We start from the raw sequence: 727,006 nt of genomic DNA, 5'->3' as shown, positions 1-727,006 counted from the left end.
TCCGAAGATCAACGAGGAATAAATTGGCATTTGACAAGTGCACGCTGTTGAGTTCTCAAGGAACGGACGCACCCACAGAAACAGTCACCTAGACCTACCCGTGAGGCAGTTCACTACCTTCACACCATCCACACACAACAAGACCACCTCAAACGAAGCAGATCTCAGGAAATGTGCCGAACGACAGAACCCCAACTGTAAACCAGAGAACCGAAACTCTCAAGAACAGATGTTGGGGGTGGTTCGCTACTTGAGGGGCTGCGGGGCCTTCCGGCCGCTCCGCTCTCCCCTGTGGGGCGAACAAGTAATAAGTTACGCCCGAACGACCACCCCGTCGAATCGAGCACACACCCCGGGCGTGTCGCGACCGCATCCCGGCCTCGAGAGTCGCCGTGCGGCGGGCCTCACACGAACCGTCCGACGCTCCCCCATCCCCCGACCCACGCCTCCACGTGGGGCTGCGGACGGAGGACGTGCACCCCGTCCACCGTGACGGTCCGTCGGGCGAGCCCTTCGTCGTGGGCCCACCGCGCGACACGGCGACGAGCGCGTCTGCTGCGCGCACGGCCCACCGTCGCACCGTCCGTCGTCCTCAGGATGACGGTGCCGACGTCGCTTCCGCTGAGTGACGCCAAGGCGATGACGAGTTCGGCGTCGTCCACGATGACGAGGGGGACATCGAGCTCGAGGACGACGCGGGCGTCGAGCGGAGTACGGTCGGCCCGCACGCGCGGGTCGTTCGAGAGCGCGCTCCCCGGGGGGACGGCATCCATCGTCACCGTCGCCCGCGGGAAGGCGGACAGGATCGAGTCGGCGCAGACGAAAGCGGCCGCCGCGGTCAGGTCGCCGCGGACACGCACCTCGAGGTCGGGTGTGCGGGGAAGAAGACCACGGCCGGCGGATCCGTCGATCGGGATCAGCTGGGCGAGCCGAAGGCTCTGTCGGTTGCCCTCCTCCGCGCGGTCTCGGTCGTCGCGTCCGGCCCAGTCGGGTCCGTCGTGCCAGGCGACGGCGCTCGGGACATGGGCGAGTACCGCGCCGGCCTGCCAGGCGCGATGCGCCCACTCCCAGTCCTCTCCCCCGTAGGCGGAGAAGGCTTCGTCGAACCCTCCGACGTCGTCGAAGAGCGCACGGGAGCAGGCGAGCACCGCGCTGATCACGTATCGGTACGAACGGTCGTCGGCGCGGAGCAGATCACCGCTGTCCGCGTAGGCCTCGCGCAGCCAGGCGGGCTCGTCCAGTTCGACGGCGGGCGCGACCTCGGCGATCGGCGCATCGACCGCCACGCCGGAGAGATCGGCGTGACGGCGGCGTCCGACCGTCACCGCCTCGGGCAGCAGGGCCGGCAAGCGGGTGAGCGTGCGCACGTACGCGGGCTCGGGCGTCGTGTCGGCGTCGAGGAAGCAGAGCACGTCGCCGGTGGCGACCGAGGCCCCCAGATTCCGCGCCGCCGCCGCGCGGAAGCCGCGGTCGTCCTGACGGACGAGCCGGACGCCGTCGGGGACGACGGGCGGTTCAGGGGACCCGTCGTCGGCGACGACGATCTCGAGGCGATCGGCCGGATGGTCCTGACGGGCGAGCGCGGTGAGCGTGCGCGCGAGCTCCCGGGGCTGCGCGTAGTGGGTGACGACCACGGTGACCCGCGGGGGCTCCGGCTCGCGGTGGGACACCAGGTCCCACCGGTTGCCCGGGACCCATGGCATCCGGTCGTTCCATCCCTCGGGGATGTCGGCGGTCACGGCGCAAGCCCTCCCCACCACCGCAGGTAGGCGCGGGCGGCGTCGGCGCGACCGAAGGGCAACGGGGCGACGCCGTGCCAGGTCGACGAGGCGTCGGCGCGGGCCGCGGCGATGGCCCCGGCGAGCGCCTCGGACTCGACGACGGCGAGGGTGCCGGGGCGCAGCTGCGCCATCTCGTCGACGTAGCGGTTGCGCACGGCGAGGGGACGACGACCCCATCCGATCCACGAGGCCAGCGAGCCCGACGCCGACACGTGGCGGTGGGCGATCACCGGCACCGCGACGCGGGCCACGCGCGCGGCCATGTCGGCGTCGTCGAGCCATCCGGTCACCTCGACTGAGACGCCGACGGCATCCGCGCGGCGGACGAACGCGTCGAGGTCGGCCGCGTGCCCCTCCGAGGCGCGACCGAGCACAGTGAGCCGGGGGACGCCCGCCGCGACGGCGGCCGCGAGCGCTTCGTCGTGGCCCTTGCCGGGGTAGAAGTAGCCGAGCACGCCGACGCCGTCGTCGGAGGAGGCGACGGACGCGGGACGCTCGTCGACCGGGAGGGGAACGACGGCGATGTCGCCGTGCCACACGTCCTCTTCGCGGAGGAGCTCGCGTTCGTGTGCGCTGTTGACCGCGACGGCGCGTGCCGCCTCGGTGACCGCGCGGTAGAAAGCGCGGCGACGGGGACGATTGCGTTCGCCGTCGGACTCCTGCGGCACGTCGTGCAACGTGACGGTGAGCGGATGCCGAGCGGCCAGCGCCACGACGGTGCGCGTCGCCTCTTCGGGCGAGGCACCCCAGAGACGGTCGGTGACGTGGGCGTGCACGGGCGAACCCGGAGCGAGCGCGGCGAGCGCGTCGGGCGTGGCGATGCGGGCCCCGGGCGTCAGGCGGACCACCTCGGCGGCGATCTCCCGGGCGTACACCGCGACCCCGTGCGGCCCGGGGTGGACCAGGAGCACCGGGGGCGCGGCATTCGGGGTCTGCAGGCTCATGCGGCGGCCGCCCAGGTGGCGAGCAACGGTGCCATGCGGTCGACGACGGCGGCCAGCAGGGCGGGACGCTCGCGGTAGAAGGCGAGGTGGGCCTCGCGGACGACGTCGGCCGGAAGCGTCTCTCCGGCGACGATCCAGTCGGGCCGGGGCGCGGCATCCAGGTTCCAGGCGTCGACCACCCAGTCCTCGAGCGGCGCGCGCACGGAGGCGAGGATCGGGCGCCCGGGATCGACGGCCCCTCCAGGCGCGCCGAGGGCGGCGACGATCCGCTCGCCGAGCGGGAGGAACAGGGCGTTGCCGGGATGATTCACCGTGCGCGCCAGATCCTCGACGACGGGGGCGAACAGATCGGATGCCACGACGTCGAGCCCCCGCGCCTCGCGGCGACGCAGTTCGGCACGGGAGCCCTCGGCGATCTCGCGCACCGCGGGGGGTTCGAGGGCGGCGGGGATGTCGATGCGCGCCGCCTCGGCGACGGTTCGCACGTCGTGGTAGGCCACGAGCGGTGGATCTTCGGGGAAGTCGGGGAGCCGCAGCACCGCCTGGAACGGGTGGAGGCCCGCGAACCGGACGGCCGGGACGGTGACGACACGGGCTGACGGCGCGAGGGACGCCCGGAGCTGCGCCGTTCCCAGCGCGAGCCCCCGGTAGTCGTCGCGGATCGGCTGGGTGACGAGGAACGACGCGCCGCGGAGGAGGTCGTGCACCCTCGCGGTGTCGTCGGCCGACAGCTCGTGGACCGCGGGCATGCGTACCGTCGGGAGGGCGTCGGAGGAGATCACCAGGCGCAGGGACTCGGCCTGACAGTTGCCCACGACGAGGCCGTAGCCGGAGGGCAGCGGAGCGTCTCCGTAGAACCCGGCGTAGTGGGCCCGGCGCGCTATCACCGCTTCGCCGTGGTCCGCAAGGCTTCCCAGCCGCGCCATGTCGCCACCCATGATGTGAACGTATCCGTCGGTGTCATCGTCGTCCCAACCGCCCCGTTGCATTGCGATGTGCCTGGCGATGCGGTACACGCACCGTCACGCATGCCTGCACGAGGAGGAAGAGAAGATCGTCACCAGCACCGTCCCCCCGGTCCGGGTCGCCGCCGTCCCCTCGGCGCACCCCTACGTCACCGCCGTCGCGGATCCCGCGCATGTGCTCCTGCTCGCCGATCCGCCTCCCCCGGGCGCCCCGGCCGGACAGTGGTGGCCGCCGCAGATCCTCCTGCCGGAGTGGCTGCGGGCGAATGCGGCGGACTTCGACCTGGTGCACGTGCATTTCGGCATCGAGTCGTACACGCCCGAGGAACTCTCCGAGACCGTCGCCACGCTGCGGGCCCTGGGGCGGCCCCTGGTCTACACGGTGCACGACCTCGAGAACCCCCAACTGCTGTCGCAGGAGGCCCACCGCGCCTCGCTCGCCGTGCTGGCCGAGGCGGCCGACGAGCTCATCACCCTGACCGGGACGGCCGCCGACGAGGTCTTCGCGCTCACCCGTCGTCGCCCGACGGTGATCGCCCACCCGACCCTGCTCGCCGAGACGGACCGCCCCTCCGGCGCGGCGCACGCCGCGACGCGCGTCGGCGTGCACCTGCGCGATCTGCGCCCGAACATCGACGGGGTGGGCACCACCGCGACGCTGGTGCGCGCCGTGGCCGATCTGCGGGCCCAGGGCGCGCGGGTCGAGGCGGTCGTGCGGATGAACGAGAACGTCCGCGACGCCGAGGCGGCGGCATCCATCGACCTGCTCGCCCGCGATGCCGAGGGCGTCACCGTCGAGCGCGGTGCCCGCCTCGATGACCAGGCGCTCTCGCACTGGCTCGCGGACCTCGACGCGTGCCTGCTGCCCTACCGGCACGGCACCCAGTCGGGGTGGGCGGAGCTCTGCTACGACCTCGCCGTGCCCGTCATCGGCACGCGCGTCGGGCACATCGCGGCCCAGCACCCCGGCGACTTCCACAGCTTCGACGTCGGAGAGCCCGTGTCGCTCGCACGGGCGATCGTGGATGCCACCAACGCTGCGTGGTCGACACCCGGCTCGCCGAAACGGGCGGCGGAGATCGGACGTCGGCGCACCGAGCGCCTCGGCGAACGGGATGCCGTGCGCGCCGCGCATCTCGCGCTGTACCGACGCGCGATGGCGACGGAGGAGGCGGCGTGATGCGGATCGGGAAGGCCCTGCGGGTCCTGGTGGTGGCACCCTCGCGTTACGCCCTGCGCCAGCCGCACGCCGGCGGCCTCGAAGCGTGCGTGTGGGATCGCGTGCGATGGCTGCGCGAACGGGGCCACGAGGTGACGCTGTGCGCCGCGGACGGTTCGGACTTCCTCGGCGACGTGCCCGAGTTCCGGCTGCCGACCCCGGAGTGGAACCGCCCCGAGGAGTCGTCCGACACCGAGTACCCCGCGGGGTACGTCGACGCGGTCGAGGCCGCCTACGACGCGGCGCGGGAGCGCCTCATCGCGGATCGCCACCTCTACGACGTGGTCGACAATCACAGCCTGCACCCGGCACCCATCCGCTGGAGCCGGGAAGCCGGCATCCCGGTCGTGACCACGCTGCACACCCCGCCCTTGGAGCCCATGCTCGAGGCGGCCTCGGACGTGCGCGACAGCCCACACCGCTTCGTCGCGGTGAGCCAGGCGACGGCGCGCGCGTGGTCGGTCGAGGGCGTGGACGCGTTCGTCTTCCCGAACGGCGTCGACACCGACCAGTGGACCCGCGGAACCGGCGGCTCCTCGTGGGTCTGGTCGGGGCGCGTGGTACCGGAGAAGGCCCCGCATCTCGCGATCGAGGCGGCACGGGAGGCGGGAGCGCACATCGTGCTGGCCGGGCGCATCGGCGACGTCGATTACTTCGAACAGGAGATCGCCCCGCGCCTGGGCGCCCACGCCCGCTACGTCGGTCCCCTGCGTCAGCCCGACCTGTGCCGACTCGTGGGGTCGTCGGCCGTCGCCCTGGTGACACCCATGTGGGAGGAGCCCTTCGGCCTCGTCATCGCGGAGGCGCTGGCCACGGGCACGCCCGTCGCCGCGTTCGACATCGGCGGCGTGTCGGAGGTTCTCAGCGGGATGCCGGGGTCGGCGACGGTCATGCCGGGCGACGTCGTCGCCCTCGCGAAGGCCGCCTCCCGCCTGGCGGCGGAGGGAGCGCAGGAGCCGCTCACCCGCGTGTGGACCCGCCGCGCGGCGGTGCGGCAGCACTCGCTGGCACAGCGCTATCGCGAGGTGGAGCGCGTGCTCGCCCACACCGCGCAGCCGGTCCCGGTGCGGCGCGCGCCGGCGGTGGCGTGGTGATCGGCTGGTACGTCCACCATCACGGCTACGGCCACGTCGCGCGCTTCCTGGCGGTGCAGCCGCACCTGCGCTCGCCCGTCGTGGCGTTCTCGTCGATGCCGCGGCCCACGACGCTGCCCGCCGAGGTGGAATGGGTGGAGCTGCCCCCCGACGCCGATGAGTTCGAGGGCGCGGACGGGTCTTTCCACGACCCGCGCGACGCCGAGCCGACCGTCCGCGGACACCTGCACTGGGCCCCGCACGGCCACCCCGGTCACCGCGCCCGCCTCGCGACGATCGCCGCGGCATCCGTCACCCGGGATCTGCAGGCCTTCGTCGTCGACGTGAGCGCCGAAGTGGTCGCTTTCGCGCGCCTGCTGGGCCTGCGCACCGTCGCGGTGACCCAGCCGGGTGCCCGCACCGACGCCCCGCACGCGCTCGCGTACGCCCTGGCCGACCGCATCGTGGCCCCGTGGGCGCACGGCGCCGTGCCCACCGCGGGCCTGTCGGCGCACGGTGACCGAGTCGTGTGGACGGGCGGGATCTCGCGGTACGACGGGCGCTCCCCGGAGGGCGCCCGCGCCGAGCGCGCGGTTCTCGTGCTCGGTCGCGTGCTCGACGACGCCGTGCGGACGGAGGCCACCGCCCGCCTGCAGGAGCGCGGGTGGGACGTCTCGGCCGTCGGCCACGACGCGACCTCGCGCGTGGACGATCCGTGGCCGCTGCTCTCGCGCAGCACCGTGGTGATCAGCGCCGCCGGGCAGAACAGCGTCGCCGACCTCGCGACCGCGGGTGCGCGCGCCGTGGTCATCGCGCAGGAGCGCCCCTTCGACGAACAGGTCCACACCGCCGACGCCCTCGACCGCTGGGGACTGGCTCATCGGGCTGACGCCACCGTCACGGCGGCCGAACTCGTCGCCCTCGTCGAGGCCGCGGCCGACGGCGAACCGGACTGGTCGCGCTGGCAGGTCGCCGGGGGAGCCGAGCGCATGGCCGCCGCCGTCGAGGCGGTGCTGCCGTGAAGACCGCGGTGATCACGGTCGCATCGAGGTCGCGCGCCGAGCACCTCGAGCGACAGCGCCGCGTGCTGGCCGAGGTGGCGACCGACATCGTGCGCGTGGAGGCGTGGCTCGACGCGTCGCCGCCGGACGGCATTCCGGATGCCGACACCCTCACGCTGCACGTGCCCCCGGGGCCCTACGGCATGCGCGTGGGAGAGGGCCGTAATCGGGCCGCCGCCGCGGCCGTCTCGGCCGGCGCCGAGCTGCTCGTCTTCCTCGACGTCGACTGCCTCCCGGGCGCGGACCTGCTGCCCGCCTACCGCGACGCGGCCCGCGCGCACCCGGATGCGATCCTCGCCGGAGCGGTCACCTACCTCGCGAGCGTGCAGCGCCCCGGATCCGCCTCCGACCTGCCGTTCCTCGTGCGCCCGCACCGCGCGCGCCCCGCGCTCGAGCCGGGCGCGACGCGCACGGCATCCCGCGAGGAGTACGACCTGTTCTGGTCGCTGTCGTTCGCCGTCACCCCCGCGACGTGGGACAGGATCGGCGGTTTCCACCCCGGCTACGAGGGCTACGGCGCCGAGGACACCGATCTCGCGTGGACGGCGCGCGCCGCCGACGTCGAGATGCGCTGGGTGGGCGGGGCGGATGCCTTCCACCAGTGGCATCCGGTGTCGTCTCCCCCGTGGCAGCATCTCGACGACATCCTCCGCAACGGCGCGACCTTCCACGCGCGGTGGGGGTCATGGCCGATGGGCGGATGGCTCGAGGCTTTCGCCGCGGCCGGCGCGATCGAGCAGCGCGACGACGCCTGGGTCCGCTCCCGCGCGTGAGGTGCCGGGATTTGTCGCTCCGGGATGCCCGGAAGCGACGAATCTCGGCACCTCGCGCAGGGAGGGGTCAGACCAGCGCGCGGAGGGCGTCGACGATCCTCGTGGCGCGGGAGTCGTCGGCCTCCATCCAGTTCGTGACGAAGGCGAAGCCGACGCGGGCTGCGCGATCGGCGAACGCCACCTGACCGCCTGCCCCGTCGTGGCCGAAGCTCGTCGGGCCGAGGTAGCGGCGCGCGTCGGAGTCCAGCTGGAAGCCCGCCGCCCAGCGCGGCCACGGGGCGGGCGCGGCGAACACGGGTGCGCCTGCCGTGCGCTCTCGCGTGACCTCGTCGAGCGTGTCGTCACGGAGCAGACGGATGCCGTCGGTCTCGACGACCGTGGCCGACCACATCGCCGCGACCGCCCGGGCGGTGGCGACGGCGCCCGCCCCCGGGATCACGGCGGCCCGCACGTCGTCGGCGTTGAATCCGTCGTCGTCGGTCACGAGCGTGGCCGGCAGTGCGCCGCCGAGCGTCATCGCCCGGTCCAGCCAGTCGACGACGCCGGGGTCCCGCTCGGCCGCCTGCCGCGCGACGAGGGCGTCGAGCGTCGGCCCGACGCGCAGGTGAGCAGCGGATGCCGCGACCTCGGCCGGCATCCCGAGCCACGCTCCGCCGCCCACCGCCTCCGCCATCGCCGCGAACGCCTCGCCGGGGGCGACGCCGCCGGCCCGGCGCACGATCTCGCCCGACAGCCAGCCGTGGGTGAGAGCGTGATACGCCCAGCCGGCGCCGGGCTCCCACAGCGGTTCCTGCGCGGCGACGATCCGGGTCATCGCGTCGAAATCGAGCAGCTGCGCGCGCGTGACGTCGATCCGCGGGGCCGAGACGCCCGCCCGATGCGCGAGGGCGTCGCCCACGCTCACCCGGTCTTTGCCGTGCACCGCGAACTCGGGCCAGAGCTCGGCCAACGGACGGTCGAGGTCGAGCATCCCGTCTTCGACGAGCCGCGCGGCGAGGATCGACATCAGACCCTTCGTGCACGAGAACACCACGGAGGGCGTGTCGCTCTCCCATGGCCGACCGTCGCGGCTGTCGGCTGTGCCGCCCCAGACGTCGACGACCGTGCGTCCGTCGACGCGGATCGCGAGGGCCGCGCCCATCTCGGACAGCCCCGCGAATGCGGCGGCGAAGGCCTCCCCCACCGGCTCGAATCCCGGGGCCACGACGCCCTGCACCGCGGTCACCGGACGACCTCCGCGACGATGAGACGGTCGCCGTCCCAGCGCAGCGGGAGCGGGTCTGACAGGGTGCCGACGAACGCGCCGTCGGTCGTGACGTTCTCGAAGGCCAGCATCACGGCCTGGCCGTCGGCGTCGTCGGCGACGACGCGACCGCTGTAGAGCCGCTCGTCGGCGACCAGCGTCGCACGCTCGACGGGGTACGGACCCCGCGGGTCGTCGAGGGCCACGGCCCAGATACCTCCCGCCTGACCGACGCGGTCACCGGCCAGATGAGTCGCGTCGCAGGAGAAGACCAGAGCCCACCGCCCCGCGATCCGCACCACCTGCGGCACCTCGAGGTGAGCAAAACCGGCGCCCGGCGTGCTGCGCGGGGGGCGCACCTCCCACTGGTGCAGGTCGCGCGACCAGGCGTGCCCGATGACCCCGCGGTCGCGGCCGCGGCCGTCCCGGGCGCGGGCGGTGACGAGCATGTGCCATCCCTCGCCGTCGGGATCGGCGAACACCCACGGATCGCGCCAGGCCTCCTCGTGCCAGGTGCCCGCGTCGAGCGTCTCGTACCAGCGCGCGTCGGCGGCCACGACCACCTCGGGATCCTTCACCCACGTCGCCAGATCGGTCGAGGATGCCGCGAGCACCGTCTCGACGTTCGTGATCTCGCCCTCGCGCAGGAACCGCGAGCCGGTGTAGAACATGCGCCAGTCGGCATCCGCCCCGACGATGCTGCCGGTCCAGGTGGCCGTGGCATCCGGAGCATCTCCCCCGGAGGGCTCCAGCACCGTTCCGTGGACGGTCCACGAGCGCAGGTCGTCGCTCGTGGCGTAGCCGACGCTGGCGTTGCGGTGACGCAGGTCGGGGTCGCCCAGGCTCGTCGGCGCCTGGAGGAACATCATGTGGTGGGTGTCGCCGTCGCGGGCGAGCCAGAAATCCCAGACCCAGTGGTCGGGCGGCGTGAACGTCATGAGGTCCGTTTCGGGGAAGAAGGGGGTGATCAGCCCTTGACCGCGCCCTGCACGAGGGCGCGGATGAACTGGCGCTGGAACACGAGGAACAGCAGGACGGCGGGCGTGATGATGATCAGCGCTCCCGCGTTGAGCAGCGGGATGCTGAGCGAGTACTGGCCCTGGAAGAAGGTCAGGGCGCCCGCGACCGTGCGCTGCAGGGGGTCGGCGATGAGGACGACCGGGAGCAGGAACTGGTTCCACGTCCAGATGAACAGCAGGATCGCCAGGGCCGAGAGCGCGGGAGCGGCGAGCGGGAGCTGGATGCTGCGGAACTCCCGCCAGATCGAGGCACCGTCGACCCGGGCCGCCTCGGACAGCTCGCGGGGCACGTTGATGAAGTGCGCGCGCATCCAGAAGACGCCGAACGGCATGTAGAGCCCGATCAGCGGGAAGATCACCGCCCAGGGGGTGTTCACGGTGCCCATCGACTGCGCCTGGTAGTAGAGCGGGATGATGAGCGCCTCGAACGGGATGGTCAGGCCCAGGACGAAGAACACAAGGATGCCGCGGCCGAAGCGCACCTGGAGCGAGCCCAGCGCGAAGCCCGCCAGGGTGGCGGCGACGAGGCTCAGGGGGACGACTCCGAGGACGATCACCAGGCTCGACCCCATGAGCTGCCACACGTGGCCGGTCTCGAAGGCGGTGGCGAAGTTGCCCCACTGCGGATCGGTCGGCCAGGTGAGACCGGTCGGATTCTGGTCGGCGGGCTGGAGTGCCGCGGAGAACATGCTGATCAGCGGCAGGAGCGTCACGATCGCGGCGACGCTGAGCAGGAGGATGCCGAGCACGCGCTCGGTACGGCTGGCGATCACGAGTCGCTCGCTCTCGAGAGGCGTTGGATGGGGAGCACCACGATCAGCACCAGCACCATGAGCACGATGCCGAAGGCCGAGGCCAGGCCCACATCGCTCTGGGTGAAGCCGATGCGGAAGATCGACAGGCCGGGCACGAGGGTCGCGCGGCCGGGACCGCCCTGGGTCGAGGTGTAGATGATGTCGAAGCTCGACAGGGCGGCGATGACGGTGACGGTGACGAGCACCGCGATCTCCTGACGCAGGCCGGGGAGGGTGATGGTGAAGAACTCGCGCCACCACCCGGCACCGTCGAGGCGGATCGCCTCGTACAGCGAGACGTCGATCTTGCCGAGACCGGTGAGCAGCAGCACGGTGCACAGACCGGTGAGCACCCACGATCCGATCAGGCCCACGGCCGGCAGCGCCGTGCCGTAATCGGCGAGCCACGGGCGGGTGATCCAGCCGAGCCCGACCCAGCCGAGGATCTGGTTCACCGCACCGGTCTGGGCGTACATCCACGACCAGGCGATACCGGCGGCGGCGAGCGGGATGATCTGCGGCAGGAACAGCACCGTCTGCGCCGTAGCGGCGAAGGCCTTGTACCGGATGCCGCGGATGAGGGTCGCGAGGACGAGCCCGAGCCCCACCGGGATGAACGTGAAGAACGCGATCAGGATGAACGCGTTGCGGATCGCGCCGAGCAGGTCGGGGTCGGTGAACACCGTGAGGTAGTTCTCGAAGCCGACCCAGCGGGCGAGACCGATGCCGTTCCAGTCGTAGAACGAGTACTGCACCCCCTGGAGCAGGGGCCAGATGACGAATCCGACGTAGAACGCGAGGGCGGGCACGAGGAGCACCCAGCCGACGAGGGTCGCCCGCCGGGCCACTGCGCGTGCAGCGGCCCGGCGAACGGGTGCGGTCGCCGTCGCCGAGGAGGCGTCGCCGTGTCGAGGGGCCGCCGCGACGGCGACCGCACGGTCGGTCATTACTTCCCGACCTCGCTCTCGTAGAACTTCTGCACGCGGTCGACGAACTCCTGGCCGGTGATCTGGCTGGTCACCAGCAGCTGCGACTCGGGGATGATCGAGCCCGCGTAGATGCCCGCGGTGGTGTTGGCCATGAAGTCGACCTGGCCGTTCTCAGCGCCGATCTGCGCGGACATCTTCAGCGCGTTCTCGATCAGCGAGCCGGACTCGACGCTCGGCAGCTCCTGGGCGGGGTTGCCGCCGGGCGACGCACCGGTGACGTCGACGATGATCTGGCGCGCGGTCGGATCGGTGTGCACCCAGTTCAGGAAGTACGCGACTTCGTTGATGTGCGGCGACTTGGCTGCGACCGAGAACGAGTTCGCCGCTCCCATGGCCACGTGATCGGCTCCGGCCTCGGCCGGCGGCACGAGGAAGAACTCGACGTTGGAGCCGAGCGCCTTCTGGTAGTTCGCCGCCTCCCAGTTGCCGTTGAAGGTGAACAGACCCTCGCCCGCCGAGAAGCGGCTGGTGAAGGTGAAGTAGTCGATCGCGTTGATGTCGGACGGGAAGTACCCGGCATCCGCCCATTCACGCACGAGCTCGGCACCCTGGACGTTGCCGGACTCGTCGTAGCGCGCACCCGGCTCGTTGAACATCCACGACAGGAACTGGTCCTTGTCGACGTACTGGTTCACCGCGGCCTGGACCACGAAGTTGACGACGCCGTCCTTGTCGCCGGCCATGATCGGCAGGATGCCGGCGGCCTTCGCCTTCGCCATGTCGTCCTCGAGCTCGGACAGGGTCTGCGGCGGGGCGTCGATGCCGAGCTGGTCGGCGAGCGTGGTGTTCATGTAGATGCCGGTGATGCTGTAGCCCAGGCCCAGCTGGTAGAGCGACCCGGATCCGCGGACGCCCTCGTCGTTCATGCGCAGCGGCGCGAGCTGCGACGCCGGCCAGGCGTCCCACCCGTAGGCGTCGAAGTAGGGGTCGAGGTTGGCCACGAGCCCGTCGCGCACCGTGTCGCCGAGGGTGGGGAGGCGGATGAGGTCGGGCGGGGTGGAGCTGGCGAGAAGCTTGGGGGCGTTCGCGGTGAGGTTCTGGAACGTGTCGCGGTTGATCGTGAAGGTGACGTTCGGGTGCTGCTTGGTGAACTCCTCGGTCAGCTTGTCGGTGACCGGGAAGCCCGTCTCGTCGGCGATCGTGAGCTGGACGGGGTCGCTGGTGAGCTCGGTGCTCACCTCGACGTCGTTCTGCGCGGCCGGGGCCGCGCTTCCGGGCGCGCACCCGGTCAGGGCGGCGCCGGTGAGGCCGGCGATGGCGAGCAGGGCGAGGGATGCCCCTCGGCGCCGGCGCGGGATGCGGGTGTTCATGTCGACTCCTTCGTCTGTGCTGCGTGCCGGCGCTCGGGCTGTTCCGGCGGCGGACTGCTGGTGCGCTAACCTGTGCTGAAAGGATTTAGCAGCATCATTTATGCAGACGCACGGAGCGCTGTCAAGATCACTGCGAAGATCGTGACCGCGGCGCCGATGCCGCAGAACGGGAGCACCGATGGGCAAGAGGGTCACACTGGCCGACGTCGCCCGGCGAGCCGGCCTATCCCCCGCGGCGGCCTCCATGATCTTGAACGGTCGTCCCGACACCCGCCTCTCGAAGGACGCCCACGAGCGCGTGCACGCCGCTGCCGCGGAGCTCGGCTACCGCCCCAACATGTCGGCGCGGGCGCTGCGCACCGACACGTCGCACACCGTCGGTTTCGTCTCGGACCTCGTCGCGACCACCCGCTTCGCGAGCGGGCTCATCAAGGGCGCGCTCGGCGCGGCGGAGGCCGCCGGCCAGGTCGTGCTCGTCGCGGAGACCGGAGGTGAGCCCGAACGCGAGGCCGAGGCGGTCTCGGCCCTGCTCGACCGTCAGGTCGACGGCATCATCTTCGCGTCGATGCGCGCGCGGGAGACGTTCGTCCCCCGCCTGCCGACGGGACTGCGCACGGTCATGCTGAACGCCACCAACGAGCTGCACCGATGCAGCGTGCTGCCCGACGAGGAGACGGGAGGTCGACGGGCGGTCGAGCTCCTCCTCGATGCGGGGATCCGCGACGGCATCCTGCTCCTCGGATACGACGCGGAGGCGGAACGCGATCTGTTCCGCTCGGCCACGGTGGCGGCGCGCGTGCGCGGGATCTCCGCGGCCATGGCCGACGCGGGGGCGAGATTCCTGCACGAGGAGTCGATCTGGCTGTGGGAGCCCGCCCCCGGCTACGAGTTCACCGCGCGGCTGCTCGCCCAGGGGATGCGCCCGCGGGCCATCGTCTGCCTCAACGACCGGCTGGCCTTCGGCGCCCTCCAGGCCCTGGGGGATGCCGGGCTGCGGGTGCCCGACGACGTGTCGCTGGTGTCGTTCGACAACGACGAGCTCGCCGCCTACCTGCGTCCGGGGCTGACGACGATCGGTCTTCCGCACGAGGACATGGGCCGCCGCGCCGTCGAGCTCCTGCTCACGCCGGACGGCCCACCCGAGGGGCAGCACCTCGTCGAGATGCCGGTGGTGATCCGCGACTCGATCCGCCGCCCCTGAGCGCACGCGGGAAGGATTCCTCCCGTCGAGTGTCCAGGACATGCCGCGCGCGGCCGGCGAGCCCGGCGTGTTCTGGACGCTCGACGGGGTCGAGGCCTCCCCGCACGGAAGCCCCGGCGCACGAGGGCGCCGGGGCTTCCGTGCGGGGGTCAGGCGCGTCGCATCCAGACCGTCGCCTCACCCGGCAGGACGTCTCCCGCGAGCGGGCCGCTCGACAGCAGTACCTCACCCGCGGGGAGCGCGGCGGGCTCGGTGCCGAAGTTCGTCACGACGGTCCACCCGCCGGGGCGGGAGAACGAGACCACGTCGGCGCGGTCGGTGTCCATCCACTCCAGCCGCTCCTCGGTCTGCAATCCGTGCCGCAGGGCGAGGGCCCGGCGGTACAGCGACAGCGTCGATGCGGGATCGCCGTCCTGCACATCGGCGGCGTAGGTCTCGAACCACTCCGGCTGCGGCAGGTGCGCGCCGCCCCGGCCGAATCCGAACGCCGACCCCGACGAGGTCCAGGGCAGGGGCACGCGGCATCCGTCACGGCCCATGTCGACCCCGGGGCTGCGGAAGAACGTCGGGTCCTGGCGCTCGGCATCCGGGATGTCGGCCACCTCGTGCAGCCCGAGCTCCTCGCCTTGGTACAGGTACGCGGACCCCGGCAAGCCCAGCACGAACAGCGCCGCCGCTCGTGCGCGACGCTCGCCGCGCTCGGCGTGGAGGGTCGGCGACTGCCCGCCCGACAGCAGCCACTCGTTGCCGTGCTTGAGCGTCGGGCGTCCGTCGGTGCCGCGCTCGGCGTCGGGCAGGCCGTACCGCGTGGCGTGGCGCACGACGTCGTGGTTGGACAGCACCCACGTGGTCGAGGACCCCGATCGAGCGGCGAGGGCGAGGTTGTCGGCCACGATCCGACGGAACTGCCCGGCGTCGAAGTCGGCCTCCAGCAGGTCGAAGTTGAACGCCTGTCCAAGGCTCTCGGCGCTGGCGTAGAGCGGGACCCGCGAGGGGTGGACCCAGGCCTCGGCCACCGCGGTACGCGGCGGGTCGTACGAGTTGAACACGGCACGCCACTCGGCGTAGACCTCGTGCACGTCGTCGCGGTCGAGCAGCGGGTGCGTACCGTCGATCGGCATCGCCTCGAGTTCCGCCCGCGAGGGCAGCGGCTCCGTGAGGTCCTTCGTGAGCATGTGGGCCACGTCGATGCGGAAGCCGTCGACGCCGCGATCGCTCCAGAAGCGCAGGGTCTTCACGAAGTCGGCGCGCACCTCGGGGTTCGACCAGTTCAGATCGGGCTGCGAGACGTCGAAGTTGTGGAAGTACCACTGGCCGTCGGCGACGCGCTCCCACCCGAGGCCTCCGAACACCGAGACCCAGTCGGTCGGCGGCTCGGAGCCGTCGGGACCGGTGCCCTCGCGGAAGATGTAGCGCTCCCGCGCGGCCGAGCCGCGACCGGCGGCCACCGCCTCCTGGAACCAGACGTGCTTGTCGGAGGTGTGATTGGGGACGATGTCGACGACGACGCGGATGCCGTGGGCGTGCAGCTGCGCGATCAGCTCGTCCATGTCGGCCAGGGTTCCCAGCCGCGGGTCGACGTCACGGTAATCGGCGACGTCGTAACCGCCGTCGGCGAGGTCGGACGGGTAGAAGGGGCTGAGCCAGATGGCATCCACCCCCAGTTCGGCCAGGTACGCAACGCGAGAGGTGACGCCGGGGATGTCTCCCAGGCCGTCGCCGTTCGTGTCGGCGAAGCTGCGGGGATAGACCTGGTACACCACGGCCTGACGCCACCAGTCGGGGGTGTCGGAGAGCGCGCGGGCGTGCACGGAAGGTGCGGCGGTTGTCACGAAGGGTCCTTTCGGGGAGGGGAAGGTCTGCTCAGCCCTTGACGGCGCCCTGCGTGACGCCGGCCATCACCCATCGCTGGGTGAACAGGTAGGCGACGATCGCGGGGGCCATGGCCATGAGGTAGGAGGCGAAGGCGACGTTGTAGTTGTTGCTGAACTGCGTCTGGAACAGGTTCTGGCGCACGGGCAGCGTCTGAAGGGCCGGGTCGCTGATGATGAGCGACGGCATCATGAAGTCGTTCCACGCGTAGAGGAACGCGAAGATGCCGACCGTGGCGCTCATTGGTGCGAGCAGCGGGAAGATGAGACGCCAGAACGTCTGCCAGGTGGTGGCGCCGTCGATGCGCGCGCTCTCCTCGAGTTCGAGCGGGATGGAGCGCAGGAAGGCGGTGAACAACAGCACGCTGAAGCTCAGCTGGAACATCGTGGCGAGGATGATGACGCCGAGCGGGTTGTCGAGGCCGAGGCGCCCGGTCAGCTGGATCTGCGGGAGCGCGATGACCGGGAACGGGATGAACATCGCCGCGAGCAGGTAGAAGAACGAGTAGCGGAAGAGCTTCCGGTCCCAGTTGCGCGCGATGGCGTACGACGCGAACGCGGCGAGGATGATGGTCGCCACGACCGTGCCCGCGGTGACCAGCAGCGAGATCGCGAGGCCCACCGGGAACTTCGTGAGCGTCCACGCCTGGACGAAACCGTCGAAGCTGATCGGCGAGGGGATCGAGAACGCGTTGCCGTCGACCACCTGCGTGCCGTTCTTGAGCGCCATCGAGACGGTGACGTACAACGGCAGCAGCACCGTCAGCGAGCACAGCACGAGGATGGTCGTCGTCGACCAGCTGATGCGCTCGGCGCCGACGCGGCGGAAGCGGGAGCGCCGGGGGCCGGAGCCCGCGGGGCCCTGGCGCTCGGGGACGGCGAGCTCGGCCTGCTCGAAGGCGAGGGCGGGCTGGTTGAGAGCGGTCATGACAGGGTGTTCCTTCCCCGCGTCAGCGAGAGCTGCAGGAGCGAGATGACGACGGCGACGACGAAGAAGAGCGCGGCGTTGGCCATCTGATAGGCGTAGTCGCCGCCGTTGAAGCCCAGGATGATCGACATCGCGACGCTGCGCGTCGCCGTCCCCGGGCCGCCGCCGGTGAGACCGACGATGATGTCGTATGCGTTCAAGAACCCCTTGAAGCCGAGGATCACGTTGATGACGACGTAGCCGGCCACGAGCGGGAGCGTGATGCGCAGCAGCTGCTGCGTCTTGCTGGCCCCGTCGAGTCCGGCCGCCTCGTACACGTCGCCCGGGACCGAGAGCAGTCCCGCGATGTAGATGAGCAACGTCCCGGGGATCGCCTGCCACGCGGTGACGATGACGATCGCGACCCACGCCAGATCGGGGTTGGCGAGCAGGCTCGTCTGCAGCCACGGGATGCCGAGGGCTTCGCCCGCCGACGGCACGGAGTTGCTGAAGAGGAAGTTGAAGACGTAGGCGATGATGATGCCCGAGATCACCATCGGGATGACGAAGACCGTCCGCAACGCCTTCGTGAAGCGGATCCGCGCGGTCAGGCCCACCGCGAGCAGGAAGGCCGCGACGTTGACGACGATGACGGTGGCGATCGAGAACCCGAAGGTGAACAGGTAGGCCTGCAGGATCGCGGGGTCGCTGAAGATCGCGACGTAGTTCGTCAGCCCCGTGAAGTTCCACTCCCCGAGACCGATCGAGTCGGTGAAGCTGAAGAAGATGCCGATCAGACCCGGGATCGTGATCGCGAGCGTGAACAGCACGAGGGTCGGCAGCAGGAACAGGTAGTAGATGGGCTCGATACGGCGCGAGCTACGGCGAGCCGTCGCCTTCCCACCCGTGACGATCGTGGTGGTGGTGGTCATCGCGCGGCCTCCTCGCCAGCGGCATCCGTCGTCGAGGCGGGCGGCTGGCGGAATGCGAGCCGCGACCAGTCCTCGTCCATCGTGCGCAGGGTGGCCTCGGGCGAGGCGCCGAAGATCATCGCCTGCGCGTAGTTGAAGGTGGGGATCGTCTTGGGCACGAGCACCGAGGCGCCCTGGTAGATGCGACCCTGCTCGTAGTACGGGACCATGCCGGCGACCCGCGGGTCGCTGGGGGAGGGCGCGTCCGTGGTCGGCGCGAACCCGAGCTGCGACTCGTTGTAGGCCTCGATGATCTCGGGCTGGTAGAGGTACTCGAGGAAGTCGCGGGCGGCATCCTGGTGGCGGGAGGCCTCGGGGATGATCGCGGCCAGGTCCATGTTCACCCGCACCTTGAGGTCGGCGGGATCGTCGGTCATCGGCAGCGGGAAGGTGCCCACGGAGAGGTCCGGCGCGGTCTTCGCGATCTCGCCGAGCGCCCAGGGACCCTGCAGGTACATCGCCGCCTGGCCCTGCGCGAACGCGAGGTTGCCGTCACCGTAAGCGCGGCTCTCGGCATCCTCGTTCGTGTAGGCCTGCGCGAGCTGGAGCATGCGGTCCATCGGCTCGGTGAAGTCCTTCGCGAACGAGACCGTCGAATCGGCCCCGACCTGATCGCCCTCGGCGGCGAGGCCGTCGAAGAAGTCGATCACGTCGAGCGAGCCACCGACGGAGTAGTCGTACCAGCCCTGCGCCACGGTCCAGTCGTCTTTGAAGGTGCCGTAGAAGGGGGTCACGCCGTTCTGCTTCAGAGTGTCGGACACCTGGATGAGCTCGTCCCACGTGGTGGGAACCTCGAGGCCCAGCTGCTCGAAGATCTGCCTGTTGTAGATGACCGAGGCGGCCATGACCGAGTAGGGCAGCGCACTGGTGCGCCCCTCGCACGAGCCGTACTGGTCCATGAGCGGCTGCAGATCCTCGCGGACCGCGCCCGCGGCGGTCGTGCCGGAGAGGTCGCTGAGCGCGCAGCGCTGCACGAAGCGGGCGACCTCGTAGTTGTAGTTGGCGAGCATGATGTCGGGCGGGTTGCCGCGGACGAAGCTCGCCGAGACCACGTCGACGCCCGAGCTGTCCATCTCGACGCGGACCTCGTCTTGCGAGGCGTTGTATTGCGCGACGACGTCGTTCATGAACGACAGCGCCTCGCGCTTGCTGAAGGTGAAGCGGATGGTCTCGCGCCCGTCGGCCGTGCAGCCGGCGAGCAGACTCGCCCCGAGCACCCCCACCGCGGCCGCGGCGAGCCACCGCCGCCCCGCTCTCGTCTTCGTCGACACCTGCATCCTCCTCGCTGCACTGCGAATTTGTTGTGTCGCCGAGTAAATTTACTCGCCAAATTAACTTGATGAGGGCAGTATTGCATCGGACGCGAAAGGGGTCAAGATCTGATGTCGGATGCCACATCGGCGGCGGCCTCGTTGCGCAGACGCAGCCTCGACGCCGTGCTCGCCCACGCCTGGGACGCCGAGGCCTTCACCGCCAGCGACGTCATGGCGGCGGTCGGCCTGACGCGGTCGACGACCATCGACGTGCTCGACGAGCTCGTCGAGCGGGGCCTGCTCGCCGAAATGCCGAACGCCCGCACCGTCGGGGAGTACTCGAAGGGGCGCCCGGCGCGCCGCTTCGCGTTCCGTCCCGACTCGGCCGTGGTGGTCGGCGTCGACGCCGGCCGCGGGCACGTCACCGCCACCGTCGCCGATCTGCGCGGACGGGCGCTCGCGACCTCGCGCCTCGCGGTCGACCCCGAGCGGGATTCTCCGGAACGCCGTCGACGAGCCGCCGAGGCGACGGTGGACGCGACCCTCACCCGGGCGCACCGCGACCGGTCCGACATCGCCGCCCTCTGCGTCGGCGTCCCCGCGCCCGTCGATCGATCGGGTCGCTCCCCCGTTCATCACGACCGATTCTGGGAGCGCATGAACCCGGGCTTCGTCGACACGTTCGCCGAGTGGGCTCCGGTGGTGCGCGTCGAGAACGATGCCTCCCTCGCGGCCGTCGCCGAGCGTGCGCACGGCGCCGCGGTCGGCGTCGACGACTTCATCGCCCTCCTCGCCGGCGAACGTTTCGGTGCGGGGATCTGGGTCGACGGGCGTCTGCTGCGCGGTGCTCACGGCGGCGCCGGCGAGACCGTCGCGTTCGATCGGGTCACCGGCGTGGGCGGCGCCGAGGGCCTCGCGCCGCGGTGCGTCGACGCCGCCCGCGACGCCCGTGCCACCGGGCGCCTTCCCGCCGGATCGGCTCTGGCGACGATCGACCCCGCCGCGCTCGACGCCAAGACCGTCCTCGACCTTGCCGGCGCGGGCGATGCCGGGGCGCTCGCCGTCGCGCAGGAGGTCGGCGGTGCGCTCTCGATCGTCGCCGCGACCCTGGGCAGCCTCTTCGACGTACGAAGGGTCGTGGTCTCGGGCGCGATCGCCGCGGGCGCCGAGCCGATCATCGCCGCGGCACGAGCCGCTCTCCCCCGCGCTCTGGACCTTCCGGCGCCCGAGATCGTGGCATCCCCCCTCGGCGCGGACATCGTCTCGATCGGCGCGGTCGCCGCGGCCGTCGACGCCGCGCGGTCCCATGCGCTCGACCTCCTCGCCTTCGCCGCGCCCGACGCTCGCGCGCGCGCCTGAACGCGCCCCTCGGCGACCGCCGCAACCCCGCCTCGCGATCCGCGCGACCTCGGTAGCGTCGGTCGCATGCCCGAATGGCCCGAACACGTCCTCTGGTGGCACCTCTACCCGCTGGGGTTCGTCGGTGCGCCGATCCGCGACGGCGTGGACCCGGATGCCGAGCCCGTGCATCGCCTGGACCGTCTCGAACCGTGGCTCGACCATGTCATCGAGCTCGGGCTGAACGGTCTGCTGCTGGGGCCGGTCTTCGCGTCCGAGACCCACGGCTACGACACCGTCGATCACTTCCGCATCGACCCGCGGCTCGGAGACGACGACGATGTCGACCGTCTCGTGGGTGCGGCGCGGGAGCGGGGCATCCGGATCCTGCTCGACGGCGTCTTCAACCACGTGGGGCGCGGGCACCCTGCTTTCCGCGAGCAGACGGAGGACGCACCGCAGTTGTTCCGCGGGCGGTGGATCGACGGCCGGTTCGAGGCGGACGTCTTCGAGGGGCACGACGCGCTCGTCGCCCTCGATCATTCCTCCCCCGCCGTGGCCGACCTGGTGGTCGAGGTGATGTGCCACTGGCTCGAACGGGGCGTCGACGGATGGCGATTGGACGCGGCGTACGCGGTGCCCTCGCCCTTCTGGGCCGAGGTGCTGCCGCGCGTGCGGGAGCGCTTCCCCGACGCGTGGTTCCTCGGTGAGGTGATCCACGGCGACGCGGCGCGGATCGTGCAGGAATCGAGCATGGACTCCCTGACGCAGTACGAGCTGTGGCAGGGCATCTGGCACGGCATCGCCGACGGGAACCTCTTCGAGCTCGGTCACGCGATCGAACGGCACGACGAGCTGCTGCGCGTGTTCGTCCCTCAGACGTTCGTGGGAAACCACGACGTCACGCGCATCGCCTCGGCGGTGGGCGCCGACCTCGTGCCGCACGCCCTCGCGGTGCTGTTCACCGTCGCCGGGACCCCATCGGTCTACGCGGGCGACGAATTCGGCTGGACCGCGGTGAAGGAGGAGCGCCTCGGCGGCGACGACGCGGTGCGGCCGGAGTTCCCCGCCTCACCCGACGCGGTGGACGGCGACGCGCGGGTCCTCGAGGCGCACCGGGCGCTCATCGCCCTGCGTCGCCGCAAGCCGTGGCTCTGGCGTGCGCACACCGACGTGGTCGAGCTCGCCAACACCAGCATCGTGCTGCGGACGGCGACCGCCGACGACGCGGTCGTGGTGACGCTGAACATCGGCGACGAACCGGTGTCGCTTCCGTCCGCCGACGCCCGCACGGTCGTCACCGGCGACGGGACGCTCGTCGGCGACCGGGTCGAGCTGGGCCCGCGGGGCTGGGCGGTGCTGGAGGCCTGAGCGCCAGGCCACTCCCGCACCCAGGTCCCTGCGTCGCACCCAGGTCCCCGAGCCGCACCCAGGTCCCCGAGCCGCACCCAGGTCCCCGAGCCGCACCCAGGTCCCCGAACCGCACCCAGGTCCCTGAGCCTGTCGAAGGGACCGAGCCCACCGCAGACCGGGTGCCGCGCCTCACCCGCCCGCGCGGAACCGGTGCTCGGGGCGACCCGTCGACCCGTAGCGCAGGCTCACCTGCACGAGCCCCCGCTCCGCGAGCGCGGTGAGGTGTCGCTGCGCCGTGGCGCGCGAGACCCCGATGCGCTCGGCCACCTCCGACGCCGAGGCCTCGTCTCCGGCGAGCGCCCCCAGCACCGTCTGCTCGGTCGCCGACCGTGCGAGCGAGGCCCCCTCGCGCTCGCCGCGCATGAGGGATGCCGCGCGGTCGATGTCGTCCTGCGAGAGCGGTCGGACGCTCGTCAGCAGATTGCGATACCGGGCGTAGCGCTCGAGGCGCTCGGCCAGCACACGGGTGTCGAACGGCTTCACGAGGTACGCGAGGGCACCGGCCGAGAATGCGCGGCGCACCGTCGCGGCATCCGTCGCCGCCGACAGCACGAACGCATCGACGTCGAGGGTGCGCACCAGGTCGATCCCGTCGCCGTCGGGCAGGTAGACGTCGGCCAGCACGAGATCGGGGGCGTGCGCCGCGATCGCGATGCGCGCCTCGCCGATCGTGCGCGCTGGCTCCAGCGCGACGAAGCCCGGCCGCGCGGCGACCGCCTCGCGATGGAGCCCCGCCACGCGGAAGTCGTCGTCGACCACCAGAACCCGGATGCCGCTCACGCGTCGCCTCTCTCTCGTTCCACGTCGTCGCGGCTCCGGCGTACGCCGGGCAGGCGCGCCGCCACAATGGCGCCGTTCTCCTCGTCACCCGCGTCGACGACCCACACGTCCCCGCCCCGGCGCCGGGCGAACTCGCGCGACAGGGGCAGCCCGATCCCGAGACCGTGCACCCTGTCGGTGTCGACGTCGGTTCCCCGCTCGCGCTGCGCGAAGATCCCGTCGACGTCGGCGATCCCGCCCCCGCTGTCGGACACCGTCATCACCACTGCGTCGCGATCGTCGAGCACGCTGACCTCGACCTCGCGGGGTGCGGGAGCAGCCGCGGCGGCCGTCACGGCGTTGTCGATGAGGTTGCCGAGCACCGCCACCACGTCTTCGACGTCGTCGATCGTCTCCCTCGAGAAGGTGTCGTCGGCGACGCGCAACGCCACACCGCGTTCCCGGGCGGCGAGGGCCTTCGCGCCGAGGAAGGACTGCAGCATGGCGTCCCCCACGAGCTCGATCCCCGGCACGGCCCAATCGACCGAGCCCCGATCGACGAGGTCGGCGAGGAACCCCCGCGCCTCCTCGACCCGGCCTGCGTCGAGGAGCCCCACGGCGGCGTGCAGCCGGTTGGCATTCTCGTGCCGCTGCACGCGCAGAGCGTCGCCCATGGCGCGCACGCTGTCGAGGCGGCCCGAGAGGGCCATCACGTCGGTCCGGTCGCGCAGAACGGCCACCCGGCCGAGGGCGCGCGCCCCGCGTCGCACGGGCCGCACGTCGACGAAGACGACGCGGTCGCCCAGCGGCAGCCCGGTCGCGGCCCCGGCGCCCGACAGCGCGGCCGAGACGGCCGGCGCGAGACCGAGATCGGCGATCGGTCGCCCCACGGCGCCGGTCACACCCAGCAGGCGTTCGGCGGTGGCCGTGCACACCCGCACCACACCGGCTTCGTCGAGGGCGACGACGCCCTCATCGGCTCCCTCGAGCACGGCGGTCTGGGTCTGCACGAGCGCGACGAGCTCCTCCGGCTGCACGCCCAGGGTCAGCCGCTCGAGCCGGCGTCGCATCAGCAGGGCCACGAGCGCGCCGATGGCCACGGCGAGCGCGACGGCCACGGCGATACCGGCGATCAGCGCGGGGAGGTCGTCGAAGACGCTGGCCCGTTCGAAGCCCACGCTCACCTCGCCGACCGGCGCCCCTCCGCCGGGCGGATAGATCGGCACCTTCGCCCGCGCCGATTCGCCGAGCGTGCCGGTCTCCCAGGTCACCACCTCGCGACCGGCGAGTGCGTCGGCGAAGCTCGTGCTCACGACCTCCCCCAGCCGGTCGGGGTCGGGGTGCGCCAGACGGATGCCGTGATCGTCGGTGATGACGACGAACAGCCCCTGCGTGCGCCCGGTGACGTCGGCGGCGTAATGCTGCAGCGTCCCGTCGCGCAGCTGGGCGGCATCGGGGGTTCCGGGGTCGGCGGAGAACGCGGTCACGAGCGAGCGCACGTCGGGCGCCTCGGCGACCGAGCGGGCGATGTTGAGGGCCGACGAATCGGCCTCCGCCTTGAGCTGCTGCACCCCGAGCCACGCGAACACGGCCGTGCACACCGCCACGACGACGAGTTGGGTGGCGACCTGCACCACGAGCATCCGGGTGGCGAATCGCATGCGCACCTCCCGGTCGGCGACGTCGTCATGCGCGAAATGCGCAGAAGACACGGTACGCGCATAACGACGCTCAATGCGAGCAAACGCGCGCCCGAGGACCCGGTATCCGTACGGTCGGCAGATCGATGGCGCACCGGGCGCCCACATCCACGACGAAGGAGTCGCGATGACCCCCCTGATCCTTGCGGCCGAGGCCGAAGAGTACGCGGTGGCCTACACGCCCGCCGACGGCGTGCTCGTCGCCCTCGGTTTCCTCATGGTGCTGTCGTTCATGGCGTTGATCATGACGCGGCGCATGACCCCCATGGTCGCCCTCATCATCGTGCCGACCGTGTTCGGCCTCATCGCCGGCGCCGGTTTCGGCCTCGGCGACATGGTGATCGACGCGATCGGCAAGATGGCACCGACCGCCGCCCTGCTGCTGTTCGCCATCATGTACTTCGGCATCATGATCGACGTCGGCCTGTTCGATCCCCTGATCCGCGTGATCACCCGCTTCCTGGGCGACGACCCGGCCAAGATCGTGCTCGGCACGGCGATCCTCGCCGGCGCGGTGTCGCTCGACGGCGACGGCTCGACCACCTTCATCATCACCACCTCGGCGATGCTGCCGCTGTACCTGCGCCTGGGCATGAGCCCCGTGGTGCTGACCTGCGTCGCGGGTCTGATGAACGGCACCCTGAACATCGTGCCGTGGGGCGGCCCCACCGTGCGCGCCGCGACGGCGCTGGGCCTGCAGCCCACCGACGTCTTCGTACCGATGATCCCCTCGCTCCTCGCGGGCCTGGTCGTCGCCCTCGCCTTCGCCTGGTTCCTCGGCCTGTCCGAGCGCAAGCGCCTCGCGGGTTCGGTCGACACCTCGAAGATCGACGGCCCCGGCGGCTTCGGTCGTCTGGGCGCCCCGAAGATGTTCCGCGGCGCGGAGCACAAGCCCGGCGCGCTCGCCTCGCTGCGCACGGGCAACATCGTGACCGTCCGCGGGGGTCGCGACGCGATCGCCGCCCCGCAGCTGGTCGAGGCCGCCGACACCGCGATGGCCGACACCATGCTCGACCCGAACCGCGCGACGCTCCGGCCGAAGCTCATCTGGTTCAACCTCGTGCTCACCGTCGCCGTCATGGTGCTGTTGGTGATGGACATCTTCCCGCTCGCCTTCGTGTTCATGGTCGGTGCCGCGATCGCCCTCATCGTCAACTTCCCCAAGCTGCGCGGGCAGGCCGACGAGATCGTCGCCCACGCGCCCAGCATCGTCGGCGTCGTGTCGATGGTGCTGGCCGCGGGTGTCCTGGTCGGCGTGCTGAACGGCACCGGAATGGTCACCGCCATGGCCGACTGGATCACCCAGGTGATCCCCGCGTCGATGGGTCCGTTCCTCGCCGTCATCACGGGCGTGCTGTCGATCCCGTTCACGTTCTTCATGTCGAACGACGCGTTCTACTTCGGCATCCTCCCGGTGCTCGCCGAGAGCGCCGCGAACTACGGCATCGCGCCCGTCGAGATGGCCCGTGCCTCGATCACGGGTCAGCCCGTGCACCTGCAGAGCCCGCTCGTGCCGGCCATCCTGCTGCTCGTCTCGCTCGCCGGCGTCAACCTCGGCGACCACCACAAGAAGGTGCTGTGGCGCGCGACGATCGTCTCGTTGGTGATGCTCGCCGTCGGCGTTCTCGTCGGTGCGGTTCCGCTGCTCGGCTGATCCTCTCGCTCGATGAGGGCCCCGGATGCCACGGCATCCGGGGCCCTTCCTCTGTCCCGCGCGCCGCGCCGTGCGGGGCCGCGCCGTGCCGGGCCGCGCCGTTTTCCACCCCACGCATAAACGCGATCCGCGCGCAGAAACGCGTGCTCACCGCGTTTATGGTCGTGGATCGCGTTTATGCGTGAAGCAGGCCGCGCCGGCGGCCGTCTCGGCACCGCGCTCACGCATCCGTCCCGGCAGCGCGCCCTCCCCCGCGCGGACGGCCCGGGGCGGGCACGGCGGGCGGCCCGCGCACCGTGCACGAGGAAGACCCCGGATGCCAGGGCATCCGGAGTCTTCCTTCCGTTCAGCGGATCAGGCGTCGGTGCGGCGCGGGCGACGCATCGTCCACACCACGCCACCGGCGACCACCAGGAACGCGGCGAGCAGACCCGCGCCCAGGGGCGCCTGCGCGCCGGTCGCGGCGAGCTGCCCCGCGGCCACCACGATGATCGGAACGCTCCGGATCACCGAGCCGTCGGCCCCGTAGAAGACGATGGTGTGGCTGCCCGCGGCGAGGCCGCCGGGGATCTGCACATCGAATGCCACGCGGCCGCTCGCATCGGCGGCGGGGATGCCGGCGATGCGGATCGGGTCGCTGCGCAGCTCCGCGGTGACCTGCTCACCCGCGGCGAGACCCGTCACCGTCACGCGCACGATCCCTCCGCGCTCGACCGTGGTGGTCGAGACGGACACCGAGGGGGTGGCATCCGGGGTGCTCGTGGGCGACGCGGTCGGGGTGGCCGTGGGGTCGCTCGTCGGCTCCGGCGTGGCCGTCGGCTCCGGCGTCGCGGTCGGAGCCGGCGTCGCGGTCGGAGCCGGCGTCGAGGTCGGCTCCGGCGTCGAGGTCGGCTCCGGCGTCACCGCAGGTGTCGGCGTCGACGTGGGCGTCGGGGTCGGGGTCGGGGTCAGGGTCAGGGTCACCGTAGGTGTCGGCGTAGCGGTCGGCGTCGACGTGGGCGTCGGGGTCGGGGTCGGCGTCGGATTCAGCCCGGCGATCTCGGATGCCGACAGCGCGCGGTTGTACAGCGCGAACTCGCGCACCTGCCCCTTCAACAGGTTGTCATTCGTGTAGACCGACTTGCCGATGTAGTTGGCCAGCGTGCTGCCACCTCCGATGTCACCGGGGCGAACCGTGACGTTGGTGTTCACTGCGACCTGCTGCCCGTCGAGGTACAGCCGGGCCGTCGACCCGCTCAGCGTGTACGTCAGTGTGACCCAGCGGTCACGCGGCAGCGCCGCGGACGACTTGGCCTCCTGCTCGCCGCTCCAATTGCCGGTGGACACAGCGGCGCGGTAGACGCTGTTACCCGTGGCGAACAGGTAGCCGTTGCCGGCGCCGTCGCCACCGGTGTTGCCGAACCCGTACAGGAAGTAGGGGTTGCGCTGCGCCGAGTCCACCCGTGCCTGCATAGTGACGGAGAAGTCGCCGACACCCGCAAGCACGTTGTCGGGCAGGTCGACGTAGTCGTCCACGCCGTCGAGCGTCAGCGCGCCGTTGCTCCACGCGGCTCCGCCCGCGATCTGCGCGTCACGACCCGCACCCGAGCGATCGTGCAGGGTGCTGCCCGAACCGTCGGTGAAGTCGTAGCTGAGCAGCTGACCCTGGGCGTTGGCCTCGAGGGGCTGGGGCAGGTTCGCTCGGAGGGCGGCCAGTTCGCTGGCCGTCACGGGCATGACCGTGCCGTGGCGCGGGCTGGCAGGCAGGCGGTAGCTGGCCGGCACCTTCCAGTCGGGGTGGGCGATGTCGGCCGTAGCCAGCGGGATGTAGCCGCGCCCGCCGTACTCGTCGACGAAGAGGTAGTACGTGTCGCCGTTGACGTCGCCCGGGTTGGACCTGAAGATGCTCGGCCCCTCGACGGCACCCGTGCCGGCGTTCTTGCCGATGCAGGTGGTGACGGGCGACCACTGGTCCAGCGGAGCGGTCAGCACCGTCGAGCTCTCCTGGATGATGTCGGTGCAGCCCGTGGCGCCGCCCTCGTCCTTCGTGAAGCGCTGGTAGACGCCGTCGGCCTTGATCACGGTCGAGTCGATCCGCGACGTGCCGCCCTGCCAGACCTTCGTGTCGCTGAAGGTGACGAAGTCGCGCGTGGTGGCGTACATCATGCTGTTCGCGACGTTCGAGGTGTGGTTCGGGTCGTCGGCCGGGTAGATCTTCGACGCCCAGAAGACGACGTACTCACCTAGCGCGTCGTCCCAGTACGCCTCCGGTGCCCACGTGTTGCCCGCGGTGTCGGGAGAGACCTTCACGTGACGCTGCGCGCTCCAGGCGATCAGGTCGTGCGACTCCCACACCTCGATGTACTTCGAGCCCTGACGCTGCGAGCGATCCCAGTCGCCGTTCCGGCCGATCGAGAGGTCGGTGGCGATGAGGTAGAACGTGTCCCCCTCGGGCGAGCGGATGAGGAACGGGTCGCGCAGCCCCTTCTCCCCGAACGCGGAGGTCAGCGTGGCCCGACCGTTGTTCAGCTCGGTCCACGACAGGGCGTTGTTGCCGTTGCTGGCCGCGAAGAAGATGTTCTCGCCCGCGACGGAGTTGCCCGTGAAGTACGCGAACGTGTACCCCGCGAACGGTCCGATCTTCGCGGCCTTGCGGACGGCGGCCGAGAACGTGCGAGTGAGGGTGACGGCGCCCTTCGTGACGGATGCCGTGAGCGCGACAGTCGTGTCGGCATCCGGCCGCGTCACGACGCCTCCGTCGGTGATGACGTGGGCGTCGGCCGACGACCACGTGACGTCGAGCCCCCGCGAGGAGGAAGGCAGCGTCAGATTGCCGCGCACGTCGTCGATGTTGGTCACCATGAGCGCGTCGAGCGCCGCCTGCGCGGCCGCGGTGTCTTCCGGCGTCTTCACGAGTCCCTTGACCTCGTCGGCGGACAGCGCGCGGTCGTACATGCGGAAGTCGCGGAGGCTGCCGGCGCGGCGCTTGTCGGGGGTGTAATTCGAGCGCCCCAGGTAGTTGGCCGTCGTCGTGCCGCCGCCGATCGAGCCGGGGGTGGTGGTCGTGTTCGTGTTCTCGGCGATCTGGGCGCCGTCGAGGTACAGGCGGGAGGTTTTACTGCCGGCGTCGAGGGTGTAGGTCAGGGTCTTCCAGACGCCGCGCTCGAGGTTGCTCGACCAGCGGGTCTCCTGCTCGGTCGACCAGTTGCCGCTCGCGATACCGGTACGCGCGGGGTTGCCCGTGGCGAACAGGTAGCCGTTGCCGAACCAGGAGGTGGTGTTGCCGAGGCCCCAGATGAAGTAATTGCCCGACTGCTCCGGTCGCACGATCACGTCGGTGCTCATCGTGACGGAGGTGAGTCCCTTGAGAACATCGTTGGGAAGGCTCACGCAGTCGTCGTCGCCGTCGAGGCGGACGCCGTCGGCGCCGCCCAGCGTCGGCCCCCCGACGTATGCGGCGTCACGACCGTTGCCCGACGTATCGTGCGCGACCGTGCCCGACGTCTCGTCGAGGGGATAGGAGACGATCAGCCCCGCGGACGGAACCTCCGCGTGGGCGATCAGTGGTGCGGTGATCGGCGCCGCGACGAGGGCGGCGACGATCGGGACGGCCAGCGTCCAGGACGGGAGACGACGCGGGAGCGCCGTCCGAGGGAGAGTGGGCACGGGGGTGGGGGTCCTCTCGTGAATGCGACATTGCATGCACCGTCGTCGACGACGGATGCCAGAATGTTAGCGCTCACACCCCTGTTGACGTCAACATCCGGTGCCGGATTTCATCCGCCGGACGACGACTGCACCGGGCGTCAGGAACGCGTCGGGGCGGAGTCCCGCACGACGAGCCGCGTGGGCAGAGGCGTGGTCTCGCTGACGGTGTCGGGCTCCTCGACCATGAGCAGGACCTTCTGCATGAGGATCTCCCCGAGAGCGGCGAAGTCCTGTCGAACCGTCGTCAGCGAGGGGTAGACGAACGACGCTTCGGGGATGTCGTCGAACCCGACGACGCCGACGTCGTCGGGAACGCGCAGCCCCCTCTCGCGCAACGCCGACAGCACGCCGATCGACATCTGGTCGTTCGCGACGAAGATGCCCTCGCCGGGGGCGAGGTCGGTCTCGGAGGCGATGCGATAGCCGCTCGCAGCGGTCCAATCTCCGTGGAGGGGCGGCGTCGATTGCGCGCGCGCCGAGGCGATCTCCTCGCGCCAGCCCCGCAGCCGTTCGATCGCATCGGGGTTCCGCGCCGGCCCGGCGATGTGCCGCACCGTCGTGTAGCCCGACTCCAGGAGATGCCGGACGGCGGCTCGCGCACCGCGGTACTGATCGATGGCCACGAGCCGCGGGTGCGGTCGCGGGGTCGCGGCCGCCGCGACGACGGGCACGTCGAGCTCGAGCGCCTGGATCGCGGCGAGCACCTCGGCGTCGATGACGATGAGGACGATGGCATCCACCCGCTGCTTCAACAGGCCGTCGATGGCGACCCGCACTTCGGCGGCGTCGGTCTGGGCGGAGCTGATGGCATCCACGTTGTACCGGGCGGCACGGGCGGCGAAGTTGAAGTTCATCGCGATGGACGAGGGACCGTAGTCGACCGTGCCCGGGGTGACGAGACCGATCGTGCGCGTGCGGCGCGTCACGAGGGCGCGCGCGGCGGGCGAGGGGCTGTACCGCAACTGCGCGATGGCCTGCTCGACGCGCGCCCGGGTCGCGGGGCGCACGTTCGGCATGTCGTTGAGCACACGCGACACCGTCTGGTGCGAGACGCCGGCGAGTCGGGCGACGTCGAAGATGTTGGCGGTGCGCGAGGCCTTGTCGTCAGCCACCGGCGCCGCCTTCCGAGGTCGTGTGACCTGCGACGAGGGCGAGGAGCGCGTCGGAGGTCAGTCCCGTGGCGGGGACGATCTGCGCGAGCACGCCGTCGCGCATGACGGCGACGAGATGCGCCACGCGCAGCACCTCGTCGAGCTCGGCCGAGATGTACACGATCGACAGGCCGTTGTCGCTGAGCTCACCGACCAACCGCTGGATCTCGGCCTTCGCTCCGACGTCGATACCGCGGGTCGGTTCGTCAAGGACGATCAGCCGCGGGGACAGCGCGAGCAGCCGCGCCAGGAGGACCTTCTGCTGGTTGCCACCCGACAGCGTCGAGACGGGCCGGTCGATGTCGGCGGGTCGGATGTGCAACGCCTCGACCCAGCTCACCGCGAGCTCACGACGACGCGCCGTGCTCAGACGGTGGAAGATCCCCCGCTGCGCCTGCAGGGCGAGCGTGATGTTGTCGAGCACGCTGAGGTCGCCGATGATGCCCTCGGTGCGCCTGTTCTCCGACGAGTACGCCACCCGGCGGCGGATCGCCTCGCGAGGGGTGTCGAGGCGCGCGACCTCGCCGTCGATCGCGACCTCTCCGGTGTCGGGGCGATCGACGCCCGTGATCGACCGCGCCAGCTCGGTGCGCCCCGAACCGAGGAGCCCCGCGACGCCGATGACCTCCCCCTCGCCGATGTCGAGGTCGGCCTCGCGCAGGCGCGTTCCGGATGCCAGTCCCCGCGCGCTCAGCACGCTCGGCCCCTCCGCGGGCTCGACGGGCCGCTGCCCGAGCGGGGCGAGGGCGTCGGCGGCGGCGCCGAGCATCTTCTCGACGAGGTCGATGCGCAGCAGTTCTCGCGTCGCGTACTCGCCGACCAGGCGCCCCCCACGAAGGACGGTCACCCGGTCGCAGATCTCGTAGACCTGGTCGAGGAAGTGCGAGACGAAGACGATCGCGATCCCCTGCGTCTTGAGGTCGCGGATGACGCGGAACAACTCGGCGACCTCGTCGGCATCCAGGCTCGAGGTGGGCTCGTCGAGCACGAGCACCTTCACCTCGGTCGAGACGGCGCGGGCGATGGCGACGAGCTGCTGCACCGCCAGCGGGTGCGACGACAGCACCGATGCGGGATCGACATCGACGCCGAGGGCACGGAGCGCCCTCTCGGCGCGCGCGCGCATCTCGCGGTGGTCGATGACGCCGAAACGGCGCGGCTCCCGCCCGAGCGAGATGTTCTCGGCGACGGTGAGGTTGGGCAGCAGGTCGATCTCCTGGTAGACGGTCGAGATGCCCCGCGACTGCGCGTCGGCGGGCGAGGAGAATCGCATCCGCTGCCCCTCGAGCAGGATGTCGCCCTTGTCGAGTCGCAGGGCTCCGGTGATCGCCTTGATCAGCGTCGACTTGCCCGCGCCGTTCTCGCCCATGAGCGAGTGCACCTCGCCCGGCCGCAGCCGGAAGTCCACGTCGGCGAGGGCGCTCTCGACGCCGAAACGCACCGTCGCTCCGCGCACCTCGAGGAGGGGCGGAGCGACGGTGGACATGGGCTCCATCATGCCCGCGCCCGAGCGGGAGTGCGAACGCGTCGCGAGCGTGTCACCGCCGCAGTGCCGAGCGCGAGACGATCACGCGCTGGACGACCACGAACAGCAGCAGCAGCGCGCCCACGGTGATGCGCGTCCACGACTGCTCGGCGCCGGAGAACGAGATGATCGTGCGGATGAGACCGTAGACGAACACCCCGATCATGGAGCCGATCACGAACCCGCTGCCGCCCGTGAGCAGCGTGCCGCCGATGACGACCGCGGCTATCGTGTCGAGCTCGGTCCCCACGCCGTTGAGGGGGTAGCCCGCGCCGGAATAGGCCGTCAGCACGATGCCGGCGAGACCGGCGCACACCCCGCTGATGACGTAGACCGACAGCTTGGCGCGCACGACCGGGAGTCCCATCAGTCGCGCCGACTGCTCGTTGCCGCCGACGGCGTACACCGTCCGCCCGAAGCGGGCGTAGCGCAGCACGAAGGCGGCGAGCGCCACGGTGAGCAGCGCGATGACGCCCGTCGGCGTGATGTACCAGCCCGCGAACGAGAAGCGGGTGGACTGCAGCCACAGCAGTCCCTCGTTGTCGACTTTGATCGACTCCAGGCTCACCACGAATGCCAGACCGCGGGCGAGGAACATGCCGATCAACGAGGCGATGAACGGCTGGACGTCGAAGAACTGCACGAGGACGCCGATGAGCAGTCCGATCGCCGCGCCGATGAGGATCATCGCGGGCAGGGCCACCGCCACCGGGACGCCGTCGGACAGCATCTTCGCGCACAGGATGCCGGTGAACGCCATGACGGCGCCGACCGAGAGGTCGATTCCGCCGGTCAGGATGACGAAGGTCATCCCCACCGCGAGCACGAGCAGATAGGCGTTGTCGAGGAGGATCGACGACAGGATGCGCGGCAGCTGGAAGTTGGGGAACCACCACATCGCGCCGGCGATCATGACGACGAGGATGACGACGGCCGCGAACACCGGGACCCACGAGACGTGGCGGCTGAGGAAGCGGCGGTAGGGGCTCGCGGGCACGGTGGCCACGCGGCGCTCTTCGGTGAGAGTGGCCATCAGGACAGCACCTTCGCATCGGGACGACGGGACAGGGGGCGGACGGCACCGCGGCCGGCCGTGTGGAAGAACGCGCGGAAGCGCCGCGACTGCAGCAGGACGACGACCAGCACGGCCGCCGCCATGAACACCGGACTGACCGCGGGCGGGACGCCGAGGAAGGTGATGGTGCTCTTGAGCGTCTGGATGGTGAAGACGCCGACCACCGTGCCCGCGATGCTGAACGTGCCGCCCGCGAGCGAGGTACCGCCCAGGACGACGGCGAGGATGGCATCCAGTTCGATGTACAGCCCGGCCGCGTTCGCATCGGCCGCCATGATGTTGGAGCTGTACAGGATGCCGGCCATCCCGGCGAGCGCGCCGCTGGCGATGTAGGCGCCCCAGATGATGCCGCGCGAGCGCACACCCGCCAGGCGACTGGCCTCGGGGTTGATGCCCACCGCCTCGGTCAGCATGCCCAGCGCCGTGCGCCGCTCGAGGACGCCCACCACGACGACCGCGGCGAGTGCCACGAAGAACGCGAACGGGAGGCCGAGGACGTAGCCGCCCGCGATGAACTTGTAGGGGTCGCTGTTGATGGTGGTGATGAACCCGCCCGTGATGAGCAGGGCGACGCCACGACCCGCGAGCATGAGCACGAGGGTGGCGATGATCGGTTGGATGCCGAGCACCGACACGAGGAAGCCGTTCCAGACCCCGAGCAGCAGGGCGACGCCGACGGCGGCGGCGATCGCGGTGAAGACGACGCCGAGGTTGCCCGAGTCGGGGGCGGCCTCGATGATCGTCAGCGCCACCGCTCCGGACACGGCCATGATGGCGCCCACCGAGAGGTCGATGCCCCGGGTGGCGATGACGAGCGTCATGCCGAGGGCCACGAGCATCAGCGGTGCGCTGTTGCGCAGGATGTCGATGAGCGAGCCGTAGAACTGCCCGTTCTGCACGGTGACGCTGAGGAAGGACGGCCGCGAGATCGTGTTGATCGCGATGAGGGCGACCAACGCCGCGATCGGCCAGACGAGGCGGTGAGTGAGGAATCTCTTCATGCGATCTTCTCCCGATCGGACGACGGTGTCTCGGGGACGGTGACGGGAAGCCCCTCGGGCTGCCCGTCGGCGATGTAGGCCACCAGGCCGTCGAGGTCGACGTCGCGGGTGGTGAGCTCGCCGATTTTACGACGGTCGCGCAGCACGGCCACGCGCTGCGCGATGCGCAGCACCTCCTCGAGTTCCGAGGAGATGAAGACGACGGCGAGCCCCTTCTCGGCCAATTCGGCGACCTTGCGCTGGATGTCGGCCTTGGCGCCGACATCGATGCCACGGGTCGGCTCGTCGAGCACCAGCAGCTTGGGGGCCGTGGCCAGCCAGCGGGCGAGCAGCACCTTCTGCTGATTGCCGCCGGAGAGGTTGCGGATGAGGGCGTCGGGGTTCGCCGGGCGCACCCCGAGGGCGGTGATGTACTCGTCGACGATGGCCTGCTTCTCGGCCGCCCCCATCCGGCGCAGCGGCCCGCGCCGGGCTTGGACGCCGAGGATGATGTTCTCCGCCACGGTGAGATCGCCCACGATCCCCTCGGCGCGGCGGTCCTCCGACGAGAACGCGATGCCCCTGTCGAGGGCATGACGGGGCGAGCCGGTCCGCGCGGGCGTCCCGTCGACCTCGATCGTGCCCTCGTCGGCGCGGTCGGCGCCCGACAGGAGGCGCGCCAGCTCCGTCCGGCCGGAGCCCAGCAGTCCCGCGAGTCCGACGATCTCGCCCCCGAACACGTCGAGGTCGACGGGCTCGAGCGCATTCTTGCGTCCGAGTCCGCTCGCGCGGAGCACGGGGACGCCCGCTCGGTCGATCGGGCGTTCGGCGCTGGCCGAGATGGCGTCCAACTCACCGAGCTCGCGGCCGATCATCTTGGCCACCAGCTGCTCGCGCCCGAGCTCGCCCACGGGGTACTCCCCCACCAACGTGCCGTTGCGCAGCACCGTGAGCCGGTCGGAGATCTCGTAGATCTGGTCGAGGAAGTGGGACACGAACAGGATCGCGACCCCTCGGCCGCGCAGGTCTCGGATGACGCCGAACAGCTGCTCGACCTCACCCCTGTCGAGGCTGGAGGTGGGCTCGTCGAGCACGAGCACCTTGGTGTCGACCACCATGGCGCGACTGATCGCGACGAGCTGTTGGACGGCGATGGAGTGGCTGGCCAGGATCGAGCGGGTGTCGATGTGCACCCCGAGCTCGGCCAGGTGCGTCGCAGCGGCCGCGTGGGTGGCCCGCCAATCGACGACCCCGGCCCGACGCACCTCCTCGCCGAGCATCACGTTCTCGCCGACGGTGAGGTTCTGGCAGAGGTTGACCTCCTGGTAGACGGTCGCGATCCCCGCGGCCTGCGCGTCGGCGGTCGAACGGAACAGCCGCTCGTCGCCGTCGACGCGGATGGATCCCTCGTCGATGTTGTAGACCCCCGTCAGGGCCTTGATGAGGGTGGACTTCCCGGCACCGTTCTCTCCCATGAGGGAGTGCACCTCCCCCGGATAGAGGGTGAAGTCGACGCCGTCGAGCGCCTTCACCCCGGGGAATCGGATGCTGATGCCGCGCATGGCCACGACGGCGGCACGTTCGCTTGTCATGCTCGATCGCTTTCTGAAGAGCCGTGGGGCGTGCGAGGCCGGTTGCCGGCCCCGCACGCGGGGAGGGGACTGCGACGGAGGACCTGGGCCGCCGAGGGGAGTCGACGGCCCGGAGCCGCGATCAGTAGGGACGGCTGTCGAGCACCTTCTTGGCCTGCTCCTGGTCGAAGGCCTGGTCCTCGACGATGTAGCTCTTGTCGACGGACTCGCCCGCGACGACCTTCTTGACGACCTCGGCGGTCTTCTCGCCCAGGAGCGGGTTGCACTCGACGATGTAGTTGAACTCCCCGTTGGAGAGGGCAGTCATCCCGTCCTTCACCGCGTCGATCGTGACGATCTTGATGTCGGTGCCGGGGGTCATGCCCGCGGCCTTGATGGCCTCGAGCGCACCCAGACCCATGTCGTCGTTGTGCGCGAACAGCAGGTTGATCTGGGAGCCGTACTTCTGCAGGAAGCCCTCCATGACGGTCTTGCCGTCGGCGCGCGTGAAGTTGCCGGTCTGCGAGTCGAGGACCTTGATGTCGGTCCCCTCGATGGCCGCGTCGAACCCGGCGGCGCGGTCGGTGGCCGCCGACGAACCGGTCGTCCCCTCGAGCACGACCATGTTGGTGGGCGTCGAGCCGAAGTTGTCGGCGACCCACTTCCCGGCGGTCTCGCCCTCCTTCTTGAAGTCGAGGCCGATCCAGCTCGCGTAGAGATCTTCGGAGGCCGAGACCGTACGGTCTTCGAGGATGACGGGGATGTTGGCATCCTTCGCCTCCTTCAGCACGTCGTCCCAGCCGTCGGTGACGATGGGGGCGAGCACGATGGCGTCGACGCCCTGGTTGATGAAGCTGCGGACCGCGGCGATCTGCGCCTCGGGCTTGTTGTCGGCGGCGTTGAAGATGAGGTTGAAGCCGTTGGCCTCGCTGAACGCCTCCTTCATCGACTCGGTGTTGGCGCTGCGCCAGCCGCTCTCGGAGCCGGTCTGCGCGAAACCGACCGTGATGACGCCGTCCCCACCGCCGCCGCCCGCCCCGCCGCCGGCGCAACCGGTCGCCGTGAATGCGATCGCCCCGACCAGCGCGATACCCGTGATGATCTTCTTCGCCTTCATGATGAAACCTCCTCGTTTCGCCGGCTCCGATGCCGGTTCATGTGATGCAGCCCCTCAGGTGAGCCGTGAGGGAATGTTAGCGCTCACACAACGGCCCCTGTCAAGCGATGCGGAGCGTGGACAGGTCACGGATCGGTGAATGTGAAGCCTCACAAAGGCGGCATCGACCCGTTCGACGCCGCCGGACGCGTTTCCCCGTGTTGCGCGCGATGGCGCCGGTCCCCGCGCGAGCGCCTACCGTCGTAGGTATGACTTCGCTTCCGCACAGCACCCCGGAGAGCACGCCCGCCATCGGCACCTCGGTCTCGGCGGACGACTTCAAGCGCGCGTTCCGCGGCCACCCGGGCGGCATCGCGGTCATCACCGCCTACGGCGAGAACGGCCCGGTCGCCCTCACCGCTTCGAGCGTGTCGTCGGTCAGTGCCGACCCGCCGCTGCTCATCTTCTCGGTCTCGGCCCTGTCGTCGGCGACGCCGACCATCATCGCCGCCGACACGATCGTGGTGCACCTGCTCGACGCGGAGGACATCGGCCTCGCCCGCACCGCCGCCACCAGCGGGCTCGACCGTTTCGCCGACACGTCGACCTGGTCGCGCCTCGCGACGGGCGAGCCGGTGTACCACGGCGTGCGTGCGTGGCTGCGATGCAAGATCGTCAGCCGCATGGATGCCGGGGGCTCCACCGTCATCGCCGCCCAGGCCCTGCAGGTCGACGTGGAGCGCGACCTCGAGCCGGGCGAGCCGGGAGCCGCGCTGGTCTACCACAACCGCACGTGGCACCGCCTGGGCGAGCACTCGCGGTTGGACTGAGCGGTACGCCGTCGCGGTTCCGGCCTGCCGCAGCTCGGCCGCGGTATCCCGCCGAGATCGAGGTTGGGGCGACCGGGGCGCGACCGACGAGACTCCGGGCACTCGCGCGGATCAGCGGATCCGGCGGGCGCGGCCGCGACGGACGTCAGGCGAAGGTGATCTCGGCCGTCGCCAGGATGACGTCACTCTGCCCCACGGCCACGACGCGTGCGGCGTCGGCTGTGCCGCACAGGCGGATCGGCTGATCGACGAACGCCGGCGAGGTCACGCGCACCCGTAGGGCGGCGATACGCCGACCGGGGGCGTGCCGACGGGCGGCATCCACGAGCAAGATGCGCAGCAACGGCCCGTGCACCAGCAGGTCGGGCAGCCCCTCGATCTCGTGCGCCCACCGGCGGTCATAGTGCACGAGGTGCGTGTTGAAGGTCAGGGCCGAGAAGCGGAACAGGCGGCGCGCGTCGAGGGTCGCCGTCTCGATCCAGGCGGCCTCCGCGGCGGCGGCGGGGTCGGTGCGCGGAGCGCGAGCGGGGGTCGAGGGCGCGCCGAGGAACACGTCATGCCACGTGCTGCGCACCACGACCGCGCCGTCGACGGCGTAGGTGCGCTCGATGTCGGCGAAGACGAGGCGCCCGCTCGCGCCGGTCTTCTGAATGACGGACCCCGCGGCCGCCGTCTGCGTGACCTCGTCGCCGAGACGAAGCTCCCCCTCGAACACCGTGTCTTCGCCCGCGTACATCCGACGCGGCAGGTCGATCTCGGGCAGGATGCCGTCGCGAGCGGGCGTGCCGTCGGAGCGCAGGTCGTCGAACGACACCGCGAACGGGAAGTACACGCCCTCCCACCCCGGCGGGAGTTCGTCGCCGGGGGAACGCGCCGGATCGGCCGCGGCGAAGGTCCCGCGATAGGCCTCGGCGGGAGCGGCATCCAGGATCCCCGTGCGGACGACGCTCACGACAGAGCGCCCGATGCCCGCAGGGCGCCAAGGCGCTCGGCGTCATAACCGGCGAGCGCGGTGAGGACGACGTCGGAGTGCTCCGCGAAGCGGTTGGCGACCCGTCCCGGCGTCGCCGGCGTCGCGCTGAGCTTGATGGGCTGACCGAACATGCGCAGGGTTCCCAGCGAGCCGTAGTCGGCCTCGACGATCATGTCGCGCTCGGCGGTTCCAGCGTCATCGACCACCTCGCCGATCGTCTTGACGGCGGTGAGCGGGATGACGTCGCCCGCCATCTCCTCGAGCTCCGCCTTGGTATACGGGGCCAGCCACGCCGAGACGAGCGGTTTGACGCGCTGCGCGTAGACCTCGGGGTCGAACCTCTTGCGCATCGTGTCGATCTCGGGGTCGTCGGCGACCTCGGGCGAGCCAAACAGCACGCAGCTCGCGCGCCACAGCTTGTCGGTGTACGCGCCGAAGAACACCTGGCCGTCGGCGCAGTCGAACAACTCGTACGGGCGCACCCAGGCGTGCTCGTTGCCCGCGGGGGCAGCCTCGACGCCGCGCACCGTGTAGTCGACGACCGCGGTCTCGGTGAGCGCGAGAACGCTGTCGACCTGCGCGACATCGACGAGCTGCCCCTCCCCCGTTCGCTCCGCGTGCCGAAGGGCCGCGAGCGCCCCCACGACGGCGAACAGCGTCGCCGACAAGTCACCGATCGTGACTCCCACACGCACCGGCGGCTGGTCGGGGTACCCGTTCATCGACCACAGACCGCCCGCCGCCTGCGCGGTGTTGTCGAACGCAGGCCGACGGCTACGCGACCCCGTCTGCCCGTACCCCGACACCGCGACGTACACAAGCCGGGGGTTCGCCTCGCGCAGCACGTCGTAGCCGACGCCGAGCTTGTCCATCGTGCCGGGGCGGAAGTTCTCGACGAGGATGTCGGCCCGCCGGACGAGGTCGATGAGTGTCTCGACGCCGCCGGGGGCGGCGAGGTCGAGCCCCACGCCGAGCTTGCCGCGGTTGTACTGGGCGTAATATCCGCTGAACTCCTCGTCGCCGTCGGTGAGGTACGGGGGGAAGCCGCGCGAGACGTCGGGGTCACGCGGGTTCTCGATCTTGACGACCGTCGCGCCGAGGTCAGCGAGCATCTGCGCCGCATAGGGGCCTGCGAGCACGCGGGACAGATCGAGCACGACGACACCGCCGAGCGCGCCGGGGCCGGGGACGAGGGAGTCGATCATGCGGGGTCCTCCGGAAGAGTGGGCGTCGTCAGAGCAGCGGCGACGCGTGACGCGTGCGGTCGGCCGCGCACACCGGCCAGCCAGGCGCTGATCCGGGCAAGTGCGACGATGTCGAGACCGGTGCGGATGCCGAGGCCCTCCAGCATCCAGACGAGCTCCTCGGTCGCGAGGTTGCCCGTTGCTCCGGGGGCGTACGGGCATCGGCCCAGCCCGCCCACGGACGCGTCGAACTCGGTCACCCCGGCCCGGAGGCCCGCGAGCACATTAGGGAGCGCCTGACCGTATGTGTCGTGCAGGTGCAGGGCGAGGGCGGGGCGGGGGATCCTGGCATCCGCCACCGCTTCGACGACCCGCTCGATGTGCCCCGCCGTGGCCACGCCGATGGTGTCGCCGAGCGCGATCGTGCGGCATCCGGCGGAGTGCAGCGCCAGCGCGGCGTCGACGACGGCGGCCGTGTCGACGTCACCCTCCCATGGGTCGCCGAACGCCATCGAGACGTACCCTCGCACGGGAATACCCGCCGAGCGCGCGTCGTCGACGACGGCGACCGCCCGGGCGACAGTCCCCGCGCGGTCGGTGTTCAGGTTCGCGCGAGCGAAGGACTCGGTCGCGCTCACCACGACCGCCACCTCGCGCACCCCCGCGGCGCGAGCGTCGTCGAGACCCCGACGGTTGGGCACGAGGGCGACCGCGCGGGCACCTTCAGGCGGACGGACGGACGCCGCGACGTCGCGCGCGTCGGCGAGCTGGGGGATCCACGTCCGCGGCACGAAGCTGGTGACCTCGAGCGCGCGCGACCCTGCGGCGTACAGGCGCGAGCACAGCTCGGACTTCACCGCGGTGGGGATGACGTCGGTCTCGGCCTGGAGCCCGTCGCGGGGACCCACCTCATAGACGGTGACCTCGGCGGGCAGCCCTTCCGCCGCCTCCTGCCGCGGGCGCCGCCGCGGGGCGGGGGCGCTCACGAGGACCGCCCGCGCAGCTCGGCGAGCACCTCGGCGGCGTACTCGACCCGGATGCGGCCATCGGCGACGATCCGGGCGGCGACCTCGGCGATCTCGCCCACCTCCGCGCCCGCGCTCGCCGCGATCGTCCGAGCGTGCAGGGTCATGTGCCCGCGCTGGATCCCCTCCGCGGCCAGCGCCCGGCACGCCGCGAGGTTCTGCGCGAGGCCCACCGCGGCGATCGTCGCGGCGAGCTCGCGCGCCGTCGTGATCCCCAGCAGCTGCACCGCGGCACGTGCCGTGGGGTGGGCGCGGGTGGCCCCGCCGACCAGTCCCACCGCGAGCGGCACCTCGAGCGTGCCGACGAGATCGCCGTCGGCGTTGCGCTCGAATCGCGAGAGCGCGCGATAGGCCCCCTCCCGCGCGGCGTGCGAATGGCATCCGGCCTCCACGGCCCGGGTGTCGTTGCCGGTGGCCAGGACGACGGCGGTGATGCCGTTCATGATGCCCTTGTTGTGGGTGGCTGCGCGGTACGCGTCGGCCTCGGCGAACGCGCTCGCCGCCTCGATGTCGGCGACGACCTGCGCACCGCCGAGCAGGTCGGCGGGGAACACGGCGCGGGCGCGGGTGAGGCGCCGATCGGCTTTGTTCGTCAGGATACGCAGGAGGGTGCGGGCACCCGCGATCTCGGCGATGCGCGGTGCCAGCGCCTCGGCCATCGTGTTCACGGCGTTCGCGCCCATGGCATCCCGCACGTCGACATGCAGGTGCAGGATCACCTGCGTGCCCGTGCGCGTGGCGAGGGTGCGTACCGAGATGTCGATCGCGCCGCCGCCGAGGGACACCAGCATCGGGTCCTGCGCATCGGCGAGGGCGAGCAGCTCGTCGCGCGCCTCGAGGAGACGCAGGCGCGTGCCCTCGGGGTCGACCGCGTCGAGCAGCTGAACCTGGGCGATCATCACGTCGCCGGTCGACGAGGTGGAAAAACCCCCGGTCGCCCGGGCCATGCGCGCGGCGTTCGACGCCGCGGCCACGACCGAAGGCTCCTCGGTCGCCATCGGAACGAGTCGGTCGACCCCGTCGATGCGGAAGTTCGTGGCGATGCCGACGGGGATGCCGAGGAGACCGATGACGTTCTCCACCAGGTGATCCGCGTGCGAGAGCGACAGCCCCTCGGCGGGGTCGAGCGCGATGAGGTGCGCGGGGTCGAGGCCCGCGGCCTCTGCGACGAGGCGGCGTCGCTCGAGCGGGGTGTGGTCGCGCAGACCGGGAAGTCGGCTGGAGGGGGTCACGCGGGCTCCTTCGCGGGCGGGAGGGTGCCGCGTCGACGGCGGCGTCCCCTCGACGCTAGGTCGGCGTCGACCCGCGGGGTACGTGCCCCCGACACATCGGTCGACCGCGGGAGTGGGTGTCTCACCCATCGCCATCGCGCTCCAGACGCTCGCGCAGGTCGTCGAGGCGCACCGCGATCGACAGGCGGAAGAAGCGTTCGTCGTCGCGCCAGCCCTTACCGAGCAGAGCGTCGAGCTTCTCTAGTCGCTGCAGGATCGTGTTGGTGTGGAACGTCAAGGCCCGGGCCGTGCGGGTGGGGCTCGCGCCGTGATGGATGAACGCTCGCAGGGTCGCGAGGAGGTCGCTGCCCCGCGCGGCGTCGTGGCGCCGCACGGCCCCCAGGGCGGAGTCGAGGAACGCGTCGAGGGCGCGCCGGTCAGCGCCGATCGCAGCGGCATACGGCAGGAGCTCGTCGGCACCCACGAGCGCGTCGCCCAGTCCGAGGGCTCGCGCCAGGGCGACCGCCGAGCGCACGTCGCGGGCGGCGGCGGCGATGCCGTCGGGTGCGGCGACGGTCGTCACGGCGAGCACGTCGAGACCCATCGCGTCACGCAGCTGCCGGAACGACTTCGCGTCGAGGGGTGCGGCGTGCGCCGCGACCACGAGTCCGTCGAGCTCGCCGACCAGCGCCGTCTGTCCGAGGTGGTGCGCGAGGGCGCGAGCGGCCGCGCCGCGGCGCTCCCCGGTCACGGCCAGCGCCGTCACGGCGCCGAGCAGCTGTTCATCGATGCCCGAACGGCGCAGCGCGGTGACGACGTCGGCGCGGCGCTGTGCGGAAGCGGTGACGAGGTCGACCAGCAGGTCGGAACGCTGGCGGTGATCGGTCTCCGCGACCGCCTCCTCGGAGAGGGCGAGGAGGGCGGCGACCTGACCGGCCCGCTCGATGGTGCGTCGATCGACGTCGTCGAGCGCTCGCGCGGACGGACCCACGACGATCGCCCCGAGGCCGCGTCCGCCGGCGGCGATCGGGCTGATCACCGAGACACCGGCATCCGTGTCGTCACCGCTGCGGGCCGCGTCGATGAGCGCGTCGGAGGCGTCGCCATGCATCGCGCGCACCCTGCCGGGGGCGTCCACGATCGCCACCGGTGCCTGCAGCGCGACCGAGAGCGCGGTCGCCACCGGCGCGAGCCCACCCCCGGCCAGCACCGCATCCACGAGCTCGCGATGCACCCGGTTCGCGCGGTCGCGCGCGGCGACGTGCGCCGTGAGTTCGGCGGCCGCCGCGCGGGCACGCTCGGCCTGCCGGTGGGCGTCGGCGAGGGCGGCGGCGGTCTGCAGGACGACCGAGGCGTGGTCGGCCAAGGCGGCTAGCAGAGCAGTATCGTCGGGTCCGAATGCGCGCTCGCGGCGTTCGGCGACGAAGAGCACGCCGAGCACGCGATCCTCGGAGAGCAGCGGCACCCCGAGCATCGAGACGATCCCCTCCCCCGCGACCGCCGCGTCGATGCCCGCCGTGTGCCGGTCATGATCCACCGCGTCGTAGCGGCGCACCGCGTGCGGCATCCGTGACTCGGCGATGGCGCCGACGAGCCCGCGACCGGGCGGAACGACGAGGCCGCGCAACGCAGAGGTCACCGTTCCGCGCGTGGCACGGACCCGCAAGGTCGCGTCGGTCTCATCGAACTCCGAGAGATACGCGACGTCGGCTGCGAGCAGCTCGTGCGCCCGGTCGACGAGGCGTTCGAGCACCGCGTCCGCGTCACGCATCGCCGCGAGCTCCCGCGCACTGGCGTAGAGCGCCGCCAGCTCACCGGTGCGACGGCGCAGCGCCGCGACGTCGGCGGCGGTGGGCGGTGGCGGGTCCGATGCGGCGGCCGGGGCGGGCGCGGCAGGGTCCGGCAGCGGGGTCTCGAGGCCGGACTCTGCGGCGGAGTGGAGCATGTCGACCTCAGCGCCCGCGCCGGTGCACCCGGTCCCACGCCAGGCCGGCGAGCGTCGCCGCGTGCAGGCCGAGCTGCCCGTCGTCGAAAACCGCGCGATCGGAGTGCAGAGGCGCGCGCCCCTCGGCCGGCGCGACGCCGAGGAAGACGAGCACGCCCGGTACATGTTCGAGCACGTACGCGAAATCCTCGGATGCCGGCGACGGGGCCTCGAGCACCCGCACCCGCTCCGGACCGTGCGCGGAACGCAGCGCATCGAGCACGACGGCGGTCTCATCGGGGTCGTTCACCGTCACGGGGTACGAATCGACCCAATCGATCTCGAGGCTGCACCCGTACGCGTTCGCGATCCCCGTGAGGAGCGCCGGCAGGTCGTCGCGCACGCGGGCGCGGGTGCCGTCCGAAAACGTCCGCACGTTCAGCACCAGCGTCACCGTCTCACTGAGCACGTTCCCGGCCGCCGAGTCGCTGCGGATGCCGGTCACCGACAGCACCGCGGGGTCTGTCGCGGGGAGACGGCGGGCACCGAACGTCTGCACAGCGAGCACCAGTTCCGCGGCGACGGGCACCGGGTCGACTCCCTGGTGCGGCATCGCCGCATGCCCGCCCGTGCCGCGGAGGGTGAGGGTCGCCGCGCTCACGCTCGCCATCATCGGGCCGGGGCGGGTGACGAACGTCCCCGCGTCGGTCATCGTGTCGACGTGCAGCGCGTAGGCGGCTACGGGCGTGTCGCCCGCGGCATCCAGCACGCCCTCCTCGATCATCAGGCGCGCGCCGGCGTACCCCTCCTCGCCCGGCTGGAACATGAAGACCACCGCACCCGGGAGCTCCCTGCGGCGGGCGGCGAGAAGGCGGGCCGCACCGAGCAGCCCCGCCATGTGCAGGTCGTGGCCGCACGCGTGCATCGTCGCGTACGGTGACGCGAACGGCAGTCCCGTCGCCTCTGCCACGGGAAGGGCGTCCATGTCGGCTCGCAACAGCACCACGGGCCCGGGTCGCGCCCCGCGGAGCACCGCGGTGACCGACGACAGCCCCGCGCCGACGGAGACCTCGAGCCCGAGGCCGTCGAGCTCGCGGAGCAGCAACGCCTGCGTCTCGGGCAGGTGCAGGCCGATCTCGGCGACGGCGTGGAGCTCGCGCCGGACGGCGACCAGCTCGGGGACGAGCGCCGACGCCGAGTCGGCGAAGCCGTTCATCCGGCCGCCATCCGCACCCCGAGCACGGGCACGGCGTCGAGCAGATCGAGCGTGTACCGCTCGGTGGGCGCGGCCAGCAGCTGCTCGGTGGGTCCCGACTCGACGATACGGCCGTGACGCATGACGGCGATCTCGTCGCTGATGTAGCGGACGACGGCGAGGTTGTGGGAGATGAAGAGCATCGAGAGCCCGAGATTCTCCTGGAGTTCCCTCAGGAGGTTGAGTATCGCGCCCTGCACGGACACGTCGAGAGCGCTCGTGACCTCGTCCGCGATGAGCACGCGGGGCTCACCGGCGAGCGCCCGGGCGATCGTCACTCGCTGGCGCTGGCCGCCCGAGAACGCGGCCGGTGTGTCACCGGCGCGGTCGGGGTCGAGGTGCACGAGCGTCAGCAGCTCCCGCACGCGCTCCACGCGGGCGTCGCGCGAGAAGGTCCGACCGCTCGCCCGGAGGGCCTCGGCGATGGAGTCGCCGATGCTCATGCGGGGGTCGAGGGCGGAGAACGGGTCCTGGAAGACGAGTTGGAGACGCCGGCGCGCGGCGCGCGCCGCCGCTCCTCGACCGGATGCCACGACCCCGTCGGCGCGCACTTCGCCGGTCGCGGGCGGCACGAGGCCCACCGCGGCGGCCGCGATCGTGCTCTTGCCCGACCCGGATTCCCCGACAAGCCCGAGCGTCCGACCGGCGGGGACGACCAGGGATACGTCGTCGACGACGGTGACGCGGCCGTACCGCACGGACAGGTGATCGATCTCGAGGGCGTTCACACCCCCACCTCCTCGGCGAGGGCGGATGCCGCGACATCCGGCGGGATCACCGGAAGCGGGCGGGTGCGGTCGGACGTCATGTCGGGCAGGCACGCGATGAGCGCGCGGGAGTAGGGGTGGGTCGCGTCCTCGCGGATGCGTTGTGCGTCGAGCTCCTCCACGACGACACCGTCCTTCATGACGAGCACCCGGTCGCAGAAGGCCGAGACCAGCGCGATGTCGTGCGAGATGAACACGATCGCCGCTCCCGTGTCGGTCTGCGCGCGCCGGAGCACGCCCATCACCTGGCGCTGCACCGTGACGTCGAGCGCCGTCGTCGGCTCGTCGGCGATGATGAGCTTCGGTCGGCCGGTCAGGGCCTGCCCGATCATGGCGCGCTGGCGCATGCCGCCGCTGAACTGGTGCGGGTACTGCGACAGTCGCCGCGGGGCATCCGCGATGCCGACCGCCTCGAGGGCGGCGGCGGCATGCGCGCGCGCATCGGTTCGCGACATCTTCAGGTGCACCTCGGGGACCTCGGTGAGCTGCCGGCCGATGGTCAACGCCGGGTTGAGCGAGGTGAGCGGGTCTTGGAACACCATCCCCAGCTCCACGCCCAGCGTCGAACGATCGACCGGGCTCAGCGGCCGGGTCATGTCGATGCCGTCGAAGGTGTGCGCGGTCGTGGCGATACGTGCGTCCGGGCCGAGCAGCCCCGCAAGCGCCATCGCCGTGAGCGATTTGCCCGATCCCGACTCGCCGACGATGCCGACGACCTCGCCGGGGAGGATCCGCAGGCTCACGCCCTTCACGCGTTCCACCTCGCCCCCGTCGGCCGTGGCGAAGGCCACGCGGAGGTCGGCGATCTCGGCGACCGGTTCGCCGACCGCGAGAGGCTGACGCGGTGTCGCGGCCATTCCCGCGCGGCGGGTGGGAGCGACCGCTCCCAGCGCCCGCCGGGCCACGGCACCCCGGCCGCCTCCGCGGGTGTCCGACAGCGCCTCGCTCACGAAGGTGAAGACCAGGCCCGCGAGGACGACAGCGATGCCCGGGCCGATGGCGGCGAGCGGGTTGACGTAGATGCGCGTGATGCCGTCCTGCAGCAGACGCCCCCAGTCGTACTCGGGGGCCTGCACACCGAGTCCGAGGAACGACAGACCCGCGAACGACAGCAGGGTGACGCTCGCGGTGGCCGCTGCGTTCACGAAGAGCGGGTTGGCGATGTTGGGCAGGATGTGCCGGACCAGGATGCCGATCGGCCCGACGCCCACGACCCGCGCCGCGCGCACGTAGTCGCGGCCCGACACCGAGGAGGCGAGGTTGTAGACCAGACGGGCCATGAAGGGGATGCCGGAGATGCCGATCGCGAACATCGCGCTCATCGCGCTCGCGCCCCAGATCACGGTGAAGAAGAGCACCATGAGCAACCACGGGAACGCCAGCAGGATGTCGAGCAGTCCCGTCGCCAGGCGTCGCACGTGGCGGGGCAGGATGACGGCGATGAGCCCGTAGGCGATGCCGCCGATGGTCGACACCACGGTCGCCCCGAGGGTGAGCAGGATCGACACGCGGGCGGCGACGAGCACCCGCGAGAAGATGTCTCGGCCCAGGTCGTCGGTGCCGAACGGGCGCGCGAGGCTGGGCGCGAGCAGGCGATCGGGCACGTTCGAGGTCTCGGCCGCGGCGAGGAAGAGCACCGGCCCCGCGATCGTGAGGAAGAGGAAGAGCAGCACGCCGATGACGGCGGCGATGCCCGAGGGGGACAGCAGACGGGAGCGCCAGGTCACGGTTCAGCCCTCCGTGATCGAGGACCGCGGGTCGACGGTCACGAGGATGAGATCGACGAGAAGGTTCACGCCGAGGATGATGAGGGCGTACACGATGACGAGCCCCTGCACGATCGGGTAGTCCTTGGCCCCGACCGCGGGCACCATGACCCCGCCCATGCCGGGGATCGCGAAGACGGTCTCGATGAGGACCGTGCCGGCGATCATCCCGCTCAGCAGCAGACCGCTCACCGTGAGCGAGGCGGTGATGATGTTCGGCAGCGCGTGACGCAGATAAACGAGGTGGCCGGGCAGGCGCTTCGCACGGGCGGTGGTCATGTATGTGGCACCGAGCACGCCCGACATCTCCACCTGCACGATGCGGGCCAGGTACGCCATGGGGCCGAGAGCGAGCGCCAGCACGGGGAGAACGGCATCCTGGGGCGTACCCCACCCGGCCGCGGGCAGCCATCTCAGCTGCACCGCGAAGAGGGCGATCAGCCCGACGGCCAGCAGGAAGCCGGGGACCGCGATGAGCATGCCGAGGACTCCCGAGACCGCGGCGTCGGCCACCTTCCGGCCGGGACGCTGGAGGGCGACGGCCGCGCCGATGCCGAGCGGCACCGCGGCGAACAGGGCGACGAGGAAGCTCAGCACGCCGAGGGTGACGGTCGCCGGGAAACGCTGCCCGATCGTCTCGGCGACCGAGCGACCGGTGCGGATCGACTCGCCGAAGTCGCCGCGCAGGAGGTTCGCCACGTAGTCGAGGAACTGCACCGGGATCGGCTTGTCGAGACCGAGCTCGGCGCGGGTCGCGGCGACGAGCTCGGGCGAGGCCTGGATGCCGAGGGCCGCCCGCACGGGGTCGCCCGGCACGAGATGCACGAGGAAGAACGAGGCGACGACCACCACGACGAGCGAGACGAGGAGGCGGCCGAGACGGCGCAGGAGAAAGGTCACCCGGGGCGACAGCCGCGGGGCGGGCGCGCGCCCCTCCGCCCGCACCGCGAGGGCCGCGGTGGGGGCGCCGGCCAGGTCGGCGACGGCGGGCGGAGGGGTCGCGGTCATGTCAGCCCTGCATCCGGATCGAGGTCGGGTTGAGGAAGTTCGGCTGCTCGAAGGTCGCGCCGCTCATGTAGTTCGGCAGGATGTTGTCGATCACCGGGAAGGTGTCGAAGCGGTCGATCAGTTCCTTCTCGGCCTGCTGCCAGAGTCCGCACGCGGCATCCGGCGCCGCGGTCTTCGCCTGAGCGGCGAGGGCGTTGTACTCCGGGTTGTCGACGAACATGAAATTCAGACCGCCCTGATCGGGGGTCGCTCCCCCGAAGAACAGGTCGAGCACGACGGGGCTGCCCGGGGCGATCTGCACCCAGCCCGTGTCCCAATCGAAGCTCGTGTAGAGCTGGTCCGACCACGCTGCGGCGTCGTTGGCCGACAGTTCGGTGACGACGCCGAGCTTGTCCCAGGTCTCCTTGACGAGCTCCGCGGCGGGGGCGTGCGAAGCGGTCGGCGCGTCGTAGATGAACTTCACCGTCAACGGTTGGCCGTTCTTCTGGCGGATGCCGTCGGAACCGAGGGTCCAGCCGGCCTCGTCGAGCAGGTCCGCGGCGCGATCGAGGTCGGTCGCCGGCAGAGACCAGCCGGGCGGGTCCTGCACGCACAGCAGGGGCGTCTTCATGACGAGACCGCTGGAGGGCAGTCCCGTCGCCCCGGCGATGACCGGTCCGACCTCGTCGCGGTTGATCGCGGTCGACAGCGCCTCACGCACGAGCGGGTCGGAGAACGGTCGCCCCTCCCGCTCGTTGAAGAGGATCTGTCCGACGGGGTTGCGCACACCCGTGTACTCGATGCCCGCACCCTCGAGACGGTCCTGGTCGGGACCGGTGACCACACCGGTGTTCAGCTCGCCGGAGAGCAGGAGGTTGGTGACGGTGCTCTGGTCGGACACGATGCGGGCCTCGATCGTGTCCGGGAGGCCCTCGGTGTCGCCGGTGACCCCGTAGGGGCCCCAGGTGTACCCGTCGCGCTTGGTGAAGACGTAGGCGTCGCCCGGTCGGGCTTCGCTGAGCTGGAACAGACCGGTGCCGTCGGTGGTGTCGGACAGCGAGGCGATGTCGGCGAGGCCCGCATCGCAGACCATCATGATCGAGCCGAGGTTGACCGCCAGGAACGGGTCGTTGACGGTGCTGGTGACCGTGACGACGTTGCCCTCGGCGGTGACGGAGACGGCCTCGGTGATGACCGTGCCGTACGAGAAGGTCGCGTTCGCCGGGTCGGCGTTGTAGTTGAGGTTGTCGGCGACGGTCTGCCCGGTGAACGGCGAGCCGTCAGCGCAGGTGATGCCGTCTTTCAGGGTGAAGGTGGCGGAGGTGCCCTCGTCGGTCCAGCTCTCGGCCAGCCAGGGCTCGTACCCGCCGTCGGGAGTGACGTAGATGAGCGACTCGTAGGCGATCGTGACCACGTCGAACGTGTCGGGAGAGACCGTCTTCATGGGGTCGAGGTCGCCCGGGTCGTCGCTGATCGCTTTGACGAACGTGCCGCCCGAGACGACCGAGCCCCCACCTCCCCCGTTGTCGGACGGCGCGGCGCACGACGCCAGTGTCAGTGCGAGGAGGGCGGCCCCGGCGGCCGCCGGGACGAGGGTGCTGCGTTTCATGGCCTTGCTCCTTGATTCGGGTGAAGCGTCAGTGGTGCCAGACGTGGTGCTCGAGGGGTGGTGCGGGCGGGTGGTGCGGGCGTGTCAGCGCGCGGGGATGGGCGCGGCGAGGTGGCTCAGGGGGCCGGCGGCTTTCACCGACACCTTGAGAGTGGGACGGGCCGTGTACGACAGCGACGTCTCGAGGACGTCGACGATCTCGACCGCGAGGGGATCGGCCCCCGCCTGGATGGCCTTGGCGATCGCCGCTTCCGAGGCGGCCGCGATCGCGGCATCCCGGTCGTCGGCGTCGGAGATCTGCTCGGCACGGCCTCCCGCGAGGGAGATGGCCGCACCGACCGCGTTGGCGACGTCGGCCCGGTCGGGACGCAGGACGTCGCCGGCACCCGGCAGGTCGTCGGGGACGAGGAGGGCGCCACCGCCCACGACGACGAGGGGGAGGTCGACCCGGCCGAGCGACAGGCGCTCGACGGCCTCCTCGATGCGCTCGTGAGCGTGGGCGAGGGCGCGGCTCAGCAGGTCGCGCTGCCCCGACGACAGCGTCGGCAGCGAGCGGCCCGGGATGCCGTGGCCGGCCGCTGCGGCGGCATCGGTCAGTGTGGCGGTGGAGCCGCCGAAGAGCAGCCCCTCCTCGGCGATGCGGTAGCCGACCGAGCGGGGGCCGACGGCACCGGTGCGCGGGTCGATGACCGTGCCGCCGCCGATACCGAGGCTGAGGATGTCGGGCATGCGGAAGTTCGTGCGCACGCCGCCGATGTCGCGGGGCAGCGTGGACTCGCGGGGGAAGCCGTCGACGAGCACGCCGAGGTCGCTCGTGGTGCCGCCGACGTCGACCACGATGGCGTTCTGCGCGCCGGAGAGGAACGCCGCGCCTCGGATCGAGTTCGCCGGTCCGGAGCCGATGGTCAGCACGGGGTAGCGCACGGCGTAGTCGAGCGACATGAGTGTGCCGTCGTTCTGCGCGAAGAACGTCGCGACGTCGAGGCCCTCCTCCGCGACGACGTCGACGAGCGCGCGTGTGACGTCGCTCGCCACGCCGCGCAGGGCAGCGTTCAGCACGGTGGCGTTCTCTCGCTCGAGGAGTCCGTCGGGACCGATGTCCTGGCTGAGGAACACCGGGACCGCCTCGCCGAGGTGGTCGTGCACGAGCTGCTCGACCTCACGCTCCTGCTCGGGGGAGGACGGGCTGAAGATGCCGCAGACGGCGACACTGTCAAAACCGCCGCCCAGACCGTCGAGGAAGCGACGGATGCCGTCGCGATCGAGCGGGGAGATGGGCGTGCCGTCGACCATGTGCCCGCCGCCGAGCATGGCCGCACCGGCCAGGACCTGGTCGCTGAGGTCGTCGGGCCATCCCGTGAGCGGCGGCCACTCGGTCGCGGCCGGCGCGCCGAGGCGCACGAGCGCGACCCGGTCGAGTCCGCGTCGCGCGACGATCGCGTTGGTGGCGTGGGTCGTGCCGAGCATCACGCGCGACACGCGGTCGCGGTCGTCGCCGAGCTGCGAGAGCACCGCGGCGATCCCCGCCCGGATGCCGCCGATGACGTCGGCCGTCGTGGGCTGCTTGGTCCAGGCGATGACCGAGCCGGTGGCATCCACCACGACCGCGTCGGTGTTCGTGCCACCGACGTCCACGCCGATGGACAGGTCGCGAACGGCGCTCATCGCGCATCCTTCCGCTCGAAGGGGACGTAGGGCAGGTCGTAGCCGAAGGCGCGGGGGCCGGCGAGCTCGAGGCCCCGCTCGGTGCGCCACAGCGGGTCGCACGCCCACGCGAGCACCGACACGCGCTGGCCGTACCGGAGCATCTCGGTGGAGATCGCGTGGCCCGTCTCGAGGTCGACGACGGTGATGAGATCGGGCACCGTGGCCAGCACTTCGCCGTCTTCCAGGACGACGAGGTTTTCGTTGCGCAGCTCGACGCGCTGCAGACGCCCGCGGTCGTCGCCGATGCCGGCGATCGTGATGGAGCCGCGGACGAAGCCGCCCTCGGTGCGCCGGGAGACGTCGACGATCTTGCCGGTGATCAACACGTCGGCGTCGAGCTCCGCGGCGACCGCCGTCACCGGGTCGGTGGCCTCGAGGAGCGCGTGACCGACGCGGATCGCGGTGCTGATCGTGCCCGGGATGACGGCCCCCGGGGCCGTTTCGGCGGTGAGCAGGTAGTGCGCGCCGAGGCAGATGCCGCCGGCGGCGACGGTGACCGCGCGGGCGTGCCGCTCGAGCCAACCCAGGTCGACGGTGCGCAGCGTGACGACGTTTCCGACGACGTCGCTCAGCACGGCGAAGTCGCACGGCACTCCGGCGACATTCGTGGAGATCATGGTCGCCTCGGGAAACGCGCGGCCCATGCCATCGGCATCCAAAAGTGCAACGCCGAGGCGGGCGGCCCAGCCGGCCGGGGAGACGCCGTTGCTGCCGCCGATTTCAGCGGGCATGATCGCGGTGATCCTGCGCCCCGCGACGCGCTCGGCCTCGTGCAGGAGCGTCTCGATCTGCTGCACCGACGAGAGCATCTCGATTCCGACGGTGGGAGCGCCGATGCCGCTCATCATGATGACCGCGTCGTCCGGCCCGAGGTCGTCGACCGAGAGCAGCCGCACCGGGCCGTGCTCGCGGATCGCGCGTTCGGTGGTGAGCTGCGAGGTGTAGACCGCCCCTCCGCCGCCGGTGCCGAAGATCGCGGCCCCCGCGGCGAGGGCGGCGATGTCGTCGGCGGTGACGTGCTCGGGGGCGCGGACCGCGGTCGGCGGGACGAGGGACGGGGATGCCATGACACGACCCTAGGCAGCACTCGGGCGACCGACAATGTGGTGGGGCGACAGGGAATCGGCGTACATTGTGCTTGTGGCACAGCTCACCACCTCGGACCTCCTCTCCCAGGCTGAACGTCTCGGCGTCGCTCTCGCCGCGGGCCCCCGCGGCGGCGCCGTGATCGAGCGCGTCGACGTCGCCGCGCTGTCGGAGCTGCCCTCCCTCCCGGCGGGGACGCTCGCCGTCGTCGCGGGAGACGATCCGCCCGCCTCGTACCTCGTCGACGTGGCCCTCCGGCAGGCGAGCGCGCGGGGTCTCGCCGGCCTGGTGATGCCGGCCGGCTTCGCGCCCGCCGAGACCGCGAGCGTGCTCGCCGAACGCGGGGGCGTGCCCGTGCTCGTGTCGCTCGCGGCGCGAGCCCCCGACCTCGCGGTCACGATTGACCGCGTCATCAGCGGCGGCGCCGCGGAGTCGATGACGCGCGCGGCGTTCGCGGTCGAGAAGGCGACGGCCGCCGCGTCCGCCGGCGCATCCGACGCCGTGGCCGCGATCCTCGATGCCGCCGGCACCGCGCTCGGAGTGAGGGTCCGCGTGCAGGACGACCCCTCGACGTCGTGGACCGACGCCGACGCCGTCTTCGCCGGCGAGGTGCCCATCGGACGGCTCGTCGCGGAGACCTCGGACCCCGCGGCGACGGTGGCCCTCCCCGTCGTCGCCTCCCTCGTGTCGCGGGCCATGCAGCGGCACCTGCAGGATCGCTTCGCCCCCAACCAGTCCCGCGCCGACCTCATCGTCGAGCTGATCCTCGCCGAGGCCGGTCGTGTCGACGGCTTCGTCGCGCCCGCCGCGCGCCTCGGCCTGCCCCTGCAGTTGTCGCATGCGGTGGCCTGGATGCGGCCGCAGCACCGCGTCGACACGGGGCTGCGCGCGCCGCGCTTCGTGGAGGCGGCCCTGGAGCTGTTCACGCTGCAGCTCATCGAGGACCGCGACGAGCTCTGGCACATCGCGTTCCTCCAGGACGACGTCATCCTCGTCAGCAGCGAGGACCACGGCGCCGGCGATCATCAACGACGCCTCCGCGACGTCATCGTGCGCGTGCAGGAGCAGGCGCGCCGGCTGGCGGGCGACGACTGGACGTACACGGTGGGCCTCGGAACGCCTCAGACGGGTGCCGCAGGGCTCCGGCAGACGGCCGCCGAGGCGCGCGTCGCCGCCGACTCGGCGATCGCGGCCGGACGACTGGATGCCATCGAGCTCACCGACGTGACGGGGCTGCGGCGTCTGCTGCTCGACTTCTACGCCTCCCCGGTCAGCCGCAACCTGCTCGACGACCTGCTGCATCCGCTCGACGCGCTCGGCGCGGAGCGATCGGCCACCGCCGTGCGCACCCTGCTGTCGTACCTCGGCAACCGCAACTCGCTGGCCCAGGCCGGACGCGAGTTGAACCTCCATCCGAACGCCGTGGGCTACCGCATCCGCCGCGTGCGCGAACTACTCGACGTCGACCTCGACGACCCCGACACCCGCTTCGCCGTCGAACTGGCGTGCCGTGTGCGGCTCATCGGGTCAGGACGCTGAGGTCCTCGCACGCGAGGTGTGCCCGGGGCACAGATCGACCCCTCGATCCTGTGCCCTGGAGACGATGAGCCGGGATCGGGCTCCGGGTAGCGTCGGAGGCATGCTCTCCACCGATTTCCGCGCGCTCGGACTCGAGGAGATCCGCGGCACGCTGGGCGAACCCGAGGGGCCCTCGCTGCAGAAGATCACCGATCGCCTCGACGAGAACTGCCTGCGCTTCCTCGCCCACTCCCCCTTCGCCACGCTCGCCACGGCCGACCGCGACGGACGGTGCGACAACTCGCCGCGAGGCGACTACCCGGGCTTCGTGCGGGCGATCGACGACCGGACGGTCGCGATCCCCGATCGCCTCGGCAACAAGATCGCCGACTCGATGCGCAACATCGTCGACAACGGCCACGCCGCCCTGCTGTGCTTCGTGCCCGGCATGAGCGAGACGTTGCGCATCAACGGCGCCGCGATCGTCACCGACGACCCGACGCTGCTGCGCACGCTCGAGCAGGACCACACGGTGCCGGACCTCGCGATCGTGCTGCGCATCGAGCAGGTGTACCTGCACTGCGGTCGCGCGCTGCTGCGCGGCGGTCTATGGGACGCCGACATGCAGGACCTTGCGACCCAGGTACCGAGCTCGGGCCAGATCTGGGCGAGTACCTCGGGCTGGGATGCCGCGGTCGGCGACGTCATCGACGACGCCATGACCGGCGCCTACCAGGCGCTGTACTGACGTGCGCACCCGAGAGGGGCTGATGCCCCTGGTGGTCCGGGAGATCACCCGGGAGACGCCCGACATCGTCAGCATCCGGATGCAGAACGCCGACGGCTCCCCCCTGCCGGCGTGGCAGCCGGGAGCGCACGTCGACGTGCAGCTCATCACCCGGCACGAGCGCCAGTACTCGCTGTGCGGCGACCCGGCGGACACCGCGTCGTACCGCATCGCCGTGCGCCGCGAGGAGCTCTCCCGGGGCGGCTCGCACTACATCCACGCGTTCCTCCGCGACGGCAGCACGGTCTGGGTGCGGCCGCCGCGCAACCTCTTCGAGCTCGGCGAGGCCCCGGCGTACCTTCTGCTGGCCGCCGGGATCGGGGTGACGCCGATCCTCGCGATGGGGCGGCACCTGGCATCCACCGGTGCGGACTGGCGCATGGTCGTGGCCGTCCGCGAACGCGACGGGGTCGCGTTCGCCGACGAGATCGCCGCCCTGGGCGAACGCGCGCGCGTGCACGTCAGCGGCGAGCACGGCCGCCTCGACCTCGCCGCGGTCCTCGGCGCGATCGCCCCCGGCACCGACGTGTACGCCTGTGGTCCCGCGGGGTTCACCGACGCGTTGCTCGCCCTCGCCCCGACGCTGCCCGAGGGATCCGGCATCCACCTCGAACGGTTCGAGCCGCGGAAACGGGAGTTCGGCCCGAGCGAGCCCTTCACCGCGACCGCCGCCCGCTCGGGCGTCACCGTCGAGGTGCCCGCGACCCGGTCGCTGCGCGAGACGTTGCAGGGGGCGGGGGTCGCGGTGAGCGGGTCGTGCCTGCGCGGCGTGTGCGGGTCGTGCGCGATCCCGGTGCTCGACGGCGCGGTGGAGCACCGCGACTCGCTCACCGTCGACGACGACGCCCGCGTGATCTACACGTGCGTGTCGCGTGCGCGGGCGGGCTCGTCGCTGGTGCTCGACGTCTGAGGGCGACGCGTTCCGCCCCGCCCGGCCTCGCCCGCCGCGCTGTTCGCGCCACGCCGTCCGCGCCGCACCGTGAGCGCCTCGCCGAGCGCCGATAAACGCCGTTCCTGCCGAGACACGCCGCGACACCGCGTGTCTCCGCCCAGACGGCGTTTATCGCCCCCATCCCGTCGCACCCCCGCGCTACCGCCGCGCCGCCCCGCCGCGCCGCGCGCGACGCCCCGCTCAGCGCCGATAAACGCCGTTCCTGCCGAGACACGCCGCGACACCGCGTGTCTCGACAGCGGGAGCGTTTCTCGCCGCCGCCGCGCCGCGCACCTCTGCCCCGCCGCCGCGCCTTCCCCGCGCGGACGCCGCCTCACACCGCCCGGTGCGTGAACCGCCCGCCGAGCAGGGTCGCAGCGACCGGCATGCTGCGCAGAGCATCGCGATCGCAGGAAGAGGGGTCCGCGTCGACCACGACCAGGTCGGCCGGCTGCCCCACCGCCGTCTTCGTCCGACTGCTCGCGGCGAGCGCGACGTCGAGCGGCAGGCGTTGTTCGGGATGCCATGCGTCGCGGTCCCCGCGACTGCGCGCCGTCGCCGCGGCGATCGCGTGCCACGGGTCGAGAGGGGCGACGGGGGCGTCGGAGCCGAGGCGCAACTCGGCTCCCGAACGATGGAGCGATCCGAACGCGAAAGCCCGCCCCGTGCGACCGGCCCAGTGCAGGTCGGCGATATCGCGGTCGTCCATGGCGTGCTCCGGCTGCACGCTCGCGACCAGTCCCGCCCTACGGAACCGCGCGAAGTCCGCATCGCGCACGAGCTGGGCATGCTCGATGATGCCCGGCATCCCGAGTTCCTCGAACACCTCGATCACCTCGGTGTTCGCGCGGTCGCCGATCGCGTGGACGGCGGGCAGGATGCCACCCTCTCCCGCGCGCACGAGCAACCGGCGCAGTTCCTCGACGGGGACGCTCTGCACCCCGCACCCGTGCTCGGCGTGTGGGTCGGCTCCGGGGTAGGGGTCCCAGCACCAGGCGGTGCGGGTGTTCAGCGAGCCGTCGGAGACGATCTTGAGCCGGCCCATGGTCACGAGGCCGTCCGCGTCGAGGTCGTCGCCGGTGCGCAGCCCCGCGGCGAGGGCCTCCTCGAGCCGGTCGGGCCACACCGAGGCGTCGACGCGGAGGGAACGCACCCCGGCGGCGACCCGTTCGGGCCACTCGCGGACGTTCGGCACGTTCTCGTAGTCGACGATCCCGACGATCCCGCGACGCGCCGCCGCCTCCGCGACCTCGCCGTATGCCTCGACCGGAATGGATGCCGCTTGCTGGAAGCGCTGCAGCGCGGCGATCCACTCGAACTCGGCGACGACGCCGCTGTCGTCCGGCCTGAGGCCGAGCCGCTCGGCGCCGCGGGAGTTCATCCACCCGGCGTGGAGGTCGCCACTGACGAGTACCACGGGGTCGTCGGGGAACGCCTCGTCGAGGGCGCGCAGCGAGGTCGGCGTCGTCCACAGCCCGTCGCGGTAGCCGTAGCCGACGAGAACGCCGTCGGTGCGCGGCGCTCCCGCGTGCAGCGCCCGGCGTACGGCATTCACGACCTCGTCGGGACCGTTCGTGCCGCCGACGTCGACGCGGCGGCTGGAGATGACCCACTGCGTGAAGTGCACGTGGGCGTCCCACAGGCCGGGGCCGACGAAGCGGCCGTCGAGGTCGACGACCTCGCCCGCGGCCGGCACCGCGCCCGTCGGGGCGATCGTCTCGACGAGACCGTCGCGCACGACGACGTCGACGGGCTCGCCGCCCCCGTACGGCCGGACCGAGCGCAGAGTGAGCGTGCTCACAGTGCCGGCACCGGGGAGCCGACGAGCCCGAACAGATCCTTGGGATCGTCGGGGGCGGCCACGAGGTCGATCTCGAGCGCGAGCTCGGTGCCCGCGACGCTGTCGCGCAGGAACCGCAGCGCCGAGAAGTCCTCGATCGCGAAGCCGACCGAGTCGAAGATTGTCACCTGATCATCGGCGGTGCGACCGGGTCGCCGGCCGGAGAGCACCTCCCAGAACTCGGTCACGGGGAAGTCCGCGGCGACGCGCTGGATCTCGCCCTCGATTCGCGTCTGCGGCGTGTACTCGACGAACACGGGCCCGCGCGAGAGGATCGCCGGGTCGAGCTCGGTCTTGCCGGGGCAGTCGCCGCCGATCGCGTTGATGTGCATTCCGGATGCCACATCGGCGTCGCTCAGCACGGTCGCCGCCGCTTTGTCGGCGGTGCAGGTCGTCACGATGTCGGCGCCGCGGGCGGCATCCGACGCGGAGTCGCACACCACGATGTCGAAGCCGAGCGGGGCGAGGTTGCGCACGAGCTTGGCCGTGGCGGCGGGATCGACGTCGTAGACCCGCAAGCGGTCGACGCCGAGGATTCCGCGGAAGGCCAGGGCCTGGAACTCGGCCTGACTGCCCGCACCGATCATGGCCATCGTTGACGCGTCGGCGCGGGCGAGACGGCGCGCGACCATCGCCGAGGTCGCCGCGGTGCGTAGTGCCGTGAGAAGCGTCATCTCCGACAGGAACACCGGGTAGCCGTTGTGCACGTCGGCGAGCACGCCGAACGCGGTCACGGTCTGATACCCGCGGCCGGGATTGAACGGGTGCCCGTTCACGTACTTGAACGCGTACGTGTCGGGGTCGCTGATGGGCATGAGCTCGATCACGCCGAAGGGCGTGTGGCTGGCCATGCGTTCGACCTTGTCGAACGACGGCCACCGGCGGTAGTCCGCCTCCAGGTAGGCGACCATGTCGGTCATGAGTCGCTCAGCGCCGTGCGTGGCGACCCATCGCACCATGGCGTCCACGCCAACGAATCCGGTCATCGTCTGTTCTGTTCCTCTCGGGGGCGGATGGCATCCATGCGGTCAGCCAGGGCCGGGTTGGCGTAGGGGCCGGGGGCGCGCAGCGCCGCGATCACGCGGTCGACGACGGCATCCGGCTTGTCCTGACTGAGTTTCTGCTTCGCCTCGACGCGGGTCACGGGCAGGCGGAAGCCGACCGTTCCGTGCACGATGCGCTCGGCGTACGCCGTGTTCTCGAGGCTGTGGTGCATCAGGAAGGGGTTCGGCAGTGGCGCCTCGAACCGCGTCACGAGCCGATCGAGCACGGCGAGGTTCTCGTCGTCGCTCAGGATCTCGGGGATGCCGTACAGGTGCGCCACGACGAAGTTCCACGTGGGCACGGCGGGCGAGGAATCGTACCAGCTCGGCGAGACGTACCCGCTGGGTCCCGACACGATCACCAGGACCTCGTGGGCGCCGAGCTCGTGCAGCGCCTCGTCGGGGCGGCCGACGTGGCTCACGAGGGCGAGGCCGTCGGCGGTGGCGTCGACGAGCACCGGGTAGTGGGATGCCACGAGCCCGCGCCCCGGGATGTGGCTGACGAGCGTGGCCCAGGGGTTCTCGTCCACGAGCGCGCGGACCGCGTCGAGGTCGTCGAGGGCGTAGTCGGCGTTGTGCCTCATGCCGCCGCCTCCCCGCGCGGCGGGCCGAAGACGAGCACGAGCTCGGCCGGCTCGGCGGAGGCGTTGCGCACGCCGTGCCGCAGACCGGCCGGGGCGTACGCCGCGTCCCCCGCCGCGAGCACGCGCTCGTCGCCGTCCGTCGAGAACACGACCTCGCCGCGCGTCACGATGTACATCTCGTCGCTGCTCTCGGCCGAACAGCTGTCCGCCGCCCCGGTCAGATGCCGGTGCTCGCCCTCGGACGCACCGGGGGCCAGGTGGTAGAGCATCACGTGGGCGCCGAGGGCCGTGGTATCCGCGAAGTACCACTCGATGCCGACCCGACCCTCCCCCTCGTACAGGCTCCAGTCGTGGTGTCCGTCGCCGCGTCGTTGTATTTGCATGCCGGCCTCACATCGCGGGGACGGCGGTCGCGTCGACCGCGAACGCCGCCAGGTCGTCGGTGGTGTCGCCACCCGTCGCGAGCTCGGCCAGGGCCAGACCGATCGCGGGTGTGAACTTGAAGGCGTGCCCCGCCCCGAGCGCCACGATGATGTCCGGGTGCTCGATGAGCGGCCCGATGACGAAACGGCGGTCGGGCGTGAGCGCGTACTGGCACGTGACCGTGCGCAGCAGCTCACCGCTGGAGGGGATCGTCGCGGCGAGGAAGGCCGCCAGCTCCGCGGTGCGCTCGGGCGAGGGCACGAAGGTGCGCTCGGCGGGCGTCATGCAGTTCTCCGACACGTCGCGCGCGGCCTTGACGGTCGGCTCCCCGTACGTCGGGAACCCGTAGAAGCACTGCTCGTCCTCCCAGATCCACACCGGGAAGCGATCGGGGTCGAACGCCCCGGGGTCGGCGGGTGCGAAATAGCTGACCTGCTCCTGCATCACCTCGAGCGGGATCCGGATGCCGAGCGGCTCGAGCAGCTCGTTCGTCCACGCGTCCGCGGCGACGACGACCCGGCGCGCCCGCACATCGCCGCCGGATGTCGAGACGACGACGCCCTCGCCGTCGGGGCGGAGGCGATCGACGCGGGTGCGATCGCGCAGATCGGCGCCGAGGACGCGCGCGTGCATCTGCAGGGTCGCGACGGTGCGGGCGGCGTGGGCGATCCCCGAGTCGGGGGTGTACACGCACGTCACCCCCTCGGGGACCGCGAACTGCGGCCACCGCGCGCGCACCTCATCGGGGCCGAGCAGTTCGAACGGCACGCCGCTGTCGGAGAGGCTGCGCGCGAAGTCGGCCGCGTCGTACGGGCCGTCGTCGGGGATGAACACCACGCCGCCCGTGATGGTCAGCAGGCGTTCGCCGCTGGCCGCCTCCAGCGCCGCCCACTCGCGATAGGCCGCCTGCGCGAAGCGCACGTACGCGGCCGATCCGTACGAGGTGCGCACGATGCGCGAGGTGTCGTGCGAGGCGCCACGCACGTGCCCGAGCTCGAACTGCTCGAACGCGACGACGCGGACGCCCTGACGAGCCAGGTGGTACGCGGCCGCGCTGCCGAGCGCGCCGAGTCCCACGACGGCGACGTCGAATTCCTCCATGACGGATCCTCCCGAGAGCCGGACGGGCGCCCGGCGAATACCGGCAATTATTCGAATCGCTCGTCGCGGCCCTGTTACGGTCACCATCAGCAGCAATTCATCGCCGACCACTTTGCAGAAACGAGGGGATGCCGTGACCGCGCGCGTCGAGCAGGCCGTCGCGGTCCTGCGTGCGGTCGCCGGACGCGCCGACCCGACCGCCCCACTCTCCCTCGCCGCGATCGCCCGCCCGGCCGGCATCGGGCTCAGCACCGCCTCGCGCCTCTGCGCCGAGCTCGCCGACGCGGGACTCCTCCGGCGGGCCGACGGCTACGGCACGTACGGCGTGGGCGCCCGGGCGGTCGCGCTGTCGGGACGCGCCGCCGCGGCCCTCGGCCCGACCGTGCACTTCGAGCTGCACCGCCTCGCGCAAGACACCGCCGAGACGGTCGTGCTGGCCGCCCCCGAGAGCGGTGGGGCGCGGATCGTGGCGACCGTCGCGTCGGGGTGGACCCTGCACGTGCCCGCGGTGATCGGCGACCGCGTGGACGACCCGCGGCGCGCGCTCGTGCGGGCGGCGTCGCCCGACGGCGCCGGCGAGGTGGTCGTGGAGTCGCAGATCGGCCGTGCCGTCGAGATCGCCGTCGCCCTCACCGCCCCCGACGGTCGTCGTGTCGCCGTTCTCGCGGTGTCGCTCCCGGTGTACCGCGCCGCCCGTGCACGCCCGCGCATCCGCCGCCTGTTGACCGACGCCCGTCACGCGTTCGAGCGGGCGCTCGCGCGGACGCACCGTCCGGAGCCCGCCCGCGATACCCCGACCGCCCGCGGCGACGGGCCCACCGTCGCGCCGACCCGGGCGATCGAGGCAGCCGTGCGGATGGCGGAGGTCATCGCGGACTCCCCCCGTTCCGTCACGGCCGCCGCCTCCGCGATCGGGCTGCGCCTCGACCGCGCGCGTCGAGCGGCCGACGCTCTCGTGCGCACGGGCCTGCTCGCCCGCGACGCCGAGACCGACGCCCTCCACGTCGATCCCGCGATCCACGCGTGGCACCGTGCCGCCTTCGCCCCGACCCTCGCGCTCGACGGTCCCGCCCGCACGGCCGCGACCGCGGAGCGGGTCGGCGCGTGCGTCTTCGTCACGACGCTCACCGGCATGCGCAGCTTCACGATGGTCGAGCACATCGAGCCGCTCGGGGAGGGACTGCGCATGGCGCCCTGGCTCGGCCGCCCGCACCCCCTGGTCGGTTCCGACGGCGGCCCCACGCTCGCGATGGATTTCGATGCGGCCCAGCTCGCGCAGCTCTTCCCTCGGCGCCACGGCGCTGCGGAGTACGAGCAGTTCGTGCGCCGCGTCGAGCGGGTGCGCGCCGACGGGACGCTCACGATGCGCTCGATCGACGAGTTCGGCATCACGTCGGTCTCGGCCCCGGTCCGCGACGCCGCTGGTCTCGTCGCGGCCGCGGCGTGCATCGTCGGGGCGACGGAAGACGTCTCGGCGCGGCTGCCCGAGCTCCGCGAGGCCGCCCGCGCCCTCGCCGCGGACCTGTCCCGTGACCTCGGCGCGACGTGCGCGGCATCCATCCCCGTCCTCGCCGGGGTGGGGTCCGCGCCCATACCGTCGCCCCACTGACGCGGGCTATCGTCGCTCGCACACGACCCGAAGGACCCCGGATGCCGTTCACCCCCGACCCCGCGATCTTCTACGACACCGCGGGAGACCCCTCTGCGCCGACGGTCGTGCTGATCGCCGGCGGCGGCGCGCAGCTCATCGCCTGGCACGTCGACTTCGTGTCCGCGCTCGTGGGACGCGGCCTCCACGTCGTGCGCTTCGACAACCGCGACGTCGGCCTGTCGGCCCGCTTCGGCGGTCCCGACGACATCGACGGCGGCTACGGTCTCGAGGAGATGGGCGACGACGTCATCCGCGTGCTCGACGACCTCGGGATCGACGCGGCGCACCTCGTCGGGCACTCCATGGGCGGGATGATGGCGCAGATGGCCGCGATCCGGCATCCGCAGCGCGTGCACAGCCTCGGCCTGCTCTCCACGATCCCGGGCCGCGACCCGCGCTACATCCTGCACGACGAGCGTCCCGAGCTCATGCGGGAACCGGTCCGCTACAGCCGCGACGAGGTGCGCGCCGGAGCGAGGGCTTTCGCCGCCTCTACCGCCGGCGAGCGCTACCCGCTCGACGTCGAATGGAACACGTGGGCCGCCGTCGAGGCGTTCGACCGCGGCTACGCCCCGGAGGGCTTCTCCCGTCAGTGGTCCGCGCTGCTGCGCGCTCCCGAGCGACTCGAGGCGCTCCGCGCGCTCGACGTTCCCGCACTGGTGTTCCACGGCCGCGACGACGACGTGCTGCACTGGAGCGCCGCCGTCGACATGGCCGAGGCCCTGCGCTCCGCCGAGGTGCAGGTGCACCCCGGTATGGGGCACTTCATCGTGCCCGAGCTGTGGCCCGAGCTGATCGCCGGTATCGAGCGCGCCGTCGAAGCCGGCGAGGCCCGCCGCGCCTGACTCGCAAGCGTTCGAATCGTCGACGCCCGCGGCCACGGCCCTGGACCGGCACGCGCCGCATCAGCGACCGGCTGCAGCGGAGATCCCTGCGCCCGCGCGCAGCATCAGTGCCCGGCGTCGGCGGAGGCGTTGCGGCGCACGACCCGCTGCACCCCCGTCACCACCCCGACGATCATCAACCCGAGCGCCAGCCCGAATACCGCGGACATCGCCGTCTCCACGATCCACACGACGACCGGACCCGCCGCCTCGATCGCGTGCGTCACGAGGTGGACGAGCTCGTAGGGGCCCGCCCAGAACGTCTCCTCGAGGTTCTGCAGCACGAGGTGCCCGCCGACCCACAGCATCGCGACGGTGCCGATGACGCTGATGACGCGGAAGACGGCGGGCATGGATGCCACGACCCGCACCCCGAAGCGTCGGACCGCACGCGAGGGGCTCTTCATGAACCGCAGCCCGATGTCATCCACCTTCACGAGGAGCGCGACGGCGCCGTAGACGACGAGCGTCATGGCGAGGCCGATGACGAGGAGTGCAGCGAGCGTCATCCAGATACTGAGCCCGGGGTCGAGGCTGGACAACGCGATCAGCATGATCTCGGTGCTGAGGATCAGATCGGTGCGCACGGCGCCCAGCACGAGCTTCTTCTCGTCGCGGGGCTCGTCGGAGTCGTGCTCACCGTGGCTCACGCCGAACCACTCGAGCACCTTCTCCGCGCCCTCGAAGCACAGGAAGCAGCCTCCGATGATGAGCAGGTACGGCAGAACCCACGGTGCGAAGGCGGTCAGCAGCAGCGCGATCGGGATGATGATCACGTACTTGTTGATGATGCTGCCCAGCGCGATCTTCCACACCACGGGCAGTTCCCGCGCCGGGGACAATCCCTGCACGTACTGAGGGGTCACGGCCGCGTCGTCGATGACGACGCCCGCGGTCTTGGCGCTCGCGCGCATCGCGGCGCTGAGGATGTCATCGACGACGGCGAGCAGACCGACCGACATGTGCGTATCTCCCGGGGGGTGAGGATGCCGGCGTGTGCACGCCGCGGGACGACACTAGCGGGTGCGCGGTGGATGCCGCGGTGGCTGGCGTCGCCGCCCGTCCCCTGTCGAGAGCCCGTCGGCGTGGCTAGGGTGATCCTCACGGGATCGGCAGGGGGAGCACATGTCATTCATCACCCGCGGCTTCGGCGGTCGTCGTCGGGAACGCGATCCCCGCCTGCCCCCGGGCCAGACCCTCGTGTCGGACTGGCCGGTGCTGTCGGCGGGGCCGACCCCCGCGGTCGACGCCGCGGCGTGGGAGTTCGCGATCGGCACCGAGAAGGGCGTCCATCGCTGGAACCTGGAGGAGTTCCAGGCGCTCGGCATGGAGGACGTCACGGTCGACATCCACTGCGTCACGCACTGGACGAAGCTCGACATGCCCTGGCGCGGCGTCTCGCTCGACCGCGTCTTCGCCGAGGTCGACACGAGCCACCGCTACGTGATGGTGCACTCCTTCGGCGGCTACACGACCAACCTCGCCCTCGACGATCTGCTCGGGGGGAAGAGCTGGATCGCCTTCGAGGCCGACGGTGCGCCCCTCACCCCGGAGCACGGCGGCCCCGCCCGCCTGCTGGTGCCGCACCTGTACTTCTGGAAGAGCGCGAAGTGGGTGCAGGGACTCATCACCATGGCATCCGACAAGCCGGGATTCTGGGAGCAGAACGGGTACCACCTGCACGGCGACCCCTGGCGCGAGGAACGGTACGGGTGACGCGTCGACCGGCATCCTGGCACGCGGCCACCGTCGTCGCGACGCGCCCCGAGACGTCGACCGCGCGGCGCATCGAGCTCGACGTGCCCACCTGGCCGGGCAACGACGCCGGTTCGCACCTCGACGTCAGACTGACCGCCCCCGACGGCTATCAGGCGAGCCGCTCGTACTCGATCGCCTCCTCGGGCGAGGGGACGCGGATCACGCTCGCGGTCGACGAGGTGCCCGACGGAGAGGTATCTCCCTTCCTCGTGCACGAGCTGCGCGAGGGGGACCGCATCGAGGTGCACGGCCCGCTCGGCGCCTTCTTCGTGTGGACGCCGTCGGCCGACCCCGCACCGGTGCAGCTGATCGCGGGAGGGTCGGGGGTCGTCCCCCTGTTCGCGATAGCGTCTGCGCACGCCGAGAGCGCCGACGCCTCCCCCTTCCGCCTGCTGTATTCGGTGAGATCGAGTGACGACATGTTCTTCCGCGCCGAACTGACGGCGCTCACGGCGCGCGACGACCGCCTCGACCTCGAGGTCGTCTACACCCGCAGCGCCCCGGCGGCATCGGCGATCCCGCCCGGGCGGTTGACCGCCGATCGGGTGCACGCCGCGGTGATCCCCGCGGCGGAGGAGCCACGCGTGTTCGTCTGCGGTCCGACGCCGTTCGTCGAGGCTGTGGCGGGGTGGCTGATCGAGCAGGGACACGCGCCGTCGCGCGTGCGCACCGAGAGGTTCGGAGGTTCGTGATGACCGTGCTCGACGGCAACGCCCTGGCCGGGCGCCTCGACGATCTCCTGGGGTGGGATGCCAGCGGCTCCGAGGTGCGCTGCACGCACTGCGGCATCCGAGGCCTGCTCGCCACCGCCTGGGTCTACGCGTCCGCGATGGGCGCGGTCGTGCGATGCCGCTCCTGCGACGCGGTGCTGCTCACCGTCGTCGACGCCCCCGACGGTCGCTCTTGGCTCGGGATGCCGGGGCTCAGCGCCCTGGAGCTGCGGCGCGGGTGAGACCGGCGGTCGCCGACGACATCGGCACCCGGAACGAGAAAAGCCCCGGCGAACCGGGGCTTTTTCTGCGGAGACGGAGGGATTTGAACCCTCGGTCCCCTTACGGGGACTCCACCTTAGCAGGGTGGTGCACTAGGCCTGACTATGCGACGTCTCCAGGTGATCGAACCTTGCGGCGCGAGCACACCGGTCAATACTAACCGGATGCCGCCCGGCATCCGAAACCGAAGTCCGGATGCCGGGCAGCGGGGCCGGGCGTCACTGACGCACGTTGCCGTTCGAGCACGTCGCCTGGGCGGCGGTCTGACCCGCGATGCCCTCGGGGAGCACGACCGTGCCCGGGGTCGACCCCGGGGTCGGGGTCGCGTCGGCACCCGCCGACGGGGCGTCGTTCGCAGCGTCGGTCGGCGCGGGAGCCGCGGTGTCGGACGGGGCCGGCGTGGCGTTCGCGTCGGCGATCACGCCGTCGCCGTCGCTGAGGTTGCCCGACAACTGCAGGGGCTGGTTCGCGGCCAGCGCGGCCCACAAGGTGTCGGCATCCTCGCGGTCGGGGACGACGCGGTTCGGGTCGGACGGGTCGGTGTAGGTCGGGTACTGGATGAACACGATCTCGCTGAAGGGCACGTCCTTCACCGCCGAGGCGATCTGGACGAGGGTCAGCGGGTTGGTCAGCGACGTCGAGGGATCGACGTTGCGCAGCGCAGTGGAGGCCAGCTTGTACAGCGTGGCGGGGTTCGAGAGCACTTCCTGGCTCTTCAGCTTGTTCGCCAGTCGCGACATGTACTGCTGCTGGTTCGAGATGCGGCCGAGGTCGCCGCCGTCGCCGACGCCGTGACGGGTCCGCAGGAACTGCAGGGCGTCGAGACCGACCACGGTGCGCATACCGGCGGGCCAGTCGATTCCCGTGTACGGGTCTTTGATGCCGTTCGCGATGCACACGTCGACGCCGCCGATGGCATCCGTGATGTTGATGACGCCGCCGAAGCTGACCTTCGCGGCGAACGGGATCTCGAGACCGCTGAGGTCGGAGATCGTCTCCACGACGCATGACAGGCCGCCGTAGGAGAAGGCGCTGTTGATCTGCTGCTTGCTCATCGCGGAGTGCTCGACGCCGTCTTTGTCGGTGCACGAGGGGATCGGCACCATGAGGTCGCGCGGGAACGAGATGACGGTCACGCGGCGCGGCGCATCGGAGATGTGCACGAGCATGTTGACGTCGTTGAGGCTGCCCTCGGAGTCGGCGCCGGTGCACCGGTCGCCGAACAGCTCCGCGAACTCGGGCTCGCACTCGTCGGTGCCGATGAGCAGCATGTTGACGCCGCCCTTGAGCTCACCGAGATCCGGCGGTACCGCGGGCTGGTTCTTCAGTTCGACGGCGTCGGCGGTGAAGCTGCGAGTCAGGTCGACCGCGGCGTACGCCAGCACCGTTCCGCCCGAGACGAGCAGCACGGCGAGAACGATGGCGAGACCGCGGAACAGCTGGCCGAGCGGACCGGGCGAGGTGAGCCGCCCGTGGCGGGCGACGGTCCTCGGACCGCGCGGGGTGGTGGTCTTGCTCACTCGGGTCCTTTCACGACGGATGCCACCGGCCCGGCAGCACGTCGACCCCGGCGCGGCAGCCGAAGGTCGCAGCAATACTAGGGATCCACGGCTGTGAATGCCGTGAGGACCGGGCGTTTCACCCGCTCCGGCGGCGTGGGCCCACCCCCGTTCGACTCCCGCTCAGCCGGACATAACGCGAAACGCGGACCCCTGCGGGGCCCGCGTTTCGCGTTGCGGAGGGTGTGGGATTCGAACCCACGGGACATTGCTGCCCACTGGTTTTCAAGACCAGGTCCATCGGCCGCTCGGACAACCCTCCTGGACGAGCCGAGTCTACCGACCGCCCGCGATGACGGCGTCCAGCCCCCGTGGTGTGACGCCGGGGCTCGGTAGCGTCGGACGCATGGCGACGAGAACGCGCGGAGCGCTGGCATCCTTCTTCCTCCGGCTCGGAAGCCGAGTGTGGGTGCGCGCGGCCATCTTCACGGTCATCGCGATCGTCGTCGCCCTCGCCGCCCGTTTCATCGGCCCGCTCCTGCCGTTCTCGTTCAGCTTCTCGCTGGGCGACGGCGCCGTCGACTCCCTCCTGCAGATCATCGCGACGGCGATGCTGACCGTCAGCACCTTCTCGGTGACCGCCATGGTGACGGCCTTCTCGTCGGCGACCACGACCGCGACGCCACGGTCGACGCAGTTGCTCATCGCCGATCCGACCTCGCAGAACGCCGTCTCGACTTTCGTGGGGGCGTTCGCCTTCTCGCTCGTCGGCATCGTCGCGCTCTCCACCGGTTACTACGAGCAGCAGGGGCGGTCCATCCTCTTCGTCGCGACGCTCGTGATCATCGCCATCGTCGTCGTGACGCTGCTGCGGTGGATCTCGCACCTGTCGACATTCGGGCGGATGGCCGACGTCATCGACCGCGTCGAGAAGGCGGCGGCTCTGTCGCTCGAACTCCACGCCGAGTATCCGACCCTCGGGGCCCGCGCCGCCGTGCCGGTTCCCGTCGACGCCGTCGCCGTCCACGCCGACGAGGTCGGCTACGTCACCCACATCGACGTCGCGGGGCTCGAACGACTGGCACGGCAGGCGGACGTCGAGATCCACGTGCGCGCCACCCCCGGGCGGACCGCCGACTCGCGCGTGCCCCTCGCCTTCGTCACCGGCGACCCCGGGCACGACGTGATCGCCGGGGTCGTCCGCGCCTTCCGCGTGGAGCACCACCGGACGTATGAGCAGGATCCGCGGTTCGGCGTGATCGCGCTCGCGGAGATCGGAACGCGCGCCCTCTCCCCCGCGACGAACGATCCCGGGACGGCCATCGACGTGATCGCCGCGCTTCAGCGCGTGTTCTCGCGCGCCCTCACCACCGAGCGCGCCGAAGACATCGATCACGATCATGTGTTCGTCCCGGCCCCGCAGCTTCCCGACCTCGTCGCCGACGCTTTCCGTCCCCTGGCGCGCGACGGAGCGGGGCTCCTCGAGGTGCAGGTGCGCCTGCAGAAATGCCTCGCCTCGCTCGCGGCATCCTCTCCGCGCGACGCGGCGGTGTTCGCCGACGGTGCGCGCGCGGCGCTCGTGCGCGCGCACCGTGAGCTCGCCCGCGCCGACCGGGCCGTGCTGGATGCGGCGGTCGCCACGGCGTGGGCGGCCACGCCCCGACGCGGCGCCTTCCGCCGCTGAACGCCGTCTATGTCCGGGGTATCCATTCGCCTCGGGCGGACGCCTGTCACCTCGGGCAGGAGTAGACCGGACCTCATCAGCCCACCACGACCCGCCGGGCCGTCTGAGATGAGGAGGCATCCCATGATCGTCACCACCCTGTCTTCGCAGATCGTTCTGGCGGTGTTCGCGCTCGTGTACGCGGCATCCCTGCTCGCCGCCGTCGTCGCGGTGCGCGATCCGCACAACGGCGTCGGACTCAAAGCCACGTGGGCCGTCGCCCTGCTGCTCCTGCCGCCGGTGGGGCTGGTCGCGTGGGAGGCGTCGCGGATCGCGGATCACCGCGCGGTGCGCGCCGGACACGCGGCGCACGTCTGAGGAGTGGGCCGGTCCCTTCGACAGGGTCAGGGACCTCACCGTGCGGCTGGTGTCGGACGTGGCGCCGGCCTCTTCGACAGGCTCGGGGACCTCGCGTGGCGCGTCAGGGCGAACGCGTGGCGGGCGCGATCACAACGCGCGCAGGATCGCGGCGACGCCGCCCTCGGTGACCGAGAGGCCGACCTCACCCGCGGCGGCGTGCACCTCGGGCGGACCCTGGTGCATCGCGATCGCGCGACCGCCGTTGCGGACCGCCCACTGCATCATCTCGATGTCGTTACGGCCGTCGCCCATGACGAGCACGCGCTCCGGCGCGATGCCCAGCCACCCGCGAACCAGTTCGAGGGCCGTGGACTTGTCGACCCCCTTCGGGGCGATGTCGAGCCACGCGGTCCAGCCGATCGCGTACGAGACCTGCGTGAGGCCGATGCGCTCGACGAGCTCGAGGAAGTCCTGGTCGGTCTGCTCGGGGGCCACCACGACCACACGGCACACGGGCTGCGCCGACAACTCGGCGAACGCGACCCTGTCGGCCTTCTCGAGGTTCCAGTCGTCGAGGTAGTCGGTGAACAGGCGCTTGCCGTCGGGGAGCTCGACGAGGAAGTGCGCGCCCGCGAGGTGCTCGCCCAGCAGGGTCAGCACCTCGGAGGGATCGAAGGTCTCGACGTGGGCGCGGACGTAGTCGCCGTCATCGCCGTCGCGTCGCATGACGATCGCGCCGTTGGAGCACACGGCGTACTCGGGACGGATGCCGAGGCGATCCATGATCGTGTGGGTGCTGTCCCAGCTGCGACCGGTGGCGAGCATGACCTCGTGACCCGCCGCCTGCGCGTGGGCGACGGCCTCGACGACTCCGGGACTGAGCGTGTCGTCTTCGAGCAGCACGGTGCCGTCGATGTCGAGCGCGATGAGCATGCGTCCGGCGCGGGCGTCGTCGGCCAGGTCGGCGACGACGTCGGCCGCCTCCTGCTTCGGCGCGCTCTCGACGGCACCGGTGGCGGGCAGGGCGGCCTCGTCGGTCATGCGATCGGCTCCATGACCTCGAGGCCGCCGAGATAGGGGCGCAGCACCTCGGGTACGAGGACCGACCCGTCTTCACGCTGGTGGGTCTCGAGCAGGGCGACGATCCACCGCGTGGTGGCGAGCGTGCCGTTGAGGGTCGCGACCGGCTGCGTCTTCCCGCCGTCGGCGGGACGGAACCGGGTCTCGAGGCGCCGGGCCTGGTACGTCGTGCAGTTGGAGGTGCTCGTGAGCTCGCGGTAGGCGCCCTGCGTGGGGACCCAGGCCTCGATGTCGAACTTGCGCGCCGCGCTGGATCCGAGGTCGCCGGCGGCCACGTCGATCACGCGGTAGGCGAGCCCCAGGTCCTGCAGCATGCCCTCCTGCATGGCGACGAGACGGTCGTGCTCGGCCTCGGCATCCGCCGGGTCGGTGTAGACGAACATCTCGAGCTTGTTGAACTGGTGCACGCGGATGATGCCGCGGGTGTCCTTGCCGTAGGAGCCCGCCTCGCTGCGGTAGCAGGTGGACCACCCGGCGTAGCGCTTCGCGCCGCGCTCCAGGTCGAGGATCTCGTCCATGTGGTACCCGGCGAGGGGCACCTCGCTCGTACCGACGAGGTAGAGGTCTTCCTTGGGCAGGTGGTACACCTCGTCGGCGTGCTGGCCGAGGAAGCCGGTGCCGCGCATGACCTCGGGGCGCACGAGCGTCGGCGGGATCATGGGGGTGAAGCCCGCCTGCAGAGCCCGATCGAGTGCGAGGGTCATGAGCGCGAGCTCGAGCCGCGCACCGATGCCGGTGAGGAAGTAGAAGCGGCTGCCCGACACCTTCGTGCCGCGCTCCATGTCGATCGCGCCGAGCAGCTCGCCGATCTCGAGGTGGTCGCGCGGTTCGAAGTCGTAGGAGGGGACCTCGCCGTGCGTGCGCAGAGTGATGAAGTCGTCTTCTCCGCCGGCCGGGACGCCCTCGAGCACGATGTTCTCGATCTTCGACAGCGCTGCCTCGGCGGCCTCCTCGGCGGTGGTCACGGCGTGCTGTGCAGCCTTGACCTGCTCGCTGAGCTGCTTGGCCTCGGCGACGAGCGCGGCCTTCTCGTCCTTCGGCGCGTGGGCGACGCGCTTGCCATGGGCGTTCTGCGACGCGCGCAGCTCCTCGAAGGCGGTGATGGCGGCGCGGCGGTCGCGGTCGGCGGCGAGGGCCTCGTCCACCGAATCCGGCGACTCCCCGCGGGCGATCTGGGAGCGCTTCACGAGCTCGGGATCTTCACGCAGCAGAGTCAGGTCGATCACGCGTCCATCCTACGGTCGCGCTCGACCGCTCCTTCCGCGTCGAGCGGGGTGCATCGATCGACGACCGGCGGGTACGACTGAGCGTGCCGGCATCGCCTCACGCCGTTCGACGCTCCGCCGAACGAAGGGAGACATGCGCGTGCGGCATCCCGCCGTCAACCCCGTCTCTTCGGCGGGTTCCGCCCGCCCGCGCGGTCCTATGGTGGATGCCATGGCCGCCCCTGACGAGCCGCGTGACGACGCGGAGTCCCCCGAGAACGTCCCCGACGACGCCCCCGCCGACGTGCAGGCCGACGCGGCCGCGGCCGACGGCTCGCACGAGCACTTCGACTCCGCCCGCCTGGGCGACGACGTGGCCGATCATCCGCGCAAGGACGTCCCGCACCCCAAGGACGCCGCGGAGCCCGACGACACCATCCATCAGCCGGAGGACGTCGACCCCGACTCCTCGGCCGAGCTCCCCGGCAAGGCCCAGCGCGTGGACGCCGAGGGCGAGGACGCCCCGATGGACGCCGAGACCACGCAGAAGAAGCGTGCCGCCCTCGTCTACAACCCCACGAAGGTCGAGCCCGAGGTGCTGCGCGCCCGGGTGGCCGAGCTCGCCGGCGAAGCCGGGTGGGCTGAGCCGCTGTTCTACGAGACGACCGTCGACGACCTGGGCGACGATGCGACCCGCGCGGCGCTCGACGAGAAGGTGGATGCCGTGCTCGTGGCCGGCGGCGACGGCACCGTGCGCGCGGTCGCCGAGGCGCTCACCTCCACCGGCGTCCCCCTCACGATCGTCCCCAGCGGCACGGGCAATCTCCTCGCCCGCAACCTCAACCTCCCGCTGACCGACACCGACGCCATGATCCGAGCGACCTTCGAGGGCGACGTCCACTCGATCGACACGGGGCTCGCCCGCATCCGCCGCGCCGACGGCGAGATCGAGGAGCACGGGTTCTCGGTCATGGCCGGCATGGGCCTGGATGCCGCGATGATCCAGAACACGCGAGACGACCTGAAGAAGCAGGTCGGGTGGGTCGCCTACGTCGACGGAGCCGCCCGGTCCCTGGTCAACGCGAAGCCGTTCCGCGTGATGTACCAGCTGAACGGTCACCGTCTGCACTCGGCGAAGGTGCACAGCGTGCTCTTCGCGAACTGCGGCGCCCTGCAGGGCGGAGTGGCGCTGATCCCCGACGCCTCGATCGCCGACGGTCGCCTCGACGTCGCCGTGCTGCAGCCGACCGGAGTGCTGGGTTGGCTGGGCGTGTGGCGGAGCATCGTGTGGGACAACTCGGTGCTGCGCAGGTTCCGCGCCGGCCGGCGCGTGCTCGAACGCCGCAAGGACTCCTCGGTGCGGTACCTGCGGGGCACGGGCATCGAGCTCGCGACCGCGCCCGCGCAACCGATCGAGCTCGACGGCGACGAGTTCGGCGAAGCGACGCGAATCTACACGCGCATCGTGGCGGGCGGTCTCATCGTGGCGCTGCCGAAGGGGCACGACGTCTCCTCGATCTGACGCGTGACGTTCCGGTGCGCTGCGGCTCCTTCATCCGGCGAGAGCACACGGCCCGCGCGACATCACACGCTCCGGCGGTCCCGGCCCGAGTGATCTCGTCACGATCGCGTGGTTTCGGGAGCGTGGGCGGGTGTCAAGCCCGGAGGGGCGGATGCCGGGGTGGATAGCGTCGGGGAATGGCAACGCCTTCGATCGTGTGGTTCCGTGACGACCTCCGCCTGACCGACAATCCGGCTCTGCGTGCGGCACTCGACCGCGACGAGCCGATCGTGGCGCTGTACGTGCTCGACGAGGAATCGGACGGCGTGCGCGAGATCGGCGGGGCGGCGCGGTGGTGGCTGGACGGGTCGTTGGCATCCCTCGCCGAACGGCTCGAGGACCGCGGCGCGACGCTCGTGCTGCGCCGGGGGGCGGCGGCGACGGTGCTCCCGGCGGTGGTCGACGAGGTCGGCGCCGGCGCCGTCTTCTGGAACCGCCGTTACGGCGGGGTCGAGCGCGAGATCGACGCAGGTATCAAGGAGAAGCTGCGCGACGACGGCGTCACCGTGGCCTCGTTCGCGGCGAACCTCCTCTACGAACCGTGGACCGTTCGCACGCAGAGCGACAAGCCCTACGGCGTGTACAGCCCGTTCTCGCGCGCCGTTCAGAAGCTGCCCGCGCCGAGGCCGCCGATGCCGGAGGCGCGAAAGATACCCGGGGTGTCGGCATCCGTCGACTCCGACGACCTGTCCTCATGGGGCCTGCTGCCGACGAAGCCCGACTGGGCCCAGGGCCTGCGCGAGACATGGGAGCCGGGCGAACCGGCGGCCAAGGCGCGGCTGAGGGAGTTCCTCGACGACGACCTCGGCGACTACTCGAAGTACCGCGACGAATTCGCCGGCGGAGCCACCTCGAACCTGTCTCCGCGGCTCCGGTGGGGCGAGTTGAGCCCGTATCAGGTGTGGCACGACACCGTCGAGCACCGGGGTTCGGGCGAGTACGCGAAGAGCGCGAGCGGCTTCCTGTCCGAGCTCGTCTGGCGCGAGTTCGCGTGGCACGTCACGTACCACTCCCCCGACATCGCCACCGTGAACTGGCGCCGGAACTTCGACGACTTCCCGTGGCCGAAGCTGAACCGCTCGCACCTCGAGACGTGGCAGAAGGGACGCACCGGTGTGGCCGTCGTGGACGCCGGGATGCGTCAGCTGTGGAAGACCGGCGTCATGCACAACCGCGTGCGCATGGTCACGGCATCCTTCCTCATCAAGAATCTGCTGATCGACTGGCGTCACGGCGAGCAGTGGTTCTGGGACTGCCTGGTCGACGCGGATGCCGCGAGCAATCCCTTCAACTGGCAGTGGGTCGCGGGATCGGGCGCGGATGCCGCCCCCTACTTCCGCGTCTTCAACCCCGAGACGCAGCGCAAGAAGTTCGACCCGCACGACGCCTACGTGCGGGAGTGGGCGCCGGAGTACCTCGGTGAGGACCCGCCGGCGCCGATGGTCGACCTCGGCGAGACCCGCAAGCGCGCGCTCGACGCCTACGCGCACGTGCGGCACGGGGGCTGAGCCGGCGGGTCACGTCTGCGCGGGCGCCGTTCCGCGCGAGTCGCCACCGCCGGCCTCGTCCTGCTCATCGCCGGATCGCCCCGCCCGCGTAGCCCGGAGGCGATGGTGACGCCGAACACCGCGGTGAGGATGATCCACACCGACCGGGTTCGGCATCCTGGCACGCGAAAGGGGCGCCACCTCGCGGTGACGCCCCTTTCAAAGCCGATGTCAGTTGACGCGCTGCTCGTCGGCGTCGTCCTCGTCGTCGTCTCCCGGGATGAAGACGTCGACCACGGTCACGTTGATCTCGGCGACCTTCATGCCCACGAGCTCGGTGATGGCCTGGTGCACGGCCGAACGCACGTTCGCGGCCACGCGCTGCAGCTGCTCGGGGTAGTCGACCTGGATCGCGATGTCGGCGGCGACCTCGGTCTCGCCCACCTCGACGCTCACGCCCTGCGCGTGGTCCTTCGCGCCGACGGCCTGGCGGATGTTGCCGATCACGCGGGCGGCGCCGCCACCGAGGGCGTGGACGCCGGGGACCTCGGCCGCGGCGATACCGGCGACCTTGGCGACGACGGCGTCGACGATGACGGTCGAGCCGCCGTCCTTCGTGGCGGGGGTGGGGGTGGCGGTGGTGGTGCTCTCAGCCATGTTCGCTTCCTTCCGTCGTTCCGGGACCGTGTGTCCCGCGATGTCATAGGTGAGACGCGCGGCGGAGAGGATTCGTCACGGAATTCTTCCTGGGAGAAAGCTGGGGATGGATGCCGGCTCCTCAGCCCTCTTCCCATTCGACCGACACGGGCTCGATCGTCGCCGTCTCTCCCGGAGTCTCCTCACCCCAGAGCACGACGCGCGTGTGAGCGGTGAACAACACGTGGACGTCTCGGTCGCCCGCCACGGTGAAGCGCTCGAACCGCCCCCCGTCATGCACGGCGGATTCGATCCGTCGCTCGAGGTCGGCCACATCCTGTCCGGGCGCGAGCGAGAACGTCGCGTCGTCGACGGCCATCACCGTGCGCATCACTGGGACTTCATCGCTCATGCGCGGCACCCTAGGAACGCCCCGGCCCGTCGGTCACGGGGGTTGCGCGCTCGCGGAAGCGGAATACGCTCCACCCGATGCGCGTTGAGCTGAGGGTGAACGACGCGATCCCCTCCCTCTCCGTTCTCGACCTCGTGCCCGTGCGTCACGGGCAGACCAGCGCGCAGGCGGTGAGCGCGGCCCTCGATCTCGTCGAGCGCGCCGACCGCCTCGGCTACCGCCGCTACTGGTTCGCCGAGCACCACAACATGCCCTCCGTGGCATCCACCACTCCCCCGGTCCTCATCGCCGCTGCCGCCGCGCGCACGAGCCGCATCCGCGTGGGGTCGGGCGGCGTCATGCTGCCGAATCACTCGCCGCTCATCGTCGCCGAGCAGTTCGCGGCGCTCGAGGCGCTCGCCCCCGGCCGCATCGACCTCGGTATCGGCCGTGCGCCGGGCAGCGACCCGGTCATCACGCAGCTGCTGAACCGCTCGGGAACCACGAGCGACGTCTCGCGCTTCCCCGACCACGTCACCGACATCATGGCGCTCACGTCCCCCGACGGAGCGACCGTGCGCTTCACCTCCGGCAGCGAGTACCAGGTGAAGGCCACGCCCTCGGCATCCGGGGTGCCGCAGGTGTGGCTGCTGGGATCGAGCGACTACTCCGCTCAGCTCGCGGCGTCGTTCGGTCTGCCGTATGTGTTCGCGAACCACTTCGCCGGCGAGGGGCTGGACCGGGCGCTGCACCTGTACCGCGACCAGTTCGTGCCCAACGAGTCCGGAGAGGGTCCCCGCACGTTCGTCACCGCGAACGTCGTGGCGGCGCCCACGGCCGACGAGGCCGAAGAGCGGGCCGTGCCGCAGCTGCGCATGATGGCGCGCCTGCGCACGAACAAGCCGCTCGTGCCGCTCGAGACGGTCGAGCAGGCGAAAGCCGATCCGTTCGACGCGATGGCGGAGTCGATCATGGCCTCGACGCGGCAGAAGTGGTTCGTCGGAACCGGAGCCGAGGTGCAGGGTCAGCTCGCCGCGTTCGCCGCGCAGCACGGCGTCGACGAGATCATGGTCTCGCCGGTCGCGGGTGCGTACGACGGCGAGGGGTCGGAGGGCCGGGCGCAGACGCTCGAGCTGATCGCGGCGCCGGCGGCGATCGCAGCATGACGCTGAGGTGGCTGAGCCAGTCGAAGCCACCGGAGTAACCGCGGGTCCCGGGCCCTCCAACAGGCTCCGGGACCTTTGCTCCTGCGAGGAGGCTCGGGCTCAGCGAGACCGCGAGATGCGAGCGGGCTGAGCCCGCCTACGGCGCTCAGGTCTCGGGCTCGCCGCTCAGCAGGCCGCGCAGCCAATCGCGCGCCTCGACGAACACGTCGTCGCCGTAACGGGGCGGGTAGCGGACGATCGCGCGGTCGGCCCGCGCGTACGAGCCCAGGAAGATGACCTTCGGGCTGAAGCGCCGCAACCCCAGCAGCGCGTCGGCCATGCGCTCGTCGTGCACGTGGCCGTCCGCGTCGATGACGAAGCGGTAGCGGCCGAGGGCGTCGCCGATGGGCCGGGATGCCAGCAGGCTGAGGTTGATGCCCCGGGTGGCGAACTGCTCGAGCAGCTCGAGCAGGGCACCGGGGTGGTCTTCGGGGAGCTCGACGATGAGCGAGGTCTTGTCGGCGCCGGTCGGGGGCGCGGGAGCCACGGTGCGGCTGACGAGCACGAAGCGCGTGACGGCGTTGGGGTTGTCGCCGATGCCCTCGGCGAGGACCGTCAGGTCGTGGTGCGCGACGATGCCGGGTGCGGCGATCGCGGCGTCTGCGGCGCTCGTGCCGTCGAGCACACCGAGGGCGCTGGCGACGTTGCTCTCGGCGGGAAGGTGGGCGTGCGCGGGGACGTTCCGGCTCAGCCAGCCGAGGCACTGCCCGTAGGCGACGGGGTGCGCGGCGATGAGCGACACATCGGCGAGGGTCGCTCCGGGCCGTCCCACGAGCACGAAGTTCACGGGCACGAGGTACTCGCCCACGATGCGCAGACCCGGGACCGTCGCCAGGGCGTCCTGCGCGGTCGACACTCCGCCGTCGACGGAGTTCTCGATCGCGATCATCGCGGCATCCGAGCGCCCCTCGACGACGTCGGCCAGCGCCTCGCCGACGTTGCGCACGGGCCGCCAGACCTGGTCGCGGGCCTCGGGAACCTGCGCGAGCGCGGCTTCGGTGAACGTGCCGGCGGGTCCCAGGTAGCTGTAGGTACGGCGGGCGGGCACGGTCTCTGTGTCGGGCAGCACGGCGTACAGCCTAGACCGGCGACGCACGGCCTCTCTTCGTGGCCGGCGGGGGCGCCGCACGACGACGGATTCGCCGTGAATGCGCAACGGCGTGTGCGCATGTCGGAGGGAGCGGGCAGACTGGGCGCATGAGCAGTCGCGCAGGACAGCCCGCCGAGGCATCCGATCTCATCGACATCGACGAACTGATCGCCGCCTACTACGACCGCAAGCCGGATGCCGCGGTGCCCGAGCAGCGCGTCGCCTTCGGCACGAGCGGTCACCGGGGATCGTCGCTGAGCACCAGCTTCAACGAGGACCACATCCTCGCCACCACCCAGGCGATCGTCGACTACCGCGCGGCGCAAGGCATCACCGGCCCCCTGTTCCTCGGTCGCGACACGCACGGCCTGTCGCTGCCGGCGGAACGCAGCGCCATCGAGGTGCTGGTCGCAAACGGCGTCGACGTGCGCGTCGACTCCCGCGACGCGTGGGTGCCCACCCCGGCGCTCAGCCACGCGATCCTCACGTACAACCGCGACCGTGCGACCGACGATCCGGGCCGGGCGGACGGCATCGTCGTGACCCCCTCGCACAACCCGCCCCGCGACGGCGGCTTCAAGTACAACCCGCCGCACGGCGGCCCCGCCGACACCGACGCCACCGGCTGGATCGCCGACCGCGCGAACGAGCTCATCGCCGCGGGCCTCGACGGCGTGCAGCGCACCCGTCACGCCGACATCGACCTCGACGGCCTCGGTCAGTACGACTTCCGTGACGCGTACGTGCGGGATCTGGCATCCATCATCGACGTCGACGCCATCAAGAGCGCCGGCGTGCGCATCGGCGCCGACCCGCTGGGCGGGGCGTCGGTCGAGTACTGGGCGCTCATCGCCGAGGTCTACGGCCTCGACCTCACCGTCGTGAACCCCGAGGTCGACCCGACGTGGAAGTTCATGACGCTCGACTGGGACGAGAAGATCCGCATGGATCCCTCGTCGCCCTCGGCGATGGCCTCGCTCGTCGCCGCGCGCGACGAGTACGACATCCTCACGGGCAACGACGCCGACGCCGACCGGCACGGCATCGTCACCCCCGACGCGGGGCTGATGAACCCCAACCACTACCTCGCCGTCGCGATCGACTACCTCTTCTCGCACCGCGAGGGCTGGCCGACGGATGCCGCGGTGGGCAAGACCCTCGTGTCGTCGATGATCATCGACCGCGTCGCCGCCTCGCTCGGCAAGACGCTGCTCGAGGTGCCGGTGGGCTTCAAGTGGTTCGTCCCGGGTCTGCTCGACGGCTCCGTCGCCTTCGGCGGTGAGGAGTCGGCCGGTGCGTCGTTCCTGCGCAAAGACGGCACCGTGTGGACCACCGACAAAGACGGCATCCTGCTCTGCCTTCTCGCTGCCGAGATCCTCGCCGTCACCGGCAAGACGCCCTCGCAGCGCTACGCCGAGCTCGAGGCCGAGTTCGGCGCCTCGGCCTACCAGCGCGTCGACGCTCCGGCCTCACCCGCGCAGAAGTCGGCCCTGTCGAAGCTGTCTCCGGATGCCGTGACCGCCACCGAGCTCGCCGGTGAACCCATCACCGCGAAGCTCTCGCACGCGCCCGGCAACGGCGCCGCGATCGGCGGCCTGAAGGTGCAGACGGAGTCGGCGTGGTTCGCCGCGCGTCCCTCCGGCACCGAAGACGTCTACAAGCTGTACGCCGAGTCGCTGCGCGGCGAAGAGCACCTGCGCGAGGTGCAGGAAGAGGCCCGCGCGGTCGTGTCGGCCGCTCTCGGCCAGGCCTGATCCACACGGTCCGTCAGCGGCGTCGCCCCTCGGGGCGGCGCCGCTTTCGTGTGTCCGGGGGTCGCGCAGCGCACGGGCCCGGCAGAGCGGGGCGCCGCGGCAGAGCGGAGGCGGACGGCCACGGCCCCACCCACGCCGATAAACGCGGTTCCTCACGAGACACGGTGCGACACCGCGTTTACGCGAAGGAATGGCGTTTATCGGAGCGGGGGGGAAGGGGGACGGCGGAGGATGCCGCGGCCCCAAGCGCTCAGCAGAACGTCGGGGCAAGGGAAAGCCCGAGAACGCCGCGGCCCCGGCACTCCGAAGAGCGTCGGGGCCGTGGCATCCGGGGCCGGAGCCGGGATTCAGGACGCGAGGGTCACGCGGGGGCGAAGGTCTTCGCGTCGATGACGAAGCGGTAGCGCACGTCGCTCTTGAGCACGCGCTCGTAGGCCTCGTTGATCTGGTCGGCCGAGATGAGCTCGGTCTCGGGCGCGATGCCGTTCTCGGCGCAGAAGTCGAGCATCTCCTGGGTCTCGCGGATGCCGCCGATCGACGAACCGGCGAAGGAACGACGGTTCGTGAACAGCGTGAAGACCTGGATCGGCAGCGGCTCCGGCGGGGCACCGACGTTGACCATCGTGCCGTTCAGGGCGAGCAGGCCCAGGTACTGCTTGAGGTCGAGCGGGGCGCTGACGGTGTTGATGATGAGGTCGAAGTGCTTCTTGAGCGTCGAGAAGGTCTCTTCGTCCTTCGTCGCGTAGTAGTGGTCGGCGCCCATCTTCAGGCCGTCGTCCTTCTTGCTGAGCGTCTGCGAGAGAACGGTGACCTCGGCGCCCATGGCGTGGGCGATCTTGACGGCCATGTGGCCGAGACCGCCGAGGCCGACGACGGCGACCTTCTTGCCGGGGCCGGCGTTCCAGTGGTTCAGCGGCGAGTAGGTGGTGATGCCGGCGCACAGCAGCGGGGCGGCCTTCTCGTAGGGGATCGACTCGGGAACGCGCAGCACGAAGTGCTCGTCGACGACGATCTTCTCGCTGTAGCCGCCCTGGGTGATCGTGCCGTCGACGTCCTTCGCGCCGTACGTGCCGATGTTGCCCTTCTCGCAGTACTGCTCCTCACCGGCGAGGCAGTTCTCGCACTCGCGGCAGGAGTTGACCATGCAGCCGACGCCGACGCGGTCGCCGACCTTGTGGCTGGTCACCTCGGAGCCGACCTCGGCGACCGTGCCGACGATCTCGTGGCCGACGGTCAGGGGGTAGGGCACGTCGCCCCACTCGCCGCGGATGGTGTGGATGTCGGAGTGGCAGATGCCGGCGTAGGCGATGTCGATCAGGACGTCCTTCGGGCCGACGTCGCGGCGCTCGATGGTCGTGGGCTCAAGGGGCGAGGTCGCGGACGACGCCGCGTAGGCGTTGACGTGCATGGGTCTCCTCGGTGGGATCGTTGCGGACGGTCAATCTTCTCCCGCCGACGCCCTCGCGGGTCGGGCTTGCACGGATGTGCGCGAAGTGCCAGGAATCGTCGCTCGCCGGGCCCGGTGAGCGACGATTCCTGGCACCTCACGCGACGGGGAGGGTCAGGCGTGCGAGAGCAGAGCGGCCAGGCGCGGCAGCTGCGTGGGGTCCTCGAGAGCCGAGCCGACCGCGGCGACGCGCACCCCGGCATCCAGGAAGTCCGACACGTTGCCCGCGTCGAGGCCGCCGGTCGCGACGAACCGCACGTCGGGGAACGGGCCGCGGATCACGCGGAACCACGCCGGCCCGAGCCACGTCGCCGGGAACGCCTTGAGCCAGCGCAACCCGAGTGAGACGGCGAGCTGCACCTCGCTCGGCGTCGCCACGCCGGGGAGGATCGGGATGCCGTGCGAGCGGGCCGCGGCGACCACGGCGGGATCGAGTCCGGGCGAGACGAGATAGCGCGCACCGGCCGCCACGGCGATCGGCACCTGGGCGGGGTCGACGATCGTTCCGGCGCAGACGATCCGGTCGCGCTCGGCCCCCGCGGCGCACACCGCGCGGAGGGCTTCCTCGTCGGTCGGGGTCTGCAGGGGAACCTCGACGTTGTCGATGCCGAGGTCCCACGCCGTCGCGGCGAGCGCGAGCGAGCGCTCCCGCCCCATGCCGCGCAGGATCGCCATGAGCGGAGCGGAGGCGAGAGTGTCGTCGAACCACGCGGCGGTGGCATCGGGAGGCGTCATGCGGAGGTCCTGTCGAGGTGCGGGGTCGGGAGTGCGGCCGTGTCGTGGATCGAGTCGCCGTAGGTGCGGAGGGTGAGGGCGGCGCGTTCGTGTCCGGCCGCGAGTCGGGCGGAGGCGTCGAGTCCGCGGGCGCGCGCGGCGAGGTAGCCCCCGGCGAAGGCGTCACCGGCCCCGACCGCATCGAGCACCTCGACGCGCAGCGCGGGTACGAAGGTGCGCCGCTCCGACTCGAAGACAGTGGCCCCGACGTCACCGTCTTTGACGACAAGTTCGGCCACCGCGGGCAGGAGGGCGCGCACGTCGCCGTCGGTCGGGGTCGCCCACAGCGTCTCGGCCTCATCGCGACCGACGAAGACGACGTCGGCGCGGGCCGCGAGGGCGGCGAGCACGGCACCCGCCTCCGCCGCGGGCCACAGCGCCGCCCGGTGGTTCACGTCGAAGCTCACCGCGACGCCGACCGCGCGGGCGCGCGTGATGGCCGCGTCGAGGAAGGCGCGCGCCGAGGCGGAGAGGGCGGCGGTGATGCCCGAGACGTGCAGCACGTCGACGTCGTCGAGCGCGAGGGAATCGGCATCCGTCGGGGCGAGATGCGAGGCGGCGGACCCGGCCCGGTAGTACCGCACCCCCCGTCCGGGGTCCTTGATGTAGAGCCCGGTCGGATGCCGCGCATCGCGCACCACGCCCGTGGTGTCGACCCCGCGCGCCGAGACCTGCCGCAGTACACGGTCGCCGAGGGCGTCGCGTCCGAGGCGGCTCGCCCATCGCGCCGTCATCCCGAGCGCCGCCGCGTGGGCGGCGACGTTGGACTCCGCGCCTCCCGCGTCGACGAGGAAGGTCGCGGCATCCACGACCCCTCCCCCGTCGGAGGGCGCGAGCATCGCCATCGTCTCGCCGACGGCGAGGAGCACGGGCGAGGGGGCGACCATCAGCGCAGGTCGGTGATGGGGGCGGCATCCATGTCGTCGAAGGACTGGTTCTCACCCGCCATGGCCCACACGAAGGAGTAGGCGGCCGTACCGACGCCCGAGTGCAGCGACCAGCTCGGCGAGATCACGGCCTGCTCGTCGCCCACGATGAGGTGCCGCGTCTCGTCGCGCTCGCCCATCAGGTGCACGACGCGCGCGTCGGCGGGGAGGTCGAAGTACAGGTAGCACTCGGTGCGACGGTCGTGGGTGTGCGCGGGCATGGTGTTCCACATCGACCCGGGATGCAGCTGCGTCACGCCCATGACGATCTGGCAGCTCTTCACACCGTTCTCGTGGATGTACTGGTTGAGGGTGCGGCGGTTGCTGCTGACCTGGTCGCCGAGCTCGCGCACCGTGCCCTCGCCGGGGGAGACGAGCGCCGACGGGTACGCCGTGTGCGCGGGGGCCGAGAACAGGTAGAACCGCGCCCCCTCGCCCGTCGCGGAGTCGGCGAAGACCACGTCGCGAACGCCTCGGCCGAGATACAGGCACGCGCCCGTGACGAGCTCGTACGCCTCGCCGTCGGCTGTGACCGTGCCGGGCGCACCGACGTTGACGATGCCGATCTCGCGGTGCTCGAGGAAGTACTCGCTGCGGATCTCGGGGTAGCCGGTGAGCGCGAGCTCCGAGCCCGCGGGCACGGCGCCGCCGAGAACGATGCGGTCGTGGTGCGTGTAGGTCAGCCGCACCTCTCCGGCGACGAACACGTCGTCGATGAGGAAACGCTCGCGCAGCTGCGCGGTGGTCATGCTCGGGATCTGCTCGGGGTGGGTGGCGTAGCGCTGGGGGATGGAGGCGGTCATGCGGTTCTCCTGGGGTCGAGCCCGGCGAGCCGGGCGGGTCGGGGGCCGGCCGGGCGTTGCCGGATGCGGCGGGGCGGGGCGCTCGGGTCGAGCGCGGGGGGGTGTCGCGCGGGGGAACGGCTGCTCAGGTCACCGCACGAGCCACCCGCCGTCGACGGGGATCACGGCCCCGGTGACGTAGGCGGCCGCGTCGGAGGCCAGGAACACGAACGCCCCCTGCAGGTCGGCGGGCGTGCCCCAGCGGCCGGCCGGGATGCGGCCGAGGATCGAGGCCTCGCGATCCGCGTCGGCGCGGATGGGGGCGGTGTTGTCGGTGGCCATGTAGCCCGGCGCGATCGCGTTGACGGTGACGCCGGAGGCCGCCCACTCGTTCGCGAGCGCCTTCGTGAGTCCCGCCACGGCGTGCTTGCTGGCGGCATAACCCGGAACGAGGATGCCGCCCTGGAACGACAGCATCGACGCCACGTTGACGATGCGGCCCCACCCTTGCGCGATCATGCGTCGTCCGGCGGCCTGCGAGAGGTGGAAGACCGCGTCGAGGTTGACCGCGAGCACGTCGTCCCAGTCCTGCGCGCCGTGCTCGGCGGCGGGGGCGCGACGGATCGTCCCGGCGTTGTTCACGAGGATGTCGATGCGCCCGAGCACCTCGGCGGCCTCGTCGATCGCGGCCGCGAGTTCGTCGCGCGAGGCGGAGACGAAGTCGCGGTGGATCGTGTGCACACGACGCCCGAGCCCGCGGACCAGCTCGGCGGTGTGCGCGGCGTCGCCCCGGTCGATGAGCACGAGGTCGGCGCCGGCCTCGGCGAGCGCGAGGGCGGCGCCCTGCCCGAGCCCGCGGCTCGAGCCGGTGACGACGGCGACGCGGCCGTCGAGGCGGAAGGTGTCGAGGATCATGCGGGCTCTCCCGGGGGTGCGATGAAACGGGTGGTGAGGTCGCCGAGGCCGCCCACGCGCACGGTCACCGCGTCGCCGGGGGCGAGGGGGCGGTGCGCCGCCTGCGCGGCGGGGAGCTTCTGCGGCGTGCCGGTGGAGATGACGTCACCCGGCTCGAGGGTCAGCACCTGGCTGAGGTGATGGACGACGAAGGCGACCGAGAAGATCGTCGTCGCCGTGGACTGCGAGACGGTGACCTCGCCGTCGCGCACGACCTCGACGAGCAGGTTCTGCGGGTCGACCTCGTCGGCCGTGACGATCCACGGCCCCAGCGGGGCGAAGCCGTCGAAGCATTTGCCCAGCGCCCACTGGCTCTGCTTGCGCTGCCACGACCGGTCGGAGACGTCGTTGAGCAGCGTGTACCCGGCGACGTACGACAGGGCGTCGTCGACGCTCACCGCGTGCGCGCGCCGACCGATCACGACGGCGATCTCGCCCTCGTAGTCGACGTCGTCGGCGACGGCGGGGATCACCACGGGGTCGTTGGGACCGCCGAAGGTGTTCGCCGTCTTGACGAAGACGTCGGGACTGGCCGGGTCGTCGGCGGTGGGGTCGACGCCGTCGGGCACGTGCCCGCGGTAGTTGTAGCCGAGGCAGAGCATCGTCCGCGGCGCCACCGGCGCCTGCAGCGTCGAGGGATCCAGCCGCGGCAGGGTCGCGGCATCCGTCCGCTGCACGAGGGAACGGATGCCGTCGAGCTCGGCGAACAGCTCGGGGACGGGGCGCGGGCCGAGGTCGAGCACGTGGTCGCCCGAAGGGCCCGGCACGATGGCCGCCGAGCGATCGCCGACGCGCGCGAGCCTCACCACACGGGCCGCCACTCGGGTCGGGCCGCGCGGGCGAGCGCCTCGAGGTAGAAGTAGTCGCCCCACAGGGTGCCCTCGTCGACGCCGACGTTCTTCGGCAGGTCGTACACGCTGTGCAGCAGCACCGTGTCGGCGTCCTCGGCCCGCTCCGGGGTGTACCGCGCGATGAGGGAGGCCAGGATCCTCTCTGCTGCGGCGCGCCAGCGCTCGGCACCCTCGGGATCGACCGCGGCGAGCTCGAACAGCCCGCACACGGCGATCGCGCCCGAGGAGCTGTCGCGCGGCGCATCGGCGTCGTCGCCGTAGACGAGGTCCCAGTAGGGCACGTCGTCGGCGGGGAGGTGGGCGAGGAAGTACTCGGCGCAGGTGCGCGAGGCGTCGAGGAGCGCGGCGTCGCCGGTCGCCCGGTGGTTCATCGCGAACCCGTAGATGCCCCACGCCTGTCCGCGCGCCCAGCACGAGTCGTCGAAGGCGCCCTGCTCGGTGGCGCCGCGCAGGGGCTCGCCGGTCTCGGCATCCCAGTAGAAGGTGTGGAAGGTCGAGCCGTCGGGACGCAGGATGCGCTGCCGCAGCTCGGCCGTGTGGCGGGCGACGACGTCGCTGTAGCGCGCGTCGCCGGTCTGCTCGGCCGCCCACGTCAGCAGCGGCATGTTCATGAGGCTGTCGATGATCGTGCGCCCCCGCTGCGCGGGATCGGCGAGGTCGCCCCACGCCTGGATGATCCCCGCCGACGGCAGGTAGCGGGTCATGAGGTGGTCGGCCGCGGCGAGAGCGCTCGCGCGGGCCTCGTCGTCGCCGAGCAGGCGCCAGGGCGCGACGCACGACAGCGTGTAGAGGAAGCCCAGGTCGTGCGTGTCGAGGTCGCGTTCCCCGCGCACGCGGCGTCCGAAGTCGGCGGCGTGCGCCAGGGCGGCGTCGCGGAACGCCTCGTCGCCGGTCAGCTCCCACGCGATCCACTGCATGCCGGGCCAGAAACTGGTCGTCCAGCCGCGGTTCTCCCCCTCGGCGAAGCCGGGGACGGCCGGACGCAGCGGATAGCGGTTGGCGCGGGTGGTGTCGTCGGGGTAACGGATGCCGAACGCCTCGATGTTCGCACGGACGGTGTCGAACACCTGCGCGAGGGCGCGGTCGACGGCGGCTCGAGGGGTGTCGACGCGCGCGGCGGCCGCAGCGGTCGGAGGGGAAGTGGTCATGCGGGGGAAAGTCCTTCGGTTCAGACGGCGGCGACCGAGGAGTCGGCCGGAAGCACGGGGCGGAGGCTGAAGCGGGCGTTCGCCCACACGAGGTAGAGGGCGGGCGCGGCGGTCAGGCCCAGCGCCAACGCGGGCGAGGTGGTGAACAGCACGGCCTGACCCGCCAGCACCAGCACGCTGACCAGGCTCAGGTACCAGCGACGGACGGCCAGCACGGCAGCCGTGGACAGCAGGACTCGCAGCGGCGTCCCCGGAGCCTCGACCAGCGCGGTGAGCGCGACCGGCGCGGTGGCCACGACCAGCAGCGCGACCGTGCCGCACAGCGGCACAACGATGACGGCCCAGGATGCCGCCGACACGGCGCGCACGTCGACGAGCACGATCGCGAGGACGGCCGACGCCAGCGCACCGACGACGAGCGCCTTGCGCAGCGTCCGCCGCCAGCCGGCGAAGAAGGCGCGGACGACCCGCCCCTCGCCCATCCCGTGCGCGCGGAAGGCGGTGAGGGCGCCGGCGAGCGCGGGGGCGCACAGCGGCAGGGCGATGAGCAGGAGCGGCCACGTCTGCGCGGGATCGGTGGTGAGCAGCAGGAGCACCAGCGGCGCGCAGGTGACGAGCAGGAGGACGTTCACCATGAGCCCGAGGTAGACCGTCGAGAACACGCTCGCGTAGGTGTCGTGGGAGATGCGGCGCATGATCAGCCCTTCATCCCGCTCGTCGCGATGCCCTCGACGAAGTACTTCTGTCCGAAGAGGAACACGATCGCGATCGGCACGACCGACATCGTCAGACCCGCGAACAGCAGGGCGTAGTTGGCGTCGTACAGCGTGCTGACGAAGCTCTGCAGCCCCAGCTGGATGGTCCAGAGGTCGGGGTTGCGCAGATAGATGAGGGGTCCGAGGTAGTCGTTCCAGGTGTTCACGAACGTCAGCAGCGTGAGGCTCGCGATCGCGGGGACCGACAGCGGCAGCATGATCCGCGCCCAGATCCCGTACTCGCTGAGCCCGTCGAGGCGGGCGGCTTCGGAGAGGTCTTCGGGGATCGTGTCGTAGTACTGCTTCATCAGGAACACCCCGAACGCGCCGAAGGCCTGGATGAGGATGATCGCCCAGAGGGTGTTCGACACCTTCAGGTTCGACAGCAGGATGAACTGCGGGATCATGTACGACTGCCACGGGACGGCGATGGTCCCGATGTAGACGAGGAACAGCACATCGCGGCCCGGGAAGCGCATCCGCGAGAACCCGTACGCGGCGAAGGAGCCGGTGAGCACCTGGAGGAAAGTGACCACCACGGCCAGGAGCAGCGTGTTGCGGATCCACGTGAGCATGCCGGACTGCGTCCAGATGTCGATGTAGTTGCTCCACACCCACGTCTCGGGGAACCACTTCACGGGGGCGCTGAAGACGTCGTTCGGCGTCTTGAGCGAGCTCATGATCATCCAGAAGAACGGCAGCAGGAGGGCCGCGGCCGCGACGATCATCACGGCGTAGCCGACGATGCGTCCCACGCGGCGGGCGGGGTGGGCACCGGCGACGGGTCGACGGCGCGGCGGCGTGGCCCCCGCGGTGACGAGCGTGCGGGTGGCGTCGGGAACGAGGAGATCGGTCATCAGGCGTCCCGCTTCTTGTTGATGAAGAACTGCACGAGCGTCACGACGATGCACAGGAGGAACAGCACGATGGATGCCGCCGAGGCGTAGCCGAACTGGTTCTCCTGGAAGCCCTTCTGGTAGATGAACTGCGACAGCACGAGCGTCGACTGCCCGGGGCCGCCCTGCGTCATGACGAGGATGAGGTCGAAGATCTTGAACGAGTTGATCGTGAGCATCACGGTCACGAAGAACGTCGTCGGACGCAGGCACGGCAGGGTGACGTTCACGAAGCGCTGCCAGACGTTGGCGCCGTCGACGCGGGCCGCCTCATGCAGCTCGCGGGGCACGGTCTGGAGCCCGGCGAGGAACAGGATCATGTAGTAGCCCATGTCGCGCCACGTGCTGATGATGACGACGGCGGGCATCGCCCATTCCGAGGAGGTGAGCCATCCCGGCGGGTTCTGCAGGCCGAAGAAGCGAAGGATCTCGTTGATGGGCCCGTACTCGGGGCTGAAGAGCAGGTTCCACACCACCGCGATCGCCACGATCGAGGTGATGTAGGGGAAGAAGGCCGCGGTGCGGAAGAACGCCACCCCGCGCAGCTTGTTGTTCAGCAGCAGGGCGAGGCCCAACGCGACGATCATCGTCAGCGGGATGTGCAGCGCCGCGTAGTAGAGCGTGTTCAGCAGAGCGATGCGGAAGCTGCCGTCGCCGATGAGCCGTTGGAAGTTGGCGATGCCGACGAACGCCGACGAACCGAAGACGTTCCAGTTCGTCATCGACATGTAGAACAGCACGACGACGGGGACGAGCGTCAGGGCCGCGAAGCCCAGGAAGTTGGGGAGGATGAAGCTCCACCCGATGAGGGTGCTGCGCAGCGTCAGACGCGAGCGGCGGCGGGGCCGGCTCGGCTCGGTCTTCGACGCCCGGGGGCGCGTGTCGGCGATGGTCGCCATGGTGTCTCCAGATCGTGAGGGGTGACCGGCCCGGAGGGATCCGGGCCGGTCACCGACCTGCGGGGTCAGCCGACGCCGACCTCGCTCTTGACGCGGTTCTCGGCGGTGGTGATGGCGTCGTCGATCGAGGTCGATCCCGACATCACGGCGGTGTGCAGGTCGAGCAGGATGTTCTGCACAGCGGCGGTCTTCGCCGAGGTGGGGTTCTCCGGCTTGGTCTCGTGCGTCGACCAGGCGAACTTCGACAGCTCGTCGGTGGGCGCCCCGGCGACGGCGAAGTACGTGTCGGCGACGCTCGAGCTCGTCAGCGCCGGCGTGATGCCCAGGCCCGCGAGCACCTGCGCGCCTTCCTCGCCGGCAGCGAAGGCGAGGAACTTCTTCGCGGCGGCGAGCTTCGTGGCATCCGCCGCCTTGTTGATCGCGAAGCCGGTGGGGTCGCCGAACGTGACGGGGGTCTCCGACTCGCCCGTGGTGGAGGAGTCGTACTGCGGGATGGGGGCGAAGCCCCACGAGAACGGGTCCGCCTCGCCCTTGGCCTGCTGAGCGATGAGGGTCGCGACGTACCAGGTGCCCATGGGCATCATCGCGGCCTGCTGCTTGCCGAACTCGGCCTGGTAGGTGAGCTTGTTGGCGGTGACGGTGTTGTACTCCACCTGCGCGCCGGTCGACTGCAGGCCGAGCGAACGCTCGTAGTACGGCTTCAGGTAGCCGTAGTCGCCCGAGAGGATGTCGACATCGGGCGACTGCGCGTTCGCGAAGCCCTGGACGGTCGACTGCCAGCTGTGCTGGTAGGTGCCGAGGGCGGCGGAGCCGGCGGCGCCGAGCTTCGAGGTCAGCTGCTCGGCGGCCTTCTCGTAGTCGTCCCACGTCCACGAGCCGTCGGGCTCGGCGACGCCCGCCTGGGTGAAGAGGTCCTTGTTGTAGAACAGCACCCACGAGTCCTGGCGGTAGGGCACGGCCCAGGTCGCGCCGTCGACCTCGAACGCCTGCGCCCCGCCGATGTCACCGGGCAGCTCGACGTCGGAGACGTCGGCGAGCTGTCCACCGGCCTGGTAGGTGATGAAGGTCTTGAGGTTCTTCTGGGTGACGATGTCGGGACCCGAACCGGCGGCGAGGTCGGCCGTCATCAGCGTGTCGTAGTTGGCGGAGTCGTACTCCTTGACCTCGACGGTGATGTCGGGGTTCTCTTCGTGGAACTTGTCGGCGAGGGCCTGGAACTCGGGCGTCGTGCTGAGGCTCCACCCCGACATCGACAGCGTGACGGGGCCGCTCTGGGCGGGGGCCTCCGACGATCCGCCGCTGCAGGCGGTCAACGACAGAGCGGCGACGATGCCCACCCCGGTCGCGACGACGATCTTGCGCTTCATGCGTGCTGCTCCTTTGCGATTGCGTGCCGGGCACCGCTTCGGGCCCGAGAGTGCCGGTGCGCCCCGCGCGGGGCTCCGGAGTCTGTGAGAGGGGTGCGCGTGCGCCGGCCGTCGGGCCAGGTCACGTCGACGACGGTGTCCTCGCCCGCGCCTTCGATCGCGAGCCGCGGCTCGGCCGCCTCGGCGGTCGTGTCGCCCCTCAGGGTCACGAGCGCCGCGAACGGCACCCCGACCGCGGCGTCCCAGGTCAGGACGGGGATGGCGGCCGTCTCCCCGAGCGGGCTGGCCCCACGACGGACCGTCACGCGCGAGGTGGCCTCGGGGGTGAGGGCCCGGATGCCGGACACCCGGCCGTCCGCGCGCGCCTCGGCCGCGCCCGTCGAGGTCGCGTGCGCGGGCTCGACACCCGCGAGCGCCCACCCGCCCATCCGCACGCGCAGCGCGTCGAGGTCGACGCCCGGAGCGACGTGATCGAGTCGCGCGATGCGCACCTCCCACGCGCCCCGCGCGAGCGAGGTCACCGTCATCCGCCCGAGGGACTGCGCCGCGCCCGCGAGGCCGGCACCGTGGCGGTGCGTCGTGGGGGTGACGTCGATGAGGTGCACGTCGGATGCCGACGCGGCGACGCCGACGCCCTCGTGCACCGTCGCGCCGAGCGGCTCGAGGGCGGTGCGATGCGTGGCGCGTCCCGCGGCGTCGACGAGGACGACGGCCTGCTCGAGCGGGTCGCTCCACGCGAGGTCGTCGAGCAGCGGGGCCGTTGCCGTGGAGTAGCCGATGCGCGCATAGAGCGGGGAGTCCGCCGTGCGCGTTCCGGGGCGTGCCTTGTCGGTGCCGTGGTTGATGACGCGCACGATGCCGTCGGCGCGCGTGGCCGACACGATCCAGCCCGCGGCGACGACGGCGCGGAGGTCGTCGGCCTCAGAGATCGGCAGGGGCTCGTCGGGAGCCGCCCAGACGTCGTGATCGGCGGGGAGCATGATGCCCATCAGTCCCTTGACCGCCCAGTAGGGCGATCCGGGACCGGAGTACGACTGAGCGAGAACCGGCCACTCGTGGTGCCATCCGAGCGTCAGCAGGTGGTCGCCGTCGGGTGCGCCACGGGCGACGAAGTGGTCGACGATCGCACCGGCCGCGTGACGCAGACGCCCCGCGCCGAGCGACGGGACGCCCGCGACGGCCCCCGCCCAGAACGGCGCTGCGGCGGCGAAGCGGTAGATGAGGCTGCGGCCCTGCAGCAGGGGCGATCCGTCGCTTCCGACGAGGTGCACCGCATCGAGGAGGAACCGGTCCAGCCGTGCGACGTCGAGCGCCCGACGCTCGCCGGCCAGGTCGGCCGCCCCCGTCATGCGGGGCCAGAGCACGGGGTAGACGTGCAACGCCCAGCCGACATAGTGGTCGAAGGCGCGCTCGTCGCCGTCGGAGAGCCATCCGTCCTCGCGGACGAAGGAATCGTGGCGGGCGAGATCCGCGACGATGTCGGCGGCCGACCAGGGCCCGCCGACCGAGCGGAGGAACGTCTGCACGACGATGCGGAACCACACCCAGTTCGTCTGCGGGTAGGTCTCGTCGCCCACGACCGGGGCCAGGTAGGCGATGACTCGATCTCTCGTGCGTGCGTCGAGGGTGTCCCAGATCCACTCCCGCGTCAGATCGAGGGCGAGGGCGAGCGACGCGGCTTCCACCTTGGCCTGCGCGTGCTCGTCCATCCGCACCCACCGGTCGGCCGCGTCGGGGTCGACCCCTGTCCGCACGCCCTCGGCGAAGAAGGCGATCAGCTCGTCGACGTCCTGCCCGCGCGCCCCGGCGATGCGGAACCCGGCGAGGAGGAAGACGCGGGCGAAGCCCTCGAGGCCGTCGACAGCCGCACCGTAGCCCCCCTCGGCGCCCGGGAACACGATGCGCCCGCGCCCGGGGCTCGCGTGCCGCAACGCCGCGTCGAGCAGGGCGTCGGCGACGGCGAGCCAGTCGCTGCGCCGCCCACCGGCGAGGCGGGGAAGAGCGGAAGTCGCCACGGGTTCTCCTTCGAAGGCCGTCCGTCCACCCGATTCATGGGGTGAACGAGTGCGAGCGTATCAATCAGAAAACAACACAGCAACATCTTTTCTGAATCCTAATGATCGTTTATGATCGTTTAAGCGATGCACCCCGCTTGAAGGAGACCGATGCCGTTCCCCACCGCCGCGTTCCGCGGCCCGCTCGCCGCGGTCGTCGAGAGCGCCGAACTGGTCACCCCCGATGACGCCCTCCCCGTCCCGCCGGCATACGTCCGCGCCGTCTGGGACCGCGAGCGCGGCACGGTCGACGGGGCCGCCGCGGACCGGATCCTGACCCGCGCCCACGCCGAGCGCGCCACGCCCTGGCCGCAGCCCCGCGCGAGCGACGCGGCGCGCGTCCACCGCGACGGCGACCGCACCGCATGGGAGGACGCCGCCTTCGCGCGCCAACGGCGCCTCAGCCGCGCCGCGGTGGCCGCGGCGGTCACCCTCGACGACGACGCGATCGACGAGGTCGTGGACGGCGTGGTGCTGCTGTGCGAGCAGAGCTCGTGGTGCTGGCCCGCCCACGACGACACCCGACGGGTGCACGGGTCGGTACTCGCGACCGTGACGGACCCGTTCGTCGACCTCGGCGCGGGCGAGGCCGTGGCTCAACTCGCGTGGATCGACCACCTCCTCGGAGCCGCCCTCGACGACCGTGCCCCCGGCATCCGCGCCCGGATCCGCCACGAGGCGCGCGTGCGCGTCTTCGAGCCGTTCCAGCGACGACGCGACTGGCACTGGATCGGCCTCGACGGCGACGTCCACAACTGGAACCCCTGGATCCACGGCAACGTCGTCGTCGCCGCCCTGCGCCTGCTCGACGCCCCCGCCGAGACCGAGGAGCGCGACCGGGTCGTCGGCCTCGCCGTCGAGGGACTCGACCGGTACGTCGCCGCCCTGCCCGCCGACGGCGCGATCGACGAGGGGTACGCGTACTGGTGGAACGGAGCGTGCCGCGCTCTCGAGGCACTCGACGTGCTCGCCCACGCGACGGCCGGCGCCGTCGACGCGACGGGCATCGCCTCGCTGCGCGAGACCGTGGCCTTCCCCCACCGCTCGCACCTCGGCGGCGACTGGTTCGTCAACCACGCCGACGGCCAGGCCCGGCCGCCCGCCGATCAGCCCTGGCACGCCCTGCAGCGGGCCGCCCGACGCTACGGCGATGACGACGCCGCCGCCCTGGCCGAAAGCCACCGGCATCCGGGATCACCCGCCGCGACGGAGCGCGAGGGCCTCGGCCGGCTGCTGCGCGGTCTCACCGATGCCGCCTGGGTGACGGCCTCCGCCGGCGCCCCTCCCCTTCCGCGCGACGTGTGGCTGCCCTCGACCGAAGTGGTGCTCGCGCGCGAGGCGGAAGGCTCCTCCGCCGGCCTCGCGCTGGTCGCGAAGGGCGGTCACAACGCCGAGCACCACAACCACAACGACGTCGGCTCGTTCCTCGTCGCCGTCGACGGCGTGCCGGTGATCGTCGACGCCGGTCGACCCACCTACACCGCCGCCACCTTCGGCCCCGACCGCTACGACATCTGGACCATGCAGAGCGGATGGCACAACGTGCCCGTCGTGCGCGGGCGCACGCAACCGGCGGGGAGGGATGCCGCTGCGCGCGGTGCCGCGGCCGAGATCGGCGACGCGCGGACGACGTTCTCGCTCGAGCTCGCGGACGCCTACCCCGAAGCCGGCCTCGCGTCGTGGCGGCGGCGCGCGACGCTCGATCGCACGCAGCATCGCGTCGAGATCGCCGACGCATGGGTCTTCGCCGACGGCGCTCCCACCGGCACCGACACGGTGCTCCACGTGCTCGTCGCGGGCGCTGTCCGGCTCGAATCGGGCGGTGCGCGCGTCACTCCGATCGGGGGAGCACGCCCGGTCCGTCTGCGATGGCCGAGTGACGTCGAGGCGACCGAGGAGGTGCGGGACCTCGACGATCCGATGCTCACCGAGGTGTGGGGCGAGCGACTCACGCGCCTCGCCCTTCCCCTGGCATCCCGCACACAGCTCCGGCTCACGGTAGAACTGGACACACCGATCGAGGACCTCCCATGACCGACACCACCGGGCATCAGCCCCTGGCCGCGGAACGCCGCGCCCACATCCTGAGCACGCTGCACAGCGACGGCGCCGTGCGCATCTCACAGCTCACCGAAGACCTGGGGGTCGCCACGGTGACGTTGCGCCGCGACCTCGCCCAGCTCGAGAAGGAGGGGGTGCTGCGTCGGGTGCACGGCGGGGCCGTGGCCGGAGAGAGCACACCGGCGCGCCCCGAGCCCTCCGCCGACGAGACGCAGGCCGGATCGATCGCCGTCCTCGTCCCCTCTCTCGCCTACTACTGGCCGGGGGTCGTGCGGGGGATGGAGACGGCGGCGCAACGCCTCGGCTACACGACGCTGCTGCGCGGAGCCTCGTACGAGCTGCAGGACGAACGTCCCGTGCTCGACCGCCTCGTCGCGAGCGGCGACGTCCGCGGGCTGATCGTCGCGCCGAACACCGACACCGCCCACGCCGGCGACGTCATGCGCTGGCTGGCCGACTGCCCCGTGCCGAGCGTCCTCGTCGAACGCGACGCGGTGCCCGGGGCGGGCGGCATCCCGATGGAGTCGGTGACGACCGACCACGCGCTCGGGGCCCTGCTCGCGGCCCGGCACCTCGCGACCCTCGGCCACCGCAAGGTGGGGCTGATCCTCTCGCGCCATTCCCCCACCTCCCGCAAGATCGCGGCGGGCTGGCAGACCGCGTGCGAGGAGCTCGCCCTCACCCCCGCCGACCACTTCGAGCAGACACTGCCCGACCGCACGAGCCCCGACTTCTCCGATGTGGTCAACGCGACCCTCGACTCGGCGCTCGCCACCGGCGTCACGGCCCTGCTCGTGCACTCCGACCCCGAAGCGATGGCCTTCGTCGATCTCGCGTTGACACGGGGGATCTCGGTGCCCGACGACCTGTCGATCATCGCGTACGACGACGAGGTCGCCCAGCTGTTCACCCCCGCCCTCACCGCCGTCAGTCCACCGCGCGCGAGCGTCGGCGAAGCCGCAGTGGAACTGCTCGCCCGGCGCATCGCCCAGCCCGACCGGCCGGTGCATCGCGTGCAGCTCAGCCCGCGCCTGAATGTGCGCGCCTCGACGGCCGCCCCGCGATCGTGAGCACGCCCTCGGCGCGCGACTTCTCGCCGTGGACGTTCGCGACCGAGGCCCCTCCCGAGGAGCGGGAGCGCGCTCGGGCGCACCTCGCCGCGCTGACGTCGGCGCATCCCGACTGGCTCATCGGCGACGACGTCTTCCTCTCGGAGCACGCCGGCCTCGATCCCGAGGCCTTCGCGATCGGCGACCGCTCCTACGTCGCCACCGGCGCGTACCTCACCGGCACGATCGCCATCGGGGCGGACTGCTCGATCAACCCGTACGCCGTCGTGCGCGGTGACGTACGTCTCGGCGACGCGGTCCGGGTCGGCGCCCACACCTCGATCATCGGCTTCAACCACTCGTTCGAACCGGGCACCGAGGTGTTCCGCCAGCCCCTGACCTCTCGGGGCGTGCGCATCGGGTCCGACGTGTGGATCGGCTCGCACGTCGTCGTTCTCGACGGCGTCACGGTCGGCGATCACGCGGTGCTGGCGGCGGGAGCCGTGGTGACGAAGGACGTCGCCGCCGGAGCGATCGTGGGCGGCAACCCGGCCCGCCTCCTGCGCTGGCGCGTCGCGCCCGAGCGGGCCGGCGACTCGCGGCGCGACGACCTCACCGCCTTCGCCGATCGCGCGCGCGACGAACTTCCCGCGGTGCTGGGCCGCGTCGCGGTCGACGGGGGCTTCCGCGATCGCCCCGACGCCGCCCCGACCCTGCGCGCAGTGTGCGACGCCGTCGAGCTCTCCGCCCTGCTGCACGACGCGCCTCCCCCGGGCGACGACCGCGCCGGATGGATCGAGGTGATCGCCGCGCAGCAGCGCCCCGCGACCGGTCTCACGACCGACGCGGCCACGCTGTGGGATGACCCCGACGCGGCGTACGGCGTGCTCAGCGCCGGGTACGCCCTCGACCTCCTGGGCGGCCGGTTCGCCCACCCCCTCGCCGACGTCGTCGACGCGGACGCGGCGGGCCTGATCGCACGGCTCGACGCCCTGCCGTGGGACACCGACCCCTGGCGCGCGGGACACCACGTCGACGCGATCGGCACGGCCCTGCACTGGAGCGGCCGACGGCAGGATGCCATTCCCCCGGGGGTCGCCGAGGCGCTGTTCGGGTGGCTCGCCCTCCGCGCCGACCCGGGCACGGGCATGTGGGGCCGCCCCGGCGTCGACGGCGACCTCCGATTGCTCGTCAACGGCTTCTACCGTGCCGCCCGCGGCACGCTCGCCCAGGTCGGGCTCGACGTCCCGCACCCCGAGGCCGTGATCGACACGGTGCTGCGGCACGCGCGCGATGACAGGTGGATGCGCCGCGACCGTCGCGACGCCTGCACCGTGCTCGACATCGCGCACCCGCTGTGGCTCACCCGCTCGACCGGCTACCGCCGCGACGAAGTGCGCACCCTCGCCGACGATCTGCTGCGGCACGCCCTCACCGGATGGCACGCGGGTGCGGGCCTCTCCTTCCGGCTGGATGCCGGCGAACCCGGCCTGCAGGGCACCGAGATGTGGCTCGCAATCGTCTGGTACCTCGCCGATCTGCTCGAGTGCTCGGATGCGCTGCGCTATCGCCCGCGGGGCGTGCACCGCCCGGGGCCCGCTCCACGCTGACCGCGTCCCATCCCGAGGCCGGGTGACCAGCGTGGGAATGACGCGGCCGCGCCGCTCGCTCGAGGGCGAACGACGCGGCCGCGTGTTCTCGGGGTCAGCTCTCGGTGAAGCCGGCTCCGCGACGGCGGCGCCACAGCAGCACCCCGCCGAGCAGGAGCAGCAGCACCGCACCCGCACCCGTGACGGCGACGCCCTCGGCGTGCATGCCCGTGTTCGCGAGCCCGCTCGAGGAGCCACCCGCCGTCGAGCCGGAACCCGACGACGAGCCGGAGCCGGCGGGCGAACCGGAACCGCCACCGGCACCCGTTCCGGAACCGCCACCGGCACCCGTTCCGGGATCGGTACCGGCACCCGGGCCGGTCCCCGCGCCCGGGTCGGTACCCGTGCCCGGGTCGACCGGTGCCGCCTCCGGCACGATCGACGCCGAGCGCGCGGACGCGGCGGTGAAGCCCTGCGCGGAGGCCGTGACCTCCACGGAGATTTCGCGGCCCTCGTCGGCGGCGGTCAGTACGTACGCGTCGGCCGTGGCCCCGTCGATCACCGCACCGTCGCGCAGCCAGGCGAACGAGAACACTGCATCCGCCGGATCGGTCGCGGCCGTGGCCCGGACGGTCGAGCCGACGCGCGCCTCCCCGGTCACGACGGGGGTGCCGATGCCGACGGCGCGATTCACGGTCACCGTGTACGAGCGCGTGGTCCCGTCGGGTGCGGTCACCCGAACGGTGCCCACGCCATCGGCGTCACCGGGCGGGGTGATCTCGACCGATGCATCCTGGTCGACGGCCAGGGCGTGCAGGGTCGGCCACGCCGCTCCGGTGGACGAAACGGTGTAGGCGAGGGTGCCGGGCGCGAAGCCCTCCACCGGAGCGTCACCGACGGTGAGGCGTGCGAGATCGGCGACACCGGCGGGCGACGCCGAGACGGCGTTGATCTCGACCTCCGAGACGATCATGTGCGTCTGCGGGCGCGCGTTCAGGATGACGCGTACCTCGTCGGCCGCACCCGTGACGGGAACGTCGACCTTCGGGGCGCCAGTGGACGGGCTCGGAACGGCGACCTCGTCACCCTGCACCCACTCGCCTCCGCTCACGCGGTGGTCGACGCGCAGGGTCGTGGGCCAGCTGAGGGTCGTGCCGTCCTTGAAGAACTGCACCGACACCCGGCTGAGGGTCTCGCGCTGGGCGAGGACGTAGCTCAGGGTGTCCTGCGTGTTCTTCGAACCGCCGCGCCAGTTCGACCAGCCCTTGTCGGTCGTGATGCCGTTGATGGTGTTGGCGACGGGGTAGCCCGACTCGGTGTACGTCGCCGAGGGCGCGCTCTGCGGGGCGACGTTGCGCTCCGACGCGGCGGTGACGATCACCGTCAGCGTCGCCTCCAGACGCTCGCCCGCCGGGCCGGTCGCCACACCCGGCACCGTGACGGTGCCCGGCTGCGCGAGCGCGGAATCGGTCACGCCGTCCCAGTCCCACTCGACAGGGAGTGCGAAGCCGGAGCCCGAGGGATGCAGTTCCGCCTCGACCGTGGTGTCGGCCAGGCTCCGCACCGCCGAGACCGCGCTGCCCGCCGCCACGGTGACCGATGCCGGACGAGTGGCCGTGTAGGGACCGACCTCGACGGTGGCCGTCGCCTCGAACGCGCCGCCGAACAGGTCGATGCCGGTTCCCCGGACCGTCACGGTTCCGGGCTTCGACACGTCGACGTCGTCGAGCTGCCAGGTGACCGCGGCGGTGCGCTGGATGCCGCCGGCGTATCGGACCGTCACGGTCGCGGGAAGCGTCGGGGTCACGCCCACCGCCGTGGCCGCCGACACCGGGTCGGTGCCGACGACGGTGGTACCGGCGATCTTCCACTGCTGATTGCCGCCGCCGTTGCTCGTCCACAGACCCACGGTCGCCCCGGGGGTGGTGCTGGCCTGGTTGACGTCGAGCACGCGTTCGCTCGCGACGTTCAGCAGCGAGTAGTACTGGCCGTCGGTGGTCGAGGCCATCCACTGCGTCGAAGGATCGCCCGCGGCTGCGGCCGGGTCGGAGTCGACGAGGGCGGTGCCGCCGGTGCGGGAGGCGAGGAACTTCCCGGTTCCGTTCTGGAGGGTGAAGCGGTGGCGGTTCGCGCCCTCGCCGTCGATGGTGCGCACGGTCCAGGACTGCGCCCGCGCCGCTTCGGCCGTGGTCGCGGTGGCGCGGATCGCGAGACCCGAGGACGCGTCCAGGGCGAGGCCGCTCTGCAGGCCCGTGAGCTGCACCGTCTGGCCGTCGCGGAACGCCGCCGCATCGGCGGAGACGCCGGAGACGCCGTCGATGACGAAGGTCGTGACCGACTTCGCCGGCACCGTGACGGTCGCCGTGCGCGTGGTCGGGTCGACGGCCACCTTCGCGCCCTCCTTCAGCGCGTTGACGGTGGGCTGCGCCGCCGTCGACTGCGTCGTCACGACGGGGGTGACCGTGGCGCCGGGAGCGATCGTCGCGAAGTCGCTCAGGTCGATCTGCACGGTCTTCTCCGATGCGTCGGAGTTGACGTGCACGATCGTCGCCCCCTGCCCGTCGGCGTCGATCGCCGCGGTGGACTGCGCGTTGTCGGTCGACATCAGGCGATCGCCCGGGTGGATGTAGTGGGTGAAGTTGCGGACGGTGTTGTACTTCTCGTTGGTCAGGACCTTGCACGACGGGTCCGCCTCGCCGTCGGCGATGCGGCGGAGCGACTTGCCCTCGGCGTTGCAGTCGAAGTCGATGTAGACGCTCCCCCAGTTGAGGTTCTCGACCTTCTGCATGTTGTAGAGGTCTTCGACCGGCTGCCAGAACACCCACGCGCTCGGCTCGAGCTCGCGGAGGTCGCCGACGATGTGCTCGGCCATGCCGATGCCGTTGGTGATGTCGTTGGTCGTGAATCCCCCGGCGGTCCAGTTGCCCTCGACCTCGCTCATCCACAGGGGCTTGTCCGCGGCCTTGGCGATGTCACGCACCACCTGGCGCCCGCTCGTGCCGTAGGTGTGCACGTTGAGCTGGTCGACGAGGCTCTTCGACTGCGCCGACCAGGCGTTCCAGTTCGACGCGAAGATCCCGGGGTTGGTCTCGTCCATCGCCGAGATGACGGCATCCGTCGTCGTGCTCGGCTGAGCGAGCCGCGCGGAGAGCGCCTTCACCATGGCGTCCTGCGCCTGGGGGCCGATGTGCGCGCCCTCCTGGCGACCACCGGTGGGCCATTTCGCCCCGTTCGGGATCTGGGTCTGCCAGTAGTTCGTGTTGGGCTCGTTGAACGGGTCGATCGTGTCGAAGTGGATGCCGTGGGTCTTCTCGAGCTCGTCGACGACGTTGACGAGATAGCCGGCGAACTTGTCCATGTCGGCCGGAGCGAGCTGCTCGCTGGTGGCGTCGTTGATGCCGCCGGAGACGTAGCCGCTCTGCGTGAGGAAGTACGGCGGAGAGTTGCTGAAGGCCTCCCAGTGGGTGACCTTGTCCTTGAGCGCGTCGAGCCACCAGCGCTGCGCGGAGTCCGCGTCGAAGTCGTAGGCGTTCGGGTCGTCGGGGTTCCACGCGGCCTTGTACCGCGCGCGGTCGGCGTAGTCGGAGGTGATGGCCCCCTGGGCGTCGCTCGCCGTCAGGTCGGGGTTCCAGAACCCGGGCACGGCGCCTCCGGGGCGCAGGTACGCGGGCACGTCGGAGGCGTTGCCGCCCCCGATGTTGTACCGGGCGATGTTGAGGTTCAGGCCGTCCTCGCCGAACACCGCGTCGAAGAGCTTCTGGCGCACATCGGCCGGGTAGTTGCCGGTGGCGTTCGCGAACCACACCAGGCTCGTGCCCCAGCCCTCGAACGGCTCCGCCGCGGACGCGGGGTTGGGCGTGATCCGCACGGCGGAGGGGGGCGCGGCAGCGGCCGAGGCGGCGGGGGCCGCGGTGGTGGCCGCGATCCCGCCGGCAGCCAGGGCGACAGCGCAGGTCATCGACAACAGTCGAGCTGACTTCATCGTCATTTCCGATCCGGCCGCCACAGTGCGGCCTCGCAGGTGGTGATGTTGACGTCAACATGTTGACGTCAACATCTAACCTAGCCGACGACCCGGAGTGGCACAACGCCTCCGGCGTGCGCTCAGCGAGCGGGGCCGGACGAGGCGCGCCGCACCAACGACGTCGGCACGAGCGTGCGCGCGTGCTCGCCGCCGGTGCCCTCAATGTCGGCGATGAGCGCCGTCATCGCCTCCTCCCCCACGCGCTCGAAGCGCTGGCGGACGGTGGTGAGCGGAGGCCAGAAGTTCGCCGATTCGGGCATGTCGTCGAAGCCGACGACGCTGACGTCGCCGGGCACGGCGCGCCCGGTCTCGTGGAGAGCGCGGATGACGCCGAGCGCCATCTGGTCGTTCGCCGCGAACACGGCCGTCACCTCGGGCATCGTGGCCAGCGCGAGGCCGATGCGGTGCCCCGACTCGGCCGTCCAGTCGCCGATCTGCACGTCGGGCACGCGGCATCCGCGCTGCTCGAGGGCCTCGCGCCAGGCGTCGCGCCGGCGCTCGGCCGCGAAGGACTCCGGCGGCCCCGACACGTGCCACACCGTCTCGTGGCCGAGGTCGAGCAGGTGCTCGGTCGCGAGCTTCGCCCCCTGCGCCTGATCGTTGTCGACGACCGCGTACGGGTAGTCGGCGCTGGAGTCGACGACCACGACGGGCAGCCCCGACGGAATCGACAGCTCGTTCTCGCCCAGGCGGTGCGTCTCGATCAGGATGACGATGCCGTCGACGGCGTGCTCACGCAGACGGAGGAAGGCGCCCGACACGTCGGACTGCGACGCCGACTGCACGGTGATGAGGGTGATGGAGTACCCGGATGCCGCCGCCATCGAGGCGAGGGCGTCGAGGGTGCGGGTGTTGCCGTAGGAGCTCAGCGAGAACATGATCACGCCGATGCTGCGGAACCGCCCGGAGCGCAGGGCGCGCGCCGCGCTGTTGGGGCGGTACCCCAGGGCCGACATCGCGTCGAGCACGCGCTGACGCGTCTCGGGATCGACGTTCGCACGCTCGTTCGCCACGCGCGAGACCGTCTGGCCCGACACCCCCGCCGCCGCGGCAACGTCGGCCATCGACACCTCTCTCCGACGCTCGCGCGTCGGGATCGCGGTCGACGTCGTCGTCGTTTCGCTCATGCCTGCCCCCTCGGGATGTTGACGTTGACACCCTAGCGCGCGGGGGTTATGTTTACGTCAACATCTCGACGACCCGGCCGGGATGCGCACCAACGAAGAGGCACCGGACGATGACGACCACTGCGGCACCCCCGCCCGCCCTGCGTTCCCCGCGGCGCAAGCGACGCACCCGAATCGACGATCGAGGCTGGCTGTTCGTCGCCCCCTTCGCTCTCGTCTTCGCGCTCGTCTTCCTGGCGCCCCTGGCCTACAGCGTCTACCTCAGCCTGTTCCGCGACCAGCTGATCGGCGGCAACGCATTCGTCGGCTTCGAGAACTACATCACCGCCTTCGGCGACCCCAAATTCTGGGACGGCTTCGGGCGGGTGGCGGTGTTCCTCGTCGTGCAGGTGCCGGTCATGCTGCTGCTGGCTCTGGCCGCCGCGCTCGCGATCGACAGCGCCCGACTGCACGCGGCGGGCTTCTACCGCATCGTCATCTTCCTGCCCTACGCCGTGCCCGCGGTCGTCGCCGTGCTCATGTGGGGCTACATCTACGGCGACCAGTTCGGCCTGACCCGCAACCTCAACGACCTGTTGGGCGGACAGGTCGTCCAGCCCTTCCTCCCCGAGTGGATGCTGCTGTCGATCGGCAACATCGTCACCTGGCAGTTCGTGGGCTACAACATGCTCATCTTCTATTCCTCGCTGAAGACCATCCCCAGCGAGCTCTACGAAGCGGCGTCCATCGACGGCGCCGGCGCGTGGCGCACGATCTTCTCCATCAAGATCCCCGCGGTGCGCGGCGCCATCGTCATCGCCACGATCTTCTCGATCATCGGCAGCTTCCAGCTGTTCAACGAGCCCAACATCCTCAAGCCTCTGGCGCCGAACACGATCTCGACGTTCTTCACGCCGAACATGTACGCCTACAACCTCTCGTTCGCCGGCCAGCAGTACAACTACGCCGCCACGATCGCCATCATCATGGGCGTCATCACCGCGGTGATCGCCTACGTCGTGCAGCTGCGCGGCTCACGTCAGGAGACGCGATGACCACCGCGACCGCACCCCGCACCGACACCGTCGCCGTGACCACGCCCCGCAGCGGCCGGGCCGGCACGCGCTTCGCGCGCACCTCTCCCACGCACGGCAAGAAGTCGATCGTGCTGAGCATCGTCATGGGCCTGTACCTGCTGTACACGCTGGTCCCGCTGTTCTGGCTCGTCATCAACGCCACCAAGACGCAGCCCGACCTGTTCACGACCTTCGGACTCGGGCCCGGCAACACCTTCGCGCTGTTCGACAACATCGCGCAGACACTGACCTATCGCGACGGCATCTTCGTCCGCTGGCTCGGCAACACCCTGCTCTACGTCGTGGTCGGTGCGGGCGGCGCGACGCTGCTCGCCACTCTCGCCGGTTACGGTCTGGCGAAGTACAACTTCCGTGGCCGCAAGGCGGTCTTCGCCGTCGTCCTCGGCGCGATCGCGGTGCCGGGAACCGCCCTCGCCGTGCCGACGTTCCTGCTGTTCAGCCAGCTCGGGATCACCAACACCCCGTGGGCGATCATCATCCCCTCGCTCATCAGCCCCTTCGGTCTGTACCTCATCTGGGTGTACGCCACCGACGCCATCCCCACCGAGCTGCTCGAGGCCGCGCGCATGGACGGCGCGGGCGAGTTCCGCACGTTCTTCACCATCTCGATCCGCCTGCTCACACCGGGCATCGTGACCGTGCTGCTGTTCGCGGTCGTGGCGACCTGGAACAACTACTTCCTGCCGTTGATCATGCTCAGCGACCCCACCTGGTACCCGCTCACCGTCGGGCTCAACCAGTGGAATGCGCAGGCCATCGGCGTGGGCGCCCAGCCCATCTACAACCTCGTGATCACCGGGGCACTGCTGTCGATCCTCCCGATCGTCGCCGCGTTCCTCGTGCTGCAGCGTTTCTGGCAGTCGGGCCTGAGCGCGGGCAGCGTCAAGCAGTGATCCGCTGACCCCCCACCGCGCATCGCCCCTCCGCGGGACGTCGCACCTGCATCCGCAACACCATCCACAACAACGAAGTAGAGGAAACCGATGACATTCATGCGCAAGGGCTCCGCCATGCGGCGGACCGTCTTCGCCGTCGCCGCCACCGCCCTGTCGGTCGGCGCGCTCACCGCGTGCTCGGGCGGCAACGCCGGCGGCGCAGCCGCCGGTTCGGCCGACGACATCGAGAAGGCCCTCGAGGCCGGTGGCGAGCTCACGTACTGGTCGTGGACCCCGTCGGCCGAGGCGCAGGTCGCCGCCTTCGAGAAGAAGTACCCCAACGTCAAGGTGAACTACGTCAACGCGGGCACCAACACCGAGGAGTACACCAAGCTCCAGAATGCGATCAAGGCCGGCTCGGGCGCCCCCGACGTCGTGCAGATCGAGTACTACGCCTTCCCGCAGTTCGCGCTCTCGGACTCGCTGCTGGACCTGTCGTCGTACGGCTTCGCCGACCTCGAGGGCGACTACGCCACGGGCCCCTGGGGCTCGGTCGACTTCGACGGCAAGATCTACGGCCTCCCGCAGGACTCGGGCCCCATGGCCCTGTTCTACAACAAGAGCGTCTTCGACCAGTACGGCATCGCCGTGCCCACCACGTGGGACGAGTACTACGCCGCAGCCCAGAAGCTGCACGCGGCCGACCCCACCAAGTACATCACCGCCGACACCGGTGACTCCGGCTTCACCACCAGCATGATCTGGCAGGCCGGCGGCACCCCCTTCACGACCACCGGCGACGCGGGCACCGACGTCACCATCGACCTGCAGGACGCGGGCTCGAAGAAGTTCGCTCAGAACTGGAACCGCCTGATCGAGGGCGACCTGCTCTCGAGCACGCCCAGCTGGAGCGACGAGTGGTTCAAGGGCCTCGGAGACGGCTCGATCGCCTCGCTCGTCATCGGAGCCTGGATGCCCGGCGTCCTGGAGTCTTCGGTGAAGGACGGCGCCGGCAAGTGGGCCGTCGCCCCGATCCCGACTTACGACGGCAAGCCTGCGACGGCGGAGAACGGTGGCGGCGGCCAGGCCGTGACCAAGCAGAGCAAGAACCCCGCCCTGGCGGCCGGCTTCCTGAAGTGGCTGAACAACGACGAGGAGAGCCTGAAGATCTTCGCGGAGTCGGGCGGCTTCCCCTCCACCACCGCGCAGCTGAGCGACTCGTCGTTCGTCGACCAGAAGTCGGACTACTTCGGTGGCCAGCAGATCAACCAGGTGCTGACGCAGGCGTCGAGCGACGTGGTCAAGGGCTTCAGCTACCTGCCCTTCCAGGTCTACGCCAACAGCATCTACAGCGACACCGTCGGCCAGGCGTACGCCAACAAGAGCGATCTGAACGCCGGCCTCACGACGTGGCAGGACCAGCTCGTCCAGTACGGCAACGACCAGGGCTTCTCGGTCAACAAGTAAGAAGCAACTCCGGGGCGGGCCGCAGCGAAGGCATGCGGCCCGCCCCCTCCCTTTCCCTCCCGAGGAGAGCCATGAGCACCCCCACCCGCATCCGTGTCGACCGCGCCGCAGTCGGCTCCGAGGTCCCCCGCCGCCTGTTCGGCTCGTTCGTCGAGCACATGGGCCGCTGCGTGTACGACGGCATCCACTCCCCCGGCCACGACACCGCGGACGCCGCAGGCTTCCGTGCGGACGTGCTCGAGCTCGTCCGTGAGCTCGGTGCCACGGTCGTGCGCTACCCCGGCGGCAACTTCGTCTCGGGCTACCGCTGGGAAGACGGGGTGGGCCCGCGCGACGAGCGCCCCGTGCGCCTGGATGCCGCGTGGCACAGCACCGAGACCAATCAGGTGGGGCTCCACGAGTTCGCCGAGTGGGCGGGTGCCGCGGGCCTCGAGGTCATGGAGGCGGTCAACCTCGGCACGCGCGGTGTCGCCGAAGCCGCCGACCTGCTCGAATACACGAACCATCCCTCCGGCACGGCGCTCAGCGACAAGCGCCGCACGAACGGACGCGAGGAGCCGTTCGGCATCCGCCTGTGGTGCCTCGGCAACGAGATGGACGGGCCCTGGCAGATCGGTCACAAGACCGCCGACGAATACGGCCGCCTCGCCGCCGAGACCGCGCGCATGATGCGCTTCATCGATCCGACCGTCGAGCTCGTCGCCGCCGGCAGCTCGAACCACGAGATGCCCACGTTCGGGGAGTGGGAGCGCACGGTGCTCCGTCACACCGCCGGCCTCGTCGATCACATCTCGGTGCACGCGTACTACGAAGAAGACCCGGTCGACCCGGCGAGCTTCCTCGCGAGCGGCGCCGCCCTCGACCGCTACATCTCCGACGTCGTCGACATCATCGACGAGGTCGGCGCCACCACCCCCGACGGCGGGACGATCGGCATCAGCGTCGACGAGTGGAACGTGTGGAACCAGACCCGTTGGAACGAGGTCGACAAGCCCCGCGTCTTCACCGGTGACTGGCCCGTCGCCCCGCGCCTGATCGAAGACGACTACACCGTCACCGACGCCGTCGTCGTCGGCTCCCTGCTCATCACGCTCATCCGCCGCTCCGACCGGGTCTCGATGGCCAACCTCGCGCAGTTGGTGAACGTCATCGCCCCGATCCGCACCGAGCCCGGCGGGGGCGCGGCCTGGCGCCAGAGCACGTTCCACCCGTTCGCGCTGACCGCGCGGGCGGCCTCCGGTCGCGTCGTGCACCCCGTCGTCGAGGGCGCCACGATCGACACCGCGCGGCACGGGTCCGTCGACGCGGTCGATGCCGTCGCCACCGTCGACGGCGATGCCGTCTCGGTCTTCCTCGCCCACCGCGACCTCGACGCCCCCACCCCGGTCGAGCTCGACCTGGGGGCGGTGGCCGAGGTCGACGCGGTCGTGATCACGGTCCCCGAGGGCGGCGATCGCCACACCACCAACTCCGCCGCCGGCGAGCCCGTCGCCCCGCAGCCCCTGTCCGTCGACGTGGGGGCCGACGGCATCCTGCGCTTCACCCTCCCCGCCCTCGCCTGGGTGCGCCTGACGGCGCGCCTCACCGACTGACCCGAAAGACACCGTGACGACCTTCACCATCGGCGAGACCGACTTCCTGCTCGACGGGCGACCGCACCAGGTCATCTCGGGCACGCTGCACTACTTCCGCATCCACCCCGAGCACTGGGCCGACCGCATCCGCACAGCCAAGGCGATGGGGCTCAACACCATCGAGACATACGTCGCGTGGAACGCGCACGAGCCCGTGAAGGGCGAATGGGATGCCACCGGCTGGAACGACCTGGGCCGCTTCCTCGACCTCATCGCCGCCGAGGGGCTGCACGCGATCGTGCGTCCGGGACCGTACATCTGCGCCGAGTGGCACAACGGGGGGCTGCCGGTGTGGCTGACCTCGACGCCGGGGATCGGCATCCGGCGCTCCGAACCGCAGTTCGTGGAGGCCGTGACCGAGTACCTGCGTCGGGTGTACGAGATCCTCGCCCCGCGCCAGATCGATCGCGGCGGCAACGTCGTTCTCGTGCAGATCGAGAACGAGTACGGCGCGTACGGCTCCGACAAGGAGTACCTGCACGAGCTCGTGCGCGTGACGAAGGACGCCGGCATCACCGTGCCGCTGACCACCGTCGACCAGCCCATGCCGTGGATGCTCGAGGCGGGGAGCCTGCCCGAACTGCACCTCACGGGTTCGTTCGGTTCGCGCTCGGAGGAGCGCCTCGCGACCCTCCGCGAGCACCAGCCCACGGGACCGCTGATGTGCAGCGAGTTCTGGGACGGGTGGTTCGACTGGTGGGGCAGCATCCACCACACGACCGACCCCGCGGCATCCGCCCACGACCTCGACGTGCTGCTCGCGGCCGGGGCCTCGGTGAACATCTACATGGTGCACGGCGGCACCAACTTCGGCACCACGAACGGCGCCAACGACAAGGGCCGGTTCGACCCCATCGTGACCTCGTACGACTACGACGCACCCATCGACGAGTCGGGCCATCCGACGGCGAAGTTCCACGCGTTTCGCGAGGTCATCGCGAAGTACGCGCCCGTGTCGGCGGAGGTTCCCGCGCCGCGGCCCACGGCCCCGTCGTTCGAGGTGACGCTGTCGGGCGAAGGCGAGTGGATGCCGGCAGCCGCCGATACGGCCCCGATCGACTCCCCCGCCACCTTCGAGCAGCTCGGGCACCTCGGTCCTCTCGTGCGGTACGACGTCGAGCTGCCGTCGTTCACCGGTCGCGCGGCGCTCGTGTTGGACGAGGTGCGCGACCTCGCCTGGGTGCACGTGGACGGGATCGCGGTGGGACGGCTGTCGCGGTCGCTGCGCGAGCGCGCGCTGATGATCCCCGCGGGCGCGCGACTGACGGTGCTCGTCGAGGACCAGGGACGCGTGAACTACGCCGATCGTCTCGGCGAGCCGAAGGGGCTCCTCGGCGCGGTGACGCTGGACGGCGCCCCGCTCACCGGCTGGACCGCGACGCCGATCGACCTCGACACCGTCGAGGGCTCGGGCTCGGGCTCGGCGGGTCGGGCGTTCCTGCGCGGGACGTTCGAGCTCGACGCGCCCGTCGACCTGTTCCTCGACACCGGCTCGTGGGGCAAGGGCTTCGCCTTCGTCAACGGCTTCTTCCTCGGTCGGTACTGGAACAACGCGCCGCAGAACACGCTCTACGTGCCGGGACCGGCGACCCGCGCCGGCGCGAACGAGATCGTCGTGCTCGAGCTCGAGCACGCGGTGGATCCGGTCGCGCGCTTCGTCGCGGAGCCGTCGCTGGGGCAGCTCGAGGAGTAGGCCGGCCGTCCCTCCGGAACAGGCGATCCGTCGCGTGCCGGACCACCCGCGGGAGGGCGGTCCTGTTCGGCGGATCGCCTGTTTCCGCGTGTGCGCAGACGCGCGTCGCGCGCGGGAGGAGCAGGATGGGGTCATGACGATGGCCGCCTGGCTCCGCTCGCTCCCCTCGCTCACCGGGGTGGCCCCCGAGCCGGATGCCGCGCCCCTGCCCGATACGCCGGAGCCGCTGTTCGAGCGATGGATCCGCGGGGCGGTGGAGGCGGGTGTCGCCGAAGCGCACGGTGCCACCCTCTCGACGGTGGATGCCCGCGGCATCCCGGACGCCCGCGTGCTGATCCTCAAGGACCTCGGTCCGGGAGGCTGGGCCTTCGCGGGCCCACGCGACTCGGCGAAGGCGGAGCAGCTGGCCGCGCAGCCCGTCGCAGCCCTGACCTTCTGGTGGCCGTCCGTCGTGCGGTCCGTCCGCGCGCGCGGCCGGGTGGTCGAGGCATCGGCGGAGGAGTCCGCGGCCGATCTCGCTGCGCGATCCGCCGCCGCCCGCGACGGGATCGCGCCGGGTGGGTGGGTGCTGTGGCGGCTCGTTCCCGACCACGTCGAGTTCTGGCAGGGCTCCCCCGATCGCCGTCACCGGCGCACGATCTACCGTCGCGTCGGCGACGGCTGGCGGATATCCGCCCCCGAGGCGGAGAGCGAGCGACGGTGAGCGGCTACGAGATCACCGACATCGGCGCGATGGCCGCGTGGCGCGAGCACTTCGGCGGGTTCGTGCCGGAGCGCTCGCGCGACGGTCGACGCGTCGTCGACCACGAGCTGACCATGCAGTTCATCGGGATGACGGCGAACGCCCTCCTCCCCGGCGAGGACGCGGGGTACTGGCACACGCACAGCCGGGTCGAGGAGCTCTACGTCTTCCTCGAGGGGCGCGGACAGATGGGCTTGGGAGACGACGTCGTCGACGTCGGCGCGGGGAGCGTCGTCCGTGTCGGTCAGGGCGTGTGGCGCGTCTGGCGCGCTCTCCCCGACAGCCCGGGCGAGCTGCGCTGGCTGTGCATCCGCGCGGGCGGGGAGGCCCTGCCCCACATCCCGGACGACAGTTCGCGCGACGCCGATCGCCCGATGCCGTGGGCCGCCGCCGGCTGACCCCTCCGCGCTAGGCCGATCCGCGCCAGACGACCGGAGCGTCGAGCAGGATGCCGTCGGCATCCGCCACTCCGCCCGAGAGCTGCAGCAGCACCGCCTCGGCGGCCGCCGCCCCCAACCCTTCCGCGGGCTGATCGACCGTGCTGAGCGGGGGGTCGGTGCGCAGCGCCCAGGCGCTGTCGTCGAAGCCCACGACGCCCACGTCGTCGGGCACGCGTCGCCCCGCCGCGCGCAGAGCCTGCACGGCGCCGGCCGCCACGGCATCCGACGCTCCGAAGACGGCGTCGAGGTCGGGCGCGCGCTCGATCAGACGCCGCATGCCCGCCTCGCCGTCGGCGAAGGCGTACAGCGGGACGGGTTCGACGAGATCCTCGTCGAAGTCGGCGCCCAAGGCCTCGCGGAAGCCCGCCAGGCGGTCGCTGCCGGAGTCGCGGTCGAGAGCCGCGGCGATCATGCCGATGCGTCGACGACCGGTCGCGCGCAGCTTCTCGGTGATCGCGCGCGCCGCTCCGAGATTGTCGATGCCCACCCACGGGCGGGAGATGCCCGGGGGGTGGCCGACATAGGCGACGGGCAGCCCCAGGCGCTCCACGACGTCGGTGATGGGGTCGTGATGCCGGGCCGAGACGATCACCGCGCCGTCGACGAAGCCTCCGCTGAGGTAGCGCGCGACGCGGTCGGTGTCGCGCTCGGTGTCGACGACCACGCACACCATCTGGTAGTCGGCCTTCGACAGCGCCGTGTTGGCACCGAGCATGATGCCGCCGATGTTCGGGTCTTCCAGGAACAGCGAGTGCGGCTCGTGCACGATGAAGCCGACCGCCTGCGTGCGCTGGCGGACGAGGTTGCGGGCCGCTGTGTTGGGGACGTACCCGACCTCGCGGATCGCGGTCTGGATCGCCTCGCGCGCTTGATCGGAGACGTATCCGCCGTTGAGGACACGGCTCACCGTGCCCCGCGACACCCCCGCGGCCTTCGCCACGTCATGCACCGTGCTGCGCCGGCGCCCGGGCGGAGGAGGCGTCATGAGGGTCAGCCTATCGGGACGCGGGAGTTGACGACGGCGGTACGGCGTGCCAGTATGTGCACGTTCACACATCCTCGTTCGATGTTCTGCATCTCCGGTGTGTGCACGTTCACAGAACCCCGCAAAGGAGCGCCCACCGGATGCTTGCCGTCGATCATCTGGCCCCGCTCGATCGCGACAGCGACCGAGCGACCGACCCGACCCGCGCGGGCGCCGCGCTGGACGCCCTGACCCGCGAGGGCCTCGTGTTCGGATGCGACTACAACCCCGAGCAGTGGGACCGCGCGGTGTGGGACGACGACATGCGCCTCATGAGCGAAGCGGGCGTGGGGCTCGTGGCCGTGAACATCTTCGGCTGGTCCTGGATCAACCCCGACCACGGCATCTGGAACTTCGACGAGCTCGACGAGGTCATGGACCTCGCCCACGCGCACGGCATCCGGGTCAACCTCGGAACCGCGACCGCCTCGCCCGCCCCCTGGGTGACCACTCGGCATCCCAAGATCCTGCCCGTGGCCGAGGACGGGACACGGCGTTTCCCCGGCGGCCGCCAGGCGTACTGCCCGAGCTCCCCGGTCTTCCGCGGCTACGCGGCCGAGCTGAGCCGGCGCGTCGTGGAGCGCTACGCCGACCACCCCGCCCTGGCCATGTGGCACGTCTCGAATGAGCTCGGATGCCACAACGCCCTGTGCTACTGCGAGGCCAGCGCCGCGGCGTTCCGCGACTGGCTGCGCGCCCGGTACGGCACCGTCGCAGCCGTCAACACCGCCTGGGGCACCTCGTTCTGGAGCCAGCGCTACAGCGACTGGGGGCAGATCCTCCCGCCGATGGCCGCGCTGTCGCTGCGCAACCCCGGGCAGCTGCTCGACTTCCAGCGCTTCTCCTCCGACCAGCAGCTCGAGCTGTACCGCGCCGAAGCCGAGATCATCCGCGCGCGCAGCGCAGCCCCGGTCACCACCAACTTCATGGTCACCGCGCACATCCGGGCGCTCGACTACTTCTCCTGGGCCGGCGAGATGGACGTCATCGCCAACGACCACTACCTCGACCGGCGACTCGCCGACCCGATCGCGGAGCTCTCGTTCGCGGCCGATCTCACGCGCGGCATCGCCGCGGGCACCCCGTGGCTGCTGATGGAGACCTCGACCGGCGCGGTGAACTGGCAGCCGCACAACCTCGCCAAGGGCGAGGGCGAGCTGCTGCGCAACGTCGTCTCGCACGTTGCGCGCGGCGCCGACGGCATCTGCTTCTTCCAGTGGCGCGCGTCGGCCCAGGGCGCCGAGAAGTTCCACTCCGCCCTCCTCCCCCACGCCGGCACCGACACCGCGCAGTGGCGCAGCGTCCTCGAGGTCGGCCGTACCCTGCGTGCGCTGCAGCCCGTCGCCGGGACGCGCGTCGCGTCCGACGCGGCCGTGCTGTTCGACTGGGAGAGCTGGTGGGCGCTCGAGAACGAGGGCCGCCCGAGCGAAGACCTGCGCTACCTCGACCAGGTGCACGCCGCGCACGGGGCCCTCGCCGCCGCCGGGATCTCGACCGACGTCGTCTCGGCGGGCGCCGACCTCTCCGCCTACCGTCTCATCGTCGTCCCGGCCCTCCATCTCGTGCGGGATGCCGACGTCGATCGCCTGTCGCGATTCGTCGAGGCCGGCGGCACCGTCGTCATCACCTTCGCCAGCGGCATCGTCGACGAGCAGGACCGGGTGCGGCTCGGCGGGTACCCGGGCGCCTTCCGCGACCTGCTCGGGATCGTGTCGGAGGAGTTCGCCCCGCTGGGGCCCGCGCAGGTCGTCACGCTCGACGACGGCAGCACCGGCTCGGTGTGGTCGGAGCGTCTGCGCACGGTCGACGCCGAGATCGACGCGCGCTTCGTCGACGGTCCTGCGGCGGGGCTCCCCGCACGCACCCGCCGCGCGGTCGGCGACGGTTCGGCGTGGTACCTGGCGACGCTCCCGTCGGCCGACGCCTACCGCGACCTCCTCCTGCGCATCGCCGCGGCATCCGGCATCCGCACCCTCGACGCCGTCACCGGGGTCGAGGTCGTGCGCCGGGCGGGCGGGGACCGCGCCTTCACGTTCGTCATCAACCACACCACCGAGTCGGTCGAGATCGCGGCGCACGGACGCGACGCGCTCACCGGCGAGCGCGTCGACGGTCTCGTCACCGTCGCCGCCGGTGCCGTCCGCATCATCGAGGAGGCCTCGTGACCACCACCGCTCCCGCTCCCGCGCGGGCCGAACGCGCGAGCGCCCCGAGGCCGCGCCGACCGCGCGTGCCCTTCAAGAGCGCGATCGTCGTCCTGCTGGCGCCGTTCGCGGTGCTGTTCGTCCTCTTCTACGTCCTGCCGATCGTCTTCGCCATCGTGCAGTCCCTTCTGGTGGTGCGCCGCGAGGGCACGTTCGGCAAGGCCGAACTCGTCTTCGGCGGGCTCCAGCAGTACGCGCTCGTCTTCCAGAACGAAGCGTTCTGGGCGTCGATGCTGCGCATGCTCGCGTTCGGCGTCGTGCAGGTGCCCGTGATGCTCGGCCTCGCGCTGATCTTCGCGCTGCTGCTGGACTCGCCGCTGCTGAAGGGCAAGCGGTTCTTCCGTCTCGCCTTCTTCGTGCCGTACGCGGTCCCCGGTGTGATCGCGGCGATCATGTGGGGCTCGCTGTTCTCGCCCAACCTCTCGCCGTTCACCGCGTTGACCAGGAACGTCGACTTCCTCGGCGCCGACCTCGTGCTGTGGTCGATCGCGAACGTCGTCACGTGGGTCTACGTCGGCTACAACATGCTGATCATCTACTCGTCGCTGCTGTCGATCCCCAGTGAGATCTACGAGGCGGCCCGCCTCGACGGTGCGGGGCAGTTCCGCATCGCGTGGTCGATCAAGATCCCGCTCGTGCGGCCCGCGATCGTCATGACCGCGATCTTCTCGATCATCGGCACGCTGCAGCTGCTCGCCGAGCCGCAGGTCTTCCGCTCGTTCAGCTCCGCGGTCACCAGCACCTTCACTCCCAACATGACCGTCTACGCCACGGCATCCATCCCCAACGCCAATCTCGCGGCGGCGTTCTCGGTCGTGCTGGCCGTGACCACCTTCGTGCTGTCGTTCGGCTTCATGAAGTGGATGCAGAAGAAGGGCAACGCATGAGCGCCGTCACCACCTCCCGACGCCCCCTCGGCCCCCGCGCGGGCGGCCCCCGCTCCGGCGCGACCCGTTCGGGCGCGGTGCGCGAGCCCCTCGTCTCGCGCACCTCGGCGATGCTCGTCATGGCCGTCTTCACGGTCTACTTCCTGCTGCCGCTGTGGTGGCTGCTGGTGGCCTCGAGCAAGAGCACGGGCGACATCCTCACCACCAACCCCCTGTGGTTCGCCGACATGCGGCTGTTGTCGAACATCGGCGATCTGTTCGCCTACCGCGACGGCATCTTCCTGCGCTGGCTCGGCAACTCGCTGCTGTACGCCGGCCTCGGCGGAGCGGTCGCGACGCTCCTGGCCGCGATGGCCGGGTACGCGCTGGCGAAGTACCGCTTCCCGGGCCGCGAGCTCGTGTTCGACGTCGTGCTCGGCGGTGTCCTGGTGCCGGCCACCGCGCTCGCCCTGCCGCTGTTCCTCATCTTCAGCCAGGTGCAGCTCACGAACACCTTCTGGGCCGTGTTCCTGCCCTCGCTCGTCAGCCCGTTCGGGGTGTACCTCGCGCGCATCTTCGCGGCATCCTCTGTGCCCGACGAGCTGCTCGAGGCCAGCCGACTGGACGGCGCCGGAGAGATCCGCACGTTCTTCACCGTGAGCCTGCGGCTGATGAGTCCGGCACTGGTCACGATGTTCCTCTTCCAGTTCGTCGCGATCTGGAACAACTTCTTCCTGCCGCTGATCATGCTGCGCAGCGAGGAGCTGTTCCCCGTGGTGTTCGGGCTCTACGGCTGGAACAACCAGCTCAACCAGATCCCCGAACTGCGCGGGCTCGTCCTGATCGGCGCCCTGCTGTCGGTCATCCCCCTCATCGTCATCTTCCTGCTCCTCCAGCGCTTCTGGCGCAACGGTCTCGGGACCGGCGCGCTGAAGTGATCCGTTCGGCGGCTGCGGCCGCCCCCACCCCGGGCGCAAACGGCGCGTCCGGGCACCCAGAGAAAGAGGCATCCCCATGAAGCACAGAATCCTCGCGGCGACATCCGGCGTCGCCCTGTCGGCTCTGCTCCTCGCCGGTTGCGCCGGAAGCGGGAGCGGCGACGGCGCCGCGGCCGCCGACTGCGCCCCCGCCGACGGTCCCGTGACCCTCGAGTTCACCTCGTGGATCCCGGGCATCGAGAAGGCCGTCGACCTGTGGAACACCGAGAACCCCGATATCCAGGTCAAGGTGCAGACCGGCCCCAACGGCAACAACGGCACGTACCAGAACTTCTTCAACCAGATCGCCGCGGGCAACGCCCCCGACCTCGGCCAGATCGAGTACGACGCCCTCCCTAACTTCCTCGTGCAGGACGGCGTCGAGAACATCGCCGCCTGCTCCGACGTCGTCGCGGCGAAGGACCAGTTCGTGGGCTGGGCGTGGAACCAGGTCGCCCTCGGCGAGGACGGCGCCGTGTACGGCATCCCGCAGGACATCGGCCCGATGGCGCTGTTCTACCGCAAGGACCTCTTCGCGGCGAACGGCATCGCGATCCCCACCACGTGGGACGAGTACACCGAGGCCGCCAAGAAGATCCGCGCGCTCGGCGGGTACATCACCAACTTCTCGCAGTCCGACATCAACCAGTTCGCCGGCTTCGTCTGGCAGGCCGGTGGGCAGTGGTTCGGCAACGACGCGGACGGCTGGACCGTCTCGCTCACGGACCCGGCGTCGGAGAAGGTCGCCGATTACTGGCAGTCGCTCATCGACCAGGACCTCGTCTCGACCTACCCCGCGTGGACCGACGAGTGGAACAACGCCTACAACTCCAGCCAGGTCTGGACGTGGAACTCCGCCGTCTGGGGCGCGAACTCGATCTCGAGCGGCGCTCCCGACACCGCGGGTGGATGGGCCGTGGCCGACCTGCCGCAGTGGAACGCCGGTGACGCCGTGTCGGGCAACTGGGGCGGATCGTCGATCGCCGTCCTCAAGGGCAGCGAGCACCCCTACGAGGCGACGACGTTCGCTCTGTGGCTGAACACCTCCGAGGAGGCGCTGACGGTGCTCAACGAAGAGGCCAACATCTACCCCGCCACGACCGAGGGCCTGAAGCTCCCCTCGCTCACGCAGGGCGTCGAATTCTACGGCGGACAGAAGATCTACGACGTCTTCGCCAAGGCCGCGACCGAGGTGACGCCCGACTTCGTGTGGGGCCCGACCATGACGAAGACCTACGCCGACGTCTCCGACGGCTTCAAGGCCGCGGTCAGCGGCAGCGGCACGCTCGCCGACGCCCTCCAGAAGGGCCAGGATGCCACCATCGGCGCCCTGGAGTCGCAGTCCATCCCCGTGAAGAAGTAACGCTTCCTTCTTCCGGCGACGCCCGTGGATGCTCCGGCATCCGCGGGCGTCCTGCGTTTCCGGATCCCGCCGCGGTGGGGCGGGGTGAGGGGTGAGAGCGGAGCGGGGAGGAAAGCGGCGTGGGGGATCAGGACGCCGCCGCGGCCTCGGCTCGCCGCGCTGCCTCGACCAGGGCCGCGCGAAGGGCGTCCGGGCGGGCGTCGGCGATCGGCCGGTCGAACCGGAGGCATTCCGCGGCGAGGGCACCCCACGACCACGAGCCCAGCGACACGCGGGTGCGGCCGTCATCGGTGGCGAGGAGACTGCCGTCCCCCACGTAGGGCGCGAGATCGTCGCGTTCCGCGGCGACCACGATCTCGCCCCGGCAGGGCCAGCGTCCCGTCGCGTCGCCCCCGCGGAACCGCCCCTCGAGGTAGCGCACCGGATCTCCGCCGGGCAGCGCGCGTCGGGGGAACGGGCGGCCGCGATGGGTCTTCAGCGTCATCCGATCGACGCGGTAGATGCGCCAGTCGGCGCGCTCGGGGGTGAAGCCGATGAGGTACCACCGTCCCGAGGACCACACCAGGTGGTGCGGCTCGGTCACTCGCGCAGGCCCCTCCGAGCCGGAGTAGTCGAAGCGCACCTCCTCCGCTGCCTCGATGGCCGCCTCAATCGCGCCGAGCACGGAAGGGTCGACGCCGACCGCACCCGCCGGCGCGATCACCTCGACCGCGAAGCGCTGCGCACGACGCCCCAGCGGCGCCGGCAACAGGCGCGAGAGGACGCTCAGCGCCTCATCGGCGGCGTCGGCGAGGGGACCGCCCGCGGACGCCGCGACCCGCAGCGCGACCGCGACGGCGACGGCCTGATCCGCGTCGAAGGCCACGGGCGGCAGATGCGCCCCCGCGCGCAAGCGGTAGCCGCCCGCGGGCCCGCGCGTCGCATCGATGTCGTACCCGAGTTCGCGGAGGCGGTCGACGTCCCGGCGGATCGTGCGCTCGCTCACGTCGAGACGACCGGCGAGCGCGGCCGCCGACCAGTCGCGGCGGGACTGCAGAACGGTCAGCAGCGACAGCAGCCGCCGCGAGGTCGAGGGAGCGGAGGTCTCCGGCATGGCATCCATTCTGCGTCGCATTGCGGACCATCCCTGTCCGCAATGCGCGGGAGAGTCAGGGCATCCGGAACCTCCCGGCGTCAGACAGGAATCGACATGACCCTCACCACCACCCTCCACGTCAACTTCGACGGCCACGCGGCCGACGCCCTCGCCTTCTACGCGGAGGTGTTCGGCGGCACCGTCACGGCGGTCCCTTACGGCGACACGGCCGAAGTTCCCGAGCAGCGCAAGCAGATCGTGTGGGGCGAGATGGTCGCGCCCAGCGGCGTGCACGTGATGGCGTACGACATCCAGCGCTCGCTCGCCTACGACCGGGGCGCGAACCCCTTCTACCTCGCGCTGCGCGGGTACGACGCCGACGAGGTGCGCGCCGCATGGGAAGGACTGAGCCAGGATGCCGAGATCCTGGCCCCGTTCGGACCGTCGGCGTTCTCGCCGCTGTACGGCAAGCTCGTGGACCGCTTCGGCGTCGTGTGGATCATCGACGTGATCGCCCCCTGGAACGGCTGAGCCATCGCCGGCAGGGCTCGGCAGGACCAGCCCCGCGGCTCGGATGTCGCTGCGTCGGGCACTCTCCGACGCAGCGACACCTGAGCGGCGGCTCGACACCCCGAACGCGACGGATGACGGGTCGGCTCACTCCGCGATCGGCACCGGCACGACGGCATCCGCCGTCGCCCGCAGCGACGGACTCGCGAAGCGCGCCTTCGCGACCACCGCGGCGGCGGCGATCATGAGCGCCGCGCCCAGGACGTACGGTGCCGCGTGGGCGACGTGGGCGTAGAGCAGTCCCGCCATCAGCGGCGCGACCGTCCCGACCGCGGCATTGAGAGATTGCGCGGCACCCGCGATCCAGCCCTGCTCGTCGTCGCCGACGGCGTTGGAGAGCAATCCGTCCATGGTGGCCTGCGCCGCCCCCTGGCCCGCGGCGAGCGTCAGCGCGCCCACGACGAACAGCCACGGTTGCGCCAGGAGCGACGCGACCCCGGCGAGGGCGACGAGTCCGACCGCCTGCGCGACGATCCCGCTGACCACGACGCCGCGCTCGCCGATGCGCGGCAGCAGGAAGCCCAGCAGCACCCCTTGGATCGCGATGTCGATGATGCCGACGCACGCGGTGAGCAGACCGATCGCGGTGGGGCTCCAGGAGATCGCATCGAGGGCGAGCACGCTGAAGTTGTTGACGAAGAAGCCGAACGGAAGGCCCACGAGGATGAGGCCGACCATGAGCCCGCGGAGCTCGGGTCGACGGAAGACGCCGCGGAAGACCGCGAAGGGGTGCACCGCGCGCAGCTCGAGAGAGGCGATCCGCCGGTCGGGGGCGAGGCTCTCGGGCAGCAGGAAGATGCTCAGGATCGCCACCGTCAGCGCGAGACCCGCGGTGACGAACACCGGCAGGTCGACGTCGATCGCGGCGAGGGTGCCGCCGAGGGCGGGCCCGACCATCGTGCCGATGCCGGCCGTCGCCCCGAGGATGCCGAAGCGGCGAGCGCGCTTCTCGGGCGGGGTGATGTCGGCGAGGTAGGCGAAGAGAGCGGGGAGGTCGCCGGCGGTCACGCCCTGCACGATGCGTCCGAGCAGCAATACCCAGAGGGCGCCCCCGATACCGAAGAGCAGGAAGCCGAGGGCTGCTCCGAACCCGGCGACGATGATGACGGGGCGACGCCCGAAGCGGTCGGAGATGCGGCCGAGGAAAGGCGCGACGAGGAACGCGCAGAGCGCATTGACGGTCTCGAGGATGCCGACCCATACGGCGAGATCGGCGGGGTTCGACACGTACCGGAGGACGACGAAGGGCAGTACCGGCAGCACGACGGTCATGCCGGCGGTGGTGAGCGTCGTGATGACGACGAGCATCACCCAGGCGCGGCGGCCGGGGACGGGGGTGGAGGAAAGCGAAGTCACGCCGTAACTGTACTCGTACCAGTTTTATTGTCAATACAGTTATGGACCTATTCCGGTAGACTGCCCGCATGAGCACCGACGTCGGGCGCCGCGAGCGCAAGAAAGCCGCCACCCGCAAGGCCATCTCCGACGCCGCGACCGCGCTCTTCGTGGAGCGGGGGTTCGACGAGGTCAGCATCCGCGAGGTCGCCGACGCCGCAGACGTCTCCCCGACGACCGTGTTCGCGCACTTCCCGCAGAAGGAGGCGCTCGTCTTCGACGAGGACGACGCGCAGCGCGATCTACTCGTCGCCGCCGTGCGCGACCGCACCCCCGGCACCACCGTGTCCGAGGCGCTGCGCGACCTCTACCGCCGCGAGCTCATCGGCCTCGCCTTCGACCCGACCGGCGAGCACCGCCGCCAGTTCATGCAGCTCATCACCGGCACCCCCGCCCTGCGCGACTACGCCTCCCGCATGTGGCTGCGTCACGAGGACGCCCTCGCCGCGGCGATCGCCGCGACGACCGGGCAGAGCGAGCCGGATGCCGAGACCCGCGTCTACGCGAGGATGGTGCTGCAGCTGCAGATCCTCGCGTTCGAGCACGACGACGCCGCGGCGACGATCGAGGCGGGCTTCCACCTCCTGGAGCAGGGCTGGCGCGAGCCGCGCTGACGGTGCACACCCCGGGGAGCACACCCGGGGCCCCCGACCCCGGCGCGCGTCAGGCCTGGGCGGTGCTCCGGCGCACGACCACCGACGGGGGAACCGTCTCGGCGATCGGCTCCCCTCCCTCGATCGCACCGACGAGCGCTGTGACGGCGCGCCGACCGAGGGCGTCGAAGTCTTGGCGCACCGTGGTCAGGGGTGGACGGAACTCGGCGGCATCCGCGATGTCGTCGAAGCCGACGACGGAGACGTCTTCGGGAACGCGCCGCCCCGCATCGGCGAGGGCCCGCAGCGCGCCGAGCGCCATCTGATCGTTGGCGACGAAGATCGCCGTCGCCTCGAGCAGGTGCGACACCGCCCGATGACCGGATGCCGAGGTCCAATCGCCGCGGACCGGCTCGGGGGTGACGAGCCCGGCGTCGGCGAGCGCGAAGCGCCATCCTCGTTCGCGCTCGGCCGCGGCGAACGAACCGCGCGGCCCTCCGAGGTGGTGCACCGTGTCGTGGCCGAGCGCCAGCAGATGCGCGGTGGCGGCGCGGGCGCCGGCGGCGTGGTCGGTCTGCACGATCGAGAAACGCGCGTCGGGCGGCGAATCGACCACGACCACGTGGAGGTCGGCGGGCGGGTCGACGTCGCGGGCGAGCTCGGTCGCCTCGTTCAGTACCACCGCCCCGTCGACGCCCTGCGATCGCAGCCGCGCGAAGGCGTCGCGGATACCGCGCTCGCCCACCGTCACCACGGCCAGCGCATAGTCACGGGCGGCGGCGGCCTCGGAGATGGCCTGGAGCATGCGGGAGTTGCCGACGGATGCGAGGGTCGACACGACGAGACCGATAGTGGAGGTCTGACCCGTGCGCAACGCACGGGCGGCGCGGTGCATGCGGTACCCGAGGTCGGCCATCGCCTTCTCGACGCGGGCACGCGTGGCCGGGTCGACGCGGGGGCTGCCGTTGGCCACGCGCGACACGGTCTGCGCCGAGACTCCGGCCCTCTCGGCCACATCGGCCATGGATACGCGCATCACGCCCCCTCGATGTTGACGATATCACGGCCCGGATGTAGCGTGTTATCGTGAACACGGACAGCCTCACCGCGGAGCCCCTGGGCGCCGGCGTCGTCAAGCGGCCCACCCGCCTCGCCGACGGACGCGAGCTCATCTACTTCGACGACCCCGACACGACGCTCGGCGCCGAGCGCGCGGTCGACGCCCGCACCCTCGACCCGCGGCCGACGACGGCGACCATGCGGCAGGACGTGCTGACCGGTGACTGGATCACCGTGGCATCCAATCGGCAGAATCGGGCGTTCCTGCCCCCCGCCCACCTCGACCCGCTGTCTCCGCAGACGCCGACCAACCCGTCCGAGATCCCCTCGCTCTACGACGTCGCGGTCTTCGAGAACAAGTCGCCCTCGTTCGGCCCGGCGCTCGATGCCGCCATCGGAGACGCCCCCGCCGCCGTCGACCCGCCGCGCGGCGACGACGACCTCGAGCACCTCGGCCTCGGCCGCACGCGCACCTCGGTCGGCCGGTGCGAGGTCGTGTGCTTCAGCCCCGCGCACGAGGGGTCGTTCGGCTCGCTCTCGCGCACCCGCGCCCGCACCGTCATCGAGGCATGGGCGGACCGCACCGCGGCGCTGTCGTCTCTGCCCGGCATCCGTCAGGTGTTCCCGTTCGAGAACCGCGGAGAGCAGATCGGGGTCACGCTCCCCCACCCGCACGGGCAGATCTACGCCTACCCGTACGTGACCCCGCGCACGCACCGCCTGCTCGACACGATCTCGCGCACCTCGATCGACCTGTTCGCGCGCATCCTGGAGTTCGAGCAGGGCGGCGAGCGCGTCGTGCTGCGCGGAGAGCACTGGACCGCGTTCGTCCCCTTCGCCGCGCGCTGGCCCATCGAGGTGCACGTGCTCCCGCACCGCCACGTCGCCGACCTCGCCGAGACGACCGACGCCGAGCGCGACGAGCTCGCCCCGTTCTACCTGCGACTGCTGCGCGGCATCGACGCGCTCTACGACACCCCCACCCCCTACATCGCCGCCTGGCATCAGGCGCCGGTCGGACGGGGCCGGGATGCCGTGCGCCTCAACCTGCAGATCACCTCCCCCCGTCGCGCCGCCGACAAGCTGAAGTACCTCGCCGGATCCGAGGCCGCCATGGGCGCCTGGATCGGCGACGTGACCCCCGAATCGCAGGCCGAGCGCCTGCGCGCCGCCCTCGACACCGTTCCGGAGGTGACGGCATGACCGCCGTCGACGACGCCCGCACCCTTCTCACCACCCTCACCGACGCCCCGGAGGCCGGGGTGTGGTCGGCTCCCGGTCGCGCCAACCTCATCGGCGAGCACACCGACTACAACGAGGGCTTCGTCTTCCCCTTCGCGATCGCGCAGCGCACCGCCGCGGCCGTCGCGGTACGCTCCGACGACGTCATCCGCGTGACCTCGACCTTCGCCCCCGATCCGGTGGAGGTCTCGCTCGCCGACCTCGACGCCCGGATCGCCGCCGGCGGCCTCGACTGGGCAGGCTACCCGCTGGGCGTGGCGTGGGCGCTGCGTCGGGAGGCCCCGGATGCCGTGCCGCGCGGTGTCGACATCGCCCTCGCCTCCGACGTGCCCGTGGGTGCCGGCCTGTCGTCGTCGGCAGCGATCGAGGGGGCCGTGGCATCCGCCCTCAACGATGTGTGGAACGCGGGTCTCGACAAGGTCGCGCTCGCCCGGGTGGGACGCACCGCCGAGAACGACGCCGTCGGCGCCCCCACCGGGATCATGGACCAGATGGCCTCGATGCTCGGCGTCGCCGACGCGGCAACCTTCCTCGACTGCCGCACGCTCGAGACGCGTCCCGTCGCGCTCGGCTTCTCCGACGCGGGCCTGGCGATCCTCGTGGTCGACACGCTCGTCGAGCACGCGCACTCCACGGGGGGCTACCGCGAGCGTCGCGAGGCGTGCGAGCGCGGGGCGGCCGCGTTCGGAGTCGACTCCCTGCGCGATCTCACGGTCGACGACCTGCCCCGCGCGGCGGAGATCCTCGACGACGTCACCTTCCGCCGGGTCCGCCACGTCGTGACCGAGAACCAGCGCGTGCTCGACACCGTCGCCGCCCTCGACGCCGACGGTCCCGCCGCGATCGGCGACCTGCTCGTCGCCTCGCACGCCTCGATGCGGGACGACTTCGAGATCTCGGTGCCCGAGCTCGATCTCGCGGTCGAGACGACGCTCGCTTCGGGTGCGCTCGGCGCGCGGATGACCGGCGGCGGCTTCGGCGGCGCGGCGATCGCACTGATGCCCGTCGGCCTGATCCCGGTGGCGACGGATGCCGTGCGGGCCGCGTTCGCGGCATCCGGGTTCCGCGCCCCGAACGTGTTCACGGTGACCCCCTCGGAGGGTGCGCGCCGCGACGCGTGACGCGCGTCGCGCGGCGTGCTGTCTCGTGCGGTGCCTGGGCGCGGGGCTGCGTCGGCGTCGGTGGCCTCCGAAGTAGACGCTTCAGCGAGGGGGGAAACGCCGTGGCGCGGCGTTCCTCCCTCCGGCGCGCGTTTCCTCGGGGCGCCTGTGGCCGCGTGCCGCCGCCGGGCAGCCGGCCGCCCGGCGGCACCCCGCGCCGCACGGCACCCGTCGAGAAAGGGTCGTTTCCGGAGACCACGTGCCGACCGACGGCGTGCTCCGCGGGGAGGACACCGCGAGGCATCTCGTCGGCGAGCGGGCCGGGCGGCAGGATGGGGGGGGTGGATGCCGCTCCCCTCGTCGTGACGTCGAAAGGCCGTGTGCGCGGGTTCCGGCGAGGCGGCACCGCCGTGTTCCTCGGCATCCCGTTCGCGCAGGCTCCCGTGAAGGCGTTGCGCTTCGCCGCCCCCGTCGCCGTCGATCCCTGGGAGGGCGAACGCGACGCCACCGCCTACGGAGCGACCGCGCAGCGGGGCGACACGGGCATCACCCTCATCCCCGAGCCGAGCGTGCCGGGCGAGTCCACGCTGAACGTCAACGTCTTCGCCCCGTTCGAGGCGACCCCGGATACCGCCCTCCCGGTGCTCGTGTGGATCCACGGCGGCGGTTTCGTCTCGGGGTCGCCTGCGAGCCGGTGGTACGACGGCGACGCGTTCGCGCGCGACGGCGTCGTCACGGTGGTCGTGTCGTACCGGCTCGGTTTCGACGGATTCGGGCACATCGAGCGCGCGCCCGCGAATCGCGGGCTGCGCGATCAGATCGCCGCCCTCGAATGGGTGCGCGACGAGATCCGCGCGTTCGGCGGCGATCCCGCCCGCGTGACCGTCGCCGGGCAGTCGGCGGGCGGCGGTTCGGTGCTGGCCCTGCTCGCGAGCCCCGCGGCATCCGGTCTGTTCGCCGGAGCGATGGCCCTCTCCCCCGCCCTGGGCGCCGTGGCCGCGCCCGCTGCCCGCCGCTTCGCCGAGCGGCTCGCGACCCTCGCCGGGGTGCGGCCCGATCGGGAGGGCCTCGCCGCGCTGCCCGAGGAGCTGTTGCTCGACCTGCAGCGACAGGCGCAGAAGCCCGAACGGCGGTTCTCGCGGGCGGGGCTGACGGCGCTGCTCGACGACGGGCTGCCGCTCGGACCCGTCGTCGACGGCGACCTGCTGCCCCGTTCGCCGCTCGACGCCCTCGCGGGGGGAGCGTCGGCCGGGATCCCCCTCGTGGTCGGCGCCACCGACGACGAGTTCACCATGCTCACCGCCCGCGCCCGCGGCGTGCTCGCTCTCGCGCCGGTGCCGCTCGTCCTCGCCGCGGTCGGTCTCGGGCGCTCGCGTCGGCGCGCCTACCTCGCGCGCTCACGGCGGCGCGGGGGCGCCGCGCGCCTCGGCGGCTACCTCTCGGACCGCGTCATCCGTTCGGTGGTGCTGCGCGCCGCGCGCGCTCGCGCGGGTGGCCCGGATGGCGCGGCGACCTGGGTGTACCGCTTCGCGTGGCCCTCGCCCTCGATCGGCTTCTCCTGCCACTGCCTCGATGTGCCGTTCTGGTTCGACCACCTCGACGCCGAGGGCGTGTCCGCCATCGCGGGCGACGCCCCTCCTCGCGACCTGGCGGCGCAGCTGCACGGTGCGGCGGTCGCCTTCGTGCGGCACGGCGACCCCGGTTGGCCCGCCTGGGATGCCACCGCCCGTCGGGCACGGGTGTTCGGCGCCCCGGCATCCACCGCCACGGTCGACCCCGACGCCTACCTGGACGTGGCCCCGCTGGTCTGACCCGCCGTCCCCGCGTGAGTCGCCAGGATTCGTCGCCTCCCGGGCGGTCGAGGCGACGCATCTCGGCGACTCACGCCCTCTGCCGCCGGGTCAGAGGTGCGGGATCACCTCGCGCTCGAACAGCGAGATGCCGGAGGTGTCGTACGCGGCCTCGGGGAAGTAGTGGATCGCGTAGCCGAGGCCGTGGTCGGCGCGCTCGCGCAGGCGCTCAACGATCTGCTCCGGAGTGCCGAAACCGTCGGAGGAGCGGTAGTCGGCCTCGATGGCATCCGCCCGCTCGTCCCCCACGTGCGGGCGCAGACGCGCCACGACCGCGGCCAGGCGCTCGTCGGCCTCGGCCTCGGTCTCGGCGACGATCGTGTTGAAGTTCGTCGAGCGCGTGATCTCGCCCGCATCGCGACCGAGGGTCTCGCAGTGTCCGCTCAGCACCTCGGACTTGTGGTCGAACTCCTCGAGAGAGCCGCCGAAGTTCGTGTACGAGGCGTACTTCGCCGCGATCTTGAGGGTGACCTTCTCGCCGCCGCCGGCGATCCACAGCGGGATGCCGCCGGGCTGCAGCGGCTTCGGCTGCACGATCGCGCCGTCGACCTCGTAGTACTTCCCCGACAGGGTGGCTTCCCCGGTCGTCCACGCCTGATGCATGATCTCGACGCCCTCGCGGAGGCGCCCGAGACGCTCGGCGATCGGCGGGAAGCCGTAGCCGTACGCCTTCCACTCGTGCTCGTACCAGCCACCGCCGATACCCATCTCGGCGCGGCCTCCCGAGATCGCGTCGACGGTCGCCGCGACCTTCGCGAGGTAGGCCGGGTTGCGGTAGCCCATGCACGTGCACATCTGGCCGAGGCGCACGCGGTCGGTCGCCGCGGCGAAGGCGGCCATGAGCGTCCACGCCTCGTGCGTGGCCTCGGCGCTGGGGACGGGCGTGGTGTGGAAGTGGTCGTAGACCCACAGCGAGGCCCACGGGCCGTCGTCGGCGCTCTGGGCGAGGGCGTTCATGACGCGCCAGTGGTCGGAGGGATCGATGCCGACGAGGTCGAAACGCCAGCCCTGGGGGACGAAGATGCCGAATTCCATGCGCTCACCCTAGGCGCGGGCGGCGACGTCGGGGGCGGCCGAGCCGGAACCCGGCGTGGCGGGCCGCGATGCGCGGGACTGCCGGGGCGTGCGACGAGCGGAGGGCTTCGACGAGGCCGCGGCGCGTCAGCCCGAGGGTCCGGCGCGTCAGCCCGCGAACGGCTCCAGGCGCGTGTGCATGACGGACACGGCATCCGCGTTGTCGTCGATGAGCACGGCGTCACGACCGAGCGGAGCCGCGACCGCCCCGAGCGTGCCACTGCCGGCGAACATGTCGAGCACGCGGTCGCCGGGGCGGCTCGACGCCTGGACCATGCGCCGCAGCACGCCCTCGGGCTTCTGCGTGGGGTATCCCGTCTTCTCGCGGCCCGTGGTCGGCACAATCGTGTGCCACCAGACGTCGGTGGGCATCTTGCCGCGGGCGGCCTTCTCGGCGGTCACGAGGCCCGGGGCCATGTACGGCTCGCGGTCCACGGCATCCGAATCGAAGAAGTAGGTCGCGGGGTTCTTCACGTAGACGAGGATCGTCTCGTGCTTCGTGGGCCAGCGGCGCTTGGTCTTCGCGCCGTAGTCGTACGCCCAGATGAGCTCGTTGAGGAACTTGTCGCGCCCGAACAGCGCGTCGCACATCACCTTCGCGTAGTGCACCTCGCGGTAGTCGAGGTGCAGGTACAGCGTGCCGTCGTCGGCGAGCAGGCGCCACGCCTCGATGAGCCGCGGCTCGAGGAAGCCCCAGTAGTCGTCGAAGCGGTCGTCGTAGGTGCGCAGGTCACCGCGCAGGCGCGCGTACTCACGCCCGTGGAAGCCGCGCTGCACCACCGGCGGCGGGGGCGGTTCGTCTTCGGGGAACGTCAGCATGTTCGGATCGTCGACGGATGCCGCGGGCTCCGGCTCGGCGGCATCCTGAGGCTCTTCGACCGGCGCCGTCCAGGTCGCCGACTCGACCGCCTTCGAGCGGGTACGCCCCGTGTTGAAAGGAGGGTCGAGGTAGACGAGGGCGAACGAGCCGTCGGTGTAGGCCGGAGTGACGGTCAGGTTGTCGGCGTGGTGGATCTCGACGCGGCCGGGTTCGGGGGCGTCAGGCAGGGCGTCGATGCTCACGGGACGCGCTGCAGCCACGCGTCGGTGGCGAACTTCGTCTCGACCAGGGCCTCGGCCTCGGCGTACTCCTCGTCGGTGATGCGTCCCTCGGTCGCGCCGTAGAGCGTCGTGAAGGTCTGGATGAAGCGGTCGATGACCTGATCCCGCGGCAGGCCGGTCTGACTGCGCAGGGGGTCGACGCGCTTGGCCGCCGACACGGTGCCCTTGTCGCTGAGCTTCTCGCGGCCGATGCGCAGCACCTCGGTGAGCACCTGGCCGTCCATGTCGTAGCTGAGCGTCGCGTGGTGCAGCACGCCGCCGTTGGCGAGGCGCTTCTGCGCGGCGCCGCCGATCTTGCCGTGGGGACCGGCGATGTCGTTCAGCGGCTGGTACACCGCGTCGATGCCGAGCGAACGCAGCGCCTGCAGCACCCAGTCGTCGAGGAAGGCGTACGAGTCGGCGAAGGTCATGCCGGCCACGAGGGATGCCGGGACGTACAGCGAGTACGTCACGATCGAGTTCGCGGCCATGAGCATCGCTCCGCCGCCCGAGATGCGGCGCACGACGTCGAAGCCGTGCTTCTCGGCGCCCTCGGGGTCGACCTCGTTGCGCAGCGACTGGAACGAGCCGATCACGACGGCGTTCTCGTTCCACTCCCACAGGCGCAGCGTGGGCTTGCGGAGCCCCGCGCCCACGCGGGCGGTCAGCACCTCGTCGAGCGCGAGGTTCATGCGCGGCGACACCGGAGCGTCGTGCACGACCTCCCACTCGAAGTCGGCCCAGCCGGGAGCCGTCACGAGCGCGCGGCGGATGGCCGTGGCGACCGACTCGGGCGTGAAGCCGAGCAGCTGCGCACCCTCGGGCAGGGCGGCGCGGATGGCCGCCGCGATCGTGGGCACGTCGGACTCGACGGGCAGGCCGTTCACGGCCGCGTCGATGTCGTCCAGGGCGTCGTCGGGCTCGAGGAAGAAGTCGCCCGCAAGGTGGAAGCCGTGGATGCGGCCCTCGCGCTCCTCGAGGTCGACGACGACCAGCTTTCCCCCCGGGACCTTGTACTCGCCGTGCATGCGTCCAGCCTACGACCGCACCGGCTCACCCCGATCGTGCACGTGCTCGGCGCCGGGCCGGACGACGGGGACGGATGCCGTGTCGTCGGACGACGACCGCCGGGCCGACCGCCCGCCGGGCCACCAGTTCGCGCGACCGAGGAGGGTCATGAGAGCCGGAAGCAGCAGCCCGCGTACGAGTGTGACGTCGAGGATCGCGGCCACCACCATCCCGATGCCGATCTCCTTCATCGCCACGAGCCCGCCGAAGGCGAAGCCGAGGAACACGATGCAGATCGCCGCAGCAGCGAGGGTCACGACCGGCCCGGTGCGGCCGATGCCGTGGCGGACGGCCTCGGCGTTGGCGACGCGGGGGTCGGCGGCGCGATCCCGCGAGCGCCAGCGTTCGGTGATGCGCGCGAGCAGGAACACCTCGTAGTCCATGGTCAGACCGAACGCCAGCAGACCGATGAGCAGAGGGGTCGTGACATCGAGCGTGCCGGTGGGCGCGAAGCCGAGTACCGGTGCGCCCCAGCCCCAGCCGAAGACAGCGGTCAAGACCCCGAGGGTCGAGGCCACGGTGAGCGCGGCGAGCACGAGCGCCTTCACCGGGATCACCACCGACCGGGTGAGCGCGAACAGCAGCCCGAAGCTCGCCGCGGCGACGACGAGGGCGGCCCACGGCAGCCGATCGAGGAGGTGGTCGCGGGAGTCGATCAACGCCGCGGCGGGGCCGGTCACGGCGAGCGGCACCGCGGCATCGATCGCCCGCACGGCCTCGACGAGGCGCTGCGCGGCGGGTCCTGTCGCGGTGTCGCCGACGGGGGTGAATGCGACCGCCGTCACCTCCGCGGGCAGGCCCTGCACCAGGTCGGCGTCGGCGACCTCGGGCAAGGCGGCGATCTGGTCGAGGACACCCGTGACCTCGGCCTGCTGCACCGCCCCCTCGAGCACCACCGTGACGGGCTCGACGCCGATCCCGGTGAACCCGGTCGTGCTGGCCTCGTACGCGCGGCGCTCTTCGGCGGAGGCGGGGAGGGAGCGGATGTCGGAGTCGTCGAGGGAGAGGGATGCCACGGGCGCGGCGAGCGCGAGGAGGATCGCTGTCGCGGCCAGGGCGACGACCGTCGGGCGGCGTTGCGCCAGCGCGGTCGATCGTGCGAGCAGGCTCGCGCGCGGTGCGCGCGGTCGACGGGCCCACGGGCGTGCCCAGGTGCGCTGCCCCGCCGCGGGGAGCGCCCGGAGCGCGAGTGAAAGGCAGGCGGGGACGAGGGTGAGTCCCGCGAGGGTCGCGAACCCGACGACCACCGCGCCACCGAGGGCCATGCCGGAGAGCAGGGGGTCACCGAGCACGAGGATGCCGATGAGGGCGATGCCCACCGCGAGCCCCGAGACGAGCACGGCCCGTCCCGCGCCGGCGAGGGTGCGGCCGACGAGATCGTCGACCGCGGCATCCGGGTTTCCCGCGCGCTCATCGCGCAGACGGAGAACGATGAGGAGGCTGTAGTCCACCGCGAGCCCGAGCCCGAGGATCGTGACGACGTTGACCGCGAACTCGTTCACATCGGTGACGCGGGCGACACCGCCGAGGACCGCGAGGGTCGGCGCGATCGCGGCGAGAGCGGCGACCACGGGGACGAGGGCGATGCGGATCGAGCCGAGCGCGACCGTGAGCAGGACGATGAGGAGGATGACCGCGATGCCCTCGCCGAGGGCGGCGTCGGTGGTGGCGCGGTCGACGAACGCCTGCTCCGCCAGCAGCGGGCCTCCCACGAGCACCTCGGGTACGGCGATCGCATGCAGGAGAGCAGAGACCTCGGATGCCGTGGCGACCGCCGCCTCCCCGGTGAGAGCGCGATCGAGCTCGACCACGATCAGCGACGAGCGGCCGTCGTCGCCGATGGCGCCGCCCGCTGTGTAGGCGTCGGTCACGTCGACGACGCCGGGGACGGCGCGGATCGCTCCCACGACCGCGGTCGCGCTGTCGCGCACCGTCGGGGAGAAGAAGTCCTCTCCGCGCAGGACGGCGGTGACGAGTTCACCCTCGGGGTCGAGGGCGTCGAGACGCTCGCTCGCGCGGAGCGATTCGCTTCCCGCGGGGGCGTCGGCGACCGAGACGGTGCGGTCGAACACATCGCCGGCCAGCGTCGCGCCCATGACGACCAGAAGGGCCCACGCGGCGACGACGAGGAGGCGATGGCGGCTGACGCGGCGGCCGAGGCGGGAGAGCATCACTCTGCTTTCGGGAGAAGGGGGAGCGCCCTCGGTGGCGGACACGGAGTCCGCCACCGAGGGTGCCGGGGGGATCAGCCGCAGCTCTTGGCCGCGAAGGCGGCCGTCGCCGAGCCGATGCGACCGTCGCCGGTCGCGCTGACGGTCGTCTCTCCGGCGGGGACCGCGGCCAGACGCGTCGTGAAGGTGTGGAACACCGTCGCCCCGGGCTGCACGCCCGTCACGACCTTCTCGCCCCACGCCGTCTTCAGCGTCACGTCGACAGGCACCGTGTCGGTGTTCGTCGCGCGAGCGGTGACCGACGCCTTCTTGGCGACGCACTTGACCTCGGCCGACGCCGTCACCGCGAGGGGCGCCGGCTCGTCGATGTCCTTCACCCGGACGTTGCGGTAGGACACCGCTTCGCCCCCGCCGTGGTTCTGCAGGCCGACGAAGCCCTGCGACAGATCGCGAGCGGGATCCGTGCTGGTGAAGTCGTTCACGAGCGTGCCGTTGAGGAAGATCTGGATGTTCTTCCCCTTCACGACGATCTCGTACGCGTTCCACTGACCGACCGGCTTGAGCGAGGCCTCGACGGCCGCGGCATCCGCACCCTGGAAGGTGTAGATCGCGCCGGTGGTGCGGTCGGCGGCGTCGGTCGCGTCGATCTGGATCTCGTAGCCCTGGTTGACCGCGACCCACGGGTCGTTCTTCGGGTCGGGGAACCCGACGAAGACGCCGCCGTTGTGGTCGGCGATGAGCTTCCAGTCGAGCTTCAGGCTGTACTCCGTCAGCTTCTCGGCTGTGTACCAGAGCAGGCCCAGACCGCCCTGACCGCGGATGCTGCAGTCGTCCTGGCGCCCGAATCCGCCCGGGCCGGCCATGCGCCACCCGGCTTCGAGGCTGGCGAGGGTGCCGTCGAAGAGCGAGCGGTAGCCGTCCTCCACCTGTGCCGGAGCGCAGCGGTCGATGGTGCCGATCGAGAGCACGTCGACGTTGATGTTGCCCTTGTTGCCTGTGTCGAACCTCAGCGCGATGGTGTTCGCGCCGGCCACGAGGGGCATGTCGCGCGTGGCAGTCGCCCACGTCTTCCAGTCACCCGTCGAGGGGAAGTCCCATTTGCCGAGGTTCTGGCCGTTGACGTAGAGGTTCACGTCCTTCGTCCCCGGCGCCGGGTTCGGGCCGTTGGAGTAGCGGACGTTGACGGGAACGGTGCCCGCGGTCTCGGCGGAGACCGTGAACTCGAACGCGGAACCCGCCTGCCACATGCCGCCCGCGAAACCCGCCCCCGAGTAGCCGCTGTGCTCGTTGTCGAACTTGGCGCCGCCGATCAGACGCGCCTCCTCGGCTTCGTACCAGCCCTCATCGGCGGGAGAGACGTAGCCCGGCAGCGAGTTCACCGTGTACCAGGCCTCGGTGCTCCAGAGTTTCTGGCCGTCCTCGGCGGCGAAAGGCTGCGGCGAGCGCACGTGCACGACGCGTCCCTCCTTGAGCCCGTCGAACGAAAGCGTCACCGTCTTCCGGTCTTCGGATGCCCTGGCACCGGTGAGCGAGAGGATCTCCTCATCGATCTTGGGGCCGCCGTAGGTCGAAGTGGGCAGGTAGCGCCACTGCTCGGCCGTGTACGCGGAGGCGAGGTTCGCGACCGTCTCGTCGGAGAGGGGCTGGGTGTACTCGATCTCGAACCCGCCCTCGACGACCTTCATGGACGTCATGTCGAAGGTGCTGCGCTGTGCCTTCGGGACGAGCTTCTGCAGCCCGTAGGTGAGCTTGCCCGCCTCGCCCCAGTTGCCGCCCTCACCGGTTCCGCCGATGTACAGCGACTTGTCCGGGCCCTCGATGACGCGGTTGACGCCCACCTCGAAGCCCGCGGAGTGGCGGAACACCGCGCCTTGGAACTCTCCGTCGACCTTCTCGAGGAAGGCGCGCTGCAGACCACCGTAGGTCACATCGCCGAACATCATCTGACCCGCGAAGGGCCCGTCCTTCAGCATGATGGGCGTGCTGGGCGAGTTGCCGATCTCGTTCTGCGGGATCCACACCACGGGAGGGGTCACGGGGTTCTGATCGAAGGGGCCCGCGGGGTTCGTGTAGTGGTTGAAGAAGCGGTCCTGCTTGATGTTGACGAGCTTGTTCGCGGGGAGCCAGGCGCCCTGATTGTCCATTGCGAAGAGCTCACCCTCGGGACCGAAGGCCACGCCGTTCGGGGTGCGCAGACCGCCCGCGACATAGCTGATGGCGCCGGTGGCCCTATCGATCTTCACCGAGGTGCCGCGGTTCCTCGCCGGCTGCGGATCGGTCGTGGCGCCGCCGTTGTCGATCGCGACGGAGAGGTTGACGTAGAAGTTCTGCTCGTCGTGGATCAGGCCGAAGGCGAACTCGTGAAAGTTGTTGCCCGAGGGGTATTCGGCGACCTTCCGCTTCGTCTCGTAGGAGCCGTCGCCGTCGCCGTCGCTGAGTTCGGAGAGCTGGTAGCGCTCGGACACGTAGATCTTGTCGTCGATCACGTCGATGCCCATGGGGTTGAGCAGGCCGTCGGCCGCCTCGACGACCGTGACGTCCTCGGGACCGTCGGCTTGCTGCGCGCCCTTGAGCACGTAGACCTTGCCGGGGGTCGAGGTGTCCCAGCCCCCGGAGTTGACGGATCCGGTGGTCAGCACCGCGAGGTCGCCGTCACCGAGGAACGCCAGACCGGAGACCTTCGGGGTGAATCCCTCGGGCCGCAGGTCGACGAGCGTGTAATCGGGATTGACCGCGTCGAGGCGCAGGCCGTCGCCCGCGGAATCGCTGCTGCCTTCGCAATACTTGGTGCCGGGGGCCGTCACGCGCACGACGCCGGCTTCGGTGCTGAGCACGCTCTCGGGGACGACGGTGAAGGCCGTGTCTCCGGGCGTCTTCCACTCGAGCGTGAGCTGCTGACCGTTGGTCGCCTCGAACATCTCCACGAAGAGGTCGTGCACGCCCACGTCGAGTGTCGCGGTCGCCTCCACCGACTCGGCGCCGTGCAAGCCGTCGTTGTCGATGAGCAGGGTTCCGTCGAGCGTGAGGCGCGAGCCGTCGTCGCTCGTGAGGCGGAAGGTGTAGTCACCCGGCCGATCGACCGTGAGATTGGCCAACGCGTGGGTGATGAAGTTGTCCGCAGCGCCGAACTGCTCGTCGGTGAGCCAGTCGATCGACGACATCTTCTTGTCGACGTTGGGGGTCTGGCCCGACTTGAGCGTGCAGAGCTCGCCCAGCGGCGGGGTGATGTAGGTGCGCAGGGTGACACCCGGTTCTTGCAGAGGGAGGTCCGCCGGCGTGTTGACGGCGGGGGCGACGGCGGCACTGGCGGGCAGGATCGCTCCTGTTGCCACGAGTGCTCCGCCCAGGAGACCGGCCGCGAGGGTCCTCGCGACGCGGGTGCTGCGCCGGCGGGGGCCGGTCGATACAGCGGGTACGGGCATCATTGCTCCTTCGGATCGTCGTCGGAGGGCGACGACGACCGCTCAGATCGCACGGGTCATCCTCGACGGTGGTCATCGTAGGAGCCTTATGCCGGCACGTCTACAAAACTTGACAGATTGGTGTTCTGAAATGCTGACAGGTTTCCCGACAGCGCAACCCGGGGCGTATTGATCAGGACGCATCGGAGGATAATCTCGCGAGAATCCGCGCCTTCGCAGTCCTCCTGAGATTGTTCTCTCGCTCGGCACCTTTTGCTTGACGCTGACAGAAGAGCGCACTACTGTCGCATCGACCCCGCCGAACCGAGTCGTGACAGCGTCGCCACGAGACTCTCCTGGGCTTCCCGCGACGTGCTCGATCGCGCACCTCACCCGCCGGCGACCGCCGACGATCCACCGCTGCGCGGTGTCAGAACGGAGTACTCATGACCTCTCTCTCGCGTGGCGGGCTCTCGGCCCGCATCGGCGTCGCCGCGCTCGGCATCGGCATCCTCGCCGTCGCCGGGGGCGGCACCGCTTTCGCCGCCGGAGAAGACACCGTCGACGTCCAGGTCGACATCGCCCCCGACGCGGAGCCCGGGGTGCTCGCCCTCACCGTCGCGAACGGCAGCACCTCGCTCACGGAGGGCCCGTCGTCGGGAACGCACCGTACCTTCGCCGGCACCCTCCCCACCGTGACGGTCACCGACACCCGCGAGCCCGAAGACGTCGACCCCGACTCCTACTGGTACGTCATGGGAGCCATCACCGACTTCACCGGCGACGCGGACCAGCCCGACATCGTCGCGGCCGACGCGTTCGGGTGGTTCCCCAAGATCCTCTCCGGCAACCCCGACGGCGGCACGCAGCTCGTCGCCGAAGGCGACCCCGTCGCCCCCGGTACGGGCGGCTTCGTCGACGCCGAGCTGCTCTCGATCGCCGACCGCTCACAGGCCGCCGCAGGCGGCTCGTACTCCGCCAGTGCAGACCTGCTGTTGAAGACACCGTCGACCGTCGCCCCGGGCGCGTACGCGGCCACCATCACCCTGACGCTGCTCGAGGAGTGAGGCCATCCATGAGCGCCGCGGCCGTGCGAGGGGTGTCCACCTTGTTGGGGGGACTCCTCGTCGCTGCCGCGGCGGTCGTGTCGAGCAGCCCCGCGACCGCCGCCACGACCGATGCCGCCACGACCGCGCCCGATGCCCCCGTCACCTGGTCGGTGACGCCGTCGGCGGCCGACGGCCCCGACGGACGACGGGTGGTCGAGGTCGAACTCGATCCTGGGCAACGCGTCACCCAACACCTCGCGGTGAAGAATTTCAGCGAGCGCGAAGCCACCTTCGCCCTCGCCGCCGCCGACGGGTACTACACCGAGACCGGCCGTTTCACGATACTGCCCGCCGATCGCGCGTCCGCGGACGCGGGCACGTGGATCGCCGTCCAGCCCACCGTCACCCTCGCCCCGAACGAGACCCGCATCGTTACGTTCGACATCGTCGTGCCGGAGAACGCCACCCCCGGCGATCACGCGGCCGGGGTGGCGGCATCCGTCCGCTCCTCCTCGCCCGGCGCCGACGGAACCCGCGTGGGCGTCGACAGCCGGGTCGGCTTCCGGGTCTCCACCCGCGTCACGGGCGATCTCGCACCCGCGCTCACGGTCGACGGCCTGCGCGCGGACTACACCCCCTCGTGGAACCTCTTCGCTCCCGGGACGATGACCTACGACTACACGGTGCGCAACAGCGGGAACACCGCACTCGCCCTCACCGACACGGTCGACGCCATCGCCTCCGACCGCGGCACGCTGCTCCCCGGCGAATCCCGCGCGGTGCGCAGCGAAGCGCGACCGGCGTGGCCGCTCGGCCTGCTGTTCGTCGAGGTCGCGGTGAGCGCGGGCGTACCCGATTCGTCTCTCGTCGTCGCGCCCGCGACCCAGACTCTCGTGGTGTGGGCCGTGCCGTGGTTGCACCTGCTCGCGATCCTGGGTCTGGTCTTGATCGGGCTCGCCGCATCGACCGGCCGCCGGCGGTCGCGGCGCCGGGTCGACGACCTCATCGCCCGCGCCCGGGAAGAGGGCCGCCGCGAGACGGTCGAGGCGTCATGAGCGCGCTCGCGCCGCCGTCGACGTGGTCCGCGGAGCTCTCAGGCGGCGAGGGCGAGATGCTCCTCACCGTCGAGATCACGCACGCCCCCGACGCGGCGTGCGTCACGGGGTGCGCGATCCCGGCCGGCCCGGTCGACGATCTCGCCCTCACGGGCGGCGACGTCGCCTCGATCGGGCTGGCGATCGTTCTCGTGGTCGTGGGAGTCAGCGCGACCGCGAGGTCGTGGGTGCGCCCCTCGGCGGCACCGCGCTCCTGACCGGTCGCGGGGCCTCGGCGACCAGGGCGCGGCGGTGTCGGCGCTCGATCGCCTGCCCCGCGTACGAGGCTCCGATGATGAGCGCGGCCCCCACGCACCCGGGCAGGCCCACGGCCTCTCCGCCGAGGATGACGCCGACGGCCAGCGCCCACACGGGCTCGGTGCCCATGAGGATGCTGGCTCGCGTCGCCGACGTGCGCCGCACGGCCCACAACTGCACGACGAAAGCGAACACCGAGCACACGAGACCCAGGAACAGGACGTCGACCCATCCGGATGCCGAGAGCCCGCCGATCGCACGCGGGAGGTCGGCCCCGGCGATCGCCGACGACAGCGCGGCGCACACGGCGAGCTGCACGCAGACCACTGCCGTGGTGCTGTCGCCTCGACCGCGGGTGAGCCGGGCGCTGGCGGTGACGTGCACGGCCCGGACGACGGCGGCGCAGATGACGAGCAGGTCGCCCCAGGAGGGTGAGCGCAGCCCCCCACCCGAGACGAGAAGGGCGACCCCCGCCACGGCGGCGACCGCGGCGACGAAGTACGACCGGGGCAGCCACGAGCGCGCGGCGACACTTTCGAGCACGGGAGTGAAGACGAGGGCGAGACTGATCAGCAGTCCCGCGTTGGTGGCCGAGGTGAGGTGCACACCCCAGGTCTCGAGGCCGATCACCGCGGCCTGGGTGCAGCCGAGAAGAGAGGCGACCGCGAGGCCTCGGCCGCGCGGCATCCGCTCGCGCCGCACGAGGCAGACGACCGCCAACGCGAGTGCGGCGACCAGGAAGCGGAGGGCGACGGCGGAGGCGACCCCCGCCTGATCGGTCAGGTCCTTCGCCGCGAGGAAGCTCGCCCCCCATGCGGCCGCGACGGCGAGAAGGAGGAGATCGACGAGGAGTTCGGGAGCACGGCGGGCCACCCGCCCAGCTTCGTGAAAGCGAAGTTGAAGAACAACGGGATCTTTTTTCATCGTCGAATAAGTTGAGGCTTATGGATGTCGTCCACCTCCGTGTTCTCCGTGAACTGCGCGACCGCGGCAGCGTCGTCGCGGTCGCCGCCGCACTGCACGTGTCGGCGTCGGCGGTGTCGCAACAGCTCGCCACCCTTCAGTCGCACGTCCCGGTTCCCCTCACCGTGCGGCGCGGACGGGTGCTCGTACTGACGCCCGCGGGCGAGGCCCTGGCCGCGGCCGGCGCTCGGGTCGATGAGGCGCTCACCGATGCGCGCGAGGCCGTGGGGGCGTTCCTCGACAGCGAGCGGCGCCCCGTGCGCATCTCTGCGTTCCATAGCGCAGGTCTGGCGCTGTTCGGTCCGCTCCTGCGGGAGGTCGGCAGCACACCTCCCCTGCGGCTCGCCGACGCAGACGTCGCGCACCGCGACTTCCCGGGCCTCACCGCCGACCACGACATCGTGATCGCCCATCGCCTACCGCATGACGCGCCCTGGCCGACCGACCGGGTCGTGGCGACCCCGCTGCTCACGGAGCCACTCGACATCGCCCTCCCCGCGGGACACCCCCTGGCGAGCCGGGAGCAGCTGCGGGCGGCCGACGTGGCCGGTGAGACCTGGGTATCGGTGCAGGAGGGCTTCCCCCTCGCCGGCATCCTCGAGCACCTCGCGGCCCACGCGGGCCGCCCCGTGCAGGTCGCCCACCGCATCAACGAGTTCTCGGTCACAGCCGAGGTGGTCAGATCCGGCGCGGCCATCGCGATCCTGCCTCGCACGACGTCGGCCTCTCTCGCCGTCGACGGCCTCGCGCTGCGACCACTGTCCGACCTCGAGCTCGTGCGGCACATCGACGCCCTCGCCCGCCCCGATGCGCTGGCCTACGCCGCGGTGCGCACGGTCCTGGGTGCGCTTCGACGGGTGTCAGCCGGAGCGGGCACCGCTCGCACTCACTCCCCTGGCGAGGGAGGCGTCGCGGGAACGCGCTGACCCGTGGCGGCGGGGACCGGAGCCTCGGTCCCACCGGCGTGATCCGTAGCGGACGACGGCGGAGCCGAGCTCGCGGCGGGCACGTCGGGCTCTGCGAACAGGGCCTCTCGCACGATGCGACGAGGATCGTAACGACGCGGGTCGAGACGCTGCCAGTCGACGTCGCTCACCTCGGGCCCGAGCTCATCCCGCACGTGTTCCTGCGCGGAACGTGCGAGACGGCGCGCCTGCGTGAGGAAGGCGCGCAGAGACTCGGCCGCCGCGGGAAGCCGCTCGGGGCCGATGATCACCGCGGCTATCACGCCGATGAGCAGGAGCTTCTCGATCGTGAGACCGAAGGTCATGGGAAGTGGTCCCCTCGGCGGGCGCGCATGGATGCTCAGCTGCGAGCGGGCGGCTCGAGCAGCGTCTCCCGGGGGAGGCGCTCGTCGCGCACCGCGGCCGCCGGCGGCTCAGAAGGCGCGGCACCCTCGTCCTTCATCGCCTTGATCTCTCCGCGGAAGACGCGAGCGGACTGGCCCACACTCTTGGCGAGAGCGGGCAGTCTGGCCGCGCCGAACAGCAGAACCACCACCGCGAGCACGATCAGAAGATGCCATCCGGTCAGTCCGTGCAACATGGGGCCTCCTCGGCCGTGCCGGCGTCGTCGTCGGCGAGTGGGATCGTTCGGCGATGTTAGCCCTCATCGGCGGCACATCACAAGACCCAGGACCGTCGTCCTTTTGTTGGTCGTTACGTACGCAACTTTTGATTGACCTATGGACAAACATCGGTCAAGATGACGACCAGAGCAATCGCCCACCCCCTGGGGCGCTCATCCCCCCGAGGCTCGCCCAACCACCGCCGCACCGAGCGGTGCTCGGCGTCCCATCCGAACTCGACGAAGAGCGGAGGAGCAGATCGCGCGTGGCCGACCGCCACCGCTGAAGAGCCCGGGCCGCCACAGACGTCGTTGCAGCGACGCGTGGCGACCCGGTGAAAACAACTCGAACGCATTCACAGGAGCTGTTTCACGATGAACTCTACTTCTCGGCATCCGGCTGTCCGGTCCCGGTTGACGGCGGCCCTCGCGGCCACCGCACTGGGACTGGGCGTCTTCGCCGCTGTGCCCGCCCCCGCCTTCGCGCATGAGGGGGAAGACCACGGAACCACCGACCCGGGCGGCGATCACGGCGATCCCACCGATCCCGGAACGCCCGACCCCGGCGACACGGGCGAGGGCGAAGGCGCCCTCGACTGGAGCAATTACGAGCGCGTGCTGCTGACGAAGGACGTCGGCGAGCCGATCGACCTCGCCGTCCTCCCCGACAAGCGCGTGCTCCACACCGCGCGAAACGGCGACGTGCGCCTGACGGACCCCGCCACGGGCGTCACGCGGGTCACCAACACGCTCGACGTCTACGCGAACTCGGAAGACGGCCTGCAGACGGTGGCCCTCGACCCGGACTTCGCCGAGAACAACTGGGTCTACCTCGTGTACTCGCCCCGCGACGCGGACGGCGACGGCGTGGCCGACACCCCGGCGGGAAACTCCCCCAACACGCTGCCCGCGGGCGCCGACGAGTCGTACTGGGACCAGTGGGTCGGTGTGAACCGTCTCGCCCGCTTCCAGTGGGACGGCGACCAGCTCGATCTGTCCACCGAGCAGACCATCCTCGACATCGAAGTCCAGCGCGGACAGTGCTGCCACGTCGGCGCCGACATCGGCTTCGACGGCGAGGGCAACCTCTACCTGAGCACTGGCGACAACACCCCGGCATCCACCCCGGGAGCCAACGGTTTCGCGCCCAACAACGACGCCCCCGGCTACAACCCCGGCTTCGACTCGCGGCGCGGTGCCGGCAACACCAACGACCTTCGCGGCAAGATCCTGCGCATCCACGTCGAGGACGACGGCTCGTACACGATCCCCGAGGGCAACCTCTTCGCCCCCGGGACCGAGCTGACCCGCCCGGAGATCTTCGTCATGGGCGTGCGCAACCCGTTCCGCATCGAGGTCGACGTCGAGACCAACTCGCTGTCGTGGGGCGACTACGGCCCCGACGCGACGAAGGCCGTCGCCGAAACCGCGGGGCGCGGACCCATGGGTCTGGTGGAGTGGAACGCCATCAGCCTCGACGAGCCGCAGAACGCCGGCTGGCCCTACGTGCACGCCGACAACCAGGCGTACAACGACTGGGACTTCGCCACGGCGACGCCGGGTGCGTTCTTCGACCCGACCGACCTCAAGAACGAGTCGCGCTGGAACACCGGCCTCACCGACCTGCCCCCCGCGCAGCCCGCGACCCTCTGGTACGGCGACAACCCCGGTGACCAGCCGTGGGACGAACTGGTGGACTTCGGCGCCGGCAACGGCCAGGGCCCCATGGGCGGACCCGTCTACCACTACGACGAGAACAACCCCTCGCCCACGAAGCTCCCCCCGCACTGGGATCGCAAGGCGTTCATGGGTGAGTTCTCGCAGGACTACATCGCCGCGTTCACACTGGACTGGGACACCTTCGAGGTCAGCGGGATCGAGGACTTCCTGCCCAACGCCGCCCTGAGCACCCTCGGTCAGCCGCCGCACGACAACCCCATGGACATGGAGATCGGGCCCGACGGCTCGATGTACGTGCTCGACTACGGCGACGGCTTCTTCCGCGCCAACCCCGATGCCGGTCTGTACCGCATCGACTACGTCGCCGGGAACAAGTCGCCCCAGGCGCGTTTCACCGCGACGCCCACCTCGTCGTCGCAAGCCCCCCTGACCGTCGAGTTCGACGCGTCGCCCTCGACCGACCCCGACGGAGACACCCTCACCTACGAGTGGGACTTCGACGGTGACGGCACCTACGACGCGACCGGCGCGACCGCCTCGTACACGTACACCGAACTGGGCACGTACAGTGCCCGCCTGCGCGTGTCCGACCCGGGTGGACGCTTCGGCCTGACCTCGCGCACCATCTCGGTGGGCAACCAGGCGCCCGAGGTGACCGTGGCCTTCCCCGGCGACGGCGCGTTCTTCGACTGGGGTCAAGCGATCCCGTTCCAGGTCACGACGACGGATGCCGAAGACGGCGACGCCACGGAATGCTCGCGCGTGAGCTGGACCTATGGTCTCGGTCACGACGAGCACGCCCACCCTGAGGTCTCGGGCACGGGCTGCACGGGTGTCTTCCGCACCGACCCGAACTCGCCCGAGCACGGCCCCGGTGCCCTGCTCTACGGCGCGGTCGTGGTCACCTACACGGATGCGGGCGCCAACGGTCTGCCCGCGGCCACGGGCGAGGCGACCGTTCGCCTGAATCCGAAGCAGCAGCAGGCCGAGCACGCGATCCGTCGTGAGGGCGTCACCACGTACGCCGACGCCGACGCCTCGGGTGGCAACGCCGTGAGCGGACTCGGAGCAGGCGACTACCTCGCCTACGACCCGGTGAACTTCGCCGGAATCGACGGTGCCGTGGTCCGCGCCACCGGCGCGGGGGAGGTCCAGCTGCGCTGGGGCGCCGCCGACGCCGAGCCCTTCGCGACCGCCACCATCCCCGCGGGCGCCGGCTGGCAGGACGTCGAAATCGCCTTCGAGGCCCCCGAGGGCACCGGAGCGCTCTACGTCACCTCGGCCGACGAGTTGGCCGTCGATGCGCTGACGATGGTCGGCGACGGCGTCGGAGACGTCACACCGCCGACGGTCGCGCACACGCTGGACCCCGCCACCCCGACAGGTGCGGGCGGCGTGTTCAACGAGCCCGTGCGCTTCTCGGTGCAGGCCGCCGACAACGGCACGCTCGCGAGCGTCCAGTACTCGCGCGACAACGGCGCGACCTGGGAGAACCTGGCGGCGAACCAGCAGTACGGGGTGACGTTCGATCAGGACGGCGCCTACGACATCCGCTACCGGGCCACCGACACCGGCGGCAACGTGTCGGAGCTCGGTTCGGTGTCGTTCACGATCGACCTCGATGCTCCCGACGAGCCGACAGTCGACACCCGCACGCTCGTCTCGCTCGGCTCCCCGCGCGTCACCTATGGCGCCCCGGGCGACGTGACGGTGTCGGTGCGCGGAGAGGGCGGCGCCCCCACGGGCGAGGTCGCGCTCACGGTCGGCGACACCGAGCTCGGTCGCGCGACTCTGGACGCCGAGGGCAACGCCGTCGTCGCCCTCCCGGCGGACCTGCCGGTCGGCACGCACACCCTGCGGGCCACCTACGGGGCCGACGAGACCTTCAAGGGATCGGCCGGCATCGGTCGTCTCACGGTGTCGCAGGCGAAGTCGGCGACCTCGGTCGCCGTCTCGCCGACGCCGGTCAAGCCCGCCGTGGCGGCCACCGCCACGGTCCAGGTGGCCTCGTCGACGGGCATCGTCCCGACCGGCGACGCCACGGTGACCATCCGTCGCAACAACACGGTCGTCGCCACCCTCACCGGCACGCTCGGCGCCGATGGCACCGCCCAGGTGACCCTGCCCAAGCTCAGCGCGGAGGGCGCCTACCAGGTGCAGGCGTCGTACACCGGTTCGACCGGGATCGCGAAGAGCAGCGGCAGCGCGAACCTGACCGTCAAGAAGTAACACCCGGGTGGGGGTCGCGCACCGCGGCCCCCACCACCCTCACGGTCGTCCCCGGCCCGGGGCGGACCCACCTCGAAGGAGAGTCATGAGTCACCACCACGACCACGCGCACCCCACGGTGCCGGATCGGCCCATGAGCCGGCGCACCCTGCTCAAGGCCCTGGCGGCGTCGTCCGTCGCCGTCGGCATCGGCGCCGCCGCCATGCCCGCGGCAGCCTCGGCATCCACCGCCTTCGGCGCCCGCGCCGCGGCGGCCGCTCCCCCGGTCAGCGCCGGGAAGCGTCTCGTCCCCGTCAACCGCATCGGCATCCAGCTCTACACCGTCCGCGACAAGGTCAGCTCGCTGGGCTTCCGCGCGGTATTCGAGGAGCTCGCCCGCATCGGCTACTCGGAGATCGAGTTCGCGGGCTACACCCAGGGCAACCTCGGCGCCATCACGCCGCAGGAGATCCGACAGCTGCTCGACGACAACGGCCTGCGGGCGACCGGCGCGCACGTCAACCTCACCCCGGCCAACATCGACCAGCAGCTCGAGATCGCGCACGTGCTGGGCATGCCGCACCTCGGCCAGGGCGGACCGATCGCCGGCGGGTACGGCGGACCTCTCGCAAAAGATCCCTGGATGCAGGCCATCGGCACGTGGAACCAGATGGGCGAGAAGGGGCGGGCGGCCGGCATCAAGCTCTATCTGCACAACCACGCTCAGGAGTGGGGCTTCACCACCGACACGAACGAGCGCGTCTACGACCTCTACTGGGCGAATCTCGACCCCGAGACGGTGTTCTTCGAGATGGACGTCTACTGGGCGCACGTCGGAAAGCACCTGTACCCCGGGTTCGAGCCGATCGACTACATCAAACGTGATCCCCGGCGGTTCCCGATCCTCCATCTGAAGGACGGCAAGCTCAACCCGAACAGCGCCAACGGCTACGACATCGTCGAGTTCGGCGCCGGGAACATCGACTACACGGCGTTCCTGTCGCAGTTGCGCGACCGCGGCCAGCGCTTCGGCATGTTCGAGCAGGACAACGCCTCCACGGTGCCGGTCAATCCCGGCGACTCCCTGGCGAACGCCGACCGCAGCTACGACAACATCGCAGCCCTGCGCGGCTGAGCGACGAGGAAGAACAGATGAACAGAATCACGAAACTCACCACCGTCGGGCTCCTCGTCATCGGGGGCAGCGTCGTGGCCGTCCCCGCTTACGCCGCCGATCTGACGTGCGCGGAGGATCTCGGCAGCCAGACCATCTCGGGGAACCTCGTCGTTCCCGGGGGCGCTGACTGCGTGCTCGGCGGCGCGACCGTCGAGGGCGACGTCATCGTCGAAGCCGGCGGGTGGTTGGATGCGACCTCGGTCACCGTGACCGGCGACGTCGTCGCCACCGACGCGTACGGCGTCTCGCTCGACGGCACGACCGTCGCAGGAGACGTCAGCGCCTACTCCGTCGACACGACCGTGGGCTTCCTCTACGTCAACGACCTGCGGGTCGGCGGCTCGGTCGAAGCCGGCGGGATCGACGTCGAGGTCGTCGACAGCTCGATCACCGGTTCGCTGAGCACCCGGCAGGCGAATTACGTCGACATCGTGCGCACCTCCGTCGGCGCCGATGTGAGCGTCGACGGCTCGGCCTGGGGCGTCTCGGTCTCGGGCGCGATCGTGAAGGGCGACGTCACCGTTGCGGGCAGCGGCCGCGATGTGCTCATCGGCGCGACCGCCGACGGCGGCGTGGACGCGTTCGCCAACACCATCGGAGGCGGCCTGTCGCTCACCGGCAACAACGCGAACCTCCGTGTCGCCGCCACCACCGTGTACGGGGCACTCGCTCTCGACGGCAACAGCCCGGCTGCGGCGTTCGGCGAAGGCGTACGGGCGGGCACGACGTCCGGCGACTACACCGGGACCGCCCCGGCCGAGCCGCCGGCGGGCGACCAGTCGATCGCCGTCACCGTGCCGGAGCAGGGCTCGGGTGAGCTGACGTGGTCGATCGAGGGCACCTCCGCCCTCGTCGACCTGGGCGTGGCGAGCGAGGCGCTCGACCACTACGCCGCGAGCGGCGCCATCGTGCCGATCCGTATCCAGGACACCCGCGCCGGCAACCCGGGATGGTCGCTGACCGCACAGGTGTCGAACTTCACCGCCGGCGGCCAGGAGGTGTCGAGCAAGTACCTCGGCTGGACGCCCGAGATTGTGGAGACGCAGGGAGGTGCCGTCGCGGGCGCCCCCGTGGCATCCGGTTTCGACGAAGGTCGCGGCCTGTCCGTCGCGCGCACCCTCGCACAGGCGAACGACGGCCACGAGCGCGGTTCCTCGCTCGTGGGCGCCGACCTGGATCTCAAGCTCCCGCTCGAGACCCCCCGCGGCACCTATACCGCGACCGTGACGCTGACCGCCCTCAGCTGATCCCCACCCGTCGGGGTCGCGGCCGTCTGACCGCCGCGACCCCGACGGTCCCTCCCTTCTCACAGGAAGCCCCGCCCATGTCCCAGGCGATGTCCCCCCGTCCGTTCCGTCTCCTCCTGTCGCTCATCACGGGCCTCGCGCTCGCGCTGGGCACGCCCGTCGCCGCGTCGGCCGCGGCCGCGCCCGACACCACCGTGACGTGGAGCGTGAAACCCGCCGACACCGCGCAAGGGCGCGACCGGCCCAACTACGCCTACGACCTGGCCCCCGGGGGCACGGTCGGGGATGCGCTGTACGTCGCCAACCGCAGCGCGGAGCCGATCACGCTCCAGGTATACGCCGCCGACGGCTTCCTCACCGAGGACGGCGCGCTCGACATCCTCGCGGGAGGCTCCGCGTCGACCGACCTGGGCAGTTGGGTCTCGATCGAGACCACGGAGCTGACACTCGACAGCGGCGCGGACGCCGAGGTGCCGTTCACCGTCGCTGTGCCCTCGGACACCCCACCCGGCGACTACGCCGCGGGGATCGTGGCATCCATGTCGGTTACCTCCGACACCGGGACCGTCACCGAGCGCCGTCTCGGCTCGCGCATGCACCTGCGTGTGCTCGGCGATCTCGCCCCCGCGCTCACCGTCGACGGCGTCTCGGTCGACTATCACGGCACCGCCAACCCGCTCGAGGCGGGTTCCGCGACCGTTCGCTACACGTTGACCAACGCCGGAAACGCGCGCCTCGACCCCGACGTCGACGTCGCCCTGAGCGGCCCGCTCGGCTGGGCCCGCGTCACCGCCGCCGACGACGCACCCGAACTCCTTCCCGGCAGCTCGCTCGAACGCACGGTCGAGGTCGCGGGCGTCGCTCCTCTGGGTCTGCTGGCGGCCGAGGTGACCGCCACCTCGCAGGTCGTCACGCGGACGCTCGCCGGTACGGAGCCGTCGACCTTCGATCCCCTCGTGTCGCAGGCGACCGCCGCGACCGCCGCGATGCCGTGGACGGCGATGGCGATCCTCGCCGTCCTCGCCCTGATCGTGGTCTGGCGCATCGTCGCCGCCCGCCGCCGCAAGGCGGCCCACGCCCGAGAGATCGCATCCGCCGTGGCCGCGGCGACGGCCCAGGCGGGCGGGACCAGCGCGCTCGTCGCGGCCGGCGCAGTGGAGTCTCCCTCCGCGCCCGGGCTCGACGACCCGTCGACGCGGTCCGCGCGCCGCGCCCCGTGAGACCGCCCGCGGCGCGGGGAGGGACACCCTGCGCCGCGGGTGATGATCACGAACGCCCGCCATCGAGATGGCGGGCGTTCTGCGCGATGGCGTAGGGGTCTGCGCGAGTCGACGCTCGCACGCGCAGCCCACCGATCCGACGCGTGCTCCGGAGGGGAAAGGATGCGCTACGGATACGACCCCAAGAGAGCGGCAGGGGTGTTCGCCGGCCCGTCACCGAAGGCCGGGCCAGCCGCTCGGACGGACCCCGCGAGCCCTCTCAGCGCGACAGCGGGAGGATCTTCTCCCCGGTCCCCGAGCACTCGGGGCGGCGGAGCGCGTATGGCTTCAGACGCGCAGGAATGCCGCGTTGAGCGACTCGGGCGCGAGCGCGTGCTCGACGGCGAGCATGCTCGCGCCGAGCACGGCGGCCTTCTCCGCCGCCATGGACTGCACGATCGACAGATACTCGGTCGCCAGCGGCGTCGACCGCGTGTAGACGACCTCGCGTACTCCGGCGATGAGATGCTCGCCGACGCGCGCCATCGACCCGCCGATCGCGATGACCGAGGGGTTCATGAGGCTCACGCAGGTGGTGAGCACCTCGCCGATGTCGCGTCCGGCCTGACGCACGGCCTGGATCGCGTCGATGTTGCCGCGCTTGACGAGGTCGACGACGTCGGAACCGGTGTGGGCGTCGATGCCCTGCGCCCGGAGGGCGCGGGCGATTGCCGGACCGGATGCCAGAGCCTCGAGGCACCCGCGGTTGCCGCACTGGCAGGGGATGTCCGCGCCCCGGGCGACTTGGACGTGACCGATGTCGCCGGCGATGCCCTGAGCGCCCCGCTGGAGGCGACCGTCGGAGATGATGCCGGTGCCGATACCGGTGGCCACCTTGACGAACATGAAGTGGTCGACGCTGGGCCACGCGACGCTGCGCTCGCCCAGGGCCATGATGTTCACGTCGTTGTCGACGAGGACGGGCACGGGCATGTGCTCGTAGATCCAGCCGGGGATGTCGAAGCGGTCCCAGCCCGGCATGATCGGGGGGTTCACCGGTTGGCCGGTGGAGTGCTCGACGGGACCGGGGACGCCGATTCCCATCGCCGCCACGTCGGAGACCGAGCGGCCCGATTCCGTCAGCAGTGCGGAGGCGGTCTCGACCAGCCAGGTCAGCACGGGCTCGGGGCCCTGCGCGATGTCGATGTCGCCGGTCCGCTCGGAAAGGACCTTGCCGGTGAGGTCGGCGATGGCGACCGTTCCGTGCGAGGCGCCGAGGTCGACGGCCACGACGACCTTGGCCGCCGGATTGATCGCGAACTGCGAGGGCGGGCGACCGCCCGTCGACACGGCATCCGCCACGGGGGTGATGAGACCCATGCGCATCAGCTCGTCCACGCGCATCGCGACCGTGGATCGAGCCAGGCCGGTCGACTTCGCCAGCTCCGCGCGGGTGCGCGGAACGCCGTCTCGCAGCAGCTGGAACAACTGGCTCACGCCGTTGACCGACTGCATCGAATCTGTCGTCATCCTCTTCACGCCCTCAGTACACCACTAGTTGTCTTCTGTTCCATCCACGTGGCGACGGCGGCTACGCGGATCACGCAGCCGCCGTCGGCAGGGGAAGTCGTCAGCCCCGCCCGGGTGGGCGGGAGAAGCGCTGCTGGAGAAGCACCGCGACCACGATGATGACACCTTTCGCCACGGCTTGAACCGAAGACGACAGATTGTTCTGAATGAACACGTTCGTCAGCGTCGCAAAGATGAGCACTCCGAAGACGGTGCCGGCGATCGTGCCGCGGCCGCCGACGAGCAGGGTCCCCCCGACCACGACGGCCGCGATGACATCGAGTTCGAGGAGCTGGCCGTTCGTGGAGCTTCCAGCCGTGGTGCGACCCAGGAACATCACGCCGGCGATACCGGAGGCCAGACCGGCGAGAACGTAGAGCCACATGACATGGCGCTTGACGTTGATGCCCGCCAGCCGCGCCGCCTCGCGGTTGCCGCCGATCGCGACCGTGCGACGACCGAACGTGGTGCGGTTCAGCAGCACCCATCCGAGCACCGCGACGATCAGGAAGATCCAGATGAGCATGTTCACGCCCAGGATGTCGGCGTTCATGAAGGTGATGAAGCTGCGGTCCTCGACCACGAGCGTGCGACGCTCGGCCAGGATCTCCGCGAGACCGCGCGCACCCACGAGCATCGCGAGGGTCGCCATGAACGCCACGACGTTGCCGTACGCGATCACGATGCCGTTGACGAGGCCCGCGGCCGCACCGACGGCGAGGGCGAAGACGACGAACACGATCCAGTGCATGGAATCGGCGAGGTCCTGCACGACGGCGAGGGTGCCGACGACGGAGGCGAGGCCCACGACCGATCCGACCGAGAGGTCGATTCCACCGGCGATGATGACGAGCGTCATGGCGATGGCCACGACCCCCGTGATCGATGCCTGTCGGAGGATCACGAAGATGTTGTCGACCGTGAGGAATGTCCCCGGAGCGGTGATGGCGCCGACGATGAGCATCACCACGAGGGCGACGACGAGGCCGACGTTGCGCCCGGCGGAGCCGGAGAAGAAGGCCTTCACGGGCGACGCCGCGGTGGAGGTGACCGGGGCCGTGCCGGCCTCGGTCGGAACCGTGCGCGCACGGGTCGGGGTGGTCGGCTCGCTCACGCGGCGGATCCTTTCATGACGAGGTCGAGCACACCGTGCTCGTCGATCTGGTGGGAGGGGAGCGTACGGAGGATCTGGCCGTCGGACACGACGAGCACGACGTCCGCCAGGCCCAGCACTTCTTCGATCTCACTGGAGACCACGACGACCGCGTTCCCGGCGGCGGCCAGGTCGCGGATGAGGGTGTAGATCTCCGCGCGGGCGCCGACGTCGACGCCGCGGGTGGGTTCGTCGAGCAACAGCACCTCGGTGCCGTGGATGAGCCATCGGGCGAGGAGGATCTTCTGCTGATTGCCGCCGGAGAGCGTCCGGGCCGCACGGTCGGGGTCGGCGGGCCGCAGTTCGAGAGCCTCGATCTGCTCCTGCGCCACCCGGCGCGCAGAGCGATCGTCGAGGAAGCCGCCTCTGGCGAAGCGTGACATCGACGCCATCGTCGCGTTGACGAAGATCGGCTCGTCCAGCACGAGACCCTGGCTCTTGCGCTCCTCCGGCGAGAGTCCGACGCCGGCGCGGACGGCGGCGAACACCGACCCGCGGGGAAGCGCCACACCTCTGACGCTGACGCTGCCGCCCGACGAGCGACGAGCGCCGTAGACGGTCTCGAGGATCTCCGACCGGCCGGAGCCGACGAGCCCGGCGAGGCCGACCACCTCTCCTGCACGCACGGAGAACGACACATCCGAGAAGACACCGGTGAGGGAGAGGTCCGTCACCTCGAGGACGACCGGGGCGTCGGGCGCGACCGGGACGCGCTCGGGGAAGACGTTGGTGATCTCGCGTCCGGTCATGAGCCGGATCAGCTCCGGCGTGGGGGTCTCGGCGGCCGGCAGACCCACCGCGGTGGTACGACCGTCCTTGAGCACCGTGATGCGGTCGCCAATCTGCCGGATCTCCTCGAGGCGGTGCGTGATGTAGACGACCGCGATGCCTTCGGCGGTGAGTTCCCGGACGACGGCGAACAGGTTCTTGACCTCCTCGCTGTCGAGCACGGCGCTGGGCTCGTCCATGATGATGAGCTTGATGTCGTGCGAGAGCGCGCGCGCCATGCTGACGATCTGCTTGTTGGCGGCGCTGAGCGTGCCGACCTCGGCGTGCGGGGAGAGGCCCGCGTGACCGAGGCGGCGGAGCAGCTCCGTGGTCTGTCGCGCCGCCGCGGACCTCTTCGTGAAGCCGCCACGGGCGAGCTCGTGCCCGAGGAAGATGTTCTCCGCGATGGTCAGCCCGTCCACGACATCGAGCTCCTGGTACATCGTGGCGATGCCGAGGTCGATGGCGGCCTGGGGACCGGCGATCTCCACGGTCTCCCCCTGCCAGCTGATCTCACCCCCGTCGGGGCGGTGGACCCCGGCGAGCGTCTTGATCAGGGTGGATTTGCCCGCCCCGTTCTGGCCGAGCACGCAGTGGACCTCGCCGGCCCGCACCTCGAGGTCGACGCCGCGAAGGGCCTGCACGCCGGCGAAGGACTTGGTCACTCCGCGGACGTCGAGTAATGACGACGCATGGTCAACTTTGATCACGTGGCGAACATAACACGCCGCCCGCTTGGCGCGCGACACTCGATAATGCGGAGATCGCGCAAAACCCCCGCCCCGACACGTGCCCTGCTGGACCGGCTATCGGGCGCTTCGGAGAGGCGTCGCTCACTTTTATCGGTCTGTTATCAAAAGTTGACTACCGCACTGCCACTTCTGCTAGCGTGAGCGGCGTCAGAGCGGACCCTTCCTTCGGGATGACCCGGGGCTGCCATGACCCCAGCTGCATCACATTCAAGGAGGAAGTACATGCGCTCACAGATGAAGACGCGCTCCCGTTTGGTTCTCACGGGGGTCGCCGTCCTCGCGTCGGTCGGCCTGCTCGCCGGCTGCACCGGTTCGAACGACGACGCCCAGAATGTCGTCGATCAGGGCACCAGCGCCGAAGAGAACGCCGCCACCGGCGACACCGTCACCATCGGCTTCTCCGGTCCCGCCGCCGACCACGGGTGGCTCGGCGCCATCAACTCCGGCGCCCTGGCCGCGGCCGAGAGCTTCCCCGACGTCGATCTGCAGGTCGCCGAGGGAACCAACGACGTCAGCGCGCAGATCGCCGCCGTCGAGACCTTCATCAACAACAAGGTCGACGCCATCGTGCTGCTGCCCAGCGACGGCGCGGCCCTCACAGAGGTCGCGATCAAGGCGATGAACGCCGGCATCCCGGTCATCAACGTCGACCGCGAGTTCTCCAGCCCCTTCGCCGCACGCTCGACCGTTCTCGGCGACAACTACGGGATGGGCGTCAGCGCCGGAACCTACGTCTGCGACCAGCTCGAGGGCAACAGCAGCGCTGTCGTCGCCGAGATCGCCGGCATCGACTCCCTCCCGCTCACGCAGGATCGTTCGGCGGGCTTCGCCGACGCGCTGTCGGACTGCGGCCTCGAGGTCGGTCCCCGCGTGGCCGCGGACTTCACCGTCCAGGGCGGGGAGTCGGCGACATCGCAGCTGCTCTCGGCCAACCCGAAGATCGACGCCATCTGGAACCACGACGACGACCAGGGCATCGGCGTGCTCGCCGCCATCACGGCCTCGGGCCGTGACGAGTTCTTCATGGTCGGCGGCGCCGGGAGCCGCAACGCCATGGAGGCGATCGAGGCCGGCGACACTCCCCTGCAGGCGACCGTCATCTACCCGTCGACGCAGGCGGCCGACGGCATCGCGCTCGCGCGCCTGATCGCGCAGGGCAAGACCGCGGGTGACCTCATCACCCCCAGCGTGCCCAACCGCATCGTGCTCGACGCCCCGGTCGTGACGAAGGACAACGTGGCGTCCTTCATCGATCTGTCGTTCGAGTCCTGATCGGTTCGGGGCGTCCACGGTCGCCGTGGGCGCCCCGTCCTCCATCTCCCACAGAAAGACCCTCATCGTGACCCAGCACCTCCGCATCGCCATGATCGGCGCGGGATTCATGGGCGCCGCGCACTCCCAGGGATGGCGCGTCGCACCCCGCTTCTTCGATCTCCCCCTCGCCCCCGAGATGAGCGTCCTCGTCGGACGCGACGCCGCCCGCACCCGGGCCGCGGCCGACACCTGGGGGTGGGCCGAGAGCTCGACCGACTGGCGCGAGGTGCTCGAACGCGACGACATCGACGTCGTCGACATCGTCACCCCCGGCGACTCCCACGCCGAGATCGCCATCGCCGCGCTTGCGGCGGGAAAGCACGTCCTGTGCGAGAAGCCCCTCGCCAACACCGTCGACGAAGCCCGCCGCATGGCCGAGGCCGCGGCATCCGCTCAGCGATACGGCATCCGCTCGATGGTCGGCTTCACCTACCGACGCCTGCCTGCGACCACCTTCGCCCGCGATCTCATCGCCACCGGCCGCCTCGGCGACATCCGTCAGGTGCGCGCCGAGTACCTGCAAGACTGGCTCAGCGACGCCGACGCGCCGCTGACGTGGCGCCTGCAGAAGGATCGCGCCGGCTCCGGGTCGCTCGGCGACATCGGCGCCCATGCCGTCGACATCACCGAGTTCATGACCGGCTTGCGGGTGACGCGGGTGGCGGGTCTGCTCGAGACGATCGTGTCGGAGCGCCCCGTGCTGGGCTCCGCCTCCGGCCTCTCCGGCTCGGCCGGCGCCGGGCGCGGCGCCGTCACGGTCGACGACCTCGCCCTCTTCACGGGTCGGCTGGAGAACGGCGCCCTCGCCTCGTTCGAGGCCTCGCGATTCCGTCTCGGCCGCAAGAACGCCCTGCGCGTCGAGATCTCCGGCTCCCTCGGCTCGCTGTCGTTCGACCTCGAGAGTCCCAACGAGCTGCAGTTCTACGACGCCACGCTGCCCGCGACGGAGCAGGGGTTCCGCCGCATCCTCGTCACCGAACCCGAGCACCCCTACGTCGGCGCCTGGTGGCCCACCGGTCACATGCTCGGCTACGAGCACGGCTTCTCGCACCAGGCGAAGGACTTCGTCGAGGCGGTCGCCGCCGACGAGGATCCGCGCCCGTCCTTCGCGGACGGTCTCCACGTGCAGGAGGTCCTGGATGCCGTGGCCCGCAGCTCCGACGCGGACGGGGTCTGGACGGGCGTCGAACCCTCCCTCGCACCGTCGACCCTTTCCGACCGCGCGTACGCGGCATCCTGAAACATTCCCCGTTCCCTTCCGATGAGAGGTTCCCCGCGATGACGCGACCGATCACCCTGTTCACGGGCCAATGGGCCGACCTGCCGTTCGAGGAGGTGGCCCGACTCGCCGGCGAGTGGGGCTACGACGGCCTCGAGATCGCCTGCTGGGGCGATCACCTCGACCCCTGGCGCTGGGACGACGAGCAGTACGTCCAGGGCAAGCTCGACGTGCTTCAGCGCCACGGCCTGAAGGTGTGGACGATCTCCAACCACCTCAAGGGCCAGGTCGTCTGCGACGACCCCATCGACCAGCGCCATCGCGACATCGTGTCCGACCGGGTGTGGGGCGACGGCGACCCCGAGGGCGTCCGCCGGCGCGCCGCCGAGGAGCTGAAGAACACCGCCCGCCTGGCTTCCGCGCTGGGGGTGAAGACGGTCACCGGCTTCACCGGGTCGAGCATCTGGAAGTACGTCGCGATGTTCCCGCCCGCCACCGAGGAGATGGTGGATGCCGGGTACCAGGACTTCGCGGACCGGTGGAACCCGATCCTCGACGTCTTCGACGAGGTCGGCGTGCGCTTCGCCCACGAGGTGCATCCCTCGGAGATCGCCTACGACTACTGGACGACGAAGCGGGCGCTCGAGGCCATCGGGCACCGCGAGGCGTTCGGGCTGAACTGGGACCCCTCGCACATGGTGTGGCAGGACATTGATCCGGTCGCGTTCCTGTGGGACTTCCAGGACAAGATCTTCCACGTGCACTGCAAGGACACGAAGAAGCGTCTGTCGAACGGCCGCAACGGCCGCCTGTCGTCGCACCTGCCGTGGGCGGACCCCCGTCGCGGCTGGGACTTCATCTCCACCGGCCACGGCGACGTCCCGTGGGAGGACGCCTTCCGCATGCTGAACGCGATCGGCTACGACGGTCCACTGTCGGTCGAGTGGGAGGACGCCGGCATGGACCGCCTGGTCGGAGCGCCCGAGGCGCTCGGCTTCGTGCGGAAGCTGTCGTCGTACGAACCGTCGGGGGCGGCGTTCGACGCGGCGTTCAGCCGGCGCTGATCGGGGCGAGCAGCCGGAAGCGAAGAGGAGGGCCGGGCGCGTGAGGCGTCCGGCCCTCCGTGCGTCCGCGGCCGCCGCGGAGGAGGGATGCCATCGGGTGGGGTCGTCTCCGCTGCGAACAGCCCGCCCCGCGGCATGCCTGTTCTGGACGCGTGCCCCGCGTCAGACGCGCAGGCCGCGGAGCACCAGATCACGGACACCCGCGGCGGGCAGCGACTCGACATCGGGAAGCAGCGCGGGATCGCTGCTGATGATCATCGGGGCGTCCGCGCGCGAGGAGGGCAGGCGCCCGTGGGTCCCGCGCACGCACGTGGGATCGAGTGGTACGGTGCTCATCGCATAGCGCAAGCCGAGCTTCTTCTTCACGAGGTTCGCTCCCGCCTTGGCCTTCGCGAGGCGGTCGGCGGGGTCGAAGAACAGCTCGGCGGGGTCGTAGCCGGGCTTGCGATGGATATCGACGCCCCGGGCGTACTCGGGCGCGCGAGCGTCGTCGAGCCAGAAATAGTAGGTGAACCACGCCCCCGGCTCGGCCACCACGACGAGCTCGCCGGCGCGCTCGTGATCGAGGCCGTAGCGGGCCTGCGCCTCACGGTCCAGCACGTCGTCGACCCCGTCGAGCCCCTGTAGCAGTGAGCGGACGCACGGAAGGTCGCCGGCATCCGGAACGTAGACGTGCGCGACCTGGTGGTCGGCGACGGCGAACGCACGTGAGGTCCAGGGGTCCAGTTGCTCCCGCCCGTCCTGCACATACACCTCGAGCAAACCCTCACGGCGCAGCGCACGGTTGATGTCGACCGGTCGCGAGGCCTCCTCGATGCCGTACTCCGACACGGCCAGCACCGAGTAGCCGCGGTCGACGGCGTCGGTCAGCAGCGGCGCGATGGCGTCGTCCAGCTCCCGCGCGGCGCGGTCGGCCTCCGGCGCGTTCGGGCCGAAGCGTTGGAGGTCGTAGTCGAGGTGCGGGAGGTAGGCCATGGCGAGATCGGGGGACGGCCCCCAGCGCCCGGTGACGAGGCCGCGCGTCGCCTCGGCCAGCCACGCGCTGCTGCGGATCGTGGCGGTGGGCCCCCAGTACTGGAACAGCGGGAACTCCCCCAGCGCCCCCACGAGCTGGTCGTGCAGGACCGCGGGGCGGACGTACGCGTCGGGGCTCTTCCGCCCGTCGGCGTGGTAGATCGGCCGTGGGGTGACGGTGACGTCGGTCGTCGCCCCCATCGCGAACCACCAACCGAGGTTGGCGACGGTGAGCCCGGGTCGCGCGCGGCGCGCGGTGTCCCACACTTTCTCACCCGCGACCAGCTTGTTGTGCTGGCGCCAGAGCAGGGGGTCGCCGAGACCGCGGAAGTACCAGCCGTTGCCGACGATTCCGTGTTCGCGCGGCGCCAGCCCGGTGAGCATGGTCGACTGAACGCTGCATGTGACCGCCGGGAGGATGGTGTCGAGCCCCATCTGCCCGCCGACGCGTCCGATCGCGCTCAAGCGGGGCATCGAGGCGAGTGCGCGCGGAGTGAGGCCCACGATGTCGAGGAGGAGGACTTTGCTCATGCGCGGGTTCCATCCGCGGCTGTGGCGGCCGCGGCCCCGGCGAGTGCGCGCGGGAGGTTCTCGAGCGCCCAACGCAGTTCGGCGGCGATGCCCTCCACGAGGGTGCCGGGTCGCATCTGGTCGGGGAGCACCGACCACGTGTACGTCTCGACGTCGAGGTGCGCCCGGTCGCCGTCGGGGGTGGACAGCACCGCCTCGACGGCAGCTTCCAGGACCTCAGTGGTCGCGCGCAGGGGCGGCGCGGGACGGGCGTGCAGGGGGATGTGGACGTGCACCCGCCACGCGCGATCCCTCGGCCACGCCTCGGCGGCGTCGAGGACCTCGGGCAGGTCGTCGGCTGCGCGGGTGCCCCCGGCCTCGCGCACCTGATGCACGTAGCGTTCCTCGGCGAAGGGACGGAGAGCGGCTTCCGTGCGGGGATCCGAGGGGTCGGGCACCTCGAGGGCCACGGAGGCCTGCACCTTGACCACCCTGATGCCGGCCGCCACCGCGGCGGCGACGGCCTCGGCGGGAGGGGCGAACGAAACGGCCAGGTGGCACGTGTCGAGGCACAGGCCGATCCGGCCGTCGGCGATGAGGCGCGGACGCGCGCTCAGCCAGGCGACGATGTCGGCGACGTCGTCGAGGATGCAGCCGGGCTCGGGCTCGATGGCCACGCGCACCGTGCGCCCCGTCTCGCGCTCGAGCGCGGCGAGTCCGTCGACGAGTCGGACGAGCGAGGCCTCGGCGGCGTCGTCGTCGGCGGAGCCCCACCCATCCCGCCATCCCAGCGGGAGCGTGGAGATACTGCCGTCCGCGCCGTCGGGCAGGAGCGCGGCGAGCACGTGTGCGCAGTCGAGCGTGTAGTCCAGGCGTTCTCTCGTGGTCCAGTCGGGGCGGTAGACCGCGAGCTTGACGACGTCGTCGTGGAACCCGCGGTAGGGGAAGGCGTTGATCGTGCGCAGCTCGAGGCCGTTGCGCTCGAGTGCGGCGGCGAGCGTCGCCCGGGCCTCGCCGTCGCGCGCGAGGAGCGACGCCGTGCCGACGGGTAGCCACAATCCCACGCCGAGACGGTCGAGACCCGCCTCTCGCCGCACCGGGCCGGCATTCTCGTCGAGCTGGCGGACGATGCCGGGCAGGTCTTCCGCCGGGTGGACATTGGTGCAGTACGAGAGATGCATCACGCCCCCTGACGCGTGGCCGTGCCGCGCAGAACCGAGTTGCCCTCGAACACGTCGGGGCCCTGGTTCGCCGGGGCGAACCCCTCGATCGGGTCGGTGTTCACCCGACCGCTCTGCGCGTAGAAGTCGCGCGGGTTACGCCACAGGATGCGGTCGACGTCGTCGTCGCTGAAGCCGGCGTCGAGCATCGCGAGGCCCGTCTTGGCCGTCTTGAGCGGGTCGGATCGGCCCCAGTCGGCCGCGGAGTTGACGATCACGCGGTCGAGGCCGATGCGCTGCATGATCGCGACCACACGCCGCTCGTCCATCTTCGTGTCGGGGTAGATCGAGAAGCCCATCCACGCCCCGCTGTCGGCGACGGCATCGACGCAGGTCTCGTTGAGGTGATCGACGAGGACGCGCTCGATCGGGATGCCGGACTCGGCGACGACGTCGAGGGTACGCTGCGTGCCCACCGCCTTGTCACGGTGTGGGGTGTGCACGAGGACCGGCAGGTCGAACTCCATGCCGAGGGCGAGATGTCCGCGCAGGATCTCGTCCTCCTCGGGGGTCATCGAGTCGTATCCGGTCTCGCCGACGGCGACCACGCCGTCTTTGGCGAGGTAGGTCGGCAGCTCGGCCATGACCTCGCGGCACCGTGGATCGTTCGCTTCTTTGGGGTTCAGCGCGATCGTGCAGTGGTGGCGGATACCGAACTGCGCGGCGCGGAATCTCTCCCAGCCGATCAGGGCGTCGAAGTAGTCGAGGAAGGACCCCACGCTGGTTCGGGGCTGACCGAGCCAGAACGCCGGTTCGACGAGGGCGCGGACGCCCGCGTCGTACATCGCCTCGTAATCGTCGGTGGTGCGGGCGGACATGTGGATGTGGGGGTCGAAGATGCGCATGTCAGGCCCTTTCGGCGAGGAGGTGATCGGTGGAGCGTGAGAGGAGAGCGAGGTCGGCCGGCACGGAGCGGCCCGCCGCCCGGCGTTCCTCGGCGAAGCGCGCACCCATGGCGGCGAGCTCGTCGTCGGCGCGTTCGGCGAGGCCGGCGACGACGACGAGCGGGATGCCGAGGAACACGCACTTGAGCACGCCGTGGCGCCACGCGTGGTCGTCGAGGTGCGCGGCGGCGAACCGGCCCAGGGCGGCGGCGACGAGACGGGTGTCGTTGGCGCGGAGGGCGTCGACGACGAGTTCGAGGCCCGCTTCGCGCCAGCCCGGGGACGGCGCGGCGAGCGCGTCGAGACCGCGCAGCACTCCGCGGCGCTCCGCATCGTCACCCCGGCGGTACAGAGCGCGGACCACATCGGGGTCGGCTCCGGAGTCGGCGAGTGCCGCGACGATCGCGGCCCGCGACACGTCGTCGGCGGTGGGGGCGAACGGCTCCGGTGACAGCGGCTCTCGCCCCACCTCGCGTCCGGCCGAGGCGAACAGGCGTGCCGCGCGGGCGGCATCCGTCTGCACCGCCTCGACGGCGCGGGTGGTCCAGGGGTGGGGCACGGGCGTCGGAAGAGCGGAGGGTCGCCCCGGAGCGACGGCTCCTCCCGCGTTCGGACCTGCGGCGACCGTGGGACGCGGTGTCTCGGACGCCGCGAGCAGCGCCGCCATGCTCGCACGGGCGAGCTCGGGGGCCGCGTGGGCGTGACGAGGCAGTTCGACGGCCACCACACCGCGGTAACCGATCTCGCGGAGGACGGCGAGGGCCGCGGGCAGGTCGAGCTCGCCGTCGCCGAAAGGGAGGTGCTCGTGGGCACTGGGGAGCATGTCGTCGGCCTGGACGTTGCACAGCAGCGATCCTGCGGCGCGGAGGGCGCCGACGACGCCGTCGGGTTCGACGACGACGCAGTGACCGAGGTCGACGGTCACGCCGAGGGCCGCGGGATGACCGAGGCGAGCGCGCACGGCCAGGGCATCGGCGACGGTCTCGACGAGCATCCCGGGTTCGGGCTCCAGCGCGAGGGTCACCCCCGCTGCCGCGGCATCCGCGGTCAAAGCGAGGAGGCGCTCGTCGAGCAGGACGCGCGCCGCCTCGGTCGAGACGTCGCCGGGCACCACGCCGCTCCACAGCGACACGCAGTCGGCGTCGAGGATCGCCGCGATCTCGATCGCCCGACGGAGGAAGTCCATGCGCGGCCCCGCCTCGCGGTCGACGAGGGTCGGACGGTGCTTGCGGAACGCGTCGAGCAGATAGCGCGTCCCGGTCTCGACGACGACGCGCAGCCCCCGGCGGCGCAGATCGACCGCGAGGGCCTCGGTCTGCTCACGCCAGTCGGCGGCGAAGGGGTCGAGATGGGGATGCCCGAGCGTGAGGGCGACGGCACGATAGCCGTGGTGCTGGAGCACATCGAGCGCCGAGGGAAGCGGGTGGTCGGTGAAACCGTTCGTGCCGTAGCCCCAGGTCCAGTCCACGCTCATGTGATGTCTTCTCCGGATCGGCGGCGTCCGAGGAGGCGGCCCGCCCCCTCGACGCCGAGAAGCGCTGCCGTGGCGAGGGGCGCACTCGCGCGAGCCGCGAGGGCCGACTGCAGGGGCACGACGGAACGGATGCCGGCCCTGGTCGCATCACGGGCCTCGGCCGCGCCGGGTCGGCGGGCGACGGCGATCTGCCCGGGGAGCACCGCGGCGAGGTAGCGGGTCGCCCCCAGCAGCGCGGCGGGGCGATTCGAGCGACCGACGAGAGTGGACACCGCGACGGCGACGCTGGCCCCGACCGCGGCGACGCCGGTGCCACGCGTGGAACCCGAGACCTCGCCCCGCGAGACGGCGGTGACCGCCACCGTGTGCACGGCCACCGCTCCCGCGGGAAGCAGCGCCGCACGCCAGCCGGGCCCCGCGGCGCCCAGGACCACGTCGAGTCCGCGGCACACGGCCATGGCCACCGGCCCCGCGGCCGTGGGCTTGAGCACCACGTCGTAGGCCCAGAGCGTGGCCGCGAGGGCGAGCGACACCATGCCCGACGCGCGGCCCGCCGCGAACGCTGCCCCCACCCCGGTCACCGTCAGCCCCGCCCCGACGGCGAGCGCGCGCCGACGACTGAGACGCCCCGAGGGGATGGGGCGCTCCGGCCGCTCGAGCGCATCGAGGTCGGCATCCGCCCAGTCGTTCACGGCCATGCCCGCGCTGTACAGGCAGACCGACGAGGCCGCGAGCGCCGCCCCGCGCGCCGCTCCGCCGGCGCCCGGACCGCGCGCGGCGAGCGCCCCGATGAGCGCGTCGCCCAGCACGGTGAGCGACGCGGGGGCGCGGACCAGGTCGAGGTAGTCCGCGACGCGCGTCACGGCGCGGCGACCCGGGCCGCCGCGACGGCGGCGGCGGTCTCGTGCACCCAGGCGACGAACTGCGCGGTCTGGTCACCGAAACCATGCACGTCGCTGCCCCACGGGTCTTTGAAGAAGCAGCCCAGGGCGGGCACGACCCCCGCGTGGCCGGCGCGGGTGGCGAGCGAGAGCGAACGGACCAGGTCGATCACGAGCGGGGCGGCGAGGGCGGAGTCGTATGCGCTCCAGGTCGTCTGCAAGGTCACGCGACTGCCGAGGAAGCCGGTGGCGTTGACGTGGTCCCACGCGGTCTTGACGTCGCCGAGGTCGGGGACGTTGTCGATGTGCAGAGGGGCCACGACGTCGTCGCCGACGAGGGCGTGCAGTCCGCGGTTCTTCGACACGAGCTTGGAACGCACCGCCTCGGGGTCGGCCAGAGTGGCCCCGTCACCTCCGCCGAGGAGGTTGGTACCGGCCCAGGACTGCACACGGAACCCGCGCGCCGCGAACATCGGAGCGAGCACCGTGCGCAGCAGCGTCTCGCCGGTCTTCCCGTCCTGACCCGCGTAGGCGATGCCGGCGCGGTCGGCGCGCTCGCGCAGCACGGCGAGCGTGAGCGACGCGGAGGGGGTGAAGGCGGCATAGGCGGCGCCGGCCGCGATCGCGGCCAGGGCCGCGCGCGAGCTCGGCGGCAGAACCCGCACGCCGGGCGTGGTGAGGGCGGTCTGCAGCAGGTCGTCGTCGTCGAAGCAGGGGTGGTACGGCGGCAGCGGCTCGGTCGACGAGACGTCGATGACGACGACTTCGCGCAGGTCGTGCCGGTCGCGGAAGTCGATGATGTCGGCCGCGAGCAGATCGATCTCCTCCTGCTGCGTAGTGGTGAGGGTCGGCACGGGGCGCAGGTTCTCCTCCGTCTCGCGCAGGCGGCCACGCGTCGCTTCGACGAGGGCGGCGGGGAACATTCCGCCCGCGGCGAGTTGGGCCGCCCGCTCATCGAGCGGGGTCGTCGAGATGTCGTGGCCGCCGACGACGATCCCGCCGATCGCGGGGAACTCCTCGACCCGCACGGCGTCGGTCTCGGTGGTGAGCCCCACCGGCGCCGCCGCACCGAGGGCGAGAGCGTGGATGCCGAGGGTCGCGGTGGTGGCGAGGGAGCCGCGCGCGCCGATGAACCAGGCGCCGACCTCCGGGGCGTGGGGGGTATCCGAAGTGTTCACTCGTGTGGTCCGTTCTTCGTTGAGGGACGTGATGGCCGGGCGCGCACGACGGCACGGCCCCGGGGTGAGGGGCCGTTCGAGCGGGGCGCTCCGAGGGGGATGGAGGGCGACCCGGGGTGGTGAGGGGGTACTCGTCGTCGAGGTGTCCTGGCTCTTCCGACAGTATCCGGGCTTTTGCGGAATGGCAACCAAAAGATGCTTCGTGCGTATGCAGAAACCGCTCAGCGAACAGCAGGTGCGCCGCGTCGCCCGGAACGCCCGTCGTCCGAGCCGGTGAGCGCTCAGCCGCGGCGGGCGAGCTCCCTCAGCACCGCCGTGTCGACGGCACGCGACGACTCGACCCCCGCCGAACGGCCCTCGCCGTTCATCCGTCGTCCGTGAGGGGGCGCGGTTCAGCCCCGCGCCGGCAGCCGCCGGTCGAGCCACGCGAGGAGGTCGGCGCGGACGGCATCCTGCTCCCGCTCCGCGAAGATCTCGTGCCGCGCGCCCGGATAGACCAGCGTCGTGACGTCGGTGAGACCCGACCGGTCGCGGTAGGCGTCCGCCAGCCGGTGGACGCTGCGCGGACCGCCCACGGTGTCGTCGCGACCGACCATGAGCAGTATCGGCACGTCGTGGCCGAGATCGCGCCGCGGCCGACCGAAGAGCTTGGCCGCCTCGAGGGGTCCGAAGAGCTTCATCAGCGGCTCCGAGGTCGTCAGGGGGTCGGCGACGAAGTCGCGGCCCACCTGCTCGTCGCTCGAGAGCCACTCCATCCCCGACCCGCGCACGTGCTTCCACGGGGCGTTGAGGTCGCCGGCGTTCAGCGCCCCCGGCCAGCGGAGGGCGGACCCGCTCAGCACGACGGCGTCGTAGGCGTCCGGATGCCGGTCCAGCAGCATCTGCGCGAGGAACGACCCCCACGAGTGGCCGAGGAGGACCAGCGGCAGGTCGGGATGCGCCTCGCGGATGAGCTGCGTGAGGGTCCACACCGCGTCGCGCGCGGCACCGAGACCGCCGGGGCCGAGCCGTCCGAGCCGCCGGTGGTCGCCGCCCCACTGGCGGAGCCCGGTGCGCCCGTGTCCTCGATGGTCGTCGGCGTAGACCGTGTAGCCGTCGGCGACGAGGGCGTCGATGAGAGCGCCGTAGCGACCCGCGTGTTCACCGACGCCGTGCAGCAGCTGCACCACGGCCCGCGGCTCGGCGGCCTCGTGGACGTCATAGACGATCGGGATGCCGTAGGCGTCGACGAACTCGGGCATGCGCCGAGTTTAGGGGCGACGCGTGCCCGCTGTGCGGCCGGAACGCGCGGCCGCGCGGCCGCGAAGCGCGGCATCCATTCCGTTAGCAAGACTAATGAGCTACCCTCGAAGGCAGGAACATGAATGATCGCGTCGACGAATCCCCCCTTCCCGACCTGAGTCATGACTTCAGCGCCGCGGCCTCCGAGCTGCGCATGGCCACGTTCCGTCTGGCCCGCCGCCTCCGGGCGCAGCGGGCCGTCGACACCATGAGCGACGGGCAGTTCGCCGTCCTCGCCGCCCTCACGGTGCACGGTGCGCACACGCTCGGCCAGCTGGCCGATCGTGAGCGCGTCACCGCCCCGTCGATGAACCGGACGGTGTCGTTGCTCGAGGAGGCGGGCTACATCAGCCGCATCCCCGACGAGGTCGATCGTCGCCGCGTGACGATCGACCTCACCGACTTCGGGCGCACGATCGTCGACGAGACCGTCCGACGCCGTGACGCCTTCGTGGAGGAGGCCCTCGCCGAGCTCTCCCCCGAGGAACGCGACACGTTGGCCCGCGCCGCGGTGATCATGAGGAAGGTGGCCGACAGATGAGCTCGTCGATGTTCCGGTCGCTGTCGATCTTCAACTACCGCGTCTGGTTCATCGGCGCCCTCGTCTCCAACGTCGGGGCCTGGATGCAGGCGACGGCTCAGAACTGGGTCGTGCTCACCCAGCTGACCGACAACGACGCGGCCGCCATGGGCGTGACCATGGCGCTGCAGTTCGCGCCACCGCTCCTGCTCGTGAGCGTGACGGGGTGGGTGGCCGATCGCTTCGACCGCCGCAAGCTCATCATGTGCACGCAGTCGGCGCTGCTGCTGCTGGCCGTGACCCTCGGCATCCTGTTGCTGACCGGGGTGATGACCCTGCCCATGATGTTCGGCTTCGCCCTCGCGCTCGGCGTCGTGACCGCGTTCGACAACCCCGCCCGGCAGGCGTTCGTGTCCGACGTCGTCGCCCAGGAGAACGCCTCGAACGCCGTCGCCCTGAACGCGGCGTCGTTCAACACCGCACGCCTGATCGGTCCGGCGGTCGCGGGCGTCATGATCGTCGCGATCGGCACCGGGTGGGTGTTCCTCGTCAACGCGTTCACGTTCCTGGCCATGATCACCGCTCTGCTGATCATGCGACCCCACGAGCTCGTGGTGCACCACCGCCGGGGCGGGCCCGCGCGGCTCGCCGACGGCTTCCGCTACGTCGCCCACCGGGCCGACCTCGTCGTGATCTTCATCATGGTGTTCCTGCTCGGCGCGTTCGGCATGAACTTCCCGATCTTCGCCTCCACGATGGCCCTCGCCTTCGGGCGCGGCGCCGACGGCTTCGGCCTGCTGAGCTCGTTCGTCGCGATCGGCTCCCTGACCGGCGCCCTCCTGGCAGCGCGCCGTGAACGCGCCCGTATGCGCGTGGTGATCCTGGGCGCGGGCGGGTTCGCCGTGGCATCCGCCCTCTCGGTCTTCGCCCCCTCGTACGAGACGTACGCGGCGACCCTCGTGCTGACCGGCTTCTGCGTGGTGACCACCCTGACGACGGCCAACGGCTACGTGCAGACGACGACCGACCCCGCCCTGCGCGGGCGGGTGCTCGCGCTGTACATGGCGATCCTCCTCGGCGGCACCCCCGTCGGCGCCCCCATCGTCGGCGCCGTCGCCGCCGAGTTCGGCCCGCGTGCCGCCATCGCGCTCGCGGCCGGCGTCGCCCTCGTCGCGTGCGGCATCGGTGTCACGTGGACCCTCGCCTCGGGGCGCGTGCACCGGCACGACACGAAGCGCTTCCGCCTCACCGTCGACGAGACACGGCCCATCGCCGTCGTGAACCCCGAGCCCGAGGACTTCAGCGACGAGATCGCCGGGACCACGCCCATCCCGCTCCCGCCGGGCGAACGATCGGCCCTCCGCCCTCGCCACGGCGCCTGATCCGCCGAGCCGCGCGCTCCCCTGCCCCCGCTCGCCGAAGGGATCCTGTCCGCCCCGGTCGGCTGCACCCGACGGCGCGGACAGGGACAGGGGATCCACCGACCCGTGAGGGACACGCGCCGGCGAGGCTCGAACGGATCGACGCAAGCCCTTTCCCTCGATAATCTAGCTAGATAATCTAGCTACATGAACGGACACCCGGACGGGCGCCGCTGGGCGGGCCTCGTCTTCATCAGCATCGCCGTCTCGCTGATCATCGTCGACTCGACGATCGTCAACGTCGCCGTGCCCTCGATCGTGGAGGAACTGAAGATCTCCTCGACCGAGGTGCAGTGGGTCCAAGAGGCCTACACCCTCGTCTTCGCCTCGCTGCTGCTGGTCTTCGGCAGCCTCGCCGACCGGTTCGGTCGACGACGGCTCATGCTCCTGGGCGTCGTCGTCTTCGCCGTCGCGTCGATCGCCGCCGCCCTCGCGCCGACCGGCGGTCTGCTCATCCTCGCCCGCCTCATCCAGGGCGTGGGCGGGTCGATGATCCTCCCGACGACGCTGTCGATCATCAACGCCACCTTCCGCGGGCGCGAGCGCGGCATCGCCTTCGCCGTGTGGGGTTCCACGATCGGCGGCATGGCGGCCGTCGGCCCGCTGCTGGGCGGCTGGCTCACCACCGCGTTCTCGTGGCGGTGGGCGTTCGGCATCAACATCCCGCTCGGACTGCTCATCGTCATCGGCGTGCTGTTCACCGTCGCCGAGTCGCGCAGCGATCGCGTCGAGCGCATCGACGGTGTGGGTGCGCTGCTGTCTGTGCTGACGATGGCCCCGCTCGTCTTCGGGCTCATCGAGGGGCGCACCTACGGATGGTGGACGCTCGATTCCGCACCGACGATCGGCGACTGGACCTGGCCGCTCGCCCTGTCACCGGTTCCCCTGGCCTTCGGACTGGCCCTCGTCGCCCTCGCGGCGTTCATCGCGTGGGGCCTGCGGCGACAGCGCCGCGGAGAGCCGACCCTGCTGGCCTTCGGGCTGTTCCGCATCGCCTCGTTCCGCAACGGCAACATCGCCGCAGCCGTCGTGTCGCTCGGCGAGTTCGGCATCATCCTCGCCCTCCCGCTCTGGCTGCAGTTCGTCGTGGGCTTCGACGCGCTGCAGACGGGCCTGCTGCTGCTCTCCCTCGCGATCGGCTCGTTCGTCGCGAGCGGCATCGCCGGGGCGTTGAGCGGGCGCGTCGCCCCGGTCTGGATCGTGCGCGGGGGCCTGCTGGCGGAGATCATCAGCGTCGCCGGGGTGGCGTTCACGATCGGCCCGGATGCCACCTGGGGCCCGCTCATCCCCTTCCTCTTCGTGTACGGGGTCGGTGTCGGCCTCGCCACCGCGCAGTTGACCGGTGTCGTGCTCGCGGAGGTGCCCCCGTCGGCCAGCGGGCAGGCGTCGGGCACCCAATCGACCTCGAGGCAGCTCGGGGCGGCCCTCGGCGTCGCCGTGCTCGGGACCGTGCTCTTCTCGACCACGGCGGGGGTGCTGGCATCCACCCTCGACGATCGCGGCATCCCCGCCGCCCAACGCGACCAGGTCGTGTCGCAGGTGGTCGACAGCGCCGGCGCGGCAATCGCGGGCCTGGCCGCGTCGCCCGAGACGCAGGACCTCGCGATCAATGCCCGCGCCGCGTTCAGCGACGGCACCCGCGCGGCCGCCTTCACGGCGGCGGGCTTCCTCGTGCTCGGGCTCGCCTCGACGGCGACGCTCGGGGCGGGCGCGCGGCGTCGCGAGGGCGCGGAGGAGAGGATCGACGAGAGGGCGTGAGCGCGTGGCGAGCTCGCCCGGCGACCGCGGATCAGGCGTCGACGCCGGCGATCTCACGGAGGACGGCGAGGTGACTCCGCCACGCCGTGCGACCCTCCGCGGTCATGGTCAGGGAGGTGCGCGGCATCTTGCCCGCGAACGACTTCCCGACCGAGAGGTATCCCCCCGCCTCGAGCGCCGACACCTGCTTGCTCAGCGCGGAATCGGTGATCTCCACGGCATCGCGCACTTCCTTGAAGCTCAGGGTCGTCGCGCGGTCCAGGGCGGCCATGATCGAGAAGCGCACGGAGTTCTGGAGCAGGTCGTCGAGACGGTGCCGTGGATGCCGGGCAGCCGTGGTCATGAGCGAGCCTCGCGCGCCGCGCAGACGAGGGAGACGAGCAGGACGACTCCGGATGCCACGCCCGCGAGCAGCACGGACCCGTGCGCCCAGATGACGACGGCCAGGGCGATCGCGTAGGAGGCGAACCACGCGGCGATGTACGCGGTCCACCGACGACTGCGGGCGAACGCGGCACGCCCCTGGATGCTGATGACGAAGAAGAGCAGCAGTGCGAACGTCACGGCCAGGGTGCCGACGTAGGCGAGACCGAACGCATCGCCCGTCGCGAGGGCCATGGCGAAGGTCCCCATGGACGTCGCCACGCCCAGCGCCACGATGAAGGTGATGTAGGGCCAGCGAGTCGCGTCGTGAGCGGACCTGCTGAGGCGCTCCGCGCGGGCGAGGAGGGTTCGGGCTTCGGAAGCGGTGACCGCGGGGTGGGCGTCCATGAGAGTCCTTTCGACTCCTTCAGTCTTGCAAGTACTTTCCTTTAAGGCAAGTACTTTCTCCCGATTCGTCGGCGATGCGGGGGAGGAGGCGAATTCCGCCCCCGCATCGCTCTCGGCTCCGACGTCGCGCGGTCGGTCAGACGCGCGCGTCGACCGCCTGGTCGCCGACCGGGACCAGGCGCGTGAGCTGCGTCACGTGGCGCGGCTCGAGCTCCTCGAGCGACGAGACTCCGAGCAACGTCATGGTGCGCTCGATCTCGCTCCGCAGGATCGCGATGGTGCGGTCGACGCCCTGACGTCCACCGGCCATCAGTCCGTAGAGGTACGCGCGCCCGATGAGGGTGAACTTGGCCCCCAGGGCGATGGATGCCACGATGTCGGCGCCGTTCATGATGCCCGTGTCGACCATGACCGTGGCATCCTTCCCGACCTCGCGCACGACCTGCGGCAGCAGGTGGAACGGGATCGGCGCGCGGTCGAGCTGACGCCCGCCGTGGTTGGAGAGCACGATGCCGTCGACACCGAGGTCGACCAGGCGCGCGGCATCCTGAACGTTCTGCACGCCCTTGACGACGATCTTGCCCGGCCACATGCCACGGATGACGTCGAGGTCGTCGTAGCTGATCGTCGGGTCCATGGCGGCGTTCAGCAACTCGCCGACGGTGCCACCGGTGGTGCTGAGCGAGGCGAATTCGAGCTTGGGCGTCGTGAGGAAGTCGATCCACCACCACGGGCGCGGGATGGCGTTGACGATCGTGCCGACGGTGAGCTGCGGCGGGATCGAGAAGCCGTTGCGCTTGTCACGCAGGCGGGCGCCGGCGATGGGGGTGTCGACGGTGAACTGCAGGGTGTCGAAGCCGGCCTTGGCGGCGCGCTCGACGAGGCCGTACGAGATGTCGCGCTGCTTCATGACGTACAGCTGGAACCAGTTGCGCCCGACGGGGTTGGCCGCCTTGACGCCCTCGATCGAGGTGGTGCCGAGCGTCGACAGGGTGAACGGGATGCCGGCGGCCGCCGCAGCCGACGCCCCCGCCGTCTCACCCTCGGTCTGCATCAGGCGCGTGAAGCCGGTGGGCGCGATGCCGAAGGGCAGCGCCGAGGGGCCGCCGAGGATTTCGCACGAGGTGTCGACGTCCGCCGCGGGACGCAGGATGTCGGGGTGGAACTCGACGTCCTCGAACGCGCGGCGCGCCCGGTCGAGCGAGAGCTCGCCTTCGGCGGCGCCGTCGGTGTAATCGAAGGCCGCCTTCGGGGTGCGACGCTTCGCGATCGTGCGGAGGTCGGCGATCGTCAGCGCCGCGTCGAGGCGGCGCTTGCGCGCGTCGAGCTCGGGCTTCTTGAACTGCATGAGCTCGAGGAGCTCGCCGACTTTGGGGAGCTGTCGCTGCACCATGGAGATCTCTCTTTCGTGTGGTCTGACCACATAGTACGCCCCACCCTCGCGGGCGGGAAGGGGGCTCAGGGGCGGGGAGCGAACCGCCGCGGAGGGAAGGCGTCGGCGACGCGCTGACGCAGGTCGTCGAGCGAGGCGTCGCCGCCGAAGCAGCCCAGGGCGCGCGCCTGCACGAGCACGTTGCCCAGTGCGGTCGCCTCGACGGGACCGGCCAGAACCGGAAGGCCGCTGCGGTCGGCCGTCGCCTGGCAGAGAAGCGCGTTGAGCGCACCCCCGCCGACGAGGTGGATGACGTCGACCTCGCGTCCGGCCAGATCGCCCGCGGTGCGCACGGCGCGGGCGAAGGCGTCGGCGATGCTCTCGACGATGACCCGCGCGAACGCCGCGCGTGCCTCGGCGCGGGGCTCCGGCATCCCGAGCAGGGCCGCGATGCGCGCCGGCATGTCACCCGGGGCGGCGAGCGAGGGGTCGTCGGCGTCGAACAAGCGCGCGGGCGTCGAGACGGTCGCCGCCTCGGCGAGCAGGTCCGGCAGGTCGACCGGGACGCCGTCGTGCTCCGACCAGGCCCGCACCGTCTCGCTCAGGAGCCACAGCCCCGTGACGTTGTGGAGGAACCGCACGCGAGAGTCGACCCCGCCCTCGTTCGTGAAGTTCGCCGCGCGGGCGGCATCCGTCACGATCGGCGCGGAGAGCTCCAGACCGACGAGCCCCCAGGTGCCGCACGAGATGTAGGCGGCGTGCGGCGTCGACAGCGGCACGGCGACGATCGCCGAAGCCGTGTCGTGCGATCCGACGGCGACCACGGGCAGGCCCGGCGCTCCCGAGCCGGCGACCCCGATGGTCTCACCCGGGTCCACGAGCGGAGGTAGAACGGACGACGGGATGCCGAGCGCCTCGGCGAGCGCGAGATCCCACTCCCCCGTGCGCACGTCGAGCAGTCCGGTCGTCGAGGCGTTCGTGCGCTCCGCGACGCGTCGGCCGGTGAGCCGCGCGGCGAGGAGATCGGGGATGAGCAGGCTCGCCTCGGCGTCGACGACGCGGGGGTCGGCGGCGTACTGGTAGAGCGTGTTGAACGGCAGGAACTGCAGACCGTTGCGTCGATAGAGCTCCTCGAACGGAACGACCGCGTGCACGGCATCCACCCCGCGTGCGGTGCGCTCGTCGCGGTAGTGGAAGGGCTCCGCGAGCAATCCGTCCGGGCCGAGCAGGCCGTAGTCCACCGCCCAGGAGTCGATGCCGACGCTCTCGATCGACGGCTCTCGGCGCCGCGCTTCGGCGAGCCCCTCGCGCACGTGACCCCACAGGGCCTCGACGTCCCAGTGCCAGCCGTCGGCGCGCTGCACCGGACCGTTCGGGAAGCGCGCGACCTGCTCGAGCTCGAGCACGCCGTCGCCGACCCGGCCGATCATCACGCGACCGCTCGTCGCGCCGAGATCGACGGCCGCGACGGCGCAGATGCCGCCGCGCGCCGGGGAGCCCGCGGTCTCCCCGCTCATCGCAGGAAGGCCGCGGCGACGCCCGAGTCGACGGGCACGTGCAGGCCGGTCGTGCGCGAGAGCTCGGGTCCGGTGAGCACGAACACCGCGTCGGCGACGTTCTCGGGGACGACCTCGCGCTTGAGGATCGTGCGGTTGGCGTAGAACTGACCGAGGTCCTTCTCGTCGACGCCGTAGGTGGCGGCGCGGTTGGCGCCCCAGCCGGCGGCGAAGATGCCCGAGCCGCGCACGACGCCGTCGGGGTTGATGCCGTTCACGCGCACGCCGTGCTCGCCGAGTTCGACCGCGAGGAGTCGCACCTGGTGCGCCTGGTCGGCCTTCGTCGCGGAGTAGGCGATGTTATTCGGGCCGGCGAAGACGCTGTTCTTCGACGAGATGTAGATGACGTCTCCGCCCATCTTCTGCTCGATGAGGGCCTTGGCCGCCGCCTTCGACACGAGGAACGACCCCTTGGCCATGACGTCGTGCTGCAGGTCCCAGTCCTTCTCGGTGGTCTCCAGCAGCGGCTTCGACAGCGAGAGCCCCGCGTTGTTCACGACGAGGTCGATACCACCGAAGGCGAGGACCGTGGCGTCGATCGCGGCCTGCACGCCCTCGGCATCCGCCACGTTCGCGGCGACCCCGATGGCGACGTCGGTCGAGCCGAGCTCCGCGGCCACGGCCCGGGCCTTCTCGAGGTCGAGGTCGGCGACGACGACGCACGCGCCCTCGGCGGCGAGGCGGGTCGCGATGGCCTTGCCGATTCCGGATGCCGCTCCCGTGACGAAGGCGATGCGCCCCTGGTGCGTCTTCGGCTTCGGCATGCGCTGGAGCTTGGCCTCTTCCAGCGCCCAGTACTCGATGCGGAACTTCTCGGCATCCGAGATCGGAGCGTAGGTCGACAGCGCTTCCGCGCCGCGCATGACGTTGATCGCGTTGACGTAGAACTCGCCCGCCACGCGCGCGGTCTGCTTGTTCGCGCCGTACGAGAACATGCCCACGCCCGGCACGAGCACGATGAGCGGGTCCGCACCGCGGATCGCGGGGCTGTCGGCATCCGCGTGCGCGTCGTAGTACGCCTGGTAGTCCTCGCGGTACGCGACGTGCAGCTCCTCCAGGCGCGCGATCGAATCCTCGACCGAGGCGTCGGCCGGCAGATCGAGGATCAGCGGCTTGACCTTGGTGCGCAGGAAGTGATCCGGGCAGCTCGTGCCGAGCGCGGCGAGGGCGGGAGCCTTCTCGGATGCCAGGAAGTCGAGCACGACGTCGGAGTCGGTGACGTGACCGACCATCGGCTTGTCGGTCGAGGCGAGACCGCGGATGGTGGGGGCCAGGGCCGCGGCCTTCGCGCGGCGCTCGGCCTCGGGCAGGGCGGCGAAGCCCGCGCGCACCCCGCCGAACGGCTCGGCCGCACCGTGCTCGTCGATGTAGGCCTGCGCGGTGTCGATGATCCACAGGCTGTTGCGCTCGGCCTCCTCGGAGGTGTCGCCCCACGCCGTGATGCCGTGACCGCCCAGGACCGTGCCGATCGCCTGCGGGTTCTTCTCCTTGATCGCGGCGATGTCGAGACCCAGCTGGAAGCCCGGGCGACGCCACGGCACCCACACGACCTTGTCGCCGAAGATGGTCGTCGTCAGTCCTTCGCCGTCGGCCGCGGTCGCGATCGCGATGCCCGCGTCGGGGTGCAGGTGGTCGACGTGGGCGGCATCCACGAGTCCATGCATCGCGGTGTCGATCGAGGGGGCGGCGCCCCCCTTGCCGTGCAGGCAGTAGTCGAAGGCCGCGACCATCTCGTCTTCGCGCTCGATGCCGGGGTAGACGTCGACGAGCGCGCGCATGCGGTCGAGCCGCAGCACCGCGAGGCCCTTCTCGGTGAGCGTGCCGAGGTCTCCCCCGGAACCCTTGACCCACAGCAGCTCGACCGGCTCCCCGGTGACGGGGTCGATGTCGGTGCCCTTGGCGGAGGTGTTTCCGCCGGCGTAGTTGGTGACCTTCGGGTCGGAGCCGAGGCGGTTGCTGCGCGCGACGAGGTCGGCGGCGGTGGAGCTGGTCATGACGTTCCTCACGGGTGAGAGCGACGGGAAGGAGAACCGGGGCGGCGGTGATTCAGGGCCCACCGCCCCGGTGGTCGAAGGACCGTCGGCGGGCCGACGGTGGGAGGAGGGTCGAGACGGTGGTGAGGCCGCCTCGAGGCCCGGGGCAGCGGGTGACGCGCCGCCCCGGGAGTCGATCAGGCGCCCCAGCCGGCCTGGGTGCCGCCGACGCGCTCCTCGGCGATGCGGGGCAGGTAGCCGGATGCCGCGAACGCGGCCATCGGGTCGGCGGGAAGCCCGCGCGACTCACGCCACTCGGCGAGGGCCGGGCGCACGTCGGTGTAGAAGGCGTTCATGAGCACCGCGTTGGCGCCGAGCACGTCGTTCGCCTGCTGCGCGGCATCCAGAGCGGCACGGTCGATGAGGAGCGCGCGCGCCGTCATCTCCTGCACGTTCAGCACCGAGCGGATCTGCCCGGGGATCTTGTCCTCGATGTTGTGGCACTGGTCGAGCATGAAGGCCACGTCGGGGTTGTTCAGGCCCCCGCCGCGCACGACCTCGGTCAGGATGCGGAACAGCTGGAACGGGTCGGCCGCGCCCACGATGAGGTCGTCGTCGGCGTAGAAGCGCGAGTTGAAGTCGAACGAACCGAGCTTTCCGAGGCGCAGGAGCTGCATGACGATGAACTCGATGTTCGTGCCCGGCGCGTGGTGACCGGTGTCGAGGCACACCATCGCCTTGTCGCCGAGCGAGGCGACCTGGGCGTAGGAGGTCCCCCAGTCGGGAACATCGGTGTGGTAGAACGACGGCTCGAAGAACTTGTACTCCAGCACGAGACGCTGGTCGTCGCCGAGGCGCGCGTAGATCTGCTGCAGCGAGTCCTGCAGGCGGTCCTGGCGGCCGCGCATGTCGTTCTGGCCGGGGTAGTTCGAGCCCTCGGCGAGCCAGATCTTCAGGTCGCGCGAGCCCGTGGCATCCATCACGTCGATGCAGGCGAGGTGGTGGTCGATGGCTTTGCGGCGGATGCGCTCGTCGTGGTGGGTGAGGGCGCCGAACTTGTAGTCCTCGTCCTGGAAGGTGTTCGAGTTCACCGTGCCGAGCTTCACGCCGAGGTCCTCGGCGTGGCGGCGGAGGGCCGAGAAGTCGTCGACGAGATCCCACGGGATGTGCAGGGCCACCGAGGGGGCGAGCGCCGTCAGGCGGTTGACCTCTGCGGCATCCGCGATCTTCTCGAACGGATCGCGGGGCGTCCCGGCGGTGGGGAACACGCGGAAGCGCGTGCCGGAGTTGCCGAACGCCCACGAGGGCAGCTCGATGGCCTGGCCTTCGAGGGTGGAGAGGATCTCGGGAGACAGCGTCGTCATGGGCGGGTGCTTTCGGTCGGGGCGGATGCCGAGGACTCGGCGTTGACGGAGGGAACGGATGCCGCGGGCGCGGCCGCGGCAAGCTGGTCGGCGAGGTGGAACACCTCGGTGAGCGTGGTCGCCGCCTGGTCGGGGCGCCCGTCGAGGCCGAGGAAGAAGGGGGCCATCTCGGCCTCCCATGCGGCTGCGACCGGGGACGCGGCGAGATAGGCCTGCGCGGCCGCGTCGTCGTCGGTCTCGTAGTAGCCGATGAGGCGTCCGCCCGCACCGAGGAAGAGGGAGTAGTTGCGACGACCGGCTGCGGCGATCTCGGCGAGCATGTCGGCGCGGACCGGGGTGTGCCGGGCGACGTACTCGTCGACCCGCTCCGGGTGGACACGGAGTTCGAAGCAGACGCGCGTGGTCTGTGCGGACATGGGGTAGGTCTTCTCTCCCTCGAGAATGAATCGTTTCATCGCACGATACCACAGCGCGTCGGACGGTGCGATATCGTCAACGGATCATGGCGGTGAAGATCAAGGACGTCGCGGCGCACGCGGGTGTCTCGGTGGGGACCGTCTCGAACGTGCTGAACGGTCGCGCGACCGTCTCGCCCGCCGCCGTCGAGCGCGTCCGCGCCGCGATCGACGCCCTCGGCTACGTCCGCAACGACGCCGCCCGGCAGTTGCGGGCGGGACGCAGCCGATCGCTCGCGCTCATCGTGCTCGACGTCGGCAACCCCTTCTTCGCCGCGGTGGCGCGCGGGGCCGAGGCCCGCGCCGCGGCCGACGGGTACATCGTGCTGCTCGGCTCGAGCGGTGCGGACGGCGACCACGAGCGCCTCTACCTCGACCAGTTCCGCGAGCAGCGCGTCGCGGGCGTGCTGCTCACCCCGGCCGACGCCGACGGCGACGTCGTGGAGCACCTGGCGTCGGCCGGCGTCCCGGTCGTACTCGTCGACGAACAGGCCGCCGCGGGCGAGGTGTGCACCGTCTCGGTCGACGACGTCGAGGGCGGCCACCTCGCCGTCGCCCACCTGCTCGCGCAGGGGCGGCGACGCATCGCCTTCGTCGCCGGCCCCCTCGCCACCCGCCAGGTCGCCGACCGCCTCACCGGCGCGCGCCGCGCGGTCGCGGAGGTCGAGGGCGCCACGCTGGAGATCATCGAGACGGCCGCCATGACGGTCCTCGCCGGCCGCGCGGCCGGTGAGGGGCTGCGCGAGCGCTCCGACCGCCCCGACGCCGTCTTCGCCGCCAACGACCTGCTCGCCGTCGGGGTGCTACAGGCGCTCACGATGCTCGGCGACATCCGCGTGCCCGACGACATCGCCCTCGTCGGATACGACGACATCGACTTCGCCGCCGCCACCGTCGTGCCGCTCACCTCGGTGCGTCAGCCCGCCGAGGAGATCGGCTCGACCGCCGTCGATCTGCTGCTGCGCCAGCTCGACGGCGAGCTCGACCCCGCCGAGCGCCAGGTGCGCTTCCGACCCGAGCTCGTCGTGCGGGCATCGAGCCGCTAGCGCCGTCGCGCGGGCCGGGTGCGTTCCCACGAGCCGGTCCGTCCGTCCCGTCGCGCGGCCAGGTGCGCTCCCGCGAGCCGGTCGGCCCGCCCCGTCAGGCACCTCCGCTCCCACCGTTGAGTGTCCAGAACACGCCGTGCACCGCCCCGCGGACGCGGCGTGTTCTGGACGCTCAACGGGAAGCCCCCCCCCCCCGGTCGAGTGTCTGAGACACCCGGAGACCGCCTCCACGGCATCCGGGATTCGTGGACGCTCGCGGGGCCGGCCGCCGCGGGGCGGGGAAGCCGCGGAACCGCCGAGGCCCGGGGCCGACCGCGGACCCGGAACGCCGACGTCCCGGAACACCGACACCCCGGAACACCGACGCCCCCGGAACGCCGAAGCCCCCGGAACGCCGAAGCCCCCGGAACGCCGAAGCCCCGACCGCCACGAGGGCGGCCGGGGCCGATGCGGGGCGTCGACTCAGAAGTCGAAGTCCGCGATGTTCGAGGAGTCGAACACGTAGGGGTCACCGAGGAGGACCGTGGCGTCGGCGCCGACGGTGAACTCGCCGAGCTTGCCCGCCTCGAAGGAGTCGCCCTCCTTACCCGTGATGGTGCCGTCGATCAGCGCCTTGGTCGCGTACGCCGACAGGTAGCCGAGGTCGGCGGGGTTCCACAGGGCGAACGCGGTGATGGTGCCGTCCTGCACGTACTCGCGGAGCTGGTTGGGCGTGCCGAGACCGGTCAGCGCGACCTTGCCCTTGTACTCCGAGGTCGAGAGGTAGCGACCGGCGGCGGCGATGCCGACGGTGGTCGGCGAGACGATGCCCTTGAGGTTCGGGTACGTCTGCAGCAGGGCCGCGGTGCGGTCGAACGAGGTCTGGTCGTCATCGTCGCCGTAGACGACGTCGACGAGCTCGATGTTCGGGTGGTTGGCGGCGAAGTCCGCCTTCATGAGCTCGATCCAGGCGTTCTGGTTCGTCGCGTTGGCCGCGGCCGACAGGATCGCCACCTGACCGGCGTCGCCGATCTGCTTCGCGACGAGGTCGACCTGCACCTTGGCGATGCCCTCGGCGGTCGCCTGGTTGATGAAGAGGTCGCGGCACTTCGCGTCGGTGTCGGAGTCGAACGTGACGACCTTGACGCCGGCGCTGCGTGCCTCGTCGAGCGCGTCGCAGATGGCCGAGGGGTCGTTCGCCGAGATGACGAGGCCGCCCACGCCCTGCTGAGCCGCGGTCTGGATGTACTGCACCTGCGACGTGGGCGTCGCCTCGCTCGGACCGACCTGCTCGAAGGTGCCGCCGAACTCGCCGATGGCCTCCTCGCCGCCCTTGTTCGAGGTCTCGAAGTACGGGTTGCCGAGGTTCTTCGGCAGGAAGGTGATCGCGAGATTGCCCCCGTCGCCCCCAGAACCGGAGCCTCCGCCGGAGCCGCCGGAGCAGCCGGTGGCGACGAGGGTGACCGCCAGGGCGAGAGCGGCGGCAGCGGTGCCGACGCGGGTCTTGCGCGTGAATGCGAACATCGTTGTTTCCTTTCGTGATGCGGGTGTGGTGAGCAGGTCAGACGGTGGCGGCGGGGGCGGAGGCACGCGCGTTCCTGCGCTTGCCGAGGGCGGCCGCTCGGCGGGATTGCACCCAGGCGAGCAGGCTGGCCGACACGACGGAGAGCACGAGGAGCACGCCGGTGATGACGTTGATGATGTCGCTCGTCACCCCCGCGAGCCGCAGCGCGCTGCCGAGGGTGCCGATGAGCAGCACGCCGGCGATCACGCCGTGGAGGGCGCCGCGACCGCCGAAGATCGACACGCCGCCCAGCAGCACTGCGGCGATGATCTGCAGCTCCATGCCCATGGCGTTCTCGCCGCGGGCGTTGCTGTAGAGCAGGGTGAAGTAGACCCCCGCGAAGCCCGAGACCGTGCCGCTGAGCACGAACAGGACGAACTTCGTGCGGGCCACGTCGATGCCGGAGAACTGCGCGGCCTCCTTGTTGAGGCCGATCGCGTACAGCGACCGCCCGAACGGGGTGAGGTGCAGCAGCACGGCGAACACGATCGCGAGCACCGCGAACGGGATCATGATCAGCGGCAGGGGCGTTCCGGGGATGTTCGCCTTGGCGAGGTCGGTCCAGGTTTCGGGGAACTCCGTGACCGCCTCGGTGCCGAGGAGGCCCACGGCGATGCCGCGGAAGAGCGCGAGCGTCCCGATCGTGACGGCGAGCGAGGGCAGTCCCACGACCGTCACGAGGAAGCCGTTGATCGCCCCGGCCACCAGGCCCACGACGATCGCCGCGAGGGCGGCGACCTCGAACGGCCAGCCCGCCTGCGTGAGGACGCCGACGGTGACGCTGGAGAGACCGACGATGCTCGCGACCGAGAGGTCGATCTCCTCGGTGATGATGATGAGCGTCATCGGCAGCGCGATCAACAGGATCGGTGCGATGTCGCGCAGCAGGTACGTCACGGTGAGCGGGCTGTCGAAGTTGCGCACGGTCGCCAGCGAGACGACGATCACGAGCAGCAGGATGCCGATGATGGCGGCCTCGCGCGTGAGCAGGGCGCGACGCCAGAACGGGCGTCCGTGCGCGCGGTAGGTGCGGGCGCGTTCGTCGACGGTGGTGGAGGTCATCGACCCGTCTCCCTCTCTGCGGTGAGCTTGCGGGACTGCCGGACGGCCAGCACGCGGTCGAGCACGATGGCGCCGAGGATGAGCGCTCCGACCACGGCGCGCTGCCAGAAGTCGTCGATGCCGAGGATCGGCAGCGCGCGGTTGATCGTGAGGAGCAGGTAGGCGCCGATGGCCGCACCCCAGACGGTGCCGACGCCGCCCGAGATCGCGACGCCGCCGATGACGGCCGCCCCGATCGCCTGCAGCTCCCAGCCGAAACCGGCGTTGGAGGCGACGGTGCCGTACCGGGCGGCGTAGAGCACGCCCGCGAGACCGGCGAGGGCGCCGCTGGTGACGAACGCGCCGATGATGCGGCGGTTCACCTTGAGGCCGTACAGGTGGGCGGCGGCCGGGTCGGACCCGATCGCGTACAGCTCGCGCCCGCTGCGGAGGTTGCGCAGGTACCAGGCCGCGACGATCAGCACCACGACGGCGAGGATCGTCAGGATCGGGATGCCGAGGATCTGGCCCGTCCCGAGCCCGCGGAAGTCGGCGGGCAGGTCGGAGGCGTTGACGCGGTTGCTCCCCGCCCACGCGACGTTGATCCCGCGGTAGATGTACATCGTGCCGAGGGTGATGACCAGCGCGGGCACCTTCGCGTAGGCGACGAGCGCGCCGTTGACGAAGCCCAGGATGCCGCCGACCACGATGCCCGCGAGGAAGACGACCACCAGCGGCAGCCCGGGCACGTCGATGAAGAGGCGTCCGGTGAGATAGGCGGTCAGCCCCACGACCGAGCCGACCGACAGGTCGACGTTGCGCGTGATGATGACGATCGCCTGCCCGACGGCGACGAGCAGCAGCAGCGACGGCGTGAGCAGCAGGTCGCGGAAGCCGTCGGGCGAGAAGAGGAACGTCGGGTTGTTCAGCGTCGCCACGACGATGATCAGCACGAGCGCGAGGACGATGCCGCTCTCGCGCGCCGTGGCGACGTGCGAGACGAGCTTCGCCGCGGGGCTGGTGCCCGGACGGACGGGGGTGGCGGTGCTCATCGGAGGCTCTCCGCTTCAAGGGTGGTCGGGACGGGGAGGAAGGATGCCGCGCTCACAGCGATGCCCCCGCCTCGGCGGTCGCGGCGAACATGACGGCCTCGGGGGTGGCATCCGCTCGTGCGAACTCCCCCGTCAGTCGTCCTTCGCGCATGACGAGGACGCGGTCGGCCATGCCGAGGACCTCGGGCAGTTCGCTCGAGATCATGAGGATCGCGAGGCCCTGCTGCGCGAGCTCGGAGAGGAGGCGATGCACCTCGCTCTTGGTTCCGACGTCGATGCCGCGGGTGGGCTCGTCGACGATCAGCACCTTGGGCTGCGTCGCGAGCCACTTGCCGATGACGACCTTCTGCTGGTTGCCGCCGCTGAGCGTTCCCGTCGTGGCATCCAGGGCCGCCGTCTTGACCTCGAGGCGGCTCGCCCATTCGCGCGCCGCGCGGTTCTCATCGGAGCTGCGCAGGAGTCCCCAGCGCGAGAGCTTCTGTCGGATCGCGAGGGTGATGTTGCGCGAGACGCCCTCGTCGAGGACGAGCCCCTGCTTGCGGCGGTCTTCGGGCACGAGCGCGAGGCCGCGTGCCGTCGCCTGACGCACGGCGTTCTTCGGCAGCATGCTGCCCGCGAGGCGCACGGTGCCCGATTCGTAGGGGTCGACGCCGAAGATCGCGCGGGCGACCTCGCTGCGCCCGGCGCCGACGAGTCCGGCGAGACCGACGATCTCGCCGGCGCGCAGCGTGAACGAGATGTCGCGGAAGACGCCCTTGCGGGTGAGCCCCTCGACCTCGAGCACGACCTCGCCGGGGGTGGACGGCAGCTTCGGGAAGAGCTCGGTCACGTCGCGGCCGACCATCTGCCGCACGAGGTCGTCGACCGTCGTGTCGGCCAGGGGCGTCGTGTGGACGTATGCCCCGTCGCGCATGACGGTCACGGTGTCGCACAGGGCGAAGACCTCGTCGAAGCGGTGCGAGATGAACAGCAGGGCGCGGCCCTCGTCGCGCAGGCTCCGCGCCACCGCGAACAACCGCTCGACCTCGACGCCGCTGAGCGCCGCGGTGGGCTCGTCCATGATCAGCACCCGAGCGTCGAGCGAGATGGCCTTGGCGATCTCGATGATCTGCTGGTCGGCGATCGAGAGCCCCTCGGTCACCCGATCGGGATCGAGGGCGACGCCCAGGCGGGCGAAGATCTGCGTCGCCTCCTCGCGCATCGCGGCGCGGTCGATGCGTCCGAGACGGCCGGTGGGCTGGCGGCCCATGAAGATGTTCTCGGTGACCGACAGGTCGGGGAACAGCGTCGGCTCCTGGTAGATGACCGCGATCCCCGCGGCCTTCGACTGGGCGGTGCTGACGAAATCGACGCTCTCGCCGTCGAGCAGGAAGTCGCCGTCGTCGCGACGGTAGAGGCCCGCGATGATCTTCACGAGCGTCGACTTGCCCGCGCCGTTCTCGCCGATCAGCGCGTGGATCGAACCACGGTCGAGCACGAGGCTCCCCGACCGCAGGGCCACCACGGGGCCGAAGGACTTCATCACGCGGCGCAGCTCGAGGGCGTGGTCGGACGGGGCGTGGGTCGCGTCCATCGCGTCAGCCATGCGGCCTCCTCATTGAGGGTCGGTCCGGTTTCCCGGGTCGAATCTGAAACGTTTCAGATCGGATGCCAGTCACTGTAGGGTGAGCCCGACGACGTGGTCAAGTCGGGATCGCGTCGAGACCGGATCGTGACGTGAGGAGGCGCCGTGTCGGTGAGCATCCGCGATGTCGCGACCCTGGCGGGCGTGTCGGTCGGGACCGTCTCGAACGTGCTCAACCGCCCCGACGCCGTCTCCGCCTCGTCGGTCGAACGCGTCAACAGTGCGATCGAGCAGCTCGGCTACGTGCGCAACGACGCGGCGCGCCAACTGCGCGCGGGAGTGAGCACGACCGTCGGCTTCGTGGCACTCGACGGCCGCAACCCCTTCTTCGCCGACGTCGTGGGCGGCGCCGAACACGAGGCCACCGCGCGCGGTCTCGCCGTCCTGCACGGCAACAGCGACGAGGACGCCGCCCGGGAGACGCTGTACATCGACCTGTTCGAGCAGCAGATGGTGCGGGGCCTGCTCATCGCGCCGTTCGGCGACGTCACCGCGCGACTCACGCGGCTTCGCGCCCGCGGCATCCCGTCGGTGCTGATCGACCGCTTCTCCGGCGACGGACGCTTCTCGTCGGTCTCGGTCGACAGCGTGGCCGGTGGACGACTGGCGGCCGAGCACCTGCTCTCGCGCGGTCGTCGCCGGATCGCCTTCGTCGGCGGCTCCTTCGACATCCGTCAGGTCACGGACCGTCTCGCCGGAGCCCGCAGCGCGGTCGAGAACAGCGCCCACCCCGCCACGCTCGAGGTCGTCCCCACCCACGCGCTCACGGTCGACGAAGGAGTGGCCGCCGGGCGGCGGCTCCTGGCCCGCGACCGCGCCGATCGCCCCAACGCGGTCTTCGCCGCCAACGACCTCCTCGCCCTCGGACTCCTCCAGGGCCTGGTCGTCGACGGCCGCATGCTCGTGCCGGACGAGATCGCCGTCGTCGGCTTCGACGACATCCCCTTCGCCGCCGCGGCGGCCGTGCCGCTCACCTCCGTCCGCCAGCCGAGCGCGCTCATCGGGGGGACGGCGATGCGCATCCTGCTCGACGAGGCCGACGATCCCGGGCGCCCGACGCGGCAGACGGTGTTCGCGCCGGAGCTCGTCGCCCGAGCGTCCACGGGGGCGCCGTAGCCCGACGCCCCCGCGCCGGCGTCAGTGCGCCGGCATCCCCTCCACGGCCTCGGCCTGCTTCGGCGTCCGCACGAACGCCGCGAGCACGACCACCGCGATCGACAGGCACGCCGCGACGAAGAAGGCGGTGTGGATGCCGGAGGCCGTCGCATCCACGGCACCCGCTCCCCCGCCGGCCGCCGACGCGGCGCCGACGGTCATGAGGGTCACGAACACCGCGGTGCCCGCCGCTCCCGCGAGTTGCTGCACGGTGGACACGATCGCGGAGCCGTGCGGGTAGAGCGCACGCGGCAGCGAGCCGAGCGCCGAGGTCATGAGCGGGGTGAACATGAACGCCAGGCCCAGGCTGAGGACGCAGTGCACGGCGATGACGAAGCCGATCGGCGTCGTGGCCGAGAGCGTCGCGAAGCCCCACAGCGCGACGCTCGCGACGACCGCGCCCGGGAGCACCAGCGGGCGCGCGCCGAAGCGGTCGAAGAGGTTGCCGACGATCGGCGCCATGAGACCCATGAGCAGTCCGCCCGGCAGCAGCATGAGGCCGGTGAGGAGGGTTCCCAGGCCCAGGACGTTCTGCAGGTACAGCGGCAGCAGGATGAGCACGCCGAAGAGGGTGGTCATGGCGACGACGACCAGGATCACGGCCACGGTGAAGGTCGAGTGGCGGAAGACGGCGAGGTTCAGCAGGACGCGTTCGGTCGCGCCGAGCCGCACCTGCCGGACGACGAAGGCGGCGAGCGCGACCGCACCGACCACGAGCGGGATCCACACGGGCACGAGGGCGTGTCCGCCGGCGGCCTCGCCGATGCTGGAGAGTCCGAAGATGATGCCGCCGAAGGCGAGGGCCGACAGCACCACCGAGAGCACGTCGAGGGCGACGCGCCGGGTCTCGGTGAGGTTCTGCACCCAGCGGGCGCCGAGCGCGATCGCGACGAGGGCGATCGGCACCATGACGACGAACATCGCACGCCAGGGGAAGACCGACAGGATGAGTCCCGACACGGTCGGCCCCACGGCCGGGGCCACCGAGATGACGATCGAGATCAGGCCCATCATGCGCCCGCGCCGGTGGGCGGGGACGACGTTGAGCACCGTCGTGAACAGCAGCGGGATCATGATCGCCGTGCCCGACGCCTGGACGATGCGCCCGAGCAGCAGCACACCGAAGCCCGGCGCGACGGCGGCGACGACCGTGCCGAGGGTGAACAGCCCCATCGCGGTGAAGAAGAGCGTGCGGAGCGGGAAGCGTTGGATGAGGAAGCCGGTGGTGGGGATGACCACGGCCATCGTGAGCAGGAAGGCCGTGGTGAGCCACTGCGCGGTGGCGGCGGCGATGTCGAGCTCGCGCATCAGCTCGGGCAGGGCGACGCCCATGATCGTCTCGTTCAGGATGACGACGAAGGCGGCGACCACGAGGAGGGCGATGACCGCACCGGGGCGGACGCCGCTCCTGCCGGGCGGCGTGGCGGTGGTGGGGACGGTTCCGGTGGAGACCATGGGCGACCAATCTGAGCAGGTTCCGACAAGTTGGCAGTTACTGCCAATAAGACATGGACTACTGTATCGGACATGAGCACTCCCGCGGCCCCCGTCGAGGGCCTGCGCGACCGCCGCCGCCGCGAGACCGCCGTCGAGATCTGCGCCGCCGCTCTCGACCTCTTCGAGCAGAAGGGGGTGCAGGGCACGACGGTCGACGAGATCGCCGCGCGCGCGGGCGTGTCCGCACGCACGTTCTTCCGCCTCGCCGGCACGAAGGAAGACGCGGTCTTCATCGACGACGGCCGCTTCGCCGACGCCCTCGCGGGGGTCGGCGACGCCGGCGACGGCATCCGCGCCCTCCTCTCGGCTCTGCGCGACGTCTTCGCCCGTGAACTCCAGCTCCTGGATGCCGACGCCCAGGCGCGCGAACGGTACCTACGCGTGCGGCGACTCATCGCCCACGAGCCCGCCCTGCTCGGCGCCGCCGTGCGCCGGGAGGTCACCTCGGCCGACCGCTTCGTCCCCGAGATCGCCGAACGGGTCGGGCTCGCCGAGCTCGACGTGCGCACGGCCCTCGGAGTGGCCGGCCTCGAGATGCGGACGACCCTCGACGAGTGGGCGCGCCGCTACGACCGCGGCGAGGCGAGCACGCTCGAAGGTCTGCACCGCGAGGTGCGGGCCCGGCTGACGGACGCCGTCTGACTCGCCGACACGACCGCGGCGGTCACGTCTCGCGCGTGATCGTCACCTTCACCTTGAGGTTGCTTTTGCCGGGGCCGGCGTAGACGCCGCGCAGCGGAGGGACGTCGTTGTAGTCGCGGCCGCGACCGACGAGCACGTGACGGTCGCCGATCTCGATGTTGTTCGTGGGGTCGAAGCCCTGCCAGTCGCCCGCGAACCACTCGACCCACGCGTGCGACTCGCCCGTGACCGCCTCGCCGACCTCCGCGGACGGCTTCGGGTGCAGGTAGCCCGAGACGTACCGGGCCGGGATGCCGACCTCGCGCAGCGCTCCGATGGCGACGTGCGCGATGTCCTGGCACACGCCCTTACGGGCCTCCCACGCGTCGATCGCCGTGGAGGTCACGCCCGTGACGCCCTGCATGTACTCGATCGCGTTCCCGATCGCCTCGGCGATGGCGTGCGCGGCCGGGCCGGGACGGTCGTGTTGGGCGGCGATGGACCGCGCCAGTTCGGCCACCTCGGCGTGCGGGGTGGTGCGGCGGGTCTGCGACAACTGCTCCACCGTCGAGATCGATCGGTCCGCCTCGGCGGCGAGCTGCTCCCACGTGATGTCGGCGTGCTCGATCGGTCGAGGGCGCACCTCGACCAAGGAGCGCGCCGTGATCGTGAGCGCGGCATGCGGCGAGAGGACGTCGAACGCCGCGACCCGCGTGCCGAAGTAGTCGACGTACTGGTTGACCGAGGTGGAGGGCTCGATGTCGAGCGACGAGCTCAGCACGAACTGGCTGTCGGTGGAGTGCGGGAGCATGCGCGCCTCGTTGTACGAGGCGACGACGTCGCCCGGGTACACGAAGCCGGTCTGGTGCTCGATGCGCAGGCGCTTCATCGCAGACCCCCCGGGGTCGTCGCGATCGCCGCGGTCATGGCATCCATCATGAGATCTCCCCGATCCAGCTCGGCTCGGCCTGCGTCGGGAAGAACCGCGAGCGGATCGCCTCCGACGCCTCGCGCGTGACCGTCTGCACGCGCTGCATGTGCTCCGGCAGGTCGGTGAGCACGTCGCTGACCGGCCGGTACTCGAGGTCGTTGCGGATCTGACCGAGGGCCCGCAGCACGGTGTTGGAGTGCCCGACACGGTCGGCGCGCGGGTCGATCGCGCTCATGCAGTCCTCGGCCCGCTGGATCGAGTAGATGATCGAGCGCGGGAACAGGCGGTCGAGCAGCAGGAACTCCGCCGCGTTGCGGGCGCTCGGCATGCCTCGATAGGTGCGCAGGTAGGCCTCGTAGGCGCCGCACGACCGAAGGATCGTGGTCCACGACGGCCCCGACACCTCGGTGAGCGACCGGGTCGCGAGCAGGCGGGCCGTCATGTCGGTGCGCTCGATGCTGCGGCCGAGGGTGAAGAACTGCCACGCCTCGTCGCGGTTGGTGGACGAGTCGACGATGCCGATCGCCAGGGCGGCGCGTTCGCGCACCCACTGGAAGAACTCGTGCACCTTGTCGGTCTGCAGCCGCCGCGGCATCCGCGAATTCGTGGTGTTGAGGATCTCCCACAGCTCGGTCGAGACGATCTCGCGCGCGCGGCGGGCGTTCTCGCGGGCCGCGGTGAGCGAGTAGGCGATGCTCGACGGGTTCATGCGGTCGACCGCGAGGCGGGCCAGCACGTCGTCGCGGCGCACCGAGTCGACGTTCTCGGGCCAGGCCGAGCCCATCACGCTCAACAGCGACCGGCACGCGGTGTCCTCGTCGATCCAGGGATCCTCGAGCAGCAGCTGCAGGTGCACGTCGAGGATGCGCGCGGTGCCGTCGCTGCGCTCGATGTAGCGCCCGATCCAGAACAGGCTCTCCGCGATGCGGCTCAGCATGATCCCCGCTCCCCTCCGTCACCAGCGGGCGCGGCCGAGCGCACAGAGGACCCTGGGCGCACCGAGCACCCTGAGCTTGTCGAAGGGTCCGGTACCCCCTCGCGCGCCTGCTGCTGCTGCTCCGCCTGCGGGCCGTGCTGCACCCCGGCATCCTGCTGCTGCTGTTCCTGCTGCTCCTTGCCGGAGCCCGGGCGCGGGTCGCGCGGGGAGGTGGTGGGCGCGGGCTGACCGTCGTAGATGATCGGGATCGCCTCGGTCACCGCCGCCTGGTCGGCGACGAGACCCGAGACGCCGTTGCCCTGGCCGTACTCGACGTGAGACGGCGCGGATCCGCCGACCACCCATGTGTCCTTCGAGCCACCGCCCTGGCTCGAGTTGACCACGAGCTGACCCTCGGGGAGGGCCACGCGGGTCAGGCCGCCGGGCAGCACCCAGATGTCGTCGCCGTCGTTGACGGCGAAGGGACGCAGGTCGGCGTGCCGCGGTCGCATCCCGTCCTCCACCAGCGTCGGGATGGTCGAGAGCATGACGACCGGCTGCGCGATCCAGCCGCGGGGATCGGCGAGCAGGCGTTTGCGCAGCGCGTCGAGCTCGGCCGGCGAGGCGTCGGGGCCCACGACGAGTCCCTTGCCGCCGGAGCCGTCGACCGGCTTGACGACGAGCTCGGGCAGGCGATCGAGCACCTCTTCGAGCGCGCCCGGGTCTTCGAGCCGCCAGGTGTCGACGTTCTTGAGGATCGGCTCCTCCGCGAGGTAGTAGCGGATGAGATCCGGCACGTACGTGTAGAGCAGCTTGTCGTCGGCGACGCCGTTGCCCACGGCATTGGCGATGGTGACATTGCCCAGGCGCGCCGCGAGCATGAGGCCGGGGGCGCCGAGCATCGAGTCGGCGCGGAACTGCAGCGGGTCGAGGAAGTCGTCGTCGACGCGGCGGTAGATGACGTCGACGCGCTGCGGTCCGCGCGTGGTGCGCATGAAGACCTTGCCGCCGATGCACAGCAGGTCGCGTCCCTCGACGAGCTCGACGCCCATCAGACGCGCGAGCAGCGTGTGCTCGAAGTACGCCGAGTTGTAGACACCCGGGGTGAGCACGACGATGTTCGGGTCGTCGATCCCGGGCGGGGCCGACGCCTTGAGCGCGGCGAGGAGCTTGTTGGGGTAGTCGCCGACGGGGCGGACGCGCATCGACACGAACAGCTCGGGCAGCGTCTGCGCCATGACCCGGCGGTTCGAGATGACGTACGAGACACCCGAGGGCACGCGCACGTTGTCTTCGAGCACGCGCATCTCGCCGTGCTCGTCGCGGATGAGGTCGATGCCCGACACCTGGATGCGCACGCCGTTGGCACTGCGGATGCCGGCGGCCTGGCGGTAGAAGTACTGCGACGACGAGATGAGACCCGCGGGCAGGATGCCGTCGCGCACGCAGTGCTGGTTGCCGTAGGCGTCGTCGAGGAAGGCCTCGAGGGCGCGCACCCGCTGCTTCACGCCCGCCTCGATGCGCGACCACTCGTCGTAGGCGATGACCCGGGGCACGGCATCCAGGGGGAAGGGCCGCTCCTCGCCCGCGAAGTCGAACGTGACGCCCTGCGCCAGGTACGAGCTCGCCAGTGACTCGGTGCGGCCGCGCAGCTCCTCCTGCGTCATCTGCGCGAGCGTCTGGTACAGCTCCCGGTACGCCTCGCGAGAGGGGGCGGCGTCTCCGGGCGAGGCCGGGACGCCGAACATCTCGTCGTACGCCGGGATGCCGGATGCGGTCTTGCGCGGCGCCAGCGCGGAGCCGTAACCGTCGAACAGGTCACCCATGCTGAGACTCTACTCAGCACCGTGTTGCGGGAACGTTTCCCCCACACCTCTCCCACGTCCGCACAGCCGATGGATAGAGTGACGCCCACCGTCCGCCGCAACGACCAGGGGTGCCTCCATGCGCGTGCTCGTCACCAGTTCCCGTAACACCTTCGCCCTCGACCTGATCCGCAAGCTCGGCAGCGTCGGGCACACGGTGTTCGCGAGCGACACCTACGACGGCGCCGTGGGCAACCACTCGCGCTTCCTCTCCGGACACCTCGCCACCCCGTCGCCGCGGTTCGAGACCGACGCCTTCATCGCCGCGGTGAGCGACTACGTCGAGAAGCACGACATCGACGTGATCATCCCCACGTTCGAGGAGGTCTTCTACCTCGCCGCCCGCGTGGCCGACCTTCCCCCGCGCGTGCGCCTGTACGCCGGCAGTTTCGCCGATCTGGCGCGCCTGCACGACAAGGCGAGCTTCCAGCGCCTGGCTCAGGATGCCGGGGTGCCCATCCCCGAGACGGTGGTCGTCATCTCGCCCGAGGAGCTGCGCGAGGCGATCGCCTCGTTCCCGCGCTACTTCGCCCGCGCGGCGTTCTCGCGCGGCGGCGTCGGCCTGCTGACCAACACCGGTCCGCTCGCGGGCAAGATCCCGGTCGACGAGTGCGTCCCCACGCCCGAGCAGCCGTGGCTCGTGCAGCCCTTCGTCGATGGACCGATGGTGTGCACCTACAGCGTCGTCGTCGACGGCAAGGTCCAGGCGCACACCACGTACAAGGCCGCCGAGCAGTGGGCGCATTCCACCGCGATCGCGTTCATCGCCGTCGACAGCACCGACACGCTCCGCTACACGCAGCAGCTCGTCGACACCCTCGACCCGGGCTTCACCGGACAGATCTCGTTCGACTTCGTCGACCACGGCAGCGCCACGGCCCCCGACTACAAGATCATCGAGTGCAACCCGCGGCCGACGAACGGCGTCATCCTGCTCGAGGCCGACGACGTGTCGAAGGCCATCCAGGGCGAGCTCGCCGAGCCGGTCGTGGCCGTGCCCGGCACGGAGCGGCAGATCACCCTCGCCGTGCTCGCCGACGCATTCACGGAGCCGCTGAAGCACCTGCCGAAGACGCTGCACGACCTGCTGCACGTCCGTGACGTGGGCGCGGGGTGGTGGGACGACGCCGCGATGCTGTGGAGTCCCGCGACCATCGTGCACGGCGCCAAGATCTCGCACGGCGATCGCAAGGAGATCCTCGCGGCCCTCGGCGACGACATCGTGTGGAACGGCGAGCCGATCGAGGGGATGACCCCGGCGGACGCCGAGGCGCTCGAGGCGGTGCACGCCGGTCGGGTCTGACCCTCCGGCATCCGCGATACGTACACGCGAGTCGCCAGGAATCGTCGCTTCCGGTGCGTTCAGGGCGACAGATCCTGGCGACTCGCGCGCCCGGGATCAGGGGCGGAGCACCACCTTGATGCAGCCGTCCTCCTTCTTCTGGAACGTCTCGTAGAGACCGGGGGCGTCCTCCAGCGGGGCGTGGTGGGTGACCAGATCCATCACGCCGAGCGGGTCGGCGGAGTCCTCGACGAGCGGCAGCAGGTCATCGATCCAGCGCTTGACGTTGCACTGGCCCATGCGCAGGTTCAGCTGCTTGTCGAACATCGTCTTCATGGGCAGGATGTCGGCCTCGCCGGCGTACACCCCGCTCAGCGACACCGTGCCGCCGCGGCGCACCAGGTCGATCGAGGCGTAGACCGCGGCGAGGCGGTCGAGGCCGGCCTTGTCCATGAGCTTCTGCGCGAGGGCGTCGGGGAGCAGCCCGACGGCGTTCTGCGCGAGCTTGATCCCGCCGTTGCCGTGGGCCTCCATGCCGACGGCATCCACCACGCCGTCCGCCCCGCGTCCCTCGGTGAGGTCGATGAGCTCGTCGACGACGGTGTCGGTCAGGTCGTAGGTCAGGATGCCGTGGCGCTCGGCCATCGCGCGGCGCTCCGGCTCGGGCTCGATCGCGAGCACCCGGTAGCCCAGATGCACGCCGATGCGTGCGGCGAACTGCCCCACCGGGCCGAGACCCATCACCGCGAGCGTGCCGCCCTCGGGGACGTTCGCGTACTTCACGCCCTGCCAGGCGGTGGGCACGATGTCGCTGAGGAACAGGTAGCGGTCGTCGGGCAGGTCGTCGCCGACGCGGATGTGGTTGTAGTCGGCCAGCGGCACGCGCAGGTACTCGGCCTGACCGCCGGGGACCTGCCCGTAGAGCTTGGTGTAGCCGAAGAGCGCCGCGCCGCTGCCGTACTCGCGCACCTGCGTGGTCTCGCACTGCGACTGCAGACCGCGGCGGCACATGAAGCAGTGCCCGCACGAGATGTTGAAGGGGACGACGATGCGGTCGCCGACCGCGAGGTTCGTCACGGCCGAGCCGACCTCGACGACGACGCCCATGGGCTCGTGGCCGAGCACGTCACCCTTGTCGATGAAGGGGCCGAAGAGCTCGTAGAGGTGCAGGTCGGAGCCGCAGATCGCCGTGGAGGTGATCTTCACGATCGCGTCGGTCGGCTCGAGGATCTCGGGGTCGGGGACCTCCTCGACGCTCACGTTGCGGGTGCCCTGCCAGGTCAGTGCCTTCATGGTGATGCCTCTCGTTCCGGGGGACGGCTAGTCTGCAGCGAGACCGGAAGACCGCCGAGGTGGTTGACGAACCCCCGCCTCGTGGGTCAGGCGCCGGTCTCGGCCAGTGGTGGGGAGTCCACCCACGCGTGCACGCGGCGCAGGAACGCGGCGTATCCCGCCGGGGTGCGTCCCGTGAACCGCCCCGACGTCTCGACCTCGTGGGTGTCGCTCGCGCGCACCGTCGCCCCGATGGCCCGCACCGCGCGGACCAGGGCGACGTCCTCGTGCTCGGCCAGATCGGGGATCCCGCCGGCCCGCGCATAGACGCTCGCGCGCACGCCGAGGTTGGCGCCGTGCACGTTGCCGGCGGGTTCACCGCGCCGGTGCGTCGCACGCCAGTACGCCGCATGCCGCGCGCTGAGATCGGCGAAGTCGGGACGCACCGTGCCCAGGATGAGATCGACACCGGCATCCATCAGCTCGAGCTGGTGCGTGATCCAGTCGCGGGGCACCGTGGTGTCGGCATCCGTCATCGCGATCCAGGTGTGCGCCGGGTCGCTCCCGAGAAGGCTCAGGGCCCGCTCGACGCCGAGGCGGCGGGCGGTGCCCACGCGCCGCGCCGTGAGCTCGACCGCCTCGATCCCGCGGCGCCGCACCTGCGCCGCCGTGGTGTCGGTGCAGGCGTCCAGGGCGACCACGACCACCGCCGACAGCCCGGGGTCCCGCTCGCGCGCGTGCGCCACCGCCCGCTCGACCGAGGCCAGGCACCGACCGATCAGCGCCTCCTCGTCGTGGGCCGGGATGACCACCGCCAGCGCCGTCACGCGAGCAGGCCCGCCTCGGCCGCGACCGATCGGGCACCCGCTCGCCCGAACACCTCGAGCAGGAAGTCCTCTTCCTCGTGCCGCACGAGGCGCACGAGGTCGGGTCGGGCGCCGATCGCGGCGTGCACCTCGTCGCCGCTCCGCGGGTATTCGGCGACCGGATGCCGCCAGTGGCAGGCGACGAGGTGCCCGTCGGCGCTCAGCGTCGACACGGCCGCCGCGAGCCCCCGCTCGAGGTCGTCGCCCGCCCAGTAGTACGCCACCTCCGACAGCACGATGAGCTCGAACGCCCCCTCCGGCCAGTCGGCGGGCAGCGTCGCTCTCCGCAGCTCGACGTTCCGACGGTCGGCGAGCCGCGCGCGGGCGCGCTCGAGCGCGGCGGAGGCGAGGTCGACGGCGATGACGCGGTCCGCGCGATCGGCGAGCTCGGCGGTGAGCGCGCCCGTCGCGCAGCCGGCCTCGAACACCGCCCGGTAGCGCCGGCGCGGAAGCGCCGCGAGTAGCGCTGCGCGTTTGCGGTGCTCGTACCAGCGCGAATCGAACCCCCACGGATCGTCGTGGCGCGCGTACATGTCGTCGAAGTAGTCCTGCCCGACGGAGGGCGCGGCGGGCATCGCCATCGCGTCCCGCGCGGTCGGTTCTGCGACGGGCTCCGGGGCGAAGAACACCTCGCCGTCGCGCTCGAAGTGCGCGCGCATGCCCGCGTGCACCATCGGCTCGTCGCCGGGCGCGGGCGACAACGCCTGGAGCTGACTCGCGTGCGTGTCGAGGGCGCGGGTCTTGGCATCCCGAGCCGCCGCGTCGAGGGCGAGGCGCTCCGCGCGCTCCCACGGCACGTCGTCGACGCCGCCCCAGTGCCAGAGCCAGATCGGGAAGGAGCGCGAACGCACCCCGCGCGCCGCGCACACGTCCTCCACGATCTCGCCGACCACCCGGTGGTCGCGGTGTCCGTCCCCGCGCCACGGCGAGAGCACGAGCACCCGGTCGGAGGGCTCACGGTCGACCGCGCGCAGCACCGCCGCGGCGATCGCGTCGCGGTGGTCGTCGGTGCCGCCGTCGGGGAGTCCGAGGAACACCGGCTCGCTCTCGATCCCCACGATCGACGCGGCCTCCCGCAGTTCGCGGCGGCGGGCCAGGGCGAGGGTCGCGGGGCTGTGCGTGGGCGAGTCGGGGTGCGACCCCTCGCCGTCGGTCACGACGAGGATGTCGACCGGGATGCCGCGGGCGGCGGCCGTCGCGATCACGCCGGCGGCGCCGAGGGTCTCGTCGTCGGGATGCGCGGCCACGACGATGACCCGGTCCACGTCGAGGGCGAGCGCCGGGAGCTCGCGCCGCAGGGCGGGGCTCCACACGCTCTCGGCGGTCCCCGGATCGCGGTGGTCGAAGCTCACCACCCTCCGTCCCCCGCGGCGACGTCGGACCCGATGCGGGCGAGGTCCCGCTCGGCGTGATGCTGACGCACGTACACCTGGAGGTCGGCCACCCGCCGGGCGTGCGCCTCGTCGGCGACGAGCGGCGCCGGTCCGAGGGCGTGCGCGGCCGCGGCGATCGTCTGCTCGACGGCGTCGACGACGACCGTGCGCGCGCGGGTGGCGCGCAGACCCGGGGATGCCGACCCGCCGCCGTCGAACACCGTCGCCGTCTCCACCAGGACGGCGCGCGCCGCCCACAGGGCCGCATCGGCGCGTCCCAGGTGCACGCGCGAGAGCTGATCGGCCCGCTCCCCCGCGGCGGCCGCGGCGAGCGCGTCGCGCAGGGGCATCGCCCCGCCCCACCAGCACGCCGCGACACCGACCCCGCCGTGCGCGAATCCGGGTCGGCGCAGGTACCAGCCCGGATCGCCGACGGGGACGGCGATCGCGCCGTCGACGTCGATCGGGGCGCTCACGACCCGGTCGAGGCCCCGGGCGTGCCACGGTCCCGAGCGCGCCGACACGGCCGGGCCGCGCAGGTCGAGCGCGAAGAGCTGCCGGTGGTCGTCGTCGACCCAGGCCGTGACGAGCGCGTGGTCGAGGTCGGCGGCAAGGGAGCACCAGGGCTTCGTCCCGTGCAGGGTCCAGGTGCCGGCATCCCGTCGCGCCTCGAGGCGCGCGCCCGGCCCCTCGGCCGCGAAGACCCCCCACGAACCGTCCGTTTCGGTGTCGAGCACGATCCCGTCGGCGGCCGCCTCGTCGAGGATGGCGAGGGCATCGAGATGCGGCTCGAGCATGCGGGCCGCGGCGACGTCGCGGGCGGCGACCCCGGCGAGCAGCTCCCAGGTCGCCGCGAGCGACCGCGGCCGGGGGACCCCGGTCGCCCAGGCGAGCGTGGCGGCGAGATCGGTGCCGAGGGTCTGCACGGCATCCGCCCGCTCGAGAGCCTCACGGACGCCGTCGAGATCGACCGCGCCGGGCGCGAGGAGCAGGGGGAAGCGGGGATGGTCGCCGTCTGTCACTGACCCACCCTCGGCGCGGGGAACGTTTCACGACAGAGCCTTGACACCGACCCGCCGACGGACAGCGGATGCCGCTCGTCGGCGCCGCGGCTCAGCGGCGGCGGAGCACGCGGCGGCGGACCAGGGCGTCCAGCCGCGCGATCTGCACGAGAAGCGACGGGAACGACGCCGACACACCGGTGCGCGGCAGCCGGTCGAGCGCCGGCTCATCGCCGGGGAGAGCCGCCTGCTGCCCACGCACGAGCCGCCGGATGGCGTTCAGGAGTGCCATCGGATGGGTGTCGAGGGCGCTGTGACCGTTGTGGAGGCGCACGAGGGTGGCATCCGGAGCCGACGCGACCACCCGCTCGGCGATCGCGGCCGGTGTGCGCAGGTCGCGATCGCCTGAGAGCACCACGAGCGGCCAGTCGAACCCGCGCACGGCCTCGAGCAGGTCGTACGGCTCTCCCGCGAAGGCGGGGTAGCGCGAGGCGAGGGGCAGGTAGGTGCGCACCGGGTCCAGCGGATGCCCGTCGAGGGTGCCCCCGTAGCCCAACTCGCGGAAGGCGATCGTGCCCACGAGGTCGAACTCGTAGATGCGCGGGATGTCGGCGATCTCCGCGTCGCGCGTGGCGTAGGCGGTCAGCGCCCGCCACGCGAGACCGGGCTCGTGACGCACGAGCGGGTGGACGAGGTCGGTCCCGCCGAGCTCGTACGCGGCGCGGACGACGTCGAGCACGATGCGCTCCGAGACCCCCGCCGTCACGAGACGCCGCACCCCGCGGGCCATGTCGTCGTCGGCATCCCAGAACAATCCTCGAACGGCAGCGCGCTCGATGTCGATGTCGTGGGCCGACTGCAGAGCGGAGTCGAGCAGCATCGACGCGACCCGTTCCGGATGCCGCGCCCCGAACGCCATCGCGAGGTAGCTGCCGTAGGAGGAGCCGACGATCACCGCCCGATCGACGCCCTCCGCGTCGAGCACCGCCGCGACGTCGTCGAGCACGGCGGTGATGCGCATCGCCGCGGGAGGGAGCGGGCGGGCGTCGAGGTCGCGGCGGGAGCGCCCGATGCCGCGGTGCTCGATCATGATCACATCGAGCCCGCCGCCGGCCGCCCGTCGCCGCAGGCCGCGGTACGGCAGGACCGACGCCAGTCCCGGGCCCCCGGGGATGATCACGACAGGGGTCGCGCCGCGCGGTCCCGTCCGTACGTACGCCAGGTCGAAGGCGGGCGTGCCCTCGGCCGCCGGGCGCCGGACGTGCCGCAGGCTCTCACGCATGGGGGAACGCTACCGCTGCGGAGCGTGGGTGGGCCCGGATGCGCGCGGACGGTTCCGGTTGGCTGTGAGTTCCGCCCCCGGCGGCACCGGCGCGCTCGGCGCTCCCTAGGCTCCGAAGGTGACCCCCGCTCCCTCCCGCCTGCGCGATCTCCCGGCCGTCGTCGCGGGGATCGCCGCGACCGTGCTCGGGGCGGGTCTCGGCGAACTCGCCGCGGCGCTCGTCGCCCCTTCTGCGAGTCCCTTCGCGGTCATCGGGGGCGCGATGATCGATCTCGCCCCCGCGTGGGCGAAGGACCTGGCCATCGACCTGTTCGGCACGGGCGACAAGGCCGCGCTGCTGGTCGGCATCGCCGTCCTGCTGCTGGTGGTCGCCGGGGTGGCCGGCGCGCTCGAGAACCGTCGTCCGCCGTGGGGCCGGGTGGTGCTCGCGGGTCTCGGCGCGCTCGGCGCCGTCGTGTCGCTGACGCGCGCCGATGCGGGACTGCTGTCTCCGGTGCCGTCGCTCATCGCGGGAGCGGGGGCGGCGCTCGTGGGCGCCCTGCTGGTCGGCCGCCTCCGTCGTCCGCCCCGGCGGCCCGTCGCCGATCCGCGCGCGGACGAGGGGGTCACCCGTCGCGGCGTGCTCGCCCTCTCGGGCGTCGCCGTCATGGCCGGCGCCCTCGCCGCCTTCGGTTCGGTGGCGCTGAGCGGCGGCGCGCGGGCGATCAGCGCCGTGCGTTCCGCCCTGCGCCTGCCGCAGCCCGCGACCACGACCACGGTTCCGGATGCCGCCGACCTCGGCATCGACGGCCTCTCCCCCGTCATCACGCCGTCGGCGGACTTCTACCGCATCGACACCGCCCTCGTCGTGCCCCAGGTCGATCCCGCGACCTGGACGCTGCGCGTGCACGGCCTCGTCGAGCAGGAGGTGGTACTGCGCTGGGACGACCTCGTCGCCCTCCCCCAGAAGGAGACCGTGGCCACCCTGGTCTGCGTCTCCAACGAGGTCGGCGGCTCGCTCATCGGCACCGCGCGGTGGCTCGGCGTGCCGATCCGCGACATCCTCGCGCGGGCGAAGCCGACCGCCGAGGCCGACATGGTGCTCTCGCGTTCCGTCGACGGGTTCACGGCATCCAGTCCCCTGGAGGCGCTCACCGACGACCGCGACGCGCTGCTCGCGATCGGCATGAACGGCGAACCGCTGCCGATCGAGCACGGCTTCCCGGTGCGCATGGTCGTGCCAGGACTCTACGGCTACGTCTCCGCGACGAAATGGGTGAGCGAGCTCGAGGTCACGCGCTTCGACCGCGCCGAGGGGTACTGGACCCCGCGCGGATGGTCGGAGCGCGGACCGGTGAAGCTGCAGTCGCGCATCGACGTCCCCCGCGCGGGTGCACGCGTGGAGCCCGGCTCGACCGTCATCGCCGGGGTCGCCTGGCACAACCACGTCGGCGTCGCCGGTGTCGAGGTGCAGGTCGACGACGGCCCGTGGCAGCCGGCGACGCTGGCGACGGCCATCTCCGCCGACACGTGGGTGCAGTGGAGCCTGCCGTGGGAGGCGACGAGCGGCCTGCACACCGCGCGCTGCCGCGCGATCTCGGCCGACGGCAGCACGCAGACGTCCGACCAGGCCCCTCCCGCCCCCGACGGCGCGACCGGCTGGGACGAGGCGACGATCTCGGTCGCGTGACGCTCACGCGCGAGATGCCAGGATTCGTCGCCGGAGCGGACTCCGAAGAGACGAAATCCGGCACCTCACGCGAGAGCGAGTGCGGTCAGGCCGCCAGCACGTGCTTGAGCTGCTCGACGGCCCAGTCGAGCTCGGTCGCGCGGATCGTGAGCGGCGGCGCGATGCGGATCGTCTGGCCGTGCGTGTCCTTCACCAGGACGCCGCGGGCCAGCAGCTTCTCCGCGATCTCGCGACCGGTGCCCACGGCGGGGTCGATGTCGACACCGGCCCACAGCCCCGCGATGCGCACGGCCGTGACGCCCTGGCCCACGAGCGTCCGCAGGTTCTGCTCGAGGTGCGCGCCCAGCGCCTTCGCGCGGGTCTGGAACTCCCCGGATGCCAGCATCTCGACCACGCGCAAGCCGACGGCCGCGGCCAGCGGATTTCCGCCGAACGTTGAGCCGTGTTCGCCGGGACGGATGACGCCGAGGACGTCCTCGTTCGCGACGACCGCCGACACCGGCAGGATGCCGCCGCCCAGCGCCTTTCCGAGGAGGTACACGTCGGGCACGACGCCCTCTCGGTCGCACGCGAACGTCTCTCCGACGCGGCCGAGACCCGACTGGATCTCGTCGGCGATGAAGAGCACGTCGTTCTCCGTGCAGATCTCGCGCACGCGACGGAGGAAGCCTTCCGGCGGGACGACGACGCCGGCCTCGCCCTGGATGGGCTCGAGGAGCACCGCGGCGGTGTTCTCGTCGATCGCGGCGGCGATGGCATCCGCGTCTCCGTAGGGCACGTGCACGAAACCGGGCGCGTACGGGCCGAAGTCGTCGTGCGCGGTGGGGTCGTCGCTGAAACCGACGATCGTCGTGGTGCGACCGTGGAAGTTGCCGGTGGCGACGATGATGGTCGCGGCGTCCGCGGCGATGCCCTTCGTGCGGTAGCCCCAGGCGCGCGCGACCTTGATGCCGGTCTCGACGGCCTCGGCTCCGGTGTTCATCGGCAGGACCAGGTCTTTGCCGCACAACTGCGCGAGCGCCGTGGCGAAGGGGCCGAGCTTGTCGTTGTGGAACGCGCGGCTCGTGAGCGTCAGCCGGTCGAGCTGTTCGCGGGCGGCGGCGAGGATCGCCGGGTGCCCGTGGCCGAAGTTCAGCGCGGAGTACGCCGACAGCAGGTCGAGGTAGCGCTTGCCCTCGACGTCCGTGACCCAGACGCCCTCGGCGCGCGCGGCGACGACCGGCAGCGGGTGGTAGTTGTGCGCGAGGTGCGCCCCCTCGGCGGCGATGAGCTGCGCGCCGAGGTCGTCGACGGCGGTGCTCATCGGGTGCCCCCGCGCAGTTCGAGCGTGCAGCACTTGATCCCGCCGCCGCCGAGCAGCAGCTCGGACAGATCCACGAGCACGGGCGTGTACCCGCGCTCGCGCAGCTGCGCCTCGAAGCCCTTCGCGCGCGGCGAGATGATGACGTTCTTCCCGTCGCTGGCGGAGTTGAGACCGAACACCGAGCCGTCGGCATCCGAGACCCGGATGGCGTCGGGGAAGCGCTCGCGCAGGATCGCCTGGCTGTGCTCGTCGAAGGCGTTCGGAAGGTACGCGATGTTCGCCTTGTCGACGCCGCCGGGGCCCTCGACCGGGTCGAGCACGGCGAGCGCGGTGTCGAGGTGGTAGAACCGCGGGTCGGTGAGTGTCAGCGACACGACCTCGCGCGAGAACACCTCGCCGACCTCGCAGTGGCTGTCGCCCGTCGAACGGAAGCCGGTGCCCGCGAGGATCGTGTCGCCGACGAGCAGGAAGTCGCCCTCGCCCTCGTTGACCTCGACGGGCTCGGCGACCTCGAAGCCGTTGGCGGCGAACCAATCGATGAACGCGGGCGCCTCGGCGGCCCGCTCGCGGAAGCGGAACTTGGGACCGTACGCGACCCCGTCGATGACGAACCCGCCGTTGGCCGTGTAGACCATGTCGGGCAGCCCCTCGAGCGGGTCGATCAGGTCGATCTCGTGACCGAGCTCGATGTAGGTGTCGTAGAGCGCCTGCCACTGCTGCACGGCGAGATCCGTGTCGGTGGGACGCGAGGGCTCCATCCACGGGTTGATGCTGTAGCTCACCGTGAAGTGCGAGGGCTTGCACATAAGGTACCGGCGGTGCTGCTGGACGCGCTCGGTCGTCACCTCGGTGGCGGTGGCGGGGGTAGCGGACATCTCTGCTCCTCGGAGGAAAGGTGCGGCGGACGCTGTCCTGGGGCTCGGTGGCCCTTCGAACCCGTGCGGCGCTCATCAAGTTCATGGGACGCCGTGCGGGGAAAGGTCGGTCCGAGCACGCCGTGGTCATTGTCTCATGAGGCCGGCGCGCAGCCCCGGCGACTTCGCCGATGCGCGGCCGACACGCGGCATCCCTCCCCTCGGATCGAGGTTGCGCCCGGCTGACGCGCACTCGAGGGACGACACCGGATGCCGACTCACACGGCCCCGCGGACGCCCTCCGCCCGCAGCCGGGCGACGTCGGCCGCCGAGTGGATCCCCGCATCGGAGCCCAGGCCGGTGGCGACGAGGCTCCCGCAGGCGAGACCGCGCTGCGCGGCTTCCCCGACGCCCGCGCCGTCCAGGAGACCCCAGATGAATCCCGCGCTGAACGCGTCGCCGCACCCGGTCGTGTCGACGACGTCGACGGCATATGCCGGAAAGCGCATATCGCGTTCCTCACGCGTGCTGATGCTCACCCCCGCGGCGCCACGGGTGACGACGAGCGTCTGCACGCCCGCGTCCAGATAGAACGCGACGGCCTCGTCGAGCGCCTGCGTCCCGGCGAACGACAGGGCGTCCTCCTCGCTCGGGAACAGATAGTCGACGAACGGCAGGCACGGGAGTACCGCGTCGCGATCGCCCGCACCCCCGGTCGGGATGAAATCCATCGTCGTCACGATCCCGGCCTCGCGTGCACGGCGCAGCAGGTCGACGCTCGGCGGTCCGTCGATCCCCGGGAGCAGGCAGGAGCCGCCCAGGTGGAGGACGGCGACGCCGTCGAGAGCGAGGGAGGCGAGGTCCTCAGGTCGGATCGCGGCGTTCGAGCCGATGACGTGCAGCGCAGGGCGGCTTCCGTCGCGTCGGATCGGCAGCATCGTCGCCGAGGTGGGACGCTCGGGCCGGACGGCGAGCCCGGTGACGTCGACGCCCTCCGCGGCCATCGTCGACCGCAGGAACACGCCCAGCGCATCGTCGCCGACGGCGCCGACGGTCGCGACGGAGACACCCAGGCGCGCGAGATCGACGGCGGTGGCCGCCGCAGTCCCGGCGACGGTGAGGCGGATCTCGTCGAGCAGAGCGAGCCCCTGTCCGGGCGGGATGGCCTCGACGTAGCGGCCGAGGACGTCGGCGACGTGGAGTCCGACGGTGACGACGCGAGCGGCAGGCTGGGGCATGGGTCTCCTCGGGTGGGCGAACGGGCGAAGCCTACTGAGGGGCACATCGGTGACGGCTTCATTTCACCGTGTGACGCCCGAGTCGAACGCCGTGATGACCCCTCCCTACGATTCGAGAGACCGCTGCCCGGCGGTCCCCACACAGCATCCGCGGCGACGCGCGCACCGACGCGAGCGCCCACCGGCCCCACAGGAGCCCACCGTGAGAAAGTCCCTCTTCGCCCTCCCGGCGCTCGTCGTCGCGGCGGGCCTCGCCCTCGCCGGGTGCACCACCGTCTCCTCGGGAGGCGACGCCGCCCCGAACGGCGACGGCGTCGATCCGAACCAGCCGCTGGCGGGGAAGACGATCGGCATCGCCGTCGTCGGCACGCAGCACTTCTGGGACCGCGAGGCCTTCCAAGGCGCGGTGGACGAGGTCACCAAGCTCGGCGGCACGCCGCTGACCACCGACGGCAACCGCGACAACACCCTGCACGCGCAGAACCACGACATCTTCCTCGCGCAGAACGTCGACGCCGTCATCACGATCCTCGGCGACGCGTCGGTCGACCCCAAGCTCCAGCAGCTGCACGACGCCGGAATCCCGGTCTTCGGGGTGGACCACGCCTCGGAGTACGCGGTGAACAACGCCCAGTCCGACAACCAGGTCGGCGGCACGGCCCTGGGCAAGATCACCGGTGAGGCCCTCGGCGGAGAGGGCAACATCGCCGTCTTCAACGCCTTCGGCTCGAGCCTGTCGTTCTGCGGAGAGCGCTACGACGCGTGGAAGAACGAGCTGTCGACGAACTATCCGAACATCACGCTGATCGAGCCCGAGCTCGCGGAGCAGTTCGCCAACGCCCCGGACGACGCGCGTCAGCAGACGCTCGCGCTGCTGGAGAAGTACCCGGTCGGCACGATCCAGGACATCCACGTCGCGTGCTGGGACCAGCCCGCGATCGGTGTCGTGCAGGCGATCGAGGACTCGGGCCGCACCGACGTCAAGGTCACGGCCTTCGACGCCGGCCCCGACACCCTCGAGATCATGAGCGAGCCCAACAGCCCGTTCGTGGGCAACATCGCGCAGCTGCCGCGCAAGATCGCGACGATCTCGGCCGACAACGTCGGCAAGTACTTCCTCGGCGAGGAGGTCGAGAAGGTCAGCTACGTCGACACCATCCCGGTCGCCGGCCCCGACGAGGCGAAGAAGGTCTCGAAGGAGCTGGGCTACACCCAGTGACCATCAGCTCCTCCCCCCTCGTGACGCCGGTCCTGCAGATGACCGGCGTCACGAAGGCGTTCGCGGGCGTCCCGGCTCTCCGGGGCGCCTCGATCGACGTGCGTCCGGGCGAGGTGCACGGCCTGGTCGGCGAGAACGGCGCGGGCAAGTCCACACTCATCAAGATCCTCGCCGGGATCTACGAGCGCGACGGCGGCGCGGTGGCGATCGACGGTGCGGATGCCGGGCGTCTCACGTCCGCCGACGCGCACGCCGCCGGCATCCGCTTCGTGCATCAGGAGCTCCAGCTCGTCCCCGACATGACGGTGGCCGAGAACATCTGGCTCGGCAACGAGCAGAGCGCGCGCGGGCTGCTGCGGGCTCGAGCGATGAAGGCCCGCGTCGCCGAGGTGCTCCACGAGGTGCTGGGCATCCGCCTCTCGCCCGCTCGACTCGTGCGCGACCTCGGCCCCGCCGAGCGCAAACTGGTGCAGGTCGCTCGCGCGCTCGTGGACGACGACGCGCGCCTCATCGTCTTCGACGAGCCCACCGCCCCTCTCGCCAGCGCGGAGGCGGAGCAGCTGCTCGGGATCATCGGGCGCCTGCGCGACCGCGGCATCTCGAGCCTGTACATCTCGCACTACCTCGGCGAGGTCACCCGCATCTGCGACCGCGTGACGGTGCTCCGCGGCGGGCTCGACGTCGGACGCATCGACGCGATGGGCCCCGACAGCGGCCGCGAGATGATCCGCCTGATGATCGGGCGCGAGATCGACGACCTCTATCCCACCCGTCGCCCCGCCGTCACCGCCGAGCCGGTCCTTCGCGCCCGTGGCCTGCGCGTCGGGTCTGCCGTGCACGGCGTCGACCTCGATGTGCGCCCCGGAGAGATCCTCGGGGTCACGGGACTGCTCGGCTCGGGGGCGTCGGAACTGGCCGAGGCCCTGGTCGGCCTCCACCGTCACACCGGCGACCTCTCGCTCGACGCGCGCCGGTTCCGGCCGTCGAGCCCCGCCGCAGCTCTCGAGGCGGGCGTGGTGCTCGTTCCGCGCGATCGCCGCCACGACGGTGTCGTGCTCGACTTCTCGACGCAGCGCAACCTCACGCTCTCGACCCTCGCCGAGGCGACCCGGGCGGGGCTGCTCGATGACGCCGCGTCCCGGTCTCGCGCCGCCGAGCTGGCCGATCGTCTCGATATCCGGCCGCGTGACACCAGCGTGCAGACGCGCCTGCTGAGCGGGGGTAACCAGCAGAAGGTCGTGCTGGGCCGCAGCCTCGCCGCGGGTGCCCGCGTGATCGTGCTCGACGAGCCCACCGTGGGCGTCGACATCGGCGCGAAGCAGGAGATCTACCGCCTGCTGTCCGAGCTCACGGAATCCGGGACCGCGGTGGTGGTCGTCTCGACCGACCCGGCCGAGGTCCTCGGCCTGAGCGACCGCGTCGTCGTCCTCGAGCGCGGGCGCGTGGCCCACGAGGTGACGACGGAGAATCTCACCCTCGCGCATCTCAGTGCCCTCGTCACCGGAAGCACGAACGAGCGAGCGGAGGGGGATGCCGCGTGAACGCCCTCATCACCGGAAGCGGTGCCCGACCGAGCGAAGGACGTGCCGCGTGAGCGCAGCGATCATCGAGCGCCCCGCCCTCGTCCCGCGCGTGCGCAGCCTGCTGGCCCGCCGCGGCCCGCTGCTGGTCGTGCTCGCGATGACCGTGTACCTCGCCGTCACGGCGAAGGGCTTCCTCGGCGTCGCCAACGTAACGGCGAGCCTCACGCAGGCGGCCCCCGTGGCCCTCGTGGCGATGGGTCTCGCCATCGTCGTGATCGGGGGCGGCGACGACGTCGTGGTCGGCGGCATCGACCTGTCGATCCCCGCGACCGCGGCGCTCGCCACCGCGATCGTGAGCGATCAGCTGACCACCTTCGGCACCCCGTTCGCTGTCGCCTTCGCCCTCGGCATCCTGGTCACCACGGCGTTCGGCCTGCTCAACGCCGTGCTCGTCGGGTGGGTGGGGCTGTCGTCGATCCTCGCGACGCTCGCCGTCTACGTCGCCGTCGTCGGCATCACGCGCGTGGTCAGCGGCAATCGCCGCATCGATGTGGCCGATCCCCTCGTCGTGGCGGTGCGCGACACGCGCGTCGCGGGCATCCCCCTGGCCGCGGTGCTCATGCTCCTCGTCGCCGCCGTGCTCGTCTTCGTCATGGCGCGCACGCCGTACGGCCTCCGTCTGCAGGCCGTCGGCGGGAATCGGGATGCCGCGACCTTCGCCGGCATCCCGACCCAGCGTTACATCATGTCGACGTTCGTCATCGCGGGCGCGGTCGCCGGCCTCAGCTCCCTGCTGCTCATCGCGCGGGGCTCCGGCAGCAGCCCCGGGATCGACGAGCGGCTCATGGTCGACATGGTGCTGGCGACGTTCCTGGGCGCCGCCTTCACGCGGCGCGGCACGGTCACCGTCTTCGGCTCCGTGCTGGGCGCGCTGTTCGTCGCCCTTCTGTCGAACGGCCTGATCCTGTCGCGCGTCGCGAACGCGTGGGTCGACGGCTTCAAGGGCGTGCTGATCCTGCTCGTGGTGGCCGCCGCCGCCGCCCGGAAGAACGAGGAGGCCCGCGCGTGAGCATCCCCGCGCCCCGCCCGCGGTGGTCCGGCGTCGCCGGCTCCGCAGCGGCGACCGTCACCCGTTACGGCTTCGTCGCCGCCTTCGCGCTGCTGATCGTGTTCTTCTCGGTCGCGAGCGACGCGTTCCTTCGTCCCAGCAATCTGCTCAACGTGCTCGACGGCGTCGCCATCCTGGTGCTCGTGGCCCTCGCCCTCACCGTGGTGGTGTCCTCCGGCGGCATCGACCTGTCGGCCGCCGTGGCCGTCGACTTCGGCGCGTGGTTCGCGATCGTGTCGATGATGTCGTTCGGGATGCCGTGGCCGGTGGCCGTCCTGCTCGGTCTGCTCGGCGGGGCGCTCATCGGCGCGCTGAACGCGTTCCTCATCGTGGGACTCGGCGTCACGCCCTTCCTCGCGACCCTCGGCACGTTCTTCATCGGCCGCAGCGCCCAGCAGATCGGCACGAACGGCGGCGCCAGCGTCAGCTTCCGCGCCGCGCCCGAGGGTTTCACCTTCCTCGGCTCGGGGGATGTGCTGGGGATCGGCGTGCCGGTGATGATCGCCGCGATCGCCGCGGTGGGGATCGGCATCCTGCTCCACCGCACGCCGGCGGGCGTGCGCATCCAGGCGATGGGTCTGCAGGATCGCGCGGCCGTCGTCGCGGGGCTGCGCACCCGACGGATCCGCGTGCTGGTGTACGTCGGCGCCGGCGTGCTGTGCGCGGCGGGCGGCATCCTGCTCAGCGCGTCCTTGCGGCTGTACACCCCGCTCGCGGGGTTCAGCTACCTGCTCGACGCCATCGCCGCGGTGTTCATCGGCGCGTCGATGCACCCGCGCTCTCGCCCGAACGTGCCCGGCACGGTCGTGGGGGTGCTGTTCCTCGGCGTGCTGGCCAACGGGCTCGACCTGCTCGGTCTCGACTTCAACGTCAAGGCGGCGGTGCAGGGCGTGGTGCTGCTGGTCGCGCTCGTGCTGGCCTACACCGTCGCGCAGCGCGCGCGGGCGGCCGCCGAGCGCAGGCCCGCGGCGAAGCGCCCGCACGGCGCCCCCGCACAAGACGTCGCGCCGGCCGGAGCCGCGACGGCGACGCGTCCGAAGCTCGGCGACACCACTCCGGGAGGCGGGGCATGACCCCCGCCGTGCTCGGCATCGACGCCGGCACCACGGCGGTCAAGGCCGTGCTGTACTCGCTCGAGGGGGAGACCCTCGCCGCCGGGCACCGCTCGGTCGCCGTCGTGCGCACCGCCGACGGCGGGGCCGAGAGCGACATCGACCTGGTGTGGGAGGCCGTGGTCGGCGCCGTCCGGCAGGCTCTCTCACAGGCCCGCAGCGCGGGTCCCGATGTCGTCGCCGTCGGCGTGACCGGCCAGGGCGACGGCGCGTGGCTCGTCGATGCCGAGGGTCGTCCCGTGCGTCCGGCAGCGCTGTGGCTCGACGGTCGAGGTGCCGACCGGGTCACGGCGTGGCAGCACGACGGACGGGATGCCGCGGTCGTCTCCGCGACCGGATCGGCGAGCTTCCCCGGCACCCTTCCGGTGCTGCTCGACGTCTTCGCCGATACCGAGCCGGACGTGCTCGCCCGTGCCGCGCACCACCTCAACTGCAAAGACGCCGTGCGTCAGCGCCTCACCGGCGAGATCGCGACAGACCCCTCCGAGGCGTCGCGCACCTACCTCGACCCCGCCACCCTGGCCTACTCCGACGACATGATCGACGCGCTCGGCCACCGCCGCTTCGCGCATCTGCTCGCTCCCGTCCGCGCCCCGCACGAGCGCGGCGGCGCCCTCACCGCGTCCGCCGCCGACGAACTCGGGCTGCGCGCCGGCGTCCCCGTCGCGGTCGGGCTCGTCGACTCCGCCGCGTGCCCCGTGGGGCTCGGCGCCCTCTCCGATCAGGACGGCTGGGTCGTGCTCGGCACGACCGCCACGGTGGCCGTCAACCGCGTCGACCGGGCGGCTGCCGACAGCGGCATCGGCATCCTCATCCCCACCGGGCGCGGCACCCAGGTGCTCGAGGCCCTGTCGTCGATGGTCGGCACGCCCAATCTCGACTGGGCGCGCGACACGCTGGGCCTGTCCGACCGCGGGTGGAGTGAGCTCGAGCGTCTCGCGCGCACCGCGCCCGACGGCAGCGGCGGCGTCGTGTATCTCCCGTACGGCTCGCCGAGCGGCGAGCGCGCACCGTTCGTGGATGCCGCGGCTTCGGCATCCTGGGTCGGGACCACTGTCGCGACCACCCCCGCACAGCTGCTGCGGAGCGTCTTCGAGGGACTCGCCTTCTCGGTCGCCGAGTGCCTCGATCTCCTCGACGCGGGAGATCGCGTCCCGGTGTGCGGCGGCGGCGCGCGCAGCGACCTGATGTGCCAGCTGCTGGCCGACGTGTCGCAGCGGACGATCGTCCGCACCGCCGACCCCGAGGTCGGGGCGCGCGGAGCGGCGACGCTCGCGGTGGTCGCGGCGGGCCTGGCCCCCGACCTCGAGGCGGCGGTGCGGGTGTTCCCCGTCGGCAGCGTCGAATTCGCACCTCGCGCGTCGCCCGCCCTCTCGGCGGCGCGCGATGTGTTCGCACGGGTACGCGCGGCACTGCGCCCGGAGTGGCCGGCCCTGCGGGCGCTCGCGCGAACGGCCGCGAACGCCGACGGAGTCGGAGCGCCGACGCCCGATGAGTCCCTCATCGCCGCGGAGCGCGTCGACGCCGCAGCCCCCGCTGCCCACCTCGACGCCACCGTCGTCGACGTCCCCGCCCCCGAGAGGACCCCCGCGTGACCCGCATCGTCATCACCGCCCCCTTCGATCCGCGTATCGCCGCCGACCTGCCGGGCGACGTCGCCACGGCATCCGAGGCCGAGACGGGGCAGTCGCTCGGAGCGCGCGCGGCCGCCGACCCCGTCTTCGCCGAGATCCTCGCCGAGGCCGACGTCGTCATCGCCGAGCTCGACCGCATCGACGAGGCGGCGCTGGCTGCGGCCCCGCGTCTGTCGCTGGTCGTCGCCTGCCGCGCCAATCCCGCCAACGTCGACCTGGCCGCCTGCGCCGCCCGCGGGGTCGAGGTACGCACCACTCCGGGTCGCAACGCCGATGTCACCGCCGATTTCACCCTCGCCCTGCTGCTCGCGACCGTGCGTCACGTGCCCGCCGCCTCGGCGTGGCTGCGCGAAGGCGACTGGAGCGCGGACGACGTGTTCGAGCCCTACGCGCGGTTCCGCGGCATCGGCCTGTCGGGGCGGCAGCTGGGCGTCGTAGGCGGCGGTGCGGTCGGTCGACGCGTGGTGCGCCGCGCGCAGGGCTTCGGCATGCGCATCGCCGTCTACGACCCCTTCCTCGCCCCGGGCGCCCTCGGTGACGACGTGGCGCACCTCGACCTCGACGACCTGCTCTCCTCGAGCGACATCGTCACGCTGCATGTGCCGCTCACCCCGGAGACGACCGGGCTGATCGGCGCGCGCGAGCTCGCCGTCCTCCGCCCCGACGCGTACCTCGTCAACGCCGGGCGCGCGGCCCTCGTCGACCGCGACGCGCTGCTCGAGGTGCTTCGCGAGCGGCGCATCGCCGGTGCCGGCTTCGACGTGTTCCACGACGAGCCGCTGGCCGGCGACGACGAGCTGCTGCGCCTGCCGAACGTCACGCTGACGCCGCACATCGCCGGAGCCTCCGACGACGTGGTCGTCGAGCACTCCCGCCTCGCCGCGGCCGCCGTGGCATCCTTCCTCTCCCCCGCCCCCGAAAGAGAGAACTCCCAGTGACCATCTCCGCCACCGCCGACGTCGTCGTGCTCGACATCGAGGGCACCACCTCGGCCGCCGGCTTCATCCTCGGCGACCTCTACGACTACGCCCGCCCGCGCCTCGACGAGGTGCTCGGCCGCGATGACGACACCGTGCGCGACGCCCGCGCCGACGCGATCTCCGAGACGGGCCTGGATGCCGATGCCTCCGACGCCGAGATCGCGGAGGCGCTGCGCGGCCTCATGGCGCAGGACGTCAAGTCGACCCCGCTCAAGACCCTGCAGGGCATCATCTGGGCCGAGGGATTCGCCGCGGGCGAGATCCACTCCCAGTTCTTCGACGACGTGCCCCCGCGTCTTCACGCGTGGCACGAGGCCGGGATCCGCCTCGCCGTGTACTCCTCCGGCTCCGTCGCCTCGCAGGTGCCGTGGTTCCGCCACGCGCCGCAGGGAGATCTGACCCCGCTCGTCGAGGACTTCTTCGACACCGTCAAGGCCGGCCCGAAGAAGGAGAGCGCGTCGTTCGACATCATCGCCGCCGCCCTCGGCGTCGCCCCCGAACGCGCCCTCTTCCTCACCGACCACCCCGACGAGGTCTCGGCCGCCCTCGCGGCCGGCTGGCAGGTGATCGCCCTCGACCGCGCGGGCGAGCCGTGGGCGGGGGCCGACTTCGCCGCGCCCGCCGTGGCATCCTTCGACGAGATCGAGGTGACCCGATGACCGCGCTCCCCTCCCTCGACCGCGTCCGCGAGGCCGGTGCCGCCCTCGCCGCCGAAGCCTCCCGCTTCTCGGGATACGGCTGGATGCGCGGCACCTCGGGCAACCTCTCCGTGGTCGTCGAGCGCGAGCCGCTCGTGCTGGCCGTCACCGCCTCGGGCCTCGACAAGTCGCTGCTCACCGACGCCGACGTCGTGCTCATCGACGCCGACGGCCGGGCGATCGACCCCGACGACCATCGTCCCCCGTCGGCCGAATCCGGGCTGCACGCCCATATCGCCGCGCGCACCGGAGCGAACGCGGTGTTCCACGTGCACGCGTTCGACGCGGTCGTCGCCGGGCACCGCTGGCCGGGCGGCGTGGAGATCCGCGACATGGAGATGCTCAAGGGCATCGGCCACCTCGCCGACGACGAGACCGTGACGATCCCCGTCATCCGCAACCACCAGGACATGAGCGTCGAAGCCGGCTGGTTCGACGAGGTGTACCGCCCCGCCACCCCCGAGGTGCCCGAGGTGCCCGCGCTCATCGTGGCGAATCACGGCATGTACGCCTGGGGCAGCGATGTGGCCGCGGCGCGTCGCCACCTCGAGATCACCGAGTGGCTGCTGCGCTTCGCCGTCGCGACGCGCTGAGCCCGGCATCCACCCCACCGAGAACACCCCACGAAAGGAGCGGCCATGACCCTGCTGACCGTCTGGAAAGAGACCGACCCGAGCACACCCGTCCTCGAGACCACCGACGAGGCCGAGATCCGCGACGCCCTCGCCGGACTCGGCGCCCGCTTCTCGCGCTGGGAGGTCAAGGACGTCGGCCCCGGCGCCTCGCAGGACGAGGTGCTCGCCCTGTACGCCGACGAGATCGGAGAGGTCAAGGAGCGCGAGGGGTACACCCTCGTCGACGTCGTCGCCCTCGACCCCGCGCAGGCCGACTACGACGACCTCAAGACGCCGTTCCGTGAGAAGTTCCTTTCGGAGCACGCGCACGACGACGACGAGGACCGCTACTTCGCCAAGGGGGCGGGCGTGTTCTACCTGCACGCGAACGAGAAGGTGCACGCGGTGTACTGCGAGGCGGGCGACCTCATCTCGGTGCCGGCGAACACCACGCACTGGTTCGACATGGGCACCTCCCCCCACTACGTCAGCGTGCGCTTCTTCCACGACGACGACGGTTGGGTCGGCCACTTCACCGGCAGCCCGATCGCCGAGTCGTTCGCGACGTTCGATCAGCTCGCGGAGCGCCGCGCGCAGCTGGCCTGACGCCGCCGGAACGCCCGTCCTCGCCGGCATCCGGGATGCCGCGGGGCGGGCGTTCCGCGTGTCACCGCGGTGAGCGACGCGCCAGGCCCGTCCGCCGCGTGCACCGCGGTGATGCGCACACCCTCAGCCGCTTCCCTCTCGAGACGGCTGAGTTCGTGCGGATCGCTGAGATCGTGAGCGTGGGCCTGTGCCGGTCACCCCCGCCGCAGCGCCACCGCGGCCCACGCGATGGGCGGGAGCGTGACGTGCAGGATGCCGTCCGTCAGGCGCGTCTCGAGCGTCCGGGGCTGTACGCGCTCGGGGTCGTCGAGGGTGTTGCTCGCGTACGGGTCGTCGTCGTGCAGCACGTGCGCCTCGACGATCTCGACGTCTCCGAGACCTGCCACGTCGATCCGGAGCTCGACCGCGTCGCCGCGCCCGCGGTGGACGAGGAAGAGGGCGCTCTCCCCGGTCTCCGAGTCGTGGGTGGCCACGGCATCCACCGCGGGCACGGTGCCGTACCTCGCGGTGTCGATCGTCGACGCCTCGACCTGCGGGCGGAGCACCTCTCCCCGCGCGAGCCGCGACGTGATCGCGAAGGGGAAGAACGTCGTCTGCCGCCAGGACGCGCCGCCGGGCTCCGTCATGATCGGCGCGATGACGTTGACGAGCTGGGCCAGGGAGGCGGATGCCACGCGGTCGGCGTGCGCGAGCAACGAGATCATGAGACTGCCGAAGACCACCGCATCCAGGGCCGAGTAGACGTCCTCGAGCAGGCGCGGGGCGACGGGCCAGTCGTCGATCGCGGTCGGCTTCACGGACTCGACGCGGTCCATGTACCAGATGTTCCATTCGTCGAAGGAGATGTCGATCTTCTTCGCGCTGCCCCGCACGGCGCCGACGTGGTCGGCGGTGGCGACGACGGCGTCGATGAAGCGGTCCATGTCGACCGCCGAGGCGAGGAAGGAGTCGATGTCGCCGTCGTGCTCCTGGTAGTACGCGTGGCACGAGATCATGTCGACGTCGTCGTAGGTGTGGGTCAGCACCTCGCGTTCCCAGTCTCCGAACGTCGGCATCTGGGCGCCCGACGATCCGCACACGACGAGTTCGATCGACGGGTCGAGCTGTCGCATGCCCTTCGCGGTCCGGGCTGCGATCTTGCCGTAGTCGTCGGCGGAGCGGTGGCCGAGCTGCCACGGGCCGTCCATCTCGTTGCCCAGGCACCACACGCGCACGTCGAACGGGGACTCGCGGCCGTTGTCGATGCGCTGCTGCGACAGAGCCGTGCCGCCGGGGAGGTTGGCGTACTCGAGCAGGTCGATCGCCTCGAGCGTGCCCCGCGTGCCGAGGTTGACGGCGAGCATGAGCTCGCTGCCGGCCTTGTCGAGCCAGTCGGCGAACTCGTGCAAGCCGACCTCGTTCGTCTCGGTCGAATGCCACGCGAGGTCGAGGCGGCGTGGGCGCCGGTCTCGCGGTCCGACGCTGTCCTCCCAGCGGAAGCCCGAGACGAAGTTGCCGCCGGGGTAGCGGATCATCGTCACCCCGAGCTCGCGCACGAGCTCCAGGACGTCCCGACGGAAGCCCTGCTCGTCGGCCTCGGGGTGGCCGGGCTCGTGGATGCCGTCGTAGACGTGGCGGCCGAGGTGCTCGACGAACCCCCCGAACAGCCGGCGGCGCACGGGGCCGATTGGGAGACGGGGGTCGACGGTGAGTCGGGCAGCGGTCATCGGTGCTCCTCGCGTTCGGCCTCCGACGCTACCCGCCCGCGTCGCGGCCGCCCAGGGTTTTCGAAACCACCCCACGGCCGGCGACGCGGCGGGCGCACGCCCCGGTCGCGCCCTCGCGCCCCGCACCGGCGCGAGACCACGCGACCTGGGCGAACACGCGCGCCACGACCCGTGACCTCGGCGAGATCCCGTGACCTCGACCACCGGGCAGGGGCCGCCCAGGGCGCAGCGAGAGCGCGCCTCAGATCACCTCGGCGCTCCAGGGGTCGACGCGGCCGAAGCGGAACGCGCCGATCGACACGGCCTGCTCGCGCAGGAACGGCAGCAGTTCCAGGCGACCCGCCGTCGTCACCTCGTCGGCGTAGAGGGTGAGCGACACGTCGGCGCCGACCGTCTCGGCGACCGCCGCGCGCACCGCCTCGACCGTCGCCGCGGGACCCACCAGGCGCACACGCCCCGGCCGCGGAGCGACGATCGGCGTCTCGGCGCCGGTCTCGGCATCCGGGATGCCACCCGCCAGGCGCTGCAGCCACTCCTGGTCGCTCTCGACCGACACCGCGATCTCGCTCTCGCCGAGCAGGTGCCGCACGGCCGCGGGGAGCCCCACCGGCGTGCTGAGCGAGAACGTCGAGCCCGATCGCACCGCCGCCACGAGCACGCGCAGCACCGCCTGCCACGACGCGTCGGCCGTCGCCCGCACGGCCACGTCGGCCGGACGGTAGCGGCGGAGATTGCGTTCGACGCCGAGCCGCGAGACATCGCGCACGCGGCCGTACTCGCGATCCCACGCCACGGCGTCCGACAGCGCTCCGCGGCGGAGCCAGTCGAACGCCTCGTACGACAGGGTCGGCTGCGCGGCCTCGATGAGCGCGGTGATGCGACTGTCGAGTCCGCGCAGGTGCAGCGTCGACGACGACGCCCCGCCGGTCGAGGGCCGCCACGAGCCGAGCGTCACGAGCCGGTTCGGCCCGCCCGACATCGCACCGTCGCCGACCGCGGCCTCGCCCCACCCGCCGATCGGCTCGCGCTGCACCACCGCGCCCGTCGAGGCGCGGTTCACCCGCAGCACGGCGGCTTCCACGGTGTCGAGCCAGAGGTCGAGGTCGGCCGCGTCGCGCGTGTGCAGCCCCGCGACGAAACCCGAGCCGATCGCGTTCTGCAGCTCGATCGCCCGCGTCACGGTGGGGGCGTGCAGGATGCCGAGCACCGGAGCCGCCACCGCAGCCCGGGTCAGGTGCGACCCGGCGGTGACCCCCGTGCGCACGCCCGGCGACCAGAACCGCCCGGCCGTCTCGGGACCGAGGTCGAGTTCCCGCGGCTCGACGAGCCACCGTTCGCCGTCGCCGAGCACGGTCAGGGCACGCCGCACCTCGCCTGTCGGCTCCTCGACCAGGGGCCCGACATCGGACAGCGGGTCGTCGGCCGGTCCCACGCGCAGCGAGGACACGGCATCCTTCAGCTGGTCCGTGAACCGCGCGGAGCGCGCGGCCGCACCGACGAGGATGACGAGCGACACCGCGGTGGCCGCCTGCCCCGCCCGCGCGAAGGCGCCGGTCACGATGTCGGCCACGGCCTCGTCGAGGTCGGCGGAGGGCGCGACGATCACGGCGTTGCGACCGGCGGTGAGCGCCTGCATCGCCAGCGCGGGACGCCAGGCGGCGAAGCGCTCGGCCGTGGTCCGGGCACCGGAGAGCAGCACGCGGTCGACACCCGGGTGGGCGATCAGCGCCCGGCCCGAGGCGTCTTCGTTCAGGTCGACGTAGGCGAGCACGTCGCGCGGCACCCCCGCCGCCCACAGCGCGTCGGCGACGACCGCCCCCGCGCGGCGCGCCCGCGGCGAGGGCGTGAGCAGGACGCCCGACCCCGCGGCCAGGGCGGCGAGCGTCTCGCCCGCGCACAGTCCCACCGAGGCGTTCCACCGGGGCGCGACGACGGTGAGGCGATCGGGGACGAACACGGCCCCCGGCACCCGGTCGAGCTCCTTCGCCGTCGAGGCGTAGTACGCGGCGGCGTCGACCGCCTGACTCACCTCGGCGTCGGCTTCGGCGAGAAGCGCGCCACCCTCCGACGCGAGCACCTCGATCAGCTCGGCGCGGCGAGCGGCGAGCGTCCGCGACGCCGCCTGCAGGACGGCCGAGCGATCGGCGGCGGCCAACGCGCCCCACGCGTGGCCACCGGTGCGCACGCGCGTCACGGCCTCGTCGAGGCCGCTCTCGTCGTCGATGCGCCCCGCGGCGGCCGTCGCATCTCCCGCGGTCGAGCCGCCGACGCGGTCGAGCACGGCGAGGGCCCAGGAGCGGTCAGCGGCGACCGTCGGGTCGGTGTCGGCGCTGTTGCGGAAGCCTGCGGCTCCCCCGGCGAGCTCCGCGCTCTCTCGTGCCGAGAACACCGCGGTGTCGACGAACGCCTGCCCGCCGAACAGCATCTGCTGCACGTCGGGGCCCAGGGCGGAGGTGTCCTCGGATGCCGCGGCCTCGCGCGCGATGCCGAGCACGGCCTGCGTGAGACCCGGCTCGTCGGCGTCGGCATCGGCGGGGTCGCGCAGGATCGCCGGCTCCGGCGCGACGTCGCGCAGCGGCAGGCGGCCCGCGGGCGGCGGTGCGTCGGCTCCGGCGAGCGCGCGGCGCGCGCGGGCGGCGACCGCGGCGGTCTCCGGTGTCGCGGCGTCGGGCTCGTCCTCGTCGCCCGACGCCTCGCCGGAGGCGCTGGTCGGCCCAGCCGGCGGGAGCCCCGCAGTGGTCGCGACCATCGCGGCGGCGGCAGCGGCGAGCGGTGCGGCGACCGCGTCGAGGTCGTCGGGGTGCACGACCGCCACCGCCCGGACGCAGGCGGCGTCGGGGATCCACGGCGTGGCCCGCGGCAGCACGAGTGCGACCTCGGCACCGGCGTCATCGCCGAGCGCGAGGGCGATGGCGGCGCGCTCCGGGTCGGCCGTGGCGACCTCGACCCGCAGGCCGTCGCGGGCGCGCGTGCTCAGCGCTTCGCGGAGGACGCGCACCAGGGCGGCGTCGACGTCGTCGCGCGCGGTGACCGCGGGCGCCTGCCATCCGTGGCGGGCGGAGGTCGCGGCATCCGGGGTCTCGATCGGGGCGTCGTCGAGACGCACCGTGAGGCGCTCGCCGGCATCGTGCGTGCGCTGCCGTGCCCACGCCGCGAGCTCCCGCGCGGCCTCGACCGTCTCGGAGACGGCCACGGGGAGGGCGATGCCCGCGCGCATGCCGGTCAGACGCGGTTCCTCGAGCACGCGGGTGAGCACGGCGACGGTCACGTCGAGCTCGGCGCGGTCGCGGACGACGAGGGTGAGGTGCGTGCCGGCGGCGAGCGCGTCGAGGAACAGGGGCAGGACGCGCTCGGCCGCGTGCTCGACCTCGGCGTCGAAAGCCCATGCCGACCGGCCCGCCACCACGTCGGCGAGCGGGAGCGAGACGCGTTCGACGTCGTCGCGGGAGACGAGCGACCGGATGCCGTCGAGCCGACGTCGCGCGGCGGTGTCACCGAGGACGGCGGGTCCGACCAGGCGGAGATCGGGGGTCTCCCCCTCAGTGGCGAGCGCGGCGAGGTCGGCGGCGAGACGCTCGGGACGCGCGTCCACGACGAGGGAGCCGACGAGATCGCGCAGGGCGCGCTTGGCGAGGGGCACGGCGGGCGTGGGCATCACCGGGGCGACCGCGCCGCCGAGCTGGAGCGCCCCGCGCACGAACCACGGGAGCGAGGAGGGCACGACCTCGGCCAGGCGGTGCAGGGCCGCGGCCGACGCGGTGAGACTCTCGGGCCGGAGCACGCCGTCGACGGCTGCGGCGGTGAAGTCCGCGGCCTCCGCGTCGGTGGCGAGGTCGCCGCCACGGGCGGGGGCGACGGGCCGCGGCGAGAACGCGGCGATCCGCGCTGCGGCACGCTCGGCGACGTCGGAGGAGAGCGCAGGACCGGTGGCGCGAGGGTCGTTCGTGCTCATGAGCGCCAGCCTAGGCATCGCGCGCTTGGCATCCCGGCGGCCCGCCGCGCAAGCGGCGGATCCGACGCGCACCACTCGGATGACGACCCGCGCACGACCGGCCGCAATGCGATGACACCGTGACGGGCACCGGATCGTCTCCTTCGCTACTGTCGGTGCAGCCCCCACATCGACGGAGATCCGCATGGCCCAGACTTTCACCGACCTTCCCCTCGAGCTGCTCCGCGAGTACCGTCCCGCGCTCACCGCGCCCGACGACCTCGACGCGTTCTGGGACGAGACGCTCGCCGAGGCCCGGGCGGCCGCTCGCCCCCTCCGGCTGGCCGAGGTCGCGTCGCCCGTCCGGGCCCTCCGCGTGCAGGACCTCACCTTCACCGGCTTCGGCGGAGACGAGATCCGCGGCTGGGTCGTGCGCCCGCACGGCGACGAGGAGCTGCCCGCGGTCGTCGAGTTCATCGGCTACGGCGGCGGACGCGGCCTCCCCGGCGAGAAGACCGCCTGGGCGACGGCGGGTTACGTCCACGTCATCATGGACACCCGGGGCCAGGGGTCGACGTGGAGCGTCGGCGACACCCCCGACCCGCACGGATCGGCCGCCGCCTTCCCGGGCGTGATGACCCGCGGCATCCTCGACCCCCGCGATTACTACTACCGCCGGCTGTACACCGACGCCGTGCGGCTGGTCGACGAGGTCTCACGGATGGAGGGCGTCGACGCCTCGCGCATCGCCGTGACCGGCGGGAGCCAGGGCGGCGGACTCTCGATCGCCGCCGCGGCGCTGTCGGGAGGGGCGGTGGCCGCGCTCCTGCCCGACGTGCCGTTCCTCGCGGACTTCCCGTCGGCGATCGTGCGCACCCCCCTCGCGCCCTTCACCGAGATCACGCGGTTCCTGTCCGTCCACCGGGATGCCGAGGACGCGGTGCTGCGCACCCTCTCCTACGTCGACGGAGCGATCCTCGCCCGCCGCATCACCGCTCCCGCGCTGTTCTCGGTCGCGCTGATGGACGACGTCGTGCTGCCCTCGGGCGTTTTCGCGTCGTTCCACGCGCTGGCATCCACGGATACCGCGATCGAGGTCTACCGCTACAACGGGCACGAGGGCGGCGGCTATCGCCACTTCATGAAGCAGGTGGCCTGGCTCGACGCGCGCTTCGGCCGCTGAGCCGCTCGGCGGCGGCTGCGGGGTCGGCGCTCAGCTCCAGACGCTCGGCGCCGGGCGCTTCGTCGACGGCAGCGACGAACCCGCGGCCCAGTCGTGCACCCACGACTCGATGTCGGGCAGCCCCTCCGGCCGACCGACGGCGGCGAAGAGCTCGTCGTGCGGGACGGTCCCGCCGGTGCGGCGCAGGATGCGTGCCCGGATGACCGCGCGGGCGTAGATCTCGCCCTTCACCAGCGCGCGGTGCTCGAGGTACACGGCGCGGTCGTCGTGCCCGATCAGGCGCGTCTCGAGCTCAAAGCGCTGCCAGAGCTCCAGCGATCGGCGGAAGGTGATGGTCTCAGCCGCCACCACGGCGTACCAGCCCTGCGTCGTCATCGCCGACATCAGTCCGGCGCGGGTCAGCAGGTCCCAGCGCCCGAGGTCGAACAGCGACAGATACCGCCCGTTGTTCAGGTGGCGCAGCAGATCGATGTCGGTCGGCAGCACGCGGATGCGCAGGCGCGCCACCGTGTTCGGGTCGATAGGCCCCTCGCGGCGCAGAAGACGGCGGGCACGGACGAGCACGAGAAGCGTGCGCCAGAGGACGTTCACGAGGGGCGAGCGTAGCGAGTCGACGACGGATCGGCGATTGCGTTGTCACATATCCACAGGATGACCGGTCGATCCCTGCGGCGTCGGCTCCTCGGCATCCGGCCTGCGCGGCGGATAGACCCACGTGACGAGCACCACCGAGACGATCATGAGCAGGAACCACGACGACAGCTTCGACGCGTCGACCGGATGCCACCCGCCCACCTGCGAGGGGTAGAGCCAGGCTCCCGCGTAGGTGGCGATGTTCTCGGCGAGCCAGATGAACAGCGCCACGCCCGCGAACGCCAAGAGCAGCGGCATGCGGAACGTCCCCCGGAAGAAGCGGAAGTGCATGGTCGTGCGGCCCCACAGCACGACGACGGCCAGGACGAGCCCCCAGCGCAGGTCGACGATCCAGTGGTGCGAGAAGAAGTTGACGTAGACGAGCGCCGCGACCACGGCGGTGAGCCACCGTCGCGGGTACCGCGAGAAGCGCAGGTCGAACAGCCGGTACACGCGGACCATGTAGCTGCCCACCGCGGCGTACATGAACCCGCTGTACAGGGGCACCCCGCCGAGGCGCAGCACGCCATCGGCGGCGTACATCCACGAGCCGACGTCGGTCTTGAACAGCTCCATCACGGTACCGACGACGTGGAAGAGCACGACGACCCGCAGCTCGCGCAGGGTCTCGAGGCGACCGGCGACCATGGCGACCTGGATCAGCACCGCGGCGATCGTGAGGGCGTCGTTGCGGGCGAGCGCGGCGCCGTCGGGGTACCAGAGCTTCGCCGCGAGGACGACCACCAGGAAGGCCGCCCCGAACACGCAGGCCCACGCCTGCTTGAGCACGAAGACGGCGAACTCCACGGCCCGCGCCCGCGCCCCCGAGGTGGGCGCGCCGGCGAGCAGACGGTTCGCGACCGCGTCGATGCGGGCCTCGACGGGGGTGAACGAGCGACGATCCGGCACCCGCGCATCGTGGCACACCGCGCCGGACAGACGCCTCTCTTACCCCATCGCCTCGCGCGCCCACCCCGATTTCACCTCCGCCGTGCCCGCGCGTAGAGTCGCGCCATGACTGCGGAAACCCGAACCGACATCGTCGTCCGTCCGGTGCGCGATGTGGATGCCGAGGCCCTGGGCCGCGTGCACGCCACCTGCTGGCACGAGACCTACGACCACCTCATCAGCAAGGCGGCCCTCGAGGCCGTCTCCCCGCGTCGCATGGCCGAGCTCTGGACCCACTGGGCCGCCCAGGGCGACGGATACCGCATGCACGCCGCCCTCGTGAACGGCGAGATCGTCGGCTTCGTCGGCTCGGGTCCGGCGCGCGATGACGACGCCCCGCGCGAGCGCGAGCTGTACTTCATCTACCTGCTCGACGCCTACCACGGCACGGGCATCGGCCAGCAGCTCTTCGACGCCGCCGTCGAGGAGGGCGAGGGCCTGTACCTCTGGGTCGCCGAGGACAACCCCCGCGCGCACCGCTTCTACACGCGCAACGGCTTCGCTCTCGACGGCGCCTCGCACACCGAGCCCTTCCTCGGCGAGGAGCTCACCGAGGTGCGCTTCGTCCGCTGATCGTGCTGCAGATCTGGGCCCTCGACGGCATCCGTGAGATCACCCCCGGCGACGACCTCGTCGGGGTGATCCTGGATGCCGTCGACGGACCCTTGCGCGACGGCGACATCGTCGTCGTCACGAGCAAGATCGTGTCGAAGGCGGAGGGGCGCATCATCGAGGCCGCCGACCGCGAAGACGCGATCACGCGCGAGACCGTGCGCCTCGTGGCCTCCCGCACCTCCCCCACCGGACACGTGACGCGCATCGTCGAGAACCCCCTCGGCATCGTCTCGGCCGCCGCCGGCGTCGACGCGAGCAACACCCCCGAGGGCACCGTGCTGCTGCTGCCCGTCGACCCCGACGCCTCGGCGCGGGCCCTCGCCACCGGGCTGCGCACGGCGACGGGCGCGCACGTGGGCGTGATCATCACCGACACGCTCGGCCGCGCCTGGCGCGAGGGCCAGACCGATCACGCGATCGGGGCCGGTGGCATCCACGTCTTCGAAGACCTCCGCGGAACGGTGGATGCCGAAGGCCGCCCCCTCGTGGTGACCCTGCCGTGCGTGGCCGACGAGATCGCCGCCGCCACCGATCTGGTCAAGGGAAAGGCCGCGCGCCGGCCCGTCGCGATCGTGCGCGGGCGCGCCGACCTCGTCGGAGACCTCGACCTTCCCGGTGCGCGCTCGATCGTGCGCGACCCGGTGCGCGACATGTTCCGCCAGGGCGCCGACGAGGCCTACGCCGAGGGCTTCGCGGCGGGCCGCGCGGCGGGGGCGTAGCGGGGCGCCGAGTCGCTCGAACCACGCCGTCGGCGATGGTGAGGCGACGTCAGCGCACCCCGCGGGCGGCGAGCGCCTCGCCGAGCTGGTCGGCGTGCCGGAGCGACAGCACGACGAAGGGGAGGATGCCCGCGCGCAGCGACGGCCGGATGCCGCGGGCGCGCTGGGCCTCGCGCACCTCGGCGGCCAGCCGCGCGAGGACCGGGACCGTCGTGATCGTGACCGCGAGCAGGAGCGCCGCGCGGTCGGCATCCATCCCGATCCTGCGGAGCGGGCGGAGGCCGCGCTCGAGGGCGTCGAGCATGTCGTCCACGCGGGTGGTCAGCGGCAGCAGGGCCGCGATGAGCAGCGCCGCCGCGACGCGCGCCGTGTTCGCCAACGCGGGTTCGGGGCCGAGGAAGACGAGCTGGCCGGTCGCGGTGATCGCCAGGATCCAGCGCAGGCCTCGGAGCTGCCGCCCCAGCTCGAGCACTCCGAGGCCGGACACGGCATAGGCGAGGACCACGGCTCCGCCGCAGACGGCGGCGGTCCACGCCGCGCTCGGCAGCGACGCCAGCCCGAGCGCGACGATCGCGAGCAGGAGCATCGTGGGGCCCGCGGGCAACCGGTGCAGGATGCCGCCGCCGGGCCGGTAGAGGCTCAGCACCTCAGCGCCCGTTCGTAGGCGTCCACCACGTCGAATGCCGCGCCCGCGGCGCTCACGGACCCCTCCGCGAACAGCACGGCGGCATCGCACCGTCGCGCGAGGGCCAGGTCATGGGTCGCGAGGATCAGGGCGTGCCCGGTGTCGGCCAGGAGGTGGCCGGCGACGCGGCGCGCGTTGCGGGCGTCGAGGAACGCCGTGGGCTCGTCGGCGACGACGAGGTCGGGCTCGCGGATGAACGCGCCGCACAGCGCCAGCAGCTGCTTCTGCCCGCCGGACAGGTCGTGCGCGGGCCGATCGGCGACGTCGGCGAGCGCGAATCGCGCCAGGGCGCGGGCCACCCGCTCCGCGCGCTCCGCCTTCGACAGGCGTTCGGTGCGCAGCGAGAACCCGACGTCGTCCGCGACGACCGGCATCACGATCTGGGCGTCGGGGTTGCTGAGGACCAGGGCGACGCGGCGGCGCAACTCGGCGGCATCCCGATCGGGATCGAGGCCCCGCACGGTCAGCTCTCCCGCCGAGCGCGGGAGGAGGCCCGCCACGAGCCGCGCGAACGTGGACTTGCCCGAACCGTTGTCGCCGACGACGGCGATGGTGCGGGCGGTGAGGTCGAGCGTGACGTCGCGCAGCACCTCGCGACCGCCGAGGCGGGCCGACAGCCCGTCGCAGCGGATCGTGCTCACGCCGTGGTTCCGACCGCGACCGGCGCAGGGGCCGCCTCGCGCCAGTCCCGACGGAAGCCGCGGGGGTAGGCGCGTACGAGGGCGGTCACCACCACCGTCGCCAGCGCCGCCTTGAGCAGATCCCCGGGCACGAAGACGAGGCTGGAGAGGGCGGTCTCTCCGAGCGGAAGTCGGGTGACGAGGCTCTGGACGGGGATGCCGAGGGCGTAGATCGCTCCGACGCCGCCGGCGAGCATCGCCAGGGCGGTGCGCCAGACGACCGGGCGGCGACCTCCCGCGTGGACGAGGAGGCCGATGACGATCGCGCCGAGGATCCACCCGAGCGCGTATCCGGCGGTGGGGCCGAAGAAGACGCCGATCCCGCCTCGCCCCCCGGCGAGCAGCGGGAGACCGACCGCGACCAGGGCGAGCAGCACCGTCACCGACAGCGCGCCGAGCCAGGGGCCGAGCACGGCACCGGCGAGCATGACGCCGAGCGTCTGAGCGGTGATCGGCACGCCGCCGAAGACCGGAAAGCTCCCGGGGAGCCCGAGCGCGGCGATGAGGGCGGCGAAGACGGCGACGCGGGCGAGGTCGGTGGCGTCGAGGGTGCGAGTCATGGGGAGCCTTCCTGAACAGTGTTCACCTGAACGGCGTTCACTATACTCATCCCCATGGCACCTCGAGGACACTCCGCCGACGACGTCGCCCGCACAGCCCTGCGCATCCTCGACGACCACGGCCTTCCCGACCTGACGATGCGTCGCCTCGCGACGGCGCTCGAGGTGCAGCCGAGCGCCCTGTACTGGCACTTCCCCAACAAGCAGTCACTCCTCGCAGAGCTCTCGGATCGGATCGTCGGGCGGATGGCATCCGGCCCGGCCGTCGATCTCGTCCGCGAGGCGCACGCCCTTCGCGACGCCCTGCTCGCCTATCGCGACGGCGCCGAGGTGGTCTCGAGCACGCTCGCCATGGGCTTGGGGTCGTCCGTCGCGGTCGAGCGCCTGTCGTCGGCCGTCGTCGACGCCGGATTCGACGCCGGCACCGCTCGTCGGGTCGCGACGACCGTGCTGCACTACGTGCTCGGATTCGTCTGGCACGAACAGCAGCGCCTGCAGTACGACAGCGCGGGCGCGCGTCCCGATCTCGCCGCGGCATCCGGTCTCGCTGACGCGGGTCTCGATCGCACCGCCGCGCGTTCCGGCAGCGCCGCCGCGGATTCCGGCATCGCCGCTGCGGGCTCCGCCGGCGCACCGGCGGGCCTGGCCGGCGATGACTTCGCGTTCGGCCTGGAGCTCATCGTCGCCGGCCTCCGCGCGCGCGTCTGAGGGCACGCCGGGCCGGGGCCCGGGGCCTCCTCACGGGTCGCGGGCTGCCGCCGAGACCGCGTGGTCGCGCCAAGACCGCATGCGTTCGTTGCCGATCCCGTGCGGTCTCGGCGACCGGGTGCTGTCTCGGCGACCGGGTGCGGTCTCGGCGACAGGGGCGCGGGGGGCGCGGCGTCAGCGCTGCTTCACCTCGCCGAACAGGCGGGCGATCGGCACGAGCACCGCGGGGCGCGCGGCGATCCACGCCGCCGCCATCACGACGAGGGATGCCGCGAAGATCAGCAGTCCGGTCGGGTCGCCGGTGAACGCCTCGGGGTCCACCGACCCGCGGGCGGCGTACATGTGGTTCAGGTTGCGCAGGGCGCCGGTCGCGAGCACGAGGGCGACGTGCACCACGATGAAGGCCACGAAGAAGAGCATCGTCGGGAAGTGGACCTTCCGCGCCCACTCGGCCGGGTACAGCCGGTCGAGCTTGTCGGCATCCTTCGGCCAGACGCCCGACAGGCGCACGCCGCTGACGATCGCGAGGGGCGCGGCGACGAAGGTGACGGCGAAGTACGACAGCTGCTGGAGGCTGTTGTAGTTCACCCATCCGTTCTCGGTGGGCCAGTCGAGCGAGGCGTACTGGAGCGCGGCCGAGAGGGCGTTCGGGAACACCTCCCACGAGGTCGGCACGATCCGCATCCACTGCCCGGTGACGAACAGCAGCACGACGAACACCACGCCGTTCGCGATCCACAGGATGTCGAGCGCCTGATGGAACCAGAGGGCGAGGCTGATGCGCCGCTTCCGGTTGTTCCGCGGGGACCAGAAGGCGGAGGGTCTCTTCTCGCGACGCACCTGCCAGCCGGTGCGGATGATCAGCAGCAGGAAGAAGCTGTTGAGGAAATGCGACCAGTTGAGCCACGCGGGCAGACCGACGGGCGCGGATGCGGGGAGGGGGTACTCGCCGGGGAACGCCGCGAGGAACTCCCGCCCGGGCCCGAGCGCGAGCACGAAACGCGCGAGCAGCACCACGATGCCGACGAGGGCGAGGGCGAAGACGCCGAGCACGGCGGCCGAGCCGAGGAGCTGCACGGGCGAGTAGTCGCGGAGAGCGGCCGGGGACGACCACGCCGAGGCCGGCCGGGCCGCGCCACCGGCGGGGACGGATGCCGCGCGGACGGCCGTTCCGGGAACGGCGTCGCGTCCCGCGGCCGCTCGGCGCGCGGCGGCTCCGGGCCAGACGGTGCGGCGAACGGTGAGCGGAGGGCGCGGGGCCGCGGGCGCGGAGGGCGCGGAGGCCATGAGGGGTGCGGGAGTCGCGCGCGCCCCGGGCTCGGCCGTCTCCGCGGACACGACGCCGGGCTCGGACGACTGCCGCGACGTCGGCCCCGCGGACGCCCCCGATCCGATCCCGTCGCTCCGGCCCGATTCCGGCGTCGGCTGCGTGCCCACCGCGACGGATGCCGGCGGCCAGGGCTCGCCGCCCGGCGTGCGCGGGAGCCCACGGCGCACGCCTCCGGTCGCGGCATCCGTCACCGGAGGCGTGACGGCCGGGCCGGAGTCGCTGGTACCGCCCGAGGGCTCGACGGCATCGGAGGCGAGCACCGGATCCGCGGGGGAGGGCGTCTCCGCTGCGATCCCGCTGCGCCGAGCGGATCCCGTGGAGGGCGTTCCCGGCGAGGCGGATGCCGGCGGCCACGGCCCGCCGCGCGGCTCGCGGGGGAGACCGCGGCGCACCGTCGGCACCGCAGCGCCCCCCACCTCGAGCGAGCCGGGCTCGGGGCGCGCATCCTCCGTCCGCGCCTGTGACGTCGTTGCACCGCCCGCATCTCGCGGCCCGGGGTCTGCGAGCTCCGCACCGCTTCGCAGGGTCGCGGCAGAGCCCGCGTCTTGCTCCGCAGCCACCGCGGCATCCGCGCCGTCTCGCACGGACGCGCCGGAACCCGCGGGCGGCCAGGGCTCCCCACCGGGGACGCGCGGCAGCCCGCGTCGCGGAGTGCGGGGTGTGGACGCCATCTACTTCTTGTGGGCCTCTAGCGCGCTGATGAGTTGCGGGACGACGGTGAACAGGTCTCCGACGATACCGAAGTCGGCGATGTCGAAGATGGGAGCGTCGGGGTTCTTGTCGACCGCTACGATCACGCCGGCCGTCTGCATCCCCGCCCGGTGCTGGATCGCCCCCGAGATGCCCAGGGCCACGTACAGCCGCGGCGAGACCGACACCCCAGTCTGTCCCACTTGCGTGCTCGCGGGGGCGTACCCCGCGTCGACGGCCGCGCGCGAGGCACCGACGGCCGCGCCGAGCACGTCGGCGAGGTGCTCGACGAGCGCGAAGTCCTCCTTCGAGCCCAGCCCTCGGCCACCGGCGACGACCGCGCCCGCTCCGCGCAGCTCGGGCCGCGTCGAGGGGGCCACGGTCTCCGAGAAGTCCTCGACCCGGGCGGACGGAGCCCCGGATGCCGTCACCTGCAGGCCGCGCACGGCGAGCGGCTGCGCCTCGAGGCGCGCGTCCACCGCCCCGGGGCGCAGGGTCGCGACGAGGGGACCGAAGGTCGGCGCCCCGTCGACCGTGAACGCACCGCCGAAGGCCGCGTGGTGGGCGACGACGCCGAGGTCGTCGCCCCCGACCCCGACGACGTCGGTCGCGAGCGGCAGGCGCAATCGCACCGCGAGGCGGGCCGCGGCATCGCGCGACTCGATCGCGTTCGAGGCGAGCACGAGGTCGGGGCTCTCGGCGGCCACCGCCGCGGCGAGCGCATCGACGACGGGGCCGGTGAGCACCGCGGGATCGACCTCGGCGGTGAGGACGCGCACCGCGCCGAACCCCGCGGCCTGCTCCGCCGCGCGATCGAGCACGTCGGCGGGAGCCGCGAGGACGGCGACCGGCTCCCCCGCTTCCACGGCGGCGGCCAGCAGCCCGGCCGACGAGGCGGCGAGTGCGCCCGAGGGCAGCACCTCGAGCAGGACCAGCGCGACGCTCATCACGCCACCCCCTCGGCCACGAGGAAGGCGGCGAGCTTCTCGCCCGCATCGCCCTCGTCGACGATCTTCGTACCGGCGGCGCGCGGGGGCCTCTCGGTGACCGACAGCATGATGTAGCGCGCCTGTGCGGGGTCGTCGGCCTCGACGCCGAGCTCGGCGAGATCCCACGTCTCGAAGGGCTTCTTCTTGGCGGCCATGATGCCCTTGAAGGTCGTGAAGCGCCCCTCCGGAAGCGCCTCGGTGATCGACACCACGGCGGGGAGGGATGCCGACACCCGCATCGTCCCGGCATCGCTCACGCGGTCGCCCGACACGGAGTCGTCGGCGACCTCGAGGCTCGACAACGCCGTGAGCTGCGGCACGCCGAGCATCTCGGCGACCATGGCGGGGACGACTCCTCCCCCGCCGTCGGTGGAGAGATTGCCCGCGATCACGAGGTCGAAGCCCGTGCGGCGGGTCGCCGCGGCGAGCACGTCGGCGGTCAGCAGCAGATCGGCGCCGCGCAGAGCGTCGTCGACGACGTGAACGGCTGAGGTCGCCCCCATCGCCAGGGCCTTGCGCACGGTCGCCGTGGCCGAGGCGGGGGCCATCGTGACGACGATGACCTCGGTGCCGGGGTGCGCGTCGGCGTGCGCGAGCGCCGCCTCGACCGCGCGCTCGTCGATCTCGTCGAGCACCGGGGCCGACGAGGAACGGTCGGTCAGACCCGTCTCCAGGTCGAGACGACGGTCGCCCCACGTGTCGGGGACTTCTTTGATGAGCACCACGATCTTCATCGACGCGGCTCCTTCGTTCGGGGGACGGATGCCGCGACGTCGCGGCGACGGGATGACTGCTTCACGGACGGGCCCGGGAGTCGCCGACCCGCCGACCGGACCGAGCCCGCGGAGGGTTCGACGGGCTCAGCCACCGCCTTTCCGCGGCCGAGCAGCGAAGCGGCCCCTCCCCGGCGAGGCGGAGGTCCCTGAGCCCGCCGAAGGGACCGGGTCGCGCAGAGGCGTCGACCGGGCTCGGAAGGCTCAGCCACCGCCGTCCCCGCGGAGAGCGGGCCGCCGCGCCGCCCGAGCGGTACCGTGACAGGCGAGGAGGATCCATGACGCGACGACTGCCGGTCGACCCGATCGCCGAGGCCAAGCGCCAGTGGCTCGCGCACGGGTGGGACGACGCGGCCGACGGCATGACGGTCGTGACCTCGGTGATCCGGGCGCACCAGTTGCTCATGGCATCCATCGACCGGGCGTTGAAGCCCTTCGATCTGTCGTTCTCGCGCTTCGAGATGCTGCGGCTGCTCGCCTTCACCCGCGAGGGACGGATGCCGATGGCGAGCGCGATCGCCCGCCTGCAGGTGCATCCGACGAGCGTGACCAACACCGTCGAGCGCTTGGCCCGCGACGGGTACGTCACGCGTGAGCCGCACCCCACCGACGGGCGCGCCGCACTGCTCGCGCTGACCGACGCCGGGCGACGACGGGTCGATGAGGCGACGACCGCGCTCAACGACGTGTTCGCCGACCTCGGCCTCGACGACGACGATGCGACGGCTCTCGTGCGCATCATCGCGCGCTTCCGCAAGGGAGCCGGTGACTTCGCCGACCCCGCCCCGGTGCCCGACCCGCTCTGAGCACCGACGGGTGACGCGTCGCACGCCCCCGGCCGCCGGTCGCGCGCGGGCGCGCCGATACGCGAGGCGACGTAATCGCCTGCGTGGGCCGGGCTGACGGGGCTCATCTGTGCGTGAACGACGGCGACCGCTTCTCGCGGAACGCCGCCATCCCCTCCTTCTGGTCGGCGGTGTCGAAGAGCGCGGCGAACGCCTGCCGCTCGAAGCGCACGCCCTCGGCGAGCGTGGACTCCAGAGCGACATCGAGCGCCGCCTTGGCGGCGTAGAGCGCCGGCAGGGGCTTCTCGGCGATGGTGCGGGCGGTGCTCTCGGCGTCGTCGAGCAGCTCGGCGGCCGGCACCACACGGGACACGAGGCCCGCGCGCTCCGCCTCGGCGGCGTCGATCATGCGCCCCGTGAGCACCAGCTCGGCGGCCTTGTAGTACCCGAGCGCGCGGACCAGCCGCTGCGTCCCGCCCATTCCGGGGATGACACCCAACTGCACCTCGGGCTGGCCGAACTTCGCGCGATCGGATGCCAGGATCACGTCGCACATGAGGGCGAGCTCGCATCCGCCGCCCAGCGCGTAGCCCGACACCGCGGCGATGACCGGCGTGCGCACCGCGGCGAACCGCGTCCAGGCCCCGAAGTGGTCGGTGAGCATCATGTCGAGTCCCGACTTCTGCTCCATCTCCTTGATGTCGGCTCCGGCCGCGAACGCCTTCTCGCTGCCCGTGACGACGATCGCGCCCACGCCCTCGTCGGCGTCGAACGCCTCCGCCGCCGCGACGACGTCTCGCATGGTCTGCGTGTTCAAGGCGTTGAGAGCCTCGGGTCGGTCGAGGGTGATCCACCCGACGCGGCCCCGCTGCTCGACGCGGATCGTCTCGTACTCGGCATCCTGGTCCGTCATGTCACTCCCGTCGTGTCACCGCGGTCGGCCCCGCTCCTGGCATGCTCGCACGCGCCCCCGACATCCGCCGAGGGGGTTCCGCCGCCGGCCCGTCGACGTCGTGCCGGGGCCGCGAGGCTGTCGAGTCCGGCGCGCGTTTCGCGCTGCGGGGCGTGGCACGTACGCTCCGACGCGCGGATTCCGCCCCGAATCGGGCCGGCCCCGTCAGCGCCCGCGCCACGCCCACCGAATCGCCCCGCACGAGCCCCAGCCTCTCAGGCGGTGTCACGCCGCGAGGACGCTGCGACCGACGATGAGGCGCATGATCTCGTTCGTCCCCTCGAGGATCTGGTGCACGCGCAGGTCGCGCACCACCTTCTCGATGCCGTAGTCCTGCAGGTAGCCGTAGCCGCCGTGCAGCTGCAGGGCCTCGTTGGCGACACGGAAGCCCACATCGGTCGCGAAACGCTTGGCCATCGCGCAGCGGGTCGCGGCGTCGGGCGCCTTGGCATCCAGGGCCCGGGCGGCGTCGCGCACGAGCAGACGCGCGGCGTCGAGCTCGGTCGCCATGTCGGCCACGGCGAAGATCACGGACTGCTTCTCGCTGAGGGCCTCGCCGAAGGTGAACCGCTCGTGCACATAGGCGACCGCCCGGTCCAGCGCCCACCGCGCACCCCCGAGGGAGCACGTGGCGATGTTGAGCCGCCCGCCGTTGAGCGCGTTCATCGCGATCGAGAACCCGCGCCCCTCGCCGCCGAGCAGGTTCTCCGCCGGTACGCGCACCTCGTCGAGGATCACCGGGCGGGTGGGTTGGGCGTTCCAGCCCATCTTCTTCTCGTTCGGCCCGAACGACAGGCCCGCGGCGTCGGCGGGGACGAGGAACGCGCTGATGCCGCGGGCCCCCGGCTCGCCGGTGCGCGCCATGACGACGTAGACGGATGCCTCTCCGGCGCCCGAGATGAACTGCTTCACGCCCGTCAGCACGTACGTGTCACCGTGGCGGATCGCGGAGGTGGCGATCGCCGCGGCATCCGATCCCGCGCCCGGTTCGGTGAGGCAGTAGGCGCCGAGGTCGTCCATGGCCACGAGCGAGGGCAACCACCGCTCGCGCTGGGCCGCGGTGCCGTAGGTGTCGATCATCCACGCGACCATGTTGTGGATCGTGATGTACGCCGTCACCGTGGGGTCGCCGTAGGCGAGCTCCTCGAAGATCGCCACCGCATCCGCTCGTGACAGCCCGGCGCCGCCGACGTCGTCGTTGACGTAGACGCCGCCGAGACCCAGCTCCCCCGCGCGGCGGAGCACGTCGCGGGGGAAATGCTTCTCGGCATCCCACTCGAGGGTGTGGGGGGCGAACTCGGTCGCGGCGAAATCGCGCACGGCATCGAGGATCGCGGCGCGCTCATCCGCCGACAGGGTGCTGACCGGTGAGGCGTCGAGCACGGGAGCAGGGGTGGTGTCCATGCGGCTCTCCTTCGTGAGGCGACGGCGTCGTCGCCTGCTCACATTACCTGGACGTCCTAGTAAATGGTAGAGGGGTCGATTACCCTGTGGACACCCCGAACAGCGCGCCGACGGCGTACGTCGCCGCGAGCGCGAGCGCCCCGCCGATGACGGTGCGCAGCACCGCCCGCCCCCGCCGGGCCCCGCCGATGTACGCCGCGATGTAGCCGGTGATCGCGAGCGCGATGAGCACCGCGACGAAGGTCAGCGGCACCCGGATCTCGACGGGCGCGAACAGGATCGTCGCCAGCGGCAGCAGCGCGCCGATCGTGAACGCCACCGCCGAGGCGAGAGCCGCCGCCCACGGACTCACGACGTCGTCGGCGTCGATGTTGAGCTCGACCGCCAGATGCGCCTTGAGAGCATCGGATGCCGTGAGCTCGGTCGCCACGCGCGTCGCCGTGTCGCGCGAGAGGCCCTGCGCCTCGTACATGCCCACCAGTTCGGCGAGCTCGGCCTCGGGGTCGTCGGCCAGTTCGCGCTTCTCCTTCTGGATGAGCGCGTGCTCGCTGTCGCGCTGGCTCGACACCGAGACATACTCGCCCAGCGCCATGGAGATCGCGCCACCGACGAGGGCCGCGAGACCGGCGATCAGCACGGGACCGGTGTCGCTCGTCGCTCCCGCGACGCCGACGACGACCGCGGCGGTCGAGACGATGCCGTCGTTGGCGCCGAGGACTCCGGCCCTCAGCCAGTTGAGGCGCTGCGAGAGTCCCTGACGGTGCGGTTCATCGGCGTGCGCGCCGTTCGCGGTGGTCATGGGCGAGAGGATATCCCCGCCGTCGACACCCGGACGCCCTTGCGTCGACGTCGACGAGCCGTGCGGGTCCGCCGTTCTCCCGTCGTTCACTCGGGCGACACCGCCCGCGGGCAGACTCGCCGCCATCGCCGCCCCGCGGCGTCCTCGCGCCGTTCTCGACGCGCGAGCTCCCCCCTGCATCCGAGGACACAGCCATGCCTTCGCCCCTCCTCCGCCGCGCGGTCGCGTTCAGCGCGACCACCGCCGCGGTCTGCGCTCTCGCTCTGTCGAGCGCCACCGCGGCATCCGCCGCTCTCGTCTCCGATCCCGTGCGTGACGTCGCCGCCGACGGCGCGGTGTCGCTGCGTCCGCTCGGCACGTACGAGACCGGGGTGTTCGACCAGTCGGCCGCCGAGATCGTGCACGCGTACAAGAACCGCCTCTTCGTCGTGAACGCCCAGGCCGGGGCCGTCGATGTGCTCGACAACGGAAACCCCGCCGCACCGACGAAGCTGTACTCGATCGCCGGCACCGGGATCGCGAACTCCCTCGCCGTCCGCGCCGACGGCCTGGGCGTCATCGCCCTGGAAAGCACCGACAAGACCGCGCCCGGACGTCTGGTCTTCTTCGACGCGGATGCCGCCGCGCCCACGATCCTCGGAGAGGTGACGGTCGGCGCTCTGCCCGACATGGTCGCGATCAGCGACGACGGCTCCTTCGCGGTCGTCGCGAACGAGGGCGAGCCGGCCGATGACTTCACGACCGACCCCGAGGGTTCCGTCGGCGTCGTCGCGCTGCCGAGCACCAAGACCGCCCCGACCCAGGATGCCGTGCGCACGGCCGGGTTCGGAGCCTTCGAGCAGGGCGGCTCGAAGTCCCTCGACCCCGCCGTCCGGGTCTTCGGCCCCGATGTCGCCGCCCCCGACCAGGGCTCCACGCCGCTCGCCGCCAACCGCGTGAGCCGCAACCTCGAGCCCGAGTACGTCGCGATCGCCGGCTCCACGGCGTACGTCGCGCTGCAGGAGGCCAACGCCGTCGCGGTCGTCGACCTGGCGACGGCGGAGGTCACCGGCATCCGGTCCCTGGGCTTCAAGGACTACGGCGTCGAGACGCTCGACGCGAGCGACCGCGACCCGAAGGATGCCCCGACCTTCAACGAGAAGAGCTACCCCGGCCTGTTCGGCATGTACATGCCCGACGGCATCCAGGCCTACCAGTCCGGCGGCGAGACCTACCTCGTCACCGCCAACGAGGGTGACGGTCGCGAGTGGGGCGACTTCACCGACACCGCCCGCGTGAAGGATCTCGGCTCCGACGGTCTCGCGCCCGTGTGCGCCGACAGCCCGCTCGCGGGCTCGCTCGGCGACGCCGCCCTCGGTCGCCTCAACGTCGCGACCGACATGGGCCTGAACGCCGAGGGCACCTGCTACTCCGCGCTCTACACCTTCGGCGGGCGCGGGTTCTCGGTGTGGAACACCGCGGGCGAGCAGGTCTTCGACTCGGGCTCCGACTTCGAGCGCATCACGCACGATGCGAATCCCGATTTCTTCAACTCGAACCACTCGGAGTCGAACCTGGAGGGTCGCAGCGACGACAAGGGCCCCGAGCCCGAGAACCTCGCGATCGGCGAGGTCGACGGGCGCACCTACGCCTTCATCGGCCTCGAGCGTGTCGGTGGCGTGATGACCTACGACATCACCGACCCGAAGAACGCCACCTACGCCGGGTACGTCAACAACCGCGACTTCTCGGTCTCGGTCGAAGACCGGCTGACCGGCGATGAGACCGCCGACCGCGAGCTGCTGGCGAAGGCCGGCGACCTCGGTCCCGAGGGCGTGGAGTTCATCTCCGCCGCCGACTCTCCGACGGGCCGCCCGCTCGTGGCCGTGGGCAACGAGGTCTCGGGCACCACCACCGTGTTCGCGGTGGAGAACCCGAACGTGAAGGACATCGACATCCTCACGATCAACGACTTCCACGGCCGCCTCGAGGCAGGCTCGCAGGGCGAGGCCGGCGCCGCCGTCATCGCCGGCGCCGTGAAGGCGAAGGAGGCCGCCAACCCGAACACGCTGTTCGTCTCGGCGGGCGACAACATCGGCGCCTCCACCTTCACCTCGCTCATCCAGGACGACTCCCCCACGATCGACACGCTGAAGGCCTCGGGGCTGGACGTCTCGGCCGTGGGCAACCACGAGTTCGACCGCGGCTTCGCCGACCTGACCGACCGCGTGCTCCCCGAGTACGGCGGCGGGGAGTTCGGCCTGGGCGCGAACGTCTACAAGAAGGGCACGAAAGAGCCCGTACTCGACGAGTACGCCGTCAAGGACGTCGACGGCGTGCGCGTCGCCTTCATCGGCACCGTGACCCCCGACACCGCGACCATGGTCGACCCGGCCGGCATCGCCGACCTGGACTTCGGCGACCAGCTCGAGGCGGCGAACCGCGTGGCCGACGAGATCACGGCGGGCGACCTCGCTGACGTCATCGTGCTGCTGACGCACTCGGGGGCTGCGACGTCGAACGACTGCGCCGCCATCGCCGCCGACCAGGCCGGTTTCGGCGCCCTCGCGGTCAACGCCTCTCCGGAGATCGACGCCGTCGTCTCCGCGCACACGCACCAGACCTACGCGTGCGACCTGCCGGTGGCCGGCACCGACCGGACACGCCCCGTCATCCAGGCCTCGGAGTACGGCAAGGCCATGGGGCAGCTGTCGCTGAGCTGGGACACGCGCACCGACTCCCTGGCATCCATCTCGGGGACGATCTTCCCGCTCGCGGGCGCGGCGGCTCCGGATGCCGACATCGCGGCCAAGGTCGCCGCGTACGTTGCGCAGGCCGACGTCATCGGCGCGAAGCCGGTCGGCGAGATCAGCGGTGACATCCTGCGCGGCGGAACCCCCTCGGGAGCGGACCGCGGCGTCGAGTCGTCGATGGGCAACTGGGTGGCCGACGTGTACCTCTGGGCGACGTCGAAGAACCCCGCGTATGCCGGCGCGAAGGCCCAGATCGCGCTGATGAACCCGGGCGGCCTCCGCGCCGACCTGCTCAAGGGCGACGACGGGGTGGTGACCTACAAGGAGGCCGCCCTCGTGCAGCCCTTCGCCAACACGCTCGTGACGGTGACGCTGACGGGTGAGCAGCTCCGCGGCATCCTGAACGAGCAGTGGAAGGCCACGGGAGACCGGCCGAAACTGCACCTGGGCGTGTCCGACGGGTTCACGTACACATACACGCAGGACCCGTCGAACCCGCGGGTGGGCGCGGTCGTCTCGATGGCCTACCAGGGCCGCGCGATCGCCGACACCGACACCTTCACGGTCGTGACGAACTCGTTCCTCGCCAACGGTGGCGACGGCTTCCCGACCTTCGCCGCGGGCACCGACCGCACCGACACCGGGCAGATCGACCTCGACGCGACGCTGTCGTACTTCGAGGCGATCCCCGTGGTCGATCCGGCGCCGCTCGGGCGTGCGGTCCTCGCGACGGATGCCACTCCGCAGCCGGGTCAGCCCGGCACCGAGCCGACGCCGGTTCCCGCCCCGGACCAGCCCGGCCGGCCCGCGGGAGAGCGCCCCGGCAGCGGCCTCGCCAACACGGGTGTCGAGGCGCCGTGGGGCCTCGCCCTGGCGGGCGGGTTCCTCGTGGTCGCGGGCGGGCTCGCGTTCGCCCTGCGCAAGCGCCGCACGGTCTGACGCCGGACGCCGGAACGGCCCTCACCCTCGCGGGTGGGGGCCGTTCCCGTTCGCGTGGGGGGCCGGAAGCCGTCGCCGGGAAGCACGTCGGGCGATACTTCCTGCCCCCCCACGCGCGCGTGGCGCCTCAGGCGCGGAGCACCTGGACGTGCACCCCGGATGCCGTGGACTCGACGCGCCAGACCTGACCGCTGCCGCGCACGGCCGGGGCCGCCTGCGCCGAGATCACCAGGGCCGTGTTCTCGTCGATGGCCACACCGTCGGTGACGAGACCGGCGTCGACCGCGGCGACGAGACGCGAGAGGGTGCCCCACTGGGCGGCGTGGACGTCGACGGCGAAGTCGAGGAGCCCGAGGCCCGGGCGCACCTCGACGGCGCCCAGCTCTTCGCCCGCGTCCTCCGACACGACCTCGACCCCGCCGACCCGGTACCCGCCGACGAGCGCCGGACCCGCGGCGATGGACGCTCCCGCGGAGTACCCGGCGTACGGCATGCCGCTCGCGACCCGTTCGCGGATCGCCTCCCCTATGCCGCGGACCGCGTCGTGATACGCCGGAGTCAGACCCCCGCCGACGAAGACACCGTCGGCGTCCGTCATGGCATCCGCGAAGGTCTCTCCCTCGACGACCGCGTGCACCCGGATGTCGTCGGGTGCCGCTCCGGCGGCCTCGAGCACGCCGCGGAACCGGTCGACCGACGCGTCGTCGTGGGCTTCGAGCACGAGCAGGAGCGCGATCACGGGCGCGCGACCGGCGGCGTGCTCCCGCGCCTCGCTCACGAAGGCCTGCAGCAACGATGCGCAGACGGCGAGATCGCGGCCGCCGCCGAGAAGGAACACACTCATGGGCCCAGTATCCCGGGTGCCCACCTTCGCGAGAGTCGCCAGCTTTCGTCGCTCCGGGACGCCCCTGGGCGACGCATCCTGGCGACTCGCGCGGGCGGGGTCAGTACCGCCGCAGCAACGCCGCGAGGGCCTGGCCGCCGCCGATGCACATCGTCACGACGGCGTACTCGAGGTCGCGGCGCTGCAGATCGAGGGCCGCGCGCACGGTCAGGATCGCGCCGGTCGCGCCGACGGGGTGGCCGAGCGCGATCGCCCCGCCGTACGGATTGACCCTCTCGGGGTCGAGGCCCGCGTCGCGGATGACCGCGACCGCCTGAGCGGCGAAGGCCTCGTTCACCTCGATCACGTCGACGTCGGCGGGGGTGAGCCCGGTCCGCTCCCACAGCCTCTGCAGCGCGATGACCGGCGCGTAGCCCATGATCTCGGGGTCGACGCCGGCCGTGGTCACGGCCTCCAGCGTCGCGAGCCCGGTCAGCCCGCGCTCGCGCACGTCGTCCTCGCGCATCAGCACGGTGGCCGCCGCGCCGTCGTTGATGCCCGAGGAATTGCCGGCCGTGACCGACCCGTCCTTCTCAAAGGCGGGACGCAGCCCCGCCAGGGCCTGCATCGTGGTCCCGGGGCGGGGGTGCTCGTCGATCGACACCTCGACCGGCTTCCGCCCCCCGGTGGTCACGGGCACGATCTCCTCCGCGAAGGCCGCGCGAGCGGCATCCGTCGCCGCTCTCCGCTGACTCTCGACGGCGAAGGCGTCCTGCTGCTCGCGCGAGACGGAGTAGCGGGATGCCACGACCTCGGCCGTCGTGCCCATATGCCGACCGCTGAAGGGGTCGGTGAGGATCGCGAGGGTGCCGTCCAGGAGCGTCCGGTCGCCGAGACGGGCGTTGCCGCGGGCGCCGTACTCGAGGAACGGCGTGCGCGACATGCTCTCGTCACCGCCCGCGACGGCGACGTCGATGCCGCCCCAGCGCAGTTCCTGCGCGGCCGACCAGATCGCCTGCAGGCCCGAGCCGCACAGGCGGTTGACGGTGAAGGCGGGCACACGGGTGGGCAACCCCGCGGCGAGTGCGACGCGGCGGGCGTTGTAGGCGTCGGGGCCGTTCTGGGCGATGCAGCCCATGACGACCTCGTCGACGTCGGCCCCGTCGACCCCGGCGCGGCGCAACGCCTCGGTGACCGCGACGGCCCCGAGCTCGTGGGCATCGACGCCCGACAGCGCACCGCCGAACGAGCCGATGGGCGTGCGGGCGCCCGAGACGATGACGATCCGCGGCTCGGACATCAGCCCGCCGCCTCCTCGGGGCGCTCCTGGGCATCGACGTCGGCGGCATCCGGGACGTATCCCTCGACGTGGCGCTCGTCGGGGCCGACGTAGGCCGACAGGGGGCGGATGAGGGCGTTCGCCGCCTGCTGCTCGCGGATGTGCGCCGTCCAGCCGGTCACCCGCGCGGCGACGAACAGGGGCGTGAAGGTGAGCGCGTCGAAGCCCATGAGGTCGTAGGCCGGGCCGGAGGGGTAGTCGAGGTTGGGGTAGATGCCCTTACGCTCGACGAACTGCGACTCCAGGGCGTCGTACAGAGCGGCGACGTCGGGGCGGTCGTAGTGCGCGACGAGGGTGTCGAGGGCCGCCTTCATCGTGGGGACGCGCGAGTCGCCGCGCTTGTACACGCGGTGACCGAAGCCCATGATCTTGCGCTTCTCGGCGAGCGCGGCGTCGAGCCAGGGCCCGACGTTCTCGGCCGAACCGATCTCGGTGAACACGTGCAGCACGGCCTCGTTCGCCCCGCCGTGCAGGGGCCCCTTGAGCGCGCCGACGGCGCCGACGACCGCGGAGTAGAGGTCGCTGAGCGTCGAGGCGATGACCCGGGCGGTGAAGGTGGAGGCGTTGAAGGAGTGCTCGGCGTACAGGATCATCGAGCGGGTGAACGCGTCGACGACGACAGCGTGCGCTTCCTCGCCGAACGTCATCCACAGGAAGTTCGCCGCGTAGTCGAGGTCGTCGCGGGGCTCGATGAGCTCCTCGCCCCGTCGGCGGCGCTGGCCGTACGCGACCACGGCGGGAAGCTGCGCCCACAGGCGGATGCTGCGCTCGAGGTTCTCCTCGGGGGTGCCGACGGCATCCATCACGTTCGAGATGCCCGCGGTCTCGCGCGCGCCGATGACGCTCACGGCCGTGCGCACCTCGTCCATCGGGTGGGCGCTCGTGGGCAGCAGGTCGATCGCGGCCCGGACGTCGTCGGTCAGCGCCCGATGCGCGCGCTCCGTCTCGCGCAGGGCGGCGAGCTGCGCCGCATCCGGGAGCTCGCCGTTCCACAGCAGGTACGCCACCGCCTCGAAGGGCTGGGTCGCCGCGAGCTCCTGCACCGGATACCCGCGGTACAGCAGGCTGTTGGTGTCGGGGTTCACCTTGCTGATGGCGGTCTCGTCGACCGTGACGCCGGCGAGGCCCTTCTTGATGTCGGTCATCGTCTCTCCTTCGAGTCGTGCACGTGCGGGTGGGGCCTCAGCGTTCGACGGTGAAGTCGAACACGTCGGCGTCGAAGCGGGTGTAGCCCTCGTAGTCGATGAGGTCGTACAGGTCGGCGCGGTGCTGCATCTCGCCGAGCTGCTCGCGCAGGTGGCCCTCGGATGCCAGGGCGTCCAGGCCCCGGCCGGCCGCGCCCATCGCGAGCCGCAGCAGCGACACCGGCCAGATGACGAGGTTCACGCCGGCATCCTGCAGCTGCCTGGTCGAGAAGAGCTCGGATTTCCCGAACTCGGTCATGTTCGCGAGGATCGGCACATCCAGCGCCGTGCGCATCGCCTCGAACTCACCGAGGTCGCGCATGGCCTCGGGGAAGATCGCGTCGGCACCCGCGTCGACCAGCGCCTTCGCGCGGTCGATCGCGGCATCCAGGCCCTCCACCGCCCGCACGTCGGTGCGCGCCATGAGGAGGAAGTCGGGGTCGCGCCGGGCGTCGACGGCCGCGCGGATGCGCTTGATCGCGGTGTCGGCATCCACGACGCTCTTGCCGTCGAGGTGGCCGCAGCGCTTCGGGTTGACCTGGTCCTCGATGTGCGTGCCGGCGAGGCCTGCGTCCTCGAGCGTCTGGATCGTGCGGGCGACGTTCATCGGCTCACCGAATCCCGTGTCGGCGTCGATGATCGCCGGCAGCTCCGTCATCCGTGCGATCTGCTGCCCGCGGCCGGCGACCTCGGTGAGGGTCGTCAGGCCGATGTCGGGCAGGCCGAGGTCTGCCGAGATGACCGCGCCGGAGATGTAGACGCCGTCGAAGCCCTTGCGCTCGATCAGCCGGGCCGAGAGCGGGTTGAAGGCTCCCGGCATCCGCACGAGCTCTCCGGATGCCAGCTTCTCGCGCAGGGCGCGACGCTTCTGCTGGGGGGTGCTCTGGGCGTAGAGCATCAGAACAGCCCCTTCGGCGCGGGGGCCAGCGCCAGCACGCCGGGCTTCGCGACGATCGTGAGCTGCATGACCTCGGCCGGGCTCAGCTCGGGCAGCCGCTGCACGAGCTCGAGGAAGCGCTCGATCTCCTCGGGCAGCAGCACGGGCTCGGCCAGGATGCGGAACTTGCGGACGTAGTCCTCGCGCGCGAACGGCCGGGCGCCGAGCGGGTGGGCGTCGGCGACGGCGATCTCGTCCTCGACGACCGAACCGTCGGTGAGGGTGATGACCACGCGGCCGCCGAAGGCCTTCTCGTTCGGATCCTCGGAGTGGTAGCGGCGCGTCCACTCGGCATCCTCCGCCGTCGTCACCTTGTGCCAGAGGGCGACGGTGTCGGCGCGGCCGGCGCGCGCGGGGGCGTAGGAGTCGACGTGGTGCCACGCGCCGTCCTGCAGGGCGACGGCGAAGATGTACGGGATCGAATGGTCGAGCGTCTCGCGCGAGGCGGTCGGGTCGTACTTCTGCGGGTCGTTCGCTCCCGACCCGATCACGTAGTGCGTGTGGTGGCTGGTGTGCAGGACGATGGATGCCACGTTGGCGGGGTCGCGCAGATCGGGCCGGTGCGTGCCGAGGCGGCGGGCGAGGTCGATCCACGCCTGCGCCTGGTATTCGGCGGAGTGCTCCTTCGTGTACGAGTCGAGGATGCCGCGCTTGCTCTCGCCCTCGCCGGGCAGCGGGACGTCGTAGGAGGCGTCGGGGCCGTCGAGCATCCACGCGATGACGCCGTCTTCGCCTTCGTAGATCGGCGAGGGGCTGGTCTCCCCGCGCATCGCGCGGTCCACCGCCTCGATCGCCATCTTCCCGGCGAAGGCGGGGGCGTGCGCCTTCCACGTCGAGATCTCGCCCTTGCGCGACTGGCGCGTGGCGGTGGTGGTATGCAGCGCCTGGCCGATGGCCTGGTAGATCGTCTCCTGGTCGAGGTCGAGCAGGGTGCCGATGCCGGCGGCCGCCGCGGGTCCCAGGTGGGCGACGTGGTCGATCTTGTGCTTGTGCAGCGAGATCGCACGGACGAGGTCGATCTGGATCTCGTAGGCCGTGGCGAGGGCGCGCACGAGGGCGGCGCCGTCGCGGCCGGTGTGCTGGGCGACCGCGAGCACGGGCGGGATGTTGTCGCCGGGGTGCGAGTAGTCGGCGGCGAGGAAGGTGTCGTGATAGTCGAGCTCGCGCACGGCGACGCCGTTCGCCCACGCGGCCCACTCGGGGCTGGTGCGCCGCTCGAGCAGGCAGCCGAAGACGGTCGCGCCGGGTCCGCCGATCGACACCGCGTGATCGAGCGCCTGCTGGCGCGCGGCGCTGACCGGCTGACGGGTGAGGGATGCCGCGGCGACGGCGGCGTTGTCGATCAGGCGGTTGACGATCATGTCGACCACGTCGTCGTCGACCGCGACCGGGTCGACCGCGACGCGTGCGAGCGCCCAGGCGAGCTGGCCCTCGCGGGCGAGGTTCTCGTCGCTGCGGTGCACGCGCACGTGATGGGTGATCGTCATGAGGGGTCCTCCGTGAGGGCTTCGAGGATGGTCGTGAAGGCGTTGTGCAGGTGCACGTGGGTGGCGTGGGCGGCGAGTTCGGGGTCGCCGCCGCCGATCGCGCGGGCGATCAGTTCATGCTCTCGCGCCGAGGCGGAAAGCCGCAGGGGGTTGTCGCGGGCCATGCGTCGGACCCGCACGAGGTGCGTGCGGACGCTGCGCAGGGCCGCGGAGAGGTAGGGGTTGTCGACGGCGGCGTCGATCGCCGCGTCGAACCGAGCGATCAGCGCGTAGTAGTCGTCGGCGTCGGCGGTGTCGACGCGCTCGAACTCGGCGGCCAGCGCGTGGAAGACCCGTCGGTCGCCGCGCTGCGCGGCCAGCCGTGCGGCCTCCGTCTCGAGAGCGCGACGCAGGTCGAACAGGGCGCGGATGTCGTCGGCGTCGATGCCCGCGACCACGGTCACCCGCGGCGAGGCCTGGGCGACGAGCCCGTCGGATGCCAGGCGGCGCAGCGCCTCACGCAGCGGGGTGCGACTCACTCCGAGACGCGTGGACTGCTCCACCTCGCCGAGGACCGTGCCGGGAGAAAGGGCGCCGGTCTGGATCTCGTCGAGGAGGGTCGCGTACGCGCGTTCGCTCGCTCGCATGCCGCACCTCCTTCGCCGCCTTCCCAGTGTATGCACTGCGGCGCCCAAGGGATAGTTTTCACCCCCGAGAGCGCTACGAACGTATACAAAGAGATGCCGAGATCATCCCCGGACCGCACCCGAGGAGACGATTCTCGGCGACTCGCGCGATCAGGCGCGCCCCCACGACTCCAGGGTCGTCGGGATGGATGCGAGGGTGCCGAGCGCCGCGTCGCGGTCGGCGCGGGCGAGGGTGAGGCCGGCCACCACGAGCGAGGCGCAGACCGCGGCGAGGGCGCCAACGGCATCCGGGGTCAGGTCGGGGCGCCGGTCGGCGACCGCGGCGCGGATGGCCGCACGCATCTCGGCCGCGTAAGCCGACACGAGGGCGCGCACGTCCGCATCGTCGCTCGCGAGGGGCGACGACCCGGCGTTGAGCAGCAGGCAGCCCAGGCGGGCGCGCGGGGCGTCGGCGTCGATGGCGGCGCGCATGTCGTCGACGTACGCCTCGAGCGCGCCGGGATCTCCCCCGCCCAGCGGACGCAGGCGCGTGCGCACGACGTCGTCGAGGTAGGCGGAGAGCACGGCGTCGAACAACCCGCGCTTGCTGCCGAAGGCGTTGTAGATGCTGGAGCGCGTGAGCCCGGTGGCCTCCTCGAGCTCGGCGATGCCGGTCTCGGCGTAGCCGCGGCGCCAGAAGACGTCGCGCGCGGCGTCGACGACGGCGGAGCGCTCGAAGCTCGGCATCCTGCCCATGTTCCCTGTTCTCTCCCTGTGCCTCGCGATGGCGTCCGGCGGAGGTGGCCGAGCCCGTCGAAGCAACCGGACGCGGACGCCTTCCGGTTGCATTCGCAGCGTCGAGGTCTATATTAGACCGGTCGTTACAAAATAACCACCGGAGGCATTCCATGCGCGCAGTGATCCACCACGAGTTCGGCGAGCCCGCCGACGTCCTCGGCGTCGAAGAGGTCGAGACCCCGACCCCCGGCCCCGGCGAGGTGCGCCTGCGCGTACTGCTGTCGCCCATCCACAATCACGACCTCTGGACCATCCGCGGCACCTACGGCTTCAAGCCCGAGCTGCCCGCGCGCGCCGGTACCGAGGCCGTGGGCGTGGTGGAGGAGCTCGGCGAGGGCGTCGAGGGCCTCACCGTCGGCCAGCGCGTCGCCACGGGCGGCACCTTCGGCGTCTGGGCAGAGCAGGTCGTCGCGAAGGCCGCCGGCCTCATCCCGGTCGCCGACGGACTGAGCGACGAGGTCGCTTCCCAGCTGGTCTCGATGCCGTTCAGCGCCATCAGCCTGCTGCACTCGCTCGACCTGAAGGCGGGCGACTGGATCGTGCAGAACACCGCCAACGGCGCCGTCGGCCGCATGGTCGCGCAGATCGCGAAGGCCCGCGGCATCCACGTGATCGGCCTCGTGCGTCGCCGGAGCGCGGTCGCCGAGCTGGCGGAGCAGGGCATCGACAACGTCGTGTCGACCGACGCCGAGGGGTGGCGCGACGCGGCGCTCGCCCTCGCCGACGGCGCGCGCATCGTCGCCGGCGTCGACTCGGTCGGCGGCTCAGCCAGCAACGACGTGCTGTCGTTGCTCAGCGAGAACGGCACCCTGGTCATCTTCGGCTCGATGGGCGCCGGCAAACTCGAGCTCTCGGCCGGCGACATCATCTTCCGCCAGGCCACCGTGAAGGGCTTCTGGGGCAGCGTCGTCAGCAAGACGATGGATGCCGAGACCCGCGGCGCCCTGTTCGGCGAGCTGTCGCGCTACCTCGCCGACGGCACGCTGACCCTCCCGGTCGCGGCGACCTTCGCGCTCGAGGACGCCCGCGATGCCGCCCGCGCGAGCGACTCCCCCCGCGTCGGCAAGGTGCTGCTGCGCCCCTGAGCGCATCGCCCCGCGAGGCTCGACCCTCGTTGAGTGTCCAGGACACGCCGCGCCCCGCCAGGCGGAGCGGCGTGTTCTGGACACTCGACAGCGGGTGCAGCGGCGCCTCGACCAGCCGCGCGGGGGGCCGGGCCCGGGAGCGGGAGAGGCGCGTCACGCGCCGGCGAGCTCCTGCAGCGCCCTCTCGAGCGCGTCGATCGCGGGGCGCTGGCCCTTCACGAGCGCGTCGCGCGCGGCATCCAGGCCCATCCACTCGGCGCGGTCGACCTCGGGGAACGACGCCGTGCGACCGGAGCGCGGTGGCCACTCCATCTCGAACTCCCCGAAGACGAAGTCGTCTCCGCATGCCGTGAACCCGGCGCCGTCGCCGCAGAAGACGACGACCTTCTTACCGCTGCTGTAGGCGAAGGTGCCGAGCTCCGCCCACTCCGTCTCGGGCGGCTCGATGCCGAGCTCCTCGCGGAACTCCCGGTGGGCGGCATCCAACGCCCCCTCAGTGGCGGGGTCGAACTCGCCCTTCGGGAGCGACCACGCGCCCGCCTCCTTCTTCGCCCAGAACGGGCCGCCCATGTGGGCGATGAGCACCTGGGGCGCGGGGCTCAGGCGGTACAGCAGCAGCCCCGCGCTCCAGGCGACCATCAGGCCGTGACCGCCGGAACGCGGTGGGCCTCGTCGGCGATGATGTCGGCGCGCTTGCGGAAGGTGCGAGCCGACACCCGGTCGAGGGCGATCTGCCCGCGCATCTTCTCCGCCTTCTCGTACAGCGAGGGGCCGCCGAAACCGGTCAGCACCTTCACGAGTACGGGCAGCAGCTCGATCATGAAGAACAGCGCGGCGATGAGGTAGTGCGCCCAGCGCAGCACCGGCTCGCGGTCGGACAGGCGCTCGAGCGCCGTGATCTGACTCAGCAGGCCCACGGCGCCGGCGTTGCCGTCGGCGACGGACGACGCCCGGGCGTTGTACGCGGCGAGCGCCGACTCGTACTGCGCGCGAGCGGCGGGCAGCTGGTCTTCGGCCTGCTGCTTGTTCGCCTCGGCGGAGGATGCCGCAGCCGCAGCGCCCGCGGTGTTGGCGGCGGCCAGCGTCGACTGCGCCTGCTGCAGCTGGGTCGACAGCGCGTCGTACGCCGTCTGCGCCTGCTGCAGCTGCGCCTGGGCGGCGTCGGAGCTCGCCCCGTCGCCGGCGACACCGGTGCAGCCCGGGACCGTTCCGGCGCCCTGCCCGGTCAGCTCGCACTGGTACACCGCGCGCGCCTGGTCGATCACGCTCTGCTGCGCCGCGAGTTGCTGCGTGAGCTGGTCGACGGTCTGCTGGGCGGCGGACGACTCGGCCGAGGTCGACGAGGTGCCGGTGACGATGCCGGTCGCGGCCTGGTTCTCGAGCGCCGAGACCTGGGCCGTGGCCGCGTCGAGGGCCTGCTTCTCGGGGCCGTTGGTCACGGCATCCTGATCGCCCAGGGCCTGCGTGATGTTGGTCGCGTTGACCTCGCGGTTGATGTCGTTCTGGAAGATCTGCAGCACGAGCGGCTCGGCGACCACGACGCCGATGAGCGCAGCCATGATCACGCGGGGCATCGCGAGCCCGAGCAGGCGGAAGACGTTCTTCGTCGAGCGCATCGTCGAGGTCAGGAAGCGATCGAGGTTGAAGATGATCAGGCCCCACACGATCGCGAGGGGGATCGCGAGCAGGATGCTGACCCGCACGCCCGTGAGGAGCGCGAACATCATCGACAGCGCGGACACGAGCGCGGTGCCGGCGAGCACGAGGAACATCTGCACGAAGCGCGGCACCTCTTCGGGCACCTCGTCGAGCACGTCGTTGTCGGCACCGCCGAGCACGGCCATGCGCCGGATCAGCGACAGACGCGGTCGACGGGGGTCGTGGCGCCGCAAGCGCGGCTGGCGGGGCTCGGAGGTCACCGGGATGGATGCCACGGCGGGAGCCGCGAGGACCGCCTCGGGGGCGACCTCGGTCTCGGCGTCGGCGTCGGCGTCGGCGTCGGCGTGCGCACGGTCGATGACGAGGGTGTCGTGCGCCTCGGTCGGATCGTCGTCGTGCGGGTCACGGTGGGGGTCGGTGCCACGGACTCCGCCCTCAACGTCGTCGAGGAAGGGATCGCGCGGCTCGTCGTCGGCGGGCGGCGCGCCCCACGGCTCGGAGGCGTGCTCCTGCGCGTCGGCGGGGCGCGCGGCCGCGTTCTGTGCGGCGAGGATGTCGTCGAGGTACTGCACGCGTTCCTCGTCCGTCGTGAACTCGATGCGACCGTCAGAGCCGAAACGGCCGGGTCGGTGAGCGGAAAAGGACATTCGCAGAGGGTACGACGTCGACCCTGCCCTCTCCTGTGCGAGGGCTGAGGCACGGCCGCCGTCGCCAGCCGCGGTCGCATCGCGCGCCGCCCGGGGCGGGCTCCGGACGGCGAGACCGCATCCGCTTTTCGAGACCGCATCCGACGGTTCGCACGCGCATGTGGTCTGGACAACGGGATGCGGTTTCGTCTGCGACGCCGCGCGCCGGGGGGCGGCGGGGGCGGGGGCGTCGGGCGGGGGCCCGGGGCTCCGACGAGCTCATCGACCTCCGCCGCACGGGCGGGGACGCGAAAGCGGGCCGAGCGCGAACGCCCGACCCGCCTTTCGTCCAGGTCAGACCAGGCGCTGCTTCGGCGACACCTCGTAGGTGTTCTCGGGGTCGGCGAACACCGCGTCGCCCAGCGCCGCGTCGATGGCGGCGAGGGCATCGGCATCCAGGGTCACGCCCGACGCCTTGACGGTGTCCTGCAGCTGCTCCGGACGCGACGCGCCGACCAGGGCGGCGGCGATGTTGGGGTTCTGCAGCACCCACGCGATCGCGAGCTGGGGCATCGTGAGCCCGGCCTCGTCGGCGATGGGCTTCAGGCGCTGCACGGCCTCGAGGGTGTCGTCGTTCAAGAACCTCTTGATGAAGTTCGCGCCGCTCTTCTCGTCCGTCGCGCGCGAGCCCTCGGGCACGGGCTGACCGGGAAGGTACTTGCCGCTGAGCACGCCCTGCGCCATGGGCGACCAGACGATCTGCGAGATGCCGAGCTCCTCGCTCGTGGGCACCACCTTGCCCTCGATGACGCGCCACAGCATCGAGTACTGCGGCTGGTTGGAGATGAGCTGAATGCCGAGCTGCTTCGCGAGCGCATGACCCTCGCGCAGCTGCTCCGCGGTCCACTCCGAGACGCCGATGTACAGCGCCTTGCCCTGGCGGACGACGTCGGCGAAAGCCTGGAAGGTCTCTTCGAGCGGCGTCTCGTAGTCGAATCGGTGCGCCTGGTAGAGGTCGACGTAGTCGGTGCCGAGGCGCTTCAGCGACCCGTTGATGGAGTCCATGATGTGCTTGCGGCTCAGGCCGGTGTCGTTGGGGCCACCGGGACCGGTGGGGAAGTAGACCTTCGTGAAGATCTCGAGCGACTCGCGCCGCTGCCCCTCGAGCGCCTTCCCGAGCACGGATTCCGCCGCGGTGTTGGCGTACGTGTCAGCGGTGTCGAACGTCGTGATCCCCGCGTCGAGCGCGGCGTGCACGGTCTTGATGGCGGCGTCGTCTCCGACCTGCGAACCGTGGGTCACCCAGTTGCCGAGGGTGATCTCCGAGATCTTGAATCCACTGTTACCGAGATAGCGATAAGCGACCATCCCTCCACGCTAGCCCCGGCCACCGACACCGGGGCCGTGGCGTCCCCTCCCCGCGTGGGAAATCGAGACGTGTCGCCGCGCGGCGCGAATCCTCGACCCCTCCCGCGAAGAACTCGCGGCCCGACCGCCCGCCGCCTACGCGTCCTTGCGGATCCACCGGAAGGTCACCCGCACCACGGCGAGACCGACCACCAGCCACAGCGCCGTCACCAGCAGGATCAGCGGGTGGTCCCACGATCCCGACGGCTCGGCGGCGGCGAAGCCCTCGGGAAGGAACACCGACCGGAAACCCTGCGCGAGCCACTTCAGCGGGAACACGCTCGCGACGTTCTGCAGCCACTCCGGCAGGGCGGCGAAGTTGATGTACACACCCGAGATGAACTGCAGCAGCAGCACGATCGGGATGACGACGCCGGTCGCGCTGCGGCCGGTGCGCGGCAGCGCCGACAGGCCGATGCCGAGGATCGCGCAGGTCGTCACGCCCAGTAGGAACACCCACGCGAACGTCAGCCAGCGCTCGGGCTCGGTCGGCACGGGAACGCCGAAGAACACCGCCGCCACGACGATGAGCAGCACCGACTGCAGGAACCCCGTGACGAGCACCTGGCCGAGCTTGCCGATGAAGTACGACACCGGGCTCAGCGGCGTTCCGCCGAGGCGCTTGAGCGTGCCGTCGCTGCGCTCCATCGCGATGTCGATCGACATGTTCTGCAGACCCGACAGCAGCACGCCGGCGGCGAGCATCGCGGGGAGGTAGAACTGCGCGGCATCCACCTCATCGCCCGGAGGACCGAAGGTCTGCGCGTCGAACGCGACGGCGAAGATCAGCAGGATCATCACGGGGAACAGGAACGTGAAGAACACCGAGTCGCCCTGGCGGAAGTACGAGCGCACCTCGAACGCGATGCGGGAGGCGCCCAGACGCAGGATGCGGCTCATGCCGCGCCCCCGGCCGCGGTCGTGCGGCGCGCCTCGTCGCCGAGGAACGACAGGTAGACGTCTTCGAGGCTCGGGCGCACGATCTCGAGGCGTTCGGGCTCGCCTCCGCGCGCGACCAGCGCGGCGACCACCGCCCCGGGTTCATGGGTGCGCTCCTCGCGCACCTCGCCGCCCTCGCGCCACCGCACGATCGGCACGCGCGCCCCGGCACCGCCGAGGTCGTCGATCCGGCCGACGGATGCCACCTCACCGGCGACGATGATCGCCGCTCGTTCCGCGAGCTCGGCGGCCTCGTCGAGGTAGTGGGTGGTCAGCAGGATCGAAGTGCCCTCGCCCTGCAGACGGCGGATGAGGTCCCAGAACTGCCGCCGCACCTCGGGGTCGAAGCCCGTCGTCGGCTCGTCGAGGAACAGCAGCTCGGGGCGACCGATGATGCCGAGTGCCACGTCGACGCGACGACGCTGCCCGCCCGAGAGCTTCCGCACACTCACCGTGGTCTTCTCGGTCAGCCCCACCGACGCGATGACCTCGTCGACGTCGCGGGGCCGCGGGTAGAACGAGGCGAAGTGGGCGAGCATCTCCCGCACGGTGGCGGCGGGCGCCTCGCCGGTGTTCTGCAGCACGATGCCGAGCCGCGCCTTCCAATCGAGTCCGCCGCGGTGCGGATCGACGCCGAGCACGCGCACCTCGCCGCTCGTGCGGTCGCGGTAGCCCTCGAGGATCTCGATGACGGTGCTCTTCCCGGCGCCGTTCGGCCCGAGCACCGCGAACGTCTCGCCGCGGCGGATGTCGAAGGAGACCCCGCGCAGCGCCTCGACGCCGCCGCGGTAGGTCTTCCGCAGGTTCTCGACGCGCACGACGTGATCGCTCATGTGCCCAGTCTGGCGGTCGCGACGCCCCCGACGCCCCGTCGTCCCCCGTGGGCAGGGCAGGGAAACACCGCAGAGCAGGCTGGGAGAACCCTGACTCCTCCAAACCATCCCCCCTTCCCGCCTCGGATGACCACTCGTGCGGGGAGATTCGCCCCCGGTCGCCGCACGTCCCCTTACCGCCCTCGAACCGTCCACGTGGACGCTGGAGGTTGACTTTTGCCGTTCCCGCACGCATCCCTGATCGCCGCCGCACCCGATCCCACTCCCGAACCGCTCCTCACCCCCGTCGCGCCGGCCCCCGGCCAGGGATCCGCGGGAACCACGGATGTCCCCCTCCCCGCCCAGCCCGGGACCACCGTGTCGGGCGGATTCCTGCCCGACTGGTCAGTGGGCGAGTGGCTCGGCTACAGCGGGATCATCGTCCTGGCGCTCGCCCTGACGATCGTCGCCACGACGACGTTGTGGTGGATGCTGCACGCGTGGCGTTCCGCCGACGACCTGCGGGCCACGCAGTTCAGCTCCACACCCCGCCCCGCGCGGCACCGGTTCACCCTCCTGGTCCCGGGTCGCCACGAGGAGGAGGTGATGGGACAGACGCTCGACCGGCTCGCCCAGCAGGACCACCCCGACTTCGAGATCATCGCGATCGTCGGTCATGACGACCCCGGCACGGAACTGGTCGTGCGCCAGGCCGCCGCTCGGCATCCCGCGCTCATCAAGGTCGTCGTCGACGACAGCGTGCCCAAGAACAAACCGAAAGCGCTCAATCGTGCCCTGCAGATCGCCACGGGTGACGTCGTGGGCGTGTTCGACGCCGAGGACGAGGTGCACCCCGGGCTCCTGACTGTCGTCGACTCGAAGTTCCAGGAGACCGGCGCCGATGTCGTGCAGGGCGGCGTGCAGCTGATGAACTTCGAGACCAGCTGGTGGTCGCTGCGCAATGTCCTGGAGTACTACTTCTGGTTCCGCTCGCGCCTGCACTTCCATGCGCGCTCGAAATTCATCCCCCTCGGCGGGAACACCGTGTTCGTCACTCGCGACCGGCTCGAATGGTCGCACGGCTGGGACGACCAGTGCTTGGCCGAGGACTGCGAACTGGGCGTGCGCCTGTCGAGCGACGGCGCCAAGGTCGTCGTCGCCTACAACCCGGAGTACGTCACCCGCGAGGAGACCCCGCCGACGCTGAAGTCGCTGTACAAGCAGCGCACCCGGTGGAACCAGGGCTTCCTGCAGGTGCTCGGCAAGGGCGAGTGGAAGGCGCTGCCGACGCTCCGGCAGCGCCTGTACGCCCGGTATCTGCTCAACATGCCGTTCCTGCAGGCCGCGACGGGGCTTCTCATCCCCATCTCCCTCGCGTTCATCCTGTTGGTGAAGGTTCCCACCCCGGTGGCGCTCATCACCTTCCTTCCTCTGGTGCCCACCGTCATCACCCTCGTGGCGGAAGCGGCGGGACTCACCGAGTTCGGCCGCGTGTACGGCAAGAAGGTGCGCGTGCGCGATTACGTGCGCCTCGTCCTCGGGCTCGTGCCCTACCAGGTGTTCCTCGCCGCGGCCGCCGTGCGTTCCGTCGTGCGGCAGCTGCGCGGTGACGGCAGCTGGGAGAAGACCGAGCACACCGGCGCCCACCGCGAGGGCGCCCCCACCCCCGGATCCGGCGAGCGCGTGCTCGTCGCAGCCGCGACGGAGGCGACGCGATGACCTCGACACTCGACCGTTCTGCGCAGGCCCCCCTGCGCACCGACCGGGCCGTCCCGCATGCGCGTCGACGCGTTCCGGCCTGGCGATCGCGCCTCGGCGACGCCCTCTGGCTGTTGCCGCCCCTGCTCCTGGGACTCCTCGTCAACGGCGCGAACCTCGGCGGCTCGCCCCAGCGCATCGACGACGAGGGGACCTACGCCGCGCAGGCGTGGAGCATCGGCAATCTGGGCGAGCTCACGCACTACACCTACTGGTACGACCATCCCCCGCTCGGCTGGATCCAGATCGCCGCGTGGGCCGGTCTCACCGACGCATGGAACCGATACGACGTGGCCGTGATCGCCGCTCGCGAGGCGATGCTCGTCGCCAGCGCGATCGCGGCGGTGCTGCTGTGGTTCCTCGTGCGGCGCATCGGCTTCGCACGCCTCACGGCCTCGGTGGCGGTCGCCCTCTTCCTGCTGTCGCCGCTCGCTGTGCAGTTCCACCGCCAGGTGTACCTCGACAACATCGCGACGGCGTGGCTGCTCGCCGCCCTGCTGCTCGCCATGAGCCGACGCGCCCAGCTCGCCGGCTACATCGGCGCGGCCGCGGCCTTCGGCGTCGCCGTGCTGACCAAGGAGACCTACCTTCTTGCCCTGCCGCTCGTCGCGTGGTTCATGTGGCGTGGAGCGGACCGCACGACGCGGCGGTACACGCTGTCGGTCGCTGCCGCCGTCCTGGGGTTGATCGGACTGACCTACGTCGCCCTCGCCGCGGTCAAGGGCGAGGTCATGCCCGCAGCGGGTCGCGTGAGCCTGTGGGACGGCCTCGCCTTCCAGCTCGCGTCGCGCGAGGGGAGCGGCTCGCTGTTCGATCCCGAGAGCCTCATGGCACGCACCGTGGGGCTGTGGTGGCAGCTCGACGCCGTGCTCATCGTGACCGCCCTCGCCGCCGCGGTCGCCGCCCTGCTCGTCCGGCGCCTGCGCCCGTGGGCCGTCACCCTGCTCGCGCTGACGGCGTTCATGTTCCGCGGCGGGTACCTCCCCGTCCCCTACGTGATCATGCTGCTGCCGTTCGCCACGATCGTCGTGGCGGGAATGGGACAGCTCGCGGTGGAGGCGCTCCGCGCGCACGGCGTCCTCCGCCGCCTCGGGGGTGTCGCCGTGGCATCCGGGCTGGTCGTCGCCGTCATCGCCGCGGGTCCCCTATGGGCGGCGCAGTTGCGCGGGTTCCTGCTCGCCGACCTCGACCGGCCGCTCCGGGACGCGGAGTCCTGGATGACCCAGAACGCCCCCGCCGACTCGCGCATGCTCGTCGACGACGCGATGTGGGTCGACCTCGTGCGCGCCGGCTTCGAGCGCGAGAACGTCGTCTGGTACTACAAGGCCGACACCGACTCCGACGTGCAGGAGCTCGCCCCGGACGGGTGGCGCGACTACGACTACGTCATCACCACCGACTCGATGCGCACCTTCCCCACCGAATTCCCGACCGTGCGCCAGGCGATCGAGAACAGCGCGGTCGTCGCCTCGTTCGGCGAGGGTGCCCAGAAGGTCGAGGTGCGCCTGGTCGACTCCGACCAGGCCGCCCTGGCCCAGGCCGCCGACGACGGTCTGTACGCCGCACGGTCGGTCGCCGGCCAGCAGGTGCTGAGGAATCCCGACGTCGGCGTCCCCGCGGAGCAGCAGGACCTGCTCACCTCGGGTGTGGTCGACGGTCGCATCCTGCTCACCCTCGGCCAGCTCTCGGCCTCGGGGCGCGTCGATGTGGCCGACATCACGCAGCTCGAGGGCGACCCCTCCGGCGTGCATCGGCAACTCATCGTCAGTTCCTACGCCGGACAGGACGCTCGGGCGGATGCCGCCGGAGCCGACGCCCTGCTGCGCTTCTACGAATCTCTCACCGGCCCCCTCCGGCCGGTGTCGGTCGAACGCGGCGACGCGGGCGTCGTCATCACCTTCTCGCCCGACGAGCCCGTCGACCTCCTCCCCCGCCCCGCCGACTGATCCCCTTCTCCCCCCACGAAAGGACCATCATGTTCCGCTTCGCCTCACCGACCTCGCCCCGCCGCCGCGTCACGCGGATCGCCGCGGGAGCCACGGCCGCCCTCGTCGCCGCCGGTCTCGCCGCAGCCGTCGCCCCCGCAGCCCACGCGGCCGACTCCGCCCCGGGAGGATGGGCTCGCGTGGCCCACCTCTCGCCCGACACGAAGTCCGTCGACGTCCAGCTGACCGCGCTCGCCGGTGGCGCCGTCGTGTACGAACTCGACGACGTCGCCTACGGCGCGGTCAGTCCCTACATCCCCCTCGCCGACGGCACCTACGTCGTGTCGATGGTCCCCTCCGACGCGGCCGACGGCACCCAGCCCGTCGTGCAGCAGTCGATCGACATCGCCGAGGGCGAGCCCCTCACCGTAGCCGCCTACGGCCGCAACGCCGATCTGAAGACCACCGTCTTCGACGACGACCTCTCCGCGCCCGCGGAGGGCCAGGCACGCGTCCGCGTGGTGCAGGCCTCCACGGTCGAATCCAGCGTCGACGTCGACACCGCCGAAGGACGCGTCATCGCGCGCGACGTGCCGGCCGGCGCCGCGACCGATTACGCCGCCGTCCCCGCGGGTTCGTGGGACCTCGCCCTCACCGGTGCCGACGAGGCCGCCACCTCGGCCGTGGACCTGCCCGCGGGTTCCGTGTCGACGGTGTTCGTGCTCGACGACGCCACGGGGTCGCTGACGGCGCAGGCCATCACCGACTCGGCGACGCTCGCCGACATGCCCGTCGGTGGCATCCACACCGGCGGTGGCGGCACCGCGCCCTCCTCGGCCACGCCCCTCGGTGCGGTGGCGGGCGTCGCCGGCGTGCTCAGTCTGGTCGCCGTGGCCGGCCTCCTGGCCCGTCGCCGGGTGCGGGCGGGCGCGTGAGCATCGCGCGCCGCGCCCTGGCCGGGGCTGCCCTCGCGGCCGCCGTCGTCGTGACGGTGACCGCGTGCGGCGTTCCCGCCGAACCCGACACCTCCGCGGAGGATGCGACCGTCGCCTCGGCGACGGCGTTCCTCGACGCCTATGTCGAGGACGGGCGGGTCGTCCGCACCGACCAGGGCCGTGACACGGTGAGCGAGGGACAGGCCTACGGCATGCTCCTGGCGGTGGCCGCGGGTGATCCGGCGCGCTTCGACCGCATCTGGGACTGGACCACCGCGAACCTCCGACGCGACGACCTCCTCCTCTCGTGGCAATGGAAGGACGGCGGCGTCGTCGACGAGCAACCCGCCTCGGATGCCGATCTGGACGCCGCGCGGGCCCTCGTCCTCGCCGGCGACGCCTTCGGCCGCGACGACCTGCGCGAGCAGGGCGTGGCGCTGGGCGCGGCGGTGCTCGACGAGATGACGGCCGAGACCTCGCTCGGGCGCATCCTGCTCCCGGGTCCGTGGGCCACGGCCTCCCCGCACGCCTACAACCCGTCGTACGCGTCGCCGGCCGCATACGCGGTCCTCGAACAGGCGTCGGGCGATCCCCGGTGGGCGGAGCTGGCCGAGGGCAGTCGCGCCGCGACCGCCGCGCTACTGGACGCCAACGCCCTGCCCACCGACTGGGCCACCGTCGCCGCGGACGGATCCGTGGCGATCGCCGGCTCCGCCGGAGGCGGCGGCGAACCGGGGTACGGCTACGACGCGGCGCGCACGGCGATCCGTTTCGCCGAGTCCTGCGACCCTGCCGATCGCGCCCTGGCCGCACGCGTCTCCTCCGCCCTGCCGGAGGACGAGGCCCTCCCCGCCGAGCTCGACTCCGGCGCGGGGCCGCGCACCACCGATCAGCACCCCGTCGCCTACGCCGCCCGGGCCGCCGCGGCGGCGGCGGACGGACGGTCGGATGACGCTCGCGCCGACCTGGAGCGTATGACCGACACCGCGGCATCCACCCCCACCTACTACGGGTCCGCGTGGAACGCCCTGACCACGGCCATGCTCTCGGGTGACGTGCTGGGCGGCTGCCCGGCACTCACCGACGACGCCGGCGGTGCGGCCGCGCAGAGCACGACCGCGCCGGGAGTCGGTGCCGCGGCGGGGTTCCAGGACCCCGTCGCTCCCTCGTCGGCCAACACAGCGCCGCCGGTGCACATCTCCATCCCCTCCATCGGGGTCAGCAGCGACCTCGTCGGCCTCGACCGCGGCGAGGACGGGTGGATCCAAGCGCCCGCGGACTACGACGCGGTCGGCTGGTACGAGAAGGGCGTGCTGCCGGGCGAGGTGGGCCCGGCGGTGATCGCGGGCCACGTCGACTCCCCCACCGGGCCGGCAGTGTTCATCGACCTCCCCCGACTCGCCCCGGGGGACACCGTGGCGGTCGAGCGCGCGGACGGTTCGACGGCGAATTTCGTCGTCACCGGCCTGCAGACCGTGGAGAAGGACAGCTTCCCGACCGAGTCCATCTACGCCCCCACACCGACGCCGCAGTTGCGGCTCGTCACGTGCGCCGGGGCGTGGGATCCGGCCAGCGGGCACTATGTCGACAATCTCGTCGTGACGGCCGTCGCCGCCTGACGAGCGCTCCCCGCACCGCGGCTCAGCCGACCGGCATCGCCTCGGCGACGGCTTCGTCTTCTTCGGTCGCGACGAGCTGACCGCACGCCCCGTCGATCTCCTTGCCGCGGGTGTCGCGCAGGGTCGTCGGGATGCCGGCGTCGTTCAGACGACGCACGAACTCGTTCTGCACGGGCACCTCGGATGCCGTCCAGATCGACCCCGGAGTCGGGTTCAGCGGGATCGGGTTGACGTGCACCCATCCCCGACCGCGAGCGTTGAGCTTGTCGGCCAGAAGGTCGGCGCGCCAGGCGTGATCGTTCATGTCTTTGATCAGGGCGTACTCGATCGACACGCGGCGCCCGGTCTTGTCGAAGTAGGCGCGGGCGGCATCCAGGGCCTCGTCGACCTTCCAGCGCGAGTTCACCGGGATGAGCTCGTCGCGCAGGCCGTCGTCGGGCGCGTGCAGCGAGAGGGCGAAGGTGACCGGGATGTCCTCGTCGGCGAGCTTCTTGATCGCCGGGACCAGGCCCACGGTCGACACCGTGATGCCGCGCGCGCTCATGCCGAGCCCGTGCTCCTTGTCGACCATCACGCGCACGGCCTGCATGACCCGCGCGTAGTTCGCGAGCGGCTCACCCATGCCCATGAACACGATGTTCGAGACGCGGTCGAGCGAGTGGTCGGAGCTCTTCTTGCCGCCCAGGCCGCCGGCGGCGATGAGCGCGTTGGCGCGCACGATCTGCTCGATGATCTCGGCGGCCGACATGTTACGGGTCAGCCCCGCCTGACCGGTGGCGCAGAACGGGCAGTTCATGCCGCAGCCGGCCTGGCTCGACACGCACAGCGTGATGCGACCGGGGTAGCGCATGAGGACGGATTCCACGAGGGCGCCGTCGTGCAGCTTCCACAGGAACTTGATGGTGTCGCCGCGGTCCGTCTCGAGCCGGCGCACCTCGGTGAGCAGCGGAGGCAGCATGCCCGCCACGAGTTCCTCGCGACCGGATGCCGGCAGGTCGGTCATCGCGGCCGGGTCGGACGTGTAGTGCGTGAAGTAGTGCTTCTCGAGCTGCTTCGCCCGGAAGCCGGGCAGGCCGAGCTCTTTCACCTTGGCGACGCGCTCGTCGGCGGTCAGGTCGGCGAGGTGCACCGGCGGCTTGCCGCGCTTGGGGCTCGCGAATTGCAGGAGCGGCCGGCCGGTGTCGTCCTTCGCCTGCTGCCATCCTTCGGTCGCGGGGCGCACCTGGCGTCCGGTCTTCGGACGGGTCTCGCGGATGCCGGTGTCGGCCGGCGCCCCCGCGGGGCGCACCGGCGGCGTGGTCGTGCGCACGGGGGGCTGATCGGTCATGGTTTCCAGGGTACCGGGGCGCGGCTGCGACGCGGCTGGGCGCGGAGCCGGACACCGGCGCGAACACCGGTTCCCTGCCACGCGACGGATGCCGGGCGCCGACCCCGGTCAGCCCCGGGGGCGACCCCGGTGGACGTACGTCTGCGTCGCTCGAGCGGCGGACGGAAAAGAAGAGCGCGAGGGGCCGATCACCGGAGTCGGGGGGAGACTCCCGACCGACCCCTCGCGCCGTCAGGGTCAGGCGGCGTCGAGATCCCGCTCGAGCAGCGCCCGGAGTTCGTCGGCGACGCGATCGGCCTCGGGCCCGTCGACCTCGAGGGCGACCTCGTCGCCCGTCTTCACACCCAGCTGCAGCAGCGCGAGGATGCTGCGGGCGTCGACGGAGGTGTCGCCGGCGGCGAGGGTCACCGTGTGCTTCGATGCCGCGGCCGCACGGGCGAAGGTGGCGGCCGGGCGGGAATGCAGGCCGGACGGGGAGCCGAAGACGGCGGTGCGCTGTGCCATGGGGAGGGACCTTTCGGGTGTTCAGCTCGACTGTGCGCGAGCGATGTGGAGGGCGAGATAGCCGACCTCCTCGTCGGAGATCGCGACCTGATGCTCGCGGAGCACGAACGCGCGGACGCGCTCGGCCGTGGCGACCGCGCGCGGGTGCTTGGCCGTCATGGTCGCGAACAGCAGGTCGTCGTCCTGCGCCGCGAGCCGGTCGGAGAACAGGCGCTCGGCGAAGAACTGCAGGTGCGTGAGGAATCGGCGCGTGTGCAGGTCGTCGGCATCCAGGGCCACTCCCCCGGAGTGCGTGACGATCGTGGTGATGTCGGAGATGAGGCCGACCACCCGCATCGAATCGACGGCCGGACGACCCACCTCGGAGTTGACGAGGTGGAACGCGATGTTGGCCGCCTCCTCGTCGGGGAGGGCCGCCCCCGTGCGCTCGCGCAGCAGCGCGAGGGCACGCAGGCCGACCTCGTACTCCGCGGGATAGACCGTGCGCACCTCCCACGCGAGCCGGTTCGTGACACGCAGCCCCCGACGCAGCCGTTCCACCGCGAAGTGCAGGTGATCGGTGAGCGTCAGATAGATGTGCGGATCGAGCTGGATGCCACCGTCCTCGGCATCCATCACGATCGAACGGGTCAGTTCGACGAACTCCCCCGGGATCTGGGCCAGCAGCTCGACGAGGTTGCGCTGGTCGGTGTCGTCGAGCGCGACGAACACGCGGTCGGTGTCCTCGGGCGCGACCGTGGCGCCCGGCTTGGCACCGAAGCCGATGCCCTTGCCGAGCAGCACGCGCTCCACGCCGCGCTCGTCCTCGACGAGCACGACGCTGGAGTTCAGCACCTTCTTGATGATCTGCATGGGTGTCTCCGTCGACCCCGGCGGATGCGCCGCGGTGGCGATCACGCCAGGTCGGCCCCGTTCGAGGCGATGACCTTGCGGTACCAGAAGAACGAGTCCTTGCGACGTCGTTCGCCGGTGCCGTTTCCGAGGTCGTCCTGGTCGACGTGGATGAAACCGTACCTCTTGGATATCTGCGACGACGATGCGCTGATGATGTCGATCGGCGCCCAGCTCGCGTACCCCCGCAGGTCGACGCCCTCGTCCACGGCGCGGATCATCTCGGCGAAGTGGGAGCGGAAGTAGTCGATGCGGTACGGATCGTGGATCCGGCCGTCGTCGGTGAGCTCGTCGCGCATGCCCAGGCCGTTCTCGACGATGAACAGCGGCTTGCCGTAGCGGTCGTAGAGGTCGATGAGCGAGATGCGCAGCCCGACCGGGTCGATCTGCCAGCCCCACTCGCTGGACTCCAGGAACGGGTTCTTCACACCGAGCACGGTGTTGCCCGGGGTGCGCTCGGCATCCGGTCGCACCGACTCGGTGAGGGTCATGTAGTAGGAGAAGGAGATGTAGTCGACGGGGTGCGCGCGCAGCAGCTCGACATCGCCCTCTTCGAACGGGATGACGATGCCCTTCGCCTCCAGGGCCTTCAGCGCCAGGCGCGGGTAGGCGCCGCCGGCCTGCACGTCGGTGCACAGGTAGAGCAGGCGCTCCTTGGCCTGGGTGGCGGCGACATCGTCGGGGTGGCAGGTGTTCGGGTAGGTGGTGAGCATGGTGAGCATGCAGCCCATCTCCGACTCCGGCCACAGCTCGTGGAGGATCCTCGTCACCGATGCCGACGCCACGAACTGGTGGTGCAGCGCGGTGTAGCAGGCCTGCTCCAGCGAGCCCTCGACGGTCTCGTCGATGATGCCGCCCGAGGTGAAGGGGTGGCGGATGATCCCGTCGATCTCGTTGAACGACAGCCACAGGTCGACGAGGTGGCCGAACCGCTCGAAGCAGGTGCGCGAGAACCGCTCGAACAGCGCGATCGTGCCGCGGTCCACCCAGGCGTTGTTCTTCAGCGCGAGGGCGAGGGGCGGGTCGTAGTGCGACAGCGTCACCAGCGGTCGGATGCCGAGACGGCGCATCTCCGTGAAGAGATCGAGGTAGAAGGCGATGCCCTCCTCGTTCGGCTCCTGCTCCTCACCGGTGGGGTACAACCGCGACCACGCGATCGAGACGCGCAGCACCGAGAACCCCATCTCGGCGAACAACGCCAGATCCTCGCGGTAGCGGTGGTAGAAGTCGATACCGCGTCGCTTCGGATAGAGCGAGATGTCGTCGTCCGCCATGGCCGCGGCGATGCTGGCGAGGGTGTGCTGGTGGTGCACGGCGTACTCGCGCGGGTCGACGTTCGGGCGGTACTTCGCCACGTCCGACACGGCGGGGCCGCGGCCCCCTTCGTTCCAGCCCCCTTCGGCCTGGTTGGCGGCGAGGGCGCCGCCCCAGAGGAATCCGTCAGGCAATCCCATTCGCGGTCTCCTTCGCGTCGATGGCCAGCAGCGCGTCGCCCGCGGCGACCCGTCCGGTGGCGAGGGGGGCGACGTCGTACGCGTCGCCGTTGAGCACGACGACGGGCGTCGTGATGTCGAGTCCGGCCGCTTCGATCGCGGCGAGGTCGGCGGTGAGCACGCGCTGGCCCGCCTCGACCCGGTCGCCCTGCTCGACGTGGGCGATGAAGGGCGCACCCTCGAGTCGCACGGTGTCCAGGCCCACGTGCACGAGCACCTCGAGGCCGTCGTCGCCGAGGATGCCGAGGGCGTGGCGCGAGGGAAGGAGGCTCGACACGACGCCGCTGATGGGGGCGCGCACCTCGCCGTCCGCGGGACGGATGGCGATCCCGGGTCCGAGGATGCCGCCCGAGAACACCGGGTCGTCGACGGCACCGAGCGCGACGATCTCGCCGGTCATCGGTGCGACCACCCCGCCTGCGGCGTCGGGGGCGGGAACGGACGCGCCGGACTGCTGCTCGAGCAGGCGCACGGTGGCGGAATCGGAGTCCTTCCAGATCACCAGCGAGACGATGAAGGAGGTCACCATCGCGACGAGGGCGCCGATGACGGCGTGCAGCAGGTTCCACGGGTTGGCCATGTCGATGAACATCGAGATGGACGCGGCTCCCGGGCTGACCAGCGCGAAGGCCGAGATCGCGGCGATGCCGAGGTACGCGCCGCCGACGAACGCGCCGATGACGACCGAGACGATCGCGCGACGGTTCTGCAGGGTGACGCCGTACAGGGCAGGCTCCGTGATACCGAAGAAGGCCGAGATCCCCGAGGAGATCGCGGTTCCCCGCAGCGTCTTGTTCTTCGTGCGCACGGCGATCGCGAGGCTCGATCCGGCCTCGGCGAGGTTGTGCGCGAGGGAGGCGACGAGGTAGAAGCTCTCCCGACCCGCGGATGCCATGGTGGCCACCGTCGGCGGGATGAAGGCCTTGTGCATGCCCACCGAGACGATGAACGGCAGGGCTGCGGCCATCAGGGCCACGGCGATCCAGCCGAGCGTGCCGTAGAGCCAGAGCATCGCACCCGTCAGCAGCGTTCCGAGGAAGAAGCCGAGCGGGCCGAGCAGGAAGATCGTGGCGGGGGCGACGACGATGAAGCAGATCAGCGGGACGAGGAACGTGCTGATGACGCTCGGGCTGATGCGGCGCGCGAGACGCTCGACCACCGCCAGCAGCAGCACGGCGAGGATCGGCGGGAAGACCTGAGCGTTGTAGGCGATGGCGGGGACGGTCAGTCCGAAGAGGGCCACACCGCCCTCCTGCGTCAGCAGGCCGGCGAACGTCGGGAAGACGAGCAGACCCACGATGCCCAGGGCGAGCGGGATGTTCGTGTCGAGTTTCTTCGCCGCGGTATAGGTGACGAGCAGCGGCAGGAAGAAGAAGACCGCGTCGGGGATCGCGGTGAGCACCTGATAGGTCTGATCAGTCGTCTGCAGCCAGCCGAGGGCCACCGCGAGGATGAGGAACGACTTGAAGATGCCCGCACCCGCGACGGCGGGGATGATCGGGGTGAACACGCCGACGACGAAGTCCATCGTCACCGCCCCGGCGCGCTTGAGCGTCGGTTTCGGCTTCGCGGCCTCGACCCGCGCACCCGCCCGGGTGCCGGTGCCGCCGCTGCGGAGCTTCTCGATCTCGCGGAAGTAGTCCGCGACGCCCGAGCCCACGATGACCTGGGTCTGCGTGCCGGTGACGACGCCGATGACGCCGGGAGTGGCTTTGAGCGCGGCCTCGTCGGCGCGGCTCTCGTCGGCGAGGGTGAACCGCAGACGGGTCGAGCAGTGGTGGAGCGCCGCGACGTTGGCCGCTCCCCCGACGTGCTCGAGGATCGCGCGGGAGCTGTCCTGGGTGGTCATCGAAGTCCTTCCTTGGTTCGAAGGACACGCGTCGCGGCATCGACTCCGATGCCGCCCGGGCAACAAAAAAGGACCCGAAGGCGGTGCTCTCGCACTGCGTTCGGATCCTGCCTGCATGACCAGTCACATGTCCACCGGCGACTGTACACGATGAGCGATGGATGCCGGACCACCCGGCGCTCCCCCGGGACGGATCGCGATACGGTGACCACGGCAGCGCCCCGCGGTGGCGCACCCCCACGCACCCCTTCCCCCGACCGGATCGGCCCGAGCCGCACGGCCCGCAGTCGATCCTCCCTGGAGCGCACATGACCCGCATCGCCTTCCTCGACGTCGACGGCACGATCCTCGAGCACGGCTCCGTGATCGCCCCCTCGACCGCGACGGCGATCCGCCGCGCGCGCGAGAACGGCCACCTCGTGTGGCTCTCGACCGGGCGGTCGGCGGGCGACATCCATCCCGACGTGCTCGCGATCGGCTTCGACGGAGCCATCACGAACGGGGGCGCCTACGCGATGCGCGACGATGAGCTCATCGTGGAACGCCCGATGCCGCGGAACGACGTCGAGGCCCTCGAACGCTACTTCGAGGCCCACGGCATCCACTACTTCCTCCAGACCCACGGCGGCGTGTATGCCAGCGACGGCATGGGGCCGGTCATGACGGAATACCGACGCGAGCGTCACGCGCAGCGCGCCGCCGAGCTCGAGGCCCAGGGCCTGCCGGCCGAGCAGCCGCTGTGGCGCGAACCGCGCCCCGTGTCGGACGTCGACCGTGACGCGGTCGCGAAGGCCGTGTTCGTCAGCCCCTCGACCGACACCGTCGCCCACGCTGCTGCGGCGCTCGGCGACGGGTTCCACGTCATCCCGGGGTCGATTCCCCTGCCCGGCGGGTCGAACGGCGAGATCGGGCAGGCCGGGGTGACCAAGGGCTCCGCGATCACGTCCGTCCTCGCCCAGCTGGGCCTGTCGGCCGCGGATGCCATCGGAATCGGCGACAGCTGGAACGACGTCGAGATGTTCGAGGTCGTCGGCACGCCGGTCGCGATGGGCAACGCGGTGCCGGAGCTGCAGCGCCTCGCGGGTCGCATCACCACCGCCGTGCTCGACGACGGGGTCCATAACGCGTTCGCCGAGCTCGGCCTGATCTGAGGCCCGCGCGGGTCCCCGAGCCCGTCGAAGGGACCGGCTCCGCAGCCCCGGTCCCCGAGCCCGTCGGAGGGACCAGACTCCGCGTCAGTCCAAGAAGATGTCCGGGTACATCGCCTCATCCGGCGTCCCGGGCACCGCGGCGTAGCCGGAGAAGTCGGTGACCCCGGCGGCGAGAAGCACGTCCTCGACGATGAGCGTCTGCCCGCTCCGCTCGCGCGCCGGCGCGGTCAACACCTCGTACGCGGCATCCGCGTAGATCTCGGGTGTCCTCGACACGCGCATGAGACGGTCCCCGCCGATGACGTTCTGCACGGCGGCGGTCGCGATCGTCGTGCGCGGCCAGAGGGTGTTCGCGGCGATCCCGTCGCCGGCGAACTCGGAGGCGAGGCCCAGCGTCGCCATCGTCATGCCGAACTTCGCGAGGCTGTACCCCGTGTGCGCGCCCAGCCACTTCGCCGAGACGTTCAGGGGCGGCGACAGCGAGAGGATATGCGGGTTCTCGGCCTGCTTCAGCTGCGGGATCGCCGCGCGCGAAAGCAGGAAGGTGCCGCGCACGTTGACGTCCTGCATGAGGTCGTACTTCTTCGTCGCGAGCTCGAGCGAGCCCGAGAGGTCGATCACGCTGGCGTTGTTGACGACGATGTCGATGCCGCCGAACTCCCCCACCGTGCGTATCACGGCTTCGGTGATGGATGCCTCGTCCCGCACGTCGCCGACGATGGGCAGCGCGCGACCGCCCGCCGCGCGGATCGCCTCGGCGGCGGTGTGCACGGTCCCCTCGAGCTTCGGGTGCGGGGTGTCGGTCTTGGCGAGCATCGCGATGTTCGCTCCGTCGCGGGCCGCGCGCAGCGCGATCGCGAGGCCGATGCCGCGGCTGCCGCCCGACATGAGGATGGTCTTTCCGGAGAGCGTCACGAGCGTCCTTTCGCGGAGGCGGCGGCGAACGCGGCGACCCGCGCCCGCGCCTCGGGGGTGTCGAAGGCCGCGCCGATCGTGGCGGCTTCGTCGTCGAGGTTCTCGGCGAACGTCCGCGCCGCGCCCACTCGCACGAGACGCGTCGCCTGCCCGAAGGCGGCGGTCGCGCCGTCGAGCCAGGAGCGGGCGATCTGCTCGACCCGCGACGCGAGGTCGGCGGATGCCACGACCTCGGCGACGAGGCCCCAGTCCTGGGCCTCCGCGGCATCCAGCATCCGGTCCTGCAGCAGCAGCTGCAGCGCGCGGCGCTGCCCGATCGCCGCGGGCAGAAGCGTGGAGACGCCGAGGTCGGGGGTGAGGCCGATGTTGGCGTAGCGGCTGACGAAGCGCGCGTTCTCGCTCGCGACGACGTAATCGGCCGTGAGCATGAGGCCGAGGCCGCCGCCCGCGACGGCGCCCTGCACGGCCGCGACCATCGGCAGCGGCGCCTCGGCGAAGGTGCGGATGCCGTCGTGGATGGCCCGGGCGGTCTCGGTCACCTCGGCGCCGGAGGATCCGCTCGTCGACATCGCGACCACGTCGCCGCCGGCGCAGAACGCGGGGCCGCTGGCATCCAGGATCACCGCCCCGACCGACGCGTCGGAGGTGACCTCGTGCGCGACCTCGCGCCAGCGGCGGGCCATGGGGAAGTCCATCGCGTTCAGCGAGGCGGGGCGGTCGAAGGTGACCCGGGCGAGCCCGCCCTCGACGTGGAGCAGGATGCCGTCGGTCATTTCGGAGCCATCCGGATCGCGCCGTCGAGGCGGATCGTCTCGCCGTTGAGGTAGCCGTTGTCGACGATCGCGAGGACGAGTCGCGCGTACTCGTCGGGGGCGCCGAGGCGCGAGGGGTAGGGCACCTGCTGACCGAGCGAATCCTGCGCGGCCTGCGGCAGCCCCTTCAACATCGGGGTCTCCATGATGCCCGGCGCGATGGTGCACACCCGGATGCCGTGGCGCGCGAGCTCCCGGGCGATCGGCAACGTCATCGCGTGCACGCCGCCCTTGCTCGCCGAGTACGCCGGCTGGCCGATCTGGCCGTCGAACGCGGCGACGCTCGCGGTGCTGACGATGACGCCCCGGTCACCCCCCTCGGTCGGATCGGTCTTCGCCATGACGGCGGAGGCCTGCGCGATGACGTTGTAGGTGCCGAGGAGGTTGACGCGGATGACGCGCTCGAAGTCGGCGAGCGACGAGGGCGCTCCGTCGCGGTCGAGCACCTTCGCGGGAGGGGCGATCCCGGCGCAGTTCACGACCACGCGGAGCGGGCCGGCCTCGGCCGCCCGGGCTGCGGCCGCGGCGATCTGTTCCGGGTCGGTGACATCGGCCGCGGCGAAGGCGCCTTCCAGCTCGTCCGCGATCTCGGCGCCGGACGACGAGGGCAGGTCGACGATGGTGACGTGCGCGCCGGCACCTGCGAGGCGTCGCGCGGTGGCGAGACCCAAGCCCGAGGCACCGCCGGTGACGAGGGCGGAGGCTCCTGAGACATCCATGCGTTCTCCTTCGAAAGCTGAAACCGGGTCCCACCCTAGCCGAGACTCAGGATCGCCTGAGCCCCCACCACCGCCGGCGCTGGACGGTGCCGGTCTGCGTCCGGATCGCCGCGGTCGAGGTGCCGTCGACGAGCAGGATCACGTCTTCGGCCTTCCAGCCGTAGTCGCTCTTCAGGCAGGTGCTGACCGTCGACAGCGGGTCGGGGATCGTCAGCTCCACGCCGCGCGGAACCTCGAGCGCTCGAGGGTCGAGGCCGCGAGCCGCCTGTCGGAGTTGACCGACGAGTTCGTGCACGCGATCCGCGCCGTACGCCGCGACGGCCAGCTCCCAGTCTCCGACGACGACGAGCGAGCCGTTGGGGCACTCGACCTCCTTCTCGTGTGCGTGTGCACCGAAACGCAGGCGGATGACGGCCGCCCCGCACAGAACCACCGCCGCGGCGCCCAGCACCGTCGCCGGGGCGTAGGAGAAGCCCACGAGGTAGACGAGCGAGTCCCATCCCGCGACAGCTCCGACGACGACCCGGACGACGCAGTAGACGGCGAACACCGCCGTCGTCACGGCGATGAGTCGCACCGGCGCGAGCGGGTCGATGTCGGCACGGAACGCGGCGATGGCGCAGGCCCCGCACGCGAGTGCGAGCGCGAGGGCCTTGACGGCGAGCGATCCGGGCAGCGGCACGATCGCGGTGATGATCGCCACGAGCAGCGCCAGGGCGACGACGGCCGCCGAGGTGCGCCGGGCGCTGCGGCCGTCGAGGACGCTCACCGCGACGAGCAGGAGCGACGGCGCGAGCACCATCGCCACGTCCCCCAGGACGAGGCTCAGGATGCCACCGCCCGCCGTGTAGATGAAGTACATCGCGCTCGATCCGACGGCGCACACTCCGGCGACGGCGGCGAAGCGCAGGAAGAGCGTGGTGCGGCCCGGGGTTCCGATGCGCGGCATCGCGACGAAGAACACGACCGTCGCGACGGCCGCGCTCACCGCCACCAATCCCAGCGCGAGCTCCACGTTGCGCACCTCCCCCCTCCTCATTCTGCCTCGCCGCATCGACGGCGTCCGCGACGCGCCGTGCGGGTGCGGCGGCCCGCCATCGGGTCGCCTCGCGGCCACGGCGCGTCCATCCGCGACGAGCGCGAAGCTAGGCTCGACGAGTGAACGCCCCCGCCTTCCACCTCGAGTCCGTCGACGTCGACGACCCTCGTGCCGTGTACCTGCGTGGCATCCTCGACGACGATCTCGACGAGCGGTACCGCGAGGCCGACGCCGACGACACCCCCGAGTTCGCCGCGAAGCGGACCGCCGCGCTGGCCGTGCATCGCGAGCAGATCGTTGCGACACTGCTCGCGATCGACGCCGACGACAGCCCGATCGGCCACGTGATGCTGCGGCGCCTCGGCGACGAGTGGGAACTCAAGCGCCTGATCGTGCGCGACACCGCCCGTCGGCGCGGCGTCGGGAGAGCACTGACCGCCCAGGTCGTCGACCTCGCCCGCCGCGGCGGCGCGTCCCGCGTGATCCTGCAGAGCGGCAGGATGCAACCCGAGTCGCTGCGCATGTACGCCGCGTCGGGCTTCACCCCCATCCCGGTGTACGAGCCCTACGTCGAGACGATGCCGCGCTCGCTGTGCTTCGAGTACGTGTTCTGACCCGCAGACCGTCCGCCCCGCGCGCGTCGAGTGTCCACCACACGCCGCCTCGACTCCGCGGGGCACGGCGTTTCCTGGACACTCGACGGGGCAGGGTCGTTACGTCCCCACCACACGGAACGCCCCCGTCGCCACCGCCACCCCGAGCGCCGCAGCGACGAGCAGCGCCGCTGAACCGACGGCGACGGCATCCCGAGCCGAGAGGGCCGAGGGCCGCGCCCACGTGCGCTCGACGTCGGCGCCGAATCCCCGGGCCTCCATCGCCGTGGCGAGCTTCGTTCCGCGGCGCACCGCGAACACCAGCAGCACGAAGGCCATCGAGAAGAACCGCCGCAGCGCGCCGCGATCGCCCACGCCGCGCGCGCGACGGGCGAGGGCCATCGTTCGCCAGTCGTCGACGAACAGCCCCACCGTGCGCGCTCCCGCGAGCACGCCGAGCACGAAGCGACTCGGCAGTTTCGCCACCTGCGCGAGCGCATCGGCGAGTTCCGTGGGGTCGGTGCGGGCGAAGAGCAGGATCATCGGCAGCGCCAGCACGATCACGCGCAGCAGCACCGCGACGCTGAGGGCGATCGACCCGTCACTCACCGTGGCGAAGAGGAAGGTGGCGTAGACGGTCCCCTCGGGGCGGGCGTAGAGGAGCATGCTGATCGCCGCGACGGGGGCGAACACCAGCACGGGCACGAGCCGCCGGAGCACCAGCGCGTACGACAGTCCGGTCAGCGGTACGCACAGCAGTTCGAGCACGAGGGCGGTACTCGCGCTCACCGCGTCGAGGGTGACCAGCAACGGCACGGCCAGCACCAGCGCGACGAGCACCTTGGCGACCGGGTTCACCCCGTCGAGCCACGCGGACCGCTCCCGCACCGGCACCGTCTCCGCGGCGCGGCTCATGCGGCATCCCCCAGGACGATCCGATGCTGACCGAGGTGGCGCACCACGTCGGCGTCGTGGGTGACGGCGACGACCGTGCGTCCCCGCGAGATCTCCCGCTGCAGCAGCGCGACGAGCTCGGTCCACCCCCGGCGGTCCTGGCCGAACGTCGGCTCGTCGAGCACGATGACCTCGGGAGACGCCGCGAGCACGGTCGCCACCGACAGGCGCCGCTTCTGTCCGCCTGACAGCGTGAAGGGGTTCGCCAGGGCGAGGGATGCCAGATCCAACCGCTCGAGCAGTTCGTCGACGATCGCATCGACCTCGGCCGCCGACCGCTTGAGAGCCCGCGAGGCGACGGCGAGCTCGTCGCGCAGGGTCGAGGCGAGGAACTGGTGCTCCGGTTCCTGGAAGACCGTGCCGATGCGCGTCAGCAGCTCGGTGGACCGCCACCGGGACGGCCGGGAGATCCCGCGCACGGAGAGCGAGGGCGCCGCGATCACTTCCCCGGCGAGTTCCGGCAGCAGTCCCGCGAGGGTGAGGGCGAGCGTCGATTTCCCGACGCCGTTCGGTCCCGTGACCACGGTGCCCGCGCCGGCGGGGATCCCGACCTCGAGCCCGGATGCCACGACGGCGCGCCTCTCGCGCCCGATCGACAGTCCGCGGGCCGAGAGCACGGCATCCCTCCGATCGACCGGCGGCAGGACGGGGAGGTCGACCGGGCGCCCCGGTACCCACACCCCCGCGGCGGCGAGGGCATCGCCGTGCTCGGCGAAGACGCGGTCGGGCGGGCCGTCGGCCAGCACGCCGCCGCCCGGGGCGAGCACCACCACGCGCGTCATGAGGTCCGCCCACACGGCGGTGCGGTGCTCGATGAGCACGAGGGTCGTCCCCTCGCTCTCGACCACCCGCTCGACGGCGGTGCGCACCTCGGCGACGCCCACCGGATCGAGGTTGGCCGTGGGCTCGTCGAGCAGCAGCAGCCCCGGGCGCATCGCGAGCACGCCGGCCAGGGCGAGACGCTGCTTCTGCCCGCCCGAGAGCGCCTTGGTCGGGCGGTCGAGGGGAACGGCGAGCCCGACGGATGCCACGGCCTCGGCGACCCGCGCCCGGATCTCGGCCGCGGGCACACCCAGGTTCTCGCAGCCGAAGGCGACGTCGTCACCGACCTTCGACAGGACGATGCCCGACTCGGGGTCCTGCAGGACGAGGCCGATGCGGCCGCGCTGGGCCTCGGGCGCCTGTCCGTCGACGACGATGCGACCGGTCGCCTCACCCTCGTCGCTGCCGCCGAGGAGCCCCGCGAGGCCGGCGAGGAGAGTCGACTTGCCGGCGCCCGAGGCACCAAGCAGCAGCACCCGCTCCCCCGGTTCGATGCGCAGGTCGACCCCGCGCGTCGCGGGCAGCCGGCGACCGGCGTAGCGCCAGCCCCACCCCTCGACGTCGACGCGTGCGGGATGCGCCATCAGACGTCGCGGCGTGCTTCCCGCCCCGCGGCGAATCGGCTCAGGGCGCCCGTGGCGGCGAGCGCGCGCACGAGGAACCAGCCCACCACGCCCGCCAGCACGGCGCCCGAAACCACGAGCGTGCCGAGGTAGATGAGGTTGAACTCGAGCGACTTGACGATGTTCGGCGTCAGGAACAGCTCCAGCACCCACGCGCCGATCCCCGCGCCGGCGCCGGCGAGCATCGCGACCGGGAGCGTGAAGCGCAGGTAGAGGAAGGCGAGGAAGATCAGCTCCGCGCCGAGGCCCTGCGCGAGACCCGAGAAGATCGTGGTGATGCCCCAGACGTTGCCGATGAGGGCCGAGACGATCGCCGCGATCAGCTCGACGAGCAGCGCGGCACCGGGCTTGCGGATGATGAGGCCACCGACCACGCCGCCGAGGAGCCAGATGCCCACGGCGATCCCGCCGAGGCCGGGGGTCACGGCATCCATGGCTCCGAACCAGATCCCGCCGACGGTGTTCCACCCCCAGAAGACGAGGCCGATCGCGACGCCCAGGACGGCGGCGACGACGATGTCGACGACGCGCCAGCGGAAGCGGTTCCCGGCGAACGCGGCTGAAGCGGGGGCCGTGCGGGCAGACGTGGACGTGTGCATGTGATCTCCTCCCTGCGCCGGCATGATCCGGATCAGGTTCGACGGTCGAAGCGTGGATTCGCTTCCTCTCAGCCCGGCTCACCGGACTCCCGTGGTTGTGCTGAAGAGTATAGACAGGCGGCCGGGGTAGCGTGGGCGGGTGCACGAGCAGACCCCGGCCGCGAGGCGCGCGCAGCGCGACCCGGCCGAGTCGTCGCTCGAGAGCCCGACGGATGCCGAGAGCCCGGCGGGCGCCGACGTCACGGACGCTCCGGCGAGCGGTGACGCCGCGACCACCTCGGTACCCGCACCGGCGCCGTCCGTTCCGGGAGCCGACCCGGCGCCGTCAGTCCCGGGAGTCGCCCTGGCGCCGGACGCGCCGGCGACCATGCCCGCCCCTGCGCCGACGGCTGCTGCTCCGACGTCCGCTGACGCCCCCGTCCTGCTCGGAGCCCTGTCGTGGGTCGATCCGGGCGAGGCGTCGGCGCCGCGTCCGTCGCCGACCTTCATCGTGTCGGGCGCGACGAGTCGACAGGCCGACCTGCTCTCCGGCGCGCGTCGCCGACGACTCCGGCCCGCCACGGTCGTGCCCCCGGTGCTGCTCGTGCTCATGCTCGCCGCGTACGTCGCCACAACCCTGCTGTGGCCGCTGAACGCCGTGCAGCCCACGACCCGCGCGGTCGCGGTCGAGCCCGCGGCGGCGCCCGCGGCGCAGCCGGCGTGGCCCGCCGACGGAGAGGCGGCGATCGCGATCGACGGCGTGCCCGGCACCCTGTCATCGGCGGCGAGCGCGCCCGAGTCGATCGCGAGCATCACGAAGGTGGTCACCGCGCTCGTGGTGCTCGACCGCCTGCCCCTGGCACCCGGCGAGCAGGGCAAGACGTACGCCTTCACCCAGGCCGACAGCGCCGACTACTGGCAGTACCGCGCCCGCGGCGAATCCTCCCTCGACGTGCCCGTCGACGGAAGCCTCACGCAGCTGCAGATGCTGCAGGGCATGCTGATCGCCTCGGCGAACAACTACGCCCAGCGCCTGGCATCCGATCTCTTCGGTACGGATGCCGCGTTCTCGGCCGCCGCGAACACCTACCTCACCGAGCGGGGCATCGACGGCATCACGATCGTCAACCCCACGGGCATCGAAGCGGGGAACGCCGCGACGCCCGCGGCCCTCATCGCGCTCGCCGAACGGGCCCTGGCCAACCCCGTGATCGCGGAGATCGTGCGCACTCCGGAGTTGACCCTCCCGGGTGCGGGCACCTTCAAGAACGGCAATGCGCTCCTGGGCGATCCCGGCGTGGTGGGGGTCAAGACCGGCACCCTCGATGCGTGGAACCTCCTGACCGCGAAAGACATCACGGTCGCCGGGACGACGGTCCGGGCTTACGCGGCGGTGCTCGGCCAGCCCGGACCCGACACGCGCAACCAGGCCACTCGCGACCTCTTCACGCGCCTCGAGGAGGAGCTGCAGCCGAGCCCGTCCGTGACCGCGGGAACCGTCGTCGGCAAGGTCGAGACGCTCTGGAGCGACGACATCGATCTGGTCACCGCCGACGACGCGACCGTGGTGCTGTGGAACGGCGCCAGCGCGCAGACCTCCACGCGCTTCGATCTCGGCGAAGCACGCGACGAGGGCGAGACGGTCGGGGCCTTCACGGCGACCGGGCCGGTCGACGCGTCCACCGTCGACGTGCGACTCGCGGCGGAGATCGAGCCGCCGAGCCCGTGGTGGCGTCTGACCCACCCGCTCGACCTGTTCGGGGTGAACGACTGACCCATGCAGTTCTCCGTGGATGCCGAATCGCCCACCCCGCCGTACGAGCAGGTGCGGGCGCAGGTGATCGCCGCGATCGATGACGGTTCCCTCGTCGCGGGGACGCGCCTGCCGCCGGTCCGCACCCTCGCCGCCGAGCTGGGCCTCGCCGCCAACACCGTCGCCCGGGCGTACCGCGAGCTCGAGGAGGCCGGGTACGTCGAGACCCGCGGTCGCGCCGGCACGATCGTCCGCGGCGGCGACGCGGCGGCGACGCGCGCCGCTCAGGCGGCGAAGACGTACGCCGATACGGTCCGGAGTCTGGGCGTCTCGCCGACGGACGCGGTGGCTCTGGTGCGCGCGGCCCTCGGCGCGGGGTGAGGGAGCGGGGTTTCGGCGCGGCGATGGGGTGGTCGGCGGTTGCGCATCCGGGCGGCGCTCGGTGGGCGACGGAGCCGTCGCCGGTCGCGTGAGGAGCGGCGATGCCACGGTCGGGAGCCCGGTGGGCGGTCCGTCCGGGCTGCGATGCGGTAGACGGCCGAGGAAGCCGGGCAGCGAGCCCTCCTCCCCAACCCAGCGCTCGAGCGATCTATCCACAGAAGAGCCTCTTGACCTGGGGTAATGTCGGAGGTCCCCGGTAGCATGCACACATGCACGATGAGACCTCCCTCTCGACCTCGGACGGGCCGGCGCGGCCCCTGTCCGCGGTGCTCGACGAGGTCGTGCGAGCAGGAAAGAGCCTGGCGGCCGCCGAAGTCGCCCGCACCCGCGCCCTCGCCGAAGCCGGGCACCTCGCCCTCGACGTGATGGCCGGCCAGCGCGCCTCGTCGCGTGCGGCCGAGTTGGCGCTGCGCGAGATCGCGTCGGAACTCGCCGCGGCCGAGAGCCTCTCCGATCGGTCGCTCCAGCGTCAGATCATCCGCGCGATGACCCTGGTCGACGACTATCCCGCGACCCTCGCCGCATGGGAGGCGGGCCTTCTCCGTCGCACCCACGCGCACGTCATCGCCGACATCGGCGGCGAGATCCCGCCCGACACGCGCAACAAGCTCGACAGGCTCGCCGTCGCGCTTGCACCCGGGCTCAGCCCCGGCCGACTCCGCTCCCGCCTGGCCGTGCTGGCGGAGCAGCTTCACTCCACAACCCTCACCGAACGTCACGCGCGCGGGCGAGAGACCCGCGGCGTACGCGTCGTCACGGGGGCCGACGGCATGTCCGATCTCATCGCCACCCTTCCCACGGTCCTCGCCGTCGGCATCCACGACCGACTGACTCAGCAGGCCCGCACCGTCATCGATCATCGCGATGCGGGTACCGCCCCCGTGCCGACCGCTCTCGCCGACGAGCGCACCACCGCGCAGCTGCGCGCCGACATCCTCGCCGATCTCCTCCTCACGGCGGCCCCCGAGGCCGACCCCACCCGCGGGGATGACGGCCCGGGAACCCTCGGCGCCATTCGCGCGCGCGTGCAGGTGGTGGTGCCCGCACTCAGCATCCTCGACCCCGGCACCGAGAACGCCGATCCTGCTCACTTGGTCGGGCACGGACCCGTCGACGCGCACACCGCCCGCACGCTCGCGGAGTCCACAGCCACCCCGTGGGACCGCGTCCTCACCCACCCCGTCACCGGCGCCGTGCTCCACACGGACACATATCACCGCACGTCTGCGATCGACCGCAACCTCCGGGCGCGTGACCGGCACTGCCGGTGGCCCGGCTGCATCGTGCCCGCCGTCCGCTGCGAGGTCGACCACACCGTCGACCATGCTCTGGGCGGCCCCACCGCCGTCGCCAATCTCGCCCATCTGTGCCAGCGCCATCACACGCAGAAACAGTTCACGCGCTGGAAAGTTCGACAACTCCCCGGCGGAGTCCTCGAGTGGACCTCGCCGACCGGCCGTACGTACACCGACGAACCGTTGCCCTATTCCCCCGCGGTCCGTTTCCTTCCCGACGACCTCGCGCCACCCGATCCGGATGAGGCTCCCGCGCCGTTCTGATCTTTGCGAGACCGTCCACCAACCCCTCACGAACCCTCGGGGAAGTGAGCGCGCCCGGGACAGCCGGACTCGCGCTCGCCCTCGCACACGCATCACGCGTCCGCCTTGGCCCCCATGCGCACACGCGACGCCGCGCTCCCCGGGACTTCCGGCGACGGATGCCCGCGAGCATCCCCTCACCCTGCCGCTCGCCCCGGGGATCGGCACCCCCTGTGCTAGCGTCGCCCGCAGTGACACGGGGTGCCCGCCAGGGCTGAGAACACACCCGTCGAACCTGATCTAGTTCGTACTAGCGAAGGGATGTCGCGAATGGTCGTTCGCACGTCGTCGTCTCCGTCCACCCCCGCGGGGCCCGCCCCCGCCGAAAGCCTCGAGGCCCTCCGTCGGGCCGCTCCGCTGACGCAGTGCATCACGAACGCGGTGGTGACGAACTTCACCGCCAATGCACTGCTCGCCCTCGGCGCCGCCCCCGCCATGTGCGACATCCCCGGCGAGGCGGGTCTGTTCGCGGGCGTCGCGGGCGGAGTGCTGGTGAACCTCGGCACCCCGACCGCCGAGCAGCGGGATGCCGCCCGCGAGGCCGTGGGCGCCGGCACCCCGTGGGTGCTCGACCCCGTCGCCGTCGGCGCCCTGCCGGTCCGCACCGCCCTCGCCCGTGAGCTGCTCGCCGCACGGCCGGCGATCATCCGCGGCAACGCCTCCGAGATCCTCGCCCTCGCCGGATCGGGAGCGGGCGGCCGCGGCGTCGACGCGACCGACTCGCCCGACGACGCCCTCGAAGCCGCCCGAGCCCTGGCGCGGGAGACGGGAGCGACCGTCGCCGTGTCGGGAGAGGTCGACCTCATCGTGGATGCCGAGCGCACAGTGCGCGTGATCGGCGGCAGTGTCCTGCTCACCCGGGTCACCGGCGGCGGCTGCGCCCTCGGCGCGGCGATGGCGGCCCTCTCGGCGGTGACCGCACCGTTCGATGCGGCGATCGCCGCGAGCGCGGTCTGGGCGATCGCGTCGGAGCGGGCGGCATCCGTCTCCCGCGGTCCGGGGTCGTTCGCCGTCGCCTTCCTCGACGAGCTGGCCGCGCTCGAGCCGTCCGACCTGCGATCGGTCGGCATCGAGACGGAACGAGCCGACACCGTCGAGACAGGGGTCCGACGATGACCCGCGACCTCTCGCTGCACCTCGTCACCGATCATCGCGTGCCCTTCGCCCGACTGCGCGACATCGTCGATGCTGCGGTCACCGCGGGGGTGACCGTCGTGCAGCTGCGCGACAAGATCGCCACGGGCGGCGAGCTGTTCGCGCGCGCCCTCGACCTGGCCGATGTCGTCGCCGGGCGGTGCGCGTTCGTGGTCGACGACCGCCTCGACGTCGTGCTCGCCGCCCGCGACCGCGGGGCGCGGGTCGACGGCATCCATCTGGGGCAGAGCGACCTGCCGGTCGACGCCGCCCGCGCGCTGCTCGGCCCCGACGCCCTCATCGGGTGGACCGCGAACACGCCCGCCCATCTCGCGGCCGCCGCCGCGCTCCCCGCCGACACCGTGGACTACCTCGGCGTCGGGGTCATCCGCGCCACCGCCACCAAACCCGACCACCCGCGCCCGCTCGGCGTCGACGGGTTCGCCGCGCTCGCGGCATCCACTCCCCTGCCCTGCGTGGCGATCGGCGGGATCGGCGTCGACGACGTCGCCGCTCTGCGGGGCGCGGGGGCGGCCGGCGTGGCCGTCGTGTCGGCGGTAAGCGGCGCCGACGATCCCGGCGCGGTCGTCCGCGACCTCCGCGATGAGTGGGAGGCGGGAGCGTGAGCCCGCGCGTCCTGAGCATCGCCGGCACCGACCCGACGGGCGGCGCCGGCGTGCAGGCCGACCTCAAGTCGATCGCCGCCTTCGGCGGCTACGGCATGGCCGCGGTCACGGCGCTCGTGGCGCAGAACACCCGAGGCGTGCGCGAGGTGCACGTGCCGCCCACCGCGTTCCTCGACGCGCAGCTGCGCGCGGTCAGCGACGACGTCGAGATCGACGCGGTCAAGATCGGCATGCTCGGCTCCGTCGAGGTCGCGGCGACCGTCGAGGGCTGGCTCGCCGAGGTGCAGCCGCCGATCGTCGTGCTCGACCCGGTCATGGTCGCCACCAGCGGCGACCGCCTGCTCGACCCCGACGCCGAAGAAGCCGTGCGCGCCCTCTGCCACCGAGCGCACCTCGTCACCCCCAACCTCCCCGAGCTCGCCGTGCTCGTGGGGGAGCCGCGCGCCGCGTCCTGGGACGCCGCCGTCGCTCAGGCGCAGCTTCTCGCCGAGCGCTCCCGCACGACCGTCCTGCTCAAGGGCGGCCACCTCGACGGAGAGCAGAGCCCGGATGCCATCATCGACGGCTCGGGCGTGCATCCGGTCGCCGGACCCCGCGTCGACACCCGGCACACCCACGGCACCGGCTGCTCGCTGTCGTCGGCCATGGCCACCCTCGCCGCCCACGGCCTGTCGTGGCCGGACGCCCTGACCCGCGCGAAGCGCTGGCTGACCGGCGCGCTCGAGCACGCCGAGGCGCTGCACGTCGGCCACGGCAACGGCCCGATCGACCACCTGCACGAGCTGCGCCCGCACATCGACCTCGGCCGGTCGTGGAGCGCCGAGCGGTGGGATGCCACGGCCCGAATCCGCGCCGACGTCGACGCCTGCGCCTTCGTACGGGGCCTGGCATCCGGCACCCTCGATCGCGCGGCGTTCGCCTGATACCTCGGCCAGGATCTGCTCTACCTCCGCGAGTACGCGCGCGTCCTCGCCCGCGCCGCGGCCCTCGCGCCCACGGTCGACGAGCAGCGCTTCTGGGCCGCGGCGTCGGTGTCGTGCCTGGCCGAGGAGGCGGAGCTGCACCGCTCGCACGTCGACCCCGCGGGTCTCGAGCCCGCGGCATCCACCCTCGACTACACCGACCACCTGCACGCCGCGTCGAGCACGGGCTCGTACGCGGTGCTCGTGGCGGCGGTCCTCCCCTGCTTCGTGCTGTACACCGACATCGGTGCGCGCTGGCGCGGAACATTCGGCCCCGACCACGCCTACGCCGATTGGCTCACCGCCTACGGCGACGAGGTGTTCGCGGCGTCGTCGGCCGAGGCGGCGGGGATCGTGGATGCCGCCGCGCGAGCGGCATCCCCCGCCGTCCGTTCCGCGATGGCCGCGGCCTACGACCGCTCGATGGCCCTCGAGCGGGCGTTCTTCGAGGCGCCCCTGCGCTGACCCCGCTCGCGCGAGTCGCCACGTTCTGTCGCTTCGGACGGCCCGGTGGCGACGATTCCCGGCGACTCGCGCGGCGGCGGAGGGTCAGCCGCTCTTGCGACGGAACTCGCGCTTCGTGACGGCCGCGTGCGTGCCCTGGACGGCGGAATGACCGTCGAGGTGCGCCTGGCCCGACCGCTGCTGACCGTTCTTCTTCGCGAGCGCCTCTTGGAACTTGCGCTTCATCTCGGCGGATGCCGTGGCATCCGAGGTCTCATCGGTACTCATGCCCCCACCCTAGGCACGCTCCGCGACACGGACCACCGGTCAGACGTGGCGGACCCGCTGCTGCAGACGCGTGCGGATGTCGAACAGCTCGGTGCCGCCCACCTCGCGCGCGCCCGTGATGCCGCGACGCAGCAGCGTCGTCAGCGCGCTGCGCGTGACCAGCGCGACGGGGGTTCCCCGCACCTTGCCGAGCTCGGTGATCGCGTCGAACACGTCGTCGTCGGGCAGGACGACGATCGCCCCGCTGAAGCGCACCCCCGCGGAACGCGCGATGACGCGGGCGCGGGAGACGAGCTCCGTGACCGGCGCCCCGATGACGTTCGGACCGGTGATCTCGCCCCGGCGTACCCCGACCGGGCCGCCGAAGTCTTCGCTGAGCAGGGCGTACAGGCCGCTCGGGCCGAGCACGAGGTGGTCGATCTTCTGCTCCGGATCCACCCCGTCGCGGTCGGCGAAGACGTCGTGCCACACGGTGTACCCCATGCCGAGCTCCGACACCAGGCGCGCGGTCTCCTCTTCGGCGAGCGCATCCGCGAGGATGTGGCGGATCTCCGGCGGCGCCGAGCGCACGAGCGCCGGGTCGTAGGGGTCGGCGATGTCGACGCCGCGCCCGACCCACTCGCGGATCAGGTCGAGGTAGCGCTCACGCCGCCAGCCGCCCGGCTGGCCGTGCGACCGCGCGCGCGGGCGGGTGTCCGCGGGACGGGAGGGCGTGGATGCCGTCGGCGCGCCACCCCAGTCCCCGGTCGTCGCCGCTCCTTGGCCCCGGTCGTAGGCGCTGCGCGCCTCGGGCGTGCCGACGAGCTCCCATGCCCGCTGCACCTGCACGAACAGGGCGGCGTCGCCGCCGGTGTCGGGGTGCGTCTCGCGCAGGCGCACCCGGTAGGCGCGGCGCAGGCCCTCGTCGTCGACATCGGCCGCGACGCGGAGCACCTCGTATGCCGAGGACGACATAGGACTGTCGAACACGTGCGTCATCCGTTCCGCCGCGGGGCGCGGCGCTTCTCAGGCTAACGCGCCGCGCCTGTGCGGGATCCGTGCGCCCGGGGGCGGCTCCGGCGCGGGCGCCGCGCGTACGCCGCCGCGTCGCGACTCGACAGGGCCAGCAGCACGAGGATGTCGAGGCTCAGCGTCAGCAGCGTGGTGCGCACGGTGATCTCGAGCCCCAGCTCCCACCAGCCCACGAAACTCGCGCTGATCGAACCGACCGAGATGAGCATGACGAGCACGCGCGACAGGTTGCCCCCGAACAGGATCCGGATGCCGAGCACCACCTGCACCACGAAGAGGGCGCCCATGACGCTCAGGAAGACCGCGGTGCCGATACCGAGGTCGGCGAACGCGGCGAGCTCCGGGTCGGTCGACGCGCTCGCATCGCCGCTGGCGGCGCCGGCGATCTGCTGCAGCCACGGCGGGAGCGAGAACGCCACGCTCACCGCCCAGAGGGCCCCCGCGATGGCGCGGAGGAGGACGAGCACCGCTCCCGCGACGGTCGCGGTGGGGCGGTGCATCGCGGCATCCCCCGCCGTGGGATCCAGAGGCGGCTCGAAGGCCACGCGTTTGCGCGGATGCCGCTGCTCGTTCACGGTGTCCGCTCCCCACCGACCGCCGAGACGGCTCGCACGTCGATGATGGGCAGGTCGCCGTCGGTGGTGATGCTGTCTCCGCCGCCGTTTCGCGAGTGGTATCCGGTCGAGAAGTCCCGGATGACGTCGACCTCCACCCCGCGGACCCCGGCGACGCTGCCCACGATGTGGTCCCTCTCGATGTCGGTGTCGGCATCGATCCGGTGGGTCACCTGCAGCGTGAACAGCGAGAGGCCGACCGCGCGATCGAAGGTGCCGGCGGCCAGCCAGTCGACGCGGCGTCCACCCGGGAGGAGCCATCCGTCGGGGCATCGCCACAGGCGCACGTGGTGCCGCTGCGCGGGGGATCCGGCGACCTCCTGCTGATACGCGAGATCCTGCACGTGCCCGAAGAGGAACAGCGGGCTGACCGGCGCACGGGGATAACTGCGCCGTCGCAGGGTCGAGCTGATGATCTGCCACGAGGAGCGCAGGGTGACCGGATCGGCGGCGATCCAGCCGGCGTCCGCCAGCACGTCCTCGATCTGCTCCCGTTCGCCCAGGAAAGCCAGGTTGACGGGGTCGCCCAACAGCCCGTCGGACGTGCGCGTACGCCCCATGAAGTAGTCGGGGACGTAGATGGCGGTGAGGATGCGATGCAGCCGCGGCAGCACGAGATAGGCGAGCAGCACCCAGAAGGCGATCGCCATCGCGATGCCGGCCCATCCGAGCGAGAACGACTCGGTGAAGCTGAGATACGCGAGCCAGAACGCGGCGAGACCGGCGAAGACGAAGAAGAACCCGTCGAGGGCTCGACCGAACGACCAGCGGCGCCGCGGAGGGGTCATCGCCGGCGCGATCCCGGCCGCCGGCGCGTCACCACAGCGCCGGCTCCGGCTCATAGGCGAAGGCCTCCGCCACGCGACCACTCGGCAGCTCCTCGAGCCGCGCGGGCGTCCATCGCGGCGTGCGGTCCTTGTCGACGACCTGCGCGCGGATCCCTTCGACGAGGTCGGGTTGCGTGAACGCGAACCACAGCACGAGGCCGTACTCCTGCGCGAGGGCGGCGCGCAGGGACGGCAGCTCGCGCGCGCGACGCACGGCCTCGAGCGTCACCGCCACCGCCGTCGGGGCGGACGCGGCGAGGAGGTCGGCGGTCTCGCGCGCCTCGGGCTCGGGCCGTGCCCGCAGGCGGTAGATGATCGCCGGCACGTCGGCGGCGGCGAAGGCGTCGTCGATCCACTCCCGCGCCGCGATTAGGCGCGACGGCTCCGGACTCTCGTCGAACAGCAGCACGAGCTCCGTCGGACTCGAGGGGTCGGCCCGGTTCTCCAGCGCCTCGTAGAGCGCCTCGAGGTGGGCGGTGGGCACCATGTGTTCGGCGAATCCCGCGTACAGCGCGTCGGCGGCATCCATCGTTCCGCCGGTCAGGGCCAGGTACTCGCCGAGGCGGCCGGGGGCACGGGCGAGCAGCCACGAGCCGCCCACGTCGGGAGTGAAGCCGATGCGCGTCTCGGGCATGGCCAGGCGCGAGCGCTCGGTGACGATGCGGATGGCGGCGTGACCGGCCAGTCCGATGCCGCCGCCCATGCAGACGCCGTCGGCGATCGCGATCACGGGCTTGCGCGACGTGGCGATGCGGTGGTCGAGGGCGTACTCCTCGCGGAAGAAGGCGTGCACCTCGTCGACGCGTCCGGCGGTGACCATCTCGTGCAGCGCGCGCACGTCACCACCCGCGCAGAAGCCCCGGTCGCCGGCGCCGTCGAGCAGGATGACGTCGACGTCGGTGTCGCGCTCCCAGCGGTCGAGCGTGACGTTCAGCGCACGGATCATCTCCAGGTCGAGGGCGTTGATCGCGCGGGGCTTGTTGAGGGTGAGGTGGCCGAGGCCGCGACGACCCCCCACGAGGACGCTGTCGTCTGCGGATCGTTGTGCGTGCACGGTGCCACGTTACACACGCCGCCGGATGGGTTTTCGGCCCCGGATCGGGGAAGATGGACGGAACGCTCACCGAACGAGAGGTGCCGAATGCCCGACGGACAGGTGCTGGAGCTCACCGGCCTCACCAAACGCTTCGGAGCGGTCTCGGCGGTCGACGATCTCTCCGCCCGGATCGAGCCGGGTCAGGTCACCGGGTTCCTCGGGCCGAACGGCGCCGGCAAGACCACCTCGCTGCGCATGCTGCTCGGGCTCGTGCGCCCGACGTCGGGGACCGCGACGATCGGCGGCAAGGCGTTCGCCGACCTCGATTCCCCCCTGCAGACGGTGGGCGCGGCCCTCGAGGCGTCGAGCTTCCACCCCGGCCGATCGGCCGCGAACCACCTCAAGGTCTACGCCCGCGCCGCGAACCTGCCCACCACCCGCATCGACGACGTGCTGGGACTCGTCGGTCTCGCCGACGTGGCCGGGCGCCGCGTCGGCGGCTTCTCACTCGGGATGCGCCAGCGTCTGGGGCTGGCGACGGCACTGCTGGGCGACCCCGGCGTGCTGGTGCTCGACGAGCCGTCGAACGGTCTCGACCCCGAGGGCATCCGCTGGATGCGCTCCCTGCTGCGCCATCTCGCCGAAGAGGGACGCACGGTGCTCATCTCCTCGCACCTGCTCGCCGAGGTGCAGCAGACCGTCGACGCGCTGCTGATCATCTCGCGCGGCCGCCTCGTGTTCCAGGGCGGTATCGAAGACCTCGCCGACCCCGACGAGTACGCCACGGTGGTCGACTCGCCCGATCGCGCCGCGCTGTCGCGGCTGCTCGACGAGCGGGGAATCGACTATCAGCTGCTGCGCAACGGCTTCACGATCCGCCATCACGAACCGGTGGAGATCGGCGGCCTGGCCGCCGCTGCGGGCATCGCGCTGTCGAACCTGCAGAGCAAGGGCGCGAGCCTGGAGGACATCTTCCTCGAACTCGTGAGCGGCGCGCGCGTGCACGCGAGCGCCGGGGGAACGTCGATCCCGACGACGGATGCCACCTCCGCGACCGTCCCGACACCGGCGGGCGCCCCCACGACCGCGCCGGCGCCCGAGCACGCGGTGCCCGTGCACGCGGCGCCCTCCGCCGAGGACCGCGTCGCCGACGAGCCTCGCCCGTCGACGGCGCTTGTCGCGGTCATCGCCCCCGTCGCGGCCGCTCCCGCCCGCACCGAGGCTGACGACGTCCCCCGCCCCTCGTACGCCGTCGCCTCCACCGGGGTGATCGACATCGTCCCGGTGGGAGTCGCGCACGGCGGCGAGACGCCCGACGACGACCACCTCGTCCGTCACGAGCAGGAGGTGTCGCGATGACGCTCCTCGCCGCCACGCGCTCCGAGTACACCAAGCAGTTCACCACCGCCGGCTGGTGGGTGCTGGGCATCGTGCTCATGGTCTACGTCGCCTTCACCGCGGGCCTGCTCGCCTTCGTCTTCGGCGGCGTGGCCTCGGGGCGCCTCTCCGGCGGCACGGGTCCCGCGATGTCGGCCGACGGCGTCCCCGCGCTCGTCTACAGCACGGCCTCCGCGGTCGGATACGTCTTCCCCCTGCTCATCGGCACCCTCATGGTGACCACCGAGTTCCGCCACAAGACGCTGACCCCCACGTTCCTCTCGACGCCGCGCCGCGGCGTCGTGCTCGGCGGCAAGTTCGTCGTCGGCATCCTGGTCGGCCTGCTCTACGGCGTCCTGGGCTCCCTCGCCGCGATCGCGGCGGGCGCGGGCGTGCTGAGCATCTTCGGGATCGACGCGGAACTGGCCTCCTCCGACACGTGGGTGCTCGTCGGCCGCATGCTGCTGGCGTTCGCACTGTGGGCCGTGGTCGGCATCGGCGTCGGCACGGTCGTGCGCAACCAGGTCGCCGCGATCGTGATCGTGCTCGCGGTGACACTGTTCGTCGAACCGATCATCCGCACCCTGGGCGGAGTGGTCGACGGCTTCGGCGAGGTCGTGAAGTGGTTCCCCAGCGCCGCGAGCGACGCGCTCGTGGGGCAGACCATCTTCGGTGCGATGGGCACGGCGGGTGCAGACGCCCTCGAGTGGTGGATGGGCGGCCTCGTGCTGCTCGGCTACGCCGTGGTGCTGCTCGTGATCGGCCTGTTCACCACCTGGCGCCGCGACATCGACTGACCCGTTCCGAGCTGCGCTTTTTGTCGGTCCAGCCCGCAGCGGCGAGAATCAACCGTGCTCGATGGACCGGTGATCGCCGAGTGGCTCCCCGTCTCGGTGGCCGCTCTCGTCCTGCTGCTCGTGGCGGCGGGTGTCGCCGGGTGGGTCGACGCGGTGGTCGGCGGCGGCGGCCTCATCCAGCTTCCCGCTCTCGTCATCGGCGTGCCGAAGGACGTCGCGACACCCTTCATTTTGGGCACGAACAAGCTGTCGTCGTTCTTCGGGACGCTGTCGGCCAGCTGGGTGTACCTCCGCCGCATCCGGGTGCAGCTCGTGCTCCTCGCGCCGCTGGTGGCGGGGGCGTACGCCGGTTCGACGGTCGGTGCGGCGCTGTCGCGTTTCGTCCCGCGCGAGGTGCTCACACCGATCGTGCTCGTGGCCGTGGTGGCCGTCGCGCTGTACACGTTGTTCAAGCCGAAGATGGGTCTCGAGCACGCCCCGCGCCACGACTCCCGGGCGGCCGTCGCCTGGCGGGCGGGGGCGATCGGTCTGCTGGTCGGGTTCTACGACGGCATCCTGGGTCCGGGCACGGGCTCGTTCTTCGTCATCCTCATCGTGGGCGTGCTCGGCTACGGGTTCCTGCAGGCCAGCGTGAACGCCAAGATCGCGAACCTCACGACGAATCTCGCGGCCCTCGCGGTGTACGGCGTGCACGGCGAGATCATCCTCGCGCTGGGCCTCGCCATGGCCGTGATGAACATCACCGGGGGTTTCATCGGCGCGCACATGGCCACGCGTCGCGGCAGCGGCTTCGTGCGCATCGTGTTCCTGGTGACGTTGTCGATCCTGATCGTCAAGCTCGCGTGGGACACCGTGGCGCAGTTCGCCGGCTGATCCAGCGCTTCGCGCAGCACCGGTCGCACCGGCCGCACCGGCCGCACCGGCCGCACCGGCCGCACCGGCCGAGTGTCCAGGAAACCCGGACGGAACGAAATTTCGTCCGGGTGTTCTAGACACTCGGCGCGCATGTGCGCATGTGCGCGGGAGCGCGGCGAGAGCGGGGGATGCTCAGGCGACGATGTCGGCGACGTCCTCGGGCTCGGATGCCACGTCGAGGCGCAGCGCCTTCACCAGCGCCACCCCGTGCTTGGTGGTGAGCACCAGGCGCTCGAACTCGTCGTGACCGACGAGGTCGACGACCACACTGGGCTTGCGCCCCCGGATGATGACGAAGTCGTTGCCGCCGGCGGACTTCCACGTGCCGGCCCCGACGGCGACGGGGAGGTTGATCCCGGGGTTGGGCACCCCGCGGATCCAGGTCCATGCGTCGTCGGTCAGCTGCACCCGGTCGATGTGCTCCCGGGGGACGACGATGTTGGTCTTGCGGAACGACAGAGCCCGCTCGGTCGGCGAGAGCACGACCTCGAGCTGCGTCGAATCGAGCAGCAGGGTCACCATGCCATCCATCCTGCCAGCGTCGTGGTGCGTCGACCCGCCGGGCACCTCACAGGACGGCAACGATCGCCGGAACGGATGCCGGGACGCCACGCTCGCGACGGCCGCGGTCCCCCTCCCCCTCGGCCCCGATGTCGGAGCGGGGGGATAGCCTGGAGCGATGAGCACGGGCAGCGCTGCGCCGCGAGTCGCACCGGCCCGAGGCACCTCGATCGACGACCTGCTCGCGCGCGTGCGCACCGGTCACCGGCCCGACGTCGACGAGACGGAGACCCTCCTCGGGGCCGATCTGGACGTCCTTCTCCCGGTGGCCGCGGCCCTGCGCGACGAGGGTCTCGACCGGGCCGGCCGAGCGGGCGTCATCACGTATTCGCGCAAGGTGTTCGTGCCGCTCACGACGCTCTGTCGCGATCGGTGCCATTACTGCATCTTCGTCGACACCCCCGGCCAGCTCGCGCTGCTGCGCAAGCCCGCGTACATGACGCCCGAGCAGGTGCTCACGGTCGTGCGGCAAGGCCAGGCCCTCGGGTGCAAAGAGGCGCTGCTCACCCTGGGCGACCGCCCCGAGGAGCGCTGGCCCGAGGCCCGGGCGTGGCTCGACGAGCACGGCTTCGCCTCGACCATCGACTACGTCGTGCACATCGCCCGCCTCATCACCGCCGAGACCGGGATGCTCGTGCACGCCAACCCGGGAGTCATGCACCCCGACGAGCTTGCCGTGCTTCGACCGGTCTCCCCGTCGATGGGCATGATGCTCGAGACCACCTCCCGGCGCCTGTTCGAGGAGCCCGGGCAGGTGCACTTCGGCTCGCCCGACAAAGACCCGGACCTGCGCCTGAAGGTCATCGACGACGCCGGGGCCGCCGGCATCCCGTTCACCACCGGCATCCTCGTCGGCATCGGTGAGACCGTCCGCGATCGCGCGGAGTCGCTGGTCGCTCTCCGCGAGAGCGCCGACCGCCACGGCCACGTGCAGGAGGTGATCGTGCAGAACTTCCGCGCGAAGCCCCGCACCGCCATGCAGGGCGCCCCCGACGCCGACATGCGGGAGTACCTCGCGGCGGTCGCGGTCGCGCGGCTCGTGCTCGGGCCCGACATGCGCGTGCAGGTGCCGCCCAACCTCTCCGACCCGCGCGAGCTCGGGCTGCTCGTCGCCGCCGGCATCGACGACTGGGGCGGAGTGTCACCGCTCACCGCAGATCACGTGAACCCCGAACGGCCCTGGCCCCACATCGACGACCTGGCCGCCTCCACCGCGACCCACGGCTACACGCTGCGCGAGCGTCTGACAGCGCATCCGGAGTTCGTGCGAGAAGCCGAGACCTGGATCGACCCGGCCCTGCGTGCGCCCGTCCGGGCCCTGGCGGATGCCGCGGGCCTGGCCGCCGACGTGACTCCCACGGCCCCCACGGCCTCCTCCGCCCGCCCTGTGCCCACGCCCCGCACCGGCGCCGTCTCTCCCGACCCCGGCGTGCGCCGCCTCGCAGAGCGGGCGGCATCCGCCCCTCTCGCGCTCGACGACGCCGACTGGACCCGCCTGCTGCACGCAACGGGCGGTGAGCTCGACGATCTGACCGCGGTCGCCGACGACGCCCGCCGCTACACCGTCGGCGAACCGATCACGCTCGTGCAGAACCGCAACCTCACCTCGTCCGGGCTGCGCCGCGGCGGTCGCGCGGCACCGGGCGAGTTCGGCCTCGACGACGCCGCGGCCATCGCGGTGGATGCCGTCGACCTCGGTGCGACCGAGATCTGCATCCAGGGCGCACTGCCCGGCGACGAAGACCCCGCCGGGTACCTCGACCTCGTGCGGGCCGTGAAGGGCGCCGCCCCCGGCATCCACGTGCACGCCTACCGCCCCCTCGATGTGCGCGACCTCGCCGACCGAGGCGGTCTCGGCCTCGGCGGTGCCCTCGCCGCGATGCACGCCGCGGGGGTCGACACCGTGCCGGGGACGGGCGTGAAGGTGCTCAGCGAGCGCGTGCGCGGGCTCGTCGCCCCGGGCGATCTCGAGATCGACGCGTGGATCGAGACCATCACCGCCGCGCACCTCAGCGGTTTCCGGTCGACCTCGGTGCTCTTCTACGGGCACGTCGAGACGGCTGAGGAGCGCATCGCCCACCTGCGGCGCCTGCGCGAGATCCAGGACCGCACGCGCGGCTTCGCGGAGTTCGTGCCGATCCCCCTGCCCGGCGGCGACGTGCCGCTGGTGGCGGGGCGGGCGCCGGTCGACGAGCACCGGGCGATGGTCGCGGTTTCGCGGCTGCTGCTCTCGGGCAGCATCGCGCACGTGCAGATCCCGTGGACCCGCGTCGGCCGCGACACCGCTGCCGTGCTGCTGCGTTCCGGCGGCGACGACCTCGGCGGCACGCTCTACGACGGGCGGGTGCTGCCTGACACCGGGATCGAGCAGGGCCTCGAACTGCCCGTCCCCGCCGCCGAGCGCCTGGCGCGGAGCCTCATGCGGCCGTTCCGGCTGCGCACGACCGACTACCGCGTGACCGATGCCTCGGCGCCGTACGTCGTGACCAGCGGCGGCACGCGCTTCCCCCTCGCCGCCGACGGGGCCCGGACGCCCGATGAGACCCCCGCACCCGACGGAGCCCCCGCGTGAGAGTCGTCGACGTCGCGATCGTCGGCGCGGGCTTCGCCGGCCTCGCCATGGCCGGCGCTCTGCGGCGGGCCGGTCGCGACGACATCGTGCTGCTCGAACGCGCGTCCGACGTGGGCGGCACCTGGCGCGACAACACCTACCCCGGTGTCGCGTGCGATGTACCGGCCCATCTCTACAGCCTCGCCGCGCACCCGAACCCGGGATGGACCCGCACGTTCGCGGCGGGCGGTGAGATCCAGCGGTACCTGCGCGAGGTCGCCGAGCGCGAGAACCTCGGCGATCGCCTGCGACTGCGCACCCCCCTCCTCGGGGCGCGGTGGGATGCCGCCGACGCGGTCTGGCGGATCGACACCGGGGCCGACCCCGTCGTCGCCCGCTCCCTGGTTCTCGCCTGCGGACGCCTGACCGAGCCGCACGTCCCCGCGATCGACGGACTCGAGTCGTTCGACGGTCCCCTGTTCCACTCGGCCCGGTGGGACCACGACGTCGCCCTCACCGGAAAACGCGTCGCCGTCGTCGGCACCGGCGCGAGCGCCGTGCAGCTCGTCCCCGAACTCGCCCGCCGCGCCGCCCACGTCACGCTCTTCCAGCGCACCCCGGCGTGGATCGTGCCGCGCGGCGGCGACGAGATCCCGCTCGCCGAGCGCGAGCGTCTCGCCGCGCACCCCGGTGACCTCGCGCGCCTGCGGGCGGAGCTCTACGCCGAGGGCGAGCGGCGCTTCGCCTCCCGCTCGGGCGACGCCGTGGCATCCGCCGCCGCTCGGGAGGTCGCTCTCGCGCACCTGCACGCGCAGGTCGCCGACCCCGCGCTGCGCGAGGCTCTCACGCCCGACTACGCCTTCGGATGCAAGCGCGTCCTGCTGTCCGACGCGTTCTACCCCGCCGTCGCCTCGGATGCCGTGACCCTCGAGCCCACGGCGCTGGTGTCGGTCGAGGGCTCGGCGCTGACCGCCGCGAGCGGGACGCGCCACGACGCCGACGTGCTCGTGCTGGCGACCGGCTTCGCCTCGGCCCAGCAGCCCTACGCCGATCTCGTGCACGGCGAGGAGGGCACGCTCGCGGCGCACTGGTCCGACGGCATGACCTCGTTCGGCTCCACGGTGGTCACGGGCTTCCCCAACCTGTTCGTCTTGAACGGCCCCAACGCGAGCCTCGGCCACAACTCCGCGGTGCTCATGGCCGAGGAGCAGGCCGCCTACGTGGTGCGCGCTCTGTGCGAGCGCGACCGTCGCACCGATCGCGTGCTGCGAGTGCGCCCGGATGCCGAGGCGGCGTACACCGCCGAGATCGCCGAGGCCGCGGCATCCACCCCCTGGCTCACCGGCGGATGCCGCAACTGGTACGTCGACCACCGATCGGGGCGCCTGACACTGCTGTGGCCGGGTACGGTGCAGGCGTTCCACGAGAGACTGGCCGGCACCGACGGTTCCGAGTTCGTCGCGCCCGTGCGGGCGACCCTTCCCAGCGTCGACATCTAGAGGAGACAGCCATGACCATCCCCCTGCGTTTCGGTTACAAGGCCTCGAGCGAGCAGTTCGGCCCCAACGAGCTGCTCGAGTTCGGGGTGCTCGCGGAGAAGATGGGCTTCGACTCCGTCTTCCTCTCCGATCATCTGCAGCCCTGGATGCACGACGGCGGACACGCTCCCAACGCGCTGCCGTGGCTCGGCGCCCTCGGCGCCCGCACCGAGCGGGTGATCATCGGAACGAGCGTGCTCACCCCGACGTTCCGCTACCACCCCGGCGTCATCGCCCAGGTGTTCGCCACCCTCGGGGTCATGTACCCGGGTCGCGTGGTCCTGGGGGTGGGCACCGGCGAGGCGCTGAACGAGGTCACCCTCGGGCTCGACTGGCCCGAGCCGCCCGAGCGCTTCCAGCGTCTGAAAGAAGCCATCACGATCATCAACGAGCTCTGGGCGGGCGAGCGGGTCACCTACGAGGGCACCTACTACTCGGTGAAGGATGCCACCATCTACGACCGCCCCGCGCAGAAGGTGCCCATCTACATCGGCGCCTCCGGACCCGCCGCCACGCGGCTCGCCGGCCGGATTGCCGAGGGGTACATCACCACCAGCGGCAAGGATCCCGAGCTCTACACTCAGAAGCTGCTCCCCGCGCTCGACGACGGCCTCGCCAAGGCCGGTCGCACCCGCGACGACGTCGACACGCTCATGGAGGTCAAGGTCTCGTACCACCCCGACCACGACACCGCGCTCGAGAAGACGCGCTTCTGGGCCCCGCTCGCCCTCACCGCCGACGAGAAGATGAGCGTGCACGACCCCCTCGAGATGCAGCGCCTCGCGAACGAGCTGCCGATCGAGCGCGTGGCATCCCGCTTCATCGTCTCCACCGACCCCGACGAGCACGTCGACCGCATCGCACGCTACGTCGACCTCGGCTTCCGCCACCTCGTGTTCCACGACCCCGGACACGACCAGGAGGATTTCCTGCGCATGTACGGCGAGGAGATCCTGCCCCGGCTGCGCAAGCGCTTCGGCTGAGGCCCGGGGCGCCGGTCGGGGCGACGGCAACGAGACCACCCGCGTTCGCCGACATCACACGCGATTCGCGCCCCACCCGCATCGTCTCGCGAGACGGGGGTCATCTCGGTGGCGTCGGGCCGCGACCGCGATCCGCAGCACGGATCGGCGGAGCCGCGCTACCCCCACCCGCGGATGTCCGGGGTTCGACGCACAATGGATGCGATGAGCACTCCTGAGATCCGTGACGGCTGGACGATCGTGGTGCCGGTCAAGCCGGCCGCGATCGGCAAATCGCGCCTGACGGGCGTCTCCGATCGCGAGGCGCTCGCCCGCGCCCTCGCCCTCGACACGATCGCGGCCGCCGCAGCGACCCCGCGCGTCTCGCGAGTGGTCGTCGTCACCGACGACGTCGAGCTCTCGGCCCTCGTCGCACAGTGGCCCGCCGTCGATGTCGTCGCCGAGGGAGACGTGCGCGGTCTCGATGCCGCGGTCGCGCTCGGCGCCGAGGAAGCCGGACGGGGCACTGCCCGCGCCGCCCTCCTCGGCGACGTGCCCGCGCTCACCCCGCACGACCTCGACGCCGCCCTCGAGCTCGCCGGCCGCGTGGAGCGGGGTCTGGTCCCGGATGCCGAGGGCACCGGCTCCACGCTCGTCACCGCCCGACCGAACGCGGTGTGGGTGTCGGCGTTCGGCGCCGACTCCGCCGCGCGCCACCGTCTGCTCGGCTGCGCCGACCTCGCGGTCCCCCGCGATTCGACGCTGCGCCGCGACGTCGACACGGCCGTACAACTCTCGCAGGCCGTCGCCCTCGGCGTGGGTCCGCGGACCGCGGCCGTACTGGCGTCCGCCGCGGCCTGAGTCGGGCGCGGCCCGACCCCGGCGCAGCCTCACCCGGGCGCACGGCCCGCCGCGGCCCGACCCGCCCCCGCAGGGCCCCCGCGGCCCTGCGCCTCGGCCGCCGCCACTCACCCGCGGATCCGCCGCGCAGCTCCTCTTCCGCGCTCACCACGGGGCGCGACCGGGCGGCTCAGGCCCCCAGCGCCGCCTCGGCGATCGCCGCCGACGCGTCGTCGTCGCTCATCCACAGCGGCCGCACGACCGCGTGGATCCCCGCCGCCTCGACCTGGGCCGCCGACGCTGCGTCCTCCTCGGCGAGCACCCACGCGTCCAGCACCCCATCCGCCGACCGCGCGCCGTAGTGCCGCGCGACGGCCGCGGCCGAGGTCTCGACGCCGATCGCCGTAAGGCACACGTCGGCCATCCCGCGCACGACGCGGCCGCCGATGATGGGCGAGATTCCGACGACCCGCGCCGAGGTGGCGCGCAGGGCCTCCCGGATGCCGGGGACGGCGAGGATCGGACCGATCGACACGACCGGGTTCGACGGCGCCAGCAGCACCACGTCGGCCGCCGCGATGGCATCGGTCACTCCCGGGGCGGGCACGGCATCCGTGATCCCGGGGTTCTCGAACGCACGGGGGGTCAGCTGGGCGCGATGGCGCGTCCACCACTCCTGGAAGTGCAGGCGACGCCCGTCTTCGAGCAGCACGTGCGTGTCGACCTCGCTGTCGGTCATGGGCAGCATCCGGATGCCGAGCGGCCAGCGCTGCGCCATCCGACCGAGCACCTGGGTCGGGGTGAGGCCCTCGCGCAGCCAGCCGGTGCGCGCGAGGTGGGTCCCGAGGTCGAGATCGCCGAGGGTGAACCAGGGCCAGCCGGCGCCCCACGCCTGCAGTTCCTCGTTGACGCGCTCGGTGTCGCCCGCGCGACCCCAGCCGCGCACGGTGTCGTTGACCCCGGCGAGGGCGTAGGTGATCGAGTCGACATCGGGTTGAAGTCGCACACCGGAGAGCCAGAGGTCGTCACCGGTGTTGACCACGACGGTGGCCTCGGGGGCGCCGATCCGGTGCAGGGCAGCGCGCACGCCGAGCGTGAACTTCGACCCCCCGACTCCACCGGCGAGCACGACGACACGGGGTTGGGGAGGACGCATCCATCCAGTCTTCCACTTCGCTGTCCCGCGCCGAGACCGCGTGCCGAGGGGTGGCGTCAGGCGGAGCCGCGCGTCACTCGCAGCGCATACTCGCGGTCACCGTCGCGGGATAGCGTGTCGCGTCGTCCGGGGACTCGACGATGCCGTCCTCGGGTTTCCACCCCTCCACGACCGCCGCCTCGCCGTCGCTGGAGGCCACCGACACGTTCTCACCGCCGACGGTGAGGTCGATGTCGTCGGATTCGAAGGAGACCAACACGCCGTCCGCGCCGACACCGACCGACCCGCGCGCCCCCTCGTCGACGTTCGTGCGGAACGAGAAGGTGCCCTGCGGCGTCACCTGCACCGCCGTCCCGCGCGCGCCGGTGTCGTCGCACTCGACCACATCGGGGGTCATCGTGACCGTCTCTTCGCCGTCGGGTCCGGTCCAGGTGACGGTGATGGTCGAGGGCGAGGCGGCCGGCGCGCAGCCGGCCAGAGCGAACCCCACCGCGACGACCGCGGCGGCGAGAAGACGACGCCGCATCACGCCCACGCTCCGGCTCGACGCCGATCGAAGTCGCCGAAGCGCCGAACGGCGCCGTGCGCCCGTTCCCCGGCCGTCGCGGCGGCGGCGCGCAGCACGCGGACGGATTCGTCCCATTCGCGCATCGCCGTGGCGAAGGCGTCGCGCGCGTCGCCGTCCCACGAGGCCTGCAAACGCGCCGCTTCGTTCTCGAGCGTCGTCAGGTGCTCGTCGATCCGGTCGATCGCCTCGCGGACGATCGCGATCGAGCCCACCGCCGAGTCTTCGTCAAGATGCATCATCACGCTCCCCGCCGCGCATCGCGGCGCGCACCGATTCTGTCACGGCGGGATCTCTCAAAGCCGAGGGTGGCGCGAAGGCGGGCATCTCGAGCAGCGACCGCGGTTCAGCGGATCCGTCGAGCACGGCGCGCAGCGCACGGGCGACCTCGCTGTCGGCATGCTCCTCGCGCAGGCGACGCTGCATCTCCGTGCGCAGCATGCCGAGAACGGGCGCCGTCCCCGGAACGGTCGCGAAATCGAGACCGCTGGAGGAAGCCGCCCGATCCGCTCGGAAGGCTTCGCTCACCTCGGCGAGGGTGGGCCGGCGCGCGTCGTCGCTCAATTCGTGACCTCCATGGCGGGGACGGGGAGCTCCGACGAGAAGTCCGAAAGGTCGGAGGAGAGGTTGCTGATGGACCCCAGGATGTTGCCGAGGTCGTTGAGGAACTGCAACTGGTCGTTGACTTCGGCCACGAGGCGGCCCGCGTTGAGCAGCGCCACTCCCGCGGCCCCCCATCCCAGGATTCCGCCCACGACCGTCTCGATCGTCGCCGTTCCCAATCCGGCGGCGACCGCGGCGATGAGGATCGAGTCCAGCAGACCGTAGAGCGCACTGCTGACGGCCTCCGCCGTCCCCTCGACCCCGTCGGCATACGACGCGAAGGCGTCGCCCGCATCCTGGAATTCCTGCACGGCGTTGCCGAGCACCGCGGAGAGCCGGTCGAAGTAGTCCTGCGCGCTACTGGCGGCGTAGCCCTGCCAGGCGACCTTGATGAAGGATGCCGCACTGCCCAAGTGCCCCCGCATGTCGTCGATGAGCTGGCTGAGCCCTGTCAACGTGTCGGCGAAGGCCCGCAGGTCACCCCAGCGCCCTCCGAACTCGCGCATCACCGTCTCGGGGAGCGGCGTGGCACCCAGCCAGCCGAGGATCGTGTCGATCCACTCGACGGGACTCAGGAGATCTCCGGGCACGAGGTTCAGCGTCAGGTCGTTGAGGTGGTCGTAGGCCGGTCCGAAGTCGCAGAACCGTGCCGCGCCGCCCGCGGGCGGCCCCCAGACGGGCATGAGGTCGGTGCTGCGCCCGCCCGCCGAGTCCGAGACGACTTCGCTCGCCGACGACGAGTTCCCGTTGTACACGGACGGATCCGACGCATCGATGCGGGCGGCTTCTTCCGCATCGATCGAGCGTCCTTCGTCCGCCACCGACCGCAACTCGACCGCCACGCCCGTGAGGACGCTCGCGAGATGGTCGAACCAGTCGATGAGCGACGAACGCAGCTCCCGCGCGCGCTCGGCGGCGAACCGATAGGCCGGGTGATCCCCCGTGTCATCGAAGGGATGCGCCGCGAGGTACTGCTTCGCGCTCTGCGCCTGCGCGGCGTAGTCGTCGAACGGTATGGCCTGATGCTCCAACGCGTCGGGCGCCAGCCAGAAACTCGATGCGGTCATCCCCCACCCCCCGTTCGACCGTATCAAGCGGTCCCGACGGTGTCAGCGCCGGCGTCGACTACTGCGCGAGCAGCGTCGGATCCAGCGCTTCCGCCGCGGCCTTCGCCGCGACCGGCAGCGCCTCGAGCACGCGCTCGAGGGCGACGTCGTCGTGGGCGGCGGTGAGGAACCACGCCTCGAACACGCTCGGGGGAAGCGAGACACCGGCATCCAGCATCGCGTGGAAGAACGGGGCGTAGCGGTAGGACTGCTGCGTGAGCGCGGTGGCGTAGTCGCGCGGCACCTCGGGCAGGAAGGCGACGCCGAACAACGAGCCCGCGCGCGGCACGGTGTGCACCACTCCCTCGGCGGTCAGGGCGGCGTCGAGCGCGTCGGCGATCCGCGCGGCCGCGGCGTCGACGGCCGCGTACACCTCGGGCGTCGCCAGACGCAGCGTCGCCAGGCCCGCGGCCACCGACAGCGGGTTCCCCGACAGGGTTCCGGCCTGATACACCGGGCCGAGGGGGGCGAGGTGGTCCATGACCTCGGCGCGGCCGGCGAGGGCGGCCAGCGGCATCCCGCCGCCGATGACCTTGCCGTAGGTGAGGATGTCGGGCAGGTAGCGCTCGCCCTGCGAGGCCTGCAGACCCCAGAAGCCGGCGGGGTGCACGCGGAATCCGGTGAGCACCTCGTCCATGATCAGCAGGGCGCCGTGGCTGTGCGCGATGTCGGCGAGCGCGGCGTTGAAGCCGGGCAGCGGTGGCACGACCCCCATGTTCGCCGAGGCCGCCTCGACGATGATCGCGGCGATGTTCTCGCCGTGCACCTCGAACACTTCGCGCACCGCGTCGAGGTCGTTGTAGGGCAGCACGAGAGTCTGCGCGGCGATCGGCGCGGGGACACCTGCCGATCCGGGGAGCGCGAGGGTGGCGACACCCGAGCCCGCCGCGGCGAGGAGCCCGTCGGAGTGCCCGTGGTAGTGCCCGGCGAACTTGATCAGCAGGTCGCGTCCGGTGACTCCGCGGGCGAGGCGGATCGCCGTCATCGTCGCCTCGGTGCCGGTCGAGACCAGGCGCACCTTCTCGATCGGCTTCAGATCGCCGACCTGGACGCGCTGGGCGACGAGGTCGGCCAGCTCCACCTCGGCACCCGTGGGCGCGCCGAATGACAGACCCCGGGATGCCGCGGACTGCACCGCGCCGACCACCTCGGGATGCGCGTGGCCGAGGAGCGCCGGACCCCACGACGCGACGAGGTCGACGTACTCGCGACCCGCGGCATCCGTGATCCGCGGTCCCGACGCCGACTGCACGAACCGCGGCGTCCCGCCGACGGAGCCGTATGCGCGCACGGGCGAGTTGACGCCGCCGGGGATGACGTCCTTGGCGCGGGCGAACCACTGGTCGTTGAGATCGGTCATACGTCAATTCTCCCGGGTAGACACGCGTGAGTCGCCGAGAATCGTCGCTTCCGCGTATCGCGAAGCGACAATTCTCGGCACGTCACGCGATGAAGATCAGAGCTCTTCGCGGAGCCAGCGGGCGGCCTCGACCGCCCAGTACGTCAGGATCGCGTCGGCGCCGGCGCGACGGATTCCGAGGAGGCTCTCGAGGATCGCGCCGCGGCGGTCGATCCAGCCGTGGGCGGCGGCGGCCTCGACCATCGCGTACTCGCCCGAGACCTGGTACGCCCACACCGGCACGTCGACCGACGCCTTCACGTCGGCGAGCACGTCGAGGTACGGCAGCGCGGGCTTGACCATCACGACGTCGGCACCCTCTTCGACGTCGAGCAGCGCCTCACGCACGCCCTCACGGCCGTTGCCGGGGTCGAGCTGGTACGAGCGACGGTCGCCCTTCAGCTGCGAGTCGACGGCCTCGCGGAACGGACCGTAGAACGCGCCGGCGTACTTCGCGGAGTACGCGAGGATCAGCGTGTCGGTGAAGCCCTCGGCATCCAGCGCTTCACGCACCGCCCCGACCTGGCCGTCCATCATCCCCGACAGTCCCAGCATCGCCGAGCCCGCACGGGCCTGCGCCAGACCCATCGCCGTGTAGCGGTCGAGGGTCGCGTCGTTGTCGACCGCGCCGTCGGAGCGGAGCACGCCGCAGTGACCGTGGTCCGTGAACTCGTCGAGGCAGAGATCGGTCTGCACGACCACCGCGTCGCCGACCTCGGCCACGACGGCCTCGGTCGCGCGGTTCAGGATGCCGTTCGGGTCGTCGGCCCCGGAACCCACGGCGTCGCGCACCTCGGGAACGCCGAAGAGCATCACTCCGCCGATGCGCTGCTCGGCGGCCTCGGCGACCGCGCGGCGGAGCGAGTCCATCGAGTGCTGCACGATCCCGGGCATCGACCCGATCGGACTCGGTTCGGTGATGCCCTCGCGCACGAACATCGGCAGCACGAGCTGCGACGGCACGAGATGCGTCTCGCGGGCGAGACGACGGACGGCGGGGGTGCGGCGCAGACGCCGCGGGCGGTGCTCGGGGAAGCTCATGACGTCGATTCGTCGGGGGTGAGGGGGAAGCGGGCGACCGCCTCGATGAGGGAGTCGACGGTCTGCCGCTCGGCCACGACGTCGACGCTGAGTCCGGCGCGCTTGGCGTCTTTGGCCGTGCGGGGTCCGATCGCCGCGATGACCGTGGATGCCGGGATCTCGGGGAACTGCTCGACCACCTGTTCCGCCACCGAACCACTGGTGACGAGGATGGCGTTGATGCGGCCCGACTGGACGTCGCCGGCGATCTTCTCGGTCACGGGAACGCCGACCGTGCGGTACGCCACGACGCTGCGCACGTCGTGCCCGGCCTCGATCAGCAGGCGCGTGAGGACCGGCTTGGCGATCTCGCTGCGCAGGGTCAGGACCTTGCGCGGCTCGGTCTCGATCTCGATCATCTGCTCGGCCATGCCCTGGGCCGAGTTGTCGCGCTCGGGCACGAGGTCGACGCGGTAGCCGACGGCCTGCATCGCCGCCGCGGTGGTCTCGCCGACCACGGCGACCTTCGTCTCGGCGGGGATGACGGCCTTGTAGGCGTAGAGGACGTCGACCGTGGTCGCGCTGGTGAGCGTGAGCCAGTCGAAGGCGCCCGCCGCGAGGTCGGCGAGCGCCTCGTCGAGGGTCGCCTGATCGTTGGTGGGCGCGAAGTTGATCAACGGCGCGATGACCGGAACGGCTCCGAGCTGGCGCAGGCTGGCGGCGACGCCGTCGCCCCACGGACCCCCGCGCGGCACGAGCACGCGACGACCGGACAGAGGTTTGGGCACGCCGCCCGTCGAGGGGTTCGGCGTGTTCCAGTGGCCTTCATTCATGTGGTCGACTCTCGTGGTACCAGGTCGGCCGCCCCACGTTCGAGCAACCGACGCGCGGCTTCTCGGCCCGCTCGCGCCGCTCGCGCGATCGGTCCCCCGTCGTCGGCAGCATCCGCTCCATTGCCACTGCCCGTTTCCCCACCATACCCCGGGGCGAGGCGCACGGTCCGGTCGATACCGATCCGTTGCGAGCCGTCGAGGGCGTAGACCACGGCGCGCAGCCGCAGGTCGCCCCCGGCCAGCGACGCGTGCGTGCCGACCGGCGCGCTGCACCCGGCGTCGAGGGCGTTCAGCACCACGCGTTCCGCCGTGATCGCGACGCGGGTGTCCTCGTCGTCGAGCTCGGCGAGGGCGGCGTGCACCTCCGGGTCGATGTCGCTGCGGGTCTCGATCGCGAGCGAGCCCTGGCCGGGCGCGGTGGGCCATTCCGCGAGGCCGAGCGCCTCGGCCTGCAGCCCGCCCAGGTCGCCGCCGAGACGCGAGATGCCCGCCGCGGCGAGGATCACGGCATCCAGCTCTCCGTCGCGCACGCGCGCGAGGCGGGAGTCGACGTTGCCGCGGATGTCGTGGATGTCGAGCCGCGGGTTGTGCCGCAACGCCTGCGCGATGCGGCGGGGCGAGCCCGTTCCGACCCGCGATCCCGGCGCGAGCGAGCCGAGGGGGGTGCCGTCGCGCGTCACGACGACGTCGCGGGCGTCCTCCCGCGGCGGCGTCGCGGCGATGACGAGGCCCTCGGGCTGCACGGTCGGCAGGTCTTTCAGCGAGTGGACGAGGAAGTCGCAGCGGTCGGCGGCGAGCGCCTCGCGCAGCCCGTTCGCGAACACGCCGCGCCCGCCGAGCTGCGACAGCGAGGCGCGGTTGACGTCGCCCTCCGACACGATCGGCACGAGTTCGACCGCCCGACCGGAGGCCGCGGCCACGGCGTCGGCGACCATCTGCGACTGCGCCATCGCGAGGGTGCTGCGACGCGTTCCGAGCCGCAGAGGCGCGCTCACTGGAGGATCTCGGGGATCTCGTCGAGCGTCACGAGACGACCGGTGTAGAACGGAACTTCCTCGCGCACGTGACGACGGGCCTCGGTGTAGCGGAGGTCGCGCATCATGTCGACGAGGTCGGTCAGCACGTCCGCCTCCATGGGCAGGAGCCACTCGTAGTCGCCGAGGGCGAAGGATGCCACGGTGTTGGCGATGACGCCCTTGTAGGCGCTGCCCTTCTTGCCGTGCTCGATGAGCATCTCGCGACGCTCCTGCTCGGGCAGCAGGTACCACTCGTAGCTGCGCACGAACGGGTACAGGCAGAGCCACTGCTGCGCCTCGATGCCGCGGAGGAATCCGGGGACGTGCGAGCGGTTGAACTCCGCGTCGCGGTGCACGCCCATCGCGTTCCAGGTGGGCAGCAGGTTCTTCAGCAGCTCGGTGCGACGAAGGCGCCGCAGGTCGCGCTGCAGCGCCTGCGGGTCTTCGCCGTGCAGCCAGACCATGAGGTCGGCGTCGGCGCGCAGACCGCTGACGTCGTAGAAGCCGCGGACGGTGACGCCGTCGGCCTCGATCAGCGAGACGAGGTCGGCGAGCTCGGTGGACTCGGCGGCGGTAACCGGATTCTCGGGGTCGCGGCGGAAGACCGCCCACAGCGTGTACACGGAGGAGGAGCTGTCGTGGGACATGGCTCCTAGTCTCGTCTCGCCCGGGCGGCGGGCCAAACCCGTTGACTCGCCGACGAAGCACCCCCGCCCGCCCGAGGCCGTTGGTATCGTTCGCTGACGGCGTCGGGGGACGCCCGTCGGAGGGGTGCCCGATGTGGCTCTACGACCTGCCCATGTCCGTGGGTCTGCCGTTGTTCATCGTGCTGGTGGTGGGCGGATCGTGCGTGATCCTGCTCATCCTGCGCAAATGGGTGTTCCGCGTCGCCCCGCAGGGCGAGGAATGGGACCGGGTCCTCAGCTACGCGGTCGGCGCCTACGGCGTCTTCTACGGCGTGACCCTCGCCCTCATCGCCGCGGCCGCCTACGGCAACTTCACCGAGGTCGACGGCGTCGTGCTGCAGGAGTCGTCGTCGCTGGCATCCCTCTACCGCACCGCGGCTCTGCTGCCCGATCCGCAGGGTGACGAACTGCAGAACCAGATCGTGCAGTACACCCGCAACGTGATCGACCTCGACTGGCCGATGCAGCGGCGACTGGAGATCCCCGCCGAGACGGATGCCAACATCTCGGCCATGCAGCAGGCGATCGGCCAGGTGCAGCCGACGACGGCAGCCGAGACCCTGTACGTGCAGCAGTCGCTGGATCAGTTCCAGCTGCTCGTGGAGAACCGCCGCGACCGCATCGCCCTGACCCACCTGGCCCTGCCGAGCGTCCTGTGGATCGTGCTGAGCGTGGGCGCCGTGCTGAACGCCATCCTCATCGCCCTCATCGAGGTGCGCAACCTCCGCGTGCACCTGCTGATGTCGAGCCTGCTGGCCCTCTTCGTGGCGCTGCTGCTGTACGCCATCGCCGGCTTCGACCACGCCTACGCGGGTCCGATCGCGGTGACGCCGGAGTACTTCGAAGACCTGCTGAGCGGCCTGTTCCTGAACGAGCCGTGAGCCTGTCCCCGGCGAAGCCCGGGCCCGCCGGAGGACCCTCAGCCCGTCAGCCCGCGACAGGACCCTGAGCCCGTCGAAGGGTCCGGACCCGCCCGGCCACCGGTGGTTTCGACGGGCTCGGCCAGCTCCGTCCGGTACACGCCGAAGCGGCCCGACCCCGGCGAGGGACGGACCGCTTCGGTGATGTTCAGCGCGTGTAGGCGCGCACGATGCCCCACACGGCGAAGCCGACGAGGGCGGCGACGCCCGCCACGGCCGCGGCGGCGGCACCGGGGTTGCGCTGAGCCTTCTCGCGGACGTCGTGGATCGTGCGGTCGACGGCGTCGCTCGCACGGCGCGGCACGTTGGCCTTGACCTCGATGGCGGCGAGCGCCGCCTTGAGCTCGGCGCGGGCCGATTCCACCGGGTCAGTGATGCCCAGCGGCACCGCGGTGCGGGGCACGGGGACGGGACGCTCAATACTCATCGCGGACCTCCTTGACGATGCGGACGTCTTCGGCGATGGCCTCGCCCGGGTTCTCGCGGTTCGAGAGCTTCTTGAACCGCAGGTAGCCGAGCAGCGCCAGGATCGCCGTGATCACGACCATCACGCCGAAGACGACGAGGGCCGACAGCCACACCGGCCACCACGACGACAGCCCGGCGATGACGAAGGCGAAGAACACCGGAATCGCCCAGAACAGCACGATGAGGGCGCCGACGAACCAGCCGGCCCCGATACCAGCATCCTTCGCCGTCCGCTGCGCCCACGCCTTCGCCCCGTTGATCTCGGCGACGACGAGGTTGCGCACCAGCTCGGGGATGTCGCCGAGCAGCTCGAACAGGCTGTCGTCGGAACGGTCGCGGAATCCGCGCGGAGTGGTCATGCGGTCAGCTCCCGGACGAGGTGGAGCCGCTCTTGGCCGCGCGAGCGCGCGTGGTCGCCGACTTCTCCGCCTGCTCGGCGTCGTCGACGGCGTCCTCGACGACATCGGCCACCTCGCTCGCGGAGCGCTTGGCGGCACGGCCCGCGCGCTCGGCGCGCTCCTGCACCGTGCCCGAACCGGACGCTGCGCTGGTGACGGACTTGGCGCCCTTCCACACCACACCGGGAACGGACTTGAGGGCGGAGACGCCGAGCGCCTTCACCTTCTCGACCTGTCCCTGAACGACGGGCTGGCTCCAGACCTTGTCGGCCTGCTCCTTGATCTGCTCGTACCGCTGGCGGCCGGCGCGTGCTCCGAGCACGTAGCCCGCCACGAGTCCGACGACGAGTGCTGCTTTGCCCCTCATGGGGTCTCCTCACGCTCGATCGAGTGCTGGTCGAGTCTCACAGTAGTCATGTATGCCGCGTCCGGCATCCGGCCTTGACAGGCGGCGCGGCATGGCCGACGGTGACGCGGGTCAGCTGCGCCAGAGCGCGACGCTGCGGACGCGATCGGCCTCGTCGCGCGCGTCGGGGATGACCTGCGCGAGTCCCGTCCCCGAGAGCCACGCGCCCGTCGCACCGAGCCCGGGGACGGCGCGGACCGCGCCGCGCGCCGCCTGCGTGACGGCTGCCCGGCCGATCGTGGCGGCCGGCTGCGATTGCACGTAGCGCACGCGGTGCGCGGCCCGGAGGCTGGATGCCGGCAGCTCGACGCCGAGCATCGCGGCGGCTTCCGAGAGCGCGAGGTGCGCCGCGCCGTCGTCGTCGAGGGCAGCGGTGGCGGGCTCCTCCCCCTGCGCGCCGAACGAGACGCGCACGACGTGGATACCGGGGTCGGCGGCATCCCGGACCCAGTCCCATTTGGCGCTCGAGTGGGTGAGGGCCTTGGCCACGTGACTGCCGGGCACGGTGAGCACGCCGGTCCCCCGCGGCGCGCTGTCGAGGACGGGGGCGTCGAGCACGAGGGTCACGACCTCGACCACGGGCGCGATCGGATCGCCCTCCTCGAGCCCCGGCACGACGGGCGCGAGCAGCTGTCGGGCCGACCCCTCGGGCAGCGCGACGATCACGGCCTGCGCGCGCAGCGGCTCGTCGTCGACCGACGTCGACACCGCCCAGCCGTCATCGACCTGGCTGAGCCCTCCGGCTCGCACGCCGGTGCGCACCTCGACGTCGGCGTCGCGCAGGCCCGCCGCGAGCGCGTCGACCAGGCGCGACATCCCCCCGACGATCCCCTGCACGGCTCCCCCCGGCGCCGGGGCCTTGGCGGCGCCGGCGGTGACCGGGACGTCGGATGCCGGGGCATCGGCCGGACGGGACGGAGGGCGGCGGGCGCGCAACTCGGCGACGGCGCCCGTGAGCGAGCCGGTGCGGGTGAGGGCGGCGTTGAGCCCGGGGGCGGCGAGGTCGACGTCGATGTCGTCGGGTCGCGCGGAGTACACCCCGCTCGTGACGGGGGCGACGAGGCGGTCGAGCACCCGCGCGCCCAGGCGCGAGCGCACGAGCTTTCCGAGGCTGAGGGCATGGCCGATCGTGAGGGGAGGCCGCACGCGATCGACGTAGGCCCGCCAGGCGCCCGACCAACCGATCACGCGCCGCACATCGGGGGCGAAGGGGTTGTCGGGGATGCCGAGCACGCCGCCCTTCGGCAGGGGCGCGGCGCCCACGCCGGGGACGCCCGCCACCCAGGCTCCCGCCGGATTCGGCGAGACCACGTCGGCGCCGAGGCCCAGTTCGTCGAGCAGGTCGCGGACCACGCCCCCGCGGGTGGCGAAGCTCTCGGCTCCCACGTCGAGCGTCATCCCGCCCACCTCGGCGGAACGCACCACGCCGCCGAGCGCGTCGGAGGCCTCGAGAACCGTGACCCGCAGGCCCACCTTCGCGCACTCGCGCGCGGCGACCAGGCCGGAGACGCCCCCGCCGATCACGATCACGCGCGTCTCGTGCGCGTGCTGCACGAGACGATCGAGGGGCTCGCTCACGCCCGCTCCCCGTCGGCCGGGGCCCCCTGCGCGGGAGCGGCGTCGACCGAGGCTCGGTGCGCGTGGGCGACGATGCGCGTCAGCACGTCGGGGTCGGTGTCGGGCGGCACGCCGTGGCCGAGGTTGAGGATGTGCGCGCGCGCCGCGCGTCCGCGGGCGAGCACGTCGTCGACGTGCGCCGCGAGGACGGGCCAGGGCGCTCCGAGAAGGGCCGGGTCGATGTTGCCCTGCAGGGTCACGTCGGGGCCGACGAGCGCGGCGGCCTCGTCGAGCGGCATCCGCCAGTCGACACCCACCGCGTCGGCGAGCCCGCCCAGACGCATGTCGTCGAGGAACGCCCCGGTTCCGACGCCGAAGTGGATGCGGGGAACCTCGATGCCCTGAAGGGCCTCGGTGGAGTGCGGGGCGATGAACTCCCGGAACGTCGCCGGTGACAGCGAGCCCGCCCACGAGTCGAACAGCTGCACGGCCTGCGCCCCGCCCTCGATCTGCGCGTCGAGGAAGGCGCGCGACACCTTCGCGAGCCAGCCGGCAAGACGGTGCCACGAGGCGGGGTCGGCGTGCATCATGCCGCGGGCGCGCAGGTGCTCCTTCGACGGTCCCCCCTCGACGAGGTAGGCGGCGAGCGTGAACGGCGCCCCGGCGAAGCCGATGAGGGGGACGCTGTCGCTGAGCTCGGCCGTCACGCGCCGGGCGGCCTCGCGCACGGGCTCCGCCGCCGCGGCCACGTCGGCCGGATCGATCGCCGTCACCCGCGCGACGTCGTCGGCGGTGCGCACGGGGTCGGCGAACACCGGCCCGCGGCCGGGCTCGATCACGACGTCGACGCCGGCCAGGCGCAGGGGCACCACGATGTCGCTGAAGAAGATGGCGGCATCCACGTCATGCCGACGGATCGGCTGCAGCGTGATCTCGGCCGCGAGATCGGGCGTCAGGCACGCGTCGAGCATGCGCGTACCGACGCGCAGCTCCCGGTACTCCGGCAGCGAGCGCCCCGCCTGCCGCATGAACCACACCGGCTGCCGCTCGGGACGGTCGCCTCGGAGGGCGCGGAGGAGCGGAGCGTCGGGGGATGCGGATGCCATGGCATCCATCCTCCCATTCCACCCCTGTGCGCGAGGGGGATGCCTTGACGTCGAGAGGCCGCTCGGAATACCCCGAGGCGCCCGGGCGTAGAATATGAGCGTGTTGCTGTGCGTCAGCGCGAGTCACAAGACCGCGTCCTTCGAGCTCCTCGAGCGCCTCAGCGTACCCCGCACCCCGGTCGCCCCCCTGATCGCCGAGCACGCCGAGCTCGTGCAGGGCGCGGTCGTCGTCGCTACGTGCAACCGCTTCGAGGCCTACGTCGACATGGACGAGCCCGTCACCGCGGCCGTCGCCCTCGGCGTCGACGCCACCCTGAGCGCCATCGAGGCCGCCACCGGCGTCCCCGCCAGCGAGCTCGAGGGCTCCTACACCGTGCTCGGCGGTGACGACGTCGCGGAGCACCTCTTCTCTGTCGCCTCCGGACTCGAGTCCGTCGTCGTCGGCGAAGGCGAGATCGCCGGCCAGGTGCGTCGCGCGCTCACCGAGTCGCGGCAGCTGGGCACCACCTCGGCCGAGCTCGAGCGACTGTTCCAGCGCGCGTCCGAGGCGCAGCGGGGCGTGAAGAACTCCACCGCCATCGGCCGCGCCGGTCGCTCTCTCGTGCGCCTGGGCCTCGAGCTCGCCGACAGCCGCATCGCCGACTGGTCGACGCAGCGCGTGCTGCTGGTCGGCACCGGCGCTTACGCCGCCGCCACGGTCGCCGCCCTGCGCGACCAGGGCGCCGAAGACATCTCGGTGCACTCGCCCTCGGGTCGCGCCGCGAAGTTCGCCGCCAAGCACGGCCTGCGCGCCGTCTCGGCCGAGACGTTCCCCTCCGCCGTCGCGCACGCCGACCTCGTCATCACGTGCACGACCAGCGAGCACCACGTCGTCAGCGCCGCCACCTTCGCCGCCGGCCGCACCGGCGCCGAGACCACCGCGGCCGCCGGGTGCCCGGTCGACCACGCGGGCCGCCGTCTCGTCATCGACCTCGGCCTCCCGCGCAACGTCGACCCCGACGTCGCGACCGTGCCGGGCGTCGACCTGCTCGACCTCGAGACCATCCGCCTGCACGCCCCGCTCGAGGAGCTGCAGGCGACCGACGCCGCGCGCGACCTCGTGCGCGACGCCGCCCGCCGCTTCGCCTCCGTCGGTGAGCGCAAGAACATCACCCCCGCGGTCGTCGCGCTGCGCGCGCACGTCTTCGGCGTGCTCGACGCCGAGGTCGCCCGCGTGCGCGCCCGCGGCGACGAGGGCGGCCAGACCGAGCAGGCCCTGCGGCACCTCGTGGGCGTGCTGCTGCACACCCCCACCACGCGTGCGCACGAGCTGGCCGAGACGGGCCGGGCCGACGAGTACATCGACGCCCTCTCGGCGCTCTTCGGCATCGAGGTCGAGGGCTCCCCGGAGTCCGCCGCCCCTCGTCGCGACATCGCCGACGCGGGCTGAGACCCCCTTCTCGCCTGCTGTCCTCGGGCAGGATGGATGCCGTGAGCACACCGGCATCCGAGGTCTACGTCGTCGCGGGCGAGGACCGCGCCCGCAACGGACTGCGGTGGGCGGCGACCGTGGTGCTCGGTCTGCTCGACGTGGGCGGGGGCGCGCCGGCGGTGAGCGAGGTCGTCATCCGGCGGGTGGACGGATCGCTCGTGAAGCGCCTCCCTCCCGGCGACGTCGATGACTTCCGCTCGCAGCTGAACGAGATCACGCTCGATCTCACCTCGATGGATGCCGTGCCCTTCGCGCGGAAGTGGATCGCCGCTCCGGAGTGAGGCGGGTCGTGCCGCGCCCGGCGGAACCGAGGATGGGAGCGTCCGCACCGCCGGCGCCGGTCGGTCGCGGGAGAATGGGCGTATGAGCCTGCGCATCACCGATGATCCCGCCGCCGACGAGCTGCTCTCGGCCAACCCCCTCGCGCTGCTGATCGGCATGCTGCTCGACCAGCAGGTGGCGATGGAGACGGCTTTCGCGGGACCGTTGAAGATCCGGGAGCGAACCGGGTCGATGGATGCCGCGAACATCGCACACGAAGACCCCGAGGCCTTCGCGGCGGCGTTCTCGCAGTCGCCGGCCGTGCACCGGTACCCGGGTTCGATGGCGAAGCGTGTGCAGGCCCTCTGCGCCGCGGTCGAACAGGAGTGGGACGGCGACGCCGCGAACATCTGGACCCGTGACGACCCCGACGGCGCGACGGTTCTGAAGCGCCTGAAGGCGCTGCCCGGGTTCGGCGAGCAGAAGGCGAAGATCTTCCTCGCCCTGCTCGGCAAGCAGCGCGGCTTCGACGGCGCGGGATGGCGCAAGGCCTCCACGCCCTACGGCGAGGACGGGTCGTTCCGCTCGGTCGCCGACATCGTCAACCCCGAGTCGCTGACGAAGGTGCGCGAGCACAAGCGCGCCGCGAAGGCGGCGGCGAAAGAGGCGCAGAAGGACTAGCCGCCGGGCAGCGTCGTCCCCTCGCGCCCGGGCCACCGGGGCCGGCGGGCGGGCGTCGACGCCGGGGCGTGGAGTGGGCGGCGAGGCACACGGCAGGCGAGAGCCGCGGACGACGGAAGGCGGGCGCCGTCCTCACGGCGAGGGGCCGACGGCGCGGCGCTCGGGTCGAGGCACGAGCTGCGCGGCGTTCTCCACCGGCTCTCACCGCAGGGCGCGCAACGCCAGGGCGACCGCCTTCACCTCCCGGATGCGACGCTCGTAGGTCGCGGCGACCACGATGAGCAGCGCACCCGCGATGCCCAGCCACAGCCACCACAGCCCCGAAGCGCTCTCGTACAGCGCGGTGATCCAGGGCCACAGCTGCGCGACGGCGTGCACGATCAGCACCACGCCACCGAGCACCACCGGAGCCTGGAGACGCCGGCGCACACCCCAGAGCAGGGCGACGAGGGCTGCCGCGCCGAGGCCGATGACGCGCCACAGCGCCGAGTCGCCGGAGAAGTCGAACAGCAGCGAGGGGACCAAGAGCACGCCGAGACCCGCACCGAGCGCGGGCCAGCTGCCGAGCTCGGGCGTCGAGCGCAGCGATCGGATGCCGTGTACGAGCAACGCCGCCGCGAGCGGAAGCGTCGCGGTCTCCACCGGATCGGCGGCACCGACGGCGACCGCCACGATCGCGAGGGCCAGGCCGAGTCCGAGAGCCGCCCACCGCACGAGAGCGGCACGCGGACCGCGCCACAGCACGCCGACGGCGAAGACGACCGCGAGCGTGACGACCACCCGCACGACGTCCTGACCGGGAACGGCGATCAGACGCACCGCCGACAGACCCGTCACCAGAGCGAGCGCGGAGACGGCAAGAGCGGGCGGCATCCACACGGGAACGCCCGTGCGTCGGCGCGCGAGCAGGACGGCCGCGCCCATCAGGACGACAACGAGCACGACGAGCCAGAGGTCGAACGACGCGGCGCGGACGTCATGCACGGCGCGCAGCGCCGTCGCGATGGCCAGGGCCGCGCCGGAGATCGCCACGGACGGCACGAGAAGCACCGTCCGTGGGCCGGACAACAGTCGCGGCGCGGTTCCCAGCACGATCGCGGCGGCCAGGGCGACGCCGATCGCGCGAGCGGGGGAGTCGCCGGCGAGGACCGCTGAGGGGAGCAGCCCCACAGCGAGGCCGACCGCCGCCGTGACGACGAAGGGCAGGGGCATCGGCAGCGACTCCGGGCGCGGGCGGGACCACCTCATCAGCGCCGTCGCCAGGGCGACGAGCGCGAGGGGAATGGTCGCCCACTCGATCGGGCGCACGCCCCCGGCCGTCGCGGCGGCCGCCACGAGCGCCGCGCCGCCGAGCGCCGCACCGCCGACCGACATCTCGGCGACGGTCGGATCGCCCGCGCCGAGGTGCCGGCGCAGCAGCACGACGCCCGCGGCGCCGAGCACCGCGATGGCCGTCACGACGCGGAGGACCGGACCGACCGCGGCCGCGACGAGCACCGCCTCGCCGAGGGCGAGGACAGCCACGGCGGCGATCGCGACACCGCGCGAGGCCGGGGCGGCCCACGTCGTCGCCCGACGCGAGAGGCCGACCGCCGCGACGGCGAACGCCAGCGCGGCGGTGGCGAGCGCGGCATCCGGTGCCGCGGATCCTGCCGCGCCGAGGTCGACCGCGCGGGTGACGCGCACCGCGACGCACAGCACCAGCGTCAACGCCCCCGCGGTGGCGACGCCGACGGGCAGCACGTCGGGCGTGCGCGCGGGGCGGACCCAGGCGCCCGCGAGGAGGGCGACGAGGGCGAGCCCCCCGGCGACGACCGCCCGGACGAGATCGTCGGGGTCGGCCAGTGCGGTGGGGAGGAGGGCGACCCCCGTGCCCGCCGCCGCGATCACCGCGGGCGTCACGGCCGAGCGCTCCGGACGGCGTCGACGTGCGCGCTCGGTACCGGCCGCGAGGGAGAGCAGCGCGACACCGACCGGGAGGGTGAAGAACTCGACGGTGTCGGTGCCCTGCCACAGGAGGCGGGACCAGAGGGCGGCAGCCCCGACGGCGAGCGCGAGCCAGACGAGGTGACGCCGCGCTCCGCTCGAGGAGAAGAGCCCCTCGGAATCGGTGGCCCACAGCAGCACCGCGACGGCGGCGAGGAGGAGCGGCACCCACCGCAGGCCCTCCGACGGGGCGGCGGCGACCGCCAGCACGAGGACCACCGCCGTACCCGCATCGGTCAGCGCCCGCACGGCGGGTTCCGATCGGAGGGCGCGCAGAGCGACCCCCGCCACGACCACCCCGAGGGCGGCGGCGGCGATCGTCCTCGCGGACGCGGTCGCGCCGGCGAGGCGAAGCACCGTGTCGGTGGTGGCGGCGGCGAACAACGGTGCCGTCAGCGCGGCCGCGGGTCGCGCGATCCGCCACGTGGCCAGGCTCGGCGCCCCCGCGAGGGCGATCGTGGCGACGACGGCGGCGAGGCCCGCCCCTGCGATCCAGGCGTCGGCGGCGGGCGGCGCCGTGAGCAGCGCCACCCCGATCGAGAGCCCCGCGCCGATGGTCGCCGTGAGCGCACCGGCCGCACGCTGGGTCACGTCGAGTCGCACCCGTCGGGCGAGCGGCGACACCAGGAACAGGAGGCAGCCGGCGGCCACGACACCGGCGGACGCCGCGGGGGCTCTCCCCGCGAGCGATACCTCGATGCCCGCGCGCAGAGCGGAGGGGAGGAGCAACGCGCTGGCCGAGACGAAGGCGACGACGCAGGCGGTGGAGGCCACCCGGACCGAGCGGTGGACACCCGCCGCCACGGCGATGACGCCCGTCGCGACGACCGTGCTGACACCCCACGCCAGCGGTGAGGCGAACGACAGGACCCACCCGCCGAGCAGCGCGATCGTCCCCGCGATGACGGCGAGCACGACGCCGCCGGCGACCACGGGGGCCGCCGAGGGGACCGCCGATTCGAGCGGCGTCGCCCCGGGATCCGCCGGAACCATCGGCTCCGCTCCTGGCGTCGGCGCAGCGGGAGCGGGGGCGATCGGAACGGGCCCGGGCGCAATGGCTGCCGTAGCGTCCGGATGACCGACCGCGCGCGGCGCGTCGGCGCGCGGCGGAGGAACCGCCGCCGTCCCGCCGGGGACGGGCGAGGACGCGGCCCCGACCGGGGTGGTCCCCTCGCGGGTCAGCACGCCGCGACGGCGGAGCAGCACCACGACCGCGGCGAGCGCGAGGGCGAGATACCACGCGACGACGAGCAGCAGGACCCGCAGCTGGGGTCCGGCGAGGAGCGCGATCGCGGCACCGGCCGCGAGGGCGGCGAGACGCCGGCTGCCCCACGCACCCGTGAGGCGCCAGGCGATGGCGGCGAGAGCCACGACGGCCGCGAGGGCGATCACGGCGGCGGTGGCCTCGGCATCCGGGTGGCGGACGTCGAAGGCGGACCGCCCGAAGACCGGGACGACGCCGCTGAGCTGGACGAACACCGCGCCCGTGGCGGCGCCGACCGGCGCGAGGGAGGCCAGCCCGGCGACCGCGAGGGCGGTGATCGCGCCGGCGGCGAACGTCGTGCGCGCAAGGCCGGGCGCCGCCCGACGCCCCGCGAGGTCGAGGGTGAGCGCCACTACCGCGGCGACCACGACGGGCACCGTCACGGTGAGCGTCGCATCGGCCGCCCGCACCACGGCGACCGCCACCCCGGCGCCCAGGGAGAGCACTGCGGCGATCGCGGCGACCGGTGCGAGTCGCGACTCGCCCCGGCGGGTCATCGTCCACGCGTGGGCCGCGAGGGCCAGGGCGAGCACCGCGGACGGCAGGACCGGCGCCCACGTGGACTCCGGGTCGAGGAACAGGGCGGCCGCGAGCGCCATGATCGCCGCCAGGCCGGCGACGGCACGCACCGCGGCGATCTCCGGCCGCAGCGGAGCACGCGGCGGGCGGCCGAGCAACGGAGCCACGGGGGCCGCGATCGCCAGCACCACCACGACGAGGCCCGAGACGTACCAGGCGAGCAGCGTGTCGGATCCGACCACCCCCGCGGCCAGGATGGCGGGGCCGACGGCCAGGGCGACCACCGCCGTCGACAGCGGCGCGCGCAACCGGGACAGCCGCGACCAGCCGACGAAGGCGGCCCCCGCGGCGGTGGTCGCCGCACCCCAGTACACGGCCGCATCGAGGGATGCCGCTCCCCCCAGGTCGTTGGCGCGCACGGCCCAGACATCCAGCGCCACCAGGGCGATGCCGAGCAGCGAGATGCCCTCGGCCGTGGCCTCGAGCCGGCGCCGACGGAGGAGCGAGGCCGTGGCGATCACGGCCGCGGTGACGAGGCCGATGATGACCGAGCGCAGGACGAGTCCGCCGCTGATCCACGCGACCGTGAGGAAGAACACCGCTGCCACGGCCAGCAGCACCACGCCGGTCGAGAGCAGGAAGACCTGCACGCTCGAACGCCGCGGTTTCGCCGGGTCGGCCGTGGTCGAGCCGACGGCAGGGGGTTCGTCGCCGGGCGGCACGTGCACATCGGCGGAGGCCGCGGCGGCCGGGGTCGCGGAGGTGCGGGGGACGCCCGAGGCCGCGGGCACCGGCAGGCGTGGGGACGGCGGTGCCGCGATGTCGGTCGCCGAACCGGGCGGGGGGAACACCGCTGCGGCGGGGGCTTCCGCCGGGGCCGCAGCGGGCACCAGCGCGGGCGCGGGCGCGGGCGCGGGACGCACGGGATGCCGTTCGGCCTCGGTCGCGCGGACCGGGCTCGATGCGGCACCCTCGCTCGCCCGGTGGATGAGGAGGAGGGCCTCGGCGCGTTCGTCGACGAGGGCGACGATGCGCTGCGACAGGTCGAGCACACGGGCCGTGCGTGCGTCGGTGAGGTCGAGACCGCACGCGGGACAGGGCGAGACCGTGATCGCGGTGAAGCACGAGGGGCACCGCCCGGTGTCGACGAGCGCCCCCGGCTGCGGGGGCCAGGAGATTCCCGAGCGTGCGCCCGTGTGTTCGACTTCCATCGTGCCCCCTCGGCGTCGGTCGTCGCCCCAGGCTAGCGAAGACCCCGCCGCCCCCTCGGCCACCGTCCACAGCGGGGGGCGCACGGATCCTCCCCCGTTCCGCACCGCGGACGCCGTCGCACCCCGCCCGAGACCCCGTCGCGCACGCCGGCCCGGCTGGGCGATCCGTGCTCCGGGTACGCCGACGCCGTCACCCGCGGCACCCTGCACCCTCGAAACGCGAAGACCGGATGCCACGGCCCCGAGGCCCCGGCATCCGGTCTCCCGTGACGCAGGTCAGGCGCCGCGCAGGCGCTCCGCCAGGTAGCCGTGCAGCGCGTCGAGGCCGATGCGCTCCTGGCCCATCGTGTCGCGGTCGCGCACGGTCACGGCGTTGTCGTCGAGCGAGTCGAAGTCGACCGTGACGCAGAACGGGGTGCCGATCTCGTCCTGGCGACGGTAGCGGCGACCGATCGCGCCGGCGTCGTCGAAGTCGATGTTCCAGCCCGCCGCGCGCAGCGCGTCGGCGGTCTCACGGGCCAGCGGCGACAGGCGCTCGTTGCGCGACAGAGGCAGCACCGCGACCTTGACGGGCGCGAGACGCGGGTCGAGCTTGAGCACCGTGCGGGTGTCGGTGCCGCCCTTGGCGTTGGGCACCTCTTCTTCGCGGTACGCGTCGACGAGGAACGCCATCATGGCGCGCGTGAGGCCGAACGAGGGCTCGATCACGTAGGGCGTGTACTTCTCGCCCGACGCCTGGTCGAAGAACGTGAGCGACTGGCCCGACGCCTCGGAGTGGCTCTTGAGGTCGTAATCGGTGCGGTTGGCGACGCCCATGAGCTCGCCCCACTCCTTGCCCGGGAAGCCGAAGCGGTACTCGACGTCGATCGTGCCGGCGGAGTAGTGCGCGCGGTCGTCTTCGGGGACGTCGAAGCGCTTCATGTTCTCGGGGTCGATGCCGAGCTCGATGAACCAGTTCCAGCACGCCTCGACCCAGTGCTCGAACCACTCGTTCGCCTCGGCCGGCGGGGTGAAGTACTCGATCTCCATCTGCTCGAACTCGCGCGTGCGGAAGATGAAGTTGCCGGGGGTGATCTCGTTGCGGAACGCCTTGCCCACCTGGCCGACGCCGAACGGCGGCTTGCGACGGGATGCCGTGAGCACGTTCGAGAAGTTCACGAAGATGCCCTGCGCGGTCTCGGGACGCAGGAAGTACAGGCCCGACTCGTCGTCGACGACGCCGAGGTAGGTCTTCACCAGGCCCGAGAACGACTTCGGCTCGGTGTACTGCCCCTTGGTGCCGCAGTTCGGGCACGGGATGTCGGCGAGACCGTTCTCGGCCTTGCGGTTCTTGCGGGCCTCGAAGTCCTCGATGAGGGTGTCGGCGCGGAAGCGCTTGTGGCAGCTCAGGCACTCCACGAGCGGGTCGGTGAAGGTCGCGACGTGACCCGAGGCCTCCCACACGCGCTTGGGGAGGATGATGCTCGAGTCCAGACCCACCATGTCGCCGCGGCCACGGACGAAGGTCTGCCACCACTGGCGACGGATGTTCTCCTTCAGCTCCGTGCCGAGGGGACCGTAGTCCCACGCGGAGCGCGAGCCGCCGTAGATCTCACCGGCCTGGAAGACGAACCCGCGGTGGCGGGCGAGGGCGATGACCTTGTCGAGGCGGGACTGTTCGGCCACGGTGGCTCCAATGGTCGGGCAAGCTGTGGGGATCGAGCGCGAGGGCGCGGCATCCAGTTTATCGAAGCGATCCCGCCTCTCCCGGCCCGCCGTCGCGGGCGTGCTCGCGCTCGCGCATCCAATTCTGCAGATACGGCATCGCGACGTTCTCGGCGTGGGCGGCCTCGGTGGCGCGCGCGGCGTCCGCGAGGGAGCCGGGGGCCGGCGCCGCGGGGTCGGCGACGTGCGCGATCGGATACGGGAAGCGGTTGCGGAACATGTCCATCCACAGCAGCACGAGGTCGTCCTCGTGCGCGAGCGTCGCGTGGCTGAACGAGCCGCGCTCGTGCCGCTCGATCTCCCACCCCTGCCGCGTGGGCCGGGCGGCGTAGTCGGGATCCCCGCCCCAGGACCACCCGCCCCGACCGCGGACGGGCACGCCGTAGCCGAAGCCGTTCAGCGCCGAAGCGAGCGCCTCGGGCGTCCACGGGGCCGGGAAGAACGTCGACAGGCTGACCCGCAGCGCCAGCGGCGACAGGTGCGTCGGCGCCTCGCGCGAGGTCCGCGGGAGCTCCGCTTCGAGCGCGGCGGCCAGCGCGATCGTCGCGGCCGTCGGCTCGCCCCGGTCGAGCAGCAGCAGGAACGTCTGAAGGGCACGGAGGTAGGTGCGGTGCTCCGCGGCATCCGCGAAGGGCGGGATCGGGATGCCGTCGACGGGCGCCCGCCCCCAGGGCACGTCGTCGCGGTCGGTCTCCGAGAGACCCGAGCCTGCGCTGCTCATCGCGTGATCCGCTCGCGGTGCACGGTGAACTCCTCGAGCGCCGCCGCGTCGATCTCGACGCCGAGGCCGGGTCCCGTCGGAACCCGCACGTGTCCGTCCTCGATCACCGCGGGCTCCGTGACGATGTCGCGGGTGTAGAAGCGGGCGGATGCCGAGATGTCGCCGGGCAGGGTGAACCCCGGCAGGGCCGCAAGGGCGGCGTTGGCCGCGCGCCCGATCCCCGTCTCGAGCATGCCCCCGCACCACACCGGGATCCCCGCGGCGAGCGCGCGATCGTGGATCGCGACGGCCTCGAGGTAGCCGCCGACCCGACCGGCTTTGATGTTGATGATCGCCGCGGAGCCGAGGGCGAGGGCGTCGGCGGCGGCCTTGTCCGAGACGATCGACTCGTCGAGGCACACCGGCGTGCGCAGGCGCTTCGCGAGGGTGGCGTGGTCGACGAGGTCGTCTTCCTGCAGGGGCTGCTCGATGAGCAGCAGGTCGAAGGCGTCGAGCCCCGCCAGCGTGTCCGCGTCGGCGAGGGTGTAGGCCGAGTTGGCATCCACCTGGAGAGGGATGCCGCCGAACGCCTCGCGCACCGCCGCGGTGTCGTCGATGTCGCGACCGGGTTTGATCTTGATCTTGATGCGCACGTAGCCCTCGTCGAGGTAGCCGCCGACCGCGTCGACGAGCGCTCCCGGGTCGCGCTGGATGCCCACCGAGACCCCCGAGGGCACCCGGTCGCGTTCGGCGCCGAGGTACGGCGCGAAGCTCCGCCCCTGGGCGCGGAGCGCGGCGTCGACCACCGCGAGCTCGAGGCCCGCCTTGGCCATGCGGTGTCCGACGACGGGGCTCAGGATGCCGGCGACCTCCTCGGGCGCGAACGAGCGGTGCGCGAGCAGCGCCGGGGCGAGGAAACGCGACAGGACGTCCCACGCCCCCTGCGTGTACTCGCTGGAGTACGACGGTTCGGACTGCGTGACCACCTCGCCCCACCCGCGGCCGTCGGCCGTCTCCGCGGTGACGATGATGACCTCGCGCACCGTCTCGGTGCCGAAGGAGGTGGTGAACGGCGACACGAGCGGCATGTGCAGCACGCGGAGTTCCACGGCGTCGAGGGTCACGGGTGCGACGGGATGCGGGAGCGACATGGGGGCAGGGTATCGGGCGACCGGTCCGCGACCGTAACGCCCGCGCCCGAGCCTGGCAAGGCCGACTCCTGCACGGCTCCGCGCGCGTACGGTCGGGCCCATGAGCGACGACTTCACCCCCCGCCACGCGATCGTCACCGGCTCCGACTCGGGCATCGGCGCGGCCACCGCCCTCGCCCTCGCCGACGCCGGGATGGACGTCGCGGTCACGTACCACTCCGACCAGGACGGCGCCGAAGAGACCGCCGCGGCCGTCCGCGAGCGCGGCGTGCGCGCGATCGTCGCGCAGTTCGACGCGACCGACTTCGACGCGGTCCCGGATGCCGTGAACGCCATGGCCGACGAGCTCGGCGGCCTCGACGTGTTCGTCAACAACGCCGGCGGCGGGATCGGCGGCTCGTTCCTCGACCTCGACTTCGACACGTGGCGCACCGACATCTCGCTGAACCTCGACGGTGCCTTCCTCGCCCTGCACACCGCGGCGAAGCGGATGGTGACCTCCGGCAACGGCGGGCGCCTCATCGTGGTGTCGAGCGTGCACGAGCACCAGCCCCGCGTCGGCTCCGCCCCCTACGTCGCCGCGAAGCACGGCGTCGGCGGCCTCATCAAGACGATGGCCCTCGAGCTCGGTCAGTACGGCATCACGGCCAACGCCGTCGCTCCGGGAGAGATCGCCACCCCGATCAACGACATGTCGGCCGAGGATGCCGATCGCGTCCACCGCCCCGGCATCCCCCTCGGCCGCCCCGGCAAGCCCGAGGAGATCGCCGACGTGATCCGGTTCCTCGCCTCCCCGTCGGGCTCGTACGTGACGGGTGCGAGCTGGGTCGTCGACGGCGGGATGCTGCACATGGGCCCGCAGGCGGGCTCGCACATGGAGTCCGACGCCTGGCGCTCGGCCGGCGAGGAGTGAGCACAACACCATGAGCGACGAGAAGAGCTTCGAAGAGAACCGTCACGACCAGCTCACGAGCGCGCCGAAGGCCACCGAGGCGGACGCCGCGCCGCGCTTCGACGTGAGCGAGCACGACGGCGTCACGCGCATCGACGTGCGCGACGACGCCGCGGTGCGGCCGGGTCCCGGCCCGGGCGACCCCGCCGCCGAGAAGGACCAGCCGATCACCGAGCAGTGAGCCGCCGCGTCGCCGGGCGATCGGTCCTCGACCGGCCCGGCGACGCGGTCATTCCACGATCAGGTATCCGCGCCGGTCGAATCCGCCGATCCGGCGACCGGATGCCACGTGCCCGCGCAGCTCGTCGCGCACCCGCCGGCGCCACACGGCGGCGGACGCCGGGTCGCTGCGGCGCAGACCCGCGATGTCGTCGGGCACGGGGACGACCGCCGCGATCTCGGCATCCGTCGGGGTGGGCGCGGGCGGCTCGGCGAGCGCCCACGACACCAGGAGCCGATCGGACTCGTCGCCGCGGTTGACCTCGTCATCCATCTCGCCGTACTGGTTCACCAGGTAGTCGGTGACGCGTGTTCCGAGCACCGCGAGGTTGAAGTGGGCGTTGCGCGGGATGAGCGGGTCGAACGTCCACGTGATGTGCCCGACGCCGCGCTCGAGCGCCCAGTCGCGCTGGTGGGTCTTGAGCTGTCGCCCGAGGCCTCGCCCCTGGTAGCCGTCGACGATCCCGGTGATGTGCGAGTGCATCGTGCGCGCGGCGGGCGGCCCGAAGAACGCCGCCGACGCGCCGATCATGGCGTCGCCGTCGTACAGCCCGACGACGTAATCACCGGCGTGTTCCAGTGCTCGGAGGATGTTCGCCGGCATCGTCCCCCGGTCGCCCCACACGCGGTCCAGCACGCGGGAGGCCTCGTGCACGGCGTCGACGGTGTCGAGCGTGCGGATGTCGATGGAGCTCATGCCTCGATCCTCGCACCGCGGTGCGGGGGGCCTCGTGTCCCGCGTACGGCCGACCCCGGTCGTCGGCGTCAGCGCGTCAGCCGTACGCCGCGTCAGCGCGGGAGCACCCCGCCGACGTGGCGGATGGTGCGGCCGCGTTCCACCACGATCGCGATGCCCCCGATGAGCCACAGCGGCACCTGCGTGAGGAAGGCCACGCGGAACGCGTCGAGCGAGTAGCTCTCGGGGCTGCCCGCGCCCTGCACGTCCATCGCGATGCCGATGAAGAGGATGGCCAGGAGGGCGGCGAGGAAGCCGCCGCCGTTGACGATGCCCGTCGCGGTGCTGAGGCGATGACTGGGTGTGAAGGTGCGCGCGTGGTCGAAGGCGATCATCGACGCCGGTCCCCCGGTCGACAGGGCGAACATCAGCACGATCAGCAGCCACACGGGCGCGGGACCCGGCCATGCGATGACGACGATCCAGGCGACCGCCTGGAACACGACCGTGGGCAGCACGAGCCAGCGCGACCGGCGGGTGGGATGCCGGCTCGACAGCGCCCCGATCACGGGGCCGCTGAGGATGCTGAAGAGCACGAGCGAGGTCATCACGAGCGACGCCGTCGCCGGCTCGAGGCCCTCGCCCGCCGTGAGGAAGGGGAAGCCCCACAGCAGCATGAACGCCGTCCCCGCGAAGGGGGTGGCGAAGTGCGACCAGAAGCCGAGCCGCGTACCGGGGTGCGCCCAGGACTCGCGGAATCCCCGCCGCAGATCGGGCGCGGATCGAACGACGCGGATGGCCCCGGTCTGGGTGTCGACCGAGGTGTCCACGGGATCGGCGCGACGTTCGGGCGGGCGGTTGCGGATGATCAGGAAGGTCAACACCCCGAACAGCACGCCGAGCCCGGCGAGGCTGCCGAAGGCGACCGTCCAGCTCGTCGCGTGCAGGAGCGCGGCGAGCGGCAGCACCGCGACGATCTGGCCGAGCTGTCCGATGATGCCGGTCAGCTGCACCATCACGGGCGCCCGCTGCGCGGGGAACCACGTCGCGATCACGCGCAGGACGCTGGGGAAGACGGCGGCGTCGCCCGCCCCGATGAGCACGCGGGCCAGGATGCCGATCCCCACGGCATCCGCGAAGGCCATCACGAGCTGGCCCACCGCCATCAGCACCATGCCGATCGCGATCATCGGGCGCGCGCCGAAGCGGTCGAGGAGCAGCCCGACCGGGATCTGCATCGCGCCGTAGACGAAGAGCTGGATGACGGCGAACATCGACAGCGCCGACGCGTCGGCGCCGAAGCGCACGGCGGCATCCACTCCCACCGCCGAGAGCGAGGTGCGGTTGACGATCGACACCACGTAGGCCAGCACGCCGACGGCCCACAGCGTCCAGGTGCGCCAGCCCGGCCGGTCGAGGCGGAGGGTACTGGTCACGTCTTCCAGGCTAGACCCGCCCGTCGACACGGGCGGCGGGGTGGCGCTCGCCCGCGTGGCCTACCCGGGCAGGTCGGCGTCGAAGACGGCGGCCATCTCCGCCCGGACACGCTCGAGGTGGTCGACGAGGGAGGTGTTCGTGTCGTCGTCCGCCCACTGCTCGAGCGCCGTCTGCAGCAGCTCGACGGCGACCCCGGCGACGATCCGCGCGCGGCGTGCCTCGACACCCCGCGCGTGGAACCCCGCGGTCAGGACCGCGCGGAGGTCGGCCTGCTTCTGCAGGTCCCTCTCGCGGAGCGCGGGCTCGGCCGCGATGATGCGCCGGGCGGCGGCGATCTCGGCGCGGCGCGGCTCGAACCGCTCGCCGGCGAGGGACTGAAAACCCGTCCAGGCGACGCCGAAGGGCGACAGGTGGACGGGTGCGGCGGAGAGCATCGCGGCGGCGAGGCGGGGAATCTCGTCGCCGGAGAAGAACACCTCGCGTTTGTCGCCGAAGTGTCGGAAGAAGGTGCGCCGCGTCACCCCGGCGCGCTCGACGATGTCCGGCACCGTCGTGGCCTCGAACCCGCGCTCGCCGAAGAGCTCGAAAGCGGCCGCGCGCAGCCGCTCCCGCGTGTCGGGGGCCCATCTCGCCATGCGGTGATCCTACGTGATGACACTCCGTGTCATGCCGATCTATAGTGAAGGCACTCCGTGCCATCACGATGAAGGACCGCTCATGCCCATGCACGCTGCCGCGACGCTCGCCGCCCCCCGCGCCCCGCTGACCGTCACCGAGGTCGAGACGCCGGCTCCAGCCACCGACGAGGTCCTGGTGCGCGTTCGCGCCGCCGCGATCAACCCCGTCGACTGGGTCATCCAGGGCACCGGTCGCATCACCTACCGATGGCTGCGGACGCCCGCGGTCCTCGGCTCCGACATCGCGGGCGAGGTCATCGCCGTCGGCGCCGACGTCACGCGCTTCCGCGTCGGCCAACGCGTCTTCGGCCTCGCCACGGGCACCGATCGCGGGCGCGACCCCCTGCGCGAGGGAGCGTTCCAGCACTCCTCCATCCTGCTCGAGCGCCTCACCGCTCCGACGCCCGAGTCCCTCACCGACGCGGAGGCCGCCGTGTTCCCCCTCGGCCTCTCCACGGCCGCCTGCGCGCTCTTCCAACCGCAGCACCTGGGACTCCGGATGCCGGGGACCCCGGCATCCGCCGCCGCCCCGGAGGTCGTCGTGGTCTGGGGCGGCTCGACGAGCGTGGGGATGAACGCGATCCAACTCGCGCGCGCCGCGGGCTACACCGTGGTGAGCACGGCGTCCGCCAAGAACGCGGAGGCGGTCAGCGCCCTCGGCGCCGAGGCCGTCGTCGACCACGGATCGCCGTCGGCGGTGGCCGACATGGTCGCGGCCGTCGGCGGACGTCCCGTCGCGGGCGCCGTCGCTCTCGGGGCCGGCTCGACGGACGCCTGCCTCGACGTGCTGTCGCGTGCGGGGGGAACCCGCCTGGCGATGGCGAGCACACCGGTGTCGCTCGACTCCCTCGCCGGGGGCCGCCACCTGTTCCCCGCGATGCTGCCCGTCTTCACCCGCATCGGTCTCGCCACGGTGCGCTCGAGTCTGCGCGCCCGCCGCCTCGGCATCCATGCCGGGTTCGTCTGGGGCAGCAGCCTGCGGGACGACGAGATGGGCCCACGACTGTGGAGGGAGACGGTGCCCCGGATGCTGGCCGACGGCTCGCTGCGCCCCGCGCCGTCACCCCTGGTCGTCGGCGACGGTCTCGAGGCCGTCCAGGGCGCCCTCGATCGGCAGCGCGCCGGCGTCTCGGCGCAGAAGGTGGTCGTGCGCCTGTGAGCGCGACGGAGCAGCGCCTCGTCACACGCCGACCATGGTCAGCCGGCGCCGCCCGCGCACGGCAGAATGGTCCGATGGTCTCCGCGAGCCCCCACCTGCAGCCCGATCACGCGTGCCTCATCATGCACGGCAGCGACACCCCCGGCATCATCGCCGCGGTCTCGGCGCTCATCGCGCGTCAGGGCGGCAACATCGTCGCCTTCGACCAGTACTCCGACGACCCGCGCGGGGGCGCGTACTTCCAGCGCGTGGTCTTCCACCGCCCGAACCTGACCGTCGCGCTGCCCGAGATCGAGGCCGACATCGCCACCACCCTCGGCGAGGGCTTCGAGCTGGAGTGGACCCTCACCGACCTGTCCACGCCGAAGCGCATGGCCATCCTCGCCTCGAAGCAGGACCACTGCCTGCTCGACCTGCTCTGGCGTCACCGTCGCGGAGACCTGCCCGTGAGCATCCCGATGGTCGTGTCGAACCACACCACGGCCGCAGAAGACGTGCGCTCGTTCGGCGTGCCCTTCTTCCACGTCCCGTCGACGCCCGGGCCCGACAAGTCGGCATCCGAGGCGCGCATCCTCGAGCTGCTGGTCGGCAACGTCGACTTCGTCGTGCTCGCGCGCTACATGCAGATCCTCTCGCCCGACTTCCTCGAGAAGATCGGTGTGCCCGTCATCAACATCCACCACTCGTTCCTGCCGGCCTTCATCGGCGCCGAGCCGTACAAGAAGGCGAAGCAGCGCGGCGTCAAGCTCATCGGCGCGACCTCGCACTACGTCACGAGCGACCTCGACGAGGGCCCGATCATCGAGCAGGACACCGTGCGCGTCACGCACGCGGACTCCGCCGCGGAACTCGCGCGCCGGGGCGCCGACGTCGAGCGACAGGTGCTCTCGCGCGCCGTGCTGTGGCACGCGGAAGACCGCGTCATCCGGCACGGGAACCACACGATCGTCTTCTAGATCGCGGATGCCGAGCGCCCGGCCACCGCGCCCCGCTCGGCGCCCGTCCGCACGGCGGACCCGCGGCTCGACGCCCCCGCCGCGATGCGAGCAGCCCCCGGCCACGGCGAGACGGCATCCCGCTGACATCCCGGTTGCAGGGTGCACCGGCTCCGTCAGCCGGATGCCGTCTCGGTGGATGACAGATCAGCGGCCGGCCCCGGCCTCGTCGAACGCCGTCAGTCGGGATCGCTCGCGCGGCTGAGCGGGCCCGAACCGCCGCGCGGGGGCTGCTTGCGCTGACGCGCGAACTCGCCGCCCTGCCGTCCGCCGTACGGGCGACCGTGGTCGGCGAACTCGGCGCGGAAGTACGCCAGCCGCCAGTCGCCCAGCTCGATGCGCGCGCCGGTGCGCAGGATGCGCCCCCCGCCGTCGCGCCCGGGGCCCTGGTCGCGCGCCCCGCCTCCGCCGACGACGTCGAAGCCGTACAGCACGTACTCGTCATCGCCCTCGTGCCGGATCTCGGCGTGCACCGGAGCGAGCCCGGGCAGACGCAGGTCGGCCTCGTCGCCCGATCCGATGACGGTCTTGGTGGGCAGCAGGTCGAATTCGCGCGGCCGCGAGCCGTCCCACGACGAGTCACCCACCGCGAAGATGAGCCGCGGTCGCCCCGACCCCGGGGTGTAGTGGGTGGTGGTGACGCGGCGGCGCACGGTGCGGTTGACGGTGGGCACCAGCGGAAGCGGCGTCTCGGGGGGAACCGGGAACGTCAACGTCCGGTCCCCGTTGCGGCGGACGAGCAACGGCGCCACGGCCGCCACCGAGCCGAGCCGGATGTGCGTCGACCCGGTGATCACCCGCTGCAGCGCGCCGCTCTTGATGTCACCGAGCTGCAGGATGGGCCCGTCCGGCCCTTCGAGCTTCACGGAGATCCCCCGGGATGCCAGGGCGTCGGCGACCGTGGACAGCTCGGTGAGCGTCCGCCGGCCGTTTCCCGGCAGGCGCGAGGGGTCGTTCACGACGATGCGCACCTCGGTGCCGGAGGCCGTGACGGTTCCCTCGAACGGCGGGGAGTCGGCATCCCCCCTCTCCTGCTCGGAGAAGGCGAGGTCGATGTCGAGGCGCACCATGACGGCGCCGCCTCTCAGTTGCCGCGGTACGGGTCGGACCCGGCCGCGGTGTCGTCGCTCGTGGTGACGCGGAGGGTGCCGTTGAGCTTCCACGTCGCGCGGGGAGCGTCGGGGCCGATGTCACGCGGCACCTCGACGGTCATGTCGACGAAGGAGTAGTTCACGGCGGCGCCGCGGCCGGTGAGGTACGACCACATCTCGCGGCCGAGGTCGGTCCAATCGGTGATCGAGTGGCCCTCGGGGCCGGACGAGTCGGCGAACGGGTCGGTGGTGGCAGGAGTCTCGGACATGGCTTCGGTCCTTCCTTTCGTTTCGAGGCCACCAGCGTCCCAGCGGCTCGGACCGGTTGGGGAGGGATTGCGCGGACGCCGCGGTTGGGGCACCATTCCCCCGACCCCCAAAGACTCATTTGACGGTCGAGGCCGGCCGCGGCACGATGGCGGGATGTCGCGCCTCGAGGAACTCCGCGCCACCGCCCATCCGCTGCGGCTGCGCCTGCTGTCGCTGCTCACCGGAGCGGCGATGAGTGCGGCCGAAGCAGGGCGCGAACTGGGCGTGTCGCAAGCGTCGGCGAGCTACCATCTGCGCGTGCTGGAGCGGGCGCGCCTCGTCCGCGTGGTCGAGGTCGTGCGGCTGCGCGGCGGCGAGGCGAAGCGCTACCGCCACGAGTCGTCGTCACGGCGGTACGACCCCGATACGCCTCACGGCGAACGCTCCCCCGAGGGCGAGACGGAGTACCTCGAAGCGATCGTCGAGGAGCTGCGCCGCCGCGCCGCGCTGCGCGCGGACGGCCCCGCGATATCGACCGACGCCGAGCTGTGGGTGGACCCCGCCGTCTGGCGCCGGATCGTGCAGCACGTGGGCGAGGCGTCCGCGCTGCTGCACGCCGCCGCCCGTCCGCCGCGCACGCCGGGCACACGTCCGGTGTCGATGACCGCGGCGTTGTTCCCCGTGCGCGTCCCGACACCGCGCCCGGCGGCCGGTCACGGGAATCCCCGGTGAGCGGCCCCCTCGCCCTCGCGCCGTTCCGATGGCTGCTCGCCGCGCGCACCACGGCGATCGTGGGCAACGCCGTCGCGCCGCTCGCCCTGGCCTTCGCGGTGCTCGACCTCACCGGGTCGGCGGCGGATCTGGGGCTGGTGGTCGCCGCCCGCTCGATCGCCAACGTCGGGATGCTGCTGTTCGGCGGAGTGATCGCCGACCGTCTCCCCCGCGGCGCCGTTCTCGTGGGGTCGTCCGTCGCCGCTGCGCTGACCCAGGGGGCGATCGCCGCACTCGTGCTCACCGGGACCGCCGGCATCCCGCTGCTCGTCATCCTGAGCGTCGTCAACGGTGCCGTGGCCGCCGTGAGCCTCCCGGCCGCGGCGGCGCTCGTGCCCGACACGGTGCCCGCCCCGCTCCTGCGACCGGCCAACGCGCTGCTGCGGCTCGGGCTGAACGGCGGCAGCATCGTGGGCGCGTCGGTCGGCGCCGTGGTCGTCGCCGCCGTCGGACCGGGGTGGGGTCTCGCGATCGATGCGGCCGCCTTCGCCGTCGCCGCGATGCTCTTCTCACGCCTGCGACTGCCGTCGACGCCGGATGCCGCGCCCGGCGAGCCCGCCTCGGTCTGGAGCGACCTCCGCGAGGGCTGGCGCGAGTTCGCGGCGCGTCGATGGGTCTGGATCGTCGTGCTGCAGTTCGCCGTGCTGAACGCCGCCTTCGTCGGTGCGACCACGGTGCTCGGACCGCTCGTGGCCGACGAGAGCTTCGGGCGCGGCGCGTGGGGCCTGATCGTCGCCGCGCAGACGGCGGGGCTCGCGCTCGGTGCGGTCGTGGCGCTGCGCTGGCGGCCGCGACGCGCGCTCGGCATCGGCGTCGCGGCGATGGCCCTCGCGGCCCTGCCGGCCGCGGCCCTCGGGGCGGCGCCGGTCGTGCCGGTGCTCATCGCGGCCTTCGCGATCGGCGGGATCGCGATCGAGCTCTTCGCGATCGCGTGGGATCAGTCGCTGCAGACGCACATCCCCCGCGCGGCGCTGTCGCGCGTGTACTCCTACGACATGGTCGGATCGTTCGTCGCGGTCCCGGTCGGCGAGATCGTCGTCGGCCCCCTCGCCGAGCGGGTGGGGGCGGCCCCGGTGCTGCTGGGCTGCGCGGCGATCATCGTCGTGGCGACCTCGGCTGCGACGTGCTCGCGGAGCGTGTGGAGCATCCGCGCCGCCTGAGGCTCAGTACACGTACTCCATGAGCTCCACGCCCAGCACGCGGAAGGCGTCGTGGGCGCGCAGCCGGTGTGCGATCGACAGATCGTCGAAGTTCACGATCAGGGCGTACGAGACGCCCGCGCGCGGTCCGCCGAGCACTCCCGCCTCGGCGCGCACCCCGGGCGCGCGGCCGGTCTTGTTGACGAACAGCAGCCCGTGCTGATCGTTCTCGTGGGCGAAGGGATCGAGGCCGGTGGCGGATGCCACGAGCGAGAGATCGTGGTTGAGACTCAACCACTCCGCCACCTGGGCGCTGACCCCGGGCGAGACGATCGTCGAGTTCACCAGTCCCGCGAAGACCTGCGCCATCTCGCGGGCGGTCGACAGGGCCACGTGCGGAGCGTCGTCGGGACCCCGGTCGTCGCGGAACCGGTCGAGCAGCGCGGTGCGGCGAAGGCCCAGCTGCTCCAGGCGCGCGCGGACCGATTGAAGCCCCACCCGGTGCAGCAGGGCGTTCGCGGCGAGGGCGTCGCCCGTCGATGCCGCCAGCATCGCGAGATCGGTCAGGGGCAGTGCCGGAGCCTTGAGGTGCTGCCACGTGCCGCCGTTGACGGCGCCGGCGACCGCCGCGCGATCGACGATCTCGAGGGCGTCCAGGCGACCCGACTCGAACGACGCGGCCGTCTCGACGAGCAGAGGCACGACGCCGAGGCCGCCGACCGGCAGAGTGACGAAGTCGTCGCCCGAGAGCACGGCCGTTCCGCCGTCGAGATCGTCGATGCGCACCGACACCCTCGCCCCCGAGGCGGCGAGCTCGTCGAGCGCGCGCAGCGTCGCGGTGAAGGAGCGGCGGCCGGCCGCCGCCCGCCGGGGCAGTCGCTTCGGACCCTTGCGCCCCGCGCCGCGGAGGGCCGGGGCGTCGCGTCGCGACGACTCCACCGGCCCTCCGGCGGGCTCGGGCAGGGCGGGCTCGGGAAGCGGGGGCATGCCCACGAGCGTGGCTCCTTCCGGGTCAGCAGGACAACAAACGCCGTCTCACCAGATGGTGACGCGCTGGTCGGCGTCCAGCCAGAGAGCGTCGCCCTCGGTGACCTCGAACGCCTCGTAGAACGCGTCGATGTTACGCACGATCTGGTTGCAGCGGAACTCGTTCGGCGAGTGCGGATCGATCGTGAGAAGGCGGATGGTCTCGGCATCCCGACCCTTCTGCTGCCAGATCTGCGCCCAGCTCAGCAGCAGACGCTGGATGCCGGTGAACCCGTCGACGACGGGACCCTCGCCCTCCGCCTCACCCTGCTCCTCGAGGAACAGACGGTACGCGGCGATCGCGATGCCGAGCCCGCCCAGGTCGCCGATGTTCTCGCCGATGGTGAGGGCGCCGTTGACGTGGTGCTCCTCGCTCAGCCCCTGCGGCACGAGCGCCTCGTACTGGGCGATGAGGGCCTTCGTCCGCTCCTCGAACGCCGCACGGTCGGCATCCGTCCACCAGTCCCGCAGCGATCCGTCGCCGTCGAAGCGGCTGCCCTGGTCGTCGAAGCCGTGACCGATCTCGTGACCGATGACCGCGCCGATGCCGCCGTAGTTCGCCGCCGCATCGCGCTCGGCGTCGAAGAACGGGTACTGCAGGATCGCCGCGGGGAACACGATCTCGTTCATGAGCGGGTTGTAGTAGGCGTTGACCGTCTGCGGGGTCATGTACCACTCGTCGCGGTCGATCGGCTGGCCCACCTTGGCGAGCTGACGGTCGTGCTCCCACACGTGGGCGCGCCGCACGTTGCCGACCAGGTCGTCGGCGTCGATCTCGAGGTCGGAGTAGTCCTTCCAGCGAACCGGGTAGCCGATCTTGGGCGTGAAGGCGTCAAGCTTGGCCAGCGCCCGCTCGCGCGTCTCCTCGGTCATCCACTCGAGCGTGCGGATCGATCGGCGGTACGCCTCGATGAGGTGGGCGACGAGGCCGTCCATCGCCTCCTTCGCGGCGGGCGGGAAGTGCCGCTCGACGTAGACCTTGCCGATCGCCTCGCCCAGCGCCGCCTCGACGAGGCTCACGCCGCGCTTCCAGCGTTCGCGGTTCACGGGCACGCCCGTGAGCTGCGTGCCGTAGAACGCGAAGTTCTCGGCCACGAACTCGTCGGACAGGAACGCCGCCGCCGCGTGCACGATCTTGAAGCGCAGCCACGCCTTCCAGTCGTCGAGACGCTCGGCCACGAGCAGACCGCCGAGCGATTCGATGAAGCTCGGCTGGTACACGACGACCTCGGCGAGCGCGTCCTCGTGACCCGGGGCGACCCCCGCACGCCACGGCTCGAGGTCGACTCCGGCGAGGGCGAGCGTGTCGTCCCACGTCTTGAGGTTGTACGTCTTGACCGCGTCGCGGCTGTCTTCGCGCGACCAGTGATGCGCGGCCAGGTCGGCCTCGAGCGCGAACACGCGATCGGCGGATGCCGCGGCCTCGGCGACCCCGGCGAGCTCGAGCACGCGGGCGATGTGCGCCCGGTAGGCGGTGCGGGTCTCGTCGAAGTTGTCGAGCCGGTAATAGCTCTCGTCCGGCAGCGAGATGCCGCCCTGGTAGACCACCGGCACGTAGCGGGTGGGGTCGCCCGGATCGGGCTCGACGAACAGCGTCAGCAGGCCGCTGATGCCGTCGCGCTCGAGTTCGCCGATGAGCCGGAGCAGGGAGGGGATGTCGGTGACGGTGTCGACGGCCGCGAGCTGCGGGGCCAGCGGCTCGCCGCCGAGCGTGGTGATGCGCTCGGTGTCCATGAAGCTCGCGAAGAGGTCGCCGATCTTGCGGGCTTCGCTGCCCGGCTCGGCTTCCTGCGACTCCTGGACGATGGTGCGCACGTCCGCCTCGGCCTGCTCGGCGATGAGGTGGAACGAGCCCCAACGGGCCTTGTCGTCGGGGATCTCGGTGCGCTCCAGCCAGCGGCCGTTCACGTAGCGGAACAGGTCGTCCTGCGGGCGGATCTCGTCGCTGAGCTCGTCGAGCGCGAGACCGGAGCGGGGGGTGTCGGTCATGGAGACAGGATAAGTGCCCCGCATCCGTGCGGGCTCGGAATGCGGGGCGCGCCACGCGTGGACGCGGAACGCAAGCCGTCACCGTTCCGCGCATCGACCCGAGCGCCCCCGCGCCGGGCGGGCCCGCCCCGTCCCCCTCGCATCGCGCAACCTCCGCGATCGGCGCGACCTCAGCGCCCCCCCGGATCGGACGGAGGTTGCGCAGATCACTGACCCTGCGCCGCGCCCGGCTCGCGCCGCACGCGCGCAGGGCGCCGCGCGCCGAGCGACGTCGGAGGCCCGGCCTAGGCTCGGACCGTGACGACACCGCCGCCCGCGACGCTGAACCGCTCGATCCTGCGGCTCGCGGTGCCCGCGCTCGGCGCGTTGATCGCCGAGCCGCTCTTCTTGATCGTGGATGCCGCGATGGTGGGGCACCTCGGTGTCGCTCCCCTGGCGGGTCTCGGCATCGCGAGCGCCGTGCTGCAGACGATCGTCGGGCTCATGGTGTTCCTCGCCTATTCGACGACGCCCGCGGTCGCGCGGCGGTTCGGGGCGGGCGAGACGGGACGCGCGGTGTCCGTGGGCATCGACGGGATGTGGCTGGCTCTCGCGCTGGGCGGGGTGCTCGCCGCGGTCGGGTCGATCGTCACCCCGTCGGTCGTCGACCTCTTCGGCGCCGCCCCCGACGTGGCCGAGAACGCCCGCGTCTACCTCTCGATCTCGATGTGGGGCCTTCCGGCCATGCTGGTGGTGTTCGCGGCCACCGGGCTGCTGCGCGGGCTGCAAAACACGGTCACCCCGCTCTGGATCGCCGGGGTCGGCTTCGGGGCGAACGCCGCCCTCAACGCGGTGTTCATCTACGGCTTCGGATGGGGCATCGCGGGGTCAGCGATCGGCACGGTCGCCGCGCAGTGGGGCATGGTGGGCGCGTACGTCCTCGTCGTGCGCGCGCTCGCGCGTCGGCACGACGCCTCCGTCCGGCCGCAGCGCGAGGGATGGGGCGGGACCGCGCGATCCGGGGGGTGGCTGTTCCTGCGGACCCTCAGCCTGCGGGTGGCCTTCCTCGCCACCGTCGCGGTCGCCACCGGACTGGGGTCCGACGAACTGGCCGGGTGGCAGATCGCCTTCACCATCTTCTCGACGGCCGCCTTCGCCCTCGACGCGCTCGCGATCGCCGCGCAGGCCCTCATCGGCCACGCGCTGGGCGCCGACGAGACCGAGACGGTGCAGAGGGTCCTTCGACGCACGAGCGCCTGGGGCATCTGGTTCGGCGTCGGCGTGGGCGCCGTGCTCGCCGCGGCCTCGGGCGTGATCGGGCTCCTCTTCACCGGCGACGCCGAGATCGCCGCCCTCGTCCAACCCGCTCTGATCGTGCTGGCCGTGGCGCAGCCGCTCGCCGGCTTCGTCTTCGTGCTCGACGGCGTGCTGATCGGCGCGGGAGACGCCCGGTATCTGGCGCTCGCGGGCCTGCTCAACCTCGTCCCCTACGCGCCGGCTCTCGTCCTCGTCGCCCTGTTCGCCGGCGGGGGCCCCGCGGGACTCGCGTGGCTCGCCGCCGCGTTCTTCGGCGTCTACATGATCGCTCGCGCGCTCACCCTCGGCCTCCGCGTGCGCGGTCGGGCGTGGATGACCGCGGGCGGCTGACCCGCCACCGCGGGCGCCCCTTCCGAGCCGGGTGCCACAGGCCACCACGATGCGCCCTCCGCGGGCGTCACTCGTCGACGATCGCGGCGACCGCCTCGAGCTCGACGAGCTGATCGTCGTAGCCCAGCACGGTGACCCCCATCAGCGTGCTCGGCACATCGTGCGACCCGAACGCGTCGCGCACGACCTCCCACGCCGCCACGAGATCGTCCTGCCGAGCGGATGCCACGAGTACACGCGTGCTGATCACGTCGGTGAGCTGCGCCCCGGCGTCGGCGAGCGCGGTCTCGAGGTTCTCGACGCACCGGGCCGCCTGCGCGCGGACGTCGCCGACCCCGACCGTCGCGCCATCCGCGGCCAGGGGGCAGGAGCCGGCCAGGAAGATGAGACGAGCCTCGGCGGGAGCGGTCGCCGCGTAGGCGTATTCGGCGACGCCCGACAGCGACGCCGAACGGATGAGGGTGACGGCCTTCGGCATCCCCCCACCCTCGCACGCCCCTAGGCCCAGCGGCGGCACCACTCGTACATGATGACCGCGGCGGCGGAGGCCGCGTTGATCGACCGGGTCGAGCCGTACTGCGTGATCTCGACGACACCCGTCGCCGCTTCGATCGCCTCGGCCGAGAGCCCCGGCCCCTCCTGGCCGAACAGCAGCACGCACGCCTCCGGCAGGTCGGACCGATCGATCGGGACCGAACCGTCGACGTTGTCGACCGCGATCACCGGCAGGCCCGCCTCGCGCGCCCACGTGACGAACGCCGCGACGTCCTCGTGATGGCGCACGTGCTGGTACCGGTCGGTCACCATGGCGCCGCGGCGGTTCCATCGGCGCCTGCCGATGATGTGCACCTCGGCCGCGAGGAACGCGTTGGCGCTGCGCACGATGGTGCCGATGTTGAGGTCGTGCTGCCAGTTCTCGATCGCGACGTGGAAGGGATGCCGTTTGGCGTCCAGGTCCGCGACGATCGCGTCCATGCTCCAGTAGCGGTAGCCGTCGACGACGTTGCGGCGATCGCCGTCGGCGAGCAGCTCGGGGTCGTAGCGCGGATCGTCGGGCCACTCGTCGGGGCCGCCGGGCCACGGCCCGACCCCGTGCGTCGGAGTCTGTTCGCCCGGGGCGGGCGCCTCCGTGTCGTGCGTCGAGGTCGGCGCGTCCCGGGTCGGGACCCGCGGGTCGCGCGCCGGAGACGGCGCGTCCCCCTCCGGAAACCGGGGGTCGAGCGCCGGCGTCGGGTCGTCGGCATCCGTCACCGATCCAGGCTATCCGCGGTCGACGCCCCGCACGATTCGGCGGCCGAGAGCACACGAACGGTACGAGAGCACGCGCCGGCGCTGACGGTCGAACCGATGATCCCGCGCCGGTCGCGTGCTCCGGGGACGCGTCGAGGAGTTTTCGGGCGCCCGAAAAGTCAGTAAGGTTTCGGCATGCCGAAAACAGAGGATGCCGTGGTCCGCCGCCACGCTCCGGGGCGCGCCCTCTGGCTGCTCGGCCCGGCGATGGTCGCGGGAGTGGCGTACCTCGACCCCGGCAACGTCGCCAGCAACATGACCGCGGGCGCCGCCTTCGGCTACCTGCTCGTGTGGGTGGTGGTGCTCGGAAACGTCATGGCGTGGCTGATCCAGTACCTCTCCGCCAAGCTCGGCATCGTCACCGGCGAGAGCCTCCCGCAGATCCTCGGCCGCCGGATGCACCGCCCCTGGGGGCGGCGACTGTACTGGCTGCAGGCCGAGGCGGTGGCGATGGCCACCGACGTCGCCGAGGTCATCGGCGGGGCCGTGGCGCTGCACCTGCTGTTCGACATCCCCCTGGTGTGGGGAGGAGCGATCACCGGCGTGGTGTCGATGGGGCTGCTGCTCGTCCAGACGCGCCGCGGGGCGCGCGCCTTCGAGACCGTGCTCATCGGGATGCTCGTCATCATCGCCGTCGGCTTCTCGTTCGGCCTGCTGATCGCGCCTCCCGATGCGGCGGGGGTCGCCGCCGGTCTCGTGCCGCGCTTCGAGGGCACGAACTCGGTACTGCTGGCCGCCTCCATCCTCGGCGCCACGATCATGCCGCACGCCATCTACGCGCACTCGGCACTCGCCCGCGACCGCTTCGCCCCGGATGCCGCGACCTTCGCGCAGGTCGGGCACACGGCATCCGCGCTCTCGGCGGGAGCCGGCGCCGACGGCCCCCCGGCGACGGGGACGTCGGCCTCGCGCGCGGCGCTGGAGCACGCACGCGGCATCTCGACCCCGAGGCTGCTCCGGGCCACCCGGTGGGACGTCACGATCGCCCTCGCCGTCGCCGGCACGGTCAACCTCGCCATCCTGCTCCTGGCCGCCGCCAACCTGGCGGGCGTCGACGGCACCGACAGCCTCGAGGGCGCCTACGCGGCGCTCCGCGACGGGCTCGGCCCCCTGGTCGCGACGCTGTTCGCCGTCGGGCTGCTCGCGAGCGGCCTCGCCTCGACCTCGGTCGGCGCCTACGCCGGCGCCGAGATCATGCACGGACTGCTGCGGGCGCGCATCCCACTCGTCGTCCGGCGTCTCGTCACCCTCGTCCCCGCGCTGGCGATCCTCGCACTCGGCGTCGATCCCACCCTCGCCCTCGTGCTCAGCCAGGTGGTGCTGTCGTTCGGCATCCCGTTCGCCCTGGTGCCGCTGGTCGCCCTGACCGCGCGCTCCGACGTCCTGGGCCGGTACCGCAATCGCCGCGCGACCACGGTCGCCGGGGTGCTGGCATCCGGGTTCCTCATCACGCTCAACGTCGTCCTCCTGTGGCTCGTCTTCACCGGCGGATAGGCTGACGGCGTGGAATCGCCCGTGGCAGACGACTATCTCAAGGCGATCTACCACCACACCGAGTGGCAGGACTCCCCGATCACGCCCTCGCAGCTCGCCGGTGTGCTGAGCCTCGCCCCCTCGAGCGTCACCGAGATGGTGAAGAAGCTCGCCGCCCAGGGACTGGTCACCCACCGCCCGTACGGACCCGTGTCGCTCACCGCGGCCGGGCAGCGCCGCGCCGCCGGCGTGATCCGCCGCCACCGCCTCATCGAGACGTGGCTCGTGCGCGAGTTCGCCTACGCGTGGGATGAGGTGCACGACGAGGCCGAGGTGCTCGAGCACGCTCTCAGCGACCGGCTGCTCGAGGGCATCGACGAGCGCCTGGGGCGCCCCCGCTTCGACCCGCACGGAGACGCGATCCCGGATGCCGAGGGCGCGGTGCACCGCGAGCCCTTCATCCTGCTGGCGGAGGCGCCGGTGGGCCACGCGGGCCGGGTGCTGAGGGTGAGCGACCGGGATCCCGAGTTGCTGCGTGCGCTCGTCGATCGCGGGATCGACGTCGGTCACGAGCTCGAGGTCGTGTCCGAGGGCGTGGTGCGCGCGGACGGTGTGGAGATGTCGCTGCCGGCCGGAGCCGACGGGTCGGTCTGGCTCACTCGCTGACACCGCCGGTGGGGGAAGGCGCGGCCGCCGTCGGGGTGGCCCGGCTCACCTGCTGACGCGACCTGCCGCGGGCACTGACGCCGCGTCACCGCGGAACCATCGCCGGGCCCGCGCGGGCACCCACATACTGGCGATGACGGCCAGCGCGGCGACGAGGGCGACGACGAGGATCGGGTCGAGTTCGGTCAACGCCATCGCCGTCGCCTGCAGAGCGACCAGGACGCCGAGGTAGACCGTCAGCAGCGTGCGAGCAAGGGAACTGCCCCGCGAAAGCGCCGACCCACCGGCGATCGTGAGCAGTCCGAGCAGCACGGTCGCCGCGCCCACGAGCGAGACCGGCAGCACGAGATCGGGCGTCACGGCGTAGCGCGCCAACAGGACGACGATGCCCAGAGCGGTGTTGAGCAGTCCGCCGACGTAGACGAGCACGATGGCCGCCGTGACCACAGCGGGTCGGCGGCGCACCTCGTCGGCGACCCCGCCCGCACCAGCGGACACGTCGGCCAGGGAGCGTCGCACGAACCGTCGGTGCGCGAACCGCACTGCTTCGATCGCTCCGAGCGCGAGCACGACCACGAGTGTCACCAGGGTCGCACCGTCGTCGCCCGGATCCTGCAGTTGGAAGAACTCCCCTAACGGCGGCACGGTGAAGATCGCGGTGAGCGCGATGAACATTGCGCCGATCACCACCACCTTCACGCGCGTGACCGGACGCGACAGCACCGTGAGCACCCAGATCGCGACGATCGCGAGGATGATCGTCGCGCCCGTGCGCAACGGCGCCGTCCCCAGACCGATCTGCATCGCCACGCGCGTGTAGACGGTGAGGGAGACGGCGATGACGAGACCCGCGGGGATCGCGAAGCTGAGCGAGCGGCGGAGGAACCCCGGCACGTACCGCTGCGCGTTCGGCAGCAGCGCCAGGAAGAACGCCGGGATGCCGATGGTCAGACCATCGGTGATCGACAACTGCCGCGGCAGGAACGGGAACTCCATCACGAGGACGCCGAACAGCACCGCGAGCCCCGTCGCGTAGACGGTCTTGGTCAGGAACAGCATCGAGACGCGCTCGATGTTGGCGATCACCTGGCGCCCCTCCGCAACCACCGACGGCAGGTGCGAGAAGCGCCCGTCGAGGAGCACGAGGCGCGCCACGGCCTTCGTCGCCGCCGCACCGGAGTTCATCGCGATACCGATGTCGGCCGTCTTGATGGCGAGGGCGTCGTTGACGCCGTCGCCGGTCATGGCCACGACGTGCCCGCGCGCCTGCAGCGCAGTGACCATGCGCTTCTTCTGGTCGGGCGTGACACGGCCGAAGACGGTGTGCTGCTCGAGCACGGCGCTCAGCTCGTCGTCGTCGGCGGGCAACCGACGTGCGTCGTACCCCTCGTCGACGTCGAGGCCGACCTCTCGTGCGATGGCCGCCACCGTGCGGGGGTTGTCGCCCGAGATGACGCGCACGCCGACGCCCTGATCGCGGAAGTACGCCAGGGCCTCGGCGGCATCCGGACGCACCGCCTCGACGAAGGTCAGCACCGCGACGGCCGCGACACCCGCCGGCAACCGCTCCGCATCGACGTCGGCGTCGGTGAGCGGCGTGCCCGCATGCCCCAGCACGAGGGTGCGTCGACCCGACGAAGCCAGCCGCGTGACCGCGGCGCCCAGTTCGCCGCTCGCATCGGTCGCGGCATCGCCGAACACCATCTCGGGCGCGCCGAGCACCCAGGTGCCGTCGGCGCCGCCGTCGAACGACACCGCACTCCACTTTCGCGCCGATGAGAACGGGATCCGCCGGGCCGCCGTGAGCACCGCACCCACGGGGAACGGCTCGCGCAGGCACGTCGCCGTCGCGTTCGCGTCGGGGGCGGCCCCGTACCAGGCCAGCACGTCGGTCCAGCCGGTCGCCTCCGACAGGGCGACCGCGTCGTCGAAGCGGATCTCGCCCGCGGTGAGAGTGCCGGTCTTGTCGAGGCAGATCACGTCGACCCGGGCGAGCCCCTCGACCGCGGGCAGTTCGTTGACGAGCACCTTCTGCCCGGCGAGCCGCGCCGCACCGACCGCGAAGGCGATCGAGGTCATGAGCACGAGCCCGAGCGGGATCATGGCGGTGAGGGCGGCGATGGTGTTCACGACCGCCTGCGACCACGTGCCCTGCTGCCAGGCCTGCACCCAGCCGCCGGCCACCATCATCTGCGCGTTCAGGACCAGCAGTCCGATCGGCCCGATCCCCCAACCGACCCATCGCAGGACGCGGTCGATCGAGGTGCGCAGCTCGCTCGAGACGAGCTGGAAGCGCTTCGCCTCCGCGGCGAAGGTGTTCGCATACGACTCGGCGCCCACGCGGACGACGCGTGCCGCGCCTTCGCCGGCCACCACGATCGACCCCGACAGCACCTCGTCGTCGACGCGTTTGTCGACGGCATCCGACTCGCCGGTGAGCATCGACTCGTCGATCTGCAGGCCGCGGGACGCCACCACCACCGCGTCGGCGGCGATCTGATCGCCCGCGCGCAGCACGAGGACGTCGCCGCGCACCACCTCCGGCGGCGCGATCTCGGCCTCCGCGCCGTCGCGCCGGACCCGGGCGCGGGGCGCGTTCAGCAGGGCGAGGCGGTCGAGCGCGGCCTTGGCGCGGAACTCCTGCACGCATCCGATCACGGCGTTTGAGAGCGCAGCGACCCCGAACAGCGCGTCTTGCCAGCGGCCCAACAGCAGCAGCACGACGAAGCACGCCCCGACGATCCCGTTGAAGAGCGTGAAGACGTTGGCGCGCACGATGTTCCACGCGCTCCGGCTGGTGTCGGCCGTGAAGGCGTTGGTCTGCCCCGACGCCACCCGTTCGGCGACGTCGGCCGCGCTCAGTCCGGCGACGCCGAGGTCTGCGCGGTCGTCGCTCGTCGCCTGCTCCATGCGCTCACTGTAGAGCCCCCCCGCCGACACCGCGGGGGCCGGTTCAGGATGCCGCTCGCCGAGCCCTCTCGAACGGCCATCTCACGTGCGTGGCGGTCTCGCAGGCGCGCCACAGCTTGGTGCCCAGGTCTCCTCGCCGCGTGCCCCGGGCGGGAGTCGCCCGCCGCGGCGCGCCGCGCGCGATGAGCGCCGGGCCGTACATCGAGCCGCCCTCGGCGTGGGGATCGACGAGAGCACGCACGAGCGCCCACGCGCCCTGCTCCTTGGACTGGGTGATGGGCGCCTGCAGGTTGTCGACGAATCGCGTGAGACGGCTCGGCTCGTTCACGCCCCGCACCCCGCGCGTACGACCGCTCGTGGAGTAGCCCGGGTGCGCGACGAGGCTCTCGACCGGCACGCCGTGGGCCCGCAGCATCTTGTCGGCCTCGAGGGCGAGGGCGGTCGTCGCGGCCTTCGACTGCACGTAGGCCTTCCAGGGCGTGTAGCCCTCGCGCAGCTCGGGGTCGGTGGGCAGGTGCCGCCAGAGGGAGGTCGACATGCTCCCCACCCAGACCATCCGCCCGCGGGCGGTCGCGAGCGGTTTGAGGAGCTCGCCGGCCAGGGCGAAGTGGCCGAGCACGTTGGTCGCGAACACGAGTTCGTGTCCACCGACGGTCTCGCGCTGCTTCGGCGGATGGACCACGCCGGCGTTCAGCAGCAGCCCGTCGAGGCGCCCGCGCGCCCGCGCCGTCGCCGCGGCGGCACGCACCGACCCCATGTTGCTGGTGTCGAGCAGGAGCGTCTCGATCGCGGCATCCGGGGTCGAACGCTTCACCGCCGCCTTGGCGGCGGAGAGGCTGTGGGGGTTGCGCCCGGTCAGCAGCACGTGGGCACCCGCCGCGGCGAGCTGCTCGCACGCGAAGAACCCGAGACCGCGGGTCGCGCCGGTGACGAGATAGGAGCGTCCAGAGAGATCGGGAAGGTTCTCGGGGTCCCAGTCACGACGCGTCACCCTTCGACCCTAACGAGATCGGGCGCCCACGTCACGGGTCCATTCCGTTCGGGGAATATCGGCATCCCGGAACTTTTTTCAGAATCGACGTGACGAATCGTCCGCGGGCACCGTCTCCCTCGTGAGCACCCCGCTCCGTCGCGACGAACACCCCGCCGCCGACGCCGTCACATCGAGAAGGAGTCAGATCATGGGTCTGGACGACAAGATCAAGAACGCCGCTCAGGACATCGTGGGCAAGGCGAAGGAAGCCATCGGCAACGCGACCGACAACGACAAGCTCGCCGCCGAGGGCAAGGCCGACCAGGTCAAGGCGGATGCCAAGAAGGCCGGCGAGAACGTGAAGGACACCTTCAAGTAAATCGCCGCCACCGCGGGCGGGTCGCGATCCTCATGATCGCGCCCGCCCTCGTGCGTTCTGGAGGGCGCGTACGGGGCCGGGTCTAGGCTGGGCCGCATGCGGACCCGTGGCGACATCGAGTGCTGGCTCACCGACATGGACGGCGTGCTCGTCCATGAGAACACCCCCATCGCGGGCGCCTCGGAACTGCTCGCCCAGTGGCGGTCCGAGGGCACACCGTTCCTCGTGCTCACGAACAATTCCATCTTCACGCCGCGCGATCTGAGTGCCCGGCTGCGCGCATCCGGCCTTGAGGTGCCGGAATCGTCGATCTGGACCTCGGCCCTGGCCACCGCCGACTTCCTCCGGTCGCAGATGCCGGGCGGCTCCGCCTTCGTCATCGGCGAAGCGGGCCTCACCACCGCGCTCCACGAGGCGGGGTTCATCATGACCGAGACGACCCCCGACTACGTCGTGGTCGGGGAGACCCGCAACTACTCCTTCGAGGCCATCACCAAGGCCATCCGCTTCATCCGCGGCGGTGCGCGCTTCATCGCGACCAACCCGGATGCCACCGGCCCCTCGACCGAGGGCGTGCTCCCGGCGACCGGAGCGATCGCAGCCCTCATCACCAAGGCCACCGGCAAGGAGCCCTACATCGTGGGCAAACCGAACCCGATGATGTTCCGCTCGGCGCTCAACCGCATCGGCGCCCACAGTGAGAACACGGGCATGATCGGCGACCGCATGGACACCGACATCGTCGCCGGCATCGAGGCCGGGCTGCACACGGTGCTCGTGATGACCGGCATCAGCGACCAGCGCGAGATCGAGCGCTATCCCTTCCGTCCCGACGAGATCCTCGGCTCGGTGGCAGAGCTCGTGCGCGACGAGCCCCTCGAGACCGAACTGGCCGACGGGGAAGACGGGCTCGAAGCCGGGCTCTGACCCCGCCACCGAGAGGACGACGCATGGACGATCGCACGCTGTGGTTGATCACGGCCTTCTTCATCACCGCCGGCACGCTCGTGGCGTTCATCGTGCAGTGGCGGCGGTCACGGCGCGGGGGCGGACGCCGCGATCCGTTCGACGGGCCGGGAGACGGCGCACCCTGAGCACGGCTGTCGCACCGTTCGACGTGGCGAGGCGAGGGGCGGCATCCACCCCCCGGCCGTCACGACAACAGGGCACGTCACCGCGACAGGACGATTCGCGCGGAATCGGCCTGTTCTCGCCGCACCCGCCTGTTCTGGTGACGCGTCGCGCTTACTGCGGCGCCAGCCCCAGGTCGTCGAGATCGATGGATGCCAGCCACTGCAGGCCCTCCGCCTCGATCGCGGCCTGCGCGCCGGTCTTGCGGTCGACGATCACGGCGACGGCGACGACGTCGGCGCCCTCGCGGCGCAGCGCCTCGACGGCCTTGAGCGCCGACTGACCGGTCGTCGAGGTGTCTTCGACCACGACGACGCGCTTGCCCTTCACGTCGGCGCCCTCGATCTGACGACCCCGGCCGTGGTCCTTCGGCTCCTTGCGCACGACGAACGCGTCGAGCGGAGTACCGGCGTGCACGGACTCGTGCATGACGGCGTTGGCGATCGGGTCGGCGCCCAGCGTCAGACCGCCCACGGCGACGACGCCGTCGAGGTCCTTCACGAGGTCGAGCACGAGGCGCCCGATCGCGGGAGCCGCGCGGTGGTCGAGCGTGAGCTTGCGCATGTCGACGTAGTACGTCGCCTTCTTGCCGCTCGAGAGGGTGAAGTCGCCGTGGAACACCGCCTCGGCGTTGATGAGGCCGATGAGGGCCTGGCGGTCGGCTTCGAGCTCGGGCGTAGAGGCGGCGGTCACGGCGTCGAGTCTATTGCTCCGGCCCACCCGGGCCCGCTCGAGCCCGCCTGAGCACAACGGCGGGCCGGCGGCGGAACACGCCGCGGAACCCGCGCCCCGGCCGGCTTGTCGCACCTCCCTCCCGCCGTCGTGCACACCGACGGGCGGCGCCGGGCGCCGCGGAACGCCCAGGGGCGCCGCCGCGGACGGCGATGTCCGCGCCCGAAAGTAGGCTGGATGCCATGCGCCTGGCCACCTGGAACGTCAACTCCATCCGCGCTCGTGTGACCCGCACCGTCGAGTTCTGCGTGCGCGAGCACATCGACGTGCTGGCGATGCAGGAGATCAAGTGCAAGACGGAGCAGTTCCCGTATGCGGCCTTCGAAGAGGCCGGGTACCACGTCGCCGCTCACGGCCTGAACCAGTGGAACGGCGTCGCGATCGCGAGCCGCGAGCCGCTCGACGACGTCGAGATCGGCTTCCCCGGCATGCCCGGATTCGAGAAGGGCAAAGAGGGGCCCGACCTGCCCCAGGAGGCCCGCGCGATCGGGGCGACCGTGAACGGCGTGCGCGTGTGGAGTCTGTACGTGCCCAACGGGCGCGGGCTCGACGACCCCCACTACGTCTACAAGCTCGACTGGCTCGACAAGCTGCGCCAGTACACGGCCGACACTCTCGAGAAGAGCCCCGACCTGCCGCTCGCCCTGACCGGCGACTTCAACATCGCCCCCACCGATGACGACAACGGCGACCCCACCGTCGTGGAGGGCGCGACCACCCACGTGTCCCCTCCCGAGCGCGCCGCCTTCGCCGCCTTCGAGACCGCGGGGCTGACCGACGTCGTGCGCCCGCTCATCCCCACCGGCTACACCTACTGGGACTACAAGCAGTTGCGTTTCCCCCGCAACGAGGGTCTGCGCATCGACTTCATCCTCGGCTCCCAGGCGTTCGCCGATGCCGTCCACGGCGCCGAGATCCACCGTGACGAACGCAAGGGCGAAGTACCCAGCGACCACGTCCCCGTCGTCGCCGACCTCGACCTGTCGGATGCCGACGACGACGACGATCTGCCGATGATCTTCGGCTGATCGCCGGCGCCGTCCGCGCGCTTCCCCGCGGTTCGGCGCGCCCCGCCGGAATCCGTGGTCTTCTCGTCCGCATCGGGCGGTGCGCCGGGTCGCCGGCGGATCGTCGTCGACGCGCACGTTCCTCGCCGCCTCCTCGACGGAGACTCCCGAGAAGAACGCGATCCTGCGAGCACGCGCACCGACCGCCGCCGCACGATCGCGGCATCCGGAAGATTTTTCCCTCACCCTGTCGATTCCGCTCGGTGCCGTTCGACGCGATAGTAGGGGCAGGCATTCGCTCCCCTCAGATCGCTCGAGAGAGCACCGACGAGAAGAGTCCACGATGAAGTACATGCTGATCATGCGCGGCACCGACGAGGCGTACGCGGCGTACAAGCGGATCCCGTTCGAGCAGGTCATCAACGACATGGGCGCCTACAACGAGGCGATGATGACCGCCGGCGTGCTGGTCGCCGGAGACGGTCTGGCCGAGGACATGAGTCAGAACTTCACCGTGGCCTTCGGCGGCGAGGAGCCCGTCGTCACCGACGGCCCCTACGGCGAGACGCACGAGCTGTTCAACGGCTTCTGGATCATCGAGGTGTCGTCGAAGGACGAGGCCGTCGAGTGGGCGCGGCGAGCGCCGCTCATCGCGGGCAACACGCTCGAGGTGCGTCGCGTGACCGACGAGACGGACTTCGCCGCGTTCGCCGACAACGCCTACATCCAGAAGGAGGAGGGCTGGCGCGAGGAGCAGTCCTCCCGGTGAGCCCCGACCCCGTCGCCGACGTCGCGCGGCGCGTCGCGGCGATCTGGCGCATCGAAGGCGCCCGCATCGTCGCGACGCTCGCGCGCGTGGTGGGAGACCTCCCGACCGCGGAGGATCTGGCTCAGGATGCCGTCGCCGAGGCGCTCGCGCGCTGGCCTCGCGACGGCGTTCCGACCAACCCCGGCGCCTGGCTGAGCGCGGTCGCGAAGCGACGGGCGATCGACGACTGGCGGCGGGCGCGGAACCTCAGCGAGAAGTACCGGCTGATCGGCGCGGAGACGGACGAGATGACGGATGCCGAATGGCATCCGATCGACGACGATGTGCTGCGTCTGGTGTTCGCGGCGTGTCATCCCGTGCTCGCTCCGGAGGCGCAGGTGGCGTTGACGTTGAAGGTCGTCGGCGGCCTCGGCTCAGAAGCGATCGCCCGGCTGTTCCTCGTTCCGATACCGACGATGCAGCAGCGGATCGTCCGCGCGAAGAAGGCGCTCAGCGCCGCGCGAGTGCCGTTCGAGGTGCCGGATCCGGCGGAGTGGCCGACCAGGCTCCGCGCCGTCCTGAGCGTGATCTACCTCATCTTCACCGAGGGCTACGCCGCCACCTCCGGCGACGCGGTCCTGCGGACGGAGCTCGCGCACGAGGCGATCCGTCTCGGGCGCGTCCTGGCGCGGCTGCTCCCCCGCGAGCCCGAGGTGCTGGGACTCGGCGCCCTCATGGAGCTGCAGGCGTCGCGCTTCGCGGCCCGCGTGGATGCGAACGGGGATGCCGTGCTCCTCGCCGATCAGGACCGGCGGCGCTGGGATCGCTCGGCGATCGCCCGCGGGTCGGCGCTGCTGGCCCGCGCCGATGCGATCGGGCGCGGGCGCGGGCCGTACCAGCTGCAGGCCGCGATCGCGCTCTGTCACGCGGAGGCGGCGAGCGTCGACGCGACGGAGTGGGATCGCATCGCCCTGCTGTACGAGGTGCTCGGCCGGGTGGCCCCGAGTCCCGTCGTCGAACTCAATCGCGCCGTGGCGGTGTCGATGGCATCCGGGCCTCTCGAAGGACTCGCGATCGCCGACGGTCTCGCCGCCGCCGGCGCGCTGAAGGGGTCGCACTTGATCCCGTCGGTGCGCGGCGAGCTGTTGGCACGGCTGGGACGCACGCGCGAAGCGCACGACGAGCTCCTGAACGCGGCGGACCTCGCCCGCAACGAGCGCGAGGCAGCGCTGCTCCGGCGGAAGGCCGAGGCGCTGGCACCCTGACTCGTGGCCTGCGACTCCCGGTCCCTTCGACAGGTTCAGCGACGTCGACGACCACACAGGTGGCTGAGCCTGTCGAAGCCACCGAGACGTGCGGCGGGGCCGGGGGAAACCCGACCCCGCCGTCACTGCGCGTCAGGCCGCGGGGACCTCGGCGGGCGCCGTGCGCGAGATGAGCGTCACGAGCGCCTCGATGATGGAGCGCAGGAACTCCGCCGTGCCCTCGTTCGTGACGGTGCCGTCCTCCTCGAACAGGCCGGGGGTCGACTGGATGTAGCCCTCGGGCTGGCCCAGGACGAGAGCGTTGTAGTGCAGGAGCACCGAGCGCAGGTGCTGCTGGCCAGCCGCGGTGGCGATGCCGCTCTGCGACGTGCCGATGACGGCGGTGGGCTTGTCGTTGAACGACGCCTCGCCGTAGGGGCGGGCGGACCAGTCCAGGGCGTTCTTGAGAACGCCGGGGATGGAGCGGCTGTACTCGGGGGTCACGATGAAGACGCCGTCGGCATCCTGGATCGCGTTCTTGAAGTCCGTCGCGACCTCGGGGAAGTTCCCGTCGTAGTCGGGAGAGTAGAACGGGAGGTCCTTGATCGGGATCTCTTTCAGCGTCACGCCCTCGGGCGCCACCTTCTCGAGCGCCTTGGCCAGGCGGCGGTTGATGGAGGTGCTGGAGATGCTGCCGACGATGTAGCCGATCGTGTAGTCGGTCACGATGATCCTCTCTGTGCTGACGGGGGCGCAGTGACTGTGCCCAGGTGCATTCACGTGCAAGCGTCACCCGCCAACCTGTATTCCGCCCCCGCTTGACTCCGCCCTGCGGGGGATGCAGGTGTGGGGGGTCCCCCTTAGCGTGGAGGGATGGCACGACTCACCCGTTCCCAGCGGCGCAACGATCTCGTGCTCGCGGCGGCCCTCCTGCTGGGCGGCCTCATGAGCGCCGTGCTGTCGTCGATCTCCGGCCTGTACGGCGACAAGCAGGGCTCACTCGCCATAGCCCTCGGTTACGTCGCCTTCCTCGCTGTGCCGATCGCGTTTCGTCGACGCTGGCCGTCGGTCGCGGCGGTGCTGGTGTCGCTCGCGTACTTTATGGCCGTGACGTTCCGCATCCCCGAGGTGTACGCGGGGAACATCGCGATGTTCATCGCGCTTTACACGGTCGGCGCGTGGGAGACGAACCGACGCCGAGCCACAATCGTGCGCGTCGCGATCGTCATCGGCATGTTCGCCTGGCTCTTCATCGTGATGTTCCAGGAGGCCACGCAGCCGATCGATCCGAGCGTCGAGGGGCCCTTCTCGCGCGCCGGCGCGTTCTCGCCGTTCGTGGCCTATCAGCTGCTGAGCCTCGCGCTGAACGCGCTGTATTTCGGCGGCGCCTACTACTTCGGCAACCGCTCGTATCAGCAGATGCGCGAGCGCGCCGAACTCGAACAGCGAACCGCCGAGCTGGAATCGGAGCGCGAGGTGACCGCGGCCCAAGCGGTGGCACTCGACCGCGTGCGCATCGCCCGCGAGCTGCACGACGTCGTCGCCCACCACGTGTCGCTCATGGGTGTGCAGGCCGGAGTCGCCCGCGCCGTTCTGGCGAAGGACTCCGAGAAGGCGCGCGAGGTGCTCGCGGGCATCGAGGACTCGGCCCGGACGTCGCTCCACGAGCTGCGCCAGCTGCTCGAGACCCTGCGGGCGCCCGGGAACGACAGCGATCCCGACACCGCTCCGACCACGCACGGCTTGACCTCGATCGCCGCTCTCGTCGACGAGGCTTCCGCCGCGGGACTCCCCGCCACCTTCACCGTCATCGGGGAACCGATGCAGGACCCGCCTCCTCTCGTGCAGGTGAACCTGTACCGCATCGCCCAGGAGGCGCTCACGAACGCGCGTCGCCACGCCGGCCCCCACGCCACCGCCGATGTGCGCCTCCGGTTCGACCCGGATGCCATCGAACTCGAGGTCGCGAACACCGGACGCTCCGGCTCCACGACACCGGGGCTCGGACAACTCGGCATGCGCGAGCGCGCGGCGGTGTCGGGCGGCACCATCGAGATCGGCCCACGCTCGCGAGGCGGGTACCTCGTGCGCGTCCGCGTGCCCGCGGCCGAGAGCGAGGTCGCCCATGTCTGAGGTGCGGGTGCTGCTGGTCGACGATCACGCGATGATGCGTGCGGGGTTCCGCACGATCCTCTCGCTCGAAGACGACCTCCGCGTCGTCGGCGAGGCCGCCACGGGGCGCGAGGCGATCGCCGCCGCGGCGGAGCTCCGCCCCGACGTGATCTGCATGGACGTGCAGATGCCCGACATGGACGGCCTGGAAGCGACGCGACTGCTGACGGCGGACCCCGACTCGGATGCCGCGATCCTCATCGTCACGACCTTCGACCGCGACGACTACCTGTTCGCCGCCCTGTCCGCCGGGGCGAGCGGGTTCCTGCTCAAGAACGCGGGGCCGGAGGAGCTCGTCTCCGCGGTGCGCATCGTCGGAGCCGGAGACGCCCTGCTCGCGCCGGAGGTCACCCGCCGGGTGATCGCGCGGTTCGCCCCGGGAGGGTCGCCGGAGCCCGCGGCATCCGTTCCTCCCCCGCTCGCTCTCGTGGAGCCGCTCACCGAGCGGGAGGCGGAGGTGTTGACGCTCGTCGCCGAGGCCCTGAGCAACGCCGAGATCGCCGCGCGGCTGTTCATCGGCGAGGCGACGGTGAAGACGCACGTGTCGAACGTGCTGCAGAAGCTCGGCGCGCGCGACCGCGTGCAGGCCGTGGTGCTCGCGCACCGGCACGGGTTGGCCTGAGGGCGCGGCGAGTTCCGCGGGAGAGCAGGCGAGGACGCACTCGTTCGCCGATGACGCACGCCTTCGCCGCGAAACGGGTGCGGTCTCGACACACGCGTACGCCCTCGCCGGTCCACCCCGCCCTGCGCGACCTCGCACCCGCCCGAGACGACCCGCCCCCTCGCACGCCCGCCCCTCCCCCGTGGGGCGGAGGCGATGACCCCACCCGCGGCGGAGGCGCCACGGCACCCGCCTCCCTAGCGTGGAAGACAACGAGAAGAAGGGATGCACCGTGCTCGAACTGGACGGCATCACCAAGAGCTACGGCGGTCGCCGCGTGCTCGACGACGTGGGCTTCACCGTGGCCGCGGGGCGGCTGACGGGCTTCGTCGGCGGCAACGGCGCTGGCAAGACCACCACCATGCGCATCGCCCTCGGCGTGCTCGGCAAGGACGCCGGTTCGGTGACCCTCACGGGCTCGCCGGTCACCGCCGCCGACCGTCGTCGCTTCGGCTACATGCCGGAGGAGCGGGGGCTCTACCCGAAGATGAAGGTCGCCGAGCAGATCGCCTACCTCGCCCGCCTGCACGGCTTCTCGAAGGCCGACGCCACGAAGAAGGCGACCGTGCTGCTCGAGCGCCTCGGACTCGGCGAGCGCCTCGGCGACCTCGTCGAGACCCTCTCCCTGGGCAATCAGCAGCGCGCGCAGATCGCGGCGTCCCTCGTGCACGAGCCCGAGGTGCTCATCCTCGACGAACCGTTCTCGGGCCTCGACCCCCTCGCGGTCGACGTGGTGGCGGGCGTCCTGCAGGAGAAGGCCGCGGCCGGTGCCGCCGTGCTGTTCTCCTCCCATCAGCTCGACGTCGTCGAGCGCCTGTGCGACGACCTCGTCATCATCGCCGGCGGCACGATCCGCGCCGCCGGGACCCGCGACGAACTGCGCGCGCAGCACGCCACGCATCGCTACGAACTGGTGTCGCGCAGCGACGCCGGGTGGCTGCGGGACGAGCCCGGAGTGACGGTGATCGACTTCGACGGCGGCTACGCCCTGTTCGACACCGCCGACGACACCACCGCGCAACGCGTGCTCCACGGTGCCGTCTCGCGCGGCGACGTCGCCAGCTTCGCCCCCCAGCGGCCGACCCTGGCCGAGATCTTCAAGGAGGTCATCCAGTGAGCACCACGACCCCCACCCGCCGCGCCCCCGGTGAGGCGCTGAGCATCTGGCTCGTCGCCGAGCGCGAGATCGGCTCCAAGCTGCGGAGCAAGCCCTTCGTCATCTCGACCGCGGTGCTCGTCCTCGCCGCCCTCGCCTCCGTGCTGTGGGGCGGGTTCACGGCCGGCAACGCCGCGTCCAGCGGCATCCCGGTCGCCGTCACGTCGCAGACGCAGAGCGCCGTCTCGGACCTCGACGGCCTGGAGGTGACGGTCGCCGACAGCGATGACGCCGCTCGCGCGCTCGTCGCCGACGGCACGGTGGATGCCGCCCTGGTCTCGGGGTCGTCGGAGGCGTCGTTCGACTTCACCGTCGTGGTCAAGGACAGCGTGCCCTCGACGCTGCTGCAGATGCTGAGCGAGACCCCGCCTGTCGACCGCATCGAGCCCGGGTCGAACGCGGCCGACATCCTGCGGTACTTCATCGCGCTCGCCTTCGGCATCGTGTTCCTCATCGCCGCGACGACCTTCGGCGGCACGATCGCGCAGAGCGTCGTCGAGGAGAAGCAGACGCGCGTCGTCGAGATCCTGATCTCGGCCATCCCCGTGCGGGCCCTGCTGGCGGGCAAGGTGCTGGGCAACACGATCCTCGCGATGGCGCAGATCGTGCTGCTCGCAGCGGTCGCGGTCATCGGGCTCGCGGTGACCGATCAGGCGGGGGTGCTCGACGCCCTCGGCGCGCCCATCGCGTGGTTCGCGATCTTCTTCCTCTTCGGCTTCGTGCTGCTGGCGGCGCTGTTCGCCGCGGCCGCGGCGATGGTGTCGCGGCAGGAGGACATCGGGGCCACCACGACGCCGATCACGATGCTGGTCATGGCGCCGTACTTCCTGGTGATCTTCTTCAACGACAACCCCGTCGTGCTCACCGTGATGTCGTACGTGCCGTTCTCCGCCCCCGTGGGCATGCCGCTGCGCATGTACCTCGGCGACGCCCAGTGGTGGGAGCCCGTGCTGTCGCTGCTGATCCTCCTCGCCTCGTGCGTCGCGGCCATCGGACTCGCGTCCCGCATCTACAGAAACTCCCTTCTGCGCATGGGGGGCCGCGTCAAGCTCGCGGAGGCGCTGAAGGGCTGACCGGTTCAGGTCCGGTCACGCCGGCGGGATGGATGCCGAGGGCTTCGGCATCCATCCCGCCCGTCGTCATTCCTCGAGGACGGCGAGGACATTGCCCGCCGGGTCGCGGAACCACGCGATGAGCGGACCGCCCTCGTGCATGATCCCGCGCGAGTCGGTGGGGATGTCGGCGTCGTCGTAGATCTTGGTCTCGACGCCCCGGGCCCGAAGGTCGTCGACGGCCGCCTCGACGTCGGCGACGGGGAAGTTCAACACGGTGAACGACGCCGGCTCGTGGTGGGGCTTGCCGTAGACGAGGATGCTGCCCCCGGATGCCAGGTGCAGGCGCAGGAAGCCCGATCCCTCGAGCACCTCCACCCGCAGGCCGAGGGTGTCGGCGTAGAAGCGATGAGCGGCGTCGAGGTCGTCGACCGCGAAACCGGAGAAGGCGCCATCGGGGCGGAACATGTGGGTTCTCCTTGCATCAGCGCGCCACGTACGCCGTGACGCTGTCGGACAGACGGATGGGGATGCCCTCGACGGCCGACGGGTCGGTGTCGCCGACCGCGACGGTCAGGGCGGTGTCGATTCCGAACGCGGCCGACGGACCGGCGCTTCCGGAGGCGCAGCCCACCGACCACGGGCGATTGTCGGATGACGTGAACGTCGCGATGCACACGCCGTCGCCGTCGTCGGGCTGGGCGAGGTAGACACGGAAGTCGCTGACCGTCGCGATGTAGCGGGTGCTGGAGGGATCGATCCCGCTGTCGCGCAGGATGTCGGCGGAGATCACGTCTTCCACCGTCTGCGGGAACGTCAGCTCCGGGTAGGTCGCCGCCGCGGGATCGGCCGAGGCGGCGGGCGGGGCGAGATTCGCGCCGATCGCGATGCCGAGCCCGACGAGCGCCACCGCACCGGCCGCGGCGACGGCCCATCGCAGCGCCCGACGAGCACGTCCGGCCGCGGGGCCGGCCTCCGTGTACGCCGGCTCCGGACCGACGGCGTCGGGCGCCGCGGCATCCGCGGCTCGGGGATCCCCGACGTCGGAGACGGAGAGCAGGGGTTCGGCGCGGCGCCGTTCTTCGAGCTCCGCGAGCCGGGCAATCATCTCGGGCGTCGCGCTCGCGCCGTCGACGCCGTAGACCCGCTCGCGCAGCCCCTCCAGCTCGACGTCCTCGTCCATGCGACGACTCTACGACCGCGCGGCGGGGCCGGGGCGGGCTCGCCGCGCGGCGACAGGCGGCGCGAGGCCCCGGAGGTCGCCGAGGGGACCGGAGGCCTCGACGGGCTCAGCCACTTCCCCGCCGGCCCGGGCGGCTCAGCGTGCGGCCGTGGCCTCCAGCGCGTCGGCGGCGAGGACCAAGGCGAGGTGCGACAACGCCTGCGGGGTGTTGCCCGCCTGCCGGCGATCGCGGGGGTCGTACTCCTCCGACAGCAGGCCGATGTCGTTCGCGACCGCCGTGAGGCGGCGCATGAGGGCGACGGCATCGTCGCGACGACCGCTGTGGGCGTACTGCCCGACGAGCCAGAACGAACACGCCAGGAACGGATGCTCGTCGCCCGCGAGACCGTCGACGCCGGTCGTGCGGTAGCGCAGCAGCCAGCCGTCGGGCATGAGCGTCTGCTCCATCCGCGCGACGGTGGCGAGCATGCGGGGATCGTCGTAGGCGCAGAACCCCACCTGCGGCAGGATCAGCAGCGACGCGTCGACCTCGTCGGTGTCGTAGTGCTGCGTGAACCACCCGCCCGCGTGCACGCCGTGCGCGTCGATGTCGGAACGGACCCGGTCGCGCAGCGTGCGCCACGTCTCGACGTCGCCGTCGAGACCGTTCTCTTCGACGGCCCGGATGCCGCGGTCGAACGCCGCCCACACCATCGCGCGCGAGTGGGTGAAGAAGTGCGGGTCGCCGCGCATCTCCCAGATGCCGTTGTCGGCACGATCGAACCACTGCACCGACTGCGTGAGGAGGGCGCGCTGAAGGCCCCACGAGAACGACGTCTCGGTGACGCCCGCGCGGCGCGCGGCGTCGAGGGCCACCATCACCTCGCCGATCACGTCGGCCTGGTACTGGTCGACCGCGCCGTTGCCGATGCGCACGGGGCTCGCGCCGTCGTAGCCGGGCAGGCTCGTCAGCTCGCGCTCGGGCAGATCGCGTTCGCCGGCGATGCCGTACATGATCTGCACGTCGGCGGGATCCCCGGCGATCGCGCGCAGCAGCCAGGTGCGCCACCGGTGCGCGGCCTCGAGGAAGCCGTGCTCGATGTACGCGGTGAGCGTGAGGGCGGCGTCGCGCAGCCAGACGTACCGGTAGTCCCAGTTGCGTCCCCCGCCGAAGGCCTCGGGCAGCGACGTCGTCGCGGCCGCCACGATGCCGCCGGTCTCGGCGTGGGTCAGCGCCCGCAGCACGAGCAGCGACCGGGTGACGAGCTCGGCGTGCTCCCCGGATGCCGCGACGCGCGCCGCCCACGCCGTCCACCACTCGCTCGTGCGCTTGAGGGTGGCATCGACGTCGATGGGCGCGGGGGGCTCCCGCCACGACGGCCCCCACGACAGCACCGAGTCCACGTTCTCTCCGGCGACGGTGGTCCACAGCGCCCGGTGGGCGGTGTCGACGGCGATCAGGCGCGGACCGCGCAGGACGACGGCATCCGGCCCCGCCACCGCCAGGACCGCGTGCTCGCCCCCGGCGCCGATCTGCCGGACCCACGGCACGGCGCGCGCATAGTCGAAGCGCAGGCGCACCTCGCTGACGAAGTCGACCTCGCCCGAGATCCCCACCACGCGCCGCACGAGCGCCTCGACGCCCTCGTCGACGGGCATGGCGTCGTGCACCTCGGCGACGCCCGTCGGCGTCTCCCACCGCGTCACCAGCACGAACGTGTCGCCGTCGTAGTGGCGCGTCGCGGTGGCATCCGGATCGCTCGGGCGCAGCGACCAGGCCCCGTGCGACTCGTCGCCCAGCAGGGCGCCGAACATCGACCCGCTGTCGTACCGGGGCAGGCAGAGCCAGTCGACGCTCCCCCCGCGGGACACCAGGGCGGCGGAGCGGCAGTTGCTGAGGACGGCGTAATCCTCGATCGGAGTCGTCACCCTCGTGATCATGTCAGGTGGCACCGGCACCGCGGCAGAGCATCTCGATAGTGGCATCCCTGTGCCGGCTGCAAGCACCCTGTCGGCGTCGGTGCGGGGCGCTACGGTGGCCGCATGGCGGCGGACACCACCCTGATCATCCTGGGCGCTTCGGGCGACCTCACCTCTCGACTGCTCCTGCCGGCCCTCGGCCAGCTGCTCACGCGCGAACCGGACCGCTCGGTCCGGCTGCACGGCGCCGGCATGGAGGACTGGACCGACGACCACTGGCGCGACACCGTGCGGGCCTCGTTCGCGACGATGGGCGGCGAGGGGGCCTTCGAGAAGGTGGCCGAGACGACCTACAGCCAGGTGGACATCACCCGAGCCGCGGACCTCCAGAAGCTCCTGGATGCCGCGGAGGGCCGACCCGCGCTGTACTTCGCCGTCCCCCCGGCGGTCGCCGAGAAGGCGTGCGTCGCCCTCGCCGACGTGACGATCCCCGAGGGGACCGTCCTGGCCCTCGAGAAGCCGTTCGGCACCGACGAGGCGAGTGCCCACGCGCTCAACCAGCAGGTCGCGAAGCTCGTTCCGGAGGACCAGGTCTTCCGCATCGACCACTTCCTGGGGCGGTCGACGGTGCTGAACCTGCTCGGCGTCCGCTTCGCCAACCGCCTCATCGAGAGCGTGTGGTCGGCCGACGACATCGCATCCGTCACGGTCGACTTCCCCGAGAAGCTCGGACTCGAGGGGCGCGCCGGCTACTACGACCGCGCGGGCGCGCTGGTCGACATGATTCAGAGCCACCTGCTGCAGGTGATGGCGTTCGTCACGATGGAACCGCCGTCCTCGCTCGACCAGCTCGACCTGCGGGATGCCACCTCGGCGGTGCTGCGCGCGACCCACGTGTGGGGCGACGACCCGGTGAAGAGTTCCCGCCGCGCCCGCTACACCGAGGGGACGATCGGCGACCGGCACTTCACCTCCTACGCCGACGAGCCCGGCGTCGACGCGTCCCGGCAGACCGAGACCCTCGCCGAGATGACCGTCGAGGTCCGCACGGCCCGCTGGGAGGGCGTCCCGATCGTGCTGCGCTCGGGCAAGGCCCTCGGACCGGATGCCGGCGACCCGGCCGTGACCGTCACGTTCAAGCCCGTGCGCCACCTCCCGCACGGCTTCATCGGCGAGAGCGAGCCGACGGTGATGACGTTCTCGCTCGGCCCCGACACCATGAGCCTCGGGCTGAACGTCAACGGCGCCGACGACCCGCTCGAGCTCGAGCGCGTGACCCTGGGAGCCGACCTCGGCGAGGGCGGCCTGAAGGCCTACGGCGAGGTGCTCTCCGGCATCCTGGACGGTGACGCGATGCTCGCCGTCCGCGGCGACGCCGCCGAGCAGTGCTGGCGCATCGTGCAGCCGGTCATCGACGCGTGGCGCGCGGACGAGGTGCCGCTCGACGAGTACCCGGCGGGCACCGCGGGTCCGGCCTCCTGGGGGCTGTGACTTTCTCCGTCACACGGGAACATCGGGGGGCTCGACGGCGTTCGATGGACTGGGTCAACGGAGCCCCGGCAACGTTCTCACCCTCAGGAGTCCCCATGTCCCACGTTCTCGACCGCACCGCCCAGACCGACGTCCCGATCCTCGACGTCCTCGCCGAGCGATGGAGCACCCGTGTCTTCGACGCGGAGGCCCCGATCGACGAAGACGCCCTGCGCGCCGCCCTCGAGGCTGCTCGCTGGTCGCCGTCGGCCAACAACTCGCAGCCGTGGCGCTTCCTGCTCGCCCGCCGCGGAACCGACGCGCATGCGCAGATCGTGGGCTCGCTCGTCGGTTTCAACCAGGGCTGGGCGCCGGCCGCTGGCGCGCTGCTCGTCATCCTCGCCGAGACGGCCGACGAGGAGGGCAACGCCCGCCCGTGGGCGACGTACGACGCCGGTCAGACGGCCGCCTTCTTCACGGTCGAGGCGCACGCCCGCGGCCTCGCCACCCACACGATGGGCGGCTTCTCCCCCGACGACCTGCGCACCGCGTTCGACATCGAGGAGCGCTTCACGCCGGTGACCGTGATCGCCGTCGGCGCCTTCGGCGACCTCGATGCCGCTGACGAGGCCGTCCGCTCGCGCGAATCCGCGCCCCGCGTGCGTCGTCCGCTCGCCGAGTCGCTGCTGCTCGACGCCTGAGGCCCCGCGGCGTCCGCCGCGCCCCGCCGGCCCGCGGCATCCGTCCGCCCCCGGCCCGTCATTCACGGGACGGGGGCGGACGGCGTTTCCGCGGCGGTCGCCGCGGGCCCGCGGATTCCACGGCCACGGCCCGCCTCACCCGCGGCCGAGCGCGCGGACGAGCGAGCCCGCGCGGGGGCCGGCCACCTACCCTCGCGGAGGTGACGACCTCCTCCTCCTCCGGCATCGGCACCGCGCGACCACGCCGACGCATCGTCGCCTGGCTGCTCCCGGGTCGACGCGGGCGTCGACTCGCCCTGGCCCTCGGGTCCACGATCCTCCTGATCGCGATCGCGGGACTCCCGGTGTTCGTCTTCCCCCCGCCCGGCGACCCGGGCGACGCGAGCCTCGTCTACGTCATCGGGCCGCCCCAGCAGGAGCGGCTCGACCTCGCCCGCACGCTGCGCGACGCAGATCGACCCGTTCCGCTGCTGATCTCCGTGTCCGACTCCGGCACGGGCCACGGCGAGGCCCGCTTCGATGCCGCGGCTCTGGACGTGTGCCGACGGCGCGGGGTCACCTGCGAGACGCCCGACCCGTTCACCACCGCCGGCGAGAGCCGGCTCCTCGACCGCTACGACGCGACGCACGAGTCGGGCAAGACCGTGGTCGTCACGTTCACGCCGCACGTGGCCCGAACCCGGTACATCTTCGCGAAGTGCTCCGCCGCCGATGTCACCGTGGTGGGCGTCGACACCGACCTGACGCTGTTCGACTGGGTGTTCCAGTACGCGTACCAGAGCGCGGCGTTCGTCAAAGCCTGGCTGACGCCCTGCCCCTGACCCCCGCATGAAGAGGGGGGATGCCGCGCGCTGAACGTGGCATCCCCCCTCTCGTGACCTTCCGTCTACTCCACGATCTCGGCCTCGATCACGTCGTCGTCGGTGTCGTCGGTGTCGTCGGCCGCGGGGCCGGCGCTCGCCAGCATGAGCGACTCGCCGTCGCTGGCCACGTCGACCCGGACGACGTCGCCGTCGCGCACGGTGCCGGCGAGGATCGCCATCGCGAGGCGGTTCTGGATCTCGGTCTGGATGAGCCGGCGCAGCGGCCGGGCGCCGTACACCGGGTCGTACCCGCGCTCGGCGAGCCACGACCGCGCGTCGGGGGTGACGGCGAGGGTGAGCCGGCGCTCGCGCAGCCGCTTGTGCAGCGCGTCGACCGCGAGTTCGACGATCTGGGCGAGGTCGTCCTGGCTCAGGGCCTGGAAGATCACGATGTCGTCGAGACGGTTCACGAACTCGGGCTTGAAGGCCTGGCGCACGAGCGCCTGCACCTGGTCGCGCTTGGCATCCATCGACAGCGTCGGGTCGATGAGGATCGGCGAGCCGAGATTGCTGGTGAGGATCAGGATGACATTGGTGAAATCGACCGTGCGGCCCTGACCGTCGGTCAGGCGACCGTCGTCCATGACCTGCAGCAGCACGTCGAACACCTCGGGGTGGGCCTTCTCGACCTCGTCCAGCAGCACCACGCTGTAGGGGCGACGGCGCACAGCCTCGGTGAGCTGGCCGCCGGCCTCGTACCCGACGTAGCCCGGAGGGGCTCCGACCAAGCGCGAGACGGAGTGCTTCTCGCCGTACTCCGACATGTCGATGCGCACCATGGCGTGCTCGTCGTCGAAGAGGAAGTCGGCCAGCGACTTCGCCAGCTCCGTCTTGCCGACGCCCGTGGGGCCGAGGAACAGGAAGGAGCCGACCGGGCGGTTCGGGTCGCTGATGCCGGCGCGCGAACGACGGACGGCGTCGGAGACGGCCTTCACGGCATCCTTCTGCCCGATCAGACGTCTGCCGAGCTCGCGCTCCAGGTGCAGCAGCTTCTCGGTCTCGCCCTGCAGCAGACGGCCGACCGGGATTCCGGTCCACGCGGCGATGACGGCCGCGATGTCTTCGTCGGTGACCTGCTCGTTCACCATTCGGTCGCCCGCGGGCTCGTCGCGCTCGGCCTTCATGAGTTCGCGCTCGAGCGCCGGGATCTCGGCGTACAGCAGCCGCGACGCGCGCTCGAGGTTTCCCTCGCGCTGGGCGCGCTCGGCATCCACGCGGGCGGCGTCGAGCCGGGTCTTGAGGTCTCCGACGCGGTTGAGCGAGGCGCGCTCGCGCTCCCACCGGGCCTGCAGCTCGTCGAGCTTGGCCTGTTCGGCGGCGAGGGTCTCGCGGAGCGTCGCGAGCCGCTCCTTCGAGGCGGCGTCCTTCTCCTTCTTCAGCGCGAGCTCCTCGAGCTTGAGCCGGTCGACATGCCGGCGCAGCTCGTCGATCTCCAGCGGGGCCGAGTCGATCTCCATGCGCAGGCGGGATGCCGCTTCGTCGATCAGGTCGATGGCCTTGTCGGGCAGCTGACGCGAGGGGATGTACCGGTTGGACAGGGATGCCGCGGCGACCAGCGCCGCGTCGGCGATGGCGACCTTGTGGTGCGCCTCGTAGCGCTCCTTGAGGCCGCGGAGGATCGCGACGGTGTCTTCGACCGTCGGCTCGCCGACGTAGACCTGCTGGAAGCGGCGCTCGAGGGCGGCATCCTTCTCGATGAACTCGCGGTACTCGTCCAGCGTGGTCGCGCCGATCAGGCGCAGTTCACCGCGGGCGAGCATGGGCTTGAGCATGTTGCTGGCCGCGACCGAGCCCTCGCCGCCTCCCGCACCCATGAGCACGTGCAGCTCGTCGATGAACGTGATGATGCGCCCGTCGGATTCGGTGATCTCCTTGAGGACGCTCTTCAGCCGCTCCTCGAACTGGCCGCGGTACATCGCCCCGGCGACGAGCGCCGAGATGTCGAGCGAGACGAGCTCTTTGTTCTTGAGGCTCTCGGCGACGTCGCCCGCGACGATGCGCTGAGCGAGCCCCTCGACGACGGCGGTCTTGCCGACGCCGGGTTCGCCGATGAGCACGGGGTTGTTCTTGGTGCGCCGGGTGAGCACCTGGCTGACGCGGCGGATCTCGCCGTCGCGCCCGATCACGGGGTCGAGCTTGCCCTGGCGGGCCCGGTCGGTGAGGTTGATGCCGAATTGCTCGAGGGCGCTGCGCGCGTCCTCCTGCCCCGGCTGTTGTGTGGCGTTCATGTGTTCTCCTGAAGTCTGTCGCAAAGTTGAGTTGCGTTGACTCAAGTTTAGCAGCGCGTCCTTCGAAGGGCAATGGATGCCACGACTCCCGCGCGCTACGGTCCCTCGCGCCGGCACGGCGAGGGCGGAGCTCCGGCTCTCCGAGGCCTCACCGCCCACCCCGCACGCCGGCGTCCCATTCCGGACACCGAGAGCGCGCCACGTGCACGAGATCACCCGCTTTCGCGTCGGCATTGCGTGATCTGGGCAGAGAGGGGCCATCTCGACGGACGTCGCACCGGCAGGCCTCGTGCCGGTGCGGGCGACCGTGGGGCGGCAGCAACGTCGCGGGGTGGCGGGGCGGGGGATATCGGTCAGGCCGGGATCGCCTCCGACTCCGGGACGGACGCCGAAACCTCGGCCCCTGTGCACGAGAAACGGGCGCGGTACGCCGTCGGCGTCAGACCCATCGTGCGGGCGAAGTTCTGCCGCAGCACCGCGGCCGACCCGAAGCCGCACTCGGCGGCGATGCGGTCGAGCCCGAGGTCGGTCTCCTCCAGCAGTCGCTGCGCATGCAGCAGGCGCTGGCGCGCGAGCCATGCCGCGGGGGTGGCACCGAGGTCGGCCTTGAACCGCCGGGCGAAGGTGCGGGGAGACATATGGGCGCGCGCCGCGAGCCGATCGACCGACAGCTCGGCATGCAGGTTCTGCAGCATCCATTCGGTGACCGGGGCGAGCGAGAGCGAGGCGTCGATCGGAATAGGAGAAGCGATGAACTGCGCCTGGCCGCCGTCGCGCTGGGGGGCGACGACCATGCGCCGCGCGATGCGGTTGGCGAGTTCGGAGCCCAGCTCCTGCCGGAGCAGGTGCAGACAGGCGTCGAGCCCCGCCGCCGTCCCGGCGCTCGTGATGATGTTGTCCGATTGCACGTACAGCACGTCGGGATCCACGTCGATCTGCGGATACATGCGCGCCATCGTGTCGGCATAGCGCCAGTGCGTGGTCGCGCGCCTGCCGTCGAGCACCCCGGATGCCGCGATGACGAACGATCCGCTGCACACGCTGAGAAGCCACGCGCCGCGGGCGTGCGCGGCGCGGACGACCTCGATGACCCGCTCATCCACGTGATCCCACTGCGAACGCGGGATCGGCGCGAGCACGAGGATGTCGACGTCCTCCGCGGCATCCAGGCCGTGCTCGACGTTGATCGAGAAGCCGATGTTGGACGACACGGCGCCCGGGTCGGGGGCCACGATGCGGAAGTCGAAGTTCGGGATGCCGTCGTCACTGCGGTCGAGACCGAAGGCCTCGCAGGCGAGGCCGAACTCGAACGGGGCGAACCCGGGTTGGACGACGACGGCGACCGAGCGCATGCGCACCTCCGAAGTGGCAGAAATCTTACGATGTGCGTCCATCATGCCACTCGTAGGCCTGATTCCTCTACCCGTAGCTTTCCTGCCATGGCTTACTTCATCGCTCTCGGCATCCTGTCGCTCGCCGGAATCATCGGCACCGTGTGGCTCATTCGCACCGACGGCTATGGCCGCATCCCCACCGACCCCTCGCGCCTCGCGTCGACAGAGCGAGCCCGCGCCGTGCCCACGACAAAGGTCGGTCAGCCACTGACGCCCGCGACGGCGGTCGGGCAGCCGGCGCCTGCGACGGAGGTCGCGCAATCGGCGAAGCCCATAACGGCGACGATCGCCGTCCCGCGGCCCGGCGGTCGCCTGGCCTGACCGCCGTTCGGTTCTTCCCCGCCCACTCCCGGGCGCCCGACGGAACAACGAAGACCGAACCCCCGACACGCCGGCCCCCGGATGCCACACGCCGGCGTGTCGCCCGAACCACCCGCCGCCGTGCACACCGCGCCCCGCCGCCGGTGCCCGATCCACGGCGCCGGCGCGGGCGGATGACCCACGGCGCGACGGCGCGGCGGAGAAGCCCGGCGCGGACCGTGGCGGCGAGATCCCGACGCCGGCCGCGGAGACGCGTCAGCGGCCCGCGGCCACGGTCCGTTCGTACACGGCGACCATCGCCGCGGTGCGGGACGACTGGCGGAAGCGCTCCGCGATCGACGGCTCGGGTCGCACGGGCGAACCCGCGGCGATATCGGCGGCGGCGCGGCGCAGAGACTCCGCGAGTGCCGGGACCGTGGCATCCGCGACGGTCCAGGTCCCCCCACCGAGCTCGGCGGCGATGTCGGGGTCGCTGACCACGGCGGGCGTCCCCAGCGAGGCGGCCTCGAAGACCGTCATGCCCTGGGTCTCGAAGCCGATGGAGGTCTGCACCACCGCATCGGCGTCGGCGAGACGGGCGAGGGTCTCGGCGTAGGGCAGTCGTCCCGCGAAGGTCACGTCGGCGGTGGGGTGTTCGCGCTCGACGAGACGCCGCGCGGCGTTCAGCTGTGCGCCGCCGCCGATGATCTCGACCTCGGCATCGATTCCGGATGCCACGACGGCCTCGAGGAAGGGGAGCAGGCGTTTCTCGGGGCTCATGCGCCCGAGCCACACGAAGCGCGGACGACCGGGGCGGCGCGCGGAGGGGCCGAAGGCCAGGGCGGCGTCGAGCACGTCGTCGTCGATGCCGTTCCAGATGACGTCGACCGAGGGGGCCACCCCATGCTGCTCCAGGCGGCGGGCGAAGTGCGCGGACGGTGCCGTGACCGCGCGCGACAGTCGCGCGAGGCGGTGCAGGAACGCCCATCCGTCGACGCGCGACGCCGGGCCGCCGGAGCCCGTGGAAGCGCGCGGGGCTCGCAGCCCCTCACCGGCGTCCGGCGAGGACCTTCCGCCTCTGCGCGTGGCGAGCGGTCGGGCGGCGAAGGGAGCGTCCGCGACCGGCAGCGCCCGGCGCGCCCAGGCATTGAGCACACGCAGCACCAGCCCCGGAAAAGGCGCCGTCGCCGCGATCCCCACGTCGACGCGATTGTGCATCGTGTGCACCACCGGCAGCCCGTGTCGCGCGGCGAAGCGGTGGCCGATGAAGGCGCCCCAGAAGTCGGCCTGCACGTGCACGACGTCGGCGGGCAGCCGCGCGCCCATCTCGGCATCCAGGAATCGGTCCGTGCGCGCACCGGGCCACGTGAGCGCGTACTCGCGGTCGGGGGTGATCGCGATCGACGGGAGGTCGAGGTACGCCGGATCGTCGGATGCCGGACGATGCAGGCGCGGAGCGACGACCGTCACGAGGTGACCGGCGCGTTCGAGGAACCGTTTCTGCAGTCGCATCGACACCTGCGCACCGCCCAGCGACTCGAGGTGCTGGTCGGCGAACATCACCACGTGCACGCGGTCACTCCGGCAGCGGGCGGCCGCGATACAGCGCTTCGAAGGTGTCGAGGGTGCGGGTGATGTCGTGCACGGCGACGGCGTCGAGGGACGCCTGCTGCATGCGCAGACGCTCCTCGGGCGACGCGGTGAGCACATCGGTCAGGCGCGCGGCGAGCTCGTCGGAATCGCCCGGCGTGAAGAGGTAGCCGTTCTCACCCTCGTGCACGAGGTGCGGGAGGGCGACGGCGTCGGCGGCCACGATCGGCAGACCGGATGCCATGGCCTCCATCGTGGCGATCGACTGCAGTTCCGCGATCGAGGCGATGGCGAAGACGCTGGCGCGCGAGTACAGGTTGCGGAGCTCGTCGTCGGACGCGTGCCCGTGGAACGTGACGCGCTCGGCCACACCGAGCTGATCGGCCAGCGCCTCGAGCTTGGCACGCTGGTCGCCGCCGCCAACGACGTCGAAGGTGACGTCGAGCGCGGGATCGAGCTTCGCCAGCGCCGCCAACACCACGTCGATGTGCTTCTCGGTGGTGAGTCGACCGACGAAGAGGATGCGATTCGCATCACGGGGGGTCAGGTCGGGGCGGTAGTTCGAGCGGTCGATTCCGCACGAGATCGGGATGACGCCGTCGATGTCGATCGTCGCCTCGAGGAAGTCGGCCGCCTTACGCGTGGGCGTGGTCACGGCGCGCGTCATCTTGAAGGTGCGCTCCGCGTCAGCCCACGCGAGCTTGACGAAGACGCGATCGAGCCAGTCGGGAAGCGTGGTGAAGTCGAGGATGTTCTCGGCCATCACGTGGTTCGTCGCCACGACGGGGATGCCGCGCTTGCGGGCCTCGCGGGCGAGACCCCGACCGATCACGATGTGCGACTGGATGTGCACGACGTCGGGCTTGACCTCGTCGAGCACGATGCGGGCGTAGTGCTTCGAGCGCCACGGCAGCACGTAGGTGATCCAGTCGTGCGGGAGGAAGCGGTAGGCCGGCAGCCGGTGCATCATCATCGGCTGACCCTCGATCGTCTCGATCGCGGTGCCCGCGTTGCTGTGGCCGACGCTCGGGGCGGCGACGTGCACGTCGTGGCCCCGCGCGACGAGACCCGCCGCGAGGCGCTCGGCGAACCGGGCGGCGCCGTTCACGTGGGGCAGGAAGGTGTCGGCGCCGATGAGGATCTTCAGCGGGCGGTCGGCGGACGCGGACGAGCCGGGTGACTCGGCGGCGGGCGAGGGGGTGTCGGCGGGCGTCGCAGGAGTGGTCACGTGTGGTGAGGCCTATCTGTGCGGCGGAAAGGTCGCTGGGATGGAGCGGTGCGCAACTGCGCGGTTCACAGCGGTGAACGTGTCATCCACTGTACCCGGGCGGGTTTCCGCCGCCGGGGAGCCGTTCACAGGCGGGCACCGGGTGAGTCGGATCGTCGACGGCCGGGAGCCCGCGCCCCTCGATGCCCGGGGTCGCGCGGCGCGGGCCCGCGCCCGCGACGCACGACGCGCCCCTGTCAGCGCCCTTCCGGCGACGGGGAACCGTTCGCCGGCCGCGGCGGCCCGTCGACACCCGCCGGGACCACCACCTCGGAGGCCGCGGCCGCCATCGCCGACACCACCTCGCTGTCGCCGGTGATCGGCGCGTGCCGCTGCTCGCCCGGGTGTTCCTGTTCCGTTCCCGCCGTGTCGAGGTCGGCCGCGGCCTGTTCGAACTGCGACCGGTAGAGCCGGTAATACGCGCCCTGCGCGGCGATCAGCTCGTCGTGCGTGCCCTTCTCGACGATGTCGCCGTGCTCCATCACGAGGATGAGGTCGGCGTCGCGGATCGTGGAGAGGCGGTGGGCGATGACGAACGAGGTGCGACCCTCGCGCAGCGCGGCCATCGCCTGCTGCAGCAGCAGCTCGGTGCGCGTATCGACGGACGAGGTCGCCTCGTCGAGGATCAGCACCGACGGCCGCGCCACGAACGCTCGCGCGATGGTGATGAGCTGCTTCTCACCGGCCGAGACATTGGCGGCATCCTCGTCGAGGACGGTGTCGTATCCCTCGGGGAGAGAGTGCACGAACTGGTCGACACGCGTCGCCACCGCCGCCTCGACGATCTCGTCGTCGGTCGCGCTCTCGCGGCCGTAGCGGATGTTGTCGCGGATCGATCCCGCGAACAGCCACGGGTCCTGCAGCACCATTCCGGTGCGGGAGCGCACATCGTCGCGACGCAGCTCGGCGATGTCCTGGCCGTCGAGCAGGATGCGCCCTCCGTCGAGCTCGTAGAAGCGCATGATGAGGTTGACCAAAGTGGTCTTGCCCGCCCCGGTGGGTCCGACGATCGCGACGGTCTGCCCGGGCTCGACACGGAACGACAGGTCGGTGATGAGGGGCCTCTCGGGCGTGTAAGAGAAACGCACGTTCTGGAACTCGATGACGCCGCGACCCTCGGGGGCTGCGGGCGCGTCGGCCGCGTCGGCCTCCTGCTCGTCGGCGTCGAGGAGGGCGAAGACGCGCTCCGCCGATGCGGTTCCGGACTGCACGACGGCCGCCATACCGCCCAGCTGGGACAGCGGCTGCGTGAACTGCTGCGAGTACTGGATGAAGGCCTGCACATCACCGAGTCGGATCTGCCCGCCCGCCACCATGAGGCCACCGAGCACGGCGATGCCGACGTACGTGAGGTTTCCGACGAACATCATGCCCGGCATGATCATGCCGGAGAGGAACTGCGCCTTGAAGCTCGCCTCGTAGAGCTCCTCGTTCTCGACCTCGAACTTCTCTCGGGCGTCTTTCTCCCGCCCGTAGACCTTGACCAGCGCGTGCCCCGAGAACGACTCCTCGACGCGGGCGTTCAGGCGGCCCACCTTCTTCCACTGCTCGCCGAACGCCTTCTGCGATTTCGGGCCGATCACGCCGAAGATGACCGCCATGAGCGGCAGCGATACCAGGGCCACGAGCGCGAGCTGCCAGGAGATCGTGAACATCATGATGAGCACACCCACGACCGTCAGCACCGAGGTCAGCGCGCTCGAGAGCGACTGCTGCATGGTCTGGGTGATGTTGTCGATGTCGTTCGTCACGCGCGAGATCAGCTCGCCGCGTTGGACCTTGTCGAAGTACGACAGCGGCAGACGGTTGATCTTCGCCTCGACGTCTTCGCGGAGACGCCACATCGTGCGCACCATGATGACGTTGATGACGTAGCCCTGGATCCACGACAGCAGCGACGACCCGACGTAGATCGCGAGGACGGTGACGATCACGACGCGCAGCGCGTCGAAGTCGACGCCCGCGCCGACCTGGAAGCTGTTCATCGCGGAGACGATGTTGGCGACGTCGGTCTGCCCCGATGCGCGCAGCGCCTCGACGACGGCCTCCTTGGACGTGCCGGCGGGGAAGGCGTCGCCCAGCCCGCGCGAGACGACGCCCTCGAAGATGATGTTGGTGGCGTCTCCCAGCACACGCGGGGCCAGGACGGCGAGCAGCACCCCGAGAGCTCCGAGTGCGGAGACGAGGGCGAACGCCCACGCGTAGGGACGCAGCAGACCGATCAGGCGTCGGAAGCTCGGCCCGAAGGCAGCGGCCTTGCCGGGCGCGACGCTGTTCCAGTCGCCGGAGTTCTGTCGCGCCTGCTCGGCGAGCTCGAGCTCGGCGCGGTCTTCGTCGGTGAGGGCGTCGGGCGCGCTCATGCTTCCACCCCCAGCTGCGATTCGACGATCTCTCGATATGTGGGACTCGTGCGCAACAGCTCGTCGTGCGTGCCGAGTCCGGCCATGCGCCCGTCTTCGAGGACGACGATGCGGTCGGCCCCGGTGATGGTGGACACGCGCTGCGCGACGACGATCTTCGTCACCTCGGGGAGCTCCTGCCAGAGTGCGGCCCGCAGGCGCGCGTCGGTGGTGAGGTCGAGCGCCGAGAACGAGTCGTCGAAGACCAGCACGCGGGGCCGATGCACGATCGCCCGCGCGATCGCGAGGCGCTGGCGCTGACCGCCCGAGACGTTGGTGCCGCCCTGGGCGATGCGCCCCTCGAGCTTTCCGTCCATCGCCTCGACGAAGTCGCGGCCCTGCGCGATCTCGAGGGCGTGCCACAACTCGTCGTCGGTGGCGTCTTCGCGCCCGAATCGCAGGTTGGACGCCACGGTGCCGCTGAAGAGGAAGGGTCTCTGCGGCACGAGGCCGATGCCCTTCCACAGCTCGTCGAGGTCGGCCTCGCGCACGTCGACCCCGCCGACGCGCACCGCACCGCCCGTGACGTCGAACAGGCGCGGGATCAAGGACACGAGGGTGGTCTTGCCCGCTCCCGTCGATCCGACGATGGCCACAGTCTCGCCGGGGGCCGCTCGGAAGGTCACACCCGCCACGACCGGCGCCTCGGCGCCCGGGTAGGCGAACGACACGTCGTCGAACTCCACCGCGCCGGCCTCGGCGAAGACGCTGACCGGGTTCTCGGGGCGCTGCAGGGTCGAACGGCTGTCGAGGACCTCGCCGATGCGCTCGGCCGAAACGGCGGCGCGAGGGATCATCACGGTCATGAAGCTCGCCATCAGCACGCCGCCGAGGATCTGCGCGACGTACTGGATGAACGCGAAGAGGGTGCCGATCTCGACTCCGCCGGCGTCGACCTGGATGCCGCCGAACCAGATGACCCCCACGACGGTCACGTTGAGCACGAGCATGGCCAGCGGGAACAGCAGCACGAAGAGGGAGCCCACCTTGCGGCCCACCACGAGGATGTCGGTGTTGGCCCGGCGGAAGCGCTCTTCTTCGATGCGCTCGCGCACGAAAGCGCGGACCACGCGCACCCCCGTCAGCTGCTCGCGCATGACCCGGTTCACGCCGTCGAGCTTGGACTGATAGCTGCGGAACAGGGGCACCATGCGAGCGATGATGAGCCCCGCCGCGATGAGCAGCACGGGCACCGCGACGGCGATCAGCCAGCTGAGCCCGACGTCTTGCTGGAGGGCCATGATGACCCCGCCGACCGCGAGGAGCGGGGCGCTGACGAGCATGGTGGCGCCCATCATCGCCAGCATCTGCACCTGCTGGACGTCATTGGTGTTGCGGGTGATCAGAGAGCCTGCGCCGAACTGCGACAGCTCGCGCTCGGAGAACCCGCTCACGCGCTCGAAGACGTCGCGCCGGATATCGCGGCCGGCGGCCATGGCGGCACGCGCGGCGAAGTATGTGGCGATGACGGATGCCACGATCTGACCGAGGGAGATGACGAGCATGAGGGCGCCGCGCGACCAGATGAACCCCGTGTCGCCCTGCGCGACACCGAGGTTGATGATGTCGGCGTTGAGGCGCGGCAGGTAGAGCGTCGCCAGGGCGGACGCAGCCTGGAAGACGAGGATCGCGACGAGCAGCCATCGATACCGCGACAGATAACGCATGAGGAGTTTGCCGAGCACGGGACCCTCCGGGTGTTCGAGTGCGATCGCGATGACCGCGGTCCCAGCCTGGCACTGACCTCCGACATCGGCGAGGCTTTCCCACGTGGGAGCGTTCTCTGCTCGCGAACGCCGGCACGCGGCATCCCTCTCCCAGGAGGCGGCTCGTAGGCTGTGGGGCATGTCCCGACTGCAGGCCGACGCCCCCGCCGACCTCTGGGTGCCGGTGACCGGCTCCCTCGGATTCCGCGGCCGCCGCCACCGCAAGGCGGCGATCGGCATGCTGCTGAGCCAGGCGAACCAGGGCACGGGCGCGACACCGCGTCCGGGCGGCGGCGCCTTCGCCTGGATCCTCAGCCAGGCGGCCCCGTTGCTGATGCACCGCGCCGCCGGTCGCGTGCTGGTGTGGGTGTGGAAGAGCGACCCGGAGCTGCTGGTGGTGATGGCGCAACTGCAGGAGGCGACGCCGCAGCTGCGCACCGCCCGCGCCATGATGCCCATGGAGTACGACGACACCGAGTCGTTCCGGAACCCTCACCTCGGCGTCGGCGAGAAGCTGGCGATGCCCCTGCCCGCCGACCCGAAGACCCCGCCGTTCGCGACGTACACGTGGGACACCGGCTCGCACTTCGTCACCGTCACCGCGGTCTGCGCGGACCGCCAGCGCTTCGGCACGGTCATCGGCGCGGTGGATGACGTCGCCCGCACGCTCCGCGTCGTCGACGACCTGCAGGTCGGGGAGTCGCCGACCGTGCTGCGCATCGATCCGGCCTGATCGGGCAGCGACCCACGGTGGGGGTCGGCACGTCCGCCGGAGCCACCGGGCATGCGCCGCGTTCCGGTCCCTTCGACAGGCTCAGGGGCCGCCGCTGCGCAGACCCTGAACGAGGTCCGGTCCCTTCGACAGGCTCGGGGACCTCCGCCGCGCAGGCGAGCGTCGCAATCTCAGTCGTCGAGATCGAACGGGCCCAACGGGCGCCAGAGCACGACGTCGGTCGCCCGGCGGACGCGCGCGCCGTGGCGCAACGTCACGACCGAGCCGGTCGCGCCCGCCGCGAAGACGCGCGCACCGGGGCGCGACTGCCGCTCGGCCGAGAGCTGTCGTTCGAGGTCGTTCACACGACGCGCCAGCTCGTGCACGCGCTCCTCGAGAGCGAGCAGGCGCGCGATGGCGGGCAGGCTCATGCCCTCACCGGAGAGCCGCGCGACCTCGCGCAGCTGCTGCACGTGACGGCTGGAGTACCGCCGCGATCCGCCCTGGGTGCGCGCGGGCACCACGAGACCGAGACGGTCGTACTGTCGCAACGTCTGCGGGTGCATGTTCGACAGCTCCGCCGCGGCGGCGATGGCGAAGATCGGGGCGTCTTCGTCGATCTCTCTCTCAGCCACGTCTCACCTTCTTCCGTCGTGGCGGGTGCGACACCGGGTTCTCGGCATCCTGACTCATCGGATGCCGAGAACCACGGCGACGCGCGTGCGTCTACCGCGCTTTGGCCATCAGGTCGGCGCGGGGGTTCTCTTTCGGTTCGAGCGCCTGGTAGCGCTCGAGGGCTTCGCGGGCCGCGTCGTCGAGGTGTGCGGGCACGGCCACCTGGACCTCGGCGAGCAGGTCGCCGGTGCCCTTGGCGGTCGCGATCCCGCGGCCTTTGACGCGCAGCACGCGACCCGAGGGGGTTCCCGGGGCCACGCGCAGGCGAACGGTCTCGCCGCCCAGCGCGGGCACCTCGATCGTGGCGCCGAGAGCGGCCTCGGTGAAGGTGACGGGGACCGTCACCCGCAGGTTGAGGCCGTCGCGCGTGAACACGGGGTGCGGGCGCACCGCCACCGTCACGACGATGTCGCCGCTCTCGCCGCCGTCGGGGGACTTGCGTCCCCGACCCCGGAGTCGGATCTTCTGCCCGTCCGAGACGCCGGCCGGGATCTTCACCTTGAACGGGACGTTGTCCTCGCCCTGCAGGGTGATGGTCTCGCCCTTCGCCGCGGTGACGAAGTCGATCGTCGTCCGCGCCGTCACATCGGACCCGCGCTGGGGGCCGCCGAAACCGCGGAACCCTCCCGTCGTCTGACCGAAGCGTCCGGAGCCGAAGCCCCCGCCGCCCTGCTGGTCGAACATCGAGAAGAAGTCGTCGAAGCCGCCCTGGGGCTGGCCGCGACCCTGACCGAACCGACTGAAGACGTCGTCGAAACCGCCGCCGCCGCTCGCCCCCGGAGCGGAGAAGCGCGCCCCCGAGCCCATGGCCCGGATCTGGTCGTACTCCTCGCGCTGCTCGGGGTCGTTGAGCACCGAATAGGCCTCGCTGATCTCCTTGAACTTCGCCTCGGCTTTCGCGTCACCCGGGTTCGAGTCGGGGTGGTACTGGCGCGCGAGCTTGCGATACGTCTTCTTCAGATCGGCAGCGCTGACGCTCTTGTCGACACCGAGGACCTTGTAGAAGTCCTTGTCGAACCAGTCCTGACTCGCCATGCGTCCTCCTCTTAGGCCGGCACGGCGACGACGACCTTGGCCGGTCGCAGCTCGACCGAACCGAGGCGGTAGCCGACCTCGACGACCTCGAGGATCGTCGTCTCGGTCACACCCGGGGTCGGCGCCTGGAAGATCGCCTCGTGCTGCTGGGGGTCGAACACGTCGCCGACGGCGCCGTACGACACCACGCCGAGGCGCTCGGCCACGGCCCGCACCTTGTCGCCGATCGCGGCGAGGGGGCTGCCCTCGACGAGGTCGCCGTGCTTGGCGGCGCGGTCGAGGTCGTCCATGACGGGCAGCAGGCCCTTCACGGCCTCGCCCTTGGCGCGCTCGATCTCGCGCTCCCGCTGCTCTTCGGTGCGCCGACGGTAATTGGCGTACTCGGCCTGCAGGCGCTTGAGGTCGATCAGCAGCGAGGCCTCCTTGTCGGAGGACGCACCTTCTGCGGCCGCCTCGGGCGTCTGCTCGGCGCCGAGGATGTCGTCGATGGTCAGGCCATCGGCATCCGTCCCCGAAGGCTCGGACTGGTCGCCCGACGGCGCGGGGCCGGAGGTGTTCTCCTCCGGCCCCGTCTCGTCAGGACCGGCGCCCGAGCCCGTGGGCTGTTCGTCGTCCTTGTGTGCCATGTTCTCTGCTTACTTCTTGTTCTCGTCGGGGTTCTCGTCGTCGACGACCTCGGCGTCGATGACGTCTTCCTCGGGGTTCGGCGTCTCGCCGTTGCCCGGCTGACCCACGTTGGGGTCGGCCTGCTCGCCCGCGGCCTGCGACGAGGCGTAGATGGCCTCACCGAGCTTGCCCTGGCTGGCGTTCAGCTTGTCGAACGCGGTCTTGACCGCGTCGTCGTCGTCGCCGGCGAGAGCCGTCTTGAGCGCGTCGACATCGCCCTGCACCTCGGTCTTGACCTCGGCGGGGAGCTTGTCGTCGTTCTCCTTGATCAGCTTCTCGATCGAGTACGACAGGGTCTCGGCCTGGTTGCGGGTCTCGGCGGACTCGCGGCGCTTCTTGTCGTCGGCCGCGTTCTCCTCGGCCTCGCGCACCATGCGCTCGATGTCCTCCTTCGGCAGCGACGAGCCGCCCGTGATGGTCATCGACTGCTCCTTGCCGGTGCCCTTGTCCTTCGCGGACACGTGCACGATGCCGTTGGCGTCGATGTCGAAGGTGACCTCGACCTGCGGGATGCCGCGGGGAGCCGGGGCGATGCCGGTGAGCTCGAAGGTGCCGAGCGGCTTGTTGTCGCGGGTGAACTCGCGCTCGCCCTGGAAGACCTGGATCGCGACCGACGGCTGGTTGTCGTCGGCGGTGGTGAAGGTCTCGCTGCGCTTGGTCGGGATGGCCGTGTTGCGCTCGATGAGCTTGGTCATGATGCCGCCCTTGGTCTCGATGCCGAGGCTCAGGGGGGTGACGTCGATGAGGAGGACGTCCTTGCGCTCCCCCTTGAGGACACCGGCCTGCAGGGCTGCACCCACGGCCACGACCTCGTCGGGGTTGACGCCCTTGTTGGCGTCCTTCCCGGTCTCCTTCTTCACCAGCTCGGCGACCGCGGGCATGCGGGTCGAGCCGCCGACGAGCACCACGTGCGCGATGTCGTCGACCTTCACGCCGGCTTCGCGGATGACGTCGGAGAAGGGCTTGCGGGTGCGGTCGAGGAGGTCCTTGGTGAGGTCCTCGAACTTCGCGCGGGAGAGGGTCTCGCTGAGGGAGACAGGGCCCGAGTCGGTGAGCGACAGGTAGGGCAGGTTGATGGAGGTCGAGGTCGAGCTCGACAGCTCCTTCTTCGCCTGCTCGGCCGCTTCCTTCAGACGCTGGAGGGCGATCTTGTCGCCCGAGACGTCGACACCGGTGGTGTCCTTGAACTGCTTGATGAGGTAGTCGACGACGCGCTGGTCCCAGTCGTCTCCACCGAGGCGGTTGTCACCGGAGGTGGCGCGCACCTGGATGGTCGAGAAGTCGTCGTCCTTGCCCACCTCGAGCAGCGAGACGTCGAACGTTCCGCCACCGAGGTCGAAGACCAGGATGAGCTCGTCTTCCTTGCCCTTGTCGAGGCCGTACGCGAGGGCCGCGGCGGTGGGCTCGTTGATGATGCGCAGCACGTTGAGGCCCGCGATCTCACCGGCCTCCTTGGTGGCCTGACGCTCGGCGTCGTTGAAGTACGCGGGGACGGTGATGACCGCATCGGTCACGCTGTCACCGAGGTACTCCTCGGCGTCGCGCTTCAGCTTCTGCAGGATGCGGGCCGAGATCTCCTGCGGCGTCCACTTCTTGCCGTCGACGTCGAAGCTCCAGGTGGTGCCCATGTGGCGCTTGACGCTCGAGATGGTGCGGTCGACGTTGGTGACGGCCTGGCGCTTGGCGGTCTCGCCGACGAGCACCTCGCCGTCCTTCGTGTAGGCGACGACCGAGGGGGTCGTACGGAAACCCTCGGCGTTCGCGATGACCTTGGGCTCGCCACCCTCGAGCACGCTCACGACGGAGTTGGTCGTACCGAGGTCGATTCCCACTGCACGGGGCATATGTGTCTCCTTGCTTGTGAGCACGGCCGATGCCGCACTCGGGGTTCTGGGTGAAAGTCTCTGCGCGGGTTGAGCCGCGATGACTCAAGGTTATCGAACCCCCGTCGGGAGGTCAAGGCGACTTGATATGAATTGGCTCAACTTCTGGATGCCGCGGTTTTCGAATCACTCCCCACCCCCACCCCCACCCCCACGTACCGTTTTGGGGCGCATTCCTCCGTCTGGGGCGCGAAATACCATGCCCCAAACGCAGAAACGCGCCCCAAATCTTCACCTTTCGCCCCGCGACCACAACGCCCCCGCGACCCGGAAGTCGGCGGGGGCGTCGAACGGATGCCGCGAGCCCGGCGCGGCGGCCGGGCGGAGGCTCAGTCGCGGTCGCGATCGCGGCGCTGCGGCCGGTCGCTGCGCTTGGCGGAGCGACCGCCCTGGTCGAGGCGCAGGTCGATGAGCTGGCCCGAGATGCGGGTGTCGGCGAGGCGGTCGATCGTGTCGCGCGAGAGGTCGGCGGGCAGCTCGACGAGCGAGAAGTCCTGGCGGATCTGGATCGCGCCGAAATCGTTGCGACGCAGGCCGCCCTCGTTCGCGAGGGCACCCACGATCTGGCGCGGCTCCACGCGCTGGCGACGGCCCACCGCGATGCGGTACGTCGCGAAGCGTCCGCCGCCGCTGCGGCGATCGCCGCGGTCTCCGCCCTCACGAGCAGGGCGGTCACGGTCGCGGTCCCGGTCGAAGCGCGGCTGCTGGATCGTCTCCTCCTCGAGCAGCAGCGGCGTGTCGCCCTGGGCGACCACGGCGAGAGCTGCGGCCACGTCGGCCTCGGGCACGTCGTGGTGCGCGACGTAGTGGGCGACGACGTCGCGGAAGGTCGCGATCGCGGCGGTGTCCTCGAGGGCGGTCGTGATCGCGTCGTCGAAACGGGTGAGACGCGTGGCGTTGACGTCGTCGACGCTCGGCAGCGACATCTCGGTCAGCGGCTGACGCGTGGCCTTCTCGATCGCGGTGAGCATGCGGCGCTCACGCGGCGTCACGAAGCTGATCGCGTCTCCCGTGCGGCCCGCGCGACCGGTGCGGCCGATGCGGTGCACGTACGACTCGGTGTCGATCGGCAGGTCGTAGTTGACGACGTGGCTGATGCGCTCGACGTCCAGACCGCGCGCGGCGACGTCGGTGGCGACGAGGATGTCGAGCTTGCCCGACTTCAGCTGGTTGACCGTCCGCTCGCGCTGCACCTGGGCGATGTCGCCGTTGATCGCGGCGGCCGTGTAGCCGCGGGCGCGGAGCTTCTCGGCGACCGTCTCGGTCTCGTTCTTCGTGCGGGTGAACACGATCATGCCCTCGAAGTTCTCGACCTCGAGGATGCGGGTCAGCGCATCGATCTTCTGCTGGTACGACACCACGAGGTAGCGCTGGGTGATGTTCGCCGAGGTCGTGGTCTTGGTCTTGACCGTGATCTCTTCGGGGTCGTTGAGGTACTGCGCCGAGATGCGGCGGATCTGCGCCGGCATGGTGGCCGAGAACAGCGCGACCTGCTTGGTCGAGGGGGTGTCGGCGAGGATCGTCTCGACGTCCTCCGCGAAGCCCATCTTGAGCATCTCGTCGGCCTCGTCGAGCACGAGGAACTTCAGCTCGCTGAGGTCGAGGGTGCCCTTGTCGAGGTGGTCCATGATGCGACCGGGGGTTCCGACGATCACGTCGACACCGCGACGCAGGGCCGACAGCTGCTGGCCGTACCCCTGTCCGCCGTAGACGGGGAGCACCGAGACGCCCTTGATGTGCGCGGCGTACTTCTCGAACGCTTCGCACACCTGCAGCGCGAGCTCACGGGTGGGGGCGAGCACGAGGGCCTGCGGGTTCTTGTGGCCGGTCTCCATCTGCGACAGCACCGGGAGCGCGAAGGCCGCGGTCTTGCCGGTTCCGGTCTGGGCGAGGCCGACGACGTCGCGGCCCTGCAGCAGCACGGGGATGGTGGCCGCCTGGATCGCGGAAGGGGTCTCGTAACCCACGTCCTTCAGGGCCTTGAGCACGGCGGCATCCAGTCCCAGGTCGGCGAAGGTGAGCTTTTCGGGGGTGGTCTCGGCCTCAGCGGAGTCGACGGGGGTTTCGGATGCCATGACTCCACGGTAGTCTCCTGCGCGCCCGAGCGCGGGCCGGGGTCTAGCCTGAACCCGCGCGACGTCGTCGTCGCCGCGTCGTGCCGGGGCACCCGGCGTTCACCGAAGGGCCCTACCGTGACCGACATGTCCGCGCCCGGCACCGCCTCCGCCCCTGCCACCGGCCGACGTCCCGTGCTGGCATGGGCCCTGTGGGACTGGGGCTCGGCGGCGTTCAACGCCGTCGTCACGACGTTCGTCTTCAGCACCTATCTCGCCAGCTCGCTCTTCGTCGACCCGGCCGTCGTCTCCGCCGCCGGGGGCGACGACACGAACCCTGCGCTCGTGCGCGCCCTCGCCGACAATGCCAGCCTCGTCGGCGTCGCCCTCATGATCGCGGGCATCGTCGTCGCCCTCGTGGCCCCCGTGCTCGGTCAGCGCTCCGACGGCTCCGGTCGCCGCAAGCTGTGGCTCGGCATCAACACCGGCGTCGTGGTGCTCGCCATGGCGGCGATGTTCTTCGTGGAAGGCACCCCCGCGTACCTGATCCTCGGCGCGACGCTGCTCGCCGTCGGCAACGTGTTCTTCGAGTTCGCGAGCGTCAACTACTACGCGATGCTCACGCAGGTCTCCACGCGCGAGACCATCGGCCGCGTCTCGGGCTTCGGCTGGGGCATGGGCTACGTCGGCGGAATCGTCCTCCTCCTGCTCCTGCTGGTGCTCTTCATCCAGAGCTTCGCGGATCCGGATGCCGGTGGCCTGCTCGCCGTGAGCAAGGACGGCGGTCTGAACATCCGGCTGGCGATCCTGGCATCCGCCGCCTGGTACGCGGTGTTCGCGATCCCGGTCCTCGTTCGAGTGCCCGAGATCCCGGCCCAGCGGCGCCGGGTGCGCGTCGGCTTCTTCCGCTCGTACGTCGTGTTGTGGGGGACGCTCCGCTCGCTCTGGCGCGACAGCCGCCAGGTGCTGCTGTTCCTCGTCGCGAGCGCCGTCTTCCGCGACGGCCTCACGGGGGTGTTCACGTTCGGCGCGATCATCGCGGCCCAGGTCTTCGGGTTCAGCTCGACCGAAGTGCTCTACTTCGCCGTCGCAGCCAACGTCGTGGCGGGCATCAGCACCTTCGTCGCCGGGCGCTTCGACGACCTGTTCGGCCCGAAGCGCGTGATCCTGGCATCCCTGGTCTGCTTGATCGCGCTCGGCACGACGATGCTCTTCATCGGAACGTCGCAGACCGGCTTCTGGATCGTCGGCCTGGGTCTGTGCGCCTTCGTGGGACCGGTGCAGTCGGCGAGCCGGTCGTTCCTCGCGCGCGTGGCGCCCGAGGGACGCGAGGGCGAGATCTTCGGGCTCTACGCCACGACCGGTCGCGCGGTGTCGTTCCTGGCCCCGGGCCTGTTCGCACTCTTCGTCGGCATCACGGGCGACACCCGCCTCGGCATCCTCGGCATCGTGCTGATCCTCGGGGCCGGGCTGCTGCTGATGCTGCCGGTGAAGACCACGGCGGCCGTGATCCGCTGACGCGGATGCGCCGGCTCAGTCGCTCGGCCAGGCGTCGGCGAACTTCGCCAACAGGCGGGCGAACTCCGCGCGCTCGGCGTCGCTGAAGGATTCGAGCGCGGAGCGCACGGCATCCCGCCGCCGACCGCGGAAGCCGGAGACGAGCCCCTCCCCCTCGGCGGTGAGGCGCACGCGCGTGCGGCGCGCGTCGTCGGGGTCGGGCTCGCGCGCGACCAGCCCCATCAGCTCGGCCTGCTGCACCAGGCGCGACGCCCGGGGCTGATCCACGCCGACCGCCTCGGCGATCTCGCTCACCGACAGCGGACCGGATGCCGCGACGAGAGCATCGAGCAGACGCAGTCGCGCGGGACCCCCGAAGCGTCCTCGCGCCGGATCGGCCCACGGCGGCGCGCCACGACCCCACGGACCTCCGCCGTGCCCACCGTGCGGGTGGTGGTGCGCATCGGGCGGGAAAGGCGGGCGCGGGCGCCGACCGCGCAAGCGCGCAAGCGCCGCAGCGATGTCGTCGGCGGGGTCGGATGCCATCCCTCGACTTTACATGTCGCTTGACAAGCATCGGGAATACATGTCACAGTACATCCGTTGTCATGTGACATGCAATGGCGGATCGACCGCCGACGAAAGGACTTCCCATGAACACCTCCACACCTCTGGACGCCCGCAGCCTCGCCCACCGCCTCACGACGGTCGGCCACGCGCTGCACCACCGCCTCTTCGCGCAGCTGCGCGACAGCGGCATCCATCCCAAGACCCTCTTCCTGCTCAGTGCCGTCGACGGTCGCGTCGACGCACCGTGGATCGCCGCGCGCCTCGCCCGCGGCGGGAAGCGCATCGACTCGCTCGTCGCCGAGGGCTGGATCGCCCGTGGCGACACGGGCTGGACGCTCACCGACGAGGGCCGCGCGGTTCTCGCCCGGGTGGATACCGCCCGCGCGGCGCTGCTCGCCGACGTTCCGGCCGAGGAGCTCGAGCACCTGACGACCGCCCTCGACGCGGTGTCGGCCGCCCTCGGCCTCGACGAGGCCGACGACGACAGCCGTCTCCCCGTCGGACCTGCGGTACCCGGCGCCGGTCGCGGCTTCGGCCCCTTCGGACGCGGCTTCGGGCCCGGGATGCGCGGCTTCGGCCCCCGCTTCGGTGCGGACCCGCAGCCGTTCGGGCCGCGAGAGCACGGCGAGCGCGACGGGCGCGGCTTCGCGCACGGCGACCGCGGCTTCGCGCACGGCGACCGCGGCTTCGCGTCCGGCGACGCCGGGCGGGGCGCGCACGGTCGTCACGGCTCCGCGCACGGCGAGACGGGTCACGAAGACGCCGGTCACGGGCACCTCGGCACCGCGGACCGCGGCGAGCACGATCGGGCCGGCGGCGGCCGCGGGTGCGACCCGCGCCGTGACGGCTCCGGACACGAGCACGGACACCACCGCGGGCACGGTCACCACGACCGTCGGTCGGCGCAGCGCGCCTACGAACGCGGGTTCGACGCCGGTTTCCGCCGCGGCCGCGAAGCGTCGGCATCCGGTGACGCGTCGGCGTCCGGTGACACGTCGCCGTCCGCGTGAGCTCGCATAAACGCTCTCCGTGGGTAAAAACGCGCTCACGACGCGTTTCCACCCGGAAACAGCGTTTATCACCGCACGCGCCATCCCCGCAAAGCGCGACAGAACGGCCCCATCGAGGTCTCCTCGACGGGGCCGTTCTCGCGCGGGTCAGCGGCCGGCCGACCCCGCGTCGGTCGTGCCGACGTCGGTGCGGTGGAAGTTGAGCGCCGAGCGCGACGCGGTCGGACCGCGCTGGCCCTGGTAGCGGTTGCCGTAGGGGCCGGAGCCGTAGGGGTTCTCGGCGGGCGACGTCAGGCGGAAGTAGCAGACCTGCCCGATCTTCATGCCCGGCCACAGCGTGATGGGCAGGGTCGCGACGTTCGAGAGCTCGAGGGTCACGTGACCCGAGAAGCCCGGGTCGATGAAGCCGGCGGTGGAGTGGGTGAGCAGGCCCAGGCGTCCGAGCGAGGACTTGCCCTCGAGCCGCGCAGCGACGTCGTCGGGGAGGGTGACGCGCTCGAACGTCGACCCGAGCGCGAATTCACCCGGGTGGAGGATGAACGGCTCGTCGGGTTCGACCTCGATGAGGCGCGTGAGCTCGGGCTGATCCTCGGCCGGATCGATGAAGGGGTACTTGTGGTTGTCGAACAACCGGAAGTACCGGTCGAGACGCACATCGACGCTGGAGGGCTGCACCATCGCGGGGTCGTAGGGGTCGAGGCCGAGGCGACCGTCGTCGAGGTGGGCCCGGATGTCGCGATCGGAGAGCAGCACGGGATCAGCCTAGGGCGTGTGGTCGGGCCGCGGCGGCTCCGCTCGCCCCGACCGCGCGCTCCCGCGCGCGACCGCCGAGACCGCACGCGGTCCGCGAGGACGCACGCGATCGTTCGCACATCGATGCGTTCTCGGCGATGCGATGCGGCCTCGACGGTGCCGATCGCGTCACTCTCGCGAGGTCGGACGATGCGGCCCCACGCACCGGTCACAGCGGGTCGGTCCGGTACGAGCACGCGATCCCGACGCGAGGACGGGCGGGCACGGAACGCGGATGCCGCCGGAGACGCTGTTATGCTGGCCGGGTCGCCGCGAGGCGCACGGGGCTGTAGTTCAATGGCAGAACTTCTGCTTCCCAAGCAGACAGCGCGGGTTCGATTCCCGTCAGCCCCTCCACGGGCCCGACTCACCGCCGCAGGCGGTGGGGCGGGCCTTTCGCGTGAGTGCCGTCCGAAGCGAGGTCGCGTGGGGCCCACGCCGCAGGAAGCCTCGTGCGCGGCGCCGGCGCCTCGCCCGAGACCACCCGCCCATGCGGCAGGGTGGGACCATGCTGAGCGACGCCGAGCGGGAGGAACGCACGCGCCTGTATGCGCGCGTCTACGCCAAGGGCGCGACCACGGACCAGGCGCTCGTGAACCGCCTCCGTGAGCTGGACGACCGCGCGCGGATGCAGCCCGAGACCGACCCCGCGCCGACCGAGGAGTACGCGCGGACGGACGACGACGACACCGATCCGGCCGAGGCGGGGCAGAGCACAGAGCCCGATCCGGCCTCATCGCGCCGTCGTCGCCTGGCCCTCGCCGTGGAACGTCGCACAGCCGTCATCCCGCTCCTCGCGGCGGTCGCCGGGCTGGTGGGCGGCGCGGTCATCGGCGCGACGTTCACCCCGCCGCGCGCCGGCGGCGACATCCCCGAACTGAGCTACGCCGCGACCTCCGAGGACAGGCTGCCGTTCCCCGAGACGGTGGGCCTGCTCGATCCCGCGTCCGTCCGCTTCGTCGCGAGCACCGAGAACGGACTCGTCTACGTCGGGCGTCAGCCCGACGTCCCCGGCGAGGTGTGCCTCGTGGTCGTGTTCTCGAGTGCGGGCGACGGCGCCGGCGCCCAGTGCGGTTCCGCCGACGTCACCGCCCAAGTGGATCCGGACACGTGGGTCGTCATCGGCGAACCTTCCACGGCGAAGATGAACGACATCCTCCTCAGCCGGTTCGACACGCGACGGCTGTCGGAGAGCGTCCGCCTCTACACGCTTCGCGACCGGTCCTGACGAGCGTCATCCACCCCGTCAGGCGGCGGCTTCGCTCACGACCCGCGCTCGCGCCCCACCCAACGCGGCGAGGAACGCCGCGTGCACGGCCTCGCCGGACACCTCGACTCCGCCGTAGGCGAGATCGGGGGCGGCGCAGGCGTCACCGACGACCGTGACGGCGTAACCGAGGTCGATGGCGGCGCGGACGGTGGCATCCACGCACATGCTCGTCATCATGCCGACCACGAGCAGCTCGCGCGCGCCGAGCTCGCGCAGGCGCTCGTGCAGGTCGGTGCCGACGAAGGAATTCGGCGCGTGCTTCACGATCACCGTCTCGCCCGGCTCCGGGGCGACGCGGGGGTCGATCTCGGCTCCATCGGTGTCCACCTCGAGGAAGCCGCCGCCGGCGGGGCTTTCGTGCCGCACGTGGATGACGGGCGCCCCGAGGTCACGCTGCCGGGTCAGCACGCGTGCGGCGGCCTCGGCCGCGGCATCCGGGTTCACCAGGGGGTGACGACCTCCGGGGAAGTAGTCGCGCTGGATGTCGATGATCACGAGGACGGGCTGCATGCCCTCCACCCTCTCACCGCCGCGGCGACCGGGCGCCGGTTCAACTGCGCAGGTGCGAGGCGCCGTTCAGGTCGAGGATGGCGCCCGACGCCCACTGCGAGCGCGGCGAGCTGAGGTAGACCACGGCATCCGCCACTTCTTCGGGAGTGGCGACACGGCCGAACGGACTCTGATCCCGGATGCCGTCTCCGGCGGGCCCGTCCAATTTCTGCTGCTGCCTGTCGGTGCCCACGAAGCCGGGGGCGACGCTGGTGACGGCGATGCCGTGCGGGGCGAGGGCGACCGCGAGCGATTGGCCCATGGCGTGCAGGCCCGCCTTGGCGGCGCCGTAGGCGGGGAACTCCGGCTCGCCGCGGAACGCTCCGCGCGAGCCGACGTTCACGACCGCACCGGGCAGACCACGGTCGATCAGCGACCGCGCGACCAAGTAAGTCATGTTGGCGGGAGCGCGCAGGTCGACCTCGACCATCCGCTCCCATGTCTGGTGCCAGGTCGCGTAGTCGACGGTGTCGATCGGATGCAAGGTCTCGGGGCTCGGGGCGATCGCCGCGTTGTTGACGAGAACGTCGATGCGTCCGAACGCCGCGAGCACCTCGTCGACCACGCGCTGTGCAATCGCGGGGTCGGAGAGATCGCCGCCCACGAGGAGATGCCCGTCGCCGTGCAGGAGGGCGAGCGTCTGCTCCGCGGCATCCCGATCGGACCCGTAGTGCACGGCGACGCGGTCGCCCCTCTCGCTGAGGGCCACCGCGATGGCCCGACCGATTCCGCGCGACGCGCCGCTGACGAGGGAGTGCTGCATACGTCCATCCTGCGGGACACCGAGCGTCCGGGCGGCACACGCGAAACGGCGGCGCCGCCCGGACTGTCCGGGGCTCGCACACCGGGCGATGACCGGTCGCTTCCGGTGTGGAGGGCCCACGCTACGTCTGCGGTCGGCGGCGGAGGTGGGGTTGACGAGCTCCCCCCGAGGGTGCGGGGGTCGCCTCTGCGCCGGGCGCCGAGGACCGACCGCGAGCGGCGGCGGTCAGGCGCGGATGAAGCCGTCGAGGTCGGGGTCCCAGAACGCGTCGGGATTGTCGGTGTCGATGGTCTGCTCGTGCGCGATGGCCGGCGCCTGGGGGAAGCGCTTGTGCTGACGCAGCTCCTCGGCGGCCCAGGAGAAGTCGGGCTCCTCGCCCGCCCAGTCGTGTGCCGGGGCGCTGAGCACGTCGTTCCCGACGCCGATGACGAGTTCGGCTTCCTCGGTGTCGCCCGCCTCGGTCACGATCGGGATGCTGACTGCCTCCGCCTGCCCGTCGGCGGCGATCGATGCGGTGAGCTGCACGAGCGCCTCCGCCACGTCGTCGGTCGTGGTCACGGTCTCGCCGGCGTACGTCACACATCGCATCCCCTCATGCTGGGGGCAGCATCGACGCCGCGGGGGTCGGTTGCCCCCGCAGCGCCCATCCGATAGGGGCGCGGTGTCGGAAGGTCGCGCTAGGGTCCGAAGCATCGCGGAAGGAGCCGAGACCATGACCGACGCACCCGAGCTGACCGTCGACGACGTCGCCGCCTGGCGCGCCTGGCTCGACGCTCACGAGAGCGAGAGCGACGGGGTGTGGCTCGTGCTCGCCAAGAAGGGCACGACCTCGCCCACCACCCTCACCTACGCCCAGGCCCTCGACGAGGCGCTGTGCAGCGGGTGGATCGACGGGCGCAAGCAGTCGAGGGATGCCGCGACCTTCCGCCAGCACTTCACCCCTCGGCGAGCGCGGTCGATGTGGTCGGCGCGCAACGTCGACATCGTGGCGCGCCTGAGCGAAGAGGGCCGGATGCGACCGCGCGGCGCCGACGAGATCGCCCGCGCCCAGGCGGACGGACGCTGGGATCGCGCCTACGCCGGATCCGCCACGATCGAGGTGCCCGCCGATCTGCAGGCGGCCTTGGATGCCGTGCCGGCGGCCGCTCGCGCGTTCGCCGCGCTCACCAAGGCGGAGCGCTACTCCGTGCTGCACCCGGTCGTCACGGCCACGACCGACGCCGCGCGCGCGGCCCGGATCGCTCGCCACGTCGCATCTCTCGCCGCGGAGCCGGCGGAGCGACCCACGCCCGGGGGACACTGACCCGTGCGCGTGCGACGGTCTCTCGGTGTCGGGCTCGCGGCATCCCTGTTCCTCGGCCTCGTCGCCTGCTCCGACCCGAGCCCGGGCCCGACCACGTCATCCGCCGCCGGCGCGGCCGACGGGCCGGTGGTGTCGTTCTACGGCGACTCGTACACGCGCGGTACCGGCGCGAGCTCGTCGGAGAAGCGCTGGTCGACGATCGTGTCGGCCGAACGGGGGTGGCAGGAGATCAACCGCAGCGAGAACGGCCTCGGCTTCGTGAACCGCCGCGACTCGATGCTCGGAGGACTCGACGACATCCCCGCGCTCGTGATCGCTGACGACCCCGACATCGTGTTCGTGACCATGGGCCTCAACGACAACTTCAGCTACGACACGCGCGCCGACGACATCCGCGCAACGATCGACAGCGACCTGACCCGTCTGCGCGAGGGACTGCCCGACGCACGCATCGTCGTCGTCGAGCCGTTCTGGTACACCGACGACAGGCCGGCCTCGGTCGACGTCATCGCCGGATGGGTCGAAGACGCTGCGGCACGCATCGGCGCCGATCACGTCAGCGGTGCGAGCCACTGGCTCGAGGGGCACGATGCCACCGCGCAGGTCAGCTGGATGGCGGGCGACGGTCTGCACCCGAACGACATCGGCTACGCCGTCATGGCGGAGCGGATGGATGCCGCGCTCCGCGCCCTCGATCCGCCGCTCTGATCACCGAGCTTCGGGGCGCGATCTTCCGTTCGGGGCGGGCGATTCACGCCCCGAACGCCGGAATGCGCCCCGAACCGGGGTCTCGGGCCGCCAAGCGCGGGGCCGCCCCTCGGGGAGCTCAGGCGGGCGCGGCCGTGCGGGCGCGGAACCAGACGGTCAGTTCGCGGACCGCGCGGATGCTCGCCTCGTCGTCGTCGGACTCCAGGTCGTCGAACGTGTCACGGAACCCCTCGGGCGCCGGCGTCGCGGGCGCGGTGATGGGTTCGTACCCCATCGTCCATTCCTCGAAGCGGCGCTCCTCGATCTCCTCGGTCAGCAGCACCCGAATCTCGTCGTGGCGCGGATCGCGACGAATCTTCGCCATCAGCTCGTCCACGGCGTCCTTCGGCCCCTCCAGCACCTGGAAGAACCGCCCGCGGCGGTAGAGCAGCATGCCCGACAGGTCGTGCTCGTGGTTCGAGCGGCGACTCTGGGCGAGGAGTTCGGCGAGACGGGCGTCATCGAAGGTGTCGACGGCCCGACTGACGTATGACACGGCGGCCAGCGGAGCGCTCATGCGGTGTCCTCCTCGACGGCGCGGGGCGCCGGGACGCGGACCTGCTGAAGGGTGATGACCTCGTCCTGCGGGGGTTGGCCGTTGGTCACCGCGGCCATCGCCGCCGTGAGGGTGCGGAATCGGCCGACGACGCGCGACGAGCCGTCGAAAGCGAGGTAGCCCCCGTCGGCCTGACGGTCGATGTAGCCGAGGAACATGCCCTTTCGGCTGCCGACATGGAAGCCCTCTTCGACGCGGGCCCAGATGACGCCGGCACCGGGGCGGTCGGGAGACACCATGCTCACCGCTCCTTCCGCCCGGGATGACGCGCCGGGCACCAGCGACCGTACCCGGGCCCTCCGACACCCGTCCGCCCTTGACAGATCGAGCCACGCGGCTCCGACCCTTCCGCCGGGGGCCCGGGCGAGCGGACGCCGATCATCGCTCCGGTCCTGGCTGGGAAGGGAAAACGCCGCGGATCGGGGGAAAACCCTTACGCCGTAAGCCCGCGACACCCGCTCGTCACGGCGCCCTCGGCGGCATCCCGGGACGGTCCGGGGTGTCAAACTGAACCCCCGGAGGTGGATGCGATGATCCAAGATGCGCGGAACGTGCCGCGTTCGAGCGTGCGCCGACTCAGCCGCGACCTCATCGTCACCACCGCTCTCGCGCAGATCGACGGTCGGGGCGCGACGGGCCTGTCGATGCGCACTTTGGCGCAGGAGCTCGACGTCGAGGCGATGTCGCTCTACCGCTACGTCAACGGCAAGGAAGACCTGCTCGAGGCGATCGTGCGCCTCCTGATGCGCGACCTCATGACGGCCCTCCAGGACGCCTCGACGCAGCAGTGGCAGGGCTTCCTGCAGATCACCGCGCACGAGGTGCGGCGCATCGCCGTCGAACACCCGCGGGCCTTCCCGCTCGTCGCCACGCGGCATCCGGCCGCCCCCTGGCTGCGGCCTCCGCTGCGCAGCGTCGAGGTCGTGGAGATCTTCCTCTCGACGCTCCTCGCTCAGGGTTTCACCGACGACCAGGCCGTGAGCGCCTACCGGGCGTTCAGCAGCTTCCTCCTCGGCCAGCTGCTTCTGGAGTCCGCCGTCCGCGGCGCGGAGACGGGGCCCGTGGAGGAGCCGCTCGACGAGGGGAACGCCGACATCCCGGCCCACGACGGCGACGCCACGCTCGCCGACGCCCCCACCGTCCGCCACCTGCGGGCTCTGCTCAGCGAAGATCGCGCCGAGGAGGAGTTCGAAGTCTCGCTCGAATCCCTGCTGGACCGCCTCGATCGAGAGCTGTCGCAGTAAGGACCCCTCCCCGGGCCGCGCTCAGGCGATCGCGGAGCGGATCTGCGCGGCGTCGTCGGTGCCGGTGGCCTCGACGATCAGTCCGTGCTGCACCCGGTACATCGCGAACGACGCGATGCTCACGCGCGTACGCGTCGGCGCGACGAACGCGTACGCACCGGTGTGACTTCCCCCGCCCCGCAGATGCACGGCCAGCCGGTCGTCCTCGACGAGGAGCTGAATGCGCTTCCACTGCCAGTCGGGAAAACCGTGCAGCAGGTTCGCGTAGTCGGCGATCCACGCGTCGGCCCCCGCGGGCAGGTGCGCACGTCGCACGCTCGGGTGCAGGAACTCACGGACCCGCTCGATGTCGTGGCGGTTCAGCGCCTCGAGGAAGTCGGCGAACCACTCCCGCATCTCCCACGGTTCCATCGGTCCATTATCGGTGGCGGCCACCTCTCACCGGCCCGCGACGGCCGCGACGTTGGGCGTGCAGAGGTGGAGGGCATCGCCGCGCGCGGCACGACTGACACACCGACCGGGCGCGCGCCGCCCCCTCCACGATCTCCCCGCCGGCATGGAACCGTGGGGACATGGCATCCCCCCTCGCCCTTCTCCGCGACGACTCGCTCTCGCTCCTCGTGCGCGGCTACGGTTTCGGCGCGCACCTCTGGCGGCGTGCCGACCGCGGCGCCCGTGCCGTCCCGTTCCGCCTGCTCGGGCGCGAGGCGCTCTTCGTGCGGGGCGAGGAGGGCGTGGCGCTCTTCTACGACGAGTCCCGCACCCGCCGGCACGGGGCGATGCCCGCGTTCATCCAGGAGTCGCTGTTCGGCCACGGCTCGGTGCACAGCCTCGACGGCGACGAGCACCGCCACCGCAAGGCGACATTCGTCGACGTGCTCTACGACGACGTCGAGGTCGCGCGCCTGCTCCCCGAACTCGAGCGGCAGTGGCAGGGCGAACTCGACGCCTGGGTCGGCGGCGGCGACCGGTCGGCGTACGACGCCGCCGTGGGAGCGCTGGGGCGCGCGATCATGCGGTGGGCCGGCATCCCGGGCACGGCGGCGGCGCAGACGCGGTGGGCGAAGCGTCAGGCGCAGATCGTCGACGGCTTCGGTGTGCCGTACTCACCCGAGTTCCTGCTGGCCCTGGCCAACCGCCGCTGGTCCGACCGCCATGCTGCGGAGCTCATCGACGCCGTGCGCGAGGGGACGCTCGACCCCGCCGAGGGCACCGCCCTCCACGCCTGGGCGTGGCACCGCGACCGCTCGGGCGACCTGCTGCCCGCGAAGCGCGCCGGCGTCGAGCTGCAGAACAGCTTCCGCCCGATGATCGCGGTCTCGCGCTTCGTCGCGTTCGCCGCGAAGGAGCTGCACGACCGCCCGGAGTGGCGCGAGCGCATCGCCGCCGAGACCGCGGAGCGCGGATCGCTCGTCGGCGGGGAGCTGGCGACGGCCTTCGCGCAGGAGATCCGCCGCACCGCGCCCTTCGTGCCGATGCTGCCGGCGTGGGCCGAGACCGATGTCGAGCTCGACGGGCAGCGCGTGGCGAAGGGCGGTCGGGTCGTGCTCGACATCCTCGGCACCGACACCGACACCCGCGAGTGGGAGCGCCCCTCCGCCTTCGACCCGGAGCGCTTCGTCGGTGTCGACGATTACGAAGCCATCCGCGCTTTCGTCCCCCACGGCGGTGCCGACGTGCGCACCGGCCACCGCTGCCCGGGCGAGAAGCTCGCGATCGCCGGGCTCGCGGCATCCATCGCGGTGCTCAGCGACCCGCGCCTGCGCATCTCGGGCCGCGGTCTCGACGTGAACCGGCGGCGGATGCCGACGAAGCCGCGCTCCGGCGGTCGTGTGCGCCGCGCGGACGCGCCGTCGGGCTGCCCGTTCCACCGGGGCTGACTCGTCACGGGGACAGGCTGCACCGCGAGAACAGGGCGATCAGCGGCGAGACGGCCTGTCGCGGTGGCATCCCCTGTCCTCACGACACGGATGCCGCGGCTCAGCCCGCGGAACGCACCCGGCGATGCCGCTCGGGCTGAGGCGCGTACCCACGAGCCGAGGAGGGAGAGCGGCCGGCTCAGTCCTTCGTGTCGCGCGGCTGCGGGAACGGGCTCGGCACCACCGGCACCGTGCCCGTGTAGCCCTCGCGCTCGGCGGCGAGCTCGGCGATGCGCTTGCGGCACGCGAACCAGCCCGCGGTGATCAGCAGGCTCGCGACGACGGCCACGACGAGCGTCGCCGGCGAATCGATGAACACCAGCACGAGCACCACGGCCAGGAACACCAGGGTCAGGTATCCCGTGTACGGCGCCCAGAACAGTCGGAACGAGGGGCGTACGAGCTCGCCCCTGTCTGCGAGCTGCTTCAGACGCATCTGGCACACGATGATGGTCGCCCAGGTGACCAGGATGCCGACGGCGGCCACGTTCAGCACCGTCTCGAACGCGTCGCTCGGATTGACGTAGTTGATCACCACGCCGAAGAGGGCCACGAACGCGGTGATGGCGATGCCGCCGTAGGGCACGCCCGCCTTGTTCATGCGGGCGGCGAACTTCGGTGCCGACCCCGCGACCGCCATGGAGCGCAGGATGCGTCCGGTGGAGTAGAGACCGGCGTTCAGCGACGACAGCGCCGCCGTCAGCACGACGAGGTTCATGATGACGTCGACCCCGGGTACGCCGATCGAGGCGAAGAAGGTCACGAACGGGCTCTCGTCCTTCGAGTACGCGGTGAACGGCAGCAGCAGCGACAGCAGCAGCACCGAACCGACGTAGAACACCGCGACGCGGATGATCACCGAGTTGATCGCGCGCGGCATGACCTTCTCGGGGTTCTTCGTCTCGCCCGCGGCGGTGCCGATGAGCTCGATCGATGCGTACGCGAAGACGACGCCCTGCATGAGGATGATCGCGGGAAGGATGCCGTTGGGGAAGAATCCGCCGTTGTCGGAGATCAACGAGAAGCCGGTGGGCGCGCCCGTGGGGGTTCCGAAGACGACGAAGTAGATGCCGACGAGCAGGAACGCCACGAGGGCGGCGACCTTGATGAGCGCGAACCAGAACTCGAGCTCTCCGAACACCTTCACCGAGACGAGGTTGACGGCGAGTACGGTGACGAGCGCGGCCAGCGCCCAGACCCATTGCGGGACCGCGGCGATCCACGGCACGTACTTGCCGAAGAAGTTCATGTACAGCGCGGCCGCGGTGATGTCGACCATCGTGGTCGTGGCCCAGTTGATCCAGTAGAACCAGCCCGAGACGAATGCGGCCTTCTCTCCGAAGAACTCGCGCGCGTACGAGACGAACGAGCCCGAGGTCGGCCGGTGGAGCACGAGCTCCCCGAGCGCGCGCAGGATGAAGAACGCGAACAGACCGCAGACCGCGTACGACAGAACGATCGCGGGTCCCGCCTGGGCGAGACGTCCGCCGGCGCCGAGGAAGAGTCCCGTGCCGATGGCGCCGCCGATGGCGATCATCTGCACCTGACGAGAGGTCAGTCGCTTGTGGTAGCCGCTGTCCTCGAGCTGCACGGTCGAGGTGTGGATCGGCGCGGCCGCGTCGCCGGAGCCCGGGGTGGTGTCAGTCACCTACCCATCGTGCGATTCGCGCAGCGACTGTCCAGGAAGCGCGCCGCGAAGCGCGGCATCCGCAGCCGTCAGCGCCCGCCCCCGGATCAGAGCCAGTGCTTGCGCTTGAACGTCAGCCAGAGCCCGAAGGAGGTCGCCGCCATGAGGCCGAGCGCCATCGGGTAGCCGAAGGTCCAGTCGAGCTCCGGCATGTTCCGGAAGTTCATGCCGTAGATCGCGCCCACCAGGGACGGGCCGAAGAGGATCGCCGCCCACCCCGAGATCTTCTTCACCTGGTCGTTCTGCTCGAGCGAGGTCTCGGTCTGACGCTGCGTCACGAGCGTCGCGTTGACGGTGAGGGCGTTGTCGAGGATCGCGCGCAGCGCCGTGAGCTTCTCGCCCTGACGCAGCACGTGGTCGAGCACGTCGCGCAGCGAGCGCTGCAGTTCGATGTCGACGCCGTACTTGTCGGCGCCGCGCAGCAGAGCCTCGAGCATGTCGCGGAGCGGTTCGACCGCACGCTGGAAGTGGATGACCTCGCGCGCGAGCTGGTAGATGCGCTGGGTGAGGTCGGCGCCGCCCTCGCTGAACAGACCGTCCTCGATCTCGTCGACGTCGTTCTGGAGCCCCCGGGCGACCGGGTCGTACTGGTCGACGACCTCGTCGAGGATCGCGTACAGCACCGCCTCGGGGCCGCGCGCGAGCAGATCGGGGTTCTTCTCGAGGCGCCGGCGTACCCGCGCCAGGTCGGGGACCTCGGCGTGGCGCACGGTCACCACGAAGTCCGCGCCGATGAACACGTGCAGCTCGCCGAACTCGACGGTCTCGGTCTCGTCGATGTAGCGCGCGGGACGCAGCACCGTGAACAGGTTCTGCCCGTAGCGCTCGAGCTTCGCGCGCTGGTGACCGGTCAGCGCGTCCTCGACGGCGAGCGGATGCAGGGAGAACTCCGCGGCCACGCGCTCGAGTTCTTCGGGAGACGGGCGCAGCAGGCCGATCCAGGCCATCCCGCCGTGCGCCTCCATGTACTCGAAGGTCTGGTCGAGGCTCGAGGGGTTCTCGATGCGGTGACCGTCGACGTAGACCGCGCTGTCGATGATGGGCATGTCTACCGTTCTACCCCTCTCAGGTGGACGAGGGATGACGCTGCCCGCGGCGCCGGCGTCCTACCGCCGTGTGCGCCCCTTGGTGGCGAGTTGCAGCACACCCGCGATCACGAGGATGACGCCCAGAGCGGCCGACAGCACGTTGTTGCCGACGCTCGCGCCCGACGAGATGTCGACGACGGCCAGCACCAGATTGAACAGACCGATGACGACGAGAGCCCAGCCGAGCACGGGTGCGAGATTTCCACGGTTCACAGCTGCACCATAGCGTCGAAGCCCTCCCGCCTCTCCGACCCGCCGCGGGTCACTTCTTCGGGTCGTGGCCCCAGTTCATCAGCGAGTAGCGCCAGTCGGTGTCGGTCACGTCGCCCTTCGGCTTCTGCGCACTGTGCCGCTTGACGTAGCCGACGACTTTCCGCATGTGGGCGAGGTCGTCGTCGGCGAGGTCGGCCTTCTTCTTCTCGAGGATGCGCACGATGTGGCGGCCGCTCTCGTGACCGGTCGATTCGCCGCCGTCCTTCTTCTGCCCCACGGACTTCGACTCGTCGGTGTCGAGCCACTTCTTCAGCTCGCTCGCGGTCATGTTGACCGCGTCATCGAAGTCGCTGCGGGTCTGGTCGTCGTCGTCGCTCATGTCGTCATCCTGGCCAGCGCCCGGGCGCGCGACGGCCCCCTTGCGCCGATGGCGGGGCCATGGCATCCCCTTCGCCCGGTCAGCCGACGGGCTCGCTGAGCGGCTCCTCGGCGTCGGGCCCGGGATGCCGCGACCCCGCGCCGCGCCGCGCGGCGGCGAGCACCGCGCCGATGCTGGCCGCGATGACCAGGGCGATACCGGCCACCTCGAGCAGCGACAGCTTCTGCCCGAGCAGCGCGAAGCCGGCGATCGAGGCCGTCGCGGGGCCGAGGCTCATCATGATCGCGAACGCCGACGCCGGCAGGCGGCGCAGGGCGACCAATTCGAGCGCGTAGGGGATGGTCGACGACAGCAGCGCGACGGCGGCCCCGAGGGCGAGGATGTCCGCGCGCAGCAGCGCGGGCCCCGCCTGCCAGAGACCGAAGGGCAGCGCCAGGCACGCGCCGACCGCCATCGCGAGCGCGAGGCCGTCCAGACGCGGGAACTGTCGCCCCACGCGCGCCGACGACAGGATGTACAGGGCCCAGCTGACGGCCGCGCCGAGAGCGAAGACCACGCCGAGGGCGTCGAGGCGGTCCCATCCGCCGGCGCCGAGCGCGACCACTCCGGCCAGGGCGAGCCCCGCCCACAGCCAGCGGGCCGCCCCCGTCGCGGTGAGGATCGAGAGGGTGAGCGGCCCGAGCACCTCGATCGTCACGGTGACACCCAGCGGGAGCCTCTCGAGGGCGAGGTAGAACAGCCCGTTCATCGATGCCAGCACCACGCCGAACACCACCACCGACCGCCAGGCGACGCCCGTGTGCCCCCGCAGGCGCGGGCGCGCGATCGCGAGCAGCAGCAGCGCCGAGAAGACCAGGCGCAGCATGACGATGCCGAGCGGCCCGGTCTGGGGGAAGAGCATCACCGCGAACGACGCGCCCACCTCCTGGCAGGCCAGGCCGACGAACACGAGAGCGGCGGCCGAGCCCTGTCCGCCGCGCGCGCTCATCGTTCGGTCACGAGGCGGGAGGTGCGCAGATCGCGTTCTGGGCGATGCTGTCGCGCATCTGCTCGGCGGTCCACGGCAGGCCCGCCTCGGGCAACGTCTGTCCCTGCGCGGCGGGCGCCTTCGAGGCGATCGCCGCGAGTTCCCACGCCAGCCACGCGCTGGTGAGCTTGTTGCCACCCGAGTTGTTCAGCACCACCGCGACCGACATGCCGGTCTGGGGATCGGCGAAGGCGGCAGTCATGTAGCCCGGCGTCCACCCGAATTGCCCGATGAGCGAACCCGCCTGGAACGTGCCGCCGGCGGCGGTGAACCACGACGGCTGGTCGGGGCCCACGGGCACGGGGGCGGCGAAGCGGTCGCTGTCGGCGGGCAGGAGGGCCTTGGTGGCGAGCGCCTGGGCGTATCGACCGAGATCGCCGATGGAGGTGACGGCCCCGGCGGCCGCGCCACCGTAGCTCGACGACATCTCGGTGAACTCGGCCGGGTCGGTGCAGTTCCACGCGCCCTCGGCATTCGGCTGCGACCAGTACCCCGGCAGCGAGGACGGGCCGGGGGTCGCCGGGGCGGGCGCCGGCAGCGACGTCGACGAGAGGCCGAGCGGCTGCGTCACACGCTCCGCGATCAGGGTGGAGAGCGTCTCGTTCGTCGCCCGCTCGGCTGCGAGACCGGCGATGAGGTAGTTGGTCGCCGAGGTTCCGTAGGCGTCTCCGGGCGCGTTCAGGCGAGGGCGCGCGATGCCGTAGGCCAGGAGTTCGCGCGGGTTCCACACGCGGTCGGGGTTGGCGAGCACCGTCGCCTCGAGAGTGGCGGTGTACGAAGCGAGCCCCGACGTCCCGTCGCACAGCTCGCGCAGGGTGATGTCGTCGTAGCCGGGGAGATTGCTGACCCACTTGTTGATCGGGTCGCTCATCGCGACGGTCCCGTCGGCCGCGAGACCGTACAGGATGTCGCAGGTCATCGCGCCCGTCACTTCGGTGGCACGGAAGGAGAGATCGCTGGTGACCTCCGCGCCCCCGGGGCCCTGCGTTCCCACGCCCGAGACCCACGTGCCGCTCCACGGCGCCCACACCCCGACGATCGCTCCGGTCGAGCCCGTCGCGGTCATCGCCGAGGTGACGGCATCCTGCAGTTCTGCGACCGTGGCCTCGGGCAGAGGCGCGTCGACCTGCGACGGGACGTCGATCGACACCGACTGCTGCGCCGTGCAGCCACTCAGCGCGAGTGCCAGTGCTCCCGCGCTCGCGATCGCGATGGCCGCGGAACGACGCCATCTGGCCATGTGGATACCCCCAGCACTTCCGCACGCGGATACGCGTACGCTCCCTCGATTCAAACACACGGCACCTGAGCGCAATCGCCCCTTGCACCGCCCGCCCGTCACGTCTGCATCACGACTGCGTGGTCCGATCGGAACTCGGGACTCCTTAGGGGTTAGGTCAGCCTAAGTGAATGCGTATGATGGCCGCATGAACGCCGTGGTCCCGTTCTCCCTCGCCCTGCGCGAACGCTCCAGCAGCGCGCACTCCTCGAGCGAGTGCGACGGGTTCATGACCGACCTGCTCACCGGTGCCGGCACCCGCGACGACTACATCGCCCTCATCGCCCAGCACTGGTTCATCTACGCGGCCCTCGAAGACGCAGCCGTGCGCATGCGCCTCGACCCGGTGGCATCCGTCTTCCTCCGCGATCGCACCTCGCGACTGCCCGCGCTCGAGGCGGATCTGGCGTTCCTCATCGGACCGGAGTGGCGCGAGAGCATCCGCCCCCTGCCGACGACGCAGGCCTACGTGTCGCGCATCCGCCGCGTCGCCGCGACCTGGCCGGGCGGTTTCGTGGCGCATCACTACACGCGCCTGCTCGGCGACCTCTCGGGCGGACCATCGATCGGCCGTCTCATGCAGCGCCGCTTCGGCTTCGAGACCAACGGCATCGGATTCCTGCTCTTCGGCGACATCGCCGACCCGCGCGCCTTCAAGAGCGTCTACCGCGAACAGCTCGACACCGCCCCCTGGGACGACGAGGAGAAGGAGCGGGTGATCGCCGAGGTGCTGGTCGCCTATCGGTTCACGACGGAGCTCTTCGCCGACCTCACGCGCGCCAAGAGCGCGCACGTCGCCTGAGGCTCACGCCTTCGCCGCCTCCTGGCGCGACAACCACGCCTGCTTCATGAACCGACGGACGTCTTCGTCGACGCGGATGTCGCTCGGGCGCAGCGACCGCGACAGGTAGAGCCCGTCGAGCGAGGTGAGGCGGCTAAGGGCGACGTAGGTCTGCCCGGGGGCGAACGCGCCGGCGCCCAGATCGACGACGGCCCGGTCGTACGTCTTGCCCTGGGACTTGTGGATGGTCACGGCCCAGGCGAGACGCAGCGGGAACTGCGTGAACTCCGCGACGATCTCCCGCGAGAGGTTCTTGGTGCCCGGGTCGTACGCATAGCGGTACCTCTCCCAGACCGCGGGCTCGACGTCGTGCTCGACGCCGTCGACCTCGACGCGCACACTGTCGCCCGCGATGCGGGTCACGGTGCCGATCGTGCCGTTGACCCACCGGGGGGCCTCGCCGAACTGCGCACCGTCGTTGCGCAGGAACATCACCTGAGCGCCGACCTTGAGCGTGAGCTCCATCTCGGCGGGGTAGTTCGCCTCGCCACGGCCGAAGTCGCCCGAGATCTCGGCGTTCGCGGTCTGCGTGCGCCCGATGAGCTCGTCGAGGTGCTTGCGGTTGATGGTGTTGACGCGGTCGTTGCGGGTGGCGAGCGTGATGATCGGGTGCTCGCCGTCGGCCGGGTGCGGCGGCGTGCGGGCACCGGCGGTGTTCAGGATGCCGGCCATCTCGGCCGTCACGCGTCCGTAGCGCACCGCGTTGAGCAGCTGCTTGAACCCGGGGTCGGACTGCCGGTGGATCTCGACGAGCTCGTTGACGTGCAGGTCGGCACCGTGCCGGCCGATGTCGATCAGCCCGTCGGTGGCGGCCTCGCCGGACCAGACCTTGGCGTCGAAGAACCAGAACGAGCGGTAGTGGTCCTGGATGTAACGCGCCTCATCGCCCCGCGGCGGCACGGGCGCCAGCTGGTAGGGATCGCCGAACATGACGATCTGCGTGCCGCCGAACGCCTCCGATCGACGACCGCGAGCTTGCCGGAGCGAGCGGTCGATGGCATCCATCAGGTCGGCGTTGACCATCGAGATCTCATCGATGACGAGCGTGTCGATCGCGTTGAGGATCTTGCGGGTCGCGTCATTCTGGTCGATGTCGCCGTTCGCGATGAGACCGATCGGCAGGCGGAAGAGCGAGTGGATGGTCTGGCCCTCGACGTTCAGCGCCGCCACCCCGGTGGGCGCGCAGACCGCGATCTGCTTCTTGGTGTTCCACGCCAGGTGCTGCAGCAGCGTCGACTTGCCGGTGCCGGCGCGACCGGTGACGAAGACGTGCTCGCGGGTGTCCTCGATCAGCCGGAACAGCGCCTGCTGCTCGGCGGAGAGGGGCGGCGTGGTCACCGGTTCATGCTAGTTCGCGCCGCGCGCGGCGGCGGGCGCGGTGTGGAACGCGGCCGTCGCACCCCCGCGCGTCCGCCGCGTTCACGCCGGAGCGGATCCGGATGCCACGGCGACCGGGCCGCCCGCGGGCCCGGCGTCGCCGACAGGGCCGCCCGCGGGCTCGGTGCGGCCGACGGGCCCGCCCGTCGGCTCCGTTCGGCCGAGGAGCCAGCGCGCCTGTCCCGACAGCACGTCGCCGACGTGACTGCGGAACCGGGGGCACTGCGTGATGTCGTGCGAACGGCACCGCAGAGCGTGCTCGGTCATCGCGCGCGCCTGGGCGATGTCGGCGGCGCGACGGTCGAGCTCGGCGATGTGCTCCTCGAGCACCCGGTGCCGGTCGGGCGCTCCCTCGTCGAGCAGCACCCGGATCTGCTCGAGCGAGAGCCCCGCCGCCTTGTTGCGCAGGATCACGGCGATGCGCACGATGTCGTCCTCGTCGAAGCGGCGCCGTCCCGCTGCGTCGCGCGCGGGTTCGAGCAGGCGCTCGTCCTCCCAGTGGCGGAGCACGTGGGTGTCGAGCCCGAACCGCGCCGCCGTGTCGCCGATGGATTCGCCGCTTGACTTCATGTCGACATGAAGTCACACGATGGATCCGAACGCAAGCGGAAGGAGCTCATCGTGTACGACGCGATCATCATCGGCGGCGGCCCCGCGGGACTGCAGGCGGCCCTGACCCTGGGGCGCATGCACCGCCGCACCCTGCTGCTGGACTCGGGCGAGTATCGCAACGCCACCGTGCGCCACGCCCACAACCTGCTCACCAACGACGGCCGCGACCCGGCCGAGCTCCGGTGCCTCGCCCGCGCCGAGATCGCCGCCTACGACACGGTCGAGACGAGGGATGCCGTGGCCACCGACGTCGCCTCGGTCGAGGGCGCGCTGCGGGTCGTCGTCGACGGCGAAGAGCACCGGACGCACGCCGTCATCGTCGCGACGGGGGTCGCCGACGAGCTCCCCGCGATCCCGGGACTCGCGGAGCACTGGGGCGACACCGTCGCCAACTGCCCGTTCTGCCACGGCCACGAGTTCGCGGGGCGCCCGGTCGCCGTCGTGAACGGGTCCGACCACGCGTCGGCCCTCGCCCGCATGCTCGATCCCGTGGCATCCGAGGTCCACGTCGTCGACCCCGCCGCCGTGCGCGAGGTCGTCGGACGACCCGGGGGCCTGCGGCTCGACCTGGACGACGGCTCCGCGCTCGAGGTCGCGGGGGCGTTCGTCGCCCCGACCTGGCGGCCGCGCGGCGATCTCCTCGAGCGGATCGGCGTGCAGCGCCAGGACTCCGGCGCCGTCCGCACCGACCCGTTCGGCCGCACGAGCGTCGAGGGCGTGTATGCCGTGGGCGACATCGCGCAGCCCGACCATCTGCCCGGGCCCCTGTTCTCGCTGGCGGCGGCGATCGCCGGAGGGCAGCTCGCGGCGGTCGCCGTGGTGCAATCGCTGGTCGCACCGTAACGCGCGCGGCACCTGCCCAGGCGCGCTTCCTACACTGGAGGCGTGGACAACGCAGGCGGGGGCCCCGCGACGCCCAGGGGCGTCAGCGGCGCGCGCACGCGCCTGCGCCGTGAGATCCCCGCGATGATCCTGGTCGCCGTCCTCCTGATCGCCGCCCTCGGCGCGGGGGCCGCCTCGCTCTATCGGGAGTTCTACAGCCCACGCGCCTTCGTGCTGCACTACCTCGAGCTGCTGCAGGAGCACCGCACGGCCGAGGCGTTGGCGGTGCCGGGTGTCGCCGTGGATTCCGCCGAACTGGAGGCGCGCGGACTCCCGGCCACGGCATCCGAGGCGCTGCTGCGCCCCGAGGCTCTGACGACCGTGACGGATGCCACCGTCACCGACGAGACGGTCGACGGAGACCAGGCGCGGGTCACGGTGTCCTACACGACCGGCGGGTACTCCGGCACGACGACGTTCACGATCGAGCACGACCCCGGCGAAGGCGTGCTCCCCCGCTGGCGGTTCGCCCGCAGTCCCCTGTCGGTCATGGAACTGAACGTCGGGGGGTCGATGCGCTTCTCGGTGAACGGCTTCGAGGTCGACAAGCGGCAGGTCTCCATCGACGGGGCGGATGCCGACCCGTCCGCCGACGTGCCCCTGCTGGTGTTCTCACCCGGCCTCTACTCCGTCGCCGTCGACACCGCGATCTCGGCGACCCCGGGGGTCGCCGTGCTCGCCGACGCGCCGCTCGTCGGCATCCCGGTCGAGGTGCAGGCCGAGCCGACGGAGGAGTTCATCGGCGTCGTGCAGGACCGCGTCGAAGGATTCCTCACCGCCTGCGCCGAGCAGAAGGTGCTGCAGCCCACCGGGTGCCCCTTCGGTTTCACCGTGCGCAACCGCATCGACGGGGCGCCGACGTGGTCGATCGTGGAGCAGCCGGTCGTGACCGTGGTTCCCGACGGTGCCGGATGGCGGATCCCCTCGGCCAAGGCGGTCGCACACATCGACGTCGAAATCCGCTCGATCTTCGACGGCAGCGTCCGCCCGGTGGAGGAGGACGTGCCGTTCCGCGTCGACGGTCAGATCACCGTGCTCCCCGACGGCACCGCGTCGATCCTCGTCGGCGGCTCCGCCGACTGAGGCGGACCGATTACCCTCCGCGCGGAGCCGACCCCGCGGGTGCGGATCAGTTGCCGCCGCGCGCGGCGACCCGCGCGTCGCGCTCCGCGAGGCGGGCGAGCTCTTCGTTGTAGGCGTCGAGTTCCAGGTCACCCACGCGATCGACGTGACGGTCGCGACGCCGCTGCTGGCGCTCGTCGCTGCGACTCCACTGGATGGCCACCGCGATCGCGAGGATCAGCGTCGGGATCTCCCCGACCGACCAGGCGACGCCGCCCCCGACGTACTGGTCCTGCAACGGAGTCGCTCCCCACGTGCGTCCCATCGCGCCGAACCACTCCGCGACCATGAGGCCGGAGTTCATCATGATGGCGATGCCGAAGAAAGCGTGCATGGCCATGACGGCGATGAGCACGAGCAGACGCATCGGGTAGGGCAGCCGGTAGGGGACGGGGTCGATCCCGATGAGGCTGAGCACGAAGAGGTACCCGACCACCAGGAAGTGCGCGACCATCCAGATGTGCCCGACGTGGTCGTAGAGCGACCAGCGGAAGAGGTCGGTGTAGTAGAACGCCCACAGCGACCCGATGAACAGGCCTGCCGCCACGTAGGGGTTGGTCAGCACCGTCGCGACCGGGTTGTGCACGGCCCACAGGATCCACTCGCGGCCGCCGCGGGTGCCGTCGTCGCGCTTACGGATGGCGCGAGCCGCCAGCGAGACCGGCGCCCCGGCGACCAGCATGAGCGGGATCGCCATCGACAGCAGCATGTGCCCGATCATGTGCATGCTGAACAGGTAGTCCTGGTAGACGTTCACCGGTCCCGAGGTCACCCAGAACACCCCGAACATGCCCAGGCACCACAGCACCGTGCGGTAGATCGGCCACGAGTCGCCGCGCCGCAGGAGTCGCCAGACGCCGGCGAGGTAGAAGAACAACCCGCCCACCACGACGAGCGTCCACAGCAGGTCGACGTTGTACGCGGTGAACCAGCGCTCGAGGGTCAGGTCGGGCGGCAGCGGGCTGCCGGTCAGCACCTCGGCGGGCGAGGTGCCGACCAGCGACGCCTCCCCGGGAGGAGGGGTGCGGGCCAGGGCGGCGGCGACGCCGCTGGCGACGCCCATGAACACCAGCTCGAGAGAGACGACGCCCCAGAAGCGCCGCGAACCGGGCTCGTCGGCCATGCGCGCGATGAGGCGACGGCGGTACCACGCGCCGAGCACGCCCATCGCGATCAGGGCACCGACCTTCACCAGCACGAGGACGCCGTACGCCGACCACAGGTTCTGCAGGCCCTGGAGACCGATCGAGGCGCGGACGGTGCCCGACATCGCGACGACGATGAACGCGACGAGGGCGAGCGACGAATAGCGCAGCAGCGTCGTCTGCAGCTGCGGCCGCGTCATCGCGGGACGCAGCACGACGAGGAGCACGAGGCCGCCGAGCCAGACGGCGGCGGCGACGATGTGCAGCACGAGGGAGGTGACCGCCGCGTCGTGGCTCGTCTCGGCGCCGGTGTGGCCCTGCGTGCCCATGGGGATGAGCGACGCGAGCGCGGCGATCGCCACGAGCATCGTCGGGATCCAGGAACGCACGGCGAAGGTCAGCACCGTGAGCACCGCACCGGCGATGGTGGTGATGAGCCACGCCTGCCCCACGGGGCTCTCGACGAGGAAGCGCCCCAGCTGCTGGCCGAACACCGCATCGAGCGTGGGCTTGGCGTTCAGGACGTTGAGGAACGTCAGGTATCCGGTCGCGGCGGCCGCGACCGTGAACACCGCGGCGCCGATCGAGGCCGTGTCGAGGGCGATCTCGAAAGGACGCTCTCCGGCCTTGAGGGCGAACAGCGCGAGCACGAGCGAGCCGACCATGGTCGCGGCCGCGAGGTTGACGGCGACCGTGGCGATGGGGAGCCCCCACCGCACGACCGGACCGGGATCGGCGAGCTGGGGTGCCGCCGCTCCCCCGCCGTACGCGAGGCCGACGACGACGGCGATCAGCGAGACCACGATCAGGATGACGGGTCCCGCCACGCGCAGCAGTCGGGGATTCACCTTGCCAGCCTACGTCGCGCGGGGACGACGAAGGGGGGATGCCGCTGGCATCCCCCCTTCGATGGTTCGGTGTCGTCTTACTTGACGGCGGCCTTGAGCTTCGAGCCCGCGGTGACCTTGACGCGCTTGCCGGCGGGGATGGAGATCTCCTCGCCCGTCTGCGGGTTGCGGCCCGTGCGAGCCGACGTGGCGACCTGCTCGAAGGCGATCCAGCCGGGGATCGAGACCTTGCTGCCCTTGGCGACCGCCTCGGAGACGGTGGAGAAGAGGGAGTCGAGCACGCCCGACACGGCGGACTGGCTCTGCCCGGTCGCGCTGGCGATGCTCGCGACGAGCTCGGTCTTGGTGATGGACTTGTCGGCCATGTGGTTTGTCCTCCAGGCGACGACGGATGTCGCCTCTCGTTACGCGGACGAGGAGGAATCCTCCTCGGTGGTCGGGAGACCGCCTCGACAGTATCAACCGAACCGCGGAATTACGCGGATTCTGTCGGATTTCGCCCCGATCTGCGCGGCGTGTCGCCGTCGTTCGGCTCCCGACCGACGGCGGGAGGCCGGTCGACGACGTCGAGCGCAGCCGGTCGATGCCGCGGCCAGGCCGTCCCCGTCACGGACGAGGCGACCCCGCCGACCTTCTCGGGTGAACTGTAGTGCGAACCATCGGGCCCGCCCCGAGCTCTCACGAGTCACCCGGATTCGCTGTGGAACGTGCGAAGTACGATGTCAGCGACCCAATCTGCGGAAGCCACCGCGCGATCGGATGAAGATGTCGGGTGAGCTGAGCCCGGGGGTGTGGGGATGCCGAGCACGCAGACGTCCATCGACGCGCGCGCCGCACTGCGCGCCGCCGTGAACGCCACCGCGTTGCGCCTCGCACCGGGGCACGGTCTCCCCGATCCGCGCCACCTCTCCCTCCTGTCGGAGGTCGAAGCCCCGGCGTCTCCCCGCGTCTGGGCCGATTCGAGCGCTCGCGCGCTGTCGGCGATGTTCGCGGCCCGCGCCCGGCGCGACGCCCTCGGCGACGGCGCCGCCCTCGTCTGGCGCTTCTTCGACGGCACCCGGCTGATCCGACCGGCCTCGCTGTCGATGGAGGCGCGCGCGGTCCTCCTGGCCGGCGCCGGCGAGTACCTGTGCGCCGTCGGGCTGCCGCAGGTCGCGGTGCGCTTCGGCCGTGAGGCTCAGCTCTTCGCCGACAGCGACGCGACGCGCTTCTACGCCCTCACGGTGACGGCGCTGGGGTTCGCGCTCAATGGGGAGTACACCTCCGCCGACCCCGTCATGGATGCCGCCTCCGCGCTGTTCCGAACAGGCGGATGGGCCGAGGAGGAGTCGTCGTACCTTCTGCTGCTCGCCGACTCGCTGGTGGCGGCCGCCCGCATGGACCATCTGCGGTTGCGCGGGGTGGCACGAGAGCTCGAGCGCGTGCACCCGACGGACCCGTACTCGCGATACTCGGCCCGGGCGATCGACGCGATGGGCCGGCTCATCCACGGCGAGCACGCCGCCGGTCTCGCCGCCTGTCAGCAGCTGCTGCACGGGAGCGAACGCAGCATGAGCCACCGCTTCATCCGCGACTTCCTGCTCTGCATCCGCTCCGACATCATGCTCGCGCAGGGGCAGTACGCCGAGTCGCTCGCCTCGCTCTCCACCGCGGAGAGCCCGGAGGGGCACGGTATCTGCTTCGCCATGCAGCGCGGCGGCGCACTGCTGCTTCTCGGCCGAGAGCGGGAGATGCTCGCGGAGACCGAAGCGTGCGCGGCCTCCGACTCCGACCACTGCCTGCGGACGCTGACACCGCTGTTGCTGCGGAGGGCCATCGCGTTCCATCGCCTCGGTGACGACCGCCGCGCCGCCCAGAGCATGGAATCGGCTCTCCTGCTCATCGCGCACACGGGGAATTCGATGACCCCGTTCATCATGCTCCCCCCGGAGGAATGCGCCGCGCTCGTCGACGCCGCGGTCTGCACGCACCCCGAACTCGCCGAGACCGCCGCGTACATCCGCACGGCCCTGGCCTCGGTCGGCGCCCCGGTCGAGGCGCCCCGGTTGGCGGACCACCTGCACGGCTTCACTGCCACCGAACGCGCGCTCGCGGAGCTGCTGCTGACGCCTGCCGGCCTCGCCGACATCGCCCGCACGCGCGGGGTGTCGTTGAACACCGTGAAGAGCCAGGTGCGGTCGATCTACGTCAAGCTCGGCGTGGGCGCGCGCAGCGCCGCCGTCGTCGAACTGCGGCGCATCCTGGCATGAGAACGACGAAGGGCGGGGCTCCTCTCGGAACCCCGCCCTTCGTTCGTGTGTCTGGTGCTTACCAGGACGACTTGGTCACGCCGGGCAGCTCGCCACGGTGCGCCATGTCACGGAAGCGGACGCGCGAGACGCCGAACTTCGTGAGGACACCGCGGGGGCGGCCGTCGATGACGTCGCGGCTGCGCACGCGCGCGGGCGACGCGTTGCGGGGCAGCTTCTGCAGACCCACGCGGGCGGCCTCGCGGGCCTCGTCGGTCGCGTTGGGGTCGACCAGGGTCTTCTTCAGCTCGGCGCGCTTCGCGGCGTAGCGCTCGACGACGACCTTGCGCTGCTCGTTGCGCGCGATCTTGCTCTTCTTAGCCATGTGCTTAGCGCTCCTCTCGGAAGTCGACGTGCTTGCGGACCACGGGGTCGTACTTCTTGAGCACGATGCGGTCGGGGTTGTTGCGGCGGTTCTTGCGCGTCACGTAGGTGTACCCCGTGCCGGCGGTCGAACGCAGCTTGATGATCGGACGAACGTCCTGAGCCTTCTTCGCCATTACAGCTTCACGCCCTTCGCCTGCAGGTCACGGACGACGGACTCGATGCCGCGAGCGTCGATGACCTTGATGCCCTTCGCCGAAACGTTGAGCTTGATGTTGCGACCCAGCGACGGAACGAAGTAGGTCTTCTTCTGCACGTTCGGGTCGAAGCGGCGCTTCGTCCGGCGGTGCGAGTGCGAGATGTTGTGACCGAAGCCGGGAACCGCTCCAGTCACCTGGCACACTGCTGCCATGGTGATGTCTCCTTCTGTACCGTGACACCGGACGGTGCCACCCAAGATCCCTTGTCTGCACCCCGTCTGAACACGACGGAAGGCCGGGATCAGAAGGAGGGATGCGAACTGCGTGCTGGAGTGCGCGCAGACAAGGGGTCAGTCTAGCACGGCGTGTCGCCTTGACCTGATCCGGTCATCGAAGCGGGCCGTGGCTCGACAGGCTCAGCCACCTCACCGGGTCCCTGAGCCCGTCTCAGCGACCGGACCCATGCCCGCCCCACCCAGGTCCCTGAGCCCGCCGAAGGGACCCGACAGGGCGCCGGCTCTCTCAGCCCCCTCCGGCGGCGGCCTCGGCGGCTCCCCGTCCCCAGCGGAAGGCCGAGACGGTGGCATCCCCCTCGATCCAGAAGCGCCAGGGGAACGCGGCGGTACCGGCGATGCCGGCCACGCCCACGCGCGGTCCGGTCGCCACGGCCACCGGCGGCGTCTCGGGCAGGTACAGGCGCGCCCGCGCCCCGGCGCACTCCTGCCCCGTGACCGCGTCGATGCCGTCGTGGAGGGGATGCCGGAGCCCCACGGCGTCGCCGAGACGACCGGGACCCCGCGCGAGGTCGCGGGGCGTGCGCACCGCGCCCCGACGTTCGAGACGGCGCCGCTCGGCGATGTCCGCACCCTCGACGATCTCGCCTCCGCGCAGCAGCACTCCACCGGCCACACCGTCGGGCCCGCACACCACGTTGACGCAGGAATGGATGCCGTGACTGAGGTAGACGTAGAGATGACCGGGCTCCCCCCACATGGTGGCGTTGCGCGGCGTGGGCCCCATCCGCGCGTGGGACCCCGGATCGGGACGGTCGCCCGTTCCCCGTCCGTGATAAGCCTCGACCTCGGTGAGACGCACGACGACCCGCTCCCCCGCGACGACGGTCTCCAGCCGTGCGTCGAGCAGCCGCGGAGCGACCTCGGCCGGCAGGGCGGTGAGATCGGCGCGGGTCGCCGCACGCATCACTGCGGCGGGACCTGGCACCACGACAAGTCGAAGCCCTGCAGGGCCACGACCTCCTGGCCGGTGTCGACCTCGACGAGGTGCGTGAGAAGACGCTGCGGGAGCGGCAGCTGGTAGCGGTCGAAGGGGTTGTCGACCGCCCGGGGGGCGATGAGCACGGCGGCATAGCGCCCGCTCGGCGAGACGCAGGTCTGCAGCACGGTGTCGGTACCCGGCACGTCCAGCAGCTGCCGCACGGCGCCGTCGGTGTCGACGTGCGCCACGATGGTCGAGCGCGAGACGCCGTCGGAGCTGATGTCGGCGAAGGAGCGGATGGTCCCCGCGCCGGCACCCGGCACGGGGGTGGCCCGACCCGCGAGACCCGGCGGGTCGACGGGGTCGACGAGCCCCTGCTCGGAGCCGTCGGTGAGGTTGATCTCGCGGATGCCCTCGAGCCGCTCGACGACCGCCACCGACGATCCGCGCGCGATGCCGTCGATCGACACGGCGCTGCCGAGAGGGGCCGCGTTCCCACCCTGGGCGTCGGTGAGCAGGAGGCGCGAGTCGAAGGTGAGCACGAGCATGCTGTCGGTGTCGGGAACGAACCGGTAGTCGGCGATGCGCACGTCGCCGCCGTTCAGCCCCACCTCGGTGGGCGGGGAGTCCTCGGCGGCCGACGCCGTGAACAGGCGGCTCTCGCGTCCTCCCGCCGCACTCAAGTCGGCATCCGAGAAGGTGAAGCCGATGCGCTCGCCCCGGTCGGCCGACTGCAGGTTCGTGACGAAGCCCGGCCCCGGCAGGGCGATGTCGCGCTCGTTCTTCCCGTCGGGATCGGTCACGATCACCCGGGCGGTGTCACCGTCGCGCACCGAGATCACGAGATGGTTGGCGGTGGCGCGGAAGTCCTCGATGTGCGGGTGGACGAAGACGGGGAGCCCGGCCTCGCCCTCCAGGTCGGTGCGGAAGATCGTGTCGCCCTCGGGAGTGCCGCGCTGCATCAGGTAGGCCTGCAGCGGCGGCGTGCGGAAGGTCTCGGTGAGGGTCGAGGCGGGCCCGGCTCCCAGTCCGTTCACCCCGTTGACGGTGATGCGGTAATCGGTGTCGTCGCGCAACGGGAGCGTGAAGCGCACACCCACGCTGCGCCCCGAGGTGTCGACGGTGAAGGGCGTCGCCGGCTCGACCTCGACCTGCGAGGGGTCGACCGTCTCGAGCGACTGGGTCGTGGTGAGGATGACGCGCGACCCCGAGGCGGCCACCGCAGCGGCCGGGTCCACCTGCACGTCGGTGACGCGCGGCCCCTGCGCCACGGCGAAGATCCCGCCCACCCCGCCGACCACGACCAGGCCCACCAGCACCGCCGCGAAGGCGACCGCGAACCTGCGGCCCCGGCGCGTGCGGGCACGCGAACGTCGGGACTCCCCCGCCCGCCGGGCGTCAGTACTCATACGGGTCCGCCGGCTCGTCGATCGCAGCGACCTCGTCGGCGTGCACCTCGAGCGTGCCGTCGCCGCTCGAGCGGACGGTGCCCGTGACCGTGACCCACTGCCCGGTCGAGGGCGCGTCGACCGCCGCGGCGATCGGCAGGCGGGCGGTCTGCGCGTCGATCACGCAGTGCGTGATGACCAGGCGCGTGAGGTCGAAGGTGGCGCCGTCGCCGCCCGGGGTGATGAAGCCGGTGAGGGTGACCGGCTTTCCGTCGAAGGTCTCCGGGTTCGTCGCGTGTGCGAAGACCGCCGACCAGTCGCCGATGCCGAATTTCGACGTGTCCCCCGAGGCGGCGAGGGTCACGACGTCGGAACCGGCGAACAGCGGAGGGGCCCCCACGTCGCGCGAGACGGCGAGCTCGGCCGACAGAGACGCGGCCGGGGTCAGCAGCACGGCGATCACCGCGCCCGAGGCGAGGACGCCTCCCGTGAACGCGGCGATCCCGCTCGGGGTCAGGCGGGGGCGCGCGGCGAGGTGGTCGTGCGCGGCGTGGTCGTGATCGTCCAGGGCGTCGCTGTGCTCGTGGTCGGCGTGCGCGAAGGCCTCGCGGCGCGCGGAGGCGGCCGCCGGCGCGTGCCCGTGCTCGTGGTCGTGGCCGTGGTCGGCTTCGGCGCCGAGCGGCAGCGCGAACGAGGCGATCGCGCCGACGAGGGCCACGATCGACATCCCGACGGCGAACCAGGCCGAATCCGGATTGATGTACAGCGACATGCGGCCGGTGACCCAGAGCGTGATGGTGGTGACCGACAGGCACGCGGTCAGGCCCACGCCGAGCCAGCGGGTCGCGAGAGCGCCGGTTCTAGACAAGGAGGTTCACCACCGTTCCGAGCGCGAAGGCGAAGAGCACGACGACCACCGTCATCCCCGCCAGGACGCGGGTCGTGAAGGTCGTGCGCAGCAGCGCCATCATCTTCAGGTCGATGATCGGGCCGACCACGAGGAAGGCCACGATCGACCCCGGGGTGAACGTCGAGGCGAACGAGAGCGCGAAGAACGCGTCGACGTTCGAGCACAGCGACACGACGAGGGCGAGCACCATCATCGCGGCGATCGACAGGGCGGGGTCGGAGCCGATGGCCAGCAGCGCGCTCCGCGGCACGAGCACCTGCACCGCCCCGGCGAGGAGCGACCCGATGATAAGCGCCGGCATGACCGACCGCAGCTCGACGACGAACTGGGCGAGCGTGCGACGTCCGCGATCGCCGCGCTCCTGCACGACGATCTCGCACGTTTCGAGGAACCGCTCCGTGAGCAGCTTGTCGGGATCCGGATGCCGGCTGTACAGCCACCCGATGAGGTTGGCGACGAGGTATCCGCCGATGAGGCGCGCGACGAGGATGCCGTCGCTGAAGCCGAACGCGGCGTGCGTGGAGATGATCACGATCGGGTTCACGATCGGCGCCGCCACGAGGAAGGTGAGGGTGTCACTCACCCCGAAGCCGCGCATGAGCAGTCCGCGGGCGAAGGGCACGTTGCCGCACTCGCACACGGGGATGAACATGCCCAGCAGCGACAGCACCGCCCGGCGCGCCCACGGCGCGCGCGGCATCCATCTCTCGATCGCCCCCGGCGGCACCCAGACCTGGACGATGATCGAGAGCACCACGCCCAGGATGACGAACGGCAGCGACTCGATGAGCACGCTCAGCGCGAGGGTCAGGCCGTCCTGCGCGCGGGTGGGCAGGGGCTGCGAGAAGAAGGTGGGCGCGAGCGCGTCGACGAGGAACAGCGCGGTGACCACGACGACACCCAGGCCGAGCGCGACGAGGGTGCGGGAGCCGCCCGAGCGGGGGGCGGCGGAGCGCCGACGGGTCGACGGCGCGGTGCGACTACTCGTCGCCACGCTCACGAGCCCGGGCGCGGGCGCAGTCGGTGCAGATGCCGAAGATGTCGACGACGTGCTCGGCCTCGCTGAAGCCGTGCTGGGCGGCCGTGCGCTGGGCCCACTCCTCGACGTCGGTCGCCGCGATCTCGACGGCCTTGCCGCACGATCGGCAGATGAGGTGATGGTGGTGACCGCGGGTCTCGCACGCGCGGAACAGGTTCTCGCCGTCGGGACTCTGCAGCGAGTCCGCATCGCCCCGGGCGGCGAGGCCGGCGAGGGTGCGGTAGACGGTGGCCAGTCCGATGCCGGTGTTCTCGTCGCGCAGGGTCGCGTGCAGCGACTGCGCGCTGACGAAGCCGCCGGCTCCGGAGAGGGCTTCGCGCACGCGCTCGCGCTGCCACGTGTTGCGCTGGACCATGCCGGCGAGTCTAGCGAGGGGTTCGGTGAATCGGCTGGGTGCTACAGCGCACGGCTCGTGCGATCGCGGCGCGCGCCGATCACGCGGCACACGAGGTAGATCGCGAACGAGATCGTGGTGATGTACGGGCTCACCGGCAACGTGCCCGCGACCGCGAGCAGCACCCCGCCCACCGCCGAGACGAATCCGAACAGCGCCGCGAGCACCGGCACCGACAGGGGCCCGGATGCCACCCGCATGGCGGCCGCGGCGGGGGTGACCAGCAGCGCCATCACGAGCAGGGCGCCGATGATGTGCACCGCGACGGCGACGATCAACCCGAGCAGCAGCATGAATCCCAGCGACACGGCGGTCGTGGGGACGCCGCGGGCGGCGGCCGATTGCGGGTCGAGCGAGTCGAAGCGCAGCGGGCGCCAGATCAGCAGCAGCGCGACCAGCACCGCGACGCCGATGACGACCAGCCACCCGAGCTGTCCGCTCTGCACCGACACGATCTGGCCGGTCAGCAGGCTGAACCGCGTCGCGCTGCGCCCGTTGTAGAGCGACAGGCACAGGATGCCGACGCCCAGGCCGAACGGCATGAGCACGCCGATGATCGAGTTGCGGTCGCGCGCGCGGGCCCCGAGCAGGCCGATGAGCGCAGCAGCGATCAGGGAGCCGACGATCGACCCCGACACGACGTCGACGCCGATCAGCAGCGCCACCGCGGCGCCGGCGAAGGAGAGCTCGCTGATGCCGTGCACGGCGAAGGCCATGTCGCGCTGCATCACGAAGACGCCGATGAGTCCGCCCACGAGGCCCAGGACGGCACCGGCGTAGACGGAGTTCTGCACGAGCTCGAGGATCGCGCCGTACTGGCTCACCCCGCCGAACAGGGCGTCGCCGACGTCGGACCAGTTCATGCGTCGTCCTCGTCGTGGTGATGGTGGTGGGAGTCGTCGGCATCCGGAGCTCCGACGACGATGAGCTGGTCGCCCGCCCGCACCACGTAGACCGGGGCGCCGTAGAGCGCGCTCAGCGTCTCGGTCGTGAGCACCTCGTCGGGGGTGCCGAGCGTGAAGCGACCGTGGGCGATGTAGAGGATGCGGTCGACCCTCGACAGCACCGGATTGATGTCGTGGGTGACCAGGAGCACGGCGGCGTCGCGCTCGCGTCGGTGACGGTCGATGAGGCGGACGACGGCCTGCTGGTTGGCGAGGTCGAGACTCGTGAGCGGCTCATCGCACAGCAGCAGGGCGGGGTCGTCGGCGAGGGCCTGGCCCACGCGCAGCCGTTGCTGCTCGCCGCCGGAGAGCAGCCCGACCGGGCGGTCGGCGAACGCGGTCGCCCCGACGGCTTCGAGCAGCTCGTCGACACGGGCACGGTCCTTCTTGCGCGACAGCGGCAGGCCGAGCCGGTGTCCGTCGACGCCGAGACCCACGATGTCGCGCCCGCGCAGCGGCGTCTCGCGCGGGAGCGGCCGCTGCTGGGGGATGTAGCCGATGCGACGGTTGCCGGCGCGGCGCACCGGCGCGCCCAGCGCCTCGATCGAGCCGGCGCTCAGCCGCTCGAGTCCGAGGATCGCGCGCAGCAGGGTGGTCTTGCCCGAGCCGCTGGGCCCGAGGACGGCGACGAGCTCGCCGGGCTCGACCTCGAGATCGAGCCCGGCCCAGAGCTCGCGTCCGCCCCTCTCGAGGGCGGCGCCGTGGATGCGCAGCGGGGCCGCTGCGCTCACGCGCCCAGCGCGTCGCTCAGCGCCGTGATGTTGCTCTGCATCCACGAGATGTAAGTCTGACCCTCCGGGAGCGTTTCCGTGAATTCGATCACCGGGATGTTCTTCGCCTTCGCCTCGTCCTCGACCTGCGTCGTCTCGGCGCCTCCGGTCTGCGGGTTGACGATCATCACGCGGACCTCACCCGAATCGATCAGCTGCAGCGATTCCAGGAGCGTCGCCGGGGGGACGTCCTGGCCCTCCTCGACCGACTCGCTGAACTCGTTCGGGGTCGCGTTGTCGAGCCCCGCCGCCTCGATGAGGTAGACCGGCACCGGCTCGGTCACGAACACCTTCGCCCCGGCATCCTTCGCCTCGATCTGGGAGAGGGAGTCCTCGAGCCCGGCGATCTGCTGGGTGAACGCCTGGGCGTTGGCGGTGAAGTCGGCGACGTGGTCGGGCGCGAGCGTACCGAGCTCTTCCGCGATGGCCGCGGTGAGGTCTTCGATCGTGTGCGGGTCGTACCAGACGTGCTCGTTGAAGCCCTCGATGTGGTCGTGGCCGTCGCCCTCGTCGTGCGCGTGGTCGTCGGCGCTCTCGCTCGGCGCCGGGGTGGCGCTGTCGTCGTGCCCCTCGGCGCCGGGGTAGTCGTGGTTGTACTCGACCGCCGTGAGCACGGGAGCCGAGGTGCCGCTGGCCTCGATGAGCGACTCCATGAAGGCGTCGTAGCCCGCACCGTTCTCGATCACGAGCCCCGCGTTCTTCAGCGTGAGCTGGTCTTGCGCACTCGCCTCGTACTCGTGGGGGTCCTGCGACGACGAGGTGATGATCGACTGCACGTCGACGAAGTCGCCGCCGACGGCCTCGGCGATCGAGCCGTAGACGTCGGTGGATGCCACGACGGTGACCTTGCCGCCGGAGTCGGCGGTCGAGCCGGTCGAGGTCGAGGTGCCGGCGCAACCGGCGAGGGCGAGCACGGACGCCGCGCCGAGGACGACGGGGGCGAGAAGACGACGGGTCATGAAGACACCGTATCGCTGCTGATAATCGTTCTCAAACTCAGGGGCCAGGCCATAGCGGCTTTTCAGGAACCGCGTCGGCGAGACCACGGCGGCGGTGCTCGAAGAGGGCCCGCTCGGCTTCCACCGAAACCGCAGCCACGTCGCCTCACCCGCCGCGATCGGCGACGCGGCGCCCACCGCGGTCTCGGACCTGCGGGCCGAGGTGCAGACCGAAGCGCTGCGGGCCGAGGTGCTGCCGGCCGAGGCGGCGCGGGGCCGACGCGCACCGGGCCGGCCCGGGCGCCTCAGCGGCCGCGGGTCCTGCGCTCCCGCCAGGCCCGCCACGCCCCGGTCGACCACAGAGCCCAGATCACCAGCAGGGGCTGGAAGAGGAGTCGGATGCCGCGGGCCAGGTCGGTGTCGAGGCCGAAGGCATCGGTACCGCGGACGAACTGCTCGATGTTGCCCGGGAAGATCGCGACGAAGAAGGCTGCCACGATCCAGCCGACGGCGACGCGCCGACGGCGGAGGATCGCGAGGGCGAGTCCGAGCGCGATCTCGACGATCCCGGATGCCACGACCGTGACGTCGACCGGGAGCGGCAGCCAGGACGGCACCTGGGCGACGAACTCGTCGCGCGCGAACGTGAGGTGCGCGGTGCCGGCGAACACGAGTGCCGCACCGAGCAGCCAGCGGGCGAGGGTGCGGGTCAGGCTCATCTGTCGAGGGTAGGCGTGCCCGGGTTCGCCGTGCTCACCACCCGCCGCGGCCGCTCCCCCCTGTTGAGTGTCCGAGACATGCCGCGCACGGGGCGTACCACCGGCGTTTCCTGGACACTCGACAGGGTGAGGGCTGTCGGGGCTTCGCTGGCGCCCGCGTCAGCGCCGCAGGATGCGCTGGGCCAGGGTGTTGCCGAGCAGCTGGCCGGCCTGCACGATCACGACGATGATCGCCACGGTCACCCAGGTCGCCTGCTGGTTGAACTGCTGATAGCCGTAGATGATCGCGAAGTTGCCGAGGCCGCCGCCGCCGATGTACCCCGCCATGGCCGACATGTCGACGACCGCGATGAACATGAAGGTGTACCCGAGGATGAGCGGGGCGAGCGCCTCGGGGATGACGACCCCGAACAGGACGCCGATCCGGCGCGCACCCACGGCGCGCGCCGCCTCGACGGTTCCGGGATCGACCGCGACGAGGTTCTGCTCGACGACGCGGGCGATCACGACGGTCGCCATGATCGTGATCGGGACGATCGCGGCATCCGTCCCCAGGGTCGTGCCCGTCACCGCGCGCGTGACCGGAGCCACCGCGGTGAGGAAGATGATGAACGGGATCGGACGGATGAGGTTGATCACGAGGTTGGCGACGAAGAAGACGACGCGGTTCTCGAACAGGTTGCCCGGCCGCGTGGCGTACAGGAGCGCGCCGATGACGAGTCCCGCGACGCCCGCGATGAGCAGCGACACCGCGACCATGTAGACGGTCTCGCCGATCGACTGCAGCAGCACCGGGGTGAGGGTGTCCCACTTGTTCATGCGGATACCTCCGCCGCGGGAAGGACGACGTCGGTGTGCGCGCGCAGCTCGGCGACGACGGGTGCGAGATCCTCGGCGTGCACGCGATAGGTGAGGGTGCCGAGCTGCTTGCCGAGCACGTCGGTGACCCCGCCGTAGACGACGGAATGACGCGCGCCGTGGCGGTGGAACACGGCCGAGACGTCCTCGCTCGAGAACTCGTTGACCTCGACGCTCACGAGCGAGCCGCCTCCCGCGGCGAGCGCGGACAGGGCCTCTCCGCTCGGCACGCCCTGCGTCACCGCGGCGACGAAGCGCTTGGTCAGGTCGGCGCGGGGGTGCGCGAAAACGCGGTAGGTGTCGCCGCTGTCGACGACGCGGCCGCCGTCCATCACGATGACCTGGTCGCACAATTCGTGGACGATCGAGATCTGATGCGTGATGACGACGATCGTGATGCCCAGGCGCCGGTTGATCTCGCGCAACAGATCGAGCACCTCGGCCGTGGTCTGCGGGTCGAGGGCGCTCGTGGCCTCGTCGGCGAGCAGGATCTGCGGGTTCGTCGCGATCGCGCGCGCGATGCCCACGCGCTGCTTCTGCCCGCCCGACAGGCGTCGCGGGTACTGCTTCGCCTTGTCGCCGATGCCCACGAAGTCGAGCAGCTCGGCCACGCGCTCGTCGCGGTCGGCCTTCTTCCAGCCGGCGACCTTGAGCGGGTAGGCGACATTCGCCGCGACCGTGCGCGAGGTGAAGAGGTTGAACTGCTGGAAGATCATGCCCACACGGCGCCGCAGGTCGCGCAGCTTCGCCTCGGTGGCATCCCCGACGTTCACGCCCAGCACCTCGACGGTGCCCGAGGTGGGCTTCTCGAGACCGTTCAGCAGACGCACGAGCGTCGACTTGCCCGCGCCGGAGTATCCGATGACCCCGACGATCGACCCCTGCTCCACGCTCACCGTGACGTCGTCGACGGCGTTCGTGGAGGAGCGGCGATCGGTGCGGAAACTCTTCGTGACGCCCCGCAGCTCGATGACCGAGGTCATCCCTTCTGTGCCTTGAGGGCGTCTTCGAGGCTGGTGAGCTCGTCCTGCAGCTGCGCGCCCGTCCACTCGGTCTTGAACTGCAGGTTGCCCTGGTTCAGCTCGGTGACCGCCGCCTCGACCTCGGGCGAGTGGTACGCGGCGACGAGCTTCTCCCAGCGCGGGTCGCCCTTCTTGTCGTCGCGGGTGACGAAGGCGTTGATGTAGGGCGCGAGCTGCGGGTTGTTCAGGTCTTCCTTGAAGATGATGAGCTCGTCGCCGAGCCCGCCCTTCTGTGCCTGCGTGTTGTTGACGATTGCGGCCTGCGCGCTGCCGTCCTTGAGCGCGGTGACGGTCTGGTTCGTGTCGACGGGCAGCAGTTCGACCTTGGAGGTGACGATGTCGGCCGGAGTCGAGAGGGCCGTCCCGCCGTCCTTCAGCGTGAGCAGCCCCGCCGTCTGCAGGTTGAGCAGACCGCGAGCGAGGTTCGTCGGGTTGTTCGGGATCGCGACCTTGGCGCCCTCGGGCAGGTCTTTCACGTCGGTGTACTGCTCCGAGTACAGAGCGAGCGGGTACACCGCGGTGGCGCCGACCGGCACGAGCGAGCCGTTGTTCTCGACGTTGAACTGCGAGAGGTAGATGAGGTGCTGGAAGAGGTTCACGTCGAGCTCGCCGTCCTGCACGCCCTGGTTGAGCTGCACGCCGTCGTTGATCGTGCGCACCTCGAGGTCGATGCCTTCGCCTGCGAGCTTCTGCTTCAGCACCGTCCAGTGCGCCTCGTTGCCGTCGTCGGCGCCCAGCACGATGCGGGAGGAGTCATCGGAGGATGCCGCTCCCCCGGCGCACCCGGTGAGGGCGAGGAGGAAGGCTGCGGTGGAGGCGCCGAGGATCGTGGCCAGGCGCGGGGTGCGGTGCGAAGTCATGACACCACGTCAACATGCCCCCGCGCGAGGCTCAAACCGGACCGTTACGGCCCGTAACCGGTCGTCATACGGCGTCATCGATTCGACGGATCGCGCGCTCGGCGGCATCCCCTCGCCGTCGGGGCGTGGCAGGCCGACCGCCGTCACGGGCGGCCTGCCACGGTGATCACACCGCGACGGTCGGTGCGAACTCTGCGGAGAACCGGTGCACGCCGGCTCCGACTTCGGTGTCGACTTCACCGAGCCACACCTCGGCGACCACACCCTCGGGCACCGTCACCTCGAGATGCACGACGCCGCCCTCGCGGCGCCAGGCGACCGCGATCGTGCCGTGCCTGCTGTCGTACGACGTCGACGCGTCGTCGACGCCGTCGATCGGCTGCGGCGCGACGCGCACGCGGGAATATCCGGGCTCCAGCGGCGCGAGTCCCGCCAGCTCGCGATGCATCCAATCGGCCACCGCGCCCAGGGCGTAGTGGTTGAACGACGTCATCTCGCCAGGGTTGATCGTGCCGTCGGGCAGCATCGAGTCCCAGCGCTCCCACACGGTGGTCGCTCCCATGGTCACGGGGTAGAGCCACGACGGGCACTCGCGCTGCAGGAGCAGTCGCCCCGCGGTCTCGAGATGACCGGTGCTGCTCAACGCGTCGAGGATGTACGGCGTGCCGGCGAACCCTGTCGAGATGCGGTGGCCCGCCGCCTCGACGAGCTCCGCGAGGCGGTCGCCCGCCCATGAGAGCTCCTCGTCGTCGAGCAGTCCGAACACGATGGCGAGCGCGTACGACGTCTCGCAGTGATTTCGCAGCCGCTGCTCGTCGCGGGCGACGTACGCCTCGCGGAAGGCGCGCCGCGTCGCGTCGCGGAGGTGCTCGAGCTCGCAGCGCACGTCCCACCGGCCGAGAGCCTCCACGACGCGGACGGCGAGATCCGCGGACCGGTACAGGCACGCGGTGGCCACCAGCCCCCGGTCGGCCTTGGCCGCAGCGGGGTCCTCCGGGGGCGCGTCGGGGTCGAGCCAGTCGCCGAACTGGAACCCGCGGTCCCACAGACCGGTCTCCGACACGAGCGACGACACATGGCGGAGGTGCGCCAGCATCCCCTCGACGTTCTCGGAGAGCACGCGGACATCACCGGATGCCATCCACACGGCCCATGGCACCCAGACGATCGCGTCGCTCCACACCGCCGTCGAGTCGACGGGGGTGATGTCCTCCGGCACGCCCACGTACTTGAGCACATCGGGCACGACGTACGGCACGACCCCGCCCTGGTGCTGCTGCTCGACGGACACGTCGCGCAGCCAGTCGCGCAGGAAATCGCCGACGTCGAAGAGATAAGCGCTGGTGGGTGCGAAGACCGCGATGTCACCGGTCCACCCGAGCCGCTCGTCACGCTGCGGGCAATCGGTGGGCAGGTCGACGAAATTGCCCCGCGTGCTGTTGACGACGTTCTCGTGCAGCTGGTTCAGCAGGGGGTCGGAGCTCGAGAACGTGCCGGTGCGCCGCAGGCGCGAGCTGATGCGCACCGCTTCGAGTCCACCCCGGCGTACGGCATCCACCCCTCCGGGCCACCCGTCGACCTCCACGTAGCGGAAGCCGTGGAACGTGAAGCGGGGCTCGAAGACGTCGGTGCCCCCGGAGAGGATGAATCGATCCGTTGCGCGGGCCGAACGCAGGGGACGGATGCCGATCTCGTCCTTCTCGAGAACCTCGGCGTGCCGCAGCGTCACCACGCCGCCGGACTCGCCGGTGACCTCGGCGCGGACCCAGCCGACGAGGTTCTCACCGAAGTCGACGATCAGCCGACCCGTGGGCGAAAGCCACGCGTCGCGGACCGGGAGCGTCTCCACGGGGACGACGGGGGGTCCGACATAGGGTTCGAACCGCACGGAGGGGACGTCGATCACCTCGACCGGCACCTCGGGCGAGGCGGCTCCGCGACGACGGGCGTCGATGGTCTGCCCGTGGTACAGGTCGTCGGACACCGTGTCGGAAGCCCGGACCGACCACGAGTCGTCGGTCGCCCAGACCTGCGTGCGCCCGTCGGCGAAGACGAGCTCGATCTCGGCGATCGCGGCGAGGCGGTCGCCGTAGACACCGGTCGCTCCCATCCAGGTCAGGCTCCCGCGGTACCAGCCGTTGCCGAGGGTGAGCTCCAGCGTCGACTCGGCGGCGACGAGAGCGGTGACGTCGGTCTCCGCGACCCGCACGCGCCACTCGTAACTCGACCATCCGGGGGTCAGGAGCTCGTCGGAGACACGGATGCCGTTGATGGCCGCCTCGACGACACCGAGCGCCGAGTACCGCAGGGTGGCGCGCACCGGCTCACCGTGATCGAGGTCGAGGACGAAGCGGCCGATGAGAGTCGGAGCGCCGCCGCCCACGGGCGCTGCCGGGGAGATGAGGAGAGCAGTGGGGAACATGGTCAGCCCTTGATCGCCCCGCTGGTCATGCCCGCCACGATCTGGCGGTTGAAGAAGACGTACATGACGAGGGGCGGGATGGTGATGAGGAGGATGTCAGCGAACAGCAGGTTGAACTGCCCGGCACTGGTCGAGCTCGAGGCATAGGCGTAGAGGGTCAGCTGCACGGTCGCGTTGGCGTCTCCCGGGAGGAAGTACAGCGGGTTGGCGAAGTCGTTCAAGACAGCGACCGACTGCACGACGATGACCGTGACGATCACCGGTTTGAGCAGCGGCAGCACCACCTGGAAGAACAGTCGGATCGGCCCCGCGCCGTCGATGAGGGCGGCCTCGTCGAGCTCGCGGGGGATCGTGGAGACGAAGGCCCGGAACAGCAGGATGCAGAACGACAGGCCGAACGTCGCCTCGATGAGGATGAGACCGCCGAGGGTCTTGAACAGCCCGAGACCCTGAAGAACCCAGATGGTGGGCACGACCGCGGGAGGGACGATCAGCCCCGCGAGCACGAAGAAGTTGACCACGCCGTTCCAGCGCGACTTCTTGCGCTGCAGCACGTAGCCGACCATCGCCGCCAGCACGACCATGACCACCACGCTCGCCACCGTGAGCACGATGCTGTTGGCGAAGGCGCGGATCAGGATGCCGTTGCGATCGGCGAGGACCGCGGCGATGTTGTCCCACAGCTTCCACTCGGTGGGCCAGCTGAAGGCGAGCATCGACGCCTCGGGCGCGGTCTTGGCCGCGGTGACCAGGATGAAGGCGAAGGGCACGAGGAAGACGACGACCGACACGACGATGGCGATCGTGCCGACGGTCCACCGCCGCAGGGCGAGGCGGGTCATGCGTCCACGCTCCTTTTGTTGATGAACATCGAGATGGGGATCATGACCGCCGTCACGACGATGAAGAGGACGACGTTGCCCGCGGTCGACAAGCCGTAGAAGCCGGCTTGGTACTGCTTGTAGATCACGGACGCGATGACGTCCGAGCTGAAGCCCGGGCCGCCCTTCGTCATCGCCCAGATCAGATCGAACGAGCGCAGACCACCGATGAGCGACAGGATCACGACCGTCCCGGTCGCCGGCCACGACAGCGGGAAGGTGATGTTGCGGAACACCTTCCACGCACTCGCTCCATCGACACGGGCGGCCTCGAAGTACTCCTGCGGGATCGCGACGATCCCGGCGATGTAGATGAGCGTGGCGATCCCGAGCCCCTTCCACACGTCGACCAGCGCCACGCTGATCAACGCGAGATTCGGATCCGTCAGCCACCCCGGACCCTGGATGCCGAACACCGACAGGGCACCGTTGACGAGGCCGTCGAACGGATCCAGCAGCACCTTGAAGGTCAGGCCCACCCCGATGGTCGAGACGAGCACGGGGAAGAACGTGACGGCCCGCAGGTAACCACGGCCGATGATCTCCGAGGTCAGCAGCACGGCGAGCGCGAGTCCGAGGACCACCTTCAGGCCGCTCGTGACGACGGCGTAGATCAGCGTGTGCAGGAATGCCTGCGAGAGCTGCGGGTCGGAGAAGAACTGGACGAAGTTGTCGAGCCCGATGAACTGGACGTCGAAGAGCGACCATCGGGTGAGGCTGAAGTAGAACGATGCGAATGTCGGCACGGCGAACAGCACCACGTACAGGGCGGCCGCGGGGATGTAGAACCACGACGGGTACATGCTGCGCGCTTTACGACCCGCCCGTGTCGCGGGGGGCACGCCTCCGCGCCGGTTCCGCACCTGGGGCGGCACCACATTGGCGAACGTCTGGGCCATCGTCACTCCTTCGTGGGGGAAGAGCGGGGCCGGAGAGGGGGTCTCCGGCCCCGCGATGTGCGGCGGAAAAGGGGCACCGACCGCACGGGGGCGCTGGATTCAGCGCGTTCTCACCAGCCGGCGAGGCCGAGTTGCTGGGCCTGCTTCTTCACGTCGTCGTCGTAGGCGGCGGCGCCGTCCTGCGCGCTCGAGATGCCGGAGCCGACGCTGATGGCGATGTTCTCGAGGTTCGGCCCCTTGACGGGAGAGAGGAACTCGAGGGCGGGAGCGCTCTTGCCCTCGTCGACGTACTTCTGGATCTCCGCGACCAGGGGCGCGGCGTCCGACGGCACAGAGCAGGAGCTGATCGAGAACGGACCGCCCGCGACGAAGTTGGCGTTCTGGACGTCGCAGCCCTCCGACGAATTGACGAAGGAGACGAACTTCTTCGCGGCGTCGAGCTTGGCCCCGTCCGTCGACTTCGGGATGTAGACCGCGTTGGGCTCCCAGACGGTCAGCGTGGTGTTCGCTGCCTTGTCGGCCGGCATGGCGAAGAAGCCGATGTCGTCGACTGCGTCGGGGGTGGATTGCTCGATGTTGCTGAGAACAGCGCTCGAGAGCATCGGGTACATCGCGGCCTTGCCCGTGGCCAGGGCGGCCGAGCCCTCGGCGGCGGTCGCGGTGGCGAAGTCGGCGTTGAAGAGACCCTTGTCGAAAGCGTCCTGGAGGTGGGTGAAACCGGCCAGAGCGGGCTCCTGCGCGAACTTCGCTTGGTTGGCGGTGAAGTCCTCGGCCCACTTCCGGTCCTGCGTGAGGACGTTGCCGAAGTCGGCGAGGAGGAAGAGCTGCGAGGTCCAGGTGTCGCCGTAGGTCTGCTCGATCGGTGTGATCCCCGCGGCCTTGATCTTCTCGGCGGCGGCGACCAGCGATGACCAGTCGGTCGGCACGCTAATACCGAGGTCGGAGAAGACCTTCGTGTTGTAGGCGATGCCGCCCGCCATCGACGTTCCCAGGGGCGCGCCGTAGGTGCCGCTGTCGGTGGAGACGACGGTCTTGAAGTTGTCGGTGACCTCGGAGACCCACGACTCGTCCGCAAGGTCGACGAGCGTCTGGTCGGGGTTCAGCGCCTGGAAGAGCGACCCCGTGTTGTAGAAGAAGACGTCGTCCATCTCGCCGGTCGACAGCTGGGTCTTGACGAGGTTGTCTCCCTCGGTGCCGCCCGGGCGGGTGTTGAGGGTGACGGTGATGTCGGGGTTGGCCTTCTCGAACGCGGAGATGAGCGCGTTGCCGGTGGCGATGGAGTCGTCGCCGTTGGTGGTCAGGAAGGTGATCTCGACCTTCCCGTCGGCGGAGCCGCCGCCCGCTCCACCGGAGCAACCGGCGAGGGCCAGGGCGGTGAGGCCGACACCGGCGACGACGATCGTCGCCCGGCGCGGGGTGATGAATGAGGACACTGCTTACCTCCTTGTAAGGGGCCGGGTGCTGGGCACTCCGACCGGTGCGACGCCTCGGGACTCAGGTGCGAGATTGAGTGTAAACCGATCTACACCAGGCGGCGAAGCGAGAATAAACCGAGTAGCGGGATTTCGTCAACCGATCTACATTGAGAGCAACGACCGAAGGAGCTCGATGCCGGACAATGCATCACCCGCGGGGCCGCCGACCCGCGCCGCGACGATTGAAGACGTCGCACAGCACGCCGGCGTGTCCAAGGCCGCCGTGTCGAAGGTGATCCGCGACGCCTACGGCGTGAGCGATCGGATGCGCGAGCGGGTCACGGCCTCCATCGCCGCACTCGACTACCGCCCTCGCGTGGCGGCGCGAGCGATGCGCGGGTCGACGGCGACGATCGGCGTGCAGCTCCCGCAGGTCGACAACGAGTTCTTCACGCGCATCCTCACCGGTATCGTGCAGGAGCTCAACGCCTCGGCCTACCGATTGATCATCGCCCCGATGGCCGACCCGGTCAGCGGGACGGCCGCGCTCGAAAGCCTCTACGACCGGCAGGTCGACGGCATCATCGCCGTCGCTCCAGCCGTCCCCCAAGCCTGGCTCGAGGGCCTCGCGCGGCGCGTCCCGCTCGTTCAGGTCGGCCAGCACGACCATCCTCAGCACTACGACGTCGTGGTCGGCGACGACGATGCCGGTGCGCGCCTGGTGATGGAGCACCTCTTCGATGCGGGTCACACCCGGATCGTGCACGTGACGAACGACGAGCGGATCCTCGTCGAACCCCGCACCGACCCGCACCCGCGGCGCCTGCGCGTCTACGAGAGCATGATGCGCGCGCGCGGGCTCGAGCCCGACGTCATCCGTATCGACTCGTCCGATCACGACACACGGCACACGGTGATCGACCTCCTCGACCGCGCGACACCGCCGACGGCGCTGTTCGCGGGTCACGACTCGCTGGCGCTGGCGGCCCTCGAGGTCTCCGCCGAACGGGGAGTGGGCGCCGCGGAGTTCGCGGTCGTCGGCTACGACGACGTGCCGATCGCCAGCCACCCCCTGATCGGGCTCTCCACCGTCGACCAGCACGGTCAGGAGATGGGCGCCACCGCGGCGCAGCTTCTGCTGGAACGGATCGGGGGTCGTCACGACGCGCAGCGCCGCGTGTTCTCTCCGGCCCTGCGGGTGCGGGCGACCAGCGGATCCGGTCCCGCAGGGAGCGATCGGACGCTCTGAGGCCTCCCTCTCCCCCGCCGAGGCCCGGCGCTGTCTCCCGGGCGGCTAGCCTGGGTGGTGATGTCACGGGATGAGAACGCGCGAAGAAGACTCTCCCGGAACAGCCCGCAGGGGCTCGTCGTCCTGGTTCTGGCACTGGCGGGGCTGTGCTCCTCGTTCATGTTCACCCTGGTGGTGCCGATCCAGTCGCAGCTTCCGCAGCTGCTGAACGCCTCCCGAGACGACACCGCCTGGGTCGTGACCTCGACCCTGCTGGCGGCGGCCGTGATCACGCCCATCGCCGGCCGGCTCGGCGACATGTACGGCAAGCGGCGCATCGTGCTCGTGCTGCTGGTCGTCATGATCATCGGCTCGGTCGTTGCCGCCTTGTCGACCGGGATCAGCGGCATGATCATCGGTCGCGCTCTGCAGGGCGCCATCGTCGGCGTCGTCCCTCTGGGCATCTCGATCATGCGCGACGTGCTGCACGAGAACCGCGTCGACAGCGCCATCGCGCTGATGAGCGCGACCCTCGGGGTCGGCGGCGCACTGGGCCTGCCGATCAGCGCTCTGGTCGCCGAGAACACCGACTGGCACTGGCTGTTCTGGATCGCCGGAGCGCTCGGCGCGGTGGTCTTCGGGCTGATCCTCTGGATCGTCCCGGTCAGCGTGCTGCGCACCGCCGGACGCTTCGACTATCTCGGCGCGGTGGGCCTGGCGGTCGGCCTGATCGGCGTGCTGCTGGCCGTCTCCCGCGGGAACACGTGGGGCTGGACGTCACCGCTCACGCTGTCGCTCGCGATCGGTGGAGTCGTCGTGCTGCTGCTGTGGGGCTGGTTCGAGCTCCGCATCAAGAACCCACTGCTCGACCTGCGGGTCGCCGCGCGCCGCCCCGTGCTGCTCACGAACCTGGCATCCATCGCCATGGGCTTCGCGCTGTTCACCTCGAACGTCGCCTACCCGCAGATGCTCGAGCTGCCGGTGGCGACCGGAGTGGGACTCGGACTGTCGCTGCTGGCCGCGAGCCTGGTCGTCATGCCGTCGGGGCTGGTGATGATGGTGCTCTCGCCCATCTCGGGCACGCTCGCGCGCACGATCGGGCCGCGGGTGCTTCTCGTCGCCGGGTCGATCTCGCTCATCCTCGCGTACGGATTCAGTCTGATCTTCTCGACCGAGGTGTGGCACTTCGTCGTCGCCAACGTCCTGATCGGGTTCGGCATCGGCTTCGGGTACGCGGCCATGCCGATGCTCATCATGCGCGCCGTGCCGCCGACCGAGACGGGGGCGTCGAACGGCCTGAACGCCCTCGCGCGCTCCCTCGGAACCAGCACGGCCGCCGCGATCGTCGGCGTGGTGCTCGCGACGCTCTCGACCGGCGACGGCGAGACCCGTGTGCCGACGGCGCAGGCGTTCCAGGTGTCGTTCCTGCTGGGCATCGGGGCGGCTGCGGTCGCGCTCGTGCTGGCGCTGCTCATCCCGACGCGGCCGGCACCGCGCGCCGAGCGGTCATCGCTGCCCGATTAGTCGTCGCGGGACGCGCGCCGCCTGCGTCGCAGCCACGCCGACAGACGCGCGGTGTGGCGGTCGGTGAACTCGTTCGACAAGGCGAGGGCCTCGGCGCCGATGTCGGCACCCTCGTCGATCGCGCGCAGCGCACGCAGGGCCCGTTCCTCCGGGCTCTCGGCGTCAGGCTCCATGAAGTCCACGCTACGCGGCCCGCATCAGTCCAGCAGCAGCGCCGGCTCCTCCAGAACGGATGCCACGTCCGCGATGAACCGGGAGATCCCGTCCCCGTCGACCACGCGGTGATCGAACGAGCCCGACACCGTGGTCACCCAGCGCGGGCGCACCTCGCCGTCGACGACCCACGGCTTCTGCCGGATGGCGCCCAGGGCGATGATGCCGGCCTCACCGGGGTTGATGATCGGAGTTCCGGCATCCACTCCGAAGACGCCGATGTTGGTGATCGTGAACGTGCCGCCGGTCTGATCAGCGGGGCTCGTCTTGCCCTCGCGCGCGGTGAGCGTGAGGTTCTCGAGCGCCTTGGCGAGCTCTCGGGTCTTCATCGCCTGCGCGTCTTTGATGTTCGGAACGAGCAGGCCGCGGGGGGTCGCGGCGGCGATGCCGAGGTTGACGTAGTGGCGCACACGGATCTGCGCGCCGTCTTCGGTGTCGACCCAGGCGGCGTTGATCATCGGCGTGCGACGCAGCGCCCAGATCACCGCGCGAGCCATGATCAGCAGCGGCGAGATCTTGACGTCGGCGAAGTCGGGCGAGGCCTTGAGGCGCTTGACGAGCTCCATGGTGCGCGAGGCGTCGACGTCGACCCACACCGAGACGTGCGGGGCCGAGTAGGCGCTCGAGGTCATCGCGTTGGCGGTGGCCTTGCGCACGCCGCGGACGGGGATCGACTCTTCACGCGCGTCGGCCGCGGGAGCGGCGACGGATGCCGCGGGGGCGGCGACCGGGATCGTCTCCTCGCGCACCTCGCCCCACGCGGGCGTCTCGATGTTGCGGAACACGCTCGCCTGCTCGGCGTGCTTCACGACGTCGTCGCGGGTGACCTCGCCCGCGGGGCCGCTGGGGGTCACGGCCGAGAGGTCGACGCCGAGGTCGCGCGCGAGCTTGCGGATCGGGGGCTTCGCGACGACACCGACGGAGGCCTTCACGGGGCGCTCCGCGGGCTTGCGCCGACGCGACGACACCGCACCGCCCGTGCCGTAGCCGACGAGCACCGCTCCGCCGGGGTCGCTGGGCTCGGGAACCGTGGCGGGGGCCGCGGGCGCCGGAGTGCCGGCATCCGCAGCCCCGATCGTGATGATCGGCGCACCGACCTCGACGGTGGAACCCTCGGATGCCAGCAGCTCGCCGACCGTGCCGGAGTACGGCGACGGGAGCTCGACGAGCGACTTGGCCGTCTCGATCTCGACGATCACGTCATTGACGGCGACGGTGTCGCCCGGGGCGACGCGCCACTGCACGATCTCGGCCTCGGTGAGGCCTTCCCCGACGTCGGGAAGGACGAAGGTCTGCTCGGTCACGGTGTGTCCTTTGCTCGGGAGCCAGCTTGCCACCGGCGATGCCGCAACGGAATGTTCCGGCGGCGGGAGGGCCTGACGGCCGGAGGGAGGGTCAGTACGCGAGAGACCGGTCGACGGCCTCGAGGATGCGGTCGGCGTCGGGCAGGTAGGTGCCTTCGAGCTTCGCGGGAGGGAAGGGCACGTCGAAGCCCGACACGCGCAGCACGGGCGCCTCGAGCGCGAAGAACGCCTTCTCCATGACGGTCGCGGCGATCTCGGAGCCGAGGGACGTGAAGCCCGGCGCCTCCTGCGCGTAGACCAGGCGTCCGGTGCGGCGCACCGAGTCGAGCAGCGGGCCGTAGTCGACGGGTGAGAGCGAACGCAGGTCGATGACCTCGCAGCTCGTGCCCTCGCTCTCGGCGAGCGCGGCCGCCTGCAGCAGCGTCGTGACCATCGCGCCATGGCCGACGAGCGTGACGTCGGTGCCGCGGCGGACGATGCGGCTCGCGTGCAGCGGAAGCGCCGGGGCCTCGAGGTCGACCTCGCCCTTCTGCCAGTACTTGGCCTTCGGCTCGAGGAAAACGACGGGGTCGGGCGAATCGATTGCCTGCTGGATCATCCAGTACGCGTCGTTCGCGTTCGAGGGGCTGACGACCCGCAGACCCGCGGTGTGCGTGAAATACGCCTCGGGGCTCTCCTGGTGGTGCTCCACCGCGCCGATGTGCCCGCCGTAGGGGATGCGGATGACGACGGGCATGCGCACCGCGCCCTCGTGACGGTTCGTGATCTTCGCCAGCTGCGAGGTGATCTGGTCGAACGCGGGGAAGACGAAGCCGTCGAACTGGATCTCGAGCACCGGACGGAACCCGCCCATGGCGAGACCGATCGCGGTGCCGACGATGCCCGACTCCGCGAGCGGGGAGTCGATGACCCGGCGCGGGCCGAAGTCCTTCTGCAGCCCCTCGGTCACGCGGAAGACGCCGCCGAGCGGGCCGATGTCCTCGCCCATGAGCAGGACGCGGTCGTTCGTCTCGAGGGCGCGGCGGAGGCCCGCGTTCAGAGCCCGGCTGATGGGCAGGTTCTCGGTCACTGCGCTCCCCCTTCCATCGACGCCTCGTAGTCGTCGAGCCAGCGCTGCTCCTCCTGGATCAACGCGTGCGCCTCGGAGTACACGCTCTCGAACATGTGCACCCGCGGGATGGCGCCGAGCTCGTTCGTGCGCACGCGCACGTCGTCGGCGAGGGCGGCACCCTCGGCATCCGCGTCGTCGAAGAACTGCTGCGAGGCGCCGCGGCCCTCGAGGTACGCGCGCATGCGGGCGATCGGGTCGCGCCCGGCCCACGCCTTCTCCTCGTCGGAGGTGCGGTACTTCGTGGGGTCGTCGCTGGTCGTGTGCGCACCCATGCGGTAGGTCATGGCCTCGATCGCGCGCGGTCCGAAGCCTGCCCGCGCCTCATCGAGGGCGGTCTTCGACACGGCGTAGCTGGCGAGCACGTCGTTGCCGTCGACCTGCAGGCTCGGGATGCCGTATCCCTCGCCGCGCTTGTACAGCGGCGAGCGCGACTGCGTCGCGACGGGGACCGAGATCGCCCACTGGTTGTTCTGCAGGAAGAAGACCTCGGGGGTCTGGAAGCTCGCGGCGAAGACCATCGCCTCGTGCACGTCGCCCTGGCTGGAGGCACCGTCGCCGTAGTAGACGATGACGGCCTCGTCGCGCTCGGGGTCGCCCGTTCCGCTCTTGCCGTCGAACACCAGTCCCATGGCGAGGCCCGTGGCGTGCAGCGTCTGCGCGCCGAGCACGAGCGTGTAGATGTGCGTGTTGCCGTTCTTCGGGTCGGTCGGGTCCCACCCGCCGTGGGTGAGGCCGCGCATCAGCCGGATGATGTCGATCGGGTCGACCCCGCGGATACGGGTGACCACGTGCTCGCGGTACGAGGGGAAGATGTGGTCCTGCGCGCGCGCGGCACGGGCGGAGCCGACCTGGGCGGCCTCCTGCCCGAAGGACGGCGGCCAGAGGGCGAGCTGGCCCTGGCGCTGCAGGTTGGTGGCCTGCACGTCGAATGCGCGGATCGAGACCATGTCGCGGTAGAAGGTCTCGAGCTCGGCGTCGGTGAGGGCGTCGATGAGCGGCAGGTAGCGCTCGGCGGCCGGCGTGGGGGCCAGCGTGCCGTCGGCTGCCAGAACGCGCACGAGAGCGGGGTCGTCGAGCGGGGTCATGCACCCACGCTAACGCGCGGCCCATGCGCGAGACCGCATGAGGTGCACAACGGATGCCGCGATTCGGCGTGGACGTCGGACAAACGGACGCCGTGCCTTGCGCCCGAGCCGGCGCCGCGCGTCAGCGCGGTGCGGTGGCTGCGGCGACCTCGACGACGCGATCGAGGGACTCCTCTTCGCCGATGGACACGCGGATGCCGTCGCCGGGGAACGGGCGCACGATCAGCCCGGCCTCCTCGAACGCGGCCGCGACCTCGGCCGTGCGCTCTCCGGCCGCGAACCACACGAAATTTCCCTGAGCGTCGGGCACGTCCCACCCGGTCTCGCGCAGGCGCGCGACGAGACGGTCACGACGCTCGGCGATGACCCCGACGCGGTGCAGCAGCTCGCTCTCGGCATCGAGGCTCGCCAACGCGGCGGCTTCACCGGCAGCCGTGACCGACAGCGGGATCGCGGTGCTGCGGGCGGCGTCGAGCACGCCGGTGTGGCCGACGGCGTAGCCGACGCGAAGGCCCGCGAGGCCGTAGGCCTTGGAGAACGTGCGGAGGACGACGACGTTCGGGCGCGCCAGCACGGCACGCACGCGACCGCCTTCGACCGAGGAGGTGTCGGTGACGAACTCGGCGTAGGCCTCGTCGAGCACGACCAGCACGTCGCGCGGCACCCGGTCGACGAAGGCGACGAACTCGTCGTAACCGACCGTGGGGCCGGTGGGGTTGTTGGGGCTGCACACGATCACCAGACGCGTGCGCTCGGTGACCGCATCGGCCATCGCGGGTAGGTCGTGGCGGAAGTCGGCGGTCAGCGGAACCTGCACGCTCGTCGCGCCCGCGACGGCGACCAGCGAGGGGTACGCCTCGAACGAGCGCCAGGCGTAGACGACCTCGTCGCCCGGGCCCGAGGTGGCCAGCAGCAGCTGGGCGAGGATCGAGACGCTGCCGGCGGCGACGTGCACCTCGTCGGCCGAGACGCCGTACCGCGCGGCGAGGCGTTCGCGCAGCCGCGCGGCCGTGGCATCCGGATAGCGGTTGAAGGCACCGGCCGCGCGGACCGCGTCGAGGACGCCGGGAAGCGGCTCGAAGGGGTTCTCGTTGCTCGACAGCTTGAACGCGTCGGGGCTCGCCTGCTTGCCCTGTCGATACGCGGGCAGGGCGGCGATCTCGGGACGGATACGGGGCAGGACCGGGTCTTCGCTCACATCGCGAGCCTAACCGCGAGACGTCGCCGCGCGTCAGACCCCACTTCTCCCCCGGTGGAGGGATCCCTGCCGCGACACGACCCCGCGTGCCACGATGAGGGCATGCGCTTCGTCGTCCGCGTCGCCGTCAACGCCTTCGCCCTCTGGATCGTCACCCTGCTGCCCGCGCTGCAGGTGCGCCTCATCCCGTTCGCCCCCGGCGAGTGGCTGCAGGTGCTGCTGACCCTGCTCCTGGTGGGCCTCATCTTCGCGATCGTCAACAGCGTCGTCGGCACCATCGTGAAGATCATCGCGATCCCTCTGTACATCCTCACCCTCGGGTTGATCTCGCTGATCATCAACGGCTTCCTGCTGTGGCTGACGGGCGTCATCACCGAGAACTGGGACTGGGGCCTGCGCACGGGCGAGTTCTGGCTGACGGTCGTCGCCGCGCTGCTCATCGGCATCATCAACGCCGTGCTCGGCGGCATCCTGCGTCCGCGCCGCGACGATCGGGCGCGAAACTGAGGGCCGTCGCACGCAGCACACTGATGCGCGCGCGCCGCTTCCCCGCCATGATGGAGGGATGACCGCGAGTGCCGACGCGCCCTTCCGCGTCGTGTTCGTCTGCAGCGGCAACATCTGCCGGTCGCCGATGGCCGATGTGGTCTTCCGGCGCATCGCCGAGACGTCGGGGCTGAGCACCCGCGTGTCGTCGAGTTCGGCCGGCACGGGCGACTGGCACGTCGGCGAACGCGCCGACCACCGCACGCTGCACGCGCTCGAGCGCCTCGGCTACGACGGATCCGCGCACCGCGCGCGGCAGTTCTCCTTCGCCGACTTCGACCGCAACGACCTCGTCGTCGCCCTCGACCGCAGCCACGAGCGCGTGCTGCGCGGGTGGGCGCGCAGTGACGACGACGCCGACAAGATCGCTCTGCTGCAGTCGTTCCTGTCCGATGCCGAGACCCTCGACGTGCCCGACCCGTACTACGCCGGACCGCCGATGTTCGACGAGGTGCTCGGTATGATCGAACGCGCCAGCCGCGCCCTGTTCCGGCAGCTCGAGCCCGCCATCCGTTCCGCGGGCTGACCCTTTCGCGCGACCCCCGGGAGACCCGTGTCCGCTCTGCCTCCGCAGCCCCTCAGCCCGCTCGACGGCCGCTACTTCGGCGCCGTGTCCGAACTCGGCGACTACCTGTCGGAGGCGGGCCTGAACCGCGCCCGCGTCGAGGTCGAGGTCGAGTGGCTCCTCGCCCTCACCGATCGCTCGCTCTTCGGCACCTCGCCCGTGTCCGACGCCGACCGCGCGAAGCTCCGCGCGCTCTACGAGGAGTTCGGCGCCGACGAGATCGCCTGGCTCGCCGACAAGGAGGCCGTGACGCGCCACGACGTCAAGGCCGTCGAGTACCTCGTGCGCGACCGCCTCGACACCCTCGGCCTCACCGCCCTCGCCGAGCTGACGCACTTCGCGTGCACCAGCGAGGACATCAACTCCACCGCCTACGCGCTCACCGTGCAGCGCGCGGTGGAGCGCGTGTGGCTGCCGAAGCTCCGCTCGGTCACCTCCGCGCTCGCCGAGCTCGCGGTGCGGCACCGCGACGCCGCGATGCTCTCGCGCACGCACGGCCAGCCCGCCACGCCCACCACGATGGGCAAGGAGATCGGCGTCTTCGCGTGGCGCCTCGAGCGCGTCATCCGTCAGCTGGATGCCGGGGAGTACCTCGCGAAGTTCTCCGGAGCCACCGGCACCTGGTCGGCGCACGTCGCGGCCGAGCCCGACGTCGACTGGCCGGAGATGACCCGCTCGTTCATCGAGTCGCTCGGCCTGGGCTTCAACCCGGTCACGACGCAGATCGAGTCGCACGACTGGCAGGTCGAGCTGTACGACCGTGCGCGCCACGCGGGCGGCATCCTGCACAACCTGGCGACGGACATCTGGACGTACATCTCGCTCGGCTACTTCACGCAGATCCCCGTCGCGGGCGCGACCGGGTCGTCGACGATGCCGCACAAGATCAACCCGATCCGCTTCGAGAACGCCGAGGCCAATCTCGAGATCGCCGGTGGACTGTTCGCCACCTTGGCATCCACGCTCGTCACGAGCCGCATGCAGCGCGACCTCACCGACTCCACCACCCAGCGCAACATCGGCGTCGCCTTCGGGCACTCGCTGCTCGCGCTCGACAACCTGCAGCGCGGCCTCACCGAGATCTCGCTCGCGGAGGACGTGCTGCTCGCCGACCTCGACACGAACTGGGAAGTGCTCGCCGAGGCGATCCAGACGGTCGTGCGCGCCGAGATCGCCGCGGGTCGCTCGCGGATCACCGACCCCTACGCGCTGCTCAAGGACCTCACGCGCGGACGCCGCGTCGGCGGTCCCGAGCTCGCGGAGTTCGTCCGCGGACTCGACATCGGCGACGCCGCGAAGGAGCGCCTGCTCGCGCTCACCCCCGCCGCCTACGCGGGTCTCGCGTCGCAGGTGGTCGACTCGCTGTAAGCACCGCGATCGCCCCGGGACCGTTCGACGGCTCCCGGGGCGATCGCCTGCCCGTCGTCGTCACGGGCCGCACCCGCGGTCGCTTGAGAAGATGGATGCCATGCGCGCGATGATCATGGACGCCCTGGCCGAACCCCTCGAGGTGCGCGAGGTGGCCGCGCCGTCGGCCCCCGCCGGGGGCGTGGTGGTCGAGGTGCACGCGACCGGTCTGTGCAAGAGCGACTGGCACGCCTGGGTGGGTCATGACGACGTCACCCTCCCCCACGTGCCGGGACACGAGCTGGCCGGCGTCATCGTGGAGGTGGGCGAGGGCGTTCAGCGCTGGAGCATCGGCGATCGCGTGACGGTGCCGTTCGTCATGGGCTGCGGCGCGTGCGAGTGGTGCCTCGGCGGGAACGCGCAGGTGTGCCCCGACCAGCAGCAGCCGGGCTTCACGCAGTGGGGCAGCTTCGCCGAGCGCGTGGTGCTGCGCGCCGCCGACACCAACGTGGTGCGCATTCCCGACGGCGTCTCGTTCGAGGCGGCGGCGGCCCTCGGATGCCGCTTCGCCACCGCCTATCGCGCCCTCACCGGCCGCGCCCGCGTGCAGGCGGGCGAGTGGGTCACGGTCGTCGGTGCCGGCGGGGTGGGGCTGAGCGCCGTGATGATCGGCGTCGCCCTGGGTGCGCGCGTGATCGTCGTCGACCGCACGCCCGCCGCGCTCGACGCCGCCCGCCGGCTCGGCGCGGAGCACACGCTCACCGCGGGAGACACCGACATCGCCGCGGCGGTGCACGAGATCACCGGCGGGGGCAGTCACGTGTCGGTCGACGCCGTGGGCAGCGCCCAGACCGCGCGCGACGCGGTGCTGAGCCTCCGACGCCGCGGCCGACACGTGCAGATCGGCCTGCTGCCCACCGACGACGGAATGACCGCCATGCCGATGGCCCGCGCGATCGCGTGGGAGCTCGACCTGCTCGGCAGCCACGGCATGGCCGCGGTCGACTACCCCGAGATGCTCTCGCTCATCGACAGCGGCGCCCTGCGTCCTCAGGAGCTCATCGAGCGCGTGATCGGCCTCGGCGAGGCGGCGACGCTGCTACCGGGGATGGATGCCGCCTCCCCGGCCGGCATGACGATGATCGACCCGCGGCGCGCCTGAGCGCGGCGAGACACCCCGGGACCTGACATCCATGTCCCACTTATGGCCGGTGGACGCCGCTCGAACCCACCACGAGTGGGACACGCACCGCCAGAAGTGGGACGAGGATGCGAGGGGGCAGCGACGTGCCCGCCGAGCGCAGCGGCGTCGCAGCGGCGTCGCAGCGCCCACGCGCTGAGACGGCCCCGGCGGCAGCGCGATGAGACGGCGCCGCGTCAGCGCGAATGCCCGGGGGCGCCGCGAGAGCGTCAGGCGCGCGGAGCGGCGCCGTCGTCGTCGGGACGCGGGGGAACCGCACCCTCCGACCGTGTGGCACTGCCGGGCGCGGCGCCCTCGGCCCGCGTGGCCGGACGCTCGGCGGAGGCGCCCGGGGTGGCATCAGGAGCGTCCTTGGGGAGGAGCAGCGGTCGGTCCACCGTCGCGGTGACCTTCGACGGGTCGACGGCGAGCAGCATGAGCGCGACGCTCACGAGCACGATGATGAAGGTCGCTCCGGCCGCCACGAGGGCCACGATGAGAGCCCGCTGGATCTGGTCGGCGGGGCGCGTCTGGAAGAACCCCATCGACATGAGCGTGACGAAGCCGGCGAAGAGGGCGGCGACGAAGGCCAGTCCGAGCAGCTGGACGGGCTTCATGAGGTCTTTGCGGGTGGTGGGCTTGTCGGTCATGACGCGGCCTCCTCGGAGGGTACGGCCGGAACGGGCTCGGTGCGGCGGGGCGAGAAGCCCGCGATCGCGAGGAACACGGCGACGACCGCCGCGTATCCACCGAAGAGGCCCACGGCGATGGTGATCCCGGTGAGGGTGAACGACCCCGCGCCGGTGATGCTGTAGTCGAGCGCGTACTGCATCGGGGTGAGCAGCAGGACGGCTCCCAGGACGATGCCCAGGATGCCGATGAGCATGCCGTCGCGCACGCCGGCGGTGCGGCCCGCCGACCGGTCGCGGAGCGCGCCGACGAGCTCGATGACGCCCGACACGATCGCCCACGTGATGACCACGCCGAAGAACATGCCGGTGGTGCGCCACACCCCGACGCTCGCGACGAGACCCGCGGCGAACGACACGGCCGCGAGCGTCACCGGGACGGCGCGCTGCCCGGCCGGGAAGACGAGCCACGCCGACAGCGCCAGCGTGAGTCCGGTCGCCAGCACGAAGCCGCTGAAGACGCTCAATCCGAGCACAGCGGAGTGGTCCGACGAGAACGTGATCATCGCGGCCGCGAGGGCGGCGAAGAGGGCGCGCGCGAGCTGCAGATGGCGCAGGTCGAAGGCGCGTTCAGCAGGAGGAGTGGTCACGGAGGGTTCCCGACGGGCGAAAGACGTTGGTATCCAGTCTATTCCTCGGGGGCTGAGCGGCCTCCGTGTGCGCCGACGTCGAGATATCGACCGCTCACCCCGCGTGCGACAGGGCGTCGTCCTTCTCGGCCAGCGAGCGTGCGACGGCCTCGGCGACACGGGCGTCCTCGGCCTCCTGGCGGCGCCGACGACGCGCGCGCAGCCAGCGCGGCGCGAAGACCGCCGCCAGCACGACCAGCGCCAGCAGGACGAGCAGAGGCCAGGGCACGGCCACGCCGACCGCGGAGGCCTCGACGGGATCGAGGGCGGTGATCGAGCCCGACGCGTCGGTGACCGTGGGCGTCGCCGTCACCGAGGCCCACAGCAGGCCCATGGCCGCCACGCCGGCCACGCGGACGTCGCGCGGCCACGTCTCCCCGGGCAGGATCACCGGGGCTGCGGCATCCGGTGCCGCCTCGATGCGTCCGAGGTCGAAGGGCCCCGCGACGGCGTCGCCGTCGTCGGCGGTGAGCGACACGTTGCCGGTGTTGTGCAAGCCGTAGTGCACCGTGGCGTCGCCGAACAGGAACGGGACGACGCCGCCGTCCCAGTCCACGCGCACGTCGTCGACCGAGAGCGCGGGCACGAGGTCGCCGCCCACCCGGATGCCGGCACGGATGCCGAGACGACGGTCGACGTTGACGTTCGCGGACTGGTCGGTCACGGTCAGCGAGGTCACGACGCCGCCGGCGTAGTCGCCCGGGGTCGCGTCGGCGGGCACGTCGACGGTGAAGGGCACCTCGACGGTCTGTCCGGCGGGCACGGTCACGTGCCGTTGGGGGACGACGATCCACTTGCCCACCCCGGTGGGCTGCTCCGCGGCGAGCCGGAGATCGACCGCTCCCGTCGACGTGGTGTAGCCGTCGGCGGCGTAGACGTCGAGCTCGACCGCTTCGGTGCCGCGATTGGCGACCACGAGACCGTCGTCGAGGTGCGCGCCGGGGTTGAGCGCGTACGAGAAGTTCGTGCGATCGGCGCCCAGGGTGTTCGAGGCGGTGCGCACGGTCCAGCTGACGTCGTCGGTCGCGGCCGAGGCGGGAGACGCCCCGAGCAGCGCGGACGCGGTCGTCAGCGCTGCGAGGGTCAGGGCGAGCAGACGGGGGGACAGGTTCATGAGGGTCCTTCGGGAGAGGCCGGCGGGGAGGAGTGCTCCCCGCCGGCCCGGATCGCTGGTCAGCCGGCCAGCGCGGTGAGGGTCAGGGTTGCGCGGTAGCTTCCCTTGTCGATGGTGTTCGGGATCTTCAGGTCGAGGTCGGCGCCCACGACGCCGGCGCCGCGGTCGTGACCCATCGGCGCGGAGCTGAGCACCTGCGAGGTCGACAGGCCGGCACCGCCGTCGTAGCCCGAGCCGACGGCCGCACCCGCGACCGCGCCCGCACCCGGGGTGACGACCTTCGGCGTCCATCCGAGGTACGTGCCCTGGAAGGTCTTGTCGCCGTCGACGAAGTCACCCACGGACGCCGAGACCGACCACGCGGCCCTGCTCGCGCGGGTGTCGGTGACGGAGATCGGATTGATCTGACCGGTCGCCTCGAAGTACTGGAGGTTCTTCTCCTCGGCGGTGCCGAGGTCGACCAGTCCGTTGTGCCCGTTGATCGTCCAGCCGAACTCGCCGGGGGCGCCCGAGGGCACGTCGACCTGGATGTCCTGACCGTCGCCGTGGTTGGGGTGGATGGTCACCTCGTCCTGGATCGACCCCACGGCCTCGGCCGGCTTGGTGCCGTTCTCAGGACCGCACCACAGCACCTTGTTCAGCTCCACGGCCGCGTTCGGGGCCGAGCAGTCGCCGGAGCGGATGTTCTGCACGACGAGCTGGTCCTTCTTGACCTGGACCTTGACGTAGGTGCGGACGTGCTCCTGGTTCTGCACGGAGTTGTACCAGTAGTTCGCCGGGTTCAGCGGGTCGGCGCCGTTCCCGGCTCCGCTCGTGCCGCTGCTGTCGGGAGCGGTGATGTCGTAGTACTTCGATCCGGATGCCGAGTTCGCGGTGACGTAGACGACACCGCCGGGGCCCTCGAAGACCTCGTCCTGACCGGGCTTCTCGTCGGCGTTCGCCTTCGCACCGTTCTTGATCTCGTACGAGCGCGAGTAGCTGTGGTCATGACCCTGGAGCACGAGGTCGACGCCGAGCTTGGAGAAGGTGGTCGGGAAGTCCACGCGGCGCACCTTGTTGTCGGCATCCTTCGCGTGATCGGCCGGCGAGTAGATCGCGTGGTGGTAGACGAGCACGGTGTACTTCGCCTCGGCGCCGTGCTTGTTCACGACGTCGGTGACGTACGCCACGTGCGCGTCGTCGCCGCCGCCGCCCTGGGAGGTGGCGTAGCTGTTGCTGTTGAGGTCGATGAACAGCGTGTCCTTGTAGATGAACCAGTAGTCGCCGCCCGACTCGGTGCCGATGCTCGCGGCTCCCTTGCGGTAGTACGCGCCGGTGCGGTCGGTGTTGGGCGTGTAGAGGTGCTGCTCGTAGGCCTTGCCGCCCACGTCGTGGTTTCCGATCGTCGCGACCCACGGGATCTGTCGCAGCTGGTCGGGTGCGAGGAACGCGCTCCACTGGTCCTCGCGGTTGGCGGCGTCGACCTGGTCGCCGCCCGAGACGAGCATCTCGGCCTTCGGGTTGGCGTTGACGGCGACGTTCATCGTGTCCTGCCAGCCCGCTTGGTCCTTCGCGATGTCGCCCGACGAGCCGATCTGCGGGTCGCCGAAGAACAGGAAGTCGTAGTCCCCGTCGAACGACTGCGTCGAGAAGGCGGCGGTCGGCGACCAGTTGCCGTCCGAGCCGACACGGTACGAATACGCGGTGTTCTCGGCGAGACCCGTGATCGTCGCGTGGCGGTTGTAGCCGCCGCTGCCGGCGATGTTGGCGGTACCGGATGCCGAGAAGGTCGTGGCCGACGCCGGGAACCGGCCGTTCACCAGCGACGAGGTCGGCGCGACCTGCACCGACTGCGCGGTGTCGGCCGAGGAGTACCAGGTGACGATGCGCTGCGCTTCGTCGGCCCCGACGCCCAGGATGACGCCGGAGAGCGTCGCCGTGGTGTCGGCGAGGGCGGCCGGTGCCGTCGTCGCGCCCGAGAGCACGAGCGAGACGCCGACGGCGGCCGTTGCGATCCACGCGGCGCGGCGACGCGTGCGCGTCCCGTGCGACGTCGATGCGGAAAGGAGCATGATGATCCGTTTCTCTCTGTGGGGACCCGCGATCGGGCGGGTGCTCCCACGCTCCGCCCGCTCGGTGACGAGCGCGTGAATGGCGGACGCAGCACAGCCATCGAGTCGAGCAACGCCCATCACTCGACGCCGAGGATGCGTTGGACGAACCACACGAGACCGGCGACGGTGACGACCACCGCGAGAAGGCCGCTCGCCCACATCCCGACGCGGGGGAACCGCCGGCGCAGCAGCACGAGCACCGGGAAGACGACGACGATGAGGCCGATCTGCACCGCCTCGATGCCGATGTTGAACACCAGCAGCGACCACAGCAGCGTCCACGACCACGGTTCGTCGATCCCGAGCGCCGACGCGAAGCCGAGTCCGTGCACGAGTCCGAACAGGAAGACCACGCCGACGCGCAGCCACCCCGCGCGATCGAGACGCAGGAAGCCGTGGGCGCGCGACAGATCCTGATCGACCTCACCCCGGCGCCAGAGGCGCCAGAGGTACCAGGCGCCGACCACCGCGATCGACAGGGCGATCGTGGGCTCCACGATCGCAGGAGGAGCGGCGACGACGCCCGTCGCCGCGAGGATGAACGTGACCGAGTGCGCCACGGTGAAGGTGGTCGCGGCGACGACCACCTCGCGCAGACGTCGTGACCCGACGATGAGCGCGAGCAGGAACAGGATGTGGTCGATCCCCGTCAGCAGATGCTCGGCGCCGAGGCGGAAGAACTCCCAGAAGCGCTCGAGCGGCGACTGCGCCGTCGAGAACGACGGATGCTCGGCATCCAGCACCGTGCTGCCCTCGTGCAGGTCGAGCGCGTAGGTGAGGATCGTCTTCGTGTCGGTGACGAAGCCCTCGTCGTCGGGGAAGAGCGACGAGACGACCTCGTGCCCGTTCTCGGACGGCGGGCAGGCGTAGTCGACCTCGAGCAGGGCGTAGGGCACGCCTTCCTGCTGCGTCATGGCGATGTCGTCGGCAATGGTCGGGGTGCACGCCGCCGCTCCGGCGACGCGGAACCTCCCGGCCACGTACGACGACACGTCATCGCGGTGCGCCTGGAGGGCCGCGACCTGCGCGTCGGCATCCCGGGCGTCGAAGGCGTCGGTCCCGGCCCGGAACAGGGCGTCGTCCTTCGCGGCATCGGCCGCGGACACGACGAGCAGGTCGTACTCGACCTGCAGCTGGGCGTGCACGACGCCCGGTCCGCCGCTCGACAGGTCGGCGTAGACCACCGACCGGATGCCGTGCGCCGATGCCGGAGCAGCGACGGCGAGGAGGGCGACGGCGGTCGCTGCGACGAACAGGGGGCGGAGCACGCGGCGGATCGTTTCTGACATGGGGTCCCTTCCGTCGCCGAGGGTGTCCCGCCGGCGTGAACGGTCGGACGCGGCGGGGCGAACGGAAAGGGAACGTGCGCCCGGTGTTCGCCCGCGGGTCACCCGCGTCGCGCAGGGTGTCACCGTGAAGCGAAGGATGACGGCCGCGGCGGCGCTCGTGCTGCTGGCGATGCTGACCGGCTGCAGCTCGGAGCCCGGGTGGAGCGAGATGCGAGCGGCACCCGCGCCGATCGGCACTCCCGCGGAGGGCTTCTTCCCCCTCACCCCTCCGGCGCCCGAATCGACGCTGAACCCCGAGCCCGGGTCGTGGGACGGCGTGCGCGCGCCCGCGGGGTACCGCGTCGTTCTGCTGACCGTCGGCGACGACGCCCCCACCGCCGTCCTGGTCGACGCGGTGAGGGAGTGGGCCGACGAGACCCGTGCCGACCTGGAGATCGTGCACGCCGACGACGACATGATCGACGGGGCGGTGGCGGCCATGCGGATGAACCCCGATCTCATCATCAGCGCGGGCGACGCCCTGGTCGACCCGCTGGCCACGGTGACGGCGAACCATCTCGACCGGCAGTTCCTCATCGTCGGCGCGGAGCTCGCCGAACCCACCGAGAACGTCACCGCGGCCGACTGGACCGGAGCCGCGTATCGCGGAGAAGGCCTGGGCACGGCGGCGGCCTACGATCCCGCGTCGTTCACCCCGGAGCGCGCGGCCGCGGCGGTGCGCGCCGGGGTGGCGTCGGTGCTCACGGGTCAGCGCGGCATCGTGCTCTGGATGCAGTGACGGCCCGGGCGCTCCCCCGCAGGAGACGCGGGTCGGGCGCGAGGCGCGGGCGCGGCTAGGGCGCGAGGCAGCAGCGCTAGGCGAGGGCGCGAGGCGGCGGCGCGACGCCCGGGGGCGAGGCCCCGGCGCGAGGCTCGGGCGGCGCGCAGCTCCCGCTCGACACCTCAGCGCGCGCGACGACGCGAACGGGAGATCAGGATGCCGGCGGCCAGCGCCCCGGAGCCGATGACGGCCGCGGCGGCGAGACCCGCGGCATCCCATCCGGTCGCGGGAAGGGACCCGTCGGGCGTCGCGGAAGGCGACGGGCGCCCGGGAGGAGGCGAGGTCGGCGCATCGGTCGGCCCGCCCGTCGGTGTCGCGCGGGCGGCGTCGGGGACCTCGACGACGATGATCTGGGATTCTCCCGGCGCACCGCCCTCGGGGGCCGGGGTGGGCGCGCCGGCGCCGGCGAGGGTCAGCGCGATCGCGAACGTGACGACCATGATGGTGTCCTTTCCGTCTGTCACGGTGGCGGGTCGACGTGGACGCCGGTCCCTTCCCGACCGACCGGCCGGAGAACGCCGGGCGAAAAGGGTTCCAGGCCGAAAGGTGGTCAGACCACAACCGGTCCCTTAGCGCAGCAGCAAGAAAGCGTCTTCTTTCGTTCATAACGGTCGCAAAGATGCGCGCGGACGCCCCTAGCGTCATCGCATGGTCCCCCCTTTCGACGCCACGGCCGCGCCCTCCGCCGCGATGACGCCACCCGCGACTTCACCCGGCGAGCGCGCCGAGCCCGGCCTCGTCGCCGGCACGCGCGCGGTGTTCTTCGTGTCGGACAGCACGGGTATCACCGCCGAGACGCTCGGCAGCGCCCTGCTCGCGAACTTCCCGGGGGCGCGCTTCGAGAGGCACACCATCCCCTTCCTCGGCAGCGTCACCGCCGTCGACGCGGTCGTCGCGCGGCTCGACCGTTCCGCGGCCCAGGGGACGGGCGATGCGCCGATCGTCTTCGCGACGGTGAAGGATGCCGGCATCCGGGGACGTCTCGCCGACGCGGGCGCCGTGGTCATCGACCTGCTGGCCGGACACCTCACCGAGCTCGAGGCGGAGCTCGGTGCGACCGCCGAGACCCGCGCGGGGCAGTATCACGGCCTGGGAGATCTGGAGCAGTACTTCCGCCGCATGCGGGCCGTGGAGTTCGCGATCGAGCACGACGACGGACAGAGCGGGCGCGACCTCGCGAGCGCCGACGTGATCATCGTCGCCCCCTCGCGGTGCGGGAAGACCCCCACCACGATGTACCTCGCCCTGCACTACGGGCTGCTCGTGGCGAACTACCCGCTCACCGACGACGACTTCCCGACCGACGGGCTGCCCCGCATCGTCGCGCCTCACGCCGAGCGCTGCTTCGGGCTGACCACGACCGCCCTGCGCCTCAGCCAGGTGCGGCACGAACGCCGCCCGCACTCGACCTACGCCAGCCTCGCCCAGTGCACCCTCGAGATCCGCCGGGCCGAAGACCTCTACCGCCGCACCCACATCCCGTTCCTCAGCTCCGCGACCCGGAGCGTCGAGGAGATGTCCGCCGTGATCCTGCAGTCCATGAACCTGCGGGACCGACCCCGAGAAAGGCCCACCCCATGACCAACATCCTGCGCTTCGACGAGATCGGCATGAGCGACCTCGCCCAGGTCGGCGGCAAGAACGCCTCGCTCGGCGAGATGGTGTCGCACCTGGCATCCGCCGGCATCCGTGTTCCCCCGGGGTTCGCGACCACCTCCGACGCCTTCGCACGGTTCCTCGCGGAGGGCGGGCTCGACGCCCGCATCCGCGCCGCCGTCGAGGGCATTGACGTCGACGATGTAGCAGCCCTCGCCCAACTCGGCGCCCGCGTGCGCGCGTGGATCGAGGAGCAGCCCTTCCCCGACGACCTCGACGCCGACATCCGCGCCGCCTACGCCGCCCTCGTCGCGAACGAGACCGACCCGGATGCCGTGACCTGGGCGGTCCGCTCCAGCGCCACCGCGGAGGATCTGCCCGACGCGTCGTTCGCGGGGCAGCAGGAGACCTTCCTCAACATCGGCGGGATCGAGAACATCCTCCAGGCGATCCGCCAGGTCTTCGCCTCGCTCTACAACGACCGCGCGATCGCGTACCGCGCACACCACGGCTTCGACCACCACGAGGTCGCCCTCTCGGCCGGGGTGCAGCGCATGGTGCGCTCCGATGTCGGCGCCTCGGGCGTGATGTTCACCCTCGACACCGAGTCGGGCTTCGACGACGCGGTCTTCGTGACCAGCTCCTACGGCCTCGGCGAAGCGGTCGTGCAGGGCGCGGTGAACCCCGACGAGTTCTACGTCTACAAGCCGGGCCTGGCCGCCGGTCGCCCCGCGATCCTCAAGCGCAGCGTGGGGGAGAAGGCGATCGCGATGCGGTACTCCGACGGACAGCACGTCGACGGCAGCACGGCCTTCGTCGAGGTGGATGCCGATGACCGCACGTGCTTCTCGATCACCGACGCGGAGGTCGAGGAGCTCGGCCGCATCGCCCTCGTCATCGAGGAGCACTACGGCCGCCCGATGGACATCGAGTGGGGCAAGGACGGAATCGACGGACAGGTGTACGTGCTGCAGGCCCGACCGGAGACTGTGGTGTCGCGGCGGTCGGCGAACGTCCTGAGCCGTTTCGTGCTGGCCGAGCGCAGCGCGGTGCTCGTCGAGGGTCGCGCGATCGGCCAGCGCATCGGCGCAGGCCGCGTGCGTGTGCTCAGCTCGATCGATCAGATGGCCGACTTCGCGCACGGCGACGTGCTCGTGGCCGACATGACCGACCCGGACTGGGAGCCGATCATGAAGCGCGCCTCGGCGATCGTCACCGACCGCGGCGGACGCACCTGCCACGCGGCGATCATCGCGCGTGAGCTCGGCATCCCCGCCGTCGTCGGCACGGGCGTCGCCACGCACGCACTGACGGACGGCCAGGAGGTCACCGTCTCGTGCGCCGAGGGCGACGACGGCCTCGTGTACGACGGCATCCTGGACTTCGCCGAGGAGCAGACCGAGCTCGACCGGATGCCGGCCGCCCCCGTGAAGATGATGATGAACGTCGGCACCCCCGACCAGGCCTTCGCGTTCTCGCGGCTGCCGCACGCGGGCGTCGGGCTCGCGCGGCTCGAGTTCATCATCAACCGTCAGATCGGCATCCACCCGCGGGCGCTGCTCGAGCTCGACCGCCTCGACGGGGCCCTCGCCGACGAGATCCGCGCGCGCATCGCTGCCTACCCCTCGCCCGAGGAGTACTTCATCCGGCGGGTCGCCGAGGGCGTCTCGATGATCGCCGCGGCCTTCGCTCCCGAGCCCGTGATCGTGCGTCTGTCGGACTTCAAGTCGAACGAGTACGCCAACCTGCTCGGCGGCACGCTGTACGAACCCGACGAGGAGAACCCCATGCTCGGCTACCGCGGGGCGGCGCGGTACGTCTCGCCGGAGTTCCGGGCGTGCTTCGACATGGAGTGCGAGGCGCTGCGAAGCGTGCGCGACGAGATGGGCCTGACCAACGTGCAGATCATGGTGCCCTTCGTCCGCACGGTCGGCGAAGCGAAGGCCGTCGTCGACCTCCTCGCGCAGAACGGTCTGCGCCGCGGCGAGAACGGCCTGAAGGTCGTCATGATGTGCGAGCTGCCGGCCAACGCGATCCTCGCGGAGCGCTTCCTCGAGCACTTCGACGGCTTCTCGATCGGCTCGAACGACATGACCCAGCTGACCCTGGGCCTCGACCGCGACTCGGCGCTCATGGCATCCGCCTTCGACGAGCGCGACCCGGCGGTGCTGCACCTGCTGGGACTGGCGATCGACGCGTGTCGGCGGCAGGGCAAGTACGTCGGCATCTGCGGGCAGGGACCGAGCGACCATCCCGACTTCGCGCAGTGGCTCGTGGCACGCGGCATCCAGTCGCTGTCGCTGAACCCCGACACGGTCGTTGAGACGTGGCTCGCCCTCGCGGCGAACGAGCGGCCCAAGGCCGAGATCCTGGCGCAGGCGCACCTGTCGCGGTTGTGAGGGAGGCGGGCCGGGGCGCGTGGGGCGTCCCGGCCCGGGGAATCGTCCGCTCGGACGACGGGGATACCTCCCCCGGCCGACGACGCGCGGGGCGCCGCTCGCTGTGATGGAGGTATGACTTCTTCTGCTGTGCTCACCGCCCACGGGCTCGTCAAGAGCTACGGAGACCTGCGTGCCCTCGACGACGTCTCGCTGACCATCCACGCCGGTGAGTCCGTCGCCGTGATGGGTCCGTCGGGATCGGGCAAGACGACGCTGTTGCACTGTCTCGCGGCGGTCATCGCCCCCGACTCCGGCTCGATCGTGCTGTCCACCCCCGGCGCGGCTTCGCGCGAGCTGGTCGGGCTGTCCGAGGGCGAGCGCGCCCGCGTGCGCCGCGAGGCCCTGGGCTTCGTGTTCCAGCAGCACCTGCTGCTGCCCGAACTGACCGCGGTCGAGAACGCGGCCCTGCCGCTGCTGCTGGCGGGCTCGAAACGACAGGATGCCGAACGACACGCCGCCGTGTGGCTGGCCGCGCTCGGACTGGCCGGGCTCGAGGAGCGCCGTATCGGCCAGCTGTCGGGCGGTCAGGCGCAGCGCGTCGCGATCGCCCGCGCCCAGGTGACGGGAGCGCCGGTCGTCTTCGCCGACGAACCGACCGGGGCTCTCGACTCGGCGACCTCGGCCGAGGTTCTCGACGCCCTGCTGCACGCCACGACGGGTCAGGGGCGCACGCTCGTCGTCGTCACGCACGACGCCGACGTCGCCCGCCGGTGCTCGCGCACGGTGCGGGTGAGCGACGGGCGCGTCGTCAGCGACACCGGCGCGGTCGCGTCGGCCGGGGGCGCGCGATGAGCGTCGTCCTGCCCCTGGCGCGGCAGCTCACGCGTCCCGCGCGGCAGGGTCGAGCCGCCGTCGCGCTGCCGATCGTCGCGTTCGCCGTCACGACCGCACTGCTGCTCGTGGTCGCCGGAGGAGCGCGGATGTTCCTCGTCGACCCGCGCACCGCGGACGGGAACGGCCTCTACGGCATCCTCGCGGTGCTCGCCCTGCTGCTGCTCGCCGTCCCGCTCGTCACGCTCGGCGCCGCGGCCGCCCGCCTCACGAGCCGGCGCCGCAACGATCGCCTCGCGACCCTGCGGCTGCTGGGCGCGAGCACGCGCGAGCTGTGGGCGCTCACCGTGCTCGAGGCGACGGCCGTGGCCGCCGTCGGCGCCGTCGCCGGGGTCGCGATCTATGCGGCGCTCCTTCCGCTCGTGGGGCTCCTGCCGTTCTTCGGCGCTCCCGTCGGCGTCGCCGCCGTGGCGATCGACCCACTGCTCGGCCTCGGTGTGCTTGGCGGTGTCATCGTGGTCGGCGCGGCGAGCGCTGCCGCGAGCCTGCGCCGGGTCGCCGTCACCCCGCTCGGGGTGCGGACCCGCAGCGCCGCTCCCCCGTCGCGCACGGCCGCCCTGGTGGTCGGTGGGGTGCTGATCGTCGCCGTCGTGCTGCTGGTGTCGAACTTCTCGGTCGTCGCGCAGCTGCTCGGCCCGGCCGTGGGGATCGCCCTGCTGCTGGGCGTCTTCGCGGGCGCGCTCGCCCTGCTCAATCTCATCGGCGCGCCGATCGTCGCCGCGCGGGGCCGATCGCTGGCGCGTCGCGCGCGCACCGCGTCCGAGCTCATCGCGGGGCGGGAGCTCGCCGCGCACACGGGCCCGGCCTGGCGGCGCGTGTCGGGGATGGCCATCGTCGCCTTCATCGCGGTCGTGGCCGGGTGCGGACTGTCGATCGTCGACGTCGCGGGCGACGCCGGACCGACGACGCTGATGACCGACATCCGCACGGGAGTGCTGGTCACGCTCGGCATCGCGTTCCTCCTGCTCGCCTGCGCCGTGGGGGTGACGCAGGCGGCGTCGGTGCTCGAGGAGCGCGAGCTGATCGTCGGGCTCGATCGTCTCGGCATCCCGGATGCCGAGCTGCGGCGCGCACGTCGACTCACGGTCATGGTGCCGTTGAGGTGGGCCGCGGGAGGCGGTGCCGCGCTCGGGCTGATGATGGCGTTCCCGATCGTGGGGATCAGCCTGATCGTCGCGCCCCTGTCGGTGCTGACCATCGTCGCGACCTTCGCCGGCGGCTTCGCGCTGGTGCGCGCGGCGCTGGCCTCGACCCGGCCGATCGTCGACGGCATCCGCCGCGAGACGGTCTGAGCCCGAAGACCCCCGCCCGCCGCACACGCGAGCGGGCGGGCGAGGCCGCGGACCGGGAGGGTATGTTGGGGGCTCCTCCCGGCCCGCGGGTCTCATCGAACGCCGACGCCCTTCCGGCGTTCGGCGCGGGTCACGGGTGCGGCGATCTTCTCGGGCGCGTCTGTGGTCTGCGCGGCCGCGGCTTCGGCGTCCGTCACCTTCGGCTTGCGGGGCCACCAGAACCGGTCGCCGGCGATGAACGCCATGGCCGGCACGATGACCGTGCGCACGAGCAGCGTGTCGATCAGCACGCCGATGCAGACGATGATGCCGATCTGCGTGAGAGTGATGAGCGGCAGCACGCCCAGCACCGCGAACACCGCGGCGAGCAGGATGCCGGCGCTCGTGATCACCGCGCCGGTCGCGGCGAGCGCGCGGATCATGCCCTGCGTGGTGCCGAGCGTGCGGCTCTCCTCCTGCGCGCGGGTGACGAGGAAGATGCTGTAGTCGACGCCGAGGGCGACCAGGAACAGGAAGCTGAACAGCAGCACGTTCGTGTCGATCGCGGGGAAGCCGAACAGCGGCGTCTGGAACAGCCACCACGCCGCCCCTACAGCCGAGAAGAAGCTCGCGACGACGGCGAGGAGCAGCAGGATCGGCGCCAGGAGGGCGCGCAGCAGGATCACCAGCACGATGAAGACAAGCACGAGGATCAGCGGGATGATCAGGTCTTGATCGCGCTGCTGGGCTCCGGCGACATCGAGGGCCTGGGCGTCGAGCCCGCCGACGAGCGCCTCGCCGGAGCCGACCGTGTCGAGGTCGGCGCGCAGTCGTTCGATGGTCGCGAAGGCCTCGGGGGTCTCGGCCGACGACGAGAGCGTGACGTCGACGCGGGCCCAGTCGCCGTTCTCCTCGGCGAGGCGGGCGGAGTCGACGCCCTCGATCCCGCTCGCCGCCGCCACGACCGCGTCGGCGTCGGCGACGGGCGCGACCACGGTCGCCGGGGAGGTGGCGCCGGCCGAGAACGCCTCCGCGAGCACCTCCTGACCCGTCACGGCGTCGGGCTTCTGCAGGAACCGGTCGTTCTGCGACAGACCCGTCTGTACGAAGAACAGGCCGCTCGCAAGCGCACCGAGCACGACCGCCCCGCTCAGCGCGACCACGACCGGGCGACGCGAGACCCCGCGACCGAGCTTCCCCCACGGGCTGCGCGAGATGGCATCCGGCGAGCCGAAGCGCGGGACGTAGGGCCAGAACAACCAGCGACCGAACAGCACGAGGGCGGCCGGCAGCACGAGCAGGGCGAACGCCATCGCCACGATGACGCCGACCGCGCACGCCAGTCCGAGCGCGCGGTTGCCCGACAGCTCGCCGAGCAGCAGCGTTGCGAGGGCCAGCGCCACGGTGGAACCGCTGGCGATGATCGCCGGGCCGGCGCCGCGGACGGCGCGACGCATGGCCTCGCGCCGGTCTTCGGCTGATCGCAGCTCGTCACGGTAGCGGGCGATGAGCAGAAGGGCGTAGTTGGTGCCCGCGCCGAACACGAGCACCGACAGGATGCCGGTGATCGACGCGTCGAGCTGCACCCCCACCGCGGCCGCGACGCGGCGCGCGACGATACCGGCCGACGCGTCGGCGGTGCCGATGACGATGAGCGGAACGAGCCAGAGCCACGGGCTGCGGTAGGTGATGAGCAGCAGCACGGCGACGACGATGACGGTGGTCAGCAGGAGGGTGAAGTCGGCGCCGTCGAACACGGCGGCGATGTCGACCTCGAAGCCCTCGGGGCCGGTGAGGTACGTGCGCACCCCGTCGAGGCCGTCGGCGGCGAGCGTGCGGATCTCAGCGGCGCGCTCGGCCTGGGCCTCGACGTCGGCCTCGGGAGCGAGGGGCACGACCAGCAGGGCGACGGTGCCGTCTTCCGACACCTGCGGCGGCGGGATGAAACCCTCGGGCGTCAGGTCGACGAGGTCTCCGAACGCCTTCTGCTGGATGGCGGCGACCGTCTCGGCGGGGAGAGCCTCGCCGTCGTCGGAGGCGAACACGACCAGCGCCGAGGTGGTGTCGGCGTCGGGGAAGGTGTCGAGCACCTTCTGCACCTGCACGGACTCGGCCGTGTCGGGCAGACCCGTGGCCGGAGCCGTGTCGCTCGTCGCGCCCGAGCCGAGGGCGAACAGCGCCGCGACGCCCGCGAACGCCACGACGAGCACGATCCACGACGTGCGGGCCGAGGTGAGGAAACGGAGGAAGCCGGTCATGGGAGGCCTTCGCTAGATTTTGGAGTATCTCGATTATCGAGATACGAGAAAGGTAGCCCAATCACGCGTAGAGTGCCAGTCATGGAAGAGCCGAACCCTTCCTCCCCACCCCCCGTCGTCGGCGGCGTCGCCGTGCCGCCCACGCGGCGCCCGACCGCGCTCGTGCGCGACCTCTTCACCGCCGGATCGCTCTTCGAGAAAGCGCTGCAGCGTGAACTCGCCGTCAATCCGACGGGCCTGGATGCCATGGGCCACCTCGTCATGTCGGGCCCCCTCTCTCCAGGGGAGCTCTCGCGACGCCTCGACCTCACGACGGCCGCCACCACCGCCGCGATCGACCGCCTCGTCGATCTCGGACACGTCACGCGCACCCCGCATCCCACCGACCGCCGGAGCGTCCTCGTGGTGCCCACCGACACCTCGATGGCCCGCGCGATGGGGCACCTGATGCCGATGATCGCGAGCGTCGACGCCGTGCTCGACGAGTTCAGCGACGAGGAGCAGGACGTCATCACCCGCTACCTCGAGCGCGTGATCGCCTCGTACGGCATCCCCGACGACGGAGCGATCCCGTCGATGGCGGTCCCGCGCTCGACGCACTGACCCGAGCCGCGCGCCTCCCGCCGCCGCGCGCCCGCGCGTTGGGGTCGCCGCCCGCCGCGCGTGCGTCGCCGCCCGCCGCGGGCGCTTCTGCCGCACCGGCAACGAGCCCCAACATCCCGCCGAGTGTCCACGACACCCGGACGGGATTCTCCGGCGTCCGGGTTTCGTGGACACTCGCTGCGCCCGCGCGGCCGCGGCCGCGCCGGTTCGACGCCCGGCCCCACCGAGGAACCCCCGGCGCGACTGCTACCGTGCGGGAGTGCTTCCGGATGCTTCCGCCCCACGCCGTATCCGCGTCTCGGCCGCGGTGATCACCGACGCCGACGGGCGCCTGCTCGTCGTGCGCAAGGCCGGCACGACCGCGTTCATGCAGCCCGGCGGCAAGCCCGAGCCGGGCGAGAACCCGGCCGAGACGCTCGCGCGCGAGCTCGCCGAGGAGATCGGCGTGCGCGTCGCCCCCGACGCCCTCGAGCCGCTCGGGGAGTTCAGCGCCTCCGCGGCCAACGAGCCCGGCTTCGAGGTGGTCGCCGACGTGTTCCGCGTCGACATCGGCTCCCAGCAGCCGACCCCGGATGCCGAGATCGCCGAGCTCCGCTGGGTCACCGCCGCGACGGCATCCGGGATCGAGATCGCCCCGCTCGCGCGGGAGTACTTCCTGCCGGCCTGACGCCCCGGGCGTACCGGTCCCGTCGACAGGCCCAGGGTCCTCACGCCGCGGCGATCGCCCGGCGACTCACCAGCTGCTCTTGCGGTAGTCCTTCAAGAAGATGCCGAACAGGTCTTCGCCGGCCTCGCCGCGCACGATCGGGTCGTACACGCGCGCCGCGCCGTCGACGAGGTCGAGCGGGGCGTGGAAGCCCTCCTCCGCCAGGCGCACCTTGGTGAAGTGCGGGCGCTCGTCGGTGATCCAGCCGGTGTCGACCGCGGTCATCAGGATGCGGTCGTTCTCGAACATCTCGCGGGCGCTCGTACGCGTGAGCATGTTCAACGCGGCCTTGGCCATGTTCGTGTGCGGGTGGCCGGGGCCCTTGTAGCCGCGACCGAACACGCCCTCCATCGCCGAGACGTTGACGATGTACTTCCGGTCGAACGTGGATGCCGCCATCGCGGGCCGCAGGCGACTGACCAGCAGGAACGGCGCGGTCATGTTCGCCAGCTGCACCTCGAGCATCTCGAGGGGCTCGACCTGGTCGACGTGCTGCGTCCAGCTGTTGATGCGGTCCTCGTCGGGGATGAGGCCGCCCGCGTCGATCGCCGTCCCGGTCATCAGCCGCTCGAGCGACGACGAGCCCGCCGCCATCGCCTCGGCGGTCAGCTCGTCGGCCGTGCGGGCGGCAGACGCGAGGATCGGGTGCGCCGACACCGACTGCGCGAGCGCGAGCGGGTGGGCGTCGTTCGTGTGGCCGAAGGTGACGAGCTCGGGCAGCGGTCCGTCGGGGAGCGGTGCCAGTTCGGCATCCACCAGGGGTTTGTAGGCTCCCGGCGAGCGCCGCACGGTTTGCGCTGCGTTGTTGATGAGGATGTCGAGCGGACCATCGGACGCCACCGACTCGGCGAGCCCGATCACCTGCGCCGGGTCGCGCAGGTCGATGCCGACCACCTTGAGGCGGTGCAGCCAGTCCGCGCTGTCGGGCAGCGACGAGAACCGGCGCACCGCATCACGCGGGAAGCGCGTGGTGATGGTCGTGTGCGCGCCGTCGCGCAGCAGGCGCAGGGCGATGTACATTCCGATCTTGGCGCGACCGCCGGTCAGCAGGGCCCGGCGCCCGGTGAGGTCGGTGCGGGCGTCGCGCTTCTCGTGGCTCATCGACGCGCAGTCGGGGCAGAGCTGGTGATAGAACGCGTCGACGAGGGTGTAGTCCTCTTTGCAGATGTAGCAGGCGCGCGCCTTGATCAGCTCGCCCGCGAACGGCATCTCGGTGCGGGCCTGCAGCGGGATGCCACGGGTCTCGTCGTCGATGCGATCGGGAGCGCCGGTGGCGGTGGCGGCCACGACCGCGCGGTCGGCGTCGGCGATGCGCTGGCGCTTCTCCTTGCGCGACTGCCGCTTGACGTCCTTGTAGAGCTTGCCGGTCTGACGGCGCAGGGCGATGTAGGCGGGGTCGTCGTGGTCGAGCGAGGAGGCGGCGTCGATGACGCGCAGCGCGATCTCGAGCTCGTACGGGTCGATGGCGGTCGACCGCGCGGCATCGCGGTCGGGGTTCAGCAGTGTTTCGGGCACGGGGCAGTGTATCGAGGCCTTGCTGAACGACAGGTGGGCCCGGGCGTGTCGCGGGCCGGGCGCTGCGGGCCCGCGCGCGACCCCGCGCCTCGCGAGAACAGGCGATCGTGCGAGGACAGAACGGTCCGGCCCCGTTCCACCGCGATCCCCTGTCCGGGCGTGTGCACGCAGACGCGCTACAGCTTCCCCCCGTCGACCCACCGCGTGTGCGCCTTCAGCGCGTGCAGCACGGCGAGGCGCACGACGAAATACAGGGCCGCCCCGATGACGACGAGGCCGACGCCCCACACGAGCAGAAGGATGAGGGCGTGGGCTCCGAACATCCGGCGAGCCTAGCGAACGGACCCGACTCCGGCCACGCGATTCCTCCGCGATCGGTCGTAGGTCAGCAGCCACCGCTGCGCGGGCACCTCGACCAGCTTGTGCATCACGAACGCCAGGGCGAGCGCGATCCCGAACGCGGCGAGCGCGAGCAGAACCGCACGGCGCCACGGCAGCTGCGGGTGCCCGTCGGGCCAAGCAGACGACACCGACGCGATCACCAGCAGATGCACGAGGTAGAAGGCGAACGACACGCGCCCGAGTTCCTGCCAGAGCGGACGCGCGAGGAACGTCGACGAGCGGTGCGCATCGGCCGAGGCCAGCGAGGCCACGAGCAGAGCGAAGGCCCCGACGGTCACCGCGAGACCGGGGTGCACGTCGGTGCCGGGCAGCGTCGGCGCCTCCGACAGGGCGTAGCCGACGACCGCGAGCGGCAGCACGAAGCGCACCCGAGGTGGCATCCACGCCCCGCGCTTCACGAGCAGCGCGAGGGTGACGCCGACGACGAACTCCGGCAGCCGCAGGAGGGGAGTGGATGCCGCCGACATCGGCACCGGCGAGAGCGCGGCGATCTGCGGGGCCAGCGCGACGAGCGCGAGTGCGATGCCGACGGTGATCGTCTGGGAACGGGCGGAGAGCCGCACGAGCGGGCGGATGAGGAACGGGAAGCTGAGGTAGAAGAACGCCTCGCACACGAGCGACCAGCTGGCGGGGTTGCCGGCCTGCCACCAGTCGGGCACCCACCCGTTGATCAGCAGCACATTCGCCGCGAGCGGGGCGGCGCCGTCGGTGCGGATCTCGGGCACGAGGGTCGCGGCGGCGACGAGCGCGAGACCGACGCCCACGAGGTGCAGCGGGTAGATGCGCGCGAAGCGGTGCCACCAGAACGAGCCCGCGCTCTGCTGCGGCTTGAAGCCCCAGGCCAGCACGAACCCCGAGAGGATGAAGAAGAGCGTGACGCCGGTCTTTCCGGCCTCGAAGACGAAGGCCCACACGTCGCCGGCTGTTCCGCCGAAGTACTCGACCGCCATGAGGTGGTGACCGAAGATGAGCATCGCGGTCGCCCAGCGAAGGCCCGTGAGCGAGGGAAGGTGGCGCGCCGCCGTCGGAGCAGCGGGTGCCGACGGCACGGCCTGGACGCGAGGGGTCGCCATCGTGGTCATGCCGTCGCCTCCCGTCTCGTCGTCGTTCGTCCGGCGCGCGATACGGGCGCTCGTCGACGACGTCGTTGGGTCGACCTGAGCACGTGGAGTCGCGCAGACCGGGTGAGACGGTACTGGACCGGGTTGTGGAGATCCCTGAGAGGGGTGGGGGCTTGACGGAAAGTCTCGCGGCGGGTTTCCGCGGAATCACGGGACGAAATGGCCACCCTCCCCGGCGGGCGGGGGCCGATCGTTCGCCCGCGAGGACCGGCGCGCGCCCCCTCCCCCGGCATCCGATGCGGGCCGGCACCGCCCTTCCCCGCCCCGCATCCGTCCCGGTAGCCTGGCACTTCCATGACGATCGGAAGACACGGATGACGACAGGCTCCCTGCGGAACCTCCCACCCGAGACGCGCGTGCGGCGCGCACGGATCTTCGCGTACGTGGTGGGCGTTCTGTTCGTGGTCGGCGGCGCCGGCTTCCTCGCGATCAGCGGCGGATCCCCGCTCTTCCTCGTCGCCGCGGCGACGATGTTCGCCCTGGCGATCCTGATGATCGTCGCCGTCCACCGCGCCTCCCCCGCGACGCGCGCGATCGCTCTCGCCGTGGCCGCGCTCGGCGTGGTCGTGGGCTTCGTCGTGGCGTTCGCGACGTCGTCGACCGACACCGGGTCACCGCTGGTGTCGATGATCGGTGTCGCGCCGGTCCTGCTGATCGGGGCGTTCCTCGTCCACCTGTTCTCGAGAGCGGTCGAGGTGCACCGGGGCTGACCCGGGTCAGTCCTCCTCGGGCAGCGCCCGCTGCGCCACCACGCGCCGCGCCTCGACCACCGCTTCGGCGAACTCGGTGTCGGGGTCGTCCATGACGATCGCCGTCGCCCGCGCGTGCGCGCTCACGACGTCGTAGGGCGAGGCCGCCGCGCGCTCGACGGCGGCTTCGGCGCGGTACCCGATGGCCGCGAACGCGCGGCTCAGGCTCCGCTGAGTGTCGTGGTCGCCGCGTCCGAACTGGGTCGCGAGCTCGTCGGCGAGCGACTCGTGGGCGTCGTCGGGAACGAGCCCGGATGCCGTGCGCCACGCCGCCCGCGCCACCTCGGGATGCCGATCGCGCAGCACCACCGGCGTGATCACGGCGAACGCAGCGGGGTCGCCGATCTTCGACAGCGTGTGCAGGGCCTGGCTCCGCGCCTGCGGGACCTCGGATGCCACCTCGGGCAGCAGCTCCGCGACGGTCCGGGTCGCGTCGTGACGCGTGAGCGCCCACGTGAGCATGTCGCGCACGAAGAAGTCGGGCTCCACCGCGCACCGGGCCACGAGCTCGGCGATGTAGCTGTCGTCGGGCCGCGTCCCCGCGGCGAGCGCCGCTTGCAGGCGCGCCGAGGCGTCGGAGTGCGCGAGCGCCGCGCGCAGGCGGTCGGCGGGGGTGGTGTCGGTCATCGTGGATCCAGGGTTTCACGCCCCGTGGCGGCGAGGGTCGTCATGACGGATGCCGTGACCGACCGAGATGCGCGCAACGGCGGCCTACCGGCATCCACTCGCTGCGTGCTCCGCGTGCCGCCCCGGTGATCTACTTCCGCCCCACCCGCCGCTCGACGAGCTTGCGCGCGACGTCCATGAAGCTCGGCGCGTACTTCGCCCACTCCTGGTCGAGCTTGCGCACGTCGATCTTGCCGGTGTGCAGCAGCTCGCAGATCTTGAGCCAGCTCTCGCCCGTCGCTGCCGTCAGCGCTGCCGCCACGGCCGCGTTCACGACGATCCCCGCGCCCGGGATGAGCTTGAGGAAGCTCGTCGCGAGCGCTCGCCCGGCCACCTGCACGCCGAACTGCGCGAGGGCCCCCGCCGAGAGCATCGTCTTGACCTCGAGGTCGTAGATGGCGGCGATGCGTCCCATCATCGTCAGCTGGATCGGCGCCAGCGTGACAGCATCCGACACAGGAAGCGGAACGGATGCCGCCCCCGCGGCCGCTGCGGACGCCGCGGCGATGATCGGCCGCGCCATCTCCCTCTTCCACGGGAGGTTGAGTCGCTGTGCGATGCGAAAGGCGTCCTTGTCGCGGTCGGGGGCGAGTTCGAGGGTCTCCGTGACAAGGTCACCGAGGCCGTGCCCCTTCCCCTTCCCGTGCCGGTCGCGGGTGGAGGTGAGGATGACCTGTCGGTACGGGATGCGGATGCGCTCGCCCGTTGACGGGTCGACGGGGTCGTTGAGCCAGTCGACGAACGCCTGCAGGTCTTTCGCGACGCCCTGGTGCCCGGTGATCGGGTTCTTGATCCAGTCGACCTTCGTCAACACGAGGATCACCGGCAGCCCCCGCGCGTCGAGCTCGCGGATCATGGCGATGTCGGCCGGAGTGAGACGGTCGTCGGCGGCCCGCACGCAGTACCAGACGACGGAGATCTGATGGTTGCCGGGGTGGGCGGCGATGGCATCCAGGTGGTTACGCAGTTGCTGATCCGGCGGAACGGGCGAGCCGATCTCGAACCCCTCGACGTCCCAGATGCCGAGCGAGTCGTCGCTGTAGAAGTGCACGCCCCGCGTGACGGGGAGCCCCCGCCCGACCTTCGCCCAGTCGCGCCCGAACACCGCGTTGACCAGCGACGACTTACCGACGCCCGACGCGCCGACGATCGCGAGGTTGAACCGGCCGTACCGCGACTTCGCCTCCGACGTCGCCTCGACGAAGGCTCTCTCGTCAAGCTGACGCGCGTCGGTGTTCTTCTTCGCCATGGTCTCGCCTCCCCGGGTGGTGACTCAGTTCGCGACCCGCGGATGCGGATGGGATCGAATCTACGGGGCGGGGCGGCGGGGGGAGCTTTCAGCGGGTGGCCCTTGTGCGGGCCCGGAGGCCGTGGAAGGAGCGGTCTGCACGTGCACCTCCTTCTCCTCGGCCCCGGCCGCATCGTGCAGCGCGGCACGCGCGAGGGCTTCGTCGGCTTCTCGGACGCGTTGCCATCGCCAGATGAGCACGATGTACACCGCCGCTCCCAGCGAGCACGCAAGAGCCGGTAGCCACAGGCCGCGAAAGGCGAACGCGGCCGGGAACACAAGAAGAATCGGCAGCGGAAACGCGAGCAGAACAATCCGCTTCAGCTCGAAGCCCGACATCCCCATGAGCACCAGACCATCTCAGCTCCCGCCTGGATGCCAGAGCTTGACACGGCGAACGATCTGCAGCTCGAGGCGCTCACGGCTGCCGTCGCACCGCGCTCCACTCCCCCGCGGCATCCCGCACGAACACGATCCGATCGTGCAACCGCGACGGACGCCCCTGCCAGAACTCGATCTCCCGCGGCTCCACCCGATACCCGCCCCAGTGCGGCGGACGCGGCACGGGCTGGTCGTCGCCGAAGCGGGCCGACACCTCCGCCATCTGCTCCTCGAGCGCGGCACGGGATGCCACGGGCTCCGACTGGTGGCTCGCCCAGGCCGACAGCTGCGACCCGCGCGGTCGCGACGCGAAATAGGCGTCGTCCCGCTCGGCGGGCAGCGGCGTGGCCGTGCCGAGCACGATCACCTGCCGCTGCAGCGCGTACCAGGGGAACAGGATCGACACCGCCGGGTTCCCCGCCAACGCCTGCCCCTTTCGCGAGTCCCGGTTGGTGAAGAACCACAGCGCACCGTCGTCGTCGACCCCGCGCAGCAGTACGGTCCGCGAGGTCGGCCGGTGCTCGGCATCCACTGTCGAGACGACCATCGCGTTCGGTTCGGGGAGGTCCGCGGCATCCGTGAGCCACCGCTGGAAGAGCGCGAGAGGGGATGCCGTCAGCGCGGCGTCGTCGAGCTCGTCGAGCGTGTAGTCGAGGCGGTGGGCGAGGGGGTTCTCGGTCATCGCGCGGTCCTCCGAAGCGTCACTGGGGGCACCATCGTATGCGCGCGGAGTCCGGCCGCGGACCGATCTCCGCGCGGGACGATTCGCGCTCGGATGCGTGCGCGAGTCGTTCCGCAAGAGACGGCTGGGCGAGGTCGTCGGAATCAGAGCCCGGCGATCCCCGCCGACCGCACGACGAAGTACACGAGCGTCGCCACCACGGCCGCCACGAGCACCACCGCTGTCCAGAACATCGCGATGCGCAGGCGGCGGGTCTGGGCGGATTCGCCCGGACGGTTCCAGGGCGCGCGCGCCATCACTGTCCTGCTCCGACTTGTGCGATCCCGGTCGACATCAGCATCCGTTCCCCCCGCGCTGCTCCATGGACGAAAGGCCACGCTAGCCAGCCCCACGTGTGGATGCCAGCACCTGGCGGCAGCCGACGTCAACCCGCCGCTGCACAGATGTGCATCCCGTGGAATAGGTCGTCGCCGCGCTCCGTTACGTTCGCGTGGCCCTGTGACCCCCACGAAAGGACTCCCGTGAGCCTGTTCAGCCCCACCACCGTCGGCAGCATCGGCGTGCGCAACCGCGTGTCGCTCGCCCCCATGACCCGCCTGCGCGCGAGCGCCGACGGCGTTCCCGGACCGATCGTCGCGAAGTACTACGAGCAGCGCGCCGGCATCGGACTCCTCGTCACCGAGGGTGTGTTCCCGAGCGCCGAGTCGAAGGCGTACCCCGGCCAGCCCGGAATCGTCACCGACGAGCAGGCCGCCGGCTGGGCGAGGGTCGCGGATGCCGTGCACGCCGAAGGCGGAGTGGTGTTCATGCAGCTCATGAACGGCGGACGCGTCACCCACACCAACATCACCGGCACTGACCGCATCGTCGCCCCCTCGGCGATCGCGATCGAGGGCGACACCCGCCTCGCCGACGGCTCGAAGGTCGCCTACCCCGTGCCCCACGCCCTCAAGACCGAGGAGCTCGCCACCGTCCGCGACGAGTTCGTGAAGGCCGCCCGTCGGGCCGTGGATGCCGGCATCGACGGCGTCGAGCTGCACTCCGCCAACGGCTACCTGCTGCACGAGTTCCTCTCCCCCGCCTCCAACCAGCGCACCGACGGCTACGGCGGATCGCCCGAGGCCCGCGCCCGCTTCGTCATCGAGGTCGCCCAGGCCGTCGTCGCCGAGGTCGGCGCCGACCGCGTCGGCATCCGCATCTCCCCCGCCCACAACATCCAGGACGTCTGGGAGAAGGACGACGCCGAGACCCGCGCCACCTACGAGGCCCTCATCGCCGGCCTCGCCCCGCTGGGCCTGGCGTACCTGAGCGTGCTGCACGCCGACCCCGCCAGCGACCTCATCCAGGACTTGCGCCGCGCCTTCGGCGGCACCTTCATCATCAACTCCGGCTTCTCGAAGATGACCACCCGCGACGAGGCCATCACCGCCGTCGACAAAGGCATCGCCGACCTGATCGCCGTCGGCCGCCCCGCCATCGCCAACCCCGACCTCGTCACCCGCTGGGAGCAGAACGCCGACGAGAACGAGGTCGATCAGGCCTCGGTCTACGGGCCGGATGAGCGCGGGTACACGGACTACCCGTTCCTTCAGGCGTAATACGTCGGTGTTGGGGCCTCGCGCGATTCGCTCGCGCGGGGCCCTTTCCTATAGGTCGGCCCGGTAGCGCTGCACGACAGCACCCGAGCGGAACTCCCGCCGCTCCACCAACTCGAGCTTGAGGTCGACGCCGTCGAGCAGCCGCGGCCCTCGCCCCGCGACCACGGGGTGCACGACGAATGTGTACTCGTCGATGAGCCCGTGCGGCGCGAGCGCCGCCGGCAGCTTCACGCCGCCGAGCGAGATTCCTCTCCCCGGCTGCTCCTTGAGCCGCCGGACCACGTCGACGACGTCGCCCCGTACGAGTTCGGCGTTCCAGTCCACTGCGTCGAGGGTTCCGGATGCCACGACCTTCCGCATCGGATCCATCACCTCCGCGAACGCGACCTCGCTGTCGTCCATCCAGTCGGGCCACTCCCCCGAGTACGGGCGGCGCCACGCGCCCTGCATCAGCTCATACGTGACGCGCCCGTAGAGGAGCGTGTCGGAGCGACGGAGCTCGTCAGTCCAGAACGCCATGGATTCTTCGTCGGGCGGGAGGCCCTCCTCGTGCGAGCAGCAGCCGTCGAGGGTGACGTTGATGGCGTAGCGGAGGGGCTGGGTCATTTCCTCAGCCTCCTCCGTGCTGCTCGTTCGCGCATATCGTACGGGGACTGCACTCGATGCCCGGCGCGGCGGTCATCGCGCGATCGCACCAGATCAAGACAGCTGGGAATCCGTCTGAAAGGCTACAAACCGCCGTCCCGTCATTCCAGCAATAGAGTTCGAAGATGTTGCGACGCGATTTCCCTCGGCGGGCGCCCCAGCTTTGGAAGTACCAATGGCGCTGACTTCTCCCTCCGAGCTCAGAGCGCGGCTACTCCGGGTGCTCTCCCTGCACGGGGGCTCTCTTCAAAGGCGCGAGGCGCTGGACGAGATGGATGAAAAGTGGCGCAATTCATGGACCGCGGACGATTTGTCTACGCCCCCCAGTCGACCTTTCGAACTCAAGTGGCGCAACCGAACGAGCTTCGAACGCCAGCGCATGGTCGAGGACGGACTCCTCGTCCACCGCAATGACGGCACCTGGGAGCTCACGCCAGCGGGCTGGGCGGAGCTTGATGAGACGCGCGCGCAGCGGCAGGCTGTAGTTGATCGCGAGCAGGAGCGGCGTGAACGACTCTGGTCCCAACTCGTGCGCGCTGGTGGTCCGGCCGAAATTCCAGCCGACCTTGTTCGAGCGACTGGCATGTATCGCGGCTACAGAGGCGTGTTCGCAGACCTCGAGGTGACGCGCTCGGAAGCCTTCCCCAGCGGCATTGCGCTGACGGTTCTCGACCTCGGCGGACGGTATGCGAATGAACGAGCAGCCGATGGCATCCTCTACCGTTTTCCGGCAACCGAGACGCCCGGCCGGGATAGAAGCGAGATAGCGTCGATCCGCGCCGCGTACGAAGCCGGGGTAACCGTCTTCGTGATGACAACGGGAGCCGGCGGTTCACGCACGGTCCATCGTTCATTCGTCGAAGACATGGATTACGCGAGCGGCCTTGCCCTGCTCACCTTCTCGGGCCGTAGCAGAACCGCCATTCCGCCCCCGCCCGATGCGCCCTTCTCCCTGGTTGAAGAGACGCCTGCAGAAGCGGTCTGGGCAAGGCGTCGAGCTCGCCCGAATCAAGCCCGTTTCGCATTCTCCGTGCTGAAGCGTTACGGGACGCGATGTGCTGTGTGCGATCTGAGCGTCGCGGTCGCAATCCAGGCTGCGCATTTGCGGTCCAAGGCTCGCGGCGGCCGCGACGATCCCCGCAATGGTTTGCCTCTATGCGCGAATCATCACGCGATGTTCGACAGAAACCTTTGGTCAATCACCCCCGTGGGCGGCATCGTCACGGGCGAAATACGTTCTCAGACACTCGGAATCACCCGTACCGACCTCTCGCACCTTCCCGCACAGCCGCACGAGGACGCCCTATCCGACACGTGGCAACAGTGGGCAAAGGCGCACCCAACGGGATCCGCCCAGTAGAGCTCGCGATGTCGCAATCGGCGCCACTATCGCGTAGCGCTCAGCCAGCACCGCGAACCCCTCCGCCAGCTTGGGTGGCCCGATGACCTCCATCGCCACCTCAAACCAGCCGCAGGAGGCCCCCAGCGCACCCCAGGACCACAAGGAAGGACGCCCGTGAAGGCTCCACGAAAGACACTCCACCTTGCTATCGCCAGCACCGCTCTGATCCTCGGCGTCGTCCTGGCGTGGTGGGGCGGCTCGTCCATCTACCGGGACGCGGTTGCTGCAGACCTCCAAGGCACACGAGGCGAACTGACGCCACTACCGCTCTTCGCTGCCGCGGCCGGCATCTGCGCGGTCGTGTGGGGCGTGTGTGCTTTGGCGTGGCGTGTGGCCAAGGCTTTGCACGGTGATCGCGGCTGGCTCGGTCAGCGACCGGGCCCGAAGGCTTAGTTCAGCGACGGAGCCGCCTCACCCGCGCCAACCTCCGCAAGCACCGCATCAATGACCTCGAGCCCCCGCCGCGCCTCAGCTTCCGTCACCACGCACGGCGGCACCACGTGGATGCGGTTGTCGGCGATGAAGGGCAGCAGGCCGCGGCTCAGCAGGGCGGCTTTGATGGCGCCCATCGTCGCGGGCGTGACGGGCGTGCGGGTCTCGCGGTCGGAGACCAGCTCGATCGCCCAGAACACGCCACTGCCACGCACCTCGCCGACGATCTCGTGGCGCTCGGCGAGCTCGGCGAGACGCGGGCCGATGACCTCGGCGCCGATGCGCTTGGCGTTGTCGACGATGCCTTCCTCGCGCATCGCGCCGAGGGCGGCGACGATGCTCGCCGCGGCGAGCGGGTGACCCGAGTACGTCAGGCCCCCGGGGAACACCGTGTCGTCGAAGTGGTGGGCGATGGCATCCGAGATGATCACGCCGCCCACCGGCACGTACCCGGAGTTGACGCCCTTGGCGAAGGTGATGAGGTCGGGCGTGACGTCGTGCGCGTGGAATGCGAACCACTCCCCCGTGCGGCCGAAGCCGGCCATGACCTCGTCGAGGATCATGACGATGCCGTACCGGTCGCAGATCTCGCGCACGCCGGCGAGGTAGCCCTTCGGCGGCGTCATGATGCCCGCCGTGCCGGGCACGGTCTCGAGCAGGATCGCCGCGATCGTCGAGGCACCCTCGGCCTGGATGACGCGCTCGAGGTGGTGCAGCGCGCGGGCGCACTCCTCCTCTTCGGTGGTCGCCCAGAACTCCGAGCGGTAGAGGTAGGGGCCGAACACGTGCACGTGGCCGCGCGCGTACTCGTTCGGGATGCGGCGCCAGTCGCCCGTCGCGACGATCGCCGCTCCGGTGTTGCCGTGGTACGAGCGGTAGCGCGAGATGACCTTGTCGCGACCGGTGACCAGGCGCGCCATGCGGATCGCGTTCTCGTTGGCATCCGCCCCGCCGTTGGTGAAGAAGACCTTCTCGAAGCCCTCGGGCGCGAGCTCGCAGATCATCTCCGCCGCGCGTGCGCGCGTCGCGTTGGCGTGCGCGGGGGCCACGGTGGTGAGCAGCTCGGCCTGCTCGCGGATCGCCGCGACGACCTTCGGATGCTGATGACCGATGTTGACGTTCACGAGCTGGCTCGAGAAGTCGAGGTACTCGTTGCCCTCGGCGTCCCACACGACCGACCCGGACCCCGAGACGATCGGCATCGGCGCGAGCGCCCCCTGCGCCGACCACGAGTGGAAGACGCGGCTGCGGTCGGCCTGCGAGATGTCGGCGTTGCTGCGAGCGGTGAGGGGGTCGGCGACGAACGTCATGGGTCCTCCGGTGATCGGATGCGGTTGCCTCCATCATCACGACGGGAGTGCGAACATGGGATGCCGGTATGTCGTTCGCAGGACCGCTTCTTCGACCATCCGGCATCCCGAACCGCATCCCGAGAGGAAGGCCTCGCGTGCCCGCCGACCTGCGTTCCCTCATGGCCGAGCCGTCGTTCCGGCTGACGCCCCTGGCCGCCGTCGATGACGACGCCCTCGACGCGCCCCTGCGGTGGGCGCACAACTCCGACCTGCCCGACCCCACCCCCTGGCTCGAACCCGGCGGCCTGCTGCTCACCGACGGCGCCCCGTTCCTCCCGCCGCACAATGCCCCGGTCGACGACTACGTCGAGCGCCTCGTCGCCCTCGGCGTGCGCGCCCTGGGCGTCTCGGTCGGCATCCTTCTCGAGCGGGTGCCGCCCGAGCTGGTCACCGCGTGCGATCGGCTCGGGATGCCGCTGATCGAGGTCTCGCGCCAGACGCCCTTCATGGGCCTGATCAAGGCCGTCTCCGACGCGACCGCGGCCGACGAGCGGGCACGCCTGGAACGCTCGCTGCTCGCGCAACGCCGGGTCGCGCGCGCCGCACTCCGACCGGATGGGCTCAGCGCCATCCTGCGCGAACTCGAACGCGCCCTGGAGACCTGGGTCGCCCTCTTCGACGCCTCCGGTGCCCTCGTGCTCGTCCCCGAGACCACGGGGATCCCCGCCGCGCTCGACGAGCCGGTGCGCGAAGCGGTCGCCGCCGCCCTCGCCGGACGACGCGCCGCCGCGGCCCGCGTGAGCCTCGGCGGGGTGGGCGAGGTCACCCTGCAGACCCTCGGGCAGCACGGCACCCTCCGCGGCGTGCTGGCCGTCGGCATCTCGAACGGCCCCTTCGACCGCGCCCGCCAAGACCTCGTCGACAGCGTCATCGCGCTCGCGAGCATCTCGCTCGAGCAGAGCAGCACCCTCGACAGTGCGCGTCGACGCCTGCGCAGCGGCATCCTGGAGCTCCTCGCCGCCGGCGACACCGACGTCGCCGGCGACACGGTCAAGCACCTCTGGGGTCGGCTCCCTCCGGCCCCGCTCCGCGTCGCCCGGCTCGACGTGCGCGATTCGGAGCAGACCCTCGACTCCCACCCGCTGATCCCCGCCCTCGAGGTGCTCGCCGAGAAGCGGCCCGGAGCGCTCTTCTTCGCGCAGCAGGGCGACCACGTCGTCGCGGTGTACACCGACGGCGACGACGCGGGACTGTTCACCGCCGCGGCCCCTCATCGCCCGACGGGAGGCGTGTCGTCGCGCGTGGGCTGGGACCAGATCGCCGCGGCGCTCGGCGAAGCACGGCGGGCGCAGGAGCGGGCGTCGGCCCGGCAGCCGATCGTCTTCTTCGACGAGCTCGCCGGATCGGGCATCCTCGGCCACCTCGAGCAGACGCGCGCCCACGACGTCGCGCGCCGCATGCTGCTCCCCCTCGATGACGACCCCGAACTGCGGCGCGTGCTGGAGGTCTGGCTCGAGCACAACGGCTCGTGGGGAACGGCGGCGGGGGCCCTCGGCATCCATCGCCACACCCTGCGGCACCGCGTCGACGGGGCGGCGCACCGCCTCGGCCTCGACCTCGACACCTTCGGGGGACGCTCCGAGCTCTGGAACGCCCTGCGCCTCACGGCGGAGTGACGGGTGCCGCGGCCGTTCACTCGGACACCCTCGCGCGTGAGGGGTCAAGATCTGTCGCTCTGGCGCGTCCCAGGCGACGAATTCTGACCCCTCACCCGGGAGGAGAGGGAGCTCAGCTGTTCTGCGGGAAGCCCAGGTTGATGCCGCCGTGGGTGGCGGGGTCGAGCCAGCGGCTCGTGACGGCCTTCTCGCGCGTGAAGAAGTCGAAGCCGTGCACGCCGTAGGCCTTCGCGTCGCCGAAGAGCGACTTCTTCCACCCGCCGAACGAGTGGTAGGCCACGGGGACGGGGATGGGCACGTTGATGCCAATCATGCCGACCTGCACTTCGTTCTGGAACCGCCGCGCGGCTCCCCCGTCGTTGGTGAAGATCGCGGTGCCGTTGCCGAATTCACCGCTGTTGATGAGGTCGAGACCCTCTTCGTACGACGAGACGCGCACGATCGAGAGGACGGGTCCGAAGATCTCCTCCGTGTAGGCGCGCGAGGTCGTGGGCATGCCGTCGATGAGGGTCGGTCCGAAGAAGAAGCCGTCCTCGTGCCCGTCGACGGTGAAGCCGCGGCCGTCGACGACGATCTTCGCCCCGTCGGCCTCGGCGATGTCGACGTACGACGACACCTTGTCGCGGTGCACGTCGGTGATGAGCGGACCCATGTCGGGCTCCGCGCCGTCGGTCCCGGCGCCGTTGCCGATGCGGAGCTTCGCGATGCGCTCGCTGATCTTCGCGACGAGGTCGTCGGCGACGGGCTCGACCGCGAGCACGACGCTGATGGCCATGCAGCGCTCGCCCGCCGCGCCGTATCCGGCGTTGACGGCCGAGTCGGCCACGAGGTCGAGGTCGGCATCCGGGAGCACGAGCATGTGGTTCTTCGCGCCACCCAGCGCCTGCACGCGCTTGCCGTGCTTCGAGGCGGTCTCGTAGATGTACTGCGCGATGGGCGTCGAGCCCACGAACGAGATGGACTGCACGACGGGGCTGGTCAGCAGACCGTCGACGGCGAGCTTGTCGCCCTGCAGCACGGTGAAGGCGCCGTCGGGGAGACCGGCTTCCTTCCACAGCTTCGCGATCCACAGCGCCGCGGACGGGTCCTTCTCGCTCGGCTTGAGCACGACCGCGTTGCCGGCGGCCAGCGCGATCGGCACGAACCACAGCGGCACCATCACGGGGAAGTTGAACGGCGAGATGACCCCGACCACGCCGAGCGGCTGCTTGAGGGAGTAGACGTCGACGCCGGTGGAGGCGTTCTCGCTGTACGCGCCCTTGATGAGGTGCGGGAACCCGGTCGCGAGCTCGACGACCTCCTGGCCGCGCAGGATCTCGCCCATCGCGTCGGAGACGACCTTGCCGTGCTCGCTGGTGACGAGGCGGGCGAGCTCGGGTTTGCGGGCGTTCAGCAGCTCACGGAACGCGAACAGCACCGACTGCCGCTTCGCGATCGAGTACTGCGACCACTCGCGGAAGCCGCGCTCCGCCGAGGCGATGGCCTCGTCGATCTCGGCCTGGTCGGCCAGAGCGACCTCCGCTTGGACGGCGCCGGTGGCGGGGTTGTACACGGGCGCGGTGCGTCCCGAGGTCGAGGGGCGCTCCGCGCCATCGATCCAGTGCGAAACCACCGCGACGTCGACGAGCGACTCACTGACCATGCTGTTCTCCTCCGTTCGGCGCCGGCGGGCGCAAGGGAGACAGTACGTCGGCGTCGTGTGCGGGTGGTCTGCCGAGAGGTCGATTCCTCGTGGTGCGGATCGACAGATCGGCAGGATCCGGCCGATTGGCCGCCCATTCGCGGAAGGCCGCAGCCACGCCAGAGGCGGATGCAGTTCTGACGCCCGCGCAGGTCGCCTCGGTGTTGGGGGTGAAAACGTTGCTCTGCAGGTGGCGCGGGGTCCTCCGAAGAGGGGACAGACCGCGCGGAGCCACAGCCGATAGCGTGACGCCCGGGGAGAGCCGAACGAGAGTCACACCAAGAAAGGGTTTGACACGTGAAGGCTCCACAAAGGGCACGCCGCCTTGCGATCGTCGGCGCGTTGGGCATCGCAACGATCATCCTGGCAACGGTTGCACCGCTACCTGCAGTAGCCGACGACAGAACGGATTCAGCGTTCGATCTCATCCGAGACGCGGCCCCCGATGTCGCCTCGGGCGCCCATGATGACGCCGTCCAGACTCCCGACGGCCTCGTTTATGACGTCGATTCTGGCGCCGTAACTACCCCTCTCGAGCCGTCCGAGCCCGTGAAGATGACCATTGACGGAGTGGACTACGCGGTTGCACTGCCGGTGAGCGCCGACGCGGTTCTGGCCTCAGATGACCCGCTGGCGCCGACCTTCGACAACAACAATGGGTCGTCGACCTCTGTGGTCGTCAAGGATGACCACCTCACGTTCGCATCCATCCTTGAGGACGTGAGTGCACCGAGCCACTACTCCTACGACTACTCGCAGATGGGGGAACTCCGACAGGACCTCGTAGACGGCGCAGTGTCGGTCTGGCGGGACGGCGTCATGATCAGTTCGCTCTACGACCCTTGGGCGGTCGACGCGACTGGAACCTCCGTTCCTACTCACTACGTGGTCGATGGCTCGACTCTCACGCAGGTCGTCGACCACACCGCGCGAGAGTACGTGTACCCCATCGTTGCGGACCCGACTCAGACCCTCCCGGGCAGCAACTCCTACTACTCGAAGATCGTCCTGAATATCAATTCAGGCGCGGGGACGACGACCGTGTCGGTCTACCCGAAATCGGGAGTCAACTGGCAGCGAGTGCCGCGATCCACAGGGATCCAGGCATACGACGACATCGTTCCCTCAACCTACGAGGCTCGGAAGTACCACGATCAGCTCGTCTGTCACTGGATGAACGCGGGAAACCAGAAGACCCCGTGGAACCTCGACTCTTGGCGTCCGGACGTCGGGTACGACGCAACAGTCGCCGCGAAATGCAACCCCTGAGGCGGGAGAGTCACGTGCTGAGCAAACCGATCTTCGCCGGCGTCGCTCTGATCGTCGGTGTCGTCCTGGTTTGGTGGGGCGGCTCGACCATCTACGCGGATGCGGTCGCAGCAGACCTCCAAGGCACACGAGGCGAACTGACGCCGCCACCGCTCCTCGCACTGGCGGTGGGTATCTGCGCTGTCGTGTGGGGCGTATGTGCTCTGGCGTGGCGTCTGGCCAAGGCACTGCACGGCGGCGATCCGTCGACCGAAGAAAGCGTGAACGCGCCCACGCGTCCTGACACTCGCTGACCCCAGGTGCTCCCGGCCTGCGATGAGGCCGGGAGCACCTCAATGCGCGAGAAAGAAGCGCGCGCGACCGACGACGCCCTCCTACGAGTCCGCGTTGCCTGCCTTGACTTCCTCGTCAATCGCTTGATCGGCGTACCAGGTGAACTTGTCAGCGCACCGGCAACAGGCAGATCTCATTCATCGAAGTGCCCTCCTGGGCACCGCGTGGACAATCCCCCGCGAAAGGGGCATTTCAGATGAATCCCTAGAGAGGCCGTGAGCCCCGAGTCACATCCCCGGCGCCATGTCGGCGAAGCGTGAGTAGTGACCCTGGAACGCCACCGTGATCGTGTCGGTCGGACCGTTACGGTGCTTCGCGACGATGAGGTCGGCCTCGCCGGCGCGCGGGGAGTCCTTCTCGTAGGCCGCCTCGCGGTGCAGCAGCACCACCATGTCGGCATCCTGCTCGATCGAGCCCGACTCACGCAGGTCGGACAGGGCCGGCTTCTTGTCGGCGCGCTGCTCGGCGCCACGGTTCAGCTGCGAGAGGGCGATGACGGGAACCTGCAACTCCTTCGCCATCAGCTTCAGGGCACGCGAGAACTCACTGACCTCCTGCTGGCGCGACTCGACGCGCTTACCGCTCGTGAGCAGCTGCAGGTAGTCGATGACGACCATCTTCAGACCCTCGCGCTGCTTGAGGCGACGGCACTTCGCGCGGATCTCGACCAGCGTCATGTTCGGGCTGTCGTCGATGTAGAGGGGAGCGTCGTTGATGCGACCACGGGTGGCGGCGACGGTCGTCCAGTCACGGGAGTCGAGGGTTCCCTTGCGCATGCTCTGCAGCGGGATGGCCCCCTCGGCGCTGAGCAGACGCATGGCGATCTCGCTGCGCCCCATCTCGAGCGAGAAGAAGATGCACGGGGCGTTCGACTTGATCGCGGCGGCGCGGGCGAAGTCGAGCGCGAGCGTCGACTTACCCATCGCGGGACGCGCGGCGAGCACGATCATCTGACCGGGGTGCAGGCCGTTGGTGAGCTGGTCGAGTCCGGCGAAGCCGGTGGGGATGCCGGTCATCGACCCGTCGCGGCCGCGAGCGGCCTCGATCTCGTCGACCGCGGCATCCACCGCCACCGTCAGGGGGATGTAGTCCTCGGCGCTGTCGTCGCCCGAGACGTTGTAGATCTCGGCCTGCGCGCTGTTCACGAGCTCGACCGGGTCGCCCTCGCCGGCGTAACCCATCTGCACGATGCGCGTGCCGGCCTCGACGAGGCGGCGCAGCATGGCGCGCTCCGAGACGATCGAGGCGTAGTAGCCGGCGTTGGCCGCCGTGGGCACGATCGAGGTGAGCGTGTGGAGGTAGTCCGCACCCCCGGCGCGCTGCAGCTCGCCGGTCTTGATGAGCTCGTCGGTCACGGCGACGACGTCGGTGGGCTCGCCGTGCGAGTAGAGGGTGAGGATGGCCTCGAAGATCAGCTCGTGCTTCGGCACGTAGAAGTCGGGGCCGCGGAGGGTCTCGATCACATCGGCGACGGCGTCTTTCGACAGCAGCATGCCGCCCAGTGCGCTCTGCTCGGCCAGCATGTCGTGCGGCGGCGTGCGCTCGGGACGCGGTGCTTTTCCGAGACGGTCTTCGGCGATGTCGGCGATGGCCACGTGCTCTCCTTCTGTGCTCGGACGCCCCGTCACCGCCCCACGCGCGCGCGTGAGGGGGATCGGAAACACTGCGGGTGGGACGACCTCGTCAGCATGGAATCAGGGAGTTCCGACATCGACGCGCGCGGCTGGTGAGCGGGATGCCCGACGGGCTGGACCCACGCTAGATACCACGGTCCCCACATGCAAACAGGCCTGTGGATAACTCTGTGGAGAGTTTGCGGGAAACGCCGCCACGTCTGTGCACAACTACTGTGGAGAACTCGGTGGATGGATGCCAATTTGGCGCTCAAAAACAGTTCTGATCTGGACAATCTCTGTCCACAGGTTTCCTGCGTAAAACCTGCGTGAACTTCGCCTTGAAGGTTCTGCGCTAGGGACTCCACATGTGTACAACTCGGGGGATAACTCGCCGGAGCACTACCGATCCGAGCCCCCCTCTGTCAAATCTTTTTTTCCATCCGGCGTGTCGCCCGTCACCGCGCGGCAACCCTCCGACTACTGGGATTTCACCCGGCCTCTTTCGGAGCCGCGACCGCAGGCGTACCGTGGCCCGCGCAGAATCGCCGACGATTCTCTGGGGGTGCATCGATGGATGCCATGGCGAAGCGAGGGGTGTCGCACACGCTGCGACTGCTCCTCCTCGGCGCCTGCGCGGCATTCGCCCTCGCGTTCCTCTCGCTCGTCCTGTCGGTGTCGTCGGCTTCCGCCGAGGACGGCAGCGGATCAGGACTCCTCGGAGGCATCACCTCGACGGTCGATGACGCGACCGACACGGTCGAGAAGGTCGCCCAGCCGATCACCGACGTCGTCGAACCGGTCACCGATCACGTCGCCGACACTGCGGCATCCGTCACCGACACCGTCTCAGAGGCTCTGCCCGAGCCCGTGGCGGCCCCGGTCGCCGAGATCACCGACACGGTGACCGACACCGTCACCGACACGGCCGGCTCCGTCGCCGACACCGTGGACGACGTGACCGGCGGGGCCCTCGACACGGTCGACACCGTCGTCGCCGACACGACGCAGGGCGTCTCCGACGTCATCGACTCCGGCGTCGTCGGCACGATCGTCGAGCCGATCGTCGACACCGTCGAATCGCTCCCGGTGGTCGGACCCGTCGTGGGCGACACGGGCCTCGGCGAGGTCGTCACCGACGTCGGAGACGCCGTCGACGGGACGGTCCCCGTCATCGTGGGCGAGCTGCCCTCGGTCGACCCCGTCGTCCCGGTCGTCCCCGCGCCGTCGTTCCCGGTCGAGCCGGTCGACCTCGGCGGAGACGTCGCTCCCCCGGCCGCGACTCCCGCCGCCGACACCGCGCCCCCGACGCCGGTGAGCGCGTCGGCAACGGCTTCCCCGGCCGCCCTCACCGGTGCGCTCACCGCGCAGGCGCGCGAGACCGCCGCGTTCTTCACCGCGGCCGCGCACTCCGCACCGTCGGCGCAGGCCGCCGCGGCCCCGGCATCCCCCGTGACTCCCGCCGACGCACCCGCGCCTCTCGGCGCAGACGTCGTCTCGGGTGTTCCGGCCTCGTCATCGGCATCCGGAAGCACTCCGACGGCCGCCACACCCTTCGCAACGCCCGCCGACGCCGTACTCGGCGCCGGGCTGCTGCTACTCGCTCTCCACCGCGGCGTCGACGACGACCTGCCGGGGAGCCCCGTCTTCGCCACCGACGTCTCTCCTGACTGAGGACGGTCGCGCCGTGCCCCGCACGGCAGACGACCCCGCGCGTTCGCGCACCCTCATTCACACACAGGAGAAACTCTCATGCGCAAGTTCTACTCGCGTGCCCTGCTGGGCGCGCTCGTCGGGGGCGGCTTGGCCGTCCTCGGATGCGGCATCGCCAATGCCGCGGAGACCTCGGGGGCAGACAGTCTGCTCTCGGGCGACCAGGCGGCGATCTCGGTCGACCTGCCCGTCACCGTCGGCGGCAACGCCGTCTCGCTCATCGGAGACAGCCACAGCGAGGATGCCGACACCTCGGCCCCCGCGCCGGATGCCGCCCCGGTGGCCACCACCGACGGCAGCGACGGAGTGGCCTCGGGAAACCAGGGCATCATCTCGATCGACGTGCCCGTCACCGTCGGCGGCAACGCCGTCTCGGTGATCGGCGACAGCCACAGCGAAGATGCCGACACCTCGACGCCCGCGCCCGAGGCGGCGCCGGAGCCCGCTCCGGAGGCCGCTCCCGAATTGCACACCATGCCGGTGTACGTCGAGGAGACGCCGGGGGCGACCACGGACGGCACCGACAGCGTCGCGGGCGGCAACCAGGTCGTCGCGCCGGTCGAGGTTCCGGTCACGATCGGCGGAAACGCCGTCTCCGTCATCGGCGACAGCCACACCGAAGACGCCACCACCGCCGGCGGCACCACCGGCGGCTCGGTCGGCGACGTCACTACCGACGGCAGCGACAGCCTCCTCGGCGGCAACCAGGCGATCATCCCGATCGAAGCGCCCCTCACCATCGGCGGCAACGCCGTCTCGGTCATCGGCGACAGCCACAGCGAGAACGCCACCACCACCGGCGGCACCACCGGCACCGGCTACACCGGCGACGTCATCACCGACGGCACCGACAGCCTGCTCGGCGGCAACCAGGCGATCATCCCGATCGCCTTGCCCGTCACGATCGGCGGAAACGCCGTCTCCGTGATCGGCGACAGCCACACCGAAGACGCCACCACCACCGGCGGCACCACCGGCGGCTCGGTCGGCGACGTCGAAACCGACGGCACCGACAGCGTCCTCGGCGGCAACCAAGCGATCATCCCGATCGCCCTGCCCGTCACGATCGGCGGCAACGCCGTCTCCGTGATCGGCGACAGCCACACCGAAGACGCCACCACCACCGGCGGCACCACCGGCGGTTCGGTGGGCAACGTCGAAACCGACGGCACCGACAGCGTCCTCGGCGGCAATCAGGCGATCATCCCCATCGCCCTGCCCGTCACGGTCGGCGGAAACGCCGTCTCGGTCATCGGTGACAGCACCTCGACGGGTGCGACGACCACCGGCGGTGCGAACGGTGAGGGTGTCGTTGGGGGCATCATCACCGACGGCACCGACAGCCTCGGCGGTGGTAACCAGCTGATCATCCCGATCCAGCTGCCCGTCACGATCGGCGGAAACGCCGTCTCGGTCATCGGTGACAGCACGACCGAGGGCTCGCACACCGGTGGCACGCCCGGAACCCCGGGGACCCCTGGTACTCCGGGCACCCCCGGAACCCCCGGAACCCCCGGCACCCCCGGAACGCCCGGCACCCCCGGAACGCCCGGCACCCCCGGAACGCCCGGCACCCCCGGCACCCCCGGCACGCCCGGCACCCCGGGAACGCCCGGCACGCCCGGAACGCCCGGCACGCCCGGCACCCCCGGTACCCCCGGCGGTCACGTGAGCACCGGCGGAACCCCCGTCGTCGGCTCGGTCGCCTCGGCGAGCGCGGTGACGCCGCTGTCGCCGAGCGCCGCGAAGACGCTCGCCGTCACCGGAACCGATGGCCCCGCGGCCCTCGGCCTCGGCCTCGCCGGTCTGCTCGCGCTGCTGATGGGAGGGGTGCTGCTGCGCCGCCGCTCCCGCGCATGACCCGCGGAGGGCTCTAACCCTCGGCGGAACGACACCGGATGCCGACGTGCTGTCGTGGCATCCGGTGTCGTCGCGCGCTCGGAACGGGGCTCGACCGGGCCCGGCCCCTGAGACAGGCTGAGGGCCCTCCGCCGCAGCGACGCCACGCTAGCGGGTCCGGACCCTTCGACATGCTCAGGGACCTCCACCGCGGGGTGCCGCGCTACAGGGCGCCGCCGCGGCGCTCGCGCTCGAGGAACGCGATCGTCTCGGGGCGCTGCGGGGCGTCGAAGATCTGCGCGGGCGTGCCCTGCTCGACGATGCGGCCGCCCTTCATGAACACGATGCGGTCGGCCACCTCGCGCGCGAACGACATCTCGTGCGTCGCCATGAGCATCGTCGAGCCGCGGTCGCGCAGCACACGCACGAGGTCGAGCACCTCGCCGACGAGCTGCGGGTCGAGCGCGGAGGTGATCTCATCCAGCAGCAGCAGCTCGGGGTTCGTCATCACGGCGCGCACGATCGCGACGCGCTGCTGCTGACCGCCCGAGAGGCGGTCGGGGAACTCCCGCGCCTTCGCCCCGAGCCCCAGCTGCTCCAGCAGCTCGGTGCCGCGGGCGTAGGCCTCGGCCTTCGGCATCCCGTGCACTTTGCGCGCGGCGAGCGTGACGTTGTCGATCACGCGCAGGTGAGGGAAGAGGTTGAAGTGCTGGAAGACGACGCCGATACGGGCGCGCGCAGCGTCGGGGTCGATCGTCGGATCGGTGAGGTCGTCGCCGTTGAGCAGGATCTGCCCGTCATCGACGCGCTCGATCAGGTTGATCGTGCGCAGCAGCGTCGACTTGCCCGACCCGGAGGCGCCGATGAGCACGACCACCTCGTGCTGGTCGATCGAGAGGTCGATGCCGTCGAGCACCACGTGGTCGCCGAAGGCCTTGCGGACGCTGCGGACGTCGAGCACGGTCATACGGTCCCGCCCATCTGCTCGCGCTTCGCCAACCGCGCCGAGACGTAATCGGTGAGGCGGATCATCGGCAGCGCCATCGCCACGAAGAGCAGCGCCGCCACGATGTACGGCGTGAAGTTGTAGGCCTGAGCCGAGGCGATCTGGGCCGCACGGACGGCATCCACCGCTCCGAGGACGGAGATGAGCCCGACGTCCTTCTGGAGCGACACGAAGTCGTTCATGAGCGCCGGCACGACCTTGCGCACACCCTGGGGGATCACGACGATCCGCAGCGTCTGCGCGTGGCTGAGGCCCAGCGAGCGGGCGGCGACGCGCTGAGAGGGGTGCACGGCCTCCATCCCCGCGCGCAGCACCTCGGCGATGTAGGCCGAGTAGGTCAGCACGATCGCGATCGTGCCCCACAGCACCACGGGCACGCGGCCGAAGACGCCGAGCGCGGGAAGGCCGAAGCCCACCAGGTACAGCACGATCAGCAGCGGGACGCCGCGGAACAGGTCGGTGTAGATCGTCGCGAGGGCGCGCAGGGGGAAGAACACCGGCCCGCGCAGCGAGCGCAGCACGGCGAGCGTCGTGCCGAGGATCGCGACGGCGATCGCCGCGACGAACAGCACCTGGATGTTGACCCACAGCCCCGCGAGGATCGACGGGAAGCTCGCCAGCGCGATCTCGGGGTCGAAGAACGCGCGCCGCACGTCTTCCCACCCGGGGCTCGACAGGATCGCCCAGCCGACCACGACGACGAACACGACCGAGCTGACAAGCGCGATCAGCACCGACTTCGTCGATTGCCGACGCCGTGTGGCGCGCCGACCGAGCTCGAGCTCGCTCGGCCGCCACGCGGCGTCGGACGGGGTGGATGCCACGGGGTGTTACTTCAGGACGGGAGCGGCGTCGGTGCCCCCGAGCCAGGTCTGCTGCAACTCGTCGAGCGTGCCGTCGGCGCGCAGGGCGTCGACCGCGTCGGTGACGGGCGCCGTCAGAGGCGAGCCCTTGGGCAGCACGAACGCGAGCTCGTCGCCACCGGCCGAGGAGTCGGGCAGCTGACCGACGACCTTGCCGTCGTCGAGCACGGCCCCGGCGAGGTAGAACGCGGTGGGCAGGTCGACCACGATCGCATCGACCTGGCCGGACTGCAGGGCGGCGACGGCGTCGTCGTTGGAGTTGTAGACGCTGAGGTTGGCGGTGCCGAGCTGGTCGGCGGCGACCTGGTAGCTCGTGGTCGCACTCATGACGCCCACGGGCAGCTTCTTCAGCTCGGCCACGGTGGTGGCGGACGCGGCGGGCGAGGTGCCGGTCGTGACGACGGCCTGGGTGGTCGTGTAGTACGGCGACGAGAAGTCGACGGCCTGCTTGCGCTCTTCGGTGATCGAGAACTGCTGCAGGTTGAGGTCCCAGTCCTTGGCGCCGGGGGCGATCGCGCTGTCGAAGGTGCTGCGCACCCACACGACGTCGTCCTTCGAGAAGCCGAGCTGCGTCGCGACGGCGTCGGCGACCGCGGCCTCGAAGCCCTCGCCCGAGGCGGGGTCGTCGTTCTCGACCCACGGCGAGAACGCGGGCTCGCCCGTGGCGATCGTGAGCTTGCCGGCCGTGACGGTCTGCAGCGCTCCCTCGGTGGCGGGTGCGGCGCCGGCGTCGGAGCCGGTGGGGGCGAAGGCGCAGGCGGTCAGCGACACGACGGTGGCCGCGGCCACGGCGGTCAGGGCGGCGGCGCGGCGCAGGCGTGCGAGAGCGGTCACGATGTCTCCTCGTGGACGTATCGGGGTCATCCCCGGAGTGCTGTGATGGTCACAGCGTATCCGGGGCATGTTTCGGGGACGGTCACCCGTGAAATCTGGCGACACGGGGCGTCGCGGGGCCGGCAGGGCTGTTGCGGGTCGAGTGCGGGCTGCCGTGCAGGGCGACGGGGGTGCGGCGGGTCCGGACCCGGCCCCGGGTCACGGCATCCTGCCGACGCGCCCCTTACTCCGCCAGACGCCAATCCTCGAAGCTGAACCCCGGCGACACGAGGCAGCTCACGACGACCTCGGCGTCGCCGGCGGGCCGGGCCGCCTGCCACACGCCCGCGGGCACGGTGTGCTGCAGCACGTGTCCCGCAGCGAGGTCGGGGCCGAGGGTGACCGTCTCCGCCGCGCCCGGCTCGACCCCCGCTCCACCCAGCGAGAGCTCGAGCGCCCCGGGACCGTGCCACAGCCAGACCTCGTCGCTCGTTACGACGTGCCAGGCGCTGCGCTCGTCGGGCCGGAGCAGGTAGTGGATGCAGGTCGCCGCGGGCCGCGGGCCCGCGGGCGTGTCGACGGCGTACGACCCCGTCCACATGCGGCGGAACCACCCGCCCTCGGGGTGCGGCTCGAGGTCGAGCAGCCGTGCGGTCTGCGGACGGTCGTCCTCAGCCCGAGTGGTGTCGGCTCCATCGGTCATGCGGGCACTCCTGTCTCGCGGGTGAAGGTGTCGGTGACGAAGCGCGCCTCGCCGTCGATGAAGGTCGCCGCCGCCGTTCCCGCCCCGGCCACCACGAGGTGTTCGATCGTGGCATCCACCTCCGACACCGGGACGTCGAAGAACGCCAGATCCGCCACGGCGCCGACCGCGAGATACCCGGTGCGGGCGGGGCCGGTGTCGAGGCCCATCGCGTGCGCGCCGCCGAGGGTCGCCGCGCGCAGCAGCAGCTCGGGCAGGTCGCGGTTGACGTACCCCTGCGTTCGCGCGAGCCGGTGCAGTTCGGCGACGTCGGCGAGCAGATCGAGCGAGGGACTGGATGCCAGCGAGTCGGTGCCCACGGCCAGCGCGTTGCCCTCGGTGAGGTAGGCCGCGACCGGCGGCTCGTCGAGGCCGATGACCGCGTTCGAGCGCGGACACAGGGCGACGGTCGTCCCCCGGGCGCGCAGGATGGCCCGGTCGCGCGCCGTCATGTACACCCCGTGCGCGATGTGGCAGTCGGGTCCCAAGACGCCGAGCTCGTCGACGAACTCCGTCGCCCCGGTGCCGAACCCCTCGTCGCGCAGGGCACGGAAGCTCGCGGGACGCTGCTTCTGCCACGGCACCGCCTCGCCGTGCTCGCGCTCGAACGCGGCCTCGCCCAGGTGCAGGTGCAGGCGGCTGCCCCGCTCGCGCACGATGTCGGGGATCTCGAGCAGCGGCTCGACGTCGAGCGAGTACGGCGCGTGCGGAGACAGTCCGGTGCCGGGCGGGGAGGGCAGCGCGTCGAGCCGGGCCTCCACCTCGGCGCGGCCGCGCTCGGCCCAGGCGGCGTTGGTCCAGCTCATCACCTCCCAGTACGTGATGCCGTGCAGCCGCGCGTCGTGCAACGCCGAGGCGGCCTCGACGTCGGTGACGATGTCGGCGACGGCGGTCGTGCCGGCGGCGATCATCTGGAGCGCGCCGGACGCGGCATCCCGAGCCCAGTCGTGACCCGCGCGATACACCGGCGTGAACGCGTCGTCCCAGTCGTCGAAGCCCGCGTACGACCCCCGGCCCACCGCGGCCATGCCGGTGTACTGCAGGTGGGAGTGGGCGTTGACCAGGCCAGGGGTGAGGACCCCCGACCAGTGCACCTCGTCGAAGGAGACGCCGCGCGTGCGCAGTTCGTGGACCACCCACTCGCGGTCGCCCACGTGCCGGATGCGCCCACCCGCCACCGCGATAGCCCCGCCCGGGATCGGCGGTGCGGTGATCGGCAGGACGAGGGATGCCGAATACACCCTCATCGCCCACCCCCGGCGTAGCGCGGCGACCGCCACTCGTCGAGGCCCTCGGGGTCGAGGGGCCGTGGCACGTCGATCTGCGCGCCGCGCACGCGGAGCGCCTCGCGCGCGACGAGGTCGTCGACGTCGGGCCCGAGGGCGTGCACCCCCGACGACGGACGACGCCGCAGCAGCTCGCCGAGGGCCGCGAGCTGCACGCCGAACGAGAGGTCCATGATCTCGATGGGGTTGCCCTCGGCGGCGGTGATGTTGACGGCTCCTCCCCCGCCGAGCACGAGCGCATCGTTCTCGGCCCCCGGCGCGATCTCGCCCGGCACTCCCCCGGCCACGGCGATCACCCGCGCTTTCGCGGCGAGCTCCCCGGTCACCGTGCCGGGCACCCCGGTCGCCGAGACGACCAGTGCGCCGGCCGCCGACTCGCGCGCCGGTCCGGTGGAGAACCCATCGTGCCGCGCCTCGAGCGCCCTCACCGGGTCGGTCTCGGCCACGCGCACCTCGGCGCCCAACGCGCGCAGGTGCGCGGCGACGCCCCGCCCCACGGGGCCGTAGCCCAGCACGAGCGCCGGTTGGTCGGCGAGGCCGATCCCGCGCTCCTCGAGCAGATCGGCGATGGCGAACACGCACGACTGCCCGGTGCCGTAGCGGTTGTCGAACATCGTCTTCGTGCGGGCGTCGTTCACCGCCATGACCGCGGTGCGCAGGATTCCGGCATCCTGCATCCGCCGCAGGGGTGTGAGCCCGCTCGTCGTCTCTTCGCACGCGCCGCTCCACCCCGCGACGAGCGCGGGATCATCCTCGTGAGCGAGGCGGATGAGGTGCGCGCCGTCGTCGATCAGCACGTCGAGTCCCGCGCGGAGGAAGGTGCGGGCGGCGGCCAGCTCGGCGGGTCCGCTCAGCGTCGGGTCGGCCGTGACCGCGAGCCCCTCGGTGCGCAGCGCGTCGGCGACCGCGGGGTCGGTCTCGTCGGGATGCGCGTACACCGACACCTCGGCTCCGCGCTCGCGGAGCAGCAGCGACAGCACGGCGGTCTTCGGCTCGAGCACCATCGCCACCCCCACGCGCAGGCCGGTCAGGTCGAGGCGCTCCGCCATCGCGGCCGACACCGGCATGTGCGCCCGGGCGAAAGAGATCCGGCCGGCGGCATCTCCCCGCTCGGGCAGCGGCGCCCCGTCGAGGCTCACCGTGTCGGCATCCAGGTCGAACTCGACCCGCCCGGGGGCGGGATGCAGACTCGGGATGCCACCGAGCCGCACGAGCAGATCGTGCAGGTCCGCGGAACCGGCGCCCTGCACCACGAACGGGCGCCCGGCGAGCATGAGGTTGGACGCACGCGCGAAGCGCCGGACGATGCGCTCGGGTGCGCGAGGGTCGGTCACGGGGTTCAGCCTAGGGTCACGGGTGCAGGCGTCCGCGCGACGGGGAAGCGACCTCAGCTGCTCGGATAACACCCGGCGCTTCATCACCCGCCGCGGCGGGCGCTGCCTGGAGCGGTTTGGGGCGCATTCTTCCGGTTGGGGCGTGAAATTTCGCGCCCCAACCGGAAGATCGTGCCCCAAACCCCGTCCCCACAGCCCCACACCCCGCCCCCGGACGACGCGGAACGGCCCCGCCCTGCCGAAGCAGGAGCGGGGCCGTTCTCGAGAGTGCAGCGAATTACTTCGCGGCGACCACCTGGAGGGTGATCACGGCGGTGACGTCGTCACGCAGGCGAACGGTCGCCTCGTGCTCGCCGACCGACTTGATCGAGGAGGTGATCTGGATCTTGCGCTTGTCGAGCTCACCGAGACCGGCAGCCTTGACGGCGTCGGCGACGTCGGCGGGCTTGACCGAACCGAACAGGCGTCCCTCGTTGCCGGCCTTGACCGACAGCTTGACGGTGTTCGACTCGAGCGAGTTCTTCAGGGCCACGGCGTCTTCGTGCGCGTGGATCGCGCGGGACTCGCGAGCGGCGCGGATCGACGCGACCTGCTTCTCGCCACCGCGGCTCCAGGCCACGGCGAAGCCCTGCGGGATGAGGTAGTTGCGGGCGTACCCGTTCTTGACCTCGACAACATCACCGGCGCTACCGAGCCCGGTGACCTCATTCGTGAGAATCAGCTTTGCCATCGGGTGCTCCTTAGCGGCCGGCGCCGGCGTAGGGCAGGAGAGCCATCTCGCGCGCGTTCTTGATGGCGCGGGCGATCAGGCGCTGCTCCTGCACGGAGACACCGGTGATACGACGGGCGCGGATCTTGCCGCGCTCCGAGATGAACTTGCGGAGGGTTGCGACGTCCTTGTAATCGATGACGCCGACGCGGATCGCCTTCGCGGGGGCTGCGTTCTTCGCACCCTTCCGCGGCTTGCGGCGGTCGCCAGTGGCCTTGCCAGCCATGCTTCCTTCTTTCGTGTGGTTCGGATGCCGAGGCGGTCACGCGGACCGGGATGCGGCATCCGGAATTTCAGGGGGTCGTCGTGCTCGAGAGAGCGCGGCGAAGATCAGAACGGGGTGTCGTCGCCGTAGGAACCGGGAGTGCTCCACGCGTCAGCGCCGCTGTTGCCGCCGCCGTTGTTCGAACCGGGGGTCGACCACGGCTCGTCGTTCGACTGCTGCACCTGCGCGCGCTGGCCGCCTCCGCCACCCCCGCCGCCACCGGCGGCACGGGTGACCTGGGCGGTCGCGTAGCGGAGCGAGGGGCCGATCTCATCGACTTCGAGTTCGATGGAGGTGCGGTTGTTGCCCTCGCGGTCCTGGTAGGAACGCTGCTTCAGACGACCGGTCGCGATGACACGGCTGCCCTTCGTCAGCGACCCGGCGACGTGCTCGGCGAATTCGCGCCACACCGAGGCGCGCAGGAAGAGCGCCTCGCCGTCCTTCCACTCGTTCGCCTGACGGTCGAACGTGCGGGGGGTCGACGCGATGGTGAAGTTCGCGACCGGGAGCCCGTTCTGCGTGTAGCGCAGCTCGGGGTCGGCCGTGAGGTTACCCACGACGGTGATGACGGTTTCGCCGGCCATCGTCGTTACTTCGCAGCCTTCTCGGCGGACTCGACCTTGCGGGGAGCGGCGGCCTTGCGGGCGGCCTTCTCCTCGGAGCGCTTGGCCTCGGCGGCGACCTGGGCGATCGCTTCTTCGGCGCGCAGGACCTTGGTGCGCATGATCTGCTCGTTCAGCTTCAGCTGACGGTCGAGCTCGTTCGTGGCCTCGCTGGTCGCGACGAAGTTGACGACGGCGTAGATGCCCTCGTTCTTCTTGCGGATCTCGTAGGCGAGACGACGGCGGCCCCAGATGTCGATCTTGTCGATGGTTCCCCCATCGGCCGTGATGACCTTGAGGAATCCGTCGAGCTTCGGAGCGACCTGGCGCTCGTCGACCTCGGGATCGAAGATGACCATGAGTTCGTACTGGTGCGTCACTAACCCACCTCCTTCGGACTAGAACGGCTGACGGGCATTTCCCGGCAGCAGGAGGGTGTGTTGCACGTCACCGCGGGCTCACACGCGCATGGGCGTCGCCGGGCAACCTTCGTAGTCTAACGGATGCCGACTCACCCGGGGAATCGGAGACGGATAGCCTGGACCATCCGACGAGGGCAGGGGGCCGCATGACCGGAATCCGACCGTTCGACGCCCGCGCGCTGACGATGCCGGGCGACACGGCTGCGGCACGCGCCTTCACGGCCCGGCTGCGCACGGAAGGGCGTCTGCCCGCGGCCAACACCGCCGTGGCGATCATCGCGTACGTGTTCGCGTTCGCCCTCGTCGGTGGCGCCGGCCTCTTCCTCGTCGTCCTGCTGGCGATCTTCCGCGCCGCGATCGGCGACGGTGTCGTCGTCCTCGGCCTGGTCTTCGCCATCCCCCTCCTCCTCGGCCTGGGGGCGCTCGTGGCCGCACTGTTCGCCGTCCGCCACGGTCGACGCGCGCAAGAAGATCGACGGTGGCGCATCGCCGGCTTCGCACGCGACGTCGGTATGGAGTACGTGGCGGCGCTCCCCGAGCCCGCCCTCCCGGGCGCGATCTTCCAGATCGGCGGCGACCGCACCGCGTCCGACCTGGTCCGTTCGTCTCACCCGCGCTTCGTCGAGGTGGGCAATCACTCGTACACCGTGAGCAACGGCAAGAACACCACGACCTCGCGGTGGGGATACATCGCGATCCGTCTCGACGTCCCCCTGCCGCACATCGTCCTCGACGCGATGGGCAACGGCGTCCGGCTCGGGCTGTGGGAGCGCGGCCAGCACCTCAGCCTCGAGGGAGATTTCGACCGGTACTTCCGCTTGTACTGCCCGACCGGCTACGAGCGCGACGCGCTCTATCTCTTCACTCCCGACGTCATGGCGCGCTTCATCGACAACGCCGCCGTGCTCGAGGTCGAGATCGTGGACGACTGGCTGTTCCTGTACTCCCCCACCGAGCTCTCCACGCTCGATCCGGCGCGATGGGCGTGGGTGTTCTCGGTGGTGGCGGCCCTGCTCGACAAGTTGGAGCAGTGGGGCCGGTGGCGCGACGACCGCATGGCGGCCGGGGCCGCGGGCCCACCGCTCGCCGCGCGGACGCCTCCCGCATCCACGGTGTGGGGTGCTCCCGACCCCGCCCCCGCGCCACCGACCCTCCCCGCCCCGCCCGTCGGGGTCGCACCCGTGGGCCGCCGGCTACGGCGACGCAGCCCCTGGGTGATCGTGCTGTCGATCGTCGGCGGAACCTTCGCGCTGGGACTGCTCCTCCTGCTCATCCCGTTGGTGTTCTTCCTCGCTCGCTGACCGTGCGGCCGACCACCGCCTCAGATGAGACGGCGATGAGAAAAACGCAAACCCCTTCCTTCCGCCCGACGGCGCTGGGTAGCGTCGGCGGAATGAGTCCACGAATGTCGTTCGATCCGGCGCTCATCTCCGAGACCGCCTCGAACCTCCGCTCCGCCGCGGATGGCATCCAGGCCCACCTCGCGCAGCTCGAGAGTGAGGCGTCACGTCTGCAGTCCGCGTGGAGCGGTGAGGCCATGGAGGCCTACCGCACGGCGCAGCAGAAGTGGACGGCAGGCTTGCGAGCCCTGAACGGGATCGTCGCCGACGCCTCCCGCGCGGGTCAGGCGTCGTCCGATCGGTACGCCGCTGCGCAGTCGACGGTCGAAGGGATCTGGTCGTGAGCACCGACGCCGCGGCATCCCCGGACGCCCTCTCGCTCTTCCGGGCCCAGCAGGAGCGCATCGCGGAGCTGACGCCGAAGTTCGAAGCCGCCGAAGAACGCGTGCGCGAGCTTCTCAGCCCTCTCGCCCCGCCCGCAGACGCACACGCGACGATCCGGATCGATGAGCGTGGTCTCGTCACGGCCGTCACCCTCGAGCGCGCCGAGGGGGCCACACCCGAGTCCGTGACGGCGGCCTTCTCCGATGCCGCCGTCGCTGCTCGACTGAGCGGCCCCCCTCTCCCCCTCGAGGCCGCCGACGCTCTGCTCACCCTGGCCGCCCGCGGCGAGACCGGACCGGTCGTCACGGTCGCCGACGACCTGCACCAGTTCCGCGTCATGGCCCAGTACGGCGCGATCCTCGGCGTCGACGGAACGCCGGCCTGGCTCACGCAGACCCCTGTCGATGTGATCGCCGACGAGGTCCTGCGGATCGGCCGTAAGGCCGCTCTCGCCTCGGACTCGTTCGACCGCTTCTCGGAAAGCGAAGGAGAATCCCGTGGTTGATGTCGATCCCGATGCCCTGCAGTCCGACGCCAATGACCACTGGCAGAAGTGGAGCCTCGAGCTGGCCGCGTGGCGGACCGACCTCGACGGCATGACGTACTCCCCCAGCGACTTCTCGCTGGCCCCGGGCTCGACCGAAGTGCTGTCGAAGTTCCGCACCTCGGTGCAGCTGCTCTCGGACTATCTGCACACCGGGGAGGAGATCTTCGAGGGCTTCGCCCGCGCGCTGCTCACCACCTCGATCGAGTACATGAAGGCCGAGGGCGACGCGCAGTCGGAGATCGACGCCGTCCAGAAGGAATTGGAGGGGCTGTGAGCTACGTCGACCTCACCCGTCAGGTCATCGCCGGACAACTCGACGATGCCGAGGCGAAAGTCCGCGGCGCCATCAGCTCCGCCCCGGCGAGCATCCGTCGTGCGGTGCAGAAATGGGTGGACGAGCAGGCGCACGGCCTCGGCGTCCTCGTTCCCGACGGCCTCGTCGACCAGGTCGCCGACATCATCATCTCCGTCGCCCTCGACGCCCTCGAGCAGTGCCTCGACACGATCGCCGTGCTCCGCGTGTGCAACGCGTACCTCGGCAGCCCCGACCGGCTGCGCAATATGGCGTCGACGATCGGCGACATCTCGGGCTCCGCCGAGAACCTGCAGATCAAGAAGGACCAGCTCGACGGCCTCATGAGCTGGGACGACGGCAAGGCCAGCAAGGTCTACGAGTACGGCATCGACGACCAGGTACGGGCGCTGGGGGTGCTCCCGGGCAAGCTCGGCGGTGTCGCCGGCGTGCTGCGCACCCAGGCCGACGACATCGAGAGCTTCTACCTCAACCTCGCCGGGCTCGTCGGGGGCACCGTCCTGGCCATCGGCGGTGTGGTCACCGCGATCCTGTCGCTGATCGGCGGGGCGCTCTCCTCCCCCACCGGAGTCGGCGCCGTCGTCGGGCTCATCGGCGCCGCGCTGTCCGCGGTCCTGGCGCTGGCCGGTGTCGGCATGGCCGGCATCTCGGCTCTTCAGCTCTTCCTGTCGGCGATGCAGGGGACGTCGAACAAGCTCGACGACCTCCTCTCGTCGATGCCCGCGTGGGACCCGCCCCGCTTCGCCATCGTCCAGTAGCCGCCCCGGGCCCGCGCGGGGGTCGGATGCCGCCCGTTAGGGTCTGACACGGGGGTGCGACATGACAGACGCCACGACGTTCGATCCGACGCCGCTGACCGCGCCGGTCGATCGCAAGGCAGCGCAGGCCTTCACGGCGCAGCTGCGTCGCGAGGGCCGGCTGAGTGGCACCGTGGTGCCGATCATCGTGTTCGCGATCGTCGGTGCGGCATTCCTCTTCATCGCCATCCCGGTCTTCGCCGCCGTCGCATCATCCCTCTTCGACCGGGGCAGCTCCGGGCCGCTGCCGCTGCTGGTCGTCGTCTTCATTCTCATCGTTGCCTCGTTCATCGTCGGCGCGATCGTGCGCGGTTTCGGGGGTGCGGCCGAACGGCGCTACCGACTCGATCGCTTCGCCCGCGTGAACGGGATGACGTGGCATCCGGGGTTCGACGATCCCGAGCTGCCGGGCATGATCTTCGCCCTCGGTCACGACCGCGAATCCCGGGATCTGCTCCGATCCGGCAACCCTCGGTTCGTCGAGGTGGGCAACTACCGGTACGAGACGGGGTCGGGCAAGAGCAAGCAGACGCATCGGTGGGGTTACGTCGCGATACGCCTCGACACCCCGCTTCCCCACATCGTCCTGGATGCCGTGGGCAACAACGGGCTGTTCGGCGCGTCGAACCTGCCGGTCACCTTCGGCCGCGGCCAGAGGTTGAGCCTCGAGGGCGACTTCGACCGGCATTTCGCCCTCTACTGCCCCGAGGGGTACGAGCGCGACGCCCTGTATCTGTTCACGCCCGACGTCATGGCGCGGTTCATCGACAGCGCTGCCGCCCTCGACGTCGAGATCGTCGACGACTGGCTGTTCCTCTACTCCCGCCGCGACCTGTCGACCCTCGACCCCGCGACCTGGCGGTGGTTGCTGACCACGGTCGCGGCGATCGACGAGAAGTTCGCGCAGTGGGCGCGCTGGCGCGACGAACGCCTGGTCGCCGAAAAGCCGTCCACGTCGCACGCGGTCGGCGCCGCGGCATCCGGGGCCCCGGCGCAGGCGCTGCCCCTTCTCACGCCGCCCCCCACCGGGGTCGCGCGGCAGGGCCGACGCCTGCGCCGCGGGTTCTCCTGGGTCACCGGGGTGTTCGTCGTGATCGGCGTCGGCTGGTGGTTGCTGACGGTGTTCGCCGACGTGTTCATCCGGTGAGACGGGCGGCTGCGCGCCCCATCAGGCGCCGGTGAGGCTCGCTTCGTCGCGCCTCCGCACGGGTGTTCGGCGCCGCTGAGGCCCGCTTCGTCGCGCCTTCGCACGGGTGTACGGCGCCGCTGAGGCGCGCTTCGTCGCGCCTTCGCACGGGTGTACGGCGCCGCTGAGGCGCGCGGCGGAGCTCCCGGTCCCGCCGGAGCCCGCGCCCGACGCGCGGACGCGGAAGGACGCGCCTCAGGCCCCCCGCGTGGTGCGCCAGAGCTCGCGGCGCGCCTCCTGCTCGACCGGGTCGGGCACGGGCAGCGACGCCAACAGCCGCTTCGTGTAGTCGTCGCGCGGCTGCGTGAGCACCTGCACCGTCGTGCCCTGCTCGCGGATGACGCCCTGGCGCAGCACGATCACGCGATCGGCCACCTCGTCGACGACGGCGAGGTCGTGACTGATGAACAGGCACGCGAAGCCGAACTCGGCCTGCAGCTGCGCGAACAGCTCTAGCACGCGCGCCTGCACCGACACGTCGAGCGCGGAGGTCGGCTCGTCGGCGATGAGCAGCTTCGGATCCAGCGCGAGGGCGCGAGCCAGCGACGCGCGCTGACGCTGACCGCCCGACAGCTCGTGCGGGTAGCGGTCGCCGAACGCCCGTGGCAGCTGCACCGCGTCGAGCAACTCGTCCACGCGCTGTCGCGCGGCCCGGGCGCCGCCGGCGCGCTTGTGCACGACGAGCGGTTCGGCGATGCACTCCGCGATCGTGAGCAGCGGGTTGAAGCTCGTCGCCGGGTCCTGGAAGACGAACCCGATGTCGGGGCGCGTCTTGGCCAGGTGCCGGGGCTTGGCCCCTCGCATCTCGGTGCCGAGCACCTTGAGCGACCCGCCGACCACCGACGTCAGCCCCACCATCGCGCGACCGATCGTGGTCTTACCCGAACCGGACTCCCCCACGAGGCCCAGCACTTCGCCGGGGCCGATCCAGAAGTCCACGCCCTTCACGGCGACCACACCGGCGGAACCGAAGCGTCCGGGGTAACCGATCTCGACCTTCTCGGCCACGACGAGGCTGCCCTCCGGCGGCGCGGTGGGGGCGGGCGTCTCCAGCGACTGCCGGGAGCTCTTCCCCCGGCCCACGTGCGGCACCGCGGCGAGCAGATCGCGGGTGTATTCCTGCTGCGGGCCGGCGAACAGGTCGCGGACCGGAGCCTGCTCGACGATGTCGCCGCGGTACATCACGATCACGCGGTCCGCGAGGTCGGCGACCACGCCCATGTTGTGCGTGATGAGCACGATCGTCGCCCCGAACTCGTCGCGGCACGTGCGCAGCAGGTCGAGGATCTCTGCCTGAACGGTGACGTCGAGTGCGGTGGTGGGCTCGTCGGCGATGATCAGCCCGGCATCCAGGACCAGGGCCATCGCGATCACGACGCGCTGCTTCTGGCCGCCCGAGAACTGGTGCGGATAGTCGTCGACGCGCTTCTCGGGATCGGGGATGCCGACACGGCGGAGGATGTCGACCGCCTTGGCCTTCGCCTCGGCGTTCGACAGCTTCTCGTGCGCCCGCAGTCCCTCGGCGATCTGCCATCCGACGGTGTACACCGGGTTCAACGCGGTGGAGGGCTCCTGGAACACCATCGCCGCGTCGCGCCCGCGCATCTCGCGCAGCTGCGCCCCGGTGGCGTGGACGATGTCGGTCTCTCCGCCGTCGCGACCGCGCACGATTACGGCGCCCGACAGCGTCGCGGTCTCGGGAAGCAGACCGAGCAGCGTGTTCGCAGTCACGGTCTTGCCCGAGCCCGATTCGCCGACGATCGCGAGCACCTCGCCGGCGCGCGCCTCGAGCGAGATGCCGTTGATGGCGGCGACGGGGGCGCCGTCGGTGGCGAAGGTGACGCGCAGGTCGTCGATGCGGGCGATGGATGCCGCGGTGCCGGTCATGAGGGGCTCCCGTCGGTGGTCGAGGCCGGGGTTCCGGCGGGGGCGGTGGTCGACGCGTCGGCCGGAGCCGCGGACGGGTCGAGGGCCGTGACCGGTGCGGGTGCCCGCCCGGCGCGGCGACGCGTACGCAGGCGCGGGTCGCTGAGGTCGTTCAGGCTCTCGCCGACGAGAGTGATGCCGAGCACGGCGAGCACGATCGCGATGCCCGGCGGGATGGCCGTCCACCAGATGCCGCTCGTGACGTCGCTCACCGAGCGGTTGAGGTCGTAGCCCCACTCGGCGGCGGCGGTGGCCTCGATGCCGAAGCCGAGGAAGCCCAGTCCCGCGAGCGTCAGCAGCGCCTCCGAGGCGTTGAGTGTGACGACGACCGGCAGCGAGCGCGTCGAGTTGCGGAGCACGTGGCGCAGGAGGATGCGCGCGGTCGGCACCCCGATGACGCGGGCCGACTCGACGAACGGCTCCGCCTTGACCCGCACCACCTCGGCACGGATGACGCGGAAGTACTGCGGCACGAACACCACGGTGATCGAGATGGCGGTGGCGAGGATGCCACCCCACAGCGTCGACTGGCCCTTCGTGATCGCGATCGACATCACGATCGCGAGCAGCAGCGACGGGAAGGCGTAGATCGCGTCGCACAGCACCACGAGGATGCGGTCGAGCCAGCCGCCGAAGTAGCCGCCGACCAGGCCGAGGAAGATGCCGAGGAAGATCGAGAACGCGATCGCGCACACGATCACCAGCAGCGCCGTCTGCGCGCCCCAGATCACGCGCGAGAGCACGTCGTAGCCACCGACGGTCGTGCCGAGGAGGTTCATGGCATCCGGCGCCTGCTGCGTGCCGAACTTGACCCCGTCCGCCTCCTGCTGCGCGAAGCCGTAGGGGGCGAGGAGGGGGGCGAAGAGCGCGATGATCACGAACACCGTCGTGATGACCAGGCCCAGCACGAGCATCGTGCGCTGGAGCCCGACGCTGCGACGCAGATGCGAGATGACGGGCAGGCGGTCGCGCAGCGGGACCTTCCGCTCCGACAGGGCCGTGGAGGTCGTGGCATCCGTCATGTCAGTACCTCACTCGCGGGTCGATGATCGCCGCGATGACGTCGACGAGGAAGTTCGTGAAGGCCACCAGCACGGCGATCATGACGACGATGCCCTGCACGGCCACGAAGTCGCGGGCCTTGAGGTACTCGCTCAGCATGAAGCCCAGGCCCTTCCACTCGAAGGTCGTCTCGGTCAGGACGGCGCCCGAGAGCAGCAGGGCGATCTGCAGACCGATGACCGTGATGATCGGGATGAGCGCCGGACGGTACGCGTGCTTGGTGACGAGGCGGTACTCCCCCACGCCGCGGGAACGCGCCGACGTGACGTACTGCGATCCCAACGTGCCGATGACGTTGGTGCGCACCAGCCGCAGGAAGATGCCCGCGGTCAGGATGCCGAGGGCCACACCGGGAAGGATCGCGTGGGTCAGGACGTCGCCCACCGCCGCACCGTCGCCGAGACGGATCGCGTCCAGCAGATAGATGCCGCTCGGGGCATCCAGAGTCGACAGCTTCAATTCGGTGCGGGTGCTGGCACGGCCGGCGACCGGCAGCACGCTCAGCCACACCGCGAAGACGAGCTTGAGCAGAAGACCGACGAAGAAGATGGGGGTCGCGTAGCCGAGGATCGCGCCGATGCGCAGCGTGGCATCCTGCCAGCGGTCGCGGCGGTACGCGGCGATGAGCCCGAACGGGATGCCGATCAGCAGCGCCACGACGAGCGCGTAGATGGCCAGCTCGAGGGTGGCCGAGCCGTACTGCAGCAGGATGCCGATGACCGGACGGTTGTCGGTGATCGTGGTGCCGAAATCGCCCCGCAGCACGCCCCAGATGTACTCGAAGTACTGCTGGTAGAGGGGGCGGTCGTAGCCGGCGGCGGCAATGCGTTCCGCGAGCTGCTCGGGAGGGAGGCGCCCGCCGAGAGCGGCCGTGATCGGGTCGCCGGTGACCCGCATGAGCAGGAACACGACGGTCACGAGGATGAAGACCGTGGGGATGATCAGGACGAGTCGGACGAGGATGTAGCGCCAGAGTCCGCCGCCTTTGGGGGCGGCGGGCGCGGCGATGACGGGGGCGTCGACGGCGGTGGCCATGAGGACCTAACTGGGGGACGGAAAGCGGCGGGCACCCGGTCCGCCGAGGGACCGGGCACCCGCCGATCGATTACTTGTGCAGCGGGGCGTAGCGGAACTTGAAGGAACCGTCGAGGACGGCGCCCTCCACGCTGGAGCCCACGACCGCGACCTGCTTGCCCTGGAGCAGCGGCAGCGTCGAGAGGTCGGCGGCCACCTTGTCCTGGATCTCGCCGAGCTGCTGCTCGCGCGTGGTCTTGTCGGTCTGCGTCGCCTCCTCGACGAGGAGCTTCTGGACCTCGGCGTTGTCGTAGTGGTTGCCGAGGAAGTTGTCCGCCGAGAAGAACGGGGTCAGGTAGTTGTCGGCATCCGAGTAGTCCGGGAACCAGCCGAGCTGGTACGCGGGGTACACGTCGGCCGTGCGGTCCTTGGAGTACTGCACCCACTCGGTCTGCGCGAGGTTGACGGTGAACAGACCGTCCTCCTCGAGCTGCGCTTTCACCGCGGCGTACTCGTCGCCCGACGAGGGGCCGTAGTGGTCGCCGTTGTACTGCAGGTTCAGCGTGACGGGCGTCGAGACCCCGGCGGCCTCGAGCGTGGCCTTCGCCTTCGCCGCGTCGGGCATGCCGCTGCCGTCGCCGTACAGACCCTTCAGGGCCTCGTTGGCGCCCGCGACACCCTGCGGCACGTACGAGTACAGCGGCGAGTAGGTGTCCTTGTAGACGTCGGTCGCGATGGCCTGACGGTCGATGAGGTCGGCCGCCGCCTGACGCACGGCGAGGGACTTGGCCGCATCGGCCTCGGGCGTGGTGGCACCGAAGGGCATCGTGTCGAAGTTGAAGACGATGTAGCGGATCTCTCCACCGGGGCCGTCGACGATCTTGACCGCGTCGTTCGACGACAGGTCGGCGATGTCCGTCGCGCTCAGGCTGCGGAACGCGACGTCGATCGCTCCGGACTGCACGTCGAGCTTGAGGTTGGAGGCGTCGGCGTAGTACTTCGCCGAGATGCCGCCGTTCTCGGGCTTCGGCAGCGAGCCCTGGTAGTCGGCGTACGGCGCGTACGAGATGAGCTCGTTCTGCTTGTACGACTCGATCGTGTACTGCCCCGCGAAGGGCTTGGCCTCGACGATGGTGTCGTCGGGGGTGACCGCATCGGCCGAGAAGACCTCTTCGTCGACGATGGGCGCTGCCGGGCTCGACAGGATCTGCGGCCAGATCTGGTCGTTGCCGTTCTTCAGGGTGAAGACGACGGTGGTGTCGTCGGGCGTCTCGACGCTGTCGAGGTTGCCGAGCAACGAGGACGGGCCGTTGGGGTCGGCGATCGTCACCTGACGGTCGAACGAGAACTTCACGTCCGACGAGGTGAGGTCGTGGCCGTTCGCGAACTTCAGGCCCGACTTCAGCTTCACGGTGTACTCGGTCGGCGAGGTGAACTCCGCCGACTCGGCGATGTCGGGCGTGACGTCCGAGGTGCCGTACTGGCTGTTGAGCAGGAAGGGGTAGACCTGGTTCATCACGGCGAACGAGCCGTTGTCGTACGAGCCGGCCGGGTCGATCGAGCTGATCTTGTCGGTCGTGCCGACCACGAGCGGGTCGCCCGAGCCGCTGTCGGAGCCGTTGTCTCCCCCGCCGGCGGAGCAGCCGGCCAGGACGATTGCCGAGGCGCCGAGAGCGCCGAGGGCGAGACCGAGACGGCCTCGACCGCTGGTGTGCAGTGTCATTGCGTTACCTCTGCTGTGAAGTGTCGATCGCGACAAATGCCGCCATCCTTCGGACATCATTGTCCTCGGCGGGCTGGTCACCAATTGCTCCGAGGTTTTTTTACATTACCGAAACCCACGGGAGAATTCGGATTTCTTCTTGCGCGATCTCCCGGACCCCCGAATATCTCCGCGCGGGAGCGCTCCCGACACGGCCGCCGCCGCTCAGTGCGCCGACCAGCCCCCGTCCATCACGTAGCTCGTCCCGGTGACCATCGCGGCATCCGGTCCCGCGAGCCAGAGGGCGAGGGAGGCGACCTCGGCCGGCTCGACGAGCCGTTTGACCGCGGCGTCCTTCAGCAGCACCGTCTCGAGCACCTCGGACTCCGGGATGCCGTGCGACCGCGCCTGGTCTGCCAACTGCTTCTCCACGAGCGGCGAACGCACGTATCCGGGGTCGATGCACACGCTCGTCACGCCGCGGGCACCGCCCTCCAGTGCGGTCGTCTTGGACAGCCCCTCGAGGCCGTGCTTGGCGGCGACGTACGCCGATTTATATGCCGAAGCGCGTATACCGTGGACGCTCGACACGTTGAGCACTCGTCCGTATCCGCGCTCGTACATGGCGGGGAGCGCCGCGCGGATCAGCAGGAACGGCGCCTCCAGCATGAGTCGCAGCATGAAGGAGAACTTCTCCGGAGCGAAGTCCTCGATGGGACTGACGTGCTGGATGCCGGCATTGTTCACGAGGATGTCGACGTCGAGCTCCAGATCGGCCAACGCCGCCGTGTCCGACAGGTCGACCCCCCAGGCGCGGCCGCCGATCTCGTCGGCGAGGGCCTTCGCCCCCTCGACGTGGAGATCGGCGACCGTCACCTCGGCGCCTGCTTCGGCGAACGCCCGCGCGATCGCCGCCCCGATGCCGCCGGCACCACCGGTGACGAGGGCGCGGCGTCCGCTGAGGTCGATGGTCATGGTGCTCACTTCCCCCGCGCGGCGTCGGCGGCGTCGATGTCGCGCAGCGAGATGCCGCGCGTCTCCTTCAGCGACAGTACGGCGATTGAGGTCAGCACGCAGGCCGCGACGATGTACAGCGCGATGGGCAGCCACGAACCGAAGTCGCGCAGCCACTGCGTCGCGAGGATCGGCGCGAGCGAACCGGCCAGGATGGCCGTCACCTGGGCCCCGAGCGAGACACCCGAGTAGCGCATGCGCGTCGGGAACAGCTCGGCCATGACCGCCGGCTGCGGCGCGTACATGCCGGCGTGGAACACCAGGCCCAGCGCCACCGCCGCGACGATGACGACCGGGTTCAGCGTGTCGAACATCGGGAAGGCGAAGAACGCCCAGGTCGCACTGAGGATCGCGCCGGTGAGGTAGACGGGCTTGCGGCCGATGCGGTCGGCCAGACGCCCGATCGGGGGGATCACGGCGAAATGGATGATGTGGGCGATCAGCAGCGCGAGCAGCAGCTGGCTGGTGTCGTAGGAGTGCACGACCTTGAGGTAGACGATCGAGAAGCTGACGACGATGTAGTAGACGATGTTCTCCGCGAAGCGCACGCCCATGGCCTGGACGACGCCCTTCGGGTAACGACGCAGCACCTCGACGACACCGAACGAGGTCGCCTTCTCCTGCTCGACCTGCTTCTTCGCCTCGAGGAAGATCGGCGCCTCCTCGACGTGCGTGCGGATGTAGAAGCCGACGAGCACGATCACGGCGGAGAGCCAGAACGCGACGCGCCAGCCCCAGTCGAGGAAGGCGGCGGGGGAGAGGACGAACGACATCACCAGCAGCACGGTCGTGGCGAGCAGGTTGCCGACGGGGACGGCGGCCTGCGGCCAGCTGGCCCAGAACGCACGCGAGCGATTCGGGCTCTGCTCCGCGACCAGGAGGACGGCACCGCCCCATTCCCCGCCCACGGCGAAGCCCTGGATGAACCGCAGGGCCACGAGCATGGCGGGCGCCCAGTAGCCCACTGAGGCGAAGCCGGGCAGGCAGCCCATCAGGAAGGTCGCCGCGCCGACGATGATGATCGTCGCCTGAAGGGTGGGCTTGCGTCCGAAGCGGTCACCGATCTGTCCGAAGACGATGCCCCCCAAGGGGCGGGCGACGAACCCGACGGCGTAGGTGACGAAGGCGGCGATGATCCCGTCGAGCGGGGAGCCCGACGACGGGAAAAAGAACGTGCCGAACACCAGGCTCGCAGCCGTGGCGTAGAGGAAGAACTCGTACCACTCGACGACCGTGCCGGCCATCGACGCGGCGACGACCCTCTTGATCTTTCCGGTGGAGGTTTCGGAGGAGGCGCTGCGCTGCGCCGTGGCGGGGGGTTCCATGCTGGCTCCTTCGGTGTCGACGGTGACATCCGCCGTCGAGTCTGCGGCGACCCGTGCATTGCGGCAATGCCCAGTCCTGCGGAGTGTGTGTGCACAATTGCACACATGGATGCCACGACCGTCCGTGCCGACGACCTCCTTACGCTCCTCGCGGTCGCGCGTACCGGGCGCTACACGGCCGCGGCACAGCTTCGCGGCGTCGACCACACGACCGTCGCACGGCGGATCTCGGCGCTCGAAGACGCCCTCGGCGGCCGGGTCGTCTCGGCATCCGGCCGCGGGTGGGCGCTGACGCCCCTCGGTCATCACGCGGTCGAGACGGCGGGCCGCATCGAGGCGGCGATGTCGCACCTCACCGGCGGGGGAGTCGAACCCGACCCCGTGTCCGGCGTCGTGAGGATGTCGGCCACCGACGGCTTCAGCGCCTACATCGCGGCTCCCGCGGTCGCGGCTCTGCGGGAACGGCATCCCGAGCTCTCGGTCGAGATCGTCACGGCGCAGCGGCGGGCAGCGCTGCACCCCGGGCTCGACGTCGAAGTGGTGGTGGGGGAGCCGCAGTCGTCGCGGGGGCACGCCGTCGAGCTCGGGCGCTACACGCTCGGTCTGTACGCGTCCTCTGCTTACCTCGCCCGGGTCGGTCGACCCGCGCGCATGGAAGACCTCGAGCAGCATCGGCTCGTGTACTTCGTCGACGCGATGCTGCAGGTCGAAGCCCTTGATCTGCCGCGCCGCGTCGTGCCGCACATGCGCGACGGCCTGAGCTCGACCAACGTGCTCGTGCAGGTCGAGGCGACGCGCGCGGGTGCCGGGATCGGGCTGCTGCCGTGCTTCACGGCCGACCGGCACGACGATCTCGAGCGGTTGCTCCCCGAGGAGGTGAGCGAGAGCCTGCCGTACTGGATGATCGTGCGCGCCGACTCCCTGCGGATCCCCGCCGTCGTGGCCCTGGCCGACGCGCTGCGCGAGCAGACGGCGCGGGCGGCCGCGATGCTCGCCGGCCGAGGGTGACGCCCGGTCAGGACGAGATGGACGGCGTTCCCACCTCGCGGAGCTCCGCAGCGGCCTCCGCTCCCGTCCGCAGTCCCAGCTGCGGCGCGACCTCCGTCGCGAGCAACTCGATCGAGCGGAGGGTGATCGCGGGCGCCGGGTCGACGGAGTGCACTTGGAACGCCACATCGGTCGCGAACGCAAGGGTCCGGTCCGCGGAGAGAGAGGTCACGACCTGATCGACCGTCCCCAGGTGCGTATCGGTCAGGCGTGCGAGGTCACGGAGGTCTCCCTTCGCATTCCTCTTGAGGAATGTACGCGTCAAGCGCCGAACACCGTGCTCGGCCGCGCTCCACGCCTCATCGAGGTGGTCCGCATCCACCACCACCGCTGTTCGCGAGGCGAGGATGCGCGGCGGCACACCGTCGGGCAGAGCGGCGAGATACGCCTCGACGATCGGGACCTGCACCTCGGAAAGCGTCTGCCGGTCGTCACGCGGTTGCGTGCGGGACAGCAGCAGACCGTCGCCCGCGAGTCCGGCACGGCGGCCTCCCTCGACGGAGAACGTCGCCTGCCAGAGCCGCCCGCCGAGATGCGGTGCGGCGGGGTTCAGGAGCAGCTCCGTCCCGCGGATGCCGCGCCCGGCGAACGCATCCCGCAGCACCGCCACGTGAGCGGCCTGGATTTCGCGACGGTCGTCGGAGAAACGCTCGAACGCGGCGAATGATGACGGGGTTCCGCCCGTACCGATGCCGAGCTGGACGCGACCCCCGCTCAGGGCATCGACGACGGCGGCGTCCTCCGCCACCCGCACCGGATCGTCGAGGGGCAGGGTGACGATACCGGTGCCGAGGGCGATGCGCTCGGTCTGCACCGCAGCCGCCGCGAGGAAGGGGAACGGGGACGGCAGCCCGCCCTCATCCCGGTCGAAGTGGTGCTGCGCGACCCACGCGGAGGCGAACCCGTGCTCTTCGGCGGCGCGCACCTGCGCGAGCCCGGTGCGATACCGCTCGCCGTCGGTACCGGCATCCAGCAGCCGCGTGAAGAAACCGAGCCGTGCACTCGTCATTCCGTCGTCCTCTCCCACTCATTCCCGGTGCGGAATGTCGTCGACGTCCAGGCTAGGACGAGTGCCGGGGGAGCAGGCGGGTGGGCGACGACTCCCACGCCCTTCTCAGCGCGCGGCGACCTCGATCGGGTCGCCGGTGCGGGCGAGATCTGCCTCGAGCTCCCGCACGATCGGGATGACCGTCTCACCGAAGCGCTCGAGCTCTTCCTGGAAGTGCAAGAAGCCGAGGAGGAACAGGTCGACTCCGCGCTTCTTGTAGGCGATGATGCGCTCCGCGATCTGTTCGGCGTCGCCGAAGAGCTGCGTACGGAAGCCGTCGTTGTACTGCACCAGATCTTCGAACGACGAGTCCGCCCACATGCCCTTCTTGTCCGTCGTCGCGTTCCCCGCCTCCTGGACGCTGCGGCGGAAGCCCTCGACGGCCCCTCCATCGGCGTGCGCGATGATCTCGCGCAGCTGCGCCTCGGCCTCGGCCCGGCTGTCGCGCTGGATGACGAAGCCGTTCAGCCCGAACCGCGTGCGACGACCGTGCTCCGCGGCGACACGGGTGACGTCGTCGTACTGCTCGGTGAAGCCGTCGAAGTCCTTGCCGTTCGAGAAGTACCAGTCCGAGAACGCCCCGCCGTTGAAGCGGGCAGCTGTCGAGTTGCCGCCCTGGAAGATCTCGGGATGCGGACGCCCCGGCACCTCGTACGGGAACGGACGCAGCGTGAAGTCGGTGATGTCGTAGTACTTCCCGTGGAACGAGAAGGTCTCCTGCGTCCACAGCCCCCGCAGCACCTGGATGAACTCGGCCGCGCGCTCGTACCGCTCGTCGTGCTCGAGCCACTCGAGCCCCAGATCGGTGTATTCGTCTTTGGACCAGCCGCTGACGACGTTGACCGCCGCGCGTCCGTGCGAGAACTGATCGGCCGTGTTGATGAACTTCGCCAACACCGCCGGATGCCAGATCCCGGGGTGTATCGCCGAGATCACCTTCAGCTTCTCGGTGGCCAGCAGCAGGGCGAGGCTGATCGAGGTGGACTCGTGCTGCTGTGCCGCCCCGTAGCTCGAGGCGTAGCGCACCTGGCTCAGGGCGTACTCGAAGCCGACGCGCTCCGCCGTCTGCGCCAGTTCGACGTTGTAGTCGTAGCCCCAGTCGGTGCGCTGCTCGACCGAGCTGATGACCAGCCCGCCGCTGACGTTGGGCACCCAGTAGGCGAACTTCAGCGGCTCGTGGGTGGGAGTGGGATCGGTCACGGGGTCCTCCTCGCGGATCGGAACCCGGCTACCGTCGCACCGCCGTCGATATCGGGCAACGGTGTGTGACGGACCGTTTCCTCGCGTGACGACACACGACGTCGACCGGGTCAGGATGGATGCCATGACCTCCCCCCAGCGCGTGCGTTTCGGCTACTGGACCCCGATCTTCGGCGGGTGGTTGCGCAACGTCGACGACGAACAGACGCCCGTCTCCTTCGCTCACATCGCCGACATCGCCCGCGCCGCCGAGGAGGGCGGTTTCGATCTGACCCTCATCCCCGAGCTCAACCTGAACGACATCAAGGGCGTCGAGGCGCCGTCGCTCGATGCGTGGGCGGTGACGGCGGGACTCGCCGCGGTGACGTCGACCCTCGAGCTGATGACCGCCGTGCGCCCCGGTTTCCACAACCCGTTTCACACCGCGAAGCAGGCTGCGACGATCGACGAGATCAGCGGCGGCCGATTGGCGTTGAACGTCGTCTCGGCGTGGTGGGCCGAGGAGGCCAAGCAGTACGACGGTCTGTTCAGCGCGCACGACGATCGCTACGCGCGGACCATCGAGTGGGTCGAAGTGCTGCGCGGCCTGTGGTCGCAGACGCCGTTCGCGTACGAGGGCGAGTACTACCGCACCGAGGGCACGTACACCGAGCCGAAGCCGCGGGTCGTGCCGCGGTTGTACGCGGGCGGTGAGAGCGAGGCGGGCCGTACGGCGATCACGCGCTTCGCCGACGCGTATTTGACGCACGGCGGCACGCTCGACGAGCTCGAGGTCAAGGTCGCCGACATGCGCCGCCGCCGCGCGGAGGCGGGGGCCACGCCGTTCGAGGCGTTCGGGATGGCCGCCTATGCGGTCGTGCGCGCAACGGAGGACGAGGCGCAGGCCGAGATCGACCGCATCACCGACGTGCGCGGGGGAGCGGCATACGGGTCGTACCAGGACTTCGTGAGCAAGTCGAAGCTCGACACCCAGGTCGACCTCAAGGAGTACTCGGTGTCGAACCGCGGCCTCCGCCCCAACCTCGTCGGAACGCCCGACCAGGTCGCCGAGCGCATCGTGCAGTTCGCGAACGTGGGTGTCTCGACGCTGCTGCTGCAGTTCTCGCCGCACCTGCCCGAGTTGCGGCGCTTCGCGGAAGAGGTCATCCCGCGCGTGCGGCGCTTGGAGGCGCAGCGCGACGCGTGACCTCAGTGCGCTGCGCGCAGCGCGTGCTCGAGATCGGCGATGAGATCGTCGGCGTCCTCGAGGCCGATCGACAGGCGGATGAGGCCGTCACCGATGCCGAGGCGGTCGCGCGTCTCCTGGGTGAAGCCGAGGTGCGTGGTGGTCGCGGGATGCAGCGCCATGGAACGCGTGTCGCCGATGTTCGTCATGCGGCTGAACAGGCGGAGAGCGTCGAAGAAGCGCTCCGCGGCGGCGCGGCCGCCTGCCACGGTGAAGGAGAAGACCGAGCCCGACAGGCCGTCGTAGTCCCGCTGTGCGAGCGCGTGCTGCGGATGCGAGGGGAGACCGGCGTAGTCGACGCTCTCCACCGCTTCGTGCTGATCGAGCCATTCGGCGATGGTGCGGGCGCTCGCGAGGTGCTGACGCATGCGAACCGACAGGGTCTCCATGCCCTGTTGCAGGAGGAAGCCGTTCAGCGGCGACAGCGCCGGTCCGATGTCGTTGCCGATTCCGAATCGCAGCGACAGTTCGAAGGCGCGCGCACCGAAGGCCTCGACGAACGACGGATGCGTGGCCACGGGCGTCTCGGTGAGCGCCGGGTAGGAGCGATCGGATGCCGCCCAGTCGAACGTTCCGCCATCGACGACAGCGCCGGCGAGATTGGCACCGTGCCCCGAGAGGAACTTCGTCGCGGAGTGCACGACGACGTCGGCGCCGTGCTCGATCGGCCGGATGAGGAACGGCGTCGCGATGGTGTTGTCGACCACGAGAGGGATGCCGTGGCGGCGCGCCACCCGCGCGACGGCGTCGACATCGACCACGTCGTTCTTCGGGTTCGGGAGGGTCTCGGTGAAGATCGCCTTCGTCTCGGGTCGGATGAGGGCGTCCCACTCCGCGTCGTCACCGGGGTTCCAGACGTACTCGACAGTGACGCCGAGACGCGCGAACGTGCGGTCGAAGAGCACGCGCGTGCCGCTGTAGATGCTCGCCGTGGACACGATGTGCTCGCCGCTGCCCGCGAGACCGAGGAGCGCCATCGAGATGGCCGCCTGTCCGGATCCCACGACGAGCGCCCCGGACCCGCCCTCGAGCGAGGCGAGACGCCGTTCGGCCACCTGGTTGGTGGGGTTGGCGTTGCGGGAGTACAGGTGGCCGAGGTCGACCGCTCCGAACCGGTCGGTGGCCTCCTGGAACGACCGGAACCGGTACGCCGCCGACAGGTGCACGGGGGTGATCCGCGATCCGTGCGTCAGGTCTTCTTCTTCGCCGGCGTGGACTTGGCGGGTCGCGAACCCGAATCCCGTCCAGTCGGTGTGAGGAGCAGCCGGTTCAGCCACGCAGACCGACCGCTTCCTTCGGGAGCAGAGAGCCGAGCCAACGGGCGATCTCACGGGGGCCCGAGCGGGGAGCGGTGGCCTCGACGTCGGGGTTGTAGTTCGTGTTGGTGTTGACGTCGTAGGTCACGGTGCGACCATCGCGGGTCTCGATGAACTCGATGCCGGCGATACCCACTCCCTCGGCTGCGAGGAAGGCGAGGTAGCGGTCGATGAGCACGGGGTCGACATCGTCGCGACGGCGGAAAAGGGGTTCCGGCTCCACTCCGTCTGCGCCGGGGACGGCGCACGCCTCGGCGGGGCACAGCTCGAAGCTGCCGGCGCTGGTGTCGACGCGAACGGCGTAGACGAACTCACCCGCCACGAACTCTGCCCGGGTGATGAATGGCGACGCGGCGACCAGGAGCTCCTGCAGGAGCGTGATCCCGTCGGGGGAGGGCTCGAAGTCGGGGCTGCCGACCCACTCCGCGAACTCGTCGACCGTCTCCCACCGCCGCACGCCGAGACCCTTGCCGCCCTGGTTGTGCTTGCTGATGAACGGGGCGCCGAACTGCTCGGCCTGGCTGACGAGGTCGTCGATGCCGAAGACCGCCACCGTACGCGGGACATCGATGCCCGCGTGTCTCAGCGCCGCGTGCTGCGCGACCTTGCTGACCTCGAGTTCGAGCACATCTGCGCCGTTGATCACCGTTCGTCCCCACGACGAGAGCCACCGCACGACGGCGCGCCCGAACTCCTTGCTGTGGGCGTGGTCGCGCGTGTGCGCGGAGGCGCTCAGGCGCGACCAGAAAATGCCCTCTGGCGGCTCGACGGCCAGGTCGATCGACCCGTCGGTGAGCATCCACTCCTCGAACGGAACGCCCTCGGCTTCGAACGCCGCAGCGAACGGCGGGATCCACTGAGGATTTTCGTGGATGACATAGACCTTGCCCGACATGCGGCCAGGCTAACGCGAGGCTCCGACATCGCGCTCTCCCGCCGTCACGAGGCGACACCGTCGGCGCTTGTCCCTAGGCTCGAATTCCGCCGAAGGGATGCCATGACTTCTGACTTCATCGACGCCAACCGCGCCAACTGGGATGAGCGCGCCACTCTGCATGCCGCCCGAGACGGTTCGGGCTACGGCGTCCAGCGATACGTGGACGATGCCGAGGCCCTGTCCGACGTCGTCCGCTTCGACGCACCCCTACTGGGAGACATCGCCGGCAAGCGCACGGTGCACCTGCAGTGCCACATCGGCACCGACACCCTGTCACTCGCCAGGCTGGGCGCCCGGGTGACCGGTCTCGATTTCTCCGAGAACGCGGTGACCGAGGCCCGCAGGCTGGCCGATGAAGCCGGCGCCGACGTCGAGTTCGTCCAGTCGGATGTGCGGAAGGCGGCCGAGGTGCTCCCGCACGGCGCGTTCGATCTCGTCTACACCGGGATCGGAGCACTGTGCTGGCTACCGTCCATCGATGAGTGGGCGGGCGTCGTGGCGGATCTTCTGACGCCGGGCGGAACCCTGCACATCCGCGAGGGGCACCCCGTGCTGTGGTCGATGAACGAGACCCTGCCGGGCCTGACCCTGGCGTTCCCGTACTTCGAGCAACCCGTTCCGCTCGAGTGGGACGACGACAGCACCTACGTCGAGGTCTCGGCGCCGCTCACGTCGACGCGCACGTACGAGTGGAATCGCGGGCTCGGTGAGATCGTCACCGCCCTGCTCTCGCACGGCCTGCGCATCGACGCCCTGATCGAGCACGACAGTGTGCCCTGGGAAGCGCTGCCCGGTCGGATGACCCTGCGCGCCGACGGCGAATACGCGTTGTCGGAACAGCCTTCCGTGATGCCGCTGAGCTACACGATCAGGGCGACGAAGGTGAGGTGACTCGCGACGACCTTGACCACCGGAACAGTCGCCTCGTGAGTGGTCTCGATCTCGGATTCACCCGTTATCCCTGAGGGGCTTGAAGATCAGCCAGTCGACCCGGCACACACCTGGACTGAGCTCGAAAGAAGACGACGTTTGGACTGATGGATATCTGCGTCAGCCCTCCATCGGCGCGGACGCCGGTCATCTTCGGGGGGTCTGAAACGAGGTAGCTGGACTCGGAAGGTGTCGCATCGGGGCCCGCCTCCGGATCCAGCCCTAGGTCCGACCACCGCTCCGAAATCTCTTGGCCGTAGACGTGCGGCTCCTCTGGCAAATCGACGAAGACCTGCGCTGCCAGGGACCACTGCACAAGGCCGTCTCCACCATTCAATGCACACGGCCCCCAGAACGTCCGCGGCTTCCAGTCTCCCGTCGCGATCACGGCCTTCGCGCTCGAATAGAGCGCGACGACCTCCGTCTTCGCTTCCTCTGTTGTCATCCCATCTCCTCTCTCCGCATCTGAAGACACGCACGCGGTCAGTGCGATGCTGATAACCGCCATAAGCGCCAGCCACGCGCCTTTCCTCATCCGTAACGCTCCCTGTCTGCCTGATCGAGTGTGTATGCGTCGCGCTGGCCGGGGTTGCCCCATTCCGGAATCTCGTCGCCCCGCCCCATGGCGATCATGGCCACGTACTGTTGCGCCGCGCTGTTGGGGTCAAGGTAGCTCGGAGCAGAAGGCCCCTCACCGAAAGGGCCATGGCGCGCGACGGCTGCGTAGTCTTCACCGCCGATATCCGCTCGCTCCGAGCTGAAAACATGGGCTCCGAAGCCCTCTGACGTTGGATCGGTCCTACCGGAGAAGAATTGCCCGATCGGAGCCCATCCGTCATGAGTCGACTGCGTGGCGAATACCTGCGCCCGCGGCACGAGCAGCTGGCTCGCCTCAGAAACGTCGTTCGCAATGCCCGCGGAACCAAGAAATGCGACGTGGTCTACGAGGGCTGATGTCAACGCAAGCGATACGACGTCCGTGCCATACGAATGACCGATTGCGGTCACGTCGACACCGAATTGATCGGCGGCATGGCTTGTCCTCAACGCGACCAGATCACTCGACAAGGCTTTCGCCCCTACCCGCGCCCTATCGTCATTGAATACCTCAAGGGGCGAGTCATTCATCGGCGGATGGTAGCCGAGCCATGCGAGGACCGCGATGGTGTCCGTTGATTTCCCGCTGACGGAGGCTTGACTGAGTCGGATGTTCTCGGCAGCCGCCACATACGCCTGAATGTCACTCTCGACCGACGTATTCATCCCCGGAACCACCACACTCACATAAGACGCCCGATCAAGGCTCCCCACAGCCACCTGCGCCAGAGGGGGTCGATCCAAGACGAGCGAGGCAAGTGTGCGCCCTCGACTCGCTACCTCCAGCGCCTCCAACGCGCGCACCTGATCCGACCCATCCGGCGCGATGTGTCGCGCCACCTCCAGCGCCTGCGCGAGCACGATGCGGTTCGCGCGGTCACGCGCGGCGTATGCCACACCTCCGAGATTTCCGATGACACCGGACGCCTCGGCGATCAGCACGTTCTGTTGCTCGGCGGTCAACCGCCGCCACCACGGCGCGACCTCTTCCGGCGGCGTCTGCTTCAAGCGGGCGATCAGGTCGGGGCGCACTCGCAGCAATGCCGTCAACGCCCGCGCATCGAGGGACTGGAGCACGTCGAGAACGCGTTCCGTCGTGACAATCGCGACCCCCAGGCCGACCCCCACGGAGGCCCAGACATCTCCTCGTGCCCGCACTCTCCCGATCGCCGCGCGAACAGCCTGAGCGGCGACCTCGCCGGCTGCCGCCACGTCGGCGCGTGCGTCGGCGAGCATCGCCTCGGCTCGCCGATGCCCCTCCGTCCGCGTCACCGGTGCCGGACCCTGATGCCGCGAGTCGGTGATCAGCACCGGCCACCCGCGTGCGAGTGAGGTGAACGACTGCGCCGCCGGTGCGGCATCCTCCGGCAAGGTCGATGCGAAGCTCCACGCTTCGATCGCGGCTGCGGCCAGCCCCTGCGCCCGTCGGAGCGCGAGAGCGTACGTCCGCATCGGTTCGACGATCGTCGCCACACCCTGACCGATCTCGACCCACCGCTGCGCGACGGCGCTCATGCGCGCCGCGTAGGAGTCGGCTCCTTCGCCCGTCCAGCCGTCGATCGAGATGTGCCGACGGAGGTCGGTTCCCGCCTCATCGGCGACCTTCTCACGTCGCTGGGCGACGTGGGAGACCTCATAGGCGGCCTCCACGGACCCCGGGACGAGCTGTTCGGGGAAGGACGCCGAACCGAGCCCGCTCACGACGGCCGTCCCAACGCTTTGATGCTCGCTTGGGCGCCTTCTTCCGACCGCTCGTAGAGACCGGCGGATTCGCGCAGCCCGTCTGCGACATCGTCGGTCTGCGCGACGGCCTCCGTCCACCCACCCGTCATCGCCTGCATGAGATCGGCCACCGCGGTGCCGAGCGCGCCGTGACCGAGGTCACGCGCATCGGCGACGGCCGTCTCGGCCTCGGCGCGGTGGACCGTCGCGTCGACGCCTGCTGCCGCGCGACGGAGGTTGTCGGGGGTGACCGTGAAGCTCCGCACCCCCGCAAGGTACTCAGAACGCCGCGACGAGCGCGGCGGTTGTCCACAGCCTCACCCGGACCGTGGCCCACCTTCGCCCGAGGCGACGACGATGCGCGATCCGCGGCCGACCCCACCCATGACGAACGTCACCCCTGAGACGTGACCGGCGCCCCGGGTGCGCGGACCGGGTCGGCGACAGCATGAACACATGACCTCCTCCACCACCGGCCCCGCCGCGATCGACGCGCGGGGCGTCGTCAAGAGTTTCGGCTCCGTCCACGCCGTGCGCGGCGTGGATCTGCGCGTCCAGCCCGGCGAGATCGTGGCATTCCTCGGCCCGAACGGCGCCGGCAAGACCACCACGATCGACATGATCCTCGGCCTCACGAACCCCGACTCGGGCTCGATCGAGGTGTTCGGCCACAACCCGCGCGGCGCTGTCGCCCGTGGTCTCGTCTCCGCTGTCCTCCAGACGGGAGGGCTTCTGAAGGACCTCACCGTCCGCGAGACGGTCGAGCTCACGGCGAGCCTGTTCGCCGAGAAGCGTCCGGTCGACGAAGCGCTCGAGCGGGCCGGCATCCGGAATCTGGCGAACCGACGCGTCGGCCTCTGCTCGGGCGGTGAGCAGCAGCGACTGCGCTTCGCGATGGCGCTCGTGAGCGACCCCGCCCTGTTGATCCTCGACGAGCCGACCACCGGCATGGACGTCGAAGCGCGCCGCTCGTTCTGGAGCGCGATTCGCGCGGATGCCGCCCGCGCCCGCACCGTGATGTTCGCGACGCACTACCTCGAGGAGGCCGACGAGTACGCCGACCGCATCGTGCTCATGCGCGGCGGCGAGATCGTCGCCGACGGCCCCACCTCCGAGATCAAGAACCTCGTCTCGGGTCGTGTGGTTCACGCGACGCTCCGGGATGCCGACCTCGCCGCCCTCGCGTCCCTCCCCGGCGTCGAGTCGGTCGAGACCGCCGGAGAGCGCGTCCCGATCCGCACGAGCGACTCCGATGCCCTCGCGCGTCATCTGCTCACCACCACGGACGCGCGCGACGTGGAGATCACGGCGCAGAACCTCGAGAGTGTCTTCCTCACCCTCACCGCCGACGACGCCGCACCCACCCTGAAAGAAGCCGTCCGATGACCGCCATCACCCTCGACCGCCCGGTCCCCGCCTTCGGCGGTTTCACCCTCACGTACCTGCGCATCGAGCTGATGCGGAAGCTCCGCAACCCGCGCAGCCTCCTGTTCACGGTCGCCTTCCCCGTGCTGATGTTCTTCATCGTCGGGTTCCAGACGCTCGACGTTCCGCTGACCGATACCCCTCTGGCATCCGGTGGCGTGTCGGTGGCCGCGTACATCATGGTGTCGATGGCGATGTACGGAACCATGATGTCGGCGACCCAGACCGGGGCGTCGGTCGCCGTCGAGCGCGCGCAGGGCTGGAGTCGGCAGCTGCGCCTCACTCCGCTGAACCCCGTCGCGAACGTCGTCGTCAAGATGATGGCGGGCATGGTGTTCGGCCTCATCGCGGTCATCGCGACCTACGCCGTCGCCGCCTTCGCCGGCGTGACCCTGACCCCTGTGCAGTGGATCGTGACCGGCCTCGCGGCCTGGCTCCTCGCGAGCGCGGTCTTCACGACGCTCGGTCTCATGGTCGGGTACATGGTTCCGGGCGAGAACGCGGCGCAGATCACGAGCCTCGCCGTCGTGCTGCTGTCGTTCCTCGGCGGCCTGTTCTTCCCCCTGTCGTCGATGCCCGACTTCCTGCAGACCATCGGCAAGCTGACGCCCGTCTACGGCATCGGTGAGCTCGCCCGGGCACCTCTGACGGGGGATGCCTTCGACCTCGGAGCCCTGATCAACGCGGTGGTCTGGCTCGCGGTGTTCGTCGCCGGGACCGTGTACTTCTTCCGTCGCGACACGCGGCGGGCCTGACGCCTAGGGTGAACGACGTGAGCACGACGACCGGCCCGGAGCGCACCCGCGTTCCGGGCCGCCGTCCGTTCCGCCGCGGCTGGTTCATCGGCGCGTCGATCTCGCTGATCTGGACCTACCCGGTGCTGGTCGAGCTGTGGCAGGGCCCGAGCGTGACGGGTAACCTCGTCGGCACCGCGATCATCGTCGTGTTCGCCGCCGTGTTCATGGCGACGGTCCCCTACGCCCGCGTCACCACGTCGCGGCTGCGTCGACTGCTGCCGACGGTGGTGCTCTTCGCGCTGAGCCTCACGCTGCTGCCCTGGCTCGGCACCGACATCCGGTGGATGTGGACCTTCGTCGGCGTCGCCTTCGCCGTCTCGGCGATGGGCCGCCGGACCACCTGGCTCTTCGTCCCGGCCCTGAGCGCTCTGTCCTTCGTCGTGGGTGAAGCGATGGGCGCCGACGCGTTCTCGAATGTCGTGAACTCGGCCATCATCCTCTCGATCTCGATCATGATGTTCAGCTTCGTCGAGAACATCTCCACCCTCGAGCGCCTGCGTGCGGCGCAGGAGCAGATCGCCGAACTCGCCGCCGAACGCGAGCGCGGCCGCGTCGCGCGCGACGTGCACGATATCCTCGGCCACTCGCTCACCGTGATCACCGTCAAGGCGGAGCTGGCCGGAAGACTCCTGGATGCCGGCTCCCTGGCCGCCCGCGACGAGGTCACCCAGATCGAGCAGTTGGCGCGCGGTGCGCTCTCCGACGTCCGCACGACGGTCCACGGATATCGCGGGGTGAGCATCAGCGGAGAGCTCGCGGCCGCCCGTGCCGCTCTGGAGAGCGCCGGGGTCTCCGCCGACCTCCCCGGGACCACGGAGCAGGTGCCCGCCGACCGCCGTGAACTCGCCGGTTGGGTCGTGCGCGAAGCCGTGACCAACGTCATCCGCCATTCCGGAGCCACCGCCTGCCGCGTGCGGCTCGACGGCCGGTCGATCGAGGTCGCCGATGACGGCTGCGGCCCCTCGCCCGCGGCATCCACGGGCTCGGGGCTGACGGGCCTCCGCGAGCGCGTGGAGACCTCCGGCGCCCGTCTGACCGTCGGTCGCGGCGACCTCGGCGGATTCACACTGAAGGTGGCGTGGTGATCCGACTCCTCATCGCCGACGACCAGGCTCTGGTCCGCGGCGCCTTGGCCGCCCTGCTCGGGCTCGAGCACGACATCGAGGTCGTGGCCCAGGTCGGCCGCGGCGACGACGTGGTCGAGGCCGCCCGCGCCTCCCAGGCCGACGTGGCCCTGCTCGACATCGAGATGCCCGGCATCGACGGCATCGCCGCGGCGTCCCTCCTGCGTTCGGAGGTCCCCGGATGCCGTGCCCTCATCGTCACGACCTTCGGTCGCCCCGGCTACCTGGCGCGCGCCATGCAAGCCGGCGCGTCCGGATTCGTGGTCAAGGACACCCCCGCGGCGGAGCTGGCCGACGCGGTACGGCGCGTCTCTCTCGGCCTGCGGGTGGTCGATCCGGCACTGGCGGCCGAGTCGCTCGCGCAGGGCGACTCCCCGCTCACCGAGCGCGAGACCGACGTGCTCGCCGCGGCGCGCGACGGCGGCTCGATCGCCGACATCGCGCGGACGGTGCACCTGTCCGAGGGGACGGTGAAGAACCACCTCTCCAGCGCGATCGGCAAGACCGGTGGGCGGAATCGGGCGGATGCGGTGCGGGTGGCGGTGGAGCGGGGGTGGCTGTAGCGAGCCGTCAGCGTCCGCCGATGATCAACGCGGCGACGGCTCCGCCCACCATGGCGACCGCCAGCAGGCTGAGCTGCCAGGCGACGCGGCGCCCGTTCACCCGCGCGTCGCGTGCCTCCCGGGCGTGCGTCCTGTTCGAGGTGCCGAATGGTGAGTGCGCACCCGCCGGGTGCCACTCACGCATCCGGCGCACGACGAGATCGACCGTGTGGAGGACGTGTCTCCACGACTCGGCATCGTCGGTGGAGAGCGACCGCGGCGCGTACAGGAACAGCCAGCGGCCCGCGAGCTCGAGATTCAGAGGGTAGGTCTGATCACCGAGAGCGGCGACGATCTCGGTGGTCAGGAGGGAGTGGGCATCCTGTTCCGACCCGGGGGCCGCCTCGACGAGCACCCCGGGATGACGCTCGTCCTGCACGGCGCCGGCGGGAGTCGCGGGGAGGGGCGAGAGGAGACGGTTACTCCGCGCCTCGACGGTGAGCGACGGCGCGTCGACGCCCAGGTCGACGGCGGCATACCCCCACGTCCGGGTGTACTGATTCCCCTGGGCGATCTCGGCGTAGAAGCTGTCGCCGATCTCGATGGATGGGCTTCCGGGAATGCGCACGATGTTGACGGAGCGTTGCGAGGAGCGGGGCCGCCCGTCCGGTTCGCGGAAGACGACGCCCGGGAGGGGCTGCGCGACGGCGTGGGTGCAGTACTCCCACCCGTTCACCTCGGCGAGACGACTGACCGCGTAGGCGGTGGTGTTCGTCCGCGTCGGAGCGGGCACGGGGTGCGTCAGCGGGGAGTAATCGATCGCGGCGGGCACCCGCCCAGTCTGGTCGCCTCGAGCCCTCACTCGGCGCGCGAAATGAGTCCGAATGACATTCAGTCGGGCAGGAACAACGCCAGCGCGATGAGGGGGGAGGCAACGATGCCGGCCAACGCGATCGCGGCCGCCCACGATCCATCGACGACGAGAGTCCGCCCGCCCCCGGTCGGGTCCTTCGTCCCCGTGTCGTGACGAGATGGGGGATGTCGATGGTGGTCGCCATCTCGGTGGCGACAACCGCGAGCAGCATCAGCAGGATCGCGACGAAACCGGCCGCGATGACGGGGGAGAGCACGGCGAGAGTGAGACGCCGGACGCTGAACCTCATCTGGCGCCTTTCACACGGTGAACCCGCTCCGCTCGATGGCGGGCCGGGGACCGGGCGCCGGGCCCGGGGCACCACACGCTAGCGAGAGCCACACGAACGAGGATGCGTCAGGGGTCTGTCTTCACCCGGTTACCGGTGACGTTCGCCCACTCGCGTCCACCCACGACGCGGCGATATCGGCCCTGTCGGCGACATCGCCCGGGCGGTGCACCTCCCCGGCACCATCGATGAGACTGGCGGGCCGAATCGCGAGAACGACGCGCGATCAGATGTGTCCGCAGCAGGCCATAGCGCATCGCGAAGTCACCCTCCGGGCCAACTTTTGTCGTCGGCCATGTGGGCGACAACGCGTCCCGGTGATGAAGTTCGTTGCCGATCACTATGCGCACATGCGAATCTTCACGTGATCCTGTCTGCGACCTTCCATGAGCGGCGAGGTCACGTCGGTGACCCCCGAACGAGAGACGTCCTGCTGAGCCGTGCACGAAATCCTCGAGTTCCTCCGAGTCCCCGCGGTCGTGACCGTGCTTTCGGTCTTCGTCGGTGTGGGTTCGGGTGCGGCGCTCGAGCTGAGGAGTGCCCGCGCCCTGTGGGGCAGCGCGAGTGCTGTGTGCCTCACGGGTTTCAGCATCGCGGCCCTCGCGCCCAAAGCCGTCCTCGCACCGTCAGGCATCTGTCTGGGCTACGCCGTGACCGCCATGCTGAGAAACCGCAATCGACGAGAACGCACAACGCCCGGTGGCACAGAGGGCTAAGACGGGGCACCGGGAAGACACCCGGGTGCCCCGTCCCGTGCTCGATAAGGCGTCCGCAGCCGCTCGCCTTGTCCGCTGCAACATCATTCGGCAGCAGCACGAACCCCGAACGCCACCGCCTCCTCCTCCGTCAGCATCCGCGACCGGATGAGGAACCGCATCCCCGTCGGACCCTCGACCGAGAACCCTGCGCCACGCCCCGGCACGACGTCGATGGTCAGGTGCGTGAATTTCCAGTACTCGAACTGCGACTCCGACATGTAGACCTCGATCGGATCGTCCACGCCGATATCGACCGTGCCTAGCAACACATCGCTCGGCCCGGTGAGGAACATGCCGACCGGGTAGCACATCGGCGAGCTTCCATCGCAGCACCCCCCGGACTGATGGAACATCAGCGGGCCGTGCTTCGCCGTCAAGTCGCGCAGCAGCGCGGCCGCGGCATCCGTCACGTCCACGCGGGAAAGGTCTGGCATCCGTTCTTCTCCTTCGAATCCGGGAATGGGTGTGACCCCCGGGACGAACCCGGGGGTCACGCGGGTCGGGATCGCCGCCACGACCCCGGCTCGGCCGCTCAGAAGAAGCCCATCGCGCCTTCGGCGTACGACACGAGCAGGTTCTTCGTCTGCTGGTAGTGGTCGAGCATCTTGAGGTGGTTCTCGCGGCCGATGCCCGACTGCTTGTACCCGCCGAACGCGGCGTGCGCGGGGTACTGGTGGTAGGTGTTCGTCCAGACGCGCCCGGCCTCGATCGCGCGGCCCGCGCGGTACGCGGTATCGCCGCTGCGGCTCCACACGCCGGCGCCAAGGCCGTAGAGGGTGTCGTTCGCGATCGAGATGGCGTCGTCGAAGTCGTCGAACGAGGTCACCGACAGCACCGGTCCGAAGATCTCCTCCTGGAAGATGCGCATGTCGTTCGTGCCCTCGAACACCGTCGGCGCGACGTAGTAGCCGCCCGACAGGTCGCCGCCGAGGTCGACGCGCTCACCGCCCGTGAGCAGCTTCGCGCCGCCCTGCTTGCCGATGTCGATGTACGACAGGATCTTCTCGAGCTGGTCGTTCGAGGCCTGCGCGCCGATCATCGTCTCGGGGTCGAGCGGGTTGCCCTGGCGCACCTTCTTCACGCGCTCGAGGCCGTCGCCGAGGAACTGGTCGTAGATCGACCGCTGGATGAGCGACCGCGACGGGCACGTGCAGACCTCGCCCTGGTTGAGCGCGAACATCGTGAAGCCCTCGAGAGCCTTGTCGTAATAGGCGTCGTCGCTGCGCAGCGCCACGTCCTCGAAGAAGACGTTCGGGCTCTTGCCGCCGAGCTCGAGCGTCACCGGAATGAGGTTCTGCGACGCGTACTGCATGATCAAGCGCCCGGTCGTTGTCTCACCCGTGAACGCGATCTTGCGGATCCGCTTGTGCTGCGCGAGCGGTGCCCCCGCCTCGATGCCGAACCCGTTGACGATGTTGACCACGCCCGCCGGGAGCAGGTCGCCGATGATGTCGAAGAGGAACAGGAGGGATGCCGGGGTCTGCTCCGCCGGCTTGATCACGACGCAGTTGCCCGCGGCGAGGGCCGGAGCGAGCTTCCACGCCGCCATGAGAATGGGGAAGTTCCATGGGATGATCTGCCCGACCACGCCGAGCGGCTCGTTGAAGTGGTACGCCACGGTGTTCTCGTCGAGCTGGCTCAGCGAGCCCTCCTGCGCCCGCAGCACGCCGGCGAAGTAGCGGAAGTGGTCGACGGTCAGCGGAATGTCGGCAGCGAGGGTCTCGCGCACCGGCTTGCCGTTCTCCCACGTCTCAGCGACGGCGATCTTCTCGAGGTTCTCCTCGATCCGGTCGGCGATCTTGTTCAGGATGACGCTGCGCTCGGCCGGCGTGGTCTTCCTCCACGATGCGAACGCCTTCCACGCGGCATCCACTGCTCTGTCGATGTCGTGCGCGTCGCCGCGGCCGACCTCGCAGAACGGCTTGCCGGTGACGGGGGTGACGTTCTCGAAGTACTCGCCGCTGTGCGGTTCGACCCATTCGCCGCCGATGTAGTGCCCGTACCGCGAGCGGTACTCGGCGACGGCCCCGCGGGTTCCGGGTGCGGCGTAGACGCTCGAGACGCCTTCTTCGACGATGGTCATGCGTGTCTCCTTCGACGGTCATGAGTCGCCGCAACGGCTTCGGGCGGCGATGCGCCGACGGTACGCCGGGGGAGGTTGCATCGGGTTGCACCTGTCGCGGGGCGCGGGCGGGGCGCGCCGAGATCACATGATCCGCGCGAGATCACGAGCTATTCGCGCGAACGGCGTGTGATCTCGAAGAGAACGTGTGATCTCGCCGCTCCGGCGCTGCGGCGACACGGCAGGGCCGGGCGACGGGGCACCGCACCGGCGTGGCGATGCCTCAGCTGACGTCTCACCGAGACCGGCGCAGGCGCGCGCCGTACCCGCCCGTCGAGGAGCGGGGCCCACCCGAGACGCCGCACAGGCCCCCGGACGCGACCAGCCTCACCTCGCACCCGAGAACGACGATGCCGCGACCCTCGGGCGACGGCATCCGTTCGCGCGAGCGCGGTTTACGCGTCGGCGTCGGCCAGCACCGAGCGCAGCGGCGGCACGTTGACCTCGTGCAGGTCGACGTCGTCGAGGCGCTCGATGCTCTGAACGCGCGGAGCGATCGTGCGGTCGTCGGCGACGATCCAGCTGCCGACGAGCAGGAAGCGGTCGTTGCCCGCGGTGATCGGCCCGGTGAGGGCGAACGTCTGGTGGGTGGGCGTGAGGAAGGTGACGCGCACGGGTGTGCCGTGGGGGAGCGTGGACGGGTCGACGACGTCGGCCTCGAGGGCCGGCTGCGGCGCCTCGAGACCCAGGTCGATGCGCTGGATCTCGGAGCTCGTCGCGAGGATCACGTCGCCCACGAGCGGCTGACCTCCGACCCCGATGCGCACCGTGCCCTCGAGGGCGTAGAGCCCGTATCGCGGCGATCGGACGATGACCCGGGCGACATCGCCGGCCTTGACCTCGGCGAGCGCCTCGCGGATGCGCGCCACGTCGCGACGGGCACGGGCTGCCGAGAAGATGTCGAGCGCTTTTTCGTCCATATGTTCACTGTAACCACGGGGTCCGACATCGGACCCGCGCACGGCGCGTCGCCTGTGGAAAGCCGGCGCCCCCGCCTCAGGCGCGTTCGAGCCGCTCGATCCGCGCGACCAGACCGGCTCGCTTCGGCGACCGCGGTGGCAGCATCGACAGGCACAACCGGAGCACCCCGTCGTCGTCGCGGCCCTCCAGGGTCTCGGCGTAGGCCAGCAGCACGTCGACGCCCGCCTCGGCCATCAGCGCTTCGCGCAGAGCCGACCGCACCGACTCGCGCACCTCGACGACTCCCGGCGCCTCCGAGTCCGGCAGCACCGGACCGGCATAAGCGGCGAGCGCGACGCGATGCGCCCCCCGGTCGAGCAGCGACAGCATGTGCTGCGCGTCCGTCTCGAGACCATCGGGGAGGCGGTAGGGCCGGGATGCCGGTACCAGACGCGGCGCGACCGGGACCAGCGCGCGGCGCAGGCGCACCATCTCGGGGCGGAGCGTCTCGACGGCCGCGTGGCCGTAGACGGCCTCACTCAGCGCCTCAGCCGACAGTCCCTCCCGGTGCACCGCGAGCAGCAGCAGGATCTCGGCGTGGCGCGCGCTGAGCTCCAGCGTCGACCCGCCGGCCTCGAGCAGCGCACGGTCGCGGCCGAGGATGCGCAGCAGCGCCCGCGACGGCGTCGAGCGCTTGGGGGGAGGAGCCTGCTGCGTGCGCAATCGAGCGACGAGCAGTTCGCTCTCGATGGCCCGGGCCGTGGCATCCACGAGCAACTGCGCCTGCGGGGTGACGGCCTCGGGTCCTCCCGTGACGTCGATGACGCCGAGGAGCCGCCGCGTCTCCGGATCGTGGACGGGCGCCGCGGTGCACGACCACGGCTGGACGAGACGGTTGAAGTGCTCGGCTCCGCGGATCTGCACCGACCTGTCGAGGGTCAGCGCGGTTCCCGGGGCCGAGGTGCCCACGGCATCCTCCGCCCAGTTCGCTCCCGCGACGAAGCCCATGTCACCCGTGAGCGATCGGATGTGACGGTCGCCCTCCACCCACAGCAGGCGACCCGCCGCATCGCCGACGGCCACGACGACTCCGGACTCCTCAGCCGTTCCGGGCAGGAGCAGGGCGCGGACCATGTCCATGACCCCGGCGAGAGGGTGGGCCCGTCGGTAGGTGTCGAGTTCTTCGCTGGCGAGGTCGAGCGAGGGGAGTCCCTCCGGACCGACGAGGGATGCCAGCGACCGCCGCCACGATTCCTGCACGAGCGGACGCACGTCGGCGAGACGACGGTCCTCATTGCCGGCGAGGAGCTCATCGTGGGCGCGCGCGATCAGCAGCCCCGACGTCTCGGGGGAGATCGCGGGACGCGACCACGGTGAAGGCACGGAACTCCCATCGACGGTGACGGCAAGTGCGACAAGTGTAGGTCGGGCGGCAGCCCGTGAGGGAGGGTTCGCTGCGGTCTCGCAGGTGGGCGGTCACGGTGCATCGCACCACCGCGGCGCGATGGGCCTCGGCATCCACCACCGCCAGATCGCTTGCGGGCAGCAGGGACGAGGTGCCGGGAGCCAGGCGGACACGGGCGTGAAAACGGCATCCATCGCCCCACTCTGCCGGTGAGAACGGTTCCCGATCAGCGGAAAACGCCGTCAACCCCGTCGTCGACGCGGGAGGGTCGAGGCAGCGTGAATGGACCGAGAGAAAGGGATGCCATGAAGGCAGTGCAGTACCGCGAGATCGGCAAGGGCCCCGAGGTGGTCGACATCGAGGAGCCCCACGCGGGTCCGGGCCAGGTGCGACTGAAGGTCACGGCCGCGGGGCTGTGCCACTCGGACTGGTTCGTGATGGACCTTCCGGAGGACCAGTACACCTACGGCCTGCCGCTCACGCTCGGCCACGAGGGGGCCGGCATCGTCGACGAGCTCGGCGAGGGCGTCGACGGCGTGAACATCGGCGAGGCCTACGCCATCTACGGGCCGTGGGGGTGCGGTCGCTGTCACGCGTGCGCCCAGGGCGCCGAGAACTACTGCCCGTACGCGGCCGAGATGGGGATCACCCCTCCGGGACTCGGCAGCCCGGGTGCCATGGCCGAGTACGTCATCGTCGACGACCCGCGACACCTCGCGCCGCTCGGCGACCTCGACCCCGTCGAGACCGTCTCACTGACCGACGCGGGGCTGACGCCGTATCACGCGATCGTCGCGGCCAAGGAGAAGCTGTATCCCGGGGCGACCGCCGTCGTGATCGGCGTCGGTGGCCTCGGTCACGTGGGGGTGCAGATCCTTCGCGCCATCACGCAGGCGACGGTGATCGCGGTCGACCTCGGCGACGACAAGCTCGCCCTCGCGCGCGAGGTGGGCGCGCACCACGCGGTCACCTCCGACGAGCACGCCGCCGACCGTATCCGCGAGCTGACGAACGGCCTCGGCGCCACCGCGGTCTTCGACTTCGTGGGCGTGCAGCCGACCATCGATCTCGCCCGTGCCGTCGCCGGTCTCGACAGCTTCATCCACATCGTCGGCATCGGAGGCGGCATCCTCCCCGTCGGCTTCTTCTCCACGCCGATGGGCGCGGCCGTGCGTGCGCCGTACTGGGGCACCCGCAGCGAGCTCATCGAGGTGCTCGATCTCGCGCGCAGCGGCGCGGTGGGTGTGCACGTGGAGCGCTACGGCTTCGACGGCGCCGTCGAGGCGTACGCGAAGCTGCACAAGGGACAGGTGCGCGGCCGGGCGGTCGTGGTTCCCTGACAGAAACGTCGAGGGGGTGGCATCCGGTCCAGGGATGCCACCCCCTCGACGTTCGCGGGTCTCAGCCCCGCACCGCCCACCACTCCCGCAGGCGCTTCTCGGCCTCGTCCTCGCCGAGCACTCCCTCGTCGAGACGCAGGTCGAGCAGGAAGCGGTACGCCTCACCCACCTCGCGACCGGGTCCGAGCCCGAGAATCTGCTGGATCTGGTTGCCGTCGAGCTCGGGGCGGATCGCATCGATCTGCTCCTGCTCGCGCAGCGCGGCGATGCGAGCCTCGATGTCGTCGTAGGCGGATGCCAGGCGCTGGGCCTTGCGCTTGTTGCGCGTGGTCACGTCGGCCCGCGTGAGGATGTGCAGACGTTCCAGCTCGTCGCCGGCGTCGCGCACGTACCGCCGGACCGCGGCATCCGTCCACGCGCCCTCGGCGTAGCCGAAGAACCGCAGGTGCAGCTCGACCAGGCGCGAGACGACCGTGGTGGTCGCGGCGTCGAAACGCAGCGCCTGGAGGCGTTTGCGGGCCATGCGCGCGCCCTTGAGGTCGTGGTGGTGGAAGGTGACACCACCTCCGGCCTCGAGACGCCGGGTGGCGGGCTTGCCGATGTCGTGCAGCAGGGCCGCCAGGCGCAGCGGCACGTCGGGAGCGGCATCCGGGTGACGCTTCTTCTCGAGCGCGATGGCTTGGCGCAGCACCGTGAGGGAGTGCTCGTAGACGTCTTTGTGGTGGTGGTGCTCGTCGACCTCGAGGCGGAGGGCCGGGACCTCGGGCAGGAACTCCTCGATGAGCCCGGTCTCGACGAGCACGCGGATCCCCCGCACGGGATCGTCGGTCTGCAGCAGCCGCACGAGCTCGGCCTGCACCCGTTCCGGGCTGACGATCGACAGAGACGCGCGCAGCTCATGGACGGCGTCGAGCGTCGCGGGATCGACCGCGAACTCGAGCTGAGACGAGAAGCGGGCCGCGCGCAGCATGCGCAGCGGGTCGTCGCCGAAGCTCACGGCCGGATCGATCGGCGTGCGGAGGCGGCCGGCGAGCAGGTCTTCGACCCCGCCCGTCGGGTCGACGAGGGTGCGGGCGGGTAGGAGCAGCGCCATGGCGTTGACCGTGAAGTCGCGGCGGCTGAGGTCGGCCTCGAGGGTGTCGCCGAACTCCACCGTGGGCTTGCGGGTGACGCCGTCGTAGCTGTCGGCGCGGAACGTCGTGATCTCGACCTGCTCGCCCTTGACGCGTGCGCCGATCGTTCCGAAGGCACGACCGACGTCCCATTGCACCGAGGAGATGGGCTTGATCAGCGCGAGGATCTCGTCGGGGCGAGCGTCGGTCGTGAAGTCGAAGTCATGGGTGAGGCGCCCCAGGAGGGCGTCGCGGACCGGGCCGCCCACGATCGCCAGGTCACGGCCCGCGCCGGCGAAGGCATCGGCGACCGCGGAGACGACGGGATGCGCGGCGAGCTCCTCGAGGCGCGCGAGACCCTCGGCCATGTTCAGCATGCCTTCGAGCCTAACCGGGGGCGCCGACGGCTCTCAGCGGGCTGAGGATGACGACGACATCCGTGCGCCCGCGGCGGGGACGGCGCTTTGAGAACCGCCGCGGATCAGTCCTCGAACGACAGGAAGCCGGTCACCAGCAGCTCGCGCACGCGGGGGAGGAGATCCGTGCGGAGGTGCGCGGCATCCACCTCCATCAGCTGGGCGATCGCGTCGACGAGGGTCCCCACGGGCAGGTCGCCGTCGCACGCGCCGACGAGCGCGGCCAGAGCCGGATCGACCTCGATCGTCCGAGCGAAGCCGCCGCCCTGCCGCAGCTCGATGACCGAGGGATCGCCCTCACCGGGCCGATGGTGGCGGGCCTCGGTGACGTCGGGCGCGACGCGCAGCAGGCTGTCGGCGAGGTCGTCGTCGTCGAGCAGCGCGGCACGATCGTGCGCGGCGAGGCAGTCCGCGAGATGCGGTCCGAATCCCGCCTCGCCGCCGCCCGCCACGCGTTCGTAGCGCGCGAGCGTCGGGCCACCGGCGAGCGGCCGGCGCACCAGCACGTACCCGAACCCGACCCCGGTCACTCCACGTCGCGCGAAGTCGTCGAGCCAGGCCTCGATGAGGCGGGCGTAGGCGGGGGTTCCGGGCACGGTCCCCCCGTCGCGAACCCACAGCTCCGCATACGCCAGCGGATCCAACACCTCGCGCTCGATCACCCAGGCGTCGAGCCCGTCGCCGACCCATCCGCGCACGCGGTCGAGCCCCGACTCGCCCTCGTGGTACTCCCAGTTGCCGAGCGACTGCGCCACACCGCCCGGCGACAGATGCGCCCCGACCTCGCGGACCACGGTGGCCACGAGAGCGTCGCCCTCCATGCCTCCGTCGCGGTACTCGTACGCGGGAACCCCCTCGACGCGCGGGGTGATGACGAAGGGAGGATTGGATGCCACCCGGTCGAACGTCTCGTCAGCCACCGGCTCGAAGAGCGAGCCGAGCCGCGTCTCGATGCCGTCCACGCCGTTCAGCAGGGCGTTGAGTCGGGTGAAACGCAGCGCGCGCACGGAGATGTCGGTCGCGACGACGCGGTCCACCAGCCGCCGCAGACGCAGGGCCTGGATGCCGCAGCCCGTGCCCAGGTCGAGCGCGGTGCCGCCGCGGCGCGTGATCTGCAGCCGGGCGAGGGTCTGCGACGCCCCGCCGACCCCCAGCACATGGTCCTCGGGGAGGGGACCGCCGAGGGCCGCCTCGTCGAGATCGCTCGCGATCCACCACTCCACCTCGCCCGCGTCGTCGGCGAAAGCCTGCGGTCGCACGAGCACCGCGGGTCGCGCGTCATCGCCGGTCAGGGTCAGCAGGCCCAACGCCTCGGCTCCCTCGACACCGAGTGCGGGCAGCGCCGCGGCGACCTTCCTCCGCGCAACCGCGAGGCCCAGACCCCACAGGCGCCCCAGAACTGCGAGAGCGTCGTCGCGAGCGCCGAGTGCGCGCTCCGCCGGCCCGCGCAGCCCCCGGGCCACGGCGTCATCCGCCTGCTCGCCCCATGCTTCCCGCAGGGCGGCGCTGGAGTAACCCGCCGCGCGAAGGTCAGAGGCGAGCGCGTCGCAGAGCTGGGAATCGGGTTCAGGGAGCACCGGTCCATTCAACCGTCTGCGCGAGGCTATCGGCGGGCGTGAAGGGACGCGTCCTAGACTCGACGCGGTAGGAGGCCCCCTCCTGCACCGACGCTCGTATGACCGTGACTTCCCCGCCTTCGGGCTCACCCGTGCCACGGCGCCCTCGCACGCGCCGGCTGCTGGCGACCCTCGCGGCGTTCGCCGTGGTCCTGGGCGTCGCGCTCCCGGCCTCGACCGCCGTCGCCGACACCACCCCGTCTCCCTCCTCATCGGCCACCCCGGCGACCCTGTCCGCAGCGCCCGCCGCGAACGGCATCCTCCGATCCGGCGACGCTCTGTCGGTCGTCACGACCCTCACCGCGGGTTCCTCGAGCGCCGTCTCCACGCCTGTCGCCCTGGGGATCGGTCGCGACCCGCTCGCCGACGACGCGGCCCTCGAGCGCTGGCTCAGCGGCGATGCGACCGGAGTGAGCGTCCAGCAGGTCGCGACCGGGTCGGTGGATGCCGCTCCCGCCGGCGCGCAGAGCACCACCACCCTCGCGGTGGCGGCGACCGATGCGGCTCTGGCCGGTCGTGCCGCGGGCGTCTACCCCGTGCAGGTGACCGCCGCGAGCGTCGGCCTCTCGGCCGCGAGCGTGATCGTCGTCCCCGCCGACACCGGCGCCCAGACGCCCATCGCCCTCGTCGTCCCCATCACCGCCGCCCCCCTCACCCGGGGCCTGCTGACGGCGAATGAGCTCGCCGAGCTCACCGCCGTCGACGGCGCACTCTCGGCGCAGCTCGACGCGGTCGACGGCACGGGGGCGACCCTGGCGATCGACCCCGCGATCCCGGCCGCGATCCGCGTGCTGGGCTCGTCAGCCCCACCCACCGCGGTGGCCTGGCTGCAGCGGCTGCTCGGCCTGCCGAACGACCGCTTCGCCCTGCAGTTCGGCGACTCCGACGTCGCCGCGCAGCTGCGCGCCGGCCTGTCCGCTCCGCTCAGTCCGACATCGCTGCAGACGTACATGGCCGCCGCCGACTTCGCCCAGCCGGCCCCGGCCGTCTCGGCCGTCTCCACCCCCGACCCCTCACCGGCGTCGACGCCGGGGCAGCCGACGTACCCCTCGATCGCGACACTGCTCGACATCGGCACCGCGACGGCGAACGTGTACTGGCCGTCCACCGGTTCCGCCGGCTCGGACACCGTCGCGGCGCTCGGAGCCCTCGGCACCGCCGACGACCCCGCTCACGTGCTCGTGCCGTCGACGAGCGTGGCCGGGGGCGCGCGTCAGGCCGCCGCATCCGTCGGGGGAGTATCGACGCCCGTGTACGACGCCGAGGTGTCGCGCGCCCTCGCCGACGCCGCGGGACAGAATGACGCCACGCTGCGCGGCTCCTCGCTCGCAGCCGCCCAGGGATACCTGGCCATGGCCCGCGCCGCGACCGGCGAACAGCCCGTCCTCGCCGTCCTGGACCGCGGGACGGATCGCTCGCGCGTGAGTCTGCGCGCCACCCTCGGGCTCATCGCCACCGCGCCGGGGTTCGCCGGCTCGCGCCTGGCGACCCTCGCGGAGCTGCCGGCATCCGAGATCGCCCTCACCGAGCCCGCGGTCGATGACGCGCGGGTGAGCGAGGTGAGCGCCCTGCTCGACGACGAGCAGGTCGTCGACCGCTTCGCCACGATCCTCGATCAGCCCGAACTGCTCACCGGCCGCGAGCGCGCCGAGGTCCTGCAGGTCACGAACATCTCCTGGACGGGGGATGCCGCCCGCAAGGCCGTCTCCGACCATCGCGCCGCGACGTCCACGACGCTCGACTCGGTCGGCATCCTGTCCTCCGACTTCCGCCTCGTCAGCTCGAGTGCGCCGCTGCGCCCCTGGGTGCGCAACGACCTCCCCTGGCCGGTCACGGTGGTCCTGTCGGTACGCCCCGACGACGCGCGCCTGCGCGTGCAGGACCACACCACCGTCGACGCACAGGCCTCGGCGAACACCCGTGTCGAGGTACCGGTCGAGGCGCGCATCGCCAACGGCGAGGTCGGCGTCGACCTGCAGCTGTTCAGCCCCACCGGCGAGCCGATCGGACAGCCGCAGGCCGTCGACGTCGAGGTGCGCGCCGAGTGGGAGAGCATCGGCCTCATCGCCATCATCGTGCTGGTGGTGGCGTTCTTGAGTCTCGGCGTGGTCCGCACCGTCGCGCGCCGTCGTCGCGCCGCAGCTGCGCCACCCGAAGAAGACCACGACGCCGTCGACGGGGTGGGGAACAAGGATCCGGATGCCGACGGGCGCGGCGACGCCGATCCCGACGACGCGGATCCCTCCGACATCGACCCCCACGACGGCGACCCCGAGGGCGCCGATCCGGACGCCCCCGCCGGTGACACCGACGACACCGACATCGAGCAGGAGACACGCCCGTGAGCAGTATCGGACGGGCGAGCGTGCTCATCGGGGCGGGCACCATCGTGTCCCGGCTGAGTGGTCTGTTGCGCCAGGTCGTGCTCGTCGCGATCGTCGGTTCGGTCCAGAGCTATGCCGGCGACGCGTTCGGTCTGGCCAACTCCCTGCCGAACGCGATCTACGCGATCATCTCGACGGGCGTCTTGACCGCGGTCATCGTGCCGCAGATCGTCAAAGCCGCGTCCCACTCCGACGGCGGACGCGCGTTCATCTCGAAGCTGTTCACCCTCGGCACCGTCATCCTCCTGATCGCCACGGCCCTGGCGATGATCGCCGCTCCGTGGATCGTCGCGCTGTACACGCCCGCGAGCGCGGCTCCCGATCAGATCGCCCTCGCCACGGCCTTCGCGTACTGGTGCCTTCCGCAAATCTTCTTCTACGGCCTGTATTCGCTGCTCGGTGAGGTTCTCAACGCGCGCAAGGTCTTCGGGCCGTACACGTGGGCGCCCATCGTCAACAACGTCGTCTCGCTCGTCGGTTTCGGCGTCTTCCTGCTGATCTTCGGGGGACCGAACACGGCCGTCGATCAGTGGACGCCCGCCATGATCGCGCTCCTCGGCGGGGTCGCGACCGGCGGCATCGTGCTGCAGACGATCGTCCTACTCGTGTTCTGGAGACGCGCGGGTCTGCAGTTGCGGCCCGACTTCCAGTGGCGCGGTGTGGGCCTGCGACACATCGGCCGGCTGGCCGGGTGGACGTTCCTCATGGTCATCATCGGCCAGCTCGCGGGGATCGTGCAGAGCCGCGTCCTCTTCGAGGCATCCGGGAACGGTCCCGCCGTTCTCGCCTCGCAGAACGCGTGGCTGGTGTTCATGCTCCCGTACTCGCTCATCGTGCTGTCGATCGGTACCCCCTACTTCACGCAGCTGAGCGAGCACGCCGCGGCCGGTCGTGACGACCGCGTGCGCGACGACATCATCCGCAGCATCCGGGTGCTCGGGCTCTTCATCGTCGCCGCCACGGCGGCACTGGTCGCGGCATCCGTTCCCGCCTCGCGCATCTTCACCAACGACTCGCGCGAGGCCGTCGCCGCGGCTCCGGTGCTCCTGTGCTTCCTGGTGTGTCTTCTGCCCCTCGCCGTGCTGTTCGTGATCCAGCGCACCTTCTACGCCTACAACGACACGCGGACGCCGTTCTTCTTCACGCTCGTGCAGGGCGTCCTGGTCGCGGTGACCGCCCTCGGCGCGGGCTGGGCTCTGGATGCCGGCCTCCTCCCGGTCGCCGAACTCGCGGCCGCGGTCGCTCTCGGCCAGTCGCTGTCGAGCCTCGTCCAGGTGATCATCGCGACCGCGATCCTCAACCGTCGGCTCGGGGGCATCGGCATCCGTGAATGGCTTCTGCCCCTCTTCCGCTTCATCCTGGTCGGCATCCCGGCCGGTGCGGCGGGGTGGGGAGTCGTCCTGCTCTGCGGCGGTCCCGAGGGCTGGCTCTCCGCGGATCGTCTGACGGGTGCCCTCGGCTCGGCGCTCGTCGGGGGAGTCGTCCTCGTCGTGTACCTCGGCATCCTGGCCCTCTTCCGCACTCCCGAACTCGCCCCGGCGCTCGCGCTCGGTCGGCGGTTCCTCCCCGAGCGCTAGCCCCCGCCCCCGGAATACCCCAGGGCTAGCATGGGTTTCATCCGGCGGAATCAACGAAGGGAACGCGCTACCGTGCGTCACGTCATCATCATCGGATCCGGCCCGGCCGGCTACACGGCTGCGATCTACGCGGCCCGCGCCAACCTCGAGCCCCTCGTCGTCGCAAGCTCGGTCGAAGCCGGCGGCGACCTCATGAACACCACCGAGGTCGAGAACTTCCCCGGCTTCCCCGACGGCATCCAGGGTCCTGACCTCATGGCCAAGATGCAGGCGCAGGCAGAGCGCTTCGGTGCGCAGGTGCTCTACGACGACGTCGTCTCGCTCGAGCTCGACGGACCGGTCAAGAAGGTCACGCTCGGCAGCGGGAAGGTGGAGGAGGCCGTCTCGGTCATCTACGCCACGGGGTCGGCCTACCGCAAGCTCGGCCTCGAGGGCGAAGACCGCCTGTCCGGCCGTGGCGTGTCCTGGTGCGCCACCTGCGACGGGTTCTTCTTCCGCGACCGCACGATCGCCGTGGTCGGCGGTGGCGACTCCGCGATGGAAGAGGCGAACTTCCTCACGAAGTTCGCGTCGAAGGTCTACGTCATCCACCGCAATGACTCGCTGCGGGCGTCGAAGATCATGCAGGAGCGCGCCTTCGCGAACCCCAAGATCGAGTTCATCTGGAACAGCGCGGTCGACGAGATCCTCGGCGACGAAGCTGTGAACGGCGTTCGCCTGCGCTCCACCATCGACGACACCACGCGCGAGTTGCCCCTCGACGGACTGTTCGTCGCGATCGGCAACGACCCGCGTACTCACCTCGTGCACGACAAGCTGCAGCTCACCGACCAGGGCACCATCTGGGTCGACGGTCGCTCGTCGCGCACGTCGGTCGAGGGCGTTTTCGCCGCCGGTGACGTCATCGACCCGACGTACCGCCAGGCCATCACGGCTGCCGGAAGCGGCACGGTGGCTGCTCTCGACGTGGAGCACTTCCTCGCCGCTCGCGGGGAGGCCGGCGAGCCCGCCGTCGCCGAGAGCCCGATCGAGGGCCTCCCCGACGCCGCCGTGGTCTGAGGAACAAAAACGCACTCACCTGCGTTTTCACACACTGACGATCTCATCTAAGGAGAAATCACATGACCGCCAAGGCGACGACCTCCGCGACCTTCGAGCAGGACGTCCTGCAGGCCGACGGACCCGTTCTCGTGGACTTCTGGGCTGAGTGGTGCGGACCGTGTCGCATGGTCGCGCCCGTGCTCGACGAAATCCAGAGCGAGAACGCTGACAAGATCACCGTCCTCAAGCTCAACGTCGACGAGAACCCCGACCTCGCGATGAAGTACCAGATCACCTCGATCCCCGCGATGAAGGTCTTCCACGGCGGTGAGGTCAAGACGACCATCATCGGCGCGAAGCCGAAGTACGCGCTCGAGCAGGACCTGGCCCCGTTCATCGGCTGAGTCCCTCTTCGCACGACGAGAGCCCCGGCACTTGGGTGTCGGGGCTCTCGTCGTCTCCGCACTCCTGTGGTGCTTTTTGTGAGGCCCGGATGCCGCCTGGCGGCGCGTGTGGGCATATGGACCACACGATGACCGGCGAGACGCCGCTCGCGCCCGAGCCGCTCGCGAGTGCTCGCGCGGCATGATCGGTCAGGGGGAGTCGGACGCCGTGACGTCCGGATGCCGTGCTCCGCACGTCTTCTCGATCGCGACTGGACCGTCGGGAGCGCGGCCGGTCGAATCAGGACGTGCGGGGAGGCCGTTGTCGGCGCCGGGACCGTAGCTCCCTCGGCGCGGTCACATGCGATGCGCGCGACCACGAAGCTCAACGATCCGGGGGCCCGTCGCAGTCATCAGAGGCGTGTCGAGCCCGGCGTCATCTCCGCGGCCTCGGCCCCACCCATCAGACGACGGACGTGCCGAGGGCGTCCCGTCCGTCGCCGTTCGCAACGGCGTGTGCGGCGTTCAGGACGCGTCGAGACGCACCGACGCGTCCCAGCGTCGGTGCGGCTCTTCGTCGCCCAGAATGCGCCACACAGCGCGCGTGAGGGCGGGGTAGTCGAGAGCGATCTGGCGCAGCACACGGTAGTTGCGCGCCTTGTTGGGGCGGACACCCCCGTTCTCGGCGATGTTCTCGGCTCGCAGAGTCAAGACGACGAGTTCATCGACGCTGGGCAGGTCTTCCATGAAGTCCCACGGGTCTTCGCCACCGCGCAGGCGCTCGTGAATCAGCACCGCCAGTTCGTCGGACGCCTCGGCGCGCAGAAGCTCGAGGCTGGCGCGACGGCGCAGGTTCTCATCGTTCGCGGTCACCATTCCAGCGTACGTTGCACCGCCGACATCAGGGCCCGGGGCCGTTCGCTCCCCGCGGATGCACGGCGAGGATCAGCCGGTGTAGCTTTCCTCGCCGAGTGCCGCAAGGATTCGGTTGAGGTCTTGAATGCTCGCGAAATCAATGCTGATCTGGCCTTTTTTAGCGCTCAGCGAGACACGCACCTTCGTGTCGAGTCGGTCGCCGAGACGATCGGCGACGTCGTCGAGTCCTGAACGGCGCGATCCGGCGGTCGGCTTCTGGCGGACCGGGGCGACACCGGGCATCTTGGCGGCCGCCTCGGCGGCACGCACCGACAGATCCTCGTTCACGATCTTGTCGGCGAGCTTCTGCATCTCTTTGGCGTCGTCGAGGGAGAGGATCGCGCGAGCATGGCCCGCGCTCAGAACTCCCGCCGCAACTCGCTGCTGCACCGGGACCGGCAGCTTCAGAAGTCGGATGGTGTTGCTGATCTGTGGGCGGGAGCGCCCGATACGCGTCGCGAGCTCCTCCTGAGTGATCCCGAAGTCCTCGAGGAGCTGCTGATATGCGGAGGCTTCTTCGAGGGGATTGAGCTGCGAACGGTGCAGGTTCTCGAGAAGCGCGTCGCGCAACAGGTATTCGTCGTCCGTCTCACGCACGACAGCGGGGATCGTCTCCAAGCCGGCTTCGCGCGAGGCTCGCGTGCGTCGCTCGCCCATGATGAGTTCGTAGGTACCGTCACCCTTGTCACGGACTACGACGGGCTGGAGAACCCCGAACTCGCGAACGGAGTGGATGAGCTCGGCGAGATCATCGGGATCGAAGTGCGTTCGTGGCTGACGAGGATTCGGGACGATCGACTTCGGATCGATGTGCACGAGCCGCGCGCCGGGGACGGAGACGAGGGTGTCCTCAGCAGCACCATTGTTCGCGGAGGAGTCGTTCTGCGTGGTCGCGTTCCCCTCGGGGAAGAACACATCGACAGGGCGCGCCTCCGAGGGTTCCGCCGTGGGGATGAGGGCGCCGATGCCGCGACCCAGTCCGGTCCTCTTCGCCATCAGGAACCCTTCTTCGTGGTGTCTCGTGCGACGATCTCCACCGCTGCTTCGCGGTAGGCGATGGCGCCCGCTGACTGGCCATCGTACGCGATGACCGTCTGCCCGAAGCTCGGTGCCTCAGAGACCCGGACAGAACGTGGGATGACCGTGTCGAGCACCTCGCTGGTGAAGTGCGAGCGGACTTCCTCGGCCACCTGCTGGGCCAGGCGAGTGCGCCCGTCGTACATGGTCAACAGGATCGTCGAAACGTGGAGCGTCGGATTCAGGTGTTTCTGAATCATCTGCACACTACCCAGAAGCTGGCTCAGACCCTCCAGCGCGTAGTACTCGCATTGAATGGGGATCATCACCTCGTCCGCTGCAGTGAAGGCGTTGATCGTCAGCAGGCCGAGGGAGGGCGGGCAGTCGATGATGACGAAGTCGAGATGGTTGTCCTCGATCGCCAAGTAGTCCCGCAGGGCGCCGCGCAACCTGTGCTCGCGCGCCACCTGAGAAACGAGCTCGATCTCCGCTCCGGCAAGATGAATGGTGCTCGGAGCACAAAGCAGGTTCGGCGACTCCGGACTCGTCTGAATGATGTCAGCGAGGGGGAACTCGTCGATCAGGACGTCGTAGATGCTGGGGGTGTCGGCCGTGTGCGCGACACCCAGCGCTGTCGACGCATTTCCTTGAGGATCCAGGTCGATGACGAGAACGCGGGCCCCGACGGATGCCAAAGCCGCGGCGACATTGACGGCGGTGGTCGTCTTACCGACGCCGCCCTTCTGATTCGACACGGTGAACACGCGCGTGCGGCCCGAGAGCTCCACCTTCGCGGCCTCTAGCGCGCGACGACGAGCAGACAGATCGGCGATCTCGCGAGCGATGGGGGAGTCGTCGAGTGAGAAGGACGACGCGGGCGCCTCATCGGACTGTTTCACGTGAAACACACCTCTCCGTCACGAACTTGCCCAGTCTACCCGCGCGATATGCGCTGCACGATGACTTGTGGACGTGGCGAGGCTCGGCGGTTCGGGAGTTGAGGTGGCGGCGAGAACGTCCGCTCAGCCCCACGGTGCATGAGCGGCGCCGACTGCTCGTCTCCGTGTGGACGCCAGGCGCGACGTGCCTACTGGGTGCGTCGTTCAGCCTCCCGACACCGCCGCGTCCACGTACCTGACAAGGACCACACAGACGATGGACCGACACGGTAAGGCGCGATGACTCCGGCGCGGCCCCGTCGTCAATCGACGCCCGTCGTCAATCGACGCCCGTCGTCATTCGACGAGCATCGACTCCAGTACCGATAAGCACCCCACGGCGCGGTGATCGCGATGAGCCGTTATCGGGCTCAGCGGAAACGGACGGTCTGGTGGCGTCTCGTGAGACCGACGCGCGTTTGCTTGCCGGACGACTTCGACCGCACCTCTCTCACCGGTTGCCGGAAGGGATGTTGCCCACTGCGCTGAAACGCCTGGCGTGAACGGTCGACACGAGACTCAGGCGCTACACGCTGGAGGGGCCGCACACGGGGCGCTCCGCCTCAGTCGGCGACACTGCAAGACCACTCCTGCACGTCGACGATCGATCCGGCTCGTGCCACTATTGCGGGCGTGGGCTTGAGTACCTCCCCTTCAGAACGGCGGTTTGTTGGTACAGCCTGCACGCCTAACTGCGCTACAGACAGAAAGTCGGTGGGTGGAGCACCAATTCACCGGAGGTTTACGCCGTGATCGATGCACCCACCCACGCTCCGAGCATGTCTTTCCGCGGAGCTGTAGTTTTCACCGAGAGGCGACGGTTCACGGTAGGGGAGTGGGAGTCTGGATGCGATCACTCGCCAAACCCGGACGGATCATCACCACGCCTAAATGATTTGACATACCTGTGATCGTGTCTGGTCCGCCACGGCGCCCGAACACGTGGAAGATCGGTGTGAGCATCTCTGTGGACACGACTCGCCCTCTACGTAGCCGACGACGAGGTTGAGAAGGCGGCGCAAGCTCCCTTGATTGGAGACGGTGTGATGCAGAGATGTTTCACGTGAAACGTTGGCACGAGCGACGAAGTCGCCGCTAACCGCGCGGCTTGGCTTGTCGACACCTCACCTCGCCACTCCCACTTCAGGATCGACGAGCAGGTCACGAACCGAGCTGGATTTGTGCGTCACCACCCGGTGCACTCCGGTGCGATGTTTCACGTGAAACGCGCTGGGGTAGCGGGCGCCCGCGCGTCTGGTCGTCTTCTGGAGAGAGTCATCGGCTGGCGCACGCGGTAGGCCTCTCAAGGGTCTTGGTCGACGCGATCCGCCGCCACTACGTTTTCGCCCGTCCGTGCACGTCAGGTGTATTGGTGTGCTATCGACCGATCGAGGATTCTTGTCTCACACCACTGCACTGACTGAGCGCAGCACGCCGGTGTGAAGCATGCCGATGAAATTGCCCGGGTCCTTACCCTGGTGGGGTCTCTTCGCCCTCATCCTGTTCCGCGAGCTGCGACTGTCGCAGCGGCTAACCATTGCCCAATGCCACCAAGCCGCAAAGCTGGTGGAGTCCATAGGAAGGGGGGTTCCCCCCATCGGTGGACGGTGAGCAAGGCAGCCGACGCCACATGAGTGACACCCCGCGCGCGTAACCCGCCCACATGAAGCTGGCGGCCCAGCGCGCGCCGCCCGCCCCCCGGGTCCAGAGATGCAGGATTCAGCCAACACTTAAGGGGAGCGAACGAATTGCTCACCCGGCTCGACGGCGGCACTCCAGCAGCCGCCGGACATGGCCCCACCTACCGTGGCGCGGAACATGACCGTTGACGCGCTGGCCTCGCGGTTCCGACATTCCGTCAGCCAAGCTCGCGCGTCGACACAGAGATGACGATGAGACATCTGCGCGAACGGCGTCCACTGTGTCCGTGGCCTCTCATTCATCCGTCATCCCTGACCTCTCACCGCGGCAGAAACGCCACACCGGCCGCCATCGTGGCGAACCCGCGGCCACGACTTCGCCTTGTGCCTCGAAACGCCGCCCTGAGGGAGACCACGCAGGTCACCGACGCACCTCCAAACCGCTCGTGTCCGGGTTCCGTCCTCCCGCGCGCGCCACGGTCGCGCGTCTCACCTCGACGAAGCGGCGAGACGGGAGACTACCCGGGTGGGGCCTACTGACGTCCCACTCCGACCCATATCGGGTCTGTCGTGTGATGCGGGTCTCACCCCTCCGAGACTCTCGACGATCCCGTGAGGGCGGCTTTCAGGCTCGTCCTATCTCGTCGATGCTGCCGCAGCCTGAGCGCCGCCGTACCGCGGGCGGCATCGTGTACCCATTGGACCAGCTCACTGTCTCCATGTCCCCGAGGTTGGCGCACCCGCCGCGAACTTCGCACTCACGGAATCGTCCGACCCTCCGGCAGCACAGATTCAGCGGCCTACCCTCACCGGCACGCACCCCTCACACTGGCGCATCCACGTCCGCGTGCGGTCTCCAGCCGGACAACCCTTGCACCGATACTCGTTGAGTGACGAGTGTCAAGGTCGGGGGAGAGCGACCATGTTTCACGTGGAACGCTGCGCGACAGCCACGGCGCACGGTCACGTCATCCGGCGGGACTTCGGCGCGATCCGAGGGTCGGTCCGGGCGATACGACTCTCCATGGGCCCTCGTGGGGACGACCGGCAACCAGCACTCGCCCCGCCCTGGTCGCATGCTCGTGGTCGAGCCGGCGGCGCATGAACGTTTGAAGCGGATCGAGGGGAGTCGCGGAGGGGTCGGTTCAACGAGCCTGAGTGCAGGGTCGATCTCTGGTGCTCCACCTCGCAACAGCTCCGGATCAACACCGAAGGAATCCCGCGCACGCGCCGGTGGGGAGCCTTCACGCGACAGACTCGCTCCCACGCACGCCGAACAACGAGGTTGTAGCGCGGCCTCGCCCGACTGGTATTTTCCAGTCCATCGACACGGGACGTATGGCCAGCTCGGGTGGGGAGACGCACGCTGTTTCACGTGAAACATTCCGGAGGTGACTTTAGAAATCCGAATTGCCACGTCATCGGCCTCAAGGTGACTACCGTGAGCCGACCAGATAGTCACCCGCTGTCCGGCTATGGGGACGGAGCATATCGAGAATTTCGGACGTCGAACGTCTCGGACCACCACCTCATCGCATCTGCGACCACCGAATCTCTGGCACCTTCGACGCAGCAGTGTGTCAGCTCTCCCTCCTGCGTCTTGCGCCATCGTCAGGCGTGGGGCGGAGGGAAGACAAAACTGTTGAGGCGGAACGGGCGCACCCCGTCCGCGAACTCCCATCGACCTCAGGCCCATCCCGACCGATTCGACCGCAGCGCTGGGCGCAGCGATTCCGTCGTCGAGGCGTCCAGCGGGCGGCCCGATCGCCCGCCCTGCGCCCTAGCCTTGAAGCAGCACAGCGGGCCAGCAGATAGCCCGGAGATGGCTAGCAACTCGTCAACCTCGTACGTCGCGCCGCACCTCTGAACAGTCGCGTCTATCCGGGGTTGCGCCGATCCAGCCGCACGGGCGCTTCGCTCATGATCGCGTCACGAGGCCCCCACGGAATCCCACCGACAAGCCACGACATCCGATGCCGCTGGAAAGCCCGGAAATCACCACCCGCAATCATCCTGAGAGGCCACCCACGGCCCGTTGGGGAACCAACACACGCGGGAGAGGAGCGGTCGGCCGCCAACACGATCTAACGGCCGATCGACGGAGCGAGCCACGATCCCCACCGACGTCCCGGGAACGGGTCTCGGCACCGAGTCTCGGCACGGCGTCTCGGCGACACCTCCCGCGCTCCGCTGCCGGCGGCACTCCAAAGCGATGATCTGGCGGACGTGCGGCGGCGCGTTCGTTCTCGCCCGTATGTCGCGTGAGAGCTCCACGTCGGAGCTCGCCACCACACACCGCAGGCCGATGCCGAATCTTCTCTCTTTCGTCCCGGCGCGAAGCACTGCACTGCGTGGAGGTGAGGGGAAACCCCCCAGCAAAGCAGGGACTGGGTCTCCTCATTCAGGGGTGTCACGTGTCACGCAGCTCGAGGGCATCCGGGGAAAGAGTGGCGTAAGGCGGGCGGAATCCCACCGAAACCTGCCCCGCATGCCGCGGACCGCAAAGCACAAAGCGCCCCGCCGCTCCGTCATCACGCCTCACCACCGGCAACGTGCAGGGGGCAACCCCCGGTTGCAGACCGTTCGATGCAGATCGTCGCGACCTCGCTCGGCTGCCGAACCAAACCCGTCGCCGCGTGACATCCGGCCTCACGAGGAGAGTGAAAGCCCGAGAACCGGCACGACTCAACGCACGGTCGACATCGGCCCCACGCTCCGGCCCACCACAGCTTCTGTTTCACGTGAAACGGCCCGTCTCTCGAAGACGGACAGAAATTGATTGACGCGCCATACCGGGGGAGATCGGGAGTCACGCCCAGGCCCAGTTCCTGCGCGCCGCCGGCCCAACGTTCAGTTCTCGGGTGCCGAGCTGACCTCGAATCAGAGCACCCTGAGTGTGAATGCCAGCACTTCTCTTCCTCACCGCGCGCCGAGCACAGTCCGCTGTCATGACGGAACCGAAGTCTTCACGGCAGTGAACAAGAGCTTGAAGCTGGCCCCCTCTTGTTCACTCCTCGATGGCGCCCGGCGCAGTGCCTCGACCGATAGCCACCGAGGTCCTCGTTCCGGCTACGCAGGCGAAGCCGGACGATCCGCGGCGGGGGAGTAGCCATGTGCCCACACTTGATCAAGATCCCTCTCGGCCGCCTAGGGCGAAGCACCTGCGGTAGGCCGCGGCTCCGGCGAGCAAACGCCCGACCGGTCAGACCTTCCTCGCTCGACGCAGACGATCGAACAACCCGCTCGGAGTGGGTCCCGCGGTCAGGGACCCGACGCCCGGCCAGCGTGTGGGCGCGCGATCCCTCGACAAGCGCCACCGGTCCACGGTCGGACACGTGCGGCTTTCAACGCGACCGCCCACAACAGACAAGCCGGCACATTCGCAGAACCCGTACTCCGCCTGCACCCCTCACGGCCGGCGTCTGGACCGCTGTGACGATCATCGGAACGTCGACAGATAGAGGCTCAACTGGTCGAAGTCGATATGAGACACGACACCACTCAGGCCCAACAAGAGGGAGCGACAAACCCTACCTCAGACGAAAGGCAATAGAATTGACCAACTAAATTCCTGATCAGGAACGTTTTCGAGGTGTGCGCTTCTCAGCGCGACACGGTTGCCACGAATACCCGCGTCGGCTCGTCGAGCACGCCCTCCCCAACCACCTCGATCGACACGTCCTCCAGCCCGAACTTCCGCACCTGCTTCGACGCCGCTTCCAGCTCCGCGCCGACGTTGGCGCCCTTGAGAAAGACCAGACGTCCCTGAGGTCGAACGAGCGGCGCGGTGAAGGGGAGCAGGGTACGAAGAGCGCTCACCGCGCGAGCGGTGGCGACATCGAAGACACGACCGCCGGTCCACTCCTCGCCGCGCATCCGTTCCACGGTGACGTTTGAGAGGGACAGCTCATCGACCTGCTCGGACAGCCATGCCGTACGGCGTTCCATGGGCTCGATCAGGGTCCACGCGACGTCCGGTCGGGCGATCGCCAGCACCAGCCCGGGAAGACCCGCCCCCGAACCCACGTCGACGGCCCGACCGTGGAAGTAGGGCGCCGCGATCGCGCTGTTCAGGATATGACGAGTCCACAGGCGAGGGACCTCGAGTGGACCGATCAACCCGCGCTCTTCGCCGTGCCGCGCGAGGTTCTGAGTGAACCGCCGAGCACGCTCGATGTTCTCGCCGAAGATCGACGCGGCGACGGCCGGCTCGTTCTCGAGCTGATCCGGCATGTCCGGCCTCAGCCGCGGCGCAGCACGGTGTGACGATCGGCTCCCTCGCCGAACGACTCCGACGAATACCCGCGGTCCGCGGCGATGTCGTGCACGAGCTTGCGCTCATAGCTCGACATCGCCGGCAGCGACGCCTGCGACGCACCCTCGTCCAACCGCGCGATCGCACGGTCCACCAGGGTCTCGAGCTGGCGCTGCCGCGCGTCACGAGATCCCCCGATGTCGAGGATGAGCCGCGAGAAGCGACCCGTCGAGTTCTGCACGGCCAGTCGGGTCAGCTCCTGCAGCGCCTGGACCGTGTCGGGGTGGGACAGGCTCGCGAGCGCGGCGGTGTCCTCCGCCTCAACGGAGACGTAGGCGCGACCGGCCCGGACATCCATGGCCAGATCGCCGTCGATGTCGGCGATGTCGAGAAGACCCTCGAGGTAGTCGGCGGCGATATCGCCTTCCTGCTCGAGCTGCTCCTCGGTGGCGGCGGTCTGGTCGGGGGCGATCTGATCGGACGTCGTCATCGTGATCTCCGGATGTCAGGAAGCGGGGGAGGAGCCGGGGCTGCCGGCGGGTCCACCCGCGGCACCGGTGTTCTTGGCGGACTGCTGCTTCTTCGCACGCTGCTTGCCCACGGGCTGCTGGCGCTTCGGAGCTGCGGCGCGGGCGCGCTCGGCCTCCTCGAGGAGACGCTGCTGTTCCGCCTCGTACTTCTCGATCGGGACGACCTTGCCGGAGGAATCGATCGCCTTGCCCTTGCGGGCCAGGCGCTCTTCGCGGGCCTTGGCGGCGTCCGAGCCCGGCGTGGGCATCTCGCGGATGACGACGAACTGCTGCACCATCGTCCACAGGTTGCTGACGAACCAGTAGATGACGACGCCGAGCGGGAAGAAGACACCCGAGAAGATGAAGGCCAGCGGCAGGATGTAGAGCATGATCTTCTGCATCTGGTACGCCTGACCGGTCTTGGCCTCGGGTGACAGGTTCTTCGAGATGATCTGCAGCTGGGTGAAGAACTGCGAGCCGATCATGAGCACGACCAACGTCAGAAGGATCGCGACGGTGACCTGTCCATCGGGCTGGCTCCACGCGGTGACCAGGTTCACGTGCATGGATGCCACATCGAACAGACGCGCGTCGTAGAACTCGGTCGTGAGTTCGGGGGTGAGCAGCCCCACACCGCCGACACCGCTCGCTGCGTGCTTCGACACGTCGTTGAGCACGCTGAACAGGGCGAAGAAGATCGGCATCTGCACCAGCAGCGGCAGGCAGCTGGACACGGGGGTCGTGCCGTGCTTCTTGTAGAGCGCCATCGTCTCGCGGCTCATCGCCTCACGCGAGAGCTGGTCGCGCTTGCCCCGGTACTTCTCCTGCACCTTGCGGAGCTCGGGGGCGATCTCCATCATCTTGCGCTGGCTCTTGATCTGCTTGACGAAGAGCGGGATGAGCGCCGCGCGGACGATCAGCACCAGGCCGATGATCGACAGCACCCATGTCAGACCGGCCGCCGGCGGCATGCCGAGGGCCGTGAACAGCGCGTGCCAGCCCACCAGCACGAGCTCGACCGCCCATTTCAGCGGCCAGAGGATGGTCCCAATGAGATCGAATTGCACGATCAGTCCTTTCGGGCGGGCACGACGAATCCGTGCCGAGTGAGTTCGTGGCGGAAGGCCCGGTGAGGACGGACGTCGTCGATGCCACCCTGAGCCCAGGGATGACACCGTGCGAGACGGGCCGCGGTGAACGCGATGCCCTTCACGAGTCCGTGCTGCTGCACGGCGCCCACCGAATAGGCGGAGCAGGACGGGTAGTACTTGCACACGTCGCCGTAGACGTGCGAGATCGTCGAGCGATAGGCGTGCAGAAGCGCGAGCCCCGCGTTACGCGGAAGGAGCGGGACGGATGCCAGGACGGCATCCACTCGGAAACGACCGGACCCCGTAGAGGACGTCGGGAGTGTCGAAGCGCTCATGCTGACGCTTTTCGTTCGAGGCACCTCACCACGTCGGCGCGAAGAGTCGCGTAGTCGATCGTGGCGGCGGAGGGAAGTGCACGGATGACGATCGAGGCGCCCCCGCGGATGGACGGGAGCGCCTCGGCGCACACCGCCTTGAGACGGCGGCGGATGGTGTTGCGGGTGACAGCGGAGCCGACCTGTCGGCTCACGATGAAGCCGAAGCGAGGCGATTCGGTCTCGGCCGACGAGCCGACGTAGGTGATCGTGTGCGCTCCGGCACAACGAGAACCCCGTCGGACTGTGGCTTTGTAGTCCGATCCGCGGGTGAGTCGGTTCGGCTTCGCGAGCACCGGGTCTGTCAGGCCGAGAGCTCGGTGCGGCCCTTGGCGCGACGCGCCGAAAGGATGCTGCGGCCGGCACGCGTACGCATGCGGGCGCGGAAGCCGTGCTTCTTGGCGCGGCGGCGGTTGTTGGGCTGGAAGGTGCGCTTGCTCATGGGTCACTCCGGAGGTGGTGTCGCCCGATGCTCTTCTGCCGGGGACGGGGTCGGGACTGCCGTATAGGCATAAGTCAACCGACTAAGGCTACGTCGCGCGCGCCGTTAACTCAAACCGGGCGGCCGACCGCCTATTATCCCCAGGCGTTGTCCACAAGCATGGCAAAGACACGCGGCCGGGTCCTACAGTGGATTTTGCTCCGCGAGAGCCGCGAACTAGCGTGGCCCCGGAAGTTATCCACAGGTTCGGCGCGACACGTCGATCGCCCGTCGCGTCTAGATCCCGGAGGGGATATGTCTCTGCACGAAGTACCGGATGTTCCCGTCTGGTCGGCCGTGCTGGACCATCTTCTCACCGACGACCGCGTCACCCCGCAGCTCCACGGCTTCCTCAACCTCGCGGTGCCCCAGGGAGTGATGGGCGGGACGCTGTACCTCGATGTCCCCAACGACCTGACCGCGGCTCAGTTCAACAAGCGCATGCGAGCACCGATCATGGAGGCCCTCGCGCAGGTCCAGGGAGAAGACCCCGCGGTCGGCACCTTCCGGGTGGTCGTGAACCCCGATCTCGTCGAGAATCCGCGGCCGTCCACCGCGCCGGCGCCCGCCGCGTCGGATCGCTCCTCGGCCGCGACGGCGACCCACTCATCGTCGGTCGAGCAGACTCCGGAACCCATCGTCCCGGCCTCGCGCAACGACACCCGGCTGAATCCGAAGTACACCTTCGACAACTTCGTGATCGGTCAGTCCAACCGATTCGCGCACGCCGCCGCCGTCGCGGTCGCCGAGGCTCCGGCCAAGGCCTACAACCCCCTCTTCATCTACGGAGATTCCGGCCTCGGGAAGACGCACCTCCTCCACGCCATCGGCGACTACGCCGCGAGCATGTACGCGGGCATCCGCGTGCGTTACGTCTCGAGCGAGGAGTTCACGAACGACTTCATCAACTCGATCGCCAACAACCGGGGATCGGCCTTCCAGGCGCGATATCGCGATGTCGACATCCTGCTGATCGACGACATCCAGTTCCTGCAAGGTCGCGCCGAGACGCAGGAAGCGTTCTTCCACACGTTCAACACGCTGCACGATCACGACAAGCAGGTCGTCATCACCAGCGACCTCCCCCCGAAGCAACTGACCGGCTTCGAGGACCGCATGCGAAGCCGCTTCGAGTGGGGCCTCATCACCGACGTCCAGGCACCCGACCTCGAGACGCGCATCGCGATCCTCCGTAAGAAGGCCCAGAGCGAACGACTGCTGATCCCCGACGACGTCCTCGAGTACATCGCCACGGTCGTCTCGTCGAACATCCGCGAACTCGAGGGCGCCCTCATCCGCGTCTCGGCGTTCGCGAGTCTGAATCGATCGACCCTCGACATGTCGCTGGCGCAGACGGTGCTGCGCGACATCATCGACCAGGACGACGCCAACGTGATCTCGCCGACCGACATCATCACGGCGACCGCGCAGTACTTCAAGCTGTCGGTCGACGATCTGTACGGCTCGAGCAGGTCGCAGGCCGTCGCGACCGCGCGACAGATCGCGATGTATCTCTGCCGGGAGCGGACCAGTCTGTCGTTGCCGAAGATCGGGCAGCTCTTCGGCAACCGGGACCACACCACGGTGATGTACGCCTACAAGAAGATCAGCGACCTGATGAAGGAACGTCGTTCGATCTTCAACCAGGTCTCCGAGATCACCAGCCAACTCGGCCGCATGCGCTGAGCGCCCGTTTGCGAGAGGGGTCCGTCCGAGGTTTTCGGACGGGCCCCTCGCTCGTTTTCGGGCGTCAGCGAGCCGCGAAACGCCGTCGACCGATATCTTTCAGCCGGTTCTACACAGTGTGGAAAACCTGTGGATAACTCCGATTTGCTGCGGATGAGATGTGCACGAACGCGTTAACACTGTGGATGACGAGGGGATGCCGACATCCTCGGCCTCTGTTAAGTGCCCAGGGTCTCCGCAACGCGTCCACAGTTAACAGACCGCGCGATCCCTTGTGTTAACACGCGTGTCGGAAGTTATCCACAGTCTCCACAGCGGTTAACAAGATGAAGATCCTTTATCCGAGTTAAGAGAGATTCGATGACCTTGCCGTGCAAGCGGCGCACGACGGGCGCAGCCGGAGCAGGGCACTAGCATGGGTAAGCCATACCCGCCGTCAAGGGAGCGCCCGTGAAGTTCCACGTCAATCGCGATGTGTTCAGCGAAGCCGTCTCGTTCGTGGTCAAGCTCCTGCCGCAGCGCAATCCGCAGCCGATCCTGGCCGGCGTGCTGATCGAGGCGGGCGAGCAGGGGCTCACCCTTGCCGCCTTCGACTACGAGGCTTCGGCGCGCACCACCATCGAAGCTACCGTCGACGAGCCGGGCACGATCCTCGTCCACGGCCGCCTCCTCAGCGACATCGCCAGCCGTCTCCCGAACGCCCCGATCCAGATCACCGTCGACGACGACGGCGGCATCCTGCTCACCTGCGGATCGGCCCGGTTCACCCTGGCATCCATGCCGGTGCAGGAATACCCCGCCATTCCCGAGGTGACGGGCGAGTCGGGCCTCGTGCCCGCAGACGAGTTCGCCACCGCGATCGCACAGGTCGCCTTCGCCGCCTCCCGTGACGACGTCACCCCCGTGCTCACCGGCGTCCAGCTGGAGGTCACCGGAACGCAGCTCAGTCTGGTCGCGACCGATCGCTACCGGGTCGCCCTCCGCGAGATCCCGTGGGATGGCGGGGCTGCGGCCTCCGACGAGCCGACGTCGGCTCTCGTTCCTGCCCGCACCCTGCAGGAGGTCGGCAAGACCTTCGCGCACGGCGGCGACATCTCGATCGCATTCTCGGGCTCGGGAGACCGCGAGATCATCGCGTTCTCGTCGGGCAACAAGACCGTGACGTCGTTGCTCATCAAGGGCAACTTCCCGCCCGTGCGCCGGCTCTTCCCGGCGCAGACCGAGCACCACAGCGTCGTGAACACCGCCGAGCTGGCCGAGGCGGTCCGTCGTGTCGCGCTCGTGCTCGACCGGTCGGCGCCGCTGCGCTTCACCTTCGGTTCCGAGGGCGTGTCGATGGACGCGTCGGGGACCGAACAGGCGCGCGCGACGGAGTCCGTCGACGCCACGCTGGTGGGCGACGAGGTGACCCTCGGCCTGAACCCGCAGTACCTGCTCGAGTCCCTCGGCGCGGTGCGCAGCGAATTCACTCGCATCACGTTCACCTCGAGCGACAACGCCAACAAGCTCAGTCCTGTGCTCGTCACCCCCCAGACCTCGGTCGACAAGGGCGGCGAGGGGTCGTTCAAGTACCTCCTGCAGCCGAACCTGCTGCTGCGCTGACGTCGGCCGGACGCCTGCGGCGCCGTGGTCGTGTCGGAGGCGACGGGTAGTCTGACTCGGTGATCGTGGAGCAGCTCGGACTGAAGGACTTCCGCAATTACGCGGGCGCCGACGTCTCGCTCTCCGCGGGAGCCAATGTGTTCGTCGGGCGCAACGGGCAGGGCAAGACGAATCTCGTCGAGGCCGTCGCGTACCTCGCCACGCTCGGTTCCCACCGCGTCTCGAACGACGCACCGATGGTGCGGGACGGCACGGATGCCGCGATCATCCGCGCCAGGCTGGCCCACGGCGAACGCAGCGTCCTGCTCGAGCTGCAGCTCAACCGGCAGGGAGCGAACAAGGCGCGCGTGAACGGCGTCAACGTCCGCACGTCGGAGCTCCCGCGTTACGCGCAGGTCGTACTGTTCGCCCCGGAGGATCTCCAGATCGTCCGCGGCGACCCCTCGTCCCGGCGTCGATTCGCCGATCAGCTCATCGTGCAGCGCACACCGCGGATGGCCGCCGTCCTGGCGGATTATGACCGGGTGCTGCGCCAGCGCAGTGCCCTCTTGAAGTCGGCGCGGGCACGCGGTGTGCGGGGCGACGCCCTCAGCACGCTCGATGTGTGGGACGAGAAGCTCGTCTCGCTCGGCACCGAGGTCATCGAATCCCGGCTCGCCCTGGCATCCGATCTCTCCGCACCGATGGCGCGGTCGTACGCCGCGATCGCGGGAGCCGACCACGACCCGCGGTTGTCGTGGGCCCTGTCCGTCGGCGGGGGCGATCCCGAAGAGGGGGAGTCCGGGGATGCATCCGGTCCGTCGGGCCCGCTCGCCGATCAGTTCCGCGCTGCGCTCGCCGCTCGTCGCAGCGCCGAGCTCGAGCGCGGTCTCACTCTCGTCGGACCTCATCGCGACGACCTCGTCCTCGAGGTGAACGGCCTGCCCGTCAAGGGGTACGCGTCCCACGGCGAGTCCTGGTCGGTCGCCCTCGCCCTGCGGCTCGCGTCGGCGGAACTGCTGCGGGCCGAATCCCGCCTCGGCGATCCGGTCCTCATCCTCGACGACGTGTTCGCCGAGCTCGATTCCGGGCGGCGCACCCGTCTGGCCGAGATGGCGGGCGCGTACGAGCAGGTCATCGTCACCTCCGCGGTGGAGGAGGACGTGCCCGAGGGGCTGCGCGCCCACGTCGTACGGGTCGAGGCCGGTCGCATCCAGGAGTCCCTCGATGGCTGACGAGCCGGAGCTCCCGGAGACCATGGCGACCTATCTGCGCCTGCGCGGGCTCGAGCCGTCGCCCTACCGCCGGAAGAAGCGGCGGCGTCGCGCCGATGACGGCGAGAACGCCCCGTTCTCGCCCGGTCGCGATCCCCGGGGCCTTGGCGACGTCCTGTCGTCGCTCACGCGTTCCGCCGGGTGGGAGCCCCAGCTCTCGCGTGAGGATCTCGTGCGCACGTGGGATGAAGTGGCGGGTGCCGACACGGCCGCGCACACCCGTCCGGTCGCGTTGGACGCGGGCACGTTGACGGTCCAGGCCGACTCCACCGCGTGGGCGAAGCAGCTGCAGCTCATGCGCGCGCACATCCTGTCGGAGATCATCCGACGCTTCCCCGAGGCGGGGGTGGAGGCGATCCGCTTCGTCGGCCCCGACGTCCCCTCTTGGAAATGGGGCCCCAGAGCCGTTCCAGGCCGCGGTCCGCGCGATACCTACGGTTAGGCCATGGTCGGTCCCGGCTCGACGCGATTTCTGCCCGCGTAGGGGCGTACACGCCATTTCGGCGAGTCCCGCGCGGTAAGATGGAGGTTCCGACGATTCGATCTGGAGCGCGTGTACTCATGACGTCCGAGAACCCCGACAACGTTTCCGAGGAACCCGAAGCGACCACTGCCGCAAAGGTTCCCAACGAGTACGGGGCAGACGCCATCCAGGTGCTCGAAGGTCTCGAGGCCGTCCGCAAGCGCCCCGGCATGTACATCGGTTCCACCGGAGAGCGGGGACTGCACCACCTCGTTCAGGAGATCGTCGACAACTCCGTCGACGAAGCCCTCGCCGGCTACTGCGACACGATCGACGTGACGATCCTGAACGACGGCGCCGTGCGCGTGATCGACAACGGCCGTGGTATCCCGGTCGACATGCACCGCACCGAGGGCAAGTCGACCGTGGAGGTCGTGCTCACCGTGCTCCACGCCGGTGGCAAGTTCGGCGGCGGCGGCTACGCCGTCTCGGGAGGTCTGCACGGCGTGGGCTCCTCGGTGGTGAACGCTCTGTCCACCCGCCTCGAGGTCGAGGTGCAGCGTCAGGGACACGTGTGGCGTCAGTCGTTCCGCAACGGCGGTGTGCCACTCGCCCCCCTCGAGCAGGGGGAGGAGAGCGAGGCGACCGGTACCTCGATCACCTTCTGGCCGGATGCCACGATCTTCGACACGATCGACTTCGACTACGACACGCTGCGCACTCGGTTCCAGCAGATGGCGTTCCTGAACAAGGGCCTGCGCATCAGCCTGCGCGACGAGCGTCCGCAGTCGGTCGTCACCGAGGGTGAGCCGGGCGAAGAGGTGACCGAGGCCCGTCACGACTCCTTCCTCTACGAGCGCGGTCTGGTCGACTACGTCGAGCACCTCAACCGCGTGCGCAAGGCCGACGTGGTGAATGACGAGATCATCGAGGTCGAGTCCGAGGACACCGAGCGCAAGATCGCCCTCGAACTGGCGATGCAGTGGACGACGGCGTACACCGAGAACGTCTTCACGTACGCCAACACCATCAACACGCACGAGGGCGGCACCCACGAAGAGGGCTTCCGTGCCGCTCTGACCACACTGGTCAACCGGTACGCGCGCGCGAACAACCTTCTCAAGGAGAAGGACGACAACCTCACGGGCGACGACATCCGCGAGGGTTTGACCGCCGTCATCTCGGTCAAGCTGTCGGAGCCGCAGTTCGAGGGTCAGACCAAGACGAAGCTGGGTAACACCGAGGCGCGCGCGTTCGTGCAGAAGGTCGTCGGAGACAAGCTGGGCGACTGGTTCGACCGCAACCCGGGCCAGGCCAAGAACATCATCCGCAAGGCCATCGACGCGGCCACGGCGCGTCTGGCCGCACGCAAAGCGCGCGAGACCGCTCGCCGTAAGAGCGTGTTCGAGTCGGCCGCGATGCCCGACAAGCTCAAGGACTGCACGTCGAAGGACCCCTCGATCAGCGAGATCTTCCTCGTCGAGGGTGACTCCGCCGGCGGCTCGGCCGTGCAGGGGCGCGACCCCCACACGCAGGCGATCCTCGCCCTGCGCGGCAAGATCCTGAACGTCGAGCGCGCGCGCCTCGACCGCGCTTTGGGTAACAAGGAAGTCCAGGCGATGATCCAGGCCTTCGGCACGGGCATCGGCGAGGACTTCGACATGGCGAAGGCTCGCTATCACAAGATCGTGCTCATGGCCGATGCCGACGTCGACGGCCAGCACATCACGACGCTTCTGCTGACGCTGCTGTTCCGCTACATGCGCGGTCTGATCGAGGCCGGGTTCGTCTACCTGGCGCAGCCCCCGCTGTACCGCCTGAAGTGGTCGAACCACCCGCACGAATACGCCTACAGCGACCGCGAGCGCGACGTGATGCTGGTCGACGGGCAGGCCTCGGGCCGCCGCATCCCGAAGGACAACGGCATCCAGCGCTACAAGGGTCTCGGCGAGATGAACGACCACGAGCTCTGGGAGACCACCATGGACCCCCAGACCCGCACGCTCAAACAGGTCACGATCGACGACGCCGCGGCAGCCGACGAGATCTTCTCGGTCCTCATGGGCGAAGACGTCGAGTCGCGCCGCAGCTTCATCCAGCGCAACGCCAAAGACGTCCGCTTCCTCGACATCTGATCTCGCCGACGCGAGACACGGCATCCTGACGACGAACGCACTTACGGAACTGAGAAGACATGGCTGACGACACCACCCCCGAGCCCGACGATGTCCGGGGTGAGCCGGTGCACGACCACGGCAAGATCGACCAGGTCGACCTGCAGCTCGAGATGCAGCGGAGCTACCTCGACTACGCGATGAGCGTCATCGTCGGTCGCGCGCTGCCCGATGTGCGCGACGGGCTCAAGCCCGTGCACCGCCGCGTGATCTACGGCATGTACGACGGCGGCTTCCGGCCCGACAAGTCGTTCTCGAAGTGCGCCCGTGTCGTCGGCGAGGTCATGGGCCACTATCACCCGCACGGTGACGCGCCCATCTACGACGCCCTCGTGCGCCTCGTCCAGCCGTGGTCGCTGCGCTACCCGCTGGCCCTCGGACAGGGCAACTTCGGTTCGCCCGGCAACCAGGGCGCGGCCGCGCCGCGGTACACCGAGACGAAGATGGCTCCCCTCGCGCTCGAGATGGTGCGCGACATCGAGGAAGAGACCGTCGACTTCCAGGACAACTACGACGGTCAGACCCAGGAGCCCACGGTCCTGCCGGCGCGCTTCCCGAACCTGCTGGTCAACGGCTCCGTCGGCATCGCGGTCGGTATGGCCACGAACATCCCGCCGCACAACCTGCGCGAGGTCTCCGCCGGAGCCCTGTGGGCTCTCGAGAACCCGGATGCCACCCGCGAGGAGCTGCTCGAAGCGCTCATGCAGCGCATCCCCGGGCCCGATTTCCCCACCCGTGCGCAGATCCTCGGCACCCGTGGCATCAAGGACGCGTACCGCACGGGGCGCGGCTCGATCACGATGCGCGCCGTCGTGAACATCGAGGAGATCCAGGGCCGGACGTGCCTCGTGATCACCGAGCTGCCCTATCAGGTGAACCCCGACAACGTCGCCGTGAAGATCGGCGACCTGGCCCGTGAGGGCAAGATCACCGGCGTCGCCGACATCCGCGACGAGAGCTCGGGACGCACCGGGCAGCGCCTGGTCGTGGTGCTCAAGCGCGATGCGGTCGCGAAGGTCGTGCTCAACAACCTGTACAAGCACACCCAGCTCCAGGAGAACTTCGGCGCCAACATGCTGGCCATCGTCGACGGCGTGCCGCGCACGCTGTCGCTCGACGGTTTCATCAGCCTGTGGATCGACCACCAGATCGAGGTCATCGTCCGTCGCACGCGCTACCGCCTGCGCAAGGCGGAGGAGCGCATGCACATCCTGCGCGGTTACCTCAAGGCGCTCGACGCGCTCGACGAGGTCATCGCGCTGATCCGCCGCTCGCCCACGGCTCAGGATGCCAACGACGGGCTGCAGAAGCTCCTCGACATCGACGAGGTGCAGGCGCAGGCGATCCTCGACATGCAGCTGCGTCGTCTCGCCGCCCTCGAGCGTCAGAAGATCGTCGACGAGGCTACCGAGCTCGAAGCGCGCATCGCCGACTACAACGACATCCTCGCCACCCCCGGTCGTCAGCGCACCATCATCCGCGACGAGCTCACCGCGATCACCGATCGTTTCGGCGACGACCGTCGCACCGAGATCCTCCACGGCTTCGACGGCGACGTCTCGATCGAAGACCTCATCGCGGAGGAGGAGATGGTCGTCACGGTCACCCGCGACGGCTACATCAAGCGCACACGGAGCGACAACTACCGCTCCCAGCACCGCGGCGGCAAGGGCGTGAAGGGCGCGCAGCTGCGTGCAGACGACGTGGTGGAGCACTTCTTCGTCACGACGACGCACCACTGGCTGCTGTTCTTCACGAACAAGGGCCGGGTCTACCGTTCGAAGGCGTACGAGGTCCCCGAGGCCGGGCGGGATGCCAAGGGCCAGCACGTCGCGAACCTGCTCGCCCTGCAGCCCGACGAGGAGATCGCGCAGATCCTCGACATCCGCGACTACCAGGTGGCGACCTATCTGGTGCTCGCGACCCGGGGCGGCCTGGTGAAGAAGACGCGTCTCGACGAGTACGACACCAACCGTCAGGGTGGCGTGATCGCCATCAAGCTGCGTGGTCAGACGTCCGACGAGGGCGACGACGAGCAGGCCGGCGCCGACGAGCTCGTCAGTGCGCTCCTGGTCGACGAGGGAGAGGACATCCTCCTCATCAGCCGCCTGGGAATGTCGCTGCGCTTCTCCGCCACCGACAGTGCGCTGCGCCCGATGGGCCGGTCGACGTCGGGTGTGAAGGGCATGGACTTCCGCGAGGGCGACAGCCTGCTCTCGGCATCCGTCGCCAAGGACGACGAGTTCGTGTTCGTGGTGACCGAGGGCGGCTATGCCAAGCGCACCGCGGTGACCGAATACCGCATGCAGAACCGCGGCGGTCTGGGCATCAAGGTGGCCCGTCTGACCGATGATCGCGGGGTGCTCGCGGGCGGGATGATGGTGTCCGAGACCGACGAGGTCCTTGTGGTTCTTGCCAGCGGCAAGGTGGTACGCTCCTCCGTGGCCGAGGTGCCCGCCAAGGGACGCGACACGATGGGTGTCGTTTTCGCCCGCGCAGGAGGCGACGACAAGATCATCGCGATCGCCCGCAACGCCGAGCGCAACCTGACCGAGACGACGGAGACGGCCACGGAGCCCGCCGCAGATTCTGCGGACGAGGTCACCGCCTCCACTCCCGAGACCCCCGAGGAAAGTACTGACGCATGAGCACGGTAGCCGACAAGCTCGCCAAGAAGTCGACTCACAAGACCCCTGCCAAGCAGGTGCGGCTGCGCCTGGTGTACATCGACTTCTGGTCGGCGGTGAAGCTGTCGTTCCTGGTGGCGGTCGCTCTCGCGATCGTGACCGTCGTGTCATACTTCCTGATCTACCTGGTGGTCTCGGCGACGCTGCTCACGAAGCTCGATGAGTTCTTCACCAGCTTCACCGACGGGGGAGCGACGCTCTCGCAGTACATCGGTCTGCCGCAGGTGATGGCGTTCGCGGCGATCGTCGCCATCCTGAACCTCGTCGTGGTCACCGTCCTCGGAGCCGTGATGGCCGGGATCTACAACCTCGCCGTCAAGGTGACCGGCGGCCTGCTCGTCGGTTTCACCTCGAACTGACGCCGATTCGTCAAAACCTCGCAAGTCCGGTAAAGTCTTCGAGGTTGACATCACGTCAGCGAGACGGGGCTATAGCTCAGGCGGTTAGAGCGCTTCACTGATAATGAAGAGGTCCCAGGTTCAAGTCCTGGTAGCCCCACCCCTTCCCTCGCGGGGCCTTAGCTCAGCTGGTAGAGCGCCTGCTTTGCAAGCAGGATGTCAGGAGTTCGAATCTCCTAGGCTCCACATCCGCGATATGAAAGCCGGCCTTCGGGCCGGCTTTCGGCGTTTCTGCTCCGAGGATGCGTTCGGTGCGCGGCTCCGGCTCTCCGCTCGGCGATGAGGGGCCGCCGTCGCCGGTCGGTAGAGTTCGGTCATGGACATGCGGGTCGCCGCGTACGCCGTCATCACCGACGCCGACGACCGCGTGCTGCTCGCCCACTGGATCGAAGGTCGACGGGCCGCCTGGACGCTCCCCGGTGGCGGACTCGAGCCCGGAGAGGATCCGGTGCACGCGGTGCGCCGAGAGGTCCAGGAGGAGACCGGGTTCCGGGTCGTCGTCGGCGACCTCCTCGGCATCCATTCCCGTGTCATCCCCGCCGAGTCGAGGCTCGCGGAGGGGCCTTCGGAGCCTCTGCACGCGTTGCGGATCGTCTACCGCGCGCGCATCGTGGGCGGTCGGCTCCGCTTCGAGACCGACGGCTCGACCGACCGGGCCGCGTGGTTCACGCTCGCGGCCGCCAGGAAGGTGCGGCGGGTGCAACTCGTCGACATCGCATTGCGCATGGCCGACCTGCCGCGGCCCTGATCGCGGTCAGGATCGCGCGGTGGTGATGTCGGCGACAACGGCGCTGTACGCGGCGATCAGGTCGTCGGCTTCGACGAACAGGCTGTATCCGTGTGCTCCGGCCCCCATCGCGATACGAGTGCCCACGATGCGTTCATCGGCGAAGACGGGCCATGCGGTGGAACTGCCGATCGGCACGATCGTGCCGCGCTCATAGCCCGTCGCCGCGAGGGCCAGCTCGGGCTCGGGCAGGCGGAGTTTGTTCACCCCGACGACGGCTCGCAGCTTCGGCCAGGAGATGGCCCGATCGCCGGGAACGAGCGCGAAGAGGTAGGTGTCGTCAGACCGCTTGACCACCAGCGTCTTGACGATGGATGCCGAGGGGATGCCGAGCAGAGCGGCCGCCTCGTCGAGGCTCGATGCGGCGGGTCGCTCACGCACATCGACAGAGAGGCCGCGCTCGCGCGCGGCCTCTCTGACTCTGATGGTGGGATCGCTCACGCGTCCGGCGCCCGCAGCGGGTCGTCAGCCACCCAGAGCTCGTCGTCTGCCCGCAGCGTCTGCCAGGCGGCGTACGCGACGCCCGCCGCGGCGACGACGCCGAGGATGATGGCGATGACGCCACCGGCGCCGATGCCGTCGTGCTGCGACGGAAGCTTCTTGGAGAGGCGCTTCGAGGCCTGCTTGCCGTACTTCTCGGCCCGCTTCGCATACTTGTGGGTGTCGAGCTCGAAGCCCTTGCCCTTGGCGAGACGGTCGCGGGTGTCGCCTGCGGCGTCCCACACCGAGAGTGCACCGCCGACGACAGCACCAGCGGCCGGAACGACCTTGTTGCTGAGGAAGCGGTTGCTGTACTTCACGCTCTTGTCGACGTACGGCGCGGCGTACTTGTTGTAGCCGTCCTGCACGGCGGGGACGAGGTCTTCGCGGCTGAAGCGACCGAGCTGGTGGCCGGCTTCGCGAGCGACCTTCCCGCTCTCGCCCAGCAGCACCTGCTGCGACTCCCACACCTTGGCGGCGTGCTTCTGGAGCTTGCGCAGTTCCTTCTTGCTCTTGCGGCTGAGGCCCACGGCTCATCCTCCCTGTCGATGGGATGTACGTTGCCCTCATCTTGCCAGAACGGGCCGTCCGCGCCGCCGACCCTTGCAGATAACTCTGAGAGAATGTACCCATGGCCAACCACACCGCCGTCGCGACCCTGCACACCAACTACGGCGACATCGTCGTCAACCTCTTCGGTGACCACGCTCCGCGCACCGTCCGCAACTTCATCGGTCTCTCCGATGGGACGCAGGAATGGACCAACCCGGCCACCGGCGCCAAGGGCGAGGGTCCCCTGTACAAGGACGTCATCTTCCACCGCATCATCCCCAACTTCATGATCCAGGGCGGCGACCCGCTCGGTCAGGGCATCGGCGGCCCCGGATACAACTTCAACGACGAGATCCACCCCGAGCTCGACTTCACCGCGCCCTACAAGCTCGCCATGGCCAACGCCGGCCTGCGTCGCAACGCGATCACGGGTCAGCCGGAGGGAACGAACGGCTCGCAGTTCTTCATCACCACCGACCCCACTCCGTGGCTCCAGGGCAAGCACACGATCTTCGGCGAGGTGGCGGATGACGCCTCGAAGGCCGTGGTCGACGCCATCGCCGCCGTTCCCACCGGCGCTCAGGATCGGCCGAAGGCGGACGTCGTGCTGCACTCGGTCGACATCGCCGCGGTCTGATCCCGGACGGCGGCGGGTGTCCACCACCGAGGAGTTCCGTCGCAACAGCGACAACTTCTGCTACCGGCATCCCGACCGGCAGAGCTTCGTGCTGTGCCAGCGGTGCATGCGCACCGTGTGCTCGGAGTGCCGGACCCCCGCCGCCGTCGGAGTGATCTGTCCCGAGTGCATGGCGCAGCAGCGCGCCACGCAGACACCGGCGCAGAAGAAGGCTGAGCGCCGCTGGGCGTCCCGTCCCATGTCGGTGGTCTCGTCAGGTCGCCCGACCATGACGCTCGGCATCATCGCCGTGACCGGATTGGTCTACATCATCGGGCTGATCCCGGGTGTCGGAAGCGTGCTGTCCGATCTCCTGGCGTTCAACAGCTTCTTCGTGCTGCCGCAGGCGGGAATCCTGCAGCCGTGGCGTCTGCTCACGGTGGCACTCGTGCACGGCAGCTTCCTCCACATGGCGCTGAACATGCTCGCGCTGTGGTTCATCGGGCGCAGCCTCGAGCCGTTGCTCGGCAGGGCGCGGTTCCTGATCCTCTACCTGCTCGGGGCGCTCGGCGGCTCGGTCGCTGTCGCCCTCCTGGCACCGGGCGTGTGGACGGTCGGCGCCTCGGGAGCCATCTTCGCGCTGTTCGGCGCATTGCTCGTGATCGGTCGGCACCTCGGCGCCGACATCCGGGTGATCGCGATCCTCATCACCATCAACTTCGCCTGGCCGTTCGTCCTCGCCGGGATCAACGCGATCGGGTCCGGAGACTTCGCGTCGTCGCTCGCAGCCATCGGCATCTCGTGGCAGGCGCACCTCGGTGGCCTCGTCACCGGCGCCGTGGTCGGCGTCATCTACTCGCGCACCCGAGCGCAGCGTCAGCGGGGTCTGCAGACCGGTCTGCTCGTGGCCGTCACCGTGGTGCTCGTCGCGCTGCTGGCGATACCCGCGGTGGCCTACCTCTGAGACTTATCCACAGCTCCATCCACAGGTGGGGATGAATTACACGGGTGTAAGTCAGCGCCAGCGGGTGGTCATGAGGAAGCCCACGAAGGCGATGCCGAACCCGATGACGAGGTTCCAGGGGCCGATCCCCGGGATGGGGAACTGCGAGTTGCTGAGGTAGAACACCAGCACCCAGACGAGTCCGATCAGCATCAGGCCGATCATGATGGGCAGGAACCACACCGGGTTCGGGGCGGATCCACCGTCGTTGCGTTCGGCGATCGGGTCTTCGCCTTTGCCAGTTCGAGCCATGCGGCACAGTCTAATGCTCAGGTGTGCGCGAACCCACGGAACTAGACTCGCCTCGTGCACACCGTCTCGCAGCCTCAGACCCGACGGGCACGGCGGCGCACGACGGCTCCTCGCCGTGGTCTCTCGGTCATCGGCGTGATCGGCGATCTCCTCGTGACCGCTGGTGTGCTGGTGCTCCTCTTCGTGGTCTGGCAGCTGTGGATCGGCGACGTCATCATCGGGTCGCAGTTCAAGAACGAGGCGCGCGACATCACCGAGTCGTGGGCGGCCGATCCGCCTGCTCCGGCGCCGAGCGACACCTCGACCCCGGGCATCCCGCCCACTTCCGATCCGCCGGCGATGGCGCAGCCCGACGATGCCCAGATCTTCGGCGTCGTGCGCATCCCACGGCTGGGTTCCGACTATCAGTTCCGCCTGGCCGGTGGGGTGAGTGCGTCGCGGACGCTCGACCCGATCGGCCTCGGACACTACCCCGACAGCGCCATGCCCGGTCAGCTCGGCAACTTCGCCATCGCCGGTCATCGCGGCAGCCACGGGGCTCCCTTCGCGGATCTGCCGTCGCTGCACATCGGTGACGCCATCGTGGTCGAGACCGAGACCGGGTGGTACACCTATCGCTATCGCAACCTCGAGTACGTGCGTCCGGACGCGGTCGACGTGCTGCTGCCCCTCCCGCAGCGCCCCGAGATCGAGGCGACCGACCGCATCATCACGATGACGACCTGCAGCCCGCGCTACGGCTTCTCAGAACGAGCGATCGCCTACGGTGTCTTCGAGTCGTACACCCCCCGCACCGACGCGGGCCCGCCTCTCGCCCTGACCTCTGGAGCAGCCTGATGTACGGAGCCCTCTGGCGCGTCCTCCCCGGTCCGTGGTGGGTGCGCCTGCTGATCGTGATCGTCCTGCTGGCGGCCGTGCTCTACGGCCTCTTCTTCTACGTCTTCCCCTGGGTCAGCGACATCGTCTACCCGCAGGAGGTCACGGTCGAGTGAGCCCCTGGCGCGTCGTCATCGTCGACAACCGCGACAGTTTCGTCCACACCCTCGCCGGCTACCTGCGCGACCTGGGTGCGCAGACGGACCTCCTGTCCGCCGACGACACCCGGCTGTCGACCGTCGTCCGGGGATCCGCCGACGCCGTCCTGGTCTCCCCGGGACCGGGGCATCCCGCCGAAGCCGGCCAGTCCGAGCGGGTCATCCTCGAGGCGGCGGAGCTCGGCATCCCTCTTCTCGGGGTGTGCCTCGGGCACCAGGCCATCGCGACGGCGTTCGGAGGGCGCGTGGGGCACGCCCCCGAGCTGCTGCACGGGATCACGAGTGTCGTGCGACACGACGGCGCGGGCGTCTTCGCCGACCTGCCGGATGGATTCTCGGCGACGAGGTACCACTCCCTCGCGGTGGACCCGACGTCGGTGCCGGACGTGCTGGAGGTGACGGCGCTCACGGATGGCGGTGTCGTCATGGGGATCCGCCACCGAACCGCGCCGATCGAGGGGGTGCAGTTCCACCCCGAGAGCGTTCTCACCGAGGGGGGTCACGTCCTCCTGGGTCGGTGGTTGGAGAACGCCGGCATGCCCGGCGCGGCCGAACGCGCCGCCCGCCTCAGCCCGCGTGGCCTCAGGAGCCCGAGCAGACCGACAGCGTGATCTCGCTGTGCACCGGCACCTCACCCGGGGCGAGCGACTGGCCGCTCACCGTCTGGGGCGTCGTGGCGCGGCATCCGGGGTCTTCCTGCGTGATGACCGTCAGCTGCTTGCTGTCGGACTCGAGGTCGCGGATGGCGGCTTCGAGGAGGTACCCCGTGTAGTTGACGATGACGACCTGGCCGCTGGCGACGACCAGGTTGACCGCGGTGCCCTTGGCCAGCTGCGTGTCGGCCTCGGCGCTCGCGGACATCACGGTGCCTGCGGAGAGAGCGGGATCGGTGGTGCGGCGGATCGATCCGACCGACAGACCCGCGTTCTGCAAGGCGGTGCGCGCCTCGGACTCGGACAGGCCCTCCAGCGAGGGCACCGACGCGGTGTCGGGCCCGGTCGAGACGTAGACGGTGACCTGCTGACCGGACGCCACGGTGGTCCCCGCGTCGGGGGTGGTGCGCGTGACGTTGCCTGCGGCGATGTCCGCGTCGGGTTCGTTGACACGGCTCGCGGTGAGCTCCTGCGCCTCGAGTGTCTCGACGGCCCGCTCGTACGACATGTCTACGACGTTGGGGACGGTGAAGGAGTTGGTGGGCACGTCCTCGTTCGGCTGGATCTGCATCACCCAGATGAGGACGGCGACGAGCAGGACGGCGAGCACCGTGACGCCGGCCCAGATCCACGCGACGGGCGGTCCGGGCTGGGTGCGACGCATGGTCGTGTCGGTACTGAGCTGCCGGAGCGAACGGGCGGTCTCGGCAGCCTGGCGGGGGTTCGGTCCGTAGAGCTCGTTAGAGAGGGCCGACATCTGGCGTTTCGTCGGCGACTTGCCGTCGGCGGTCTCGTCGAGTGCCTCGCGGAAGCCCGCGGCATCCTGCGGACGCTGGAACGGGTCTTTCGCGAGTGCGCGCAGAACGATCGCGTCGAGGGCGCGGGGGATGCTCTCGTTGACCTCGCTCGGAGGCAGCGGGGCCTCGCTCACGTGCTGGTACGCGACGGCGACGGGGGTCTCGCCGCGGAAGGGAGGGCGGCCCGTGAGCAGTTCGTAGAGCACGACACCGGTGGAGTACAGATCGGCTCGGGCGTCGACGGACTCGCCCTTCGCCTGCTCCGGCGAGAAGTACGCCGCCGTGCCCACGATCGCGGTCGTCTCGGCGACGGTGGACGACGAGTCGGACACGGCTCGCGCGATACCGAAGTCCATGACCTTGACGCGCCCGGCATCCGTGATCATGACGTTGCCGGGCTTGATGTCGCGGTGCACCACTCCGGCGCGGTGGGAGTACTCGAGGGCCTCGAGGATGCCGTCGACGTAGCGCAGCGCATCGTCGACCGGCACCGAGCCCTCGGCGATGATCTCCTTCAGCAGGCGCCCGTGCACGAGCTCCATGACGATGTACGGAACGGGGCGCTCCTGGCCGTCGACGCCGACCTCGACGTCCTCGCCCGCGTCGAAGACACGGACGATGGTCGGATGAGCCATGCGCGACGCGGCCTGAGCCTCGAGACGGAAGCGCGTGCGGAACGCGGCGTCGCCCGCCAGATCCGCCTTGAGGATCTTGATGGCCACCGTGCGCCCGAGCGTCTGGTCGTAGCCACGATAGACGCTCGCCATGCCGCCGCGACCGATGAGGTCGTCGACGCGGTAGCGCCCGGACAGGACGCGCGTCTCAATGGTCACGAAAACTCCCGGAGGGGGTGGGTCGAAGCTCAGGGCTTGGTGGTGGCGCCGGCGCCGTTGCCCGTGGTGGAGGGGCTCGGCGAGTTGCCTCCCGTGATCGAGGCGGATGCCTCGCCCGAGGGTCCTGCCGTGCGGTCGGTGCCCGAGCAGCTGACGGTGTACGTGACGCGCAGCGACTGCCCGACCGAGTTGCTCACCTTCAGCTGCGCGTTGCGCTCGTCGGGCGAGAACGACGCCGTGGACTGACCGTTCGTGTCGAACGTGCCGTTCGTCGCGGTGAAGTCGTACGACGTCACGCTGCCGGTACCGGCGGGGCAGGAGTACTGCTGCCACGACACCTGGATGTCGCTGCCGGCCGTGACGGACGTGCCCGGGAGAGTGGGCGTACCCGGCTGCTGCAGCGGCGTCTCTTCGCCGTACACGGTCACCGTGATGTTCGTGCCCTCGAGGTTGCGTCCCGTGGGGTCGACGATGTACACGAGACCGATCTGGTCGGCGTTCTCGGCGGCCGTGCCGGTGGCGCACGTCGCGCCGAGGTTCGCGTCACCCAGGATGCTGCGCGCTTCGTCGCAGGTCTTGCCGATGAGGTCGAGGGCGTCGACGTCGACGAGCTGTGCCGACTGCGTGGGCGTCGGCGAGGTCGACGGAGAGGCGGGGGTGCTGGGAGTAGCGGAACTGGGAGCGGCACTGGTGGGGGCGGCGTCCGGCTCGTTCTGGTTCGCCAGGAGCGTGAAGAGCGTTCCACCGAGGACCAGGGCCAGCAGCACGATGAGCGCGACCAGCGGCCACGTCCAGGGGCTCCGCTTCTTCTTCTGCGGGGCGGCGTCCTCTTCGGTGTGCTCCTCCGTGAGGATGGGAGCGACACCCGCCGCTGCGGCGCCGGCCGCGGGCAGCAGGCGCGTGGTGGCCGAGGTCTGCCCCGAGGTGAGGAGTTGCGTGGCGTCGTCGACAGCGGCGGCACCGGCGGCGATCGCCGGGACGGCCGCCGCGGCAGCGGCGAGGTCGCCGCGGCGGAGCGCGGCTGCGGCGCGCGAGACGGCGGCGGAGGATGCCGGGCGGTCCTCCGGCTTCTTCGCGATCATCGCCATCACGAGGTTCTGCACCGGGACGGCGACCGTGGGCGGCAGCGGAGCGGGCTGCTCGTTGATCTGCGCCATGGCGATGGCCACCTGCGACTCGCCCGTGAAGGGACGCTTGCCGGCCAGGCATTCGTACGCGACGATGCCCAGCGAGTAAGTGTCGGTGGCCGGTGATGCCGGGTGTCCCGAGGCCTGCTCGGGGGAGAGGTACTGCACCGTGCCCATGACCTGGCCGGTCGCGGTGAGCGGGACCTGATCGGCGATGCGCGCGATGCCGAAGTCGGTGATCTTCACGCGGCCGTCGGGGGTGATCAGCAGGTTGCCGGGCTTGATGTCGCGGTGCACGAGGCCCGCGGCGTGCGCCGCCTGGAGGGCGGCTGCGGTCTGCGCGACGATGTCGAGGGTCTTGTCGCTCGACAGCGACCCCTCGCGCTCGAGGATCGTGGACAGGGCCTCGCCGGGGACGAGCTCCATCACGAGGAAGGCGCTGCCGTCTTCCTCGCCGTAGTCGAAGACGCTCGCGATGCCCTCGTGGTTCACGAGCGCGGCGTGGCGGGCTTCGGCGCGGAAGCGCTCCAAGAAGCCCGGGTCGCCCATGTACTCGTCTTTGAGGATCTTGATGGCGACGGTCCGGCCGATGACGTGGTCGGTCGCCTCCCAGACCTCGCCCATACCGCCGATCGCGATCCGTGAATCGAGCTCGTACCGCCCGCCGAAGGTCACACCCTGTGTCGGTCTCATTTACCCAGCACCGCCTCCATGACCTTCTTCGCTATCGGGGCGGCGATCTCGTTGCCGCTCCCGCTCTGCCCCTGGCCTCCACCGTCTTCGACGACCACGGCGACGGCGACCTGAGGGTCGTCCGCCGGTGCGAAGCCGGTGAACCAGAGAGTGTAGGGGCGGGAATCGTTCTCCGCGGTGCCGGTCTTACCCGCCACCTGGACCCCGTCTATTCTTGCATTCGATGCCGCGCCGTCCTGGACGTTCGCCGTCATCATCGACACCATCTGGGCGGCGACGTCGGACTCGATCGCGCGACCGAACTCACTGCTGGTGCCCTCGTCGGTGACCGACAGGTTCGGCTCGATCACCCGATCGACCATCCGCGGGTTCATCACCACACCGTCGTTCGCGATGCCCGCCGAGACCATGGCCATCTGCAGCGGCGTGGCGCGGACGTCGCCCTGGCCGAAGCCGCTCAGCGCGGTCTGCGGCGCGTTGGGGCTGGCCGGGTAGGTGGACGCGGTCGACGTCAGCGGCATCGTGAAGGACGTGTTGAAACCGTACTTCTCCGCCTCCGCGCGGATCGCGTCGTCGCCCAACTCGACGGCGAGCTCGGCGAACGGGATGTTGCAGCTCAACCGCAGGGCCGTGGCGATGGTCACGATGTCGCCGCCGCCGCACGTTCCGCCGCCGGCGTTGCTGACGACGTTGGTCGACTGCGGCAGCGTGTAGGCGGCGAGATTGGGGAAGGCCGAGTCGGGGGTGTACTTGCCGGATGCCAGGGCGGCCGAGGCCACGACGAGCTTGAACGTCGACCCCGGGGGGTTCAGGTTCCCCGAGATCGCGCGGTTGTCGAGCGGCTTCGCGCTGTCGGCGACCAGCTGGTCGTACGCCGCGTTCACGGCATCCGTGTCGTGGGAGGCGAGCGTGTTCGTGTCGAAGCTCGGCTTCGAGACCATGGCGAGGATGCGACCGGTCGAGGGTTCGATCGCCACGACGGCGCCCTGCTGGTCGCCGAGGGCGTCCCACGCGGCCTTCTGCACGTTCGCGTCGAGCGAGAGTTCGACGTTCGATCCGCGCGGGGCCTGACCGGTGATGGCGCGGTCGATGCGCGAGAAGAACTGGTTCGAGTCGGAGCCGCTGAGCACGCTGTTCTCGGCGGACTCGATGTTGGTCTTCGCGTCGAGCACGGGGTTCATGTAGCCGGTCACGGGCGCCCACATGGCGGCATCCGCGTATTGGCGCTGCCAGCTGTACACGTCGTCGGACGGGACCGACTGGGCGATCGGCGTGCCGCTGACGATGATCGATCCGCGCTGGATCTCGAAGGAGTCGTAGAGGGCGCGGGTGTTGCCCTGGGTGTTGGTCAGGGCGTTCGCCTGGACGACCTGGATGACGCTCGTCGAGGCGAACAGCGCCAGGAACATGGCGAGCATGACGATGCTGAGGCGTCGGAGTTCTTTGGTCACGGTGCCTCCTCGGGTCGGGGGGCGGCGGGGGTGCGGCGCATCAGCCGATCACCACCCGGGGGCGGGAGCGGACGGCGTCGGAGATGCGCAGCAGGAACGCCACGATGATCCAGTTCGCGATGAGCGACGATCCGCCGGCGGCGAGGAAGGGCGTGGTCAGACCCGTCAGCGGGATGACGCGCGTGACGCCGCCGACCATGATGAACACCTGCAGGGCGATCGTGAACGAGAAGCCCGTCGCGAGGAGCTTGCCGAAGTCGTCCTGACCGGCGAGACCGACGCGGATGCCACGGCTGGTGAACACCATGTACAACGCGAGGATCGCGAAGATCCCGACGAGGCCGAGCTCCTCGCCGAGGCTCGGGACGATGTAGTCGCTCTGCGACAGCGGCGTGATGTACGGACGCCCCTGGCCGAGCCCGGTGCCGAACAGTCCACCGTGGGACAGCCCGAAGATGCCCTGCACCAGCTGGTAGCTGCCGCCGTCGCGGTCGATGACCTCGGGGTCGAAGGCGTTCAGCCAGTTGGCGAAGCGGCCCTGCACGTAGGGCAGAACCCGGGATGCCAGGAACGCACCGCTGGCGACGAGGATCAGGCCGATGACGACCCAGCTCGTCTTGCCGGTCGCGGCGTAGAGCATGGCGACGAACATGCCGAAGATGAGCAGGCCGGTTCCGAGGTCGCGCTGCAGCACGATGATGCCGAGCGAGACGAGCCAGATGATGAGCACCGGGCCGAGCTCGCGCGCCCGCGGCCAGGTCATGAAGAGGAACCGGGTGCCCGTGGAGGTGAGGCTCTCTCGGGTGCGCACGAGGTAGCCGGCGAAGAAGATCGCGAGGCAGATCTTCGCCAGCTCACCGGGCTGGAACGACACGAAGCCGAGCGAGACCCACACATCGGCGTTCTGGTCGGTGCCCAGACCGGGCACGAAAGGCAGGAGCAGCAGCAGGATGCCGACCAGTCCCGAGAGGTAGGTGTACCGGAAGAGGACGCGGTAGTTGCGGACGAAGATCAGCACGGCCAGTGCACAGATCATCGCGATGGCGGCCCACGCGATCTGGCGGTGACCCGTGGCATCCCATCCGGTGCTCTGGTCGGCGAGGTCGATGCGGTAGATCATCGCGATGCCGAGACCCGTCAGCACGGTGGCGATGGGGAGGACGAACGGATCGGCGTCGCGCACGCGCAGGCGCAGCACGACGTGCATCACGAGGCCGAGCACGGCGGGCACGGCGGCGAGCGAGAGGAAGCCGGTGTCGATCGCGCCGGTCGCCCCGAGCTGGACGAGGGCCACGGCGGAGCCGTAGACGGCGATCGCGAAGAAGAGCAGACCCAGCTCGCGGTTGCGCTGCGTCGCCGGGACGCGGATCTTCTTCAGGGCGCGCATCACAGCCGTGTCGGTCGACACGGCGTCGGGGGAGCGCGTCTGCTTCTGGTCGGTCATCCGCTTCCCTCCGCCGCCGGGCGCAGGCGGTCGACGATCAGCTCCGCATCGGAGAGCGAGCGGGCCGAGATCGTGGCCTCGACGGTCTGACGGTCGAAGTCCGACAGATCGGCGAGCACGATGTTGGTGTCCTCGTAGACGGTCGAGAGCGAGATCGGCCCGATGGACTGCTGGATGCCGCGGTAGATGACGACCGAGTTCTCGTCGGCGCCGACGTAGTACCGCGTCTGGGTCCAGTTGTACCCGGCGAACAGGGCGAGCCCGATGCCGGCCAGCACGACGAGCAGCGCGGCGAGCCAGCCGAAACGGCGACGGCGCGCGCGACGGCGGTCTTCTTCGATGAGCTCCTCGAGGAACTCCGCGGCGGGCTCGAAATGGGTCGGTTCGTTGGCGACCTGGCGGGCGTGGTGCAGCCAGTTCGGACGGCTGGGCCGAGCCGCCGGGACGACCACGCCGCTCGGGTTGGAGGCGGAGCCGACGATCGCCGGGGTGCCGATGAACACCGGATGCTGGCCGCCCACGTCGACGAGCACCACGGTGACGTTGTCGGGCGCGCCGCCGTCGAGCGCCTGCTTGAGCAGCGCGTCGGCCGTGCGCGCCGGGGGCATGCCGAGGGCGAGCGTCTTGGCGGTGTGCGGGTCGTCGACGACCCCCGACAGCCCGTCGGAGCACAGCAGCCAGCGATCGCCGTCCTGCGTCGGCATGATGAAGCTGTCGACCTCGGGATCGGGGTCCATGTCGCCGAGCACGCGCATGAGGACGGAGCGCCGCGGGTGGTATCGCGCCTCTTCGGGCGTGATGCGGCCCGAGTCGACGAGGCGCTGCACGAAGGTGTGGTCGGCCGTGATCTGCGTGAGCGTGTCGTCGCGGTAGAGGTAGATGCGCGAGTCGCCGATGTGGCCGATGACGGCGTAGTCGTCGACCATCACCAGGGCGCTCACCGTGGTGCCCATACCGGCGAGTTCGGGGCGGCGGGCGACCGTGTCGATCAGCTCGGCCGCGGTGTCGGCGAGGGCGTCGCGGATCGCGTGCTCCGCCTGCGCGGGGGTGCCGAAGGGCTGGTCGAGCTCGGTCAGTCGGTGGATCGCCAGACTCGAGGCGACGTCGCCCCCGGCATGACCGCCCATCCCGTCGGCGACGACGAAGAGGTTGGACCCGGCATAGCCGGAGTCCTGATTGTTGGAGCGCACCTTGCCCGTGTGAGAGATGGCGGCGCTCGAGCCCTGGAAGACCATGGGGGTGGCTTACGTCCTCAACTCGAACGTGGTCGCGCCGACCTTGATGGGCGCACCCACCTTGACCTGCACGGGCGACGCGACGCGGACGCCGTCGTGCGTCGTTCCGTTGGTGGAGTCGAGGTCCTGCAGCATCCACTGATCGCCCCACAGCACGAGTCGGGCGTGGTGGCTGGAGGTGTAGTCGTCGCGGATGACGAGCCCCGACTCGCTCGACCGGCCGATCGTGAGCGGCTCGGTGCCCAGCGGGAGTTCGAGACCCGCCTTGGGGCCGCTCGTGATGACGATGCGCGAGACCGCCGCGGTCGTCGCGAGCGCCCCGACCGGGGCGGGAGCGGGCGGTGCGGCCGGACGCTTGACCTGCGTGGTCACGGCGTCGGGAGACGCGGTCGGCGCCGCGGCCGCGGGAGCGGACGACGCTGCCGCCGGCTCGGGGAGCTTGCGCACCTTCACGCCGAAGAGGTCGGCACGCAGCGAGTAGACGACGCCGAACACGAAGAACCACAGCAGCACGAGGAACCCGCCCTGCAGAAGAAGAAGAGTCAGCTGACTCATGACAGGGGTCCCCGTTCCCGGACGTCGAAGATGCTCGTGGCGTCGGACGCCTGCGGGCGCCGCGGCGGCTGCGCCTGCGCGACCACACGGAACACGATATTGGTGCGGCCGATCGAGATCGTCGAATCGGGGGGCAGTGCCGCCTCCGAGACCTTGCGGCCGTTCAGGGTGGTGCCGTTGGTCGAGCCCAGGTCGCGGACCATCGCGCGCTCGCCGTCCCACAGGATCTCGACGTGCTTGCGGCTGGTGCCGGCGTCGGGGATGGTGATGTCGGCGTCACTGCCGCGTCCGATCACGGTGCGCGAGCTCGTGAGCGGATGACGTGTGCCGTCGATGTCGACGACACCGCGCCAGGCGACACGGCCCTCGGTGGTCTGCGAGTCCACGCGGAGCGTGCCCGTCGACAGGGAGGAGTCGCGTTCGATCGTGATGGCGACGGGCCCCGCGAACGAGTAGCCCTGCGTGCGGGCGTGCTTCTTCACGAGCGTGTCGAGCTCGGTGAGCAGTGTGGAGCCCAGGGCGCCCATCTTCTCGTCGTCGGCGGGGGAGAGGCGCACCGAGAAGGCGTTCGGCGCCAGGATGCGCTCGCGCGTGACCACCACGGCCTTCTTGTCGAGCTCGCTGCGCAGCGCGGAGGCGATCTCCACCGGCTGGATGCCGCTACGGAAGGTCTTCGCGAACGCACCGTTGACGGCGCGTTCGAGACCTTTCTCGAAACTGTCGAGTAGTCCCACGAGACTCCTTCGGGCAGGCAGACCAGTAGGCACATCGTAGCCAGGGCGGCTGGGCAGGTCATGGAAGCGGCCTCCCGCGGCCGCGTTTCGTCACGTGGACCCCGCCGTGATATTCTCGGGAAGTTGAGTTCGTGGCATCCGTGCCGTGACTCGCGCGAGTGGCGGAATAGGTAGACGCGCTGGCTTCAGGTGCCAGTGCCCGCAAGGGCGTGGGGGTTCAAGTCCCCCCTCGCGCACAGAAGGCGGTCTTACTTTTTCAGTGAGACAGTTCTTTACAAATCAACAATCGGAGCCGGTCAGGAGCAGTTTTCCTGGCCGGCTTCGTCCGTTCTGCCCCTCGATTGCCGCGAAAGCATCCACAAACCCCCACGCGGACCCGCCGCACCAACACGAGTAGCCCCTTCCGGGGCTGGTTCGTGAAATGCGTGTTCCGTTCGGGGGCGTCGCGTCCTCTATGTACGGACGGGGTGCGCCAGGCGGTTGCCGTGCTCGTCGCGCCGGCGTCGCGCTCGCCGCCGGTCGGTCAGCGAGATGACGTTGTTCACCGCGGTCTCGAGGAACGTGACGATGCGGCTCATGTTGCTGATGGCGGTGGCTGCGGCGATAGCGAGTGCTTGGAACGCGTAGCCGCGGGGTCGTCTGCGCCGGGGGTCGCCGAGGTCGCTTCCACCTTCGCGCTTGAGGTAGTTGTTGTTCGCTTCCACGTGGCTGCGCTGCCCGGCCCACTTGAACCATTCGGGGCTGCGGTACTCGAACTGCATCAGGTGCTTGATGATGCGCATGGCTTCGTCGGAGTCGGGGGCGAGGGTCATGGTCCGCTGGGCGAGCTTGGGGCGGACAGGCTTGTCGTGGATGACGGGGTCGAAGCACGCGACTTTCGAGAGGTCGGGGAAGAGGAAGCGCTGGCGGCCGTCCTCGTCGGGATAGCCGAGGTTTTTGAGGAGGTACGAGCTGCGCGAGCGCAGTCGCTCGCGGTAGGTGGTTTCGTCGATGCGCTGCTCGGGGTCTTCGTGGCGGTAGTCGAAGGTGGCGTTGATGAGGTCAATCGGCATCCATTTCACGTAGAGGCATCCGTCGACGAGTATGACGTCGCCGATGGCACCCTCCATCGCCAACCGCTTCTTGTCTTTGAAGTTGTAGACGTGGCGGAAGCCCATCATGCGGGTGGGGTTCTGGAATCGGTGCGACCTGAGGTTGTTGTAGTTGCGGTCGACGAGGATGAGTCCGCGCTCGTCGAAGAGTTCAGCGTGGAACTTGATAGCGATGAGGGGTCCGTGTTTGACCTTGCCGGGGGCGTGCATGGTGATGCCGGTAGTGAGGAACGGGAAGGTCTCGATAGCGCCGGGGGTGTTGGGGACGGTGACGACGGTTTCCACCTCCCAGGCGGGCTCGTCGCTGCGACTGCCGTCGCCCTCATGCGCGCCTTCCCGCGTATAGGGGCCGCTCATGGCGTCGAGGTTGAAGCGGGGGCTGTCGAGGTTGTAGATGCGTGGGTTTGCGCGACCGGTCAGGTAGACGGCGGTGGCATCGAGGGCGACGTTGCCTTTGTAGTTCTTCCGGATGTCCTTCGGGAGCCGACGTGCGGACGCGTGAGCGAGCGCATTCATGATGATGTCCATCCGGTCACGCCGCTCCTTCGAGTAGGTCTCATGAGCGCGGCGGTACGCCTCGGCGGAGAGGAACGTGTTGCGGGGCACATCCCATGGGCTGACGAGGGCGAGGATGCGGTTGAGGGCTTTCCAGAAGCGCATGTACCACTCGTCGTGGTCGCCGACGGTGGTGGTGATGCCGAGGTATTCGAACGCCGCGGGCGGCAGCTGCGCATAGAGTGTGCGGGCGATGTCGTGGTACCGGACGGTGCCGGAGCCTGCGTGCATGATGTGGAGCACGAGCGCCGCGCGGAAAGGGATCATGGGTTTGCGGCCGGCGTTCGAGCGGCGCTTCTCGGCGAACCACTTCTCGAGCAGCTCGACGATGCCGGACTCGTCGATGAGCTTGGCGTAGAGCTGAACGTGCGCGAGGGAGGTGGGTCCGACGGCGTGGACCTTGCCGTACTCCTCGGAGGTGTGTCCGGTGGCTTCGAGCATGCGCGCTTCGAAGAGGTCGACGGCGGCTTCCTCTTTGGGGGTCATCGCTGCGCCTCCCCTCGGAGGGCGCGGATGTATTGCGCGTCGTCGACGTCCGGGAGGTGCTTCAGCAGAAGGTTGAGGTGGTCGAGCGTGGTGACGCCGGCTGCCCGCATCAGCATCTTCAGGGGGGTCCCTGCGACCAGGTGCGTCGCCATCCAGGTGTTGCGGAGCCGGTCGGAGCGGGGCGGGGTGCCGTTGGAGTACTGGGTGAAGGCGGAGACGATGTTGTTGGCGTCGCGGCGGGTGATGTTCCCCCACAACAGTTTGGTGTCCGGGCGGCGCTCGAGCATGGGGTCCACCCACTCCTCCCATTCGGTGAGGAGGGGGACAAGGCGGGCGCGTTTGCCGGGGATGTCGATGAGGGTGCCAGCGGGGTCGCGGAGGATGTGCTCGGGGCGGAGCTCAGCCATTTCGGCGGTCCGGACTCCGGCGCCGGCGCACAGCACCATCATGACCAGCGCACGGTGAGCCTTGAGCGGTGTCAACTGCATGCCTACCCAGTCGCGGAATCCGCCCATCTCCTCGGCGGTGTACGGGGCGATGGTGGACTTGTTGGCGAGGGGGGTGGCCTTGTCGGGGTGGGCGTCGGGGAGGAGGGTCTCGCTGATGCGCAAGAGCACTGCGCGGTAGTTGCGGCGGGTGCCTTCGCTCAGGTCCTGATTGGCGGTGGTGGAGTACAGGTCGATGGCAAGCGGTGACCAGATGGACTGAGCTGTGAGGGGGTAACCCTTCATCCGGCACCAGTGGACGTAGCGGCTGGCGTAGTTGATGCAGAGCTTCGCGCTGTACGCGGTGTGGGGGGCGGCGATGGAGACGGCGTCGCGGACGAAGGCCTCCCCTTCTGCGTCGAGTCCGAACCCTTCGGCTGCACGCCACTGCTCAGTGGTCATCCTCGCCTCAAGGGGGAGTGCGGCGTAGCTGCATTTCGCAAGAAGGTGGGCGGTGCGCTTGGGGTGTTCACCGGTGAGGAAGCGCCCGAGCAGGGGGGCGATGACGTCCGCGTTGGCGCGGGCGATGTCGGTGGGGCCGTACTTCTGGATACGGAAGGATGAGGGGGTAGCGTTCGGCATAGTGGGGCCCCTATGCACCACGCCGAACCTCGTCGAGGGTCGTTCCGAAGTTTTTTCGGGTCAGCCGGAGTTAAATCAGATCTGAGCGGTGCATTGTCTGGAGGTTGAGGTCCGTGGGGAGACCACCGAAAGGCTCGGGCGCTGTTTTCGAGCCACGATCCGTCGTGAAGAACAGGTCGGCGTTCGGGAAGACTCGCAGACTCCTCGAGCCCGCTGAGGGGGTCGATCCCGCAGGCTCGCGCTATCGCGCGGCGATGATGCAGCACATCTTGGCGAACGCCGCGCGGGAGGCGACCAGCTGGGAGGGCAGCAGTGTCGCCGCCCATGTCGCGGGCGCCGCAGGGGGTGTCGATGGTCTCAGCGCTGACCGCCAGCAGCGTCTTATGCGGGGGGAGACGATGGCGCAGTATGCGGACATCGCCTACTGGGCAAGCCATTTCCCGTTCGTCGCGTCGAAGCTCACCGAGTACATAGAGTCATGGCACGCGCAGCCGGAGCAGTCGCGGGCAGGTGGCATGGATCCCCGCAGACGCTGAGGTGCGCGACTGGTCATGCGCTGAAGCTAGCGCGCGCAAAAGACCATGTAAACAGGGATTTTGCTTTTGCTCGGTGAGCCGCGCCGTTGGACATGTCCAACGCGACTCTTCGTGCCGCGTCCCCGGACCGCTCACCTGCTCGGCCCGCGCATGGGCGAGGCATGGCAGACATCTGGTACCGCCGATTCGACATCATCCTCCTCGCTGACCCCGAAGAGCTGGACGCCGACCAGCGAGAGGTCCTCCAGTGGCTGCTCGCCTTCGACGAGATGACCTTGGGCTCCCGTCGCAGGGCGCGCCGCCGAATCTGGTGCGAGCGCGCTCTCGCCGCGCAACGTCACCTCCTCCGAACCGGGCGATGGCAGTTCGACGATGATGATGCCCCCGACGGAATCCGATCCTGGGTTGAGGCGCAGGATCCCGGCACGTTCACTGCCTTCCAGACCGCGTGGTGGGATCACCTCCGCGCGCTTGCGTCCCCGCATGGGCGAACGTGAGGGCGTGACCACTGCGAGTGCTCATGCGAGTGCGTCAGGACCGCGTGCGTGAACGCCCCACGCCCGGAACCTGCGTCGCGGTGCACCGCCTAGGTTCCGGGCGCGCCGCATTCAGAGGCGTTGACGCGGGGCCATGTACCCGAAGATGCGCGCGAACTCAAGTGAGAAGTTCACGTTCGGGCGTTCGCTGGTTGCGGATAGGGCTGCACGCAGGCACGCGAAGACCGACCCCACCAACGCTCGAGCGAGAGTTGCATCGACTCCCGATTTGCTCGGCACCTCGGCCGCCAGATCGTTCTGGATCGTCTCCATCTTGACGAGGTATGCCGCGAACAGCGCCGGACTGTCTTCGATGGTTCGCTGCGTTGCGCGCGCGCTTCCGTCGCCGGGTCGGCATGCAGCTCGGCAGCATGGGCGAACGCGGCCGCGAGCATCTCCCACGCATCCGTCGTCTGCGCCGCGCGCAGGCGCTCGACAGTCTCCGCCCCGAAGGAGTCGGTGGGGCAAGGACGATCTCGCCTTTGCTGCCGAAGTAGCGGAAGAGCGTACGGGGTGAGATGCCGACTGCGAGCGCGACTTCCTCCATGGTGACATCCTCGTACCCCTGTTCTGTGAACATCCGCTCCGCGAGCAGTGAGATCTGATCGCGAACCGCTCGTCGAGAGAGGTCCTTCAGATGACAGGCGGGACCTGAATGACGAAAACGACCATGCGTGAGCCTGAGGGGCGAACGCTCCCGAATGGTTCGCTCCCACGCGAACTCAAAGTCGTCCTCGGAGTGCTCATCGTCGGCGCCTTCGTGATGATCCTCAACGAGACGATCATGAGCGTCGCGCTTCCCACACTGATGCAGCAGTTCGAGGTGACCGCCAGCACAGCTCAGTGGCTCACAACGGCCTTCCTCCTCACGATGGCCGTCGTGATACCGCTGACAGGCATCGTGCTGCAACGCTTCTCGACTCGAGTTGTCTTCTTGATCGCTATCGGCGCGTTCACATTAGGCACGCTCTTGGCTGCGGCGGCGCCGACTTTCGGCTTCCTCGTCGCCGGTCGCGTGATCCAGGCTGCGGGGACAGCGATCATGCTCCCCCTCTCATAACCACCGTGCTGACATTCGTGCCCGTTGCTCGACGCGGACGACGAGCTCCTGATCCACCGCCCCAGTGCACATGGACACACCTCGGACACGGTCGCCTCCGGCACCGTCGAGGAGTTGATCGCACTGGCGCAGTCCGAAGGCACGCGCGTGACAACCGCCGCGTTCATCGGGCAATCGTTCTTCTCGGGTGTCATCCGTGTGGTTGGTCCCACCGCCGCGTACTACGAGGAGCAGCTCAGCGCGCAAGAAGCGGCCGGCTCGTTCGCGGCGAAGGCGGGCTCACTGTTCCACGGAGCTGTGCGTGCCGTGCAAGCCGCGCTTCGCAGCCTCACCAGCGACCCCGGCGAAGGCCAGCTGACGGACAACGGTGGAACGACGCCTCGCAACAACACCAGCATCATCCTGGACGTGCAGGTCGACGGTCATCGCATCCTCCTCACCGGGGACGCGGGCGCACCAGCGCTCGAGCAGGCGGCCGACTATTTCGAAGATTCCGGGCGCGGCGGCCACGGACTGCGCGACTTCATTCAGATCCCGCACCACGGTTCGCGGCACAATGTGACATCGGCTGTCATGGACCGCCTGGCGGGCCCCATCGTGGGCGCGACCGCAGAGCGGACGTCCTTTGTCAGCGTCGGCGCGCAGGCGGACGAATTCCCCCGCGGAGAGGTGGCCAACGCCTTCACCCGCCGCGGTTACAGCGTCCACGCGACGCGGGGCAACACGATCCGCTGGAACCGTGGAGCCCCCTCTCGCGGGTGGACGCCGATGGTCCCGCTCCCATGGGTGGACCCGAGCGAATGACGTGAGCACCGACTCCTACGAGCGTCACACTCAGCTCCTCCCCGCATCTGCAGTCCTGGCCCCCATCAGCCTCCTGCCGCTCGTGACCTTCCGCGCCGATGACGCTGCCGACCTCATCCGATCCATCGGATCATTGGTTGCACTCGGTGGGGTGCATCTCATCGTGATGAGAGTGGTTCGAGATCGCGGGAACGCCATCCAGCAGCGCTTATGGGCATCTTGGGGTGGGAACACCACGGTGCGGATGATGAGGTGGTCGGCGGGGTCCGCGGCGGACATGCGCCTGCTCCGCGCCCGCGTCGAAGAAAGAACGGGGATCAAGCTCCCGTCGCCGCGTGCGGAGCAACGTGACGCCGTCGCCGCTGATGCCGTGTACGAACGGGCCGCCGGGCTGCTTCGCGAGGCTACCCGCGACCACGAACGGTACCCGCGAGTGTGGTCGGAGTTGAAGCACTACGGTGCGGCCCGGTACATGTTGGGTCTACGCCCGGCGGCCCTGGTCATCGCAGCATCCGTTGCGGTCCTGAGTGCTGGTCTTCTCTGGCTCAGCATCGCGGGTACGTGGCAGACCGGGTGTTGGCCATTCCTCGTGGCCGGCCTCTTCGCATTCGTCGCGGGGCTGCTATGGGCTGCTGTCGTGACACCGGAATACGTGCGGACGGCGTCCGAGCGTTATAGCGACGCGCTTCTCCGGTCTGCAGGGAACTGACCTAGCCGCTCGACTCTCCTCACGGCACTGTCGCGACGGGGGCGAGAATGGTCGCCGACTTATTCGAGTAGACGGGCAGGGCTCATATGGGTTCGCGAGACGCCGCTAGAGTTCGAATATGTGGGTCAGACATGGAGTGAACGTCAATATCAGCCGAGAAGCCAGGGACTCGATTGAGCGGTCCCTCGCCGGCGGAGTCCTTCAGGTGAACTACGGCACCACATGGCTGGATGTCTCAACCGGGGCGCTCGTCGTGCTCGGGACCACCGGTAGTATTTCTGAGCCCGATGCGTTCTTCCACGTCTGGGCAATCCTGCCGGGTCAGGCAGGGGTTGTGAATATCACGTCAGCAATTCTCGGCGAACCGCTCGCTTTCAACGAAACGGGACGCGACGGGACTGAGAGGGCACGCGTCGATCAGGCGAATGCCCACATCGACGAACTGCTGGGCGTCCGCAGAACCTCCTTCCGATTCACTTCGGATGACGGGATAAATCCGCTGGAGTTGAGGCAGAGGCGGCCGCCCGGAGTCATTGACGGACAGCGTGAGAGTCGACTCGCGAAGTTGAAGGCGCTTTTCCTCCGCGTGAGGTCTCGTGCCTGAATCAGACGGCGTCGCCACTGCGGCACCTTCGGGCATCAACCGGGAGGGTGGATGTCTCGCTGTGGGCGTGGGGGCGGCCGGACCGATGCCATGACAGGCTGCTCCCGGCTCTCTGGAGGCGCCTGAGAGTGGTTCGCTTGAGACAGCCCGTGAAGGCTCACGCCCTGCGAGTAGGCACCCTGGCCGTCAGTGAGATGACTTGTAAGCGTCGATGATGCTTGCCGGTACGCGCCCACGGTCGCTGACGGTATGACCGTTCTCGCGCGCCCACGTGCGCACGGCAACGAGATCGACGCCGGCGCCCGCAGGGTGACGCGCCGACTGAGTGCGCCCTGTCGACACGGAGCGCGCTGCCTGTACATAAGGCGCGAATGCTTCGAACAACTCGTCCGCGTTCTGAGCTGTGAGGTCGATCTCATAAGCCCGACCATCGATGGAGAAACGCACTTGCTGGCCGTCGCCTTCGTCGAGGACAGTCCCGTCGATGTCGTCGATCAGGTGCGTGATGTGCACAATGCCCATGAGCACATCCTATTCAGCGAGCTTTATCCCGCTGAGGACTTGTAGGCCGTGGCGAGTTCTCAGTCTGAGATCGCAACCGCTGTTGGATGTGTCGACCACGGTTCGCGCTGTCACCTGTGACGGTGAATCGTGGTCGTGCTCGTATGGGCCCGGGGCGTGTGGTCGCTGCGACTCCAAGTGATCAAAGTCCCGGTTTATATGGTCGACCCCATCAACGGCCGTGCTGACCATTTATAAGTGGTTTGGAGAGAAGCGCATGCCCAAGTGTTCGGGGAAACTGTTCGACGTCTGCGGCGGGAGGCCAAGCTCACGCAGGAGGCGCTGGCGCACACGGTCGGCATCTCCAAGAACCACATTCAGCTCATCGAGGCGGGGCGCGGCGCATCCCGCGCGGACGGACCGTCCTCGAACCCTCGCATGACGACCGTGTACGGCCTTGCCGACGCGTTGAACGTCCGGCCGGCAGATCTGCTGCCCGAATGACCGCCACCGTTCCTCGCCCGCAGGTGCCCGCAGACGACGCGCTGGACGGTGCGGGAGTCCTCGGCGACCTGAGAATGAGCGCGCCGCTCACGTCCGCTCTCCGCTCCCCGCTGTCCCCGGCGGTGATCTTCCTCGCCACCGTCATCCCCGTGTGCAGCGACCCCGTCATCGCACTCATCGGCGGTGCGGGGCAGTGGACCCACCCGCTGCCGCCTGCGGTGGTCATCCTGCTCGCGGCAACCGCGTGCCTCGTCCAAGCGGTCGCGGTGACGCGGCTGGCGAGCCGCGCCGTCGCGGGGGTGCTCGTCGCCGCGGGCGCATATGTGGCCGTGGCAGTCCTGCTCGGGGTGCCCAACTGGGCGACCCCCATGCAGCTGGTGGTCGCGGTGGCGATGTTCACTCTCGGGTCTTCCCGCACCGCCACGGCGAGCATCGCATGGGCGGCAGGGGTCATCGCCGCCACCGTGGCAGGGCTGGGGCTGTACGCGCAGACCGCCGGTGCCCCGCCCACAGCGGTGATGAGTTTCGTCCTCACCGAAGGCACCGCGCTGGCATCTGTCGCGTTCGCCGCGTTGGTGTTGGGCATGCTGTGGTCGGTCCACGAACGTCGAACGCACGCTGCCCGTGCCCGGGCCCTCGAAGTCGAACGCCTCAAGGAGAAGGAGGTCGAGGACTCCCGGGCCTCGGAGCGCGGACGCATCGCCCAGGAGTTGCACGACGTCGCCGGCCAGCACCTCGCCGGGTTGGTGTCGTTGTGCGACGCGTCCATGGACCTCGCCCCAGCGCACCCCGAACAGGCACTGGAGCTCATCGAAGAGGTCCGGGCGGAGGGACGATACGCCGCCGCGAGTCTGTATGGAGCCCTCGGGGACCTGCGCGCGGTCAACACCGTCGCCCACAAGCCCACTCCCGACCTGCGCTCCCTGAGCGACCTGGTGACGTTCTGGCAGGAGCGGGGAATGCTCCTGACGGAGACGGTGCACGGCGATGTGGCGGTGCTGCCGACCGTCGTGTCCACAACCGCGTACCGCGGCGTCGCCGAAGCGCTCTCCAACGCCGCAAAGCACGCCCCAGGAGCAGACGTGAGTGTCCGCGTCGACGTGGGACCCACGCGGTTGGGGATCTCCATCACGAACGGTCCTGCCCGTCACGCACGTCCCGGCGAGAGGGAGCTGGGGCTGGGGTGGGGACTGGAGAGCCTCCGGGACCGGCTCGCTCTCGTAGGTGGCATGCTGCACACGTCGGCTGACGAGGCCGGCGCTTGGAGGCTGACCGTGAAAATCCCCCTCACCGCACCCGATGGAGCCATCCGTGGTGGTGAATGATCCCATCCGGGTCCTCATCGCCGACGACAATCGCCCGTTCCGCCGCGGTGTGCGGCTGCGCCTCGAGCAGGCCGAGGGGATCGTCGTCGTAGGCGAAGCCTCCACCGGCCACGACGCTGTGACGGCAGCACGGGCCGAACGCGCGGACGTCGTCCTCATGGACCTCGAGATGCCCGGAACCAACGGTATCGAGGCGACGCGGACACTCGTCCGAGAGTCCCAGAAGGCGACGCGCGTCATCGTCCTCACCAGCCACGGCGAACAAGACCTCGTCCTGCGCGCCTTATCGGAGGGGGCCAGTGGCTACCTGCTGAAAACCCACGACGGCGCTCAGCTGATCGAAGCGATACGCGCCGCTCACCGCGGCGATGGCCTCATCTCCACGCGCGTGACCTCGACGTTGTTACAGCAGGTCGCGCGCTCGCGGGCATCAGACGACGACCGTCAACGTCAGCACACCCTCAGCCCCTCGGAGACCCGGGTAGTGGAGTTGCTCAGTCGCGGGGTTACCTCCAACGAGGCCATCGCCAAGACCCTCCAACTCTCCGCGAACACCGTCCGCACCCACATCCAGGCGTCGCTGAAGAAGACCGACACCGCGGACCGTACGCAGCTTGCCCTGTGGGGCGCCCGCGTCCTCACCCCCGACGGCACTCGTCTGAACAGACGAACCTGAGCGACAGAAAATCTGCCGCTAGACGGTGTGCTGGACGCTTCCCCGTCTGATCATCACCCGGTGAAACGGCTTTTCCTCCCCTCCGCGGCGCACGCATCGCGACCGACTCAGCCGCCCGGACCACCGCCCGGCCGTCGCACCATCTGACGCGACGCGCAAATGCGCGAGCACGGGACGGGGGCGATGGACGCGATCTATCCGGTGTTCGCGCGCGCAAACCCCGTCTTCTACGACCACCCACGCCGCACAAGGCGCACCTCCACGGAACGCACCTTCACCGCGGAGACGCAGCCCGGGTGGATCTCATCCGACGACGGGATCTGGACGTATCACCAGCCGCCTGAGCTGGTCCTGCCCGAGCAGGGGTGGAAAGTCCATCTCAGCTGCGTCGCGGAGCGCGCCGAGGAGTTGCTGCATATCGCCAATGCGTACTGCACCGAGCACGCGCTGGCATTCAAACACCTGTCGACGCGCGGCGTCCTGGATTCCACCAACGCTAAAGACGCGAGCCGCGAAGGATCCGGCAAGTTCGTCACCATTTACACCGTCTCCGATGAGGTACTGCACCTCGCCCTGTCCGTTCTCGGCCACCTCACCGCCGACATCCCCGGACCGCACATCCTCTCCGACCTGAAGTGGAGAGAAGGTCCCGTCTACGCCCGGTACGGCGGGTTCCGGCAGATGTTCGTCGACGCCGCCGGTGCTCGCGTCCCCGCGATCCGTCACCCCGATGGACACCTCGTCCCCGATATCCGCGCTCCCGTCTTCGCCCCTCCCGCATGGGCGCCGATCCCCGACTTTCTCGCGGACCTCGTTCAGACCTACGCCGATGTGCGCCCACCCGACGGGTTCCCCGAGATCACGGGGGTGCTGCATCACTCCAACGCCGGCGGCATCTACACCGCGCGTGAGGACGGGCGAGACGTCATCCTGAAGGAGGCGCGCCCGCACACCGGGTTCACCTCCGACGGGCGAGATGCCATCGAACGCTCACGGGATGAAGGGACCGCGCTGACGACGCTCGCATCCGTGCCCGATGTCGCCCGCCTGCTCCGCCGATTCGAAGTCCACGGGCACCACTACCTCGTCCTGGGGAAAGCGCCGGGGGTGCCCCTGCATCAAGCGGTTGTGGCTCGCCACCCGCTCGTGAGCGCAGACGCGATGCCCGGCGACATCGACGACTACCGAGCCTGGGCACGTCGCCTGGCGAGGCGCCTGCGCCGTGTCGTCGCAGCCGTTCACGCACACGGACTGACGCACGGTGACCTGCACCCGGGAAACTTCCTCGTCGACGACGACGGCGAAGTGACGTTGATGGACTTCGAGATGGCGCGGCCTGTCGCCGGTGATGCCCGCACCGTCATCGGTGCCCCAGGGTTCGTCCCGCCGCCTCAGCTCACGGGGATCAACGCGGACCTGTTCGCGCTCCATCGCATCGAGATGTTCCTCTACGCCCCCCTGACCCCGCTTCTCGATCTGCACGAAAGCACGCAGCAGCAGCTCGGCACCTGGATATCGGAGCGGTTCCACCTCGGGGAAGGCGACACCTTCCTTCGCCCCTCCTCCGCACCGTCGACTGCTCCGGAGGTCTCGGTGGCGGAGCTCTCCGCCCAGCTCCTGGCGGACGCGACGCCGGAGCGCGAGGACAGGCTGTGGCCCGGAGACCCCGCGCAGTTCGAGGAACCTCGCTACGCCCTCGCCCACGGCGCTCTCGGCCCGCTATTGGCGCTCCACACGGCTGACGGCCCGCTCCCCGATGAACTCCTCGACTGGGCGGTGCGCGCCTGCCACGCCGAACCACCCCGAAGCGGGTTGATGGACGGACTGGACGGAGCGGCCGCAACCCTCGAGACCCTGGGCCGCACCGAGGTGGCGGATGCTCTTCTCGAACGGGCTCTGGCAACGCCGCTGCGCTGGGACGCCCCAGGGCTCTACAGCGGGCCCGCTGGCGCGGCACTGGCGTGGCTGCGCCTTCACGACAGACACCCCGAGGTGCTGACGCGCGCGCGGGCAGTCTTCGACGAACTGGCCGAACGAGCGGGCGCGTGGGAGAGCCGGTCTTCCGACCCGGTGGGAACGGGTCTTGCGGGGCTACTCCGCGGACCGAGCGGGGAAGCGATCCTCGCGATGCGCCTGTACGACCTCAGCGGTGACAGCAGCCTGCTCACCCTGGCGGCCAACGCAATACGCACCGACCTCGCCCGCTGCGTCGAAGGTCCCGACGGGGCGCTCCTGCTGAACGAGGGATGGCGTCTGATGCCGTACCTCGGAGGCGGGTCGTCCGGGGTCGCCGTCGCTGCCGCCGAGCTCGACCGCCGGTCCCCGCACAGCGATATCTCCGCGCTGCTGGAGCCGCTTCGACGAGCTGCCGCACCTGAGTTCGTCCTGGAACCAGGTCTCGTTCAAGGTCGTGCAGGGCTCATGCTCGCCCTCGCGGCTGTCCGCGGGGACGCATCCACTGTCCCCTTCATCGACCGGCACCGGCGGATGATGCGGCTCTATGCCGTGCCGCGTCCCCATGGCGTTGGAATCCCCGGCAGGAGTCTCCTGCGACTGTCGTGCGATCTCCTCACCGGTTCAGCCGGGGTGCTGTGGGCATGGGCGTCGCTTCGCGCGGACGCTCGCCGCACCCTGCCGTTCATCGACCTCCCCCCGGTCGAAGCGCCCCTCGGAAGGGCCCTCACGCCGGGGGGAGGTGAGACACATGGGTTACCTGCTTTCCCTCCAGAACCTCGAGCGCACTGAAGCGGAGCGCGGCGAGGTGTTCGCGAGCTCGTGGAGCACGGGCATCTGCTACAGCAGCACGTCCACCGGCCTCTGCTGAGCCCGGGAGGCGTGGGGGGTTCTGCCCTCCACGCCTGTCCGTCGCCGCGCATTTGCGCAACCGCTCGCGGCAGCCGCGCGGGCTTGATCCCGGGCAGGTGAACCCGGCGGCGCCCAGCGCCAGCCAACCAGTCGCGTCCAGCAACCGCGTTCAGTCAGATGAAGCGGCAGGTGATGGCGGTGGACCCTCCTCCCCCGGTCGCGACGCGGAGACGAACTTCCAGGTCAGCCACCAGACGTACAAGGGGTAAGGCGAGTCCTCCTCAGCGTCGGGGAGCTGACCGTGCGCGGTGCGGTGCCGCAGGTTAGGTCCGCCGATACCGCCGAAGAGCGCTCGCAACTCATACGCCATTCGCACATCGAGGACTTCGTCCAGCTTGGCGGAGCCGAGGAGCGAGGGCAGGCTGTTCTCATCCTCAACGCCATCCCGGTATCGACTTGTGGATTCGCCGGCGTCCCGAAGTCGGTGGCGGACGAGGTTCTCGATCTGCGGAACGAGGAGCTGGAACGCGGTGAAGAAGTCGCCCACGTACCCGTAGAACAGCGCCGTCCCCACGGACCTCGCCCTGTCGGGGGGAACAAGTGCGCTGGCCGACGCGATGTCGATGAAGTCCGCGCGCGACAGTCGATCCGATCTCCTGAGCTGCTGCCACGTGGGTTCCAGGATCTGAGGTACGACGGTGCTCACGCGTATGGTGTGGCTGCGCATCATCTGGTGCCAGACCGGCAAGCGAACCCCGAACGCGTCCTGTTCCTTCCTGCCCGACATCGCACTGATCCGTCCGTCCTTCTCGACGGTGCGGCGAGGCACGTCCGTGACGAGAGGAAACTTCTCCCGGATCGTCTTGGCAGCGGCTACTTCGAAGTCGTAGTCGGCCAGCGCGAGTGCGCTGAGGAAGATTATCCGGGCGTGCTCAGCGCTGGTGGCTTCTGACATCTGGGCGAGTATGTGGTCCGTGAGTGCGGTGAGGTCGGGCAGTGGGGCGCTCCGGGTCGTGCTGTGGGTGAGGAAGACAAGCCCGGCGCGACGGATGGCGGCGGTCAGCTCGTCGCCGAGGCCTTCAAGGCCTCGAGCTCTTCGCGCGCGCACTGACGTGCGGAGGAAGCAACGGTAGGCGAGACCCAACTGATTGGAGACGTAGGCAGCGCTGTCGACACGGCCTTCGGCGATACGCGATTCCGCTTCCTGCTGCAGCAACTGCGCCAGATCCAGCAGCAGCTCCTCAGCGTGGGCGCGGTCGCCGGCGATCAGCGCCCACTCCGCCGCCTCCTCCATCTCCAGGGTGGATCTCCGCCCCCGCGCAGAGAATGCGAATCGTGCGGCGAGCCGCGACGCGTGGCGGTGCAGTCGCTTGTCTTCGCGCAGGAACCGGCTGAATGAGATGTAGTGCAGGTCGGGGAGGGGAGCGAAGATCAACTCCACGACCTTGTCTTCGATCTCCTCCAGGACGCTCTTGTGTGACGGGCTGAGGCCGCCGAGCGCGAGCGCGCGTGCGATGAGATCCGTATCGGTGGGCCGGAAGTCGGGTGCGGAGACGGCATCGCGCAGCACCACGAGCACGGCCAATGTCGCATCCACCCGCTCGCCTCCAGACGCCCGCAGAGCGATGATGTCGAGGCACCGGATGCGAAGCCGCCACTCGTCAGCGATACCAGCGAGATGGGAGACGATCTCCATGTCCTCGTCCGTCAGATCCCCGGGACCGATGTCGTCGGGCCACCACGGCCGGTAGGGCGTGACTCGGTCGGCCGGGTGGAGGAAGTAGTCCTTGACGGAGGAGACGATCTTCGCGGCCCGTCGTGCGTCGGCATCCTCGGCGGCGGGGGACGCTAGCGCTCGGTGGGCGGCATCCCGCCACCTCTCGCTGTCCATCGGATCATCAGTCACCTGGGGAGAGTACCGGCATGCCCGACGGACCATCGGGGCTCAGCCTGCCTCCGGGTCTCCTCCAACCACTCCAGTACGTCGCCCGTGTCGTACACGCCGCGTGCGGTGACCCGCGGACCGACACCGACGTCCGACCACGCGCGCAGGGTGCGAGGGATACGCCCAGCCGTCGAGCTGTGCGCAGCACATTCGCGAACCGATGAAGGCGGTGAGTTCTGGTCATGAGCTGAGGCTAGGAGCGTCGAGCTTGCGCTCAGGGAACACCGGTCGCTTTTCACCCGTTTCCCTGGTCTTCTTCACCCGGAGAGGAAAGCGAGTCCTGCCCGCTTCGCAGCTCGGCAGCTTGAGAACGTCTGTCCGACTTCGCCATGGGCGTCGCAAGATGGCAGCGCCGTCGAAAGCTTCGTTGCCGCGAACCTGTCGATCCACGCGGGCTCGGGGAATCAAGTGCGTCCCTCGCGCGGTGACGGTGGGGCCGACGTGAGCATCCCGGACCTCGGAGGGGTGGCGGGTCTATCAGGTCAAGTCGTTCGCGAAGACTCTCGGAGCCGCGCAGAAGCGGCGCGGCAACGGCCCGGGAGGCTGGCGGCGCGATGAGCCCGTGATCGTCCGAAAGGATGATTTCCCGTGAGCAATCGGCTGTCGGGCGACAGGTGATGCGAGGCGGCGCATTCCCAATCGCGTGAGGAAGGGGTGTCCGTTCTCCTTGCGGAGGCCGCGGAAGCGCGAACTTCCCTAGAAAGCAACAAACGCCCCAACCAAACTGGCTGGAGCGGTTGTGCATAATGGCAACGCCAAATGGCGTGCGAATCATCCTTTTGAGGACGGATGTACATTACCACACGTGAGCAAGACGAAAGCAACCCCGGACGCGCATAAGACCGCCGGCGCGGGCGGGCAGAGCGCCGGACGCGACACCCTGTTCTGGATCATCGCGGGCGGGCTGCTCATTACGGGCGTCGCTTCAACCGTCATGAGTCTTGTGCTCCCCTCCGACCAGGACGAGCTGCTGCCCGCGCGTATCCTGTCCAACTCTCTTGGGGTCGCGCTCACCGCGCTCTCCAGTGCGGTGGTCGCCTACGTGCTCACTCGAACCGTCACCGTCGCCGACGTCCGTCACCAGCACATGCTCGTCCTCGACAGGATTGCCCGCAGCTTGGCGCATGTGCACAGCAACCTGCAGCTTGCGACTTCTCAGCGACGTTCCCGGGCTTTCGCGCACGAGGAGACCTATCAGGAGTCCGTCCTCGCCAGCGCGGCGTCATTGCTCAAGGAGTTCGACGGGGTCACTCTCCTGTCAGGCTCCATCAGCGGTGCGTTCAAAGACAGCAAGCGCGACCTCGATGAGATCCAGAGCGTGCTCAACTCTGACCAGCTTGTGGAGCAGGCCCTCACGGCCGCGCGGATGGAGGCTGCGCCGGTGATCGCAGATCGGGTGATCGTGGTCTGCCCGCAGTGCTCGTCGCGCAACTCAGCGCACCTGGCCTTGCGACCGGGGTGGACCGCGAAAGTGGACTGCGCCAAATGCTCGCTGCGGTTCAACATCCACCGGAAGGGTGATCTCACCGTCTACACCTCAGCCCCCCTGCTAGCGACCCAGCGCCCCCAGAGGACCGGCCCCGAGCTCCCAGACCATGCTCTGCCACCCAAGGAGCTGCCGGTATCCGAGGGGGATGCTGCCCAGCCGGCCGTTGAGGAGCTCACAGTCGTGACCGTGACCGTCTCCTGCCCGATCTGCGGGTCGACCTTCAACATGCGCAGTCGCGCTTCGCAGGACGGGGCGGCCGGGACCGTCAAACGAGTTTGCACCGCGTGCGGAGGTGTCTACGGGTACGACTTCGACACCCGCAGAATCACCAGCTCCTCGTCGGGTGGAATCGAACAAGGCGTCATCGTCGGTCGGAGCGGAACGTACGCGCGCGTGGCTTGCCCCGTGGATAAAGCGGAACTGAAAGCTTCGATGCCGAGGCCCGATGGCGACTGGAGGGCGGTGTGCGGGCGGCATCTGAAAGTGATGAACGTCACTCGCGCGCAGGTACGCGAATGGATGCGCGAGAACGACCCTGTCTACCTCGCCGAGCGCGTGCTCCGCGAGCAGGAGGGGGCATCTCGTGTCCTCCTGGATATCGATCCGCGTTGACCAGGCGTCGCCGGGCGGGGTCTGGCGTATTGCGTTGAGACTCGCTCCGGCGCCTGAAACCACCGCATCGGGAACGCAGTGCAGCAAGCCTGCGCCTTCGTGTTGGCACCGAGGGCACCCGGCATGGAGAGCTGGACGGGCTGTCCGCGCGGGCGCGGGGGAGCACCCCCCCCACCGTGCCGCTTCCCGCCGCGACGCGGAGGTGTCCGGAGGTCCTCACCCGGCGGCGCGTGGTGACGCGGGCGTCGAACCAGCGCAAACAGCGAAGGGGATCACCCCGCAGCCCCGATGTCGTCGTGCTACCGCCCACGATCTGCAGCACCTGCACCAGTACCGATTGTCGTATTTTCAAGCCATGACTACGAGCCCGCCGCCGCTGAACCTGGATGCCAATCCGTTGCGCGCACCCGGGGATGGCGGTCCCGGCTTCTGCTATCCGAGTGATGCCGATCTGTTCCGGGGTGCGGGCTCACTCGCGGACGGGCCGCTCCTGATCGCGTTGGACTCGAACATCATCCTCGATCTGGAACAGCACGGGACCGCCATCCTGAACCAGGAGCAGGTGGATGGGATCGACTCTGAACTTCAGGCGGAACTGGCCGCGCTGGGCGCGATCCTCGATCTGTGGATGGTGCGTGATATCCGGTTCATCGTCCTACCGAGGACGCGCGACGACTACCGTAAGCCACCTCCTCCTGCGCGGATGAAGGAGAGGGAGCAGCTCTTCGAGCAGATCGAGGCCGCTCTCACGTTCCAGACGGGTGACTGGGGCCAGGAGCATGAGCGATTCGTTGGCGCCCGTGAGATGGCACCGGAGGCCTCCGAGCTCATCGATTCCGTATCGCCGCTCGATGGGAGGATGCTCACGTCGGCGTGGAACGCGGGTGTCGACGTCTTTCTCACCCGGGACGCGAAAGTCCTCGCTGCGTGTGAGGATAGCGAACCCCCGTTCCCGGCGGTGCTGGCACCGAGCGGGCTCGTGAATCGACTGTCGACGCTGGGGGAGGACCTGTTCTTCCTGGGACAGGTGGAGCACCCCGGCTGCGTCTGGGCGTTCGGAATGCCGTTCGGCGACACCGGGAAGTGGGTGCCCCTCTACGAGGCGATGGGCGTCTGAGCCCAGCCGGGCATCTCCGCGAGCGCGGCCGCACGCGTGGCCTCGCCCGCCGGCTGCTCATCCTCGGTGAGAGCCGGGCGCAATGCGGGCAGCACAGCCGTCATCACCTCACGCATGAGGGCAGGCGGCACGGCGTTGCCAACCATCACCGCGAGGTCTCCGCGCTTGGAGATCGCATCGAAACGGAAATAGTCCGGGAACCCCTGGATACGAGCTGCCTCGTGGGCGGTCAGGGCGCGGAGCTCGCTGGGATGCATGTACCTGCCTTGGCCGATGCTGCCGAACCCGCTGGTGATGGTCTGCGCTGGTTCCCCCCAGCTGAGCCGGCCGTACATGGACTTGTAGGAGTGGTTGCCGTCCTGGTGGCACTTGGGACGAAGATGGTTCGGCAGGTTCAATTCCTGCTTGTCGTCGAGATACTGCATGCGCTTGAGATTCGCGGCGCTCGGGGTCGGAGCGACGTCGTACCCCTTGGGGGCTTCGAGATCCCTCAGATCCCCGATAGCCCATTCGAGGTCGTGCGCATCGTCAGCCTCCCGCTCGGCGAGATCGGTGAGGATCGCCCCGACGTCCACAGCTTCGGCGGTGGTGGCGAGGATGACGTGACGTCGTCGCTTCTGCGCGACACCGAGCGCGTGGAGGCTGAGGGTGGCGGAGGCGACGTCATAGCCCAGGTCCGACAGGTGCTCGTAGGTCGTCTTCACGACCCCGGCGGTGTCCAGGCGGACCGTGGGTACGTTCTCGATGAGGAGGACGGTGGGCTTCAGCACCTCGGCGGCGCGCGCCATCCGCAGGTAGAGCCGGTTCTTCGGGTCGTTGCGTCGGGTCTTGTTGTTCAGGTCGCTATGCCCCTGGCATGGCGGCCCACCGACGAGGATGTCGACCTGCCCGACTTCGTCCCGGACCGCCCGTTCCCGTTCCGTCAGCTCAGCACCGAGCTCGCCGTCGAAATAGTCCTCGACCGATGCGTGGACGACGTTGGCGCTCTTGAAGTTCGCGCGGTAGACGTCCACTGCCGCCTGTTCGAAGTCCACAGCCAGGCGGATGTCCACCCCGAAGCCGGCCTTGGTGGCGGATTGCGCGACGCCCAGCGTGAGCCCGCCGCATCCCGCGAACAAGTCCACGATCCGGATCTGACGCGCGCCCTTGAAGAAGTCGGGGCGACGCTTCCCGCTCAGAGAGGGCGCCCACGCAGGTGTGGCGGCGGGGGTGGGCATTCATCAAAGAGTAATCGGAATCGCTTCGAAACTCGAGTCGGCGCGTGTTGTCAGGAGTGCTCCCTCATGTGGCGCAGCAGGCGCCGCAGAGTCCCCGGGTCCGGCGGGTCACCGGCCGCTTCAGGATCCACGCGAGCGAGGCGACTTAGCGTCGGGTCGGCCAGCACCGCGCCCATCCCTTTCAGCTTGCCGCGGATAGAGCGGTCGATCCGTTCGTCGATGGTGTTGCGGGCGACGAGGACGGTGACGTCCGCCGTGGTGCCCGCCGGCATCCCCACGCGGTGGGTTCGGTCGAGGGTCTGCAGGTAGAGGCCGGCGTTGAAGGTCCGGTCGATGTGGAGCTGGCTCTGGCAGACCTTATGGAGGCTGACACCCTCGCCTAACGTCTGCGGGGTCGCGATGAGGACGCTGCAGGTGCCGTCCTCCCGGAATCTGCGGAGTTCCCGGTCCCTGTCCGTGACAGCGGCCGGGTCGCTCCGTGGTGTGCGCCCGGTCACCACGGACGGATTGTAGGGAGCCAGGAGACGCGTGAGCTCATCGACGTTCCCGATGAAATTGGTCCAGATGAGCAGCTTCGTACCGGCGGCTGCGTGCGCGTCGGCGTGACGCGCCGCCGCGAGCAGCTTCGTGGGGGTCGTCGACGACGCGATGTTCGCGAGCAGGCTGCGCAGGTCCGCCGGGTCGGGAAGCTCCTCCGGCCAGGTCAGCGCGGAGTCTTGTGAGCGGGGCAGCAGCAGCGCCGGATTCGATACGGCACCGATCATGCGCATGATGGCGCGATTGGCGAGATCGGCGTGATTCTCGAGATCGTTCATCGCGAGGGTGTCCGTCACCAACGCGTCGTAGATACGCCGGTGAGCTGGGTCGAGTTCTACCGGCTCGAGCCGGACCGTCGCGGGTTCGAGTTCCAGCTCATCCTTCGTCACCCGGACCCAGGCGCGGTCCGCATGGATGGTGAGAGGACTCGCGAGCCTGCGGCCCTGACCCGGCCAGGCGAGGTCGAGGATCGTGATGAGGTCCTCCGAGCTGTTGGGCATCGGCGTGCCGGTGAGGACGAGCCGAGCCGCCGCCATCCGGCTGACATCCAGCGCCCCTCGGCCGTGAAGCCCCTCCTGTCCGCGCTTGGCCCGGTGGGCCTCATCGAATACGACGAGGAACCGATGCCCCTGACCCCAGGTGTCGATGACGGCACGGTTGGCACCTGAGGCCGCGCGTTCGTAGTTCAGTACGAGGACGTCAGCGTCCCGTTCGACTCGCGTAGGAGCCACGGCCACTGACGGCTCCCGGCCCGATTCGAAGCAGTCGGCGGCTTCGGTGGTCCATGCCTCGTACGCGCTCTGCGGGGCGATGACCAGCATCCTGTCGACCACCCCGGCGAGCCGGAGCAGAGCGAAGACCGCATAGGTCATTGTCGTCTTCCCGCTGCCAGGCACGGAGAAGTTCCCGCCTCCGCCCGCGATGGCGAGCCGGGCGACGGCGTCGCTCTGTGACGGGAGTAGTGTCCGCTCGAACCCTGCCGCGGACAGGTCCTCGGTCATGCTCGCCGTGGCAGAGGGCGGATCATCCGCGAGTACCCGATCCACCGCCTCCTTCACGCCGCGAGCGACCGCCACGGCCCGGGTGGCTGCAGGCGTCCAGTCCCATTCCCACAGACCGCTCGGCCAGGGCCTGGCGAGCACGTCTGACGCTTCTGCCGCCCGGTCGACGGAGAGCTCGAAATCCCCGTCGGAGGTGCGTTCTGCTCCGGCGAAGATCACCAGCTCCTGCTCGAGCGCACCGGTGGGCACGGCGGGGGCACCCGCCGGGGCGGAGATCACCAGATCCCCGCCCCGGCGGCTGACCGTACCGCGCATCGCATCGGTCATCGCACGGCGCGGGCGGCGGCCCGCGAGTAGGCCTTGCCGGTTGTGAAGAACTCGCTCAGCTGCTGGAGCAGGGGCAGTACCTTGTCCGCTGACTCCTCGGAGATCCCGATGAGCTCGTACAGGGAGTCCGTCCACACGGCTTCGTCGTCCTCGCCGTCGTGGTCGAGGTCGAGGATCTCGCCGGCGGTGACCGTCTTGAGCACCTCCGCCTCCTCGTAGTTCAGTTCCAGCGCGTCGATGAGGAGCCGGATCCGCTGGTAGAACGCGTTGCTCGGGTTGTCCGTCTTATCGACGATGCCGGCGCCGAGCCAGAGGTCGCGCAGCCAGAGGTCCTCGAGCTGCTCACCGGTGACCCGGTCCTGCGGGGTGGTGGTGGCGGCGCCGGACACAAGCGCGGCGACGGCGTCCTCGAGCTGATTGATCCCGCGCTCGCTCTGCACCATCTTGGCGAGTAGCACGTTCGGGTCGCTCGCCTTGACCTTCTGCTTCTGCCCGCCGGCACCGCGTCCGGTGCGACTGAGGGAGGTTCCCGAGTGGAGGAGCCCGGGGTTGACCATCAGTGCGATCCCGCCGAGCGCGGCGATGGCCCGCTGTGCGGGCCCTGCGACCTCCGGGGTCGCGACGTGGGCTTCGCGTTCGGCCTGCGCTCGCGCGGCCAGTTCACCGAGGGGCAGGGGCAGCAGTGAAGCCCAACAGTCGGATCCCGCCTCATCCTTCGGGTTCCAGAACCATGCCGAGCGGAACGCCGCGTGGAGGGCGGGCTGAACAGTGCTCTCCCAACCCGTCTCGCTGAACTCCAGCGCGGCGATGGCCTGCGCCGCGGCGACCTTCGCCCGTTCCTCGGGGTGGACGCGGACAGCGTTCTCGGCGAGGTGACGGTTGACGATGCCCTTGATCACGCCGTTCTCCACATCGGGCGCCTCGGGCGAGGCGAGGAAGTTCCCCTCCACGGTGAGGGCAGCCATGAGTCGGGCGACGGAGAGGAGGCGGTTGCCGGGCGAGCCATCCGTGCCGAGGTACTCACCGTTCCAGGGCAGGCTCGTCTCGCCCAGCCAGTGTGAGCGTTCGGCTTCGGTGATGAGAGCGAACTCGTGCAGGTCGTCGATGGCCTCGATAGCGACCAGGCTCTCGACCTCAGCCGTTCCCCACTGGTCTTTCGCCTTGCCATTGACATGGTAGCTACGGATCAACTCCTGCATGGTCTCGGAGACGGGGTTGGCCTCCCCGCGCATCACCACCGGGTCGGGCTCGACCCCGATGATGAAGTTGACCTCCATGGTGCGCATCAGCTGGAAGGCAACCGCCGCGGGGTTCTTCTCCGCAACCTGCTCGATCCACCGGGGGATGTTCGGGCCGGGGAAGTAGCCGGCCGCAGCGGTCGAGGGGTAGCGCAGCGAAGCTTCGAGGCGCACGAGGTCGGCGGGGCCCAGATCGCGCAGGCGACGGTACCCGTCGACGAACCACGCTTCGGTGGCGACGTGGGCGACGTTGCGCTCGGCGATGACGTCCATCGCCAGAAGCGACGAGAACAGCCGCTGCGCGCCTTCCGCAACCTCGGCGACCCATGCTGTGCCGTCCGGTGAGACGAGCTGGGTCGCGACGACGTCCGGCGGGCTCAGAACGCCGAACTGCACGATGCTATCGATGCGGTCCCGCTTGACGGTGCTCTTCTCGGAGCTGGCGATGCTGTCGAGCTTGAGGATGCTGCGCTGGGCGGCGACCAGGGACAGCACGGCATCCGCGCTCTCGGTGCGCATGAGAGGCAGGCTCAGCGCAGGGTGATCGAATGCACGGGTGATGACCTTCGCGCTGCCGCCGAGGGTGCGACCCATCTTCGACAGGGCGCGCCCGTTAGCGAGCCACGGGAAGAGCATCGGCGTGTTCACGGTCATGCGCACCTGGCGGACCAGACCATGCTCGGTGCGTTTCACATACGGCGCGGAGAGCCCGGCGAGGTTCCGGTCGGTGTCGGCGTTCAGCGCTTCGCCGAGACGGATGATGCCCAGGTCGATGTCCTTGACCGCGACCTTCTGCGCCTGCGCGAGAACCTCGCGGAACCGCCAGCCGAACTTGCTGAGCGGGGCTCCGTCCGCCTCGACGGGCCGGCCAGCTTCCGGCGTGAACGGTACGGGCGAGAGCTCGCGTCCGGAGATGCGCGAGGCGGGCGGCCACAGCTCCTGATCGGAGATGGGGCGCAGCAGGCCTGCGCCGGAGCGGGATGAGAAGTTGTTCGTACTCGACATGTCGAGCTCCTTTTGTCGGGAGCTCATGCCACTCGATCTTCGGGTGCACTCGTGCCGTACAACACGAAAAGCCCCTCCGTTCGGGCCGGGGCGAAGTACTCGTTGGCATTCGTACGAACATCTGTCGCACTCATACCCATCGAGCCTCTGCGGCACGAGCAGGGTTAGCTACTTGACGGTCACAATACCATGCCGGTCAGCTTGCTCTGACCATCCCGCATCGTGGGTCTAGGGTCGGCGCCATGGGATCCGCGTCATGGGCGTCCTCGGCGGGCGTCGCCCGCTCGATGCGCTCGAACCGGCGCCGGGACACCGGTCCGGAGCTCGCTGTCCGTAGGGAACTGCATCGGCGCGGCCTCAGATACAGAGTCGATCTCCGCCCTGTCGCGCACCTGCGCACCCGGGCCGACATCGTGTTCACGCGCCAGCGCATCGCCGTGTACATCGACGGCTGCTTCTGGCACGGGTGCCCGGTACACGGCACCTCACCCACCTCCAACGCGTCCTACTGGTTGCCGAAGCTGCAGGCGAACAAGGAAAGGGACGCAGCGGTGAACGTGGCACTCGGTGAGGTGGGTTGGACGGTTTTACGTTTCTGGGAGCACGAGACGCCGACATCCGTCGCGGATGCGGTGGAGGCCGCGGTTCGGCCCTGAGCGGATGTCGGGACTGCGGTGCATGCTGGGACCGTGATCCCGAGATTCGATATCGACGTAAAGTCCACGATCCCCTCAGACGCCACGTTCTGGGTGCCCAGCGACGAGGACCTCGCCGATGGTGAGGGCATTGGGTTCTTCCACGACACCCACCTCATCGTTGCGGACCTGGACGAGGCTCGGAGGGTGATGGAGGCGGAGCGGATCGCCGCGGGGTTCGCCGACGAGCAGTCCACGACCATCGCCGGATTCGAGGTGATCGCCGATCAGGCGGAATTCGAGTTCCCGGATCTCCCCAGCGAGGAGGCTCCAGCATTCATGACCACCGGGGACGCCTGGTACGGGGTGAACGAGCTCGAGATCGGTGTAGCCGGGTTGGTACACGCTCTCAACGCCGTAGGCGTGGTCACCGCCGCGAGCTGCCGTGGGCACCATGGGGTGCACCGCCGGTGGGCGGCGGGCCCGGTCGTCGTATTCGCCGCAGACCGCACTCGAACGGAACTCCTGCAGGGAATGGTGGAGGCATCTGGATGCGGGTTCGACCGCAACGGGGTGGACCATCCGAAGCTCCTCGCCGTCGTCGCGCCCTCGATCCTGGAGATGATGGATCTGGCGGACCGTGTGGTGGCTGACGCCGACGCGTTCGCCTGAGGCCGGGTCGACGGCCTCAGGAGCTCCCCATCCCCGTCGAGTCGTCCTCGTCCACGATCCGGCGCAGCGCAGCTCGGAGATGGGCGCCGGACGAAGCTCTGACCTGCGCTTCGCTACGGTGACTCCCGCTGACCGCCGACCGGGCGCCGCATGAGCAGGACCATCCGACGCCGAGAGTCATCCACTCGAGGGACACCGAATGCTCCCTCCGAAGATGAGAGATGGCCCGGTCGAGGGCATCGCCGGAAACGTTGTCGGGTGCATGTGAACTCATGACTCGGATATGCGCGGCGGATCCCGGCTCCCTGTCCGGGGAATCGAGGGAGGGGGCGAACCGGCCCCCCGGATCTCAGCCATCAGGCTGGCATCGCGTCTGCAACGAGCGGTGCGGCGAGCTCGACAACGCCGCTCTCGGCCCAGGTGCCCTTCCACGGTTGGCCACCCGAGGCGTCCTCGACGGCCGCTTGGATAGCAGCGGTGACGGAGTCGTCAGCGGACCGCGCATGGCCGCAGCGTGACCACAACACGCAACGCATCCGCGCGGCGGGTTCCGCTGGGCGAGAGCCGGATGGCCGTCGCGCAGACGGCGACGCCGATGACCGCGGGAGGGGCGACGGGCATCGAGCTCCTCGCTCTAAACTCATTTGTACCCAGTCGAGTACGGAGGTGAAGGTGTTCGGAGAACTACTGCGCTCGTCCCGAGCCGAGGCTGGTTTGAGCGCCGACGACCTCGCGGTACGGGCGGGCACGTCGCGCGCCGCCATCGCCGATTACGAAGCGGGCCGTAAAAGCCCACGCGTCGACACGGCCGAGCGGATCATGAACGCTTTGGGCATGACCCTCACGGCGGTGCGGGTTCCCCGCCGTCCCGCCCGCGCAGCGGTCTTCGACCGTGACGACAGCTACCGGCTCACTTTCCTGCAGAGCAGCCCCGAGGACGCCCGTAAGCGCGCCTACGAACTCCTGCCCGAAATCATCGAGGCGTCATGCGCGGTCGAAGACATCGCCCTCGATTGGGGCCAGGTGACCGCCCTGGCAGATGGCATCACCATCGGCGGTGACCCTCTCCGCATCTGGCGCGCCACGGAGATCGCACGCTCCGCGCGGACTGCCATCAAAGGCAGTGGCGCCCGCGTCAGGGTTCCGCTGCGAACCGTTGCCGGTGACACCCTCATCGAAGAAGACCCGGCCGAGAGTCCCGGTGCGCGCCAGCTGGAATTCCTCGTCAACGCCATCGGCGCCGGCGCTGACACCGTTCTGACTCTGCACCGGACGTCTACCAGCTTGATGCAGGACGGTCTGCCTTGGTTGAGCGTTGAGTACGGAGCCATTCCCGACTTCCAGAAGGCCATCGTGGCGACTAAGCGCACCGGCGACGGCACCCATCTCATCCGCATCCTCGTCGATTCAGCAGAACGAGCGCACATATGACAAGCAAGACCGGGGGCGGTCGCGGGACCCACCAACACGCAGTGCGTGGCCGCAGCAGTCAAGATGGGCCACATGCGGGCACGAGCGTGCCGGAGATCACCATCGAGCCGAACGCGTGGGACGCCAAGATCGCCCAATACGCCAGCACCCGCGACCCCGACGCGCTGCAAGCGGTGCCCGAGCCAGAATGGCGCGACCTCTCGAGCGACTTCGCGAACATCCGCCCCACCAGCGTGGAACGCGCGGAGGCCCGCTTTCGCCGACGCATTGGCGAAGCAATCCAGGGCGACGCGTTCCTGGAGAACATCACCTACACCCTGCCGGAGATCGAGGACGTTCTCGGCGGCACGCACGTGCCCGGCCACACTGAGGGCGAGGAACTTCAAGTCATCGACATGAAGAAGGCCGCGGACTCCGTCCTGTGGCGCATCAGAGAACGCCCCACGCAGCCCTCACAGGAACTGTCCGACGGCCTGCACATGCTGATCGCCTCGAACTTGAACCTGGCTTCGTTGCTGTTTCGTGGCGACCAGCGCGAACGCTACAACGGTCCGTTCGTGCGTCTGGGACGCGGTCGCAAGTTCCAAGCCCTCGACGCGCGGCTGACCCACGACGTTCTGGATGCGGGGCTGCCTCGCATCTTGAGTGTGGAGCATCCGGTCGTGCGGGGAGCCACGTGGGCCGCGTTCGCGGCGTACCAGCAGTTCTATTTCGATGGCAACAAACGCACGGGTCGCTACGTGATGAACACCGTGGCGATGTCTCACGGTTTCGACGCCATCGTCATCCCCACCTCCGCGCGTGAGCAGTACGTCAACGAGGTCGTCAACGCCCTGGAGACCGGGGACCTGACCTCGCACATCGCCTTCCTGCTCAGCCTGTACGACGACGGACGATAGGCCCCACTGCCCCGCCGTCGGCTTCCTCGCCGAACCCTGAGCGGGAGGGAGGGCGCGGCGGGGTCGCTGTGGAGCACTCTCAATGCGGCGTCGTAGGCGAGCGCACGTTGCAGGCTTCTCTCGGTCGTCCCGTGCGAGCGCCGAGGGCCTCAGCCGCCACACGCTCGAGCTCGTCGACATAGTCGTTCAGTTCTGCACCGCCTGATGTTGCCGAACGCGCCGAGCGATCCCGCATTCTCGTCCGAACGAGCGATCTTCGAACGGGACTTCCATGCACATCCTCTGTCGCGGACATCGCACCGCATCCCCGGGCGCAATCGCCCGATCAGATTTTCGAGATACTGAACGGTGCCCAAGCTTCACCGTCCGAAGTGAGCCGTGGCACCCACTATCTGGCTAGGGCGGGTCGCAAGGCGGTCTGACGAGGGACGTGAACCGGGGGAACGCGTTGACGAATGTTATCGACGAGAGCGAGGTCGGTAACGACCCCGTTCAGGGGTCTGAACCCCCGGTCACCAGACGTAGAGAACGGCGGGGGAAGCGCACTCCGGAGGATTCGAGGGCGCGCACGCGCCGGCGGGTCATGCGCACCCGCGCGAGACGGCGGTGGCTGCGGCTCTTAGCGTCATCTCTGGCCGTGACGGCCGCTGTTGCATTGCTGTTCTTTGCCTTCGCCGCGTGGATCACGTACGTGCCGCCGGCCGCATTGACACCCGACACCAGCGCAACAGCAACCCCGGTGCCACCACGGGCGGAACCCATTCTCGCGACGGAGATCTTCGACGCCGGGTGGGTAGCCGTCGTGTCTGTTGTGGTCGCGCTTCTCTTCGTCATCGCCGTCTCGGCATGGCTGCGGTGGCGTGTGACGGACGGCAGACTTGAGGCCGCTCGCCAGCGAGTGGGTGATGTGACCGTGGTTTCGGACAGGACGTTCGTCGAGCAATCCCGCATCCGGCACGACGATTCTTTCGAGACGCCCTCAGAACGCAACGAGTTTCTCGAACGGCGCATCGAGTCGCTGGTGGGCGAAGCAGACGCGGTCATCGAACGACTCTCACGGCCCCGCTCCTCTCCCAGCGACCCCGCCGCTGACGCCGTCGTCTCGGATGACCCCCGTGTCCTCAACGACACCCTCCGCGCGCTCGTTGCGCCTGACACGGTCTTCGCGCGCATCACAGAGAGATTCACGCTCGGGGACGAGCGCGCCGAAGTGTCCCTTGCGCGAACAGTCGAGGGGTCGGACCTGCTGAAAGGTCTGGTTCTCGTCCCAGTCCTCCGTATCCGTCGCGGGTCACTGCTCGGTGCGTTGACCCTGACCATCGATGGAGCCGCCAGCAGAACCCTGCCCACCGCGGCCTCCCGCGGTGTGCTCGTACTGATGCTGCGCAAAGTGACGGTAATTGTTTCGGGTCTGATTGAAGACGCTCGGAAGAAGGCGCTGCTTGATCTGACCGTCCACGTGTCCAGCAAGATCGTCAGTGACGTTCCGTTGCCAGAAGCTGACCGGATGAAGCTGCTCGATCAGTACGACACCCTTGTCGGTAAGAACACCCAGGGCGATGGAATCCGGTGGATGCGCTCGCTGATCGATTTATCGCTTGCAACGGATGTCATCTTTGCCCCAATCCCCGGTGGATGCGGCACGACTCGACGCCTGGTTGTCACCTTCGAAGAGCCATACCGCAGTCGTGTCCGGGGCGGGGAGGCGCACGCCCGTCGCTTCACTGGCATCGGTCGAGATGTTGTTGCCCTTGACCTGCTGAGGGTTGCTGAATCCAACTCTTTCCACCTGGATGTGACTGCCAACGAGTCCAGCTACATCGAACAGGCCGATGTGATTCTCTCCCGTGCGCACGGTGACGCTCTGGCTAGTGCTCCCGAGGGGGATGACTCCGAGTATCTTCTTGTTTCCCCTCTCCGCGGAGACAACCGCGTACACGTCTACTGGCGTGATTTCCGGGTCCGAACCGATCAGTCGCAGCCCTCCCACGTCGCGCCTCGGCTTGAACTACGACTCCGTGAGCGGCCGCCGGGGCTGCTCGGCCCGACACTCGCACTGTCCTTGTGGATGTGGGTGATCACGTGGGTGGTCGGCTACTTCTATCCCGTCCTCTTCGCCGACGTCGAGGCGATGGCATCGGCATGGTCCACGCTCATCCTCGCGGCACCCGCGCTGCTGACTGGTCTGCTCCTCTCGCGGCTGACGAGCGATGCGGTGAGAGTGATGTCCATCTCCACGTTCGCGCTCGTAATCTGGCTCTCCATCAACGTCGCCGCGGTCGTCTCGGTGGCCGCGCTCACTCTGAGTGGAGTGCAGTTCGGCGGCGTCGGGGACGGCATTCTCAGCCTGCGCCAACCCGCGTGGTTTACGCTGATGTTCTTGACGGGATTGCATCTGCTATCGTGTGCCCTCCTTTTCGTTGGAAGAGGACGTAGGTACATTAAGACCATCAACGAAAGGTGGCAGCAATGAGGCTCGACATCTTCCATGGTGCCGGTGGTCGTCATATCGCGTCCGGCGCTGAAAATGCGCGCCCACAGAGCGATTTCGACGGGGATGTCCTCATCGGCTCGGACGGTCTGTCCTATGTTGCGACCGTCGAGACAACCCGCGCTGGCGCAGAAGCCGTCGTGTACCAGATGGACAAGCTTGGCGATGGCGCGTGGGACGACTTCGTCGAAAGTGCTCGCAGCGCGTAAGCCACCCAAAGGCTCTGCCTCGCCTGAAGGGCAGCAGCGCTGAGCACCACGCCCACGCGACCTTGCGCGCCAGCGCGGTTCCGATTGGAGGAACGCGACCGCCGCTTCGAGGTCACCCCACGCTCGTGCGCCAGGGTGTCATCACTGCACCTGCTCGAATCGCCAAAGGGGAAGATTTTCCGACGCGTAGTCGTGCGGGATGAGTGCGATCAACGCGCCGGGGTCGGGTTCAATTTGAAGACCGGTGTAGCCGGCGGGACCGGTCGTTCCTAGTTCGAATGCAGTTGCGTACATGGATGACAGGGTGCCGATCACCTCGAAGTCCTGGAGGCCCTCGTTCAAGAGCTCGTCGGGCGCGACCGACCACGTCGCACTCAGCAACTTGCCGTCAGCTGCTTGGGTGCTTTCGGCTGTGCTCCATGTGCCGTACGTCATCAGGAAGGTTGCCACGCGTCGATCTTGAGGCTCGAGCAGCTCACGGCCCGCAACGCTTACCGACACCGCTCCCACGGTGAGCTCCGCGCGTCCGTGGTCGTCGATCTTGTTTGGCTGGGACGCGTCAGGGAAGACGGTGAACGATAGCGGCGTCTCGACTCCGATACTCCGATCACCGAGAAGCCCCATCTTGTTGAGGCGGACAACGTCCTCGAAGCTGATGCGGTAACCGCCGCCCGGACCACAGGTGAGGTCGTCGAGGCTGACGAGCGCCCACAGGGTCATCGACGAAAAGTAGAAGGCAAGGAAAACCTCCGCTGCGTACAGGTCGCCGAACCGGCGCATTCGTGCAACGTCTTTAGCGCTGAACGTCTGAAGCGTTCCCACGCCGGCGGGCGCTTTGGCGCTTTTCACGTCGACGAGGATGCGGCGCCCACCTCGCAGGTGAAGGAAGAAGTCCGGGGCCTTGGCGTCGTCACCGTCGACAAAAACCTCGCCGAGGTCCACCTGAGTCATCATCTCGCAGCCATCAAGGGCGATGACGGTCGAGGCAAATAGTGCTTGCGCCCGCCACCCTCTAACCACGGACGGTCTGCTCAGAGCAACTTTCAGATCTGAGTGCAGTTGATCGAGCACCGCGGTGATGCGTCCATCGTCATCCACCGTCGTCTCAGGATGGGGACGATCCAACCGCCGGTACAGGTCCAGGCCGTCCAACGTCGCCTGTCGATTCATTGAGCGAAGCACCACGAGGTCAGCGTAAGGGTCGCGCCCGTCGGCGAGTCGGTCCGTCACATCGCAATGAGCGACACGCGAATACCTCGAACAGGTCTCCACCGGGGCGGAGAACAACCCCTAGAACGAAACGCTTGTTTCGGGCTGCCCCTCTGCAAGTTGCATCCAACTGTCAACATGGGACGGGTCATACCGGATAGGTGACCCATTCACGCGGAGCTCCTGACCATTCCTCCCGACGGTGAAGCCCTGATGCTCCCACCAACGACGGAGGTGAAGGTCGAGGCCAGCGATTCTCGCGAGCAAGAAGTCGGCAGTCGAATCTTGTCGCAGCCGCCGGACAGCCTCCTGCACGAGAGCACCGCCGATACCTCTTCCTCGTACGCCGGGGAGGACAGTCGCGGCCTCGATGGCGCGGATTCGGCCGGCTACCCAACCGGCGCGGTCGATGTCGGTCCCGTCCTGAACGAGCGTGACGGCCACGAGAACGGGCGAGCAGATGTAGATGGCGCCTACCGGCGTCAGCCCGATTCGAGCCTGGAGCAGCAGCTCGTTCGGCTGCTCGTCTCCGACTGGTCGACCGAGGCCGCCCACCTCGAACATCGCGTTCACATGGTCAGTCGCATCGGGCAGCTCGAGTTCGTCGAAGGTCAAGGCCTCCGGTGGGTTTGTGGTCGGTAGACGCATCTCACGAATGTGCCACGCTGCGTCGGTTGAGTGAGCCGCATAGAGGACTATGGCTACCCAAGAGATGTTCCTTCGCCGCGGCTCCTTCGTGAGCGCGCTCCCCGCCCGGAGTGCTCGGGACCAGGAGCTGTTCAACGCTGCTCGCCAGAGGATGCTCGCCCGAGCCACCCGGCGGCGCCACCAGTCGTCTGTCACAAACCTTCCGAACGGATGAGCTTAAGGATCTGTGCGGAGATGGCTCAGCGGGGACGGTGAGCGGCACCGGCCAGCGCCTTGAGGGTCTCTGGCTGTCCTTGACGTTCTCCACCTTGCGGTGGACCATATTTAGATGGATATAGCGGTGAAGAGATCCGACCAGGCCCGGGTGAAAAGCGGTGATGCATAGGCGCGACACCTCGCGTCGGTTCAGGGATCTCACACCCGACGACGCTGCGCTCGTCGAGTGGGACGGTGAGGGATACCCGCCGGCGCTCGCACCGCTCATCACGCGACTGACGAGTTCGGGCATCCGGGCGCTCAATGTCAACCAAGGGTGGTGGCCGCTCGTCAAACGCCTGGACGAGGACATTGCGGCGCTCGCGCCCGACTATCGGGTGGAGCAGCTCGGTGAGGACCTCGGGTGCCTCGATATTCACCTTGCCCCCGGGGATGTGACCGACGAGACCGAGTACCTGATCTGGGGCGCCCAGGCGGAGTCGGTTCGGACCTGCGAGATCTGCGCTGACCGAGCGTGGCTGTACCGGCAGCGCGATTGGTTGATCACTCTCTGCGTCGACGACGCGAGAGCGAGAGGTGCCCGTGCGGCGCGAACCGATGAGGATATCGTCGAGTCTCTGCCTCGCGGGGCTGAGAGAGGGTTGGCGTTCGCGACCTCCGCCGGGATGGCCGCCTCGGCGTTCACGGTCGAGGCGCGGCGCAAGAATGATGAGTACGTGCATGCCTCGACGTTGGCCGACGACACAGAGACAGCGTCGTGGTTGTCGAGTTCGGCGGTGGCGCGGTTGATGGGGGTTACTCCCGCCAAGGTGAATGAGCTGCGCAGGCGAGGTGAGTTGTTTGCGGCTCGACGGAGTTCCGGCCGCTATAGCTTCCCCGGGTGGCAGCTCGACCAGCAAAATGAACCGCTTCGTGGCCTACCCGAGGTCCTCAGAGCGCTCCGCGGCGAAGACGCGGTTACCGTCAGCCGCCTCCTGACAGCACCATCCAACGCACTCCGCGGCTCGTCCGTTGTGCAGTGGTTGGCGTCAGGGCGGGACCCCCACCTTGCCGCCGCCTCCATCTACGACATCGATATGACCTGATGGAGCCTGCCACACTGACGGGTTCTGAGATCGGCTGAGGGCGCAACGGCGTTCGCGTCGAAGATGTCGTGCGCCAGCGACGGCACCGTCCGCATCTGGCGGCCGCCCGTCCCAGAGAGTTTGGATGCGCGCGGGTACAATCTCACCGTCGCATTTTTCGTCCATATTGATGAATGCGACGGCGCCTTGGGCAATGTTCAAAGCGGTCGACTTTGGTCGCTGGTAGTTGGATTTAAATATTGTTCTCGGTCCAGCGCAAAAGTCGTGTATTGTCCGCTTCAACCATGCGGAACCCGTGAATCGAACGACGATCCCGGCGGTGTCGGACATTGGTGCCCGGCGATCAGGGCCGTGGTGCTCGTCCAAATAGACGATATCGAGTTTGTCGACGGCTGATTGTAGTTGAAATGCACAACCCCGCACCGATTTTTCCCTGTCCCCCATCTGGTGGACATATTCATGATTTATTGACGGTCCCAGAATGCCGTGTAAGGCTGTTCACGCTGCAAACGGCAGAAAACATTTGGGGGTTGTAAATGCGAAAAGTAAGTCGCACAGGGCGATTTGTGGCCGGTGGAATGGTCGCGGGTATCATCTTCGCGGGCCTGTCGGTTTCGGGGGCGTCGGCCAGCACGGAAGCCATCCTCACCGAGGAGGACGCGGCCATCGCGGCCCAACTGGGCGCTTCGGCCCTCGCGGCACCCGAGCAGGAAGCTCTCGTCGATGAGTGGGAGGCCGCGAAAGACTCGCTCCAGGCGAGTGTTGAGCTCGGCTCGGGCCTGAGCGACGTTCAGCACATCACCCTCAGCAACGGCACCACCCTCAGCGTTGGCGTGGAACCCGTCTCGAGTCCCGCCGCTGAAGGGTCCGTGGGCGCCCGGGCGCTGACAGGAAACTACAAGATCTGGGGAAGCAACGGCTTCGCCTACATGGAGTACTACGTCACCTTCGGTGCATCAGGTTCCTACACCACGGTCATCGGAAGCCCGCGCGACATGGTGATCCAGCTGTTCGCTACGACGAAGTCCGAGGGCAAGTGGTTCACAGTCCCTCGTCGCACGGAGACATCAAGCGCGGGCGCATGGGTTCGCGGCTGGTCGCGCTTCACCTACCCGAACAACGTGGCAACGTTGGAGGGCGGCGTGGAGGGCTTCGCCCGCAACAACAACTTGGTTACTTCACTTTTCTAAGTAGCCGTTCAACGACGTCATAAGGAGATCATCATGACGACCTCGGCAGCATTCCTCGGCCTTTTGGGTCTGCTTTTCCCAATCGTTTTGACCGGGCTAGCTGTTTGGTTCGCCGTATGGGTCGTTCTCACTCTGAAGCGCCATTCACGTGCGCTCGACGAGATTCGAGATCGACTTAACGCCGAGTGACGCGAACGACCCCCGGAAATGCTCCGGGGGTCGTTTCGGTGTATTCGCGCTGCCATGATTAGCATATTGGCGCGGCAGCCGCCAGCTTTCTCGGCCCGTACCAAGAAAAGGAGCGGGGGGCTTTGCTCAGGACGGCCCGGTGAGGCACCTTCACGGTACGAAGCACCGGGATGACGGTGCCCGACTATGCCCCTGACGCAGACACTCGATCAATAGTGGGTTCACCTGGCCGGGTTCGTCCCTTCGAATCAGCGCAGGCCGGGTTGCGGGATGCGAGCCGTCACCGCTGAAGCTGATTCGCCTCGATCCACTGCTGGCAAAGCTTCTCCAGTGCACGCAAGCCGCCGCTTCGTTCGCGGGTGTTCGGGCTCACGGCCAGGTCGGCGGCGATGACGGCGATGGGCATGACGTTGCCTTTCACCGGACTTGGCACTGTGTTCTCGTAGAGAACATCGAGACCTGTGGTGTCCTCGACCATGAAGTGGGTGGAAGCGTAGCCCTTCACGTCACCACCTGAAGGCAGATACCCGCACACGCGACGAATATCATCCATCAGGCCGACATCCAACAAGCTGGCCACGGCGCGTCCGGTGATGATCAGCTCCGTGCTGGCCTTGCTTGGGTTGGCTGCGCGATAGCGATGCGTTCGTGTCCGACTGGAAACCGTCCGAGCAATCTCCTCAGCGCTCATGGTTCGCAGTCGCCGGTGTACTCGCCACCGTGTCGATGGTGTGAGCCAGCTGGCGTGAAGGTTGCTCAGCTCCCAGAGCAATCCCCACGCGGTGGCGGTGGATATGCGGCCACCGCTGCCGCGGCGCGCAGCAGCTTCATAGTGCAGCACCGAAGCAGCGTCAGCGAGCCACGCACCAGAAGAGAGCTTCCTGCCGGCAATGGTTCCAGAGGCGACAAGCTCAACGGCGTGACGCCGCGAGATTCCGAGGCGAGCGGCTAACTCGGTCGCGGTGAGCTCGGCCATTTCAGGTCACCTCCAGGGTTGGAGTTATCTTGACATGGCTTGAATCGAAGGGGGATGCGCTTCTCAGGCATGCAAACCCTGGTGCCACGCTGTGATCGGTCACCGGCAGCGGTACGGGACCGTCCTCTGCCTCGGTACAGTCGCCTCGTGGACGCAACTTTGGCTTCGTGCCCGCATTGCGGGCTTCTCGCCCAACAGATCCCGGCGACCCCCCGCATCGTGACGCAGGACGAATACGGCGAGCAAGCAGTCTGGACCATCTCCGACGACGACCAGGGTTTCCGAGCATCCGGTGAGGAGATCGTGGCCAGGGACGGTCGCATGCAGCGCGAGGCCCCTGTGATGAGCGAACAGGTCGTCCCGGAGGCGCCCTGGCAGGTCCGGTTGTGCGTGGCGTGCAAGAAGATGTCATTTCTGCTCCGAGACGTGGTCATCTACCCGGCCGGCGTGGCCAACATCCCGGCACCGCATCCCGATATGCCCCAGCACGCGAAGGCGCTCTATCACGAGGCGGCCAGCGTGTTCTCCGGATCGCGCCGAGCCGCCGCAGCCCTGGGACGAGCGTCGCTCGAGGCTCTCCTCAAGGCGGTCGACGACGATCCGGGCACGCGCCGTGACCTAAACCAGCGGATTGGGGCCTTGCGGCCTCGCATCAATGACAGTTTGTGGAAGGTGCTCACCGCTCTGCGAGTCGTTGGCAACGACGCGCTGCATCGCGAGGATGGAGAACTCATCGCCATCTACCTGAACGGTGAGGACGATGCCCTCGCGGAGACATTCCTCCCCGCAATCAACGAGCTGGTGGAGGAGCTAATCACCCGACCCCGCAAAGCTGACGCCCTCTACGCGATGATCCCGGAGAACACCCGCGCGGCCGCCGAACGAGCCGCCGGCGATGCTTGAGGGAGCTAATCACGTTTTCAGTCGACGACCCGGCGACGCCATCTGAGTCGGACCTGCGGCGGAGCCGGTCGATGTTCGGGCGGCTCTCAACCGTCTAAGGCGCTGACAGATCTTCCGGAGTAGTCGTGTGCCGCCAACCGCTCGTACCGGTCGCGGAGGTCGTAAAGCATCTGTACGCATGTGCCATAGGACGCCGCGAGCACTCTCCACGACGGCGTGATCTGCATCGAGGCGATACGGCGCTCGTCGAAGTCAGTGAGCTGTCTGAGGTCACTCAACATGCGCGTAGTCGTGGAGGAGCCATGAAGAAAAGCCGACGCGATCTTCCAGACCACGACCGGGGAGTTCGGAGCGTGTCCGTCAGCTGACCTACCAAGGGGAGGTGAGATGTCGACCAGAATGTCCGTCCATGACGGTATCCGCTTCAAGGCGATCTCACGAAGTTGCGGAACCGTGTCTTTCAGCTCGTTCAATCGCATCAAGGTGTGGTCCAGGGTGGACGAGGCCGCGTTCCGTCGCTCTCTGGTGAACGTCCTCGCGAACTCGCGCGCATCTTGATCGTGAGTGAACTCCAGGTTCAAAGACCGATGCACCCGCTTTGCTTTCACGTCCGGTCTAAGCAACCAGAGTCCAAGTGCGGCGCCCTCGCTCGCTTGGCGGATGAGCGCGTAATGCGCGAAGGGTCGCAGCACCGCGGCGGGGTTAGTCTCCGCGATGGTTAAATCGCGAAACGCTTCAAGGGCATCGCGTGCACGCGCCGCCGCCATCTGCACCTGGCTAGATATCGGCACGCGAGTGGTATGCCCATCCTCAACCGCCAACATGGAGCCAACCCGCGGTGCGGACAAGTCATCAAGTTGTTCGAACCGCATCAAGGACAGGTTGAAGACCGCAGAGGCGGCCTCCAGCTCGGCGTCGTTTTCCACGCTGTCATAGCGCGCAGAGGTAGGTGTCACGGCCTCATCGTATGCACCGTGCCGCCGCGCGGTAGGCGACCGGAAGCCCGCCTCGCGACGCGCATTTTTGGGCGCAGTGCGCGCGCCCGGGCGTGCTTGGGTGCCAGAAGAGATTTGCCGTCTGATCAGGTGTGTGTAAAGCGGAACGCCTTAGCGTGTAATCCGGGTTTGGGTGGCCTCCCAGGACCCCCGCTGCGACTGGGATCGTGGATAAAGTTAAAGGGCCACAGAACGACGAAGACCCCGGGGTTCATCCCCGGGGTCTTCGTCGTTTGCCGCACGAGAAGTCGTCCGCGTCGGAAAGTTATCCACAGTTTCCACCCCCTGTGAGCGAAGTTCTCCCCAGGACGTTCTCCGCCGCGATCACGGGGGCGGTCTCGCGGAATTACGCGGATGTAATTCCCCTCGACGCCCGGAATGACGGGCGCGTGAACCGCGTCGACGTGACGTCGGCGAGCTGTCCGCGCGGACTTCCCACAGGGTTATCCACATGAGTTTTTCGACTGTGCACAGAGTTGTCCACAGATTGGGGACGAAGAGCTCAACGGCGCGGACGGTCGAGTCGCGCCTGCATCGCGACGACGAGGAGCACCACCGCGGCGCCCCCCAGCGCGAGCAACGCCATCGGGACGGCATCCGGTCCCGCCGGCGTCGCCTGCCCGAACGCGTCCTGCCACGGCCAGAGGGCGCGGAGGGAGCCGAGCATGAGGCCCGTCATCAGCGCGAGCATGATCTCGCGGAACCGGGCGAGGAGCACCCGCAGCAGGTTCACGAACAGGCTGAGGCCCACCACCGCCCCGATGGCGAAGGCGAGGATGTACGGGACATCGCGTTCATTGACGGCGACGAGGGTCGTCTCGTACAGCCCGAAGACCAGCAGCAGGAACGCGCCCGACAACCCCGGCATCACGAGGGCGCAGACAGCGACCGCCGCGGCGAGGGCCACGAGCAGGAGGGGCGGATCGATCACCCGCGATGACGGCAGGCCCGTCACGAGGAAGGCTCCCGCTGCGGCGAAGCCGGCGAGCAGGGACAGCCGCCACGTCCACGACCGGCCGAGCAGGCGCACCGGTATGAGGAGGGATGCCGCGATCATCCCGCCGAACACGGCCCGTGTCGCCGTCGGGTGCTCCTCGACGAGGGGAGCGAGAACGCGCGCGCCCAGGACGACGGCGAGCACCATGCCGACGAGGACGGGAGCGACGACGCTCCAGCGCACCGCCGCGAGATGCGCCAGCGCGCGGCTGATGCCCCGCCCCCGAGGGAGGTCGCCGAGGGCGACGACGGCGCGCACCACGTGGCTCGCGGCCTCGATCAGGGTGGTGTAGACGCCGACGATGAGGGCGACCGTGCCCCCGCTCACCCCCGGGACGACTTCGACAGCCCCGATGAGGAGGCCTCGCCCGAGGTCGAGCGCGGGGCGGAGAGGGGGACGGCGGTCGGCAAGATGGTCGGCCATCCGCCCCACGCTATGCGAACAGCCGATCGCGCCTCGCGCGAACCAGACAATCAGCGCCGATGCAACCCACCCCGCGAAACGCTTTCCTGGGAGGAGGCTGTATGCAATGAGTCCCGCCGTGCGCGGGCTTCGGTTCTCACTCGCGAAAGGAACGACAACATGGGATTCTTCGGATTTCTCCTCCTCGGCCTCCTGGCCGGCGCCATCGCCAAGCTGATCCTCCCCGGGAAGCAGGGTGGCGGCTGGCTGATCACGCTGGTGCTCGGCGTCGTGGGCGCCCTGCTCGGCGGCTTCCTCGGTGGACTGCTGTTCAACGCCCCGCTTCAGGACTTCTTCTCGATCCAGACGTGGCTGCTGGCCATCGGCGGATCGATCATCGTGCTGCTGATCTACGGCCTCATCGTGGGGCGTCGCGCCGCGCGCTGATCACGTGACCCGAGGGCCCGGGGCGGGGAACCGCGTCCCGGGCCCTCGCGCGTCGTGACGGCGACGTCGATCCGGCGTCCGAGCACGCCGCCGTCTCAGCGGACGTGCGAACCGCGTGACGGGCGCGCTTTACTGATCAGGATGCCGACCAGACCCCGCCCCTCGTTCGTCATCGCGCTGCTGCTCGGTGCGGTCGCGGCCGCCGCCGCCATCTGGCCCCAGGGGATCGGCATCCATCGTCTCCCGCTCGTCGCCAACGCCATCTCCCTCCGGGCTCCACTGGCCATCGGCCTCGCCGTGGCGGCCCTCGCGTGCGCGGCGATCGCGGTGCGACGTCGTCGCTGGGGAGTTTCGGCGGCCCTCGCCCTCTCGCTCGTCGCGGCGGCGGTGGGTAACGGCGTCGCGCTCGCGGTGCGCGGCCCGGGCGCGGCCGTGCCCGACGGGGAGCTCACCGTCATGGCCTGGAACACCTACGGAGGATCCGTCTCGCCGGAGTGGATCGCGCGCGCCGTACGGGAGACGGGCGCGGACGTCGTGAGCCTGCCCGAGACGGATGCCTTCGCCGCGGCGGAGGTGGTCGGCATCCTGCAGGCGAGTGGAGTCTCGATGCGCCACGACACGGTGTGGGCGGCGGAGGGCGGCGAGACGATCCCCACCTCGATCCTCATCTCCGACACGCTCGGCGTCTACACGCGAGACGTCCCCGCGGGATCGACGCCCGGACTGCCGAGCGGCCTGTGGCGCCCGGTCGACGGCGGGGGACCGACGCTCGTCGCCGCGCATCCGATGCCTCCCCTGCCCGCAGTCCTGGATGAGTGGGACGCCGGGCTGGCCTGGATCGCCGATGCCTGCGCCGCCGCCGATGTGATCGTCGCGGGCGACCTCAACGCGACCGTCGACCACTTCGACGGCTACGGCGCCGCCGGAGGCGATCTGGGCGGATGCCGCGATGCCGCCGCCGCCGCCGGCTCGGCCGCTGTAGGAACGTGGCCCGTCCGGCTCCCGGCGCTGCTCGGCGCCCCCATCGACCACGTGCTCGTCGGCTCGGAATGGACGGTCGACGGGTTCTCCGTCATCGCGGGGTTCGATGGCGCCGGGAGCGACCACCGCCCGATCGTCGCGACGCTGTCCCGACGCTGACGCAGCGGCGTCCGCAGGGGACCGGTGTGGCCGCGCGGGGCCGCCCCCAAACTCCCGGCCCCGCGCGGATGAGCGGCGAAGCCACGCCGCTGTGAGCAGCATTCTGGCGCGTTCCCGCCGCCCGCGCGCACCATTCGTCGCGAACGCGGCGCGCGATTCCTCGCGAGGTGCGGAATCCGGCAGGGGGACCGGTCGCGATTTCATCCGTTCGGACTACGCGTCGCGACGATCGAGGCCGTTCCGGGCGCCCCAGAGCGCGAGCTGCGTCCGGTCATCGAGGTGGAGCTTGCGCAGGGCGGCCGCCGTCTGACTCCGTACGGTGTTGACAGAGACGGAGAGATGGCGCGCGATGTCGTCGTTGGAGGTCACGCCGCTGCTCAACAGCCCCACCACGCGCCGTTCGGCGGCGGTGAGCAACTCGAGCTGTGCGGGATCGGCCGGCGTCGGCCGTGCCTCGCGGAGCTCGCGCAGCAGCCGGGGGGCGACGAGTGGCGAGATCGTCGCCATGCCGGCCGCGGTGCCGCGGATGACAGGCAGCAGCTGGTCGCTGTCGTGTCCCTTCAGCAGATACCCGCTGGCACCGGCCTCGAGGGCATCGACGAGGAAGGAGTCGGACACCTCGCTGGTCAGCAGGACCACTCGGCAGCGATCGGCGCGCTCGGCGGTGATCCGACGGGTCGCCTCGATGCCGTCCATGCCGGGAATGTGCAGATCCATGAGCACGACGTCGACGCGCTCGGCTCGCGCCAGGACCACGGCATCCTGTCCGTTCGACGCCTCTCCGGCGACGCGGATCCCCCGAGCGTTCTCGAGCCGCAGGCGGATGCCGCGGCGGACGGTGCGGTTGTCGTCGACGATGAGGACGCTCACCTCGGGCTCGGCGGCTGTCACGGCGAAACCGCGTCGAAGGCGCCGACGGGAGCGCGCAGGGTGACCGACCATCCGCCGTCGTCGCGGGGACCGGCGGTGAGGGTGCCATGGATCAGGTCCACCCGCTCGGCCATGCCGGTCAGTCCCCATCCGAGACCCCCGGCATCCGGCGCCGTGCGGGGGACGAGGGCGGGGGCGTTCCGCACGGCGACATGCAGGGTGGCGGGGGACGCCTCGACATCGACTCGCGTCGCGGCTCCCGGGGCGTGCTTGCTCGCGTTCGTGAGCGCCTCCTGCACGACGCGGTACGCCGTCGTGGAGACCATCGCGGGGAGGTCGGCCATGGATCCGCGCACCTCGATCTCGATGCTCATGCCCCGCGCCGCCCAGAAGTCGCGCAGGCCGTCGAGGGAACGCAGGTCGAGGGTCGGTCCGACGCGCGAGCCGTTCTGGATGCGGAGGTCTCGCAGGGCGGCGTACAGGCTGGCCGACGCGAAGCGCCCCTCGGCCCGCATCTCGGCGATGAGCTCGGTCGCCTGCGCGGTGTCGAGGACGTCGATGTCGACGGCCGCATCGGCGAGGGAGAGCAATCCGGCGAGGTGCTGACCGGCCACGTCGTGGAGCTCTTGAGCGATGCGCGCGCGTTCGAGGGTGGTGACGCGCTCGATCTCGGCGGCATGGCGCTCGGCGGCGGCGGCGAGTTCGTCGCGCGTGCGTCGGAGGACGCGCATGCGCCGCGCCCACCAGATGCCCAGGGCTGCCGCGCCCGCGATCGGGGTGCCGAAGGCGAGGACGGCCTCGAGGACGAAGCTGCCCACGATGCCGAGGGGGACGCCCGTCGAAAGGGCCCACCCGAAGAGGGAGAGGCTCACCGCGGCGACCACCGTGACGGACCACCCGACGGCGACGAGCGGTCGCCTGCTCACGGCGAGGAGGAAGACGGCGACCGCCACCACGAGCGGGAGAGCGGTGAGCCAGCGGGGGATGGACAGGCCGACGACGAGAGCGACGTAGCAGGCCGCGGTGCCGATGACGGCGACCACCGGCGCGCGGGCGCTGAGGAAGAGGAACGCGCTCTGGGCCGCGCAGCCCAGGACGACGAGGGCGACGACGGCGGCCAAGGGAACGGGTCCGTCCCAGGGGAACTCGCCCTCCAGCAGCCCCGCGAGCGGGTTGGTCAGCGCCTGCACGGTGGTGACGAGGAAGACGATCGCGACGAAGACCGCCAGCGAGCGGGGACGCGTCAGGACGCGGGTGAGGTCGTCGTTCGTCGGCACCGCGTCACTCTAGCGTCGGCGGGAGGACGTAGACCACGTCCGCCCCATCGCGTTCGTGCTCGACGAAACCGATGCGCGCGAGCATGTCGTGAGCGGGCTCGTCGTCGACCGACACGCAGGCGTAGAGCGGCCTCTCGGCCTCCCGTACGGTCAGCTGGCGCAGGGCCTCCGTCGGCGCCTCGTCCCCGGCATCCGGTGTCACGGCGAGCAGGATCTCGCGGTCGCCGTCGACGTCCATCGCGGCGGCGACGCCGGAGAGCCGGCCGTCCTCCGAGACCGTGTACACCTCGACGTCGGGGCGGTCGACCCACTCGTCGAAGGAGGCCCGCCCCTCGAAGACACCGCGCGGCCAGGAGGACCTGCTGGCCGACACGGCGTCGAAGGCGGCATCCCGGTGGTCGTCGGTCAGGGCGCGCAGCTCGATGTGGGGCATGCCGTCACGGTAGTGCCGTGGCGCGGTGGGGAGTGAGACCTTGTGCCGTCAGGCGAAACCGTGCAGCGCGAGGAACGTCCAGCTGGCGCCGTTCGCGTCGCGCCTCGCGGTCTGTTCGCGGAGATGCCGGAACAGCGGTTCGCGGGTGTCGTCGTCGATGCTCTCCCACCCGTCCAGATTGCGGCGGAGCACGAGATCGGTCTGCTCGAAGGCCTTCCGGAAGACGACATTGCGCGATTCGGCCACCAGCTGCGAGTACAGGGCCATCATCGCCCCGACATACGTACGCGATGACGGGGCATCGCGGAGGGCGTCCAGGAGAGCGATCGTCTCGGCGATCTCCTCGTCGGTCGCGCGATCGAGGGCGACGTGCAGCACGCCGGCGATCGTGTGGGCGGCGTATTCGCGCATGTCCGTGCGGGCACGGTCGGTGAGGGAGGCCACACGCGTGTATCTGTTGGCGGCGACCTCGACGAGACCGATGCGTTCGAGGCGCTGGAGGGCCTCGCGGACGGGAGTGCGCGAGATGCCCATGAGTGCGGCGAGTTCGACGTCGCGCAGACGGTCGCCGGGCTGCAGGCGACCGTCGACGATGGCCTCGCCGAGAGAGCGGTACGCCGCGTCGACGAGGGCCGAAGCACGCCGCCGACCATCCATCAGCCGGATTTTACGACTCATCGCTAGCACAGAACATCGACATAACTGACTGATTCTTCGTTTTCGTGTCGCGCGCACGCTCGCGCGCCGGTAAAGTGATCGCCGTCACGCATCGCGTGGCATATCCGGGGGGATCCGTCGACGCCCGGGCTTCGAGCTCTGCTCAGCCCGGGCGTCGTATGGGCTCAGGACATTTCCCCCGTCATTCCGGCGAATTCCTCCGACCGCAACGTTTGTGTCACGGTGCCGTGCGCCGGAGGATCCCGGCCGTTACCGTGGGGGCACAGACCGGCGCGCTCGGCGTCGGCTCAAAGGGGAAAACGGCATCACGATGAGCACGCAGGGCACGGTCAAGTGGTTCAACTCGGAGAAGGGCTTCGGCTTCATCGCCCCCGATGACGGCGGACAGGACGTCTTCGCGCACTACAGCGCGATCCAGTCGGGCGGCTACCGCTCGCTCGAGGAGAACCAGCGCGTGGAGTTCGAGATCGCCCAGGGCCCCAAGGGCCTGCAGGCGGAGGACATCCGCCCGCTCTGACGCCGTCGGCTGCGGCCGATGCCGCCCCGCCCGCACGCTCCTTCGCGGTCGGGGCGATCAGCGTTCCTGGCGGACGAGCTCGACCCCGGCGGCCGCGAACTGCCGGATCGTGGCGTGGGGCAGGAACGCCCGCGTGAGCGCCGCCCCGATCCTCGTGAGGTCCGCCTCGTCGCGGTAGAGGAGATACATCGTCTCGTACCGCGGGTGGAACTTCTGCTTGAAGCGGTGGAGCGACGCGAACCCGTAAACGGGCTCGAGCATGTCGGACATGCGCGTCTGCAGATCGGCGATGGCCCCGGCATCCGGGGGATACTCGTGGGCCAGAGGAGCGCCCGACAGCGACATGACCTGCGCGCCCTCGGCCGAGAACTGCTGCGCCGACGACCCGATGAGGTACTCCATGACGGGGCCGAAGCCGCCGTCGCGCCGTCGCATGAGGTCGAGGGTCCATCCCCGCACCTCTCCCTCGCCGTAGACCGGTAGCCACGAGAGGAAGCCGTCGACGTCGCCGGCGGGGGAGACGGCGAGGGCCAGGCGCACCTCGGGGTCGGAGGCCTCGTGCAGGGTGCCGAGGGTGAAGCCCATCTCGGGCAGTCCCTTGTCGCCCACCCAGCTCTCGGAGATGGCCCGCAGCTGCTGACGCACGCCCCATGGTTCGTCGGCGAGGCGCGTGAGCCGGAAGGTCATGCCCTCGCGCTGCGCGCGGTTCAGCGACGTGCGCACCGCGCCCCAGGCCTTGCCGGTGAACTGCAGACCGGGCAGATCGACCACGGTGTCGTCGGCGACCACGATGCGGCGCCAGTCAGGGGGAACGGCGGCGCTCGTCGCCCCGCCGGCACTGAAGAAGCAGGGCGCCAGGCCGGCGGCCTCGGATCGCTCGATGAACCGTCGGACGGTGGCGGCGCGATCGGCGTCGGGACCGAGAGGGTCGCCCAGCGCCAGGGCGACCCCCGACCGGCGTTGGTAGGCGACGATGCCGCGGCCGAACCGGGCGTGCGACATGCCGTCCCACGTCGTCATCCACGACAGCGTTCCGCCACCGCTGGCACGCAGCTCGGTCTTCACGTCGTCGAGCGTCGGCGCCGGTGCGTCGCCGAGGGCGGCGCGCGGGCGGGCGCGGAACGCCCCGCGCACCAGCACGACGTATACGGATGCCACGACCCACAGCACCGACGACGCCAGCACGCTCGTGACGTCGGTGTCGATCTCGGCCTCGATACCGGACAGACCGACGGCGATCAGGAGGCCGATGACGGCGAGGACGAGCAGGACGTTGAGGAGGCAGTACACCAGGACCACGACCCAGGCCCACCGGCGACCGCGGCGCAGTGACGTGGCGACGACGAGCACGACCGCGGTGTTGATCGCGACGTCGATCCACGATCCGGAGGTCGCCGCCGAGCTGCCGAAGGGACCTGTCATCGGCGCGACGTAGCCGAGGATCTCGAAGGCGCCCAGGCCGCACACCACCACGAAGGCGATGAGCCGCTGTTCGCGCACGCTCACCCGCTGCGGCCGGAGCGAGCGGTCGACGGCGAGCACGAGGCTCACGGCGAGCACGTGCTCGAGGTCGGGGAGGGAGCCGTAGTAGACGAAGGTCACGGCCAGGATCGCGATGAACACGGTCCACGCACGCAACCGCCACGGTGACGGCAGAAGGGCGAGCGCCCCGGCGATGCACGCGAAGACGCCGCCGGAGGGGCCGACGTCGAGGGCGACGGCCTGCTGCTGCGCCCACGCCCACGGCAGCAGCGACGCGAGGGCGAGGAATCCCGCGGACGCCAGGACGGAGAAGAGCTGGCCTCCGGCGAAGAAGACCGCCGTGACGCGGCTACCCCGCCGGTACTCGAAGAACGCCATGATCGCCACGGCGGGCACGCCCGCGAGGTAGACCCAGGGCGCCGAGACGAAGAACGTCCCCGTGACCAGGGTCCACCACCGGCCCTCGGCGAACGCGGGGAGCCCGTAGGCGACATCGGCGTACATCGAGGATGCCGAGAACGGCGACCACAGGCCGCCTCCGATGACCCCGCAGAGGATGAGGACGGTGATCAGCCCGAGCGTGACCGGTACGCGCCGGGCGACGACCGAGAGGCGTCGGATGGGGGAGGAGTCCGCCATAGCGCTCACCATATTGCACGGTGCGGCGACGCTGCCTCAGTCGAGAGCGCCCGGAACGGCGTGCCACGCCGCGCGCGCGTTGGCCAAGGCCTCGGCGGCGTCGGTGGCGGCGCGGGCCGCAGCGAGCTCGCGCCGGGCTCGCGCGAGCTGCAGGCGGTCGGCGATGGGGGGGAGGTCGTCGCGCGCGTCCGCGGCGGCGAGGGCGGCTCGCGCGCACGCGAGCGTGCCGGGAAGAGCCGCGCGAGCGGCCTCGAGCCGCTGACGTGCGTTGACGGCAGCGCCGAGAGCGCGATCGCGCGTCTCGCGCACGCGCGCCACGGTAGCGATCGCCTCGCGCGGGCGGTGCACGGCAGCTGTGGCGGCGGTCTCGAGCTCGCGGGCGGCCGCCCGCAGCATCTCGTCGGCGGACGGAGTGCACTCCGCGGGTCGGGCGCTCGCGATCGCGATCGCTGCATCGAGCTCGTCGCGGGCGGCCGCGAGCTCGGCGTCGGCGTTCTCGGCCGCCTGCAGGGCCATGCGGTGCACGTCTTCGACGGCGCGCCCGTTCCGCTCGGCACGACGCAGCGCCGCGGTCGCGCGACGAAGGACGGAGGGTGTCGGGTCGGTCTCGGCGTCGCGCAGTGCCGCGTCGGCGTCGGAGATCGCCGAGGCCGCGGCGTCAGCGGCGCGCTGTGCGTCGATCCAGTCGGACGCATCGAAGCGTCGGCGCAGCGCCCCGAGCAGAGGATCCGGATCGCCCGTCGCCTCGAGGAGACCGTCGCGGCGCACCCGGGCGGCGTCGCGCAAGGCGGCGGGGAGTCGGCTGTCGGCCGCCCATTCGTCGAGGCGGCTCTGCAGGGCGTCGATCCGCGCGCGGCTCGTGTCGAGGTCCCGGCCAATCCGTCGGGCCTGGTCCCGCCGACGAGCGGGGACGGCGGAGCGGTCGTCCAGCGCCCACAGGTCGGTGAAGCCGCGGTCGCGGGCGCGGTGCGCGGCGGTGCGCCCGCGTCGCAGGTCGGTGGGTGCGTCGGGTGCGTCGAGGGCGTCGACCGCCTCGAAGGCCACGTCGAGGTCGTCGACGGCGTCGTCGAGGCGCCGTAGCGCCTCCGCCGCCTCCGCGACGGCCTCGTCGGCGGCCGCCCGCGCGCGCGGCGATCGGCGCGTCGCCCGCACGACGAGAGCGACCACCCCGACGACGACGAGCACCGCGACCAGGGCGACGACGAACGGCAGTGCCGCGCCGAGGTCAGGCACCGGCGGGGTCCTCCACCAGCAGCAGAGAGCGCAGCTGCGCGACGTCGTCGACGGCGGCCTGAGCACCGTCGGCCTCGTGGGGCCAGCTGAAGCCCCAGCGGACGAAGATCACCGGCACACCGGCATCCGCCCCGCCTTCGACGTCGTGATGCCGATCGCCGATCAGCACGGGGCGCGAGACGTCGGCCCCCGTGGCGGCGAGACGACGCAGGGCCTCGCGGACGATGTCGGCCTTGGAACTCAGGGTTCGTTCGTCGAGGGTCGCCCCCACGACGGCCTCGAGGTCGGGGGCCACGCCGAAGTGGTTCATGAGCGCCACGACCTGCACCTCGGGCTTGGAGCTCGCGGTCGACTGCGGCACTCCGGCCGCGTGCACATCGTGCAGGAGGTCGGCCACTCCGGGGTAGAGCTGCGCGCTGACCGTGTAGCCCTCGCTCTTGTTGAGCTCGCGGTAGAACACGACCGCCGCGGTTGCCTCCTCGGGGGTCATGCCGACGTTGGCCTGGAACGACTCGAACATCGGCGGGCCGATCCAGTGCGACAGCTCGCCGCGCGTGGGCGCCCGGTGGCCGAAGTGCTCGAGCGTGATGGCCAGACGGCGGAGGATCCCCTCCGATGCGTCGACGAGAGTGCCGTCGACGTCCCACAGGATGCAGGAGAAAGGAGAGCGAACGCGCATACGACCACGCTACCGGCGGAGCCGTGCGGGGTGGGTCTCAGCGTCGGGGCCGTCGCGGGGACGGAGCAGAGCGGTCCGCAGAAAGCCGGCCCCGGGCGTCGAGAAGGACGACCGGGCGACCTCAGAACAGCCGCGGAGCCCCCGACTGCACGCCCTTCATCTCGTCGTAGTCGAGGGTGAGGCACCGGATGCCGCGGTCGGTGGCGAGCACGCGAGCCTGGGGCTTGATCTCCTGCGCCGCGAACACGCCCGTCACCGGCGCCAGGAGCGGGTCGCGGTTGAGCAGCTCGAGATAGCGCGTGAGCTGCTCGACCCCGTCGATGTCGCCGCGGCGCTTGACCTCGATGGCGACCGTGCCGGGACCGTCGTCGTTGCGCAGCAGCAGGTCGACCGGGCCGATCGCGGTGGGATATTCGCGACGGACGAGGGTGAGGTTCTCGCCCACGACCGACACCTGTTCGGCCAGGAGGCGCTGCAGGTCGGCCTCGACGCCGTCTTTGATGAGCCCGGGGTCGACCCCGAGGTCGTGTGCCGTGTCGTGCACGATCTCGTGGATGCGGACGAGGAGGGCGTCACCGGTCTTCGCGTGCGTCACGCGCCACCGCTCGATCACGCCGTCCTCCACGTCGACCTCGTCGGGGTCTTCGCGCGTGAGGCTGCACGGCGGGCTCATCCAGTTCAGCGGCTTGTAGGAGCCGCCGTCGGAGTGCACCAGCAGGCTGCCGTCGTTCTTGTGCACGAGCAGGCGGGTGGCGAGGGGGAGATGCGCGTTGAGACGGCCGGTGTAATCGACGGAGCAACGGGCGATGACGAGACGCACCCGACGAGCCTAATCGCGCTCGCCGGTGTCCGCCCCGTCGGGCGTCAGCGGCGTGCGGCCTCGTCGACCTTCGCCTCGTCGACCACGAGCGGCTTCGCCGCGCCGGAGAAGAGCCCGGATGCCACGATCAGCCCGACCACGATCAACAGGGTGTTCAGCAGGCCGATGTGGTCGCCGATCCAGCCGAGGATGGGCGGGCCGCACAGGAATGCGACGTACCCGATGGTCGCTGCGGCCGCGACGCGGGAAGCGGCCTTGGCGGGGTCGTCCGCGGCGGCCGACATGCCGATCGGGAATCCCAGCGACGCGCCGAGGCCCCACAGTGCCGCGCCGACGAACACGAGCGGTCCGTACGGCGCGAGGATGAACAGCAGCAGACCCACGGCGGCGGTCGCCGCGAGCACGCGCAGCACGATCACGCGGCCGAGGCGATCGACGACCGGGCCGCCCGCGATGCGACCGACGGTCATCGCGACCGAGAACACCGCGAGCACGGCGGGACCCGCCTCTTCGGGGGCGCCGTGGCCGTAGACGACGGCGGAGGGCAGCCAGTCGTTCGCGCTGCCCTCGGCGAAGGCCATGCCGAGCATGATCACGCCGAGCGTGTAGGTGCGCGGTTCGCGCCACGCCTGGAGCGAGGTGGCGAGGCGATCACGCCAGTGCGCGCGCTCCTCGGCGGCGGGGGCGTCCATCGCGACCTCGGCCCGCGGCACGTTCGCCACGGAGACGAAGGCGACCACGAGGATGACGACACCCATCGCGACGCAGTGCGCGAGCACGGGGATCCCCGCGCTGACGGCGACGAATCCCAGGCCTGCGCCGATGACCGTGCCGAAGCTGAAGAACGCGTGCAGCAACGGCATGATGGTGCGGCCGGTCGCCTTCTCGAGGGCGGCCCCCTCGACGTTCATCATCACGTCGACCGCGCCGTTGCCGAAGCCGAAGAGGGCGAGGCCGACGAGGGCGACGCCGAAGACCTGCAGTGTGTCGGCGCCGAACCCGATGACGCCGAGTCCGACGCCGACGAGTACGAGCGCGACGAGCATTCCGGTGCGCGCACCGAGGCGTGCGATCACCGCGGGCGCGATGGAGAGGCCGATGATGGATGCCACGCCCATACCGAGCAGCAGCAGGCCGACCCCGGAGTTCTCGATGCCGAGCGACTCGCGGATGGCGGGGACCCGGGACGCCCAGGTCGAGATGCTCAGTCCGCTCGCCAAGAAGATGGCGCAGATCGCGATGTGCCAGCGCACGAGCTGGGAGCGGGTGAGAGAGGTGAGCATGCCGACACTGTACCGAATCGATTCGACATCGATCGAATCGATTCGGCAGCACCGTGCGTCGCGGGTACGATCGGGCCGTGAGCACCCGCCGCGCCACCATCAGCGACGTCGCCCGTGAGGCCGGCGTCTCCCCGTCGACCGCCTCGGTGGTCTTCAGCGGGAAGACGCCCACCTCCGAGGCGACCCGCGCACGCGTGCTCGCCGCCGCCGATGCGCTCGGTTACACGGGGCCCGATCCGCGCGCGGCCTCGCTGCGGCGCGGTCGCAGCGGGATCGTCGGCGTGGTGTTCGACACGCACCTGGGCACGGCGTTCCTCGACCCCGTCACGACGCACATGATGGACGGCCTGGCCGACGGCGTCTCGCGCCTCGGCGCTGCGCTGCTGCTCCTGCGCGACGACGGCGAGACCGTCAGCGAGCCCTCTCTGCACACCGCACCCATCGACGCGGCGGTTTTGATCGGGTGCAGCCCCCGCATGCGCGATTCCCTCGAGATCGTCCGGGGGCGTGGCATCCCGGTGGTGGTCGTCGAGGGCGACGCGGGCGAGGGTGTCCCGCAGGTGCTGCTCGACAACGCCGAGGCGCAGCGTGCCGCAGCCCAGCACGTCGCCGACCTCGGCCACCGCGACGTGGTCATCGTGACCCTCCCCATCGACACCTCGCGACGCCGCGGATGGGTGACGGCCGACGAGCCCGTCCGCGTCGACGTCACCGCCGACCGCCTGGCGGGTGCGCGCGAGGTGTTCCCCCGGGCGCCGGTGCTCGCCGCGGCGACGAGCTCGATCGACGAGGGGGCGATCGCGGGACGCACCATCTTCGGCGACCCGTCGCGCCGACCCACGGCCGTGATCGCGCAGAGCGATCTGCTCGCCGCCGGAGTCATCCGCGCGGCGGAAGAGGCCGGGCTGCGTGTTCCGCACGACGTCAGCGTCACCGGCTTCGACGGCGTGGTGGTCGACGGCCTCGCGCCTCACGTGCTCACGACCCTCGTGCAACCCGCGACCGCGAAGGGGCGGGCGGCGGGCGAGGCGGTGGCCGCGATGCTGGAGGACGACGAACCCTCCGGCCTCGACCTGACCTGTACGTTCCGCGTGGGGACGACGACGGCCCCACCGCCTACCACATGAGAACCCGTGGTCCACGGACTCTCATGCTCCGCTTAGAATAGGTTCGACACCCCGAGAGCCCGGGCATTCGCCCGTCGACCCCGAGGAGGCCCGCACATGCTGATGTTCCTGGGCGCCTTCGCGGCTCTCCCTCTGCTCCTCCCGTGGCTCGTCTCGAGGATCGGTGCGCGAGCGTTCTACGTCGCGGCCGTTCTCCCGGCCCTGGCGTTCGCCCACGCCCTGGTGCTCGCTCCCTCCGTGTTCTCCGGGAACATTCCCTTCGAGGAATACCGCTGGATCCCTGCGATCGACGTCTCGCTCTCCATGCGAATGGACGTGCTCGGCTGGATCCTCACCGTCGTCGTCACCGGCGTCGGCGCCCTGGTGATGCTGTACTGCCGCTGGTACTTCCGCGGCAAGACGAAGGGCGTCGGGCAGTTCTCCGCGGTGCTGCTCGCCTTCGCCGGTGCGATGTACGGCCTCGTCCTGACCGACGACGTCGTCGTGCTGGTCATGCTGTGGGAAGTCACGAGCGTGCTCTCGTACCTGCTCATCGGCTACTACCACGCACGTGCCGCCAGCCGACGGGCGGCTCTGCAGGCCCTGCTGGTCACCACGCTCGGCGGCCTGGTCATGCTGATCGGCGTGGTGCTGCTCGTCGTGCAGGCCGGTACCTCGAGCCTGTCGGCCATCCTCGCCGACCCGCCCACTGGCACGGTCGTCGACATCGCCGTGCTGCTGCTGATCGTCGGGGCGTTGAGCAAATCGGCCATCTTCCCCTTCCACTTCTGGCTCCCCGGCGCCATGGCGGCCCCGACCCCGGTCAGCGCGTACCTGCACGCCGCCGCAATGGTGAAGGCGGGCATCTACCTCATCGCGCGCCTCGCGCCGGGCTTCGCCGAGACGCCGTTCTGGCGACCGACGCTGATCGCGCTCGGGGTCTTCACCATGCTGCTCGGTGGTTTCCAAGCCCTGCGCGAGCGCGACCTCAAGCGCATCCTGGCGTTCGGCACGGTCAGTCAGCTGGGCTTCCTGACCGTCATGCTGGGCTACGGAACGCGGGATGCCGCCCTCGCCGGCGCGGCTCTGCTGCTGAGCCACGCGCTGTTCAAGTCGTGCCTCTTCCTCGTCGTGGGCGTCATCGACCGCCAGCTCAACACCCGTGACATCGGGCAGCTGTCGGGCCTTGGTCGGCAGGCTCCCGTCATGGCGACGGCGTCGTTCGTCGCGATCGCATCGATGGCGGGCGTCATCCCGACGCTGGGCTTCGTGGCGAAGGAGACCGCGCTCACCGCCCTCCTGCACGAGGCCGAGGCGGGCGCGGGGTGGGGGACCGTCGCCCTGATCGGAATCGTGCTCGGCTCGGCGCTCACGGCGGCGTACGGCATCCGGTTCCTCTGGGGCGCGTACTGGACCAAGCGCGACGTCGAGACCACCGAGTGGCCCGACCCGCCCATCGGCTTCCTCTCGGCGCCCGTGCTGCTGGCCGCGGCTTCGCTCGCGCTCGGTGTGCTGGCCCCGGTCGTCGACCATTGGCTGGCGCCCTACGCCGACGGTCTTCCCGAGGCGACGCCCGGCGTCGCCGCGCCCGAGTACCCGTACCATCTGGCCCTCTGGCACGGTCTCGAGCCGGCGCTGTTCATCTCGCTCGGCACGCTCGCGCTCGGCGCGGGGATCTTCTGGCTCGTGCGCAAGACGCAGCTGCACAAGCGGCGCCGCGCACTCCCCTTCACGGCGAACGATGTGTACAACGTCGCGCTCCGCGGTATCGATCACTCCTCGGAGTGGGTGACCGCACGCTTCCAGCGGGGTTCGCTGCCCTTCTACGTCGGCACGATCTTCATCGTGCTCGTCATCGCCGAGGGCACGGCCCTGTTCGCCTCGGCCGAGTGGCGGGCGCAGTTGGATGCCTGGCACTCCCCGACGCAGCTCATCGCCGCCCCGCTGATGATCGCCGCCGGCATCCTCGCCGTGCGCGCTCGCAAGCGCTACACGGGCGTTGCGCTCGTCTCGGTCACCGGACTCGGTCTGGTCGTGCTGTTCGCGACGAGCGGCGCCCCCGACCTCGCCCTCACGCAGGTGCTGGTCGAGACCGTCACCCTCGTCGTCTTCGCCCTCGTGCTGCGGCGTCTGCCCGCGCGCATGGGGGAGCAGAACGCCTCCGTGGCGCCGCTGGCCCGGGCCGTGCTCGGCGCGGGCGTCGGTCTCACGATGGCCCTGGTCGCCATCGTCGCGACGGGAGCCCGTCAAGACCTCCCCATCTCGCTCGAGTGGCCCCCGCTGGCGTACGAGATCGGCCACGGCCGCAACGTCGTCAACGTCGCGCTCGTCGACCTGCGCGGATGGGACACGATGGGCGAGCTGTCGGTGCTGGTGCTCGCGGCGACAGGTGTGGCATCCCTCGTCTTCATCACCGATCGCAGCGACAACCTCTCGCGCCGCTCCGGCACCGCGCGCAGTCGGACGGGTCTCGGACGTCGCCGTCCGCTCGTCGAGACCGACAGCGGCGTCCGCGCGCAGCGCGTCGGCGAGACCGGGGCGCCGCGGGCCTGGCTCGTGTCGGGCGCGAAGGTGCAGCCCGAGAACCGGTCGATCCTGCTCGAGATCATCATCCGCGTGCTCTTCCACACGGTGATGGTCATCTCGCTCTACCTCCTCTTCGCGGGGCACAACCTCCCCGGCGGCGGCTTCGCCGGTGGGCTCGTCGCCGGTCTGGGCCTCGTCATGCGCTACATCGCCGGTGGGCGCTGGGAGCTCGGCGCCGCCGCCCCCACCGACGCCGGTCGCCTCCTCGGCGCCGGAATGGCGATCGCCGTGCTGTGCGCCCTGGTGCCGATGTTCTTCGGGTTCGCCCCCCTGCAGAGCTTCACCTTCGAGGGGGAGCTGCCCCTCATCGGTCACTGGGAGTTCGTCACGAGCACGATCTTCGACATCGGCGTCTACCTCGTCGTGATCGGCCTCGTGCTCGACGTGCTGCGCAGCCTCGGCGCCGAGGTCGACCGGCAGTCGCAACTGCCCGAGGACGCGGAGGTGGTGAACCCGTGAACATCTCCCTCGTGCTGGTGATCGTGATGGCCGTGCTCTTCGCGTGCGGCGTCTACGCGATGCTCGAGCGCAGCCTCACGCGCGTGCTCATCGGCTTCCTGCTGCTCGGAAACGCCGCCAACCTGCTGCTGCTCATCGTCATGGGGCGACCGGCCATCGCCCCGTTCTACGACGGCGAGACGGATGCCGCAGAGATGTCGGATGCGCTCCCGCAGGCCCTCATGCTCACCGCGATCGTCATCACGTTCGCGATCTCGGCCTTCCTGCTCGCCCTCATCTACCGCTCGTGGCAGCTCGGTCAGGCCGACACGGTCGTCGACGATGCGGACGACGTCGCCCTGCGCACCCGTACGGCGGAGGAGGTCGAGGACGCGATGGACGAGGAATCGCGCTCCGACGACGACGACGTCACCACCGACTTCGTGGGCGACGTCGCGAACCCGATCCGCGTGCTGCACCAGGGCGATCTGTCGCACCTCGTCGACGACGCGCCGGTCGACCGCGTGGCCGTCCGGCGCCGCACATCCGACGACGACCCCGAGGCCCCCCGCGACCCCCAGGACGGTGATCGCTCGTGAGCGCCCTCGTGCCCCTGCTCGTCGGCATCCCGCTCATCGGCGCCGCGATCAACCTCATCTTCGGTCGTCGCAAGAAGACGCAGATCGTCGTGTCGGTCGCGTCCCTCGCGGCGGTGCTCGTGCTCGGCGCGATCCTGCTCGTCGCGGTCGACACCAACGGCCCCATCGCCGTGGCGATCGCCGCGTGGCAGATCCCCCTCGGCATCGTGCTCTACGTCGACGTGCTGGCCGCTCTGCTCGTGGTCGTCACGAGCATCGTCCTGCTCGCGGTCCTGCTGTTCTCGATCGGTCAGGGGGCGGCCGACAACGACGAGGACACCCCTGTCTCGATCTTCTACCCGGCGTACCTCATCCTGGGCGCGGGCATCTTCAACGCCTTCATCGCCGGCGACCTCTTCAACCTCTACGTCGGCTTCGAGATCCTGCTCGTCGCGTCGTACGTGCTCATCACCCTCGGCGGCACCGAGTCCCGCATCCGCACCGGCGTCGTCTACATCGTCGTGTCGCTGGTGTCGTCGATCCTGTTCCTCGCGGCCATCGCGATGGTCTACGGGGCGCTGGGCACCGTCAACATGGTGCAGATCAGCGAGCGCATGGCGATGCTGCCGCAGGACACGCAGACGATCCTGCACCTCATGCTGCTGCTGGCCTTCGCCATCAAGGCCGCGGTGTTCCCGCTGTCGTTCTGGCTGCCCGACTCGTACCCGACGGCACCGGCCCCGGTCACGGCCGTGTTCGCGGGCCTGCTGACGAAGGTCGGCGTCTACGCGATCATCCGCACCGAGACGCAGCTGTTCGTCGACAACGACATCAACTTCCTGCTGCTCATGGTGGCCCTCGCGACGATGATCGTCGGCGTGCTGGGCGCCGTGGCCCAGGCCGAACTCAAGCGCATCCTGTCGTTCACGCTCGTGAGCCACATCGGCTACATGATCTTCGGCCTCGCGATCAACACACCGCTCGCGGTGGGCGCGACGATCTACTACATCGTCCACCACATCATCGTGCAGACGACCCTGTTCCTCGCCGTCGGGCTGATCGAGCGCCGGGCCGGCAGCACCTCGATCCTCAAGGTCAAGGGACTCATGCGCGCGGCTCCGCTGCTCGCGGTGCTGTACTTCATCCCGGCGATCAACCTGGGCGGGCTCCCGCCGTTCTCGGGCTTCATCGGCAAGTACGCGCTGTTCGACGCCGCGGCCCAGGTGGGCACGCCCGTCATGATCGTGCTCATCGTGGGCGGTATCGTCACCTCGATCCTCACGCTGTACGCGCTCATGCGCGCGTGGAACCTCTCGTTCTGGCGCGAGGACGACGACTCGGCCGAGACGAGCGAGCGCATCGCCTACCTCGGCAACGCCCCCGCGGCGACGATCTCGACCGAGCGACGCACGATCCCGCGCATCATGACCGTCGCGACCGCCGGCATGGTCATCGTCACGATCTCGCTGACGGTGTTCGCCGGTCCCCTTCTCGACGCGTGTCTGCGGGCAGGGGAGCGCATCTACGGCGGGGTCACCCTCGTGCAGCTGCAGGATGCGGAGGACCCGCGATGAGCCCCACCCGCCGCGCGCAGGTGTCGCTTTTCCTGCACCAGCTACCGCTCCTGCTGTGGCTGATCGCTCTGTGGATGCTGCTGTGGGGCCAGTTCACGTGGCTCGCCTTCGTGACGGGTCTCGTCATGGCGGTCTTCGTCACGCGTGTGTTCCGTCTGCCGCCGGTGGAGCTGTCGGGTCGCATCAACCTCTGGTACGGCGTGATCTTCGTCGTCACGTTCCTCGGTGCCGTCGTCAAGGGGTCGCTGATCGTGGCCTGGCAGGTGCTGGACTTCCGTCGCCAGCCCGGCGCCGCGATCATCGCGGTGCCGTTGCGGGTCGACGACGACGTGATCATGGCCCACACCGCGGTGACGGCATCCCTCATCCCGGGGTCGCTCATCGTCGACGTCGACCGCGAGAACCGCACCCTGTATCTGCACACGATCGGGGTGCGCAGCGAAGAGGATGCCGAGCACCAGCGCCGCATCGTGCTCGGCTGGGAGGCGCGCATCACGCGCGCCGTCGGCTCGCGCGAGGAGCTGCAGGAGCTGCGCGCCCGCATCGCCGACAGCTCGACCCATCACCACAGTTCGATCGAATCGCCGCGAGAGGGGAGGACCCTGCTGTGACCGCCCTCGTCGTCGTCATCCTCGTCGTCTTCGCCGTCGCTGCGGTGCTGGCCCTCATCCGGTTGGTGATCGGCCCGTCGATCCTCGACCGTGCGGTCGCCGCCGACGTGCTGCTCACCGAGGTGATCTGCATCCTCGGTGCCGACATGGTGATCAACCACCACACGCGCTCTCTGCCCGCGATGCTCATCATCGCGGCGGTCGGCGTGTTCGGTTCGATCGCCGTCGCCCGCTTCGTCGCGCGGAAGGAGAACCCGCGGTGACCCTCGAATCGGTGCTCGACACCGTCGCCCTCGTCCTCGTGCTGATCGGCGCCGTGCTCTGCCTCACGGCGACGCTGGGGCTGCTGCGCTGGCGTGACGTCCCGACGCGTCTGCACGCGGCGACCAAGCCCCAGGTGCTGGGCGTACTGCTCATCGTCATCGCGGTCGCGCTGTCGCTGCGCACGTGGGAGGTGGTGGCCTTCGGCATCCCGATCGTGCTCATCCAGTTCGCCACGGCTCCGCTCGCGGCGCACATGGTGGGTCGGGCGGCCTACCGCAACCGCACGACCGACGAGGCGAACCTCTTCGTCGACGAGCTGCAGCACAGGACCGAGCAGCCCGGGTCGACCGGGGCGGAGACGCGGCCGGAGAGCTGACGAGTCGGGCGGCCCTCGCGGCCGTGGCGATTCGGTCGGATGCCGGGGTTCACAGCGCCGCGGCGAGGGCCCGACCGACGGTGCGGCCGGTGAACAGGCAGCCGCCGAGGAAGGTGCCCTCGAGCGCGTTGTAGCCGTGGGCGCCGCCGCCGCCGAATCCCGCCGCCTCTCCCGCGGCGTACAGACCCTCGATCGGGCGGCCGGTGGCATCCATCGCCCGTCCGCTCAGGTCGGTCTGGATGCCGCCGAGCGACTTGCGCGTCACGATCCAGAGGCGCACCGCGATAAGGGGTCCGTGGCGCGGGTCGAGCAGTGCGTGGGGCTTCACGGTGCGGAAGATGCGGTCGCCGAGGAACCTTCGGCTGTTGCGGATGCCCATCGCCTGCGCGTCCTTCGCGTAGGGGTTCACCATCTCGCGGTCGCGGTCGACGATCTGTCGGCGGATCGCGTCCTCGTCGAGCAGACCGTCGCCCGTGAGCGCGTTCATCTTGCCCACGAGGTCGCCGAGGGTGTCGGCGACGACGAAGTCGACGCCCCGGGTCTTGAATGCCTCGACCGGCCCGGGCGCGGTGCGACCGAGCCGACTGCGCAGGAGCAGCCCCAGGTCGCGGTCGGTGATGTCGGGATTCTGCTCCGACCCCGACAGGGCGAACTCCTTCTTGATGATCGTCTGGTCGAGCACGAACCACGAGTAGTCGTAGTCGGCGAGGTCGGGGGTGGTGCGCAGCAGGCGCAGGGTGCCGAGCGTGTCGTATCCGGGGAGGCCGGGTGTGGGCAGACGGCGGCCGCGCGCGTCGAGCCACAGGGACGAGGGACCGGGGAGGATGCGGATCGCGTGGCCCGGCCACACCGGCGCGAAGTTCTGCACGCCCTCGGTGTAATGCCACATGCGGTCGCGGTTGACCAAGCGCACGCCCTGCGATTCCGCGATGTCGAGCATGCGCCCGTCGACGTGCGCGGGGACGCCCGTGACCATCTTCTTCGGCGGGGTCCCCAGCCGTTTCGGCCACCAGGCACGGACGCGGTCGTGATCTCCGCCGATCCCGCCCGTGGCGATCACCACGGCGTGCGCGGACAGCTCGAAGGTCGACACCTCGTCGCGCGACGACGACACCCCGCGCGCGGAGTCGTCGGGGGCGAGGATCGCCCCACGGATGCCGGTCACCCGGCCGTCCGTGAACACCAGGGCATCGACCCGGTGGCGGAAACGGAGATCGAGGGCGCCCTCCGCCGCGGCGGCGCGGGCACGGTCGGCGAACGGCTCGGAGATCCCGGTGCCGGTGCCCCAGGGCACGTGGAAGCGAGGGACCGAGTTGCCGTGACCCGCGGCCGAGAGCGACCCGCGCTCCGCCCATCCCACGACGGGCGTGAAGCGCACGCCGTGCTCGTGCAGCCAGGCGCGCTTCTCGTCGGCGGCGAACTCGACGTAGGCGCGTCCCCACTTCTTCGCCCACTCGTCCTCGGCGTGCGGCCCGTCGAGCCGGTCCCACCCGGCCGAGCCCTGCCAGTCCTGCCACGCGAGGTCGAACGAGTCGCGGACACCGAGCCGGCGCTGCATGGGGGAGTCGACGAGGAAGATCCCTCCGAACGACCAGAACGCCTGCCCGCCGAGGTTCGACGCGTTCTCCTGGTCGACGAGCAGCACCCGCTTGCCGGCGCGCACGAGCTCGTTGCTCGCGACGAGGCCGGCCAGCCCCGCGCCCACGATGATGACATCGGCATCCATCGGTTCCTCCCTCGACGCGTCGGCGGTGACGTGCGTGTTCGCATCATCTCTCGGAACGACCGAGAGGCGCGAGGACCGCGCGGCGACTCAGTGCTGTTCGAGAAGGGCCGTGAGGGTCACACGCCGGCTTCGCGGACGTCTTCCGCCGCTTGCGGTGACGGGGTCCCCTCCGCGGGGTCGGGCGTCTCGGTGCGGTGGTCGAGTTCGCGTGCCTCCCGCTCCTCCCGGCGGCCCTCGGCGAGGAATGCCAGGCGGTTCAGGCACTCGTGGTTGCGCGCCACGAGCATCGGTTTCCACAGCACCGAGGGCAGCAGGGCGGCGGCACCCGAGACCGGCTCCTCGAGGATCGTCACGGCGATCCCGTCGCCGTGCGGGCGCACATCGATGCGGATCACGCCTCGACCGAGGAGACCGGCTTCCGGCCGCAGCCGGAGTCGTCGCGGCGGGTCCCACTCGACGATCTCGGTCTCGTCATGGATCATCACGGGCCAGACGCCGAGGGAGTGATGGATGCGGCTGCCCTCGCGGGGCCACTCCGCGTCGACGTCGCGCATGCGGGCGGCGCCGACGACCCACACGGGGTAGAGCCACCCGTCGGACAGCACCGCGAAGAGGTCGTCGGGTGTGCACCGCATGAGGCGGGTGTTGCGGGCGGCCATGGCACTGCATCCCTCCGGTCGACGTGATTCGACTGTAGGGGGTGGATGCCGCGTCCGCGGCGGGACTTGACGGTTCGGTCGGGAGGGGGCGTCGGGGTGGCTGAGCTCGTCGAAGCCACCGGGAGTGGGGGCGCAGGGAGGTGGCTGAGCTCGTCGAAGCCACCGGGGTTGGTGCGGGCCCGGCCCCTTCGACAGGCTCAGGGGCTCGCGTCGCGAAGGGGGCTCGCGTCGCGAAGGGGCCTCGCGTCGCGCCGGGGCCTCGGCGCTGCGCGAGGCCTCGGCGTCGCGAAGGGGCCTCCGGCGTTGCGCAGGGCCGGCGCTGCGCCGGGGCCCGGGGTGGAGAGTGGCCCCGGGGCGCGAAGGACCACCTCCGCGCCCCGGGCACCTCCGCGCCCCGGGCACCTCCGCGCCCCGGGCACCTCCGCGCCCGCCTCAGCCGTGCGTGATGTCGGTCACCACGCCCTTCGCCAGGCGCAGCCGGCGGCGGGCGCGGCGGGCCACCGCCGAGTCGTGCGTCACGACCACCAGCGTCAGCCCCTCGGCGTTGAGCGTCTCGAGCACGTCGAGGATCTCGTCGCGCATGCTCTCGTCGAGGTTGCCCGTCGGTTCGTCGGCGAGCAGCACCCGCGGCTGCTTGGCGACGGCCCGCGCGATGGCGACGCGCTGCTGCTGCCCGCCCGAGAGCTCTCCCGGGCGGTGATCGGCGCGGTCGGCGAGACCCACGCGCGTGAGCGCCTCGGTCACGCGTCGGTCGCGCTCGCCGCGATCGAGGCGCAGCGGCTCGAGGCCCATGTCGACGTTCTCCGCCGCCGTCAGGGTCGGGATGAGGTTGAAGCCTTGGAACACGAAGCCGATCTCCTCGGCACGCAGGCGGCTCAGCTGCGCGTTCGACGCCCGTGCGATGTCGACCTCGCCGAGGGTCACCGACCCGCTCGAGGGCCGGTCGAGGGCGCCGAGCATCTGCAGCAGCGTCGACTTGCCGCCGCCGGTCGGGCCCTGGATGGTCACGAAGTCGCCCGCGGCGATCTCGAGGTCGATGCCCGCGAGAGCCTGCACGGTGCGATCCCGCTGACGGTACGTGCGCGTCACCTGCGAGAGGCGGTACGCGGTGGCGGTGGCGGTGGGAACGGTGAGGGTCATGATGTCTCCTTCGAAGGACGGGGGATGCCGCTCACGCGACCGAACGGAGGGCGGCGGCGGGGCTGAGGCGTGCAGCACGCCATCCGCCGAACGCTCCGGCGAGCACGCCGCCGAGGACGGCGATGCCGACCGCGGCCACCACGACGACCGGGGTGACGGGGGCGCTGAGGACGATGTCGGTGGCCTGCGCGGCCGCCTGACCGAATCCGCCGCCGGGGCCGCCGGCTCCCGGCCCGCCCTGTCCACCGCCGGAGGTGTTCGCGGCGACCGACACGGTCGGCGAGATGAAGTTGACCAGCAGGATGCCGCCGAGCCCGAGGATCAGACCCGCGACACCGCCGAGCAGGCCCTGGACGAGCGACTCGCCCGCGACCTGCCGCACGATGCGCGCGTTCGACCACCCGATGGCCTTGAGCGTGCCGAATTCGCGCGTGCGGCGGGCGACGCCCGAGATCGTGAAGAGCACCGCGATGGCCAGGGCGACCAGCAGCACGACGAGGCTGAGCCAAGTGCCGAGGTTCGAGATCATCGTCGAGGCGCTCGAGAGAGACCCCGAGACGGTGGAGGCGAGCTCCGACTGCGAGCTCACCGTCGCGTCGGGCAGCGCGGCGGTGAGCTCGCTCTGCACCTGGTCGATGGCATCCGCCGAATCGGCCTGCACGTACACGGTCGAGACCACGTCGCCGACCCCGGCCAGCGTCTGGGCCACGTCGAGGGGGAGGTAGACGTTCGCGGCGGTGTCGGCGTCGGCCGAAGCCGAGGCGACGATGCCGACGATCTGCATCGCAGTGCCGCCCACGTCGACGGTGCCGCCGAGGCTCAGTCCGGCGCTCGCCGCGTACGTCGCGTCGATGACCGCGACGTTCGTTCCGGCATCCGCTGCCTCCAGGGCACGACCCTCGCTGACCGTGACGGAGGAGAGGGGGCCGACGGATGCCGCCGGGTCGACGCCCAGCACCCTGAAGGAGTCCACGCCGAAGGCGCTGCCGCCGTCGCCGCCCGGGCCGCCCGCCGGCGGTTGGCCCATGCCCTGTCCCTGCTCGGTGCCGGTGCCGGTGCCGGTGCCGGTGTCGGCGCTGCGGTCGGGGATCTCGCCCGAGAACGTCGTGTTGGTGAGGGCGAGGGCGCCGGTCGCGGCCGTCACCCCGTCGAGACCCGTCACCGTGGTCACGGTCGACGCGTCGAGCGTGCCGCGCATCATGTCGGTCATCAGGCGCGACTGGCTGAGGGTGGTCGTCCCGTCGCTGGTGGCGCCGTCGTCGGCGCCGAAGTCGAAGCGCGGACCGCCGCCGCCTTCGCCCGGCTCGGTCTGCGCCCCGGTGACGGTGAGGTCGGTGCCGACTCCGTAGACCGACGAAAGCGCCTGCGACTGCGCGTCGCGCACCCCCGCCGAGAGCGCGTTGACCACGATGACGAGCGCAATGGCGATCGCGAGTCCGACCGCGACGATCACGGTCTGTTTGGTGCGGCCGGCGAGTTCGCGCCGCAGGTAGGTGCCGTACATGCTTCTCCTTCCGGACGCGGGGTGCGGCCGTCGCAGTGAACGTAGGAACGGCACCCTCACCGCCGCCTCACGCTTTCTATGAAGCGCGTATGTCGCGGTGACACGGCCGCTGTGGGCGGGCATGCTGGCATCCATGACCTCCCGCCCCGCCCCCCTGCTGCGTCCCGACGGCACGCCGATCCGCGCTCTCGTCGTCGACGACGAGGCCAACCTGAGCGAGCTGCTGCGCATGGCACTGCAGAACGAGGGGTGGGACGCCCGCACCGCCGCCGACGGCCAGGAGGCGCTCGGCGTCATCCGCGACTTCGACCCCGACCTGCTGGTGCTCGACATCATGATGCCGGGGCTCGACGGCATGGGGCTGCTCGCCCGGGTCCGCGCGGCCGGGAACGACGCCCCCGTGCTCTTCTTGACGGCGAAGGATGCCGTGGAAGACCGCATCGCCGGCATCTCGGCCGGCGCCGACGACTACGTCACCAAGCCGTTCAACCTCGAGGAGGTCGTCGTCCGACTGCGCGGCATGGCCCGACGCCACGTCGCCGCCGTCGCCGACGCCGATCCGCGACTGCGCGTGGGCGATCTGACCCTCGACGAGGAGGCCTACGAGGTCGAGCGCGGTGGCATCCCGATCAAGCTCACCGCGCGCGAGTTCGAGCTGCTGCGCTACCTCATGCAGAACCCCCGCCGGGTGCTGAGCAAGGCGCAGATCCTCGACCAGGTGTGGAGCTACGACTTCGGCGGCGACGGCAGCGTCGTCGAGATCTACATCTCGTACCTGCGCAAGAAGATCGACACCCTCGGCGAACCCCTCATCCACACGGTGCGCGGCGTCGGCTACACGATCAAGGCGTCATGACCGCGTCCGCCGTGTCGCGGCATCCGTCGTCGCGGCGGCGGTGGACGCTGCGCCGCACCCTCGTCGTCGGGACCAGCCTGCTCGTCGCGCTGGCCTTCGTGGTGATGAGTCTCGCGACGATCGTCTCGCTGCGTTCCTTCACCCTCGACCGGCTCGATCAGCAGGTGACCGAGGGGCTGTCGTTCGCGGCGGGCCGCGGGTCGTTCGAGAACCGGAGCGGATCGCAGCCGCCGCCGAGCCAGACGCAGGGTCAGGATGCCGGCCGCCCGGCGCCGCGGATCGGCTCGCTGCAGGTGACGGTCGCCTCCGACGGCACCGTTCGCGCGTCGGAGTACACCCGCAGCGACGGCACGCAAGTGCAGCTCACCGCGGACCAGGTGGCGTCGCTGCGGGCGGGCGTGCCGACCGACCGCGTCCCGACCACGATCGACCTGGGCGGTGACCTGGGCTCGTTCCGGGTCGCCGCGGCCGAGGTCGACGGCACGACGGTGTTCGCCGGCAACTCGGATGCCGACGTCACGGCGACCACGACGGCCCTGACGGTGATCCTCCTCGCGGTGAGCGCGGCGACCCTGCTGATCGCCGTGGTCGGCCTCTCGCTCTTCGTGCGCCGGAGTCTGCGGCCCCTCGATCGCGTGGCCGCGGTCGCTCAGCGGGTGTCGACGCTGTCCCTCGCGGCGGGCAGCGTCGAGATCCCCGACCGGGTCGCCCCCGCCGACACCGATCCGGTCACGGAGGTGGGCCGGGTCGGAGCATCGCTCAATGGGCTGCTCGGCCACGTGCAGTCCTCGCTCGCGGCCCGTCAGCACAGCGAGGACCAGCTCCGCCGTTTCATCGCCGACGCCAGCCACGAGCTGCGCACGCCCCTGTCGAGCATCCGCGGCTACGCGCAGCTGTCGCTGGGCGAAGACGCACCGATGACGCCGACGCAGGCCCGCTCGTTCGACCGGATCGAGTCGGAGGCCACGCGCATGGCATCCCTCGTCGACGACCTGCTGCTGCTGGCCCGCCTGGATGCCGGTCAGCCCCTGCGCCGCGACGAGGTGGAGCTCACGCTCCTCGCCGTCGACGCCGTGAGCGACGCGCAGGCGGCGGATGCCGCGCACGCCTGGCGCCTCGACGTCACCGACGACCTCATCTCGGTGACGGGCGATGAGAACCGCCTGCGCCAGGTCGTGGCAAACCTGCTGCGCAACGCGCAGGTGCACACCCCTCCGGGGACGACGGTGACCCTGTCGCTCGCTCGCGACGGGGCGGGGGCGGTGCTGCGCGTCGCCGACGACGGACCGGGGATCGACCCGGGGGTCGCCGGGCGGCTGTTCGACCGATTCGCCCGTGCCGAGGACTCCCGCAACCGGGATGCCGGCAGCACGGGCCTCGGGCTCTCGATCGCCCAGGCGATCACCGAGGCCCACGGCGGGAGCATCGCGGTCGAGAGCGTTCCGGGGCGGACGGTGTTCGAGGTGCGGCTGCCGGTGTGACCCGGCGCTCACGCGTGAGTCGCCAGAAATCGTCGCCGGGGAATGACCGGAAGCGACAGATTCTGGCGACTCGCGCGGGGTGCGGAGGGCGCGTCAGCCGATCAGGCTCGGCTGCAGGTCGCGCAGGGTGCGGTGGTGCGTCATGCGGGTCACGCCGATCGCCGCGAGCAGCACGCCGCCGACCATCCACGCCCCGAGCACGAGCAGGTCGGGGCCGACCCGCGAGACGTCTCCGCCGTACATGACCTGGCGCATCGCATCCACGACGTACCCCATCGGCAGCACGTGGTGCAGCGCCGCCAGGGGAGCGGGGAGCGTCTGCCACGGGAACGTCCCGCCCGCGGTGACGAGCTGCAGGACCATCAGCACGAGGCCGAGGAACTGCCCCACCGAGCCGAGCCACACGTTCAGCGCCAGCACGATCGCCGCATACGTCGCCGAGGCGAAGAGCAGGATGCCGAGGGCGGCCCACGGATTCGCGAACGAGAACTGCAGGGCGATCGCGAGCACCGTGAACAGCCCCACCATCTGCAGGGCACCGAGGCCCGCCGGCGTGAGCCATCCCGCGAGGGTCACCCGCACGGGGGAGCGCAGGGCCGTGATGGCGCGCTTGGAGACGGGCTTGACGATGAGGAACAGCGCGTAGATGCCGATCCAGCCGGCCAAGGCGGCGAAGAAGGGCGCGAGGCCCGCACCGTAGTTCTGCGCTTTCGTGACCGAGCTCGTGCCGACGGCGACGGGATCACTGATGGCCGCGGCCTGGGCCGCCCGCGTGGCGTCGTCGGAGTCGGGGATCTGATCGACGCCCGCCGAGAGACCGTCGCGCAGCTGGGTCGCGCCGTCGGAGAGCTGGCCGATGCCGCTGTCGAGCTGGGCCGCGCCATCGCGCAGCTGGGCGGATCCGTCGCGCAGCCGCACGGCACCGGATGCCGCCGAGGCGGCGCCGTCGGCGAGGGCCGACGCCCCGTCGGCCGCGTTCGCCGCGCCGGACGCCACCGAGGCGCTGCCGTCGGCGACCTGGCGGGCGCCGTCGTCGAGCTGATTGATCTGGTCGACCGTGCTCTGCACGCGATCGTTCGCCGATGTGAGACGTTCGCCCACGGGGTCGAGGCGCGACAGGATCTCGTCGATGCGCGCCTGGTCGAGACCGGCGTTCGCGAGGGCCGTGGCGATGTCGGCGCGTGCCTGGGGGAGTTGCGCCGCGGCGTCGCCGGCGATCGAGCCGACCTGCCGCGCAGCCGCGTCGATGCGGTCCACGCCGTCGGCGACCTGCGCCGCCCCGTCGGCGACGCGCGCCGATCCGTCACGCAGCTGCGCGGTGCCGTCGCGAAGCTGACCCGCTCCCGCTGAGAGCTGGGCCGTGCCATCGGCCAGCTGCGCCGATCCGTCGGCGAGGGTCGTCGACCCGCCCGCGAGCTGCGACGAACCGTCTTTCGCCGTGCCGAGACCGTCGACGAGCTGGGTCGCCCCGTTGGTGGCATCCACGAGCTTCACGCGGATGGTGTGCAGGGCGTCGAGCAGGGTCCCCCCGGCCTCGTCGATCACCTTCTGCGCGACGGAGGTCTGGATCTTGGCGACCGCTTGCGTGCCGATGGTGGAGGCGAGGTAGTTGTTCGCGTCGTTCGTGCGCAGCTCGATGTCGGCCTGGCGCGGGGTGTTCGTCGAGAGCGAGGCCACGGCATCGGTGAAGTCGGTCGGCAGGGTCACGACGAAGTCGAAGTCGCCGGCCTGCAGGCCGGCGTCGGCCTGATCCGACGAGACCCGGTGCCACTCGAACGTGCCGTCGTCGAGCAGCTGCTCGGCCGCCTCGTCGCCGAGGTTGCGCTGCTCGCCGTTGACGTCGGCGCCCTGGTCATCGACCACGAGGGCCACGGGAACCTCGGACAGGTTGCCGTAGGGGTCCTGATTCGCCCACAGGTAGAGGCCGCCGTAGAGGATCGGGACCGCCAGCAGCGCGACCAGCGCCAGCACCGACATGCGCGTGGACGTGAGGCGGCGCAGCTCGGCCGCGATCATCTGGGGGATCTTCACCGCGTGGCCTCCTCGGCCTCGTCGAACGAATCGATCGCGGTGCGCGAAGCGCTGCCCGCGATCACGAGCACGGCGTAGCCGCGTTCGGCGAATTCCCGCGCGATGCGCCACCACCCGAGAGGCTCGCCACCGTGGCGGTCGGGTGCGACGAGCACCAGACCCTCGACGTCCGCGCGCAGGGCGGCGAGCTCGAGCAGCAGCCGCACGCGTGCGGCCGGATCGACGTTGCCGATGGGCAGTCCGGCGATCGCCTCGAGCCCGATCTGCTCGAGCCAGCGCGCCGCGGCGAACGGCGTCGGCGCGCGCCCGGCGAACATCAGCTCCTCGGCGACGACGCCGGTGACGGTGACGTTCGGCTCGGGCTCCGACACGACCGGTGCGTCGACGAGCGCGACGCGACGGCGGATCGCCCCGCGGTCGGCGCGACCGTCGATCGTGACGGTGCCGGCGTCGACCTTCATGCGACCGGATGCCACGAGGCCCAGCACCGTGGGCCGCTGCTCGGTCTCGGCGACGACGAGGGAGGCCGCGCCGGTCTCGTAGGCCGTCGAGGTCTCGGGCAGGGCACTGCGTCCTTTGGCGACGGCGTCGACGACGATTCTCATCAGGCCTGCGCCTCCAGCTCGGGGTGCTGCGCGAGGATGCCGCGCGCCTCGGTCCACGACAGGCCGGCCATGCCCAGCACGGCGCACACCGCGATGGAGCGGGCGGTCGAGGACTCGGCATCCACCCGGGAGACCACCATGCGGCCGGTCTCTTCGAGCAGGCGCGCCAGGGTGGGCGCGGGGAGGTCGGTGCGCAGCTCTTCCGCCTCCTGACCCCGGCGCACGATCGCATCGATGCGGCGGCGCAGCGGAGCCAGGGCCGCCGAGGTCTCGGGCAGGTGCGCGTCGTCGAGCGCGAGGGCCGCGGCGGCCTGCACGTGGGCGGCTTCGCGCCAGAGCTCGGATGCCAGGCGGGCGAGCGCGACGCGGGAATCCGCGTCGTCGACGTCGTCGGCGATGGCGTTGAAGCGCGCGGCGCCGGCGGCGATGACCTCGCGCACGATGGCGTTGCGGTCGTCGAAGTGGCCGTAGAGGGCGCGGCGCGACAGGCCGGCGCGGCGGGCGATCGTGTCGATCGAGGCGCGGGGGTCGTGCCCGATGGCGGCGGTGGCCGCATCGAGGATGCCGGCGCGGTTCTCGACGGCGTCGCGGCGGGTGGGGATGCTCACGCGTCGAGTGTACGCCTAAAGTGCACAGTAGTGTGCAACTTAGTTTCGCCGCCCTCTGAAGGATCGAGCGGTGCGCCGATCCCGCCTCCTCTGTCTGCTGACCGTTCCCCTCGTCGCGACGAGTCTCGCCGGGTGCACGGCGGACGCCCCGACCGGCGCCGCGACGCCGACGTTCACGAAATCGATGAGTGAGCTGCGTATCGACGCTCGCGAGACCAGCGATGATCTGGTTGCCGCGTTCGGCGAGATCCGCTTCGATCAACCCGTCGACGTCGACGTCGAGGACTGCGCGGGGGAAGAAGCGGGAATCGGTCGCTGGCACGGGAATCGCGTCTTCGGAGCCACCGCCCCCGCCTCGACGATCGCGGGACTCCGGGACGCGTACGCCACAGACGCCTCGGTGACGACGGGCGCGCCCGGAGACGTGGAATTGACGCCGGGCAGGAGCGTGATCGCACAGATGCCGTGGACACTCATCCGCGATGACGCCGGGTCATATCTCCTCCAAGCCCCGGAGGGGCCTAAGGCAACCGTCTTCAGCGCCTGCGGCGTCCTCTAGAAGAGCAGGCCGTCGAGAACGCACGAGAGCCCGCGACGCCAGGCGCCGCGGGCTCTCGTGCGTGACTGCCTCAGTCGGTGCCGGCGTCGAACGCGGCGGACTCGCCCGCGGCATCCGTCGCCTCGGCCAGGCGCTCGCCGGCGGCAGAGAGGGGAGCGGCGGGCTCGATGATCTCCTGCGCGCCGCCCGCGGCGACATCGCCGACGAGCTCGCCGGTCGGGCCGCCGATGAGGCCGAGCGAGGCGTACTGCTCGAGACGGGCGCGCGAGTCGGCGATGTCGAGGTTGCGCATGGTGAGCTGACCGATGCGGTCGACCGGACCGAACGCGGCGTCGCCGACGCGCTCCATCGACAACTTCTCGGGCGAATACGACATGCCGGATGCCACGGTGTCGAGGATCGTGTAGTCCTCGCCGCGGCGCAGGCGCACCGTGACCGAGCCGGTGATGGTCGATCCGACCCACTTCTGGATCGACTCGCGGAGCATGAGCGACTGCGGCTCGAGCCAGCGGCCCTCGTACATGAGGCGACCGAGGCGACGACCCTGCTCGTGGTAGGTGGCCAGGGTGTCTTCGTTCAGGATGCTGTTGACCAGGCGCTCGTAGGTCAGGAACAGCAGCGCCATGCCCGGGGCCTCGTAGATGCCGCGCGACTTGGCCTCGATGATGCGGTTCTCGATCTGGTCGCTCATGCCGAGGCCGTGGCGTCCGCCGATCGTGTTCGCCTCGCGCACCAGGGCGACCGGGTCGTCGAAGCGCGTGCCGTTGATCGCGACCGGACGACCTGCCTCGAAGGTGACGGTGACGTCCTCGGTCTCGATCTCGACCGCGGGGTCCCAGAAGCGCACGCCCATGATCGGCTCGACGATCTCGAGCGAGACGTCGAGGTGCTCGAGGGTCTTGGCCTCGTGCGTGGCGCCCCAGATGTTGGCGTCTGTCGAGTAGGCCTTCTCGGCGCTGTCGCGGTAGGGGAAGTCATGCGCGACGAGCCACTCGCTCATCTCTTTGCGGCCGCCCAGCTCGGTGACGAAGTCCGCGTCGAGCCAGGGCTTGTAGATGCGCAGGGCGGGGTTGGCGAGCAGGCCGTAGCGGTAGAACCGCTCGATGTCGTTGCCCTTGTAGGTGGAGCCGTCGCCCCAGATGTCGACGCCGTCTTCTTTCATGGCGCGCACGAGCAGCGTGCCGGTGACGGCACGACCCAGGGGCGTGGTGTTGAAGTAGGTGCGGCCGCCCGAGCGGATGTGGAACGCGCCGCAGGCGAGCGCGACGAAGCCCTCTTCGACCAGCGCCGTCTTGCAGTCGACCAGGCGCGAGACCTCGGCGCCGTACTGCGTCGCGCGGCCGGGGATCGAGGCGATGTCGTCTTCGTCGTACTGCCCGAGGTCGCCCGTGTAGGTGCAGGGAACCGCGCCCTTGTCGCGCATCCACGCGACGGCCACGGAGGTGTCGAGACCACCCGAGAAGGCGATGCCGACGCGCTCGCCGACGGGAAGGGACTGCAGGACCTTGGACATGCCCTCGATTCTAGGGCGGAGGGATGCCGCAGCCCGACTCCGGTGGAGGAGTGCGGCCGGCGAGCTGCCTGGGGAGGAGCCTCAGCCGACCACGACGTCGGTGATCGTGACGGGGGTGGCCGGACGCCCATCGCGGGCGCCGCCCTCCGCGCCGGCTGCCGCGATCCCCTGGACGACCGCGAGACCCTCGGGCGACATCGTGCCGAACACGGTGAAGTTCGGATCCAGCGTCGTGTCCTCGTAGACGAGGAAGAACTGGGAGCCGTTGGTCCCGGGGCCGGCGTTGGCCATCGCGACCGTGCCCGCCGGGTACTTCTCGGCGCCGTCGAGCTCGTCGGCGAATCGGTAGCCGGGACCACCGCGACCGGTGCCGGTGGGGTCGCCGCACTGCAGCACGAAAATGCCCGAGGTCGTGAGGCGGTGGCATTCGGTGTTCGAGAAGTACTGCTGCTGCGCGAGCGAGACGAAGCTCTCGACGGTGCACGGGGTGCGCTCGCCGGCGAGGGTGAGGGGGATGTCTCCCGCCGAGGTCTTCAGCACCGCCTCGACGTCACCGGCGGGTCGGTCGGTGCCCGCGGCGGGCGGGGTCACGTCGACGGCGGGCTGCCCGGAGGCGGGGTAGGCGCACTCGGCGCTGCCGGCGCTCGCCGCGGAGGCGCTCGAAGCGGGAGCGGCCTCGTCCGAGGTGCCGCCGGAGCAGCCGGCGAGCAGGAGCAGGGCGGAGGCGGCCAGGGCCGCGGACATCAGTCGCGTACGCACGCGTCCCAGGGTAGGGCGCTCAGCTCTTGCGCGAGGTCACCAGGTCGAGCGCGGCCTTCTCGAACCAGCTCCCCGCCGAAGGACCCCCGTTGCAGGTGCCGTCGCTCTCGCCCGGGCGCTTGATCCACAGCAGGGCGTCGAGCCCGCCGCTGCCGCTGACGGCGCGGGGCGTGCCGCCGAGACCGACACCGGAGGGGTTGCACCAGTCGCCGGTCCACCCACGGCCGTTGCGCGAGGTGTCGATGACGTACCGCGTCTTGCCGCCGAGGAGGGCGCGCACGCGCTCCGCGTACTTCTGCTCGGATGCCGTCGTGTAGAAGTTCGAGACGTTGGTGGCGAACCCGCGGGCCTCGGCGACGCCGGCGTCGCGCAATCGTGCGGCCGTCGTCTCGGCCGGGATCCATCCGGAGTTGCCCGCGTCGATGTACGAGGCCACCCCCGCCGAGGCGAGCGTACGGACGGCGTCGCGGATGAGGCCGGTGCGATCGCCCTGCCCGGCGCAGTCGCCGAGCATCGCGAGGGCGTCGGGCTCGACGATCGCGACCGCGCGGGTCCCGCGCAGCGTCTGCGCGATGAGGGCGACCCACTCGCGATACGCAGCGGGGTCGAGGCCGCCGCCGGAGTGCAGGCCGCAGTCGCGGGCCGGGATGGCGTAGAGCACGAAGACGGCCGGCTTCTTCTGCTGCGCGGCGGCGCGGGTCTCGGCCTGCAGCACCCGCACGAGGGCCGAGCGGTCGTACCACTCGCCCAGCCAGACCGCCGTGGGCTGACGCGCGATGACGCCGATCTGCTTCGCGACCTCCGTGCGACCGGCCGCGGCGGCCGCCTTCTGCGCTTCGGCGGCCGCCGAGTACGTCGGAAGGGCGGGCCCGGATGCCAACGGGTTGGCGGTCGCCACGCGAGGCGTCGCACGGGGGCTCTCGCCCGCTGCCGGACCGGCGACCGCGAACGGCGCGATCAGGGCCACGAGGGTGCCCGCGAGGAGGGCGATCGTGCGGAACGTGCGACGCGGCGGCATCCGGCGGGCTTTCGTCGAGGGACGGGACGAGTCATTATGCCCGGTTGCGCCGGGAAAGCGCCCCGTTCGGGTCAGATTGCGCGCCGACCCCGCGCACGGCCGATCGCCACGACGCCGAAGGCGAGCCCGACGATCACGACCGTGATGATGACGATGTAGACGACCACGCTGCCCCAGCCGCCGCCCTCGTTCGGGTTGAGGAACGGGTAGGGGTACCAGAAGGGTGCCCCCGTCGTGGGGTTGGTGATGAGGGGCGCGCGCACCAGCGTGTAGACGATCCAGGCGATCGGGAAGATCGCAGCGCCGAGGGCCGCGCCCCATCCGAGACGTCGGCGACCCGCCCCGAGGAGCACGTCGAGGAGCAGGAACAGCGGACCCCACACGTGCAGGATCTCGTTCGACCAGCCGACGGTCTCGGGCTGGAGGGGGAGACCGCGCAGCAGCAGGTTGTAGACGATGCCGGTGACGATCATGTAGGTCGACACCCACGCCAGCGCTGTCGCGAGGGCGGGCGGATCGGCCTCGAGGCTCCGCCGTCGGAGGAACCGTGCGGCGAGCAGAAGCAGCACGATCGCCGCCGACACGTTCGAGAGGATCGTGAAGAAGCTGAAGAAGTTCGCCACGGTGGTGACGACGTCGCGTCCGTTGTCGACGGCCCCCGCGACGGTCGAGACGAACTGCGCCACGACCGCGGTGATGATGGCCGCGGCCGCGACGGCCCGGGCGATGTTCCAGCCGGTGGCCCACCCATTCGTTCTCGTCATGGGCTCAGGCTAGTGAGACGGCGCTCACGACGACAGGCTGCGGGCGTGCCGCACCCTCTCGGTAGGATGGGGTGTACCGCCGGACAACATGCGAGGAGCACTCATGCCCGGAATCGTGATCGTCGGCGTCCAGTGGGGCGACGAGGGCAAGGGCAAGGCCACCGATCTGCTCGGTGAGCGCACCGACTGGGTGGTGAAGTTCAACGGCGGCAACAACGCCGGCCACACCGTCGTCATCGGCGACGAGAAGTACGCGCTGCACCTCCTGCCCAGCGGCATCCTGTCTCCCGGGGTGACCCCGGTGATCGGCAACGGCGTCGTGGTCGACCTCGAGGTGCTCTTCAACGAACTCAAGGCGCTCAACGCGCGCGGTCTCGACACCAGCCGGCTCAAGATCAGCGCCAACGCGCACATCATCACGCAGTACCACCGCACGCTCGACAAGGTCACCGAGCGCTTCCTCGGCAAGCGCATGATCGGCACCACCGGGCGCGGGATCGGCCCGGCTTACGCCGACAAGATCAACCGCGTCGGCATCCGCGTGCAAGACCTCTTCGACGAGAACATCCTGCGCCAGAAGGTCGAGGGCGCGCTCGACCAGAAGAACCACCTGCTGGTGAAGATCTTCAACCGCCGGTCGATCACGGCCGACGAGATCGTCGACGACCTGCTGGACTACGCCGACCGCGTGCGTCCCATGGTCGCCGACACCTCGCTGCTGCTCAACGACGCGCTCGAGGCCGGCGACGTCGTCGTCTTCGAGGGCGGCCAGGCCACCATGCTCGACGTCGACCACGGCACCTACCCGTTCGTGACCTCGTCGTCGGCGACCGCCGGCGGCGCCGCGACCGGCTCGGGGGTCGGTCCGAACCGCCTCGACCGCATCGTCGGCATCGTGAAGGCGTACACGACGCGCGTCGGGTCGGGTCCGTTCCCGACCGAGCTGTTCGACGAGAGCGGTGACTGGCTGCGCTCGCGCGGCTTCGAGTTCGGCACGACGACCGGCCGCCCGCGCCGCGTGGGCTGGTACGACGCGCCCATCACGCGCTACGCCACGCGCATCAACGGCATCACCGACCTCGTGCTGACCAAGCTCGACATCCTCGGGGGGCTCGACCAGATCCCCGTGTGCGTCGCGTACGACGTCGACGGAGAGCGGTTCGACGACCTTCCGGTCAACCAGACCGACTTCCACCACGCGAAGCCGATCCTCGAGTACTACCCCGGCTGGAGCGAGGACATCTCGTCGGCGCGCACGTTCGACGACCTGCCGCAGACCGCCCAGGACTACGTGCTCGCCCTCGAGAAGATGAGCGGCACCCGCATCTCGGTCATCGGCGTGGGTCCCGCCCGCGACCAGGTGATCGTGCGCCACGACCTCATCGACTGATGCGCCTCTGGGTCGGTGCCTACGCCGCGGATGCCGGCTCAGCCGAGGGGATCGGCATCCTGCAGGCCGGAGAGTCCGATGCTCCCGGGGCGAGTGGTCCTCTCGGCATGGTCGGCACGGCCGTCGCCGCGCCGGGATCGCCCTCGTGGATCGCGCCGCACCCCTCGGGCGACCTGCTGTACGCCGCCCTGGAGTCCGACGGCGTCGTGCAGGCCTACCGCCGCGTGTCCGACAAGCGGCTGGCCCCCATCGGCGCGCCGATCGAGGCGGGTGAGGCCGTGTGTCACGTGGCCGTGGCGCCCGACGCGACGTCCCTCGTCGCGAGCTGCTGGGGCGACGGACGCGTGGTGCGCATGGACCTGGATGCCGCCGGCCGCCCCTCCCGGCCGGTGATCGCCGCGGAGGCGGCCGACCCGTACGGCTCGTCACCGGAGGAGGGCACGGTGTCCACCGGCGCGCGGGTGTCGGGCGCCGTCGTCCCCGACCTCGCCGCCGCGGCCCGCGCTCTGCGAGATGCCGCCGGCGACGAGTACGCGCACCTCGTGCCCCCGTACGACGACGTTCCCGAGACCGACGCCGAGTCGGAGGAGGCGGCGGCGGGCGCGCGCGTCTCGCGCGCCCACCAGGCCACGTTCCTCCCCGGCGGCCTGGTCGCGACGACCGATATGGGACTCGACCTCGTGCGCCTGTGGCGCAACGCGCCCTCCGGACTCCGTCTCGTGCAGGAGGTCGTCCTGCCGAAGGGCAGCGGGCCGCGGCACGGCGTGTGGCATCCGTCGGGGCACCTCTACGTCGTCACCGAGCTCAGCCGCGAGGTGTTCGCGCTCGCCGGCGACCGCGAGGGCCGCTGGCACGTACGCTCCGGCGAACCGCTGCTCGGCACCCTCGACACCGACACTGCTGCGGAGCTGAGCATGAGTCGCGACGGGGCGACGCTCTACGCCGGCGTTCGCGGAAGCGACACGGTCGGCGTCCTCACGGTCCGCGGCGCGGGGGAGGCCCTGCAGCTCACCGCGCTCGCCGAGACGGGCACGCACTGGCCGCGGCACCATCTTGTGGTCGACGACACGCTGCTCGTCGCCGGTCAGCTCGCCGACGAGATCGTGTCGCTCCCGCTCGACGCGCGCACGGGCGTGCCCGGCCGGGTGCGGCATCGCACCGTGTCGGCGTCCCCGACGCGTCTACTCGCGATGCGCTGAGCGGCACGGGCACGTCGGCCCGCGGCGGCGAGGAGCCGTCCGCACGCCGCGGCGAAGAAGCCGACGCTACTTCTTTGCATCCTGTCGCGGGATGACGATCTGCTTGATGATCAGCAGCACCGACGCCGTGACGGGGATCGCCACCAGCGCCCCGAGCAGACCGAGGAGCGTGCCGCCGACGAGCGCGCCGATGACCACCAGCGCGCCGGGGACCGAGATCGTGCGGTTCATGACGCGCGGCGTGAGGATGTATGCCTCGATCTGCATGTAGACGAGGTACACGATGGCGAAGATGAGTCCCGCGGTCGGGCTGACGATCAACGTGAACAGCGTCGCGGTGGCCCAGAACAGCACCGACCCGACGAGGGGGATCAGCGTGATGCCGAATGCGAGGGCCGCGAGCAGTGCGGCGAACGGCTGCTGCAGGATCGTCAGCACGATGAACGCGAACACCGCGTTGCACAGCGCGAGCACGACCATGCCGGCGAGGTAGCCGCCGACGGAGTCGGTGATCTGGCCGGTCATGTCGGAGACCGTCTCGCGGCTGCGCGCGGGGGTGAGGCGCACGAGGCTGTTCTTCATCTTCGGCAGGGATGCCAGGAAATACAGGCTCAGCACGAGCACGATGATCGCGCCCGAGATGAACTCGCCGATGCTGATGCCCACCTGCAGCAGCCCCCCGCCGATGGCGGCGATGTTGGCGGGGTTGGTGACGAAGCCCTGCACCTCTTTCAGCACGTCGCCGAGGCTGTCGCCGAAGTTCTGCTCCACCCACCGCACCGCGTCGCTGTCGATGACGTCGTTGACGAACGAGGGGATGTCCCCGACGAATTGCTCGACCTGACGCACGACCGGCGGGATGAGCAGCCATAACGCCCCGGCGAGCACGAGGGCGAGGCCGCCGAAGACGATCACGATGCCCCAGGCCCGCGACAGTCCGCGGCGCACGAGCATGCGCACGAGGGGGTCGAGGGCGAGGGCGACGAAGAGCGCGATCGCGATGTAGATGAGCACCGTCGAGAGCTTGCCGAGCGCGAGCGCCAGCAGGAAGGCGGTGAGCCCGCCGAGGGTGAGGAAGAAGCCCGCCGCGTAGGGGCGGGAGATCGCCGACCACACGGGCTTGTCGCGCGACGTGGCGGCCCCGGCGTCGGCGCCTACGGCGGTCGGGTCGGGGCGCGTCGATCGGCTCATGGTCACACTGTAGGACTCGGCTCCCGCCGACGGCGGCCCACGGCTCGGCGCGGTAGGGTCGGAGCGATGTGGGAGGACTCATGACCGACGCCGATCCCTCGACGATCCTTCAAGGGCTGCGCGGCAGCATCGACAACATCGACGCCGCGCTGATCTTCCTGCTGGCCGAGCGCTTCCGCTGCACCAAGCAGGTCGGGGTGCTCAAGGCGAAGCACGGGATGCCGGCATCCGATCCCACCCGCGAGGAGCAGCAGATCGCGCGGCTGATGCGTCTGGCCGAGGACGCCGACCTCGATCCGGCCTTCGCGGAGAAGTGGTTCAACTTCGTCGTGGCGGAGGTCATCCGCCACCACCGCACGGCCGCGGCCGAGCCGCAGGACGACTGACCTCGGCACATCCCGCCCCCTGGTGCAAGGGCGCTGCGACACGCCCGGGGTGACATGCGCGTGCATGGATCCCTCCCCCGTGCGGGAGGTCGGGTCAGGCGCGCGCGCGTGCCACACGGAACCCGGTTCCGCAAGGCGCGGGGCGATTTGCCAGCCGATCCATCACCGTGAAACGTTGGGTGAGGCCCTTGAGGGGCCGTTCACCCGACCAGTCCGCGGTCGTCGGTGTCTTCTCGGGGGAGGGGATGCCGCGAGCGTACGGTCGGCGGCCAGGACTCCGGACCCGATGTCCGGTGTCGACGTGCTCCACCCCCGGAGAGCGCCGACGGCTGCCACCCGGGCGTGACCTATGCGGCCACCCGAAGGCCGCTGAGGTGCACCAGTGACACATCCGCCTGCTTCGACGGAGCCCGCTCCGTCCGCACCCGCGAGCGAGACACCCGCCCTCGCCGCCAAGAATCTCTTCAAGGTCTTCGGCCGTGCCCCGCAGGCCGCCGTCGACAAACTCCGCGCGGGTTCGACGCGCGACGAGATCGCCGACCACGGAACGGCCGCCGTCATCGACGCGAGCTTCGACGTCCGCCCCGGCGAGATCTTCGTCATCATGGGCCTCTCGGGCTCGGGCAAGTCGACGATCATCCGCATGCTGAACGGCCTGCACGAGGCGACCGCCGGCACCGTCGAGGTGAAGGGCGACGCCCTCACCGGTGTCGGTCCCGCCCGCTTGCGCTCTCTGCGGCGCGATCGCCTCGCGATGGTCTTCCAGCACTTCGCGCTCCTTCCGCACCGCACGGTCGCGGCCAACGTCGCCTACCCCCTGGAACTCCGCGGCGTCGGCAAGGCCGAGCGCCTCGCGAAGGCGAACGAGATCCTCGGCCTCGTCGGCCTCGAGGGCTGGGGCGAGAAGCTCCCCTCGGCGCTGTCGGGCGGGATGCAGCAGCGCGTCGGCATCGCCCGGGCGCTCGCCGCCGACACCGACATCCTGCTGATGGACGAGGCGTTCAGCGCGCTCGACCCGCTCATCCGCCGCGAGATGCAGGAGCAGCTCATCGAGTTGCAGCGGACGCTGAAGAAGACCATCGTCTTCATCACCCACGACCTCAACGAGGCGATGTTCCTGGGCGACCGCATCGCCGTGATGCGCGACGGGCGCATCGTGCAGATCGGCACCCCGGAGGACATCCTCACCGACCCGGCGAACGACTACGTCGAGCAGTTCGTGCAGGATGTCGACCGCGCTCGCGTGCTCACCGCCGGCAACGTGATGGAACGTCCGCGTCCGCGCGTCGACGCCTCGGCCGGTCCCCGGACCGCCCTGCGCCAGATGCGCGACGCCTACATGTCGGCCGTCTACGTCACCGACCGCGACCGCAAGCCGCTCGGCATCATCACCGATCGGGATGCCATGAAGCTCGTGCGGGCCGGGGAGAATTCCCTGCTCAGCCGGCTCAAGCCCCTGCCCCAGGCGGTGCGCGAGGACGACGTGCTCATGAACCTCTTCGTGCCGTCGGTCGAGTCGCCCCTGCCGCTCGCCGTGCTCGATGCCGACGGCCGCCTGACCGGTGTCATCCCGCGCGTGACCCTGTTGGCCGCGCTCGGACCCGGGCCCAGCTCCACCGAGGAGATCACCGTGCTGCCCCAGCCCCTGCCCTCCGCTGAGATCGACGCGGTGCTCGACGCGCCGGTCGTCGCCTCCGAGACCGAGGGGGTGCGCTGATGGACGGGTTCCGCATCCCCGTCGGCTCGTGGGTCGACTCCGCCGTGGACTGGCTGCGCGACAACCTCTCGGGCCTGTTCGACGTCATCGCCGTGACCGTGCGATTCCTCGTCGGCGGGCTCAGCGACGTGCTGCTGTCGGCGCCCATCGTGGTCGTCATCGTGGTCGCTGCGCTCCTGGCCTGGCTGCTGCGCTCGTGGAAGCTCGCGCTCGGCACCGTGGTGGGCTTCGCCCTCATCCTCGCGATGGGGCAGTGGGTCACCGCGATGCAGACCCTCGCGCTCGTGCTCATCGCGACGATCGTCGCCGTCGCGATCTCGGTGCCGCTCGGCATCTGGTCGGCGCGCAACAGCACCGTGCGTGCCGTGCTGAAGCCGATCCTCGACTTCATGCAGACGATGCCCGCCTTCGTCTACCTCATCCCCGCGATCACGTTCTTCAGCATCGGCGTCGTGCCCGGTGTCGTCTCGACCGTCATCTTCGCGCTGCCCCCGGGCGTGCGACTGACCGAGCTCGGCATCCGCGGGGTGGACTCGGAGACGGTCGAGGCGGGTCAGGCGTTCGGTGCCACCCCGTGGCAGATCCTGCGCGGCATCCAGTTGCCGTTGGCGACGCCCACGATCATGGCCGGCGTCAACCAGGTCATCATGCTCGCGCTGTCGATGGCGGTGGTGGCCGGCATCGTCGGCGCCGACGGCCTCGGCAAGGAGGTCGTGCAGTCGATCTCGACCGTCAATCTGCCCAAGGGTGTCGAGGCGGGCCTCAGCGTCGTCATCCTCGCGGTCTACCTCGACCGCCTCACCGCGGCTCTCGGCAATCGCGCCGACAACACCGGCTCGCTGCTCGGAGTGCTCGGGCGTCGTCGTGCCGCCCGCTCCACGGCGGCGGCCACGGCCGGCGCCCCCGCGGCCGGGCCCGTCGACACCTCGGCGGATGCCGCACGCGAGGCCGAGCGCGCGGAAGCGTCTCCGCGCCGCGCGCCGATCTCGACGGGCCGCTGACCCTCCCTCCCCTTCGCGTGAGTCGCCAACATCTGTCGCCTCGGCACGTGCTGAAGCGGCGAATCCTGGCAACTCGCGCGGGGGGCCCACGGAAATCACATACGAAAAGGAAGAGAACACAGCAATGAAGACACGACACCTCACCGCAACCCTCGCCCTCGGCAGCGTGGCGGCGCTCGCGCTCGCCGGCTGCGCGAGCGGCAACCAGGCCGAAGGCGGCTCGGGCGACGGTGGCGACAAGGGCACCATCACGCTCGGCTTCCTCCCCTCGTGGACCGACGGCCTGAGCACGGCGTACCTGCTCGAGGACCAGCTCGGCAAGCTCGGCTACACCGTCGAGATGCAGACGCTCACCGAGGCGGGACCGCTCTACGCCGGCCTCGCCCAGGGCGACGTCGACATCTACCCCTCGGCCTGGCCCGAGCTCACGCACGCCGACTACATGAAGACGTACGGCGACTCGATCGAAGACCTGGGCGCCTACTACGACGACGCCAAGCTCACGATCGCGGTGCCGAGCTACGTCGACATCGACTCGATCGACCAGCTCCAGGCGAACGCCGCGCGTTTCGACGGCAAGATCTACGGCATCGAGCCCGGCGCGGGTCTGACCAAGCAGACGCAGGAAGTCGCCATGCCCGGGTACGGCCTCGACGGCCTCGAGCTCGTGACCTCGTCGACCGCGGCGATGCTCACCGAGCTCGACAACGCCATCGCCGCGCAGAAGGACATCGCCGTCACGCTGTGGCGCCCCTTCTGGGCGAACGACGCCTACGACGTGAAGGACCTCGAAGACCCCCAGGGCCTGATGGGCGACCCCGAGGCGCTGCACTTCCTCGGCACCAGCGGCTTCGCCTCGACCTACCCGGATGCCGCTGAGCTCATCGCCGGCATCCAGCTCGACGACGCGCAGTACGGCTCGCTGGAAGACCTCGTCGTCAACGAGTACGGCGAGGGCAAGGAAGCCGACGCGATCGACGCGTGGCTCGAGCAGAACCCCGACGCGTTCTCGACGCAGCGCGACTGACCCCGCGCGCAGTGACGGCCCCCTTCGCTCTCGGGTGAAGGGGGCCGTCCGGCGTTCCGGGCCGTGGCGCCGTCAGGCGATGGCGCGGGCCGCGGTGAAGCGCGTGATGAAGCCGGGGTGGCCGGCGGGCATCGCGAGCACCGAGTCGGGGGCGCGTCCCGCCAGCTGCGGGAAACCGGCATCCGCCACGAGCTCGTCGTCGATCGCCTCGAGCTCGGCGGTGACGAGGGGCCACGGCTCGTGGCTGTTCGCGGCCCAGATCGTGCGGCCCAGGTGGCGCTCGTGGAAGCCCCAGCGCGCGGTCAGGAAGCGCGAGAGGTCGTCGTCGACCGTCTCCGTGCCCAGCCGGGCCCGGATCCGCGTGCCCGGCTGCCGGCCCCCGTGGCGTCGCGAGCGGTACTCGATGCGCTCGCCCTCGGTGCGCACGCCGGCGCGCGCCCAGCGGTAAGGCAGGCCGAAGAGGGCCCGAGCCGCGAGGACCGGCGCGAGATGCTCCGCCTCGAGCGTGCGGAAGACCACGCCGCGACGCCCGGCGTCGTCGACGGCGTAGGTGCGGACGTTGATCTCGGTGAAGGTGCCCACGAAGGGCACCGGGGGCAGGGGCAGGAAGCGGAACTCGCTCAGCACGAACGGCACGAGCCCCACCCAGGCCGACCCGTCGTGCATGTCGGGACGGGTTCCGGGCGGCAGGAGCGGCGCGACCTCCCCCGGGTCGATCCGCCAGTGCACGAAGACCGCGCGGTTCCACCGCTGGGCGATGACGGCGCGACCGGGGAGGTCGGGGGCGTGGCGCTCGGTGATCACCGGGTCATTCTGGCCCCGACTCCCCGCAGCGGAGGGAGACTGGACAGATGACCCCGTCGTCTGGTGCGGATCCTCGGCTCGTGGCATCCATTCGCGAACTCCTCGCGGCGAGGGATGCCGGCAAGACGATCTGTCCGTCTGAGGCCGCCCGCGCGGTCGGCGGCGAGAAGTGGCGCGACCTCATGCAGCCGGCGCGCGACGCCGCGCGAGAGTTGGTCGACCTGGGCGAGGTCGAGGTCACGCAGAAGGGCGAGGTCGTCGATGTGACCACCGCGCGGGGTCCCGTGCGCATTCGTCGCACAGGCTGACGAGAAGGCGCCGCGGAATCCGCGGGGTTCGGCGCGGGCCGCGCGATGCGGCGGAGCGCGCCTCAGACCGCGGGCTCGGGAGGGGTCGTCGAGGGACGCGGCTGCGTGGAGCCGCGGGGGAGCTCGAGCGCGACCTTCTTTTCGAGCCCGTCGACCGCCTCGTCGCTCAGCCAGATGAGGCCGTCGAGCTCCTCGCGCACGCGCTTGTACGCGAGCTGACGCTCGTTCGACGTCGCCGCCTGATCGGTCGCGACGGTGAGCAGCTGCTTGGCCGTGTCGAGGCGCTTGCGTTCGTCGGCGGTGAACGCCGCATCCTTGACGCGGCGCGCCTCGCGCTCGGCGACGTCGAACGCGACCTCGTAGTCGGTGACGGCCTCGCGGTATTCGCGCAGGCGCTCGGGCGAGAGCGTCTCGTCGGCGGCCGGTCGCAGATTGTCGGCGACCTTCTTCGCGCGCAGGAACGCCGCCGTCAGCGGCTGTCGGCCATCGCTCATCGCGGGGTAGGAGATGAGTTTGGTGGCATCGAGCTCGTATTCGAGCCAGCGATGGGTGACTGCGTCGTGCGCGGACGTGAGACGGGCGCGGGCGTCGTCGGTCGCCGGGGCGAGCGCGGCAGGAGGCTCGCCCCCCGCGGCCAGACCCTTCGCCCGCAGCAGCTCCAGCTGCTCTTTGTGGCGGCGGCGGGCGGTGACCTCGCGGTGCTTCACCCTCGCGTTGACCGCCCCCATCGTCATTCCGAAGAGGGGGAAGACGAGCCACCAGTAGTGGCCGGCGAAGTTCCAGAAGTCCTGCACCTGCGCCATGCTACGCCGCCCGGCTTCGCCGTCATCAGGATGCCGGAGGTCGCGGCCGATCGCGTGCGGGAGGCGGCCAGACCGGACCGTTCTGCGGCCGGGGGCCCGCGGCATCCGGGGTCCGCTTCTGAGCGCGTCGGGCGCCGCGCTCCTCCCAGCTGCGGGCGGCGGCGCGGCCCATCGACTCCATGGACCGGGCGAGGGCGCGCTGGGCGGTCTCGGCCAGATCGGATGCCACGCGGCTCCACGCATCGGGGCCCTCGACGCCGGGCTGGTCCGCACCCTGGCGGGCTGCGCGCTCGGCGCGGTCGAACGCGTGCGCGGTGCGGCGCACGGCATCGCGGTAGGCGAGGTAGTCGGCGGGCTCCAGGCGCGTCTGCACCGACGCGGGCCGCAGCCACTGCGCCCTCTCGTGCGCGCGCAGGAAGTCCGCGAGGAGCGGGGAGCGCGAGTCGCTCATCTGCGGGTAGTCGATCGCGAGACCGGGGTCCGTCTCGTAGGCCATCCAGCGCGCCAGGATCGCGTCGTGCTCCGAGAGCAGGCGCGCCACCGGCAGAGGGGCACTGCCCGCGCGGATCGCGGGGAGCATCGCTTTCGCGGCCCTCACCCCGGCGCGGCGGGCGCGCACCTCGGCCAGCGCGGCGCGCAGGTCGCGTTGCGCGTCGGTGAGGCGTCCGCGTGCGGCGGAGACGACGTCGGACGGGACACGGGATGCCGCCCGCTCGGCCTGAGCGCGCACCACCTCGGCGTCGGCGACCTTGACGTCGGCGCGTCCGCGGGTGACGGCGTGCCGCGCGGTCTGCAGATCGAGCAGAGCCGCGTCGAGTTCGAGGCGCCGCGCCGCCGCCTTGCCCAGGGGGCGTGACGCCCACGCGCGAGCGGCGCGATCGCCGGTGGTGGTCGCTCCGGCCGGCAGCGCGCGGTGTCGGGATCGACGCACGCCGATCCAGCCGACGGTGCCCGCACCGGCCGCCGCGGGGCCGATCCACCACCACTCGGCCAGAAAGACCAACAGCGGTTCCACACGCCCATGCTATGCCGGGCTCCCGACAGCGGGCTGGGCGGTGGGCCGGAATGCGCACGGGGTGAGCCGCGGGATGTGAGATCGTAGGCCGGTGACTCGGCGAACGCGCGCGGCCCTCTTCGCAGGGTCAGCCCGGAGGCGCGTCTCCCTCACACCCGGCCGGGCCATCGCCCTCGCGTTCGGGGGAGTCCTCGCCATCGGCACGGCGCTGCTCTCGCTGCCCACCGCGACTCAGGGGCGGCCGGCCACCTTCATGGAGGCACTCTTCACCGCGACGAGTGCCGTGTGCGTGACGGGGCACATCATCGTCGACACCCCGACCTTCTGGTCGCCGTTCGGCCAGGTCGTGATCATGGTGCTCATACAGATCGGCGGATTCGGCGTCATGTCGCTCGCGACGCTGCTCGGTCTGCTCGTCGCGCGACGACTCGGGCTGCGCACCCGCCTCACGGCCGTGAGCGAGACGCACACCGTCGCGGTCGGCGATGTTCGCCGCGTGCTCCTCGGGGTGGCCCTGATCGCCCTGATCACCGAGGCCGTGGTGGCGCTGGTGCTCACCGGACGCTTCTGGCTCGGCTACGGCGAGTCCTTCGGGCACTCCCTCTGGCTGGGCGTGTTCCACGCGGTGTCGTCGTTCAACAACGCGGGCTTCGCGCTCTTCAGCGACAGTCTCATGTCGTTCGCGACCGACCCGCTGATCTGCCTGCCGATCTGCGCGGCCATCATCCTCGGCGGCCTTGGTTTCCCGGTCATCATGGAGCTCTGGCGTCAGTACCGCTTCCCCCGGCGATGGACGCTCAACACCGTCACCGTGCTCGTCGGAAGCGCCGTGCTGCTGGTCGCGGGGGCGGTCGTCCTCACGGCGTTGGAATGGTCGAATCCGGCGACCCTGGGGGCGATGGATCCTGCCGGCCGTCTGCTCGCCGGGTTCACGATGTCGGTGATGCCGCGCACCGCCGGCTTCAACTCGATCGACGTGTCGCAGATGTTCCCCGAGAGCTGGTTCGTCACCGACATCCTCATGTTCATCGGCGGCGGCCCCGCCGGTACGGCCGGGGGTGTGAAGATCACGACGTTCGCGGTGCTGCTGTTCATCGTGCTGGCTGAACTGCGTGGCGACACCGCGGTCAACATGTTCGGCAAACGTCTTCCCCGATCGACTCACCGCGAGGCGCTCACGGTCGCACTGCTCTCGGTCGCTCTCGTGGTCGGATCGACCCTGGCGATCATGGTGCTGAGCCCGTTCGGCTTCGACCGGGTCTTCTTCGAGGTCATCTCGGCGTTCGCCACCGTCGGCCTCTCGACCGGCATCACGGCGGATCTGCCGACGCTGGCCCAGCTGATCCTCATCGTGCTGATGTTCATCGGACGACTCGGTCCCGTCCTGCTCGGCGCCGCCCTGGCGCTGACGCGGGAGAAGCGCATGTACGAACTCCCGAAGGAGCGTCCGATCATTGGATAGCAACACGTTCTTCAGCCGGCGCCGGATGCGCGGGAACGCGGCGACGTCGATCGCGGTGATCGGTCTCGGGCGCTTCGGTGGGGCGCTCGCCACCGAACTCGCGCGCAGCGGCAGCGAGGTGCTCGGCGTCGACACCGACGAAGACATCGTCCAGTCGCTCAACGGCGTGCTCACGCACGTCGTGCGGGCCGACTCGACGAAGCAGGCGGCCCTGGAGCAGCTCGGGATCGCCGAGTTCGACCGCGTCGTCGTCGGGATCGGATCGGACATCCAAGCGAGCATCCTGACGACCTCGCTGTTGAAGCGCATGGGCACCCGCTCGATCTGGGCGAAGGCGATCAACGAGCAGCACGGGCTCATCCTCGAGCAGCTCGGAATCGAGCACGTCGTCTACCCCGAGGCCGACATGGGCCGCCGCGTCGCGCACCTCGTGCGGGGGTCGATGCTCGATTACGTCGAATTCGACCGCGACCTCGTCGTCGCGAAGACCGTGGCCCCGCGCGAGCTCGTCGGTCAGACCCTCGAGCAGGCGGCCGTGCGCCGGCGCCACGGTGTGACGATCGTCAAGATCCGGCAGGCCGACGGGCAGTGGCACGCTGCGGGCGCGGCATCCATCGTCGGAGAGGGCGATCTGCTGATCGTGATCGGTCCGGTAGACAAGACGGAGCGATTCGCCTCCCTGGCGTGACCCGCGTCAGGCCGGAGGAGCGCTCGCGATGTGCGCCTGCATCGGCAGGAAGTTCTGCAGCGGGGCTGTGTAGCCCTGCGCGGGCATGTCGAACACGACGCCTACGACGCCCTGCTGCGCGAACCCGGCGAGCCACTCGACCGCCCCGGGGAGCGGAACGCTCAGCACGCGTGAGGCGGCCTCTTCGTCGAGTCCGTTCGCGAGGGCTCCGTCGTGCGCGCGCTGTCGCGTGGTGAAGGCGAAGACCATCGGCCCGTTCGCGAGCTGACCGATGAACGGCGACGGGGCGTCGTCGGGTCCGCGCGCGATGAACGACCAGTGCGGCAGCGCGTAGACGGCGCGCCAGAGGGCATCCATCGCTGCGAAGCTGGTGGGCTGGGCACGCGCCGCATCGGAGAGGGCGTCGAGCGTGGCGACGGTCTCAGGAGTCGGGTCGATCAGGGACATGCGGAACGGCCTCGCGTCGTCAGCCCAGAATGAGCGAGATCACCGTCGCGCCCCCGCCGGTGAGGATGAGCGCACCGATCACGATCCAGGCGGTGATCTTCACGCGCTTCTGACGCTTGTCACTGAAGACGGTCATGTCGTCGTCGTCGGTCATCGCGCATCTCCTCTCGGCTGGGGTCCGTTCCGTGTGTCGGCGGCGTCGAGCGGGCGGCCGATGCCGCGCGGGTGCGAATCCCGCGCGGCGATCGGCTCACGCCACCGGCTCCGCGACGGTGGGTCCGAAGACCGCGGGAAGGGTCTCGGTCGACAGGCGACGCAGTTCCGCGAGGGGGACGGTGAACACGTCCTGGATCTCGAGGGATGCCTCGGTGCCCGGCTCGATGTCGGTGACGCCGATGCGCAGCACCGGATAGCCGCGACCGTCGCACAGCCCACGGAACTTCACGTCCTCCTCGCGCGGCACGCTCACCAGCACGCGACCGGTCGACTCGCTGAACAGGGCGGCGGTGGCATCCAGTCCGTCGCGCTCCATGAGCTCGGTGAGCCAGACGCGCGCGCCGACGCCGAAGCGCATGACGCCCTCGGCGAGGGCCTGTGCGAGGCCGCCCGACGACAGGTCGTGAGCGCTCGAGACGAGCGACTGCGAACCCGCGGCCTGCAGCAGTTCGGCGAGCTTGCGCTCCTGCGCGAGGTCGACCTTCGGCGGGCGACCGCCGAGGTGGTCGTGGATGGTGCCGGCCCACTGCGAACCGTCGAGCTCGTCGGCGGTGACACCGAGCAGGTAGAGGTTCTCGCCGGCATCCTGCCATCCGCTCGGGATGCGGGCTGCGACGTCGTCGATGATGCCGAGCACGCCGACCACCGGGGTCGGGTGGATCGGCTGGTCGCCGGTCTGGTTGTAGAACGACACGTTGCCGCCCGTGACCGGGATGCCGAGCTCGAGGCAGCCGTCGCTCAGACCCTCGACGGCCTGGCTGAACTGCCACATGACCTCGGGGTTCTCGGGGCTGCCGAAGTTGAGGCAGTCGGTGACCGCGGTGGGCACGGCACCGGTGACGGCGACGTTGCGGTACGCCTCGGCGAGGGCGAGCTTCGCGCCGTTGTAGGGGTCGAGCTGGTTGTAGCGGCCGTTGCAGTCGGTCGCGATGGCGAAGCCGAGGCCGGTCTCCTCGTCGACGCGGATCATGCCGGCGTCGTCGGGGAAGCTCAGCGCGGTGTTGCCCAGCACGTAGTAGTCGTACTGGTTCGTGATCCACGACGTGTCGGCGAGGTTGGGGCTCGCCACCAGCGTGGTGAACTGCTCGCGGAGGGCGTCGGCATCCGTCGCCCGGGGGAGGGATGCGGCGGAGTCGGCCTGCAGCGCGTCGATCCACGTCGGGTAGGCGACGGGACGCTCGTAGACGGGGCCGTCGACCGCGACGGTCGAGGGGTCGACGTCGACGATGCGCTCGCCGTACCAGTCGATGACGAGGCGTCCGTCGCCGGTGACCTCGCCGAGCACGCTCGTCTCGACGTCCCATTTGCCGACGACGGCGAGGAACGCGTCGAGCTTCTCGGGCGCGACGATCGCCATCATGCGCTCCTGCGACTCCGACATGAGGATCTCTTCGGGCGTGAGCGACGGGTCGCGCAGCAGCACCTTCGACAGCTCGACCTTCATGCCGCTGTCGCCGTTGGCGGCCAGCTCGCTCGTGGCGCACGAGATGCCCGCGGCCCCGAGGTCCTGGATGGCCTCGACCAGATCGTCTTTGTAGAGCTCGAGGCAGCACTCGATGAGCACCTTCTCGGCGAACGGGTCGCCGACCTGGACCGCGGGGCGCTTCGTGGGTCCGCCGTCGGCGAAGGTGTCGGATGCCAGGATGCTCGCGCCGCCGATGCCGTCGCCGCCCGTGCGCGCGCCGAACAGCACGACCTTGTTGCCCACGCCCGTGGCGTTGGCGAGCTTGATGTCTTCGTGGCGCATGACGCCGACCGCGAGGGCGTTGACGAGCGGGTTGCCCTGGTAGACGGCGTCGAAGACCGTCTCGCCGCCGATGTTGGGCAGGCCCAGGCAGTTGCCGTAGAACGAGATGCCGCTGGTGACGCCGTGCACGACGCGGGGGGTGTCGGGGTGGTCGATCGCGCCGAAGCGCAGCTGGTCCATGACCGCGACGGGACGGGCGCCCATCGAGATGATGTCGCGGACGATGCCGCCGACGCCGGTCGCGGCGCCCTGGAAGGGCTCGATGTAGCTCGGGTGGTTGTGCGACTCGACCTTGAAGGTGACCGCCCAGCCTTCGCCGACATCGACGACGCCGGCGTTCTGGCCCATGCCCACCATGAGGCGGGTCTTCATCTCGTCGCTGACCTTCTGGCCGAACTGACGGAGGTAGATCTTGCTCGACTTGTAGGAGCAGTGCTCGCTCCACATGACCGAGTACATCGCCAGCTCGCCGCTGGTGGGGCGGCGGCCCAGGATTTCGCGGATCTTCGCGTACTCATCGCTCTTCAGGCCCAGAGCGCCGTAGGGCTGGTCCTTCTCGGGCGTGGCGATCGCGTTCTCGACCGTATCGGCGAGGGCGGTACGGGCGGCGGGGTTCGGGGTGGTCACGCGGCTGAGCTCCAAGAATCGCAGGGGCCGGACGGGAGCCAGTCTAGTTGGGCGGGCCGACATGCCCGGGCGGTCATCTCACCTCCCCGGGTGGGGAGGCTGCGGGGAGGAGGGGTCGAGGACGGCATCCGTTCCGCCGCCCTCGCCGCGCGACGGTTCGCACACCCGCCGTCCGCACCGAGCGGCGCGAACCGAGGTTGTGCAGAGGAGGGCGGAACCGACAGGCTGGCCGCACCCGAGCGAAAGGCGCACGCCCATGGCCATCCTGAACTTCCACCTCGTCGTCTCGGGCGACCTCGCCGCCGCCCAGCAGGCCACGCGGACCGCGCTCGAGGCGGCCGGCTTCACCGTGACCGAGGGGCGCGACCACTGGAAGGCGACCCACGGCAGCGTCGCCACGACCATGTTCCTCGGTCTGCGCGCGAACGACGCCGACGTGCGCGAGGTGCTCGACGTGCGCTTCACCGACCTGGACGGCACCGTCCGCGTCGACCTGCACCGCCCGATCTTCCAGCCGGCCGGCGGCAGCGACGACGGTCTGGAGCAGCGGAAGCTGCACACGGCGTATCAGGACGTCGTCTCCCGCGTGCAAGCCGACCTGCAGCGGCAGGGCGTGCTCGTCAGCGCCGACGTCTGACGCGGCCGCATGCGCGTGATCGTCGCCCCCGACAAGTTCAAGGGCACCCTGAGTGCCCGGGCGGCGGCGGATGCCATGGCCGAGGCCGTGCACGCGTGGCGACGCAGCGCGGAGGTGGTGGGCGTGCCCATCGCCGACGGCGGTGACGGCACGCTCGACGCTCTCGGCGGCGCGAACCGCGAGGACGTGGTGACCGGACCCCGGGGGGCGCCGGTGCGTGCGCCGTGGCGCCTCGACGGCGATCGGGCCGTCATCGAGTCGGCCGTTGCATCCGGGCTCGTGCTCGCCGGGGGAGCGAGCGGCAACGATCCGTGGGCCGCCACGAGCCGGGGCGTGGGCGAGCTCGTCGCCCTCGCACTCGACGGCGGCGCGTCGCGCATCGTCGTCGGCATGGGCGGCTCGGCGATGACCGACGGCGGACGCGGAGCGCTCGAGGCTCTCGGTGATCGCGTCCCCTTCGCTTCCGGGCGGGTCGCCGTGCTGACCGACACGACCGTCGCGTTCGACGACGCTGCGCGGGTCTTCGCGCCGCAGAAGGGGGCGGATGCCGCCATGGTGCGGCGCCTCACGCAGCGGCTCGAGACGGATGCCGCGGAGTGGGCGCTTCGCTTCGGATGCGACGTGCGTCGCGTTCCCCGCACGGGCGCCGCGGGTGGGCTCTCGGGCGCGCTGTCGGCGGCGGGTGCGGAGCTGGTCGACGGGGCCGCCTACGTCTCCGACGCGCTGGGGCTGGACGCGCTGATCGCGGGCGCCGACCTCGTGCTCACCGGCGAGGGGGCCTTCGATGAGACCTCCCTGGCCGGGAAAGGCCCCGGGCACGTGCTCGCGCTCGCCGCGGCGCACGGGGTGCGCGCCCTCGTGGTCGCGGGGGTCGTCGACGCGGGGGCGGCGGACCTGCGCGCGATCTCGCTCGTCGAGACCGTGGGCGAGCGGCGGGCGCGTCAGGAACCCGCCACCGCCGTCCGGATCGCGACCGCGACGGCGCTGGAGCGGTGGAGCGCCGTCATCCCCTCCTGATCAGGGGCGGGAGGCTGTGCGCCTGTGCCTCGACCTCGACGGCGCCGTGCGGTGGGGGCTGCGCCCGCGCGAGCGCCGGGGCGATGGCATCCACGGTCTCGTTCGCCGGTTGCCGCGCCGCCGGCACCGCGGGAGGAGGGTCTGCGAGTGCCGGTGGGGCGTAGCCTCATCTCGTGACGTCGCACCCCGCCGAGATCGCCTCGGGCCCGCCCCTGCGGTGGTCGGCGCTGAGCGCGACGGGTCGGCGGGTGCTGCTGGACCTGCTGGTGCACGGGCCGCGCTCTCGCATCCGCATCGCGGAGCGCCTGGGGCTCTCGCGTGCGAGCCTCACGCGAGTGGCGCGCGAGTTGGTCGATGCGGGTCTGATCCTGCCGGGCGACATGCTGGCCAGCGCCTCGCGCGGGCGCCCCGCCGAAGAGCTGCACCTGCGTCCGCAGGCGGCGCACTTCGTCGGGGTGAAGGTGACCGCGGAGCGGGTGTACGCGGTGGTCACCGACCTCGCTGCGACCGTCGTCGACGAACTCGAGATCGCCCTCGTCTCGCCGGCCGAGGGTGAGGTCGTCGACGCGATCGTCGACGCGACCCGGGCGCTGGGAGCCCGGCACGGGACGATGTCGGCGCTCGGCGTCGGGCTCGCGGCCGACGTCCTGCGACGGGAGGGGGAGCCCCTCGTGGCGAGCTCGCCCCTGCTCGGGTGGAGCGCCCCGGTGCCGCTGGCGCGGCTGCTGGCCGAGCGGGTCGGGATGCCCGTCACCATCGCGAACGACGTGCACGCGTTGACAGCCGCTCACCACTGGTTCGGCAGCGGCGTCGACCACCGCTCCGTCGTCGTCTACGGGGTCGGCGCCGGCATCGGGTGCGGCGTCGTGATCGACGACGAGTTGGTGCAGGGGTCTCACGGGCGCAGCGGCCGGGTGGGTCACACCCGGATCGCCCGGACGGGGCGTCCGTGCACGAACGGGCACCCCGACTGCGTGCACAGCTTCGTGAGCATGCCGGCCATCGAAGCGAACGCCGGCGTGGCGCCCGGCGACTATGCCGTCGCCCTCGAGCGTGCGCGCGCCGCCGACGGGCGCGAGCGCGCGGCGTTCGCGTCGGCGGCCTACGCCCTGGGGGCGGCGGTGGCCGAGACGGTGAACCTCCTCGACCCGGAGCTGATCTCGCTCATGGGCGAGGGCCTCGACATGCTCGACCTGGACCCCGCCGCGTTCGACGACGGCCTCAGCGCGCACCTGGAGCAGGTTCCGCGCACGAGCGTCCGCATCGACCGACCGCCTTTCGCCTTCGGTCTGTACGCCCGCGGCGCCGCCGCGACGGCGATCCGCGAGCTGCTCTCGGTCTGACCCGGCGCACACCGCCCCCGACGCGGGGACCTCCTTCGCGTGCGCGCGGATCGTTTTTGTTTCATAGGTTGACAAAATCGAGCGGGGCGGCGAGGGTAGGACGCGAGCACCCGGGGGTCGGCCCCGGGGAGCATCGGCCGCACCCTCGCCCGGAGCCGGTCGCACCTACAAAGGAGTAGTTCGTGAAGCGCAGCAGTCTTTTCCGCGTCGGGGCCCTCGCCGTCGCGAGTGCCGCCGTCCTGACCACCGCCGGCTGCGCCGGCGATGCGGGGCAGTCCTCGGGTCCGGTGACCCTCGAGTACTGGGCGTGGGCACCCGGCATCGGCGACGTCATCGATGTCTGGAACGAGCAGAATCCCGACATCCAGGTGAAGGTGGTCGAGGCCGCGGGCGCCGACGACATGATCGCCAAGCTGCTCGCGGCACAGCGCGCGGGCGAGGGTCCCGACCTCGCCCAGGCCGAGTACCAGAAGCTGCCCAACATGGTCGTCAGCGACGTGGCTCTCGACATCAGCGAGTACGCCGACACGTTCACCGACGGTTTCTCCGAGGGGGCGCTGAGCCTGGTCACCGTCGGAGACGGCGTGTACGCCGTGCCCCAGGACACCGGCCCCATGATCTTCATGTACCGCAAGGACGTCTTCGACCAGAACGGATGGACCGCGCCGTCCACCTGGGACGAGTACGCGGCACTGGCGCAGACGGTGAAGACCACCCTCCCCGGCACCCTGCTCGGGGGCTACCCCGACGATGCGTCGACGATGGCCGCCTACGCGCAGCCCCTCGGCGCCGAGTGGTGGGCCACCGAGGGCGACGCCTGGAAGGTCGGCATCGACGAGGCCCCCACGCAGCGCGTCGTGGACTTCTGGCAGCCGCTGGTCGAGCAGGGTCTCGTCGACACCACGCACTTCTTCACCCCGGAGTGGGGCACGAAGATGAACGACGGCAGCATCCTCAGCTGGACCGCGGGGGCCTGGGCACCCGCCGCCGCGTTCTCGGTGGCGCCCGACACCGCGGGCCTCTGGGCCGCCGCGAAGATGCCCACGTGGGACGGCGAGACCGGCACCGGCTTCATGGGCGGCTCCTCCGTCATGGTTACCAAGAACACCGAGCACCCGAAGGAGGCCGTCGAGTTCCTCCAGTGGCTCAATGCGAGCGACGAGGGCACCAAGGGGCTCATCGACATCGGACTGTTCCCGGCCTCCTCGGCGGGCCAGTCGCAGCTCGCGGGTCAGCCCGTGCCCGACCTGGTGAGCGACCAGGCGGACTTCTGGGACCTCGCCGTCGACATCGCCGAGAACAGTGCCCCCTTCACCTGGGGTCCGAACGTGCAGGTGGCCTTCGACTCGTGGTCCGACGGGGTGAAGGCCGCGACGCAGAACGGCGGCTCGTACACCGCCGTCTTGAAGTCGGCTCAGGATGCCGTGGTCGCCGACCTCGAGAAGTCCGGATTCACGGTCCAGTGATCGCCCCGCGGTGGGAGGGCCCGCGCCCTCCCACCGCCGACCCAGGAGAACGACCTGTGACCACCACCGTCTCGCGCGCGGCATCCCGGCGCACCTCCCTCCGGCCCCGCGTGGCCCCGTGGGCGTTCCTCGCGCCCGCGCTCGCGCTGTTCACGATGTTCCTCATCGTGCCCATCGGGTACGCCATCTACCTCAGCGTCATGCAGCTGCGCTCCAGCGGCGGCGCCTTCGGCATCCGTCGGCAGACCTTCGTCGGTCTCGACAACTACGTCGCCTCGCTCACCGATCCCGAACTCGTGGCATCCCTGGGTCGGCTCGGGATCTTCGCCCTCATCTCGGTGCCGCTGACCCTCGGTCTCGCGCTGACGTTCGCGCTGCTGCTGGATCTGCCCGGGGTGCGCCTGGCCCGCTTCTCGCGCCTCGCGATCTTCCTGCCGTATGCCGTGCCCGGGGTGATCGGCGCTCTGCTGTGGGGCTTCCTCTATCTTCCGCGCACGAGCCCTGCGACCTACGTGCTGCAGGCGGTGGGGCTGCCGTCGGTCGACTTCCTGAACGGCTCGTGGCTCTACCTGTCGCTGTCGAACATCGCCGTGTGGGCGGGCGTCGGCTTCAACATGATCGTGATGTACACCGCGTTGCGGTCCATCCCCAGCGAGCTCTACGAGGCGGCCAAGATCGACGGCGCCTCGGAATGGCAGATCGCCTGGCGGATCAAGGTGCCCCTGCTCACCCCCGCGCTCGTGCTGACGTTCCTGTTCTCGATCATCGCCACGCTCCAGGCGTACGGCGAACCCACGACGCTGCGGTCGATGTCGAACTCGATCTCGTTCAACTTCTTCCCGCTGATGAAGATCTACCGCGACGCGTTCAACCTGGACAACACCTCGGGAGCGGCAGCCGCCTCGGTCGTGCTGGCCCTGGGAACCCTCGTCGTCTCGCTCGGGCTCCTCCGCCTCCTGCAGCGCCGCACCTTCGGAGAGAACTGATGGCCACCCTCACCGCCGACGCCCCCACGACGCGCGCCCCGCGGCCGCCCGCGCGCCGCCCACGCCCCGTGACCCGGGGCCGCGTCATCCCCACCCTCGTGCTGTTGATGGGCGCGATCTACACGCTCATCCCGATCGTCTGGGTGATCACCGCCTCGACGAAGTCGCGCGGGGAGCTGTTCAGCACCTTCTCGTTCCTGCCCGGGACCGGGTTCTGGCAGAACCTCGTCGACCTCTCCACCTACGGCGGCGGCGTGTACTGGAAGTGGGCGGGCAACAGCCTGCTCTACGCCGGGGGCGGAGCCGTCCTGTCGACCCTCGTGTCGGCGGCGGCCGGGTACGCGCTCGCCCGCTACCGGTTCCGGGGGCGCGCCGTGGTGTTCAACGTGCTGCTCGCGGGCGTCATGCTGCCGCAGATCACCCTCGCGATCCCGCAGTACTTCCTCATGGCCGAGCTGGGCCTCGCGAACACGTACTGGGCCGTGCTGCTGCCGAGCATCATCAACCCGTTCGGCATCTATCTCGCCACCATCTACGCGCAGTCGTCGGTGCCGGAGGAGACCGTCGAGGCCGCTCGCCTCGACGGGGCGAGCGAGTTCCGCATATTCCTGTCGATCGCGATGCCCGTGATGGTCCCCGGCCTGATCACCGTGTTCATGCTGCAGTTCGTCGGCATCTGGAACAACTTCCTGCTGCCGTTCATCATGCTCAGCAACGAGCAGCTCTATCCCCTCACCACGGGTCTCTACCTGCTGCTCAATCGCGGCACGGGGACGCCCGCGCTCTACTCGCTCGCAATCGTCGGTGCGCTGCTCGCCATCGTGCCGCTCCTGCTCCTGATGATCTTCCTGCAGCGCTTCTGGCGACTCGACCTCGTCAGCGGCAGCCTCAAGGGCTGACGTCCTCCGCTCGCGCCTCCTCCCCACGAAAGAACCATGAACGACTTCTCCTCGCACGCCGCCGACCTGCCCGCCCCCACCCGCTTCGACTGGATCGCCGACGGCATCGCCTTCGGAGCCGACTACAACCCCGAGCAATGGCCCGAGGAGCTGTGGCCCGAGGACATCGCGCTGATGCAGCGCGCGGGAGTGACCTCGGTGTCGCTCGGCATCTTCTCGTGGGGCCTGCTCGAGACCGCCGACGGGGTCTGGGACTGGGGGTGGCTGGACCGCATCATGGACCTGCTGCACGCCGGCGGAATCGGGGTGAACCTGGCCACCCCGACCGCGGCGCCGCCGATCTGGCTCCTGCGGGCGCACCCCGAGATCGCGACGGTGGATGCCGACGGCCACCGCACCGCGCAGGGAGGGCGCCTCGCCTGGTCGCCGAGTTCTGCGGTGTTCCGCCGCTACGCGCTGCGCGTCGTGCGCGCGATCGCCGAGCGGTACGGCTCGCATCCGGCGCTGCGCATGTGGCACGTCAGCAATGAGATCGGCAATGAGAACGGGCGCTGCTACAGCGAGGAGACGGCCGCGGCCTTCCGCCTCTGGCTCGCCGAGCGCTTCGGCGAGGTCTCGCGTCTGAACGCTGCGTGGGGCACCGCGTTCTGGGGCCACCACTACACCTCGTTCGACCAGATCGAGCCGCCGCGCGGCGCACGCACGGGGCACAACCCCGGTCTGCTGCTCGATTTCGAGCGCTTCACCTCCGACGCGTTGATCGGCCACTACCGCGCCGAGCGCGACGAACTGCGACGGATCACCCCCGGAATCCCGATCACGACGAACTTCATGGTGATGAACACCCCGGGCGCCACCGATCATGAGGTGTGGGCCCGCGAGGTCGACATCGTCGCGAACGACCACTACACGATCGGGGCCGACCCGTTCCGGCACAGCGAGCTGGCCTTCAGCGCCGACCGCGTGCGCGGCCTGGTCGGCGGGCGCCCCTGGATGCTCATGGAGCACTCGACGGCCGCGGTGAACTGGCAGGGCGTGAACCGCGCGAAGTCCGTCGGCGAGATGGCGCGCGACTCCCTCGCGCACGTGGCTCGGGGCTCCGACGGCATCCTGTTCTTCCAGTGGCGGGCGTCGACGGCGGGAGCCGAGCAGTACCACTCGGCGATGCTGCCGCATGCCGGGGCGGACTCCGCGATCTTCCGCGACGTCGAACGGCTCGGCGCGACGCTGAAGGCCCTCGCCCCCGTGCGGGGGACGCGGGTCGAGAAGGCGCGGGTCGCCCTGCTCTTCGACCACGACACGGTCGCGGCCCTGCGCAGCGGCCGCATGCCCAGCGACCTCGTCGACCCGATGGACATGCCGATCGCGATCCACCGCGCCCTCACGCTGCGCGGCGTCGCCGTCGACGTGCTGCCGTCCTCGGCCGACCTCGACGGATACGCGGCGGTCGTCGTTCCCACGCTCTACCTGGCCGATGACGCGCTGCCCGCGCGCCTCGAGCGGCTCGCGAACGACGGCGCCCATGTGCTCGTGACGTACCTCTCCGGCATCGTCGACCCCGAGAACCGCGTGCGCGCCGGCGGATATCCGGGCGCCTTCCGCGATCTGCTCGGCATCCGCGTCGACGAGTTCTTCCCGCTCATGGCGGGCGAGAGCGTGACGCTCGACAGCGGCCATACGGCATCGGTGTGGCTCGAGGACGTCGATGCCCGCGACAGCGAGGTGCGCGCGCGCGTGACCAGCGGCGAACGCTCCGGCACGGCGACCTGGACGCGGCGTTCGCTCGGACGTGGCAGCGCGTCGTACCTCGCGACCCGCCCCGACACCGAAGGTCTCGACGCGGTGCTGTCCGATCTGCTCGCCGCCGCCGGGGTGGGCCCGGTGGTCGCGTCCGAGCCCGGGCTCGACGTGATCCGACGGGTGGGCGACGGCTCGTCGTACCTCTTCCTCCTCAACCACACGGATGCCGAGCGCTCGGCGGCGGCGTCGGGGCGCGACCTCGTGACCGGTGAACGGTACGACGGCACCGTGCGGGTGGCATCCGGAGCCGTCGTCGTCGTGGAGGAGGAGCGATGAAGTTCACCGACGGGTTCTGGCAGCTGCGGCCGGGCGTGCGCGCGCTGTACGCGCAGGAGGCGGTCGACATCCGCGAGGTCGAGACGATCGACGGTCCGGGCCTGCGCGTGCTGGCCCCGACGAAGGTGATCGAGCGCCGCGGCGACACGCTGAACCGGCCCGTGCTCACCACCACCCTGTCGTCGCCGGCCGAGGGGGTCGTGCGCGTGCGCATCGAGCACCACACCGGTCGGGGCCGCGGCTGCTCCTTCCCGCTGCCGGGCGCCGGTCGCGGGGCCGGAGCGGTCGATGCGGAGGCGGGGGTGCTGCGCAGTGGGGCCCTCGAGGCGCGGGTGACCGCCGGTGCGCCGTGGGCGCTGTCGTTCCGATCGGACGGCCGTCTGCTCACCGCCAGCGCGGCCAAGGCCCAGGCCTACGTCACCCTCGACGAGGGGGCGCAGGTCGACCGGGCGATCGTCGACCCGGCGGGATCGAGCCCGCCGCGCACGTTCGTCCACGAGCAGCTCGACCTCGGCGTCGGCGAGCTCGTCTACGGCCTCGGCGAGAGGTTCGGGCCGCTGGTGAAGAACGGCCAGTCCGTCGACATCTGGAACGCCGACGGCGGCACCTCCAGTGAGCAGGCGTACAAGAACGTGCCCCTGTACGTCTCGAACCGCGGGTACGGCGTACTCGTCAACGACCCGGGCCACGTGTCCTTCGAGGTGGGCTCCGAGGCGGTCGAGCGCGTGCAGTTCTCCGTCGCGGGCGAGGCTCTGGAGTACTTCGTCTTCGACGGCCCGACCCCGAAGGACGTCCTCTCGCGCTACACGGCTCTCACCGGCCGGCCCCCGGTCGTGCCGGCATGGTCGTACGGCCTGTGGCTGTCCACGAGCTTCACCACCGACTACGACGAGGCGACCGTCACCTCGTTCATCGACGAGATGGCCCGCCGCGAGCTGCCCGTGTCGGTGTTCCACTTCGACTGCTTCTGGATGCGCGAGTTCCAGTGGTGCGACTTCGAGTGGGATCCCCGCGTCTTCCCCGACCCCGACGGCATGCTCCGGCGCCTGCACGAGCGCGACCTGCGCGTGTGCGTGTGGATCAACCCGTACATCGGCCAGGCCTCGCCGCTGTTCGCCGAGGCGGCCGAAGCGGGCTACCTCGTGCGCCGAGCCGACGGATCGGTGTGGCAGTGGGACCTGTGGCAGGCCGGAATGGGCCTGGTCGATTTCACCGACCCGGATGCCACCCGCTGGTTCCAGGAGCACCTCCGACGCCTCGTGCGACAGGGCGTGGACTGCTTCAAGACCGACTTCGGAGAGCGCATCCCCCTCGACGTCGTCTACGCCGACGGCACCGCGCCCGACCGCATGCACAACCTCTACACCGAGCTGTACAACCGCGCGGTCTACGACGTGCTCGTCCAGGAGCGCGGCGAGGGCGACGCGGTGCTGTTCGCGCGGTCGGCCACGGCCGGCGGGCAGAGCATGCCCGTGCACTGGGGAGGGGACTCCACCTCGACGTTCGCGTCGATGGCCGAGACCCTGCGCGGAGGCCTGTCGCTCGCGATGAGCGGCTTCGCGCACTGGAGTCACGACATCGGCGGCTTCGAAGGGCTTCCGGATGCCGCAGTGTTCAAGCGCTGGACCGCATTCGGCCTGCTCGGAACCCACAGTCGCTTCCACGGATCCGAGTCGTACCGCGTGCCGTGGCAGTTCGACGACGAGGCGGTGGAGATCACGCGCCTGTTCACGAACCTCAAGATGCGGCTGATGCCGTACCTCTTCCAGCTCGGTCTGACCGCCGCCGACACCGGCGTGCCGGTCATGCGGCCGATGGCGTTGGAGTTCCCCGACGACCCGGCCGTCGCCCACCTCGATCGGCAGTACATGCTCGGCTCCGACCTCCTCGTCGCGCCGGTGTTCTCGGCCGAGGGCGATGTGGAGTTCTACCTCCCCGAGGGGCGCTGGACCCACCTGCTGAGCGGCGAGACGGTCGAGGGCGGGCGGTGGCTGCGCGAACGCCACGGCTTCGACAGCCTGCCGCTGTACGCCCGCCCGGGCGCCGTCATCCCGTGGGGGGCGCGGGGGGACCGGCCCGACTACGACTACCTCGACGGACTCGAGGTGCGCGTCTTCCCCGGCGGCAGCGGAACGCGCGAGATCATCGTCACGACCCCCGACGGGCGATCGTCCGTCCTCACCGTCGACCTCGAGGAGCCTTCCCGATGACCCTTCCCCCGACGGTCGGCTCGACCGACTACCGCGACAGCGGGCTCGTCTTCCCCGAGGGCTTCACGTTCGGCTCGGCCACGGCGTCCTACCAGGTGGAGGGGGCGGCGGCGCAGGACGGCCGGCTCCCCTCGATCTGGGACACCTTCAGCAAGACCCCGGGTCGCGTCTGGAACGGCGACACCGGCGACGTGGCCTGCGACCACTACCACCGCTGGGAGGCCGACCTCGATCTCATGGCGGAGCTGGGCCTCGGCGCCTACCGGTTCTCGATCGCGTGGCCGCGCATCGTCCCCGAGGGCACCGGCGCGGTCAACCAGGCGGGCGTCGACTTCTACTCGCGTCTCGTCGACGGCCTGCTCGAGCGGGGCATCCGGCCGGTGGCGACGCTGTACCACTGGGATCTGCCGCAGACCCTGGAGGATGCCGGCGGTTGGCCGATGCGCGCGACGGCCGACGCCTTCGAGCGCTACGCCGAGATCATGGGCGCGGCTCTGGGCGATCGCATCCACACCTGGACGACGCTGAACGAACCCTGGTGCTCGGCCTACCTCGGCTACGGGCAGGGCGGACACGCGCCGGGGCGACACGAACCGGCCGCCGCGCTCGCCGCGGTGCACCACCTGAACCTCGCGCACGGCCGCGCGGTGCAGGCGCTGCGGGCCACCTCGACCGGCGACCCGGAGTACTCGGTGACGCTGAACTTCCACGTGCCGCGGGGCCGCGGTGAGCAGGCGGCGGAGGCGGTGCGACGCGTGGACGCCCTCGCCAACCGGGCCTTCACCGGCCCGATGCTGCGCGGGGCCTATCCCGACGACCTGCTGGCCGACACGGCATCCGTCACCGACTGGTCGTTCGTGCACGAGGGCGACCTGGATGCCATCCATCAGCCCCTCGACGTGCTGGGCGTGAACTACTACTCCACCGTCACCGCGCAGATCTGGGACGGGGTGTCGCCGAAGCAGAGCAACGACGGACACAAGGCCGCCGCCGGCGGCACGGCGTGGCCCGGGAGCGACGACGTGCTCGAGTTCCTGCCGCAGCCGGGCCCGTCGACCGCCATGGGCTGGAACATCGCGCCCGAGGGACTCGAGGAGCTCCTGCTGTCGCTGCGCGAGCAGTTCCCGCAGCAGCCGCTCATGGTGACCGAGAACGGCGCCGCGTTCGACGACGTCGTGGCCGGCGACGGGTCCGTCCCCGACCCGGAACGGCTCGACTACCTGCGCCGTCACTTCACCGCCGCCCACCGCGCCCTCGAGCAGGGCGTCGATCTGCGCGGCTACTTCGTGTGGTCGCTGATGGACAACTTCGAATGGGGCTACGGCTACGCGAAGCGCTTCGGCATCGTCCGCGTCGACTTCGACACCCTCGAGCGCACCGTGAAGGACAGCGGGCGCTGGTACGCCGAGCTCGCGCGCACGGGGGTGCTGCCGGCCTGAGGCCGGGGCGGATGCCGCGGCGTCGGGCACGGTGGCCGTGCGCAACGGCGGAGGACGCGGTCGACACGCCGCCGCGGGCAGGTACGCATCGGCGGGTCGGGCAATCGACCCGCCGATGTGCACATGGACGGGACTTCAGCCCGGTCCCGGCGTGGCACCGGCCGGAGCCGAGCCACGACGGCCCGGGCCGTGACCCGGCGTCACGCCGTCTTCGCGATCCTGACCCGGATGTCCTTCATCAGCGGCTGATCGCTCTGGCGGCTGTAGTCATCGGGGCCGAGCAGCACGTTCAGCTCCGGGAAGTAGCCGGCGGCGCTGCCGCGCGGGGTGTCGTACTCCAGGGCGCGGAACGCGGTCACACGGCGCACCGACCCGTCTCGCGAGGTCGCCACGATGTCGACGAGGTCGCCCTCGGCGAGACCGCGTTCCTTCATGTCGCGCCGGTTCATGAACACCAGCTCGCGGATGTTGCGCACGCCGCGGTAGCGGTCGTCGGCCGAGTAGATCGTCGTGTTCCACTGGTCGTGCGAGCGCATGGTCTGCAGCACCAGCACGTCGGCTTCTTCGGGGATGACGTTCGGCAGTTCGGCATCCGAGAACTCCGCCTTGCCGGAGGGCGTCTGGAAGTCGCGCTCGCGCGCGGGCTGAGGGATGCGGAATCCGTACTGCTGGCGCACCAGCTCGTTGAAGCCCTCGAAGCCGGGCAGCGCCTTCGCCATCGTGTCGCGGATGCGGTCGTAGTCGCCCACGTACCACTCCCACGGGGTCGCCGAGCCGGGCATGGTCGCCCGCGCGATGCGCGCGATGATCTCGGGTTCGCTGAGCAGGTGCGGCGACGCGGGCTTGCGGGAGCCGAGCGAGAGCATGACGGAGCTCATGGCATCCTCGGTCGAGATCGACTGCGGGCCCGCCTCCTGCATGTCGCGCTCGGTGCGGCCGAGGCACGGGAGGATGAGCGCCTCCTTGCCGTGGGTGAGGTGACTGCGGTTGAGCTTGGTGCTCACGTGTACGGTCAGCTCGCAGCGGCCCATGCCCTCGGCGGTCAGCTTGGTGTCGGGAGCGGCCCGCACGAAGTTGCCGCCCATGCCGAGGAACACCTTGAGGTCACCACGGTGCAGGGCCGCGACCGTGTGCACGGTGTCGAGGCCGGGCTCGCGTGGCGAGGTGATGCCGCACACCTCGTCGAGCTTCGCCAGCCATTCCTCGGTGGGCTTGTGGTTGATGCCGCAGGTGCGGTTGCCCTGCACGTTGCTGTGGCCGCGCACGGGGGAGGGACCGGTGCCCTTGCGGCCGACGTTGCCGCGGAGCAGCAGCAGATTGACGATCTCGCGCACCGTGTCGACGCCGTGCTGGTGCTGGCTGACTCCGAGGCACCAGCTGATCACGCACGCCTTCGAGGCGAGATAGATGTCGGCGGCCGCGCGGATCTCGGCCTCGGTGAGTCCCGCCTGCTCGACGAGCTCCGACCACGGCGTCGCCTCGACGAGGGCGCGGTAGGCGTCGAGGCCGCTCGTGTACTGGTCGAGGAAGGCCTGGTCGAGCGCCGTGGGGTCGGTCTTCGACGCCTCGAACACCACTTTCGCCATACCGCGGACGAGGGCCAGGTCGCCGCCCGGGCGCACCTGCAGGTTCATCGTGCTCGTGGGGGTGCTGTTGAACGTCGCCATGTCGACGATCTCGTGCGGCACGATCGTGCGGGTGCCCGCGACCTCGCGCAGCGGGTTGACGTGCACGACCTGGGCGCCGCGGTCGATGGCCTCGGCGAGGCTCGTGAGCATGCGGGGGGCGTTCGAGGCGGCGTTGACGCCGAGCACGAAGAGGGCGTCGCACGCCTCCCAGTCCTCGAGGTCGGCCGTGCCCTTGCCGGTGGCGAGGGATGCCGTGAGCCCGCGGCCCGAGCCCTCGTGGCACATGTTCGAGCAGTCGGGGAGGTTGTTCGTCCCGAGCTCGCGCGCGAACAGCTGGTAGAGGAACGACGCCTCGTTGCTCAGGCGGCCGGAGGTGTAGAACGCCGCCTGATCGGGGGAGTCCAGGGCCGTGAGGTGCTGCGCGATCAGGCGGAACGCGTCGTTCCACGAGATCGGCACGTAGTGGTCGGTCGCGGCGTCGTACGCCATCGGCCCCACCAGCCGCCCGGCGTCCTCGAGTTCGAAGTCGCTCCACTGCGACAGCTCGCTCACGGAGTGCTCGGCGAAGAACTCCTTGCCCACGCGCTTGTGGGTCATCTCCCACGTGACGTGCTTGATGCCGTTCTCGCAGATGTCGAGGGTGACGCCCTTGTCGTCGGGCCACGCGCATCCCGGGCAGTCGAAGCCGCTCTTCGGGTGGTTCATCGTGAACATCGCCTTGGTGCCCGCCAGGGGCTGACGCTGTTCGTAGAGCACCTTGCCCACGGTGAGGGCGGCGCCCCATCCGGCGGCGGGATGCTCGTAGGGGCCGGTGCTCGACCACTCGCCGTCGACCTGCGGCCCGAGGCCTCCCTGGCGCGGTTCCTCGGTCATCAGCCCGAACGACTCACCCATGTTCACCCTCCGTGGTTTCCGGCGCCGAGCCGGTGGCATCCACACACCGCGCGCACGAACGTCAGCGTACGCCCGCGACCTCTTCCGCCACGGGGGTTGTGGATGGGACGACGATGCGATCCGCGCGGGTGTACAGGTTCATGCTCGACCCGCGGACGAAGGCGGCGAGCGTGAGGCCCGCGCGCTCGGCGAGTTCGACGGCGAGCGACGACGGCGCCGACACGGCCGAGAGCATCGGGATGCCGGCCATCACGGCCTTCTGCACGAGTTCGAAGCTCACGCGGCCCGACACCTGCAGCACCGTCTCACGCAGGGGAAGGCGGTCGTTCAGCAGAGCCCACCCGACGACCTTGTCGACGGCGTTGTGCCGACCCACGTCTTCGCGGGCGACGAGGAGCTCGCCCGTCGTGCCGTCGAAGAGTGCGGCCCCGTGGAGGCCGCCGGTCTTGTCGAACGTCTTCTGCTGCTCGCGCAGCCGGTCGGGGAAGGCCGCGACATCGTGTGCCGGCACCGACAGCGCGTCACGGGAGACGTCGTAGGTCGAGACCTTCTCGACCGCCTCGATCGACGCGGTGCCGCACACCCCGCACGAGCTCGTCGTGTAGAAGGAGCGGGCGATGTCGGGGGAGGGCAGGGCCACGCCCGGCGCGAGCGTGAGGTCGAGCACGTTGTAGGTGTTGCCGTCGGCGCCTCCCGTGCCCGGACCGCCGCAGTGGATCGCGCGGGCGAACTGGTCGCCGCGGCTGATCACGCCCTCCGACACGAGGAAGCCGGCGGCGAGCTCGACGTCGTGGCCGGGCGTGCGCATCGTCACGGCGAGCGGCGATCCGGCGACGCGGATCTCGAGCGGCTCCTCGACCGCGATGGCATCCGGTCGCTGTCGGTTCGCCCCCTCGAGGGTGATGCGCGTCACCCGGCGCGAGGTGGTGAGACGGCCCATGTCAGGACCGCACCGACGGGAGCTGGGGGGACATGGGTCGAGCGTACGCCCGGCCGACGCGGGACCGGCCCGGGAACCCCACGTTCCCGGGCCGGTGGTACGGCGTCCTCGATCAGGCCGTGACGGTGCGACGACCCCGCACGCGCACCACGGCGCCGGCGACGAGGGCTCCCGCGATCGGGGCGACGATGAAGACCCACAGCTGGCTCAGCGGCAGGGTTCCGCCGTAGACGGCGGTGGCGATCGACCGTGCGGGGTTCACGCTCGTGTTGCTGATCGGGATGCTGATGAGGTGGATGAGCGTCAGCGTGAGGCCGATGCCGATCGGGGCGAACGCCTGGTACTCGGCCTTGGCGGTGACCGAGAGGATCACCGCGAGGAAGATGCCGGTGAGCACGGCCTCGGCGACGAACACCGCCGCGAGGCCGTAGCCGCCCGGGCTGCCCTCGCCGAAGCCGTTCGAGGCGAAGCCCGCCTCCTGCGCAGCGGCGAATCCGTCGGGGCGCCCCGCGAGCACGAGCGCGATGACGCTGGAGGCCAGGATGCCGCCGATCAGCTGCGCGAGGATGTACCCCGGCACGTGGCGGGCGTCCGTGCGGCCGGCCGCCAGCAGACCGAGGGTCACGGCGGGGTTGAAGTGGCCGCCGCTGATGTGGCCGACCGCCGCGATGCCCGCGACCAGGGTCAGGCCGAAGGCCAGGGCCACGCCGAGGAAGCCCACGCCGGCCTGGTTGTCGTCGGCGCTGGGGAAGTTCGCCGCGAACAGCGCCGTGCCCACCCCGCCCAGCACCAGCAGGAAGGTGCCGAACAGCTCCGCGGCGTACCGCGCGGGCGACGACCAGCTGCCCGCCTTCTGCCGCTGCTGCTCCGAGGTGGAATCCGCGATGTCGACCGGCTCGTTGCGCTTCTTGTCCTTCTTGCCCATGATGCTCCGTTCTGTCTGTTCCCACGGGTGTGTCGGGGGGATGACGTTGCGAGCAGGGCGAGTGTCACACCCGAATTCCTCGGATGCCGCCGCAACCCCCGAATGATGGCGACACGAAACGAACGGGAGGTGCCGCTTGACCCTCCCGCCACGACAGCGATATACGCCGTAAGCGCATTCGCTGACATACACATCGCGAAAGGAATTTCAATCCCGGCGTGACGATTCCGAAAGCCGGTACGTCTTAGTGGTGTAGGCCGAAGCGCCCACCCCGAATCATCGGGTCACGACATCGAAAGGCACGGACATGGCTGAGAACGCCCCCACCACCCCCGCTGCGCAGAACGTCCCCCAGTCGGCGTCGCGCGTGAACCGTCCCCTCGCCGCGCGCGGTCAGGAGACCCACACCGAGGGCAAGACCACGATCGCCGAGGGCGTCGTCGCCAAGGTCGCCGGCATCGCCGCCCGTGAGGTCAACGGCGTGTTCGCGCTCGGCGGCGGCGGAGCCCGCGCGCTCGGCGCCATCCGCGACGCCATCAACGCCACCGACCTGACGCAGGGCGTCAAGGTCGAGGTGGGCGAGACCCAGGCCGCCGCCGACGTCACCATCGTCGTCGAGTACGGCGCCCCGATCCAGGAGGTCGCCGACCAGGTCCGCGGTCGCGTCGCGGGTGCGATCAGCCGTCTCGTCGGTCTCGAGGTCGTCGAGGTCAACGTCGATGTGAACGACGTCCACATCCCGGGCGACGACAACAACGACGCCGAGTCCGAGAAGCGCGTCCAGTGAGCGCCACGACGAAGGGCGCTCTCGCCGGCCTCGTGCTGGCCCTCAGCGCTCTGATCTTCGGCTTCTGGGGATTCATCCTCGTCGCCCTCTTCATGGCGATCGGTGTGGTCGTCGCCCGCATCACCGCGGGTGAGATCGACTTCCGCAACGTCGTCAACGCCTTCAAGGGTCGGAGCACATCGTGACCACCGTCACCGCCTCCCCCGGGGTCGGCAGCCGCAGCGCGGTTGCCGGCCCCGGCCTCCCGGCCGGCCGGGTGAACATCGCCGACCGCGTGCTGCAGAAGACGGCAGAGCGTGCCGCCGCCGACATCATCGGGGTGGATGCCAAGGGCGTCCACGTCGAGATCGTCTCGGCCCGCGACACCGCCGCCGTGCGCGTCACGTCGCCGTTCCCGGTGCCGCGCCTCGACGACACCGCGGCCGTCCAGGCCGCCACCCCCGTGCTCGAAGCGGCCGCTGCCGCCCAGAGCGAACTGCGCACGCGCCTGTCGCGGCTGTTCGGCCGCGAGATCTCGCGCGTCGACCTGACCATCTCGGGCGCCACCGCCCCCCAGCGAAAGCGAGTGCTGTGATGACTGACGCCGTGCTCCGCACCGTCGTGCGTCGCGAGACGCACTCCCCGCGCACCGTGGCCATGCTCGTCGTGGTCGTGCTGCTCCTGCTCGTCCTGGCCTACGCCGCGGTCGAGATCATCCTCGCCCTCACCGGTGCCCAGCCGCTGCTGGTCTCGCCCGGCGAGGCTCTCAACGCCGTCGTCGCAGCCCCGACCGCTCTCATGCCGGTCGCCTTCATCGTCGGCGGCGTCGTGCTCGCGATCCTCGGACTCATCGTCCTCGTGGTCGCCCTCAAGCCCGGGCGCTTGTCGCGTCACGAGATGGAGTGGGGCCAGCGTGCCGTCGTCGTCGACAACGGCGTCGTGGCATCCGCCCTGGCTCAGCACCTCAGCAACGAGTCCGGGATCGCCCGTGACGACATCGTCGTGGGCGTCGCCCACCGCGCCGTCGACGTGACGGTGCGCCCCCCGGTCGGCATCCCGGTCGACGAGGCGCAGCTGCGCCGGATCGTCGACGCCGAGGTCGCCGCCTACAAGCTCACCCCCGCCGTGCGCACTCACCTGCGCATCGAGCGTCCCGACACCAAGGAGTCCTGATGAACGCCACGCGTCGCGGTCTGAACCGCTTCATCCTCTTCCTGGTCGCCCTCGTACTGCTCGGCCTGGGCGCTCTGGCGCTCGTCGTCGGACTGCTGCCCGGTGGCGCCGACACCTGGACCTCCGTCATGGGCGGATTCCAGGGCTGGCTCGAGTCGCTGGGCCGTGACTCGGCGGGCTGGGGTGCCGTCGCCGCCTTCGTGGTGCTCGCGATCATCCTCATCGTCATCGCGTCGGCCGCCGTGCGCGGGCGCCGCCACGCTGCGCTGCAGTCCACCGGCAGCGCGAACGACGCCGGTCGCATCACCGTCACCGACGGTTTCGCCTCGGAGGCGCTGAAGAACGCGCTCGCCGAGCGTGACGAGATCCTCTTCTCGCGCATCACCGCCGGCGAGATCAAGAACGAGTCGGTCCTGCATGTCGCGGTCACCCCGCGACAGAACACCTCGCCGCGCCAGGTGGCGGAGCACGTCGACACGCTCGTCACCAACCTCGCCACCCTCACGGGCCAGAACCTGCGCGCGTACATCTCCATCCACTCGGGTCTGCGTGCGAAGCTCGCTCGCGACAACACCCGCGTGCACTGACCCCCCACGAGGAGACGTCATGACCACCATCGATGCCACCATCGACCCGCCCGACCTGGATGCCGCGGCGAGCCTCGCCGCCACGGCTGCCGGCTCCGTGCCGGGCGTCCACGCCCTGGGCAGCCTGCTCGGCCGCGCGTCGGATGCCGTCCGTGAGCGCGTGGGCCTGGCCAGCACCGCTCCCGGCGTGAAGATCGACACCGACCGCGCCGATTCGGTCACGGCGACGATCTCGCTGGTCGTCGACTATCCGCACAAGCTCCACGAGGTGTCGGACGCGGTGCGTACCGCCGTCCGCACGGCCCTCGAGCCGCTCGGACGCGGGCGCATCGACGTCGACGTGGTCGTGACCGGCGTCTTCGGCCCGTTCGACCGCGACGTCGTCGCCGAGGCGGAGGAGAAGGCGGACGCCGCGACGGCCGTCGTGCGCGAGAAGGCGGAGGCGGCGGGCGACCGCGCCCGCGAGATCGCCGGTGAGGCGAAGGAGAGGGCGGATGCCGCGTCGGCGGCGGTGCGCGAGCAGACGGCCGACGCTGCTGCCGTCGTGCGCGAGAAGGCCGATGACGCCGCGAAGGCGCTCGGCGACGCGAAGGACGCCGCCTCCGACCTCGCCGCCGGAGCGGCCGCTGCGGCCGGGGAGTTCGCCCGTCAGAACGCCGAGGCCACGCGCCGTGAGCAGGCGGAGGCCGACATCGACGCCGCCGACCGCGTGACCGAGGGTCTCGAGCCGACCGACGAGGGCTCGGCCCTGGACAGCACCGACCCCGTCGCCGAGAGCGAGCGCGCCGACGTGCGCGGTGTCGAGGAGCGCGCCGACGTGCGCGACGTCGTCGCCGAGGCGCTCGAAGACGCCGCGGTCGACATCGCGATCGCGGCCGACGAGGTGCGCGCCGACGACGAGACGCCGGCAGTCGACGGCGTGCAGTCGGTCGTGGAGGACGAGCGACCGCGGAGCTGAGATCACAGACGTGAGAGGGCGCCCCGGCTTCGGCGGGGGCGCCCTCTCGTCGTGAGGCGAGGCCTACTGCGCCGTCGCGTTGTCGTACGCGCGCTGCGCGGCCTGCTGCGCGTCGGCCAGGGCCTGCTCGGTCGTCTTGTCGCCCAGCAGAGCCGCGGTGATGGCGTTGTTCAGCTCGTTCTGGATGTCCTGGCCGGCGGGAGACGAACCGAACGACCGGCCGGAGCCGACGACGTCGTAGTAGGTGGAGATGACCTGATCGAACCCGCTGTCGCCGGTGGGCGCGACGTACTGCGACCGGATCTTCTCGTCGGCCTCGGGCGACCCAGTGAACAGGCCCGTGTTGAGTCCGCCCTTGCCCTCGATGGTCGCGGCGCGCGCGGCGCCGGCCGCCATCCACGCCTCGGTCGAGGTCAGATCGGTCATCCACGCGCACGCCGCGGCGGGGTTCTTCGCCCCGGCGGGTACCACGAACGCGGTGCCGGAGGCGAGGGAGAACGGCTGGCCCTCGGCATCCCGGAAGGGGACCGCCTGCAGGGAGATCTGATCGCGGTAGGCGCTCAGCACGTTCGGGTACCACTGGTTGGCGACCTGCGCGCCGACCTGGTTCGACACGAACTGGTTCGCGTCGCCGAAGGTGTCGAACGAGTCGGTGAAGCTCTTCACCGCGGCGTACCCGCCTTGCGCGTCGGTGATCCTCTTCAGTGCGTCGATGCCCGCGGCGTTCGAGGGGTCGTCGAGGGTGGGCTTGCCGGTGTCGTCGGTGAGCTGGCCGCCCATGCCCAGCACCCACAGGCCGCCCTGTCCGGTGGCGACGGGATCGAATCCGAGGCGGGTCGGGGTGCTGCCCGAGCCCTGATAGATCTTGCCGATCGCGGCGAGGAGGCCGTCCATGTCGGAGGTGTCGAAGGCGTCGGGGCTCACGCCCGCCTCGTTCAGCACGTTCATGTTCAGCAGGATCGCGGGCGGCTGATAGAACTGCGACACCGCGTAGACGGCGTCCTCGTACGTGACGTCGTCGACGACGTTCTGGTACCACCGGTCGGTGGGGGTCACGCCCTTCGCCTCGAAGCACGCATCGAGCGGCATCAGCAGTCCTTGAGCGGCGTAGGTCGTCACGTACCGGCGGTCCATCTGCACGACGTCGGGCACGTTGCCGCCGGCGATGCGGGTCGTGAATTTCTGCGCGTCGAAGGCCGTGGCATCCAGGGTCACCTGCACGTCGGGGAGCTGCTCCGCGGCGTAGTCGAGGCGCGACTGGCCCACGTCGTCGGCGTTCTCGAAGCCCCACGCCGCGAGGGCGCCGCTCGGCGTGGCGGAGAAGTCGACGTCGGCCGCCTGCTCCTCGGCCCCGCCACCGCTGCAGGAAGTCAGGAGGAGGGCGGATGCCGCGACCGCGGCGACACCGGCGAGGGAGCGCTTGCGCATGATGGGTCCTTTCGGGACGGGGGGATCTCAGCCCTTACGGCCTTGGGTGGCGACGCCCTCGACGAAGTACCGCTGGCCGAAGGCGAAGATGATGAGCATCGGGAGGGTCACCAGGAGGGAGGCGACCATCACGTACTGGTAATCGCCCTGACCGCCCGCACTCGGGCTGTACTTCGTCATCGCGTAGGCGATGCCGAGCGGGGCGGTGAAGTCCTCGACGCTGCCGGCGTTGAGGTAGATGAGCGCCGCCTGCAGGTTGTTCCAACTGGCCTGGAACTCGAAGAGGAACACGATGATGAAGGAGGGGATCGACAGCGGCATCGCGATGCGCCAGAACAGTCCCCAGGCGCTGCAGCCGTCGAGCCGCGCCGCCTCGAACAGCTCGCGCGGCACGCCGAGGAAGAACTGCCGCTGCAGGAAGATGTAGAAGGCGCTGCCGAACAGGTTCATGCCCCACAGTGGCACCCACGTGCCGAGCAGGCCCGTCTCCTTCCAGATCAGGTAGATCGGGATCATCGTCACCGCGCCCGGCAGCATCATCGTGGCCAGCACGAGGCCGAACAGCAGTCCGCGGCCGGGGAAGCGGAAGTAGGCGAAGCCGAAGGCGACGATCGAGCTCATCACCGCCACGGTGGTGGCGGCGAGCAGGGCGATCGCGACGCTGTTGAACATCCAGTTCAGCAGCGGCAGCTGGTTCCACACCTCGGCGTAGTTGCCCGGCAGGAACGTCTTCGGGATGAGGGCGTTGTCGAACACCTCGCCGCGCGGCTTGAGGCTCGCCGCGAGCAACCATGCGAAGGGATAGAGGAACAGCAGTGCGAACAGCACCAGCACCGCCGCGAGTACGACGCGGCCGGCGAGGGTCTTCGGCTGGCTGAGCGCCCGGCGCCAGCGTCTGCGGGGCGGGACGACGAGTTCGGGACGCGCCTGCGCGACCCCGGGCGTCTGCAGGGTCGTGGCCATCAGCGGTCCCCCTCGTAGTAGACGAAGCGGTTGCCCAGGCGCACCTGCACGAGCGTGATGAGCAGGATGATCACGAACAGCAGCCATGCCATGGCGGCCGCGAAACCGAAATTGAACTGCCGGAACGCCTGCTGGAAGAGGTAGATCGCGTAGAACAGGGATGCCTCGGGCGAGGCGTTGCTCTGATCGCGCCAGAACAGCAGGTACGCCTGGTCGAACACCTGGAACGCAGCGATCGTCAGCACGATGACGTTGAAGAACATCGCGCCCGAGATCATCGGCAGGGTGATCGAGAAGAACCGGCGGATCGGCCCGGCGCCGTCGATCTGCGCGACCTCGTGGAGATCGACGGGCACGTTCTTGATCGCCGCGAGGAAGATCACCATGGTGCCGCTGACGGTCCACAGCGCCATGATGACGATGCTCGGCTTGACCCACGCGGGGTCGACGAGCCACTGCGGACCCTGGATGCCGATGGCCCCGAGTGCCTGGTTGATCGCGCCGGAGTTGCCGTTGAGCAGCAGGAAGAACACCGCCGCCGTCGCCACGGACGGCGTCATCTTGGGCAGGTAGTAGAGCGTGCGGAAGATGCCGGCGCCGCGACCGACGCGGCTCAGCAGCAGCGCCAGGAAGAGAGCGAAGGCGATCTCGAGCGGCACCGCCATGACGGCGTAGAACAGGGTGTTGCCGAGTGACACGGCCACCCGCGGGTCTTCGAAGAGCTGGGCGTAGTTGGCGGCCCCGACCGGCCGGGCGGCGCCGGTGGCGAGGTTGTAGCTCGAGAACGAGATGACGAGGCTGTAGATCATCGCCCCCGCCGTGAAGACGAGGAAGCCGATGATCCACGGCGAGATGAACAGGTAGCCCGCGATCGCTTCGCGGCGGTTGTATTTGACCCTCTGTCGAGGAGGTCGGCGGTGCTTTCCGGCGGTGTCGCTCTCGGTGGCAGGGGTGGAGGAGACGGTCACCGGCAGGACCGGTCGGCGGCGGAGGACCCGGGGATGATGTCGCGCATTGTCTTCTCCTTTCGCGCGCCGTCTCGGCATCGAGAAGCGCTTCGCCAGGGTCGGGAAGTGCTCCGAGAAGGTCCAGGGCGTTGCCAAGACGTCGGCGACGTGCGATAAGCGCTCGGCCGGGCCGACGGCGCGTCATCCCTCCGCGAGTCGCACGATCGGCACGCCGTCGCACGCCGATCGACGCCATCGGCGGGCGTGATCCCGCGCGGATCGTGCGACTCGCGGGGCGTCGCGCGGGGCGGACCGCGGCGCCGTCAGAGTGCGCGGAGGTAGCGCCGGGTCATCCACGCCTGCACGAGGCGACCGACCGGCGCACCGACCCGCGTGAACCAGCGCCCCGGGCGCGAGAACGCGGCGATGTCGAACACCACCTCGCCCGACGGTCGCAGCGTGAGCGTGAACCGTTCCTCCCCGCGCTCGGGGTGCCCCGGCAGCGTGCCGTAGGCGAATCCCGCGACGGTGTCGGTGCGTTCGGCCCACACCACGAGGCACGGGATACGGAAGCTCAGGATGCCGACCCCCAGGCGCATCGTCACGCGGGTGCCCTCGCGCATCGGCGTCTCGCTCAGCACGACGCGCGCTCCCGCCCGGCGCTGCGCCTCACCCGCGAGGAGGGCATCGGCGGCGCGCGCGAAGACGTCCGACCCGCGGCCGATCACCCGGTGGGCGCGTACGTGGTGGGAGCCCGCGGGCATCTCGCCGGCGGTCGCGCCGACCTCCGTGTAGGTCAGGCCGTCCATGCGCACACGGTAGCGGGGTGCGGCGGCCGGACGACCCGGGTTGCGGTCGGCGCCGGCCTGCCGCGCCGGCGCCGGGCGGCGAAGCCTACGCTGAGCACATGCCCCTCCTCCTCCCCGGATCCGCCGCGTGATCGACGTCGCCGAGCACCTCGCGACGATCCTCGAGGCGGTGCGGCCCCTCGACCCCGAGCCGCGCGACGTCGCCGCCGCGCGCGGCCGGGTGCTCCGGCATCCGGTCATGGCCGCCGTCGACGTGCCGGGCTTCGACTCCTCCGCGATGGACGGCTTCGCCGTGCGCGACCTCGACGCCCCGGCGACCCTGCGCGTGGTCGCCGACCTCCCCGCCGGCACCGACCTCGACCCGCGGATGGATGCCGGCGACGCCGCTCGCATCATGACCGGGGCGCCCGTGCCCACCGACGCCACCGCCGTCGTCCCGTTCGAAGACACCGCGCGCGGTCTCGACGGGGGCCTCGAGCCCGTCGACGTCGTCGTCGCCCCGCGGGCGCCGGGCGCGCACATCCGCCGCCGCGGCTCGGACGTGCGGGCGGGCGAACTCGTCGTCGAGGCCGGCGTGCGCCTGACCGCAGCGCGGATCGGCGCGATCGCGGCATCCGGTGTCGGCGTCGTCGAGGTCTCGCGCGCCGCCCGCGTGGCCGTGGTGTCGACCGGGTCGGAGCTCGTCGCGCCCGGCGCCGAGCTGCGTCGTGGGCGGATCCCGGAGTCGAACAGCGTGCTGCTCGCCGGCCTTGCCGAAGAGGCCGGGGCCGAGGTCGTGCTGCGCACGAGCGTCGACGACTCCGGCGACGGCCCGCGCCGCGCGATCGCCGCCGCCGAGGCCGCCGGCGCCGACGTCGTCGTCTTCTCGGGCGGCGTGAGCGCGGGCGCGTACGAGGTCGTGAAGAACACCCTCGGCGACCTCATGCGGTTCGACCGCGTGCGCATGCAGCCGGGCAAGCCCCAGGGCTTCGGGCGCGCCCCGGGCGGTCTGCTGCTCTTCGGGCTCCCGGGTAATCCCGTGAGCGCGGCGGTGTCGTTCGAGCTGTTCGTGCGCCCGGCGCTGCGCGCACTCGAGGGCGACGTCGAGCCGAGCCGTGCGCGTGTGCGGATCGCGCTCGCCGCCGGGTGGCGGGCGAGGGCCGACAAGACGCAATACGTCCCCGTGACGATCGACCGCAGCGATCCCGCGCGGTGGTGGGCGACGCCCACGGCCCGCGGCACCCGGGGATTCGGCACCGCCGAGGGGCTCGCGGTGATCCCGCCGACCGTGGCCGATCTCGTCGCGGGCGACACGGTGTCGGTGGCCCTGTGGTGAGCGTCGACGCGATCCTGCTCGCCGGTGGTCGCGGCTCACGGGTCGGAGGTGCGGTGAAGCCGCTCTTCGAGGTCGGGGGCTCGACGCTGCTCGCCGCCGCGGTCGCCGCGGTGCGAGCCGGCGGCGCGCGGCGCATCGTCGTCGTCGCACCGGTGCTCGACGCCTCCCTCGACGTGGAGTGGGTGCGCGAGGACCCGCCCTTCGGTGGTCCGGTCGCCGCCGCCGTCGCGGCGCTGGACACGGTGGATGCCGACGAGGTGTACGTCATCGCCTGTGACCTCGCCGCACCGGCTGCGCCCGTCGAGCGGCTCGCCGTCCCGCTGCCGCCCGGAACCGACGGGGCGTGTCTCGACGACGGCCGACGCCAGTGGCTCCTCGGCCGCTATCGCACCGCGGCGCTGCGGGCAGCGGCATCCGCTCTTCCCGATGCGGGGCGCGACGCCTCGATGCGCGCGTTGCTCGGGGGGCTGGCGATCGCATCGATCCCGGCCCCCGCGAGCGAGACGCACGACATCGACACGTGGGACGATCTCCGCAGAGCCCGAGGAGGAGCCATGACCGAGAACCGCACCCTGCCGCCCGAGGCGCTGAACGACTGGAGCGCCGCGCTCGCCGAACGCTTCGGCCTGGCCGACGGCGACATCCCCATCTCGCTCATCCTCGACCTCGCTCGCGACGTCGCGAACGGCGTCGCCCGCCCCGCCGCTCCGCTCAGCGCCTTCGTGGCCGGACTCGTCGCGGGCCGCACCGGCGGGACGCCCGCCGACACCGCGGCCGCCGTCGCCGCCGTTGTCGAGCTGGCGCGCGAGTGGGAGAGTCGCTGATCCGCGATGCCGGAGTGGCTCGCCGTCGTCCTCGGTGTGCTCGCCGGTCTCGTCATCCTGTGGCTGGCCCTCGTGGCGGTGCTGTGGGTGCAGCAGAAGCGCTCGGGCGGCGCGGTCGATTGGCGTGCCGTGCTGCGTCTGGCGCCCGACGTGATGCGACTGATCCGCCGGGTGGCGGCTGACCCGACGGTGCCCCGGGCGACGCGGTGGTGGCTGGGCGGACTGCTGGTGTATCTGCTGCTCCCGATCGACCTCATCCCCGACTTCCTGCCGGTGATCGGCTATGCCGACGACGCGATCGTGGTCGTGATCGCTCTGCGCTTCGCGATCCGGCACGCGGGGATGCCGGCGATCGAGCGGCACTGGCCGGGGACGCCGGAGGGGCTGCGAAGCGTGCTGACGCTGGTCGGCGCCGCGCGGTGAGGGTCAGGCCGCCGTCAGGACGTCGACGGCGAAGTCGTGCGCGATCGCGGCGAGACGCGAGCCGTTCGTCCACAGGCGCGAACACCCCGCGTGCTGGGCGATGGCGAGGTGCAGAGCGTCCGCCGTCCGCAGACCCGGGTTTCTCGCCCGCAGGCGCGCCGCGCTCAGATAGGCGTCGGGCCCGGCCGACAACATCTCGAAGCGCTCGAAGATGCTCCACATCCGCAGCTGCGGCTCGGCGTACCCGTCGCGCATCGGACCGACCATGGCTTCGAGCATGACGAGCGGACTCGCGGCCAGGGCGGAGTCCGTCTCGGCCAGCGCCTGGCGGGCCCGGTCGCCGAGCTCGTCGTCGCGCTCGACCGCGTAGATCACCAGGCAACTGTCGACGTAGATCACGCTCCGGCGACCCGGTTCTCGGCGATGATCTCCTCGATCTGCTCGACGGGTCGCGCCAGCTCCGGCGTCAACGGATTCTCTCGCAGCCACGTCGCGACGGCGGTCCCAGGTGGTTCCGCCGCGTCGAACGGAACGATCCGTGCCACCGGAACGCCGCGTCTCGCGATGGTGACTTCTGCTCCCGATTCGACGTCGGCGATCAGCCGCGACAGATTGTTGCGCGCCTCCAGGACGTTGTACATCATGGCCGCATCCTAGCCATGTACCTGGCTAGACCGACTCTACCGCCCCACGTATTCGCCCCTCGGGCGAAGCCGCATCGCGGGCTCGGCGTACTCCGCGGCGATGTGCGCGATCCACCCCGCGAGTCGGCCGACGACGAAGATCGTGCTCGCGGCGTCCTCGGGCAGACGGGCGGCGGATGCCAACGCGGCCAGCGCCAGATCCACGTTGGGCCGGAGGCGCGCCCGCGCGGCGACGACCTCCGAGAGCCGGTGCACGGCATCCATCGTCCCGGCCCCGTCGGGGAGAGCGGCGATGAACGGGAAGAGGGCGTCGGCGCGGTCGTCGACGTCGCGATAGAGCGGGTGGCCGAAGCCCGGGATGCCGTTGCCGTCCTGCAGTGCCTCGGCCAGGGCCCGCTCGGGGTCGAGGCCCCGCCGAACGCGCGTGAGCAGCCGTGCCGTGCGCGTGGCGGCGGAGATGTGCAGGGGGGAATCCGCCGCCCCGAGGGCGGCGCTGACGGCGGCGTATCCGTCGGCGCGCGCCGACGCGGCCACACGGGCGGCGAATGTTGAGACTGCGAGGTCGTGATCGATGAGCAGCACGAGAGCCGCGTTGACGGCGGGGCCGACGGATGCCGGGGCGTTCCACGCCCGGGCCAGCGACAGCGCGATGTCGTGGTCGGGGTCACCGCCGAGGGCGACCGGGAGACCGGTGAGCAGCGTCCACCCGATGCGGTGCAGCGTGGCCGGCGAGGCGTCGTGCCGCAGGGGATCGTCGGCGGCGAAGCCGGTGAGGGCGGCGCGCAGGCGGTCCATGGCGCCGGCGTGCGGCGGCAGTGCCGCCACCATTTCGCGCGCGCTCCCGATGGCGGGGTCGGGGGCATCGACGCGCTCGGCATCCCAGAGCCACGCGACGACCTCGGCGAACGGGCGGTCGACGAGATCGCGGGCGCGGCGACCGCGGTAGAGCAGCTCGTCGTCCTCGATGTCGGCGATGTCGGTGTGCACGACCCCCAGCGGCATGCCGGTGGTGGGGTGCGAGGGCGCCTGTGCGGCGGCGCGTCGCCTCCCGGTCGCGAAGGCCTCGACCTCGAGGGCGTCGAAGGTCGATCCGCGCGCGTCGCGCTCGCGGCCGAGCAGCCCGCGGGAGACGTAGGCGTACACCGTCTCGGGCTTGACGCCGAGTCGGGCGGCGGCTTGGGCGGCGGTGAGGCGGGGGAGGGGCGCTGGCATCTTGATCCGATCAACGTTGACGCTGTCGACGTCATGTTCGCACACTGAGCGCATGAGCGATCTGATCGAGGTGCCCCGCGGACTCAACGGCGTCGTGGCCGCCGAGACGGCCATCAGCGACGTCGACGGCACGGCCGGCTTTTACCAGTACCGCGGCCACTCCGCGGTCGACCTGGCCCGCACCCGCACCTTCGAGGACGTCTGGCACCTCCTCGTCGTCGGCGGGCTGCCCGATGACCCGGGCGCCTTCGCCGAGCGGATCGCCGCCGCGCAGGCGGACGACCGGATGCCGCCTCTGATCGCCGCCGTGCGGGAGCACAGCGATCACCCGCTCGCGGTGCTCCGCGCGGTGTGGACGCTGGCGGCATCCCTCCGCCGCTCCCCGGCGCTCTACGACCTCGACGAGTCCGGGAGGCTCGACGAGGCGATCGCGTTCGCCGCGATGGCGCCGCTCGCGCTCGCTCCGGCTGCGGAACGGATGCCGGCGGGCCGCGGCCTCGTGTCCGACTACCTCGAGCGTGTGTCCGGCGTCGTCCCCGATGACGTGCACGTGCGCGCCCTGTCGGCCTACCTCGTCGCGGCGATGGATCACGGCTTCAACGCCTCGACGTTCACGGCTCGGGTCGTCGCGTCGACCGGGGCCGACATGGCGGCGTGCCTGACCGCTGCGCTCGGGGCGCTGTCGGGACCGCTTCACGGGGGAGCTCCGGCGCGCGCCCTCGACAGCCTCGACGCCGCGGGCGCCGACCCCGGCGCGTGGATCGCGGGGGAGTTGTCGGCCGGACGACGACTCATGGGCTTCGGGCACGCGGTGTATCGCACGGCGGATCCACGGTCCGAGCTCCTGCGCGAGGTCGCGCGCGGTCTCGGCGGCGACCGGGTGCAGCAGGCGCTGGCGTTCCAGGCGGAGGCGGAGCGGCAGCTCGCCGCGCGGCATCCGGAGCGGCCCCTCCGGGCGAACGTCGAGTTCTTCGCCGCCGTCGTGATGGAGCAGTGCGGCATCCCCCGTGAGATGTTCACGCCGACCTTCGCCCTCGCCCGGACGATCGGCTGGACGGCGCACGTGCTCGAACAGGCGCGCGACCCGAAGATCATCCGGCCCTCGGCGCGGTACGTGGGGCCGGCTCTGATGCGCTGAGGAGGGGGCTCACGATCCCCCGGACGATCGGTCGGATGCCGCGGACGAACGGCCCGGCGCGAACCACGATCGCCCGCGAGCATCGGAGGATGACCACCACCGCTCCCGTTCCCACGCCCGTCGCCGGGCCGTCCACGATGCGTTACGGCGGACTGATCGTCGTCATGCTGCTGAGCTTCCTGCTCGTCACCGCCGAGTTCCTCCCCAACGGCGTGCTCACCGAGATGGCCGCCTCGCTCGGCGTCACCGCGGGTCAGGCCGGTCAGACGGTCACCGTCACCGCGCTCGCCGGGCTCCTGTTCGCCCCCACCGTGGGGTTGCTGCTGCCGCGTCTCGACCGACGCACGCTGCTGGTCGGCGCGGCCGCCTCGGCCACCGTCTCGAGCCTGGTCGTGGCGATCGCGCCGAGCCTGCCCGCGATCCTCGTCGCCCGTTTCCTGCTGGGAGCCGCGATCAGCGCGTTCTGGTCGATGTCGATCACGGTCGCCGCGCGCCTGTCGAGCCCCGACCGCATCGGACGGGCCATGATGTTCGGCTCCGCCGGCCTCTCCCTGGCCACGGTCGCGGGCGTCCCGATCGGGGTGGCCCTGAGCGAGGCGCTCGACTGGCGCCTGGCCTTCCTCCTCGTCGCCGTCGCGACCGCGGCCGTGGGCGTCGCGGTGCGCGTGGCGCTGCCCCCGGTGCCGCCGGCCGCGGCGTCGAGTCTCGGCATCCTGTTCGACACCCTCCGGCGTCCGGGCAACACGGGTGGCATGGCCGGGCACGTGCTCGTCGTGCTGGGGCACTTCGTCGCGTACACCTACGTGCGTCTCTCGCTCGAGCGCATCCCCGACGTCGACGCGGGCACGATCGTGCTGCTGCTCGCCCTCTTCGGCGTGGGCGGATTCGTCGGCAACATCCTCGTCGGCCTCGTCGTCGACCGCGCCTTCGCGCGTCTCGCCGTCGTCGGACCCCTCGCCATCGCCCTCGCGATCGCGGCCGTCATGCTGATGCCCGGGTCGCTCGCGGTCGTCGCGATCGCCGTCGCGGTCTGGGGCTTCTTCTTCTCGTCGTGGCTGATCATCGTCAACACGTGGGTCGGCCACCGCATGCCCGACCGCCTCGAGGCCGGCGGGAGCCTCGTCGTCACGGGGTTCCAGCTCGCGATCACCATCGCTGCAGGTGTGGGTGGCATCCTCGTCGACGCGACGAGCGTGCAGACGGTGGATGCCATCGGCATCGCGCTCCTCGTCATCGGCGCCGTGCTGTTCGGAGTGTCGGTGCGCGAGCGGCGGTCCGCTCGGCCCTGAGTCGCGGTGGAGCCGGGACCGCGAGGCGGGGTGCTCGGGGGTCGGGGCGCATTCCTGCGGCTACGGGGCGGGACGCTCGGGGTTCGGGGCGCATCCCTCCGTTCGGGGCGGCATTCTTCCGCCCCGAACGCCGGATCGCGGCCCGAACGCCGGGCATCGGGACCGCGTCCCGAACCGGGCCCGCGACCCGCAACCCCGCCGGGTCAGACCGCGAGCTCGCGCCGACCCGCCCGCCATGCCGACGGCGCGACGCCGACGTGGCGACGGAACGCCCGTCGGAAGCCTTCGTCGGAGGCGTAGCCCAGGGCCCGGGAGGTCTCGGAGACGCCGGTTCCGGCATCCAGCAGGTCTTTCGCCCGCCGCATGCGCACCTCGGTCACGTACGACGCGGGCGAGGTGCCGAACACCTGCCGGAACCGCGCCGCGAACACCGACCGCGACATGGCGCCCAGGGCCGCGAGCTGATCGATGCTCCACTCGCGTCCGGGCTCGTCGATCACCGCCGAGACCACCCGCGCGAGGAAGGGGTCGTCGGTGCGGGGCGGCCAGGTCTGCTCGTGCGCGGTCGCCGCCCACGCGCGCAGCGCTGACAGCAGCACCGTCGTGACCATGAGCTTGCAGATCGTGCCGTCGCCGCCGCGCGGGCTCTTGACCTCGGGTGCCGGGATGCCGAGGTGCGCGGCCAGTCCGGCGGCGGCGGGCTCGGCACGCGCGAAGTCGCTGACGAACACGACCGGCGGCAGTGCGCGGGTGTCGCTCGTGGGGGTGAGGGCGAGCGGCACGACGGTGACCTCGGCGCCGGACTGCGACGTCAAGGTGAGGGCGTGGCATCCGAGCGAGACGACGGCGTCACCCGTGAGGAGCGTGCGGTCGCCCGCGATCGCCGCCGCGGCGCCGGACGGGGCGTCGACCGCGCACGCCGATCGCTGCGAGGCGCGGCCGGTGAGCTCTCCGGCGAGCAGGTAGACCAGCGCCGCGTCGCCGCGTGCGAGGGTGAGCCGATCACCGGCCGCCAGACGTTGCCGCCGGGCGTGGCCGGGCGACACGTCGATGCGCGAGAAGGCGCGCTCGAGGGCGTGCGACGGTGTCATGTCACGGTCGAACCCGCCCCGAGGCCCGGGTATTCCACGGTGACGCCCACCTCACCCGACTGGCACCACGGAGCCGCCTGGCCGAGGATGGAGGCATGCGATCCCCCCGCCCGCTGCTTCTCGCCGCGCTCGTCGGAGCCGGCCTCGTCCTCTCCGCCTGCACCGGCCCGACGGCATCCGAGCCCGCTCCCGACGACGGCGCTCCGACCGCCTCGGCCGCCGCGAGCCCCGTCGCCACGGCGTCGGCATCGCCCGATACCGGGCCGGTCGAGGCCTTCCGGTCGTGGTGGAGCGCTGTGCGGGCGGCCGACACCGTCGCGGCGTGCGGCGCCCTGACCGACCCCCTGCAGCAGCGCATGATCCAGGAGTACAACGACGCGCTCGGCGCCGGCATCACCGACTGCACCACGTTGGTCACCCAGGCCTCGGCGATGTATGCCGCGACCGGAATGTGGGCCGACGTCGAGGTGCAGGTCGTCTCCCAGACGGCGACCGAGGCGGTCCTCGACGTGGCTTACGACAGCGGCGACTGCGGGACGGTGCACCTGGATCGCTCGAGCGGAGCGTGGATGCTGACTGAGCTCAGCCGGGAGTGCGCCGGCTGACGCGTCAGGTCAGCAGTTCGCTGAAGAACCCGATCGAGATCGAGAGCAGGCCCGCCGCGACCCCGGCGATGAAGCCGGCGGCGGCGAGTTCGCGCGCCATGCGCGCGTTGAGGCTCAGGATGCCGCACACGAACGACACCGCGGCGAGAACCCACATGCCGATCTGGATCCACGGCAGCTGGTCGATCTCGGCGACCGTGCGCGCTGTCGCGATGAACAGGTACCAGGCGATGACGATCACCCCCGTGACGATCGCGATGATCGAGACGGCCCTCAGGTCGCCCTTCGGGGTCGGGGGAGCGGGTGGCTCGTCGCGTGGCGGGACGCCGGTCGCCGGTTCGAGCGAATCGGGGAGATCGTCGTCTGCCATGCGTCGATCCTCCCAGGTCATCGCGCGGATCGGCGATGTCTTGTCAGGTGCGTGCGGCCGTGATCTCGCACATCGGCGGTGCTCTCACACCGGGCGGAGGTTCTGCGAGACCTCGGCGGGTCGGCGAGCTCGGGGCCTCGACGCCGTGCCGTCGCCCCCGGCGTGACCTAGGCTTCTCCCGATGAGAACCGTCGGAGTCGACCTCGCCGCGGGAGCGCCCGGCACCGCGCTCGCCGAGATCACCTGGACGCGGGATCGTGCCGTGCTCGAGCGCCTCGACATCGGGATGACGGATGCCGACATCGTGGCATCCGTCCGCTCCGGCGAGGCGTGGCTCGGCGTCGACTGCCCGCTCGGCTGGCCCGACGCGTTCGTCGACTTCATCGGTGCGCACCATGCCGCCACCGATCCGCTGCTCGGACCGGTCGAGGGCCACGCCGACTGGCGTCGGCCGCTCGTCTACCGCCACACCGACCACGTCGTGCGCGAGCGCATCGGGCGCTGGCCCCTGAGCGTCTCGACCGACCGGCTCGGCGTCACGGCCCTGCGCGGTGCGGGTCTGCTCCGCCGACTCGCCGCCGTGGGATTCCCCGTCGACCGCGCCGCCGAGGGGCGCCTCTTCGAGGTCTACCCCGGCGGCTCGCTGCGGCTGTGGGACTTCGACACCGCGGGATACCGGGTGGATGCCGCCCGCCGGGCGATCCTCCTCGATGCGGTGCGCGAGCGAGCGCCGTGGTTCGATATCGGCGATTTCGCCGCGCTGGCGATCCGCAAGGCGGACGCCTTCGACGCCGTCATCGCCGCCCTCGCGACCCGCGCCGGGGCGCTCGGGCGGTTCTCGCCCCCGGCACCCGACATGCTCGCCGTGGCGCGGCGGGAGGGATGGGTCGTGCTGCCCGACGGGCCGCCGGAGGGTTTGATCGACGGTCTCTCAAGCAAAGGCTAGACATCTAGCCTTTGCTTACGAGGGCGAAGTCCCCGGACGTCAGGCCCCGGACAGGCTCGCGATCAGCCCCTCGACGCGGCCCTTGATCTCGTCGCGGATGCGGCGGACGGCATCCAGGTCCTGCCCCGCGGGGTCGTCGAGTTCCCAGTCCTCGTAGCGCTTGCCGGGGAAGATGGGGCACGCGTCGCCGCAGCCCATCGTGATGACGGCGTCGGAGGTCTTGACCGCGTCGACGGTGAGGATCTTCGGCTCGTTGGCCGAGATGTCGATGCCCTCTTCGGCCATCGCGGCGATCGCCATCGGGTTGATCGAGTCCTTCGGCGCGGATCCGGCCGAGAGCACATCGATGCGGTCGCCGGCGAGCTCTTGCAGATAGCCGGCGGCCATCTGCGAGCGTCCGGCGTTGTGGACGCAGACGAAGAGGACGGTGGGGCGGGTCATGATCTCGTCATCCTTCTCGGTCGAGGTGAACGGTTGGTGTCGTACGGGCGGAAGGGTCACTCGCGCCCGTTCATCGCACTGCGGCGTTCGATCAGCACGGTGTCGCGCCACTGCCCGGCCCACGGGCCCACCGACGATCGTGCGATGCGCTCGCGTCGTCCGATCTCGCGGAAACCGAGGCTCTCGTGCAGGCGGAGGGATGCCACGTTCTCGGGGAACACGCTCGACTGGATCGTCCACACCCCGTTCATCTCGGCCGTGGCGATGAACGCGCGCAGCAGAGCGGCGCCGAGTCCGCGACCGTGTGCGCGTCCGGCGACGTAGACGGAATGCTCGACGACACCCCGATAGGCGGCGCGCGTCGACACGGGCGACGCCGCCACCCATCCGACGACGGCGTGCGTGTCGTCGACGGCGACCAGTCGTCCGAACCGCGTCTTGGCCTGATCGAACGCGTCCCACGTCGGCGTCTCGCTCTCGAAGGTCGCGTTGCCACCCGCGATGCCCTCGCGGTAGATGTCCTCCACCGCCGCCCAGTCCGCGCGTTCCAGCGCCCGCACGAGTGTCATGTCAGCAGCACCCGCCGGCATCCGTCGAGCACACGCCCGTGGCCGGCAGTGTCAGCTCGACGCGGGAGGCCGAGGCGAGGTCGCCGGCGAGCCAGGCCGTGATCGAGCGCACCTGTTCGTATCCCGTGGCGAGGAGGAACGTGGGCGCCCGACCGTACGACTTCATCCCGACGAGGAAGAAGCCGTGCTCGGGGTGCGTCAGCTCGCGGAAGCCGTGCGGTTCGACCGTGCCGCACGAGTGCACGTTGGGGTCGATGAGCGGGGCGAGCAGCCGCGGCGCCTCGACGACGGCATCCAGGTCGGTACGGATCTCGCGCAGGGGCGCGAGGTCGGGGCGGAACCCCGTCGCGTTCACGACGATGTCGGCGGTGACCTCGGCGGGATCGCCGCTGCGCGATCCGAAGAGGCGGATGCCGTGCGGCAGCGCCTCGACGCGGCCGATCTCGAAGGAGTCGACCTTCTCGACGGCGCCGGTCTCGACGTACCGGTCGACGCGTGCGCCGAGCTGCGCGCGACCGATCAGCTCGTCGTCCACGGAGGAGGACACGCGCACGGCGCCCGCGTTGCGGATGAGCCAGGTGACACGGGTGCCGGGGGCGTCGCGCTGGAGGCGGACGAGCGAGATGAGCGTGTTCGCGGCGGAGTGACCGGCGCCGACGACGACGGTGTGCTGACCGGCGAAGCGTTCGCGCTCGCGGCCGAGCACGTCGGGCAGGGCGTGCGAGATGCGCGCGTCGTCGATGGCGGGCAGACCCGTCGACAGGAGCGAGTTGGGCGTGTCGTACGTGCCCGAGGCGTCGAGCACGGCCCGGCCGAGGATCTCCCCCTCGGTGGTGTGCACGAGGAACGGCGTGTTCTCGCGGTCGGCGGAACGGGTGCGATCCATCCCCTGGCGGGCGACACCGGTCACGCGGGCGCCGTAGCGCACGTGGGCCGCGATCCGGGGCAGCGCGGCGAGGGGCCGGAGGTAGTCGTCGATGAGCTCGCGGCCCGAGGGCGCGCGCCCCGCGGCCGGCATCGTCCAGCCCGTGGCCTCGAGCAGGCGGCGGGCGACCGGGTCGACGACCTCGCGCCAGGCCGAGAACAGGCGGGTGTGGCCCCACCGCTGCACCGCGGCGGCGGGACCGGATGCCGCCTCCAGCACGGTGAAGGCGATGCCGCGGTCGGCGAGGTGGGCGGCGGCGGCCAGGCCCACCGGACCCGCCCCGATGATGACGACAGGGAGGGTCGCGAGGCGGTCGGTCACGCGCGGTCGCGGCGTGAGGGTGAGCGTCGACATGGGGCTCCTCGTGCATCGATGGCTGTCGATGCCTTATCGTGCCCCTAAATATCGACGGATGTCAATATCGACTACTGTCGATGCATGACCTCGCTGCCGCTCGTGGAGTCCACCGCCTGCTGCGTGTCCTCGGGGGGCGCGCCGATGTCGGTCGACGACGCCGAGGGGCTCGCCAGGCGGTTGAAGGCCCTCAGCGACCCGACGCGGCTGCGCCTGCTGTCGATCGTCGCGGGCGCCACCGAGCAGGAGGCGTGCGTGTGCGACCTCACGGATCCGGTCGGCCTCTCGCAGCCCACAGTCTCGCACCATCTGAAGGTCCTGACGGAAGCGGGGTTCCTCTCGCGCTCGAAGCGCGGAACCTGGGCCTACTACCGGCTCGTCCCCGGCGCGCTCGACACCGTCGCGGGGGTGCTGTCGCGGCAGTTCGCGGCGGTGCCCCCGACGCGCTGACGCGCGGGCGCCGCTTCGCTGCGTCGACCGGGGCGACGCAGTGCGGTGAGTGATCCCACCCAGCCGCCCGACCCTTTCGCCGAGACGGCTCTTGTCCTCACGACGACCCCGCGCTAACGTGCAACCAAATGGTTGAACAACAGACCGACGCCGACATCGACCGGGTGTTCCACGCCCTCGCCGATGCCACGCGGCGCGACATCGTGCGGCGCACGCTCGTCGCCGAGCAGTCGGTGACGCAGCTTGCCGCGGCGTACGCGATGTCGTTCGCGGCGGTGTCGAAGCACATCGCCGTGCTCGCCGAGGCGCGGCTCATCACCAAGCGCGCGGAGGGGAGGGTGCGACTCGTGCGTGCCGACCCCGCCATGATCGCCCGGGCCCAGCGGCTGCTCCGCTCGTACGAAGACCTGTGGCGCGGGCGCATCGACCGGCTCGACGCGTTGCTCGACGCGGACCCGGGTGCCACGGCATCCCCCGTCGACTCGTCCGCTGTCCGGGCGCCTCGAGCGGGCGACGCAGCCCCGCACCGCGGGACGTCCGCGCCCGCGGCGTCCAGCCCCCCGCCCGACACCCCCACGCCCTGAACCGACGAAGGAGTACGTCCATGCCCGTCACGTCCGTCGAGAGCGACACCGAGGCGCTCACCATGACCCTGGTCGCCGACTTCCGGGTCGGCCCCGAGCGGGTGTGGGCCGCGTTCACCGACCCGCGCCAGCTCGAGCGCTTCTGGGGTCCTCCGGGGTGGCCGGCGACGTTCACGTCGTTCGCGTTCGAGGCGGGTGGGCGCGCCCGGTACGAGATGCGCAGCGCCGGCGGCGAGGTCGCGCGTGGAAGCTGGCGGTTCGTCGACATCGAGGCTCCGCGCGGGTTCGAGGTCGTGGACTCCTTCGTCGACGAAGAAGGCGAGGCCATCCCCGGGATGCCGTCGATGCGCATGACCTTCGCGTTCGAGGCCACCGAGGCCGGCGCCCGCCTCACGAACGTCACGTACTTCGACTCGCTCGAGGCCCTCGAGCAGCTCACCGCCATGGGCGCCGTCGAGGGGGCGACCCTCGCGATGAACCAGCTCGACGCGGTGCTGCAGGGGCTGCGGGAGTTCGCCCAGGGCAAGGGCACGCAGCTCGAGATCCTCGACGACCAGCACGTGCGCATCACCCGGCTCATCGAGGGACCGCGCGCACTCGTGTGGCGCGCGCACCTCGATCCCGACCTCATGCGGCGCTGGATGCTCGGCCCCGACGGCTGGCGCATGTCGGTCAGCGAGGTCGACGGCGTCGAGGGAGGCCGCTACCGCATCGCGTGGGAGCCCGAGCCCGGCACCGAGGGCGAAGCGTTCGGCTTCGACGGCGAGATCCTGCTGCTCGACGAGCCGCGGCGCATGGTGCAGACCGAGCACATGACCGGCACCGACCTGCCGACCACGGTCAACGACCTGTCGCTCTACGAAGAGGACGGCGCCACCCTCGTCACTCTGCTGATCGAGTATCCAGATGCCGCCACTCGCGACGCCGTGCTCGCCACGGGCATGGTCGACGGCATGGAGGAGAGCTTCCAGCGGATGGAGCGCGTGGTCGTGGGGTGAGCGCACGGATGCCGCGGCGTCGGGGCCGCGGCATCCTGCACTCCGGCGCGCGCGATCAGCTCGTGATGTACCCGTTCGGGTTGAGCACGTACTTGCGCGGGGCGCCCTTGTCGAAGTCGGCGTAACCCTGCGGGGCGTCGTCGAGGCTGATGGGCGTGGCGTTGACGGCCTTCGCGATCTGCACCTTGTCGTGCAGGATCGCCATCATCAGTTGCCGGTTGTACTTCATCACCGGGCACTGACCCGTGGTGAACGACAGCGACTTCGCCCAACCGAGGCCCAGGCGCAGCGACAGCGAGCCGACTTTCGCCGCTTCGTCGACGCCGCCCGGGTCGCCGGTCACGTACAGACCCGGGATGCCGAGGGCCCCACCGGCCGCGGTAATGTCGAACAGCGAGTTGAGCACCGTCGCCGGGGCCTCGTGCGACGAATCGGAGCCGTGGCCGCGGGCTTCGAAGCCGACCGCGTCGACCGCGGCATCCACTTCGGGGGTGCCGAGGATCTGCTCGATCTGGTCGCGCGGATCGCCCTTCGACACATCGACGCTCTCGAAGCCGAGGGAGCGGACCTGTTCGAGGCGCTCGGCGTTGAGGTCGCCGACGAGCACGGCAGCCGCGCCCAGCAGCTGCGCGCCCACGGCCGCCGCGATGCCGACCGGACCCGCGCCGGCGATGTAGACCGTCGAACCCGGACGCACGCCCGCGGTGTACGCGCCGTGGAAGCCGGTGGGGAAGATGTCGGACAGCATCGTCAGGTCGAGGATCTTCTCGAGCGCCTGCTCGCGGTCGGGGAAGACGAGCAGGTTCCAGTCGGCGTACGGCACGAGCACGTACTCCGCCTGCCCGCCCACCCAGCCGCCCATGTCGACGTAGCCGTAGGCGCTGCCGGGGCGGTCGGGGTTCACGTTGAGGCAGATGCCGGTCTTGCCCTCCTTGCAGTTGCGACACCGCCCGCAGGCGATGTTGAACGGCACCGAGACGATGTCGCCGACCTTGACGAACTCGACGTCGGGACCGACCTCGATCACCTCGCCGGTGATCTCGTGCCCGAGCACCAGACCGGCCGGAGCGGTGGTGCGACCGCGCACCATGTGCTGGTCGGAGCCGCAGATGTTGGTGGAGACGGTGCGCAGGATCGCGCCGTGGGGGACCTTTCGGCCGACGTTCGCGGGGTTTACGCCCGGACCGTCCTTGAGCTCGAACTCCGGATACGGGGTGTCGATGACCTCCACCACGCCGGGTTCTTTGTACGCCACTGCCTTGTTGCCGGACATCATCGTCCTCTCCGGCCGGGCGCCCGCCCAGCCTGGTCGTGTCCTGCGGGGCGGGGCCCGCAGACCCGTCCGATCGCGACGGGCAATCTCGGATCACGTTCGTCGCGAGCGGATGCCTTCAGCCAAACTCGCAGGCCCTGGTGACGTCAATGCGTGTCACCTGTGAGCGTGCAGTTGAGAACTCTTCTCGTCAGGCCGGTGCCGGTGCTGCGCGGCGCACGAGCCGGCGGATCTCCTGCTCCACCTCGGTCGTCACCTCGACCACCGCGAACGACACCGGCCACATCGGGCCGTCGTCGAGCTGGGCGCTGTCGTCGAAGCTGACCGTGCCGTAGCGGGTCTTGAACTTCGACGCCGGCTGGTAGAACACCACGACCTTGCCGTCCTCGGCGTAGGCCGGGAAGCCGTAGTACGTCTTGGGGCTCAGGTGTGCGGCCTCCTCGAGCACGATGACGTGCAGGCGCTCGGCCACCGCGCGGTCGACGCCCTCGAGCTTCTCGATGGCCTCGAGGCAGGCTTCGTTCTCCTTCTGCAGCTTCGCCAGACCCTTGAGGCCCTTCATGGCCTGGAGTTCCTCGGCCCGCTGCTTCATCGCCGCGCGTTCTTCTGCACTGAATCCGGTGGCCATGGCATCCGCCCTCTCTCCGTCGTGGTCGCAGGATATCGCCGCCCCGGCGGCTCCACGATCCGCTGCCCGCCTCGTTGGAGACGCCGACGGGATCACCTCGTGAGTGTCCAAACCACCCGGACGGTGTTCTGCGGCGTCCGGGTGTTTTGGACACTCAATGGGCATGAGCGGCGGCGGGGCCGTGAGCGAGCAGCGGGGGCATGAGCGGCGGCGGGGGCGTGAGCGAGCGGACGTCCGGATGCCGCGGCGTCAGGCCTGCCGCAGCCCCTCTTCCAGCGCGACCCACGCGAGCATCGCGCACTTCACGCGCGCGGTGTACTTCGACACCCCCGACAGCGCGGCGGCATCCGCGAACGTCTCCTCGTCGAGGGGGATCTTGCCGCGCGAGCGCAGCGCCTCGCGGAACGACGCGATCAGGGTCTCGGCGTCGGTGCGCGGCATCCCCTCGTCTCCGCCGTCCTCCCGCAGCAGGGCGACGAGCATCGACGCCGAGGCCTGCGAGATCGAGCAGCCCGCCCCCTCCCAGGTGACGGATGCCACGCGGTCGCCCTCGACGTCGACGCGCAGCGTGATCTCGTCGCCGCAGACGGGGTTGCGCTGATGCACGGTCGCGCTGTGGGCGCCGGGTTCGGCGAGGCCGAACCCGCGGCGGTTCTTGGCGTGGTCGAGGATGAGCTCCTGGTACAGCGACTCGAGACCGCTCATGCGTCGACTCCGAAGAAGCCACGGACGCCCGCGACGGCGTCGAGGAAGGTGTCGACCTCGGCCTCGGTCGTGTGGATCGCCGCGCTCGCGCGCACCGAGGCGGTCATCCCGAACCGGCGGTGCAGGGGCTGCGCGCAGTGGTGCCCGACGCGCACGGCGACGCCGCGTGCATCGAGGAACTGGCCCACGTCGTGCGCGTGCACCCCCTCGACCTCGAAGGCCTGCAGGGCGACGCGCTCGGCGGCATCCGTGTCTCCGAGCAGTCGGATGCCGGCGATCGAGCGCAGCCCCTCGCGCATGCGCTTCTCGAGCTCCGCCTCGTGCGCGCGCGCGGCGTCGACGTCGTGCTCGCCGAGCCATCGCACCGCGGCGGCGAGGGCCACGGCCTGCGACACGGGCTGCGTGCCCGCCTCGAAGCGCTGCGGCGGCGGGAGGTATTCGGCCTCGTCGAGGGTGACGGTGGTGATCATCGAACCGCCCGTGGTGAAAGGGGGCAGGGACTCGAGCACCTCGTCGCGGCCCCACAGGGCGCCGATGCCGTACGGTCCGTGGATCTTGTGCCCCGAGAACACGGCGAGGTCGACCCCGGATGCCGGCAGGTCGAGCGCGAGGTGCGGTGCCGACTGGCAGGCGTCGAGCACCGTCAGTGCGCCGACACCGCGCGCGAGCGTGACGAGCTTCGCGACCGGATTCACGATGCCGAGCACGTTGGACACATGCGGGAACGCGACGACCTTCGTGCGCGCGCCGATCAGGTCGGCGGCGGCGCGCATGTCGAGCGTGCCGTCGTGGAGGACCGGGATGTGGCGCAGGCGCGCGCCCGTGCGGGCGGCGAGTTCCTGCCAGGGGATGAGGTTGGCGTGGTGCTCGGCCTCGGTGACGACGATCTCGTCGCCCTCGCGCAGGCGCCCGGCGTAGCCGAGGGAGCCGGCGACGAGGTTGAGACCCGCGGTCGCGCCGCTCGTCCAGACCAGCTGCTCGGGCTCGGCGCCGACGAACTCGGCGACCGTCACGCGGGCGTCTTCGAACAGCTCCGTCGCCTCGGCGGCCAGCGTGTGCGCTCCGCGGTGCACGGCGGAGTTCGCGCGCTCGAGGAAGTCGCGCTCGGCGTCGAGCACCGCGCGCGGCTTCTGGCTCGTCGCGGCGGAGTCGAGGTAGACGAGCGGGTGGCCGTCGACCTCGGTCTCGAGGATCGGGAAGTCGGCGCGAACGGCGTCGACGTCGAAGGGGAGGGTCACGCTTCCAGGCTACGCGGCGCGGGGTGAGTCGGAGCCGGGTGGGATGGAGCCCGCGAACGAGCGGACGACGTCGGCGGCGCCCCCCATAATCGACAGATGACTGCGACGCTCCCCTCTCTCGACGGCCGCCGATTCCGCATGGTGTCCTCCACCACTTCGGTCGTCGACCCCGATGCCCCCAGCGTCTTCGAGTACTTCGAACGGGACGGAGCGATCTGGGGCGGCTACGAGGGCGACACCGTGACCTTCGGCAAGTTCGTCGGAACCCGCACGGCTGACAAGATCTGGGTCTCGTTCGTGCACGTGCTCGTGGCCGACGGCACCGTGGTCACCGGAGACGGCGAGAGCGACCTCGAGCTCACCGAAGGCGGCGGCATCCGGCTCGTCGAGCACTACGAGATGCACGGCGCCCCGCAGCTGAGCGTCTGCGAGGAGATCCCGGCCTGACCTAGCGCGGCGGCAGGGTGTCTCGGCCCGGGGTCGCGGGGGTCCAGCGCGTCATCCCGAGCAGGGTGTTGGTCGCCGTGCGGTCGGGCAGATCGCCCGGCAGAAGGTACGGGCGGCGGATGACCTCGTCCAGCACCACGACGCTCACGACGGTGCGCACCTCGGGCAGTTGGGCGATGACGCCGGTCGAGAACTCGTGCACGCCGCTGACGTCGACGGCGCGGATCAACAGCATCGCGTCGTGCTCTCCCGTCGTGATCGCGCACCATTCGACGTCGGGCATCTCCACGACCCGGTCGCGGAACGAGGCCCAGGCCTGCGGCATGACCGTGACGAACACCAGGGCGCCGATCGACAGTCCCGCCCGGGCGTGGTCGACCTGGGCGCTGAAGCCCGTGATGACCCCGTCCTGAACCAGCGCCTCGACCCTCGTGTAGGCGTTGGCGCGCGAGATCCCGACCTTCTCGGCGAGAGCGGCTATCGAAATGCGACCGTTATCTCGGAGGACGGCGAGGATTTTGTACGCCGTATCGTCCAATGGCGTGCCACTTCGTCCAGAATCCCTCGAGGGTTCCGCATCATTGCTGGACATTCTGCTCCAAGATGGTCATTATCTGGACGGACCGACGCCTCTGTGTAACATCGCTGGACACATCGTCGCATAAGGTGCGAATCTAAACCCGGTCGTCCACTTGTCCGACGACTTTCCCGAATGTACTCCTCGGCTCCGGAGGCCCCCATGTCGTCACGTCGCACCACGTCGGTTCTCGCGATCGGAGCGGTCGCGCTGTTCGCGCTCGCCGGGTGCACCGGGGGCAACTCGGCGAACACCAACGGCGGCGGCGGCCAAGGCAACCAGTCGCTCGTCATCGACACCGCATTCTCGATCGAGACTGCCGACCCGGGCCACACGTACGACCCGACCGGCAACATGATCGCCAAGGCGATCTACGAGACCCTCGTCGACTTCGACGGGTCCGATGTCTCCACGCCCGTCCCGGGACTCGCCTCCTGGACGCAGAACGATGCCGCGACGGAGTTCACCTTCACGCTCGAGGGCGACCGCGTCTTCTCCGACGGCTCGCCGATCGAGGCGAAGGACGTCGTGTTCAGCCTGCAGCGCATCCAGGGCATGGCCGATGCCAAGCCGAACTTCCTGCTCGGCGGCATCACCATCGCCGAGGTCGACGACAAGACGATCACGTTCACGTCGCAGACGCCGCTGCTGCAGCTCCCCGCGATCCTCGCCAACCCCGCGCTCGGCATCGTCAATTCCGACGTCGTGAAGGAGAACGGCGGCAGCACCGACGGCTCCGACTCGGCGCAGAAGTACCTCGACGGTGCCTCGGCAGGCTCGGGCCCGTTCGTGCTCGACACCCTCGACCTCTCGTCGCAGGTCGTGCTGACGCGCAACGACGCCTACAACGGTGACGAGAAGTCGGACTTCTCCCGTGTCGTCGTGCGCAACGTGACCGAGAGCGCCACGCAGCTGGCGAACCTCAAGGGCGGCGACTCCATGGTCGCCATGGACCTCAACGGCGACCAGGTCTCGGGCCTCGGCGACTCGCTGACGGTCGACTCGGTGCCCTCGGGTCAGACGATCTTCCTGCTGCTCAACCAGTCGCCCGCGGTCGCCGGCGACCTCGCGAACGTCAAGATGGCCGAGGCCATCCGCTACGCCCTCGACTACGACGCACTGCTGGAGCTGGCCGGCGCGGGCGCCGCGCAAGCCACCGGAGTGATTCCGCTGGGCTTCGAGGGGGCGCTGGATTCCGGCGTCACCCAGGACCTCGCCAAGAGCAAGGCGGCGCTGGCCGAGGCCGGCTACGCGGGACAGACGCTGCGCCTGCAGTTCCCGAACGACTACCCGGTCGGCGGCGTCGAGTTCACCCCTCTCGCCGAGCGGGTGCAGTCGCAGCTGAAGGATGCGGGCATCGCGGTGGAGCTCGCTCCCGCTCCTTTCGCGACCGAGCTCGACGCCTACGTCGGCGGCACCGAGGGCTTCGGCCTGTGGTTCTGGGGTCCGGACTACGCCGACTCCGCGAACTTCCTCCCCTTCGGCCCCGGCCTAAAGGTGGGCCTGCGCTCCGGCTGGACCGCGGAGGCGAACCCGACCATCGCGAAGATCGCCGCAGACGCCGCCTCGGCCACCGATGCGTCCGCGCGCACCGCGGCCTTCACCGACTTCGCCGAGGCCATGCAGGCCGAGGGGCCGTTCGTGCCGCTCATCATCCCCGGCCGCAACATCGCGACCGCGAACACCGTCACGGGTGCCGTGTACAACTCGGTCTGGGAGATGGACATCGCCGAGATCACGCCGGCCGGCTGAGCGGGACCCTCATGACGACACAGCCGGCGCAGCGGCGGGCGCGTCGCCGATCGCCCCTGATCGGCTACCTGCTGCGCCGCGCGGGGACCTCCCTCATCCTGCTGGTGGGCGTGACCGTGGTGACGTTCGCGCTCACCAACCTGGTCCCCGGCGACCCGGTCTCGGCCGCCCTCGGCGAGGGCGCCTCGCAGAACCCGGCGACCCGCGAGGCCTTCATCCGCGAGCAGGGGCTCGATCAGCCCGCGGTCGTGCAGTACGTCATCTACATGGGGAACCTGCTGCGCGGAGATCTCGGCACCTCGCTGGTGACCGGTCGACCGGTCACCAGCGATCTCGCCACGGCGGTCCCCGCCACGATCGAGATCGCCATCGGCGCGATCGTCCTGAGCCTCGTCGTCAGCATCGTGCTCGGCACCCTCGCGGCCTACCGCCGCGGGCTCGTGTCCGATCAGGTGATCCGCGTCGTCACGCTCATCGGCCTCAGCGTGCCCACGTTCTGGCTGGCACTGGTCAGCTTCTACGTGTTCTTCCTCGAGCTGCGCATCGCGCCCGGCTCGGGCCGCATCTCGCCCGCCATCACCCCGCCCCCGCGGGTCACCGGGCTGTACACGGTCGACTACCTCCTCAACGGCGACGGTGTCGGCTTCTTCGATGCCCTCGCGCACCTCGCCCTGCCGGTCATGGTGCTCTCCCTCGTGACGATCGGTCTGCTCACCCGCTTCATCCGCACCTCGGTGCTGGAGGTGCTCGGCAGCGACTACGTCCGCGCCGCCCGCGCGAAGGGGCTCCCCGCGATGCGGATCATCCTCGACTACGTGCTGCGCGGGGCGTCGCTGCCCATCCTCACCGTCGTCGGCGTCGCGTTCGGCGCGCTGCTGTCGGGCACCGTCCTGGTCGAATCGGTCTTCGCCTGGCCGGGGCTGGGCACCTACGCCTACAACTCCGCCGCCAATCTCGATCTGCCCGGGATCATGGGCGTCGGTCTCGTCGTGGGCCTGATCTACCTGCTCATCAACTTCGTGGTCGACCTGCTCTACGGCGTGCTCGACCCGAGAGTGAGGATCGCATGAGCCACCTCGCCGCCGCGTCGAGGCGCGGACGACTCCGCTTCCGCTGGCCCCGCGCCTGGCGCACGCCTCTCGGGATCATCGGCTCGATCATTGCCGGCGCCTGGATCGTGGTGGCCTTCACCGCGCAGTGGTGGGTGCCGTTCGGTCCGAACGCGCAGGTGCTGCCGCGCCTGCAGGAGCCCGGCGTCGACACGCTGCTGGGCACCGACGGCAACGGACGCGACATCTTCTCGCGACTGATGACCGGCGCCACCGTCAGCCTCCCGCTGGCTCTCATGCTCGTGATCGCGGCGATGATCATCGGCACGGTCGTCGGCTCGGTCGCCGGCTACTTCGGCGGGTGGGTCGATGAGACCCTCATGCGCATCACCGACCTCTTCATGGCCTTCCCCACCGTCATCCTGGCCATGGTCGTCACCGCCTCGCTGGGGCCTTCGCTCTTCAACGCCGTGATCGCGGCGATCGTGGTGTCGTGGCCGCAGTACTCGCGCGTGACCCGCAGCATCGTGCTCGGACTCCGCGGACAGAACTACGTCATCGCGGGGCGCCTGCTCGGCCACTCGCCGCTGCGGACGCTCTTCGTCGACATCCTCCCGAACATCGCCGGCCCCGTGCTCGTGCTCGCGACCCTCGACATCGGCGCGGCGATCCTCCTGCTGTCGGGCCTGTCGTTCCTGGGCCTGGGCGCGCAGCCGCCGACGGCCGAATGGGGGTCGATGATCTCGGGTGCGATGCAGAACTTCGACGCCTGGTGGCTGGGAGTGTTCCCGGGCCTGGCCATCCTCACGGTCGTGCTGGCCTTCAACTTCCTCGGCGATGCGATGCGCGACGTGCTCGACCCGACGGCGGAGATCACGCACGAGCGCCAGGCCGACCACCAGGCCTCGGCGACGGGGGTGGCCGCGTGAGCGCCCTCTCCATCCGCGACCTGACGATCGACATCGGCCGCCCGCTGGTGCGCGGCGTCTCCCTCGAGCTCGAGGCGGGTCGCATCCACGGCCTCGCCGGAGAGTCGGGGTCGGGCAAGACGCTCACCTCCCTCGCCGTGCTCGGGCTGCTGCCGCGGCAGGCGCGTACCGGGGGCTCGATCCTGCTCGCCGGCGACGAGATCCTCGGGCTCGGTCGGCGCGCGCTCAACCGCATCCGCGGGAAACGCATCGCGATGGTCTTCCAGGACCCGTCGTCGTCGCTGCACCCGCAGCTGACGGTCGGTCGCCAGCTCACCGACCACCTGCGCGTGCACCTCGGGCTGAAGGGCAAGGCCGCTCGCGCGCGGGCCGAGGAGCTGCTGCAGACCGTGCAGGTGCCGCGCCCCGCGGAAGCCCTCGGACGCTACCCGCACCAGTTCTCCGGCGGTCAGCGCCAGCGCATCGCGATCGCGTGCGCCCTCGCGTGCGACCCGGAGGTGCTGCTGGCCGACGAGCCGACCACCGCCCTCGATGTGACCGTGCAGGCCGGCATCCTGCAGCTGCTGCGCGATCTGGCGACCGAGCGCCGCCTCGCGGTCCTGCTCGTCACGCACGACCTCGGCGTGATGAGCGCGATCGCCGACGAGGTGGCCGTGATGAAGGACGGGCTCATCGTCGAGCGCGCCGACCGTGAGACCCTCTTCCGCGACCCGCGGCATGCCTACACGCGTGCACTGCTGGCGGCGCTGCCGGGGTCGAAGATCGAGATTCCGGATGCCGCGACGAAGGGCGAGATCGATGACTGACACCGCCGTCCTCGACGCGCAGAGCGTCACGGTGCGCTACCCGGGGACTCCTCCCGTGGTCGCCGTCGACCAGGTGTCGCTGCGGGTCGCCCCGGGCGAGACCGTGGCGCTGGTGGGGGAGTCGGGCAGCGGCAAGTCGAGCTTCGCGCGTGCCGTGGTCGGCATCGAGAAGACCGCCGGTGGCACCGTGCTGTTCCAGGGTGAGCCCGTCGCCCCGCTCGGGCTGCGCCGACGCGCGAGGGAGCTCACCCGCATCCAGATGGTGTTCCAAGACCCGTCGACCTCGCTGAACCCGCGCCGACGGGTCGGCGATCAGATCGCCGACGGCATCGCGACCGCTCGCGCGCGCGGGGCGGCCGGATCGAGCGTCGAGGAATGGCTCGAGCGCGTGGGGCTGCCGGCCGCCGTCGCCACTCGTTTTCCGCATCAGTTCTCGGGCGGTCAGAAGCAGCGCCTCGCGATCGCACGCGCCCTCGCCGCGCGTCCGTCGCTGCTCGTCGCCGACGAGCCGATCTCGGCCCTCGACGCGTCGACGCAGACGAGCGTGGCCGCGCTCATGCGCGACCTGGTCGCCGAGGCGGGCGCCGGGATGCTGTTCATCTCGCACGACCTCGCGGTCGTCCGGCGCATCGCCGATCGCACGCACGTCATGTTCGGCGGGCGCGTCCTGGAATCGGGGCCGACCTCCGACCTGTGGGCGCAGCCGCGGCATCCCTACACGCGCGCCCTGCTGTCGGCGATCCCCGAGCCGGACGGTGAGGGGCGCATCCCGGCGGCTCCCTCGGTCGCGGATCGCGCGGTCTGGGCCGAAGTACCGTCCGTCTTGAACTGAGCTTGCCGTAGGCGAACAGTGAGAACCGCCGCGGCGGTCGTTCGGAAACCATGAGGGCGGCGGATCGGCGCCCGTTCGCGGCGTAGACCGGATGCCATGACCCTCACGGCCCTGCTCCCCACCCTCCGCGCCAGCATCCCGGCGCCCTTCGACGCGGCGGCCTGGCCCGCCGGCTCCGCCCCCACGCTCGACGACGTGACCGTGCGGGCGATGTCGGTCGCCCGATACGCCGAGATCTGCGGCACGCCGTGCGTGTGCACGGGCCCGGCGGTGATCCCGGCGTCGGGCGGGGTGGCATCCGCCGTGCTGTCGACGACCGTCGTGGTCGCGACGGTGGCGGATGCCACGCCCGCGACGCTGCGCCTGGACGCATGCGTCGCGGGCCTCGAGGCGGTCTGGCGCGAGGCCCGGCTGCTCGGGCGGGTGTCGTACGCGTACGACGAGCCCTTCACCGTGCTCGATGCGCACGGGGAGGACTCGTGCGGCACCGTCGTCCTGCCCGGCGACGTGCGCGTGGGCGACCGCATCGCCTTCCCCTGCCCCGGATGCCACACGGTCGGCGAGGTGCGCTGATGCTGCTGCACTCGATCGTCTTCGCCTGCCGCTGCGCACGCGTGCAGGCGGAGTTCGAGGCTGCGCAGGCCCCGGATGCGGTCGAGGTCGAGCCGCGCTCCTGAGGACCGGCCTCGCGGTGCGGACGCGACACCGGCGGTGGCGGGACGGGACGGCTTCCGCCGGTGTCACACCACCAGCCGGTACCCCATCCCCTGCTCCGTCAGCAGGTGAACCGGGTTCGAGGGGTCGGCTTCGAGCTTCTTGCGCAGCTGCGACATGTACAGCCGCAGATAGCCGCTGTCGGCGACCTGCTCGCTGGCCCAGATCTCCTTCAGCAGGGTCTGTCGCGTGACGAGGGAGCCGGGGTTGCGGGCCAGGAACTCCAGCATCCGCCACTCCGTCGGGGTGAGGTGCACGCGGGTTCCCGCCCGCAGCACCGCCTTCGCCGCGAGGTCGACCTCGACGTCGCCGAAGCGCACGATCGACTCCCCGGTCGAGGGCGCCGTGCGCCGCGCGTGCACGCGCAGTCGTGCGAGGAGCTCGTCGATCTGGAACGGCTTGGTCACGAAGTCGTCAGCGCCGGCGTCGAGCGCCTCGACCTTGTCGGCCGAGCCCGTGCGGCCCGACACGACGATGATCGGGGCCGTCGTCCACCCGCGCAGCGCCTGGATCACCTGCACGCCGTCGAGGTGCGGCATCCCGAGGTCGAGCAGCACGATGTCGGGATGCGCCTGCGCGGCGAGCGTGATGGCCGCGGCGCCGTCGGCCGCGGCGACGACGTCGTAGCCGTGCGCGGCGAGGGTGATGCGCAGGGCGCGGACGAGCTGGGGATCGTCGTCGGCGATCAGTACCTTCACGCTGCGTCCTCTCGGGATCCGGATGCCGCGGCCTGGACGCCGAGACCCGCTGCGGCACGGCTCGTGTACGGGTCGTCGACCGGCCGGTCCGGGGCCACCGGCAGCGCCACGACCATCGTCAGGCCCCCGCCGGGGGTGTCCTCGGGGGTCAAGGTTCCGCCCATGCCCTCGGCGAAGCCGCGCGACAGCGCGAGTCCGAGGCCGAGGCCCGCGGTGTTGTCGGTGTCGCCGAGGCGCTGGAACGGCGAGAACATGTCTTCGCGGCGGTCGGCGGCGATGCCGGGACCGTGATCGATCACGCGGATCTCGGCCGTGCCGCCCAAGCGGCTCGTCGCGATACGCACGCGCCGGCCCGCGGGCGTGTAGCGGTCGGCGTTGGCGAGCACGTTCACGAGCACGCGCTGCAGCAGCACGGGGTCGGCCCGCAGGGGCGGCAGATCGGCGTCGAGGGCCAGCTCGACGGCATCCGGGCCCAGATCGAGCTCGTCGAGGGCCGCGAGCACGACGCCGGCGGCATCCACCTCGGTGAGCGACACGGCGAGCACCCCGGCCTGCACGCGACTCACGTCGAGCAGGTCGGTGACCAGCACCGACAGCGTCGCGAGGCTCTCGTCGGCGGTCTCGAGCAGTTCGCGGCGATCGTCGTCGGAGAGATTGTCGCCGGCCGCCCGCAGGCCCCCGAGGGAGGCGACGGCGGCGGCGAGCGGGCGACGCAGATCGTGGCTCACGGCCGACAGCAGGGCGCTGCGCACCTGGTCGGTCTCGGCCAGCGCCCCCGCCTCGGCCGCGGTCTCGGCGAGGTCGGTGCGCTCGAGGGCGGCGGCGAGCTGCGCGACGACGACGTCGAGCAGGCGCCGCTCTCCGGCATCCAGGTCGCGCCCGTGCAGCTCGAGGCGCGCGCGGTCGTCGCCCACGGGCACGATGGTCGAGCGTCCGTCGCGAACGGGCTCGCCGTCGGTGGCCAGGGTCGATCCGTCGGATGCCACGAGTCGCACGCCGGCGAGTCCGAACGCCTCGCGGGCACGGCTGACCAGCGCGGGAACGGCGCTCTCGCCGCGCAGCACGCTGCCGGCGACGGTCGCCAGCAGCTCGGCCTCCGCCGCGGCGCGGCGGGCCGCGCGGGCGCGTCGGGCGGCCTGATCGACGACGATGCTCACGAGCATCGCGATGATCACGTACAGCCCCAGCGCGATCGCGTGCACGGGGTCGGAGATCGTGACCGTGTACAGCGGCTGGATGAAGAGGAAGTCCAGCGTCACCCCCGACAGCACCGCCGCGAAGACCGCCGGCCAGATGCCGCCGATGAGCGCGACGATCACCACGAGCAGCTGGTAGGCCAGCACGTCGGTCGTGATGGAGTCGTCGGACCCCGTCGACAGCAGCAGCAGCGAGATGAGCGGTCCGCCCGCGAGGGCGGCCACGAAGCCCAGGATGCGACGCTTCGCGCTGAGCGCGGGGCCGGTCAGGCGGGGGAGGGCGAAGCGCCCGCCCGCGCGCGCGTGGTTGACGATGTGCACGTCGATGTCGCCCGAGAGGCGGATGACGGTCGCGCCGATGCCGGGACCGGTGAGGGCGGTGGCCAGGCGTCCGCGGCGGCTCACGCCGATGACGAGCTGCGAGGCGTTCACCGATCGCGCGAAGTCGACGAGCGCGGTGGCGGGGTCGTCGCCCACCACCTGGTGGTAGCTGCCGCCGAGGGTCTCGACGAGCGCGCGCTGCTCGGCGAGGGCACCGGGGGCGCTGGCGCGCAGGCCGTCCTGCGTCGACACGTGCACGGCGAGAAGCTCGCCGCCCGCCGATCGGGCGGCGATGCGCGCGCCGCGGCGCAGCAGGGTCTCGCCCTCGGGGCCGCCGGTGAGGGCCACGACCACGCGCTCGCGCGCCTGCCACGACCCCTCGATGCCGTGCTCGGAGCGGTAGCGCTGGAGCGCCGAGTCGACCTCGTCGGCGAGCCACAGCAGCGCGAGCTCCCGCAGCGCCGTCAGGTTGCCGAGGCGGAAGTAGTTCGACAGGGCCGCGTCGATGCGCTCGGCCGGATACACCGAGCCGGCCGCGAGGCGGTCGCGCAAGGACTGTGGCGCGAGGTCGACGACCTCGATCTGGTCGGCGGCGCGCACCACGGCATCCGGGACCGTCTCGCGCTGGGTCACGCCGGTGATCTTCTCGACGACGGCGTTGAGGGAGTCGATGTGCTGCACGTTCACGGTCGTGATGACGTCGATGCCCGCGTCGAGCAGCTTCTCGACGTCGTTCCAGCGTTTATCGTGACGCGAGCCGGGCGCGTTGGTGTGCGCGAGCTCGTCGACCAGCGCGATGTGCGGGTGCCGCTCGAGCACGGCATCCAGGTCCATCTCGTCGAGCGCGACGCCGCGATGCGCGACGCTGCGGCGCGGAACGACCTCGAGGCCCTCGGCCTGGGCGGCCGTCGCGAGACGACCGTGGGTCTCGACGATCGCGATGACGACGTCGCGCCCCTCGTCGCGCAGGCGGCGCCCCTCTTCGAGCATCTCGTACGTCTTGCCGACGCCCGGCGCCATACCGAGCAGCACGCGCAGCCGCCCGCGCTTCACGCGAGGCTCCCCGGTCTCGGCCGCGCCGGAAGCCCGTCGAGTGTCCAGGACACGCCGGTTCCGCGGCGGGCGCGCGGCGTGTCCTGGACACTCGGCAGGGGTGCTCCGAGCGCACGGCGCCGCCGCCGCGCGGGAGGCGCGACGGCGGCGGGCGACAGACGCATGTCCCTGATTCTCGTCTCTCAGAGCGCGTCGAGCGCGCGATTGAGCGCGACGACGTTCACGCGGGGATCGCCGAGGTACCCCAGGTCGCGCGGGATCGTGTGCGCGTCGACGAGGGATTCGACCTCGGATGCCGAGAGGCCACGGGCCTCGGCGACGCGGGCGCCCTGTCGTTCGGCGTTGGCGACCGAGATGTCGGGGTCGAGCCCGGATGCCGAGGCGGTCAGGGCATCGGCGGGGATCCGACCCGATCCGTCGAGCTCGACCGCGGCGGCCGTGCGCTCCTCGATCGAGGAGATCAGGTCGTCATTCTCGGGGCCGAGGTTCGACCCGCTCGATGCCGCGGAGTCGTAGCCGTCGCCCGCGGCCGAGGGACGGGACTGGAAGTACTGCGGGAGGGCGTTGCCGTCGGCATCCGTGAAGGACTGCCCGATCAGCTGCGAACCCGCGACCTGCCCGTCGGCCGTTCTGATGAGCGAACCGTTCGCCGTGAACGGCAGGGCGATCTGGCCGACGGCGGTGATCAGCAGCATGTAGCCGACGCCGAGGAGCAGGGTGAAGACGAGCATCGCGCGGACGGCGACGCCGGCGGTACGCAGGGTGGTGCGCATCAGGGGGGCCTTTCAGAAGCCGGGGAGCAGGCTCACGACGAGGTCGATGAGCTTGATACCGATGAAGGGGACGAGGACGCCGCCGAGCCCGTACACGAGCAGGTTGCGGCTGAGGATGCTCGAGGCGCTCGCCGCGCGGTACTTCACACCGCGCAGGGCCAGCGGGATGAGCACGATGATGACGATCGCGTTGAAGATGATGGCGCTGAGCACCGCGGATGCCGGCGACGACAGCTGCATGATGTTGAGCACCGCGAGCCCGGGGAACACCCCCATGAACATCGCCGGGATGATCGCGAAGTACTTCGCGATGTCGTTGGCGAGCGAGAACGTGGTCAGGGCGCCGCGGGTGATGAGCAGCTGCTTGCCGATCCGGACGATGTCGATGAGCTTGGTCGGGTCGGAGTCGAGGTCGACCATGTTGCCGGCCTCTTTCGCGGCCGAGGTGCCCGTGTTCATCGCGACACCCACGTCGGCCTGGGCCAGGGCGGGCGCGTCGTTCGTGCCGTCGCCGGTCATCGCGACGAGGTTGCCGCCCTCCTGCTCGCGCTGGATGAGGGCGAGCTTGTCTTCGGGGGTGGCCTCGGCGAGGAAGTCGTCGACGCCCGCCTCGGCGGCGATCGCCTTGGCCGTGAGGGGGTTGTCGCCCGTGATCATCACGGTGCGGATGCCCATCGCGCGCAGCTCGCCGAAGCGCTCGCGCAGGCCGTCCTTGACGACGTCCTTGAGGTGGATGACCCCGAGCACGCGGCCGACGCCGGTTCCGGTCCCGTCGACAGGCTCAGGGACCTCGGTCGCGTGCTCCGCGACCTCGGTTTCAGAGGTGGCTGAGCCCGTCGAAGCCACCGGGCCCCGCGCCGGCGTCCACGTCGCGACGACCAGCGGCGTGCCGCCCGACTGCGAGATGGCATCCGTCGCGTTCTGCAGCTGCGCGCGCAGCGCCTCGGGAACGGGGGAGCCGGATGCCGCCAGCCAGGCCACCACGGCCGACGCGGCGCCCTTGCGCACCTGCGTGCCGTCGGCGAGGTCGAGGCCGCTCATGCGGGTCTGGGCCGTGAAGGGAACGGGCTCCGCGCCGCGGGGCATCTCGGCGACGATCCCCTGGGCCGCGGCGAGCTCGACCACCGAGACGCCCTCGGGCGTGGGGTCGGCCTGCGACGACAGCGAGGCGAACTCGGCGAGCATCGGCCCGCCGACGCCGTCGAGAGGCACGAAGGCCGACGCGCGACGGTTCCCGTAGGTGATCGTGCCGGTCTTATCGAGCAGCAGGGTGGTGACGTCGCCCGCGGCCTCGACCGCGCGTCCCGACATGGCCAGGACGTTTCGCTGGACCAGGCGGTCCATGCCCGCGATGCCGATGGCGCTGAGCAGCGCCCCGATGGTCGTCGGGATCAGGCAGACGAGCAGGGCCACGAGCACGGGGATCGACACGGGGGATGCCGCGTACGAGGCGATCGGGTTCAGCACGAGCACGACGACGACGAACACGATGGACAGGCTCGCCAGCAGGATGTTGAGCGCGATCTCGTTGGGCGTGCGCTGGCGCGACGCGCCCTCGACGAGCGCGATCATGCGGTCGACGAACGTCTCACCGGGCTTCGACGTGATCGTCACGACGATGCGGTCGCTGAGCACGCGCGTACCGCCGGTGACGGCGCTGCGGTCGCCGCCCGACTCGCGCACCACCGGTGCCGATTCGCCCGTGATGGCCGATTCGTCGACGGTCGCGATGCCGTGCACGATGTCGCCGTCGCCGGGGATCAGCTCCCCGGTCTCCACCAGCACGATGTCGCCGACGCGCAGGTCGCCCGAGGGGACGTCTTCGGTGGCCGCGTTCACCGCCCCGGGGTCCGTGGGGGAGTACGCGACGACCCGCCGCGCCGAGGTCGTCGTGCGCGTCTTGCGCAGAGTCGCCGCCTGCGCCTTGCCGCGGCCCTCGGCGACCGACTCGGCGATGTTCGCGAAGAACACCGTGAGCCACAGCCAGATCGCGATGCCCCAGGTGAAGCCGAAGGGCAGGGAGTCGTCGGCACCCCCGAGGAACGGCTCGGCGACCGCGATGAGGGTGGTCAGCGCGGCGCCGACCCAGACGAGGAACATCACCGGGTTGCGCCACTGCGCGGCCGGGTTCAGTTTCTTCGCCGCGCCGGGGAGGGCGGCGACGATCTGCGCGGTGCTGAAGGCTCGGCGCGGGGCATCGGAGGTGGGGGCCGACGCTTCGGGCGCCGGGGCGTGGGTGAGGGTGGACATCAGCGGGTCAGTCCTTCAGCGAGGGGTCCGAGGGTGAGGACGGGGAAATAGGTGAGGGCGGTGACGATCACGGCGACACCGGCCAGCAGGCCCGCGAACTGCGGGCGGTGCGTGGGCAGGGTTCCGACCGTCGCCGGCACGGCATCCTGGGCCGCGAGGGCGCCGGCGAGGGCCAGCACGAACACGATCGGCAGGAACCGGCCGAGCAGCATCGCCACACCGAGCGCGGTGGTGAACCACGGGGTGTTGGCGGTGAGGCCCGCGAAAGCCGAGCCGTTGTTGTTCGCCGCCGACGTGAACGCGTAGAGCACCTCGCTGAGGCCGTGCACGCCCGGGTTCCAGATCGACGTGGTCTCGACGTCGGAGCGGATGGCCGGAACCCCGAAGCTCAGGGCGGTCCCGGCGAGCACGAGGGTGGGGGTGACGAGGATGTAGAGGCTCGCGAGCTTGATCTCGCGCGGCCCGATCTTCTTCCCGAGGTACTCGGGCGTGCGGCCGATCAGCAGGCCGCCGACGAACACCGCGATCACGGCGAGGATCAGCATGCCGTACAGGCCCGAGCCGACACCGCCGGGGGCGACCTCACCGAGCATCATGTTGATCATCGGCATCATGCCGCCCAGCGCCGTGTAGCTGTCGTGCATCGAGTTCACCGCACCGGTCGAGGTGAGGGTGCTCGTCGAGCCGAACAGCGTCGAGCCGAAGATGCCGAACCGCACCTCCTTGCCCTCCATCGCGCCGCCGGCGAGGCCCGGGGCGGTACCCGCCCCCACCGTCTCGGCCCACGTGAGCAGAGCCGTGGATGCCACGAAGATCGCGGCCATCACCCCGAGGATCGTGTAGCCCTGGCGGTCATCGCCCACGATGCGGCCGAAGGCGCGGGGCAGCGAGAACGGGATGACCAGCATCAGGAAGATCTCGAAGAGGTTCGTCCACGGCGTCGGGTTCTCGAACGGATGGGCGGAGTTGACGTTGAAGAAGCCGCCGCCGTTGGTCCCGAGCAGCTTGATGGCCTCCTGGGATGCCACCGGCCCACCCGGGATCGACTGCGCCGCCCCGGCCAGGGTCGTGGCATCCGTGAAGCCGTTGAGGTTCTGGATGACACCGCCGGCGAGCAGCACGAGTGCGGCGACGATCGAGAAGGGCAGCAGCAGCCGGTAGGTGCCGCGCACGAGGTCGACCCAGAAGTTTCCGATCACGCCGCTGCGGCGGTACGCGAAGCCGCGCACCAGGGCGATCGCGATCGCGATGCCCACGGCGGCCGAGACGAAGTTCTGCACGGTGAGGGCGGCGAACTGCACGGTGTACCCGAGCGTGGTCTCGCCGGAGTACGACTGCCAGTTCGTGTTGGTCACGAACGAGACCGCGGTGTTGAACGAGAGGGCCTCGCTCGGCGCCTCGAGACCCAGGGCGAACGGCAGCAGCGGCTGCAGGCGCATGAGGGCGTAGACGAAGACGACGCTCACGAACGAGAACAGCAGCACCGACCGCAGGTAGGCCTGCCACGTCTGTGCGCTGCGGGCGTCGACGCCGATCAGACGGTAGGTGCCGCGCTCGACGGCGAGGTCGCGCTCGCCGGTGTAGATGCGGGCGATGTGGTCGCCGAGCGGGCGGTAGGCCAAGCCCAGCGCGACGACGAGGGTGAGGCCGGTCAGGACGATCGACCAGATGCTTCCACCGTCCATGGTCAGAACTTCTCCGGTCGGACGAGGGCGACCACGAGGAAGACGACGGCGGTGACCGCGAGCACCGCGGCGAGGATCGAGAAGAAGGTCATGACCGGTCGCCTCCGCGTCCTGCGGGGCGGGCGGACGAGGAACGAGCTTCGGGGCCCAACTTCTCGACCCCCTTGGCGACGAGCGCGACCAGCGCGAACAGCGCGGCGGTCACGGCGAGGAAGACGACATCGAGCACGACGACTCCAGGTTCGGGACGGAACCGCGGGCGAGCCGCGGGCGCCGCGGGGCGGCACGTCTGTCGATACAACTCCGCCGGGCCGCGGCATCCTCGGGCCCTAACGCTTTCCGTACGGGTCGCTCACGGACCCATACGGAGTGCTTACGGGGCGGCTGTGCGCACAGCTCCTGCGGAAAGGGGGCCGCCCGACTCTGAACCGCTTGATGAGGTCGGCTGCGCAGGAGCTGTGCAGCGGCCCGGTCGAGCCGCCTCCGCGGAGCGCACCGCCGGCGAGCCCCCGGGTTCCGCGGCCGGCAGTGCACGACTCCTGCGCCGTGTCCCGCCGGGGGCATCGAGACCACCGCAGCCGCGGATTCTGCAGGAGATGTGCGCCGACCGCGCATGATGGAGACATGGCCGAGAACGACGTGCGCGTGAGCGCGGGGCTGGTGATCCCCGCGTCCGAGCTGTCGTGGCGGTTCTCGCGCTCGTCGGGCCCGGGCGGTCAGGGGGTGAACACCGCCGATTCGCGCGCGGAGCTGATGTGGGATGCCACGGCATCCGCCGTTCTCTCGACCGTGCAGCGCGAGCGCGTGCTCGAGCGGCTCGGCGACCGGCTGGTCGACGGGGTGCTGACGATCGCGGCTTCCGAGCATCGGGCGCAGCTGCGCAACCGCGACGCGGCCCGCGCCCGGCTCGCCGCCCTCGTGGCCGAGGCGGTGCGGCCCCCGGCTCCGCCGCGCCGGGCGACGAAGCCGACCCGCGGGTCGAAGGAGCGCCGCCTGCAGGCCAAGCAGCGTCGCACCGACGTCAAGCGGATGCGGCAGCGCCCGACGGACTGACGGGCGCGCGCCCGCGTCGGCCCAGCCATCCCCGCCGAGTGTCCAGGACACCCGGACGCTCCGGAGATCCGCCCGGGTGTTGTGGACACTCGACCCTGGTCGGGCGCGTCAGGCGCCGCCCTCGGCGCGGCGGCGACGCACCTGCTCCTCGAGGTCGGCGAGGTGCATCTCGCGCTCGAGGTCGGCGATCTGCTGCTCCGTGGTGCGTGCGTCGCGCGGGGCCGGGGCGGGCGACGGGTCGGGCTGCCTCTGCCACCGCCGCGGGTCACCGAAAGTCAGGGGAGCCGTGCGCTGCTCGTACTCGCGCCCGATCGTGAACCACAGGATCGACCCGATCAGCGGCAGCAGCACGATGAAGAACACCCACACGAACTTCGGCATGTGCTTGACCTGGTCGTCGCGGCGCGTGATGGCATCGATCAGCGCGATCACCATCACGACGAGGGTCAGCAGGGCGAGGATCGGCATGGCCCCCACCCTGGCGGAGCACTCCGAGCGGCGTCCACCTTCTGGCCGCGTTGCGAAACGCCGAACGCCCCCGCCGCGTGGCGAGGGCGTCCGGATCGGTTCAGGATGCCGGATCCGACGGCGTCTTCTTCACGCGCTGCGCCGGGACCTCGGCGATCGGGCGGCCGCTGCGCGATTGGCCGGGCAGGGGGCGCGACCGGCGTCCGTAGATGAGCTCCGACGAGTCGAGCAGCCACGGCACGAGCGTGATCGAGACGCCGTGCACGAGCATGAGCTGCTGGGCCAGGCGGCGCGAGCGGCGGTTGTGGAGGATCGACTCCCACCAGTGCCCCACGATGAACTGCGGCAGGTACACGGTGACGACGGCGGAGCCGTTGTTCGCGCGGTACTTCTTGATGAACGTCGACACGGGCGAGCTGTAGGTGCGGTACGGCGAGTCGATGATGACGAGGGGCAGGGGCATGTTGTGCTCCGCCCACTCCCTCTGCAGCTTCGCCGCGTCTTCGTCGGTGATGGCGACGTGCACGGCGAGGGTCTTGTCGTGATTGGCGGCGAGGGCGTAGTCGATCGCCTTCATCACGGGCTTCTGCAGGCGGTTGACGAGGACGATGGCGACGTCGCCCGACGAGCCGAAGTGCACGTCGTCGTCCATGCGGATCTCGTGCTCGACGTCGCGGTAGTACCGGTTCACGCCGATCATGAGCACCGCCAGGATCGGGATGGCGATGAACACCAGCCACGCGCCGTGCGTGAACTTCGTGATGGTCACGATGAGCAGCACGAGCACGGTCATGGCCGCGCCGACGGAGTTGATCCACAGGCCTGCGATGGCCGAGCGGCGTTCGATCGCCGCCGACTGCTGCTTCGCCGCCTCGGGGGGCAGGTCCTTCAATCCGCGCAGCGTGCGGCGCCAGTGCTTGACCATGCCGATCTGGCCGAGCGAGAACGACACGAAGACGCCGATGATGTAGAGCTGGATCAGCGTGGTGAGGTTGGCCTGGTAGACGATCAGCACACCGATGGCGACGATGCCGAGGATGATCATGCCGTTCGAGTACACGAGCCGGTCGCCGCGGGTGTTGAGCGCCTTCGGGGCGTAGCCGTCGCGCGCGAGCACCGACCCGAGCAGCGGGAAGCCGTTGAACGCGGTGTTGGCCGCGAGCAGCAGCACGCACGCGGTCGCGGCCTGGATGATGAAGAACGGGATGCTGCCCATGCCGAAGGTCGCCGCGGCGACCTGGGCCATGAGGCTCGGCTGCGGGTTGTTCGCGCAGTCGAACCCGATGAGGTGGCAGGGGTTCTCGGCGTAGTGCACGCCCGAGATCAGCGCAAGCGCGGTGAGGCCCACGAACAGGATGATCGCGATGCCGCCCATCATCGTCAGCGTCGTCTGGGCGTTGCGGATCTTCGGCATCCGGAACGCGGGCACGCCGTTCGACACGGCCTCGACGCCCGTGAGAGCGGAACAGCCGCTCGAGAACGCGCGCAAGACGAGCAGGATCAGCGCCGCCTGCGTCAGCGACTCCGCCTGCACCGCGTACTGCGCGCTCGAGGCGACGGGGGCGAAACCGAAGAGGGTGCGACCCAGGCCGACGACGATCATCACGCCGACCGACCCGATGAACAGGTAGGTGGGGATCGCGAAGACGCTCGAGGCCTCGCGCACGCCGCGGAGGTTGACGATGACGATGAGGATGACGAACCCGACCGCGATTTCGACGCGGAACGGGTTGAGTTCCGGGAGCGCCGAGATGATGTTGTCGACACCGGATGCCACCGACACGGCCACCGTGAGCACGTAGTCCACGAGCAGGGCCGCTGCGACGACGACCCCCGGCACTTCGCCCAGGTTCTTGCTGGCGACTTCGTAGTCGCCGCCGCCCGAGGGGTAGGCCTTGATGAGCTGACGGTAGCTGAGCACCACCACGACCAGCAGCACCACGACGGCCACCGCGACCCACGGGCTGAGGGTCAGCAGAGCCGTTCCGCCGATGAGCAGGATCATCAGCAGCTCCTGCGGGGCATAGGCCACGGAGGAGAGGGCGTCGGAGGCGAAGATGGGCAGCGCCATCTTCTTAGGGAGGAGCTGCTCGTCGAGTTTCTCGGACGTGAGAGGCTCGCCGATCAGAATGCGTTTCGCGATCGGCGTCTCTTCGCCGTCAACGCGACTTTCGTCAGTCACGGCGCGCGACATTACGCGCACTCCAGGCTCTGCGCAATCTGACGCGCACGGCGTTCACCGGATGGTCGACCTCCACGGATCCTCCCGGACGACCTCCATCGGGTGAAGGACGTCGTCCGGGAGTGCCGAAGAGTGTTTTCGCGGGTGCGATCTGTCCGTCACGCGTCGGGCGCGAGGCCCAGCTGGGTGAGGATGCCCAGCTCGTCGCTGCTTCCCCAGCGCTCGGCGAGCTTGCCGTCGACGAAGGTGCTGATCTGCACGCCGCGGATCTTCACCGGCCGGCCTGTCGGAGCGTGGCCGCGGAACTCGCCGGTCTGCGTCCCGGTCAGCGTGTACGCGAACGCGACGCTGTCGTCATCCGCGACGAGCTTCTCCACCGCGAGTGCCATGTCGGGGAACGCCGTCCGCAGCTCGCCGAAGAACGCGGCGTACCCGCGCGGACCTTGCTCCTGACCGGGCGCCGGGTCGTGGTCGACCGAATCGGGAGCGACGAGGTCGTCGAACGCGGCGAAGTCGCCCGCGTTCACCGCCTCGCCGAATGCCTGCTGGGATGCGATGTTCTGCTCACGAGTCATGGGATCTCACCTTTTCTGCACGCCACCGGTGCCTGAATCGACCGTGCTGGTCGCGAGCGACGGTATGCCGCCACCTCGGTCGTCACCGGAGGGTTGACCGTCGGCGGTCGGCCTGCTGTGCCCGGTGTCGCGGCGCCACGACGCCGGGCACGAGATGCGGCCCCGTCGAAGGATGGGCCTCGACGCGGGAGCGGTCTCGACGGGGTCAGGCGGCGCAGCGCTCGGCGATGTATGCGGCGATCGCGTCGGCGCCGACGTGGTCGTGCGCGGTGATCGTGACGACGGTGTCGGCGACGAAGACGAGCAGTTGGCCGTGCGCGCCATGCAGCCGCCACGCGGCACCGGGGCCGTCCCATCCCGCGAGCGCGTAGCGGCGATAGCCCTCTCCCGCGCTCCCCGTTCCGATCCACGCCGTGTGCAGCGCATCCACCGTCTGCGCCGAGACGAGGCGGCGCCCGTCCCACATGCCGCGGTCGCGGATGAGCTTTCCGAGACGGGCCATCTCCTCCGTGCGGAGGGAGAGTCCCTCGCCACCGAGCACCCGCCCGAGCGGGCAGCGTCGCCATGCGACGTCGTCGAGACCCAGCGGGGTGAACAACCGCGGTCGCAGGAACTCCTCGACGTCGCCCGTGCGCTGCGACAGCGCGTGCATCGCGGTGTACGTGCTCGCGTTGGAGTACTGGAAGACGCGCCCCCGCGTGGGGCGGGAGAGGAACTCGGCGGCGACGTCGGGCCAGTCGGTCATCATCGTCTCGGAGTAGGGGAAGTCGATGCCGCTCGACATCGACAGGAGGTGGCGGAGGGTCACGTCGGTGGCGGCGGGCAGCAGCTCGCCCACCGGGGCGTCCAGCGCCGCGAGACCCTCGTCGGCCGCGATCCCCGCAGCGAGCACCGCGACGGCCTTGGCGACCGAGTGGATCTCCTCGCGCTCGTCGGGCGCCCAGCGGTGTTCCGCGACGGCGTCGCCGACCCGCACGTGCAGTCCGTGGGCGCGGAAGCCCGTGTCGTCGATGCGGGCGACGAGCTCGTCGCGGAGGCGGGTGGCGCGGCACATGTGCACAAGGCTACGGAGGCCCGACCGACCTCCCCCTAAGCTCGCGGGGTGCACAACATCGTCGGATCGGGGCTGCTCGCCGTCTTCGCGGGTGCGGTGGTCGCGGTGGTGGCGTTCGTGCCGTTCGTCGCGGTCAGCTATCGCCGTCGCGGGGGATTGACGCTGTGGCGCACCCTGCTGTGGGCGGGCGCCGCCGTGTACTTCTGGGCGATCTGGACGTACACGCTCATCCCCCTGCCCGACGGCGACGCCTACCGCTGCGCGGGGGTGAACCTCCGCCCCTTCGAATTCGTCGACGAGATCCGCGCGGCGGTCGCCGTCTCGGGCCGCTACCTCACCGACCCCGTCGTGCTGCAGGTGGCGTTGAACGTGCTGCTCTTCCTCCCCCTCGGCTTCTTCCTCCGCGTCCTCGGCGGACGCGGCATCCTGATCGCCGGAGTCGCGGGCCTGGTCGTCTCGGGGGTCATCGAGACCACGCAGCTCACCGGCGTCCGGGGGATCTTCCCGTGCGCCTATCGCGTCTTCGACGTCGACGACCTGATCGCCAATACCTCGGGAGCGCTCCTCGGGTCGGTACTCGCGTTCGCGGTGCCCGCGCAGCACAGGGGAGTGCAGAAGAGCCCGGATGCCGAGCAGCCCCGCCCGGTCACACGTCGCCGTCGGTTGCTCGGCATCGTGTGCGACGTGGTGGGCGTGTGGCTCGTGGGCTTCGCCGTCTCGGTGGCCGTGCAGGCGGCGATCGCCCTCACCCTGGGGGATGCCGCGACCTTCTCGACCGACGAGGTGGCCTCGCTCGCGGGGACGCTGGCCTCGGCCGGCCTGTGGCTGGTCGTGATCCTGACGACGGGGAGGTCGATCGGCGACCTCGCCACGCGCGTGCGGTTCACGAACGGTGTGCTGCCGGCGTGGGTGGCGCGACCGCTGCGCTTCCTCACCGGGGCTGGAGCGTACGCCGTGCTCGCGGGGCTGCCCGCGCCGTGGTCGTTGACGGCCTTCGTGCTCGCGCTCGCGACCGGGGCGCTCCTCGTCGTCTGGCGTGACGGGCGGGGTCTCACCGGGTGGATCGGGCGCCGCCGCCTGGTCGACGACCGGGCGGGAGTGGTGAGTCCGTCGGTCGACGCGTCGTCGTCGGCCCGCGGCACCCTCGAGTGACGGCGAAGATCGCCATCCGTCACAGCGCGTTCCAGCCCTGGATCTGACGGCCCGGGTGGACGTCACCGGTTCGCGGCGAACTCCTCGGCCAGCACGCCCATGAGCACCTCGTCGTGGAAGCGACCTCCGTGGAACGCCACGGCGCGGCGCACGCCCTCACGCACGAATCCGGCCTTCTCGTAGGCGCGAAGGGCTCGCGTGTTGAAGGCCCAGACCCGCAGTTCAACCTTGTGCAGGCCCAGCTCGTCGAAGCCGTAGCGGAGCATCGTGCGGGTGGCATCCGTGCCGTAGCCGCGGCCGACCGCGTCGGGGCCGATCATGATCGCGAACGTCGCGACACGCGCGGGCAGGTTTCCTCCCCACAGCGTCGCGTGGCCGATGAGGCGCCCCTCCTCGTCGTCGATGCTGTAACCCGCGCCGCCGGGGGAGTCGTTGCGGCTCCACGCCTGGAACATCTCCCGCACGGATGCGACGGGCCGATGCTGCACGCCGCCCTGCTGCAGGACCGCCGCGTCGTCGCGGCGCCACCAGTCCACGAGGGCGTCGAGATCGGCGTCGGTGGTCGCCCGCAGGCGGACGCATTCGCCACGGAGCAGGTCGGCACCGTAGGCGAGCGCGGAGGAGGTGTCGCGAAGGTCGTCCATCCATCGACCGTAACGGGGCGTCGCCAACAGACCCAGAGGAAAGGGCCTCAGGCGAACATCTGCCGCAGCGCGGCGAGATCTCCGGCGTCGAGAGCGCGGGCGATCACGTCCGCGTCGTCGGCCGAGGGGAACAGGCCCGCCAAATCGTCCCGGAAGATCGAGCGCATTTCGTCGAGATCATCGGCATGGGCGGCGACACGCATCGCCTCGATGGCGCGCTGATAGGGGATCTGCTGATAGCCCCCGGGGGCATCGGGGGGACTGAAGTACGGGATCCACGGAAGCGATCCATCGGGATGCAGGAGCAGCACGTCTCCGGGCTGGATCACGCGCGTGTGGTTGAGGTCGGCGATGCTCAGCGGGTTGGCGATGCAGAAACGATCGCCGATCGCGTAGAGCGAGTCGCCCGGTTCGACGGTGTAGGTCATGACGACACCGTCGTCGTCCACTCCCACCGGACCGGCGGCGAGCTCGCGCGGGCCTCGGTCGATCAGGTCGTCGTTCAGGCTCGCGCTCATCCTGCCGAAATGGATCCACCGCGGGATATCGCACCCTTCGGGGTCGTTCCGCCGGATCATGAGGCCGTTGCCGACGTCCACGTAGCCCTCGCCGAGCCCGGTCGCGTCCGTCTCTCCCGCGCCGGATGCCGCGGTCTCGGTCGGGGAGGGAGCGGGCACGGCCGCACCGATCGACGTCACGTGCGTGAAAGCGGCCGACACGGCGGGAGCGGCGAGCGCGAAGAGCCCGCCGACGACGACGATCGACACCCCGCTCGCGATCGCTGCTGCCTTCTTCATGCGCTCACCCTACGGGGGTGCCTTCGCGGATGCCGGCGATTCTGCGGACGCGGGCCGCACCCTCGCAGAGGCGGTGTCCCCTGCCTGGCGATGACCGGAGGGATGCGTGTCGCCACCCCCGAGGCGTCTCGGTCGGGAGAAGGACCGCGCTGCGCCACCCGCCGCGCTACCGTGACCCCATGAGAGAGCCGCTGTCGCCGGCGGACGCGCGCATCCTGGCGCTGGAGTCCGACGTGGTGCGCGGGCACGCCCTGAAGCTGCTCGTGCTCGAGCCGGGCCCGTCCCTCGACCTCGAGGCCGTGCGCGCGAGCGTCGCCGAACGCCTGGGTGCCTTCCCGCGCGGCCGTCAGGTCGTGGTCGACGACGGCGAAGGACCCGCGTGGGTCGACGCGGCCGAGGTCGAGGTCGCGCACCATGTCCGCCGCTTTGCCGCGGGCGACCCGGCGGGCCTGCGCGCGGTCGTCGGGCGGCTCATGTCGGAACCCCTCGACCGGTCGCGGCCGTTGTGGACGATCGACCTCATCGGGCCGCTCGCCGACGGGCGCGAGGCCGTGGCCGTGCGCCTGCATCACGCGCTCGCCGACGGACTGACGGCCGTGCGCTTCCTCGAGGCGGTGGTCTTCGAGCCGCACGACGCCCCGGCTCACGAGGTCGGCATCCGCGATCCCGCGGCGCGCCCGACGCGTTGGAGCGAATGGGAGCGGATGCCGCTGACCGTCGCCCGCGAGCTCGGCCACCCGGGATCGCATTCGCCGTTCGACCGCCCTCTCACCGCACGCCGTGCCCTGGCGTTCGTCGACGTGCCCCTCGCCGAGGCGCGGGCGGTCGGTGCGTCTCGCGCCGCGCACGCGACCGTCAACGACGTGCTCCTCGCCGTGATCGCGGGGGCGCTGCGCCGACGGCTCCTCCACCACGGCCACACGCCGCGGGTGAACGCCCAGGTGCCCGTGAGCCTGCACGAGAAGGGGGAGGATGCCGCGGCATCCGGCAATCGCGACTCCTTCGTCGACGTGGGCCTGCACCTGCACGAGCCCGACGACCTGCGCCGACTCGACCTGCTGAGCGCGCAGATGCGCGCACGCAAGAACGGACGCGATGCCCGGGCGCTCGACGAACTGTTCCACGCGCTCGCGTCGGCGGGGCCCCTCGGAACGTACGTGCGCGGCCTCGCCGACGACCCGCGCGAATTCGCGCTCGCCATCTCGAACGTGCCCGGTCCCCGCGTCGCGGTGGCCGTCGCCGGGCGCCGCGTCGGACACGTCTACACGTCGTCGGAGCCGGGCCCCCGCCACGCGCTGCGCGTCGCGGCGATCTCCAACGACCGCTGGCTGGGCGTCGGCTTCTGCGTCGACCCCGCCGCGGTGCCCGACGTCGACGAGCTCGCGGACGCCGCGCACGACGCGTGGGAGGCGCTGCGCGCCGGGACCGAGTGAATCGGTCGCGGTCGCGACCCGCCCCGGCATCCGGCGTTCACGTGTCGCGTCCCGGCCCCGCTCGATGCCGGGACGGCACCCGTTTCGATGCCGTGACACCGCACGCACCGGCACCGGCCGCGCCGCCTAGGCTGGACGCGGAGGGTCGGATGTCGTCGAGAGCAGGGCGCGCGCAACGCGTGGGCCGCGGTGTCGCCGCGGCGGCCGTCGCGACCTTCATCGCGACCGTCTCGCACGCCTCCGTCGGGGCGGAGCTCCCTCCCACGCTCAACGCCGTCCTCGCGCTGTGCCTCGCCGCCCCCGTCTGCGTGCTGCTGGCGGGGCGCACGGCGTCGTGGTGGCGCCTCTCGCTCGCGGTCGTGCTGAGCCAGGCGCTGTTCCACGGCATCCTGGCGCTCGATCTGAGCGGGAGCGGCGCGGGGCCGATGTCGCACCACGGTGCCGCGCCGCTTCTGCTGGATGCTGCCGCCACGGGGCCGGCGCACGCCGCGCATTCGCCCTGGATGTGGGTCGCGCACGCGTTCGCGGCGGCGGTCACGATCCTGGCCCTCGGTCGCGGCGAGCGGGCGGTGCGGGCGATCGCGCGCTTCTTCGTCGCGGTGCTTCTGCGGCTGCGCCCGTTCCGCGGGCCGGCGGCGCGCACGGATGCCGTCCGCACGGCACCCGAACCACTGTTGCTGACGACGGCGATGACGGTGCTGTCGCCGATGAGGCATCGGGGTCCGCCGCGCGCGGCGTGACCTCCGACACCCTCCTTCGCGGCGCGTCCGTCTGATCGGCGTGCCCATTCGCAGAAAGCAGCACCCATGTCTCGCAAGACCATCCTTCGTCGTACCCTCGCGGGCCTCGCCACCGGCGCCGTCCTCGCCATCGGCGCGCCGCTCGCGGCGTCCGCGCACGTCACCGTCAACCCGAACACCGCGACGCCGGGCAGCTACGCCACGGTGAACTTCCGCGTCCCGACCGAGTCCGAGACGGCATCCACCGTCAAGGTCGAGGTCGCCCTGCCCACCGACACCCCGCTCAGTTCCGTGCTCGTCGAGCCGGTGACCGGGTGGACCGCCACGGTCGAGAAGGGCGCCCTCCCCGCCCCCGTCGAGGTCGACGGCAACACCATCTCGGATGCCGCACTGAAGATCGTCTGGCAGGCCGACCCGGGCATCGGCATCGGCCAGGACCAGTTCCAGATCTTCTCGGCCGTGCTCGGGCCGGTGCCCGACACCGGGCACCTGCTGCTGCCGGCGACGCAGACCTACTCCGACGGGGAGGTCGTGGAGTGGGCGGCGACGCCCGACCAGGTCGCAGCCGACGACACGCTCGAGCCCGCGCCGGTGCTCTACATCAACGACGCTCCGCCGACCGGGGAGCACAGCCACGGGACGTCGACGACGGCGGCCTCCGCCACGGACGACCACTCCAGCGAGGCGAGCGCCACGACGAGCGACTCCTCGTCGGGCGTCGCGCTGGGGCTCAGCATCGCGGCCCTCGTGGTCGCCGCGGCCGGTGCCGTTCTCGGCGCCCTCGCCTTCGCGCGTCGTCCGAAGCGCGCGTGAGCATGCGCTCCCGCACCGCGCTTCGCCGCGCACTCGCCGGGGCGGCGGTGATCGCTGCGGCGATGACCGCCGCCTTCGGCGGGGCCACGGCCGCATCCGCGCACGACAGCCTCGTCTCGTCGTCTCCCGCGGAGGGCGACAGCGTCTCGAGCCTGTCGGAGGTCACCCTCGACTTCAGTGCCAACCTGCTCGGCGCCGACGGGGGGAACCTCGTCATCGTGGTGGGACCCGACGGCCGGCACTACGAGAGCGAGTGCGCTGCTCTCGCCGGTCCCACACTGACGACCGCCGTCGCGCTCGGGGCACCCGGCGACTATCAGGTCGAGTGGCGCGCGGTGTCGTCCGACGGTCATCCGGTGTCGGGCGTCATCCCGTTCACCTGGACGGGCGAGAGCGCGTCCGACGGCTCGGAGCAGTCGCCCTGCGCCGCCGCCGTCGGCGCGGGGGAGGCCGCACCGGAGACGGATGCGGCGTCGCCGGCAGGGATGTCCGGCCTCACCATCGGACTGCTCGCGGGCGGCGGTGCCGTGGTGGTCGTCGGCATCCTCATCGTCATCATCCTCCGCACCCGCAGCCGCGAGGACTGAGTCCTCGGACCGCCCGCCGTCGGACGTCCACGTCCGCGGCGGGCGGCTCGTGCCGGGGTGAAGTCCTGCGGACGACGGCATCCGGATGCCGGGACGGCGGCTCCGGGGCGCCCGACGCCGGGGCCCGGACTACAGGCTCGAGCCCGCCACCGAGAAGGTGTCGCAGGCGTTCACACCGCCCTGGCGGCCCGCGTCGAACCACCGCGTCCGCTGCTCGCTGGAGCCGTGCGTGAAGCTCTCGGGGTTGGTGACCTGGCCCGCCTCGGCCTGGATGTGATCGTCGCCCACCGCGGCCGCCGCCGAGAGCGCATCGGTGATCTGCTGCTCGGTCGGGGGCTGCAGATACGGCGTGCCGTTCTCATCGACCTGCTCGCCGGCCGCGGCGACCCAGGCGCCGGCGTAGCAGTCGGCCTGCAGTTCGGTGCGCACGCCGTTGCTGTCGGGGCCCGTGCCGTTGTTCGGGTACTCCTGCATCACCCCGGTGAGGTTCTGCACGTGGTGGCCGTATTCGTGGGCGAGCACGTAGAGCTGGGCGAGGGGACCGGCGGTGGTGTCGTACTGCTCCCGCAGGATGGAGAAGAACGTCGGATCGACGTACACGGTCTCATCCGGCGGGCAGTAGAACGGTCCCGTCGCGTTCGACGCCGTCCCGCACGAGCTCGACGTCGCCCGGTCGACGATGATCAGCTGCGGCTCCCGGTACCCGTCGAGGCGCTCCTGCCAGAACTGATCGATGCTGAGGGTCGCCGCCGCGAGGCGGCACGTGTCGTCGTTGTTGGCATCCTGTCCCGTCGCACAGTTGGCGATCGCCTCTCCGCCGCCCTGGGGCGCGGCGGGGGCGCCGCCGCCGAGGAGCCCCGACAGGTCGGTGCCGGTGAACGCCGAGATCAGCAACACCACGATCGCACCGAGTCCCACCGCGCCGCCGCCGACGGCCGCGACCGTTCCGCCGCGCCGCTTGGCCGAGTTCCCGCCGACGCGGGCATTGTCGTTGAACGTCACGGCGTTCACGGTACGCGCGCCGACAGCCGCGAACACGGGGCTGGACTTCTCACCGCCGAGTGGGAGCACACCTCCGTGAGCGCCCCGGCGCCGGGCGCCGACCTGGCGTGCCCAACGTGTCGATGAGACCGGATGCCCCATCTTCCTGTCTTGCGCCCCGGGCCGCGCCGCCGCCCATGCTCATACGTATTCACGAAACACGATCGTTACCGTCCGATGTGAACGCTTAGGCTTCCCTAAGCGCTATGCATACGTATACTGTTTGGCCATGTCATCCACCAAGAAGCGCGCTATCGCCCTCGCCGCCGTCGCGGCCGTGGGTGCACTCGCCCTCTCCGGATGCGGCGCGGGTAGCCGCACGGGGAACGCGAATGCCACCGAGGTCACCTGCGACTACACCGCCCCCGAATCCGCGACCACGGTCAACGTGCTCGCCTACAACTCCTCCGCCATCGATCCGTTCACCGACACGATGGTCTCCAGCTGCACCAAAGATGATGTCACGGTCAAGCACGACCCGATCGACTTCGGCGGCCAGGTCACGAAGACCACGGCCACCCTGTCGGGGGACACCGGCAGCTACGACATCGTCGAGACCTACGGCTTCGTCATCCCGAGCCTCGCCGTCGACGACAAGCTCGTCCCCCTCGACGATCTGTTCGCCGAATTCGCCGACAAGTACGACCTGAACGCGATCAGCGAGTCGATGCGTCAGGGCATGTCGTACGACGGCAAGCTCTACGCCCTGCCCATGCAGGCGCAGATGTTCGTCATGGCCTACCGCACCGACGTCTTCGACGAGCTCGGCCTCGAGGTCCCCCAGACCTTCGATGACATGATCAGCGCTGCCGAGGCCATCAAGGCCTCGGGCAAGATGCAGTACCCGATCGCGCTGCCGTGGCTCGCCACCGCCGACGTGACGACGAGCTTCCAAGCCGTCATGAACTCGCTCGGCGGCGACTTCGTCGACGCGAACGGCACGGTCACCCTCGACACCCCGGAGGCCAAGGAGGCGCTCCAGGCCATGCAGAGCCTGCAGCCCTACATGGACCCGCAGGTGACCACCTTCGACCAGCCGAAGGTGCAGCAGCAGATGTACAACGACACCGCGGCGATGTCGATCATGTTCTCGGGGCGCATGAGCGATCTGACCAAGTCGGAGAACAGCAAGCTGTCCGAGAACTTCGGCTTCGCGGCACCGCCGAAGGTCTCGACGTCGGCGCCGTACCTGTACGACCGCCTCTCGATCGACGGATGGTCGATCCCGTTCAACACCAAGCTCGACCACAAGATGCTGTTCGAGATGATGGCCTCCGCCGTCAGCGAGGACGCGTCGAAGGCCTCGGTCCCGGCGGCCTACCCCGCTCGCGAGGGCATGGTCACCGCCGACAACTCGCCCTACGGGCAGGCTGCCAACGACTCCATCGCGGGTGCCATGCCGCCCGTGGTCTCGCCGGTGCTGGCCCCGATCAGCAACGAGATCACGCCGATCGTGGCGCAGTTCCTCGCCGGCGGCCTGTCGGTCGACGAGGCGACGGCGCAGATGCAGGCAGCGGGGGAGAAGATCGCGGGCTGACGCCCGCCATCGCCCGCATCCACCGGTGAACAGGTGGGCCCGGCCCGGTCGACGACGACCGGGCCGGCGCCCCACTGAGAGGAGTCGTCCCGTGAAAGCACGCGAGTTCTGGGTGTTGTTCGCCCCCAGCCTGGCCATCATGAGCGCTCTGCTCGTGTTCCCCCTTCTGCGTACCGTGCAGTGGAGCTTCGAGAACGTCCGGTACGGCGTCCCGGGGACCTTCGTCGGTCTCGCGAACTTCACCGACGCCCTGAGTGATCCGCGGTTCCATCGGGCCGTCGTCTTCACCATCGCCGTGACGGTGGTCACCACCGCCATCCTGCTCGTCTTCGGGTATCTGATCGCCATCGCGGTCAACACCCTCCGCCTGTCGCGACCGCTGGTCCTCGGCATCATGCTCGTGTCGTACGTGCTGCCCAATCTCGTCGGCGCCGTCGCCTTCTCGTGGCTGTTCGACGACAACTTCGGAGGGGTGGTCAATCGATTGATCGGCTTCCTCGGCGGAACGCAGGTGCTCTGGTTCACCGATCAGGTGCCCAACGCCCTGCTCGTCATCCTGAACACCGTGTGGCAGATGCTGCCGTTCGCGATGCTCATCATCCTCGCCGGTCTGCAGGGAGTGCCGGTCGAGTTGCGGGAGGCCGCTCGTATCGACGGGGCGAACGCGTTCCAGACGCACCTGCAGGTCATCATCCCCACCATCCGCGGGGTGCTGGGCTTCGTCTGCCTCATCACGATCATGGATGTGCTGCGCATCTTCGACGCCCTGATCCCGTTGTCGCCGCAGGCGGAGACGATCGGCAACGAGTCGATCATGCTCTACGTCTATTCCGTGGCCTTCGCCAACGGCGCACAGGAGCTCGGTCTCGGCAGCGCCATCAACGTCCTGACCATCCTGCTGATGCTGGTCATGCTCATCCCCTTCATCCGGGGCATCTTCAAGGAAGCGAAGGCGGCCCGATGACCCTCCGCACCGAAGCGCTCTCCACGCGCGCGATCACCACCGGCGACATCGAGGGCAAGAACCGACGGCCGCGGCCGCGGCGCCGCATCCGAGGTGTCACGGGGTTGCTGCTCGGCATCCTGTGCTTCCTCATGCTCAGCCCGTTCATCTGGATGACGCTGTCGGTGACGAAGCCGACCGACGTCGCCTTCGCCAACCCGCCCGTCCTGTCGGGCTACGAGCCGACGCTGAAGGCGTTCGTCGACCTCTGGGAGACCACCTACTTCGCCGACTATCTCGTCAACACCCTCTCGGTGGCGGTGATCTCCACGTTGATCGCCCTCGTCATCGGCATCCCCGCCGCATATGCGCTCTCGCGGTTCCCCAGCTACATCTCGGCCCTCCTGCTCGTGCTGGCCCTGATCTTCCGGGCCCTGCCGCGCTTCGCCGTGGTGCTGCCGATGTACGACATCAGCCGCGCGCTCGGGATCTACGACACCACCTTCGCGCTGGCCATCGCCCTCGTCGCGATCAATCAACCGTTCACGATCTGGCTACTGCGCAACTTCTTCGCCGAGATCCCCCGTGAGCTGGACGAGGCGGCCATGATCGACGGCTGCACCCGCATCGGCATGCTGCGCCGGGTCATGATCCCGCTGATGGGACCCGGCATCCTGACCGCCGGCATCTTCGTCTTCCTCTTCGCGTTCCAGGAGTATCTGACGGCGCTGGTGCTCACCGATACCTCGTCGAAGACGGTCCCCGTCTTCATCGCCACGCAGCTCGGTCAGACGCTGCCGATGCTCCAGCAGGCGGGCGCGGCGTCGATGCTGCTGACGATCCCCGTCGTCGTCATCGCCTTCATCGCGCAGAAGTACCTCGTGGCGGGTCTGAGCGACGGCGCCGTCAAGGGCTGAGGGTGTCGGCTGCGCCCCTCGTCCTGCTGGCGGGGATGAACTGCACGACCGACCTGTGGACGGGGTGCGGTCTCGACGACGCTCTCACCCCGGCGGTGGATGCCGACGACCTCGACGCCCAGGTCGACCGGCTTCTGCGGACGCTGCCCGGACGGTTCGTGATCGGCGGCCTCTCGCTCGGCGCGATCGTCGCGATGGCGCTGGCGGTGCGCGCGCCCGAGCGCGTCGTCGGCCTGTGCGTCACGGCGGCCAACGCGAAGGCGCCCACCCCGCGGCAGCGCGAGGGATGGGCGGTGTGGCTCGACCGGCTGTCCGCGGGGGAGTCGCCCGCCGCACTGCAAGCCGGCATCCTGCCCGTCCTGCTGTCGGCGAGTGCGCGCGAGACCCGCCCCGACCTCGTCGAGCGGACGATACGCATGGGGGAGGAGACTCCGTCCCGGGTGCTCGAAGCGCAGCTGCGCCTGCAGGGGAGCCGCATCGACCTCCTGCCGCACCTGCGTTCCACCGCCGTGCCGACGCTCGTAATCGCGGGGGCGGACGACGCGCTGTGCCCACCGGATTTCCACGACGAGATCGCCGCGGCGCTGACGGGCGCGCGTCAGGAGCGGCTCGAGGCGGGGCATCTCGTGCCGCTCGAGCGACCGTCCGAATTCGGCGCCCTCGTGCGCGCGTGGCGGGCCGGGTCGGATGCCGTGCCGCGCGGTGCATCGGCACGCTCGGGTCGCACCGGAGCGAGCGACCGTCCGCTCTGACGCCGGCAGCCGGCGACGCGCGGCCGGGCGCTCGGGTACCGTCTCGGATGCCGCGCGGGCTCCTCGCCATCATCGATCCGACCCGGGCGCGTCTCGTCGATGAGCCCCGCCCTGGGGGAGGGTTCCTTTGCCGCAGATGGTCTCTCCCCGGCGCGCGGGGCGACCACGCGGGGCAACTGACGCCGGGCGCGGGAGGCGCGTTTGCCGCAGATGGTCTCCCCCGGCCGTACCGGGGCGACAACGTGGGGCAACTGGCCGCGATGGGCGCGTTCGCCGCAGATGGTCTCTCCCCGGCGCGCGGGGCGACCACGCGGGGCAACTGGCGCCGGGCGCGGGAGGCGCGTTTGCCGCAGATGGTCAGGGGTGAGAGGGGCGGGCCGGGGGCTCAGGAGAACTCAATCGACAGCCGCCCGAAGGCCGCGGAGGTGCGTCATGAGCGATGACGCGAGGTTGTAGACCACGAGCCTCGCTCCGTCGTCGAAGGCCGCCGCCGCGGCGGCGGGGGTGCCGACGATGTCCATGCGCATCTTGCCCGCCGCCGCCACCGCGCGGTTCACGACTGCGGTCGCCTCGGGGAGGGGGAGGTCGTCCGGGCCCGTGGATGCCGCGAGGTCGGCCGGCCCGATCATGATCCCGTCGAGGCCGGGCGCGGCGGCGATGGCGGCGGCCGCGGAGACCCCTGCGGGCGACTCGATCATCCCGAGCACGAGGGTGTTGCGCAGGTACCAGTCGCGGTGGTCTTCGGGCGCCGTTTCGCCGAAGCGTCCGGCCCGGCTGTAGGTCGCGAAGCCGCGCGTGCCGACGGGCGGGTAGTGAGCGGCCGCGACCACGGCTGCCGCCGCGGCCGCGTCGTCGATGTGCGGCACCAGCACGCCTTGTGCGCCCTGGTCGAGCACGCGCAGGATCGCGCCGGGGTCGTCCTCGCCGACGCGGACGATCACGGGCACGCCGTGCATCGTCGCGACCGCGATGTGCTGACGCAGCGCGATGACGTCGGCGGGGCCGTGCTCCGCGTCGATCAGAACGAAGTCGAACCCGGCGACGGCGAGCATCTCGGTCAACTCTTCGGCGGGCATGCGCAGCAGTGCACCGATGAGCCGTTCCCCGGACTCGGCACGCGCGCGGAGCGAGACCGGTCGGCCCGGCGGGTTCACGCGATCATCCCCGCGGAGAGATCGACGTCGGCGCCGCACATGCCCGGCATCGCCAGCATGGCCACGACCGCCGCTCCGACCTCGGCCTCCGTCACCATGCGCCCGAGTGCTGCGCGCGAGACGAACGCGGCCTCGGCTTCGGCGGCGGTGCCGCCCGAGCGCTCGGCTTCGCGTCGGAAGTTGCGGGCCATGCGCTCCCCCTCGACCGGCCCCGGCGACAGCGTGTTGACGCTGACCCCCGCGGGGCCGACCTCGAAGGCCAGCGTGGCCGTGAGGCCGAGGACCGCCATCTTCGACGCGGTGTAGGGCGTGCGGTGCGCGAGGGGCCTCTTGCCCGAGACGGAGGCGAGATTGACGACGTCGCCGGCTCCTCGCGCGACCATCGCGGGCAGGAACGCGCGGCACATGAGAAAGGTCCCGCGCACGTTGACCGCGAAGACCTCGTCCCATTCGTCGACGCCGATGTCGGTGAGGGCGGCCACCGGGCCCGCGATGCCGGCGTTGTTGACGAGGATCGAGACCTCGGTGCCGGCGAGCGCCTCGCTCAGAAGAGCCACGGAGTGCTCGTCGGCGACGTCGCAGACGAACGCGCGCGCCGATCCCGGCAGCCGATCCACGACGGCGTCGAGCGCGTCGCGCCGGCGCCCGACGACGACGAGGTCGGCCCCGGCGGTCGACAGGGCGTGGGCGATCGCCGCTCCGAGACCGCTGCCTCCTCCCGTGACCAGCGCGGTGCGTCCGGTCAGATCGGTCATCGCGCTCCCGCCGTGCTCTGCTCGATCCAGGGGAAGGTCGCGTCGCCGTGGCGCCAGGCGCGCGCGTCGCCGGAGCGGGCGTGGCCCTCGAAGAGCTCGACGCGCGCAGCGCGGCCGCAGACCTCGCCGAGCATCGCGGAGGACGCGGGGTCGGTGATCTCCTGGTACGTGATCGTGCGCAGGTACTTGCCCACCCAGAGGCCGCCGGTGTAGCGGGCGGCGCCGAGCGTCGGAAGCACGTGATTGGTGCCGATGACCTTGTCGCCGTACGAGACGCAGGTGTTCTCGCCGAGGAACAGCGCCCCGTAGTCGTGCATCTTCTCGAGCGCGGCGCGGGGCTCGCGCGTGAAGATCTGCACGTGCTCGAAGGCGAACGAGTCGGCGAGGGCGTATGCCTCCTCGAGATCGTCGACCACGATCACCTGGCCCCAGTCGCGCCACGCGGGCTCGGCGTAGTCGCGCGTGGACATGCCGGGCAGGATCTCCTCCACCAGCTCCATCACGCGTTCGCCGAGGGCCCGCGAGGTCGTGATGAGCACGGCCGGCGATTCGGGCCCGTGCTCCGCTTGCGAGAGCAGGTCGACGGCGGTCAGGAACGGATCGGCGTCGTCGTCGGCGACGATGAGGATCTCGGTCGGGCCCGCGAAGAGGTCGATGCCCACCTCGCCGAACAGCTGCCGCTTCGCCTCGGCGACGTAGGCGTTACCGGGTCCGGCGATCAGGTTGACGGGGGCGATCGTCTCGGTGCCCACCGCCATGGCCGTGACGGCCTGGACCCCGCCGAGGATGTAGATCTCGTCGGCGCCGGCGAGCTTCATCGCCGCGACCGTCGCCGCGGGGATCTCGCCGCGGATCGGCGGGGTGCACGCGACGACGCGCGGGACGCCGGCCACCTTGGCCGTGATGATCGTCATGTGCGCGGATGCCGTGAGGGGGTATTTGCCGCCCGGGATGTAGGCGCCGGCGGCCCGCACGGGAACGTGCTTCTGCCCGAGGTGCACGCCGGGCAGGGTCTCGACCTCGATGTCGACGAGCGAGTCGCGCTGTGCCTGCGCGAACGTGCGCACCTGCTCCTGGACGAAGCGGATGTCCTCGATCACCTGGGGGTCGAGGGTGGCCATGATCTCCGCGACGCGCGCGTCGTCGAGGCGGAAGGGCTGCTCCCACCGATCGAACTGCGCCGCGTACCGGCGCACCGCGTCGTCTCCCTGCGTGCGGATGTCGTCGATGATCGTTCCCACCCGGGCGGCGACGTCGCTCTGCGCGGTGTCGGTGAACGACTTCGTGGGCGCCTTCTTCAGGTAAAGGGGCATCTTCGCATCCTCTCGTTGCATACGTATGCTCACATCATGACTGCGTATGCACGCGGGGTCAACCTTTCGCTAGACTTCGACCCTCAGCACTGAGTCGCCAGGGGGGATCCATGGCCGTCACGAGCAGAGACGTCGCTCGACTGGCCGGCGTCTCGCAGCCCACCGTCTCCCGCGCTCTGCGCGACGACCCCCGCGTGTCGGAAGACACCAAGAAGCGCGTCCGCGACGCCGCCGCGCTCCTGGGATACGTGCCCAGCGAGGCGGGGCGCGCGCTGTCGTCGGGGCGGACGCGCCGCATCGGCCTGCTCGTGACCGACCTCGACAACCAGTTCTATTCGCACATCATCGCCCCCCTCCACCGCGAGCTCGAGACCCACGGCTATCAACTGGTGCTGCACACCGAGACCACCGACGAGTCGGTGGCGGAGCGTCTCATCGCCAACGGCCTGGACGGCGTCATCCTCGCCACGACCACGGTCGAATCGGTCGTGCCGCTGCGCCTGCGCGACAGGGGTCTGCCCTTCGTGTACTTCAACCGCACGGCGGCGCTCGTCGACGCGGATGCCACGGTCGTCGCCCCCTCCGCCGGATTGCAGGATGCCGTCGATCGCGGCCTCGCCCTCGGGCATCGGCGCATCGGGGCGGTGCTGGGGCCGCAGAACACCAGCACGGGCCGTTCCCGCGAGCGCGCCTTGCGCGCAGCGCTCGCCGACCGCGGAGTCTCACTGGACGCCGATCTCGTGCGCCACGGACCGTTCGACACCGACGCGGGCGACGCCGCGACCGCGGAGCTGCTGGCGCTCGAGGGTGCTCCCACCCTGATCTTCTGCGGCAACGACGTCATGGCCTACGGGGCGCTCAACGCCGCCCGGCGGGCGGGTGTGCCGGTGCCCGACGGCGTCTCGATCATCGGTTTCGACGACCTGCCCCCGGCATCCTGGCCCATCATCGAGCTCTCAACCATCGCCTACGACTACGTGCAGATGGCGCGCGAGGCGGGACGCCTCATGGTGCGCCGCATCGAGGAGCGCCCGCAGGAGTACGCCCACGTGGAGTTTGCGACGACCTTCATCGAGCGCCGCACGCTCGCCGCCGCCGTCACGCGCTGACCCTTCGGCGCGGACTCGAGCGGGAGATGTCCGGCGTGCGCAGGACTCTTGCGTGGCGGTTGTGCATACGCATACACTGCCGACATCGCCCGCGCCGACCTGGCGCCACACACGAAGGAGCCCCGAGTGCCTCTCGACCCGGTCGCCTACCAGCCGTACGCGGATCCCGATGACTTCATCCGCGAGGTCACCGATCTGATCTGGGTGGACCGTTCCATCAGCTTCATCCGAGACAACTACGAACCCGACTCGATCGTCCACGGGGCGTACGGCACCTCGACCACCCGCGACGAGGTCATCGAGGGCACCCTCATGCGCATCTCGGCGACCCCCGACCGCACCGGACAGGCGGAGGACGTCATCTGGGAGGCGCGCGGAGACGATGCGTTCCTCAGCTCGCACCTGGTGCTGTCGGGGCACCTGCAGTCGTCCGACTACAGCCGCACGATCGCCAACTGCCTGTACCGCCGCGGCCGCATGGTCGAGGAGTGGGTCGTTCGCGACACCCTCGCCGGCGCCCTCGTGCTGCAGAGCGATCTCGACGAGCTCGCCCGTGCGCAGGCGTTCCGCGGCTACACCGGCACCTGGACCGAGCCGGCTCCGGCCGACCCCATCGCGGTGGGCGACTCGGGCCCCCGTCCCGACGACTACCGCCCCGAGGTGGAGCGCGTCGTCGAGATGATCCAGACGGTGTGGAACGACCGCGACCTGCAGAAGGTCGAGAAGTTCTTCCATCGTGACCTGGTGCTGCTGACCGTCGGCAACCGCCTCGTCATCCGTCCCGAGGGGTACCGCCGCGCGCTGCTGCGGTTCCTCGAGTCGTTCCCGGCCGGGCGGTTCGAGATCCGCGACATCCAGACCAACTACGACGTGCGATACGCGGGTCTGCGCGTCGCGGTCACGTGGAAGTTCGTCGGCGACTACAACGGCGTCGCGAACTACGGCCCCCTCACCGGTCGCCCCGTCGACGTACTGGGGATCTCGCAGTTCACCTTCCACCAGGGGGCGCTGGTGAAGGAAGTGCGGCTGTGGGACGACATCGCGCTGCGCGCGCAGATCGCCGGAATGCGAGGCGACGAGCCCGTCGTCCTCGGCAACATCTACTGATCCAACGAAGGAACACATCATGAGCACCGACCACGCGAGCCCCTCCACAGACGTCGACGGGGCCGAGATCCAGCGGCGAACGATCCGCAAGAGCGACTGGGCCCCGCACAACGCGGCCTTCATCGACTGTCGCACCCCCGGGTCCGACCGCAAGTCGAACTACGCCTTCATCGGCGGCGGCGTCTCGCAGAACGCGGGGCAGGTCATCAACCTCACCGAGGAGCACGGCTTCAACACCGGAGCCGCGGGGATGCCGAACGGCATCTCGAACAACCTGCACCTTCACTTCACGGCGGAGGTGTTCGTCAACCTCGGCGGCGAATTCCGCCTGCGCTGGGGGATCGACGGCAAGCAGGGCGAGTACGTCAGCACCGACGGTGACATCATCTCGATCCCGACCTGGATCTTCCGCGGTTTCACGAACGAGGGGCCGGACGACGGCATCCTGTGGACCGTCCTCGGGCGCGACGTGACGGGGGGCATCATCTGGGGGCCGTCCGTACTGAAGGAGGCGGAGTCGTACGGTCTCTATCTCACCGCCGACAACCAGCTCATCGACACCGTCGCCGGTGACGAACTGCCCCAGGACGTGGCGCTCATCAAGCCCATTCAGCAGCGGTACATCGACGAGCTGACCCCGTTCTCGGTCGAGCAGATGCGTGAGCGGGTCGTCCAGCCCGGCGACCGCGTCTACAGCGCCAACGCCCTCCTGTGCGCGAGCCTGCCGGGCGGTGCCGCAGAACTGAGCCTCGCCATCGGCTACGGCATGACCGAGGACCGCCGTCAGGTCCCCCGCATCCACGAACCCCACTCCTTCAACATGGCCTGGGTCCGTGCCGCCGAGGACGAAGGCATCCTGCGCCACCGTCACGACAAGAACCAGGCGCTGCTGGTCAAGAGCGGACGCTGGGCGGTCACGCTGAACGGCGACCCCTCCACGACGGTCGAGCTGGACCCCTCGGACTCGTTCTCGGTGCCCGCGGGCGCCTGGCGCGCCTTCCGGTGCATCGAAGCCGGCGACAGCGGCGCCGGAGAGCTGCTCGTGGTCAACTCGGGAGACGACCGGGTGTACCTCGAATGGGCCCCCGAGGTCGTGGACGCAGCCCGCGACGCCGACTGGATGCTCGACCCCAACGGCTACCTCGCGCCCGTCGGCGTGATGGTGACCGCGACCGAGGACGACTGATCTCCCCTCGGGAGCTCGTCGTCGCCGCGACCTCCCCCCGCATCGTCGTGGGGGAGGTCGCGGCCAACCTCGAGACGGTGCGCGCCGCCGTCGCCGACGCAGCTCATGCCGGTGCGCGACTGATCGTCGTGCCCGAGCTCGCCCTCAGCGGGTACGTCTTCGCCGACGTCGCGGAGGCCCGGTCCGCGGCCGTCGCCCGCGACGATCCCCGCTGGGCGGCGATCGCGCGGGAGCTGCCCGAGGGGGCGGTCGCGGTCATCGGCTACGCCGAGGATGCCGGACCCCGGCTGTTCAACACCGCGGCGCTGCTCTCGCGCGACGCCCGGCTGGGCGACTATCGCAAATCGCACCTCTGGGGCGAGGAGTCGATGTTCTTCGCGCCGGGGGACACCGCCGGCGCCGTCGTGGAGACGCCCGTCGGTCGGATCGGGGTGGCCATCTGCTACGACAACGAGTTCCCCGAGGTTCCGCGGCGCCTCGCCCTCGCCGGGGCGGAGGTGCTCGCGCTCCCGGTGAACTGGCCCCTGGTCGACCGGCCCGCGGGGGAGCGCGCCCCCGAGACGATCCAGGCGATGGCCGCCGCCCGCTCCTCGCGCCTGGCGACCGTGATCGCCGACCGCCACGGGGTCGAGCGCGGCGTCGTGTGGACAGGGGGCACGGCGATCATCGACGACGACGGGTGGATCGCGGCGGCGCCGGAGGGCGGCGGCGGCTCGGCCGTGGCGACGCTGCGTGTGCGGCATCCGTCCGACAAGTCGCTCCCGCCGTTCAACGACCTGTTCGCCGACCGGCGCCCCGAGCTGTACGGCTGAGGCCGCCGCGCGGAGCGGGACGCGCCGGCGCGCGTCAGCCGCGGACCCGCGGGTGCGTCAGGCGACCGCGCTGCGTCCCGCACGCGCGCGCAGCATGTCCTGCGCCATGTCGGCCAGGCGGCGGGCCGCCGGTGACAGTTCCGTCCCCTCTCGCCGCGCGAGCGCGATCGTGTCGTAGAGGGGTTCGGTGAAGGGAGCGATCCGGATGCCGGCGGGGAACGCCGGCGATTCGGCGATCGAGCGCGAGACGATCGTGTCGGCGGTCCCGGAGGCCACCAGGCCCAACGCCGTCTCGACGTTCTCGACTTCGATCGCGGGCTCGAGGAGCAGCCCCTGGGCGCTCGCGCGCTCACGCAGCTGGCGCCGGGTGGGATCGTCCCAGCCGGCGTAGGCGTCGTACAGCACGAGTTTAGCGGCGGCGACCTCGGCCAGGGTCACCGGGTGCGCCGGTGCGTCGGGGCGAGCCGAGGCGTAGACGACCTCGTCGCGGATGAGCGGGGTGATCGACAGGCCCGCGTCGTCGACGGGGAGCACGAGGAGTCCCGCCTCGATCTCGCCCGCGGCGATGGATCGCGCGACCAGGGCGGAGTTGATGCCCACCAGCCGCACCCGCACCCCGGGATACTGCTCGTGGAACCGTTGCAGCAGATCCGACAGCTCGTAATAGGCGGCGTTGCGCAGCACGCCGAAGGTGCAGGTGCCGGACTCGAGCGCGGTGAGTGCACGCATCGCCTCCACCCCGTGATGGATCGCGCCCACCGCGCGCTCCGCATGCGCCCGCAACGCGAGGGCCGACTCGGTCGGTACGAGGCGCCGCCCTCCGCGTTGGAACAGCCGCACGCCGAGCTCGCGTTCGAGGCGGGCCACGAGCTCTGAGACCGAGGCCTGCGTCGAGTCGAGTTCGACCGCGGCGGCGGTGAACGACCCCCGTTCCAGAGCGGTCAGGAAGGCGCGCAGCTGGGTGATGGTCACGAGCCAATGGTAAACCCGATGGTTTGCATCGCATCCATCGTTCTTGTGGGGGTGGATCGGGAGATCTAGCGTCGACTCATGCGATTCACTCCCGCGCTCCTCGAGCGCCTCGACGGCTCCTTCCACCACCTCAAGACGCCGCTCATCAACGCCCCCGCTGCTCAGCGCGACCCGGCTGTCATCGAGACCGTCTCGGCCATGCTCAGCGACATCGGTCGTCGGGGGATGAATGCCGTGCTCGATTACGCGCGTCGACTCGACCGCTACGAGGGCGGCGACATCGAGCTCACCACCGCGCAGATCGCCTCGAGCGGCGACCGCCTCGCGCCCGATCTCCGCGCGGCGATCGAGCTGGGGTCCGAGCGGACGAAGGCGTTCGCCGCCGAGCAGCGCGGTCGTCTGACCGACTTCGAGACCGAGCTGGTCCCGGGACTCGCCACGGGCGTGCGCTACGTCCCCGTGTCGCGTGTCGGCGCCTACCTGCCCGCGGGGCGCTTCCCTCTCACCGCGAGCGCGTTCATGACGGTCGGGGTCGCGAAGGCGGCCGGTGTGCCGACGGTGATCGCCTGCACGCCCCCGCAGCCCGATGGCGGCGCGAACGACGCCGTCGTCTACGCCGCCCACCTCTCGGGGGTCGACCGCGTGTTCGTGCTCGGCGGTGTGCAGGCGCTCGCCGCGATGGCCTACGGCCTGCTCGGCGACCTCCCCGTCGACATGTTGGTGGGCGCCGGCAACGCCTATGTCGCCGAGGCGAAGCGTCAGTTGTTCGGCACCGTCGCCATCGACCTCCTCGCGGGGCCCTCCGAAGTCGCCGTGCTCTCCGACGACAGTGCCGACCCCGAGATCGTCGCGGCCGACCTTCTCGGGCAGGCCGAGCACGGCCCCAACTCTCCCGCGGCGCTGGTGACCACGTCGCACGAGCACGGGCAGGCCGTGATCGCCGCCGTCGAACGTCAGCTCGAGACGCTCGCCACGGAGCCGATCGCGGGTCCCGCGTGGCGCGACTACGGCACCGTGACGGTCGCGGCCGACCGCGAGACGGCGGTCGCCCTCATGGACGACCTGGCGCCCGAGCACCTCGAGGTGATCACGACCGACGACGACTGGTACCACGACCACCTCCGCAACTACGGGTCGATCTTCCTCGGGCCCTGGAGCACGGTCGCCTACTCCGACAAGGGCATGGCGGGGACCAATCACGTCCTTCCCACCGCGGGCGGCGCCAAGCACAGCGCCGGCCTGTCGGTGTCGCGGTTCGTCAAACCGCTCACCTACCAGCGGATCAGCCGGGCCGCCACGCCCGCCCTCGCCGAAGCGGTGCAGACGATCTCCGACTCCGAGGGCATGGCTGCGCACAGCGCGACGGCGACCATGCGCCTGGCGACGTACGCGGAGTGAGGACGGGGCGGACGGTCGCTCCCCGACCCGTCGCGTATCCGCACGCCGGGTCGGGACGCGGCCGTCCGAGGCTGAGCCGCTCGCGGGGTCGGTCCCTCCCGCGCACGGCGCCCCGCGTCAGTCCAGGAACTCCCGCGCCGCGACGACGAGGTTCTCGACACCGCGATCGATCGTCGGCTGCATGACCGGAGCGAAGAAGGGCGAGTGGTTCGTCGGGATGTCGCGCTCGATCGTGCCGCCGGCCACGGCATCCGCGAATTTCTGCGGGTCCACCCCGCCCCAGAACCAGAACACCAGCGGCGCGCCCGAGTCGCGGGCGAACCATGACACGTCCTCGCTCCCGGTGAACATGCCCGGGTCGACGACGCCGGCCTCGCCGAACGCCCGACGGAACGCGGCCGTCAGGCGGGAGGTGGCATCCGGGTCGTTGATGGTGGGCGGCAGGGAGTGGTCGGTGGTAATGGTGGGTTCCTTCTCGGCTCCGGATGCCGCCGCCTCGGCGCGGACGATCCGCTCGACCTTGCCCATCACGCGCTCGCGCGCCGCGTCGTCGGGGTAGCGCAGGCTCAGCTCGAGCTTCGCCTCCGCCGGGATGATGTTGTTCTTCAGGCCCGCGTGGATCGAACCGACCGTCACGACGGCGACGTCGCGCGGGTCGACTTCGCGCGAGACCACGGTCTGCAGGCGCATCACGGTGGCGGCGGCCATGACGACCGGGTCGATCGTGGAGTGCGGGCGCGAGCCGTGACCACCGCGGCCGTGGAGCACCACGGTGAGACCGTCGGATGCCGCCATCTGGGTGCCCGGGCGCACGCCGATGACGCCCGCGGGCAGCGGCGTGACGTGTTGGCCGAGCACGATGTCGGGCTTCGGGTAGCGCTCGAGCACGCCGTCGGCGATCATCGCCTGCGAGCCCGCGCCGTACTCCTCGGCGGGCTGGAACACCGCCACGACGGTGCCCGACCACTCGTCGGTCGTCGCGACGAGCCGCTCGAGCGCCCCGATGAGGGCGGTCACGTGAATGTCGTGACCGCACGCGTGCATGACCGGAACGGCGTTGCCCGCCGGATCGGTGCCGCGGGCGGTGCTGGCGTAGGCGAGACCGGTCTGCTCCTCGACGGGGAGACCGTCCATGTCGGCGCGCAGCCAGACGACGGGGCCCGGGCCGTTGTCGATCCGGGTGACCACACCGGTGCGCCCGACGCCTTCTTCGACCTCGAGGCCGAGGTCGGCGAGGTAGCGGGCGATGACGCCCGCCGTCCGCGTCTCCTGGAACGACAGCTCCGGGTGGGCGTGCAGATCGGTGTAGAGGCTTTCGAGGTCGACGCTCATGGATCGAGCCTAGTTCGCGACCACTCGCCCGCGCCCGCCCGGCCGCCCTTTCTATCGAGTGTCCGAGACATGCCGCGAGGCGCGTCCGAGACGCGGCGTGTCCTGGACACTCGACCTGCTTCCTGCCGGACCGGGGCGGGCGCTACCGGATGCCGCGCGCGCCCGCAAGCCGTCCGGTGCGGTCAGGTCGGGCGGGGACGCTGAGCGCATGACCACGACACACTTCGACTACCTCATCGTCGGCGGCGGGATGGTCGCCGACACCGCCGCGCGCGGCATCCGCGAGATCGACGCCGAGGGATCGATCGGCATCCTGAGCGACGACATCGACGAGCCGTACACGCGCCCCGCCCTCAGCAAGAAGCTGTGGACCGATGACGAGTTCACGTGGGACAAGGTCCCGCTGGGCACCGCCGCCGACACCGGCGCCGACATCCGGCTGCGCACGCGCGCCACGGCGGTCCGCCCCGAGGAGCACGAGGTGGATGCCGACGGCGAGACCTTCTCGTACGGCAAGCTCCTTCTCGCGACGGGAGGGAAGCCCGTCGCCCTCCCCGTCGACGACGCATCGAACGGCGAGCGGGTGCTGTCGTTCCGCACCGCGGAGGACTACCGGCGCCTTCGCGCCCTGGCCGAGGACGTCGACCGCATCGCGGTCGTCGGCGGCGGGTACATCGGGTCCGAGCTCGCGGCGGCCCTCGTGCAGAACGGTGTCGACACCGTCCTCATCCACACGGGTGCGGTGCTGGGCGACGCGGTCTTCCCCGCGGCGCTCGCCGAGCGTTTCGAGACGCTGTTCCGCGATGCGGGCGTCGAGATCGTCGCGGGATCCAAGGTCGAGGGCGGATCGGCGGATGCCGACGGCGTCACGCTCGGGCTCGAGAACGGCGACGAGGTGCGCGCCGACGCCGTCGTGAGCGGTCTGGGCATCGAGGTGGCCACCGACCTCGCCGAGAAGGCCGGCCTCGCGGTCGACGACGGCGTGCACGTGGATGCGCAACTGCGCGCCTCGGTCGACGACGTCTACGCCGCCGGCGACGTGGCGAGCTACCCCGACCGCCTGCTCGGGCGTCGCCGGGTCGAGCACGTCGACAACGCCAACGAGCAGGGCAAGGCCGCAGGCCGCAACCTGGCGGGCGCCGCCGAGCCGTACACGCACACCCCCTACTACTACTCGGCGGTGTTCGGCATCCGGTACGAGGCGGTCGGAACCCTGGACTCGTCGCTCGAGACGGTGGAGGACTGGATCGACACCGACCACGGGGTCGTCTACTACCTCGACGACGACCGTGTCGTGGGCGTGCTCCTCTGGAACGTCGAAGAGGCCCGGGATGCCGCCCGCGCGGTGCTGGCGGAGGCCGACACCCTGACGCGCGACGACCTGGTGGGCCGCATCCGCTGACCCGTCTGAGCCGCGGCGGCGCCGACGGGCAGCGTCACACCGGTGCCGGCACGTGCGCGGCCACGGTGTACGTGTGCACTCCGGATCCGACCTCGAACGTCTCGCCCCCCGGCAGTGCGACGACTCCCGTCGTTCCGGTCGGGACCGCGACGTCCACGTGGAGCTCGCCCTCGTCGACGTGCCACGCGATCGAGGCCCGCCCGTAGGGCGTCTCGTGGGCTGCGCGCGCGAAGGTGAGACCGCCGCCCGGCTGGGGCCGGAAGGCGATCCGGCGGTAGCCGGGGTCGATCGGAGCCAGACCTCCGACGGTGCGGTGGATCCAGTCGGCCACCGCGCCCAGGGCGAAGTGATTGAACGACGTCATCCCGCCCGGGTTCACCGTCCCGTCGGGGAGCAGGCTGTCCCAGCGTTCCCAGGTCGTCGTTCCTCCGGAGAGGACCGTGTACATCCACGAGGGGCATTCGCGCTCGAACAGGAGGTCGTACGCGGCGTCGAGATGCCCCGAGTGCGTCAGCGCGTCGGTGATCAGCGGTGTTCCGGCGAAGCCGGTGGCGATCCGGTTCCCTCCCTGGCGCACCAACGTCGCCAACCGCTCTCCCCAACGGGCGACCTCCTCTTCGCCCTCGGCCAGGTCGAACTCGATCGCGAGCGCATAGGCGGTTTGGGCGTCGCTGGTCAGGAGGCCCGAGGCGGCCACGTACTCGCGACGGAACGCTGCCTTCACCTCGGCCGCCAGGCGCGCGTACGTGCGCGCGTCATCGACCTTGTCGAGCACCTCCGCCATCTTCGCGAGATGACGGCTCGACCACGCGAAGTAAGCGGTCGCCACGAGGTAGCGATCCGTGGTGGCGTCTGCGGGGTCGTGCGGCGGTGCCGCCGGGTCGAGCCAGTCGCCCAGCTGGAAACCGGTGTTCCACAACCGATCCGGCCCGGCGAGCCGAGCCACCAGATCCACCCACCTGCGGGCCGAGTCGTACTGCTCCCGAAGGATCTGCGCGTCGCCGAACTGGCGATAAAGGGTCCACGGGGTCAGGACCGCGACGTCGCCCCATGCCGCACCCGGGCGGATCGGCGTCCACTCGTCTCCTCCGGGGATGACGGGGACGTACCAGGGCACCGTCCCGTCGGGGAGCTGCTCGACCGCGACGTCACGCAGCCACGACCGGAGCATTCCCGAGCAGTCGTAGAGGTATGACGCCGCGGGGGCGAACACCTGCAGGTCGCCGGTCCACCCCAGCCGTTCGTCGCGCTGCGGACAATCCGTGGGGATGTCGACGAAGTTATCGCGCATCGACCATCGGACGTTCTCGTGCAGGCGGTTGAGGAGCGGGTCCGACGACTCGAACCAGCCCGTGCGCTCCATGTCGGTGTGGTAGACCCGGGCGACGACCGCGCCGGGCGCGATCTCGCCCGGCCACCCGTCGATCTCGGCGTAACGGAACCCGTGAATGGTGAAACGAGGCTCCCACTCGAGCGGCGAGCCGTCCGTGATCAGCACATCCGTCGCCGCCGCGCCCCGAAGGGGTCGCGTGTACAACTCGCCGTCCTGGAGGACCTCGGCATGGCGGAGTGTGATCTCCCGCCCGGACTCGGCGTGCACGCGCAGGCGCAGCCGACCGGAGATGTTCTGCCCGAAGTCGAGGATCCAGCCTCCGGACGCGCCCCGGACGACGGAGACGGGAGCGAGCTCCTCGGTGCACCGCACGGGTGCGCCCTCGGGCGCGACGAGCGTTCGATGATCGACCGGGAGCGCCCTCGCGGGCCTCCACGACGGGTCGGCGGCGCCCGCCCATTCGTCCTGCTGCAGACGGGAGTCGTACCGCTCGCCCTCGTAGAGACCGGTGGTGACGATCGGGCTCGCCGCGACCTCCCAGGCGTCATCCGTCGCGACGACGACGCGGCTGCCGTCGGCGTATTCGATCTCCAGC

Annotated in this window: 662 protein-coding genes, 6 tRNA genes and 2 riboswitches (1 of these 670 cut by a window edge); of the genes, 283 read left to right on the top strand and 385 right to left on the bottom strand. The window is 70.8% G+C overall.

Going from position 1 to position 727,006, the window contains the following annotated elements; translation table 11 throughout:
- Positions 1 to 404 precede the first annotated feature (404 nt).
- The 3 genes from RWH45_RS09165 to RWH45_RS09155 are packed head-to-tail and all read right to left on the bottom strand — an operon-like array spanning position 405 to position 3,651.
- Positions 405 to 1,739 carry a glycosyltransferase gene (locus RWH45_RS09165; protein ID WP_315994567.1) on the bottom strand — a complete coding sequence of 445 codons (1,335 nt, stop codon included), beginning with the start codon at positions 1,737 to 1,739 and terminating at the stop codon, positions 405 to 407.
- Positions 1,736 to 2,725: a glycosyltransferase family protein gene (locus RWH45_RS09160; RefSeq protein ID WP_315994566.1), complete on the bottom strand. Its 990-nt coding sequence runs from the start codon at positions 2,723 to 2,725 to the stop codon at positions 1,736 to 1,738. Before RWH45_RS09160 ends, RWH45_RS09165 begins: the two co-directional genes overlap by 4 nt.
- Complete coding sequence (locus tag RWH45_RS09155) at positions 2,722 to 3,651, bottom strand: WcbI family polysaccharide biosynthesis putative acetyltransferase (protein WP_315994565.1); 930 nt, start codon at positions 3,649 to 3,651, stop codon at positions 2,722 to 2,724. Before RWH45_RS09155 ends, RWH45_RS09160 begins: the two co-directional genes overlap by 4 nt.
- 79 nt (positions 3,652 to 3,730) lie before the next feature.
- Here RWH45_RS09155 and RWH45_RS09150 point away from each other — a divergent pair, with 79 nt between their 5' ends.
- Genes RWH45_RS09150 through RWH45_RS09135 form a run of 4 tightly spaced genes read left to right on the top strand, consistent with a single transcriptional unit; the run spans position 3,731 to position 7,816 of the window.
- Positions 3,731 to 4,870: a glycosyltransferase gene (locus RWH45_RS09150; protein ID WP_315994564.1), complete on the top strand. Its 1,140-nt coding sequence runs from the start codon at positions 3,731 to 3,733 to the stop codon at positions 4,868 to 4,870.
- Positions 4,870 to 6,003, top strand: coding sequence for a glycosyltransferase (locus RWH45_RS09145; RefSeq protein WP_315994609.1), 1,134 nt, complete (start codon positions 4,870 to 4,872; stop codon positions 6,001 to 6,003). Before RWH45_RS09150 ends, RWH45_RS09145 begins: the two co-directional genes overlap by 1 nt.
- A complete protein-coding gene (locus tag RWH45_RS09140; protein WP_315994563.1) occupies positions 6,000 to 7,004 on the top strand; it encodes a hypothetical protein in 1,005 nt (334 codons plus the stop codon). The genes RWH45_RS09145 and RWH45_RS09140 overlap by 4 nt, the downstream gene beginning before the upstream one ends.
- A complete protein-coding gene (locus RWH45_RS09135) occupies positions 7,001 to 7,816 on the top strand; it encodes a glycosyltransferase family 2 protein (RefSeq protein ID WP_315994562.1) in 816 nt (271 codons plus the stop codon). Before RWH45_RS09140 ends, RWH45_RS09135 begins: the two co-directional genes overlap by 4 nt.
- 67 nt (positions 7,817 to 7,883) lie before the next feature.
- Here RWH45_RS09135 and RWH45_RS09130 read toward each other — a convergent pair whose 3' ends face one another.
- Genes RWH45_RS09130 through RWH45_RS09110 form a run of 5 tightly spaced genes read right to left on the bottom strand, consistent with a single transcriptional unit; the run spans position 7,884 to position 13,171 of the window.
- Entirely contained in the window at positions 7,884 to 9,041 is a 1,158-nt protein-coding gene (locus RWH45_RS09130; RefSeq protein WP_315994561.1) for a serine hydrolase domain-containing protein, read from the bottom strand.
- Positions 9,038 to 9,997, bottom strand: a complete 960-nt coding sequence (locus RWH45_RS09125) for a family 43 glycosylhydrolase (protein WP_315994560.1) — start codon at positions 9,995 to 9,997, stop codon at positions 9,038 to 9,040. The genes RWH45_RS09130 and RWH45_RS09125 overlap by 4 nt, the downstream gene beginning before the upstream one ends.
- A 29-nt stretch (positions 9,998 to 10,026) precedes the next feature.
- Positions 10,027 to 10,851, bottom strand: coding sequence for a carbohydrate ABC transporter permease (locus RWH45_RS09120; RefSeq protein WP_315994559.1), 825 nt, complete (start codon positions 10,849 to 10,851; stop codon positions 10,027 to 10,029).
- The gene (locus RWH45_RS09115) at positions 10,848 to 11,819 is read right to left on the bottom strand and encodes a carbohydrate ABC transporter permease (RefSeq protein ID WP_315994558.1); all 972 of its coding nucleotides are present in this window, start codon (positions 11,817 to 11,819) and stop codon (positions 10,848 to 10,850) included. Before RWH45_RS09115 ends, RWH45_RS09120 begins: the two co-directional genes overlap by 4 nt.
- Positions 11,819 to 13,171: an ABC transporter substrate-binding protein gene (locus tag RWH45_RS09110; protein ID WP_315994557.1), complete on the bottom strand. Its 1,353-nt coding sequence runs from the start codon at positions 13,169 to 13,171 to the stop codon at positions 11,819 to 11,821. The genes RWH45_RS09115 and RWH45_RS09110 overlap by 1 nt, the downstream gene beginning before the upstream one ends.
- A 178-nt stretch (positions 13,172 to 13,349) precedes the next feature.
- Between RWH45_RS09110 and RWH45_RS09105 the strand changes: the two genes are divergently transcribed.
- A complete protein-coding gene (locus tag RWH45_RS09105; RefSeq protein ID WP_315994556.1) occupies positions 13,350 to 14,372 on the top strand; it encodes a LacI family DNA-binding transcriptional regulator in 1,023 nt (340 codons plus the stop codon).
- 149 nt (positions 14,373 to 14,521) lie between these two features.
- Here RWH45_RS09105 and RWH45_RS09100 read toward each other — a convergent pair whose 3' ends face one another.
- Genes RWH45_RS09100 through RWH45_RS09085 form a run of 4 tightly spaced genes read right to left on the bottom strand, consistent with a single transcriptional unit; the run spans position 14,522 to position 19,398 of the window.
- Positions 14,522 to 16,204, bottom strand: coding sequence for a glycoside hydrolase family 13 protein (locus RWH45_RS09100; RefSeq protein ID WP_315994555.1), 1,683 nt, complete (start codon positions 16,202 to 16,204; stop codon positions 14,522 to 14,524).
- Positions 16,205 to 16,235: 31 nt separating this feature from the next.
- Positions 16,236 to 17,171, bottom strand: a complete 936-nt coding sequence (locus RWH45_RS09095; protein ID WP_315994554.1) for a carbohydrate ABC transporter permease — start codon at positions 17,169 to 17,171, stop codon at positions 16,236 to 16,238.
- Positions 17,168 to 18,082: a carbohydrate ABC transporter permease gene (locus RWH45_RS09090; protein WP_315994553.1), complete on the bottom strand. Its 915-nt coding sequence runs from the start codon at positions 18,080 to 18,082 to the stop codon at positions 17,168 to 17,170. Before RWH45_RS09090 ends, RWH45_RS09095 begins: the two co-directional genes overlap by 4 nt.
- Positions 18,079 to 19,398, bottom strand: coding sequence for an ABC transporter substrate-binding protein (locus tag RWH45_RS09085; protein ID WP_315994552.1), 1,320 nt, complete (start codon positions 19,396 to 19,398; stop codon positions 18,079 to 18,081). Before RWH45_RS09085 ends, RWH45_RS09090 begins: the two co-directional genes overlap by 4 nt.
- A 105-nt stretch (positions 19,399 to 19,503) precedes the next feature.
- On the opposite strand from RWH45_RS09085, the gene RWH45_RS09080 reads away from it, so the two are divergent.
- Both RWH45_RS09080 and RWH45_RS09075 read left to right on the top strand, forming a co-directional pair.
- Positions 19,504 to 20,733 carry an ROK family protein gene (locus RWH45_RS09080; protein ID WP_315994551.1) on the top strand — a complete coding sequence of 410 codons (1,230 nt, stop codon included), beginning with the start codon at positions 19,504 to 19,506 and terminating at the stop codon, positions 20,731 to 20,733.
- A gap of 66 nt (positions 20,734 to 20,799) precedes the next feature.
- Positions 20,800 to 22,083 carry an alpha-amylase family glycosyl hydrolase gene (locus tag RWH45_RS09075; protein WP_315994550.1) on the top strand — a complete coding sequence of 428 codons (1,284 nt, stop codon included), beginning with the start codon at positions 20,800 to 20,802 and terminating at the stop codon, positions 22,081 to 22,083.
- 171 nt (positions 22,084 to 22,254) lie between these two features.
- On the opposite strand, the gene RWH45_RS09070 is transcribed toward RWH45_RS09075, so the two are convergent.
- Both RWH45_RS09070 and RWH45_RS09065 read right to left on the bottom strand, forming a co-directional pair.
- On the bottom strand, positions 22,255 to 22,905 hold the full coding sequence (locus tag RWH45_RS09070; protein ID WP_315994549.1) for a response regulator: 651 nt from the start codon (positions 22,903 to 22,905) through the stop codon (positions 22,255 to 22,257).
- On the bottom strand, positions 22,902 to 24,545 hold the full coding sequence (locus RWH45_RS09065) for a sensor histidine kinase (RefSeq protein ID WP_315994548.1): 1,644 nt from the start codon (positions 24,543 to 24,545) through the stop codon (positions 22,902 to 22,904). Before RWH45_RS09065 ends, RWH45_RS09070 begins: the two co-directional genes overlap by 4 nt.
- A gap of 166 nt (positions 24,546 to 24,711) precedes the next feature.
- Here RWH45_RS09065 and citH point away from each other — a divergent pair, with 166 nt between their 5' ends.
- Positions 24,712 to 26,238 carry a citrate transporter CitH gene (gene citH, locus RWH45_RS09060; RefSeq protein ID WP_315994547.1) on the top strand — a complete coding sequence of 509 codons (1,527 nt, stop codon included), beginning with the start codon at positions 24,712 to 24,714 and terminating at the stop codon, positions 26,236 to 26,238.
- Positions 26,239 to 26,592: 354 nt separating this feature from the next.
- Here citH and RWH45_RS09055 read toward each other — a convergent pair whose 3' ends face one another.
- The 7 genes from RWH45_RS09055 to RWH45_RS09025 form a co-directional block, all read right to left on the bottom strand.
- Entirely contained in the window at positions 26,593 to 29,883 is a 3,291-nt protein-coding gene (locus RWH45_RS09055) for a LamG-like jellyroll fold domain-containing protein (RefSeq protein WP_315994546.1), read from the bottom strand.
- A gap of 140 nt (positions 29,884 to 30,023) precedes the next feature.
- On the bottom strand, positions 30,024 to 31,037 hold the full coding sequence (locus RWH45_RS09050) for a LacI family DNA-binding transcriptional regulator (RefSeq protein ID WP_315994545.1): 1,014 nt from the start codon (positions 31,035 to 31,037) through the stop codon (positions 30,024 to 30,026).
- Positions 31,030 to 32,571: a sugar ABC transporter ATP-binding protein gene (locus RWH45_RS09045; protein ID WP_437127332.1), complete on the bottom strand. Its 1,542-nt coding sequence runs from the start codon at positions 32,569 to 32,571 to the stop codon at positions 31,030 to 31,032. Before RWH45_RS09045 ends, RWH45_RS09050 begins: the two co-directional genes overlap by 8 nt.
- A gap of 43 nt (positions 32,572 to 32,614) precedes the next feature.
- Positions 32,615 to 33,634 carry an ABC transporter permease subunit gene (locus RWH45_RS09040; protein WP_315994543.1) on the bottom strand — a complete coding sequence of 340 codons (1,020 nt, stop codon included), beginning with the start codon at positions 33,632 to 33,634 and terminating at the stop codon, positions 32,615 to 32,617.
- Positions 33,634 to 34,677 (bottom strand): ABC transporter permease, encoded by a 1,044-nt coding sequence (locus RWH45_RS09035; protein WP_315994542.1) that lies wholly within the window; start codon positions 34,675 to 34,677, stop codon positions 33,634 to 33,636. Before RWH45_RS09035 ends, RWH45_RS09040 begins: the two co-directional genes overlap by 1 nt.
- On the bottom strand, positions 34,674 to 36,248 hold the full coding sequence (locus RWH45_RS09030; RefSeq protein WP_315994541.1) for a sugar ABC transporter ATP-binding protein: 1,575 nt from the start codon (positions 36,246 to 36,248) through the stop codon (positions 34,674 to 34,676). The genes RWH45_RS09035 and RWH45_RS09030 overlap by 4 nt, the downstream gene beginning before the upstream one ends.
- Before the next feature lie 121 nt (positions 36,249 to 36,369).
- Complete coding sequence (locus tag RWH45_RS09025) at positions 36,370 to 37,344, bottom strand: ABC transporter substrate-binding protein (RefSeq protein WP_315994540.1); 975 nt, start codon at positions 37,342 to 37,344, stop codon at positions 36,370 to 36,372.
- 248 nt (positions 37,345 to 37,592) lie between these two features.
- On the opposite strand from RWH45_RS09025, the gene RWH45_RS09020 reads away from it, so the two are divergent.
- Positions 37,593 to 38,153, top strand: coding sequence for a flavin reductase family protein (locus RWH45_RS09020; RefSeq protein WP_315994539.1), 561 nt, complete (start codon positions 37,593 to 37,595; stop codon positions 38,151 to 38,153).
- A gap of 145 nt (positions 38,154 to 38,298) precedes the next feature.
- Here RWH45_RS09020 and RWH45_RS09015 read toward each other — a convergent pair whose 3' ends face one another.
- The 12 genes from RWH45_RS09015 to RWH45_RS08960 form a co-directional block, all read right to left on the bottom strand.
- Entirely contained in the window at positions 38,299 to 39,105 is an 807-nt protein-coding gene (locus RWH45_RS09015) for an FAS1-like dehydratase domain-containing protein (protein ID WP_315994538.1), read from the bottom strand.
- Positions 39,102 to 40,331 carry a CaiB/BaiF CoA transferase family protein gene (locus RWH45_RS09010; RefSeq protein ID WP_315994537.1) on the bottom strand — a complete coding sequence of 410 codons (1,230 nt, stop codon included), beginning with the start codon at positions 40,329 to 40,331 and terminating at the stop codon, positions 39,102 to 39,104. Before RWH45_RS09010 ends, RWH45_RS09015 begins: the two co-directional genes overlap by 4 nt.
- On the bottom strand, positions 40,328 to 41,296 hold the full coding sequence (locus RWH45_RS09005; RefSeq protein ID WP_315994536.1) for a hydroxymethylglutaryl-CoA lyase: 969 nt from the start codon (positions 41,294 to 41,296) through the stop codon (positions 40,328 to 40,330). Before RWH45_RS09005 ends, RWH45_RS09010 begins: the two co-directional genes overlap by 4 nt.
- Positions 41,293 to 42,567 carry a hydroxymethylglutaryl-CoA reductase, degradative gene (locus RWH45_RS09000; protein WP_315994535.1) on the bottom strand — a complete coding sequence of 425 codons (1,275 nt, stop codon included), beginning with the start codon at positions 42,565 to 42,567 and terminating at the stop codon, positions 41,293 to 41,295. The genes RWH45_RS09005 and RWH45_RS09000 overlap by 4 nt, the downstream gene beginning before the upstream one ends.
- 121 nt (positions 42,568 to 42,688) lie before the next feature.
- On the bottom strand, positions 42,689 to 44,491 hold the full coding sequence (locus RWH45_RS08995) for a helix-turn-helix domain-containing protein (RefSeq protein WP_315994534.1): 1,803 nt from the start codon (positions 44,489 to 44,491) through the stop codon (positions 42,689 to 42,691).
- Between the two features lie 7 nt (positions 44,492 to 44,498).
- On the bottom strand, positions 44,499 to 45,686 hold the full coding sequence (locus tag RWH45_RS08990) for a M20 metallopeptidase family protein (protein WP_315994533.1): 1,188 nt from the start codon (positions 45,684 to 45,686) through the stop codon (positions 44,499 to 44,501).
- Complete coding sequence (locus tag RWH45_RS08985; protein WP_315994532.1) at positions 45,683 to 46,453, bottom strand: ABC transporter ATP-binding protein; 771 nt, start codon at positions 46,451 to 46,453, stop codon at positions 45,683 to 45,685. The genes RWH45_RS08990 and RWH45_RS08985 overlap by 4 nt, the downstream gene beginning before the upstream one ends.
- Positions 46,450 to 48,219 (bottom strand): dipeptide/oligopeptide/nickel ABC transporter permease/ATP-binding protein, encoded by a 1,770-nt coding sequence (locus RWH45_RS08980; protein ID WP_315994531.1) that lies wholly within the window; start codon positions 48,217 to 48,219, stop codon positions 46,450 to 46,452. The genes RWH45_RS08985 and RWH45_RS08980 overlap by 4 nt, the downstream gene beginning before the upstream one ends.
- Positions 48,220 to 48,222: 3 nt before the next feature.
- Positions 48,223 to 49,266, bottom strand: coding sequence for an ABC transporter permease (locus RWH45_RS08975; RefSeq protein ID WP_315994530.1), 1,044 nt, complete (start codon positions 49,264 to 49,266; stop codon positions 48,223 to 48,225).
- A gap of 1 nt (position 49,267) precedes the next feature.
- Complete coding sequence (locus RWH45_RS08970) at positions 49,268 to 50,854, bottom strand: ABC transporter substrate-binding protein (RefSeq protein ID WP_315994529.1); 1,587 nt, start codon at positions 50,852 to 50,854, stop codon at positions 49,268 to 49,270.
- Positions 50,855 to 50,938: 84 nt separating this feature from the next.
- Positions 50,939 to 52,519, bottom strand: a complete 1,581-nt coding sequence (locus tag RWH45_RS08965; RefSeq protein ID WP_315994528.1) for a hydantoinase/oxoprolinase N-terminal domain-containing protein — start codon at positions 52,517 to 52,519, stop codon at positions 50,939 to 50,941.
- Positions 52,516 to 53,628: an S-methyl thiohydantoin desulfurase family protein gene (locus RWH45_RS08960; RefSeq protein ID WP_315994527.1), complete on the bottom strand. Its 1,113-nt coding sequence runs from the start codon at positions 53,626 to 53,628 to the stop codon at positions 52,516 to 52,518. The genes RWH45_RS08965 and RWH45_RS08960 overlap by 4 nt, the downstream gene beginning before the upstream one ends.
- Before the next feature lie 73 nt (positions 53,629 to 53,701).
- On the opposite strand from RWH45_RS08960, the gene RWH45_RS08955 reads away from it, so the two are divergent.
- From RWH45_RS08955 to RWH45_RS08945, 3 genes are all read left to right on the top strand, one after another.
- Positions 53,702 to 55,186, top strand: a complete 1,485-nt coding sequence (locus RWH45_RS08955; RefSeq protein WP_315994526.1) for a PucR family transcriptional regulator — start codon at positions 53,702 to 53,704, stop codon at positions 55,184 to 55,186.
- Between the two features lie 100 nt (positions 55,187 to 55,286).
- Positions 55,287 to 55,913, top strand: coding sequence for an MSMEG_1061 family FMN-dependent PPOX-type flavoprotein (locus tag RWH45_RS08950; protein ID WP_315994525.1), 627 nt, complete (start codon positions 55,287 to 55,289; stop codon positions 55,911 to 55,913).
- 22 nt (positions 55,914 to 55,935) lie between these two features.
- A complete protein-coding gene (locus RWH45_RS08945; RefSeq protein ID WP_315994524.1) occupies positions 55,936 to 56,862 on the top strand; it encodes a PDR/VanB family oxidoreductase in 927 nt (308 codons plus the stop codon).
- 355 nt (positions 56,863 to 57,217) lie between these two features.
- Here RWH45_RS08945 and RWH45_RS08940 read toward each other — a convergent pair whose 3' ends face one another.
- Genes RWH45_RS08940 through solA form a run of 5 tightly spaced genes read right to left on the bottom strand, consistent with a single transcriptional unit; the run spans position 57,218 to position 61,874 of the window.
- Positions 57,218 to 58,684 carry an amidohydrolase gene (locus RWH45_RS08940; protein ID WP_315994523.1) on the bottom strand — a complete coding sequence of 489 codons (1,467 nt, stop codon included), beginning with the start codon at positions 58,682 to 58,684 and terminating at the stop codon, positions 57,218 to 57,220.
- A complete protein-coding gene (ocd, locus tag RWH45_RS08935) occupies positions 58,681 to 59,709 on the bottom strand; it encodes an ornithine cyclodeaminase (RefSeq protein WP_315994522.1) in 1,029 nt (342 codons plus the stop codon). The genes RWH45_RS08940 and ocd overlap by 4 nt, the downstream gene beginning before the upstream one ends.
- The gene (locus RWH45_RS08930) at positions 59,706 to 60,350 is read right to left on the bottom strand and encodes an FMN-binding negative transcriptional regulator (RefSeq protein ID WP_315994521.1); all 645 of its coding nucleotides are present in this window, start codon (positions 60,348 to 60,350) and stop codon (positions 59,706 to 59,708) included. The genes ocd and RWH45_RS08930 overlap by 4 nt, the downstream gene beginning before the upstream one ends.
- On the bottom strand, positions 60,347 to 60,733 hold the full coding sequence (locus RWH45_RS08925) for a cupin domain-containing protein (protein ID WP_315994520.1): 387 nt from the start codon (positions 60,731 to 60,733) through the stop codon (positions 60,347 to 60,349). Before RWH45_RS08925 ends, RWH45_RS08930 begins: the two co-directional genes overlap by 4 nt.
- A gap of 7 nt (positions 60,734 to 60,740) precedes the next feature.
- The gene (gene solA / locus RWH45_RS08920; protein WP_315994519.1) at positions 60,741 to 61,874 is read right to left on the bottom strand and encodes an N-methyl-L-tryptophan oxidase; all 1,134 of its coding nucleotides are present in this window, start codon (positions 61,872 to 61,874) and stop codon (positions 60,741 to 60,743) included.
- Positions 61,875 to 62,007: 133 nt separating this feature from the next.
- On the opposite strand from solA, the gene RWH45_RS08915 reads away from it, so the two are divergent.
- Entirely contained in the window at positions 62,008 to 63,483 is a 1,476-nt protein-coding gene (locus RWH45_RS08915; protein ID WP_315994518.1) for an IclR family transcriptional regulator domain-containing protein, read from the top strand.
- 41 nt (positions 63,484 to 63,524) lie between these two features.
- Positions 63,525 to 64,370, top strand: a complete 846-nt coding sequence (locus RWH45_RS08910; RefSeq protein WP_315994517.1) for an alpha/beta fold hydrolase — start codon at positions 63,525 to 63,527, stop codon at positions 64,368 to 64,370.
- Between the two features lie 104 nt (positions 64,371 to 64,474).
- Here the strand turns inward: RWH45_RS08910 and RWH45_RS08905 are convergent, their stop codons facing one another.
- Entirely contained in the window at positions 64,475 to 65,371 is an 897-nt protein-coding gene (locus RWH45_RS08905) for a DUF808 domain-containing protein (protein ID WP_315994516.1), read from the bottom strand.
- Positions 65,372 to 65,534: 163 nt separating this feature from the next.
- Between RWH45_RS08905 and RWH45_RS08900 the strand changes: the two genes are divergently transcribed.
- Genes RWH45_RS08900 through RWH45_RS08890 form a run of 3 tightly spaced genes read left to right on the top strand, consistent with a single transcriptional unit; the run spans position 65,535 to position 67,119 of the window.
- Positions 65,535 to 66,125 (top strand): molybdopterin-dependent oxidoreductase, encoded by a 591-nt coding sequence (locus RWH45_RS08900; RefSeq protein WP_315994515.1) that lies wholly within the window; start codon positions 65,535 to 65,537, stop codon positions 66,123 to 66,125.
- Complete coding sequence (locus RWH45_RS08895) at positions 66,122 to 66,859, top strand: FAD-binding oxidoreductase (RefSeq protein ID WP_315994514.1); 738 nt, start codon at positions 66,122 to 66,124, stop codon at positions 66,857 to 66,859. Before RWH45_RS08900 ends, RWH45_RS08895 begins: the two co-directional genes overlap by 4 nt.
- The gene (locus tag RWH45_RS08890) at positions 66,859 to 67,119 is read left to right on the top strand and encodes a DUF6510 family protein (protein WP_315994513.1); all 261 of its coding nucleotides are present in this window, start codon (positions 66,859 to 66,861) and stop codon (positions 67,117 to 67,119) included. Before RWH45_RS08895 ends, RWH45_RS08890 begins: the two co-directional genes overlap by 1 nt.
- A gap of 68 nt (positions 67,120 to 67,187) precedes the next feature.
- Here the strand turns inward: RWH45_RS08890 and RWH45_RS08885 are convergent.
- From RWH45_RS08885 to RWH45_RS08875, 3 genes are all read right to left on the bottom strand, one after another.
- Positions 67,188 to 67,276, bottom strand: a tRNA-Ser gene (locus RWH45_RS08885).
- Positions 67,277 to 67,377: 101 nt separating this feature from the next.
- Positions 67,378 to 68,679 carry an LCP family protein gene (locus RWH45_RS08880; RefSeq protein ID WP_315994512.1) on the bottom strand — a complete coding sequence of 434 codons (1,302 nt, stop codon included), beginning with the start codon at positions 68,677 to 68,679 and terminating at the stop codon, positions 67,378 to 67,380.
- A 216-nt stretch (positions 68,680 to 68,895) separates the two neighbouring features.
- Positions 68,896 to 68,980, bottom strand: a tRNA-Ser gene (locus RWH45_RS08875).
- Between the two features lie 84 nt (positions 68,981 to 69,064).
- Between RWH45_RS08875 and RWH45_RS08870 the strand changes: the two genes are divergently transcribed.
- Together RWH45_RS08870 and RWH45_RS08865 are read left to right on the top strand one after the other, a co-directional pair.
- The gene (locus RWH45_RS08870; protein WP_315994511.1) at positions 69,065 to 70,342 is read left to right on the top strand and encodes a DUF2254 domain-containing protein; all 1,278 of its coding nucleotides are present in this window, start codon (positions 69,065 to 69,067) and stop codon (positions 70,340 to 70,342) included.
- Positions 70,343 to 70,465: 123 nt separating this feature from the next.
- Complete coding sequence (locus RWH45_RS08865; protein WP_315994510.1) at positions 70,466 to 70,699, top strand: PLDc N-terminal domain-containing protein; 234 nt, start codon at positions 70,466 to 70,468, stop codon at positions 70,697 to 70,699.
- Positions 70,700 to 70,828: 129 nt separating this feature from the next.
- Here the strand turns inward: RWH45_RS08865 and RWH45_RS08860 are convergent, their stop codons facing one another.
- Both RWH45_RS08860 and serS read right to left on the bottom strand, forming a co-directional pair.
- The gene (locus tag RWH45_RS08860) at positions 70,829 to 71,722 is read right to left on the bottom strand and encodes an HAD family hydrolase (protein WP_315994509.1); all 894 of its coding nucleotides are present in this window, start codon (positions 71,720 to 71,722) and stop codon (positions 70,829 to 70,831) included.
- Positions 71,719 to 72,987 carry a serine--tRNA ligase gene (gene serS, locus RWH45_RS08855; protein ID WP_315994508.1) on the bottom strand — a complete coding sequence of 423 codons (1,269 nt, stop codon included), beginning with the start codon at positions 72,985 to 72,987 and terminating at the stop codon, positions 71,719 to 71,721. The genes RWH45_RS08860 and serS overlap by 4 nt, the downstream gene beginning before the upstream one ends.
- A gap of 211 nt (positions 72,988 to 73,198) precedes the next feature.
- On the opposite strand from serS, the gene RWH45_RS08850 reads away from it, so the two are divergent.
- Both RWH45_RS08850 and RWH45_RS08845 read left to right on the top strand, forming a co-directional pair.
- Positions 73,199 to 74,488 carry a diacylglycerol/lipid kinase family protein gene (locus RWH45_RS08850; protein WP_315994507.1) on the top strand — a complete coding sequence of 430 codons (1,290 nt, stop codon included), beginning with the start codon at positions 73,199 to 73,201 and terminating at the stop codon, positions 74,486 to 74,488.
- Between the two features lie 176 nt (positions 74,489 to 74,664).
- Positions 74,665 to 76,035 (top strand): cryptochrome/photolyase family protein, encoded by a 1,371-nt coding sequence (locus RWH45_RS08845; RefSeq protein ID WP_315994506.1) that lies wholly within the window; start codon positions 74,665 to 74,667, stop codon positions 76,033 to 76,035.
- A gap of 210 nt (positions 76,036 to 76,245) precedes the next feature.
- On the opposite strand, the gene RWH45_RS08840 is transcribed toward RWH45_RS08845, so the two are convergent.
- Both RWH45_RS08840 and RWH45_RS08835 read right to left on the bottom strand, forming a co-directional pair.
- The gene (locus RWH45_RS08840; protein ID WP_315994505.1) at positions 76,246 to 76,671 is read right to left on the bottom strand and encodes an Asp23/Gls24 family envelope stress response protein; all 426 of its coding nucleotides are present in this window, start codon (positions 76,669 to 76,671) and stop codon (positions 76,246 to 76,248) included.
- A gap of 121 nt (positions 76,672 to 76,792) precedes the next feature.
- Positions 76,793 to 77,062, bottom strand: a complete 270-nt coding sequence (locus tag RWH45_RS08835) for a hypothetical protein (RefSeq protein WP_315994504.1) — start codon at positions 77,060 to 77,062, stop codon at positions 76,793 to 76,795.
- 77 nt (positions 77,063 to 77,139) lie between these two features.
- Between RWH45_RS08835 and RWH45_RS08830 the strand changes: the two genes are divergently transcribed.
- On the top strand, positions 77,140 to 78,207 hold the full coding sequence (locus RWH45_RS08830) for an LLM class flavin-dependent oxidoreductase (RefSeq protein WP_315994503.1): 1,068 nt from the start codon (positions 77,140 to 77,142) through the stop codon (positions 78,205 to 78,207).
- 145 nt (positions 78,208 to 78,352) lie between these two features.
- On the opposite strand, the gene pheA is transcribed toward RWH45_RS08830, so the two are convergent.
- Entirely contained in the window at positions 78,353 to 79,315 is a 963-nt protein-coding gene (gene pheA / locus RWH45_RS08825; protein ID WP_315994502.1) for a prephenate dehydratase, read from the bottom strand.
- Between the two features lie 128 nt (positions 79,316 to 79,443).
- On the opposite strand from pheA, the gene pgm reads away from it, so the two are divergent.
- Positions 79,444 to 81,090: a phosphoglucomutase (alpha-D-glucose-1,6-bisphosphate-dependent) gene (gene pgm, locus RWH45_RS08820; protein ID WP_315994501.1), complete on the top strand. Its 1,647-nt coding sequence runs from the start codon at positions 79,444 to 79,446 to the stop codon at positions 81,088 to 81,090.
- Positions 81,091 to 81,451: 361 nt separating this feature from the next.
- Here pgm and RWH45_RS08815 read toward each other — a convergent pair whose 3' ends face one another.
- From RWH45_RS08815 to RWH45_RS08760, 12 genes are all read right to left on the bottom strand, one after another.
- A complete protein-coding gene (locus tag RWH45_RS08815; protein ID WP_315994500.1) occupies positions 81,452 to 82,498 on the bottom strand; it encodes an NAD(P)-dependent alcohol dehydrogenase in 1,047 nt (348 codons plus the stop codon).
- Between the two features lie 153 nt (positions 82,499 to 82,651).
- Positions 82,652 to 83,272: a bifunctional 4-hydroxy-2-oxoglutarate aldolase/2-dehydro-3-deoxy-phosphogluconate aldolase gene (locus RWH45_RS08810; protein ID WP_315994499.1), complete on the bottom strand. Its 621-nt coding sequence runs from the start codon at positions 83,270 to 83,272 to the stop codon at positions 82,652 to 82,654.
- The gene (locus RWH45_RS08805; RefSeq protein ID WP_315994498.1) at positions 83,269 to 84,198 is read right to left on the bottom strand and encodes a sugar kinase; all 930 of its coding nucleotides are present in this window, start codon (positions 84,196 to 84,198) and stop codon (positions 83,269 to 83,271) included. Before RWH45_RS08805 ends, RWH45_RS08810 begins: the two co-directional genes overlap by 4 nt.
- Complete coding sequence (gene kduI / locus RWH45_RS08800) at positions 84,198 to 85,040, bottom strand: 5-dehydro-4-deoxy-D-glucuronate isomerase (RefSeq protein WP_315994497.1); 843 nt, start codon at positions 85,038 to 85,040, stop codon at positions 84,198 to 84,200. The genes RWH45_RS08805 and kduI overlap by 1 nt, the downstream gene beginning before the upstream one ends.
- A 129-nt stretch (positions 85,041 to 85,169) precedes the next feature.
- Positions 85,170 to 85,934, bottom strand: a complete 765-nt coding sequence (gene kduD / locus RWH45_RS08795; RefSeq protein WP_315994496.1) for a 2-dehydro-3-deoxy-D-gluconate 5-dehydrogenase KduD — start codon at positions 85,932 to 85,934, stop codon at positions 85,170 to 85,172.
- Positions 85,931 to 86,740 (bottom strand): fumarylacetoacetate hydrolase family protein, encoded by an 810-nt coding sequence (locus tag RWH45_RS08790; protein WP_315994495.1) that lies wholly within the window; start codon positions 86,738 to 86,740, stop codon positions 85,931 to 85,933. The genes kduD and RWH45_RS08790 overlap by 4 nt, the downstream gene beginning before the upstream one ends.
- 35 nt (positions 86,741 to 86,775) lie before the next feature.
- Entirely contained in the window at positions 86,776 to 87,972 is a 1,197-nt protein-coding gene (locus RWH45_RS08785; protein WP_315994494.1) for a glycoside hydrolase family 88 protein, read from the bottom strand.
- 20 nt (positions 87,973 to 87,992) lie between these two features.
- Positions 87,993 to 88,667 carry a DUF624 domain-containing protein gene (locus RWH45_RS08780; protein WP_315994493.1) on the bottom strand — a complete coding sequence of 225 codons (675 nt, stop codon included), beginning with the start codon at positions 88,665 to 88,667 and terminating at the stop codon, positions 87,993 to 87,995.
- A gap of 2 nt (positions 88,668 to 88,669) precedes the next feature.
- A complete protein-coding gene (locus RWH45_RS08775) occupies positions 88,670 to 89,584 on the bottom strand; it encodes a carbohydrate ABC transporter permease (protein WP_315994492.1) in 915 nt (304 codons plus the stop codon).
- Positions 89,584 to 90,522, bottom strand: coding sequence for a carbohydrate ABC transporter permease (locus RWH45_RS08770; protein ID WP_315994491.1), 939 nt, complete (start codon positions 90,520 to 90,522; stop codon positions 89,584 to 89,586). Before RWH45_RS08770 ends, RWH45_RS08775 begins: the two co-directional genes overlap by 1 nt.
- A 65-nt stretch (positions 90,523 to 90,587) precedes the next feature.
- Entirely contained in the window at positions 90,588 to 91,889 is a 1,302-nt protein-coding gene (locus tag RWH45_RS08765; protein WP_315994490.1) for an ABC transporter substrate-binding protein, read from the bottom strand.
- Entirely contained in the window at positions 91,886 to 93,904 is a 2,019-nt protein-coding gene (locus tag RWH45_RS08760; protein WP_315994489.1) for a DUF2264 domain-containing protein, read from the bottom strand. The genes RWH45_RS08765 and RWH45_RS08760 overlap by 4 nt, the downstream gene beginning before the upstream one ends.
- A gap of 150 nt (positions 93,905 to 94,054) precedes the next feature.
- On the opposite strand from RWH45_RS08760, the gene RWH45_RS08755 reads away from it, so the two are divergent.
- From RWH45_RS08755 to RWH45_RS08745, 3 genes are read left to right on the top strand one after another with little or no spacing between them, the layout of a single operon-like run.
- Positions 94,055 to 95,977, top strand: coding sequence for a heparinase II/III domain-containing protein (locus tag RWH45_RS08755; RefSeq protein WP_315994488.1), 1,923 nt, complete (start codon positions 94,055 to 94,057; stop codon positions 95,975 to 95,977).
- On the top strand, positions 95,974 to 97,074 hold the full coding sequence (locus tag RWH45_RS08750) for a substrate-binding domain-containing protein (protein ID WP_315994487.1): 1,101 nt from the start codon (positions 95,974 to 95,976) through the stop codon (positions 97,072 to 97,074). Before RWH45_RS08755 ends, RWH45_RS08750 begins: the two co-directional genes overlap by 4 nt.
- A complete protein-coding gene (locus RWH45_RS08745) occupies positions 97,071 to 98,663 on the top strand; it encodes an acyltransferase (protein WP_315994486.1) in 1,593 nt (530 codons plus the stop codon). The genes RWH45_RS08750 and RWH45_RS08745 overlap by 4 nt, the downstream gene beginning before the upstream one ends.
- Positions 98,664 to 98,757: 94 nt before the next feature.
- Here the strand turns inward: RWH45_RS08745 and RWH45_RS08740 are convergent, their stop codons facing one another.
- Both RWH45_RS08740 and RWH45_RS08735 read right to left on the bottom strand, forming a co-directional pair.
- Positions 98,758 to 102,600 carry an RICIN domain-containing protein gene (locus RWH45_RS08740; protein WP_315994485.1) on the bottom strand — a complete coding sequence of 1,281 codons (3,843 nt, stop codon included), beginning with the start codon at positions 102,598 to 102,600 and terminating at the stop codon, positions 98,758 to 98,760.
- 146 nt (positions 102,601 to 102,746) lie between these two features.
- Positions 102,747 to 103,793 carry a LacI family DNA-binding transcriptional regulator gene (locus RWH45_RS08735; protein WP_315994484.1) on the bottom strand — a complete coding sequence of 349 codons (1,047 nt, stop codon included), beginning with the start codon at positions 103,791 to 103,793 and terminating at the stop codon, positions 102,747 to 102,749.
- 110 nt (positions 103,794 to 103,903) lie between these two features.
- Between RWH45_RS08735 and RWH45_RS08730 the strand changes: the two genes are divergently transcribed.
- From RWH45_RS08730 to RWH45_RS08700, 7 genes are all read left to right on the top strand, one after another.
- A complete protein-coding gene (locus RWH45_RS08730; protein ID WP_315994483.1) occupies positions 103,904 to 104,827 on the top strand; it encodes a carbohydrate ABC transporter permease in 924 nt (307 codons plus the stop codon).
- A gap of 125 nt (positions 104,828 to 104,952) precedes the next feature.
- Entirely contained in the window at positions 104,953 to 105,762 is an 810-nt protein-coding gene (locus RWH45_RS08725; RefSeq protein WP_315994608.1) for a carbohydrate ABC transporter permease, read from the top strand.
- A 90-nt stretch (positions 105,763 to 105,852) separates the two neighbouring features.
- Complete coding sequence (locus RWH45_RS08720; RefSeq protein WP_315994482.1) at positions 105,853 to 107,211, top strand: ABC transporter substrate-binding protein; 1,359 nt, start codon at positions 105,853 to 105,855, stop codon at positions 107,209 to 107,211.
- Between the two features lie 71 nt (positions 107,212 to 107,282).
- Entirely contained in the window at positions 107,283 to 108,803 is a 1,521-nt protein-coding gene (locus RWH45_RS08715; protein ID WP_315994481.1) for an alpha-N-arabinofuranosidase, read from the top strand.
- A 13-nt stretch (positions 108,804 to 108,816) separates the two neighbouring features.
- Positions 108,817 to 110,538, top strand: a complete 1,722-nt coding sequence (locus RWH45_RS08710; RefSeq protein ID WP_315994480.1) for a glycoside hydrolase family 35 protein — start codon at positions 108,817 to 108,819, stop codon at positions 110,536 to 110,538.
- Between the two features lie 133 nt (positions 110,539 to 110,671).
- A complete protein-coding gene (locus tag RWH45_RS08705; protein WP_315994479.1) occupies positions 110,672 to 111,241 on the top strand; it encodes a pyridoxamine 5'-phosphate oxidase family protein in 570 nt (189 codons plus the stop codon).
- On the top strand, positions 111,238 to 111,678 hold the full coding sequence (locus tag RWH45_RS08700) for a cupin domain-containing protein (protein WP_315994478.1): 441 nt from the start codon (positions 111,238 to 111,240) through the stop codon (positions 111,676 to 111,678). The genes RWH45_RS08705 and RWH45_RS08700 overlap by 4 nt, the downstream gene beginning before the upstream one ends.
- Positions 111,679 to 111,688: 10 nt before the next feature.
- Here the strand turns inward: RWH45_RS08700 and RWH45_RS08695 are convergent, their stop codons facing one another.
- Complete coding sequence (locus tag RWH45_RS08695) at positions 111,689 to 112,705, bottom strand: LacI family DNA-binding transcriptional regulator (RefSeq protein WP_315994477.1); 1,017 nt, start codon at positions 112,703 to 112,705, stop codon at positions 111,689 to 111,691.
- A 140-nt stretch (positions 112,706 to 112,845) separates the two neighbouring features.
- Between RWH45_RS08695 and RWH45_RS08690 the strand changes: the two genes are divergently transcribed.
- The 4 genes from RWH45_RS08690 to RWH45_RS08675 all read left to right on the top strand — a co-directional run bounded on the left by RWH45_RS08690 (position 112,846) and on the right by RWH45_RS08675 (position 118,154).
- Positions 112,846 to 114,909, top strand: coding sequence for a beta-galactosidase (locus tag RWH45_RS08690; RefSeq protein WP_315994476.1), 2,064 nt, complete (start codon positions 112,846 to 112,848; stop codon positions 114,907 to 114,909).
- Positions 114,906 to 115,835 (top strand): carbohydrate ABC transporter permease, encoded by a 930-nt coding sequence (locus RWH45_RS08685; protein WP_315994475.1) that lies wholly within the window; start codon positions 114,906 to 114,908, stop codon positions 115,833 to 115,835. The genes RWH45_RS08690 and RWH45_RS08685 overlap by 4 nt, the downstream gene beginning before the upstream one ends.
- Complete coding sequence (locus RWH45_RS08680; protein ID WP_315994474.1) at positions 115,832 to 116,752, top strand: carbohydrate ABC transporter permease; 921 nt, start codon at positions 115,832 to 115,834, stop codon at positions 116,750 to 116,752. The genes RWH45_RS08685 and RWH45_RS08680 overlap by 4 nt, the downstream gene beginning before the upstream one ends.
- 76 nt (positions 116,753 to 116,828) lie before the next feature.
- The gene (locus RWH45_RS08675; protein ID WP_315994473.1) at positions 116,829 to 118,154 is read left to right on the top strand and encodes an ABC transporter substrate-binding protein; all 1,326 of its coding nucleotides are present in this window, start codon (positions 116,829 to 116,831) and stop codon (positions 118,152 to 118,154) included.
- A gap of 127 nt (positions 118,155 to 118,281) precedes the next feature.
- On the opposite strand, the gene RWH45_RS08670 is transcribed toward RWH45_RS08675, so the two are convergent.
- Positions 118,282 to 119,247 carry a helix-turn-helix transcriptional regulator gene (locus tag RWH45_RS08670; protein WP_315994472.1) on the bottom strand — a complete coding sequence of 322 codons (966 nt, stop codon included), beginning with the start codon at positions 119,245 to 119,247 and terminating at the stop codon, positions 118,282 to 118,284.
- Between the two features lie 96 nt (positions 119,248 to 119,343).
- Here RWH45_RS08670 and RWH45_RS08665 point away from each other — a divergent pair, with 96 nt between their 5' ends.
- Positions 119,344 to 119,760, top strand: a complete 417-nt coding sequence (locus RWH45_RS08665) for a VOC family protein (protein WP_315994471.1) — start codon at positions 119,344 to 119,346, stop codon at positions 119,758 to 119,760.
- A gap of 126 nt (positions 119,761 to 119,886) precedes the next feature.
- Here RWH45_RS08665 and RWH45_RS08660 read toward each other — a convergent pair whose 3' ends face one another.
- Positions 119,887 to 121,155 (bottom strand): MFS transporter, encoded by a 1,269-nt coding sequence (locus RWH45_RS08660; protein ID WP_315994470.1) that lies wholly within the window; start codon positions 121,153 to 121,155, stop codon positions 119,887 to 119,889.
- Positions 121,156 to 121,223: 68 nt separating this feature from the next.
- On the opposite strand from RWH45_RS08660, the gene RWH45_RS08655 reads away from it, so the two are divergent.
- Positions 121,224 to 121,808: a TetR/AcrR family transcriptional regulator gene (locus RWH45_RS08655; protein ID WP_315994469.1), complete on the top strand. Its 585-nt coding sequence runs from the start codon at positions 121,224 to 121,226 to the stop codon at positions 121,806 to 121,808.
- A gap of 49 nt (positions 121,809 to 121,857) precedes the next feature.
- On the opposite strand, the gene RWH45_RS08650 is transcribed toward RWH45_RS08655, so the two are convergent.
- Entirely contained in the window at positions 121,858 to 122,823 is a 966-nt protein-coding gene (locus RWH45_RS08650; protein ID WP_315994607.1) for a LacI family DNA-binding transcriptional regulator, read from the bottom strand.
- Between the two features lie 50 nt (positions 122,824 to 122,873).
- Here RWH45_RS08650 and galT point away from each other — a divergent pair, with 50 nt between their 5' ends.
- From galT to RWH45_RS08635, 3 genes are all read left to right on the top strand, one after another.
- Positions 122,874 to 124,049 (top strand): galactose-1-phosphate uridylyltransferase, encoded by a 1,176-nt coding sequence (gene galT, locus RWH45_RS08645; protein WP_315994468.1) that lies wholly within the window; start codon positions 122,874 to 122,876, stop codon positions 124,047 to 124,049.
- Positions 124,046 to 125,209 (top strand): galactokinase, encoded by a 1,164-nt coding sequence (galK, locus tag RWH45_RS08640; protein WP_315994467.1) that lies wholly within the window; start codon positions 124,046 to 124,048, stop codon positions 125,207 to 125,209. The genes galT and galK overlap by 4 nt, the downstream gene beginning before the upstream one ends.
- A gap of 320 nt (positions 125,210 to 125,529) precedes the next feature.
- Complete coding sequence (locus RWH45_RS08635; protein WP_315994466.1) at positions 125,530 to 126,999, top strand: carboxylesterase/lipase family protein; 1,470 nt, start codon at positions 125,530 to 125,532, stop codon at positions 126,997 to 126,999.
- A gap of 90 nt (positions 127,000 to 127,089) precedes the next feature.
- Here the strand turns inward: RWH45_RS08635 and RWH45_RS08630 are convergent, their stop codons facing one another.
- From RWH45_RS08630 to RWH45_RS08610, 5 genes are all read right to left on the bottom strand, one after another.
- Positions 127,090 to 128,073: an LLM class F420-dependent oxidoreductase gene (locus RWH45_RS08630; RefSeq protein ID WP_315994465.1), complete on the bottom strand. Its 984-nt coding sequence runs from the start codon at positions 128,071 to 128,073 to the stop codon at positions 127,090 to 127,092.
- 147 nt (positions 128,074 to 128,220) lie between these two features.
- Positions 128,221 to 129,174, bottom strand: coding sequence for a DNA-methyltransferase (locus RWH45_RS08625; RefSeq protein WP_315994464.1), 954 nt, complete (start codon positions 129,172 to 129,174; stop codon positions 128,221 to 128,223).
- Positions 129,171 to 130,220 carry a lipoate-protein ligase LplAB gene (gene lplAB, locus RWH45_RS08620; protein WP_315994463.1) on the bottom strand — a complete coding sequence of 350 codons (1,050 nt, stop codon included), beginning with the start codon at positions 130,218 to 130,220 and terminating at the stop codon, positions 129,171 to 129,173. Before lplAB ends, RWH45_RS08625 begins: the two co-directional genes overlap by 4 nt.
- A gap of 9 nt (positions 130,221 to 130,229) precedes the next feature.
- Positions 130,230 to 132,431, bottom strand: coding sequence for an MMPL family transporter (locus tag RWH45_RS08615; RefSeq protein WP_315994462.1), 2,202 nt, complete (start codon positions 132,429 to 132,431; stop codon positions 130,230 to 130,232).
- A 74-nt stretch (positions 132,432 to 132,505) separates the two neighbouring features.
- Positions 132,506 to 135,853 (bottom strand): 3-keto-alpha-glucoside-1,2-lyase-like domain-containing protein, encoded by a 3,348-nt coding sequence (locus RWH45_RS08610; RefSeq protein WP_315994461.1) that lies wholly within the window; start codon positions 135,851 to 135,853, stop codon positions 132,506 to 132,508.
- 425 nt (positions 135,854 to 136,278) lie between these two features.
- On the opposite strand from RWH45_RS08610, the gene RWH45_RS08605 reads away from it, so the two are divergent.
- Genes RWH45_RS08605 through RWH45_RS08595 form a run of 3 tightly spaced genes read left to right on the top strand, consistent with a single transcriptional unit; the run spans position 136,279 to position 138,193 of the window.
- The gene (locus tag RWH45_RS08605; RefSeq protein WP_315994460.1) at positions 136,279 to 136,899 is read left to right on the top strand and encodes a hypothetical protein; all 621 of its coding nucleotides are present in this window, start codon (positions 136,279 to 136,281) and stop codon (positions 136,897 to 136,899) included.
- 8 nt (positions 136,900 to 136,907) lie between these two features.
- A complete protein-coding gene (locus RWH45_RS08600) occupies positions 136,908 to 137,936 on the top strand; it encodes a WxL protein peptidoglycan domain-containing protein (protein ID WP_315994459.1) in 1,029 nt (342 codons plus the stop codon).
- Complete coding sequence (locus RWH45_RS08595; RefSeq protein WP_315994458.1) at positions 137,933 to 138,193, top strand: hypothetical protein; 261 nt, start codon at positions 137,933 to 137,935, stop codon at positions 138,191 to 138,193. Before RWH45_RS08600 ends, RWH45_RS08595 begins: the two co-directional genes overlap by 4 nt.
- On the opposite strand, the gene RWH45_RS08590 is transcribed toward RWH45_RS08595, so the two are convergent.
- Positions 138,141 to 139,106, bottom strand: coding sequence for a DMT family transporter (locus RWH45_RS08590; RefSeq protein WP_315994457.1), 966 nt, complete (start codon positions 139,104 to 139,106; stop codon positions 138,141 to 138,143). The two genes, RWH45_RS08595 and RWH45_RS08590, sit on opposite strands and share 53 nt — an antisense overlap.
- A gap of 71 nt (positions 139,107 to 139,177) precedes the next feature.
- On the opposite strand from RWH45_RS08590, the gene RWH45_RS08585 reads away from it, so the two are divergent.
- Complete coding sequence (locus RWH45_RS08585) at positions 139,178 to 140,122, top strand: LysR family transcriptional regulator (RefSeq protein WP_315994456.1); 945 nt, start codon at positions 139,178 to 139,180, stop codon at positions 140,120 to 140,122.
- On the opposite strand, the gene RWH45_RS08580 is transcribed toward RWH45_RS08585, so the two are convergent.
- Together RWH45_RS08580 and RWH45_RS08575 are read right to left on the bottom strand one after the other, a co-directional pair.
- Entirely contained in the window at positions 140,083 to 140,466 is a 384-nt protein-coding gene (locus RWH45_RS08580) for a twin-arginine translocase TatA/TatE family subunit (RefSeq protein ID WP_315994455.1), read from the bottom strand. The genes RWH45_RS08585 and RWH45_RS08580 overlap by 40 nt on opposite strands.
- A 35-nt stretch (positions 140,467 to 140,501) precedes the next feature.
- The gene (locus RWH45_RS08575; protein WP_315994454.1) at positions 140,502 to 140,741 is read right to left on the bottom strand and encodes a twin-arginine translocase TatA/TatE family subunit; all 240 of its coding nucleotides are present in this window, start codon (positions 140,739 to 140,741) and stop codon (positions 140,502 to 140,504) included.
- 396 nt (positions 140,742 to 141,137) lie between these two features.
- Between RWH45_RS08575 and RWH45_RS08570 the strand changes: the two genes are divergently transcribed.
- The 4 genes from RWH45_RS08570 to RWH45_RS08555 all read left to right on the top strand — a co-directional run bounded on the left by RWH45_RS08570 (position 141,138) and on the right by RWH45_RS08555 (position 148,294).
- Entirely contained in the window at positions 141,138 to 144,671 is a 3,534-nt protein-coding gene (locus tag RWH45_RS08570; protein WP_315994453.1) for a PQQ-dependent sugar dehydrogenase, read from the top strand.
- Positions 144,672 to 144,756: 85 nt separating this feature from the next.
- Positions 144,757 to 145,785, top strand: a complete 1,029-nt coding sequence (locus tag RWH45_RS08565) for a sugar phosphate isomerase/epimerase family protein (RefSeq protein WP_315994452.1) — start codon at positions 144,757 to 144,759, stop codon at positions 145,783 to 145,785.
- Between the two features lie 17 nt (positions 145,786 to 145,802).
- Positions 145,803 to 147,074: a hypothetical protein gene (locus RWH45_RS08560; RefSeq protein ID WP_315994451.1), complete on the top strand. Its 1,272-nt coding sequence runs from the start codon at positions 145,803 to 145,805 to the stop codon at positions 147,072 to 147,074.
- A gap of 77 nt (positions 147,075 to 147,151) precedes the next feature.
- A complete protein-coding gene (locus RWH45_RS08555) occupies positions 147,152 to 148,294 on the top strand; it encodes an NEW3 domain-containing protein (protein ID WP_315994450.1) in 1,143 nt (380 codons plus the stop codon).
- A 327-nt stretch (positions 148,295 to 148,621) separates the two neighbouring features.
- Here RWH45_RS08555 and RWH45_RS08550 read toward each other — a convergent pair whose 3' ends face one another.
- The 3 genes from RWH45_RS08550 to RWH45_RS08540 all read right to left on the bottom strand — a co-directional run bounded on the left by RWH45_RS08550 (position 148,622) and on the right by RWH45_RS08540 (position 152,428).
- Positions 148,622 to 149,803 carry an ROK family transcriptional regulator gene (locus RWH45_RS08550; protein ID WP_315994449.1) on the bottom strand — a complete coding sequence of 394 codons (1,182 nt, stop codon included), beginning with the start codon at positions 149,801 to 149,803 and terminating at the stop codon, positions 148,622 to 148,624.
- A gap of 100 nt (positions 149,804 to 149,903) precedes the next feature.
- Positions 149,904 to 150,956, bottom strand: coding sequence for an ABC transporter permease (locus RWH45_RS08545; RefSeq protein ID WP_315994448.1), 1,053 nt, complete (start codon positions 150,954 to 150,956; stop codon positions 149,904 to 149,906).
- Positions 150,953 to 152,428, bottom strand: a complete 1,476-nt coding sequence (locus RWH45_RS08540; RefSeq protein ID WP_315994606.1) for a sugar ABC transporter ATP-binding protein — start codon at positions 152,426 to 152,428, stop codon at positions 150,953 to 150,955. The genes RWH45_RS08545 and RWH45_RS08540 overlap by 4 nt, the downstream gene beginning before the upstream one ends.
- Positions 152,429 to 152,737: 309 nt before the next feature.
- Between RWH45_RS08540 and RWH45_RS08535 the strand changes: the two genes are divergently transcribed.
- The 3 genes from RWH45_RS08535 to RWH45_RS08525 all read left to right on the top strand — a co-directional run bounded on the left by RWH45_RS08535 (position 152,738) and on the right by RWH45_RS08525 (position 156,112).
- Positions 152,738 to 153,787: a substrate-binding domain-containing protein gene (locus RWH45_RS08535; RefSeq protein ID WP_315994447.1), complete on the top strand. Its 1,050-nt coding sequence runs from the start codon at positions 152,738 to 152,740 to the stop codon at positions 153,785 to 153,787.
- A 91-nt stretch (positions 153,788 to 153,878) separates the two neighbouring features.
- Positions 153,879 to 155,069, top strand: coding sequence for a Gfo/Idh/MocA family protein (locus tag RWH45_RS08530; protein WP_315994605.1), 1,191 nt, complete (start codon positions 153,879 to 153,881; stop codon positions 155,067 to 155,069).
- 38 nt (positions 155,070 to 155,107) lie between these two features.
- Entirely contained in the window at positions 155,108 to 156,112 is a 1,005-nt protein-coding gene (locus tag RWH45_RS08525) for a sugar phosphate isomerase/epimerase family protein (protein ID WP_315994446.1), read from the top strand.
- Between the two features lie 162 nt (positions 156,113 to 156,274).
- Here the strand turns inward: RWH45_RS08525 and RWH45_RS08520 are convergent, their stop codons facing one another.
- The 7 genes from RWH45_RS08520 to RWH45_RS08490 form a co-directional block, all read right to left on the bottom strand.
- Entirely contained in the window at positions 156,275 to 157,657 is a 1,383-nt protein-coding gene (locus RWH45_RS08520; RefSeq protein WP_315994445.1) for an alkaline phosphatase family protein, read from the bottom strand.
- Complete coding sequence (gene eboE / locus RWH45_RS08515; RefSeq protein WP_315994444.1) at positions 157,654 to 158,817, bottom strand: metabolite traffic protein EboE; 1,164 nt, start codon at positions 158,815 to 158,817, stop codon at positions 157,654 to 157,656. Before eboE ends, RWH45_RS08520 begins: the two co-directional genes overlap by 4 nt.
- Complete coding sequence (locus RWH45_RS08510; protein WP_315994443.1) at positions 158,817 to 159,701, bottom strand: TatD family hydrolase; 885 nt, start codon at positions 159,699 to 159,701, stop codon at positions 158,817 to 158,819. Before RWH45_RS08510 ends, eboE begins: the two co-directional genes overlap by 1 nt.
- A gap of 1 nt (position 159,702) precedes the next feature.
- Positions 159,703 to 161,214 (bottom strand): EboA domain-containing protein, encoded by a 1,512-nt coding sequence (locus RWH45_RS08505; protein WP_315994442.1) that lies wholly within the window; start codon positions 161,212 to 161,214, stop codon positions 159,703 to 159,705.
- A complete protein-coding gene (locus RWH45_RS08500) occupies positions 161,211 to 162,077 on the bottom strand; it encodes an SCO3242 family prenyltransferase (protein ID WP_315994441.1) in 867 nt (288 codons plus the stop codon). Before RWH45_RS08500 ends, RWH45_RS08505 begins: the two co-directional genes overlap by 4 nt.
- Positions 162,074 to 163,273: an inositol-3-phosphate synthase gene (locus tag RWH45_RS08495; protein WP_315994440.1), complete on the bottom strand. Its 1,200-nt coding sequence runs from the start codon at positions 163,271 to 163,273 to the stop codon at positions 162,074 to 162,076. Before RWH45_RS08495 ends, RWH45_RS08500 begins: the two co-directional genes overlap by 4 nt.
- Positions 163,274 to 163,665: 392 nt before the next feature.
- A complete protein-coding gene (locus RWH45_RS08490) occupies positions 163,666 to 164,514 on the bottom strand; it encodes an alpha/beta fold hydrolase (RefSeq protein WP_315994439.1) in 849 nt (282 codons plus the stop codon).
- A 119-nt stretch (positions 164,515 to 164,633) separates the two neighbouring features.
- Here RWH45_RS08490 and RWH45_RS08485 point away from each other — a divergent pair, with 119 nt between their 5' ends.
- The 3 genes from RWH45_RS08485 (at position 164,634) to RWH45_RS08475 (ending at position 168,253) form a co-directional block, all read left to right on the top strand.
- Positions 164,634 to 165,095 (top strand): MarR family winged helix-turn-helix transcriptional regulator, encoded by a 462-nt coding sequence (locus tag RWH45_RS08485; protein WP_315994438.1) that lies wholly within the window; start codon positions 164,634 to 164,636, stop codon positions 165,093 to 165,095.
- Complete coding sequence (locus tag RWH45_RS08480) at positions 165,092 to 166,456, top strand: MFS transporter (protein ID WP_315994437.1); 1,365 nt, start codon at positions 165,092 to 165,094, stop codon at positions 166,454 to 166,456. Before RWH45_RS08485 ends, RWH45_RS08480 begins: the two co-directional genes overlap by 4 nt.
- Positions 166,457 to 166,642: 186 nt before the next feature.
- Complete coding sequence (locus tag RWH45_RS08475; protein ID WP_315994436.1) at positions 166,643 to 168,253, top strand: DHA2 family efflux MFS transporter permease subunit; 1,611 nt, start codon at positions 166,643 to 166,645, stop codon at positions 168,251 to 168,253.
- A 31-nt stretch (positions 168,254 to 168,284) separates the two neighbouring features.
- Here the strand turns inward: RWH45_RS08475 and RWH45_RS08470 are convergent, their stop codons facing one another.
- The 7 genes from RWH45_RS08470 to RWH45_RS08440 form a co-directional block, all read right to left on the bottom strand.
- Entirely contained in the window at positions 168,285 to 168,596 is a 312-nt protein-coding gene (locus RWH45_RS08470; RefSeq protein WP_315994435.1) for a winged helix-turn-helix domain-containing protein, read from the bottom strand.
- The gene (locus tag RWH45_RS08465; RefSeq protein ID WP_315994434.1) at positions 168,593 to 169,024 is read right to left on the bottom strand and encodes a chemotaxis protein CheY; all 432 of its coding nucleotides are present in this window, start codon (positions 169,022 to 169,024) and stop codon (positions 168,593 to 168,595) included. Before RWH45_RS08465 ends, RWH45_RS08470 begins: the two co-directional genes overlap by 4 nt.
- Positions 169,025 to 169,160: 136 nt before the next feature.
- Positions 169,161 to 170,417 (bottom strand): alpha-hydroxy acid oxidase, encoded by a 1,257-nt coding sequence (locus RWH45_RS08460; protein ID WP_315994433.1) that lies wholly within the window; start codon positions 170,415 to 170,417, stop codon positions 169,161 to 169,163.
- 65 nt (positions 170,418 to 170,482) lie between these two features.
- Positions 170,483 to 171,913, bottom strand: a complete 1,431-nt coding sequence (locus tag RWH45_RS08455; protein ID WP_315994432.1) for a rhamnulokinase — start codon at positions 171,911 to 171,913, stop codon at positions 170,483 to 170,485.
- Positions 171,910 to 173,946, bottom strand: a complete 2,037-nt coding sequence (locus RWH45_RS08450; RefSeq protein WP_315994431.1) for a bifunctional aldolase/short-chain dehydrogenase — start codon at positions 173,944 to 173,946, stop codon at positions 171,910 to 171,912. Before RWH45_RS08450 ends, RWH45_RS08455 begins: the two co-directional genes overlap by 4 nt.
- Positions 173,947 to 174,122: 176 nt before the next feature.
- A complete protein-coding gene (gene rhaI, locus RWH45_RS08445) occupies positions 174,123 to 175,289 on the bottom strand; it encodes an L-rhamnose isomerase (RefSeq protein ID WP_315994430.1) in 1,167 nt (388 codons plus the stop codon).
- Positions 175,286 to 175,705, bottom strand: a complete 420-nt coding sequence (locus RWH45_RS08440) for an L-rhamnose mutarotase (protein WP_315994429.1) — start codon at positions 175,703 to 175,705, stop codon at positions 175,286 to 175,288. The genes rhaI and RWH45_RS08440 overlap by 4 nt, the downstream gene beginning before the upstream one ends.
- A gap of 86 nt (positions 175,706 to 175,791) precedes the next feature.
- Here RWH45_RS08440 and RWH45_RS08435 point away from each other — a divergent pair, with 86 nt between their 5' ends.
- Positions 175,792 to 176,790 carry a LacI family DNA-binding transcriptional regulator gene (locus tag RWH45_RS08435; RefSeq protein WP_315994428.1) on the top strand — a complete coding sequence of 333 codons (999 nt, stop codon included), beginning with the start codon at positions 175,792 to 175,794 and terminating at the stop codon, positions 176,788 to 176,790.
- A gap of 462 nt (positions 176,791 to 177,252) precedes the next feature.
- Here the strand turns inward: RWH45_RS08435 and rhaS are convergent, their stop codons facing one another.
- From rhaS to RWH45_RS08415, 4 genes are read right to left on the bottom strand one after another with little or no spacing between them, the layout of a single operon-like run.
- Complete coding sequence (gene rhaS, locus RWH45_RS08430) at positions 177,253 to 178,293, bottom strand: rhamnose ABC transporter substrate-binding protein (protein WP_315994427.1); 1,041 nt, start codon at positions 178,291 to 178,293, stop codon at positions 177,253 to 177,255.
- A 37-nt stretch (positions 178,294 to 178,330) separates the two neighbouring features.
- The gene (locus RWH45_RS08425; protein ID WP_315994426.1) at positions 178,331 to 179,395 is read right to left on the bottom strand and encodes an ABC transporter permease; all 1,065 of its coding nucleotides are present in this window, start codon (positions 179,393 to 179,395) and stop codon (positions 178,331 to 178,333) included.
- Positions 179,392 to 180,426 carry an ABC transporter permease gene (locus RWH45_RS08420; protein WP_315994425.1) on the bottom strand — a complete coding sequence of 345 codons (1,035 nt, stop codon included), beginning with the start codon at positions 180,424 to 180,426 and terminating at the stop codon, positions 179,392 to 179,394. Before RWH45_RS08420 ends, RWH45_RS08425 begins: the two co-directional genes overlap by 4 nt.
- Before the next feature lie 52 nt (positions 180,427 to 180,478).
- Complete coding sequence (locus RWH45_RS08415; protein ID WP_315994424.1) at positions 180,479 to 182,011, bottom strand: sugar ABC transporter ATP-binding protein; 1,533 nt, start codon at positions 182,009 to 182,011, stop codon at positions 180,479 to 180,481.
- A gap of 144 nt (positions 182,012 to 182,155) precedes the next feature.
- Between RWH45_RS08415 and RWH45_RS08410 the strand changes: the two genes are divergently transcribed.
- Positions 182,156 to 183,166, top strand: a complete 1,011-nt coding sequence (locus RWH45_RS08410) for a LacI family DNA-binding transcriptional regulator (protein ID WP_315994423.1) — start codon at positions 182,156 to 182,158, stop codon at positions 183,164 to 183,166.
- A 21-nt stretch (positions 183,167 to 183,187) separates the two neighbouring features.
- Here RWH45_RS08410 and RWH45_RS08405 read toward each other — a convergent pair whose 3' ends face one another.
- Positions 183,188 to 184,660: a DHA2 family efflux MFS transporter permease subunit gene (locus tag RWH45_RS08405; RefSeq protein WP_315994422.1), complete on the bottom strand. Its 1,473-nt coding sequence runs from the start codon at positions 184,658 to 184,660 to the stop codon at positions 183,188 to 183,190.
- A 72-nt stretch (positions 184,661 to 184,732) separates the two neighbouring features.
- On the opposite strand from RWH45_RS08405, the gene RWH45_RS08400 reads away from it, so the two are divergent.
- Entirely contained in the window at positions 184,733 to 185,344 is a 612-nt protein-coding gene (locus tag RWH45_RS08400; RefSeq protein ID WP_315994421.1) for a TetR/AcrR family transcriptional regulator, read from the top strand.
- Positions 185,345 to 185,366: 22 nt separating this feature from the next.
- On the opposite strand, the gene RWH45_RS08395 is transcribed toward RWH45_RS08400, so the two are convergent.
- From RWH45_RS08395 to RWH45_RS08385, 3 genes are read right to left on the bottom strand one after another with little or no spacing between them, the layout of a single operon-like run.
- Complete coding sequence (locus RWH45_RS08395) at positions 185,367 to 186,212, bottom strand: transglutaminase family protein (protein WP_315994420.1); 846 nt, start codon at positions 186,210 to 186,212, stop codon at positions 185,367 to 185,369.
- 46 nt (positions 186,213 to 186,258) lie between these two features.
- Complete coding sequence (locus RWH45_RS08390) at positions 186,259 to 187,191, bottom strand: alpha-E domain-containing protein (RefSeq protein WP_315994419.1); 933 nt, start codon at positions 187,189 to 187,191, stop codon at positions 186,259 to 186,261.
- Entirely contained in the window at positions 187,185 to 188,996 is a 1,812-nt protein-coding gene (locus RWH45_RS08385) for a circularly permuted type 2 ATP-grasp protein (RefSeq protein ID WP_315994418.1), read from the bottom strand. The genes RWH45_RS08390 and RWH45_RS08385 overlap by 7 nt, the downstream gene beginning before the upstream one ends.
- Positions 188,997 to 189,114: 118 nt before the next feature.
- On the opposite strand from RWH45_RS08385, the gene RWH45_RS08380 reads away from it, so the two are divergent.
- Positions 189,115 to 190,338, top strand: a complete 1,224-nt coding sequence (locus tag RWH45_RS08380; RefSeq protein ID WP_315994417.1) for an ATP-grasp domain-containing protein — start codon at positions 189,115 to 189,117, stop codon at positions 190,336 to 190,338.
- Positions 190,339 to 190,434: 96 nt separating this feature from the next.
- On the opposite strand, the gene RWH45_RS08375 is transcribed toward RWH45_RS08380, so the two are convergent.
- The 5 genes from RWH45_RS08375 to RWH45_RS08355 all read right to left on the bottom strand — a co-directional run bounded on the left by RWH45_RS08375 (position 190,435) and on the right by RWH45_RS08355 (position 196,111).
- Positions 190,435 to 191,610, bottom strand: a complete 1,176-nt coding sequence (locus RWH45_RS08375) for a zinc-dependent alcohol dehydrogenase (RefSeq protein ID WP_315994416.1) — start codon at positions 191,608 to 191,610, stop codon at positions 190,435 to 190,437.
- 86 nt (positions 191,611 to 191,696) lie between these two features.
- Positions 191,697 to 192,416 carry a glycosyltransferase family 2 protein gene (locus RWH45_RS08370; protein WP_315994415.1) on the bottom strand — a complete coding sequence of 240 codons (720 nt, stop codon included), beginning with the start codon at positions 192,414 to 192,416 and terminating at the stop codon, positions 191,697 to 191,699.
- Positions 192,413 to 193,807 carry a PIG-L family deacetylase gene (locus RWH45_RS08365; RefSeq protein ID WP_315994414.1) on the bottom strand — a complete coding sequence of 465 codons (1,395 nt, stop codon included), beginning with the start codon at positions 193,805 to 193,807 and terminating at the stop codon, positions 192,413 to 192,415. Before RWH45_RS08365 ends, RWH45_RS08370 begins: the two co-directional genes overlap by 4 nt.
- A complete protein-coding gene (locus RWH45_RS08360; protein ID WP_315994413.1) occupies positions 193,804 to 194,850 on the bottom strand; it encodes an acyl-CoA dehydrogenase family protein in 1,047 nt (348 codons plus the stop codon). Before RWH45_RS08360 ends, RWH45_RS08365 begins: the two co-directional genes overlap by 4 nt.
- 91 nt (positions 194,851 to 194,941) lie before the next feature.
- Positions 194,942 to 196,111 carry an alpha/beta fold hydrolase gene (locus RWH45_RS08355; protein ID WP_315994412.1) on the bottom strand — a complete coding sequence of 390 codons (1,170 nt, stop codon included), beginning with the start codon at positions 196,109 to 196,111 and terminating at the stop codon, positions 194,942 to 194,944.
- A 118-nt stretch (positions 196,112 to 196,229) separates the two neighbouring features.
- Between RWH45_RS08355 and RWH45_RS08350 the strand changes: the two genes are divergently transcribed.
- Positions 196,230 to 197,780, top strand: a complete 1,551-nt coding sequence (locus tag RWH45_RS08350) for a molybdopterin-dependent oxidoreductase (protein ID WP_315994411.1) — start codon at positions 196,230 to 196,232, stop codon at positions 197,778 to 197,780.
- 85 nt (positions 197,781 to 197,865) lie between these two features.
- On the opposite strand, the gene rocD is transcribed toward RWH45_RS08350, so the two are convergent.
- From rocD to RWH45_RS08335, 3 genes are all read right to left on the bottom strand, one after another.
- Positions 197,866 to 199,083, bottom strand: coding sequence for an ornithine--oxo-acid transaminase (gene rocD, locus RWH45_RS08345; protein WP_315994410.1), 1,218 nt, complete (start codon positions 199,081 to 199,083; stop codon positions 197,866 to 197,868).
- Positions 199,080 to 199,958 (bottom strand): dimethylargininase, encoded by an 879-nt coding sequence (gene ddaH / locus RWH45_RS08340; protein ID WP_315994409.1) that lies wholly within the window; start codon positions 199,956 to 199,958, stop codon positions 199,080 to 199,082. The genes rocD and ddaH overlap by 4 nt, the downstream gene beginning before the upstream one ends.
- Positions 199,959 to 200,215: 257 nt before the next feature.
- Entirely contained in the window at positions 200,216 to 201,175 is a 960-nt protein-coding gene (locus tag RWH45_RS08335) for a carbohydrate kinase family protein (protein ID WP_315994408.1), read from the bottom strand.
- Between the two features lie 202 nt (positions 201,176 to 201,377).
- Between RWH45_RS08335 and RWH45_RS08330 the strand changes: the two genes are divergently transcribed.
- The 9 genes from RWH45_RS08330 to RWH45_RS08290 are packed head-to-tail and all read left to right on the top strand — an operon-like array spanning position 201,378 to position 210,669.
- Entirely contained in the window at positions 201,378 to 202,394 is a 1,017-nt protein-coding gene (locus RWH45_RS08330) for a sugar ABC transporter substrate-binding protein (protein WP_315994407.1), read from the top strand.
- Entirely contained in the window at positions 202,391 to 203,935 is a 1,545-nt protein-coding gene (locus RWH45_RS08325) for a sugar ABC transporter ATP-binding protein (RefSeq protein ID WP_315994406.1), read from the top strand. The genes RWH45_RS08330 and RWH45_RS08325 overlap by 4 nt, the downstream gene beginning before the upstream one ends.
- A 49-nt stretch (positions 203,936 to 203,984) precedes the next feature.
- Positions 203,985 to 204,986 (top strand): ABC transporter permease, encoded by a 1,002-nt coding sequence (locus tag RWH45_RS08320; RefSeq protein ID WP_315994405.1) that lies wholly within the window; start codon positions 203,985 to 203,987, stop codon positions 204,984 to 204,986.
- Positions 204,983 to 206,098 (top strand): ABC transporter permease, encoded by a 1,116-nt coding sequence (locus RWH45_RS08315; protein ID WP_315994404.1) that lies wholly within the window; start codon positions 204,983 to 204,985, stop codon positions 206,096 to 206,098. Before RWH45_RS08320 ends, RWH45_RS08315 begins: the two co-directional genes overlap by 4 nt.
- Positions 206,095 to 207,732 (top strand): FGGY family carbohydrate kinase, encoded by a 1,638-nt coding sequence (locus RWH45_RS08310; protein ID WP_315994403.1) that lies wholly within the window; start codon positions 206,095 to 206,097, stop codon positions 207,730 to 207,732. Before RWH45_RS08315 ends, RWH45_RS08310 begins: the two co-directional genes overlap by 4 nt.
- Positions 207,729 to 208,709 (top strand): NAD(P)-dependent oxidoreductase, encoded by a 981-nt coding sequence (locus RWH45_RS08305; RefSeq protein ID WP_315994402.1) that lies wholly within the window; start codon positions 207,729 to 207,731, stop codon positions 208,707 to 208,709. The genes RWH45_RS08310 and RWH45_RS08305 overlap by 4 nt, the downstream gene beginning before the upstream one ends.
- The gene (mtnC, locus tag RWH45_RS08300) at positions 208,706 to 209,410 is read left to right on the top strand and encodes an acireductone synthase (protein WP_315994401.1); all 705 of its coding nucleotides are present in this window, start codon (positions 208,706 to 208,708) and stop codon (positions 209,408 to 209,410) included. Before RWH45_RS08305 ends, mtnC begins: the two co-directional genes overlap by 4 nt.
- Positions 209,407 to 210,042, top strand: coding sequence for a methylthioribulose 1-phosphate dehydratase (gene mtnB, locus RWH45_RS08295; RefSeq protein WP_315994400.1), 636 nt, complete (start codon positions 209,407 to 209,409; stop codon positions 210,040 to 210,042). Before mtnC ends, mtnB begins: the two co-directional genes overlap by 4 nt.
- Positions 210,043 to 210,087: 45 nt before the next feature.
- On the top strand, positions 210,088 to 210,669 hold the full coding sequence (locus tag RWH45_RS08290; protein WP_315994399.1) for a 1,2-dihydroxy-3-keto-5-methylthiopentene dioxygenase: 582 nt from the start codon (positions 210,088 to 210,090) through the stop codon (positions 210,667 to 210,669).
- A 194-nt stretch (positions 210,670 to 210,863) separates the two neighbouring features.
- Here the strand turns inward: RWH45_RS08290 and arfA are convergent, their stop codons facing one another.
- Both arfA and RWH45_RS08280 read right to left on the bottom strand, forming a co-directional pair.
- Positions 210,864 to 212,375, bottom strand: a complete 1,512-nt coding sequence (gene arfA, locus RWH45_RS08285) for an arabinosylfuranosidase ArfA (protein ID WP_315994398.1) — start codon at positions 212,373 to 212,375, stop codon at positions 210,864 to 210,866.
- 241 nt (positions 212,376 to 212,616) lie between these two features.
- Positions 212,617 to 216,327 (bottom strand): aldehyde dehydrogenase family protein, encoded by a 3,711-nt coding sequence (locus tag RWH45_RS08280; RefSeq protein ID WP_315994397.1) that lies wholly within the window; start codon positions 216,325 to 216,327, stop codon positions 212,617 to 212,619.
- Positions 216,328 to 216,511: 184 nt separating this feature from the next.
- Here RWH45_RS08280 and RWH45_RS08275 point away from each other — a divergent pair, with 184 nt between their 5' ends.
- The gene (locus tag RWH45_RS08275; RefSeq protein WP_315994396.1) at positions 216,512 to 217,489 is read left to right on the top strand and encodes an acetylxylan esterase; all 978 of its coding nucleotides are present in this window, start codon (positions 216,512 to 216,514) and stop codon (positions 217,487 to 217,489) included.
- A gap of 30 nt (positions 217,490 to 217,519) precedes the next feature.
- On the opposite strand, the gene RWH45_RS08270 is transcribed toward RWH45_RS08275, so the two are convergent.
- Positions 217,520 to 218,080, bottom strand: coding sequence for an acyl-CoA thioesterase (locus tag RWH45_RS08270; protein WP_315994395.1), 561 nt, complete (start codon positions 218,078 to 218,080; stop codon positions 217,520 to 217,522).
- Positions 218,081 to 218,125: 45 nt separating this feature from the next.
- On the bottom strand, positions 218,126 to 219,031 hold the full coding sequence (locus tag RWH45_RS08265) for a DUF817 domain-containing protein (protein WP_315994394.1): 906 nt from the start codon (positions 219,029 to 219,031) through the stop codon (positions 218,126 to 218,128).
- Between the two features lie 105 nt (positions 219,032 to 219,136).
- On the opposite strand from RWH45_RS08265, the gene RWH45_RS08260 reads away from it, so the two are divergent.
- Together RWH45_RS08260 and cofE are read left to right on the top strand one after the other, a co-directional pair.
- Entirely contained in the window at positions 219,137 to 219,643 is a 507-nt protein-coding gene (locus tag RWH45_RS08260; protein ID WP_315994393.1) for a GNAT family N-acetyltransferase, read from the top strand.
- Positions 219,644 to 219,645: 2 nt separating this feature from the next.
- A complete protein-coding gene (gene cofE, locus RWH45_RS08255; protein ID WP_315994392.1) occupies positions 219,646 to 220,404 on the top strand; it encodes a coenzyme F420-0:L-glutamate ligase in 759 nt (252 codons plus the stop codon).
- Between the two features lie 49 nt (positions 220,405 to 220,453).
- Here cofE and RWH45_RS08250 read toward each other — a convergent pair whose 3' ends face one another.
- Genes RWH45_RS08250 through RWH45_RS08240 form a run of 3 tightly spaced genes read right to left on the bottom strand, consistent with a single transcriptional unit; the run spans position 220,454 to position 222,329 of the window.
- On the bottom strand, positions 220,454 to 221,050 hold the full coding sequence (locus RWH45_RS08250; protein ID WP_315994391.1) for an energy-coupling factor transporter transmembrane component T family protein: 597 nt from the start codon (positions 221,048 to 221,050) through the stop codon (positions 220,454 to 220,456).
- Positions 221,044 to 221,730 carry an energy-coupling factor ABC transporter ATP-binding protein gene (locus tag RWH45_RS08245; RefSeq protein WP_315994390.1) on the bottom strand — a complete coding sequence of 229 codons (687 nt, stop codon included), beginning with the start codon at positions 221,728 to 221,730 and terminating at the stop codon, positions 221,044 to 221,046. Before RWH45_RS08245 ends, RWH45_RS08250 begins: the two co-directional genes overlap by 7 nt.
- Positions 221,727 to 222,329 carry a biotin transporter BioY gene (locus tag RWH45_RS08240; protein ID WP_315994389.1) on the bottom strand — a complete coding sequence of 201 codons (603 nt, stop codon included), beginning with the start codon at positions 222,327 to 222,329 and terminating at the stop codon, positions 221,727 to 221,729. The genes RWH45_RS08245 and RWH45_RS08240 overlap by 4 nt, the downstream gene beginning before the upstream one ends.
- A 54-nt stretch (positions 222,330 to 222,383) precedes the next feature.
- Here RWH45_RS08240 and RWH45_RS08235 point away from each other — a divergent pair, with 54 nt between their 5' ends.
- A complete protein-coding gene (locus RWH45_RS08235) occupies positions 222,384 to 223,037 on the top strand; it encodes a TetR/AcrR family transcriptional regulator C-terminal domain-containing protein (protein WP_315994388.1) in 654 nt (217 codons plus the stop codon).
- 174 nt (positions 223,038 to 223,211) lie between these two features.
- Here RWH45_RS08235 and RWH45_RS08230 read toward each other — a convergent pair whose 3' ends face one another.
- From RWH45_RS08230 to RWH45_RS08220, 3 genes are all read right to left on the bottom strand, one after another.
- Positions 223,212 to 224,759 (bottom strand): cytochrome b/b6 domain-containing protein, encoded by a 1,548-nt coding sequence (locus RWH45_RS08230; protein WP_315994387.1) that lies wholly within the window; start codon positions 224,757 to 224,759, stop codon positions 223,212 to 223,214.
- A gap of 279 nt (positions 224,760 to 225,038) precedes the next feature.
- The gene (locus RWH45_RS08225; RefSeq protein ID WP_315994386.1) at positions 225,039 to 226,004 is read right to left on the bottom strand and encodes an electron transfer flavoprotein subunit alpha/FixB family protein; all 966 of its coding nucleotides are present in this window, start codon (positions 226,002 to 226,004) and stop codon (positions 225,039 to 225,041) included.
- Positions 226,004 to 226,780 (bottom strand): electron transfer flavoprotein subunit beta/FixA family protein, encoded by a 777-nt coding sequence (locus RWH45_RS08220; RefSeq protein WP_315994385.1) that lies wholly within the window; start codon positions 226,778 to 226,780, stop codon positions 226,004 to 226,006. The genes RWH45_RS08225 and RWH45_RS08220 overlap by 1 nt, the downstream gene beginning before the upstream one ends.
- A gap of 317 nt (positions 226,781 to 227,097) precedes the next feature.
- Here RWH45_RS08220 and RWH45_RS08215 point away from each other — a divergent pair, with 317 nt between their 5' ends.
- Positions 227,098 to 227,625 (top strand): MarR family winged helix-turn-helix transcriptional regulator, encoded by a 528-nt coding sequence (locus tag RWH45_RS08215; protein ID WP_315994384.1) that lies wholly within the window; start codon positions 227,098 to 227,100, stop codon positions 227,623 to 227,625.
- Between the two features lie 103 nt (positions 227,626 to 227,728).
- On the opposite strand, the gene RWH45_RS08210 is transcribed toward RWH45_RS08215, so the two are convergent.
- The 3 genes from RWH45_RS08210 to RWH45_RS08200 form a co-directional block, all read right to left on the bottom strand.
- Positions 227,729 to 228,517 (bottom strand): enoyl-CoA hydratase-related protein, encoded by a 789-nt coding sequence (locus RWH45_RS08210; RefSeq protein ID WP_315994383.1) that lies wholly within the window; start codon positions 228,515 to 228,517, stop codon positions 227,729 to 227,731.
- A 264-nt stretch (positions 228,518 to 228,781) separates the two neighbouring features.
- Positions 228,782 to 229,960: an acyl-CoA dehydrogenase family protein gene (locus tag RWH45_RS08205; protein ID WP_315994382.1), complete on the bottom strand. Its 1,179-nt coding sequence runs from the start codon at positions 229,958 to 229,960 to the stop codon at positions 228,782 to 228,784.
- Between the two features lie 79 nt (positions 229,961 to 230,039).
- Positions 230,040 to 230,759, bottom strand: a complete 720-nt coding sequence (locus RWH45_RS08200) for a VIT1/CCC1 transporter family protein (RefSeq protein ID WP_315994381.1) — start codon at positions 230,757 to 230,759, stop codon at positions 230,040 to 230,042.
- 194 nt (positions 230,760 to 230,953) lie between these two features.
- Between RWH45_RS08200 and RWH45_RS08195 the strand changes: the two genes are divergently transcribed.
- Positions 230,954 to 234,430: a choice-of-anchor I family protein gene (locus RWH45_RS08195; protein WP_315994380.1), complete on the top strand. Its 3,477-nt coding sequence runs from the start codon at positions 230,954 to 230,956 to the stop codon at positions 234,428 to 234,430.
- Positions 234,431 to 234,557: 127 nt separating this feature from the next.
- On the opposite strand, the gene RWH45_RS08190 is transcribed toward RWH45_RS08195, so the two are convergent.
- The 7 genes from RWH45_RS08190 to RWH45_RS08160 all read right to left on the bottom strand — a co-directional run bounded on the left by RWH45_RS08190 (position 234,558) and on the right by RWH45_RS08160 (position 241,552).
- Positions 234,558 to 235,274 (bottom strand): Type 1 glutamine amidotransferase-like domain-containing protein, encoded by a 717-nt coding sequence (locus RWH45_RS08190; protein ID WP_315994379.1) that lies wholly within the window; start codon positions 235,272 to 235,274, stop codon positions 234,558 to 234,560.
- Positions 235,275 to 235,374: 100 nt separating this feature from the next.
- A complete protein-coding gene (locus RWH45_RS08185) occupies positions 235,375 to 236,553 on the bottom strand; it encodes a thiolase family protein (RefSeq protein ID WP_315994378.1) in 1,179 nt (392 codons plus the stop codon).
- Positions 236,553 to 237,737 (bottom strand): bifunctional 2-methylcitrate synthase/citrate synthase, encoded by a 1,185-nt coding sequence (locus tag RWH45_RS08180; protein WP_315994377.1) that lies wholly within the window; start codon positions 237,735 to 237,737, stop codon positions 236,553 to 236,555. Before RWH45_RS08180 ends, RWH45_RS08185 begins: the two co-directional genes overlap by 1 nt.
- A 37-nt stretch (positions 237,738 to 237,774) precedes the next feature.
- Positions 237,775 to 238,674: a methylisocitrate lyase gene (gene prpB / locus RWH45_RS08175; protein WP_315994376.1), complete on the bottom strand. Its 900-nt coding sequence runs from the start codon at positions 238,672 to 238,674 to the stop codon at positions 237,775 to 237,777.
- Positions 238,674 to 240,200: an MmgE/PrpD family protein gene (locus tag RWH45_RS08170; protein ID WP_315994375.1), complete on the bottom strand. Its 1,527-nt coding sequence runs from the start codon at positions 240,198 to 240,200 to the stop codon at positions 238,674 to 238,676. Before RWH45_RS08170 ends, prpB begins: the two co-directional genes overlap by 1 nt.
- Entirely contained in the window at positions 240,197 to 240,826 is a 630-nt protein-coding gene (locus RWH45_RS08165; protein WP_315994374.1) for a GntR family transcriptional regulator, read from the bottom strand. Before RWH45_RS08165 ends, RWH45_RS08170 begins: the two co-directional genes overlap by 4 nt.
- A 150-nt stretch (positions 240,827 to 240,976) precedes the next feature.
- Entirely contained in the window at positions 240,977 to 241,552 is a 576-nt protein-coding gene (locus RWH45_RS08160; protein ID WP_315994373.1) for a TetR/AcrR family transcriptional regulator, read from the bottom strand.
- Positions 241,553 to 241,713: 161 nt separating this feature from the next.
- Here RWH45_RS08160 and RWH45_RS08155 point away from each other — a divergent pair, with 161 nt between their 5' ends.
- Positions 241,714 to 242,688 (top strand): zinc-binding dehydrogenase, encoded by a 975-nt coding sequence (locus tag RWH45_RS08155; protein ID WP_315994372.1) that lies wholly within the window; start codon positions 241,714 to 241,716, stop codon positions 242,686 to 242,688.
- A 153-nt stretch (positions 242,689 to 242,841) separates the two neighbouring features.
- Here RWH45_RS08155 and RWH45_RS08150 read toward each other — a convergent pair whose 3' ends face one another.
- From RWH45_RS08150 to RWH45_RS08130, 5 genes are all read right to left on the bottom strand, one after another.
- Complete coding sequence (locus tag RWH45_RS08150) at positions 242,842 to 243,327, bottom strand: NUDIX hydrolase (protein ID WP_315994371.1); 486 nt, start codon at positions 243,325 to 243,327, stop codon at positions 242,842 to 242,844.
- On the bottom strand, positions 243,327 to 244,994 hold the full coding sequence (locus RWH45_RS08145; protein WP_315994370.1) for a DUF4407 domain-containing protein: 1,668 nt from the start codon (positions 244,992 to 244,994) through the stop codon (positions 243,327 to 243,329). Before RWH45_RS08145 ends, RWH45_RS08150 begins: the two co-directional genes overlap by 1 nt.
- Before the next feature lie 333 nt (positions 244,995 to 245,327).
- Entirely contained in the window at positions 245,328 to 246,341 is a 1,014-nt protein-coding gene (locus tag RWH45_RS08140) for an aldo/keto reductase family protein (protein WP_315994369.1), read from the bottom strand.
- 135 nt (positions 246,342 to 246,476) lie between these two features.
- A complete protein-coding gene (locus RWH45_RS08135; RefSeq protein WP_315994368.1) occupies positions 246,477 to 247,280 on the bottom strand; it encodes an ABC transporter permease in 804 nt (267 codons plus the stop codon).
- Positions 247,277 to 248,152 (bottom strand): ABC transporter ATP-binding protein, encoded by an 876-nt coding sequence (locus RWH45_RS08130; protein WP_315994367.1) that lies wholly within the window; start codon positions 248,150 to 248,152, stop codon positions 247,277 to 247,279. The genes RWH45_RS08135 and RWH45_RS08130 overlap by 4 nt, the downstream gene beginning before the upstream one ends.
- A 216-nt stretch (positions 248,153 to 248,368) precedes the next feature.
- On the opposite strand from RWH45_RS08130, the gene RWH45_RS08125 reads away from it, so the two are divergent.
- Genes RWH45_RS08125 through RWH45_RS08110 form a run of 4 tightly spaced genes read left to right on the top strand, consistent with a single transcriptional unit; the run spans position 248,369 to position 254,368 of the window.
- Positions 248,369 to 249,850: a glycosyltransferase family 2 protein gene (locus RWH45_RS08125; RefSeq protein WP_315994366.1), complete on the top strand. Its 1,482-nt coding sequence runs from the start codon at positions 248,369 to 248,371 to the stop codon at positions 249,848 to 249,850.
- A complete protein-coding gene (locus tag RWH45_RS08120) occupies positions 249,847 to 251,835 on the top strand; it encodes an ArnT family glycosyltransferase (RefSeq protein ID WP_315994365.1) in 1,989 nt (662 codons plus the stop codon). The genes RWH45_RS08125 and RWH45_RS08120 overlap by 4 nt, the downstream gene beginning before the upstream one ends.
- Positions 251,836 to 251,864: 29 nt before the next feature.
- Positions 251,865 to 252,749: a DUF4397 domain-containing protein gene (locus RWH45_RS08115; protein WP_315994364.1), complete on the top strand. Its 885-nt coding sequence runs from the start codon at positions 251,865 to 251,867 to the stop codon at positions 252,747 to 252,749.
- Positions 252,746 to 254,368 carry a class F sortase gene (locus RWH45_RS08110; RefSeq protein WP_315994363.1) on the top strand — a complete coding sequence of 541 codons (1,623 nt, stop codon included), beginning with the start codon at positions 252,746 to 252,748 and terminating at the stop codon, positions 254,366 to 254,368. Before RWH45_RS08115 ends, RWH45_RS08110 begins: the two co-directional genes overlap by 4 nt.
- A 22-nt stretch (positions 254,369 to 254,390) precedes the next feature.
- Here RWH45_RS08110 and rlmN read toward each other — a convergent pair whose 3' ends face one another.
- The 5 genes from rlmN to RWH45_RS08085 all read right to left on the bottom strand — a co-directional run bounded on the left by rlmN (position 254,391) and on the right by RWH45_RS08085 (position 260,432).
- Positions 254,391 to 255,695, bottom strand: a complete 1,305-nt coding sequence (gene rlmN, locus RWH45_RS08105) for a dual-specificity RNA methyltransferase RlmN (protein WP_315994362.1) — start codon at positions 255,693 to 255,695, stop codon at positions 254,391 to 254,393.
- 237 nt (positions 255,696 to 255,932) lie between these two features.
- Complete coding sequence (locus RWH45_RS08100; protein WP_315994361.1) at positions 255,933 to 256,199, bottom strand: HPr family phosphocarrier protein; 267 nt, start codon at positions 256,197 to 256,199, stop codon at positions 255,933 to 255,935.
- A 21-nt stretch (positions 256,200 to 256,220) separates the two neighbouring features.
- Complete coding sequence (locus tag RWH45_RS08095; protein ID WP_315994360.1) at positions 256,221 to 257,051, bottom strand: PRD domain-containing protein; 831 nt, start codon at positions 257,049 to 257,051, stop codon at positions 256,221 to 256,223.
- Positions 257,052 to 257,092: 41 nt separating this feature from the next.
- Entirely contained in the window at positions 257,093 to 258,544 is a 1,452-nt protein-coding gene (locus tag RWH45_RS08090; RefSeq protein ID WP_315994359.1) for a family 1 glycosylhydrolase, read from the bottom strand.
- Entirely contained in the window at positions 258,531 to 260,432 is a 1,902-nt protein-coding gene (locus RWH45_RS08085; protein ID WP_315994358.1) for a beta-glucoside-specific PTS transporter subunit IIABC, read from the bottom strand. The genes RWH45_RS08090 and RWH45_RS08085 overlap by 14 nt, the downstream gene beginning before the upstream one ends.
- A gap of 308 nt (positions 260,433 to 260,740) precedes the next feature.
- On the opposite strand from RWH45_RS08085, the gene RWH45_RS08080 reads away from it, so the two are divergent.
- Complete coding sequence (locus RWH45_RS08080; protein ID WP_315994357.1) at positions 260,741 to 261,583, top strand: Cof-type HAD-IIB family hydrolase; 843 nt, start codon at positions 260,741 to 260,743, stop codon at positions 261,581 to 261,583.
- An 84-nt stretch (positions 261,584 to 261,667) separates the two neighbouring features.
- Here RWH45_RS08080 and RWH45_RS08075 read toward each other — a convergent pair whose 3' ends face one another.
- From RWH45_RS08075 to RWH45_RS08060, 4 genes are read right to left on the bottom strand one after another with little or no spacing between them, the layout of a single operon-like run.
- A complete protein-coding gene (locus RWH45_RS08075; RefSeq protein WP_315994356.1) occupies positions 261,668 to 262,498 on the bottom strand; it encodes an SDR family oxidoreductase in 831 nt (276 codons plus the stop codon).
- Positions 262,495 to 263,271 carry an enoyl-CoA hydratase/isomerase family protein gene (locus RWH45_RS08070; RefSeq protein ID WP_315994355.1) on the bottom strand — a complete coding sequence of 259 codons (777 nt, stop codon included), beginning with the start codon at positions 263,269 to 263,271 and terminating at the stop codon, positions 262,495 to 262,497. Before RWH45_RS08070 ends, RWH45_RS08075 begins: the two co-directional genes overlap by 4 nt.
- Positions 263,268 to 264,029, bottom strand: coding sequence for an SDR family NAD(P)-dependent oxidoreductase (locus RWH45_RS08065; protein WP_315994354.1), 762 nt, complete (start codon positions 264,027 to 264,029; stop codon positions 263,268 to 263,270). The genes RWH45_RS08070 and RWH45_RS08065 overlap by 4 nt, the downstream gene beginning before the upstream one ends.
- A 46-nt stretch (positions 264,030 to 264,075) precedes the next feature.
- Positions 264,076 to 265,044 (bottom strand): hypothetical protein, encoded by a 969-nt coding sequence (locus RWH45_RS08060; protein WP_315994353.1) that lies wholly within the window; start codon positions 265,042 to 265,044, stop codon positions 264,076 to 264,078.
- Positions 265,045 to 265,187: 143 nt separating this feature from the next.
- Here RWH45_RS08060 and RWH45_RS08055 point away from each other — a divergent pair, with 143 nt between their 5' ends.
- Positions 265,188 to 265,682, top strand: coding sequence for a GNAT family N-acetyltransferase (locus RWH45_RS08055; protein WP_315994352.1), 495 nt, complete (start codon positions 265,188 to 265,190; stop codon positions 265,680 to 265,682).
- A gap of 99 nt (positions 265,683 to 265,781) precedes the next feature.
- Here the strand turns inward: RWH45_RS08055 and RWH45_RS08050 are convergent, their stop codons facing one another.
- From RWH45_RS08050 to RWH45_RS08040, 3 genes are all read right to left on the bottom strand, one after another.
- Positions 265,782 to 266,576, bottom strand: coding sequence for an energy-coupling factor transporter transmembrane component T family protein (locus RWH45_RS08050; protein ID WP_315994351.1), 795 nt, complete (start codon positions 266,574 to 266,576; stop codon positions 265,782 to 265,784).
- Positions 266,573 to 268,021, bottom strand: a complete 1,449-nt coding sequence (locus RWH45_RS08045) for an ABC transporter ATP-binding protein (RefSeq protein WP_315994350.1) — start codon at positions 268,019 to 268,021, stop codon at positions 266,573 to 266,575. Before RWH45_RS08045 ends, RWH45_RS08050 begins: the two co-directional genes overlap by 4 nt.
- Complete coding sequence (locus tag RWH45_RS08040; RefSeq protein WP_315994349.1) at positions 268,021 to 268,659, bottom strand: ECF transporter S component; 639 nt, start codon at positions 268,657 to 268,659, stop codon at positions 268,021 to 268,023. The genes RWH45_RS08045 and RWH45_RS08040 overlap by 1 nt, the downstream gene beginning before the upstream one ends.
- Positions 268,652 to 268,762: riboswitch (TPP riboswitch) on the bottom strand. Its footprint overlaps the gene before it by 8 nt.
- A gap of 36 nt (positions 268,763 to 268,798) precedes the next feature.
- Between RWH45_RS08040 and RWH45_RS08035 the strand changes: the two genes are divergently transcribed.
- The 7 genes from RWH45_RS08035 to RWH45_RS08005 all read left to right on the top strand — a co-directional run bounded on the left by RWH45_RS08035 (position 268,799) and on the right by RWH45_RS08005 (position 275,617).
- Positions 268,799 to 270,412 (top strand): D-alanyl-D-alanine carboxypeptidase family protein, encoded by a 1,614-nt coding sequence (locus tag RWH45_RS08035; RefSeq protein ID WP_315994348.1) that lies wholly within the window; start codon positions 268,799 to 268,801, stop codon positions 270,410 to 270,412.
- A gap of 3 nt (positions 270,413 to 270,415) precedes the next feature.
- On the top strand, positions 270,416 to 270,772 hold the full coding sequence (locus RWH45_RS08030) for a GntR family transcriptional regulator (RefSeq protein ID WP_315994347.1): 357 nt from the start codon (positions 270,416 to 270,418) through the stop codon (positions 270,770 to 270,772).
- Between the two features lie 269 nt (positions 270,773 to 271,041).
- Positions 271,042 to 272,391: an HNH endonuclease gene (locus RWH45_RS08025; RefSeq protein ID WP_315994346.1), complete on the top strand. Its 1,350-nt coding sequence runs from the start codon at positions 271,042 to 271,044 to the stop codon at positions 272,389 to 272,391.
- A 226-nt stretch (positions 272,392 to 272,617) separates the two neighbouring features.
- Positions 272,618 to 272,709, top strand: a riboswitch (TPP riboswitch).
- Positions 272,701 to 273,546: a hydroxyethylthiazole kinase gene (gene thiM, locus RWH45_RS08020; protein ID WP_315994345.1), complete on the top strand. Its 846-nt coding sequence runs from the start codon at positions 272,701 to 272,703 to the stop codon at positions 273,544 to 273,546. It overlaps the preceding riboswitch by 9 nt.
- A complete protein-coding gene (gene thiE, locus RWH45_RS08015) occupies positions 273,543 to 274,190 on the top strand; it encodes a thiamine phosphate synthase (RefSeq protein ID WP_315994344.1) in 648 nt (215 codons plus the stop codon). Before thiM ends, thiE begins: the two co-directional genes overlap by 4 nt.
- A complete protein-coding gene (gene thiD, locus RWH45_RS08010; RefSeq protein ID WP_315994343.1) occupies positions 274,187 to 275,113 on the top strand; it encodes a bifunctional hydroxymethylpyrimidine kinase/phosphomethylpyrimidine kinase in 927 nt (308 codons plus the stop codon). The genes thiE and thiD overlap by 4 nt, the downstream gene beginning before the upstream one ends.
- Before the next feature lie 15 nt (positions 275,114 to 275,128).
- Complete coding sequence (locus RWH45_RS08005; RefSeq protein WP_315994604.1) at positions 275,129 to 275,617, top strand: thiaminase II/PqqC family protein; 489 nt, start codon at positions 275,129 to 275,131, stop codon at positions 275,615 to 275,617.
- An 84-nt stretch (positions 275,618 to 275,701) separates the two neighbouring features.
- On the opposite strand, the gene RWH45_RS08000 is transcribed toward RWH45_RS08005, so the two are convergent.
- The 5 genes from RWH45_RS08000 to RWH45_RS07980 are packed head-to-tail and all read right to left on the bottom strand — an operon-like array spanning position 275,702 to position 279,390.
- Entirely contained in the window at positions 275,702 to 275,884 is a 183-nt protein-coding gene (locus tag RWH45_RS08000) for a DUF5302 domain-containing protein (RefSeq protein WP_315994342.1), read from the bottom strand.
- Positions 275,885 to 275,923: 39 nt separating this feature from the next.
- Positions 275,924 to 276,853 carry a DnaJ domain-containing protein gene (locus tag RWH45_RS07995; protein WP_315994341.1) on the bottom strand — a complete coding sequence of 310 codons (930 nt, stop codon included), beginning with the start codon at positions 276,851 to 276,853 and terminating at the stop codon, positions 275,924 to 275,926.
- Between the two features lie 41 nt (positions 276,854 to 276,894).
- Positions 276,895 to 277,470, bottom strand: coding sequence for a hypothetical protein (locus RWH45_RS07990; RefSeq protein ID WP_315994340.1), 576 nt, complete (start codon positions 277,468 to 277,470; stop codon positions 276,895 to 276,897).
- Positions 277,467 to 278,297 (bottom strand): LssY C-terminal domain-containing protein, encoded by an 831-nt coding sequence (locus RWH45_RS07985; RefSeq protein WP_315994339.1) that lies wholly within the window; start codon positions 278,295 to 278,297, stop codon positions 277,467 to 277,469. Before RWH45_RS07985 ends, RWH45_RS07990 begins: the two co-directional genes overlap by 4 nt.
- Before the next feature lie 28 nt (positions 278,298 to 278,325).
- Positions 278,326 to 279,390, bottom strand: a complete 1,065-nt coding sequence (locus RWH45_RS07980; RefSeq protein WP_315994338.1) for an enoyl-CoA hydratase/isomerase family protein — start codon at positions 279,388 to 279,390, stop codon at positions 278,326 to 278,328.
- 87 nt (positions 279,391 to 279,477) lie between these two features.
- Between RWH45_RS07980 and RWH45_RS07975 the strand changes: the two genes are divergently transcribed.
- The 3 genes from RWH45_RS07975 to RWH45_RS07965 are packed head-to-tail and all read left to right on the top strand — an operon-like array spanning position 279,478 to position 282,419.
- Complete coding sequence (locus RWH45_RS07975) at positions 279,478 to 280,731, top strand: ABC transporter ATP-binding protein (RefSeq protein ID WP_315994337.1); 1,254 nt, start codon at positions 279,478 to 279,480, stop codon at positions 280,729 to 280,731.
- Complete coding sequence (locus tag RWH45_RS07970; RefSeq protein ID WP_315994336.1) at positions 280,728 to 281,546, top strand: ABC transporter permease; 819 nt, start codon at positions 280,728 to 280,730, stop codon at positions 281,544 to 281,546. The genes RWH45_RS07975 and RWH45_RS07970 overlap by 4 nt, the downstream gene beginning before the upstream one ends.
- A gap of 54 nt (positions 281,547 to 281,600) precedes the next feature.
- Positions 281,601 to 282,419 (top strand): sulfite exporter TauE/SafE family protein, encoded by an 819-nt coding sequence (locus RWH45_RS07965; RefSeq protein WP_315994335.1) that lies wholly within the window; start codon positions 281,601 to 281,603, stop codon positions 282,417 to 282,419.
- 174 nt (positions 282,420 to 282,593) lie between these two features.
- Here RWH45_RS07965 and RWH45_RS07960 read toward each other — a convergent pair whose 3' ends face one another.
- Entirely contained in the window at positions 282,594 to 282,992 is a 399-nt protein-coding gene (locus RWH45_RS07960) for a hypothetical protein (protein WP_315994334.1), read from the bottom strand.
- A gap of 148 nt (positions 282,993 to 283,140) precedes the next feature.
- Between RWH45_RS07960 and cofG the strand changes: the two genes are divergently transcribed.
- The 4 genes from cofG (at position 283,141) to cofC (ending at position 288,934) form a co-directional block, all read left to right on the top strand.
- Positions 283,141 to 285,594 carry a 7,8-didemethyl-8-hydroxy-5-deazariboflavin synthase CofG gene (gene cofG / locus RWH45_RS07955; protein WP_315994333.1) on the top strand — a complete coding sequence of 818 codons (2,454 nt, stop codon included), beginning with the start codon at positions 283,141 to 283,143 and terminating at the stop codon, positions 285,592 to 285,594.
- Entirely contained in the window at positions 285,591 to 287,072 is a 1,482-nt protein-coding gene (locus RWH45_RS07950) for a flavin-containing monooxygenase (RefSeq protein WP_315994332.1), read from the top strand. The genes cofG and RWH45_RS07950 overlap by 4 nt, the downstream gene beginning before the upstream one ends.
- A gap of 11 nt (positions 287,073 to 287,083) precedes the next feature.
- A complete protein-coding gene (gene fgd / locus RWH45_RS07945) occupies positions 287,084 to 288,094 on the top strand; it encodes a glucose-6-phosphate dehydrogenase (coenzyme-F420) (RefSeq protein ID WP_315994331.1) in 1,011 nt (336 codons plus the stop codon).
- 204 nt (positions 288,095 to 288,298) lie between these two features.
- Entirely contained in the window at positions 288,299 to 288,934 is a 636-nt protein-coding gene (gene cofC, locus RWH45_RS07940; protein ID WP_315994330.1) for a 2-phospho-L-lactate guanylyltransferase, read from the top strand.
- 169 nt (positions 288,935 to 289,103) lie between these two features.
- Here the strand turns inward: cofC and cofD are convergent, their stop codons facing one another.
- The 10 genes from cofD to hemQ form a co-directional block, all read right to left on the bottom strand.
- The gene (cofD, locus tag RWH45_RS07935) at positions 289,104 to 290,069 is read right to left on the bottom strand and encodes a 2-phospho-L-lactate transferase (RefSeq protein WP_315994329.1); all 966 of its coding nucleotides are present in this window, start codon (positions 290,067 to 290,069) and stop codon (positions 289,104 to 289,106) included.
- Positions 290,070 to 290,142: 73 nt separating this feature from the next.
- On the bottom strand, positions 290,143 to 290,595 hold the full coding sequence (locus tag RWH45_RS07930; RefSeq protein ID WP_315994328.1) for a hypothetical protein: 453 nt from the start codon (positions 290,593 to 290,595) through the stop codon (positions 290,143 to 290,145).
- Positions 290,595 to 290,876, bottom strand: a complete 282-nt coding sequence (locus RWH45_RS07925; RefSeq protein WP_315994327.1) for a WXG100 family type VII secretion target — start codon at positions 290,874 to 290,876, stop codon at positions 290,595 to 290,597. Before RWH45_RS07925 ends, RWH45_RS07930 begins: the two co-directional genes overlap by 1 nt.
- Positions 290,863 to 291,075: a hypothetical protein gene (locus tag RWH45_RS07920; protein ID WP_315994326.1), complete on the bottom strand. Its 213-nt coding sequence runs from the start codon at positions 291,073 to 291,075 to the stop codon at positions 290,863 to 290,865. The genes RWH45_RS07925 and RWH45_RS07920 overlap by 14 nt, the downstream gene beginning before the upstream one ends.
- A gap of 119 nt (positions 291,076 to 291,194) precedes the next feature.
- Entirely contained in the window at positions 291,195 to 292,304 is a 1,110-nt protein-coding gene (locus tag RWH45_RS07915; RefSeq protein WP_315994325.1) for a WXG100 family type VII secretion target, read from the bottom strand.
- 58 nt (positions 292,305 to 292,362) lie between these two features.
- Positions 292,363 to 293,703, bottom strand: coding sequence for a glutamate-1-semialdehyde 2,1-aminomutase (gene hemL / locus RWH45_RS07910; RefSeq protein WP_315994324.1), 1,341 nt, complete (start codon positions 293,701 to 293,703; stop codon positions 292,363 to 292,365).
- Positions 293,704 to 293,799: 96 nt separating this feature from the next.
- Entirely contained in the window at positions 293,800 to 294,783 is a 984-nt protein-coding gene (gene hemB, locus RWH45_RS07905; RefSeq protein ID WP_315994323.1) for a porphobilinogen synthase, read from the bottom strand.
- Positions 294,780 to 295,595, bottom strand: a complete 816-nt coding sequence (locus tag RWH45_RS07900) for a uroporphyrinogen-III synthase (RefSeq protein WP_315994322.1) — start codon at positions 295,593 to 295,595, stop codon at positions 294,780 to 294,782. Before RWH45_RS07900 ends, hemB begins: the two co-directional genes overlap by 4 nt.
- Positions 295,592 to 296,590: a hydroxymethylbilane synthase gene (gene hemC, locus RWH45_RS07895; RefSeq protein WP_315994321.1), complete on the bottom strand. Its 999-nt coding sequence runs from the start codon at positions 296,588 to 296,590 to the stop codon at positions 295,592 to 295,594. Before hemC ends, RWH45_RS07900 begins: the two co-directional genes overlap by 4 nt.
- On the bottom strand, positions 296,587 to 297,258 hold the full coding sequence (gene hemQ, locus RWH45_RS07890) for a hydrogen peroxide-dependent heme synthase (protein ID WP_315994320.1): 672 nt from the start codon (positions 297,256 to 297,258) through the stop codon (positions 296,587 to 296,589). Before hemQ ends, hemC begins: the two co-directional genes overlap by 4 nt.
- A gap of 131 nt (positions 297,259 to 297,389) precedes the next feature.
- Between hemQ and RWH45_RS07885 the strand changes: the two genes are divergently transcribed.
- The gene (locus RWH45_RS07885) at positions 297,390 to 298,178 is read left to right on the top strand and encodes a bestrophin-like domain (protein WP_315994319.1); all 789 of its coding nucleotides are present in this window, start codon (positions 297,390 to 297,392) and stop codon (positions 298,176 to 298,178) included.
- A gap of 187 nt (positions 298,179 to 298,365) precedes the next feature.
- Here RWH45_RS07885 and RWH45_RS07880 read toward each other — a convergent pair whose 3' ends face one another.
- From RWH45_RS07880 to hemE, 5 genes are all read right to left on the bottom strand, one after another.
- Positions 298,366 to 298,644: a hypothetical protein gene (locus RWH45_RS07880; protein WP_315994318.1), complete on the bottom strand. Its 279-nt coding sequence runs from the start codon at positions 298,642 to 298,644 to the stop codon at positions 298,366 to 298,368.
- Positions 298,634 to 299,044, bottom strand: a complete 411-nt coding sequence (locus tag RWH45_RS07875) for a phage holin family protein (protein WP_315994317.1) — start codon at positions 299,042 to 299,044, stop codon at positions 298,634 to 298,636. The genes RWH45_RS07880 and RWH45_RS07875 overlap by 11 nt, the downstream gene beginning before the upstream one ends.
- A 4-nt stretch (positions 299,045 to 299,048) precedes the next feature.
- Entirely contained in the window at positions 299,049 to 299,450 is a 402-nt protein-coding gene (locus RWH45_RS07870; protein WP_315994316.1) for a hypothetical protein, read from the bottom strand.
- Between the two features lie 111 nt (positions 299,451 to 299,561).
- On the bottom strand, positions 299,562 to 301,067 hold the full coding sequence (hemG, locus tag RWH45_RS07865) for a protoporphyrinogen oxidase (RefSeq protein WP_315994315.1): 1,506 nt from the start codon (positions 301,065 to 301,067) through the stop codon (positions 299,562 to 299,564).
- Positions 301,064 to 302,161, bottom strand: coding sequence for a uroporphyrinogen decarboxylase (hemE, locus tag RWH45_RS07860; protein ID WP_437127329.1), 1,098 nt, complete (start codon positions 302,159 to 302,161; stop codon positions 301,064 to 301,066). Before hemE ends, hemG begins: the two co-directional genes overlap by 4 nt.
- 91 nt (positions 302,162 to 302,252) lie before the next feature.
- Between hemE and RWH45_RS07855 the strand changes: the two genes are divergently transcribed.
- The 3 genes from RWH45_RS07855 to RWH45_RS07845 all read left to right on the top strand — a co-directional run bounded on the left by RWH45_RS07855 (position 302,253) and on the right by RWH45_RS07845 (position 304,565).
- Positions 302,253 to 303,581 carry a glutamyl-tRNA reductase gene (locus tag RWH45_RS07855; RefSeq protein ID WP_315994313.1) on the top strand — a complete coding sequence of 443 codons (1,329 nt, stop codon included), beginning with the start codon at positions 302,253 to 302,255 and terminating at the stop codon, positions 303,579 to 303,581.
- A 41-nt stretch (positions 303,582 to 303,622) separates the two neighbouring features.
- A complete protein-coding gene (locus RWH45_RS07850) occupies positions 303,623 to 303,904 on the top strand; it encodes a hypothetical protein (RefSeq protein WP_315994312.1) in 282 nt (93 codons plus the stop codon).
- 82 nt (positions 303,905 to 303,986) lie between these two features.
- Positions 303,987 to 304,565 carry an HhH-GPD-type base excision DNA repair protein gene (locus tag RWH45_RS07845; protein WP_315994311.1) on the top strand — a complete coding sequence of 193 codons (579 nt, stop codon included), beginning with the start codon at positions 303,987 to 303,989 and terminating at the stop codon, positions 304,563 to 304,565.
- A gap of 201 nt (positions 304,566 to 304,766) precedes the next feature.
- On the opposite strand, the gene RWH45_RS07840 is transcribed toward RWH45_RS07845, so the two are convergent.
- From RWH45_RS07840 to menC, 4 genes are all read right to left on the bottom strand, one after another.
- On the bottom strand, positions 304,767 to 309,545 hold the full coding sequence (locus RWH45_RS07840) for an SCO7613 C-terminal domain-containing membrane protein (protein WP_315994310.1): 4,779 nt from the start codon (positions 309,543 to 309,545) through the stop codon (positions 304,767 to 304,769).
- A gap of 276 nt (positions 309,546 to 309,821) precedes the next feature.
- Positions 309,822 to 311,210 (bottom strand): glycine--tRNA ligase, encoded by a 1,389-nt coding sequence (locus RWH45_RS07835; RefSeq protein WP_315994309.1) that lies wholly within the window; start codon positions 311,208 to 311,210, stop codon positions 309,822 to 309,824.
- A 58-nt stretch (positions 311,211 to 311,268) separates the two neighbouring features.
- Complete coding sequence (locus RWH45_RS07830) at positions 311,269 to 311,970, bottom strand: hypothetical protein (protein WP_315994308.1); 702 nt, start codon at positions 311,968 to 311,970, stop codon at positions 311,269 to 311,271.
- Entirely contained in the window at positions 311,967 to 313,100 is a 1,134-nt protein-coding gene (gene menC, locus RWH45_RS07825) for an o-succinylbenzoate synthase (RefSeq protein ID WP_315994307.1), read from the bottom strand. The genes RWH45_RS07830 and menC overlap by 4 nt, the downstream gene beginning before the upstream one ends.
- A gap of 100 nt (positions 313,101 to 313,200) precedes the next feature.
- On the opposite strand from menC, the gene RWH45_RS07820 reads away from it, so the two are divergent.
- Together RWH45_RS07820 and RWH45_RS07815 are read left to right on the top strand one after the other, a co-directional pair.
- A complete protein-coding gene (locus RWH45_RS07820) occupies positions 313,201 to 314,013 on the top strand; it encodes an SDR family oxidoreductase (RefSeq protein WP_315994306.1) in 813 nt (270 codons plus the stop codon).
- A 10-nt stretch (positions 314,014 to 314,023) separates the two neighbouring features.
- Positions 314,024 to 314,233, top strand: coding sequence for a multidrug transporter (locus RWH45_RS07815; protein WP_315994305.1), 210 nt, complete (start codon positions 314,024 to 314,026; stop codon positions 314,231 to 314,233).
- Positions 314,234 to 314,281: 48 nt separating this feature from the next.
- On the opposite strand, the gene RWH45_RS07810 is transcribed toward RWH45_RS07815, so the two are convergent.
- The 3 genes from RWH45_RS07810 to RWH45_RS07800 form a co-directional block, all read right to left on the bottom strand.
- The gene (locus tag RWH45_RS07810; protein WP_315994304.1) at positions 314,282 to 314,968 is read right to left on the bottom strand and encodes a GNAT family N-acetyltransferase; all 687 of its coding nucleotides are present in this window, start codon (positions 314,966 to 314,968) and stop codon (positions 314,282 to 314,284) included.
- A gap of 92 nt (positions 314,969 to 315,060) precedes the next feature.
- Positions 315,061 to 316,383, bottom strand: a complete 1,323-nt coding sequence (locus tag RWH45_RS07805; protein ID WP_315994303.1) for an MFS transporter — start codon at positions 316,381 to 316,383, stop codon at positions 315,061 to 315,063.
- Positions 316,384 to 316,443: 60 nt separating this feature from the next.
- Complete coding sequence (locus RWH45_RS07800) at positions 316,444 to 317,019, bottom strand: TetR/AcrR family transcriptional regulator (protein ID WP_315994302.1); 576 nt, start codon at positions 317,017 to 317,019, stop codon at positions 316,444 to 316,446.
- An 82-nt stretch (positions 317,020 to 317,101) separates the two neighbouring features.
- Between RWH45_RS07800 and RWH45_RS07795 the strand changes: the two genes are divergently transcribed.
- Together RWH45_RS07795 and purU are read left to right on the top strand one after the other, a co-directional pair.
- Positions 317,102 to 318,220 (top strand): zinc-binding alcohol dehydrogenase family protein, encoded by a 1,119-nt coding sequence (locus tag RWH45_RS07795; protein ID WP_315994301.1) that lies wholly within the window; start codon positions 317,102 to 317,104, stop codon positions 318,218 to 318,220.
- A 74-nt stretch (positions 318,221 to 318,294) separates the two neighbouring features.
- Entirely contained in the window at positions 318,295 to 319,176 is an 882-nt protein-coding gene (purU, locus tag RWH45_RS07790) for a formyltetrahydrofolate deformylase (RefSeq protein WP_315994300.1), read from the top strand.
- 218 nt (positions 319,177 to 319,394) lie between these two features.
- On the opposite strand, the gene RWH45_RS07785 is transcribed toward purU, so the two are convergent.
- Together RWH45_RS07785 and RWH45_RS07780 are read right to left on the bottom strand one after the other, a co-directional pair.
- Positions 319,395 to 320,285 carry an FHA domain-containing protein gene (locus RWH45_RS07785; protein WP_315994299.1) on the bottom strand — a complete coding sequence of 297 codons (891 nt, stop codon included), beginning with the start codon at positions 320,283 to 320,285 and terminating at the stop codon, positions 319,395 to 319,397.
- Between the two features lie 14 nt (positions 320,286 to 320,299).
- A complete protein-coding gene (locus tag RWH45_RS07780) occupies positions 320,300 to 320,575 on the bottom strand; it encodes a hypothetical protein (protein WP_315994298.1) in 276 nt (91 codons plus the stop codon).
- A gap of 154 nt (positions 320,576 to 320,729) precedes the next feature.
- Between RWH45_RS07780 and RWH45_RS07775 the strand changes: the two genes are divergently transcribed.
- The gene (locus RWH45_RS07775) at positions 320,730 to 321,287 is read left to right on the top strand and encodes a helix-turn-helix domain-containing protein (RefSeq protein WP_315994297.1); all 558 of its coding nucleotides are present in this window, start codon (positions 320,730 to 320,732) and stop codon (positions 321,285 to 321,287) included.
- Positions 321,284 to 322,486: an MFS transporter gene (locus tag RWH45_RS07770; protein WP_315994296.1), complete on the top strand. Its 1,203-nt coding sequence runs from the start codon at positions 321,284 to 321,286 to the stop codon at positions 322,484 to 322,486. Before RWH45_RS07775 ends, RWH45_RS07770 begins: the two co-directional genes overlap by 4 nt.
- 3 nt (positions 322,487 to 322,489) lie before the next feature.
- On the opposite strand, the gene RWH45_RS07765 is transcribed toward RWH45_RS07770, so the two are convergent.
- Both RWH45_RS07765 and RWH45_RS07760 read right to left on the bottom strand, forming a co-directional pair.
- On the bottom strand, positions 322,490 to 323,452 hold the full coding sequence (locus RWH45_RS07765) for a serine hydrolase (protein ID WP_437127328.1): 963 nt from the start codon (positions 323,450 to 323,452) through the stop codon (positions 322,490 to 322,492).
- Between the two features lie 48 nt (positions 323,453 to 323,500).
- A complete protein-coding gene (locus RWH45_RS07760; protein ID WP_315994294.1) occupies positions 323,501 to 325,480 on the bottom strand; it encodes a M13 family metallopeptidase in 1,980 nt (659 codons plus the stop codon).
- A gap of 297 nt (positions 325,481 to 325,777) precedes the next feature.
- Here RWH45_RS07760 and RWH45_RS07755 point away from each other — a divergent pair, with 297 nt between their 5' ends.
- Positions 325,778 to 327,106 carry an MATE family efflux transporter gene (locus RWH45_RS07755; RefSeq protein WP_315994293.1) on the top strand — a complete coding sequence of 443 codons (1,329 nt, stop codon included), beginning with the start codon at positions 325,778 to 325,780 and terminating at the stop codon, positions 327,104 to 327,106.
- Positions 327,107 to 327,173: 67 nt separating this feature from the next.
- On the opposite strand, the gene RWH45_RS07750 is transcribed toward RWH45_RS07755, so the two are convergent.
- Positions 327,174 to 327,584, bottom strand: coding sequence for a RidA family protein (locus RWH45_RS07750; RefSeq protein ID WP_315994292.1), 411 nt, complete (start codon positions 327,582 to 327,584; stop codon positions 327,174 to 327,176).
- A gap of 20 nt (positions 327,585 to 327,604) precedes the next feature.
- Positions 327,605 to 328,357 (bottom strand): TrmH family RNA methyltransferase, encoded by a 753-nt coding sequence (locus RWH45_RS07745; RefSeq protein ID WP_315994291.1) that lies wholly within the window; start codon positions 328,355 to 328,357, stop codon positions 327,605 to 327,607.
- Positions 328,358 to 328,531: 174 nt separating this feature from the next.
- Between RWH45_RS07745 and RWH45_RS07740 the strand changes: the two genes are divergently transcribed.
- Positions 328,532 to 329,890, top strand: a complete 1,359-nt coding sequence (locus RWH45_RS07740; RefSeq protein ID WP_315994290.1) for an Nramp family divalent metal transporter — start codon at positions 328,532 to 328,534, stop codon at positions 329,888 to 329,890.
- A 9-nt stretch (positions 329,891 to 329,899) separates the two neighbouring features.
- Positions 329,900 to 330,535, top strand: a complete 636-nt coding sequence (locus RWH45_RS07735) for a metal-dependent transcriptional regulator (RefSeq protein WP_315994289.1) — start codon at positions 329,900 to 329,902, stop codon at positions 330,533 to 330,535.
- 45 nt (positions 330,536 to 330,580) lie between these two features.
- Here the strand turns inward: RWH45_RS07735 and RWH45_RS07730 are convergent, their stop codons facing one another.
- Positions 330,581 to 333,445, bottom strand: a complete 2,865-nt coding sequence (locus tag RWH45_RS07730; protein ID WP_315994288.1) for an HAD-IC family P-type ATPase — start codon at positions 333,443 to 333,445, stop codon at positions 330,581 to 330,583.
- A gap of 43 nt (positions 333,446 to 333,488) precedes the next feature.
- On the bottom strand, positions 333,489 to 334,436 hold the full coding sequence (locus RWH45_RS07725) for an SDR family NAD(P)-dependent oxidoreductase (RefSeq protein ID WP_315994287.1): 948 nt from the start codon (positions 334,434 to 334,436) through the stop codon (positions 333,489 to 333,491).
- A gap of 190 nt (positions 334,437 to 334,626) precedes the next feature.
- Here RWH45_RS07725 and RWH45_RS07720 point away from each other — a divergent pair, with 190 nt between their 5' ends.
- The 3 genes from RWH45_RS07720 (at position 334,627) to RWH45_RS07710 (ending at position 335,891) form a co-directional block, all read left to right on the top strand.
- The gene (locus RWH45_RS07720) at positions 334,627 to 334,797 is read left to right on the top strand and encodes a CsbD family protein (protein WP_055832729.1); all 171 of its coding nucleotides are present in this window, start codon (positions 334,627 to 334,629) and stop codon (positions 334,795 to 334,797) included.
- Between the two features lie 96 nt (positions 334,798 to 334,893).
- A complete protein-coding gene (locus RWH45_RS07715) occupies positions 334,894 to 335,724 on the top strand; it encodes an HAD-IIA family hydrolase (protein WP_315994286.1) in 831 nt (276 codons plus the stop codon).
- Between the two features lie 23 nt (positions 335,725 to 335,747).
- Entirely contained in the window at positions 335,748 to 335,891 is a 144-nt protein-coding gene (locus RWH45_RS07710; protein ID WP_315994285.1) for a hypothetical protein, read from the top strand.
- Positions 335,892 to 336,042: 151 nt separating this feature from the next.
- On the opposite strand, the gene pyrE is transcribed toward RWH45_RS07710, so the two are convergent.
- Positions 336,043 to 336,621 carry an orotate phosphoribosyltransferase gene (gene pyrE / locus RWH45_RS07705; RefSeq protein ID WP_315994284.1) on the bottom strand — a complete coding sequence of 193 codons (579 nt, stop codon included), beginning with the start codon at positions 336,619 to 336,621 and terminating at the stop codon, positions 336,043 to 336,045.
- A gap of 221 nt (positions 336,622 to 336,842) precedes the next feature.
- Between pyrE and RWH45_RS07700 the strand changes: the two genes are divergently transcribed.
- The 3 genes from RWH45_RS07700 (at position 336,843) to RWH45_RS07690 (ending at position 339,680) form a co-directional block, all read left to right on the top strand.
- Entirely contained in the window at positions 336,843 to 337,688 is an 846-nt protein-coding gene (locus RWH45_RS07700) for an exodeoxyribonuclease III (RefSeq protein ID WP_315994283.1), read from the top strand.
- A 322-nt stretch (positions 337,689 to 338,010) separates the two neighbouring features.
- A complete protein-coding gene (locus RWH45_RS07695; protein WP_315994282.1) occupies positions 338,011 to 338,436 on the top strand; it encodes a YciI family protein in 426 nt (141 codons plus the stop codon).
- Positions 338,433 to 339,680, top strand: a complete 1,248-nt coding sequence (locus tag RWH45_RS07690; RefSeq protein ID WP_315994281.1) for an RNA polymerase sigma factor — start codon at positions 338,433 to 338,435, stop codon at positions 339,678 to 339,680. The genes RWH45_RS07695 and RWH45_RS07690 overlap by 4 nt, the downstream gene beginning before the upstream one ends.
- A gap of 132 nt (positions 339,681 to 339,812) precedes the next feature.
- On the opposite strand, the gene RWH45_RS07685 is transcribed toward RWH45_RS07690, so the two are convergent.
- Entirely contained in the window at positions 339,813 to 340,385 is a 573-nt protein-coding gene (locus RWH45_RS07685; protein ID WP_315994280.1) for an NADPH-dependent FMN reductase, read from the bottom strand.
- 147 nt (positions 340,386 to 340,532) lie between these two features.
- Between RWH45_RS07685 and RWH45_RS07680 the strand changes: the two genes are divergently transcribed.
- The 4 genes from RWH45_RS07680 to RWH45_RS07665 all read left to right on the top strand — a co-directional run bounded on the left by RWH45_RS07680 (position 340,533) and on the right by RWH45_RS07665 (position 344,721).
- Positions 340,533 to 341,792 carry a sensor histidine kinase gene (locus RWH45_RS07680; protein WP_315994279.1) on the top strand — a complete coding sequence of 420 codons (1,260 nt, stop codon included), beginning with the start codon at positions 340,533 to 340,535 and terminating at the stop codon, positions 341,790 to 341,792.
- The gene (locus RWH45_RS07675) at positions 341,785 to 342,453 is read left to right on the top strand and encodes a response regulator (protein ID WP_315994278.1); all 669 of its coding nucleotides are present in this window, start codon (positions 341,785 to 341,787) and stop codon (positions 342,451 to 342,453) included. Before RWH45_RS07680 ends, RWH45_RS07675 begins: the two co-directional genes overlap by 8 nt.
- Before the next feature lie 271 nt (positions 342,454 to 342,724).
- On the top strand, positions 342,725 to 343,609 hold the full coding sequence (locus RWH45_RS07670; protein WP_315994277.1) for an ABC transporter ATP-binding protein: 885 nt from the start codon (positions 342,725 to 342,727) through the stop codon (positions 343,607 to 343,609).
- Complete coding sequence (locus RWH45_RS07665; RefSeq protein WP_315994276.1) at positions 343,606 to 344,721, top strand: ABC transporter permease; 1,116 nt, start codon at positions 343,606 to 343,608, stop codon at positions 344,719 to 344,721. The genes RWH45_RS07670 and RWH45_RS07665 overlap by 4 nt, the downstream gene beginning before the upstream one ends.
- Positions 344,722 to 344,787: 66 nt before the next feature.
- Here the strand turns inward: RWH45_RS07665 and RWH45_RS07660 are convergent, their stop codons facing one another.
- The 3 genes from RWH45_RS07660 to RWH45_RS07650 form a co-directional block, all read right to left on the bottom strand.
- The gene (locus tag RWH45_RS07660) at positions 344,788 to 345,168 is read right to left on the bottom strand and encodes a VOC family protein (protein ID WP_315994275.1); all 381 of its coding nucleotides are present in this window, start codon (positions 345,166 to 345,168) and stop codon (positions 344,788 to 344,790) included.
- A gap of 16 nt (positions 345,169 to 345,184) precedes the next feature.
- The gene (locus RWH45_RS07655) at positions 345,185 to 345,883 is read right to left on the bottom strand and encodes a hypothetical protein (RefSeq protein ID WP_315994274.1); all 699 of its coding nucleotides are present in this window, start codon (positions 345,881 to 345,883) and stop codon (positions 345,185 to 345,187) included.
- A 135-nt stretch (positions 345,884 to 346,018) separates the two neighbouring features.
- A complete protein-coding gene (locus tag RWH45_RS07650) occupies positions 346,019 to 347,791 on the bottom strand; it encodes a glycoside hydrolase family 15 protein (RefSeq protein WP_315994273.1) in 1,773 nt (590 codons plus the stop codon).
- Positions 347,792 to 347,905: 114 nt separating this feature from the next.
- Here RWH45_RS07650 and RWH45_RS07645 point away from each other — a divergent pair, with 114 nt between their 5' ends.
- The 3 genes from RWH45_RS07645 to RWH45_RS07635 all read left to right on the top strand — a co-directional run bounded on the left by RWH45_RS07645 (position 347,906) and on the right by RWH45_RS07635 (position 350,774).
- Positions 347,906 to 349,273, top strand: coding sequence for a glucose-6-phosphate dehydrogenase (locus RWH45_RS07645; RefSeq protein ID WP_315994272.1), 1,368 nt, complete (start codon positions 347,906 to 347,908; stop codon positions 349,271 to 349,273).
- A gap of 95 nt (positions 349,274 to 349,368) precedes the next feature.
- Positions 349,369 to 349,953: a nitroreductase family protein gene (locus tag RWH45_RS07640; protein ID WP_315994271.1), complete on the top strand. Its 585-nt coding sequence runs from the start codon at positions 349,369 to 349,371 to the stop codon at positions 349,951 to 349,953.
- A 200-nt stretch (positions 349,954 to 350,153) separates the two neighbouring features.
- Positions 350,154 to 350,774 carry a YdcF family protein gene (locus tag RWH45_RS07635; protein WP_315994270.1) on the top strand — a complete coding sequence of 207 codons (621 nt, stop codon included), beginning with the start codon at positions 350,154 to 350,156 and terminating at the stop codon, positions 350,772 to 350,774.
- Positions 350,775 to 350,839: 65 nt separating this feature from the next.
- On the opposite strand, the gene RWH45_RS07630 is transcribed toward RWH45_RS07635, so the two are convergent.
- Positions 350,840 to 353,044, bottom strand: a complete 2,205-nt coding sequence (locus tag RWH45_RS07630) for an ATP-dependent Clp protease ATP-binding subunit (protein WP_315994269.1) — start codon at positions 353,042 to 353,044, stop codon at positions 350,840 to 350,842.
- A gap of 353 nt (positions 353,045 to 353,397) precedes the next feature.
- Positions 353,398 to 354,396 carry a GlxA family transcriptional regulator gene (locus RWH45_RS07625; protein ID WP_315994268.1) on the bottom strand — a complete coding sequence of 333 codons (999 nt, stop codon included), beginning with the start codon at positions 354,394 to 354,396 and terminating at the stop codon, positions 353,398 to 353,400.
- Positions 354,397 to 354,483: 87 nt separating this feature from the next.
- Between RWH45_RS07625 and RWH45_RS07620 the strand changes: the two genes are divergently transcribed.
- A complete protein-coding gene (locus RWH45_RS07620; protein WP_315994267.1) occupies positions 354,484 to 354,759 on the top strand; it encodes a hypothetical protein in 276 nt (91 codons plus the stop codon).
- 255 nt (positions 354,760 to 355,014) lie between these two features.
- Here the strand turns inward: RWH45_RS07620 and RWH45_RS07615 are convergent, their stop codons facing one another.
- From RWH45_RS07615 to RWH45_RS07600, 4 genes are all read right to left on the bottom strand, one after another.
- On the bottom strand, positions 355,015 to 356,310 hold the full coding sequence (locus RWH45_RS07615; protein WP_315994266.1) for a glycosyltransferase: 1,296 nt from the start codon (positions 356,308 to 356,310) through the stop codon (positions 355,015 to 355,017).
- 4 nt (positions 356,311 to 356,314) lie between these two features.
- Positions 356,315 to 357,556, bottom strand: coding sequence for a glycosyltransferase (locus RWH45_RS07610; protein WP_437127327.1), 1,242 nt, complete (start codon positions 357,554 to 357,556; stop codon positions 356,315 to 356,317).
- A gap of 236 nt (positions 357,557 to 357,792) precedes the next feature.
- On the bottom strand, positions 357,793 to 359,955 hold the full coding sequence (locus RWH45_RS07605) for an ABC transporter ATP-binding protein (RefSeq protein ID WP_315994265.1): 2,163 nt from the start codon (positions 359,953 to 359,955) through the stop codon (positions 357,793 to 357,795).
- On the bottom strand, positions 359,952 to 361,679 hold the full coding sequence (locus RWH45_RS07600) for an ABC transporter ATP-binding protein (protein WP_315994264.1): 1,728 nt from the start codon (positions 361,677 to 361,679) through the stop codon (positions 359,952 to 359,954). Before RWH45_RS07600 ends, RWH45_RS07605 begins: the two co-directional genes overlap by 4 nt.
- 160 nt (positions 361,680 to 361,839) lie before the next feature.
- Between RWH45_RS07600 and RWH45_RS07595 the strand changes: the two genes are divergently transcribed.
- A complete protein-coding gene (locus tag RWH45_RS07595) occupies positions 361,840 to 362,433 on the top strand; it encodes a hypothetical protein (protein WP_315994263.1) in 594 nt (197 codons plus the stop codon).
- Positions 362,434 to 362,603: 170 nt separating this feature from the next.
- On the opposite strand, the gene RWH45_RS07590 is transcribed toward RWH45_RS07595, so the two are convergent.
- The 5 genes from RWH45_RS07590 to RWH45_RS07570 form a co-directional block, all read right to left on the bottom strand.
- Complete coding sequence (locus RWH45_RS07590) at positions 362,604 to 363,047, bottom strand: heat shock protein transcriptional repressor HspR (protein ID WP_315994262.1); 444 nt, start codon at positions 363,045 to 363,047, stop codon at positions 362,604 to 362,606.
- Positions 363,048 to 363,138: 91 nt separating this feature from the next.
- Positions 363,139 to 364,122, bottom strand: a complete 984-nt coding sequence (locus RWH45_RS07585) for a DnaJ C-terminal domain-containing protein (RefSeq protein WP_315994261.1) — start codon at positions 364,120 to 364,122, stop codon at positions 363,139 to 363,141.
- 11 nt (positions 364,123 to 364,133) lie between these two features.
- Positions 364,134 to 364,748 carry a nucleotide exchange factor GrpE gene (locus RWH45_RS07580; RefSeq protein ID WP_315994260.1) on the bottom strand — a complete coding sequence of 205 codons (615 nt, stop codon included), beginning with the start codon at positions 364,746 to 364,748 and terminating at the stop codon, positions 364,134 to 364,136.
- Positions 364,749 to 364,757: 9 nt separating this feature from the next.
- Complete coding sequence (dnaK, locus tag RWH45_RS07575) at positions 364,758 to 366,632, bottom strand: molecular chaperone DnaK (RefSeq protein WP_315994259.1); 1,875 nt, start codon at positions 366,630 to 366,632, stop codon at positions 364,758 to 364,760.
- 368 nt (positions 366,633 to 367,000) lie between these two features.
- Positions 367,001 to 368,746, bottom strand: a complete 1,746-nt coding sequence (locus RWH45_RS07570; protein WP_315994258.1) for a DEAD/DEAH box helicase — start codon at positions 368,744 to 368,746, stop codon at positions 367,001 to 367,003.
- A 126-nt stretch (positions 368,747 to 368,872) separates the two neighbouring features.
- Here RWH45_RS07570 and RWH45_RS07565 point away from each other — a divergent pair, with 126 nt between their 5' ends.
- A complete protein-coding gene (locus RWH45_RS07565; protein WP_315994602.1) occupies positions 368,873 to 370,243 on the top strand; it encodes an MFS transporter in 1,371 nt (456 codons plus the stop codon).
- Between the two features lie 15 nt (positions 370,244 to 370,258).
- Here RWH45_RS07565 and RWH45_RS07560 read toward each other — a convergent pair whose 3' ends face one another.
- Positions 370,259 to 370,768: a MarR family winged helix-turn-helix transcriptional regulator gene (locus tag RWH45_RS07560; RefSeq protein WP_315994257.1), complete on the bottom strand. Its 510-nt coding sequence runs from the start codon at positions 370,766 to 370,768 to the stop codon at positions 370,259 to 370,261.
- Between the two features lie 107 nt (positions 370,769 to 370,875).
- Between RWH45_RS07560 and RWH45_RS07555 the strand changes: the two genes are divergently transcribed.
- The gene (locus tag RWH45_RS07555) at positions 370,876 to 371,802 is read left to right on the top strand and encodes a MarR family winged helix-turn-helix transcriptional regulator (protein WP_315994256.1); all 927 of its coding nucleotides are present in this window, start codon (positions 370,876 to 370,878) and stop codon (positions 371,800 to 371,802) included.
- Positions 371,803 to 371,949: 147 nt separating this feature from the next.
- Here RWH45_RS07555 and dcd read toward each other — a convergent pair whose 3' ends face one another.
- On the bottom strand, positions 371,950 to 372,555 hold the full coding sequence (gene dcd / locus RWH45_RS07550; RefSeq protein WP_315994255.1) for a dCTP deaminase: 606 nt from the start codon (positions 372,553 to 372,555) through the stop codon (positions 371,950 to 371,952).
- A 322-nt stretch (positions 372,556 to 372,877) separates the two neighbouring features.
- On the opposite strand from dcd, the gene RWH45_RS07545 reads away from it, so the two are divergent.
- Both RWH45_RS07545 and RWH45_RS07540 read left to right on the top strand, forming a co-directional pair.
- Positions 372,878 to 372,951 (top strand) — tRNA-Gly (locus RWH45_RS07545).
- A gap of 151 nt (positions 372,952 to 373,102) precedes the next feature.
- Entirely contained in the window at positions 373,103 to 373,822 is a 720-nt protein-coding gene (locus RWH45_RS07540) for a hypothetical protein (RefSeq protein WP_315994254.1), read from the top strand.
- Positions 373,823 to 373,840: 18 nt separating this feature from the next.
- Here RWH45_RS07540 and RWH45_RS07535 read toward each other — a convergent pair whose 3' ends face one another.
- The 3 genes from RWH45_RS07535 to RWH45_RS07525 all read right to left on the bottom strand — a co-directional run bounded on the left by RWH45_RS07535 (position 373,841) and on the right by RWH45_RS07525 (position 375,764).
- Positions 373,841 to 374,374 carry a cysteine hydrolase family protein gene (locus RWH45_RS07535; RefSeq protein WP_315994253.1) on the bottom strand — a complete coding sequence of 178 codons (534 nt, stop codon included), beginning with the start codon at positions 374,372 to 374,374 and terminating at the stop codon, positions 373,841 to 373,843.
- Between the two features lie 40 nt (positions 374,375 to 374,414).
- Entirely contained in the window at positions 374,415 to 375,176 is a 762-nt protein-coding gene (locus RWH45_RS07530; protein ID WP_315994252.1) for an SDR family NAD(P)-dependent oxidoreductase, read from the bottom strand.
- Positions 375,177 to 375,401: 225 nt separating this feature from the next.
- Entirely contained in the window at positions 375,402 to 375,764 is a 363-nt protein-coding gene (locus RWH45_RS07525) for a hypothetical protein (protein ID WP_315994251.1), read from the bottom strand.
- A gap of 124 nt (positions 375,765 to 375,888) precedes the next feature.
- On the opposite strand from RWH45_RS07525, the gene RWH45_RS07520 reads away from it, so the two are divergent.
- Both RWH45_RS07520 and RWH45_RS07515 read left to right on the top strand, forming a co-directional pair.
- The gene (locus tag RWH45_RS07520) at positions 375,889 to 376,479 is read left to right on the top strand and encodes a YdeI/OmpD-associated family protein (protein ID WP_315994250.1); all 591 of its coding nucleotides are present in this window, start codon (positions 375,889 to 375,891) and stop codon (positions 376,477 to 376,479) included.
- A gap of 9 nt (positions 376,480 to 376,488) precedes the next feature.
- Positions 376,489 to 377,187 (top strand): SGNH/GDSL hydrolase family protein, encoded by a 699-nt coding sequence (locus tag RWH45_RS07515; RefSeq protein WP_315994249.1) that lies wholly within the window; start codon positions 376,489 to 376,491, stop codon positions 377,185 to 377,187.
- A 118-nt stretch (positions 377,188 to 377,305) separates the two neighbouring features.
- Here the strand turns inward: RWH45_RS07515 and RWH45_RS07510 are convergent, their stop codons facing one another.
- Both RWH45_RS07510 and RWH45_RS07505 read right to left on the bottom strand, forming a co-directional pair.
- Complete coding sequence (locus RWH45_RS07510; protein ID WP_315994248.1) at positions 377,306 to 377,743, bottom strand: BLUF domain-containing protein; 438 nt, start codon at positions 377,741 to 377,743, stop codon at positions 377,306 to 377,308.
- Positions 377,740 to 378,021 carry a hypothetical protein gene (locus RWH45_RS07505; protein WP_315994247.1) on the bottom strand — a complete coding sequence of 94 codons (282 nt, stop codon included), beginning with the start codon at positions 378,019 to 378,021 and terminating at the stop codon, positions 377,740 to 377,742. Before RWH45_RS07505 ends, RWH45_RS07510 begins: the two co-directional genes overlap by 4 nt.
- 312 nt (positions 378,022 to 378,333) lie before the next feature.
- Here RWH45_RS07505 and RWH45_RS07500 point away from each other — a divergent pair, with 312 nt between their 5' ends.
- Complete coding sequence (locus tag RWH45_RS07500; protein ID WP_315994246.1) at positions 378,334 to 379,026, top strand: TetR/AcrR family transcriptional regulator C-terminal domain-containing protein; 693 nt, start codon at positions 378,334 to 378,336, stop codon at positions 379,024 to 379,026.
- A 21-nt stretch (positions 379,027 to 379,047) separates the two neighbouring features.
- Here the strand turns inward: RWH45_RS07500 and RWH45_RS07495 are convergent, their stop codons facing one another.
- On the bottom strand, positions 379,048 to 379,437 hold the full coding sequence (locus RWH45_RS07495) for an ester cyclase (protein WP_315994245.1): 390 nt from the start codon (positions 379,435 to 379,437) through the stop codon (positions 379,048 to 379,050).
- Between the two features lie 161 nt (positions 379,438 to 379,598).
- Between RWH45_RS07495 and RWH45_RS07490 the strand changes: the two genes are divergently transcribed.
- Positions 379,599 to 380,906: a cytochrome P450 gene (locus RWH45_RS07490; protein WP_315994244.1), complete on the top strand. Its 1,308-nt coding sequence runs from the start codon at positions 379,599 to 379,601 to the stop codon at positions 380,904 to 380,906.
- A gap of 178 nt (positions 380,907 to 381,084) precedes the next feature.
- On the opposite strand, the gene RWH45_RS07485 is transcribed toward RWH45_RS07490, so the two are convergent.
- From RWH45_RS07485 to RWH45_RS07460, 6 genes are all read right to left on the bottom strand, one after another.
- Positions 381,085 to 382,551, bottom strand: coding sequence for an amino acid permease (locus RWH45_RS07485; protein WP_315994601.1), 1,467 nt, complete (start codon positions 382,549 to 382,551; stop codon positions 381,085 to 381,087).
- Between the two features lie 128 nt (positions 382,552 to 382,679).
- On the bottom strand, positions 382,680 to 383,678 hold the full coding sequence (locus tag RWH45_RS07480) for a magnesium and cobalt transport protein CorA (RefSeq protein ID WP_315994243.1): 999 nt from the start codon (positions 383,676 to 383,678) through the stop codon (positions 382,680 to 382,682).
- 60 nt (positions 383,679 to 383,738) lie between these two features.
- Complete coding sequence (locus RWH45_RS07475; RefSeq protein ID WP_315994242.1) at positions 383,739 to 383,933, bottom strand: hypothetical protein; 195 nt, start codon at positions 383,931 to 383,933, stop codon at positions 383,739 to 383,741.
- 49 nt (positions 383,934 to 383,982) lie between these two features.
- Complete coding sequence (locus RWH45_RS07470; RefSeq protein WP_315994241.1) at positions 383,983 to 384,312, bottom strand: DUF3140 domain-containing protein; 330 nt, start codon at positions 384,310 to 384,312, stop codon at positions 383,983 to 383,985.
- A 79-nt stretch (positions 384,313 to 384,391) separates the two neighbouring features.
- On the bottom strand, positions 384,392 to 385,300 hold the full coding sequence (locus tag RWH45_RS07465) for an EamA family transporter (protein ID WP_315994240.1): 909 nt from the start codon (positions 385,298 to 385,300) through the stop codon (positions 384,392 to 384,394).
- 7 nt (positions 385,301 to 385,307) lie between these two features.
- A complete protein-coding gene (locus tag RWH45_RS07460) occupies positions 385,308 to 386,579 on the bottom strand; it encodes a serine hydrolase domain-containing protein (protein WP_315994239.1) in 1,272 nt (423 codons plus the stop codon).
- 187 nt (positions 386,580 to 386,766) lie between these two features.
- Between RWH45_RS07460 and RWH45_RS07455 the strand changes: the two genes are divergently transcribed.
- Positions 386,767 to 387,420, top strand: a complete 654-nt coding sequence (locus tag RWH45_RS07455; RefSeq protein WP_315994238.1) for a biliverdin-producing heme oxygenase — start codon at positions 386,767 to 386,769, stop codon at positions 387,418 to 387,420.
- 3 nt (positions 387,421 to 387,423) lie between these two features.
- Here the strand turns inward: RWH45_RS07455 and RWH45_RS07450 are convergent, their stop codons facing one another.
- Positions 387,424 to 388,797 (bottom strand): ATP-dependent DNA helicase, encoded by a 1,374-nt coding sequence (locus RWH45_RS07450; protein WP_315994237.1) that lies wholly within the window; start codon positions 388,795 to 388,797, stop codon positions 387,424 to 387,426.
- A gap of 81 nt (positions 388,798 to 388,878) precedes the next feature.
- Positions 388,879 to 389,406, bottom strand: coding sequence for a MerR family transcriptional regulator (locus RWH45_RS07445; protein ID WP_315994236.1), 528 nt, complete (start codon positions 389,404 to 389,406; stop codon positions 388,879 to 388,881).
- 6 nt (positions 389,407 to 389,412) lie between these two features.
- Here RWH45_RS07445 and RWH45_RS07440 point away from each other — a divergent pair, with 6 nt between their 5' ends.
- Together RWH45_RS07440 and RWH45_RS07435 are read left to right on the top strand one after the other, a co-directional pair.
- Positions 389,413 to 390,291: an NAD(P)/FAD-dependent oxidoreductase gene (locus RWH45_RS07440; protein ID WP_315994235.1), complete on the top strand. Its 879-nt coding sequence runs from the start codon at positions 389,413 to 389,415 to the stop codon at positions 390,289 to 390,291.
- 42 nt (positions 390,292 to 390,333) lie between these two features.
- On the top strand, positions 390,334 to 391,413 hold the full coding sequence (locus tag RWH45_RS07435; protein ID WP_315994234.1) for a hypothetical protein: 1,080 nt from the start codon (positions 390,334 to 390,336) through the stop codon (positions 391,411 to 391,413).
- 46 nt (positions 391,414 to 391,459) lie between these two features.
- Here the strand turns inward: RWH45_RS07435 and RWH45_RS07430 are convergent, their stop codons facing one another.
- Positions 391,460 to 393,445 (bottom strand): bifunctional copper resistance protein CopD/cytochrome c oxidase assembly protein, encoded by a 1,986-nt coding sequence (locus RWH45_RS07430; RefSeq protein WP_315994233.1) that lies wholly within the window; start codon positions 393,443 to 393,445, stop codon positions 391,460 to 391,462.
- A 77-nt stretch (positions 393,446 to 393,522) separates the two neighbouring features.
- Positions 393,523 to 393,810 (bottom strand): HU family DNA-binding protein, encoded by a 288-nt coding sequence (locus RWH45_RS07425; RefSeq protein ID WP_013584778.1) that lies wholly within the window; start codon positions 393,808 to 393,810, stop codon positions 393,523 to 393,525.
- A 432-nt stretch (positions 393,811 to 394,242) separates the two neighbouring features.
- Here RWH45_RS07425 and RWH45_RS07420 point away from each other — a divergent pair, with 432 nt between their 5' ends.
- Positions 394,243 to 395,694 (top strand): helix-turn-helix transcriptional regulator, encoded by a 1,452-nt coding sequence (locus tag RWH45_RS07420; protein ID WP_315994232.1) that lies wholly within the window; start codon positions 394,243 to 394,245, stop codon positions 395,692 to 395,694.
- A gap of 58 nt (positions 395,695 to 395,752) precedes the next feature.
- Here the strand turns inward: RWH45_RS07420 and rpsN are convergent, their stop codons facing one another.
- From rpsN to RWH45_RS07325, 19 genes are all read right to left on the bottom strand, one after another.
- Complete coding sequence (gene rpsN / locus RWH45_RS07415) at positions 395,753 to 396,058, bottom strand: 30S ribosomal protein S14 (protein WP_022878196.1); 306 nt, start codon at positions 396,056 to 396,058, stop codon at positions 395,753 to 395,755.
- Between the two features lie 4 nt (positions 396,059 to 396,062).
- Positions 396,063 to 396,233 (bottom strand): 50S ribosomal protein L33, encoded by a 171-nt coding sequence (gene rpmG, locus RWH45_RS07410; RefSeq protein WP_013584775.1) that lies wholly within the window; start codon positions 396,231 to 396,233, stop codon positions 396,063 to 396,065.
- Positions 396,233 to 396,469 carry a 50S ribosomal protein L28 gene (gene rpmB / locus RWH45_RS07405; RefSeq protein ID WP_055832508.1) on the bottom strand — a complete coding sequence of 79 codons (237 nt, stop codon included), beginning with the start codon at positions 396,467 to 396,469 and terminating at the stop codon, positions 396,233 to 396,235. The genes rpmG and rpmB overlap by 1 nt, the downstream gene beginning before the upstream one ends.
- Positions 396,470 to 396,779: 310 nt before the next feature.
- Positions 396,780 to 397,457 carry a DNA-3-methyladenine glycosylase gene (locus tag RWH45_RS07400; RefSeq protein WP_315994600.1) on the bottom strand — a complete coding sequence of 226 codons (678 nt, stop codon included), beginning with the start codon at positions 397,455 to 397,457 and terminating at the stop codon, positions 396,780 to 396,782.
- On the bottom strand, positions 397,457 to 398,881 hold the full coding sequence (locus tag RWH45_RS07395) for a hypothetical protein (protein WP_315994231.1): 1,425 nt from the start codon (positions 398,879 to 398,881) through the stop codon (positions 397,457 to 397,459). Before RWH45_RS07395 ends, RWH45_RS07400 begins: the two co-directional genes overlap by 1 nt.
- Positions 398,871 to 399,728: a TIGR03943 family putative permease subunit gene (locus tag RWH45_RS07390; protein WP_315994230.1), complete on the bottom strand. Its 858-nt coding sequence runs from the start codon at positions 399,726 to 399,728 to the stop codon at positions 398,871 to 398,873. The genes RWH45_RS07395 and RWH45_RS07390 overlap by 11 nt, the downstream gene beginning before the upstream one ends.
- Complete coding sequence (locus tag RWH45_RS07385; protein ID WP_315994229.1) at positions 399,721 to 400,770, bottom strand: permease; 1,050 nt, start codon at positions 400,768 to 400,770, stop codon at positions 399,721 to 399,723. The genes RWH45_RS07390 and RWH45_RS07385 overlap by 8 nt, the downstream gene beginning before the upstream one ends.
- Positions 400,751 to 401,164, bottom strand: coding sequence for a Fur family transcriptional regulator (locus RWH45_RS07380; protein ID WP_076673009.1), 414 nt, complete (start codon positions 401,162 to 401,164; stop codon positions 400,751 to 400,753). Before RWH45_RS07380 ends, RWH45_RS07385 begins: the two co-directional genes overlap by 20 nt.
- Positions 401,165 to 401,205: 41 nt before the next feature.
- Positions 401,206 to 402,066 (bottom strand): metal ABC transporter permease, encoded by an 861-nt coding sequence (locus RWH45_RS07375; protein ID WP_315994228.1) that lies wholly within the window; start codon positions 402,064 to 402,066, stop codon positions 401,206 to 401,208.
- Positions 402,063 to 402,878 carry a metal ABC transporter ATP-binding protein gene (locus tag RWH45_RS07370; RefSeq protein WP_315994227.1) on the bottom strand — a complete coding sequence of 272 codons (816 nt, stop codon included), beginning with the start codon at positions 402,876 to 402,878 and terminating at the stop codon, positions 402,063 to 402,065. Before RWH45_RS07370 ends, RWH45_RS07375 begins: the two co-directional genes overlap by 4 nt.
- Entirely contained in the window at positions 402,875 to 403,876 is a 1,002-nt protein-coding gene (locus RWH45_RS07365; RefSeq protein ID WP_315994226.1) for a metal ABC transporter solute-binding protein, Zn/Mn family, read from the bottom strand. The genes RWH45_RS07370 and RWH45_RS07365 overlap by 4 nt, the downstream gene beginning before the upstream one ends.
- Positions 403,877 to 404,160: 284 nt before the next feature.
- Positions 404,161 to 404,574 (bottom strand): DoxX family protein, encoded by a 414-nt coding sequence (locus tag RWH45_RS07360; protein ID WP_315994225.1) that lies wholly within the window; start codon positions 404,572 to 404,574, stop codon positions 404,161 to 404,163.
- A gap of 159 nt (positions 404,575 to 404,733) precedes the next feature.
- Entirely contained in the window at positions 404,734 to 405,393 is a 660-nt protein-coding gene (locus RWH45_RS07355; protein ID WP_315994224.1) for a methionine ABC transporter permease, read from the bottom strand.
- Positions 405,390 to 406,415 (bottom strand): methionine ABC transporter ATP-binding protein, encoded by a 1,026-nt coding sequence (locus RWH45_RS07350; RefSeq protein WP_315994223.1) that lies wholly within the window; start codon positions 406,413 to 406,415, stop codon positions 405,390 to 405,392. Before RWH45_RS07350 ends, RWH45_RS07355 begins: the two co-directional genes overlap by 4 nt.
- Positions 406,412 to 407,314, bottom strand: a complete 903-nt coding sequence (locus tag RWH45_RS07345; RefSeq protein WP_315994222.1) for a MetQ/NlpA family ABC transporter substrate-binding protein — start codon at positions 407,312 to 407,314, stop codon at positions 406,412 to 406,414. The genes RWH45_RS07350 and RWH45_RS07345 overlap by 4 nt, the downstream gene beginning before the upstream one ends.
- 166 nt (positions 407,315 to 407,480) lie before the next feature.
- A complete protein-coding gene (locus RWH45_RS07340; RefSeq protein WP_315994221.1) occupies positions 407,481 to 409,736 on the bottom strand; it encodes an alpha-L-rhamnosidase in 2,256 nt (751 codons plus the stop codon).
- Positions 409,737 to 409,738: 2 nt separating this feature from the next.
- On the bottom strand, positions 409,739 to 410,578 hold the full coding sequence (locus RWH45_RS07335) for a carbohydrate ABC transporter permease (protein WP_315994220.1): 840 nt from the start codon (positions 410,576 to 410,578) through the stop codon (positions 409,739 to 409,741).
- The gene (locus tag RWH45_RS07330) at positions 410,575 to 411,516 is read right to left on the bottom strand and encodes a carbohydrate ABC transporter permease (protein WP_315994219.1); all 942 of its coding nucleotides are present in this window, start codon (positions 411,514 to 411,516) and stop codon (positions 410,575 to 410,577) included. The genes RWH45_RS07335 and RWH45_RS07330 overlap by 4 nt, the downstream gene beginning before the upstream one ends.
- A 110-nt stretch (positions 411,517 to 411,626) precedes the next feature.
- Positions 411,627 to 412,949, bottom strand: coding sequence for an ABC transporter substrate-binding protein (locus tag RWH45_RS07325; protein WP_315994218.1), 1,323 nt, complete (start codon positions 412,947 to 412,949; stop codon positions 411,627 to 411,629).
- Between the two features lie 175 nt (positions 412,950 to 413,124).
- Between RWH45_RS07325 and RWH45_RS07320 the strand changes: the two genes are divergently transcribed.
- Both RWH45_RS07320 and RWH45_RS07315 read left to right on the top strand, forming a co-directional pair.
- Positions 413,125 to 414,180 (top strand): LacI family DNA-binding transcriptional regulator, encoded by a 1,056-nt coding sequence (locus RWH45_RS07320; RefSeq protein ID WP_315994217.1) that lies wholly within the window; start codon positions 413,125 to 413,127, stop codon positions 414,178 to 414,180.
- 60 nt (positions 414,181 to 414,240) lie between these two features.
- Positions 414,241 to 415,683 (top strand): MFS transporter, encoded by a 1,443-nt coding sequence (locus RWH45_RS07315; RefSeq protein WP_315994216.1) that lies wholly within the window; start codon positions 414,241 to 414,243, stop codon positions 415,681 to 415,683.
- On the opposite strand, the gene RWH45_RS07310 is transcribed toward RWH45_RS07315, so the two are convergent.
- The 5 genes from RWH45_RS07310 to RWH45_RS07290 form a co-directional block, all read right to left on the bottom strand.
- Positions 415,680 to 415,856 (bottom strand): hypothetical protein, encoded by a 177-nt coding sequence (locus RWH45_RS07310; RefSeq protein ID WP_315994215.1) that lies wholly within the window; start codon positions 415,854 to 415,856, stop codon positions 415,680 to 415,682. The genes RWH45_RS07315 and RWH45_RS07310 overlap by 4 nt on opposite strands.
- 24 nt (positions 415,857 to 415,880) lie before the next feature.
- A complete protein-coding gene (locus RWH45_RS07305) occupies positions 415,881 to 417,200 on the bottom strand; it encodes a dihydrolipoamide acetyltransferase family protein (RefSeq protein WP_315994214.1) in 1,320 nt (439 codons plus the stop codon).
- Between the two features lie 91 nt (positions 417,201 to 417,291).
- Positions 417,292 to 418,269: an alpha-ketoacid dehydrogenase subunit beta gene (locus RWH45_RS07300; protein WP_315994213.1), complete on the bottom strand. Its 978-nt coding sequence runs from the start codon at positions 418,267 to 418,269 to the stop codon at positions 417,292 to 417,294.
- On the bottom strand, positions 418,266 to 419,396 hold the full coding sequence (locus RWH45_RS07295; RefSeq protein ID WP_315994212.1) for a thiamine pyrophosphate-dependent enzyme: 1,131 nt from the start codon (positions 419,394 to 419,396) through the stop codon (positions 418,266 to 418,268). Before RWH45_RS07295 ends, RWH45_RS07300 begins: the two co-directional genes overlap by 4 nt.
- A 121-nt stretch (positions 419,397 to 419,517) precedes the next feature.
- Complete coding sequence (locus tag RWH45_RS07290) at positions 419,518 to 420,594, bottom strand: histidinol-phosphate transaminase (protein ID WP_315994211.1); 1,077 nt, start codon at positions 420,592 to 420,594, stop codon at positions 419,518 to 419,520.
- A gap of 102 nt (positions 420,595 to 420,696) precedes the next feature.
- Between RWH45_RS07290 and RWH45_RS07285 the strand changes: the two genes are divergently transcribed.
- The 4 genes from RWH45_RS07285 (at position 420,697) to RWH45_RS07270 (ending at position 424,214) form a co-directional block, all read left to right on the top strand.
- Positions 420,697 to 421,101: a phage holin family protein gene (locus RWH45_RS07285; RefSeq protein ID WP_315994210.1), complete on the top strand. Its 405-nt coding sequence runs from the start codon at positions 420,697 to 420,699 to the stop codon at positions 421,099 to 421,101.
- Between the two features lie 58 nt (positions 421,102 to 421,159).
- Entirely contained in the window at positions 421,160 to 421,666 is a 507-nt protein-coding gene (locus RWH45_RS07280) for a low molecular weight protein-tyrosine-phosphatase (protein ID WP_315994209.1), read from the top strand.
- A gap of 27 nt (positions 421,667 to 421,693) precedes the next feature.
- Positions 421,694 to 423,073 (top strand): adenylosuccinate lyase, encoded by a 1,380-nt coding sequence (purB, locus tag RWH45_RS07275; protein ID WP_315994208.1) that lies wholly within the window; start codon positions 421,694 to 421,696, stop codon positions 423,071 to 423,073.
- A gap of 100 nt (positions 423,074 to 423,173) precedes the next feature.
- Positions 423,174 to 424,214: a zinc-dependent alcohol dehydrogenase family protein gene (locus RWH45_RS07270; RefSeq protein ID WP_315994207.1), complete on the top strand. Its 1,041-nt coding sequence runs from the start codon at positions 423,174 to 423,176 to the stop codon at positions 424,212 to 424,214.
- A gap of 248 nt (positions 424,215 to 424,462) precedes the next feature.
- On the opposite strand, the gene RWH45_RS07265 is transcribed toward RWH45_RS07270, so the two are convergent.
- From RWH45_RS07265 to RWH45_RS07245, 5 genes are all read right to left on the bottom strand, one after another.
- A complete protein-coding gene (locus tag RWH45_RS07265; protein WP_315994206.1) occupies positions 424,463 to 424,882 on the bottom strand; it encodes an amino acid transporter in 420 nt (139 codons plus the stop codon).
- The gene (locus RWH45_RS07260) at positions 424,879 to 425,511 is read right to left on the bottom strand and encodes an acyl-CoA synthetase (RefSeq protein ID WP_315994205.1); all 633 of its coding nucleotides are present in this window, start codon (positions 425,509 to 425,511) and stop codon (positions 424,879 to 424,881) included. The genes RWH45_RS07265 and RWH45_RS07260 overlap by 4 nt, the downstream gene beginning before the upstream one ends.
- Before the next feature lie 94 nt (positions 425,512 to 425,605).
- Positions 425,606 to 426,664 (bottom strand): WxL protein peptidoglycan domain-containing protein, encoded by a 1,059-nt coding sequence (locus RWH45_RS07255; protein WP_315994204.1) that lies wholly within the window; start codon positions 426,662 to 426,664, stop codon positions 425,606 to 425,608.
- 59 nt (positions 426,665 to 426,723) lie between these two features.
- Positions 426,724 to 428,715 carry a purple acid phosphatase family protein gene (locus tag RWH45_RS07250; RefSeq protein WP_315994203.1) on the bottom strand — a complete coding sequence of 664 codons (1,992 nt, stop codon included), beginning with the start codon at positions 428,713 to 428,715 and terminating at the stop codon, positions 426,724 to 426,726.
- 119 nt (positions 428,716 to 428,834) lie between these two features.
- Positions 428,835 to 430,046 carry a HupE/UreJ family protein gene (locus RWH45_RS07245; protein ID WP_315994202.1) on the bottom strand — a complete coding sequence of 404 codons (1,212 nt, stop codon included), beginning with the start codon at positions 430,044 to 430,046 and terminating at the stop codon, positions 428,835 to 428,837.
- 124 nt (positions 430,047 to 430,170) lie between these two features.
- Here RWH45_RS07245 and RWH45_RS07240 point away from each other — a divergent pair, with 124 nt between their 5' ends.
- On the top strand, positions 430,171 to 430,824 hold the full coding sequence (locus RWH45_RS07240) for a type 1 periplasmic-binding domain-containing protein (RefSeq protein WP_315994201.1): 654 nt from the start codon (positions 430,171 to 430,173) through the stop codon (positions 430,822 to 430,824).
- Between the two features lie 164 nt (positions 430,825 to 430,988).
- On the opposite strand, the gene RWH45_RS07235 is transcribed toward RWH45_RS07240, so the two are convergent.
- Entirely contained in the window at positions 430,989 to 431,306 is a 318-nt protein-coding gene (locus RWH45_RS07235; protein ID WP_315994200.1) for an LPXTG cell wall anchor domain-containing protein, read from the bottom strand.
- Positions 431,307 to 431,514: 208 nt separating this feature from the next.
- Here RWH45_RS07235 and RWH45_RS07230 point away from each other — a divergent pair, with 208 nt between their 5' ends.
- From RWH45_RS07230 to RWH45_RS07215, 4 genes are all read left to right on the top strand, one after another.
- Positions 431,515 to 432,447, top strand: a complete 933-nt coding sequence (locus tag RWH45_RS07230; protein WP_315994199.1) for a pyruvate, water dikinase regulatory protein — start codon at positions 431,515 to 431,517, stop codon at positions 432,445 to 432,447.
- Positions 432,444 to 434,861, top strand: coding sequence for a phosphoenolpyruvate synthase (ppsA, locus tag RWH45_RS07225; protein WP_315994198.1), 2,418 nt, complete (start codon positions 432,444 to 432,446; stop codon positions 434,859 to 434,861). The genes RWH45_RS07230 and ppsA overlap by 4 nt, the downstream gene beginning before the upstream one ends.
- 114 nt (positions 434,862 to 434,975) lie before the next feature.
- A complete protein-coding gene (locus RWH45_RS07220) occupies positions 434,976 to 435,695 on the top strand; it encodes an ABC transporter ATP-binding protein (protein WP_315994197.1) in 720 nt (239 codons plus the stop codon).
- Positions 435,692 to 437,026: an FtsX-like permease family protein gene (locus RWH45_RS07215; RefSeq protein WP_315994196.1), complete on the top strand. Its 1,335-nt coding sequence runs from the start codon at positions 435,692 to 435,694 to the stop codon at positions 437,024 to 437,026. Before RWH45_RS07220 ends, RWH45_RS07215 begins: the two co-directional genes overlap by 4 nt.
- 92 nt (positions 437,027 to 437,118) lie before the next feature.
- Here the strand turns inward: RWH45_RS07215 and RWH45_RS07210 are convergent, their stop codons facing one another.
- Positions 437,119 to 439,263, bottom strand: a complete 2,145-nt coding sequence (locus RWH45_RS07210) for an MMPL family transporter (RefSeq protein ID WP_315994195.1) — start codon at positions 439,261 to 439,263, stop codon at positions 437,119 to 437,121.
- An 81-nt stretch (positions 439,264 to 439,344) separates the two neighbouring features.
- On the opposite strand from RWH45_RS07210, the gene RWH45_RS07205 reads away from it, so the two are divergent.
- The gene (locus tag RWH45_RS07205) at positions 439,345 to 439,866 is read left to right on the top strand and encodes a MarR family winged helix-turn-helix transcriptional regulator (RefSeq protein WP_315994194.1); all 522 of its coding nucleotides are present in this window, start codon (positions 439,345 to 439,347) and stop codon (positions 439,864 to 439,866) included.
- 259 nt (positions 439,867 to 440,125) lie between these two features.
- Positions 440,126 to 440,533 carry an NUDIX hydrolase gene (locus RWH45_RS07200; RefSeq protein WP_315994193.1) on the top strand — a complete coding sequence of 136 codons (408 nt, stop codon included), beginning with the start codon at positions 440,126 to 440,128 and terminating at the stop codon, positions 440,531 to 440,533.
- Between the two features lie 66 nt (positions 440,534 to 440,599).
- On the opposite strand, the gene RWH45_RS07195 is transcribed toward RWH45_RS07200, so the two are convergent.
- From RWH45_RS07195 to RWH45_RS07185, 3 genes are all read right to left on the bottom strand, one after another.
- Positions 440,600 to 442,087, bottom strand: coding sequence for an SDR family NAD(P)-dependent oxidoreductase (locus tag RWH45_RS07195; RefSeq protein WP_315994192.1), 1,488 nt, complete (start codon positions 442,085 to 442,087; stop codon positions 440,600 to 440,602).
- A 176-nt stretch (positions 442,088 to 442,263) separates the two neighbouring features.
- Positions 442,264 to 442,410, bottom strand: a complete 147-nt coding sequence (locus tag RWH45_RS07190) for a hypothetical protein (protein WP_315994191.1) — start codon at positions 442,408 to 442,410, stop codon at positions 442,264 to 442,266.
- 9 nt (positions 442,411 to 442,419) lie between these two features.
- On the bottom strand, positions 442,420 to 443,571 hold the full coding sequence (locus tag RWH45_RS07185; RefSeq protein ID WP_315994190.1) for an acyltransferase family protein: 1,152 nt from the start codon (positions 443,569 to 443,571) through the stop codon (positions 442,420 to 442,422).
- Between the two features lie 353 nt (positions 443,572 to 443,924).
- Between RWH45_RS07185 and RWH45_RS07180 the strand changes: the two genes are divergently transcribed.
- A complete protein-coding gene (locus tag RWH45_RS07180) occupies positions 443,925 to 444,320 on the top strand; it encodes a hypothetical protein (RefSeq protein ID WP_315994189.1) in 396 nt (131 codons plus the stop codon).
- A gap of 6 nt (positions 444,321 to 444,326) precedes the next feature.
- Here RWH45_RS07180 and RWH45_RS07175 read toward each other — a convergent pair whose 3' ends face one another.
- From RWH45_RS07175 to RWH45_RS07155, 5 genes are all read right to left on the bottom strand, one after another.
- Positions 444,327 to 444,986 (bottom strand): HEAT repeat domain-containing protein, encoded by a 660-nt coding sequence (locus RWH45_RS07175; RefSeq protein WP_315994188.1) that lies wholly within the window; start codon positions 444,984 to 444,986, stop codon positions 444,327 to 444,329.
- Between the two features lie 130 nt (positions 444,987 to 445,116).
- Positions 445,117 to 446,274 (bottom strand): GTPase, encoded by a 1,158-nt coding sequence (locus RWH45_RS07170; protein WP_315994187.1) that lies wholly within the window; start codon positions 446,272 to 446,274, stop codon positions 445,117 to 445,119.
- A gap of 60 nt (positions 446,275 to 446,334) precedes the next feature.
- Positions 446,335 to 446,664, bottom strand: a complete 330-nt coding sequence (locus tag RWH45_RS07165) for a hypothetical protein (protein ID WP_315994186.1) — start codon at positions 446,662 to 446,664, stop codon at positions 446,335 to 446,337.
- Between the two features lie 67 nt (positions 446,665 to 446,731).
- The gene (gene pdxH, locus RWH45_RS07160) at positions 446,732 to 447,376 is read right to left on the bottom strand and encodes a pyridoxamine 5'-phosphate oxidase (RefSeq protein ID WP_315994185.1); all 645 of its coding nucleotides are present in this window, start codon (positions 447,374 to 447,376) and stop codon (positions 446,732 to 446,734) included.
- Positions 447,377 to 447,519: 143 nt separating this feature from the next.
- The gene (locus tag RWH45_RS07155) at positions 447,520 to 447,672 is read right to left on the bottom strand and encodes a hypothetical protein (protein WP_315994184.1); all 153 of its coding nucleotides are present in this window, start codon (positions 447,670 to 447,672) and stop codon (positions 447,520 to 447,522) included.
- 225 nt (positions 447,673 to 447,897) lie between these two features.
- Here RWH45_RS07155 and RWH45_RS07150 point away from each other — a divergent pair, with 225 nt between their 5' ends.
- Positions 447,898 to 448,974, top strand: coding sequence for an alkene reductase (locus RWH45_RS07150; RefSeq protein WP_315994183.1), 1,077 nt, complete (start codon positions 447,898 to 447,900; stop codon positions 448,972 to 448,974).
- Positions 448,975 to 449,022: 48 nt separating this feature from the next.
- Here RWH45_RS07150 and RWH45_RS07145 read toward each other — a convergent pair whose 3' ends face one another.
- Positions 449,023 to 449,580, bottom strand: coding sequence for a dihydrofolate reductase family protein (locus tag RWH45_RS07145; protein WP_315994182.1), 558 nt, complete (start codon positions 449,578 to 449,580; stop codon positions 449,023 to 449,025).
- 259 nt (positions 449,581 to 449,839) lie between these two features.
- Between RWH45_RS07145 and RWH45_RS07140 the strand changes: the two genes are divergently transcribed.
- Complete coding sequence (locus RWH45_RS07140; protein WP_315994181.1) at positions 449,840 to 450,979, top strand: HNH endonuclease; 1,140 nt, start codon at positions 449,840 to 449,842, stop codon at positions 450,977 to 450,979.
- 431 nt (positions 450,980 to 451,410) lie between these two features.
- Here the strand turns inward: RWH45_RS07140 and RWH45_RS07135 are convergent, their stop codons facing one another.
- On the bottom strand, positions 451,411 to 452,763 hold the full coding sequence (locus RWH45_RS07135; protein ID WP_315994180.1) for an aspartate aminotransferase family protein: 1,353 nt from the start codon (positions 452,761 to 452,763) through the stop codon (positions 451,411 to 451,413).
- Positions 452,764 to 452,900: 137 nt separating this feature from the next.
- Here RWH45_RS07135 and RWH45_RS07130 point away from each other — a divergent pair, with 137 nt between their 5' ends.
- Positions 452,901 to 454,421, top strand: coding sequence for a PucR family transcriptional regulator (locus RWH45_RS07130; RefSeq protein ID WP_315994179.1), 1,521 nt, complete (start codon positions 452,901 to 452,903; stop codon positions 454,419 to 454,421).
- Positions 454,422 to 454,533: 112 nt separating this feature from the next.
- On the opposite strand, the gene RWH45_RS07125 is transcribed toward RWH45_RS07130, so the two are convergent.
- A complete protein-coding gene (locus RWH45_RS07125) occupies positions 454,534 to 456,063 on the bottom strand; it encodes a CoA-acylating methylmalonate-semialdehyde dehydrogenase (protein WP_315994178.1) in 1,530 nt (509 codons plus the stop codon).
- Between the two features lie 336 nt (positions 456,064 to 456,399).
- Between RWH45_RS07125 and RWH45_RS07120 the strand changes: the two genes are divergently transcribed.
- Together RWH45_RS07120 and RWH45_RS07115 are read left to right on the top strand one after the other, a co-directional pair.
- Positions 456,400 to 457,371, top strand: coding sequence for a DUF2599 domain-containing protein (locus RWH45_RS07120; protein WP_315994177.1), 972 nt, complete (start codon positions 456,400 to 456,402; stop codon positions 457,369 to 457,371).
- A gap of 14 nt (positions 457,372 to 457,385) precedes the next feature.
- Positions 457,386 to 457,664, top strand: coding sequence for a hypothetical protein (locus tag RWH45_RS07115; protein WP_315994176.1), 279 nt, complete (start codon positions 457,386 to 457,388; stop codon positions 457,662 to 457,664).
- Between the two features lie 267 nt (positions 457,665 to 457,931).
- Here the strand turns inward: RWH45_RS07115 and dnaB are convergent, their stop codons facing one another.
- Positions 457,932 to 459,299: a replicative DNA helicase gene (gene dnaB, locus RWH45_RS07110; RefSeq protein ID WP_136588240.1), complete on the bottom strand. Its 1,368-nt coding sequence runs from the start codon at positions 459,297 to 459,299 to the stop codon at positions 457,932 to 457,934.
- 591 nt (positions 459,300 to 459,890) lie between these two features.
- On the opposite strand from dnaB, the gene RWH45_RS07105 reads away from it, so the two are divergent.
- A complete protein-coding gene (locus RWH45_RS07105; protein ID WP_315994175.1) occupies positions 459,891 to 460,991 on the top strand; it encodes a hypothetical protein in 1,101 nt (366 codons plus the stop codon).
- A 78-nt stretch (positions 460,992 to 461,069) separates the two neighbouring features.
- Entirely contained in the window at positions 461,070 to 462,890 is a 1,821-nt protein-coding gene (locus RWH45_RS07100; RefSeq protein WP_315994174.1) for a chaplin family protein, read from the top strand.
- A gap of 202 nt (positions 462,891 to 463,092) precedes the next feature.
- Here the strand turns inward: RWH45_RS07100 and RWH45_RS07095 are convergent, their stop codons facing one another.
- From RWH45_RS07095 to rpsF, 10 genes are all read right to left on the bottom strand, one after another.
- Positions 463,093 to 463,836 (bottom strand): amino acid ABC transporter ATP-binding protein, encoded by a 744-nt coding sequence (locus RWH45_RS07095; protein WP_315994173.1) that lies wholly within the window; start codon positions 463,834 to 463,836, stop codon positions 463,093 to 463,095.
- Positions 463,833 to 464,699, bottom strand: coding sequence for an amino acid ABC transporter permease (locus RWH45_RS07090; protein ID WP_315994172.1), 867 nt, complete (start codon positions 464,697 to 464,699; stop codon positions 463,833 to 463,835). Before RWH45_RS07090 ends, RWH45_RS07095 begins: the two co-directional genes overlap by 4 nt.
- A 6-nt stretch (positions 464,700 to 464,705) precedes the next feature.
- Positions 464,706 to 465,572: an ABC transporter substrate-binding protein gene (locus RWH45_RS07085; RefSeq protein ID WP_315994171.1), complete on the bottom strand. Its 867-nt coding sequence runs from the start codon at positions 465,570 to 465,572 to the stop codon at positions 464,706 to 464,708.
- 223 nt (positions 465,573 to 465,795) lie between these two features.
- Positions 465,796 to 466,254, bottom strand: a complete 459-nt coding sequence (locus tag RWH45_RS07080) for a cupin domain-containing protein (RefSeq protein WP_315994170.1) — start codon at positions 466,252 to 466,254, stop codon at positions 465,796 to 465,798.
- Positions 466,251 to 467,540 carry an amidohydrolase family protein gene (locus RWH45_RS07075; protein ID WP_315994169.1) on the bottom strand — a complete coding sequence of 430 codons (1,290 nt, stop codon included), beginning with the start codon at positions 467,538 to 467,540 and terminating at the stop codon, positions 466,251 to 466,253. Before RWH45_RS07075 ends, RWH45_RS07080 begins: the two co-directional genes overlap by 4 nt.
- Complete coding sequence (locus tag RWH45_RS07070) at positions 467,537 to 468,913, bottom strand: adenosylhomocysteinase (RefSeq protein ID WP_315994168.1); 1,377 nt, start codon at positions 468,911 to 468,913, stop codon at positions 467,537 to 467,539. Before RWH45_RS07070 ends, RWH45_RS07075 begins: the two co-directional genes overlap by 4 nt.
- A gap of 277 nt (positions 468,914 to 469,190) precedes the next feature.
- Entirely contained in the window at positions 469,191 to 469,643 is a 453-nt protein-coding gene (gene rplI / locus RWH45_RS07065; RefSeq protein ID WP_295839745.1) for a 50S ribosomal protein L9, read from the bottom strand.
- Positions 469,644 to 469,653: 10 nt separating this feature from the next.
- On the bottom strand, positions 469,654 to 469,908 hold the full coding sequence (gene rpsR, locus RWH45_RS07060) for a 30S ribosomal protein S18 (RefSeq protein WP_013584646.1): 255 nt from the start codon (positions 469,906 to 469,908) through the stop codon (positions 469,654 to 469,656).
- Between the two features lie 104 nt (positions 469,909 to 470,012).
- The gene (locus tag RWH45_RS07055; RefSeq protein ID WP_076673071.1) at positions 470,013 to 470,531 is read right to left on the bottom strand and encodes a single-stranded DNA-binding protein; all 519 of its coding nucleotides are present in this window, start codon (positions 470,529 to 470,531) and stop codon (positions 470,013 to 470,015) included.
- A gap of 5 nt (positions 470,532 to 470,536) precedes the next feature.
- Positions 470,537 to 470,929 (bottom strand): 30S ribosomal protein S6, encoded by a 393-nt coding sequence (gene rpsF, locus RWH45_RS07050; protein ID WP_058622540.1) that lies wholly within the window; start codon positions 470,927 to 470,929, stop codon positions 470,537 to 470,539.
- Between the two features lie 188 nt (positions 470,930 to 471,117).
- Here rpsF and RWH45_RS07045 point away from each other — a divergent pair, with 188 nt between their 5' ends.
- From RWH45_RS07045 to RWH45_RS07020, 6 genes are all read left to right on the top strand, one after another.
- On the top strand, positions 471,118 to 472,272 hold the full coding sequence (locus RWH45_RS07045) for a hypothetical protein (protein ID WP_315994167.1): 1,155 nt from the start codon (positions 471,118 to 471,120) through the stop codon (positions 472,270 to 472,272).
- A gap of 92 nt (positions 472,273 to 472,364) precedes the next feature.
- A complete protein-coding gene (locus RWH45_RS07040; RefSeq protein WP_315994166.1) occupies positions 472,365 to 472,655 on the top strand; it encodes a WXG100 family type VII secretion target in 291 nt (96 codons plus the stop codon).
- Positions 472,652 to 473,200, top strand: coding sequence for a hypothetical protein (locus RWH45_RS07035; RefSeq protein ID WP_315994165.1), 549 nt, complete (start codon positions 472,652 to 472,654; stop codon positions 473,198 to 473,200). The genes RWH45_RS07040 and RWH45_RS07035 overlap by 4 nt, the downstream gene beginning before the upstream one ends.
- Positions 473,193 to 473,516, top strand: a complete 324-nt coding sequence (locus RWH45_RS07030) for a hypothetical protein (RefSeq protein WP_315994164.1) — start codon at positions 473,193 to 473,195, stop codon at positions 473,514 to 473,516. Before RWH45_RS07035 ends, RWH45_RS07030 begins: the two co-directional genes overlap by 8 nt.
- Positions 473,513 to 474,313, top strand: coding sequence for a hypothetical protein (locus tag RWH45_RS07025; RefSeq protein WP_315994163.1), 801 nt, complete (start codon positions 473,513 to 473,515; stop codon positions 474,311 to 474,313). The genes RWH45_RS07030 and RWH45_RS07025 overlap by 4 nt, the downstream gene beginning before the upstream one ends.
- A 61-nt stretch (positions 474,314 to 474,374) precedes the next feature.
- A complete protein-coding gene (locus RWH45_RS07020) occupies positions 474,375 to 475,499 on the top strand; it encodes a hypothetical protein (RefSeq protein WP_315994162.1) in 1,125 nt (374 codons plus the stop codon).
- A 234-nt stretch (positions 475,500 to 475,733) separates the two neighbouring features.
- Here the strand turns inward: RWH45_RS07020 and RWH45_RS07015 are convergent, their stop codons facing one another.
- The 6 genes from RWH45_RS07015 to RWH45_RS06990 form a co-directional block, all read right to left on the bottom strand.
- Positions 475,734 to 477,425 (bottom strand): dipeptide ABC transporter ATP-binding protein, encoded by a 1,692-nt coding sequence (locus RWH45_RS07015; protein WP_315994161.1) that lies wholly within the window; start codon positions 477,423 to 477,425, stop codon positions 475,734 to 475,736.
- Positions 477,422 to 478,486: an ABC transporter permease gene (locus tag RWH45_RS07010; protein WP_315994160.1), complete on the bottom strand. Its 1,065-nt coding sequence runs from the start codon at positions 478,484 to 478,486 to the stop codon at positions 477,422 to 477,424. The genes RWH45_RS07015 and RWH45_RS07010 overlap by 4 nt, the downstream gene beginning before the upstream one ends.
- A 1-nt stretch (position 478,487) precedes the next feature.
- Positions 478,488 to 479,561, bottom strand: coding sequence for an ABC transporter permease (locus RWH45_RS07005; protein WP_315994159.1), 1,074 nt, complete (start codon positions 479,559 to 479,561; stop codon positions 478,488 to 478,490).
- A gap of 70 nt (positions 479,562 to 479,631) precedes the next feature.
- A complete protein-coding gene (locus RWH45_RS07000; protein ID WP_315994158.1) occupies positions 479,632 to 481,263 on the bottom strand; it encodes an ABC transporter substrate-binding protein in 1,632 nt (543 codons plus the stop codon).
- Between the two features lie 204 nt (positions 481,264 to 481,467).
- Entirely contained in the window at positions 481,468 to 482,217 is a 750-nt protein-coding gene (locus RWH45_RS06995; RefSeq protein WP_315994157.1) for a 3-hydroxybutyrate dehydrogenase, read from the bottom strand.
- Between the two features lie 5 nt (positions 482,218 to 482,222).
- Complete coding sequence (locus RWH45_RS06990; protein ID WP_315994156.1) at positions 482,223 to 483,581, bottom strand: MFS transporter; 1,359 nt, start codon at positions 483,579 to 483,581, stop codon at positions 482,223 to 482,225.
- A gap of 105 nt (positions 483,582 to 483,686) precedes the next feature.
- Here RWH45_RS06990 and RWH45_RS06985 point away from each other — a divergent pair, with 105 nt between their 5' ends.
- Positions 483,687 to 484,589, top strand: coding sequence for a LysR family transcriptional regulator (locus RWH45_RS06985; RefSeq protein ID WP_315994155.1), 903 nt, complete (start codon positions 483,687 to 483,689; stop codon positions 484,587 to 484,589).
- 7 nt (positions 484,590 to 484,596) lie between these two features.
- On the opposite strand, the gene RWH45_RS06980 is transcribed toward RWH45_RS06985, so the two are convergent.
- Together RWH45_RS06980 and sfnG are read right to left on the bottom strand one after the other, a co-directional pair.
- Positions 484,597 to 485,637, bottom strand: a complete 1,041-nt coding sequence (locus RWH45_RS06980) for a putative FMN-dependent luciferase-like monooxygenase (protein WP_315994154.1) — start codon at positions 485,635 to 485,637, stop codon at positions 484,597 to 484,599.
- 105 nt (positions 485,638 to 485,742) lie between these two features.
- Positions 485,743 to 486,876, bottom strand: coding sequence for a dimethylsulfone monooxygenase SfnG (gene sfnG / locus RWH45_RS06975; protein WP_315994153.1), 1,134 nt, complete (start codon positions 486,874 to 486,876; stop codon positions 485,743 to 485,745).
- Between the two features lie 124 nt (positions 486,877 to 487,000).
- Between sfnG and RWH45_RS06970 the strand changes: the two genes are divergently transcribed.
- Positions 487,001 to 488,062 carry an LLM class flavin-dependent oxidoreductase gene (locus RWH45_RS06970; protein WP_315994152.1) on the top strand — a complete coding sequence of 354 codons (1,062 nt, stop codon included), beginning with the start codon at positions 487,001 to 487,003 and terminating at the stop codon, positions 488,060 to 488,062.
- A gap of 2 nt (positions 488,063 to 488,064) precedes the next feature.
- Here the strand turns inward: RWH45_RS06970 and RWH45_RS06965 are convergent, their stop codons facing one another.
- Positions 488,065 to 489,378 carry an O-acetylhomoserine aminocarboxypropyltransferase/cysteine synthase family protein gene (locus RWH45_RS06965; RefSeq protein WP_315994151.1) on the bottom strand — a complete coding sequence of 438 codons (1,314 nt, stop codon included), beginning with the start codon at positions 489,376 to 489,378 and terminating at the stop codon, positions 488,065 to 488,067.
- On the bottom strand, positions 489,371 to 490,312 hold the full coding sequence (locus RWH45_RS06960) for an ATP-grasp domain-containing protein (protein WP_315994150.1): 942 nt from the start codon (positions 490,310 to 490,312) through the stop codon (positions 489,371 to 489,373). Before RWH45_RS06960 ends, RWH45_RS06965 begins: the two co-directional genes overlap by 8 nt.
- Before the next feature lie 102 nt (positions 490,313 to 490,414).
- Here RWH45_RS06960 and RWH45_RS06955 point away from each other — a divergent pair, with 102 nt between their 5' ends.
- Positions 490,415 to 491,245, top strand: a complete 831-nt coding sequence (locus RWH45_RS06955) for a class I SAM-dependent methyltransferase (protein ID WP_315994149.1) — start codon at positions 490,415 to 490,417, stop codon at positions 491,243 to 491,245.
- Between the two features lie 570 nt (positions 491,246 to 491,815).
- Here the strand turns inward: RWH45_RS06955 and RWH45_RS06950 are convergent.
- Positions 491,816 to 493,582: an alpha/beta hydrolase gene (locus RWH45_RS06950; RefSeq protein WP_315994148.1), complete on the bottom strand. Its 1,767-nt coding sequence runs from the start codon at positions 493,580 to 493,582 to the stop codon at positions 491,816 to 491,818.
- Entirely contained in the window at positions 493,579 to 493,869 is a 291-nt protein-coding gene (locus RWH45_RS06945) for a type VII secretion target (RefSeq protein ID WP_315994147.1), read from the bottom strand. Before RWH45_RS06945 ends, RWH45_RS06950 begins: the two co-directional genes overlap by 4 nt.
- Before the next feature lie 190 nt (positions 493,870 to 494,059).
- On the opposite strand from RWH45_RS06945, the gene RWH45_RS06940 reads away from it, so the two are divergent.
- From RWH45_RS06940 to RWH45_RS06925, 4 genes are read left to right on the top strand one after another with little or no spacing between them, the layout of a single operon-like run.
- On the top strand, positions 494,060 to 494,989 hold the full coding sequence (locus tag RWH45_RS06940; RefSeq protein WP_315994146.1) for an ABC transporter ATP-binding protein: 930 nt from the start codon (positions 494,060 to 494,062) through the stop codon (positions 494,987 to 494,989).
- A complete protein-coding gene (locus RWH45_RS06935; RefSeq protein WP_315994145.1) occupies positions 494,986 to 495,783 on the top strand; it encodes an ABC transporter permease in 798 nt (265 codons plus the stop codon). The genes RWH45_RS06940 and RWH45_RS06935 overlap by 4 nt, the downstream gene beginning before the upstream one ends.
- 17 nt (positions 495,784 to 495,800) lie before the next feature.
- Positions 495,801 to 496,910 (top strand): sensor histidine kinase, encoded by a 1,110-nt coding sequence (locus RWH45_RS06930; RefSeq protein WP_315994144.1) that lies wholly within the window; start codon positions 495,801 to 495,803, stop codon positions 496,908 to 496,910.
- Positions 496,907 to 497,512, top strand: a complete 606-nt coding sequence (locus tag RWH45_RS06925) for a response regulator (protein ID WP_315994143.1) — start codon at positions 496,907 to 496,909, stop codon at positions 497,510 to 497,512. The genes RWH45_RS06930 and RWH45_RS06925 overlap by 4 nt, the downstream gene beginning before the upstream one ends.
- Before the next feature lie 7 nt (positions 497,513 to 497,519).
- Here RWH45_RS06925 and RWH45_RS06920 read toward each other — a convergent pair whose 3' ends face one another.
- From RWH45_RS06920 to RWH45_RS06900, 5 genes are all read right to left on the bottom strand, one after another.
- Complete coding sequence (locus tag RWH45_RS06920) at positions 497,520 to 498,323, bottom strand: hypothetical protein (RefSeq protein ID WP_315994142.1); 804 nt, start codon at positions 498,321 to 498,323, stop codon at positions 497,520 to 497,522.
- Positions 498,324 to 499,492: 1,169 nt separating this feature from the next.
- The gene (locus tag RWH45_RS06915; protein ID WP_315994598.1) at positions 499,493 to 499,885 is read right to left on the bottom strand and encodes a DUF779 domain-containing protein; all 393 of its coding nucleotides are present in this window, start codon (positions 499,883 to 499,885) and stop codon (positions 499,493 to 499,495) included.
- Positions 499,886 to 499,983: 98 nt separating this feature from the next.
- On the bottom strand, positions 499,984 to 501,534 hold the full coding sequence (exaC, locus tag RWH45_RS06910; protein ID WP_315994141.1) for an acetaldehyde dehydrogenase ExaC: 1,551 nt from the start codon (positions 501,532 to 501,534) through the stop codon (positions 499,984 to 499,986).
- Between the two features lie 434 nt (positions 501,535 to 501,968).
- A complete protein-coding gene (locus RWH45_RS06905; RefSeq protein WP_315994140.1) occupies positions 501,969 to 502,493 on the bottom strand; it encodes a hypothetical protein in 525 nt (174 codons plus the stop codon).
- A gap of 76 nt (positions 502,494 to 502,569) precedes the next feature.
- Positions 502,570 to 503,856, bottom strand: a complete 1,287-nt coding sequence (locus RWH45_RS06900; protein ID WP_315994139.1) for a GAF domain-containing protein — start codon at positions 503,854 to 503,856, stop codon at positions 502,570 to 502,572.
- A 327-nt stretch (positions 503,857 to 504,183) separates the two neighbouring features.
- Here RWH45_RS06900 and RWH45_RS06895 point away from each other — a divergent pair, with 327 nt between their 5' ends.
- The gene (locus RWH45_RS06895; protein WP_315994138.1) at positions 504,184 to 505,218 is read left to right on the top strand and encodes an NAD(P)-dependent alcohol dehydrogenase; all 1,035 of its coding nucleotides are present in this window, start codon (positions 504,184 to 504,186) and stop codon (positions 505,216 to 505,218) included.
- Positions 505,219 to 505,279: 61 nt separating this feature from the next.
- On the opposite strand, the gene RWH45_RS06890 is transcribed toward RWH45_RS06895, so the two are convergent.
- Both RWH45_RS06890 and RWH45_RS06885 read right to left on the bottom strand, forming a co-directional pair.
- Complete coding sequence (locus RWH45_RS06890; protein WP_315994137.1) at positions 505,280 to 506,707, bottom strand: CCA tRNA nucleotidyltransferase; 1,428 nt, start codon at positions 506,705 to 506,707, stop codon at positions 505,280 to 505,282.
- 104 nt (positions 506,708 to 506,811) lie between these two features.
- Entirely contained in the window at positions 506,812 to 508,323 is a 1,512-nt protein-coding gene (locus RWH45_RS06885) for a DUF7059 domain-containing protein (RefSeq protein WP_315994136.1), read from the bottom strand.
- Positions 508,324 to 508,454: 131 nt separating this feature from the next.
- Between RWH45_RS06885 and RWH45_RS06880 the strand changes: the two genes are divergently transcribed.
- The 4 genes from RWH45_RS06880 (at position 508,455) to trxA (ending at position 513,768) form a co-directional block, all read left to right on the top strand.
- Positions 508,455 to 510,707: a DUF6049 family protein gene (locus RWH45_RS06880; protein ID WP_315994135.1), complete on the top strand. Its 2,253-nt coding sequence runs from the start codon at positions 508,455 to 508,457 to the stop codon at positions 510,705 to 510,707.
- Positions 510,704 to 512,323 carry a murein biosynthesis integral membrane protein MurJ gene (gene murJ / locus RWH45_RS06875; RefSeq protein ID WP_315994134.1) on the top strand — a complete coding sequence of 540 codons (1,620 nt, stop codon included), beginning with the start codon at positions 510,704 to 510,706 and terminating at the stop codon, positions 512,321 to 512,323. The genes RWH45_RS06880 and murJ overlap by 4 nt, the downstream gene beginning before the upstream one ends.
- Positions 512,324 to 512,395: 72 nt before the next feature.
- A complete protein-coding gene (gene trxB / locus RWH45_RS06870) occupies positions 512,396 to 513,382 on the top strand; it encodes a thioredoxin-disulfide reductase (protein WP_315994133.1) in 987 nt (328 codons plus the stop codon).
- Positions 513,383 to 513,444: 62 nt separating this feature from the next.
- Positions 513,445 to 513,768 carry a thioredoxin gene (trxA, locus tag RWH45_RS06865; protein ID WP_315994132.1) on the top strand — a complete coding sequence of 108 codons (324 nt, stop codon included), beginning with the start codon at positions 513,445 to 513,447 and terminating at the stop codon, positions 513,766 to 513,768.
- A gap of 504 nt (positions 513,769 to 514,272) precedes the next feature.
- On the opposite strand, the gene RWH45_RS06860 is transcribed toward trxA, so the two are convergent.
- The 9 genes from RWH45_RS06860 to rpmH all read right to left on the bottom strand — a co-directional run bounded on the left by RWH45_RS06860 (position 514,273) and on the right by rpmH (position 524,931).
- Complete coding sequence (locus tag RWH45_RS06860; protein ID WP_391402421.1) at positions 514,273 to 514,620, bottom strand: tryptophan synthase subunit alpha; 348 nt, start codon at positions 514,618 to 514,620, stop codon at positions 514,273 to 514,275.
- A gap of 72 nt (positions 514,621 to 514,692) precedes the next feature.
- Positions 514,693 to 515,658, bottom strand: coding sequence for a ParB/RepB/Spo0J family partition protein (locus RWH45_RS06855; protein ID WP_315994130.1), 966 nt, complete (start codon positions 515,656 to 515,658; stop codon positions 514,693 to 514,695).
- Positions 515,658 to 516,587, bottom strand: coding sequence for a ParA family protein (locus tag RWH45_RS06850; RefSeq protein ID WP_437127326.1), 930 nt, complete (start codon positions 516,585 to 516,587; stop codon positions 515,658 to 515,660). Before RWH45_RS06850 ends, RWH45_RS06855 begins: the two co-directional genes overlap by 1 nt.
- Positions 516,588 to 521,860: 5,273 nt before the next feature.
- Positions 521,861 to 522,490, bottom strand: a complete 630-nt coding sequence (gene rsmG / locus RWH45_RS06845; RefSeq protein ID WP_315994128.1) for a 16S rRNA (guanine(527)-N(7))-methyltransferase RsmG — start codon at positions 522,488 to 522,490, stop codon at positions 521,861 to 521,863.
- An 8-nt stretch (positions 522,491 to 522,498) separates the two neighbouring features.
- Entirely contained in the window at positions 522,499 to 523,002 is a 504-nt protein-coding gene (locus tag RWH45_RS06840) for a Jag family protein (RefSeq protein ID WP_315994127.1), read from the bottom strand.
- A 15-nt stretch (positions 523,003 to 523,017) separates the two neighbouring features.
- Positions 523,018 to 524,091, bottom strand: a complete 1,074-nt coding sequence (gene yidC / locus RWH45_RS06835; protein WP_315994126.1) for a membrane protein insertase YidC — start codon at positions 524,089 to 524,091, stop codon at positions 523,018 to 523,020.
- A gap of 2 nt (positions 524,092 to 524,093) precedes the next feature.
- The gene (yidD, locus tag RWH45_RS06830) at positions 524,094 to 524,450 is read right to left on the bottom strand and encodes a membrane protein insertion efficiency factor YidD (protein WP_315994125.1); all 357 of its coding nucleotides are present in this window, start codon (positions 524,448 to 524,450) and stop codon (positions 524,094 to 524,096) included.
- Positions 524,447 to 524,785, bottom strand: a complete 339-nt coding sequence (rnpA, locus tag RWH45_RS06825) for a ribonuclease P protein component (RefSeq protein ID WP_315994124.1) — start codon at positions 524,783 to 524,785, stop codon at positions 524,447 to 524,449. Before rnpA ends, yidD begins: the two co-directional genes overlap by 4 nt.
- An 8-nt stretch (positions 524,786 to 524,793) precedes the next feature.
- On the bottom strand, positions 524,794 to 524,931 hold the full coding sequence (gene rpmH, locus RWH45_RS06820) for a 50S ribosomal protein L34 (RefSeq protein WP_005054680.1): 138 nt from the start codon (positions 524,929 to 524,931) through the stop codon (positions 524,794 to 524,796).
- A gap of 27 nt (positions 524,932 to 524,958) precedes the next feature.
- Between rpmH and dnaA the strand changes: the two genes are divergently transcribed.
- The 10 genes from dnaA (at position 524,959) to RWH45_RS06770 (ending at position 535,981) form a co-directional block, all read left to right on the top strand.
- Positions 524,959 to 526,656: a chromosomal replication initiator protein DnaA gene (gene dnaA, locus RWH45_RS06815; protein WP_437127331.1), complete on the top strand. Its 1,698-nt coding sequence runs from the start codon at positions 524,959 to 524,961 to the stop codon at positions 526,654 to 526,656.
- Positions 526,657 to 527,106: 450 nt separating this feature from the next.
- Positions 527,107 to 528,258, top strand: coding sequence for a DNA polymerase III subunit beta (gene dnaN / locus RWH45_RS06810; protein WP_315994122.1), 1,152 nt, complete (start codon positions 527,107 to 527,109; stop codon positions 528,256 to 528,258).
- A 59-nt stretch (positions 528,259 to 528,317) separates the two neighbouring features.
- Positions 528,318 to 529,472 carry a DNA replication/repair protein RecF gene (gene recF, locus RWH45_RS06805; RefSeq protein ID WP_315994121.1) on the top strand — a complete coding sequence of 385 codons (1,155 nt, stop codon included), beginning with the start codon at positions 528,318 to 528,320 and terminating at the stop codon, positions 529,470 to 529,472.
- Entirely contained in the window at positions 529,465 to 529,953 is a 489-nt protein-coding gene (locus tag RWH45_RS06800) for a DciA family protein (RefSeq protein WP_315994120.1), read from the top strand. The genes recF and RWH45_RS06800 overlap by 8 nt, the downstream gene beginning before the upstream one ends.
- A 119-nt stretch (positions 529,954 to 530,072) precedes the next feature.
- Positions 530,073 to 532,109 (top strand): DNA topoisomerase (ATP-hydrolyzing) subunit B, encoded by a 2,037-nt coding sequence (gyrB, locus tag RWH45_RS06795; protein ID WP_315994119.1) that lies wholly within the window; start codon positions 530,073 to 530,075, stop codon positions 532,107 to 532,109.
- Between the two features lie 59 nt (positions 532,110 to 532,168).
- On the top strand, positions 532,169 to 534,796 hold the full coding sequence (gene gyrA, locus RWH45_RS06790; protein ID WP_315994118.1) for a DNA gyrase subunit A: 2,628 nt from the start codon (positions 532,169 to 532,171) through the stop codon (positions 534,794 to 534,796).
- A complete protein-coding gene (locus RWH45_RS06785; RefSeq protein WP_136586371.1) occupies positions 534,793 to 535,194 on the top strand; it encodes a DUF3566 domain-containing protein in 402 nt (133 codons plus the stop codon). Before gyrA ends, RWH45_RS06785 begins: the two co-directional genes overlap by 4 nt.
- Before the next feature lie 65 nt (positions 535,195 to 535,259).
- Positions 535,260 to 535,333 (top strand) — tRNA-Ile (locus RWH45_RS06780).
- A 13-nt stretch (positions 535,334 to 535,346) separates the two neighbouring features.
- A tRNA-Ala gene (locus RWH45_RS06775) sits at positions 535,347 to 535,419 on the top strand.
- A gap of 130 nt (positions 535,420 to 535,549) precedes the next feature.
- Positions 535,550 to 535,981 (top strand): NUDIX hydrolase, encoded by a 432-nt coding sequence (locus RWH45_RS06770; protein WP_315994117.1) that lies wholly within the window; start codon positions 535,550 to 535,552, stop codon positions 535,979 to 535,981.
- Between the two features lie 6 nt (positions 535,982 to 535,987).
- On the opposite strand, the gene RWH45_RS06765 is transcribed toward RWH45_RS06770, so the two are convergent.
- Positions 535,988 to 536,461, bottom strand: a complete 474-nt coding sequence (locus RWH45_RS06765; protein ID WP_315994116.1) for an aminoacyl-tRNA deacylase — start codon at positions 536,459 to 536,461, stop codon at positions 535,988 to 535,990.
- Positions 536,458 to 537,030: a DNA helicase gene (locus RWH45_RS06760; protein ID WP_315994115.1), complete on the bottom strand. Its 573-nt coding sequence runs from the start codon at positions 537,028 to 537,030 to the stop codon at positions 536,458 to 536,460. The genes RWH45_RS06765 and RWH45_RS06760 overlap by 4 nt, the downstream gene beginning before the upstream one ends.
- A 101-nt stretch (positions 537,031 to 537,131) precedes the next feature.
- On the opposite strand from RWH45_RS06760, the gene RWH45_RS06755 reads away from it, so the two are divergent.
- Together RWH45_RS06755 and RWH45_RS06750 are read left to right on the top strand one after the other, a co-directional pair.
- On the top strand, positions 537,132 to 537,689 hold the full coding sequence (locus tag RWH45_RS06755; RefSeq protein WP_315994114.1) for a peptidylprolyl isomerase: 558 nt from the start codon (positions 537,132 to 537,134) through the stop codon (positions 537,687 to 537,689).
- A 16-nt stretch (positions 537,690 to 537,705) separates the two neighbouring features.
- Positions 537,706 to 538,632, top strand: a complete 927-nt coding sequence (locus RWH45_RS06750) for a rhomboid family intramembrane serine protease (RefSeq protein ID WP_315994113.1) — start codon at positions 537,706 to 537,708, stop codon at positions 538,630 to 538,632.
- Positions 538,633 to 538,683: 51 nt separating this feature from the next.
- On the opposite strand, the gene RWH45_RS06745 is transcribed toward RWH45_RS06750, so the two are convergent.
- Positions 538,684 to 538,923 carry a cell division protein CrgA gene (locus tag RWH45_RS06745; protein WP_076673116.1) on the bottom strand — a complete coding sequence of 80 codons (240 nt, stop codon included), beginning with the start codon at positions 538,921 to 538,923 and terminating at the stop codon, positions 538,684 to 538,686.
- Positions 538,924 to 538,977: 54 nt separating this feature from the next.
- Here RWH45_RS06745 and RWH45_RS06740 point away from each other — a divergent pair, with 54 nt between their 5' ends.
- The 3 genes from RWH45_RS06740 to RWH45_RS06730 are packed head-to-tail and all read left to right on the top strand — an operon-like array spanning position 538,978 to position 540,568.
- Positions 538,978 to 539,760, top strand: a complete 783-nt coding sequence (locus RWH45_RS06740; RefSeq protein ID WP_315994112.1) for a class E sortase — start codon at positions 538,978 to 538,980, stop codon at positions 539,758 to 539,760.
- Positions 539,760 to 539,915, top strand: a complete 156-nt coding sequence (locus RWH45_RS06735; RefSeq protein WP_315994111.1) for a hypothetical protein — start codon at positions 539,760 to 539,762, stop codon at positions 539,913 to 539,915. The genes RWH45_RS06740 and RWH45_RS06735 overlap by 1 nt, the downstream gene beginning before the upstream one ends.
- Positions 539,912 to 540,568, top strand: a complete 657-nt coding sequence (locus RWH45_RS06730) for an anthranilate synthase component II (protein WP_315994110.1) — start codon at positions 539,912 to 539,914, stop codon at positions 540,566 to 540,568. The genes RWH45_RS06735 and RWH45_RS06730 overlap by 4 nt, the downstream gene beginning before the upstream one ends.
- On the opposite strand, the gene pknB is transcribed toward RWH45_RS06730, so the two are convergent.
- Genes pknB through RWH45_RS06695 form a run of 7 tightly spaced genes read right to left on the bottom strand, consistent with a single transcriptional unit; the run spans position 540,540 to position 549,479 of the window.
- Positions 540,540 to 542,240 carry a Stk1 family PASTA domain-containing Ser/Thr kinase gene (gene pknB, locus RWH45_RS06725; protein ID WP_315994109.1) on the bottom strand — a complete coding sequence of 567 codons (1,701 nt, stop codon included), beginning with the start codon at positions 542,238 to 542,240 and terminating at the stop codon, positions 540,540 to 540,542. The two genes, RWH45_RS06730 and pknB, sit on opposite strands and share 29 nt — an antisense overlap.
- Before the next feature lie 29 nt (positions 542,241 to 542,269).
- Entirely contained in the window at positions 542,270 to 544,060 is a 1,791-nt protein-coding gene (locus RWH45_RS06720) for a serine/threonine-protein kinase (protein WP_315994108.1), read from the bottom strand.
- Positions 544,057 to 545,511 (bottom strand): peptidoglycan D,D-transpeptidase FtsI family protein, encoded by a 1,455-nt coding sequence (locus RWH45_RS06715; RefSeq protein WP_315994107.1) that lies wholly within the window; start codon positions 545,509 to 545,511, stop codon positions 544,057 to 544,059. The genes RWH45_RS06720 and RWH45_RS06715 overlap by 4 nt, the downstream gene beginning before the upstream one ends.
- Before the next feature lie 40 nt (positions 545,512 to 545,551).
- Positions 545,552 to 546,955 carry an FtsW/RodA/SpoVE family cell cycle protein gene (locus RWH45_RS06710; RefSeq protein ID WP_315994106.1) on the bottom strand — a complete coding sequence of 468 codons (1,404 nt, stop codon included), beginning with the start codon at positions 546,953 to 546,955 and terminating at the stop codon, positions 545,552 to 545,554.
- Positions 546,952 to 548,190, bottom strand: a complete 1,239-nt coding sequence (locus RWH45_RS06705) for a PP2C family protein-serine/threonine phosphatase (RefSeq protein ID WP_315994105.1) — start codon at positions 548,188 to 548,190, stop codon at positions 546,952 to 546,954. Before RWH45_RS06705 ends, RWH45_RS06710 begins: the two co-directional genes overlap by 4 nt.
- A gap of 9 nt (positions 548,191 to 548,199) precedes the next feature.
- Positions 548,200 to 548,745, bottom strand: a complete 546-nt coding sequence (locus RWH45_RS06700; RefSeq protein WP_315994104.1) for an FHA domain-containing protein FhaB/FipA — start codon at positions 548,743 to 548,745, stop codon at positions 548,200 to 548,202.
- Complete coding sequence (locus RWH45_RS06695) at positions 548,742 to 549,479, bottom strand: FHA domain-containing protein (protein WP_315994103.1); 738 nt, start codon at positions 549,477 to 549,479, stop codon at positions 548,742 to 548,744. Before RWH45_RS06695 ends, RWH45_RS06700 begins: the two co-directional genes overlap by 4 nt.
- A gap of 152 nt (positions 549,480 to 549,631) precedes the next feature.
- Here RWH45_RS06695 and RWH45_RS06690 point away from each other — a divergent pair.
- Positions 549,632 to 549,715 (top strand) — tRNA-Leu (locus RWH45_RS06690).
- A gap of 216 nt (positions 549,716 to 549,931) precedes the next feature.
- On the opposite strand, the gene RWH45_RS06685 is transcribed toward RWH45_RS06690, so the two are convergent.
- Positions 549,932 to 551,611 (bottom strand): hypothetical protein, encoded by a 1,680-nt coding sequence (locus tag RWH45_RS06685; protein ID WP_315994102.1) that lies wholly within the window; start codon positions 551,609 to 551,611, stop codon positions 549,932 to 549,934.
- Positions 551,608 to 552,678: a site-specific integrase gene (locus RWH45_RS06680; protein ID WP_315994101.1), complete on the bottom strand. Its 1,071-nt coding sequence runs from the start codon at positions 552,676 to 552,678 to the stop codon at positions 551,608 to 551,610. Before RWH45_RS06680 ends, RWH45_RS06685 begins: the two co-directional genes overlap by 4 nt.
- A gap of 254 nt (positions 552,679 to 552,932) precedes the next feature.
- Here RWH45_RS06680 and RWH45_RS06675 point away from each other — a divergent pair, with 254 nt between their 5' ends.
- Positions 552,933 to 553,214, top strand: coding sequence for a hypothetical protein (locus tag RWH45_RS06675; protein ID WP_315994100.1), 282 nt, complete (start codon positions 552,933 to 552,935; stop codon positions 553,212 to 553,214).
- A 131-nt stretch (positions 553,215 to 553,345) separates the two neighbouring features.
- Here RWH45_RS06675 and RWH45_RS06670 read toward each other — a convergent pair whose 3' ends face one another.
- Together RWH45_RS06670 and RWH45_RS16255 are read right to left on the bottom strand one after the other, a co-directional pair.
- The gene (locus RWH45_RS06670) at positions 553,346 to 553,699 is read right to left on the bottom strand and encodes a hypothetical protein (RefSeq protein WP_315994099.1); all 354 of its coding nucleotides are present in this window, start codon (positions 553,697 to 553,699) and stop codon (positions 553,346 to 553,348) included.
- 169 nt (positions 553,700 to 553,868) lie between these two features.
- The gene (locus RWH45_RS16255; protein WP_367575543.1) at positions 553,869 to 554,330 is read right to left on the bottom strand and encodes a helix-turn-helix domain-containing protein; all 462 of its coding nucleotides are present in this window, start codon (positions 554,328 to 554,330) and stop codon (positions 553,869 to 553,871) included.
- 75 nt (positions 554,331 to 554,405) lie between these two features.
- Here RWH45_RS16255 and RWH45_RS06665 point away from each other — a divergent pair, with 75 nt between their 5' ends.
- The 4 genes from RWH45_RS06665 (at position 554,406) to RWH45_RS06650 (ending at position 556,927) form a co-directional block, all read left to right on the top strand.
- Positions 554,406 to 554,810 (top strand): MFS transporter, encoded by a 405-nt coding sequence (locus RWH45_RS06665; protein WP_315994098.1) that lies wholly within the window; start codon positions 554,406 to 554,408, stop codon positions 554,808 to 554,810.
- A gap of 24 nt (positions 554,811 to 554,834) precedes the next feature.
- Positions 554,835 to 555,614: a ComEC/Rec2 family competence protein gene (locus RWH45_RS06660; RefSeq protein ID WP_315994097.1), complete on the top strand. Its 780-nt coding sequence runs from the start codon at positions 554,835 to 554,837 to the stop codon at positions 555,612 to 555,614.
- Position 555,615: 1 nt separating this feature from the next.
- Positions 555,616 to 556,323, top strand: coding sequence for a hypothetical protein (locus tag RWH45_RS06655; protein ID WP_315994096.1), 708 nt, complete (start codon positions 555,616 to 555,618; stop codon positions 556,321 to 556,323).
- A gap of 118 nt (positions 556,324 to 556,441) precedes the next feature.
- On the top strand, positions 556,442 to 556,927 hold the full coding sequence (locus RWH45_RS06650) for a hypothetical protein (protein WP_315994095.1): 486 nt from the start codon (positions 556,442 to 556,444) through the stop codon (positions 556,925 to 556,927).
- A gap of 186 nt (positions 556,928 to 557,113) precedes the next feature.
- On the opposite strand, the gene RWH45_RS06645 is transcribed toward RWH45_RS06650, so the two are convergent.
- The gene (locus RWH45_RS06645; protein ID WP_315994094.1) at positions 557,114 to 557,449 is read right to left on the bottom strand and encodes a histone-like nucleoid-structuring protein Lsr2; all 336 of its coding nucleotides are present in this window, start codon (positions 557,447 to 557,449) and stop codon (positions 557,114 to 557,116) included.
- A 237-nt stretch (positions 557,450 to 557,686) separates the two neighbouring features.
- Between RWH45_RS06645 and RWH45_RS06640 the strand changes: the two genes are divergently transcribed.
- The 4 genes from RWH45_RS06640 (at position 557,687) to lanKC (ending at position 562,678) form a co-directional block, all read left to right on the top strand.
- A complete protein-coding gene (locus tag RWH45_RS06640) occupies positions 557,687 to 557,932 on the top strand; it encodes a helix-turn-helix domain-containing protein (protein ID WP_315994093.1) in 246 nt (81 codons plus the stop codon).
- Positions 557,929 to 559,257: a sensor histidine kinase gene (locus RWH45_RS06635; RefSeq protein WP_315994092.1), complete on the top strand. Its 1,329-nt coding sequence runs from the start codon at positions 557,929 to 557,931 to the stop codon at positions 559,255 to 559,257. Before RWH45_RS06640 ends, RWH45_RS06635 begins: the two co-directional genes overlap by 4 nt.
- A complete protein-coding gene (locus RWH45_RS06630) occupies positions 559,244 to 559,933 on the top strand; it encodes a response regulator transcription factor (RefSeq protein ID WP_315994091.1) in 690 nt (229 codons plus the stop codon). Before RWH45_RS06635 ends, RWH45_RS06630 begins: the two co-directional genes overlap by 14 nt.
- Before the next feature lie 183 nt (positions 559,934 to 560,116).
- Positions 560,117 to 562,678, top strand: a complete 2,562-nt coding sequence (lanKC, locus tag RWH45_RS06625; protein ID WP_315994090.1) for a class III lanthionine synthetase LanKC — start codon at positions 560,117 to 560,119, stop codon at positions 562,676 to 562,678.
- A 229-nt stretch (positions 562,679 to 562,907) separates the two neighbouring features.
- Here lanKC and RWH45_RS06620 read toward each other — a convergent pair whose 3' ends face one another.
- Positions 562,908 to 564,644, bottom strand: a complete 1,737-nt coding sequence (locus RWH45_RS06620; protein ID WP_315994089.1) for a DUF4209 domain-containing protein — start codon at positions 564,642 to 564,644, stop codon at positions 562,908 to 562,910.
- Positions 564,645 to 565,488: 844 nt separating this feature from the next.
- On the opposite strand from RWH45_RS06620, the gene RWH45_RS06615 reads away from it, so the two are divergent.
- Together RWH45_RS06615 and RWH45_RS06610 are read left to right on the top strand one after the other, a co-directional pair.
- A complete protein-coding gene (locus RWH45_RS06615) occupies positions 565,489 to 566,784 on the top strand; it encodes a hypothetical protein (protein ID WP_315994088.1) in 1,296 nt (431 codons plus the stop codon).
- 355 nt (positions 566,785 to 567,139) lie between these two features.
- Positions 567,140 to 567,901 (top strand): hypothetical protein, encoded by a 762-nt coding sequence (locus tag RWH45_RS06610; RefSeq protein ID WP_315994087.1) that lies wholly within the window; start codon positions 567,140 to 567,142, stop codon positions 567,899 to 567,901.
- Here the strand turns inward: RWH45_RS06610 and RWH45_RS06605 are convergent.
- Genes RWH45_RS06605 through RWH45_RS06595 form a run of 3 tightly spaced genes read right to left on the bottom strand, consistent with a single transcriptional unit; the run spans position 567,880 to position 573,226 of the window.
- The gene (locus RWH45_RS06605; protein WP_315994086.1) at positions 567,880 to 569,118 is read right to left on the bottom strand and encodes a DNA cytosine methyltransferase; all 1,239 of its coding nucleotides are present in this window, start codon (positions 569,116 to 569,118) and stop codon (positions 567,880 to 567,882) included. The genes RWH45_RS06610 and RWH45_RS06605 overlap by 22 nt on opposite strands.
- A gap of 50 nt (positions 569,119 to 569,168) precedes the next feature.
- Complete coding sequence (locus RWH45_RS06600) at positions 569,169 to 570,983, bottom strand: SNF2-related protein (protein WP_315994085.1); 1,815 nt, start codon at positions 570,981 to 570,983, stop codon at positions 569,169 to 569,171.
- Positions 570,980 to 573,226 carry a hypothetical protein gene (locus RWH45_RS06595; protein WP_315994084.1) on the bottom strand — a complete coding sequence of 749 codons (2,247 nt, stop codon included), beginning with the start codon at positions 573,224 to 573,226 and terminating at the stop codon, positions 570,980 to 570,982. The genes RWH45_RS06600 and RWH45_RS06595 overlap by 4 nt, the downstream gene beginning before the upstream one ends.
- A gap of 242 nt (positions 573,227 to 573,468) precedes the next feature.
- Between RWH45_RS06595 and RWH45_RS06590 the strand changes: the two genes are divergently transcribed.
- The 6 genes from RWH45_RS06590 (at position 573,469) to RWH45_RS06565 (ending at position 579,563) form a co-directional block, all read left to right on the top strand.
- Positions 573,469 to 573,882, top strand: coding sequence for a very short patch repair endonuclease (locus tag RWH45_RS06590; RefSeq protein WP_315994083.1), 414 nt, complete (start codon positions 573,469 to 573,471; stop codon positions 573,880 to 573,882).
- 33 nt (positions 573,883 to 573,915) lie between these two features.
- Positions 573,916 to 574,533, top strand: a complete 618-nt coding sequence (locus tag RWH45_RS06585; RefSeq protein ID WP_315994082.1) for a hypothetical protein — start codon at positions 573,916 to 573,918, stop codon at positions 574,531 to 574,533.
- A 666-nt stretch (positions 574,534 to 575,199) separates the two neighbouring features.
- The gene (locus RWH45_RS06580; RefSeq protein WP_315994081.1) at positions 575,200 to 575,964 is read left to right on the top strand and encodes a helix-turn-helix domain-containing protein; all 765 of its coding nucleotides are present in this window, start codon (positions 575,200 to 575,202) and stop codon (positions 575,962 to 575,964) included.
- A gap of 86 nt (positions 575,965 to 576,050) precedes the next feature.
- Positions 576,051 to 576,863 (top strand): Fic family protein, encoded by an 813-nt coding sequence (locus tag RWH45_RS06575; RefSeq protein WP_315994080.1) that lies wholly within the window; start codon positions 576,051 to 576,053, stop codon positions 576,861 to 576,863.
- A gap of 637 nt (positions 576,864 to 577,500) precedes the next feature.
- Positions 577,501 to 579,336 carry a hypothetical protein gene (locus tag RWH45_RS06570; RefSeq protein WP_315994079.1) on the top strand — a complete coding sequence of 612 codons (1,836 nt, stop codon included), beginning with the start codon at positions 577,501 to 577,503 and terminating at the stop codon, positions 579,334 to 579,336.
- Positions 579,333 to 579,563: a hypothetical protein gene (locus RWH45_RS06565; protein ID WP_315994078.1), complete on the top strand. Its 231-nt coding sequence runs from the start codon at positions 579,333 to 579,335 to the stop codon at positions 579,561 to 579,563. Before RWH45_RS06570 ends, RWH45_RS06565 begins: the two co-directional genes overlap by 4 nt.
- Positions 579,564 to 579,704: 141 nt before the next feature.
- On the opposite strand, the gene RWH45_RS06560 is transcribed toward RWH45_RS06565, so the two are convergent.
- Together RWH45_RS06560 and RWH45_RS16250 are read right to left on the bottom strand one after the other, a co-directional pair.
- A complete protein-coding gene (locus tag RWH45_RS06560) occupies positions 579,705 to 580,748 on the bottom strand; it encodes a hypothetical protein (RefSeq protein ID WP_315994077.1) in 1,044 nt (347 codons plus the stop codon).
- A gap of 105 nt (positions 580,749 to 580,853) precedes the next feature.
- Positions 580,854 to 581,336, bottom strand: coding sequence for a GNAT family N-acetyltransferase (locus tag RWH45_RS16250; protein ID WP_367575544.1), 483 nt, complete (start codon positions 581,334 to 581,336; stop codon positions 580,854 to 580,856).
- A 461-nt stretch (positions 581,337 to 581,797) separates the two neighbouring features.
- On the opposite strand from RWH45_RS16250, the gene RWH45_RS06550 reads away from it, so the two are divergent.
- The 3 genes from RWH45_RS06550 to RWH45_RS06540 all read left to right on the top strand — a co-directional run bounded on the left by RWH45_RS06550 (position 581,798) and on the right by RWH45_RS06540 (position 584,100).
- A complete protein-coding gene (locus RWH45_RS06550) occupies positions 581,798 to 582,721 on the top strand; it encodes a helix-turn-helix domain-containing protein (protein ID WP_315994075.1) in 924 nt (307 codons plus the stop codon).
- A 566-nt stretch (positions 582,722 to 583,287) separates the two neighbouring features.
- Positions 583,288 to 583,911, top strand: a complete 624-nt coding sequence (locus RWH45_RS06545) for a hypothetical protein (protein ID WP_315994074.1) — start codon at positions 583,288 to 583,290, stop codon at positions 583,909 to 583,911.
- A 33-nt stretch (positions 583,912 to 583,944) separates the two neighbouring features.
- Positions 583,945 to 584,100, top strand: coding sequence for a hypothetical protein (locus tag RWH45_RS06540; protein WP_315994073.1), 156 nt, complete (start codon positions 583,945 to 583,947; stop codon positions 584,098 to 584,100).
- A gap of 280 nt (positions 584,101 to 584,380) precedes the next feature.
- Here the strand turns inward: RWH45_RS06540 and RWH45_RS06535 are convergent, their stop codons facing one another.
- The gene (locus tag RWH45_RS06535) at positions 584,381 to 585,076 is read right to left on the bottom strand and encodes a hypothetical protein (protein ID WP_315994072.1); all 696 of its coding nucleotides are present in this window, start codon (positions 585,074 to 585,076) and stop codon (positions 584,381 to 584,383) included.
- Between the two features lie 147 nt (positions 585,077 to 585,223).
- On the opposite strand from RWH45_RS06535, the gene RWH45_RS06530 reads away from it, so the two are divergent.
- Complete coding sequence (locus RWH45_RS06530) at positions 585,224 to 585,979, top strand: DUF4145 domain-containing protein (RefSeq protein ID WP_315994071.1); 756 nt, start codon at positions 585,224 to 585,226, stop codon at positions 585,977 to 585,979.
- Between the two features lie 86 nt (positions 585,980 to 586,065).
- On the opposite strand, the gene RWH45_RS06525 is transcribed toward RWH45_RS06530, so the two are convergent.
- Both RWH45_RS06525 and RWH45_RS06520 read right to left on the bottom strand, forming a co-directional pair.
- Complete coding sequence (locus tag RWH45_RS06525; RefSeq protein WP_315994070.1) at positions 586,066 to 586,935, bottom strand: hypothetical protein; 870 nt, start codon at positions 586,933 to 586,935, stop codon at positions 586,066 to 586,068.
- A 541-nt stretch (positions 586,936 to 587,476) separates the two neighbouring features.
- On the bottom strand, positions 587,477 to 588,394 hold the full coding sequence (locus RWH45_RS06520) for a DUF368 domain-containing protein (RefSeq protein WP_315994069.1): 918 nt from the start codon (positions 588,392 to 588,394) through the stop codon (positions 587,477 to 587,479).
- A gap of 159 nt (positions 588,395 to 588,553) precedes the next feature.
- Between RWH45_RS06520 and RWH45_RS06515 the strand changes: the two genes are divergently transcribed.
- Both RWH45_RS06515 and RWH45_RS06510 read left to right on the top strand, forming a co-directional pair.
- Positions 588,554 to 588,820 carry a GlsB/YeaQ/YmgE family stress response membrane protein gene (locus tag RWH45_RS06515; protein WP_315994068.1) on the top strand — a complete coding sequence of 89 codons (267 nt, stop codon included), beginning with the start codon at positions 588,554 to 588,556 and terminating at the stop codon, positions 588,818 to 588,820.
- Between the two features lie 141 nt (positions 588,821 to 588,961).
- The gene (locus RWH45_RS06510) at positions 588,962 to 589,960 is read left to right on the top strand and encodes an endonuclease/exonuclease/phosphatase family protein (protein ID WP_315994067.1); all 999 of its coding nucleotides are present in this window, start codon (positions 588,962 to 588,964) and stop codon (positions 589,958 to 589,960) included.
- Positions 589,961 to 590,173: 213 nt separating this feature from the next.
- Here the strand turns inward: RWH45_RS06510 and RWH45_RS06505 are convergent, their stop codons facing one another.
- Genes RWH45_RS06505 through RWH45_RS06490 form a run of 4 tightly spaced genes read right to left on the bottom strand, consistent with a single transcriptional unit; the run spans position 590,174 to position 593,197 of the window.
- Positions 590,174 to 590,851 (bottom strand): response regulator, encoded by a 678-nt coding sequence (locus RWH45_RS06505; protein ID WP_315994066.1) that lies wholly within the window; start codon positions 590,849 to 590,851, stop codon positions 590,174 to 590,176.
- A complete protein-coding gene (locus tag RWH45_RS06500; protein WP_315994065.1) occupies positions 590,848 to 592,107 on the bottom strand; it encodes a sensor histidine kinase in 1,260 nt (419 codons plus the stop codon). The genes RWH45_RS06505 and RWH45_RS06500 overlap by 4 nt, the downstream gene beginning before the upstream one ends.
- A 4-nt stretch (positions 592,108 to 592,111) precedes the next feature.
- On the bottom strand, positions 592,112 to 592,540 hold the full coding sequence (locus tag RWH45_RS06495) for a hypothetical protein (RefSeq protein WP_315994064.1): 429 nt from the start codon (positions 592,538 to 592,540) through the stop codon (positions 592,112 to 592,114).
- A gap of 48 nt (positions 592,541 to 592,588) precedes the next feature.
- Positions 592,589 to 593,197: a GntR family transcriptional regulator gene (locus tag RWH45_RS06490; protein ID WP_315994063.1), complete on the bottom strand. Its 609-nt coding sequence runs from the start codon at positions 593,195 to 593,197 to the stop codon at positions 592,589 to 592,591.
- Between the two features lie 331 nt (positions 593,198 to 593,528).
- Here RWH45_RS06490 and RWH45_RS06485 point away from each other — a divergent pair, with 331 nt between their 5' ends.
- Positions 593,529 to 593,735, top strand: a complete 207-nt coding sequence (locus tag RWH45_RS06485; RefSeq protein ID WP_315994062.1) for a cold-shock protein — start codon at positions 593,529 to 593,531, stop codon at positions 593,733 to 593,735.
- Between the two features lie 57 nt (positions 593,736 to 593,792).
- Here the strand turns inward: RWH45_RS06485 and RWH45_RS06480 are convergent, their stop codons facing one another.
- The 5 genes from RWH45_RS06480 to RWH45_RS06460 form a co-directional block, all read right to left on the bottom strand.
- Positions 593,793 to 595,856 (bottom strand): bifunctional lysylphosphatidylglycerol flippase/synthetase MprF, encoded by a 2,064-nt coding sequence (locus RWH45_RS06480; protein WP_315994061.1) that lies wholly within the window; start codon positions 595,854 to 595,856, stop codon positions 593,793 to 593,795.
- 36 nt (positions 595,857 to 595,892) lie between these two features.
- Positions 595,893 to 597,089: a hypothetical protein gene (locus RWH45_RS06475; protein WP_315994060.1), complete on the bottom strand. Its 1,197-nt coding sequence runs from the start codon at positions 597,087 to 597,089 to the stop codon at positions 595,893 to 595,895.
- A complete protein-coding gene (locus tag RWH45_RS06470; protein WP_315994059.1) occupies positions 597,082 to 597,768 on the bottom strand; it encodes an HAD hydrolase-like protein in 687 nt (228 codons plus the stop codon). Before RWH45_RS06470 ends, RWH45_RS06475 begins: the two co-directional genes overlap by 8 nt.
- Positions 597,769 to 597,889: 121 nt before the next feature.
- The gene (nucS, locus tag RWH45_RS06465; RefSeq protein WP_076673136.1) at positions 597,890 to 598,588 is read right to left on the bottom strand and encodes an endonuclease NucS; all 699 of its coding nucleotides are present in this window, start codon (positions 598,586 to 598,588) and stop codon (positions 597,890 to 597,892) included.
- Between the two features lie 44 nt (positions 598,589 to 598,632).
- A complete protein-coding gene (locus RWH45_RS06460; protein WP_315994058.1) occupies positions 598,633 to 599,871 on the bottom strand; it encodes an MFS transporter in 1,239 nt (412 codons plus the stop codon).
- Positions 599,872 to 599,948: 77 nt separating this feature from the next.
- On the opposite strand from RWH45_RS06460, the gene RWH45_RS06455 reads away from it, so the two are divergent.
- From RWH45_RS06455 to mnhG, 7 genes are all read left to right on the top strand, one after another.
- Positions 599,949 to 600,998: a LacI family DNA-binding transcriptional regulator gene (locus tag RWH45_RS06455; protein ID WP_315994057.1), complete on the top strand. Its 1,050-nt coding sequence runs from the start codon at positions 599,949 to 599,951 to the stop codon at positions 600,996 to 600,998.
- A 96-nt stretch (positions 600,999 to 601,094) separates the two neighbouring features.
- Positions 601,095 to 604,022: a Na+/H+ antiporter subunit A gene (locus RWH45_RS06450; RefSeq protein WP_315994056.1), complete on the top strand. Its 2,928-nt coding sequence runs from the start codon at positions 601,095 to 601,097 to the stop codon at positions 604,020 to 604,022.
- A complete protein-coding gene (locus RWH45_RS06445) occupies positions 604,019 to 604,600 on the top strand; it encodes a Na(+)/H(+) antiporter subunit C (RefSeq protein ID WP_315994055.1) in 582 nt (193 codons plus the stop codon). The genes RWH45_RS06450 and RWH45_RS06445 overlap by 4 nt, the downstream gene beginning before the upstream one ends.
- Positions 604,597 to 606,153, top strand: coding sequence for a Na+/H+ antiporter subunit D (locus tag RWH45_RS06440; protein WP_315994054.1), 1,557 nt, complete (start codon positions 604,597 to 604,599; stop codon positions 606,151 to 606,153). The genes RWH45_RS06445 and RWH45_RS06440 overlap by 4 nt, the downstream gene beginning before the upstream one ends.
- Positions 606,150 to 606,764: a Na+/H+ antiporter subunit E gene (locus tag RWH45_RS06435; RefSeq protein ID WP_315994053.1), complete on the top strand. Its 615-nt coding sequence runs from the start codon at positions 606,150 to 606,152 to the stop codon at positions 606,762 to 606,764. Before RWH45_RS06440 ends, RWH45_RS06435 begins: the two co-directional genes overlap by 4 nt.
- Positions 606,761 to 607,027, top strand: a complete 267-nt coding sequence (locus RWH45_RS06430; RefSeq protein WP_315994052.1) for an MrpF/PhaF family protein — start codon at positions 606,761 to 606,763, stop codon at positions 607,025 to 607,027. Before RWH45_RS06435 ends, RWH45_RS06430 begins: the two co-directional genes overlap by 4 nt.
- Positions 607,024 to 607,404, top strand: a complete 381-nt coding sequence (gene mnhG, locus RWH45_RS06425) for a monovalent cation/H(+) antiporter subunit G (protein ID WP_315994051.1) — start codon at positions 607,024 to 607,026, stop codon at positions 607,402 to 607,404. Before RWH45_RS06430 ends, mnhG begins: the two co-directional genes overlap by 4 nt.
- A 49-nt stretch (positions 607,405 to 607,453) precedes the next feature.
- On the opposite strand, the gene RWH45_RS06420 is transcribed toward mnhG, so the two are convergent.
- The 4 genes from RWH45_RS06420 to RWH45_RS06405 all read right to left on the bottom strand — a co-directional run bounded on the left by RWH45_RS06420 (position 607,454) and on the right by RWH45_RS06405 (position 612,433).
- A complete protein-coding gene (locus tag RWH45_RS06420) occupies positions 607,454 to 609,130 on the bottom strand; it encodes an FAD-binding dehydrogenase (protein ID WP_315994050.1) in 1,677 nt (558 codons plus the stop codon).
- Positions 609,131 to 609,246: 116 nt separating this feature from the next.
- Complete coding sequence (locus RWH45_RS06415) at positions 609,247 to 609,789, bottom strand: SRPBCC family protein (protein ID WP_315994049.1); 543 nt, start codon at positions 609,787 to 609,789, stop codon at positions 609,247 to 609,249.
- A 432-nt stretch (positions 609,790 to 610,221) separates the two neighbouring features.
- Positions 610,222 to 610,929, bottom strand: coding sequence for an ABC transporter ATP-binding protein (locus RWH45_RS06410; protein WP_315994048.1), 708 nt, complete (start codon positions 610,927 to 610,929; stop codon positions 610,222 to 610,224).
- 31 nt (positions 610,930 to 610,960) lie between these two features.
- On the bottom strand, positions 610,961 to 612,433 hold the full coding sequence (locus RWH45_RS06405) for an ABC transporter permease (protein ID WP_315994047.1): 1,473 nt from the start codon (positions 612,431 to 612,433) through the stop codon (positions 610,961 to 610,963).
- Between the two features lie 133 nt (positions 612,434 to 612,566).
- Here RWH45_RS06405 and RWH45_RS06400 point away from each other — a divergent pair, with 133 nt between their 5' ends.
- A complete protein-coding gene (locus tag RWH45_RS06400; RefSeq protein ID WP_315994046.1) occupies positions 612,567 to 613,289 on the top strand; it encodes a response regulator transcription factor in 723 nt (240 codons plus the stop codon).
- The gene (locus RWH45_RS06395) at positions 613,286 to 614,770 is read left to right on the top strand and encodes a sensor histidine kinase (protein WP_315994045.1); all 1,485 of its coding nucleotides are present in this window, start codon (positions 613,286 to 613,288) and stop codon (positions 614,768 to 614,770) included. The genes RWH45_RS06400 and RWH45_RS06395 overlap by 4 nt, the downstream gene beginning before the upstream one ends.
- Positions 614,771 to 614,863: 93 nt before the next feature.
- Here RWH45_RS06395 and RWH45_RS06390 read toward each other — a convergent pair whose 3' ends face one another.
- From RWH45_RS06390 to RWH45_RS06380, 3 genes are read right to left on the bottom strand one after another with little or no spacing between them, the layout of a single operon-like run.
- Positions 614,864 to 616,801, bottom strand: a complete 1,938-nt coding sequence (locus RWH45_RS06390; RefSeq protein WP_315994044.1) for a YhgE/Pip family protein — start codon at positions 616,799 to 616,801, stop codon at positions 614,864 to 614,866.
- On the bottom strand, positions 616,798 to 617,406 hold the full coding sequence (locus tag RWH45_RS06385) for a hypothetical protein (RefSeq protein ID WP_315994043.1): 609 nt from the start codon (positions 617,404 to 617,406) through the stop codon (positions 616,798 to 616,800). The genes RWH45_RS06390 and RWH45_RS06385 overlap by 4 nt, the downstream gene beginning before the upstream one ends.
- Complete coding sequence (locus RWH45_RS06380; RefSeq protein WP_315994042.1) at positions 617,406 to 618,014, bottom strand: TetR/AcrR family transcriptional regulator; 609 nt, start codon at positions 618,012 to 618,014, stop codon at positions 617,406 to 617,408. Before RWH45_RS06380 ends, RWH45_RS06385 begins: the two co-directional genes overlap by 1 nt.
- A gap of 70 nt (positions 618,015 to 618,084) precedes the next feature.
- Between RWH45_RS06380 and RWH45_RS06375 the strand changes: the two genes are divergently transcribed.
- Positions 618,085 to 618,573 (top strand): hypothetical protein, encoded by a 489-nt coding sequence (locus tag RWH45_RS06375; protein ID WP_315994041.1) that lies wholly within the window; start codon positions 618,085 to 618,087, stop codon positions 618,571 to 618,573.
- A gap of 70 nt (positions 618,574 to 618,643) precedes the next feature.
- Here RWH45_RS06375 and argG read toward each other — a convergent pair whose 3' ends face one another.
- The 4 genes from argG to RWH45_RS06355 form a co-directional block, all read right to left on the bottom strand.
- Positions 618,644 to 620,086 (bottom strand): argininosuccinate synthase, encoded by a 1,443-nt coding sequence (gene argG, locus RWH45_RS06370; protein WP_315994040.1) that lies wholly within the window; start codon positions 620,084 to 620,086, stop codon positions 618,644 to 618,646.
- A gap of 81 nt (positions 620,087 to 620,167) precedes the next feature.
- Entirely contained in the window at positions 620,168 to 620,845 is a 678-nt protein-coding gene (locus tag RWH45_RS06365) for a peptidylprolyl isomerase (RefSeq protein WP_315994039.1), read from the bottom strand.
- Positions 620,846 to 620,864: 19 nt separating this feature from the next.
- Positions 620,865 to 621,863, bottom strand: coding sequence for a glycoside hydrolase family 6 protein (locus RWH45_RS06360; protein WP_315994038.1), 999 nt, complete (start codon positions 621,861 to 621,863; stop codon positions 620,865 to 620,867).
- Positions 621,864 to 621,934: 71 nt separating this feature from the next.
- Positions 621,935 to 622,627: a Pr6Pr family membrane protein gene (locus RWH45_RS06355; RefSeq protein WP_315994037.1), complete on the bottom strand. Its 693-nt coding sequence runs from the start codon at positions 622,625 to 622,627 to the stop codon at positions 621,935 to 621,937.
- A gap of 103 nt (positions 622,628 to 622,730) precedes the next feature.
- Here RWH45_RS06355 and RWH45_RS06350 point away from each other — a divergent pair, with 103 nt between their 5' ends.
- A complete protein-coding gene (locus RWH45_RS06350) occupies positions 622,731 to 624,017 on the top strand; it encodes an adenylosuccinate synthase (protein WP_315994036.1) in 1,287 nt (428 codons plus the stop codon).
- Entirely contained in the window at positions 624,017 to 625,216 is a 1,200-nt protein-coding gene (locus tag RWH45_RS06345) for a lactonase family protein (RefSeq protein WP_315994035.1), read from the top strand. The genes RWH45_RS06350 and RWH45_RS06345 overlap by 1 nt, the downstream gene beginning before the upstream one ends.
- A gap of 66 nt (positions 625,217 to 625,282) precedes the next feature.
- Here RWH45_RS06345 and RWH45_RS06340 read toward each other — a convergent pair whose 3' ends face one another.
- The gene (locus RWH45_RS06340; protein ID WP_315994034.1) at positions 625,283 to 626,407 is read right to left on the bottom strand and encodes an AI-2E family transporter; all 1,125 of its coding nucleotides are present in this window, start codon (positions 626,405 to 626,407) and stop codon (positions 625,283 to 625,285) included.
- 80 nt (positions 626,408 to 626,487) lie between these two features.
- On the opposite strand from RWH45_RS06340, the gene RWH45_RS06335 reads away from it, so the two are divergent.
- From RWH45_RS06335 to RWH45_RS06320, 4 genes are all read left to right on the top strand, one after another.
- Complete coding sequence (locus RWH45_RS06335; RefSeq protein WP_315994033.1) at positions 626,488 to 626,793, top strand: chorismate mutase; 306 nt, start codon at positions 626,488 to 626,490, stop codon at positions 626,791 to 626,793.
- A 382-nt stretch (positions 626,794 to 627,175) separates the two neighbouring features.
- Positions 627,176 to 628,510 carry a quaternary amine ABC transporter ATP-binding protein gene (locus RWH45_RS06330; RefSeq protein WP_315994032.1) on the top strand — a complete coding sequence of 445 codons (1,335 nt, stop codon included), beginning with the start codon at positions 627,176 to 627,178 and terminating at the stop codon, positions 628,508 to 628,510.
- Positions 628,510 to 629,511: an ABC transporter permease gene (locus RWH45_RS06325; protein WP_315994031.1), complete on the top strand. Its 1,002-nt coding sequence runs from the start codon at positions 628,510 to 628,512 to the stop codon at positions 629,509 to 629,511. Before RWH45_RS06330 ends, RWH45_RS06325 begins: the two co-directional genes overlap by 1 nt.
- A gap of 124 nt (positions 629,512 to 629,635) precedes the next feature.
- Complete coding sequence (locus RWH45_RS06320) at positions 629,636 to 630,538, top strand: glycine betaine ABC transporter substrate-binding protein (RefSeq protein ID WP_315994030.1); 903 nt, start codon at positions 629,636 to 629,638, stop codon at positions 630,536 to 630,538.
- Between the two features lie 72 nt (positions 630,539 to 630,610).
- Here RWH45_RS06320 and RWH45_RS06315 read toward each other — a convergent pair whose 3' ends face one another.
- Entirely contained in the window at positions 630,611 to 631,342 is a 732-nt protein-coding gene (locus RWH45_RS06315; protein WP_315994029.1) for a YqjF family protein, read from the bottom strand.
- Between the two features lie 47 nt (positions 631,343 to 631,389).
- Here RWH45_RS06315 and RWH45_RS06310 point away from each other — a divergent pair, with 47 nt between their 5' ends.
- Complete coding sequence (locus tag RWH45_RS06310; RefSeq protein WP_315994028.1) at positions 631,390 to 631,650, top strand: DUF3253 domain-containing protein; 261 nt, start codon at positions 631,390 to 631,392, stop codon at positions 631,648 to 631,650.
- Between the two features lie 62 nt (positions 631,651 to 631,712).
- On the opposite strand, the gene RWH45_RS06305 is transcribed toward RWH45_RS06310, so the two are convergent.
- Together RWH45_RS06305 and RWH45_RS06300 are read right to left on the bottom strand one after the other, a co-directional pair.
- Positions 631,713 to 632,453 (bottom strand): hypothetical protein, encoded by a 741-nt coding sequence (locus tag RWH45_RS06305; RefSeq protein WP_315994027.1) that lies wholly within the window; start codon positions 632,451 to 632,453, stop codon positions 631,713 to 631,715.
- Between the two features lie 25 nt (positions 632,454 to 632,478).
- Positions 632,479 to 633,468, bottom strand: coding sequence for a hypothetical protein (locus RWH45_RS06300; RefSeq protein WP_315994026.1), 990 nt, complete (start codon positions 633,466 to 633,468; stop codon positions 632,479 to 632,481).
- A gap of 91 nt (positions 633,469 to 633,559) precedes the next feature.
- Between RWH45_RS06300 and RWH45_RS06295 the strand changes: the two genes are divergently transcribed.
- Positions 633,560 to 634,930, top strand: a complete 1,371-nt coding sequence (locus tag RWH45_RS06295; RefSeq protein ID WP_315994025.1) for a TrkH family potassium uptake protein — start codon at positions 633,560 to 633,562, stop codon at positions 634,928 to 634,930.
- Positions 634,923 to 635,618 carry a potassium channel family protein gene (locus RWH45_RS06290; protein WP_315994024.1) on the top strand — a complete coding sequence of 232 codons (696 nt, stop codon included), beginning with the start codon at positions 634,923 to 634,925 and terminating at the stop codon, positions 635,616 to 635,618. Before RWH45_RS06295 ends, RWH45_RS06290 begins: the two co-directional genes overlap by 8 nt.
- Positions 635,619 to 635,624: 6 nt before the next feature.
- On the opposite strand, the gene RWH45_RS06285 is transcribed toward RWH45_RS06290, so the two are convergent.
- The 3 genes from RWH45_RS06285 to purL all read right to left on the bottom strand — a co-directional run bounded on the left by RWH45_RS06285 (position 635,625) and on the right by purL (position 638,718).
- Positions 635,625 to 636,065: a hypothetical protein gene (locus RWH45_RS06285; RefSeq protein ID WP_315994023.1), complete on the bottom strand. Its 441-nt coding sequence runs from the start codon at positions 636,063 to 636,065 to the stop codon at positions 635,625 to 635,627.
- A gap of 19 nt (positions 636,066 to 636,084) precedes the next feature.
- On the bottom strand, positions 636,085 to 636,219 hold the full coding sequence (locus tag RWH45_RS06280) for a hypothetical protein (protein WP_315994022.1): 135 nt from the start codon (positions 636,217 to 636,219) through the stop codon (positions 636,085 to 636,087).
- Positions 636,220 to 636,315: 96 nt separating this feature from the next.
- Positions 636,316 to 638,718 (bottom strand): phosphoribosylformylglycinamidine synthase subunit PurL, encoded by a 2,403-nt coding sequence (gene purL, locus RWH45_RS06275; protein WP_437127324.1) that lies wholly within the window; start codon positions 638,716 to 638,718, stop codon positions 636,316 to 636,318.
- 193 nt (positions 638,719 to 638,911) lie between these two features.
- On the opposite strand from purL, the gene RWH45_RS06270 reads away from it, so the two are divergent.
- From RWH45_RS06270 to RWH45_RS06230, 9 genes are all read left to right on the top strand, one after another.
- The gene (locus RWH45_RS06270; RefSeq protein WP_315994020.1) at positions 638,912 to 639,292 is read left to right on the top strand and encodes a hypothetical protein; all 381 of its coding nucleotides are present in this window, start codon (positions 638,912 to 638,914) and stop codon (positions 639,290 to 639,292) included.
- Positions 639,293 to 639,301: 9 nt separating this feature from the next.
- Positions 639,302 to 640,309, top strand: coding sequence for a glycerate kinase (locus RWH45_RS06265; protein ID WP_315994019.1), 1,008 nt, complete (start codon positions 639,302 to 639,304; stop codon positions 640,307 to 640,309).
- Between the two features lie 173 nt (positions 640,310 to 640,482).
- Positions 640,483 to 641,652 carry an ROK family protein gene (locus RWH45_RS06260; RefSeq protein WP_315994018.1) on the top strand — a complete coding sequence of 390 codons (1,170 nt, stop codon included), beginning with the start codon at positions 640,483 to 640,485 and terminating at the stop codon, positions 641,650 to 641,652.
- 182 nt (positions 641,653 to 641,834) lie between these two features.
- Positions 641,835 to 643,118: an ABC transporter substrate-binding protein gene (locus RWH45_RS06255; RefSeq protein ID WP_315994017.1), complete on the top strand. Its 1,284-nt coding sequence runs from the start codon at positions 641,835 to 641,837 to the stop codon at positions 643,116 to 643,118.
- Between the two features lie 56 nt (positions 643,119 to 643,174).
- Positions 643,175 to 644,104: a carbohydrate ABC transporter permease gene (locus tag RWH45_RS06250; RefSeq protein ID WP_315994016.1), complete on the top strand. Its 930-nt coding sequence runs from the start codon at positions 643,175 to 643,177 to the stop codon at positions 644,102 to 644,104.
- Positions 644,104 to 645,003 (top strand): carbohydrate ABC transporter permease, encoded by a 900-nt coding sequence (locus RWH45_RS06245; protein ID WP_315994015.1) that lies wholly within the window; start codon positions 644,104 to 644,106, stop codon positions 645,001 to 645,003. The genes RWH45_RS06250 and RWH45_RS06245 overlap by 1 nt, the downstream gene beginning before the upstream one ends.
- A gap of 36 nt (positions 645,004 to 645,039) precedes the next feature.
- On the top strand, positions 645,040 to 647,079 hold the full coding sequence (locus RWH45_RS06240) for a beta-galactosidase (protein WP_315994014.1): 2,040 nt from the start codon (positions 645,040 to 645,042) through the stop codon (positions 647,077 to 647,079).
- Complete coding sequence (gene yicI, locus RWH45_RS06235; RefSeq protein ID WP_315994013.1) at positions 647,076 to 649,289, top strand: alpha-xylosidase; 2,214 nt, start codon at positions 647,076 to 647,078, stop codon at positions 649,287 to 649,289. The genes RWH45_RS06240 and yicI overlap by 4 nt, the downstream gene beginning before the upstream one ends.
- Positions 649,286 to 650,728 (top strand): glycoside hydrolase family 1 protein, encoded by a 1,443-nt coding sequence (locus RWH45_RS06230; protein WP_315994012.1) that lies wholly within the window; start codon positions 649,286 to 649,288, stop codon positions 650,726 to 650,728. Before yicI ends, RWH45_RS06230 begins: the two co-directional genes overlap by 4 nt.
- Before the next feature lie 200 nt (positions 650,729 to 650,928).
- Here RWH45_RS06230 and RWH45_RS06225 read toward each other — a convergent pair whose 3' ends face one another.
- From RWH45_RS06225 to aqpZ, 3 genes are all read right to left on the bottom strand, one after another.
- On the bottom strand, positions 650,929 to 653,250 hold the full coding sequence (locus tag RWH45_RS06225) for an FdhF/YdeP family oxidoreductase (RefSeq protein ID WP_315994011.1): 2,322 nt from the start codon (positions 653,248 to 653,250) through the stop codon (positions 650,929 to 650,931).
- A gap of 61 nt (positions 653,251 to 653,311) precedes the next feature.
- The gene (gene fdhD, locus RWH45_RS06220) at positions 653,312 to 654,190 is read right to left on the bottom strand and encodes a formate dehydrogenase accessory sulfurtransferase FdhD (RefSeq protein WP_315994010.1); all 879 of its coding nucleotides are present in this window, start codon (positions 654,188 to 654,190) and stop codon (positions 653,312 to 653,314) included.
- Positions 654,191 to 654,302: 112 nt separating this feature from the next.
- Positions 654,303 to 655,115, bottom strand: a complete 813-nt coding sequence (gene aqpZ / locus RWH45_RS06215) for an aquaporin Z (RefSeq protein WP_315994009.1) — start codon at positions 655,113 to 655,115, stop codon at positions 654,303 to 654,305.
- Between the two features lie 307 nt (positions 655,116 to 655,422).
- Between aqpZ and RWH45_RS06210 the strand changes: the two genes are divergently transcribed.
- Genes RWH45_RS06210 through RWH45_RS06185 form a run of 6 tightly spaced genes read left to right on the top strand, consistent with a single transcriptional unit; the run spans position 655,423 to position 658,599 of the window.
- The gene (locus RWH45_RS06210; RefSeq protein WP_315994008.1) at positions 655,423 to 655,902 is read left to right on the top strand and encodes an Asp23/Gls24 family envelope stress response protein; all 480 of its coding nucleotides are present in this window, start codon (positions 655,423 to 655,425) and stop codon (positions 655,900 to 655,902) included.
- Entirely contained in the window at positions 655,899 to 656,087 is a 189-nt protein-coding gene (locus RWH45_RS06205) for a DUF2273 domain-containing protein (protein WP_076673182.1), read from the top strand. Before RWH45_RS06210 ends, RWH45_RS06205 begins: the two co-directional genes overlap by 4 nt.
- Positions 656,084 to 656,476: an Asp23/Gls24 family envelope stress response protein gene (locus RWH45_RS06200; protein WP_298870280.1), complete on the top strand. Its 393-nt coding sequence runs from the start codon at positions 656,084 to 656,086 to the stop codon at positions 656,474 to 656,476. The genes RWH45_RS06205 and RWH45_RS06200 overlap by 4 nt, the downstream gene beginning before the upstream one ends.
- Positions 656,476 to 657,054: an Asp23/Gls24 family envelope stress response protein gene (locus tag RWH45_RS06195; RefSeq protein ID WP_315994007.1), complete on the top strand. Its 579-nt coding sequence runs from the start codon at positions 656,476 to 656,478 to the stop codon at positions 657,052 to 657,054. The genes RWH45_RS06200 and RWH45_RS06195 overlap by 1 nt, the downstream gene beginning before the upstream one ends.
- A complete protein-coding gene (locus RWH45_RS06190) occupies positions 657,054 to 657,641 on the top strand; it encodes a hypothetical protein (RefSeq protein ID WP_315994006.1) in 588 nt (195 codons plus the stop codon). Before RWH45_RS06195 ends, RWH45_RS06190 begins: the two co-directional genes overlap by 1 nt.
- A gap of 19 nt (positions 657,642 to 657,660) precedes the next feature.
- Positions 657,661 to 658,599 (top strand): Asp23/Gls24 family envelope stress response protein, encoded by a 939-nt coding sequence (locus tag RWH45_RS06185; protein WP_315994005.1) that lies wholly within the window; start codon positions 657,661 to 657,663, stop codon positions 658,597 to 658,599.
- Between the two features lie 63 nt (positions 658,600 to 658,662).
- Here the strand turns inward: RWH45_RS06185 and RWH45_RS06180 are convergent, their stop codons facing one another.
- The 4 genes from RWH45_RS06180 to RWH45_RS06165 form a co-directional block, all read right to left on the bottom strand.
- Positions 658,663 to 660,027: an ABC transporter substrate-binding protein gene (locus RWH45_RS06180; protein ID WP_315994004.1), complete on the bottom strand. Its 1,365-nt coding sequence runs from the start codon at positions 660,025 to 660,027 to the stop codon at positions 658,663 to 658,665.
- 27 nt (positions 660,028 to 660,054) lie between these two features.
- Positions 660,055 to 660,990 carry a carbohydrate ABC transporter permease gene (locus RWH45_RS06175; RefSeq protein ID WP_315994003.1) on the bottom strand — a complete coding sequence of 312 codons (936 nt, stop codon included), beginning with the start codon at positions 660,988 to 660,990 and terminating at the stop codon, positions 660,055 to 660,057.
- The gene (locus RWH45_RS06170; protein WP_315994002.1) at positions 660,990 to 661,958 is read right to left on the bottom strand and encodes a carbohydrate ABC transporter permease; all 969 of its coding nucleotides are present in this window, start codon (positions 661,956 to 661,958) and stop codon (positions 660,990 to 660,992) included. Before RWH45_RS06170 ends, RWH45_RS06175 begins: the two co-directional genes overlap by 1 nt.
- A 302-nt stretch (positions 661,959 to 662,260) precedes the next feature.
- Entirely contained in the window at positions 662,261 to 662,746 is a 486-nt protein-coding gene (locus RWH45_RS06165; RefSeq protein ID WP_315994001.1) for a DUF1990 domain-containing protein, read from the bottom strand.
- Between the two features lie 127 nt (positions 662,747 to 662,873).
- On the opposite strand from RWH45_RS06165, the gene RWH45_RS06160 reads away from it, so the two are divergent.
- Genes RWH45_RS06160 through RWH45_RS06150 form a run of 3 tightly spaced genes read left to right on the top strand, consistent with a single transcriptional unit; the run spans position 662,874 to position 665,308 of the window.
- The gene (locus tag RWH45_RS06160; protein WP_315994000.1) at positions 662,874 to 664,061 is read left to right on the top strand and encodes a molybdopterin molybdotransferase MoeA; all 1,188 of its coding nucleotides are present in this window, start codon (positions 662,874 to 662,876) and stop codon (positions 664,059 to 664,061) included.
- Entirely contained in the window at positions 664,055 to 664,885 is an 831-nt protein-coding gene (locus RWH45_RS06155; RefSeq protein ID WP_315993999.1) for a DUF6457 domain-containing protein, read from the top strand. Before RWH45_RS06160 ends, RWH45_RS06155 begins: the two co-directional genes overlap by 7 nt.
- Positions 664,886 to 664,891: 6 nt before the next feature.
- Complete coding sequence (locus RWH45_RS06150) at positions 664,892 to 665,308, top strand: YkvA family protein (RefSeq protein ID WP_315993998.1); 417 nt, start codon at positions 664,892 to 664,894, stop codon at positions 665,306 to 665,308.
- A 3-nt stretch (positions 665,309 to 665,311) separates the two neighbouring features.
- Here the strand turns inward: RWH45_RS06150 and RWH45_RS06145 are convergent, their stop codons facing one another.
- The 3 genes from RWH45_RS06145 to RWH45_RS06135 are packed head-to-tail and all read right to left on the bottom strand — an operon-like array spanning position 665,312 to position 667,164.
- A complete protein-coding gene (locus RWH45_RS06145; protein ID WP_315993997.1) occupies positions 665,312 to 665,707 on the bottom strand; it encodes a type II toxin-antitoxin system VapC family toxin in 396 nt (131 codons plus the stop codon).
- Positions 665,704 to 665,952 carry a type II toxin-antitoxin system Phd/YefM family antitoxin gene (locus tag RWH45_RS06140; RefSeq protein ID WP_315993996.1) on the bottom strand — a complete coding sequence of 83 codons (249 nt, stop codon included), beginning with the start codon at positions 665,950 to 665,952 and terminating at the stop codon, positions 665,704 to 665,706. Before RWH45_RS06140 ends, RWH45_RS06145 begins: the two co-directional genes overlap by 4 nt.
- Before the next feature lie 36 nt (positions 665,953 to 665,988).
- Positions 665,989 to 667,164: a citrate synthase gene (locus tag RWH45_RS06135; RefSeq protein ID WP_315993995.1), complete on the bottom strand. Its 1,176-nt coding sequence runs from the start codon at positions 667,162 to 667,164 to the stop codon at positions 665,989 to 665,991.
- 52 nt (positions 667,165 to 667,216) lie between these two features.
- Between RWH45_RS06135 and RWH45_RS06130 the strand changes: the two genes are divergently transcribed.
- Positions 667,217 to 668,302 carry a citrate/2-methylcitrate synthase gene (locus tag RWH45_RS06130; protein ID WP_315993994.1) on the top strand — a complete coding sequence of 362 codons (1,086 nt, stop codon included), beginning with the start codon at positions 667,217 to 667,219 and terminating at the stop codon, positions 668,300 to 668,302.
- 89 nt (positions 668,303 to 668,391) lie between these two features.
- Positions 668,392 to 669,591, top strand: coding sequence for an MFS transporter (locus tag RWH45_RS06125; protein ID WP_315993993.1), 1,200 nt, complete (start codon positions 668,392 to 668,394; stop codon positions 669,589 to 669,591).
- 203 nt (positions 669,592 to 669,794) lie between these two features.
- Here the strand turns inward: RWH45_RS06125 and RWH45_RS06120 are convergent, their stop codons facing one another.
- Complete coding sequence (locus RWH45_RS06120; RefSeq protein WP_315993992.1) at positions 669,795 to 670,682, bottom strand: helix-turn-helix transcriptional regulator; 888 nt, start codon at positions 670,680 to 670,682, stop codon at positions 669,795 to 669,797.
- 95 nt (positions 670,683 to 670,777) lie between these two features.
- Between RWH45_RS06120 and RWH45_RS06115 the strand changes: the two genes are divergently transcribed.
- Entirely contained in the window at positions 670,778 to 671,287 is a 510-nt protein-coding gene (locus tag RWH45_RS06115) for a hypothetical protein (protein WP_315993991.1), read from the top strand.
- Positions 671,288 to 671,291: 4 nt separating this feature from the next.
- On the opposite strand, the gene RWH45_RS06110 is transcribed toward RWH45_RS06115, so the two are convergent.
- Positions 671,292 to 671,657, bottom strand: coding sequence for a hypothetical protein (locus tag RWH45_RS06110; protein ID WP_315993990.1), 366 nt, complete (start codon positions 671,655 to 671,657; stop codon positions 671,292 to 671,294).
- Positions 671,658 to 671,838: 181 nt separating this feature from the next.
- Between RWH45_RS06110 and RWH45_RS06105 the strand changes: the two genes are divergently transcribed.
- Positions 671,839 to 672,603, top strand: a complete 765-nt coding sequence (locus RWH45_RS06105) for a DUF429 domain-containing protein (protein WP_315993989.1) — start codon at positions 671,839 to 671,841, stop codon at positions 672,601 to 672,603.
- Positions 672,604 to 672,642: 39 nt separating this feature from the next.
- Here the strand turns inward: RWH45_RS06105 and RWH45_RS06100 are convergent, their stop codons facing one another.
- From RWH45_RS06100 to RWH45_RS06090, 3 genes are read right to left on the bottom strand one after another with little or no spacing between them, the layout of a single operon-like run.
- A complete protein-coding gene (locus RWH45_RS06100) occupies positions 672,643 to 673,044 on the bottom strand; it encodes an arsenate reductase ArsC (protein ID WP_315993988.1) in 402 nt (133 codons plus the stop codon).
- Between the two features lie 56 nt (positions 673,045 to 673,100).
- The gene (locus RWH45_RS06095; RefSeq protein ID WP_315993987.1) at positions 673,101 to 673,613 is read right to left on the bottom strand and encodes a GNAT family N-acetyltransferase; all 513 of its coding nucleotides are present in this window, start codon (positions 673,611 to 673,613) and stop codon (positions 673,101 to 673,103) included.
- A 1-nt stretch (position 673,614) separates the two neighbouring features.
- The gene (locus tag RWH45_RS06090; RefSeq protein WP_315993986.1) at positions 673,615 to 674,892 is read right to left on the bottom strand and encodes an NAD(P)-binding domain-containing protein; all 1,278 of its coding nucleotides are present in this window, start codon (positions 674,890 to 674,892) and stop codon (positions 673,615 to 673,617) included.
- Positions 674,893 to 674,976: 84 nt separating this feature from the next.
- Between RWH45_RS06090 and RWH45_RS06085 the strand changes: the two genes are divergently transcribed.
- The 3 genes from RWH45_RS06085 (at position 674,977) to RWH45_RS06075 (ending at position 676,924) form a co-directional block, all read left to right on the top strand.
- Entirely contained in the window at positions 674,977 to 675,342 is a 366-nt protein-coding gene (locus tag RWH45_RS06085; RefSeq protein ID WP_315993985.1) for an ArsR/SmtB family transcription factor, read from the top strand.
- Positions 675,343 to 675,470: 128 nt separating this feature from the next.
- Positions 675,471 to 675,926 (top strand): ArsR/SmtB family transcription factor, encoded by a 456-nt coding sequence (locus RWH45_RS06080; RefSeq protein ID WP_315993984.1) that lies wholly within the window; start codon positions 675,471 to 675,473, stop codon positions 675,924 to 675,926.
- A 20-nt stretch (positions 675,927 to 675,946) separates the two neighbouring features.
- Positions 675,947 to 676,924, top strand: coding sequence for an SRPBCC family protein (locus RWH45_RS06075; protein ID WP_315993983.1), 978 nt, complete (start codon positions 675,947 to 675,949; stop codon positions 676,922 to 676,924).
- A gap of 55 nt (positions 676,925 to 676,979) precedes the next feature.
- Here RWH45_RS06075 and fdhA read toward each other — a convergent pair whose 3' ends face one another.
- The 4 genes from fdhA to RWH45_RS06055 form a co-directional block, all read right to left on the bottom strand.
- Positions 676,980 to 678,197 (bottom strand): formaldehyde dehydrogenase, glutathione-independent, encoded by a 1,218-nt coding sequence (gene fdhA / locus RWH45_RS06070; protein ID WP_315993982.1) that lies wholly within the window; start codon positions 678,195 to 678,197, stop codon positions 676,980 to 676,982.
- 190 nt (positions 678,198 to 678,387) lie between these two features.
- The gene (locus RWH45_RS06065; protein ID WP_315993981.1) at positions 678,388 to 678,825 is read right to left on the bottom strand and encodes a hypothetical protein; all 438 of its coding nucleotides are present in this window, start codon (positions 678,823 to 678,825) and stop codon (positions 678,388 to 678,390) included.
- Between the two features lie 249 nt (positions 678,826 to 679,074).
- Positions 679,075 to 679,530, bottom strand: coding sequence for a Fe-S cluster assembly sulfur transfer protein SufU (sufU, locus tag RWH45_RS06060; RefSeq protein ID WP_315993980.1), 456 nt, complete (start codon positions 679,528 to 679,530; stop codon positions 679,075 to 679,077).
- Positions 679,527 to 680,768 (bottom strand): aminotransferase class V-fold PLP-dependent enzyme, encoded by a 1,242-nt coding sequence (locus RWH45_RS06055; protein WP_315993979.1) that lies wholly within the window; start codon positions 680,766 to 680,768, stop codon positions 679,527 to 679,529. The genes sufU and RWH45_RS06055 overlap by 4 nt, the downstream gene beginning before the upstream one ends.
- A 96-nt stretch (positions 680,769 to 680,864) precedes the next feature.
- Between RWH45_RS06055 and RWH45_RS06050 the strand changes: the two genes are divergently transcribed.
- Entirely contained in the window at positions 680,865 to 681,215 is a 351-nt protein-coding gene (locus RWH45_RS06050) for an avidin-fold protein (RefSeq protein ID WP_315993978.1), read from the top strand.
- A gap of 1 nt (position 681,216) precedes the next feature.
- Here the strand turns inward: RWH45_RS06050 and RWH45_RS06045 are convergent, their stop codons facing one another.
- Positions 681,217 to 681,753, bottom strand: coding sequence for an Lrp/AsnC family transcriptional regulator (locus RWH45_RS06045; protein ID WP_315993977.1), 537 nt, complete (start codon positions 681,751 to 681,753; stop codon positions 681,217 to 681,219).
- 201 nt (positions 681,754 to 681,954) lie between these two features.
- On the opposite strand from RWH45_RS06045, the gene RWH45_RS06040 reads away from it, so the two are divergent.
- The 6 genes from RWH45_RS06040 (at position 681,955) to RWH45_RS06015 (ending at position 687,733) form a co-directional block, all read left to right on the top strand.
- Complete coding sequence (locus RWH45_RS06040) at positions 681,955 to 683,544, top strand: ABC transporter substrate-binding protein (protein ID WP_315993976.1); 1,590 nt, start codon at positions 681,955 to 681,957, stop codon at positions 683,542 to 683,544.
- Positions 683,545 to 683,555: 11 nt separating this feature from the next.
- The gene (locus RWH45_RS06035; RefSeq protein WP_315993975.1) at positions 683,556 to 684,614 is read left to right on the top strand and encodes an ABC transporter permease; all 1,059 of its coding nucleotides are present in this window, start codon (positions 683,556 to 683,558) and stop codon (positions 684,612 to 684,614) included.
- A complete protein-coding gene (locus RWH45_RS06030; RefSeq protein WP_315993974.1) occupies positions 684,611 to 685,522 on the top strand; it encodes an ABC transporter permease in 912 nt (303 codons plus the stop codon). Before RWH45_RS06035 ends, RWH45_RS06030 begins: the two co-directional genes overlap by 4 nt.
- Positions 685,519 to 686,328: an ABC transporter ATP-binding protein gene (locus RWH45_RS06025; protein WP_315993973.1), complete on the top strand. Its 810-nt coding sequence runs from the start codon at positions 685,519 to 685,521 to the stop codon at positions 686,326 to 686,328. The genes RWH45_RS06030 and RWH45_RS06025 overlap by 4 nt, the downstream gene beginning before the upstream one ends.
- Positions 686,321 to 687,160: an ABC transporter ATP-binding protein gene (locus RWH45_RS06020; protein ID WP_315993972.1), complete on the top strand. Its 840-nt coding sequence runs from the start codon at positions 686,321 to 686,323 to the stop codon at positions 687,158 to 687,160. Before RWH45_RS06025 ends, RWH45_RS06020 begins: the two co-directional genes overlap by 8 nt.
- Positions 687,161 to 687,256: 96 nt before the next feature.
- Positions 687,257 to 687,733, top strand: a complete 477-nt coding sequence (locus tag RWH45_RS06015) for a hypothetical protein (RefSeq protein WP_315993971.1) — start codon at positions 687,257 to 687,259, stop codon at positions 687,731 to 687,733.
- A 167-nt stretch (positions 687,734 to 687,900) separates the two neighbouring features.
- Here RWH45_RS06015 and RWH45_RS06010 read toward each other — a convergent pair whose 3' ends face one another.
- From RWH45_RS06010 to RWH45_RS05980, 7 genes are all read right to left on the bottom strand, one after another.
- Positions 687,901 to 688,572, bottom strand: a complete 672-nt coding sequence (locus RWH45_RS06010) for a response regulator (protein ID WP_315993970.1) — start codon at positions 688,570 to 688,572, stop codon at positions 687,901 to 687,903.
- Entirely contained in the window at positions 688,569 to 691,142 is a 2,574-nt protein-coding gene (locus tag RWH45_RS06005) for a DUF4118 domain-containing protein (RefSeq protein ID WP_315993969.1), read from the bottom strand. Before RWH45_RS06005 ends, RWH45_RS06010 begins: the two co-directional genes overlap by 4 nt.
- A 182-nt stretch (positions 691,143 to 691,324) precedes the next feature.
- Positions 691,325 to 691,915 carry a K(+)-transporting ATPase subunit C gene (gene kdpC / locus RWH45_RS06000; protein WP_315993968.1) on the bottom strand — a complete coding sequence of 197 codons (591 nt, stop codon included), beginning with the start codon at positions 691,913 to 691,915 and terminating at the stop codon, positions 691,325 to 691,327.
- 12 nt (positions 691,916 to 691,927) lie between these two features.
- Positions 691,928 to 694,165: a potassium-transporting ATPase subunit KdpB gene (gene kdpB / locus RWH45_RS05995; protein ID WP_315993967.1), complete on the bottom strand. Its 2,238-nt coding sequence runs from the start codon at positions 694,163 to 694,165 to the stop codon at positions 691,928 to 691,930.
- The gene (gene kdpA / locus RWH45_RS05990) at positions 694,165 to 695,850 is read right to left on the bottom strand and encodes a potassium-transporting ATPase subunit KdpA (protein WP_315993966.1); all 1,686 of its coding nucleotides are present in this window, start codon (positions 695,848 to 695,850) and stop codon (positions 694,165 to 694,167) included. The genes kdpB and kdpA overlap by 1 nt, the downstream gene beginning before the upstream one ends.
- Before the next feature lie 2 nt (positions 695,851 to 695,852).
- Positions 695,853 to 695,942, bottom strand: a complete 90-nt coding sequence (locus RWH45_RS05985) for a potassium-transporting ATPase subunit F (protein ID WP_315993965.1) — start codon at positions 695,940 to 695,942, stop codon at positions 695,853 to 695,855.
- Entirely contained in the window at positions 695,939 to 696,079 is a 141-nt protein-coding gene (locus RWH45_RS05980) for a hypothetical protein (protein ID WP_315993964.1), read from the bottom strand. Before RWH45_RS05980 ends, RWH45_RS05985 begins: the two co-directional genes overlap by 4 nt.
- Positions 696,080 to 696,474: 395 nt before the next feature.
- Between RWH45_RS05980 and arfB the strand changes: the two genes are divergently transcribed.
- A complete protein-coding gene (gene arfB, locus RWH45_RS05975; RefSeq protein ID WP_315993963.1) occupies positions 696,475 to 696,903 on the top strand; it encodes an alternative ribosome rescue aminoacyl-tRNA hydrolase ArfB in 429 nt (142 codons plus the stop codon).
- Positions 696,904 to 697,011: 108 nt separating this feature from the next.
- On the opposite strand, the gene RWH45_RS05970 is transcribed toward arfB, so the two are convergent.
- The 4 genes from RWH45_RS05970 to RWH45_RS05955 form a co-directional block, all read right to left on the bottom strand.
- Entirely contained in the window at positions 697,012 to 697,371 is a 360-nt protein-coding gene (locus RWH45_RS05970; protein ID WP_315993962.1) for a PLD nuclease N-terminal domain-containing protein, read from the bottom strand.
- Positions 697,372 to 697,471: 100 nt separating this feature from the next.
- Complete coding sequence (locus RWH45_RS05965; protein ID WP_315993961.1) at positions 697,472 to 699,565, bottom strand: APC family permease; 2,094 nt, start codon at positions 699,563 to 699,565, stop codon at positions 697,472 to 697,474.
- Between the two features lie 146 nt (positions 699,566 to 699,711).
- Entirely contained in the window at positions 699,712 to 700,128 is a 417-nt protein-coding gene (locus tag RWH45_RS05960; protein ID WP_315993960.1) for an ester cyclase, read from the bottom strand.
- Between the two features lie 205 nt (positions 700,129 to 700,333).
- On the bottom strand, positions 700,334 to 701,182 hold the full coding sequence (locus tag RWH45_RS05955) for a serine hydrolase domain-containing protein (protein ID WP_315993959.1): 849 nt from the start codon (positions 701,180 to 701,182) through the stop codon (positions 700,334 to 700,336).
- A 48-nt stretch (positions 701,183 to 701,230) separates the two neighbouring features.
- Between RWH45_RS05955 and RWH45_RS05950 the strand changes: the two genes are divergently transcribed.
- Positions 701,231 to 702,334: a VanZ family protein gene (locus tag RWH45_RS05950; protein ID WP_315993958.1), complete on the top strand. Its 1,104-nt coding sequence runs from the start codon at positions 701,231 to 701,233 to the stop codon at positions 702,332 to 702,334.
- Between the two features lie 62 nt (positions 702,335 to 702,396).
- On the opposite strand, the gene RWH45_RS05945 is transcribed toward RWH45_RS05950, so the two are convergent.
- Positions 702,397 to 702,978, bottom strand: coding sequence for a GNAT family N-acetyltransferase (locus tag RWH45_RS05945; RefSeq protein ID WP_315993957.1), 582 nt, complete (start codon positions 702,976 to 702,978; stop codon positions 702,397 to 702,399).
- Between the two features lie 47 nt (positions 702,979 to 703,025).
- The gene (locus RWH45_RS05940; RefSeq protein WP_315993956.1) at positions 703,026 to 703,775 is read right to left on the bottom strand and encodes a LysM peptidoglycan-binding domain-containing protein; all 750 of its coding nucleotides are present in this window, start codon (positions 703,773 to 703,775) and stop codon (positions 703,026 to 703,028) included.
- Between the two features lie 179 nt (positions 703,776 to 703,954).
- Here RWH45_RS05940 and RWH45_RS05935 point away from each other — a divergent pair, with 179 nt between their 5' ends.
- The 4 genes from RWH45_RS05935 (at position 703,955) to RWH45_RS05920 (ending at position 707,348) form a co-directional block, all read left to right on the top strand.
- Complete coding sequence (locus RWH45_RS05935) at positions 703,955 to 705,208, top strand: wax ester/triacylglycerol synthase domain-containing protein (protein ID WP_315993955.1); 1,254 nt, start codon at positions 703,955 to 703,957, stop codon at positions 705,206 to 705,208.
- A gap of 149 nt (positions 705,209 to 705,357) precedes the next feature.
- Entirely contained in the window at positions 705,358 to 705,948 is a 591-nt protein-coding gene (locus RWH45_RS05930; protein ID WP_315993954.1) for a hypothetical protein, read from the top strand.
- Positions 705,949 to 706,014: 66 nt separating this feature from the next.
- A complete protein-coding gene (locus RWH45_RS05925; protein ID WP_315993953.1) occupies positions 706,015 to 706,761 on the top strand; it encodes a YcnI family copper-binding membrane protein in 747 nt (248 codons plus the stop codon).
- A gap of 2 nt (positions 706,762 to 706,763) precedes the next feature.
- The gene (locus RWH45_RS05920; protein ID WP_315994597.1) at positions 706,764 to 707,348 is read left to right on the top strand and encodes a copper resistance CopC family protein; all 585 of its coding nucleotides are present in this window, start codon (positions 706,764 to 706,766) and stop codon (positions 707,346 to 707,348) included.
- Between the two features lie 129 nt (positions 707,349 to 707,477).
- On the opposite strand, the gene ypfJ is transcribed toward RWH45_RS05920, so the two are convergent.
- Entirely contained in the window at positions 707,478 to 708,350 is an 873-nt protein-coding gene (gene ypfJ, locus RWH45_RS05915; RefSeq protein ID WP_315993952.1) for a KPN_02809 family neutral zinc metallopeptidase, read from the bottom strand.
- A 472-nt stretch (positions 708,351 to 708,822) separates the two neighbouring features.
- On the opposite strand from ypfJ, the gene RWH45_RS05910 reads away from it, so the two are divergent.
- The 4 genes from RWH45_RS05910 to RWH45_RS05895 all read left to right on the top strand — a co-directional run bounded on the left by RWH45_RS05910 (position 708,823) and on the right by RWH45_RS05895 (position 712,538).
- The gene (locus RWH45_RS05910; RefSeq protein ID WP_391403412.1) at positions 708,823 to 709,926 is read left to right on the top strand and encodes an ABC transporter substrate-binding protein; all 1,104 of its coding nucleotides are present in this window, start codon (positions 708,823 to 708,825) and stop codon (positions 709,924 to 709,926) included.
- 91 nt (positions 709,927 to 710,017) lie between these two features.
- Positions 710,018 to 710,890 (top strand): carbohydrate ABC transporter permease, encoded by an 873-nt coding sequence (locus tag RWH45_RS05905; RefSeq protein ID WP_315993950.1) that lies wholly within the window; start codon positions 710,018 to 710,020, stop codon positions 710,888 to 710,890.
- Complete coding sequence (locus RWH45_RS05900) at positions 710,887 to 711,786, top strand: carbohydrate ABC transporter permease (protein WP_315993949.1); 900 nt, start codon at positions 710,887 to 710,889, stop codon at positions 711,784 to 711,786. The genes RWH45_RS05905 and RWH45_RS05900 overlap by 4 nt, the downstream gene beginning before the upstream one ends.
- Positions 711,787 to 711,788: 2 nt before the next feature.
- Positions 711,789 to 712,538: an alpha/beta fold hydrolase gene (locus RWH45_RS05895; RefSeq protein WP_315993948.1), complete on the top strand. Its 750-nt coding sequence runs from the start codon at positions 711,789 to 711,791 to the stop codon at positions 712,536 to 712,538.
- A gap of 395 nt (positions 712,539 to 712,933) precedes the next feature.
- Here RWH45_RS05895 and RWH45_RS05890 read toward each other — a convergent pair whose 3' ends face one another.
- The 3 genes from RWH45_RS05890 to hisD (RWH45_RS05880) are packed head-to-tail and all read right to left on the bottom strand — an operon-like array spanning position 712,934 to position 715,760.
- Entirely contained in the window at positions 712,934 to 713,692 is a 759-nt protein-coding gene (locus tag RWH45_RS05890) for an HpcH/HpaI aldolase family protein (protein ID WP_315993947.1), read from the bottom strand.
- Positions 713,689 to 714,447 carry an SDR family NAD(P)-dependent oxidoreductase gene (locus RWH45_RS05885; protein WP_315993946.1) on the bottom strand — a complete coding sequence of 253 codons (759 nt, stop codon included), beginning with the start codon at positions 714,445 to 714,447 and terminating at the stop codon, positions 713,689 to 713,691. Before RWH45_RS05885 ends, RWH45_RS05890 begins: the two co-directional genes overlap by 4 nt.
- Positions 714,444 to 715,760, bottom strand: a complete 1,317-nt coding sequence (gene hisD / locus RWH45_RS05880; protein WP_315993945.1) for a histidinol dehydrogenase — start codon at positions 715,758 to 715,760, stop codon at positions 714,444 to 714,446. Before hisD (RWH45_RS05880) ends, RWH45_RS05885 begins: the two co-directional genes overlap by 4 nt.
- A gap of 110 nt (positions 715,761 to 715,870) precedes the next feature.
- Here hisD (RWH45_RS05880) and RWH45_RS05875 point away from each other — a divergent pair, with 110 nt between their 5' ends.
- From RWH45_RS05875 to RWH45_RS05860, 4 genes are all read left to right on the top strand, one after another.
- The gene (locus tag RWH45_RS05875) at positions 715,871 to 716,869 is read left to right on the top strand and encodes a LacI family DNA-binding transcriptional regulator (protein ID WP_315993944.1); all 999 of its coding nucleotides are present in this window, start codon (positions 715,871 to 715,873) and stop codon (positions 716,867 to 716,869) included.
- A gap of 126 nt (positions 716,870 to 716,995) precedes the next feature.
- The gene (locus tag RWH45_RS05870; protein WP_315993943.1) at positions 716,996 to 717,976 is read left to right on the top strand and encodes an ester cyclase; all 981 of its coding nucleotides are present in this window, start codon (positions 716,996 to 716,998) and stop codon (positions 717,974 to 717,976) included.
- Between the two features lie 19 nt (positions 717,977 to 717,995).
- Positions 717,996 to 719,162 (top strand): cupin domain-containing protein, encoded by a 1,167-nt coding sequence (locus RWH45_RS05865; RefSeq protein WP_315993942.1) that lies wholly within the window; start codon positions 717,996 to 717,998, stop codon positions 719,160 to 719,162.
- A complete protein-coding gene (locus RWH45_RS05860; RefSeq protein ID WP_437127323.1) occupies positions 719,054 to 719,974 on the top strand; it encodes a nitrilase-related carbon-nitrogen hydrolase in 921 nt (306 codons plus the stop codon). Before RWH45_RS05865 ends, RWH45_RS05860 begins: the two co-directional genes overlap by 109 nt.
- A gap of 57 nt (positions 719,975 to 720,031) precedes the next feature.
- On the opposite strand, the gene RWH45_RS05855 is transcribed toward RWH45_RS05860, so the two are convergent.
- Positions 720,032 to 720,946 carry a LysR family transcriptional regulator gene (locus tag RWH45_RS05855; protein WP_315993941.1) on the bottom strand — a complete coding sequence of 305 codons (915 nt, stop codon included), beginning with the start codon at positions 720,944 to 720,946 and terminating at the stop codon, positions 720,032 to 720,034.
- A gap of 78 nt (positions 720,947 to 721,024) precedes the next feature.
- Between RWH45_RS05855 and hisD (RWH45_RS05850) the strand changes: the two genes are divergently transcribed.
- Entirely contained in the window at positions 721,025 to 722,344 is a 1,320-nt protein-coding gene (gene hisD, locus RWH45_RS05850; protein WP_315993940.1) for a histidinol dehydrogenase, read from the top strand.
- Between the two features lie 117 nt (positions 722,345 to 722,461).
- Here hisD (RWH45_RS05850) and RWH45_RS05845 read toward each other — a convergent pair whose 3' ends face one another.
- Positions 722,462 to 723,676, bottom strand: coding sequence for an amidohydrolase (locus RWH45_RS05845; protein ID WP_315993939.1), 1,215 nt, complete (start codon positions 723,674 to 723,676; stop codon positions 722,462 to 722,464).
- A gap of 208 nt (positions 723,677 to 723,884) precedes the next feature.
- Here RWH45_RS05845 and RWH45_RS05840 point away from each other — a divergent pair, with 208 nt between their 5' ends.
- A complete protein-coding gene (locus tag RWH45_RS05840; RefSeq protein WP_315993938.1) occupies positions 723,885 to 725,078 on the top strand; it encodes an NAD(P)/FAD-dependent oxidoreductase in 1,194 nt (397 codons plus the stop codon).
- Between the two features lie 34 nt (positions 725,079 to 725,112).
- On the opposite strand, the gene RWH45_RS05835 is transcribed toward RWH45_RS05840, so the two are convergent.
- Positions 725,113 to 727,006 carry the 3' portion of a family 78 glycoside hydrolase catalytic domain gene (locus RWH45_RS05835; protein ID WP_315993937.1) on the bottom strand. Its footprint extends 686 nt past the window's final position, so only the last 1,894 of its 2,580 coding nucleotides appear in the window; its start codon lies beyond the right edge, outside the window; it ends in the stop codon at positions 725,113 to 725,115.

Source organism: Microbacterium galbum, from assembly GCF_032464915.1.
Lineage (GTDB): Bacteria > Actinomycetota > Actinomycetes > Actinomycetales > Microbacteriaceae > Microbacterium > Microbacterium galbum.
The sequence above is the reverse complement of the archived record's forward strand: the minus strand, read 5'-3'. Positions and strand labels throughout refer to the sequence as shown.

Bases quoted from the DNA above. Each gene is read 5' to 3' on its own strand.
- RWH45_RS09160 (WP_315994566.1), bottom strand. From the start codon at position 2,725: ATGAGCCTGCAGACCCCGAATGCCGCGCCCCCGGTGCTCCTGGTCCAC.
- RWH45_RS09155 (WP_315994565.1), bottom strand. From the start codon at position 3,651: ATGGCGCGGCTGGGAAGCCTTGCGGACCACGGCGAAGCGGTGATAGCG.
- RWH45_RS09150 (WP_315994564.1), top strand. From the start codon at position 3,731: ATGCGGTACACGCACCGTCACGCATGCCTGCACGAGGAGGAAGAGAAG.
- RWH45_RS09145 (WP_315994609.1), top strand. From the start codon at position 4,870: ATGCGGATCGGGAAGGCCCTGCGGGTCCTGGTGGTGGCACCCTCGCGT.
- RWH45_RS09125 (WP_315994560.1), bottom strand. From the start codon at position 9,997: ATGACGTTCACGCCGCCCGACCACTGGGTCTGGGATTTCTGGCTCGCC.
- RWH45_RS09115 (WP_315994558.1), bottom strand. From the start codon at position 11,819: ATGACCGACCGTGCGGTCGCCGTCGCGGCGGCCCCTCGACACGGCGAC.
- RWH45_RS09110 (WP_315994557.1), bottom strand. From the start codon at position 13,171: ATGAACACCCGCATCCCGCGCCGGCGCCGAGGGGCATCCCTCGCCCTG.
- RWH45_RS09105 (WP_315994556.1), top strand. From the start codon at position 13,350: ATGGGCAAGAGGGTCACACTGGCCGACGTCGCCCGGCGAGCCGGCCTA.
- RWH45_RS09095 (WP_315994554.1), bottom strand. From the start codon at position 17,171: ATGACCGCTCTCAACCAGCCCGCCCTCGCCTTCGAGCAGGCCGAGCTC.
- RWH45_RS09090 (WP_315994553.1), bottom strand. From the start codon at position 18,082: ATGACCACCACCACCACGATCGTCACGGGTGGGAAGGCGACGGCTCGC.
- RWH45_RS09085 (WP_315994552.1), bottom strand. From the start codon at position 19,398: ATGCAGGTGTCGACGAAGACGAGAGCGGGGCGGCGGTGGCTCGCCGCG.
- RWH45_RS09080 (WP_315994551.1), top strand. From the start codon at position 19,504: ATGTCGGATGCCACATCGGCGGCGGCCTCGTTGCGCAGACGCAGCCTC.
- RWH45_RS09075 (WP_315994550.1), top strand. From the start codon at position 20,800: ATGCCCGAATGGCCCGAACACGTCCTCTGGTGGCACCTCTACCCGCTG.
- RWH45_RS09065 (WP_315994548.1), bottom strand. From the start codon at position 24,545: ATGCGATTCGCCACCCGGATGCTCGTGGTGCAGGTCGCCACCCAACTC.
- citH (WP_315994547.1), top strand. From the start codon at position 24,712: ATGACCCCCCTGATCCTTGCGGCCGAGGCCGAAGAGTACGCGGTGGCC.
- RWH45_RS09045 (WP_437127332.1), bottom strand. From the start codon at position 32,571: ATGGAGCCCATGTCCACCGTCGCTCCGCCCCTCCTCGAGGTGCGCGGA.
- RWH45_RS09040 (WP_315994543.1), bottom strand. From the start codon at position 33,634: ATGGCCACTCTCACCGAAGAGCGCCGCGTGGCCACCGTGCCCGCGAGC.
- RWH45_RS09035 (WP_315994542.1), bottom strand. From the start codon at position 34,677: ATGAAGAGATTCCTCACTCACCGCCTCGTCTGGCCGATCGCGGCGTTG.
- RWH45_RS09030 (WP_315994541.1), bottom strand. From the start codon at position 36,248: ATGACAAGCGAACGTGCCGCCGTCGTGGCCATGCGCGGCATCAGCATC.
- RWH45_RS09025 (WP_315994540.1), bottom strand. From the start codon at position 37,344: ATGAAGGCGAAGAAGATCATCACGGGTATCGCGCTGGTCGGGGCGATC.
- RWH45_RS09020 (WP_315994539.1), top strand. From the start codon at position 37,593: ATGACTTCGCTTCCGCACAGCACCCCGGAGAGCACGCCCGCCATCGGC.
- RWH45_RS09010 (WP_315994537.1), bottom strand. From the start codon at position 40,331: ATGATCGACTCCCTCGTCCCCGGCCCCGGCGCGCTCGGCGGTGTCGTC.
- RWH45_RS08995 (WP_315994534.1), bottom strand. From the start codon at position 44,491: ATGCTCCACTCCGCCGCAGAGTCCGGCCTCGAGACCCCGCTGCCGGAC.
- RWH45_RS08990 (WP_315994533.1), bottom strand. From the start codon at position 45,686: ATGAACGGCTTCGCCGACTCGGCGTCGGCGCTCGTCCCCGAGCTGGTC.
- RWH45_RS08975 (WP_315994530.1), bottom strand. From the start codon at position 49,266: ATGACCGCGACCCCTCCGCCCGCCGTCGCCGACCTGGCCGGCGCCCCC.
- RWH45_RS08970 (WP_315994529.1), bottom strand. From the start codon at position 50,854: ATGAAACGCAGCACCCTCGTCCCGGCGGCCGCCGGGGCCGCCCTCCTC.
- RWH45_RS08965 (WP_315994528.1), bottom strand. From the start codon at position 52,519: ATGAGCGCCGTTCGCGACCTGTCCATCGGCGTGGACGTCGGTGGCACG.
- RWH45_RS08960 (WP_315994527.1), bottom strand. From the start codon at position 53,628: ATGGCATCCCCGTCCCTCGTCCCGCCGACCGCGGTCCGCGCCCCCGAG.
- RWH45_RS08950 (WP_315994525.1), top strand. From the start codon at position 55,287: ATGCTCTCCACCGATTTCCGCGCGCTCGGACTCGAGGAGATCCGCGGC.
- RWH45_RS08945 (WP_315994524.1), top strand. From the start codon at position 55,936: ATGCCCCTGGTGGTCCGGGAGATCACCCGGGAGACGCCCGACATCGTC.
- ocd (WP_315994522.1), bottom strand. From the start codon at position 59,709: ATGACCGGATTCGTTGGCGTGGACGCCATGGTGCGATGGGTCGCCACG.
- RWH45_RS08930 (WP_315994521.1), bottom strand. From the start codon at position 60,350: ATGAGGCACAACGCCGACTACGCCCTCGACGACCTCGACGCGGTCCGC.
- RWH45_RS08925 (WP_315994520.1), bottom strand. From the start codon at position 60,733: ATGCAAATACAACGACGCGGCGACGGACACCACGACTGGAGCCTGTAC.
- solA (WP_315994519.1), bottom strand. From the start codon at position 61,874: ATGGAGGAATTCGACGTCGCCGTCGTGGGACTCGGCGCGCTCGGCAGC.
- RWH45_RS08910 (WP_315994517.1), top strand. From the start codon at position 63,525: ATGCCGTTCACCCCCGACCCCGCGATCTTCTACGACACCGCGGGAGAC.
- RWH45_RS08905 (WP_315994516.1), bottom strand. From the start codon at position 65,371: ATGTCGGTCGGTCTGCTCGCCGTCGTCGATGACATCCTCAGCGCCGCG.
- RWH45_RS08900 (WP_315994515.1), top strand. From the start codon at position 65,535: ATGTCATTCATCACCCGCGGCTTCGGCGGTCGTCGTCGGGAACGCGAT.
- RWH45_RS08890 (WP_315994513.1), top strand. From the start codon at position 66,859: ATGACCGTGCTCGACGGCAACGCCCTGGCCGGGCGCCTCGACGATCTC.
- RWH45_RS08870 (WP_315994511.1), top strand. From the start codon at position 69,065: ATGGCGACGAGAACGCGCGGAGCGCTGGCATCCTTCTTCCTCCGGCTC.
- RWH45_RS08865 (WP_315994510.1), top strand. From the start codon at position 70,466: ATGATCGTCACCACCCTGTCTTCGCAGATCGTTCTGGCGGTGTTCGCG.
- RWH45_RS08860 (WP_315994509.1), bottom strand. From the start codon at position 71,722: ATGACCGACGAGGCCGCCCTGCCCGCCACCGGTGCCGTCGAGAGCGCG.
- RWH45_RS08850 (WP_315994507.1), top strand. From the start codon at position 73,199: ATGGCCGCCCCTGACGAGCCGCGTGACGACGCGGAGTCCCCCGAGAAC.
- RWH45_RS08845 (WP_315994506.1), top strand. From the start codon at position 74,665: ATGGCAACGCCTTCGATCGTGTGGTTCCGTGACGACCTCCGCCTGACC.
- RWH45_RS08840 (WP_315994505.1), bottom strand. From the start codon at position 76,671: ATGGCTGAGAGCACCACCACCGCCACCCCCACCCCCGCCACGAAGGAC.
- RWH45_RS08835 (WP_315994504.1), bottom strand. From the start codon at position 77,062: ATGAGCGATGAAGTCCCAGTGATGCGCACGGTGATGGCCGTCGACGAC.
- RWH45_RS08830 (WP_315994503.1), top strand. From the start codon at position 77,140: ATGCGCGTTGAGCTGAGGGTGAACGACGCGATCCCCTCCCTCTCCGTT.
- pgm (WP_315994501.1), top strand. From the start codon at position 79,444: ATGAGCAGTCGCGCAGGACAGCCCGCCGAGGCATCCGATCTCATCGAC.
- RWH45_RS08815 (WP_315994500.1), bottom strand. From the start codon at position 82,498: ATGCACGTCAACGCCTACGCGGCGTCGTCCGCGACCTCGCCCCTTGAG.
- RWH45_RS08810 (WP_315994499.1), bottom strand. From the start codon at position 83,272: ATGACGCCTCCCGATGCCACCGCCGCGTGGTTCGACGACACTCTCGCC.
- RWH45_RS08805 (WP_315994498.1), bottom strand. From the start codon at position 84,198: ATGGTCGCCCCCTCGCCCGTGCTCCTCGCCGTCGGCGAGACGATGGCG.
- kduI (WP_315994497.1), bottom strand. From the start codon at position 85,040: ATGACCGCCTCCATCCCCCAGCGCTACGCCACCCACCCCGAGCAGATC.
- kduD (WP_315994496.1), bottom strand. From the start codon at position 85,934: ATGATCCTCGACACCTTCCGCCTCGACGGCCGCGTCGCCGTCGTCACC.
- RWH45_RS08785 (WP_315994494.1), bottom strand. From the start codon at position 87,972: ATGACCACTTCCCCTCCGACCGCTGCGGCCGCCGCGCGCGTCGACACC.
- RWH45_RS08780 (WP_315994493.1), bottom strand. From the start codon at position 88,667: ATGCGCCGCATCTCCCACGACACCTACGCGAGCGTGTTCTCGACGGTC.
- RWH45_RS08775 (WP_315994492.1), bottom strand. From the start codon at position 89,584: ATGACCGATCTCCTCGTTCCCGACGCCACCCGCACGCTCGTCACCGCG.
- RWH45_RS08770 (WP_315994491.1), bottom strand. From the start codon at position 90,522: ATGGCGACCATCGCCGACACGCGCCCCCGGGCGTCGAAGACCGAGCCG.
- RWH45_RS08765 (WP_315994490.1), bottom strand. From the start codon at position 91,889: ATGAAGCGCAAGATCGTCGTCGCGACCGGGGTGGGCATCGTCGCCGCT.
- RWH45_RS08755 (WP_315994488.1), top strand. From the start codon at position 94,055: ATGCCGTTCCCCACCGCCGCGTTCCGCGGCCCGCTCGCCGCGGTCGTC.
- RWH45_RS08750 (WP_315994487.1), top strand. From the start codon at position 95,974: ATGACCGACACCACCGGGCATCAGCCCCTGGCCGCGGAACGCCGCGCC.
- RWH45_RS08740 (WP_315994485.1), bottom strand. From the start codon at position 102,600: ATGACCTGCGCTGTCGCCCTGGCTGCCGGCGGGATCGCGGCCACCACC.
- RWH45_RS08735 (WP_315994484.1), bottom strand. From the start codon at position 103,793: ATGAGCGAAACGACGACGACGTCGACCGCGATCCCGACGCGCGAGCGT.
- RWH45_RS08730 (WP_315994483.1), top strand. From the start codon at position 103,904: ATGACGACCACTGCGGCACCCCCGCCCGCCCTGCGTTCCCCGCGGCGC.
- RWH45_RS08725 (WP_315994608.1), top strand. From the start codon at position 104,953: ATGGGCCTGTACCTGCTGTACACGCTGGTCCCGCTGTTCTGGCTCGTC.
- RWH45_RS08720 (WP_315994482.1), top strand. From the start codon at position 105,853: ATGACATTCATGCGCAAGGGCTCCGCCATGCGGCGGACCGTCTTCGCC.
- RWH45_RS08715 (WP_315994481.1), top strand. From the start codon at position 107,283: ATGAGCACCCCCACCCGCATCCGTGTCGACCGCGCCGCAGTCGGCTCC.
- RWH45_RS08705 (WP_315994479.1), top strand. From the start codon at position 110,672: ATGACGATGGCCGCCTGGCTCCGCTCGCTCCCCTCGCTCACCGGGGTG.
- RWH45_RS08695 (WP_315994477.1), bottom strand. From the start codon at position 112,705: ATGACGCCTCCTCCGCCCGGGCGCCGGCGCAGCACGGTGCATGACGTG.
- RWH45_RS08690 (WP_315994476.1), top strand. From the start codon at position 112,846: ATGCTTGCCGTCGATCATCTGGCCCCGCTCGATCGCGACAGCGACCGA.
- RWH45_RS08680 (WP_315994474.1), top strand. From the start codon at position 115,832: ATGAGCGCCGTCACCACCTCCCGACGCCCCCTCGGCCCCCGCGCGGGC.
- RWH45_RS08675 (WP_315994473.1), top strand. From the start codon at position 116,829: ATGAAGCACAGAATCCTCGCGGCGACATCCGGCGTCGCCCTGTCGGCT.
- RWH45_RS08670 (WP_315994472.1), bottom strand. From the start codon at position 119,247: ATGCCGGAGACCTCCGCTCCCTCGACCTCGCGGCGGCTGCTGTCGCTG.
- RWH45_RS08665 (WP_315994471.1), top strand. From the start codon at position 119,344: ATGACCCTCACCACCACCCTCCACGTCAACTTCGACGGCCACGCGGCC.
- RWH45_RS08655 (WP_315994469.1), top strand. From the start codon at position 121,224: ATGAGCACCGACGTCGGGCGCCGCGAGCGCAAGAAAGCCGCCACCCGC.
- RWH45_RS08650 (WP_315994607.1), bottom strand. From the start codon at position 122,823: ATGCGCGTATCCATGGCCGATGTGGCCGAGAGGGCCGGAGTCTCGGCG.
- galK (WP_315994467.1), top strand. From the start codon at position 124,046: ATGACCGCCGTCGACGACGCCCGCACCCTTCTCACCACCCTCACCGAC.
- RWH45_RS08630 (WP_315994465.1), bottom strand. From the start codon at position 128,073: ATGGAATTCGGCATCTTCGTCCCCCAGGGCTGGCGTTTCGACCTCGTC.
- lplAB (WP_315994463.1), bottom strand. From the start codon at position 130,220: ATGCACGGCGAGTACAAGGTCCCGGGGGGAAAGCTGGTCGTCGTCGAC.
- RWH45_RS08615 (WP_315994462.1), bottom strand. From the start codon at position 132,431: ATGCTCTCCCGCCTCGGCCGCCGCGTCAGCCGCCATCGCCTCCTCGTC.
- RWH45_RS08610 (WP_315994461.1), bottom strand. From the start codon at position 135,853: ATGCCCGTACCCGCTGTATCGACCGGCCCCCGCCGGCGCAGCACCCGC.
- RWH45_RS08605 (WP_315994460.1), top strand. From the start codon at position 136,279: ATGACCTCTCTCTCGCGTGGCGGGCTCTCGGCCCGCATCGGCGTCGCC.
- RWH45_RS08600 (WP_315994459.1), top strand. From the start codon at position 136,908: ATGAGCGCCGCGGCCGTGCGAGGGGTGTCCACCTTGTTGGGGGGACTC.
- RWH45_RS08595 (WP_315994458.1), top strand. From the start codon at position 137,933: ATGAGCGCGCTCGCGCCGCCGTCGACGTGGTCCGCGGAGCTCTCAGGC.
- RWH45_RS08585 (WP_315994456.1), top strand. From the start codon at position 139,178: ATGGATGTCGTCCACCTCCGTGTTCTCCGTGAACTGCGCGACCGCGGC.
- RWH45_RS08580 (WP_315994455.1), bottom strand. From the start codon at position 140,466: ATGACCTTCGGTCTCACGATCGAGAAGCTCCTGCTCATCGGCGTGATA.
- RWH45_RS08575 (WP_315994454.1), bottom strand. From the start codon at position 140,741: ATGTTGCACGGACTGACCGGATGGCATCTTCTGATCGTGCTCGCGGTG.
- RWH45_RS08570 (WP_315994453.1), top strand. From the start codon at position 141,138: ATGAACTCTACTTCTCGGCATCCGGCTGTCCGGTCCCGGTTGACGGCG.
- RWH45_RS08565 (WP_315994452.1), top strand. From the start codon at position 144,757: ATGAGTCACCACCACGACCACGCGCACCCCACGGTGCCGGATCGGCCC.
- RWH45_RS08560 (WP_315994451.1), top strand. From the start codon at position 145,803: ATGAACAGAATCACGAAACTCACCACCGTCGGGCTCCTCGTCATCGGG.
- RWH45_RS08555 (WP_315994450.1), top strand. From the start codon at position 147,152: ATGTCCCAGGCGATGTCCCCCCGTCCGTTCCGTCTCCTCCTGTCGCTC.
- RWH45_RS08550 (WP_315994449.1), bottom strand. From the start codon at position 149,803: ATGACGACAGATTCGATGCAGTCGGTCAACGGCGTGAGCCAGTTGTTC.
- RWH45_RS08535 (WP_315994447.1), top strand. From the start codon at position 152,738: ATGCGCTCACAGATGAAGACGCGCTCCCGTTTGGTTCTCACGGGGGTC.
- RWH45_RS08530 (WP_315994605.1), top strand. From the start codon at position 153,879: ATGATCGGCGCGGGATTCATGGGCGCCGCGCACTCCCAGGGATGGCGC.
- RWH45_RS08525 (WP_315994446.1), top strand. From the start codon at position 155,108: ATGACGCGACCGATCACCCTGTTCACGGGCCAATGGGCCGACCTGCCG.
- RWH45_RS08520 (WP_315994445.1), bottom strand. From the start codon at position 157,657: ATGAGCAAAGTCCTCCTCCTCGACATCGTGGGCCTCACTCCGCGCGCA.
- eboE (WP_315994444.1), bottom strand. From the start codon at position 158,817: ATGCATCTCTCGTACTGCACCAATGTCCACCCGGCGGAAGACCTGCCC.
- RWH45_RS08510 (WP_315994443.1), bottom strand. From the start codon at position 159,701: ATGCGCATCTTCGACCCCCACATCCACATGTCCGCCCGCACCACCGAC.
- RWH45_RS08505 (WP_315994442.1), bottom strand. From the start codon at position 161,214: ATGAGCGTGGACTGGACCTGGGGCTACGGCACGAACGGTTTCACCGAC.
- RWH45_RS08490 (WP_315994439.1), bottom strand. From the start codon at position 164,514: ATGCCCGAGTTCGTCGACGCCTACGGCATCCCGATCGTCTATGACGTC.
- RWH45_RS08485 (WP_315994438.1), top strand. From the start codon at position 164,634: ATGAATGATCGCGTCGACGAATCCCCCCTTCCCGACCTGAGTCATGAC.
- RWH45_RS08480 (WP_315994437.1), top strand. From the start codon at position 165,092: ATGAGCTCGTCGATGTTCCGGTCGCTGTCGATCTTCAACTACCGCGTC.
- RWH45_RS08475 (WP_315994436.1), top strand. From the start codon at position 166,643: ATGAACGGACACCCGGACGGGCGCCGCTGGGCGGGCCTCGTCTTCATC.
- RWH45_RS08470 (WP_315994435.1), bottom strand. From the start codon at position 168,596: ATGACCACGGCTGCCCGGCATCCACGGCACCGTCTCGACGACCTGCTC.
- RWH45_RS08465 (WP_315994434.1), bottom strand. From the start codon at position 169,024: ATGGACGCCCACCCCGCGGTCACCGCTTCCGAAGCCCGAACCCTCCTC.
- RWH45_RS08460 (WP_315994433.1), bottom strand. From the start codon at position 170,417: ATGGTGCAGCGACAGCTCCCCAAAGTCGGCGAGCTCCTCGAGCTCATG.
- RWH45_RS08455 (WP_315994432.1), bottom strand. From the start codon at position 171,913: ATGAGCGGGGAGACCGCGGGCTCCCCGGCGCGCGGCGGCATCTGCGCC.
- RWH45_RS08450 (WP_315994431.1), bottom strand. From the start codon at position 173,946: ATGACCAGCTCCACCGCCGCCGACCTCGTCGCGCGCAGCAACCGCCTC.
- rhaI (WP_315994430.1), bottom strand. From the start codon at position 175,289: ATGACGACGCTGTCTCCCGAGATCCTCTCCACCCTCGAAGGCCAGGCC.
- RWH45_RS08440 (WP_315994429.1), bottom strand. From the start codon at position 175,705: ATGTCCGCACAGACCACGCGCGTCTGCTTCGAACTCCGTGTCCACCCG.
- RWH45_RS08435 (WP_315994428.1), top strand. From the start codon at position 175,792: ATGGCGGTGAAGATCAAGGACGTCGCGGCGCACGCGGGTGTCTCGGTG.
- rhaS (WP_315994427.1), bottom strand. From the start codon at position 178,293: ATGTTCGCATTCACGCGCAAGACCCGCGTCGGCACCGCTGCCGCCGCT.
- RWH45_RS08425 (WP_315994426.1), bottom strand. From the start codon at position 179,395: ATGACCTCCACCACCGTCGACGAACGCGCCCGCACCTACCGCGCGCAC.
- RWH45_RS08420 (WP_315994425.1), bottom strand. From the start codon at position 180,426: ATGAGCACCGCCACCCCCGTCCGTCCGGGCACCAGCCCCGCGGCGAAG.
- RWH45_RS08415 (WP_315994424.1), bottom strand. From the start codon at position 182,011: ATGGCTGACGCGATGGACGCGACCCACGCCCCGTCCGACCACGCCCTC.
- RWH45_RS08405 (WP_315994422.1), bottom strand. From the start codon at position 184,660: ATGGTCTCCACCGGAACCGTCCCCACCACCGCCACGCCGCCCGGCAGG.
- RWH45_RS08400 (WP_315994421.1), top strand. From the start codon at position 184,733: ATGAGCACTCCCGCGGCCCCCGTCGAGGGCCTGCGCGACCGCCGCCGC.
- RWH45_RS08395 (WP_315994420.1), bottom strand. From the start codon at position 186,212: ATGAAGCGCCTGCGCATCGAGCACCAGACCGGCTTCGTGTACCCGGGC.
- RWH45_RS08390 (WP_315994419.1), bottom strand. From the start codon at position 187,191: ATGCTGAGCCGCATCGCGGAGAGCCTGTTCTGGATCGGGCGCTACATC.
- RWH45_RS08385 (WP_315994418.1), bottom strand. From the start codon at position 188,996: ATGGGTGACCTGTTCGACGGTTACGGCTCCGCGCTGGCGCCGCGCAAG.
- RWH45_RS08380 (WP_315994417.1), top strand. From the start codon at position 189,115: ATGCGCGTGCTCGTCACCAGTTCCCGTAACACCTTCGCCCTCGACCTG.
- RWH45_RS08375 (WP_315994416.1), bottom strand. From the start codon at position 191,610: ATGAAGGCACTGACCTGGCAGGGCACCCGCAACGTGAGCGTCGAGGAG.
- RWH45_RS08355 (WP_315994412.1), bottom strand. From the start codon at position 196,111: ATGCGTGAGAGCCTGCGGCACGTCCGGCGCCCGGCGGCCGAGGGCACG.
- rocD (WP_315994410.1), bottom strand. From the start codon at position 199,083: ATGAGCACCGCCGTCGACGACCTCGGCGCGCAGCTCATCGCCGCCGAG.
- ddaH (WP_315994409.1), bottom strand. From the start codon at position 199,958: ATGTCCGCTACCCCCGCCACCGCCACCGAGGTGACGACCGAGCGCGTC.
- RWH45_RS08335 (WP_315994408.1), bottom strand. From the start codon at position 201,175: ATGCCCCAGCCTGCCGCTCGCGTCGTCACCGTCGGACTCCACGTCGCC.
- RWH45_RS08310 (WP_315994403.1), top strand. From the start codon at position 206,095: ATGACCCCCGCCGTGCTCGGCATCGACGCCGGCACCACGGCGGTCAAG.
- mtnB (WP_315994400.1), top strand. From the start codon at position 209,407: ATGACCGCGCTCCCCTCCCTCGACCGCGTCCGCGAGGCCGGTGCCGCC.
- RWH45_RS08290 (WP_315994399.1), top strand. From the start codon at position 210,088: ATGACCCTGCTGACCGTCTGGAAAGAGACCGACCCGAGCACACCCGTC.
- arfA (WP_315994398.1), bottom strand. From the start codon at position 212,375: ATGACCGCTGCCCGACTCACCGTCGACCCCCGTCTCCCAATCGGCCCC.
- RWH45_RS08280 (WP_315994397.1), bottom strand. From the start codon at position 216,327: ATGAGCACGAACGACCCTCGCGCCACCGGTCCTGCGCTCTCCTCCGAC.
- RWH45_RS08275 (WP_315994396.1), top strand. From the start codon at position 216,512: ATGGCCCAGACTTTCACCGACCTTCCCCTCGAGCTGCTCCGCGAGTAC.
- RWH45_RS08260 (WP_315994393.1), top strand. From the start codon at position 219,137: ATGACTGCGGAAACCCGAACCGACATCGTCGTCCGTCCGGTGCGCGAT.
- RWH45_RS08240 (WP_315994389.1), bottom strand. From the start codon at position 222,329: ATGACTCGCACCCTCGACGCCACCGACCTCGCCCGCGTCGCCGTCTTC.
- RWH45_RS08235 (WP_315994388.1), top strand. From the start codon at position 222,384: ATGGCACCTCGAGGACACTCCGCCGACGACGTCGCCCGCACAGCCCTG.
- RWH45_RS08225 (WP_315994386.1), bottom strand. From the start codon at position 226,004: ATGAGCGTCGCGCTGGTCCTGCTCGAGGTGCTGCCCTCGGGCGCACTC.
- RWH45_RS08220 (WP_315994385.1), bottom strand. From the start codon at position 226,780: ATGAAGATCGTGGTGCTCATCAAAGAAGTCCCCGACACGTGGGGCGAC.
- RWH45_RS08215 (WP_315994384.1), top strand. From the start codon at position 227,098: ATGACGCGACGACTGCCGGTCGACCCGATCGCCGAGGCCAAGCGCCAG.
- RWH45_RS08210 (WP_315994383.1), bottom strand. From the start codon at position 228,517: ATGACGGACCAGGATGCCGAGTACGAGACGATCCGCGTCGAGCAGCGG.
- RWH45_RS08205 (WP_315994382.1), bottom strand. From the start codon at position 229,960: ATGGACACCACCCCTGCTCCCGTGCTCGACGCCTCACCGGTCAGCACC.
- RWH45_RS08200 (WP_315994381.1), bottom strand. From the start codon at position 230,759: ATGACCACCGCGAACGGCGCGCACGCCGATGAACCGCACCGTCAGGGA.
- RWH45_RS08195 (WP_315994380.1), top strand. From the start codon at position 230,954: ATGCCTTCGCCCCTCCTCCGCCGCGCGGTCGCGTTCAGCGCGACCACC.
- RWH45_RS08190 (WP_315994379.1), bottom strand. From the start codon at position 235,274: ATGAGTGTGTTCCTTCTCGGCGGCGGCCGCGATCTCGCCGTCTGCGCA.
- RWH45_RS08185 (WP_315994378.1), bottom strand. From the start codon at position 236,553: ATGTCCGAGCCGCGGATCGTCATCGTCTCGGGCGCCCGCACGCCCATC.
- RWH45_RS08180 (WP_315994377.1), bottom strand. From the start codon at position 237,737: ATGACCGACATCAAGAAGGGCCTCGCCGGCGTCACGGTCGACGAGACC.
- prpB (WP_315994376.1), bottom strand. From the start codon at position 238,674: ATGCTCTACGCCCAGAGCACCCCCCAGCAGAAGCGTCGCGCCCTGCGC.
- RWH45_RS08170 (WP_315994375.1), bottom strand. From the start codon at position 240,200: ATGACGATCACCCATCACGTGCGCGTGCACCGCAGCGACGAGAACCTC.
- RWH45_RS08165 (WP_315994374.1), bottom strand. From the start codon at position 240,826: ATGCGAGCGAGCGAACGCGCGTACGCGACCCTCCTCGACGAGATCCAG.
- RWH45_RS08160 (WP_315994373.1), bottom strand. From the start codon at position 241,552: ATGCCGAGCTTCGAGCGCTCCGCCGTCGTCGACGCCGCGCGCGACGTC.
- RWH45_RS08155 (WP_315994372.1), top strand. From the start codon at position 241,714: ATGCGCGCAGTGATCCACCACGAGTTCGGCGAGCCCGCCGACGTCCTC.
- RWH45_RS08150 (WP_315994371.1), bottom strand. From the start codon at position 243,327: ATGGTCGCCTGGAGCGCGGGGCTGCTGCTGTACCGCCTGAGCCCCGCG.
- RWH45_RS08145 (WP_315994370.1), bottom strand. From the start codon at position 244,994: ATGTCCTTTTCCGCTCACCGACCCGGCCGTTTCGGCTCTGACGGTCGC.
- RWH45_RS08140 (WP_315994369.1), bottom strand. From the start codon at position 246,341: ATGGTCGCTTATCGCTATCTCGGTAACAGTGGATTCAAGATCTCGGAG.
- RWH45_RS08135 (WP_315994368.1), bottom strand. From the start codon at position 247,280: ATGAGCCGCATCCTGCGTCTGGGCGCCTCCCGCATCGCGTTCGAGGTG.
- RWH45_RS08130 (WP_315994367.1), bottom strand. From the start codon at position 248,152: ATGAGCGATCACGTCGTGCGCGTCGAGAACCTGCGGAAGACCTACCGC.
- RWH45_RS08120 (WP_315994365.1), top strand. From the start codon at position 249,847: ATGACCTCGACACTCGACCGTTCTGCGCAGGCCCCCCTGCGCACCGAC.
- RWH45_RS08115 (WP_315994364.1), top strand. From the start codon at position 251,865: ATGTTCCGCTTCGCCTCACCGACCTCGCCCCGCCGCCGCGTCACGCGG.
- rlmN (WP_315994362.1), bottom strand. From the start codon at position 255,695: ATGACCGATCAGCCCCCCGTGCGCACGACCACGCCGCCGGTGCGCCCC.
- RWH45_RS08100 (WP_315994361.1), bottom strand. From the start codon at position 256,199: ATGGCACAGCGCACCGCCGTCTTCGGCTCCCCGTCCGGCCTGCATTCC.
- RWH45_RS08095 (WP_315994360.1), bottom strand. From the start codon at position 257,051: ATGCAGATCATCAAGAAGGTGCTGAACTCCAGCGTCGTGCTCGTCGAG.
- RWH45_RS08090 (WP_315994359.1), bottom strand. From the start codon at position 258,544: ATGGGATTGCCTGACGGATTCCTCTGGGGCGGCGCCCTCGCCGCCAAC.
- RWH45_RS08085 (WP_315994358.1), bottom strand. From the start codon at position 260,432: ATGACCACCCAGGACAGCTCCCGCGCGATCCTCGAGCACGTCGGGGGA.
- RWH45_RS08080 (WP_315994357.1), top strand. From the start codon at position 260,741: ATGACCCGCATCGCCTTCCTCGACGTCGACGGCACGATCCTCGAGCAC.
- RWH45_RS08070 (WP_315994355.1), bottom strand. From the start codon at position 263,271: ATGACCGACGGCATCCTGCTCCACGTCGAGGGCGGGCTCGCCCGGGTC.
- RWH45_RS08065 (WP_315994354.1), bottom strand. From the start codon at position 264,029: ATGGATGTCTCAGGAGCCTCCGCCCTCGTCACCGGCGGTGCCTCGGGC.
- RWH45_RS08050 (WP_315994351.1), bottom strand. From the start codon at position 266,576: ATGAGCCGCGCCGCGGAGACGGTGCCGGTGCGGGAGCGGTCCGCGTGG.
- RWH45_RS08045 (WP_315994350.1), bottom strand. From the start codon at position 268,021: ATGGCGCATCCCGCACGCGTCGACGTCGAGGGGTGGGGCTGGCGCTAC.
- RWH45_RS08040 (WP_315994349.1), bottom strand. From the start codon at position 268,659: ATGCACACGTCCACGTCTGCCCGCACGGCCCCCGCTTCAGCCGCGTTC.
- RWH45_RS08030 (WP_315994347.1), top strand. From the start codon at position 270,416: ATGCAGTTCTCCGTGGATGCCGAATCGCCCACCCCGCCGTACGAGCAG.
- RWH45_RS08025 (WP_315994346.1), top strand. From the start codon at position 271,042: ATGCACGATGAGACCTCCCTCTCGACCTCGGACGGGCCGGCGCGGCCC.
- thiM (WP_315994345.1), top strand. From the start codon at position 272,701: ATGGTCGTTCGCACGTCGTCGTCTCCGTCCACCCCCGCGGGGCCCGCC.
- thiE (WP_315994344.1), top strand. From the start codon at position 273,543: ATGACCCGCGACCTCTCGCTGCACCTCGTCACCGATCATCGCGTGCCC.
- RWH45_RS08000 (WP_315994342.1), bottom strand. From the start codon at position 275,884: ATGAGTACCGATGAGACCTCGGATGCCACGGCATCCGCCGAGATGAAG.
- RWH45_RS07985 (WP_315994339.1), bottom strand. From the start codon at position 278,297: ATGACCCCTCCGCGGCGCCGCTGGTCGTTCGGTCGAGCCCTCGACGGG.
- RWH45_RS07975 (WP_315994337.1), top strand. From the start codon at position 279,478: ATGCCCGACGGACAGGTGCTGGAGCTCACCGGCCTCACCAAACGCTTC.
- RWH45_RS07970 (WP_315994336.1), top strand. From the start codon at position 280,728: ATGACGCTCCTCGCCGCCACGCGCTCCGAGTACACCAAGCAGTTCACC.
- RWH45_RS07960 (WP_315994334.1), bottom strand. From the start codon at position 282,992: ATGGATGGCATGGTGACCCTGCTGCTCGATTCGACGCAGCTCGAGGTC.
- cofG (WP_315994333.1), top strand. From the start codon at position 283,141: ATGAGCACGGGCAGCGCTGCGCCGCGAGTCGCACCGGCCCGAGGCACC.
- fgd (WP_315994331.1), top strand. From the start codon at position 287,084: ATGACCATCCCCCTGCGTTTCGGTTACAAGGCCTCGAGCGAGCAGTTC.
- cofC (WP_315994330.1), top strand. From the start codon at position 288,299: ATGAGCACTCCTGAGATCCGTGACGGCTGGACGATCGTGGTGCCGGTC.
- cofD (WP_315994329.1), bottom strand. From the start codon at position 290,069: ATGCGTCCTCCCCAACCCCGTGTCGTCGTGCTCGCCGGTGGAGTCGGG.
- RWH45_RS07930 (WP_315994328.1), bottom strand. From the start codon at position 290,595: ATGCGGCGTCGTCTTCTCGCCGCCGCGGTCGTCGCGGTGGGGTTCGCT.
- RWH45_RS07925 (WP_315994327.1), bottom strand. From the start codon at position 290,876: ATGATGCATCTTGACGAAGACTCGGCGGTGGGCTCGATCGCGATCGTC.
- RWH45_RS07920 (WP_315994326.1), bottom strand. From the start codon at position 291,075: ATGCTGCGCACGGAGATGCAGCGTCGCCTGCGCGAGGAGCATGCCGAC.
- RWH45_RS07915 (WP_315994325.1), bottom strand. From the start codon at position 292,304: ATGACCGCATCGAGTTTCTGGCTGGCGCCCGACGCGTTGGAGCATCAG.
- hemL (WP_315994324.1), bottom strand. From the start codon at position 293,703: ATGACCGATCTCAACGACCAGTGGTTCGCCCGCGCCAAGGACGTCATC.
- hemB (WP_315994323.1), bottom strand. From the start codon at position 294,783: ATGAGCTTCCCCGAGCACCGCCCGCGGCGTCTGCGCCGCACCCCCGCC.
- RWH45_RS07900 (WP_315994322.1), bottom strand. From the start codon at position 295,595: ATGAATGAAGGCCACTGGAACACGCCGAACCCCTCGACGGGCGGCGTG.
- hemQ (WP_315994320.1), bottom strand. From the start codon at position 297,258: ATGTCCCACGACAGCTCCTCCTCCGTGTACACGCTGTGGGCGGTCTTC.
- RWH45_RS07885 (WP_315994319.1), top strand. From the start codon at position 297,390: ATGTGGCTCTACGACCTGCCCATGTCCGTGGGTCTGCCGTTGTTCATC.
- RWH45_RS07880 (WP_315994318.1), bottom strand. From the start codon at position 298,644: ATGAGTATTGAGCGTCCCGTCCCCGTGCCCCGCACCGCGGTGCCGCTG.
- RWH45_RS07875 (WP_315994317.1), bottom strand. From the start codon at position 299,044: ATGACCACTCCGCGCGGATTCCGCGACCGTTCCGACGACAGCCTGTTC.
- RWH45_RS07870 (WP_315994316.1), bottom strand. From the start codon at position 299,450: ATGAGGGGCAAAGCAGCACTCGTCGTCGGACTCGTGGCGGGCTACGTG.
- hemE (WP_437127329.1), bottom strand. From the start codon at position 302,161: ATGGATGCCATGGCATCCGCATCCCCCGACGCTCCGCTCCTCCGCGCC.
- RWH45_RS07845 (WP_315994311.1), top strand. From the start codon at position 303,987: ATGAGCCTGCGCATCACCGATGATCCCGCCGCCGACGAGCTGCTCTCG.
- RWH45_RS07840 (WP_315994310.1), bottom strand. From the start codon at position 309,545: ATGGAAGTCGAACACACGGGCGCACGCTCGGGAATCTCCTGGCCCCCG.
- RWH45_RS07830 (WP_315994308.1), bottom strand. From the start codon at position 311,970: ATGAGCAGCGCAGGCTCGGGTCTCTCGGAGACCGACCGCGACGACGTG.
- menC (WP_315994307.1), bottom strand. From the start codon at position 313,100: ATGTCGCTCCCGCATCCCGTCGCACCCGTGACCCTCGACGCCGTGGAA.
- RWH45_RS07820 (WP_315994306.1), top strand. From the start codon at position 313,201: ATGAGCGACGACTTCACCCCCCGCCACGCGATCGTCACCGGCTCCGAC.
- RWH45_RS07815 (WP_315994305.1), top strand. From the start codon at position 314,024: ATGAGCGACGAGAAGAGCTTCGAAGAGAACCGTCACGACCAGCTCACG.
- RWH45_RS07810 (WP_315994304.1), bottom strand. From the start codon at position 314,968: ATGAGCTCCATCGACATCCGCACGCTCGACACCGTCGACGCCGTGCAC.
- RWH45_RS07800 (WP_315994302.1), bottom strand. From the start codon at position 317,019: ATGGCGAGATGGGCCCCCGACACGCGGGAGCGGCTGCGCGCGGCCGCT.
- RWH45_RS07795 (WP_315994301.1), top strand. From the start codon at position 317,102: ATGCCCATGCACGCTGCCGCGACGCTCGCCGCCCCCCGCGCCCCGCTG.
- purU (WP_315994300.1), top strand. From the start codon at position 318,295: ATGGTCTCCGCGAGCCCCCACCTGCAGCCCGATCACGCGTGCCTCATC.
- RWH45_RS07785 (WP_315994299.1), bottom strand. From the start codon at position 320,285: ATGGTGCGCCTCGACATCGACCTCGCCTTCTCCGAGCAGGAGAGGGGG.
- RWH45_RS07780 (WP_315994298.1), bottom strand. From the start codon at position 320,575: ATGTCCGAGACTCCTGCCACCACCGACCCGTTCGCCGACTCGTCCGGC.
- RWH45_RS07775 (WP_315994297.1), top strand. From the start codon at position 320,730: ATGTCGCGCCTCGAGGAACTCCGCGCCACCGCCCATCCGCTGCGGCTG.
- RWH45_RS07765 (WP_437127328.1), bottom strand. From the start codon at position 323,452: ATGCCCCCGCTTCCCGAGCCCGCCCTGCCCGAGCCCGCCGGAGGGCCG.
- RWH45_RS07760 (WP_315994294.1), bottom strand. From the start codon at position 325,480: ATGACCGACACCCCCCGCTCCGGTCTCGCGCTCGACGAGCTCAGCGAC.
- RWH45_RS07750 (WP_315994292.1), bottom strand. From the start codon at position 327,584: ATGCCGAAGGCCGTCACCCTCATCCGTTCGGCGTCGCTGTCGGGCGTC.
- RWH45_RS07740 (WP_315994290.1), top strand. From the start codon at position 328,532: ATGCCGAAAACAGAGGATGCCGTGGTCCGCCGCCACGCTCCGGGGCGC.
- RWH45_RS07730 (WP_315994288.1), bottom strand. From the start codon at position 333,445: ATGGAGCAGGCGACGAGCGACGACCGCGCAGACCTCGGCGTCGCCGGA.
- RWH45_RS07720 (WP_055832729.1), top strand. From the start codon at position 334,627: ATGGGTCTGGACGACAAGATCAAGAACGCCGCTCAGGACATCGTGGGC.
- RWH45_RS07715 (WP_315994286.1), top strand. From the start codon at position 334,894: ATGCGGACCCGTGGCGACATCGAGTGCTGGCTCACCGACATGGACGGC.
- RWH45_RS07710 (WP_315994285.1), top strand. From the start codon at position 335,748: ATGGACGATCGCACGCTGTGGTTGATCACGGCCTTCTTCATCACCGCC.
- RWH45_RS07700 (WP_315994283.1), top strand. From the start codon at position 336,843: ATGCGCCTGGCCACCTGGAACGTCAACTCCATCCGCGCTCGTGTGACC.
- RWH45_RS07695 (WP_315994282.1), top strand. From the start codon at position 338,011: ATGAAGTACATGCTGATCATGCGCGGCACCGACGAGGCGTACGCGGCG.
- RWH45_RS07680 (WP_315994279.1), top strand. From the start codon at position 340,533: ATGGCACGACTCACCCGTTCCCAGCGGCGCAACGATCTCGTGCTCGCG.
- RWH45_RS07675 (WP_315994278.1), top strand. From the start codon at position 341,785: ATGTCTGAGGTGCGGGTGCTGCTGGTCGACGATCACGCGATGATGCGT.
- RWH45_RS07660 (WP_315994275.1), bottom strand. From the start codon at position 345,168: ATGTTCCGCCCCGATGGCGCCTTCTCCGGTTTCGCGGTCGACGACCTC.
- RWH45_RS07655 (WP_315994274.1), bottom strand. From the start codon at position 345,883: ATGGACGAGGACGTCGAGCTGGAGGGGCTGCGCGAGCGGGTCTACGGC.
- RWH45_RS07645 (WP_315994272.1), top strand. From the start codon at position 347,906: ATGGCGGCGGACACCACCCTGATCATCCTGGGCGCTTCGGGCGACCTC.
- RWH45_RS07640 (WP_315994271.1), top strand. From the start codon at position 349,369: ATGTCCCACGTTCTCGACCGCACCGCCCAGACCGACGTCCCGATCCTC.
- RWH45_RS07630 (WP_315994269.1), bottom strand. From the start codon at position 353,044: ATGAACGCCACACAACAGCCGGGGCAGGAGGACGCGCGCAGCGCCCTC.
- RWH45_RS07625 (WP_315994268.1), bottom strand. From the start codon at position 354,396: ATGCGCTCGGTCGCCGTCGTCGTCCAACCCGGGTTCGCCCCGTTCGAG.
- RWH45_RS07620 (WP_315994267.1), top strand. From the start codon at position 354,484: ATGGCTTACTTCATCGCTCTCGGCATCCTGTCGCTCGCCGGAATCATC.
- RWH45_RS07605 (WP_315994265.1), bottom strand. From the start codon at position 359,955: ATGAGCGCGCCCGACGCCCTCACCGACGAAGACCGCGCCGAGCTCGAG.
- RWH45_RS07595 (WP_315994263.1), top strand. From the start codon at position 361,840: ATGTCCCGACTGCAGGCCGACGCCCCCGCCGACCTCTGGGTGCCGGTG.
- RWH45_RS07585 (WP_315994261.1), bottom strand. From the start codon at position 364,122: ATGGCGAGTCAGGACTGGTTCGACAAGGACTTCTACAAGGTCCTCGGT.
- RWH45_RS07580 (WP_315994260.1), bottom strand. From the start codon at position 364,748: ATGGCACACAAGGACGACGAACAGCCCACGGGCTCGGGCGCCGGTCCT.
- dnaK (WP_315994259.1), bottom strand. From the start codon at position 366,632: ATGCCCCGTGCAGTGGGAATCGACCTCGGTACGACCAACTCCGTCGTG.
- RWH45_RS07570 (WP_315994258.1), bottom strand. From the start codon at position 368,746: ATGGCATCCGAAACCCCCGTCGACTCCGCTGAGGCCGAGACCACCCCC.
- RWH45_RS07565 (WP_315994602.1), top strand. From the start codon at position 368,873: ATGTCCGCGCCCGGCACCGCCTCCGCCCCTGCCACCGGCCGACGTCCC.
- RWH45_RS07560 (WP_315994257.1), bottom strand. From the start codon at position 370,768: ATGGCATCCGACCCCGCCGACGACATCGCTGCGGCGCTTGCGCGCTTG.
- RWH45_RS07555 (WP_315994256.1), top strand. From the start codon at position 370,876: ATGAACACCTCCACACCTCTGGACGCCCGCAGCCTCGCCCACCGCCTC.
- RWH45_RS07540 (WP_315994254.1), top strand. From the start codon at position 373,103: ATGCTGAGCGACGCCGAGCGGGAGGAACGCACGCGCCTGTATGCGCGC.
- RWH45_RS07535 (WP_315994253.1), bottom strand. From the start codon at position 374,374: ATGCAGCCCGTCCTCGTGATCATCGACATCCAGCGCGACTACTTCCCC.
- RWH45_RS07530 (WP_315994252.1), bottom strand. From the start codon at position 375,176: ATGCAGCACTCCCTCGTCAGCGGCGCGTCGCGCGGAATCGGTCGGGCC.
- RWH45_RS07525 (WP_315994251.1), bottom strand. From the start codon at position 375,764: ATGCGATGTGTGACGTACGCCGGCGAGACCGTGACCACGACCGACGAC.
- RWH45_RS07520 (WP_315994250.1), top strand. From the start codon at position 375,889: ATGACCGACGCACCCGAGCTGACCGTCGACGACGTCGCCGCCTGGCGC.
- RWH45_RS07510 (WP_315994248.1), bottom strand. From the start codon at position 377,743: ATGAGCGCTCCGCTGGCCGCCGTGTCATACGTCAGTCGGGCCGTCGAC.
- RWH45_RS07505 (WP_315994247.1), bottom strand. From the start codon at position 378,021: ATGGTGTCTCCCGACCGCCCCGGTGCCGGCGTCATCTGGGCCCGCGTC.
- RWH45_RS07495 (WP_315994245.1), bottom strand. From the start codon at position 379,437: ATGGAACCGTGGGAGATGCGGGAGTGGTTCGCCGACTTCCTCGAGGCG.
- RWH45_RS07490 (WP_315994244.1), top strand. From the start codon at position 379,599: ATGGCATCCCCCCTCGCCCTTCTCCGCGACGACTCGCTCTCGCTCCTC.
- RWH45_RS07480 (WP_315994243.1), bottom strand. From the start codon at position 383,678: ATGCCCATCATCGACAGCGCGGTCTACGTCGACGGTCACCGCATCGAG.
- RWH45_RS07470 (WP_315994241.1), bottom strand. From the start codon at position 384,312: ATGAGCGACGACGACGACCAGACCCGCAGCGACTTCGATGACGCGGTC.
- RWH45_RS07465 (WP_315994240.1), bottom strand. From the start codon at position 385,300: ATGAGCGCGCGCGGCGGACAGGGCTCGGCCGCCGCTCTCGTGTTCGTC.
- RWH45_RS07460 (WP_315994239.1), bottom strand. From the start codon at position 386,579: ATGGCCAGATGGCGTCGTTCCGCGGCCATCGCGATCGCGAGCGCGGGA.
- RWH45_RS07455 (WP_315994238.1), top strand. From the start codon at position 386,767: ATGAACGCCGTGGTCCCGTTCTCCCTCGCCCTGCGCGAACGCTCCAGC.
- RWH45_RS07445 (WP_315994236.1), bottom strand. From the start codon at position 389,406: ATGAAGTCAAGCGGCGAATCCATCGGCGACACGGCGGCGCGGTTCGGG.
- RWH45_RS07440 (WP_315994235.1), top strand. From the start codon at position 389,413: ATGAAGTCACACGATGGATCCGAACGCAAGCGGAAGGAGCTCATCGTG.
- RWH45_RS07425 (WP_013584778.1), bottom strand. From the start codon at position 393,810: ATGGCCGACAAGTCCATCACCAAGACCGAGCTCGTCGCGAGCATCGCC.
- RWH45_RS07420 (WP_315994232.1), top strand. From the start codon at position 394,243: ATGCCGAGCACGCAGACGTCCATCGACGCGCGCGCCGCACTGCGCGCC.
- rpsN (WP_022878196.1), bottom strand. From the start codon at position 396,058: ATGGCTAAGAAGAGCAAGATCGCGCGCAACGAGCAGCGCAAGGTCGTC.
- rpmG (WP_013584775.1), bottom strand. From the start codon at position 396,233: ATGGCGAAGAAGGCTCAGGACGTTCGTCCGATCATCAAGCTGCGTTCG.
- rpmB (WP_055832508.1), bottom strand. From the start codon at position 396,469: ATGGCAGCAGTGTGCCAGGTGACTGGAGCGGTTCCCGGCTTCGGTCAC.
- RWH45_RS07400 (WP_315994600.1), bottom strand. From the start codon at position 397,457: ATGCGTGCGGCGACCCGCGCCGATCTCACCGCCCTGCCGGCCGAGGTC.
- RWH45_RS07395 (WP_315994231.1), bottom strand. From the start codon at position 398,881: ATGAGTACTGACGCCCGGCGGGCGGGGGAGTCCCGACGTTCGCGTGCC.
- RWH45_RS07380 (WP_076673009.1), bottom strand. From the start codon at position 401,164: ATGGTCCAGCGCAACACGTGGCAGCGCGAGCGCGTGCGCGAAGCCCTC.
- RWH45_RS07375 (WP_315994228.1), bottom strand. From the start codon at position 402,066: ATGAACTGGTCCGACGTCGGCGACGCCCTGTTCGGCGGGGTGAGCCAG.
- RWH45_RS07365 (WP_315994226.1), bottom strand. From the start codon at position 403,876: ATGACCCGTCGTCTTCTCGCCCCCGTCGTCCTCGGCGCGGCGTCCGTG.
- RWH45_RS07360 (WP_315994225.1), bottom strand. From the start codon at position 404,574: ATGAGCCTGACCCGCACCCTCGCCCGCTGGCTGCTCGGTGCGGCACTC.
- RWH45_RS07355 (WP_315994224.1), bottom strand. From the start codon at position 405,393: ATGAACAAGTGGGACACCCTCACCCCGGTGCTGCTGCAGTCGATCGGC.
- RWH45_RS07350 (WP_315994223.1), bottom strand. From the start codon at position 406,415: ATGACCTCGGTCATCGAGCTGCGGGGCGTCACGAAGAGTTTCCGCACC.
- RWH45_RS07345 (WP_315994222.1), bottom strand. From the start codon at position 407,314: ATGACTTCGCACCGCACCCCGCGCCTGGCCACGATCCTCGGCGCCTCC.
- RWH45_RS07340 (WP_315994221.1), bottom strand. From the start codon at position 409,736: ATGTTCCCCACTGCTCTCCTCATCTCCCCGGCAGCGCCCGTGGGCGGC.
- RWH45_RS07335 (WP_315994220.1), bottom strand. From the start codon at position 410,578: ATGACCCGCCTCGCCCTGCGGCGGTGGACCGTCGGCACGATCGCCATC.
- RWH45_RS07330 (WP_315994219.1), bottom strand. From the start codon at position 411,516: ATGGCCCAGACGTTCGCCAATGTGGTGCCGCCCCAGGTGCGGAACCGG.
- RWH45_RS07320 (WP_315994217.1), top strand. From the start codon at position 413,125: ATGCCGGACAATGCATCACCCGCGGGGCCGCCGACCCGCGCCGCGACG.
- RWH45_RS07315 (WP_315994216.1), top strand. From the start codon at position 414,241: ATGTCACGGGATGAGAACGCGCGAAGAAGACTCTCCCGGAACAGCCCG.
- RWH45_RS07310 (WP_315994215.1), bottom strand. From the start codon at position 415,856: ATGGAGCCTGACGCCGAGAGCCCGGAGGAACGGGCCCTGCGTGCGCTG.
- RWH45_RS07295 (WP_315994212.1), bottom strand. From the start codon at position 419,396: ATGACCCCGCTCGACGACCCCGCTCTCGTGCGCGTTCTGGCAGCCGAC.
- RWH45_RS07285 (WP_315994210.1), top strand. From the start codon at position 420,697: ATGCGCTTCGTCGTCCGCGTCGCCGTCAACGCCTTCGCCCTCTGGATC.
- RWH45_RS07280 (WP_315994209.1), top strand. From the start codon at position 421,160: ATGACCGCGAGTGCCGACGCGCCCTTCCGCGTCGTGTTCGTCTGCAGC.
- RWH45_RS07270 (WP_315994207.1), top strand. From the start codon at position 423,174: ATGCGCGCGATGATCATGGACGCCCTGGCCGAACCCCTCGAGGTGCGC.
- RWH45_RS07265 (WP_315994206.1), bottom strand. From the start codon at position 424,882: ATGACCGACAAGCCCACCACCCGCAAAGACCTCATGAAGCCCGTCCAG.
- RWH45_RS07255 (WP_315994204.1), bottom strand. From the start codon at position 426,664: ATGAACCTGTCCCCCCGTCTGCTCGCCCTGACCCTCGCAGCGCTGACG.
- RWH45_RS07250 (WP_315994203.1), bottom strand. From the start codon at position 428,715: ATGCTCCTTTCCGCATCGACGTCGCACGGGACGCGCACGCGTCGCCGC.
- RWH45_RS07245 (WP_315994202.1), bottom strand. From the start codon at position 430,046: ATGTCAGAAACGATCCGCCGCGTGCTCCGCCCCCTGTTCGTCGCAGCG.
- RWH45_RS07235 (WP_315994200.1), bottom strand. From the start codon at position 431,306: ATGGTCGTCACGTTCGCGATCGCGCTGACCCTCGCCGGCGCCGGCGCG.
- RWH45_RS07230 (WP_315994199.1), top strand. From the start codon at position 431,515: ATGGTCCCCCCTTTCGACGCCACGGCCGCGCCCTCCGCCGCGATGACG.
- ppsA (WP_315994198.1), top strand. From the start codon at position 432,444: ATGACCAACATCCTGCGCTTCGACGAGATCGGCATGAGCGACCTCGCC.
- RWH45_RS07220 (WP_315994197.1), top strand. From the start codon at position 434,976: ATGACTTCTTCTGCTGTGCTCACCGCCCACGGGCTCGTCAAGAGCTAC.
- RWH45_RS07215 (WP_315994196.1), top strand. From the start codon at position 435,692: ATGAGCGTCGTCCTGCCCCTGGCGCGGCAGCTCACGCGTCCCGCGCGG.
- RWH45_RS07210 (WP_315994195.1), bottom strand. From the start codon at position 439,263: ATGACCGGCTTCCTCCGTTTCCTCACCTCGGCCCGCACGTCGTGGATC.
- RWH45_RS07205 (WP_315994194.1), top strand. From the start codon at position 439,345: ATGGAAGAGCCGAACCCTTCCTCCCCACCCCCCGTCGTCGGCGGCGTC.
- RWH45_RS07190 (WP_315994191.1), bottom strand. From the start codon at position 442,410: ATGTTCGGAGCCCACGCCCTCATCCTTCTGCTCGTGTGGGGCGTCGGC.
- RWH45_RS07185 (WP_315994190.1), bottom strand. From the start codon at position 443,571: ATGACCACGATGGCGACCCCTCGCGTCCAGGCCGTGCCGTCGGCACCC.
- RWH45_RS07180 (WP_315994189.1), top strand. From the start codon at position 443,925: ATGACGACAGGCTCCCTGCGGAACCTCCCACCCGAGACGCGCGTGCGG.
- RWH45_RS07175 (WP_315994188.1), bottom strand. From the start codon at position 444,986: ATGACCGACACCACCCCCGCCGACCGCCTGCGCGCGGCGCTCGCGCAC.
- RWH45_RS07170 (WP_315994187.1), bottom strand. From the start codon at position 446,274: ATGGCGAAGAAGAACACCGACGCGCGTCAGCTTGACGAGAGAGCCTTC.
- pdxH (WP_315994185.1), bottom strand. From the start codon at position 447,376: ATGACCGAGAACCCCCTCGCCCACCGCCTCGACTACACGCTCGACGAG.
- RWH45_RS07155 (WP_315994184.1), bottom strand. From the start codon at position 447,672: ATGGCGCGCGCGCCCTGGAACCGTCCGGGCGAATCCGCCCAGACCCGC.
- RWH45_RS07145 (WP_315994182.1), bottom strand. From the start codon at position 449,580: ATGACCCAGCCCCTCCGCTACGCCATCAACGTCACCCTCGACGGCTGC.
- RWH45_RS07135 (WP_315994180.1), bottom strand. From the start codon at position 452,763: ATGACGTTCGTCGCCGACCCCCTCACCGCTCGCAGCAACGCCGACATC.
- RWH45_RS07125 (WP_315994178.1), bottom strand. From the start codon at position 456,063: ATGGTCAGTGAGTCGCTCGTCGACGTCGCGGTGGTTTCGCACTGGATC.
- RWH45_RS07105 (WP_315994175.1), top strand. From the start codon at position 459,891: ATGGATGCCATGGCGAAGCGAGGGGTGTCGCACACGCTGCGACTGCTC.
- RWH45_RS07100 (WP_315994174.1), top strand. From the start codon at position 461,070: ATGCGCAAGTTCTACTCGCGTGCCCTGCTGGGCGCGCTCGTCGGGGGC.
- RWH45_RS07095 (WP_315994173.1), bottom strand. From the start codon at position 463,836: ATGACCGTGCTCGACGTCCGCAGCGTCCGCAAGGCCTTCGGCGACCAC.
- RWH45_RS07080 (WP_315994170.1), bottom strand. From the start codon at position 466,254: ATGACCGATGGAGCCGACACCACTCGGGCTGAGGACGACCGTCCGCAG.
- RWH45_RS07075 (WP_315994169.1), bottom strand. From the start codon at position 467,540: ATGAGGGTGTATTCGGCATCCCTCGTCCTGCCGATCACCGCACCGCCG.
- rplI (WP_295839745.1), bottom strand. From the start codon at position 469,643: ATGGCAAAGCTGATTCTCACGAATGAGGTCACCGGGCTCGGTAGCGCC.
- rpsR (WP_013584646.1), bottom strand. From the start codon at position 469,908: ATGGCTGGCAAGGCCACTGGCGACCGCCGCAAGCCGCGGAAGGGTGCG.
- RWH45_RS07055 (WP_076673071.1), bottom strand. From the start codon at position 470,531: ATGGCCGGCGAAACCGTCATCACCGTCGTGGGTAACCTCACGGCCGAC.
- RWH45_RS07045 (WP_315994167.1), top strand. From the start codon at position 471,118: ATGACCGGAATCCGACCGTTCGACGCCCGCGCGCTGACGATGCCGGGC.
- RWH45_RS07040 (WP_315994166.1), top strand. From the start codon at position 472,365: ATGAGTCCACGAATGTCGTTCGATCCGGCGCTCATCTCCGAGACCGCC.
- RWH45_RS07020 (WP_315994162.1), top strand. From the start codon at position 474,375: ATGACAGACGCCACGACGTTCGATCCGACGCCGCTGACCGCGCCGGTC.
- RWH45_RS07015 (WP_315994161.1), bottom strand. From the start codon at position 477,425: ATGACCGGCACCGCGGCATCCATCGCCCGCATCGACGACCTGCGCGTC.
- RWH45_RS07010 (WP_315994160.1), bottom strand. From the start codon at position 478,486: ATGACGGATGCCACGACCTCCACGGCCCTGTCGGAGCGGAAGGTCCCG.
- RWH45_RS07005 (WP_315994159.1), bottom strand. From the start codon at position 479,561: ATGGCCACCGCCGTCGACGCCCCCGTCATCGCCGCGCCCGCCGCCCCC.
- RWH45_RS07000 (WP_315994158.1), bottom strand. From the start codon at position 481,263: ATGACACTGCACACCAGCGGTCGAGGCCGTCTCGGTCTCGCCCTCGGC.
- RWH45_RS06995 (WP_315994157.1), bottom strand. From the start codon at position 482,217: ATGACCATCGACCTCAGCGGACGCCGCGCCCTCGTCACCGGTGGTGCC.
- RWH45_RS06990 (WP_315994156.1), bottom strand. From the start codon at position 483,581: ATGGAACCCCCCGCCACGGCGCAGCGCAGCGCCTCCTCCGAAACCTCC.
- RWH45_RS06985 (WP_315994155.1), top strand. From the start codon at position 483,687: ATGGATGCCACGACCGTCCGTGCCGACGACCTCCTTACGCTCCTCGCG.
- RWH45_RS06980 (WP_315994154.1), bottom strand. From the start codon at position 485,637: ATGACGAGTGCACGGCTCGGTTTCTTCACGCGGCTGCTGGATGCCGGT.
- RWH45_RS06970 (WP_315994152.1), top strand. From the start codon at position 487,001: ATGACCTCCCCCCAGCGCGTGCGTTTCGGCTACTGGACCCCGATCTTC.
- RWH45_RS06960 (WP_315994150.1), bottom strand. From the start codon at position 490,312: ATGTCGGGCAAGGTCTATGTCATCCACGAAAATCCTCAGTGGATCCCG.
- RWH45_RS06955 (WP_315994149.1), top strand. From the start codon at position 490,415: ATGACTTCTGACTTCATCGACGCCAACCGCGCCAACTGGGATGAGCGC.
- RWH45_RS06940 (WP_315994146.1), top strand. From the start codon at position 494,060: ATGACCTCCTCCACCACCGGCCCCGCCGCGATCGACGCGCGGGGCGTC.
- RWH45_RS06935 (WP_315994145.1), top strand. From the start codon at position 494,986: ATGACCGCCATCACCCTCGACCGCCCGGTCCCCGCCTTCGGCGGTTTC.
- RWH45_RS06915 (WP_315994598.1), bottom strand. From the start codon at position 499,885: ATGCCAGACCTTTCCCGCGTGGACGTGACGGATGCCGCGGCCGCGCTG.
- exaC (WP_315994141.1), bottom strand. From the start codon at position 501,534: ATGACCATCGTCGAAGAAGGCGTCTCGAGCGTCTACGCCGCACCCGGA.
- RWH45_RS06905 (WP_315994140.1), bottom strand. From the start codon at position 502,493: ATGGACGAAAAAGCGCTCGACATCTTCTCGGCAGCCCGTGCCCGTCGC.
- RWH45_RS06895 (WP_315994138.1), top strand. From the start codon at position 504,184: ATGAAGGCAGTGCAGTACCGCGAGATCGGCAAGGGCCCCGAGGTGGTC.
- RWH45_RS06890 (WP_315994137.1), bottom strand. From the start codon at position 506,707: ATGCTGAACATGGCCGAGGGTCTCGCGCGCCTCGAGGAGCTCGCCGCG.
- trxA (WP_315994132.1), top strand. From the start codon at position 513,445: ATGACCGCCAAGGCGACGACCTCCGCGACCTTCGAGCAGGACGTCCTG.
- RWH45_RS06855 (WP_315994130.1), bottom strand. From the start codon at position 515,658: ATGGCGAAGAGGACCGGACTGGGTCGCGGCATCGGCGCCCTCATCCCC.
- rsmG (WP_315994128.1), bottom strand. From the start codon at position 522,490: ATGCCGGATCAGCTCGAGAACGAGCCGGCCGTCGCCGCGTCGATCTTC.
- RWH45_RS06840 (WP_315994127.1), bottom strand. From the start codon at position 523,002: ATGACGACGTCCGATCAGATCGCCCCCGACCAGACCGCCGCCACCGAG.
- yidD (WP_315994125.1), bottom strand. From the start codon at position 524,450: ATGAGCGCTTCGACACTCCCGACGTCCTCTACGGGGTCCGGTCGTTTC.
- rpmH (WP_005054680.1), bottom strand. From the start codon at position 524,931: ATGAGCAAGCGCACCTTCCAGCCCAACAACCGCCGCCGCGCCAAGAAG.
- dnaA (WP_437127331.1), top strand. From the start codon at position 524,959: ATGCTCTTCTGCCGGGGACGGGGTCGGGACTGCCGTATAGGCATAAGT.
- RWH45_RS06800 (WP_315994120.1), top strand. From the start codon at position 529,465: ATGGCTGACGAGCCGGAGCTCCCGGAGACCATGGCGACCTATCTGCGC.
- gyrB (WP_315994119.1), top strand. From the start codon at position 530,073: ATGACGTCCGAGAACCCCGACAACGTTTCCGAGGAACCCGAAGCGACC.
- gyrA (WP_315994118.1), top strand. From the start codon at position 532,169: ATGGCTGACGACACCACCCCCGAGCCCGACGATGTCCGGGGTGAGCCG.
- RWH45_RS06785 (WP_136586371.1), top strand. From the start codon at position 534,793: ATGAGCACGGTAGCCGACAAGCTCGCCAAGAAGTCGACTCACAAGACC.
- RWH45_RS06770 (WP_315994117.1), top strand. From the start codon at position 535,550: ATGGACATGCGGGTCGCCGCGTACGCCGTCATCACCGACGCCGACGAC.
- RWH45_RS06755 (WP_315994114.1), top strand. From the start codon at position 537,132: ATGGCCAACCACACCGCCGTCGCGACCCTGCACACCAACTACGGCGAC.
- RWH45_RS06745 (WP_076673116.1), bottom strand. From the start codon at position 538,923: ATGGCTCGAACTGGCAAAGGCGAAGACCCGATCGCCGAACGCAACGAC.
- RWH45_RS06735 (WP_315994111.1), top strand. From the start codon at position 539,760: ATGTACGGAGCCCTCTGGCGCGTCCTCCCCGGTCCGTGGTGGGTGCGC.
- RWH45_RS06720 (WP_315994108.1), bottom strand. From the start codon at position 544,060: ATGAGACCGACACAGGGTGTGACCTTCGGCGGGCGGTACGAGCTCGAT.
- RWH45_RS06710 (WP_315994106.1), bottom strand. From the start codon at position 546,955: ATGACCGACCAGAAGCAGACGCGCTCCCCCGACGCCGTGTCGACCGAC.
- RWH45_RS06705 (WP_315994105.1), bottom strand. From the start codon at position 548,190: ATGGTCTTCCAGGGCTCGAGCGCCGCCATCTCTCACACGGGCAAGGTG.
- RWH45_RS06700 (WP_315994104.1), bottom strand. From the start codon at position 548,745: ATGAGTCAGCTGACTCTTCTTCTTCTGCAGGGCGGGTTCCTCGTGCTG.
- RWH45_RS06685 (WP_315994102.1), bottom strand. From the start codon at position 551,611: ATGACCCCCAAAGAGGAAGCCGCCGTCGACCTCTTCGAAGCGCGCATG.
- RWH45_RS06680 (WP_315994101.1), bottom strand. From the start codon at position 552,678: ATGCCGAACGCTACCCCCTCATCCTTCCGTATCCAGAAGTACGGCCCC.
- RWH45_RS06675 (WP_315994100.1), top strand. From the start codon at position 552,933: ATGATGCAGCACATCTTGGCGAACGCCGCGCGGGAGGCGACCAGCTGG.
- RWH45_RS06670 (WP_315994099.1), bottom strand. From the start codon at position 553,699: ATGCGGGGACGCAAGCGCGCGGAGGTGATCCCACCACGCGGTCTGGAA.
- RWH45_RS16255 (WP_367575543.1), bottom strand. From the start codon at position 554,330: ATGTTCACAGAACAGGGGTACGAGGATGTCACCATGGAGGAAGTCGCG.
- RWH45_RS06665 (WP_315994098.1), top strand. From the start codon at position 554,406: ATGACGAAAACGACCATGCGTGAGCCTGAGGGGCGAACGCTCCCGAAT.
- RWH45_RS06650 (WP_315994095.1), top strand. From the start codon at position 556,442: ATGTGGGTCAGACATGGAGTGAACGTCAATATCAGCCGAGAAGCCAGG.
- RWH45_RS06645 (WP_315994094.1), bottom strand. From the start codon at position 557,449: ATGGGCATTGTGCACATCACGCACCTGATCGACGACATCGACGGGACT.
- RWH45_RS06635 (WP_315994092.1), top strand. From the start codon at position 557,929: ATGACCGCCACCGTTCCTCGCCCGCAGGTGCCCGCAGACGACGCGCTG.
- lanKC (WP_315994090.1), top strand. From the start codon at position 560,117: ATGGACGCGATCTATCCGGTGTTCGCGCGCGCAAACCCCGTCTTCTAC.
- RWH45_RS06610 (WP_315994087.1), top strand. From the start codon at position 567,140: ATGACTACGAGCCCGCCGCCGCTGAACCTGGATGCCAATCCGTTGCGC.
- RWH45_RS06605 (WP_315994086.1), bottom strand. From the start codon at position 569,118: ATGCCCACCCCCGCCGCCACACCTGCGTGGGCGCCCTCTCTGAGCGGG.
- RWH45_RS06600 (WP_315994085.1), bottom strand. From the start codon at position 570,983: ATGACCGATGCGATGCGCGGTACGGTCAGCCGCCGGGGCGGGGATCTG.
- RWH45_RS06595 (WP_315994084.1), bottom strand. From the start codon at position 573,226: ATGTCGAGTACGAACAACTTCTCATCCCGCTCCGGCGCAGGCCTGCTG.
- RWH45_RS06590 (WP_315994083.1), top strand. From the start codon at position 573,469: ATGGGATCCGCGTCATGGGCGTCCTCGGCGGGCGTCGCCCGCTCGATG.
- RWH45_RS06565 (WP_315994078.1), top strand. From the start codon at position 579,333: ATGAGGCTCGACATCTTCCATGGTGCCGGTGGTCGTCATATCGCGTCC.
- RWH45_RS16250 (WP_367575544.1), bottom strand. From the start codon at position 581,336: ATGTTCGAGGTGGGCGGCCTCGGTCGACCAGTCGGAGACGAGCAGCCG.
- RWH45_RS06550 (WP_315994075.1), top strand. From the start codon at position 581,798: ATGCATAGGCGCGACACCTCGCGTCGGTTCAGGGATCTCACACCCGAC.
- RWH45_RS06540 (WP_315994073.1), top strand. From the start codon at position 583,945: ATGACGACCTCGGCAGCATTCCTCGGCCTTTTGGGTCTGCTTTTCCCA.
- RWH45_RS06535 (WP_315994072.1), bottom strand. From the start codon at position 585,076: ATGGCCGAGCTCACCGCGACCGAGTTAGCCGCTCGCCTCGGAATCTCG.
- RWH45_RS06520 (WP_315994069.1), bottom strand. From the start codon at position 588,394: ATGGCCGACCATCTTGCCGACCGCCGTCCCCCTCTCCGCCCCGCGCTC.
- RWH45_RS06515 (WP_315994068.1), top strand. From the start codon at position 588,554: ATGGGATTCTTCGGATTTCTCCTCCTCGGCCTCCTGGCCGGCGCCATC.
- RWH45_RS06510 (WP_315994067.1), top strand. From the start codon at position 588,962: ATGCCGACCAGACCCCGCCCCTCGTTCGTCATCGCGCTGCTGCTCGGT.
- RWH45_RS06495 (WP_315994064.1), bottom strand. From the start codon at position 592,540: ATGCCCCACATCGAGCTGCGCGCCCTGACCGACGACCACCGGGATGCC.
- RWH45_RS06490 (WP_315994063.1), bottom strand. From the start codon at position 593,197: ATGGATGGTCGGCGGCGTGCTTCGGCCCTCGTCGACGCGGCGTACCGC.
- RWH45_RS06485 (WP_315994062.1), top strand. From the start codon at position 593,529: ATGAGCACGCAGGGCACGGTCAAGTGGTTCAACTCGGAGAAGGGCTTC.
- RWH45_RS06480 (WP_315994061.1), bottom strand. From the start codon at position 595,856: ATGGCGGACTCCTCCCCCATCCGACGCCTCTCGGTCGTCGCCCGGCGC.
- RWH45_RS06470 (WP_315994059.1), bottom strand. From the start codon at position 597,768: ATGCGCGTTCGCTCTCCTTTCTCCTGCATCCTGTGGGACGTCGACGGC.
- RWH45_RS06460 (WP_315994058.1), bottom strand. From the start codon at position 599,871: ATGCTCACCTCTCTCACCCGCTCCCAGCTCGTGCGCTGGCACATCGCG.
- RWH45_RS06450 (WP_315994056.1), top strand. From the start codon at position 601,095: ATGCTGATGTTCCTGGGCGCCTTCGCGGCTCTCCCTCTGCTCCTCCCG.
- RWH45_RS06435 (WP_315994053.1), top strand. From the start codon at position 606,150: ATGAGCCCCACCCGCCGCGCGCAGGTGTCGCTTTTCCTGCACCAGCTA.
- RWH45_RS06420 (WP_315994050.1), bottom strand. From the start codon at position 609,130: ATGGATGCCGATGTCATCATCGTGGGCGCGGGGCTGGCCGGCCTCGTC.
- RWH45_RS06415 (WP_315994049.1), bottom strand. From the start codon at position 609,789: ATGGCCGCCCGCAACACCCGCCTCATGCGGTGCACACCCGACGACCTC.
- RWH45_RS06410 (WP_315994048.1), bottom strand. From the start codon at position 610,929: ATGACCCTCACCGTTCCCACCGCCACCGCCACCGCGTACCGCCTCTCG.
- RWH45_RS06405 (WP_315994047.1), bottom strand. From the start codon at position 612,433: ATGTACGGCACCTACCTGCGGCGCGAACTCGCCGGCCGCACCAAACAG.
- RWH45_RS06400 (WP_315994046.1), top strand. From the start codon at position 612,567: ATGACCTCCCGCCCCGCCCCCCTGCTGCGTCCCGACGGCACGCCGATC.
- RWH45_RS06395 (WP_315994045.1), top strand. From the start codon at position 613,286: ATGACCGCGTCCGCCGTGTCGCGGCATCCGTCGTCGCGGCGGCGGTGG.
- RWH45_RS06385 (WP_315994043.1), bottom strand. From the start codon at position 617,406: ATGAGAATCGTCGTCGACGCCGTCGCCAAAGGACGCAGTGCCCTGCCC.
- argG (WP_315994040.1), bottom strand. From the start codon at position 620,086: ATGTCCAAGGTCCTGCAGTCCCTTCCCGTCGGCGAGCGCGTCGGCATC.
- RWH45_RS06360 (WP_315994038.1), bottom strand. From the start codon at position 621,863: ATGCCGCCGCGTCGCACGTTCCGCACGATCGCCCTCCTCGCGGGCACC.
- RWH45_RS06355 (WP_315994037.1), bottom strand. From the start codon at position 622,627: ATGACGAGAACGAATGGGTGGGCCACCGGCTGGAACATCGCCCGGGCC.
- RWH45_RS06350 (WP_315994036.1), top strand. From the start codon at position 622,731: ATGCCCGGAATCGTGATCGTCGGCGTCCAGTGGGGCGACGAGGGCAAG.
- RWH45_RS06345 (WP_315994035.1), top strand. From the start codon at position 624,017: ATGCGCCTCTGGGTCGGTGCCTACGCCGCGGATGCCGGCTCAGCCGAG.
- RWH45_RS06340 (WP_315994034.1), bottom strand. From the start codon at position 626,407: ATGAGCCGATCGACGCGCCCCGACCCGACCGCCGTAGGCGCCGACGCC.
- RWH45_RS06335 (WP_315994033.1), top strand. From the start codon at position 626,488: ATGACCGACGCCGATCCCTCGACGATCCTTCAAGGGCTGCGCGGCAGC.
- RWH45_RS06325 (WP_315994031.1), top strand. From the start codon at position 628,510: ATGGACGGGTTCCGCATCCCCGTCGGCTCGTGGGTCGACTCCGCCGTG.
- RWH45_RS06320 (WP_315994030.1), top strand. From the start codon at position 629,636: ATGAAGACACGACACCTCACCGCAACCCTCGCCCTCGGCAGCGTGGCG.
- RWH45_RS06310 (WP_315994028.1), top strand. From the start codon at position 631,390: ATGACCCCGTCGTCTGGTGCGGATCCTCGGCTCGTGGCATCCATTCGC.
- RWH45_RS06305 (WP_315994027.1), bottom strand. From the start codon at position 632,453: ATGGCGCAGGTGCAGGACTTCTGGAACTTCGCCGGCCACTACTGGTGG.
- RWH45_RS06285 (WP_315994023.1), bottom strand. From the start codon at position 636,065: ATGTCCCTGATCGACCCGACTCCTGAGACCGTCGCCACGCTCGACGCC.
- RWH45_RS06280 (WP_315994022.1), bottom strand. From the start codon at position 636,219: ATGACCGACGACGACGACATGACCGTCTTCAGTGACAAGCGTCAGAAG.
- purL (WP_437127324.1), bottom strand. From the start codon at position 638,718: ATGTCGGCCCGCCCAACTAGACTGGCTCCCGTCCGGCCCCTGCGATTC.
- RWH45_RS06270 (WP_315994020.1), top strand. From the start codon at position 638,912: ATGGCCATCCTGAACTTCCACCTCGTCGTCTCGGGCGACCTCGCCGCC.
- RWH45_RS06265 (WP_315994019.1), top strand. From the start codon at position 639,302: ATGCGCGTGATCGTCGCCCCCGACAAGTTCAAGGGCACCCTGAGTGCC.
- RWH45_RS06245 (WP_315994015.1), top strand. From the start codon at position 644,104: ATGGCCACCCTCACCGCCGACGCCCCCACGACGCGCGCCCCGCGGCCG.
- RWH45_RS06240 (WP_315994014.1), top strand. From the start codon at position 645,040: ATGAACGACTTCTCCTCGCACGCCGCCGACCTGCCCGCCCCCACCCGC.
- yicI (WP_315994013.1), top strand. From the start codon at position 647,076: ATGAAGTTCACCGACGGGTTCTGGCAGCTGCGGCCGGGCGTGCGCGCG.
- RWH45_RS06230 (WP_315994012.1), top strand. From the start codon at position 649,286: ATGACCCTTCCCCCGACGGTCGGCTCGACCGACTACCGCGACAGCGGG.
- RWH45_RS06225 (WP_315994011.1), bottom strand. From the start codon at position 653,250: ATGGGTGAGTCGTTCGGGCTGATGACCGAGGAACCGCGCCAGGGAGGC.
- fdhD (WP_315994010.1), bottom strand. From the start codon at position 654,190: ATGGGCCGTCTCACCACCTCGCGCCGGGTGACGCGCATCACCCTCGAG.
- aqpZ (WP_315994009.1), bottom strand. From the start codon at position 655,115: ATGGGCAAGAAGGACAAGAAGCGCAACGAGCCGGTCGACATCGCGGAT.
- RWH45_RS06210 (WP_315994008.1), top strand. From the start codon at position 655,423: ATGGCTGAGAACGCCCCCACCACCCCCGCTGCGCAGAACGTCCCCCAG.
- RWH45_RS06195 (WP_315994007.1), top strand. From the start codon at position 656,476: ATGACTGACGCCGTGCTCCGCACCGTCGTGCGTCGCGAGACGCACTCC.
- RWH45_RS06190 (WP_315994006.1), top strand. From the start codon at position 657,054: ATGAACGCCACGCGTCGCGGTCTGAACCGCTTCATCCTCTTCCTGGTC.
- RWH45_RS06185 (WP_315994005.1), top strand. From the start codon at position 657,661: ATGACCACCATCGATGCCACCATCGACCCGCCCGACCTGGATGCCGCG.
- RWH45_RS06180 (WP_315994004.1), bottom strand. From the start codon at position 660,027: ATGCGCAAGCGCTCCCTCGCCGGTGTCGCCGCGGTCGCGGCATCCGCC.
- RWH45_RS06175 (WP_315994003.1), bottom strand. From the start codon at position 660,990: ATGGCCACGACCCTGCAGACGCCCGGGGTCGCGCAGGCGCGTCCCGAA.
- RWH45_RS06165 (WP_315994001.1), bottom strand. From the start codon at position 662,746: ATGGACGGCCTGACCTACACGGAGGTCGGCGCGACCGCCGGCGAGATG.
- RWH45_RS06150 (WP_315993998.1), top strand. From the start codon at position 664,892: ATGCCGGAGTGGCTCGCCGTCGTCCTCGGTGTGCTCGCCGGTCTCGTC.
- RWH45_RS06140 (WP_315993996.1), bottom strand. From the start codon at position 665,952: ATGATGTACAACGTCCTGGAGGCGCGCAACAATCTGTCGCGGCTGATC.
- RWH45_RS06135 (WP_315993995.1), bottom strand. From the start codon at position 667,164: ATGCCAGCGCCCCTCCCCCGCCTCACCGCCGCCCAAGCCGCCGCCCGA.
- RWH45_RS06130 (WP_315993994.1), top strand. From the start codon at position 667,217: ATGAGCGATCTGATCGAGGTGCCCCGCGGACTCAACGGCGTCGTGGCC.
- RWH45_RS06125 (WP_315993993.1), top strand. From the start codon at position 668,392: ATGACCACCACCGCTCCCGTTCCCACGCCCGTCGCCGGGCCGTCCACG.
- RWH45_RS06120 (WP_315993992.1), bottom strand. From the start codon at position 670,682: ATGACACCGTCGCACGCCCTCGAGCGCGCCTTCTCGCGCATCGACGTG.
- RWH45_RS06115 (WP_315993991.1), top strand. From the start codon at position 670,778: ATGCGATCCCCCCGCCCGCTGCTTCTCGCCGCGCTCGTCGGAGCCGGC.
- RWH45_RS06110 (WP_315993990.1), bottom strand. From the start codon at position 671,657: ATGGCAGACGACGATCTCCCCGATTCGCTCGAACCGGCGACCGGCGTC.
- RWH45_RS06105 (WP_315993989.1), top strand. From the start codon at position 671,839: ATGAGAACCGTCGGAGTCGACCTCGCCGCGGGAGCGCCCGGCACCGCG.
- RWH45_RS06100 (WP_315993988.1), bottom strand. From the start codon at position 673,044: ATGACCCGCCCCACCGTCCTCTTCGTCTGCGTCCACAACGCCGGACGC.
- RWH45_RS06095 (WP_315993987.1), bottom strand. From the start codon at position 673,613: ATGACACTCGTGCGGGCGCTGGAACGCGCGGACTGGGCGGCGGTGGAG.
- RWH45_RS06090 (WP_315993986.1), bottom strand. From the start codon at position 674,892: ATGTCGACGCTCACCCTCACGCCGCGACCGCGCGTGACCGACCGCCTC.
- RWH45_RS06085 (WP_315993985.1), top strand. From the start codon at position 674,977: ATGACCTCGCTGCCGCTCGTGGAGTCCACCGCCTGCTGCGTGTCCTCG.
- RWH45_RS06080 (WP_315993984.1), top strand. From the start codon at position 675,471: ATGGTTGAACAACAGACCGACGCCGACATCGACCGGGTGTTCCACGCC.
- RWH45_RS06075 (WP_315993983.1), top strand. From the start codon at position 675,947: ATGCCCGTCACGTCCGTCGAGAGCGACACCGAGGCGCTCACCATGACC.
- fdhA (WP_315993982.1), bottom strand. From the start codon at position 678,197: ATGTCCGGCAACAAGGCAGTGGCGTACAAAGAACCCGGCGTGGTGGAG.
- RWH45_RS06065 (WP_315993981.1), bottom strand. From the start codon at position 678,825: ATGGCCACCGGATTCAGTGCAGAAGAACGCGCGGCGATGAAGCAGCGG.
- sufU (WP_315993980.1), bottom strand. From the start codon at position 679,530: ATGAGCGGTCTCGAGTCGCTGTACCAGGAGCTCATCCTCGACCACGCC.
- RWH45_RS06050 (WP_315993978.1), top strand. From the start codon at position 680,865: ATGACTGCGACGCTCCCCTCTCTCGACGGCCGCCGATTCCGCATGGTG.
- RWH45_RS06040 (WP_315993976.1), top strand. From the start codon at position 681,955: ATGTCGTCACGTCGCACCACGTCGGTTCTCGCGATCGGAGCGGTCGCG.
- RWH45_RS06035 (WP_315993975.1), top strand. From the start codon at position 683,556: ATGACGACACAGCCGGCGCAGCGGCGGGCGCGTCGCCGATCGCCCCTG.
- RWH45_RS06030 (WP_315993974.1), top strand. From the start codon at position 684,611: ATGAGCCACCTCGCCGCCGCGTCGAGGCGCGGACGACTCCGCTTCCGC.
- RWH45_RS06020 (WP_315993972.1), top strand. From the start codon at position 686,321: ATGACTGACACCGCCGTCCTCGACGCGCAGAGCGTCACGGTGCGCTAC.
- RWH45_RS06015 (WP_315993971.1), top strand. From the start codon at position 687,257: ATGACCCTCACGGCCCTGCTCCCCACCCTCCGCGCCAGCATCCCGGCG.
- kdpC (WP_315993968.1), bottom strand. From the start codon at position 691,915: ATGCGCACCACCCTGCGTACCGCCGGCGTCGCCGTCCGCGCGATGCTC.
- kdpB (WP_315993967.1), bottom strand. From the start codon at position 694,165: ATGTCCACCCTCACCCACGCCCCGGCGCCCGAAGCGTCGGCCCCCACC.
- kdpA (WP_315993966.1), bottom strand. From the start codon at position 695,850: ATGGACGGTGGAAGCATCTGGTCGATCGTCCTGACCGGCCTCACCCTC.
- RWH45_RS05985 (WP_315993965.1), bottom strand. From the start codon at position 695,942: ATGACCTTCTTCTCGATCCTCGCCGCGGTGCTCGCGGTCACCGCCGTC.
- arfB (WP_315993963.1), top strand. From the start codon at position 696,475: ATGGCCGAGAACGACGTGCGCGTGAGCGCGGGGCTGGTGATCCCCGCG.
- RWH45_RS05970 (WP_315993962.1), bottom strand. From the start codon at position 697,371: ATGCCGATCCTCGCCCTGCTGACCCTCGTCGTGATGGTGATCGCGCTG.
- RWH45_RS05965 (WP_315993961.1), bottom strand. From the start codon at position 699,565: ATGTCGCGCGCCGTGACTGACGAAAGTCGCGTTGACGGCGAAGAGACG.
- RWH45_RS05960 (WP_315993960.1), bottom strand. From the start codon at position 700,128: ATGACTCGTGAGCAGAACATCGCATCCCAGCAGGCATTCGGCGAGGCG.
- RWH45_RS05955 (WP_315993959.1), bottom strand. From the start codon at position 701,182: ATGTGCCGCGCCACCCGCCTCCGCGACGAGCTCGTCGCCCGCATCGAC.
- RWH45_RS05945 (WP_315993957.1), bottom strand. From the start codon at position 702,978: ATGGACGACCTTCGCGACACCTCCTCCGCGCTCGCCTACGGTGCCGAC.
- RWH45_RS05940 (WP_315993956.1), bottom strand. From the start codon at position 703,775: ATGAAGAAGGCAGCAGCGATCGCGAGCGGGGTGTCGATCGTCGTCGTC.
- RWH45_RS05935 (WP_315993955.1), top strand. From the start codon at position 703,955: ATGAGAGAGCCGCTGTCGCCGGCGGACGCGCGCATCCTGGCGCTGGAG.
- RWH45_RS05930 (WP_315993954.1), top strand. From the start codon at position 705,358: ATGTCGTCGAGAGCAGGGCGCGCGCAACGCGTGGGCCGCGGTGTCGCC.
- RWH45_RS05925 (WP_315993953.1), top strand. From the start codon at position 706,015: ATGTCTCGCAAGACCATCCTTCGTCGTACCCTCGCGGGCCTCGCCACC.
- RWH45_RS05920 (WP_315994597.1), top strand. From the start codon at position 706,764: ATGCGCTCCCGCACCGCGCTTCGCCGCGCACTCGCCGGGGCGGCGGTG.
- RWH45_RS05910 (WP_391403412.1), top strand. From the start codon at position 708,823: ATGGTCTCCAGCTGCACCAAAGATGATGTCACGGTCAAGCACGACCCG.
- RWH45_RS05900 (WP_315993949.1), top strand. From the start codon at position 710,887: ATGACCCTCCGCACCGAAGCGCTCTCCACGCGCGCGATCACCACCGGC.
- RWH45_RS05885 (WP_315993946.1), bottom strand. From the start codon at position 714,447: ATGACCGATCTGACCGGACGCACCGCGCTGGTCACGGGAGGAGGCAGC.
- hisD (WP_315993945.1), bottom strand. From the start codon at position 715,760: ATGCCCCTTTACCTGAAGAAGGCGCCCACGAAGTCGTTCACCGACACC.
- RWH45_RS05875 (WP_315993944.1), top strand. From the start codon at position 715,871: ATGGCCGTCACGAGCAGAGACGTCGCTCGACTGGCCGGCGTCTCGCAG.
- RWH45_RS05865 (WP_315993942.1), top strand. From the start codon at position 717,996: ATGAGCACCGACCACGCGAGCCCCTCCACAGACGTCGACGGGGCCGAG.
- RWH45_RS05860 (WP_437127323.1), top strand. From the start codon at position 719,054: ATGGGCCCCCGAGGTCGTGGACGCAGCCCGCGACGCCGACTGGATGCT.
- hisD (WP_315993940.1), top strand. From the start codon at position 721,025: ATGCGATTCACTCCCGCGCTCCTCGAGCGCCTCGACGGCTCCTTCCAC.
- RWH45_RS05845 (WP_315993939.1), bottom strand. From the start codon at position 723,676: ATGAGCGTCGACCTCGAAAGCCTCTACACCGATCTGCACGCCCACCCG.
- RWH45_RS05840 (WP_315993938.1), top strand. From the start codon at position 723,885: ATGACCACGACACACTTCGACTACCTCATCGTCGGCGGCGGGATGGTC.